The 901,966-nt window shown below is 61.6% G+C and carries 862 protein-coding genes, 5 tRNA genes, 10 pseudogenes and 1 riboswitch (2 of these 878 cut by a window edge); of the genes and pseudogenes, 444 read left to right on the top strand and 433 right to left on the bottom strand.

Annotated features, from left to right (window positions below):
• Both ACSBPU_RS00530 and ACSBPU_RS00535 read left to right on the top strand, forming a co-directional pair.
• Positions 1–2, top strand: partial view of an AMP nucleosidase gene (locus ACSBPU_RS00530; RefSeq protein ID WP_442598495.1) — a 2-nt sliver only. Its footprint begins 1,453 nt before the window's first position; only 2 of the gene's 1,455 nt are visible here; the start codon falls outside the window, past its left edge; only part of the stop codon is in view: it crosses the left edge, with 2 bases visible at positions 1–2.
• 153 nt (positions 3–155) lie between these two features.
• Positions 156–680 (top strand): nucleoside 2-deoxyribosyltransferase, encoded by a 525-nt coding sequence (locus ACSBPU_RS00535; RefSeq protein ID WP_442594610.1) that lies wholly within the window; start codon positions 156–158, stop codon positions 678–680.
• Positions 681–715: 35 nt separating this feature from the next.
• Here the strand turns inward: ACSBPU_RS00535 and ACSBPU_RS00540 are convergent, their stop codons facing one another.
• The 6 genes from ACSBPU_RS00540 to ACSBPU_RS00565 form a co-directional block, all read right to left on the bottom strand.
• The gene (locus tag ACSBPU_RS00540; RefSeq protein ID WP_442594612.1) at positions 716–1,600 is read right to left on the bottom strand and encodes an MBL fold metallo-hydrolase; all 885 of its coding nucleotides are present in this window, start codon (positions 1,598–1,600) and stop codon (positions 716–718) included.
• A 132-nt stretch (positions 1,601–1,732) separates the two neighbouring features.
• On the bottom strand, positions 1,733–2,764 hold the full coding sequence (locus tag ACSBPU_RS00545; protein ID WP_442594614.1) for a DctP family TRAP transporter solute-binding subunit: 1,032 nt from the start codon (positions 2,762–2,764) through the stop codon (positions 1,733–1,735).
• Positions 2,765–2,825: 61 nt separating this feature from the next.
• A complete protein-coding gene (locus tag ACSBPU_RS00550) occupies positions 2,826–4,124 on the bottom strand; it encodes a TRAP transporter large permease (protein ID WP_442594616.1) in 1,299 nt (432 codons plus the stop codon).
• Positions 4,121–4,666, bottom strand: a complete 546-nt coding sequence (locus tag ACSBPU_RS00555; protein WP_442594618.1) for a TRAP transporter small permease — start codon at positions 4,664–4,666, stop codon at positions 4,121–4,123. Before ACSBPU_RS00555 ends, ACSBPU_RS00550 begins: the two co-directional genes overlap by 4 nt.
• Before the next feature lie 235 nt (positions 4,667–4,901).
• The gene (locus ACSBPU_RS00560) at positions 4,902–5,882 is read right to left on the bottom strand and encodes a Bug family tripartite tricarboxylate transporter substrate binding protein (protein ID WP_442594620.1); all 981 of its coding nucleotides are present in this window, start codon (positions 5,880–5,882) and stop codon (positions 4,902–4,904) included.
• Between the two features lie 36 nt (positions 5,883–5,918).
• The gene (locus ACSBPU_RS00565; RefSeq protein WP_442594622.1) at positions 5,919–7,118 is read right to left on the bottom strand and encodes a M20 aminoacylase family protein; all 1,200 of its coding nucleotides are present in this window, start codon (positions 7,116–7,118) and stop codon (positions 5,919–5,921) included.
• Between the two features lie 80 nt (positions 7,119–7,198).
• Between ACSBPU_RS00565 and ACSBPU_RS00570 the strand changes: the two genes are divergently transcribed.
• Positions 7,199–8,104, top strand: a complete 906-nt coding sequence (locus tag ACSBPU_RS00570) for a LysR substrate-binding domain-containing protein (protein ID WP_442594624.1) — start codon at positions 7,199–7,201, stop codon at positions 8,102–8,104.
• 147 nt (positions 8,105–8,251) lie between these two features.
• On the opposite strand, the gene ACSBPU_RS00575 is transcribed toward ACSBPU_RS00570, so the two are convergent.
• Complete coding sequence (locus ACSBPU_RS00575) at positions 8,252–8,734, bottom strand: SET domain-containing protein (protein WP_442594626.1); 483 nt, start codon at positions 8,732–8,734, stop codon at positions 8,252–8,254.
• 78 nt (positions 8,735–8,812) lie between these two features.
• Here ACSBPU_RS00575 and ilvB point away from each other — a divergent pair, with 78 nt between their 5' ends.
• From ilvB to ACSBPU_RS00595, 4 genes are all read left to right on the top strand, one after another.
• Positions 8,813–10,561 (top strand): biosynthetic-type acetolactate synthase large subunit, encoded by a 1,749-nt coding sequence (gene ilvB / locus ACSBPU_RS00580; RefSeq protein ID WP_442594628.1) that lies wholly within the window; start codon positions 8,813–8,815, stop codon positions 10,559–10,561.
• Between the two features lie 88 nt (positions 10,562–10,649).
• Positions 10,650–11,630 (top strand): TRAP transporter substrate-binding protein, encoded by a 981-nt coding sequence (locus tag ACSBPU_RS00585; RefSeq protein WP_442594630.1) that lies wholly within the window; start codon positions 10,650–10,652, stop codon positions 11,628–11,630.
• Between the two features lie 9 nt (positions 11,631–11,639).
• Positions 11,640–12,137, top strand: a complete 498-nt coding sequence (locus ACSBPU_RS00590) for a TRAP transporter small permease (protein WP_442594632.1) — start codon at positions 11,640–11,642, stop codon at positions 12,135–12,137.
• A 49-nt stretch (positions 12,138–12,186) separates the two neighbouring features.
• Positions 12,187–13,467, top strand: a complete 1,281-nt coding sequence (locus tag ACSBPU_RS00595; protein ID WP_442594634.1) for a TRAP transporter large permease — start codon at positions 12,187–12,189, stop codon at positions 13,465–13,467.
• A 219-nt stretch (positions 13,468–13,686) separates the two neighbouring features.
• Here the strand turns inward: ACSBPU_RS00595 and ACSBPU_RS00600 are convergent, their stop codons facing one another.
• From ACSBPU_RS00600 to ACSBPU_RS00635, 8 genes are all read right to left on the bottom strand, one after another.
• Positions 13,687–14,292, bottom strand: coding sequence for a TetR/AcrR family transcriptional regulator (locus ACSBPU_RS00600; protein WP_442594636.1), 606 nt, complete (start codon positions 14,290–14,292; stop codon positions 13,687–13,689).
• 104 nt (positions 14,293–14,396) lie between these two features.
• On the bottom strand, positions 14,397–16,526 hold the full coding sequence (locus ACSBPU_RS00605; protein WP_442594638.1) for an acetate--CoA ligase family protein: 2,130 nt from the start codon (positions 16,524–16,526) through the stop codon (positions 14,397–14,399).
• Entirely contained in the window at positions 16,523–17,614 is a 1,092-nt protein-coding gene (locus ACSBPU_RS00610) for an acyl-CoA dehydrogenase family protein (RefSeq protein ID WP_442594640.1), read from the bottom strand. Before ACSBPU_RS00610 ends, ACSBPU_RS00605 begins: the two co-directional genes overlap by 4 nt.
• A 3-nt stretch (positions 17,615–17,617) precedes the next feature.
• Positions 17,618–18,832 carry an acyl-CoA dehydrogenase family protein gene (locus ACSBPU_RS00615; RefSeq protein WP_442594642.1) on the bottom strand — a complete coding sequence of 405 codons (1,215 nt, stop codon included), beginning with the start codon at positions 18,830–18,832 and terminating at the stop codon, positions 17,618–17,620.
• 2 nt (positions 18,833–18,834) lie between these two features.
• Positions 18,835–19,611 carry an enoyl-CoA hydratase/isomerase family protein gene (locus tag ACSBPU_RS00620; RefSeq protein ID WP_442594644.1) on the bottom strand — a complete coding sequence of 259 codons (777 nt, stop codon included), beginning with the start codon at positions 19,609–19,611 and terminating at the stop codon, positions 18,835–18,837.
• A 21-nt stretch (positions 19,612–19,632) separates the two neighbouring features.
• Positions 19,633–20,601, bottom strand: a complete 969-nt coding sequence (locus tag ACSBPU_RS00625) for a Bug family tripartite tricarboxylate transporter substrate binding protein (protein ID WP_442594646.1) — start codon at positions 20,599–20,601, stop codon at positions 19,633–19,635.
• Positions 20,602–20,638: 37 nt separating this feature from the next.
• Positions 20,639–21,625 carry a Bug family tripartite tricarboxylate transporter substrate binding protein gene (locus tag ACSBPU_RS00630; protein WP_442594648.1) on the bottom strand — a complete coding sequence of 329 codons (987 nt, stop codon included), beginning with the start codon at positions 21,623–21,625 and terminating at the stop codon, positions 20,639–20,641.
• 246 nt (positions 21,626–21,871) lie between these two features.
• Complete coding sequence (locus ACSBPU_RS00635) at positions 21,872–24,583, bottom strand: DNA topoisomerase III (RefSeq protein WP_442594650.1); 2,712 nt, start codon at positions 24,581–24,583, stop codon at positions 21,872–21,874.
• Positions 24,584–24,645: 62 nt separating this feature from the next.
• On the opposite strand from ACSBPU_RS00635, the gene ACSBPU_RS00640 reads away from it, so the two are divergent.
• Entirely contained in the window at positions 24,646–27,207 is a 2,562-nt protein-coding gene (locus tag ACSBPU_RS00640; RefSeq protein ID WP_442594652.1) for a GDYXXLXY domain-containing protein, read from the top strand.
• A 12-nt stretch (positions 27,208–27,219) separates the two neighbouring features.
• Here the strand turns inward: ACSBPU_RS00640 and gluQRS are convergent, their stop codons facing one another.
• The gene (gluQRS, locus tag ACSBPU_RS00645; RefSeq protein ID WP_442594654.1) at positions 27,220–28,098 is read right to left on the bottom strand and encodes a tRNA glutamyl-Q(34) synthetase GluQRS; all 879 of its coding nucleotides are present in this window, start codon (positions 28,096–28,098) and stop codon (positions 27,220–27,222) included.
• A gap of 13 nt (positions 28,099–28,111) precedes the next feature.
• On the bottom strand, positions 28,112–28,573 hold the full coding sequence (locus tag ACSBPU_RS00650) for a DUF494 family protein (RefSeq protein ID WP_180071093.1): 462 nt from the start codon (positions 28,571–28,573) through the stop codon (positions 28,112–28,114).
• Between the two features lie 183 nt (positions 28,574–28,756).
• Here ACSBPU_RS00650 and ACSBPU_RS00655 point away from each other — a divergent pair, with 183 nt between their 5' ends.
• Complete coding sequence (locus ACSBPU_RS00655; protein WP_180071094.1) at positions 28,757–29,917, top strand: alanine racemase; 1,161 nt, start codon at positions 28,757–28,759, stop codon at positions 29,915–29,917.
• 101 nt (positions 29,918–30,018) lie between these two features.
• Here the strand turns inward: ACSBPU_RS00655 and ACSBPU_RS00660 are convergent, their stop codons facing one another.
• The 12 genes from ACSBPU_RS00660 to ACSBPU_RS00715 all read right to left on the bottom strand — a co-directional run bounded on the left by ACSBPU_RS00660 (position 30,019) and on the right by ACSBPU_RS00715 (position 45,370).
• Positions 30,019–32,034 (bottom strand): acetyl/propionyl/methylcrotonyl-CoA carboxylase subunit alpha, encoded by a 2,016-nt coding sequence (locus ACSBPU_RS00660; protein ID WP_442594657.1) that lies wholly within the window; start codon positions 32,032–32,034, stop codon positions 30,019–30,021.
• A gap of 13 nt (positions 32,035–32,047) precedes the next feature.
• Complete coding sequence (locus tag ACSBPU_RS00665; RefSeq protein WP_442594659.1) at positions 32,048–33,655, bottom strand: carboxyl transferase domain-containing protein; 1,608 nt, start codon at positions 33,653–33,655, stop codon at positions 32,048–32,050.
• A gap of 128 nt (positions 33,656–33,783) precedes the next feature.
• Positions 33,784–34,965, bottom strand: a complete 1,182-nt coding sequence (locus tag ACSBPU_RS00670) for an acetyl-CoA C-acyltransferase (protein WP_442594660.1) — start codon at positions 34,963–34,965, stop codon at positions 33,784–33,786.
• Between the two features lie 15 nt (positions 34,966–34,980).
• Entirely contained in the window at positions 34,981–36,828 is a 1,848-nt protein-coding gene (aceK, locus tag ACSBPU_RS00675) for a bifunctional isocitrate dehydrogenase kinase/phosphatase (RefSeq protein ID WP_442594661.1), read from the bottom strand.
• On the bottom strand, positions 36,825–38,003 hold the full coding sequence (locus tag ACSBPU_RS00680; protein ID WP_180071099.1) for an acyl-CoA dehydrogenase family protein: 1,179 nt from the start codon (positions 38,001–38,003) through the stop codon (positions 36,825–36,827). The genes aceK and ACSBPU_RS00680 overlap by 4 nt, the downstream gene beginning before the upstream one ends.
• Positions 38,004–38,133: 130 nt before the next feature.
• Positions 38,134–38,652, bottom strand: a complete 519-nt coding sequence (locus ACSBPU_RS00685; RefSeq protein WP_442594662.1) for a PaaI family thioesterase — start codon at positions 38,650–38,652, stop codon at positions 38,134–38,136.
• Between the two features lie 4 nt (positions 38,653–38,656).
• On the bottom strand, positions 38,657–39,457 hold the full coding sequence (locus tag ACSBPU_RS00690) for an IclR family transcriptional regulator (protein WP_442594663.1): 801 nt from the start codon (positions 39,455–39,457) through the stop codon (positions 38,657–38,659).
• Positions 39,458–39,558: 101 nt separating this feature from the next.
• The gene (locus ACSBPU_RS00695) at positions 39,559–40,527 is read right to left on the bottom strand and encodes a Bug family tripartite tricarboxylate transporter substrate binding protein (RefSeq protein ID WP_442594665.1); all 969 of its coding nucleotides are present in this window, start codon (positions 40,525–40,527) and stop codon (positions 39,559–39,561) included.
• Positions 40,528–40,590: 63 nt separating this feature from the next.
• Positions 40,591–41,790 (bottom strand): CaiB/BaiF CoA transferase family protein, encoded by a 1,200-nt coding sequence (locus ACSBPU_RS00700; protein WP_442594667.1) that lies wholly within the window; start codon positions 41,788–41,790, stop codon positions 40,591–40,593.
• Between the two features lies 1 nt (position 41,791).
• Complete coding sequence (locus ACSBPU_RS00705; protein ID WP_442594669.1) at positions 41,792–42,928, bottom strand: FAS1-like dehydratase domain-containing protein; 1,137 nt, start codon at positions 42,926–42,928, stop codon at positions 41,792–41,794.
• 203 nt (positions 42,929–43,131) lie between these two features.
• On the bottom strand, positions 43,132–44,703 hold the full coding sequence (locus tag ACSBPU_RS00710; protein ID WP_442594671.1) for an acyl-CoA synthetase: 1,572 nt from the start codon (positions 44,701–44,703) through the stop codon (positions 43,132–43,134).
• A 286-nt stretch (positions 44,704–44,989) separates the two neighbouring features.
• Entirely contained in the window at positions 44,990–45,370 is a 381-nt protein-coding gene (locus tag ACSBPU_RS00715; protein ID WP_442594673.1) for a MerR family transcriptional regulator, read from the bottom strand.
• An 86-nt stretch (positions 45,371–45,456) separates the two neighbouring features.
• On the opposite strand from ACSBPU_RS00715, the gene ACSBPU_RS00720 reads away from it, so the two are divergent.
• Positions 45,457–46,521, top strand: a complete 1,065-nt coding sequence (locus ACSBPU_RS00720; protein WP_442594675.1) for an MBL fold metallo-hydrolase — start codon at positions 45,457–45,459, stop codon at positions 46,519–46,521.
• An 80-nt stretch (positions 46,522–46,601) separates the two neighbouring features.
• On the opposite strand, the gene ACSBPU_RS00725 is transcribed toward ACSBPU_RS00720, so the two are convergent.
• Entirely contained in the window at positions 46,602–47,228 is a 627-nt protein-coding gene (locus ACSBPU_RS00725; protein ID WP_442594677.1) for a LysE family translocator, read from the bottom strand.
• Between the two features lie 63 nt (positions 47,229–47,291).
• On the opposite strand from ACSBPU_RS00725, the gene ACSBPU_RS00730 reads away from it, so the two are divergent.
• Positions 47,292–48,488, top strand: a complete 1,197-nt coding sequence (locus ACSBPU_RS00730) for a trans-sulfuration enzyme family protein (RefSeq protein ID WP_442594679.1) — start codon at positions 47,292–47,294, stop codon at positions 48,486–48,488.
• Between the two features lie 626 nt (positions 48,489–49,114).
• Here the strand turns inward: ACSBPU_RS00730 and ACSBPU_RS00735 are convergent.
• The 4 genes from ACSBPU_RS00735 to ACSBPU_RS00750 all read right to left on the bottom strand — a co-directional run bounded on the left by ACSBPU_RS00735 (position 49,115) and on the right by ACSBPU_RS00750 (position 56,184).
• Positions 49,115–49,744, bottom strand: a complete 630-nt coding sequence (locus tag ACSBPU_RS00735; RefSeq protein ID WP_442594681.1) for a thiol:disulfide interchange protein DsbA/DsbL — start codon at positions 49,742–49,744, stop codon at positions 49,115–49,117.
• Positions 49,745–49,850: 106 nt separating this feature from the next.
• The gene (locus ACSBPU_RS00740) at positions 49,851–50,558 is read right to left on the bottom strand and encodes an SPOR domain-containing protein (RefSeq protein ID WP_442594683.1); all 708 of its coding nucleotides are present in this window, start codon (positions 50,556–50,558) and stop codon (positions 49,851–49,853) included.
• A gap of 9 nt (positions 50,559–50,567) precedes the next feature.
• Entirely contained in the window at positions 50,568–52,253 is a 1,686-nt protein-coding gene (argS, locus tag ACSBPU_RS00745) for an arginine--tRNA ligase (protein ID WP_442594685.1), read from the bottom strand.
• Between the two features lie 127 nt (positions 52,254–52,380).
• Positions 52,381–56,184 carry a phospholipase effector Tle1 domain-containing protein gene (locus ACSBPU_RS00750; protein ID WP_442594687.1) on the bottom strand — a complete coding sequence of 1,268 codons (3,804 nt, stop codon included), beginning with the start codon at positions 56,182–56,184 and terminating at the stop codon, positions 52,381–52,383.
• Positions 56,185–56,256: 72 nt separating this feature from the next.
• On the opposite strand from ACSBPU_RS00750, the gene ACSBPU_RS00755 reads away from it, so the two are divergent.
• On the top strand, positions 56,257–56,601 hold the full coding sequence (locus ACSBPU_RS00755; RefSeq protein ID WP_180071108.1) for a DUF1840 family protein: 345 nt from the start codon (positions 56,257–56,259) through the stop codon (positions 56,599–56,601).
• An 11-nt stretch (positions 56,602–56,612) separates the two neighbouring features.
• Positions 56,613–56,930 carry a hypothetical protein gene (locus tag ACSBPU_RS00760; protein WP_442594689.1) on the top strand — a complete coding sequence of 106 codons (318 nt, stop codon included), beginning with the start codon at positions 56,613–56,615 and terminating at the stop codon, positions 56,928–56,930.
• A 115-nt stretch (positions 56,931–57,045) separates the two neighbouring features.
• Here the strand turns inward: ACSBPU_RS00760 and ACSBPU_RS00765 are convergent, their stop codons facing one another.
• From ACSBPU_RS00765 to ACSBPU_RS00795, 7 genes are all read right to left on the bottom strand, one after another.
• Entirely contained in the window at positions 57,046–57,846 is an 801-nt protein-coding gene (locus ACSBPU_RS00765; RefSeq protein ID WP_442594691.1) for a carbohydrate ABC transporter permease, read from the bottom strand.
• On the bottom strand, positions 57,843–58,718 hold the full coding sequence (locus tag ACSBPU_RS00770) for a carbohydrate ABC transporter permease (RefSeq protein WP_442594693.1): 876 nt from the start codon (positions 58,716–58,718) through the stop codon (positions 57,843–57,845). The genes ACSBPU_RS00765 and ACSBPU_RS00770 overlap by 4 nt, the downstream gene beginning before the upstream one ends.
• Positions 58,719–58,720: 2 nt before the next feature.
• Positions 58,721–60,016 carry an ABC transporter substrate-binding protein gene (locus ACSBPU_RS00775; protein ID WP_442594695.1) on the bottom strand — a complete coding sequence of 432 codons (1,296 nt, stop codon included), beginning with the start codon at positions 60,014–60,016 and terminating at the stop codon, positions 58,721–58,723.
• A gap of 11 nt (positions 60,017–60,027) precedes the next feature.
• Positions 60,028–61,071 carry an ABC transporter ATP-binding protein gene (locus tag ACSBPU_RS00780; RefSeq protein WP_442594697.1) on the bottom strand — a complete coding sequence of 348 codons (1,044 nt, stop codon included), beginning with the start codon at positions 61,069–61,071 and terminating at the stop codon, positions 60,028–60,030.
• A gap of 6 nt (positions 61,072–61,077) precedes the next feature.
• Complete coding sequence (locus ACSBPU_RS00785; RefSeq protein ID WP_442594699.1) at positions 61,078–61,869, bottom strand: phosphodiesterase; 792 nt, start codon at positions 61,867–61,869, stop codon at positions 61,078–61,080.
• Between the two features lie 337 nt (positions 61,870–62,206).
• Positions 62,207–63,898: a 2-isopropylmalate synthase gene (gene leuA, locus ACSBPU_RS00790; RefSeq protein WP_442594701.1), complete on the bottom strand. Its 1,692-nt coding sequence runs from the start codon at positions 63,896–63,898 to the stop codon at positions 62,207–62,209.
• A gap of 375 nt (positions 63,899–64,273) precedes the next feature.
• Complete coding sequence (locus ACSBPU_RS00795; protein WP_442594703.1) at positions 64,274–64,840, bottom strand: hypothetical protein; 567 nt, start codon at positions 64,838–64,840, stop codon at positions 64,274–64,276.
• A gap of 15 nt (positions 64,841–64,855) precedes the next feature.
• Here ACSBPU_RS00795 and rpoN point away from each other — a divergent pair, with 15 nt between their 5' ends.
• The 3 genes from rpoN to bfr all read left to right on the top strand — a co-directional run bounded on the left by rpoN (position 64,856) and on the right by bfr (position 67,442).
• The gene (rpoN, locus tag ACSBPU_RS00800; RefSeq protein WP_442594705.1) at positions 64,856–66,274 is read left to right on the top strand and encodes an RNA polymerase factor sigma-54; all 1,419 of its coding nucleotides are present in this window, start codon (positions 64,856–64,858) and stop codon (positions 66,272–66,274) included.
• Between the two features lie 105 nt (positions 66,275–66,379).
• Positions 66,380–66,661, top strand: a complete 282-nt coding sequence (locus tag ACSBPU_RS00805) for a (2Fe-2S)-binding protein (protein WP_442594707.1) — start codon at positions 66,380–66,382, stop codon at positions 66,659–66,661.
• 310 nt (positions 66,662–66,971) lie between these two features.
• Entirely contained in the window at positions 66,972–67,442 is a 471-nt protein-coding gene (gene bfr / locus ACSBPU_RS00810; RefSeq protein WP_180071119.1) for a bacterioferritin, read from the top strand.
• A 50-nt stretch (positions 67,443–67,492) separates the two neighbouring features.
• Here bfr and ACSBPU_RS00815 read toward each other — a convergent pair whose 3' ends face one another.
• The 4 genes from ACSBPU_RS00815 to ACSBPU_RS00830 form a co-directional block, all read right to left on the bottom strand.
• Positions 67,493–68,152, bottom strand: a complete 660-nt coding sequence (locus tag ACSBPU_RS00815) for a hypothetical protein (RefSeq protein WP_442594710.1) — start codon at positions 68,150–68,152, stop codon at positions 67,493–67,495.
• 108 nt (positions 68,153–68,260) lie between these two features.
• The gene (locus ACSBPU_RS00820; protein WP_442594712.1) at positions 68,261–69,871 is read right to left on the bottom strand and encodes a peptide chain release factor 3; all 1,611 of its coding nucleotides are present in this window, start codon (positions 69,869–69,871) and stop codon (positions 68,261–68,263) included.
• Positions 69,872–69,930: 59 nt separating this feature from the next.
• The gene (locus ACSBPU_RS00825; protein ID WP_442594714.1) at positions 69,931–70,560 is read right to left on the bottom strand and encodes a LysE family transporter; all 630 of its coding nucleotides are present in this window, start codon (positions 70,558–70,560) and stop codon (positions 69,931–69,933) included.
• Positions 70,561–70,602: 42 nt separating this feature from the next.
• Complete coding sequence (locus ACSBPU_RS00830) at positions 70,603–72,039, bottom strand: DEAD/DEAH box helicase (RefSeq protein WP_442594716.1); 1,437 nt, start codon at positions 72,037–72,039, stop codon at positions 70,603–70,605.
• A gap of 233 nt (positions 72,040–72,272) precedes the next feature.
• Between ACSBPU_RS00830 and ACSBPU_RS00835 the strand changes: the two genes are divergently transcribed.
• The 3 genes from ACSBPU_RS00835 to ACSBPU_RS00845 are packed head-to-tail and all read left to right on the top strand — an operon-like array spanning position 72,273 to position 74,369.
• The gene (locus tag ACSBPU_RS00835; protein WP_442594718.1) at positions 72,273–72,887 is read left to right on the top strand and encodes a LemA family protein; all 615 of its coding nucleotides are present in this window, start codon (positions 72,273–72,275) and stop codon (positions 72,885–72,887) included.
• A gap of 25 nt (positions 72,888–72,912) precedes the next feature.
• Positions 72,913–73,848: a TPM domain-containing protein gene (locus ACSBPU_RS00840; protein ID WP_442594720.1), complete on the top strand. Its 936-nt coding sequence runs from the start codon at positions 72,913–72,915 to the stop codon at positions 73,846–73,848.
• A gap of 17 nt (positions 73,849–73,865) precedes the next feature.
• Entirely contained in the window at positions 73,866–74,369 is a 504-nt protein-coding gene (locus ACSBPU_RS00845) for a TPM domain-containing protein (protein ID WP_442594722.1), read from the top strand.
• A gap of 60 nt (positions 74,370–74,429) precedes the next feature.
• On the opposite strand, the gene ACSBPU_RS00850 is transcribed toward ACSBPU_RS00845, so the two are convergent.
• The 9 genes from ACSBPU_RS00850 to argE all read right to left on the bottom strand — a co-directional run bounded on the left by ACSBPU_RS00850 (position 74,430) and on the right by argE (position 84,872).
• Entirely contained in the window at positions 74,430–75,836 is a 1,407-nt protein-coding gene (locus ACSBPU_RS00850) for a GTPase/DUF3482 domain-containing protein (RefSeq protein WP_442594724.1), read from the bottom strand.
• Positions 75,823–77,283, bottom strand: coding sequence for a DUF2868 domain-containing protein (locus ACSBPU_RS00855; RefSeq protein ID WP_442594726.1), 1,461 nt, complete (start codon positions 77,281–77,283; stop codon positions 75,823–75,825). Before ACSBPU_RS00855 ends, ACSBPU_RS00850 begins: the two co-directional genes overlap by 14 nt.
• Positions 77,276–77,644, bottom strand: a complete 369-nt coding sequence (locus ACSBPU_RS00860; RefSeq protein WP_180071129.1) for a DUF1232 domain-containing protein — start codon at positions 77,642–77,644, stop codon at positions 77,276–77,278. Before ACSBPU_RS00860 ends, ACSBPU_RS00855 begins: the two co-directional genes overlap by 8 nt.
• 248 nt (positions 77,645–77,892) lie before the next feature.
• Positions 77,893–78,141, bottom strand: a complete 249-nt coding sequence (locus ACSBPU_RS00865; RefSeq protein WP_442594728.1) for a GlsB/YeaQ/YmgE family stress response membrane protein — start codon at positions 78,139–78,141, stop codon at positions 77,893–77,895.
• 265 nt (positions 78,142–78,406) lie between these two features.
• Complete coding sequence (locus ACSBPU_RS00870; protein WP_442594730.1) at positions 78,407–80,140, bottom strand: dipeptide ABC transporter ATP-binding protein; 1,734 nt, start codon at positions 80,138–80,140, stop codon at positions 78,407–78,409.
• Between the two features lie 9 nt (positions 80,141–80,149).
• Positions 80,150–81,067: an ABC transporter permease subunit gene (locus ACSBPU_RS00875; RefSeq protein WP_180071132.1), complete on the bottom strand. Its 918-nt coding sequence runs from the start codon at positions 81,065–81,067 to the stop codon at positions 80,150–80,152.
• A gap of 12 nt (positions 81,068–81,079) precedes the next feature.
• Positions 81,080–82,051 carry an ABC transporter permease gene (locus tag ACSBPU_RS00880; RefSeq protein ID WP_442594732.1) on the bottom strand — a complete coding sequence of 324 codons (972 nt, stop codon included), beginning with the start codon at positions 82,049–82,051 and terminating at the stop codon, positions 81,080–81,082.
• Positions 82,052–82,055: 4 nt separating this feature from the next.
• Positions 82,056–83,660: an ABC transporter substrate-binding protein gene (locus ACSBPU_RS00885; RefSeq protein WP_442594734.1), complete on the bottom strand. Its 1,605-nt coding sequence runs from the start codon at positions 83,658–83,660 to the stop codon at positions 82,056–82,058.
• A 63-nt stretch (positions 83,661–83,723) separates the two neighbouring features.
• Positions 83,724–84,872, bottom strand: a complete 1,149-nt coding sequence (argE, locus tag ACSBPU_RS00890; RefSeq protein WP_442594736.1) for an acetylornithine deacetylase — start codon at positions 84,870–84,872, stop codon at positions 83,724–83,726.
• Between the two features lie 262 nt (positions 84,873–85,134).
• On the opposite strand from argE, the gene thpR reads away from it, so the two are divergent.
• From thpR to ACSBPU_RS00915, 5 genes are all read left to right on the top strand, one after another.
• A complete protein-coding gene (gene thpR / locus ACSBPU_RS00895; protein ID WP_442594738.1) occupies positions 85,135–85,683 on the top strand; it encodes an RNA 2',3'-cyclic phosphodiesterase in 549 nt (182 codons plus the stop codon).
• Positions 85,684–85,851: 168 nt separating this feature from the next.
• Entirely contained in the window at positions 85,852–87,066 is a 1,215-nt protein-coding gene (locus tag ACSBPU_RS00900) for a CaiB/BaiF CoA transferase family protein (RefSeq protein ID WP_442594740.1), read from the top strand.
• Between the two features lie 39 nt (positions 87,067–87,105).
• A complete protein-coding gene (locus ACSBPU_RS00905) occupies positions 87,106–87,813 on the top strand; it encodes a FadR/GntR family transcriptional regulator (protein ID WP_442594742.1) in 708 nt (235 codons plus the stop codon).
• A 1-nt stretch (position 87,814) separates the two neighbouring features.
• A complete protein-coding gene (locus ACSBPU_RS00910) occupies positions 87,815–88,630 on the top strand; it encodes an enoyl-CoA hydratase (protein ID WP_442594744.1) in 816 nt (271 codons plus the stop codon).
• A 39-nt stretch (positions 88,631–88,669) separates the two neighbouring features.
• A complete protein-coding gene (locus tag ACSBPU_RS00915) occupies positions 88,670–89,644 on the top strand; it encodes a Bug family tripartite tricarboxylate transporter substrate binding protein (RefSeq protein WP_442594746.1) in 975 nt (324 codons plus the stop codon).
• Between the two features lie 135 nt (positions 89,645–89,779).
• Here ACSBPU_RS00915 and ACSBPU_RS00920 read toward each other — a convergent pair whose 3' ends face one another.
• Complete coding sequence (locus tag ACSBPU_RS00920; RefSeq protein WP_442594748.1) at positions 89,780–91,930, bottom strand: TonB-dependent receptor domain-containing protein; 2,151 nt, start codon at positions 91,928–91,930, stop codon at positions 89,780–89,782.
• A gap of 180 nt (positions 91,931–92,110) precedes the next feature.
• Between ACSBPU_RS00920 and ACSBPU_RS00925 the strand changes: the two genes are divergently transcribed.
• Together ACSBPU_RS00925 and ACSBPU_RS00930 are read left to right on the top strand one after the other, a co-directional pair.
• Positions 92,111–92,542 carry an EamA family transporter gene (locus ACSBPU_RS00925; RefSeq protein WP_442594750.1) on the top strand — a complete coding sequence of 144 codons (432 nt, stop codon included), beginning with the start codon at positions 92,111–92,113 and terminating at the stop codon, positions 92,540–92,542.
• A 53-nt stretch (positions 92,543–92,595) separates the two neighbouring features.
• On the top strand, positions 92,596–93,756 hold the full coding sequence (locus ACSBPU_RS00930; protein ID WP_442594752.1) for a magnesium transporter CorA family protein: 1,161 nt from the start codon (positions 92,596–92,598) through the stop codon (positions 93,754–93,756).
• Positions 93,757–93,900: 144 nt separating this feature from the next.
• Here ACSBPU_RS00930 and ACSBPU_RS00935 read toward each other — a convergent pair whose 3' ends face one another.
• A complete protein-coding gene (locus ACSBPU_RS00935; protein ID WP_442594754.1) occupies positions 93,901–94,788 on the bottom strand; it encodes a LysR family transcriptional regulator in 888 nt (295 codons plus the stop codon).
• Positions 94,789–94,892: 104 nt separating this feature from the next.
• On the opposite strand from ACSBPU_RS00935, the gene ACSBPU_RS00940 reads away from it, so the two are divergent.
• The 4 genes from ACSBPU_RS00940 to ACSBPU_RS00955 are packed head-to-tail and all read left to right on the top strand — an operon-like array spanning position 94,893 to position 97,749.
• Positions 94,893–95,894: a Bug family tripartite tricarboxylate transporter substrate binding protein gene (locus ACSBPU_RS00940; RefSeq protein WP_442594756.1), complete on the top strand. Its 1,002-nt coding sequence runs from the start codon at positions 94,893–94,895 to the stop codon at positions 95,892–95,894.
• Between the two features lie 2 nt (positions 95,895–95,896).
• The gene (locus ACSBPU_RS00945; protein ID WP_442594758.1) at positions 95,897–96,259 is read left to right on the top strand and encodes a 5-carboxymethyl-2-hydroxymuconate Delta-isomerase; all 363 of its coding nucleotides are present in this window, start codon (positions 95,897–95,899) and stop codon (positions 96,257–96,259) included.
• Positions 96,259–96,996, top strand: a complete 738-nt coding sequence (locus ACSBPU_RS00950) for an N-acyl homoserine lactonase family protein (RefSeq protein WP_442594760.1) — start codon at positions 96,259–96,261, stop codon at positions 96,994–96,996. Before ACSBPU_RS00945 ends, ACSBPU_RS00950 begins: the two co-directional genes overlap by 1 nt.
• A 3-nt stretch (positions 96,997–96,999) precedes the next feature.
• Positions 97,000–97,749: a carboxymuconolactone decarboxylase family protein gene (locus tag ACSBPU_RS00955; protein ID WP_442594762.1), complete on the top strand. Its 750-nt coding sequence runs from the start codon at positions 97,000–97,002 to the stop codon at positions 97,747–97,749.
• 102 nt (positions 97,750–97,851) lie between these two features.
• Here the strand turns inward: ACSBPU_RS00955 and ACSBPU_RS00960 are convergent, their stop codons facing one another.
• Both ACSBPU_RS00960 and ACSBPU_RS00965 read right to left on the bottom strand, forming a co-directional pair.
• Positions 97,852–98,430 carry an AAA family ATPase gene (locus tag ACSBPU_RS00960; protein ID WP_442594764.1) on the bottom strand — a complete coding sequence of 193 codons (579 nt, stop codon included), beginning with the start codon at positions 98,428–98,430 and terminating at the stop codon, positions 97,852–97,854.
• A 159-nt stretch (positions 98,431–98,589) separates the two neighbouring features.
• Positions 98,590–99,489, bottom strand: coding sequence for a LysR family transcriptional regulator (locus ACSBPU_RS00965; RefSeq protein WP_442594766.1), 900 nt, complete (start codon positions 99,487–99,489; stop codon positions 98,590–98,592).
• A 105-nt stretch (positions 99,490–99,594) separates the two neighbouring features.
• On the opposite strand from ACSBPU_RS00965, the gene ACSBPU_RS00970 reads away from it, so the two are divergent.
• Genes ACSBPU_RS00970 through ACSBPU_RS00980 form a run of 3 tightly spaced genes read left to right on the top strand, consistent with a single transcriptional unit; the run spans position 99,595 to position 101,792 of the window.
• Positions 99,595–100,428, top strand: coding sequence for a DODA-type extradiol aromatic ring-opening family dioxygenase (locus tag ACSBPU_RS00970; protein WP_442594768.1), 834 nt, complete (start codon positions 99,595–99,597; stop codon positions 100,426–100,428).
• Between the two features lie 31 nt (positions 100,429–100,459).
• Positions 100,460–101,254 carry an SDR family NAD(P)-dependent oxidoreductase gene (locus ACSBPU_RS00975; RefSeq protein WP_442594770.1) on the top strand — a complete coding sequence of 265 codons (795 nt, stop codon included), beginning with the start codon at positions 100,460–100,462 and terminating at the stop codon, positions 101,252–101,254.
• Between the two features lie 16 nt (positions 101,255–101,270).
• Positions 101,271–101,792: a cytochrome b gene (locus ACSBPU_RS00980; RefSeq protein WP_442594772.1), complete on the top strand. Its 522-nt coding sequence runs from the start codon at positions 101,271–101,273 to the stop codon at positions 101,790–101,792.
• 208 nt (positions 101,793–102,000) lie between these two features.
• Here the strand turns inward: ACSBPU_RS00980 and ACSBPU_RS00985 are convergent, their stop codons facing one another.
• From ACSBPU_RS00985 to ACSBPU_RS00995, 3 genes are all read right to left on the bottom strand, one after another.
• On the bottom strand, positions 102,001–102,978 hold the full coding sequence (locus ACSBPU_RS00985) for a Bug family tripartite tricarboxylate transporter substrate binding protein (protein WP_442594774.1): 978 nt from the start codon (positions 102,976–102,978) through the stop codon (positions 102,001–102,003).
• A gap of 40 nt (positions 102,979–103,018) precedes the next feature.
• The gene (locus tag ACSBPU_RS00990; protein WP_442594776.1) at positions 103,019–103,819 is read right to left on the bottom strand and encodes an alpha/beta fold hydrolase; all 801 of its coding nucleotides are present in this window, start codon (positions 103,817–103,819) and stop codon (positions 103,019–103,021) included.
• A gap of 139 nt (positions 103,820–103,958) precedes the next feature.
• A complete protein-coding gene (locus ACSBPU_RS00995; protein WP_180071155.1) occupies positions 103,959–104,153 on the bottom strand; it encodes a tautomerase family protein in 195 nt (64 codons plus the stop codon).
• Between the two features lie 139 nt (positions 104,154–104,292).
• On the opposite strand from ACSBPU_RS00995, the gene ACSBPU_RS01000 reads away from it, so the two are divergent.
• Together ACSBPU_RS01000 and ACSBPU_RS01005 are read left to right on the top strand one after the other, a co-directional pair.
• Positions 104,293–104,916, top strand: coding sequence for a helix-turn-helix domain-containing protein (locus ACSBPU_RS01000; RefSeq protein ID WP_442594778.1), 624 nt, complete (start codon positions 104,293–104,295; stop codon positions 104,914–104,916).
• A 193-nt stretch (positions 104,917–105,109) separates the two neighbouring features.
• Positions 105,110–105,799, top strand: coding sequence for a M15 family metallopeptidase (locus ACSBPU_RS01005; RefSeq protein ID WP_442594780.1), 690 nt, complete (start codon positions 105,110–105,112; stop codon positions 105,797–105,799).
• Between the two features lie 105 nt (positions 105,800–105,904).
• Here ACSBPU_RS01005 and ACSBPU_RS01010 read toward each other — a convergent pair.
• From ACSBPU_RS01010 to petA, 7 genes are all read right to left on the bottom strand, one after another.
• Positions 105,905–105,980 (bottom strand) — tRNA-Thr (locus ACSBPU_RS01010).
• Positions 105,981–106,055: 75 nt separating this feature from the next.
• Positions 106,056–106,820 carry a 4-hydroxy-2-oxoheptanedioate aldolase gene (gene hpaI / locus ACSBPU_RS01015; protein WP_442594782.1) on the bottom strand — a complete coding sequence of 255 codons (765 nt, stop codon included), beginning with the start codon at positions 106,818–106,820 and terminating at the stop codon, positions 106,056–106,058.
• Between the two features lie 131 nt (positions 106,821–106,951).
• A complete protein-coding gene (locus ACSBPU_RS01020; protein WP_180071161.1) occupies positions 106,952–107,407 on the bottom strand; it encodes a ClpXP protease specificity-enhancing factor in 456 nt (151 codons plus the stop codon).
• A 6-nt stretch (positions 107,408–107,413) separates the two neighbouring features.
• Positions 107,414–108,022 carry a glutathione S-transferase N-terminal domain-containing protein gene (locus ACSBPU_RS01025; RefSeq protein WP_442594784.1) on the bottom strand — a complete coding sequence of 203 codons (609 nt, stop codon included), beginning with the start codon at positions 108,020–108,022 and terminating at the stop codon, positions 107,414–107,416.
• 145 nt (positions 108,023–108,167) lie between these two features.
• Positions 108,168–109,022 (bottom strand): cytochrome c1, encoded by an 855-nt coding sequence (locus ACSBPU_RS01030; RefSeq protein WP_180071163.1) that lies wholly within the window; start codon positions 109,020–109,022, stop codon positions 108,168–108,170.
• A 20-nt stretch (positions 109,023–109,042) separates the two neighbouring features.
• Entirely contained in the window at positions 109,043–110,431 is a 1,389-nt protein-coding gene (locus tag ACSBPU_RS01035; RefSeq protein WP_442594787.1) for a cytochrome b, read from the bottom strand.
• A 75-nt stretch (positions 110,432–110,506) separates the two neighbouring features.
• Positions 110,507–111,151 carry a ubiquinol-cytochrome c reductase iron-sulfur subunit gene (petA, locus tag ACSBPU_RS01040; RefSeq protein ID WP_180071165.1) on the bottom strand — a complete coding sequence of 215 codons (645 nt, stop codon included), beginning with the start codon at positions 111,149–111,151 and terminating at the stop codon, positions 110,507–110,509.
• A gap of 125 nt (positions 111,152–111,276) precedes the next feature.
• On the opposite strand from petA, the gene mscL reads away from it, so the two are divergent.
• The gene (gene mscL / locus ACSBPU_RS01045; RefSeq protein WP_180071166.1) at positions 111,277–111,735 is read left to right on the top strand and encodes a large conductance mechanosensitive channel protein MscL; all 459 of its coding nucleotides are present in this window, start codon (positions 111,277–111,279) and stop codon (positions 111,733–111,735) included.
• Positions 111,736–111,776: 41 nt separating this feature from the next.
• Here mscL and ACSBPU_RS01050 read toward each other — a convergent pair whose 3' ends face one another.
• Positions 111,777–112,553, bottom strand: a complete 777-nt coding sequence (locus ACSBPU_RS01050) for a Nif3-like dinuclear metal center hexameric protein (protein WP_442594789.1) — start codon at positions 112,551–112,553, stop codon at positions 111,777–111,779.
• A gap of 30 nt (positions 112,554–112,583) precedes the next feature.
• Between ACSBPU_RS01050 and ACSBPU_RS01055 the strand changes: the two genes are divergently transcribed.
• The gene (locus tag ACSBPU_RS01055; RefSeq protein ID WP_442594791.1) at positions 112,584–113,717 is read left to right on the top strand and encodes a S1C family serine protease; all 1,134 of its coding nucleotides are present in this window, start codon (positions 112,584–112,586) and stop codon (positions 113,715–113,717) included.
• A gap of 194 nt (positions 113,718–113,911) precedes the next feature.
• Here ACSBPU_RS01055 and tatC read toward each other — a convergent pair whose 3' ends face one another.
• The 24 genes from tatC to ACSBPU_RS01175 form a co-directional block, all read right to left on the bottom strand.
• Entirely contained in the window at positions 113,912–114,682 is a 771-nt protein-coding gene (tatC, locus tag ACSBPU_RS01060; protein ID WP_180071169.1) for a twin-arginine translocase subunit TatC, read from the bottom strand.
• Positions 114,679–115,188, bottom strand: a complete 510-nt coding sequence (gene tatB / locus ACSBPU_RS01065) for a Sec-independent protein translocase protein TatB (protein WP_442594793.1) — start codon at positions 115,186–115,188, stop codon at positions 114,679–114,681. Before tatB ends, tatC begins: the two co-directional genes overlap by 4 nt.
• 63 nt (positions 115,189–115,251) lie before the next feature.
• Positions 115,252–115,485: a Sec-independent protein translocase subunit TatA gene (tatA, locus tag ACSBPU_RS01070; protein WP_180071171.1), complete on the bottom strand. Its 234-nt coding sequence runs from the start codon at positions 115,483–115,485 to the stop codon at positions 115,252–115,254.
• Between the two features lie 12 nt (positions 115,486–115,497).
• Positions 115,498–115,866 (bottom strand): HIT domain-containing protein, encoded by a 369-nt coding sequence (locus tag ACSBPU_RS01075; RefSeq protein ID WP_180071172.1) that lies wholly within the window; start codon positions 115,864–115,866, stop codon positions 115,498–115,500.
• A 17-nt stretch (positions 115,867–115,883) separates the two neighbouring features.
• On the bottom strand, positions 115,884–116,228 hold the full coding sequence (locus ACSBPU_RS01080) for a phosphoribosyl-ATP diphosphatase (protein WP_442594796.1): 345 nt from the start codon (positions 116,226–116,228) through the stop codon (positions 115,884–115,886).
• Complete coding sequence (gene hisI, locus ACSBPU_RS01085; protein WP_180071251.1) at positions 116,225–116,629, bottom strand: phosphoribosyl-AMP cyclohydrolase; 405 nt, start codon at positions 116,627–116,629, stop codon at positions 116,225–116,227. The genes ACSBPU_RS01080 and hisI overlap by 4 nt, the downstream gene beginning before the upstream one ends.
• A complete protein-coding gene (hisF, locus tag ACSBPU_RS01090; protein WP_442594798.1) occupies positions 116,623–117,432 on the bottom strand; it encodes an imidazole glycerol phosphate synthase subunit HisF in 810 nt (269 codons plus the stop codon). Before hisF ends, hisI begins: the two co-directional genes overlap by 7 nt.
• Complete coding sequence (gene hisA / locus ACSBPU_RS01095) at positions 117,429–118,172, bottom strand: 1-(5-phosphoribosyl)-5-[(5-phosphoribosylamino)methylideneamino]imidazole-4-carboxamide isomerase (RefSeq protein ID WP_442594800.1); 744 nt, start codon at positions 118,170–118,172, stop codon at positions 117,429–117,431. Before hisA ends, hisF begins: the two co-directional genes overlap by 4 nt.
• Positions 118,173–118,176: 4 nt before the next feature.
• Positions 118,177–118,827 (bottom strand): imidazole glycerol phosphate synthase subunit HisH, encoded by a 651-nt coding sequence (gene hisH / locus ACSBPU_RS01100; protein ID WP_442594802.1) that lies wholly within the window; start codon positions 118,825–118,827, stop codon positions 118,177–118,179.
• A 53-nt stretch (positions 118,828–118,880) separates the two neighbouring features.
• Positions 118,881–119,468, bottom strand: a complete 588-nt coding sequence (gene hisB, locus ACSBPU_RS01105; protein ID WP_180071177.1) for an imidazoleglycerol-phosphate dehydratase HisB — start codon at positions 119,466–119,468, stop codon at positions 118,881–118,883.
• A gap of 5 nt (positions 119,469–119,473) precedes the next feature.
• Positions 119,474–120,790: a histidinol dehydrogenase gene (gene hisD / locus ACSBPU_RS01110; RefSeq protein WP_442594804.1), complete on the bottom strand. Its 1,317-nt coding sequence runs from the start codon at positions 120,788–120,790 to the stop codon at positions 119,474–119,476.
• Positions 120,791–120,848: 58 nt separating this feature from the next.
• The gene (gene hisG / locus ACSBPU_RS01115; RefSeq protein ID WP_442594806.1) at positions 120,849–121,526 is read right to left on the bottom strand and encodes an ATP phosphoribosyltransferase; all 678 of its coding nucleotides are present in this window, start codon (positions 121,524–121,526) and stop codon (positions 120,849–120,851) included.
• Positions 121,523–122,788, bottom strand: coding sequence for a UDP-N-acetylglucosamine 1-carboxyvinyltransferase (gene murA / locus ACSBPU_RS01120; protein WP_442594808.1), 1,266 nt, complete (start codon positions 122,786–122,788; stop codon positions 121,523–121,525). The genes hisG and murA overlap by 4 nt, the downstream gene beginning before the upstream one ends.
• On the bottom strand, positions 122,781–123,029 hold the full coding sequence (locus tag ACSBPU_RS01125; RefSeq protein ID WP_180071181.1) for a BolA/IbaG family iron-sulfur metabolism protein: 249 nt from the start codon (positions 123,027–123,029) through the stop codon (positions 122,781–122,783). Before ACSBPU_RS01125 ends, murA begins: the two co-directional genes overlap by 8 nt.
• Positions 123,030–123,034: 5 nt before the next feature.
• A complete protein-coding gene (locus tag ACSBPU_RS01130) occupies positions 123,035–123,829 on the bottom strand; it encodes an ABC transporter permease (protein ID WP_180071182.1) in 795 nt (264 codons plus the stop codon).
• Positions 123,826–124,614, bottom strand: coding sequence for an ATP-binding cassette domain-containing protein (locus ACSBPU_RS01135; RefSeq protein WP_180071183.1), 789 nt, complete (start codon positions 124,612–124,614; stop codon positions 123,826–123,828). Before ACSBPU_RS01135 ends, ACSBPU_RS01130 begins: the two co-directional genes overlap by 4 nt.
• A 275-nt stretch (positions 124,615–124,889) precedes the next feature.
• Positions 124,890–125,543: an MlaC/ttg2D family ABC transporter substrate-binding protein gene (locus ACSBPU_RS01140; RefSeq protein WP_442594811.1), complete on the bottom strand. Its 654-nt coding sequence runs from the start codon at positions 125,541–125,543 to the stop codon at positions 124,890–124,892.
• A gap of 13 nt (positions 125,544–125,556) precedes the next feature.
• Positions 125,557–126,384, bottom strand: coding sequence for an MlaA family lipoprotein (locus tag ACSBPU_RS01145; protein WP_442594813.1), 828 nt, complete (start codon positions 126,382–126,384; stop codon positions 125,557–125,559).
• A gap of 56 nt (positions 126,385–126,440) precedes the next feature.
• Positions 126,441–126,935 (bottom strand): outer membrane lipid asymmetry maintenance protein MlaD, encoded by a 495-nt coding sequence (gene mlaD / locus ACSBPU_RS01150; protein ID WP_442594815.1) that lies wholly within the window; start codon positions 126,933–126,935, stop codon positions 126,441–126,443.
• A gap of 20 nt (positions 126,936–126,955) precedes the next feature.
• A complete protein-coding gene (gene mlaE / locus ACSBPU_RS01155) occupies positions 126,956–127,744 on the bottom strand; it encodes a lipid asymmetry maintenance ABC transporter permease subunit MlaE (RefSeq protein ID WP_442594817.1) in 789 nt (262 codons plus the stop codon).
• Positions 127,741–128,568 carry an ABC transporter ATP-binding protein gene (locus ACSBPU_RS01160; RefSeq protein ID WP_442594819.1) on the bottom strand — a complete coding sequence of 276 codons (828 nt, stop codon included), beginning with the start codon at positions 128,566–128,568 and terminating at the stop codon, positions 127,741–127,743. Before ACSBPU_RS01160 ends, mlaE begins: the two co-directional genes overlap by 4 nt.
• A gap of 183 nt (positions 128,569–128,751) precedes the next feature.
• Positions 128,752–130,215: a glutamate synthase subunit beta gene (locus ACSBPU_RS01165; protein ID WP_442594821.1), complete on the bottom strand. Its 1,464-nt coding sequence runs from the start codon at positions 130,213–130,215 to the stop codon at positions 128,752–128,754.
• Between the two features lie 9 nt (positions 130,216–130,224).
• Complete coding sequence (locus tag ACSBPU_RS01170) at positions 130,225–134,946, bottom strand: glutamate synthase-related protein (protein ID WP_442594823.1); 4,722 nt, start codon at positions 134,944–134,946, stop codon at positions 130,225–130,227.
• A 504-nt stretch (positions 134,947–135,450) separates the two neighbouring features.
• Positions 135,451–136,194: a hypothetical protein gene (locus ACSBPU_RS01175; RefSeq protein ID WP_442594825.1), complete on the bottom strand. Its 744-nt coding sequence runs from the start codon at positions 136,192–136,194 to the stop codon at positions 135,451–135,453.
• A 110-nt stretch (positions 136,195–136,304) separates the two neighbouring features.
• Between ACSBPU_RS01175 and ACSBPU_RS01180 the strand changes: the two genes are divergently transcribed.
• From ACSBPU_RS01180 to ACSBPU_RS01190, 3 genes are all read left to right on the top strand, one after another.
• Positions 136,305–138,731 carry a 3-hydroxyacyl-CoA dehydrogenase/enoyl-CoA hydratase family protein gene (locus ACSBPU_RS01180; RefSeq protein ID WP_442594827.1) on the top strand — a complete coding sequence of 809 codons (2,427 nt, stop codon included), beginning with the start codon at positions 136,305–136,307 and terminating at the stop codon, positions 138,729–138,731.
• Between the two features lie 12 nt (positions 138,732–138,743).
• Entirely contained in the window at positions 138,744–139,952 is a 1,209-nt protein-coding gene (locus tag ACSBPU_RS01185; protein WP_442594829.1) for an acetyl-CoA C-acyltransferase, read from the top strand.
• 161 nt (positions 139,953–140,113) lie between these two features.
• A complete protein-coding gene (locus tag ACSBPU_RS01190; RefSeq protein ID WP_442594831.1) occupies positions 140,114–140,896 on the top strand; it encodes an alpha/beta fold hydrolase in 783 nt (260 codons plus the stop codon).
• A gap of 52 nt (positions 140,897–140,948) precedes the next feature.
• Here ACSBPU_RS01190 and ACSBPU_RS01195 read toward each other — a convergent pair whose 3' ends face one another.
• Positions 140,949–141,863 carry a LysR family transcriptional regulator gene (locus tag ACSBPU_RS01195; protein WP_442594833.1) on the bottom strand — a complete coding sequence of 305 codons (915 nt, stop codon included), beginning with the start codon at positions 141,861–141,863 and terminating at the stop codon, positions 140,949–140,951.
• A 105-nt stretch (positions 141,864–141,968) separates the two neighbouring features.
• On the opposite strand from ACSBPU_RS01195, the gene ACSBPU_RS01200 reads away from it, so the two are divergent.
• The 8 genes from ACSBPU_RS01200 to ACSBPU_RS01235 are packed head-to-tail and all read left to right on the top strand — an operon-like array spanning position 141,969 to position 149,112.
• Complete coding sequence (locus tag ACSBPU_RS01200; RefSeq protein WP_442594835.1) at positions 141,969–142,712, top strand: succinate dehydrogenase/fumarate reductase iron-sulfur subunit; 744 nt, start codon at positions 141,969–141,971, stop codon at positions 142,710–142,712.
• A 1-nt stretch (position 142,713) separates the two neighbouring features.
• Positions 142,714–143,070 (top strand): succinate dehydrogenase, encoded by a 357-nt coding sequence (locus ACSBPU_RS01205; RefSeq protein ID WP_442594837.1) that lies wholly within the window; start codon positions 142,714–142,716, stop codon positions 143,068–143,070.
• A complete protein-coding gene (gene sdhC / locus ACSBPU_RS01210) occupies positions 143,067–143,429 on the top strand; it encodes a succinate dehydrogenase, cytochrome b556 subunit (protein WP_442594839.1) in 363 nt (120 codons plus the stop codon). Before ACSBPU_RS01205 ends, sdhC begins: the two co-directional genes overlap by 4 nt.
• A gap of 3 nt (positions 143,430–143,432) precedes the next feature.
• Positions 143,433–144,311: a fumarate hydratase gene (locus ACSBPU_RS01215; protein WP_442594841.1), complete on the top strand. Its 879-nt coding sequence runs from the start codon at positions 143,433–143,435 to the stop codon at positions 144,309–144,311.
• An 11-nt stretch (positions 144,312–144,322) separates the two neighbouring features.
• Positions 144,323–144,931 carry a fumarate hydratase C-terminal domain-containing protein gene (locus ACSBPU_RS01220; RefSeq protein WP_180071199.1) on the top strand — a complete coding sequence of 203 codons (609 nt, stop codon included), beginning with the start codon at positions 144,323–144,325 and terminating at the stop codon, positions 144,929–144,931.
• Positions 144,928–146,664, top strand: a complete 1,737-nt coding sequence (locus ACSBPU_RS01225) for an L-aspartate oxidase (protein ID WP_442594843.1) — start codon at positions 144,928–144,930, stop codon at positions 146,662–146,664. Before ACSBPU_RS01220 ends, ACSBPU_RS01225 begins: the two co-directional genes overlap by 4 nt.
• Positions 146,661–148,334, top strand: coding sequence for a thiamine pyrophosphate-binding protein (locus ACSBPU_RS01230; protein WP_442594845.1), 1,674 nt, complete (start codon positions 146,661–146,663; stop codon positions 148,332–148,334). The genes ACSBPU_RS01225 and ACSBPU_RS01230 overlap by 4 nt, the downstream gene beginning before the upstream one ends.
• Before the next feature lie 7 nt (positions 148,335–148,341).
• Entirely contained in the window at positions 148,342–149,112 is a 771-nt protein-coding gene (locus ACSBPU_RS01235) for a sulfite exporter TauE/SafE family protein (RefSeq protein ID WP_442594847.1), read from the top strand.
• Between the two features lie 146 nt (positions 149,113–149,258).
• On the opposite strand, the gene ACSBPU_RS01240 is transcribed toward ACSBPU_RS01235, so the two are convergent.
• From ACSBPU_RS01240 to ACSBPU_RS01255, 4 genes are all read right to left on the bottom strand, one after another.
• The gene (locus tag ACSBPU_RS01240; protein WP_442594849.1) at positions 149,259–150,251 is read right to left on the bottom strand and encodes a Bug family tripartite tricarboxylate transporter substrate binding protein; all 993 of its coding nucleotides are present in this window, start codon (positions 150,249–150,251) and stop codon (positions 149,259–149,261) included.
• 224 nt (positions 150,252–150,475) lie between these two features.
• The gene (locus ACSBPU_RS01245; protein ID WP_442594851.1) at positions 150,476–151,489 is read right to left on the bottom strand and encodes a Bug family tripartite tricarboxylate transporter substrate binding protein; all 1,014 of its coding nucleotides are present in this window, start codon (positions 151,487–151,489) and stop codon (positions 150,476–150,478) included.
• 168 nt (positions 151,490–151,657) lie between these two features.
• Positions 151,658–152,833: a UxaA family hydrolase gene (locus ACSBPU_RS01250; protein ID WP_442594853.1), complete on the bottom strand. Its 1,176-nt coding sequence runs from the start codon at positions 152,831–152,833 to the stop codon at positions 151,658–151,660.
• 43 nt (positions 152,834–152,876) lie between these two features.
• Entirely contained in the window at positions 152,877–153,158 is a 282-nt protein-coding gene (locus ACSBPU_RS01255) for an SAF domain-containing protein (RefSeq protein WP_180071206.1), read from the bottom strand.
• A 161-nt stretch (positions 153,159–153,319) separates the two neighbouring features.
• Here ACSBPU_RS01255 and ACSBPU_RS01260 point away from each other — a divergent pair, with 161 nt between their 5' ends.
• From ACSBPU_RS01260 to ACSBPU_RS01270, 3 genes are all read left to right on the top strand, one after another.
• Entirely contained in the window at positions 153,320–154,090 is a 771-nt protein-coding gene (locus tag ACSBPU_RS01260) for a GntR family transcriptional regulator (RefSeq protein WP_442594855.1), read from the top strand.
• Between the two features lie 261 nt (positions 154,091–154,351).
• Positions 154,352–155,293: a hydroxyacid dehydrogenase gene (locus tag ACSBPU_RS01265; RefSeq protein WP_442594857.1), complete on the top strand. Its 942-nt coding sequence runs from the start codon at positions 154,352–154,354 to the stop codon at positions 155,291–155,293.
• Between the two features lie 171 nt (positions 155,294–155,464).
• Positions 155,465–156,457, top strand: a complete 993-nt coding sequence (locus ACSBPU_RS01270) for an Ldh family oxidoreductase (RefSeq protein ID WP_442594859.1) — start codon at positions 155,465–155,467, stop codon at positions 156,455–156,457.
• Between the two features lie 179 nt (positions 156,458–156,636).
• Here ACSBPU_RS01270 and pgi read toward each other — a convergent pair whose 3' ends face one another.
• Both pgi and infA read right to left on the bottom strand, forming a co-directional pair.
• On the bottom strand, positions 156,637–158,241 hold the full coding sequence (gene pgi / locus ACSBPU_RS01275) for a glucose-6-phosphate isomerase (protein WP_442594861.1): 1,605 nt from the start codon (positions 158,239–158,241) through the stop codon (positions 156,637–156,639).
• A 47-nt stretch (positions 158,242–158,288) separates the two neighbouring features.
• Complete coding sequence (gene infA, locus ACSBPU_RS01280; RefSeq protein WP_442594863.1) at positions 158,289–158,546, bottom strand: translation initiation factor IF-1; 258 nt, start codon at positions 158,544–158,546, stop codon at positions 158,289–158,291.
• 454 nt (positions 158,547–159,000) lie between these two features.
• On the opposite strand from infA, the gene ACSBPU_RS01285 reads away from it, so the two are divergent.
• The 5 genes from ACSBPU_RS01285 to ACSBPU_RS01305 all read left to right on the top strand — a co-directional run bounded on the left by ACSBPU_RS01285 (position 159,001) and on the right by ACSBPU_RS01305 (position 164,745).
• A complete protein-coding gene (locus ACSBPU_RS01285) occupies positions 159,001–160,791 on the top strand; it encodes an FAD-binding protein (RefSeq protein WP_442598497.1) in 1,791 nt (596 codons plus the stop codon).
• Between the two features lie 24 nt (positions 160,792–160,815).
• Positions 160,816–161,889, top strand: a complete 1,074-nt coding sequence (locus tag ACSBPU_RS01290) for a TRAP transporter substrate-binding protein (protein WP_442594865.1) — start codon at positions 160,816–160,818, stop codon at positions 161,887–161,889.
• Positions 161,890–161,891: 2 nt separating this feature from the next.
• Positions 161,892–162,479 (top strand): TRAP transporter small permease subunit, encoded by a 588-nt coding sequence (locus ACSBPU_RS01295; RefSeq protein WP_442594867.1) that lies wholly within the window; start codon positions 161,892–161,894, stop codon positions 162,477–162,479.
• Positions 162,476–163,822 carry a TRAP transporter large permease gene (locus ACSBPU_RS01300; protein ID WP_442594869.1) on the top strand — a complete coding sequence of 449 codons (1,347 nt, stop codon included), beginning with the start codon at positions 162,476–162,478 and terminating at the stop codon, positions 163,820–163,822. The genes ACSBPU_RS01295 and ACSBPU_RS01300 overlap by 4 nt, the downstream gene beginning before the upstream one ends.
• A 185-nt stretch (positions 163,823–164,007) precedes the next feature.
• Positions 164,008–164,745, top strand: a complete 738-nt coding sequence (locus ACSBPU_RS01305) for an SDR family oxidoreductase (RefSeq protein WP_442594871.1) — start codon at positions 164,008–164,010, stop codon at positions 164,743–164,745.
• A gap of 134 nt (positions 164,746–164,879) precedes the next feature.
• Here ACSBPU_RS01305 and ACSBPU_RS01310 read toward each other — a convergent pair whose 3' ends face one another.
• Positions 164,880–166,346, bottom strand: a complete 1,467-nt coding sequence (locus ACSBPU_RS01310) for an IS1182 family transposase (RefSeq protein ID WP_442592329.1) — start codon at positions 166,344–166,346, stop codon at positions 164,880–164,882.
• Between the two features lie 57 nt (positions 166,347–166,403).
• Positions 166,404–166,892 carry an Lrp/AsnC family transcriptional regulator gene (locus ACSBPU_RS01315; protein ID WP_442594873.1) on the bottom strand — a complete coding sequence of 163 codons (489 nt, stop codon included), beginning with the start codon at positions 166,890–166,892 and terminating at the stop codon, positions 166,404–166,406.
• A gap of 157 nt (positions 166,893–167,049) precedes the next feature.
• On the opposite strand from ACSBPU_RS01315, the gene mdeB reads away from it, so the two are divergent.
• Entirely contained in the window at positions 167,050–169,707 is a 2,658-nt protein-coding gene (gene mdeB, locus ACSBPU_RS01320) for an alpha-ketoglutarate dehydrogenase (RefSeq protein ID WP_442598499.1), read from the top strand.
• A 179-nt stretch (positions 169,708–169,886) separates the two neighbouring features.
• On the top strand, positions 169,887–170,774 hold the full coding sequence (locus ACSBPU_RS01325; RefSeq protein ID WP_442594875.1) for a DMT family transporter: 888 nt from the start codon (positions 169,887–169,889) through the stop codon (positions 170,772–170,774).
• A 129-nt stretch (positions 170,775–170,903) separates the two neighbouring features.
• On the opposite strand, the gene ACSBPU_RS01330 is transcribed toward ACSBPU_RS01325, so the two are convergent.
• Positions 170,904–171,506, bottom strand: coding sequence for a transposase (locus tag ACSBPU_RS01330; protein ID WP_442594877.1), 603 nt, complete (start codon positions 171,504–171,506; stop codon positions 170,904–170,906).
• A gap of 320 nt (positions 171,507–171,826) precedes the next feature.
• On the opposite strand from ACSBPU_RS01330, the gene ACSBPU_RS01335 reads away from it, so the two are divergent.
• The 3 genes from ACSBPU_RS01335 to ACSBPU_RS01345 are packed head-to-tail and all read left to right on the top strand — an operon-like array spanning position 171,827 to position 174,451.
• Positions 171,827–172,795, top strand: a complete 969-nt coding sequence (locus ACSBPU_RS01335; RefSeq protein ID WP_442594879.1) for a Bug family tripartite tricarboxylate transporter substrate binding protein — start codon at positions 171,827–171,829, stop codon at positions 172,793–172,795.
• A gap of 25 nt (positions 172,796–172,820) precedes the next feature.
• Entirely contained in the window at positions 172,821–173,597 is a 777-nt protein-coding gene (locus ACSBPU_RS01340; RefSeq protein ID WP_442594881.1) for a GntR family transcriptional regulator, read from the top strand.
• Entirely contained in the window at positions 173,594–174,451 is an 858-nt protein-coding gene (locus ACSBPU_RS01345) for a hypothetical protein (RefSeq protein ID WP_442594883.1), read from the top strand. The genes ACSBPU_RS01340 and ACSBPU_RS01345 overlap by 4 nt, the downstream gene beginning before the upstream one ends.
• 43 nt (positions 174,452–174,494) lie before the next feature.
• Here the strand turns inward: ACSBPU_RS01345 and ACSBPU_RS01350 are convergent, their stop codons facing one another.
• Positions 174,495–175,769 (bottom strand): O-antigen ligase family protein, encoded by a 1,275-nt coding sequence (locus ACSBPU_RS01350; protein ID WP_442594885.1) that lies wholly within the window; start codon positions 175,767–175,769, stop codon positions 174,495–174,497.
• A 97-nt stretch (positions 175,770–175,866) separates the two neighbouring features.
• On the opposite strand from ACSBPU_RS01350, the gene ACSBPU_RS01355 reads away from it, so the two are divergent.
• Entirely contained in the window at positions 175,867–176,265 is a 399-nt protein-coding gene (locus ACSBPU_RS01355; protein ID WP_442594887.1) for a GtrA family protein, read from the top strand.
• Between the two features lie 74 nt (positions 176,266–176,339).
• Here the strand turns inward: ACSBPU_RS01355 and ACSBPU_RS01360 are convergent, their stop codons facing one another.
• Positions 176,340–176,627 (bottom strand): helix-turn-helix domain-containing protein, encoded by a 288-nt coding sequence (locus ACSBPU_RS01360; protein ID WP_442594889.1) that lies wholly within the window; start codon positions 176,625–176,627, stop codon positions 176,340–176,342.
• Positions 176,602–176,946, bottom strand: a complete 345-nt coding sequence (locus ACSBPU_RS01365) for a type II toxin-antitoxin system RelE/ParE family toxin (protein WP_442594891.1) — start codon at positions 176,944–176,946, stop codon at positions 176,602–176,604. The genes ACSBPU_RS01360 and ACSBPU_RS01365 overlap by 26 nt, the downstream gene beginning before the upstream one ends.
• Before the next feature lie 211 nt (positions 176,947–177,157).
• Here ACSBPU_RS01365 and rffG point away from each other — a divergent pair, with 211 nt between their 5' ends.
• From rffG to ACSBPU_RS01415, 10 genes are all read left to right on the top strand, one after another.
• Positions 177,158–178,222: a dTDP-glucose 4,6-dehydratase gene (rffG, locus tag ACSBPU_RS01370; RefSeq protein WP_442594893.1), complete on the top strand. Its 1,065-nt coding sequence runs from the start codon at positions 177,158–177,160 to the stop codon at positions 178,220–178,222.
• A gap of 156 nt (positions 178,223–178,378) precedes the next feature.
• Positions 178,379–178,594: an antitoxin MazE family protein gene (locus ACSBPU_RS01375; RefSeq protein WP_442594895.1), complete on the top strand. Its 216-nt coding sequence runs from the start codon at positions 178,379–178,381 to the stop codon at positions 178,592–178,594.
• On the top strand, positions 178,591–178,914 hold the full coding sequence (locus ACSBPU_RS01380) for a type II toxin-antitoxin system PemK/MazF family toxin (protein WP_180071231.1): 324 nt from the start codon (positions 178,591–178,593) through the stop codon (positions 178,912–178,914). The genes ACSBPU_RS01375 and ACSBPU_RS01380 overlap by 4 nt, the downstream gene beginning before the upstream one ends.
• Positions 178,915–179,309: 395 nt before the next feature.
• Complete coding sequence (locus ACSBPU_RS01385) at positions 179,310–180,299, top strand: Bug family tripartite tricarboxylate transporter substrate binding protein (RefSeq protein ID WP_442594897.1); 990 nt, start codon at positions 179,310–179,312, stop codon at positions 180,297–180,299.
• Positions 180,300–180,332: 33 nt separating this feature from the next.
• Positions 180,333–181,142, top strand: coding sequence for an IclR family transcriptional regulator (locus ACSBPU_RS01390; protein ID WP_442594899.1), 810 nt, complete (start codon positions 180,333–180,335; stop codon positions 181,140–181,142).
• Between the two features lie 78 nt (positions 181,143–181,220).
• Positions 181,221–182,501, top strand: coding sequence for a CaiB/BaiF CoA transferase family protein (locus ACSBPU_RS01395; protein ID WP_442594901.1), 1,281 nt, complete (start codon positions 181,221–181,223; stop codon positions 182,499–182,501).
• Positions 182,498–183,715: a CaiB/BaiF CoA transferase family protein gene (locus ACSBPU_RS01400; RefSeq protein ID WP_442594903.1), complete on the top strand. Its 1,218-nt coding sequence runs from the start codon at positions 182,498–182,500 to the stop codon at positions 183,713–183,715. Before ACSBPU_RS01395 ends, ACSBPU_RS01400 begins: the two co-directional genes overlap by 4 nt.
• The gene (locus tag ACSBPU_RS01405; RefSeq protein WP_442594905.1) at positions 183,712–184,767 is read left to right on the top strand and encodes an amidohydrolase family protein; all 1,056 of its coding nucleotides are present in this window, start codon (positions 183,712–183,714) and stop codon (positions 184,765–184,767) included. Before ACSBPU_RS01400 ends, ACSBPU_RS01405 begins: the two co-directional genes overlap by 4 nt.
• A complete protein-coding gene (locus tag ACSBPU_RS01410; RefSeq protein WP_442594907.1) occupies positions 184,764–185,945 on the top strand; it encodes a thiolase family protein in 1,182 nt (393 codons plus the stop codon). Before ACSBPU_RS01405 ends, ACSBPU_RS01410 begins: the two co-directional genes overlap by 4 nt.
• A 12-nt stretch (positions 185,946–185,957) precedes the next feature.
• Positions 185,958–186,383, top strand: coding sequence for a Zn-ribbon domain-containing OB-fold protein (locus ACSBPU_RS01415; RefSeq protein ID WP_442594909.1), 426 nt, complete (start codon positions 185,958–185,960; stop codon positions 186,381–186,383).
• A gap of 92 nt (positions 186,384–186,475) precedes the next feature.
• Here ACSBPU_RS01415 and ACSBPU_RS01420 read toward each other — a convergent pair whose 3' ends face one another.
• From ACSBPU_RS01420 to rfbD, 4 genes are all read right to left on the bottom strand, one after another.
• Positions 186,476–188,899, bottom strand: a complete 2,424-nt coding sequence (locus tag ACSBPU_RS01420) for an autotransporter domain-containing protein (RefSeq protein ID WP_442594911.1) — start codon at positions 188,897–188,899, stop codon at positions 186,476–186,478.
• A gap of 175 nt (positions 188,900–189,074) precedes the next feature.
• Positions 189,075–189,620, bottom strand: coding sequence for a dTDP-4-dehydrorhamnose 3,5-epimerase (gene rfbC, locus ACSBPU_RS01425; protein ID WP_442594913.1), 546 nt, complete (start codon positions 189,618–189,620; stop codon positions 189,075–189,077).
• 220 nt (positions 189,621–189,840) lie between these two features.
• Complete coding sequence (gene rfbA, locus ACSBPU_RS01430) at positions 189,841–190,740, bottom strand: glucose-1-phosphate thymidylyltransferase RfbA (RefSeq protein WP_442594915.1); 900 nt, start codon at positions 190,738–190,740, stop codon at positions 189,841–189,843.
• On the bottom strand, positions 190,737–191,636 hold the full coding sequence (gene rfbD, locus ACSBPU_RS01435) for a dTDP-4-dehydrorhamnose reductase (protein ID WP_442594917.1): 900 nt from the start codon (positions 191,634–191,636) through the stop codon (positions 190,737–190,739). Before rfbD ends, rfbA begins: the two co-directional genes overlap by 4 nt.
• Positions 191,637–191,753: 117 nt before the next feature.
• On the opposite strand from rfbD, the gene ACSBPU_RS01440 reads away from it, so the two are divergent.
• The 7 genes from ACSBPU_RS01440 (at position 191,754) to ACSBPU_RS01470 (ending at position 201,718) form a co-directional block, all read left to right on the top strand.
• Positions 191,754–193,136, top strand: a complete 1,383-nt coding sequence (locus ACSBPU_RS01440; RefSeq protein WP_442594919.1) for an undecaprenyl-phosphate glucose phosphotransferase — start codon at positions 191,754–191,756, stop codon at positions 193,134–193,136.
• Positions 193,123–194,076: a glycosyltransferase family 2 protein gene (locus ACSBPU_RS01445; RefSeq protein ID WP_442594921.1), complete on the top strand. Its 954-nt coding sequence runs from the start codon at positions 193,123–193,125 to the stop codon at positions 194,074–194,076. Before ACSBPU_RS01440 ends, ACSBPU_RS01445 begins: the two co-directional genes overlap by 14 nt.
• Before the next feature lie 103 nt (positions 194,077–194,179).
• On the top strand, positions 194,180–194,551 hold the full coding sequence (locus tag ACSBPU_RS01450) for an antitoxin Xre/MbcA/ParS toxin-binding domain-containing protein (RefSeq protein WP_442594923.1): 372 nt from the start codon (positions 194,180–194,182) through the stop codon (positions 194,549–194,551).
• Complete coding sequence (locus ACSBPU_RS01455) at positions 194,548–195,090, top strand: RES family NAD+ phosphorylase (RefSeq protein ID WP_442594925.1); 543 nt, start codon at positions 194,548–194,550, stop codon at positions 195,088–195,090. Before ACSBPU_RS01450 ends, ACSBPU_RS01455 begins: the two co-directional genes overlap by 4 nt.
• Before the next feature lie 165 nt (positions 195,091–195,255).
• On the top strand, positions 195,256–196,968 hold the full coding sequence (locus tag ACSBPU_RS01460) for a TolC family outer membrane protein (RefSeq protein WP_442594927.1): 1,713 nt from the start codon (positions 195,256–195,258) through the stop codon (positions 196,966–196,968).
• Positions 196,965–198,875 carry a glycosyltransferase family 2 protein gene (locus ACSBPU_RS01465; RefSeq protein WP_442594929.1) on the top strand — a complete coding sequence of 637 codons (1,911 nt, stop codon included), beginning with the start codon at positions 196,965–196,967 and terminating at the stop codon, positions 198,873–198,875. The genes ACSBPU_RS01460 and ACSBPU_RS01465 overlap by 4 nt, the downstream gene beginning before the upstream one ends.
• Positions 198,875–201,718, top strand: coding sequence for a rhamnan synthesis F family protein (locus tag ACSBPU_RS01470; protein ID WP_442594931.1), 2,844 nt, complete (start codon positions 198,875–198,877; stop codon positions 201,716–201,718). The genes ACSBPU_RS01465 and ACSBPU_RS01470 overlap by 1 nt, the downstream gene beginning before the upstream one ends.
• Before the next feature lie 87 nt (positions 201,719–201,805).
• On the opposite strand, the gene ACSBPU_RS01475 is transcribed toward ACSBPU_RS01470, so the two are convergent.
• From ACSBPU_RS01475 to ACSBPU_RS01485, 3 genes are read right to left on the bottom strand one after another with little or no spacing between them, the layout of a single operon-like run.
• The gene (locus tag ACSBPU_RS01475) at positions 201,806–202,825 is read right to left on the bottom strand and encodes a class I SAM-dependent methyltransferase (protein WP_442594933.1); all 1,020 of its coding nucleotides are present in this window, start codon (positions 202,823–202,825) and stop codon (positions 201,806–201,808) included.
• 20 nt (positions 202,826–202,845) lie between these two features.
• The gene (locus ACSBPU_RS01480) at positions 202,846–204,180 is read right to left on the bottom strand and encodes an ABC transporter ATP-binding protein (RefSeq protein ID WP_442594934.1); all 1,335 of its coding nucleotides are present in this window, start codon (positions 204,178–204,180) and stop codon (positions 202,846–202,848) included.
• Entirely contained in the window at positions 204,170–204,985 is an 816-nt protein-coding gene (locus ACSBPU_RS01485; protein ID WP_442594936.1) for an ABC transporter permease, read from the bottom strand. Before ACSBPU_RS01485 ends, ACSBPU_RS01480 begins: the two co-directional genes overlap by 11 nt.
• A gap of 467 nt (positions 204,986–205,452) precedes the next feature.
• Between ACSBPU_RS01485 and ACSBPU_RS01490 the strand changes: the two genes are divergently transcribed.
• Positions 205,453–208,149 carry a beta strand repeat-containing protein gene (locus ACSBPU_RS01490; RefSeq protein WP_442594938.1) on the top strand — a complete coding sequence of 899 codons (2,697 nt, stop codon included), beginning with the start codon at positions 205,453–205,455 and terminating at the stop codon, positions 208,147–208,149.
• A gap of 501 nt (positions 208,150–208,650) precedes the next feature.
• Here the strand turns inward: ACSBPU_RS01490 and ACSBPU_RS01495 are convergent.
• The 7 genes and pseudogenes from ACSBPU_RS01495 to tnpA form a co-directional block, all read right to left on the bottom strand.
• A pseudogene (locus tag ACSBPU_RS01495) lies at positions 208,651–208,827 on the bottom strand (transposase domain-containing protein); the annotation flags it as partial.
• Between the two features lie 62 nt (positions 208,828–208,889).
• Positions 208,890–209,651 carry an IS21-like element helper ATPase IstB gene (gene istB, locus ACSBPU_RS01500; RefSeq protein ID WP_442598501.1) on the bottom strand — a complete coding sequence of 254 codons (762 nt, stop codon included), beginning with the start codon at positions 209,649–209,651 and terminating at the stop codon, positions 208,890–208,892.
• A 53-nt stretch (positions 209,652–209,704) separates the two neighbouring features.
• Entirely contained in the window at positions 209,705–210,484 is a 780-nt protein-coding gene (istB, locus tag ACSBPU_RS01505) for an IS21-like element helper ATPase IstB (RefSeq protein WP_442598503.1), read from the bottom strand.
• 68 nt (positions 210,485–210,552) lie between these two features.
• Entirely contained in the window at positions 210,553–211,962 is a 1,410-nt protein-coding gene (istA, locus tag ACSBPU_RS01510) for an IS21 family transposase (RefSeq protein WP_442594940.1), read from the bottom strand.
• A gap of 56 nt (positions 211,963–212,018) precedes the next feature.
• Positions 212,019–212,738: a transposase gene (locus ACSBPU_RS01515; RefSeq protein ID WP_442594942.1), complete on the bottom strand. Its 720-nt coding sequence runs from the start codon at positions 212,736–212,738 to the stop codon at positions 212,019–212,021.
• 21 nt (positions 212,739–212,759) lie between these two features.
• A complete protein-coding gene (gene tnpB, locus ACSBPU_RS01520) occupies positions 212,760–213,116 on the bottom strand; it encodes an IS66 family insertion sequence element accessory protein TnpB (protein ID WP_442594944.1) in 357 nt (118 codons plus the stop codon).
• Positions 213,116–213,475, bottom strand: a complete 360-nt coding sequence (gene tnpA / locus ACSBPU_RS01525) for an IS66 family insertion sequence element accessory protein TnpA (RefSeq protein WP_442594946.1) — start codon at positions 213,473–213,475, stop codon at positions 213,116–213,118. Before tnpA ends, tnpB begins: the two co-directional genes overlap by 1 nt.
• A 441-nt stretch (positions 213,476–213,916) precedes the next feature.
• Between tnpA and ACSBPU_RS01530 the strand changes: the two genes are divergently transcribed.
• A protein-coding gene (locus ACSBPU_RS01530) for an IS3 family transposase (RefSeq protein ID WP_442594948.1) occupies positions 213,917–215,031 on the top strand; the annotation gives its coding sequence in 2 pieces (ribosomal slippage) (positions 213,917–214,169 and positions 214,169–215,031; 1,116 coding nt in all).
• A gap of 137 nt (positions 215,032–215,168) precedes the next feature.
• Here ACSBPU_RS01530 and ACSBPU_RS01535 read toward each other — a convergent pair.
• Entirely contained in the window at positions 215,169–216,356 is a 1,188-nt protein-coding gene (locus tag ACSBPU_RS01535) for a tyrosine-type recombinase/integrase (protein ID WP_442594950.1), read from the bottom strand.
• Between the two features lie 401 nt (positions 216,357–216,757).
• Between ACSBPU_RS01535 and ACSBPU_RS01540 the strand changes: the two genes are divergently transcribed.
• The gene (locus ACSBPU_RS01540) at positions 216,758–217,117 is read left to right on the top strand and encodes a type II toxin-antitoxin system RelE/ParE family toxin (RefSeq protein ID WP_442594952.1); all 360 of its coding nucleotides are present in this window, start codon (positions 216,758–216,760) and stop codon (positions 217,115–217,117) included.
• Complete coding sequence (locus ACSBPU_RS01545) at positions 217,114–217,434, top strand: helix-turn-helix domain-containing protein (protein ID WP_442594954.1); 321 nt, start codon at positions 217,114–217,116, stop codon at positions 217,432–217,434. The genes ACSBPU_RS01540 and ACSBPU_RS01545 overlap by 4 nt, the downstream gene beginning before the upstream one ends.
• A gap of 203 nt (positions 217,435–217,637) precedes the next feature.
• Here ACSBPU_RS01545 and ACSBPU_RS01550 read toward each other — a convergent pair whose 3' ends face one another.
• Genes ACSBPU_RS01550 through ACSBPU_RS01565 form a run of 4 tightly spaced genes read right to left on the bottom strand, consistent with a single transcriptional unit; the run spans position 217,638 to position 220,891 of the window.
• On the bottom strand, positions 217,638–217,982 hold the full coding sequence (locus ACSBPU_RS01550; RefSeq protein ID WP_442594956.1) for a 4-amino-4-deoxy-L-arabinose-phospho-UDP flippase: 345 nt from the start codon (positions 217,980–217,982) through the stop codon (positions 217,638–217,640).
• Positions 217,983–217,991: 9 nt separating this feature from the next.
• Complete coding sequence (locus ACSBPU_RS01555) at positions 217,992–218,390, bottom strand: DUF2304 family protein (RefSeq protein WP_442594958.1); 399 nt, start codon at positions 218,388–218,390, stop codon at positions 217,992–217,994.
• The gene (locus ACSBPU_RS01560) at positions 218,387–219,073 is read right to left on the bottom strand and encodes a glycosyltransferase family 2 protein (RefSeq protein WP_442594960.1); all 687 of its coding nucleotides are present in this window, start codon (positions 219,071–219,073) and stop codon (positions 218,387–218,389) included. Before ACSBPU_RS01560 ends, ACSBPU_RS01555 begins: the two co-directional genes overlap by 4 nt.
• A complete protein-coding gene (locus ACSBPU_RS01565) occupies positions 219,074–220,891 on the bottom strand; it encodes a hypothetical protein (RefSeq protein ID WP_442594962.1) in 1,818 nt (605 codons plus the stop codon). It abuts the gene before it with no gap.
• A 302-nt stretch (positions 220,892–221,193) separates the two neighbouring features.
• On the opposite strand from ACSBPU_RS01565, the gene ACSBPU_RS01570 reads away from it, so the two are divergent.
• Together ACSBPU_RS01570 and ACSBPU_RS01575 are read left to right on the top strand one after the other, a co-directional pair.
• Entirely contained in the window at positions 221,194–221,421 is a 228-nt protein-coding gene (locus ACSBPU_RS01570; protein ID WP_442594964.1) for a hypothetical protein, read from the top strand.
• 242 nt (positions 221,422–221,663) lie between these two features.
• Positions 221,664–221,993, top strand: coding sequence for a helix-turn-helix domain-containing protein (locus ACSBPU_RS01575; RefSeq protein WP_442594966.1), 330 nt, complete (start codon positions 221,664–221,666; stop codon positions 221,991–221,993).
• Positions 221,994–222,246: 253 nt separating this feature from the next.
• On the opposite strand, the gene ACSBPU_RS01580 is transcribed toward ACSBPU_RS01575, so the two are convergent.
• From ACSBPU_RS01580 to ACSBPU_RS01610, 7 genes are all read right to left on the bottom strand, one after another.
• Entirely contained in the window at positions 222,247–223,140 is an 894-nt protein-coding gene (locus tag ACSBPU_RS01580; protein ID WP_442594968.1) for a Fic family protein, read from the bottom strand.
• Positions 223,094–223,666: a hypothetical protein gene (locus ACSBPU_RS01585; protein ID WP_442594970.1), complete on the bottom strand. Its 573-nt coding sequence runs from the start codon at positions 223,664–223,666 to the stop codon at positions 223,094–223,096. The genes ACSBPU_RS01580 and ACSBPU_RS01585 overlap by 47 nt, the downstream gene beginning before the upstream one ends.
• A 187-nt stretch (positions 223,667–223,853) precedes the next feature.
• The gene (locus ACSBPU_RS01590) at positions 223,854–224,132 is read right to left on the bottom strand and encodes a type II toxin-antitoxin system RelE/ParE family toxin (RefSeq protein WP_442594972.1); all 279 of its coding nucleotides are present in this window, start codon (positions 224,130–224,132) and stop codon (positions 223,854–223,856) included.
• Positions 224,129–224,362, bottom strand: a complete 234-nt coding sequence (locus ACSBPU_RS01595; protein WP_442594974.1) for a TA system antitoxin ParD family protein — start codon at positions 224,360–224,362, stop codon at positions 224,129–224,131. The genes ACSBPU_RS01590 and ACSBPU_RS01595 overlap by 4 nt, the downstream gene beginning before the upstream one ends.
• Before the next feature lie 113 nt (positions 224,363–224,475).
• Positions 224,476–224,904, bottom strand: coding sequence for a type II toxin-antitoxin system VapC family toxin (locus ACSBPU_RS01600; protein WP_442594976.1), 429 nt, complete (start codon positions 224,902–224,904; stop codon positions 224,476–224,478).
• A complete protein-coding gene (locus tag ACSBPU_RS01605) occupies positions 224,901–225,155 on the bottom strand; it encodes a type II toxin-antitoxin system Phd/YefM family antitoxin (RefSeq protein WP_442594978.1) in 255 nt (84 codons plus the stop codon). Before ACSBPU_RS01605 ends, ACSBPU_RS01600 begins: the two co-directional genes overlap by 4 nt.
• A 161-nt stretch (positions 225,156–225,316) precedes the next feature.
• Positions 225,317–226,234 carry a LysR substrate-binding domain-containing protein gene (locus ACSBPU_RS01610; protein ID WP_442594980.1) on the bottom strand — a complete coding sequence of 306 codons (918 nt, stop codon included), beginning with the start codon at positions 226,232–226,234 and terminating at the stop codon, positions 225,317–225,319.
• 178 nt (positions 226,235–226,412) lie between these two features.
• Between ACSBPU_RS01610 and ACSBPU_RS01615 the strand changes: the two genes are divergently transcribed.
• The 3 genes from ACSBPU_RS01615 to ACSBPU_RS01625 all read left to right on the top strand — a co-directional run bounded on the left by ACSBPU_RS01615 (position 226,413) and on the right by ACSBPU_RS01625 (position 229,730).
• On the top strand, positions 226,413–227,390 hold the full coding sequence (locus ACSBPU_RS01615) for a Bug family tripartite tricarboxylate transporter substrate binding protein (RefSeq protein ID WP_442594982.1): 978 nt from the start codon (positions 226,413–226,415) through the stop codon (positions 227,388–227,390).
• 35 nt (positions 227,391–227,425) lie between these two features.
• On the top strand, positions 227,426–228,319 hold the full coding sequence (locus ACSBPU_RS01620; protein WP_442594984.1) for a polysaccharide deacetylase: 894 nt from the start codon (positions 227,426–227,428) through the stop codon (positions 228,317–228,319).
• 88 nt (positions 228,320–228,407) lie between these two features.
• On the top strand, positions 228,408–229,730 hold the full coding sequence (locus ACSBPU_RS01625; RefSeq protein WP_442594986.1) for an amidase: 1,323 nt from the start codon (positions 228,408–228,410) through the stop codon (positions 229,728–229,730).
• 206 nt (positions 229,731–229,936) lie between these two features.
• Here ACSBPU_RS01625 and ACSBPU_RS01630 read toward each other — a convergent pair whose 3' ends face one another.
• The 5 genes and pseudogenes from ACSBPU_RS01630 to ACSBPU_RS01650 all read right to left on the bottom strand — a co-directional run bounded on the left by ACSBPU_RS01630 (position 229,937) and on the right by ACSBPU_RS01650 (position 234,677).
• Positions 229,937–230,227 carry a helix-turn-helix domain-containing protein gene (locus tag ACSBPU_RS01630; protein ID WP_442594988.1) on the bottom strand — a complete coding sequence of 97 codons (291 nt, stop codon included), beginning with the start codon at positions 230,225–230,227 and terminating at the stop codon, positions 229,937–229,939.
• Positions 230,228–230,501: 274 nt separating this feature from the next.
• Positions 230,502–230,708 (bottom strand): annotated as a pseudogene (locus tag ACSBPU_RS01635) (PIN domain-containing protein); the annotation flags it as partial.
• A 93-nt stretch (positions 230,709–230,801) separates the two neighbouring features.
• Positions 230,802–232,343, bottom strand: coding sequence for a M10 family metallopeptidase C-terminal domain-containing protein (locus ACSBPU_RS01640; RefSeq protein ID WP_442594990.1), 1,542 nt, complete (start codon positions 232,341–232,343; stop codon positions 230,802–230,804).
• A 184-nt stretch (positions 232,344–232,527) separates the two neighbouring features.
• A complete protein-coding gene (locus tag ACSBPU_RS01645) occupies positions 232,528–233,535 on the bottom strand; it encodes a Bug family tripartite tricarboxylate transporter substrate binding protein (protein WP_442594992.1) in 1,008 nt (335 codons plus the stop codon).
• Between the two features lie 11 nt (positions 233,536–233,546).
• Positions 233,547–234,677 (bottom strand): M20/M25/M40 family metallo-hydrolase, encoded by a 1,131-nt coding sequence (locus ACSBPU_RS01650; protein WP_442594994.1) that lies wholly within the window; start codon positions 234,675–234,677, stop codon positions 233,547–233,549.
• Between the two features lie 174 nt (positions 234,678–234,851).
• Between ACSBPU_RS01650 and ACSBPU_RS01655 the strand changes: the two genes are divergently transcribed.
• The 8 genes from ACSBPU_RS01655 (at position 234,852) to ACSBPU_RS01690 (ending at position 240,196) form a co-directional block, all read left to right on the top strand.
• Positions 234,852–236,102: a hypothetical protein gene (locus tag ACSBPU_RS01655; protein ID WP_442594996.1), complete on the top strand. Its 1,251-nt coding sequence runs from the start codon at positions 234,852–234,854 to the stop codon at positions 236,100–236,102.
• 13 nt (positions 236,103–236,115) lie between these two features.
• Entirely contained in the window at positions 236,116–237,030 is a 915-nt protein-coding gene (locus ACSBPU_RS01660; RefSeq protein ID WP_442594998.1) for a LysR family transcriptional regulator, read from the top strand.
• Between the two features lie 267 nt (positions 237,031–237,297).
• Entirely contained in the window at positions 237,298–237,432 is a 135-nt protein-coding gene (locus ACSBPU_RS01665) for a DUF433 domain-containing protein (protein ID WP_442595000.1), read from the top strand.
• A 101-nt stretch (positions 237,433–237,533) separates the two neighbouring features.
• Positions 237,534–238,160, top strand: a complete 627-nt coding sequence (locus ACSBPU_RS01670) for an amidase family protein (protein WP_442595002.1) — start codon at positions 237,534–237,536, stop codon at positions 238,158–238,160.
• A gap of 141 nt (positions 238,161–238,301) precedes the next feature.
• Entirely contained in the window at positions 238,302–238,796 is a 495-nt protein-coding gene (locus ACSBPU_RS01675; RefSeq protein WP_442595004.1) for a hypothetical protein, read from the top strand.
• Positions 238,797–238,853: 57 nt separating this feature from the next.
• Positions 238,854–239,288, top strand: a complete 435-nt coding sequence (locus ACSBPU_RS01680; RefSeq protein ID WP_442595006.1) for a hypothetical protein — start codon at positions 238,854–238,856, stop codon at positions 239,286–239,288.
• 231 nt (positions 239,289–239,519) lie between these two features.
• Positions 239,520–239,879, top strand: coding sequence for a type II toxin-antitoxin system RelE/ParE family toxin (locus tag ACSBPU_RS01685; protein WP_442595008.1), 360 nt, complete (start codon positions 239,520–239,522; stop codon positions 239,877–239,879).
• A complete protein-coding gene (locus ACSBPU_RS01690) occupies positions 239,876–240,196 on the top strand; it encodes a helix-turn-helix domain-containing protein (RefSeq protein ID WP_442595010.1) in 321 nt (106 codons plus the stop codon). Before ACSBPU_RS01685 ends, ACSBPU_RS01690 begins: the two co-directional genes overlap by 4 nt.
• Before the next feature lie 112 nt (positions 240,197–240,308).
• On the opposite strand, the gene ACSBPU_RS01695 is transcribed toward ACSBPU_RS01690, so the two are convergent.
• On the bottom strand, positions 240,309–241,016 hold the full coding sequence (locus tag ACSBPU_RS01695; protein WP_442595012.1) for a UPF0149 family protein: 708 nt from the start codon (positions 241,014–241,016) through the stop codon (positions 240,309–240,311).
• A gap of 195 nt (positions 241,017–241,211) precedes the next feature.
• Here ACSBPU_RS01695 and ACSBPU_RS01700 point away from each other — a divergent pair, with 195 nt between their 5' ends.
• Entirely contained in the window at positions 241,212–241,451 is a 240-nt protein-coding gene (locus ACSBPU_RS01700; protein WP_442595014.1) for a type II toxin-antitoxin system ParD family antitoxin, read from the top strand.
• Positions 241,448–241,777 carry a type II toxin-antitoxin system RelE/ParE family toxin gene (locus ACSBPU_RS01705; protein ID WP_442595016.1) on the top strand — a complete coding sequence of 110 codons (330 nt, stop codon included), beginning with the start codon at positions 241,448–241,450 and terminating at the stop codon, positions 241,775–241,777. The genes ACSBPU_RS01700 and ACSBPU_RS01705 overlap by 4 nt, the downstream gene beginning before the upstream one ends.
• A 100-nt stretch (positions 241,778–241,877) precedes the next feature.
• On the opposite strand, the gene ACSBPU_RS01710 is transcribed toward ACSBPU_RS01705, so the two are convergent.
• A complete protein-coding gene (locus tag ACSBPU_RS01710; protein WP_442595018.1) occupies positions 241,878–243,431 on the bottom strand; it encodes a class I adenylate-forming enzyme family protein in 1,554 nt (517 codons plus the stop codon).
• Positions 243,432–243,499: 68 nt separating this feature from the next.
• Positions 243,500–244,204: a GntR family transcriptional regulator gene (locus ACSBPU_RS01715; protein ID WP_442595020.1), complete on the bottom strand. Its 705-nt coding sequence runs from the start codon at positions 244,202–244,204 to the stop codon at positions 243,500–243,502.
• A gap of 140 nt (positions 244,205–244,344) precedes the next feature.
• On the opposite strand from ACSBPU_RS01715, the gene ACSBPU_RS01720 reads away from it, so the two are divergent.
• The 19 genes from ACSBPU_RS01720 to ACSBPU_RS01810 all read left to right on the top strand — a co-directional run bounded on the left by ACSBPU_RS01720 (position 244,345) and on the right by ACSBPU_RS01810 (position 263,789).
• Positions 244,345–245,493: an acyl-CoA dehydrogenase family protein gene (locus tag ACSBPU_RS01720; protein WP_442595022.1), complete on the top strand. Its 1,149-nt coding sequence runs from the start codon at positions 244,345–244,347 to the stop codon at positions 245,491–245,493.
• Between the two features lie 9 nt (positions 245,494–245,502).
• Positions 245,503–246,384: a branched-chain amino acid ABC transporter permease gene (locus ACSBPU_RS01725; RefSeq protein WP_442595024.1), complete on the top strand. Its 882-nt coding sequence runs from the start codon at positions 245,503–245,505 to the stop codon at positions 246,382–246,384.
• Positions 246,381–247,316: a branched-chain amino acid ABC transporter permease gene (locus ACSBPU_RS01730; protein ID WP_442595026.1), complete on the top strand. Its 936-nt coding sequence runs from the start codon at positions 246,381–246,383 to the stop codon at positions 247,314–247,316. Before ACSBPU_RS01725 ends, ACSBPU_RS01730 begins: the two co-directional genes overlap by 4 nt.
• Complete coding sequence (locus ACSBPU_RS01735; RefSeq protein WP_442595028.1) at positions 247,313–248,044, top strand: ABC transporter ATP-binding protein; 732 nt, start codon at positions 247,313–247,315, stop codon at positions 248,042–248,044. Before ACSBPU_RS01730 ends, ACSBPU_RS01735 begins: the two co-directional genes overlap by 4 nt.
• Positions 248,041–248,763 (top strand): ABC transporter ATP-binding protein, encoded by a 723-nt coding sequence (locus tag ACSBPU_RS01740; protein WP_442595030.1) that lies wholly within the window; start codon positions 248,041–248,043, stop codon positions 248,761–248,763. The genes ACSBPU_RS01735 and ACSBPU_RS01740 overlap by 4 nt, the downstream gene beginning before the upstream one ends.
• Positions 248,764–248,776: 13 nt before the next feature.
• The gene (locus ACSBPU_RS01745; protein WP_442595032.1) at positions 248,777–249,940 is read left to right on the top strand and encodes a thiolase family protein; all 1,164 of its coding nucleotides are present in this window, start codon (positions 248,777–248,779) and stop codon (positions 249,938–249,940) included.
• Entirely contained in the window at positions 249,937–250,347 is a 411-nt protein-coding gene (locus tag ACSBPU_RS01750; protein WP_442595034.1) for a Zn-ribbon domain-containing OB-fold protein, read from the top strand. The genes ACSBPU_RS01745 and ACSBPU_RS01750 overlap by 4 nt, the downstream gene beginning before the upstream one ends.
• A gap of 26 nt (positions 250,348–250,373) precedes the next feature.
• Positions 250,374–251,579 (top strand): ABC transporter substrate-binding protein, encoded by a 1,206-nt coding sequence (locus ACSBPU_RS01755; protein WP_442595036.1) that lies wholly within the window; start codon positions 250,374–250,376, stop codon positions 251,577–251,579.
• A 29-nt stretch (positions 251,580–251,608) separates the two neighbouring features.
• Positions 251,609–252,376 (top strand): enoyl-CoA hydratase/isomerase family protein, encoded by a 768-nt coding sequence (locus ACSBPU_RS01760; protein WP_442595037.1) that lies wholly within the window; start codon positions 251,609–251,611, stop codon positions 252,374–252,376.
• Positions 252,369–253,193 carry an amidohydrolase family protein gene (locus ACSBPU_RS01765; RefSeq protein ID WP_442595039.1) on the top strand — a complete coding sequence of 275 codons (825 nt, stop codon included), beginning with the start codon at positions 252,369–252,371 and terminating at the stop codon, positions 253,191–253,193. The genes ACSBPU_RS01760 and ACSBPU_RS01765 overlap by 8 nt, the downstream gene beginning before the upstream one ends.
• 36 nt (positions 253,194–253,229) lie before the next feature.
• Complete coding sequence (locus tag ACSBPU_RS01770; RefSeq protein ID WP_442595041.1) at positions 253,230–254,426, top strand: CaiB/BaiF CoA transferase family protein; 1,197 nt, start codon at positions 253,230–253,232, stop codon at positions 254,424–254,426.
• A 13-nt stretch (positions 254,427–254,439) separates the two neighbouring features.
• Positions 254,440–255,369: a hydroxymethylglutaryl-CoA lyase gene (locus tag ACSBPU_RS01775; protein WP_442595043.1), complete on the top strand. Its 930-nt coding sequence runs from the start codon at positions 254,440–254,442 to the stop codon at positions 255,367–255,369.
• Between the two features lie 423 nt (positions 255,370–255,792).
• Entirely contained in the window at positions 255,793–257,802 is a 2,010-nt protein-coding gene (locus tag ACSBPU_RS01780; RefSeq protein WP_442595045.1) for a S8 family serine peptidase, read from the top strand.
• A gap of 25 nt (positions 257,803–257,827) precedes the next feature.
• On the top strand, positions 257,828–258,283 hold the full coding sequence (locus tag ACSBPU_RS01785; protein ID WP_442595047.1) for a hypothetical protein: 456 nt from the start codon (positions 257,828–257,830) through the stop codon (positions 258,281–258,283).
• Between the two features lie 235 nt (positions 258,284–258,518).
• Positions 258,519–259,301, top strand: a complete 783-nt coding sequence (locus ACSBPU_RS01790; RefSeq protein WP_442595049.1) for a hydroxypyruvate isomerase family protein — start codon at positions 258,519–258,521, stop codon at positions 259,299–259,301.
• Positions 259,302–259,380: 79 nt separating this feature from the next.
• Positions 259,381–260,682, top strand: a complete 1,302-nt coding sequence (locus tag ACSBPU_RS01795; RefSeq protein ID WP_442595051.1) for a Rieske 2Fe-2S domain-containing protein — start codon at positions 259,381–259,383, stop codon at positions 260,680–260,682.
• A gap of 86 nt (positions 260,683–260,768) precedes the next feature.
• Positions 260,769–261,704 (top strand): tripartite tricarboxylate transporter substrate binding protein, encoded by a 936-nt coding sequence (locus tag ACSBPU_RS01800; RefSeq protein ID WP_442595053.1) that lies wholly within the window; start codon positions 260,769–260,771, stop codon positions 261,702–261,704.
• A 15-nt stretch (positions 261,705–261,719) separates the two neighbouring features.
• Positions 261,720–262,673, top strand: a complete 954-nt coding sequence (locus ACSBPU_RS01805) for a PDR/VanB family oxidoreductase (protein ID WP_442595055.1) — start codon at positions 261,720–261,722, stop codon at positions 262,671–262,673.
• Between the two features lie 27 nt (positions 262,674–262,700).
• Positions 262,701–263,789 (top strand): tartrate dehydrogenase, encoded by a 1,089-nt coding sequence (locus tag ACSBPU_RS01810; protein ID WP_442595057.1) that lies wholly within the window; start codon positions 262,701–262,703, stop codon positions 263,787–263,789.
• Here the strand turns inward: ACSBPU_RS01810 and ACSBPU_RS01815 are convergent.
• The gene (locus ACSBPU_RS01815) at positions 263,740–264,666 is read right to left on the bottom strand and encodes a LysR family transcriptional regulator (RefSeq protein ID WP_442595059.1); all 927 of its coding nucleotides are present in this window, start codon (positions 264,664–264,666) and stop codon (positions 263,740–263,742) included. The genes ACSBPU_RS01810 and ACSBPU_RS01815 overlap by 50 nt on opposite strands.
• Positions 264,667–264,758: 92 nt before the next feature.
• On the opposite strand from ACSBPU_RS01815, the gene ACSBPU_RS01820 reads away from it, so the two are divergent.
• The 11 genes and pseudogenes from ACSBPU_RS01820 (at position 264,759) to ACSBPU_RS01870 (ending at position 279,333) form a co-directional block, all read left to right on the top strand.
• Positions 264,759–265,610, top strand: a complete 852-nt coding sequence (locus ACSBPU_RS01820; protein ID WP_442595061.1) for a fumarylacetoacetate hydrolase family protein — start codon at positions 264,759–264,761, stop codon at positions 265,608–265,610.
• A gap of 184 nt (positions 265,611–265,794) precedes the next feature.
• Positions 265,795–266,658: an ABC transporter permease gene (locus ACSBPU_RS01825; protein ID WP_442598505.1), complete on the top strand. Its 864-nt coding sequence runs from the start codon at positions 265,795–265,797 to the stop codon at positions 266,656–266,658.
• A 2-nt stretch (positions 266,659–266,660) separates the two neighbouring features.
• Positions 266,661–267,710 (top strand): ABC transporter ATP-binding protein, encoded by a 1,050-nt coding sequence (locus tag ACSBPU_RS01830; RefSeq protein WP_442595063.1) that lies wholly within the window; start codon positions 266,661–266,663, stop codon positions 267,708–267,710.
• 14 nt (positions 267,711–267,724) lie between these two features.
• Entirely contained in the window at positions 267,725–268,600 is an 876-nt protein-coding gene (locus ACSBPU_RS01835; RefSeq protein ID WP_442595065.1) for an ABC transporter permease, read from the top strand.
• Positions 268,601–268,638: 38 nt separating this feature from the next.
• Positions 268,639–269,883, top strand: a complete 1,245-nt coding sequence (locus ACSBPU_RS01840) for an amidohydrolase family protein (protein WP_442595067.1) — start codon at positions 268,639–268,641, stop codon at positions 269,881–269,883.
• A gap of 78 nt (positions 269,884–269,961) precedes the next feature.
• Entirely contained in the window at positions 269,962–273,777 is a 3,816-nt protein-coding gene (gene putA, locus ACSBPU_RS01845; protein ID WP_442595069.1) for a trifunctional transcriptional regulator/proline dehydrogenase/L-glutamate gamma-semialdehyde dehydrogenase, read from the top strand.
• Positions 273,778–273,799: 22 nt separating this feature from the next.
• The gene (locus ACSBPU_RS01850) at positions 273,800–275,416 is read left to right on the top strand and encodes an amidohydrolase family protein (RefSeq protein ID WP_442595071.1); all 1,617 of its coding nucleotides are present in this window, start codon (positions 273,800–273,802) and stop codon (positions 275,414–275,416) included.
• On the top strand, positions 275,406–276,425 hold the full coding sequence (locus ACSBPU_RS01855) for a CobW family GTP-binding protein (protein ID WP_442595073.1): 1,020 nt from the start codon (positions 275,406–275,408) through the stop codon (positions 276,423–276,425). Before ACSBPU_RS01850 ends, ACSBPU_RS01855 begins: the two co-directional genes overlap by 11 nt.
• Before the next feature lie 39 nt (positions 276,426–276,464).
• Entirely contained in the window at positions 276,465–277,520 is a 1,056-nt protein-coding gene (locus ACSBPU_RS01860) for an ABC transporter substrate-binding protein (RefSeq protein ID WP_442595075.1), read from the top strand.
• 309 nt (positions 277,521–277,829) lie between these two features.
• A pseudogene (locus tag ACSBPU_RS01865) lies at positions 277,830–277,883 on the top strand (hypothetical protein); the annotation flags it as partial.
• A 49-nt stretch (positions 277,884–277,932) separates the two neighbouring features.
• The gene (locus ACSBPU_RS01870; protein ID WP_442595077.1) at positions 277,933–279,333 is read left to right on the top strand and encodes a gamma-glutamyltransferase family protein; all 1,401 of its coding nucleotides are present in this window, start codon (positions 277,933–277,935) and stop codon (positions 279,331–279,333) included.
• Between the two features lie 102 nt (positions 279,334–279,435).
• On the opposite strand, the gene ACSBPU_RS01875 is transcribed toward ACSBPU_RS01870, so the two are convergent.
• Positions 279,436–279,744 (bottom strand): hypothetical protein, encoded by a 309-nt coding sequence (locus tag ACSBPU_RS01875; RefSeq protein ID WP_442595079.1) that lies wholly within the window; start codon positions 279,742–279,744, stop codon positions 279,436–279,438.
• Between the two features lie 178 nt (positions 279,745–279,922).
• On the opposite strand from ACSBPU_RS01875, the gene ACSBPU_RS01880 reads away from it, so the two are divergent.
• Both ACSBPU_RS01880 and ACSBPU_RS01885 read left to right on the top strand, forming a co-directional pair.
• Positions 279,923–280,789 carry an alpha/beta hydrolase gene (locus ACSBPU_RS01880; protein WP_442595081.1) on the top strand — a complete coding sequence of 289 codons (867 nt, stop codon included), beginning with the start codon at positions 279,923–279,925 and terminating at the stop codon, positions 280,787–280,789.
• 122 nt (positions 280,790–280,911) lie between these two features.
• On the top strand, positions 280,912–282,393 hold the full coding sequence (locus ACSBPU_RS01885; protein WP_442595083.1) for a bifunctional 2-methylcitrate dehydratase/aconitate hydratase: 1,482 nt from the start codon (positions 280,912–280,914) through the stop codon (positions 282,391–282,393).
• A 204-nt stretch (positions 282,394–282,597) separates the two neighbouring features.
• On the opposite strand, the gene ACSBPU_RS01890 is transcribed toward ACSBPU_RS01885, so the two are convergent.
• The gene (locus tag ACSBPU_RS01890) at positions 282,598–284,064 is read right to left on the bottom strand and encodes an IS1182 family transposase (RefSeq protein WP_442595085.1); all 1,467 of its coding nucleotides are present in this window, start codon (positions 284,062–284,064) and stop codon (positions 282,598–282,600) included.
• Positions 284,065–284,153: 89 nt separating this feature from the next.
• Complete coding sequence (locus ACSBPU_RS01895; RefSeq protein WP_442595087.1) at positions 284,154–284,777, bottom strand: GntR family transcriptional regulator; 624 nt, start codon at positions 284,775–284,777, stop codon at positions 284,154–284,156.
• 112 nt (positions 284,778–284,889) lie between these two features.
• On the opposite strand from ACSBPU_RS01895, the gene ACSBPU_RS01900 reads away from it, so the two are divergent.
• The 7 genes from ACSBPU_RS01900 to ACSBPU_RS01930 all read left to right on the top strand — a co-directional run bounded on the left by ACSBPU_RS01900 (position 284,890) and on the right by ACSBPU_RS01930 (position 293,153).
• Positions 284,890–285,750, top strand: a complete 861-nt coding sequence (locus ACSBPU_RS01900) for an alpha/beta hydrolase (protein WP_442595089.1) — start codon at positions 284,890–284,892, stop codon at positions 285,748–285,750.
• A 65-nt stretch (positions 285,751–285,815) separates the two neighbouring features.
• Complete coding sequence (locus ACSBPU_RS01905) at positions 285,816–287,354, top strand: ABC transporter substrate-binding protein (protein WP_442595091.1); 1,539 nt, start codon at positions 285,816–285,818, stop codon at positions 287,352–287,354.
• 37 nt (positions 287,355–287,391) lie between these two features.
• Entirely contained in the window at positions 287,392–288,489 is a 1,098-nt protein-coding gene (locus ACSBPU_RS01910; RefSeq protein ID WP_442595093.1) for a C45 family autoproteolytic acyltransferase/hydolase, read from the top strand.
• An 18-nt stretch (positions 288,490–288,507) separates the two neighbouring features.
• Positions 288,508–289,452, top strand: a complete 945-nt coding sequence (locus tag ACSBPU_RS01915; protein WP_180070498.1) for an ABC transporter permease subunit — start codon at positions 288,508–288,510, stop codon at positions 289,450–289,452.
• The gene (locus tag ACSBPU_RS01920; protein WP_180070424.1) at positions 289,449–290,267 is read left to right on the top strand and encodes an ABC transporter permease subunit; all 819 of its coding nucleotides are present in this window, start codon (positions 289,449–289,451) and stop codon (positions 290,265–290,267) included. The genes ACSBPU_RS01915 and ACSBPU_RS01920 overlap by 4 nt, the downstream gene beginning before the upstream one ends.
• The gene (locus tag ACSBPU_RS01925) at positions 290,267–291,910 is read left to right on the top strand and encodes a dipeptide ABC transporter ATP-binding protein (RefSeq protein ID WP_442598508.1); all 1,644 of its coding nucleotides are present in this window, start codon (positions 290,267–290,269) and stop codon (positions 291,908–291,910) included. The genes ACSBPU_RS01920 and ACSBPU_RS01925 overlap by 1 nt, the downstream gene beginning before the upstream one ends.
• 1 nt (position 291,911) lies before the next feature.
• A complete protein-coding gene (locus ACSBPU_RS01930; protein ID WP_442595095.1) occupies positions 291,912–293,153 on the top strand; it encodes an NAD(P)/FAD-dependent oxidoreductase in 1,242 nt (413 codons plus the stop codon).
• A gap of 138 nt (positions 293,154–293,291) precedes the next feature.
• On the opposite strand, the gene ACSBPU_RS01935 is transcribed toward ACSBPU_RS01930, so the two are convergent.
• Genes ACSBPU_RS01935 through ACSBPU_RS01960 form a run of 6 tightly spaced genes read right to left on the bottom strand, consistent with a single transcriptional unit; the run spans position 293,292 to position 299,274 of the window.
• Entirely contained in the window at positions 293,292–294,803 is a 1,512-nt protein-coding gene (locus tag ACSBPU_RS01935; protein ID WP_442595097.1) for a M81 family metallopeptidase, read from the bottom strand.
• Positions 294,804–294,824: 21 nt separating this feature from the next.
• Positions 294,825–295,790: a dihydrodipicolinate synthase family protein gene (locus ACSBPU_RS01940; protein ID WP_442595099.1), complete on the bottom strand. Its 966-nt coding sequence runs from the start codon at positions 295,788–295,790 to the stop codon at positions 294,825–294,827.
• Positions 295,791–295,811: 21 nt separating this feature from the next.
• Entirely contained in the window at positions 295,812–296,627 is an 816-nt protein-coding gene (locus ACSBPU_RS01945) for an SDR family NAD(P)-dependent oxidoreductase (protein ID WP_442595101.1), read from the bottom strand.
• Between the two features lie 9 nt (positions 296,628–296,636).
• The gene (locus ACSBPU_RS01950; RefSeq protein ID WP_180070392.1) at positions 296,637–297,479 is read right to left on the bottom strand and encodes a polysaccharide deacetylase family protein; all 843 of its coding nucleotides are present in this window, start codon (positions 297,477–297,479) and stop codon (positions 296,637–296,639) included.
• A complete protein-coding gene (locus tag ACSBPU_RS01955; protein ID WP_180070390.1) occupies positions 297,476–298,279 on the bottom strand; it encodes an alpha/beta fold hydrolase in 804 nt (267 codons plus the stop codon). Before ACSBPU_RS01955 ends, ACSBPU_RS01950 begins: the two co-directional genes overlap by 4 nt.
• A gap of 20 nt (positions 298,280–298,299) precedes the next feature.
• Positions 298,300–299,274, bottom strand: coding sequence for a Bug family tripartite tricarboxylate transporter substrate binding protein (locus ACSBPU_RS01960; RefSeq protein WP_442595104.1), 975 nt, complete (start codon positions 299,272–299,274; stop codon positions 298,300–298,302).
• 219 nt (positions 299,275–299,493) lie between these two features.
• Here ACSBPU_RS01960 and ACSBPU_RS01965 point away from each other — a divergent pair, with 219 nt between their 5' ends.
• Entirely contained in the window at positions 299,494–300,453 is a 960-nt protein-coding gene (locus ACSBPU_RS01965) for a LysR substrate-binding domain-containing protein (RefSeq protein ID WP_180070388.1), read from the top strand.
• On the opposite strand, the gene ACSBPU_RS01970 is transcribed toward ACSBPU_RS01965, so the two are convergent.
• From ACSBPU_RS01970 to ACSBPU_RS01980, 3 genes are all read right to left on the bottom strand, one after another.
• Positions 300,421–300,873 carry a MaoC/PaaZ C-terminal domain-containing protein gene (locus tag ACSBPU_RS01970; protein WP_442595106.1) on the bottom strand — a complete coding sequence of 151 codons (453 nt, stop codon included), beginning with the start codon at positions 300,871–300,873 and terminating at the stop codon, positions 300,421–300,423. The two genes, ACSBPU_RS01965 and ACSBPU_RS01970, sit on opposite strands and share 33 nt — an antisense overlap.
• A gap of 3 nt (positions 300,874–300,876) precedes the next feature.
• On the bottom strand, positions 300,877–301,842 hold the full coding sequence (locus tag ACSBPU_RS01975) for a Bug family tripartite tricarboxylate transporter substrate binding protein (RefSeq protein ID WP_442595108.1): 966 nt from the start codon (positions 301,840–301,842) through the stop codon (positions 300,877–300,879).
• Positions 301,843–301,994: 152 nt separating this feature from the next.
• A complete protein-coding gene (locus ACSBPU_RS01980) occupies positions 301,995–303,218 on the bottom strand; it encodes a 4-hydroxybenzoate 3-monooxygenase (RefSeq protein WP_180070384.1) in 1,224 nt (407 codons plus the stop codon).
• Between the two features lie 222 nt (positions 303,219–303,440).
• Here ACSBPU_RS01980 and ACSBPU_RS01985 point away from each other — a divergent pair, with 222 nt between their 5' ends.
• Positions 303,441–305,027: an acyl-CoA synthetase gene (locus ACSBPU_RS01985; RefSeq protein WP_442595110.1), complete on the top strand. Its 1,587-nt coding sequence runs from the start codon at positions 303,441–303,443 to the stop codon at positions 305,025–305,027.
• Between the two features lie 22 nt (positions 305,028–305,049).
• Here ACSBPU_RS01985 and ACSBPU_RS01990 read toward each other — a convergent pair whose 3' ends face one another.
• On the bottom strand, positions 305,050–305,913 hold the full coding sequence (locus ACSBPU_RS01990; RefSeq protein ID WP_180070380.1) for an SIS domain-containing protein: 864 nt from the start codon (positions 305,911–305,913) through the stop codon (positions 305,050–305,052).
• A 262-nt stretch (positions 305,914–306,175) separates the two neighbouring features.
• On the opposite strand from ACSBPU_RS01990, the gene ACSBPU_RS01995 reads away from it, so the two are divergent.
• From ACSBPU_RS01995 to ACSBPU_RS02010, 4 genes are read left to right on the top strand one after another with little or no spacing between them, the layout of a single operon-like run.
• Positions 306,176–307,354, top strand: a complete 1,179-nt coding sequence (locus ACSBPU_RS01995) for a M20 family metallopeptidase (protein ID WP_442595112.1) — start codon at positions 306,176–306,178, stop codon at positions 307,352–307,354.
• 38 nt (positions 307,355–307,392) lie between these two features.
• Positions 307,393–307,959: a carboxymuconolactone decarboxylase family protein gene (locus ACSBPU_RS02000; RefSeq protein WP_442595114.1), complete on the top strand. Its 567-nt coding sequence runs from the start codon at positions 307,393–307,395 to the stop codon at positions 307,957–307,959.
• A 37-nt stretch (positions 307,960–307,996) separates the two neighbouring features.
• The gene (locus ACSBPU_RS02005) at positions 307,997–308,974 is read left to right on the top strand and encodes a Bug family tripartite tricarboxylate transporter substrate binding protein (RefSeq protein WP_442595116.1); all 978 of its coding nucleotides are present in this window, start codon (positions 307,997–307,999) and stop codon (positions 308,972–308,974) included.
• Positions 308,961–310,052, top strand: a complete 1,092-nt coding sequence (locus ACSBPU_RS02010; protein ID WP_442595118.1) for a ketopantoate reductase family protein — start codon at positions 308,961–308,963, stop codon at positions 310,050–310,052. The genes ACSBPU_RS02005 and ACSBPU_RS02010 overlap by 14 nt, the downstream gene beginning before the upstream one ends.
• A 137-nt stretch (positions 310,053–310,189) precedes the next feature.
• Here ACSBPU_RS02010 and ACSBPU_RS02015 read toward each other — a convergent pair whose 3' ends face one another.
• The 3 genes from ACSBPU_RS02015 to ACSBPU_RS02025 all read right to left on the bottom strand — a co-directional run bounded on the left by ACSBPU_RS02015 (position 310,190) and on the right by ACSBPU_RS02025 (position 312,613).
• Complete coding sequence (locus ACSBPU_RS02015) at positions 310,190–310,630, bottom strand: Rid family hydrolase (RefSeq protein WP_180070370.1); 441 nt, start codon at positions 310,628–310,630, stop codon at positions 310,190–310,192.
• A 26-nt stretch (positions 310,631–310,656) separates the two neighbouring features.
• On the bottom strand, positions 310,657–311,556 hold the full coding sequence (locus tag ACSBPU_RS02020; RefSeq protein ID WP_442595121.1) for a fumarylacetoacetate hydrolase family protein: 900 nt from the start codon (positions 311,554–311,556) through the stop codon (positions 310,657–310,659).
• A gap of 82 nt (positions 311,557–311,638) precedes the next feature.
• Positions 311,639–312,613, bottom strand: coding sequence for a Bug family tripartite tricarboxylate transporter substrate binding protein (locus ACSBPU_RS02025; RefSeq protein ID WP_442595123.1), 975 nt, complete (start codon positions 312,611–312,613; stop codon positions 311,639–311,641).
• A 288-nt stretch (positions 312,614–312,901) separates the two neighbouring features.
• Here ACSBPU_RS02025 and ACSBPU_RS02030 point away from each other — a divergent pair, with 288 nt between their 5' ends.
• Positions 312,902–313,516: a GntR family transcriptional regulator gene (locus tag ACSBPU_RS02030; RefSeq protein WP_442595125.1), complete on the top strand. Its 615-nt coding sequence runs from the start codon at positions 312,902–312,904 to the stop codon at positions 313,514–313,516.
• 47 nt (positions 313,517–313,563) lie between these two features.
• On the opposite strand, the gene ACSBPU_RS02035 is transcribed toward ACSBPU_RS02030, so the two are convergent.
• Together ACSBPU_RS02035 and ACSBPU_RS02040 are read right to left on the bottom strand one after the other, a co-directional pair.
• A complete protein-coding gene (locus ACSBPU_RS02035; protein WP_442595127.1) occupies positions 313,564–314,790 on the bottom strand; it encodes an NAD(P)/FAD-dependent oxidoreductase in 1,227 nt (408 codons plus the stop codon).
• 11 nt (positions 314,791–314,801) lie between these two features.
• Positions 314,802–315,776 carry a Bug family tripartite tricarboxylate transporter substrate binding protein gene (locus ACSBPU_RS02040; protein WP_442595129.1) on the bottom strand — a complete coding sequence of 325 codons (975 nt, stop codon included), beginning with the start codon at positions 315,774–315,776 and terminating at the stop codon, positions 314,802–314,804.
• Positions 315,777–315,918: 142 nt separating this feature from the next.
• Here ACSBPU_RS02040 and ACSBPU_RS02045 point away from each other — a divergent pair, with 142 nt between their 5' ends.
• Genes ACSBPU_RS02045 through ACSBPU_RS02055 form a run of 3 tightly spaced genes read left to right on the top strand, consistent with a single transcriptional unit; the run spans position 315,919 to position 318,608 of the window.
• Complete coding sequence (locus ACSBPU_RS02045; RefSeq protein WP_442595131.1) at positions 315,919–316,926, top strand: dipeptidase; 1,008 nt, start codon at positions 315,919–315,921, stop codon at positions 316,924–316,926.
• A gap of 2 nt (positions 316,927–316,928) precedes the next feature.
• Positions 316,929–317,801: a carbon-nitrogen hydrolase family protein gene (locus ACSBPU_RS02050; RefSeq protein ID WP_442595133.1), complete on the top strand. Its 873-nt coding sequence runs from the start codon at positions 316,929–316,931 to the stop codon at positions 317,799–317,801.
• Positions 317,802–317,807: 6 nt separating this feature from the next.
• Entirely contained in the window at positions 317,808–318,608 is an 801-nt protein-coding gene (locus ACSBPU_RS02055; RefSeq protein WP_442595136.1) for an IclR family transcriptional regulator, read from the top strand.
• Between the two features lie 117 nt (positions 318,609–318,725).
• On the opposite strand, the gene ACSBPU_RS02060 is transcribed toward ACSBPU_RS02055, so the two are convergent.
• Positions 318,726–318,905 carry a hypothetical protein gene (locus tag ACSBPU_RS02060; protein ID WP_442595138.1) on the bottom strand — a complete coding sequence of 60 codons (180 nt, stop codon included), beginning with the start codon at positions 318,903–318,905 and terminating at the stop codon, positions 318,726–318,728.
• Between ACSBPU_RS02060 and ACSBPU_RS02065 the strand changes: the two genes are divergently transcribed.
• On the top strand, positions 318,895–319,524 hold the full coding sequence (locus tag ACSBPU_RS02065) for a LysR substrate-binding domain-containing protein (protein ID WP_442595140.1): 630 nt from the start codon (positions 318,895–318,897) through the stop codon (positions 319,522–319,524). The genes ACSBPU_RS02060 and ACSBPU_RS02065 overlap by 11 nt on opposite strands.
• Before the next feature lie 99 nt (positions 319,525–319,623).
• Here the strand turns inward: ACSBPU_RS02065 and ACSBPU_RS02070 are convergent, their stop codons facing one another.
• Positions 319,624–320,169 (bottom strand): MarR family winged helix-turn-helix transcriptional regulator, encoded by a 546-nt coding sequence (locus ACSBPU_RS02070; protein WP_442595142.1) that lies wholly within the window; start codon positions 320,167–320,169, stop codon positions 319,624–319,626.
• A gap of 87 nt (positions 320,170–320,256) precedes the next feature.
• On the opposite strand from ACSBPU_RS02070, the gene ACSBPU_RS02075 reads away from it, so the two are divergent.
• From ACSBPU_RS02075 to ACSBPU_RS02085, 3 genes are read left to right on the top strand one after another with little or no spacing between them, the layout of a single operon-like run.
• Positions 320,257–321,240: a Bug family tripartite tricarboxylate transporter substrate binding protein gene (locus tag ACSBPU_RS02075; RefSeq protein ID WP_442595144.1), complete on the top strand. Its 984-nt coding sequence runs from the start codon at positions 320,257–320,259 to the stop codon at positions 321,238–321,240.
• Entirely contained in the window at positions 321,237–322,493 is a 1,257-nt protein-coding gene (locus ACSBPU_RS02080) for a CaiB/BaiF CoA transferase family protein (RefSeq protein WP_442595146.1), read from the top strand. The genes ACSBPU_RS02075 and ACSBPU_RS02080 overlap by 4 nt, the downstream gene beginning before the upstream one ends.
• Positions 322,484–323,338, top strand: coding sequence for an HpcH/HpaI aldolase/citrate lyase family protein (locus tag ACSBPU_RS02085; RefSeq protein ID WP_442595148.1), 855 nt, complete (start codon positions 322,484–322,486; stop codon positions 323,336–323,338). The genes ACSBPU_RS02080 and ACSBPU_RS02085 overlap by 10 nt, the downstream gene beginning before the upstream one ends.
• Positions 323,339–323,390: 52 nt before the next feature.
• Here ACSBPU_RS02085 and ACSBPU_RS02090 read toward each other — a convergent pair whose 3' ends face one another.
• On the bottom strand, positions 323,391–325,463 hold the full coding sequence (locus tag ACSBPU_RS02090; RefSeq protein WP_442595150.1) for a bluetail domain-containing putative surface protein: 2,073 nt from the start codon (positions 325,461–325,463) through the stop codon (positions 323,391–323,393).
• Between the two features lie 266 nt (positions 325,464–325,729).
• Here ACSBPU_RS02090 and ACSBPU_RS02095 point away from each other — a divergent pair, with 266 nt between their 5' ends.
• From ACSBPU_RS02095 to ACSBPU_RS02110, 4 genes are all read left to right on the top strand, one after another.
• Positions 325,730–326,590 carry a transporter substrate-binding domain-containing protein gene (locus ACSBPU_RS02095; RefSeq protein WP_442595152.1) on the top strand — a complete coding sequence of 287 codons (861 nt, stop codon included), beginning with the start codon at positions 325,730–325,732 and terminating at the stop codon, positions 326,588–326,590.
• Between the two features lie 120 nt (positions 326,591–326,710).
• Positions 326,711–327,952 carry a CaiB/BaiF CoA transferase family protein gene (locus ACSBPU_RS02100; RefSeq protein WP_442595154.1) on the top strand — a complete coding sequence of 414 codons (1,242 nt, stop codon included), beginning with the start codon at positions 326,711–326,713 and terminating at the stop codon, positions 327,950–327,952.
• Positions 327,953–329,113, top strand: a complete 1,161-nt coding sequence (locus ACSBPU_RS02105; RefSeq protein WP_442595156.1) for a thiolase family protein — start codon at positions 327,953–327,955, stop codon at positions 329,111–329,113.
• Positions 329,114–329,115: 2 nt separating this feature from the next.
• Positions 329,116–329,541 (top strand): Zn-ribbon domain-containing OB-fold protein, encoded by a 426-nt coding sequence (locus ACSBPU_RS02110; RefSeq protein WP_442595157.1) that lies wholly within the window; start codon positions 329,116–329,118, stop codon positions 329,539–329,541.
• A gap of 7 nt (positions 329,542–329,548) precedes the next feature.
• On the opposite strand, the gene ACSBPU_RS02115 is transcribed toward ACSBPU_RS02110, so the two are convergent.
• Positions 329,549–330,337, bottom strand: coding sequence for an IclR family transcriptional regulator domain-containing protein (locus ACSBPU_RS02115; RefSeq protein WP_180070252.1), 789 nt, complete (start codon positions 330,335–330,337; stop codon positions 329,549–329,551).
• Between the two features lie 115 nt (positions 330,338–330,452).
• Between ACSBPU_RS02115 and ACSBPU_RS02120 the strand changes: the two genes are divergently transcribed.
• The 3 genes from ACSBPU_RS02120 to ACSBPU_RS02130 are packed head-to-tail and all read left to right on the top strand — an operon-like array spanning position 330,453 to position 332,543.
• Positions 330,453–331,106: an ABC transporter permease subunit gene (locus ACSBPU_RS02120; RefSeq protein ID WP_180070250.1), complete on the top strand. Its 654-nt coding sequence runs from the start codon at positions 330,453–330,455 to the stop codon at positions 331,104–331,106.
• The gene (locus ACSBPU_RS02125; RefSeq protein WP_442595160.1) at positions 331,106–331,750 is read left to right on the top strand and encodes an amino acid ABC transporter permease; all 645 of its coding nucleotides are present in this window, start codon (positions 331,106–331,108) and stop codon (positions 331,748–331,750) included. Before ACSBPU_RS02120 ends, ACSBPU_RS02125 begins: the two co-directional genes overlap by 1 nt.
• Positions 331,740–332,543, top strand: coding sequence for an amino acid ABC transporter ATP-binding protein (locus ACSBPU_RS02130; protein ID WP_442595162.1), 804 nt, complete (start codon positions 331,740–331,742; stop codon positions 332,541–332,543). The genes ACSBPU_RS02125 and ACSBPU_RS02130 overlap by 11 nt, the downstream gene beginning before the upstream one ends.
• 130 nt (positions 332,544–332,673) lie before the next feature.
• On the opposite strand, the gene ACSBPU_RS02135 is transcribed toward ACSBPU_RS02130, so the two are convergent.
• The 7 genes from ACSBPU_RS02135 to ACSBPU_RS02165 form a co-directional block, all read right to left on the bottom strand.
• The gene (locus ACSBPU_RS02135; RefSeq protein ID WP_442595164.1) at positions 332,674–333,648 is read right to left on the bottom strand and encodes a Bug family tripartite tricarboxylate transporter substrate binding protein; all 975 of its coding nucleotides are present in this window, start codon (positions 333,646–333,648) and stop codon (positions 332,674–332,676) included.
• A gap of 11 nt (positions 333,649–333,659) precedes the next feature.
• Positions 333,660–334,637, bottom strand: a complete 978-nt coding sequence (locus ACSBPU_RS02140) for a Bug family tripartite tricarboxylate transporter substrate binding protein (protein ID WP_442595166.1) — start codon at positions 334,635–334,637, stop codon at positions 333,660–333,662.
• Between the two features lie 38 nt (positions 334,638–334,675).
• Positions 334,676–335,533, bottom strand: a complete 858-nt coding sequence (locus tag ACSBPU_RS02145; protein WP_442595168.1) for an amidohydrolase family protein — start codon at positions 335,531–335,533, stop codon at positions 334,676–334,678.
• Positions 335,534–335,551: 18 nt separating this feature from the next.
• Complete coding sequence (locus tag ACSBPU_RS02150; RefSeq protein WP_442595170.1) at positions 335,552–336,406, bottom strand: amidohydrolase family protein; 855 nt, start codon at positions 336,404–336,406, stop codon at positions 335,552–335,554.
• 57 nt (positions 336,407–336,463) lie between these two features.
• Entirely contained in the window at positions 336,464–337,234 is a 771-nt protein-coding gene (locus ACSBPU_RS02155; RefSeq protein WP_442595172.1) for a GntR family transcriptional regulator, read from the bottom strand.
• Positions 337,235–337,393: 159 nt separating this feature from the next.
• Positions 337,394–338,803 carry an FAD-binding oxidoreductase gene (locus tag ACSBPU_RS02160; RefSeq protein WP_442595174.1) on the bottom strand — a complete coding sequence of 470 codons (1,410 nt, stop codon included), beginning with the start codon at positions 338,801–338,803 and terminating at the stop codon, positions 337,394–337,396.
• Between the two features lie 200 nt (positions 338,804–339,003).
• Positions 339,004–339,699, bottom strand: coding sequence for a FadR/GntR family transcriptional regulator (locus tag ACSBPU_RS02165; RefSeq protein ID WP_442595176.1), 696 nt, complete (start codon positions 339,697–339,699; stop codon positions 339,004–339,006).
• Positions 339,700–339,975: 276 nt separating this feature from the next.
• Between ACSBPU_RS02165 and ACSBPU_RS02170 the strand changes: the two genes are divergently transcribed.
• The 5 genes from ACSBPU_RS02170 (at position 339,976) to ACSBPU_RS02190 (ending at position 344,452) form a co-directional block, all read left to right on the top strand.
• Positions 339,976–340,707, top strand: coding sequence for a PIG-L deacetylase family protein (locus tag ACSBPU_RS02170; RefSeq protein WP_442595178.1), 732 nt, complete (start codon positions 339,976–339,978; stop codon positions 340,705–340,707).
• A gap of 37 nt (positions 340,708–340,744) precedes the next feature.
• Positions 340,745–341,791 (top strand): ketopantoate reductase family protein, encoded by a 1,047-nt coding sequence (locus ACSBPU_RS02175; protein ID WP_442595180.1) that lies wholly within the window; start codon positions 340,745–340,747, stop codon positions 341,789–341,791.
• Between the two features lie 93 nt (positions 341,792–341,884).
• On the top strand, positions 341,885–342,550 hold the full coding sequence (locus ACSBPU_RS02180; protein ID WP_442595183.1) for an RraA family protein: 666 nt from the start codon (positions 341,885–341,887) through the stop codon (positions 342,548–342,550).
• Positions 342,551–342,592: 42 nt separating this feature from the next.
• Positions 342,593–343,579, top strand: coding sequence for a Bug family tripartite tricarboxylate transporter substrate binding protein (locus tag ACSBPU_RS02185; protein WP_442595185.1), 987 nt, complete (start codon positions 342,593–342,595; stop codon positions 343,577–343,579).
• A 150-nt stretch (positions 343,580–343,729) separates the two neighbouring features.
• On the top strand, positions 343,730–344,452 hold the full coding sequence (locus tag ACSBPU_RS02190) for a GntR family transcriptional regulator (protein ID WP_442595187.1): 723 nt from the start codon (positions 343,730–343,732) through the stop codon (positions 344,450–344,452).
• 24 nt (positions 344,453–344,476) lie between these two features.
• Here the strand turns inward: ACSBPU_RS02190 and ACSBPU_RS02195 are convergent, their stop codons facing one another.
• On the bottom strand, positions 344,477–345,418 hold the full coding sequence (locus ACSBPU_RS02195) for a LysR family transcriptional regulator (RefSeq protein WP_442595189.1): 942 nt from the start codon (positions 345,416–345,418) through the stop codon (positions 344,477–344,479).
• Positions 345,419–345,538: 120 nt separating this feature from the next.
• On the opposite strand from ACSBPU_RS02195, the gene ACSBPU_RS02200 reads away from it, so the two are divergent.
• The 5 genes from ACSBPU_RS02200 to ACSBPU_RS02220 are packed head-to-tail and all read left to right on the top strand — an operon-like array spanning position 345,539 to position 350,442.
• Positions 345,539–346,429 carry a TauD/TfdA dioxygenase family protein gene (locus ACSBPU_RS02200; RefSeq protein WP_442595191.1) on the top strand — a complete coding sequence of 297 codons (891 nt, stop codon included), beginning with the start codon at positions 345,539–345,541 and terminating at the stop codon, positions 346,427–346,429.
• A gap of 34 nt (positions 346,430–346,463) precedes the next feature.
• Positions 346,464–347,534 carry a mandelate racemase/muconate lactonizing enzyme family protein gene (locus ACSBPU_RS02205; protein WP_442595193.1) on the top strand — a complete coding sequence of 357 codons (1,071 nt, stop codon included), beginning with the start codon at positions 346,464–346,466 and terminating at the stop codon, positions 347,532–347,534.
• Between the two features lie 16 nt (positions 347,535–347,550).
• Positions 347,551–348,531, top strand: coding sequence for a Bug family tripartite tricarboxylate transporter substrate binding protein (locus tag ACSBPU_RS02210; RefSeq protein ID WP_442595196.1), 981 nt, complete (start codon positions 347,551–347,553; stop codon positions 348,529–348,531).
• Between the two features lie 35 nt (positions 348,532–348,566).
• The gene (locus ACSBPU_RS02215; protein WP_442595198.1) at positions 348,567–349,535 is read left to right on the top strand and encodes a Bug family tripartite tricarboxylate transporter substrate binding protein; all 969 of its coding nucleotides are present in this window, start codon (positions 348,567–348,569) and stop codon (positions 349,533–349,535) included.
• A 40-nt stretch (positions 349,536–349,575) separates the two neighbouring features.
• Positions 349,576–350,442, top strand: a complete 867-nt coding sequence (locus ACSBPU_RS02220; RefSeq protein ID WP_442595200.1) for a fumarylacetoacetate hydrolase family protein — start codon at positions 349,576–349,578, stop codon at positions 350,440–350,442.
• A 50-nt stretch (positions 350,443–350,492) separates the two neighbouring features.
• Here the strand turns inward: ACSBPU_RS02220 and ACSBPU_RS02225 are convergent, their stop codons facing one another.
• The 9 genes from ACSBPU_RS02225 to ACSBPU_RS02265 all read right to left on the bottom strand — a co-directional run bounded on the left by ACSBPU_RS02225 (position 350,493) and on the right by ACSBPU_RS02265 (position 359,304).
• A complete protein-coding gene (locus ACSBPU_RS02225; RefSeq protein WP_442595202.1) occupies positions 350,493–351,968 on the bottom strand; it encodes an amidase in 1,476 nt (491 codons plus the stop codon).
• Complete coding sequence (hutG, locus tag ACSBPU_RS02230; RefSeq protein ID WP_442595204.1) at positions 351,965–352,813, bottom strand: N-formylglutamate deformylase; 849 nt, start codon at positions 352,811–352,813, stop codon at positions 351,965–351,967. The genes ACSBPU_RS02225 and hutG overlap by 4 nt, the downstream gene beginning before the upstream one ends.
• A 38-nt stretch (positions 352,814–352,851) precedes the next feature.
• Positions 352,852–353,262 carry a hypothetical protein gene (locus ACSBPU_RS02235; protein WP_442595206.1) on the bottom strand — a complete coding sequence of 137 codons (411 nt, stop codon included), beginning with the start codon at positions 353,260–353,262 and terminating at the stop codon, positions 352,852–352,854.
• A 93-nt stretch (positions 353,263–353,355) separates the two neighbouring features.
• On the bottom strand, positions 353,356–354,810 hold the full coding sequence (locus tag ACSBPU_RS02240) for an aldehyde dehydrogenase family protein (RefSeq protein WP_442595208.1): 1,455 nt from the start codon (positions 354,808–354,810) through the stop codon (positions 353,356–353,358).
• On the bottom strand, positions 354,807–355,433 hold the full coding sequence (gene ssuE / locus ACSBPU_RS02245) for an NADPH-dependent FMN reductase (RefSeq protein WP_442595210.1): 627 nt from the start codon (positions 355,431–355,433) through the stop codon (positions 354,807–354,809). The genes ACSBPU_RS02240 and ssuE overlap by 4 nt, the downstream gene beginning before the upstream one ends.
• Positions 355,430–356,227 carry an ABC transporter permease gene (locus tag ACSBPU_RS02250; protein ID WP_442595212.1) on the bottom strand — a complete coding sequence of 266 codons (798 nt, stop codon included), beginning with the start codon at positions 356,225–356,227 and terminating at the stop codon, positions 355,430–355,432. The genes ssuE and ACSBPU_RS02250 overlap by 4 nt, the downstream gene beginning before the upstream one ends.
• 36 nt (positions 356,228–356,263) lie before the next feature.
• The gene (locus ACSBPU_RS02255; protein ID WP_442595214.1) at positions 356,264–357,052 is read right to left on the bottom strand and encodes an ABC transporter ATP-binding protein; all 789 of its coding nucleotides are present in this window, start codon (positions 357,050–357,052) and stop codon (positions 356,264–356,266) included.
• A 35-nt stretch (positions 357,053–357,087) separates the two neighbouring features.
• Positions 357,088–358,170, bottom strand: a complete 1,083-nt coding sequence (locus tag ACSBPU_RS02260) for an ABC transporter substrate-binding protein (RefSeq protein WP_442595216.1) — start codon at positions 358,168–358,170, stop codon at positions 357,088–357,090.
• A 27-nt stretch (positions 358,171–358,197) separates the two neighbouring features.
• Positions 358,198–359,304 carry an LLM class flavin-dependent oxidoreductase gene (locus ACSBPU_RS02265; protein WP_442595218.1) on the bottom strand — a complete coding sequence of 369 codons (1,107 nt, stop codon included), beginning with the start codon at positions 359,302–359,304 and terminating at the stop codon, positions 358,198–358,200.
• Positions 359,305–359,505: 201 nt separating this feature from the next.
• On the opposite strand from ACSBPU_RS02265, the gene ACSBPU_RS02270 reads away from it, so the two are divergent.
• Positions 359,506–360,318 (top strand): IclR family transcriptional regulator, encoded by an 813-nt coding sequence (locus ACSBPU_RS02270; protein ID WP_442595219.1) that lies wholly within the window; start codon positions 359,506–359,508, stop codon positions 360,316–360,318.
• A gap of 153 nt (positions 360,319–360,471) precedes the next feature.
• Here the strand turns inward: ACSBPU_RS02270 and ACSBPU_RS02275 are convergent, their stop codons facing one another.
• Genes ACSBPU_RS02275 through ACSBPU_RS02295 form a run of 5 tightly spaced genes read right to left on the bottom strand, consistent with a single transcriptional unit; the run spans position 360,472 to position 367,408 of the window.
• Complete coding sequence (locus ACSBPU_RS02275) at positions 360,472–361,464, bottom strand: Bug family tripartite tricarboxylate transporter substrate binding protein (RefSeq protein WP_442595220.1); 993 nt, start codon at positions 361,462–361,464, stop codon at positions 360,472–360,474.
• A 42-nt stretch (positions 361,465–361,506) separates the two neighbouring features.
• Complete coding sequence (locus ACSBPU_RS02280) at positions 361,507–363,276, bottom strand: hydantoinase B/oxoprolinase family protein (RefSeq protein WP_442595222.1); 1,770 nt, start codon at positions 363,274–363,276, stop codon at positions 361,507–361,509.
• A 15-nt stretch (positions 363,277–363,291) separates the two neighbouring features.
• A complete protein-coding gene (locus ACSBPU_RS02285; RefSeq protein ID WP_442595224.1) occupies positions 363,292–365,364 on the bottom strand; it encodes a hydantoinase/oxoprolinase family protein in 2,073 nt (690 codons plus the stop codon).
• 30 nt (positions 365,365–365,394) lie between these two features.
• Positions 365,395–366,627, bottom strand: a complete 1,233-nt coding sequence (locus ACSBPU_RS02290) for an NAD(P)/FAD-dependent oxidoreductase (RefSeq protein ID WP_442595226.1) — start codon at positions 366,625–366,627, stop codon at positions 365,395–365,397.
• A 31-nt stretch (positions 366,628–366,658) separates the two neighbouring features.
• The gene (locus ACSBPU_RS02295) at positions 366,659–367,408 is read right to left on the bottom strand and encodes an IclR family transcriptional regulator (RefSeq protein ID WP_442595228.1); all 750 of its coding nucleotides are present in this window, start codon (positions 367,406–367,408) and stop codon (positions 366,659–366,661) included.
• Positions 367,409–367,653: 245 nt separating this feature from the next.
• On the opposite strand from ACSBPU_RS02295, the gene ACSBPU_RS02300 reads away from it, so the two are divergent.
• A complete protein-coding gene (locus ACSBPU_RS02300) occupies positions 367,654–367,911 on the top strand; it encodes a hypothetical protein (RefSeq protein ID WP_442595230.1) in 258 nt (85 codons plus the stop codon).
• 184 nt (positions 367,912–368,095) lie between these two features.
• Positions 368,096–368,662, top strand: a complete 567-nt coding sequence (locus ACSBPU_RS02305; RefSeq protein WP_442595232.1) for a YceI family protein — start codon at positions 368,096–368,098, stop codon at positions 368,660–368,662.
• Positions 368,663–368,742: 80 nt separating this feature from the next.
• On the opposite strand, the gene ACSBPU_RS02310 is transcribed toward ACSBPU_RS02305, so the two are convergent.
• The 3 genes from ACSBPU_RS02310 to pruA form a co-directional block, all read right to left on the bottom strand.
• Positions 368,743–369,516 carry an aspartate dehydrogenase gene (locus ACSBPU_RS02310; protein WP_442595234.1) on the bottom strand — a complete coding sequence of 258 codons (774 nt, stop codon included), beginning with the start codon at positions 369,514–369,516 and terminating at the stop codon, positions 368,743–368,745.
• Positions 369,513–370,508, bottom strand: a complete 996-nt coding sequence (locus ACSBPU_RS02315; RefSeq protein WP_442595236.1) for a Bug family tripartite tricarboxylate transporter substrate binding protein — start codon at positions 370,506–370,508, stop codon at positions 369,513–369,515. Before ACSBPU_RS02315 ends, ACSBPU_RS02310 begins: the two co-directional genes overlap by 4 nt.
• 167 nt (positions 370,509–370,675) lie before the next feature.
• A complete protein-coding gene (gene pruA / locus ACSBPU_RS02320) occupies positions 370,676–372,322 on the bottom strand; it encodes an L-glutamate gamma-semialdehyde dehydrogenase (protein ID WP_442595238.1) in 1,647 nt (548 codons plus the stop codon).
• Between the two features lie 198 nt (positions 372,323–372,520).
• On the opposite strand from pruA, the gene ACSBPU_RS02325 reads away from it, so the two are divergent.
• Positions 372,521–373,180: a GntR family transcriptional regulator gene (locus ACSBPU_RS02325; protein ID WP_442595240.1), complete on the top strand. Its 660-nt coding sequence runs from the start codon at positions 372,521–372,523 to the stop codon at positions 373,178–373,180.
• 215 nt (positions 373,181–373,395) lie between these two features.
• Here ACSBPU_RS02325 and ACSBPU_RS02330 read toward each other — a convergent pair whose 3' ends face one another.
• On the bottom strand, positions 373,396–374,751 hold the full coding sequence (locus ACSBPU_RS02330; protein ID WP_442595242.1) for an NAD(P)/FAD-dependent oxidoreductase: 1,356 nt from the start codon (positions 374,749–374,751) through the stop codon (positions 373,396–373,398).
• A 70-nt stretch (positions 374,752–374,821) separates the two neighbouring features.
• Here ACSBPU_RS02330 and ACSBPU_RS02335 point away from each other — a divergent pair, with 70 nt between their 5' ends.
• Positions 374,822–375,676 carry a VOC family protein gene (locus ACSBPU_RS02335; protein WP_442595244.1) on the top strand — a complete coding sequence of 285 codons (855 nt, stop codon included), beginning with the start codon at positions 374,822–374,824 and terminating at the stop codon, positions 375,674–375,676.
• Positions 375,677–375,906: 230 nt separating this feature from the next.
• A complete protein-coding gene (locus ACSBPU_RS02340; protein WP_442595246.1) occupies positions 375,907–377,448 on the top strand; it encodes a class I SAM-dependent methyltransferase in 1,542 nt (513 codons plus the stop codon).
• Positions 377,449–377,540: 92 nt separating this feature from the next.
• On the opposite strand, the gene ACSBPU_RS02345 is transcribed toward ACSBPU_RS02340, so the two are convergent.
• Genes ACSBPU_RS02345 through ACSBPU_RS02365 form a run of 5 tightly spaced genes read right to left on the bottom strand, consistent with a single transcriptional unit; the run spans position 377,541 to position 382,398 of the window.
• A complete protein-coding gene (locus tag ACSBPU_RS02345) occupies positions 377,541–378,389 on the bottom strand; it encodes a fumarylacetoacetate hydrolase family protein (protein ID WP_442595248.1) in 849 nt (282 codons plus the stop codon).
• A gap of 7 nt (positions 378,390–378,396) precedes the next feature.
• Entirely contained in the window at positions 378,397–379,542 is a 1,146-nt protein-coding gene (locus ACSBPU_RS02350; protein WP_442595250.1) for a CaiB/BaiF CoA transferase family protein, read from the bottom strand.
• A 41-nt stretch (positions 379,543–379,583) separates the two neighbouring features.
• Positions 379,584–380,558: a Bug family tripartite tricarboxylate transporter substrate binding protein gene (locus ACSBPU_RS02355; protein ID WP_442595251.1), complete on the bottom strand. Its 975-nt coding sequence runs from the start codon at positions 380,556–380,558 to the stop codon at positions 379,584–379,586.
• Between the two features lie 57 nt (positions 380,559–380,615).
• Complete coding sequence (locus ACSBPU_RS02360) at positions 380,616–381,416, bottom strand: enoyl-CoA hydratase-related protein (RefSeq protein ID WP_442595253.1); 801 nt, start codon at positions 381,414–381,416, stop codon at positions 380,616–380,618.
• Between the two features lie 34 nt (positions 381,417–381,450).
• The gene (locus ACSBPU_RS02365) at positions 381,451–382,398 is read right to left on the bottom strand and encodes a hydroxymethylglutaryl-CoA lyase (RefSeq protein ID WP_442595255.1); all 948 of its coding nucleotides are present in this window, start codon (positions 382,396–382,398) and stop codon (positions 381,451–381,453) included.
• A 184-nt stretch (positions 382,399–382,582) separates the two neighbouring features.
• On the opposite strand from ACSBPU_RS02365, the gene ACSBPU_RS02370 reads away from it, so the two are divergent.
• Both ACSBPU_RS02370 and ACSBPU_RS02375 read left to right on the top strand, forming a co-directional pair.
• Positions 382,583–383,389: a GntR family transcriptional regulator gene (locus ACSBPU_RS02370; RefSeq protein WP_442595257.1), complete on the top strand. Its 807-nt coding sequence runs from the start codon at positions 382,583–382,585 to the stop codon at positions 383,387–383,389.
• Between the two features lie 192 nt (positions 383,390–383,581).
• Positions 383,582–386,023 (top strand): hypothetical protein, encoded by a 2,442-nt coding sequence (locus tag ACSBPU_RS02375; protein ID WP_442595259.1) that lies wholly within the window; start codon positions 383,582–383,584, stop codon positions 386,021–386,023.
• 150 nt (positions 386,024–386,173) lie between these two features.
• Here the strand turns inward: ACSBPU_RS02375 and ACSBPU_RS02380 are convergent, their stop codons facing one another.
• From ACSBPU_RS02380 to ACSBPU_RS02390, 3 genes are all read right to left on the bottom strand, one after another.
• The gene (locus tag ACSBPU_RS02380) at positions 386,174–387,367 is read right to left on the bottom strand and encodes a CaiB/BaiF CoA transferase family protein (RefSeq protein ID WP_442598510.1); all 1,194 of its coding nucleotides are present in this window, start codon (positions 387,365–387,367) and stop codon (positions 386,174–386,176) included.
• 67 nt (positions 387,368–387,434) lie between these two features.
• Positions 387,435–388,433: a Bug family tripartite tricarboxylate transporter substrate binding protein gene (locus tag ACSBPU_RS02385; protein WP_442595261.1), complete on the bottom strand. Its 999-nt coding sequence runs from the start codon at positions 388,431–388,433 to the stop codon at positions 387,435–387,437.
• 27 nt (positions 388,434–388,460) lie between these two features.
• Positions 388,461–390,122, bottom strand: a complete 1,662-nt coding sequence (locus ACSBPU_RS02390) for an acyl-CoA dehydrogenase family protein (protein WP_442595263.1) — start codon at positions 390,120–390,122, stop codon at positions 388,461–388,463.
• A 128-nt stretch (positions 390,123–390,250) separates the two neighbouring features.
• Between ACSBPU_RS02390 and ACSBPU_RS02395 the strand changes: the two genes are divergently transcribed.
• The 11 genes from ACSBPU_RS02395 to ACSBPU_RS02445 all read left to right on the top strand — a co-directional run bounded on the left by ACSBPU_RS02395 (position 390,251) and on the right by ACSBPU_RS02445 (position 401,218).
• On the top strand, positions 390,251–391,153 hold the full coding sequence (locus ACSBPU_RS02395; protein ID WP_442595265.1) for a LysR family transcriptional regulator: 903 nt from the start codon (positions 390,251–390,253) through the stop codon (positions 391,151–391,153).
• A gap of 244 nt (positions 391,154–391,397) precedes the next feature.
• Entirely contained in the window at positions 391,398–392,828 is a 1,431-nt protein-coding gene (locus tag ACSBPU_RS02400) for an ABC transporter substrate-binding protein (RefSeq protein WP_442595267.1), read from the top strand.
• A gap of 12 nt (positions 392,829–392,840) precedes the next feature.
• Positions 392,841–393,755, top strand: a complete 915-nt coding sequence (locus ACSBPU_RS02405; RefSeq protein WP_442595269.1) for an ABC transporter permease — start codon at positions 392,841–392,843, stop codon at positions 393,753–393,755.
• Between the two features lie 2 nt (positions 393,756–393,757).
• Entirely contained in the window at positions 393,758–394,612 is an 855-nt protein-coding gene (locus ACSBPU_RS02410) for an ABC transporter permease (RefSeq protein WP_442595271.1), read from the top strand.
• Between the two features lie 2 nt (positions 394,613–394,614).
• Positions 394,615–395,598, top strand: a complete 984-nt coding sequence (locus tag ACSBPU_RS02415; protein WP_442595273.1) for an ABC transporter ATP-binding protein — start codon at positions 394,615–394,617, stop codon at positions 395,596–395,598.
• Position 395,599: 1 nt separating this feature from the next.
• Positions 395,600–396,442 (top strand): ATP-binding cassette domain-containing protein, encoded by an 843-nt coding sequence (locus ACSBPU_RS02420; protein ID WP_442595275.1) that lies wholly within the window; start codon positions 395,600–395,602, stop codon positions 396,440–396,442.
• A gap of 24 nt (positions 396,443–396,466) precedes the next feature.
• Positions 396,467–398,056 carry an ABC transporter substrate-binding protein gene (locus tag ACSBPU_RS02425; protein WP_442595277.1) on the top strand — a complete coding sequence of 530 codons (1,590 nt, stop codon included), beginning with the start codon at positions 396,467–396,469 and terminating at the stop codon, positions 398,054–398,056.
• A gap of 75 nt (positions 398,057–398,131) precedes the next feature.
• Positions 398,132–398,815 (top strand): GntR family transcriptional regulator, encoded by a 684-nt coding sequence (locus tag ACSBPU_RS02430; RefSeq protein WP_442595279.1) that lies wholly within the window; start codon positions 398,132–398,134, stop codon positions 398,813–398,815.
• Positions 398,805–399,314 (top strand): ureidoglycolate lyase, encoded by a 510-nt coding sequence (locus ACSBPU_RS02435; protein WP_442595281.1) that lies wholly within the window; start codon positions 398,805–398,807, stop codon positions 399,312–399,314. The genes ACSBPU_RS02430 and ACSBPU_RS02435 overlap by 11 nt, the downstream gene beginning before the upstream one ends.
• An 8-nt stretch (positions 399,315–399,322) precedes the next feature.
• Positions 399,323–400,228, top strand: coding sequence for a polysaccharide deacetylase family protein (locus ACSBPU_RS02440; protein WP_442595283.1), 906 nt, complete (start codon positions 399,323–399,325; stop codon positions 400,226–400,228).
• Between the two features lie 351 nt (positions 400,229–400,579).
• A complete protein-coding gene (locus ACSBPU_RS02445; RefSeq protein ID WP_442595285.1) occupies positions 400,580–401,218 on the top strand; it encodes a hypothetical protein in 639 nt (212 codons plus the stop codon).
• A 391-nt stretch (positions 401,219–401,609) separates the two neighbouring features.
• Here ACSBPU_RS02445 and ACSBPU_RS02450 read toward each other — a convergent pair whose 3' ends face one another.
• Positions 401,610–401,861: a type II toxin-antitoxin system prevent-host-death family antitoxin gene (locus ACSBPU_RS02450; RefSeq protein ID WP_442595287.1), complete on the bottom strand. Its 252-nt coding sequence runs from the start codon at positions 401,859–401,861 to the stop codon at positions 401,610–401,612.
• A gap of 172 nt (positions 401,862–402,033) precedes the next feature.
• On the opposite strand from ACSBPU_RS02450, the gene ACSBPU_RS02455 reads away from it, so the two are divergent.
• Positions 402,034–404,199 (top strand): hypothetical protein, encoded by a 2,166-nt coding sequence (locus ACSBPU_RS02455; RefSeq protein WP_442595289.1) that lies wholly within the window; start codon positions 402,034–402,036, stop codon positions 404,197–404,199.
• 8 nt (positions 404,200–404,207) lie between these two features.
• On the opposite strand, the gene ACSBPU_RS02460 is transcribed toward ACSBPU_RS02455, so the two are convergent.
• Entirely contained in the window at positions 404,208–405,125 is a 918-nt protein-coding gene (locus ACSBPU_RS02460; RefSeq protein ID WP_442595291.1) for a hypothetical protein, read from the bottom strand.
• A gap of 153 nt (positions 405,126–405,278) precedes the next feature.
• On the opposite strand from ACSBPU_RS02460, the gene ACSBPU_RS02465 reads away from it, so the two are divergent.
• The 4 genes and pseudogenes from ACSBPU_RS02465 to ACSBPU_RS02480 all read left to right on the top strand — a co-directional run.
• Positions 405,279–407,435 (top strand): hypothetical protein, encoded by a 2,157-nt coding sequence (locus ACSBPU_RS02465; RefSeq protein WP_442595293.1) that lies wholly within the window; start codon positions 405,279–405,281, stop codon positions 407,433–407,435.
• Positions 407,436–407,718: 283 nt separating this feature from the next.
• Positions 407,719–410,190: a hypothetical protein gene (locus ACSBPU_RS02470; protein ID WP_442595295.1), complete on the top strand. Its 2,472-nt coding sequence runs from the start codon at positions 407,719–407,721 to the stop codon at positions 410,188–410,190.
• 180 nt (positions 410,191–410,370) lie between these two features.
• Positions 410,371–410,559 (top strand): annotated as a pseudogene (locus ACSBPU_RS02475) (IS3 family transposase); the annotation flags it as partial.
• Between the two features lie 52 nt (positions 410,560–410,611).
• Positions 410,612–410,977: pseudogene (locus tag ACSBPU_RS02480) on the top strand (transposase); the annotation flags it as partial.
• Positions 410,978–411,003: 26 nt separating this feature from the next.
• Here the strand turns inward: ACSBPU_RS02480 and ACSBPU_RS02485 are convergent.
• The 10 genes from ACSBPU_RS02485 to ACSBPU_RS02530 form a co-directional block, all read right to left on the bottom strand.
• Positions 411,004–411,825, bottom strand: a complete 822-nt coding sequence (locus ACSBPU_RS02485; RefSeq protein ID WP_442594452.1) for an IS3 family transposase — start codon at positions 411,823–411,825, stop codon at positions 411,004–411,006.
• Positions 411,822–412,136, bottom strand: a complete 315-nt coding sequence (locus ACSBPU_RS02490; RefSeq protein ID WP_442595297.1) for a transposase — start codon at positions 412,134–412,136, stop codon at positions 411,822–411,824. Before ACSBPU_RS02490 ends, ACSBPU_RS02485 begins: the two co-directional genes overlap by 4 nt.
• 73 nt (positions 412,137–412,209) lie before the next feature.
• Positions 412,210–412,425 carry a hypothetical protein gene (locus tag ACSBPU_RS02495; RefSeq protein ID WP_442595299.1) on the bottom strand — a complete coding sequence of 72 codons (216 nt, stop codon included), beginning with the start codon at positions 412,423–412,425 and terminating at the stop codon, positions 412,210–412,212.
• A 36-nt stretch (positions 412,426–412,461) separates the two neighbouring features.
• On the bottom strand, positions 412,462–413,043 hold the full coding sequence (locus ACSBPU_RS02500) for a cysteine dioxygenase (protein ID WP_442595301.1): 582 nt from the start codon (positions 413,041–413,043) through the stop codon (positions 412,462–412,464).
• 4 nt (positions 413,044–413,047) lie between these two features.
• Positions 413,048–414,538 carry a class I adenylate-forming enzyme family protein gene (locus ACSBPU_RS02505; protein WP_442595303.1) on the bottom strand — a complete coding sequence of 497 codons (1,491 nt, stop codon included), beginning with the start codon at positions 414,536–414,538 and terminating at the stop codon, positions 413,048–413,050.
• 10 nt (positions 414,539–414,548) lie between these two features.
• A complete protein-coding gene (locus tag ACSBPU_RS02510) occupies positions 414,549–415,283 on the bottom strand; it encodes a CoA-transferase subunit beta (RefSeq protein ID WP_442595305.1) in 735 nt (244 codons plus the stop codon).
• Entirely contained in the window at positions 415,280–416,116 is an 837-nt protein-coding gene (locus ACSBPU_RS02515; protein ID WP_442595307.1) for a CoA transferase subunit A, read from the bottom strand. The genes ACSBPU_RS02510 and ACSBPU_RS02515 overlap by 4 nt, the downstream gene beginning before the upstream one ends.
• Before the next feature lie 34 nt (positions 416,117–416,150).
• Positions 416,151–416,870 carry an enoyl-CoA hydratase/isomerase family protein gene (locus ACSBPU_RS02520; RefSeq protein WP_442595309.1) on the bottom strand — a complete coding sequence of 240 codons (720 nt, stop codon included), beginning with the start codon at positions 416,868–416,870 and terminating at the stop codon, positions 416,151–416,153.
• Positions 416,871–416,874: 4 nt separating this feature from the next.
• Complete coding sequence (locus ACSBPU_RS02525) at positions 416,875–418,038, bottom strand: CaiB/BaiF CoA transferase family protein (RefSeq protein ID WP_442595311.1); 1,164 nt, start codon at positions 418,036–418,038, stop codon at positions 416,875–416,877.
• An 11-nt stretch (positions 418,039–418,049) separates the two neighbouring features.
• Positions 418,050–418,820, bottom strand: coding sequence for an IclR family transcriptional regulator (locus tag ACSBPU_RS02530; protein ID WP_442595313.1), 771 nt, complete (start codon positions 418,818–418,820; stop codon positions 418,050–418,052).
• Positions 418,821–418,970: 150 nt separating this feature from the next.
• On the opposite strand from ACSBPU_RS02530, the gene ACSBPU_RS02535 reads away from it, so the two are divergent.
• Positions 418,971–419,939, top strand: coding sequence for a tripartite tricarboxylate transporter substrate-binding protein (locus ACSBPU_RS02535; RefSeq protein ID WP_180070122.1), 969 nt, complete (start codon positions 418,971–418,973; stop codon positions 419,937–419,939).
• Between the two features lie 59 nt (positions 419,940–419,998).
• Complete coding sequence (locus tag ACSBPU_RS02540) at positions 419,999–421,543, top strand: FAD/NAD(P)-binding protein (protein ID WP_442595315.1); 1,545 nt, start codon at positions 419,999–420,001, stop codon at positions 421,541–421,543.
• 64 nt (positions 421,544–421,607) lie between these two features.
• Here ACSBPU_RS02540 and ACSBPU_RS02545 read toward each other — a convergent pair whose 3' ends face one another.
• From ACSBPU_RS02545 to ACSBPU_RS02555, 3 genes are all read right to left on the bottom strand, one after another.
• The gene (locus ACSBPU_RS02545; protein ID WP_442595317.1) at positions 421,608–421,910 is read right to left on the bottom strand and encodes a DUF4351 domain-containing protein; all 303 of its coding nucleotides are present in this window, start codon (positions 421,908–421,910) and stop codon (positions 421,608–421,610) included.
• Between the two features lie 199 nt (positions 421,911–422,109).
• Positions 422,110–422,415, bottom strand: coding sequence for a HigA family addiction module antitoxin (locus ACSBPU_RS02550; protein WP_442595319.1), 306 nt, complete (start codon positions 422,413–422,415; stop codon positions 422,110–422,112).
• Between the two features lie 8 nt (positions 422,416–422,423).
• Positions 422,424–422,702, bottom strand: a complete 279-nt coding sequence (locus ACSBPU_RS02555) for a type II toxin-antitoxin system RelE/ParE family toxin (protein WP_442595321.1) — start codon at positions 422,700–422,702, stop codon at positions 422,424–422,426.
• A 172-nt stretch (positions 422,703–422,874) separates the two neighbouring features.
• Here ACSBPU_RS02555 and ACSBPU_RS02560 point away from each other — a divergent pair, with 172 nt between their 5' ends.
• The 4 genes from ACSBPU_RS02560 to ACSBPU_RS02575 all read left to right on the top strand — a co-directional run bounded on the left by ACSBPU_RS02560 (position 422,875) and on the right by ACSBPU_RS02575 (position 428,539).
• A complete protein-coding gene (locus ACSBPU_RS02560) occupies positions 422,875–423,654 on the top strand; it encodes a SapC family protein (protein WP_442595323.1) in 780 nt (259 codons plus the stop codon).
• 343 nt (positions 423,655–423,997) lie between these two features.
• On the top strand, positions 423,998–425,755 hold the full coding sequence (locus ACSBPU_RS02565) for a type I secretion system permease/ATPase (RefSeq protein ID WP_442595324.1): 1,758 nt from the start codon (positions 423,998–424,000) through the stop codon (positions 425,753–425,755).
• A 2-nt stretch (positions 425,756–425,757) separates the two neighbouring features.
• Entirely contained in the window at positions 425,758–427,104 is a 1,347-nt protein-coding gene (locus tag ACSBPU_RS02570; RefSeq protein WP_442595326.1) for an HlyD family type I secretion periplasmic adaptor subunit, read from the top strand.
• A 4-nt stretch (positions 427,105–427,108) separates the two neighbouring features.
• A complete protein-coding gene (locus ACSBPU_RS02575) occupies positions 427,109–428,539 on the top strand; it encodes a TolC family outer membrane protein (protein ID WP_442595328.1) in 1,431 nt (476 codons plus the stop codon).
• Between the two features lie 106 nt (positions 428,540–428,645).
• Here the strand turns inward: ACSBPU_RS02575 and ACSBPU_RS02580 are convergent, their stop codons facing one another.
• A complete protein-coding gene (locus ACSBPU_RS02580) occupies positions 428,646–428,858 on the bottom strand; it encodes a hypothetical protein (RefSeq protein ID WP_180070108.1) in 213 nt (70 codons plus the stop codon).
• A gap of 168 nt (positions 428,859–429,026) precedes the next feature.
• On the opposite strand from ACSBPU_RS02580, the gene ACSBPU_RS02585 reads away from it, so the two are divergent.
• The 4 genes from ACSBPU_RS02585 (at position 429,027) to ACSBPU_RS02600 (ending at position 432,931) form a co-directional block, all read left to right on the top strand.
• On the top strand, positions 429,027–429,548 hold the full coding sequence (locus ACSBPU_RS02585; protein ID WP_442595331.1) for a gamma carbonic anhydrase family protein: 522 nt from the start codon (positions 429,027–429,029) through the stop codon (positions 429,546–429,548).
• Positions 429,548–430,453: a DMT family transporter gene (locus ACSBPU_RS02590; protein ID WP_442595333.1), complete on the top strand. Its 906-nt coding sequence runs from the start codon at positions 429,548–429,550 to the stop codon at positions 430,451–430,453. Before ACSBPU_RS02585 ends, ACSBPU_RS02590 begins: the two co-directional genes overlap by 1 nt.
• Before the next feature lie 54 nt (positions 430,454–430,507).
• Positions 430,508–431,494 (top strand): lipopolysaccharide heptosyltransferase I, encoded by a 987-nt coding sequence (gene waaC / locus ACSBPU_RS02595; protein WP_180070103.1) that lies wholly within the window; start codon positions 430,508–430,510, stop codon positions 431,492–431,494.
• Positions 431,495–431,584: 90 nt separating this feature from the next.
• Positions 431,585–432,931 carry a 3-deoxy-D-manno-octulosonic acid transferase gene (locus tag ACSBPU_RS02600; RefSeq protein ID WP_442595335.1) on the top strand — a complete coding sequence of 449 codons (1,347 nt, stop codon included), beginning with the start codon at positions 431,585–431,587 and terminating at the stop codon, positions 432,929–432,931.
• Between the two features lie 112 nt (positions 432,932–433,043).
• Here ACSBPU_RS02600 and galU read toward each other — a convergent pair whose 3' ends face one another.
• Positions 433,044–433,880 carry a UTP--glucose-1-phosphate uridylyltransferase GalU gene (gene galU / locus ACSBPU_RS02605; protein ID WP_442595337.1) on the bottom strand — a complete coding sequence of 279 codons (837 nt, stop codon included), beginning with the start codon at positions 433,878–433,880 and terminating at the stop codon, positions 433,044–433,046.
• Between the two features lie 302 nt (positions 433,881–434,182).
• On the opposite strand from galU, the gene ACSBPU_RS02610 reads away from it, so the two are divergent.
• Positions 434,183–434,938 (top strand): GntR family transcriptional regulator, encoded by a 756-nt coding sequence (locus ACSBPU_RS02610; RefSeq protein ID WP_442595339.1) that lies wholly within the window; start codon positions 434,183–434,185, stop codon positions 434,936–434,938.
• A 5-nt stretch (positions 434,939–434,943) separates the two neighbouring features.
• Here the strand turns inward: ACSBPU_RS02610 and ACSBPU_RS02615 are convergent, their stop codons facing one another.
• Genes ACSBPU_RS02615 through ACSBPU_RS02640 form a run of 6 tightly spaced genes read right to left on the bottom strand, consistent with a single transcriptional unit; the run spans position 434,944 to position 441,862 of the window.
• Entirely contained in the window at positions 434,944–435,948 is a 1,005-nt protein-coding gene (locus tag ACSBPU_RS02615; protein ID WP_442595341.1) for a formylglycine-generating enzyme family protein, read from the bottom strand.
• Positions 435,945–437,582, bottom strand: coding sequence for an arylsulfatase (locus ACSBPU_RS02620; RefSeq protein ID WP_442595343.1), 1,638 nt, complete (start codon positions 437,580–437,582; stop codon positions 435,945–435,947). Before ACSBPU_RS02620 ends, ACSBPU_RS02615 begins: the two co-directional genes overlap by 4 nt.
• Before the next feature lie 15 nt (positions 437,583–437,597).
• Positions 437,598–438,659 (bottom strand): ABC transporter ATP-binding protein, encoded by a 1,062-nt coding sequence (locus ACSBPU_RS02625; RefSeq protein ID WP_442595345.1) that lies wholly within the window; start codon positions 438,657–438,659, stop codon positions 437,598–437,600.
• Positions 438,656–439,489 carry a carbohydrate ABC transporter permease gene (locus ACSBPU_RS02630; RefSeq protein ID WP_442595347.1) on the bottom strand — a complete coding sequence of 278 codons (834 nt, stop codon included), beginning with the start codon at positions 439,487–439,489 and terminating at the stop codon, positions 438,656–438,658. The genes ACSBPU_RS02625 and ACSBPU_RS02630 overlap by 4 nt, the downstream gene beginning before the upstream one ends.
• Positions 439,486–440,427: a carbohydrate ABC transporter permease gene (locus tag ACSBPU_RS02635; RefSeq protein WP_442595349.1), complete on the bottom strand. Its 942-nt coding sequence runs from the start codon at positions 440,425–440,427 to the stop codon at positions 439,486–439,488. The genes ACSBPU_RS02630 and ACSBPU_RS02635 overlap by 4 nt, the downstream gene beginning before the upstream one ends.
• 7 nt (positions 440,428–440,434) lie before the next feature.
• Complete coding sequence (locus tag ACSBPU_RS02640) at positions 440,435–441,862, bottom strand: ABC transporter substrate-binding protein (protein WP_442595351.1); 1,428 nt, start codon at positions 441,860–441,862, stop codon at positions 440,435–440,437.
• Between the two features lie 197 nt (positions 441,863–442,059).
• Here ACSBPU_RS02640 and ACSBPU_RS02645 point away from each other — a divergent pair, with 197 nt between their 5' ends.
• On the top strand, positions 442,060–443,115 hold the full coding sequence (locus ACSBPU_RS02645) for a LacI family DNA-binding transcriptional regulator (protein ID WP_442595353.1): 1,056 nt from the start codon (positions 442,060–442,062) through the stop codon (positions 443,113–443,115).
• A gap of 27 nt (positions 443,116–443,142) precedes the next feature.
• On the top strand, positions 443,143–443,313 hold the full coding sequence (locus ACSBPU_RS02650) for a hypothetical protein (RefSeq protein WP_442595355.1): 171 nt from the start codon (positions 443,143–443,145) through the stop codon (positions 443,311–443,313).
• A 123-nt stretch (positions 443,314–443,436) separates the two neighbouring features.
• On the opposite strand, the gene ACSBPU_RS02655 is transcribed toward ACSBPU_RS02650, so the two are convergent.
• Both ACSBPU_RS02655 and ACSBPU_RS02660 read right to left on the bottom strand, forming a co-directional pair.
• On the bottom strand, positions 443,437–444,297 hold the full coding sequence (locus ACSBPU_RS02655; protein WP_442595357.1) for a type III pantothenate kinase: 861 nt from the start codon (positions 444,295–444,297) through the stop codon (positions 443,437–443,439).
• A complete protein-coding gene (locus tag ACSBPU_RS02660) occupies positions 444,297–445,172 on the bottom strand; it encodes a biotin--[acetyl-CoA-carboxylase] ligase (protein WP_442595359.1) in 876 nt (291 codons plus the stop codon). The genes ACSBPU_RS02655 and ACSBPU_RS02660 overlap by 1 nt, the downstream gene beginning before the upstream one ends.
• A 71-nt stretch (positions 445,173–445,243) precedes the next feature.
• Here ACSBPU_RS02660 and ACSBPU_RS02665 point away from each other — a divergent pair, with 71 nt between their 5' ends.
• From ACSBPU_RS02665 to ACSBPU_RS02700, 8 genes are all read left to right on the top strand, one after another.
• Positions 445,244–445,888: an alpha/beta hydrolase gene (locus ACSBPU_RS02665; RefSeq protein WP_442595361.1), complete on the top strand. Its 645-nt coding sequence runs from the start codon at positions 445,244–445,246 to the stop codon at positions 445,886–445,888.
• A gap of 31 nt (positions 445,889–445,919) precedes the next feature.
• Positions 445,920–447,167, top strand: a complete 1,248-nt coding sequence (locus ACSBPU_RS02670) for a D-alanyl-D-alanine carboxypeptidase family protein (RefSeq protein ID WP_442595363.1) — start codon at positions 445,920–445,922, stop codon at positions 447,165–447,167.
• A 39-nt stretch (positions 447,168–447,206) separates the two neighbouring features.
• Positions 447,207–448,070, top strand: a complete 864-nt coding sequence (locus ACSBPU_RS02675) for a D-amino acid aminotransferase (RefSeq protein ID WP_442595365.1) — start codon at positions 447,207–447,209, stop codon at positions 448,068–448,070.
• 5 nt (positions 448,071–448,075) lie between these two features.
• Positions 448,076–448,351: a YbeD family protein gene (locus ACSBPU_RS02680; protein ID WP_442598512.1), complete on the top strand. Its 276-nt coding sequence runs from the start codon at positions 448,076–448,078 to the stop codon at positions 448,349–448,351.
• A gap of 4 nt (positions 448,352–448,355) precedes the next feature.
• Positions 448,356–449,027 carry a lipoyl(octanoyl) transferase LipB gene (gene lipB, locus ACSBPU_RS02685; protein ID WP_442595367.1) on the top strand — a complete coding sequence of 224 codons (672 nt, stop codon included), beginning with the start codon at positions 448,356–448,358 and terminating at the stop codon, positions 449,025–449,027.
• Positions 449,028–449,049: 22 nt separating this feature from the next.
• Positions 449,050–449,835: an enoyl-CoA hydratase gene (locus tag ACSBPU_RS02690; RefSeq protein WP_442595369.1), complete on the top strand. Its 786-nt coding sequence runs from the start codon at positions 449,050–449,052 to the stop codon at positions 449,833–449,835.
• Between the two features lie 292 nt (positions 449,836–450,127).
• Positions 450,128–451,123, top strand: a complete 996-nt coding sequence (gene lipA, locus ACSBPU_RS02695; protein ID WP_442595371.1) for a lipoyl synthase — start codon at positions 450,128–450,130, stop codon at positions 451,121–451,123.
• A 223-nt stretch (positions 451,124–451,346) separates the two neighbouring features.
• A complete protein-coding gene (locus tag ACSBPU_RS02700) occupies positions 451,347–452,258 on the top strand; it encodes a formylglycine-generating enzyme family protein (protein ID WP_442595373.1) in 912 nt (303 codons plus the stop codon).
• Positions 452,259–452,274: 16 nt separating this feature from the next.
• On the opposite strand, the gene ACSBPU_RS02705 is transcribed toward ACSBPU_RS02700, so the two are convergent.
• Positions 452,275–453,018, bottom strand: a complete 744-nt coding sequence (locus ACSBPU_RS02705) for a helix-turn-helix domain-containing protein (protein WP_180070066.1) — start codon at positions 453,016–453,018, stop codon at positions 452,275–452,277.
• Positions 453,019–453,240: 222 nt separating this feature from the next.
• On the opposite strand from ACSBPU_RS02705, the gene nirK reads away from it, so the two are divergent.
• From nirK to ACSBPU_RS02745, 8 genes are all read left to right on the top strand, one after another.
• Positions 453,241–454,716: a copper-containing nitrite reductase gene (nirK, locus tag ACSBPU_RS02710; RefSeq protein WP_442595376.1), complete on the top strand. Its 1,476-nt coding sequence runs from the start codon at positions 453,241–453,243 to the stop codon at positions 454,714–454,716.
• 157 nt (positions 454,717–454,873) lie between these two features.
• A complete protein-coding gene (locus ACSBPU_RS02715) occupies positions 454,874–456,457 on the top strand; it encodes an ABC transporter substrate-binding protein (protein WP_442595378.1) in 1,584 nt (527 codons plus the stop codon).
• 15 nt (positions 456,458–456,472) lie between these two features.
• Positions 456,473–457,444: an ABC transporter permease gene (locus ACSBPU_RS02720; RefSeq protein ID WP_442595380.1), complete on the top strand. Its 972-nt coding sequence runs from the start codon at positions 456,473–456,475 to the stop codon at positions 457,442–457,444.
• Complete coding sequence (locus ACSBPU_RS02725; RefSeq protein WP_442595382.1) at positions 457,444–458,379, top strand: ABC transporter permease; 936 nt, start codon at positions 457,444–457,446, stop codon at positions 458,377–458,379. The genes ACSBPU_RS02720 and ACSBPU_RS02725 overlap by 1 nt, the downstream gene beginning before the upstream one ends.
• Before the next feature lie 15 nt (positions 458,380–458,394).
• Positions 458,395–459,420, top strand: a complete 1,026-nt coding sequence (locus ACSBPU_RS02730; RefSeq protein ID WP_442595384.1) for an ABC transporter ATP-binding protein — start codon at positions 458,395–458,397, stop codon at positions 459,418–459,420.
• Positions 459,417–460,478 carry an ABC transporter ATP-binding protein gene (locus tag ACSBPU_RS02735; protein WP_442595386.1) on the top strand — a complete coding sequence of 354 codons (1,062 nt, stop codon included), beginning with the start codon at positions 459,417–459,419 and terminating at the stop codon, positions 460,476–460,478. Before ACSBPU_RS02730 ends, ACSBPU_RS02735 begins: the two co-directional genes overlap by 4 nt.
• 88 nt (positions 460,479–460,566) lie before the next feature.
• Positions 460,567–461,427 (top strand): N-formylglutamate amidohydrolase, encoded by an 861-nt coding sequence (locus ACSBPU_RS02740; RefSeq protein WP_442595388.1) that lies wholly within the window; start codon positions 460,567–460,569, stop codon positions 461,425–461,427.
• Positions 461,428–461,667: 240 nt separating this feature from the next.
• Positions 461,668–462,876 carry an MFS transporter gene (locus ACSBPU_RS02745; RefSeq protein WP_442598514.1) on the top strand — a complete coding sequence of 403 codons (1,209 nt, stop codon included), beginning with the start codon at positions 461,668–461,670 and terminating at the stop codon, positions 462,874–462,876.
• A 35-nt stretch (positions 462,877–462,911) separates the two neighbouring features.
• On the opposite strand, the gene ACSBPU_RS02750 is transcribed toward ACSBPU_RS02745, so the two are convergent.
• The gene (locus tag ACSBPU_RS02750; RefSeq protein ID WP_442595390.1) at positions 462,912–463,883 is read right to left on the bottom strand and encodes a MurR/RpiR family transcriptional regulator; all 972 of its coding nucleotides are present in this window, start codon (positions 463,881–463,883) and stop codon (positions 462,912–462,914) included.
• 113 nt (positions 463,884–463,996) lie between these two features.
• On the opposite strand from ACSBPU_RS02750, the gene ACSBPU_RS02755 reads away from it, so the two are divergent.
• Both ACSBPU_RS02755 and ACSBPU_RS02760 read left to right on the top strand, forming a co-directional pair.
• Positions 463,997–465,322, top strand: a complete 1,326-nt coding sequence (locus ACSBPU_RS02755) for an aspartate aminotransferase family protein (protein WP_442595391.1) — start codon at positions 463,997–463,999, stop codon at positions 465,320–465,322.
• 21 nt (positions 465,323–465,343) lie between these two features.
• Entirely contained in the window at positions 465,344–465,868 is a 525-nt protein-coding gene (locus tag ACSBPU_RS02760; RefSeq protein WP_442595393.1) for a carboxymuconolactone decarboxylase family protein, read from the top strand.
• 83 nt (positions 465,869–465,951) lie between these two features.
• On the opposite strand, the gene ACSBPU_RS02765 is transcribed toward ACSBPU_RS02760, so the two are convergent.
• Entirely contained in the window at positions 465,952–466,482 is a 531-nt protein-coding gene (locus tag ACSBPU_RS02765) for a cob(I)yrinic acid a,c-diamide adenosyltransferase (RefSeq protein ID WP_442595395.1), read from the bottom strand.
• A gap of 20 nt (positions 466,483–466,502) precedes the next feature.
• On the bottom strand, positions 466,503–466,931 hold the full coding sequence (locus ACSBPU_RS02770; RefSeq protein WP_442598516.1) for a GNAT family N-acetyltransferase: 429 nt from the start codon (positions 466,929–466,931) through the stop codon (positions 466,503–466,505).
• Between the two features lie 127 nt (positions 466,932–467,058).
• On the opposite strand from ACSBPU_RS02770, the gene ACSBPU_RS02775 reads away from it, so the two are divergent.
• Positions 467,059–467,361: a copper-binding protein gene (locus ACSBPU_RS02775; protein ID WP_442595397.1), complete on the top strand. Its 303-nt coding sequence runs from the start codon at positions 467,059–467,061 to the stop codon at positions 467,359–467,361.
• 83 nt (positions 467,362–467,444) lie between these two features.
• Here ACSBPU_RS02775 and hslU read toward each other — a convergent pair whose 3' ends face one another.
• The 5 genes from hslU to ACSBPU_RS02800 all read right to left on the bottom strand — a co-directional run bounded on the left by hslU (position 467,445) and on the right by ACSBPU_RS02800 (position 471,747).
• Entirely contained in the window at positions 467,445–468,776 is a 1,332-nt protein-coding gene (gene hslU, locus ACSBPU_RS02780) for an ATP-dependent protease ATPase subunit HslU (protein ID WP_442595399.1), read from the bottom strand.
• A gap of 16 nt (positions 468,777–468,792) precedes the next feature.
• Positions 468,793–469,326, bottom strand: coding sequence for an ATP-dependent protease subunit HslV (gene hslV / locus ACSBPU_RS02785; protein ID WP_442595401.1), 534 nt, complete (start codon positions 469,324–469,326; stop codon positions 468,793–468,795).
• A gap of 249 nt (positions 469,327–469,575) precedes the next feature.
• Positions 469,576–470,019, bottom strand: coding sequence for an RNA polymerase-binding protein DksA (gene dksA, locus ACSBPU_RS02790; RefSeq protein WP_180070037.1), 444 nt, complete (start codon positions 470,017–470,019; stop codon positions 469,576–469,578).
• Positions 470,020–470,094: 75 nt separating this feature from the next.
• Entirely contained in the window at positions 470,095–471,186 is a 1,092-nt protein-coding gene (locus tag ACSBPU_RS02795) for a CobW family GTP-binding protein (RefSeq protein ID WP_442595403.1), read from the bottom strand.
• A gap of 96 nt (positions 471,187–471,282) precedes the next feature.
• Positions 471,283–471,747: a transcriptional repressor gene (locus tag ACSBPU_RS02800; protein WP_180070033.1), complete on the bottom strand. Its 465-nt coding sequence runs from the start codon at positions 471,745–471,747 to the stop codon at positions 471,283–471,285.
• A 110-nt stretch (positions 471,748–471,857) separates the two neighbouring features.
• Between ACSBPU_RS02800 and ACSBPU_RS02805 the strand changes: the two genes are divergently transcribed.
• From ACSBPU_RS02805 to ACSBPU_RS02820, 4 genes are read left to right on the top strand one after another with little or no spacing between them, the layout of a single operon-like run.
• The gene (locus ACSBPU_RS02805; RefSeq protein WP_180070031.1) at positions 471,858–471,995 is read left to right on the top strand and encodes a hypothetical protein; all 138 of its coding nucleotides are present in this window, start codon (positions 471,858–471,860) and stop codon (positions 471,993–471,995) included.
• A gap of 8 nt (positions 471,996–472,003) precedes the next feature.
• Positions 472,004–472,714, top strand: coding sequence for a metal ABC transporter ATP-binding protein (locus ACSBPU_RS02810; protein WP_442595406.1), 711 nt, complete (start codon positions 472,004–472,006; stop codon positions 472,712–472,714).
• A 47-nt stretch (positions 472,715–472,761) separates the two neighbouring features.
• Positions 472,762–473,613: a metal ABC transporter permease gene (locus ACSBPU_RS02815; protein ID WP_442598518.1), complete on the top strand. Its 852-nt coding sequence runs from the start codon at positions 472,762–472,764 to the stop codon at positions 473,611–473,613.
• The gene (locus tag ACSBPU_RS02820) at positions 473,613–474,623 is read left to right on the top strand and encodes a metal ABC transporter solute-binding protein, Zn/Mn family (protein ID WP_442595408.1); all 1,011 of its coding nucleotides are present in this window, start codon (positions 473,613–473,615) and stop codon (positions 474,621–474,623) included. Before ACSBPU_RS02815 ends, ACSBPU_RS02820 begins: the two co-directional genes overlap by 1 nt.
• Before the next feature lie 211 nt (positions 474,624–474,834).
• Here the strand turns inward: ACSBPU_RS02820 and xerC are convergent, their stop codons facing one another.
• From xerC to ACSBPU_RS02845, 5 genes are read right to left on the bottom strand one after another with little or no spacing between them, the layout of a single operon-like run.
• Positions 474,835–475,788 (bottom strand): tyrosine recombinase XerC, encoded by a 954-nt coding sequence (gene xerC, locus ACSBPU_RS02825; RefSeq protein ID WP_442595410.1) that lies wholly within the window; start codon positions 475,786–475,788, stop codon positions 474,835–474,837.
• 36 nt (positions 475,789–475,824) lie between these two features.
• Complete coding sequence (locus ACSBPU_RS02830) at positions 475,825–476,514, bottom strand: DUF484 family protein (RefSeq protein WP_180070023.1); 690 nt, start codon at positions 476,512–476,514, stop codon at positions 475,825–475,827.
• Complete coding sequence (dapF, locus tag ACSBPU_RS02835; protein ID WP_442598520.1) at positions 476,511–477,404, bottom strand: diaminopimelate epimerase; 894 nt, start codon at positions 477,402–477,404, stop codon at positions 476,511–476,513. Before dapF ends, ACSBPU_RS02830 begins: the two co-directional genes overlap by 4 nt.
• 49 nt (positions 477,405–477,453) lie before the next feature.
• On the bottom strand, positions 477,454–478,344 hold the full coding sequence (locus tag ACSBPU_RS02840; protein WP_442595413.1) for a lysophospholipid acyltransferase family protein: 891 nt from the start codon (positions 478,342–478,344) through the stop codon (positions 477,454–477,456).
• Entirely contained in the window at positions 478,341–479,195 is an 855-nt protein-coding gene (locus ACSBPU_RS02845; protein ID WP_442595415.1) for a lysophospholipid acyltransferase family protein, read from the bottom strand. The genes ACSBPU_RS02840 and ACSBPU_RS02845 overlap by 4 nt, the downstream gene beginning before the upstream one ends.
• 246 nt (positions 479,196–479,441) lie before the next feature.
• Here ACSBPU_RS02845 and metK point away from each other — a divergent pair, with 246 nt between their 5' ends.
• The 5 genes from metK to metF all read left to right on the top strand — a co-directional run bounded on the left by metK (position 479,442) and on the right by metF (position 483,790).
• Positions 479,442–480,605: a methionine adenosyltransferase gene (gene metK, locus ACSBPU_RS02850; protein ID WP_180070017.1), complete on the top strand. Its 1,164-nt coding sequence runs from the start codon at positions 479,442–479,444 to the stop codon at positions 480,603–480,605.
• A gap of 1 nt (position 480,606) precedes the next feature.
• A complete protein-coding gene (locus tag ACSBPU_RS02855; RefSeq protein ID WP_442595417.1) occupies positions 480,607–480,828 on the top strand; it encodes a DUF1289 domain-containing protein in 222 nt (73 codons plus the stop codon).
• 141 nt (positions 480,829–480,969) lie between these two features.
• Positions 480,970–481,055: riboswitch (S-adenosyl-L-homocysteine riboswitch) on the top strand.
• A gap of 70 nt (positions 481,056–481,125) precedes the next feature.
• Entirely contained in the window at positions 481,126–482,544 is a 1,419-nt protein-coding gene (gene ahcY / locus ACSBPU_RS02860; RefSeq protein WP_442595419.1) for an adenosylhomocysteinase, read from the top strand.
• Positions 482,545–482,564: 20 nt separating this feature from the next.
• Positions 482,565–482,903, top strand: a complete 339-nt coding sequence (locus tag ACSBPU_RS02865; RefSeq protein WP_442595421.1) for a phage holin family protein — start codon at positions 482,565–482,567, stop codon at positions 482,901–482,903.
• Positions 482,900–483,790 carry a methylenetetrahydrofolate reductase [NAD(P)H] gene (gene metF, locus ACSBPU_RS02870; protein WP_442595423.1) on the top strand — a complete coding sequence of 297 codons (891 nt, stop codon included), beginning with the start codon at positions 482,900–482,902 and terminating at the stop codon, positions 483,788–483,790. The genes ACSBPU_RS02865 and metF overlap by 4 nt, the downstream gene beginning before the upstream one ends.
• Before the next feature lie 93 nt (positions 483,791–483,883).
• Here the strand turns inward: metF and ACSBPU_RS02875 are convergent, their stop codons facing one another.
• Positions 483,884–484,513, bottom strand: a complete 630-nt coding sequence (locus ACSBPU_RS02875) for a 5-formyltetrahydrofolate cyclo-ligase (RefSeq protein WP_442595425.1) — start codon at positions 484,511–484,513, stop codon at positions 483,884–483,886.
• 28 nt (positions 484,514–484,541) lie between these two features.
• On the opposite strand from ACSBPU_RS02875, the gene ACSBPU_RS02880 reads away from it, so the two are divergent.
• Together ACSBPU_RS02880 and ACSBPU_RS02885 are read left to right on the top strand one after the other, a co-directional pair.
• Positions 484,542–486,713 carry a transglycosylase SLT domain-containing protein gene (locus ACSBPU_RS02880; protein ID WP_442595427.1) on the top strand — a complete coding sequence of 724 codons (2,172 nt, stop codon included), beginning with the start codon at positions 484,542–484,544 and terminating at the stop codon, positions 486,711–486,713.
• Positions 486,710–487,855 (top strand): tRNA CCA-pyrophosphorylase, encoded by a 1,146-nt coding sequence (locus ACSBPU_RS02885; protein ID WP_442595429.1) that lies wholly within the window; start codon positions 486,710–486,712, stop codon positions 487,853–487,855. The genes ACSBPU_RS02880 and ACSBPU_RS02885 overlap by 4 nt, the downstream gene beginning before the upstream one ends.
• Here the strand turns inward: ACSBPU_RS02885 and ACSBPU_RS02890 are convergent.
• From ACSBPU_RS02890 to ACSBPU_RS02935, 10 genes are all read right to left on the bottom strand, one after another.
• The gene (locus ACSBPU_RS02890) at positions 487,850–489,031 is read right to left on the bottom strand and encodes a class I SAM-dependent methyltransferase (RefSeq protein WP_442595431.1); all 1,182 of its coding nucleotides are present in this window, start codon (positions 489,029–489,031) and stop codon (positions 487,850–487,852) included. The genes ACSBPU_RS02885 and ACSBPU_RS02890 overlap by 6 nt on opposite strands.
• Positions 489,028–489,195, bottom strand: a complete 168-nt coding sequence (locus ACSBPU_RS02895) for a hypothetical protein (RefSeq protein ID WP_442595433.1) — start codon at positions 489,193–489,195, stop codon at positions 489,028–489,030. Before ACSBPU_RS02895 ends, ACSBPU_RS02890 begins: the two co-directional genes overlap by 4 nt.
• A 110-nt stretch (positions 489,196–489,305) precedes the next feature.
• On the bottom strand, positions 489,306–491,063 hold the full coding sequence (locus ACSBPU_RS02900) for a DEAD/DEAH box helicase (protein WP_442595435.1): 1,758 nt from the start codon (positions 491,061–491,063) through the stop codon (positions 489,306–489,308).
• 361 nt (positions 491,064–491,424) lie between these two features.
• Positions 491,425–491,907 (bottom strand): HIT family protein, encoded by a 483-nt coding sequence (locus ACSBPU_RS02905; RefSeq protein WP_442595437.1) that lies wholly within the window; start codon positions 491,905–491,907, stop codon positions 491,425–491,427.
• On the bottom strand, positions 491,904–493,385 hold the full coding sequence (gene pap / locus ACSBPU_RS02910) for a polyphosphate:AMP phosphotransferase (RefSeq protein ID WP_442595439.1): 1,482 nt from the start codon (positions 493,383–493,385) through the stop codon (positions 491,904–491,906). Before pap ends, ACSBPU_RS02905 begins: the two co-directional genes overlap by 4 nt.
• A 44-nt stretch (positions 493,386–493,429) precedes the next feature.
• Positions 493,430–494,224 (bottom strand): indole-3-glycerol phosphate synthase TrpC, encoded by a 795-nt coding sequence (gene trpC / locus ACSBPU_RS02915; protein WP_442595441.1) that lies wholly within the window; start codon positions 494,222–494,224, stop codon positions 493,430–493,432.
• Positions 494,221–495,252, bottom strand: a complete 1,032-nt coding sequence (trpD, locus tag ACSBPU_RS02920; RefSeq protein WP_442595443.1) for an anthranilate phosphoribosyltransferase — start codon at positions 495,250–495,252, stop codon at positions 494,221–494,223. The genes trpC and trpD overlap by 4 nt, the downstream gene beginning before the upstream one ends.
• Positions 495,253–495,286: 34 nt before the next feature.
• On the bottom strand, positions 495,287–495,850 hold the full coding sequence (locus ACSBPU_RS02925) for an anthranilate synthase component II (RefSeq protein ID WP_442595445.1): 564 nt from the start codon (positions 495,848–495,850) through the stop codon (positions 495,287–495,289).
• 27 nt (positions 495,851–495,877) lie between these two features.
• Complete coding sequence (gene trpE / locus ACSBPU_RS02930; protein WP_180069989.1) at positions 495,878–497,398, bottom strand: anthranilate synthase component I; 1,521 nt, start codon at positions 497,396–497,398, stop codon at positions 495,878–495,880.
• Positions 497,399–497,716: 318 nt separating this feature from the next.
• The gene (locus tag ACSBPU_RS02935; protein ID WP_442595448.1) at positions 497,717–498,388 is read right to left on the bottom strand and encodes a phosphoglycolate phosphatase; all 672 of its coding nucleotides are present in this window, start codon (positions 498,386–498,388) and stop codon (positions 497,717–497,719) included.
• 151 nt (positions 498,389–498,539) lie between these two features.
• Here ACSBPU_RS02935 and ACSBPU_RS02940 point away from each other — a divergent pair, with 151 nt between their 5' ends.
• Positions 498,540–500,456, top strand: coding sequence for a GGDEF domain-containing protein (locus ACSBPU_RS02940; RefSeq protein WP_442595450.1), 1,917 nt, complete (start codon positions 498,540–498,542; stop codon positions 500,454–500,456).
• Positions 500,457–500,512: 56 nt separating this feature from the next.
• On the opposite strand, the gene rpe is transcribed toward ACSBPU_RS02940, so the two are convergent.
• A complete protein-coding gene (gene rpe / locus ACSBPU_RS02945; RefSeq protein ID WP_442595452.1) occupies positions 500,513–501,265 on the bottom strand; it encodes a ribulose-phosphate 3-epimerase in 753 nt (250 codons plus the stop codon).
• An 89-nt stretch (positions 501,266–501,354) separates the two neighbouring features.
• Here rpe and apaG point away from each other — a divergent pair, with 89 nt between their 5' ends.
• The 4 genes from apaG to ACSBPU_RS02965 are packed head-to-tail and all read left to right on the top strand — an operon-like array spanning position 501,355 to position 505,080.
• Positions 501,355–501,729 carry a Co2+/Mg2+ efflux protein ApaG gene (gene apaG / locus ACSBPU_RS02950; RefSeq protein ID WP_180069983.1) on the top strand — a complete coding sequence of 125 codons (375 nt, stop codon included), beginning with the start codon at positions 501,355–501,357 and terminating at the stop codon, positions 501,727–501,729.
• A gap of 57 nt (positions 501,730–501,786) precedes the next feature.
• Positions 501,787–503,076, top strand: a complete 1,290-nt coding sequence (gene mltA / locus ACSBPU_RS02955; RefSeq protein ID WP_442595454.1) for a murein transglycosylase A — start codon at positions 501,787–501,789, stop codon at positions 503,074–503,076.
• Positions 503,073–504,245, top strand: a complete 1,173-nt coding sequence (locus tag ACSBPU_RS02960) for an FAD-dependent monooxygenase (protein ID WP_442595456.1) — start codon at positions 503,073–503,075, stop codon at positions 504,243–504,245. Before mltA ends, ACSBPU_RS02960 begins: the two co-directional genes overlap by 4 nt.
• Positions 504,246–504,258: 13 nt before the next feature.
• Positions 504,259–505,080 (top strand): DsbC family protein, encoded by an 822-nt coding sequence (locus tag ACSBPU_RS02965; RefSeq protein WP_442595458.1) that lies wholly within the window; start codon positions 504,259–504,261, stop codon positions 505,078–505,080.
• Positions 505,081–505,208: 128 nt separating this feature from the next.
• Here ACSBPU_RS02965 and ACSBPU_RS02970 read toward each other — a convergent pair whose 3' ends face one another.
• Complete coding sequence (locus tag ACSBPU_RS02970) at positions 505,209–506,108, bottom strand: LysR family transcriptional regulator (protein ID WP_442595460.1); 900 nt, start codon at positions 506,106–506,108, stop codon at positions 505,209–505,211.
• Positions 506,109–506,191: 83 nt separating this feature from the next.
• Between ACSBPU_RS02970 and ACSBPU_RS02975 the strand changes: the two genes are divergently transcribed.
• From ACSBPU_RS02975 to ACSBPU_RS03000, 6 genes are read left to right on the top strand one after another with little or no spacing between them, the layout of a single operon-like run.
• Entirely contained in the window at positions 506,192–507,118 is a 927-nt protein-coding gene (locus ACSBPU_RS02975; RefSeq protein WP_442595462.1) for an amidohydrolase family protein, read from the top strand.
• The gene (locus ACSBPU_RS02980) at positions 507,115–507,702 is read left to right on the top strand and encodes a hypothetical protein (RefSeq protein ID WP_442595464.1); all 588 of its coding nucleotides are present in this window, start codon (positions 507,115–507,117) and stop codon (positions 507,700–507,702) included. Before ACSBPU_RS02975 ends, ACSBPU_RS02980 begins: the two co-directional genes overlap by 4 nt.
• 10 nt (positions 507,703–507,712) lie before the next feature.
• The gene (locus ACSBPU_RS02985) at positions 507,713–508,282 is read left to right on the top strand and encodes a carboxymuconolactone decarboxylase family protein (RefSeq protein WP_442595466.1); all 570 of its coding nucleotides are present in this window, start codon (positions 507,713–507,715) and stop codon (positions 508,280–508,282) included.
• Positions 508,279–509,079 (top strand): SDR family NAD(P)-dependent oxidoreductase, encoded by an 801-nt coding sequence (locus ACSBPU_RS02990; protein ID WP_442595468.1) that lies wholly within the window; start codon positions 508,279–508,281, stop codon positions 509,077–509,079. The genes ACSBPU_RS02985 and ACSBPU_RS02990 overlap by 4 nt, the downstream gene beginning before the upstream one ends.
• Positions 509,063–510,013, top strand: coding sequence for an SMP-30/gluconolactonase/LRE family protein (locus tag ACSBPU_RS02995; protein WP_442595470.1), 951 nt, complete (start codon positions 509,063–509,065; stop codon positions 510,011–510,013). Before ACSBPU_RS02990 ends, ACSBPU_RS02995 begins: the two co-directional genes overlap by 17 nt.
• A 28-nt stretch (positions 510,014–510,041) precedes the next feature.
• Positions 510,042–511,016 carry a Bug family tripartite tricarboxylate transporter substrate binding protein gene (locus tag ACSBPU_RS03000; RefSeq protein ID WP_442595472.1) on the top strand — a complete coding sequence of 325 codons (975 nt, stop codon included), beginning with the start codon at positions 510,042–510,044 and terminating at the stop codon, positions 511,014–511,016.
• Between the two features lie 140 nt (positions 511,017–511,156).
• Here ACSBPU_RS03000 and ACSBPU_RS03005 read toward each other — a convergent pair whose 3' ends face one another.
• Together ACSBPU_RS03005 and ACSBPU_RS03010 are read right to left on the bottom strand one after the other, a co-directional pair.
• Positions 511,157–512,542, bottom strand: a complete 1,386-nt coding sequence (locus ACSBPU_RS03005; RefSeq protein ID WP_442595474.1) for an ATP-binding protein — start codon at positions 512,540–512,542, stop codon at positions 511,157–511,159.
• Positions 512,539–513,237 (bottom strand): response regulator transcription factor, encoded by a 699-nt coding sequence (locus ACSBPU_RS03010; protein ID WP_442595476.1) that lies wholly within the window; start codon positions 513,235–513,237, stop codon positions 512,539–512,541. The genes ACSBPU_RS03005 and ACSBPU_RS03010 overlap by 4 nt, the downstream gene beginning before the upstream one ends.
• 243 nt (positions 513,238–513,480) lie before the next feature.
• Here ACSBPU_RS03010 and ACSBPU_RS03015 point away from each other — a divergent pair, with 243 nt between their 5' ends.
• From ACSBPU_RS03015 to ACSBPU_RS03040, 6 genes are all read left to right on the top strand, one after another.
• On the top strand, positions 513,481–513,936 hold the full coding sequence (locus ACSBPU_RS03015; protein ID WP_442595478.1) for a tripartite tricarboxylate transporter TctB family protein: 456 nt from the start codon (positions 513,481–513,483) through the stop codon (positions 513,934–513,936).
• A gap of 10 nt (positions 513,937–513,946) precedes the next feature.
• The gene (locus ACSBPU_RS03020; RefSeq protein ID WP_442595480.1) at positions 513,947–515,452 is read left to right on the top strand and encodes a tripartite tricarboxylate transporter permease; all 1,506 of its coding nucleotides are present in this window, start codon (positions 513,947–513,949) and stop codon (positions 515,450–515,452) included.
• A 262-nt stretch (positions 515,453–515,714) separates the two neighbouring features.
• Positions 515,715–516,437, top strand: coding sequence for a FadR/GntR family transcriptional regulator (locus ACSBPU_RS03025; protein ID WP_442595482.1), 723 nt, complete (start codon positions 515,715–515,717; stop codon positions 516,435–516,437).
• A 34-nt stretch (positions 516,438–516,471) separates the two neighbouring features.
• On the top strand, positions 516,472–517,260 hold the full coding sequence (locus ACSBPU_RS03030; RefSeq protein WP_442595484.1) for an HpcH/HpaI aldolase/citrate lyase family protein: 789 nt from the start codon (positions 516,472–516,474) through the stop codon (positions 517,258–517,260).
• Positions 517,261–517,276: 16 nt separating this feature from the next.
• Positions 517,277–519,013, top strand: coding sequence for a thiamine pyrophosphate-binding protein (locus tag ACSBPU_RS03035; RefSeq protein ID WP_442595486.1), 1,737 nt, complete (start codon positions 517,277–517,279; stop codon positions 519,011–519,013).
• Between the two features lie 21 nt (positions 519,014–519,034).
• A complete protein-coding gene (locus ACSBPU_RS03040; protein ID WP_442595488.1) occupies positions 519,035–519,967 on the top strand; it encodes a 2-hydroxyacid dehydrogenase in 933 nt (310 codons plus the stop codon).
• Between the two features lie 128 nt (positions 519,968–520,095).
• On the opposite strand, the gene ACSBPU_RS03045 is transcribed toward ACSBPU_RS03040, so the two are convergent.
• From ACSBPU_RS03045 to ACSBPU_RS03090, 10 genes are all read right to left on the bottom strand, one after another.
• A complete protein-coding gene (locus ACSBPU_RS03045; protein ID WP_442595490.1) occupies positions 520,096–521,592 on the bottom strand; it encodes an aldehyde dehydrogenase in 1,497 nt (498 codons plus the stop codon).
• A 19-nt stretch (positions 521,593–521,611) separates the two neighbouring features.
• Positions 521,612–522,511, bottom strand: a complete 900-nt coding sequence (locus tag ACSBPU_RS03050) for a DMT family transporter (RefSeq protein ID WP_442595493.1) — start codon at positions 522,509–522,511, stop codon at positions 521,612–521,614.
• Between the two features lie 15 nt (positions 522,512–522,526).
• The gene (locus ACSBPU_RS03055; RefSeq protein ID WP_442595495.1) at positions 522,527–523,789 is read right to left on the bottom strand and encodes a Zn-dependent hydrolase; all 1,263 of its coding nucleotides are present in this window, start codon (positions 523,787–523,789) and stop codon (positions 522,527–522,529) included.
• A 36-nt stretch (positions 523,790–523,825) separates the two neighbouring features.
• Complete coding sequence (locus ACSBPU_RS03060; protein ID WP_180069939.1) at positions 523,826–524,887, bottom strand: histone deacetylase family protein; 1,062 nt, start codon at positions 524,885–524,887, stop codon at positions 523,826–523,828.
• Positions 524,888–524,900: 13 nt separating this feature from the next.
• Positions 524,901–525,185 carry a cupin domain-containing protein gene (locus ACSBPU_RS03065; RefSeq protein ID WP_180069938.1) on the bottom strand — a complete coding sequence of 95 codons (285 nt, stop codon included), beginning with the start codon at positions 525,183–525,185 and terminating at the stop codon, positions 524,901–524,903.
• A 54-nt stretch (positions 525,186–525,239) separates the two neighbouring features.
• Positions 525,240–526,871 carry an ABC transporter ATP-binding protein gene (locus ACSBPU_RS03070; RefSeq protein WP_442595497.1) on the bottom strand — a complete coding sequence of 544 codons (1,632 nt, stop codon included), beginning with the start codon at positions 526,869–526,871 and terminating at the stop codon, positions 525,240–525,242.
• A 10-nt stretch (positions 526,872–526,881) separates the two neighbouring features.
• A complete protein-coding gene (locus tag ACSBPU_RS03075) occupies positions 526,882–527,721 on the bottom strand; it encodes an ABC transporter permease (protein WP_442598522.1) in 840 nt (279 codons plus the stop codon).
• The gene (locus ACSBPU_RS03080; protein WP_442595499.1) at positions 527,721–528,725 is read right to left on the bottom strand and encodes an ABC transporter permease; all 1,005 of its coding nucleotides are present in this window, start codon (positions 528,723–528,725) and stop codon (positions 527,721–527,723) included. The genes ACSBPU_RS03075 and ACSBPU_RS03080 overlap by 1 nt, the downstream gene beginning before the upstream one ends.
• A gap of 117 nt (positions 528,726–528,842) precedes the next feature.
• Positions 528,843–530,411, bottom strand: coding sequence for an ABC transporter substrate-binding protein (locus tag ACSBPU_RS03085; protein ID WP_442595501.1), 1,569 nt, complete (start codon positions 530,409–530,411; stop codon positions 528,843–528,845).
• Positions 530,408–531,718 (bottom strand): ArgE/DapE family deacylase, encoded by a 1,311-nt coding sequence (locus tag ACSBPU_RS03090; protein ID WP_442598524.1) that lies wholly within the window; start codon positions 531,716–531,718, stop codon positions 530,408–530,410. Before ACSBPU_RS03090 ends, ACSBPU_RS03085 begins: the two co-directional genes overlap by 4 nt.
• 167 nt (positions 531,719–531,885) lie before the next feature.
• Here ACSBPU_RS03090 and pdxR point away from each other — a divergent pair, with 167 nt between their 5' ends.
• Complete coding sequence (gene pdxR, locus ACSBPU_RS03095) at positions 531,886–533,436, top strand: MocR-like pyridoxine biosynthesis transcription factor PdxR (RefSeq protein ID WP_442595503.1); 1,551 nt, start codon at positions 531,886–531,888, stop codon at positions 533,434–533,436.
• Positions 533,437–533,517: 81 nt separating this feature from the next.
• Here pdxR and ACSBPU_RS03100 read toward each other — a convergent pair whose 3' ends face one another.
• The 3 genes from ACSBPU_RS03100 to ACSBPU_RS03110 all read right to left on the bottom strand — a co-directional run bounded on the left by ACSBPU_RS03100 (position 533,518) and on the right by ACSBPU_RS03110 (position 537,345).
• Positions 533,518–534,987 carry an NAD-dependent succinate-semialdehyde dehydrogenase gene (locus ACSBPU_RS03100; RefSeq protein WP_442595505.1) on the bottom strand — a complete coding sequence of 490 codons (1,470 nt, stop codon included), beginning with the start codon at positions 534,985–534,987 and terminating at the stop codon, positions 533,518–533,520.
• A gap of 23 nt (positions 534,988–535,010) precedes the next feature.
• Positions 535,011–536,276, bottom strand: a complete 1,266-nt coding sequence (locus ACSBPU_RS03105) for a 4-aminobutyrate--2-oxoglutarate transaminase (protein WP_180069932.1) — start codon at positions 536,274–536,276, stop codon at positions 535,011–535,013.
• Positions 536,277–536,433: 157 nt separating this feature from the next.
• Positions 536,434–537,345, bottom strand: a complete 912-nt coding sequence (locus ACSBPU_RS03110; protein ID WP_442595507.1) for a LysR family transcriptional regulator — start codon at positions 537,343–537,345, stop codon at positions 536,434–536,436.
• Positions 537,346–537,458: 113 nt separating this feature from the next.
• On the opposite strand from ACSBPU_RS03110, the gene ACSBPU_RS03115 reads away from it, so the two are divergent.
• The 6 genes from ACSBPU_RS03115 (at position 537,459) to ACSBPU_RS03140 (ending at position 543,539) form a co-directional block, all read left to right on the top strand.
• Entirely contained in the window at positions 537,459–538,460 is a 1,002-nt protein-coding gene (locus ACSBPU_RS03115) for a hydroxyacid dehydrogenase (RefSeq protein WP_442595509.1), read from the top strand.
• Entirely contained in the window at positions 538,450–539,142 is a 693-nt protein-coding gene (locus ACSBPU_RS03120) for an RraA family protein (RefSeq protein ID WP_442595511.1), read from the top strand. Before ACSBPU_RS03115 ends, ACSBPU_RS03120 begins: the two co-directional genes overlap by 11 nt.
• Before the next feature lie 57 nt (positions 539,143–539,199).
• On the top strand, positions 539,200–540,183 hold the full coding sequence (locus ACSBPU_RS03125; protein ID WP_442595513.1) for a Bug family tripartite tricarboxylate transporter substrate binding protein: 984 nt from the start codon (positions 539,200–539,202) through the stop codon (positions 540,181–540,183).
• Positions 540,184–540,187: 4 nt separating this feature from the next.
• Entirely contained in the window at positions 540,188–541,387 is a 1,200-nt protein-coding gene (locus ACSBPU_RS03130) for a CaiB/BaiF CoA transferase family protein (RefSeq protein ID WP_442595515.1), read from the top strand.
• Positions 541,384–542,217: a citryl-CoA lyase gene (locus ACSBPU_RS03135; RefSeq protein WP_442595518.1), complete on the top strand. Its 834-nt coding sequence runs from the start codon at positions 541,384–541,386 to the stop codon at positions 542,215–542,217. The genes ACSBPU_RS03130 and ACSBPU_RS03135 overlap by 4 nt, the downstream gene beginning before the upstream one ends.
• Positions 542,218–542,279: 62 nt before the next feature.
• Entirely contained in the window at positions 542,280–543,539 is a 1,260-nt protein-coding gene (locus ACSBPU_RS03140; RefSeq protein ID WP_442595520.1) for a TIGR03862 family flavoprotein, read from the top strand.
• Between the two features lie 133 nt (positions 543,540–543,672).
• On the opposite strand, the gene ACSBPU_RS03145 is transcribed toward ACSBPU_RS03140, so the two are convergent.
• Positions 543,673–544,842, bottom strand: a complete 1,170-nt coding sequence (locus ACSBPU_RS03145) for an FUSC family protein (RefSeq protein ID WP_442595522.1) — start codon at positions 544,840–544,842, stop codon at positions 543,673–543,675.
• Positions 544,843–544,971: 129 nt separating this feature from the next.
• A complete protein-coding gene (locus tag ACSBPU_RS03150; protein WP_442598526.1) occupies positions 544,972–546,009 on the bottom strand; it encodes a zinc-dependent alcohol dehydrogenase family protein in 1,038 nt (345 codons plus the stop codon).
• A 214-nt stretch (positions 546,010–546,223) separates the two neighbouring features.
• Here ACSBPU_RS03150 and ACSBPU_RS03155 point away from each other — a divergent pair, with 214 nt between their 5' ends.
• The 3 genes from ACSBPU_RS03155 to ACSBPU_RS03165 all read left to right on the top strand — a co-directional run bounded on the left by ACSBPU_RS03155 (position 546,224) and on the right by ACSBPU_RS03165 (position 551,062).
• On the top strand, positions 546,224–548,338 hold the full coding sequence (locus ACSBPU_RS03155) for a hydantoinase/oxoprolinase family protein (RefSeq protein WP_442595524.1): 2,115 nt from the start codon (positions 546,224–546,226) through the stop codon (positions 548,336–548,338).
• The gene (locus tag ACSBPU_RS03160) at positions 548,335–549,951 is read left to right on the top strand and encodes a hydantoinase B/oxoprolinase family protein (RefSeq protein ID WP_442595526.1); all 1,617 of its coding nucleotides are present in this window, start codon (positions 548,335–548,337) and stop codon (positions 549,949–549,951) included. The genes ACSBPU_RS03155 and ACSBPU_RS03160 overlap by 4 nt, the downstream gene beginning before the upstream one ends.
• Positions 549,952–550,096: 145 nt before the next feature.
• Positions 550,097–551,062: a tripartite tricarboxylate transporter substrate binding protein gene (locus ACSBPU_RS03165; protein WP_442595528.1), complete on the top strand. Its 966-nt coding sequence runs from the start codon at positions 550,097–550,099 to the stop codon at positions 551,060–551,062.
• 132 nt (positions 551,063–551,194) lie between these two features.
• Here ACSBPU_RS03165 and ACSBPU_RS03170 read toward each other — a convergent pair whose 3' ends face one another.
• From ACSBPU_RS03170 to ACSBPU_RS03180, 3 genes are all read right to left on the bottom strand, one after another.
• Positions 551,195–551,902 (bottom strand): tellurite resistance TerB family protein, encoded by a 708-nt coding sequence (locus tag ACSBPU_RS03170; RefSeq protein WP_442595530.1) that lies wholly within the window; start codon positions 551,900–551,902, stop codon positions 551,195–551,197.
• A 177-nt stretch (positions 551,903–552,079) separates the two neighbouring features.
• Complete coding sequence (locus ACSBPU_RS03175; protein ID WP_442595532.1) at positions 552,080–553,372, bottom strand: MFS transporter; 1,293 nt, start codon at positions 553,370–553,372, stop codon at positions 552,080–552,082.
• Positions 553,373–553,482: 110 nt separating this feature from the next.
• A complete protein-coding gene (locus tag ACSBPU_RS03180; RefSeq protein ID WP_442595534.1) occupies positions 553,483–554,397 on the bottom strand; it encodes a LysR family transcriptional regulator in 915 nt (304 codons plus the stop codon).
• 113 nt (positions 554,398–554,510) lie between these two features.
• Between ACSBPU_RS03180 and ACSBPU_RS03185 the strand changes: the two genes are divergently transcribed.
• The 3 genes from ACSBPU_RS03185 (at position 554,511) to ACSBPU_RS03195 (ending at position 557,316) form a co-directional block, all read left to right on the top strand.
• Entirely contained in the window at positions 554,511–555,611 is a 1,101-nt protein-coding gene (locus ACSBPU_RS03185; protein WP_442595536.1) for a hypothetical protein, read from the top strand.
• A 14-nt stretch (positions 555,612–555,625) separates the two neighbouring features.
• The gene (locus tag ACSBPU_RS03190; protein WP_442595538.1) at positions 555,626–556,222 is read left to right on the top strand and encodes a UGSC family (seleno)protein; all 597 of its coding nucleotides are present in this window, start codon (positions 555,626–555,628) and stop codon (positions 556,220–556,222) included.
• A gap of 110 nt (positions 556,223–556,332) precedes the next feature.
• Complete coding sequence (locus ACSBPU_RS03195; protein ID WP_442595540.1) at positions 556,333–557,316, top strand: Bug family tripartite tricarboxylate transporter substrate binding protein; 984 nt, start codon at positions 556,333–556,335, stop codon at positions 557,314–557,316.
• Between the two features lie 48 nt (positions 557,317–557,364).
• Here ACSBPU_RS03195 and ACSBPU_RS03200 read toward each other — a convergent pair whose 3' ends face one another.
• Complete coding sequence (locus ACSBPU_RS03200) at positions 557,365–558,690, bottom strand: NAD(P)/FAD-dependent oxidoreductase (RefSeq protein WP_442595542.1); 1,326 nt, start codon at positions 558,688–558,690, stop codon at positions 557,365–557,367.
• A 99-nt stretch (positions 558,691–558,789) separates the two neighbouring features.
• On the opposite strand from ACSBPU_RS03200, the gene ACSBPU_RS03205 reads away from it, so the two are divergent.
• Positions 558,790–559,773: a Bug family tripartite tricarboxylate transporter substrate binding protein gene (locus ACSBPU_RS03205; protein ID WP_442595544.1), complete on the top strand. Its 984-nt coding sequence runs from the start codon at positions 558,790–558,792 to the stop codon at positions 559,771–559,773.
• Positions 559,774–559,906: 133 nt separating this feature from the next.
• Here ACSBPU_RS03205 and ACSBPU_RS03210 read toward each other — a convergent pair whose 3' ends face one another.
• A complete protein-coding gene (locus ACSBPU_RS03210) occupies positions 559,907–561,064 on the bottom strand; it encodes an acyl-CoA dehydrogenase family protein (protein WP_442595547.1) in 1,158 nt (385 codons plus the stop codon).
• A gap of 121 nt (positions 561,065–561,185) precedes the next feature.
• On the opposite strand from ACSBPU_RS03210, the gene ACSBPU_RS03215 reads away from it, so the two are divergent.
• On the top strand, positions 561,186–562,088 hold the full coding sequence (locus ACSBPU_RS03215) for a LysR family transcriptional regulator (protein WP_442595549.1): 903 nt from the start codon (positions 561,186–561,188) through the stop codon (positions 562,086–562,088).
• An 8-nt stretch (positions 562,089–562,096) separates the two neighbouring features.
• On the opposite strand, the gene ACSBPU_RS03220 is transcribed toward ACSBPU_RS03215, so the two are convergent.
• The 5 genes from ACSBPU_RS03220 to chrA all read right to left on the bottom strand — a co-directional run bounded on the left by ACSBPU_RS03220 (position 562,097) and on the right by chrA (position 567,553).
• On the bottom strand, positions 562,097–563,587 hold the full coding sequence (locus ACSBPU_RS03220) for a tripartite tricarboxylate transporter permease (protein ID WP_442595551.1): 1,491 nt from the start codon (positions 563,585–563,587) through the stop codon (positions 562,097–562,099).
• Entirely contained in the window at positions 563,587–564,069 is a 483-nt protein-coding gene (locus ACSBPU_RS03225) for a tripartite tricarboxylate transporter TctB family protein (RefSeq protein WP_442595553.1), read from the bottom strand. The genes ACSBPU_RS03220 and ACSBPU_RS03225 overlap by 1 nt, the downstream gene beginning before the upstream one ends.
• Before the next feature lie 27 nt (positions 564,070–564,096).
• A complete protein-coding gene (locus ACSBPU_RS03230) occupies positions 564,097–565,050 on the bottom strand; it encodes a tripartite tricarboxylate transporter substrate-binding protein (protein ID WP_180069866.1) in 954 nt (317 codons plus the stop codon).
• Between the two features lie 106 nt (positions 565,051–565,156).
• Entirely contained in the window at positions 565,157–566,236 is a 1,080-nt protein-coding gene (locus tag ACSBPU_RS03235) for a tellurite resistance/C4-dicarboxylate transporter family protein (protein WP_442598528.1), read from the bottom strand.
• Between the two features lie 39 nt (positions 566,237–566,275).
• The gene (gene chrA, locus ACSBPU_RS03240) at positions 566,276–567,553 is read right to left on the bottom strand and encodes a chromate efflux transporter (protein ID WP_442595555.1); all 1,278 of its coding nucleotides are present in this window, start codon (positions 567,551–567,553) and stop codon (positions 566,276–566,278) included.
• A gap of 151 nt (positions 567,554–567,704) precedes the next feature.
• On the opposite strand from chrA, the pseudogene ACSBPU_RS03245 reads away from it, so the two are divergent.
• Positions 567,705–569,945: pseudogene (locus ACSBPU_RS03245) on the top strand (heavy metal translocating P-type ATPase); the annotation flags it as partial.
• Between the two features lie 12 nt (positions 569,946–569,957).
• On the opposite strand, the gene ACSBPU_RS03250 reads toward ACSBPU_RS03245, so the two are convergent.
• The gene (locus ACSBPU_RS03250; protein WP_442595557.1) at positions 569,958–570,443 is read right to left on the bottom strand and encodes a MaoC family dehydratase; all 486 of its coding nucleotides are present in this window, start codon (positions 570,441–570,443) and stop codon (positions 569,958–569,960) included.
• Positions 570,444–570,569: 126 nt separating this feature from the next.
• Here ACSBPU_RS03250 and ACSBPU_RS03255 point away from each other — a divergent pair, with 126 nt between their 5' ends.
• Positions 570,570–572,069 carry a catalase gene (locus tag ACSBPU_RS03255; protein ID WP_442595559.1) on the top strand — a complete coding sequence of 500 codons (1,500 nt, stop codon included), beginning with the start codon at positions 570,570–570,572 and terminating at the stop codon, positions 572,067–572,069.
• 65 nt (positions 572,070–572,134) lie between these two features.
• On the opposite strand, the gene ACSBPU_RS03260 is transcribed toward ACSBPU_RS03255, so the two are convergent.
• Together ACSBPU_RS03260 and ACSBPU_RS03265 are read right to left on the bottom strand one after the other, a co-directional pair.
• A complete protein-coding gene (locus ACSBPU_RS03260) occupies positions 572,135–572,860 on the bottom strand; it encodes a pirin family protein (RefSeq protein ID WP_442595561.1) in 726 nt (241 codons plus the stop codon).
• Positions 572,861–572,867: 7 nt separating this feature from the next.
• The gene (locus ACSBPU_RS03265) at positions 572,868–573,293 is read right to left on the bottom strand and encodes a DUF4148 domain-containing protein (protein WP_442595563.1); all 426 of its coding nucleotides are present in this window, start codon (positions 573,291–573,293) and stop codon (positions 572,868–572,870) included.
• Between the two features lie 188 nt (positions 573,294–573,481).
• Between ACSBPU_RS03265 and ACSBPU_RS03270 the strand changes: the two genes are divergently transcribed.
• Positions 573,482–574,414: a LysR substrate-binding domain-containing protein gene (locus ACSBPU_RS03270; protein WP_442595565.1), complete on the top strand. Its 933-nt coding sequence runs from the start codon at positions 573,482–573,484 to the stop codon at positions 574,412–574,414.
• A gap of 27 nt (positions 574,415–574,441) precedes the next feature.
• On the opposite strand, the gene ACSBPU_RS03275 is transcribed toward ACSBPU_RS03270, so the two are convergent.
• Both ACSBPU_RS03275 and ACSBPU_RS03280 read right to left on the bottom strand, forming a co-directional pair.
• Complete coding sequence (locus ACSBPU_RS03275) at positions 574,442–576,190, bottom strand: multicopper oxidase family protein (RefSeq protein WP_442595567.1); 1,749 nt, start codon at positions 576,188–576,190, stop codon at positions 574,442–574,444.
• A 10-nt stretch (positions 576,191–576,200) separates the two neighbouring features.
• Positions 576,201–577,286, bottom strand: a complete 1,086-nt coding sequence (locus tag ACSBPU_RS03280; protein ID WP_442595569.1) for an RCC1 domain-containing protein — start codon at positions 577,284–577,286, stop codon at positions 576,201–576,203.
• A 134-nt stretch (positions 577,287–577,420) separates the two neighbouring features.
• Here ACSBPU_RS03280 and ACSBPU_RS03285 point away from each other — a divergent pair, with 134 nt between their 5' ends.
• The gene (locus tag ACSBPU_RS03285; RefSeq protein ID WP_442595571.1) at positions 577,421–579,661 is read left to right on the top strand and encodes a heavy metal translocating P-type ATPase; all 2,241 of its coding nucleotides are present in this window, start codon (positions 577,421–577,423) and stop codon (positions 579,659–579,661) included.
• A gap of 611 nt (positions 579,662–580,272) precedes the next feature.
• Entirely contained in the window at positions 580,273–581,040 is a 768-nt protein-coding gene (locus ACSBPU_RS03290) for an anti-virulence regulator CigR family protein (RefSeq protein ID WP_442595573.1), read from the top strand.
• Between the two features lie 243 nt (positions 581,041–581,283).
• Here the strand turns inward: ACSBPU_RS03290 and arsH are convergent, their stop codons facing one another.
• The 5 genes and pseudogenes from arsH to ACSBPU_RS03315 all read right to left on the bottom strand — a co-directional run.
• Complete coding sequence (gene arsH / locus ACSBPU_RS03295) at positions 581,284–582,006, bottom strand: arsenical resistance protein ArsH (protein WP_442595576.1); 723 nt, start codon at positions 582,004–582,006, stop codon at positions 581,284–581,286.
• A complete protein-coding gene (arsB, locus tag ACSBPU_RS03300) occupies positions 581,999–583,120 on the bottom strand; it encodes an ACR3 family arsenite efflux transporter (RefSeq protein ID WP_442595578.1) in 1,122 nt (373 codons plus the stop codon). The genes arsH and arsB overlap by 8 nt, the downstream gene beginning before the upstream one ends.
• A 9-nt stretch (positions 583,121–583,129) precedes the next feature.
• Entirely contained in the window at positions 583,130–583,627 is a 498-nt protein-coding gene (locus ACSBPU_RS03305) for an arsenate reductase ArsC (protein WP_442595580.1), read from the bottom strand.
• Positions 583,628–583,631: 4 nt separating this feature from the next.
• Entirely contained in the window at positions 583,632–583,955 is a 324-nt protein-coding gene (locus tag ACSBPU_RS03310; RefSeq protein ID WP_442595582.1) for an ArsR/SmtB family transcription factor, read from the bottom strand.
• Between the two features lie 118 nt (positions 583,956–584,073).
• Positions 584,074–584,267 (bottom strand): annotated as a pseudogene (locus ACSBPU_RS03315) (transposase); the annotation flags it as partial.
• A 33-nt stretch (positions 584,268–584,300) separates the two neighbouring features.
• On the opposite strand from ACSBPU_RS03315, the gene ACSBPU_RS03320 reads away from it, so the two are divergent.
• Together ACSBPU_RS03320 and ACSBPU_RS03325 are read left to right on the top strand one after the other, a co-directional pair.
• Positions 584,301–584,573 carry a metal/formaldehyde-sensitive transcriptional repressor gene (locus ACSBPU_RS03320; RefSeq protein ID WP_442595584.1) on the top strand — a complete coding sequence of 91 codons (273 nt, stop codon included), beginning with the start codon at positions 584,301–584,303 and terminating at the stop codon, positions 584,571–584,573.
• Positions 584,574–584,693: 120 nt separating this feature from the next.
• A pseudogene (locus tag ACSBPU_RS03325) lies at positions 584,694–584,900 on the top strand (transposase); the annotation flags it as partial.
• A 251-nt stretch (positions 584,901–585,151) separates the two neighbouring features.
• Here the strand turns inward: ACSBPU_RS03325 and ACSBPU_RS03330 are convergent.
• The 5 genes from ACSBPU_RS03330 to ACSBPU_RS03350 all read right to left on the bottom strand — a co-directional run bounded on the left by ACSBPU_RS03330 (position 585,152) and on the right by ACSBPU_RS03350 (position 588,650).
• Entirely contained in the window at positions 585,152–586,072 is a 921-nt protein-coding gene (locus ACSBPU_RS03330; RefSeq protein WP_442595586.1) for a nucleotidyl transferase AbiEii/AbiGii toxin family protein, read from the bottom strand.
• Positions 586,065–586,820, bottom strand: coding sequence for a type IV toxin-antitoxin system AbiEi family antitoxin domain-containing protein (locus tag ACSBPU_RS03335; RefSeq protein ID WP_442595588.1), 756 nt, complete (start codon positions 586,818–586,820; stop codon positions 586,065–586,067). Before ACSBPU_RS03335 ends, ACSBPU_RS03330 begins: the two co-directional genes overlap by 8 nt.
• A gap of 192 nt (positions 586,821–587,012) precedes the next feature.
• The gene (locus tag ACSBPU_RS03340) at positions 587,013–587,252 is read right to left on the bottom strand and encodes a helix-turn-helix transcriptional regulator (protein ID WP_442595591.1); all 240 of its coding nucleotides are present in this window, start codon (positions 587,250–587,252) and stop codon (positions 587,013–587,015) included.
• Between the two features lie 356 nt (positions 587,253–587,608).
• Positions 587,609–588,343: a tyrosine-type recombinase/integrase gene (locus ACSBPU_RS03345; RefSeq protein WP_442595593.1), complete on the bottom strand. Its 735-nt coding sequence runs from the start codon at positions 588,341–588,343 to the stop codon at positions 587,609–587,611.
• 231 nt (positions 588,344–588,574) lie between these two features.
• Positions 588,575–588,650 (bottom strand) — tRNA-Phe (locus ACSBPU_RS03350).
• A gap of 219 nt (positions 588,651–588,869) precedes the next feature.
• On the opposite strand from ACSBPU_RS03350, the gene hemA reads away from it, so the two are divergent.
• The 5 genes from hemA (at position 588,870) to ACSBPU_RS03375 (ending at position 593,072) form a co-directional block, all read left to right on the top strand.
• Entirely contained in the window at positions 588,870–590,144 is a 1,275-nt protein-coding gene (hemA, locus tag ACSBPU_RS03355) for a glutamyl-tRNA reductase (RefSeq protein ID WP_180066000.1), read from the top strand.
• A gap of 63 nt (positions 590,145–590,207) precedes the next feature.
• Entirely contained in the window at positions 590,208–591,287 is a 1,080-nt protein-coding gene (gene prfA, locus ACSBPU_RS03360) for a peptide chain release factor 1 (RefSeq protein WP_442595595.1), read from the top strand.
• The gene (prmC, locus tag ACSBPU_RS03365) at positions 591,280–592,104 is read left to right on the top strand and encodes a peptide chain release factor N(5)-glutamine methyltransferase (protein WP_442595597.1); all 825 of its coding nucleotides are present in this window, start codon (positions 591,280–591,282) and stop codon (positions 592,102–592,104) included. Before prfA ends, prmC begins: the two co-directional genes overlap by 8 nt.
• 24 nt (positions 592,105–592,128) lie before the next feature.
• The gene (gene grxD, locus ACSBPU_RS03370; RefSeq protein WP_180065994.1) at positions 592,129–592,455 is read left to right on the top strand and encodes a Grx4 family monothiol glutaredoxin; all 327 of its coding nucleotides are present in this window, start codon (positions 592,129–592,131) and stop codon (positions 592,453–592,455) included.
• Entirely contained in the window at positions 592,452–593,072 is a 621-nt protein-coding gene (locus ACSBPU_RS03375; protein ID WP_442595599.1) for a UbiX family flavin prenyltransferase, read from the top strand. The genes grxD and ACSBPU_RS03375 overlap by 4 nt, the downstream gene beginning before the upstream one ends.
• A gap of 9 nt (positions 593,073–593,081) precedes the next feature.
• On the opposite strand, the gene ttcA is transcribed toward ACSBPU_RS03375, so the two are convergent.
• Positions 593,082–594,047 (bottom strand): tRNA 2-thiocytidine(32) synthetase TtcA, encoded by a 966-nt coding sequence (gene ttcA / locus ACSBPU_RS03380; RefSeq protein ID WP_442595601.1) that lies wholly within the window; start codon positions 594,045–594,047, stop codon positions 593,082–593,084.
• Positions 594,048–594,063: 16 nt separating this feature from the next.
• A complete protein-coding gene (gene folB, locus ACSBPU_RS03385) occupies positions 594,064–594,423 on the bottom strand; it encodes a dihydroneopterin aldolase (RefSeq protein WP_442595603.1) in 360 nt (119 codons plus the stop codon).
• Positions 594,424–594,489: 66 nt separating this feature from the next.
• Here folB and ACSBPU_RS03390 point away from each other — a divergent pair, with 66 nt between their 5' ends.
• Positions 594,490–595,392 carry an NAD(P)/FAD-dependent oxidoreductase gene (locus tag ACSBPU_RS03390; RefSeq protein WP_442595605.1) on the top strand — a complete coding sequence of 301 codons (903 nt, stop codon included), beginning with the start codon at positions 594,490–594,492 and terminating at the stop codon, positions 595,390–595,392.
• 114 nt (positions 595,393–595,506) lie between these two features.
• Here ACSBPU_RS03390 and ACSBPU_RS03395 read toward each other — a convergent pair whose 3' ends face one another.
• On the bottom strand, positions 595,507–597,300 hold the full coding sequence (locus tag ACSBPU_RS03395; RefSeq protein ID WP_442598530.1) for a M61 family metallopeptidase: 1,794 nt from the start codon (positions 597,298–597,300) through the stop codon (positions 595,507–595,509).
• 25 nt (positions 597,301–597,325) lie between these two features.
• Here ACSBPU_RS03395 and ACSBPU_RS03400 point away from each other — a divergent pair, with 25 nt between their 5' ends.
• From ACSBPU_RS03400 to ACSBPU_RS03465, 14 genes are all read left to right on the top strand, one after another.
• On the top strand, positions 597,326–598,102 hold the full coding sequence (locus ACSBPU_RS03400; protein ID WP_442595607.1) for an enoyl-CoA hydratase: 777 nt from the start codon (positions 597,326–597,328) through the stop codon (positions 598,100–598,102).
• Between the two features lie 216 nt (positions 598,103–598,318).
• Positions 598,319–598,777, top strand: a complete 459-nt coding sequence (locus tag ACSBPU_RS03405; RefSeq protein ID WP_442595609.1) for an ATP synthase subunit I — start codon at positions 598,319–598,321, stop codon at positions 598,775–598,777.
• Positions 598,778–598,834: 57 nt separating this feature from the next.
• Positions 598,835–599,713: a F0F1 ATP synthase subunit A gene (gene atpB, locus ACSBPU_RS03410; RefSeq protein ID WP_180065982.1), complete on the top strand. Its 879-nt coding sequence runs from the start codon at positions 598,835–598,837 to the stop codon at positions 599,711–599,713.
• Between the two features lie 104 nt (positions 599,714–599,817).
• Positions 599,818–600,060: a F0F1 ATP synthase subunit C gene (atpE, locus tag ACSBPU_RS03415; RefSeq protein ID WP_003815363.1), complete on the top strand. Its 243-nt coding sequence runs from the start codon at positions 599,818–599,820 to the stop codon at positions 600,058–600,060.
• A 128-nt stretch (positions 600,061–600,188) separates the two neighbouring features.
• On the top strand, positions 600,189–600,659 hold the full coding sequence (locus tag ACSBPU_RS03420) for a F0F1 ATP synthase subunit B (protein ID WP_180065979.1): 471 nt from the start codon (positions 600,189–600,191) through the stop codon (positions 600,657–600,659).
• A gap of 14 nt (positions 600,660–600,673) precedes the next feature.
• Positions 600,674–601,213 (top strand): F0F1 ATP synthase subunit delta, encoded by a 540-nt coding sequence (locus ACSBPU_RS03425; RefSeq protein ID WP_180065977.1) that lies wholly within the window; start codon positions 600,674–600,676, stop codon positions 601,211–601,213.
• Positions 601,214–601,248: 35 nt separating this feature from the next.
• Positions 601,249–602,790, top strand: a complete 1,542-nt coding sequence (atpA, locus tag ACSBPU_RS03430) for a F0F1 ATP synthase subunit alpha (protein WP_180065975.1) — start codon at positions 601,249–601,251, stop codon at positions 602,788–602,790.
• 100 nt (positions 602,791–602,890) lie between these two features.
• Positions 602,891–603,790 carry a F0F1 ATP synthase subunit gamma gene (atpG, locus tag ACSBPU_RS03435; RefSeq protein WP_180065973.1) on the top strand — a complete coding sequence of 300 codons (900 nt, stop codon included), beginning with the start codon at positions 602,891–602,893 and terminating at the stop codon, positions 603,788–603,790.
• Between the two features lie 48 nt (positions 603,791–603,838).
• Positions 603,839–605,260 (top strand): F0F1 ATP synthase subunit beta, encoded by a 1,422-nt coding sequence (gene atpD / locus ACSBPU_RS03440; RefSeq protein ID WP_442595614.1) that lies wholly within the window; start codon positions 603,839–603,841, stop codon positions 605,258–605,260.
• Positions 605,261–605,269: 9 nt separating this feature from the next.
• Positions 605,270–605,692 carry a F0F1 ATP synthase subunit epsilon gene (locus ACSBPU_RS03445; RefSeq protein WP_442595616.1) on the top strand — a complete coding sequence of 141 codons (423 nt, stop codon included), beginning with the start codon at positions 605,270–605,272 and terminating at the stop codon, positions 605,690–605,692.
• A gap of 287 nt (positions 605,693–605,979) precedes the next feature.
• Positions 605,980–606,795 carry a hypothetical protein gene (locus tag ACSBPU_RS03450; protein WP_442595618.1) on the top strand — a complete coding sequence of 272 codons (816 nt, stop codon included), beginning with the start codon at positions 605,980–605,982 and terminating at the stop codon, positions 606,793–606,795.
• A gap of 35 nt (positions 606,796–606,830) precedes the next feature.
• On the top strand, positions 606,831–607,901 hold the full coding sequence (gene hemE / locus ACSBPU_RS03455) for a uroporphyrinogen decarboxylase (protein WP_180065967.1): 1,071 nt from the start codon (positions 606,831–606,833) through the stop codon (positions 607,899–607,901).
• Between the two features lie 317 nt (positions 607,902–608,218).
• Positions 608,219–610,330, top strand: coding sequence for a primosomal protein N' (locus ACSBPU_RS03460; RefSeq protein WP_442595621.1), 2,112 nt, complete (start codon positions 608,219–608,221; stop codon positions 610,328–610,330).
• A gap of 46 nt (positions 610,331–610,376) precedes the next feature.
• Positions 610,377–612,473 carry a UvrD-helicase domain-containing protein gene (locus tag ACSBPU_RS03465; protein ID WP_442598532.1) on the top strand — a complete coding sequence of 699 codons (2,097 nt, stop codon included), beginning with the start codon at positions 610,377–610,379 and terminating at the stop codon, positions 612,471–612,473.
• A gap of 75 nt (positions 612,474–612,548) precedes the next feature.
• Here the strand turns inward: ACSBPU_RS03465 and ACSBPU_RS03470 are convergent, their stop codons facing one another.
• Positions 612,549–612,782, bottom strand: coding sequence for a hypothetical protein (locus ACSBPU_RS03470; RefSeq protein ID WP_442595623.1), 234 nt, complete (start codon positions 612,780–612,782; stop codon positions 612,549–612,551).
• A gap of 372 nt (positions 612,783–613,154) precedes the next feature.
• On the opposite strand from ACSBPU_RS03470, the gene ACSBPU_RS03475 reads away from it, so the two are divergent.
• Positions 613,155–614,378: a CaiB/BaiF CoA transferase family protein gene (locus ACSBPU_RS03475; RefSeq protein WP_442595625.1), complete on the top strand. Its 1,224-nt coding sequence runs from the start codon at positions 613,155–613,157 to the stop codon at positions 614,376–614,378.
• A gap of 42 nt (positions 614,379–614,420) precedes the next feature.
• Positions 614,421–615,956 carry a 3-hydroxyacyl-CoA dehydrogenase gene (locus ACSBPU_RS03480; RefSeq protein ID WP_442595627.1) on the top strand — a complete coding sequence of 512 codons (1,536 nt, stop codon included), beginning with the start codon at positions 614,421–614,423 and terminating at the stop codon, positions 615,954–615,956.
• A 115-nt stretch (positions 615,957–616,071) separates the two neighbouring features.
• Here the strand turns inward: ACSBPU_RS03480 and ACSBPU_RS03485 are convergent, their stop codons facing one another.
• The 3 genes from ACSBPU_RS03485 to ACSBPU_RS03495 are packed head-to-tail and all read right to left on the bottom strand — an operon-like array spanning position 616,072 to position 619,381.
• Positions 616,072–617,457 (bottom strand): MmgE/PrpD family protein, encoded by a 1,386-nt coding sequence (locus ACSBPU_RS03485; RefSeq protein WP_442595629.1) that lies wholly within the window; start codon positions 617,455–617,457, stop codon positions 616,072–616,074.
• Complete coding sequence (locus tag ACSBPU_RS03490) at positions 617,454–618,368, bottom strand: FAD-binding protein (protein ID WP_442598534.1); 915 nt, start codon at positions 618,366–618,368, stop codon at positions 617,454–617,456. Before ACSBPU_RS03490 ends, ACSBPU_RS03485 begins: the two co-directional genes overlap by 4 nt.
• Positions 618,281–619,381 (bottom strand): CobW family GTP-binding protein, encoded by a 1,101-nt coding sequence (locus ACSBPU_RS03495; protein WP_442595632.1) that lies wholly within the window; start codon positions 619,379–619,381, stop codon positions 618,281–618,283. Before ACSBPU_RS03495 ends, ACSBPU_RS03490 begins: the two co-directional genes overlap by 88 nt.
• Before the next feature lie 173 nt (positions 619,382–619,554).
• On the opposite strand from ACSBPU_RS03495, the gene ACSBPU_RS03500 reads away from it, so the two are divergent.
• Positions 619,555–620,442 carry an IclR family transcriptional regulator gene (locus ACSBPU_RS03500; protein WP_442595634.1) on the top strand — a complete coding sequence of 296 codons (888 nt, stop codon included), beginning with the start codon at positions 619,555–619,557 and terminating at the stop codon, positions 620,440–620,442.
• Between the two features lie 182 nt (positions 620,443–620,624).
• On the opposite strand, the gene ACSBPU_RS03505 is transcribed toward ACSBPU_RS03500, so the two are convergent.
• On the bottom strand, positions 620,625–621,569 hold the full coding sequence (locus ACSBPU_RS03505) for a c-type cytochrome (protein ID WP_442595636.1): 945 nt from the start codon (positions 621,567–621,569) through the stop codon (positions 620,625–620,627).
• A gap of 245 nt (positions 621,570–621,814) precedes the next feature.
• Between ACSBPU_RS03505 and ACSBPU_RS03510 the strand changes: the two genes are divergently transcribed.
• From ACSBPU_RS03510 to ACSBPU_RS03520, 3 genes are all read left to right on the top strand, one after another.
• Positions 621,815–621,889, top strand: a tRNA-Arg gene (locus tag ACSBPU_RS03510).
• A gap of 237 nt (positions 621,890–622,126) precedes the next feature.
• The gene (locus ACSBPU_RS03515; RefSeq protein ID WP_442595638.1) at positions 622,127–622,852 is read left to right on the top strand and encodes a tripartite tricarboxylate transporter substrate binding protein; all 726 of its coding nucleotides are present in this window, start codon (positions 622,127–622,129) and stop codon (positions 622,850–622,852) included.
• A 111-nt stretch (positions 622,853–622,963) separates the two neighbouring features.
• Positions 622,964–624,637, top strand: coding sequence for a diguanylate cyclase domain-containing protein (locus ACSBPU_RS03520; protein ID WP_442595640.1), 1,674 nt, complete (start codon positions 622,964–622,966; stop codon positions 624,635–624,637).
• A 141-nt stretch (positions 624,638–624,778) separates the two neighbouring features.
• On the opposite strand, the gene ACSBPU_RS03525 is transcribed toward ACSBPU_RS03520, so the two are convergent.
• The 4 genes from ACSBPU_RS03525 to gshA form a co-directional block, all read right to left on the bottom strand.
• Positions 624,779–625,348 carry a YceI family protein gene (locus tag ACSBPU_RS03525; RefSeq protein WP_180065930.1) on the bottom strand — a complete coding sequence of 190 codons (570 nt, stop codon included), beginning with the start codon at positions 625,346–625,348 and terminating at the stop codon, positions 624,779–624,781.
• 73 nt (positions 625,349–625,421) lie between these two features.
• Positions 625,422–625,994: a YceI family protein gene (locus ACSBPU_RS03530; RefSeq protein WP_442595643.1), complete on the bottom strand. Its 573-nt coding sequence runs from the start codon at positions 625,992–625,994 to the stop codon at positions 625,422–625,424.
• Positions 625,995–626,031: 37 nt separating this feature from the next.
• On the bottom strand, positions 626,032–626,568 hold the full coding sequence (locus ACSBPU_RS03535) for a cytochrome b (RefSeq protein WP_442595645.1): 537 nt from the start codon (positions 626,566–626,568) through the stop codon (positions 626,032–626,034).
• Between the two features lie 156 nt (positions 626,569–626,724).
• Positions 626,725–628,278, bottom strand: a complete 1,554-nt coding sequence (gshA, locus tag ACSBPU_RS03540) for a glutamate--cysteine ligase (RefSeq protein WP_442595647.1) — start codon at positions 628,276–628,278, stop codon at positions 626,725–626,727.
• Positions 628,279–628,335: 57 nt separating this feature from the next.
• Between gshA and ACSBPU_RS03545 the strand changes: the two genes are divergently transcribed.
• Positions 628,336–628,845, top strand: coding sequence for a hypothetical protein (locus tag ACSBPU_RS03545; protein ID WP_442595649.1), 510 nt, complete (start codon positions 628,336–628,338; stop codon positions 628,843–628,845).
• Here ACSBPU_RS03545 and ACSBPU_RS03550 read toward each other — a convergent pair.
• The gene (locus ACSBPU_RS03550; protein ID WP_180065920.1) at positions 628,772–629,044 is read right to left on the bottom strand and encodes a LuxR C-terminal-related transcriptional regulator; all 273 of its coding nucleotides are present in this window, start codon (positions 629,042–629,044) and stop codon (positions 628,772–628,774) included. The genes ACSBPU_RS03545 and ACSBPU_RS03550 overlap by 74 nt on opposite strands.
• A 220-nt stretch (positions 629,045–629,264) precedes the next feature.
• Here ACSBPU_RS03550 and metX point away from each other — a divergent pair, with 220 nt between their 5' ends.
• From metX to ACSBPU_RS03565, 3 genes are read left to right on the top strand one after another with little or no spacing between them, the layout of a single operon-like run.
• A complete protein-coding gene (gene metX, locus ACSBPU_RS03555) occupies positions 629,265–630,515 on the top strand; it encodes a homoserine O-succinyltransferase MetX (protein ID WP_442595652.1) in 1,251 nt (416 codons plus the stop codon).
• 8 nt (positions 630,516–630,523) lie between these two features.
• Complete coding sequence (metW, locus tag ACSBPU_RS03560; protein ID WP_442595654.1) at positions 630,524–631,135, top strand: methionine biosynthesis protein MetW; 612 nt, start codon at positions 630,524–630,526, stop codon at positions 631,133–631,135.
• An 18-nt stretch (positions 631,136–631,153) separates the two neighbouring features.
• Complete coding sequence (locus ACSBPU_RS03565; RefSeq protein ID WP_442595656.1) at positions 631,154–632,392, top strand: muropeptide transporter; 1,239 nt, start codon at positions 631,154–631,156, stop codon at positions 632,390–632,392.
• A gap of 8 nt (positions 632,393–632,400) precedes the next feature.
• On the opposite strand, the gene ACSBPU_RS03570 is transcribed toward ACSBPU_RS03565, so the two are convergent.
• From ACSBPU_RS03570 to ACSBPU_RS03585, 4 genes are all read right to left on the bottom strand, one after another.
• The gene (locus ACSBPU_RS03570; RefSeq protein ID WP_180065913.1) at positions 632,401–632,730 is read right to left on the bottom strand and encodes an SMR family transporter; all 330 of its coding nucleotides are present in this window, start codon (positions 632,728–632,730) and stop codon (positions 632,401–632,403) included.
• A complete protein-coding gene (locus tag ACSBPU_RS03575; RefSeq protein WP_442595658.1) occupies positions 632,727–634,196 on the bottom strand; it encodes a TAXI family TRAP transporter solute-binding subunit in 1,470 nt (489 codons plus the stop codon). The genes ACSBPU_RS03570 and ACSBPU_RS03575 overlap by 4 nt, the downstream gene beginning before the upstream one ends.
• Positions 634,197–634,198: 2 nt before the next feature.
• A complete protein-coding gene (gene gltS, locus ACSBPU_RS03580; protein WP_442595660.1) occupies positions 634,199–635,389 on the bottom strand; it encodes a sodium/glutamate symporter in 1,191 nt (396 codons plus the stop codon).
• Between the two features lie 123 nt (positions 635,390–635,512).
• Positions 635,513–636,424 (bottom strand): DMT family transporter, encoded by a 912-nt coding sequence (locus tag ACSBPU_RS03585; RefSeq protein WP_442595662.1) that lies wholly within the window; start codon positions 636,422–636,424, stop codon positions 635,513–635,515.
• Positions 636,425–636,556: 132 nt separating this feature from the next.
• Between ACSBPU_RS03585 and ACSBPU_RS03590 the strand changes: the two genes are divergently transcribed.
• Positions 636,557–637,936 (top strand): aminotransferase-like domain-containing protein, encoded by a 1,380-nt coding sequence (locus tag ACSBPU_RS03590; RefSeq protein WP_442595664.1) that lies wholly within the window; start codon positions 636,557–636,559, stop codon positions 637,934–637,936.
• Here the strand turns inward: ACSBPU_RS03590 and ACSBPU_RS03595 are convergent.
• The 3 genes from ACSBPU_RS03595 to ACSBPU_RS03605 form a co-directional block, all read right to left on the bottom strand.
• Complete coding sequence (locus ACSBPU_RS03595) at positions 637,905–639,056, bottom strand: aminotransferase class V-fold PLP-dependent enzyme (RefSeq protein WP_442595666.1); 1,152 nt, start codon at positions 639,054–639,056, stop codon at positions 637,905–637,907. The genes ACSBPU_RS03590 and ACSBPU_RS03595 overlap by 32 nt on opposite strands.
• Before the next feature lie 56 nt (positions 639,057–639,112).
• A complete protein-coding gene (locus tag ACSBPU_RS03600) occupies positions 639,113–639,898 on the bottom strand; it encodes an exodeoxyribonuclease III (RefSeq protein WP_442595668.1) in 786 nt (261 codons plus the stop codon).
• 82 nt (positions 639,899–639,980) lie between these two features.
• Positions 639,981–640,400, bottom strand: coding sequence for a DoxX family protein (locus ACSBPU_RS03605; RefSeq protein ID WP_442595670.1), 420 nt, complete (start codon positions 640,398–640,400; stop codon positions 639,981–639,983).
• Between the two features lie 230 nt (positions 640,401–640,630).
• On the opposite strand from ACSBPU_RS03605, the gene pyrE reads away from it, so the two are divergent.
• Positions 640,631–641,302, top strand: a complete 672-nt coding sequence (gene pyrE, locus ACSBPU_RS03610; protein WP_442598536.1) for an orotate phosphoribosyltransferase — start codon at positions 640,631–640,633, stop codon at positions 641,300–641,302.
• Between the two features lie 710 nt (positions 641,303–642,012).
• Here pyrE and gatB read toward each other — a convergent pair.
• Genes gatB through gatC form a run of 3 tightly spaced genes read right to left on the bottom strand, consistent with a single transcriptional unit; the run spans position 642,013 to position 645,314 of the window.
• Positions 642,013–643,467: an Asp-tRNA(Asn)/Glu-tRNA(Gln) amidotransferase subunit GatB gene (gene gatB, locus ACSBPU_RS03615; RefSeq protein WP_442595672.1), complete on the bottom strand. Its 1,455-nt coding sequence runs from the start codon at positions 643,465–643,467 to the stop codon at positions 642,013–642,015.
• The gene (gene gatA / locus ACSBPU_RS03620) at positions 643,467–645,002 is read right to left on the bottom strand and encodes an Asp-tRNA(Asn)/Glu-tRNA(Gln) amidotransferase subunit GatA (RefSeq protein ID WP_442595674.1); all 1,536 of its coding nucleotides are present in this window, start codon (positions 645,000–645,002) and stop codon (positions 643,467–643,469) included. The genes gatB and gatA overlap by 1 nt, the downstream gene beginning before the upstream one ends.
• 3 nt (positions 645,003–645,005) lie before the next feature.
• Positions 645,006–645,314, bottom strand: coding sequence for an Asp-tRNA(Asn)/Glu-tRNA(Gln) amidotransferase subunit GatC (gene gatC / locus ACSBPU_RS03625; protein ID WP_180065890.1), 309 nt, complete (start codon positions 645,312–645,314; stop codon positions 645,006–645,008).
• Between the two features lie 226 nt (positions 645,315–645,540).
• On the opposite strand from gatC, the gene ACSBPU_RS03630 reads away from it, so the two are divergent.
• From ACSBPU_RS03630 to rodA, 5 genes are all read left to right on the top strand, one after another.
• Positions 645,541–646,584, top strand: a complete 1,044-nt coding sequence (locus ACSBPU_RS03630; RefSeq protein WP_130037429.1) for a rod shape-determining protein — start codon at positions 645,541–645,543, stop codon at positions 646,582–646,584.
• Between the two features lie 72 nt (positions 646,585–646,656).
• Positions 646,657–647,541: a rod shape-determining protein MreC gene (mreC, locus tag ACSBPU_RS03635; protein ID WP_180065888.1), complete on the top strand. Its 885-nt coding sequence runs from the start codon at positions 646,657–646,659 to the stop codon at positions 647,539–647,541.
• Positions 647,525–648,100, top strand: a complete 576-nt coding sequence (gene mreD / locus ACSBPU_RS03640; protein ID WP_442595677.1) for a rod shape-determining protein MreD — start codon at positions 647,525–647,527, stop codon at positions 648,098–648,100. The genes mreC and mreD overlap by 17 nt, the downstream gene beginning before the upstream one ends.
• Positions 648,101–648,117: 17 nt before the next feature.
• Positions 648,118–650,169, top strand: a complete 2,052-nt coding sequence (gene mrdA, locus ACSBPU_RS03645; protein WP_442595679.1) for a penicillin-binding protein 2 — start codon at positions 648,118–648,120, stop codon at positions 650,167–650,169.
• The gene (gene rodA / locus ACSBPU_RS03650; RefSeq protein WP_180065881.1) at positions 650,166–651,302 is read left to right on the top strand and encodes a rod shape-determining protein RodA; all 1,137 of its coding nucleotides are present in this window, start codon (positions 650,166–650,168) and stop codon (positions 651,300–651,302) included. The genes mrdA and rodA overlap by 4 nt, the downstream gene beginning before the upstream one ends.
• A 78-nt stretch (positions 651,303–651,380) precedes the next feature.
• On the opposite strand, the gene mutY is transcribed toward rodA, so the two are convergent.
• The 3 genes from mutY to ACSBPU_RS03665 are packed head-to-tail and all read right to left on the bottom strand — an operon-like array spanning position 651,381 to position 654,052.
• Positions 651,381–652,472 (bottom strand): A/G-specific adenine glycosylase, encoded by a 1,092-nt coding sequence (mutY, locus tag ACSBPU_RS03655; protein ID WP_442595682.1) that lies wholly within the window; start codon positions 652,470–652,472, stop codon positions 651,381–651,383.
• A 3-nt stretch (positions 652,473–652,475) separates the two neighbouring features.
• Positions 652,476–653,384: a permease-like cell division protein FtsX gene (locus ACSBPU_RS03660; protein ID WP_180065876.1), complete on the bottom strand. Its 909-nt coding sequence runs from the start codon at positions 653,382–653,384 to the stop codon at positions 652,476–652,478.
• Positions 653,381–654,052, bottom strand: a complete 672-nt coding sequence (locus ACSBPU_RS03665; protein ID WP_442595685.1) for a cell division ATP-binding protein FtsE — start codon at positions 654,050–654,052, stop codon at positions 653,381–653,383. The genes ACSBPU_RS03660 and ACSBPU_RS03665 overlap by 4 nt, the downstream gene beginning before the upstream one ends.
• Before the next feature lie 176 nt (positions 654,053–654,228).
• On the opposite strand from ACSBPU_RS03665, the gene ACSBPU_RS03670 reads away from it, so the two are divergent.
• From ACSBPU_RS03670 to ACSBPU_RS03695, 6 genes are all read left to right on the top strand, one after another.
• The gene (locus ACSBPU_RS03670) at positions 654,229–655,245 is read left to right on the top strand and encodes an amino acid ABC transporter substrate-binding protein (RefSeq protein WP_442595687.1); all 1,017 of its coding nucleotides are present in this window, start codon (positions 654,229–654,231) and stop codon (positions 655,243–655,245) included.
• Between the two features lie 17 nt (positions 655,246–655,262).
• Positions 655,263–656,429, top strand: coding sequence for an amino acid ABC transporter permease (locus ACSBPU_RS03675; protein ID WP_442595689.1), 1,167 nt, complete (start codon positions 655,263–655,265; stop codon positions 656,427–656,429).
• Positions 656,430–657,527: an amino acid ABC transporter permease gene (locus ACSBPU_RS03680; protein WP_442595691.1), complete on the top strand. Its 1,098-nt coding sequence runs from the start codon at positions 656,430–656,432 to the stop codon at positions 657,525–657,527.
• Positions 657,528–657,576: 49 nt separating this feature from the next.
• The gene (locus ACSBPU_RS03685) at positions 657,577–658,317 is read left to right on the top strand and encodes an amino acid ABC transporter ATP-binding protein (protein ID WP_442595693.1); all 741 of its coding nucleotides are present in this window, start codon (positions 657,577–657,579) and stop codon (positions 658,315–658,317) included.
• A gap of 28 nt (positions 658,318–658,345) precedes the next feature.
• The gene (locus tag ACSBPU_RS03690; RefSeq protein WP_442595695.1) at positions 658,346–659,347 is read left to right on the top strand and encodes a Bug family tripartite tricarboxylate transporter substrate binding protein; all 1,002 of its coding nucleotides are present in this window, start codon (positions 658,346–658,348) and stop codon (positions 659,345–659,347) included.
• A gap of 206 nt (positions 659,348–659,553) precedes the next feature.
• Positions 659,554–660,216, top strand: a complete 663-nt coding sequence (locus tag ACSBPU_RS03695) for an OmpA family protein (protein WP_442595697.1) — start codon at positions 659,554–659,556, stop codon at positions 660,214–660,216.
• A 94-nt stretch (positions 660,217–660,310) separates the two neighbouring features.
• Here ACSBPU_RS03695 and ACSBPU_RS03700 read toward each other — a convergent pair whose 3' ends face one another.
• Positions 660,311–660,655, bottom strand: coding sequence for a helix-turn-helix domain-containing protein (locus ACSBPU_RS03700; protein ID WP_442595699.1), 345 nt, complete (start codon positions 660,653–660,655; stop codon positions 660,311–660,313).
• A 249-nt stretch (positions 660,656–660,904) separates the two neighbouring features.
• On the opposite strand from ACSBPU_RS03700, the gene ACSBPU_RS03705 reads away from it, so the two are divergent.
• Positions 660,905–661,648, top strand: coding sequence for a winged helix-turn-helix domain-containing protein (locus ACSBPU_RS03705; RefSeq protein ID WP_442595701.1), 744 nt, complete (start codon positions 660,905–660,907; stop codon positions 661,646–661,648).
• Between the two features lies 1 nt (position 661,649).
• Here ACSBPU_RS03705 and ACSBPU_RS03710 read toward each other — a convergent pair whose 3' ends face one another.
• On the bottom strand, positions 661,650–662,900 hold the full coding sequence (locus ACSBPU_RS03710) for a D-amino acid dehydrogenase (protein WP_442595703.1): 1,251 nt from the start codon (positions 662,898–662,900) through the stop codon (positions 661,650–661,652).
• Positions 662,901–663,092: 192 nt separating this feature from the next.
• Here ACSBPU_RS03710 and ACSBPU_RS03715 point away from each other — a divergent pair, with 192 nt between their 5' ends.
• A complete protein-coding gene (locus ACSBPU_RS03715) occupies positions 663,093–663,581 on the top strand; it encodes a winged helix-turn-helix transcriptional regulator (RefSeq protein ID WP_442595705.1) in 489 nt (162 codons plus the stop codon).
• A gap of 511 nt (positions 663,582–664,092) precedes the next feature.
• Here the strand turns inward: ACSBPU_RS03715 and proB are convergent.
• The 6 genes from proB to ACSBPU_RS03745 all read right to left on the bottom strand — a co-directional run bounded on the left by proB (position 664,093) and on the right by ACSBPU_RS03745 (position 669,186).
• Entirely contained in the window at positions 664,093–665,268 is a 1,176-nt protein-coding gene (proB, locus tag ACSBPU_RS03720; RefSeq protein ID WP_442595707.1) for a glutamate 5-kinase, read from the bottom strand.
• A 16-nt stretch (positions 665,269–665,284) separates the two neighbouring features.
• Positions 665,285–666,394, bottom strand: coding sequence for a GTPase ObgE (gene obgE / locus ACSBPU_RS03725; protein WP_442595709.1), 1,110 nt, complete (start codon positions 666,392–666,394; stop codon positions 665,285–665,287).
• A 142-nt stretch (positions 666,395–666,536) separates the two neighbouring features.
• The gene (rpmA, locus tag ACSBPU_RS03730) at positions 666,537–666,797 is read right to left on the bottom strand and encodes a 50S ribosomal protein L27 (protein ID WP_180065848.1); all 261 of its coding nucleotides are present in this window, start codon (positions 666,795–666,797) and stop codon (positions 666,537–666,539) included.
• Positions 666,798–666,834: 37 nt separating this feature from the next.
• Positions 666,835–667,146, bottom strand: a complete 312-nt coding sequence (gene rplU, locus ACSBPU_RS03735; RefSeq protein WP_180065846.1) for a 50S ribosomal protein L21 — start codon at positions 667,144–667,146, stop codon at positions 666,835–666,837.
• Positions 667,147–667,340: 194 nt separating this feature from the next.
• Positions 667,341–668,567 (bottom strand): bifunctional glutamate N-acetyltransferase/amino-acid acetyltransferase ArgJ, encoded by a 1,227-nt coding sequence (argJ, locus tag ACSBPU_RS03740; protein WP_442595712.1) that lies wholly within the window; start codon positions 668,565–668,567, stop codon positions 667,341–667,343.
• A 100-nt stretch (positions 668,568–668,667) separates the two neighbouring features.
• Positions 668,668–669,186, bottom strand: a complete 519-nt coding sequence (locus ACSBPU_RS03745; RefSeq protein WP_442595714.1) for a MarR family winged helix-turn-helix transcriptional regulator — start codon at positions 669,184–669,186, stop codon at positions 668,668–668,670.
• Between the two features lie 107 nt (positions 669,187–669,293).
• On the opposite strand from ACSBPU_RS03745, the gene ACSBPU_RS03750 reads away from it, so the two are divergent.
• The 6 genes from ACSBPU_RS03750 (at position 669,294) to ACSBPU_RS03775 (ending at position 676,669) form a co-directional block, all read left to right on the top strand.
• Positions 669,294–670,376, top strand: coding sequence for a M14 family metallopeptidase (locus ACSBPU_RS03750; RefSeq protein ID WP_442595717.1), 1,083 nt, complete (start codon positions 669,294–669,296; stop codon positions 670,374–670,376).
• A 123-nt stretch (positions 670,377–670,499) separates the two neighbouring features.
• Positions 670,500–672,839, top strand: coding sequence for a bifunctional salicylyl-CoA 5-hydroxylase/oxidoreductase (locus ACSBPU_RS03755; protein WP_442595719.1), 2,340 nt, complete (start codon positions 670,500–670,502; stop codon positions 672,837–672,839).
• Positions 672,836–673,624: an SDR family NAD(P)-dependent oxidoreductase gene (locus ACSBPU_RS03760; protein ID WP_442595721.1), complete on the top strand. Its 789-nt coding sequence runs from the start codon at positions 672,836–672,838 to the stop codon at positions 673,622–673,624. Before ACSBPU_RS03755 ends, ACSBPU_RS03760 begins: the two co-directional genes overlap by 4 nt.
• A 22-nt stretch (positions 673,625–673,646) precedes the next feature.
• Complete coding sequence (locus tag ACSBPU_RS03765; RefSeq protein WP_442595723.1) at positions 673,647–674,501, top strand: enoyl-CoA hydratase family protein; 855 nt, start codon at positions 673,647–673,649, stop codon at positions 674,499–674,501.
• Positions 674,502–674,594: 93 nt separating this feature from the next.
• Positions 674,595–676,241, top strand: a complete 1,647-nt coding sequence (locus tag ACSBPU_RS03770) for an AMP-binding protein (RefSeq protein ID WP_442595725.1) — start codon at positions 674,595–674,597, stop codon at positions 676,239–676,241.
• A gap of 23 nt (positions 676,242–676,264) precedes the next feature.
• A complete protein-coding gene (locus ACSBPU_RS03775; RefSeq protein ID WP_442595728.1) occupies positions 676,265–676,669 on the top strand; it encodes a RidA family protein in 405 nt (134 codons plus the stop codon).
• Positions 676,670–676,814: 145 nt separating this feature from the next.
• Here ACSBPU_RS03775 and hemL read toward each other — a convergent pair whose 3' ends face one another.
• The 3 genes from hemL to thiD form a co-directional block, all read right to left on the bottom strand.
• Positions 676,815–678,092, bottom strand: coding sequence for a glutamate-1-semialdehyde 2,1-aminomutase (gene hemL / locus ACSBPU_RS03780; RefSeq protein ID WP_442595730.1), 1,278 nt, complete (start codon positions 678,090–678,092; stop codon positions 676,815–676,817).
• A 147-nt stretch (positions 678,093–678,239) separates the two neighbouring features.
• On the bottom strand, positions 678,240–678,890 hold the full coding sequence (gene thiE / locus ACSBPU_RS03785; RefSeq protein WP_442595732.1) for a thiamine phosphate synthase: 651 nt from the start codon (positions 678,888–678,890) through the stop codon (positions 678,240–678,242).
• A complete protein-coding gene (gene thiD / locus ACSBPU_RS03790; protein ID WP_442595734.1) occupies positions 678,887–679,747 on the bottom strand; it encodes a bifunctional hydroxymethylpyrimidine kinase/phosphomethylpyrimidine kinase in 861 nt (286 codons plus the stop codon). The genes thiE and thiD overlap by 4 nt, the downstream gene beginning before the upstream one ends.
• Before the next feature lie 87 nt (positions 679,748–679,834).
• Here thiD and ACSBPU_RS03795 point away from each other — a divergent pair, with 87 nt between their 5' ends.
• From ACSBPU_RS03795 to ACSBPU_RS03810, 4 genes are read left to right on the top strand one after another with little or no spacing between them, the layout of a single operon-like run.
• Entirely contained in the window at positions 679,835–679,999 is a 165-nt protein-coding gene (locus tag ACSBPU_RS03795) for a rubredoxin (protein WP_102068856.1), read from the top strand.
• A 39-nt stretch (positions 680,000–680,038) separates the two neighbouring features.
• On the top strand, positions 680,039–680,632 hold the full coding sequence (locus ACSBPU_RS03800; protein ID WP_442595736.1) for a YqgE/AlgH family protein: 594 nt from the start codon (positions 680,039–680,041) through the stop codon (positions 680,630–680,632).
• Complete coding sequence (ruvX, locus tag ACSBPU_RS03805) at positions 680,625–681,047, top strand: Holliday junction resolvase RuvX (protein ID WP_442595738.1); 423 nt, start codon at positions 680,625–680,627, stop codon at positions 681,045–681,047. Before ACSBPU_RS03800 ends, ruvX begins: the two co-directional genes overlap by 8 nt.
• A 1-nt stretch (position 681,048) precedes the next feature.
• Entirely contained in the window at positions 681,049–681,885 is an 837-nt protein-coding gene (locus ACSBPU_RS03810) for a lysophospholipid acyltransferase family protein (protein WP_442595740.1), read from the top strand.
• Positions 681,886–681,983: 98 nt separating this feature from the next.
• Here the strand turns inward: ACSBPU_RS03810 and ACSBPU_RS03815 are convergent, their stop codons facing one another.
• The 8 genes from ACSBPU_RS03815 to mpl all read right to left on the bottom strand — a co-directional run bounded on the left by ACSBPU_RS03815 (position 681,984) and on the right by mpl (position 690,489).
• The gene (locus tag ACSBPU_RS03815; RefSeq protein ID WP_442595742.1) at positions 681,984–682,802 is read right to left on the bottom strand and encodes a symmetrical bis(5'-nucleosyl)-tetraphosphatase; all 819 of its coding nucleotides are present in this window, start codon (positions 682,800–682,802) and stop codon (positions 681,984–681,986) included.
• On the bottom strand, positions 682,799–683,977 hold the full coding sequence (lptG, locus tag ACSBPU_RS03820; RefSeq protein ID WP_442595744.1) for an LPS export ABC transporter permease LptG: 1,179 nt from the start codon (positions 683,975–683,977) through the stop codon (positions 682,799–682,801). Before lptG ends, ACSBPU_RS03815 begins: the two co-directional genes overlap by 4 nt.
• A 69-nt stretch (positions 683,978–684,046) precedes the next feature.
• On the bottom strand, positions 684,047–684,769 hold the full coding sequence (gene mtgA / locus ACSBPU_RS03825; RefSeq protein ID WP_442595746.1) for a monofunctional biosynthetic peptidoglycan transglycosylase: 723 nt from the start codon (positions 684,767–684,769) through the stop codon (positions 684,047–684,049).
• Positions 684,770–684,791: 22 nt separating this feature from the next.
• Positions 684,792–685,643, bottom strand: coding sequence for a shikimate dehydrogenase (gene aroE / locus ACSBPU_RS03830; protein WP_442595748.1), 852 nt, complete (start codon positions 685,641–685,643; stop codon positions 684,792–684,794).
• The gene (locus ACSBPU_RS03835) at positions 685,643–686,524 is read right to left on the bottom strand and encodes a TonB family protein (protein ID WP_442595750.1); all 882 of its coding nucleotides are present in this window, start codon (positions 686,522–686,524) and stop codon (positions 685,643–685,645) included. Before ACSBPU_RS03835 ends, aroE begins: the two co-directional genes overlap by 1 nt.
• 26 nt (positions 686,525–686,550) lie before the next feature.
• On the bottom strand, positions 686,551–688,437 hold the full coding sequence (locus ACSBPU_RS03840) for a ribonuclease catalytic domain-containing protein (protein WP_442595752.1): 1,887 nt from the start codon (positions 688,435–688,437) through the stop codon (positions 686,551–686,553).
• 54 nt (positions 688,438–688,491) lie between these two features.
• Positions 688,492–689,085 (bottom strand): YqiA/YcfP family alpha/beta fold hydrolase, encoded by a 594-nt coding sequence (locus tag ACSBPU_RS03845; RefSeq protein ID WP_442595754.1) that lies wholly within the window; start codon positions 689,083–689,085, stop codon positions 688,492–688,494.
• Between the two features lie 42 nt (positions 689,086–689,127).
• On the bottom strand, positions 689,128–690,489 hold the full coding sequence (mpl, locus tag ACSBPU_RS03850) for a UDP-N-acetylmuramate:L-alanyl-gamma-D-glutamyl-meso-diaminopimelate ligase (RefSeq protein WP_442595756.1): 1,362 nt from the start codon (positions 690,487–690,489) through the stop codon (positions 689,128–689,130).
• A 231-nt stretch (positions 690,490–690,720) separates the two neighbouring features.
• On the opposite strand from mpl, the gene ACSBPU_RS03855 reads away from it, so the two are divergent.
• The 8 genes from ACSBPU_RS03855 to ACSBPU_RS03890 all read left to right on the top strand — a co-directional run bounded on the left by ACSBPU_RS03855 (position 690,721) and on the right by ACSBPU_RS03890 (position 697,317).
• Positions 690,721–691,230 (top strand): TlpA family protein disulfide reductase, encoded by a 510-nt coding sequence (locus tag ACSBPU_RS03855; protein ID WP_442595758.1) that lies wholly within the window; start codon positions 690,721–690,723, stop codon positions 691,228–691,230.
• A gap of 168 nt (positions 691,231–691,398) precedes the next feature.
• Entirely contained in the window at positions 691,399–691,833 is a 435-nt protein-coding gene (aroQ, locus tag ACSBPU_RS03860) for a type II 3-dehydroquinate dehydratase (RefSeq protein ID WP_180065800.1), read from the top strand.
• An 81-nt stretch (positions 691,834–691,914) separates the two neighbouring features.
• Complete coding sequence (gene accB / locus ACSBPU_RS03865; protein WP_442595760.1) at positions 691,915–692,358, top strand: acetyl-CoA carboxylase biotin carboxyl carrier protein; 444 nt, start codon at positions 691,915–691,917, stop codon at positions 692,356–692,358.
• A 3-nt stretch (positions 692,359–692,361) separates the two neighbouring features.
• Positions 692,362–693,708, top strand: a complete 1,347-nt coding sequence (accC, locus tag ACSBPU_RS03870; RefSeq protein ID WP_180065796.1) for an acetyl-CoA carboxylase biotin carboxylase subunit — start codon at positions 692,362–692,364, stop codon at positions 693,706–693,708.
• A gap of 61 nt (positions 693,709–693,769) precedes the next feature.
• Complete coding sequence (gene prmA / locus ACSBPU_RS03875; RefSeq protein WP_442598538.1) at positions 693,770–694,702, top strand: 50S ribosomal protein L11 methyltransferase; 933 nt, start codon at positions 693,770–693,772, stop codon at positions 694,700–694,702.
• 26 nt (positions 694,703–694,728) lie between these two features.
• Positions 694,729–695,775: a zinc-ribbon and DUF3426 domain-containing protein gene (locus ACSBPU_RS03880; RefSeq protein WP_442595763.1), complete on the top strand. Its 1,047-nt coding sequence runs from the start codon at positions 694,729–694,731 to the stop codon at positions 695,773–695,775.
• A gap of 9 nt (positions 695,776–695,784) precedes the next feature.
• The gene (locus tag ACSBPU_RS03885; RefSeq protein WP_442595765.1) at positions 695,785–696,726 is read left to right on the top strand and encodes a carbohydrate kinase family protein; all 942 of its coding nucleotides are present in this window, start codon (positions 695,785–695,787) and stop codon (positions 696,724–696,726) included.
• Positions 696,727–696,816: 90 nt separating this feature from the next.
• On the top strand, positions 696,817–697,317 hold the full coding sequence (locus ACSBPU_RS03890; protein ID WP_442595767.1) for a glycine zipper 2TM domain-containing protein: 501 nt from the start codon (positions 696,817–696,819) through the stop codon (positions 697,315–697,317).
• A gap of 145 nt (positions 697,318–697,462) precedes the next feature.
• Here the strand turns inward: ACSBPU_RS03890 and ACSBPU_RS03895 are convergent, their stop codons facing one another.
• From ACSBPU_RS03895 to ACSBPU_RS03915, 5 genes are all read right to left on the bottom strand, one after another.
• The gene (locus ACSBPU_RS03895) at positions 697,463–698,026 is read right to left on the bottom strand and encodes a YggT family protein (RefSeq protein ID WP_180065790.1); all 564 of its coding nucleotides are present in this window, start codon (positions 698,024–698,026) and stop codon (positions 697,463–697,465) included.
• Between the two features lie 128 nt (positions 698,027–698,154).
• Positions 698,155–698,877, bottom strand: coding sequence for a histone H1-like DNA-binding protein (locus tag ACSBPU_RS03900; RefSeq protein ID WP_442595769.1), 723 nt, complete (start codon positions 698,875–698,877; stop codon positions 698,155–698,157).
• A gap of 156 nt (positions 698,878–699,033) precedes the next feature.
• On the bottom strand, positions 699,034–700,185 hold the full coding sequence (locus ACSBPU_RS03905; protein ID WP_442595771.1) for a ribonucleotide-diphosphate reductase subunit beta: 1,152 nt from the start codon (positions 700,183–700,185) through the stop codon (positions 699,034–699,036).
• A 23-nt stretch (positions 700,186–700,208) separates the two neighbouring features.
• Complete coding sequence (locus ACSBPU_RS03910) at positions 700,209–703,121, bottom strand: ribonucleoside-diphosphate reductase subunit alpha (RefSeq protein WP_442595773.1); 2,913 nt, start codon at positions 703,119–703,121, stop codon at positions 700,209–700,211.
• 293 nt (positions 703,122–703,414) lie between these two features.
• The gene (locus ACSBPU_RS03915) at positions 703,415–706,927 is read right to left on the bottom strand and encodes an indolepyruvate ferredoxin oxidoreductase family protein (protein ID WP_442595775.1); all 3,513 of its coding nucleotides are present in this window, start codon (positions 706,925–706,927) and stop codon (positions 703,415–703,417) included.
• Between the two features lie 110 nt (positions 706,928–707,037).
• On the opposite strand from ACSBPU_RS03915, the gene ACSBPU_RS03920 reads away from it, so the two are divergent.
• Entirely contained in the window at positions 707,038–707,490 is a 453-nt protein-coding gene (locus ACSBPU_RS03920) for an Lrp/AsnC ligand binding domain-containing protein (RefSeq protein WP_180065781.1), read from the top strand.
• 98 nt (positions 707,491–707,588) lie between these two features.
• Here ACSBPU_RS03920 and ACSBPU_RS03925 read toward each other — a convergent pair whose 3' ends face one another.
• On the bottom strand, positions 707,589–708,023 hold the full coding sequence (locus ACSBPU_RS03925; RefSeq protein WP_442595778.1) for a CopD family copper resistance protein: 435 nt from the start codon (positions 708,021–708,023) through the stop codon (positions 707,589–707,591).
• A gap of 162 nt (positions 708,024–708,185) precedes the next feature.
• Here ACSBPU_RS03925 and ACSBPU_RS03930 point away from each other — a divergent pair, with 162 nt between their 5' ends.
• Positions 708,186–708,677 (top strand): hypothetical protein, encoded by a 492-nt coding sequence (locus ACSBPU_RS03930; protein ID WP_442595780.1) that lies wholly within the window; start codon positions 708,186–708,188, stop codon positions 708,675–708,677.
• Here ACSBPU_RS03930 and gltX read toward each other — a convergent pair.
• Positions 708,674–710,089 (bottom strand): glutamate--tRNA ligase, encoded by a 1,416-nt coding sequence (gltX, locus tag ACSBPU_RS03935; RefSeq protein ID WP_442595782.1) that lies wholly within the window; start codon positions 710,087–710,089, stop codon positions 708,674–708,676. The two genes, ACSBPU_RS03930 and gltX, sit on opposite strands and share 4 nt — an antisense overlap.
• A 104-nt stretch (positions 710,090–710,193) precedes the next feature.
• On the opposite strand from gltX, the gene ACSBPU_RS03940 reads away from it, so the two are divergent.
• The gene (locus ACSBPU_RS03940) at positions 710,194–712,707 is read left to right on the top strand and encodes a GNAT family N-acetyltransferase (protein ID WP_442595784.1); all 2,514 of its coding nucleotides are present in this window, start codon (positions 710,194–710,196) and stop codon (positions 712,705–712,707) included.
• A gap of 107 nt (positions 712,708–712,814) precedes the next feature.
• On the opposite strand, the gene ACSBPU_RS03945 is transcribed toward ACSBPU_RS03940, so the two are convergent.
• Both ACSBPU_RS03945 and yjgA read right to left on the bottom strand, forming a co-directional pair.
• Positions 712,815–713,507 (bottom strand): alpha/beta hydrolase, encoded by a 693-nt coding sequence (locus ACSBPU_RS03945; RefSeq protein WP_442595786.1) that lies wholly within the window; start codon positions 713,505–713,507, stop codon positions 712,815–712,817.
• The gene (gene yjgA, locus ACSBPU_RS03950) at positions 713,504–714,052 is read right to left on the bottom strand and encodes a ribosome biogenesis factor YjgA (protein WP_442595788.1); all 549 of its coding nucleotides are present in this window, start codon (positions 714,050–714,052) and stop codon (positions 713,504–713,506) included. Before yjgA ends, ACSBPU_RS03945 begins: the two co-directional genes overlap by 4 nt.
• Before the next feature lie 60 nt (positions 714,053–714,112).
• Between yjgA and pmbA the strand changes: the two genes are divergently transcribed.
• The 10 genes from pmbA (at position 714,113) to erpA (ending at position 722,677) form a co-directional block, all read left to right on the top strand.
• A complete protein-coding gene (pmbA, locus tag ACSBPU_RS03955) occupies positions 714,113–715,480 on the top strand; it encodes a metalloprotease PmbA (RefSeq protein WP_442595790.1) in 1,368 nt (455 codons plus the stop codon).
• 116 nt (positions 715,481–715,596) lie between these two features.
• A complete protein-coding gene (locus tag ACSBPU_RS03960; protein ID WP_180065769.1) occupies positions 715,597–716,697 on the top strand; it encodes a TRAP transporter substrate-binding protein DctP in 1,101 nt (366 codons plus the stop codon).
• 253 nt (positions 716,698–716,950) lie between these two features.
• A complete protein-coding gene (gene rplM, locus ACSBPU_RS03965; protein WP_180066244.1) occupies positions 716,951–717,379 on the top strand; it encodes a 50S ribosomal protein L13 in 429 nt (142 codons plus the stop codon).
• A gap of 9 nt (positions 717,380–717,388) precedes the next feature.
• Positions 717,389–717,781 (top strand): 30S ribosomal protein S9, encoded by a 393-nt coding sequence (rpsI, locus tag ACSBPU_RS03970; protein ID WP_180065767.1) that lies wholly within the window; start codon positions 717,389–717,391, stop codon positions 717,779–717,781.
• Positions 717,782–717,981: 200 nt separating this feature from the next.
• Positions 717,982–719,013, top strand: a complete 1,032-nt coding sequence (ubiU, locus tag ACSBPU_RS03975) for a ubiquinone anaerobic biosynthesis protein UbiU (RefSeq protein ID WP_180065765.1) — start codon at positions 717,982–717,984, stop codon at positions 719,011–719,013.
• A 25-nt stretch (positions 719,014–719,038) separates the two neighbouring features.
• Positions 719,039–719,926: a ubiquinone anaerobic biosynthesis protein UbiV gene (ubiV, locus tag ACSBPU_RS03980; RefSeq protein WP_442595793.1), complete on the top strand. Its 888-nt coding sequence runs from the start codon at positions 719,039–719,041 to the stop codon at positions 719,924–719,926.
• On the top strand, positions 719,926–720,372 hold the full coding sequence (ubiT, locus tag ACSBPU_RS03985) for a ubiquinone anaerobic biosynthesis accessory factor UbiT (protein ID WP_442595795.1): 447 nt from the start codon (positions 719,926–719,928) through the stop codon (positions 720,370–720,372). Before ubiV ends, ubiT begins: the two co-directional genes overlap by 1 nt.
• A gap of 129 nt (positions 720,373–720,501) precedes the next feature.
• Positions 720,502–721,566 carry an N-acetyl-gamma-glutamyl-phosphate reductase gene (argC, locus tag ACSBPU_RS03990; protein WP_442595797.1) on the top strand — a complete coding sequence of 355 codons (1,065 nt, stop codon included), beginning with the start codon at positions 720,502–720,504 and terminating at the stop codon, positions 721,564–721,566.
• Positions 721,547–722,248 (top strand): DUF6776 family protein, encoded by a 702-nt coding sequence (locus ACSBPU_RS03995; protein ID WP_442595799.1) that lies wholly within the window; start codon positions 721,547–721,549, stop codon positions 722,246–722,248. The genes argC and ACSBPU_RS03995 overlap by 20 nt, the downstream gene beginning before the upstream one ends.
• A 60-nt stretch (positions 722,249–722,308) precedes the next feature.
• On the top strand, positions 722,309–722,677 hold the full coding sequence (erpA, locus tag ACSBPU_RS04000; RefSeq protein WP_180065755.1) for an iron-sulfur cluster insertion protein ErpA: 369 nt from the start codon (positions 722,309–722,311) through the stop codon (positions 722,675–722,677).
• A gap of 79 nt (positions 722,678–722,756) precedes the next feature.
• Here the strand turns inward: erpA and ACSBPU_RS04005 are convergent, their stop codons facing one another.
• Both ACSBPU_RS04005 and ACSBPU_RS04010 read right to left on the bottom strand, forming a co-directional pair.
• On the bottom strand, positions 722,757–723,908 hold the full coding sequence (locus tag ACSBPU_RS04005; RefSeq protein ID WP_442595801.1) for an anhydro-N-acetylmuramic acid kinase: 1,152 nt from the start codon (positions 723,906–723,908) through the stop codon (positions 722,757–722,759).
• Positions 723,909–723,931: 23 nt separating this feature from the next.
• Positions 723,932–725,257 (bottom strand): peptidoglycan DD-metalloendopeptidase family protein, encoded by a 1,326-nt coding sequence (locus ACSBPU_RS04010; protein WP_442598540.1) that lies wholly within the window; start codon positions 725,255–725,257, stop codon positions 723,932–723,934.
• A gap of 244 nt (positions 725,258–725,501) precedes the next feature.
• On the opposite strand from ACSBPU_RS04010, the gene tyrS reads away from it, so the two are divergent.
• From tyrS to ACSBPU_RS04040, 6 genes are all read left to right on the top strand, one after another.
• Positions 725,502–726,731 (top strand): tyrosine--tRNA ligase, encoded by a 1,230-nt coding sequence (gene tyrS, locus ACSBPU_RS04015; protein WP_442595803.1) that lies wholly within the window; start codon positions 725,502–725,504, stop codon positions 726,729–726,731.
• Positions 726,732–726,764: 33 nt separating this feature from the next.
• A complete protein-coding gene (locus ACSBPU_RS04020) occupies positions 726,765–727,394 on the top strand; it encodes a YbhB/YbcL family Raf kinase inhibitor-like protein (RefSeq protein ID WP_180065747.1) in 630 nt (209 codons plus the stop codon).
• Between the two features lie 201 nt (positions 727,395–727,595).
• Positions 727,596–728,840 (top strand): serine hydroxymethyltransferase, encoded by a 1,245-nt coding sequence (gene glyA / locus ACSBPU_RS04025; RefSeq protein ID WP_442595806.1) that lies wholly within the window; start codon positions 727,596–727,598, stop codon positions 728,838–728,840.
• Between the two features lie 37 nt (positions 728,841–728,877).
• The gene (gene nrdR, locus ACSBPU_RS04030) at positions 728,878–729,339 is read left to right on the top strand and encodes a transcriptional regulator NrdR (protein ID WP_180065744.1); all 462 of its coding nucleotides are present in this window, start codon (positions 728,878–728,880) and stop codon (positions 729,337–729,339) included.
• Positions 729,336–730,472, top strand: coding sequence for a bifunctional diaminohydroxyphosphoribosylaminopyrimidine deaminase/5-amino-6-(5-phosphoribosylamino)uracil reductase RibD (ribD, locus tag ACSBPU_RS04035; RefSeq protein WP_442595808.1), 1,137 nt, complete (start codon positions 729,336–729,338; stop codon positions 730,470–730,472). The genes nrdR and ribD overlap by 4 nt, the downstream gene beginning before the upstream one ends.
• Before the next feature lie 9 nt (positions 730,473–730,481).
• Complete coding sequence (locus ACSBPU_RS04040) at positions 730,482–731,111, top strand: riboflavin synthase (protein ID WP_442595810.1); 630 nt, start codon at positions 730,482–730,484, stop codon at positions 731,109–731,111.
• Positions 731,112–731,117: 6 nt separating this feature from the next.
• On the opposite strand, the gene ACSBPU_RS04045 is transcribed toward ACSBPU_RS04040, so the two are convergent.
• On the bottom strand, positions 731,118–732,023 hold the full coding sequence (locus ACSBPU_RS04045) for a LysR family transcriptional regulator (protein WP_442595812.1): 906 nt from the start codon (positions 732,021–732,023) through the stop codon (positions 731,118–731,120).
• 96 nt (positions 732,024–732,119) lie between these two features.
• On the opposite strand from ACSBPU_RS04045, the gene ACSBPU_RS04050 reads away from it, so the two are divergent.
• Complete coding sequence (locus ACSBPU_RS04050; protein ID WP_442595814.1) at positions 732,120–733,793, top strand: GMC family oxidoreductase; 1,674 nt, start codon at positions 732,120–732,122, stop codon at positions 733,791–733,793.
• Between the two features lie 38 nt (positions 733,794–733,831).
• Here ACSBPU_RS04050 and ACSBPU_RS04055 read toward each other — a convergent pair whose 3' ends face one another.
• The gene (locus ACSBPU_RS04055) at positions 733,832–734,554 is read right to left on the bottom strand and encodes an FCD domain-containing protein (RefSeq protein WP_180065735.1); all 723 of its coding nucleotides are present in this window, start codon (positions 734,552–734,554) and stop codon (positions 733,832–733,834) included.
• A gap of 109 nt (positions 734,555–734,663) precedes the next feature.
• Between ACSBPU_RS04055 and ACSBPU_RS04060 the strand changes: the two genes are divergently transcribed.
• The 8 genes from ACSBPU_RS04060 to ACSBPU_RS04095 all read left to right on the top strand — a co-directional run bounded on the left by ACSBPU_RS04060 (position 734,664) and on the right by ACSBPU_RS04095 (position 742,736).
• A complete protein-coding gene (locus tag ACSBPU_RS04060) occupies positions 734,664–735,533 on the top strand; it encodes a fumarylacetoacetate hydrolase family protein (protein WP_442595816.1) in 870 nt (289 codons plus the stop codon).
• Between the two features lie 41 nt (positions 735,534–735,574).
• Entirely contained in the window at positions 735,575–736,594 is a 1,020-nt protein-coding gene (locus tag ACSBPU_RS04065; RefSeq protein WP_180065731.1) for a DctP family TRAP transporter solute-binding subunit, read from the top strand.
• Complete coding sequence (locus ACSBPU_RS04070; protein ID WP_442595819.1) at positions 736,591–737,979, top strand: FAD-binding oxidoreductase; 1,389 nt, start codon at positions 736,591–736,593, stop codon at positions 737,977–737,979. Before ACSBPU_RS04065 ends, ACSBPU_RS04070 begins: the two co-directional genes overlap by 4 nt.
• Before the next feature lie 52 nt (positions 737,980–738,031).
• Complete coding sequence (locus tag ACSBPU_RS04075) at positions 738,032–738,535, top strand: TRAP transporter small permease (RefSeq protein ID WP_442595821.1); 504 nt, start codon at positions 738,032–738,034, stop codon at positions 738,533–738,535.
• A gap of 12 nt (positions 738,536–738,547) precedes the next feature.
• Positions 738,548–739,828 (top strand): TRAP transporter large permease subunit, encoded by a 1,281-nt coding sequence (locus tag ACSBPU_RS04080; RefSeq protein WP_442595823.1) that lies wholly within the window; start codon positions 738,548–738,550, stop codon positions 739,826–739,828.
• A 144-nt stretch (positions 739,829–739,972) separates the two neighbouring features.
• A tRNA-Ser gene (locus ACSBPU_RS04085) sits at positions 739,973–740,063 on the top strand.
• 264 nt (positions 740,064–740,327) lie between these two features.
• Positions 740,328–742,166, top strand: a complete 1,839-nt coding sequence (locus tag ACSBPU_RS04090) for a phosphoenolpyruvate carboxykinase (GTP) (protein WP_442595825.1) — start codon at positions 740,328–740,330, stop codon at positions 742,164–742,166.
• 42 nt (positions 742,167–742,208) lie between these two features.
• The gene (locus tag ACSBPU_RS04095) at positions 742,209–742,736 is read left to right on the top strand and encodes a SixA phosphatase family protein (RefSeq protein WP_442595827.1); all 528 of its coding nucleotides are present in this window, start codon (positions 742,209–742,211) and stop codon (positions 742,734–742,736) included.
• Positions 742,737–742,763: 27 nt separating this feature from the next.
• On the opposite strand, the gene ACSBPU_RS04100 is transcribed toward ACSBPU_RS04095, so the two are convergent.
• From ACSBPU_RS04100 to ACSBPU_RS04130, 7 genes are all read right to left on the bottom strand, one after another.
• Positions 742,764–744,470: a GMC family oxidoreductase gene (locus tag ACSBPU_RS04100; protein ID WP_442595829.1), complete on the bottom strand. Its 1,707-nt coding sequence runs from the start codon at positions 744,468–744,470 to the stop codon at positions 742,764–742,766.
• A gap of 84 nt (positions 744,471–744,554) precedes the next feature.
• Positions 744,555–745,172 (bottom strand): SDR family NAD(P)-dependent oxidoreductase, encoded by a 618-nt coding sequence (locus ACSBPU_RS04105; RefSeq protein WP_442595831.1) that lies wholly within the window; start codon positions 745,170–745,172, stop codon positions 744,555–744,557.
• 18 nt (positions 745,173–745,190) lie between these two features.
• Entirely contained in the window at positions 745,191–746,459 is a 1,269-nt protein-coding gene (locus ACSBPU_RS04110; protein WP_442595833.1) for a TRAP transporter large permease, read from the bottom strand.
• Complete coding sequence (locus tag ACSBPU_RS04115; protein WP_442595835.1) at positions 746,460–746,978, bottom strand: TRAP transporter small permease; 519 nt, start codon at positions 746,976–746,978, stop codon at positions 746,460–746,462. It lies immediately after the preceding gene.
• A 108-nt stretch (positions 746,979–747,086) separates the two neighbouring features.
• Positions 747,087–748,067 carry a TRAP transporter substrate-binding protein gene (locus tag ACSBPU_RS04120; RefSeq protein ID WP_442595837.1) on the bottom strand — a complete coding sequence of 327 codons (981 nt, stop codon included), beginning with the start codon at positions 748,065–748,067 and terminating at the stop codon, positions 747,087–747,089.
• Between the two features lie 202 nt (positions 748,068–748,269).
• Positions 748,270–749,127 (bottom strand): helix-turn-helix domain-containing protein, encoded by an 858-nt coding sequence (locus ACSBPU_RS04125; protein ID WP_442595839.1) that lies wholly within the window; start codon positions 749,125–749,127, stop codon positions 748,270–748,272.
• 273 nt (positions 749,128–749,400) lie between these two features.
• A complete protein-coding gene (locus ACSBPU_RS04130; RefSeq protein WP_442595841.1) occupies positions 749,401–750,402 on the bottom strand; it encodes a Bug family tripartite tricarboxylate transporter substrate binding protein in 1,002 nt (333 codons plus the stop codon).
• A 143-nt stretch (positions 750,403–750,545) separates the two neighbouring features.
• Between ACSBPU_RS04130 and ACSBPU_RS04135 the strand changes: the two genes are divergently transcribed.
• The 4 genes from ACSBPU_RS04135 (at position 750,546) to ACSBPU_RS04150 (ending at position 754,524) form a co-directional block, all read left to right on the top strand.
• A complete protein-coding gene (locus ACSBPU_RS04135) occupies positions 750,546–751,313 on the top strand; it encodes a helix-turn-helix domain-containing protein (protein ID WP_442595843.1) in 768 nt (255 codons plus the stop codon).
• Positions 751,314–751,443: 130 nt separating this feature from the next.
• Positions 751,444–752,418, top strand: a complete 975-nt coding sequence (locus ACSBPU_RS04140) for a fumarylacetoacetate hydrolase family protein (RefSeq protein ID WP_442595845.1) — start codon at positions 751,444–751,446, stop codon at positions 752,416–752,418.
• A gap of 264 nt (positions 752,419–752,682) precedes the next feature.
• Complete coding sequence (locus ACSBPU_RS04145) at positions 752,683–753,882, top strand: GGDEF domain-containing protein (RefSeq protein ID WP_442595847.1); 1,200 nt, start codon at positions 752,683–752,685, stop codon at positions 753,880–753,882.
• 24 nt (positions 753,883–753,906) lie between these two features.
• Entirely contained in the window at positions 753,907–754,524 is a 618-nt protein-coding gene (locus ACSBPU_RS04150) for a trimeric intracellular cation channel family protein (protein WP_442595849.1), read from the top strand.
• Positions 754,525–754,648: 124 nt separating this feature from the next.
• Here ACSBPU_RS04150 and ACSBPU_RS04155 read toward each other — a convergent pair whose 3' ends face one another.
• Both ACSBPU_RS04155 and ACSBPU_RS04160 read right to left on the bottom strand, forming a co-directional pair.
• A complete protein-coding gene (locus ACSBPU_RS04155) occupies positions 754,649–755,608 on the bottom strand; it encodes a 3-hydroxyacyl-CoA dehydrogenase family protein (RefSeq protein WP_442595851.1) in 960 nt (319 codons plus the stop codon).
• 61 nt (positions 755,609–755,669) lie between these two features.
• Complete coding sequence (locus ACSBPU_RS04160) at positions 755,670–756,593, bottom strand: mechanosensitive ion channel family protein (RefSeq protein ID WP_442595853.1); 924 nt, start codon at positions 756,591–756,593, stop codon at positions 755,670–755,672.
• A 266-nt stretch (positions 756,594–756,859) separates the two neighbouring features.
• Between ACSBPU_RS04160 and ACSBPU_RS04165 the strand changes: the two genes are divergently transcribed.
• On the top strand, positions 756,860–757,441 hold the full coding sequence (locus ACSBPU_RS04165; RefSeq protein WP_442595855.1) for a DUF4142 domain-containing protein: 582 nt from the start codon (positions 756,860–756,862) through the stop codon (positions 757,439–757,441).
• On the opposite strand, the gene ACSBPU_RS04170 is transcribed toward ACSBPU_RS04165, so the two are convergent.
• From ACSBPU_RS04170 to ACSBPU_RS04195, 6 genes are all read right to left on the bottom strand, one after another.
• A complete protein-coding gene (locus ACSBPU_RS04170; RefSeq protein WP_442595857.1) occupies positions 757,428–758,435 on the bottom strand; it encodes a UDP-glucuronic acid decarboxylase family protein in 1,008 nt (335 codons plus the stop codon). The two genes, ACSBPU_RS04165 and ACSBPU_RS04170, sit on opposite strands and share 14 nt — an antisense overlap.
• Positions 758,432–759,394, bottom strand: a complete 963-nt coding sequence (locus ACSBPU_RS04175; RefSeq protein WP_442595859.1) for a glycosyltransferase family 2 protein — start codon at positions 759,392–759,394, stop codon at positions 758,432–758,434. The genes ACSBPU_RS04170 and ACSBPU_RS04175 overlap by 4 nt, the downstream gene beginning before the upstream one ends.
• Before the next feature lie 47 nt (positions 759,395–759,441).
• Positions 759,442–760,725, bottom strand: a complete 1,284-nt coding sequence (locus ACSBPU_RS04180; protein WP_442595861.1) for a glycosyltransferase family 4 protein — start codon at positions 760,723–760,725, stop codon at positions 759,442–759,444.
• Positions 760,726–760,806: 81 nt separating this feature from the next.
• Entirely contained in the window at positions 760,807–761,292 is a 486-nt protein-coding gene (locus tag ACSBPU_RS04185; RefSeq protein WP_442595863.1) for a hemerythrin domain-containing protein, read from the bottom strand.
• Positions 761,293–761,355: 63 nt separating this feature from the next.
• Positions 761,356–762,420: a metal-dependent hydrolase gene (locus ACSBPU_RS04190; protein WP_442595865.1), complete on the bottom strand. Its 1,065-nt coding sequence runs from the start codon at positions 762,418–762,420 to the stop codon at positions 761,356–761,358.
• 12 nt (positions 762,421–762,432) lie between these two features.
• The gene (locus tag ACSBPU_RS04195; protein ID WP_442595867.1) at positions 762,433–762,771 is read right to left on the bottom strand and encodes an I78 family peptidase inhibitor; all 339 of its coding nucleotides are present in this window, start codon (positions 762,769–762,771) and stop codon (positions 762,433–762,435) included.
• Between the two features lie 106 nt (positions 762,772–762,877).
• Between ACSBPU_RS04195 and trhO the strand changes: the two genes are divergently transcribed.
• On the top strand, positions 762,878–763,837 hold the full coding sequence (trhO, locus tag ACSBPU_RS04200) for an oxygen-dependent tRNA uridine(34) hydroxylase TrhO (RefSeq protein ID WP_442598542.1): 960 nt from the start codon (positions 762,878–762,880) through the stop codon (positions 763,835–763,837).
• A 36-nt stretch (positions 763,838–763,873) separates the two neighbouring features.
• Entirely contained in the window at positions 763,874–764,548 is a 675-nt protein-coding gene (locus tag ACSBPU_RS04205; protein WP_442595869.1) for a glutathione S-transferase, read from the top strand.
• Positions 764,549–764,602: 54 nt separating this feature from the next.
• Here ACSBPU_RS04205 and fabI read toward each other — a convergent pair whose 3' ends face one another.
• The 3 genes from fabI to gloB are packed head-to-tail and all read right to left on the bottom strand — an operon-like array spanning position 764,603 to position 767,609.
• Positions 764,603–765,385: an enoyl-ACP reductase FabI gene (gene fabI, locus ACSBPU_RS04210; protein WP_442595871.1), complete on the bottom strand. Its 783-nt coding sequence runs from the start codon at positions 765,383–765,385 to the stop codon at positions 764,603–764,605.
• Positions 765,386–765,415: 30 nt separating this feature from the next.
• Entirely contained in the window at positions 765,416–766,813 is a 1,398-nt protein-coding gene (locus ACSBPU_RS04215) for a LysM peptidoglycan-binding domain-containing protein (RefSeq protein ID WP_442595873.1), read from the bottom strand.
• 7 nt (positions 766,814–766,820) lie between these two features.
• Positions 766,821–767,609 (bottom strand): hydroxyacylglutathione hydrolase, encoded by a 789-nt coding sequence (gene gloB / locus ACSBPU_RS04220; RefSeq protein ID WP_442595875.1) that lies wholly within the window; start codon positions 767,607–767,609, stop codon positions 766,821–766,823.
• Between the two features lie 17 nt (positions 767,610–767,626).
• Here gloB and ACSBPU_RS04225 point away from each other — a divergent pair, with 17 nt between their 5' ends.
• From ACSBPU_RS04225 to dnaQ, 5 genes are all read left to right on the top strand, one after another.
• Positions 767,627–768,394 (top strand): class I SAM-dependent methyltransferase, encoded by a 768-nt coding sequence (locus tag ACSBPU_RS04225; protein WP_442595877.1) that lies wholly within the window; start codon positions 767,627–767,629, stop codon positions 768,392–768,394.
• Positions 768,395–768,413: 19 nt separating this feature from the next.
• A complete protein-coding gene (gene rnhA / locus ACSBPU_RS04230; protein WP_442595879.1) occupies positions 768,414–768,887 on the top strand; it encodes a ribonuclease HI in 474 nt (157 codons plus the stop codon).
• A 63-nt stretch (positions 768,888–768,950) separates the two neighbouring features.
• Positions 768,951–770,051: an efflux RND transporter periplasmic adaptor subunit gene (locus tag ACSBPU_RS04235; RefSeq protein WP_442595881.1), complete on the top strand. Its 1,101-nt coding sequence runs from the start codon at positions 768,951–768,953 to the stop codon at positions 770,049–770,051.
• Positions 770,052–770,066: 15 nt separating this feature from the next.
• Positions 770,067–773,153: an efflux RND transporter permease subunit gene (locus ACSBPU_RS04240; RefSeq protein ID WP_442595883.1), complete on the top strand. Its 3,087-nt coding sequence runs from the start codon at positions 770,067–770,069 to the stop codon at positions 773,151–773,153.
• Positions 773,154–773,205: 52 nt separating this feature from the next.
• Positions 773,206–773,919, top strand: coding sequence for a DNA polymerase III subunit epsilon (gene dnaQ / locus ACSBPU_RS04245; RefSeq protein WP_442595885.1), 714 nt, complete (start codon positions 773,206–773,208; stop codon positions 773,917–773,919).
• 133 nt (positions 773,920–774,052) lie between these two features.
• On the opposite strand, the gene ACSBPU_RS04250 is transcribed toward dnaQ, so the two are convergent.
• From ACSBPU_RS04250 to ACSBPU_RS04275, 6 genes are all read right to left on the bottom strand, one after another.
• Positions 774,053–774,787 (bottom strand): ABC transporter ATP-binding protein, encoded by a 735-nt coding sequence (locus ACSBPU_RS04250; RefSeq protein ID WP_442595887.1) that lies wholly within the window; start codon positions 774,785–774,787, stop codon positions 774,053–774,055.
• Positions 774,780–775,514, bottom strand: a complete 735-nt coding sequence (locus ACSBPU_RS04255) for an ABC transporter ATP-binding protein (RefSeq protein WP_442595889.1) — start codon at positions 775,512–775,514, stop codon at positions 774,780–774,782. The genes ACSBPU_RS04250 and ACSBPU_RS04255 overlap by 8 nt, the downstream gene beginning before the upstream one ends.
• Positions 775,514–776,485: a branched-chain amino acid ABC transporter permease gene (locus ACSBPU_RS04260; RefSeq protein ID WP_442595891.1), complete on the bottom strand. Its 972-nt coding sequence runs from the start codon at positions 776,483–776,485 to the stop codon at positions 775,514–775,516. The genes ACSBPU_RS04255 and ACSBPU_RS04260 overlap by 1 nt, the downstream gene beginning before the upstream one ends.
• A gap of 62 nt (positions 776,486–776,547) precedes the next feature.
• Positions 776,548–777,438 carry a branched-chain amino acid ABC transporter permease gene (locus tag ACSBPU_RS04265; RefSeq protein ID WP_180065667.1) on the bottom strand — a complete coding sequence of 297 codons (891 nt, stop codon included), beginning with the start codon at positions 777,436–777,438 and terminating at the stop codon, positions 776,548–776,550.
• A 72-nt stretch (positions 777,439–777,510) separates the two neighbouring features.
• Positions 777,511–778,728: an ABC transporter substrate-binding protein gene (locus tag ACSBPU_RS04270; protein WP_442595893.1), complete on the bottom strand. Its 1,218-nt coding sequence runs from the start codon at positions 778,726–778,728 to the stop codon at positions 777,511–777,513.
• A gap of 33 nt (positions 778,729–778,761) precedes the next feature.
• Complete coding sequence (locus ACSBPU_RS04275; RefSeq protein WP_442595895.1) at positions 778,762–780,321, bottom strand: amidase; 1,560 nt, start codon at positions 780,319–780,321, stop codon at positions 778,762–778,764.
• A gap of 121 nt (positions 780,322–780,442) precedes the next feature.
• Here ACSBPU_RS04275 and ACSBPU_RS04280 point away from each other — a divergent pair, with 121 nt between their 5' ends.
• Both ACSBPU_RS04280 and ACSBPU_RS04285 read left to right on the top strand, forming a co-directional pair.
• Entirely contained in the window at positions 780,443–781,162 is a 720-nt protein-coding gene (locus tag ACSBPU_RS04280) for a FadR/GntR family transcriptional regulator (RefSeq protein ID WP_442595897.1), read from the top strand.
• 81 nt (positions 781,163–781,243) lie between these two features.
• A tRNA-Val gene (locus tag ACSBPU_RS04285) sits at positions 781,244–781,318 on the top strand.
• A gap of 92 nt (positions 781,319–781,410) precedes the next feature.
• Here ACSBPU_RS04285 and ACSBPU_RS04290 read toward each other — a convergent pair.
• From ACSBPU_RS04290 to ACSBPU_RS04305, 4 genes and pseudogenes are all read right to left on the bottom strand, one after another.
• Positions 781,411–781,845 (bottom strand): site-specific integrase, encoded by a 435-nt coding sequence (locus ACSBPU_RS04290; protein ID WP_442595899.1) that lies wholly within the window; start codon positions 781,843–781,845, stop codon positions 781,411–781,413.
• A 435-nt stretch (positions 781,846–782,280) separates the two neighbouring features.
• A pseudogene (locus tag ACSBPU_RS04295) lies at positions 782,281–782,927 on the bottom strand (transposase); the annotation flags it as partial.
• Between the two features lie 117 nt (positions 782,928–783,044).
• Complete coding sequence (locus ACSBPU_RS04300) at positions 783,045–784,025, bottom strand: TRAP transporter substrate-binding protein (protein ID WP_442595901.1); 981 nt, start codon at positions 784,023–784,025, stop codon at positions 783,045–783,047.
• A gap of 262 nt (positions 784,026–784,287) precedes the next feature.
• Positions 784,288–785,109: a sterol desaturase family protein gene (locus ACSBPU_RS04305; protein WP_442595903.1), complete on the bottom strand. Its 822-nt coding sequence runs from the start codon at positions 785,107–785,109 to the stop codon at positions 784,288–784,290.
• 120 nt (positions 785,110–785,229) lie between these two features.
• Between ACSBPU_RS04305 and ACSBPU_RS04310 the strand changes: the two genes are divergently transcribed.
• Complete coding sequence (locus ACSBPU_RS04310) at positions 785,230–785,955, top strand: TetR/AcrR family transcriptional regulator (protein ID WP_442595905.1); 726 nt, start codon at positions 785,230–785,232, stop codon at positions 785,953–785,955.
• A gap of 14 nt (positions 785,956–785,969) precedes the next feature.
• Here the strand turns inward: ACSBPU_RS04310 and ACSBPU_RS04315 are convergent, their stop codons facing one another.
• The 4 genes from ACSBPU_RS04315 to ACSBPU_RS04330 all read right to left on the bottom strand — a co-directional run bounded on the left by ACSBPU_RS04315 (position 785,970) and on the right by ACSBPU_RS04330 (position 787,880).
• Complete coding sequence (locus ACSBPU_RS04315) at positions 785,970–786,491, bottom strand: helix-turn-helix domain-containing protein (RefSeq protein ID WP_442595907.1); 522 nt, start codon at positions 786,489–786,491, stop codon at positions 785,970–785,972.
• Positions 786,492–786,849: 358 nt separating this feature from the next.
• A complete protein-coding gene (dtd, locus tag ACSBPU_RS04320; protein WP_442595909.1) occupies positions 786,850–787,287 on the bottom strand; it encodes a D-aminoacyl-tRNA deacylase in 438 nt (145 codons plus the stop codon).
• Positions 787,284–787,634, bottom strand: a complete 351-nt coding sequence (locus tag ACSBPU_RS04325; protein WP_442595911.1) for a GFA family protein — start codon at positions 787,632–787,634, stop codon at positions 787,284–787,286. The genes dtd and ACSBPU_RS04325 overlap by 4 nt, the downstream gene beginning before the upstream one ends.
• Positions 787,635–787,643: 9 nt before the next feature.
• Positions 787,644–787,880, bottom strand: a complete 237-nt coding sequence (locus tag ACSBPU_RS04330) for a hypothetical protein (protein WP_442595913.1) — start codon at positions 787,878–787,880, stop codon at positions 787,644–787,646.
• Positions 787,881–788,201: 321 nt separating this feature from the next.
• Between ACSBPU_RS04330 and ACSBPU_RS04335 the strand changes: the two genes are divergently transcribed.
• Positions 788,202–789,005 carry an META domain-containing protein gene (locus ACSBPU_RS04335; protein ID WP_442595915.1) on the top strand — a complete coding sequence of 268 codons (804 nt, stop codon included), beginning with the start codon at positions 788,202–788,204 and terminating at the stop codon, positions 789,003–789,005.
• 47 nt (positions 789,006–789,052) lie between these two features.
• Here ACSBPU_RS04335 and ACSBPU_RS04340 read toward each other — a convergent pair whose 3' ends face one another.
• Positions 789,053–789,250 carry a hypothetical protein gene (locus ACSBPU_RS04340; RefSeq protein ID WP_442595917.1) on the bottom strand — a complete coding sequence of 66 codons (198 nt, stop codon included), beginning with the start codon at positions 789,248–789,250 and terminating at the stop codon, positions 789,053–789,055.
• Positions 789,251–789,375: 125 nt separating this feature from the next.
• Between ACSBPU_RS04340 and ACSBPU_RS04345 the strand changes: the two genes are divergently transcribed.
• Together ACSBPU_RS04345 and ACSBPU_RS04350 are read left to right on the top strand one after the other, a co-directional pair.
• On the top strand, positions 789,376–791,049 hold the full coding sequence (locus tag ACSBPU_RS04345; protein ID WP_442595919.1) for an ABC-F family ATP-binding cassette domain-containing protein: 1,674 nt from the start codon (positions 789,376–789,378) through the stop codon (positions 791,047–791,049).
• 45 nt (positions 791,050–791,094) lie between these two features.
• Entirely contained in the window at positions 791,095–793,017 is a 1,923-nt protein-coding gene (locus ACSBPU_RS04350; RefSeq protein ID WP_442595921.1) for an amidohydrolase, read from the top strand.
• Positions 793,018–793,088: 71 nt separating this feature from the next.
• Here the strand turns inward: ACSBPU_RS04350 and ACSBPU_RS04355 are convergent, their stop codons facing one another.
• Both ACSBPU_RS04355 and ACSBPU_RS04360 read right to left on the bottom strand, forming a co-directional pair.
• A complete protein-coding gene (locus ACSBPU_RS04355) occupies positions 793,089–794,675 on the bottom strand; it encodes a sensor domain-containing diguanylate cyclase (RefSeq protein ID WP_442595923.1) in 1,587 nt (528 codons plus the stop codon).
• Positions 794,676–794,857: 182 nt separating this feature from the next.
• Positions 794,858–795,769 (bottom strand): LysR substrate-binding domain-containing protein, encoded by a 912-nt coding sequence (locus tag ACSBPU_RS04360; protein WP_442595925.1) that lies wholly within the window; start codon positions 795,767–795,769, stop codon positions 794,858–794,860.
• 168 nt (positions 795,770–795,937) lie between these two features.
• On the opposite strand from ACSBPU_RS04360, the gene ACSBPU_RS04365 reads away from it, so the two are divergent.
• The 8 genes from ACSBPU_RS04365 (at position 795,938) to ACSBPU_RS04400 (ending at position 803,876) form a co-directional block, all read left to right on the top strand.
• On the top strand, positions 795,938–796,921 hold the full coding sequence (locus ACSBPU_RS04365; protein WP_442595927.1) for a Bug family tripartite tricarboxylate transporter substrate binding protein: 984 nt from the start codon (positions 795,938–795,940) through the stop codon (positions 796,919–796,921).
• A 6-nt stretch (positions 796,922–796,927) separates the two neighbouring features.
• Positions 796,928–798,223: an amidase gene (locus tag ACSBPU_RS04370; RefSeq protein ID WP_442595929.1), complete on the top strand. Its 1,296-nt coding sequence runs from the start codon at positions 796,928–796,930 to the stop codon at positions 798,221–798,223.
• A gap of 112 nt (positions 798,224–798,335) precedes the next feature.
• On the top strand, positions 798,336–798,881 hold the full coding sequence (locus ACSBPU_RS04375) for a ferritin-like domain-containing protein (RefSeq protein ID WP_442595931.1): 546 nt from the start codon (positions 798,336–798,338) through the stop codon (positions 798,879–798,881).
• 119 nt (positions 798,882–799,000) lie between these two features.
• Positions 799,001–800,023 (top strand): D-2-hydroxyacid dehydrogenase, encoded by a 1,023-nt coding sequence (locus tag ACSBPU_RS04380; protein ID WP_442598544.1) that lies wholly within the window; start codon positions 799,001–799,003, stop codon positions 800,021–800,023.
• Positions 800,020–801,495 carry an amidase gene (locus ACSBPU_RS04385; RefSeq protein ID WP_442595933.1) on the top strand — a complete coding sequence of 492 codons (1,476 nt, stop codon included), beginning with the start codon at positions 800,020–800,022 and terminating at the stop codon, positions 801,493–801,495. The genes ACSBPU_RS04380 and ACSBPU_RS04385 overlap by 4 nt, the downstream gene beginning before the upstream one ends.
• A 98-nt stretch (positions 801,496–801,593) precedes the next feature.
• Positions 801,594–802,358: a 2OG-Fe(II) oxygenase gene (locus ACSBPU_RS04390; protein WP_442595935.1), complete on the top strand. Its 765-nt coding sequence runs from the start codon at positions 801,594–801,596 to the stop codon at positions 802,356–802,358.
• A 16-nt stretch (positions 802,359–802,374) separates the two neighbouring features.
• Positions 802,375–803,022 (top strand): DNA oxidative demethylase AlkB, encoded by a 648-nt coding sequence (alkB, locus tag ACSBPU_RS04395; protein WP_442595937.1) that lies wholly within the window; start codon positions 802,375–802,377, stop codon positions 803,020–803,022.
• A gap of 155 nt (positions 803,023–803,177) precedes the next feature.
• Positions 803,178–803,876 carry a 2OG-Fe(II) oxygenase gene (locus ACSBPU_RS04400; RefSeq protein WP_442598546.1) on the top strand — a complete coding sequence of 233 codons (699 nt, stop codon included), beginning with the start codon at positions 803,178–803,180 and terminating at the stop codon, positions 803,874–803,876.
• A 26-nt stretch (positions 803,877–803,902) separates the two neighbouring features.
• Here ACSBPU_RS04400 and ACSBPU_RS04405 read toward each other — a convergent pair whose 3' ends face one another.
• Positions 803,903–804,382, bottom strand: a complete 480-nt coding sequence (locus ACSBPU_RS04405) for a VOC family protein (RefSeq protein ID WP_442595939.1) — start codon at positions 804,380–804,382, stop codon at positions 803,903–803,905.
• Positions 804,383–804,504: 122 nt separating this feature from the next.
• Here ACSBPU_RS04405 and ACSBPU_RS04410 point away from each other — a divergent pair, with 122 nt between their 5' ends.
• From ACSBPU_RS04410 to ACSBPU_RS04440, 7 genes are all read left to right on the top strand, one after another.
• A complete protein-coding gene (locus ACSBPU_RS04410; RefSeq protein WP_442595941.1) occupies positions 804,505–805,419 on the top strand; it encodes a DMT family transporter in 915 nt (304 codons plus the stop codon).
• A gap of 114 nt (positions 805,420–805,533) precedes the next feature.
• The gene (locus ACSBPU_RS04415; protein ID WP_442595943.1) at positions 805,534–805,752 is read left to right on the top strand and encodes a hypothetical protein; all 219 of its coding nucleotides are present in this window, start codon (positions 805,534–805,536) and stop codon (positions 805,750–805,752) included.
• A gap of 12 nt (positions 805,753–805,764) precedes the next feature.
• On the top strand, positions 805,765–806,256 hold the full coding sequence (locus ACSBPU_RS04420) for a GFA family protein (protein WP_442598548.1): 492 nt from the start codon (positions 805,765–805,767) through the stop codon (positions 806,254–806,256).
• Positions 806,257–806,268: 12 nt separating this feature from the next.
• Entirely contained in the window at positions 806,269–806,727 is a 459-nt protein-coding gene (locus tag ACSBPU_RS04425) for a carboxypeptidase-like regulatory domain-containing protein (RefSeq protein ID WP_442595945.1), read from the top strand.
• Between the two features lie 70 nt (positions 806,728–806,797).
• The gene (locus tag ACSBPU_RS04430) at positions 806,798–807,172 is read left to right on the top strand and encodes a hypothetical protein (RefSeq protein ID WP_442595947.1); all 375 of its coding nucleotides are present in this window, start codon (positions 806,798–806,800) and stop codon (positions 807,170–807,172) included.
• 11 nt (positions 807,173–807,183) lie between these two features.
• Positions 807,184–808,266: a hypothetical protein gene (locus tag ACSBPU_RS04435; protein ID WP_442595949.1), complete on the top strand. Its 1,083-nt coding sequence runs from the start codon at positions 807,184–807,186 to the stop codon at positions 808,264–808,266.
• 460 nt (positions 808,267–808,726) lie between these two features.
• On the top strand, positions 808,727–809,140 hold the full coding sequence (locus tag ACSBPU_RS04440; protein WP_442598550.1) for a tripartite tricarboxylate transporter substrate-binding protein: 414 nt from the start codon (positions 808,727–808,729) through the stop codon (positions 809,138–809,140).
• Here the strand turns inward: ACSBPU_RS04440 and ACSBPU_RS04445 are convergent.
• Together ACSBPU_RS04445 and ACSBPU_RS04450 are read right to left on the bottom strand one after the other, a co-directional pair.
• Positions 809,117–809,293, bottom strand: a pseudogene (locus tag ACSBPU_RS04445) (helix-turn-helix domain-containing protein); the annotation flags it as partial. The gene ACSBPU_RS04440 and the pseudogene ACSBPU_RS04445 overlap by 24 nt on opposite strands.
• A 198-nt stretch (positions 809,294–809,491) precedes the next feature.
• Positions 809,492–809,911: a PAS domain-containing protein gene (locus ACSBPU_RS04450; protein WP_442595951.1), complete on the bottom strand. Its 420-nt coding sequence runs from the start codon at positions 809,909–809,911 to the stop codon at positions 809,492–809,494.
• Positions 809,912–810,118: 207 nt separating this feature from the next.
• On the opposite strand from ACSBPU_RS04450, the gene ACSBPU_RS04455 reads away from it, so the two are divergent.
• The gene (locus tag ACSBPU_RS04455) at positions 810,119–811,237 is read left to right on the top strand and encodes a muconate/chloromuconate family cycloisomerase (RefSeq protein WP_442595953.1); all 1,119 of its coding nucleotides are present in this window, start codon (positions 810,119–810,121) and stop codon (positions 811,235–811,237) included.
• 89 nt (positions 811,238–811,326) lie between these two features.
• Here the strand turns inward: ACSBPU_RS04455 and pcaD are convergent, their stop codons facing one another.
• The 3 genes from pcaD to ACSBPU_RS04470 are packed head-to-tail and all read right to left on the bottom strand — an operon-like array spanning position 811,327 to position 813,381.
• The gene (gene pcaD, locus ACSBPU_RS04460) at positions 811,327–812,133 is read right to left on the bottom strand and encodes a 3-oxoadipate enol-lactonase (protein ID WP_442595955.1); all 807 of its coding nucleotides are present in this window, start codon (positions 812,131–812,133) and stop codon (positions 811,327–811,329) included.
• Between the two features lie 34 nt (positions 812,134–812,167).
• Complete coding sequence (gene catC, locus ACSBPU_RS04465; protein ID WP_442595957.1) at positions 812,168–812,443, bottom strand: muconolactone Delta-isomerase; 276 nt, start codon at positions 812,441–812,443, stop codon at positions 812,168–812,170.
• Between the two features lie 20 nt (positions 812,444–812,463).
• Entirely contained in the window at positions 812,464–813,381 is a 918-nt protein-coding gene (locus tag ACSBPU_RS04470) for a Bug family tripartite tricarboxylate transporter substrate binding protein (protein ID WP_442598552.1), read from the bottom strand.
• A 287-nt stretch (positions 813,382–813,668) separates the two neighbouring features.
• Between ACSBPU_RS04470 and ACSBPU_RS04475 the strand changes: the two genes are divergently transcribed.
• A complete protein-coding gene (locus ACSBPU_RS04475; protein WP_442595959.1) occupies positions 813,669–814,577 on the top strand; it encodes a LysR family transcriptional regulator in 909 nt (302 codons plus the stop codon).
• A gap of 27 nt (positions 814,578–814,604) precedes the next feature.
• On the opposite strand, the gene ACSBPU_RS04480 is transcribed toward ACSBPU_RS04475, so the two are convergent.
• Together ACSBPU_RS04480 and ACSBPU_RS04485 are read right to left on the bottom strand one after the other, a co-directional pair.
• Entirely contained in the window at positions 814,605–815,666 is a 1,062-nt protein-coding gene (locus tag ACSBPU_RS04480; protein ID WP_442595961.1) for a maleylacetate reductase, read from the bottom strand.
• Between the two features lie 42 nt (positions 815,667–815,708).
• The gene (locus ACSBPU_RS04485) at positions 815,709–816,725 is read right to left on the bottom strand and encodes a tripartite tricarboxylate transporter substrate binding protein (protein ID WP_442595963.1); all 1,017 of its coding nucleotides are present in this window, start codon (positions 816,723–816,725) and stop codon (positions 815,709–815,711) included.
• 166 nt (positions 816,726–816,891) lie between these two features.
• On the opposite strand from ACSBPU_RS04485, the gene ACSBPU_RS04490 reads away from it, so the two are divergent.
• A complete protein-coding gene (locus ACSBPU_RS04490) occupies positions 816,892–817,884 on the top strand; it encodes a LysR family transcriptional regulator (RefSeq protein WP_442595965.1) in 993 nt (330 codons plus the stop codon).
• Positions 817,885–818,019: 135 nt separating this feature from the next.
• Here ACSBPU_RS04490 and ACSBPU_RS04495 read toward each other — a convergent pair whose 3' ends face one another.
• Complete coding sequence (locus tag ACSBPU_RS04495; protein WP_442595967.1) at positions 818,020–818,295, bottom strand: hypothetical protein; 276 nt, start codon at positions 818,293–818,295, stop codon at positions 818,020–818,022.
• Positions 818,296–818,626: 331 nt separating this feature from the next.
• Between ACSBPU_RS04495 and ACSBPU_RS04500 the strand changes: the two genes are divergently transcribed.
• From ACSBPU_RS04500 to ACSBPU_RS04530, 7 genes are read left to right on the top strand one after another with little or no spacing between them, the layout of a single operon-like run.
• Complete coding sequence (locus ACSBPU_RS04500) at positions 818,627–820,216, top strand: ABC transporter substrate-binding protein (RefSeq protein ID WP_442595969.1); 1,590 nt, start codon at positions 818,627–818,629, stop codon at positions 820,214–820,216.
• A 23-nt stretch (positions 820,217–820,239) separates the two neighbouring features.
• Positions 820,240–821,208: an ABC transporter permease gene (locus ACSBPU_RS04505; protein WP_442595971.1), complete on the top strand. Its 969-nt coding sequence runs from the start codon at positions 820,240–820,242 to the stop codon at positions 821,206–821,208.
• Entirely contained in the window at positions 821,205–822,116 is a 912-nt protein-coding gene (locus ACSBPU_RS04510; RefSeq protein ID WP_442595973.1) for an ABC transporter permease, read from the top strand. Before ACSBPU_RS04505 ends, ACSBPU_RS04510 begins: the two co-directional genes overlap by 4 nt.
• Positions 822,113–823,096, top strand: coding sequence for an ABC transporter ATP-binding protein (locus ACSBPU_RS04515; protein ID WP_442595975.1), 984 nt, complete (start codon positions 822,113–822,115; stop codon positions 823,094–823,096). The genes ACSBPU_RS04510 and ACSBPU_RS04515 overlap by 4 nt, the downstream gene beginning before the upstream one ends.
• Positions 823,097–823,125: 29 nt before the next feature.
• The gene (locus tag ACSBPU_RS04520; RefSeq protein ID WP_442598554.1) at positions 823,126–824,187 is read left to right on the top strand and encodes an ABC transporter ATP-binding protein; all 1,062 of its coding nucleotides are present in this window, start codon (positions 823,126–823,128) and stop codon (positions 824,185–824,187) included.
• Entirely contained in the window at positions 824,184–825,848 is a 1,665-nt protein-coding gene (locus tag ACSBPU_RS04525) for an amidohydrolase (protein WP_442595977.1), read from the top strand. Before ACSBPU_RS04520 ends, ACSBPU_RS04525 begins: the two co-directional genes overlap by 4 nt.
• A gap of 6 nt (positions 825,849–825,854) precedes the next feature.
• A complete protein-coding gene (locus ACSBPU_RS04530) occupies positions 825,855–826,805 on the top strand; it encodes a CobW family GTP-binding protein (RefSeq protein WP_442595979.1) in 951 nt (316 codons plus the stop codon).
• Positions 826,806–826,925: 120 nt separating this feature from the next.
• Here ACSBPU_RS04530 and ACSBPU_RS04535 read toward each other — a convergent pair whose 3' ends face one another.
• Together ACSBPU_RS04535 and ACSBPU_RS04540 are read right to left on the bottom strand one after the other, a co-directional pair.
• The gene (locus ACSBPU_RS04535) at positions 826,926–828,182 is read right to left on the bottom strand and encodes a D-amino acid dehydrogenase (RefSeq protein WP_442595981.1); all 1,257 of its coding nucleotides are present in this window, start codon (positions 828,180–828,182) and stop codon (positions 826,926–826,928) included.
• A gap of 124 nt (positions 828,183–828,306) precedes the next feature.
• Positions 828,307–829,212, bottom strand: coding sequence for a LysR family transcriptional regulator (locus ACSBPU_RS04540; RefSeq protein ID WP_442595983.1), 906 nt, complete (start codon positions 829,210–829,212; stop codon positions 828,307–828,309).
• A gap of 226 nt (positions 829,213–829,438) precedes the next feature.
• Between ACSBPU_RS04540 and ACSBPU_RS04545 the strand changes: the two genes are divergently transcribed.
• The 4 genes from ACSBPU_RS04545 to ACSBPU_RS04560 all read left to right on the top strand — a co-directional run bounded on the left by ACSBPU_RS04545 (position 829,439) and on the right by ACSBPU_RS04560 (position 832,135).
• On the top strand, positions 829,439–829,750 hold the full coding sequence (locus tag ACSBPU_RS04545) for an ArsR/SmtB family transcription factor (protein WP_442595985.1): 312 nt from the start codon (positions 829,439–829,441) through the stop codon (positions 829,748–829,750).
• Positions 829,751–829,771: 21 nt separating this feature from the next.
• Positions 829,772–830,296, top strand: coding sequence for a rhodanese family protein (locus ACSBPU_RS04550; protein ID WP_442595987.1), 525 nt, complete (start codon positions 829,772–829,774; stop codon positions 830,294–830,296).
• A gap of 154 nt (positions 830,297–830,450) precedes the next feature.
• A complete protein-coding gene (locus ACSBPU_RS04555; protein ID WP_442595989.1) occupies positions 830,451–831,746 on the top strand; it encodes an NAD(P)/FAD-dependent oxidoreductase in 1,296 nt (431 codons plus the stop codon).
• A gap of 14 nt (positions 831,747–831,760) precedes the next feature.
• Entirely contained in the window at positions 831,761–832,135 is a 375-nt protein-coding gene (locus ACSBPU_RS04560; RefSeq protein WP_442595991.1) for a hypothetical protein, read from the top strand.
• A gap of 112 nt (positions 832,136–832,247) precedes the next feature.
• On the opposite strand, the gene ACSBPU_RS04565 is transcribed toward ACSBPU_RS04560, so the two are convergent.
• The 8 genes from ACSBPU_RS04565 to ACSBPU_RS04600 all read right to left on the bottom strand — a co-directional run bounded on the left by ACSBPU_RS04565 (position 832,248) and on the right by ACSBPU_RS04600 (position 839,488).
• Complete coding sequence (locus ACSBPU_RS04565) at positions 832,248–833,054, bottom strand: flagellar brake protein (RefSeq protein ID WP_442595993.1); 807 nt, start codon at positions 833,052–833,054, stop codon at positions 832,248–832,250.
• A 62-nt stretch (positions 833,055–833,116) separates the two neighbouring features.
• Positions 833,117–834,133, bottom strand: coding sequence for an amidohydrolase family protein (locus ACSBPU_RS04570; RefSeq protein WP_442595995.1), 1,017 nt, complete (start codon positions 834,131–834,133; stop codon positions 833,117–833,119).
• A 1-nt stretch (position 834,134) separates the two neighbouring features.
• A complete protein-coding gene (locus ACSBPU_RS04575; protein WP_442595997.1) occupies positions 834,135–834,668 on the bottom strand; it encodes a 3-hydroxyanthranilate 3,4-dioxygenase in 534 nt (177 codons plus the stop codon).
• A gap of 26 nt (positions 834,669–834,694) precedes the next feature.
• Positions 834,695–835,126 (bottom strand): RidA family protein, encoded by a 432-nt coding sequence (locus ACSBPU_RS04580; RefSeq protein WP_442595999.1) that lies wholly within the window; start codon positions 835,124–835,126, stop codon positions 834,695–834,697.
• Between the two features lie 6 nt (positions 835,127–835,132).
• Positions 835,133–836,596, bottom strand: a complete 1,464-nt coding sequence (locus ACSBPU_RS04585) for a 2-hydroxymuconic semialdehyde dehydrogenase (RefSeq protein WP_442596001.1) — start codon at positions 836,594–836,596, stop codon at positions 835,133–835,135.
• Positions 836,597–836,625: 29 nt separating this feature from the next.
• Positions 836,626–838,062 (bottom strand): NAD(P)(+) transhydrogenase (Re/Si-specific) subunit beta, encoded by a 1,437-nt coding sequence (locus ACSBPU_RS04590; RefSeq protein ID WP_442596003.1) that lies wholly within the window; start codon positions 838,060–838,062, stop codon positions 836,626–836,628.
• Positions 838,059–838,370, bottom strand: coding sequence for a proton-translocating transhydrogenase family protein (locus ACSBPU_RS04595; RefSeq protein ID WP_180065553.1), 312 nt, complete (start codon positions 838,368–838,370; stop codon positions 838,059–838,061). The genes ACSBPU_RS04590 and ACSBPU_RS04595 overlap by 4 nt, the downstream gene beginning before the upstream one ends.
• Positions 838,370–839,488, bottom strand: a complete 1,119-nt coding sequence (locus tag ACSBPU_RS04600) for a Re/Si-specific NAD(P)(+) transhydrogenase subunit alpha (protein ID WP_180065551.1) — start codon at positions 839,486–839,488, stop codon at positions 838,370–838,372. The genes ACSBPU_RS04595 and ACSBPU_RS04600 overlap by 1 nt, the downstream gene beginning before the upstream one ends.
• Positions 839,489–839,627: 139 nt before the next feature.
• Between ACSBPU_RS04600 and ACSBPU_RS04605 the strand changes: the two genes are divergently transcribed.
• Entirely contained in the window at positions 839,628–840,050 is a 423-nt protein-coding gene (locus ACSBPU_RS04605; protein ID WP_442596006.1) for a YidB family protein, read from the top strand.
• 136 nt (positions 840,051–840,186) lie between these two features.
• Here the strand turns inward: ACSBPU_RS04605 and ACSBPU_RS04610 are convergent, their stop codons facing one another.
• Complete coding sequence (locus tag ACSBPU_RS04610; RefSeq protein WP_442596008.1) at positions 840,187–841,464, bottom strand: bifunctional O-acetylhomoserine aminocarboxypropyltransferase/cysteine synthase; 1,278 nt, start codon at positions 841,462–841,464, stop codon at positions 840,187–840,189.
• 276 nt (positions 841,465–841,740) lie between these two features.
• On the opposite strand from ACSBPU_RS04610, the gene ACSBPU_RS04615 reads away from it, so the two are divergent.
• A complete protein-coding gene (locus ACSBPU_RS04615) occupies positions 841,741–844,374 on the top strand; it encodes an AsmA family protein (RefSeq protein WP_442596010.1) in 2,634 nt (877 codons plus the stop codon).
• Complete coding sequence (locus ACSBPU_RS04620) at positions 844,371–844,760, top strand: MOSC N-terminal beta barrel domain-containing protein (RefSeq protein ID WP_442596012.1); 390 nt, start codon at positions 844,371–844,373, stop codon at positions 844,758–844,760. Before ACSBPU_RS04615 ends, ACSBPU_RS04620 begins: the two co-directional genes overlap by 4 nt.
• Here the strand turns inward: ACSBPU_RS04620 and ACSBPU_RS04625 are convergent.
• The 3 genes from ACSBPU_RS04625 to ACSBPU_RS04635 all read right to left on the bottom strand — a co-directional run bounded on the left by ACSBPU_RS04625 (position 844,714) and on the right by ACSBPU_RS04635 (position 846,283).
• On the bottom strand, positions 844,714–844,995 hold the full coding sequence (locus ACSBPU_RS04625; protein WP_442596014.1) for a YfhL family 4Fe-4S dicluster ferredoxin: 282 nt from the start codon (positions 844,993–844,995) through the stop codon (positions 844,714–844,716). The two genes, ACSBPU_RS04620 and ACSBPU_RS04625, sit on opposite strands and share 47 nt — an antisense overlap.
• A 99-nt stretch (positions 844,996–845,094) precedes the next feature.
• Positions 845,095–845,604: a pantetheine-phosphate adenylyltransferase gene (gene coaD / locus ACSBPU_RS04630; RefSeq protein ID WP_442596016.1), complete on the bottom strand. Its 510-nt coding sequence runs from the start codon at positions 845,602–845,604 to the stop codon at positions 845,095–845,097.
• Between the two features lie 76 nt (positions 845,605–845,680).
• A complete protein-coding gene (locus tag ACSBPU_RS04635; RefSeq protein WP_442596018.1) occupies positions 845,681–846,283 on the bottom strand; it encodes an RsmD family RNA methyltransferase in 603 nt (200 codons plus the stop codon).
• 50 nt (positions 846,284–846,333) lie between these two features.
• On the opposite strand from ACSBPU_RS04635, the gene ftsY reads away from it, so the two are divergent.
• A complete protein-coding gene (gene ftsY, locus ACSBPU_RS04640; protein ID WP_442596020.1) occupies positions 846,334–847,647 on the top strand; it encodes a signal recognition particle-docking protein FtsY in 1,314 nt (437 codons plus the stop codon).
• 195 nt (positions 847,648–847,842) lie between these two features.
• Here ftsY and ACSBPU_RS04645 read toward each other — a convergent pair whose 3' ends face one another.
• From ACSBPU_RS04645 to ACSBPU_RS04670, 6 genes are all read right to left on the bottom strand, one after another.
• Positions 847,843–849,384, bottom strand: coding sequence for a CYTH and CHAD domain-containing protein (locus tag ACSBPU_RS04645; RefSeq protein ID WP_442596022.1), 1,542 nt, complete (start codon positions 849,382–849,384; stop codon positions 847,843–847,845).
• Positions 849,385–849,485: 101 nt separating this feature from the next.
• Positions 849,486–850,283 (bottom strand): phosphonate ABC transporter, permease protein PhnE, encoded by a 798-nt coding sequence (gene phnE / locus ACSBPU_RS04650; RefSeq protein WP_442596024.1) that lies wholly within the window; start codon positions 850,281–850,283, stop codon positions 849,486–849,488.
• A complete protein-coding gene (gene phnE, locus ACSBPU_RS04655) occupies positions 850,280–851,158 on the bottom strand; it encodes a phosphonate ABC transporter, permease protein PhnE (protein WP_442596026.1) in 879 nt (292 codons plus the stop codon). Before phnE (ACSBPU_RS04655) ends, phnE (ACSBPU_RS04650) begins: the two co-directional genes overlap by 4 nt.
• A complete protein-coding gene (gene phnC / locus ACSBPU_RS04660) occupies positions 851,146–851,916 on the bottom strand; it encodes a phosphonate ABC transporter ATP-binding protein (protein WP_442596028.1) in 771 nt (256 codons plus the stop codon). Before phnC ends, phnE (ACSBPU_RS04655) begins: the two co-directional genes overlap by 13 nt.
• Positions 851,917–851,923: 7 nt before the next feature.
• Complete coding sequence (gene phnD / locus ACSBPU_RS04665; protein ID WP_442596030.1) at positions 851,924–852,916, bottom strand: phosphate/phosphite/phosphonate ABC transporter substrate-binding protein; 993 nt, start codon at positions 852,914–852,916, stop codon at positions 851,924–851,926.
• 105 nt (positions 852,917–853,021) lie between these two features.
• Positions 853,022–853,840 carry an IclR family transcriptional regulator gene (locus ACSBPU_RS04670; protein ID WP_442596032.1) on the bottom strand — a complete coding sequence of 273 codons (819 nt, stop codon included), beginning with the start codon at positions 853,838–853,840 and terminating at the stop codon, positions 853,022–853,024.
• A 253-nt stretch (positions 853,841–854,093) separates the two neighbouring features.
• Here ACSBPU_RS04670 and ribBA point away from each other — a divergent pair, with 253 nt between their 5' ends.
• From ribBA to ACSBPU_RS04700, 6 genes are read left to right on the top strand one after another with little or no spacing between them, the layout of a single operon-like run.
• Complete coding sequence (gene ribBA, locus ACSBPU_RS04675; protein ID WP_180065522.1) at positions 854,094–855,263, top strand: bifunctional 3,4-dihydroxy-2-butanone-4-phosphate synthase/GTP cyclohydrolase II; 1,170 nt, start codon at positions 854,094–854,096, stop codon at positions 855,261–855,263.
• Positions 855,264–855,278: 15 nt separating this feature from the next.
• The gene (gene ribH / locus ACSBPU_RS04680; protein WP_180065519.1) at positions 855,279–855,797 is read left to right on the top strand and encodes a 6,7-dimethyl-8-ribityllumazine synthase; all 519 of its coding nucleotides are present in this window, start codon (positions 855,279–855,281) and stop codon (positions 855,795–855,797) included.
• Positions 855,798–855,801: 4 nt separating this feature from the next.
• Complete coding sequence (gene nusB / locus ACSBPU_RS04685; protein WP_180065517.1) at positions 855,802–856,302, top strand: transcription antitermination factor NusB; 501 nt, start codon at positions 855,802–855,804, stop codon at positions 856,300–856,302.
• 6 nt (positions 856,303–856,308) lie between these two features.
• Positions 856,309–857,268, top strand: coding sequence for a thiamine-phosphate kinase (gene thiL, locus ACSBPU_RS04690; RefSeq protein WP_442596035.1), 960 nt, complete (start codon positions 856,309–856,311; stop codon positions 857,266–857,268).
• 25 nt (positions 857,269–857,293) lie between these two features.
• The gene (locus ACSBPU_RS04695; protein ID WP_442596037.1) at positions 857,294–857,821 is read left to right on the top strand and encodes a phosphatidylglycerophosphatase A family protein; all 528 of its coding nucleotides are present in this window, start codon (positions 857,294–857,296) and stop codon (positions 857,819–857,821) included.
• Positions 857,818–858,324, top strand: coding sequence for a CinA family protein (locus tag ACSBPU_RS04700; RefSeq protein ID WP_442596039.1), 507 nt, complete (start codon positions 857,818–857,820; stop codon positions 858,322–858,324). Before ACSBPU_RS04695 ends, ACSBPU_RS04700 begins: the two co-directional genes overlap by 4 nt.
• A gap of 91 nt (positions 858,325–858,415) precedes the next feature.
• On the opposite strand, the gene pyrF is transcribed toward ACSBPU_RS04700, so the two are convergent.
• Together pyrF and ACSBPU_RS04710 are read right to left on the bottom strand one after the other, a co-directional pair.
• Positions 858,416–859,249 carry an orotidine-5'-phosphate decarboxylase gene (gene pyrF / locus ACSBPU_RS04705; RefSeq protein WP_442596041.1) on the bottom strand — a complete coding sequence of 278 codons (834 nt, stop codon included), beginning with the start codon at positions 859,247–859,249 and terminating at the stop codon, positions 858,416–858,418.
• Between the two features lie 63 nt (positions 859,250–859,312).
• Entirely contained in the window at positions 859,313–859,705 is a 393-nt protein-coding gene (locus tag ACSBPU_RS04710) for a diacylglycerol kinase (RefSeq protein ID WP_442596043.1), read from the bottom strand.
• Positions 859,706–859,799: 94 nt separating this feature from the next.
• Between ACSBPU_RS04710 and ACSBPU_RS04715 the strand changes: the two genes are divergently transcribed.
• A complete protein-coding gene (locus tag ACSBPU_RS04715; protein ID WP_442596045.1) occupies positions 859,800–860,579 on the top strand; it encodes an SDR family NAD(P)-dependent oxidoreductase in 780 nt (259 codons plus the stop codon).
• Positions 860,580–860,714: 135 nt separating this feature from the next.
• On the opposite strand, the gene groL is transcribed toward ACSBPU_RS04715, so the two are convergent.
• On the bottom strand, positions 860,715–862,361 hold the full coding sequence (gene groL, locus ACSBPU_RS04720; RefSeq protein WP_442596047.1) for a chaperonin GroEL: 1,647 nt from the start codon (positions 862,359–862,361) through the stop codon (positions 860,715–860,717).
• A gap of 31 nt (positions 862,362–862,392) precedes the next feature.
• Positions 862,393–862,680: a co-chaperone GroES gene (locus ACSBPU_RS04725; RefSeq protein ID WP_180065501.1), complete on the bottom strand. Its 288-nt coding sequence runs from the start codon at positions 862,678–862,680 to the stop codon at positions 862,393–862,395.
• 380 nt (positions 862,681–863,060) lie between these two features.
• Here ACSBPU_RS04725 and ACSBPU_RS04730 point away from each other — a divergent pair, with 380 nt between their 5' ends.
• The 4 genes from ACSBPU_RS04730 to ACSBPU_RS04745 all read left to right on the top strand — a co-directional run bounded on the left by ACSBPU_RS04730 (position 863,061) and on the right by ACSBPU_RS04745 (position 866,762).
• On the top strand, positions 863,061–863,549 hold the full coding sequence (locus ACSBPU_RS04730; RefSeq protein WP_442596050.1) for a CopG family ribbon-helix-helix protein: 489 nt from the start codon (positions 863,061–863,063) through the stop codon (positions 863,547–863,549).
• Positions 863,550–863,832: 283 nt separating this feature from the next.
• On the top strand, positions 863,833–865,116 hold the full coding sequence (locus tag ACSBPU_RS04735; RefSeq protein WP_442596052.1) for a PQQ-dependent sugar dehydrogenase: 1,284 nt from the start codon (positions 863,833–863,835) through the stop codon (positions 865,114–865,116).
• On the top strand, positions 865,103–865,489 hold the full coding sequence (locus tag ACSBPU_RS04740; RefSeq protein WP_442596054.1) for a c-type cytochrome: 387 nt from the start codon (positions 865,103–865,105) through the stop codon (positions 865,487–865,489). The genes ACSBPU_RS04735 and ACSBPU_RS04740 overlap by 14 nt, the downstream gene beginning before the upstream one ends.
• 55 nt (positions 865,490–865,544) lie before the next feature.
• Positions 865,545–866,762, top strand: coding sequence for an MFS transporter (locus tag ACSBPU_RS04745; RefSeq protein WP_442596056.1), 1,218 nt, complete (start codon positions 865,545–865,547; stop codon positions 866,760–866,762).
• On the opposite strand, the gene ppk2 is transcribed toward ACSBPU_RS04745, so the two are convergent.
• The 4 genes from ppk2 to ACSBPU_RS04765 all read right to left on the bottom strand — a co-directional run bounded on the left by ppk2 (position 866,756) and on the right by ACSBPU_RS04765 (position 870,495).
• Positions 866,756–867,664: a polyphosphate kinase 2 gene (gene ppk2, locus ACSBPU_RS04750; RefSeq protein ID WP_442596058.1), complete on the bottom strand. Its 909-nt coding sequence runs from the start codon at positions 867,662–867,664 to the stop codon at positions 866,756–866,758. The two genes, ACSBPU_RS04745 and ppk2, sit on opposite strands and share 7 nt — an antisense overlap.
• 186 nt (positions 867,665–867,850) lie before the next feature.
• Positions 867,851–868,747 (bottom strand): DMT family transporter, encoded by an 897-nt coding sequence (locus ACSBPU_RS04755; protein WP_442596060.1) that lies wholly within the window; start codon positions 868,745–868,747, stop codon positions 867,851–867,853.
• The gene (locus tag ACSBPU_RS04760; RefSeq protein WP_442596062.1) at positions 868,744–869,664 is read right to left on the bottom strand and encodes a bifunctional helix-turn-helix transcriptional regulator/GNAT family N-acetyltransferase; all 921 of its coding nucleotides are present in this window, start codon (positions 869,662–869,664) and stop codon (positions 868,744–868,746) included. Before ACSBPU_RS04760 ends, ACSBPU_RS04755 begins: the two co-directional genes overlap by 4 nt.
• Positions 869,665–869,739: 75 nt before the next feature.
• Complete coding sequence (locus tag ACSBPU_RS04765; RefSeq protein WP_442596064.1) at positions 869,740–870,495, bottom strand: sulfite exporter TauE/SafE family protein; 756 nt, start codon at positions 870,493–870,495, stop codon at positions 869,740–869,742.
• An 84-nt stretch (positions 870,496–870,579) separates the two neighbouring features.
• Here ACSBPU_RS04765 and ACSBPU_RS04770 point away from each other — a divergent pair, with 84 nt between their 5' ends.
• Positions 870,580–871,563 (top strand): LysR family transcriptional regulator, encoded by a 984-nt coding sequence (locus ACSBPU_RS04770; RefSeq protein ID WP_442596066.1) that lies wholly within the window; start codon positions 870,580–870,582, stop codon positions 871,561–871,563.
• Here ACSBPU_RS04770 and ACSBPU_RS04775 read toward each other — a convergent pair.
• The 6 genes from ACSBPU_RS04775 to ACSBPU_RS04800 all read right to left on the bottom strand — a co-directional run bounded on the left by ACSBPU_RS04775 (position 871,557) and on the right by ACSBPU_RS04800 (position 877,497).
• On the bottom strand, positions 871,557–872,843 hold the full coding sequence (locus tag ACSBPU_RS04775) for a saccharopine dehydrogenase C-terminal domain-containing protein (protein WP_442596068.1): 1,287 nt from the start codon (positions 872,841–872,843) through the stop codon (positions 871,557–871,559). The genes ACSBPU_RS04770 and ACSBPU_RS04775 overlap by 7 nt on opposite strands.
• 33 nt (positions 872,844–872,876) lie before the next feature.
• Positions 872,877–873,974 (bottom strand): carboxynorspermidine decarboxylase, encoded by a 1,098-nt coding sequence (locus ACSBPU_RS04780; protein ID WP_442596070.1) that lies wholly within the window; start codon positions 873,972–873,974, stop codon positions 872,877–872,879.
• Between the two features lie 37 nt (positions 873,975–874,011).
• Positions 874,012–874,362, bottom strand: a complete 351-nt coding sequence (locus ACSBPU_RS04785) for a helix-turn-helix domain-containing protein (protein ID WP_180065482.1) — start codon at positions 874,360–874,362, stop codon at positions 874,012–874,014.
• A 258-nt stretch (positions 874,363–874,620) separates the two neighbouring features.
• The gene (locus ACSBPU_RS04790; RefSeq protein WP_442596072.1) at positions 874,621–875,337 is read right to left on the bottom strand and encodes an anaerobic ribonucleoside-triphosphate reductase activating protein; all 717 of its coding nucleotides are present in this window, start codon (positions 875,335–875,337) and stop codon (positions 874,621–874,623) included.
• A gap of 184 nt (positions 875,338–875,521) precedes the next feature.
• On the bottom strand, positions 875,522–875,719 hold the full coding sequence (nrdD, locus tag ACSBPU_RS04795) for an anaerobic ribonucleoside-triphosphate reductase (RefSeq protein ID WP_442596074.1): 198 nt from the start codon (positions 875,717–875,719) through the stop codon (positions 875,522–875,524).
• A 50-nt stretch (positions 875,720–875,769) separates the two neighbouring features.
• Positions 875,770–877,497, bottom strand: a complete 1,728-nt coding sequence (locus ACSBPU_RS04800; RefSeq protein ID WP_442596076.1) for a ribonucleoside triphosphate reductase — start codon at positions 877,495–877,497, stop codon at positions 875,770–875,772.
• 358 nt (positions 877,498–877,855) lie between these two features.
• On the opposite strand from ACSBPU_RS04800, the gene ACSBPU_RS04805 reads away from it, so the two are divergent.
• From ACSBPU_RS04805 to ACSBPU_RS04830, 6 genes are all read left to right on the top strand, one after another.
• Complete coding sequence (locus ACSBPU_RS04805; RefSeq protein ID WP_442596078.1) at positions 877,856–878,671, top strand: aspartate/glutamate racemase family protein; 816 nt, start codon at positions 877,856–877,858, stop codon at positions 878,669–878,671.
• 115 nt (positions 878,672–878,786) lie between these two features.
• Complete coding sequence (locus ACSBPU_RS04810) at positions 878,787–879,038, top strand: Bug family tripartite tricarboxylate transporter substrate binding protein (protein ID WP_442596080.1); 252 nt, start codon at positions 878,787–878,789, stop codon at positions 879,036–879,038.
• Positions 879,039–879,173: 135 nt separating this feature from the next.
• Positions 879,174–879,557, top strand: coding sequence for a DUF2946 family protein (locus tag ACSBPU_RS04815; protein WP_442596082.1), 384 nt, complete (start codon positions 879,174–879,176; stop codon positions 879,555–879,557).
• 158 nt (positions 879,558–879,715) lie between these two features.
• Positions 879,716–881,788 (top strand): TonB-dependent receptor, encoded by a 2,073-nt coding sequence (locus tag ACSBPU_RS04820; protein ID WP_442598556.1) that lies wholly within the window; start codon positions 879,716–879,718, stop codon positions 881,786–881,788.
• A 22-nt stretch (positions 881,789–881,810) separates the two neighbouring features.
• A complete protein-coding gene (locus ACSBPU_RS04825; RefSeq protein ID WP_442596084.1) occupies positions 881,811–883,301 on the top strand; it encodes a PepSY domain-containing protein in 1,491 nt (496 codons plus the stop codon).
• 83 nt (positions 883,302–883,384) lie between these two features.
• Complete coding sequence (locus tag ACSBPU_RS04830) at positions 883,385–883,594, top strand: hypothetical protein (RefSeq protein ID WP_442596086.1); 210 nt, start codon at positions 883,385–883,387, stop codon at positions 883,592–883,594.
• A 137-nt stretch (positions 883,595–883,731) separates the two neighbouring features.
• On the opposite strand, the gene ACSBPU_RS04835 is transcribed toward ACSBPU_RS04830, so the two are convergent.
• From ACSBPU_RS04835 to ACSBPU_RS04845, 3 genes are all read right to left on the bottom strand, one after another.
• Complete coding sequence (locus ACSBPU_RS04835; protein WP_180065461.1) at positions 883,732–883,857, bottom strand: entericidin A/B family lipoprotein; 126 nt, start codon at positions 883,855–883,857, stop codon at positions 883,732–883,734.
• Positions 883,858–884,060: 203 nt separating this feature from the next.
• Positions 884,061–886,757 (bottom strand): aconitate hydratase AcnA, encoded by a 2,697-nt coding sequence (gene acnA / locus ACSBPU_RS04840; protein WP_442596088.1) that lies wholly within the window; start codon positions 886,755–886,757, stop codon positions 884,061–884,063.
• 14 nt (positions 886,758–886,771) lie between these two features.
• A complete protein-coding gene (locus tag ACSBPU_RS04845) occupies positions 886,772–887,770 on the bottom strand; it encodes a Bug family tripartite tricarboxylate transporter substrate binding protein (protein ID WP_442596090.1) in 999 nt (332 codons plus the stop codon).
• A gap of 154 nt (positions 887,771–887,924) precedes the next feature.
• Between ACSBPU_RS04845 and ACSBPU_RS04850 the strand changes: the two genes are divergently transcribed.
• Positions 887,925–888,626: a GntR family transcriptional regulator gene (locus tag ACSBPU_RS04850; RefSeq protein ID WP_442596092.1), complete on the top strand. Its 702-nt coding sequence runs from the start codon at positions 887,925–887,927 to the stop codon at positions 888,624–888,626.
• 155 nt (positions 888,627–888,781) lie between these two features.
• On the opposite strand, the gene ACSBPU_RS04855 is transcribed toward ACSBPU_RS04850, so the two are convergent.
• Both ACSBPU_RS04855 and ACSBPU_RS04860 read right to left on the bottom strand, forming a co-directional pair.
• A complete protein-coding gene (locus ACSBPU_RS04855) occupies positions 888,782–889,780 on the bottom strand; it encodes a Bug family tripartite tricarboxylate transporter substrate binding protein (protein ID WP_442596094.1) in 999 nt (332 codons plus the stop codon).
• 137 nt (positions 889,781–889,917) lie between these two features.
• Entirely contained in the window at positions 889,918–891,420 is a 1,503-nt protein-coding gene (locus ACSBPU_RS04860) for a lyase family protein (RefSeq protein WP_442596097.1), read from the bottom strand.
• A 141-nt stretch (positions 891,421–891,561) separates the two neighbouring features.
• Here ACSBPU_RS04860 and ACSBPU_RS04865 point away from each other — a divergent pair, with 141 nt between their 5' ends.
• From ACSBPU_RS04865 to ACSBPU_RS04875, 3 genes are all read left to right on the top strand, one after another.
• Positions 891,562–892,530 carry a Bug family tripartite tricarboxylate transporter substrate binding protein gene (locus ACSBPU_RS04865; protein WP_442596099.1) on the top strand — a complete coding sequence of 323 codons (969 nt, stop codon included), beginning with the start codon at positions 891,562–891,564 and terminating at the stop codon, positions 892,528–892,530.
• Between the two features lie 22 nt (positions 892,531–892,552).
• On the top strand, positions 892,553–893,524 hold the full coding sequence (locus tag ACSBPU_RS04870) for a fumarylacetoacetate hydrolase family protein (RefSeq protein WP_442596101.1): 972 nt from the start codon (positions 892,553–892,555) through the stop codon (positions 893,522–893,524).
• A gap of 404 nt (positions 893,525–893,928) precedes the next feature.
• Positions 893,929–894,636: a TerC family protein gene (locus tag ACSBPU_RS04875; protein ID WP_442596103.1), complete on the top strand. Its 708-nt coding sequence runs from the start codon at positions 893,929–893,931 to the stop codon at positions 894,634–894,636.
• Positions 894,637–894,642: 6 nt separating this feature from the next.
• Here the strand turns inward: ACSBPU_RS04875 and ACSBPU_RS04880 are convergent, their stop codons facing one another.
• Positions 894,643–894,972, bottom strand: coding sequence for a glycine zipper domain-containing protein (locus ACSBPU_RS04880; RefSeq protein WP_180065435.1), 330 nt, complete (start codon positions 894,970–894,972; stop codon positions 894,643–894,645).
• 188 nt (positions 894,973–895,160) lie between these two features.
• On the opposite strand from ACSBPU_RS04880, the gene ACSBPU_RS04885 reads away from it, so the two are divergent.
• The 6 genes from ACSBPU_RS04885 to ACSBPU_RS04910 form a co-directional block, all read left to right on the top strand.
• Complete coding sequence (locus ACSBPU_RS04885; protein WP_442596106.1) at positions 895,161–896,399, top strand: CynX/NimT family MFS transporter; 1,239 nt, start codon at positions 895,161–895,163, stop codon at positions 896,397–896,399.
• A gap of 185 nt (positions 896,400–896,584) precedes the next feature.
• Entirely contained in the window at positions 896,585–897,349 is a 765-nt protein-coding gene (locus ACSBPU_RS04890) for a TSUP family transporter (RefSeq protein WP_180065431.1), read from the top strand.
• Between the two features lie 258 nt (positions 897,350–897,607).
• Entirely contained in the window at positions 897,608–898,171 is a 564-nt protein-coding gene (ahpC, locus tag ACSBPU_RS04895; RefSeq protein WP_180065428.1) for an alkyl hydroperoxide reductase subunit C, read from the top strand.
• Positions 898,172–898,278: 107 nt separating this feature from the next.
• Entirely contained in the window at positions 898,279–899,880 is a 1,602-nt protein-coding gene (ahpF, locus tag ACSBPU_RS04900; protein ID WP_442596108.1) for an alkyl hydroperoxide reductase subunit F, read from the top strand.
• A gap of 258 nt (positions 899,881–900,138) precedes the next feature.
• Positions 900,139–901,122, top strand: coding sequence for a diaminopimelate dehydrogenase (locus ACSBPU_RS04905; protein ID WP_442596110.1), 984 nt, complete (start codon positions 900,139–900,141; stop codon positions 901,120–901,122).
• 112 nt (positions 901,123–901,234) lie between these two features.
• A protein-coding gene (locus ACSBPU_RS04910; RefSeq protein ID WP_442596112.1) for an AsmA family protein crosses the window boundary here: on the top strand, positions 901,235–901,966 show its 5' end (the start). The gene runs 1,386 nt beyond the window's last position; only the first 732 of its 2,118 coding nucleotides appear in the window; its start codon is at positions 901,235–901,237; its stop codon lies off the right edge, out of view.

Raw genomic sequence — 901,966 nt, forward strand, 5'->3', positions numbered from 1 at the left:
AGGGTTGAGGGGTCGGACCCTATAGGGTCCGACCCCACCAGACCTCACCACGATATGGGGTCAGACCCCGTACGGGGTCTGACCCCTCAAGAGCAGCACCAGGGGTCTGACCCCTCAGGAGCAGCACCAGGGGTCTGACCCCTCAGGAGCAGCATGTGAAATCCATTTATCTCGCCGGTTTCGATGTCTTCCGCCCGGACGCCAAGGCGTGGGGGGCGACACTGAAGCTGCTTTGCAACAAGTACGGCTACGAAGGGCTGTATCCGCTGGATAACGCGCTGCCTTCGGGCATGTCCGACCTGGAGCAGGCGCGTTGGATCTGCAAGGCGAATATCGCCTTGATACACCAGGCCGATATCGTCATGGCCAATCTCAACCCTTTTCGGGGTGCCGAGCCCGACTCGGGCACCGTGTTCGAAGTGGGTTACGCGGCTGCGCTGGGCAAGCCCGTGTGGGTCTATACCAGCGAGTCCCGATCGATGGTGAAGCAGGTCGCGACGGCCGTGATGCCTTCCCCGTCCGGGCGCGTCCACATCGACGCGCAGGGATACGCCGTCGAGGACTTCGGCCTGAACCTGAATCTCATGATCGCTTGTTCGGCGAAGGTGGTGGTCGGCACCGCGGAAGACTGCCTGGCGGAACTGGATGGCGGCAGGGGTCAGACCCCATCCGGGGTCTGACCCCACCTGTTGTGGCCGGACGGTTGGATCAGGGGTCAGACCCCGCATGGGGTCTGACCCCTGCTGACAGGGATCTTCAAATACGAGACGCCGTTGGATTCCGCTTTGGGCAGGTGTCCCGCGCGGATATTGACCTGAATGGCGGGAAGCAGCAGGACGGGCGCTGCCAGCGTGGCGTCGCGCCGTTCGCGCATCGCGACGAATTCCGCCTCGGAGACGCCGTCATGGACATGTACGTTGCGCGCGCGCATGTCGCCCACCGTGCTTTCCCAGGCATAGGTGTCGCGTCCGGGCGCCTTGTAGTCGTGGCACAGGAACAATCGCGTCTCGTCGGGCAGCGAAAGGAGCCGCCGGATCGACCGATACAGTGTCTGGGCGCTGCCGCCCGGGAAGTCCGCACGCGCCGTGCCGTAGTCCGGCATGAACAGCGTGTCGCCGATGAATACCGCGTCGCCGATGCGATAGGAGACACAGGCGGGGGTGTGGCCCGGCGTGTGCATCACCTCGACCGTGAGCGAGCCGAGCTGGATTGTTTCGCCGTCTGCCAGCAGGCGGTCGAATTCGCGGCCGTCGCCCGAGACGTCGTCGATGTTGAAGACGGACCGGAAAATCGATTGGACGTCGCGGATGTGCTCGCCGATGGCGACCTGTGCGCCCGTGTGCTGCTTGATGTGGGGCGCTGCGCTTAGATGGTCCGCATGGGCGTGGGTTTCAAGAACCCAGACGACCTGCAAGCCGCCATCGGCCGCCGCCCGCAGCATCGTGTCCGCCGAAGCCGTCGATGCCTTGCCGCTGCGGTGGTCATAATCCAGCACGGGGTCGATCACGGCGGCCTGCTTGGTCGCGGGATCGGAAACCAGATAGCTCACCGTATTGGTGGGTTCGTCGAAAAACGCCTGGATCTGGGGGGATGGATTCATGGGGCTCGTCCTGTGGTTTGGTAGGGGTCAGACCCGATGCCGGGTCTGACCCCACGCATATTCTAAAGGGGTCCGACTCCCTCCACGATATGGGGTCAGACCCCGTACGGGGTCTGACCCCTGCCCCATGGCTTACTTCTTCCGGGCCGCGATGTCTTTCTGGGCCTGGTCGACAAGCTGCTCGCCGATGGTCTTTTTCCATTTGTCGAAAACGGGCTTGGTTACCTTGACGAAGGCGTCGTGTTGCTCGGGCGTCAGGCTGGTGACCTTCACGCCATGTCCTTCGATCTCCTTGAGCAGCGAGGGGTCTTCCGGCGTAACGCCTTTGCGGGCCAGCACGATTTGTTCCTTGCCCGCTTCGATGGCGGCTTCGCGGACGATCTTGCGGTCTTCTTCCGTCCAGGATTCCCATACCTGTTTGTTTACCACGAAGATCAGCGGATCGGCGACGTAGTTCCAGAGGGTCAGATTCTTCTGGGCGACGTCATACAGCTTGGCGGCGGAAAAGATGGACAGGGGGTTTTCCTGGCCGTCGACTGCGCCGGTGGCGAGCGCGGGCTGTGCATCCGCCCAGCTCATTTGCGTGGGATTGGCGCCCAGCGCGGTGAAGGTGTCGATGAAGAGCGGCGAACCGACTACACGCAGCTTCAGGCCCTTCAGATCTTCCGGCGACTTGACTTCATGCTTGGAGTTGCTGAGCTGGCGATAGCCGTTTTCACCCCATGCCAGAGGCACGACGCCGGCCTTTTCGACGTCCTTGAACAGGGCTTTGCCCACCTCGCCATGGATGAGGGCGTCGATGGCTGCGTAGTCGGGCATCAGGAAGGGCAAGGAGAACAGGTTCAGCTGCTTCACTTGCGGCGACCAGTTGATGGTCGAGCCGAGCGCCATGTCGATCAGGCCTTGGCGAATGGCGGTGAACTCGCGTGTCTGGTCGCCCTGCACCAGCGAGACGCCTGGGTACAGCTTGATGTTGATGCGCCCGGCGGTGCGCTCGCGGACCTTGTTGGCCCAGATTTCGGCGCCCTGTCCCCAGGGGAAGGCCGTGCCGACGACGAGCGAGAGCTTGTACTCGGATTTGTAATTGGCCGCCTGGGCGGTGCCGGCCAGGCCAAGCGCTGCGATGGAGCAGGCGAGGGCGCCAAGCAATGTGCGGATTTTCATGGAGTCTCCTTTTTGGGGATAGCGTTGGTAGTAAGTATGGCCGCGCGAGGCGGCCTCGGGGTCAGTACCCTAGGTATCGAGGCAGCCAAAGAGCCAGCTCGGGGAAAACGATTACCAGGACCAGAACGGTGAACATCGAGCAAAGCAGCCAGATCACCCAGCGTATGGTGCTTTCCATGGGAACCTGCGCGATACGGCAGGCGACCATGAGGTTGACCGCCAGCGGGGGCGTGAACTGCCCCAGTGCTACTTTAAGGGTAAGCAGCACGCCGAACCAGACCGGGTCCCATCCATAGGCGTTGACGATGGGCATGAGCAGCGGCACGAAAATCAGGAAAATGGAGATGCCGTCCAGGAACATGCCCAGTATCATGATCAGCGCGATGAGCAGGGTCAGCACGCCGTACTCGCCCAGGCCCGAATTGACGATGGCGTGTGCGATGGGGTCGATGACGCTGAGCGTGGACAGGGCCCAGGCGAAAATGCCGGCCAGCGTGACCACCAGCATGATGACGGCGGAAAGCTCAGCCGCCTCGCGCAAGATAAGGAACAGATCGCGGAACTTGATGGTGCGATGCACGACCATGCCGACGAAGAGCCCGTAGAACACCGCCACGACCGCGGCCTCGGTGGGTGTGAAAAGGCCGATGCGCATGCCGCCCAGGATCAGGACGGGCGCGGCTAGGCCCCAGGATGCCTCGAACAGGCTGCGCCAGAACGGGGGGCGCGGCAATGCTCTTTCATGGGCGCCCAGGTTATGGCGCCGCGACAGCCACACCGCCGGTACGATGAGGGCGATGCCGGCCAGGATGCCCGGTATCATGCCCGCCGAGAACAGCGCGGGAACGGACGCCTGCGGCACCAGTATGGAATAGACGATGAAGGCGATCGACGGCGGGATGAGGATGTCGGTGGCCGCACCCGCCGCGACGATGCTGGCTGAAAAAGGCCGTGGATAGCCCGCGCGGCTCATGGCGCTGATCATTACCGCGCCCACGGCGGCGGCGCAGGCGGGACCCGAGCCTGAAATGCCGCCCAGGAACATGGCGACGGCAATGGCGACCAGCGGCAGCATGCCCGGCCCGCGTCCGACGATGGCAATGGCGAAATTGACCAGCCGGCTGGCGACGCCGGAGCGGTCGAAAATGGATCCGACAAGCACGAACATCGGTATGGCCAGCAGCGGATACTTGGCCAGGCCCGCATAGAAGTTTTGCGGGACGGCCAGCAGCCCGAACCATTGGGTGTCGAGATTGGACATCACGATGGACAGGGTGCCCGCAATGCCCAGGGCCACGCCCACGGGCATGCCGATGACCATCAGCACGATGAAGACGATGAACAGGGTGGCGACGATCATGCTCCGGGCCCGCCCGTGCCGGAATTCAGCAGGCGGCGCAGGATGCCCGCGATGCGCAGGGAAATGCCCAGCGCAAGCACCGGCATCCAGACCGTGTACCACCAATTGGGAATGCCGATGGCCGGCGAGGTGTCGCCCCAGGTGTAGTCGTCGTAGACCATGCGGCCCGACAGGATGGTGAGCAGGAGGAAGAAGAGCAGCACCAGGGTATTGACGACGACGGCGAGCTTGCGTTGCCGCGACTCGGCGCCGCTGTCGGCGTAGGCTTCGATGCGGATATGCTGGTTGCGGACGAAGGCGGTGGCACTGGCGGTCATGGTCAGCACGATGAGCAGGAAGACCGAGATCTCTTCCGACCACGCGAAGGAGCCGTCGGTGAAATAGCGGACCAGCACGTTGGCGAAGGTGATGAGTGCCAGGACCGCCATGATCAGGACCGAGATCCAGTCTTCGATCTTGAGCGGTACTTTGACGGGAGGATCTTTGGGAACGGCCACGACGAAATCCGGATCGTCGGCGGCCTTGTCAGGAGAATGAGGCATTGGAATACGGGAAAACAAGCATGCTTTAGTGAATAGCCGACATGCTAACGTTTTGCGACACTTTAGTATCCCCGGGGTTTCCCGCGTTTGGATTTGCCGGGGTCAGACCCCGCATGGGGTCCGGCCCTATTTCGGAGCGGCGCCGGTGGGTTTTGGGGTCAGACCCATAGGTCTGACCCCTCTGGGCTGTCGGGGGGGTGGGGGTCAGACCCCGTACGGGGTCTGACCCCGCTGCCTAGTTCACGGAGATCGCCCTGTCCGCGACGATCTTCAGGAATTGCTCGGTTTCACGCCGGTATTGTTCGTCAGCCTGCTCCAGGCCCAGGGGCTCGCCGACGGCGGAGCCGCTGGCCTCGATGGCGGCCCGGACTTGCGGATCCGACAAGGCCTGCTTGAGCGCCGCCTGCAGCGTGCGCACTTCGTCGTCAGGAGTTTCCGCCCGGACCAGCAAGCCCGCCCAGGTGGGGTACTGGAAGCCCTTCAGCTCGGGCGCGATTTCCCCGAGAGTGGGAATGTCCGGCGCGAGCGGATTGCGCTCGGATTGCGCGATCCCGTAAGCCTTGAGCTTCTTGTCGCGTATCAGCCCCAGTATGTTGCCGGCCAGGGGAAGAAACGAGATGTCGACTTGGCCGCCCATGAGATCCTGCACCAGCGGGGCGGCGCCCCGATAAGGCACGTGGAACATGTTGGCGCCGGTTTCCGCCGCCAGGACGGCGCCCGTCACATGGTAAAGCGACCCGATGCCGACGCTGCCGTAGCTGACGGCGTTCGCATTCGGCGCTTTGCTTTGCGCGATGAGGGCGCGGATGTCGGCCGCCTCGAGGTTCGGTCGGGCGACCAGGACCTGGCTCGTCTGTGTCGCGGGGCCGATCAGACGGAACGCGTCCGCCTTGTACTCCAGCGCCGGGTTGACGGCGGGCGCCAGGATCACCTCGTTGGGCGAACCCAGGAGCAGCGTCTTGCCATCGGCCGGGCGCTGCAATACGCGGTGGCTGCCCACCGCGCCGCCCGCGCCGCTCAGGTTCTCGATGACGATGGTGCGATTCAGCGCCTTGGACATCACGGGCGCGATCGTGCGGGCGACGAAGTCCGAGCCGCCGCCGGGAGGATAAGGCACGATCAGGCTGATCTGCCCGTTGGACTGGGCGAGGGCCGGCATGGCCAGGCTGGCCAGGGCGACACATGCCGATCCAAGGATGAGTTTGCTTTTGCGCATGGGAAGTCTCCGTAAGTTTTCTTTTGATGCATTGGGTTATCGGGGGGCGAGCCATTGCGCCGTCAGTTCCGCCCAGAAGGTGGCGGCGGGAGCCAGGCAGGCATCGTTGAAGTCATAGCCGGGGTTGTGCACCATGCAGTGCGTAAGTCCGCTGCCGGGGTCGGATTCGCCGATCATGCCGTTGCCGACCAGCAGATAGCAGCCCGGCTTTTCCTGGAGCATGTAGGCGAAGTCCTCGCTGCCCATCAGCGGCTCGGTCTCGGCTTGTACGTTTTCCGCGCCGAAGATGCGGCGCGCAACGTCGATCGCCACGCCGGTTTCGTCGACGGTATTGACGAGCATGGGATAGCCGCGCTGATAATCCACCTCTGCCGTGGCGCCATAGCTTTCCGCCTGCAGCGTGCAGATGCGGCGGATGCGGGTTTCGAGCTCATCGCGTATTTCAGGGGAAAAGGCGCGCACGCTCAATTCGAGCCGGGCGCTGCCCGGGATCACGTTGTAGGTTGCGCCGGCTTCGAGCTTGCCGATGCTGATCACCACGCTGTCGAGCGGATCGATGTTCCGCGACACGATGGTTTGCAGCGCCATGATGGCACTGGCCGCGGCAACGGTGGGATCGACCGCTCGGTGAGGCACTGCGGCGTGGCCGCCTCGGCCGGTGAACGTGATGACGACGCGGTCGGACGACGCCATCATTGCGCCTGCGCGGAAAAGAAACTTGCCGGTCGGCCAGCCAGGCATGTTGTGCAGGGCGAATACCGCGTCACAGGGAAAACGCTCGAACAGGCCTTCCTCGATCATGCGGCGGGCGCCTCCGCCGCCGCCCAGTTCTTCGGCGGGCTGGAAGATAAGATGAACCGTGCCGTCGAAATTCCGCCGCCGCGCAATGATCTCGGCGGCGGCCAGCAGGATGGCGGTGTGGCCGTCATGGCCACAGGCGTGCATGGTGCCTGGTACCTGGCTTGCCCATTCGATGCGATTGCTTTCCTGTATCGGCAGGGCGTCCATATCGGCCCGCAGGCCGATGCGCCGGTCGGAGTCCCCATGCCTGAGCGTACCGACCACGCCGGTGCCGGCGATGCCTTCCGCGACGTCGTAGCCCAGGGTCCGCAGGCGATCCGCGACCATACGGGCAGTGCGGAACTCTTCGAAACCGAGTTCAGGATGGCGATGGATGTCTCGCCGGAGCGCGATGTAGGCGTCCCAGTCGATGACGGGATCTAGATTCGTAGTCATGCCGGCATTATTGGCATGACCTCGTGTCCCTCGTTACTGGTATTTAGTTTTTAGTGAAAACTATTGGTTATCATGTTGATATGAAGGACCATAGCCTCAGAGCCTTACTGGCCGTTGCGGAAGCCGGCACCATACGGGGCGCGGCCCGTGCGCTCAATTTGTCGCAGGCCGCGCTGACCAAGTCGCTGCGCGAACTGGAAAGCGACATTGGGGCCGAGCTCCTCAGCAGAAGCTATCGCGGCGTGCGGCTGACCGAGGCCGGGCGCATTTTGCACGATCGCGCCAAGGTGGCGCGTCAGCAGCTGCAGATTGCGGAGGCCGAGATCCGCGCCCTGTCGGGCTCGGCCCCAGAGCGCCTGGCCGTGGGCGTGACGCCCATGGTGGCGCTGTCGGTGCTGTCGGACGTATGGACGCACTTCCGGCGCTTGCGGCCCGCCGTGGCCTTGAACCTGCGCGAGGGTTTGCCGTCGATCGTCGTGCCGGCGCTGCTGAAAGGCGAGCTGGATTTCGCGGTCGTGATGGCCGATCCCGGTTTCGTGCCCGACACGCTGGCGTTCGAGCCCATCATTCATACGTCCTTCCAGATCGTCGGGCGCGCGGGGCATCCGGCCCGGCACGCCACAGAGCTGGCCCAGCTTCTGGACTACGAATGGATCTTCAGCCTGCATCCGGGCAGCTATAGCGAGCGCATCCTCAAGTGGATCGCCGACCAGGGCCTTGCGCCGCCGCAGCGCATCGTCGATTGCAATTCGACGCTGTCGAACTGGCAACTGATACGGAATAGCGACATGCTGACGATGCTCCCGTCCGTCTTCTTCCAGGCGCCGTCCATCGCCGCGGAGTCCCATGGCCTGATGCGGTTTGGCATACGCCTGCCCGAAGCCGTCGTCGGCAGCCTGCGCCTGAAGCACGCACCGCCCTCGTCCGCGGCAACGTTGCTGGCCGACTTGTTTGCCTTGTATCTGAGACGGCAGGGAAATTCGTGACTTGGCGTGACTTGGGGTCAGACCCCGTACGGGGTCTGACCCCTCACTTTTTAGCCGGGGTCTGACCCCCCACTCTTTAGCCCGGGGTCAGACTCTCGTTCTCTTTAGCCGGGGTCAGACCCCACGTGGGGTCTGACCCCATGATTCCTATTTCTTCTTCTGCTTCTTCTTGGGCAGCGCCAGCATCGTCCCCCTGCATGTATCGGCCCCGCAAAGACACCCATACTGCTTGCGCAGTGTCTTGGTGATCTTGCCTTCCATCACCAGCCCGTAGTCGTAGAAGAGCTCGTCGCCCGCCGGGATGTCCTGCAGGGCGATGACGAACACCCGGTTGCCTTGCGAGTTTTCCTCGGTTTCGCAATTGGGCGCGCAGGAGTGATTGATCCAGCGCGCGTCATTGCCCTTTTGCCCGCCGTCTATCACCTTGCCGTTGCTCAAAGAAAAGAAGAAGGTATGGAAGGGGTCGTCGGGATTGACCGGATGCATGTCGTCCGCCTGCTCGGGCGTGATGCGCTTGCCGCGGTATTCGATGATGCGCGTGCCGGCGGGGATGTCGCGCAGGGCGAAGACGCCGGTACCGTGCAGTGAGGACTTTTTGACCAGATGCCAGGGTTCGGGTTGGGGGCTCATGCTTTCCAGGTTTTTGGGTGGGGGAAAAAAGAATACACTTCCCGTATCCCGATATCTTATGCAATAAAGCGATGTGCCGTGAATACTTCTACTGAACCCGTCAGCCGGAATGGCGCGCAGGCCCTGCTGGAAACCCTGATCGCGCACGGCGTCGATACCATTTTCGGCTATCCGGGCGGCGCGGTCCTGCCTTTGTACGATGCCTTGTACTCCGAGCCGCGCATCCGACACGTGCTGGTTCGCCACGAGCAAGGGGCCGTCCATGCCGCCGAAGGCTATGCGCGCTCCACCGGCAAGCCCGGCGTAGTCGTCGTGACATCGGGCCCCGGCATGGCCAATACCACGTCAGGCCTGCTGGACGCCTTGTGCGATTCCATACCGGTGCTGTGCATCAGCGGCCAGGTCGCTACCAGCGCGATCGGCACCGACGCTTTCCAGGAATGCGATGCCATCGGCATTTCGCGGCCGGTCACGAAATGGAACGCCCAGATCCGCCGCAGCGAAGACGTGCCGGCCCTGGCCGCGAAGGCCTACAACCTTACGCGTTCCGGCCGGCCGGGGCCGGTGCTGCTCGATTTTCCCAAAGACATGCAGATCGGGCTGGTGCCCGCAACGACCGGAGGCGCGGACGCAGCCGGGCTGCCGGAAGCCATCGAAACCGCCACGCCGGTGACCGAGGCCGCGATCAAGCGCGCCGCCTCGCTGATCGCCAACGCGAAGCGTCCGGTCTTCTATGGCGGAGGCGGCCTGATCAATTCGGGGCTGGACGCCTGCCATGCCTTCACCAGCCTGGTGCAGGACATGGGAGCGCCTTGCACGCTGACGCTTATGGGCTTGGGCGCCTTTCCCGCCGACGACCCATTGTTCCTGGGCATGCTGGGCATGCATGGCACACTCGAAGCCAATCTTGCCATGCATCATGCCGACCTCATCATCTGCGTGGGGGCGCGTTTCGACGACCGCATCACGGGCAGGCTCTCCGACTTCTGCCCGCATGCCAGCAAGATCCACCTCGATATCGACCCGGCCTCCATCAACAAGGTCGTGCGCGCCGATGTCGCACTGGTAGGCGATTGCTATCCCATGCTGCGCGCTCTGCGCAAGGAAATCGGCCAGCTGGAGGCCGATGCATCGCGCCTGCAGCCCTGGTGGGAACGCATCGGCGTCTGGCGCGCCAAGGACTGCCTGGGCTTCCAGCCGTCGACCGAAGCCATCCTGCCCCAGCACCTGATGCGTGCCCTGGACCATGCGCTCACGGGTACCGACGCCATCATCTCGACCGACGTGGGACAGCACCAGATGTGGGCGGCGCAGTACATCAAGTTCAACCGGCCCAACCGCTGGCTGACGTCCGGCGGGGCGGGCACCATGGGCTATGGCGTTCCCGCGGCCATCGGCGCGCAGATCGGCAATCCGGACAAGCCGGTGGTGTGCGTCAGCGGCGATGCATCGGTGCTGATGAATATCCAGGAACTGGCGACGGCCAGCCAGCACCAGACGCCCATCAAGGTGGTACTGTGCAACAACCAGCACATGGGCATGGTGCGCCAATGGCAGGAGCTCATCCACGACGGGCGCTACAGTCACAGCTACAACGCGTCGATTCCCGACTTCGTCGCGCTCGCCCGGGCGTTCGGCTGGGGCGCGGCCAGGGTGGAGAACCCCGCCGAGCTCGATGCGGCGCTTGCACAGTGCATGGCCTACCCGGGTCCCTATTTCCTGGACGTCGTCGTTCAGCCCCAGGAAAACTGCTTTCCGATGATGCCCGCGGGCTATGGCCATCAGCAAGTGATGCTCTCCGAGGACAATTGGTACGTGGAAGAATAGGGCGCCACCATAGAAAACCCCAATATTCCGGCACGGGTGAATTAAGGTACAAATCACGATCAACGTGTAAAGTGAATTTGGGGACAAAATGCGCAAGACCTGGCTTTCCAAACTGATGGTTGCGGTATCCGTGGCAGGCGTGTTCGCCGCCGCGCCGGCAATGGCCGAAAAAACCCTGAAGATGGCGTACGCGCTTTCGACCAATTCCCATTACGGGGTGGGTGCGGATGCTTTCGCGAAAACCATCGAGGGCGGCACCAAGGGTCAATTCAAGATCCAGCAGTTTCCCAACAGCGCCCTGGGCGGCGAGCGCGAGGTCATCGAAGGCATCCAGTTGGGCACCATCGACCTGGCCATCGTGTCCACCGGCGCCACGCTGAATTTCGTCCCCAAGACCGGCGTGTTCGACATCCCCTTCCTTTTCCGCGACCTGGAACATGCCCGCAAGGTGCTGGATGGCGAAATCGGCCAGAAGATGCTCGAAGAATTTCCCAAGCGCGGCCTGGTCGCCCTGGCCTGGGGCGAACAAGGCTTCCGGCAAATGACCAACAACACGCGCCCCGTTGCGCAGCCGGCCGATGCAAAAGGCCTGAAAGTGCGCACCATGGAAAACCCCATCCACATCGCGGCATTCCGCGAACTGGGTGTGCTAGCCACGCCCATGGCCTGGCCCGAAGTGGCCACGGCGCTTCAGCAAGGCACCATCGATGGCCAGGAAAATCCCATGTCCGTCATCGTGTCGGCCAAGCTGCCGCAATTGCAGAAGTATCTGTCCCTGACTTCGCACGTCTACGGACCCGCGCTCGTACTCATGTCTCCGTCCGTGTATGACGGCCTGTCCGACGCCGACAAGGGTACCTTCAAAAAAGCCGGGCACGACGCCGCCATCGCCATGCGCGCCTATGTCGACCAGGTCGAAAAGAGCGGCATCGAAGAGGTCAAGAAGCAGGGCATGCAGGTCAACACCGTCGATCACGCCGCTTTCCAGAAGGCGGTGGAACCCGTCTATCCCCAGTACTACAAGCAGTTCGGCAAGGAACTGGTCGAGTCCATTCGCAATACCAAGTAAGCATCGCTCGTGTCGGCGCTTCGTTTTATTGACCGCGGCCTGTTCCGCCTGGTTTCGGCAGCAGCCCAGCTGTTGATCGTCTCGGCGGTGGCTGCGGGCTTTTACCAGGTGGTGGCGCGTTTCGTGCTCCAGTCGCCCGCCGACTGGAGCGAGGCCTGGACGCGCGCATCATTGATCTGGACGGTGATGCTGGGCATTTCACTGGCTTTCCGGCAAGGGGCCATGCTCAGCGTCGAAATGCTGCATGGCTTTCTCGAGGCACGCAAGAAGCGCTGGCTCGAACACCTTATTCTCGCCATCTGCCTGTGCTTTCTGGGCTTCATGGCCTGGGTCGGCGGCCAGATGACCTGGCGGGTGCGTTTCCAGACCATGCCTAGCCTCGATGTCTCCATTTCCTGGGTGTACATCGCCATTCCCATCGGTGCGGTCCTGGCCATGCTGGCCGTCCTGGCGCATTGGGCCGAGGGCCCTAACCACCCGGCCACCGTCGACGAAACCGTGATCTGACATGAACATGCGTTCTGCAACTCCAGTCATCGCAACAGGTGGTTGAACCATGTCCCAGCTGATGGTTGTATCGATGCTGCTGTTCTTCGCGCTGTCGGTGCCGGTGGCGGTGTCCATCGGCCTGGCCAGCATGCTGGGCGTAGCGTACGACGGACAGATGACCTGGCTGGTGATCGCGCAGCAGATCTACGCGGCGCTGGACAAATACCCGCTGGTGGCGGTGCCTTTCTTCATTCTTGCCGGCAACCTGATGGAGGCGGGCGGCATTTCCGAGCGCATGGTGGACTTCGCCAAGAGCGTGGTCGGCGGCTTGCAGGGCGGCCTGGCTTGCAGCTGCGTGCTCACTTGCATGATCTTCGCCGCGGTGGCCGGCTCCAGCGTGGCCACCACCTTCGCCGTCGGGGCCATTCTCATTCCGGCCATGGTCAAGCACGGCTATCCCAGGCCTTTTGCCGCCTCGCTGCAAACCTCTGCCGCTGAGCTGGGCGTGATCATCCCTCCGTCCATACCGATGATCCTGTTCGCGGTGGCCACGGACACCTCGGTGGGCGAGCTATTCATCGCCGGCATAGGTCCGGGTCTGCTCATCAGCGGCGCGCTGATGCTCTATGTCTGGCTGTATGCCCGCCGCCATGGCTATGGCAAGCATGACGGCGATGGGCGGCTTGCGCTGTGGCCTGCATTCAAGCGTTCATGGCTTGCGCTGCTGATGCCTGTGATCATCCTGGGGGGCATTTACGGCGGCATCTTCACGCCCACCGAGGCATCGGCGGTGGCGGTGATGTACGCGCTGGTGGTCGGCATATTCGTATACCGCAAGATCACGTTCGCGTCGCTGTCCCATACCTTGCACCGTTCCGTGATTTCTACGGCGGTGATCATGTTCGTTATTGCGAATGCAGGGGTATTCGGCTTTCTGCTGAACCGGGCCGGGGTTCCCGCTGCGCTGGGCGAATGGCTGGGCCATCTGTTCAGCGATAAATACGCTTTTCTGATAGGCGTGAACGCGGCGCTGTTCATCATCGGCATGTTCATCGAGACCTCGGCATCGATCGTGGTGCTGGCGCCGCTGCTGCTGCCGGTGGCCATGCAATTCGGCGTCGATCCGGCGCACTTCGGTGTGATCATGGTGGTGAATCTGGCATTGGGCATGGTTACGCCGCCCTTCGGCGTGAACTTGTTCGCCGCCTGCGCCGTGGCGAACCTGCCCATCGAGCGCCTGATCAGGTCGCTGCTGCCTTTCGTGGCCGTGGTGGTTGCCTGCCTGATGGTGATTACCTACGTGCCTGAGATATCCTTGTTTTTCAAGGAGCTGGTGTATGGGGCTTGATGTCGGGGCGCCATGGGGTCAGACCCCGTACGGGGTCTGACCCCATCACATCGCCACAGCCTGAGCCGCTCCAGATACTAAAAACAAATGACGAAAGCCGTGTTTGATCGAGCTGGATATCAATAAATCGATACTGCGCGCACAGGTCCTCAGCCGCGGATAGACGAATAAGAGGTCAGACCCCGTTCGGGGTCTGACCCCGAACGGTCCCGTAACGGGTCAGGCCCGAACGGTCTCGCGGTCGAGCACACCGTTCAGATACGTGTCCAGGTAAATGTCGATGATCTCCACCGCACTGTGCTTGCCCCCCTTCCGGAACCAGCGGGGGAGCTGGTTGATGATGGACAGCAGGAACTTGCTGGAAAGATTGATGTCGATGTCCTTCCGGAACTGGCCGGCCTCCATGCCTTCATGGATGATTTCCTTCAGCAGGCTTTCGTAGCGGTCCCGCACCTGCAGGACTTCGGAGCGTGTCTCGCTGGACTGCGTGCTCCAGAAGATCGCCGAACCGGACATCCAGCTGTCCTGGTTTCTTTCGAAGCGGGCGGCGGAAGCGTGCATGTAGGCGCGCAGGCGGTCTATGGGCAGCGGCCCCGCCTTGTCCAGCGCACTGCTCACCTCCATGAGCAGCTCGTCCATGCCGGTTCGGGAGCTCGCCCGATAGATGGCTTCCTTGCTGGTGAAGTGGTGATACAAGGCCGCTTTGGTCAGACCGATTTCCGCGGCGATCATGCTGATCGACGCACCTTCGTATCCATGGCGGGCGAACACGCGGCGTGCCGCTTCGATGATTTTGTGTCGACGATCAGGGTCTCGTGTCGCCATGAAACTAGCCTCATGAATGGGTTAGGGCCTGTCAGCGTCAACAGGCCCTGCGGCATACTCCTCGAAAGACTGCCATACGCCCGGATTATAGAAGGGACTTGGCTTCAGGCGGCCGCGTTGAAGGAAACCACCGCATCCAGGCAGGCTGCGCCGTCGTCGAGCACGACGAAAGGATTCACGTCGACGCCTTCCAGGACATGCGCCCAGTCTTCGGCGAAGGCCGAGAGACCCAAAAGCGCCTGGGTCAGCGCGCCCACGTCCTGGGCCGGCTGGCCTCGCCATCCGAGCAGCAATTGCGACGCCTTGACCGAACGTATCAATTGTTCGGCGCGGGCGGACGAAAGCGGCACGGAAGCGAAGGCGACATCGCGGAACAGCTCTACGGCCACGCCGCCCAGGCCGAACATCACCATGGGGCCGAAGATCGGATCCACGTGGACGCCGAGGATGGTTTCGGTTCCTTTGCGCACCATGGGCGCGATCAGCACCCCCTCGATCCGCGGCGCATCCGGCAAAGCCTCGGCCTTGCCCATCAGCCTGCCGAAGGCCTGGCGTACCGCATCGTCGTCCGCCAGGTTCAGGACCACGCCGCCAAACTCGGTTTTATGCTGAATGTCCGGCGAGACGATTTTCGCGACCACGGGATAGCCCAGCTTCTGCGCCGCCGCGACGGCCTCGGCTTCGGTCGCGCAAAGCGTTTCCGGGGGAACGGGCAGGCCGTAATCCGCCAGCAGCCGCTTGGCCTGCATCTCGTTCAACGAGCCGGCGCCCGGGTCGACAGGCGTGCTCGTCCGTTTTGCCTGGCGGTCGGGATCGGGCAGGCCGGGATGCAGCGATGCGCGCCGCCGCTCGATCTCGCACAGGGCACCCACGGCGCGCACCGCGCGGCCCGGGTCCGAAAAGATGACCAGGCCCTCGGCCTCCAGCTGTCGGCGCATCTCGTCGTCCGATGGTCCCACCAGCACGAGCAGGCGATCCGGATGCTTCCTGCGCAATTCCGCGAGATCCGCCAGCAGCGGAACGAAGCGGCGCGGATCGCAGGGGATCTGGGCCAGATAGATGAAATGCGTTGCGCAGTCGGTTTCCTGGATGACCAGATCCACCAGGTCCGGTATGCCGCGTTTGATGGCGCCGATTTGCGCCGTGGTGTCCAGCGGATTCACGCCCACCAGGAACGGTACGATGTCGCGTATCCGCGCCTGCAGGGCCGGGGAAATGGTGGGGATGGCGACGCCATAGCGCTCGGCGTCGTCGGCCATCAGGACACCGATGCCGCCGGAGACGGTGATGATATTGGCGCGATCGTTCGACGGCTGCGCAAGCTGGGTGCGCACGTAGGCGATATCCAGCATTTCTTCGATGGACTGCGCACGCCAGGCGCCGCATTCCCGGCAGACGACGTCGAAGATCTTGTCGTCGCCGGCGATCGCGCCCGTATGGGTGGCGGCGGCCTGCTGGCCGGTGGCCGAACTCCCCACTTTCATCAGGATGACGGGCTTGCCGGCCTGTGCCGCCTTCAACAGGGCGCGGCGCAGGCGGTTGCCGTCGCGGCAGCCTTCGATGGCGGCGCAGATGACGCGGGTCTCGGGGTCGGATGCCAGGAAATCGATGCATTCCGTGACGTCGATGTCCGCTTCGTTACCGGTGGCCACGATGCGGGCAATGCCCAGGCCGCGCTGGATCGCCTGGGCGTAGGCGCAGGATCCGAACGCGCCGCTTTGCGTGGCGAAGCTGATGCCGCCGGGCTGCGGCACGAGCGCTTCGAGGGCGGTGGAGAAGGTGGCGAAATAACGATTCCGCACACTGACTATGCCCAGGCAGTTGGGTCCGAGCAAGCGCACACCGTGCTGCGCGGCCAGCGCGGTCATTTCTTCCTGGCGCAGGCGGCCCTCTTCGCTTTCCTCGGCGAAACCGGAGCTCAGCACCTGCACGGCCTTGATGCCTTTGGCGACGCAATCGCGCAGCGCATCGAGCGCGGCCGAGGCGGGAACGATGATCAGCGCCTGGTCGACGTCGCCCGGAATGTCGGCCAGCGTCGGGTAGGCTTTCAGCCCTTGCACGGTCTCCGAGCGTTTGTTGATGGGATAGATCTGACCGGCAAAGCCGGCTTCACGCAGGAAACGGATGGGCCTGCCGCCCAGCTTGGAAGGGTCGGACGATGCGCCGATGATGGCGACGGACCGCGGATTGAAGAACGGGTCCAGGGCGTGGGCCCCTATTGCTGCTTGAGTCATTGGCCGCTTGCTCCTTGGAATTCGCCCAGCGCCTTGATGTGGCTGTAGGCATCGCCGTAGCGGAAGGCCAGCGCGATCAGGCGCGTGGCCATGCGGGCCGCCAGGGTTTCCTGCGTCATGCCCATGCCTCCGTGCAGCTGGATGGCCGCCTGTGCGAATTCTATCGCCTGTTCTCGTACGTAAAGGCCCAGCAGATCGAAGGCCGCCGCGCTTTCCGACGGATGCTTTGCGCCGTCCAGCGAACGCAGGGACGACATCAGCAGGCATTTGCAGCTCTCGAAAATCACGTACAGCTTCGCAGCATCGTGGCGCAGCACCTGGAATTGAGCCAGCGCCTGTCCGAACTGTTTCCGTTCCTGCAGATACCGCAATGTCTCGGCGAGCGCATAGTTCATCGTGCAGACGATGTCGGCACCTATCGCGGCTTGCGCGATCTGCCACCCTGCGGATTGCATGGCCGTGGCGGCGTCGCCGCGGGCCAGGATATTGGCGTCGGCCAGTGGGAATCCGTTCAGGTCCAAGGACTGTACGGGGCGGCCCTCGACCGTGGCATATGATGCCGCGCGCCCGGCCAGTTGCGCGGCGTCGGCCTGGATCACCAGTGCCGCGCCCGAGCCGGCGTCGACGGCGTTGAACAGGATGTGGCTGCACTCGGCCGTCAGTTCGACGGGCTCGAGCTTGCCCGCCAGCGTCCAGCCGCCCGTTCCGGAGGACAGGACGGGGAGCGCCTGGCTTTCGCGATGCGTCAGGGGGCCGGCGAATTCGGCGCAGGCTTCACCGGCCGCGATTTGAGCTCGAAGCCCTTCGACGGCGGCGCCGGCCGGCGCCGCGCCCAGCATGGCGGGCACGATGCCGCAGCGCGTCAGGATGGGGAGGTTGACGGCACGCGCCGCCATGCCTTCGATAAGAGACCCGAGGTCGTTGAAGCTGCCGCCATAGCCGCCGTCCGCTTCAGGGATCAGGGTCGCGCTCCAGCCCATCTCCTGGATGATGGAAGGGACGGGTGTTGCCGTGTCGGCATCCTTGGCGTAGCGCTGCGCGCCATCGAACAGGACGCCAGGAAATACAACTGCTGGTTCAAAAGCCATGGATCATGCTCCTAACAATTCACGCGCGACGACATTGCGCTGAACTTCGGTCGTGCCGCCTGCGATGGTCTTCGAGCGGGTGAACAGATAGTTCTGCAGCCAGAGTCCGGATTCGGTCTGGTCGCCCTGGTCGGTCAGGAAGCGCTGCGTGGCGGTCGGCCCGGTGATCCTGAGGGCCACTTCGGTCAGTGACTGGGCGGCCAGGCTGCACATGAGCTTCAGGGCGGAAGGCTTGGCGCCCAAGGGCCGCTTTTGCATCATGTCGTCGATGGCGGAAGCCAGCATTTCACGCGCGCCCTTGATCTGCGCGGCCAGCATGAGCATGCGCTGGTCCAGCGCCGCATAGTCGTGGTTGTGGGCGTTTTCCTGCTTGCTGTTCCAGAGCAGATGCGCGATGCGGCGCCATTGGCGCACCAGCTGCGCAACGGCGGCCGGCGGCAGGCGCTCGCGTTCCAGCAGGTATTTGGCGCAGTTCCAGCCTTTTCCTTCGTCGCCCACCAGGCGGTCGACCGGCACCCGGACGTTTTCGAAGAAGACCTCGTTGACGTGATGCCAGCCATCTATCGTCTCGATGGGACGCACGGTGATTCCCGGCGTATCCATGTCGACGAGCAGCAATGAAATGCCTTCTTGCTTCTTGCCTTCGCGCGAAGTGCGCACCAGCAGGTAGATGATGTTGGCCTCGTGGCCATGCGATGTCCAGATCTTCTGGCCATTGACGACGTAGTGGTCGCCATCCCGCTCCGCGCGGGTTTGCAGCGAGGCCAGGTCGGAGCCTGAGTTCGGCTCGGAATAGCCCTGGCACCACCAGTCCGAGGTATCGATGATGCGAGGCAGGTACTTTGCCTTTTGCTCCGGCGTGCCGAAATGCATGATGACCGGGCCGATATGGCCCAGGCCATGGTGGTAAAGCGGCGGGCAATCGAAGTCGGCGATGGCTTCCTCGAAGATCATGCGTTGCCGCAAGTCCCATCCGGTGCCGCCGTGTTCCTTGGGCCAACTGGGCGCTGCCCAGCCCTGCTTGTGCAGGATCTGCTGCCAGCGGCTGTATACGGGGCGCGTGATCTTTTCGCCGTTCCTGACTTTTTCGCGGATATCGTCCGGGCAGTTTTGTTCAGCGAACTGGCGGACCTCGTTCTGGAACTCCAGGTATTTCCCCGTCTCGTTATTGCCGGTGCTGGGCAGCGACAGGAACCGCTCGTTCAATGCGTGCTTCATGCTCAACGCCCCTTGTACTGGGGCCGGCGCTTTTCCAGAAACGCCCGCTGGGCCTCCTGGGCGTCTTCCGTATTGGAGAGCGCAACGGTGATGTTCTGTTCATAGCGGTAGCCTTCGCGCTGCGGCATCGACAGCGTGACCTGCGCCGCCTGCTTCGCATACTGCAGGGCCAGGGGAGCTTTGCCGGCGATCTCGCGGGCCAGTTCCAGCGCATAGGGCATCAGTTCGTCGGGCGGCAGGCTGGCTTCGATCAGGCCGACGCGATAGAGCTCATCGGCGGAAACCTTCATGCCCGTGTAGAACATGCGGCGGGCGCGCGACTTGCCGAACACGCGTTGCAGCAGCGCGGTGCCGCCGGCCAGGCCGACATTGATCTCGGGCATGGAAACATAGGCGTTGTTCGAGCAGATCCAGATGTCGCAAGCGGCCATCAGGCCGAAGCCTGCGCCGATCGCCGGGCCATTGACGGCGGCGATCACCGGCTTGCTGCAGTCGGCGATGGATAGCGAGGCTTCGCGGACCAGGCGATTGTGGTTCCAGTAGGCGCCCGGACCGCGCTTCTTGATGGCGGGGCGCTCCGAGATGTCGGCCCCGGCCGAAAAGACATTGCCGCGCGCGGTGAGCACCACGCATCGCACCTCATCGTCGTCGTTGAAGGCGTCGAACGCGCCGATCAGCTCGGCACGCAGCTCGGCGTTCTGGGCATTGACGGGCGGGCGATTCAGGTAAACGATGGCGACGCCATCTTGCTGCTCGACTTCTATATGTTTGAAACTCATCACTTCTGCTTCCATGACGGACTATTGGACGACCAGTTGCACGCCGGCATCGACCAGCCCCTGCAACCGCTTTGATTCATATGCCAGGAAATCTCCGAATTCCTTGGGCGTTCCACCCGACACGAACAGGCCGGCCTTGTCGAGGACGCTGCGCACTTGCGGGTCCTTGATCGCCTGATTGAGGCCTTCATTGAGCTTCTTCAGAACCGGTTCGGGCGTGCCCTTGGGCGCCAGGAAGCCGAACCAGCTGCCAAAGACCAGGTCGATGCCCTGCTCCTTGAAGGTGGGGACTTCCGGCGCTGCGGGGTGCCGGGTGTCATGGGCAATGCCCAGCGCGCGCAGGCGGCCGGCCCGCACGCTGTTGATGGAGCTGGGGCCATCGAAAATGCCGTCCACCAGACCGCCGTACAGATCGTTCATGGCCGGCGCCGTGCCCTTGTATGGGACATGAGTGATGGTCACGCCGACTTCCTTGGCCCACAGCTCGGCCGCGATATGGGGGCTGGACGCATTGCCGGACGAGGCGAAGCTCAGGTTGCCGGGCGACTTCTTGCCCTTGGCAATGACGTCGTCCAGCGTTTTCAAGTCGCTTTCGCTGTTCACGACCAGCATGCTTCGGCTGTTGCCCAGCAGCATGATGGGTTCGAAGGCGGCGGGATCGTAGTTCAGATCCTTGCGCAATACTGGATTGGACGTGAAGGCATAGCTGGTGAGCAGGATGGTGTAGCCATCCGGCTTGGCGCGGCTGACGTGCTGGGTGCCGATCATGGTGCCGGCGCCGCCCTTGTTGTCGACGATGACCTGGGTATTCCAATGGCGGCCCAGATAGTCGCCGATGGAGCGTGCGTACAGGTCGGTCACGCCGCCGTGCGCGTACGGGACGATGAGCGTTATGGGGCGATCGGGGTAGTTTTCCGCATGGGCGGACACGGCGCAAGCCAGGCCGAGCACGGCGCCGGCGAGTCTCAGTTTGGTGAGGATTTTGTTCATGGGATTTCTCATTGCTTGAATATATGTTTCGATTCAATTACTTGGCGCTGGCCACGCCGATGCCGGCGCTGTCTATCACTTCCTTCCAGCGTTTCTGTTCGCTGCGTACCAATGCTTCCATTTGTTCCGGCGTGTTGCCGGCAAGCTTCGATCCGGTCGAGGCGAAGGTCTCGCGCAGGGTCGGATCCGAGGCGACGGCAATGATGACTTCGCTGAGCTTCCTGATGATGGGCTCGGGCGTATTGCCGGGCGCGCTGATGTAATTCACCGGCGATGCTTCGAACCCATCCAGCGTTTTGGCGATGGGCGGAACATCGGGGATGATGGGGTTGGGTTCCAGCGTCGAGACGCCCAGCGCCCGTACGGCACCCGACTGGATGTGCGACTGGTACACGCTCAGCGTATCGATGGAAATCTCGATGCGGCCGCCGATGACGTCCGCCGCCGCGAGCGCCGAACCGCGGTATGGCACGTGGACGATGTCGATGCCGGCCATCTTCTTGAACAGTTCGCCCGCCAGATGGCTGGTGGAACCGATGCCGGAGCTGGCGAAGTTCACTTTGCCGGGATTCTTCTTGGCGTAGTCGATGAGTTCCTGCACCGATTGAGCGGGAAAGTCTTTATTGACGACGAGCACATTGGTGCCGGCGGTGAGCTGACTGACGGCCCGCAAATCCTTGAAGGCATCGTACGGCAGGTTCTCGATAAGGTAGGGCGCGGTCATCTGCTGGCCGGGAGTGGTGTACAGCAGGGTGTAGCCGTCCGGTGCCGCCTTGGCGACCTTGTTTGCCCCCATGGACCCGCCCGCACCGGGAACATTGTCGATGATGATGGACTGCTTCAGGGCATCGGACAAGGGCTGGGCGAAGCGCCGGGCACTATAGTCGGCGCCGCCGCCGGGCGCGAAAGGCACGACCAGGCGGATGGGTTTGTCGGGGTAAGTGGTGTCGGCAACGGCGAAGGACGGTGCAAGGGCGCTCACCGAAGAGGCGAGCGCCACGACGGCGTACAAGAGAGATTTCATTTGTCTCCTTCCTGGCTTGGAATGGGGCGGATAGAATTTCTGAACTTACCGAACGATCGGTAAGTTCAGAAATTCTACTGCGGTGCGAGGCTGGGCTAATACTAGGGAAAACACTTAGAAGGGTCAGACCCGGCGCTTAGGGGGTCAGACCCCGTACGGGGTCTGACCCCAGCTGATCTGCAGCGGTCAAGGGTCAAAAGGGGTCAGACCCCGCATGGGGTCTGACCCCGGGAAGCCGCGCCCAGGTCAGAATGGCGGGTCGTCGTCGTGGGTTTCGACGCCGCCGGCGGCGGTGGCGGCTTTCTTCGCAGCGGCCTTGCTTGCCGCTTTCTTGGCGGCGGTCTTGCCCGCGGCCTTTTTCGTTGCGGTCTTCTTGGCGGCCGCTTTCTTGGGAGCCGCCTTGGCGGTAGTCGTAGCCGCTTTCTTTGCCGCCGTCTTGCCGGCTGTCTTACCTGCCGTCTTGCTTGCCGTGGCGGTCTTGGACGCAGCCTTCTTCCCGGCCTTCTCGGGCCGAGGTTCGAACTCGAACCCTATCTTGCCATCGGCCTGCTTGACCAGAAACGCCTTGAACTTGCGGTTCGTGCGGCTGGAGACGAAGCCGTCGAGCAGGTCGGTCTTGCCTGCGCTGAGCAGCTTGTGGACTTGCTCGGCCGTGATCTCTTGCTGAAGAATCATCTTGCCGGTGCGGAAATCGCAACTCTTGTCGGGGCCTACGGACTTCTCGCATACGTAATTCATGCCATATTCGAAGACCTTGTGCCCGCACTTGGGGCAATCGCCCACGGGAGTGTGGCCCGAGAAGTCGACGGGTTCGGTGTCTTCGTCGTCCTTCTGCCCGAAATCGAATTCCAGCTTGTACTCGTCGGTGATGCGCAGCAGCGCGGCAAAGGGCCGCCCCATCTTGCTGATGAAGCCCGGCAAGGGGCCCAGCTCGCGCTTGGACAGCAGCTCTTCGACTTCGGGAATCTCGAAAGTGCGTCCGCCGGGGTGCTTGCCTATGGAAAAGTCGCACTGAGTGCAGGCATAGCGACGGTAATTTTCCTTGACCACGCCGCCGCACTTCGGGCAGGGAGTCGTCAAGGTGGCGTAGTCTCCGGGCACCGTGTCGCGCTCGTACTCCTTGGCACGCTTAACGATGACCTGCGTCATTTGTGCGATTTCGCGCATGAACGCATCGCGGTCGAGCTCGCGCTGTTCGATCTGCTTGAGCCGGTGCTCCCATTCGCCGGTGAGTTCGGGCGAAGTCAATTCGTTGACGCCCAGCCCGGAGAGCAAGGTCATGAGCTGCCTGGCTTTGGCGCTCGGCACGAGCTCGCGTCCTTCGCGGCGCAGATAGCCTTCATTCAGCAGGCCCTCGATGATGGCCGCCCGGGTGGCGGGCGTGCCCAGCCCGCGTTCCGACATGGCTTCGCGCAAGGCCTCGTCGTCTACCAGCTTGCCCGCGCCTTCCATGGCGGACAGCAGCGTGGCCTCGGTGTAGCGGGCGGGCGGCTTGGTGACGAGCTCCTTGGCCTCGACCTCTTCGGTCTTCACTTTTTCGCCGTCTGCGACGGGGACCAGATTGGCATCGTCGCCCTGGGCTTCGCGGCCGTAGATCGCGAGCCAGCCCGGGGAGACCAGGACCTTGCCTTCGGTCTTGAAACGATGCCCCGAGACCTCGGTGATACGCGTGGTGACCCGGAACTCGGCCGCCGGAAAGAAGACGGCCAGGAAGCGTCTTGCGACCAGCTCGTAGATCTTGCCTTCGGCTTCGCTCAGCTCGCGCGGAATCTGCAACGTGGGAATGATGGCGAAGTGATCCGATACTTTCTTGTCGTCGAAAATGCGCCGGTTGGGCTTGACCCATTTCTGCTTGCAGACGGTTGCCGCGAAGGGACGGACGCTGGCGGCGGCGGAGGACCCGCCTTCGGCGAGGGCTTCCATGGTCTGCTGCACCGTGTGCAGGTAGTCTTCGGGCAGATAGCGCGAGTCGGTACGCGGATAGGTCAGCGCCTTGTGGCGTTCGTACAGGGTTTGCGCCAGGGCCAGGGTGGTCTTGGCCGAAAACCCGAAGCGGGAGTTGGCCTCGCGCTGCAGCGAGGTCAGGTCGAACAGCGCGGGCGAGACTTGCGTCGACGGCTTGGATTCCTCGGTGACGTGTCCGGGTTGCCCCAGGCAGGCCGTGACGATGGTCTGGGCCGCGTTGCGGGACCAGAGCCTCGAATCGCGCTTTTCGGGATCGCGCTCATCCTTGATGAATTTGGGATCGAACCAGCGGCCGCTGTAGAGGCCTTCCGCCGCCACGAAGGTGGCGTGCACTTCCCAGTAATCGCGGGGCACGAAGCTGCGTATGCGTTCTTCGCGTTCGTTGACGATGGCCAGCGTGGGCGTCTGGACCCGCCCCACCGGCGTCTTGAAAAAGCCGCCGTCCTTGCTGTTGAAGGCGGTCATGGCGCGGGTGCCGTTGATGCCCACGAGCCAGTCCGCCTCGGCCCGCGAGCGCGCGGCCGCTTCCAGCGGCTTCATGGTGTCGTCGTCGCGCAGGTTCTCGAACGCTTCGCGTATCGCGGCTTGCGTCATGGAGCGCAGCCACAGCCGCTGCACAGGCTTGTTCACCCCCGAAAACTGGAGGATATAGCGGAATATGAGTTCGCCTTCCCGGCCTGCGTCGCAAGCGTTGATGACACCGGTGACATCCTTGCGCTTGAGCAGCTTCACCAGCAGCTTGAGGCGTTCCGTGGAGCGTTTGTCGGCGGGGCCGAGCTCGAACTTGGGCGGAATGACGGGAAGATGCGTGAAGCTCCATTTGCCCCGGACAGGGTCGTTGGGCGCGACCAGGGTAAGCAGATGGCCGATGCTGGAGGCCAGCACATAGCGATCGCTTTCGAAATAGTCGCCCTCCCGGGTGAACCCACCCAGGGCGCGCGATATATCCAGGGCTACCGAAGGTTTCTCGGCAATAATGAGCGTTTTAGTCATGTGATTCCAGTAACTGCATTTCAGCAGCAATAGCGCGGATAATACGAGGTGAGAAACGCACTATGCAAGTCGAGGGTGATAAATCCGCTTTTCCGGCCAAGGCCAATTGGCCGGTCTTCCTCCAGAAAACCGCCTTTGCCCTGGGCTGCCTGCTGCTGGGCGCCGCCGGCATAAGCTGGATTGCCGCCAACTGGGAATACGCCACGGCTTTCCAGAAGCTGGCGGGCGTGCAGGTCTTGCTGGTGGCGCTGGTCCTGGCGGCATGCTGGCTCGCGGCGGGGCGGCGCAACATGGGTTCGCTGCCCTCGGTGCTGGCGCTCGACCTGGCCGCCGTTGTCACCGGCGGCCTTTTGGCGCTGGTCGGCCAAATATATCAGACGGGCGCCGACCCCTGGCAGCTCTTCTTCCTGTGGATGGCGCTGCTCATTCCCTGGCTGCTGGCCCGCCCGGGCCTGTTTCTGGGCCTGCTGTGCGCATGCCTGGCGAACGTGGCGGCGGCGCTCTATCTGGGTGTCTTCGGACTGGGCATGTTCGGCGCGATTTTTGGCGACACGCCCGCGGGTGGCGGCCTGTTGCTCGCCGGCTTGAATATCCTGCTCCTCGCGGCCTGGGAGTCCTCGGCGGGACGGCTGGGCGACCGGTGGCGGATCGGGCCGCGCGCGCTGCTCGCGGCGACCGGAAGCTGGTTGCTCGCGGCGCAGCTTGCGGCGCTGGACGCGCGTTTCGGGCCATGGCACGTCATGGCGCTGGGCTGGCTGCTCGCGGGCGTCGCCTATTTTGTCTATGCTCGGCGGCGACCGGACCTGGCCATGGTGGCGCTGGCTGGGCTGACGGCGTTCACGCTGTTCGCCGTTGCGCTGCTGTCGTCCATCGAAACCGAAGTGACGCTGTTGGGCATCGTTCTGGCGCTGACGGTGGTGGCGGGGTGGGGCATTCGCCGCTTGCTGCACCTGTGGCGGGCGGGCCGTCCGTCGAACGATGCCGCGTCCGGCAAGGTCACGGCCGGACCGGACGAGCCGCTACCCTGGTTCATCAGCCTGTTCCGGCTGGTCACCATGGCGTTCACCGCCGCGCTGTTGATGGCCTATGTCTTCATCACGCTGAACATCACAGTGGAAGCGGCCTGGATTGCCGGCCTGGCGGTGAGCGTCATCGGCATTGCGCTTTTGCGGGCCCGGCCGGGAGGGCTGGCGCATGAGGCGGGGCTGGTCCTGGGGGCGGCCGGCATCTTCATGAGTGTGGGCGGTCTGTTCGCGCTTGACGAACTGGCCGCCGTGGCGCGTTCGGGCATGATCCTGGTGTTCGGACTTGTCATGTACGGTCTGGCGGGCAATGCGGTGCTGCGTTTTCTTTGCGCCTTCACCGTCCTCGCCGCGCTTCTCATCCTCGGCTGGCCCGGGGGCGATGCTTTTCTTGGCTTGCTGGATGGCGGAAGGCCGATCACGGCATTCATGCCCGCCTATTCCCGCTTATGGTGGCTGGCGATGGCGGCTGTCCTGGCGTGGGCCATCGGGCAACGGCCCCGGCGCCGCGGGCTTGTGCCCCTGGCCTGGGCCCTCACTTGTCTCGTCCAGCTGCTTGCCTGGGGGGCGCCTGCCCCGGCCATGTTCGGGCTGTCGCTCGCCTGGGACCAGGCGCCGGAAATTACGCTTCTGTGGGTTGCCTGCGCGGCGCTCCCGGTTTGCGTGCTGGCGGCGGTGTTGTGGCGCGCGCCGGGTTTGCCGCCGGCGTTCAGGCTGGCTGCGCCGGCGGCCCTGGCGATTGCCTCCATAGGCTGGATGGGCGCGCCCGGCGTGTCCATGGCGCTCCTGTGGCTGGTGCTGGCACGGTCGTTCGGCAGCCGCAGCCTGCTGGCCTTCGCCGTCCTGAGCCTGCTGGCCTATCTAAGCCGCTTTTATTACATGCTGGATTCCACCTTGCTGCAGAAATCGCTGGTGCTGGCCTTGACCGGCGGCTGGCTGGTGCTGGCTTGCCTGGCGCTTAGGCATGCCCTGAAGCCGGCAGGCACGCCCGGCGGCCGCGCCTTGGGCGGGTCGGGTCTACCCATGGCGCGTACCGTTGCCGGCGTGCTGGCCGGTCTCCTCCTCATCCTGGCCGTCGTCAATGTTGGAATCTGGCAAAGGGAGCGTATCCTGGCGACGGGCAGGACGGTTGTCCTGGCGCTGGCGCCCGTCGATCCGAGGTCCCTGATGCAGGGCGACTACATGGCCTTGCGTTTCGAGCTGGCGAACCAGATTCGCGAGGCGCTGCGCGACGACTCCGCGCCGGCGGCATCCGCCATCAATGAACAGCGCGGCGGCTTCATGGTCTTGCGCCCCGATTCGAACGGCGTCTGGCGCCTGGCCAGCCTGCGGGCGAACCGGAGCGATGAGGGCGACGATGGGGCGGCGCAGGACAGCGTGCTGTTGGAGTTCCGCTTGCGCAACAACGACGTCCGCATCGTCACCGACGCCTGGTTTTTTCCGGAAGGCCATGCGCGCCTGTATGAGCCGGCCCGCTATGGGGAAATCCGCGTGGGCGACAAGGGCACCGGCCTGCTGCGCCGCATGCTGGACCAGGACCTGCAGCCGTTGGGGTTGCCGTCGTTGGGGTCAGACCCCGTACGGGGTCTGACCCCTTCTTGAGACGTAACGGGGTCAGACCCCATCGGGGGTCTGACCCCAACGACCATCCCAGCGCTCCACGGCGGTATCCCAGAATGCCGCGCAGTCGGGCACGGACAGCGCCTCGAAGCCCAAGGCCTGCCATGCCTTGTTCAGCGTCAGGACGGGATCGTGCAGATCCATCGCCGCCGCATGGTTCTGCTTGGACAGCTTGCGGCCCGTTTCGTCGCACAGCAGGGGAACGTGCATCGCTTCCGGATAGCGCAGCCCCAGCGCGCGCGCCAGGACCCGTTGCCGGGCGGTCGACTCCAGCAGGTCGGCGCCCCGGACGATGTGGGTGATGCCCTGATCCCCGTCGTCCACCACGACCACCAGTTGGTAGGCCCACAGGCCGTCGGCCCGCTTGATGATGAAGTCGCCGGTTTCGGCCAGTACGTCCTGTTCCTGCGGCCCATGCCAGCGATCCGTGTAGCGCTCCGTGCCCGGCTCCACCCGGAATCGCCAGGCACGGGTGCGCTTGCCCGGCGGCAGCCCGTGACGGCAGGTGCCGGGATAGGCGCCTTCGGGCGGAAGTTCCTGGCGGGTGCATGCGCAGCCGTAGACGCGGCCATTGGCAGCCAGGGCATCGAAAGCCTGCTGGTAGAGCGCCAGCCGCTCGGACTGCCAGACCGGCGTGCCATCCCAGTGCATGCCCAAGGCCCGGAGCTGTTGCATGATGTAGCGATCGGCTCCCGGCATCACGCGGGGCGTATCGATGTCTTCGATGCGCAGCAGCCATTCGCCATGATGCGCCCTGGCGTCCAGGTAGCTGGCCATGGCGGCCAGCAGCGAGCCGTTATGCAACGGGCCGCTTGGGCTGGGGGCAAAACGCCCCCGATATCGACCGGTACCGTTGGTTGCAGAAAGTGCCATGCGGCCTGCGCGTTCAGTGCGATAAGCGGGTATGATCGTCGGCCAGGAGCTCTTCGAAAACCAGATGATCGACCTCGGCTTCCTGGCTCCAGAGCACGATCAGCGCCATGATCTTGATCTTGGCGAGCGAAACCGGAGATTCGTTGGTAGCCTGGGCGCGTTCGATCAGGATTTCGCGCAGGGCGGGCGGAAGCACGCCGGAGTTTTCCAGGAAAGTGATGAACCCGATGGCCTGGGTGCCCAGATGCTGGTATTCATCGTTGGTGAAGATTCGGGTGCTGTGCCGCTGGGGATTATGCGCAAGCTGGCCGCACTGCTCAGTGGATTGCGCCAGGCCATGGAGCCAGCCTAGCGCTTCGTCGATGTCTTCGTGCTCGAAGCCCACTGCGGCAAGCTTGTTCGCCAGTACGTCCGCCTCGGGACAGGCTTGCGGTGTATAGTAGGTTTCAAACAAATAAACCAATATATCGAACATAGAGATGCGATTCCGGTTGCCGTTTGCAAAAGACAGAATATTTAAAAAGCGTGACCGGTAAAGTTATTGACGACTTTACGCTGATTTACCACGAGGGGCAATTCAGCCTGTTGCTGCAAACACACGCTTGGGGTACCGTGCGGCCTGCGAGACCAACAGTTTAAACCGACTACGGAGACGGAGATGGAAGCACTTACACTGGCGGATAAACACGAGGCGTCGGCCGATCTTTGCGTCCAGCCGATAGCCCGGGTGGGTGATCCCGTGTCCGCAGTCGATACTCCGGCGCTGATTCTCGACCTGGATGCCTTCGAAGACAACCTGCGCACCATGCAGGTGCTGGCGGAGCGCCATGGGGTCGAACTCCGTCCCCATGCGAAGGCGCACCGATGCCCCGAGATCTCGCTGCGCCAGCTGGCCTTGGGCGCCACAGGCATCTGCTGCCAGAAAGTAAGCGAAGTCATACCGTTCATCGCCGCCGGCATCCGCAACATTCATATCAGCAATGAAGTCGTCGGCGCGGAAAAGCTGGCGCTGCTGGCGCGCCTGGCCAAGCAGGCGCAAATCACCGTCTGCGTCGACGACGCCCGGGCCGCGCAAGATCTGTCGGACGCCATGCTGGCCGAGAAAGCCAGCGTAGGCGTGCTCGTCGAGGTCGACGTGGGCCAGAAACGCTGCGGCGTGCAGTCTTCCGAAGACCTGGTGGCGCTGGCCCAGCTGGTACAGCGCCTGCCTCAAATCCGTTTCACCGGCATTCAGGCCTACCACGGCGGCTTGCAGCACAAGCGCAGCCTGGAACAGCGGCAAAAATCCTGGGACAAGGCCGTCAAGCTGATCCGGAAACACCTGCAGGCGCTCGAGCAAGCCGGCATTGCCTGCCCGGTTGTCACGGGCGGCGGCACCGGCACGGCCGCTTTCGATGTCAAGAGCGACGTCTTCACGGAAATCCAGGCCGGCACCTACGCTTTCATGGACACCGACTACGGCGGCATAGATTGGGACGACACCCTGGCTTTCCGCCACAGTCTCTTCCTGCTCGCCACCGTCATGAGCGCTCCTTCTCCTGACCGCGCCGTGCTGGACGTGGGCTTGAAGTCCACCACTGCCGAAAGCGGCATGCCGGGCCTGGTCGGCTACGAAGGCGTTCGCTGCGTGGCGGTGAACGACGAGCACAGCATGCTGTGCATCGATGAAGGGGCGCAAGGCCCCCGTCTCGGCGACAAGGTCCGCCTCATCCCAGGCCACTGCGACCCCACCTTCAACCTGCATGACTGCGTCGTCGCCGTGCGCGGCGACCGCGTAGAGGCCATCTGGCCCATCAGTGCCAGAGGCATGAGTCGCTAAGAGGCAAGGGGTCATGGGGTCAGACCCCGTACGGGGTCTGACCCCGCGCGCTTCATTGGATTTGGGGGGTCAGACCCCGTACGGGGTCTGACCCCGGCCCATCAATCCAGCGCGAGCAGTTCCGCCCCGTCCCCGACCTGGTCGCCGACCGCGAAATACACTTCCTGCACGGTTCCGTCCTTTGGCGACTGTATGGTGTGTTCCATCTTCATGGCCTCCATGACCAGCAATGCGTCGCCGGCTTTCACGGCGTCGCCGGCCTTGACCGCAATGGAGATGATCTTCCCGGGCATGGGAGCCGTCAGGCTGCCGCCGTGATCGCTGCTTTCGTCCACGGAATGCATAAGAGGATCGTGCTGCTCCAGCAGGGTCGGCACACCGCCCGCATACACATGGACCTGCTCGCCGCGCACGATGACGGTTGCCCGTTCGTCGGCATCGCCCAGGCGGATGCGGACGAGGTACTGGCCGGCGCCTGTCGCCTCCGTCTGCCATGCAAGCGGCAGCACGGTCTCGCCGCTTGAATAAGACCATTGTTCCGCAACGCGGCGCAGGACGACTTCACGTGCCTCGCCGCGGTCGAGCAGGGAGAACGTCTTTTCGTAAACGCCGCTGACACGCCAGCCGTCCAGTGCATTCCACGGGTCGGCGCCGGCGACGCGTTGATGGGGTTCCGAGCTTTTTTCCCCTTGGCTGGCCAGAAGGGCTGCCATGGCCAGCGCGCATGCGGTGTCCGTGGCCGGCATGGGGAGCGGGAAGAGGCTGTCATGGCGCCGTTCGATCAGGCCGGTGTCGAGGTCTGCCTGGGCGAAGGCGTCGTCCAGCATGAGGCGGCGCAGGAAGGCGATGTTCGTCTGGACGCCGACGCATTGGAGTTCGCCCAGCGCTTGAGCCATGCGGGCCCGCGCCTGTTCGCGGTCCTTGCCGCGCACGATAAGCTTGGCGATCATGGGATCGTAATAGGGGGTGATGGCGTCTCCTTCGCGCACGCCGCCGTCTATGCGCACGTCGCCATTGGCGAAGGCCACGTGGGGCGGAAGCCTGAGGACGTCGAGCCGGCCGATCGAGGGCAGGAAGCCGTTGTCCGGATTCTCGGCGTAGATGCGCGCTTCGATGGCATGCCCGGTAAAGCTCAGGTCGTCCTGGCGCACCGGCAGCGGTTCGCCGGCCGCGACGCGCAACTGCCATTCCACCAGGTCGTGGCCGGTGATCATCTCGGTGACGGGGTGTTCCACCTGCAGGCGGGTGTTCATTTCCATGAAGTAGAAGCGCCCGTCGGGCTCGGCGATGAACTCGACCGTGCCGGCGCCGACATAGTCGACGGCGCGCGCGGCGGCGACGGCGGCTTCGCCCATGGCGCGCCGGCGTTCCGGCGTCATGCCGGGGGCGGGCGCTTCTTCGATGACTTTCTGGTGGCGGCGCTGCACCGAGCAGTCGCGTTCGAACAGATAGACGCAATTGCCGTGGCTGTCGGCGAATACCTGGATCTCGATATGGCGGGGTTTCTGCAGATAGCGCTCGATGAGCACCTTGTCGTCGCCGAAACTGCCGGCGGCTTCGCGCTTGCAGGATGCCAGGGCTTCCCGGAAGGCATCGGCCGAGGCGACGATGCGCATGCCTTTTCCGCCGCCGCCCGCGCTCGCCTTGATGAGCACCGGATAGCCGATGAGATCGGCCTGCGCCTGGAGGAAATCGGGGTCCTGGTTTTCGCCGTGGTAGCCGGGCACCAGCGGCACGCCGGCCGCTTCCATCAGGGATTTCGCGGCCGATTTGCTGCCCATGGCCGCAATGGCGCTGGCTGGCGGGCCCACGAAGACGATGCCCGCATCGGCGCAGGCCTGGGCAAAGGCTTCGTTTTCCGACAAAAAGCCATAGCCGGGATGCACCGCTTGCGCGCCGGCGGCCTTGGCGGCTTCGAGTATGGCCGGACCGCGCAGATAGCTGTTGCGCGGCTCGGGCCCGCCGATGGGAATGGCGGCGTCGCAGGCGGCGACGTGGCGCGCGTTGGCGTCGGCTTCGGAATAGACGGCGATGGTGCGCAGGCCCAGGCGCTGTGCGGTGGCGGCCACGCGGCATGCGATCTCGCCGCGGTTCGCGATCAGTAGGGTGTTGAACACGACGACTCCTTGATTACATGCGGAACACGCCGAATCGCGTGTCTTCGATGGGGGCGTTCAGCGCGGCGGAAAGGCTCAGCGCCAGGACCCGTCGGGTGTCGGCTGGCATGATGATGCCGTCGTCCCACAACCTGGCCGTGGCGTAGTAGGGATGGCCTTCCTTTTCGTATTGGTCCCGTATGGGGGCTTTGAAGGCTTCTTCTTCCTGGGCGGACCAGGCGCCGCCCTTGGCTTCGATGCCGTCGCGGCGCACCGTGGCCAGCACGCTGGCGGCCTGCTCTCCGCCCATGACCGAGATGCGGGCGTTGGGCCAAAGGAAAAGCAGGCGGGGGCCGAAGGCGCGGCCGCACATGCCGTAGTTGCCGGCGCCGAAGGAGCCGCCGATGAGGACGGTGAACTTGGGCACGGCGGCGGTCGACACGGCGGTGACCATCTTGGCGCCGTGCCGGGCGATGCCTTCGTTTTCGTATTTGCGGCCCACCATGAAGCCGGTGATGTTCTGCAGGAACACAAGGGGAATCTTGCGCTGGCAGCAGAGCTCGATGAAATGCGTGCCTTTCTGGGCAGCCTCGGAAAACAGGATGCCGTTGTTGGCGATGATGCCCACGGGCATGCCGTGGATGTGCGCGAATCCGGTGACCAGGGTCGTGCCGAAGCGCGCCTTGAACTCATCGAACTCGGAGCCGTCCACGATGCGGGCGATGACTTCGCGCACGTCATAGGGCTTGCGCGTGTCCGACGGAATGATGCCATTCAGCTCGCGCGGGTCGTACAGCGGCTCGGCATGGGCGCGGCGACGGAGTTGCCCGGGCTTGCGGTGATTGAGCCGCGCCACGGCGCCGCGCGCCAGGTAGAGCGCATGCAGATCGTTGTTGGCCAGGTGGTCGGCCACGCCCGACAGCCGCGTATGGACGTCGCCGCCGCCCAGGTCCTCGGAACTGACTTCCTCGCCCGTGGCGGCCTTGACCAGCGGCGGGCCGCCCAGGAAGATGGTGCCCTGGTTCTTGACGATGATGGACTCGTCGCTCATGGCGGGCACATAGGCGCCCCCCGCCGTGCACGAACCCATCACCACGGCGATCTGGGCGATGCCCTGGGCCGACATGTTGGCCTGGTTGTAGAAGATGCGGCCGAAATGCTCGCGGTCGGGAAAGACTTCATCCTGGTTGGGCAGGTTGGCGCCGCCCGAGTCCACCAGGTAGATGCAGGGCAGGCGATTCTGCTGCGCGATCTCCTGCGCCCGCAGGTGTTTCTTGACGGTAAGCGGGTAGTAGGTGCCGCCTTTGACGGTGGCGTCGTTGCAGACGATCATGCATTCCACGCCGGCGACCCGGCCTATGCCGGTGATGATGCCGGCGCCGGGCGCCTCGTTTCCATAGACGTCGTGGGCCGCCATGGGAGACAGTTCCAGGAAGGGCGTGCCCGGGTCGAGCAGCCGTTCGACCCGCTCGCGTGGCAGGAGTTTGCCGCGCGCCACGTGCCGGGCGCGCGATGCCTCGTTGCCGCCTTTGGCGGTTTGTGTGAGCTTTTCCAGCAGGTCGTCAAGCTGCGCCTGCATGGCGCGGGCGTTGTCGATGAAAGCCTGCGACCTCGGATTGATCCGGGATTCGATGACGGGCATTACTCTTCCTGGAAGCGGATGCGCTGTCTGGCGGGTGTGCTGCTTGCTTCACCAAGCAGCACACGAGTCAGCACAAGTGGTTGAAGAAAGGGCGCCCGATCGATATGCGGCGCCCGTACAAGAACGTGTCAGGCCATTTCGATGGCAAGGGCCACGGCCTCGCCGCCGCCGATGCACAAGGACGCGATGCCGCGCTTGCCGCCCGTCTTGCGCAGCGCGCCGACCAGCGTGGTCAGCAGGCGGGCGCCCGATGCGCCGATGGGATGGCCCAGCGCCGTGGCGCCGCCATGCACGTTGACCTTCTCGTGCGGCAAGTCGAGCTCGGTCATGGCCGCCATCGTCACCACCGCGAAGGCTTCGTTGATTTCGTACAGGTCGACGTCCGAGGCGTTCCAGCCGGTCTTGGCCAGCAGGTTCTGGATGGCGCCCACGGGAGCCGTGGTGAACCATTCGGGTTCCTGCGAATGCTGGCTATGCGCGACGATGCGGGCAAGCGGCGTGGCGCCCAGTTTCTTGGCGGTCGATTCGCGCATCAGCACCATGGCGGCGGCGCCGTCGGAAATCGAAGACGCGTTGGCGGCCGTGACGGTTCCGTCCTTCTTGAAGGCGGGCTTCAGCGTGGGGATTTTCTCGGGCATGGCCTTGGTGGGGCCTTCGTCCGTGTCGATGACCACGTCGCCCTTGCGGCCCGGGATCGTGACCGGGACGATTTCCCATTTGAAGCTGCCGTCTTCGGTCGCGGCACGGGCGCGGCGCAGCGATTCCAGCGCGAAGGCGTCTTGCTGGTCGCGGGCGAAGCTGTATTTGGCGGCGCAGTCTTCCGCGAACACGCCCATTGCCGTGCCGCGCTGGTAAGCGTCTTCGAGGCCGTCCAGCGCCATGTGGTCGTATACGGTGGAATGGCCGTAGCGGTAGCCCTGGCGGCCGCGCAACAGCAGGTAGGGCGCATTGCTCATGCTTTCCTGCCCGCCCGCCACGATGACGTCGGCGCTGCCGGCCATCAGCAGGTCGTGTGCGAACATCGCGGCTTTTAGGCCCGAGCCGCAGACCTTGTGTATGGTCGTGCAAGCCACTTGCCGGGGCAGGCCGGCCCCCAGCGCCGCCTGGCGGGCGGGCGCCTGGCCCTGTCCCGCTTGCAGGACGTTGCCCATGATGACTTCGTTGACCGCCTCGCCGGAGATCCCGGCGCGCTCGACGGCGGCTTTGATGGCGATCGCGCCCAGCTCGTGCGCGGCCAGCCCGGACAGGCTGCCCATCATGCCTCCCATGGGAGTGCGGGCGGCGGAAACGAGGACAATAGGATCGGACATGATAGGCTCCTGTAGCTAATGAGACTGCGGCGCCGGTGTGTTGATGTGCAGGCGCCGGTCGTTTTCATAGGGAAAGATATCTTCGATACGGCCTTGTGCCGCGCGGTCGCGGCAGGCTTGCCACCAGTCCGCATCGAGCAGCTCGGCATGATATTTCAGGAAGGCGGCCCGCACGCGCGGGTCGCCCAGCAGAAATACGCGAAACTCTTCTGGGAATACGTCGTTCGGGCCGACCGGGTACCACGGCTCGTTCGACATTTCGGCTTCCGGATTGGGCGCGGGTGGAATACGCCGGAACTGCATTTCCGTCATCCGCTGGATTTCGTCGTAGTCATAGAATACAACGCGGCCCAGGCGCGTGACGCCAAAATTCTTGTACAGCATGTCGCCGGGGAAGATATTCGCCGCCGCCAGTTCGCGGATGGCATTGCCGTACTGCTTCACGGCGGACTCCAGCACGGCGTCGGAAGCATGGGCGAGATAGATGTTCAGCGGCGTCATGCGGCGCTCGATATACACATGGCGCAACACGATGGCCTCGTCCTGTTCTTCGATCAGGCTGGGAACCTGCTCGCGCAGCGCGGCAAGCAAGGCGTCCGAGAATCGCGCGCGGGGCAGCGCCACCTGCGAATATTCCCAGGTGTCGGCCATGCGCCCGACCCGGTCGTGCTTCTTGACCATCTGGTATTTGCGGCGCACGGTCGCGTGATCCATGCCGTCCTTGGCGATGCGGTCGCGTATGAGCTTGAAGACGTAGGGATACGAGGGCAGCGTGAACACTGTCATCACCAGCCCCTGGATGCCCGGCGCCATCTCGAAGTCATCGTGCGAATGCGCAAGATGATGCAGGAAGTCGCGATAGAAAAGCGTCTTGCCCTGTTTCTGAAGTCCGATGGCGCTGTAGAGCTCTGCCTTGGGCTTGCGCGGCAGCAGGCTGGACAGGAAACCGACATAGGCGGCCGGTGTTTCCATGTCGACCAGGAAATAAGCGCGGGCGAAACTGAACAGGGTGCTCAGGTCGTCCGGCGTATGCAGCAATGCATCGAGCTGGATATGTCCCGACGGCGTGCGCAGCAGCGCGATCGCGAAGGGATGGGTGGCGCCCTGGTTGATCAGGCGGCCCACCGCGTAAGCGCCTTTGTTCCGGAAGAACAGCGAGTTCAGGACGTGGATCTGGCAATCGGCGGCAATGCGCCGGCCCGCGCCGCGCGGCAGGGCCGAGCGCAGCCGCCGCAAGGCCAGCCGCGCGAGCTTGCGGGCATCGGCGGGCAGGTCCAGGAACGGCGCCGCCAGTCCGAAGTCGGCGATCATCCGGATCAGGGACGCTTCCAGGCCTTCGCGGCTGGGGTAGTACACACGGTACGAGGGCAGCTTGCTGTCCAGGTATTCCGTTGCCACCGCGGGCCGCACGAACAGGAAGTCATTGTGGAAATAGTCGCGATGCAATACGCGGCAGGACACGGAGTTGAAAAAAGTCTCGGCGCACTCGGGTTGCCTGTGACCCGACAGCAATGAGACGAAGTCGCTCTTGACGTCTTGCCAGAAGGCGATCTGCCCGGGATTCAGGCCATGGCCGGGCTCGGGGCTCAAGGGATGGGAAATTTCGCTGCCCTTGAGCGCCGTGCCCAGCAGGGCCGTGCATTCCCGGACCCGTGTATCGTAATATTCGATGCGCTCGCTGGAGAGCTGCTGTATGCCGCGCCAGTTGCCGGATTCGAACAGTGCCTTGGCGCGCTGCGCGCCATAGCGGAACAAGGCATAGTGCCGATTGAAGCCATCAAGCAAAGCCTGGGCCACGGCCCGCGGTTGCGGGTTGCGGCGCCCGATGGGCTCGATGCGTTGATGGTCTGCGGCGAAGTTCATGCCGTCTCGTTGAAGAGTTCGCGTCCGATCAGCATGCGGCGGATCTCGCTGGTGCCGGCCCCGATCTCATACAGCTTGGCGTCGCGCCACAGGCGGCCTGTGGGATATTCATTGATGTAGCCGTTGCCGCCCAGTATCTGTATGCCCTCGCCGGCCATCCAGGTGGCTTTCTCTGCGGCGTACAGAATGACGGCGGCGCAATCCTTGCGCACCTGGCGCACGTGCTGGCTGCCGAGCTTGTCCAGATTGCGGCCGACGGCATAGCAGAAGGCGCGGCTGGCCTGCAGCGTGGTGTACAGGTCGGCCATCTTCCCTTGTATGAGCTGGAACTCGCCGATGGCCTGGCCGAATTGCTTGCGCTCGTGCACATAGGGCACGACGACGTCCATGACGGCCTGCATGATGCCCAGCGGGCCGCCCGCCAGGACGGCGCGCTCGTAGTCCAGGCCGCTCATGAGCACCTTGACGCCTTCATTGACGCGGCCCAGCACGTTCTCTTCGGGCACTTCGCAATCCTGGAACACCAGTTCGCCGGTGTGGCTGCCGCGCATGCCCAGCTTGTCGAGCTTCTGCGCCACGGAAAAGCCCTTGAAGCCCTTTTCGATGAGGAAGGCGGTGATGCCGCGTTGCTGGGCTTGCGGATCGGTCTTGGCGTACACCACCAGGGTATCGGCATCGGGACCGTTGGTGATCCACATTTTCGTGCCGTTCAGGACATAGCGGTCGCCCTTTTTTTCGGCGCGCAGCTTCATGCTGACCACGTCGGAGCCGGCGCCGGGCTCGCTCATGGCAAGCGCGCCGATGTGTTCGCCGGATACCAGGCGGGGAAGGTATTTCTGCTTCTGCGCCTCTGTGCCGTTGCGGTGGATCTGGTTCACGCACAGATTGGAATGCGCGCCGTAGGAAAGCCCAATCGAGGCGCTGGCGCGGGAGATTTCCTCCATGGCGATCATGTGCGCCCAATAGCCCATGCCGCTGCCGCCGTATTCCTCGCCCACCGTCATGCCCAGCAGCCCGAGGCTGCCGAACTTCTGCCACAAGTCCATGGGAAACTGGTCGCTGCGGTCGGCCTCGGCGGCCCGGGGCGCGATTTCCGCCTGCGCGAAATGATGCACCGTGTCGCGCAGCATTTCAAGGTCGGGACCAAGGTCGAAATCCAGGCCGGGTAGGTTCATGGTGATCTCCTTCGCTAAGCGGATGGGGGAGGCGGGGACAGAGCTGGCCATTTTGACATGGATACTATATTCCGTTTACGTAAACGTAAACTATTGGCATTTTCCCTATGATATGGGGTCGGACCCCTTTCTACCCAGTCTGGGGGTCAGACCCCATACGGGGTCTGACCCCGGCACCCACCATCGTTTCATCGGCATCGGGGTCAGACCCCGAATGGGGTCTGACCCCACCTCCCAACCGTTTCATGATCCCCTGGGCGCTGCCGACCAGGACGCCGTCGGCGCGCAGCGAGCCGTTCAGGAACAGCAATGAACCGGCTTCGTGGTCCACATGCCCCTGCGCCACCAGCAATTGGCCCGCCCGGGACGGCGCCAGGAAATTCACATTCAATTGGACCGTGACGCAGGGCGTCCGGCCGGCGTGGTCCCAGGCGATGGCGCTCAGGGCATGGTCCATGAGGGCCGCCAGGGTGCCGCCATGCACCACGCCAGCCTGGTTCAGATGTTCCTCGCGCAGCCTGATCGCATAGGCCCAGCCGCCGGCCTCGCGCCGGGACATCAGCGGCCCCAGCATGCCCATGAGTCCGGGCAACGCATGGGTGCGCCAGGGCGGCAAGGTGTCCACAGGCGGGACGGGCTGGTTCATCATGTTGTCATTCCAACGAGAAGAGCTGCCGGGACAGGCTCGCGGCGTGCGCTTTCAATTCCTGGATCAGGGTTTGCGTTTCTTCGTCCGACAGCTGATTGACGATGCTGGCGACCACGATGGTGTGTGTAATGTGGTGCTGCGCGTCCAGCACGGGCACCGCGATCAGGGTGATGCCCGCGATGTAGTTCCCTTGGTCGAAGCTGTAGCCTTGGCTGCGGGATGCCTCGACTTCGCGCCACCAGTCGTCGAAGCTTAACGGCTGCTGCCAGCGCAGCGCGGCAAACTGCATCTTGATTTCGTCGATGGAGTGCTGACTGAATGCCGCGACCAGCCTGCCCGTGGCGCTGATGAGGCCCGGGAAGCGGCTGCCGACGTCGACATGCAGGCGGAAGGGCAGCTTGGAGCGGGACAGGGCGGTGACGACCATCTGCCCTAGGCCGACTACCTCGACGCCGATGGCCGTGACGCTCCAGCGTTGCGCCAGCCCATCCAATATGGGCTGCGCGGATTGCGCAAAGTGATTGGTCTCCAGCGCGCCCCGCGCCAGCGCCAGCATGCCCGCGCCCAGCCGATAGCGTTTCGATGCGGGATCGAAGCTCAGGAGCTTCTCGGCGGTGAGGGCGCGGAGTATGTGCAGGCAGGTGCTGGGCACCAGATCGAGTTCATCCGAGATGGACTTGACGTTCATGGGTTCCTTGGTCCTGCCCAGCAGCCGAAGGATGGCGACCGCCCGGGTGACTGCGGGTACTTGGCGTATGCGAGGCCCGGCCCGGGCAGGGGACGCATTGTCTTGAGTGTCTGTCATGCTGGAAACCGTAGCGGAAAGGCACGCATTGTGCAATGCAAGATTCTATCAAGCCCGTACATTGCGCTCCTTTCGCCATGCAGTCCGGCATACAGTTGCGATCAGTGGATCTTGATGCCCGCTTTCTTGATGACGGGTTCCCATTTTTCCTGCTCGGATCTCACGAAGTTGGCCAGGTCCTTGGGCGTTCCGCCGCCAACGTCCAGGCCCATCCCAAGCAGGCGCTCCTGGGTTTCGGGCAGTGCGAAGAACTTTTGCAGTTCCAGGTTGAGCCTGGTGACAACTTCCGTTGGCGTGCCCTTGGGGGCGAACAAGGCATTCCACGCAATGACCTCGAAGCCGGGCAGCCCCTGACTGGCGACGGTGGGCACGCCCGGCAACAGCTTGGTTTCGGACTTGCTGGTTACCGCGACCGCGCGCAGCTTCTTGCCGGCGATCTGCGGGCCCGACGCGGTGACGGTGTCGATGGAAAGGGGAATTTCACCGCCGATCACATTGGTCATGGCCATGGACGAGCCTTTGTATGGAACGCCGAACAGCGGCGCTCCGCTTTGTTCCTTCAGCAGCTCGTAGACCAGGCGCGACGTGGTGCTGGGCATGCCGATATCGGCGGTGCGCCCGCCGCTTTTGGCCTTGTTGATGATGTCGGTGGTGGTCTTGAACTCTGAATCCGCCTTGGTGACCAGGACCATGGGAAAGGTGCCCACGAGAATGACCGGATCGAAGTCCTTCACGGGGTCGAACGGAAGCGAGGAATACAGGAAGGCATTCAGGTTGTGGGTGGCATTCGTGCCCATGGTCAGGGTGTAGCCGTCGGGCTCGGCGCGCGCGGCGGCCTGCGTGCCGATGTTGCCGCCGGCGCCGCCTTTGTTCTCGACATAAAAGGTCTGCCCCAGGGCTTTGGTCAGGTGGTCTGCCACATACCGTGAGATGGTGTCTGTTCCCTGTCCGGCCTGATAGGCCACCAGGATCTTCACGGGCTTGTCGGGGTAGCCCGCGGCGAAGGATGCGGTGGTGCCCAGCATGGCGAGGACTGCCGCGCCGGCGATGGATTTGAATTTGAGGGTCATCGTTTGTCTCCTTGGTTGTTATAAGGCTTTGGTGGGTGCATTCCGACCTGGCGTCGACAGGCCCTAGGGGTCTGGGGAACAAGGCAGGGATGCGGCGCTGCGATGCTTGATGGTGCTGTGCTCATCGAAGGCGGGGGGGCGCCGGCCGGGTGTTCCCGGCGTCTCTGAAAGACGAATGGGTATCCCCAGCCCTTTGTAGTCGGGCCGGTCGACGATCATGCCGCGGTGCCGGGTATGAGCCTGGGCCAGCGCCTCGGGCACGGTGTTGACGGGGCCGGCCGGGATGCCCTGCTTCATGAGCATGTCGCACAGCGGGGCTTTTTCCCAGTCTTCCAGAACGACTTCTATTTCTTCGCGCAAGCGCTGGCGGTTCTTGAGCCGGTCGGCATTCGAGAGGAAATCGGGATGCCGGGCGAGATCCGGCTTGCCGATGCAATGGCAGAATTTCCGGAACTGCGGATCGTTCAGAATGCCCAGGAACACCAGGCCGTCCCGTGTCTTGAAGCGGTCGTAGGGTGCGATGTTGGGATGCGCGCTGCCCAGCAGCTGCGGCGGCTTGCCCGACTGCATCCAGTTCACGGCATGGGGCACCAGCAGGCTGAGTGCGGTGTCGAACAGCGTGGCGTCGACGCGCTGCGCCTTGCCGTTGCGCTCTCGCGCCAGCAGCGCCATGAGTATGCCCGAGAACGCCGTATAGGCCGTCAGGTGATCCACGACCGGAATGCCGATGCGGGTGGGTCCGCTGTCCGGCGTGCCGTTGATGCTCATGAGCCCGCACATGGCCTGCAGGACGGCGTCATAGCCCGGCAGGCCGCCGAGCGGGCCGGTGGCGCCGAATCCGCTGATGCTGCAGTAGACCAGGCGCGGGTAGCGGTTCGCCAGGCTTTCATGGCCCAGGCCCCATTTCTCCATGGTGGCGGGCAGGAAGTTCTCGACCAGGACATCGGCCTCTTCCAGTAGCGCGAACAGGACTTCCTGGTCTTCGGCCTGCGAGAGGTCAAGCGAAATCGCACGCTTGCCGCGGTTCAGGGCGGAGAAATAGGCGGCGTTTCCCTGTTCGTCGAAGGGCGGGCCCAGCTTGCGGGTTTCATCGCCGAAGGGCGGTTCCACCTTGATGACGCTGGCGCCGTGGTCCGCCAGCATCTGGGTGCACAGCGGACCGGCCAGCACACGGGACAGGTCCACCACGCGCACGCCCCGCAGCGCCCCGGCGCCTTCGGGCGTGTCGGGCCAGAGCGCGTCGTCGGCTCGAGGGGTGCTCATGTCAGCCGCGGGTCGGGAGCTGGACGACACCCGTCCCGATGACCGAAAGTTCGTTGTCCTGGTTGCGGCCTTCTTGCTCGATCTCGACCAGGTGCCGCCCCTCGCTTTCGTATTTCTTGGTGACTTTGCCCTTGATGAAAAGCATGTCGCCTTCGGGATTGTGGCGGCGGACCTTGCACAGGGATTTGCGCAGGAAACCGTCGTCGCCCATCCAGTTGGTCAGGTGGTGGGTCAGCCACGAGTTGCGCTCGGGGCCGTAATCATAGGCGCCGGGCGCACCGACCTCCAACGCGAAGTCTTCTTCCCAGTGCACGCGCTCGGGCACGTCGGGAATGCCGAAACGGTTCTTGATGCCCACGCCCGGGTGGGCGTCGATGAGTTGCCAGGCCAGCTTGTTGGCGCGTATGTACAGGCCGCCCCAGCCTTGCGCATAGGCAATGAAGCCGGTGACGGTCATGGGGCCCTTGAACAGCACGGGCAGCTCGTCGCCGACGTTGACGTCTTCCCAATAGCGCGGCGTGGCGCCCCGCACTTCCTCCTGGGCATACAGCTTGTAGGCTTCGCGCAGCTCTTCTTCGGTGTAGCGGCGCGGCGCGCGCTCGCGGACTTCCTTGTACTTGGTGCCGACTTCGCGGGCGTGGTCGCGCTCGGTGCGGAAGCACCAGCTGTCGGCTTCGGCGACCTTGTCGCCTTCCTGGTTGTAGAACTGTACGTTGTAGATTTGCTGGATGGCGCGGCCGGCGAAACGTGTTTCGTGGGGAATCAAGGCTTTGAGCGTGGCTTCTGATGAAATTTCGTCGTTGCGGCGGACGGCCTTGTGCCAGGTCCAGTCGGCGCCGGACCACATGGCATGGACGCCGGGCAGGCCCCCGACGTAGCCGGACACGATACGGTTGGTGGCGAACAGGAAGCTGGGCAGGGCGATGATGCCGCCGTGCCGGGTCTTGGCGGCATAGCCCGGATCGCACCAGAGCGGATTGTCGTCGCCGATGCCGTGCGCGTAGTGGCGAATGTTGTCGCGGGTGGCCTCATAGCACCAAGGTTCGGCGGTTTCGGTGATCTTCACGCCGATGCGGCGGCTGAGGGCTTCGAGATCGTGGTCTGTGATTTTGGGGAAGGTACGGGTTGGCATGTCCATGTTTGCTCCTGGTTGTCTGTGGTGGGGTCAGACCCCATGCGGGGTCTGACCCCAATGTTTTGTCAAGTCGGGGCCGGGCCCCTTGTTTTTTGCCGGGGTCTGACCCCGTATGGGGTCTGATCCCATGTTTCGTTGAGTCGGGGTCGGACCCCTGTGTTTTGAGCCGGGGTCAGACCCCGTACGGGGTCTGACCCCATGCCCCGTCAACTGTGCTCCGCTTCCAGCAATTTGCCCCGCGCCTCTTGTTCACGGAGTTTCTTGCGATGGATCTTGCCCGCCGGCGTCTTGGGAAGTTCGCTGACGAAGGCGATATGGCGGGGGTATTCATGCTGGCTCAGGCGGAAGCGGACAGCGTCCTGGATCTCCTGCTTGAGCTGTTCGTCCCCGGGGCGCTTGGCGATGACGAAGGCCTTGACGACCTGCCCCCGCAGTTCGTCGGGGACGCCGATGGCTGCCGCTTCGAGGACGTCGGGATGCTTCAGGATGGCATCTTCGATTTCCACCGCGCTCATCGTCCAGCCGGCCGAGATGATGACGTCGTCGGCGCGGCCGGCATGATAGAAATAGCCGTCTTCGTCAGTGCGGCCCAGGTCTTTGGTGGCGATCCAGTTGCCGCGGCGCAGGACCTTCATTTCGCCGACCACGCCCGGGGGGCAGACCTGGCCGTCCGCATCCTGCACCTGGACGACGCCGCCGGGAATGGGCTTGCCCAATGCCCCGTGCTTCACGGGGAAATCGGCGGCGCCGGGATACGAAACCAGGATGACGCCGATTTCGGTCGTGCCGTACATGCTGCATACCTGGGTGCCGAACAGTTCTTCGATGAAGGTTTCCGTGGCCCCGTCGATGGGTTCGCCGGTGAAGGAAAGCTTCTGGATGCTGTAGGAATGGGCGCGGGCGTCGGGACTGTTGCGAATCATCCGGTAATGGGTGGCGGCGGCCGACATGTTCGTGAATCCATGTTCGCTGAGCGCCCGAAGGAGCCGGCTTGCGTTGAACTTGCCCGAGAACGCGCCTATGGTCAGCCCCAGCGCCAGCGGCGCCAGCGTGCCGTGCCACAGGCCATGGCCCCAGGCGGGGGACGAGGGGCAGAAATAGCGGTCGCCGGGGCGCAGCCCGGTTCCATAAAGGGCCGCGACCATCAGTGTGACCAGGGCCTTGTGCGTGTGCTTGATCGCGTCGGGCATTTCGCGCGTGGTGCCCGATGTGTACTGGAAGATCGCAAGATCGTCGCCGCCGCTGTGGGTCGTGTAGCGGGCGTCGTATTGAGCCAGGCCGGCCAGGAAGACGTCGTCGACGGCTAGGCAGCGCAGGCCGGGCGTTTTCTCGACCATGCCGATCTTGTCCTGGTTGGTCAGAAGCAGCTTGGGGCTGCAATCCTGGACGCGCAGGCGTATGCCGTCGGGACCGAACAGCGTGAAGAGCGGGACAGCGATCGCGCCGGTTTTCATGACGCCGAACAGCGCGGAATAAAAGGCCCGGGAAGGCTCCAGCATGATGGCCACGCGATCACCCGGCTGGATGCCCTGCGCCACGAGGTAATGGGCGAAGCGCGAGGACTCGTCGGCAATCCGGCGGTAGGTCAGGACTTCGTCGCGGCCGTCGGCATGCGCAACGATGATGGCTACGCGTTCGGGATCGTCGGCATGGCGGTCGATGCATTCATGAGCGATGTTCAGTTGCGCGCGAGATCCGTCGAAAAGATTCCAGAGCTTGTCCGAGCTCCAGTGCTGCTGAGCATCGGCATAAGAGGTGTAGTCGGTGAGTTTGTGCATGTCATGGCGCTCATTGTTCTGCGTTGAGTCCACTTTATTCTTGCGCAATCAAATTGTCAAATAGATTATTGAATTGTATTAGTACAATTTATTGAGGGGTCAGACCCCGTACGGGGTCTGACCCCGGCCACAATTTAAGAGGGGGTCAGACCCCGAATGGGGTCTGACCCCACGACCAATCCAAAAAAATTCGCCCCGCCGTTCTCGTTCGGAACTGGCGGGGCGTGGGAAGAAGCGGGGGGGCCGCGGCTGGGGTCAGACCGCATGCGGGGTCTGACCCAAAAAATCAATTATGCTGGCTTAACAGACCTTGGCAATGATCCAGCTGTGCCTGGATCTCGGCCAGGGTTTCGCGCAAGTCTTTTTGTTGCTGCAGCAGCGTGGCGCGGTGCTTCTCCAGGATGTCGATGTAATACCTCAGTTGGGCCGCCGTGTCGTCCGGCGCATCGTACATATTGATCAGACTGAGGATCTCGGACAGCTGCAGGCCCAGGCGCTTGCCGCGCAAGGCCAGCTTGAGTCGCGTGCGATCCCGGGAGGAATAGATACGGTTACGGCCGTCCCGCGCAGGGCTCACGATGCCCTGGTCTTCGTAATAGCGAAGTGTGCGGGGTGTGATGGCGAATTCCTGCGCCAGATCGGAGATGGTCCAGTGGGATTCGGTCATCGAAATGGGTTACCGTTTACGTTAACGTAATTGATGATGCCATAATATGAGTTAAAAGGCATTTCCGCTATCGAGATGGAGACAGAATGAATCCCAATGAAATGAAGCTGACGTATCCGTTCGGCGATGAGCTTCCCGCCGCCGGCCACGCCATGGCCGTGGCGGACGGCGTGCGATGGATACGCATGCCGCTTCCCTTTGCGCTCGACCACATCAATCTCTGGCTGTTGCGCGATGAAATCGACGGCCGCGAAGGCTGGACGGTGGTTGACTGCGGTGTCAGCCGTGATGAAGTCAAGGAAATCTGGGAGCAGGTTTTCAAGAACGTGCTGGACGGCTTGCCTGTGCTCAGGGTCGTGGTGACGCACATGCATCCAGACCACGTCGGCCTTGCAAATTGGCTGTGCGAGAAATGGGATGCGCGCTTGTGGATGACCATGACGGACTGGAGCGTTGCGCGCCTGTGGTCCCGCCCGGCGGCGGAAGGCAGTGGCCCCAACGGCGTATCGGCCGCGGCGCATTTTGCGCGTCACGGTCTGACGGACCCCGATGCGCAGGAACAGATTCGCCAGCGTGCCGGCTACTACCCCAGCCTGGTGCCTGATGTCCCTGCCCGATACACCCGCATGATGGACGGCAATCGCCTGCAGATCGGCGGCCGTGAATGGAAGGTGATCGTAGGCTACGGCCACGCGCCCGAACACGCTTCGCTGTATTGCGACACGCTGCAGTTGCTGATTTCCGGCGATATGGTGCTGCCGCGAATTTCCACCAACGTGAGCGTGTTCGATTACGAGCCCGACGGCAATCCCTTGCCGCTCTATTTGAACTCGCTGCGCGCTTACGATGACCTGCCTGAAAACACGCTTGTTCTGCCTTCGCATGGCCGGCCTTTCCGCGGCTTGCACGAGCGCATTGCGCAGCAGCATGCGCATCACGCGGAGCGCCTCGAAGAGGTCCTGGATGCCTGCGCTAACCCCAAGAGCACGGCGGATATCGTCCCGGTGATGTTCAAACGCAAGCTCGACCTGCATCAGCTCACCTTCGCCATGGGCGAGGCGTTGGCCCACCTGCATGCCTTGTATTTCGACGGCAAGCTCCGGCGCCAGACCGGCGACGACGGCGTCATCCGCTTTCAGCGCGTGTCCTAGGGTCAGACCCCGTACGGGGTCTGACCCTATTTCAGTTCTTGATGGGGTCTGACCCCTCGTCTTCCCACGCGGGGCTGCCCTCATCTTTCCGTGAACACCAGCCGCAGCGCCAAGCTCAGAAACACGGTGCCGGCGGTCCAGTTCAGCGCTCGCTGGGCGCGCTGCGATTTTTGCATGCGCTCTCCCAGGGCGCCGGCGAACCAGGCCACCAGGCCGAAGACCAGCAGGGTGGCGAGCATGAACAGGGCGCCCAGGCTCAGCGTCTGCAAGGCGACCGAGCCGCGGGCCGGGTCCGTGAACTGCGGCAGGAAGGCCAGGAAGAAGATGGACACCTTGGGATTGCTCAGGTTCATGATGATGCCGCGCTGATACAGCCGCAGCCGGCTTTGCGCGGGCGGCTTTTCCCCCGCGCTGAGCGTGGCGGGCGCTCGAAATGCGCCCCAGGCGAGATAGACCAGATACAGGGCGCCGGCGAGCTTCAACACCGTGAATGCGGTCTCGGATGTGGCGAACAACGCCGCCAGTCCGACGGCCACCGCCATCGTATGGCCGATCAGGCCGGTGCAGAGCCCCAGCACCACGAACATGCCCGAAGCGCGTCCCCACATGGCGGACTGCATGAGCACGAAAAGATTGTCCGGGCCTGGCGAGAGCCCCAGCAGCACGGCGATGCCGAAAAATGAAAGCGCGATGTCGACGGTAAGCATGGTTGGTATTATGTGGGGCTATGATTATGCGGTTCGCAAATTTTAAGGCCCTTCGCAACCAACATGGCTAACGACGCTTCCAAACACCTGGATACACGGCTGCAGCACGCCGGCACCGCCGAGTTCGATCCCATCACAGGCGCGGCGCCTGTCGCACTGCCCTCCATGCGCACCAGCACCGTCCGCTTCCAGAACCTTGCGGCGCTCGAACGCGCTCAGGTGGACAAGGCAAAGGGGGAGCGCGCCGTGACCTATGGCCGTGTGGGCATGGATACCCATGCCGCGCTCGAGGAAATGTTCTGCGAGCTGGAGGGGGCGCAACGCGCCTACCTGGCCTCGTCGGGCCTGGCGGCCATTACCCTGGCCTTCTTCAGCGTGTTGAAGAGCAAGGATCACGTGCTGGTGGCTGATTGCGCCTACGGTCCCGTGCGCTACCTCGACAAGACCGTATTGTCGCGCATGGACATCGAGGTCAGCTATTGCCGCGCTACCGTGGCCGAGCTCGAGGCTCGTCTGCAGCCCAATACCCGTATGCTGTACGTCGAGTCGCCCGGCTCCCTGCTGTTCGAGATGCTGGACCTTCCCGCACTGGCGGAGTTCGCGCGCAAGCATGGCCTGGTGCTTGCCACGGACAATACTTGGGGCTCTGGGTATATCTATCGCCCGCTGGACTTGGGCGCGGACATCTCCGTCGTGGCCGGCACCAAATACGTGGGCGGGCACTCCGACTTGATGCTGGGCGCGGTCATGGCCAAAGACCCCGCATTGGTCAAGCGCATCAACGACACGCATTACGCCATGGGATATTCCGTCAGCGCGGATGACGCCTGGCTGGCCATCCGGGGCATACGCACGCTGCCTTTGCGCATGCGCCAGACCGCCTCCAACGCGATGGAGATCTGCCGCTTCCTGGCAACGCGCCCCGAGACCGTTCGCATCTACCATCCCGCATGGCCGGATGACGCGGGCCATGCCTTGTGGCAGCGCGATTGCACCGGCTCCAATGGCATGCTTTCCGTAGAGCTCAGCCTGGACCCGCAAGCCGCACGTCGATTCGTCGACGCGCTTGCGCTGTTCGGCATCGGTTTTTCATGGGGCGGTTTCGAAAGCCTGGTTCAGCTGGTCGATCATGGATCGATTCAGTGCCATGGCTACTGGCAGCCCAGCCAGAACGCCGTCGTCCGCTTCCATATCGGGTTGGAATCTCCTGCCGATCTGATCGCTGATCTTACCCAGGCGCTGGTCAAAGCCCGGGGTTGAGTTTCTGCTGGTTGTGGTTGTTCTCGGTCTCTGGACACGGCCAGCTCGACGTATAGGGGCATCGGGCTCCGTCGTAGGTGGTGCTGGCCCCCGGCCAGCACTTCCCGAGTTTGGCCCGGATCCAGGGCGGCCGGGAAACTCGAACGCTCGGGCCATTGGCCCGAAAGCGCGTTCTCAGACAGTCCCGGCCGTGCATCCCTGGCTCCCAAGCCAAACCCGGCACCTCCGAAAGTCGCCCTCAACCCCTATACGCCAAGCTGACCTGCATTCGTGAGAATTGAGACGACTTTGGGGGTCAGACCCCGTACGGGGTCTGACCCCAACACCGTCTCAACCAGAGTTATTGTGAGGCCGGCCCTTGGCTGATGGGGTGAGGAGGGCGACTTCGGGCGCCGCCGGGCAAGGACGGGATGGCGGGGAAGCAAGGGCGCATCTGTTTGAACGCCCGTTTTCGGGCCACCGGCCCGGTGGGCGTGAGTTATGCGCACGCCCCGACAGCCTGGCCTTGACCGGGTAGTCCCGCGCCAGCGGGACCGGTGCACGGGAGCCCGACTGCCCCATCAGCCAAGGGCTGGCCGTCATCAGCAACCTGAAACACCGCAAGCCGGTGATAGACCGCCCCCGGCTTACTTGAGCGTATCCAGCAAGCGCTGCGCTTCCTGCACCGTACCTTCGTAGCTATTGGCCAAGGACGGCGATGTTACGTACTTGCCGCCCACCGCCACGCTGGGCGTGCCGTCGATCTTGTAGGCCTTGGCCAGTTCGTTGGCGCGCATGACTTTGGACTTGACGCCGAAGGAATTGAAGACGTCCTGGAAAGCCTTGCGGTCCACGCCCTGGTCGGCGATCCAGTCGGTGATCGCGTTGGCGTCGAAAATGCGCTTGCGCTGAACGTGGATGGTCTTGAAGACGGCGGGGTGCAAGTCCAGGCGGTCCATGGCTTCCAGCGAGTAGTACAGCTTCTGCAGATCTTCCATGCTGGCATTGAATGCCACCGGCACACGGCGCAGCACCACGTTGTCAGGCAGTGTCTTGGACCATTTCTCGACCATCGGCTCGAGCGCATTGCAATGCGGGCAGGTATAGGCGAAAAACTCCAGGACTTCGATCTTGCCTGCCGTGTCGGACGGCTGGGCGGGTTCTACGGTGACATACTTGGCATTGGCGGCCTGGGCCTGGACGGCCGGCGCCAGAAATGTTCCGGTACTGACGGCAAGGCATGCGACGGCGCGCAAGAGCAGGGATTTAAGCGACATTTCGGGTTTCCAGTAAGGTCAAACACATTAAGACTGGCCAAGCCTGTACAAGTTCACCGCCGTGTGGCGGCCTGGGGTCTGCCAGCGCTAAAAGACGATGGCAGCCCTAGGGCCGTACGACGGAGGATTCGATTTTTTCGCTGCCCAGGCGTTCACGCGAACGGTTCATTTCGTCGATGCCTTTGAATGGGCCCACGCGCACGCGATGCACGGTGCCGCCGTTGACCTGGGCTTTCTGCAGTTGTACCGGCATGCCCAGCATGAGTATTCTTGCCTGCATTGCCTGCGCATCCGATTCGGACCGGAAGGCGCCGGCCTGCAGGTAATAGGTGGTCTGGGTGCCGGCGGCGGGCTTGCTGCTTGCGGGCGGCGGCTCGGTGCCCGGCACGACCGGCTTGGCGCCTGCCCCGGCTGCGGCGGGCGGCTTCGACGGCGCGGCCGCCGGGGCGTCGGCCAGGCTGGCGATCAGGTTGCCGATGCTGTCCTGCCCCGGCGCGACCGGCCCCGGGGTGGATGCCACGGGAGGAATATCCGGCAGCGGCGACGGCGTGGTGATGGTCGGGCCGCCGGCGCCGGACCCCGCCGGCGCGCTGCTGCCATACAAGCCTATGTTCGGATCGGGCGCATCGCGTACATCGGGCAGCAAGGTCTTGGCGGGATCGCGGCTGGCCTTGTCCACGAAGGGCATGGGAACCTTGGTGACGAACAACGCGACCGCCACGGCGGCGGCCAGCCCGACGATCAGCCCGATCAGGATGCCGAACAGGGTGCTGCCGGATTTTGCGCTGGAGGATTTTCGACTGGAGCGGGCCATGTGAAGAGCTTACATCCTTTCAGGGGCGGAAACCCCAAGCAGATTGAGGCCGTTGGCGATGACCTGGCGCGTGGCTCCCGCCAGACGCAGGCGCGCCTGCTTGAGCGCTTCGTCATCGACCAGCACGCGCTCGGCGTTGTACCAGGCGTGGAAGTCGGCCGCGCAATCGCGCAGCCAGAAGGCCAGGTGGTGCGGGGCCAGCTCCTGGGCGGCAAGCGACAGGGTCTGGGGATATTCCGCCAGCCGCTGCATGAGCGCGATTTCGGTCGGTGCCGTCAGCACCGAGACCGGCGCATCGGCAAGCCGCCCGGCAAGCTCGGGCGACTGGGCGAGCATCGAACAGATACGGGCATGCGCGTACTGGATGTAGTAGACCGGGTTTTCTTCGCTCTTGGACAGGGCCAGGTCGATGTCGAAGACGAATTCAGAGTCGGCGCGGCGCTGGATCAGGAAGTAGCGCACGGCATCCTGGCCGACCCAGTCGATCAGGTCGCGCATCGTGACATAGCTGCCGGCGCGCTTGGAGATCTTGACCTCTTGCCCGTTGCGCACCACTTTCACCATCTTGTGCAGGATGTAGGCGGGGAAATCCTTGGGGATGCCCAGGTCCAGCCCTTGCAGTCCGGCGCGCACGCGGGCCACGGTGCCATGGTGGTCCGAACCCTGGATGTTGATGGCGCGATGGAAGCCGCGCTCCCATTTGGCGACGTGATAGGCGACGTCGGGCACGAAATAGGTGTAGCCGCCCTCGGACTTGCGCATGACGCGGTCCTTGTCGTCGCCTGTTCCGAGCTCGGTGGTGCGCAGCCACAGCGCGCCTTCGCTTTCATAGGTGTGGCCGGAGGCGATCAGCGCCTTGACGGTGTCGTCGACCCGCCCGCTGGTGTAGAGCGAGCTTTCAAGATAATAGTTGTCGAACTGCAAGCCGAAGGCCTTCAGGTCCAGGTCCTGTTCGCGGCGCAAATACGCCACGGCGAAGGCGCGGATGTCGTCCAGGCTGTCGAGGTTGCCGCTGGCCGTGACCGGCTCGCCGTCGGATGCCTGGACGGTTGCGCCGGCCAGGAAATCACGGGCGATGTCGACGATGTAGTCGCCCTTGTAGCCGTCGGCCGGAAAGTCGGGAGAGTCGGGCTCGATGCCCCGGGCGCGCGCCTGGACGCTGATGGCCAGATTGTCGATCTGGTTGCCCGCGTCGTTATAGTAGAACTCGCGCGTGACGTCGTAGCCTTGCGCGGTGAACAGCCGGCACAGGGCGTCGCCCAGCGCGGCCTGCCGGGAATGCCCCACGTGCAGCGGGCCGGTGGGATTGGCCGAGACGAACTCCACCAGCAGCTTTTCTTGCTTGGCCGGCTGGTGGCCGAAGCGCTCCGGTTCCTGCGCGATGGCGGTCAATACCGCTTGATGGGCCGCGGTCGACAGTCGGAAATTGATGAAGCCCGGGCCTGCGATTTCCGCCGAGGCGACGAGGCCGCCCGCTGCCGGGTCGGCCATCAGGGCGTCGACGACCTGTTGCGCGAGTTCGCGGGGATTTCGCTTTGCCGGCTTCGCCAGTTGCATGGCCACGTTGGTGGCGACATCGCCGTGGGCGGCGACCTTGGGGCGTTCCAGGAGGATGACGGGCGAGGCCTCGGGAACGATGGCGCCTACGGCGGCTTGTAGAAGCGAAATCAGCTGTTGTTGTTGCCCAGGAAGCATAAGATGTGTGTGTAAACGGATCGATATGAAGGCCGGACCGCATGGGGCGCGGCCAAGGCGCCCGGCGCGGGGTGGCCGCGCGGACGTCAGAGGGTTAAATGATAGCGTGATTTTCCCTTTGGAGGGGTCAGGGGTCAGACCCCATGCGGGGTCTGACCCCAGGCTGAGCGCCCCAGCCCAGTTCTTCATGCAGCCACTTGGCATAGCCGTCCAGGTCCACCGTGCCGACTTCGGGGCTTTCGCGGCTGCGCCAATCATCATGCCGGGCGATCAGGGTTTCCGCGCTTGCGCGCAAGCGCCGTCCGAGACGAAAGTGGTCGTCCTGATACTCATGAGTCTTGCTGCCATCGGCGGCGAGTACGCTGCGGTCGCCGTCCTGGACGCTGCGCAGGACGGGGCTGCGTTCGTCATGCAGGATAGGCGAGCTGATTTCCCGGTCGCCTGGATCGGACAGGCGGAAATCGGCTGTTGCCGCACGCGCCTGCCATAGCATCCAGTTCAGGGCGACGTCGGACAGGTCGCCGTGCCGCAAGGGCTGGCCGCCGTCATCGTAAAGCGTGCCGCCGCCGATGTCGGAGTGTGCGCCGATGAAAGGCGCTTCGACCGTGTTGGCGCCGGCGGAGTCCGCCACGCTGCTGACGGGAAAAAGCCAGCGGCGCTCGTTCAGGGCGACCGCGTGGGCCACCCAGTCCCATGCCGAGGCGATGGTCAGGTCGTACTGGCTGTTGTGGCTGCCCGCCAGGCCGAATTGCGCTACCGTGTCGAACAGGCCCATGAACCGCAAATCGACGCAGGTGCGTATGGAGCCGCGTACCGGATCATCGTAGCTGAAAAGCCGGCCGTGCATCCGCTCGGCGATCAGGTTGCCGAAGTGGCGGGCCAGGGCGGCTCCGCGCGAAAAACCGATGATGTCTATAGGTACGTGCTCGCGTCCGCCCGAGGCGCTGCTCAAGCCGTTCAGCAAGGATTGCCACTGGTTCTCGATGATGCGCGACGCCCGCCAGGCGGTGACCGCGTCCCAGTCCAGGTACAGCGAATTTCCGGGCCCGGCGTGATAGTGTGCCGCGCCGTCGCCATAGGCCTGGCTCAGTTTCCAGACATTGCTGTGCGTATCGGCGCTGTTGCGTGTGCCGTCGAAGGCGAAGAGCAACAGGCCCATGGGGTCGGCGTAGCGGCGCGGCTGTTGCCCGGCATAGCCCAGGGCCTGGTGGCCGGGCAGGGGGCCGAGAGGGTCGGGCTCAAGATAATGGCCCAGGCCGGGAAGATAAGTACGCAGGAGATTGTCGTGCCACCCGGTTTCGTCGTCGTGCGCCTGGCCCGGCAACCGCAAGTCCAGCCTCAGGTCGCCGCGGATGTCCTGTGCCTGGCCACCGGGGCCATAGCGCGCGGACCAGCGGATGGCTTGCCGGGCGTCGGTGACGAGCGCCGGCGCACCGGCGGTGTCGGCGTGTACCGCATACAAGGTTGCCGTGCCGTTGCCTGGGCCGGGATAGTCGATGAAGCCGACGGGGACATGATGCGCATACAGATAGCGCCTGCTGACTCGCATCCGCGCCGGCCCGGATACCGGTTGCACCGGGCCGGCGGCGTGCCTTGTTTCCGCGACCAGCCGGTTGTCCAGATAGAAGTAATCGACATTGGCGGCGTCGCTGCGTTTGGCGATCCGGTAGCCGAAGGCATTATGCAGATAGTCGGCGACGGGGCGCCCGTCCAGGCTCACCCGTGCCAGGCGCCGGTTCGCCCCATAGGCCAGTTCGTGCTTGCCCACCGCCTTCGGCAGGCCCGTGGCGTCGCGCCGGATGTCGGGACGCATCGACGCCCGAGCGCTGCGCATGAGCGCCAAAGAACCGTCCCCATTCCAGGCAAACCATGTGGAGTCGCCCGATGCGTCCTGAAACATGGTCAGCCGGTTGTGGGCATCGTAGGCATGATGCTGCGTGAGGGCCGCGGCATGGCCGGGCAGATGATGGGTTTCGCTGCTCAGCAACCCGCGGCCGTCATAAGCCAGGTCGGCCACCCACATCAGGGAGGAGTCGCTGGACAGCACCAACTGCCTGGCCTGCCCATCCCGCCCGGCGGCGACATGCAGATGCAGGCCATTGCCGTAGCGATAGCCCGCCAGCCCCGGCACGCTATCGATGACGGTCTGCGGCCGGCCCGATTCCGGATGCCAGGCGATGGCAAGCAGACGCTTGCCGGCACCCCACCGATAGCGGATGGATCCGCCCTCGGGCAGATGGTGCGCGATCAGACGGTCCTGTTCGTCATAGTCGAAGGACTCATCGTAATTCAGCATGGGGCCCGGCACGGCGGACACCCGTCGCACGGAACGGCGGCGCAGCCGCTTGCGATCGTCGTAGTCGCGCCATTCGGTTTCCTGAGGATGCTGGATGCGTATCGGCACGGTGCCTTTCCAGGCCAGCGTCGTGATATCGCTGAGCATGCCGGAAATGTTGGTGATGCGCACTGGCCGCCCCTGTCGATCATAGTCATAGCTTGTGCTGTCGCCGTTGGCAAAGACGCGACGCTGCGGCAGCCCGCGCGCGGTGTAGAGCAGCGTTTCGTATCCGGTCAGCTCGGACGACCACGCATGCCGCCGTTCGCCGGCATGGTAGTGCAGGGCCAGGCCCGGCCAGCCGGACGCCTGAGGCATGATGCTCTGCAGCCGGCCGTCCGCATGGCGGATCAGCTCGGTCTCGTTGAGCCGCTTCAGGCGGCCATGATCGTCGTATTCGGCGCGCTGGCCCGTTGGCGGACAGCCCGTGCAGCCGGGTCCATCCGACGCCAGCAGCACGTGGCGCCCACCGCGCATTCCGATGCGAAACGACGTGCTTTGCGCAGCATCGCCATGCACCACAGTCAGGCCGTCCGTCGAGGCGGATACGGGTTGCCGGTACTCGATGGTGAGGCGCGAACGGGGGTGGGCGGGGTCGCCGGCGATGGATTGAATCGCGCGGCCCTGGCCATCGTAGGCCCAGGTGTTCACGCGCTCTGCCTGCCCGCCTGTCGCATCGGTGATCTCTATGCCCGTCAACGCGTGGGTGTTTCCGGACTGAAGCGCAGTTTCATACAGATAGCGGCGCTGCATGCCGTCGGGGCGGATGACGGCGGACAGGCGCGGCTCGGCATGGTCGCCGCTTTGCTCATACCGATACTGAAATCGCCCGTGGCGGGTATCGACGTGATCCAGGTACGCGGTACCCGAGTCGACGCGATAGCGGAAGATAAGCGCCGACCCGTCGGATGCGCTGATCCGTTCGATCGTTCCGGCGAGCGGGCCCGCGTCGGCATGACGGTGTATGGTGGTGTGGGGGGCGGGGTCAGACCCCGTACGGGGTCTGACCCCTGGGCGATAGGGTCTGACCCCTCGGGCGGCCCCTCGGATGCGGCTCAGATCCCCCTGCTGATCGAACCACAGCATGCGTCCGTCGGGCCAGCGCCAGACCCAGCCGTCCCGTTCACGCTGGAGCGATCCGTGCGCATTCGCCATCGGCATTCCTGCAATGCCTTGGAACTCGATATGGCTGCCATCGGCCTGAACGATGCGCCAGTTCGGGCCGGCGCGGCGCAGGCGGGTGTCGTAGGACAGCGTCCAGCCGCGCCCGAGGATGCCGCGTTGCGGCGCCATCGCGTTGTAGTGGCGGCTGAGTTCGAGGTCCGGGGCCGGCGGGGCTGCGGGAAGGTCGATTTCATGCTGGTATTTGTTGCCCGTGCCAAGATGTATGGGATTGCCGGCGCCCAGCCCGAGAGCGGGTTCGGTTGCGCCCGCCGTCGCGATGCCGCCCAGCACGCATGGGTCGCCCAGTGCAGGAGGACTGCAGACGCCCTGGCCATGCGCAGCCGCGCACAGCATGCTTAGCGATAACAGGATGATGCGGAACAGTCTGGCGGTGAACGGCGATTGCGGCATGGCGGCTCCGGATGAAGGCACGCCATATCTTCCCGCTTGGCAGGCTTTTGAAGATAGAGTAGTGTATGGTTGTGTCTATTGAGGGAAACCGAAATGCTAGTCGTCTTTCACTCTAAAGCAGCTGCCGAAGTGCTCATGTTTTCAAAGCACGCCTTGCCCATCCTCAAGGCAGCGGGCAAGCCTTATACCGATACCTTGCCCGAGCGCGGCGTCATTACGCGCGACCAGCTGGACGATGCCATCAAGGGCATCGAACATGCCATGGCGCTCGATACCGAAACCGAATACACCGACAACGACGACGATAACGATTCCAGGACCCACCCCATTTCGCAGTCGGTCAGCTTCCGCCGCCGCGCCTTCCCCCTGTTGGCCATGCTGCGCCTGTCGCGCGACCACGATGCCGACGTCATCTGGGAACCGGCGCCCAAATGGTAACGGGGGCATCCATGCGCGGCACGGTAAGAATCGTTTTCAGCCCTCGTCAGGAAATCGAGCTGGACGTCGACGTCCAGCCGGCCCCTGAATCAATCCGGGCGGCGCGCGATTGGTTCGATCAGGAATGGGAGCGCCTGGGATGCGAGCCATTGCGGCCCAGCGGCAAGGTATTGCTGCTGGACAAGATCCTGGGGGTGGCCGATGCCCAGGGCTATTCCGGATTCACCCAAGACCAGCAAGCCGTGGACGCCTTCGCGCGGCAGGCCGTGCTGGCGCTGGAACGCCCGCGCATCACGGTTGATGTGCCGGGCCTGGTGGTGGGCTATTAGTCGCTGGAGTCAGTCGCCGCTGGGGTCAGACCCCGTACGGGGTCTGACCCCTTCTATTGCGGCGGGCTATTAGTGTGCGGGGGTCAGGCCCCATACGGGGTCTGACCCTTCAACCCTAGCGGATCCCCGCCCGCATGAACGACTGCACGAACTGTCGCTGGAACAGCAAAAAACCGACCAGCAGCGGCGCGGCGCTCAGCAGCGTGGCGGCGGTGATGATCGACCAGTCTATGCCCTGGTCCGTCGACGCGAACACCTGCAGGCCCACCGTCAGCGGGCGCGTCTCGACCGAGTTCGTGATGATCAACGGCCACAGGAAGTTGTTCCAGTGGTGGCTGACCGAAACCAGCCCGTAGGCGACATAAACCGGCTTGGCCAGCGGCACGTAGATTTTCAGCAGGATCTGCCAGCGGTTGGCGCCTTCCACCCGCGCCGCTTCTTCCAGTTCGCGCGGCACGGTCTTGAACGTCTGCCGCAGCAGGAAGATACCGAAAGCCGATGCGAAATACGGCAGCCCTACCGCGAAGATGGTGTCGCGCACCCCCAGCCAGGACATCAGCCGGTAGTTCTCGACGATCAGCACGTCGGGCATGATCATCAGTTGCAGCAGCACCAGCATGAACATGAAGTCGCGGCCTGGGAACTCGAAGCGGGCGAAGGCATAGGCCGCCAGCGTCGACAGTACCAGCTGGGCGGCCAGAACCATGGTGACCAGGATGAACGTGTTCAAAAAATACCGCGCAAACGGAGCAGCGTTCCAAGCCGCCTTGAAATTGCCCAGCGTCAGCGGCGCGGTCAGATCGAATTGCGTGGCATAGGCCGAAGGGTGGAAGGCCGCCCACACGGTGTATGCCAGCGGCAGGAACCATAGCAGGCCCAGCAGCCACGCACCCAGGGTATCGAGTTTATGGGTCATTGGTAGTGCGTCCGCCGGTCCAGCCAGCGGAACTTGATCAGGGCGGTGAGCGACAGGATCAGCAGCAGCACCACCGATAGCGTGGCGGCATAGGCTGTATCCCAATAACTGAATCCCACTTCATAGATATAGAACAGCAGCAGGGTGCTGGCATTGTCCGGCCCGCCTTTGGTCATGACCAGGACGTGGTCCACCAGCCGGAAGGCGTTGATCAGCGCGTTGATGAGCACGAACAGCGTCGTGGGCATCAACAGGGGCAGGAGCACCCGCCAGAAGTACTGCCAGCGCGAGGCGCCCTCCAGCAGGGCCGCTTCGCGCAGGGAAGGCGAAATCTGCTGCAGCGCGGCCAGGTAGAAAATCATGAAGAAACCGGATTCCTTCCAGATGGTCACGATCATCAGCGCCGGCAGGGCCGTCGACCGATTGCCCAGCCAATTCATGCCCGGCAGGTTGAACACGCCGGCGATCTGGTCCACCAGGCCGTATTGCGGGGTGTAGAAGAACAGCCAGATGTTCGCCACGGCGACCATGGGCAGGACCGTGGGCGTGAAATACGCCAGCCGCAGGAAACCGCGGCCGGCGATTTGCCGGTTCACCCACAGCGCCATGACCAGCGCGATCGCCACCGACACGGGAATGGTGATCAGGGCGTAGGCCAGGTTGTTCCAGAGCGCCTGCCAGAACACCGGGTCGTCGGCCATGGCGGCGTAGTTGTCCACGCCGACGAACACGGCGGGCCGGTTGGCCTTGGGCGTGGACTGGAAGCTGTTCCATAAAGTGGCCAGCGCCGGATAGTGGGTGAAGGCGGCGAGCAGGACTATGGCCGGCAGCAGAAGCAGCCAGCCATAGACTGCGTTGAGCGAAGACCTCATGCTTACTTGTAAGGCCTGAGGATGCGGTCCGCGTCGCGTTGGGCGTCCTTCATGGCCTGCTCGGGCGTCTTGGCATTGGTCAGCACCGCTTGCAGGTTGTCGTTCAGGAGCTTGGTGACGCGCTGGTTGTCATGGGTGGAAAATTCGGCCACGCTGACTTCCAGCTGATCGCGGGCGACCAGAGCCTGGGGGACTTCCTTCACATAGCTTTTCATGGCTTCGGTTTCCCAGGCGGCGGGGCTGACGGCCACATAGCCTGTGGCGATGCTCCATGCGGCGGCATTCTCGGGGCTGGTCATCCACTTGACGAACTTCAGCGCGGCTTTCTGCTGCTCGGGCGTCGCCGATTTGAACAGGTAGAAGTTGCCGCCGCCGGTGGGGCTGCCGCCCTGCTTGGCCTTGGGCATGGGTGCCACGCCGAACTCGAAGTTGGCGTTCTTGCGGACGTTGGTCAGGTTGCCGGTGGTCGTCCACATCATGGCGGTCTTGCCGACCAGGAAATCCTTGGGTGTGGTGCCCCAGTCTATGGTGCCTGTCGGCATGATCTTGTGCTTGTAGGCCAGGTCGTGCCAGAACTGCACCGCTTCGATGACGGCCGGCTTGTCCAGGTAGACTTCATTGCCCGCTTCGTTCATGAGCAGGGCGTCGTTCGGCGTGGTGAGGGCCTGGAAGAGCCAGTAGGCGAAGGCGCCGCCCGAGGGGATTTCGAGGCCCCACTGGCTGACCTGGCCGGAGGCGTCGGTCTTGGTCAGCTTCTTGCCGTATTCCACGAGCTGGTCCCAAGTGCCGGGAGGCGTATTCGGATCGAGCCCGGCCTGCTTGAACAAATCCTTGTTGTAGTACATGACGATGGTCGAGCGCTGGAAGGGAATCCCCCAGGTCTTGCCGCCGGTCTGGCTGTTCGCCATGAAGCCTTTGTAGAAGCCCGTTGCCCATTTCTTGTCTTCGTCCGAGGTGATCAGCGAGTCGAAAGGCACGATGGCGCCCTCGTCGATCAGCGTGAACATGTCGGTGGAAAGCAGGACCGCGAGTTGCGGCGCATTGCCGCCTTTGTGGGCGGTCAGTGCCTTGGCGACCGAATCCTGATAGGAGCCGGCATAGATCGACTTGATCTTGATGTCTGGATTGTTTTTTTCGAAGTCGCTGACCATGCCGTCGACGATCTTGGTGATCGGCCCGCCCACTGCCACGGGGTAGTAGAACTCGAGCTCCACCTGCTGAGCCTGCGTCCAAGCGGGCGCGGCGCAGAAGGCGCCGGCAAGAGTGAATGCCAGGGTTTTCAGAAAATTTCGTCGCATGATGGTTCCTGTCAAGTAAGGGCGTTGCCCGTTGCGTCAAAGAAATGTTGCCGGTCGGCGCTCCATTGGAGCTGCACGGTTGCGCCGGTGGCGGCATGCATGTGCCCGGCCTCGCGCACCGCAATGCCTGTGTTGCCGCCCAGCGCGCAGACCACGATCGAGTCGGCGCCGAAGTACTCGACGCTTTCCACCGTGGCGGGCAGGCCGTGTTCGCTGGTCAGGCTCAAATGCTCGGGCCTTATGCCCAGGGTCTGGGCGTCGGCGTGTTCCGCGGCGTCGGGATAGCCGTGCCGGGCAAGCAATTGGCGGGTCTGTGGATTCAACTTGATGAGGTTCATGGGCGGCGTGCCGATGAAGCGCGCCGAGAACTCGGAACTGGGCCGACCATACAGCCGGTCGGGCGTGTCGTTCTGGACGACGTTGCCGCCGCTCAACAACACGACGCGATCCGCCATGCTCATGGCCTCGGTCTGGTCGTGGGTCACGTACACCATGGTGATGCCCAGCTTCTGCTGCAGGGCGCGGATCTCGCGCCGCATTTCATGCCGCAGTTGCGCATCCAGGTTCGACAGGGGTTCGTCCATCAGGCAGATGGGGGCTTCGGAGATCACCGCCCTGCCCAGCGCGACGCGTTGCTGCTGGCCGCCGGAAAGCTGCGAGGGCTTGCGGTCCAGCAGATGCTCGAGCCCGAGCAGGCCGGCGACCTTCGCCAGGCGTGGCTCGAACTGGGCTTTGGGTTCCTTGCGGACCCTCAGGCCGAAGAGGATGTTTTCCCGGACCGACAAATGCGGAAACAGCGCATAGGACTGGAACACCATGGAGATCTGCCGCTGCGAGGGAGGCAGGTTGGTGACGTCGCGGTCGCCGATGCGTATGCGGCCCGAACTGGGCGTATCCAGGCCGGCGATCATCCGGAGCGTGGTCGATTTCCCGCAGCCCGACGGACCCAGGAGCACCGTCAGCGTGCCCGCTTCGATCCGCAGGTTGATGTCGTTCACGGCCGGGGGCGCGCTTCCGTACTGTTTGGTGATGTTGTCCAGGATGATGGTGGTCATGGCGTTCTAGAACACATGTGGGCCGGGAAAGTCGCCAATGACGGCATGGTGGCTGACCAGTCCTTGCGGGCTCAGCCAGTGCAATTGATAGCCGGGCGGCTCGAAATTGAATGACAGCTCTGCTTCGTCGCGCAGATCGAGTCCGATCTGGTGCGCGGTGCCTGGGCAGGTGGACGCCACGGTGCCGCCGACGCGGCAGACGATGCTGCGGTGCAAATGCCCGCAAAGTATGCGCTCGATGTTCCGGTAAGGCTCGATCACCTTCGCGAAGGCCTCGCGTCCCTTCAGAAGCCCCAGTTCGTCCATTCTTTTGATACCGGTTTCAAACGGGGGATGATGCATGAGGATGAGCGTGGGACGCCCAGGCTGCTCGGCCAGGGTCTGCGCCAGCCATTCCAGGCGGGCTGCGCAGAGCTCGCCTTCGCTGCGCCGGGGCAGCGTTGTGTCCAGCGCCACGATGCGCAGGGGCCAGGTCTCGATGGTGTATTGCAGGAAGGGCGCTGCATCCCGCATCCAGACGTGTTCGGGGAAATTGGCGCGCAGGTTCGCGGGGTCGTCGTGATTGCCGGCGATCAGCAGAAAGGGAGTCTTCAGGCGGGCGAGTTCCTGTTTCAGGACCCGGTATTCGTCATGCGAGCCATGCTCGGTCAGATCGCCGGTGGCGACGATCAGGTCGGGTCGCGGAAGCAGGGCGTTCAGCGCGTCGACGCAAGCGGCAAGGTGCTGGCGGGCGGAAATAAGGTGCTCGTATTTGCCGCCCAGTTGGATGTGCAGGTCCGATATTTGCGCGATCAGCAAAGCGTTGTTCCGAACAGGATTGGTGGAAAACGCTACATATTAGACATGAAGTATTTCCTGGACATGACAGAGATAACCCTTAGCTGCGCTGCGCAAATATGGCGGGGTCAGACCCGAAGGGATCTGACCCCACAGCGGAAAAGAGGTGGCAGGGAAGGCTGGGGTCAGACCCCGTACGGGGTCTGACCCCCAACGAAAAAGAGGCGACAGGATAGGCGGGGTCAGACCCCCTTCGGGGTCTGACCCCTGACAAAAAAGGGGACAGACCCTGTTCAGGATCTGTCCCCAGTGCGCGGTTGAAGGGTCGGACCCCGGATGGGGTCCGACCCTGTTGCATCTAAGCGGCCAGCGCTTCAGTTTGTTGCGTTGCCGCATGCCGGTTCACGGCGCTCAGGATGGCCAGGAAGGAGGCGGTAACGATGTCGCCATGGATGCCGACGCCGAAGCCGGTGGGCGAATCGCCCACGCGCAATTCGACATAGCAGGCGGCGCGTGTGTCGGTGCCCGTGCCGATGGCGTGTTCATGGTAGTCCATGATCTTCACCTTGTCGTCCACGGCGTCGACGAATGCGGAGATGGCGCCGTCGCCGCGTCCCACCAGGTTGTGGACTTCGCCGTCTTTTTCGAGTTCGACTTCAATCTCGAATTGCTGGCCGGCCTGGGCCTTGGGATCGCCGGTGATGCGGTGGCGCACCAGCTTCCAGGGACTTTCCTGCTTCAGGTATTCGTCCGAGAAAATGTCGTAGACCTGGGATGCCGTTACCTCGGCGCCCGTTTCGTCGGTGACGCGCTGGATGGCACGGCTGAATTCGATCTGCAGGCGGCGCGGCAAGGCCAGGCCGTGTTCCTGTTCGAGCAGGTATGAGACCCCGCCCTTGCCGGATTGGCTGTTGACGCGGATGACGGCGTCGTAGCTGCGGCCCAGGTCGGCCGGGTCGATGGGAAGGTAAGGCACTTCCCACGGTGCGTCGGCTTCCTGGCAGGCGAAACCCTTTTTGATCGCGTCCTGGTGCGATCCCGAAAATGCCGTGAAGACCAGGTCGCCGGCGTAGGGATGGCGTGGATGCACGGGAAGCTGATTGCAGTATTCCACGCAACGGCGCACTTCGTCGATGTCGGAGAAATCCAGGCCCGGATGGACGCCTTGCGTATACAGATTGAGCGCCAGGGTGACCAGGTCGACGTTGCCCGTGCGCTCGCCGTTGCCGAACAGGCAGCCTTCGATGCGGTCGGCGCCGGCCATGACGGCCAGTTCGGCGGCGGCGACGGCCGTGCCGCGGTCATTGTGCGGATGCACGCTGAGCACGATGCAATCGCGCTGATCCAGGTTGTTGTGCATCCATTCGATCTGGTCGGCGTACATATTGGGCGTGGTGGCTTCAATCGTGGCCGGCAGGTTGTAGATGATCTTGGATTCCGGCGTGGGCTGCCAAACCTGGGTGACGGCGTTGCAGACTTCCAGGGCGAACTCGGGCTCCGTCGTGCTGAAGACTTCGGGCGAATACTCGTAGCGCCAGGTGGTTTCCGGATGCTGGGAGGTCAGTTCCTTGATCAGGCGGGTGCCCGACAGCGCGATGGCCTTGACTTCGTCTTTGCTCATGCCGAACACGATCTTGCGGAATGCGGGAGCGCAGGCGTTGTACAAGTGGACGATGGCGTTCTTTGCGCCCGCGGCGGACTCCACCGTGCGGCGGATAAGGTCTTCACGCGATTGAGTCAGCACGATGATGGTGACGTCGTCGGGGATGCGGTTTTCGTCGACCAGCTTGCGTACGAAATCGAAGTCGGTTTGCGATGCGGACGGAAAACCGACTTCGATTTCCTTGAAGCCGATTTTTACCAGCTGTTCGAAAAAGCGCAGCTTGCGTTCCACGCTCATGGGTTCGATCAGCGACTGGTTGCCGTCGCGCAGATCGGTGCTCATCCAGATGGGAGGATGGGTAATGCGCTTGCTGGGCCAGGTACGCTCGGAAAAATCGCGCGTGAACGGAACGAAAGGACGGTATTTGTCGGAAGGATGGTCAATCATGGTGACACCTATGGGTATGGCTGGGATTGTTTGACTTTACGGCCACCGGAGCCTCAATGACGGGCTCTTGCAAACTATGACGGTGACGAAAACGGGGGATGTGGCGGATTGCGGCTGCCGAACTGCCACGGACGCTAGGCCCGGCAACCGATCGGTAGTAGTAGCGACAGCGAGGAAGGAAGCGAAAGGTGCGCGACGGCGCGGTGAACACGCAACGCGGGCGACGCAGAGTGGCTGCGTGCTGGAGCGTTGTAGGGGAGGACGTGTTCGGGCTTCATAGTGCGTAGTCAAACATATTTTTTCGGCCAATGCAAGCGCAGCGGCTGCCGGGTACCGGCATCTTTTCGTGGCACGGCCATGGGTTGGACGAGAGGACTACGGCGTGCCGGCGCGCACGGCTATGGGTTCTGAAGCAGAGGACAGCAGCGCTTGGTGCCGGCGCGCCAGGGTGATGCGATCGTAGCGGCCGTGGCGCAATTCGTTGTAGGCGCGTTGCAAATCGCCCACACTGACCGGCTCGCGGTGATCGTTCCAGGCCCAGCGCAAGACTTCGCGCGCGGGTTCCGACAAGCGGCCGGCCAGCAGCGCGATGGTTTCTTCGCTGACCACTCGTGCGCGGCTGCGGCGCTGCATGGCCTGGACGAAGCCATACAGAAAATAGGCAATAATAAGCGTGCACAAGGCAACCACCGCCCACCAGAAGAAGGGGTTGTACTGTTTCAGCAGGGCGATGGCCTGGCCGCCCAGCGCGTGCAGGCCGCCGTAGTCGATGCCGCGGCCGAACGCCACCAGCCGCTTGAGCAAGTCATACCAGATCAGGGCCGTAATGATGATGACCGCGGCGCAAATGATTTTTTGGACGGCGGTAAGCTTCAGCAAGGCGTTGCGCATCAGTGCGCGATCCTGGCCGGTGGGTTGGTGTACTTGGGAGTCTGGTTTCATACAACTATTTTAACTATGCATTCGCGTCAATCTTTAGAGCTACGGCAGCATCAGCAACTGGCGCTGACCCCGCAATTGCAGCAATCCATAAAGTTCCTGCAGCTGTCCGCCCATGAACTTGAGCTGGAGGTGGCCCAGGCGTTGCTGGACAATCCGATGCTCGAACGTGAGGAAGAGTATGACATTGTTGGGCCGGATGCGGTAGCGGACGAAGCGCAATCCCTGGACGAGCAATGGATGTCCGTGGAGGGCGGGTCGCGGACATCCGGCAATCAGGCCGATGACGAGCCCATGCGGCCCGAGGCGGCCCTGGAAGAAACCCTGCAAGAGCATTTGCAGCAGCAGCTGCGTGTGACGCGCGCCAGCCCGCGCGATATGGCGCTGGTCTCGATACTGATAGAAGAACTGGACGACAAGGGCTATTTGCCGACATCGCTCGATGACATGCTCGCCTGCCTGCCGCCCGAGCTCGAGGTCGACCTCGATGAGCTTCACGCCGCGCTGGCACTGCTGCAGTCGTTCGATCCGGCCGGTGTCGGGGCCCGGACGCTGGATGAGTGCCTGTGCCTGCAGCTGGCGCAGCTGGCACGAAGCCCCGACCATGCCCTGCCCGACGAAGTCTTCCAGCTCGCCCGTGAGATCGCCAAGGCGCATCTGCCGCTGCTGGCGTCGGGTAACTTAGCCCGGCTCCGGGCCGCGCTGGGCTGCGAACAGGAAATCCTGAAGGCGGCGCACGGCCTGCTCCTGCAGCTGGAGCCCCGGCCCGGCAGGCATTGGGCCACCAAGCTTGCCGATTACATTACTCCCGATGTGTTGATCAGGAAGGTGCGCAATCGCTGGGTGGCCAGCGTGAATCCCGTCATCATGCCCAAGCTCAGGGTCAACTCGGTATACCAGGAGATGCTGGACGAGGCGCCGCCGGCGCCGGCCATGCACTCGCAGTTGCAGCAGGCCCAAGGCCTGATCAAGAGCGTAAACCAGCGCTTCGTCACCATCCTGCGCGTCGCCCAGGCCGTCGTCGACAAGCAGCAGGACTATTTCGAGCGAGGCGTCGGCGCCATGCGGCCGCTATTGCTGCGCGACATTGCCCAGGAACTCGATCTGCATGAGTCCACCATCTCCCGGGCGACGAAGCATAAATATGCCCAGACCCCTTGGGGAGTGATCGAACTCAGGCGTTTCTTCGGCGCTGCGCTGCAGACCGAAGACGGCGCATCGACTTCCGCGACGGCCGTGCGTTCATTGATCGTGAAGCTGGTCAGCCAGGAGTCCGGCAAGAAGCCATTGTCGGACAATCAACTGGCGGCGAAACTGGCGGAGCACGGCATTGTCATTGCCCGCCGCACCGTGGCCAAGTACCGCGAAGCCGCCGGCATAGAGCCGGCCATCCTGCGCAAGGCCAGGGCTGCGCTGGGGGCGCCGCCTGCCGTCTAGGGCTTACCGTGGGGTCAGACCCCGTACGGGGTCTGACCCCTGAGTTTCTGACCCCTGGTTCTCATGGGCTTGATTTCCATCGAAAATTGGATGATAATTGTTCTCATGTTTATTTGTGTCTGTAATGCTATCACCGAGCGTCAAGTCCAGGCGGCAGTCGCCGGCGGCGCCTCTTCCATGGCAGACCTTCAAGGTCAGCTGGGGGTGGCTGCGTGTTGCGGTTGCTGCGCTGAAACGGCCGCCGAATACCTTCCTGGCGGGCGCTATGCCGGCCAAGTTACGGTGCACCATAGCGTTGGCGCGGCGTCCGGCGCGGCTGCCAACGATCCGGTCGCCGTGGAAGTCCGGTTCACGGAAATTGCCTACCGGCGTGCCTGCACGGCCTGAGCCATCATCTTGTAACGCATCGTAGCAATTTTATTGATATGGCTTCCTTGGCGCAATCGCTTGGAAACCATGTGCCTTTTATCCCGGCTTTTCAGCTACTTATTTCCGTGCGCAACCTGACGACCCGCTAATTTGCAGGACTTGGGTTCATGGCCGACGTAAGCGCAGTCATAAGGCTAGTCATTCCCATTATCAATAAATCGCCGCAACGCCAGTATTGGCGCGCCTTTTCGTGTTTTCCGAAGCTGTATTTGCCCTGTGCTCGTGGTAGCCTAGTAAATTGATTTATCTTAGCTTCAGGAGTACAGCCATGAAAGGCGACCCTATCGTCATTCAGCATCTGAATGCGCAACTCAAAAACGAATTGACTGCAATCAACCAGTATTTCTTGCACGCTCGCATGTTGAACCATTGGGGCTTCACCAAGCTGGGCAAGCACGAATACGACGAGTCCATCGGCGAAATGAAACACGCCGATCGCCTGATCGAACGCATCTTCATGCTCGACGGCCTGCCCAATCTGCAGGACTTGCACAAGCTGCTGATCGGCGAAGACGTCCCCGAGGTCCTGTCCTGTGACCACCGGCTGGAAGTCGCCGCGCAGGCCACGGTCAAGGAAGCCATGGCGTATTGCGAATCCGTGCGCGACTATGTGTCGCGTGATCTGTTCCAGGACATCTTGAACGACACCGAAGAGCACATCGACTGGCTGGAAACGCAGATGGAGCTCGTGCAGCGGGTCGGGCTGCAGAATTATCTGCAGTCGCAAATGGAAGAATAAGTCCCGGGGTCAGACCTCGCACGGGGTCTGACCCAGTCGGGCAAACAGCGCTAGAACGACTTGGCTGGGCAGTCGCGTACGCGACCCCAGCCATTATTGGGTTCGCAATATTTGTTGCGCGCGGCCCATGCGCAGCTGGGCCGGTCGAAGAAGCCCAGCGCGCTGCAGGCCTGCAGCTCCTGGCGCAGGCTGGCCTGCCACTGATTGCCATTCGACCCTTGCGGCGTGACCACGGCCGGTGGCGGCGGAGGGGGCGGCGCGACTTCTATGGGCTGCAACGGCATGTTCTGCCCGGCTGGCTGCCCCGCGCCCAGGCCCAGATTGCCTACGTCGGCAATGCCTTGCAGGCCTTGTGCCCCACCCATGAATTCCGCAATCTGGCGCGCCTCGTCCATGGTGATCGTGGTGGTGGCGATAGCGATGGATGGATTCGACTTGATTTCTTCGATCGACGCCTCGGAAACTTCCCAGGAAAAGTGATCGGGCAGCTCGGGCACGCCAAGCTGCCCATTGACCAGCGGCTGCGGCGGCTGGGCCACGTAGGGCAGGCCGTTGGCGTCGAGCACGGGTACCGAGGAAAGTTCCGGGTGCTCTTCGATGACGGGCGCGGCCGGGCCATGCGCGACCAGCCAGTTACCCAGCTGCAGGCCGCCCCAGGCCGAGGCGCCCGCCACCAACAATAAAGCCACCAAGATTAAACGCCACGACATGCTAGTCCTCTGTCTGGAAACCGATGCCCAGTATAGTACGCCGGACATTTCCTTCTGCATTGCCGCCGAATGTCCGGCTCGCGCCGACACCGCCGGAGCCGGCACGACTTATGCCGACTGCGCGAACACTTTTCCGCCGTGTTCCCGCATCGCATGGAATTCGATTCCGGGATAGAGTTCTTGAGCGACCCGCAACTGAGCGGGCGAAGACGCCAGGAAGGCCGGCGCATCGACGACATCATAGGCGATGTTGGCAGCGTTGGAATTCATGAATTTTTGCAGAATCTTGGGGTCGTCCGCTGTAAACCAACGTGCCATGTTGTAACGCGAAGGCATGAGCCGCGCTTCGACCCCGTACTCGGTCTTCAGGCGGTGCGCCACCACTTCGAACTGAAGCTGGCCCACCGCGCCCAGAAGCAGTGCGCCGCCGCCGACCTCGGGCCGGAAGACCTGGATGGCGCCTTCTTCCCCGAGCTGGGTCAGGCCGATGCGCAGTTGTTTGGTGCGCAGCGGATCCTTGACTTCGACAGCCTGGAACAATTCCGGCGCAAAGAAGGGCAGGCCGGTGAACTGCAGGCTCTCGCCTTCGGTGAGTACGTCGCCCAGTTGGAGAACGCCATGGTTGGGGATGCCGATGATGTCGCCGGCATAGGCTTCGTCAAGCAATTCGCGCCGCTGCGACAGAAAGGACACCACGTTATTGGGCCGCATCTCCTTGCCGTTGCGGGCGATCTTCAGCTTCATGCCGCGTTCGAAGCGGCCCGAGCTCACCCGCACGAAGGCGACGCGGTCGCGGTGGGCGGGATCCATGTTCGCTTGAACCTTGAACACCACGCCGCTGAACTTGGGCTCGTCGGGCTGCACTTCGCGCTGCATGGCATGGCGTGGCCCGGGATGCGGAGCCAGCTCCACCAAGGCGTCCAGAATCTCCTGCACGCCGAAGTTGTTGATGGCGGAACCAAAGAAGACCGGTGTCTGCTTGCCGCTCAGGAAAGCCTGGTGGTCGAACTCGGGCGATGCGGCCTGGATCAGTTCGATTTCCTCGCCGGCCTTGGCGAAGGCGTCGCCGAAGCGGCGGGTGATCTCCGGGTTCGCCAGCCCCTGGATGAATTCGTCTTCATCGTCGTGGCGGCGTTCCTGCCCGGCGCGAAATACCCGCATGCGGTCCTGCCGGATGTCGAACACGCCGCCAAACGAGCGGCCCATGCCCACCGGCCAGGAAAACGGCACGGTATCCATGCCGAGGTGCGATTCGATTTCGGACAGCAGATCCAGGGGCTCCTGTACTTCGCGGTCGAGCTTGTTGATGAAGGTCAGGATGGGTGTGTTGCGGGCCCGACAGACCTGCAGCAGGCGCTTGGTCTGCGGCTCGACACCGTTGGCGGCATCGATCACCATGAGCGCGGCGTCCACCGCCGTCAGCACGCGATAGGTATCTTCCGAGAAGTCCTGGTGTCCCGGGGTGTCCAGCAGGTTGATCACGCAGTCGCGATATTCCATCTGCATGACCGAGGATGCGACGGAAATGCCGCGCTGCTTTTCGATTTCCATCCAGTCGGACGAGGCGTGGCGGCTGGCTTTGCGCGCCTTGACGCTCCCGGCGATCTGGATGGCGCCCGCGAACAGCAACAGCTTTTCGGTCAGCGTGGTCTTGCCCGCGTCGGGGTGGGAAATGATCGCAAAGGTGCGCCGGCGGGCGACTTCTCGAGTGAGGCTCATGGCAGGATTTTAGCGTGCATGGCCGTCCGGGCGCTCAGGGGCGACCGGACGGGGATCGGCTATTTGTTGTGGCTGAAAGAGGCCAGTACGGTGCCGGCCAGGATGAACATGGCGCCAAAGCCGCGGTTCAGCCACCGGATATGCCGGGGGCTGCGCAGCAGGCGCAGGATGCGGGCGGCCAGCGTGGTGTAGCAGCCCATGGCGACGAGGTCGGTGAAGCAGAGTGTGGCGGCGATGGTGACGTACTGCATGGTCAGCGGCTGCGACAGATTGAGAAACTGCGGCACCACCGCCATCAGGAATACCGTGCCCTTCGGATTGGTGATGTTGATCAGGCAGCCGCGCAGGATCAATTCGTGGACCCGGAAGGGCGCGGGATCGTTCGCCTCCACCGCGACGGGCGCAGCGTCGGTGCGAAACTGCTTCCAGCCCAGATAGATCAGGTAGGCCACGCCCAGCCACTTGATGATGCCGAAAGCCACTTCCGAAGCGGCCAGCACGGCGCCCAGCCCGACCGCCACGATCATGAACTGGATGAGTATGCCCAGGATCAGGCCGATGGTGGTCCAGTAGCCGCGCCTGAATCCATACTTCAGGCCGGAAGCCATCGCCGAGATGGCGCCCGGGCCGGGTGAAAATGAAATCGCCCAGGAAGCGGCGAAGAAGGCCAGCCAAGTGGAAAATGACATGATCGGTCAACGAGGAAGGGTGCGTGCCGGAATGATACGCCTTTATTTGCTCAACAAGGCGGCGCGTCCGGTATGGGCTCCGCCGGGAGAACGCGGGCGGGCGGGCGTCGAAGCGCGCTCATTGCCTGTGCTCCGGCTGGTGCTTGCGTTGCGCGCCGCATTGCCGGAACGGCTGCGCGGCTGATCTCCGCGAGGGCGGCCGCTTTCCGGGCCCCGGGCCGCGGGTCTGGCACCGTTGCGGGCCTGACCCGACGGGCGGCGCGACTGTCCGGAGCGTGGCGGCCGGTCGTCATCGCGGTCGCGCGGGTGGCTGGGCTCGGCCTTCACCATGTCGGCGGACCAGCCCTCGACGGCCTTGCGCTCGATGGACCGCTTGATCAGCTTCTCGATCGCGGTCAGCAGCTTGATTTCGGATGCGTCGACCAGCGAGATGGCGGCGCCGGGACTGCCCGCGCGGCCCGTGCGGCCGATGCGGTGCACGTAGTCTTCCGGCACGTTCGGCAGCTCGAAGTTCACGACTTGCGGCAACTGGTCGATGTCGATGCCGCGCGCAGCGATGTCGGTCGCCACCAGGACGGCAACCTGGCCGTCCTTGAAGCCAGCCAGCGCCCGCGTACGCGCGGACTGGCTCTTGTTGCCGTGGATCGCCGCCGCCGACAGGCCGTCTTTCACGAGCTTTTCGGCGAGCCGGTTGGCGCCGTGCTTGGTGCGCGTGAACACCAGGACTTGATGCCAGCCGCTTTCACGGATGATGTGGCTGAGCAGGTCGCGTTTGTGCGATTGCTCGGTGAGCACGACGCTTTGCGCCACGAGTTCCGAAGCGGTGTTGCGGCGCGCGACCGAGATTTCGATGGGATCGTTCAGCACGCCCTTGGACAGCGCGCGGATCTCGTCCGAGAAGGTGGCCGAAAACAGCAGATTCTGGCGCTGCTTGGGCAGCAAGGCGAGAATGCGGCGGATATCGCGGATGAAGCCCATGTCGAGCATGCGGTCGGCTTCGTCCAGCACGAGGATCTCGACACCCGACAGGTCCACGGTTTTTTGCTGTGCGTGATCAAGCAGGCGACCGGGCGTCGCAACCAGAATGTCCAGCGGCTTGCGCAGCGAGGAAATCTGCGGATTGATGTTGACGCCGCCGAACATCACCATCGACCGTATCGACGTATGCTTGCCGTAGGTGCGCACCGATTCTTCCACTTGGGCGGTCAGCTCGCGGGTGGGCGTCAGGATCAGGACGCGGGGTTGGCCCGGCTTGCGGGTGGTAGCGGGGTTGGTCAGCAGGCGATGCAGGATGGGCAGGGTGAAGCCCGCCGTCTTGCCGGTGCCGGTCTGGGCCGCGGCAAGCAGGTCGCCTCCCTGGATGACCTGGGGGATGGCCTGCGCCTGGATCGGGGTGGGGTGTTCATAGCCTGTGTCGGCAACGGCGCGCAACAGGGGTTCCGCCAGCCCGAGGGCGGCAAAGGGTGTTTGGGTAGTCAAGAATTTACTCCAGCGACAGCCTATCGCTCGAGTTGAGAGACACCAATCTAGGCAGACGAAAAAAGGTTGTATGTGGCTAGAAATGCCCCCGCCGACTGGCAGGCGGGTAATTCGCTATTGTACCGTAGTTACCCTGATGCATGCGACCCATTTGTCAAGATATGCAAGATGTATTGGCAAGCACCGCGCAAACTGTTGTAATTCGCCTGACTTCCGTTTCCAGGTTTGCCACGATGCTCAAACGCGCTTTGCTGATCCTAGTCCTGCCCCTTGTTTCCATCTTCCTGACAGGCTGCGGCTACAACGAAATCCAGCGCCTGGACGAGCAAGTGAAGACCACATGGTCGCAGACGCTGAACCAGTACGAGCGGCGGGCTGAACTGATTCCGCAGCTGGTGAATTCAGTCAATGCCTACATGGTCAATGAACGCGCCATCCTGACGCAGGTCGCCGAGGCGAGGTCGAAAGTGGGCACCATACAGGTGACGGCCAACGATCTGGACAATCCGGAACTCATGGAGCGGTTCACCGCGGCGCAAAGCCAATTGTCTTCGGCCTTGTCGCGCTTGATCGCGGTTTCCGAGAACTACCCGCAACTCAAGAGCGATGGCCTGTTCCGCGACCTGATGACCCAGCTCGAAGGCACCGAGAATCGCATCGCCACCGAGCGCGGGCGGTATGTGCAGGCGGTGCAGGAATACAATCTCATCGTGCGCCAGTTCCCGACGCTGATCACCGCCAAGATCTTCGGCTACCGCACCATGGAAAACTACGGCGTGTCCAAGCAGGACGAAATCACCAAGCGGCCCGAGGTCAATTTCACCTTGCCCGAGCCGGCCAAGCCCTGAAGCCGCTACGCCGTACGGAGGCCGAATGAAAGGCATCACCCATTTCGTCGCGTTTGCCCGCTGGCGGCACAGTCTTCTGCTTTGGCTGGCAGGCGTCTTTTTCCTGCTTTGCTCGCCTCTCCACGCGGCGCCGGTCGCCGTGCCCGAGCTCAAGAGCTGGGTCACCGATCAGACCGGCACGCTGGATTCCAACACGCGTTCGCACCTGGAGCAGGCGCTGTCCGACCTGGAAAAGCGCAAGGGCGCCCAGGTGGCGGTGCTGGTGGTGGGCACCACCGGCGAGGACACGGTGGAAAGCTACGCCAGGCGCGTGTTCGATCAATGGCGCATCGGTCGCGCCAAGGTCGACGACGGCATCCTCTTCCTGGTGGCTAAGGATGATCGGCGCCTGCGCATCGAGGTGGGATACGGGCTGGAAGGCGCCGTGCCCGACTTGCTTGCGGGACGCATCATTCGCGAACAGGTGACGCCGCATTTTCGCAAGGGCGACTATGCGGGCGGCATCGTGGCGGGCGTGGACAGCTTGATCGCCCTGGTCGATGGCGAAGCGCTGCCGCCGCCTGCCGCCCCGGCCCAGTCCGGCGGCGCAGAAGGCGATGAGGAAGACGCCATGGTCATGCTGCTGCCTCTCGCCATCATGAGCTTCTTCATGCCCCCCGGATTTGCGGCGCTGGCCGTCGGCTTTTTCGTGGGCCTGATCTTCGGCAGCGTGCCCATCGGCATCGCAGGCGGAATCCTCGCGTTTTTCCTGAGCCGTATCGGACGCAAGTTCGGTGCGGGCGGGAAGGGCAGCCTGGGTCGCGCATCCCGTCGCGGCGGCGCCTTGGGCGGCGGGCTGGGTGGTGGCTTCGGGGGCGGTTTTGGCGGTGGCGGATTCGGCGGCGGAGGAGGCTTCGGCGGCGGATTCGGTGGTGGCGGCGGAGGCGGCAGCGGTGGCGGCGGCGCCTCGGGCAGCTGGTAGGCGGACGGAGGACGGCAGTGCGGCGCAAAGGCATCTGGAAAGAATTCACCGGCTGGGCCGGCCTGGAAGGGCAATGGCTGCGGCGCAAGCATTTCAGCCGCGAGACGCTTGCGCGCATCGCCGAGCGTATCCGTCAAAGCGAGCAAGACCACACGGGCGAACTCGTCGTGGCGGTCGAGGCGGTGACGCCCGCCCATGTTTCCAATTCAGAACAGCGTGCGCTGGAGGTCTTCGGACGGCTGCGCGTCTGGGACACGCCCTTGAACTCGGGCGTGCTGCTGTATCTTGCGCTCGACCGGCACCATATACAGATCATCGCCGACCGCGGCATCGCGGCGCCGGATGACTTGTGGGCCCAGGTATGCGAGCGCCTGCAGGCGTCCCTGCGCGAAAACCAATACGCCGCGGGCATCCTGGCGGCGGTGGACGACATAGAGGCCATCCTGAAATCCCGGTCGCCGGCGCTGCCCAGCGGCGCAAACCATGTCAACGACCTGCCGGATGAGCTGGTGCTGTTGTAGGTTTGGCAGATTTGGGGCCAGACCCCGTACGGGGTCTGACCCCCCTCCACAGATGAACGATTATGGGGTCGGACCCCGTACGGGGTCCGACCCCTCCAGATGTTCCGCCAAGGCCCGCAGGACTTCGTGCCGCCTGCCGTTGGCCTGGTAATCATCCGCCAGCGTCGACCACTGCGGCTGGCTGCGTGCTTCCTTGAGCGCATCGGGCAGCGAGCCTTCCCGCCAGGTGTCCAGTGCCGGCGTGTCCTTCAGCTCGATGGGCGCCTGGGCGGCATGCCCGCGGCGTTCCAGCGACTGTACCAGGCCGAGCTGCCGCATGGCCAGCAGGCGCAGGACCGCGTCGTCCACGCTGATTTCCTGGAAGCCCTTCAGCCGCCCCAGCAGCCGTTTCCCGAACTTGTCCACGCCTTGCCACAACCCTCCCGCGGCGGCGCCGATGACGGTGGCGGCGCCCAGGCTGATCCCCGCCATGAACACGTCCAGCGTGGCGCCCGCCATTGCGCCCGCCGCCATCCCTTTGCCGACGTGAATCCCCATATCCTTCAAGGCCTGGGGGTGGAACAGGTCCATGCCCCATCTTTCGCCCTGCAGGGGCAGGGTATGGGCGGGAAAGTCCCGGCTGCTGAAGTTGTAGCGTTTCAGCAGCGCCTGCACGCAGTCGTTCTCGCGGTCTCGGATGCGCCGCCGCAGCGACTCGGTTGCCTTCTTGAGCGACGCCTCGTCGGGCTCAGCGCTGATCCGCAAGGATGCCGCGTCGATCAGCAATTCCGCGATCATGCGCAAGGCATCCGAATGACGGATCCCGCGCTGTGTGACGACGTCGGACCTGAGCGTATGCAAGCGTCCGGCATGCTGATCCATCAGCAGCGCGAGCTTGTCGTAAAGCTGTGTCTCCCCATCCAGCGCGGGCGCGATCGTGTCGAATTCCACGATGGCGTGCAGCCCCAGGCGGGACAGCGCCTCCCGCCAGGCTCCGAGGCGCTGGTCGGGGCTGTGCGTGAAGTTCAGCACCGGCAGCAGAGGATGCCCGCAGCTGGCAAGCAGGGCGAGTTCATCCTTGTGCTTGCCCAGTACGGGGTCGCGGACGTCGACTACATACAGGCCCGCGTCGCATTCCAGCAGCTTGCGCAAAACGCGCGCCTCCTGTTCGAAGCGCCGTTTGCTTTCCGGGCTTTGCAGAAAGCGCCGGATGCGCTCCGGGCCGTCGAGGCGCTGGCTGGGCGGTGCGAGCTGGTCGATGTAGTCGAGCAGGGCCATGCCGTCTTCCAGGCCGGGGGTGTCGAAGAGCTCGACCGCCACGACGCCGTCGACGAGCAGGCGGGCGCCTTCGACATGGCGTGTGGTCCCCGGACTGTCTTCGACATGCCCGAACCCCGGATTGCGCGTCAAGGTGCGCAGCAGCGAGGTTTTGCCGGTATTGGTATGGCCGACCACGGCCAGGCGCAAAGGGGTCTCAGGGCTGGACATGGGTGTGATCCGCGGAAACGTCGTGGTTCTCGGGCGACGCGAGCCAGATCAGGCCGCTGGAGAGATCGTCGTGCACGGCCTCCGCGGCGAAACCCGCCAGACTCAGCTTCTCGTGCCAGGCCGCGGCCCGCGCATGGGAGCGCTCGCCGGCCTGCCCGGGACTGATCAGCGCGACATGCGCATGGCGGGCCAGGCTGCCTAGCTCCGAAAGCAATGCGATCGTACCCCGGTCGGGCGTCTGGCTGGCATCGCAAGCCAGCAGCAGGCGCCTTGCGGTATGGCGCTGCAGGCGTTCAAGGATTTGATGCCGTTGCGACCGGCTGTCGATGACGCCCAGGTCGCTGATGCCGTCCGGCAAGGCGGCGGGCGGCCAAGGGATGTCGGTGGGAAGCTCGATGCCCAGGACGGCGTATTGAATGGCCGGGGTTGCAGCGGTATCGAGGGGTTGGACGCTGGCCTGGTAGCCGTCCGTGGCGGCGCTGTCTATTCCCGTCGTCTCGCTGGAAGGGTCCAGGCGGTCACGTAATTCGGCATAGCCCGGCAGCGTGGTGTCGACGGCCAGGCCGCGCAGCCGCCGGCGCGTCATGTAAAGGCTGAGACCCAGTCCGGCCAGGCGCGGCAGCAGGCCATAGACCACTACGCAGCCGATCAGCCATCCCGACCACAGCGTCATGGCGCTTTCGGGCAAGGTCTGCAGGCCGTCGCTGGCCCTGATGATCTCTGGGGACGGCATGGAGAATCCCAGGAGCGAGGGCAGCCATCCCAGCGCCGATGTGAGCCCGACGAAGGTGTCTGGCGACAGCAGGGTGGTTTCCCAGTTGAAGCCGTAGCGGCGTGCGGACAGAATCGCCAGCATGCAGGCCAGCGCCCCCATGAACGCCAGGACCCAGACCGCGTGGCTGACGGCGCCCAACAGCCAGCGCAGGGCATGTTGCCGGCTGAGCAGCTCTGCCAGCGCGCGGGGCGCGAGAGCCGCATCCGGCCCCCGCGCCAGCTTGCGCGTCAGCCATAGCCAGGACTCGCCCAGCCAGGAACCGGCATGATCGGAGCGGATCAGGAAGCTGCTCAGCCAGAACAGGTAGGCCAGCGTGTTGACACCCAGCAAGGCAACCAGGGCGAGCAGGATATTGACCGAGCGGCTGCCATCGCCCAGCGCGCCCAGCGCCGCGCCTATGCCCGCCAGCAGGCCGGCGATGAGCAGGCCGAGCAAAGCCGCGCGCGACGCGCTGGTCCACTTGCCTAGGACCTGGTCGAGCTTCTCGCGTTCGGCCAGGTAGCGCGCCCGCAAGAGCAAGCGGGGAGCGAAGCCACGGCGTTCGGCGCGAGCCTTCCGATTTTCCCGGGCGTCTTCCAAAGGGCCCCACAGGGCTTCGCGCAGGCGCAGGGTTTCTGCCAGCCAATGCGCCTTGAATCCGTCATTAACGGCCGTGCTGTGCGGGTCAGGCATCCGTATAGGCGGGGCGGTCAGGTGCTTTGAACCATTGGTCGAGCTTTTGCTGTGCCTGGGCCTTCACGTCGGGCGTGATATAGAAGGCGACGGTGGCCAGGGCGGCCGCCATGACGCTGAGGTCGTCGGTGTAGCCCAGCACGGGCGCCAGATCGGGGATGGCGTCCAGGGGAAGGATGAAGTAGCCCAGCGCACCGTAAATGACGCGCTTGGCCCATTTGGGCGTAAGAGGGCTTTGGACGGCGTAATACAGGTACAACGCCTTTTCGAGCGTCTCGCGGCCGATGGAGCGCGCGCGCGGACCGAGTTTCTGCCAAAAACCCTTTTTCGTGAATAGCGACTGGTAGCGGGTTGTGTCCATATGCTTGAGATTCGGCGTTTGATCCGGGGAGGGCGGGGTCGGACCCCGTACGGGGTCCGACCCCCATAACTGGGATCATGGGGTCGAATTCCCCAAAATCAAGGGGTCAGACCCCGCATGGGGTCTGACCCCAGCCGCAGATTTTTGACCCCGACTGGAGTCTGACCCCAAGCCGCGGATTTTTCAGGGGACAGACCCGTTACGGGGTCTGTCCCCTGACCGCGAAAACAGGCCCGGCCCCGATGAAACTAGCGTTTTTTTGCAATAAAGCCCACGACAAACAAGACGATGATCGCGCCGACGATGGACCCGATCCAGCCCGCGCCTTCGCCGGGTTCATAGAAGCCGAGGGCGCCGCCCAGATAACCGGCGACGATGGAACCGACAATACCCAGGATGATGGTCATGATGATGCCCAGCTTCTGATCGCCGGGCATGAGAGCCCGGGCCAGCAGGCCGACAATGAATCCGACGATGATCATGCTGATGATGCCCATGTTTGCTTTCCTTATCAGAGTCCAGGATGATGAAACGGCGCACGGCTGATTCATTCGCCATCATAGGGACGGAAGGCGGGCGAGTCCAGCGCCAATTCGCGATTTTCGTTTCCGGGTGTTAAGGGTTGAGGGGTCAGACCCCGAATGGGGTCTGACCCCATCCAAGAATGTGCAGGGGGCCGGAGGGTCAGACCCACGGGTCTGACCCCATCCAGATGAAGGGGGTCAGACCCCGTACGGGGTCTGACCCCGCGCGACCCCGCGCCTACGCTTCCACTTCCAGTCCTTCCCGCGACAGGTAGTCGAGGGTGGGCATGAGCGAAAGCAGGTGGCGGGAGTATTCGTGCCGGGGCGCGGAGAACAGCGTTTCGGTGTCGGCGACTTCCAGGAGCTCGCCATGGCGCATGACGCCCACGCGGTCGCACATCTGCCGGATGACCGGCAGGTCGTGGCTGATGAACAGAATGGTGAGGCCCAGTGATTCCTGCAAGTCCTTGAGCAGGTTCAGGATCTGGGCCTGGATGGAGACGTCCAGCGCGGAGGTGGGCTCGTCGCAGATCAGGAAGCGCGGCCGGGTGGCGAGTGCGCGCGCGATGCAGATGCGCTGGCGCTGTCCGCCCGAGAACTCGTGGGGAAAGCGGCTAAGCGCCTGCTTGCCCAGTCCGACATAATCCAGCAGGCCGCTGACGATGCGGCGGGTTTCCGCTTCGGTGGGCGCCAGCTTGTGGAAGCGTATGGGTTCGGCCACGATGTCCAGGATGCGCATGCGGGGATTCAGCGACGAGAACGGATCCTGGAACACCATCTGTATCTGCTTGCGAAAATTCCACAGGACGGCTTTGTCGCTCGACTGGGTGATATTGACGCCGTCGAACATCACCGAGCCGCCGCTGGCCTGGTACAGCCCCGAAATGAGCCGGGCGACGGTCGATTTGCCCGAGCCGGACTCGCCCACCAGCCCGAAGACTTCCCCTTCCTTGATCGCGAAGCTGACGTCGCGGACGGCGTCCAGCAGGACGCGGTGCTTCTTGATCAGCGATGACTTGAGCACGAAACGCATGCCCAGGTTCCGGGCTTCGACCAGGGGTCTTTCCTTGTGGTGCTCGTAGCCGTATTGCTGGTTCATCCAGGCCTTCGCGGCGGCGAGGTCGTCGGTGACGGTGGTTTCGGCCACGTCTTCGATGTAGGTCACCATGGGAAAGCGCCGCAGCTTGATGTCGGACCGCGGCACGGCCGAGATGAGGCTCTTGGTGTACCGGTGGCGCGGCGAACCAAGAACCTGCCGGGTCGGGCCTTCCTCGACCAGCTTGCCCCGGTACAGCACCGCCACCCGGTCGGTGATCTCCGCGATCACGCCCATGTCGTGGGTGATGAGGATCATGCCCATTTGCTTCTCTTTGCACAGCTTGCGCAAGAGATCGAGAATCTGGGCCTGTATGGAAACATCCAGTGCCGTGGTCGGCTCGTCGGCGATGATGACTTCGGGCTCGCAGCACAGCGCCAGCGCGATCACCACGCGCTGCCGCATGCCGCCTGAAAACTGATGAGGGTATTGCTCCAGGCGCAGCTCGGGCTGGTCTATGCCCACGCTTTCAAGCAACTGCACGGCGCGTTGCCTGGCCTGCTCGTGCGAAAGATGCAAGTGCACCTGCATGGTTTCGGTCAGCTGGCTTTCTATCGTTTGCAACGGATCCAGAGACGTGAGCGGATCCTGGAAGATCATGCCGATGCGCCGGCCCCGCACACGGCGGAAGGCGGGACGCGGCAGGTTGTCGATGCGTTCTTCGTTCAGGTACACCTGGCCGTCCGTCATGCGGCCCGGGTGTTCCAGCAGCCCGATGACGGCATTGCCGATGGTCGACTTGCCCGCGCCCGACTCGCCCACGACGCCCAGGATTTCTCCTTTTTCCACCGCGAGCGTGACGTCCTGTATGGCCTTGAGCGTGCCGCGCCTGCCGGCGAACTCGATATGCAGATTCTTGATGTCCAGTAATGCCATGCGATTCACTCAGCGGAGCTTGGGGTTGAGCGCATCGCGCAGCCAATCGCCCAGCAGATTGACCGACAGCGCCAGAAGCACGAGCGCGATCCCGGGGAAGATGGAAATCCACCAGTCGCCCGAGAACAGATAGCTGTTGCCGATGCGGATCAGCGTGCCCAGCGACGGCGTGGTCGGCGGGATGCCGACGCCCAGGAAGGAAAGCGTGGCCTCGGTGATGATGGCGATGGCCAGGTGTATGGTCGCGATGACCAGTACCGGTCCCAGCACGTTTGGGAGCACGTGCCGGCGCAGGATCAGGAAGGGCCCCATGCCGATCAGCCTGGCGGCCTGCACGTATTCCTTGTTGCGTTCGACCATGGTCGCGCCGCGCACCGTGCGGGCATACTGCACCCAGCCCGATATGCCGATCGCGAAGATGAGCACATACAGCGAAAGGCTGTCGTGCGAATCGCGCGGCAGCAGCCCTCGCGCGATGCCGTCGACCAGGAGCGCGATGAGGATGGCGGGGAAGGAAAGCTGTACGTCGGCAATGCGCATGATGACGCTGTCGACGCGGCCGCCCGCGTAGCCGCTGATCAGCCCCAGGCTCACGCCCAGGACCAGCGAGAACAGCACCGAGGCAAACCCCACCAGCAGGGAAATGCGCGAGCCATACAGGATGGCGGACAGCATGTCGCGTCCCTGGTCGTCGGTGCCCAGGATGAAGCGCGGATCGCCTTCGGGATTCCAGATCGGCGGGATGTTGGCATCGAGCAGGTCGAGGGTCGACAGGTCGAAGGGATTGTGCGGCGCGATGAGGGGCGCAAACACGGCACCGATGAAGATCGCCAGGGCCACCACCGCGGAAATGATGGCGGTTGGCGATCGAGAGAAACTGTAGAAGATGTCGCTGTCGTAGGCGCGAGAGAGGAAGTTGCTTGCCATGTCGGGTGCTTCTCAGGTTTTCTGCACGCGCAGACGCGGGTCGACGGCAAAATACAGCAGATCGACAATGAGATTGATGATGACGAAGAAGAAGGCGATCAGGAGCAGATAGGCCGCCATGACGGGGATGTCGACCGCGCCGATGGACTGTATGAACAGCAGCCCCATGCCGGGCCATTGGAAGACGGTTTCCGTGATGATGGAGAATGCGATGATCGAGCCCAGCTGCAGGCCGGTGATGGTGATCACGGGCACCAGCGTGTTCTTCAGGGCATGGCGAAAATGGATGCTGCGCTCAGGCAGCCCGCGTGCGCGGCAGAACTTGATGAAGTCGGTTTGCATGACTTCCAGCATTTCCGACCGCACCAGGCGCATGATCAGCGTCATCTGGAACAGCGCGAGCGTGATGGCCGGCATGATCAGGGATTGCCAGCCGCTCTTGGTAAGGAAGCCGGTCGTCCACCATCCCAGGTCGACCACGTCGCCGCGTCCGAAGCTGGGCAGCCAGCGCAGCATGACGCCGAAGAACAGGATCATGAGGATGCCGATCAGGAAGGTCGGGAGCGAGATCCCGATGAGCGACAGCGTCATGAAGCTGCGCGAGATGATCCCGTTGCGCTTCAACGCGGTATAGATGCCCATGGGGATGCCCAGGAACAGCGCAATCAGCGCCGACACCAGGGAAAGCTCCAGCGTGGCCGGCAGGCGGCTTTCGATGAGTTCGCTGACGGGCCGCCGCTGGCGGTACGACATGCCGAAATCGCCTTGCGCCGCGTTGCTGATGAAGCGCCAGTACTGCACCAGGAAGGGGTCGTCCAGGCCAAGCTGCTTGCGCAGCTCGGCCCGTTGCTCCAGGGTGGTGTCCTGCCCCACCATATTATTGATGGGGTCGCCGACATAGCGGAACATGCCAAAAGCAATGAGCCCGACGGCAAGCATTACGAAGACGGACTGGAAGATCCGTCGGGCGACGAAGCTGAGCATGGGTTTAGGGCATCACGACATAGCGGATGTCGAGCACGTCGTCGGCGCGCTGCGCGACCTTGATGCCTTTGCGCACGCCCCACGACATGGGCTGCTGGTGCAGCGGCAGGTAGCCGTAGTCGTTATGCAGCATGGTGAAGGCTTCCTTGATCATCGCATTGCGCTTGGCCTGGTCGGTCTCGACGTCGATCTTGGGAATCAGCGCATCGATCTCCTTGTTGCAGTAGCCGCCCAGGTTGAACTGGCCGGCGGCGGTCTTGGAGTCGCGGCATGCCACCAGGTTGGTCAGGGAGTTGGCAGCGTCGATGGAGCTTGGCGTCCAGCCCAGCAGGTACATGCTGGTGTTGTTGCCGGCCTGCAGCAGGACCTTGGCGAAATACTTGGACTTGGTCTGCGCGAGCAGATCGATCTTGACGCCGATGCGGGCCAGCATGCTGGCAACGGCCTGGCAGACCTTTTCGTCGTTCACGTAGCGGTCGTTGGGGCAGTCGAGCTGGACGGTGAAGCCATCGGGATAGCCGGCGTCCGCGAGCAGCTTCTTCGCCTTGGCGATATCCGGCGTGTACGGCGCGCCGAAGGACTCATCGTAGCCGTTGATCTTGTCGGCGATCAGGGTGCCCAAGGGCTTGGCCGCCCCGCGCATGATCTTCTGGTTGATGACCTTGGTGTCGACGGCCAGGTCGATGGCCTGGCGCACGCGCTTGTCCTTGAAGGGGTTCTTGCCCTTCACGCTGGAAAACAGCAGTTCGTCGCGGTCCTGGTCCATGCCGATGAAGATCGCGCGCGCTTCGGGTTCGTTCAGCACATCGACGTTCGGTTCGCTTTCCAGGCGCGGCCAGTCCTGCACGGGCACGGGAATCACCAAGTCCATTTCGCCGGAAATCAGGGCCGCAACGCGGGTGGATTCCTGGGAGATCGGCTGGAAGACGATCTCGGTGACGTTGGTGGGGATGTCCTTGTTCCAGTAGCCGTCGAAGCGCTTGAGCGTTGTTTTGACGTCGGGCTGGCGGTCCACGATCATGAAGGGGCCCGTGCCGTTTTCATGCAGGTTGGCGTAGTTGCTTTCGCCGCCCTTCACGTTGGTGGCTTCGGTGGTCTTGTTCTTTTCCGCCCACGACTTGCTCATGATATACAGGAAGGTCCAATCGCGGGGCAGGATGGGATTGGGCGTGGGCGTGACGACCTCTACCGTGTGGTCGTCGATCTTGTTGATTTGCGCGGCCTTGGCGCCGTAGCCCTTCATGTCGGAGCCGGGCGTCAGGCTGCGCTTCCAGGAAAAGATGACGTCGTCGGCGGTGAACGGAGTGCCGTCGTGGAACTTCACGCCCTTGCGCAGGTGGAACACCCATTTCGTGGGTTCGGGGTTTTCCCATTTCTCGGCCAGCATGGGAACCAGCTTCAGGTCCTTGTCGTAGGCCGTCAGCGTTTCGTAGAACCAGCTTTGGAAGCCCAGCGTGAAGGTCTCGTTCAGCGACATGGGATCCAGCGACATCATGTCGCCCTGGTAGGCCCATCGAAGCGTCTTGGCCTCGACCTGCTGAGTCAGGCCCAGGCTGAGCGCGAGTGTCGCGGCAACGGCGGTATGCCGAAGAATGCGGGTGAATTTCATGGTTGTCTCCTGCCCTTGTGGTGTTTGATGATGTAGTGGCTGTGGACGGATGCAGCCTTCCGGTTATGCGGTCAGTCGGCCGGTCAGCTTTTCCAGGAATGCCTCGCAGGCCGTGACTTGCGAGATATCGATATATTCATTGGGTTGATGGGCTTGGTCGATGGATCCCGGGCCGCACAGCACGACCGAGAAGCCGCGCTCCTGGAACTGCCCGGCTTCGGCCGCATAAGGCACGACACCGGTATGATGGTGGCCGCACAAGTCGAACACCAGCGCCTGGGCGCCGCCGCCCAGGTCCTGCAAGGGCGGCGCATCGGCCAGGATTTCGGTGCTGATGGACGCGCCGGGCGCGATGGCGCGCATGGCGGGCAGCAGGCTGTTCGCGTATGCTTCAAAGCGCTTCAGGTAGGCGCGCCAATCGTCGCCGGGCAGCGTGCGGATATCCCAGGTGAAGGTGCATTCGCGCGAAATGATGTTAAGCGCAGTGCCGCCATTTACCACGCCCACGTGCAGCGTGGTGTAGGGAGGTTCGAAACGGCATGACGGGTCTGCGTTGGCTTTGTTTTCGGCCATCATGTCGTCAATGAAGGCGATGAGGCGCGCGGCGGTCATGACGGCGCTGACGCCGCGCTGCACCTGGCTGGAATGGGCTTCATGGCCGATGACGGTGGTGCGCAGCGCGGCGATGCCTTTATGCGCGACGATGGGCCGCATGCTGGTGGGCTCGCCCACGATTACGGCGCCCGGGCGCGCGATGTCGGTGGCCAGGCGGTCTATCATGGACGGCGCGCCGAAGCAGCCGATTTCCTCGTCGTAGCTGAGCGCAAAATGAATGGGCCGCTTGAGTGGGGCACGGACCCAGTCGGGCACCATGGCCAGGGCAATGGCCGAAAAGGCCTTCATGTCGCAGGTGCCGCGGCCGAACAGCCGGCCGTCTTTCTCGACCAGCTGGAACGGATCGGTGTCCCAGGGCTGCCCATCGACCGGAACCACGTCGGTATGCCCCGACAGCACGATCCCGCCTTCCACGTTCGGCCCGACCGTGGCGTACAGATTGGCCTTGGTCCCTTCGTCGTTCATGACCAGATGGCCTTCTACACCATGCTGGGCGAGATAGTCGCGGACGTAATGGATGAGATCGAGATTTGAGTTGCGCGATACGGTATCGAAACCGACGAGCCGGGTGATCATATCGAGCGATTGGGGCTTCACTTCTGGGGTCTCCGTGAGTGGTGCAAGAGGCTGCGGCGGCGTATCCTGTTGTGGAACGGCTGCGGCCAGTGCGTGCGCCGGTTATGTTTCTTGTTATCCGGAGCGATGTTAGCCAAGGGGTGCTTGACACGTCAATCATTTGCGTCTCGGGGTATCCCCGCATGTTTTCAGGGGTCAGACCCGGTACGGGGTCTGACCCCCTCCTCGCGCCACGACCAGGGCCAGACCCCACACGGGGCCTCGCCCCTTCAAGGACAAACACATGCCCGACCATCACCGTATCTTCTTTGCCTTGTGGCCGTCCGCGGAAGACGCGGCGCGCCTCATGGAGTGGGCGCATGCGGCGCAGGCGGTTTGCGGCGGACGCATGAATCGGCGCGAGAACCTGCACATGACCCTGGCTTATCTGGGCGAGACGGAACACGAACGGGTGGATGAGCTGCTCGCCGCCGCCGACGGCTGGCAAACCCATGCCGGCACCATGGTGCTGGACCGGTTCGGGCACTTCCCGCGGCCCAAGGTGGTCTGGGCCGGCCCCGCCGCGGACGAAGGCGAGCGCCTGGCATGGCTGCATGCGCTGTATGACGACTTATGGCGCCGTCTCGAACCCCTGGGATGGCGGCGCCCGGACCGCCCGTTCAACCCTCACATAACCTTGCTGCGCAAAGTCGCCTCCTGCGATCCGTCCTGCCTGTCGCCGCCCGACCCTATGGCATGGACACCGCAGCACTGCGTGCTGGTGGCGTCCAGAAGCACGGAAGAAGGGCTGTGGTACGAAGTGTTGTGGGGTCAGACCCCATGCGGGGTCTGACCCCCTTCGCGCCGAGGCCATGCTGCCGGGGTCAGCCCCAGGGTCTGACCCCTCAATCAGTGGCAACGAGGTCAGACCCCGCATGGGGATCAACAGCAACGGGGTCGGACCCCGTACGGGGGTCTGACCCCCTCTCAGCCGTTGACGCCGTTTTTTCCATCTTGTAATATGTCCAACAACCTACAACTAGGGTGCAAGAAAGGAGCAAATTTGAAACCGCTGCAACGATTTACTGTGTTGGATTTGACGCGTGTCCGTTCCGGGCCGGCCGCCGTGCGGCAGTTCGCCGACTGGGGTGCGAACGTGATCAAGATCGAAGAGCCGGGCGATGCCGCTGACGACAAGCCGGGCGGTTCCGCGCAGTTTGCCGATTATCAGAATACGCATCGGAACAAACGCAGCATTACCTTGAATCTGAAGCATCCCAAGGGCAAGGCGCTGTTCATGGAGCTCGTCAAGAAAGCCGACGTGGTGGTCGAGAACTACCGGCCCAGCGTGAAGCACAAGCTCGGCATCGATTACGAGTCGCTCAAGGCCGTCAACCCGCGCATCGTATACGCCAGCGTCTCGGGCTTCGGCCAGGACGGCCCCTATGTGGATCGCCCCGGCCTGGACCAGATCGCCCAGGGCATCAGCGGCCTCATGTCTGTGACCGGCGAACCCGGCCGCGGGCCCATGCGTGCGGGCATTCCAGTGGCGGATCTGACGGCGGGCCTGTTCTGCGCCATCGGCATTTTCATCGCGCTGCTCGAACGCGAGCAATCCGGCGAAGGGCAGTGGGTGCAGACCTCGTTGCTGCAGGCGGGGCTATGGATGATGGATTTCCAGGCCATGCGCTGGCTGATGAACCAGGAAATCCCGGGCCAGAGCGGCAACGATCATCCCACCAGCAGCCCCACCGGCGTCTTCCCCACGCGCAATGGGCACATGAACATCGCGGCCATGGGCAACGACATCTTCATGCGTTTGTGCAAGGTCATCGGCGCCGATGAATTGCTCGACGACGATCGATTCCTGACCGTTCCATTGCGCGCCAAGAATCGCCCGGCGTTGAATGCGGCCATTGCCGACAAGACACGGCTGAAGGATACCGAAGAATGGATCGCCCTGATGAACCAGCAGGGCGTACCTTGCGGACCCATACTCTCGATGAACCAGACCTTCGAGAACGAGCAGGTGCGCCATCTGCAGATGGCGGCGCCGCTGGCGCACCCCAAGCTTGGGGAGATCAGCGTGGTGGGGCAGGCGGTCAAGTTCAGCCGGTCGCAATTCGGCGATCTGAAGCCGGCGCCCGAACGGGGCGAGCACAATGGCTCCGTCTATGCGGAGCTTGGCATCGCCCAGGAAGACATCGAAAGCCTGCGCCAAGAGGGGGTGATATAAGACAGGCTTACTTTTCCATGAACCGGAGCCTGGTTTTCCATGTTTACAGCCTTTGATCGTCCAGACAACCTTCCCGACGCCATCGCCCGCCAAATCCGGCTGAAGATTCTTTCGGCCGAATTCCAGGAGGGTCAGAAGCTGCCGACCGAATTCGAGCTTGCCGAGTCCTTCCAGGTCAGCCGGAATGTGGTTCGGGAAGCAATTGCCCGGCTCAAGCTCAACGGCTTGGTGGAAACGCGGCGCGGGGTGGGCACGTTTGTCGCGGGCAACGTCAATGCGCGCAAGTTCGAGGTGATTGCCGACGATTTGCTGGATGCGGGGCAGCTCAAGCATGTCTATCAGCTGCGCATCGAGATCGAAGCCGGCGCGGCCGCCTTGGCGGCCGAGAACCGGACGGCACGGCAGCTCAAGGCACTGGAAACGGCGCTGCGGGAGACGGACAAGGCGGGCGGAGACTGGCAACGCGGAGCCGAAGCCGCGCTCAAGTTCCATTTGGCGGTCACCCAATGCTCCAACAATCCGTACTTCATCCGGCTGATGGAGCACCTGAGCTATGTGCTGCACAACGCCGTGCGCACCTTGAGGTACAGCACGACGGGCACTGAACGGATCGGGCACATCGAGACGGAGCATCACGAGATCTTCGATGCGATACGGAACCAGGATGCCCAGAAGGCGCGCCAGGCGATGCGCCATCACCTGAGCAACGGCATGGAACGATACGAATACTTGAACAAGAAGGATTAGCATGACAAGAGAACGCTTATTCCAAGGGCGAATTACCGACCAGCTTCTGGTCGAGCGAGAGGGGCGCACCGGCTGGATCACTTTCAATGATCCGGCAAAGCACAATGCGGTGTCCTTCGATATGTGGGCGGGAATACCGGTGGCGCTCAAGGCGTTCGAAGACGATCCGGAGATCTTCTCCGTGGTGCTCACCGGCGCCGGCGACAAGGCCTTCGTCAGCGGCGCGAACATTTCCCAGTTCGAGAAACTGCGCACGGGCGCGACCGCCGTCGAAGAATACGAAGTCGTGGCCGAGTCGGCTCAGCTGGCCATACAGAACTTCAGCAAGCCGCTCATTGCCCGCATCGACGGCTATTGCATAGGCGGCGGAATGAATATCGCCCTGTGCTGCGACATCCGCGTGGCCAGCGACGACTCCGTGTTTTCCATTCCCGCCGCCCGGCTCGGGCTGGGCTACCGCTTCACCGCCATCCAGAACCTGGTGCGTGCCGCCGGCATGGCGAACGCGCTGGAAATCTTCATCACCGCGTCCAAGTACTCGGCCCGGGAAGCAAAGGAACGGAACCTGATCCACACCGTGGTCGCCAAGGCCGACCTCGATGGCGCGGTGGACGGCTACCTGAAAAAAATCAACGCCAACGCGCCGCTGACGGTGGCGGCGGGCAAGAAGATGATCCGCAACCTGTCGGACCGGCTGGTCGACATCGACATGGCGGAAATGAAGTCGCTGGTCCTGCAGTGCTTCGAAAGCGAAGACTACAAGGAAGGAAAGCTTGCATTTTCACAGAAGCGGCCGCCCGAATTCAAAGGCCGCTGATTCGTCAATAACGCTATACAAAAGGAAAGGAAGGAAGAGATGAAAACTGGCAAACTCATGCTGTGCGCGATCGCGTCCGCATTCGTCATGGGCGCGGCTCCCGCCCATGCCGCCTACCCCGATCAGCCTCTGCGCATCGTCGTCGGCTACGCGGCCGGCGGAACCACCGACATTCTCGCTCGCGCATTGGGCGAACAACTGGCCGAAGAGCTGGGCACCTCGGTGGTCATCGAGAACAAGCCGGGGGCGGCAGGCAGCATCGCGGCCGCATACGTGCAAAACGCCAAGCCCGACGGCTACACCGTATTCATCGCTACGGTGTCCAGCCACGGCATGAACCCCGCCCTGTACAACAAGCTGAACTACGATCCAATCAAGGGCTTTACGCCGGTCTCCATGCTGGCGTCCATACCGCTCGTCCTGGTCACCGACCCCAAGCTGAAGTACAAGTTGGTTTCCGACCTGGTCGATGCGGCGAAATCCAAGCCGGGCGTGCTCAACTATTCGTCCAGCGGCAATGGCTCGCCGGTGCATATCGCGGGCGCCATGTTTGCCGATCAGGCCAAGCTCGATATCGTGCATGTGCCGTATCGCGGGGGTGCCGTGGCCAACATGGCGGTCATGAGCGGCGACGCGCAACTGACCTTCGCCACCTTGCCCGCCGCCCTGCCGCAGGTCAAGGCTGGCAAGCTGGACGCGCTGGCCGTCACAACCAAGCAGCGTTCCACCGAGCTGCCCGAAGTGCCGACGATGACCGAGGACAAGAACTTTCCGGGCTATGAAATCAATACCTGGAACGCACTGATGGCGCCCGCAGGCACGCCGGACGAAGTGGTCCAGGTCTTGAACAAAGCGGTCACCAAGGTGCTCAACGCCGGCAAGCTGCAGCAGAGCTTCCGCAACGAAGGCGCGCTGCCCCAGAGCAGCACGCCCGAAGAGCTCAAGACCTTCATCGACCAGCAGCTGGAATACTGGCATGGCGTCGTCAAGAAGCTCGATATCCACTTGAGCTGATGATGCCGAGGGTCGGGCCTCATGAGGGTCAGACCCCATGCGGGGTCAGACCCTTTTTTATCGCGGGGTCAGACCCGATCGGGTCTGACCCCTTCCTCTTTTTTTTGGGGTCAGACCCCGTACGGGGTCTGACCCCTAAAACTGATAACTCGCATGCAGCCCGGCCGTCCAGTTCCGGCCGGGCGCGGGTTCGTAGTAACGGTCGAAACCCGCATTGATGATGGCGGCGCCCGCATAGCGTTTGTTCAGCACATTGTCCACGCGGGCGAAGGCGTTGAATTCCCAATGTTGAAACCGCCACAGATACCCTGCATGAAGCGCGGCGGTAAAGTAGCTTGGCGCCGCGCTGTCGTTGCTGTCGTTCACATACACCTTGCTGAGATAGCGGCCTTCCACGCCGGCGCGCCAGCCCTGGGGCGGCGCCCAATTCAGAGAGGCATAGAGCGCATGCTTGGCGATGCCGGGAATGCGATTGCCTGAAGGGATCAGGTTGGCGGGCGTCTCGCTGCCGGCATAAAAGCTGTCTCGGTACTTCGCATCGAGCCAGGTATAGGCCAACACCCCCTGCCAGTGCCGCGCCAGCTCGCCTTGCCAGCTCAATTCGAAGCCCTTGCGCAAGGTGCGGCCCGCATTGCGGAACGTGCTTCGTCCGCCCAGCGAGTCGGCGGCAACGATTTCATCCTGGGTGCGCGTCTGGAACAACGCCGCGGTTAGCAAGCTGTTTCCGAGGCGGGCTTTCGCGCCGATCTCGACGCTGGTATTGACGGAAGGCTGAAGCGCCAGATTCAAGCCGGCCAGCCCGTCGCTTCGATACGAGAGTTCGTTGAAAGTGGGCGTTTCGAAGCCGCGGCCCACCGTCGCATACAGGTTCAGGTCTTCGGTGGCCTGGTAGCGCAAGGCGGCCATGGGCAACGCCTTCCGGTAGCGCAGCGACCCGCTGTCGTCCTGGTTGCCCGCCTGGATATAGTGATCGTCCGAGCGGAAGTTGACGGTGCTGTAGCGCAAGCCCAGGTCCACCGTCCATTTGTCGGCGAATTCCCAGGACGCTTGCACGTAAGGATCGATGTTCCAGAGATCGTTGGTCTCATCGCGGCGCAGCCGGCCCTTGACGCCCAACTGCTGCGCGCTGCCGGTGCCGACAAAGTTTTCATACCCCTGCCGGTCTTCCCGCAGCACATCGTAGGCGATGCCGCCGATCAAGGTCAGAGGGCGTCCCGCAAGCTGGAGCCGCGACGTCCAGCGCGCGTCCAGGCCGCCATAATTGCGTTCGAGATCGATGACGCCGCCCGAGTGACTGGGCGGCGTTTGCGTGGCGACAGGAATCGCCTGGAACTGCTCGGTCTTTCTTTGACCGTAGTAGGCCATCAGGCGGAGCTCGTTGTCGGCGTCGATGCGGCGCTCGTAGACGAGCCCGCCTTGCGTCTGCTTCACGGTCTTGCGCGTGTCGAACAACAATGCGTTGGGCGCAGCGCTTCGGGGAGCATCCATGAACTCGTCGTATTGCAGGCCTTGCGGGTCTTCCGCTTTGATATACACGCTGTTCAGGATCACGGTCAGCTTGCTGTCGTCGCTCAGCGCCACGCCCAGCTTGGCGTTGCCCAGATTCTTGCGAGCCGCACTATGGTCGCGATAGCCATTGGTGGAATAGCGATTGAGGCTCACCACGTAGTCCAGCGCACCGGCGCCATCGCCGTTCGAGCCGCTCGCCTTCAAGCCATAGCGGCGCTGTCCGTTGCTGCCGGCCATGAAACTGGACTCTATGCGGGGCGGGCCTTCACCGCTCTCGGTGAACACTTGTATGACGCCGCCGGACGAGTTGCCGTACAGTGCGGAAAAAGGCCCTCTCAATACCTCGACGCGTTCCGCGGACGAAATGTCGATGTTGGACGTTTGCCCTTGCCCGTCCGGCATGGTGGCGGGTATGCCGTCAACATACAAGCGAAGGCCTCGCACGCCGAATGTGGAGCGCGAGCCGAAGCCGCGAATCGAAAGCTGCAGGTCTTGGGCGTAGTTTTCGCGATTCTGGGCGAGTATGCCCGGTATGCCGCCCAGGCTCTCTGAAAGATTGACCTGCATCCTGCTGTCTCGCAGGGTGTCCCCGTCGATGAGGCCCACAGACGCCGGCACGTCGAACAGAGGCTGGGCGATCTGCGTGCTGGTGACGACCACGGGCGCCAGTTCGGCGACATTGCGCGGACCGCCGCTTTCAGCGGCGTGCGCGACGGGCAGGGGAAGCAGCAGGCTCAGATAGCTCAGCCTGATCCGGTATGGTGAGGTGGCGATCATTATGCAAGGCCTTATAGGTGATCGGGCGATCCGCAAGCAAGCCGAATGCCCGGGTGGGTGTCGTTGGCCGGCGGCTGCCGCGCCGTTGGGTCGTATCCCACGCTATCATGCGACGGTCTGGCATGGCAGTGCAAGAGGTGGCGTAAAATTTCCCGCGATGCATATTGGGGCGCATGGAATATGAATTCAAACTCGGCTTGGGTGATTTTCGCACTGGGATCCGCCTTTTTCGCCGCCTTGACCGCCATCTTCGGCAAGCTCGGCGTCACCGGCATGAACTCCAATCTTGCGACCTTCATTCGCACGCTGGTGATCGTGGTGGTCATCGCGGGCATCATATCGATGCGCGGCGAATGGGAGAAACCCTCGGGCGTTCCCATGCGCGGCTGGGTCTTCCTCACGCTTTCCGGAATCGCCACCGGCCTGTCCTGGCTATGCTACTACCGGGCGCTGCAGCTCGGGCCGGTCGCCAAGGTGGCGCCCGTGGACAAGCTCAGCGTGGCGCTGGCCATCGTATTGGGCGTGGTGTTCCTGGGCGAAACGCTGACCTGGCCGATCGCGGTCGGAGGCTTGCTGATTCTGGCCGGGTCCATCGTCATCATTGCGTTCTAGGGGCTGCCGGCCCCTCCGGTATGATGGAGTGAACCGCGCTTACAGGAGCGACCATGGGCAGCTTGCGCGCCTTTCTCATTTGTCCCGGCAGGTCTGTGGCCACGCTCGATGCCTTGCCGGCGGAAATACCCGATAACGGCTTCGTATGGCTGGCTTTCGAGCGCGCCGCCTTCAGCGCGGACATCGGCGAACTGCAGGCCTGGCTCGACCGGCATACCGGCATTCCGCTGCTCGATCTGCATATCTCCGACCTGCTCAACGTGCAGTTGCGCTCGCATTTCGATTTCACTTCGTCCTACGACATGCTCATCATTCGTCGTCTGGTCGATGGCGTTGCGCCGCTCGCGAGCGCAACGGGCGCGCAGGCTGCGCGGGGTGCAAGCAAAGGGGAAGCAAGCGCGCCGGCCGCGGTCCGCAGAGTACAGACCACCCCGATCGGCTTCGTGGTGTTTGACCAGGTCCTGATCAGCGTACATACCGAAGGCTGCGGTGTCCTGGGCGCCTACATCGAACGGCTGAAGCAGCTTGCCGAGGTTCCGCCGGGCCGCGCGACAGCGGCTTACGCAGGCGGGCCGATGACTGTTGCAAGACTGCCCGATACACCCGCCGAACTGATGTTGCGCATCGTCAGTCTGATGGTCGACGGCTATCTGGATCTGCGCAAGACCATGACGCGCCAGCTGGACCACTGGCAGCAGAGATTGCTGCGGCCCAGCGTGCGTTTCAACGATTGGGAAGGGTTGCTGAAGTCCAGGCAGGCGCTGCACCACCTTTACGACATTTGCGATGACCAGCGCAACGCGCTGTATCGATGGATCGATGTGCTGGAAGACCAGCCCGTTCCGAACGAACCGGCGGATCAGCACGAGCGCGATCAGCTGCTGGTGCGCAGCCGCGACGTGCTCGAGCACATTGAACGCGTATCGCAACACGTGCAGCAACTGGAGCGCAGCGCCGAAACCGCGGTGCAGATCCATTTCAATATCCAGAGCAACCGCACCAACGACGTCATGCGCACGCTCACCGCCATCACGGCCGTGTTCCTGCCTTTGAACCTGATCGCCGGTATCTTCGGCATGAACTTCGAGCATATCCCCGGCGTGCGCAGCGCCGGCGGCTTCTGGTGGGCCTTGCTCACCATGGGAGGCATCGCGATCGCGCTGTTCATCTACCTGGCGCGCAAGCAGTATCTTTCGAAGAGCGAAGATGACTGACCGCACTGGTGCTACCTGAAGGCGCGTTGACGGGGTCAGACCCCGCACGGGGTCCTGGCGCTTCCGTCCGGTTTGATGGGGTCAGACCCCGTACGGGGTCTGACCCCTGACCACAATTTCAGGGTCTGACCCCGGATCACGATCCTAGATGTTGCGTTCGGTCTGCCTGCGCAAGCGCTCGATGAAGGCCTGTATCAATGCATTGGCCGACGATTCCGTCCATGACAGGAAAATCTGCCGGGACACTTCGCGGTCGGCCAGCGGTATCTTCACGAGCGTCGGATGCTGTATGGTCAGCGCCGTGGAATGCGCCACGATGGCGGCGCCAACACCTTGCGCCAGCATGCTTTCCAGGGCGGTGATGGTGTTCACTTGAATGCAGGGCAAGGAGCGCGTCATCAGGCTGGCATTGACCGTATGGTTGTCGGTCAGGTTGACGATGGTGGTGTCGGCGAAGTCGTCCAGCGTCAGGTAGTCGCGGCCGACGCGCTTGTCGTCTTTGCGGACGATTGCCCAGAACTGTTCCGAGAACAGGCACTGGGACCGGATGTCCGGGCCATTGACGGGTCGGGAGCAGAGCGCGACATCGCATTTCTTGCTGCTGAGCAAGGTCGAGCATGCTGAGGAGTCGCCGTCGAGCACCGAGAATTGCGCGTAGGGGTGGGTCTTGGACAAGTCGGCCAGCACCGGGGATATCACGTCCTGCAGCAGCGATGGCAGGCTGGCAACGCGCAACTGGGGCTTGTCGTGCCGCGCGTCCGGGTTGATGCGATCGACGACGTCCTGCAGGATTTGAACGGCATGGCGCGCGGCCACCAGGAACTCGGCGCCTGCCGCGGTCAATTCGATCTGCTTTTGGGCGTTGGAGCGCACCACCAGCTGCACGCCGATCTTGGATTCGAGCTGTTTCAGCTGGATGCTCAGCGCCGGCTGGGACAGCGAGCACTTTTCAGCGGCTTCCTTCAGCGATTTACTGCCGGCCAGCCATACGAAATTCCGGAGTTCCCTGGTCGATATCGCGGGAAGTCTCATTGCTTGTCTCTTTTAAAAATCAAATGTCGTTATAAACAAACTAAAAGCGGCCGGGGCGGGGCGACTTCTACAATTCTTCCATAAGAATCGTTCAGGAGATCAACATGCTGCACAAAGCGCTTTCCCGGTCGGCCATCCTGCTGGCCAAGCTCGCTCTCGCCACCGGCACGGCGGCGTTATCCATTATGCCAATATCCGCCGGCGCATCGGCCGGCTTTCCGGACAAGCCGATCAGACTCGTCGTGGGCTTTCCGCCCGGAGGCGGTGTGGACGTTGCGGCGCGCGCCCTGGGAAATGTGCTGGGCGAAGAACTCGGGCAACCCATCGTCGTCGAAAACATTCCGGGAGCCGGCGGCAACATTGCCACGGATCGTGTCGTCAAGTCGGCGGGCGACGGCTATACCCTGCTGTTTGGCAGTATTGCGCTGTCCATCAACCCGTCTCTCTATAAGTCGCTGACGTTCGATCCCGTCAAGCAGTTGCGGGCCGTTTCCATGGTTTCGACATCGCCTTATGTGTTGCTGGCCAATGCGCAATCGGGCATAGGCAGCGTGCAGGAGCTGGTGTCGCAGGTGAAGGCGGGCAAGCAGATCGACTATGCCAGTGCGGGCAATGGATCGGGATCGCATCTTTTCATGCAGCAGTTCTCCGACCTGGCGGGCATCAGCATGACGCACATACCGTACCGCGGCGCGACGCCTGCCATGAACGACGTACTGGGCAACCAGGTGCCGGTGGTCTTCGACAGCATCATGACGACCTTGCCGCATATCAAGACAGGAAGGCTGACCGCCCTGGGCCTGAGTTCCATCAAGAAGTCCGTGGTTGCGCCGGAGATCCCGTCTCTGGATGAGCTGGGCATCAAGGGCATGGATTCGACGAGCTGGTTCATCATCTTTGCGCCTGCCGGTACGCCTGACGACGTCGTCCTCAAGCTGGAGCAGGCCATCAACAAGTCGCTCTCGACCCCCGCGCTCAAGCAGCGGTTCGTCGACATGGGCGCCGAAGTGGTTGCCGGAACTTCCCAGGAGGCGCAGAAGTTCTACGAAAGCGAAGTGGCGAAGTGGGCCAAGGTCGTCAGCGCATCGGGCGTGCAGCTGGATTGATCATGCCGCATCTGACTTTGGAAGTCTCCGCGAATCTCGTCCACGTCGTCGATCCGATGCTGGATGCCGTCACGGACGCCTGCCGGCATGGCGGGCACTTCGAGCGGGCCGTGATCATGAGCCGGGCCGTGGTCCACGACAGATATCGTGTCCGGCAGCAAGGCATGTCCGCCTTCGCCAACCTTACCTTGCGGATAAGGCCGGGGCGCAGCGAAGAAGTCAGGGCAGAGCTGGCGCATCGATTGGCGGATGCCGTGCGCCGGGCAATGCAGGACCGGGGCGTCACGACGCCAACCTGCATTACTTGCGAGATACAGGAAATAGACATGCGAACCCGCGCATTGATTTTTGCAGGAGAAAGTTGATGGCAACCATACACGCGATACCGCTTGCCAGAATTCTGGGGCGGGCCGAGAAAACCAAGTTCACTTACCTGAAGGGTTTCGGGCAGAACGTGGAGTTCGGATACTACGCCTGGCTCGTGCAGGATGGCGGCTGCAACATTCTGGTGGACGCCGGCGCGACAGCCACCCAGGCCGTGGAGTCCTGGGGGCGTCCTCCCGAGACGGTGCAGCATGTGCAGACCCTGGAAGAAGGGCTGGCGGCACACGGGCTGACCGTGGACGACATCCACATCGCGATCCTGACCCATCTTCATATGGATCACGTCGCCTACATACACGACCTGAAGAAGGCCAGGAAAATCGTTCAGCGCGTGGAGTGGGAATTCGGCTCCAAGCCGCAGCCCATAGACCGGTACTACGACCATACTTTCATCGAAGGACTGGATTTCGAACAGATCGAGGGCGATCAGCAGATCACGGACAACGTAGGGGTGCTTTTTACGCCGGGACACACACCGGGCGGGCAGTCGGTCTGGGTGCGCACGGCGCAGGGCGTGGGAATCATCACCGGCTTCTGCTGCATCCAGGAGAACTTCGGATCCTGCCCCTGCGGCTCGCCGGAGCACGATCTCACCATACCCGGCATTCATCAGAACTCCATGGATGCCTACAACAGCATGGTCAAGGTCTGGAATGCCGCCGACTTCATCGTTGCCAATCACGACGCCAAATACATCACTGAGAGCAAGGTAGGTTAAGAAATGGATATCAAGAAGGCCAAAGCGCTGTTGAGCAGTGTCTACGGAGACGTCGACTGGGTCGACGTGCTATGCCGCTACAGCCCCAAGAAAGCCGTGGGCCTGGCTTATGTGGCGGAAGGTATTTTCAACCGTTCGGTCCTGCCGGAAAAGATCAAGCATTTCATATTGCTCGTGATCTATCTTTCGCAGGGCCGGGCGGACTTGGTCAAGCTGCACGCCCAACTGGCAAGAAGCGCGGGCGCCAGCGATGCCGAACTGATCGAAACGCTGGAAGTCTTCCTGCCTTCGCGCGGCGTGCACATGTTCAGCGAGGGCCTGCGCCTGATCGGCGTCGATGCGCAAACGCTGCCCGCGTCGGAAGAGGCCGATACGGCACACGAGCCTGTCGATGTCGTGGACATGCTGGCTTACTTTGAAAGCGTGCTGCATGGGCTGCCGCCATTCGTGACCCTGCTTGCGGAACACAAGCCGGAGCTCCTGCAAGGCTATTACGTACTGCGCAGCGAGAACCTGCGCGAAGGCGTCCTGCTGCATAAGTACAAGGAGCTGCTGCTCGTCGCGCTCAATACCTCGGAGCGCTATACCGAAGGCGCGCGCATCCATGTGGTCAACGCCATGGAGAACGGCGCGTCGGCGGAGGAAGTCGTGGACGCCATGACGACCGCGATATTGTCGGGCGGCGTGCCCGGCTGGATCGAGGGCAGCAAGGCATTCGTCGCGGGCAGCCAGGCGGTGGCGGTTGCTGCGTAGCGGGAGCGATGGGGACAGACCCCGTACGGGGTCTGTCCCCTGATCACGAGTTTTCCGGCGCAGCTTGCATCCATGCGGAGGCGGCGCCGCGTGTCGGGTAGCCTACCGTATCAGCGCCTCCAGCTCCGTCAATTGTTCTTCGAGTGGAAGGCTGGCATTCAGTACCGGCACCTTGCCGTCCACGACGGCATCCGGTCTTTTCAACGCCGCCACATAGCTCTCCCAGTGGGTGATCTTCCATTCATCGCGCGGATCGGCGCGGTCGACGATGCGCTGGCGGCGCACATCGAGCGGTAGTTCCAGCCAGACGTGACGCAATCGCGTGGCGGGCGGAAAGCCCAGGGCCTGGGTGGAAAACAGGGCCGATGAGGCCAGTTCGCGGCTCCATGGCGCAGGAAACACCACATTCAGGCCAAACTCCAGTTGATCTCTTGCAATGCGCAGCGTGCTGGCATATTCCAGATCGCGCACTTTCTCTTTGAACAAAGGACTGTCGCGATCGTCGGGACTTTCGCCCAGTGCCTCCAGGAACGGCCCCGACCAGCATTCGCTGACGACGTCCTTGTCGAGCACGCACCAGCAGCGTCCCTGTTGTCGCTGCCGTTCAATGAAATGGCTGGTCAGGAACGATTTGCCGGTGCCTGCATGGCCGAGTACGAATAATGCCGTGGTGTCGCTCAAGATGATGGCTCGAAATGGAATGGAATATCTAATAGTAAGACAAAGGGGTCAGACCCCGTACGGTAAGACAAAAGGGGTCAGACCCCGTACGGGGTCTGACCCCATCTCATCCACCGCAAGGCCGGGGTCGGCCCCCGCATGGGGTCCGACCCCTCCACTTCAAGGCGGAGTCCTGGCAAATGCCTGCGCCAGATAATCCACCATGGCACGTACTTTGGCGGGAGGGCGACGGTCGGGCGGGTACAGCACATGGATGCCGCCTAGCGGCATGACCGGCTTGTCCAGTTCCAGCGCCACCAGCTCGCCGCGATCCAGGGCATCGCCCACGATGAAGTGCGGCTGATAGATGAGGCCCTGTCCGCCCACCGCTGCGGCCAGCAAGGCGTCGCCATTGTTGGCCAGCAAGTCTCCGTTGATTGGCACGGCGAATTCCCCATCGAGGCCGAACAGCCATTGCTTGCCGTTCTGCATGGCGGACAAGGTGTAGCTGAGGCAATTGTGCTGGGAGAGTTCCGCAACGCGTCTTGGCACGCCGCGCCGGTCCAGGTAAGCCGGTGCGGCGCAGATCAGCATGGCGCAGTCGCCCAGCCGGCGGGCTTGCAGCGGGCTATCGGCCAGCCGGCCGATGCGTATGGCCAGGTCCCAGTTTCCCGCAATCAAGTCCAGCTGTGCGTCGCTGAGGCCGAGTTCGATCTTCACTTCGGGGTACTGGCGGCTGAATTCGGGAATCAGGGGGGCGATGAAGCGGCTGCCGAAGGATAGCGGCACATTCATGCGTAGCAAGCCGGTCGCCTTGATGCGCTGCGAGGCGGCCGCCGCTTCGGCCTCGTCGATATCCGGCAGGATGCGCTGGCAGGCCTCCAGATAGTCGCTGCCCGCTTCGGTGAGCGCCAGGCGGCGCGTGCTGCGATGGAAGAGCTTGACGCCCAGGCGCGCTTCCAGCGCGTTCACATGCTTTGTGGCCATGGCGGGCGACATGCCCATGTGGCGTGCCGCGGCGGACAGGCTGCCGGCACTGGCGGCACGCACGAAGACGCGCATGCTGGTAATGCGGTCCATATTCAGCTCCTACTAATAGTATGAAGTGTTAGCGCATTTTAGCCGGTTCTATATCTTCCATGAAAGAGTCATACTTTAACCATGAGTTCAACAGGGAGATTCGCAATGAATGCTAGTACGTCCGTCTCCGCCGGCAAGAAGGAACGCATGCCGGCCTTCTTTATTCCCCATGGTGCGGGGCCGTGTTTCTTCATGGATTGGCAGCCGGTCGACACCTGGGACAGGATGGCGGTTTTTCTGAAAGGCTTGGCGGACACCCTGCCGGCCCGGCCGCGTGCCATCGTCCTGGTTTCGGGTCACTGGCTGGAACCGCAATTCCGCACCACCGGAAATGCGCAGCCGCCGTTGATCTACGACTACTACGGCTTTCCGGCCCACACCTACGAGCTGACCTTCCCCGCTCCGGGAGAACCGGAATTGGCATCGGCTGTGGTGCAGCGCTTGCAGCAGCACGGAGAGGCCGCCCAGGTGGACGGCGAGCGCGGCTTCGACCACGGTGTTTTCATACCGCTGAAGCTGGTCGTCCCCAAGGCGGATATCCCGGTGATACAGCTGTCCTTGAGGCGCGACCTGGACCCGGCCGCGCACATCGAGGCGGGCAAGGCACTGGCATCGCTGCGCGACGAAGGCGTGCTCATCATAGGCAGCGGCATGAGCTTTCACAATATGCGCGGCTATGGCGATCCGCGATACACGCCGGTATCGGCCGAGTTCGACGACTGGCTTACCAAGGCAGTGGAAAGCGAACCCGCGCAACGCAATGCCTTGCTGCAAGCCTGGACTCGGGCGCCCCATGCGCGCGATTGCCACCCGATGGGCGGCGAAGAGCATCTGATTCCGTTGATGGTGGTCGCCGGCGCCGCAGGTGATTCCATGGGCCGGAAGGTCTACTCGGAAAAGATTATGGAAACCACGATTTCAGCATACCGCTTCGGTTGAGTTTCGAGACCGAAAACTACAGGAGAAACCAATGATTATCGATCTTTCAGGAAAAACGGCAGTTGTCACCGGCTCGACAGGCGGGATAGGGCTGGCAATCGCCACCGGCCTGGCCCGTGCCGGGGCGAGGACCGTCATCGTCGGCCGGCAGCAGGAGCGCGTCGATGCCGCTCTGGCGCAACTGCGCGAAGCCAGCGGCCGCCAGGACGTGGCCGGCGTGGTGTGCGACCCGGGTACCGTCGAAGGCTGCGAGGCCCTGATCGCGCAGGAGCCGGATGCGGATATCCTGGTCAACAACCTGGGCATCTACGGCGCACGCGAGTTCTTCGATATCGACGATGCGCTGTGGCAGGAGTTCTTCGACGTCAACGTCATGAGCGGCGTGCGGCTGGCGCGCCACTATGCCCAGGGCATGCGTGACCGCGGCTGGGGCCGGATTCAATTCATTTCCAGCGAGTCGGCATTGAATATCCCGACTGAAATGGTCCATTACGGCGTCAGCAAGGCCGCGCTGCAGGGCTTGTCGCGCGGACTGGCAAAGGTGATGGCGGGCACGGGCGTTACGGTCAATACGATACTGCCGGGCCCGACCCGCACCGAAGGCGCGGTGAAGATGATGGCGGACCTGGCTGCCGAACGCGGCGTTTCGCCGTCGGAGATGGAAGCGATATTCCTGCAGGAGAACCGGCCATCCACCTTGCTGCGGCGCTTTGCCAGTCCCGAAGAGGTGGCCAATCTTTGCGTCTATGCGGCGTCGCCCCAGGCCAGCGCCACCACGGGTGCGGCATTGCGGGTCGAAGGCGGAATCGTCGAGAGCATAGCCTGAACAGAAAGGAGCAGACATGAGCGGCGACACACCAGAACGTTACGGCGGCATCACGCGATTTTTCCACTGGGGCATGGCCGTGCTGGTCGGTTGGCAATTTCTGAAGTTCTTCGACCGCATTGCCGAAGGCGAACATTGGGTGGGCCAGACCCTGGTCCCCTGGCACATCTCCATCGGGACGCTGTTCCTGCTGCTGATCGCGTTGCGGATCATCTGGGCGGCGGCACAGAAAAATCAGCGCCCGCGGCATGATCCAGCCGTCGCCTTCCCGGTGAAAGCAGGGCACTTCCTGCTGTACGCCGGCATGGTCTTGCTGCCCATTACCGGCATCCTGACCATGATAGGCAACGGCTACGGCTTGTCCGCCTTTGGCGTGGAGTTCGCGGCCCAAGGAAACGAGACTCCGTGGATGGCCTCGTTGGGCAGCCTGCATTCGCCGATCGCCTGGCTGTTGCTGGCGATGGTCGTCGGCCACGTGTTCATGGCGCTGTTGCATCATTTCGTGAAGAAGGACGGGGTGTTGCGGCGCATGGTTTGAGGTTTCCCGTACCATGGCCGGAGCGTAGATCTTCGCAACGTTCCGCAGCGGCGCTGTTCGCTCGGTCTATTCGTCACAATACTTGTCCGCAACTGTACTGAACGAACGAACTCGGTGCCACGCTTATCGAAGATCATTAACGCTACAGCCCAATACGGTAAGGACCATATTGGGCTGGCTGCTATTAAGTTTCACTGTTGAGTCAATCTCAGGACTTTCCAGGATGGTATCCGATTTCCTCTGCGAGTTTGGTCCAAAGCTCGGTGCTTTCCGCCAAGTCGCGTGTATATCGCTCGGCTGTATCGTCTACTACCGGCTCCATCGCTTGAGCCTTCATTTGTTCCTGGACGGCGGGGTTCTTCACAGCTCGGCTAATTGCCGCTTGCAGGCTCGCGATTACGTCCGCTGGTGTTCCTTTCGGTGCAAGCACGCCATATGGCACATAGCTCACAACGTTTGGCATGCCGCTTTCGGCGAAGGTTGGAACTTCGGGCAGATAAGGCGATCGCATTTCGGATGCTACGGCGAGCGCTTTGATCTGCTTGGACTCCAACTGCGGCAGACTGACAGCCACAGTCTCGAAACCGAGTTGCACATGGTCGCCGATTAGATCTGTGAGAGCTTGGGCGGCCCCCTTGTATTGAACGATGGGCAGCTTCAAGCCTGTCAGGCTTTTGAAGCGAGCACCATTCAGGTAAGAGAAAGTGGCCGACGCCGAAATATTCAGTTTGGACTCATGCTGCTTGGCATAATCGACAAACTCATTCACGGTGCTGGCGGGCACCTTTTGGTTCGTGACCATCAGGAACGGTGTCTGCGCGACACGGCTAATCGGAGCAAAATCGTGATATATGTTATACGGCAGAGACGGAACGGTCAGCTTCGTGATTGTGACGTCAGAGCCGGCGGATAGCAGTAATGTATAGCCGTCGGGTGCCGCTTTTGCGACATGGTTGGCGCCTATTGTCCCGGTGGCGCCGGCGCGGTTCTCAACGATAACGGTTTGACCCAGCTCCTGGCCAAGCTGTTTGGCGACGATACGTGCAATGATATCGGTGCCGCCGCCAGCCGGATATCCAACCACCAGGCTAATAGGCTTGGTCGGATAGTCGCTAGCGGCATGGGAGGGAATTGTGGCGGCCATCAGCAGCGCCGCTGAGGCTACGAGTACGAAACGTTTGTGCATCTCGGTATTCCTTTATATGAGGTATTGTGCTGTCCATTGCTTATTGAACGGGAGATTCCAGGTTCTGAAGGAAGTCCTTCATAGCGGATGCAAGCTCGTTAGGAGCTTCTAGCTGGATCGCATGCTTTAATCCCTGAAGGATCACAAGCTCCGCATTGGGCATTGCATCTGAAATTTGTCGATTCAGCCTTGGGTTGCAGCCTCCGTCCATTTCACCAGTGCATACCAGAGTTGATGCCTTAATCTCGTGCAGCCACGGACTCATTTCAGTCTCTGCATAGATACGGAAGACGTTCAGGAACACGGTTTCATCGGTAGTCAATACTTGCTCGCGCCGCCATTGCACGGTGTCCTGATTTTCTGCCTTGAAGCCATCAGTGAACCAACGCTCGACCAGCGTATCCAGCATTGGGGCGACACCCTTCTTTTCCATCGCTTGGACAATGCTTGATACTTTTTGACGGTCCTCCGCAGTGCGAAACGCGGCAGTGCTAAGCAAGCCTAGCGATAGTATGCGTTCGCTATATTTACGTGCATAGGCGGGACCAATCATGCCACCGAGAGAATGGCCCATGACGTGCATGCGTTCCAGGCCTAGCTTAGCTCGCAGGGCTTCGAGGTCTTCGACGAGATCATCTAGCTCGAATGCGGTAGAGGGAAGAGGCGATTCACCATGGCCGCGCAGATCGTAGGCGATGCATTGGAAATCTTCTTTTAGTATCTGAATAACGCTCGACCAGCTTTCCTTGCGAGCGCCGATTCCATGTACTAGAACGAGCGGCGGCCCTTCACCTTGCTGGATGTGTGCGCAAGAAACTGGCGTTGAAGTTAGCTGCTGCATGTCATGTCTCCTTATCGAATCCTATGTGAGTCTTGCGACGCGCTGATTCGCCTAGGTTCGAAGATGAGCATGCCAGCGAGCGCATTCAAAACGGACCCCGGTTTCATCGCTTCTTGGCCTTGACGATCAGCGGCTGCTTTCAAGCTTTCTCGCGCTCCGCGATTAACGTCCCGGCTACAGCCCAGTCGCTGGGATCGACCTCAGTAAATATGACATGCACACTGGCGGGCGTAGCGCCGCCTTGTTGTACGAGAACATCGGTTAACCCTTTTGCTATTTCTCTCTTTTGGTCGCGACTACGTCCAGGTAATAGCTCCACTCGAATCGTTGGCATGGCGGTCCTTAAACGGATGGCGTTAGAATTATGATGATGGTTTCGTAATTATGAAACATATTTCACAGCTACGCAATGCGCTTATCCGCCATACAATGCGTCAACCTAAGTTCAAGTTTGAAATTGAGTAAAAGCTCGTATGAATACTTCAACTCGCAAGAAGGGCAACGAAAACGAATGCCTTGATGTGATGGTAGGCAAAAAAATTCGAGCGCTGCGAATGGCGCGAGGCCTTTCATTGAAGGACGTAGCAGAACGGTCTGGATTATCGATGGGCTTTCTCAGTCAGGCGGAGCGCGGATTGTCGTCGCCATCATTACGCTCATTGGGACAATTAAGTGAGGTTTTCTCTGTCAGTATCGCCAACTTTTTCCCGGAGCGGGAGTCCTCGTCAGACGCGAACGGGCCGGTTCTTCGAGAGAGTCAGAGACCATCCCTCGTATTCTGGGGAACTGGCATTACGAAAGAGATACTGACTCCTCCGCAACCGTGTGAGAATGCGGAATTGGTCACCTATCTCATGTGCATTGAGCCGCAGGGGTCGAGCGGAGATGAGACCTTTACGCACGAAGGGCTCGAAGCAGGTTTCATCCTGGAAGGTTCTCTTGAAATTCAAATAGATGAAGATACGTTCATGCTGGAGCAGGGTGACGGTTTTCGTTTCAGCAGTCGCGTGCCTCACAGGTTCCGAAATATCACTAAGACGCCGACACGTATCATGTGGGTCAATTATCGGCAGATCAAAGAGTCGCCTTCTACCTGATCATAAGAAACTGGTAATGCTTCGGTTTGAATGAGTGTTACCCCTCTTCATGGCGCTGCTGAGTTTTTGCGAAGGAGGGCGGTGTGTTGCGGCGCATGGCTTGATGTCTGGCGCATCGCTGGCGTTTCCGTCGTTTACCGCACATAGCGCCGTGCGTACAATTCATTGACCACGTACATGGAGCACTGCGCATATGGCGGCAAGAATTCTGTTTCGGCTGGCCTTGGTGGCGGGCTTGGCGTTGGGCACGGTTTTTACACAGGCTCATGCCGCCTTGCCGGCAGGCTTTACGTTCATTGATGACGCCATTCCGGGCCTGAAAGTCGATTTACGCTATGCGGGTAGCCATAACTTCGTGGGGCGGCCGGTTGCCGGTTACGAAAACGCGCGACCGGTGCTGAGCGCTCCGGCGACGCAGGCCCTGGCCCGGGTGCAGGCCGATCTGAAGCCTTTCAAGCTCGGGCTGCTGATTCTCGATGCCTACCGGCCGCAGCGTGCCGTCGACGATTTCATGAAATGGGCGGCCGACATGGCCGACGTCCGTACCAAGGCCGAGTTCTATCCGGAAGTCGACAAGCGGAATCTGTTCAAAGAAGACTACATTGCGGAAAGGTCGGGCCATAGCCGCGGCAGTACAGTCGACTTGACGGTGGTGGACCTTGGTACCGGCCGGCAGCTGGACATGGGATCCGCGTTCGATTTCTTCGGTGTCGAGTCATGGCCGGAACACCCGGATCTGACCCATCAGCAACGCGCCAACCGGCTGCTGCTGCAGACGCTGATGGTCAAGCACGGCTTCAAGCCGTATCCCAAGGAGTGGTGGCACTTTACTTTGGAAAGCGAGCCCTTTCCCCAAGACTATTTTGATTTCTTGCCGCGGTAGGCAGCCGGCAGCTGGGGTCAGACCCCGTACGGGGTCTGACCCCCTTTGACCCCTTGCGGAAAAGCAAAACGCCAACCCGCAAGGATTGGCGTTTTGCTTTGAAACTGGTGCCGGTTAACGGATTCGAACTGTTGACCTTCGCATTACAAGTGCGCTGCTCTACCAACTGAGCTAAACCGGCGAACGCATAATTCTACAGGAGTTTTTGAAATCCTGCTGCGCGGGCAGGCCCTGTGCCGGTCCATGCCATGTGATGCTACGCCCGAAAGCGCGCAGCCAGCTGCTCGGTGGTACGAGCCAGCAGCGCGGCGTCGAGCCCGACGGCCGTGAAGAGCGTGCCGACTTCCATATACCGCCGCGCCGCCGCTTCGTCGAACGTGAGGATGCCGGGGGCCTTGCCACAAGCGCGTATGCGGCGGATGGCATCTTCGATGGCGCTTTGAACTTCGGGATGCTTGGGGTTGCCCGGATGCCCCAGGCTGGCCGACAGGTCGGCCGGGCCGATGAATACGCCGTCCACGCCGTCCACCTTGGCGATCTCCTCGAGCCGATCCAGCCCTTCACGGGTTTCGACCTGTACCAGCAGGCAAAGCTGATCTTCGCAGGCTTGCATGTAGTTGCTGATCTGCCCGAAGCCGCTGGCGCGCATGATTCCGCCCACGCCACGCAGGCCGCGCGGCGGATAGCGCATGCCCGATACCGCCTGCTCGGCCTCTTCGGCGGTTTGCACGTATGGAATGAGCAGGGTTTGCGCACCGATGTCCAGGTAGCGCTTTTGCTGGACCAGGTCGTTCCAGCTGGGGCGTACGACGGAAGAAACGGGATAAGGAGCGGCGGCCTGCAATTGCCCCAGTACGGTTTGAACATCGTTGGGCGAGTGTTCGGTATCGAACACCAGCCAATCGAAGCCGGAGCGTGCAACGATCTCGGCGCTGTAGTGGTGCGCCAATGATACCCACAGGCCGAGCTGATGCTGGCCGGCGTTGATTGCCTGCTTGAATCGGTTTACTGGGATCTGCATGAAGGGCTCCATGATGCGGGAAGGGGCTATGGGGGTCAGACCCCATACGGGGTCTGGCCTCAACTCTCAAACGAAGGGACAGACCCTGCTGAAGTGATGGGGTCAGACCCTATAGGGTCTGACCCCATGAATTACTTCACCACCGTCAGCCGGGGCGGCTTGGGCGGTGTGTCGTCCGGCGGGCTGGCGCTGCCGGTGCCGCTGTCGGGTACGGCCTGGGGGCCGGCGGGGGCGGAGGCTTCGTCGTCGGAGTCGCTGCCGGGATACGGTTGCGACTCGGCAACGTCGAAACCCATGCCTGCGCCGGTTTCCCTGGCGTAGATGGCCGAGACGGCCGCCACGGGAACATAGATCTGCTCAGTCACTCCCCCGAATCGAGTCTGGAACTCGATATAGTCGTTACCCAAAGTCAGGCGATTGGTTGCCAGCGTGCCGATGTTCAGAGTGATCTGGCCATCGTGGATGTGCGCTGGGGGCACCACCGTGTTGGCGTCCACCGTGACCACGATGTGGGGGGTGTAGCCATTGTCGGTGCACCATTCGTGCAACGCGCGGATCAGATAAGGCTTGGTTGAGGACTCTTGCATGATGTTTTAGCGGCGCATGACCTTTTCAGAGGGTGTCAGTGCTTCGATGTAGGCCGGGCGCGAGAAGATGCGCTCGGCGTATTTCTGGATGGGCGCCGCGTTCTTGGGCAGTTCGATGCCATAGTGGTCCAGGCGCCATAGCAGCGGCGCAACGGCGACGTCGAGCATGGAAAATTCTTCGCCCAACATGTATTTGTTTTTTAACAGCATAGGCGCCAGCTGCGCAAGGCGGTCGCGGATGTTTTGACGAGCGAGGTCCTGAGCCTTGCTATCGGTGCTGGAACGGTCTTCGAGCACCGAAACGTGCACGAAGAGTTCTTTCTCGAAGTTGTACAGGAACAGGCGCGTGCGGGCGCGCATGACGGGATCCGCAGGCATCAGTTGGGGATGCGGAAAGCGCTCGTCGATGTATTCGTTGATGATGTTCGATTCGTACAGGACCAGATCGCGCTCGACCAGGATGGGAACCTGCCCATAGGGATTCATGACCGAAACGTCTTCGGGCTTGTTGTACAGGTCGATGTCGCGGATTTCAAAATCCATGCCTTTTTCGAACAACACAAAACGGCAGCGTTGAGAGAACGGGCATGTCGTTCCAGAATAGAGCACCATCATGTCGGGGATTCCAATCGTAGAAATAAGAACAAGAGCGCACGCCAAGTGGCGTGGCTCCGAAAAGCGAAATAGGCGTATCGCAACGCCTATTTCTTGTCCGATAGCTGGGATGCAGTGCCGGCTAGGGCGGCTACCGGTGATTATATTACTTGACGTGCTTCCAGTAGGCCGAATTCAAGCGCCATGCAATGATCAGGAACAGGCCCAGGAACAGCAAGACCCACACGCCCATCTGCTTGCGCTGCTGCTGCACGGGTTCGGCCATCCAGCCCAGGAAGTTCGCCAGGTCGGCCACGTTGCTGTCGAAGACCGCGACGCGCTTGGGATCGGCGGACTCCAGAACGGCTTTGTCCTGTGGGCCGCCGCGGTAGTCGGCGAGCTCTTCGGTCTTGATGTCGGCAAAGCCTTGGGTGTCGTACTTGGCGACGGTACGTTCCCATTGCAGGCTGCCGCCTTCTTTCTCGACCTGGTGGACGGTGACGTGGTTGAGCGAGCGCGGGCCTTCCATTTGCCAGAACGGGTTCGGCATGCCGACGCTGGGGAAGACCAGGTTGTTCCAGCCGGTTGCCTTGGTGCTGTCGCGGTAGAACGTGCGCAGGAAGGTGTAGACGTAGTCGACGCCTGAAGGGCCCATGGTGGTGGACTTGGCGCGTGCGATGACCGAGAGGTCGGGAGGCGCGGCGCCGAACCACTTCTTGGCGTCTTCGGGCGTCATGGCGATTTTCATGAGGTCGCCGACCTTGTCGCCGGTGAACAGCAGGTTCTTCTTGATTTGCTCGTCGGTCAGGCCGATGTCGGCCAGCTTGTTATAGCGCATGGAATTGGCGCTATGACAGCCCAGGCAGTAGTTGACGAACAGCTTCGCGCCGTTTTGCAGCGACGCCATGTCGTTGATGCGATTCGGTGCGCTTTCCAGCTTGTAGCCACCACCCGCGGCCATGGCGAGGCCGCAGGTCAGTGATAAGGCAATTGCGCCTAGCAGCTTTTTAATCATGATCATTCCGTAACGTGTTGGTTGCCTTAGTGAGCGTGAAACGTGACGCGGTCAGGGACTTGCTTGAACGTGCCGATGCGGCTCCAGACAGGCATCAGGAAGAAGAATCCCAGGTAGATCACGGTGCCGATCTGGCTCATGAGGTTGAACGTTGGATTCGGCGCTTGCGTGCCCAGGTAACCCAACACCAGGAAGTTGACGATGAAAATGCCGTACAGGTACTTGTGCCATGTCGGGCGGTAGCGGATCGACTTGACGGGGGAGTGATCCAGCCAGGGCAGGAAGAACAGGATCACCACGGAACCGCCCATGACGACCACGCCCCAGAACTTGGCATCGATGACGCGAAGCAGGACGGCGACCAGGATCAGCACGACCGGCCATACGATGCGCCAGATGCCGCGCAGGTTGCCCTTCAGGAACAGGGCCGCGGCGGCGATGACGGCGCCTGCGATCATGATCCAGATGAAGTCGGCCGTGGTGGCGCGCAGCATGGAGTAGAACGGCGTGAAATACCAGACCGGCGCGATGTGCGGAGGCGTCTTCAGGGGATCGGCCGGAATGAAGTTGTTGTATTCCAGGAAGTAGCCGCCCATTTCGGGGCCGAAGAAAATGATGGCCGCGAAGACGATCAGGAAGCCCGCCACGCCCACGATGTCATGCACCGAGTAGTAGGGGTGGAAGGGAATGCCGTCCAGGGGGTGGCCGTAGCGGTCTTTCGGGCCTTGCTTGATTTCGACGCCGTCGGGGTTGTTGGAACCCACTTCGTGCAGCGCAATGATGTGCGCGACGACCAGGCCGATGAGCACCAGCGGCAGCGCAATGACGTGGAAGGCGAAGAAGCGGTTCAGGGTGGCGTCGGACACGACGTAGTCGCCGCGGATCCAGATGGCCAGTTCAGGGCCGATGAAGGGAATGGCAGAGAACAGGTTCACGATGACCTGAGCGCCCCAATAGGACATTTGACCCCAGGGCAGCAGGTAGCCCATGAAGGCTTCGCCCATGAGACAGAGGAAGATGGCGACGCCGAAGATCCAGACGAGCTCGCGCGGCTTGCGGTAGGAACCGTAGAACAGGCCGCGCAGCATGTGCAGGTAAACGACCACGAAGAACATGGACGCGCCGGTGGAGTGCATGTAGCGGATCAGCCAGCCCCATGGCACTTCGCGCATAATGTATTCGACGGACTCGAATGCCAGCTTTGCGTCGGGCTTGTAGTTCATGACCAGGAAAATGCCGGTCACGATCTGGATGACCAGTACCAGCATGGCCAGGGACCCAAAGAAATACCAGAAGTTGAAGTTCTTCGGGGCGTAGTATTCCGACATGTGGTCTTTGAAGAGGGTAGTAAGCGGAAAGCGCTTATCTATCCAGCCTAAAAGTCCTGTCGTTTCGACGGTTTTCTCGCCAGCCATGAAACGGCTCCTTTTTCTATCTTACGAGGCGTATTGTGGATTTGGTGCACGGGCGTTCAGCGGCGCCCTTCGGGATCAGGCCTTGTTGTTCTCGTCGACGCCGATGATAATGCGGGTGCCGTCGGCCGAGTACGAATAAGGAGGGACCTCGAGGTTGTCGGGCGCCGGCTTGTTGCTGAACACACGGCCGGCTAGATCGAAGGTGGAGCCATGGCAGGGGCAATTGAAGCCGCCTTGCCAGTTGGCGGGCAGGCCGGGCTGCGGGCCCGCGGCCAGCGCGGGTGTGGGCGAGCAGCCCAGGTGCGTGCAGATGCCGACGCAAACGAACAGGTCGGGCTTGCGCGAGCGGTATTCGTTCTTGGCGTATTCGGGGGTGTAGCCGGGGCGATCGGAATGGGGATCGGCGAGCTCGCCGTCCAGGCTGGGAAGGGTGGCGAGCTGCTGGGGCGTGCGGTGCATGATCCACACGGGCTTGCCACGCCATTCGACGGTGATCATCTGGCCGGCGGGGATGCCGGAGACATCGACCTCGACGGGAGCGCCGGCCGCGCGTGCCTTTTCGGACGGCGCGAAGGAGCTGACAAACGGAACTGCCGTGGCCACGCCGGCGGCGCCGCCCACGGCACAGGCCGTAGCCACCCACATGCGGCGCGAAGGATCGGGTGGCAGGTTGGGGTCAACCGCAGCGTCGCCGTCGAGCTGTGTCGTAATCTGACTCATTCTAGTATCCTTATTCATGCCTCGCGTGGGGGCATACCATTCACTGATTTTGGCTGTGTACTATCTTATCAACCGCGTATTATAGCGTTTGCCCGCAATAGGGTGTAACACGAAAGGAAGGCAATATGAGCAAAGCACGGGGTTTCCTGCAAGAGTTTCAAGAGTTCGCCGTCCGGGGCAACATGATCGATCTGGCCGTCGGTGTCATTATCGGGGCGGCTTTCGGGAAGATCATCGACTCCCTGGTGAAAGACATCATCATGCCCATCATTTCCTTCATCGTGGGCGGGGAAGTCGATTTCACCAATCAGTTCTGGGTGCTGCGGACGCCCGAGGGCTATTCCGGGCCGGAAACCTACGACGCCCTGACCAAGGCCGGCGCGGTCGTGTTGTCGTGGGGTAATTTCCTGACGATATTCATCAACTTCATCCTGCTCGCCTTCGTGGTGTTCTGCCTGGTGAAGGCCGTGAACAAGGCGCGCGACCGGGTCTTCCACCGCGAGGCCGCCGAACCCGCGGCGCCCGCGCCTCCGCCCGAAGACGTGGCGCTGCTGCGTGAAATCCGCGATCTGCTGAAAAAGTGATGCAGGGGCGGGTGGCGCCTGCCTTTTAGCGTTAAAAGGCCCTAGATCGGGTTGTCGATATCCAGGAAGTCCACCCGCAGCCCGAACCGTTCCGCGATGGCGTTGCCCAATGCCTGCACGCCGTATCGTTCGGTTGCATGGTGGCCGGCCGCAATGAACGCCGTGCCGGTCTCCCGGGCCAGGTGATAAACCGGCTCTGAAGCCTCGCCCGTTATGTAGACGTCGGCGCCGGCGTCGATGGCCGCTTCCATCATGCCTTGGGCGCCGCCGGTGCACCATGCGATACGCTCGACTTTCTGTTGTGGATTTCCCACAACCAGCGGCCGGCGTTGTAAGGCATTGCAAATAATATTACCGAGATCGTCAAGGCTGCGGGCACGGCGGGAGCGGCCCAGCCAGACCAGGTCGTTGCGGCCGCACAGCACCGGCTGGCCCTCGGCGTCGAGCTCGGGCTCCAGGTCGAGCACCCGCGCCAGTTGTGCGTTGTTTCCCAGTGTCGGATGGGCATCCAGCGGAAGGTGATAGCCAAAGAGATTCAGATCGTGTGCCAGGGCCAGCGCCAGGCGTTTGCGCTTCGGCCCGCGCACGCGGGGACTCTCGTTCTGCCAGAACCAGCCATGATGCACCAGTACGGCGTCGGCTTTTTTCTCGATCGCCGCTTCCAGTAGTGCCTGCGATGCCGTGACACCGGTGATAATGTGTCCGATACTGGCTTTGCCCTCTACCTGCAGTCCGTTCGGACAGTAGTCCTTGAAGCGCGCCACTTGCAAGGTGGCATCGAGCCAGTCGGCGAGTTGTTGGGTGGAAACCTGATTCATTGAGTTGCCTTTTCCTTATAGCAAAAGCTTATGCGTCGATTGTGGTTGCTGTTTGCCCAGACGGTGACGATATGTCTGGGTATTTTATTCATCGTGGCAACCTTGCGCCCGGACTGGCTGCACACTCAGCCGCAGGCCCCGGCGCCGCTGCCCGCCCCGCAGCCGAGCGCGCCTGTTTCATTCGCGGCGGCCGTGGCCCAGGCCCGGCCGGCAGTGGTCAACGTCTACACCAGCAAGCACGTCAATGTGCCGGTGATCCCCATCCCTGCGGATCCGGAGCTCGAGCGCTTGTTCAGGGAAATTCCCGGTTTCAGCCGGCGCAGGGAATCGACCAACCTGGGCTCGGGCGTGATTGTCCGGGAAGACGGGTACATCCTCACCAACTACCACGTCATTGAAGCCGCCGATGCGATCGAGGTGGCGTTGAGCGACGGCAGGCAGACCCGGGCCGCGATCGTGGGCGCGGATCCCGAGAGCGATCTCGCGGTGCTCAAGATCGACCTGCCCGACCTGCGCGCCATCGCCTTCAACGGCTCTCATGAAGTGAAGACCGGAGACGTGGTGCTGGCCATCGGCAATCCGTTCGGCGTGGGGCAGACCACCACCATGGGCATCGTGTCCGCGCTGGGACGCAATCGCCTGGGTGTCAATATATATGAAAACTTCATCCAGACCGACGCGGCCATCAACCCCGGAAACTCCGGCGGCGCGCTGATCGATACCGCGGGACGCCTGATCGGCATCAATACCGCCATCTACTCCGAATCGGGCGGATCGTTGGGCATAGGGTTCGCCATTCCGGCGGGTGCGGCGCAGACCATCATGGAACAGATCATCAAGACCGGGAGCGTGACCCGTGGATGGCTGGGTATAGAACCCCAGGATATCACCCCCGACCTGGCCCGCGCCTTCGGCCTGGGCCAGCGCGACGGCGTGATCATCGCCAGCGTGCTGCGCAATGGCCCGGCGTGGCAGGCGGGCTTGCGGGTCGGCGACATCGTGCTGCAGCTGAACGGCGAGCCGGTGCGCGATGCCATCGGCTTCCTGAACCAGATCGCACCGTTGACGCCGTCCGAGAAGGCGAAATTGCAGGTCGTGCGCGAGGGAAGGAAACTGGAAATGGACGTACGGGTGGGCGTGCGCCCGCCCATTTCAAAGCGGTGAGCGTGTGTTGGGGTCAGACCCCGACTGGGGTCTGACCCCCCAGCGGTTTCGGGCGTGGGCTTTGAGGGGTCGGACCCCAGTCGAGGGTGGGTGTTTTGAAGGGTCAGACCCCGTATGGGGTCTGACCCTCCGGTTGGCGGGTAGGCTTTGAGGGGTCAGACCCCGTACGGGGTCTGACCCCAGCCCCAGCCCGGTCAGCCGTTATCCGACTCGGACTCCAGCTCGTCCGCCGACGATTCCTTCACCTTCAGCATTCCCGCGACGATGACCCCGACTTCATAAAGGAGGCACAAGGGCACCGCCAGCATGAACTGGCTGACGACGTCGGGTGGCGTGACGACCGCGGCGATGACGAAGGCGCCCACAATGACGTAGCCGCGGGCACTGCGCAGTTTCTCGACCGTGACCATGCCGCTCTTCACCAGCAGGATCACGGCGATGGGGACTTCGAATGTCACCCCGAATGCCACGAACATCGTGATCACGAAACTGACATAGGCCTCGATGTCCGGTGCGGGCGTGATGGATTCCGGGGCGAAGCCGGCGATGAACTGGAAGACCGTGCGGAACACCACGAAATAGCAGAACGCCATGCCGAGCAGGAACAGCAGCGTGCTGGAGGCAATGAGCGGCAGCGCCAAGCGTTGTTCGTGCCGGTACAGGCCGGGCGCGACGAAGGCCCAGGCCTGGTACAGGACCACCGGCAGCGCCAGGACGAAGGACGCCAGCAGCGTTACCTTGACCGGCACCATGAACGGTGTGATCACGCCCGTGGCGATCATGCGTGTGCCTTCGGGCAGGGATGCCAGCATGGGCTGGGCCAGCACATCGTAGATGGCGGACGGCCCGGGGTAGATGAACAGCACGACGAATACGGCCAGTACGGCGCCGACGGCGCGCAGCAGGCGCGAGCGCAGCTCGACCAGATGCGAAATGAAGGTCTCTTGGGAAGCTTCTTGTGTCACGTGGGCGTCCCCGGTTTTTCTTTGTTGTCCGCCTGTGCCGTGCCGGACGGTTCGATGTCGGCGCCGGCGCTGGGTGCGGCCGCGGCATCGCCGGCGGGGATGGGCGTTGGCGTGGCGGCCGGCTTGGCGGGCTCGATGGCCGGCGCCGTGGTCGTTTCGGGGCCGTTTACTTCCGCCCGGGCGGAGTCGACCAGCGATTCGACCGAAGCGGATGCCTCTTTCAGGGCTTGCTCGGCTTCGGAAAGCGGTTGCCGCAAGCTGTCGGAGGCCTCTTGCATGGACGACTTGACCGATTTGGCCGCTTCTTCCATTTGACCCTTCAGGTTGTTGAGCTCATCCAGGTCCATTTCGCGTTGGATGTCGGACTTGACGTCGCTGACGTAGCGCTGCGCACGGCCGACCAGGTGGCCGATGGTACGGGCCACCTTGGGCAGGCGTTCGGGTCCGATGACGATCAGCGCAATCACGCCGATCAGCATAAGTTCACTAAAGCTGACGTCAAACATGGATAAGGAATTCGCTTGAAAGAAAAGGGTTAACGGAGCTTGGAGCGGCCATCAGCCCCGTCTTCAGGCGTCTTTCTTTTCCTTGGCCTGGACGTCGATGGTGTCGTCGCTTTGCACGCGCTGCGTCACGGATGCGGGCGCATCCTTTTCTTCGTTGTTGGCATCCTTCATGCCCTTCTTGAAGCCTTTTACGGCGCCGCCCAGGTCTTCACCGATATTGCGGATTTTCTTGGTGCCGAAAACCAGCGCCACGATCACCAGGACGATAAGCCAATGCCAAATGCTGAAACTACCCATGATAAGTCTCCGTTAAGCAGCAGGTGCTGCGCGTTTGTTCCATGGACGTGGGCCGCCCAGGATGTGCATGTGCAGGTGGGCGACTTCCTGCCCACCTTCTGTTCCGTTGTTGAACACGACCCTGAACCCGCCGTCGGGACCGGGCGTGCAGCCGTTTTCCTGTGCCAGCGCGGGCGCCAGCGTAATCATTCTACCCAGCCAGTGCGCGTCGCCTTCCTGGACATCCTGCAGCGAAACGACGTGGCGTTTGGGAATAAGCAGCAAGTGTACGGGAGCGGCGGGGTTTATGTCGTGAAAGGCGAAGAAATCGTCGTCCTCGTAGACCTTGCGGGAAGGGATTTCACCCTTGGCGATCTTGCAGAAAATGCAGTTGTCACTCATGTTCTGTACTCGGCTCGTTACGTTTGGGGCCGACCGGCCTTTTCGGCCAGTCCGGAAATGCCTTCGCGGCGTTCAAGTTCCTGCAGGACCTGTTCGGGGCGCAGGCCGTAGTAGGCCAGCGCAACCAGGCTGTGGAACCAGAGGTCGGCCGTTTCGGCCACAATGCGCTCGGGCGCGTTGTCTTTGGCTGCCATGACCAGCTCGGTGGCCTCTTCGCCTATCTTCTTCAGAAAGGCGTCAGGGCCGCGCGCCAACAGCTTGGCGGTATAGGAACTGGCCGGATCTCCGCCATTTGCCGGCAGGCGTGATTCCAGGGTGTCGGCCAGCCGGGCCAGAAGTGTTGCGGTATCGGCTTGTGTCATTGGTAGATTTGCTTCGGGTCTTTGAGCACCGGATCCGTCACGGTCCAGGTGGCGTCGTCGTCGACGCCGTCCAGGCGCCGGAAGAAACAGCTCTTGCGGCCCGTATGGCAAGCGACGTCGCCTTCCTGGCGTACTTTCAGGAGAATGACGTCGCCGTCGCAATCCAGCCGGATCTCGTGGACGATCTGGATGTGCCCGGATTCTTCGCCCTTGCGCCACAGCCGCCGACGCGAGCGCGACCAGTACACGCCGCGGCCGGTGGCCACGGTTTCCTGCAGGGCCTCGGCATTCATCCAGGCCACCATGAGTATCGCGCCCGTTTTTTCATCTTGCGCAATGGCGGGCAACAGCCCGTTCTCGTCGAAGGTGATGGCGTCGAGCCAAAGGGGTGCCGTCATGATTGCAATCTTACCTTGATGCCTTGCGCTGCCATGAATTCCTTGGCCTGCCGCACGGTGTATTCGCCGTAGTGGAAGATGCTGGCCGCTAGCACTGCGCTTGCCCGGCCGGCGGTGACGCCGTCGGCCAAGTGCTGCAGGTTGCCCACCCCGCCGGAAGCGATGACCGGCACGGGGACGGCGTCGGCGACGGCACGGGTAAGGTCGAGGTCGAAGCCCGACTTGGTGCCGTCGCGGTCCATGCTGGTCAGCAGCAGTTCGCCGGCGCCGTACTCGGCCATTTTACGGGCCCATTCGACGGCGTCGATGCCGGTGGCCTTGCGGCCGCCATGGGTGAAGATCTCCCACCTGGGCGCTTCGCCCGCCGCCGATACGCGCCGGGCGTCGAGTGCGACGACGATGCACTGCGAGCCGTGGTAGTCGGCCGCCTGGCGCACGAGTTCGGGATTGGCGACCGCGGCGCTGTTGATCGACACCTTGTCGGCGCCGGCATTCAGCAGGCGCTGGATGTCGGCGACCTGCCGCACCCCGCCGCCCACCGTCAGCGGGATGAAGACCTGACTGGCCACGGCCTCGATGATGGGCAGGATCAGGTCCCGGTCGTCGCTGGTGGCGGTGATGTCCAGGAAGGTGAGCTCGTCGGCGCCCTGCTCGTTATAGCGCTGGGCGATTTCGATGGGGTCGCCCGCGTCGACCAGGTCGACGAAGTTGACGCCCTTCACGACGCGGCCCGCCGTGACGTCCAGGCAGGGAATGATGCGGCGGGTCAGTTCGGAATCGGTGCCGGGGGGTAAAACAGAATTCATGTCGCTCCAAGTTCGTCCGCCATTTCCTGGGCGGCGGCGAAATCCAGGGTGCCTTCGTAGAGGCTGCGGCCCAGGATGGCGCCTTCGACGCCTTCGCTTTCGACGGCGCAGAGGGCCTCGATGTCTTTCAGGTCGGTGACGCCGCCGGAGGCGATGATGGGAATGTTGACGTGCTGCGCAAGCTTGACCGTGGCTTCGATGTTGACGCCGGACAGCATGCCGTCGCGGCCGATGTCGGTGTAGACGATGGCCTCGCAGCCGTAGTCTTCGAACTTGCGGGCAAGGTCGAAGACGTCGTGGCGCGTGAGTTTGCTCCAGCCGTCGGTGGCTACCTTGCCGTCGCGGGCATCGAGGCCCACGATGATGTTGCCCGGAAAAGCGCTGCAGGCATCGCGCAGGAAGCCTGGATCCTTGACGGCGGCGGTTCCGATGATGACATAGCTGATGCCGGCGTCCAGGTAGCGTTCGATGGTGTCGAGATCGCGGATGCCGCCGCCGATTTGCACGGGGATGTCGTCGGCGACGGCGGTGATGATGGACTTGATGGCCGCTTCGTTCTTGGGCTTGCCGGCGACCGCGCCATTGAGGTCGACGAGGTGCAGGCGCCGCGCGCCCTGGTCCAGCCACTGCGTGGCCATGGCGGCCGGGTCATCGGAAAAAACAGTTGCGTCGTCCAGATCGCCCTGGCGCAATCGCACGCAACGCCCGTCTTTGAGATCGATGGCGGGTATGAGTAGCATGATGTTATGGATTCCAATCAACGAAATTCCGATAGAGCCGCAAGCCGTGGCCGGCGCTTTTCTCGGGATGGAACTGTACTGCGAAAATGTTAGCCGCTGCCACTGCGCAGGTAAAGCGCATGCCGTAGTGGCTTTCCCCAACAGTGATTGCCGGGTGGTCGGGCTGCGCGTAGTAGCTGTGCACGAAATAGAAGTGGGTGCCGTCGGGAATGCCTGCCCATAACGGATGGGACCGTGTCTGGCTCACGCGGTTCCATCCCATGTGGGGAATCTTCAGCAGTTCCCCGCCCGCGGCGTCGGTGTCCGAGCCAAATTGCGGGCCCGCGAAGCGTTTCACGCGCCCGGGGAAAATGTCCAGGCAGCGCACATTGCCTTCCTCGCTTTCCGAGAACAGCATTTGTTCGCCGACGCAGACCCCCAGCAGGGGCTTGGCGCGGGCCGCGCGCAGGACGGCATCGCGCAGCCCCGAGCGGTCCAGCGTGCGCATGCAGTCGGGCATGGCGCCCTGGCCCGGAAACACCACGCGGTCGGCGCGGTCGATGCCTTGGGGCGTGTTGCAGATGCTGATGTCCGCATCCGGCGCGGCGGCCCGCAAGGCGCGCGCGACCGAATGGAAGTTGCCCATGCCGTAGTCAACGATGGCGATATTGTTCACGGTGTTCATCCGTTGGGGATGGAGAAGGATTCTGGCGCTGGCGGGTTTGTATCCTAAAGCACGCCCTTGGTCGATGGCACCACGCCCGCATTCCGCGGATCGGCTTCGGTCGCCATGCGCAACGCGCGGCCGAAGGCCTTGAACACGGTCTCGCACTGATGGTGCGAGTTTTCGCCGCGCAGGTTGTCGATGTGCAGTGTGACCAGGGCGTGATTGACGAAGCCCTGGAAGAATTCGCGCGCCAGGTCGACGTCGAACCGCCCGATGTGGGAACGCGTGAACGGAATGTGATAGTACAGGCCGGGCCGCCCGGAAAAGTCGATGACCACGCGCGACAGGGCTTCGTCCAGCGGCACATAGGAATGCCCGTAGCGGCGCAGGCCCGCCTTGTCGCCGACGGCTGCGGCAAAGGCCTGGCCCAGCGTGATGCCGACGTCTTCCACGGTGTGGTGGTCGTCGATGTGCGTATCGCCTTCGCAATGGATGTCCAGGTCGATCAGGCCATGGCGGGCGATCTGGTCCAGCATGTGGTCCAGGAAGGGCACGCCCGTGTTGATGGTCTGGCGGCCGGTGCCGTCCAGGTTGATCGAAACGCGCACGCGCGTTTCGTTGGTGTTTCGGGTGATGTCTGCGGTACGCATGGTATTCAGGAATTCGATGCTGTGGTGTTCAGGCGGTATTCGGCGCTGGCGGCGTGGGCCTGGAGGCCTTCGCCATAGGCCAGTTTGGCGGCGACCCGCCCCAGGACCTGTGCGCCGTTCTCGGAAACGTGGATGAGGCTGGAGCGTTTCTGGAAATCATACACGCCCAGGGGAGACGAAAAGCGGGCGGTGCGCGAGGTGGGCAAAACGTGGTTTGGCCCGGCGCAGTAGTCGCCCAGGGATTCGGAGCTGTAGCGCCCCAGGAAGATGGCGCCGGCGTGGCGGATCTTGTCGGCCCAGCGTTCGGGTTGCTCGGTGGAGATCTCGAGGTGTTCGGGCGCGATGTGATTGGCGATGTCGCAGGCTTCGTCCAGGTCGCGCACCAGGATCAGGGCGCCGCGCCCGCCCAGGCTTGCGCGGATGATGTCGGCGCGCGGCATGGTCGGCAGGAGACGGTCGATGGCCGCCTGGACGTCGTCAAGGTATTCTGCGCTGGGGCACAGCAAAATGGCCTGGGCCAGTTCGTCGTGTTCGGCCTGCGAGAAGAGATCCATGGCGATCCAGTCGGCCGGCGTGGTGCCGTCGCAGATGATGAGGATTTCGCTGGGGCCTGCGATCATGTCTATGCCCACGGTGCCGAACACGCGGCGCTTGGCCGCCGCCACATAGGCGTTGCCCGGCCCGACGATCTTGTCCACGGCGGCGATGCTTTGCGTGCCGTAGGCCAATGCGCCCACGGCTTGCGCGCCGCCTATGCCCCAGACCCTGTCCACGCCGCCGATGGCGGCGGCAGCGAGCACGATGGGATTGCGCACGCCGTCGGGCGTGGGTGTGACCATGACGACTTCCGGCACGCCCGCGACTTTCGCGGGGACGGCGTTCATGAGCACGGACGACGGATAGGCCGCCTTGCCGCCGGGCACGTACAGGCCCACGCGATCGAGCGGTGTGATCTTCTGGCCGAGCACCGTGCCGTCGGGCTCGGTGTAGGTCCAGGTCTGGCTGCGCTGGTGCTCGTGATAGCGGCGCACGCGTTCGGCGGCGGTTTCGAGGGCCTCGCGCTGGTCGCGCGGCAGGGCGTCGAGCGCGGCCAGCCATTCACGCCTGTCGATCTCCAGCTCCGGCAGGATGCCGGCCGCCACGCGATCGTAGCGTTGCGTGTAGTCCAGCACGGCGGCGTCGCCGCGCTGCTGGACATCGTGCAGGATGGCCGCGGTGGCGCGCTCGATGGATTCGTCCTGAGAGGCGTCGAAGGCCAGCAGCGTGCGCAGGCTGGACTGGAAGTCGTCGGATCGGGTACTCAGGCGCTTGATCGAAGGCATGATGCGGAAAAAGAAAAAAACGTTTTATAACAATGCAGTGTACCGTAAGCGGCGGACTTCAGCCCTGCGCTTGCGATGCCAGAGCGAATGCATCGAGTAGAGGCTGCAGTTTTGCCGAGCGCGTCTTGAGCGATGCCTGGTTCACGATGAGGCGCGAGGAGATCTGCGCGACCTCTTCGACGGCGACCAGGTTGTTGGCCTTGAGCGTCCCGCCCGTGGAGACCAGGTCGACGATGGCGTCCGCCAGGCCGACCAGCGGCGCGAGTTCCATCGAGCCATACAGCTTGATGATATCCACATAGACCCCTTTTGCCGCGAAGTGTTCCCGGGCCGCCTGTACGTACTTGGTGGCGATGCGCAGGCGCGAGCCCTGGTGGACGGCGGCCTCGTAATCGAAGCCCTCGCGCACGGCCACGCACAGGCGGCAGCGGGCGATGTTCAGGTCTATGGGCTGGTACAGGCCGCCGGGGTGCTGCGCGGCGTGCTCGTACAGGGCGTCCCTGCCGGCAATGCCGAAATCGGCCGCGCCGTACTGCACATAGGTGGGCACATCGGAAGCGCGCACGATGATCAGCTGCAGGTCGGGGCTGCTGGTGGGCAGGATCAGCTTGCGCGAGGACTCGGGGTTTTCCGAAACCTCCACGCCTGCGGCGGCCAGCAGCGGCATGGTCTCATCGAAAATTCGTCCCTTGGACAGGGCGAGCGTCAAGGGTTTGTCGAGGCTGGCAGGGCTCATGCGGTTTCCCGTGTGATGCGTTGGATGTCGGCGCCCACGGAGCGCAGTTTTTCTTCCATGCGTTCGTAGCCGCGGTCCAGGTGGTAGATGCGTTCCACGGTGGTCTGCCCCTGGGCCGCCAGGCCGGCGATGACCAGGCTGGCCGAGGCGCGCAGGTCGGTCGCCATGACGGTGGCGCCCGACAGGCCGGACACGCCGGTCACGACCGCCGTGTGGCCGTCGATGTCGATCAGGGCGCCCATCCGGCACAATTCCTGCACGTGCATGTAGCGGTTCTCGAAGATGTTCTCGACAATGACCGCCGTGCCGTCCGCCAGGGTGTTCAAGGCCATCATCTGCGCCTGCATGTCGGTCGGAAAGCCAGGGTACTCGCTGGTGCGCACGCCCGTGGCGCGCGGCCGGCGGTTCATGGCGGCGCGTATCCAGTCCGTGCCCGTTTCAATGGCCAGGCCGGCGTCGCGGAGCTTGTCCAGGGTTGCGCCCATGGTTTGCGGTGCCGCGTGGCGCAGCATGATTTCGCCTCCGGCCGCGCCCACGGCGCACAGGAAGGTGCCGGCCTCGATGCGATCGGCGACGATCTGGTGGCTGGCGCCATGCAGCCGTTCGACGCCGTCGATGACGATGCGATCGGTGCCGTGGCCCTGGATGCGGGCGCCCATCTTGATCAGGAGTTCGGCCAGGTCGGTGACCTCGGGTTCGCGCGCCGCGTTTTCAAGGACGGTGCGTCCGTCGGCCAGCACCGCTGCCATCATCAGGTTTTCGGTGCCGGTCACCGTGACCATGTCGGTGAGGATGGACGCGCCCTTGAGGCGCTTGGCCTTGGCCACGACGAAGCCGTGTTCGATGCGGATGTCCGCGCCCATGGCGGCCAGGCCCTTGATGTGCTGGTCCACCGGCCGCTGGCCGATGGCGCAGCCGCCGGGCAGGCTGACCCGCGCTTCGCCGAAGCGCGCCAGCAGCGGCCCGAGCACCAGGATGGACGCGCGCATGGTCTTGACCAGTTCGTAGGGCGCTTCCAGGCTGTGCACCGCGGCGGCGCAGAGCTCGACGCTGCCGTCGGCCGCGCGTTCGTGCTTGACGCCCATCTGGCCCAGCAGGCGCAGCGTGGTGCCGATGTCGTTGAGGCGCGGCACGTTCTGCAGGGCAAGGGCGTCTTCCGTGAGCAAGGATGCGCACAGAATGGGCAGGGCGGCGTTCTTGGCGCCCGAAATGGCGATCTCGCCGTTCAGGCGGTTCCCGCCCTGGATCTGGAGTTTATCCATTCGGATTGGCCTTGTATTCTTCCGGTGTCAGGGTGCGCATGGACAGGGCGTGGATCTCTGCTTTCATGCGCTCGCCCAGCGCGGCATAGACGAGCTGGTGACGCGCGATCAGGCGCTTGCCTTCGAAGGCGGGGCTGACGATCAGGGCGTCGAAGTGCGAACCGTCGCCCTGGACTTCAATATGCTCGCATGCAAGATGGTCAGCGATGTATTGGCGTACTTGTTCTGGGGTGGGCAGCATGGCAATCAGTTCCGGAGTTTATAGCCGCTGGCCAGCAGGCGCAGCGCAAAGAGGCAGAGTACGGCGAACGCGGCGGCGACGACCGCCAGGCTGTGCCAGGGCGAGACGTCGGATACCGAGAAAAAGCCGTAGCGGAAGCCGTCTATGGTGTACAGGACGGGGTTCCATCGGGAGACGGCCTGCCAGAAGGGAGGCAGGCTGTGTATGGAGTAGAACACACCGGACAGGAAGGTGGCCGGCATGATCAGGAAGTTCTGGAAAGCCGCGAGCTGGTCGAATTTTTCGGACCACAGGCCCGCGATCATGCCCAGCGTGCCCATGATTCCACAGGACAGCACCGCGAAGCACAGCACCCACAGGGGATGCTGGATGGGCAGGTCGACGAACAGCAGCGACACCAGCCAGATACAGAACCCGACGCACAGGCCGCGGGCGATGGAGGCCAGCAGGTAGGCGCTGAAGATTTCCCGGTGCGACAGCGGCGGCAGCAGGATGAACACCAGGTTGCCCGTGATGCGGCTCTGGATCAGCGACGACGACGGATTCGCGAAGGCATTCTGCAGCATGCTCATCATCATCAGGCCGGGTATCAGGAAGGACGTGTAGGGCACCGAGCCGTAGACCTGGACCCGCCCTTCGAGCACATGCGCGAAGATCAGCAGATACAGCAGGGCCGTGAGGACGGGCGCCGCGATCGTCTGGAACGCGACTTTCCAGAAGCGCAGGAGCTCCTTGCGCAGCAAGGTGGGAAAGCCCGAGCCCATGTCGTCGCGGGGCTCGATGATGGGGCGGGTGCTCATGCCGTGACCCCCAGGAATTCGTCATCGTGCATGATGCGCACGAAGGCGTCTTCGAGATCGGCGCCCCCCACACGCGCCAGCAGCGCCTGCGTGGTGTCCAGCGCCACGACGCGGCCGCTCTTGAGCATCGCGATGCGGCCGCACAGGGCCTCCGCCTCTTCCAGGTAATGCGTGGTCAGCAGGATGGTGTGGCCCTCCCGGTTCAGCCGGGCGATGAATTCCCACAGCGTGCGGCGCAAGTCGACGTCCACGCCGGCCGTGGGTTCGTCGAGGATGATGACCGGAGGACGGTGCACCAGCGCCTGGGCGACCAGCACGCGGCGTTTCATGCCGCCCGACAGGGCGCGCATATTGGTATCGCCTTTGTCGAGCAGGCCGAGATTGCTGAGGATCTCGTCGATCCAGTCGTCGTTGTTGCGCAGGCCGAAGTAGCCGGACTGGAGCCGCAGCGTTTCCCGCACTGTGAAGAAAGGGTCGTAGACGATTTCCTGGGGCACCACCCCCAGCGCCTGGCGCGAGCGCTTGAAGTCAGCCACCACGTCATAGCCGCAGACGCGTGCGGTGCCCGACGTGGCGTAGGCCAGCCCTGCCAGGATGGAAATAAGGGTGGTCTTGCCCGCGCCGTTAGGCCCGAGCAGCCCGAAGAATTCGCCGTGCTCGACCGTGAAGCTGACATCGTCGAGAGCCTGGAAACCCCGTTTCCGGCTCGCCGCCGTGAATCGCCGCCAGGCCGCGGTGCGAGGGGTGTAGATTTTCGAGACGTTTTCTAGACTGAGCGCTGACATGGACACACGAAAAAAGGCCGGGCTGGATCGATCGGCGCCAAAAGGGCGGCGGTGCTGGTTCCAGCCAAGCCTGACTTGAGGGGCCAGACCCCGAGGGCTGACTTAAGGGGTCAGACCCCATATGGGATCCCGACCAAGCCAGACTTGAGGGGTCAGACCCCGTACGGGGTCTGACCCCAACAATTAATTCGGGGGCCTGACCCCAACATTATAGTGGCAGCCCCCTGAAGGGGCTCGGGCATTTGCGTCAACAGGTCCGTTATGAGGATCCTGGATTATTTGTTCCCGCCGTTGAGGGCCGTGATCAGCCCGTCGACGCCGTTTTGCGTGATCTGCTGCGAGAACTGGTTGCGATAGTTCTGGATCAGCCAGATGCCTTCGACATTCAGGTCGTAGATCTTCCAGCCCTGCGGGGTTTTTTCGAGGCGATAGTCGATGCGAACCGGCGGCCCGTTGCGTTGGTTCAGCGTGGAGCCGACCACCACGTCGTCCGCGTTCGCGTCGCCGCGGAACGGCAGCATGGTAAAGGCGGATACCTGGTCGACTTTGTTGAATGCGCCCGCGTAGGTACGGATCAGCGTGCCCTTGAAGGCCTCGACCAGCGCTTTTTGCTGCTGGGGCGTGGCTTGCCGCCAGTGGCGGCCGGCCGCGAGGCGCGTGGTCTTCTCGAAGTTGACGTAAGGCAGCACGTACTCGTTGACCACCTGTTTGATGCTTTCGATGTTGCCGGATTTGACGGCCTGGTTCTTCTTGACGGCTTCCAGCGCGTTGTTGGCGACCGTCTGGACGAATTCGGGAGGCGGCGCTTTGGTGTTCACCGGCTCTTGTGCGTGCAATGCCGGTGCCGCCAGGGCGGCCACGCCCAGCAGGCTTGCGGTGGCCAGCTTGCGGATGCGGTTGAAAAGAAAAGAGGTTTGGCGTTCTAGCATAAAGGTTCCTGAATTACTTGCCGGTCGCCGGCGTGACGCTTTCGTCGGCGTCATCGGAGTAGTCGGGCAGGTCGTCGCCGTCCGAGTAGTCCGGAAGCTCGCCGCCGTTGCGTCGGCTGTCCACTTGCGCTTTGCGGCGCTGGATGTAGGCGTCGCGTATGAAGCTGTAGCGGTCCAGCGCGACATCGTTCACCAGCCTGTCGGCGTCCAGCAGATTGGCCCGGGTATCGACGATGTACAGACCCAGGAGCGAATTGCGCAGCGGGACGTCGTTGATATGGAAAACGGGCGTAACGGGCGATACCCCAGCAGCAAACGTGCCCAGCGTGCTGGTGGCATCCCGTACGGAGCTGGATCCCAGGAAGGGCAGCACTACGTAAGGGCCTGATTCCAAGCCCCATACGCCCAGAGTGACGCCGAAGTCGTTGGGTATGCGGGTGGCGCCGTTCATCGAGGCAACGTCGATGCAGCCGCCCAGGCCCATGGTGGAATTGAACAGCACGCGGCCCAGCGTGTTGAAGAAGTCATGGCCGCGCGCCTGCAGGAAGCTGTTGATGGCGGACCAGACATCGGCCACGTTGTTGAAGATGTTGTGGACACAGGTTTGCGCCGGATCCGGCATGAGCTGGTCGTATCCCGTCGCGATGGGCTTCAGAAAGGCCTGGTCGACGGTGTCGTTGAAGGCGAACATGCTGCGGTTGTAGCGTTCCCAGGGGTCATCGGGCGTGGGATTGCTGACGGTTGCGCAACCCGTGGCCAATGCCGCCGTGCCCAGCGCGGCCGCCAGGCGCAGCCCGCGGCGTATCGATCGGCTGGGCGTTGGTGTGGAATGAGAAGTCATGTTCTGGCTGTTCTTGGTATGTTGAGCGGATATGCCGCAATTGTAATGTGAGCCCATTACTGGCCGGCTGCAGGGGCGTTCGCTGCGCTGTCCCCTTGCTTGTCGGCTGAACTGTACAGGAACTTGCTGATCAGTTCCTCCAGCACGACGGCGCTCTGGGTGTATTGGATCTCGCTGTCTTGCGCCAGCATCTTGTCTTCGCCGCCCGGGGTCAGGCCGATGTATTGTTCGCCGAGCAGGCCCGAAGTCAGGATGGAGGCCGAAGAGTCGGACGGAAACTGGAACTGCTGCTCGAGATCCAGTGTGGCGACGGCCTGGAAGCGTTCGTTGTCGAAGCCGATGCTCGACACCCGGCCCACCACCACGCCGCTGCTTTTCACGGGGGCGCGCACTTTCAGCCCGCCCAGGTTGTCGAAGTGCGCCGTCACCTGGTAGGTGGAGGTAAAGGAGAACGAGCTCATGTTGCCTGCCCGCAAGGCAAGGAACACCAGGGCAATCACGCCCAGCAGGACAAAAAGGCCTACCCAGAAATCGGTTCTTTCACGCGTCATGATTCATCCGTATCTATCTGTTAATTGCTGAACATCAGCGCGGTCAGTACAAAGTCCAGCCCGAGCACCAGCAGCGACCCGGTCACTACCGTGCGCGTGGTGGCGCGCGATACGCCTTCCGGCGTCGCCTTGGCGGTCCATCCCGCGTGCAGCGCCACCAGCGTGACCGCGATGCCGAACACCACGCTCTTGAACACGCCGTTCAGGATGTCGTTGAAGACGTCCACGCCGTCCTGCATCTGCGACCAGAACGAGCCGGGATCGATGCCGATGAGCAGGACGCCCACCACCCAGCCGCCGATGATGCCGACCATGGAGAACACGGCCGCCAGGACGGGCATGGCGATCACGCCGCCCCAGAAGCGGGGCACGAGCACGCGGCGTATGGGGTCCACGGCCATGACCTCCATGGCGGCGATCTGCTCGCCTGCCTTCATCAGGCCGATTTCGGCCGTGAGCGAGGTGCCGGCCCGCCCGGCGAACAGCAGTGCCGTCACGACCGGGCCCAGTTCGCGCAGCAGCGACAGCGCCACCAGCAGGCCCAGCGCCTCTTCGGAGCCGTAGCGGTTCAGGGTGTAATAGCCTTGCAGGCCCAGCACGAAGCCCACGAACAGGCCGGATACCGCGATGATCAGCAGCGAGTGGTTGCCGATGAAATGGATTTGCTGGGAAACCAGCCCCGGACGCCGGAAGACCAGGCCGCTGCGTGCCAGGATGGCGCCGGCCAGGCGCATGAAGGCGCCCAGGCCGATGAGCTTCTTCCGGACGTTGGCGCCCAGGCGGGAAATGGATGCGACGGGCGATTTCATTGGCGCCCCGTATGTTGATCCAGCCATTTGTCGAAAGCCGGCGTGGCGGGATAGTGGAAGGCGATGGGGCCGTCGGGTTCGCCGCGCAGGAACTGCCGAACAAAGGCGTCGTCGGACGCCGACAGGTCCTTGGGTGTTCCGCTGGCGATCAGCCGGCCCTGGCCCACCATGTAGACCTGGTCGGCGATGGCGAAGGACTCGACGACGTCGTGGGTGATCAGCACCGAGGCGCAGCCCAGCGTGTCCGTCAGCTTGCGTATCAGTTGCGCGGTGATGCCCAGGGAGATGGGATCCAGTCCGGCGAACGGCTCGTCGTAAAGCAGGAGCTCGGGTTCCAGGACGATGGCGCGCGCCAGCGCGACGCGGCGCGCCATGCCGCCGGAGATTTCCGATATGTTCAGGTGTGCCGCCGCGCGCAGCCCGACGGCGTCCAGCTTGCCGAGCACCCGTTCGGTGATCTGGCTTTCCGATACGCGGGTGTGTTCGCGCAGCGGGAAGGCCACGTTCTCGAAGACGTTCAGGTCGGTGAACAGGGCGCCTTGCTGGAACAGCACGCCCATGCGCTGGCGCAGTTCGCGCAGGCCCCCGCCGGACGCTTCGGCGACGTTCTTGCCAAATGCGCGGATCGTGCCCCGCTGCGGGAGAATCTGCCCGGTGGCGCCCCGCAGCAGCGTGGTCTTGCCCGAGCCCGATCCGCCCATCATGGCCACGACTTGCCCTCGACGCACGTTCAGGTCGATATCCTTCAGCACCGTATAGTCGCCATAACCCAGCGCAACCTTGCTGAACTCGAGAATCAGGTCGGAATCCAGTGGATCAGCCATAAGCATCAACAGCCCAACGATAAGGGAAGCATTGTACCTGTTGTTGGGGGTCAGACCCTGTACAGGGTCTGACCCCTTGAGTCAGATTGTTGTCGGGGTCAGACCCCGCAGGGGGTCCGGCCCCTAGTCGTACTGTTGTCGGGGTCAGACCCCGTACGGGGTCTGACCCCAGGGGCTGCCCCTTCACCGAGGAAGCGTACTGCCTCCCATCAGATACGCATCCACCGACCGCGCGCACTGCCTGCCTTCCCGGATCGCCCAGACGATCAGCGACTGGCCGCGCCGCATGTCGCCGGCGGCGAAGACCTTGTCGACATTGGTTTTGTAGCTGTCTGTATCGGCGCGCGCGTTGCCCCGGGCGTCGGAATCGACCCCGAAGGCGTCCAGCACGTTCTTGACCGGCGAGACGAAGCCCATGGCCAGCAGCACCAGGTCGGCCGGCAGTTCGAACTGGGAGCCTTCCACCTCGCGCATCTTCAACTGCCCCGTGGCCTTGTCCTTGAACCATTCCACCCGGGCGGCGACCAGCTTGTCGATCTTGCCGCCCTTGCCCTCGAAAGACCGGGTCGATACCGACCAATCGCGCTCGCAGCCTTCGTCGTGGGACGAGGAGGTGCGCAGCTTGGCGGGCCAGTAGGGCCAGGTCAAGGGGCGGTTCTCGACTTCCGGCAGCTTGGACATCAGCTCGAACTGGGTCACCGAAAGCGCACCCTGGCGATTGCTGGTGCCCACGCAGTCGGAGCCGGTGTCGCCGCCGCCGATCACGATCACGTGCTTGCCCTTGGCGGAAATCTGCTTCTCGACGCGATCGCCGTTGTTGACCTTGTTCTGCTGGCGCAGGAAATCCATGGCGAAATGCACGCCGCGCAATTCACGCCCGGGAGCCGGCAGATCGCGCGGCTGCTCGGCGCCGCCGGTCAGGACCACGGCGTCGAACTCCGCTTGCAGCGATTCCGGGCTGCGCACCGTCAGGCCGTCTTCCGCGTGCGCCGCATCGCCCACGTAGGTGGAGGGGCAGAACTCCACGCCTTCGGCCTCCATCTGCGCCAGGCGGCGATCGATATGCGATTTCTCCAGCTTGAAGTCGGGAATGCCGTAGCGCAGCAGGCCGCCGATGCGGTTGCTCTTTTCAAATACCGTCACGGCGTGGCCGGCGCGGGCCAGCTGCTGCGCGCAAGCCAGCCCGGCGGGGCCCGAACCCACGACGGCGACCTTCTTGCCGGTCTTGCGCTGGGGCGGCTGGGGCGTCACCCAGCCCTCTTGCCACCCCTTGTCGATGATGGCGTGCTCGATGGACTTGATGCCCACCGCATCGTCGTTGATGTTCAGCGTACAGGCCGCTTCGCAGGGTGCGGGGCAGACGCGTCCGGTGAACTCGGGGAAATTGTTGGTCGAATGCAGCACGTCCAGGGCGCGGCGCCAGTCCTGGCGGTAGACCAGGTCGTTCCAGTCGGGAATGATGTTGTTCACGGGGCAGCCGTTCGAGCAGAACGGAATGCCGCAATCCATGCAGCGCGCGCCCTGTACCCTGGCCTCTTCGTCGGTCAGGGTGTGGACGAACTCGCGCCAGTGCTTGAGGCGGGCGGCGGGCGCCTCGTAGGATTCTTTGATGCGTTGAAATTCAAGAAAGCCGGTGACTTTGCCCATTTTTATTCCTCAGGCGGCAATTTGTTGGGGGTTGGCCGCGCTCCACAGCTCGGCCAGCGCGCGACGATATTCAGCCGGCATCACTTTCACGAAGGAGAGCCGCGAACGGTTCCAGTTGTCCAGGATGTCGCGCGCGCGGAAGCTTCCCGTGTACCGGTAGTGGTCTTCGATCAGCCGGCGCAAGATGGTTTCGTCGGTTTCGCGCTCGGCGCCGCGCACGGCGCTGTGCCAGGCCTCGATCCGGCCTTGCTCATGCTGCTCGGCATGCGGCGCCACGGACTCCAGTTCGACCATCGCCAGGTTGCAGTTCTGGCGGAAGCTGTTGTCGGGATCCCAGACGTACGCCACGCCGCCGGACATGCCCGCCGCGAAGTTGCGGCCTGTCGGTCCCAGTACGACCACGGTCCCGCCCGTCATGTATTCGCAGCCGTGGTCGCCGGTGCCTTCCACGACCGTGGCGGCGCCTGAGTTGCGCACGGCGAAGCGCTCGCCGGCCACGCCGTTGAAATACGCTTCGCCCGAGAGCGCGCCGTACATGACCGTATTGCCCACGATGATGTGGTCGGGTCCGAAACCGCGGAAGTCGTTGGGGGAGCGCACGATGATGCGTCCGCCCGACAGGCCCTTGCCGACGTAGTCGTTGGCTTCGCCCACCAGGTCCAGCGTGATGCCATGGGCCAGGAAGGCGCCGAAACTCTGGCCGGCCGAGCCGTTGCACTGTATGTGTATGGTGTCGGACGGCAAGCCTTCATGACCATAGCGCGCGGCGATCACGCCGGACAGCATGGCGCCTATCGTGCGATTGCGATTGCGCACGGGCGTGATAAAGGACACTTTTTCCCCGCGCTCGATCGCGGGCTTGCTGCGTTCGATCAGTTGATGGTCCAGCGCATGATCCAGCGCGTGGTCCTGTTCTTCATGCTGGAACAGCGGTCCGGACGAGGGCACGGCGTGGAACACGCGCGAGAAATCCAGGCCGCGCGCCTTCCAGTGTTCGATGCCGGGCCGCAGGTTCAGCAGGTCCACGCGGCCCACCAGATCGTCGAAGCGGCGTATGCCAAGCTGCGCCATGATCTCGCGGACTTCCTCGGCGACGAAGAAGAAGTAGTTGACCACGTGTTCCGGCTTGCCCTGGAACTTCTTGCGCAAGACCGGATCCTGGGTGGCCACGCCGACCGGGCAGGTGTTCAGGTGGCATTTGCGCATCATGATGCAGCCCTCGACGACCAGCGGCGCGGTGGCGAAGCCGAATTCATCGGCGCCCAGCAGCGCGCCGATGACGACGTCGCGCCCGGTCTTCATCTGGCCGTCGGCCTGTACCCGGATGCGGCTGCGCAAGTTGTTCAGCAGCAGGGTCTGCTGCGTTTCCGCCAGACCCAGTTCCCAGGGCGTGCCCGCATGCTTGATGGACGACACCGGAGAAGCGCCGGTGCCGCCGTCGTGCCCGGCGATCACGACGTGGTCGGCCTTGGCCTTCGCCACGCCGGTGGCCACCGTGCCCACGCCCACTTCGGACACCAGCTTGACCGAGATGGAGGCGCGCGGATTGACGTTCTTCAAGTCGTGTATCAGTTGCGCCAGGTCTTCGATGGAATAGATGTCATGATGCGGCGGCGGCGAAATCAGGCCCACGCCCGGCACCGAGTAGCGCAGCTTGGCGATGTATTCGGACACCTTGTGGCCGGGCAACTGGCCGCCCTCGCCGGGCTTGGCGCCCTGGGCCATCTTGATCTGGATCTGGTCGGCGCTGCTCAGGTATTCGGCGGACACGCCAAAGCGTCCGGATGCCACCTGCTTGATGCGCGAACGCAGCGAGTCTCCGGCATGCAGCGGGATATCGGCTTCGATGCGGTCGTGGCCCAGGTATGAAGCCAGCGTATCCCCTTTCTTGATGGGGCTCTTGCCGTCCCGCATTTCGGCCCGGTAGCGCAATTCGTCTTCGCCGCCTTCGCCCGTGTTGGACTTGCCGCCGATGCGGTTCATGGCGACCGCCAGGACGGTATGGGCCTCGGTCGAGATCGAGCCGAGCGACATGGCGCCCGTTGCGAAGCGCTTGACGATTTCCTTGGCCGGCTCGACCTCGCTCAGCGGTATGGCCCGCGAGGGATCGACCTCGAATTCGAACAGCCCGCGCAGCGTCATGTGCCTGCGCGACTGGTCGTTGATGAGCTGCGCGTATTCCTTGTAGCTGCTGTAGTTGTTGGCGCGCGTGGCGTGCTGCAGCTTGGCGATGGAATCGGGCGTCCACATATGGTCTTCGCCGCGCACCCGCCAGGCATAGTCGCCGCCGGTCTCCAGGGCGTCGGACAGCACCGGATCGTTGCCGAAGGCCGCCGTGTGCATGCGCAATGCCTCTTCCGCCACTTCGAAGATCCCTATGCCTTCGATGTGGCTGGGCGTGCCCGCGAAATATTTATTGATCAGGCCCGAGTTCAGTCCCACGGCTTCGAAAATCTGGGCGCCGGTGTACGACATGTAGGTCGAAATGCCCATCTTGGACATGACCTTGTTCAGCCCCTTGCCGATCGCCTTGATGTAGTTCTTGATGGCGAGTTCGGGCTGGGGCAGGGTGGCCAGCGATTCCAGCGCCAGGTAGGGGTGGACCGCTTCCGCGCCGTAGCCGCCCAGCAGGGCGAAATGATGCACCTCGCGTGCCGAGCCGGTTTCCACGATCAGGCCGGTGCTGGTGCGCAGGCCAGCGCGGATCAGGTGCTGGTGGATGGCCGAGGTGGCAAGCAGCGCGGGAATCGCCACGTGCTCGCTGTCGATCTGCCGGTCGGTGATCAGCAGAATGTTGTAGCCGCTGCGTACGGCGTCCGCCGCGTTGGAGCACAGGGCGGCAATACAGGCTTCTATGCCGTCCGGGCCCCAGGCGGTGGGATAGGTGATGTTCAATTCGAAGCAGCGGAATTTCTGCGACGTGATCTGGGCGATGTTCCGGATCTGGGCCATGGCCGCGAAATCCAGGACCGGCTGCGACACTTCCAGGCGCAGCGGCGGGTTGACGTTATTGATGTCCAGCAGGTTGGGCTTGGGGCCGATGAACGACACCAGCGACATCACCAATTGCTCGCGGATGGGATCGATGGGCGGGTTGGTCACCTGCGCGAACAACTGGCGGAAGTAGTTGTAGAAGGGCTTGTTGCGATTGGAGAGCACGGCCAGCGGGGCGTCGTTCCCCATCGAGCCGGTTGCCTCTTCGCCCGCGGCAGCCATGGGCTGCAGGATGACTTTGAAATCTTCCTGGGTCCAGCCGAAGGCCTGCTGGCGGTCCAGCAGCGATGCCACTTTATGGGGCGCATCGTCCAGCTTGGGCGCGGGCAGGTTTTCCAGCTTCAGGCGCAGGCGCTCGATCCACTGGCGGTAGGGGCGTGTATTGGCCAGTTGCGACTTGATTTCCGAATCGTCGATGATGCGGCCTTGCTGCAGGTCGATCAGGAACATCTTGCCGGGCTGCAGCCGCCACTTCTTGATGATGCGATGCTCGGGAATGGGCAGCGTGCCGGCTTCCGAGGCCATGATCACCATGTCGTCGTCGGTCACGATGTAGCGGGCGGGACGCAGCCCGTTGCGGTCGAGCGTGGCGCCGATCTGGCGGCCGTCGGTGAACGCCACGGCGGCCGGGCCGTCCCAGGGCTCCATCATGGCGGCGTGGTATTCGTAGAAGGCCCTGCGGTTTTCGTCCATGCCGGCATGCTGCTCCCAGGCTTCGGGAATCATGATCATCATGGCGTGGGCCAGCGAGTAGCCCGACATCACCAGCAGCTCCAGGCAGTTGTCGAAGGTGGCCGTGTCGGACTGGCCTTCGTACACGATGGGGTAGAGCTTGGGCAGGTCCGCGCCCAGCACGGCCGACTGCATCATGCCTTCGCGGGCACGCAGCCAGTTGAAGTTTCCCTTCACCGTATTGATTTCGCCGTTATGGGCGATCATGCGATACGGGTGGGCCAGCGGCCATGCGGGGAAAGTATTGGTGGAGAAGCGCTGGTGCACCATGGCCAGTGCCGAGACCGCGCGCGTATCGGCCAGGTCGCGATAATAGCGGCCGACCTGGTTGGCCAGCAGCAGTCCCTTGTAGACCACGGTGCGCACCGAAATCGACGGGACGAAGTATTCCTGGCCATGTGCCAGCTGCATGTGCTGGATGGCGTGGCTGGCGGTCTTGCGGATCACGTACAGTTTGCGCTCCAGCGCGTCGGGCACCATGATGTCGGCGCCCCGGCCGATGAACAACTGGCGTATCACCGGCTCACAGGCGCGCACCGTCGGCGACATCGGCATCTCGCGATCGATCGGCACATCGCGCCAGCCCAGCACCACCTGACCTTCGTCGCGCACGGCGCGTTCCAGTTCCTGCTGACAGGCCAGGCGCGAGGCCGTTTCCTTGGGCAGGAAGACCATGGCGACGCCATACTCGTCGGGTGGAGGAAGCTCCACGCCTTGCGCGGCCATGTCTTCGCGATACAGCGCGTCGGGAATCTGGATGAGGATGCCCGCGCCGTCACCCATGAGTTCGTCCGCGCCCACCGCCCCGCGATGATCCAGGTTTTCAAGGATCTTCAGGCCTTGCTGGATGATGGCGTGGCTTTTGCGGCCTTTGATCTGGGCGACGAAACCCACGCCACAGGCGTCGTGTTCGTTCCTTGGGTCATAGAGCCCCTGTTTTTCGGGGGCGGCATGCGTGGTGCGCGCGCGGGCGACCACGGTCGGTTTGCGTGTAGGTTGCGGCATGGTTGAGCTCTTGAATTGTTGCGCTGCGGTAAATCAAGATACTGCGATGCCACTTCGCGCGCAATAAAAATAAATAGGGGTCTGACCCTATTTATTTGGATAGCTGGATTTTTATTATTTAAATGGGGACGGATCTAATTTATTGAAATACCGGAATAAATTTTCTTGGTTTGGATGCCGAGATTTGTTTGATCGGATTTTGCCCGGCGTTTTTAATTGTATTTCCAGGTTGATGTAGTAACTGACTTGTTGCTTTTTGTTTTATGAAACAGTTACATTTATACGCCGTTTGCATTGCTCTGAGCACGGTCGGTTTGGCGTGTAGGTGGGTCGGTTCAGGTCTCTTAACACGGCCAGCCCGGCATATAGGGGCATCGGGCTCCGTCGTAGGTGGTGTTGGCCTGCGGCCATCACTCCCCGGGTTTGGCTTGGAGCCAGGGCGGCAGGGAAACTCGCGATCTGGGGTCAGACCCCGCACGGGGTCTGACCCCGACGGCACAATTTTCAAGATGAGGGGTCAGGCTCCGTACGGGGTCTGACCCCAGCCTCATCCGGAGACGCCTCTTCCCGTAACTTCCGCGGCCGCCCTCGCGGCGCAGGCGCCACGCGTCGACTGGCACGGTTCGAAAGCTGGGCCAGGAAGTCCGCCTCGCCGACTGCCCACTGCCCGAACAGCGCCTTCTCGATCCGTAGCCCCTCCGCCCCCGACAGCCCCCGTGACAGTTTCTCGCGGTAATGCGCCTGACGCGCGAACGGCGTGTTGCCGCCGGCCCAGTAATCGTGATGGTCCGTCAAAATGGCGCTTACGGTCGCACCTGTGTGATCCCGCGCCGACGACCATGGCCAGATCTCGGGACGATCCACATAATGCAGTTGCGACGGCAGCGACTCCAGCCAGACCATGGTCGGCAGTACCCACGTGCCCGGCTCGACCAGCGCGCTCCGGTAGCGTCCCGCGAAGACCCGGCCTGGCGCCCCGGCCGACGCGATCCGCCTGCCCATCGCCTGCACCAATCGCGGCATGCTGCGCTCGTCGGGCGGCGTGGCCAGCAGGATGATGCGGTCGTTGAGCAGCAGCCAGGCGTGCAACGACACCTTGTATTCGCGGACTTCGCGCTCCAGCATGAGCTTGAGCGCGTCCAGCTCGTCGGCCGGCGTCGGGTCGGAGGCGCGCGCCAGCGGATGTGCGAACCGTGCCTCCACCAGCTGTGGAATGGACGGTGCGTAAAGACGTGGCAGACGGGCCATGGCGGCATGGGAAGCGGGTGAGGAAGAAATAATTCTAACGTGTGCACGGCTCGGCGGAATCAATTAATCTAAGGCGTACGTCCTCGATGAACCCAACAGGGAGTATGACTATGCAGTCGAGCCAATCCGCCCCCGGCGCGCCAATGCGCATCCGCCGGATCGCCGTCTGCGGCGCGGGCGTCATGGGCGCCCAGATCGCAGCGCATTGTGTGAACGCGGGCCTGCCCGTCGTGCTTTTCGACTTGCCCGCCAAAGAAGGCGACAAGAACGCCATCGCCCGAAAAGCCATCGAACAATTGCGCAAGCTGAACCCGGCGCCGCTGGGCACGCCCGATCTGGCTTCGCTCATCGAGCCGGCCAATTATGACGATGACCTGGGCCGGCTGGCCGAGTGCGACCTGGTCATCGAGGCCATCGCCGAACGCATGGACTGGAAGCGCGATCTTTATCAGAAGATCGCGCCCGCCATCCGCGCGGACGCGCTGGTGGCCAGCAACACGTCCGGGCTGTCCATCACCCAGCTGTCCCAGGCGCTGCCCCAAGCCATGCGCCCGCGCTTTTGCGGCGTCCACTTTTTCAATCCGCCGCGCTACATGCCGCTGGTCGAACTCATCCCTACCCCGGACACCGACCGCGGCTTGCTCGACGTGCTGGAAACCTTCCTGGTTTCCACGCTGGGCAAGGGCGTGGTGCGGGCCAGGGATACGCCCAACTTCATCGGCAACCGGATCGGCGTCTTCGGCATCCTGTCGGTGATGGAACAGGCGCAGCGCTTCGGGCTCAGCTACGAGCTCGTCGACGAACTCACCGGTGCGCGGCTGGGCCGTGCCAAGTCGGGCACCTTCCGCACCGCCGACGTGGTCGGGCTGGACACCCTGGCGCACGTCGTGCGGACCATGCAGGAACATTTGTCCGATGATTCCTTCCATCTGCACTTCGGCTTGCCGCGCGTGGTTGCCGCGCTGATCGAGCAAGGGGCGCTCGGGCAGAAGACGGGCGCGGGCTTCTATCGCAAAGAGGGCAAGGCCATTCTAAGGCTCGATCCCGGCAGCGGGAAATATGTGCCGGCCGACGCCAAGATCGATGAAAGCGTGGCCGCCGTCCTGGCTGAGCGCGATCCGGCCCGAAAGCTGAAGGCATTGCATGACTCGGATCACCCCCAGGCGCGATTCCTGTGGGCGGTGCTGCGCGATCTCTTTCACTACAGTGCCGTGCATCTTGCCGGTATCGCCAATAACGCCCGCCAGCTGGACCTGGCCATGAAATGGGGCTTCGGCCACGAACAGGGTCCTTTCGAAATCTGGCAGGCCGCCGGCTGGCGCGAAGTGGCCGGCTGGATCGCCGACGACATCCGCGCCGGCGATGCCTTGTCCAGCCAGCCTTTGCCCGATTGGGTGACGCGCGGGCCGGTGTGGGAGGCACAGGGCGTGCATACGGCGGCGGGCTCCTGGAATCCGCAAGAGGCGCGGTTCGAAGGGCGGAGCACCTTGCCCGTCTACCAGCGCCAAGTGGGCGCGCCGCGCCTGGCCGGCGAAACCCCCAGTCTGGAACGCAGGGTCGTCTTCGAAGACGAGGCCGTGTGCGCATGGACGCTGCCCGCAGCGCATCCCTCCGACGTGCTGCTGCTGTCTTTCAAGACACGCATGCACACGCTCAGCCCCGAGGTCGTCCGCGGCATCGTGCGCGCGGTGGATGTGGCCGAGGCATCGTTCAAGGCGCTGGTCATCGGCCAGCTCGAAGATCCTTTTTCCGCAGGGGCGGATCTCAAGGCCATGATGCCCGCGTTCGCTCAGGGCGGGCCGGCGGCCGTGGCGCCGATCGAGCGCGAAATGCAGGACATGGTCATGCGCTTGCGCTACGCGCAGGTGCCGGTCGTGGCGGCGCTGGCCGGCATGGCGCTGGGCGGCGGTTGCGAACTCGCCGTGCATTGTGCCCGGCGCGTCGCGCACTTCGAAACCTATATCGGCCTGGTCGAGACCGGCATCGGGCTCGTTCCCGGCGCCGGCGGCCTGACCTGGGCGGCAAGGCGCGCGGCCGAGCTCCAGGCGCTGGGCGCGCCGGATGCCCCCTTGCTTGCCTACCTGAAAAGATTCGCCTTGGCCATCGCCGGCGCCCAGGTGTCGGCATCGGCACTCGACGCGCAGCGCATCGGCTTCCTGGAACCCGCCGATGTGGTCGTCATGAACCGCTACGAACTGCTGTACGTGGCCGTGCGCATGGCGCGCGCAATGGCAGAGGCGGGCTGGCGTCCGCCCCTGCCGCGGCCTTTCCCGGTGGCCGGGCGCGACGGCCTTGCTACGCTGAAGGGCCAATTGTTGAACATGAAGGTCGGCGGATTCATCTCGGCCTATGACTACACGGTTGCGGGCGAGGTGGCCGATGTCCTGTGCGGCGGCGACGTCGATCCGGGTTCGCTGGCCGACGAGGCATGGATGCTGGGCCGTGAGCTGCATGCCTTCCTGGGCCTGCTGGGCCGGCCCGAAACACAGGAGCGCCTGATGGGCTTCCTGAAGACCGGCAAGCCGGTGCGTAACTGATACGGGGGAAACATGTCCACATTGCAGCAGGCTTATATTGTTGCCGCCACGCGCACGCCCATCGGCAAGGCGCCGCGCGGCGTGTTCGCCCGCACCCGTCCCGATGACCTGCTGGCCAAGGTGATACAGGGGCTGCTGGCCCGGGCGCCCCAGTTGGATCCCAAGGCCATCGAAGACTGCATCGTCGGCTGCGCCATTCCCGAAGGCCCGCAGGGCTTCAATGTGGCGCGCATCGGCGCGCTGCTGTCCGGCTTGCCGACCTCGGTGGCGGGCGTGACGGTCAACCGTTTCTGCGCATCGGGCCTGACCGCCATCGCCATGGCGGCGGACCGCATCCGTGTCGGCGAGGCCGATGTCATCATCGCCGCCGGCACCGAATCCATGAGCCAGGTGCCCGTCATGGGCGTCAACACATCGTTCAGCCCGGAAATCTTCTCGCGCGATGAAAACCTGGGCATCGCCTATGGCATGGGCCTGACCGCCGAGCAGGTGGCGGAGCGCTGGAAGGTATCGCGCCAGGACCAGGACGCCTTCGCCCTGCGCTCGCACGAGCGCGCGCTCGCGGCGCAGCGCTCGGGCGAATTTGCCGACGAGATCCTGCCCATCGAAGTGGTTCGCCGCGCGCCGGAGTTGGGGCGGGAGGCGGACGCCGGCAATATCCGCGAACAGCGCTTCACGGTCGAGCTCGATGAAGGTCCGCGCGCCGACACCAGCATCGAGGCGCTTGCCCGGCTGCGTCCCGCCTTCGCCACCAAAGGCAGCGTGACGGCCGGCAACAGCTCGCAGATGTCGGACGGCGCGGGCGCCTTGCTGGTCGTCTCGGAGCGCGCGCTGAAGACGCATGGCCTGCAGCCCATTGCGCGCTTCGTCTCGTTTGCCGTCAAGGGCGTCCCGCCGGAGATCATGGGAATAGGCCCCAAGGAAGCCATTCCCCAGGCGCTCAGGCAGGCGGGCCTGAACCTGTGCAACATGGGCTGGATAGAGCTGAACGAAGCCTTCGCCGCCCAGGCGCTGGCCGTCATCCGCGACCTGGACCTCGACCCCGAGATCGTCAATCCCCTGGGTGGCGCCATCGCCCTCGGCCACCCCCTCGGCGCGACCGGCGCGATACGCGCCGCCACCCTCGTGCATGGCCTGCGCCGTCGCAAACTGGACTACGGCATGCTTACCATGTGCGTGGGCACCGGCATGGGCGCCGCCGGCATTTTTCAAAGGATGTGAGCATGGATGCTGTTACCGGGGGGGTCAGACCCCATACGGGGTCTGACCCCGAAAGCCCAGGGACAGACCCGCAGTTTGGGCCTGTCCCTTCGACCGCACTGCATGGGTCTGTCCCTTCGACCGCAGTCGCCGCCCCTTTGATCCCGGGGTCAGACCCCGTCATGGGGTCTGACCCCCTCCGCTATCGGCAATGGGCCCCACAGTGGCCGACACGGCCGACGCTGGTGCTGATCCACGGCCTGTTCGGCGACATGGAGTCCTGGCCCAGCCTGATCCCCGAGGCGTTGCGCCTGGGCTTCGGCGTGCTTTGCATCGAGCTTCCCTGCCATGGCGAAAGTCCTTCCGGGCTCACGGATTTCGATCAGGTGGTCGCCGCGGTGGCTGAAACGCTGACACGCGCGGCCCGCGGCCCGCTGGTCCTGGTCGGCCATTCCATGGGGGCGGCCATCGCAACCCGTGTGGCGCGGCGGATCGACCCGGCGCAATTGCGATCCCTGTTGCTGATATCGCCCGCGGGTTGCGGCTCCGACATCAATCAGAGCTTCGTGGACGGCATGCTCAGCGCCGACGACAACCGGGCGCTGGAGCATGAAATCGGCAAGCTGACCGTCGTGCCCTTCGGCCTGGACGAAGCATACCTGGACGCCTACCGGGCCCGCTTGACCGCGCAGCGCGCCGCGCTTGTTCGCCTGTGCGCCGGGGTGAGCGCCAACGGCGTCCAGAAAGTCGACATCCTTCCCGACCTGGAAGAGCTGGCTTGTCCGATCACCGTGATCCATGGCCGCGAGGACCGCATCATTCCCTGGCAGCACACCTTGAACATCCCGCCCCGCGCTGCCTTGCACCTTCCGTCGCGCGTGGGCCACATCCCGTATGAAGAAGCCCCCGCCCTGGTGCATGAAATCATCGACCGGCTGTGGGGTCAGACCCCGTACGGGGTCTGACCCCTTGACCCGTCCTCCGGCCTCACGGGGTCTGACTCTTTAGATTGCGGGGTCAGACCCCATACGGGGTCTGACCCCTCGACCCGTTCAGGGTCTGACCCCTCGCGCCGTCCGCCACCAGCGCGCAAAGCGCCTGGGTCACGGCTTTCTTGCTGTGTTCGCGCCGCTCCAGCATTCCCACGCCTCGCAAAATGGCGGGGCCGGGCAGGTCTTTGACGACCAACTGCTGTTCCGACCATTCCGCATTGGCCAGATGAGGCACGATGGCGACGCCATAGCGCTGCCGCACCAGCTGCGCTATGGCTTCGATGGAGTTCAGTTCCAGCGCGATATTGGGCGTGATCCCCAACTGTTCCAATGCGTAGCCGACCAGCCTGCCGGTCCATAGCGAACGGTCGAACTGCAGGAACGGTTCGTGGTGCAGCAAATCCAGCACCGAGCGGCGGACCATTTCCTGCGGCGCGATGAGCACCAGCCTTTCCTGATAGAAGGGCGTCCAGATGAGGCCGGCCGGCACGGAATAGGGCGGTTCCGCCACGACGGCGGCGTCCAGCTCGCCCTTGGCCACCATGCGGGCGAATTCGCCGGACTGGCCGGCCAGCAGCCGCAGGTCCAGGGCAGGGTATTCCCGCTTGATGCGCGCCAGTGCCCCGCCGAAAGACCCCATGAGCGCGGAGACCAGCGCGCCCACGTGCAGGGTGCCGCGCAGCACGCCGCCTGGCTGGGTCAGCAGATGGTCGTAGTCGGCCACCAGCTTTTCCAGGCGGTCCAGAACCTGGCGGCCGTCGGGCGTCACCGCCAGCGATTGCGGCCCGCGCTCGAAGAGCCTGACCCCCAGTTCGCTTTCAAGATTCTTGATCTGCAGGCTGACGGCGGCCTGCGTCAGGCCGACCTGACGACCGACCTCGGCGAAGCTGCCCAATTTGCCGGCCGCCAGCGCGGTCCGGAACTGCCGTATTGAGGACATGACATATAAAAATAACTTGGTCTTATCAAAATAATTAATAGTTTTACTTTTGTCAATGCCGGGGGCATCATAGGAGGACTCCCTCCAATCACGGACACCACAGCCATGAGCGAAACTTCTTCCACCTTGAACGTCGAGGTCTGGCGCGGCGGGCAGAACGGAAGCTATCAGTCCTTTCAAGTACCGCGCCAGGCCAGCCAGACGGTGCTGGACGTCGTCACCCACATCCAGCGCCAGATGGACCCGACGCTTTCCTATCGCTTCGCCTGTCGCGTGGGCATGTGCGGCTCCTGTGCCATGCAAGTCAACGGCGTGGCGCGCTGGACCTGTCGCACGCACGTCTCCAAGGTCGCCAAAGACGGCCGGCTGCAGCTTGCGCCCTTGTCCAACATGCCCGTGATCAAGGACCTGGTCGTGGACATGGACAACTTCTTCGAGAAAATGCAGGCCGCGCACGGCCGGTTCAAGGGCGAACATACCCGCTACGAACCCGTGGCGCGGGTCAAGCCCGACAGCCCGGCCCGCCAGGAGGCCGACGCCGGCATCGAATGCATAGGCTGTGGCGTGTGCTATTCGTCCTGCGACGTCGTCACCTGGCGGCCGGACTACCTGGGACCGGCCGCCCTGAACCGCGCCTGGACCCTCGTCAACGATGAGCGCGACGTCGACGGCGGCCGCTTGCTTGCCGTCGCGGGCGACGCCGGCTGCCATTCCTGTCATACGCAGGGTTCCTGTACGCTGCGCTGTCCCAAACAGCTGTCTCCCACCGCGGGCATTGCGGGCCTGAAGCGCATGGCCGCGCGCGCGGCCATGCGGGGCGAGCTGGGCGGCGACCCGGGGGGCGACTGACATGGCGGGCATCAATGTCAAGGCGGCGCGCCGGTGGTACTGGCAGCGCATCACGGCCATGGCCATGGCCCTGTTCGTCGTCATCCACATCATCGTCATGGTCTATGCCATACGCGGCGGCCTGAGCGGCGCGGAAGTCCTGGCGCGCACGCGCGGCAACCTGATCTGGGCGGCATTCTACGGGGCGTTCGTCGTGCTCGTCAGCGTGCACGCATCCATCGGCATACGCAATGTGCTGGTCGAGTGGGCGCGCCTGCGCGATGGCGCAGCCGCCGCGCTGTCGAACCTGCTGTCGCTCGCCTTGCTGATCATGGGGCTGCGGGCGGTGTGGGCGGTCACGCTGGGGGGCGCGGCATGAACGGCATGAAAAAGAACGACAGGCGGGCCAGGTCGCACGCAAGCTGGCTGGCATTTCTCCTGCATCGCATTTCGGGCGTGCTGCTGACCGTCTTCCTGCCCTTCCATTTCTGGACCCTGGCGCTGGCGCTGGAAGGCGAGGCGGCGCTGGACACCGCCCTCAGATGGTACGAGCATCCTTTGTTCAAATTCGGTGAATGGCTGCTGGTGTTCCTGCTGGCGGCGCACCTCCTGGGCGGGCTGCGCCTGCTGTTGCTGGAGTTCAGCCCGTGGCGCGGCCTGCGCCCGGGCATGATCTCCGCCGGCGTCGCGTCGGCGGCCGTCGTATCCATCGTTTTCCTTATTGCCGCATTGGGTTGAAGCATGAAAGACATAGACTACACGCAGGTGGAAGAGGCGGCCCGCGAACTGTACATACGCGCCTTGAAGCTCTTGCCGGACGACATCAAGACCGGATTCGGCAATCTGCAGGAAATGGAAACGTCCGAGCGGGCGCGCACCATTCTGAAGACCATGGTCACCAATATCCGCGTGGCCGAGGACAACAACAACCTGCTGTGCCAGGACACCGGCATTCCCATCTACAACGTATTCATCGGGCGGAACGTGGCGGTGGACGGATGGCGCCTCAAGCAGGCCATCGCCAAAGGCTGCGAGCGCGCCACGCGCGAGCACCCGCTGCGGTCCAGCGTGGTGCACCCCATCAGCCGCGTGAACAATCACACCTCCTGTGGCCCAGGCGTGCCCGTCATCCATTTCGATTACGTCGAAGACGCCGACACGCTGGATATCGAGATGATCCCCAAGGGCAGCGGCTCCGAGAACAACTCTTTCCTGCGCATGGCCATCCCCGCCGAGGGCCTGGCGGCCGTGAAGCGCTTCGTCATCGATTGCGTGATCGACGCCGGCGGCAAGACCTGTCCGCCCACCATCGTGGGCGTCGGCGTGGGCGGCACGTCCGATCTTTGCGTGCATCTGGCCAAGAAAGCCGCCACGCGCCCATTGGGGTCCGTCTGCGCCGACCCGCTGGGGGCCGAGCTCGAGCGCGAGCTCTCGGCGGCGGTCAACAAGCTGGGCGTGGGCCCACAGGGCCTGGGCGGCGACGCCACCTCGTTCGCGGTGCATATCGAACTGGCGGCCACGCACATCACCATGAACCCGGTCGCCGTGAACATGCAATGCCATTCGGCGCGCAGGGCCCGGGCCAGCCTGGGATCGGGCCGCATCGAGTACGGCTTCTGACGGAGAACAACATGGCACATTACGACCTGACGATGCCGGTCACCGAAGAGCAGGTGCGCCAGTTGCGCGTCGGCGACACGGTCACGCTGCAAAAGACGCTGTTCGGCATACGCGACGCCAGCTATATCGCGATGTTCGATCGCGGCCGCCAGACCCGCTTCGACCTGAACGGGCATGCGGTGATCCACACCGCGCCCAACGTGCGCAAGGTACCCGTGTCGGATGAGTTCCCGGCGGGCTACGAGCCGGTCTGCATCGGCACCACGACTTCATCGCGCATGGAGCGCTTCACGCGCCAGCTCATGTCGCAGTGCGGCGTGCGCTTCATCATCGGCAAGGGCGGCATGCATCAAGGCTCGCTGCAGGCATTCCAGGAATTGGGCGGCGCCTACCTGGGCATCGTGGGCGGCACGGCCGCGCTGGAAACCACCTGGATCGAACAGATCGAGGACGTCGACCTGGACGACCTCAATCCGGAATCGCTCTGGAAATTCCGTATCCGCGACTTCGGCCCCTTGCTGGTGGCCATGGACAGCCATGGTGGCTCGCTGTACGACGAAGTGAACGGCGACGTGAAAAGCCGCCGCGATGAAATCCTGGCTTCACTGGGGGCATCATGACGCCGCAGCCCGACGTAATCAGCACCGACATCCTGATCCTGGGCTCCGGCGGAGCCGGCCTGTTCGCGGCCCTGCATGCGCACGACACGGATCCCTCCCTGCACATCACCGTGGCCGTCAAAGGCCTGCTGGGCAAATGCGGCTGTACGCGCATGGTGCAGGGCGGCTACAACGTGGCGCTGGCCGAGGGCGACTCCGCCGAGCGGCATTTCATGGACACCATCACCGGCGGCAAATGGCTGCCCGACCAAGAACTGGCATGGACACTGGTGAACAAGGCCATCGAACGCATCCATGAGCTCGAGAACGAGCTGGGCTGCTTCTTCGACCGGAATGCCGACGGCACCCTGCACCAGAAAGCCTTTGCCGGCCAGACCTTCGATCGCACCGTGCACAAGGGCGACCTCACCGGCATCGAGATCATCAATCGCCTGGCCGAACAGGTTTGGGCGCGCAAGATCCATCGCCTGGAAGAGCATCGGGCGATCGAACTCATTCCTTCCGCCGACGGCCCGCGCATCGCCGGCGTGCTGATGATAGACCTGCGTTCCGGGCAGTATCGCCTGGTGCGCGCCAAGGCCGTGCTGCTCGCCACGGGCGGCGGTCCGACCATGTACAAGTTCCATACGCCGTCCGGCGACAAAAGCTGCGACGGCCTGGCCATGGCGCTGCGCGCCGGACTGGGGCTGCGCGACATGGAAATGGTCCAGTTCCATCCGACCGGCCTGCTGGCCGGCTCCGATACCCGCATGACGGGAACCGTGCTCGAAGAAGGGCTGCGCGGCGCGGGCGGCTACCTGCTGAACGGCCGGCGCGAACGCTTCATGCACAACTACGATCCGCGCGGCGAACGCGCCACGCGCGACGTCGTCTCGCGCGGCATCTACGCGGAAATGCGCGCGGGCCGCACGTCGCCGAACGGCGGGGTGTACATCCAGATGAGCCACCTGGGCCCCGACAAAGTGCGCAAGCAGTTCAAGGGCATGGTCGAGCGCTGCGGGGACTGCGGCTTCGACCTCGCCGGCGGCCTGGTCGAGGTCGTGCCGACCGCCCACTACATGATGGGCGGCGTGGTCTTCAATCCCGATTGCAGCACCGAATGGCCCGGCCTGTTCGCCGCGGGCGAAGACACGGGCGGCGTGCACGGCGCCAACCGCCTGGGCGGAAACGGCGTGGCGAACTCCACGGTCTTCGGCGGGATCGCGGGCGACAGCATGGCGGTATGGGTGCGCGGCAAGGCGCTGGTCGACGTCGACCAGGCCAGGCTGCAGCAGGCCATCGCCGCCGCCGAGCGGCCATTCGCGCATCCCGGCGGCGACCTGCATGCCTTGCGCGAGCGCTTGTGGGACTGCATGTGGGACGACGCCGGCATCGTGCGCGATGAAGCCGGGCTCAAGCGCGCAGCCGCCACGCTCGAAGCCCTTCACCAGGAGCTTGAAAGCATCGGCGTCGCCGACGGAAATCGCGCCTACAATCTGACCTGGCACGATTGGCTGAACCTGGACAGCCTCATACACGTCAGCAAGGCGATCGTCAGCGCCGCGCTGGCCCGCGAAGACTCGCGCGGAGCGCATTTCCGCGAAGACTACCCAGACGTGCGCGACCTGGAGAACTCCTGGTTCTCGGTCATGCGCCTGCACAACGGAGACATGCAATTGACAAGGCAGCCGGTCAGTTTCACCCGCGTTCGGCCGGGGGAATCCATCCTTCTGGAAGACGAGGCCCAGGCATGACGGCGGCGCTTCGAGGGGCCGACATGCTGGCCCGCGCCCTGCGGCAGGCGGGGGTGGACACCATTTTCAGCTTGTCCGGCAACCACATCATGCCAGTCTACGACGCGCTCTACACCGAAAAGCTGGGCTTGGTGCATACCAGGCATGAGGGCGCCGCGGTGCACATGGCCGACGCCCATGCCCGCCTGACGGAGCGGGTGTCGGTCGCGCTGGTGACGGGCGGGCCCGGCCATGCCAATGCCGTTTCCGCCTTGTACACCGCCTGCATGTCGGAATCGCCCGTCGTGCTGCTGTCGGGCCATGCGCCCTTGAATCAGTTGGGTCGGGGCGCTTTCCAGGAAATGGATCAGGTCGCCATGGCCCGGCCGGTGGTCAAGGAAGCTTGGGCGGCCACGGACCCGGACACGATCGCCCACGATTTTGCCCGCGCCTGCCGTTTGGCCTTATCGGGGCGCCCAGGCCCGGTGCACCTGAGCCTGCCCACCGACGTGCTCGACGACAAGGCGACCAATGCCATGCTTCCCGATGCCGGTGACTTCGACGCGGAACCCTTGCCGCTGTCCGGCGAAGCCGCGCACACCTTGTTCGCCCGCCTCAGGCAGGCTCGGCGGCCTTTGATCCTGTCCGGCCCGCAGGGCCTGACGGACAGTGGCCGGCAGGCCCTGCAGCGCTTGCAGGAAGCCTGCGGCGTCCCGGCCATCGCCACGGAAAGCCCGCGGGGCAGCAACGACCCGGCGCTAGGCGCCTTCGCGCCTTTGCTGGGGCAGGCGGACTGCGTGCTGTTGCTGGGCAAGCGGCTGGACTTTACCCTGGGTTTCGGCAAGGCGCCGGTTTTCGCCGACGATTGCATCTTCCTGCAGGTGGACGCCGACGAGGACGAATTCCGGCGCAGCACCGAAGCCGTCGGCGATCGCTTGCGCGCCCGCAGCCGGGCCGATTTCCGTTCGGCCGTCGCCGCCCTGACGGCCGCGGCGGCCGACGAAGGCTCTTGGCGCACGGACGCCGACTGGTCCGGACGCGTGCGGGAAGGCGTCGCTTATCGGCCCGAAGCCTGGCCACAGGCCGTGGCGGCACCCACCGCGCCGGAGACCGCCGGACCGCAACCCCTGCATCCCGCCGCCTTGTGCGCCGCCGTCCAGCCTTTGCTGGACAGCCATCCTGACGCCGTGCTGGTGGTCGATGGCGGGGAATTCGGGCAATGGGCCCAGGCCTGCCTCAGCGCGCCGCATCGCGTCATCAATGGCGCGGCGGGTGCGATCGGCGCCGCGCTGCCCATGGCCATCGGCGCCAAGCATGTCTATCCGGACGCGCCCGTCGTCGCCCTGATGGGCGACGGCACCTTCGGCTTTCATTGCGCCGAACTGGATACAGCCCTGCGTTGCGGGACGCCCATCGTGTGCGTCGTGGGCAACGATGCGCGCTGGAATGCGGAATACCAGATACAGCTGCGCAGCTACGGCGCCGATCGCACCATAGGCTGCGAGCTGCTTCCGTCGCGCTACGATCGCGTCGCGGTGGCGTTCGGCGGGCATGGCGAGCACGTGGATGCCGCGGCCGAGCTGCCCGGCGCGCTGGCGCGCGCTGTGCAGTCAGGCCTGCCGGCTTGCATCAACGTTGCATTGGATGGCCTGCCCGCGCCGGTCGTGCGTCAAGTGCAGCAACCAGCTTGAGGTCCGCATGACGCTTTGGGTGATCATCGGCATAGGCAGCGCGATGGCGGGATTCGTGCAGGGCCTTGCCGGTTTCGGCTTCGGCCTGGTGTCGCTGGCCATCTGGTCCTGGGTGCTGGAGCCCGCTTTGGCCGTGCCCGTCGTCGTATTCGGTTCGCTCGTCGGCCAGTTGCTGGCCTGCGGCTCGCTGCGCGAGGGCTTCCGCTGGGACCGTGTCCGCCCCTTTTTGCTTGGCGGCATCGTCGGCATACCCACCGGCCTGTGGCTGCTCGACATGATAGACCCCCTGTTCTTCAAGTTCGGCGTGGGGCTGTTGCTGGCCGTGTATTGCTCGTCCATGCTGCTCATCCAGGGGGTCAGACCCCGCATGGGGTCTGACCCCAACATTGCGCGAGGCGGCCGCGTGGCGGACGGCGTCATTGGCTGGGTGGGCGGCACCATGAGCGGATTCGGCGGGCTGCCCGGCGCCATCCCCACCTTGTGGTGCACCTTGCGCGGCTGGCCCAAGGATCAGCAGCGCACGGTGTTCCAGGCCTTCAACCTGTTCATGCACATGCTGACCCTGACGGCTTTCGCCATCCACGGCCTGCTGACCCGGGAAATCCTGGAAATCTTCGCTTTCGTCGCGCCCGTCATCGTCATCCCGTCCTTGCTGGGCATCCGCCTGTACAAACGCTTTTCCGACGGCGCTTTCAAAGCCGTCGTGCTGGCCCTGCTGGCGATCTCGGGCGTGATGCTGCTGCTGTCCACGGCACCGAAAATATGGGCGCTGGTTTGATGAGGGGTCAGACCCCATGCGGGGTCTGACCCCTCCGCACTTCTTTACCCGGTCCTGGGGTCAGACCCCATACGGGGTCTGACCCCTCCATCCGCCCCGTTCCTGGGTCAGACCCCGCATGGGGTCTGACCCCTTGCCACAACACATCAATTGATCTTGATGTTGCGTTCCTTGATCACCTTGGTCCAGTTCGCGGATTCCGCGTCCATGGCCTTCTTGAACTCGGCGGGGGTGTTGCCGACGGCGGTCATGCCTTGATCTTCGAGGCGTTTCTTGATGTCCGGCATGGCCAGGACTTTCGCGGTGTCTTTCTGAATCTTGTCCACGATTTCCTTGGGCATGCCTTTGGGCCCAACGAAGGCGAACCAGCCCGAGTTCTCGAAGCCGGGGACGCCGGCCTCGGACACGGTGGGCAGGTCGGGCAGCATCTTCGCGCGCGTCTTGCTGGTGACGGCCAGGGCGTTGAGCCGGTCGGCCTGCGCCAGCGGCGTGACGGCGCCGATGTTGCCGACGATGAAGTCGATCTGGCCGGCCATCAAGTCCGTATAGGCGGCCGCCTCGCCGCGATAAGGCACGTGCGTGACGTCGATCTTGGACGCATAGGCGAAGTTCTCGCCCGCCATATGGACCTGGCTGCCCAGGCCGGCCGAGCCCATGTTCAGCGTCTTCGGATTCTTCTTGGCCAGGTCGATCAGCTCTTGCAGCGTCTTCACCGGGAGCTTCTTGGCCGTGACCACCACCATCGGGCCTTCCGCCACATTGGTAATGAGCTCGAAGTCTTTGTTGACGTCGAACGGCAGGTTCTTGTACAGATGCGGGTTGACGGTCAGGATGCTGCCGGATGCCAGTAGTATGGTGTGCCCGTCGGGATTGGCCTTGGCGACGATGGCAGCGCCGATGTTGCCGCCGGCGCCCAGCTTGTTCTCGATGACGACGGTCTGTTTCCAGAGTTCACTCAGCTTGGCGCCGATGAGGCGCCCGACGACGTCGGTGGTGCCGCCTGGGGAAAAGGGGATGATGATGGTGACCGGCCCGGTTGGCCAGCTTGCGGCGGTAGCGGGAGCGGTCAGGCCGGTGGCAAAAGCGGTGGCGGCGAGCAACAGGGCGGCCCGTCGCAATGGTCGAAAGCGATGTTGCATGAAAGTCTCCAATTGTGTTTATACATACTGAGTGCTGCCAAGAGTTGCGTTGTTGCGGGAAAGAACGAGGGGTCGGACCCCGTGCGGGGTCCGACCCCGAATCGAAACGGGATGCGACCCGACATGGGATTTCGGGGTCCGACCCCAAACCAGGTTCGCCAGAAAGAACGGGGTCAGACCCCGCATGAGGTCTGACCCCAGCGGACTGGGTGGAAACATCAAGATCAGGTCACCGAGATACCGGCGCTCTTGATGATGTCGCGCCAGCGCTTGACCTCGCTTTCCAGGTGCTGCTTGAATTCCGCCGGATTGCGGGGTTGAGGAATGAAGCCGAGCTTGATCATGGAGTCGCGCATGCTGGGCTGGTTGACCTGGGCCACGATGGCCGTGCCGATCTTCTGCACGATGTCGTCCGGCGTGCCGGCCGGCGCGAGCACGCCCGTCAGGTTCTCGACGATCAGGTCCGGCATGCCGGCCTCGGCGACCGTGGGCACATCGGGAAGATCGGGGCTGCGTTTCGTGGTGGTGACGGCCAGCGCGCGCAGGGCACCGCTTTTCACATGCGACAGAGACTCCGGGTAGTTCGAGAAGATGACGTCCAGGTGTCCGCCCATGAGATCCGTGAGCGACGGAGCGCCGCCTTTGTATGGGATGTGGACCAGCTTGTTGCCGGTCAGGCGCTGGTACAGGGCCAGGGTAAGGTGCGGGGGCGTGCCATTGCCGCTGGAGCCCGCGTTCAAAGTACGGGCCTTCGCGGCCTTGTCCAGGTCGGCCATGGTCTTGATGTCGCTTTTGGCGTTCACGACCACCATCATCGACGAGGCGGCCAGGCCCGCCACGGGAACCAGATCCTTCAGAAGGTCATAGCCGGCGCGGCCTTCGAACAGCGTTGCGTTGGAGGCATGGGTGAGCGTGATGGCCAGCCAGGTATAGCCGTCGGGGGTGGACCGGGCCACATGGGCGGCGCCGATGTTGGCGCTGCCGCCGGCCTTGTTTTCGACGACGACGTTCCAGCCATGGGCGTCGGACAAGGTCTTGGCCACCGCGCGGGCGGCGACGTCGGTCAGCCCGCCGGGCGCAAACGGCACGACATAGTTGATGGGACGGCCGGGCCAGCCGTCGGCGGCCGCCGCCAGGACGGCCCCGGGCAGCAAGCCGCCCAGGCCTGCCGCGCCCGCAGCCTGCAGCAGCTTGCGGCGCACGGGATTAGCACAGTGCGGGGAAGAATTGGGTTTCATGTCTCTACCTCCTTTGTGGGTTCTAATTGTGATGGGGTCAGACCCGAGTTGTAGCGGGGCTGGGGTCAGACCCCGTACGGGGTCTGACCCCCTTGACCTCGAGTTTTGCGCAAGGCCGGAGTCAGACCCCGCACGGGGTCTGACCCCTTGGCCCCCCTTAATCCTCCATCAAGCGCTTTCGAACAGGCGCGTCAGTACGAATTCACGATGGCCCAGGGCCTCGGCGGCGGTCCAGCGGCCGTTGGCGGTGGCCAGCATGCATTCCAGCAGCTTGTCGCCGGCTTGGCTGAGATCGATCTCGCGTTGCAGCAGGCCGGAGGTGTCGACGTCGATGTGCTCCGACATGGTGCGCACCGTGCGCGGATTGGCGCAGATCTTGATCACGGGCAGGATGGGGTTGCCGATGACGTTGCCCTGGCCGGTGGGGAAGAAGTGCACGGCATAGCCGGAAGCTGCGCACAGGGTGACCATCTCGGCCGCCGCCGACGACGAATCCATAAACCACAAGCCGCTGCTGGTCGGGGTTTCGGCCTTGTCCAGCACGCCGTCCACCTTGCACACCTTGCCGATCTTCTGGATATTGCCTAGCGCTTTTTCCTCGATGGTGGTCAGCCCGCCCGCGATATTGCCCTTGGTGGGCTGGGATTCGGACAGGTCGCTGGTCTTCCAGCGGTTGATCATGTCCTGATAGCGATTGAACATGAACATGAAGCGCTCGCGCACCTGGTCGTTCGCGCAGCGCTCGGCCACGATGTGCTCGCCGCCCGTCAGTTCCGACGTTTCACCGAAGACCAGAGTGGTGCCCAGCGGATAGAGCTTGTCGAACGCATTGCCCACGGTGGGGTTGGCGCCACAGCCCGAGGTCGTGTCGGATTCGCCGCACTTGGTCGACACCCAGAGGTCGCTGATGGGGCATTCCTCGCGGCTGAGGCCGGTGGCGTAGTGAACGAACTCCTTGGCCTTCCGCGAAGCGCGCAGGATGGTGTCGTGGTCGCCGTGCAGTTCGATGCCGAATCCGGCCACGGGCTTGCCGGTGGCGGCAATGGCGTCCACCACGCGCTTGGTCCAGCCTTCTTCGATGCCGATGACGATGACCGCCGCGACGTTCGGGTTGCTGCCGGTACCGATCAGCGTGCGGAAATGCAGTTCCAGGTCTTCGCCGAATTGCAGGCGGCCGTAGGGATGCGGCAAGGCCATCGTGCCCTTGATGTTGTTGGCGACGGCTTCGGCGGCCGCGTTGGAAATGTCGTCGACCGGAAGGATGATGACGTGGTTGCGCACACCGACGCGTCCGTTGTCGCGGCGATACCCCATGAACGTGGTGTTGGCGGAAATGACAGCCATGTTGAAACTCCTTATTGACCTATGGATATATGGGGTGAAGCGCTTACCAGCGTTTGGTTTTGATGTTCTGTACGTGGGCGTGGTCGCCGGCCTTGATTGGCGCCACGACCTTGCCGATGTCGATGCCGTATTTGTAGACGGTGTCGCCCACGGCCATGTCTTTCAGGGCGACCTTGTGGCCGATGGGGATGTCTTGCTGGGCTTTTACATGGATGAGCTTGTCTTCATCCATGATCCAGGCGGTGAGCTCTGTGCCCGCTTTGATGTCTTCCACAACGGCGACGGCGACCGTGTCCTTGGAGTCGTGCAATACGGCATGAATCATTTTTTTCCTCTCTATAAAAAACCGCCGGCGCGGCGTGTGGGAGTGGCCGGTCGGCACCGTGTGTAAGCAATATTATTCGTGCATAACATCCATGTCAAGCATATCATATAGATGATTGATATGAGGTATCATTTACACTGTGCGGTCTACAGTCATTTGCCATGGTTCCTACCTTGTCCCAGCTCAGTCCTACCGGTGTGCCTCTTTACGAACAGGTCAAGCGCGCGGTGCTGGCCGCGCTGGCGGCGGGCGAATGGAAGCAGGGCGAGGCCATCCCCCCTGAAAAGCTCCTTTCCGAGCGCTTTGGCGTCTCCATCGGCACGCTGCGCAAGGCCATCGACGAACTGGTCATGGAAAACATTCTCGTCCGGCATCAGGGGCGGGGCACATTCGTGGCCATCCATTCGCAGAACCAGCATTTCTTCAAGTTCTTCCGCATCGTCCGGCAGGACGGCGAAAAAGCGTATCCCGCCACCGAGCTTCAACGTTTCCGGCACATCGCCGCCAGTGAAGAGGTCCGCGAAAAACTGCATCTGTCGCCGGGCTCCAAGGTGTTCGAGTTCGTCAACGCGCTGTCCCTGCATGGCGAAAAAGTCATCGTCGACACCATCTGCGTCTCCGACGTGATGTTCCGGGGGTTGACGAAAGACCAGCTGCGCGACCGTCCCAGCACGCTCTACAGCTTTTACCAGCAGATGTTCGGCATCAACGTCATCGCCACCGACGAACGGGTACGCATCGCGGTGGCCGACGCCGATCACGCCGGCCTGCTCAACGTCGACGAGGGCACGCCCTTGCTCGAACTGCGCCGCGTGGCCTATTCCTTTCACCAGACCCCGGTGGAATGGCGCGTTTCAAAAGTCGATACGCGGCGCTATGAATATATCGGCCAGGAACATTTGCTGGGGGGTCAGACCCCGTACGGGGTCTGACCCCTTAGCATTTTGTCCCGGGGTCAGACCCAAGTGGGTCTGACCCCATCCCCATCAACGTGGGGTCTGACCCCGAATGGGGTCCGACCCCCAGGCCCTTTCATCGCACGGGGTCAGACCCTTATCTCGCAACACCCGGGGTCAGACCCCGTATGGGGTCTGACCCCTCAAGCCGCTTCACTCAACTCAAATCATATAGATCATTTAGTTGACATCGTCGCAAAGTCGCGGATACGATTTGGCTCATCACGAGGAGCCTATATGAGAATCATTATTTCGGAATTCATGGACACGGCGGCGGTTACCCAGCTGCAGAACGACTTCGACGTCGTCTACGATCCTGCGCTGGTCGACAAGCCGGACGAATTGCATGCGGCGGTAGCCGATGCGCAAGGCCTGATCGTGCGCAATCGCACTCAGGTCAGCGCGCAGCTGCTGGCGGCCGCGCCCGCGCTGAAGGTCGTGGGGCGCCTGGGTGTCGGGCTGGACAACATCGACATGAAGGCCTGCGCCGATCGGGACATCAAGGTCATCCCGGCCACGGGTGCCAATTCCCGCGCCGTGGCCGAATATGTGATCGCTTCGGCCATGATGCTGCTGCGCGGCGGCTTTCTTTCCACCGCTGATGTCGCGCGGGGCGACTGGCCGCGCGCGCGCCTGTCCGAAGGACGCGAGTGCGGCGAAAAAATACTCGGCCTGGTCGGATTCGGCGGCATCGGCAGGCTGACAGCCAGCCTGGCGCAAGGCCTGGGATTCACCGTCGTCGCCTATGACCCCGGCATCCCGGGCAGCGCGCCCGTATGGGCGGAAACCGGCGTCCGGCAACTGTCTCTGGACGACTTGCTGGCCCAGGCCCACGTCGTCAGCCTGCATGTGCCCCTGATAGAAAGCACACGCAATCTCTTCGACGCGACGACCCTCGCCAAGATGCGGACGGACGCCGTGCTCATCAACACCGCGCGCGGCGGCATCGTCGACGAATCAGCTCTGGCCGATGCGCTCCGGGCAGGTCGGCTCGGCGGCGCAGCGCTCGACGTCTTCGGACAGGAACCGCTCAAGACCGACAACGCCTTTGCCGACGTCCCCAACCTCATCCTGACCCCGCACATCGCCGGCGTGACCGCCGAGTCCAACCAACGCGTCAGCCAGATGATCGCTGATGAAGTCGGCGGATGCCTGAAGGGCCAGGCCCCGCGGGTCTGATCCCGAGCGAAAACAAAGCAGGGGTCGGACCCCATACGGGGTCCGACCCCTTTGACCCGAACGTCGAAGCTGGGGCCAGACCCCACGGGTCTGACCCCGTGAACCAAACAGCAAATCGGGGTCAGACCCCATGCGGGGTCTGACCCCTTAACCAAACAAGAGGCAAACAAAATGGCGTTGCACACAATCGATTCACTCGTCCTGCGGGTGGCCAAGGCGCTGGAAAAAGCCGGCGCGTCGAACGACATGGCGCTCAGCACCGCGCGGTCGCTGGTCGCCGCCGAAGCGCAGGGCATGGGATCGCATGGCTTGTCGCGCGTGGGACAGTATGCGTCCCACCTGCGCAGCGGGCGCGTCAACGGAGCCGCCGTGCCTGCCATCCGCGCCGAACGCGGGGCCGGCGTGCTGATCGACGCGGACGAAGGCCTGGCATTTCCCGCCTGCGAACTGGCCGTCCAGGAAGCCATCGCCCGCGCGCGCGAATACGCCATCGGCTTCGCCGGCGTGACGCGCAGCCACCACTTTGGTGTCGCGGCGCTGCATCTGGAGGCCGCCGCCGAAGCCGGCATGGTGGCCTTCGCATTCAGCAATTCGCCCGCCGCCATGCCGGCGCCGGGCGGCACGCGCGCCCTGTTCGGCACCAACCCGATCGCCGTCGTCTTCCCGCGCCGCGACGGCACCGCCGTCAGCATCGACTTGTCGCTGTCCGAGGTCGCGCGGGGCAAGCTCATGGTGGCGGCGCGCGAGGGCCGCGACATCCCGCTGGGCTGGGCGCTGGACAAGGACGGCAAGCCCACCACCGACCCCAAGGCGGGGCTGGACGGCATGATGTGCCCCGCCGGCGGAGTCAAAGGGGCGATGCTCGCCCTGATGGTCGAACTGCTCTGCGTATCGCTGACCGGCGCCGCCTTCGGCTTCGAAGCGGACTCCTTCTTCAGCGCGGAGGGCAACCGCCCGCACATAGGCCACGTATTCCTGGCCATCGACCCATCAGCACTGGCCGGCAACGAGGTTTATTTCGAACGCGTCGAAACGCTGATGGAAGCCATGCTTGCCGATGAAGAGGTGCGGATACCGGGCGCGCGCCGCGCCCAGCTTGCCGCGCGGTCCGCGGCAAATGGCGTGGAGGTGCCAGACTCCGTGATTCAGGAACTGGATGGCTGACCGCAGGGCGCCGATGTGGCTTGCTGAATATACATGGCGCCCGCCAGCGGCTTGGGCTGTGGCGATGTGATGGGGTCAGACCCCATGCGGGGTCTGACCCCTCAGTCCTGGGCCGTCCAATCAGAGCTGACCGTGTTCAGTGATCAAAAAGCAGTCCAGAATGCTTAAGGTAGTGCCATTCAGGGCTGATCCGAACCGAAGGCCTCCACCCAATGCGCGGTCGAGGCATCGTGATTCGGATCGATGGCCGACTCGCCCGCGAGTTCGGCGGTGATGCCTTTGGCCAGCACCTTTCCGTATTCCACGCCCCATTGATCGAAGGGATTGATGCCCCATACCACGCCCTGCACGAAGATCTTGTGCTCGTACAAGGCCAGCAAGGCGCCCAGCGTATAGGGAGAAAGTCTGGGAAGGACGATCAGTGTGGACGGCCGCCCGCCCGGGTGCACGCGATGCCGCGCCAGCCATTGGGCCTGGTCCGGATCCATGCCGCCGGCCAGGCATTCCGCCAGGGCGTCATCGTACGACTTGCCCTTGAGCAGGGCTTCGCGCTGCGCCAGGCAATTCGCCAGCAGGCTGCGATGATGATCGGGCCAGCCGTGGTCGGCATGCTGGCATACGATGAAATCCACCGGCGCGCCTTCGCTGCCCTGATGCAGCCATTGGAAAAAGGTATGTTGCGCATCGGTACCCGGCATGCCCCATACCGCCGGCCCGGTGGGCACGCCGACGGCTTCCCCTGCCAGGTTGACCGACTTGCCCAGTGATTCCATTTCCAGCTGCTGAATATAGGGCACGAAATTGGACAGGCGAAAATCATAGGGCGCAATGTTCAAGGATCCATAGCCCAGCACGCTGCGATTGACGATTCCGGCCAGCGCCAGCTGGATCGGCGCATTCTCTTCCAGCGGAGCCTGCTGGAAATGGGCGTCCATTGCGGCCGCGCCGGCTTGCATGCCGGCCACCACGTCGACGTTCACCGCAAGCGCCGTGGTCAGGCTCACCGCCGACCACAGGGAAAACCGGCCGCCGACCCAGTCCCAAAGCTTGAAGATGTGGGCATCCGCAATGCCCCAGGCACGCGCCACGTCGGGGCGCGCCGTGATCGCGACGACTTGATCGTAGGGGTTCGCGACGCCGGACGCCTGCAGCCATTCCAGGGCGCGGCGCCCGTTTTGCAGCGTCTCGGCCGTGGTGAAGGACTTGGAGGCAAGCACGATCAAGGTGTCGTGGGGATCCAGCCCGGCCAAGCCACCCTGGATCGCATGCCCGTCGATATTGGCCACGAAGTGCACGTTGCGCCAGGTTCCCGCATAGCCGAATGCGCCCACAGCCAGGCGCACGCCCCAGTCGCTGCCGCCGATCCCGATGTGCACGATGTTGCGCCAACGGCGCTCGGAGTCGGCCTGCCGCACGAATTCGTTCAGCCGCCGGCGCTCGGCGGCGATCTCTTCAATGGGGGCGGGTGTGCGCAGGCTGGTGTGCCAGGCGGCGCGGTTCTCGGTGACGTTGGCGATGCCGCCGTCGAGCAGCCGCTGGCGCATGTCCGGAAAGTGGCGCGCGTCGAGCAGGGCGTTGGCCGCCGCGCTCAGTTCGCCCGAGCAGACCTGGCCGCTGATGTCCATCTGGATCCCGGCGGCGTCGATCAGCCGTAGTTTTTTCGTATCGATGGCAGCGCTTTTGGCGGCGCCGCAGAATGCAGCCCATTCGGGCAATTCGGACAAGGGCCGCGATTCCGGCGATCCGGACGCGACGCCAGGCAACGATGGACTGACCACAGGCATTCCTTGAAAGTGAACGTTGTGGTCGATTGTACGGCTAGCGGGGCGGATTAACGGCGACGACGCGTAACAGCGCCGACGGGGCGTCCTGCAATGTGGCGGAAGGTGATGCGACCCTTGCTGAGGTCGTAGGGAGACATTTCCAGCGAGACCTTGTCGCCGGCGAGGATGCGAATGTGGTGTTTGCGCATTTTGCCGCCGGTGTACGCGACGACGGGGTGTCCGTTATCAAGCGTGACGCGAAAGCGGGAATCGGGCAACACTTCGGTAACGAGTCCAGACATTTCAATCAATTCTTCTTTGGCCATGGATCTATCCTCATAAAAACATAAAAAAAGCACCGGGCCGGACGAGCGAAAGCATCCGGACAAACCGCGTTGCGGTCGATGGCGATAAGTGCTTCGTGACGCCAAGTTGGCGTTTTTGCTGCGCTTCGGGGAAGCGTGTATGGAGCAACCAGCGGCGCGTTATTGCTGCGCATGCTGGTGACGTGAAAGGTGGCGAGGCCGCGAAATGCGGGCGAGGGCCTGTGTTCAGCAAGTCGATGATATCACAGCATTACTATCAGGTCGAGCTTTTTTCAATAGGCGTTATTCCTAGGGGCGAAGCTCTGTACACGGTCCGACCGTAGCAACGAATATATCTGTTATTAACAAATATCAAAAAAAGCAGCGCCGGTCGGCGCGGCGCACGAAGGAGACAAACCCCGTGCAGCAGACAGCGGATTACGATGTCGTGGTCATCGGTTCCGGCGCATCGGGCATGGCGGCGGCTGTAACGGCCGCGGCCAACGGCCTGAACATCCTCGTGATCGAGAAAGAGGCTCAGTTCGGCGGTACCACCGCGCGCTCGGGCGGATGGCTCTGGATACCGGGGACGCGCTTGGCCAAAGAGCAAGCCATCGTCGAGCCCGACGGCGCCGCGCTTGGATATCTGCGACACGAAGCCACCACGCATTTCGATGCCGAGAAAGTCGGCGCGTTCCTGAAATATGGCCCCGAGGCCGTCGATTTCTTCACGCGCGAGACCGTCGTGCAGTTCGACATGCCGGCGGTGTTTCCCGACTACCATGCCGAAGCGCCCGGCGGCCAGCAGGGCGGCCGCTCCATGGTCACGCGGCCCTTCGACGGCAGGGCGCTCGGCGACGAGATCGAATATCTCGCGCCGCCGCTGCCCGAACTCACCGTGTTCGGCATGATGCTCGGCTCGGGCAAGGAGATTCTGCATTTCATGCGGGCTTTCCGCTCGATTCCTTCCTTTCTGTTCGTATGCCGCCGGCTGGGCCGGCACTGGCTGGACGTCAGCCGCCATGGCCGCGGCATGACACTGACCAATGGCAATGCGCTGGCGGGGCGTTTGCGCCGTGCCGCCATGGACCTCGACATCCCCTTGTGGCGGTCGACCCGCGCGCTGGGGCTGATTACCGAACAGGGCAGGGTCGTAGGCGTGCGGATAGAGCGCGAGGGCCGGCAAAGCACGCTGCGCGCACGGCGCGGCGTCGTGCTGGCCTGCGGCGGTTTTCCTCATGACATCGAGCGGCGCAAGGCCTTGTTTCCGCACGCGCCCACCGGGCATGAGCACCATACCCCATCGCCGCCCGGCAATACCGGCGATGGGCTGCGCATGGCCGAAGATGTGGGGGGATGGGTGGATACGACCATTCCGCACGCCGCCGCGTGGGTGCCCACTTCAGTGGTCAAGCGCGACGATGGCTCGCAAGGGGTGATGCCGCATTTCATCGACAGGGCGAAACCCGGCGTGATCGCGGTGACCGGGCGGGGCAAGCGCTTCACCAATGAAGGAAACTCGTATCACGATTTCGTACAGGACATGGTTGCCGCCTGCCGGGCGGCCGGCCAGGCCGAGGTCAGCGCCTGGCTGCTCTGCAGCCACAAGACCTTGCGGCGCTATGGTCTTGGCTGCGTGGCGCCGTTTCCCGTTCCTTACGGCAAATATTTGCGCAATGGCTATCTGAAGCGCGGCGCCACCCTGGCCGGCCTGGCCGAGGAGATCGGCGTCGAACCAGCGGCGCTGCAATCGACCGTCGAAGAATACGACCGGCATGCCGCCAAGGGCAAGGATCCTTTGTTCAACAAAGGCTCGAAAGCCTACAACCGTTACCAGGGTGATGCCACCCACCTGCCCAACCCATGCCTTGCGCCATTGGGCCAGGGTCCGTATTACGCCATCAGGCTTGTCGTGGGCGATATCGGCACCTTCGCCGGCCTGACAACGGACGGCCTGTCGCGCGTGCTCGACAAGCAACGGCGTCCCATCCCGGGCCTGTACGCCGTCGGCAACGACATCGCCAGCATCATGGGCGGCAACTACCCCGGCGCCGGCATCACCCTGGGTCCGGCGTTGACCTTCGGCTACATCGCCGGCAAGCACCTCGCCCAAGCGTCGGAGGGGTCAGACCCCAGCAAACGCAGAAGAGCGGGATCAGGTCCCAGCCACAGAAGAGCGGGATCAGACCCCAGCCACAGAAGAGCGGGATCAGACCCCAGCCACAGAAGAACGGGGTCAGACCCCGCATGGGGTCTGACCCCATGACCACACCACCATCCAGGAGACAACATGCCCCAGCTCGAACTGAAGTCCGCATTCAAGAAAACCGTCGTGGCGGGGGCGCTGAGCCTAGCCGCGCTGTCCCTGCCCCTGCAGGCCGGGGCGCAGACCAAGCGCCTCGACCTGCAGAGCGTCTTCTCTCTGCAGGTGCCGTCCATCGGCGCCAGCCCGGTCAAATGGGCCGAGCGCGTGGCGCTCATGACTAATAACGAAATCCAGATCAAGGTGCATGGCGCCGGCGAATTCGTGCCGCCCTTCGAGGTATTCGGCGCGGTCTCCAATGGCTCCATCCCCATGGGCTTCGACTGGATCGGCTATTGGTCGGGCACGATACCCGTGGCCAACCTGATCGGCTCCATGCCTTTCGGGCCGGATCCCACACTGTTCCTGGGTTGGATGTTCAAGGGCGGGGGCCTGGAAATCATCCAGAAGGCCTACGATCCGCATAACGTCAAAATTATTCCCTGCCATCTGGTGGCGCCCGAGGCGGGTGGATGGTTCAACAAGGAAATCAAATCCGTCGACGATCTGAAAGGCCTGAAGATGCGTATCGCGGGCCTGGGAGCGAAGACGATGGAGCGCCTGGGCGCGACCGTGCAACTGGTGCCCGCCGGCGAAATTTTCGTCTCGCTCGAGCGCGGCCGCATCGACGCGGCAGAATTCGCGACACCGCAGCTGGACCTGGGCCTGGGCCTGCAGAAGATCGCCAAGTACTACTATTTCCCGGGCTGGCACCAGCCGTCCAGCTGGGACAGCATCATCATCAACAAGAAAGTATGGGACTCGTTCACCGAGAAGCAGCAGAAGGCCATGACCGAAGCCTGCTACGCCAATATCACTTACAACAACTACGATCAGATGGGCGCGCAGATCGATGCCATCGAAACCATCGAAAAGGCGGGCGTGAAAATCGAGCGTTTCCCGGAGCCGGTCTTGAAGGCTCTGCAGGAAACCGCGCAGCAGGTCATGCAGCAGGAAGCCGAGAAAGATCCGCTTTTCAAGGAAGCCTATGAATCGCTGACCGCCTACATCAAGCGCGTGGGCCGCTGGACCGACCTGCAATCGCTGCCACGCCTTAACTGATCATGGTCCGCTTCCTGAAAGCCGTGGAAAGCGGCTGCGCGTGGTTCGGCAAGGCGGCGGCCTGGACAGTGCCGCTGCTGGTGCTGGGCACCTGCCTGACCATCCTCATGGTGCAATTGCGCATGAACGTATTGGTCGAATGGGACGCGCGGCTGCCTCTGTTCGGCGAGCACCTCAGCCTGAGCAATCTCACCGAACTGCAGTGGCACCTGTTCGCCGTCATGACCATGCTGGGCGGCGTCTACGCCCTTCACGACAACAGCCACGTCTGCGTCGATTTCCTGGCCTGCCGCTTCAGTCCGCGCACGCGCGCGATCGTCACCTTGCTTGGCGACCTGCTCCTGTTGCTGCCCTTCACGGTCATCATGACCTTGTATGCCTGGGACTACATGATGTCTGCCTTCCATTCGGGCGAAGGCTCATCCTACGGCGGTTTGTCGGATCGCTGGATCATCAAGGCATTCCTGCCCCTGGGCTTCGGACTGCTGGTGGTATTTGGCGTTGCCCGGGTGCTGCGCATCGGCATCCAGTTGTCGACTTCTTCCTTCATTCCGGAAGCTTCGGCCGCGCCGCGAAGGGTTGAAGAATGATGTATTTCTGGCCTTTGCTCATGTGCGTTGCCCTGCTGGCCGGTATCTTTACCGGCTACCCCGTGGCGTTCGTCCTGGCAGGCATCGGTGTTGCGGCGGCCGTGCTGGCCGACGTTCCCATGCTGTTCTTGTCGACTGGCGTGTCGCGCATCTTTTCCGGAGTACTCAGCAATTGGCTGCTGATCGCCGTGCCCCTGTTCGTGTTCATGGGCCTCATGCTTGAGAAATCCGGCATCGCCCAGCGCCTCTTGCGGTCGTTGGCGGGGATACTTGGTCCATTGCCCGGCGGCTACGCCTTCGCCGTCACCATCATCGGCATCGTCATGGCGGCGTCGACCGGGATCATCGGCGCGTCCGTCGTGCTGATGGGCGTGTTGGCGCTGCCCATCATGCTGGAAAGCCGCTATGACCCGCGCTTGGCCACAGGGGTGATCGCAGCAACCGGCACGCTGGGAATTCTGATCCCGCCCAGCATCATGCTGGTGATTCTGGGCGACACCATGCGTATCTCGGTGGGCGATCTGTTCGCAGGAGCGCTGTTTCCGGGCCTGCTACTGGGCGGCCTGTACATCGCCTACCTGATCGTGCTGGCCGTTTTTCGTCCACAGGCCATGCCGCCATTGCCCAAGTCGGAGCACGTGGATGTCTCGGTGGCCATCATACGGTTGTGCCGAGACCTGCTCGCACCGCTGCTGCTCATCATTGCCGTGCTGGGCTCCATCATTGCAGGGGTCGCCACGCCTACCGAGGCGGCCGCGCTCGGCGCGCTCGGCGCCTTCCTGCTGGCACTGTTCTCGCGCGAGCTGACGTTTCGGCAGTTCGTCGACGTGATCCGGGACACCACCAAGACTACCGCCATGATCATGTTCGTGATGGTGGGCGCCACCATCTTCAGCGTGATCTTCCGCAAGCTTGGCGGCGACGTGATGATCGAGGACATGCTGGGCGTGAGCAGCGGCGAGGCCAATCCGTACTGGGTCATGTTCCTGATCATGTTCTTCGTGTTCATTCTGGGCATGTTCCTGGACTGGGTCGAGATCACCTTCATTGTCATTCCGATCGTGGCGCCCATCATCGCAGGACTGGACTTCGGCATGCCGTCCGAACAGGCCATGCTGTGGTTCGCCATCCTGTTCGCCGTCAACCTGCAGACCTCATTCCTGACGCCGCCATTCGGCTACGCCCTGTTCTACATCAAAGGCATCGCCCCGCCCAGCGTCTCCACCCGCATGATCTACCTGGGCATCATCCCCTTCGTGATTTTGCAGCTGCTGGGCCTGTTGCTGACCGTACTCTTCCCGGAACTCGTCCTTTGGCTGCCCGGTAGAATGTTCGGCACGTGATGGTCAGGAATGAGGGGGCAGACCCTGGGGGGACAGACCCCATGCGGGGTCTGTCCCCTTCTTCCGCTTGGCCGGGGGTCAGACCCCGTATTGGGTCTGACCCCAACACCGCCGCCACCGGGGTCTGACCCCTCCCAACCCTGGTATATTCACCCAAACGCCACAACATCCAGAATCCCGATAACATGAACCCACCCTACAGCAGCGTCACCTGCGTCGTCACGGGCGGCAGCAACGGCATCGGCCGCGCCATCTTGCATGAGCTTGCCGCCAAAGGCGCGACGGTCATCAACATAGACCGGTCGCTGCCCGACTGGGCACTGGACAAGGTCCACCATTACCAGGCCGACTTGACCGACGCCGCCGATACGGCGCGCGCGGCCGGTGAAATTTCCGCCCGCTTCCGGGTGACCGCGCTCGTCAATAATGTCGGCGCCACGCGGCCGGGCAGCGTGGAGTCTGCCAATGCGGAAGACCTGCGCATCGTTACCGCCCTGCATATCGAAACGCCGCTGAAACTGGTTCAGCACTTCCTGCCGACCCTCAAAGACTGCGGCCAAGGCAGGATCGTGAACATCTCATCGCGCGCCGCGCTTGGCAAGCACGATCGCCTGGTCTATTCCACGACCAAGGCCGGCATGGTGGGGATGATGCGCACCCTGGCCATGGAGCTGGGCCAGCACGGCATCACTGTCAATGCCATCGGCCCCGGCCCCATCGATACCGAGCTGTTCCGCGTCAGCAACCCGGCAGGCGCACCGTCCACCCAGCGCATCATCGACAGCATCGCCGTCAAGCGGCTGGGCACGCCCGAGGATGTCGCTCGCCTGGCTTCCTTCCTGATCTCCCCCGAAAACGGATTCGTCACCGGGCAGATGATCTACGTCTGCGGCGGCACTACGCTGGGAGTCGCGCCGGTCTAGCGGGCTGGGGGGGCAGACCCATTGGGTCTGACCTCAAAAACCGCAGCCGGGGGTCAGACCCCGTACGGGGTCTGACCCCACAGAGCGCTGATAAACCCCCTGTTTTTTAGTTAAGGGGTTTATCGGCTCGTGGTTCAGGCCAATCTCAGCCGATTTGAAGAGTTTGCGGGCCACACGTACATAACGACGGCTTGAGCCGCGAGCAAGGCCAGACTTGGCCCTATCAAGGCCTCAAGAGGCGCTAAAAGCCGCGCCAGCAGCAGCGCGATCTTCTTCATATTCTGGGCCGCAGCGGCCAACAGACACTGCTCCATCACTTTCTGTAGACCACGCAGGCGCGCGTAGCGATGGCCATGCAGTTGCTTGGCATCGGCAAAGCTGCGCTCGACCGTCTCCTGGCGCCTGGCATAGATGCGCTTACCAGCTGGCGTCAGCCGCCGGGCCTTGACCCGCTCTTTGGCCTCCTCCCAGAGGTGGCGCATCACCACTTTGACCCCCGTCGCGCTTTGTGTGCATCGGGCTCGAACCGGGCAACTGGCGCACTGGGTGCGATCGGAGCGGTATTCGCGGTAACCCTCTCGGTTAGTCGTGCTATAGGTCAGTGTTTGATTGTTCGGGCAGACATAAGTGTCCGTTTGCGCATCGTATTGATATTCGTGTTTCTTAAAATAACCCGCTCTCTGGGCGGAACGACGGTACCCCATGACGCCGGCAATCAGGCGATCCTCAAGGCCCTTGCACACCGCGGCGGTGAAGTAGCCCGCATCCAGGCCGACCGCATAAGGGTTCAAATTAAAGCGCTCGCGCTGACGATCCAGCCGCGCCAGGTACGGCACGCTGTCATTGACGTTGCCCGGCGTGACGTGTGTGTCGGTGATGATGGCATGCTTGGCATCGACCGTGCGGTGATCCAGATAAAAGAACCCTTTGGGCTTACCCTCGCGCGCCATGTAGCCGCTGTCCGGGTCGGTGCGGCTGACCTTGGCCGGGCGCGTGGGCGGGGGCTCATCGTCCTTGTCCGTGCGCTTTAAGGCCGGCTTGCCGTGCGCTAGGCGGTCGGCATCTACGGCCGCATCCAGCTCCTGCAGGTAGGCCTGCGCGGGCACAGCCACCTGGCCCTGCTCGGCCTTGTTCTTGTTGGCACTGGCCTTCAAATGCGTGCTGTCCGTATACAGTACCTTGCCCTGGACCATGCCGCGCCTGATCGCCTGCAGCACTATCTCATCAAAAATCTCTTGGTAAATCTGGCTGTCTGCAAAACGGCGGCGCCGGTTCTGGCTGATCGTGGAGGCGTCGGGCACCTTATCGGTCAAGCGCAGCCCGAGGAACCAGCGGTAAGCCACATTGACTTGAACGTCACGGACCAACTGGCGCTCGCTTCGAATGCCAAACAAGTAGCCCAGTAATAGCAACTTGAACAGCAGCACCGGATCAATGGCCGGGCGGCCGTTGTCGGCGCAATAGAGGTGCGCCACCTTGGCGCGAATAAAGCTCAGATCTATGGCAGCGTCGATCTTGCGCACCAAGTGATCGGCGGGAACCAAAGATTCCAGCGTCACCATCTCAAGTTCGTGCTGATAAGCGGGGGGATCTCTTAGCATCCCCACATTATGAACAAGCTCGACGCGTTGCGCGAGGGTTTGTCAGCATTCTGGGGGTCAGACCCCGTACGGGGTCTGACCCCACGACCCCAGCGGCAGCGCGGTCTTGTACGACACCTGCTTCAGCGCGAAACTGGAGCGTATCTTGTCTATGCCCGGTATGGGCGTCAGTTGCTCGACAATGAACCGTTCCAGCGCGGCGATGTCTTTTACGGCCACGCGGATCAGGTAGTCGGAGTCGCCGGTCATCAAATAGCATTCCATGACTTCGTCGTGCTCGGCGATGCGCTGTTCGAAGTTGTTCAGGGCGGCCTTGTCCTGCGACTTCAGGCTGATCGAGATGAACACATTGAGCCCCAGGCCGAGGGCGGCGGCGTTGGCCAGCGCTACGTAGCGCACGATGATGCCCGCCGATTCCAGCGCTTTGACGCGCGCGAGGCAAGGGGAGGGCGACAGGTGCACCCGGCGCGCGAGTTCGACATTGCTGAGCGAGCCGTCGCGCTGTAGTTCATCCAATATACGTAAGTCGGTGGTGTCCAGCTTCATATGCTTGATATTAGTCTATTTGAAGCATTTTATGCTGTAGGCGGCAAGGTCCACCACTTTCTTCAACAGCAAATTCCGCGGTGACAGGGGCAGAATACGAAGTGGAACATTACTTCGGATCACCGTCATGAATTCGCCCATTCCCATGCAAGCCTGGATGCAGGATCCCGCCTTTGCCGACGCGCAGCGCCGGGACGCCGGCCATGGCACCGCCCACGATATCGACCCCGAGGAAACCGCCGAATGGCATGAGTCCTTCCGGTCGCTCATCGAAACGCATGGCCCGCAGCGAGCCGCCTTCATGATGGACGAGCTCAGCCGCCTGGCCGTCAGCGGCAAGCTGGGTTGGCGGCCTCCGCTGGGCACGCCTTACGTCAATACCATTCCCGCCGACCGGCAGCCGGTTTTTCCCGGTGATCTGGCCATGGAGCAGCGGCTGGGCGCCATCATCCGCTGGAATGCCTTGGCGATGGTGGTGCGCGCAAACGCCGCCTATGGCGAACTGGGTGGGCACATTGCCAGCTATGCCAGCGCCGCCGACCTGTTCGAGGTCGGCTTCAATCACTTCTTTCGCGCGCGCGACAGGCGGCCGGGCGGACACGCCGGCGACCTGGTGTTCCTGCAGCCGCACAGCGCGCCGGGCGTCTACGCGCGCGCCTACCTGGAAGGGCGGCTGACCGAACACGACCTGGCCCATTACCGGCAGGAAATCCGCGGCCCTCGGGAAGGCGCGCGAGGACTGTGCAGCTACCCGCATCCCTACCTCATGCCCGATTTCTGGCAGTTTCCCACGGGCTCCATGGGCATCGGTCCCATCAGTTCCATCTACCAGGCGCGCTTCATGCACTACCTGACTCATCGGGGCCTGCTGGATTGCGGCGGCCGCAAGGTGTGGGGCGTGTTCGGGGATGGCGAAATGGACGAGCCCGAATCCATGAGCGCGCTGACGCTCGCCGCCCGCGAACGGCTGGACAACCTGGTCTGGGTGGTGAACTGCAATCTGCAGCGGCTGGACGGCCCCGTGCGCGGCAACTTCCGTGTGGTCGACGAACTGGAAAAGCTTTTCCTGGGCGCCGGCTGGAACGTCATCAAGGTCTTGTGGGGCAGCGATTGGGACGGCCTGTTCGCCCAGGACCGCACGGGGGCGCTGGCACGGGCCTTGTCCAATACGGTCGACGGCCAGATGCAGACCTTCGCCGCCAATGACGGCCGCTACAACCGGGATCATTTCTTCGGTCAGAACGAAGAGCTTGCCCGGCTGGTCGAAGGCTTGAGCGACGAGGAAATCGACAGCCTGCGCCGAGGCGGACACGACCTGGTCAAGATCCACGCGGCTTACGCGGCGGCCATGGCCACCACCGGCAAGCCCACCGTCATCCTGGCGCACACCAAGAAGGGCTACGGCATGGGCAGCGCCGGCCAGGGCCGCATGACCACGCATTCCCAGAAGAAATTCGAGGACACCGACCTCTTGCAGTTCCGCGACCGCTTCGGCCTGCCGCTGACCGACGAACAGGCCCGGCGCCTGGATTTCTACAAGCCCGAGGAAGGCAGCGCCGAGCTGCAATACCTGCAGGCGCGGCGCCAGTCGCTGGGCGGCCACCTGCCCGCGCGCCACACAGACTGCGACCCCGTGCCCGTACCGCCCACCGAGTCCTACGCCCGCTTCGCCTTGCAGGGCGGGGGCCGCGAAATGTCCACCACCATGGCCTTCGTCCGCATGCTGGGCACCTTGCTGCGCGACAAGGAACTGGGGCCGCGCATCGTGCCCATCGTCGCCGACGAGGCACGCACCTTCGGCATGGCCAACCTCTTCAAGCAGGTGGGCATCTATTCCTGCGTCGGGCAAAAATACGAGCCCGAGGACATCGGATCCATACTCAGCTACCGCGAGGCGATCGACGGCCAGATTCTGGAGGAAGGCATCAGCGAAGCCGGCGCGATTTCCAGCTGGGTCGCCGCCGCCACCAGCTACAGCGTGCATGGGCTGGCCACGCTGCCTTTCTATATCTATTACTCCATGTTCGGTTTCCAGCGCGTGGGCGACCTGATCTGGGCGGCGGCCGACCAGCGTCCGCGCGGCTTCCTGATCGGCGCCACCTCGGGCCGCACGACGCTGGCCGGCGAAGGCCTGCAGCACCAGGACGGCGCCAGCCATCTGTGGGCCGCCACCGTGCCCAACTGCAAGTCCTACGACCCGGCGTTCGCCGGCGAGCTGGCCGTCATCGTCGCCCATGGCATGCAGCGCATGATGGTCGAGCAGCGCGACGAGTTCTACTACATCACGGTCATGAACGAGAACTACGCCCAGCCCGACCTGCCGGCGGGTGTCGAGGCCGACATCGTCCAGGGCGCGTATCACTACGGCGCCTATGCCGCCGAGGGCGGGGCGGCGGAGTCCGTGCCACGCGTCACCCTCATGGGCTCGGGCGCCATCCTCACGGAAGTCGTCCAGGCGGCGCAGGAGCTCGCCAAGCAGGGCATCGCCAGCGACGTCGTCAGCGTCACCAGCTGGAGCGAACTCGCGCGCGACGGCGCCCGCTGCGAAGACACCGGCCAGACGCCGCATCTCCAGCGTATCCTGGACCAGACCGCCGGCCCCATCGTCGCGGCCACGGACTACGTCCGCCTGGTGCCGGAGTCGGTCAGGGCCTACCTGCCCGACGGACGCCGCTATCGCTGCCTGGGCACCGACGACTTCGGCCGCAGCGACACCCGCGCCGAACTCCGCCGCTACTTCGGCGTGGATGCGCAAGGAATAGTCGATGCGGCGTTGAAGGCTTTGAAGAGGGGTCAGACCCCGTACGGGGTCTGACCCCGGCACAGGCACATGGGGTCAGACCCTTTTTTCAGCAGCACATGGGGTCAGACCCGCCGGGTCTGACCCCTTCCCGTAGAACTCGGGGTCAGACCCTTTGGGTCTGACCCCTCAACCGCCCAAAACTGTCCAGTAACTGATATGCTTCAAGCATCCGGACAGACCTACGAAGAAGAATGAATCCCGTCAGTATGCAGGTGCTCCTCATCGGCGTGATGGCCATCTGGGGCGTGAATATATCCGCGGTCAAAGTACTGACGTCTCAAATGGACCCTCTTCTGGTGGCCTGCCTTCGCATGCTGCTTGCGGTGGCGGTCATCAACCTCACGGTCTTGCTCGCCAGGCAGCCTCTCGCGCTGCGCAGCATCACGCCCCCGCAATGGCTGCGCTTTTTCGTCTGTTCGCTGCTCATGGTGTATGGCAACCAAGTGCTGTTCACGGCCGGGATGCGCACCGCCAGCGCCACCAATGCCGCCCTGATCACAGCCCTCAGTCCGCTCATGGCGTCCTTGCTGGTGGCGGCCATGTTCCGTGAAGCCCTGACCCGACGCCGGCTCATAGGCATCGTCATCGGATTCGGCGGCGTGGCCGCGGTGGTGCTCAATCGCAGCGGCGCCGCGGTTGCGGGCGCCGGCTGGGGCGACCTGCAGGTTTTTTCGGCCTTGCTCAGCTTCGTGTCGGGCGGGGTGCTGATCCAGTCGATGGCAAAGCAGTTCGGCTCGCTGGTCATCAGCAGCATCGTCTACACCCTTGGCACAGTCATTCTGTTCGTACACGTCGCCTTCAGCGAAACAGCCAATCAGCTTGTCGGCATGGCCTTCCCGGGCTGGTGGCCCATCATGCTGCTCCTGTTCTCGGGCGTTCTGGCCACCGCCATCGGCAATATGGTCTGGAACAGGGCACTGATCGAACTTGGCGCCGCGCGCAGCTCGATGTACCAGTACTGGATTCCAGTGTTTGGCGTACTGTTTGCCATACTGCTCCTGGGCGAGCCGTTTTCAGCATGGCATGCCGTCGGGCTCGTGGCGATTTTGCTGGGCACGTACCTGGGCGCGCGCCGTTGATGTGTGTTCTCCTGGGGTCAGACCCCTGCGGGGTCTGACCCCCTATGGCCCCCTCGCAGCTTGAGCTGGGGTCTGACCCCCTTTCGATCCGCAGCTTGACGGGGTCAGACCCCGCATGGGGTCTGACCCCTACAACACCAGGTTCTTGTTCGTGGCATTGCGTATGGCATTCACCGTCTTCGTGTCGAGGTCCGTCTGAAACAGGCTGCGATAGGCCGCCTGCCGTGATGCGTCGGTGCCGCCCAGACCGGCATACATATAGTGGGGGCGGATCCAGTCGGATGGATGGCCTTCCGCGTTGATGCGATAGCTGGACCATTTATAGTTGCGCGGATGCGAGACCATGCCGGCGCGCACGGGGTTCAGTTCTATGTAGCGTTGGCATACAAGCAGGTAACGCTCATCTTGCGCCACGCATGAGCGGAAGCGGCCTTCCCATAGCGTGCCGCTGCGCTCGTAGTTTCGGTTGACATACTGCACATAGCGCTGCCCGACCGCCTTCATCAATGCGCCCGGCCCTTCACTGCTGGCGCCGGACAGCAGCAGGTGCACATGATTGGTCATCAGTACGTAGGCATGCACCGAGCATTCCGTCTGGACGGCATATTCCCGCAGCCACTTCAAATATACGAAGTAATCGCGATCCGAGAAAAAACAGGGATTTCGATTGTTTCCCCGATGAACGACATGCAGCGGCACGCCGGGCAATACCACGCGAGGACGTCTGGGCATGATCCCTCCATTTACGAGTGACGGCCAGTGTAGTAGGGAGTGTTCGCGTTGTTGTGCGCTGGGGCGGGAAATGTCTGTGGCGGGTTGTACGGTGGATGGGGTCGGACCCCATGCGGGGTCCGACCCCGCGACCCGGGCCCAGCCTGCTTGTGGGGTCAGACCCCGTACGGGGTCTGACCCCTTCCAATCGAGCGTACGGGGTCTGACCCCAACAACACCCTTGACGGTTGCGTTCCCAAGTTGTATTGTTGACAATACAACTATATGACTTATACCAATCCGCCCGCCAAATAAGCCAACATCCTTTCAGGAGACTCATCGTGCACAAGAACGCACTCGGCCGCCGCCTTTTTGCCGGCCTTTTCAGCCTGATGCTGCCGCTCGCGGCGGTTCATGCCCAGGCATCCAAGCCCATCACCCTCATCGTCGGCGCATCGCCCGGCGGGACGACCGACCGCGTGGCGCGCGGGATCGCGCAGGAAATGTCCGACATCCTGGGCACCACCGTCATTGTCGAGAACAAGCCCGGCGCCGGCGGCAACATCGCGGCCGACCAGGTCGCCCGTTCGGCCAAGGACGGCAATACCCTGCTGGTGAGTTTCACCAGCTTCACGGTGAACGCCAGCCTGTACAAAAAGCTGCCCTTCGACCCGCAGAAGGATTTCTCGCCCATCAGCATTCTCGCGCAAGTGCCCAGCGTGCTCGTGGCTCGCAAGGATTTCCCCGCCAACAACGTCGAAGAGCTCATCAAGCTGGGCAAAAGCAAGCCCAAGGAGCTCAGCTTCGCGCTGGGCGGAATCGGTTCGTCGCTGCACATGGCCACCGCCAACTTCCAGATGGTCACGGGCATCGAAGGCCTGAATGTGCCTTACAAGGGCACCTCGCCCGCCATCCAGGATCTCGTGGGCGGCCAGGTGGATCTCATGTTCGCCAGCGTCGAAAACGTGCTGCCGCTGCTCGATTCGGGCCGCATCAAGTTCCTGGCGGTGACCAGCGACAAGCCGCTGAAGCAGTTTCCCGGTCTTCCTCCCGTGTCCGACACCGTGCCCGGATTCACCTCCCAGGCGTGGTTCGGCATGTTCGGGCCCGCAGGCATGAGTCCTGAGCGCCTTGCCGAGCTGAACATGGCCGCGGTCGAAGGCGCACAGCGTCCGTCCTTCATCAGCCTGATGACGCACGGCGGCGGCCAGGTGGTCACCAACACGCCCACGGAGTTCGCGGAGTTCATCAAGAAGGACATCGCCCACTACGCCGACGTCGTGAAGTTCACGGGAGCCTCCGTCGACTGACATCAGCCCCACGGCGAACGCGGCAATGATTGCCAATCCCACGCCCCGCTACTATCGGATCTACCGGTTGCTGAAGCAGGCCATCGAAGGCCTGCAATTCGAAGCCGGCCGGGCGCTTCCCGGCGAGAACGCGCTCGCCGCGCAGTATGGCGTGTCGCGGCTGACCATCCGGCGGTCCCTGGACTTGCTGCAAGAGGAGGGCCTGGTCGAGCGCCGCCAGGGGGCGGGCACATTTCCGTGCCTGCCCAGCACGCCTTCCACGCCGCTGCCGGCCGACATCAACAAGCTCATGGTCCATTTGTCGGACATGGGCGCCAACACCCAGGCCCGGCTGCTGTCCTTCCGCTATGAAGCCGCCACCCCTGAGGTCCGCACCCGGCTGGAGCTGCCCGCCCACGCCAAGGTGCAGAAGGCGCTGCGCGTGCGCTACTACCACGACCAGCCTTTCTCTTACTTGCTGACCTACGTGCCCGAGCCGGTGGGGCGACGCTACACCGAAGAAGACTTGCGGGGAGACGCGCTGCAGCGCATCTTCCGCCGTCTGGGCCTGAAGCCGACCTCGGCCGACCAGAGCATCACCGCCATACTGGCCGACGTTCATCACGCCGAGGCGCTGGATGTCGGCGTGGGCTCGCCGCTGCTTTGCATCAAGCGCGTCGTGCGCGATGCCGATGGCTCGCCGCTGGAATACCTGATCGCGGCATACAACCCCGCCCGATTCGAATACCGCATGGCCTTGTCGAACCGGCGCGCCAAGGGCCGGGATACCTGGGTGATGGATGAAACGGGGAAATCGTCATGAACGTTCCAGGCATACATATCTACGACAGCGTCACCACCTTGCTGCCGAAAGGCGCGCATCCTTCCCTGGGGCCTGTCTGGGGCGCCGTCGTGATCGCGGCCTCACATGGAGGCCGCTATGCCGCCTATCTGGCGGCACTGGCCGGCGTGAAAGGCGTGGTGCTGAACGACGCCGGAGTCGGACGCGACCAGGCGGGCATCTCGGGCCTGGCCCTGCTGGATGACTGCCGCATCGCGGGCGCCGTGATCTCGCACCTGTCCGCCAGAATAGGCGATGGCAAGGACACCGCCTGGCGCGGCCGGGTCACCGCCGTCAACCGTGGGGCACACGAAGCCGGTGTCCGGCCCGGCATGAGCGCCATGGACGCGGCGCGGCTCATGGTTGCCGGTGTCAACACGCCCGCAGCGCCTCCTGCGCTTCCCGCTGAAGCGCGTACGGTTCATGATTTTGAAGGCGCATTGCGCAAGCTGGTCCTGATCGATTCGGTGTCGCTGGTCGAAGCGCAGGACGCCGGCGCCATCGTCATTACCGGCTCGCACGGCGGATTGCAGGGCGACGATCCCGTCACCGCCATAGGCGGCCACGCCGTCTTCGCGGCCGCCTACAACGACGCCGGCATCGGCGCGGACGGCGCCGGCACCTCCCGCCTGCCCGCGCTGGAGCGCCAAGGCGTCGCGGGCGTCACCGTGTCCGCGGAAAGCGCCCGCATCGGCGACGCAAGCTCCACCTATGAAGACGGCATCATCAGCTGCGCCAACCCGCTCGCCGTCTCGTACGGAGCCAGGATAGGGATGCCGTTGAAGGAATTCGTGGATGGCTTGATCGGGTCAAGGGGTCAGACCCAATGGGTCTGACCCCTCATCCTCTTTAGCCGGGGGTCAGGCCCCTTAACCCTCTTTAGCAGGGGTCAGACCCCGTACGGGGTCCGACCCCCTTCGCCTCCGCATACCGCATCGCCGCCCAAAGAATGACCAGGGACAGCACCAGGAACATGATCCCGTTGTTCCGCCGCAGTATCACCTGCGTCAGGCCGAAGAAGACATAGCCGGCCACGAGAGAGGACCCGCAGAAGGCCAGCGTCCGCACGGTGATATCGGCATGGCGCAGTCGCCGGCAAAAGCCCGCCAGCGGCACCGCGTATAAAGCCAGCAGGGCCAGCAGCCCCGGCACCCCTTGGAACGCCCAGGCCTGCAGATAGTTGTTATGCAGGTTGTCGCTGAACTTCAGCGCCACATCGTCCAGTACGCCGGCCTTTACCATGCGTTGCAATTCGGCGGCATATTCCTGTTCGTTCCAGCCCAGCCAGGGCTTCTTCGCAATGTTCTCGATGGCGCCGTCCCACATCACGAAACGCGCCCCGATGGAGGTATCGGCTTCGTCCTTTTTCAAGAACAGCGCGATGTCCGACACCGCCGCGTCGTAGCGCGCCTTCAGCCGGCTGTCGGGCATCATGAACAGGCCCGCCACCACAATGGCCACGACGGCGCCGGCAACGGCGGCTCGCGCCGCGTTGCGCCGGTCGATGAATGCCACGCAGAACAGCAGCGCGATCGCGGGCATGGCCACCCAACTGCCGCGGCTGCCGGACGCGATGACGCTATAGAGGCTACAGGCGATGCCCAGCACGAACGCGGCGCGCCACCACCAGGCCTTGCGCCCCTGCGTGCCGGCCCAGAACAGGCCGCCCAGGCAGAATACGCCGAATATCAGCGCGATATTGCCAAAATGAATGATGTTCAAATACCCTTCGGCACGGTCGTAGCCCAGGCCGTAAAGCTGCCAGACGGCGATTCCGACAGAGCTGGCGATGCCCAGCACGGTCGCCGCCCATAGCGCGGCCAGATGGAAACGGACATGCAGCATCCACAGCAATATGGGGACCGCGAGCAGGCAGCGCAGCGATTGATCCAGCGACTTGGTGTTGTTCTGCAAGTACAGGATGCTCAACAGCGAAACCAGGAAGTAGCCCGTCAGCACACCGGCGATGGCCTTGTCTTCGGCGGACAGCGACATGGCCGGGCGTTTTGCGACATACACCAGTCCGCCCAGCAGCAGCACCGTTGCGCCATAGGAATAGCCCGAGGGCAGGGCAAAGGTAAGGGCAAAGAACAGGAACACGCCCAGCGTTTCAATGGAAACCGCCGTCAATTGCGGCAAGCGTCGGTTTTGCATGGTCGATAATAATAGTTATGGCTGCGGCACGGCGCCATTGTAGCGGTGGCGCCGCTAAAATACCGCCTATGAAAAACACTGTGTGTTGCAAACCGTAGTGAAGCTTCTACGCGAAACGATACTCTTCGGCGTGGCGGGCACCATAGGGTTCATGGTGGATACCGCCGTGCTGTATGCGCTGCAGGGCTTCATGGGGCCGTTCTACGCCCGCATCCTGTCGTTCCTGGCGGCCGTGCTGGCGACCTGGCTCATCAACCGCAACCTGGCTTTCCGCGGCCGCGCGTCGTCGCTGTCGCGCAAGAAGGAATTCCTGTCCTATATGATCTTGATGCTGGCGGGCGGGCTGGTCAACTATGGCGTCTACAGCGCGTTGGTGCTATGGCTGCCTCTAGTGCGTCAGTATTTGATCCTGGGGGTTGCGGCGGGTAGCTTGGCGGGCATGGTCGTCAACTTTCTGACTGCGCGATTTTTGCTGTTCAGCAAGAGAGTGGGCTAGTTCAGCTCGGGTCGCGTGCTGTGTAGGAAATCTGAACACCGGTAGCCAGCCGCGCCGACATACCCGCAAACCCGTCAGACAAACCGGACTTCGAGGCGCTTGCCCAAGGCTGCAGCGTATTTTTGCAAGGTGGCAACGGAAGGGGAGTGCTTACCCGTTACCAGGGCATTCTCCAGACGCGCTACGGCAGGCGCATGAGTACCCATGCGTTCAGCCACTTGAGCCTGTGTTAGTCCAGCTTCGGCTCGCGCGCTCAAGATCGCGTCGAGCATAGGCATCTCTTCGCGCTCAATACGCTCGTACTCCGCCCGAACAGCGGGGTCCTTGAGCATCTCTTCAACGAGTTGTTTGTGCGTTTTCATCTTTGATCTCCTTCAGACGGCGTTCCGCCAACCGTCGCTCTTTGAGTGGCGTCTTATCTGTCTTCTTCACAAAGCTGTGCAACATGACGATGCGCCGATCAACCACGGTGCAGAAAAACACACGGGCAATCCCTTCTGCACCCTTCAGGCGCAACTCGAATAAGCCATCGCCAAAGGCTTCGGTGTGTGGCTTGCCCAGGTTCGGGCCGTATTGCTCCATCCGCGTTGACAGTGCGAGATATCGTGCCCGCAACGTGGTGGGCAACCCAAATAGGTCTGCCTGTACATCATCACTGTAGTAATGGATGGAATAGGTCACGCAGCGATAATAACAAATTTGTTATCTTTGGCCAAGGAGTATGCGGTAAAAGTCACTCTTCAGCTTCCGAGGCGGGTATAACAAAGCCAGACAGTGCACACTTCCCGTCAATCGACCCTTCCCCCACTGGGGTCGGACCCCGTACGGGGTCCGACCCCGCGACCCCTCCGTTTATAATCCGTCCCAAAGCAAATCAATTCGGAGCGCGTCCATGAAAATCCTCGTTACCGGCGGCGCCGGCTTCATCGGTTCGGCCCTGGTTCGTCACATCATCCGCGACACGGACGACTCGGTCGTCAACGTCGACAAACTGACCTACGCCGGCAATCTCGAATCCCTGGCCGAGATCGCGGACAGCGACCGCTACGCTTTCGAGCACGTGGACATCTGCAATCGCGCCGAGCTCGATCGCGTATTCCAGCAGCATCAGCCCCAGGCGGTGATGCACCTGGCGGCGGAATCCCATGTCGACCGCTCGATCGACGGCCCCGCCGCCTTCATTGAAACCAATATCGTCGGCACCTACATCCTGCTGGAGGCCGCCCGTCAATACTGGCTCGGCCTGGACGACGACGCCAAGGCGCGCTTCCGCTTCCATCACATTTCCACCGACGAAGTCTACGGCGACCTGGAAGGACCCGAGGACCTGTTCACGGAAACCACTTCCTACGCGCCCAGCTCGCCCTATTCCGCCAGCAAAGCCAGCTCCGACCACCTCGTGCGCGCCTGGCTGCGCACCTATGGCCTGCCCACCCTGGTCACCAACTGCTCGAACAACTACGGGCCGTATCACTTCCCTGAAAAGCTCATCCCGCTGATGATCCTGAACGCGCTCGAAGGCAAGCCCCTGCCGGTCTACGGCGCGGGCAACCAGGTGCGCGACTGGCTCTACGTGGAAGACCACGCCCGGGCCCTGTACACCGTGGTCAACCAGGGCGAGATAGGGGAAACCTACAACGTGGGCGGCCACAACGAAAAGAAGAACATCGACGTCGTGCACGCCATCTGTGCCTTGCTGGAAGAGCTCGCCCCCAACAAGCCCGCGGGCATCGCGCGTTACACCGACCTTATCACCCACGTCAAAGACCGCCCCGGCCACGACCTGCGCTACGCCATCGACGCCGGCAAGATCCAGCGCGAACTCGGCTGGGTGCCTCAGGAAAGCTTCGAAACCGGCCTGCGCAAAACCGTCCAGTGGTATCTGGACAACATGGAATGGAGCCGCCGCGTGCAAGACGGCAGCTACCAGCGCGAACGCTTGGGCGCTGGTAGCTGAGGTGTTGGGGTCGGACCCTATAGGGTCCGACCCCACAAAATCGCCCCGGGGTCAGACCCCGTACGGGGTCTGACCCCAGCTTTCATTCCGCGTTGCCGCAGCATCACATGTAAGGTAACATGAAACCCTACGCCTTATCGTTTGGGAGAGCACGCCATGGCCGATGCATCAGCAGACAAAGTTGCGCGTCATCGATCGCGGCTTCGTGCCAGCGGCTTGAGGCCGCTGCAGATATGGGTACCTGACACCAGGGACGCTGATTACGCTCGCCGCATCAGGAATCAATGCATCGCCTTGCGCAATGACGCCGCCGAACTCGAAGTACTGGCGTTTGCCGAGGCCGCCGCCAACGATATTCAAGGCTGGAAATGAGCCATCGCGGCGACTTCGTAGTCGTGTCCTTGCAAGGACACTATGGCAAGCCTCGGCCGGCGTTGGTCATCCAGTCGGATCTTCTTGCCGAACTGGATAGTGTCATGGTCTGCCCCGTGACAAGTGAAATCCGGGATGTTGCTTTCCGGGTCGTGGTCCAGCCTGATGCGCTCAATGGCTTGCAAGCGCTGTCGCAAATCATGGTGGACAAAATCATTACCTTGCCGCGTTCAAAAATCGGAAACTCTTTCGGGCGGCTGGATGCCGACAAAATGCGCGAAGTGGAGCGGGCTCTGCTCGTGGTCATCGGTATTGCATAATTGTTGACCTTGGGGTCGGACCCTATAGGGTCCGACCCCGCAAACCGCCCGGGGGTCAGACCCCGTCGCACAAAGTTGGGGTCAGACCCCGTACGGGGTCTGACCCCTCCCCGACACAGCCGGCGCCAAGCCGCGCATCCCGTCTTCTATCCCTACATCCACTCTACGCCCAGGCTGGGTGCGTATTCGTTCGCCTTTTGAAACCCGGCTTCTGGGGTCAGACCCCATACGGGGTCTGACCCCCTTGACGCCTCTGACCTAGGGTTTACACGGATATATCCCTACCCATACCCAGAGTAAATTTCGTCATTCGGACTATTTATAGAATTTAAACGCAATATTATCATATTTATTCCAAATAATGGACTATTTGGAATGTGCTGAAGGAGGCACGAATGAATAAATCTCGTCGTATGCTTTTGAATCTGGGCGTGGCGGCGGCCGTTGCCGCTCACGCTCCGCTGGTCTGGGCGCAGTCGGCCCCGGCGTTCAGTCCCGATAAGCCGGTGCGCATCCTGGTGGGTTTTTCCGCCGGGGGATCCACCGACGCATTGGCGCGCATCATTGCCGAAGAACTGAGCACATCGCTAAAAACGAGCGTGGTGGTCGAGAACAAGCCGGGCGCGAATGGAAACATCGCGGCGGCGGAGGCGGCTCGCTCGCAAGCCGATGGCACGACGCTTTATATGGGCTCTTTCAACAGTCCCGTGCACCATGCGGCCCGCCGTAAGCTGCCTTTCGACTTCCTCAAGGACTTCGCGCCGACGGCCATGGTCGCGTACGTGCCCAACGTCCTGGTCGTCAAAGAAGACTTTCCCGCGAAAACGGTGCAGGAGCTGATCGATATCGCCAAGAAGCAGCCCGGCAAGCTGACGTTCGCCTCGGCAGGCGGTGGGTCATCGCTGCACATGGCCGGCGAACTGTTCAAGAACACCACTGGAGCCGAAATCCTGCACGTTCCCTACAAAGGAAGCGCGCCGGCCATCAGCGACCTGTTGGGCGGCCACGTCGACATGATGTTCGATAACCTGCCCTCGGCCACGCCGATGATCGAAGCGGGCCGGCTGCGCGCGCTGGGCGTCACGTCCGCGAAGCGGGCGGACACGCTGCCGAACGTACCCACCATTGCCGAAGCTGGGGTGCCGGGATTCGAAGTGCTGTCGTTCTTCGCATTGTTCGCTCCAACCGGCACGCCCGACACGACCATCGCTGCGATCAACTCGACGGTCAACGCGGCCTTGGCCAAGCCTGCGGTGCAAGAGAAAATCTCCAAGCTTGGCGCATGGCCGTCGGCCGAGACGCCCGACCAGCTGAAGGCTTACGTCGAAAGCGAAGTGAAGAAATGGGAAAAAGTGATTCAGGAACAAAATATTAAACTCGATTAATCGCCTTCGTCGCCGCAAACCATAATCAGCGTCATGCAATCAGCCTCTAGTTCCCCATTCGACACCATGAACGGCACGCCCATCCCTGGCGCGCAATCCGTGCAGCGAGTCGCCATGCTCATGCGTGTGCTGGCTCTGCACCACCGCGACGGCTTGCGGCTGGTCGATATCGCCCGCCTGACCGGGCTGGAGCGGCCTTCAGCGCACAGGATGCTGCAGGCCATGGTGTCGCTGGGGCTGGCAGCGCAGATAGAGCGCCGATACTTTCTGGGCGCCTCGGTGTTCGAATTGGCCGCCATCGCCTCGCCGGAATTCGACCTGCGCGATATTGCCGGCCAAAGCGCGAAGGCGCTGGCCGAACAGGTCGAGGACACCGTCTACGTCACCGTCCAGAACGGCCTCGACGCCGTGTGCATCGAGCGTTGCGTGGGCCGGTACCCCATCCGGATCTTCACGCTCGACGTCGGCGACCGTCGTCCCATGGGCGTCGGCGCGGGAAGCATCACGATGCTTGCCGCGATGCCCATCCAGGAAGCGGACGCCATCATAACGGCCAACGCCGGCCGCTACGCGGAATACGAGGGCGTGACCGAGGAAAATGTGCGCGGGTTCGTGCAGGGCGCCCGTGAAAAGGGCTACGTGGCCCGGCTGGGCCGCATCAATCCCGAGGTCAAGACGCTTGCGGTGGCAGTCACCCTTGCCACGGGCAGGCCGGCTGCGGGCATCAGCGTGGCGGCAATCGAATCCCGCATTCCAACGGCGCGCGAGGCTCAGCTCGTGGACCAGATACGCATGCAAGGGGAAGCCATCCGCGACGCGCTCCAACGTGTCGCGCGCATATAGCGCTCATCGCGGGCATCAAGGCACTCAAATTTTTTACGCCGGGGCGGCCACACCGCGCGGCGTAACGCAGGAGATCATGTGACCACCAGTAGCAATGAAGACGCGGCGAAGGCCGGGTCTGTTTCGCCGACCGCGCTTTCGGGATTGAAAGTGCTGGATCTCACGACATCGAGCGAGCAATATTGCGGCAAGCTGCTTGCCCAGCTCGGTGCCGACGTTGTTCTCATCGAGCCGCCCGCCGGCTCGCAGACCAGGCGGAAAGGGCCATTCTTGAACCACAACGTTCATATGGAATGCAGCCTGCCATTTGCCTATTTCAACCAGGGCAAGCGCGGGATGACGCTGGATCTGGGCCGGACCGAAGCGCAGGAAGTGATCCGGCGCCTCGTCGCCGAGGCCGACATCCTGCTCGAATCGAGCAAGCCCGGCGCCTTGGCGCACTGGGGCCTGGACTTCGATGCGCTCTCGGCCGTCAACCCCCGGCTGGTCATGACCAGCATCACTCCATTCGGCCAGACCGGTCCTTTTGCGCAGTGCGAAGCCACGGACCTCACCATCATGGCGTTGGGCGGCATGCTCTCTTTGGGCGGATACCCGGATACGGAGCCGATCGCCGCGCCGGGAGACCAGGCCTTGCTGGCCGCGGCCCAGTTTGCCGCGGTGGCCACGCTGATGGCGGTATGGGATGTCGAAGGAAGCGACACCGAGGCGCGCGGCCAGCACGTGGACATTTCGGTACAGGAAGCCGTGAGCATGGGGCTGGAGACGGCCGTTCAATTCGCCGAGCTCGAAGGCTTTGTCAGGCGTAGGCAAGGGGGCGAGCAGCGCCTTGCGGGCATGGGCGTCTTTTCCTGCAGCGACGGGCTCATCTACTTGATGGCCGGCGGTTTGGGGGGAGGGCGCTTCTGGCCGGGCAGCATCCAATGGCTGATCGATGAAGGGGTGGAAGGCGCCGAAGCGCTGATGGACCCGAAATGGATGGACCGGGACTACATCGCGACGCAAGAGGCGAAGGACATTTTTTCCGAGGTTTTCGCGCCTTTTGCCGCAGCCCGCAGCAAGGAAGAACTTTACCGGGAAGCGCAAAGAAGAAGGCTGCCCCTTGCGCCGATCAACACACCCAAGGACGTGAGCCAGGCCAGGCAACTGCATCATCGCGATTTCTTCAAACAGGCGCTGCATCCTTACACCGGCACGACGCTTACCATGCCCGGCGCACCCTACATACTGAGCGCCACGCCTTGGCAATCCGGGCGCCCTGCGCCGCGCCTTGGGGAACACAACTGCGAGATCCTGACCGAACTGGCATACAGCTTGTCCGAGCAGGAGGCACTATTGAATGCAGGAGTCACGGCATGAGCCGCTTACCGCTTAGCAATGTCCGGATCGCCGACTTCACGTGGCTGGGAGCCGGATCCTTCACCACCAAGATCTTCGCCGACTACGGCGCGGACGTCATCAAGATAGAGAGCGGCCAGCGCCTGGACGCGCTGCGCAAGAGCCCGCCTTATAAAGACCGGATCGAAGGCGTGAACCGCAGCGGGTACTTCGCCGATCGCAATTCCAGCAAGCGCAGCATCACGCTCAACCTCAAGACCGAAGAGGGGCGCGCGCTGGCGCGGCGCATCATCATGGAAAGCGATGTGGTCGCCAACAATTTTTCGCCAGGCGTCATGGAGAAGTTCGATCTGGGATATGACGCGGTGCGCGCCATCAAGCCCGACATCGTCTACCTTTCCATGTCCATGCAGGGTCAGGGGGGGCCGGAGGCGCACTATCTGGGATACGGCTTGACGATGGGCGCCTTGACCGGGCTGCATAATTCGGCCGGGTTGCCCGACCGCGAACCAACCGGAACCGGCACCAACTATCCCGACCATATTCCCAATCCCACGCATGCGGCGTTTGCCGTCCTGGCGGCCTTGCGTCATCGGCGGCGCACGGGGCAGGGTCAGCACATCGACCTGGCCCAGATCGAACCCACCATCTGCCTGCTCGGCCCCTCCGTCGTGGCGTACACCGCCAATCGCGACACGCCCGTTCGCGTCGGGAACCAGCATGCCGCCTACGCGCCGTATGGGGTCTTTCCTTGTCGCGGCGAAGACCGCTGGATTGCGCTGGGCGCGCGCACGGACGAACAATGGCATGCGCTGCTCGATGCGCTACAAGGCGCGCAGCTGGCGCAAGATGCCCGCTTCGCCTCGGCGCCCAGCCGATGGGCTCACCGCGCGGAACTGAACAATGAATTGGCGGCGCTCACCCGCGGATTCGACCGTGACGGCTTGATGAAATCCCTGCATGAAATAGGCGTCCCCGCGGGAGCCGTGAACGACGCCGGCGATGTTCTGGCCGATCCCCAACTGGCGCACCGGCAGCACTGGGTACGGCTGGAGCACCCTGAAATGGGCATGACCACATACAGCGCGCTGCCCATGCGCCTGTCCCGGACACCGTCCGAACCGCGTTTGCCGGCGCCAATGCTGGGACAGCACACCGAGCAGATCTGCCGCGATCTTCTGGGGATGCCCGACATGGAGATCAACGATCTGCGCCAAAAGGGAGTCCTTGCATGAGCAAGGCGCAAGAGCTCAAGCACAGGGCGCCGCCGGAAGCATGGTTGGCATTGCATCGCGAAGAGGCCCTGGAACCGGATCTGCCGATCATCGATGCCCACCATCATTTATGGGATCGCATCGGCCATCGATATCTGCTGGACGAGTATCGACGTGACATTGCAGAAAGCGGCCACGATGTTCGCGCGTCGGTATACGTGCAGGCGCGCTCGATGTATCGGGCCTCCGGTCCGCAGCACGAAGCGCCGGTCGGCGAAACCGAGTTCGCCAGCGGCACGGCGGTATCCAGCGAGCGCGACAGCAATGGGCAACTGCGCATTTGCGCCGGGATCGTCGGCTTTGCCGACCTCAGGCTGGGCGGCGACGTGCAGCCGGTGCTCGAGGCCCATGTGCACGCCGGCGGCGACCGGTTTCGAGGGATCAGGCATATCGCCACATGGGATGCCGACAGCAGCATCATGAATCCGACCATCCCCACCCCGCCGCGCCTGTTGGCCGATCCGGCTTTCCAGCGCGGGGCCGCCAGCCTGGCGCGTATGGGGCTGAGCTTCGATGCCTGGGTGTTTCATCCGCAGCTGCGGGACGTCATCGAGCTGGCCGATGCGCTGCCCGGCCTGCGCATCGTCCTGAACCATATGGGCGGGGTCTTGAATATCCATTCTTACGCCGGTCGGCGCGATGAGGCCATGGCCGCGTGGGAGCGGGACTTGGCAGAGCTTGCCCGCCGCCCCAATGTATTCGTGAAGCTGGGCGGACTCGGCATGCACATATCGGGCTTCGATTATGCGGGGCAGCCGCGGCCGCCGTCATCCGAAGACGTATGCCGCCATTGGACCCCCTATATCAGGCGCTGCATCGACCTGTTCGGGCCGGATCGATGCATGTTCGAAAGCAATTTTCCGGTCGATAAGTCGTCGATGAGCTACGGCGTGTTCTGGAACGCATGCAAGCGCATCGCCGCTTCGTACACCGACAGGGAAAAGATTCAGTTGTTTCACAATACGGCGCTGCGCGCCTATCGTTTGCATGGAATAGAGGAGATCGTGGTTTGACGCAGGCAACGAATAAGCGGGCTTCGGCCACATCGGGCATATCGGCGGTGGCCGGCATAGGGCACACGGACTGGCCGGAAGACTACCGGCGTGTCAGAAAAGGCGAGAAGCCCTTCGATTCATACGGCTATGCCGCTTTGGCCTTCAGCCGCGCATTGAGCGATGCGGGGCTGAAACATAGCGACGTGGACGGCCTGATCGTCGGCCCTACGACGGCCTATGAGCGCATGGGGGAAATCCTGAACATCGACGCCCGCTGGGGCGGCCAGGCGGATGCCGTGCAATCGGTGTTTCAAGCCGTCATGGCCATCCATGCAGGCCTGGCGGAAGTCGTGGCGATCGTATACGGCAACGACCAGCGATCGGCGGCGGTGCAGTACGGCGGCCCGCAGGCCATGGGCGGTCAATCGTTCCTTTCCTATGTCTACCATAGTCCCTGGGGCCTGACGTCGCAGGGCGCGCTCTACGCCTTGATGTTTCAGCGCTACAAGGAACTGTGGGGCGTGTCGGACCGTGATCTGGGCCAAGTCGCGGTGGCGCAGCGGCAATGGGCAAGCCTGAATCCGCGGGCCATCATGCGCAAGCCCATCACCATGGACGACTACCTGGCGGCCGCGTTCATTGCCGAACCCTTGCGGTTGTTCGATTACTGTCTGATCAATGACGGTGGCGTGGCGCTGATCATCATGGAGGCCGAGCGCGCCAAGCGCACTTGCGCGAACCCTGTGTACATCAAAGGATTGGGCAGGAGCGACCTGAACCACCAGGCAACCAGCCTGGGGCCGCGCCTCATCGATTTCTATCGGCCGGCTCAGCAGCGTGCGGCTGCGCAAGTCTACGACGCCGCGGGCGTCGGGCCCAAGGACATCGATGCCTTGCTCGTCTATGACAGCTTCAGCCCGCATATTCTCTTTGCGCTGGAAGGGTTCGGGTTCTGCGGGCAAGGCGAGGCCGGGCGGTTCATCGCGGCCAACGGCATCGGCGTCGACGGCCGCTTGCCCATCAATACGCATGGCGGACATTTGTCGGAATCGTACATGCAAGGATGGAGCCATCAGGTGGAAGCCGTCAGGCAGGCGCGCGGCCAGGAAGGCGACCGGCAAGTCAAGGATTGCAGGCACGTGCAATACGTATCGGATGTGGCCGGCAAGGCAATGTCGATCATCTATGGCAAGTAAGGAGACCCGTTCATGACTACCATGCCCAAGCAATATTCCCCCTACGATACGCCGATGTGGGAAAGCATCCAGGCAGGGCGGATGCAGCTGCAGCGTTGCGTGCAGACCGGAACATTCTATTATCCGCCCGGCCCGTGCTGTCCCGAATCCATGAGCTTCGATATCGAATGGGCGCCGATTTCCGGCAGGGCCAAGCTGCTTTCCTGGACGGTCTTCCATCGCCAGTACCTGTCCGCATATCCCGCCCCGCATCTCGTCGTGGCCGTCCAACTGGAAGAAGGGCCCATCATGGTCAGCTACATGGACTACAGCGCGCGTGATCGATTGAGCCTGGATGCCCCCTTGCAATTGGAGTACGCGGACCACGCCGACGGATACCGCGTGCACAAGTTCGTGCTCGAGGGGTCAGACCCTGCAGGGTCTGACCCCGCCGCATAAGTGCGTCCCGCTAAAGCCGGGGTCGGACCCTATAGGGTCCGACCCCACAAACCGCCTGGGGTCAGACCCCGTACGGGGTCTGACCCCTTCCCCTAAAACACCCAAGCCATATCCACCCGTACCCCGTGATCCTGCCGGCGTTCGGCATACTGCCCGGCATAGCCGAAGCCCAGCCGCAGATCGCGCTTCAAGTCGCCCTCCACGCCCAGCTTCAGCGTCCAGGCCTGGCGCGCAACGGCGTGGCCTTCGGAGGCGAACACGCGCTGGCGGGTGCTGTCCCGGAAATGCTGCCGCGATCGCGCATGCGTGTCTCCGCCGGCATGCCGCCAGGCCAGCTCGCCTTGCAGGCGCATGGCGCCTTCCGGCCCTTGCAGCGCATAGGACGCCTTCACGCCCACTGTCGAAAACAATACCGAGCGCTCATCCCGCAGCATCGTCAGGGCGGCTGCGCCGCCGCGCTCGTCGTAGCCGTTCAGCTTGTCGCGCACCCAGGCCAGCCGCGCGAAAGGGGTCAGCCCTTCCAGGGCGGAATACCGCTGCAGCTTCGCCAGCCGTCGTAGGGGCGCCGCCAGTTCCGCAAAAATCTGCAGGCTGTGTCCATGACCCACGCCGGCCAGCGCATACTGCAGTCCGCCCACCGACACCGAGCGTGATGCCTTGACGCGGTTCCAGGTCTTGACGACGCCCACTGCCACATCGGTGACCGTCATTTCCTTCAGCAGGGCGACGCCCGCATGCACGCTGTCGATGCGGGCATGAGCCATTGCATGATGGCGGTGCCAATCGCTGCGCTGGCTGGCCAGGAAGGCCGTCGCGCGCCAGTTCGAGGGCAGCGTTCGGGTCGATCCCAGCGCCAGGCCATGGATGTCGCGCCAATCGGCGGGCGTGCCGTGCGCGGCCCCGCGCCATCCATTTGAATGCCAGCCATGCACCCAGAGGCCCTGGCCCTGGTTCAGATGGCGCAGCGCCGCTTCCCGGATGAAACGGCTATCTTCCAGCATGCCCGATCGCAACGAGGCATGCCAGCTGCCGGACAACTGCCGGAAGGCTTCCTTGGCCTCTGGCTCCGTCATGACGATGACTTCCTCGCGCAGTATGGTCTCCGGTTCGGTATCCACAACGATGGCCACAGGGTCATTCACAGGGATATCCACATCCGTCTCCGCGACTTCCGGCGGCGACACGGGTGTTACCGGCTCGACGGGCTTGACCGGTTCGACCGGCTTCACAGGCTTGACCGGCGTATCGTCGATCACGACGGCGACCTCGTCCTCCGTCTCGGTATCGCCCACGTCGTCCATGCGGGTGTCGTTGCGGACCAAGGTCAGGAAGGCGCGCGTATCGTCGTCGCTGTAGCTCAGCGACGGGTCCAGGAAAGCCAGGCTGCTGGCGGCGGACTCGAAGCGCGTGCCGTCGAACCCGCCCAGCGCATGCACAACGGTGTATTGGGTGCTGGGCTGCCAGTCGCCCTCGTCGGCCAGGGCCGAAAGTCGGCCATCCAGCAAGGCTTTGCCCATCACCATGATCTGGTCGGATCTTCCGTCCGCCAAGGCCTTGATCGATACCTGTGCGCCGGGATGCAGATGCAGGTTCTCCGTTACCGCCAGGGTGCCGATGATGCCAGGCTGGCCGGATGCCGCCGGTACGCCCGGAGCCAGAGTGGCGCCGCCATGGACGGTGGTTGCGCCCATCGAACCGCTGCCTTCCAGGCGGGCGCCGTTGCGCACCGCCACCGGGCCATTGATCATCATCAGGTTGCGCAGCGCGCCGGCCTCGACCTCCATGCCCGCCGACGCATGCGCCGAGCCCGCCAGGACCAGAGTGCCCGCGCCTTGTTTGACCAGGGGCAGGGGACCGACGATGGTCCCGGCCTGGGTGGCCACGCCTTGCGGCACATGCAGCAGCGCCGCCCGCGGCGCCGGATCCCCCGGAAGGTGAGCGGGATCCAGCTGTATGCTTTTGCTGAGCATCGTGCCGTCGGCATAGCTCAACGTGGTGCCTTGATGCATCCACAAGGACGAGAAACCGCCGCCCAGCGCGCTTTGACCCTGTATCTGCAGCTGTCCCGCCATCAGCTTGGTGTGTCCCAGGTAATCATTGTCGGCGGAAAGCACCAGCGTGCCCGCGCCCGTCTTCACCAACCGGCCCTCGGACCCGTTCAGGCTGGATATGGCACCCGCCAGCTCCAGCCTGGCGCCATCCGCCACCTCGATGCGGGCATCGTGGTCTATGCTCACGCGCCGCGACGTACTCAAGCTCGCGCCGATGCGCAAAGCGTCGCCTGAAAACACAAGAGGCGCATCAGGTAAGCCCAATTGCGCCTCTTCGGTGATCCAGTGTTCTTTTGGGCCGGGGTCAGACCCTATAGGGTCTGACCCCATCACCGGGTCTGACCCCATCACCCCAGGCGGCCCGGTATGCTGGCCCGCCAACGCCCTGTGGCAAAAAACGCTGAGCAGCAGGGCGGCAATAAACGAAAACAACAACGGGAACAACGATGTGCAACGTGTCAACATGGTTCCTCCGTAGGTGGATTATGTCACTCAGTATTTGTGACAAGCCGGAGTATCGTACATATTGACGAATTTAGATACTATTTAGCAGTATTTCGTAGCGTTTTGTCGCATCGTTGTGTGCCGGTCGAAACCAGGTCAAATCCTAAGCCAACTGCTGTCCACAGTCAGCGCGATATCAGGCAAAAACCTCGGCCTGCGCAAACGCCACGCCTTGCGCGTCCTTGGCGGACAGCACCGGTTCGCCTTGCAGTTTCCAGTCTATGGACAGGTCCGGGTCGTTCCAGGCAATGCAGCGCTCGTGCGCGGGCGCGTAGTAGTCGGTGGTCTTGTACAGGAACTCGGCGTGCTCGCTCAGTACCACGAAGCCATGGCCGAAGCCCTCGGGCACCCATAGCTGGCGCTTGTTCTCGCCGCTTAGCAGGGCGCCCACCCATTTGCCGAACGTGGGCGAGCTCTTGCGCAGGTCCACCGCCACATCGAAGACTTCGCCCTGGACCACGCGCACCAGCTTGCCCTGCGGCTGCTGGATCTGGTAATGCAGGCCGCGCAGCACATTACGCGCGGAGCGCGAATGGTTGTCCTGCACGAACGGCACCTTGCGGCCCACCGCCGCGTCGAACTGCGCCTGGTTGAAGCTTTCAAAGAAAAAACCGCGATCATCTCCAAAAACCTTGGGTTCCAGCAGGATCACATCGGGGATATCGAGTCGTTGAACGTTCATGGCGTTTTCCTGGGGTCAGACCCCAAATGGGGTCTGACCCCTTCTTTCGAGGGGCGTGGGGGTCAGACCAGACATCGGGTCTGACCCTTTATTTTGACGGGGTCAGACCCAAACGACGGGTCAGACCCCTCATCTTGGCGGGGTCAGACCCAAACAGCGGGTCTGACCCCTTGATAGGGTCGGACCCACACATCGGGTCCGACCCCTCGTCGTGATGGGGTCAGACCCCGTACGGGGTCTGACCCCTTTCCTTCAGCACGCGCAGCAGATACTGCCCGTAGCCGTTCTTGGTCAGCGGCTGGGCCAGGCGTTCCAGTTGTGCGTCGTCTATCCATCGTCGGCGGAAGGCGATTTCTTCCGGACAGGCCACTTTCAGTCCCTGGCGGTTTTCCAGCGTTGCAATGAATTGCCCGGCTTCCAGCAGGGATTCATGCGTGCCGGTGTCCAGCCAGGCATAGCCGCGGCCCATGAGCTCGACATTCAACTGGCCTTGCTCAAGATAGATGCGGTTCAGATCGGTGATTTCCAGCTCGCCGCGCGGCGAGGGCTTCAGGCTGCGGGCCATGTCGACCACCTGCTGGTCATAGAAGTACAGCCCCGTCACGGCATAGCTGGACTTCGGCTGCGCCGGTTTCTCTTCCAGGGAAATGACTTTGCCGGTGGAATCGAATTCCGCCACGCCGTAGCGTTCGGGGTCGTGCACGTGATACGCGAACACCGATGCGCCTTCCGTGCGCTGCATGGCGCTGTCCAGCAGCTTGTGGAAATCGTGCCCGTAATAGATGTTGTCGCCCAGCACCAGGGCCGACAAATCATTGCCGACGAAGTCCGCGCCGATGATGAATGCCTGCGCCAGGCCGTCCGGGCTGTCCTGCACCGCATATTGCAGATTCAGTCCCCATTGGCTGCCGTCGCCCAGCAGTTGCTGGAAGCGCGGCGTGTCCTGCGGGGTGGAAATGATCAGGATGTCGCGGATGCCGGCCAGCATGAGCGTGGACAGCGGGTAGTAGATCATGGGCTTGTCATAGACCGGCAGCAACTGTTTGCTGATGGCCAGCGTTGCCGGATGCAGCCGTGTGCCGGATCCACCGGCCAGAATGATGCCTTTGCGTTGTGTCATGATCGATCCAGAATTTCTGTTAGTAGGCGGGCCACGCCCACCTGCCAGTCGGGCAGGTGCAGGCCGAAAGCCTCTTGTAGCTTGCGTGTGTCCAGTCGTGAATTCAGCGGCCGCTGGGCGGTGGTCGGGAAGCCGCTGCTATCGACCGGCAAAATGGCGTCGGATGCCGTCTTGATGTCGACGCCCGCCGCGCGGGCATGGTCCAGCACGAAGGCGGCATAGCCGTGCCAGGAAGTCTCGCCGCCGGCCGCCAGGTGATACAGCCCGCACAGCGCGGGGTCTTGCAGCGCGGCGCGCAGGGCATGCGCAGTCACGTCCGCCAGCAGATCGGCCCCGGTGGGCGCGCCCACCTGGTCGTCGATGACTGTAAGCGTGTCGCGCTCCTGGCCCAGGCGCAGCATGGTCTTGGCGAAATTGCCGCCCCTTGCCGCATACACCCAGCTGGTGCGAAAAATAAGATGCTTGCAGCCAGCATCCTGGATGGCTTCTTCGCCTTCAAGCTTGGTCTGGCCGTAGACATTGATGGGCGCGACCGGGCAGCTTTCCCGCCAGGGCGTGTCGCCGCTACCGTTGAAGACGTAGTCGGTCGAATAATGCACCAGCCAGGCGTCGCGCTCGCGGGCCAATCGGGCCAGCAGCGCCGGCACGTGCGCATTGACGCTGCGTGCCACCTCGGGTTCGGCCTCGGCCTTGTCCACGGCGGTGTAGGCGGCGGCATTCACGATCACGTCGGGCGCAATGCGCTCGACGGTGTCGGCGATGTCGTCGGGACGCAGGAAGTCGCCGCACAGTTCCGTGCTGTTGCGGCAAAGCGCCACCAGCTCGCCCAGGGGGGCCAGGCTGCGCTGCAATTCCCAGCCTAGCTGTCCGTTTTTACCGAATAACAAGATTTTCATGCCGGGGTCTTGGTGTCATGATGTCAATAGGCCGGCAAACTACTGCCGCCAGGCAAGCCGGGTATTGTAACATTGCCCTATTCAGCAATCACCGTCCTGTACTCAGCCCGCACTCATATGAAGCCGCAAATACATTATGTGCCAACCCTTGCCGAGCGCTACCCCGTGGCGTTCGTGGCGGGCGTGGTGGACTTCCTGCTGATTGTAGCGGGCAGCTACGCCGGGCACTATCTGCGATTCGGCTACTGGGACATGTTCCAGCATTACTTCGCCGCCACGCTGGTCATCGCGGGCGCCGTCGTCATGTGCCAGCTGCTGCTGGGCACCTATTTGTCCTGGCGGGGGCGGCACCTTATCCAGCAGCTCAGCCGCATGTACACCGGTTGGCTGCTGGCGCTGGCCGTCATCGCCAGCGTGGCGGTATTGCTGAAGGTGGCGGAAGACTATTCCCGGATCTGGCTGGGGTCATCGCTGGTGATCTCGCTTGCGCTGGTCACCGCCTTCCGCATTTCGGTCTACCTGTTCCTGCGCAACCTTCGCGCCAAGGGAAAGAACCTTAAAAAGGTAATTGTCGTCGACTCGGGCGACGCGTCGGTCATGCTGCGCGACCGCGAAGCCGAACTGCCCGAGCAGGGCTACGACGTCGTGAAGTTTTTGCGCCTGGGCCGCGGCGCGGAATGGGAACAGCAACTGATCGCCGAAGTGACGTCTTGCGGCGCCCACGAACTATGGCTGTGCCTGCCTCTGAACGAGGGCGAAGCCATCAAGAACGTCATGCACGCGTTGCGCCACCAGACCGTCGACATTCGCTATTTGCCGGATCTGGGCGATCTGCCCCTGCTGAATCACCGCGTCAGCACGATTGCCGGCCTGTACACGCTGGACATCAGTCGCAGCCCTATGGAAGGCCCGGCGCGCATGGTCAAGCGCCTGGAGGACCTGGTGCTGGGCGGCATCATTTCGGTGTTCGTGCTGCCGGTATGCCTGTTCATTGCCATTGCCATCAAGGTTACGTCGCGCGGGCCGGTCATATTCAAGCAGTACCGCATGGGCATCAACGGCCGGCGTTTCAAGGTATATAAATTCCGCTCCATGGAGGTTCACGAAGAATCCACCGGCGAAGTCACGCAGGCGCACTACGGCGACCCGCGCATCACCCGCCTGGGCGCCTTCCTTAGGCGCACCAGCCTTGACGAACTGCCCCAGTTCTTCAATGTGCTGCAGGGGCGCATGTCCATCGTGGGGCCGCGTCCGCACGCGCTGTCCCACAATGAATACTACAAGGACATGGTCGAATCCTACATGCAGCGCCACAAGGTCAAGCCCGGCATCACGGGCTGGGCGCAGGTCAATGGCTACCGAGGCGAAACCGACACCCTCGAAAAAATGGTGCAGCGCGTGGAACACGACCTTTGGTATATCAACAATTGGTCGCTGGGCCTTGATCTTAAAATCATTGCAATGACGGCCTACAAGGGTTTCCTCAATGGCCAGCCCTGAGCCGTCCGGCCTATCGCAGGCGCGGGTCAAGCTCATCGTGCCCACCTATAACGGCGGCGCAGTATGGAAAGCCTGTGCGCAGTCCATCGCCGACGCCGTGGCGGCCAGTTTCGCCCACATCGAGGTGCTGGTCGTGGATTCTTCATCCGCCGACGACACCGTTGGTGTGGCCGCCGCGCACGGCTTCGCCGTCCATAACGTCGATCCGGCCACCTTCGACCATGGCGGCACCCGCAACCTGGCCGCTGGAATCGGGCCGGCGCCCGACATCCTTGTCTTCATGACCCAGGACGCCGTGTTCGACGCCCCGCTGGCGCTGGATGCACTGCTGCACGCCTTTGACGATCAAGCCGTCGCAGTGGCCTACGGACGCCAGCTGCCCCACCGGGACGCCAATCCATTGGCCGCCCACGCTCGTCTGTTCAATTACCCCGCACAATCGTATGTGGCGGGCGCTGCCGATCGCGCCACCCGGGGCATAAAGGCGGTGTTTGCGTCCAATTCCTTTGCCGCCTATCGCTATACTGTCTTTCTTGAACTGGGCGGCTTTCCTGAAAAAAGCATCGTCAGCGAAGATATGTACTTGGCGGCGCGCGCCGCCCTGGCCGGGCACAAGATCGCCTACGTCGCCGCCGCGGCGGTCCGCCATTCCCACAACTACAGCCCGACCGAGGAATTCCGCCGATATTTCGACATCGGCGTCTTTCATCACGACGAAGCCTGGATCAGCCAGGCCTTCGGCGGCGCGGGAGGAGAGGGCAAGCGCTTCATCCTGTCGGAACTGCGCTATCTGGCGCGCAATGCCCCGCTATGGGTGCCCCGCGCCTGCCTGCACAACGCCCTGAAAATCATCGGCTACAAGCTCGGCAAGCAGTATCCCATGCTGCCGCATGCCTGGCGCCGGCGGCTCAGCATGCACAAGCGCTATTGGGCGCCGTAGCATATGGCCGAGTTGACGCCCTCTCCTCATCGTCAGTGGTGTGATTGTTTTTAGAGCAATCTGGGTGCATAATTGGTGCATATTTAATGTGATGGAGATAATCATGGCTTTTGCCTTCTCATCCCCATTTATTGAGCGATTCCGAGAACCCGATACGCCGTTCTTGTCTCCGGCTCGAGTAGGGGAATTCTTTGGCTTTCGTGTCCAGGAATTGGCCGAGCGAGCACGAGTGCATCGCAATACGCCCACGGCGCGTCCCCATACCCCTCAACTCCAGAAGTACCTGCAAGACATGCTTCGAGTACTGACGGTAGCCACTGAGATGACTGGCGACCCTGATCAGGCGGCATTCCTGTTGCGCAATGAGCCCTTGAAAGCGTTCGGTTATAAGACGGCGGACACGCTGATCCAAGAGGGCCGAGCCGATGCGGTGATTGTGTATCTAGAGTCTCTGGCAGGCGGAGCTGCCGGATGATTGAGCGTACTATCGGTCTGGAAGAGGATGCCACCTTCTATAGGGTTATCGCCCCGAGTTACGCCAGCATGCCGCTTTCCGGTATGGGCGCTGCACGCCAGGGAGGCCGCTTCAACCGTCCAGGCCAAGAGGCGCTTTATTTGGCACTCACCGATGCGACAGCACTAGCGGAATACCGTCAAGACAACCCGTGGTTGCGCCCTGGAACGATTTGTACATTCTTTGTTCGTCAGTTACGGGTCGCAGACTTGAGTGGTGGCTTTGACCCAGCACGCTGGCCTGCACTGTGGGCGGATTACGCCGTGGACTGGCGGGAGGAATGGTTCGGGCATGGGATCGAACCACCCACGTGGTACATGGCCGATGACACCATCTTGGCAGGCTTGGACGGTATTTTGTTTCCATCACAATCTTATCCGGGTGGCACGAACCTGGTAATTTACGGCAGCTCTACGCGGTCGCATAACCAGTTGCGCGTCTACGATCCAGACGACACGTTGTCTACGCTTCGCGGCTTGAGTAAGCCATCCCTGCCGTAAATGACAGGGCTTTCCGCGCTGTCGCGGGCCAGGCGCCTGAGCATGCACAGGCGCTATTGGGACGCCTCAGCGCCCGTCGCAGCCGAGTCCGGGCGGCCGGAGTAAAATGCCCGTTTTGTCTTCAGCTCGGCGCGCTTGGCCGATCAAGCGGCGCGTAAGGTATTCATGTTTTTCTTGGCTCGTTTCCTGCCCGCTTTGAAGCGCACGTCGCGTCTGGCAGCCGCCTTGTTGCTGGGCGGCGCCTGCGTGCACGCGGTCGCGGCGCAAGACGGCGCGCAAGAAAAAAAGCCGGCGCAGCCGGGCTGGAACCTTGAAACACTGAAATCCATGCACCAGCAGCAGCCCGCGCGCGACGGCGCAAGCCTGGTGATCATGTCGCCCTCGGCCCGTGTCCCCGTCCTGGAAGGGGTGGTCGACCTGGCCCGCGCCTGGCGGCTGGCTCTTGAACACGACCCCACCTACCAGGCGGCCATCAGCGAGCAAGCCGCTTCGGACACCGAGCGCGCCCAGGGGCGGGCCGCCCTTTTGCCTCAAGTGCAGGCGGGCTATTCCCGCAGCCGCATCTCGGGCAGCATAGAGCAGCCCAATTTCACGGGCCAGCGCGTCAGTTCCGATGTCCGCTACGACTCCAGCAATGCCTACGTGCAGCTGCAGCAGCCGCTGCTGAACTACAGCCGCTACGCGGAATACCAGCGCGGGCAGGCGCGGGCCGGCGAAGGCGAGGCGGTATTCGGCGTGCGGCAGCAAGAAGCCGGCATGCGCCTGGCCACTGCCTACCTGAACGTACTACTGGCCGCCGACCGCCTGGCTTTGCAGCGCGAGCTGGAAAAATCCCTGGACGAACAGGCTCGAGCCCAGGAATCTTTATACATTCAGAACGAGGGCACGCGCACCGATGCCCAGGAAACGCGCGCGCGCCTTGCGCGTACCCGCGCCGACGTCATTGCCGCCCAAGACCAGTTGCGCACCGCCAGCCGTGAATTGCAGGCGTTACTGGGGGCGGCCCCGCAGGCATTGGCGCCGGCCAAGCGTGATTTCCCCCTGCCGCCCCTGGTGCCGGCGGATATAAGCATCTGGCTGGAACGCGCCCGCCTGAACAATGCCGAAGTCAAAGCCGCGCGCGAAGCCGTGAAGGTGGCGGACACGGAAGTCAGCCGCGCGGCCAGCCGCTATTTTCCCAGCATGGACCTGGTCGCCAGCCTGAGCAAGGCCGAAAGTGAAAACCTGTCCACCCTCAGCCAGCGCAGCAACACCTTCCTGGTGGGCATCAACGTCAATATCCCCATCTTCACGGGCGGCTACAACACCGCCAACACTGCCCGCGCCCGCGCCGACCGCTCAAGGCTGGAGCAGGAAGTCCGCGCCGCCACGGAGCGTGCCCAGGCGGAAACCACTCGCCAGTACTCGGCCGTGTTGTCGGGCGAACAGCGGATACGCGCTCTGGAGGCGGCCGTCGAGTCCAGCCGGCTTAGCCTTGACGCCGGTCGTAAAGGCTACGAATATGGCATCGCCAGCAATGTGGACATCCTGAAAGTGCAGGACAAGCTGTACCAGGCGCTCAGCGACCTGTCGCGCGCCCGGCTGGAGTATATTCTTGCGCGTCTCAGCCTCGCCACCGCCGTGGGCGACCTGCAGGCCAGCGAGTTCGATGCGGTGAGCCAGGTATTTTTCATGGAGTCAGATCCTTTGCGGCTAGGGTCAGACCCTGTACAGGGTCTGACCCCTGTAACCAGTTCTAAGGGGTTAGACCCGTTGCAGTTGGGGTCGGACCCCGTACGGGGTCCGACCCCTCAAAAGATTCGGGGCCTGACCCCCCTAGCCAATCCTACGGGGTCAGACCCCATTCGGGGTCTGACCCCTCAAGAGATTTCGCAATGAGAGCATTTCTAAGCAAGGTGCGCCGTAAGGCGGTGCAGGTGCTGCGTCCCGTGTACGCGCGCTTTGCCGTGCTGCATAAAGTGCGCCACAAGCTGGCTTACTGGAAAGCCGAGGCGGTGCGCGACATCAAGGAAAAATGGTATTCGCCGGACAACCTGCGGGCCATGCAGGACTTGTCCAACCGCCGCTTCCTGCTGCAGCCCGGCATGGCGCAGGCCAAGCGTGCCGACGGCGACTGGCCGGAAATCGACGTTTCCGTGGTCAGCTACAACAGCGAACGCTGGATCGGCCAATTCGTGGGTTCGCTGCAGGCGCAGCGTTATCCGCTTTGGCGCATCCACCTTCGTTTCGTCGATCATGGTTCGCAGGACGGCACGGTGGATCAGATCCGCAGCTGGATGCAGGAAGCGGAGACACAATTTGCCAGCGTCTCCCTCATTGAACAGGAGAACCTGGGTTTCGGCGCGGGACACGACCGCGCCATCCGGGAAGGCAAGAGCGACTACTGCCTGGTCACCAACCTGGACCTGGAATTCAGCCCCGACGCCCTGATTGAAGTAGTCAGTGCCGCCTTGCGCGACCAGGCCGGCGAGGTAGCCAGCTGGGAACTGCGGCAAGTGCCTTTCGAGCACCCCAAGTATTACGACCCCGTCACCCTGGAAACCAACTGGTCGTCGCACGCCTGTATTCTCTTGCGGCGCAGCGCCTACGAAAAAGTGACAGGCTACGAGCCGCGCCTGTTCATGTATGCGGAAGACGTCGAGCTTTCCTACCGCTTCCGATCATACGGCTATGCCCTGAAGTATGTGCCCCGTGCCGTGGTGCACCACTATACCTACCAAAGCGCGGGCGAGGTCAAGCCCATGCAGTTCACCGGCAGCACCATCGGCAACGTATACCTGCGCGTGCGCTATGGCAGCAAGGCGGACCGCATGGCGGGCCTGGCCCTGTATTCCTCCTTGTTCATGATGCCCGCGCTTTTCCCGGGCGCTCGCAAGGCACTGCTGCAGAACGCCGGCAAGCTCATGGGCAATTGGCGCCACTTCTCTCGTGGAAAAGGCGATGCCCGGGCCAGCTTTCCTTTCCGGGCCATGGACTACGAATTCCGCCGCGACGGCGCCTTCTGGGAAGTCGAGCCCGTATCGCCGTCGCAAGCGCCCCTGGTCAGCATCGTGACGCGCACCTACCGGGGACGCGGCATGTTCCTGAGGCAGGCGATGCAGAGCGTCTTCAATCAGGCCTATCCCAATATCGAACTGATCGTCGTCGAAGACGGCGGCGACACGCAAAAAGCGGTGGTCGACGCCATGAGCGCGCATGCGCCACCGGGATTCCAGGTCCGCTTCCTGCCGCAGCCCAAGCTGGGCCGGTCCGCCGCAGGCAATGCCGGCCTGGCCGCTGCCACCGGCCAGTACTTAATGTTCCTGGATGACGACGACCTCTTGTTCGCCGACCACGTCGAAACCCTGGTCACGGCGCTGCGCCGCCGGCCCGAAGCCAGCGCGGCCTATGCGCTCGCGGTCGAAGTGCACACCGACCTGGACAAGGAAAACGACCGCTACGTTGAAACGGAGTTCAACACGCCGCACGTCTTCTTCCAGGAATGGGACTACGAGGTCATGACAGACCATAACTTCATCCCCATCCAGGCCATCCTGTTCAAGCGCGAGCTGTACGAGCAGCGCGGCGGCTTCGATGTCGAGCTGGATCAGCTGGAAGACTGGAACCTGTGGCTGCGCTACGGTCATGGGCAGCAATTCACCTACGTCGCCAAGACCACTTCGCTGTTTCGCTCGCCCGCCGACTTCCAGACGCGCTCGGCGCGCGCCCTGTTGCTGCACGAGGCCTACAACCAGGCCAAGGACAAGGCGGCAGAAGCGGTCGGGCACTATAGCCAGGACGCCTGATGGAAGACGGCAAGAAACAGGGGGAAGCGATCCAGGCCCGTCGGGCCGCCGCGGCGGAACGCCGGGCCGCCCTGGCCGAGCGGCGCGCGGTGCAGGCCGAAGCGCGGGCATCGCGGGCCGAAGGCAGCGACGTGCTTGCTCAAGAGCAATTGCTGCAGCTTGGCGAGCGTGCCGACCGGCTGGAAAGATGGCGGCTTGCCCTGGAAGGCAGGCTGGTGGCCCAGCGCCGCGAATTCGAGATCCTGGACAGCCGCTATGTCGCGCTGGACCGGCGCAAGGCCGCCATGGAGGCGTCGTTGTCGTGGCGCGTCACCAAGCCCTTGCGAGCCTTGCAGCGCAAAACCGAGCCGGCACCCGCCATTGAGCCCGAGCCGATAGCCCCTCCGCCGCTGGGCGATCCGCCCGCCGAATTCGATCCCGCGCTATACCTGGAGCTCAACCCGGACATCCACGCCGCCGGCGCGAACCCGACCGAACATTTCCTGGCCTATGGCCAGTACGAAGGACGCCCCTGGCGCCAGCCCGGCTTGGACATCCATCCCGGCGTGGGCTTCGACCCTGCCAGGAAAGCCATACTGATCGTGTCGCATACCGCCGAACGCTCGGGCTCCTCGCTCGTGGCGCTGCGCTTGGCTGAGTCGCTGGCCGCGCGTTACAACGTGGTGGTCTGGCTGCTGGGCGATGGCGCGCTGCGGCCGGACTTCCAGCGCTACGCCGCGGAAGTCATACTGGAACCGTCCGCCCGCCACAACTATGTGCATGCGCAGGAACGATTCGACAAAATCCATGCACGGCAGACGCTGGAGTTCGCCCTCGTGCAGGGCCTGGAGTCCAAGACGGTGCTGCCGGCCTTGGCGCTGCATCATGTGCCCATCGTCAGTGTGCTGCACGACATCGCCTCCTACGCCGTATCGCCGTTCGAATTCCAGGAGGTGTTCTTCTGGTCCGACAAAACCGTGTTCTCCGACTCGCTCGCGTTCGAGCATGGGCTCGAGGCTTGGCCGCGCATGAATCGCAATGTGCTTGCGCTGCTGCGCCCCGGCCTGAATGACGCTCCGGCTTCGAGCGCGGAACTGGATCCGATGAGCCAGGCTCTGCGGCAAGACTTGACAGACTGGCTGCAGGCTGCCGGCGATACGCAAGAATGCCCCCTGATACTCGGAGCGGGCCCGCTCGATTACGCCGCCGGCGCCGACCTGTTCCTCGCGTGCGCCGCGCGCATCGCGGCGTCCCCGCATGGAAAGCACTGCCGGTTCGCCTGGATAGGGCGCCCGGTGGACGACAAGGCGGACGACAACTACCCCGTCTACCTGATGGACCAGATCAAACGGTCTGGGCTGGAAACCCAGGTCCGCATCATCGACGACACCGACGACATTCGCGCCGCTTTGCCTCTGGCCGACGTTTTCCTGGCCCCCGCACGCTACGACTCCGTGCCCCACGCGGCGCTTCAAGCCATGCGGCACGGTGTGCCCGTGGTGTGCTTCGACAAAGCCGGCGGCCTGGCCGACCTGCTATCGGCGCAAGGGCTAAGCGCCGACTGCCTGGCCGCGTATATGGACATCGTGGATGCTTCGGACAAAGTCCTGGCCCTGCTGCACGCAGAACCGGTACGCCAACGCATCGGCGAACAATGCCGCGCGCTGGCGCTGTCCATGCCGACACCGGACAGCTATGCCGCCCAGTTGGAAGCCCTGGGCTACGAAGCCGCGGCGCAGGCCGCCCAAGACAAACTGGATGAGCAAGAAATCCTGGACTCCGGCATGTTCCAGCCGGATTACTTCGAGCACCTGGGCCAGCAAAGCGGCCTGGACATCCCCGCCGTCACCAAATACATACGCTATGCCCGCAGCGGCCTGGGCGCGCGCAAGCCATGCCCCGGCTTTCATCCCGGCATATACAAGGCGGAGCAGGGGTCAGACCCCAAAACAGACCAGGGGTCAGACCCTATAGGGTCTGACTCCATAACGGCTCCAGGGTCAGACCCCGTACGGGGTCTGACCCTCACCCCCGACCCATTCGCCGACTTCCTTCGCAAAGGCCGTCCACAAGGCACATGGACCGCGCCCGTCATCGTCGGATCTCCCTCCGAAGCCGTCTCCAACCTTCCAGCGGACACTCGCGTGGCGCTGCACATGCATGTCTTCTATCCGGAATTGCTGGAAGAGATCCTTGGTCGTCTGCGCCTGAATCGCACACGGCCTGATCTGTTCATCAGCGTCAAGGACAGCGAAGTACAGGCGCGCGTGCAGGAAATCCTGGCCGATTACGCCGGCCAGGTCAGGCATGTCCAGGTCGTGCCGAACCGGGGGCGTGATATCGGGCCTTTCCTGACCGCCTTCGGCAAGGAACTGTCGCAGGGCTACGACCTCATCGGCCATTTGCACACCAAGCAGAGCTTCCATTCCTCGCATCGGGCCGCCGTCGAAGCATGGCGCAATTTCCTGATGGAAAGCCTGGTGGGTGGAGAGCAGGGCGGCGCCATGGCGGATACCATCCTGGCCGCCATGAGCCGGGACCCGTCCATCGGCATCGTTTTCCCCGACGACCCCAATCTGCTGGACTGGGGCGAGAACCTGGAGTTCGCCCAGGCTCTGGCGCCCAAGCTGGGGCTGAATGCCTTGCCCGAGCAGATCAACTTCCCCGCCGGCACCATGTTCTGGGTCCGCGCCCGGGTGCTTGAGCGATTTGTCAATTTGGAGCTGGATTGGGATGACTACCCGCCCGAGCCCCTAGGGCCCGACGGCTCCATCCTGCACGCCATGGAGCGCTTGTTCGGCGTAGTGCCGCAGGCCCTGGGCCTGCAATGCGCCGTGGCTTGCGTGCCGGGCCTCACACGCTAAGGGGTCAAGGGGTCAGACCCCGTACGGGGTCTGACCCCCAACATGCGACAACGGGGTCAGACCCTATAGGGTCTGACCCCATCCACATCACTCAGGGTCAGACCCCGAATGGGGTCTGACCCTCCCCTTCAGCAAATCACTGATCTTCCGCAACGGCGCCGTCACTCGCCAGCTGTGCGACGCCATCATCACATCCACTTCCCGCCGCACCGCAGCCGTCTCGCCCTTGGCCGCATCCAACGCAGCCGCCAGCCCGGCCAGTTCCGCACGCAAGGCCTCTTGCCCAGCCTGCGACGCTTCGAGCCGTGCCTGCAGAGCCGCATAATCTTCCTGCTGTTGCCGCAGCACCTTGGCGTCCGGCATGCTTTCCTGCCACTGTCGCTGCGCGGCCAAGGTCTCAGTCTGGTCCAACGGGACCGGCTGATTATCCGGCACGGCTTGCACAATGACCTGGTACGCCCGGCCGGCCGGATTACGTCCCAGCCATTCCGCCAGCGGCGCAGGCAGGCGCTTCCAATAGTCGCTGAACTCCGGATGTTCCGGCCCGGCTTTCACGGCGTCTGCAAGCAGCACGCGAAACCCGGCCTCGTTCAGCATGCGCTGCAAAGTAGGGCCGGTAAAGAAGTGAATATGAGTGCGATCCAGCAGCCCGGTCTCGCGGTATTCGAATTCGTTGGCCAGCAGGGCGGCCAGCACGCCGTTGTGGGCAATGCTGGGCACGGACACCACGATCCGCCCGTCGTCGGCCAGCAAGGTACGCAATTGCCGCAGGCAGGCCAGCGGGTCGCGCAGGTGCTCCAGCACGTCGGCCGCCAGCACCGTATCAAAAACCAGCCCACGCAAAGGAGCGGCCCAGTCGGGCGCATCCAGGTCGGCCTCCAGCACCTGCTCGCAGTACTGGCGCGCCTGCTCCGCCGCGCGGCTGTCATATTCCACGCCGGTTACCCGGCAGCCGTAGTGGCGGCTCAGCACCGCCGACATCGCTCCGGCCGCGCAGCCCACTTCCAGCACCTGGCGGTCGGCGCCCACCAGCCTGCAGACGCGCGCCGCCGTACTATCACCGGCAGGGTCGAATTGATAATCGTAGCGGGATGCGGCTTGTGTCATGGGCGTATGCTCAAGTGAAATCAGGCGGCTTCCTGGCCATCGGCCTGCAGCTGGATGTCCAGCATGGGGATGCCGACCAGGCCCGTGGCCGAGGCGCTGCAATGCGAGCGGAACAACACTGCATCATGTATCCAGTGATGCTGCACATGCTCGGCCTGCGTGCCGTCGGCAATGGCCACCGCAATGGAATAATCGCCCACCGGCAGCAAGGGCATGGGAAAGCGGAAGCGCGCCTTCAACGTCTCGCCGGCCTCTACCGCCTGCGGGTCGTTCGCATAGGTCAGGTAGGTGTTGTCGCCAAAGAGCGTCTGCCCCAGCCTGTCCTTTACGTAGAAACCGACAATGGGCCGGTCCAGCGGCTGGCTGGTCTGCACCTGCACATGCAGGTTGGTGATCTCGCCGCCCACCACCCAGGCCATGCGATGCCCCTGGTCGTCGGCCAGGTGCACGTCGGTGATCTTGGCGTGGCCCCGCCCGAAGCCCGCCTTGTCCGGGTCGAACCGGAAGATCTCCAGGTCATTGCGCAGCGGGCTGGCATTGATGAAATCGCGGCGCTGGTCGATCCATTCTTCGGGCTCGGCACGAATCACATCGGCCTCGGCCACCGCGCTCTTGGTATTCTTGGCATCGAACAAAGACGCCAGGTAGGCCTCGCAGACTTCCTTGGCGTTGCCTTGCTCCACAATCTGCCCTTCGCGCAGCCAGATGGCCCGCTGGCACAGATTGGTGACGGCCGCGCTGTCGTGGCTTACGAACAGTATGGTGCCCTTCTTGCGAAACTGTCGCAAAAAGCGCATGCACTTCTGGGTGAACAGGGCATCGCCCACCGCCAGCGCTTCGTCAATGATCAGGATGTCGGCGTCCACGTGCGCAATCACCGCAAAGGCCAGGCGCACGTACATGCCCGAGGAATACGTCTTCACCGGCTGGTCCACGAAGTCGCCGATTTCCGCAAACGCAAAAATATCGTCCAGGCGCTCGTCGACTTCTTTCCGGCTCAGGCCCAGAATGGTTGCATTCAAATAGACGTTTTCCCGGCCGGTGAATTCCGGGTTGAAGCCGGCGCCTAGTTCCAGCAGGGCGGCCACGCGGCCATGCACCGTGATCTGACCCAGGGTGGGCGTCAGCGTACCGCAGATCAACTGCAGCAGGGTAGACTTGCCCGAGCCGTTGCGCCCGATGATGCCCACCGTTTCACCGCGGTTCACATGGAAGCTGATGTCGGACAGCGCGTGGAATTCGCGGAAATACTGCTTGTTGGGAAAGAAGCGCTGCAGCAGGCGGTCCTGCGGCCGCTTGTACATGCGGAACGTCTTGCCAACGTGCTCGACTGAAATCGCAATGTCAGAGGACATCGGCAAACCCCTTCTTCATGATCTGGAACGAACGGTAGCCCACAAACGCCACCACCAGCGCCATCAACATATATATAGATAGCGATACAAAGTCGGGCGCCTTGCCGTCCAGCAGCACCGCACGCGACTGCTCGATAATGACGGTAAGCGGATTCAGCTTGAATATGGGCTGGAAGCGGGCCGGCAGGGCCGAGGCCGGGTAGAACACGGGCGACAGGAACATCAGTATCATGGTCACCAGCCCCATCAGCTGCGCGATATCCCTAAGGTAGACCCCCAGCGCGGTCAGAAACCAGCCCACGCCCGACAGCATCACCACATAAGGGGCCACCACCAGCGGCAGCCACAGGGCCGTAGCATGCAACTGACCATGCACCCCCAGATAGAACACCAGCAGCACGGCCAGGCTGATCAGCATATGGAACAGCGCCGACAGCAGGTTCACCACCGGCAGAATCTCAAGCGGGAACACCACCCGCTTCACATAGCTGACATTATTGATCAGCAGCGCCGGCGACCGGTTCAGGACTTCCGCCGCCAGGCCGTGAATGATCAGCCCCACGAAAAGCTGCAGCGCATAATCCAAAGGGCTGGACGACTCCTGCGACCACCGCGCCTGGAAGATGCCGCTAAATACTATGGTGTAGACCGACAGCATCAAGATAGGCGTCAGCAGCGACCACAGCAGCCCGCCCGCCGAGCCCCGATAGCGCCCCAGCACTTCGCGCCAGGTCATGGTGCTGATCAGGTGCCGGTGACGCCACAAAGCAACAGGAAGGGACAACTGCGTTACGGGATTTGCCATTCAGGAATACGCCGGCCACAAAGAAAGGTTCTCTATTATAGGGCGGTGGCGCCAGGGCCCATCCGTGCCCTCATCGACTCAGGACAATTCTGCTTACCATTTCCAATGTTGTGAAAAGCCTACGAATTGGGCCTCTACTACGATGTATTGGCCGAATGTCGGTGTGTTACCTTCGATAGCCCAATACAAATGCTTGACATGGACGTATAGTTGTAGATGCACAACATTTGTGTTGAGAAATTACTTTAACTGTGTTTTTGGGGTTAATCTTTGCCCAACCTCGGCGCCAAAGGGGCGTGTAAAGCCGCAGCACACAGCAGTTCCCCTTAATTGACAGCCGTTGGCATTCTGTTTAGACTTCGCCGATGTTACTGGATGCTAGGTTTTACGACGTTGCGTCGATTCGCCTACGACAGATAACATCCATCGATGGGTGTGACCCGCAACAAAATAGGACGACTATCATTATGGCTAATCCGTACTTTAACGCTGCCTACTACTTGGCAACTAACCTGGATGTGCTGGCCGCTGGATACACAGTGGAAACCGCAGAGCAACACTACCTGCAACACGGCGCAGTCGAGGCACTGTCGGGCGCGAATACCGCCCGCAAACCTGCACCCTGGTTCGACATTCAGTTCTACCTGACCAATTACCCCGATCTGCTGGCTGGCGGCGTTACTGCCCAGACCGCATTCCAGCACTTCGTCACGCATGGTCAATTCGAGCAGCGTTCGCCTGCCAATGGTCTGACCGTTACCGATGCAAAGCTGCAAGCTTACGCTGATGCCAACGAAGACCTGCGCACCGCGTTTGACATCACCGACACGGCTAACCTGACTGCTGCTCAAAAAGATGCACTGACTAGCCATTTCTACCAGTACGGCTACACAGAAGATCGTCCGGGCGCTCCCTTCGACTCGGATGTGAATCCCGGCGGCAGCTTCACGCTCACTACTCAAGTAGACGATTTGACAGGAACTGCTGGCGATGACGTATTCAATGCAATCACGGCTGGCACGGGCCAAACTCTGAATACCGGTGATTTGCTGAATGGCGCTGGCGGTAACGACACTCTGAAGATTCTCTCACAGGGTGTTGCTGGCAATCCATTAGTGCAAACCAAGGCAATCGAAAATGTAGAGGTCCGGGCAACAGCGGCTACGGCGCTTAGCCAACAGCTAATGCAAGGCGTGGAAGTCTTCGCAAGTGAAGGCTCGAATAATACATTGACTGTTAACGACGCGTCGCTAGCTACCACGTACGCACTCAACAATACCGTAGCAAGTCAGGGTGCTGGCCTAACGGTGACTTATGCTGCGGGCACATTGGCAGGAAAGGCGGACACCGCTAAGCTGTCTATCAGCAACGCAGGCGACAAGACTGGAACAGTGACAACAACACAGGTTCTGGATGTTGCGAACGGCAACGCGATCGAAGCTGTAGCGTTGTCTACCGCAGGTGTTAACTACGTTAATTTGACAGCAGGCACCGGCGCGAAGACGGTTACTGTGTCGGGCGATGGTACCAATGACATAACCCTTGGCTCTGCCGCTGCCGAGTTGACCCTTGATGCTTCGGCCACCACTGGTACGAACACGTTTCGCGTTGGTACCCAACTTAGTGGTGCGGGAGACGTGATAAAGGGCGGTAAGGGCGCGGACACGCTTGTGGGCTCCATCTCCACGACAACAGTCGCTGAAATCTCCGGAATCGAAACTCTGGATTTGACTTTTACTGGCCCTGCGCTGTTCAACGCATCCAAGGTAACCGACGTTAAGACACTTGATATTGCCAACACAGGTGCCGCAACGTTCAGCAACTTGAATGCATCTGTTGATACTATCAAGTTCGACACGACTGCAGTTGGTAATGGTGCTACATTGGGATACGCAACTGGTGCTGATACAGATATTTCTGTGACGGTCGGCAAGGTTACGACTGCTGGTACTTCTTCGGACGCGGTAGGTATTGGTGGCCTGACCCTGTCGGGAACGACCGGTGCGATAACGGTTTCCTCGGTAGCAGATAAAGCAACGACAGTTAACAACACTGGCGCAATCGCGCTCGGAGATTCCAAGGCGCTTACGCTTGATGCCAATAAGGCTGCATTGACCGCTGGAAATATTATCGGTGCCAAGGCCGAAGCGCTGACGCTTAACGCTACTGGTGCTGCAATTATTGCTGGCACATTCGTCGCCGCTGATGCATTGGCGACGGTAGAAATCGCCGCCACTAAAGGTAATGTGGGCACTGGTTTAATTGGCGCAGACGACTCGCTCAAGACGGTAACTATTTCTGCTGGTGCAACTGACGGTACCGATCACGTTGTTACTACTAGTTTTGGTAAATCGGTCACGGCCGGTGCGAAAGATGTAAACGCATCGCTCACTATTTCCGGCGAAGGTGATGCCAATGTAACGACGGCCGGTACCGGTACCTTCTTTGGTACTGTTGATGCAACGGCATCAACCGGCTCTGTTAATTTGGACTTTTCGGCTTATACCGGTACCGGCGCCTTCAATATCTCCCTGGGTAATGCCGCAACTGGTGAGGCTAATACAGTTAACATTACGGGAGCAACCGCCGCAGCAATAGTAACCGGCGGATCTGGTGTTGATAACATCACCGGCGGTGCAGGTGCTGACGTTATCAACGGTGGCGCAGGAGCTGACGTTCTTAATGGCGGAGCAGGTGCTGACGTTATCGACGGCGGTGCTGGTGCGGACACGATCACCGGTGGCGCTGGTGCTGACGTTCTTACCGGTGGCGCAGGAGTGGATTCATTTTCGTTCGTGAAAGCGGATTCCGTACTCGGCACCTTGGACGTCATAACTGATTACCGTGCAGCAAGCGGCGCTAACGCAGGTGCGGCTGACACGATCACTATTACCGACCTAACCACTGTAGCGAGCGCTGCTAACACTACGGTGCTTGATTACACAGCGCAAGCCTCGCTTGCGGCTGCGGTAAACGCTGCGGCGACAGCTAACGTAACGGACGTCGGACTGACGGTGTTCTTGTTCGGCGGCAACACATATGCGTACGTGGAAGCTCTGGGCGCTGGTAATACCTACGTGGCTACGGACTGGATCGTAGAGATCACAGGTACACCATTCGCCGCGGGAACAGCTATCGCTGGCTTGGGCATCGACGGCGTCTAAGGCGTTCCTGGATTACTATAAGAAAGCTAATCCACAGATCGGTACCCGGTGGTGCCGATCTGATTCGAGAGAATGAACACTCCTTAAAAAGTGGATTGACGTAGCCAAATTGTTCTGCAGCGCCGTCGAATGAAACGTGATTCAACGTTCTGGGTTTCAGCGCAAATTGAACTGTGTCGCTACGACAGTCTCGGGAGCCCCGCAGTCTTTGGACTGCGGGGCTTTAATTTTCACAACGAATGCTTTTCAGACTAAGCGCTTCATAGGTAAGCGGTAAGCGCCCAGTCTTGCAATTACCCATAAGTCCGACGTAACAGCCCGGTCTGCACCGTCTTGAAGGCATGAGCGCCAGATAGCGAAAATAGGTTCCAATCAAAAATACGTTGGAACCTATGTCATCATCCGAAATCAGTTACCGGGTAAGCGCTCCATAAAGCACAGGATTGACAGCGTCATAGATACCACGCCGTTATTTTTTGCTATTTAGTATCCGCCCACAACTCAGCTGTTCAGCGTCTTGAGCTCTTCCGTGGTCATTTGTAAGGGCTTCAGATTCCACGGCAGCAGCGCTTCGTAATCATCAGCGTTCTGAGCACGCGGTAGTTCACGCAACACACGGCACAACCATGTGTAGGGTTCCACGTCGTTGGCACGGGCCGTTTGCACCAGCGAATAGATTGTCAACGGCAATTGAATCTTGACCCCTTTATTGCCGAAATCGGCAATCGAAAAATGACCCCCTACTTTTGCTCGGGTTTATGGGCCCGCAGCAGTCCCGAGCGGCGCTTCTCCCGCAAGCGGTAACTCTCGCCTCTGATCTGCACGATGTGTGCGTGATGTAAAAGCCGATCCAGCATCGCAGACACCAACGCGTCATTGCCGCCAAACACGTCGCCCCATTGGCCAAAGGGCAAGTTCGAGGTGATGATGACCGAGCCGGCTTCATAGCGTTTGGCGATCACCTGGAAGAACAGGTTGGCCTGATCTCCGGTCATGGGCAAGTAGCCGATCTCATCGACAATGAGCAGGCTCGGTCCCTGGATGGATCGCCGCAGGAAGGGCTTGTAACGTCCTTGGCGCTGCGCTGTTTCCAGCTGCAGCAGCAGATCGGCCGCACTGATGAACTTCACCTTCAATCCTGCTTGAGTCGCCAAGTATCCCAAGGCAATGGCCAGATGCGTTTTACCTACGCCGCTGGGACCGAGCAGCATGATGTTCTCGCGCCGTTCAATGAACGCCAACGAGGCCAGCTGCATAATGACATCCTTGGGCGCGCCTGTGGCAACAGCAAAGTCGAACGAATCCAAGGTTTTGATGGCGGGGAAACCGGCCATCCGTGTCATCGTTTGCTGGCTACGAGCGCGACGCGCTTGGCATTCTGCACGCAGAACTGCTTCCAAAAAGTCGGCATAGGGTTGCTCTGTTTCTGCCGCTGATTGCGCCAGGCTTGGCCAGTCCGTTGCGATGGCCGCCAACTTCAGTTGTTCGCATAGACTATGAATGCGCTCCGGAGCAAAAGTGTTAACGGTATTTCAATTTTCCCCGCCGTGGCAGTTTAAATTTCCCCACCCGGTTGGGAATCGTCTTCGTGGGCTCGAACGAGCCCGGCCTTGAGTTTTTCCTTGAGACGGTAGGAGTTGCCACGTATGTTCAGTGTCACAGCGTGATGCAGTAGCCGGTCGAGGATGGCGGTGGCGATGATCCGGTCACCAAAGACGTCTCCCCAAGCGCTGAAGCTTTGATTGCTGGTCAGTATCATCGGGCCACGCTCGTATCGGCGGCTGATGAGCTGGAAGAACAGGTTGGCACCAAGCCGGTCGATGGGCAGATAGCCGATCTCGTCGATGATGAGCAATCGCGGGGTCGTGTAGACCTTGAGCTTTTCGTCAAGACGTCCCTCAGTATGGGCGCGAGTCAGTGTGGCGATCAGGTTGGCTGCGGAGGTGAACAGGACTCGGTAGCCGGATTCGATGGCCTTAAGCCCCAGCGAGACTGCCAGGTGCGTCTTTCCTACCCCCGGCGGCCCCAGCACGATGACGTTATCGCCATGCTCGATGAAGTGACAACTGGCCAGCGTGTTGACCTGCTTGCGATCGATGGAGGGCTGGTAACCAAAGTCAAAGCTCTCCAACGGCTTGACGAAGGGGAAGCGAGCCATGGCCGTACGCATGGTGATGTTCTTGCTCGTCTTGGCTGCGACCTCTTCATCAAGCACCTGATCGAGGAACTCGGCATAGGGCAGTTCGTGGGCTGCGGCATGTTGCAGCAACGCCTCGAGCCGCTCGCAGCTCTTGAACAGGCGCAGCTTTTTCAGATTCTCGCCAAGGCGCTCCAGTTGGGCTGGCGTCGTCATGGCCGAGCCCCGTGCGGCACCCGCTGTGGGTGAGTGTGGGGAGGTTGACATCATGCGGTCTCCCGCCGATCAGCAGCTAGGTCTGCGCGAAGCAACTGATCGTACACGGCCAAGTCACGCACCTGCACGTCATGCAGCGTCGGCTCAGGAGATGGCTTTCGGGCGCCTGCATCGGCGAAGCGCTGGCGCCCATAGCGGGCCAGGGCGCCAGGCCCGTGCTCGGGTTGGACGCTCAACTGCGCACGCCCTGCCAACACGGGATGTTCGGCGACGACTTGGCCACGATGCCGAATCACCCACTGTCCCCCTTCGCGTATGACCTGGACGGTCTGGCCGATGAGCCGGAACGGCACCGAATAGCGATTTGCATCGATCGACACGAGCCAATCTTCTGCAACCACTCGTTCACGCACGGTCGCTTGCACGAAGCCGCGCTGCCCTGCGAGCGGGATCAGCGCCGCAGCCTCTTGGGCGAAGCGCTCCACTGGGCGCTGGTGAGTTGTGCCATGGACGCGGACGTCGGCAATTTCCGCTTGCCAACTCGCCAGTTGCGCATTGAAGTCTTCCAGACTCTGGAAGCGACGACCTGGCACGAAGTTGCGTTTGACATACTTCACCCCTGACTCGACCTTACCCTTGGTCTGTGCCCGGTAGGGCTGGCACAGCCGAATGGCAAAGCCCCAATGATCGGCGAAAGCCTGGAACCGTTCGTTCAGCCGTGCCCGGCGCAAGCCCGCATCGTCCTCGAACGATCCGGTCGTCACCGTGCGCATGCGGTCATACAGCAATGTCTGGCAGCAGCCACCGAAGTGTGCGAAGGCGTTCTCGTGCGCCGTCAGCAGGCTGGACATCCGCTCATCAAGGAAACCCTCGGCATACCCGCGGCGGCTGTAGCCTAGGGTCATCACGAACACGTGCACCCTCTCTCGTCTGTCACCCAGCCAGACGGTAACCTGGCCCCAATCGACCTGAGCCTGTTCACCTGGGGCCGTCTCAAAGCGCCACTGCGTCAAGGACACTGCTGTCGATTGCGCACGCATGGGTCGAATCGCCACCTTGACCACTTCGTAGCAGCCCGTGAAACCGCGCTGGCTACGCAGCTCCTGGTGCAGGATTCGGGCGGAATACCCCACTTGCGGCGCCCGTTCTCGCAACCACTCCCAATGAGCGTCCAACAGCACCGGACGCTTCGCCACACGTCGGTATGGCGCCCACGCTTCTCGCTTCAAGCAGTTGCGCACCGTCTTGCGGTCCAGCCCAAGCGCTCGAGCAATCGCCGAGACCGTCTGCCCTTGGTCATGTCGTCTGTGGATCTCCGTCCATGCATCCTGTCCAAGCACTGTCGTCTCCGTGTCCCCATTTGTTCCGAACACGGTACTACTACTCACGCTACCAGGACCGGCCCTCAAAGGGCCTGACTTTTCGTCATCCCGCTGCACCTGCATAACTTCGTTTTCCATCTGTCGCTCCTGAGAGAAAAGATGGGTGAGGAGTTTTTAAATGCCACAGGTGGGGATTATTGCAATGCCACTGACACGTACTTGGTCGTGAGCAGCATGGCCAGCAACGAACTGCTGGCGTTGGTGCGTGGCAGGACTTGTGCCGGCAAGGGCGCAGTCACGGGCGCGACGTCCTTGGAAGGACAGGCGTAGCGTTTGCGAATATGACGCAGCACCCGCACTTGCATCGGAACGATATCCAGCTGTTCACTGACCTCTTCCCCGATTTGCACCATGGGTGTGCCGCAGGGGCATAGGCGATCCGCTTGCGGAATGTCGTGCACGATGTCGATACGGGGTAATTCCATAGGCAATGGAGCACGTTTGCCTCGGGCCTTGGGTGCGAGGGGCGTGGCCTCGCGCGCTCCCGTGCCGGCACCGGGGATGGCGACCGTGTCATCGGCCTCTGTCGTATCCCGGGCGAGCGCTTCCGCTTCGTCAAACAACCGGCCCTGCGCGGTATCGGCGCTGGGCCCGAAGTAGCGGCGTCGCTCGGCTTGAAGTTGCTCGTAGAGCTTGAGGATTTCCGCGCGGTGCTCTTCTTTGAGGGCGCGGGTGACTTGTTCGGTGACTTGAGCCGTAACCTGTGCGGTCACCTGCGCTGTTACCTGATGAGAAATCTGTTGCGTGAGTTGCGCCAGAAACTGCTGCATGGCCGGATCCGACACGTTGATGCCGTAGGCATCGGGGTCGATCTCGGACGAAACCGGCAGAGTGAATGGAGTGCTTTCAGGCATCCCGCATTATACCGCATTACCCTATGTAACTGACTGATAATTCAAGGTTTTATGCGGTTTATTTGTCCATAAATCGAAGCCTTCCAGCAGCCACTCCAGCTCTTGCAGCGTGAGGCTGACGGTGGCTACCTCTTGGGTCTGGGGCCAGGCGAAGCGCTGCTTTTCCAAGCGCTTTTGCCACAGGCAGAAGCCGTTGCGATGCCAGTACAAGATCTTCATCTTCGTGCGGTAGCGGTTAATAAAGACATACACCGCATCGGCAAACGGGTTCATGGCCAACTCGTTCTCCACCAGCGCTGCCAGGCCATCGATTTGCTTGCGGAAATCCACCGGAACACGACACAGAAACACTTGACTCACCCGGCTGCCCGGATGCATCAGCGCACCTGGGAATTTAAGGCCTGGCTCAATTGGGCCAGCCACTGCGGCGCAGGCAACTCAGAGAGCTCCAGACGAAGGCCCGAACCGAGTGTGACACAACAGGCCATGTTCGGGTTCATCTCGGATGCGGCATTTTTGATCTGTACCGGCATGAATAGTTTACGGCCGGACTCTTTGTCCTGAGATACCGCAGCCAGCGGATGCGGACCGTGCTGCCGTGCCTTGATACGGCGGCGCCAATAGTACAGCGCGCAGACCGACAGCGATTCGCGCCGGGCATACGCCTTGGTGTCGATGCCTTCATCGGCAATGGCTGCCAGGTGTGCGGCCCAATATTCATATCCTTTGTTGCTCATTTCGTCCCGCTCCTGAAAAAGTGAACAGACGAACAATGAACGATTCAGGCGCCGGCGACAATCCTGTGCTTTATGGAGCGCTTACCTTTAAGGTTACAAATATGGACTTTCTACTGACCCTCTTCAAATACCGTATCGCTGGTGTCTGCGTTACAGCGGCACCTTGCCTTAGCCGGGACGGTCTGGGTGTGGAAACGTCCGAGGAAAAGAACCGTGAAGCCTTTGAGACTGTGATGAGTCGTGTCCGTCTCCGGCTGGCGGCGTACGGATCATAAAATTGGTTTACTGGCAGATGACGAAATAAGAATCATTCCACCCCCGCCTTGTTAAAAAGCCCCACAATCCGAAAATTGTGAGGCTATCGGCGCTGGTGCAACGGTAATCCCCCCGTAAAACCGCAGTGAGCTGAAGTAGAATTTCCACAACAAGGAAATTCAAGCAATGAAGCAAGCCCGATTCACCGACAGCCAGATCATGGCGATCCTCAAACAAGCCGAAGCCGGCACACCGGTGCCGCAACTGTGCCGTGAACACGGCATGAGCAGCGCCTCCTTTTACAAGTGGCGCGCCAAGTATGGCGGCCTGGACACCTCGATGATGGCACGCCTGAAGGAGCTTGAGACTGAAAACAGGCAGCTTAAGAAGATGTACGCCGAAGAGCGCCTGAAGGCTGAAATGGTGCAGGAAGCGCTACGAAAAAAGTGGTAGCGCCATCTCGACGCAAAGAGATGGCGCGGCGTGCGATTGATCGCTTTAAATCCAGCATCCGCCTGGCCTGCCAGGCGTTTGGCATCAGCGAAAGCGCCTACCATTATCAGGCCAAACACGCCGATGAAAACGAGGTCATCGCCGACTGGTTGATTCGATTAACGACAGCCCAACGGAACTGGGGATTTGGCTTATGTTTCCTGTACTTGCGCAACATCAAGGGCTTTACGTGGAACCACAAAAGGGTGTACCGCATCTATCGCGAACTGGAGCTGAACCTGCGCATTAAACCCAAGAAACGCCTCGTGCGCGAGCGATCCGATCCGCTGGGCACCGCCACCGATATCAACCAGGTCTGGTCAATGGATTTTATGCATGATCAACTGACCGATGGTCGCGGTATCCGGTTGCTTAACGTTGTCGATGACTTTAACCGTGAGGGTTTAGGCATTGAGGTGGACTTTTCACTGCCGGCAGAGCGCGTGACGCGCGCCTTGGATCAGATCATCGAATGGCGCGGCAAGCCGGCTTGTTTACGATGCGACAATGGCCCGGAATACATCGGTAAAACGATGCTCGAATGGGCCGCCAGGCGACGCATTACGCTGATCCACACGCAACCCGGAAACCCACAGCAAAACGCCTATGTCGAACGCTACAACCGAACCGTGCGTTATGATTGGCTCGCCCAAAACCTGTTTAGCAGTCTGGACGAAGTTCAGCTTGGCGCCACCGCCTGGCTCTGGACCTACAACAATGAGAGGCCCAACATGGCACTGGGCGGCATCACCCCCAAACAAAAACTAGCCAGTAAATATTTAACCGATTCTACTGCCGCTTACTGCTAAATATGGGGGGATTACCCCGCTGATTTGGCATATGCCTGTCTGCTACCTGTAGCAGCACTAACCTGTTAACAGACCTGCTTTAGCGGTATGGGCCGCCACTCATTGACTCAGCATATCGCACTAGAGTCCTTCTTTTCTTACGCAAACAGTCCCGTTGCCTGGCTGGCCGCATTGGCATGGAATCGTTTCCTGGACTCAGTCAGGTGAAGATAGATGGCTGTCGTTTTCAATTGCGTATGAGCCAGCGCATGCTGTACGTCGACGATGTCTGCGCCGCTGTCCAGCATCATTGATGCAAAAGTATGCCGCATGTCGTGCATGCGAAGGTCCGCGAGACCCGCTCTGGTGCGCGCCGTCAGCCATGCTGCGCGGCACGATTGATAAGGTTCGCCGGTCTTTGGGTTGGGAAAGACCCATTCCGAATCGGACCGTGCTTGCCGCGCTGCAAGCAATGCTTGAACGTCCGCCGAAATATGCAAGATGAACCCCTTCTTGGCTTTGTCCTTGTCGGCTGGAATGGACAATGTACCCCGCGACGCCTCGAACCAATCCCACCGCATCGCCAGAACGTTATTGCGGCGCAGCCCGGTCGTGCCCATTACGCGGATGATGTCAGGCAAGTCGGCGTTCAAGGATTTTTCCGCCGCGCGCATCAGGCGCTGCAACTGGTCGCGTGTCAGGAATTTGCCTTTCACCTTACGGATGGTTTTGAGCCTCAACGCATGGGTGGGGTTCCGCTTTAACGTAATGCCTTGATGTCGCAAGGCTTCGTTAAGGATATGGCGCAGCAGAATCAAAATGCGCTTGACGGTGCCGTCGGCCAGTTTTCGGTGTTGCAGGTTCTTGAATGCAACGGGCTTGTTGATCAGCTTGCTGTTGAATGCCAGTACGTCCTGCTCGGTAATGTCGTCCAGGCGCATTGTCCCGAAGGTTTCCTGCAAATGGTTGCGGTAGATGCTGGCATGGGCTTCATGTGATCGGATCTGGCTCCTGAGCAGGGGCAGAAAGGTGTCGAAGAAGAATGCGTCCATGGTCGGGCATGAGGCACGGCGCCGGCTGTATTGCGATTTCGTCGCCTGGATGGCGTCCAGCCTGGCTTTGGCCACGGCCCGCGCGGCGGACGCGGTTATCGTGTCAAAGTTGGCCAGTTTCTCTTGGCGCTGCTTGCCCAAGGCGTCGCGATAGACAATGACATAGCTTCGAAAGCCTGTTTTGGTGACGCATACGGCAAAGCCGGTCTGCTCTTGGTCAAACAACATTACCTGTTGTCTGCCGGCGGGAACGGCAACCTCTCTGATGGCCCTTTCGGTAATATGCAGCTTCATGAACATCTTCCTCGCGCACGACTAGCCAAGACGGCTGGCAATGCCGGGGCGGCTGCCGGGCTCTGGCGGTGCGAACGCCCCAAGCTTGGCCGTATGGTCCCACTTCGAAATCTTCGTCCCTTGGCAATGTCGGGAAAAGCCTTGCGCGACATTATTAATGTCGCGATAGTATTTTTGCGACACTTTTGCGGTTTATTGTCGCTGTTCAGGAATTGCGACGGGAGGCGTCATGGTCAGAATGAAAAGCGAGAAAACATGAACGAAACCGGTCAGATAATGCCCATCAAGCCCGCAGGGCCACGACGATGCCGGCCATGATCAGCGCCACGCCCAGGAAGTACATGGGCTGGTGAGCAGGCTGACTACTTGAGAGTTGATACCCAAATAGGTATAATTTTGCAATGCCTGCCATGACGAAACCACTACGTTGGGTCGCCTCAACAAAGAAAGATTTGATGGCGATGCCCGAGGAGGTACAAGATACCTTTGGGTATGCGTTGCACTTAGCACAAGCCGGACAAAAGCATCCGGACGCCAAGCCGCTAAAAGGCTTCGGCGGGGCAGGCGTTTTGGAGGTGGTTGAGAATTTCCACGGTGACACCTATCGCGCTGTTTACACCGTGCGTTATGCCCTGGCAGTCTACGTGATCCATTGTTTCCAAAAAAAATCTGCCCAGGGTATTGCTACTCCAAAGCCCGATGTGGATTTGATTAAGTCGCGATTAAAGGCTCTTGAAGCCGTTCTAGAAGGTCAGCCATGATCGATATCGAAGAAAGCTCGGGCAATGTCTATGAAGACCTGAAAGCACCCGATGCGGGAGCAATGTATGTAAAGGCTCGCCTAGCTAGCAAGATTGGCGACATCATTCGCCATCGCCATCTGACGCAGCAGCAAGCGGCCGAAATTCTGGGTATTCCGCAACCGAAACTCTCCGGATTGCTTCGTGGACAGTTTCGTGGCATAAGTGAGGCGAAGATGATTGAGTGTCTGAATCTCTTGGGCAGGGATGTCGAAATCGTCGTGCGTAAGGCTCGCCGCAGTCACCCTCAAGGACACACGGAAGTCGTATTCGCTTAGTTACGGCTACCCGCTTCGCGGCAACATTACGAGCACGCGCGAACTGCTTGTTCAGTTTGTCGAGCACATCTCCAACCATAACGTCGACTTCAGACTCGTTATCATTCGGCAGATCGCAGTCGTGCGTAATGACTATGGTCCGGAGTTCGTCAGTACGCAGCTATTGTGAAGAAACATGAATGAAACCGGTCAGATAATGTTCATCAAGCCCGCAGGGCGACGACGATGCCGGCCATGATTAGCGCAACGCCCAGGAAGTACATGGGCTGGAAGCGCTCGCCGAAAACGAAGTGGCTGCCCAGCGGTACGAGCACGAAAGCCAGCGCCATGAGCGGGTAGACCTTGCCAAGGTCAGCCTTCTGCAGCACCCACACCCAGCCTATGGTGGTGATTCCGTACAGCGCGAAAGCGGAAAGCAGGGTCGCCGCCGTGCGCACGTCGAAAAAGCTTCCGGATGCCTGCAGGGCGGCGGCGCTGAGCTTGAACAGGATCTGGCCCGCGGCGATGCCCAGGACGCACAGCAATGCAATGGAATAAGTAATGAACATGCTGTGCCTTCAGGCCGGACGCCCGGATTCTTGGATGGATGCGCCGGCTTCCGAGAGGACGTCGCCCGGTGCCGCGATGCTTGGCAGGCCGGCGTTTTCGTTGCGCGCCCGGTACAAGGCGATGTTGCGCGCCAGGGCGGTCTGCTGCTGATGCAAGAGGCTGATGTGCCGGGCCACCACGATGATGCCGTTGATGAGAATGACGGTTCCCAGTATCAGGAAAAGATCCAGGCCGCGGCCTATGCCCAGCCGCTGGGCGATAAAGGTGGATACCTGGGGCTGCCAGACGACCAGCAGGCCGAAGGCATAACAGGCCAGCAGCAGCCTGCCGATGCGCTTCTGCATGAACACGATGGTGTAGACGCCCATGAACAGAAGTATGAGCGTAAGAAGGATGGAGAACGTCATTTCGAAATTTTCCCTAGCAGCAGTTCCATGATGATGCGCAGCGAATTGATGTTGCGCTGCCCCTTGCTGATGGAATAATCAGTATAGTGAATGGTCACGGGGTGTTCGATGAAGTGCACCTTGTTGCGCGCAATGAAATTCAGGATCTCGGACGCATGCGCCATGCGATTCTGGCGAAAGTGGAAACGCTCTGCGAATTGCCGGGTCAGCACCCGAAATCCATTGTGCACGTCGGTGAACTTGCCGCCGCTCGTCAGTCGCGTAAAAAGGATCGCTGCCTTCAGCATCAGGCGCCGGCTCGCCGGCAAGCCCCGCACGCCGCCAAGAAAGCGGCTGCCCAGCACAATGTCGGCTCCGCTTTTGTGTAGCGCCTCGCACATGCCCTGGATTTCCGCGGCGTCGTGCTGGCCGTCCGCATCGAAGGTCACGATATAGTCCGCCCCCAGCGACAATGCATAATCGATGCCTGTCTGCAACGCGGCGCCTTGTCCCAGATTGATGGGGTGGCGCACGACATGCGCGCCGGCCCGGGCGGCCTCGGAGGCCGTGGCATCGGCTGACGCGTCATCCACCACGATCACATTCTTCATGACCTGCCTCACTCCCGCAACCGTCTCGGCAATGGCCGACGCTTCGTTATAGGCGGCGATTACGATAAACACGGGACCAAAATTCTCTTGCACTTACATTCCTTCCAATAGCACGCCGCCATCCTTGGCATGGACCACGCGGTATACATGGTGATCGCGATCCGGGAAAAAACTTCCGTAGCGCGCCCAGAACTCCGGGTTGGGATGGTCGGTAATCACGTAATCGGTCAGCTTCAGCGTCTCGGCGAAAGCCCGGATGGAGTTGGCATCGGACATGGGTTCGCGCAAGGCGTCAACTGAGAAAAAGCGCCAGCTGTGGGCAATGCCCATGAGCCGGATCGGATACAAGGTGTAGCGATTCAAAAAGTACAGCATTCCGTCATCGGCATCATAGATGTGCCAGGCCATCGCACCAGCGGGTATTTTTTGGCTGGCCTCATCCGCGAGTTTGTCGGCCGCAACGCGTACCGCCGGCGGCTGGCGAGGCGTCAGGCGGAACAGCTCGTCGACGCCCGGAGTCACCACAGTGCATGTCGCCACGGTGACGGCGGCCAGCGCCCATGCGGTTTTCCATGCGGCGGCTCTTCGGACGGCGTAGATGAGCAGGAAGAACAGGCTGGCAAACAGCAGCGTTGAATAATAACGGGAAAACGACCAGACATCCGCCTGCCAGTTGGAAAGGCCGCGCACTGCGGACAGGAAAACCAGATAGGCCAGTAGGCAAAGCGCCAGGTACGCCAGCGCCATGCCGTAGGTTCTGCGGACCCTGGCGCCGCATGCCGCAAGCATCGCCAGCGCCAATACACCGGCGCCCGCCAAGGCTTGCCACAAGTGCCGGACACCGGGATCGAAATCCACCAGGCGAACGCCGAAGAACTGCGCATGCGGGAAAGCGCCTCCCAGCACGCCGGCCATGTTGTCCATCAAGAATGCCGCGATGTCCGTGCCTTGCGCAAACAGCTTGCCGGCATCCAGCCGGTAGGCCGGATCCAGGCCATACGCCATGGCATACAGCTTCCAGGTCAGGAAATAAAGCACGCAAGCCGCCAGCAGGGCGCCGCCCAGCTTGACGTCGCGCGCCCGCAGACGCCCGGATTCGGCATAGCACAACACGAAGCAAAGACCGATGGCCATGCAGGCCAGCACGATGCCCACATGCTTGGCCAGCACGATGGTGATCAATAGCGGCGCGATGGACAGAAATGGATTGCGGCCATGCCAGACCTGAGGGGCGGCAACAAAGCAGGCAAGCAGCAGTAGGCTTTGCAGCGGGTCGACATACATCGTGGCGGTCAGCCCCTGAAAGAACAGGAAATAGCCGAAGAAGCCCATGATCAAAATGGCCGGCGTCGCAAGCCGGGCGGTGCCGCGAGTTCCGTCGGCCGTGCCGGTCAGCAGTGCGATCAGGCACATGTAGACCAGATACCAGTTCAACAGCGACCCGCCGGACTCGAGCGGCAGTCCGAACGCGCTGCCAATGTACCGGTAAAGCGACAGGCCGGGAACGTAGTCGGGGAACATCAAGTCCAGGCTGTCGGTTTGCAGGGAATGCGTGACCGCCAGATACTTCAGTTGCAAACCCCAGTGCGAGAATTCATCCCAGGCGAAGAAGCGCATTCCTGTGGAGTTGGATAGCGCAAGTAGAAACGCAATGGCGGATGCGGCCATGATCAGCCAGAACTCGCCTTTGCGCCAGTCTTGCCGCAGCGCCAGCGCGTAAAGCAGGTAAAGAACGCCGGCCGATGCCAGTAAAAGCGTTGCGGGAAGCAGGGCCCCCGCCAGTGCAAAGGTATAGATCAGAACGGCCAGCGTGCTTTGCCCCCACAAGGGGCCATAGTAAGGATTGCGCACGAAGCGCGAGCCAGCCCAGCCCCATCCGGCCAAGGACAAGAACAGCAATGAATAGAACAAAACGAAATCCCGGGAATTGAAGTCCTTGCCTATCGTAAACGTTCGGCGCCTGTACGTTCCAGTGTCATGAAGTGTAACGTAAGAAAATGTTGTGTTTTGGGGTCGGACCCCATGCGGGGTCCGACCCCGGGAAAGAGTAGGGGTCAGACCCTGCATAGGGTCTGACCCACAAAAGAAAGGGCGGGGTCAGACCCCGTACGGGGTCTGACCCCTCTACGGAAACACCAGACTATAGTTCTTCAGGTTGCACCGTTGGAGCGTCTGATACTTTCAACGAGGCTATTCGCACCAAAAGCGCGGACGTGACAGAGAACCCGACCCACGCTATTCAGTTGACCACGGTGCGCAACATCGTCGGCAAGTTCCTGAACTGTGGCCAGTTAAAAGCGCTGCTGCCGGCAGCCGAGGAGTCACAGAACCCTGATCTACCCGATGTTCTGCGCATCATGGGCGCCATGGGTCTGCATCGTGACAATGTGCTGGCGATGCGATGCGATGGGATTGGTTTGACGAGGCTCGGGCAACGCTGAGTGTGCCAGCGGAAGCTGACAAGGCGAAGAAAGGCTTTGTCCTGCATTTGTCCTCCGGCGTCATCGACATTTTGCGGAATCGGCAGGACACTGGAGATTCGCAGTAGGTATTCCCTAACCCATACACTAGGTGGTACCATTTTATATGAACAGGGTCTACAAATTACGCCACTTCGCTAGGTGGATGCGTAAAACGGAACTGACCGAGTTGGTTGCCGATGGTTCCCTACAGGAGATTTGTAATGACCACGACTCAAAAAGCTAAAGCACACAGCCCCATCATGGAGGCAGTCCACGATGCCGCCACTGATCTGCATCGTCTGGGGTTCATCGACCAGCGCAAAATGCGCAAGTACGACGCACTGTGCCTGGAGCCCGTAACGGAATTCGACGCCGAGAAGATACGCTTGCTGCGCGACCGTTATCAGCTAAGCCAGTCTGTGCTGGCGTCGCTGATGAACACCAGCCTGTCCGCCGTTCGACAGTGGGAAGCCGGTAACAAGCGCCCGGGAGGCCCCTCCCAGAAGCTACTGAGCATCCTCGACCGCAAGGGCATAGAAGCACTGGTCTGAACTGAAAACGTACCAGTGCTATTTTGTCTTGAACACCACCCGTACCCAAAGCGATCTGCCTCATGACCTGGTGGGCATGATAGGAATCGCCAACTTCGTCAACATCGTTCATCCCACCTACAGCATCGTGCCGCAGCACGATCTGGCCCGCACCCGGTGTTTGGCGGGCCTTAGGGGAATGGGCTCGGACCCCATGTGGGGTCCGACCCCTAAAGAAAGGGCAGGGGTCAGACCCCGTACGGGGTCTGACCCCCTACGGAAACACCAGGCTATAGTTCTTCAGGTCTTCTTCGAAAGCATTGCACCGTTGGAGCGTCTGATACAGTTTTGATCGGGGTTGGGCGTAGTCAAACGACGCTGTCCAGGAGTGGATACGAACCATGGCCCGGACATTTGGCGTCGCATCAGCATGGTTCGACAGGCTTTTCAAGGGCAACAAATAATCTTCGCGGTACACCGTCGGCACAATGATGCGTAACTGGCCCGCGGCGCTCAGTATGCAGTTCATCGCCAGGCGCGCGGTTCTGCCATTTCCGTCTTTGAAAGGGTGAACCTCCGACACCACGAACATGGTCATCAATGCACGCGCCAAGGGGTCTTCCAGAGCCTGAATCCGTTCAAATCCTTCCCGCAACGTACCTTGCACGAGTTCACGCGTGACAAACAGAGTGGCCCCCGCCTGATGGTTCTCGTTCTTCCATTCCCCCGGGTTTTTGTCTAACCGGGACCGCATCACCAGCGCGTTGACGCTTTTCAGCCAATGCAGGAAATCATCGGCTGTGCGGGGCGGCTGATCACGCCAGGGCGCTTGCATCGCCGCTTGGAACGTCCCCAGGATGTCATGGGAATCTTCAGTCCGGTTCGGAATGATTTTGCCCTGGAGCACGATTTCCTCGGCCTCGCTGACCAGAAATGTGGTGCCTTCAATGTAGTTTGAGAAGTACGATTCAAAGAAGGCGAAGTTCTCGCGCGTGATGCCCGTTTGTGCGCTTGCCGCCACCTCAGGCAAGGATTGCGCCCGCAGATGGCTGAACAAGGTATCGAACAAGACCAGACGGTCAGGGTCGTACGGCCTGCCAGCCGCCCGCGCAAGTGCCTGCTTACTGTGCAGCTTTTTGCTTTCGCGGGTGCTCTGCAATGCACCCATGATGTCGTCCAGGCGCTTGAACTCCTTCTCTCGCCCAATCTTGCTTGCCAGAGCACGGCAGGTATCCCGCAGTTGGTTGAAGCGGTGCTCCCCCCGGAATCACCTTGATAATGAGCCCTGGTAGCTCAAGGGTGCGCGACCGATTGCCGCGAGTGACATACAGGCGCCCCTCAAAGGGTCTTGTGTGATGACCGCTGCGGTAACTCAACACCCCGTCGGGCAGCAGGTGGCTGACAATGCTGGACCAATGGCGCAAGACCACCGTTTCCGGCGGACTTTCCAGGTTGCTGGTGTAGACCCCCGTATGCAGCTTTAAAAGCTGCCCCGCATTCGCCAACCGGAGCATCTTGCGGTCCGCGGCAAGGTCACCCTCACCGGTAAAGATGACTTCTGGCAGTGAGGTGTCGATTTTTGTTTGATTGGCACGCTGGAATCGGCTGTTTTGTCTGAAACAGTGTTTATTTTCACATGTTTTGTCTGAAAATCGTGTTGATTCTCTCGTTTGCGATGGGGTCAGACCCCGCATGGGGTCTGACCCCTCCTGCGTTGAGGCGTCGCGCCGAATCCGTGGCCGCGCATCGCGGCGATGTGCAACGGCGGGATTGGAAGCGGTTTTTCAGCGCCGCAGCGGATGGTGGCGGCGCTGGCGCGCTCCAGTTCAGTGCGGGCAAGAATCGCCTATTCTTTTTTACCCGCGTGACGAAACTTCCGGGTTAGCGCTTTAGGTCGCGGTAGAAATTCTCGTGGGGGCCGACGGCTTCAAGGTAAACCAGTCGAACACCATCATCGCGGGTATAGCCCAGCAGGTACAGCTGGCCGAGGCAGCGGAACTTGTAGACCCACAGCTCTGAGAGGTCGCCTTTCTTTTTCTCGCCGCTGTCAGGATCCTGGGCTACGGCCTGGACGGCGGTATCGACTTCGGTCACGACGTTGTCATGCAGCTTCTTGTAGGCGCGGGCAAAGCGTCGAGTTTGGCGAACGTCCCAACTCATGCCTTGGCTGACGAGCGACGGACGAAGGCGGTGCTGTCCTCACGTGGCTCGGCCATGCTCATCAGGCTCTCGGCAATGAACGAGGCGGGCAGATCCGGGTTGTCGAGCGCGGCTCGCCCCACCTTGGCCCAGAACTCCACCTGACCCTGCACGGTACGGAACTCGGCTTTGGCGGCAGTGCGTGCCGCACTGATCAGGCTCTCATCAATACGCACGGAAACGGTGCTCATCGTACTCTCCTCTGAGACTCATTTACCACAATTGTAGCCATGCGCTGCGCTGTGGTCAAACGACCGGGGTCGGACCCCGTACGGGGTCCGACCCCTTGCGCTTTCTTCGAAGGTCATGGCGCTGGCTCCCACGGATTGACGATGGTCACCCCCGTGGGCTTGAAATCGGCCATGTTGCGCGTGACCACCGCCATGCCGTGTACCAGTGCCGTCGCAGCAATGAGCGCGTCACGCTCACCGCGCTTGTCTGGCGCATGCAACCGGGAGCAGCGCTGCGCCACAGCGGTGTCGATAGGCAAGGTGCGTTCGGAGAATTCGGGTAGTACGCACTGCTCCAGCCACGAGCGCAGCATGGCCCCCTGGACAGGGTCCTTGCGCTCAATCGACAGAACGCCGAGCTCCAACTCCATGATGGTGACGGCCGATACAAAGAGGTCGGCGGCATCGACGCTGTCCGTCCATGCAGTCACGTTCCCATTGGCTTCGCCAAGTCGTACCTTGCGCAGCTCGGACAGCACGTTGGTATCGAGCACATACATCATGAGAGATCAGCCGGCCGGACTCCGATGGTCACGCGCGGTGGCTCGAACTCGATGTCCGCAACACCCGGCATCGCCAGCGCATCTGCAATATTGCGCCGCTGCTTCGTCAACCGCTGATAATCCTCGAAGCTCAAGAGCACGTGAGCAGGCTTACCGCGATCCGTGATGAACACCGGGCCGTTCTTGGTGGCTTTCTTTGCTCGCGTCACGTCCTGGTTCAACTCTCGACTAGATAGAGTCGTGATGGTCATAGAGCACCTCCAGTACAATCATCGTAGTAACATTACTACAATATTGGCCAAAAAGGCAATCGGCTTATCAAGGCGATGCACCAGCTCGTTCTTCAGGTTGCTAAAGAAGCTCTCGGCCACGGCCCGACAGGAACGTCATGGAGATTATGGTATCCGCGCTGTCAGACCTGGTTCATCAAGTCCTGTATCCAGTCACACAGCAGCCGTGCTTCTCGAGCTCGAACGCTGTCGCTGCGATGCAATAAATAATAGGCATTACCGGTGCTGACAGGCTGTCCAAATGGAAACATCAGCTCGTCTCGCCAAGAGAGCATATTGATGTCTTTAGTTGGCACGCATGCCATCCCTCGTCCTTCCCGAACGGCCAACACCGCAGCATATCGTTGCCCCACGACTATCGTTTTGGCATTGCGCGGGGCCTGGTACCCATGCGCCCCGAGCCAGATCCCCCACAAATTGGGGCGAGACTCATTGTGAATCAGCGTCGCTCGTTCCAGATCCTTCACGCTGCCCAGACCGCCCAAGGATTGCCAATAGGTTTTACTGCAAAGCGGAGCGGCTTCTTCTTGCCATACTTGAATTGCCTCCACGCCATTCCAATTGATCACCATATCCAGATCGCCGCGCATCGGCGGCTTATCTGTCTGAGCGGTGGGCAACATGCCCACCCGCAATGCCACGTCCACGCCATCCTGGTCAAAATTGACCGGACGCTGGGAGCTTGACACGGTCAAGCGAATGTCTGGGTGCTCGAACTCGAAGGCGCTCAGGCGCTCCTGAAGCCAAAGGGTGGCCACGGAGGGCAAGATGCTGACCGACAGCTGTTTTCGCGACGCCGGCTGGCGGGACATGCCCTGCGAAATAGAGTCAAACGCGTGGGATGTCAATTCCAGATAACGCTTTCCTTGCTCGGTAAGGCTAACCCCCCGAGGGCCGCGTACAAACAGCATTTCGCCCAAGTAGGATTCGAGGATGCGCACCTGCCTACTGATGGCTCCTTGGGTGACGTGAAGTTCTTCGGCCGCAAGAGAGAAGCTCAGATTTCTGCCCGCCGCTTCGAAAGCGCGCAACGCATTCAATGGGGGTAATGGTCTAGAAACAGGCGCCTCCTGAAGGCATGAGAAAACCTCATGGCAAGACAAAAATCATCGGTTGTTGTTTCATCCGTGATCCCTAGAATGATCATACGGCGTTTTATTGGAAAGGGATCATCCCGCGATTCACCGGGTAACCGTCATCTCATTGGAGGAGCTTAGAATGAAATTCAAACATATTCTTTTTGCCGGCTTAACGGCGGCATTGATTAATGGAGGAGCTGCACATGCCAGCGCAGATTCATACCCGAAGGAACCTGTACGGCTAATCTCCCCATTTGCTGCTGGTGGAACGAATGACATCTTAGCGCGGTTGAGCGCCCGCGTGCTCAGTGAAAAGCTCGGAGGACAATTTGTGGTCGAGCAGCGGACGGGTGCAGGCGGAATGATTGGTTCGAATGCAGTCGCCAAAAGTGCTCCGGACGGCAATACATTGCTAATGGGGTCAATCTCTACACACGCTGTTGCGCCTTACGTGTTCGCCAACCCGCCTTTCGATGCCCGGAAGGATTTCACACCGATTACCGTTGTGGCCAGCGTCCCGCTGGTGCTGGTGGTGAACAAGAATTCTCCCTATAAGACGCTTGATGACGTGCTGAAGGCTGCGCGCCAGGACCCCACGTCACTGACATACGGGAGCCCGGGCAATGGCGCCGTACCGCATCTTGCGTCTGAACTTCTGGCCAGCATTGCCAACGTGAAGTTCACCCACGTTCCATATCGGGGGGAAGCCAATGCATTGACCGATTTATTGGGTGGCCAGATTGACATGGTGTTTGCCAACCTGCCGGCAGCATTGGCCCACCTTAAAGGCGGCACCCTGCGGCCTTTGGTGGTCTCGAGCACCCAGCGCGCCAGTGCGCTGCCAGACGTACCAACCGCGGCCGAGGCTGGAATTGCGAACTTTGAGGTCGATGCCTGGTATGCGCTGTTGGGTCCGGCCGGCATGCCCAAGGACGTTGTCGATAAGCTGGCGGCCGCGATTCAGGCCAGCGTCAAGCAGCCGGAAATCATCGAGGTCATTCATGCGCAGGGCGCCGAGCCTGTCGGCAATTCTGCCGCGGAATTCGCCGCGTATCTGAGCGCTGAGCAGTCCAAGTGGGCCGAAGCGGTCAAGAAGGCCGGCATTGAGCCCATGTAAGGTTTCAACAGTCCCAAGACAAGGAAGATATTGGCATGCTTGCCTCCCATAATCGTTTCAAATATTCGGCACTGCCGTCTCGCGCCCAGTTCACCTGGCCTGAAGGTAAAAGGCTGGCACTGTATGTGGCAACTAATATTGAGCATTTTCCGTACGGCGTGCAGTGTGGCGTGGACCTTGATCGTCAAACGCAGCCCTGGAGCCAGCGAAGCTGGCTGTGGCGCGAGTACGGCAACCGCATCGGCGGGTTCAGGCTCATCGAGCTGTGCGATGAACTGCAGATTCCGATGGCGGTGATTGCCAACACAGCGAATTACGATCACTGCCCCGAGCTCATCGACGCGCACCGTGCTCGCGGCGACGAGCTTATCGCCCATGGCCGATCCAACGCCGAACGACAAATTGAAATGCGGGTCGAAGATGAACGCGCCATGATCCGCGAGGTCACCGAACAAATGACCGACAAGGACGGCGTTCGCCCCGGCGGCTGGTTAAGCCCATACCTCACGCCAAGCGAGCACACAACGGATTTACTGGTTGAGGCCGGTTACGAGTATGTCTTGGATTGGGGCATTTGCGACGAGCAGCCCTTCTGGGTCAATGCTTCGCCAAAGCCCATCTTGTCCATGCCATATCCGATCGAGCTGAATGACCAACCAGCTGTTGTGTATCGACATAACACAGCCGCAGAGTATGCGGACATGATCATCGATAACTTTGATGAAATGCTGAAGCGCTCTGAAGCAAGCCCGCTTGTCATGACGGTATCGCTGCATTCGTTCATTATGGGCCAACCTTATCGCGTCAAGCAGCTTCGCCGCGCGTTCGAGCACATTATGCGGCATCGTGAGGACATTTGGCTGACGTTGCCGCGTGATGTGGCGGCATACTACAAGAGCCTGCCCATCGATCAGCAGCTTCAGCCGTAACACCCGGCGACATTTCCACTAAGAAAGGCGAAGCACGGGCAAGCCCTTGCGACGCCTGTCTTTCTCAGGGCATCAAGAAGACGTCCCCATGGCAACTACTATCGAACAGCTAATCGAATCATATAAGAAGGGTGCATCCCCAGTCGAGACGGTTCAGGACCTTTTGCATAAGATTAGCGCCTCTGATCTTAACGCATTCATCAGCGTGCAAAAGGACCAAGCGCTCAAGCAGGCGCGCGAGCTTGCTGCGAGCGCGCCCAAGGAAGAAAGGCCTTTGCACGGCATAGCGATCGGGGTCAAGGATCTCATCGATGTCCAGGGAGCGGCAACGACCATGGGAGCAGAAGGCTATGACGGAAACATTGCCCCGCAGGATGCTCGGGTCGTGGCCCGACTGCGCGCTGCGGGCGCGATCCTGATCGGCAAGACGAATACCCATCAATTCGCCTACGGGCCGATGGGGGATCGCTCGGCTTCAGGTCCAACCCTTAATCCACTAGACCTTACCCGCATGACGGGAGGCTCCAGCAGCGGCTCTGCTGCCGCAGTCGCCGCCGGCTTGGTGCACGCTGCGGTAGGATCTGACACCGCAGCATCGATCCGTCTGCCGGCCGCTTTTTGCGGTGTAGTCGGAATCAAGCCCACCGCAGGATTGATTCCTGATGACGGAGCCTTTCCTCTTTCAAAGACATTGGATCACCTGGGGCCAATTACTGCGGGGTGCCACGACAACGCACGGGTGCTTGCGGTGATGGCAGGCAAAGCCGCGAACGTATACAGCGCCTTGATCGGTAAACCCTTGGACGGCTTAGTCGTCGGGCTGCCTGATTCATTTTTCAATACGCACTGGTCTGAGTCCGTAACCAAGGCCATGGAACGAGCAGTCGAAACGTTGAAGGAAAGCGGAGTACAGGTGCGCCCGGTTTCTATTGCTGATATCGATCAGATCTACGAGGCCCAGCAGCGGGTGCTTCGCTTCGAAGCCTACGCGCTGCACGCAGATCGCCTGGCTGCCGGTAAGCCATACGAGCCGGAGGTTCGCGAGCGCTTAATGGCCGGCAGAGAAGTGACGCATGAGTCCTATCAGCAGGCGCTCGCCTACCGACCAAATGCAAAAGCGCATTTTGATGCAGCCCTGCAGAAAGTGGACATCATCCTGACGCCCACCTGCGGCATCACCGCGCCTACGTTACAGGAACGCGAAACAGTCCTGAACGGAGAAACGGTATCCACGCGGTGGCTGCTTACGCGCCTGACGGCGCCCACCAATTTCTCTGGACATCCGAGTCTTTCCGTTCCGTTTGGTAAAGATGGCCAAGGAATGCCCATTGGCCTGCAGCTCGTTGGCCGGTATCACGACGAAGCGCTGCTGTATCAAGTGGGATCTTTTCTTGCAGGCGAGCGAACATAGGCTTCCAGACAGCCTCCTTTGGAGCATGGGGGTCAGACCCCGTACGGGGTCTGACCCCCAAGTGACCCGCGCGTCCCGTCCCAGACGTGGAACGAACTCGCAGCAATGAATAAAAAGCAGTCGCCGGAATCTATTTAAAGTGGGGCGCCGGCCTTGCGGGCCAGTGTGTGAGCCAAGTCAAGTTGTTGAAAACGCCAACGAAGTTTTCAAGCGTGAAGCGCTGCCAAAGCGTCAGGGTTGGCTTCCACGATTCTAAGTAAGGCACGGGCGGGCCCAGCCGGACGAACCCGGCGCTGCTCCCAGTTTTGCAGTGTCTTGGGCTTAACGCCAATCAGGTACGCAAACCGACTCTGCGACAGCCCCGTGCGCTCACGGATCGCCTTGACGTCTGGCTCGGGAAACTCGCGCATGCGGACGCCGGCCACAGCTTGGCCTCGCATATGGCGACCCATGTCGCGTACGCTATCGAGCAATTCATCAAACTGTTTTTCATTCATCTCGAATCTCCGCCCGCATCATTTCAGCCAAGCGCCGCAACTGGTCAGAAGTCAAATTGGCGCTGACGTTTTTCGCATAGGCATAAACTAAGTAACACTGCTGGTTGCTAACCCAGTAGTAATAGACCACGCGGGCAAGATATTCTGCAGTCCGGCGATATCGTCATCTGCGAACAGCTCGGCTGCGCAGCGGACGAAGATCGGGAGTTCTACAAAGACCATGTCCATACTATCCGCTGGAAGCGGATAGTTACGCAAGTAGCTCCGTAGGAGGTCACGTTGCTGGCTCCCACGGATTGATGGTCACTCCTGTAGGCTTGAAATCGGCCACGTTGCGCGTGACCACCGCCATGCCGTGTACCAGTGCCGTCGCAGCAAGGAGCGCGTCACGCTCACCGCGCTTGTCTGGTGCATGCAGCCGAGCGGTGCGCTGCGCTACAGCGGTATCGATAGGCAATGTGCGCCCGGAGAACTCGGGTAGTGCATCAACCGCTGATAGTTAAGGTAGTGCCATTGGGGTCAGACCCCATACGGGGTCTGACCCCAGCGACCAAAAGGAAGAGCTTGCCGGAGATCAAGCGGCCACGTAGAAGGCGGTGCCTTCATCGTGCCAGTAGCCGCTGAGCTTGATTGCCTCGGCTTCCGCCGCGTCGGCCGTGTAGAAATGCGACCCTGTCTCGTTGTTGGAGAAACGGTGCAGCGCTTTCAACGCGCCCGTCTGGCTGCCGTAGGCTTGGAAGGCAACGCCTTCGTACTGATAGCCGCCTTCGAGCGTCCGCAGGTGGGCCGCTTCGTTGGCGTCGGCTGTAAGAAAGTGATCGTTGTTGGCGCTGTTGAAGAAGCGGTGCACGGCGATGCTGTCGTTCACATTGAGCAGGCGTTCGAACGCCAGGCCCTCGTACTGGAACCCGCCCATGTCCAGGACAGCCGAGGCCTCGTCGTTGTTGGACGTGAACAGGTGCGTGCCTGACTGCGCATTGAAGAAGCGGTGTACGCCGGGTGTTACGTCGTTGACGTTGGCGTTGTAGTCCTTGAAGCCGGCCAGTTCGACGTTGACGAGTACGTTCGAGCCGTCGGTACCGGCGTTGTCGGCCACCGTGTATTGACGGCTGCCGAGATCGTAGCCGATCTTGTAGTTTTCGAAGTCGCCCGAAAAGAAGACGCGGTCGATGCCCGCACCGCCATCGATGACATTGTTGGCGGCATTGACGGTGATCGAGTCATTCCCTGCGCCGGTGATCACGTTCTCGATCAGCACGCCGCGCGCAATGCCGATGTTGTTCGTCATTCCGTTGGCGGACGAAAAGTTCCCAGGACGCAGGTCCACATGACTATCGGTGCCCCAACCGCTCAAATTGAGCGTATCTATGCCGCCGCTGTCGTAGATGGTCAGGATGGGGTTCAGGTTGACCGAGAAATCATAGACGTCGGCGGTCAGGCCCGTGACGGTGGAGCCAAAGCCATAGATCGTGTTGCCGCCGCGCGCCTCGGCGGCGCCGTACATATGCTGTATGGCCATGATGTCGTTGATCATCGGCGTTTGGGGCCGGTACAGCACGCCGTCCATACCCATCCAGTCGGCCCAGGCCACATCCCCGTGGCCGGTGCGTTCGGACGGGCCGTAATAAGACATCACCGACCAGACTGTGCTGTCCTGCCAGGACGACGCGCCCTTGTTATCGGCGCCGTTGTAGTCGCCCATATGGTCCAAACCCAGTAGATGACCCATTTCATGGACAAAGGTCAGAAAACCGTTGCCGCCGATGTAAGGCGTCCAGGTGTCTGAATTCGTATTGAAATAGGCGCTGCCTTGCGGGGGGTAGTAGGCGTGGGCGTATTCAATCGATGTCGTGGTGTTGGAAAAATCGATGTCTGCCTTTGGGCCATTGGTGAACTGAAGCGTTTGAGGGATCAGCTCGTCCCACAAGGCCATGGCAATATGCGCGAATTGTTGCTGCACGGCAGTCAAAGGCGTGAAGCCGACTGCTTCACCTTGCTGGAAGTTGAGTTCCGAGCCATCTTGCGCAAAGCGGTAGGTGATGACCGCCTGCTTCCAGATTTGGCCACTGTTCAGTTGATTCAAGACTTGTTGATCGGTCCAGATAGGCAAAGCCATCGATGTCTCCTGAGTGCGTGTTGGGATGATTCCCTCCGTGGACGTGATATTAGCAAGGAAATCGGGTCTTTGTATCAAGATATGTCATTTCCGGGATCATCAAGTCCTGGATAGGCGGTCGGGGTCGGACCCCTTGCACTTTAAGGGGTCAGACCCCGAATGGGGTCTGACCCCACCCCTCACTTCAATTCACCGACGCGCCCGAATCAATCACATACTGCTTCCAGATCGGCACTTCTTTTTCGACGAAGTCGCGAAAGGCCTGCAGTGAAGGCGCCGCCTCGACAATAAGACCCTGGCCTTCAAGCTTCTTGATCGTTTCGGGATCCGACAGCACTTTGCCGATTGCCGAAAACAGCGTTTGCTGAGTGTCTTCGGGAATGCCGGCGGGACCCCAGATTCCGAACCAGCCTTGTACGCCGAGATTCGGCAGGCCTGGCTCGGCCATCCCCGGAACGTCGGGCATCACGCTATATCGATCTGGCCAAGTGACCGCCAACGCAGTCAGCTTCCCGTTGGCCACCTGCGGCATGACAACAGGAGGCGTACCAACGATGAGTTCGACGTCGCCTCCCATGACGGCGACGACGGCGGGCGAGCCGCCGCGGAAAGGAACGTGCGTGATATCGATGCCCGCCGCGCGCTTGAAGGTTTCCGCCGAGATGTGGGCCGGCGTGCCATTTCCACCGGTTGCGTAGTTCAGCGCGCCAGGGTCCTTGCGCGCGCGTTCTATCAGCTCCGCCAATGTATTGATGCCGGTTTGTTTGTTCGCCGCAATGACGGAAGGAATATTCGCGATGCGGGCGATGGCGGTGAAGTCCTTGATCGGGTCATAGGTCTTGTCGTTGTAAAGGGCCGGGTTGATGCCGTGGCTGAAATTTCCGCCAACCATCAGCGTATAGCCGTCGCTCTTGGCTTTTGTCAAAGCCCGCGTGGCAATATTGCCGCCCGCGCCACCCTGGTTGACGACCACGACGGGTTGGTCAAGCACTTTGCTCATGCCTTCGGCCATGACTCTTGCGACGAAATCGGTGGACCCTCCGGGCGGGGAGCCGGCCACCAGTTCGATGGGACGCTCCGGAAACTTTGCCCACGCCGGGATCGATACGGATAGCGCCATCGCGGCAATAAGGATCTGGCCAAGCTGCGCGAACGATTTTTTGTTTTTTCGACAATCGATTGGGTATGGCATGTGACGCTCCTTTACGATTCGCCCAATTGCAAAGCGAGTTTTTTGAAGAGAAGGGTGGAATGATGCAGTTGCGGCAAATCGATGTACTCGGTGGGCTTGTGCGCATGGTCGATGTCGCCGGGGCCGAACACCAGGCACGGAGCGATCTTCGAATACTCCGATGCTTCCGTGCCCAGGCCGGCCACACGGGCCGTAGTACCCAGTATTCCTTCTGCCTGCTTGACCAGGGGGTGATCGCCGGGCAGCTCTGGCGGCGGCGCTTCGGGGCGGATCTGGACTTTCAGGTTGTGCCGATGCGCCGCGTCGCGGACGCGGGCGATGACCATTTCAGGGTCGAATGACTTCGAATAGCGAAATTTGATATTGCATGTGGCCAGGCCCACCGTCATGTTCGGGAAGGCGCCGTAGTTGTCGATGACGAAGTTCAAGTCGCAGTACGGCGGATCGTATTGCATGTCGAACAATGCGGGATTGGTGCGCAGATGCAGGTGCAGTTCCCGCATTTCATTGAGAAAAGGCACCAGTGCGATGTTGGCATTCACGCCGCGTCCTGTGGAAGAGTGCGCCTGTATGCCTTCGGAATGTACCGAGAACGCGACATCGACCCTGTGCCCGCGTAGTATGCCCAGCGCAGTGGGCTCGGCCACAATAAAGCACGCCGGCGTGAATTCCTTCAGCGTCTGGCTGTTTGCCACCACCTCGCGGACTCCTTGCTTGCCGGCCTCTTCATCAGAGGTCAGCACGAGCATGGGGCGGTCGGCTTCGGGCAGGGCGTTGGATGCCACGATGAAGGAAGCGATGGGCCCCTTCATGTCTGAAGCGCCCAGGCCATAAAGCCGGTCGCCCTCGATGGTGGCCGTGAACGGATCCCTGACCCAGCCGGTGGACGACACGGTATCTAGATGGCCTGCAAAGGCGATGCGCGACCGGCTTGCAGGATGGCGGGCCACCATGTTGCGCTTTGCGGTTCCGGCGGCATCCTGGTAATCGACATACTCCAGCTTCCAGCCCTCGAGCGCGCTTGCCGCCGAATCGAATATGGGCTGGCTGCACTTGTGGCTTTGGGAGTCGATGGAAATGAACTCGCGCAAGAGCTCTAGTGTTCTACATTGCTCATCTTGCGATGTTTTTTGAATTGTCATGCGTGTCGCCTTTTTTCTCGGAAATAGCCGTATACCTTGATGCTGGCTCATTATGAGACGGTTCTTGAATTATGTATAACTGTAAAAATCGAACAGAGTGTTCTTTTTTTATCAACACCTCTATCATCTTTTTTCAAGTACAGTCCTTGCCAATCCCACCTTGAAAAAACGGCCATGGCAATCATTCATCATCAGACAGGCAGTTGCGCCAAACGCGCATTGGAACTTGTGGCGGCACATAAGAACCGCATGGACAGCGGCATACAGCTTTATGCCGGCTCGTGCATGCTGTCGCCGACCGTCGAACATGCCCTCATGAACAACATGGGCTTGATGCCCGCCATGGGAGACCCCTACAACAAGCAGCAACCGGGCACGGCCGAGATCTCCGAGCTGGAAGTCCTGGTCAGCATGCAGCTAACTGAGCTTTTTGGCGGCAAGTGGGCAGAGCCCAGACTGCAAAGCTGCACCTATGCAAACGCTGCCGTCTACGCCGCCTTTTCCAGCCCGGGGGACCTTATAGCATCCATCAGCGCACAGGATGGAGGCCATGTAAGCCATCACGACCTGGGCACCATCGGCGTGCTGGGTCGCAAGACCCTTCCTCTTGCGTTCAGCGACGGTGTCTACGATGATCAGGCGTCGGCCAGGATAATTTCCCAGGGGCGGCCCAAGGTCGTGATGCTGGGCGCCAGTGTGATGCTGGATCCCTATACCGTTGAAGCCACGATATCGGCCGCGAAACAGTGCGGCGCCGTGCTGGTCTATGATGCGTCGCACGTTGCGGGGCTGATCGCCGGCAAGTGCTTCCAGAACCCCATGGAAATGGGATTCGACATCATGACCGCCTCCACGTACAAGACGCTGGCCGGCCCGCCGGGCGGGATACTGCTGGGCCGGCATGAACATCATCGTGACGCATTGCGTCGGCATATCGTCGGCGGCTGGACATCGAACTACGACGCCTCGCGCCTTGCCGGCCTGTCGGTCGCCTTGGAAGAGGCGGCAATGTTCATGCCCGAGTATGCAAGGCATATGCTGGCGAACGCCCATGAACTGATCACTGCGCTTGGGCGCGAAGGAATCGCGGCAATAGGCAGCGCCAGGGGGGCCGACGTTCCACCCAGTTCGCATCACGTCATCGTGCCCGTTCGCGACCCGGAAGCGGCCCGCGGGCTTTGCCGGCAAGCGGACCAAGCGGGACTTTATGTGGGAACAGCCAGCGTACCCGGTCAACCTTTCGCCGGTGGCTTGCGCATCGGTACCCAGGTCATCAGCAGGCAGGGCGCAACGCATGATGACATCCTGTCCATCGCCGCCTGCTTTCGCCTTCTGTTGGATGGCAGGCTCGAAGACCTGGAGCAAAAGGTTCGATCGACCGCGGCAGGGCTGCGAGCATGCCTTTACTGCTTCGCTTCCGACTGAAAAGGACAAATGGATGATCAGCTCGAGCTACCGTTATTTCCTGGCGATTTCCGAGGATCTTTCGATACGTAAAGCGGCCGAGCGCGTGCACATTTCGCCTTCTGCGCTCAGCCGCCAGGTGATGCTGCTTGAAGCGGAGTATGGGCAGCCGCTCTTGATTCGCAAGGCCAATGGCGTCGAGCTCACCGCCGCGGGCGACATTCTGCTGCGCCACATCCATTCACTGCTGCGTCAGGAGCACGCCCTGAAGGGCGACCTGGCAGACCTGGGCAACCTGCAATCGGGCCATGTACGGGTTGCATGCGGCAACGGGTTCGCCACCAGCCTTGCGAATCTGATTCTGCCCGAGTTCTATGAGTTGCATCCCGGCGTCACGTATACGGTCATCGTCGCGCCCGGCGACGAGGTCATGCGCAGCATCATCGAGGACCAGGCCGACATCGGCCTGACTTTCAATCCTCCGTCCCATCCCGCCATTGAGGTCATCGGTTCCTTCAAGGCGCCTCTGCTGGCGGTCATGTCGCCGCACGCAACATGCAGGAAACTGAACGAAGGCGTGTCCTTGGAGGACTTGGCAAAGCTGCCGTTGGCCTTGCCGCGATTCAATCACGGAATTCGCCGACTGGTGAGCCAGGTGGAAATGGCCGAGGGCCTGCGGCTCCGTCCGGCAATGGAAAGCAATTCCTACGAAGTCCTCACATCGTTCATCGTCAACCGTCGGGGGGTGTCTCTTTTCCCCTATTTTTCCGTCGCCCAGGAAGTGAAGGAAAAGAAGCTGAATGCCCTCCCGTTGACACATGCCATGTTCCAGTCGACGACCGCCGCCATCGTCGTCAGGCGCGGCAGGCATTCCTCGCTGGCGGCAACCGAATTCCTGAAGCACTTGAAGCAGCAAATCCGGGCTCTGGAAGATACCGGGCGGGATTGACTCGGGGGTTGGGGGTCGGACCCCATGCGGGGTCTGACCCCTAAAGAATGCCAAGGGGTCAGACCCCGTACGGGGTCTGACCCCCGCACAAACGCCGCAAACCATTACACCATATAAAACACGTGCTCTCCTGCGACTCGCGGGCTCGCCGACCTTGTTCACTGCATTGAAGGCGGCTTTGAGCTCAGCCCAATTGGCAAACTGATTCTTCTCGGAATCAACATTCTTCAGCAAGGCAACGACGCCGTTGAAAGCACATCTGACATCATGCACGAGGCTGCCGTGTTTAAAGGCTCTCGTGTATCAATAGGTATGGTGCTGGGGTTTCTTCATCAGGATGATACGCTTGATGCGTTGAAGCAAGACTACCCGTTCATGTCCCCCGAATTCATCAAGTCGTGAATCCAGTCACACAGCAGCCGGGCTTCTCGAGCTCGGACGCTATCGCTGCGATGCAATAAATAATAGGCATTACCGGTACTCACAGGAGCGTTTACAGCGGCTTGATCGGTAAGCCTTTGGACGGCCTAGCAGTCGGGTTGCCTGGTTCATTCTTCAATACGCACTGGTCTGAGTCCGTAACCAAGGCCGTGGAACGAGCAGTCGAAACGTTAAAGGAAAGCGGAGTACGGGTGTGCCCGGTTTCTATTGCCCATATCGATCAAATCTACGAGGCCCAGCAGCGCGTGCTTCGCTTCGAAGCCTACGCCCTGCACGCAGATCGCCTGGCTGCCGGTAAGCCATACGAGTCGGAGGTTCGAGAGCGCTTAATGGCCGGCAGAGAAGTGACGCATGAGTCCTATCGACAGGCGCTCGCCTACCGACCAAATGCAAAAGCGCATTTTGATGCAGCCCTACAGAAAGTGGACATCATCCTGACGCCCACCTGCGGCATCACCGCGCCTACGTTACAGGAACGCGAAACAGTCCTGAACGGAGAAACGGTATCCACGCGGTGGCTGCTTACGCGTCTGACGGCACCCACCAATTTCTCTGGACATCCGAGCCTTTCCGTTCCGTTTGGTAAAGATGGCCAAGGAATGCCCATTGGCCTGCAGCTCGTTGGCCGGTATCACGACGAAGCTACGCTGTATCAAGTAGGGTCCTTTCTTACCGGCGAGCGAACATAGGACGCCGGTTAGCCTCCTTTGGAGCATGGGGTCAGACCCCGTACGGGGTCTGACCCCTCCCGCTAAAAGCACTATGGACTGGGCACGGTCGCCACGACATAATCAGCCATCGATCAACACCTGTTATCGCGGGGGGCACCCATGCGAATCAATTCTTTGTTGTGCTTGTTGGGGTTTGTCATGGCGGGCATCCAGCTCTCTGCGGCCGCCGCGCCGAACGCCGGCGCGAGCCAGGCGGATCCCAACTATCCTCCTGAAAAAGTCATCAGCGCCAACCGCAAGTTCTGCGAGAATCGGCGCACTTCCGCGTCCTATCCGCAATATCGATGCGACTGCGTGGCCGGCCGAGCACAGCAGGAACTGAAATCGGGGCGCCTCACGCCGAAAAGCATCGCTCAAAAGAACTTCTCCATTACGGAATGCATAGACAGGCCGTTGACGGCGCAACGCTATCTGGCGTCGTTGTCGGCAACGCCTATGTTCGACCAACAGATAAAAAAAGCCGGGGGAGACCCCGATGCGCTCAGGCGATGTTATCGACACGCCATCGAAAACCTCATCCCCTTGGCCAGCCTGGAAAACTCCGGCCTCTTTCGCAGCGAGCTCAAAAGACATTGCCGGGCATCAGGCAGATGAGCCCCCAGGCTGACCACGGCAGGGCCGCGGTCTGAATCGTTGTTGCGGGAGCACGATATGGATGGTGAAGTGACCTGGTGGCATTACCTGATTGGGCTCGTTGTCCTGATATTGCTGTGGCGGTTCGTCTTTATCTTTTCCGTGTTGATTGCCGCCATCGCGGGCATTGCCTACGCCGTGTTCTTTCATACCGGCCCCATCGAGTGGCGCCTGGCTGCGTCAGTGCTCATTTTCTTTGTGGCCAGGGCGCTCATGAACTGGGCCGACGATGACGCAGGAAAAAGCGGCGTCCCGCGCCCTAGCGCCGGCGGGCATAGGGGCACGATCGACCTGCCAAGACGCAAGACTTGCCCTGAGTGTGGCGGCGGGCGGCGCGTGTATTGCGACCATATAGGCCACGACCCCCATTACAGTCGGGTTTGCAGCAGCTGCAATGGGTCCGGCTATAAGCTGTGCCCAACCTGTTTTGGAGCCGGTGACGTCAGCGGATGACAGCGGCAATGCATGGGGTCAGACCCCGTACGGGGTCTGACCCCTTACGCGATACTGAACTAACTGCGTCTGACCGAAGCACGCAAGCGGGCACATCCAGCGCGGCAGTCGATGTCACCGGATTTCTCATGTAATTTCAAACCTTGATTCCCCTCCGAGCTCTGCCGTGCAAGGCTCATTTTGTCTGTGTGTTTACTTGCTGAGTTATACCCAAATAGATATAATTCAGCAATGCCTGCCACGACGAGACCACTACGTTGGGTCGCCTCAAGCAAGAAAGACTTGATGGCCATGCCTGAAGATGTACAAGACACCTTTGGATATGCGTTGCACTTAGCACAAGCTGGACAAAAACATCCTGATGCCAAGCCGCTGAAAGGCTTCGGTGGTGCGGGAGTTTTGGAAGTGGTTGAAGATTTCCACGGCGACACCTATCGCGCTGTGTACACCGTGCGTTACGCCCATGCAGTCTACGTGGTGCATTGCTTCCAAAAAAAATCTACCCAAGGTATTGCTACTTCAAAGCCGGATGTGGATTTGATTAAATCGCGTTTAAAAGCTTTTGAAGCCAGTCTAGGAGATCACCCATGATCGATATTGAAGAAAGTTCTGGCAACGTATATGAGGATCTGCAAACTCCCGATGCGGGAGCCATGTATGTAAAGGCTCGCCTGGCCAGCAAGATCGGCGACATTATTCGCCACCGCCATCTGACGCAACAGCAAGCGGCCGAAATTCTGGGCATTCCGCAACCGAAGCTCTCTGGTTTGCTGCGGGGGCAGTTTCGTGGCATCAGTGAGGCGAAGATGATTGAGTGCTTGAATCTTCTGGGCAGGGATGTCGAAATCGTCGTGCGTAAGGCACGCCGTAGCCACCCTCAGGGACACACCGAAGTCGTATTCGCCTGAGTACGACCAGCCCCTCAATAGCGAACAGGCATTAACAAGAGCCTTTGAGCGTGGGGTCAGACCTCGTACCGGGTCAGACCCTTCCCGCGATACTGCACTGACTGCGTCGGCATCAATGCAGATCGGCGGGGGCACCGCAACATTTCTTGAACTTTTTCCCCGACCCGCAAGGGCAAGAGTCATTGCGCCCGACCTTTGGCAGCATTGCGCGTGCAAGCTGTTGCTCATAGGCTGCGAAGCGGAGGGGCAACCAGTAGTTATGCATCGCCATCACGGCTTGGGGAATGTCCTTGGCGATCTTTGCCCGGCGAGCCGGTGTCTTGGTCAGTTCGTCCTGATCTGGTGAGAAATCAGCGTTGGCCAATAGGCCAATCGGGCGAAACCAGGCTTGCCCCTCGACGGTGGCGAGCATCGGCTTCCAGTCATGCAGGCAGAGCTCCATGCCTTCGGTGAAGCCGTACGCCCAGGCTTCTGCATCGATGTACTCCCTGCCGCGATACTTCGTCATCATCCAGATGGGGGCCATCTCCGGCGGCTCGCATTCGAAGCCGGCGATGATTCCGTTGAAACGGCGTATGACCAGACTCGTGATGTGGTTGAGCCGCTCGATGGAGTCTGCAGGCGGCGCAGCGGTCTCCGTGCCCCAGACCTTGGGCAGCCATCGAGTGGGAGGGACCGAGACAGGCCCGATGGCGATCGCATGTAAGAAGCCATCCAGGATGTCGATCGTCATCCCTTCGTCCGACTCGAGCTCGTAAAGCAAGAATATGTCGAGTTCGTTCAGCTCGTCTTCAGAAAGTCCATAAATCGTATCAGACATCACGGCAGACCGGTCAGGAAAAGATAGCATTATCGCTCGTTAAAAGTACTATGAACCGAGCACGGCCGCCGCGACATAATCAGCTCTGGGGTCAGACCCCGTACGGGGTCTGACCCCTTACGCTAATGTGCCCCGGGAACTCACTCGTTGATAAGTTATTTTGGCAAAATTTGGCAAAGTCGATATACTTAGAATATGAGTACGATGAATATCTCTTTGCCCGAAGGCCTGAAAGCGTTCGTTGACCAGCAGGTCAGCCGGCACGACTATGGCACCAGCAGCGAATACGTACGTGAACTGATCCGCAATGATCAAGATCGGCAGCGTTTACGCGATTTGCTGCTTGACGGTGCGTCGTCAGCGCCAAGCGTCTTGGTCGATGCGCAATACATCGATGGCTTGCGTGCCAAGGTGCGCCAAAGCAGCGGTCGGTGACAACAAAGCCGGTCGTTCTACGTGACCGCGCTCGCCAGGATATCGACGCAGCCTTGGTACATCTTGTGTCTCAAGGAACGCCTGCGTCTGCGCTGGCTTTTATCGACAAACTCCAGCAAGCGCCCGTGCACGTAGCGCGTCACCCCGCGACGGGTTCAACACGCTACGCCCACGAGCTCGACCTGCCAGGGCTACGATTCTGGCAGTTAAGACGCCATCCCTATCTGATTTTTTATGTCGAGCATGACGATCACATCGATGTCTGGCGTGTTCTGCATGGAAGTCAGGATATTCCACGCTGGATGCAAGAAAGCGACCAAGCGTAGGCGCCACTGCGCTACCAATCAGCGTGGCGGCGCCGCCCGCAGAGTTCGTCACCGGCACCTTGGGGTCAGACCCCGTACGGGGTCTGACCCCTTACGTGCCTCACACCATTTTGCCGTGATCCCGCCAGTGGGCTTCTCGCAAGCGCTTCTTGTCGATCTTGTTGGTGCTCGCGATGCGGGGTAGCGCTTCAAGAAACACGATATGCTTTGGTTTCTTGTAGCTGGCCACCTGACTGCGGCAGTGGTTGATCAATTCTTCCGGTGTGGGTATCGCTCCACGACACACTACGTAAGCAAGCACCGATTCGCCCCATTTTTCATCAGGCACGCCGACGACGGCGGCTTCGTATACCGCCTCATGGCTCAGCAATGCCTCTTCCACCTCCCGGGAATAGATGTTTTCCCCGCCGGAAATAATCATGTCCTTCTTGCGATCCACGACGAACAGGTAATTTTCTTCGTCCACATAGCCCATGTCGCCGGTGTAGTACCAGCCTTCCTTCAAGACGTCGAGTGTGGCTCTGGTGTTGTTCCAGTAGCCATGCATGGCGGCAGGGCTCTTCAATGTGATTTCGCCGACCTCGCCTGCCTTGCAACGCGAACCGTCTGGGCGTCGTATGACAAGCTCACAGTTGTAGTAGGGCTGACCCGCGGATGCCAGGCGCTTCAGATCTTGAGGCGTGCCGGTTGGCTTGTGCTGGTAAGCATGCATGAAGGTTCCCACCATGCATTCGGTCATGCCGTAGGCCTGGTTGAAAATCGGCCCAAATTGCGCAATGGCTCGCTTGAGCAAGGGGACGGGCATTGGCGCAGAGGAGTAGACGATGGTGTTCAAGCGGTGAGGTTTCGCCTTGAGTTCGTCAGGGGCTTCCAGCAGCATCTGGATCATGACAGGCGCGAGCAAGGCCGCAGTGACCACGCCGCGGGCGAAACTCGCATAGACGGCGTCCACGTCGAAGCGGCTGTGCAAGTCGACGGCGGCCCCTGACCAGGCATAAGCCATGTAGATATTGTTCACGCCGGCGTGAGAGAACGGCATCACGGCCAGGAAGCAGTCCGAAGGCTTTGCGCCGCACGCGGCCGATGCGATGCGAGCCTGTTCGATCTGTGCCAGGTGGCTCTGCATGACCCCTTTGGGGTTTCCGGTGGTGCCGCTGGTATACACAAGAAACAGTACGTCGTTCTCGGTCGCCCGGAGTGTCGGCCGGCTGCAGTCGCCCTGGGCCAGCACCTTCTGGTAAGAGTCGATCTCCTGTTTTGGCGAATCGCCTATGCAGATCAGTTGTGGGGGGGCGTCAAGTGCATTGCAGATTTCGAAGACCCGTTCCTCGAATTGCTGTTGGTAGATCAACACGCGTGGTAACGAGTCCTTGACGATATACAGCTGCTCGGGGAGAGTAAGCCGGAAGCCGAGTGTCACGGCAATGAATCCGGCCAGGCTGGACGCGGCATTCAACTCAATGATCTCGGGGCAGTTTTGCGCCAGAATCATGACCCGGTCCTGCTTCTCCAACCCGATGCGGACCAGTGAGTTCGCGAGGCGATACGCCCGCTCGAGCAACTGGCCATGGCTGCAGACACGGCCCTCGAAGAAGAGGGCCGGCTCATTGCGGTAGAGCGACGCATTCCTCTCGAAAATCTCACCGATGATCATTCAAGTCTCCTTCTTTATGCTTTTTAGATCGCCCGCCTGCTGAGCCTGCGCAGGCAACATTCGCGGGATTATTTTCTATTGGGTCGTTCGGGCTTCAGAAGCGGCCCTGACATCTGCAGAATCCGTTCGCACGACCCTCGCAGGTGCTCACGCATGGCCGTGTCGGCGGCGTCGGGGTTTCCTGTGAGCACAGCGCGGGCAATGGGTTCGTGTTCTCGAACGGAATGGGCAATGTCTTCGGGGTTGAGGGCGCGGCCAAGCTGGAACATCAACACACGGATCTGCAGCTTGCTGAGCAGATCGGCAAGCTGCCTGTTCCCGGCGATTGAAACCAGGGTCGAATGGAACAGGCTGTTCTGTTCACTGAATTCCACCGGACCGAGCGGCTTGCCCGCCGTGCTCATCTGCTTCCATACCGAAGAAAAGATCTGCAGGTTGTCACCTTCGTTGATGGCTTCAGCCGCTTGACGGGCAGCGAGCCCCTCCAGTACTTCGCGGATCCGGAACAGGTTTACCAGCTCACCGCGACTCAGCCGCCTGACCAGAGCGCCGCGGTTGGGAATCAAGTCGAGCAGGCCTTCCGCTGCAAGTCGGCTGAATGCTTCTCGCAATGAGCCTCTGCTTACGCCGATGTCTTCCATGATCTCCGCGGTGATCAATCGCTGTCCTGGAGCGAATCTTCCTTCTGTAATTCCGCTGCGTATGTATTCGATGGCGAAGTCGACAACTTCTCCGCGCGAGACCTCGATTGCTTTCGTGGTTTGGTTACCCATGCTGACCGTTTTCCATGCTGTTCGTTCTTGCAGTCGACAAGTGTACTGATTTATTGACAGCGAGTTATTTAAGTATATACTGTCCTACACTTTTGATGGAATAAACAATACAACATATCAAAAAGAACGGTGGAGACAGGATGAGTGAAGGCGATCCCATTGAATATCGCATGCTGCAAGAGACGGTGCGCCGCTTTGTCAAAGAGAAGCTGGCGCCGCACGAAGCCAAAATCGACGAAGACGACGAGGTCGATCTGCAGTTGATCGACGGCCTGAAGCGGCAGGCCATCGATCTTGGTGTCTTCGCGTACAACTTGCCGGCACAGTTCGGCGGGCCGGGCTTGAGCGTGCAGGAACAGTGCATCATCGACGAGGAACTGGGCCGCAGCTCCATGCCTTTGGCAGAAGCCCTGGGTCATCTTCCCGGCTCGCTCCGGTTTGTTTCCAACGCTCAGCGTCCATGGCTGCTCGAGCCTCTGCTGCGAGCAGAAAAAACGGTCGCTTACGCGCTCACGGAGCCATCGGCCGGCTCGGACCTCTCGGCCATCCATACCAGTGCAGTACGTGGCGAAGGCGGATGGGTGCTTAGCGGCACAAAGCACTTCATCTCGGCCGCGGAGCACGCTGACTTCCTGATCGTTCTTGTCGCAACCGACAAGTCCGCGCCACTGAAGGCGCGCTTTACGACGCTGGTGGTGGAACGTGGCAGCCCTGGGTTCAAGGTGCTCAGGCGGTTCAGGAAGATGGGCTGGCGCGGGCATCCGCTTTCCGAGCTTGCCTTCGAGGACTGCTTTGTACCCGATTCCCATGTATTGGGCGAAGTCGGCCAAGGGTTCGACATCATGATGGCCACCATCAACAACGACCGGCTGATGGTGGCGTGCCGCTGTGTGGGGATTGCGCAAGCGCTCTACGATTTGGTGTTGCCGCATCTCAGGCAACGGAAGGCATTCGGCAAGGCCTTGGGTGATCATCAGGCCATGCAGTTCATGCTGGCAGACTGCGATGTCGAGATCGATGCTGCCCGGCTGCTTAATCAGAAAGCCGCCCGCTTGGCCGACGCCGGCCATCCTGATTTTCGGATCGCTGCATCGCGCGCCAAGCTGTTCGCAAGCGAAATGGGCGGGCGCGTCGCAGACCGCGTCATGCAGATGTTCGGTGGCTCGGGTTACATGGCTGACCTGCCGGTGGAACGCTTCTATCGCGATGTGCGCGCCTTCCGGATTGGCGAGGGAACATCCGAAATGCAGCGGCTGCAGATTGCGCGCCATGCGCTTTCCAAGGGCTGAGGGCAAGACATGGATTCAACTTTCCTCGCGCAATCAATCTTGTTGGCCCTGTGCACGGCAGGGCTCTATGCATCCGTTGCCTCAGGCCTCACGCTGGAATTCGGGGTGACGCGAATCATCAACTTCGCTCACGGCGAATTCGTGATGCTGGGTGCCTTCCAAACGTACTTCATGTACGAACTCTACGGAATCTCGCCAATCATCGGCATGCTTAGCTCTGGCTTGTCTATGGCCTTGCTGTCCATCGTGGTGTATTGGAGCTTTTTGAACAAGGTCCTGAAGCAGGATGAGCATAACCAGATCCTGGCAACGTTGGGCCTGTCGATATTCATACTTAACATTGCCGTCATTCTCTGGACGCCGGACGCGCGGGTCATGCATGCGCCCGCGCTTTTGCCCACCGTGCAGCTCGCAGAGATCACCATCCCCGGAAACAACCTGTTTGTGCTTCTGGTGGGTTGCGTGCTGTTCGCATTGTTGATGGCTTTCATGCGCTATTCGAAGTACGGAATCCAGCTCCGTCTGGCGAGCGACGACCCGGAGCTGGCCACCTTGTCGGGCGTGAATGTCAATCGCATGTTCTGTCTGTCGTTCGTCATTGGCGGGATCACGGCGGGGATAGCGGGGGGACTGGTCGCACTGGTTCTCTATGTGCACCCCTACGTCGGGCTTGACCTGGTGATGCGGGCCTTTGCCATCGTCGCTTTGGCGGGATTGGGAAGTATTCCGGGCGCGCTGATCGGCGCCGTGCTGTTGTCCATCATTGAGGGGATTGTGGCCAACTTCGTGTCTCAGGGAGCGAGCTGGGGTTATGGTGTCGCGTTTCTGATCATTCTGGTTGTCCTGCTGGTCCGTCCGACCGGCATGTTTGGCAAGGAGCTTCGGTCATGAGCCAGGCAACGATTGGAAAGGCAGCCGTATATGGGGTGACGACGCTGGCTGCGGCGGCAATCATTGTGATCAACGACCCGTTCTCCCTGCAGCTGGCGATTGGTGTCTTCATCACCATCATCCTGGCACTGGCGTGGGACATTCTTTCACGTACAGGGCAGGTGACACTGGGTTCGGCGGCCTTCTTTGGCCTGGGTGCCTACGGCATGGGTTTGCTTGCACCGGTGGTCGGAACCGCCGCCGCCTGGCTTGGCATGCTCGTGATCTGCGCAGTCGTAGCCTTGCTGCTGGGTATTCTCACACTGCGACTGCGCAAGATGTACTTCGCCATTGCGACCCTGGGCCTGACCCTGTCGCTGCAGGTGTTGGTGCTTGTGTTCCGCGACTGGACAGGCGGTAGCGGAGGAATTTCGCCTCCCGTGCTGCTCGACGCCGACCCTCAGCTGCAGTTGATGGCGATCACGGGCTGCGTGCTGCTGGCCATATTCATATCCGACTTCTTCCTTTCCGATCGCCTCCGTGCGGCGCTTTTCCTGGTTCGGACCAATCCCGAACTCGCGGCGGCAAGCGGGATTCCCGTCGTGCGCACACGCATTCTTGTGTTCACGGTGTCGGGCATGTTGGCCGGTATCGCCGGCGCACTTTATGGCGGCCTGTACGGGTACGTTGTGCCAACTGATGTATTCACCATCCATTGGAGCGTCATGCCGCTGGCGATTGTGATTCTAGGGGGCATGGACACCACGATCGGTCCGATATTGGGCGCCATACTTCTCAAGACCATCGAGGAAGTGGCCCGTATCTACATTGGCGGGGTCGGCTATCAGGTCACCTACGGTGCGATCATCATCCTGTTTGTGCTGTTCCTTCCGGGCGGCCTTGTCGGCCTGTTCAGAGGTCTCGCCCTCTCTTCTGGCAAGGTGCATAAATGAGCATGGATTTGGCGGTAAAAGACCTGACGATGGCATTTGGCGGCCTGCGAGCGCTCGACGGGGTCTCGCTGAGTTTTCCGGCGGGATGCATCACGGGCTTGATCGGGCCTAATGGTTCGGGCAAAAGCACGATGATCAACGCCATCACAGGCATGATCACGGCAACTTCCGGCGAGGTCTTGCTCGGCGGAAACTCAATCGTCACCTTGCGCAGTGACCAGATCGTGAAGCAGGGCGTAGCCCGCACATTCCAGATACCCAAGGTGCCTCCCCAGCTCACGGTGCGAGAGGTGATTTCAGTCCCGTTCTCGTTTGTGGGCCGCAAGCATGCGCTGATCGAGGGGCTCTCCGACGCCCGCTCCATCGCCGCGTACTTCAAGCTCGACCCGGTGTTCGAGCGCCGTTGTGCAGACTTATCGGTCACGAATCTCCGAAGGCTGGAAATTGCCCGCGCCGTCGCCTGCGGCCCTTCCGTCCTACTGCTCGACGAAGCGATGGCCGGCTTGTCCCATGAAGACGCGATCGAGGTGGGGCAGGTCGTGAAGCAAGTGCACCAGGCAGGTGTCACTGTGGTGATCATCGAACACATGATGTCCGTCATCTCGTCGCTGTGCGATGGCGTGGTGGTACTGAACCAGGGCAAGTTGCTCGCGCAGGGGAAGCCGCGGGATGTCCTGTCCGACCCTGTCGTGCGTGAAGCCTACCTCGGTAAAGGATTTCAGCTATGAGCCAGTTCGAAGCAAGTATCCGTGGGGCGAGTTACGGCAAGCTGACCGTGCTGCAGCACGTCGACGTTTCGCTGCCGCAGGGCGGCATGCTTGTGCTACTTGGGTCGAATGGGGCCGGCAAGACAACCACGTTGCGCAGCATCATGGGCGTCATTGGCGCCGCGCAACGCCGGGTCGCCATGGGAGGAAATGACCTAAGCGACCTGCCTACCTGGAAACTCGCGAGCAAGGGCATCCTGATGGTCCCGGATGGTGCGCGGTGTTTCCCCAACGTGTCGGTGTACGACAACCTGCGAGGCGCCTATGCGGCCACGCACGGCAAGATCGATGAAGCGCAATGCCAACGGCTACTCGACGAAGTGATCGCGTTCTTTCCGATCCTGGGAGAGCGACTCCGCCAGATATCCGGGACGATGAGTGGCGGCCAACGCCAAATGCTCGCTGTTGGGCGCGCCTTGATGGCCGAGCCGCAGGTTCTGCTGCTGGATGAGCCTTCCGCTGGGCTCGCCCCCATTATTGTGGAAGAACTATACGAAACCTTGGCGGCGATAAAGCGCGACCGGAACTGCACCATTGTCCTGGCTGAACAGAATGTCGGCTACGCCACGCAGTTTGGTGGCGACTGCATCGTTCTGTCTGAAGGGCAGGTGGCTTTGACCGGTTCAATGGAAAGCGTCATGGCCGATCAGAAATTGCGCACGGCCTATCTGGGCCTGTAACAGGAGAACAAGTATGCCTCGGGTATCCGATGAAGTCGTCATTGTTGGAATAGGGGAGACGCCGGTAGGCAAGCTCCCGGGTTACCAGGCTGTGCAGCTGCAGGCCTGGGCAGTACAGGATGCGGTGGCCGATAGCGGCCTGCGCCTAAAGGACGTCGACGGCCTCATCAACCTTGACCCCTATGTCACGCCGAACTCCATGTTCTCGTCCACCGTTTCGGAATATCTCGGGCTTCAGCCCCGGTTTATCTCGACCGTCGACGTTGGCGGCACGGTCACGGCGATGACCATGATCCAGCAAGCGGTCTGGGCGATCGAATCCGGCCACTGCGAGGTCGCGGCGTGTGTATTCGGCGAAAACTCGCTGACGGCACGCACCGACGAGACGCATGGCTTGAACATGAAGAACCTTCTGGGCGCAGAAGAATGGGAAGACCCGTTCGGTGTTCATGGACTGGTCACGCCCTACGCCCTGGTGGCGCAGCGATATCGCCACCTGTACGACGCACAGGACGAAGACTTCGCTGAAGTCGCCTTGGTGGCGCGACGGCACGCCTTGAACACCGACAATGCGCAAATGAAGAAGCCCATGGCGCTGGCCGACTATCTGGGCAGCCGGATGATCAGTTCGCCGTTGCGGCTGTTGGATTGCTGCCTGATCTCCGATGGCGGCGGCGCCGTTGTCCTGACCACACGCGGTCGGGCCGAACGCATGGGTTGTCGGTACGTGCGGGTACGGTCAATGGCGATGCGCAGCACGCACAACTCGATCGTCCAGCAACCCGATATAGAAGAACTCGGCTTCAAGGAGGCGGCCCGGGACGCCTTCGATTCAGCAGGCTTCGGTCCGCAAGATACGCAGCTCGCGCTTCTGCACGACGCCTTCACCATCTCCGTGCTGGTTACGCTCGAGGCGCTCGGCTATTGCGGGCCGGGTCAGGCCGGACGCTACATGCGGGCAGGTCACGGCAGCATGGGCGGTGCATGTCCAGTGAATCCCCACGGAGGGCTGCTTTCGCAGGCCCACATCGGCGGCATGCTGCACATTACTGAAGCCGTTCGGCAGCTGCGCGGCGAGGCGGGTGATCGACAAGTGCCCCACGCAAAGCGTGCAGTGGTCAGTGGGAACGGTGGGGTTTTTTCGGTCTGCGGCGTAATGACCTTGGAGGCGGCATGAGCACAATCGATATAAGGGCGAACTTCCTGACGCCGACAGTGGATTCCGAACCGTTCTGGGCCGCTTGTGATCGCGAAGTCCTTTCGCTGCAACGGTGCACCGCTTGTGAGCGATTCGTTTACTACGCGCGCCGCCTTTGCCCTCATTGCGGCGAATCGAATCTTTCATGGGAGCCGACTTCAGGGAAAGGAACGATCTTCTCTCACTCTGAAGTCCGAGTTTCGTTCTTTGGGCCGGATTGGCAGGATCAGCTTCCATATACCGTCGCGCTGATCGACCTGGCAGAAGGGCCCCGGATGTTGAGCCGGCTTCTGTTGAAGCCTGATCAGCAAGCGCGGATTGGTGACGAGGTAGAAGTGTCTTTCGTAGAAGTTCGAGGTAGGAAGTTTCCTTTTTTCAAGCTGTAGAAACCATCTCTTTCAGGACAGAAGCCATGGAACTTATGAAGCTATTGAGAGCTGCCGGCGTGGGCGCCTTACTTTCGCTGACGGCCATAGCGCCGTTGGCTGCATACGCAGACAACGAGCCGTTGAAAATTGGTGTGCCGATGCCGCTGACGGGCCCGCTGGCAGGCGGCGGCCGCATGATCCTGGAAGGAATCAAGTTCGCTGCGGACGAAGCCAACAAGGAAGGCGGCGTGCTCGGTCGCAAGATCGAGCTGATCATCGAAGATACTAAAGGCGAACCCAATACTGCGGCGGGTATCGCGGCGCGTATGGCCAACCAACAGAAGGTCTATGCTTTTGTGGGGGGCTATGGCAGCACGCCCGACTTTGCGATGCTGCAGAGCGTTAAGCGCAACCAGCCCATATTCATCCATGTTGGTTCCTCTTCGGTCAAGCTCGAAGAGACGTTTGGCCCGGAACCCTGGTATCACCACATCTATATCGTTGACTATCATCGCCAGAAGGCCGTGGCCGCATTTCTGGACAGCATGAACCCCAAGCCCAAGACCGTTGCCATTGCCTATGAAGACGGTCTGTATGGGTCTGACGCAGTCAAGTTCAGCGATGAATACCTGAAAAAGGCCGGCTTCGACATTGTCATGAAGGAGCCATACAAGACAGGGAGCCCGGATCTTTCTCCTGTTTTGAATCGGGTCAAGTCGCTGGATCCCGATGTCTTCTTCTTCGTGGGGTATTCCGGTGACAACATACAGATTGCGCGCCAGCAGCAGGACCTCGGCATCACGCCCAAGCTCACGCTGATTGTTTCCGCCGGAGAGAAGCGCGAAGATTTCGGTGCGTTCGGCAAGGGCATTGCGGTGGTCGGTGAATGGGCGCCAGAACAGAAAACAGAAGGTCTTGACGAGTTTCTGGCGCGGATAACGCCTGCCTTGCCCGCCAACACCAAGGTCCTGCCAACGGTCGTCATGGGCTACACCGGCATGCAGACGCTGATCGAAGCGGTCAAGCGCGCGGGCGTCGTGGACCGGGAAAAGGTCCTCGCCGAGCTCGATACCGGCAAGTTCAAGACGCCGTTCGGAGAAGTCGAGTACGGCGACGGTGAGCGCGGGGGCAAACATCAGCTTCTGAGCGAGAAGAACCTCGTTGCCTGGCAGTATCGCGACACAGGGCAACAGGTGGTGTGGCCCGCGGACAAAGCGAACGGGAAGCTGGCCTACCCCGTCGGCAAGTAAATCAACAATTCCATCGCTCGGAGTCACCCATGCTGGTACAGACACGGCGCCACGGTAATGTGGCCGTCATACTGCTCAACAATCCAAGGGAACATAACGTTCTGTCGGATCGCCTGGTTACGGACATGCACGAAGCGCTCGGCAGTGTCGAGGTCGAGAGCGCCCGGGCGGTGGTGGTGGGCGGCGTGGGCCAGTCGTTTTGCGCAGGCGCAAACATTCGGGATCTGCTGGAGTGCGGATGGATGGAAGGGCGGAATCAGGCGTCCAATCCAGTTTCACTTTTCAGAAGGCTGATAGAGGATCCGCGGCCTGTTGTCGGCGCGATAGGCGGCCAGGCGATTGGCGGGGGATTCGAACTGGCGCTCAGCTGCGATCTGCTCGTCGCCAGCCAGCATGCCTCCTTCATGCTTCCCGAGGCAAAGCATGGCGTCATTCCGAACACCGGGTTGGCTCTGCTCGCGCAGGCGGTCGGCAGGCGGCGGGCGATGGAATACATGACCACACTGAAGAAGATGTCGGCACAAGAGGCGCTTGGCCTTGGGCTCGTCAACGCGCTTGTTGAGCCCGAGGCGGTGCTGGAACGGGCCATCGAGATGGCGAACACCATCATCACGGCTTGCGCCCCCGGGGCGCTCGTTGAAATCAAGAGAACGCTGGCCCGGAACGCCGCTGTCGATTGGCACGATGTGGAAACCAGCCTGACCCGGCTTCCAAGCGCGCAGTGGCAAGAAGGGCTTACTGCGTTCCTGGAGCGGCGCCAGCCTGACTATGAATCATTCTGGAGCCAAAATGCGTAATCCCAGCGACTTTCCTTCATTCGATATCCACCACCATGTGGGCTCGCTCGACATTGTCTCCGGGGCGGCAGGAAATGCGGTTCCGACATTGGAAGACGACATCGAGCGACGTCTCGCTTATATGGACGAGAACAATATCGCCCAAGTCATGCTGATGCCGTCCAATGGCTACCCTGCACCGGATGGCATTGCTGCAACGCGACGTGTGAACGATTACGTGGCGCGATACCGCGATATGTTGCCAGGGCGATTTCCCGCCGCCGTGGGTACGGTGAGCCCTTTGGATGGGCCGGGCGCGGTCGCAGAGCTTGATCGCTGTATCGAGGAGCTCGGGATGAAGGGCATCGTCTGGCATCACCGGTTCCAGGGCACGGCCATTGACCATCCGATGATGGATCCCTTCCTGGAACGCTTGCAGCATTACAACTTGCCGGCTTTCATACACCTGATCGCCGATTCTTCGCTCGAGTCGCCCTGGCGCCTGGAGATTCTTGCTGATCGATATCCGGACGTGCAGTTCGTGGCGCTGGATGGTTTTTCTTCTCCGGACCATGCGCACTGGATGCCATACCTTGCATCCAAGCATCCCAACATCATATTTGACACGGGTGTGCTCGTTTCCGTGTCCCATCTTATTGAAATCTTTGTGCGAAAGGTGGGCGCCCATCGCCTGCTTTTAGGCACGGACTTCTATTCGTTTCCCAAACTCTTCAATACAGCTTTTCCTTTGAATGAAATCTTGGCGTCCGACCTGACGGATGAAGAGTGCCGCGCAATTCTGTACGGCAATGCCAAGCGCCTGCTGTCGATCAATTGATGTTATCGGACAACTTTCGTATGTTGGAGAATTGATGTGACGCTCAACCATATCGTCGTACTTGATCTTACCCATATGCTTTCCGGGCCATATGGCACCATGCTATTGGCAGATTTAGGGGCTCGCACCATAAAAATCGAGCCGCCGGGCATGGGCGAGGGAACGCGTCGATTGCAGGAGCACGATCCCGACTACTCCATTGACGGGATGGGAGCCTACTTCCTCACCTTGAATCGCAACAAGGAAAGCGTGTGCATTGATCTGAAAAGTCCGGAAGGCAAACAGGTGTTCATGGACCTTGTACGTAATGCGGATGTGGTGTTCGACAACTTCGGGGTCGGCGTGAGAAAGCGTCTTGGCATCGACCACGAATCCATCTCGGCGGTCAATCCAAGAATCATCAGCTGCTCGGTCACGGGCTTTGGAAGCTCCGGCCCCGGCTGCAAGCGTCCGGCGTTTGACCAGGTCGTGCAGGCCATGGGCGGGGGAATGTCGATCACGGGAACGCCCGAGAGCGGCCCGATCCGCAGCGGTATTCCTACTGGTGACTTGGGCGGCGGCATGTTCGGTGCGATGGGGGTTCTTGCCGCGCTGGTCGAAAGGGAACATACCGGCCGCGGCCAGCATGTTGACGTCTCCATGTTGGATGTTCAGATCTCCATGCTGAACTACATGGCAACCATGCAGTTGATGTCGGGCATCATCCCGGACAAGATCGGCAATGGCCACTTTGTGCATGTGCCATACAACTGCTATCCCACCGCCGACGGGCACGTGATCATTGCCTGCATCGGCGACGCCTTTTTCAAGAAGTTCGCCGAGGTAATGGATATTCCGGAACTCAAGAAACCCGAATACGAGAGCCAGCCGGTGCGCTATGCCGATAAGGCGCGGATTGACGATTTGATCTCTCAGAAGCTTCAGGGCAAGCCTACGACGCACTGGATGGAACTGCTCACCGATGCACGCATACCTTGCGGACCCGTCAATAACTTCGAACAGGCCTTGACCGATCCGCAGGTTCTCGCGCGCGATATGGTGGTGCAGGTGCCCCTGCGTAGCGGGCAGCGTATAAAGATGCCGGGCAACCCGATAAAAATGTCAGGTTCGACGCGGGCCCAGTACACCACGCCGCCGGCCCTGGGCGAGCATACCGCGCCGATACTTCAGGAGCTCCTTGGCTACAGTCGGGAGTCAATAGAGCGTCTCCGCGCAAGCGGTGCCATTGCTTGAACCGGGCGTGAATATGAAAGAGACCATTACCATCACCGATGTCGCTCTGCGCGACGGCCTGCAGAACCAGCCTTTCAATGTGCCCACACACGTCAAAGTTCGCATGGCTCGAATGCTGTTCGAGGCGGGGTTGCAAAGTCTGGAAGCGGCCAGCTTCGTGTCTCCGAAAGCGGTTCCTCAAATGGGCGATGCCGAAGAGGTCATTCGTGCTTTGAAGGGCTGCGGCCGCGTGTCGGGGCTTGCGCCCAACGTTCGTGGGCTGGAGCGGGCATTATCAGCCAACATCCAGGAAGTGGCGGTGGTGATGTCGGCAACCGACACCATGAACCGGAAGAACCTGAACATGTCGCTGGAAGAAACGCTCAAGGCGAGCGAAGAGGTTCTCCGCGTTGCACGTGCAAACGGCGTTGATACCCGGGCATATGTCGCCGTCGCTTTTGAATGTCCTTTCGAAGGGCTGACACCAAGTGAGCGGGTATTCGACCTGTGCGACGCGCTGTTGGAAGCAGGCGCACAGGAAGTCGTTATTGCTGACACCATTGGGGCTGCTGCACCGGGGCAGGTGTCGTCGCTGCTCTCAGGGTTAAAGGGCCGTGTCCCTCAGGACATGCTTGCCGTGCATTTTCATGACACGCGGGGTATGGGCGTGGCCAATGCTTGGGCGGCCCTCGAGGCCGGCGTTCGCCGCTTCGATTCTTCGGTCGGAGGAATCGGAGGCTGCCCATTTGCGCCCGGTGCCGCCGGCAATCTCGCCACCGAAGATCTTGTGTTGATGGCAGAGCAGTCAGGGTTCTCAACGGGTGTCGACCTGGCCAAGCTCCTGGGCGTGCTCGACTACGCCGAAGAACAGCTCGGAAGGACGCTCGGCGGCAACTCCAGCCGTTGGCTGCGCCAGCAGAAGGCGCGCTTGGGGTCAGACCCCGTACGGGGTCTGACCCCTTAAAGGTCGACTTGCAGCTGGTCGTCGCGTGTTTCTCGCATTTGGCAGCACAGTGCGATAGTTCGCCGCCATTACCTTGTCCGGCAAACCAACGTTATGTTGCATGGATGGTTGCAGACGTGCAACGATCCATGCAACATAACGGCCGCCCAGCACCTGTCATGGAAAAGCTTACTTCCCGCCAACAACGCATTTTTGAGCAGTTTGTTCAAATGCCGGAAGAGTCGCGGTCTGTGGCCGATTTCGTAGTTGAAGCGATCAACGCGAAGGCGGGCTGAGCGGGTTGCTGGGGTCAGACCCCGTACGGGGTCTGACCCCTTCACTTGTAAGCAAAGTTGTCCGAAGAGGGTATACTGCGCGAATTGAGTCGAGTTGCGGCACGGGCGCCACGCCACTTGCCTGCGTCTTAAACCCACCAGGATACTCATGAGAACAACAAATTCAGTACGCTGGACGCTGCTTTCCTTATTGTCGATGGTGCTTGTCGGTTGCGATGGGTCGGGCGGATCCGACGTTCCACCCATCCCCGATGTCGTCTGCGCCGAAACAGGCCCTTACGCGTGCAAGACGGGCGCCTCGGAGCCTCTGTATCCCTTCCAATGGGCCTTGAACTATCAAGACAGCTATTTCAAGGACTACCCGGCCGTCTTCGCCGGCGGGATGGACTTGAACGTTGAGCCCGTACATGCGCAGGGCATCAAGGGCCAGGGCGTGAACGTGCTGGTGGTGGATTCGGGCGTGGATCTTCACACCGAAGACTTGGCCCCCAATGCGGACTTCGCGCTGTCCTGGAACCTGGGTTCGAACACGCAGGATCCGCACCCCACGGCGCCGGCGTCCTCGGCTGCTCCGCACGGCACGGCGGTGGCCGGCATCATTGCCGCCGCTCAGAACGGCAAGGGCGTAATGGGCGTCGCGCCGCGCGTCCGGATCGGTGGTGTCAACTTCCTTGAGCATCAAAGCGTGGCGGGCTGGGCGGCGGCAATGGGCGGCGCGCCGTGGTCCAGCTCTGCGGACGTCATCAATGCGTCGCTGGGATACTCCGGCGCCCCTTTTTCCTACGATTCCGAAGACGATAGCTACACGCCGATCATGCGCTCGCTCAAGAAGCTGCGCGGCGGCAAGGGGGCCATTTACCTGAAGGCGTCGGGCAACGATTTTCATAGCTACGAATGTGGACTCGGCGCAGCCTATTACGACTGCAGCAACCCGGGCAATGACGAGTTGGGACCAAAAGAGCCCAACACCATCGTGGTGGCGGCCGTTAATGCGTTCGGGGAATCCAGCAGCTACAGCAGCGTGGGTTCGGTCAACTGGATCAGCGGCCTGGGCGGCGAATATGGCGCCGGCGGCACCTATGGCGAAGTCGCCACCGACGACTACAGCGGGCCCACCATATTTTCCACGGACATGCGCGGCTGCACCTTGGGCTACAGCACCAAAAGCGCCGGGACCCCCTTCCTGCGCGGCGAATCGCAGCGTGGCGGCGTGCCCGACAACCCCGATTGCGACTACGCATACATGAACGGCACGTCCGCGGCCACGCCCACCATCTCCGGCGTGGTGGCTTTGATGCTCGCCGCCAATCCCGACCTGGGCTGGCGCGATGTCCGCGACATTTTGCGCATGTCGGCGCGCAAGGTCGACGCCGACTACGTGCAGGGGTCGCCGCATGCACAAGGCCTGATTCCTTATGGCGCGCGCATGGACCTCGTCACGAACCAATTGCTCGAAGAAATGGGCGGCAAAGACGACATCCGGTCCGGCTCAAAGGTGTTCCCCATAGACCTGGGCTGGCAAAAAAATGGCGCCGGCCACGAATATTCGAATTGGTATGGGTTCGGGGTGCCCGATACGGCGCGAGCCATCGCCTTGGCGCAGGAGTACAAGCGCGTTCCACAGCTCACCCGGCTCGACGATGTCAAGATACCGGACTTCCAGGACATCAGCGCCTGGTATCAGGGAGACCAGTATGCCGACCTCCTCGAGGGCGCCGGCGTGGCCAATGCGCAAGCGCGCGATCTTCCCTATCGGGAAATCACGCGCCTGGGCACCTTGAGCATGACCGATCAGGTGGTGGACACCGTGCAGGTCCGCTTGTCGGGCGCTAACGTGTGCCTGGGCGCCGTCGGCATTGCCCTGCGGTCGCCGTCGGGTACCGTATCGCTGCTGAAGCTGCCCAATGACATTTTCCGTTCCCAAGAGATTACCGGCTTCGAGGACTACGGCATGAGCAGCGTGGCGTTCTATGGCGAACCCGCGGCCGGCGAATGGGAAGTCTATCTGGTGGCGGCCAACCCCGAGCTCTCATTGAGCTACGGCCGGAAAAACGAGGCGGGCAAGTATGAGCGCGCTTTCTCCTCGAACTGCTTTGGCGGCGATGCCGTCCCGGCTCACTATCTCTTGCATGCGCAGGCTCGTATCATTGCACAATAGGCCTTGCCTGACACAAGGACACATCATGAAATGGATCAACGGTATTTTGGGCGGCGTTGCGGCGGTCGTACTGGCTTTGGGCGCTGAAGCCGCCGGCGTGTATACGCCCGGCAGCAGGATCCCGGCCGATCAGCTCGGCCAATTCGGCAATCTTCCGGTCTACGTTGTAGGCAAGCAATCGTATCGCTTGCTGCCGCAAAAGGGCGCCGACGGGGCCAGCCTGCTGGTTGACAGCCAGGGCCTGGTGGTGAGCAGCGGAAACGAAATCCTGGTCACCGGCGCATCCGAAGCCGACATCCGTTCAAGCACCGGACCCGGCCCCGCCCCGGTGTCGATCCAGTACCTCGCCGCCACCGGCATCGCGCTGGTGCGCTATGCCGATTTCCCCACGGCGGTAGCCGCCCTCGCGCCGCTGCAACAGCGCCTGCCCGCCGCATCCGTGCGCCTGGCCATCAGCCGCGGCACCGCGCGGGCGTACTAAGGGTCGGACCCCGTACGGGGTCCGACCCTTTAAAAATTCGATCTGGGGTCAGACCCCATCCGGGGTCTGACCCCGACAACGCCGGATCATTGGCCGGCGATCACCCTTCCGCACAGGCGATGTATGACTAAACCTTATTGATGCATAAGGTTGCTTATATTGATCTAGATCAAGGCACTCTCTAAAGTACGGTCCACGAGCTAGTCGTGATGAATCGCAAATTGGAGTGCTGGGAATGTTGAAGTTCGATCCAAACTTACGCTGGATGTTCACCGAAGTGCCGATGCTGGAGCGTTATAAGGCTGCAGCGAAAGCGGGCTTCAAAGGCGTCGAGGTGGCCTTTCCGTATGAGTATCCGGCGGAACAGATTGCCGACCTGCTTGGCGAAAACGACCTGACGTTGGTCCAAATCCTGACGCCTTGTGACTGGGCAAAAGGCGAACGCGGCATTGCAGCATTGCCCGGCCGGTCCGATGAATTCAAGCGAAGCGTTGAAACGTCCATTGCCTACGCCGTGAAGGTCGGCAAGCCCATGATTCACGCGATGGCCGGGAATATTCCGGCGGGTTACGACATGCAGGCGTGCCGGGACACCTTCATCGACAATATCGCCCAAGCCGCCGACGACATGGCGCAAGAGGGGCTCACTCTGATTCTCGAGCCCTGTTGCAGCGCTCGCTTCCCAGACTTTTTCTACAAAACTATCGAAGAAGGTCTGGAAATCATCAACGAAATCAATCGGCCAAACGTAAAGCTTTGCTTCGATACCTACCACGTACAAATGGAGCAGGGCAACCTGGTCAACACCCTGCATCGCGCCTGGCCACAGATCGGCCACATACAGATCGGGAATGCGCCTAACAGGTGTGAGCCTGGCCCGGGCGAAGTGCATTTTCCCTATTTCTTTGCCGAACTGGAGCGGCTGGGCTGGGACCGCTGGATAGGCTGCGAATACGAACCCAGCGGCAAGACCGAGGACTGCCTGGAGTGGGGGCGGCCGTACGGTATCGGGCTGTAGCCCTGTCTCAAGAACCAGTTTCAGTCGGAAGCGCCCCGACGCATGACGGCGGGCGCGCGCACCATATCGTGAGGAAAGTATGTTATCAGCAGCAGACAATGACCTGTTGACCCGGACCGGCGCCGACAAGCCCATGGGGCAATTCTTTCGGCGTTTTTGGCAGCCTGCGGCGTTATCTCGGGAACTGCCGGCACCGGACTGCACCCCCCTGCGTGTCACGCTCTTGGGTGAAAAGCTCGTCGCTTTCCGCGACACCACAGGCAAAGTGGGTTTGGTGGATTCCGTATGCCCGCACCGCGGCGCGGATTTATATTTTGGGCGTAACGAGGAATGTGGCTTGCGCTGCGTTTTTCATGGCTGGAAATTCGATGTCAATGGCAAGGCGGTGGATTTGCCTAATGTCGCGCCAGAGTCGGCCTATCACCAGAAGATTTCCATCAAGGCCTATCCGACACGGGAATACGGAGGAATCGTCTGGGCATACATGGGGCCTGTGCCGGCGGACGGCAAGCTTCCAGAGGTGCCGCAGCTGGAGTTTGGCGTGTTGCCCGAAGACAGTCGTTTCGTGACGAAGAAGCTTCAGCTTTGCAATTGGGCCCAGGCGCTGGAAGGCGCCATAGACACATCTCATTTCTCGTTCCTGCACATGCCGGCGCCGTCGGTCCCGTCCAATGAAAACCCGGATGCGCCGGCAGACGAGCGGCGATTGGCTTGGATACGCAGAGACCCCATCCCTGAGTTCTCGATTCTGGAGCACGATGTGGGATTCGTTGTCGGCGGCGCACGACGGGCTGATGGCACCGACACCTACTGGCGCACCGCTCAGTTTGCCCTGCCTTCGCACAGCACGACCCCATCGACTCTACCGGGCGAGAACTATTTTGGGTACACCTTTGTGCCCATCGACGACCAGACATGCTGGATCTACACCTATGTCTGGAATCCCGAGCGCCCTTTGACGGAGACGGAGCGGGAGCAGCTTCAGCAAGGCCATGGCGTGGTTGCCGAAGTGGACAGCAATTACGTGCCGGTGCGTAACGTCAACAATCAATACATGCTCGATCGTGAAGACCAAAAACACCGCTCGTACACCGGAGTGCGCGGTGTGGCGGAGCAGGACGCGATGATTCAAGAAAGTCAGGGGCCTATTGCAGACAGGACAAAGGAACACTTGACCGCGACCGACGCTGCTATCGTGCGTTTCCGCAGAACGATGATCGGCGGCGCGCGCGCCTTGTCCGAAGGTGTCGAACCTCGGACCCCCTGGATGCACGAAGCCTACAAGCTGCGGTCAGGAAGCTGGATCGCAGCAGAAGGTACACCGTTTGAAGCCATTATGCAGGAGCGCTTCGGCAATCCGCATGGTCGAGTAATGGAATAACGCTTTCAAAAAGACCGAAACCGATTCAATAAACTTTTGGAGACATGATGAGGAAATTGTGGAAGACAATTGGGTGTTCGATGTTGATGGCGGCCTGTACATGGTCGGCATACGCCAACGCGAACTACCCGAATAAAAGCATCAGGTTCATTGTTCCATACGCAGCCGGCGGGTCGACCGATACCACGGCGCGGCTGATCGCAAAAGGGCTGGGCGATCAGCTCGGCCAGACCATTGTCGTCGAGAATCGCGTCGGCGCGGGCGGCACGATCGGTCAAGACGCCGTATCAAAGGCGGCAGCCGACGGCTATACCTTGCTGTTCAGTGCCGCCGGGCCCCTGACGGTGACGCCGCACGCATACAGCTCGCTGCCCTACGATCCCAAGACCGCGTTCACCCCGATCAAGCTTGTGGCGCAGGCGCCCTTAGTGCTAGTGGCAAATCCCGAGCTGAACCTGAAGTCGGTGCAAGACCTGGTCACGCGGGCCAAAGATAAGCCGGGCGTCGTTTCCTATGCGTCGTTTGGTGTCGGCAGTGCTGCACACTTGGCTGGCGAGCTCTTCAAGTCCTTGACGGGTGTTGACGTCATGCACGTGCCTTACAAAGGTAGTGCGCCCGGCCTGATCGACGTCATCGGCGGTCAAGTGGACGTAATGTTCGATGTGGTTGTGTCCGCACTGCCTCACGTCCAGGCCGGAAAGCTGGTGCCTCTTGCCATTACCTTGTCCACCCGCTCCCAGCTCATGCCGGACGTCCCCACTATGCAGGAAGCCGGCATAAACGGCTTTGAAGCTGGCACCTGGTTTGGCTTGCTGGGGCCGCAGGGCCTTCCTGATTCCGTCGTGACGCAGTTGTCCTCGGCCATGGACAAGGTGCTGGCGGATGAGAAGATACAGGAGGCCTTGATCGCGCAAGGCGCCGATGTTGCTCAGGGTACGCCCGACGACTTCGCGAAGTTCTTCCTTGCGGAGTACGAAAAATGGGGAAAGGTGGCCAAAATAGCTGGGCTGCAAAGCCAGTGAACGGGTGTATGTGTCATGGTTAGTTCATCGCCCTTGAGTCTGCGTGTTCGCTCCATCCGTGCCGAGGCAGATGGAATATACAGCTACGAGCTTGTCACGCAGGGAAGTCAGCCCTTGCCGGCCTACACCGCGGGCGCCCATCTCACGTTGACCTTGCCCGGCGGCATGGCGCGGTCGTACTCCCTGGCGAACCGCCCGGATGAAGACGACCACTACCTCATTGCCGTAGGTCTTGACCGTCGCGGACGTGGTGGGTCGGTTTTCATGCACACTCAGGCACGTGTGGGCGATGTCTTCAGCACACAGCCACCGCGCAATAACTTTGAGCTGGCCAACGACGCAAAGCACTCTACCTTCATTGCCGGCGGTATAGGAATCACTCCCATCCGCAGCATGATAGCCAGGTTGAGCGCAGAGCGGCAGTCGTGGGAACTTCATTATTGCGTACGAAACAGGGGCGCTGCGGCCTTCCTCAAAGAACTGGAGAGCCTGCCAAACGTACACCTGTATTTTGATCAAGAGCAAACCCCCACTCGGTTGGACCTGGAGGCGCTCATCGCGAAGCAGGATGCGGACACGCATATTTACTGTTGTGGCCCGAAGATGATGCTGGATTCCTTTTTAAGCCACACCAAATCGCACAGTCCCGATCGTATCCACTTCGAAAGGTTCTCCGCCGAACTGGATGCGGGCTCCCTGCGCAAACAGTATCGCGTGCGCCTGGCCAGGTCCGGACAGGTTCTGGATATCGCGCCCGGCGTCACGATTCTTGATGCCATGATCAATGCAGGGCTGTCGCCGGTCCATTCCTGTGCACAGGGAATATGCGGCAGCTGCGAAACCATCGTGCTCGAGGGCAGGCCTGATCACAAGGACCAGGTGTTGACCCAGGCCGAAAAGGCGAGCGGGCGACGCATGATGATCTGCTGCTCAGGCAGCCTCGACGATGAGCTCGTGCTCGATCTGTAACCACACACCGACCGGAGAAGTCACACAATGAAGCGGCACAAAATTGCTGTCATCGCAGGAGACGGTATAGGCCAGGAAGTCATGCCCGAAGGGCTGCGCGTTCTGAAGCTTGCAGGAGAAAATTTTCAGATTGGCCTTGACCTGGAGGAGCACGACTGGGGATGTCATCAGTACGAGGCCACGGGTAGCTGGATGCCGTCCAATTGGAAGGAGCATTTGGGCGCCTGTGAGGCGATTTTCTTTGGGGCATGCGGGTGGCCCGAAACGGTGCCAGATCACGTGTCGCTGTGGGATTCGCTGCTGCGTTTCAGGCGCGAATTCGATCAGTACGTCAATTTGCGCCCCGTACGTTTAATGGCCGGCGTCGCTTGCCCATTGGCAGGCATGGCGCCGGGAGATATCGATTACTGGGTCATCCGTGAGAATACGGAAGGCGAGTATTCGTCCGTTGGCGGCCGCATGTACCAGGGAACGGAGCGCGAAATAGCGGTTCAGCAAGCCACATTCTCTCGCTATGGCGTAGATCGTATCCTGCGCTACGCATTCGACTTCGCCTCGAAGCGGTCGCGGCAGCGTCTCACGTCCGCCACCAAGTCTAATGGCATCAACATCACCATGCCGTTCTGGGACGAGCGCTTTGCCGAAGTCGCTAAAGAATTTCCGTCCGTGACGACATCGCAGTTTCATATTGACGCACTGACGATCAAGATGGTTCTCGATCCACGACGGTTCGACGTAATCGTCGCTTCGAATCTATTCGGCGACATTCTGTCTGACCTGGGCCCGGCCACGGCGGGCACCATAGGCATCGCGCCCTCGGCAAACATAAATCCCGAACGCTGCTTCCCGTCGCTGTTCGAGCCGGTGCATGGGTCGGCGCCCGACATCTTCGGAAAGCGCATCGCCAACCCGATCGCGCAGATCTGGTCCGGTGCCTTGATGCTGGAGCATCTGGGTTATGCGGAGGCGGGTGGCGCAATTCTGGAGGCGATCGAGCATGTGTTGCTGAACGGTCCTCGTACCCCCGACTTGGGCGGGGACGCGCACACCGAGGATGTAGGCGAGGCTATATGTGAGTACTTGCGTCGACGTCCATCAGCTCTGGCGTCGAGGTGAACTCATATAGGAAGTCGCGCAGACTGGACGCGGCAGGGCTCAGCTCTACGCCTTTGCGAGTGAAGATGGAGATCTGCCTGAGCACTACCGGTTCGCAAAGCGGGACGCGTGTCGCATCGAATGACTTGAGGAGGCCCGTGGAAAAAGACGGGAGCGCGGTGACGCCATGCCCCCATTTGACCATGCCGAGCGCGGTGGTCAGGTAAGCGACGGTGTACGCGGGTTGCAACACCAGGGATTTTGACCATGCCAGCAGATCGGCCTGCAGCTTCATCGTGAAGTCTACGGGCAGGCTGACGAAGGGATATTGCATGGCCTGCGCCCAGGTGACCTGCTTGCGCTTTGCCAACGCGTGGCCTATTGGGCAAATCAGTTCGATGCGATCCTTGAATAACGCTTCTTGGGTAAGTCCCTTTGGAGTTATGCGTTGCGGAGCGAGTCCAAAGTCGGCCTTGCCATTGAGAACCGACTCCAACACCTCTTCATTGGGCAGATCCGACACGCGTACATCAAGAGAGTCATATCGCTGCTTGAAGTGCGCCAACATTTTGGGCAGCAGCGCTTGGCCATATAACTGCGTACAGGCAATCGTTACAGCGCCGCGTTGCCGCTCGTGCAACTGCAAGGTGCTGTTGATGGCCTCATGCAGTTCGTCGAGCACTTTTAGTGCCATGGGATAGAAGTCATGGCCGCTGGCAGAAAGCGTCATGCGTCGGCTGGTGCGGTCCAGGAGACGAACACCAAGCTCGTTCTCAAGCTCGCGAACAAGGAGGCTGAGCGCAGACTGGGTTACGTGCAAGCGATTCGCCGCTTCCGTGAAACTGCCGGCGTCCACCACATTTATGAAAGCTCGCAACTGTTTGATGGTGACATTCATGGTTAATAACCGATTTGGTGGCTCGCAGGGTGTCGCCAGTATAGCGGGCGGAAAACAAGTCTTTAACATAATGCTCAAATCAGGAGGCAGCATTGAAATTGCTAAGTTTTATCCACCCCCAGGATGGAAGTTCGACATGGGGCGTTGTGGTCGGTGAAAGCGAGGTTGTCGAGGGCAAGGCGCTGACTGAAGGGCGCTTCACGTCTTTGCGCGAGGTGCTCGGCTCTGACTTCTTGCACAATATGGATCCCAACGCGCTGAAGCAGGCCCACACCCTGGCGCTTTCGGCGTTGACGTTACTGCCGGTGATACCGGACCCAGGCAAGATACTTTGCGTCGGCCTCAACTACGAAGAACATCGTCTGGAAACAAAACGACCGCCTACCGGCCAGCCCACGATCTTTCTTCGCGTGGCTTCTTCGCAAATCGGCCATGGTCAGGCCATTGTGGTGCCCGAAGAATCCGAGATGGTCGATTACGAGGGTGAGATTGCCATTGTTATTGGCAAAAAAGGGCGACATATTCAGGAAGAGGACGCATGGACGCATATTGCCGGCTACGCGCCTTACAACGACGTGTCGGTCAGGGACTGGCAGAATCACACGTCGCAGTGGACACCCGGAAAGAACTTCGACGCGACGGGCTGTTTTGGACCATGGCTGGTTACCAGGGATGATGTTCCCGACGGCGCGGACCTTACCCTGACGACGCGTCTGAACGGGGCCGTCATGCAGCAGGCGGGGACCTCGCAACTCATTTTCAGTATCCCACGATTGATTCAGTACATTTCTCAGTTCGCCACTCTTGAGGTCGGCGACGTAATCGTCACCGGCACCCCCGGCGGCGTCGGTTTCAAACGCACACCGCCTGTTTATTTGAAAGCGGGTGATCGTATAGAAGTAGAGGTCGAAGGGGTGGGGGTTCTGGCCAACGATGTGATTTGATTTGCTGCAGCACGGCTTTGGCTTCTGGGGTCAGACCCCATCCGGGGTCTGACCCCAGAGAAACCCTTATTGATCATCGGTTCTACCTGCGATTACGATTCGGTTCAACCTTTAAGGCACATCGGTATAACCTATCTGCTTAGGCGGTTATACCTGCCAGTGAAATCGAGGGTAGTTCATGGACATTTCTGCTGTCCCCAAACAGGCGCGCACGGCGGCGCCCACCAAAGCCGGGCGGGGCGCGCGAACGCCCTGGTCGCGTCTGCTGCACCGGGCGTTTGTCGTCCTGATGTATTTATTCATGCTGAGTCCGCTGATTTTCGTGCTGTGGCTCAGCTTCTTCAAGGATGCGATCCTTTACTTTCCGCCCTCGGGTTATACCTTTTCGTGGTATGCCAAGGCCATCACCGACTCGGCTTTCGTCAATGGCTTCCTGACGAGCTTCCAGGTCGCCGCGATCGCGTCCGTGTGCGGCGTGATCCTGGGTGTCGCAGCGGCGCTGGGCATCATCCGCTATCGTTTCCGGGGCAGCGACTCGGTCAACACCCTGTTGCTGTCGCCGCTCCTGATTCCCGGCATCGTGGCGGGCGTGGCCATATACCTGGCTTATCTGCGCGTGGAAAACGTGCTGGACATGGACGTGGTCGGAACATACGGGGGCCTGGTGCTCGCGCATATCTGCCTGACCATTCCCTGGACGGTGCGCCTGGTGTCCGCCAGCATGCACGGGCTGGATCCTTCCATCATCGAGGCGGCACGGAACCTGGGCGCTCCGCCGGGGGTGGCGTTTCGCCGGATCACCCTGCCCATGCTCCGGCCCGCCATCGTCGCGGCTTCTCTTTTCAGCTTTGTGGTGTCGTTCGAAAACCTGGAGCTGTCCCTGTCGCTGGTCGGCCCGGGACGCACCACGCTGCCGATCGCCATCATGCAGTATCTGGAATTCAATCTCGACCCCACGATTGCGGCCGTTTCGGCCATACAGATCCTGTTGCTCGGGGTGGTCATGCTGGTCACTGACCGGTTCGTAAAACTCAGTCAGGTGGTTTGAACATGGCAAAAGTAATTATCGATCGCTTGAGCAAGCAATTCGGCTCCTCCGTCGCGGTGGCCGATTTTTCACTCGAAATCGAAGACGGCGAGCTGGTCGCGTTCCTGGGGCCCAGCGGCTGCGGCAAGACGACCACCTTGCGCATGATCGCGGGCTTCATCGAGCCGACCGCGGGCACCATCCATATCGGCGACGAAGACGTCACCCACATGCCGGTGCACAAGCGCAATACGGGCATGGTGTTCCAGCGCTACGCGCTGTTTCCGCACATGACGGTCAGCGAAAACATCATGTTCGGCCTGGAAATGCACAAGATCCCAGTGGCGGAGCGCGACAAGCGCGTGAGCGGGGCGCTGGACATGGTGCGCATGACGCAATATCGGGACAGGTATCCCAGGCAGCTTTCCGGCGGCCAGCAGCAGCGTGTGGCCATTGCCCGCGCACTGGTCATCCAGCCGCGCGTCTTCCTGCTTGACGAGCCCTTGTCCAACCTGGACGCCAAGCTGCGCCTGGAAGTGCGCGAGGAAATCCGCAGTCTGCAGCGCGACCTCGGCCTGACGACGATCTTCGTGACGCACGACCAGGAAGAGGCGCTTGCCATTGCCGACCGCATGGCCATCATGTACGACGGCAAGGTGCAGCAGATCGGCACGCCCGATGCCTTGTATGAGCGGCCCGGCAACATTTTCGTGGCCGACTTCCTCGGCAAGATGAATTTCTTCGACGGATCGGTCCGTGAACCAGGCCGCTTCACCACGGCGTCCAGCCAGCAGATCGTCGTGCCCAGCGCCGGCGCGAACACGCGCAAGATAGGCGTGCGTCCGGAAAGAATCCGGCTCGAAGGCGAGCCGCAAGGGCCCAACGCCTTGTCGGGCGTCATCGATTCGGCGGTCTACCTGGGCTCCATTCTCGACGTCCGCATCAAGCTGGACACGGGCGAAGCTGTCAGTTCGCAGCTCTCCAATGCGGGCGGCCATACGCGCGGCTATGCGCCCGGCACGCGCGTGCATGCGTGTTTTCATCCTGACGACTGCGTTGTCTTTTCGGAATGAGGCCGGGTTCGATCATGGATGTCGATATCAAGGGAAATTCCGAAAAACGCCGCGGCGCCAGCCTGGCGTTTCCCGCGTCGGTGCTGGTGCTGATGATCATGATCGTGCCGATCCTGATGCTGTTCCGGTACAGCTTCAATCATTTCGACGCGTCGATGATGGTGGAAGGCTTCACGCTGGACAACTACGTCAAGTTCTTCCAGGACTCGTACTACCGGGACGTATTCTTCAGTACGGTCTACGTGGCGGCCACCTGCACGGTCCTGTCGCTGGTGCTGGGCTTTCCGGTGGCTTATTTCCTGGCCAAGACGCAAAGCCGCTATAAGAGCCTTTTCATCATCCTGCTGGTGTTTCCCTTGATGGTCGGAAACGTCGTGCGCGCGGCGGGCTGGATGGTGATCCTGGGCAATGCCGGGTTCGTGAACTTCATCGCGCAGAAGCTGGGCCTGGTGGATGCGCCCATGCAGATCATGTATACGCCGCTGGCGGTCATCATCGGCACGACCGGCGTGGTGCTGCCTTATCTGATCCTCACCCTCCAGAGCGTGCTGGAAGGCATAGACTTTTCCGTCGAGGAAGCGGCCCAGAGCCTGGGCGCGAGCTTCTTCACCGCGTTCCGGCGCGTGGTGCTGCCGATTGCCGCCCCGGGCGTGGCGGCGGGCACGCTGCTCGTGTTCATTCTTTGCATGAATGCCTATGCCACGCCGGTGCTGCTGGGCGGCACGGGCATCACCATGATGGCGCCGGCGCTTTACGATCAGATCACCAAGGCGGCGAACTGGCCGTTCGGCGCGACGCTGGCCCTGGTGCTGGTGGTCGCCACCTTGCTGATGGCGCTGTTTTCCAACTGGCTCATACACCGTCGATACGTCAAGACGATGGTGTCGTGATCAATCCAAGGTTTTGCTGAAGCTCAAGGAGTCGAGTCGTGAGTGCTGTACTTTTCAAGAATGGGAATTTGCTGGATCCGGCGCAGTCCGAGCTGCTGGAAGGCTATGACGTACTGGTCGAGGACGGCAAGGTCAAGGAAGTCTCCGACAAGCCGCTGTCTTCCGGCACCGCGCGGGTGATCGATATCGCCGGCAAGACCATCATGCCCGGCCTCATCGACCTGCATGGCCACGTGATGGCGACGCAGCTTAACCTCAGCTCCCAGGGGTTCTTGCCGGATGCGCTGGTGATGATGCGCTCGGTGCCCATCATGGCCGCCATGCTGCGCCGCGGGTTCACGACGCTGCGCGACGCCGGGGGCGCGGGGTGGGGGCTGAAATGCGCGGTCGAGGAAGACACCATCATCGGGCCGCGCCTCTTCATTTCCGGCCGGGCCTTGAGCCAGACCGGCGGGCATGGCGATCCGCGCCAGCGCTCGGATCAACTGCGCCCCATGAGCTTTTGCGGGTGCTGCTTTCGCGCCGGCGACATCGGCCGGGTGGTGGACGGCGTCGATAACGTGCGGCGTGCAGTGCGTGAGGAATTCCAGATGGGCGCGGACCAGATCAAGATCATGGCGTCCGGCGGCGTGGCTTCGCCCACCGACCCCATCGCGGCCTACGGATACTCCGAAGACGAAATCGCCGCCATTGTCGACGAGGCGCGCAGCAGGCAGACCTATGTCATGGCGCATTCCTACACGGCCGATGCGATCGAGCGCGCCGTGCGCAATGGCGTGCGCACCATCGAGCACGGCAACCTCATCGATGAACGCGTCGCGAAACTGATGGCCGAGAAAGGCGCTTATGTCGTGCCGACCCTGGTCACCTACGAGGCCCTGGCCAACGAAGGCGCAACCTACGGCCTTCCCGCGGACAGCGTCGACAAGATCGCCACGGTGCGCACGGCGGGCCTGGAATCGCTGCAGCTGTACAAGCGGGCGGGCGTCAAGATGGGATTCGGAAGCGATCTGCTCGGGCCGTCGCAGCGCTTGCAGAGCGACGAGTTTCGCATCCGGGCCGAAGTCCTGTCCAATTTCGACGTTATCCAGAGCGCCACGCTGATCGGCGCGGAAGTCCTGAACATGCAAGGGCAATTGGGGCAATTGAGCGCGGGCGCCATCGCCGACGTACTGGTCGTGGACGGCAATCCCTACAAAGACATCGCCTGCCTGCTTGGCCAGGGCGACCATATCCCTCTGGTGATGAAAGGCGGAAAGATCTATCACGATGAACTGGCCTAGAAGCCAGGGGTCAGGCAGGAGTCAGACCCCGCACGGGGTCTGACCCCACTCTGGCATTGACGGATCCTAGGGACGACCATGGCAAGCACTAATCTGGGCGTGAAGGTGGACAGCTCGATCCGGAATCGGCTGAAGAGTGCATCCGAACTGATGGGGCGTACGCCCCATTGGCTGCACAAGCAGGCGCTCATTTCCTTCCTGGAACAGATCGAGCGGGGCCATCTGCCGCAACTGCCGGGCGAAGGCGGGGACGACGGACCCGTGGTGTTTGCGGACGATGCCGAATGGCACAACGCCCCGCCCTTTTTCCTGTTCAGCCAGGATGTCCGGCCGCAATCCGTACTGCGCGCGGCCATCACGTCCGCCTACCGCCGGGCGGAACCAGAATGCCTGCCTTTGTTGCTGGAGCAGGCTCAGGTCCCCAGAAAGGACGAAGTGCGCGAGCTGGCCGCCGGTCTGGTGACGGCCTTGCGCAAGAAGCGCGTCAGCCGAGGGGTGGAAGGGCTCATCAAGGAGTTTTCGCTTTCGAGCCAGGAGGGCATCGCCTTGATGTGCCTGGCCGAAGCCTTGCTGCGGATACCCGATCGCGCCACGCGAGACGCTCTGATCCGCGACAAGATTTCCAAAGGGGACTGGAAGGCGCATATCGGCGGATCCTCGTCGCTGTTCGTCAATGCGGCTGTATGGGGCCTGCTCATCACCGGCAAACTGGCGTCCGTCAACAGCGAGCAGCGGCTCTCCAAGGCGTTGTCGCACATGATCGGAAAGGGCGGCGAGCCCTTGATTCGCCAGGGCGTCAATATGGCGATGCGGATGATGGGCGAGCAATTCGTATCGGGCCAGACCATATCCGAAGCCATCGCCAACAGTCGCAAAATGGAAAACAAGGGCTTCCGCCATTCCTACGATATGCTCGGGGAATCGGCGACGACCGCCCAGGACGCGGAGCGGTATTATCGCGCCTACGAGCTTGCCATTCATGCGATCGGCAAGGCCAGCGCGGGGCGCGGCATCTACGAGGGCCCGGGCATATCGATCAAGCTGTCCGCGCTGCATCCGCGCTATTCCCGCCAGCAGCACGACCGCGTCATGGACGAGCTCTACCCGCGCTTGCTGGAGTTGACGAAGCTGGCGCGCGAATACGACGTCGGCATCAATATCGACGCCGAAGAGGCGGATACCCTGGAGATATCGCTCGATCTGCTCGAAGCGCTGTGCGCCGAGCCATGCCTGAAGGGCTGGAACGGCATCGGGTTCGTCATCCAGTCCTACCAGAAGCGCGCGCCCTACGTGATCGACTACATGATCGACCTGGCCAGGCGCAGCCGGCGCCGCCTGATGGTGAGGCTGGTCAAGGGCGCCTATTGGGATACGGAAATCAAGCGCGCCCAGGAGGGCGGGCTGGAAGGCTATCCCGTGTATACCCGCAAGGTGTATACCGATGTCTCTTATCTTGCCTGCGCAGCCCGGCTGTTGGCGGCGCCCGGCGAAATCTACCCTCAGTTCGCCACGCACAACGCCTATACCCTGGCGGCGGTGTATCACATGGCGGGCGAGAACTACTATCCGGGGCAATATGAATTCCAGTGCCTGCATGGCATGGGCGAGGCCCTCTACGAAGAGGTGGTCGGGCCGGTATCGCAATCCAAGCTGAACCGCCCTTGCCGCATCTACGCGCCGGTGGGCACGCACGAGATCCTGCTGCCTTACCTGGTGCGGCGTCTGCTGGAGAACAGCGCGAACACCTCGTTCGTGAACCTTATCGGAATGGACGGCGTCACGACGGAGCAACTGATTGCCGATCCGGTGGAAGCGGCCAAGACACTGTGGCCGCTGGGCGTGCCCCATGAGCGCATTCCACTGCCGCGCGATCTCTACCGTGCCGGCGATGCCCGCGCGCGCTTCAACGCCCAAGGCATCGACCTGACCAACGAACACCGGCTCGGCTCGCTGGCGGCCGCGCTGGCCGGCAGCGTCAATCGGCAATGGCGGGCGGCGCCCATGCTGGGAGGCGGCGGCGACGGCTGGGATCCGGAACGGGCGGTGCCCATCGCCAATCCGGCGGATCATCGGGATATCGTCGGGTATGCGGTCGAGTCCAGTCCGGCCGATGTGGAACGCGCACTCGAGCAATCCGTGGGGCCGGGCTCGGTCTGGCAGGCCACGCCCGTCGAAGAGCGCGCCCAGTGCCTGCGCCGCGCCTCGGACATGCTGGAAGGCGACATGCAATCGCTGATCGGGCTCATCGTTCGGGAGGCGGGCAAGTCCGTGGCCAACGCCATTGCGGAAGTCCGCGAGGCGGTGGATTTCCTGCGCTACTACGCAGACCAGATCGAGCGCGGCTTCAGCAACGATACGCACCGGCCCCTGGGCACCGTCGTCTGCATCAGTCCCTGGAACTTCCCCTTGGCGCTATTCCTGGGGCAGGTGGGGGCGGCGCTGGCGGCGGGGAATACCGTCATTGCCAAGCCCGCCGAGCAAACTCCCCTGGTTGCGGCCCAGGCAGTGTCCGTGCTGCGTGCTGCCGGAGTCCCGGAAGCGGCGGTGCAATTATTGCCGGGCGGCGGCGAGACAATAGGGCAGGCGCTGGTGGCGTCGAACCTGGTGGGTGGCGTGGCGTTCACCGGCTCGACCAGCGTGGCCCGGCATATCGCACGAACGCTATCCGCCCGCTTGTCCGACCAAGGGGGAGTCATTCCGCTGATAGCGGAAACGGGTGGACAGAACGCGATGGTCGCCGATTCTTCGGCGCTGCCTGAACAGGTCGTGCTCGATGTCCTGAGCTCCGCGTTTGATTCGGCGGGGCAGCGTTGCTCCGCGCTGCGCGTGCTGTTCGTGCAGGAAGACTGCGCCGACAAGGTGCTCGACATGTTGCGGGGCGCGATGCGTGAGCTTGCCGTCGGCAACCCCGATCGCCTGTCGATCGATGTGGGTCCCGTCATCGATGCCGACGCGAAGCTGCGCATCGAGGCGCATATCGAGGCGATGCGCGAGGCTGGCTGCAGCGTGGAGCAGGTGTCCCTGCCGCCCGAGGCGCGCCATGGCACCTTCGTGCCGCCCACGCTCATCGAGTTGCACAGCATGGACATGCTGAAGCAAGAGGTGTTCGGCCCCGTGCTGCACGTCCTTCGGTACCGGCGCGAGGACATCGGCACGGTGATGGATGCCATCAACGGCACGGGCTATGGGCTGACATTCGGCGTTCATACGCGCATCGACGAGATGGTGGCGTATGTCAGCTCGCGCATCCTGGCGGGCAATATCTATGTGAACCGGAACATCGTCGGCGCCGTGGTGGGCATGCAGCCCTTCGGCGGCGACGGCCTGTCCGGCACGGGGCCCAAGGCGGGCGGGCCCCTATATCTGTACCGGCTGCTGTCGCGCCGGCCGGCGCACATGCCGGCCGGCATCGACCTTGCGGCGGGGCTGCCTTGCACATTGCCCCTGCCTGGACCGACAGGGGAGCACAATACCTACATGGTCATTCCGCGTGGCGTCGTGCTGTGCGTGGCCGCCAGCTCGCAGGGCGCGCAGCGGCAGTGGGAGGCATGCCGGCTGACGGGCAACAAGGCTTGTTTCGTGGACACCGGCGTTGCCCGCGCGGCGCTGCAGGCGCACGGCGCCGAATCGGACGGCATAAGCTGGGTCGATGCCGACCGCATCGAAACAACCCCCATCGATGCGGTGCTGTTCGAAGGAGATAGCGACGCCCTGCGGGAACTGAACCAGCGGCTGGCTTTGCGGGATGGGCCGCTTCTTGCCGTGCAGGGGCTGACGTCGGAGGCGATCCGCGACGGCGCCGGCTACCAGCCGGAACTGCTTCTGCGCGAGCGTTCCATGAGCGTGAACACCACGGCGGCGGGCGGGAACGCAAGCCTGATGGCCATAGGCTGAATCATCGAAACTGGAAATCGAAATGAGCAAACCTGACAACCCTTACATCAATTCATTGCCCGGCGAAGAAATGGGCGACCTGAACGCCAGCAAAGGATGGCGTCCGCCCGTGCCGGCAAGCAGCCGGGATCGCGGCGAAGGGCCGTTCAAGCGCATGGTGCTGCGCGGCGCCACCATCATCGACGGCACCGGCGCGCCGCCCTGGGGCCCGGTCGACGTCGTGATCGAAAACGATCGCATTGCCGCGCTGGTGGGCGTGGGGGCGTCGCTCGACACGATCAATCCGGACCGACGGCCGGCCGCCGGCGATTTCGAGGTCGATTGCCATGGCAAGTTCGTGATGCCGGGACTGGTCGATTCGCACGCGCATATCGGCACGCCATACCATTCGATGTGCGGCGTCGAGCCGCCCGCCGACTACATCTATAAATTATGGCTGGCCCACGGTGTCACGACGGTGCGCGAAATGGGAGGGCTGAACGGCCTGGGCTATACCATGCAGCAGAAGGAGGCCTCCGCCCGGAACGATATCGCCGCGCCCAATATTCTGTCCTACGCCTATTTCCCGGCGGTCAACGACAGGGTCAAGACGATCTATACGCCGGACCAGGCGCGCGATTGGGTGCGCAAGCTCAAGAATCGGGGAGCGGACGGCATCAAGTTCTTCGGCGCGCCGCCGACCATCATGCAGGCTGCGCTCGACGAGGCGGCCAAGCAAGGCCTGCGCTCGGGCTGCCATCATGCGCAGATGGCGGTGACGCGGGTCAATGCCTTGAAATCCGCGGGATGGGGGCTGACCAGTTCGGAGCACTACTATGGGCTTCCCGAAGCGCTGTTCGAGTCCCAGGTGGTTCAGCAGTTTCCCACCGATTACAACTACAGCGACGAATACTTCCGCTTTGCGCTGGCCGGCCAGACGTTCAAGCAGGCGGCCCAGCCCGGCAGCGCGAAATGGAAGGAAGTCATGGAGCGCTTCCTGGAGCTTGGCCATACCTTCGTGCCCACCTTCAACATCTATGACGCCAATCGCGACTTGATGCGCGCGCGGCGCGCCGACTGGCACGACGACTACACCTGGAAGGCGATCTGGAAGTACTTCCAGCCGCAACGCGGCGGCCACGGTTCCTACTGGTACCGCTGGAGCACGACGAACGAGATCGAGTGGAAGGAGAACTACCGCCTCTGGATGCAATTCATCAACGAATACAAGAACCTGGGCGGGCGAGTCTGCGCGGGCAGCGACAGCGGCTTCATCTTCCAGATCTTCGGCTTCGGCCTCATTCGCGAGCTCGAATTGCTGCAGGAGGCGGGATTCCACCCGCTGGAGGCCTTGCGCTCCGCCACGTCGCTCGGGGCCGAATTGCTGGGCATCGATCACGAGACCGGGTCGGTCGACGTCGGGAAACGCGCCGACCTGCTGGTCATGGATCACAATCCGCTGGAAGATTTCAAGCTTCTCTATGGCACCGGCGCATGGCGCCTGAATGACCAGACCGGCCAGCCGGAATGGGTGCGGGCACTGCGCTACACCATCAAGGCGGGCCTGATCTTCGACGTGGACGAACTTCTTGCCGACGTGCGCGAGCTGGCCGGCGACAGCTGGGGCGACGACGAAGAAAGGCCTCCCCATGTCCGTTGAGCTTTTCATCCTCGCCGGCTTCCTGGGCAGCGGCAAGACCACGCTGCTGCTCGACCTGCTGAACTCGGACAGCAGGGGCGAGACGGGCGTCATCGTCAACGAGGCCGGAGAGATCGGCGTGGACGGCGTGGTGGTGAAGGACGGCGCCGACGACATTCCCCTGACGCTGCTGTCGAACGGCTGCGTATGTTGTTCCTTGCGCAGCGGCATCGTGCTCACGGTCAGCGCCATGCTCGACGCCCCGCGACCGCCCGGCGCGCGTCCGCTGCGGCGCATTGTGCTCGAAACCAGCGGCTTGTCCCGCCCGGGTCCCATCGTGGCTTCTCTGTCCGATCCGGAGCTTGCCCGGCGCGGCATACGGGTCACCGTGATCAGCACCTACGACTGCGTGCGCGGTGCGTTGAACGTCGAAGAATTCAATGAAGCGGCGGCGCAACTGGGCGCGGCTCAGCGCGTCGTCCTGACCAAGCTCGATCTGGTCGATGCCGGCACCGAGCAGTCGCATGTCGAAGTCATCCGCGGCGTCAATCCCCTTGCCCAGATCGTGGCGGACCGGGATCGTGGCGCGGCGATTCACCAGACCTTTGCCGAAAGCGCCCCGGCCGGCGCGACCGACAGTGCCGTGGAAGCTCTGTTCGGCAGCGCGGTGGCCAAGGCGCATCCGCGCATCCACGTGATGGCCGGCACACTGAGTGCGGGCGCTTCATGGGACGACGTGGCGATGTGGCTGGATGACCTGTCTTCGATATGCGGCGATAAACTGCTCAGGGTGAAAGCCATCTTCAAGGTCATCGACTGCCGCGAGCCTATCCACATCCAAAGCGTCGGCACGACGTTTGGCACGCCGCGCCGATTGATGGGCCGCGAGGCCCATGAGGACATATGCGTGGTGATTGCCCGCGACATCGATGCGGAGGAAATCCAGGCGGCGCTGCCGCACGCGCCCGTCGTGCTAAGCCGCTCAAGTCATTCAGCCGTAGCTCAACGCAGCAGTAAGGTCTTTGCCTGACTCTGCTGCATTATTTAACTTTCTCACTACGAGGCAACCATGCTAGAAAAAGAATTGAATCGACGCAATTTCATGAAACAGGCGGCAGGCCTGGCCCTGGTGCCTTCACTTCCTTTGATCCCGGGTCTTGCGTTCGCGCAGACCGCGGATGTGGTGGTGGGCACCTGGGGTGGCGACTACCAGAACCTTCTGCACAAATTCATTGCGCCCATCGTCGAACCCATGGGCGTGAAGCCCGTCTACGATACCGGCAACGCGACCGCCCGCACCACCAAGCTGAAGGCCGAGCGCAATTCCAGGCGTGGGTCGATGGACGTGGCCATGCTGGGCGACCTGGACATGTACGACGCCAGCACCGCAGGCGTGCTGGAGCCGGTGTCGACCAGCAATGTGCCCAACCTGGCCAACACCATTGAAACATTCCGCACGCCGTATTCCATTCCGCACATCTTCAGCGCGATGGTCCTGGTGTACAACAAGGATAAACTGCCCACGCCGCCCAAGTCCTTCAAGGAAACCCTGGACCCCAAATACAAGGGGCGGGTCGGATTCTCGGACATTCTCTATAACTTCAACACGCTGTTCGTGGGCCTGGCGGAAGGCGGCAAGGGCGACAGCTTCGAGCCGGGATACAGCTTCCTGCGCAAGCTGAAGGAAAACCAGCCCAAGGTGTTTCCTTCCAACGAAGCGGTTGCGGCGGCATTCAAGTCCGAGGAAATCTGGATCGCATGCATGTGGAAGGCGCGCGCCCTGCAATGGCGCGACGCCGGCCTGCCTCTCGAATTCATCATCCCCGAAGAGGGCGCCATCCCCGTCACCTTCGAGGGCGCCGTGCCCAAGAACAGCCGGAACAAGGAAGCCGCGTTGAAGTACATGAACGCCTTGCTCGAACCGGCCGGGCAACTGCACTTCGCCGAAACCATGGGCTACGCGCCGACGGTCAAGAACGCGACCCTGCCGGACGAGCTGCAGAAGCGGGTGGGATTCACGCCGGAGGAACTCGCCCGCATCCACCCCTACAACCTGGAAGCCCTGGCCAAACAGCGAGCCGCCAGCCTGGACTTCTGGAACAAGGAATTCAAGGCAGGCTTGTAAAGCGGGGGGGTCGGACCCCATGCGGGGTCCGACCCCTTTTCAGTGATCAAGGGGTCAGACCCCGTACGGGGTCTGACCCCAGGCAACCCCAGGCAATTTTCCAAACAGTTATCGTGGGGTCAGACCCATCGGGTCTGACCCCTCAGGCAACTTCCTTTTCATCTGGAGCAGAACATGGCCCGTCGCCCTGAACGCAAAGTGCCCAAAGCAAATGCAATGATCACCGCACCGCAACCCGAGGCGGTCTCCGCCGGCGCCGAGGTGTTGCGGGCGGGCGGCACGGCAGTGGACGCGGCGATTGCCTGCGCCATGACGCAGGGGGTGGTGGATCCCTTGATGTGCGGCATAGGTGGGTTCGGCATGCTGCATGTATACGATCCCGACACGCAGACGGGCAGAGTCTATGAGGGCTTTGGCGGCTGCCCTTTGGCGTCCCGGCCGGATATGTGGAAGGATATCTCCCTGGGGGGTCACCACCGACGGCTTCGGCTTCATCGTCAAGGATTTCATCAACGAAGCCGGTGCGCAGTCGGTGACCGCGCCCGGGCTGCTCCGCATGCTGTCGAAGGCGCATGCGGACCACGGATCCATGCCCTGGGCCGATCTCTTCGACCCGGCCATAGCCTGGGCAAAAGAAGGCTGGCTTATGCGGCCGCACGTCTACACCGTGTTCACCCAGAACGAGCGCAAGTACGGCCGCATGAACTATGGCGACAAGCTTGGCCTGACGCCGGACGGCCGGCGCATCTACCTGAACGAAGACGGGTCCTATAAGACGCTCGGCTCGACCATACGCAACCCGGACTTGGCTGCCACCCTGGAAGTGCTCGCCCGCGAGGGCGCGGAAAGCTTCTATACCGGCTCGATCGCTACGCACATCATTGAGGACGTGCGTAGCCAGGGGGGAATCCTTACCGCCGCCGATCTGGAGCAGATCGCCGTGGAAATCACCCGTCCGCTATCCTTCGACTATCGAGGATGGCGCGTCGACGCTCCCTCGCCGCCAGGAGGCGGCATACTCGTCGGCCAGATCCTTCGCATTGCCGAACAGTTCGACCTAGCCTCGCTGGGGCACAACTCCACCGAATACATCCGCGTTCTGGCCGAAGCCATGAAAATAGCCCTGCGCGACAAAGAGCAATTCATCGGCGATCCGAAGTATTCCGACAACCCCGTCGACCGCCTGCTCTCCGATGAGTATGTCCGAGCCTGCGCGCAAGCCATACGTTCGGGCGAAAAGGCGAATATCGAGCGCGCCAAACTGGCGGAGTCGCGCCACACGACGCACGTCTCGGTCGTGGATGCCCGAGGCATGATCGCCACCATGACCCACACCCTGGGAAATCCTTCGGGCTTCATCGTGAAGGACACGGGGTTCATGCTGAACGGGGCCATGAGCACCTTCGATCCCATGCCGGGCAACCCGAACTCCATCGTTCCCGGCCGACGCCGATACTCTTCGATGGCGCCCAGCATCATCTATGACGGAACCGAGCCCGTCCTGACGCTGGGTGCTCCCGGCGCATCATGGATAGGCCCGGCCGTGGCGCAAGTGATCCTGAACGTATTGGAATGGGGCATGGACATCCAGGACGCCATCAGCGCGCCCCGCATGGTCTCCACCAGCAACGCCATCGACATCTCCAACCGCATTCCCATGCCGGTGCAGAAAGGGCTCGAACAGCTTGGCTACGAAGTAAGGCGCAGCCACCTGAGCTACGCCTTCGCCGCCGTGCATGGCATCACCCGCTTTGACGGAGAGCTGCGAGGCGGCGCCGACCCGCAACGGGACGGCTACGCCGAAGGAGTGTAAAGAGTTGGGGTCAGACCCCGTACGGGGTCTGACCCCAGCCCAGCCGGCCCGGGGGGGCAGGCCCCGCATGGGGTCTGACCCCTGTCAGTTGGTCGAAGAACCCTATTGATCTGACGGCTTTTTAGGTGTCGCCGGCTGGCCGGCACGAGTATAAGGACCTTCGCGGCTTTCGAGATCCTCATCAGCTTCCTGAGCCAGGCTACGGCCTGGCTCGTGCCCATGGCCTCCGCCGCTGTAGTCGTAACCGGCTTCGCGATGCGCATCCGGAAATGCATCGGGACGATCCATGTCACCGCCGCCGTGGCCGGCAGCGCGTCGGCCGGAGTTGTGATCACGATAATCGGGCGCGGAAGTCGTCTTCGCCGCTTTTTCGGATTGCGGAGCATTGTCCGGTTTATTGGATTTTTGCATGGTGCCTCCTGAAGTCTGACCGTGGGATTGGACTTCGAGGCCAGCAAAAAATGTACCGGATGCTTTGTCAGGCTGCGGGCGAGGAGTGGCTCGCTGTCGATAAGCTATATTGAAGAAGCCTGGGGTCAGACCCCGTACGGGGTCTGACCCCTCGGGCCTTTACAACAAGGAGACAACGATGAAGCAATCCTTTCTTGCGTGCGCGCTCGCTGCGATTCTGGCCGTCAGCGCCTTCCCTCTGCAAGCCGGCGAGATCGTGCAGGATGACTTGGCATCCAATACTCTGGGCCAGAAGTTCAAGATGCAGGTTTATCTGCCCGATGGCTATCATGACGCCAAGGAGCAATTTCCGGTCCTCTATATGCTGCACGGCGCAGGCAGCACCGAGGACTCCTGGACGGTTCGCGGGGGCATCGAAGTGACGGCCGATCAATTGATCAAGCGCGGCAAGATGCGTCCGTCCATTATCGTGATGCCGACTTTCGGACCGGCTTCCTGGTATGCCGACGCGAACGAAGTCAAAGCGCAGACGGCTTTCATCGATGACCTGATCCCGTACATAGAAGGGAAATACAAGGCGCGCACCGATCGTGCCGGCCGGTCGATCGCGGGTCTCTCGATGGGCGGCTATGGGGCCTTGAACCTGAGCCTGTCCCGCCCGGATCTCTTCTGCGCCGCCGGCGTGCTCAGCCCGGCCATCTATGACCCGCTGCCGCCCGAGACCTCGGCCGCGCGGCGCACGCCGCAGTTCATGAAGGACGGCAAGTTCGACGAGCAGGCGTGGACCGATGCGCTTTATCCCGCGCGTCTGGATGCGTACAAGAAAGCGGGCAAGATCGTGCCCATGTGGATAGAGTCCGGCGACCATGACGCTCTGGGCATCGTCCTGGCGGCCGCGCAGTTGTTCTGGACTTTGCATGCCCACCAGCCCAAAGACATCGAGTACAGAGTCATAGACGGAGATCACGACTGGATGGTGTTCAGGGAGTCGTCGATTCGCGCCCTGCCTTACATGAGCGGGAAGTGCGAGGCTTTGGAGCGATAATTGTAGGGTCAGACCCATGCGGAGTCTGGCCCTTTGAAACTTCGTACGGGGTCTGCCCCCTAAAATCCGGGGCCGGGGTCAGACCTGTAGGGTCTGACCCCACAACCATCCCAGGAGGCCTTATGTCCTCAGGCATCATCAACGTCCGTCCGGACCCCGATCAGGTGCTGGTCGATATCGCCGACTATGTGCTCGGCTATCGAATCGAAAGCAGTCTGGCTTATGAAACCGCCCGCAATTGCCTGATCGATACCCTGGGCTGCGGCCTGGAGGCGCTGGAATATCCGGCCTGCGCCAAGTTGCTGGGCCCGATCGTGCCCGGCACGGTGGTGCCGCTGGGGGCCAGGGTGCCGGGCACGCCGTTCGAGCTCGATCCGGTGCAGGCGGCGTTCAGCATTGGCGCCATGATCCGCTGGCTGGATTTCAACGACACCTGGCTGGCCGCCGAGTGGGGGCATCCGTCGGACAACCTTGGCGGTATCCTTGCGACGGCCGACTGGCTGTCGCGCAATGCCGTTGCCCAGGGCGAGGCCCCGCTGACCATGCGCGACGTCCTTGCCGCGATGATCAAGGCGCACGAGATCCAGGGGTGTATCGCGCTCGAGAACTCATTCAACCAAGTGGGTCTGGACCATGTGGTGCTGGTCAAGGTGGCCTCTACCGCCGTCGTGTCGCATTTGCTGAGGCTGACGCGCGATCAGATCATCGATGCCGTGTCCCAGGCATGGGTGGACGGGCAGAGCCTGCGCACATACAGGCATGCGCCCAATGCGGGCAGCCGGAAAAGCTGGGCCGCGGGAGACGCAACCAGTCGTGCCGTGCGCCTGGCGCTTATCACGCGCGCGGGTGAAATGGGCTATCCGTCGGCATTGACCGCCAAGCGCTGGGGCTTCTTCGACGTGCTCTTCAAGGGCCGGCCCTTCAAGTTCCAACGTGCCTACGGCAGCTACGTCATGGAGAACATCCTGTTCAAGGTCGCCTTTCCGGCGGAGTTCCATGCGCAGACGGCGGCGGAATGCGCGATGGCCCTGCATGCGCAATTGAACGCGGCCGGAAAAACCGCGGAGGACATCGCGCGCATCGCCATACGCACGCACGAAGCCTGCATCCGCATCATAGACAAGCAAGGGCCGCTGAACAATCCCGCCGACCGCGATCACTGCATCCAGTACATCGTTGCCGTATGCCTGTTGTTCGGGCGCCTGACGGCCGACGATTATGAAGACAGCGCCGCCGCGGACCCTCGCATCGATGCATTGCGCGCCAAGATCTTCTGCGTCGAAGATCCCGGCTTCACCACGGACTACCATGATCCGGAGAAGCGGTCGATTCCCAATGCCCTGACGCTGCAACTGTCGGACGGCAGCGTCTTGCCCGAGGTGGTTTGCGAATATCCGATCGGCCACCGCCGCCGGCGTGCCGAGGGCATTCCGCTGCTGGAAGCAAAATTCCGACGCAATCTCGCGCGGCGCTTTTCGGCCGCTCAGCAGGAACGGATTCTGAAGGTGTCGCTTGACCAGCAGGCACTGGAAGCCATGCCGGTGAACGAATATGTTGACCTTTATGTGGTGGGGTCCGACCCCGTCCGGGGTCGGACCCCTTAAACCCGGCTTATCCCTCGAAACCCGAAGATGCGATATAGCGCCGCAGGCCTCTTTTCAGGTGAGGAACAAAGGTCTGCACCAGCTTGCTGCGTTCGCGGAAGCGCGGCCGCTTGGTAACTGGGGTCAGACCCCGTACGGGGTCTGACCCCTCAGAGCGCTGATAAACCCCCTGTTTTTTAGTTAAGGGGTTTATCGGCTCGTGGTTCAGGCCAATCTCAGCCGATTTGAAGAGTTTGCGGGCCACACGTACATAACGACGGCTTGAGCCGCGAGCAAGGCCAGACTTGGCCCTATCAAGGCCTCAAGAGGCGCTAAAAGCCGCGCCAGCAGCAGCGCGATCTTCTTCATATTCTGGGCCGCAGCGGCCAACAGACACTGCTCCATCACTTTCTGTAGACCACGCAGGCGCGCGTAGCGATGGCCATGCAGTTGCTTGGCATCGGCAAAGCTGCGCTCGACCGTCTCCTGGCGCCTGGCATAGATGCGCTTACCAGCTGGCGTCAGCCGCCGGGCCTTGACCCGCTCTTTGGCCTCCTCCCAGAGGTGGCGCATCACCACTTTGACCCCCGTCGCGCTTTGTGTGCATCGGGCTCGAACCGGGCAACTGGCGCACTGGGTGCGATCGGAGCGGTATTCGCGGTAACCCTCTCGGTTAGTCGTGCTATAGGTCAGTGTTTGATTGTTCGGGCAGACATAAGTGTCCGTTTGCGCATCGTATTGATATTCGTGTTTCTTAAAATAACCCGCTCTCTGGGCGGAACGACGGTACCCCATGACGCCGGCAATCAGGCGATCCTCAAGGCCCTTGCACACCGCGGCGGTGAAGTAGCCCGCATCCAGGCCGACCGCATAAGGGTTCAAATTAAAGCGCTCGCGCTGACGATCCAGCCGCGCCAGGTACGGCACGCTGTCATTGACGTTGCCCGGCGTGACGTGTGTGTCGGTGATGATGGCATGCTTGGCATCGACCGTGCGGTGATCCAGATAAAAGAACCCTTTGGGCTTACCCTCGCGCGCCATGTAGCCGCTGTCCGGGTCGGTGCGGCTGACCTTGGCCGGGCGCGTGGGCGGGGGCTCATCGTCCTTGTCCGTGCGCTTTAAGGCCGGCTTGCCGTGCGCTAGGCGGTCGGCATCTACGGCCGCATCCAGCTCCTGCAGGTAGGCCTGCGCGGGCACAGCCACCTGGCCCTGCTCGGCCTTGTTCTTGTTGGCACTGGCCTTCAAATGCGTGCTGTCCGTATACAGTACCTTGCCCTGGACCATGCCGCGCCTGATCGCCTGCAGCACTATCTCATCAAAAATCTCTTGGTAAATCTGGCTGTCTGCAAAACGGCGGCGCCGGTTCTGGCTGATCGTGGAGGCGTCGGGCACCTTATCGGTCAAGCGCAGCCCGAGGAACCAGCGGTAAGCCACATTGACTTGAACGTCACGGACCGACTGGCGCTCGCTTCGAATGCCAAACAAGTAGCCCAGTAATAGCAACTTGAACAGCAGCACCGGATCAATGGCCGGGCGGCCGTTGTCGGCGCAATAGAGGTGCGCCACCTTGGCGCGAATAAAGCTCAGATCTATGGCAGCGTCGATCTTGCGCACCAAGTGATCGGCGGGAACCAAAGATTCCAGCGTCACCATCTCAAGTTCGTGCTGATAAGCGGGGGGATCTCTTAGCATCCCCACATTATGAACAAGCTCGACGCGTTGCGCGAGGGTTTGTCAGCATTCTGTGGGGTCAGACCCCGTACGGGGTCTGACCCCTCAACCTATTCGCTTTCGCGATTGATGTGGCGCTGGACCAGGCGTACCGCCAGCTCGGCGTCGTGCGCTTCAAGCGCCTTGACGATGTCCGCATGGTCCAGCGCGCTTTGCAGCAGGGCGTCGCGCGATTGCCAGACGGTGTGCGATGAACCGCCCAGGCGCTGGCGCAGGTCTTCGATGAGGCCCTGGATCACGGGGTTGCCCGCACAGGCGTAGAGCATCTGGTGGAATTGGTTGTTGATGTCATTCTGTTCGCTACGGGTGCCATGGTCGGCCGCCTGGCGGAATTCATTTGCCAGGGCGCGCAATGCGGCCAGGTTTTCCTCGTCGATATTCCGGGCAACGCTGCGGATGGCCTCGGATTCCAATAACGCTCGGGCTTCCCGCACGTGGCGTATGGTTTCCGGGTCGGGCGCATAGACACGGTAGCCGCGATTGGGCGCATGTTCCAGTATTTGTCTGAGCACGAGTTCCGACAAGGCCCGCCGCGCATCGAAGCGGGTGGCCTGGAAACGCTCTTCGATGTCGCCAAGGCGTATCCACTCGCCGGGCCGGAAACCGCCATTGCGGATCTCCGCTGCGATCTCATCTCCCAGCATGCGTGGCACTTTTCCTCGAACTTTGGCCATACGGCATCCCTCCATCACGTCTCGCACCATACGCAAGAACACGTCTCATTGTATCTTGCATGGCCGCAAATTTGTGTGATAAGATTTGCGCATAAATGTGCGGAGTACTTAAATGGATGTGATTTCAACCCTGGCGCCCGCATCGCGCGGCGTCGCGATGTACGACTTCGGCAAGACCACGGTCTTCTCTTGCCACGCCGATCCCCGATTCAGTTTCTGCCTGTATATTCCGCCCAACGTCCATACTTCGGCTCATCCGCCAGAGCTGGTCGTGGCCGTGCACGGCACCGGCCGTACGTTTACGGAATACCGGGACGCCTTCAGCGAATTCGGGCGCTGGAACAATTGCGTTATCCTGTGTCCTCTTTTTCCGGTCGGCGTGCAGCGCGACGACAACCGCGACGGCTACAAATACATGCAGGAAGGCGACGTGCGCTACGACCTGGTCGTGCTCTCGATGGTCGAGCAGATCAATGAGCGCTACGGTTTCAACTTCCAGGATTTCGGCCTGTTCGGCTTTTCGGGCGGCGGCCATTTCACTCACCGCTTCACCATCCTGCATCCTTCACGAGTCTGGGCGGCATCGGTGGGTGCGCCCGGCTCCGTCACCCTGCTGGATCCCGACAGGGACTGGTGGGTGGGTGTGCGCGACGTGCCTCAGCGCTTCGGCATCGAACTCGACATGGATGCCTTGTCGCGCGTTCCGGTCCAGATGATCGTGGGCGACGCGGACCAGGAAACCTGGGAAATCAGTCATGCCCCGGGGGGCCGGCACTGGATGGAAGGCGCCAACGATCCGGGCAGGACGCGGCCGGAGCGTCTTGATTCTCTGCGCCGCTCGTTCGAATCCGCCGGTGTGAAAGTACGGTTCGACCTTGTGCCGGGCGTGTCCCATTGCTGGGAAGACTGCATCGACCGCATTCGGACATTTTTTGCGGACAACTTGGCAATGCGCCGGGCCCGCGTCCTTTGATCAACGGCGTGCGCGCCCGTTCGCGGGTGCGTGCGCTACGCCATAAAAGATAACGGAGACTTTCCATGCGTAAACACATGCTTTCCTCGCTCGTGCTCACGGGCTCGCTTCTGGTCTGCGCGACGGCCCAGGCCTTGAACGTGCAGGTTGCCGCCGATTGGCGCAGTTCGCACCCCGGCGTCAATCGCGATAGCGCCGCCGACATGATCGTGATGCACCTGGTCGAAGGCTTGGTTGCCTACGACGAGCGCGGCCAGGTCAAGCCCTTGCTCGCCGAAAGCGTGGAGCAATCGGCCGACGGCCTGAGCTACGTGTTCAAGCTGCGCGATAAAGTGTCCTTCCATAATGGCGAGGCATTGACCTCGGCCGACGTGCTTTGGACCTGGTCGCACTATATGGATCCCAAGACGAACTGGCGCTGCCGGGCGGAATTCGACGGCCGCCAGGGGCCGAAGGTAGTGGACGTGTCGGCATCCGACCCCTTGACGGTCACCATGAAGCTGGACCGTCCCAATCCCCTGTTCCTGAGCTCGCTGGCACGGCCGGATTGCGGCATGACGGGCATTCTGCACAAGGACTCGGTGAATCCCGACGGAAGCTGGAAGAGTCCCATCGGCACTGGCCCGTTCAAGCTGGGGACCTGGCGCCGCGGCACGTCGATCGAACTGCTGCGTTTCGATGGCTACGCCAATCGCGGCGGCGAGGTGGACGGCTATACGGGCAACAAGCAGCCACTGGTCGAACACGTAAGATTCATCGTGGTGCCCGACGCGTCGGCCGCCAAGGCCGCCTTGCTGCGCGGCGACATCGACTTGATTCCGGACATCAGCAGCTCCGACTATGCCGAGCTGAAGGCGCAGCCGAACATCAATATTTCACATAGCTTCACGGCGCGCCGCAACGCCATCCTGATCCAGACTGCCGACCCGCTGCTGACGGCTCCGCTGCGCCGCGCGATCGCGGCCGCCATCGACAGCGACGCGCTGGTGAGCATGGTGACCAGCGGCCTGGGCAAGCCGAACAACTCCATCATTCCCGAAGCCTCGCCCTATTCCACGCCCGCGATGAGAGCGCGCTGGAAATACGACGTCGAGGAAGCCAAGCGTCTGCTGCGCGAGGCGGGCTACCGTGGCCAGCAGATCACCTTGAACACCAACAAGGACTATCCCGCGATGTACGACAGCGCGATTCTTGCGCAAGCCATGCTGCAGCAGGCCGGCATGAACGTGAAGCTGGAGGTCCTGGACTGGGCGACGCAGCTGGACCGCTACAACGCGGGCAAGTTCCAGATGATGGCGTTCTCGTACTCGCCGCGCTTCGATGAAGCGCTGCTGTACGAGCACTTCATGGGCGACAAGTCGGTCCAGACGCGCAAAGTATGGGACAGCCCCGATGCGCAGAAGCTGCTCGACGCGGCGCTCGCCACCAATGATCCCGCCATCCGGCAGCCGCTGTTCGAGCAACTGCACAAAGCGTTCCTGAACGAAGTGCCGATGATCATGCTGTACAACGGCATCACGATCGACGCCTCGTCCAACAAAGTGCAAGGCTACAAGAGCTGGACCGGCTCGGCGGCGCGCTTGTGGCAGGTAGAAAAGAAATAAGCCCGGCTGCTGCTTAATCTCACCTATTCGAATTCTTATGCATAACCCCTCTGTTCTACCCTACATCGAGATTGCCGGTTCGCCCCGCGAACGCGGCCGGCAGCACGGCGAGCAGGCCGTCGACCGGATACGCCAGGCGGCGGATTTCTACGTCGGCCTGGTGGCGCGCCGCGGCATAGACGACGCCAGGCTGCGGGACCTTACCACGGCTTTCCTGCCGGCCATCGACGCCTTCGACACGAGCTACGTCGATGAAATGCGCGGTATCGCGGAAGGCGCCGGCATTCCCTTCGAGCATGTGGTCGCCATCAATGCGCGCCGGGAACTCCTCATGCACGCCAGGATGCAGCCGGACAACCTGGCTCCCGACGGCTGCACCGCCGCCGTCGTGCTGCCCGAGAGAAGCGCCGATGGCGTCCTGATGCACGGGCAGAACTGGGACTGGCGGGTCGAATGCGCCGACACTTGCATCGTGATGAAGATCCGCCAGGAAAAAGGGCCGGACATGCTGGTCTTCACCGAGGCGGGACAACTGGCGCGTTCGGGCTTCAATGCCGCGGGCATTGCCATCACGGGCAACAACCTGGAGTCCGACCGGGCAGCCATGCGCAACGGCGTTCCCATTCCCTTCATACGCCGCAAGGCGCTGGAGACGCCGCACTACGCTCACGCCATCCGCGCCGTCTATCGCAGCCCCAAGGCGGTGGCGAACAACATGATGCTGAGCCATCGCGATGGCGAGGCGCTGGACATCGAATGCGCGCCGGATGAAAGCTTTCTCCTGCACCCCGAAGACGGCTTGCTGGTGCATGCCAATCACTGGGAAAGCCAGGTGGCCTTGCTCAAGCTGCGCGAATCCCTGCCCAGCCCGGACTCCGTCTACCGGGGCAGGCGCGTGCTGCGCCATCTGACGCAGGCCGGCGAAAAGGTCGGCTTCGAGGAGTTTCGCCAGGCGTTTCTGGACAGTTTCGGCTACCCCTACGCGGTGTGCCGTCCGCCGCAGGCATCCTCAAGCGGCGACCACCTGAGCGCAACCGCCGCCACCATCCTCATGCGGCCGGCCGAAGGCATCATGGAAGTCGCCGTCCTGCCGGCCGTGAGGCCGGTGTTCCAGCGCTTCACCCTTCAGATCTAAACCCGGACGACCATCATGATGTTGCGCTTCCTGGCCACTCGGGTGGCCATGGCTTTGCCCACGCTGCTCATAGTGGCCGTCGTGGTTTTCATGCTCATCCGCCTGATACCCGGCGATCCGGCCGCCCTCATGCTGGGCGACATGGCCGACCCGGCAAGCCTGGCGGACTTGCGCGCGCACCTGGGCCTGGATCGCGGTCTGCTGGAGCAGATGCTGATCTGGTTCGGCCACGTGCTGCAAGGCGACCTGGGCGTGTCGATCGCCTCCGGGCAGCCGGTGCTGGCGCTCGTGCTGGAACGCTTCGCCGTCAGCGCTCCCATCGTGCTGGTTGCGGTGCTGTTCGCAAGCCTGGTCGCCGTGCCGGGCGGCATCATCGCGGCCTGGCGCCAGGACAAGCTGATCGATACGGCCTTCGTGAGCGCCGCCACGCTGCTGCTTTCGGTGCCGACCTTCTGGCTGGGCCTGCTGTTTCTTCTCTTCTTCGGGTTGAAGATGGGCTGGCTGCCGGTGGTGGGGTATGTGTCCCTGTCGGAAGACTGGCGCAGCGGCATCATGTATCTGGTCATGCCCATCATGACGCTCTTTCTCCATGAAACAGGCGTGATACTCCGGATGGCGCGGGCGTCCACGCTGGACGTCTTGCGGCTGGACTACGTGACGCACGCCCGGGCGAAAGGGCTTTCCGAGCCGGCGGTGCTGTGGCGGCACACGTTCAAGAACGCCTTCGGCCCCACTTGGACCTTGATCGGGCTGGTGCTCGGCAATCTGCTGGGCGGCATAGCGGTCGTCGAGACGGTGTTCACCATACCCGGGCTGGGCAGGCTGCTGGTAGATGCGATCTTCGCGCGCGATTATCCCGTCATCCAGGGATGCCTGCTGTTCATTGCCTTGATCTATGTGCTGGTCAATCTGCTGGTGGACCTGTGCTATCCCATTTTCGATCCGCGGGTGACTGTTGCATGAAAAAGAAGTTGGCCACCAATCTATGGCTGGGCAGTCTGCTGTGCGGACTCATCCTGGCCGCGGCGCTCATCGGCGCCTTCTGGACGCCTTACGATCCGCTGGCTCCCAATTTCGCGCATCGCCTGAGCGCGCCCAGTGCCGCGCACTGGCTGGGCACGGACGAGTTCGGGCGCGACACGCTCAGCCGCATCCTCTATGGGGCGACCACCAGCGTGGGCATCAGCTTTCTGACGGTGCTGATCGCCATGTCGGTCGGCACTTTGCTGGGCCTGATCGCCGGTTATCTGCGCGGCTGGATCGACCGCATCCTGATGTGCCTGACCGACGCGCTGCTCGCTTTCCCGGGCATCTTGCTGGCGCTGGGCCTGCTGGCCGTCGTCGGTGCCAACCAGTACGGCATCGTCGTCGCGCTGGGCATTGCCTACATGCCTTCGGTACTGCGCCTGGTGCGGGGCACGGTGCTGCCGCTGCGCGAGCGTGAGTTCGTCCAGGCTTCGCGCCTGATGGGCAATTCGGAGGCATTCATTCTGTTCCGCCACATTCTTCCCAATTGCTTCGGGCCGATGATGGTCCTGGCCACGTCGATGTTCGGCTGGGTGCTGCTGGCGGAAAGCTCGTTGAGCTTTCTTGGCCTGGGCGTGCCGCCGCCCGGCCCCACCTGGGGGAACATGCTGGCCGGCAGCCGGCCGTTCATGGTGCAGGCGGCGTGGCTGGGCATCTTTCCGGGCCTGTGCATTTCGGTGACCCTGCTTGGCGTGAACCTGGTGGGCGATGCCTTGCAGGACAAGCTGGATCCGCAGTCCAAAGGAAAATGATGAACTCCGAACCTCTCTTGAATGTCAGCAACTTGCGGCTGGAGACGACGCGCGACCCGGCTTGCGTCGTGGACGACGTAAGCTTCAGCGTGGGCCGTGGCGACATCGTCGGCATCGTGGGCGAGTCGGGTTCCGGCAAAAGCCTGACGGCGCGGGCCATCATGCGGCTGGAGCCGCCCGCCATCCAGCGTACGGCCGGGTCGATCCAGTTCGAAGGACAGGAAATCACGACCATGCCGCGCAAGGCGCTGCTGAAGCTGCGGGGCGGCCGCATCGGCATGGTGTTCCAGGAACCGATGACGTCCTTGAATCCGTCCATGCTCATCGGCAGGCAGCTGGATGAAGGCCTGGCCCTGCATGGCAAGCACTCTGCCGCCCAGCGGCGCGAATTGATCTTGCGCATGCTGGAGCGCGTCGGCATCCAGGACCCGGAAAAGGCCCTGACCGCCTATCCGCATCACTTCTCCGGCGGCATGCGCCAACGCATCATGCTGGCGGCCGTCATGCTGGTCAAGCCCGCATTGCTGATCGCCGATGAACCCACCACGGCGCTCGATGCCATCGTGCAGCGCGACGTGCTCGAACTGATGGTGGAGCTCACCCGCGAACATCAGACGTCGGTCCTGATGATCAGCCATGATCTTCCCATGGTGGCGCGCTATACGAACCGGATCATCGTGATGGAGCATGGCCGTGTGGTCGAGCAGGGGGAAACAGCGGACATCATCGCCCGCCCCCGGCATCCCTACACGCGCAAGCTGCTTTCCTCCCTGCCCGTGCGCGGCGAGGCCCGGCACGTCGACCGCGCGGTCACGCCCGTGGTGCAGGTCAAGGACATCATCGTCGACTATGGCCGGCCAGGCTGGCTGCGCAAGGACCGCGGCATGCGCGCGCTGCAAGGCATCGACCTGGATATCTATCCCAATGAAGTGGTGGCGCTGGTGGGGGGATCCGGATCCGGCAAGACCACCCTGGGCCGCGTGATTTCCGGATTGCTCAAGCCCACGAGCGGGCAGCTGCGCTTTGACGGCCAGCCGGTGAGCCGCTCCAACGAAAACTGGAGCCACTACCGGCATCATTGCCAGATGGTGTTCCAGGACCCGTATTCATCGCTGGACCCGCGCATGACGGTGCGCACGCTGCTCGAAGAGTCTTTGCGCACCGAGACCCGTCTTGACGAGGCCGCCAGGCAGCGCCGCATAGACGAAGTCCTGGACGAGGTCGGCCTGCCCGCAGGACAGTACGCGGAGCGTTATCCGCATGCCTTGTCGGGCGGTCAGCGGCAGCGCATCGCCATTGCCAGGGCGATCGCCCGGCGGCCGAAATTCGTCATCGCCGATGAGCCCGTGTCCGCGCTGGACGTCACCGTCCGCGCCCAGGTCCTCAAGCTGTTCGCCGACTTGCAGAGTCACTATGGCTTTTCCTGCCTTTTCATCAGCCATGATCTGGCCGTGGTGGAGCAGGTCGCCGACCGCGTCATCGTGATGCAGACGGGCAGGATCGTCGAGGAGGGCGCGCGCGATACGATCTTCGACGAGCCGCGCCATCCCTATACACGGCGCTTGTTATCGGCCATCCCGCTCCTGGAGCCCTCCGAATCGGGCGGCGTGCAGACGAAGTGGCGCCTGCAGGCGGAACCCTGACATGAAAGCGGACGTATTAGTGCTGGGCGCCGGCATCGTGGGCGTGAGCATCGCGCTGCATTTGCAGGCGCGGGGGCGCAAGGTGGCGCTCATAGACCGCAAGCCGCCGGGCCGGGAAACCAGCTATGGCAACGCGGGCCTGATCGAGCGGTCCAGCGTCATTCCCTATCCGTTTCCGCGCGACTTGAGCCTGCTGCTGCCCTATGCCTTCAACCGGCGCACCGAAGTACGCTATCACCTGCGGCAGCTGCCGCGCGTGGCGCGATGGCTCGCCCGTTATTGGCGGGATTCCTCTCCACGCCGCGTCGCTGCGATCGCAACGCAAATGCTCCCGCTGATGGAGCGCAGCGTGCTGGAGCATGACGCCCTGGCCGATGCCTCCGGTGCTCACCGCTATTTCCGGCGCACTGGCTGGATCGAATGCATGCGCGATGAAAAGTCTTTCCAGCGCGCGATTGCCGAAGCCGAGAACCTGGCGCCTTACGGCTTGCGGCACCGCGTGCTGGATGCCGAAGCGCTGCACAAGGAAGAGCCGTCGCTCGGCCGTGTGCTGGCAGGGGCCGTTCACTGGCAGGATCCGGTGACGGTCAGCGATCCGGGCGCCGTGACGCAAGCCTATGCGAACCTGTATCGTGACAGGGGCGGAGAATTTCTTTTTGGGGATGCCGCGACCCTGAGCCAGGACGGGAGCGCCTGGGCCGTGCGCACGGACGGAGGTGCCATTCACGCCCCCGACGCGGTGATCGCCCTTGGCCCATGGTCCTGCGGCTTGCTGCGCCCATTGGGATACCGTATCCCGCTGGCCGTGAAGCGCGGCTATCACCGGCATTTCTCCTTGTCGGACGGCGCGGTCCTGGAACACCCCGTCGTCGACGTCGAACACGGCTATGTGCTGTCGCCCATGGTGCAAGGCGTCAGGCTGACCACGGGCGTGGAGTTCGCGCATCGCGATGCATCCCCAACGCCCGTTCAGCTCGAACGCGCGACCGCCATGGCCAGGCAACTGCTTCCTTTGGGGCCGGCCGTGGAATCCGACCCATGGATGGGTTCCAGGCCCTGCCTGCCCGACATGCGCCCCGTCATCGGGCCCGCCGCCCGCCATGCCGGCCTGTGGATGGCTTTCGGACATTGCCACCACGGTTTCACCCTGGGACCCGTGACCGGCCGCCTGATGGCGGACCTGATGACCGGGACGGACCCCGGCTTTGACGCAAACCCGTTCTCGCCCGCCCGGTTTGATTAGGGGTCAGACCCCGTATGGGGTCTGACCCCACAGCGCACCGGGGAAAGACCCTGAAGAGGGTCTGTCCCCTTTGTTTTGATGGGGTCAGACCCTTTGGGTCTGACCCCTTTTTGACCTCCTCGGGCGCTGAGGCAGGGGTCAGACCCCATTCGGGGTCTGACCCCACCCCTCTTCATCCAGCGGGAATATCGGCCGTTCGAGCTTCGTGTAGTTGAACTGCGAAAAGTCGGAGCCGCAGACTCCGGGGCCGGCGACCATGACGATGTGTTTGGCGAGCTTTCCGAAGCCAGCCAGGAAATGCTGTTTGGACTTGATCAGGATGTATTTTTTGGTTTCGGGCTGGATGCCGGCGTGGGTGAAGATGCCGGTGTCGAAAGGTTCTTGGGGCTTCTTCGACACCAGGATCAGGATGCCGCCGGTGTCCAGCACCACGGTGCGTCCCAACGAAATCCGCATGCCGGTGAACATGGGGCCGGTCACGGTGTAGCTGCCGTCCGTGATATTGACGACGGTGCCGGTGAGGCGCAATGGCTTGCCGCGCAGGTTGATGGCGGGCATGTCGGTCTTGCCACCCAGGTCTATCGTGCACTGCGCGCCCATGCCGGCACTGATCAGCGACTCAACCGAGGCGGGGTCCCAATAAGGGCCGGCAACGGCATCCGTCATGCCCAGCGCCATCATTTCCCGCAGCACGCTCATTTCATCGGTCGTGCCTCCCGACGCGCAGTTGTCGCCATGGTCCGCCAGGACTACCGGCCCATCCGGAAGCCGGGCCGCCTTGGCCAAGGTCTGCTCAAAGGGTTCGTAGTCGGTGATGAAGTCGGCACGGCGCTGCCATGCCATCTCCGCCAGCTCGTCCAGCAGCTCGATGGCGTCCGCCTCTTTTTCCTTGTCGGCGACGAGAACGATGGAAAGCCCGGTATACGGGGTGTCCGCCAAGGGAAAGCCGGCGAAGACGGATGCATTCAGGACGCGCCCGCTGCGTTCGGCGTCGAGGGCCAGATCCATGATGTCCTTCATGGGCCGGCGCGATGGAGACTGGTTCAGGATCTGCGTCAGCATGGGCAGGCGCCGCCACACCAGCGTGGGCTCAACGCGTTTCTCCAGCATGGCGAGCAGCGTTCTCGCGGCGCGTTCACCGGTCTGATAGACATCAATGTGCGGATAGGTGCAGTAGCCGGTGACGATGTCCGCGTGCTGTATGAAGTCCGCGCTCAGGTTGGCATGGAAGTCCAGCGCAACGGCGATCGGCGTATGGGGCTGCACGGCACGCAGCCGGCGCAGCAGTTCGCCTTCCGCGTCCAGGTAGCCGTCTGCCACCATGGCGCCGTGCAGGTCCAGCATGATGGCATCGCAGCCCTTGGCGGCGCTTTCCACGATGGGGCGGGCAATGGCGTCGAAGGCTTCGCGTGTCACGACGCCGCTCGGCACGGCGTTGGCGCAGATCACGAAATCCACTTCGGCATTCAGTTCGCGGGCCAGGTCCAGGTAGGCGGCAACCGCGTTATTGGTGCCCGCGCAGGCCTTGACGGCGTCGGCGCCGTAACAGGGGCCTTCGTACATGGATCCACGGCTGAATGACTGCACAACCGTGGGCTGGGTCGAGAACGTATTGGTTTCGTGTTTGAACAGGGCAAGGACGAAGCGCATGGTGCTTTCCAACGGAAATGGTTATGTCATCAATCGCGCCTGGCGCATGACCTGCCGGCATTCTTCCAGCTCCGCTTCGCTGGCCGCGCCGGCGGGCGGACGGGCGTCTCCGCCCTTCAGGCCCAAGTGCGTGCTAAGTGCCTTCGACAGGGCCAGGTGATGGAAGCCTTGGGCGAAATAACGGCTTTGCAACTTTTGCGCGATCGAGACGATCTCGCGCAGCTTTGCGCAGGCGCGCTGCAAGTCGCCTTGCAGCGCGCTGTCGACAAAGTCGCCGCAGCGCGGATACTTTGCGTTCTGCACCAAGAGCGGACGAGAGGAGCCCATCATGAAATCCGGCGCGATGTCCGGGTAGACCATCTTGCCGAACAGGAAATACTCTTCCAGAGATGTCGCGACGGCAATGGTGTCGCCCACGCTTTCCATCATCGACGCATACGCCGAGAAATCCATGGTGGAGTTATGCACGCCCACCAGATTATCGATGGGCAGCAGGGCCTTGACCATGGACGGGTTCAGATAGAAACCCAGCTCGGTCAGCGTGGTGCTGTACACGAAGAAGCCGCAGTCGATGCTCGATGCGACGGTTTCGTAGAACTTCTGGATGCCGTCGGCGGTTTTGGGGCCGTAGTAGGGCGGCCAGATCATGACGGCGTCCGCGCCGCACTGACTGGCATGCCGGGCCTGGTCGATCACGTTCTGCACACTGGTGTCCGACACGCCCACGATCGTGGGCACGCGGCCATCGACCGTTTCCAGGATGATTTCCGTGACAAGGCAGCGCTCGCGCTGGGTGAGCGTCCAGAATTCCTGGTGGATGGAATGCACCGACAAGCCGCCCACGCCGGGCAGCTGGAGCGTGGTTTCCACGTTATGCCGAAGACCCGCCTGGTCCACTTCGCCGTTTGGCAGAAACGGCGTGTACAGAACGGTAAAGTAGCGCTTGAAGCGCTCGCGGATCTGTCGGCGCAGATGATTGGGCGTCATGCGTTGAACGATGAAATCGGATCAATATGCCGACCGGCCGCCGTCCGCCGGGATGGATGCGCCGGTGATCATGCGGGATTCGTCGGATGCCAGGAACAAGGCGATGCCGGCGACGTCTTCAGGTTCGCCGAACCAATATGGGTAGGCCTTGATGGTGTCGTCGACTTTCATGGAGTCTTCGCTCTTGCCCGGTTGTCCGGGTATGCCATAGGTGTCGCGAATGCGCTGTGTATTGATGCGGCCGCAGCAGATCGCGTTTGCCCGCACGCCGTCCTTGGCATAGGCGCCCGCCAGGTTGCGTGTCACGGACACGATCGCGCCCTTGGCCGCCGAATAGATATGCGCCTTGCCCGATCCGCGCAGCGCCGCGCCCGACGACATGTTGACGACGCTGCCGCCGCCGGATGCCACGATTTTCGGGATGGCGTAGCGGCAGCCCAGCAGGGTGCCTCGCAAGTCCAGGTTCATGGTCTTGTCCCAGATATCGAGCGGCACGTCGGTGACCAGCGAGTCTTGCGGCAGCGAGCCGCCTGCGGTGTTGAACAAGCAGTGCAGCGCGCCGAAGCCGGCCACCACGTCTTCCATCAACTGCCGGACACTGTCGTCGCTGGTCACGTCCACCGCAAACGCCCTGGCTCTTGCCGAGTCGGGACAGATGGATAGCGCAACCGATTTCACGGCATCGAACTGGATGTCCGCCAGCGCAACCCGCGCGCCTTCGGCGGCGAACATCTTGGCGGCGCATTCGCCGATGCCGGTACCTGCGCCGATGATGAGCGCGACTTTGCCCGCCAATCGGCCGGGCCTGGATACGGTGTTTTCTTGATTGGAAGGCATGTTGTTTTCTCAGGCAGGTATGAAGGGGGAGCGTTCGTCGTACAGGCGGGCGGCCTGTTCCAGCGTAATGAACTGCGCGTTCTTTTCCTGCAGGGAATTCAGCAGTTTTTCCAGCATGATCATGCGGTGGCCGCGTCCGATGACATAGGGATGACAGGTGTAGGTCAGGATGCCCCAGTCGCAGGTCCGGCGCATGTACTCGAAGTCGTTCACCCAGTTTTCCAGCACGCCCGAGGCATTCTGCAGTCCGGGCGCCAGCGACTGGCCGACCCGCAGGTACTCGAAGTGCGGGAAGTCGTCGAGCGTCCAGCTGATGGGCAATTCGATAAGAGGAGTGGACTTGCCGAACTGCATGGGTTCGTCGACTGAAACGACGTCGCCCTGGCGCACGCGGTACGGTTCATGGTCGTTGCCCATCATGCTGCTCTCGTACAGGAAACCATGGCGCAGCAAGAGCTCTACCGTGGACGTGCTGAGGTCCCACGATGGAGAGCGATAGCCGCGCGGGGCGTCGCCCGTGAGCTTGCGGATGATGTCGATGCCGCGCACCAGACCGTCTTCTTCCTGCTCGGGCGTCAGGTTGGCGGGCGGCACGTGTGTCCAGCCGTGATGGCCGATTTCGTGGCCGGCGGCAAGAATCTGTTCGCATTCCCTGGGGTAGGTGCCGATGACGACGCCGGGGATGAAAAACGATGCCTTGATGCCGTAGCGCTGCAACAGTTCAAGAATCCGGGGCAGCGCGACCGCGCCGAATTCTCCCCGGGAAACCGGGGTGGGCGTGGTCAGGCCGCGCGCCACCAGCCCCGACATTGCGTCGAAATCGAAAGTGATGCAAGCGTAGTGCTGACTCATGATTGTGCCTTGCTCAGGAAGTCCAGCAGGTACTGGACACAGCGTTGCGGATAGCCGTCGCAGATATTATGCGCTGCCGTGTCGATGTATTGAAGCTGAGAATTGGGAATGCGTTGCTGCATGTCGACGTAGGCATTGGCGTGTCCGATCGATTCCTTGCCCGCAGCAACGATGAGCGTTGGACACTTGATTTGCGTCAGCTCTTCCATGAAGTCATGCGTGCACATGTGCAGCACGAAGCGGGCAATGAAGGCCGGGTCGTTGGATCCGGTCTGGTCGATGAACCATTTGACGAGATCGGGGTCGGCGGTTTCGTCGAAGCGCTCGTGTATGGTCTGGGCCAGAAACGGCTTCAGTCCGATCTCTTTGATCTTGGGAATCCAGGTGGGGGCGTGGCTATGCTTGAGGCCGGGTGTCGCGGCATAGGTAGCCAGCGTCTTGACCTTTTCCGGATGCTGTATGGCGAGCTGCTGGGCGACATAGCCGCCGGCGGAATTGCCCACCACATGCACGCGGCCTTCACCGGCCAGGTCGATCAGCTGGGCGGCGTCCTGTACCAGCAGGTCGAGCGAGAAAGGGTCGCTTTCAGCGGGCATGCCGGAATCGCCGTGCCCGCGCAGATCCATTCTGATCACCCGGTACTTTTGCAGCAAAGTCGGCATCCAGCTGAACCAGCGCGTCGAGTTTCCCATGGCGGGATGCAAAAGCAGTATTGTTTCAGCCTTGGTCCACGGCGGGGTGAAGTCATCGACGTGGTAAGCGATTTCCAGGCCGTCGTGTGAAGTGAAGGTCGAATGCATGTCGCGTCCAGTATCCGTGATTAGTTGATCGAGATTTTCGCAGCGGTAATCAGCTTGTTCCACTTTTCAAGTTCGGATTTGGTCAGCGCTTCGAATTCGGCGGGCGTACCGCCGCGCAGTACGTAGCCCAGGCCCACGACGCGTTCCTTGACCGCCGGGTCCTTCAGCGCTTCGTTGAACGCATGATTCAGCTTGGCGACGACGTCCGCAGGAAGATTCTTGGGACCGTACACGCCCCACTGGGTGCTGCTGTTCACGTTGGCCAGGCCGGCTTGATCGAAGGTCGGCACATCGGGCATGGCTTCGCTGCGCGTTTCGCCGGTGACGGCCAGGGCGCGCAAGCGGCCTTCTTCGACCGGGCCGCGAGCGGAGCTGATGCCGGTGAACGTCAGCGGAACCTGTCCGGACATGACCGCCGTCAGCGCTTCGCCGGTGCCTTTGAACGGCACGTGCTCGATGTCCACATCGGCAACCATGTTGAAGAGTTCGCCGGCCAGGTGCGTGGAAGCGCCATTGCCGCCCGATCCGTAGAAGAGCAGTCCGGGTTCCTTCTTGGCCAGGTCGATGAGTTCCTTGAGCGACTTCGCCGGCACCTTGGGGTTGGCAACCAGGATCACCGGGCCGGAAGCCAGATGTACGACGGGGGTGAAATCCTTGACCGAGTCGTACGGCAGGTTGTCGCGCAGGCTGGGATTGATCATGAAGGTGGAGTCGACGATGAGCAGCGTGTAGCCGTCGGGTGCCGCCTGGGCCACTTGCTGGGTGCCGATGATGCTGGAGCCGCCCGGCTTGTTGTCGACGATGATCTGCTGGCCCAGTACGTCGGCAAGCCGTGGAGCCATGACGCGGGTAAAGATGTCGGTTCCGCCGCCGGGGGCGAAGGGAACGATGACGCGGATGGGACGTTCGGGCCAATCCTTGGCGGCGCTGGGCGCCGATATCAATGCGGCCGACATGGCGAGTATTGAGCCTATGAGTTTAAGGCCGATTTTCATTGCAGTCTCCTGGAGGGTTTTGAGTGGCGCCGGATGCTCGCGCATCCCCCATATGGGACACGCATCCATATAGGAATATGAAACCACAGCCTGTCAAATTTTGCAATGAAAAAATCATTGTGCATTAATCAGTGCAATATGTATTGCACTGACAATACGTTGCAAGGCATTATTCTTTATGATGGCAATGTGCCATTTCTATTGTTGCGGAGGCCCATCATGCAGCGATTCGCCACACTAAAGCAGCTTAATGCGCTGTACATCACGGCTAATGCGGGAAGCGTGACCGAGGCAGCAAAGATCCTGCACGTAACGCAGCCCACCGTGACACTGCAGATCAAGCAATTGGAAGAGGCGGCGGGTTTGCCTTTGTTTGAAAAACTGGGTCGGGGGATCGTGCTTACCGAAGCCGGACGGATCCTGACTCAACATGCGTCGAGAATCATTGCCCAATGGCACGACGCCTCGCAGGACCTGGAAGCGTTAAGAACGAAAGCCCAGCAGACGCTGCGAATCGGGGCGATTCAGACTGTCGAATACCTTCTGCCGCCGCTGCTGATCGCCTTTTCCGAACAGGACCCGAGCGCCAAGATCGAGCTACGGATCGGCCAAAGGGACGAGGTGGTAAAGCTGCTTCGAGAGCGGTCCGTCGACATGATCATCCTGGAAGACGACACGGTCGACGACGAGTTCGATTATCAGGTGTTCGCCGACCACCCCATGGCATTCATTGCTTCGCCACAGCATGCCTTGTCTCACGACGGTTCATTCACGTTGAAGGAAGTCGTCAACTCCGGGCTGATCGTCCGGGAAACCGGCGCCAGCACGCGCAGGGTGGTCGAAGGAATATTCAAGTCCCACGGGACGCCGTTCCAGTTCAAGTCGGAGTTTTCCAGCAATGTCGCGATCAAGCGGATGGTCGAAGCGAACCTGGCAGTGGGCTTCGTGTCGCTGCATGCCTGCAAGGTCGAGATAGAGCGCCATCTCATTGTGCCCATCAGCAGCTGCCGGCTGCAAGGCTGGCCGCATCCGCAGTGGTGCGTGATTACCGAGAAAGGCGCCGAGCATCGGCCGCTTGCAAGAAGCTTTGTCGACTTCCTGCTGACCGAAGGAAGGGCGGTGACCGAGTCGTACTTTGGCTACCAGTCAGCGCTTGAGCAAAGTGGCGAACCAGCTTAGCTCTACGACCACTTCGTCATTCTGGTTCAACACCTCTCTTCGCATCTGAATCGTTCCGCGGTTGCCGGCCTTGCTTTCGGACCGGCCGATGATTTCGGCGCGAACCCGGATGGTATCGCCTATGAATACGGGCTTCTTGAACGCGCAGCGGATTTCCTTCACGCCCAAAGTGCTGGTTTCGATGGCGCGCATGAAGTCGCTGCGGACCATCAGGCCGGTCGTGATGGAAACGACCAGCATGCCGTGCGCAATCCGCCTTCCGTAAGGCGTGTGCTTTTCGGCATACTCGGCGTCCATGTGCAGCTTGTGGAAGTCGCCCGACACGCCCGCAAAGTTGACGATGTCGGCTTCCGTGATGCTGCGGGCTCCGGTTTCGAACCGGTAGCCCTCGACGATGTCCTCGAAGTACAGGTCGTGCACGGCTTACTTCCCTATGGCGCGCGACCACTTCGCGTGCTCGCGCTTCAGGAACTCTTGGAACTCCGGCCCGCTTTGATTGATCGCCTCCAGGCCGGATTGGTTCAGCGCCTGGATCGCCTGTTCGGAGGACACCGCCGCCTTCAATGCGTCGGTGAGCTCTTTCACTTGCGCAGCCGGAGTTTGCGACGGCGCGAAGAAACCGAACCACGATTGAATGTTGTAGCCCTCGACGCCTTGTTCGCTGACGGTGGGCACATCGGGCAAGGCCTCGTTGCGCTCCAGCGAAGATATGCCCAGCACTTTGAGCCGACCGTTCTGAATATAGGGCAGGGCTACGCCCATTTCAACGGAGGAAACCTGTACGTGGCCCGCCACCAGGTCGGTGACGACGGCTGATGTGCCGCGGTATGCCACGAACAGCAGGTCGATGCCGGCTTCGCGGGCAAGAAGCTGCCCGGCCAGGTGATGGGGCGTGCCCGGACCCGAATCGCCCCACGAAAGGCTGTCTTTGCTTGACTTGGCGAGAGCGATGAGCTCTTTGATGTTGCTTGCGGGCACGGATGGATTGGCCACGATGACATGGGGAACGCCGGCGGTCAGGTTCAGCGGCGTCAGGTCTTTTGCGGGATCATAGCCGGGTGGCGGCTCGAGCAGCGGACGTACGCTGATCGTGCTGGTCGAGCCCAGAAGCAGGGTCTTGCCGTTGGGTGTGGAGCGTATCGTGTGCAACGCGCCCAGCGAACCCGAGGCCCCGGGCCGGTTGTCGACGACGACGGTGGACTTCAGTTCTTTGGCCAACGGCTCTGACACCGCGCGGGCAACCAGGTCGACGCTGCCTCCCGGTGCGAAGGGCACCACCAGCGAGACAGGCGCATTGGAGGCGCCCTGGGCAGCGGCGAAAGACGTGAAGGAAATCAGTAATGAAAAACCAATAGCCTGGATGGGTCGGGCTAACAAGCTGTGTTTCATGGGAATGCTCCTCGGGTGTTCATATATGCGTTCTTATCAGCATGAAGGCAGCGGGTGCTCAGCTATCAGCAATTAAAGAGGATGTCCGGTCGGGCATCCAATAAAATTTCTGGCTCGACGCATTAAGTAAATTTATGGATTGAGATAAATATTTAGCAAATCTGGGGATAGCGAGGCCGGTCGGCGGGAAGAAACGATGTCTGCAGCGGCGTGCCTGCATAGCACTCGGCCAGGCTGGTGGCCGCGGCCCGGTTGCTGGTCAGGTATTCCAGTTGGGCGAGCTGGACTTGGCGGTGGTATGCGTTCTTGTTGTCCCAGTCCAGTCTTTGTAGCACCGAGGTCATCTTCCAGGTGAACTGCTGCGCATGCCAAACGCGCTGCAGGCACAGCTGGGTATAGCTTTCCAGATACTCTATCGATGACTTCCTGAAGTATTCGGCGATCCCGTCCGCCAGGATGCATACGTCGGCAATCGCCTGGTTCAGTCCGCGTCCGCCGGTGGGCGGCACCATATGAGCGGCATCTCCGGCCAGGAACATCTTCTTGTACTGCATGGTGTGGCACACGAAGCTGCGTATGTCGAAGCGGGTCTTCTCCAGTATCTTGCCCTCTTCAAGCTTCCAGTCCGCATTCGTTTCCAGTCGCGTTTGAAGCTCTTGCCAGATGCGCTCGTCGCTCCAGTCGTCGACGGTGTCCGTCAGCGGGATCTGCAAGTAGTTCCGGCTGATACTGGGGGAGCGCATGCTATGCATGGCATAGCCGCGTTCGTGAGCGGAAGTCACCAGCCATTTGCTCGAGGGCTTGGCCTGGGCGACGATGCCCAGCCAGGCGAAGGAGTAGTTCAGCTCATACGCTTCCAGCTTGTCGGCGGGAATGGTCTGCCGGCCGATTCCGTGGTAGCCGTCGCAAGCGGCGATCAGGTCGCATTTCAGTTCTTTCTCCTGCCCTTCATGGATGTATTCAATGACGGGCCGGCCATCCAGATCCCTGATGCGCAGCGCCTGCGCTTCAAAGAAAAGCTTGCCATTGTCTTGCTGGCGCCGGTGTATGAAGTCCTTGACCACCTCTTGCTGGCCATAGACCATGTTGACGCGGCCACCTGCGAGCTCCCTCCAGTTGATGAACCGCCGCTTGCCCAGGAAGCGGATCTCCATTTGTTCCTGGGGCAGGCCTTCCTTCATCATTCGTTCGCCGACGCCGATTTCCCTGAAAAGGGCGCTCACGTCGGAATCGAGCACGCCCGCCCTCATCCGGGCTTCCACATACGCCTGGCTGCGCGCTTCCAGAATCACCGAGTCGATGCCGTGTAGGTAAAGTAGATGTGAAAGCACCAATCCCGATGGCCCCGCCCCGATGATGCCTACCTGTGTGCGCATGTTCTGCTCCTGATCCTTGAATGGAAAACAAGTAAGGACTCTACCGAGCGCGACGGGGCTTAACAAATTAAAAAAGCGGTGCGAACCATAGGAAAAAACCTATGGTTCGGCATGCGCGACGCATAGATTTTTCTCTATGATTTCAAGGGGAAAACTCATGCATTGCACGCGGCGTACGACTGTAAACTCGTCTCTGTCTCGCATAACCATCGAGGGTAAGCAATGCTTGGAAAGGAATGGAACGCCGTTGTCGACGGCAAGCTTGTCGTACCGGCGGCTTTCAATTTTGCGGCCGACGTGCTCGAACGCCGTGCCCGCGCGCATCCGGAACATACGGCGATCATCAGCGTGGGCGAGGGAGGCTCGGAAGATGTCTGGAGCTATGCCCGGGTCAACGAGACTGTCGGCCGCCTTGCCGCCGCGCTGGCCGAGCGCGGTGTAAACCCGGGCGACCGGGTGCTGATCTTCATGCCGAGAACGGCGCTTTGGCTTGTCGCGATGGCTGCGTGCCATTACGTGGGCGCCATCCCCGTACCAAGCGTCACTCAGATCGGCGTGTCGGAAGTGAGCTATCGAGTCAAGCGTAGCGGAGCCCGGGCGGCCATCACGTCCTCGGAGCTGGCGGACCGTTTCTCGGAAGTTCTGGACCTGCTTGCGTTGCGGTTGTGCCGGGGATCCGCCGACGGATGGGAAAGCCTGGATGAAGTCATTGCGACGCCGCGCCCGGCCATCGTGCCCGCCGTGATGCCCGCCGATGCGCCGGCCTTGATGTATTTCACTTCCGGATCCTCGGGCTTGCCGAAGGCGGTTGTGCATGCCGCGCGTGGTGTCTTCGTACGCAGCTGGCAGCCATGGCATATGTTCGGCACGTCGACGCGGGACGTGATCTGGACGACCAGTGACACGGGATGGACGCGGGCGGGCTCCTGCCTGTTGTACGGCGCCTGGTTCTGGGGCGCCACGTCGCTGGTCGTCGAGCCGAACTTGTCGGCGCAGGAAAAAGTCGACATGTTGGCCAAGTATTCCGTGACCATGTATAGCGCTGTCGCGACGGAGCTGCGGCAAATCATTTCCACGGCGACGAAAGCCTCGTTGCCCAAGCTGAAATTCACCCTGTCGGCCGGCGAGGCCATGACGGTGGACCTGTCACGGCGTTGGGCGGATTTTTCGGGCGCTCCGCTGCTGGTGGCATTCGGCCAGACCGAAACGCCTCAGTGCACCATCACTTCAGCGGAAGAAGTTTCTCAGAACGGATCCATCGGGCGTGCCATGCCGGGCAATGTCGTTGGTGTTATCGACGCTCATGATGCGCTATGCGAGCCCTGCGAGGTCGGGGAGCTGGCCGTGCGTGGAGACAACCCTGGCTTGATGCTGGGCTATTGGGTCGATGATTCGGTCGAGAGCGCGTTCTCCGACCGGGGCTGGCATCGGACCGGGGATTCGGCGCGCAGCGATGCGGAAGGCAATCTCTTCTTCATCGGGCGCACCGACGATATCATCAGTTCATCGGGCTATCGCATCGGCCCCACCGAAGTCGAGAACGCTCTGATGGGTTATCCGGCGGTAAAGGAGTGTGCGGTGACGTCAGCCCCGGACCCGCTGAGAGGAGAAGTGGTAAAAGCGTACATCGTGCTGCATCAGGGCCATCAGCCGTCGCAGCAACTAATCGCCAGCATTCAGGACCACGTAAAGGGCGTTATCGCTCCGTACAAATATCCACGCCAGATCCAGTTCCTGCAGGATCTGCCCAGAACTGCGTCGGGGAAGATTTCTCGGCGTCTGCTGCGCGAAACCTTCTCGGTTCGCTAGGGCCTGATAGCGTTAACAGGCCCTAGGCATTCGATTCCGTGAACACACCGAATTCGGTCCATAGTTCGTCGCCCAACTTCAGGCTTTGCTTGACCTCTTTCTGGCGTTCGATCGCCACCGCGGCCACGATGGCGTTGCATAGGCTGAAGGCCGCGGTATAGGAGTCAAATGGCGACGTGCTCGATGTATGGATGAGCAATCTGTGATCGGATAAATTGGCGACCGGCGCCAAGGGACTGTCGGTGATGCAGGCGACCGTTGCCCCCAGATTGCGAAAATGCTGGGCGGTCTGGACCACGGTCCTGGAGTAGCGCCGGATGGTGATGGCCAGCAGTACGTCTTCGCTGGTCGACCACAGCAGTTGGTCCGCCAGGGCCGTGCCCGTGGGCAGGGCATGGACATTGGGCAGGCACATGTTCAGGTGGGTATACAGGTAATGAACGACCGCTGAACTGTTCTTCGCCGCCACCAGGTAGATGCGGCGCGTCTCCGGTTGCGTGAGCTTGCGGATGAGCGCCTCGAACGCTTTCAGGTCTATGGTCTCTATGGTGGCGCTGAGGTTCTCGCGATCCAGCTCCAGGCTGCGTTCTAGTACATTGGAAAGAGAATGCTTGTTCTTGGATGCCAGCTTGGCGCGTTGCGATGGCGAGGTCAGCTTGGACGCCAGGTCCAGCCGCGCTTCGTCCTGCACTTCCCCCAGCGACGCGTAATCGAGCTTGGCAAAGAAGCGCACCACCGTTGACGCGCTGACCCCCACTTTATTGGCGATGGCCGTAGCCGATTCCAGCAGATGCTGGGGATAGCCGGACAAGATGTAATCGGCCAGCTTGGTCTCGTGCTTCGTCAGCTTGCGGGGGTAGTTCGCGATCCGGTCGAACAGCTTCATAATGGGGAGGGCTCCTTGTGGGGGTCAGACCCCGTACGGGGTCTGACCCCATCGGTATGGAAAGGGGTCAGGCCTCGCGTGGGTGTTGACTCCCTCTGCATGGAAAGGGGTCAGACCCCGCATGGGGTCTGACCCCATCGCGAAAGATTCTACGCCAAGTCGCTGTGCCAAATCCGTATTTTGCAATTTTTATTGCAAAATAATATCGTTTATGATGATAATGCGTCATTAACAGCCGCGGTGATTGACGGAGGTCCAACGCATGAAGCAAATTGCAGGGTACGAGAAGCTGGCTGCCTGGCTCCGGTCGCACGAACAGGAAATGTTCGATCTGCTCGAACGGGTGGTGAATATCGAGAGCGGCAGCTACCACAAGCAGGGCGTCGATCAAGTTGGCGAACTCTTTCGCGCATTCTTCGATGAGGCCGGCATCCAGACCGCATTGTACCGGCAGGAATCCCATGGCAACTGCCTCAGGGCCGATATTCCGGGCTCCGGCGGCGAACAGACGCCCCACGTATTGCTGCTGGGGCACATGGACACCGTCTTTCCCGAAGGCACCTTGGCGCAATGGCCTTATCGCGTGCAAGACGGAATCGCCTACGGCCCCGGTGTCGCGGACATGAAAGCGGGCCTGGTGATGAATGCCTTCGTCGCCAGGGCATTCTTCGAGTGCGGGGGCAACGTCGCGCCCATACGCGTATTCTTCACAGGCGACGAAGAAATCGCGTCGCCTTCGTCCAGAAGCCTCACGATCGAAATGGCGCGCGGCGCGGGCACGGTGCTCAATGCGGAGCCTGGCCGCCCCACCGGCAACGTCGTGGTCGAGCGCAAAGGCGCGATGTTCGTCGATTTCGAGGTGGAAGGCGTGGCGGCTCACGCCGGGGTCGCCCATGAAAAGGGCGCCAGCGCCATCGAAGCCCTTGCCAGGAAGGTTGTGGCCCTGCACGCGCTGACCGACCGGCACTCGGGGGTCACGACCAATGTCGGCACCATCGAGGGCGGGGTCTCGGTCAACACGGTGGCGCCCTTCGCCAGAGGTCGCCTCGACGTTCGCTATCCGAAGGGCATCGACGAAGATCACTTGCAGCGGCAGATCGCATCCATCATCGAGGAAGCCGCGCCGGCCTGCACCTGTGGACGCATCACGCATGAGGGGCGTTTCCTGCCGCTGTTCCAGACCGATGAAAGCCGCATGCTGCTGGATGACTACACACGGGCGGCGCAGCAGCTGGGCGTTTCGGTCAAGGGGGAATCCACCGGCGGGTCGGCGGACAGCGGATTGACAGCGGCGGCCGGTGCGCCCACGCTATGCGCAACAGGCCCCGTCGGCGGCAACGTGCATACCCGCAAAGAGTATTGCGACCTGCGCACCCTGGTCACGCGCGCCGAAATCTGTGCCATGACGATTCTGGCCAGAGGCGAGCTGTACCTGCCTTGACAGACGAATTCCGTTCATTAAATTTCCTGGAGAAACCAATGTCACGCCTGCCACTTCTTGATGAAGCCAAAGACCCCGAATTCGCCGAAGCGCTGGCCGATGTGGAAAAAAGCCGCGGCAAGGCATCCAATGCGTTGCGGTCCATGGGGCATGCGCCTGAAGCGCTCAAACGCTTCGCATCGGTGGGCGACTATGTCCGCTACCACTCTACACTGACGGCCCGCCAACGCGAGATCGTCATCGTCATCACCGGCCGCGGCTATGAGTACGCCATGTTGCATCACGTTCCGCTGGCACTGCAGGCAGGTATCGATGCGAAGGAAATCGAGGCGATGCGCAAGGGCGAAGTTCCCGCCACGTTCAGCGAAGCGGATCAAGCGCTCGCCCAGTACGCCCTGGAATTTTCCACGCCGTCATCGGTCAGCGACCAGACCTTTTCCAAGCTCAAGCAGTTCATGTCCCCGCGCGAGATCACGGACGTCTCTTTCAACGCGGCGTATTACGTGGCGTTTGCCTTGATGCTCGCCGCCATGGATCCCACTCCCGACTCGGCCGAGTATGTACAGGCCGGGCTGGCCTGGCAGCTCAAGGCGGACCAGTCGTGATCCTCGAATCGTTCAATCAAACAAGCACGGAGCCGTTATGAAAACCACGAAATTTTTATTGAGTGCCTGCCTGGGCATCTCGAGTCTGGTCGTCGCGGGCGCGGCAATGGCCGCTGACGCCTATCCATCCAAACCCATCAAGGTCATCGTCGGCTATCCTGCCGGGGGCGCGAACGATCTTGTCGCACGCGCCATTGGCCAGGAAATGTCCAAAGACCTGGGCCAGCAAGTGGTCGTAGAAAACGTATCCGGCGCTGCCGGCACCATAGGCGCGGCGTCCGCAGCCAGAGCGGCGCCCGATGGCTACACGCTGTTCATGGCCGCCGGCGCGCACACCTTGGCACCCAGCGTGCGCAAGTCCTTGCCCTACGATATCGTGACCGATTTCGCGCCGGTCAGCGTCGCAGCCATCGGTTCTTATGTCCTGGTCGTGCACCCCGACGTCAAGGCCAAATCCGTCAAGGAGCTGATCGACCTGGCAAAGGCGAGCCCCGAAACCATGACCTTCGCTTCCTCGGGCGTGGGGGCGCCTCCGCACCTGGCCGGCGTGCTGTTTCAAGAGCGCACGGGCACCAAGCTGCATCATATTCCGTTCCGTGGCGATGCCGACGCCAACACCGCCGTGCTGGCCGGCCATGTCAACATGATCTTCGGCTCCATGGGGCCCACCGTACCCCATATCCGTGGCGGCAAGGTCCGGGCCCTGGCTGTCACCGGAAACACCCGCAGCGCGGCGCTGCCCGACGTGCCCACGCTCGAGGAAGCGGGCGTGCCGGACTACAACGTGTCGACGTGGTGGGGTCTGCTCGCCCCGGCCGGCACGCCGCCCGCGATCGTCGACAAGCTTGCCAAGTCCGTGGAAAAAGCGGCCGCGCAGCCCCACATCAAAGAGCAGTTCGTCAACATGGGCGTGGAAGCGGCTTCCAACACGCCCACCGAATTCGCGGGGTTCATCAAGGCGGAAGTTGCCAAGTTCAAGAGAATCACCGAGGCGGCCGGCATTGAACCCCAATAAGTTTAGCGGCCGGATAGCCATCGTCGGGGCGGGCGCCGTCGGCGGATTCGTCGGCGGCAAGCTGGCTGCCGCGGGCTACGACGTCACGCTCATCGACGCCTGGTCCGAGCACGTGGACGCAATCCGCAAGCACGGCTTGACGATCATCGAGCCGGACGGCGAATACTCGATCCCCGTGCCGGCCATGCACGCCGATGAATCGCCATCGCTTCCACCATGCTCCCTGGACATCGTATTCATCTGCGTAAAGCTGTACGACACCGACTGGGCCACCAGTCTGGTTTCGCATGCGCTGAAGCGATCCGGCTGTGTCGTTACGCTGCAGAACAGCCTGGTGGAAAGCATCGTGGCTTCCCGGGTAGGCTGGGAGCGCACATTGGGCTGCATAGGCAGCGGCATGTATGTGGGACTGGTAGGGCCGGGCCGCATACGCCGCAGCAAGAAGACGGTGAAGAACGGGGCTTGTGTGTTCTACGTAGGCGAAGCCCAGGGGCCGCTTTCTCCGCGCGTCGAGATGCTGGCCGATATGCTGTCCCAGGTGGACACGGCGCAAGCCACCGACAACCTGTGGGGGCTGCGCTGGTCTAAGCTCGTGGCCAACACGATGACGTCCGGATTCAGCGCGGTATGCGGCTTTGGCTTGAAGCGGACGTTCGGCGATCCGGCTTGCTGCCGCGTGATGCTCGGTCTGGCCGCCGAAGCCATCGATGTCGGCGCGGCGCAGGGATACGAGACGGAAAACATCTTCGGCGTTGCGCCCAGCGTATGGCTGGAGGCGCGCGCGGGCGATGCGTCGGCGCTTGACCAGGTCATGGCCGCCCTGAACGCACAGCATCAGCTCGTCACGGAGGATGCTGTGTCGGGTACCGCCCAGGATCTGAAGAAAGGCAAGCGCACCGAAGTCGATTTCATGAATGGATTCGTCGCCGCGAAGGCCGCCGACCTGCGTGTTTCAACACCCCTGCATGCCGAGATCGCGCAGATCCTGCGTAGGATCGAAGAGGGTAGGGATACGCCGGGCGTGCAGCATCTGGAAGGCCTGGAAGCCTTGTGTGGGTCAGGCCCCAAAGGGGCCTGACCCATTTGCGATGTGACAGGGTCGGACCCCGCATGGGGTCCGACCCTTTGTAAATGTGGGGTCAGACCCGTTGGGTCCGACCCCTGTGTCGTGAGGATTGCGGGGTCAGACCCCGTACGGGGTCTGACCCCAGCCGCTTACGACGCTTGCGGTATGTATCCGATCGCGTCGATTTCCAGAGCGCAGTCAAAGGGGGTGCGTCCTGCCTGGATGCGCGTGCGCGTGGGCAGTGCGTCGTCGCTGCTGAAGTAGCTGCGATAGATTTTGTCGAAGGAGCCCATCTGGCTCTGGTCTTTCAGCCAGACCACGACCTTGAGCAGGCAATCCATGTTGGAGCCGCCGGCTTCAAGCAGCAGTTTCAGATGCTTCATGACGATATGAACCTGCGTATCCATGTCCAGGTCAGGCATTTTCGGCAGCGGCTTGCCCAGTCGGCGTGCTTCGCGAAGTTCTGCGCAAAACGCTTCTTCGAAAGGCGGCAGGCCTGAAACATAAATCATGCCGTTGTAGCTGACTGCAAGATTGAAGGGGCCGCCTGTCTCTGGAACGAGTGGACTGCGTATGATTTTCTTCTGCACGTTGATCTCCTTTCTAGTGCTGGATACTACTTCCGGACGGTGTTTTCGAGCCGTCCGATGGATTCGATTTCGATGGCGACGACGTCGCCATCCTTGAGGAACCGGGGCGGGCTCATGGCATAGCCCACGCCCGAAGGCGTGCCCGTGGCGATGATATCGCCGGGTTCCAGCGTCAGGCCGGCGGACAGCTGGGCGATGATCGAAGCGACGGTAAAGATCATGGAAGAGGTGTTGTCGCTTTGTCTTAGTTCGCCATTCACCCAGAGCTTGATGCCGAGCGCCTGGGGATCGCTGATTGCCGACCTGTGTACCACCCATGGGCCCACTGGACACGATCCGTCCAATGTTTTTCCCTTGAACCATTGGCCATGCCTGCGCTGCAGATCGCGGCCGGTTATGTCGTTGACGATGGTGTATCCGAACACCGCCGCATCGGCATGCGCGGCATCGATGTTGCTGCCGCCTTGCCCGATTACGATGCCGAGTTCCGCTTCGTAGTCCAGCTGGGCGGTGATGCCATCATGCAGCGGTATGGCGTCTTCGTGGCCGCTGACCGTGGTGGGCGCCTTGGTGAAGAACTCTATATGTTCGGGAAACAGATTGGGGTCGACGCCGCGGGCGATGTTTCCTTCGATGATGTGTCCGCGGTAGTTGCGCCCAACGCAAAAAACGTTCTTCAATGGTTTGCCCAAGGGTGAAAGCAGGCGCAGTCCTGCCACCGGCATGGAAGCGCGGCCTTCGTTCAGGATGCGCTTGGCGATGTCCAGGCCCTTGTCGCCCAGCCTTGCCAATTCGGTCACGTTGCGCGGCGCATCCTGTTGTTCGCCGGGCCAGGCCGCGGTCAGGTCTGCAATCGCCTCGCGGCCTGGCGATAGAGTGGCGCCCAGATGTGGCGCCCCTTTGCATTCGAATACGCAAAAATACATGTAGCTTCCCGGTTGTTGTGATAAAGCGGCCGCTTGGGCGACCGCTGGGTATGGCCGATTGGGCCTTTCAGAGTGAACAGCCCTAATCGATGCGTGCCCCAGATGCCTTGATGATCTGGGCGTATTTGTCGACCTCTTTGCGCAGCCAGTCTTTGAACTCCGCGGGCGTACTGGCAATGACATCCAGACCGCGGACATTGAACGCGTCCTGCACTTCTTTTTCCTGGAGTATGGAAACGACGAGCTTGTTCAATTGCTGGATGGTGGCATCGGGCACATTGGCCGGCGCCAGCATGCCGTACCAGGAGTTGGACTCGAACTCGGCAAAGCCTTGTTCTTCCATGGTGGGGACCTTGGGCAGGCTGGCATGGCGCTTGGGCGCGGAAATGGCCAGGGCCTTCAGCTTACCGTCGTTCAGATAGGGGAGGACGTCCGGCAGGTTGCCGAAGAGCAGGTCCACGTGGCCGCCCATCAGTGCGGTCAGGGCCAAAGGCGTGCCCTTGTAGGGGACATGGACCACATCGACACTGGCGAGCTTCTTCAGCATTTCCCCTGCAAGATGGGGAGAGGTGCCGTTGCCGATGGAGGCATAGGTGACCATGCCCGGTTCTTTCTTGGCCAGCGCCAGCAGTTCTTTCAAGTCATTGGCGGGCAGATCGTTACGCGCGACCAGAACGTGGGGCGTGATGGTCAGCAAAGAGACCGGGGAAAAGTCCTTTTCCGAATCGTAAGGCAGATTCGCTTGCAGGCTTGGATTGACCGTGAAGCTGTTGGCCATCATCAATACCGTGTAGCCATCGGCGGGTGCCTTAGCGACAGCGCCGGTACCGATGACGGTTCCGCCGCCGGGGCGGTTGTCCACGACCACGGCCTGGCCCGACTGATTCTGCATGCGCTGGGCGAGCGTACGGGCGACATAATCGATGCCCTGGCCGCCGGCAGGGAACGGTACGACGATTTTGACGGACTGCGAGGGATAGTTGTCGGCGGCAACGCCGGCCAAAGGAACGGCCAGCAAAAAGACCGCGGCGCTTGCGCGAAGGAATTTCCAGTTCATCGTCTCACTCCACAAAAATTATATATAAAATTAAGTTTTAGTTAATTTAATATATAAAATAAAACAGGTCAACATGAATCTGGGAAAGCCGAAAAAGGGCATCGACGCGCCCGGCAGGAGCGCGGGGGCTGCCGGCGCAGGGCGAGGGACGTTGGGTTAAAGTGTCACGTTGTTGTCTTCATCGATTTCCAAAGGCATCGTTTTATTGGGTTCACTATGCTTAAGCCGACATCTAATTTGCTGGAAAGCGCTGGGCAGGCGACCGCTGCAAGTTTGGTCTATCAAAGATTGAGGTCGGATATTTTGCTGGGCGAACTGAGGCCGGGCTCGAAACTGCGCTTGAGTTCCCTTGCCCGAAGCTACGACGCGGGCGCAATACCTCTGCGCGAAGCGCTGAACCGCTTATCGACGGAACAGCTCGTCTCCCAGCATGATCGGAGGGGCTTTTACGTATGCGACGTCAGCAAGGAAGACGTCGTGGATCTGACCCAGACCCGATGTTGGCTGTACGAAGGCGCATTGAGGGAGTCCATCGCCCGCGGCGATGGGGCCTGGGAAGACGAGCTTGTCCTCAGCTTCTATCGTCTGGGCGAGGTGTCGCGCTACGAGAACGATGATCCATCGCGGGTGAACCCTGCCTGGACGGATCCTCATCGCCGTTTCCATACGGCGCTGATTGCGGCTTGCGGCAGCAAGCGCACGATCGCGATCTCCGAGAATCTCTTTGACCAGGCGGAGCGCTACCGTAACCTGGCTCGCTTGAAGCATTACAAGGCATCGGTGCACGAAGAGCATCGCAGCATTATGGAAGCCGCGTTACGCAGGGACAGCGATGCCGCCGTGAAGGAATTGCTCGACCACCTGAAAGCCACCTGTGAGACGGTCGTCAAGGCGCTGTGTTAGAGGGGTCAGACCCAAACGGGTCTGACCCCTCCGTACCTGGAAAGGGGTCAGACCCCATCCGGGGTCTGACCCCTGGCCCGCAGCATGCCGTCCGCAATCGTTATCGCCGTGCCAACCGAGTCCGTCAGGCCGAGGTGGCCATGCCCCACCGCCAACCATAAGCCCGGCAGTTTTTCGCTTTGACCAATGACCGGAACCGAGTCCGGCATGCATGGCCGATGACCCATCCATGTGTCATACGGCTGTCCTTCCAGTTCAGGGAAGGCGTTTTTGGCAATACGAACCAGTATGTCTGCTCTATGGGGGTTTGGCGCGGCCTTCAAACCTGCAAACTCTACGGTTCCTCCTACCCTTAAGCCATCTTCCATGGGCGTGAAGAAAGTTTTGTGGTCTGTCAGTACGACAGTTCGGCTGACCGGTGGGTTATTGTTTCGGAACTGGACGTGATAGCCCCGTTGGGTTTCCAGAGGCAGTTGAATGCCCAGTGGGCGCAGCAGATGGCGAGACCATGCGCCGGCGGCAACTACGATGTTTTGGGTGTCTATCGCGCCGACCGAGGTATCGAGCATCCAGCCGCTGCTTCCGTTGTTCTTCAACGATCGAACATTTGCCTGGATGAACTGCCCCCCTCCATCGATGAATTTGCGAAAAATGGCCTGCAGATAACGGAAGGGGTTCCGTAATGTTGCCTGATCTTCAAGATAGATACCGACCCGGTAGCCTTCGGGAGCATGGGGTTCCAGGTCGAGAATGCTTGATCGTTCGAGGCGCGTAAACGAAATTCCATGGCGCTCGCGCAGATGCCACGATGCGCGGTCACCGTTGAGTGCGCGATCATTGGGATATAGATGCAGGTGCCCCCGCTTAAGAATGACTTCTGGAGCGCCGACTTCGCGTGCAAGCGCCTCGTGCAGGCTGACCGCATGTTGATGAACCTCCGCCAAGCGCACGGCGGACTTCTCCACGGCTGACGGGCGTGACGCCCATACGAAGCGGGCCAGCCAAGGCAGGGCGCGAGGGAGGTAACGCCAGGGCAGGAATAGTGGGCTGTCCGGATGCCCCAACATGCTTGGAACGGATGCGAGCACGCCCGGCATGGCGAGCGGAGCGACGGAGGCGGGGCTGATGGCTCCTGAGTTGCCGTAGCTGGCACCTTTGCCCGGTTCGTCTTTATCGATAAGCACGGTGTGGATGCCGCGCTTTACTAGTTCATACGCGATGCATACCCCGATGATGCCGGCGCCCACCACTGCGCATTCGCCTCGCTGCTCCATTTTCACAATCCTTATTTCGAGGTTAGATCGAGCTGCGTGGTCAATTGCTTCCACTTGGCGATTTCGGCATCGATGAATGCGCGAAATTCGGTGGGAGAGTCCCCGACAGGAAGAATATTGAGTTCTGCGAACTTGGTCTGGATTTCCTTGGATGCCAATGCAGCCCGCGTTTCTTTGTTCAGGCGTTGAATGATCTCTGGAGGCGTGTTTGCGGGTGCCAGCAGGCCGAACCAGGTCCCTCCTACGAATCCGGGAAGGCCTGCTTCCGACATCGTCGGTATGGACGGTGCGTTGGCAAGGCGTTCGGGCGTGGCGACGGCAATCGCTCGAAGCTTACCCGCTTCTATGTGCCCCATGACTGCCGTGGCTGTATCGAAAGTATATTGAACTTGCCCGCCCATGAGATCGGTAATCGAAGGGCCGCTGCCTTTATACGGCACATGCGTGGCCTTTATTCCTGTAAGAATCTTGAACTGCTCTCCGATCAAATGATTGGATGTATTCGTCCCGAAGGAAGAGTAGTTCAATTTCGTGGGGTTTTTCTTTCCGTATTCAATAAGCTCTTGCAGAGTCTTGACGGGCAGGCTGGGAGTCACGGCCAGCACGAAGGGAACTTGCCCCACCATGGATATCGCTTCCAAATCCACCTTGGGATCGTAGTTCATTTTTTCAACGACCACCGGTGCAATCGCCACTTCCGGCGACGCCGCCAGCAAGATGGTATAGCCATCGGGCTTGGCTCGGGCGACCGATGCCGCGCCAATGGTTCCCCCGGCTCCCGCCCGGTTGTCCACGACGACTTGCTGGTTCAGGTTTTGACTCAGGCGTTGCGCCAGCAAGCGTGCCGCCGTATCGGTGCTGCCGCCTGGCGGATAGGCGACGACGAGCTTTATTGGTTCAAGAGGCCAGGAGCCTTGGGAATGTGCAGGCTGAAGAGACAAGCCCAAGACAAGCGAGCCAAGCAGAAGAATGCATCGACGTACCATCACAGTTCCTTTAATAAGAGAGTTGTACTGCGTCCACGAGTAACTTCTTGCGTAAGCACACTGTATCTATTACGATCTTCATATGCAATACTTAGTATTGCATAGCAATATAACTTTCATCAACTACCATGGGAGTGGCGCAATGGGCACGCAGAGTTCGCAGCAACCTTTAATCGTCGATGGCTTGGTTTACTTTTGTGATGGGGATCCGGCTCCTCTGCTGGAGGGCGGTGTAACGGCGGCGAATATCACCGTTACGCACATGCACTGGGATTTGGGCAAGACAATTACCGAACTGGGGCGTTGGCACAAGCGGCTGGCGTCGCCGGATTCAAAATGGCGGCTGGTTAAAACCGCCGACGACATCAAGCGCGCAAGGGAGGAGGGCCGCGCCGGCTTGATCATGGGTTGGCAGAACTCCTTGCCTTTCGACGGTGAGGTCGATCGAGCCGCCGCGTTCCACGCCCTGGGCATGAGGGTGATACAGCTCACCTATAACGAAGCCAACCTGGCGGGAGACGGTTGCATCGAAGAGCGGAACGGAGGACTGACGCGTTTCGGCCGCGCGCTGGTGACTGAGCTCAATAATGTCGGCATTGCCATCGACTTGTCTCACTGCGGTGTGCAGACGTCGCTGGATGCAGCCAATCTGTCATCCAAGCCAGTCCTGGCGACGCATGCCAATGCCAAAGCGGTGGACGATCAGGTGCGCAACAAGTCGGATGAGATTCTGCGCGCGATCGCTGCTACCGGCGGGGTCATCGGTGCTTCTATCCATGGATTCATGAATTGGGACGGTAATCCAAAGAATCCGCCGACATTGGCCAATTTCGTTCGGCATGCCCAGCACATTGCGGATGTCGTGGGCGTGGAACACATTGGAATAGGCACCGACTTCTCGGCTGTACGGGACGAGCAGAATGTCCGCTCCATCCTTGAACTTTCAAAGGGAGCATATCCCGAGACTGGCGGCAAGTATGCGCAGGCGTTCGGCAATGACTCGGCCTCTCGTTATCCATCGGAAACGCCCACGCCCAGCAGATTCGCTCACATCATCGAGGCCCTGGAAAAAGGCGGCTTCAGTGCCAGTGAAATCGAGGGCATAGCGGGCGGCAATTTCATCCGGGCGTTCGAGCGGATCTGGGAGTGATCATGTCAAAGTCACTTACCATCGCTGCAGCGCAAACGGGTGCGGTATCGGTCTCAGGCGAACAGGAAATCGAAGAGCTGGCACATCATTTGTTGGACGAGGCGGGTCGGTGCCAGGTGCAGCTCCTTTCATTTTGCGAACTATTCCTTGGGCCTTTTTTCGCCAACCGTTTGGAAGAGGATTTCGATCGCTACTTCATGTTCATGGAAGATCCGGTGCTGGTTGGCCTGAGGGCTAAGGCCAAAGCGCTGGGTATCGCCTTGGTGCTCCCCGTCGCAGAGCGCACCCATTCAGGTTATTACAATTCGGCTGAGGTCATCGACGAAAACGGGGTGGTGCAAGGCACGTATCGCAAGACACATATGCCCGCCTATTTTCCCAATGGCGCCCAAGGCGGCACCGGTAGTTATGAGAAGTTCTACTTTACCCCTGGCGAGCAATTGCCAGTGTATACGGTGGCCGGCGCCAGGATAGGCGTGCAAATATGCAACGACAGGCTTTATCCCGAAGCATCGCGCGTATTGGCGATGAAAGGTGCTGAAGTCATCGTCATGCCGATCAGCTTCTCGACATATTCCGATCCGGCCCACCGGGCCTCTATCTGGGAGGTCCCCCTGCGAGCGCGAGCATACGAAAACGGCGTGTTCGTGCTCGCCTGCAACCGGGTGGGGGTGGAAGGTCCGCGCATCCATCTGGGCCGAAGTATGATTGTGGATCCGCGCGGTACGATGCTGAAGGAAGCCGGAACGCAAGAGCCTGAATTGCTCGTGGCGACGGTTGACTTGGACGAGGTCTCCGTCGCCAGAAAAAAGTTTCCCTGGTGGCGTGATCGCCGTCCGAACTTGTATGGCGCGCTCGTCGAAGAAGAGTCTTGAAATCGCATGACAGAAGAATCCGGTAATACCCCTGATGAAGCCACGAGCAGATTGTTTGTCCATTCTCTGGCGAAATGCTTTCAAATACTTGAAGTCCTCCAGAAAGCGGGACGGCCTTTGGGGTTTACCGAGATCGTGGCGGCATCGGGCTTGAATCGAAGTGTGGTGCAGCGCATGGTGCACACACTGAAGACGCTCGGATATCTTCGCCAGCACCCCGATACCCGAGCCTATACGCTGTCCAGCCGGATGCTCAGTTTCAGCCACACCGTGCTTGCCTTGGATCGGCTGCGGGAGAAGGCGCATCCCTACCTGGAGGCCTTGAATCGCGAAACCGGCGAAACGGTCAACCTCATGAGGCTGGAAGACGATGAAATCGTATATATCGCACGATTTCCCAGCCATCACGCGGTGAGCGTGGACCTGCATGTCGGTTCCCGCCTGCCGGCGTTCTGCACTGCGGCGGGACGAGCCATACTCTCATGCCTCGAGCCGGCTAGCGCACGCGCAGCTCTGGAGCAGGCTGAACGTAAAGCGATGACCGCGACAACGGTCACTGACGTGGCCGAACTCATGTCTATTCTGGAGGGGGCCCGGAAGGCAGGTTATGCATTGAATGATCAAGAAGCATTCATTGGCGATATCTCCATCGCCGCCCCCCTTCTCGATCGCCAAAAAAAGCCGGTCGGGGCAGTCAATATCGCTGTTCCTTCGCCTCGTTGGAGGCTGGAAGATGTGCAGCGCAGCTTAGTGCCGAAGGTAATCGCCACCGCCAGAAGCATAAATGCTTCGCTCGGGGATTTATAGATGTTTGCTGGGGGGGTAAGACCCCATGCGGGGTCTTACCCCTATTTCATTTGCCGGGGGTCAGACCCCATGCGGGGTCTGACCCCTGGAACGGTCATGGGGTTCGACCCCTCCCCACTACCACAGGCTGCGATAAAGCGCCGAGACATCCGGCGCCGCGCTGATGCTGCGCCACGACGAATACGCGCCGTCGCCAGGCTGCGTTCCGGCAAAGGATGCACAGTCCTGGAACTTTGCTTGCAGCTCGGCTTCGGTCAGTGGGCGCTCGGGGTAGCCTTTGGGGTCAATGACCTTCATTGTGCAGGAACCGGAGGCGGTGGTGATGGTGACGATGGCCCGCGAATTCGACATCGTGGTGACCACCGACGCCTGCGAATGGCTGGAAGGCAAGTTGGACCGATGCGTATTCTCCGAAAGCTTCATTCTGCTCACTTCCAAGAGCATCAAGACCACCCGCTATTCGCGCGAAGCGATGCATAAACTGGCGGCCTCCACGCCGTTCATCCGTTTCAATTCTCAATCCCACCTGGGCGCGCAGGTGGAAACGCTGTTGCGGCGACTGGGCGTGAAAGCGCCTTTGCGCCTCGAGGTCGATACGGCGGACACCTTGGTGGCGATGGTGGCCGCCGGCCTGGGGTGGGCCGTTACCACGCCCAGTTGCCTGGTGCGGGGCATGCAGCACGCCTCCATGGTAAGAGTCGGCATGCTCGACAACATACACGCCGGCCGCTCGATTTATCTGGTGGGCAGGGACGGTGAGCACGGGAAGCTTTTCGACGAGTCATACGACGCCGCGGTCCACGCCGTACGCGAAACCCTGCTGCCCGCGCTGGAACGGGTTGCGCCCGGGACCGAGAAGCTGATCGTCATGGGGGAAGGGTCGACAGCTTCTGGGGTCAGACCCGACAGGGTCTGACCCCTCGCGGGGATTCTGGGGGTCAGACCCTGTCGGGTCTGACCCCAACACCATTTTCGGGGTCAGACCCCATGCGGGGTCTGACCCCCGGGAGAAAGGTTATGGGGTCAGACCCCGTACGGGGTCTGACCCCTCGCCCTCATCCAGCAATACCCCCGCCTCATCGGTCAGCACGCTCAGCGCGCGGCAAAAGACTTCGTATTCGCTTGTGCTGAGCCGCGCACGCAGGCGTCTTTCGCGCTCCAGCGAGGCGGGCAGGCCGACGCGTAGATACTCGATTCCCTTTTTCGTCAAAGACAGCAGCTGCTTGCGGCGGTCCTTGCCGTCGCTGTTCTGCTGGATCAGGCCCAGCTTGGTGAGTTCGACGGCAATGCGGCTGACCTGGCTGTGGTCGAAGCTCGCCAGGCGGGCGACGTCGCCGGAGGGCGCCGTGCCGAGGCGATTCAACACCACCAGTATGCGCCATTGGCGGCTCGTCAGGTCCATGGACGAGCGTACGGACGCATCCACCAGGCGCGACATGGCCTGGGCCGCCACGAACACGCGATAGGTAATCAGCGTTTCGGGTACATGCTGAGCCAGTTGATCTTCCGTTGCGAGACGGGCGTTTTTCCTGGAAATGGTGGATTTAATTTTATTTGTCATGGCAATGTTTGCTATAGCACATAATCATATATACTCTCATTCAAGCGTAAACATAACTGATTTCATGCCGGAACAATAAAGGAGACGATGGTGCAGCTACTTTCTCGACGCCGCTTGCTGGCGGCATTTTCATCCTTGGCGCTTTGCGGTCCGGTGCTTGCGCAAGCGTCGGCAAGCGACTTTCCCGCCAAACCCGTTACCCTGGTGATACCGCAAGCGCCGGGCTCCGGCAGCGATGTCGTGGGCCGCATGCTGGCCACATTCATGGCGCCTTCGCTGGGGCAGACTATTATTGCGGAGAATCGGCCGGGGGCGGGCGGCATCATTGCACACCAATCGGTGAAGCGCGCTCCGGCGGACGGCTATACGATCCTGTTCACGTCCACCGCCCAGTTGCTCGTCGTACCGGTCATGAATTCGGCGGCCAACTACACACTCGATGACTTCACCCCGGTGGCTCCGATTCTTTGGGCACCCTTTGCAGTGCTTGTGGCGAACACGCCCGAAGCGCCCAAGGACATCAAGGAACTCATCGATACGATACGCGCCAAGCCTTCGGCCTATGCATCCGCCGGCATGGGCACCATGACGCATTTGGGCACGGAAAGCTTTCTGCGCCGCGCCGGACTGGAGGCCACACATGTTCCTTACCAAGGCAGCGGGGCGGCGCTTACCGATCTGATGAGCGGCCAGGTGCTGTTCGCCACCGATTCACTGACGGCATCGATGCGGCATATCAACTCGGGCAAGCTACGGGCGCTGGCGGTCACGGGCGACAAGCGCGAGGCGTCTTTGCCCAATGTCCCCACGCTGGCCGAGGCCGGGCTGGAAGGGCCGGCAATCGGCGTGCTGGGCGGGCTGTTCGCACCGAAGGGAGTACCGCCCGAAGCCGTACGCAAGATCAAGCTGGCGGTAGAGGAAGCGCTGCGCAACCCCAAGCTCCAGGAACAGTTTGCAGCCACCGAATCCACGGTGCTCCACATAAGCAACGATGAATTCCTTGCACAGCTGAATCAACAAGCGCCCTTCTGGCAAGGGCTGGTGGCGGATCTGGGCTTGAATCCGAAATGACGGGCAGCCGGGCTACACCCGCCGCTGCGCTGGCGGCCTTGCGCCCCGACCCCGCCTCGCGGGGCGTGCTGGACCGCGTTCGCGTCCTGGATATGTCGCGGCTCGTCGCGGGCAATATGCTGTCGCTGCAGCTTGCCGACTTCGGCGCCGACGTCATCAAGATCGAGTCGCCGAAAGCGGGAGACACGCTGCGCCATTGGAAGGAAGAACTTGAGCAAGGAGGGGAGCTGGATGCCTGGTGGCGCATCTATGCCCGTAACAAGCGCAGCCTGGCGATCGACCTGCGCGACGAGGAAGCCCGTAACGCGCTGCGCGGCTTGCTGAAGTCTGCGCAGGTGCTCATCGAAAGTTTCCGTCCGGGCACCCTCGAGAACATGGGGTTCGATCCCCAGAGTCTGCATGCCTTGAATCCCGGACTCGTCATCGTGCGTGTGTCGGGATGGGGGCAAAGCGGCCCTTACCGGACCTTGCCGGGCTTCGGCAGTCTGGTGGAAGGGTTCAGCGGATACGCGCACAAGCACATGACGCCCGATGGCGTGCCGCAGCTGCCCAATATGGCGCTGGCCGATATGATCGCGGGCCTGACCGGCGCGTTTGCCACCTTGGCGGCGCTGCGCGAAGTCGAAGTCAACGGTGGCGGCGGCCAGGTGGTTGACTTGTCGCTGCTCGAGCCCATGCTGGCCATCATGGGGCCCGATGTCTCGGTCTATGCCGAGACCGGAAAAAAGGCGGATCCCACCCGTAAGATCGCCTCGCCGCGCAATGCCTACCGCTGCAAGGATGGTCGCTGGGTCGCATTGTCCGGGTCGACGGACATCATGGCGCAGCGGGTCATGGAAGCCATAGGGCGGCCGAACCTGATCCACGATCCTCGTTTTTCCACCAACGAGGCCAGGCTGGCGAACGATGACGAGCTGGATGGGATGATTGCGGATGCCATCAAGAAGATGAGCCTTGACGAGTGTCTGTGCTTGTTCAGAAGCAAAGGCGTGACCCTGGGCCCTGTTTACGACGCGCCGCAGCTTCTGTCCGATCGACACGTGGTCGGGCGCGAGTGCTACATCGCGCTGGAAGCGGATCAGGGCGCCGCGGTCATGCACAACGTCACGCCCCGACTCAGCCGGACGCCCGGATCGATTCGCCGCCCCGCTCCGGAGCTGGGTCAGCATACCGGCGAACTTCTGAAGGAAGCCGGCATTGGCGACGCGGAAATCCGGGCCATGCAGAAAAGGGGGGCCATACGATGTCTTTGAACATGTTGCGCTCGGTGCTGTTTGTACCGGCCGTTTCCACGCACCTGCTCGCCAAGGCGGCGCAGCGGGGCGCCGATGCACTGATTCTCGATCTCGAAGATGCGATTCCACTGGACCGCAAGCAGGAAGCCCGGGACAAGCTGGTCGGCGCTGTCCAGGCCATCGGTAACGCTGCGCCCGTGCTGGTGCGCGTCAATGCCGATCCCGACATGCTGCAGGCTGATCTTGCCGTGCTGCCTGTGTCGCGGCTTGCCGGCATCATGCTGCCGAAGGTGGAGTCGGCGGCGCAGGTTCAAAGCCTGTGTGCATGGCTGGAAAAGAACGGCGCAGCGTCGCTGCCTGTCGTTGCCTTGATCGAAACACCTTTGGGTGTGCTGCGCCTGGAGTCGATTGCCTCGGCGCACAAGAACGTGGCGGCGCTGGGCTTTGGGGGGGAAGACTATGCGACGGAAATGTCGATCGCCCCGACGCCCGAGTCATTGGATTGGGCAGCGCACGCGGTTGCCAACTGCGCGCATGCCTTTGGTCTGGCGTGCTTGGGGCTGCCTGGCAGCGTGGCCGAGATCCACGACATGGAGTCCTATGCGAACCTGGTGGCGCGCGCGCGAACCATGGGATTTACCGGCACGGTATGCATACACCCCAATCAGATACCGCATGCCAACCGCGGATTCAGTCCATCCGAAGAAGAGCTGGCATGGGCGCGGGCGGTCGTTGCGGCGGGCGAAGATGCGACGTCCCGCGGACTGGGCGCTGTAACGCTCGAGGGCCGGATGATAGACCGCCCGATAATAGAGCGTGCGCGATCTTTGTTGATGAGGGGCCGGACTCCATCCGGGGTATGAATCTGTGCGAGTTTTTTGGGGTCAGACCCCGTACGGGGTCTGACCCCTACTCTTACAACGCGAGCGAAGCCGTATCGATGTCCGGCAGTCCGACAATCTTGAGCGCGCTCAAGTCGGGGCCGGCCGAAGTGATGTCCACCACGACGTCTCCCGCCGCGTCGAATCCGGCGGTGCCGTCATTGAGGATCAGATAGGTGCTCGCACCAGACGTGATGGCCGCGGCGCCGTTCGCAGTGAACGACTCCGCAGTCAGGACGGCTGCCAGGCTGGCGGCGTCCATGGTGTCGACGCTGCCGGTCACGATGTTTTCGGCTGCGACCGTCGAGTGTCCGACGATGAAGTCACTGCTGACGTCGAAGTCCGCAATCATGTCGATGGCGCCAAGATTTGACGTCGACACGTCGTTCAGCATGAATAGGTCCGCGCCGGCGCCGCCAATCAGGGCGTCGGAGCCCGCGCCGCCGATCAAGGCCTGGGTGCCGTTGCCGCCGACCAGTGCTTCACCGTCGTCGCCGGCTCGTATCACGCCGCCCTCGCTGATATTGATCCTGGCCGTCTGATAGACGGACCCGCCGGGCACCAGGCTGGTGTCCGGAATCAGGAAGGTCATGGTGTCCGCGCGCGCACCAGTGACTTCAACGTTCGCGGCCGAGTCGCTGAACCAGATTCCGACACTGTCGCCGGTATAGTCTTCCCATATCCATTGGGTTCCGTCATGCTCGGCCCCGCGCACCTCCATGTCGGCAAGGTTGAGCCCTTCGACACCGCGCAAGTCGATGACGTCTCCGGATGCGGAGTCGTAGTCGCCCACGGTGATGACGCTGGGCGTGCCGGCGGCGCCGGAGATAACGAAGGTATCGGCGCCGTCTCCGCCAAGCGCGGTTTGACCGTCCGCGATGGTGATGGTGTCATCGCCCGCTTGGGCGTCTATGGTCAGTCCGACCAGGGTCGCTCCGGACAGGTCGATCTCGTCGCTTTCCTCGGTGCCCTGGGCCGTCACCGCGCCTGCGCCCACCACACTCAATTGCTCCAGGTCTTCGAATGCGGCAACCAGGTGCTGGCCTTCGGCCAGGGTGATGGTGGCCGAGCCGTCGAGCGGAACGGAGTCTGCGGTGATGAAGCTGCCACGCGCGAAGGAAGCCTGGCCGTCTTCATTGATGAGCGTGATGTCGCCCTCGGCCGTACCTTCAAAGGTGATGACGCCATCGGTATCGACGAGCGCGAAAGGCTGCTCGAAGGAATCAGGCAGTCGCACCGGCTCATCGGGTGTCCATCCTTCCGGCACGGTCAGCAAGGCGCCGTCGGGGTGCACGTAATCCTGCGGAATCCCCCAGTTTGACGGCAGTTCGAAACCTTCCGGCGGGGTGAACTCCGGCAGGAACGGCGCCACTTGGCTGACCCGCGCCAACGCTGCGTCGGTTTGTCCCGCTTCGATGGCTTCCTGGAATACAGGATCTTCGGCGAACAGCGCCAGGTCGAGGCCATTGCCCAGGTTACGGCCTTCCGCGATCCCGAAGGAAAGCAGGTGCTCCAAGGCGGTCATGCTGCCTTCATCCACGGCAGCGGCCACGTCGGAGTTCTCGGCCAGATAAGCGCCCAGCACGATGACCATGTTGGGGTTGCGGCCTTCATTGATGCCATATCTCTGGAAGTGTTCGGTTGCGGTCGTGTCACCGGCCTCCACGGCTTCTGCGACATCCGGATTGGCGGCCAGGTATTGCTCCGCATTGAAGAATGCAAGGGGAGAGCGGTCTTCGCTCGCGCCATACATATGGAAGTGTTCATATGCCGACGTGTCGCCGTTCTCCACGGCCTCGGCAACGTCGGGATTCTGTTCCAGGTAATAGCCCACATTGAAATAGGGGCTGGCCGCCCGCTCTTCAGCGTGGCCGAACTGTTCAAAATGCCCATAGGCCGTCTGGGTGCCGGCGGCAACCGCTTCCGCTACGTCGGAATTATGGGCCAGGTAGTAATCGGCATCGAAAAGAGCGCTGGGTGAGCGTCCTTCGTTAACGCCGTACATCTCGAAGTGCTGCTCGGGCGTGGTTTCGCCCGCCTCGACGGCGGCAGCGACGTCGGGATTGTTGGCTAGATACCATTGGCTGTCAAAAAACTTCAAGGCCATCGGAAATCTCCTTGGGGTAGGTTGAAACGAGACCCCGGGCAGCAACTCGCGTTCCGGGGGTCAGACCCCAAAGGGGGTCTGACCCCATTCCGACGACGCAGGGGTCAGACCCCGTATGGGGTCTGACCCCCATGCAAAATTTTCACGTCGTGGAAGTTCTACAGGATTACCCTGATTGCGCGCCGGCTACTCTGAGATCAAAATCCGATTAATAAGAAAAATATTACCGATATTCGGAATTTAATATAAACCAGTGAGGAGACAACATGAGACATTCTTTGAAAAAGCTATGCGGGGCGCTTTCCCTGCTAATCGGCTGCAGCATGGGCGCGTTTATTCCGAGTGCCGCCTCGGCGCAAGCCAGTCAGGCGGATTCGCGTCTGCAGACCATACTCAAGCGCGACAAACTGATCGTCGCCACATTCAGCACCGCGCCGCCATTCGGCTATACAGATGAGAAGGGCAAACTGGTGGGGTTCGACATCGATATATCCCGGCTGATCGCCAAGTCTCTGCTGGGCGACGAGAACAAGGTGGAATTCGTGTCGGTGACCAGCGAGGGACGCTGGCCGGCGGTAGATTCGGGCCGGGCGGACATCGGCGTGTCCTCGACCACGGTTTACCCTGACCGCGCGATACGTGTCGCGTTCACACGCCCGTACATCGACTCCGGCATGTCGGTGGCCGTCCGCAAGGACGCGAACGTCAATACGCTGGCCGAGCTGAACAGCAACAAGTACACCCTGGCCAATCTGAGCAACCCGCAAATGATGGACAGGCAGAAGCGATTCCTGCCCGATATCAAGGTGCTGACCTTCGATACGCCCAGCAGCCAGTTCCTGGCATTGAAGTCGGGCCAGGCCCAAGCCATGCAAATGGATACGCCGGTCTTGAACTGGTATGCGGCCAACAACCAGGAACTGAAGGTTCTGCCCGAGGCATTGGCCGTGACGTCGGGCAACGCCATCTTCATGAAACAAGGAGACTTCCAGCTATGGCTCTGGATGGACACCATGGTGCAGGAGATGACGGCCGGCTCCCGCTACAACGAGTACACGGAAATCTATCGCAAGTGGTTCGGCCGCAATCCGCCGCCCCAGCGTTTCTATAGCGCAGCCGCCAATTGATTCCTGCCGGGGCGGCAAAAGCATGGCGTCTTCCTCCTGCCCTTCTCAAGGCACGAAGCGCGCCTATGCACAAGCCCGGAAGCATCCGTTTTCAAAGTATCAAACAAGAGGCAAAGCTGAATGAACCAATCACAAAAAGGGCGTGAGGAAAGCCCTGACGCGCCGCGCAGGGCCGGACCATTGAGCGGCATGCGTGTCATCGACGCCGGCTCGATGATTGCGGGTCCGCTTGCCGCCACGCAACTGGCGGACTTCGGTGCCGACGTCATCAAGATAGAGATGCCCGGCATAGGCGACTCCATACGCCAGTGGGCTCCCATGAAAGAGGGGCGCTCGTTATGGTGGAAGGTCATCGGGCGCAACAAGCGGCTGCTGACGCTCAAGCTGTCGGATCCTGACGGGCAGGAGATTTTCCGCGAACTGGTGCGCTCGGCGGACATCGTCATTGAAAACTACAAGCCGGGCACGTTCGAGCGCTGGGGCCTGGGGTACTCGGAGCTGGCCAAGATCAATTCCCGCCTGGTTCTGGTGCGCGTTTCAGGCTTTGGCCAGACCGGGCCTTATTCGCAGCGCGGCGGGTATGGAACGATCGCGGAAGCATTCTCCGGCATCCCTTCGTTTACCGGCTTTCCCGACAAGCCGCCGACATTGCCGGGATTTCCCATGGCGGATTCCGTGGCGTCGACCTTTGCCGCCATGTCGGCAATGTTCGCCATCTACAACCGCGATCACAACGGCGGCAAGGGCCAGGAAGTGGACGTCAGCCTGTACGAGCCCTTGTTCCGGCTGGTCGAGGCGCAGGTCATCGGCTTCGATCAACTCGGGATCGTCAAGCAAAGACAGGGCAACCGGCTGGCGGAGGACTCGCCGCGCAATACTTACCAGACGCGCGATGGAGTATGGATAGGCATTTCCGCCAGCTCGCAGCGGACCTACGAGCGCCTCGCCCAGGCGATCGGCATGCCGGAACTGATCGACGACCCGAGGTTCGTCGACAACGCCACCCGCTGCGACAACGACAAGGCGTTGGACGCTCTGCTGGCCGCCTGGTTCGCCCAGCGCGACAGCCAGGACGTGATGAGCCTCTTTGAACGCGCGGACGTGGTCGCCGGACCGGTCATCGATATCCGCGACATTTTTTCAGATCCCCATTATCAGGCCAGAGAGAACATCGTTGAGGCCGCGGACGACGATTTCGGATCGGTGCGCATGCAGAGCGTCGTGCCAAAGTTTGCCGAGACGCCCGGGGAGGTGCGACACGCCGGCCGGCGGCTGGGCGCCGACAACCGGGAGATCTACATCGGGGAACTGGGCATGACCGAACAAAAGCTTTCCGAGCTGCAATCGAAAGGAGTCATTTGAATGAGCAAGCTTTTCGACGGAGTGCGTATCGTCGGCGCCGGGCAAACCGCCTACGCGAAGCGATCGCCGCATGGGGTGCACCGCCTGCTGTATCAGGCCGGCACGGCGGCCTTGAAGGATGCTGGGCTTGAGTGGGCAAGCGTCGACGGACTGGCGGTCTCTTCCTTCATGCTTCCGCCCGACAATGTGGCGATCGTGGCGGAGCACCTGGGCATCCAGCCGCGCTTCATGTTCCAGGGCGTGTACGGCGGTGCTTCGGGCGTCATCGGCATGGCCCACGCGGCCCGCGCCATCCGCGATGGAGCATGCGATGTCGTGGTCGTGGCCGCTGCCGATGCATTCGATGTCACCTCGCACAATGCCACGCTGGATCATTTCAATACTTCGGTGCGCGATTTCATGTCGCCCCAGGGCTTCGGAGGCGCCAATGGCATGTTCGCGCTGCATACGCGCCTCTACATGGAGCGCCATGGCGCGCTGCGCGAGGATTTCGGCCGATTCTGCATTGCGCTGCGCGCCAACGCGCTGCGCAATCCCAATGCCTTGTTCAAGGAAGCGCTGACGATGGACGCCTACCTGAACGCGCGGCAGATCGCCGACCCTTTGCGCCTGTACGATTGCGTGATGCCCTGCGTGGGGGGAGACGCCATTGTGCTGGCGTCCGAGAAAATCGCCGCCGGGCTCAAGGGCCCCAGCCTGCGCATTCTGGCGTCCGAGGAAATCCACAACTATCCGGCCAACGACGTATACGGCCTGCCCGGGGGCTGGGAAGGATTCGCCGATCGGCTTTACGAGCGAGCCGGCTGCGGCCCGGAGGACCTTCACTTTGCTCAGGTCTACGATGACTACCCGGTCATGTCCTTCGTCCAGCTCGAGGGCCTCGGTATTGCCCCCAAGGGTAAAACCGCCCGGTTCCTGCGTGAAACCGACATAACCGTCGACGGGGAGTTTCCCGTCAACACAGGCGGCGGCCAGCTGTCCGCGGGGCAGGCAGGCGCGTCCGGCGGCATGATCGGCCTGGTGGAGGGCGTCACTCAGTTGCTGGGCAAGGCGGAAGGCCGCCAAGTCAAATGCAAGCGTGGTGTGGTGTCGGGGTACGGTATGGTGGCATACGGGCGCGGCCTGTCTTCCAGCGCAGCGATTCTTGAAAGGGTGGAATGAACATGGCAGAGCATCACATGGCCGGCAAACCTCAGCCGCGCGTCAATGAGGTCAGCGAGCCTTTCTGGGCGGGCGTGAACGAAGGCCGCATTCGTTTGCAGCATTGTTTGAATGAATCTTGCGGACGAGTGATCTTCTATCCGCGGGTATGTTGCCCGTTCTGCCACGCGCCCGACCTGAAATGGGTCGACGCGGCGGGAGACGGCCGGGTGATATCCCACACGACGATACACCGGGCGCATCACGACGGGTTCAACGAAGAACTTCCTTATGTCTTTGCGGCGGTGGAGCTGGACGAGGGCGTCATATTCTATGCGCAGCTGCCAGGAGCGCCGACCGATGGGACCTCGTTGCTGGGCCGCAGGGTCAAGGCGGAGTTTTCCGAGCATGGGCCTGATCGCAAGATCGTCGTCTTCAGGCTGGCATAGCGGCTCTTCAGTCGCCGGCCTGCGCTTCTTCGGATGCGGTGGCGATCTTCTCCGCCGCAGTCCGCAGGGCCGGCAGAAAGTCCTTGATCCGCTCGAAGGGCATTCTGGCCGTAGGTACATAAAGGCCCAGGCCCGCCATCAGTTTTCCCGAGGAAAGCCTGATGGGTACGGCGCAGCCGACCAGTCCGGGCAGGAATTCTTCGTTGTTTGCGGCCCAACCCTGTGCGCGAACCTCTTCGATGGCGGCCTTGAACTTTTCTTTGGACAGTATGGTGCTCGGCGCCAGTTGCGTGAAGTTGGCGTCGGCAAGCCAAGCATCGAATGCGGACGGGGTCAATTCCGCCAAGTACAGCTTGCCGATCGAGGTGCAGTGTATGGGCGAACGGCGGCCCTGTTCGAAATGCAGGCCGGGAGACGGCGTGGTGCGCGCGGTGTCGATATACACCACGTTGTCATCGGAACGTACGCCGATCTGGCAGGACTCGCCGATCTCGTTGGCCAGCGCAACCAGTATCTGGTGTGGACGGTCCGTCCGCATCGCGGCTTCGGTGGCCGCCACGCCCAGCCGGACCAGGCCCGCGCCGACGATGAGCTTCTTGGACCCTATGGCGCGCTTGACGAGATTGCGTTTTTCGAGCTGGGCGGTCATGCGATGCACCGTCGTTACCGGCAGATCGCACAGGGCGGCCAGATCGGTGACGGACAAGGGGCGTGCTGCCTCGGTCAATGCGGTAAGGATCGCAATGGCGCGGTCCAGAGGTTGTTCAGCGGTTGTTTTGGATACGGTTCTATTCATTGCCCAATTAGCGTTAGTACTCATTGACCGTGAAAGCGGGCAAGAGTCAAAATCCACTTTATAAGAAAAAAACTTCCGATTTTCGGAATTATCAGAATACCACCGAGGAGACACCATGTCACTGGATCTAGCTTTCTTCCAGCGTATCCTGTCGACGCTTTCCGAAGGCCTGCTGACCACCCTGGTGCTGGCCGCTCTGGCCATCGCACTGTCCGCCTTGTGGGGCGTACCGCTGGTAATGGGTCTGCTTTCCCGCTCGCGGCTTTTATCGCGCCTGACCGGCGCCTATATCGAAGTCGTACGCAATACCCCCGTGTTGGTGCAAATGTTCTTCATCTTTTTCGGTTCCGGTACGTTGGGATACCCGCTATCCGGCTTCGCGACGGGCCTGATCGCCATGGTATTGCAAAACGGGGCGTATATCGCCGAAATCTACCGGGGCGGAATCCAGTCCATACCGGGCCAGCAGGCTGAAGGAGGCCTGGCGTTGGGCCTGACGCCGCGCCGGGCCTTTCGCATCGTTATCCTGCCGCAGGCCTTGCGCAAAGTGATTCCCCCGCTTTCCAACCAGGGAATCCTCATCATCAAGGATACCTCGCTGGTCGCGACGATATCCGTTGCCGAACTGACTTTCCATGCGCGCATGCTTGCCGACCGAACGGCCGCCGTATTCGAGATCTTCTTCACCCTGGCTGTTTTCTATTTGATCATAACCGCGGTTTTCGGCGGGGCGATGCGCCTGCTCGAGCGCCGCATAAGGATAGCGTGATGGAACTTCTGATCAATAGCCTGCCTTTGCTCGGCATGGGTGCGGTGACGACGCTCTATCTATCGTTTGCGGCCATCCTGCTGTCCACGGCGCTGGGCCTGGCATTCGCGCTATGCCAGCTGTACGGCGGGCTGCTGTTGCGCATCGTGGTCGAAACCTATCTGTACATCATGCGCGGCGTGCCCTTGCTCGTCTTGCTGTTCACCATGTATTACGCGGCGCCGTATGCAGGCATGGAAATCGATCCGACGACGGGCGGCATCGTGGTCATCGCCGCTTATTTCGGCGCTTTCATGACAGAGGTATTCCGCGCCGCGGTGCTGTCCGTCGCCGTCGCTCAATGGGAAGCCGGCAAGGCGATAGGGCTTACCGGAAGGCGGATATTCACGGACATCATTGCCCGCCAAGCCATGCGGGTGGCAGGTCCCGCATATGTCAACACCTGCATAGGTGTGGTCAAGGGGACATCGCTGGTGGCGATCATCGGACTGGTGGACCTGACCTATGTGGGGCGACAGATCGTCGAACGCACCTTGGCGCCGTTCGAGATCTTCGGCTTCGTGGCCTTGGTCTATTTTTTCATATGTTATGGACTGTCCCGATTGGGCAAGTATCTGGAGAGGCGGTTGGACTATGTCAATTAATGCCTGCTTGAGCGGCGACGCGGCGATTGCGATAAGCAACGTATCCAAATGGTTTGGGCACCACCAGGTTCTCAAAGACATCAGCACCGAGGTGCGGCACGGCGAAGCGGTGGTCGTCATCGGGCCCAGCGGCTCGGGAAAATCCACACTGCTGCGCTGCGTGAACTTCCTGGAAGAATTCCAGCAGGGCGAGATCACGATCGGCGCAGAAGCCATGGGATACAAGCTCGATGCCAACGGACGCCGCGTTCGCCGTTCGGAGGTCGAGATCGCGGAGATGCGCGCCCGGGTCGGCATGGTCTTTCAGAGCTTCAATTTGTTCCCGCACATGAGCGTACTGAAGAACGTGGCGCTTGGGCCGGTGCGCGCGCTGTCTGTTCCTCGCCGAGAGGCCGAGGAAAGAGCGGCGGCTCTGCTCGACCGTGTCGGTCTGGCGAGCAAGGCCGACGCCATGCCCAGGCTATTGTCGGGCGGTCAGCAACAGCGGGTGGCCATTGCGCGCGCGCTGGCTATGCAGCCCAAGGCCATATTGTTCGATGAAGTCACGTCGGCGCTGGATCCGGAGCTGGTGGGCGAGGTGCTCGACGTGATGCGGCAGCTCGTGCAGGACGGAATGACGATGATCATCGTTACGCACGAAATGGCGTTCGCCAAAGCCTTTGCGCATCGGGTGGTGTTCATGGCGGACGGTGAAATCGTCGAGCAGGGGCCACCGGAACAGATTTTCGACGATCCGCAGTCCCCCCGGCTGCAGGCCTTCCTGAAACGGTTCAAGCAGGGGTATCAGTTTTGATGAGGAACGGGGGCTTGGGGTCAGCCCTTGGGGTCAGACCCTATAGGGTCTGACCCCTTCCTTTCCGCCGGGTCTGACCCCTACTCCCGCCGGCTGGGGTCAGACCCCGTACGGGGTCTGACCCCCCACATCACTGCAGCGTAATCCCCGCGCTCTTGATGATTTCCGCCCATTTGTCGCCGTCTTTCCGCATGACGGCGGCGAAGTCCTCCGGTGTGCCTTGGCTGGGATCGGCGCCCAGGCGTTCGATGTCTTCTTTGTACTTTGCCAGACCCCGGACCAATGCGTCATTGAGCTTGGCGATGATGGCCGCCGGCGTGCCCGCGGGGGCGAATACGCCCCACCAGGAACTGGCTTCATAGCCTTTGAGACCCTGTTCCGACACGGTGGGTACATCGGGAAGCTGCGGACTGTGAGCAGCGCCCGTAACGGCGATGGCCTTGACCTGACCGGAGCGGATGTAGGGCAGGGCGCTGGGCAGGTTGTCGAACATGATCTGAACACGGCCGGCGACCAGGTCGGTATAGGCGGCGGCGCTGCCCTTGTAGGGAATGTGCGCCAGCTGCACCTTGGCCTGCCGGGCGAACATCTCGCCCGCAAGATGTATGACTCCGCCTTTGCCGCCGGAGGCGAAATTGACTTCCCCGGGCTTGCCCCGGGCATAGTCTATGAGTTCCTGGACCGACTTGGCGGGCACGGAGGGGTGTGCGACGAGCACGTTCATTGCGGTCCCCACCATCATCACGGGCGCCAGGTCTTTATAGGGATCGAAGGGAAATGACGGATCAAGGCTGGGAGAAATCACCAGATGGCCGGCGCCGCCAAGCAGCAGCGTATAGCCATCGGCGGGGGAGCGCGCCACTTGCGCGGAACCGATGTTTCCGCCCGCGCCCGCCCGGTTCTCCACGACCACGGCAACTTTAAGTTCGTCGCCGAGCGCCTTGCCGATCAGGCGCCCGAAAAGATCAGTGGTGCCGCCCGCGCCAAAAGGCACGACCAGCTTGATGGGCTTGTCCGGATAGGCGTTGGCCGCGGCAGCGATGCTCGCGTCCGTTAGCGCGAGGGTGCTCAAAAGGGCATAAGCCACGTTGCGTAGGATTTTCATGTGGTCTCTCCTCATTGGGCCTTGGCTTGCGCCTGGTCGATGACCTGGCCCCACTTCGTCATTTCCGTCTTCACGAAAGCGGTGAAATCGTTGCGGCTGCTGCCGACAGGCAGCACGGTTTTCTGCAGCAGCGATTCCCGGATGCCGTCTTTCGCCAGCACCGTGGCGACGTCGCGGCTGATGCGGTCCATCAGTTCGGCGGGCGTTCCGCCCGGTGCCCAAAGCGACAGCCACGAACTGACGTCGATATCCAGCGAACTGCTTTCCTTGACCGTGGGAACGTCGGGCAGCGACGGGATGCGTTCGGCGCGCGGCGTCGCAAGCGCCCGAAGGTCTCCTTTCTGCACATGGGGAATCAGGCCTTGCGCCGAATCGACCATTAGCTGTATGCGGCCCGCAAGCAGGTCGGTCGTCGCGGCCGCCGCACCCTTGAACGGAATGTGGACGATGTCCGTTTGGGTCTTCTGCTTGAAGAGTTCTCCGGCGACGTGCGGGCTGGTGCCGTTTCCGCCGGACCCGAAGTTGAGCTCGCCGGGATGTTGCTTTGCATACTGCACGAATTCCGGCAGCGTTTTTGCGGGCACGGAATCGTGGACCACGATCAGGAAGGGCAAATCGGCCACCTGTGTAACGGGCTGCAGGTCCTCCATCAGGGTATAGGGGACTTTGTCCTGCATGACGGCGTTGATGACGATAGACGTGCCTGCGAACAGCAGGGTGCGGCCGTCTCCCGCCGAGCGGGCCACAGCCGCCGCGCCGATGTTTCCGCCCGCGCCCGGCCGGTTGTCGACGACCACGGGCTGCTTCCACAGCCGGCTGAGCTCGTTTGCCACGCTGCGCGCCACCACATCGGTGACGCCGCCCGGCGGAAAGGGAACGACGATGGTGATGGGACCGCTGGGCAGGGACTGTGCCATGGCGGATGGCGCAAGCATCGCGACGCAGAGCAAGAGCGGCGCGAACAGCGATGTATAGCGATGGATCTTCATGTCTCCTCCGATAGCCTGTGTTCGGCTTTGAATATCGTTCAGGGGGTATTGTTTTCCAGCTTGAGAAGCTTGGCGGCGGTGTTCCAGAGCACATCGTCCAGGCTTTCGGCGCTGATCGGCAGCGCCTTGTAGCCTTTCACGGCCAGGTCCAGGGGGCGGCTCGGGTAGGCGGACGCGAATACGAAGCGGTTTTTCGCAACGGTTTCAATGGCCTTGGTGTAGTGCTCCTCGCCCGGCAGGCCCACGTGGTACATATCGGGCATCAGGTACACATTGGGCCGTCTTGCGGCCACCCCGCACAGCTCGATCGCATAAGGCCAGCAGGCATGCGATACCACGATCTTGAGTTCCGGGAAGCGCGCAGCCAGCCGGTCGACCTGCAACGCATTTCCAAAATCGACACCGGTGCCGCCCATGGGGCCCAGTGTCAGAACCGCGGGATAGTCGTGCTTGATACAAAGCTCGTAGTGATCGAACAGTCGCGGGTCATCGCTGAACATGGGCTCGTCATAGCCGCCGGGATCGAAGGCGATGCCTTTGAATCCATACTCCCGGATGAAGGTTTCGGCTTCTTGCACATTGCTTTTCCCTCGGAAGGGATTTGCGCCGGCCAGGGCATAGAAGCGGTCGGGGAAATCATTGCATATCTTGGCCAGGTCGGCGTTGGTGACCTCGCCTCGGAAATCGTTGCACTGCCTGCCGTTCATGACGCCGATCTCGATGCCCGCGGCTTGCATCTCCTCGAACATCAAGTCGGCGGAATAGGCGAGTACCGAGGGCGCAGGCTCGACGCCCTGCAAGCGGTTGAACTTGGTGTAGCCGCTCTTTTCCCAGATGGCGGTTTTCAGGTAGGTATGCAGCGGCGGCCGCAGGCGAAAATCGATGACGCGTGTCATGTCGGCTCCAGTATCGATTCAGAGGTTCAATAAATGCTTGGCATTGAGGCCCAAGGCCTTTTCCATGGCATCGGGGTTGAAGGGCAATTGCTTGAAGTCGTTGACAGTGGCCTTCAAGTTGCGCAAGGGATAGGCCGTGCCGAAGAGGTACTGGTCGCTCATGAACAGGTTGGCCGCTTCGATGTAGGGTGTCGTGCCCGGGCGGAACTGCATGGAGTCCGGCGACAAATATACGTTCTTGTGCTTCATCGCCACCGCTGTGGCCTTGACGACTTCCGGCCATGCCCCATGGACGATGATGATCTTCAGCTCGGGAAAGCGGGTGGCCAGCCGGTCGACGGGCGTAGGGTCTGCGAAACTGATGTCCGGACCGGCAAGCGGCCCGGACATCACGGCGACCGGACAACCCAGGTCCAGGCAGCGCTCGTAGACCGGCGTGATCCGTTCATCGTCAGGATGGCCGAGAAAGGCTCGGCACGGTTCGATGAAAATGCCTTTCAAGCCCTGCCTGCCGACGTATTCGTCGATCTCATCGCAGGCATTATGGATGCGGTTGGATACGTCTATGCCGGCAAAGCCGACGATGCGGCCCGCATACCGGTTCTGCAGGTCGACCAAGTGGTCATTGGGCAGGATGCCGGCTGGAAACTTCAGCTTGCCCATGTCGATGGCCGGGCTGTTGCGGCCCATGGCCACCCCCACGGAGATCTCCGCCTCGTCCATTTCCTTGATGAAATCGTCCACCGAGTCGTTCATGAAGGCAGGCGACGGTTGCGCGCCGCTGCGTTGCTGGACGCTGGCGACAAAATCCTTCTGGAAGTAGCTGTTGAACTGCGGAGTGGGCGGACGGCAGCGGAAATCGACGATATACATGGTTATGCGCTTGAGTGTTTGAAAGGTTGTGGGTGGCGAACCGGCCGGCGGCGGGCTTCAGGTCGAGGCGTGACTGATCCAGACCTTGGTGTCCAGGTCGCCGTGCTCGGACAGCTCCATTTCGTACTGATAGCGGTCCGGCCTGTACAGGCCGAATTCAAACTGCACCGGCCGGTCTTGCTTGCTGAAGAAGATGCGCGATACGGCAAGCAAGGCGGACCCGACTTCCACGTCGAGCAAGGGGGCCACCAGGGCGTCCGCGAGCTGGGCGGAGATTCTTTGCTTGGCCCTGCCCACTTCCACGCCCGCTTCCCGGAGCAGCACGAGCAGAGGCTCGGCCTTGTCGGCCTTGATGGCTTTGGAAAACTCGAGCGGGGTGAAGGAGGTAACGTGCGAGACCGGTCCGGAAGACGCGCTGCGCAGGCGCACCGATTTCAATACATCCGAGCCCTCCGGCAGGCCGAGGGCAGCGCGCACCACATTGCTGGCGGGGATCTGTTCGCAGTACAGCACTTGTATGGTCAGCTTCAGGTTGGCCTGGAACAGATTGCCCAGCAGGCCGGCCAGTTTCATATCGGCCAGCGACGCCGAATTCGCGGTGGGCCGCGTGCCCCGCTTGGGACTGCGCTCGATCAATCCTTCATCGGCCAGGCGGGCCATGGCCTTGCGGATGGTTACGCGCGCCACCTGGTACTGCTCCATCAGGGAAAACTCGTTCGGAAAGCCGTTGGCGAACGCGCCGTTCTTCAGCCTCTCCAGCAAGAGCAAATACACCTGATGATGCTTCGGCACCGGTATGGCGGCATTGAGCGATCTATGAGTGTTCATGCCCACGATGGTAGCGATGCGCTATTTGACCGGTCAATGGGACAAATAGAAAACCTTTATGGGACAAATAGATAGGTGAGGGGTCAGACCCCGTACGGGGTCTGACCCCGGTGCCACAGATGCCTGGGGTCAGACCCTATAGGGTCAGACCCCTCTCCTTTAAAGCAGCTTGCCCGGATTCATGATGCCGTTCGGGTCGAACAGCCGCTTGATGTCCTGCATCATGCGTATCTGCATGGGGTCTTTATGCCGATGGAAAGCGCTGCGCTTGAGCTGGCCTATGCCATGCTCGGCGCTGATGCTGCCGCCGTATCGTGCCACCTCGTCGAAGACCAGGTCCGCGATGCGTTCTTCCCATTCGTGCGCCCAGGCGCGATCAGCGCCCAGCGGACGCGATACGTTGTAATGAAGGTTGCCATCCCCGAAATGGCCGAAGATGAACAGGCGTGCATCGTCGGCGGCAGTGCGCAGGCGGGCCTCAGCGGATTGCATGAAGTCGGGAATGCGCTCGATGGGCAAGGAGATGTCATGCTTCAGATGCGGACCGTCCGCTTTCTGGGCTTCCGAGATTTCTTCACGCAGGCGCCACAGGCTTTGCAGTTGAGCCAGCGTCGTGGACAGGACGGCGTCCAGGCAAAGCTCCTGCTCCAGCGCCTGTCCGATGACCTCTTCGAGCAATGCCTGCAAGGCCTCTTCGTTGGCCGTGTCCGCCAGCTCGATCAGCACGTAGGCGGGATGCCGGTCGGAAAAAGGAGCGTGCAGTCCTTCGACTTGGCTCAGGACCAGATCGAGGCATTGGTCGGTGAAGAACTCGAAGGCTTGCAGGCGTGGCCCGCAGGCGCCGAAGACCAGGCGCAACAGTTGCAGGGCCTGGTGCGGGGAGTCGACGGCCGCCAGCACCACGGCGCGCACGCGCGAGGGCGCTTGCAGCCGCAACGCCACGCCCGTGATGATGCCCAGCGTGCCTTCCGACCCAATGAATAGCTGCTTGAGATCGTAGCCGGTGTTGTCCTTGCGCAGAGTCTGCAGGCCATTGTAGATTTCCCCATTGGGCAGCACGGCTTCGATGCCCAGCACCAGTTCGCGCGCCATGCCATAGCGCAGCACGTTCACGCCGCCGGCGTTCGTAGCCAGATTGCCGCCTATCTGCGAAGAGTCTTCCGCTGCGAGGCTGAGCGGCAACAGGCGGTCGGTCTCGTTCGCAGTGCGGCGCAAGACGCCCAATATGCATCCCCCATCCGCCACCATGGTGTTGGCTACCGTATCGATGGAGCGGATTTGATTCATGCGGTCCAGCGCCAGGATCACGTTGGCGGGCGAGGCGTCAGGCGTTGCGCCGCCGCACAGGCCGGTGTTGCCTCCCCGAGGCACGACCGGTACCCGGTACTCGTTGCAAAGCCGCAAGCAGGCCGCGACCTGCTCGGTGTTGCGTGGCCGGACCAGCGCTTGCGCGTTGCCCTTGTAAACCCCGCGCCAGTCGGTCAGCCACGGCGCGATGTTGCCCGCGTCCGTTTCAACGATGTCGTCGCCCAAGGTGTCGCGCAGATGCTTCAGGAAGTCGGATGTCATGAGATGAGAGGGATAAGTTTGGGGTCAGACCCCGAATGGGGTCTGACCCCTGGTTTCCATAAGATTTTGGGGTCCGGCCCCGTTCGGGGCCGGACCCCTTGGTTTTTATCATGTTATCAGGTTTTCAGAAGACTAAGTGGTCTAGGGGTCAGACCCCGTACGGGGTCTGACCCCACCTGACCCCACCCGATCCTCCCTTCCTACAATTTCAAGCGCGCCGCTGCGTTGCTCAGATGTTTGAACATGGCGGCTTTCGCTGCTTCGCCATCCTGGTCTTCGATGGCGCGCAGTAGCGTCCGATGTTCTTGCAGGGCTTCGGCGCTGATGCCGGCCTCGGCGGAGTGAGCGCGGGCAATGAAAATGGTGCTGTCGATGCGGGCTGCCAGGAAATCGAAGAACTCCAGGAACAAAGGGTTGCCGGTGGCGCCGGCGATGAGCCGGTGGAATTCCTTGTCGGCCGCCGCTCCGGCACCAGGGTCTTCGGCATGCATGCGTTCGAAGGCCTTGCGCAGGCCCTGGAGCGTTTTGGGCGAGCGCCTCATGGCTGCAAGATAGGCCGCCCCTTCCTCAAAGGCAAGCCGCAATTCGAAAATGTGCTTGAGTGCCGCGAGGTTGCCGCTGTCGGCATCCAGTCTGAAGGTTCTTGAGCTGCCCGCTTCCGTGGCAAATACTCCCGCGCCCTGAATGGTTTCCACCAAGCCGTCATGCTTCAGGCGCGACATCGCTTCGCGGATGACGGAAAGGCTTACGTTGAAAGCGGCGGAAAGCTCGGAGCCGGTGGGCAAGCGTTCGCCCGCCTTGAAGTCGCCGCGAAGCAGGCGTGCCCGCAGCGCGTCGGCCACGTCGTCCGCCAAAGAAGCTCTGCGCTTTACAGGTTTGAGGCCGTCCGTAGACATAGTTGTGTTTTCTTCGATGGGGATGGGGTCAGACCCCGTACGGGGTCTGACCCCCAAACAACCGCAGGGTCTGGCCCCAAGGTGCTTCACATCATATCAGGGGTCGGACCCCGTACGGGGTCTGACCCCAACGTCAACCTTGACCAGCTTGACACCGCCCCGTCAATCCGATAAATTGATACTAATCATTGTAATCATTCGGATCATAAGATTCTTCAACGCATGAATCGTTGATCCAAAAACATTCACAAGTGCTATCAAAGGAGCGGTAAAAAAATGGGTGATTTGTCGAATCAGCGTTTGTTGGTGGTAAGCGCGCATGCGGTGGATTTCGTATGGCGCTGCGCGGGCACCATTGCGAAGTACGCGTCCGCCGGGGCGAAAGTGAGAATCGTCGACCTCACCTTCGGCGAGCGTGGCGAATCCGCAGAGGTCTGGGCGACGCGGCCGGGCATAAAGGTCGAAGAGGTGAAGCAGATACGGCGCGCGGAAGCGGACGAAGCCGCCGCTTTGCTGGGCGCCGAAATTCGATATCTGGACTTCGACGATCACCCCATGGTTCTGGACAAGTCGCATTATCTGAAGCTGGTTGATGAAATCCGCGACTTCAACCCCACGGTGGCATTGACGCATCACACCGAAGATCCGTTGAACTTCGATCATCCCGAAGCCGCCCGTGCATTCTTCTGGGCGCTGCGCTGTGCCGCCGTTCCGGGCGTGAATCCGGAAACGAAGAAAGTGGGGCGCGTAAAGGTATGCATGTTCGAACCCGACCAGCCCGAGTTCTGCAACTTCAAGCCGGACACCTTCATCGATATCACCGACGTCATGGATGTAAAGCTCAAGGCCATGGAGCTGATCGATTCGCAAGCCTATCTGGTCGAGAACTACACCGGCCGGGCGCAGTACCGCGGCTATCTCGCGCAGCGCGTTTCGGGCAACAAGGCTATCCGCTACGCCGAAGCCTATATGCGTTTTGAGCCTTATGTCGGCGAGGCTTTCGTCTGAGAGCAGCCCAATAGAAAAACGACGGAGGAGCAGGATCATGAAAGTAGCAGTGGTGGGAGCCGGCGGCGTCGGCGGGTATGTGGGCGGTCATATGGCCAGGGCGGGCGTGGACGTCACCCTGGTCGATCAATGGCCCGAGCATGTGGAAGCCATGAAAAAGCACGGCCTGAGTCTGGAAGGCGTGACGCCGGAAGAAAGCTATGTCGTACCGGTGCGCGCGCTGCATGTATGCGAAGCGCAGTCGCTGGGGAAGGAAAGACCGATTGACGTGGCCATTGTCGCCACGAAATGCTATGACACCCGCTGGGCCACCGAGTTGATTGCGCCCTATCTGGCGCCGAACGGCTGCGTCGTGTCCTTGCAGAACTCGACGATGGAAGAAGAAATGGCCGGCATCGTAGGGTGGGGGCGGGTGCTGGGGTGCATTGCCAGCATCATCGCGGTGGAGCTCTACAAGCCGGGCCACATCAAGCGGACCATTGCGCTTGGTTCCAAGGACCACACGGTATTCCGCATCGGCGAATGCCATGGCCGGGTGACCGAGCGCGCCCAAGCCATTGCGGCGCTGCTGCAGTATGCGGACTATTCCGAAGTGACCACCAATCTATGGGGTGAACGCTGGTCCAAGCTGGTCATCAATGCCATGCGCAACGGCCTGTCCGCCGTGACCTCGCTGAATGGCAACGAGCGCGATCTCAACGAGGCGCCGCGCTGGGTTTCCATCCGGCTGGCGAGCGAAGCCATACGCGTGGGTCAAGCGCTCGGCTATGCGCTTGTGCCCATGCAAGGCATGGATCCGGAGCTTCTCGCAAGGGCCGGCGAAGGCGACAAGGAAGGGCTGGATCATGCGGTATCCAAGCTCGTCGGCGTCGCGCAGCGTCGGCGCGCGGACCAGCGGCCGTCCATGGCGCAGGACATCGAACGCGACCGCAGGACGGAATCCGATTACATCAATGGACTGATCGCCAGAAAGGGCTCCGAGATCGGCATCCCCGCGCCGCTGAACGCGAAGCTGCACGAGCTGGTGAAGGCGGTGGAGCGCGGCGCGGCAAAACCGGGGCCGGGACTCATCGAAGGTATCTAGGGGTCTGTTAGGGGTCAGACCCCGTACGGGGTCTGACCCCACCCGCAGCACACCTTTATAAATTTTCTTTAACGTAATCAAGTGGAGACATGCATGACGGATTGGCAAGACCCAAAATACAAGGAACTATCCACCGCCGAGATTTCGGACGCGCTGGACTTCTTCGGGCTTCCGGGCTCGGCGCACGGCCTGGGATGCGTGACAGGCGATCACAAGATCATGGGCCGAGCCTTTACGGTGCGCTTCGCGCCGGTCGACCCTCTGAATGTCGGCACGGTGGGTGACTTCATCGACGATGTGAGCGATACGGAAATCATCGTCCTGGACAATGAAGGGCGGACCGATTGCACGGTATGGGGAGGCATCCTCAGTCAGATCGCGAAGCACAAGAACCTCAGAGGAACCGTGATCCACGGTGTGTGCCGCGACTCGCACGAAGCAGTGGATTGCGGCTATCCGATCTTCAGCCGGGGCACGTTCATGCGCACCGGCAAGGATCGCGTGCAGGTGGAAGAGGTCGGGGGCGCGGTTTCCCTGGGGAACGTTCGCGTCAATCCAGGCGACCTTCTGGTGGGCGACCGCGACGGCATCGTCGTGATTCCCTTTGGCAAAGCGACGGAAGTGCTGGAGCGCGCAGTCAAGACACGCCAGGCCGAACTGGACATCATCAAGGCAACGGAATCGGGCAACTCATTGCGGGCGGCCCGCGTGGCGCTGGGATATCACACGCTACAGCGCAAGCAGGCCGGCAAGGCCTGACCATAATGACGGGGCGCCCGACGCCCGAAACAGGAGATCGATGTGAGTTTCAAATCCAAGTTCACCGTATTCGCTTCCATGGTATTGATGGGTCTTGCCGGCGCAGGCGGCGCCATGGCCGCCGATGCTTCCTACCCCGACAAGCCGGTCACCATGCTCGTGCCTTTCCCGCCGGGCAATACCTCGGACATCATGACCCGCGTCGTTGCCCACGAACTCGAACGTGCGATCGGTCAGCCTATCGTCGTCGAGAACCGCCCGGGCGCCGGAGGGGGCATAGGCCTGGCCGCGGTGGCCAGAGCCGCGCCGGACGGCTATACGCTGCTCGTGGGGACCAGCGGCGCCTTCATCACTGCGCCCATTTTCCAGGACAAGCCGTTGCCGGCGGAAAGCTTTGCACCCATCACCTTGATGGCGCATACCGCGCATGTGCTGCTGGCCCACCCTTCCGTGGAGGCCGATACGCTGAAGGCGCTGATCGCCGAGGCGAAAAAGGATCCGAAAAAGTTCACCTTCGCGTCGCTGGGGAACGGTTCGATATCCCACTTGGCAATGGAAATGCTGCTGCGGCAGTCGGGCGCGCAGATGCTGCAGATTCCCTACAAGGGCACAGGGCAGGCGACAAATGATATATTGGGCGGTCGCGTGTCGCTGATGATGGAATCGATCAAGACGTCCTCCATCGCGCATGTCGATGCCGGCAAGCTCAAGGCCCTGGCGGTAACAGGAAAGAACCGGTCCATCCTGCTTCCCAATGTCCCGACGGTGGCGCAAGCGGCCGACCTGCCGGATTATGAGTCGGGCTCCTGGATCGCGCTTTTCGCCCCTGCGGGCACGCCGGAACCCATAGTCGAAAAGCTGAACAAAGAAGTCATCAAGATCATGGAAACGCCAGAGATCAAGAAGAAGCTGCTGGAATTGGGAATCGAGGCGGAAGGAAGCACGCCGCAAGAACTGTCCGGGCTCATCCAGTCGCAAACCGACAAATGGCAGAAGTTCATCAAGGAAGAGAACCTGGCGGCCCAATAAGGCGGGATCTCCTTGGCTCAGGGCCTTTTTGCGCTAACAGGCGGCCCCAGGTTATGCCAAACTAGGGGTCAGACCCCGTACGGGGTCTGACCCCAGCTTCCTATTGTACGGGGTCTGACCCCACCTCCGCCGCCTTCAAGATATGCCGATATGCTGTTATACAAAGAAGTCAAAGAAAAAATCATTCAGGCCCTTTCCGAAGGAAAATGGCAGGCGGGCGACAAGCTGCCGGTCGAATCCGACCTGGCGGAAATGTATGGAGTAAGCAAGTCCACCATACGCGCCGCGGTGGGCGAGCTGGTCGATGCGAACATCCTGGCGCGCAAGCAGGGCAAAGGCACCTTCGTCGCCACCGAAGCGGTATCCCGCAACCTGTACCGCTTCTTCTATTTGGTGGATGCCGCGGGCAAGCGCCATTTTCCCGAACGTCAATTGCTGTCCATCGAGCGGGAAACGGCACCGGATAAAGTGATCGGTGCCTTGCAACTGTACCGATACGGCAGCAACAGGGACATCTTCAGCATACAGATGCTCTTCAAGATCAATGGCCAGGCGGTGGGGCGCAGCAACCCCTGCGTGCCCGTCGCCTTGTTTCCGGGCCTGGACGCCAAGGAAATCCAGCCCGACGACGTGTCGCTGTATTCGCTCTACCACACGATGTACAACATCAACGTGATCCGGGTGGAAGCCAATGTCGGCGTAAGCAGCGCCACGCCCGCCGTGGCGCGCGAGCTGGACGTCTGGCCTCAGGCTCCGCTGCTTAAAATCGAGCGCATCGCCTATACCTATCAGGACGTGCCCGTGGAATACCGGACCATCCTGCTGGACACCAGCGAGATCCAGTACAGAATCGAGCAGGGATCATCGGTGTGAAAGGCTTGAGGGGGTCCTTGACAGTCACTCCGGGGTCAGACCCCGTATGGGGTCTGACCCCTCGCCATGCTGTACGCACAGGCGTATGAAGGCCTCCGCAATCGGCGAGGGGGACTGCGTCTTCAGGCACGATGCGCAGATCATGCGTGACAACTCCCCATCGGATATGACGCGGTAAGTTACCTTGGAGCGATCGTATGCATGGAAAAGCGAATACGGCAAGATGCCTACGCCGTGGCCTTGCGAAATGAAGCTGATCATCGAACTGACGCGCTCCACCTCGTACAGTATCTTCGCCTGGATGCCATGCCGTTGATACTCTTGCTCGATAAGCTGCCTGACATTGCTCGCGGCCTTCAGCGCGATTTGCTCGTAGCGCATGATCTGCCGCCACTGTACCGAATCGAACTGCGCCAGTGGATGGTCGTTGCGGCATACCAGTATGAGCCGGTCTTCGAACAAGGCATACTGAAGCAGGTCTTCGGCATCGGCTTTACGCGGAGTCAGTGCGACTTCCACCTTCTCGGCCCGCAGCATGCCGATGCACTGTTCAAATACTTCTTCATGCAACTGTACCTCGATGCGAGGATGTGCTTTGCGGAACTCTTTCAATGCCCCGGGCAAGAAACCGGACATGACCGACGGCGACGCCGCGATGGTGAGCGTTCCGACCTTGCCATCGATGATGTCGGACATGCGATCAAACGCATGATCGAAATCCGTCAGAAGCTGCTTTGCAATCAGCGCGAGCTCATGGCCGACGGGAGTAAGGGCGACGCTGCGCGTATGGCGGTCGAACAGACGCGTCCCCAGTGTTTCTTCAAGATTGCGGACGGTTGCGCTCAGGGAAGGCTGGGAAATATTCAGTTGCTCTGATGCCTTGCTGAAACTGAGGCCGTCGGCAACGGCGGCAAATACGTCAAGTTCACGAATCGTAATGCGTCGCCTGGGGTTATTTATTGGCATTGCCTATGCATACTTTTGAATAAACGATAAACCGCAAGTCAATATAGCACTATCCTTTTTCTTGATTTGAATCAAGTTCCGGCGCATGTATCCGAGCTGCGCCGTTTAAAGGAGATGACTATGACGACCGCAGGCAATGACACCATCGATATTGCAATTCATCCTTCCGGCGCGGCGCTCGGTGCTGATGTGGTGGGTCTGGATTTCAATCGGCCATTGAGCCCAGAAACGCTGCAAAGCATCAACCAGGCATGGACGAAGCATCTGGTGCTGCGTTTCAGGGGCATGGGGAAACTGAGCCCTGAAGCGTTGATTGAGTTCTCCCGCCATTTCGGCGAGCTGGACATGAGGCCGATCGCGACAGGCAGCCGCAGCCAGTTCTTGGAGGTGGATCGCCCCGAATTGACCATCATCTCCAATGTCGTCATCGATGGAAAGCCGATAGGGGGCCTGGGCGCATACGAGGCCGACTGGCATGCCGACATGACTTACGTGGAACGGCCTCCCAAGGGCAGCTGCCTGTATGCGGTCGAGCTTCCATCAAGCGGCGGCAATACCTATTTTTCGAATATGTACATGGCTTACGACACGTTGGATGAAAGCATCAAGAAGGAAATCGCATCGCTGACTTGCGTGCATGATGCCAGCCGCAACAGCGCGGGCGAACTGCGTCGCGGTTTCGAGGAGATTGATGATCCGCGCAAAACCATCGGCCCGTCTCACCCACTGATCAGGTCGCATCCCGTGAGCGGGAGAAAGTGCCTGTTGCTGGGCCGGCGGCGCAATGCCTACATCAACGGCTATACCCTGGAAGACAGTGAAAGGCTCCTGAACATGCTCTGGTCTCATGCCACGCAGGCCAAGTTCACCTGGGCCCAGGAATGGCAGCTTGGCGACATGATCATGTGGGACAACCGTTGCACGATGCACCGCAGGGACTCGTTCGACCCGTCGGCGCGCCGCATCATGTTCCGAACCCAGATTTCGGGCGAGCCCGTTGTGGCGGCGTGAGCCTGGCAGACGATCAACAGGCCCCAGGCATCAGATGAAAGTAGAAGAGATAACGTTGTACCAGGTTCGGGTGCCGCTGAAGGTTCCCTATGTGGTGTCCACCCGGACGATCACGGAGTTCGATCCCATCATTGTCAGTGTGCGGAGCGGCGATGGCGAGATCGGATGGGGCGAGGCCTTGATTGCGCCGGGTTACACGAGTGAAACAGTAGAGGGAGCCTGGCAATTCTGCGTGGACATCGCCGAAACGTTTGCCGGCAAGGGGGGCGTCGAGTTTCGAGCAGGAGTCACAGAGCGGCTGCCTGCGTCTCCCGGCGCGGCCAGCGCTTTGCTTGCTGCGCTGGACATGCTGGAGCACTCGCCCGTCCTGTTCACTGATAAAGCGCTACGCATTCCTTTATTGGCGCCATTGCAAGGTCATTCAGCGGCTGAGATCAACGATGAAGTCGATCGCTTGATCGAGCGGGGGTTCGCGACGTTGAAGGTGAAGGTGGGGTTCGACTGGAAGCAGGACCTCGATCGCGTCGAGCTTATACAGCGGGTGTCCGCGGGGCGTGTCAGCCTCAGGCTGGACGCCAACCGGAGCTTCCGCGAAGCCGATGCCATCGCTTTTGCTGAACGGCTGGATCCGGCGGATATTGAACTATTCGAGCAGCCTTGCGGATCGGCTGACTGGTCAGCCAATACCGCTGTGGCGGCCCGGTCAAAAGTGCCTGTCATGCTGGATGAATCGATATACGGCATGGACGATGTGCGCCGCGCAGCCATGATTGAAGGAGTCAAGTTCATCAAGCTCAAGCTCAAGAAGATAGGTAGCGTGGACATGCTTTGCGCCGCCTTGGACGAGATACGGAAACTGGGCATGACACCTGTATTGGGCGACGGCGTCGCGTTGGAAATCGGGTGCTGGATGGAAGCCTGCGTTGCTGCGTCCAAAATCGACAACGCGGGGGAAATGAACGGCTTCCTGAAGGCGCAAGACCGTTTCTTTGAAGAGCCCTTGCGCTTTGCCAGGGGGGCGGTGGAAATCCCCGCAGGCTTTCACCCTCGCATCAACCATGATGCATTAGCGCACTACACCACCCGCAGTAAAAGATATTCATAACAGAGAGAGTCGAGACATGAAGAGTCCTTTTAAAACCCTGCTGGCGGCCGGGTCCAGCATTCTGCTTATGACGTCGTCGGCCGTCGCATCAGCGAAGTATCCGGAAGCGCCCGTCACGTTCGTGGTGCCGGGTCCCGCCGGCAGCGGCACCGATGCGATCGGCCGATTGCTGGCCGATGAATTTTCTCGGATGTGGGGCCAGCCGGTCGTCGTCGAGAACAGGGCGGGGGCATCGGGCATGATTGGAACGCAGTACTTGCTGCGGGCCGCCCCCGACGGCTATACCATCTTGCTCGGACATGTTTCCACGCATTCCATTGTGCCGGCGGTGCGTCGTCCGGCGCCTTATCATCCGGTGAAGGATTTTGCGGCAATAGGGAAAATCGGAACGTCTTCCAATGTGCTTGTCGTGGCGGGAAACTCGCCCATCCGCACGCTGAAGGACTTGTCAGCTTTGGGAAGGAATGGCAACACCGTTTCGTACGGATCGCCCGGCGTGGGGTTGTCCCAGCACTTTAACGGCTTTACTTTCGGCCAGATCACGAAAACCGACATGCTGCATGTCCCCTACAAAGGCAGCGGCCCGGCCATGACTGATCTCATAGGAGGCCGAATCAACATGATGTTCGTCACGCCGCCCGCCGCCAAGTCGGCAGTGGATTCCGGCCAGCTCCGTGCCTTGGCGCAAACCTCGGAGCAGCGGCAGAAAGCGTTTCCGAACACGCCTACGTTCGCTGAACTGGGCATGCCGGAACTCACCAGCCTGTCCTGGTGGGGGTTGTTCGCCCCGGCAGGCACACCCGCCGAGGCGGTGCGCGTCTTGAATCAGTCCCTGGAGAAAACACTGCAGAAGCCTGAGGTCCAGCGTCAGCTTGAGGCGATGGTGATCGAACCTGCGGAGCCGGTTTCGCCCGAGGACTTCAAGGACTTCGTCGGGAGGGACTTCGAGGTATGGAATAAATTAGTGGAAGAATCCGGCATACGCATCCAGGGCTGAAGCCGTTCATCACGCGAAGACAAAGGAAGACAAATATGATGAAGAAAATGACCTGGATTGCAGGGCTTCTATCGCTCTGTGCACTGTCAACGGCTTATGCAAACGCTGATTATCCCAGCCGGCCTGTCAGTATTGTGGTTGCTTATCCTCCGGGCGGGGGCATTGATACGCTGGCGCGCCTGGTCAGCATCGAGCTCGGCAAAAGACTGGACCAATCGGTTGTCGTGCAGAACAAGCCGGGTGCCGCCGGATCCATAGGTACGGCGGCAGTCGCCCGGGCCGCACCGGACGGCTATACCTTCGTGCTCAGCGGCGCCAATGCCATCTTGAGTCCCCTGGTGGATCCGAATCTCTCTTTCCGGATACAAGACTTCGAGCCCGTGGCGCGGTTGACCGAGACGCCGTATGCATTGGCCGTGAGCCCCGGCTTGAAGGCGGATACGCTCAAGGATTTGATCGCGCTCAGCAAGGAAAAGCCCGGGCAGCTCAATTTTGCGTCCACGGGGCTGGGTTCGGTGCAGCACTTGCTGGGCGAGCTGTTTAAACAGAGGGCCCAGATCGATTGGCTTCATGTGCCGTACCAAGGCGGAGGGCCGGCGCTGCGGGAGCTGGCCGCAGGGCGGGTCCATGTCATGTTCAGCAATCCGATTCCGCTGGCGCCTTATCTCAAAGAAGGAACCATACAAGTGGCGGGCGTCGCGACGGACGATCGGATCTCGCTTCTGCCCGATGTCCCCACCATGGAGGAGCAGGGAATAGATGATTTCGACGTCAAGACCTGGGTAGGTTTGCTGGCTCCCGCGGGCACGCCGGAGGCGATCCGCAAGCGCATCAGCGATGAAGTCCAGCATGTCCTCGCGTTGCCGGAAATCAGAGAGGCGATCGAACAGCAGGGCAGTATTGTTTCATTTTTACCCGTTGGCAAGTTTGCCGAATTTCTTGAAAAGGACGAGGCACGCTGGATACGAATATTGGAGCAATCCAAGTTTTCATCAGCCATGTGATTGCATGGGCGGCGAGTGGGCCGCCATATCGGAGATAGCTTTGCGTTTGATTTCTTATTTGCATGACGGCAAACCGGCACTGGCCGCCGTCATGGATGGAGGGTTGTTGCCGCTACAGGATATTTGTCCCGCAGCGGACCTCATGGACTTATTGCAACGGGGCGATACCGCGCTGAATGAGTTGAAGCGGGTTCTGGCCTCGACGAAAGCGGGTGCTTCGTTGCAAAGCGATGACATTGCTTACGGCCCTGTTCTGAGCCGTCCTGGCAAGATCATTTGCCTAGGATTGAATTACGCCGACCATGCCGCCGAAGGCGGCCACGCTCGTCCCGGCTACCCAAGCTTTTTCATGCGCTCGGCTACCTCGCTCGTTGCGCATGGCATGCCCATGATTCGACCGCAGTGCTCCGGGCAGCTCGACTACGAGGCCGAACTTGCGGTGATCATCGGGAAGCGTTGCCGCCATGTGAAAGAAGCCGATGCGCATTCGGTCATTGCCGGCTATAGCTGCTTCAACGACGGCAGCATTCGCGATTACCAGAAGCGTACGCCCCAATGGACCGTGGGCAAGAACTTCGATGCGACCGGCGCCTTCGGACCGGTCTTCGTTACACCCGACGAACTTCCCGAGGGCGCGCAGCAATTGCGTATACAGACTCGCCTGAATGGCGCTGTCATGCAAGACGCCAATACCAGCGATATGCTGTTTCCGGTAGCAGAGGCCATTGCGCTGGTTTCCGAGTGCATGACTCTTGAGCCGGGCGACGTCATCGTCATGGGGACACCGGCCGGCGTGGGCGCCGCGCGCACTCCTCAGGTGTGGATGAAGGATGGCGATACGGTGGAGGTCGAGATCGAGCGACTAGGCGTCCTGCGCAATCCGATACGGGACGAGGTGCCGGCGTGAGGGGTCAGACCCCGTACGGGGTCTGACCCTATGAATGCCCACCGCTAAGATTAATCGTGTAACGCCGCTACGGCGTGTGCAGCCTGTGATTTCCACTTATTCTTTAGCATGGGCAGCCATGGGGAGGCGCGCTCCAGTTCTCCCGAAAGCCGCAGCACCACGTCGTCTTGTCCGAAATGACCAACGAGCTGGACGGCCACAGGAAGGCCTTCTCTGGTCCAGATCAGCGGCAAGCTGGCGGCGGGTTGTCCGGAAGCGTTAAGTATGGCCAGAAACGTCGTGTAATCCGCTACCCTGCGCCGGAATTCATGGAAGTCCCCGACGGGGTTCAATGATCCCAGCTTGGCCGGCAAGCTGGTCAATGTAGGTGTCAGAATGACGTCGAAGCCATGCATCCCAGACTCGATTTTTCTGCCCACCATATGGAACTCATTGATTGCCTGGACATAATGCGCACCGGAGATGGTCTTGCCTACTTCGTAGCCGTCCGCGATGGCGGGCTCCAAGTCGCCTTCTTCGAGCGGCCTGCCCAATTGCCTTAGGCGTGCATCTGCCAGCAAGACGATATTGGTCGCCAGCACCGTGGCGTGGGCGTGCACGAATTTCGAGTAGTCGAAGCCGGGAAGCGCCGCGTCGACGACCGTATGGCCCAGTTCACGGAGCAGCGATGCCGTTGCGTCGACGGCGGCGATGCATTCGGGCGCTATCGCTATTCCCTCCCATGCTTCGCGCCATACACCGATGCGCAAAGGCTGTGATTGGAGCGATGGATACGTGCAGGATAGGAATGATGCCTGTTTGGGTGGCGAGGCATAGGGGCCCCCGGGTTCGTATCCACCAACGGCGTCCAGGAGAGCAGCCGTATCGCGTACAGTACGGCTCAGCATGCCGTCCGACGCCATTCCACCCAGGCTCTCCCCGCGGTTCGGTCCCAGCGGCAGCAAGGTCCGCGAGGGTTTGAAGCCGAATACGCCGCAGCAGGCGGCGGGAATGCGTACCGAACCACCGCCGTCGCTGCCATGCGCCAGGGGCACGACGCCAGTGGCCACTGCCACTGCGGATCCTCCGCTCGACCCGCCCGCGGATCGGCTGATATCCCAGGGGTTCAATGTGGGGCCTCCGTTCGCCAGCGCTTCCGTTGTGGGTGCCATGCAAAGCTCCGATACGCGTGTTCTGGCGAACGGTATGAGTCCCGCCTTTTCAAAGCGTTCAACCAGCGTGGAGTTCTGCGCGTACTGGGTATCGGCGAACAGGCGCGAGCCTATGCTGGAGGGGAAGCGCTGGGCAGGAAGCCCGGAGTCCTTCAACAGGAATGGAAGTCCGGAGAAGCGTGTGGCGGGAGCGCCACGGTTCGATAGCTCCAGCGACTCTTCTATCCGCTCGTGGCATAGGATATTGAATTTTTCATCGGATTCTTGAGCAAGTCCAACCGCGCATTGCATGGTGTCAACCGCAGATATTTCACGCCGGCTGATCAGTTCGGCCAGATCCAGGCCGTCGAATTGTTTGTATTCTTCCCTGTTCATACATCATTAGCCCAAGTTTCTTTCGGGGTGCCGATCCAGCTCATAGCCTCTGTCAAGACCGTTCTTAGCACGCGCTGTATCGCTGCGGCGCGTTCGGGATTCCATGCTGGTGGCCAATTCCCTTCGTTTAGTCCGGATTGTGGTTCGTCCATATAGCTGCGGCATGCCAGCTCCATTTGCACGGCATGCACTCCGTCGGCTGGTCTACCGTGAGCTCGCGTAATCCAGCCGCCTTTGAACCGGCCGTTCAAGACACAACTGAACTCGCTCGCCTCGCAGATCGTCCGGATCATTTCCCCCAGGCCTGCTCCGCAGCTCTTCCCCTCGTTCGTGCCGATGTTCATGTTGGGCAGAATGCCGGGGAAGAGGCGCGGAATCGTCGAGCGTATCGAATGACAGTCGTATACGAGAATGGCGGGATGCAATTTTCGCAACCGGGAAATCTCCTGGCTCAATGCGGCATGATAAGGTTCGTGGAAGGCCTGGCGCCGCCGCTCTATATCGCTTTGCGAAGGTTCGAATCCCGAGCGGTACAGGGGAGCGCCATCGAAATCGCAGTCAGGGCAAAGGCCGGTGGTGGCCATACCCGGATACAGCGAAGTGCCGGACGGGTCGCGGTTCACGTCGATGACGGATCGGCTGATTTCTGTCCGTACGATGGTGGCGCCCATATCCTTCAGAAAGCCGTAGAGCTCCGGCATCCACCAGTCTGCATCGCGCGTGGCATGCCACGGCGAATCGAAGTCGCGCGCATACTCCTCCGGGATGCTCGTCCCGGCATGAGGGATGCTGCATAACAGGGGGCCATTGTCCCGCTGGACAATCAGCCAGTCGTCAATTTTCATGGTCGTTCAATGCTTCACTCAAGTCGGGTCATGCGGTATCACGAATTACGGCTGAAGCCTTGCGTGAAGGATTCAAACAGCGCAACGACTTTTTCGATGTCGGCTTCGCTGGTGAAGAAATGGTCTGCGGCGGCTCCGCACTGGGGGGCCGCCTTGAACCCGCGCCCGTTGATCGGCTCCAGCGCGGCCTTGATGAAGCCGGTGACGTCGAACGGTAAAGGTCCATCGGTGGAGACGACCTTCAGTGGGCCGAACTTTTGCCGCTCCAGATTCGGAGCGCCTTTGGCCAACCAGGTTGCGTCGTCGACCACGATGGAGTAGCCGGTCTGGTCGCGGATGAGCGCGCAGTATTTTCCTTGTGCGGCGTCCATCACGCTTAGAGCGCCGGCCGTTGCATCCTGGGGCAGGTCGATCAGCCAATAGCGTTCGGGCCAGACCTTCATCTTCATTTCTTTCCAAACGGTTATCGGGTCGTGTGCCATGGTTTCCTCTGTTGCTGAATAGGTGAGTATTAGTATCGTCTTTGGGAAGGTCGTGGACCTCTATCCCAGGTATACGGCTTTCTTGCGGCTGAAGAACTCTACGCCGTCTTCGGTCAGCTCATTGGGGCCGAGGCCGGATTGCTTCCAGCCTCCGGCTGGAGAATAAGGGTCCAGGCCGGGCGTGGCTTCGTTGATTTTCAGGACGCCTACGTCGAGATGGTCGATGGCGAATTGAATTGACTTGCTGCTGTCTGTGAAGATGGCCGCCGCCAGGCCGTACGGATTGTGATTGACGCTTTCCACCGCATTGGATAGATGATTGAAAGGGGCGCTGAGCAGGACCGGACCGAACAGTTCTTCGGTCCAGACCCGGTCGTGCGTATCGTCCGCCGTCAGGACGGTGGGCTCGATGTAGTTGCCGTGTGCCAACTCTTGAGACATGGGCGCCTCGCCGCCTTGCGCGATCTTCAGTCCGCGCAAGTTGAGGGTGCTGATGGAGGTGAGTAATTTGCGATGCTGTGCGCGCGTAATGAGCGGAGCGCAATTGGCGTTGATCTGCCGAGCGGACAAGCATTGGTACGCCGTGCTGGCGCGGGCCAGCGCATCATGGAACGCATCCATGACGTCGTGGTGCACCAGCAGTCGACTCAGAGCCGTGCACTTCTGTCCGGCAAACGAAAATGCGCCATAGGCGATTCTTTCCGCTGCATGCTGGATGTCGGCATCCGGCATGACGATTGCCGCATTCTTGCCTCCCATTTCGCATTGCACCGCCGCGCCTCTGGCTGCGGCGGCAGTGGCGATTTGCAGGCCGACGCGGGTGGAGCCGGTAAAGCTCACCGCTTGTATCTCTGTAGACTCGATCAGCCTCCTGGATAAGGTATCGCCTTTCTCCAGAAAAAAGTTGAATACGCCGGACGGCATGTCGGCATGTTCGAATGCTCGTGCCAAGGCGACCGAGCATGCGGGCGTCAGGCCGGATGGCCGCCAGATTACCGCGTTGCCTGCGATAAGGGCCGCGCCGAGCTTCTGGCATGGGTTGGATATTGGGTAGTTCCAAGGCGTAATGAGCGCTGCGATGCCGCGCGGGCGCTTTTCAGTCAGAACGCGTCCTTTGGCGTGGCGCAATGCGCCATGCGCTCCCCACTGTGCCCAATGAGCGAAGGTATCGAGGAACTCCGCTGCAGTGGCGACTTCCGCTTCGGCTTCGCCCATCGGCTTCCCGGCCTCGGCGTGAAGCTCTTGAGCTATTTTCCCGGCCTCGGCGCGAATGAACGCCGCAGCCTGAGTCAGCGCCCGGCCGCGTTCTACGACGGAAGTATGCTGCCAGCGCGCTTGCCCCGTTCGCGCCGCGGCAAGCGCGTCTGTCAAATCCTCGATTCTGGCGTTGCCGAAGCGGTGACCTACGATTCGATTGTCTTGAGGACGGGAGAGCGAGAAATAATCGCTCTCGTTGCACCGCCATTCTCCATCGATGTATGCGCTTATGCAGCTCAGGTCATTCATACTCTTCATCGTCCATGCCCCTCGTTCAGGGGGAGGAGACACCAAGCCGTCGAAACACGCTCCGGCCGAGGGTGTCCGAGCATCTTGTCCGCGGCGGGTGTGCCCAGCACGCATTGGAAGTGGTACAGCGTTTCCATCAATTGCGCATTGGCGCTTTCCTTGATGTGGAGCTGGCCGTTATCGTGAGTGATATCGGCTTCGGGCAGAAAGTAGCTTTGGATGATATGGCGGGCGCCCATTGACTGGAGAACCGGACGCAATGCATAGTCCAGTGCCAGTACATGGGCAATAGTGCCGCCGGTCGCAAGGGGCAGCACGGATTTTCCTGCCAGGGCGAACTGTGGAAGGATGTCGAGAAATGCCTTCAAGAGCCCCGAATAAGCGGCCTTGAAGATAGGCGTGGCGATGATGATGGCGTCCGCGTCTTCGACGGATTTGACGGCGCTGGCCACGTCCGCCTGATCCATTTGGCCGCTCAGCAAGGCGTCGCCGGGTATATCGCGCAGCTTGAGATGCGTGAACGCCAGATCCGCCGCTCCCATTTTATGTATGACGTGCTCGACGAACTTTGCTGTTTTGGAGCTGGGGGAAGGGCTGGCCGAAATGGCCAGGACTTTGGTGATCCTCGTCATGCCGCATTTCCTCTGGTCTTGCTGGTGGTGTTTCTCGAGCCGGTCTCCCAGAACAGGACGCGGCGCTGAACATACTGCATGGTCATGGTTGCCAAGGCTCCCATCAAGGCAAGCGTCACGATGCACGCAAACATAGTGGGCAGGTCGAAATTCAGCGACGCCGCCTGAATCAGGCTGCCCAGGCCTTGCTGGGAGGCCACGAATTCGCCGACCACGGCGCCCAGCAGCGACAGCACGATGGCGATCTGCAGGCCGGCGAATATGGCAGGCAGGGCCGAAGGCAGTTTGATGTCTTTGAATATCTGGAATCGTGTGGCAGAGAACGCCGTATACAGATCGATGAGTTCAGGACGGGCGCTGCGCAATCCGCTCACTACATTGACGAACATGGGAAAAAAACAAATCAGCGCCACCAGAACCACTTTCGACATCAGCCCGAAGCCGAACCACACCAGTAGCAACGGCGCCAGAGCGACCTTAGGCATGGACTGGAGGGCGACGACGAAGGGATAGACGGCCTTTTCCAGTAGTTTGTACTCGGCGACGAGGCCTCCGAGTACCAGCGCTACCGAACATCCCAGGATGAAGCCGAGCAGCGTCTCGGCCGCGGTGGTAAGCAAGTGAGGCCAAAGCAAGCCGGTGCTGTATCCGTGCCAAAAAGCTTTGAATACGTCGAGCGGTGGCGGCAGCAAGTAGTTCGGTACGCCAAACCACCGAACGGATATGTCCCACAGCGTCAGGACGAAGACGAGCGTACCCAAGGGCAGCAGAATATCAAAGTAGCGTGCTTTCATACAGTATTCGGATCCTTGTTCTTCATCACCGCGCACTCAGGCGGCATGGCTTTCCGGTGCGCTGAAGTGGCGGCGCAGATAGGCGCAGACTTCCGCATAAGCCTGGGTGGAGATGACGGTGTCGTTGCGAGGGCGCGGGAGGTCGATCTTGACGTTGTCTATGACTTTCGCGGGCCGGGGGGAGAGGACCAGGACTCTGTCAGCAAGGAACACCGCTTCCTGGATGGAGTGTGTGATGAACAGCACTGCCTTGTCTGTCTCCAGCCAGATGGTTTGGAGCTCTTCAGCCATTTGGTCTCTAGTCATGGCGTCCAGGGCCGCGAACGGCTCGTCCATCAGTAGCAGCCGCGGGTTGTGTACCAGGCCCCGCGCTATGCCTACCCTTTGCTGCATGCCCCCGGAAAGTTCATGTGGATAGTGTTTGGCGAAGTCCGCCAGCCCGACAAGCTTTAGAAGGCTCATGGCTTGATCCATGTAGGCCTTTTCAGGTTGGCGCAATGCGCGTATGGGCACTAGAACATTGTCCAGTACTGTCTTCCAGGGAAGAAGTACCGGCTGCTGGAATACGATTCCCACGTCGGAGCGCGGGCCGGTAATTTCGCTTCCGTCGAGAGACACAGTGCCTTTACTGGGTGCCAGCAATCCGGATACGATCTTCAGCAGAGTAGATTTTCCGCAACCAGAAGGACCAAGCACCGCTACGAATTCTCGTTCGTTCACATGCATCGATAGCTCATCGACCGCGCGCAGGATGCCGCGCGGGCTTTCATAAACAACAGAGAGTCCTTCTATCTGGAGCTGCCGTTTGGTAGGGAGGTCAGTCATAGGTAGGGTTGGTCCTTCGGGCTGTATAGGCTGTGTCAGTGGTTCTGGGCTTGCTTGACGACTTTGTCGACATCGAAGTCGTTATAGGCGGGCACCAACTCATTGGTGTAGAGCTTGTTGAACGGAATGTCCGTTACGGTGATTTCCTTGCCGGCTTCCAGTGCCGAAATGAGGGTCGACCAGTCTTTTTCGGAGAACTTGCCGTACTCATGCGCTTCGTTGTCATTGAAGGCCATCAGGTTCTTCATCCTGACTTGCAGCACTTCCGTTTCCCGTTGAAGCGTTTCCTTTTCCAGATCGGGACGTGGCTTCATGGCGGGATACGCTTCCCAGTACGACCTGATGCACGACTCGAGATTCGCATTGCAAGCGAGCGTGCCTTTGGTCAGGGCGCGACCGAAGCGAGCCACGAGATCCTTGTTTTTCTCAAAAAAGGCTTCGGTAACCGAAATGCCATGGCTTGATATGCCCTGATAGTCCTTGGGCGGGTCGACGCGACGAATGGGGATGCCATTCTGTTCCGCGCGAACGTGCGCTGTGTCGAACAGATTCAGGACGCCGATCTGCCCGGACTTCAGGGCGTCGAAGGCGGCGGATCCGGTTCCGACCCCCAGGAACTTGACGCTTTCGCTGGCAACACCTTGGCTCTCCAGCATGGCCCGAGACATGAATATGTTGCCGGACGTCAATGCCAGCACGCCGATCGTTGCGCCTTTCATGTCGGAAAGCTCGTTGATGGGCGAATCTTTCAGAACGGCGAACTCCCAGATGGAGTTCCTTAGATAGTTATAGGGAAAGATGATGGGATAGTTCGGTTTGCCCGGCTGGCGGGCGACGACCAGTGTTTCAAGGCTGGAGTAAGCGCCATGTATATTGCCGGCAAGGAGCTGGGGAACGATGACGCCGGAGCCTGTCAGGACCTGTATGGTCAGGTCTATGTTTTCGGCGTCCCAATAGCCCAGCGTCTTGGCATAGGTCAAGGGCGCGACGCCCGAATTGATGGCCGACGGCCACGCAAAAACGAACTTGTCCTTGGCTTGCGCTGCCGTGCCGGCCAAGCCGCCGATACCGACCAGGGCTGCAAACCCCATGGTCATCAGGCGTTTTTTTAGTTTCATGGTGCTTATCTCCAGTATTTGGTTGGCTTATTGTGTGTTCCAGGTGCTGCTGGGGGTCGATTGGGCATGCTCCCTCCAGGAATGCAGCTCGGGCAGAACTTCTTTGCCGATGAGCTTGAGCGCATTCTTGTTGTTTTCATGGCCCATGCCGTCGATCCGCCAGATCACGTCGTCGATGCCCATGTCATGCAGCCGGCGGGCGCGCTTGATGAGCTCATCCGGCGTGCCGGCCATGATGTAGGGGGAGGATTCGATCAGATAGTCGAGGTCATGCATGTTCTGGCGGATTTTCTCGATGGCCGCGAAGTACTCGTAACCTTCGGAGCGCTTGGCCAGCTTGGTCATCCAGTCCATGATTACTTCGATGAATCGGAGGGTGTTTTCCTTCGTGGTGGCCAGGGCGGTGGCGCGGTCGTTGTGGCAGTTGACACCGACGGAGAACAAGGCTTGCCGCGTGGTGATGGCGCCGGCGACGTTGCGCGCATTTCTTGCGCCCTTCCGATATGCATCGATGCAAGCTTGGGCATAATCCCAGCCCAATATGCTGAGGCCCGTCATCGCGCCCACACCCATGGCGCCCGCTTCTTCGTGCGATTCGATGCTGGTTGCGGACAGATGCACCGGAACGGGGCGGCGGCCCACCGGCCATGGCGACATCTTGCGAGGAGGGATTTTGTAGAACTCGCTGTCGTGTTCGAGCTTTTCCTGCGTGAAACCCTTGCCGATGATTTCCAGGTGTTCGTCCCGATATTCGCGAGTCAGTTTGGGGTCGACGTTGAACGCGTCCAGCGTGTAAGGGTTGTTGGACCGGGCACCGCCCAGCTCGGCGCGTCCGTTGGACAGCAGATCGAGCGTCGCCATTTGCTCGATCACCCGAATCGGATGGTTGTACGGCAGGAGATTGACCGATGCGATTCGAAGACGCAGGCGCTCGGTGCGAGCGGCCACGTACGGAAGGATGATTTCGGGCGATGACGTGATGGCTTCCCCACTGGCGAAGTGCTGTTCCGATACGGCATAGCCATCGAAGCCGCATTCTTCCGCCAATACGGCTTCGTCAACAGCCTCGCGCAGCCGCTGATGCCAGGATGTACCGCTAGGGCAAATGCCCTCGTGAAAGAGGATGACGTTCACACTGACTCCTAATTGCGATCAAATAATAAAATTCTTTATATAATGTTCCTGTTATAGGAACAGTGTTCCTTTAACTTGTGTGAATGATAAAAACAAACTCATCCAATGGACACTGGTGGTAACCCTTATGAACAGATATGGCTATAGTGGAATATTCAGAGTAAAGTGTTCCTATAAAAGGAACAGCTGGAGTTTCAAGCCGTGAATCAGATAAACAAGAAGAAGGAGAGCGCACCCGCAGATGCCACTTCGGGTAGCCAAGTCCTGACAAAAGGCCTTAGAGTTCTGACGCAAATCGCCCACGCGGGAGGAGAGGTCGGGGTACGTGAACTGGCGCGCGATACGGGCATGCCCGTCACCGTCGTTCACCGCTTGGTGCGTTCCCTGGTCGAGCAGAATTATCTGGAAAAGAATCAGGAAACGGGCAAGTACCGAATCGGATTCCAGGCGTTCGAAGTGGGCCGTACTTATCTGCGCTCGGCTCGTATCGAAACATGTGCCCCTCCAGTTCTGCGCAATATCGTAGAGGCGCACAACCTGAACGCATTCCTTGGCGTGATGCGAGACTTGAGCGTTGTTTACTTGATAGCCATACAAGAGTATGGCCACTACGACATCCGCATTGCGCCGGGCTCAGAGGTTCCTTTGGCGACTACAGCCATGGGCAAAGTATTGCTCGCGGACTTGAGCGACGACGAGATCATGCACAAGTTGGCGCAGTATTCTGAAAAGCGGTTTTCTGCCTTTGAATTGTCTGCGAGGGACGACATCATGGCAGAGATTTACCGCATACGGAAACAAGGGTATGCCGTGTCAGAAGACGGTTCGTTCCGAGGCACCATTTCAGTGGCGGCGCCGGTATATAACTTCACCGGCCGGGTCATCGCCGCTATAAGCGTAGGGCGGCCCACACGTGTCCAGCACGGACTTGAAGTGGAAGCTATGGTCGAGTCCGTAATGCGCGCGGCCGAAAGCATATCGTCCTGTCTCGGGGCGCGGCTCGGAGGCATGTGACGATAGAGCTGCGGTAAGCCGCTCGTAGAAACTTGCAGCGCGGTATATGGCTTCTCGTATGGGAATAGGATTGCCCCTTGTGGGGGAGCTAGGGTGTCAGACCCCGTATGGGGTCTGACACCCTAACAAGACACTGGGAACCGCCACGTTTCATCAGTTTGCAGAGATATTAGCTTCCGTTGCCGCCTTCGCCCATCGTTCACGCTCACTGGCAATGATCGCTTGCGCTTCTTTAGCGTCCGTGCCACGTACTTCCATCGAGTAGCTCTCAAGCATGGTTTTGATGTCCGTCTCCTTGATGGCATATTGTGCAGCTTCGCTTAGCGTGCGTACGACAGCGTCAGGTGTGGACGCGGGCACGCCAAGCGCATACCAAAGGTTTATATCGAAGTCTTGGTACCCCAGTGCTTGAAGCGGCTTTATCCCTGGCATTTGGGAAACTGTACGTGCGCTTGTCATGGCCAAGGCTTTTAGCTTGCCCGTCTTGAAATGGTCGCCGGCAGACAAGAGCCCTACAAAAATCGCATCAACCCGCCCAGCCGCCACGTCCAGGATGGCGGGGCTGACGCCTTTATACGGGACATGATTCAGACGTATTCCAGATTCGTTGGCGAACCGCTCGAACCCGAGATGCGAGACGCTTCCTATCCCCCAGGTTCCATACGTCAATTCGCCTGGACGCTTCTTTGCTAGCTCTATAAATTCCTCGACTGTATTGGCGGGAACCGAAGCGCTTACTGCGAAAACCAGAGGTTGCGCCGATAGGAACGAGACCTGCTTGAAGTCTTTTACGGGATCATAGCCGAGATCCTTGTAGATGCTCGGGTTGATAGCATGGGTGTCAGCCGTCTCCATGATAATGGTGTATCCGTCGCCCGAAGACTGGGCAACATAACGCGTTCCCATGGAGCCATTGGCTCCGGGCTTATTTTCAACGATCATGGGCTGGCCGAGCTTCTTGGACATGGCATCAGCGACTTTTCTCGCGAATACGTCGGTAAATCCGCCTGGCACCCAAGGTACGACAAGCCGGATGGGCTGAGAAGGATAGCTGCTTGCTAGCGCTAGCGGGGCAAGAAATACCGAACTTGCTGCCAGTGCGATCACAAGGAATCTACGCTGTATTGATCGAAATAGGGATTTCATCGGTTTGTCTCCTGTTTTTGACAGTTCTTGGAAAAATGGCTTTTAGGTGGGCAATCTTTGTGCTGCATAGGTTTGAGGGTCGACAGTTACCCCATACTGAGCCTCAGCCATGAAGAAAGAGACGAGGCCGGCTCGCACGTCTTCAACGACTGATTCAATAGGGCGCTGCCGTGGGTCGCCATAGCCTCCGCCACCGGGCGTATGGTGTGTCACCGTGTCGCCGGTCTGCAGAGGCTCAACATCGCCAATCGCATATGGCAATACCCTTTCCTCGTTGCTTCCCCGGTTTATGATCCATCGGCCTCCGTCACCAGGAAGACCTCCTTCAATACCTTGGGGCAGCGAAACCGATTTTTGCGATGTATGAGCGAGCATCGGTTGTTGTCCCAAGATTTGATACTCTAGGACTTGGCCGACACCTCCTCTATACCGTCCCGCCCCACCGGTATCGATTTGGAATTCTCTGCGCCGGTAGAGAACTGGAGTCTCGATTTCCAGCGCTTCCATGGGAGGAATATGGCAATTGGTAACGTGGCATGCCATCACATTGATGCCATCGCTTAACGCTGTAGCTCCTAGACCTCCTGGTACCACCTCGCCAAATAAGACGCGATTGCGTGTGGCTGGGTTTGTTACGTAAGTGAAGTTATAAAGGCAACCACAAGAGTCGGCCATTACACGCTCCGGCGCCGCTTTAGCCAAGGCGCCCATGACGAGATCCACGATGCTGTGGCACACGACCATCCGTTGGTAAACAGCAGCCGGCTTGCGCGCGTTTACCAAGGTTCCTGGTTCGGCGATAATTCTCAGGGGGCGTTTACATCCCTCATTACTGGGGATGTCGGAGCCCGTTATGCACCGCATGACGTAATAGATCGCAGAGAGCGTAGTCGCCAATGGGCTGTTAATCGGCCCGGCGATCTGCGGATCAGTACCGCTAAAATCGAAGGTCATTTCAGACCCTTGTTTGATGATTTTCAAGCGCAGGTAATGTGGTCCTCCTTCAGCGCCATCATCAAGTACGGGTTCCTCATGTTCGTATTCGCCGTCAATGATGGCGGAGATCTCATCGCGTGTTCTACGTTCGGAGAAATCCAACAGTGCATTGAAGCATTTGAGCATCTGCTCTTTACCGTACTTTTGAAATAGAGAATGGATATCGGACTGGGCAATACCTACACTCGCGATTTGAGAAAGCAAGTCGTTTTCCAAGGTGCCCGGCGTTCGAGTGTTGTTCAATACGATTTCTAGCACCTGTTTTTGCACGACTCCTGCGCACACCACTTTGACAGCGGGCAAGCGCAGGCCTTCTTGATAGATTTCGGTGCCCCACCCGCGCGTAGCCATGTTCATCCCGCCGATGTCCAGATGGTGGACCATAAGGCCAGAGAATCCGATCAATTGGCCTTCGAAAAAGAGCGGGCAATATGCGAGATAGTCATTTGTATGTGTTGCTGCAAGCGATTCATCTGCGATATACGGGTCATTGACGATCACGACATCGCCCGGCTTCCAGGTTTCTGGCGGCATCGTGTGTTTAAGAATGGTCTGTAGGCAAATCCCGACGGTATTGAGTTGGATGGGTGGGCCTGCCTCTTCCGCGAGCAACTGTCCTTTCGCATCGAGAATGGAGGCTGAGCAATCCTCCATCTCTTTCACAATGAACGAGATAGCTGATCGGATCATTCTACGAGTGATGCGCTGGGCAATCGCTACCAGGGCATTACGCACAATCTCTAGCGTAACGGGGTCTACGTCAATGGTATTGGTTTTGGCAACGGCAACGTCGCTGATGCTTTCACTGATGTCCATGTTTATTCCTAATGATCAGCTGTGGTGGCTCAGATGCGCATTCTTGAAAACATCAAATGAGCATGTCCAGTTCGGGGCTAAGTACAGCGTTGAGCCGGGGTACTCGATAATCGACGGACCGTCGATGCGCTGTTCGGGATGTAATTCCTCGAAGCTATAGACACCTAACGTTTCCCATCCCAGGTTGTGCAGATAGACGGCGCGCTGTGTCTTAGGGACGGGCTTTGTTGCTACAGGCGCATGGCGCGGCCAAAGTGCCTTTTGGACCGTTCCCATAGCGGTTATGCGCAGGTTTACCGCTTCGATGCTGCGTTCTTTCAGAAGATAGCCGTAAACTTTTTCGTGTTGTTGATTGAACCGCTCGTGTAGGCTGAGAAATGCGTCCGTAAAGTCCGAGTCGTTCAGAGGAAGGTTCAAATCGTAGTTCTGCCCCTTGTACCGAAGATCTATCGACGTGAAGAGCAGCGAGTCCGTAGGCACTATGCCTTCGGCTTGCAATGCGATGGCGGCTTGATTCTTAAGCTCCTCGACGGCATCACGCATTGTTTGAATGCTATCCGTGCAGAGGTCGATGACAAGAGTGCGAGCCATATCGTGCCGTACATCGGCGCATAGCAGGCCCATCGCCGACAGGTTTCCCGGTGCGGGGGGAATAACCACACGCTTAATGCTTAGCTCTTCCGCCAAGCGCGTGGCATGCAAAGCACCGGCGCCTCCGAATGCGAAGAGGGTAAAGTCACGACAATCAAGCCCTCTTTCCACCGAGATCAACTTTATCGCGTTCGTCATATGCGCTTCCGCAATTGACATGATTCCCAATGCCGCATCGGCGCAACTGATTCCCAATGGCTGAGCTATCTTGTCTTCGATAGCCTTCTCGGATTTTTCCGGATAGAGCGTTCGAGCGCCAGCAAGAAAAGTTTGGGGATTCAGTCGCCCGGTATATAGATTTGCATCCGTAACCGTCGGGTCCTCACCGCCTTGGCCATAGCATGCAGGGCCCGGGACTGATCCGGCGCTGTGTGGGCCAACACGCATGGCGGACCCTCCATCGATATAGGCAATGGAGCCGCCGCCCGCGCCGATCGTGACCATATCCAACGTAGGAATCAGTAGAGGGTAGTCACCGACTTTGCTTTGATGCACGAGCTGCGGTTCTCCGTTGGAAATCAGAGCAACGTCGGTACTTGTGCCACCCATATCCAGGGTGATGATGTTTTGGATGCCGCATTGCCGAGCCAACGCGGTGGCGCCCACGATTCCACCCATAATGCCCGAATGAGTGATTGCAGCCGGTACCTTGGAAGCGGATTGAAAAGTCGATAGTCCTCCGTTTCCGCGCATGATGTAGCAGCTTCCATTCAGGCCCTTCTCATTTGATGCGGTTGCGAGGCTGCTTAGGTGGTCGGTAATCGCTTTCTTGATGAGAGCGTTCACACATGTCGTGCTCGTGCGTTCATATTCGCGGAATTCACGCACAACATCACTTGACAGTGAGACGTCTATCTCGGGGCAAATTTCCTGCGCCATTTCGGCGATTCTACGTTCATGCGCCGGATTGGCATATGCATGAAGGAAGCACACGGCAAGACTTTTCACGCCGGTGCCGCGAACGTCTTCCAGCACTTTTCGGGCTTGGGTTTCGTCAAGTTCGGTGAGTACTTCTCCGGCGTAATTCATACGCTCCCGTACTACGAATCGCAGCTGCCTCGGCACGAGCGGATCCGATGCGCGCCAATGGATATCGTAAACATCGGGCTTGCGGGAGGCTCGTCCGATCTCCAGAACATCCCTGAAGCCTTCTGTTGTGATGAGAGCGATCTGGGCCCCTTTTTGCTCGACAATCAGATTCGTGACGAACGTGGTCGCATAGCAGAATCGGTTTAACTGGTGAATGTTCAGGCCACTGACTTCACAAATTTCAGTTAGTCCTTTTAAAATGCCGACATTCAGATCGGAAGGGGTAGTAGGGAGCTTTAGGGTTTTAACGATTTCGCCGTTGATCAATACGACGTCCGTGTGTGTACCCCCCGTGTCGACACCGACTGCGATTTGCCTCGTATGAGGACTTGCGAGTTCCTGCAACATGCGTGTTCCTGTAGGTTGATGATATAACGGTCAAAAGCGGGAATGGCGAAACGGGGCGGCGTCTATTGGAGGTTGTGCGTCTTCTATTAGCGCCTGTACTATCCGGGCCGTCATTGGCGCGCCGGTAAGTCCCGAGTGTCCATGTCCGAATGCATAGATAACGTTATGTGCAGTGGTAGCGCGGTCGACAATGGGAAGCGAGTCGGGCGTCGAGGGTCGGCTTCCCATCCAGAAGGTGGCGCCTTCGGTGTTGAGAGACGGGTACATCTCTTGTGCGCGGGTTAGTAGCGCTTCTGCACGCTTATAGTTCGGTGGTGCAGCAGCGTTGGCGATCTCGACAGTTCCAGATATTCGTACGCCGTCCCGCATGGGAGTAAGCCCGAACATATGATCGCGATTGCTTATCTTGATAGAGGGGCGTATGTTGGGTGCGGGAAGCATGACGTGGTAGCCGCGTTCGGCCTGTATGGATACCGAATCGCCAAGCCGACTCGCCATCGTTGCGCCGTCTATGCCAGTGGCAAGAACAAATGCCTGCGCATCATAGGAGCCGTTGACGCATTTTGCGCTGCGCGCAGCGCCGCTGGTTATCGAAAAGGACACGAACTCATCATTGATAATTCGTCCGCCATGCGCCCGGAACCTTTCTGCCAGCGCTTCGACTAACCGTAATGGATTCAGAGTGTGTCCATTCTCGGGGAAGTGCAACCCATTCTTATATATGGGGTTCAGATGTGGGTCTATGCGCTGGATTTCGGCACTGTCCAATCGTTCTGCTTTTACGCCGTGCTCTTCTCGCAAGGTTTTTGCCAGAATCTCTACAGGCCCGGAACGGTCGTTTTGCCATACATAGATTTGCCCGGTTTCTTCAATATGTTGTGAGTAGTCAGGCCCCAACATTTCCCGATAATCCATGAGCGCACGTCGATGGAGTGCCCTCAGCGCGTTGGAGTTTGCTCGTACTTTCTGGATGTCTTTGCCTTCTCTGATCCACCGAACCATCCAGGGGAGAGCCCTAGGAAGATGAGACCATCTGACTACTAAAGGCCCTAAGGGGTCGGCAAACCAGCGTGGCACCCGTCTGAGCATTCCTGGCAACGCGATGGGTACGCATAGGTCGGGACTGATGGCTCCGCCGTTTCCAAAAGAGCACCCCATTCCAACTGCTCCTTTGTCGAGCAATGTGACGTCGTGTCCCCCTTGCTGAAGTCTATAGGCAGTGCTCACCCCCACGATGCCTGCCCCAATAACAATGATACGCATGAGTTATCCAATATAAAGACGAAGATATTGCCTACGAAGGCAGGTCGGCACCGATTTCATTGCATGTATTCCGCAAGGCGTCTGTTATTGCCTGGGCTTTGGGTTTGAAGCGGCTCACGGGCGCGATCACACAGATCGCAGCAACGGTTTCACCTTTTTGATTTCGAACGCCTGCCGATACTCCGGCTGCGCCTATCACATGGCTATCTATCAGTGTTGCGTAGCCCTGTAGACGCACACGTCGGATTTCTTCAAGTAGTTGCTGCCCATTTGTGATCGTGGCGGGAGTAAGGGCTTTAAAGTGAGTCGTAGAAATATATGTATCAAGCTCATCGTCGCTTAACGCAGCGAGAAGTACCAAACCATTAGTGGTGGCATACGCTGCGCGGCTTCCGAGGTCGGCGTCATATCGCAAAGGGCTTGTGCTGGTTACCTTCTCTACGTATTCCATTTCGCGACTCGAAGTCAGCACTCCCAAGAACGTTGATTCGCCCGTTTGTTCGGTAAGTTCGGCCATATAGGGCTTGGAAGCTCGGATAAGGACGCCAAGTTCTCCTGCTACCCATCCGAACTCTGCATATCGTTTTGCAATCCGATACTCCCGCCCCAGCCGTTCAATGTATCCGCGTGCTTCTAGAGTGCTAAGTAGCATCGAAGCGCTGCTTTGTGGTATTTCGAGCGCGGCAGCGATATCGGTGACCCGCTTCGCGGCGGAGGGGCGGGACAGGTGTTCCAGAAGATCAAGAACTCGTGTTGCAGATTTAACTTGATTTGATCGCATATGTGATGTAATATCGCACTTATGATTAAGTAGCGATAGTCTAAGATGGGCTCATTGCATGCGCAAGCTTGCATTTGTAACTAATTGTTGTGTTTGACTTGGCGAGACGCCCAACGAGATGGGCCTTGTGGGCAATTTGGCTCAGTCTTTATTCGATTTGCACGGCACGCTATTTGCCTCATTGCACGGGGTCAGACCCCATGCGGGGTCTGACCCCCTCAACAGAATGCGCAGGGGGAAACACCATGATCAATCAGCAGAAAGGCAAATTTCCGGAGAAGATCGGGGATTTGGAGAGCATCAAAGATCTGAGTCCGGCCGGTGGCGCAGGCAAGCCGCAGGTCACGCCAGATCAGGACACGGCGAAGCAAGGCGCCAGCACGCCGGACGATGATCCCCGCGTGAACATCTCGACCGCCGACGACGTCGATATCGAGCCGGATGAGGAAGAGCAGAGCGATGAGCCGGCGCCGCCCATCATTCCGCCGGAGAAACCGGTATGAAATACGCTGAAATCACCTCATCCAGGCTTCTCTTGATCTAGATCACGTATACGGCGGAAGGAGGATTGCGGCTCGCCTGTGGATGGCTAGACTCGGAGGCATCAGACGCTGCATCGGCGTTTACGCTTGCAGCGTTACGTTGCTCCAGGCTGACGTTTCAGCCGCTTACACAGGGAAGCTCTCCATGAAGAAAACATTGCTTGCAGCCGCCATCCTGGCGGCTTCCGGCTTGGCCTATGGCCAGGAAGCCATTTACGATGTCGAGCCCACGCACACCTTCGTCCACTTCGAGGTCCTGCATTCCGGTACTTCCACCAATCGTGGGCGGTTCGATACGGTCGAGGGCACGATAACGATCGACCGGCAAGCCGGAAAAGGCAAGGCCGACATCGTGGTGCATCCGGGGTCGGTCAATACAGGCATAGAGTCCTATAACAATCATCTGCGCAACGAAGACTTTCTGGATGTCGCGGCGCATCCCACGGCCCGATTCGTGGGAGATGGCTTCGTGTTCGAAAATGGACGAGTCAAATCCGTATCGGGTACCTTGACTCTTCTGGGAAAAGCGCAGCCCGTCACGTTGAACGCGTTGCGTTTCAACTGTTACGACAATCCGCGTGAAAAAAGGGAGGCGTGCGGGGGCGACTTCGAAACCACGCTGACCCGCAGTGATTTCGGGATGAAGTTCGGGCTGCCCGGCATTCCGGATACGGTTCGTGTTCTCATACAGATAGAGGCGTTGAAGCGCTAGCAGGCTAGCAGGGGTCCGACCCTGTACAGGGTCGGACCCCGCACCGGACGCTAGGGTCAGACCCCATTCGGGGTCTGACCCTACAACAACAAATACGTCGACCCCAGCGCCGCCTGGGCAAGGCTGCCGGCGACGATGCGGGACGAGGGGGATGCATCCGAGATCCTCAGTCCGCTGACTTTGACGTCGAATGCGCCGAAGTGACCGCGCACGATGAGCTCATGCACGTTTGCGTTCAGGCCAGGGTCCACGTGCATTTCCACCCGCGTTCTGTCGAAGCCGATGCCGGCCAGGGCAATGGTGCCCGTCAGGTTGGCGTTCTTGGGAAACCGTTTGACGGCTTCGCGGGCGGAGCCGGAGAAGACGAGGCCTTGGTCGGGGATGTCGCCGTCGTAGTGGCCTCGCAAGGTACTGGGCGGCATGGTGCCACGGTAGAGCACGTCGTCGATGGGGGTGTGGCGCGCGGCGGCCAGTCCGTCTATGCCGACGATGGCGCCCGTGGGGAGCCGTATTTGCGATCGCATGGACCGTGCGGTGTCGACCAGGCGTGCACGAAAGATGTCGTCGGCCAATGCGCCGACCGAGGCGGGCACATAATGGGCTCCCGCTTGGATGACAGGCAGTGCATATTGGGCGGTTGCCGCTTGCCCGGCGCACTCCACCACGAGGTCCGGCTTCTGCGCAAGGAAGTCATGCAGCGAAAAAAAGCATTCCGCCGGCATGGCCTGGCCGGACTTGCTGCGAGCCAGGTATCCCACGATCTCCGTGCTTGCCGTGTGCTGGGCAAGATGCCGGCTCAGTTCCTGAGCCAGCGCGCCGCGTCCGATGATGCCGATGCGAAGCCGGGTCGTCATTGCTTGATGTTCTCCATGTCGGCAACCAATGCGCGCTGGGTCTCGATTTCCTCTTTCAGGAATGCGGTGAACTCCTGAGTGGAGTTCGGTTTGAACGCATCGACTCCCAGCGAGTTCAGGCGTTCGCTGACGGACGGATTTTGCATGGCCTTGTTCACGGCTGCATTCAGTTTTTCCACGACGTCCTTGGGCGTGTCGGCCGGTGCAAAAAGACCCAGCCACGAACTGAACTCATAGCCCGGCACGCCGGCGCCATCGACGGTGGGTACCCCGGGCAGCGAGGCCAGAGGCGTCTTGCCGCTTACGCCCAGCGCGCGCAGCGTACCGGATTGCACCTTGGTGACGGCTGATCCGGCGCCGGAGAACATCATTTCGACATGGCCGCCCGCCACGTCGGTTTCCGCCAGGCTGCTGCCTTTGTACGGCACATGCCGGAGCGATATCCGGCTCATCTTGGCCAGATGCTCCATGGCCAGGTGGTTGCTGGAGCCGATGCCGCCCGAACCGTAAGTGATCTCGCCCGGTTTGGCCTTGGCGGCCTGGATGATGTCTTGCACGGACTTGTAGGGCGAGTTGGCGGGCACGACCAGTACATTGGGAAGGGTCGCCACCTTGATGATGGGACTGAAGTCCTTCAGGGAATCATAGGGCGGGTCCTTGAGCAGCAAGGGATTGGTGACGTGCCCGGGCGCAGCCAGCAGCAGCGTGGTGCCGTCGTTTCGCGCGCGTGCCACGCTGACCGTGCCGATGACGCCATTGGCGCCTGCCTTGTTCTCGACGATGAAATTGCGACCCAGGTCTTTGGAAAGCTGCTCGGCCAGCACGCGACCAAGCACATCCGTATAGCCGCCGGCGGAGAAGGCCACGATGATGCGAGTCGGTCCTTTGGCCGCGTCGGTGTCCGCCCATGACGGCTGCATCGTGAAAGGCAGCGCCAAGCCGAGCGCCGCGCCGAATTTGAGTAATGCTCTTTTTTTGTTTGAACGAATCATGTTCTCTCCTTGTTGATTTGGTAGGGGTCCGACCCCATGCGGGGTCCGACCCCCTTTTGTGCGTTTAACGTTGGGTTGGGGTTGGACCCCGTACGGGGTCCAACCCCTCTGTCTGGCGTTCGATGTCGGGGTCGGACCCCGCATGGGGTCCGACCCCTTGAATCTTGTCACTCCATGTGCGGATATCGATATTGCGTAGCCGGTACGAAGGTTTCCTTCACCGTGCGCGGCGATACCCAGCGCAACAGGTTCAGGGCTGATCCGGCCTTGTCGTTCGTGCCGCTGCGGCGGGCGCCGCCGAAGGGTTGCTGGCCGACGACCGCGCCGGTGGGTTTGTCGTTGATGTAGAAATTGCCCGCGGCATGGCGCAGGGCGCTGTTTGCTTCCTGGAGGGCTTGGCGGTCCTGCGCGAAGACCGCGCCGGTCAGGGCATAAGGGCTGGTTTCATCGACGAGCCGGAGTATGTCGGTCCAGCGTGCGTCGTCGTAGACATAAAGTGACAGCACCGGGCCGAAGATTTCCTCTTGCATCAGCACATGCCCCGGGTCGTCGACCTGCACCACGGTGGGCGAGACGAAATAGCCTTTGCTGGAATCGGTTGTGCCGCCGATCAGGATGCTGGCGCCGCCGTCTTGCCGCGCCAGGTCGATGTAGCGCGCAATGCGGCGGAAGGCCTTTTCATCGATGACGGCGCCCATGAAGTTGGACAGGTCCTGCACGCTGCCCATCTTGATGTCGGCAACCAGCTCCAGCAGACGGGCGCGCACAGTAGGCCAGATCGATGCGGGAACATAGGCGCGGGACGCGGCGCTGCATTTCTGTCCCTGGTATTCGAAGGCGCCCCTTAGCAGCGCCACGGCGAGCGCTTCGACGTCGGCCGATGGGTGTGCAAGAACGAAATCCTTGCCGCCGGTTTCGCCCACTAGCCGCGGATAGCTCTTGTAGTTCTTCAGGTTCTGCGCTGCCTGCAGCCACAGCTGGTCGAAGACGGTGGTGGAGCCGGTGAAGTGCAGGCCCGCGAAATCGGGATGGCTGAAGACGCGCGCGCTGATGTCCGACGAATTGCCGGACACGAAATTGATGACGCCTGGAGGAAGCCCGGCTTCTTCCAGCAACTGCAGGAATAGATAGTTGCTGAGCGCCGCCGTGGCGGCGGGTTTCCAGATGACGGTATTGCCCATCAGCGCCGGTGCCGTTGCAAGATTGCCGCCGATGGCCGTGAAGTTGAAAGGTGTCACCGCGTACACGAAGCCTTCGAGCGGCCGGTGGTCGGTCAAGTTACGCATGCCCCGGGATGAGTTCGGCTGCTGGGCCGTGATTTCCTGTGCGAACTGCACATTGAAGCGCAGGAAATCGATGAGCTCGCAAGCGGAATCGATTTCCGCTTGCTGGACGGTTTTGCTTTGGCCGAGCATGGTCGCGGCGTTCAGGCGCTGCCGGTACTTGTCGGCCAGCAAGTCGGCCGCCTTCAGAAATACCGCCGAGCGGTCCTGCAACGACCATCGTGACCAGTCTTTGTGGGCTTTCATGGCAGCGTCGATGGCGAGCCCGATGTCTTTTTCTTCCGCTTGGCTGACCTTGGCCAAGGCATGGCCATGGTCGTGCGGAGAAACGAGCTTCGCCTGTGCAGCGGTTTCGACATGATCGCCGCCGATGACGAGCGGAATGCTGATCGCATTCTGGCTTTGGGATTCAAGTTCCTGTTGCAGGGCGCTGCGCTCGGGCGAACCAGGGGCGTAGCCAAGGATCGGTTCGTTTTGGGCTTTGAGGACAGGCCCGATTGCGCTGTCGAAGAGGGGAACACTGCTGGTCATTGCTGATGGGACTCACTGGCGAAGATTGATGAAGAGCTGCGGGGTGTCGTTTATTAGATATTATTTAACGAAATGGTATACGATTTTAAGGAACGTAATAAGTGCGCGTTTATACTAATACAGCGAAAAGGGGTGATGGGAAGGTATAGTACGGACGGGTTGCCGGCATGCCGGCTGGTCAGGGATTGAGCTGTTGATATGAAGAATGCTGCCAACAAGAAAACCACGGCGACGGATCGGGTCTACCAGGAATTGCGCAAACGGATCCTGGACGGCGCCTTGGCGGAAGGATCGCCGATACGCCAGGACGATATCGCCGCCGAGCTAGGCGTCAGCAAGATCCCGGTGCGCGAAGCGCTCATGCGTCTGCAGTCGGAAGGCCTGGTGTCGTTCACCCCCAATGCCGGCGCGACCGTCACTGTGCTGGCGGTCGCCGATTACGTGGAAATGCTCGATATGCGCATCGCGATCGAATGCCGGGCATTGGAACTCGCGGTGCCGAATATGGCCGCATCGGACATCGCCCATGCGCGGGCATTGCTGGATGCCTACCACGCCGCAATGACCGAGGCGGACTGGAGCGACCTGAACGCCCGTTTTCATGAATGCCTGTACGCACCCGCCAATCGGCCTCGGCTCGTTGCGCTGATCCAATCGGTGCAGGACCAGATGGGCAAGATCATGCGCCAGCGCGTCAGCGCGGTGGCGGGCCATGAACGATCGCACCGCGATCACGTGAAAATCCTGGATGCCTGTGAGCGTGGAGACGTCAACGACGCGGTGCTGCTGCTGAGACGGCACATCGAGCATACCCAACGGGAAGTCCAGGCTTATTTCCGGCGCAAGACGAAAGGCTAGGGGTCGGACCCCGTGCGGGGTCCGACCCCATCACAACAAGTAGCCGCGTTTCATCAAGGGGTCCGACCCCGCATGGGGTCGGACCCCAGCACATCAAGTCAGCGGTGTCTCAACAAGGGGTCAGACCCCGCATGGGGTCTGACCCCATCACATCAAGCCAACGGTGTCTCACGAAGGGGTCAGACCCCGTACGGGGTCTGACCCCACCCACCTGATCAGCGAGAACGGGCCTTGTCCATGTAATCCAGCATGCCGTTGTACTGCGTGGCCACGGCGACGCCAAGATGGCGGAAGGCGTGGAAGGCGAAGGGCTGTATCGGTGTCGGGCGCAGCGGCATTTCTTCCGCCGGCAATCCCAGCAGGCGTTCGCCCAGCAGCTTGCCGATTGCGGTTGAAACCGCGATGCCGCGGCCGTTGCAGCCCAGGGCGCAGATCAGGTTGTCGCCGGCTTCATGGATATGCGGCATGTGGTCCTTGGTGACCGCGAAATAGCCGCTCCAGGCATATTCCCAATCCAGAGGCCCCAGATGGCCGAACATCCGCTCCGCCGCCTTGTGCAGCTTGCGCACGATGAAATCATGGCTCAGTCCCGCGGTGGCGCCGGCCCCGCCCATGACCAAACGATGGTCTGGTGAAATGCGAAACGAAGTGAGCAACCGCCGTGTGTCCGAAGCGCAATGACGCTGAGGCAGGATGGTGTCCAGATGCTTTTTCGATAGCGGCGCCGTAGCGACTTGCGCCGTGCGCACCGGGACCATGGATGTCTTCAAGCCGCCTACTATGTCGTTCGCATACGCCGCGGTGGCAACGATGACTTGCGGCGCGGTCGCAGTTGCGCCATTGGCGCAGGTGAGCACCCATAGACCGTCCTTCTTGTGCATGGAGGCGACGGGCGAGCGGACATAGAGTCCGGCGCCCTGCAACTGCGCCGCCCGCGCCAGGCCGCGCGCATAGGCCAATGGGTTGATGCAGCCGCCGCGACGGTCGATCCAGGCAGACTGGAAAATAGGGGTGCCCAGCATGGGCGCGACGTCGGCAGGGGGAATCATTTCCGCCGGCGCGCCCAGTTCCGCCCAAAGCCGGCATCGCTCCTCGATCCGCTTGGCAGCGATATCCGTGTAGGCGGGCTGTATCCAGCCATGGCGTAACGGGGAACAATCGATGCCGTGGGCGGCGATGGTGTCGAATACCAGCCCGGGAGCGTCGCCACCCCAAAGCGCCAGCTTGCGGCCGGCATCCTGGCCGTAGCGCTGACGCAGCACGTCCGGGTCCCATTTGAATCCGGGGATGACCTGGCCGTTATTGCGTCCCGATGCGCCCCAGCCGGGCTCGACGGCGTCCAGCACCGCCACGCGCTTGCCTGCCAAGCGTAGCGTCAAAGCCGCCATCAAGCCGGTAAAGCCGCCCCCGACGATGGCCACATCGAAGTCATGCGCACCTTCCAATGAGGGGAAAGGCGGAAGCGGCGGCGTAATCGATGCCCAGAGACTATCGGGGAAGGCGGGCCGTTCTCCGGCCAGGAGCTGCGTGGAAGGCATGTTCGGATCGAGAATGAGAAGTCGGATTGACATGTTATCCTAAATCGGATCCAATCGTGCAAAAGATTAATCCGTTCAACTCCGCAGTATTCAGGACAGACTTATGACCGCCAAAGTAGGAAGGGTAGACCACCCCGTCGTCGCCGTGCGCGATCTGCAACAGACTCGCGCCCAATATCAGAAGCTGGGCTTCGTGGTTCCACCCAGTGGCAAGCATCAGGAATGGGGAACGGAGAATCTGTGCATCATGTTTCCCCACGACTATCTGGAAATCCGCGGCATCGGCGACCCCGGCAAGTTTCTCGCGGGCGTGGACAAGTTCCTGGAAAAAGGCGAAGGGCTGTACAGCGTGGCCTTCAACGCCAAGAATGCCGATGAAAGCTACCAGGCGGGCATCGCGGCGGGTCTGGGCATAGAGCCGCCCAAGGACCTGAACCGGAAGCTGGTTCTCGAGGACAAGACCCTGGACCTTTATTTCCGTACGGTCATGCTGGATCACCGGCTTTACCCCGGGCTGACTCACGCCAATCTATGCGAGCATCTGTCCTCCGACACGTTGCGGCAACCGGGCTGGATGGACCACCCCAACGGCGTGACCGGCTTCGGCCGCCTGGTGGGCGTGGTGTCCGACTTCGACGAGGCCGAGGCGGCCTACGTCAAACTGCTGGGCGCTGACAACGTGCATCGCAGCGCCGAACGCATTCATCTGAACTTCGGCGAAGGCGCGGACATAGAGCTGATTTCGCCCGACGAGGCGGAACGGCGTGGCGACGCGCAGCAGAGCCTGGGCAACGCCTATCTTGCTTCCGCCACCTTGCTGGTAAAGGATATTGCGCAGACCGAGGCGTGGTTCGTCGATCACGGAATCCGCTTTGACAAGGTGGATGACCGAACCCTGGCCGTGGACCCCCGCGACGCTTGCGGCGCGCATCTGTATTTCAGGGGACAGACCCCGTAGGGGGCCTAACCCCATCTCCGCCGCCGCGGGGTCAGACCCCGCATGGGGTCTGTCCCCGTCTCCGCCGTCCCGGGGTCAGACCCATGGGTCTGACCCCACCTCCGCCGTTCCGGGGTCAGACCCCGCATAGGGTCTGACCCCTCAGCCCCCCGCCCGGTTCTCATTGACGATCCTGGAGTCCACCCGTTAGAGTAGCGGACGGATTTTCGATACGCCTAGAAGGGATAATAATGAGCAATTGGAGCGCGGGCTATGTGGCTGACATCGGCTACACCTATGGGTACTACACTGAACTGAATCCCCTGCGGGTGGGCTTGGCTTTCTTGAACGCCGGGCTGTCCATGCCCGAAGTGGGTCACGCTTGTGAGCTGGGATTCGGGCAAGGGCTCAGCGCCAATATCCATGCCTGCGCCTCCGTGGTGAAATGGCATGGCACCGATTTCAACCCTGCCCAGGCGGGGTTTGCGCAGGAACTGTCCGCCGTGTCGGGATCGGGGGCGGCGCTGCACGATGATGCTTTCGCCGAATTCGCCAATCGCCCGGACCTTCCCGATTTCGACTACATCGGGCTGCATGGCATCTGGAGCTGGATCAGCGATGAGAACCGCGCCGTTATCGTGGATTTCATCCGCCGCAAGCTGAAGGTGGGCGGCGTGCTTTATATCAGCTACAACACCTTGCCAGGCTGGGCGGCATTTGCGCCGATGCGCCATCTGATGGCCGAGCACGCGGAAGTGCTGGGCGCCGAAGGCCGCGGCATCGTCAGCCGGATCGACGGCGCCATTGAGTTCGCCGAAGGGCTGCTGGCCACCAACCCCCTGTTCTCCAGGGCGAATCCCTTGGTCGGCGAACGCATCAAGAAGCTGAAGGAACAGAATCGCCATTACCTGGCGCACGAATACTTCAACCGCGACTGGCACCCCATGCACTTTGCCACCATGGCCGAATGGCTGGAGCCCGCCAAAGTCCAGTATGCATGCTCCGCCCACTACCTCGACCACATCGAGGCGGTGAATCTATCGGCGGAGCAGCAGGCTTTCCTCAAGGAGATCCCGGATCCCATGTTCCGTGAAAGCGTGCGCGACTTCATGGTGAACCAGCAGTTCCGGCGCGATTACTGGGTGAAGGGGGCCCGGCGCATTACTCCGTTCGAACAGGCGCAGGCCCTGCGGCAACAGAAAGTGATGCTGGTCACGCCAAGGGCGGACGTCTCCATGAAGGTCAATGGCGCGCTGGGCGAAGCCACGTTGAATGAAGGCGTCTACGTGCCCTTGCTGGACGCGCTGGCCGACCACAAGACGCGTACGCTGGCTCAACTGGAGCAATCCTTGTCTGAAAAAGGCGTGACATTCGCGCAGATCATCCAGGCGATCATGGTACTGGTCGGGGCGGGAACGCTGGCGGTGGCCGCCGCGGAAGACAATCAGATAAGCAAAGCCAGGAAACACACCGACAAGCTGAATGCGCATTTGATGCTCAAAGCCCGCAGCATGGGCGACATCAGCTACCTGGCCAGCCCCGTCACCGGCGGCGGCGTGATGGTCGGCCGCTTCCAGCAGCTCTTCCTCCTGGCGCTGTCGCAGGGCAAGAAACAGCCTGCCGAATGGGCACAATACGCATGGCAGATCCTGGCCGCGCAAGGCCAGAAAATCGTCAAGGAAGGCGCCACCCTTGAAACGGCCGAGGAAAACCTGGCTGAACTTACCAATCAGGCCACCGCCTTTGCACAGAAGCAACTGCCTGTGTTGAGGGCACTGCAAATTGCGGGGTAGTTGGAGTTGGGGTCGGACCCTGTAGGGTCCGACCCTTTGTGCCGCCGAGGGGTCAGACCCCGTACGGGGTCTGACCCCTCAGGGTTTCGAGGCTACCTTGCTGCACTTACTTCTTGCCGCTGGACGCCGAGCCCAGTGCCGCCCAAAGTCACCACATCTCCCGCGTTCAAGTAGCGCGGAGGGTTGAAGCCCATGCCTACACCGTGAGGTGTGCCTGTCAATATAACGTCTCCGGCGTCAAGCGTCATGACTTGGCTGCAATAGCTGACAATCTGAGCGCAGCTAAAAATCATGTTGGAGGTATGCCCGGCTTGCATGCGTTCACCGTTGACATCAAGCCAGAGTTCAAGCTGTTGGGGGTCGGCTATCTCATCGCAGGTGGTAAGGTAAGGCCCGAGTGGGCCAAAAGTATCGAACCCTTTGCCTTTGCTCCATTGTCCGCCGCTGCGTTCCATTTGATAGCTACGCTCGGACACGTCATTGGCAAGCGTGTATCCGGCTACGTACTTCAACGCATCTTCTTCGTTTACCCTGCGCGCCTGTTGACCAATGACGATGGCAAGTTCAACTTCCCAATCCACCTTGGAGCAGCCAGGCGGAATGCTGATCCCGTCGTTTGGTCCCACAATGCTGCTATGCCACTTTGTAAACATTATGGGCTCGGATGGTAGCGGAAGCTTCGCTTCTTTGGCATGGTCATGGTAGTTGAGTCCAATGGCAACGATATTTCGCATCCCGGTCCAAGGCGTCCCTAGGCGGACAGAGTTGTCGATGATAGGAAGGAGGGCGGAGTCGATGGCCTTCAAGGCTTGCAGACCTGCAGGTTGCAAAGTCTTTATGGAAATATCATCGAGGATCCCAGACAGATCCCGGATATTTCCGCTGTCATCCAGCAGGCCAGGGCGTTCAGCGCCCGCTGGTCCGTAGCGTAAAAGTTTCATGGTGTCACTAATTTTCTTGGTAGGGTGCAAAAACTTCGGCGGTATGTTCGCCCAGTTTTGGCGCGGGTCGACGAAAAGGAGGGCGGCTATGGTCAAAGGCAACAGGCAAGCCCAATATTTTCCCCATGCCATCGGGGGAGTCTTGGAACATGTCCAGCGCGAGCGCATGGGGATCGCTCACGACTTCATCGATGGTTTTGATTGGGCTGCACGGAACGCCGGATGCCTCCAGCAGGGCAAGCCATGAGTCGGATGTCCCGGACTTCAGAATAGGTTCCAGTATGTCCAGCAAAGCAGCCTTATTTGCCACACGTCCCTTATTGGAAGAGAATCGTGCATCAGTGACCAGGTCCACACGATTAATCGCACGACACAATTTCTTGAAATTATTGTCGTTGCCAGCGGCGATCATGATGAAGGAGTCGGCGGTGGCAAAAGCCTGGTAGGGCGCCATCATCGCGAGGCCGGAGCCTTCGCGCTTCGGTACCTCGCCCGAAGCGTCAAATGAAGCATACTGGACAGTCAACCAGCCTAGAGCGGTTTCAAATAGCGACGTATCTACGACGCCGCCAAATCCCGTGCGAGTCCGTTCCCGGCAAGCCGCCTGAATCCCGATTACCGCCCACATTCCAGCTGCCATGTCAGTGATAGACACGCCCACCCGCACGGGAGGCCTACCTTCTTCCCCCATGATACTCATAATGCCTGTGTACGCTTGCATCAATGGGTCGTATCCCGGCCTGTCCCGCTTCGGGCCAACACGTCCAAAAGCGCCGACATTGCAATACACAAGTTCCGGTTTTGCCGAAAGCAACTCGTTTGCACCAAAGCCAAGCTTTTCCATGGCGCCGAATTTGAGATTATGCAGTACTACATCGGCTTGATCGAGTATGAGGCGTCGAAGGAGCTCTGCGTCCTTCTGGTCCTTCAGATCTAGTGAAACGCTGCGCTTCCCCCTATTGAGGGATTGATAGACCGCTGAGGTCTCGCCCCGGAATGGCGGCATTCCTCGGGTGTAGTCGCCGGTATCCGGGTTTTCGACCTTGATGACATTTGCTCCCAACTCCGCCAATATCATTCCGGCATACGGAGCGGCAACGGTATGGCCGATTTCAATGACGGTAATCCCTTGCAGGGGCTGTGTCGATAACATGGCTTGCCTCTAGTATCTGAATATTTGGGCGCTCAAAGAGCCTATTGCACACTGATCTTCGCTTGAGTAATGATGCTTTTGTATTTATCGGTCTCGGCGGCAATGAATGCCTTGAGATCACCCGGCTTTTTAGGAGCGATCGTGATCGCTTGCTGTGCAAGGTTTTTCTCCAGCTCCGGATTACGCAAGACGGCCTGTATTTTTTGTTGAAGCGTTTCAGCGATATCCGCCGGTATTGAGGCTGGCGCAAATATGCCGTACCACGTTTCTATCGTTATGTCGTTCAGGTCCGGCGTTTCGGCGATTGCGGGGATGCCGGAGGCGAACGCTGTGCGTTCGCTTGAGCTAATGGCATATGCTTGAACCTTGCCTGCCTCGATGAGCTTGCTTACCGATGCGAGTGTGGCGATGCCCAGATCTACGTGGCCGCCGGCCAGGTCGGAAACCAGAGGACCCGCACCGCGATAAGCGACATGGGTAAACGATGCGTTGGTTCGCAACTTGATGATTTCCCCGACCAGATGCTGGATGGTTCCTACGCCCGACGTGCCATAGTTGATGCCTGTTCCTCCGTGCTTGGCCATCCGGATTACCTCACCCATGTTCTTGGCAGGCAAGCCCGGTTTTCCAACGATAACGATGGAGCCTGTGCCTATGGATGCCAGCGGCGTAAAGTCACGTGCTGCGTCATAGGGCAGCTCGGGGCGCAGCAGCTTGTTGATCAGTAATTCGGAGTTCGCGCCAAGAAGCAGCGTGTAGCCGTCGCCGGAGGCATGCGCCGCTCTTTGCACACCTGTTGCTCCGCCTCCGCCGCCTACATTCTCCACAACAACGGAAACGCCCATTTCTTCGCTTAAGAACGAAGCTAACTGACGTCCGACAATATCGGATGATCCTCCGGGCGCATAGGGCACGATGAGCTTGATTGGCTTGTCGGGATAATTGGCCCATGCGCCGGCGGTTGCGAGTATCAGGGCAGGGAGGGCTGCGAAGCCAAGAAGTTTGGACCAGTTCATGTTTGTCTCCATCCAGGTCAAAAAATGAGGTGTAGTTTTTTCCAGATAAGTCGACGCCTACCGACCCGTAAAGCGCGGCGGACGCTTTTCATTGAAGGCGAGGACGCCTTCCTTGCGGTCTTCCGATGGGATGACTTTTTCGTAGGCTTGTACTTCAAGCATCAGCCCTGTTTTCAAGTCGGTTTGCATGCCATGGTGAATGGCCTTCTTGACCTGGGCTACCGAAATGGGTGCGTTAGCGCAAATGCGCCCCGCTAATGCGAGTACAGTGGGCATGAGCTCGTCAGGAGAGCAGACTTCATTCACCATGCCCCAGTCGCTTGCTTGTTGAGCTGTAAATGGTTTCGCGCTCATGATGAGTTCTTTGGCCCTGCGTTCGCCGACAGCCCTTGGCAGGTTCTGAGTGCCTCCGACTCCGGGGATGATGCCTAGACTGGTTTCCGTCAACGCAAAAGTGGCAGTGCTTGACGCATAAATGAAGTCGCAGGCCAGCGCCAGTTCGCAGCCTCCGGCGTATGCGAAACCATTTACTGCGGCGATGATTGGTATGGGGCAGTCCATGACGGCGTAGAAGGCTTCTTCGAAGATGGCGTGTTGAAGCCGCCAGGACTCTTCCGACATTCCTTTGCGCTCTTTTAGATCTCCGCCTGTGGAAAAAGCTTTCCGGCCGGCACCTGTTATAACGATGCAACGCAATTCGCCGGGCGTGAAGCGCAAAGGCAAGAAAAGACTTCTTAGGTCTTCTCCCATTTGGGTATTTACGGCGTTATGGACGTCGGGGCGGTTAAGAGTGATAAGAAGCAGGCCGTTGGGCTGTACTTCGCAGTGCAGCGTTTCGTATTGCATGGTTTTCGTCATGGTGTTGTCGTAATAAGTGGGCTTTCGTTGCGCGCTACGCTGCATTGGCGTTGGCGGATGCCGGGTACACAAAGCCGCGCGGCAGGCCTGCGCGTGCAATAGCTCCATGTAGTTCTATATCGGGCAGTGCTTCAGTGACGATCTGTCGGACAGCAATAAGCTTGTCGATATCGACTCCGGTAGAGAAGCCCATTGCTTCAATCATGAAACAGGCATCTTCCATAACGATGTTTCCGCTGGCTCCGGGGGCGAAGGGACAGCCGCCCAACCCGCCCAAGGAAGCGTCGAACAAGCGGATTCCGCAATCTATAGCTGCGACAACGTTGGCTAGGCCGGTGCCGCGAGTGTCGTGGAAATGGGCTGCGATAGGAAGCTGTCCCAGCTCTTTCGAGACAGCCGAGAATACTTGCCGAACCAATGTTGGATTGGCGTACCCCACGGTATCCGGAATAGTGATTTCATCGGCTCCCGCCTCGGCCAGGGCTACGGCAACACGGACGACCTCGGAAACGGCGATGGAGCCTTCATATGAACACCCCAGCGCGGTTGCAAGTCCTCCGCATACTTTCGGGCGGGCTTCCGCGGGCAGGCGTTTGGCCAAGGCAACGACGTTCTTGAAGTCCTCCAGGGATTCGGCGCGGCTTCGTCGCACGTTCTTTAGATTATGCGTTTCGCTTACCGAGACCACGAAGTTCAGCTTATGGGCTCCAAGGTCGAACCCTCGTTCGGCTCCGCGCAGGTTGGGTATCAACGCCGATACCGTCAAGCCAGAAATACGTGTGGCTTTGACGGTGACCTCTTCCGCATCGGCAAACTGAGGCAATATACGAGCAGGCGCGTATGACGTCACTTCGATTTCTTGTATGCCGGCCTCCGCTTCGGCCTTTATCCAAGCCAGCTTATGCTCGGTTGCCATGAAGCCGGGATGAATTTGCAGGCCATCCCGCAATCCTACTTCCCGCAAAATAATGTCTCTTGCCATCGTATTGCCCTAAGGTTGATTTACATCGAGCCGACAAGCGGTAACAATGCTTCGGTTATAAAAACGACGTCCCCAAGCAGGGTAAACATGTCGGTCTTGTAAATTTAATTGTACGTACATAAAGATTGTTGTGAAAGATGCTAACGTACGTACAATTAATTTGCAATTGATTTTTGGAGTTCTAATGTTGAAGGATCTCGCCCGTAAGGCGTCGGATTCCGCCGAGAATATGGAAACCAACAACCGGGCGCCAAGCCGCTACGCTTGGCTCCATCAATGTTTGTTGCACGACATCAGCTCGGGACGGTATCCGGTTGGTTCGCTACTACCGACCGAGGCAGAGCTAAGCAAGGCTTACGGGGTCAGTCGTCATACGGTGCGTGAAGCAACGCGAAGGCTGGTAGATTGCGGAATGATCCGGCGCCAGCCACGCCGTGGGACGGTGATTATTTCTGATCGTCCGCGTATGGAGCAGCCGATTCTCGCCGCAGCACTGGGATCCATGAAGGAATTCATGGAATACACCGACCGAACAAGCCTAGAGGTGTTTCGTGAAGAGCGCGTAACGGTGAAGGAAGACGAGGCGCGGCGAATGAGTTGTGAACCGGATTCCAACTGGGTTGTGTGGCATGCCAACCGCCGTTTGGTCGACCAGGGCACTATCATTACTTACACGCGAGCCATGCTGCGACCTGAGTTTGAAAGGATCAAGGAAACGCTGCACGGTCATCATCCCAGTATTCTGCGCCAACTGGAAGACGACTACGGTCAAGAAGTCGTGAAGATCGACCAGGAGATCGAAGCGGCATTGATGCCTGATATCGCACTACCTCGGCTTGAGCTTCCGGAAGGCAGCCTGGCTCTCAGAATCATTCGATCATATCGCGACAAGCATGAACGATTGCTGACGCTATCCGACAATTACCATATAGCTTCGAGCTTTAGACTGCTGACCACATGGGTCAAAGGGTCGGGTACGGCGCAGGACTAATCCATTTTCTATTAAGTAAGGGGTCAGACCCCGTACGGGGTCTGACCCCAACGCCGTAGCTCCGGGGTCAGACCCTATAGGGTCTGACCCCACATCCCAAAGTCCTAGTCCACATGGCGAATTTATTTCGACGCCAATCTACGTAAGATCGTTGCACTGTAGCTTCTATTTCTGTGCCCTTGCGTGGAGGCGATGATGGCTGCGAATCTTTCGTTGTTCAATGAGCCGTGGTACCTGGAGCAGAACCCCGATGTCGGCGAGGCGGTAGACCTTGGCTTGATGACGGCCCGCCAGCATTTTGATCTGTATGGCAATGCCGAAGGGCGGTCCCCGGGCCCCTTGTTCAACACCGGCCAGTATCTGACTGCCAACCCCGATGTCGCTGCAGCGGTCGATCGGGGCGACATGACCGCTTACGACCACTTCATCCTCTATGGCGCGGGGGAGGGCCGCTCGCCGCTGGATCTCTTCGATGTGGCGTTCTATCTTCAGCAGAACCGGGATGTCGCCGCGGCGGTCGAGCAGGGCGTCATGTCGGCGACCGAGCATTTTCTGCTTTATGGCCAGAATGAACGGCGATACATCAATCCCGCCATCGATCTTGGCGCATACCTGGATGCGAATCCCGACGTGGCGACCGCCGTGGGCGCGGGGCAGACCTCGGCGATCGCGCATCTGATCACTTACGGCATCTTTGAAGAGCGCGACCTGGGCCGCGGCGTGGATCTGTGGCTGTTTTCCGAGGATCCGGTATTCCAACAGGCCTTGGAGTCCGGCGATGCGTTTTCGGCGTTGGCGCGCGTGGCGCAAGTTGCGCCGTTCCTGCCCGAGTTCGAGTCCCCGCCAGATTGGGTACCGCCATCGGACTTGCCCATCCCGCTGGACTTCGTACCGCCGGAAGGAGTAAAGCTGGTGATCCCGGATGGCGTGGAAATTCCTCCCGGTACGGTCCTGCCGCCCACGTTCGAACTGCCAGGCGAGGGCCTCGGCACACCCGAAGAGCCGCTGCAGCTGAGCCTGGACGATTCGCCGTATCAACTGCCCGACGCGCCGAATTATGTGATCTTGCCGGACTTGCCCAATATGGATGCCGACGGCCAGTTCATCGTCACGGGCGGCAGCGACGAGGACCAATTCTATGCATTCAGTTCCGCCGCAGTGAGCCGGGGCCTTACTTTGGATGGCGGAGCCGAATGGGACGCGCTGTTCGCGACCCTTGACGCGCAGGCGGACCCGGCATCCTCCGCGAGCATGGCGCCCTCGATCAGCAATGTCGAAATATTGTTCCTGAAAGCGGAGCCTGCCGCCGGCACCAGCGCGGGAATCTACCTGAGCCGGGCGACCGGCATGGAAGAGATCTGGAACGACGCTTCGGCGGCCGACCTCGTGGTTGCCGATGTACGCGAGCCTGTGTTGATCGGGGCGTCCGACGTGTCCGACAGCGCCTACACGGTGCGCTACCACGCCGACGCGGCGCTGCTCGGCCAGCAGCAACTGGGCATGATCAACAGCACGCTTACCGTCCTTGCCATCAGCATGCTGGGCGCGGGCAATACGGTGGCAAGCGCCAACATCGCCAGCCTGTCCATTGATATCGACGGCGACAATTCGATCGGGTCGTTTGGTGAACTTCTTGCCGACAGCCTGCAGAGCATAACCATAGACGGCAGCGGCGACATTGCGCTTGGGCTCGCCGGCGTCAAGGCGGACATCGCTCTGGGCGACGACGTAACGCTGGTGCTGAGCATGGCGGACGCAGCCGAGTTCAACGACTGGATCGGCTACGATCACACGAACACCATTTCCGGCAACGGCATGGTGATGGTCGACGGCGCAGCCACCGACCTGCTCGGCACCGGGGAAGTCAATCTGATGGATATTTCGACCTGGATCGAGTTCACGGACAACGTGCTCGAGCTGCAGGACGATGGACTCATCTTCGTACTCAACTCGGACTCCGTATCGGGAGGCGAGTTGACCATACGAGGGAACGGCTTGGACGCGATGGCGGAATCCGTCGAGTTGCGGGGAACTGCGGCGGACGATGACATCGACGTCCAAGGCATGGCGACCGAAAATGGCGCCATCCTGATTTCCATTGGAAACTTGGGCGCCGACACGCTAAGCCTGGGCGCCGCAGGCGCGGCGATGGACCGCGTGGCGTATCTCAGCCATGACGACGGCGGCGAGACCGGCGACGTCATCAACGGCTTTGATACAGCGCAGGACAAGCTGGTCTTCCGCCAGGACGGATTCGGCCCCGAAGGCCAGAATCTGGAGGCCGGCGGAACCATGTCCGTGTCGGGCACCGCCAGCGCCGCGGCGAACTTCGACCTTGCCAGCCTGCCCGCCAACTTCAGCGGCATCATCCGAATCACGGATGCCGCAAACGATCCCGCCGCCACCGCGAACGCAGCGCTGACCGGCGCGCGCAACGGCATTCAAGCCATCCTGCTGATGGAAGTGGATGGAGACACGCAAATCCAATACTGGAACGACAGTGTTGCCGCGAACTCCAACGTCGACGCGGGCGAACTAACCTTGCTGGGCACTCTGGTGGGGGTTGCAGACGCGGCCGCAGTCGAAGGGATGTCGCGTACGGGGATGAGCCTGGAACTGGTTTATGCGGTGTAGGGGTCAGACCCTATAGGGTCTGAGCCTGCAGAGTGTAGGGTCTGACCCCGCTCCGCCCGCTGCTGTGGGGTCAGACCCCGTACGGGGTCTGACCCCAAAACCTGCCCTTCATCGCCACCGGGGTCAGACCCCGCATGGGGTCTGACCCCATCAACAAACACCCTCGTCCCTCAAATGGGCGATTTCCCCTTTCGCCAGCCCGGCGGCCTGCAGGACGGCATCCGTGTGTTGCCCCAGCGTCGGCGGTGGGCTGTGCAGGCTCATGGGCGAGCGCGAATACCTGATCGGGCTGCGCACGGAGTCGATATGGGGGACCGGCGAGCCATCCGGCTGCGGTTGGCGGACCCTCAGCTCTCTTGCGATGACCTGCGGGTCTTCGAAAGCCTGCGCAATATTGTTTACCGGGCCGCAGGGTACGCCCACCGCCTCCAGTTCCCGTATCCAGTCCGCGGTTGTTTTGCGGACCATGGCCTGGGACACCTGGCGCAGCAGTTCGTCCTTGTTTTCCACGCGCATCGGACCCATCGCGTAGCGGGCGTCGGTGGCCCAGTCGGGCCTGTCCGCCACCGCGGCGAATCTGGCGAACTGGCTGTCGTTGCCGATGGCCAGCAGGACCGCTCCGTCCAGCGTGCTGAAGTCCTGATAGGGGACCAGGCTTGGATGCACATTGCCGTTGCGGCGGGGGACGGCGCCGGTGTTCAGATAGCCCGATGCCTGGTTGGCCAGGACGGCCATGCCGACGTCCAGCAAGGCAATGTCGATATGCTGTCCGAGCCCCGTGCGCTTGCGCTCATGCAAGGCGCCCAGGATCGCCGTGGCGGCGTACAGCCCGGCGAAGATGTCCGTGATGGCGACACCTACCCGGCTGCCGTTTGCGCATCCTTTGTCGGCCGGCTCCCCGGTGATGCTCATCATGCCGCTGGCCGCCTGTACCAGCAGGTCGTAGCCGGCGCGTTTGGCATAGGGTCCGGTCTGCCCGAAACCGGTGACCGAACAATAGATCAAGCGCGGATTGAGCGCGGACAGCGTCTCGTAATCCAGGCCATAGGGCTTCAAGCCCCCGACCTTGTAGTTCTCGACGAAGACGTCCGACTTCAAGGCCAGCTCTTGTATCAACCGCGCGCCTTCCTCGCGCGAAAAATCAAGAGTGATGGACTTCTTGTTCCGATTGCAGCAGGTGAAGTAGGCCGCCTGGTCGGTGGGCATGCCGGCTTCGTCAAGCAGGAAGGGCGGGCCCCAATGCCGGGTGTCGTCGCCGGCCGCCGGTTTTTCGATCTTGATGACTTCGGCGCCCATGTCGGCGAGGGTCTGGGTGCACCATGGCCCCGCCAGGACGCGGGTCATGTCCAGAACCTGGATATCGGCCAATACGGCGTTCGTATGCTCGGACAACTTCGACTCCTATGCGTATTCAGCTTGGCTGGATGTTGGCCAGCTTCACGACTTCGCCCCAGGTGCCGATCTGTTCATCGATATAGCGGCCGAACGCGTCGGGCGTGGTGATGGAGCCCGGCTGCACGCCTTGGTTGGACAGGAACTCCTGCATCTTTGCCGACTCGATGGCTTTACGCGCCGCCGTGGCAAGCGTCTGCTTTTCCTGCTCGGGCAGTCCCGCGGGTGCCAGCACGCCGAAGGCGACGCCACGGTTCAAGGAGGGCACGCCTTGTTCGTTGAAGGTCGGCACGTCGGGCAGCACGCTGGAGCGCTCCGGCGATGCAATGCCCAGGGCTTTCAGCCGGCCGCTCTTCACATGGCTTGCGGCGGTCAGGACGTCCAGGTACATGAAGGTGGTTTGGCCGCCGATCAAGTCGTTGAGCGCCGGAGCGGTGCCCTTGTACGGAATGTGCACCCAGTTGGCATCGAGGTCCTTCTTCATTTTCTCGACGATCAGGTGGTTGGTACTGCCGTTGCCCGATGAGCCGTAGGAAACGTCCGAGCGATTCTTGAGCGAATCGACAAAGGACTTGAGATCGTTCGCCTCGGTTTTTGCGTTCACCACCAGCACGTTGGGAATCTCGCCGATGTAGGCCAGCGGCGTGAAGTCGCTGCGGGCGTTGAAGCCGGGATTCTTGAAGAGCGAGGCGTTGATGAGCAGAGGGCCTGAACTGGCGAACAGCAGGGTGTAGCCGTCCGCCTTGGCCCGTGCGACCGCCGCGGCGCCCAGATTGCCGGCCGCGCCCGGCTTGTTTTCCACGACAATGGACTGGCCCAGCTGCTCGTGCAGCGCATTGGCGAAGGTCCTGGCCAAGGCGTCGGTGGGACCGCCCGGCGTAAAGGGAACCACCATCGTCACGGGCCGGCTTGGGAAGGCGTCGGCATGGGCGGGCGCCATGGCGCCCATGGTGGCCAGGCCGGCAAAAATCGCCATTGGCGCCAAGGCCGCTATTTTCAGGATGGAACGTCGATTCATGGTGTCTCCTTGTAGTGTTGAAAGTGCTTATCCGCGCGCCAGGCGGGAAACCAGCGGGTCGAGCCGGTGCGTTACGACCGCGTCCAGCAGCTTTGCCCGATGGGCCAGGGTTTCGTGCGACGCTTCCCAGGCGAAGATGATCGCTGTCGCCATGTGATAAAGCAGCGAGCACACTTCGCGGGCGTTTTCTTGCGCGTCGCGATCGATATTGTCTTGCGCCAGCCGTATCGTGGTGGCGAGCAGCGGGCGCAGCCGTTGGCTCGCGCCATCGCCCGCCGCGTCGAGCAGTTCGCCGAAATGGCTTTCATACGCGTCCAGGGCCGCGACCTTCCTGCAGGCGCGATAGACATCCAGGGCGACGATGTTGCTGGTCCCTTCCCAGATGGATCCCAGGTGCGAATCCCTGACGAGCCGGGCCTCGACCCATTCTTCGATGTATCCGCAGCCGCCGCGCACTTCCATGGCATCGCCGGCCACTTTGCGCGCATCCCGGCACGACCGGAACTTGATGATGGGCGTCAGCAAGCGCACCAATGCCGCGGCGCGCTCGTCCTGTTGATCCGCCAATTGCAGCTGGCGCGCAACCTGATAGCCGAAGGAGCGGGCCTGCTCGGTCAGCAGCTCCATTTTGTCGAGCTGGCGGCGCATCAGCGGCAGCTCATGCAGGAGCTTGCCGAACGCCCGGCGATTATGCGCGACGTAGAGCGCTTCGGTCAGCGAGCGACGCATGAGGGCGCCCGAACGCACGCCGTTGGACAGTCGCGAGCTGTTGACCATCTCAGCCATTTGCTGGAAGCCGCGGCCCAGCTCTCCGACCAGATAGGCTTCGGCGCCGTCGAACCGGATTTCGCCGCTGGGCATCGAACGCGTGCCGAGCTTGTCCTTCAGCCGCAGGATACGATAGTGATTGCGGCTGCCATCGGACAAGGTGCGAGGCAGCAGAAACAGCGATACGCCCGCCATGCCTTCGGGCGCACCTTCGTGCCTGGCCAGCACCATGGCGACTTCGGCATCGGCATTCGAGCAGAACCATTTGTCGCCATACAGCAACCACGAGTCGCCATGCCTGAGGGCCTGAGTCTCGGTGCGCGCGATGTCCGACCCTGCGCCTTGCTCGGTCATGAACATGGCGCCTTGGAAGAGGTCGTCGAAATCCAGGCTCGTAAGCTTGGGCAGATACGCGTCGATCAACGCCTGGCTGCCGTATTTCTTCAGGGTCCGCGACAGCGAATCCGTCATGTTCACGGGGCAGGTCAAGCCGAATTCCGTCTGGGAAAACAGATAGAACAAGGTGTATTTGACGACAGGCGGCAAAGGCTCATGCCAGCCCAGCACGCCGGGCACATGGGAAGCGGCGGCTAGGCCGAACTCCGAAAACGCCCAGCGTTCGAGCTCGACGTAGGCAGGGTGCTTGTAGATCTCGTCCTGCTCCTCGCCGGCCCGCGTACGCGTGGAAAGCTGAGGGGTATACTTGTCTGCCAGCATGGCCAGGTCATCCAGGCGCTCGCCGGCCACCTTGCCCAGACGGCGCAGATGCGGCAGGAAATGCTCGGCCTCGGCCGCGCTCAGGTACAAGCGCAGCAGTCCGGGCAAGTCCCGGTCTGTGTCATACAGGTTGCGCCCATGACCGTCGGGTATCTTGATCAGGGGCAGCGCGGACGGAATCGTTTCCAGGGTCTTGGTCAGCATGCTGTTGCCTCGCGAATGAAAGTTCTTTCCCAAGATTCTCCTTTCCGACCGCGAGGCGTGTCCAATACCGATAACGTAAACCGTCATACTTCCTTCGAATGGTACGAACACGCATTGAACTCAGACACTTGCGATACTTTGCCGCACTGGCCGAAGAGCTGCACTTCGGCCGCGCGGCGGAGCGCTGCAATATCTCGCAGCCGCCGTTCAGCGTGGCGATACGCCAGTTGGAGACGGAAGTCGGGTTCGATCTGGTCGACCGCGCATCGACACCCCTGAGGCTCACTTCGGCGGGCGTGGTCTTTTATGAAGAGGTATTGCGCAGCCTGTCGCAGATCGACTATGCGGTCGAATCCGCCGGGCTGGTCAGCAAGGGAATGTCGGGCATCCTGCGCATCGGCTTTTTCGGCTCGATGCTCTGCCGGGGGCTGCCCAAGGTCTTGGAGTCCTTCGAGCGCGAGCGCCCGGGCGTCGAAATCCGCCTGGTGGAATTGAATACCCGGGAACAGGTCGCGGCGCTGCAGCGGGGCATCATCGATTACGGCTTCCTGCATACCTCCGCCGTGCCGGACACGCTGGCCTGCGAACTCATCGCATCTGAGCCTTTCGTCCTGTGCGTACCCATGGGACATCGGCTGGCCAGTGCCGGCGGCGTCCGCCTGGCCGAGGCCGAACACGAAAACTTCATCCTGTTTTCCCGAGGCGTCTCGCCCGCCTATTACGACCAGTTGATCTCCGTATGCATGTCTTCGGGATTCCGTCCCGTGGTCAGGCACGAGGTCAGGCACTGGCACACCGCGGTTTCGTGCGTCGGCCGGAGCCTGGGCGTCGCCCTGGTGCCCGCCAGCATGCGTGATGCGCGCATCACCGGCGTCGCCTATGTGCCGATCGAAGACAGCCCCGTGCAGCCTCAGCTCTGGGCGGCCTGGTCCACCAAAGGCGCTGAAGACGCGGCACTGCTTGCGTTTCATGAGGCGGTGAAACTGCATTTATCCAGCGGCGAAGGGGGTCAGACCCCATGCGGGGTCTGACCCCAGAACCCGTCGCCACAGCCACCGGGGTCAGACCCGTACGGGTCTGACCCCAAAACCTGTCTCAGCCAGGGTCAGCCCCCGCATGGGGTCTGACCCCACAATCCCAGCCGCCGCTCCTACACGGGGTCAGACCCCATAGGGTCTGACCCCCTGCGACCCCCTTTCGGGATAACCCTTGGTTGACCTGGAATTTTTTCGGTGTCATATTGGTATACCAAAAGAATTCACAACAGGAGACGGCATGAGCCAGGTGTTGCGCCTGCTTTTCAAGCACGAGACCATTGCGTTGGCGCCCAACGCGTTCAATTCCGATTCCAGCGCGGCCACGGTCATTCTGAAGATGATCTGCCAAAGCCTGGTGCGCATTGGCCACGATGGCGAGATCGCGCCGGAGCTTGCCTTGCGCTGGGAAGTATCCTCTTGCCGCAAGCGCTACACCTTCGATCTTGACGATCGGGTCAGCTTCCATAGCGGCCGCCCTTTTACCGCGGCAGACGTTGCACGGGTGTTCGGGCAAATCTTCGACGGCAAAAGCGACAGCGTGCTGGCGGCGGACTATGAAGGCCTGGAAGAAGTGAAGGTCCTGGGCGAGCACAAGGTGGCGTTCGAGTTCTCGACGCCGAACGACGCGTTCCTGAACAACCTGGCATGGCGCACCCACATCGTGGACGACACGGTGGAGCAACCCTGCGGCACGGGCGCATTCCGTCTTGCAGAATGGGTGCGCGGCAGCCATATCAAGCTGGAACGGCATATCGACGGCCGTGGCCGGGGCGATGCCAATGTCGATGCGGTGGAAATCCGCTACGCGCCGGATGTGAACCAGCGCGTCGCTCTCATCGAAAGCGGGGCCGCCGACATCGTGGAAAGCGTGCCTGGCTCGGCCGCCCAGAGGCTGGAAGACGCAGGCTTGCTGCAGACCATGGCGGCGCCGTCCCAGGCGCGGGTGCTGCTTTGCTTCAACTGTCAGGAAGCGCCGTTCAACGACGCGCGAGTGCGCCATGCGGTGGCTTGCGCGGTTGATCGGACGGCATTGATCCGTGACGTCATGGGCGGGCAGGCGCGCCCGGGCGAAGGGGTCCTGCCGCATGATGACCCATGGGCGCATCCGGTGGAACCCGTAAGCTACGACCCCGATAAAGCACGCGCGCTCTTGCGCGAAGCCGGCTATGAAAACGGATTGACCATCAAGGTCGTGCATCCCACGACTGCACCGCTGCCCGCCATCTCCGCGCGCGTCGCGCAGGACCTGGAAGCGGTCGGCATACGCCTGGAGGCCAGTTCCTACGACGACCCGCCCTGGTGGCCCTACATGTACATGCGGGGCAACTGGCAGATGGCCATCCAGGGCACGGCAAGCCGTCCTCATTTCGATACCTTGCTGCAGCGCGAGTTCTGCACGGAGGGCGTATTCAACGCGGGGCGCTACTCGAACGCCGAGGTTGATGCCCTGGCGTATCAGGCCAGGCACAGCACCGATGACAACGAGCGGCGCGGCCTGTATGCCAGGATCCAGGAGATCATACGTGCCGAACTGCCCGTCATGGCACTGTTCTCGGCCAATGTACTGGTGGGCTGGGCGCCGCACGTATCGGGGTTCAAAGCGCATCCGCATGGCGTGGTCGACATTCAGAACGTACGCATGGCCGTGCCCATCGGCGCAATGGCATAGGCGGGTACGGCCATGGCGCGACTCATCCTTTCCCGATTGTTCCAGGCATTCATGACGCTGCTCATGACCAGCCTGATCGTCTTCGTGCTGGCGCGCTCGTCAGGCAGCCCCGCCGACCTGGTGCTGCCGACGGATGCGACACCGGCCGAGCGCATTGCCTATATCGAGCGGATGGGGCTGGACAAGCCTATCGCCAGCCAATACATGATCTTCCTGCGCGACGCCTTGCGCGGGGACTTCGGCACGTCGATACGCACCGGCGCGCCGGCCACCGAACTGGTGTTCGACCGCGTCGGCCGCACGCTTATCCTCGCGACGGCCGGCCTCGCCGTCGCGCTCCTGATCAGCGTGCCGCTGGGGGTGCTCGCGGCGGTTCATCGAGGCAAGGGCTGGGACAGGTTCAGCATGGGGTTCGCGCTATTGGGTCAATCGACGCCCGCCTTCTGGCTCGGCATCGTGCTGATTCTTGTCTTTGCCGTCGGGCTGCGCTGGTTCCCCAGTTCGGGTGTCGGCACATGGCAGCACTACATATTGCCCAGCGTCGTGCTCGGATGGAGCATCAGCGCCGGCATCGTGAGGCTGCTCCGCTCATCGATGCTCGAGGTTCTGGACGCCGAGTTCATCAAGCTCGCGCGCACCAAGGGCCTGTCCGAACGGGTCGTCGTCTGGAAGCACGCATTGCGCAATGCGCTGATCCCCGTGGTGACCTTCATTGGCTTCATGTACGGCGTCATCATTGCCTCGGGCGTGGTGATCGAGGTGGTGTTCGGCTGGCCGGGCCTGGGCTACCTGGCATACGAATCAACGCTGTGGCGCGATTTCCCCGTGCTGCAACTATCGGTGCTCGTCTATACCGCGATCATCGTCGGAATCAATTTTCTGGTCGATCTGAGCTACGGGCTGATCGATCCGCGGGTAAGGACCTAGGTATGACAACGTTGGCATGGCGGAGGCTCTCCTCCTTTGACAGATTTCCGGTTATCGCCTTGCTCATGGTGGCCCTGACAGTATTCGCGGCGGTGTTCGCCGACTATCTGGTGCTGCACGATCCACTGGCCATCAACCCGGGCGCGCGCCTGCAGCCGCCGGTATTCGCCGGCGGCGTGTGGGAGCATCCCCTGGGCACCGACCGGTTGGGGCGCGACATATTCAGCCGCATCGTCCTGGGCGCGCAGGTATCGCTGGGCGTGGCCGTCACCACCATACTCCTGGGCGGATTCGTCGGCACGGTGCTCGGCCTGGTGGCGGGCTATCGCGGCGGCTGGATCGACGCGCTCATCATGCGCTCGGCCGACGGCTTCCTGGCGTTTCCCAGCATCCTGCTTGCCCTGGTGCTTGCGGTCACCGTAGGACCCAGCTTCATTGTGGTGGTGATCGTGCTGGCACTGGTGCTGTGGGCCCGCTTCGCGCGGCTGGTGCGCGGCGAGGTCCTGAGCATCAAGGGACGCGACTATGTGCTGCTGGCCCGCGTGGCCGGCGCCGGCGGCCTGTACATCGTATTGCGCCATATCCTGCCCAATATCCTGAACACGCTGGTGGTGCTCTGCACCCTTCAGGTGGGATGGGCCATCATCGTCGAAGCGTCGCTGACTTTTCTGGGTGCCGGGGTGCCGCCGCCCACGCCCACCTGGGGCGGCATGGTGGCGGAAGGGCTGGACTACATCGAGTCCGCCTGGTGGATCTCGGTCATGCCGGGCGTCGCCATCCTGTTCGTGGTTTTTTCCTACAACCTCGTCGGAGACTGGCTGCGCGACGTCCTGGACCCTCAACTGCGGAATATCTGAAGATGGACTACTCAACACGTGAGCCCTTGCTGCGCGTCCGCAACCTGACCACGCAACTGCAGAGCAAGCGGGGAACGGGCCTGGCCGTCAAGGGCGTGTCGTTCGATCTGTATCCCGGCGAAACCCTGGGTCTGGTCGGTGAATCGGGTTCCGGTAAAAGCCTGACATGCTTGTCCGTCCTGCGGCTGAATCCCAAGCCGGCATCCAGCGTCACGGGCGGCGAGGTCCTGTTCGAATCCGAAGATCTGCTGCGGATTTCCGATGCGGAAATGCGCGCCTACCGCGGCAAGAAGATCGGCATGATCCTGCAGGATCCCATGCGCGCCTTGAATCCCGTGCTGACGATAGGCGATCAGCTGTTCGAATCCCTGCGCCTGCACAAGGGCCTGCAAGGTTCTGAGCTGAAGAAGGCCGCCGCCGCCTTGCTGGAGCGGGTCCAGATTCCCAATCCCGAGCAGGGGCTGTCGGCCTATCCCCATCATTTCAGCGGCGGCATGCGCCAGCGCGTGGTGGGGGCGATCGCAATGGCGGGCTCGCCGTCCGTGCTGATTGCCGATGAGCCCACCACCGCGCTCGACGTCACCGTGCAGGCGGCTTTCCTGGACCTGCTCAAGCGCATACAGCGGGAAGAGGGCTTGAGCATCCTGTTCGTGACCCACGACTTCGCGGTGGTGGCGCGCATGTGCGACCGGGTTGCCGTGATGTACGCCGGCCGCATCGTCGAAACCGCGCCCACGCGGATCCTGTTCAATGCGCCGCGCCATCCTTATACCGAGAGCCTGCTGAAGTCGGTGCCCGACGTGGACCACAAGGACGAGCGCCTGTATACGATACCCGGCCAGCCGCCTTCGATCTTCTCAGATGTGCGGGGCTGCGCATTCGCGCCGCGTTGCCCTTATGTGATGGATCGCTGCCTGAAGGACGTTCCGCCTCAGAAGGATGCGGGGCCCGGCCATACCGTCAGTTGCTGGCGAGAGGGAGACTGACATGTCCGAACAGTTCGTGCTGGAAGCCCAGGATCTCGTCAAGCATTTCCCGCGCTCGGGCGGCGTTCTTCAACGGGCCAAGCATGCTCCGGTCGTCGCGGTCAACGGACTCAGCCTGCAGCTCAGGCCCAAGGAGACGCTTGCGCTCGTGGGCGAATCGGGCTGCGGAAAAACCACCACGGCGCGGATGCTGCTCGATCTGGAGCAGCCCACGTCCGGCGTGATCCGTTACGACACCATCGCGCTGCATCAGGCAACGCGCGCACAGCGGCGACAATACCGGTCCTCCGTTCAGGCCGTGTTCCAGGATCCATGGAGTTCCCTGAATCCGCGGATGCGGGTCCGGCAGCTGATCGCCGAACCCTTGCGCTTGAATGGCTGGACGGCACATGACGCGGCCGAAGCCGTGGCCCGCGCGCTGGACGACGTCGGCCTTGAACGGGCGGCGGCCAATAATTTTCCTCATGAATTCAGCGGCGGCCAGCGCCAGCGGATCGCCATCGCGCGCGCCATCGCCGTGCGGCCCAAGGTGATCGTCCTCGATGAGCCCGTGTCGGCCCTGGACGTATCGGTGCGCGCGCAAATCATGAATTTGCTCAAGGATCTACAGGAATCACTGGGCATGAGCTATTTGCTCATTTCCCATGATCTCGCCACGGTTCGCTATCTGGCGAACCGCGTGGCGGTGATGTACCGAGGCAGTATCGTGGAACAGGCCGAAGCTGAGTCGCTATTCACGCGTCCGCGGCACGCCTATACCGAAACTTTGATTTCCGCCGCCCGCATCCGCAGACCGGGCGACGAAGGCGGAGAGATTCCCAAGGATAGGTCTGCGATCCGTTGAAGCTTGGGGCAACAAGAGGAAGACATGATGAAATCAGCAGTCATATACAAGGCGATACTGGCGGGGGCGCTATGGGTAGCCGGCGCTACGGCCATGGCGGCCCCGACGGGCACGTTCACGGTGGTCGTTCCCAATTTCGGACGCGAGCTGCTTGATCTGGGCAAGACGTCGACCCAGGATCTCCAGTACACGGGCCATATCAACGACCCCCTCATCGGGACGGCGCCGGACGGTTCGCTTGCCCCTGGGCGCGGCCTGGCCGAATCCTGGACCATGAGCGACGACGCGAAGACCTACACCCTCAAGCTGCGCCAGGGCGTCAAATGGCATGATGGCAAACCGTTCACCAGCGATGACGTCGTGTTCAGCCTGGCCGAGCGCTTCGTCGCCAAGGACGCCATCTGCACGTTCTGCCGGCTGCTGCAGTCCATCGAATCCGTCAAAGCGACGGATCCGCATACGGTGGTGATCCAGCTCAAATCGCCGGATCCGTTGTATCTGGCCATACTGAGCGCTCGCGACGGCGACATTCGCATGCTGGCCCGCCATAACTACCGCGCCACGCCCGAGGGCTTCGAGCTGGTCGGCGACCCCATCGGAACCGGGCCCTGGAAATATGCGTCGTTCTCGCGCGGCGTCGAGATGACGCTTGACGCCAATACCGATTACTGGGATAAGGACCGCATACCCGACTTCGCGTCCATGCGCATCGTGCCGCGCAGCCAGCCCAGCACGCGCCTGTCCATGATCCGCTCCGGCGAGGCCGATATGGCGTTCGTCGACCCGCGTCAGGCCGACGATGCGCGCGCAGCCGGATTGACCGTACTGACGGCCAAGGGCGCGGCGATCGCGTCGCTGGAATTCTATGGCTGCTGGCAGCAAGAAATGCTTTGCCACAAGCAGGACTTCCGGGAAGCCCTGGTCAGGGCCATAGACATGCCCACCATCTTCAAGCACATCTATCCGGAGGGTACGGCGCAGCCCATTTCCTCGGCCTATTGGCCGGTGGACCAGTCCATGGGTTTCGATCCCGAGCAGAAGCCCTACGCCTATGATCCGAAGCGTTCGGCCGAGCTGCTGAAAAAGGCCGGCTACAAGGGCACCACCGTCAAGATCTGGTCGGTGCGTACCGTCTCCATTCCTGAGGCACCCGAGATCATGGAGCTGGTGGACGGCTACCTGCGCGCCGCCGGCTTCAAGACGGAAGTCACGCCCATGGAGTTCGGCGCCTTCCGCCCGCGCTATGCTTCCACACCGCAGCGCTGGGAAACCCAGTACGCCGCGCATTTATACTTGAACGCGCCAGGCGTGCGGCCCACCGTGCTGCCCAACCTGCGTGTGGGCGTCATCGGCCAGGAAGTCGGGGGTCTCATCCAGGGATATTGGGATCTTCCGACCATCAACCAGCAATGGAACAAGCTGATCACCCTGCACAAGGCGGATGAGCTGGAAACCGAGCTGCGTGCCCTGAACAAGAAGATGCACGGGGAGTTCGTCAATCATCCCGTCGCGATGAAGAGCCAGGTTGCCGTGGCCGGCAAACGGGTGGAGTCGTGGACGCCATCCTTGTACGGCTTCGCCTGGCATCTGGAAACCGTGAAGCAACGTAAATAAGGGGCGGTCGCCGGGCGCTGCGCAGAGTTAAGCTAACCGGACTCGGCGCCTGGTTTTCGTCATAAGTGAGGGTCAATGGCCAATTCGGAAATTCTCTATTCGGAGCCTGCGCAGCCCGCGGCTACCGCCACCGAGCGTGCCTACAGCACCGTCCTGGGCTGGATAGAAACGCGGCAGATCGGTGCGGGATCCGTGCTGGACGAGCGCCGCTTGTCCACCGCGCTGAACATTTCGCGCACCCCGCTTAGAAATGCATTGAATCGCCTGTTGGGCGAAGGCTATCTGGTGCGGCTGGTCAACGGCACGACGATCGTGCGCGAGATCGACGTGGGCGAGGTCCTGGAGCTGCTGTACGTGCGCCGCATCCTCGAGCCCGAGGCCGCCGCATTGGCGACGGGGCGCATCCCGCCGGCGCTGCTGCAGAAAGTGCGGGCGGCGATCATGGATCCGGAGCTCGCGACCGACGGCCGCATCGAAACCTGGCACGCCGGCGACGAGATGCACGACCTGGTCTGCGAATACTGTTCCAACCGCTCTCTCTCGGCGATCCTGAAGGACGCGCGGCGCCGCATACGCATTTCGAATGTGGAGCGCGTGCCTGGACGCAACGCCGAGGCCAGCAGCGAGCACCTGGCGATAGTGGATGCACTGGCCGGGGGCGACCCGGACCAGGCCAGGGACCTGATGAGGAAGCATCTTGAGAATATTGCCGAAGGTTTTCTCGCAGCATTTGGAGTAAGGAACGAACATGGCGGTTAGTTTGTTGAGCATCGAGGCCGAGCCGCTGACGGCGGCCGCCTTCGAACCCTTTGGCACGGTGATCGAACATACGGGGGAAGGGCGGCGGCATTACATTACCGAAGCGTTTCGCGGCCAGGCCGCCGCGAGCGAACCCTCCATGTGGATCAGCCGGGTCATGACGCCGACGCGCATGCCCCTGGTGATAGAGTGGATGGAGCGCCATCCTTTTTCCACGCAGACCTTCGTACCCATGGGCCCGGCCCATTTCCTCATCGTCGTGTGCCTGAGCGGCGAAGACGGGTTGCCGGACCCCGCCTCCTTCCGAGCGTTTGTTTCGCGGCCGGGCCAGGGCGTCACCTATCGGCGCAATGTCTGGCATTACGGCCTGTCGGTGTTCGACACGCCCACCGATTTCATCGTGGCCATGAGCCTGACGGGCAACAAGGATGATGATGTGTTTTTTACGCTGGGGCAGCCCGTGCAGGCATGCCTCAGAAGCGATGAGCATAGCGAGTAGGAGCAGGCATGGGCAATCCCAGTCATTTGAATCGTGATTTCGTCGGATACGGCGCCAATCCACCCGACCCGCAATGGAAGTCCGGCGCCGCGCTGGCGGTGAATTTCGTCATCAACTATGAAGAGGGCAGCGAGCCTTCCATTCCGGACGGCGATGCCTATAGCGAAACCGGCCTGACGGAAGGCGGCAGCCCCGGCAAGGGCAGGGACCTGGCTGCGGAATCCATGTTCGAGTACGGCAGCCGTGTCGGTTTCTGGCGCGTGGACCGCCTGCTTGCCGAGCGCGGCATGACGGCAACCATCTACGGCTGCGCCCTGGCCCTGGAGCGCAATCCGGAAGTCTGCGCCCGCATACGCGAACGCGGCTACGATGTATGCGCACATGGCTGGCGCTGGGAGCATCATCAGGACATGCCGGAAGACATGGAAAGAGAGCGCATCCGGCGTGCTGTCGAAAGCATAGAAAAAACCATCGGCCGCAAGCCCGAAGGCTGGTATTGCCGGTACGGCCCCAGCGTCAATACCCGCCGCCTGGTCGTCGAGCATGGCGGCTTCCTGTACGATTCCGACGCCTACAACGACGAACTGCCCTACTGGACGACGGTGCAAGGCAAGCACCACCTCGTGATCCCGCACGGCCTGGTCAACAACGACACCAAGTTCATACGCGGCGCCATGCTGACCGGCGACGATTTCTTCCAATACATGAAGGACGCCTTCGACGTGCTGCGGCGGGAAGCGCACGCCACCCATCCCAAGCTGATGACCGTCAGCCTGCATCTGCGGCTCATCGGCCACCCTGGAAGATCGGTGGGCCTGGAACGCTTCCTGGACTACATCGCCGGCTTCTCCGACGTCTGGGTCTGCCAGCGACAGGAAATCGCGCGCCACTGGTGGGAGAAGTTTCACCCGTGAGGAGGGGCCAGGGGTCAGACCCCAGGTTCTTCAACGCCCGCCATCTCGTCCAGGGGTCAGACCCCATGCGGGGTCTGACCCCAAAACCGCCGCCCGGGGTCAGACCCTATAGGGTCTGACCCCTTCAATCTCCCCGACGACTTCGCCTGCTTGCTGAATTAATCGCACAATTCAGCGTCGTGTGGTCCTCGTCAGGGCCATCAGCGCCCCACGTAGCTTTCCACCACATGCCGCGCCGCCTAGGGAACGTACTGAGGGGTCAGACCCCGCATGGGGTCTGACCCCCCAAAACCCCCACAATGTTATCGTAGCAATCAGGCCATTACAGGCATAAACCCAGAGGCAGCAACCATGACCACCACGGCAGAAACCACCGACATCAGCTACCCGCTAAGCACGAACATCAACATCGTATTCAGCGCGTACGAAGACCGCTTGATCGTCAACGCCGAAAGGCCCAACCATGGACCCGTGCACATGCTGTTGACCCGGCGCATGACCATGATCGTCCTGCATCAGCTGCTGACCAAGCTTCCCGAATTGACAGGGCTGGATCAGACGCCCGCTGAATACTGGCAAGAAGTCCTGCAAATGGCCCACCAGAAAGCCATGCAAGCCAAACGCGACACCGACCAGGCCGCCGAGGAATCGGCCAGCCTGCAAGCCGGCGACAGCGAAAGGGCGGACGCCGCCGAAGCGACCGCGACGGAAGCACCAGTGCCCATCTACCTAGCGACGGAATTGATCATCAAGCTGGACGACAAGCAATTGATACTGGCCTTCAAAGGCCTGCCCATGCCTCAAGCCATGACCCAGGCCAGCGCGCATGAGCCCGTATTTGCCATGCCATTGTCGGACGACCATGTGCACCAATTGATAGAGCTACTGATCAAGAAGGCGCAGGACGCTCAATGGCATTTGCCGCTGGACCTGCCATGGCTGGACAGCCCCGAGCCTCAGGCCACGACCCTGGGCGTGCTATTGCACTGAGCCCGATACCTTTTGCAGTAAATCGTATGCCAGCCCGAATCGGGCTGGCATTTTTGTTACATGACTATGACGGTAATTTGGGCCTAATTCCGGCGATCTAGTGGTTTTCCATGGTTTTCCGAGCACTACTTTCAAGATAAATTTCGGCTGATACATATTTAACGATATGTATATATTGCAAAATATATCTTCAAATATGCAAAAGATCGCATCTTAGCGGCTCAAAGGCTTATTTGTCTGACAACAGGCGCTCGATTGCTGCACGGTAAACCGTCATGTCGTCACGCTTGGCTGCGGCCAGCACACCTTGACGCTACCATCCAATGCGTTCCATTCGTCCAGCGCAGCGGGTAAAAACTTCAGCCGGTATGTCGTTGCTTCGGCTGCTACATCAGAGCTGGTCAAGATTGACCTCAATGGCGCTGTCGACCGTTGTCAGGCGTTGACGGGCAAGATCGACCAGATCACGGTCGGCCAGTTCTTCGATCAACGCTTCGAAGCGTTTGGGTGTGATCATGTAGAAGGCCGGGCGATTGTGGTTGAGCACGGCCACGGGCTTTTCACCGGCTGTGCGCAGCACTTGCGCCGGGTTCTTCTTGAATTCGGACATGCTGATGGAGTAATCGGCGTAAATGGCATCCATAGTCATCACCTTTGCTTATTCAGCTATAAATATGGCGCCAATCAAGGTTGGTTAAACCCCGCCATAGCACGATAGAACACATCAAACCGGTATCGCATTTATCTCCAGGGTTGCACATGAATAGTTACATATATAAAATTTAAGACACATATAGCACTGCGCGGGAGCCCCTATGCTCGTTACGACGCCCCTATTCAACCGGGAGTGGTACCTTACCCACAACCCAGATGTCGCGGAAGCCGCTGCTCAAGGCCTGCTCGATCCGCTGGAGCATTTTCTTCAATACGGCATCCACGAAGGCCGTTCTCCCGGGCCGTTGCTCGACGTCCAGTACTACCTTCGCCACAATCCCGACGTCGCCGCTGCGGTGTCTAGAGGTGAAACCACGGCTTATGATCACTTCCTGAGCTTCGGCATGTTCGAAGGCAGGGCGCCGATCGCCCTCTTCGATGCGAGCTACTACCTGACACATAACCCGGACGTCGCTCAAGCGGTACGCGCGGGAGACTTCACGCCCATTCAGCATTTCGTGGAGTACGGCCAATACGAAGGCCGCATCGTGACGCCCATCATCGACCTTGGCGCCTACATGGGCGCCAATCCCGACGTGTATCGCGCGGTGCAGGACGGCGAAATGTCCGCCATGGAGCATTTGATGCTCTATGGCATCCGCGAGAAGCGCGATTTGGGCAACGGCATCGACTTCGGAATGATGGATGGGGATCCGGTATTCCTTCGCCTGCTGGCCGAGGGGAAGATAGTTGATGCCTTGCTGCGGGTGACAGAGGTGGCGCCTTATTTGCCGGATTATGGTCCGCCGGATCCTGATCCTCCAGGACCTGATCCCGATCCTTACCCCGGGCCTGGGCCGTGGGGAACGTGCGACAACCCCTATCCGCTCAAGCCTTACGTGCCGGAATATCACACGCCTGACACGGAAAACTTCATCAAGCTGGCAGACTTGTCGGCCAGCCAATGGCAAATAGTCCATGCAGAGCTTGGTGAAAATCATTTCTTTGCGACAAGCTCCGCGGCGTTGACGGATCATCTGACGATTGATGCGGGATGTGGTTGCAGCGAATCAGTACTGTATGCCACGTTGGACCAGCCACTAAACGAGAAGTACGCGCCTTTCCTGCTGAACATACCTTTGCTGAGTTTGACGGCGCAAGCCGGGAGTGCCGATCCGGGCACCATTGGTCTGGATCTAATCAATTCAGCAGGCATTACTGCAATAATCAACACGCAATCCACTGCTGACCTGGCCATAATCAACGTGCCGGTCGTGATAGATGATGAGGACCCGACGCCATTGTTCTTGGCTGCTGTCGACATCGACGAAAGCGCCCAGCATGATTTCGTCGTTGTGTATCAGGAACCGATGGAACCGTGTGGCTGTGGGTCGGAGCAGTTCTTGGCGTTGTGGAACGCTCATCTGGACCGTTTTTCCATCACCGCAGTGGATGGCGCACACGAGGTTTCCGCCAACATCTCCAGTCTGCTTATTTGGGCGATGGGTGACAGCAGCATCAACAGCTTTAGCGGTAATGGTGCATCCGGATCGGGGCTGGACGGAAGCCTATCTACTCTTGTGGTGGCCGGACAGGGCTCGTTGGAACTGAATATTGCAGAGCTAAAAGGTAATGGCGAAGCAGCCGGATTTGTTTATTCGGACTTGGCTGGGTATGAGGCTGAAGCGCTGAGGCTGAAACTGGCGGAATTGGATGTTGACGAAGGTAATAAAAGCGATCTACGCACAGATCCCGGCGAGCGCAAATCCGATCACTTGATCACCCTGCCGCCCCCTATGGAAGGGGCGATCATCGAAATTCAGAACATGACCTTGACATCGACCTGGGGGTATACGGCTGGTCCGGTGTTCAACGACCTCCTGGATTTGACCGCATGGTCCATCAGCGACAAGGCGGACCTAGCAGGTAGCGTGGTGTCGCTGACCATCAAGCAGAGCGATCTGGTAGAGATGGGCGATACGTCGCATTACGTTGACTTTATATTCTGTCTGGATCTGGATGGCGCTGGCCCGGCAGGGGACACGACGCTGATCTTAAGCAATATCGTCACAGACGACGAATACAATGTCATGCTGAAAGCGATCGATACGGTCAACTGCAAAGGTCTAGAATCTACCCTCTATCTAATAGAACCCGACGGCCCCGATTTGATGGAGGGAGGTCCATTGAGTGTGGCATTTTCGTATCCGTCGGATCCAGACTGGAGCATTCGTCTTGATTCGGACAACGTGGGAGATAGTGCCGCCATCCAGGGAATCATCGGCATTCTTGTCGATGAAGGCAGCTTCATATTCGGTGTGGTTTAGCGTGAACACTAGCTCCGCAGCCTGACATTCAACCCAGCCAGCTTTCCATTGGCCGCCCGCGCGCGCCGAATCGCCGCCAATTCCCGCTTATCCCCATGCCGCCGTTCCTCCGTCTGGAATTGGCGGCAATTTTCCAGCGCCAGCGCCCGGCCTTCAACCGGCGTCGATGCCACCGTCATTTCAGCAAGACCCAACACCGCTCCCCTGAATGCATCGAAGAACTGCGTCTCCATAGGCGGCGCCTTCAGCACTTCCAGGCTGGGCTCGAAACGCCGAGCATGCACCAGCGCCAGCATGTAGTGAAAATCGGACTCCAGCCGCACATGGCCGCCGGGTATGGCAGTGATCAGGGGGAAATAAGGCGCCAGGTCCGGCAGGATATGGTTGGCAAAGACGTATGCGCCCCAATACTGACGCGTCATGCGCGCATAGTGCAGGTAGTCTCGTATGGGCGCGAAGCGCGCCTGGTCGAAAGGCAGGATCTCGATCTTGGGCTTGGTCGGCGTCACCGTGTCGTTGGACACATCAATATATAGAGTGCCCATCAGAAAGGCATTCTGAAAAAACTCCCCCCGCAGATCGCCCCATACTTGACGGGCGCTTCCTCCATGTTGGAGGAAGTCGCGCAACGCGGCATAGCCCTGTGCAGCCGGGGGCGGCAGCTTGCCGGCGTCCAGGCGCTGCAGTTTTTCCTGGGCGGCCAGGGTAATTTCCAGGCAGCGGCCTATGGGATAGGGCTTGGCGTAATTTGAGGGCGTGTACTGCAGCTCTTCGTCCACCAGACTGCGGATATGCTTGAACAGAGCCTCAAGCTCCTGCAGCGCAGGCGTCAGGAACCGATGGGTAAGCGCGGCTTGCGTTGCAGGGTCGGATATGCGGGGTTCATTTGGCAGCAATGGCGCAACAGGGGTGTCAACAGTGTTCATTTTTTCTTGCTCTGTGCCTTGCCTGCCTCTAGAATTTTTACCCCGCGCGATGATTTGCATCGCATTTCTGGGTTTTCCATGCGTATTGTAGGGCTGTCGACAAACATATGCCTGGTGCCCGAATGAGTATTCACGAGCCGAGGCCTTGACGACATGGCATTACCCTTTCTGTTCAATGAAAAATGGTATCTGGATCATAACCCTGATATTGCCCGGGCCGTTGATCAAGGTCTGTTCTCTGCGCAAGATCATTTCCAGCTTTATGGCCAAACCGAGGGCCGTGCGCCGGGACCTCTTTTTGATCCGGACCTGTACCTTGTCCAGAATCCCGACGTGGCCGCGGCGGTTCAGCGTGGCGAAACCAGCGCATACGAGCACTTTGTGAACTGGGGCATAGACGAAGAGCGAGCGCCCATTGCCTTGTTCGACCTGGATTTTTATCTCCTTCAAAATCCCGATGTGGCGGCTGCGGTGCAAGAGGGCCAAGCAGGAGCCGTCCGGCATTTTCTGACCTATGGGCAGGGGGAGCCGCGTTTCATCAATCCCTTCATCGACCTGGGCGCCTATCTGCGCGCGAACGATGATGTCGCCGACGCCGTGCAGCGTGGCGACATGTCCGCCCTGGAGCATCTGATGCTTTATGGCGTGCATGAAGGCCGCGATCTCGGCAACGGTGTCACGCTGGATATCTTCAAGAACGATGCGGCTTTCAACCAGGTGCTGGCAGTGGGCGACGCGGAAGCCGCCTTGCAGCGCATGGCGGCGGTTGCGCCTTTCCTGCCCGGCTTTCAGCCTCCGGCGAATTGGGCACCTGCGCCTGATACGCCCATCGTCACGGACTTTACACCGCCGGCCGGCATGAAACTTGTGGTGCCGGATGGTGTGATCGTGCCCGCCGGCATGGTACTGCCCGATGTGTATGAGAAGCCTGTGGTTCCAGACGATGGCGGAGGTGTGCCGCCGACTTTTACCGTGCATGTCGCGTCCGACGATATCCCCAACATCGTGACCTTCGGTGGGTCGGCTACGGGAGATATTGTCCTGACGATTAATGGCGACGGCGACGGGTCTTTCAGTCGTGGTGGGGTGACGGCCGATGTCACGGTGCCGATGGTGTTGAATACTCAGATACAAGGAAGCGCAGCGACGGAAACCTTGAGGCTGGCGACGGCACTAACCGGGAGTCAATTGCTTAGTTTTGATGGTGTTGGCGGTGCGGACAAGCTGGTGCTTGCTGATGACGGCAATGTGCTTAGGCTCGCCTTGAAGAGTGTTGCTGAGGTGAAAGGTGGATCGGGAAATGATGAGCTACGGCTCATCAATCAAGCTGACGGCATCCTTATTGACGGTGGGGCAGGCGTAGATAAGGTTATTTTGGCGTATAACGGCGCCAATACCGCCACATTGAAGAACGTGGAGAGCGCGCAGAGCGTATTCCCGTCTGTGGACATGATAGCGCTTGGAGAAACCATAGCCACTTTTCAGTTTGATGGAACTGGTGGTGATACCTTGACACTCGCGGACGGTGGAAATCCCTCGATCGAATTGACGTTGACACACATAAGTGAAGTCAACGGTGGTAGCGGCGATGACGTGATTACGCTAGTTAACCAAGCCAACGGTCTGATTATCGACGGTAAAGAAGGCAATGATTATCTTAAGCTGATGACGAACCACAATGGCGCATATACGGTCCGTAACGTTGAAAAAGTCGACGGCGGCGATGGCTATGACAGCATTACGCTCGATGCCCCAGCGAGCTATTTCGCTTTCCACGGCGGAAGCGACTATGACACCTTGAATCTATCCGCATCGGTTGGCACTATCGAGCTCGAACTATCCGGCATCGAAATGGTGAACGGTTCCAGCAACGATGATCAAATCACAATCGTGGCGGGTCACGGTTCTACAACAAGCATAAATGTCGGAGCCGGCAACGACACAGTGATAGGTAGTGCACTCCATGTCGAATCCATAACCTTAGGCGCCGGCAACGATATCGTCGTATTGAACAGTAAGAGCAAAGCCGATCAACTAACGGATTTCAAGACGGCTGGCGTCGATAAAATACATTTATCCCTGTCCGTTTTTGCCGAGCTGCTAGAGCAGGGGGCTCTGAATGCTGCGGCATTCTTGGCGACTGGCTGTGACGGTGCGGCTGCAACGGGCGAGCACCGCATTATTTACCATACCAATACCGGCAACTTGTATTACGACCCGGATGGATCTGATTCCGCAGGTCAGATGCTCATTGCCCAGCTTTCGTCTAAGCCAGCGCTCGACTACATGGACTTTCTCGTAATTGCCTAAGACAGGTCGAGCCATCCACACGGCTCCACCTTTCTATGCCGCAGCGTTACAAAGACCTATGAATCAGTAAGCGCCCAATTCTATTTTAGAAAAATAACGAAGCTCTTTGTCATCAGTCGAAATGTTTCATAACTTATTGGTTTTTATATAGGAATTTTGACTTAAGCCCTTGTGCGATAGAAAATTTCCGGTAAGATTGCGTCATCCTCATATGTAACTATATTTATAAATATCTATATATATGAGGCTATAGTTTCAGCGACGGCGTAATTAGGAGACCGCTATGGCAACTGAGCTTAAAATTTTCAGCCTTAAATGGTATTTAGATCACAACCCCGACGTAGCGGCAGCTGTCGCTCAGGGCTTGGTAGATGCTTTCCAGCACTTCGAGCAATATGGCAAGGCCGAGGGCCGTTCCATGGGGCCACTGTTCGATGTTGATCTGTACCTAGAACAAAACCCGGATGTGGCGGCCGCGGTCGCCCGTGGGGAAACCACCGCCTACGATCATTTCATGCAATATGGAGGAGGCGAGGGCAGAGCTCCCTCCGCGCTTTTCGACGAGGCGTTCTATTTGCTTCAAAACCCCGACGTTGCGGCGGCGGTTCAGGCCGGCGCCATGACGGCTGTCCAGCATTTCCTTGCCTATGGGCAAAGTGAGCCACGTCCGTTCAATCCGTCCATTGACCTGGGCGCATACCTTCAGGCTAACCCCGATATAGCCGAAGCCGTTCAGAACGGCTTTATTAGCGCCATGGAGCACCTGATGGTCTATGGCGCGGCCGAAGGACGCGACTTGGGTAATGGCGTGAATCTTGGTGTATTCGCCAACGACAACACCTTCCAGCAGGCGCTGTCCTCGGGAGACATTACGGGAGCGCTGCAACGGGTAGGTGAGGTCGCACCATTCCTGCCAACTTTCCAGCCGCCGGTTGGGTGGACGCCGCCGTCTGATACGCCGATTCCACTGGATTTCGTGCCGCCAATGGGGGTGCAACTGGTGATTCCGCCGACGGTGGTTGTGCCGCCGGATGTTGTGTTGCCGCCGGTGTTTACGCCGCCTGCTCCGCCGGGCCCGACACAGGGTGGGGGCGGGGGAGCTGGTAGCCCCACGTTTACCGTGAGTTCTGACTCAGGTGGAAACCTTATATTCGAAGGCACTGCAACGGGTGATATTAAATTCATTGCTTCCGCGACTGGCGGCATGTTCGAGCGCAGCGGTGTCAAAGCCAGCTACGATTTTGCTGATGGGGAAACAGCTATCGTTCTCAGCGTTGGAGCGGGAAGCGTTGTTGAGGCGAACGGACACGGTCCGCAAGTCGTCAAAACCTCCTTTGGTGAAACGCTCACAGGCGCTCACGCGGAATCAGCAGCATTCAATACGATACTTGTCGGAGCTAACGACACCTCTGATAGCGCTTGGACAATCACGAAAGGCGGTTTAAGTATCGTGATTAACAGCGGAGTTAGACTTACCGGCGGATTCGACATCCAGCTAGACGAAGGGGGCGTTAGCTTCTTCGGGGGAGAGATCGCTAAGGGCGCGGCCAAAACAGCCGTAAGTGGTGAGCATGCCATCTACGTAAGGACAGCAGACGATGTGTCCGTCGTCGGCACAAGGTTTGTGTCTGCTAAAGAAGAAAATAGAGATGCGCAGGCGAGAGCAATAGAAATGCAAACGGGCGTTGCAGCGACAATTAACGTTGACGGCGCAGCGTTCGAAGGTTGGGTCACCGGCGTATATGGCAATCCAAACAATAAGCTATTAATAAAAAGCGCTACGTTTAACGGAAACGATGTCGGAATAGGCACCGATGGGCCTGCTGTGCTGCATGTAACGAACAATGCTTTTAACAATAGTGTTGTTGAGGACATTGGCCTTACTCCGAAAAAGATCATCGGTGATGTCGATATTTCAGGTAATACATACACCGACGGTGGCAAGCCCGCGATCAACAACGGTTCAGCCACCGGCTTGAAAGAGATCAAAGGTACGAATGTACTCGTTGGTACAGACGCCGAAGACGACTTACGAGGTTCAGACGGAACACAAACGATTTTCGGCAGCGGCGGTAATGATTACATACAGGGCGATTCTATATCCAATCAAGGAAACGACATCATAGTTGGTGGAGATGGCGCAGATTGGCTGCGCGGTGGCACTGGAGCAACTGATGGCATAGACGGAAACGACTTGATTTTTGCGGGCTCGCAAACGTCTCTGGACGCAGGCACAGGACGCTACGCGGAAAGCATAGACAGCGGAACTCTCGGTTGGCCAAAATGGTTTCAGACACACACTTACACCAGCTGGGCGAGTCAGTTTGCCGATGCGGCTAATGCTAACATTCTTGAAGGGCTAGGTGGTAACGACATTCTTGTAGCATCCAACCAGAAGGATGTCTTCCTATACAAAATTGCTCCCACAAAGGCAAACGCACAAGTTGCCGTTGGAACAGATATTATTCACAATTTTACTGTTGGAACAGACAGGATCGCTGTGGTTATCGAGGGTGACACCACATTTGTGAACGGAGCAGATAAATCAACTGTTTCCTCACAAAAGCACGTCAATGCAGAGGAGAGCGGATGGACATTAGATAAAAATGCAGAGCAGTACACTCTTTCATTTACTGCAACAGGCGAATTCGAAGCTGTGGGAAGCTTCCATATTATATTAGTTGGTGTGCAGGGAGATGGCCAGTACGAGGTCAATGATTTCTTTCTGACTTCAGGTAGCGATAGCGTGCTGTAAATTTGAGCGCATAAGTTAAGGCGTCTTAATAAGCGATTAGGCCGAAACTACTGTAGCTAAACGTCAAAGAGATTCGATCAGGCGCTAATCGAATCTCTTTGATTAAAGAAGCTCAGGCTTCGTTTGACAGTGAATCGAACCGGATTTTGAGGAGGCTTCAATTCTTGAGAGAATGAAGCCATGAGCAAGAGCAACAAATTTTCCCCTGAAGTCCGTGAGCGTGCCGTACGGCTGGTGCAGGAACATCGCGGTGAGTACCCGTCTCAGTGGGCGGCAGTACAGTCCATTGTGCCCAAGATCGGCTGCGCTGCCTACACCCTGTTGAAATGGGTTCAACTCCAAGAGGTGGAGGCCGGAACGCGATCTGGGGGCCTGTCAGTAATTTCGTGTTTGAGGCATAACATGACGCCAAGGAGTGTCTATGCCACGCAAACCAAGAACCCAAGCGACCACGCTGCCGACCATTGCCCCAGAACTGCTGGAGTCGTTCGGTAACGGCCCGATGACGGCCGAAGCCATCAATGCTGCATCGCTGGCCTTCAAGAAGGCGCTGATCGAGCGCGCCCTGGCCGGTGAGATGAACCATCACCTGGGCTACCCGGCCGGAGCCGCCAAGCCAGCGGCGGTCACCAACCAGCGCAATGGCAAGGGTGCCAAGACGGTCCTGACCGAGGACGGCCCGATCCGCATCGAGGTGCCTCGCGACCGCGACGGCAGCTTCGAGCCGCTGCTGATCCCCAAACACGAACGCCGTTTCACCGGCTTTGACGACAAGATCGTCGCCATGTAATGACCCAGCAGTATCTGCTCAGCTCAAGCGGCTAATGCAAAGGCTTCAGCCGGGGTTTTCATGTTCAACGCCTGATGTGGGCGTCGGTGGTTGTAAAAGCGTATCCAGTCGCCGATCACGCGGCTGGCATGCTGCAAGGTTTCAAAGCGGTGCCGGTGGGCACATTGCTCTTTAAGCGTTCTGATGACTCGTTCGACCATGCCGTTTTGTTGTGGGCAATGGGGCGTGATGAACTCCTGGCGTAGGCCATAGCTGCGAGCCAGCTGGGTATAACTTCGGCTGGTAAAAACAAGCCCGTTATCCGACCGAAGCAAGAACGGCTCTGGCACACGGCCCAGTGTCCCGAAGCGGGCAATCAGTGCGTGCTCCAGGGCGCTGCCCGCAGTAGTCGCCTTGCCGCTACGCGACAGGTGCCAGCCAAGCAACTCACGCGTATGGCAGTCGATCACCAGCGCCAGGGTTGCCCATCCATCACGGCCCGCCCAGATACGGCATAGATCCGTTGACCAGCGTTCGTTGGGCGCTGTGGCAACTGACGGCAACGTCTGGATGCGTGGCCTGAGCCCAATGGCTCGCTTCTTCACTTGCCAGCCCTTGAGCTGGAAGATGCGCTGGACCGTGTTCTTGTTCATGCCCAGCAACGCCGCGACGGTGCGGTAGCCAAACGACGGCGACTCTTCGATCATCGCCTTGATCGGCTCAGCAAGCTCAGGGTTGATCTTCGGCGCCGCCTTCGTCGGTTTGTAATACACCGTGCGCCGGGGAATTCCGAACCACTGGCACAGCTTGGAGATCGAGACGGTAAAGCCATCTTCCTTCAGTCCCTGGCGGATCGTCTCGATCACTTCTCGTCCTCGCCCAACAGGGACTGCAATTTTTTTCTTGCGCGCAGCTCCAACATCGCTTCGCCGTACGCTTCTTGCAAGTCCTTGATCTGGCGTTCGTATTGCTCTTTGACATCCAACGGGTTGGCCCGCAAGGCATTCTCCATACCGCGCTTGGCATCGTCCACCCACTTCTCCACTTCGGAAGGGGAAAGGTCGTAGGAACGACTGGCCTCGGAGACCGTAGTCTTGCCCTGAATAATGTCCAGCACCAGCGCGCCCTTGCGCTTGGCCGTCCAGCGTTTGATGTCTTCGTCCATCTTCATACTCATCGTGATTCCTTCAATTATCACCTGAGCAGAAAATCAGTGGGTCATTACACTCCAGCAGAGCGGCCTGGCCTGCCTACATGCCTTCCTTGCGCCCTTTCTGAATCCCTTCCTGTTCCCATTGCCGAGCCCAGATGCCCGGCTTTTCACTGATCAACATGGCAAGCTCCTGCAAAGTCGTGACGGTTGGTACCGGCTCCATGGGTTTGGCCCGGGACAATACCAAATGCTGTATGTAGGCGGTCAGGCTGCGGTTCAGTTCTTCAAAGCCCGCGCCGTGCACTACACGCATAACTGGACAGTTCCATATCGTTGAGGCAAAAAAACCCTATTCAACCGCCCACAAATTAGCCGCCACCGCATTCGAATACCCCGAGACGAACGCCTTGGGTTCACCGCTTTGCCGATCATATACCGCGCGGCGTATCCGTCCGATATTGCCGCCGTACAGATGTATGCTGATGGAAACCCGGTCCGCGTAGGCATTACTGACTTGATGGACGTCGCCTATTGTAGGAGACACACAGGCGACTTCGCCCGGTTCCAGCCGGCTTTCCGGGCCGACGGCCACCATGCCCTCATTGGTTCGGCGGTAGTGCTGTTCAAGTTCGGCGCCCCGCAGCATGGCGATGACGCCCCACACGGTATGGTCATGGATCGGCGTTTTCTGCCCAGGCCCCCAAACGAAGCTGACCAATGAAAAACGGTCCAGCGGGTCGCCGTACAGCAGGTATTGCCTGTAGAACTCGGGATGAGGCTGGGCGAAGGCGTCGGGCAGCCAGTCGTCCTGCTCGACCAGGCTGCTCATCAGGTCGCGGGCCTGGTCCAGTACGGCTTCGTCGCCGGGGGCGCGGCCTTCCATCAAGCGTGTCAGGCTCGCTACGGTATTCAATAAACGATCGGTGCCCATCGAGTCATGCCTCCTGCGCCAAAGAACGGGTAAGGGCCTTGCGGTCGATCTTGCCCACGGAATTCTCGGGCAGCGCATCGACGAAGTAGACGTCTTCCAATCGGTAGATGCGCGACAGGCGTTCGCTGACGATGGCCTGGATGCGCGCCTTATCCTGCCGGTTGGGATCCGATGGCACCACGAACGCGACTGGGACTTCGCCCAGGTCGGCGTCCGGCCTGCCCACCACGCAGCAGCTGCGCACGTCCGGGCATGCGCTGATGGCCTGTTCGATGAGGGCGGGGGATATGTTTTCCCCGCCGCGGATGATGACGTCTTTGAGCCGGCCCGTGATGTAGAAGTAGCCGTCTTCGTCCATGCGGCCAAGATCGCCGCTGCGCAGGACGGCTGCGGAGGGTTCGAGCACGCCGTCCTCTTGTACGCCCAGGTAGCCCAGCATCAGGCTGTCTCCTTCGATGCATATCTCGCCGTCTGTGCCGGTCTGGTCGATGACGGTGCCGTCGCTGGCTCTCAGGTATACCCGCTGGTGAGACAGGGCTTTTCCGATGGAGCCGATCTTGCGCTGTGCCGGCGGGTTGATGGTCGAGGTGCAGGTGGCTTCGGACAAGCCATAGGACACGACCAGCGGGCACTTGAGCAGGGATTCTATCCGGGCGTGCAACTCGCGGGTGATGGGCGCGGAGCCGCAGCGCGCGAAGCGCAGGGCGGCCAGGCTTTCCGCCGTGAACGTAAGATCGAGCATGCGGGAGTACATGGTGGGCACGCCGGTGATGATGGTGGGGCGGTGCGTGTCCAGCAGCTTGGGCATGTCCGACGCGCGGAAGCGGTCGGCCAGCACGACGTGGGCGCACGCCAGGAAGGGGCTGAAAATCTGGTTGTTGAGCCCGTTGGTATGGTAGAGGGGCATGACATGCAGCAGCTTGTCGCGTTGCGTCAAGCCCGTTGACGGAACGACCCCCCTGGCATTGTTGAGCAAGCCTTTGTGGCTGAGCAACACGCCCTTGGGCCGCCCGGTGCTGCCGGAAGTGAACAGCAGCAGGCCCGGGTCGTCGGCCCGTATGTTGTCGGCCCAGTATGGCGGCGCTTCGGGGAGCGCCTCGATGCGCAACAGGCAAAGGCCGTCGACGAGGCTCAGACTGTCCAGGTTTGCCGCGTCCGCCAGCACGGTTGCGGCGCCCACCGAGCGCAGCCGGTCGCGGATTTCCTCCCGGGTCAGGCGCGGTTCGAGCGGGCAGGGGCAGGCGCCCGCGGCCATGATGCCCAGGATGGCGATCACGCTTTCCACTGAGCGCTCCATGGCCAGCGCGACCAGCTGCCGGGGCTGTACGCCGGCCCGGCGCAGGCTGCCCGCCATGGCGCCGACCCGGTCGGACAAGGCTCCGTACGATATGGCACTGCCGCCGTCGGCTGCGCTCAGTGCGGGGCGCGATGCCCAGGATTCCGATCGCCACAGCGATGGATAGGCATTCAGCAGGCAGGTGTCGTCGTCATGCATCGGGCGGCTCCTATCGCAAGGCCACGGCGGCGTCGCGCTCGAATGCGCCGTCCGGGTCCAGGGCGGCCAGCGCATCGATTTCGCGCTGGGTCGGCGGCTCGGTGGGCCGGGCTCCTTCGCTATCGAACTGGAATCCGGTGCGGGCCTGGACTTCGTCCAGGCTAGATTCGGGATGCCAGGATTGCAGCGCCAGGCGGCCGTTCTTCTTCACGAACACGGCGATGGGCGTGGCCACGCCATGGAAGCCGCCCCATGAAGTCCGGAAATGCAGGGTATCAACGAAGGTGCGCGGGGAATGTTCCGTGCGCCAGGTGCAGGCGCGCCGCGCGGTGGGCAGCATGACGGCTCCGCCGCCGCCGCCCGGCAGGCGCACCTTGGGCTGGTGCCAGTCGCCGATGCAGGAATTATTGGCATTGCCTTCGCCGTCGATCTGTGCCGCGCCCAGGAAGGTGAGGTCCATGCGGCCCCGGCAGCACAGGTCGTAGAAGTCTTCATTGTCGAATACCGACGCGGTATGTTCGGCGAGCACGGGGTCGGAGCTGGAGATGGGGATCTTGGAGGGGCGCGGATCCACGCCGCCCGCCACGTTGATATAGATGAAATCCCAATCGTAGGCCTTCTTTGCCATCAGGCAGGCCAGCATGGGCATGGTGGAGTTCACGCCGCTGAAAGTGATTTCGTTGGGCCGGATGAACCGTGCCAGATTCGTGACGATATAAGAGAAGGGAGTCCAGTTCGCGTTCATTCGGCATGCTCCGGCAGGGCTTCGGGCGCGGCGTCGAGGTGGGATTGCAGGGCATCGGGCCCGGGTTCCAGGTATCGCTCGACGGCGGGGTAGTCTATTTCGTAGTCCGGCCAGCACGAGCCCGGCCACGCGCCGTTCGGCACCACGGCATAGGCTTGCACCAGGAAGTAGGGGATCAGCGTGACCTCGGGCTGTCGCTCGAAGACTTCGCTGTCCACCAGGCGCTCGGCCACGACCAGGACGCGTTTGGCCGAGCGGCTCATGATGCGGTCCCAGTGCGAAGTTCCCAGCACGCGGACATTGCCTTTGGCGTCGACTTCGTTGGCGTGGATGACGGCGACGTCGGGCTGGATCGCTGGGATGACCCAGACGGGATCGCCTTTGCCGTAGGGGTCGTCCAGCTTCTTCCAGCCATTGATGTCGATGAGATGGCTGCCTTCGATCCCGGCGCAGGGCTGGAAGGGCGTGCCGAACGCGGCGGCGCGCAGGCCTGCGGTCAAGGTGGCGCATGCATGCTCTTCCAGCTTGAGCGCGCCGCTTTCGATCGATTTACGGTAGTGAGGGGCCAGACCGAAGTTTCCCTCCATCGCCACGATGCCGGTGCGCGCGCGCGTGGCGACGCCGGCGCGGCACAGCAGGTCGATGTCGTAGCCGGGTGATTGCTTCACGATTTCGAGATCGGCTTTTTTCTGGCGAACCAGTTCGCGCACCAGGGCGAAGGGCCCGCGATGCAGGAAGCTGCCTCCCAAGGCCACCGAGGCGCCGTCGGGAATCAGCGCGGCCAGTTCTTGAATGGATACGTGCTTGTCAGGGCTGTTGAATCCGGATGACATGTTTTTCTCCTTTTTGCGTTGGCAGGCCCTGGGGTCATCCCGCCAGGTATTGCTGTATGCGGTTCTTGAATCCCGGCTGGGCAGCGGAGCGCACGAGCGCGGCCATGTCGGCTTCGGCGTCGTTCGCGTCCAGTGCGGCATACAGGCGGGTCCGCGTGTCGGCGGGGAGTGCGGCGGCGGTCTGTTCCGCGTCCAGCAGCAGGCCGGGCCACTCGCTTTCCGGGGCGGCTTGCGTGGCGAAGCCAATGCGCAAGGCCTCGTCGGCCTGGAAAGCGCGGGCGCTGCCCAGTATGGAAAGCGCATGGGAAGAACCGACGATGTTGCGGAAACGCCGGGTGCCGAGGACGAGTCCGAACTTGAGCCCTGGCATGCGAAAACTGGCGTCCGGCGTGCAGTAGCGCAGCTTGCATGCCGCGAACAGGTCTACGCCGGCGCCGAAATTCTTGCCCTGTGCCAGGCCTACGGTCAGCGCGGAAGAGCCGGAGACCATCTGCAGGAGCGTTTCGATACGCACCATGCGCAGGACGAGGTCGCCCTCGCTTTGTTCCTTGTAGCCCGTGAAGTCGAAGCCTGCGCTGAGGTTCTTGCCCGCGCCGCGAAAGACCAGGAGGGGCGCGCCGGCGGCGTGTGCGGATTCGACCCCTTCGATCAGGGCTTCGACGAGTTCCCGGGACAGCGCGTTGCGCTTCTCGGGCCGGTTGAGCGTGAACGTCCAGCCGCCCGGCTGGCGATCTATGGTGAGCAGGTCCGGCATGGGCTTACTCCACTGTTTGAGGCTTGAGAAGACCGGCGAAGACTTCTTCGTTGTGCTCGCCCAGCGCGGGCGGCCGAAGGCGGATGCCGGCCGTGCGGTTGTCGAAGCGGATAGGGGAGACGAAGCTGCGGGTTCGCACGCCGTTGGGAAGCTCCAGGTCGCGCACCCATTCCATGTGTTCGACCTGGGGGTCGGCGAGTACGTCCGAGTAATTGTTGATGGGCGCGCACGGCACGCCGGCAGCCCGGAAGCGCGTAAGCCAGTCTTCGGCGCTGGCGGTTCCAAAGATGGCTTCAAGGAGTTCGCGCAGGGCGTCCTGGTTGGCGGCGCGATCCGTGGGATTCAGGAAGCGGGCGTCCTGGACGAGGTCTTCCCGGCCGACCACGGCACACACCGATTTCCAAAGGGAGTTGTTGCCCGCCGCCATGCCGAAATAACCGTCCGCGCAGCGGAACACCTGGTAGGGCGCGTTGCGCGGGTGGGCCGAGCCCAGCTTGACCGGATCGACGCCTGTGCCGAAGTACTGGGATGTCTGCAAGGCCGCGATGCCCAGCGTGGCGCCGAGCATCGAGACGTCGATGTGCGTGCCTTCGCCGCTGGTCGCCACGCCGCGCAGGGCGGCGGCGATGGAAAAGGCGGCATACAGGCCGGCCGTGAAGTCGCAGACCGGGACCCCGCATTTGACGGGCGCGCCGTCCGGCTCGCCGGTGACGCTCATGAGGCCGCTCATGGCCTGCAGGGTAAGGTCGAATCCGCCTTCCTGGCTGCGCGGACCGCTTTGGCCATAGGCCGAGATCGAACAATAGACCAGCGCGGGATTGCGCTGGCGCATGGCGTCATAGCCCAGGCCCAGGCGATCCATGACGCCGGGGCGGTTGTTCTCGATGATGACGTCGGCCTGGGCGATGAGGTCGGCGGCCAGCTGCTGGTCGCGGTCGTTCTTGAGATTCAGGGTGACCGAACGCTTGTTGCGATTGAGCGAGGCGAAGTTTTCGCTGTAGCCGTCGGTGATGGGCGCCCAGCTGCGCAAGGTATCGCCGCAATCGGGCTGCTCGATCTTGATGACGTCGGCCCCCATGTCGGCCAGCAGCAGGCCGCAGAATGGGCCCGCGGCAACGTTGCAGACCTCGATGACGCGTATGCCTTTCAGCGTTGATTCCTGATTCATTGAATTTCCTTTTATGTCGCGATGCCGAAATAGCCGCCGCGGTAACCCATGTGTGCGGACAGGTTGCGCGCGGCTTGTTGTACGAGGGGCGCGAACTGCGCCATTTTCTGGTTGGTGAGCCGCTCCAGCGGCCCGGAAATGCCGAGCGCGGCGACCACCTTGTCGAGGCCGTTGAAAACCGGCGCCGCAATGCCGCCTATGCCGTGGCGCCATTCGCCGCGATTGATGGCATAGCCGATGCGGGCGATGTCCGCCAGTTCATGCTTGAGGGCGGGAATGGAGATATGGGTGTCTTCGGTGTGTTTCTGAACCGAATTGCCGTAGTGCTCGATGTAGTCCGGAGCCTGGAAGGCGAGCAGGGCCTTGCCGGTGGCCACGGCATACGCGGGGGCTCGCCCGCCGACGGTGGAGTAGGCCAGCAGGGGCTGGGCGCTGTCGATCTTGTCGACATAGACCACGTCGAGCCCGTCGAGAACGGACAAGTGGACGGTTTCCCGTGTTTCACGGGCGAGATCGCGCATGAAGGGCGGCGCGAGCCGGCGGGCGTCCATGCCCGCAAGCTGGCGCGCGCCAAGCTCGAACATTTTCAGCGTGCATCGATAGGCGCCGGTGTCGGGATCGCGGCGAACGTAACCCGCATGAGCCAGGGTCTGCAGCGTTCGATGCGTATTGCTGCGAGTCAGCCCGACTTCAGCGGCGATCTGATCCAGCGTTTGCACTTGGTCGTCGAGTCGGCTGATGGCTTCCAGCACGGTTAACCCTTTCAATAAAGTTTTATCCACTTGAATCCTAATTATTGGGAAATAAAAAGAATTCTACCCCGTTTTACGTAAAAGCTATCGCAATTACTACATGAACCATGTTATATATTCGCCTACAAAAAATCAAATATTAAAAAGTTAATCCCAATATTTAGGATAAGGAGATAAACCATGTTGAAGAAAGCCGGACACCTTCTTGTTGCCGTCGCGCTGGCGGCCACTGCCACCGTTGCCTCCGCCGCATCCTGGCCCGATGGCCCGGTGCGCATGATCGTGCCGTACCCGCCTGGCGGGGCCACCGACTTTTCCGCCCGGGTCTATGCGGAACAACTGGGCAAGATCCTGGGCAAGCCCATCGTCGTGGAAAACAAGGCGGGGGCTGCAGGTGAAATCGGCGCGCAGTTCGTGGCGGCCGCTCCCGCCGACGGCTATACCTTGCTGCTGGGCGCGCTGGGAAGCCTGGCCATCAATTCGCTGCTGCCGTCCAAGAAGCAGCAATACAAGTTTCCCGATGCGTTCGAAGGCGTGTCCATGGCAACGTCGACGCCCTTGGCGGTCGTCGTCCGCGCCGACTTGCCGGTGAAGAACATCCAGGAGCTCATCGCCTACGTCAAGAAGCGCGACGGGCAGGTCAGCTACGGTTCGGCGGGCTATGGTTCGTCGCAGCACATGACGGCCGAGAAATTCCAGCTGGCAACCGGCGTCAAGCTGTTGCACGTGCCCTATAAAGGCAGCGGTCCCGCACTGACCGACCTCATCGGCGGCCAGGTCGACATGGTGTTCGACACCATGCCCACGCTCATGGGACATGTGGATAACGCCAAATTGCGTTTCCTGGCGGTCACGACCAAAGATCGCACGAAGTCGCTGCCGAATGTCCCGACGCTGCAAGAGGAAGGCGTGAAGAACTTCGACGTCAGTACGCGCTATGTGCTTTTGGCGCCTAAGGGCACGCCCGAGCCGATACGCAAACAGGTGTCCGACGCCATGAAGAAGGCCGCCAATGAGCCGTCCGTCCAGAAGGCCATGGCAGGGCAGGGTGCCGACGCGGTTCCGAGTGCGCCCGATGAAACCTACCAGGCGCTTTCTGCCGAGGTCGCCATCTGGGCTGATGTCGTGAAGAACGCCGATCTGAAGTAAGCACGGGGATTGAGCCATGCGGCGAAGGCCGTCGCCGCATGGTTCGCACAGGAGCAAACATGGGAAAACCGATAGACCTGGCCGTCGTGGGCGGGGGCTCCACCGCGATGTCGTTCTTGGCGCAATTCGTGGCGGAGCTCGATCGCGCGGATTACAGCGGCTCGCTGCGGGTTGCGGTGTTCGAGCCGCTGCCCGATGTCGGCCCGGGAGAGCCTTATGCCAAGGACCTTGCCACGAATCTGCTGAACATTCCCGCCGGAAGAATGTCTGCGTATGCAGAGAACCGTGGCCATTTTCTTGAGTGGATCAAGAGCCAGGGACCCGAGATCCTTGAAAAGTATGGCATCCGTGAACTGGATGCCGGCGCTTTCCTTCCCAGGCCGCTGTTTGGCGAGTATTTGATCGATGTATGGCACAAGCTGTGCCTGCGAGCCAAGGGGCTGGGAATACGAATTGACCGGGTGCAGGCTCGCGTCGACGGTATCGGCGTGCTTGCCGAAGACGAAAGCGCCTGTCTTGAAACATCTGCGGGCGAATTCCGGGCGAAGCGGATCGTGCTGTGCAACGGCAACTTGCCAACCATCAGCTACGCCGAGCTTCAAGGCTGCAAAGCTTACTTCAATAGCCCATACCCCGTCGCGGACCTCGTCCGCCGTGTCGGACGCGACGCAAGCGTGGGCATCATCGGTTCCAGCCTCAGCGCCGTCGACGCCATCGTCGCGCTCAAGGAATCAGGCCATGCGGGGCCCATGCTCGCCGTGTCCCGCAGCGGCCGCCTGCCCGCGGTTCGCGGCACGGTTGCGTCCCCCGCGCCCATCGTCCCGCCTACGGCACAGGAAATCGCCGCCCAGGTCCGATGCAACGACCGGGGATTGACGCTTGAAGACCTGTATGCATTCTTGAGCGAGCGTCTGGCCGCCTCGGGCGACAGCCTGGACCTCGTCGACATCATGGGATACGGCGGCGACCCGAAAGAAGCGCTGGACCGGGAGATCCAGGCGTCATCCACGCTCCCGCGCAACTGGCAAGCCATCGCCATCTCGCTCAATGAGGCGATCGAACATGCATGGAAACTGATGCGCGACGCTGAAAGACGCCGTTTTTACACCGAATGGCGCTCATTGTGGATGACGCGCCGCGCCACTTTTCCGATGGCCAATGCGATCAGGATCAAGCGCTATCTGGACAGCGGCGCTTTGCGGATACACGCGGGCAGAAGCGATATGGAAATCAAGGCCACGGACAAGGGTTTCGAGATCCGGCTGCCCGATGCGCCAGGCGGCACGACGGTCCACCGGGTCGACTGCATCGTGAACGCAACAGGCATGTCCACCGACGTCAGGCTATCGCGGGATCCCTTGGTGCAGTCGCTGCTTGAGCGCGGGATTGCCAGGACGGATCCCTACGGGGGATTCAGCCTGGATTTCGATACCGGCTGTCTGTTGGATGCGAAAGGGGGCGTCGTCCAGAATATCAGTGTGCTCGGCAGCCTTGCCGTAGGCACCTATTTCTGGACGATGTCCTTGGATGTGAACGCTCGCCTGGCTTTGGACCAGGCCAGGAAAATAGCCGGCGAGCTGTCGGCGGTGGGCCTGCCGGCTTGAGTGATTTTTCGACGTGCGTCTGTGGCGGTGAGCAGATAGAGAGCGGTTCTTGCGATTACTCAGCTTAGCGTTTGCCGCCAGGTTTTTCCGTAGTAAACACCTGTTCAAGGGAATTCGCTTCTACAAAGTTCAAAGACCAAGCTTCGAGCTCTGAAGACGTGCCTTGTCGAATGCGCTGGATGAGCGCATCGGGCAAGCCGCCGAACTTGCGAGTCAATAGGCGTTCCAGCAATGCCGCTTGTCCGGCCCGCATGCCTTCCTGACGACCTTGAGTGCGTCCTTCTTCACGCCCTTCCACACGCCCTTTCTGAATCCCTTCCTGTTCCCATTGCCGAGCCCATATGCCCGGCTTTTCACTGATCAACATGGCAAGCTCCTGCAAAGTCGTGACGGTTGGTACCGGCTCCATGGGTTTGGCCGGGACAATACCAAATGCTGTATGTAGGCGGTCAAACTGCGGTTCAGTTCTTCGAAGCCCGCGCTTTGCACTACACGCATCAAAGTGTGCAGCAATTCCGGGATTTCCTCAATGGCGGTGCTGTGCTCCAGGCTACGGAATACCGCTTTCATTCAGCCTCTTGGTGAAACACGCGGATCCGTGGGCCGATCTTTGATAGTGTCGTACGAGAAGCAACCCGCATGTCGTATTCAGTTTGCAGGTTTAGCCAAAAGCGGGCGTCCATCTCGAAAAAAAGCCCCAGGCGTAACGCGGTGTCTGCGGTAATTGGACGGGTCCCATGAACGATTTCACTGATGCGGCTGGGGGGAACGTCAATATCGGACGCGAGCCGTCGGGCCGAAATTCCCATTGGCTTCATGAAGTCCTCAAGCAAAATTTCGCCTGGGTGGATCTCTTCCAATAATTCTGCCATAAGCGCTCCTAATGGTAGTCGACGATCTCTACGTTATAAGCGCCGCCTTCATGCCAAACAAAACATATCCGCCATTGGTTGTTGACGCGGATACTGAACTGACCCTTACGATTCCCCTTGAGAGCCTCAAGTTGATTGCCGGGTGGCACTCTTAAACTGGTCAGTTCCATAGCGGCGTGTAGCTGTAACAGTTTTCGCCGAGCGACACGTTCGATGTTCCTGAACCTGGGTACAGGGTGACTATGGAAGAGGGATTCCGTGTCAAGGCACTCGAACGAATGGATCATGCCTGATTATCATTCTGCAATACAGATTCCGTCAAGCAGCTCAATGCCGAAGCGTGAGCACGATATGTCAGATTCATTAACGATTCGCCCTCCTGCTTTACAATAGCCCCATTCTAGGCCTGCCGCTGCATTTGCATTGCCGGCGGGCCTTATTCATTTAAAGGACTGCTGTATGGCCAATCTACAAGCCGTATCCAAGGAACGTCATGCCGGCAAGCGCTGGCAGCGTTATTCTTCCTATTCATTCGCGGCCGCCGATGCAGTGGCGGCGCTGGTCGTGCAAGAGCTGCCGAAGGCATGCATGTCTTTGCCCATAGGCTTCATATCCATGGAAGACCGCTATGTGCCGGTGGCGGTGCAGGGTTTGGCGGGCGGCAAGAATCTGTTCGTGGCTCCCGACGGCCGCTGGCTGGGCGGCTACGTGCCGGCCAGCTATCGGGGCTATCCCTTTGCGCTGGCCAATACCGAGGACGGCCAGCAGGTGCTGTGCGTGATCGAGGACAGCGGCTTGATTTCCGAGCTCGAGGGCGAGGTTTTCTTCGATGAGGGCGGGCAGCCGTCCAAGGCGGTGAGCGATGTGCTGAATTTCCTGAGCCAGGTGGCGGCCAATCGTCAGGCCACGCAAAACATTTGCGCGGTGCTGCAAAAGCATGAACTTATCCAGCCTTGGCTCATCAAATTGCAAACGGAAGCGGGCGAGCAAACGGTTCAGGGCTTGTTCCGTGTCGACGAAGCGGCGCTGAATGCGCTTTCCGCCGAGGCGCTGGACGAGGTCCGCAAGGCGGGGGCGCTGCCCATGGTGTATTGCCAACTGCTGTCCATGCAGCATCTGCAGAAACTGGGCCAGTTGGCGCAGCAGCACGCGGCGGCACAGGCGTCGTCCTTGCAGACGGCTGACGGCGAGCTGGACCTGGAATTCCTGAACGATGGCGGGACCATTCGTTTCAGCTGAGGAATAAAGGGGGGTCAGACCCCGGAGTTTGATTGCTGGGCCGTGAGGGGTTGGGGTCAGACCCCATTCGGGGTCTGACCCCAGGAATTTGCCATTCGGGGTCAGGCCCTTGAAGTTGCCGGGGTCAGACCCCCCAATGGGGTCTGACCCCTTGCGAAGGCTCTTTCCGTCAGCTGAATTTAAGGGTTGTTTCGGTCGGCCCCCAGATGGGGTCCGGCGCCCGGGAGCACCTCTTAACGTGATATAGTAAAAGGCTTTTTCAAGAAATTAAAAGTTGGTTCTCTGGTCTTTACTCTTCACATGCGGCGCGTATTGCGGGTGTGTGATGCTTACAGGTTAATTCATGAAGTCAACCCGTCGCACCGAACTGGGCGAGGCGCTATATCGCTTTCGCAAGACGTTCTATAGCCTGGCCGCATTCAGTTGTGTCATCAATATTCTGGCGCTGACGCCGTCCATCTACATGCTGCAAGTGTACGATCGCGTGCTGGCCAGCAGCAATGAAACCACGCTGTTGATGCTGACACTGTTGGTCGTGGGTTTGTACTTGTTGTCGGGTTTGCTGGAATTCACGCGTTCTTCGGTCTTGATCCGGGTGGGCAACCGTTTCGACATGATGCTGAACCAGCGTGTGTTCACCGCTGCATTCGAGCGCAATCTGCGTCGCCAGGGCGGGAATCCTTCGCAGGCCATCCACGACCTCACCAATTTGCGCCAGTTCCTGACCGGCAACGCGCTGTTCGCTTTTTTCGACGCGCCCTGGACGCCTATATATATAGCGGTCACCTTCATGGTGCATCCGCTGTTGGGCCTGATCACCCTTGGCGGCTCGATCATTCTGTTCGTGCTGGCCTACATCACCAATATCGCAACGCAGAAGCCGCTGGCCGAGGCCAATCAGGCGTCCATCGCCGCGGGCGCGTTCGCCAACAATCATTTGCGCAACGCCGAGGTCATCGAGGCCATGGGCATGCTGCCCGGCCTGCGTTCGCGCTGGTTTGGCCAGCACAGCCGGGTGCTGTCGCTGCAGACCCTGGCGTCGGATCGCAACGCGCGCATCAGCACGGCCACGCGCTTCGTGCGTATTTCCCTGCAGTCGCTGATTCTGGGCGCGGGCGCTTTGCTGGTGATCGAAGGTACGATCACGGCGGGCATGATGATCGTCTGCTCCATCCTGATGGGCAAGGCGCTGGGTCCGGTCGAATTGGCCATCGGGACCTGGAAGCAGGCGCTGTCCACGCGCCAGGCTTATGCGCGCCTGGACGAAATGCTGCAGTCCGCGCCGCCGCGCGGCGAAACCCTGAGCCTGCCCGCGCCGAAGGGCGAGCTTTTGCTCGAAAACGTCTACGCCTCGGCGCCCGGCGGCCAGGCGGCCATTCTGAAGGGCTTGAATTTTGGCGTGAAGGCGGGCGAGACCGTGGGCATCATCGGGCCGTCTGCCTCGGGCAAGTCCACGCTGGCTCGGCTGCTGGTGGGCGTATGGCCCGCGCAGGCGGGCAAGGTGCGGCTGGACGGTGCCGACGTCTATTTGTGGAACAAGGACGAGCTCGGGCCACATATTGGCTATCTGCCGCAGGACATCGAGCTCTTCGAAGGCACCATTGCCGAGAACATCGCGCGGTTTGGCGAGCCGGACCCTGCCAAGGTGATCCAGGCGGCCGAGCGCGCGGGCGTGCATGAAATGGTGCTGCGCTTGCCCAAGGGCTACGACACGCGCCTGGGCGTCGATGGCGCCTCCTTGTCGGGCGGGCAGAAGCAGCGCGTTGCGCTGGCCCGCGCCATCTATGGGGATCCCTCCCTGGTGGTGCTGGACGAACCCAATTCCAACCTGGACGATGTCGGCGAAGCGGCGCTCGTCCAGACGGTTCTCGATCTGAAACGGCGGGGCGCGACGGTCATCCTGATCACGCACCGCATGAACGTGCTGAGCGCGGTCGACAAGCTGCTGGTCATGCGCGATGGCACGCCCACCATGTATGGTCCGCGCGAGGAAGTCCTGAAGGCGTTGCGTCAGCAGCAGATTCAGGCGGCTGCGTCGGCCGCCGCGCAGCCCGGCGGCCAGAGCGCTCCTTTGCAGATCGTCGCTAAAGGCCAGGCTTGAACATGAATTGGTTGAAAAAGAAAGACTCCGACAATAGCCTGGACATGCCGGGCGGCAAGGTCGATACGAATTTCGGAGCGCCGTTGCGCTGGGGCCTGGCGGTGCTGCTGATCGGTTTCGGCGGCTTTGCGGCGTGGGCGGCGTTTGCGCCCCTGGATGCCGGCATTCCCGCCAACGCTACCGTGCAGGTCTTCGGCAATCGCAAGTCGGTCCAGCATCTGGAAGGCGGCACGATCGAGGAAATCCTGGTGCGCGAGGGCGACCAGGTGAAGTCCGGACAGATCCTCATACGCCTGAACGACACCCGTGCGGTGGCGGAGCAGGGGGTGATCAGCTCCCAGTACATTCTGGCCAAGACTTCTGAAGCGCGCTTGCTGGCCGAACGCGACGGCTTGCCCAAGATCGTGTACGACCCGACCGTGGCCGAGCGTTTCCAGGCGGATCCGCGCTACATCAGCGCCACCAGCACGCAGGACATGCTGTTCGCCACGCGGCGCGAGGCCCTGGAGGGCGAAATCGCGATCCTGCAAGAGAACCTAAATGGCGCCGAGCAGCAGTTGAAGGGCCTGGCCCAGGTGCAGGCCAACCGCAAGAACCAGATCGGTTTCATCCAGCGCGAGCTGAAGGGCGTGCGCGAGCTGGCCAAGGAAGGCTATCTGCCGCGCAACCGCATGTTCGAGCTGGAGCGCGACGCGGCGCAACTGCAGGCCGCCTTGTCCAATGACGTGGTCGAAGCCGGACGCACGCGCAATCAGGTGGCCGAGCTGAAGCTCCGCATCCTGCAGCGTCGCCAGGACTATCAAAAAGAAGTCCAGTCCCAGCTTTCGGAGGTCCAGAAAGAGGCGTCCGCGCTGGGCGACCGCTTGTCGGCGCTGGATTACACGGTGCGCGAAACCAAGATCCGCGCGCCCATCGACGGCTATGTCCAGAACCTCAGCGTGCATACGGTGGGCGGGGTCATCCGCCCAGGCACGGAAGTCATGGAAATCGTGCCCCTGGACCACACTTATATCGTTCAGGCGCAGGTGCCGGTGCAGGCTATCGACAAGGTCCATCCCGACCTCGACGTCGAAATCACCTTCCCCGCGTTCAACCATGCGCAGACGCCCAATATTCCGGGCAAGGTGCTGACGGTGTCGGCCGACCGGCTGGTGGACCAGGCCACGCACATGCCCTACTACCTGGCGCAAGTGAAGGTTACCCCCAAGGGCATGGAGATGCTGGCGGGCAACGCCATTCGTCCGGGCATGCCGGCGTCGGTGTTGATCCGCACCGGCGAGCGTACTATGCTCAGCTATCTGCTCAAGCCCTTCCTCGAACGGCTCGATAAATCCTTCAAGGAGCAATAGCATCATGCGTATGGCCCTGGCTCTTGCAAGCGCGGTCTGCCTGCTGGCCGCGCGGGGCGGCGCCCTGGCTCAGCAACCCGCCGCTCCCGTGCCGGCCGCTGTGGCGCCCGGTTCGGTGCTGACTTTGTCAGACGCATGGCGCGCCGCGCTGCAGAACGATCCCACTTATCAGGCGGCCATCAGCGAGCGCGAAGCGGGGCAGACCAATCGCGCCATGGGCCGCGCGGGGCTGTTGCCCCAGGTCAGCGCCTCGCTGGGGCGCAACAAGATCCGCGGCACGCTGGACAGCCCTACGGCTTTCGGGGGCGTGGCGACGACCGATCTGGATTACATGGCCAAGACGAACGAGATCCGCGCCACGCAATCGGTCTTCAACTGGAGCCGCATCGCCGAGTATCGACAAGGCAATGCTCGCGCGGACTACAGCCTCGCTGTGTTCGATACCCGGTCCAAGGATACGGCGGTGCGCCTGATCAACCGGTATTTCCAGACCCTGCTTTCCTACGAAAACGTGGTGCTGTCGCAAAGCTATCTGGAAGCCAACGAGAAACAAATCCTGGCCGCGCAGCGCCGTTTCGACAGCGGCGAAGGCACGATCACGGATGTCCGGGAAACCAGTTCCCGGCGCGATCTGGCGCGGGCCGACCTGATCCAGGCGCAGGACGCGCTGGTGGTGGCGCGGCGCGAACTCCAGGAAATGGTGGGCAGTGCGCCGTCGGCCATCGTCGGCTTGCAAAGCGGCTTCAAAACACGGTCGCTGGATCCGGCCACCCTGGAAGGCTGGCTGTCGGCGGCCATGTCGAACAATGCGGAAATCCGCGCCGGCATAGAGGCCGTACGCATTTCCGAGCGCGAAATCGACCGCACGTTTGGCGGGCATCTGCCCACGCTGGACATCGTCGCATCGCGCAGGCTGGTCGAAAACGAAACCATCTCGACGCGCGACCAGGACAGCAACACGACATCCTTCGGCGTGCAGATCTCCCTGCCGATTTTTTCCGGGGGGCTGACGTCCGCCCAGGTTGCGCAGGCCCGCCATAACCGCGACCGCGCGTCGCAGGAACTCGAGGCGACACGCGAGCGCATCGCGGTGGAAGTCACCCGCCAGTATCAGGCGGTCGTCAGCGGCGCGGAGCGCATCGCGGCCCTGGTCGTGGCGGTGGAGTCCAGCGCGGCGGCCTTGAAGGCCGTCGAGCGCGGCTACCAGGCCGGCACGCGCAGCATCGTCGACATCCTCGACGCACAAGACCAGCTTTACCGCTCGCGGCTGGAGCTTACCCAGGCCCGGCTGCAATATGTCCTGGCCCGCCTGATGCTCGCCGGCGCCGCCGGCACACTGGACGCCGCCGCCATCGACACGGTAACCAGCGCGTATTTCGATGAGGGCGGAAAGCCCGTGAACATCGAAGGCAGCCAGCTCCCGGCCGGGGCCTGATTCACGCAGCTTGGGGTCAGACCCAATGGGTCTGACCCCGTTATTTCCCGCTGCCCGGGGTCAGACCCCCACCGCCAGCGTCAGGCCCCGCATGGGGTCTGACCCTTCAGCCTACGTTATCCCGCAGCCAGCGCTCGGCGTCGACAGCCATGTCCATCATGCGCTTGACGATAAGTTCGTCGGGCGTGCCCAGCGCGCGCTGGGCGGCGAACATGGCCTCCATGCTTTCCGGCGTGGGAAACCAGTCTTTCTCGGGCTGGAGTTCGAGTCCGTTCGTATGCTTGATGTTGCCGTTCGGCAGAATGTACCAGTTGCTCATCGGGATATTGTAAGGGTTGAAGGGTCAGACCCCCTGCGGGGTCTGACCCTGTACTCTTGCCTGGGGTCAGACCCATGGGTCTGACCCCTCGACTCTCGACCCCTTAACCGCCACGGATTTTCCTGCTACGATCTGTAGGCTTTTCAATATCGAGACACTGCGTTCATCATGACCTGTTACAAGCTTGGCAATATGGCTCCCGACATCCACGAGTCCGCGTTCGTTGCGGCCGAGGCCACCATCATCGGGCAGGCCACGCTGCATGAAAACACCAGCGTGTGGCCGGGGGCGGTGATTCGTGCCGACAACGAGCCCATCGTCATTGGCAAGGGGTCCAACGTACAGGAAGGGGCGGTGCTGCATAACGATCCGGGATGCCCGGTGCATATCGGCGAAAACGTCACCATCGGCCACCAAGCCATGCTGCACGGCTGCACGGTCGAAGACGGCGCGCTCATTGGCATACAGGCGGTGGTGCTGAATCGGGCGGTCATCGGCAAGGACAGCCTGGTGGGGGCCGGCGCGGTCGTTACCGAAGGCAAGGTGTTCCCCGAAAGATCGCTCATCCTGGGGGCGCCGGCCAAGCTGGTGCGTACGCTTTCCGACGAAGACGTCGCCGGCATGCGCCGCAATACGCAAACGTATATAGAGCGCGCGTCGCGCTACAAGAAAGAGCTCGTTGCCCTGTAATGAAACCGTCAGCCAGTGGTACCGGTCGGCCCTTCGTGGGCATAGGCGTGCTCGTGCTTTCGTCTTGGGCGCTGTCCGGCCTGGACGCCAGCGGCAAATGGGTGATGGGCGCCGGGGTCTCCCTGGTGGTGCTTTGCTGGGTGCGCTACGTGGTGCACCTGCTGCTGGTGCTGGGGCTGGTCCTGCCGGCGCGCGGTGCCAAGGTGCTGCGAACCAAGCGCCCGGGGGCCCAGATCACGCGCGGCGGCGTCATGCTGCTGGCAACGCTGTCCTTTTTCACGACGCTGCGCTACCTGCCGCAGGCGGAAGCCACGGCCATCAATTTTCTGGCGCCGCTGATCATGCTGGCGGTGGCGCCCTGGCTGCTGAAGGAACCTGCCCGCCTGTCGCGCTGGGTGGCGGCGGGCGTGGGTTTTCTGGGCGTGCTGATCATCATCCGTCCCGATGCCGGACTGCATCCATTGGGCACGCTGTTCGGACTGCTGACCGCCTGCCTGTTTGCCACGCAATTCATTGCCACGCGGCGCCTGGCCGCCGAGGATCCGTTCACGACCTTGCTCTGGAGCGGCGCCGTGGGCAGCCTGCTGCTCACGGTGGCCTTGCCGTTCGTATGGCCCACGATACAGCCCATGCTGGCGGCGCTCGACGCCTGGCAGTGGATGGTGCTGGTCTCGACGGGTTTCTGGGGAGCGTTGGGCCATTTGCTGCAGATCCAGGCGTATCGCTACGCCCCCGCCTCCATGCTCGCCCCTTTTCTGTATTTGCAGATCGTCAGCGCGGCGACCTTGGGCTGGCTCATATGGGGCCAGTTCCCCGATCCGCTCACCTGGCTGGGCATCGCCGTGATCTGCGCCAGCGGCGTCACGATCGCATTGGTCGAATGGCGCAGCCGCAAGCCCGCTTGAGAACTGAGATTTACGGCGGATACGCCCCCGGCGCGATGTATTTATAATGGCGCCATGAGCAAGAAAATCCTGATCGTCCGCACTTCCTCGCTCGGGGATCTGGTCCATATGCTGCCCGCCATGTCCGACATCGCGGCCCACGTTCCAGGCGCGCAAATCGACTGGATCGTCGAAGAAAGCTTCGCCGAGATCCCGGGCTGGCACCGGGCGGTCAGCGAAACCATACCCGTGGCCCATCGGCGCTGGCGCAAGCATTGGTGGTCGGCGGAAACACGCGCGGCGCGTGCCGCGCTGCGCAAGAATCTGGACGCGCGCCACTACGACATCGTGCTCGACATGCAGGCGCTCATGAAATCCATCTGGCTGGTGCGCCAGACCCATGGCCTGCGGCATGGTCTGGACATGCGCTCCGCGCGCGAACCCCTGGCCTCCCTCTTTTACGACGTCAAGCATACTGTCGAATTCTGGCAGCCCGCAGTCGCGCGCCAGCGCAAGCTGGCGGCGGCCGCGTTCGGCTATACCTATGAAGGCCCTCCGGATTTCGGCCTGGAACGCATCACCGACGGTGTCGAAATACAGCCGTACGCGGTGATCATGCCCTCGGCCAGCCGCGACGACAAGCTCTGGCCGGAAGAAGACTGGCACAAGGTCTTCGGCCGCCTGCGGGAAAAAGGCCTGAGCCTTAAGCTGCTGTCGGGCAGCCCTACGGAAACCGCGCGCGCCCAAAAGCTGGTGCAGGGCAATGCGGAGGCCGAAGTCCTGCCCCGGATGAGCCTCACCGAAGTGGCCAAAGTGCTGGCCGGGGCGCGCATCATGGTTGGCCTCGATAGCGGGCTGACCCATTTGTCGGCGGGCCTGGGCCGGCCGACCATAGGTATCTACAAGGCGTCGACACCGGTGCGGACGCCGCTCGAAGGGCCGGCCTACACTGCCAGCCTGGGCGAGCGCGGGAACGCACCTTCGGCCGAAACGGTGCTGAGCGCGGTCGATCAGGCACTGGCGACACAGACTGTGCCCCTGGGAGGCGATGCGCTCGCTTGATCGACGCACGTTACTGTTTTATACGCGCTGTAAGTGATTCTTCTATTTTATGCTTAAAATAGTTCATCTTCTGGACGCAACAGGCTTTTTTTGAATCGTTTTTTCTACACCGCGCTCGTCAGACTGCTGTCTCCCGGCTTGCTGGGCTGGATGGCCCTGCGCGCACGCCGTTCCGGCGGAGACTGGGGCGTGTGTGCCGGCGCCCGGTTCGGGCGCTATGCGGCCCCCGCGCAAAGCCGAAGCCCGGTATGGGTGCATGCGGTCAGCCTGGGCGAAACGCGCGCGGCGCAGCCTTTGATTCAGGCACTGCTGGACCAGGACTTCCCGGTGTTGCTTACCCACATGACGGTCACTGGCCGCGCCGAGGGGCAGCGGGCCTTTGCCGAGGCCATCGCGCAGGGGCGGCTGGAGCAGCAATGGCTGCCGTATGATTTTCCGGGTGCGACTAGCCGTTTCATGACGCACTACAGCCCCCGGGCCGGTATCCTGATCGAGCGCGAGGTATGGCCGAATCTGTTGGCATCGGCGCGCCGGCATGGGGTGCCCATGATACTGGCCAGCGCACGGTTCTCCGACCACGCCTTGCGGCAAAGCCTGCGGATAGGCAGCGTCATGCGCGATGCATACGCGAGCTTCCATGCAGTCTACGCCCAGACGCTGCATGATGCGCAGCGGCTGGAGCAGGCGGGCGCCGTGGCGGTGCGCGTATCGGGCAACTTCAAGTTCGATATTTCCTTGCCGGCCGACAAGATACAGCGCGGCCGGGAATTCGGGGCGGGCCTTGCCCGCAAGGTCATCGCCATCGCCAGCACCCGCGAAGGCGAAGATGCATTGTTCATTGCCGCGATCGATCGGCTGATCAAGCGCGCGCAAAATCATGGCAAGGACATTGCCGATCGCGTGCTTTTCTGCCTGATTCCGCGGCACCCGGAACGATTCGACGAGGCGGCGGAGCAACTGAAGCAGGCACGCCTGCCGTTCGTGCGCCGTTCGGAGCTCATCGAGGCGGGAGACTGCAGTTCAACGGCGTTTCACGCTTGCGAGAACGTCGCCGTGCTGCTGGGCGACACCTTGGGCGAGATGCCGTGGTACTACGCCACGAGCCAGGTCGCCATCGTGGCGGGAAGCTTCGAGCCGTTGGGCGGCCAGAACCTCATCGAAGCCTGCGCGGTGGGTGTGCCGGTGATCGTTGGGCCGCATACACGCAATTTCGAGCAGGCGGTGGTCGACGCCATGGACGAAGGCGCGGCACTGCGCGCGCCCAACGTCGATGCCGCCTTGCAAATGGCGGTGCAATTGCTGGACGAACCTCAGCGCCTTGCGCGAATGGGGGAAGCGGGCGCGCATTGGGTGCAGAAGCACACCGGGGCGGTGGCCCGTGTGCTGGGCGGGCTGAATGAGGGGGTCAGACCCCATGAGGGGTCTGACCCCTTGTAATGGTGCCGGGGTCGGACCCCGCATGGGGTCCGGCCCCTGGGGTGAGTTGGGGTCAGACCCCGTACGGGGTCTGACCCCTGGACCTCCGGACGGGGTCGGTCGAACCCCTGCGTCACAGCATTAATCCATGGTACTTCTTCCCCAGCTCCACAGTCGCCTTGAAGAAGCCTTCCTTATTCCCGCAGTCGTAGCGCAGGCCTTCGTATTGCAGTCCGAACACCGACTTGGCCTTGAGCAGGCTGGCGATGCCGTCGGTCAATTGGATTTCGCCGCCGACGCCGGCGCTGGTCTGGCGCAGATGGTCGAAAATTTCGGGTTCGAGCACATAGCGGCCAACGACTGCCAGGGTGCTGGGCGCGACGTCGGGGGCGGGCTTTTCGATCATGCCCGACACGCGTGTGGTGTTGGCGTTGACCGAGTCCCCGGAAATGATGCCGTACTTGTCGGTGTCTGCGCGATTCACATTCTGTATGGCGAGCACGCTGCCGTTCTGCTGGTGAGCGGCTTCGACCAGCTGCTGGGTGACCGAGGTGTCGGCGTCGATCAGGTCATCGGCCAGCAGGACGGCAAATGGTTCGTTGCCGACGATGGGCGCGGCGCACAGCACGGCATGCCCGAGGCCCAGCGGCGCCGGCTGACGGGTATAGATGCAGTTGACGTGGGAAGGTATGACGTTGCGCACCGCGTCCAGCAGTGCGTTCTTGTGCTTGGCGGCAAGTTCCGCTTCCAATTCGGGTGCGCGGTCGAAATGGTCTTCGATTGCGCGTTTGTTGCGGCCCGTGATGAAGATCAGGTCTGTAATGCCCGCGGCAATGGCTTCCTCGACCGCATACTGGATCAAGGGTTTGTCGACGATGGGAAGCATTTCTTTGGGCATGGCCTTGGTGGCCGGGAGGAACCGGGTACCTAGTCCGGCAACGGGAAAAACAGCTTTGCGTATCGGTTTCATGAGGCTCGCGGAGGTAGGTTGGAACTGCGGAAAATCATACCTGATGATCGCCATGCCCAGCGATGGTGCATCGTTGCCCCGGCATTGGCGAGCTGCCGGCTCCTAGCAATTAGCGTGCCCGGCATGTGGCGGGATCCGGCCTTCCTCCCTTGGCAAAACCCTTTAATAAGGCCCCTTATGACGTGTAATCGGCGCTTGAAGAGCGGATTTGGGCCGATAAAATGAATAAAAATCAGTATTAATGGACGGGGGCACGTGCTCGACACGTTGAACCGCCGCCGCACTTTTCCGTATCCCGATATATGTTCGTCACCAATACAGACCGTGTGCGCGCGGAACTCGAAGGCCGCATTGTCGACGGTGCACTGGCGCCCGGTACGACCCTGGACGAAACCTTGCTGTGCAAGATGTTCGACGTATCCCGCACGCCCGTGCGCGAGGCGCTGCTTCAGCTTTCCGCGGAAGGCTACGTGCGTATCGTGCCCAGGGCCGGAATCTATGTGGTACAGCTTTCCGCTGGCGAACTGCGCGAAATGTTCGAGTCGATGGCGTATTTCGAAGGTCTGTGCGCCAGCCTGGCCGCCCAGCGCATCAGCGATTCGCAACTGAAGAAGGCGCGCTATCTGCAGGAATTGGGCAACGATGCACTGTCCCGGCAGGATATCGACGCCTATCGCCAGTACGACAAGGAATTCCACGAATGCATCTACGGCGGCTGTGGCAACAGCTATCTGCGTTCGCAACTGATCTATCTGCGCAAGCGCACGCGTCCCTACCGCCGGCACCATGGTCCGTTCTCTTTCGAACAAGCCCAGTCATCGTGGGACGATCACCAGGTATTGCTGGAGGCCTTGCAGCGGCGCGACGAAACGCATGCCATGCAAGTGGCCTCGCGCCATGTGCGCATGTATGCGCTTCCCTTCATCGAGGCAGGGGAAGTCGCGCCGGAGCATCTGTACTTCGGCGCGGGGCCGCGACAGGCAGGCGAGCTTAGCGTGATGGACATGCCGCGCTTGTTCCTGTCCGCGAAGCAGCGCGACGAATCGCTGGTTCCCTGACGCCGTCATCCGGCAACGCGGAAGCCCGAATTGCTTGCCGCGCTGTCCGGCGTGTTGCCGTTGCGCGCACCCACCCGATACCGGTTGCAGTAAGAGGCATGGCACAAGAACGATCCGCCCCGCATGGCGCGGCGGCCGCTGTCCTGCAGGAACACGGGATTGTGCGTGCTGGTGAGCCGGTGATAGTGCGGCGTGAAGGCATCGGCGCACCATTCCCACACGTTGCCGGCCATGTTGTACAAGCCATAGCCGTTGGGTTCGAACGACCGGGTATGCAAGGGGCCGGGCGCCCAGCCGGGCGCGGGCTGGTCGGGAAACACGCCCTGCCAGATATTGCAGCGGGCGCGGCCTTCATGCACCAGTTCGTCGCCCCAGGGGTAGCGTTTTCCATGCAGGCCGCCGCGCGCGGCGCATTCCCATTCCGCTTCGGTGGGCAGGCGGCGGCCCGACCATGCGCAATAGGCCTGGGCGTCGAACCAGGAAATATGCACGACGGGATGGTCCGGCCGTTCGTGGATATGGGATCCCGGCCCTTCGGGACGCTGCCATGACGCGCCCTCGACGACGCGCCACCATGGCAGGCCGCGAGGCCTGGGCAACGAGGCTCCGTCCGCCAGAAGCTGGCCCTGGAAAACGAACGAGGCGCCCAGCCGTTCCGCATCGGTAATGTAGCGCGCGTCGCGCACGAAGTCGGAGAACTGGCTGTTGGTGACGGCGGTGGGGGCGATGCGGAACGAGTCCAGGCTGACAAGCCGCGGCGGGCCTTCGCCGTCGTCGGGAAAGCCATCCCGGTCGCTGGATCCCATCAGGAACCGTTGGGCGGGTATCCAGGCCAGGCCGTCGTCGAGCCGATTTCCCGAGCCGGCCGCCGCCGGAGCGGCTGCGGAATCGATCTGCGCGCCGGCACCGGGGTCGGAGGCCGCTCCGCCTTGCGCCGCGCTCGGCCCGCGGGATTCCTGCGTCGCCGGCATGCAGCATGGCTTGCGCCCGTCGCCGCCCATGGCCGTCATTCGCCTTCTTTTTCCCAGAAGGCGGGTTCGGATGTCTGTTCCTTCATCATCGCCAGGACCTTCTCGCGTGGAAGGACGCCGCAGCGGGCGGCCCAGGCCTCGTACTGCGCGGCCATTTCCTGAACGCGGTCGGGATGCCGGCTTGCCAGGTCATGCAGTTCCGTGCGGTCCGCCTCCATGTCGTAGAGTTCCCAAGGCTTCGGATAGTTGCGCACCAGCTTCCATTTGCCGATGCGAACGGCCGCGTTGCCTTCATGCTCCCAGAACATCGGCGGCCGGTCCAGGCCGTCTTCTTCGAAGAGCGGCCGCAGGCTGGTCCCTTCCAGCGGTGCGACGGGCTTGCCTTCCCATGCCTGCGGATAGGGCGTGCCGGTGATGTCGAGCAGGGTGGCCATGATGTCGGGCAGGTATCCCGGAGCATGCCGTATGCCGCCTTTTTCCTTGATGCCCTGGGGCCAGTGGCAGATCAGCGGGGTGGAGATGCCGCCTTCATGGATCCAGTGCTTGTACAGGCGGAACGGCGTGTTGGAAAGGTTGGCCCATGCGACCCCATAGCTTTGATAGGTGTTTTCGGGGCCGGGCATGATGTTGGGATTGTTGCCGAAGTGGACCTCTTCGCCGGTGCGCGTGCGGGCTTTGGCGATCATCAGCTTGTTGACGAGTTCGTCGACGGTGACGCCTTCGGGGATGTCTTCGGCGCAGGCGCCATTGTCCGACAGGAAGATGATGAGGGTGTTGTCCAGTTGGCCGGTTTCCTCGAGCGCGGCGATGATGCGCCCGATGCCCTGGTCCATGCGATCCACCTGCGCGGCATAGACTTCCATGCATCGCAGCAGCCAGGCTTTTTCCTGGGCTTCTGTCCAGGGCGGCTGGGTGGGATCCCTGTCCGACAGCGCCCATTCCGGTTCGAGCATGCCTTCGTCGATCAGGCGCTTGAGCCTTTCCGCGCGCAAGGCATCCCAGCCCTGGTCGAAGCGGCCCTTGTATTTGGCGATGTCCTCGTCATGCGCATGCAAGGGCCAGTGCGGCGCGGTGTAGGCCACATATTCGAAGAAAGGCTGGCCCGCGTGCCGACGGGCGTGCTCGCGGATGTAGTCCGCCGCCTGGTCGCTGATGGCGTCGGTATAGAAGAAGTCCTTGTTGTCCCGGGCTTCGTGCTCGATGTTCTCGTTGCCGCGCGTGAGGGTGTTGGGATCATAGAAACTGCCCGCGCCGATGATGGTGCCGAAGAATTCATCGAAGCCGCGCTGAAGAGGCCAGGTATCGGTGGGCTTCGTCAGGCTGCTGGCCACATGCCACTTGCCGCTCATGTAGGTTTTGTACTGGCTGGCCTTGAGCGCCTGCGGGATGGTGACGCAGTTCTTGCCCAGATTGCCGGCATAGCCTTCGGGCCCCATGTCGTAGGTCAGCACGCCCACGCCGGTCTGGTGCGGGTGCAGGCCGGTCAGCAAGGACGCGCGCGACGGGCTGCAGCGGGCGGTGTTGTAGAACTGCGTGAAGCGTAGCCCGTTCGCGGCCAGCCGGTCCAGGTTGGGCGTCTGGATCTCGCCGCCGTAGCAGCCTATGTCGGAATAGCCCATGTCGTCGTTCAGGATGAGCACGATGTTGGGCCTGCGTATGTCGTTATGATTCATGGCGTGTCTTTGGAGTTAATGTGGCAACCGTTCGCCGGTTTGCCGGTCGAACAAGTGTGCCGCGGAGGGTGCGAAGCCCAGGAATGCTTGCTGCCCTTCCTGCAGGCCGGCTTGCTGGTCGAGACGCATCTTGATGTGTTGATCGCCCACCGTGACGATGGCGATAACGCTGTCGCCCAGGTCTTCGATGAACTCCACCCGGGCGGGGATGCCTTGGTCGGCGATGTGCAGATCGCCGGGCCGCACGCCCAGGGTCACTTCGCGCTCGCCCTGGTCCCGGGCGCCCTGCACGGCCAGGCTGGCGCCATGCAGGCTGACCAGCCCATTGGCCAGTTTCGCGGGCATCAAGTTCATGGGTGGCGTGCCGATGAAGGCCGCCACCACGGCATTGGCCGGCTTCAGGAAGACCTCCTTGGGTGTCCCGACCTGCACGATCCTTCCTTCCATGAACACGGCGATGCGATCGGCCACGGTCATGGCTTCTTCCTGGTCGTGGGTCACATATACCGTGGTGATGCCCAGCGACCGCTGCAGGCGGCGCAGCTCGGCGCGGGTGTCCACGCGCAGCTTGGCGTCCAGGTTGGACAGCGGTTCGTCGAGCAGGAACAGCCGCGGCTTGCGGACGATGGCGCGCGCCAGGGCGCAGCGCTGCTGCTGTCCGCCCGACAACTGGCCGGGCCGGCGCGACAGCAGGCGGTCGATGCCCACCTTGGCCGCCGCTTCCTGCACGGCGCCGTCGATGGCGCCTGAGGGCGTGCCCATCATCTTGAGGGGAAAGGCGATGTTCTCGGCCACCGTCATGTGCGGGTACAAGGCGTAGCTTTGGAAGACCATGGCGACGTCGCGTTCGCCGGGCTGGGCATGCGTGACATCGACATCGTCCAGCAGCACCCGGCCTTCGTTCACCGATTCAAGGCCGGCCAAAATGCGCAGCGTGGTGGTCTTTCCCGAGCCCGACGGCCCCAGCAGCGCGAAGAACTCGCCGGGGCGGATGTCGAGGTCGACGCCATGCAGCGCGGTGAAGCTGCCATGGCGCTTGACGATGTTTTCCAGTTTTACGGATCCGGACTGGGTCATCGACGGCCCCCTCCTTTGACTGCGCCCACGGTAAGTCCCTTGACGATATGTCGTTGAGCGACGAGCCCCACAATGATGACGGGCGCCATGGCCAGCATGGCGCCGGCCGCCAGCCGGGCCCATTGCGTTTGCTCGACGGAAATGAAATTGAACATGGCCACGGTGACGGGCCGGACATTGTTGCCGGTGAGGACCACCGCGAACAGGAATTCGTTCCAGGCATTCAGGAAGACGAAGACGGTGGTGACGGCGATGCCGCCGCGCACTTGCGGCAGAATCACATACCACAGGGTGCGAAAGCGTCCAGCGCGGTCGAGCAGCGCGGCTTCTTCCATTTCGAAGGGAATGTCTTCGAAGTACGACACCATCAGCCAGATCGCGAAGGGCAGCGAGAAGGTGAGGTAGATGGCGGTGATTCCGCTATAGGTATCCAGCCCGCCGATCTTTTGGAGCACCAAGTAGAAGGGGATGATCAGCCCCACCGGCGGCAGCATCTGCGTGGCGAGCACGTAGAATCCGCTGCCGCGCTTGGCCGGATACCTGAGCCTGGCCATGGCGTAGGCGGCCGGAACCGCGAACAGCATGGTCAGCAGGGTGGTGGAAACCGATATGATCGTGCTCGACCACAGGTTGGGCAGAATGGACGAGGAACCGAAGATGACGTCGTAGTAATTGCTGAGCGTGGGCTCGAATACCAGCAGGGGCGGGTAGGCCAGGACGTCGCGCTCGGTCTTGAAGGAAGTGAGCAGCCCCCACAACACCGGAAACACCCATACGGACAGCAGGCAGGCCGCGAGCAGCCACAGCAGGATTCTCCTGATCGTTTTCATTCGGGCCTCCGGAGGCGGAATATGATCCACGCGATGGCCAGTGTCAGGGCCAGCAGGACGACGGCCAGCGAGGATCCGTATCCGATGTTCAGTTCGGAGAACGAGGTGCGGTAGGCATACAGATTGAGGATCTCCGTGGACGAGCCCGGGCCGCCGCCGGTCGCGGCGAAGATGGCGGCAAAAGCGGAAAGCGCCGTCACCATCCGCAGGATCATCACCATGATCAAGGCGGGCCGGATGAGCGGCAGGGTGATGTAATAGAAGCGCTGCCAAGGCCCGGCTCGATCGAGGCGCGCGGCTTCGTAGATGTCGGGCGGAAGTGTGGACAGCGTGGCCAGCAGCACCAGGAACGCAAAGGGCGTCCATTGCCAGGTGTGGATGGCAATGACCGAGATCAGCGCCAGCTGCGGGTCGCCCAGCCAGTTGTAGCTGCCCAGACCCAGCCAGCGCGTCACCAGGTCGACCAGGCCGACGTCCGGCGCCAGCACCAGCGTGCGCCAGAACAGGCCGACCACCACGGGCGCCAGCACGATGGGCAGGATGGCCGCGACGCGCAGCAGGCCCTGGCCTTTTGGTATTTGCAGCACCAGCAGGGCGAGCGCAAGCCCGAGCGTCACCTGCATGAACACCGTGGATGCGGTGTAGATGACGGTGAGCAGCAGCGAGTTCCAGAACCGGGGATCACTCCCCATATGGATGTAGTTGTCCAGGCCGGCGAAGCCGGACAGATACGGCATGGCCAGGTCCAGGCGCTGCAGGCTGCTCCAAACCAGGTAGACCAGGGGAATGGTCGTGGCGCAGACAAGCACGATCAGCGCCGGAGCCAGCAAGGCCAGCGCGAACCGGCGCTCCTGGCTGGCCAGCGAGCGGCCGGCGGCCGCAGCGCCTGGGGCGCCTTCCTTGGGCGCGCGGCTGGGCATCGAGGCGGTGGCGGTCATGTGGCGGTCAAGCCTTCATGATCTGGTCGATGCGGGCCTGTGCCTGGTCCAGCGCTTCCTTGGCGCTGCGCTCGCCCACCAGCGCGGCCTGGATGGCGACGGCCATGGTGTCGCCGATGGCGGGCCACTGCGGCACGCGTGGACGCCAATCCACGTCGGTGTCATGTTCCAGCGATTCGAGCGCGGCGGGAATGAAGTTGTCTCCCGCACCCTTCATGGCTGCGGCGAACTCGGGCGCTTTCCACAGCGAACTGCGGTTCAGGCCGGAGCGCGGCGCAGCGCTGTCGGACTTCCAGGAAGTGCGGGCCTGGGTTTCGGCGGACGTGGCCCAGGCGATGAACAGCCATGTCGCTTTCTTGGCATCGGCCTTGAGCGCCGCATTGATGGGAAAGCCCCAGTTCCAGATGGAGGTCACGCGCTTGCCGTCCGGGCCTTTGGGCCAGCGCGCATAGGCGACCTTGCCCACGACGCGCGACTTCTGCGGGTTGGTGATGACGGCCGCCGAAGAGTGGGCATCGATATAGCAGGCCACCGTGCCTTGCGAAAAAGCGTCGGCGATATCGGGCCAGTTCCAGTTGCGCACCGCGGCCGGCGCGTATTTGGTGAGCGCATTCACGTACCATTCGAGCGCCTTGACGGCTTCGGGCGAGTTCACCACGATCTTATTGCCGTTGAACCATTGACCACCGAAACTGCGGAAGATGGACGGGTAGATATACATGTTCTGCCCGGCGCCCGCGAAACCGCGCAGGGCCAGGCCGTACAGCCGATTATCGGGGTCGTTCAATGCCTGGGCGTTGGACAGCAGTTCTTCGAGCGTGTCGGCCGGCTTCAGGCCTTTGGCGTCGTACAGGTCCTTGCGGTAGACTTGCACGGTGACTTCGCCGTCGTAAGGTATGCCGTAAGGCTTGCCGTCCACCGAGTCCGCATCGCGCCAGGCCTTCAGGATGTCATCGTAGTCATACCAGGCGGGGTCGGTGAGCGCCGGATCGTTCAAATAGCCGTCCAGCGGATCGACCCATTTGTTCGCGACATACAGCGGGTAGTACATCGGGTCGGCGGCATGAGTGGCATAGGTGGCCGTGCGGGAAGACAGGTCCAGCATGGCTTTTTGCCGGATCTGGCCCGGCGGGACTTTTTCCATGCGCACCTTCACGCCGGTCAGTTGCTCGAACTGAGGCACCAGCGAGATCAGGTTCTCGAAATAGCTGGCAGGAATGACCGCCACCGTGATCTGCTGGCCTTCCGCCTGCCGCCAGTTTATTTTTGCGGACTGATAAGGCGCGAGATCAACGCCCTGCGCATAGGCGCGCGACAGGAACCCGGGGCCGGCCATGGCGAGTGCGGTTGCCGACGCCGCCTGCTTGAGCATTTTGCGCCGGGATGGCTGTTCAACGTTACCGTCCTTCTGTGTGAGGCGTGGTGTTTTATTCATGATGTCTCCTGACTTTGAATGCGGCCACCGATGTATGTAAACGTTTACATCATGGTAATATATCAGCTTGATCTATGTTAAACAACGCATGGATTTAGGTATAAACCCGTAATCTGCTTGATTTCACCGTGGCTTGTAATCGTTTTCTAAGCTATGGTTTTGCTTGTTTCGCCTGGCGTTGACATGCCCTAGCCCATATGCCTCAAACCCCTCATCACCGACGGGCCTCCACGCCGCGGTCGCGTTCAAGCTCGAAAGACGTCGCACAGTTGGCCGGCGTGTCGACCGCCACGGTTTCCAGGGCAATGAACAACCCCGACACGGTCGACCCCGAAACTTTGGCGCGCGTCCGGGCGGCGGCAGACAAGCTGCGGTATGTTCCCCACGGCGGGGCGCGTTCCCTGCGCAGCCACCGTACGCGCATGATCGGCGCCGTCGTGCCGTCGGTGGAATATGCCTTGTACGCCCGCACCACCAGCGCCGTGCATCAGCGAGTCAGTGCGCGCGGCTATTCGCTGGTGCTTGCCGAACACCATTACGATCTGGACGCTGAGCTGCGTGTCGTCGAGCAGCTGATGCAGCACGGAATGGATGCCTTCGTGTTCGTGGGCCTCGATCACCATCCTGCCTTGTTTTCCCTGCTCGAAGACTATGGACGGCCGTACGTGCTGACCTGGGGCGTCGACCCGCTGCGCCGGCATCCCAGCGTTGGCTTCGACAATCATGCCGCCGCCTATCAGGTCACCCGCCACCTGATCGAACTGGGCCACCGGCACATCGGCTTGCTCAGTGCGCCTTTGCAGGGCAATGACCGGGCCATGGCGCGCGGGCAGGGGATGCGGGCGGCGCTGGCAGAGGCGGGCCTGGCGCTCGATCCGCGCCATGTGCAATATGCCCCCATCCATCTGCATACCGCAGAGCAGGGCATGTCGGCGCTGATCTCCTTGCCGGACCGCCCGACGGCCGTGGTGGCCACCAACGACATCTTCGCGGTCGGCGGCATGATCGCCTGCCGCAAGGCGGGGCTGCGCATTCCCCAGGACATCTCCATCACGGGTATCGACAATACCGACCTGGGCGCCACCCAGACGCCCGGCCTGACCAGCGTCCGCACCCCCATCATCGAGATCGGCCATGCCGCCGCCGAACAGCTCATCGCGCGGCTCGAAGGCAAGGACTTCGAGGCGTTCCAGTCGTTTCCCATCGAGGTCGTCTACCGGGGCAGCACGGCGGCGCCCGGCGGCAACGACTAAGGTTCCGCTTGCGGTAAACTGGCGCGCATGAGATTCCTATTCATTGTCGTATTGCTGGCCAACGTGGCGGTTCTGGGCTTCGGCCAGGGCTTCTTCGGTACGCCGCCCAGCGAACGGGGCCGCGAACCGCGCATGCTGTCCGAACGCAACCAGAACGCGATTCAGCTGGAAGCGCCGCAGTCGAAGGTAAAAGGCTGAGAGGGCGGGGGGTCAGACCCCATACGGGGTCTGACCCCGATACAGCCCACAGAACTAAGGGGGTCGGACCCCGCATGGGGTCCGACCCCAAGTACGAACTGAGGGGTCCGACCCCAATATGAGTTAAGGGGTCTGACCCCTCGATCCGGGGTCTGACCCCTCGATCGATTCGACCAGCCGGCTCTTCGCCAGTCGCGCCAATCCATCCAGCACGGGCGTTTGCAGCCACTGTATGCCTTCTTCCGGCAGACCCAGGTCGCGCTGCATCAGCGCAAGAGCGTGCCGCGCTTCTTCTTCCAGCATGGGCCATCCACCGCCGCTGCAGAATATCTGTGGCGGCTGCCCGAAATGCGCCAGGCCGGCGCGCCATTGCCTTAGCAGCGCGCCGGATTGCGCGGCGGCGATGCCGCTGCTGATGGCGGCATGCGTATGGGTCGGAAAAGCGACGGCGCCGCCTTCCGCGCTGGGCAGGTTTGCCGTGCCGTTGGCCAGCGACGCGCGCATGAGTTCGGGCCCGGGCAAAATCAGGCCGCCGTGAAAGGCGTAGCTTGCGGCCGGCGCGGCATCCAAAGGGTGCGCAAGCGTGTCGATGGTGGTGGCGGTGCCGAAGCTGGCCAGAATGGCGGGCGTGCGCGGCTTGCGTTGGGCGAGCCCGATCATGGCCACCCAGCGGTCCGGCCCCAACTGGGCGGGCTGGTCGTAAAGGTTGACGACTTCCGGCACGGTCGTGCCGCCGTCGACCCAGTCTATCGCCAAGCCTTGGCTGAAGCTGAATATGTATTCGATTTCCTTGGCCAGCGCCTGGCCCGCCACATTGACGCCGATGGCGGCGCGGGGCGATTCCGGCAAGGCGGCGAGCCAGGCCGCCACCTGCTGGATGTTGTTGTGCTCCAGGGCCAGGACCTGATCCTCGCGCTGGCCGGTGCCGCGCCGTGTCCAGCCCAGCTTGATGCGCGTATTGCCTGCGTCGATCAGCACCTGCATCAGTTGTGCTCCTGCTGTGGCCGCACGGAAACCTCGCCCACGGATACGGCGGTTTCTCCTTCCGGAGAGCGCAGGATGAGCTGGCCTTGTTTGTTGATGCCGCAGGCGATGCCGGCGTGCAGCAGGCGTCCGTTGTCGAGAACGTCGATACGCTGTCCCGCCAGCGCATCCACCTGCGCGTAGCGTTCAGGAAGCGAATCAAAACCATATGCCGTGACTTGATTCAAGCTGTCATACCAGGATTGCGCCAGGGCCGCGACCATGGCGCAGGCCGAGACGGACTGCGCGGCTTCGTCGTGGCGGGCGATTTCCGCCCAGTCGGCCACTTGCCGATTCAGCGACTGGCTGAGCGAGCGGGCGTCGTCGAGGTTGACACCCATGCCGATGATGGCGACGTAGTGATCGGCCGTCAGGCGCGAGGTGCCGGCACGCGTGGCCTCTACCAGTATGCCGGCGAGCTTGGCGGAATCCCACTGCAAGTCGTTGGGCCACTTCATGGTCAGCCGCGGGCGATTGGCCGGATCGATGAGGTTGCGCAAGGCTTCACAGGCGGCCAGGCCGACCAGCGGCGAAAGCGTCGGCAGCCGATGCGCCGGCAGGAAAAGGTCGAAAGCGCAGGAGAACATCAGGTTCGCGCCGCTGCGGTTCTGCCAGCTTCGGCCGGCGCGTCCGCGGCCGCGATTCTGAAGATGGGCGCCCAGCAGCCATGGGCGGGCGAGCGGCCCTTGGGGCGCGCGCGCCTTGGCCATCAGGTCGGCGTTGGTGGAATCCGTTTGGTCGACCCATTGAACCTGCTTGAATTGCGGCAGGCGGGACTGAAGCTCGGCCTGGAGATCTTCCGGGTCGGGTAGAAAAGGGCGGGAAGGGGTGTTCATGGTTGTAGCGCGTTGTGTCGGAATGCGTGGCGTAAAATAGGCACGCTTTGTTTATATCTTAATCTGCCGATATGCTTGCTCGCACCCAGAATATCACCTTCGAGGGCGCTGCCGGCGCCATAGACTGCGTGCTCGATCTGCCCATGTCGTCGCCGCGCGGCTGGGCGCTGGTCCTGCACCCCCATCCGCTGCACGGCGGCGCGCGCGAAAACAAGATCGTCACGACGATTGCGCGCGCCTGTGTCCAGGAAGGATTGGCCGCATTGCGCCCCAACTTCCGAGGCGTGGGCGCTTCCGCCGGCGAATTCGACGCCGCGGTGGGCGAGACCGCCGACATGGAGTTGCTGGTGCAGCAATTCTCCCAGGCCTACCCCGACCTGTCGGCAGGCAAATGGGTATTGGCGGGCTTTTCATTTGGCACGTCGGTGGCGGCGCAGCTGTATTCGCAGCTGGCGGAGCACTCGCAAAAAGTGCCGGATGCTTTATTATTGTTCGGCTCGGCGGTCGAGCGCTTCCGGTTCCGCGATGTTGCCGTGCCGGCCGATACCTTCCTGGTTCACGGCGAGGCCGACGAGGTCGTGCCGCTTGCGGAATCCATGGAGTTCGCGCGCGCCCACGGCCTTCCCATGGTGGTCGTTCCCGAAGCCAGTCACTTCTTCCATGGCAAGCTGATTGCGCTCAAGCAGCTGCTTCAGTTGCGCCTGGCAGCGGTGTGACGGCCCGGAAAAATTCCTTTACGATATGCCGATGACATACAGACATTCTTCCTTGCATTTTTCCCGAATTTCCCATTTCGCCGCTGCGCTGGCGCTGGCCCTGGCGCCCACGCTGGCCTTGTCGCAGCAGGCCGCGGCGCCCTCGGCCGCGCCCGAGGCAGCCGCCGTTTCCGCAACGGCCATCGACGGCCGCACGCAAGTGGGCGCGCTGGCCACCGTGCCCGCGCCCAACCTCACGGCCAAGGCCTGGCTCACCATGGACGTCAACAGCGGCCAGATCATCGCGTCGCTCAATCCCAACGAGCCCGTCGAGCCGGCTTCGCTTACCAAGCTCATGGCCGCCTACCTGGTGTTCGACGCGCTGGAAAACAAGCGCCTGACGCTCGAGCAAGCCGTAACGGTGTCCGAAAGAGCCTGGAAGACCGAAGGCTCGCGCATGTTCATCAAGCCCAACAGCCAGGTCACGGTCGATGAACTGCTGCAGGGCGTGATCGTGCAGTCCGGCAACGACGCCACCGTGGCATTGGCCGAGGCAGTGGCCGGCAGCGAAAACGCCTTCGTCAGCCTCATGAACGACGAAGCGGCGCGCCAGGGGCTGAAAGACACGCATTTCACGAATTCCCCCGGCTTGCCCGACCCCACGCACCTGACGTCGGTGCGCGACCTGGCCGTGCTGGCCCAGAACCTGATCACGCGCTTCCCGCAGTACCTGCACTATTACAGCCAGAAGGAATACACCTACAACAAGATCAAGCAGAACAACCGTAATCGCCTGCTCTGGACGGATCCGACGGTCGACGGCCTGAAAACCGGCCACACGCAATCGGCGGGTTACTGCCTGGTTGCCACGGCGGTGCGCGACGGCCGCCGCGTGCTGTCGGTGGTGGTCGGCTCGACCAGCGACTCGGCACGCAGCGAAAACAGCCTCAAGCTGCTGAACTGGAGCTTCCAGAATTTCGATACCGTCAAGCTGTTCGACGACACCAAGCCGGCGGTCACGGCCCGGGTCTGGGAAGGCCAGATCGATTCGGTCGGACTGGGTTCGCAGGGCGCCACGTGGGTAACCGTGCCGCGCGGGCAGTCGGCCCAGGTCCAGCCGGTGGCGCAGTACGCGCAGCCCTTGGTGGCGCCTCTGAAGAAAGGCGATCGCGTTGGCACGGTTTCCCTGTCGCTCGACGGCAAGGTGCTGCGCGAAGAGCCTTTGTATGTGCTGCAGGATGTCCCCGAAGCCGGGTTCTTCGGCCGCATCTACGACAAGATACTCCTGATGTTTGAATGACGGCGCGCGTCGTCTCTTTCCCGTTTACAAGGTGCAATAATGATTCCTGATGTCGATAACGACAGTATCGTCTACCTGAATGGCGATTACGTTCGTTTGGGCGATGCCAAGATTTCCGTGCTGGATCGTGGCTTCATTTTTGGCGACGGCATCTATGATGTCGTGCCGGCCTATGGGGGCAAGCCGTTTCGCATGGATGGTCACCTGGCCCGCCTGGAACGCAGCCTGGCCGCCATCGACATCAAGGTGGACCTGAAACGCGCCGACTGGGAAGGCATCGTGCAGGATCTCATCGCCCGTTCCGGGCTGGGCGACTGCATGGTCTACATCCAGGTCACGCGCGGCGTGGCCAAGCGCGATCACGGCTTTCCCAAAGGCGCCACCCCCACGGTCTTCTGCATGGTCTCGCCGTTCGTCCGGCCTGGCGCGCAGGTCCGCCAGCAGGGCATGTCGGTGGTCAGCATGACCGACGTGCGCTGGCTACGCTGCGAGATCAAGTCGGTGTCCTTGCTTGGCAACGTGCTGGCCAAGCAGCACGCGGTCGACAACGGCGTCGACGAAGTCATCCAGTTCCGCGATGGCTACATGTCGGAAGGCGCTTCCTGCAATATCTGGATGGTGAAGGACGGCGTGCTGCTGGCGCCGCCCCGCAGCAACCTGATTCTAGAAGGCATACGTTACGGTTTGCTTGAAGAGCTGGCCGAGGCTGCCGGCATTCCCTTCAATGCGCGGCCCATTTCACAGCAGGAAGTCGATCAGGCCGACGAGCTCATGCTGTCTTCGGCCACCAAGGAACTGCTGCCCATCACGACCTATAACGGCAAGCCCGTGGGATCCGGCAAGCCCGGCCCGGTGTACGCCAAACTGCGCGAAGGCTATGACAAGGCCATCGCCGCCCTTTGACCACCATGCGCGAGATTCCGCCCGAGCAGTCGCTCATCGAGTATCCCAGCGACTTCCCCATCAAGGTGATGGGGAAGTCGCATCCGGATTTCGCCCAGACGCTCACCGACGTCGTTCTGCAGTTCGACCCTGGCTTCGACCCGGGCACCGTCGAAATGCGTCCCAGTAAAAGCGGCAACTACATCGGCCTGACCTTCATCGTCCGGGCGACCTCGCGCGAGCAGCTCGATGCCTTGTATCGCGCATTGCATGGCCACCCCATGGTGTCCGTGGTGCTTTGATGCAATGATCCGGTACAAATGGCTGCCGCGGCCCATGCCCTATTTGCAGGCGTGGCAGGCAATGCGCGACTTCACCGAGGCGCGCAGCGAACAGACTCCCGACGAAATCTGGCTGGTGGAGCACCCGCCGGTCTACACCCTGGGTCAGGCGGGCAAACCGGAACATGTGCTGAATCACGGCAATATCGAACTTGTCCATTGCGATCGCGGCGGCCAGGTCACCTACCACGGCCCCGGCCAGGTGGTGGCCTATTGCCTGATCGACTTGCGGCGCATGAAGTTGTTCGTGAAGGAATACGTCGCCTTGCTGGAAGATGTGCTGATCGATCTCCTTACGGACCTGGGCGTCAGGGGCGCATGTCGCAAGCCCGACGCGCCCGGGGTCTATGTGCCGCTGGATGGCGTAGCGAACGGCGAACTGGCCAAGATCGCGGCATTGGGCATCAAGGTGCGCAACGGCTGTACTTACCATGGCCTGGCGCTCAATGTCGATATGGACCTGGACCCGTTCCTGGGCATCAATCCTTGCGGCTATGAAGGCTTGAAGACCGTCGATTTGCGGTCTTGCGGGATTGGCGCTACCGTTCTCGAAACAGGCGAACTGCTGGGACAGCGGCTGGCGGCGCGGTTCCAGGCGTTTGCGGAGTCCAGGGGTCAGACCCCATGCGGGGTCTGACCCCCCACAACAGGAGACATGCATGGCAAACGCAGGCGATGTGCTATTGGTCGAGCGTGGCGACGGCGTACCCACATTGACGCTGAACCGGCCCGATCAATTCAATGCGCTGTCCGAAGAGCTGCTGGATGCGCTGCAAGCCGCGCTGAACGACATCGCGCAGGACCAGGATGCACGCTGCGTGGTCCTGGCCGGCAATGGGCGCGCCTTTTGTGCGGGCCACGACCTGAAGCAGATGCGCTCCAAGCTCGATCAAGACTATTACAACCAGTTGTTCCAGCAGTGCGGCCAGGTCATGCAAAGCATCGTCAACTTGCCCGTGCCGGTGATCGCCCGGGTGCACGGCACCGCCACGGCCGCGGGTTGCCAATTGGTGGCCAGCTGCGACCTGGCCGTGGCGGCCGACGCGGCCAGGTTTGCCGTGTCGGGCATCAACGTCGGGCTGTTCTGCTCGACGCCGGCCGTGGCGCTGACCCGCAACGTGGCCGCCAAGAAGGCCTTTGAGATGCTGGTGACCGGCGAGTTCATCAGCGCGCAGGATGCGCGCGAGAACGGGCTCGTGAATCACGTAGTGCCGCTGGAAGAGCTGGACGCCAAGGTGGCGGCACTCGTCTCGGCGATTTGCGCCAAGAGTCCGCTGGCCGTGCGCACCGGAAAAACCATGTTCCAGCGGCAGCGGGGCATGGGGCTGGCCGAAGCCTATGATTTCGCCGCCGGGGTCATGGCCCGGAACATGATGGCGGAAGACGTTTCCGAAGGCATAGACGCCTTCATGCAGAAGCGGCATCCCGTCTGGAAGGGGCGGTGAGCCTCAGGGGTCAGACCCCATGCGGGGTCTGACTCTAAAACCCAAGGGGTCTGACCCTACAGCGTCCGACCCCCATCCGTTCAAGATCGGGGTCAGACCCTGTCCAGGGTCTGACCCAGTATAGGGGCAGAATCGTGGTCAGACCCCGCATGGGGTCTGACCCCCGGATAGGGGAATTAGGTGAAGCACGGAGCGGCGCGGTAAAATACGGTCTTTCTTTCATTCAGCGGGCGGTGTGAAGCACGCCGCCGCTTTCAGCGCGAAGCGATGCCGCTTCGTGGCAGGGACCTGTATGACTACACCCGTTGACCAGCCCGAAGTCCGTAAACCCACCGTGCGCCCGGCGCCCTACGACCCTACGCAAAAGCAGAAGTCCGGGGACAAGACCTCGCGCATCCCCATCAAGGTCGTCCAGGCGGAACGCCTGAAGAAACCCGACTGGATACGCGTCAAGGCCGCCGCGCCGGGTTCGCGCTTTTACGACATCAAGCGCATACTGCGCGAGAACAATCTCTTCACCGTCTGTGAAGAGGCATCATGCCCCAATATCGGTGAATGTTTTGGCAAGGGCACGGCCACTTTCATGATCATGGGCGACAAGTGCACCCGGCGCTGTCCGTTCTGTGACGTGGGCCATGGCCGCCCCGATCCCCTGGACGCCGACGAGCCGGCCAACCTGGCGCGCAGCATCGCGCTCATGAAGCTGTCCTATGTGGTCATCACTTCGGTCGACCGAGACGACCTGCGCGACGGCGGTGCCCGGCATTTCGCCGATTGCATCAGCGAGGTGCGCGCAAAGTCGCCTTCCACCCGCATCGAAGTGCTGGTGCCCGATTTCCGCGGCCGCCTGCAGCGCGCGCTGGACATCTTCAACGAATGCCCGCCCGACGTCATGAACCATAACCTGGAAACCGTGCCTCGCTTGTACAAGCAGGCGCGCCCCGGTGCAGACTACATGCACTCGCTGAAGCTGCTGGCCGAATTCAAGGCGCTGCAGCCCAATGTGCCGACCAAGTCCGGCATCATGGTCGGCCTGGGCGAAACCGACGAGGAAATCCTCGAAGTCATGCGCGACATGCGCGCGCACAACATCGACATGCTGACCATCGGCCAGTACCTGCAGCCGTCCGAGCATCATCTTCCGGTGTTGCGCTATGTACACCCGGACACCTTCGCCATGCTGGAGCGCGAAGCCTACGCCATGGGCTTCACCCACGCCGCCGTGGGCGCGATGGTGCGCTCGTCCTACCACGCCGACCAGCAGGCGCACTCGGCCGGCATCGCCTGACATGGCTTGAGGTCATTGGGGTCAGACCCTATAGGGTCTGACCCCATCCTTTGACGCATCCGTGGGGTCAGACCCTTTGGGGTCTGACCCCCTGCCTTTGCGCGGCCGGGGTCTGACCCCTCGACTCCTTCCTTCTTTGTCCCAGCACAAAGACGGCGCATGACGAACGCGGTTCAATGTACCTGTAAGGCTGGAAGCCAGCCGACATACAAGGTGCTGAACCATGCGTGCCCCAGTAGTCAAGACTCTATCCAAGTTCACCGCCCTTGCCCTTGCAGCGGCATTCATGGCCGGTTGCGTGCAGGAAGGGCCTGGGTCCCCCGAGGAGGCCAATGATCAGGATGCCACGGAGCTCGTGATCCTGCCGGCCGGCCAGGTCAAGTATTACCCGCCCGGTGAATACCTGCGCAACGGCTTTCCCGTCACGCCGCAGCAGGCTACGGACACCCTGGGCAGCGGGTTGCGGATGATGAAGCGCCAGGTCAGCCAGGCCGAATACGCCGCTTGCGTGGCGGCCAAGGCGTGCAAGCCCCTGGACCGCGACCATCGAGAGGATGCCGATCCGGATCTGCCGGCGGTGGGTGTCAGCTGGCGGGATGCCACCGACTACGCGCGCTGGCTGTCCCGGGAAACCGGCCATCATTACCGGTTGCCGACCTACGCGGAATGGGTATATGCGGCCGGCGCGGCCTACAAGGAAGACGTGATCCTCGACGAGTTCGATCCCAGCGACCCTGCCCAGCGCTGGCTGGCCGAATATGCGCTGGAAACGCAGCGGAAAACCACGGTCGACGGCACGCTCCGGCCTTTTGGCGGCTTCGGACAGAATGAAAACGGGTTGCAGGATATGGCCGGCAATGTCTGGGATTGGACGGACACCTGCAGCACCCGGGTGAACTTGGACCTGGTTTCCGGCCCGGCGGCCGGCGGATCGGAGAACTGCGGCGTACGCGTGGTGGCCGGCCCGCACCGCAGCTACATCACGGATTTCATCCGGGACCCGAAAAGCGGCGCTTGTTCGGTCGGGGTGCCGCCCAGCAACCTGGGCTTCCGGCTGGTGCGGGATGAGGCGGGCGGGGTCGGACCCCAGACGCAGAGATTCGGGGTCAGACCCCGCATGGGGTCTGACCCCTGAAGACCCCAGCGCAATTTCAGGGGGTCAGACCCCGTACGGGGTCTGACCCCAACCCGGTTCCGACATGCTGCCCTTCGGCGAGGCGGATGAGCTCGTCCAGGGAGCAGACGGTGATGCGTTTGCGGCCGCTGTTGACGAGGCCGCGGTCTTTCCATTGGCTGAGGAGGCGGCTGACGGTATGCAAGGTGGTGCCGGTCATTTCGGCGATGTCTTGCCGTGTGATGGGGAAGCTGATTTCTATCCCTTCGCTGGTCTTGGCGCCGGACTGGTCGACCAGCCGCAGGATGGCGCGCGCGACGCGCTGTTCGACCTCTTCAGTGGACAGTTCGCGGATGCGCGAGTGGGCGTCCTGAAGGCGCTGGCCCACGGTCTGGAGCGCATTGAAGGCGAACTGGGGATTGCCCGCGATGAACTGGTCCCATTCGGACGACGGCCAGGCCAGCACGATGCTTTCCTGGACCGCCAGCGTGGTGGCGGGATAGTGGCTGCGCCGCATGGCGCGTGCGATGCCGAAGACCTCGCCGGGGCTGACGTAGCGCACGGTGACCTGCTCGCCGTCGGGCGTGACCTGGACGACTTTCAGGTGCCCGTGCAGCAGCACGAAAAAGCGGTCGGCTTCCTCGCCCTGCGCGAACACCTTGGCGCCTTCCTGAAGCAGGATCGATTGCGCGCTTTCCAGGGCCTGGTCCAGCTCGGCTTCGGACAGCGAACGGAACAGATCGAGATTCTTGATGAGCGAGCGGTTCAGGAGAGAGCTCATTGGGTTGTCCATGCAAGGATCCAGGACTTTTGATTCTATCACCCCCGCCTTCGCACGACCCGGCGACAAGAAAAACAACGGTCGATCCAATCTGCATCAAGAATAGGGGTAAACCCGGAGAAATGTGTCGAGAAGTTTGTTCTGCAGCAAAGAAGGGCAACCCCCGCAGGAGTCAAATGGAGTTGTTGAAATTGACAACGTAAATGAAGAAGGGAGTTGCAAATGAAAGCGTTCCGTCCCACCCTTTTCGCCGCTGTGATGACCGCGCTGATGGCGGGCGTTCCCGTAATGGCCGACACTGCGGATAAGCTGGATCGCGTCAAGGTCGATCTGGTCACACCCCCCATGGTGCACAAGCACGAACAAAAAGCCAGCTCGGGTCCCAAGGTCGTCGAAGTCACCATGACGATAGAAGAAAAGAAGATTGTCATCGACGACAAGGGAACGACGATGCAAGCCATGACATTCAATGGCTCCATGCCGGGTCCGACCATTGTGGTGCATGAAGGCGACTACCTTGAAATCACCCTGGTCAACCCGTCGACCAATGCCATGCCGCACAACGTCGACTTCCACTCGGCAACCGGCGCGCTGGGCGGCGCAAAACTGACCGACGTGCATCCGGGCGAGCAAGCCACGATGCGCTTCAAGGCCGACCGCGCAGGCGTGTTCGTTTATCACTGCGCGCCCGAAGGCATGGTCCCCTGGCACGTGGTGGCGGGCATGAGCGGCACGATGATGGTCCTGCCCCGCGAAGGCTTGAAGGATCCGGAAGGAAAAGAGCTGAAGTACGACGTTGCCTACACCATAGGCGAGTTCGACCTTTACATTCCGAAGGATGAAGACGGCAAGTACAAGGACTACGCGTCGCTGGCGGAAAGCTATGCCGACACGGTGGAAGTCATGCGCAAGCTGACGCCCACGCACGTCGTGTTCAACGGCAAGGTCGGCGCTCTCACGGGCGAAGGTGCGCTGAAAGCCAAGGTCGGCGAGACGGTGCTGATGATCCACTCGCAAGCCAACCGCGACACGCGCCCCCACTTGATCGGCGGCCACGGCGACTGGGTCTGGGAAACGGGCAAGTTCAACAACCCGCCCGAGAAGGATCTTGAAACCTGGTTCATCCGCGGCGGGTCGGCCGGCGCAGCGCTGTACACCTTCAAGCAGCCTGGTGTGTACGCCTACGTCAACCACAACCTGATCGAGGCCTTCGAGCTGGGCGCCGCCGGCCACTTCGTGGTCGAGGGCAAATGGAACGACGACTTGATGAAGCAGATTAAGGCAGCCGGTCCGGTCTCGCCCGACAACGCGAAGCTTGCGGCGGACAACGCGGCCAAGACCAAGCACCTGGTGGCGCCCGCCAAGACCGCGGCGGCTCCCGCCAAGAAGGTTGCGGCAGCCACACCCGCCAAGGCTGCGGCCAAGGACGAGGCGAAGGCGACCGACAAGGCTGCGGTGCACCCCAGCGGCGAGAAGCTGTACAAGTCGGCTTGCGTGGCCTGCCACACGACCGGCGTGGCCAACGCGCCCAAGCTGGGCGACAAGAAGGCCTGGGATCCGCTGATCGCCCGGGGCATGGACGCCATGATGGAGGTAGCCATCAAGGGCAAGGGCGCCATGCCTCCTCGGGGAGCCACGACGGCCGACGACGCGACCCTGAAGGCGGCTGTCGAGTACATGCTCAGCACCGTGAGATAGGTAGTAACCTTGCATCGGGAAAATACCGATCTTTGAAAACAACTTAGCTGGCTACACTCGCTCCATGTCCAAAAAGGCATGGAGCGATTTCTTTTTTTGCCGCTGCAGTGTTATTGCGTCACCCGTTTAACTTACTCCTAAAAAGGGCAGCATAACCATGAAGTTGATACGCAAAACCGTTCTCCTGTCCGCGCTGGCGGTCAGTTTCCTGACTGTGTCAGGCCTGGTCCAGGCCCGCGATCTCACCATTGCGCTGCGTTCCGAACCCAGTTCCATGGATCCGCAGTTCCACTCGCTCACCCCCAATACGCAGCTGTCGGAAACCATTTTCGATCCCCTGGTGCGCACCGACGGCAATGCCAATCCCGTTCCTTCATTGGCCGAGTCCTGGACGGCCGACGGCAACGTCTGGACCTTCAAGCTGCGCCAGAACGTCAAGTTCTCCGACGGCTCGCCGTTCACGGCCGACGACGTCCTGTTCACCTACGATCGCGTGCCCAAGGTGCCCAACAGCCCCTCGTCCTACGCACTGTATCTCAGCACGGTCGACAAGGTCGAAGCGCTCGATCCGCACACGGTCAAGATCACCACCAAGGGCCCGTCGCCGGTCCTGCTGGCGAACTTGTCCATGGTGCCCATCATGTCCAAGAAGGCGGCGTCCGGCCCGGCCCCCGAAGGCAAGACCACGGTCGAACTCAACCGCGGCGACGGCCTGGTCGGCACCGGCCCCTACAAGTTCGTCTCCTGGAAACGCGGCGCCGAAATCGTCCTCGATCGCAATGAACACTACTGGGGCGACAAGCCCGACTGGAACAAGGTCACGTATCGTCCCATCACCAACTCGGCTGCCCGGGTCGCCGCGCTGCTGGCCGGCGACGTCGACGTGATCGAGGATCCCCCCACCGACGACCTCCCCAAGCTCAAGAAGGACAAGAACCTGTACATACAGGAAACGCCGTCCGTACGGGTGATCTACCTCGCCTTGAACCAGGGCAAGGAACCGCCTCCCGGCATGGAAGGCACCGACGGCAAGAATCCGCTGACCGACCGGCGGGTGCGCGAGGCCCTGTCCCTCGCCATCGACCGCAAGGCGATCGTCGAACGCGTGATGGACGGCGTAGGCCTGCCCGCGGCCAACCTGCTGGCCTATCCGGCCTTCGGCACGTCTGAAAAGCATTCCAAGGTTGCGGCAGCCGACGCCGAGAAGGCCAAGAAACTATTGGCCGAGGCGGGTTACCCCAATGGCTTCACCCTATCGCTGGGCTCCCCCGACGGCCGCTATACGAACGACAAGCGCATCGCGCAGGTCGTGGCCTCCATGTGGGCGCGCATCGGCGTCAAGACCACGGTCGACACCATGGCGCCGTCGGTATTCTTCAAGCAGCGCAATGCCTTTGCGTTCAGCACCTACCTGGCAGGGTGGGCGGCCAGTTCGGGCGAAATGCTCAATCCCATGACATCGCTCGTCGTCACCAAGGATCCGGCGCGCGGCATCGGCACCACCAACTGGAGCAAATACACCAATCCGGAAGTCGACAATCTGGTGCTCGAGGCCTCCAAGACGCTCGACGACGCCAAGCGCGCCGAGCTCCTGAAAAAAGCCGGCGACATGGCCATGGAAGACTACGCGCTGCTGCCCCTGCAGTTCGAGCTCTCCGTCTGGGCCATGAAGAAGGACGTCCGCTACGGCGGCCGCGCCGACCAGATGACGCTTGCCCAGTACATGACGGTGGCCAAGTAGCGGGACGCGCGCGCGGTGCTATCGACCATCGTTCGCCGTCTGCTGCAAACGTTTGTCGTCGTGCTGGTCATGTCAGCACTGGTGTTCGCCGGCTTGTACGTCATCGGCGACCCGGTGCTGATGCTGGCCAGCCCCGAGGCAAGCGACCTGGAGCGCGAGGCCATACGCGAAGCCCTGGGGCTCAATCTGCCGCTATGGAAGCAATACGCCATCTTCATGTCCAAGGCCATCCAGCTGGACTTCGGCAAAAGCTTCCTGAACGGCGAATCGGCCATGATGCTGATCCTGGAACGCATGCCGGCCACGCTCGAACTGGCCACGCTGGCCATGCTGCTGTCCGTCCTGATCGGGGTGCCGCTGGGCATCTATGCCGGGCTGCGGCCGCGTAGCCTGGCGGCGCGCGGCATCATGTCGGGCTCTGTGCTGGGCTTCTCGCTGCCCAACTTCTGGGTCGGCTTGATGCTGATCATGCTGTTCGCGGTGATGCTGGGCTGGATGCCTGCGGGCGGGCGCGGGCCGGTCGAATCCTTCGGGCCCATACAGCTCAGCATCTTCAACTGGGAAGGCCTGAAAAGCCTCATCCTGCCGGCCAGCACCATTGCCGTGGCCAAATGCGCGCTCATCATACGCGTGACCCGCGCCGCAACCCGCGAATGCCTGCCCCAGGACTACATCAAGTTCGCCCGAGCCAAGGGCCTGCGCGAAAAAAGGGTGCTGGGCGTGCATCTGCTGAAGAACATCATGATTCCCATCGTGACCATCGGCGGCCTGGAATACGGCCAGGTGTTCGCCTTTGCCGTGGTAACGGAAACGGTGTTTTCATGGCCCGGCATGGGCAAGCTGCTGATCGATTCCATCATCACCCTGGACCGCCCCGTGGTGGTGGCTTACTTGATGCTGACCGTGGTGTTCCTGGCCATGCTCAACCTGGTGGTCGACATCGCCTACACCATACTCGACCCGCGCGTGCGCCTGGGAGCCGCCTGATGGAATTGCGCAAGCCGCTGGCGCCGGCCGTACCCGATACCGCGATTCCGGTTCCGGAACACGAAAGCCTGCTGCGTGTCTTCATCGCCCAGTTCTTTTCCAACAAGATCGCGGTGGTCGGGCTTGTCATGCTGCTGGGCTTCATCCTGCTGGCGATTCTCGCACCGTGGATTTCGCCGCAAAACCCCTACGACATCGGCTCGCTGGACATCATGGATTCCAAGATGCCGCCGGGCAGCAAGAATTTCGACGGCACGCTCACCTACTGGCTGGGCACCGACGGCCAGGCGCGCGACGTGCTCTCGGCCATTCTGTACGGCTTGCGCACCAGCCTGTTCGTGGGTTTCGTCTCGGTCATCGTGGCATTCCTGATCGGCGCCGCGGCCGGCCTGATCGCGGCGTATTTCGGCGGGCGTATCGACGCCATCCTGATGCGCATCGTCGACATCCAGCTGTCGTTTCCCTCCATCCTCCTGGCGCTCATCCTGCTCGCAATGCTCGGCAAAGGGGTGGACAAGGTCATTTACGCGCTGATCGCGGTGCAGTGGGCTTACTTCGCCCGCGCCGCGCGCGGGGCGGCCATTGTCGAGCGCAACAAGGAATACGTCGAGGCGGCGCGCTGCATGTCGCTGTCCTGGCATCGAATTCTGTGGCGGCATGTCTTTCCCAACTGTATCCCGCCGCTCATGGTCATTGCGACCATAGACCTCGCGCACGCCATCGCGCTCGAGGCTACTCTTTCCTTCCTGGGCGTGGGCGTGCCGGTGACCGAGCCATCCCTGGGCATGCTCATTTCCAATGGTTTTGAATTTTTGCTGTCGGGCAATTACTGGATTTCCTTCTTTCCCGGCATCGCCCTCGCGCTGATCGTGATCGCCATCAATCTGGTGGGCGATCACTTGCGCGATATCCTCAATCCGCGCAACGAGATCTAGGGCCCAGGACGAACCATGCATGACCTCGCCGTTCCCCGCCAGACCCAAGCCGCTGCCGACCATGCGCCCGCTGCCGATCTGCTGCTCGACGTTCAGGGCTTGCGTACATGGTTCCACACGCGGGACGGCATCGTGAAGGCGGTGGACGGCGTATCGCTGCAATTGCGCGAGGGCGAGATCCTGGGCCTGGTGGGCGAGTCCGGCTCGGGCAAGAGCATCACCGGCTTTTCGCTTATGGGCCTGGTCGATGCGCCCGGCAGGGTCAGGGCCGAACGCATGGTCTTCAATGGCCGCGACCTGCTGGCGCTGTCGCCCGAGCAGTACCGCCAGCTGCGCGGGAAGGACATGGCCATGATCTTCCAGGATCCGATGATGACGCTCAATCCCACCTTGCGGGTGGATACGCAGATGATCGAAGCCGTGCTGGCGCATGACAAGGTTACGCGCAAGGCGGCGCGCGATCGCGCCATCGAGGTCCTCGTCAAGGTCGGCATCCCTTCGCCGGAAGAGCGGCTGCAGGTGTATCCGCATCACCTGTCGGGCGGGATGCGGCAGCGCATCGCGATCGCCATCGCTCTGCTGAACTCGCCCAAGCTCATCATTGCCGACGAGCCCACGACGGCGCTCGACGTCACGATACAGGGGCAGATTCTGTTCGAGGTGCAGAAGCTCTGCCGCGAGTCGGGAACGGCGCTGATATGGATCACGCATGACCTTGCCATTGTTTCCGGCCTGGCCGACCGACTGGCTGTCATGTATGCGGGCCGCATCGTCGAAACCGCCGCCACTCCGGAGATCGTGGGCGGGGCGCGCCACCCTTACACGCATGGGCTGATATCCTCGATTCCCTCGATACACACCCGCGGCAAAGAGCTGTTCCAGATTCCCGGCTCCACGCCGTCCTTGCTGAATCTTCCCCAAGGCTGTCCTTTCCAGGCAAGGTGCTATCGCGCCAGCAGTACATGCGTGCAGGATCCGCCCTTCGAGCGGGTCGGCCCCGGCCATTGGGCCGCCTGTTGGCACCAGGGGGTGCAGGCATGAGCGAACAGGAAGTCATCCTTGGTTTGCGCAATGTGCAGCGGGTTTATTCCCAGCCCGTGGACTTCCTGTCGCGCATGGGCGGATTGCTGAAGGGCGGCGTCAAGCCGCGCTCGGTGCAGGCCGTCGCCGGCGTGGACCTGGACGTCATGGCTGGCGAGGTCATTGGCATCGTCGGGGAATCAGGCTGCGGCAAGTCGACCCTGGGCCGCATGCTTACCGGCATCCTGCCGCCCAGCGCGGGCGAGATCCGCTACCGGGGCAGGCCGGTGGCCCAGTTAAGCGGCAGTGCGCGGCGCGAGTACGAGCTCGGCGTGCAGATGATCTTCCAGGATCCGTACTCGTCGCTCAACCCGCGCATGCGCGTGATCGACATCATCGGTGAAGGGCCGGTGGTGCACGGCATGATCAAGAGCGGCGAAAAGGAAGCCTATGTGTCGCAGCTCATGCGCAAGGTGGGGCTCGACCCGTCATACCGCTACCGGTATCCGCACCAGTTCTCGGGCGGGCAGCGCCAGCGCATCGGCGTGGCGCGCGCGCTGGCCGTCAAGCCTTCCGTCATCGTCTGCGACGAGGCCGTGGCCGCGCTCGATGTATCCATCCAGGCGCAGGTGCTGAATCTGTTCATGCAGCTGCGCAAGGAATACTCGCTCACGTATTTCTTCATCAGCCACAATCTTGGCGTGGTCAGCCATCTTTCTGATCGCGTGGCCATCATGTACCTGGGCCGCATCGTCGAGATCGCCGATACGGACACCATCTTCAGCCGGGCGCGCCATCCCTATACGCAGGCGCTGATCAAGGAGCTTCCGGTGCTGCGCACCGACCGACGCCAGTTCGATACGATCAAGGGCGAACTCCCATCCCCGCTCAATCCGCCGTCGGGCTGTCCGTTTCACCCGCGCTGTCCTTTCGTGATGGAGCGCTGCACGCGGGAACGCCCCATGCTAAAGCCGGTGAGGTTCGACGCGGCGGCGAAGGCAGCCGGCGCGTCCGCAGGCCTTGAAGCTATCGACACGGGCAAGCCGCATCTTAGCGCCTGTCATCTGGACGATACATAGCGGCCGGCGCGGCGCCGCGAAAAGGGCCGTCAGAGCCCTGGAACCCCATGCACTGGACACCAAGCAGTTCAACCTTTCTGGAGACGTCATGAAATTCGCCGACACGGAGTTCGAGCCTTATGTCCTGTCCCTTCCGAAAGCCAGCGCCATCCCGCTGGTTTGCGATTCGCCGCACAGCGGCGTGATCTACCCCGCTGATTTCCAGTACGCCATACCGATCTCGGTGCTGCGCTCGGGCGAGGACACCTATGTCGAGGAACTGTGGCACTCGATCCCGTCCGTGGGCGGCACCCTGCTGGCCGCGAATTTCCCGCGCACCTATATCGATCCGAATCGCGAAGAAGACGACATCGACCCGAATATCCTGGCGGAGCCGTGGACCACGGACCTGCATCCAACCGAGAAATCGCGGCTCGGCCATGGCCTGGTCTGGAGCCGCGCGCGCAACCAGGCGATCTACGATCGCAAGCTATGGGTGGGAGAAGTCGAGAATCGTATCGGCAGCTACCATCGTCCCTACCACGATGCCTTGCAAAGACAGATCGAAACAGCCCATGAACGCTTCGGGGTGGTCTGGCACCTGAACCTGCACTCCATGCCGGCCAACTCCTACGAAGTGCTGGAAATCGACACGGACAAGCCGCTGGCGGACTTCGTGCTGGGCGACCGCGACGGCACCACGTGCGACCCCACGTTCATCGGCATCATCGAGGACTACCTGCTCGAACAGGGCTATACCGTGGCGCGCAACGATCCGTTCAAGGGCGTCGCGCTCATCGAGCGCATCGGCCGCCCCGAAGAAAACCGGCACAGCTTGCAGATCGAAGTCAATCGCAGCCTGTACATGGATGAAGAGTCCTACGAAAAAAGCGCGAATTTCGCTGCCTTGCAGCAGGACCTGACGGGCCTGACCAGGAGAGTGGCGGAGTTCGTCCAATCGGTGCTGTGAGGGGTCAGACCCCGTACGGGGTCTGACCCCTAACCCCATGGTGGGGTCAGACCCGATGGGTCTGACCCCTTGGGCCAAGCTCCGGGGCATCCATGTCGGGGTCAGACCCAATGGGTCTGACCCCCTTCCGAGTTGCGGGGCCCGCCCTCCGGGTGGCGTCATATTTCCAATTGTTATATGCTTATAACCATCTTGGCCGAGACGGATCCTCCGTCGGCCGCCAACACACCGCCCCGCATCATGTCTTCCCCCGCGCAACGCTTTTTCAACAAGAACCTCGTCCTGCTCATCGTTTGCCAAGGGCTTTTCCTTACCAACAACGTCACCTTCATCGCCATCAACGGGCTGGTGGGCATGAGCCTCACGCCGGTTCCTTGGATGGCCACGCTGCCGGTAATGGGCTATGTGGTCGGCGGGGCGCTGTCCACGGGAATCGTCGCGCGCACGCAAAGCCGGTATGGGCGGAAAAAGTCGTTCCAGCTGGGGCTGGTCACCGCCATCCTGTCGGCCCTGATGTGCGCGGTGTCGGTGTGGACGCAGAATTTCTGGCTGCTGACCATGTCGACCCTGGTTGCCGGCTACTACAGCGCCAATGGCCAGCTTTACCGTTTCGCGGCCACCGAGCTGGTCGACGCCGGCCATCGTGAAAAAGCGATTTCCTGGGTTCTGGCGGGTGGTCTGATTGGCGCGATCATCGGGCCGAACTTGGCGAAGTATGCCAAGGATGCCGCATCCTACCCCTTCATGGGGGCGTATCTGGCCCTGGCGGTGGTCGGCCTGGTCGCCATGCTGGTCATGCACTGCATCCGTTTCCCCGACGATGCGCGCAAGAATGCGCCGCGGGACAGCGGCCGGCCTTTGTCGGAAATCGCGCGGCAGCCGGTGTTCATCGTGGCGGCGCTGGCTGCGGCGCTGGGATACGGCATCATGAACCTGCTGATGGCGGCCACGCCCCTGGCCATGGAGGTCTGCGGCTTCGAGTTCGGCAGCACGGCCACGGTTCTGCAGTGGCACGTCATCGGCATGTTCGCGCCGGGCTTCATCACGGGGTCGCTCATCAAGCGCTTCGGCGTCCTGCAGGTGATGGCCATGGGCCTGCTCATCAATTTCATATGCATAGCCATCGCGTTGTCAGGCACCGATTTCCACCAATTCCTGTTCGCGCTGTTCCTGTTGGGCGTCGGCTGGAACTTCCTATTCACGGGCGCCACGACGCTGGCCACCCAGGCGTATACACCGCAAGAGCGAGACAAGGCGCAGGGCGCCATCAACTTCGCCGTGTTCCTGGTCATGGCCGTGTCGTCGTTCAGCTCCGGCGCCCTGGTCACGACGCAGGGATGGTACTGGCTGAACGTGGGTTCGCTGGTGCCGGCCGCCATCGTGGGACTGGCGCTGCTGGGTCTTTTCATGCGGCGCGCCAGAAAGGGCCAGACCCCGTACGGAGCCTGACCGTCGGGGTCAGACCCGGAGCCTAGCCCTAGGGGTCAGACACCGTTCGGGGTCTGACCCCAGATCTGCTTCTCTTTGTCGCTGACATAAGCGCCGGTCCGGTGCAACTGATCCTCTGCATGTTCGATGCCGCTGACCGCCTGGCTGCCGGCCTTCGCCAGCAGTTGTTCGATGAGCAGTTCCACGAGCGCGGTCGCCGATGCGCTCGATGGGAAAAATGAAGATGTTTCTGTCGAGAACAGCAAGGTGCTATCGGCGACCTGAGCGAGCGGCGACAGGACACTGTCGCAAATGGCGATGATGCGGCAGCCCGCTTGGCGGGCGGCATCCGCGACGCGTACGGATTCCCGCGAGTAGGGTTCGAAGCCGATGATGACCACGGCATCCGTGGCGGTGAGCGCACGCAATTCCATTTCAAGCGTGCCGGCGTCGCCGCGCAGCATGGCGACGGTTGGGCGGAATAATCGGTACAGGTACTGGAAGCTGAAAGCGGGCGCGAACGACGCGCGAAAGCCTGCGACGTAAACACGTTTCGCCCGGTTCAGGAGCTTGACGGCCTCGGGGAGGCGATCGGCGTTGTCGGCGCTCAGTTGCCGGATGTTGTCGGTCTGTGCCATGACGGCGCGATCGAGTGCGTTGCGCGGATTCTTGCCGCGGATGAGTTCACGCGCCTGGTCCGCGTAACGGCGCGGGGGGCGGTGGAGCGAGCGCACGAAGACTTGCTTCAGGTCTTCCCAGCCGGGATAGCCCAACGACTGCGCCAGGCGGACGAGGGTGGCGGGCTGCACACCGGCCTGGGCCGCAACCTTGCGCATGGATGCGACCGGAATCTCGGAAGGAAAATCCAGCAGGTATTTTGCGCCTACCTGGAATTGCGGCGTCATGGCGGCGAAGTCGCGCTGGATGCGTTCGCTCAGGGTGTCCAGGCTGGAGGGGGCGGATGGAGGGTTCTTGTTGGTCACTAGAATGGATGGGCCGGTGGCATGGGTTGCGAAGTATGCGTCCAAAAACCACAACAGGTTCTGGATGCGAGAAGCGCCTCATGCATGATTATATTGATTTGTTTGTTGCATGAGTTATGATTGATACAACATTTGTTGAAATCTAGGGCTAAGGCGCCATGACACACGTTTTTCATCGCAATCCGAAACAGCAGCTGGAATTTGCCGTGCGCGGCGAAGGCATCCGGCTGTTCGACCAGAACGGCAAAGGCTATATCGATGCATCGGGCGGCGCGGCCGTATCCTGCCTGGGGCATGGGCACCCGGCCGTCATACAGGCCATCAAGAATCAGCTGGACCAGGTCGCCTATGCCCACTCTTCGTTCTTCACTACCCAGGTATGCGAAGACCTGGGGGATTTCCTGGCCGAGCGTGCGCCCGGCGACCTGAACCACGTCTATTTCGTATCCGGCGGCTCCGAGGCTATCGAAGCCGCGCTAAAGCTTGCCCGACAGTATTTCGTTGAAATCGGCCAGCCCCAGCGCCGCCACTTCATTGCGCGCCGGCAAAGCTACCACGGCAATACGCTGGGCGCGCTTGCCATCGGCGGCAACGCCTGGCGCCGCGAGCCTTTCCTGCCCATCCTGGTGCCCGCGCATCATGTTTCGCCATGCTACGCCTACCGCGATCAGCTTCCCACTGAAACCGAAGAGCAATACGCCGATCGCCTTGCCCTGGAACTGGATCAGAAAATACAAGAGCTGGGGCCTGAAAACGTCGCGGCGTTCGTGGCGGAAACCGTGGTCGGCGCAACCGCCGGGGCGCTGGCGCCGGTGAAGACCTATCTGCAGCGCATCCGCCAGGTCTGCGACCGCCATGGCGTGTTGCTGATCCTGGACGAGGTCATGTCGGGCATGGGGCGCACCGGCCATTTGTTCGCCTGCGCCGAAGACGGTGTCACGCCCGACATCCTCACCATCGCGAAGGGCCTGGGCGCGGGCTACCAGCCGATAGGCGCAATGATTGCAAGCAGCCGCATCTACGACGCCATTGTGGCGGGCAGCGGCTTCTTCCAGCACGGGCACACATATATGGGCCACGCAACCGCATGCGCAGCCGCATTGTCCGTCCAGCAGGTCATTGAACAGGACGGGCTGCTGGCCAACGTGCTGGCGCGCGGCGAGCAATTGCGCGCTGAATTGCGCCATGCGCTGGACGCGCACCCCAATGTGGGCGACGTGCGCGGGCGCGGCCTGTTCGTAGGCGTGGAGTTCGTGCAGGACAAGACCGACAAGTCAGTGCTCGATCCCGCGCTCAAGACTCATGCCAGGCTCAAGAAGCAGGCCATGCAAAATGGCTTGATGATGTACCCCATGGGCGGCACAATCGATGGCGTGCTGGGCGACCACGTGTTGCTCGCGCCGCCCTTTATCTGCACCGAGCAGGACATCGGCGAAATCGTGTCGCGCTTCGTCGATACGGTTCAGCAAGTCCTGCCCGCCTGAACCTTACTGTAGGAATTTCAAATGGCCCGTTTGCCTTATGCCGATCTGACGCATCCTGAAGTCAGCCCGCTGGTCGATCAAATCGTCGCGGAACGCGGCAGCGTCCTGCATCTTTATCAGATGCTGCTGCAAAGCCCGCCCGTGGCGCGCGGCTGGCTCAACCACTTGACGGGCATACGCCAGCAAAGTTCGCTGGCCGGCGATATCCGTGAAATGGTCATCATGCGGATCGCGATCCTCAATGGCGCCCCATACGAGGCCGACCAGCATGCGCCCATCGCCTTGAAGGAAGGTATGAGCCAGGCGCAGCTGGATGCGCTCGACGCCTGGGAAGGCTCGGCGCTGTTCAATGAAAAAGAACGCGCGGTGCTTGCCTACACAGACGCCATGACGCGCCACGTGCAGGTGCCCGATGCGGTATTCGACGACGCAAAACAGCATTTCTCGCAGCGCGAGATGGTGGAATTGACGGCCACCATCGCGACCTACAACATGGTGTCCCGCTTCCTGGAAGCGCTGCAGATCCATTCGCACGACGACCGTTGAGTTGGCTGGGGTCAGACCCCGTGCGGGGTCTGACCCCGGATTACACCGGGGGTGGGGTCAGACCCCATACGGGGTCTGACCCCTCAGTCCCGTTGCCACAGAACATCGCCCCGGCCCGCGTGCTTGTTCAGCGCGCGAGCCAGCACGAAGCACAGGTCGGACAGGCGGTTCAGGTACTGGATGACGGGTTTGTTCGCCTCCAGGCCGACGGCGCAGCGCTCCGCGCGGCGGCATACGGTGCGTGCCATGTGCGCCATGGCGGCGGCGCGAGTGCCGCCGGGAAGAATGAATTCCTGCAGCTTGCCCAGGTCTGCGTTGTAGCGGGCCAGTGCCTCATCCAGGAAGAGCACGTGCTCTTCCTTCAGCGCGATGTGGCCCGGTATGCATAGCTCTGCGCCCAGGTCGAACAAGTCGTTCTGGATGCGGCCGAGCAGGGTGTCGATGGCTTCCGGCAGGTCTTCGCAGCGCCACAGCCCGATGGTGCTGTTCAGTTCATCGACATCGCCGAGCGCGTTGATACGGGGAGTATTCTTTGCGACGCGCGTACCGTCGCCCAGGCCCGTCGTGCCCTGATCGCCGCCGCGCGTGGTGATGACGGAAAGTCTCGTGGCCATGATGCTGTGTCCTTGAATGTTCAGTTCGCGAGTTTCGTCAGCGCGTCGCCCGTCACCCGGACGATGCGCCAATCCGGCAATACCTGCGCGCCCAGGTATTCGTAGAAATCGATGGCATTGCGGTTCCAGTCGAGCACCGACCATTCGAATCGCCCGCAATCGAGCTCTACCGCCAATTGCGCAAGATGCCTGAGCGCAAGCTTGCCCACGCCTTTGCCGCGATGCTTAGGATCGACGTAGAGGTCTTCCAGATAAAGGCCGCGTTTATCCAGGAAGCTGGAGTAGTTGTGGAACCACATGATGTACGCGATGGGCGTGCCGGGATCGCCGGCGGCGACGCCCACCAGGCAATTGACCGCCGGCGGATCGCTGAACAGGCTGTGGCGCAGGCTGTCGCGCGTGGCTTTGAAGATGCCGGTGAGGTTCTCGAACTCGGCCATGTCCAGCATGAGCTTGTGGATATGGGGGATGTCTTCGCTGCGCGCCGGCCGCAGAAGGTATTGGGGTGCTGCGTCGCTCAAACGTATTCCTTCAAATAGCGTTATGCTTTGACTGTGTTTATCAGGAGTTTAGCGTATGGGTAAGCCAAGCAGAGTGCTGCTGCCGGCGGTTGCGGCCGCGCTGGCGGTATGCTCGTTCTATTCCGTTCAGGCAGTAGCCCAAGAGGCCAGCGCCACCGGCGAAGTGCGCCGCATCGATGCGCAGGCGGGCAAGATCACTCTCAAGCATGGCGCCATTGCGGCGCTGGATCTTCCGGCCATGACGCTGGTCTACCGAATCGACCCCGCGCTGCTGGGCGATATCAAGCCGGGCGACAAGGTGTCTTTCAAGGCACGCCGCGATGGCGGCATATACACCGTGACCGCCATTTCGAAGTAGGCGGTGTGTTCCTGGGGTCAGACCCCGTACGGGGTCTGACCCTTCCAAAGCACAGGGGTCAGACCCTTTTCGGGTCTGACCCCTTACAAGACGTAGCGCGCCAGGTCTTGGCTGGCTGCCGTTTCCTGCAGCTTGTCGTTCACATAGGCGGCGTCGATGGTCACGCTCTGGCCGCTGTTGGCGGTGGCGTCGAATGACAGGTCCTCCAGCAGCTTTTCCATGACAGTGTACAAGCGGCGCGCGCCGATGTTCTCCGTGCGCTCGTTCACTTCGTAGGCCAGTTCCGCCAGCCGCTGGATGCCGTCGTCGGTGAAATCCAGCGTGACGTCCTCGGTGCCGAGCAGCGCGCTGTATTGCTTGGTCAGCGACGCGTCGGTGTCGCTCAGGATGCGGACGAAGTCCTGCGCCGTCAGGGAATCGAGTTCGACACGTATCGGGAAGCGGCCCTGCAGCTCGGGAATCAGATCGGAGGGACGCGACAAGTGGAAAGCGCCGGACGCGATGAACAGAATGTGATCGGTGCGCACGACCCCGTATTTCGTATTGACGGTCGTGCCTTCGACCAATGGGAGCAGGTCGCGCTGAACGCCCTGGCGGGACACGTCGCCGCCCGAATGTTCCTGGCGGGTGGCGATCTTGTCGATTTCATCCAGGAAGACGATGCCGTTCTGTTCGGCGTTGGCGACGGCCGTGGTGCGCAAGTCTTCTTCATTGACGCGGCGCGCGGCTTCCTCTTCGGTGAGGAGCTTGAACGCGTCCTTGACCGACATCTTCTTGACCTTCTTTTTGTCGCGGCCCAGGCCTGCGAACATGCCCTTGAGCTGTTCCGTCATTTCCTCCATGCCGGGGGGCGCCATGATCTCCATCTGGGGCGCCATTTGCGCGATCTCGATTTCGATCTGCATGTCGTCCAGCTTGCCTTCGCGCAGCCGTTTGCGGAAGGTCTGCCGGGCGTTGTTTTCCTCGCGTTCGGGCTCGCCGTGCGCATTGCGCGGGGGCGAGATCAGCACGTCGAGGATGCGGTCCTCGGCGGCGTCCTCGGCCTGGGTGCGGACGCGCCGCATCTCGACGTCGCGCGTCTGCTTGACGGAAATTTCGACCAGGTCGCGGATGATGGTGTCGACATCGCGGCCCACGTAGCCGACTTCGGTGAACTTGGTGGCCTCGATCTTGATGAAGGGCGCATTGGCCAGCTTGGCCAGGCGTCGAGCGATCTCGGTCTTGCCCACGCCCGTGGGCCCGATCATGAGTATGTTCTTGGGAACGATTTCGTTGCGCAGCGGCTCGGGCACCTGCTGGCGGCGCCAGCGATTGCGCAGGGCGACCGCGACGGAACGCTTGGCACGGTTCTGGCCGACAATGTTCTTGTCGAGTTCGGAGACGATTTCCCCGGGGGTCATGTTGGTAGCGGACATAATGGTCTGGAATTCGTTACAGCGTTTCGACGATGTGGTTCTGGTTGGTGTAGATGCACAGGTCGCCCGCGATCTCGAGCGATTTCTTCACGATGTCCGCTGGGGACAGGTCGGTGTTGTGCAGCAGCGCCAGCGCGGCCGACTGGGCATAGGCGCCTCCCGAACCGATGGCGGCCAAGCCGTGCTCGGGTTCGAGCACGTCGCCGTTGCCCGTAAGCACCAGGGTGTGTTCCTTGTCGGCCACGATCAGCATGGCCTCGAGGCGGCGCAGCACGCGGTCGGTGCGCCAGTCCTTCGTGAGTTCGACGGCGGCGCGCATCAGATTGCCCTGATGCTTTTCGAGCTTGGCCTCGAAGCGTTCCTGAAGCGTGAAGGCGTCGGCGGTGGCGCCGGCGAAGCCGGCCAGGATCTTGTCCTGGTAAAGCCGGCGGATTTTTCTTGCGGTGCCTTTGATGACGATGTTCCCCAGGGTGACCTGGCCGTCGCCGCCCAGGGCGACTTCATTGCCTCGGCGGACGCAAACGATGGTGGTAGCGTGAAATTGTTCCATGGATCCTTCCTTTGAAGATTTCATATGGGGATGGAATCGACGGATTCAAGATGCTGTGGTGGGGTCAGACCCCGGACGGGGTCTGACCCCTTGAGTCCACAAGATGCCATGGTGGGGTCAGACCCCGGACGGGGTCTGACCCCTTGAACGAAGGGGTCGGCCCCCCTTTGGGATCCGACCCCGCAAAAAGCAAAAGGGGCCAGGCCCTGCGAAGGGTCTGACCCCTGAACGGGGACCATGGCCGGACGATCAGTCGCCGTAGAGCTTCTGGCGCATTTCACGGCGTTCCTGGGCTTCCAGCGACAGGGTGGCCGTGGGACGGGCCAGCAGGCGCGCGATGCCGATGGGCTCGCCGGTTTCTTCGCACCAGCCGTATTCGCCGGAGTCGATGCGCGTGATGGATTGCTGCACTTTCTTCAGCAGCTTGCGTTCGCGGTCGCGCGTGCGCAGTTCCAGCGCGTGCTCTTCTTCGATGGTGGCGCGGTCGGCGGGATCCGGCACGAATTGGGTTTCGCGCAGGTTTTCGGTCGTGGCGTCGGCGTTGTTGAGGATTTCCTGTTCCAGTTCCTTCAGGCGATTGCGGAAAAACGCCAGTTGGGCCTGATTCATGTAGTCAGCCTCTGGCATTGCCAACAGTTCCTTTTCGGTCAGCAACTGACCTTGGTTCTTAACGGCTGCGGATTTGCTTGCCATGATGTGTCCTCTTTTTGTGGTGTTGGTGCTGGAATCCGTACCGTCCGCACTACGGGCGGGCGGCGAGGTTCGCAATCAGACCAAGCATTGTTCTAGTCCCCGGGTGAAGATCTCCTGGGGAAGTTTACGGCCAATGAACACCATTTTGGTACTAGGCTTTTCACCCGATAGCCACGGCTTGCCGGGTTCCGCGCCCATCATCATGTGCACGCCCTGGAAGAGCATGCGGCGGTTGATTCCTTTCAAATACAAGATGCCCTTGTAACGCATGAGGTCGGGGCCGTAGACCTGGACGATGCCGCCCAGGAATTCTTCCAGGCGCTCCGGATCGAAAGCCTTGTTGGAGCGGAAGACGAAAGCGCCGATCTCATCGTCGTGGTGGGCGTGATGATGGTCGTGGTGGTGGTGGCCGCAGTGCTCATCGCATTCATGGCCGTGATCGTGGTCATGGCCATGGTGGTGATGATCGTGGGCGGCGTCGGGATGCTCTTCGGCCAGGAATTCGGGATCGATATCGAGAATGGTGTTCAGATTGAAGCCGCTGATGTCCAGCAGCTGCTTGATATCGGCTTCCCCGAAGTGCACCGGCATGATCGAAGCGCGCGGATTGATGCGCACCAGGCGCGATCGCAAGGCCTGGTATTCCTCTTCGGAGACCAGGTCTTTCTTGGAAATGAGGATCTTGTCGGCGAAGCCCGCTTGCTTCTGCGCTTCTTCCTGCTTGTCGAGCGTGTCCATGCCGTGCTTGGCGTCGACCACGGTGATGACTGCATCGAGCCGATAGTAGTCGGCGATGTCGTCATCCATGAAGAAGGTCTGGCAGACGGGGCCGGGGTTGGCCATGCCGGTGGTTTCGATGATGACCCGTTCGAAGGTCAGTTCGCCTGCCTGCCTGCGCGTGCGCAGGTCGTTCAGGGTGCGCATGAGGTCGCCGCGCACCGTGCAGCAGACGCAGCCGTTGCTAAGCTCGACGATTTCTTCGTCGCTGTCCTGCACCAGCAGGTCGTTGTCGATGCTCTCGGGCCCGAACTCGTTTTCAATGACGGCTATTCGGCGCCCGTGGTATTCGGTCAGAATACGCTTGAGCAATGTGGTTTTACCCGCGCCCAGGAAACCAGTGAGTATGGTGACGGGTACCATTTTATCCAGGTCGTCAGCGCCTTTCATCGAAATGCCTCGCTGCGCAATCACTGCGCAAAAAAAAACTCAACGTGCGATTACATCACAGCATGCGTTTTAGCGCAAACATATGTTTCTAAAGTGTTAATGTGCCCGGCAATCGGCGCAGATCGCACGCAATTCGGTCTCGTGGCCGGACAGCTTGAAACCGGCGTGGGCCACTTTATGGGCGAGTTGGCGGCTGAGGGTGGGGTCGCTCAGTTCGGCCACCGCTCCGCATTGCGTGCATACCACAAGCAGGTCGTGCGGCTCGCCGGCGGCGTCCATGCAGGCGGTCCAAGCGTTGATCGCGTCCAGCCTGTGGACCAGGCCTTCGTCAACGAGAAAGTCCAGGGCACGGTATACCGTGGGCGGCGCCGCGCCCGGCTGGACTGCCCGGATCAGTTCGAGCAGTTCGTACGCCTTTACGCTGCGGCGCTGCTGGAGCAGGATCTCCAGCACCTTGCGGCGTATCGGGGTAAGGCGTTTGCCACGCTGCATGCACAGCGATTCGGCGGTGCGCAGCTGGGCTGCCAGGGCAGTTTGCTGTGTCGAATGGTTGGCAGGCATGGTAAAAATCAGAAAAAGTCCAAGTTATGTTATAACATAACGCGTGAGCGCGCGGCAGCAATGCCGGGTGCGCGCACGCATTTGTGCTCCCTCTCGATCCTAACGCAATCATGCCTTCTCTGCTTCCCTCTTCGTCCCGCCGGCACCGCGGATCGGCCTTGCTGGCCTCGTGCGTTCAGCGCATGGCCTGCATGCTGGCGGCGGTCGCGCTGCTTTGGCTGCTTACAGGATGGGCGATGGGATGGTAGGGCGGGCCATGGCCGTCATCGAGCTGGACCAGGTGTCTTTGGGGTGGCGCGACCGCGTGGCGGTGCGCGACGTCAGCGGCGCGTTCGAGCGCGGCTCACTCACCGCCATCGTGGGACCCAACGGCGCGGGCAAGTCCACGCTGCTCAAGGGCATCACCGGCCTGGTGAGCCCCTTGCGCGGCAATATCCGTACTTCCGGCCGGGCCGATTCGCAGATCGCCTGTCTGCCGCAATTGGGCGAGCTGGATCGCAGCTTCCCGATCTCCACCTACGATCTCGTGGCCATGGGCGCCTGGCGCCGCGTGGGCGCCTGGAAGCGGTTCACTGCCGAAGAGCACGAGCGCGTGCAATCCGCGCTGGAATCCGTCGGCCTTGCCGACTTCGGGCATCGCATCATCGGCACACTGTCCGGCGGCCAGTTGCAGCGCGCCTTGTTCGCGCGCTTGATGCTGCATGACGCCGACACTCTGTTGCTGGACGAACCTTTTGCCGCGGTCGACATGGCGACGACGGAAGACTTGATGGTGTTGCTGCACCGCTGGCACGGCGAAGGCCGGACCGTGGTGGCCGTGCTGCACGACCTGGAGCTGGTGCGCAGGCATTTTCCGCAGTGCCTGTTGCTTGCAGGGCAGTTGGTCGCCTGGGGCGGAACCGACGAGGTCCTGACGCCGGAGAACCTGCACCTGGCGCGCCATCTGTGCGCGGGAGACTTTTTGTGAGCTGGATATTGGACGTGCTCGTCGGCCCCTTCATCGAATACGCGTTCATGCGTCGCGCGCTCGCCGGCTCTTTCGCCTTGGCGTTCGCGGCGGGGCCGCTGGGTGTGTTCCTGGTGCTCCGGCGCATGAGCCTGATGGGTGACGCCATGGCCCACGCCATTCTTCCCGGCGTCGCGGTCGGCTTCCTGACGGCCGGGCTCTCGTTGAGCGCGATGACGATCGGGGGCATGGTGACAGGCCTGCTGGTCGCGGCGCTGGCCGGTGCCGTCTCGCGGCTCACGCCGCAGCGCGAGGATGCCAGCTTTGCCGCATTTTACCTGGTCTCGCTCGGTCTGGGCGTGTTGCTGGTGTCGCTGCGCGGCTCCAACATGGACCTGATCCATGTGCTGTTCGGCACGGTGCTGGGCCTGGACGACGCCGCCCTGCTGCTGGTTACTTCGGTTTCGAGCATCACGCTGCTGGCGCTCGCCTTGATCTTCAGGCCGCTGGTGCTGGAATGCCTCGATCCTCTCTTCCTGCGCTCGCAGGGCGGCTCGGCATCCCGGGTGCACATGGTGTTCCTGCTGCTGCTGGTGGCCACGATGGTGGCCGGATTCCAGGTCCTGGGCACGCTGATGGTCGTGGGCATCATGATGCTTCCGGCCACGGCCGCGAGGTTCTGGACGAGCTCGGCGGGCCGCCAAATGGTGCTGGCCGCCGCGTTGGGCACGGTGGCATCCTACGCCGGCCTGCTGTTTTCGTACTACGCCAATGTTCCGGCTTCTCCCGCCATCATTCTTTCGGCAGGATGCTTGTATTTCCTTTCGGTCTTTATTGGGCCTCACGGCGGGTTGTTGCAGGCGGCACGGCAAGCCCGCGCGCGCCGGCAGCGCCTGTCCAGGATCCTGGAGCATCCCTAATGTCTCGCATCGGTGCTGTCTTCCATGAATTCCGGTCTTCGCGCCGTTTCGTGCTCACGTCGCTTGCCGCGGGAGCCGTTGCCGTGCTGGAACCGGCATACGGACTTGCGCAGCCGACCTCTCTTGCGGGGCCTCCGCTGAAGGTCGTCGCCAGTTTTTCCGTCCTGGGCGATATGGTGCGCGAGATCGGAGGCGAGCACGTGGCGCTGTCGACCATCGTGGGGCCCGACGCCGATGCGCATACCTTCGAGCCTTCGCCCAAGGACGTCCAGGCGCTGGCGGGGGCGCAGGTGCTGGTTCTGAACGGACTCGATTTCGAACCATGGCTGCCGCGCCTGATCGAATCGGCGGGCTTCAAGGGCTTGCAAGTCCTGGCGTCCAAAGGGGTGCCGGTCAGGCGCCTGAGCACTGAAAGCCCCCATCAGCACGCCGGCGGCTCGGAACGGGATCACGCGCCCGGCCGTGGACAGACCCCCGGGGATGTAGACCCGCACGCCTGGCAGAGCCTCAGCAACGGGATGCTCTACGCCGCCAATATCGCCGAAGGACTGGGCATGGCGGATCCGGCCCGGCGGGCGTATTACAGGAACCGCTCCAAGCTGTATATCGAGAAGATGAAGAAGCTGGATACCGAGATCAAGCTGGCCTTGTCCGAGATACCCGAGCAGAGGCGTACGGTGATCAGTTCCCATGACGCCTTCGGCTATTTTGCCGACGCTTACGGCATACGGTTCCTGTCGGTGACGGGGGTGTCCAACGAGGCGGAGCCTTCGGCGCGCGATGTTGCGGCATTGATCGACCGGGTCAGGCGCGAGTCGGTTTCGGGCGTGTTCATCGAGAACGCCGCCAACCCCAGGCTGGTCGAACAAATAGCGCGCGAAACGGGCGCGAAGGTGGGCGGCACGCTTTATTCCGATGCGCTGGCCAAGGCCGATCAGCCGGCATCCAGCTACCTGGGCATGTTCAGCTGGAATGCGGGACAGCTCATTTATGTGTTGAAGTCGAATTGATGGCAGGGGTCGGACCCCGTACGGGGTCCGACCCCAGGTCCTGAAGCCGAATTGATGTGGCGGGGTCAGACCCCGTATGGGGTCTGACCCCAGGTCCTTAAGTCGAATTGATGTGGTGGGGGTCAGACCCCATACGGGGTCTGACCCCAGGTCCTTAAATCGAATTGATGGTTGGGGTCAGACCCCATACGGGGTCCGACCCCTATGCCGCTTAATCACGCTTGCGCCCCGCCCTGGGATGAGCCTGGTCATAGACCTTGGCCAGGTGCTGGAAGTCCAGGCGTGTATAGATCTGAGTCGTGGAGATATTCGCGTGGCCCAGCATCTCCTGCACGGCGCGCAGGTCTTGCGCGGATTGCAGCATGTGGCTGGCGAAACTGTGGCGCAGCCCGTGCGGATGCACATGCACAGGCAGCCCCACCTTCAGTGCCAGACGATCCAGCTGCAACTGGACGACGCGCGGCGATATCCGCTTGCCGCGCGCGCCCAGGAACAGGGCCGCATCGGTGTCGGGATCGGATGCGCCTTGCAGGAGGCGCGTGCGCAGCGGCAGCCAGCGCTCCAAGGCCTGGACGGCCTTGCTTCCCAGCGGAACACTGCGTGTCTTTCCGCCCTTGCCGTGCACCACGGCTTCCCGTTCGTCCAGTTGCAGCCAACTGACGGATTCATAACCGTCCCGCCGCGTGTATCGCCAGTCGAGGCTGGTCAGCTCCGACAGCCGCAGTCCGCTGGAATACAGCACCTCGAACATGGCCTGGTCGCGGCAGTCGATCGGCGTAGAGGGCTCGGGCAATCCCGGGCGGTCGAGCAGCGCCTGCGCCTGGTCGACGGAAAGCGCCTTGGGCAGGCTGCGCGGAACCTTGGGCGCGCGAACGCCGGCGGCCGGGTTGGCGTCGAGGCCGGCGGCCGGCGCCCACCACTGGAAGAATCCGCGCCATGCTGCCAGCGCACGGGCCAGGCTGCGCGGCTTCAGCCCTTGTGCATGAAGCCGCGCAACGGCTTGGCGTATGTGGCTTTCGCTGCACCGGTCGAGCGCCAGGCCGGGATGGCACTGCCCAAGATGATTGAGATCCTGGCGGTACGCCGCCAGCGTGTGCGGGGAATAGCGCCGGTGCGCCTGGAGATGCGCAAGCCATTGTTCCATGGGCGGCGGTAGCGGGTGCATGCTGGCTTCCTTTGCGCTATTGCCGTCGGGCAGGATCTAGGCGCAGTCGTCGCTGTCGACACGGCCACGCAGGCGCGACAGGCCGGCGCCGGCCAGACTGCCGATGATTTCCAGGAAGGCGGTGCCCATGTCCGGGGTGAATCGTTCGATGTCGTCCGAGCCCAGGACCAGCAGGCCGATGGGCGACGCATCGTCGGCCGCCGGCAAAGGAATGACGGCCAGCGACGCCGGGACCTCGGGTAGCCAGCCCGCCGCTTCCTGGTTCTTGTAAGGACCGCAGTAGGGCCGGGACAGTTCGCGCGCGTAGTTGCGTATCGACGGGGTGACATCCCGCGCATGCGGGCTGTCGGCGTCGAGGTCGGACAGGTCCCACACGCGCAGCGCGACGCCTGGCAAGTCGAAGAGTTCGCGCAGGTGGTCGACGATGTGTCCGGGCAAAACGGCAGCGTCGTCTTCGGCCAGCATGCGGCAGCACCAGCTGGTGAGCGTCTTGCTGGTCCGCTCGTTGCCGCTGGCATTGTGCGCAAGCCCCGAGAGCTTCCACTCCAAGTCTTTGACACGGGCGCGCAGCGTGAGGATCTGGCGCTCGCCCAGCGATATGGCGCGTGTCTCATTGGGGTGGGGGACACGCAGATTGGCGAAGAGCTCCGCATGATCTTGAAAAAAAGAGGGCTGCTCTTGGAGGAAACGCGCGATCGTGTCGGCGGTAAGGCTCTCTGCGGTCATGGTGGCGAAACGTCCTTTAAAGGGAGCTGTTGAACCAGGTTGTCGATATCGACCTGGCCGGAATAAACGGTGGTGGCGGGGCCGCTCATGCGCAGTTGCCGGCCGTCCCAGGCGACACGAAGAGGCCCTCCCCGCGTGTGGACTTGTACCGGACTGTCGAGCAGGCCGAGCCGTATCCCCGCGACGGCCGCGGCGCAGGCGCCCGTGCCGCAAGCCAGCGTTTCGCCGGCGCCGCGCTCGTAGACGCGCAATCGTATGGTGTGCCGATCGACCACTTGCATGAAGCCGGCGTTGACGCGCTGCTTGAAGCGTGGATGGGACTCGATCATCGGGCCGATCTCTTCCACGGGATAGCGATCCACGTCATCCACCTGTTGCACGGCATGGGGATTGGAGATCGCCACCAGGGAGAGCTGGGCGTCGGGGTGGCCGGCCAGCGGCAGCGCCCATAGGGTGTCGGCGCCGCGGGCCTGCGACGAGAGGCCTGCAGCGTCGAAGGCGACGTCCTGGGGAAGGAAGCGGGTCTGGCCCATTTCTACCGAGACGCCGCCGTCGGCGCTGTTGTCCAGGGTGATCAGGCCGGTGCAGATTTCGGCGCGCAAGGGATTGCGCCGCGACAGGCCTTGCTCATGCACGAAACGCACGAAGCAGCGCGCGCCGTTGCCGCAGTGCTCGACTTCGCCGCCGTCAGCGTTGAAGATGCGATAGCGGAAATCGGCCTCGGGATGATGCGGCGTTTCGACAAGCAGGATCTGGTCGGCGCCGATGCCGAACTGCCGATGCGCGAGCGCGCGCGCCCGTTCGGGCGTCATTTCTATGGCTTGGCGAACGCCGTCCAGGACGACGAAATCGTTGCCCGCGCCATGCATTTTTACGAAGTTCCAGATCATGGGAGTGATTATGCCCCGATTCATTGTGTTTGGCTGCGCCGGCGCCGCGTCAGTAGATGCGGGCTTCGCCTTCCGGCCGGGTCTTGAAGCGCCGGTGCACCCAGTAGTATTGCGGCGGGTCCTGGCGAACCCAGTCTTCGATGAGCCGGTTCAGGCGGGCGGTGGCTGCTTCCGGCGTGTCGTCGCCGGGAAAGTCCGCCAGCGGCGGGAGAACCTGGACGTGATACTTGCCGGTGGCCAGGTCCAGCCGGGACACGATAGGCACGACCGCCGCGTCGACGCTTTTCGCGATCTGGGCGGTGGCCAACAAGGTGGCGGCCGGCACGCCGAAGAAAGGCAGGAAGGCGGCGCCCGTCGTGCCGAAGTCCATGTCAGGCAGGTAATAGGTGGGCACGCGATTGCGCAGGTGGCGGATGAGGCCCCGGACGCCGTCATGGCGGCTGACCAGATGCACGGTATTGAAACGGCCACGGCCCTGGCGCACGATCTCGTCCACGTCCGCATCGCTCTGGCGCGTGTACATGGTGGCCGATTCGCGCAGGAACAGCGTCAATCGCGTCGCGGCGGCGTCCAACGAAATGAAGTGCGGCGCAAGCATGAGGATACGGCGTTCGGACTTGATCAGCGCATCCAGGTGCTCCAGCCCGGTAATGGGTGTGGCGTTGATGATGGTCGATGGGGCGCCGAACCACAGCAGCCCGCGGTCCACCACGGATTGCGCGAGCAATTGGAAGTGCTGCTTCAGCCAGATTTCGCGGTCTTGCGGCGACCTTTCGGGAAAGCACAGGGCAAGATTGGTGCGTACGATGTGCGCCCGCGAGCGCATGAGCTTGGGCGCGAGCCAGCCCAGCATACGCGCCCAGCGGCGGCGCGTGCCATACGGGCTGCGGCCGAAATAGGAGAATACGCCGCGTAGCAGGGGAAGCTTGTTGAATTTCATTGAGGAGGGTCGGCGGGACGCGGTGGCGCCTCTTCGGGAATCTTGTAGCGGTTGTAGCTCCACAGGTATTGCTGCGGAAAACGGCGGATGAGGGTTTCCATGGCGCTGTTGATGGAAGCCGTCAAGGCCTGCGGGCTGGAGGGCAGGGGTTCGGGCAGCCGCAGATAGTGAATGCGCCAGCCTTTTCCGCCAGGCAAGCGTTCACCCGCCGTCAGGATGACCGCCACGCCGGTCTGCAGCGCCAGCTTGCTTGCCAGCGTCATGGTATAAGCCTGCTTGCCGAAAAAGGGCGTCCAGATGCCGTCGCCGCTGCTGGGCACCTGGTCGGGCAGCATGCCCACCGCCTCGCCGCGCTTGAGTGCGCGGACGAACTCGCGCACTCCCTGCGTCGAGGCCGGAACAGCCTTGAGGCCGGGCATGTCACGGGCGTGTTGCATGATGGGCTCAAGAAACGACTGGCGAGGAGGGCGGTACATGACGGTGATCGGCCCATGCTTGGTCGTGTAGCGCGCGGTGATCTCGAAGCAGCCCAGATGCGGCGTCAAATACAGGATGCCCCGGCCTTCGGCGAGGGCATTGCGTACCACCTGGTCGTCGGCGCTGTCGGTGAGGTCCAGGCATTCCTCCGTGTGCAGCCAGATGCGGGGCGTTTCGAGAATCATCGCGCCGGTTTCCGCGGCGGCTTGCCGCGCGAACGACGGGTCGTGATAGCCCGCCTGACGAGCATTCTGCAACAGGCGCCGGCGGTATCGGCCGGGCAGGGCATAGACGAGCATGCCGACTAGGCGCCCGACCCTGTGCAGCACGGGAAGCGGCAGGGAGGCCAGCAGATGAAACAAAGCCCGGAACATAGACGGCTGAAATAACCCTTGCGGAAGGTGGTGTAAATAGTATCCGGGCCTATTTTCGCTTAAAATGCCATTTATCGCTGAGTTAACCGACAACTTGCGGGGCGATAAAGCGCTGTCTCCGGGTGGCGTGCAACTAATCCGCTAAAGCGTCGCGCCCGATTTTCACTGCTACGCAGGTGTCCGAGGTGCAACGCGTTTCGTTCAACCTCCAGGCCGGGCAACCGGCAATACAAGGACGCAATCGCCGTGGCAAATAACGATTTCCTTTTCACTTCCGAATCCGTTTCCGAAGGTCATCCCGACAAGGTCGCCGACCAAATTTCCGACTCCATCCTCGACGCCATCTTCACGCAAGACCCCAATGCCCGCGTGGCGGCCGAAACCCTGTGCAATACCGGCCTGGTCGTCCTGGCCGGTGAAATCACCACCACGGCCAACGTCGACTATATCCAGGTCGCGCGCGACACCATCAAGCGCATCGGCTACGACAACACCGATTACGGCATCGACTATAAAGGCTGCGCGGTGCTGGTGGCCTACGACAAGCAATCGCCCGACATCGCCCAGGGCGTCGATCGCAGCGAAGAAGAAATCCTGAATCAGGGCGCGGGCGACCAGGGGCTGATGTTCGGCTATGCCTGCGACGAAACGCCCGACCTCATGCCGGCACCCATCTGGTATGCGCACCGCCTGGTGCAGCGCCAAAGCGAACTGCGCAAAGACGGCCGCCTGCCGTGGCTGCGCCCCGACGCCAAGTCGCAGGTCACGTTTCGCTATATCGACGGCAAGCCGGCCGAGGTCGACACCGTGGTGCTGTCCACGCAGCACGCGCCCGATGTCTCCCAGGCCGACATCCGCGAAGCCGTCATCGAAGAAATCATCAAGCCCAGCTTCCCCGACGGCCTGCTCACGCCCAAGAGCAAGTTCCTGGTCAACCCCACCGGCATCTTCGTCATCGGCGGGCCTCAGGGCGACTGCGGCCTGACGGGTCGCAAGATCATCGTCGACACCTACGGCGGCGCATGCCCCCATGGCGGCGGCGCGTTCTCGGGCAAGGATCCCTCCAAGGTCGACCGCTCGGCCGCCTATGCGGCCCGCTACGTGGCCAAGAACGTGGTGGCCGCCGGCCTTGCGCGTCAATGCCAGGTGCAGGTCAGCTACGCCATCGGCGTGGCGGAGCCCATCAACATCACCGTCTACACCGAAGGCACCGGCGTGATCCCCGACGAGCAGATCGCCCGCCTCGTGCGCGAACACTTCGACCTGCGTCCGAAGGGCATCATCAACATGCTCGACCTGCTGCGCCCCATTTATGCCAAGACGGCCGCCTACGGCCACTTCGGCCGCAGCGAGCCCGAGTTCAGCTGGGAAGCCACGGACAAGGCGCTGGCACTGAAGCAGGCCGCCTGACATGGACGCACACGAGGCGAAGCGCAAGCGCGACGACGCTCGCAGCCTGAATCCCAGCGATTCGCCTTGTGTCGCGGTGTGCTCGACGCTGTACGACGATATCTGCCGCGGCTGCGGACGCACGGCCATGGAGGTCGCCAACTGGGTGTTCCTGGACGACAGCGAAAAACGCGCGGTCTGGGAACGCATCACGGCTCAGGGCTATCCCAAGCGGAAAGGGTAGTTTTCCGGGGTCAGACCCTGGCTAGTTTCCGGGGTCAGACCCCGCGTGGGGTCTGACCCCTTCAGCTTTTAAGAGGTCGGACCCCGGCTGGTTTTTGGGGGTCAGACCCCGTACGGGGTCTGACCCCATGCTACAATCCAGGCTCCCGAGGGGCGCTGCAACGGTGTCGATCCATGATCCACCGCTAGGCTCGGGAAAGTCTCTTCACCCAACGGCGCTCATCGTTCCCTGTACAGGCGAAGATGAGCTCACGTTGCAAAGGCGCTTTGGCTGCTACAGGTTTACTGGAATACCACCATGAATACTGTTGCCGAAGCCACCGTCACTGACTACAAAATTGCCGATATCGCCCTGGCCGAATGGGGCCGCCGCGAAATCGCCATTGCCGAAACCGAAATGCCCGGCCTCATGGCGACGCGCGAAGAGTTCGCCGCCAGCCAGCCATTGAAGGGCGCCCGCATCGCCGGCAGCCTGCACATGACCATCCAGACCGCGGTGCTCATCGAGACCCTGAAGGCCTTGGGCGCCGACGTGCGCTGGGCGTCGTGCAATATCTTCTCGACCCAGGACCACGCCGCCGCAGCCATCGCCGCCAGCGGCACGCCCGTTTTCGCCATCAAGGGCGAAACGCTGGAAGACTACTGGCAGTACACCCATGAAATCTTCGAATGGCCCAATGGCGACCACGCCAACATGATCCTCGACGACGGCGGCGACGCAACGCTGCTGCTGCATCTGGGCGCGAAGGCGGAGTCCGACGTCTCGGTGCTTGCCAACCCGGGCAGCGAAGAAGAACGCATCCTGTTCGCCGCCATCAAGGCCAAGCTCGCGACCGACCCGAAATGGTATTCGGAGCGCCTGGCTGCGGTACGCGGCGTAACCGAGGAAACCACCACCGGCGTGCATCGCCTGTATCAAATGTCGAAGAAGGGCGAGCTCGCCTTCCCGGCCATCAACGTCAACGATTCGGTCACCAAGTCCAAGTTCGACAACCTGTATGGCTGCCGCGAGTCGCTGGTTGACGGCATCAAGCGCGCGACGGACGTCATGATCGCCGGCAAGATCGCCGTGGTCTGCGGCTTTGGCGACGTCGGCAAGGGCTGCGCCCAGGCGCTGGCCGCTTTGCGCGCGCAGGTGTGGGTCACCGAAATCGACCCGATCTGCGCCCTGCAGGCTTCCATGGAAGGCTACAAGGTCGTGACCCTGGATGAAGCAGCCGACAAGGCCGACATCTTCGTGACCGCCACCGGCAACTACCACGTCATCACGCGCGAGCACATGGAGCGCATGAAGGACCAGGCCATCGTCTGCAACATCGGCCATTTCGACAACGAGATCGATGTCGCGGCCGTCGAAGACCTGCCCTGGGAAGAGATCAAGCCCCAGGTCGACCACATCATTTTCCCCGACGGCAAGCGCGTCATCCTGCTGGCCAAGGGCCGGCTCGTGAACCTGGGTTGCGCCACCGGTCATCCGTCCTTCGTGATGTCGGCTTCGTTCACCAACCAGACCATCGCCCAGATCGAGCTCTTCACCCGTGGCGAGGCCTACGAAAAAGGCCAGGTCTACGTGCTGCCCAAGCAGCTCGATGAAAAGGTGGCCCGCCTGCATTTGAAGAAGCTGGGCGTACAGTTGACCACGCTGAGCCAGGCACAGGCCGACTACATCAACGTTTCCGCTTCGGGCCCCTACAAGCCCGATCATTATCGCTACTAAACCCGTAAGGAGAATAGCCCATGGAACTCATTCTGGTCTGGATACTGAATGCCGTCGCGCTGCTCATCGTTGCATACATCCTGCCTGGCATCACCGTTGCTTCGTTCGGTTCTGCATTGATCGCGGCACTGGTCCTGGGCTTGCTCAACACACTGGTCAAGCCCGTGCTCATCCTGTTGACGTTGCCCATCACCATCGTCACGCTGGGCTTGTTTTTGCTGGTGCTCAATGCGCTGGTCTTCTGGCTAGCCGGTTCGATACTGAAGGGCTTCCAGGTCAATGGGTTCTGGTGGGCGCTGCTGGGCGCGTTCGTCTATAGCATCGTCTCGGGACTCCTGTCGAGGTTATTGGGTTCATGAGTAGCAAGAAAGCTGTAAGTCTGGAGTTTTTTCCGCCGCGCGATGCGGCGGCACAGGAAAAGCTGGCGGACTCCGCCCGCAAGCTGCAGGCCATGCAGCCCGCATATGTCAGCGTGACATTCGGCGCGGGCGGTTCCACGCGTACCGGTACGGCGGATACCGTGCGCATGATGCAGAAGCTGGGCTGCGACGCGGCGCCGCACTTGTCCTGCATTGGATCGACCCGGTCCGTGCTGGGCAATATCCTGGATTCCTATCGCGAGCAGGGAATAAAGCGCATCGTCGCCTTGCGGGGCGACCTGCCCTCGGGCATGGGCGGCGATCCGGGCGAGCTTCATTACGCATCGGATCTCGTCTCGTTCATACGCGAACACAGCGGAGACTGGTTTCACATCGAAGTTGCGGCGTATCCGGAGATGCATCCGCAGGCAAGCAGCGCGCAGGCCGATCTCGATCATTTCATCGACAAGATCCAGGCCGGTGCCGATAGCGCCATCACGCAGTACTTCTTCAATCCGGACGCGTATTTCGATTTCGTCGACCGCGTGCGTGCAAAAGGCGTCGACGTTCCCATCGTGCCAGGCATCATGCCGATCACGAACTATGCGCAACTGGCCCGCTTTTCCAATATGTGCGGCGCCGAAATCCCGCGATGGATGCGCTTGCGCCTGATGGATTTCGGCGACGACAAGGCGTCGATCAAGGCGTTCGGCATCGACGTCATTACACGCATGTCTCAGCGCCTGTTGGACGACGGCGCCCCGGGGCTGCATTTCTATACGCTTAACAACGCCGACGTCACCACGTCGATCTGGCGGCAGCTGGATGTGGGGTCAGACCCCGAGTTGAATATGGGGTCAGACCCCGTACGGGGTCTGGCCCCTTAAGACCGCTCGCGGGGTCATACCCCGAATGGGGTCTGACCCCTTAGGGTCCTGGATGTGGGGTCATACCCCATCCGGAGTATGACCCTGCGCCACTCAAAGCACGGGCGCGGGCTTGGCCCAGCCTTTGTCGGTCAGGATGGCGTCCAGCTGGACGTCGTGGGCGGCGGGGGTATGGTTTTCGCCCGACAGATCGCCGGTGGCCCAGGCGATGCCGATGGTGGTGAAGACGTGGCCCTGCGCTTTCAGGGCCGCCAGCGTGCGGTCGTAGTAGCCCTTGCCGTAGCCGATGCGGTCGCCCTGGCGGGTGTATCCCAGCGTGGGCACCAGAATGATGTCGGGCGGCGGCGCGGGCTCGCCCACGGGTTCCATGATCCCGTAGGCGCCGGGCTGCAGCGCGGCATCCGGCGTCCATAGGCGAAAGGCCAGCGGCGCGTCGGGGGTGGTGACGACAGGCAGCGAGACGCGGTATCCTTCTTCTTCCACCCATTGTTGCAGCAAGGGCTGCAACGCGGGTTCATCTTCCATTGCCCAGAAGGCGGCTATGTTTTCGGGTGCCCGACGGCCTTCTTCGCGAAGGCGCGTGCGGGTCGTGGCCAGCCAGGTGAACAAGCGTCCTCTGATAAGCAGGGCGCCCCGGTTGCAGTCCACCGAATTCTGGGCCGCCCTGCGCTGCTTCAGGCGCGTGCGTAGCGGCGCTGCGTTATTCTCTATGCTGTTATTCATGAGCGATGTTATGTGGGACCCAATCAAAATGTTAGCTAACCAAGAACGGTATCAGAAATCCCGGGGCAAGTGTGGCTCGGCATTGGTCTCGCCCGCGCGCCTGAGCCTGTGGCTTGCCTTGACGATGGGCCTGGTCGCATGCGCCGGCGCCGAGAAGCCGGTGCTGCTGGCCGATGGCGGCGTCGCCGCAGAACAAGCGCCCGCAGCGGGAAGCTCCGTGTCCCAGGACTCCATGCTCGGCAGCGCCGTGCAGGTGGCTTCGCTGCAAGGATACGTGCCGCCGCTGCATGCCGCGCCGTCCAGCGATACGATCCAGATCGTCCCTCCGCCGCCGGCGCGTAAATTCGTCGTCGATGCGCGCGAGGCGATGCAGAAAAAGCAATGGGCGGCGCTCGACCGGCTGGTCCCCGCGGCGAAGCCGGATCCGCAGCTTGGCGTCTATGCGGAGTACTGGTCCTTGCGCCGCACGCTCCAGGATCCCACGCTGCCGGTGGCCAACGAGGCCATCGGCCGTTTCCTGCAGAACAACGCCGGCACCTACCTGGCCGATCGCCTGAAAGGCGATTGGGTCGTGGCCGCGGTGCGCGCCGGCGATTACGGCCTGCCCGCGAAGCTGGGCCCCCTTGTCAACATGAATTCCGCGGAAAACTGTTCGCTGATCATGGCGCAACACATGACGGGACAGCGTGTGAAGGCGCTCGACGCCATCGACGCCTTCCAGCCCAACAGCGCCTGCTGGACCATGCTGGATCAACTGGCTGAAAGCAAGGTGCTGGCCAGGAAAGACCTGGAACGGCTCTTGCAGGCCACGCTGGAAACCAACAAGGCGTCCAATGCGCAGCGCATGGCGGCCGTGCTGTTCGACGGAGCCGGCATGGTGCAGTACGCCGCCATCATGAAGGACCCGCGCAAATGGCTGGAAGGACGCAAGGCGCCGCGCACGAACGCCGAGGTGGAGCTGACGACGATTGCCTTGTCGCGCCTGGCCTATGGCGACAAGCGCGACCAGAACGCCGCCTACGTCGAACAGCATTGGTCCAAGGTGCTGCCCAAGGACAACATGCACTGGGTGTGGAGCCAGTTCGGCTTGGTTGCGGCCTTGAATGTCGACCTGAAGGCGGCCGACTGGTATCGCCGGTCCGGCAATACCCGGCTCACCGATTACAACCATGCCTGGCAGGTCAGGGCGGAATTGCGGCAGCCCCGCGTCGACTGGGACTGGGTCGCCAAGGCGATACGCCGCATGTCGTCGCGCCAGGCGGCAGAGCCCGTATGGGTGTACTGGTATGCGCGCGCCCTGGAGGCCCAAGGCAACAAGGCCGCGGCGACCCAGTATTATCAATCCATTGCCGCCGAACTCAATTTCTACGGACAACTGGCCAGCGAAGAACTCGGCATCACCCCCGCCTTGCCACCCGCGCCCGCGCCCGTCACCCGGGCTGAACTCGCCGAGGCCCGGGCCAATCCGGGCTTGCAGCGCGCCATTGCGCTCTTCGATCTGGGATGGCGTCCCGAGGCTGTACCGGAATGGAACTTCGCTCTGCGCGGCATGTCCGACCGCCAGTTGCTGGCGGCGGCCGAGCTCGCCCGCGCCGAGCATATCTACGACCGTGTCGTGAACACGTCGCTGCAAACCAAGCAGGAAGTGGATTTCTCGCAGCGATTCATTGCTCCCTTCGAAGGGCGCGTCACCGAGAAGGCCCGGCAGATCAACCTTGATCCCGCCTGGGTGTATGGGCTGATCCGCCAGGAATCGCGCTTCATCATGGACGCCCGCTCGCGTGTGGGCGCATCCGGGCTCATGCAGCTCATGCCGGCCACCGCGCGCTGGGTGGCGCGCAAGATCGGCATGAAGGACTTCAGCCCGGCCTCGGTGAACGATTTCGATACCAACACCGTGCTGGGCACCAATTATCTGCGCATGGTCCTGAACGACCTCAGCGGTTCCGAAGTGCTGGCCACGGCGGGCTACAATGCCGGCCCCGGCAGGCCGGTGCAGTGGCGCTCCAAGCTCGCTGCGCCGGTCGAAGGCGCGATTTTCGCCGAAACGATTCCCTTCACCGAAACGCGGCTGTACGTCAAGAACGTCATGTCCAACGCCACCTACTACTCCATGATGTTCACCGGCAAGCCGCAATCCCTGAAGCAGCGGCTGGGCACGATCGCGCCGGCGCCACGCAAGAAGGTCGATCTGCCGTGACCGCCGGCAAGCCGGCCGTTCAACGGCAGCGCGCAGCAGAGGTCGACCCCGCCATCGCGGGGCTGGACGTCTACATCGTGGGCGGAGCGGTCCGCGATGCGCTGCTGGGTCGCGCAGCGCAGGACAGCGACCGCGACTGGGTGGTGGTGGGCGCCACGCCCGAGCAGATGGCCGATCGCGGTTTCATACCGGTCGGAGGCGATTTCCCGGTTTTCCTGCATCCACGCAGCAAAGAGGAATACGCGCTGGCGCGCACCGAGCGCAAGTCGGGCCGCGGCTACAAGGGCTTTACGTTTTACACCGGCACCGACGTCACGCTGGAAGACGATCTGCAGCGCCGCGACTTGACCATCAACGCCATCGCCCAGGCGCCGGATGGCCGCCTGGTCGATCCGCTGGGCGGACGCGCCGATATCCGCGACCGCATATTCAGGCACGTGGGACAAGCCTTCGTCGAGGATCCCGTACGCCTTCTTCGTTTGGCACGCTTTGCAGCGCGCTTCCCGGATTTTTCCATAGCACCGGAAACCATGGATCTCGCCCGCCGGCTGGTCGATGAGGGCGAGGTCGATGCGCTGGTGCCCGAGCGCGTCTGGCGCGAAATCGCGAAGGGGCTGGCATGCGAAGAACCGGGGCGGATGTTCCAGGTGCTGCACGCAACCGGTGCATTGCCGCGCATCATGCCGGGATTCATCTATGATTCTTCAGTGCTCGAGGCCGATCTGGCCTGCGCCGCCCGCCGTGGCCTGGGGCTGGCTTCGCGATTCGCGCTGGCTTGCCGCCTTTCGGATTCGCCGCAGGACATCGGGCGGCACCTGCGGGCGCCCGGCGAATGCCTGGATCACGCCCGGTTGCTGCCCGAGGTGGTGGATGCATTGAGCGTCCAGTCCCGGGGCGGCGGGCCGGATGCCTGGCTGGATCTCATGGAACGTTGCGATGCGTTGCGTAAACCGGCGCGGTTCATGGACTTGATCGCGGCGGCGAATTGCGTGAGCGCGGTCGATATCGACGGCTGGCGAAAGCGCGTAGACGCCATGCGGTCCATCGATGCGGGGGCGATCGCGCTGGCCATGAAGGGGCAGCCGGAACGAATCAAAGCCGCATTGCGCGAAGCCCGCCTGCGTGCGCTGCAAGACTTATAGACGGTCGCGACGATCGCCCCGCGTGAATCCCATCAGGGGCGCATCGATGCCGCGGCCTATGGCCAGCACTTTGAAAAGCTCGCCCATTTCCGCTTCGGACAACAGCTTCTGCACCGCCGACATGGCTCGCCCGGCGGCTGCCGGGTCCGTGCCGCTGCGGGTGCTCGCCACAAGAAGCTCGGGTAAACCGGCGTTCATGAGAAAACGCGCCTGCGAGGTATAGCCCAGTACGTCCAGTCCGCCGGCCAGCGCGGCATCCGCCATGGCCGTGAAATCCACGTGCGCAGTGATGTCCTGGAGCCCTGGATGAATAAGCGGCTCGGCATGGGCATGGTGCCGGAAGTGGCACATCAGCGTGCCTTCCGCGCGTTGCGGATGGTAGTACTCGGCTTGCGGAAATCCGTAGTCCAGCAGCAATGCCGCACCCTTGCTCAGCCAGGCGCCCATTTGCCGAACCCAGGCCTCCGCCTGTAGATTGAGTTCCGACCGGTATCCTGGCAGCGGCGGCATGCGCTGCGACATGGTGTCTGCAAGTTCCGCCGGGGCAGGGCGCTCGGTCCAGGCGAAATCCGTATCTTCCAGCCGAACGCCAAGCTCTTGAAGGGCGCCGGCTTCGTCCCACCGGAAGAGGGTGGCAGGCATGGCGTCCAGGACTTCGTTGGCCAGGACGCAGCCGGAGAAATCTTCGGGAAGGGCGTCCAGCCATGTAACGGTGGCGCCGTGATCTGCGAGCCTTTCCTGTTGGCGTGCGCGCAAATCGGCCGAGACTTCCAGGATCAGATAGCGTGCGGAAATGCCCATGTCGGCCAATGCCGGCAGGATGGACGCCGCAAGCGCGCCAGAGCCGGCGCCGAACTCCAGGATGGTGTCGCTGCCGCTGCGCTCCAGGATTTCCGCGACTTGGCGGGCCAGTGTCTTGCCGAAGAGCGGGGTGAGCTCGGGTGCGGTGGTGAAGTCGCCGGTAGGCAAGCCCGCGCCAAACTTCGTGTTTCCCGCAGCGTAATAGCCCAGCCCCGGCGCGTACAGCGCAAGGCGCATCCAATGCTCGAAGGGCATGAAGCCGTGCTCCGACTGTTGGACTTGCCGTGTCAGGTAATCGCGCATCGCTTGTGCATGGGCGGTGGATGCAGCGTCCAGCGCCGGCAGGCCGGCAGGCAGGCGGGATACCGGCCTCATGGACGCTTCTTCCTGTTCATCAAGTAAAGAGTGTGGCACATCGACAGAAGGAAGGCGGTAATCAGCGCGACCGAAACGGCCACGATGTAATTGCCGAAAACCACCCACAAAGGAAGGGACAGCAGAATAGCCAGAAGAAAAGGCCTTTTGATGAGCTGTTTCATGCAGGTATTGTAAAGGGTCGGAGCCCATGCGGGGTCCGACCCTTCGAGAGACTGGGGTCAGACCCCGTACGGGGTCTGACCCCTCAATGGGTCTGGCCCCTCAACGTCAATCAGGCGAAGTCGCCGCGGCGGGCGTAGCTTTTGCCGGTGGAGGCAGGCTTGCCGCCGAAGCTTGGACGCGACTTGCCATGGCTCGCGGGCTTGCCTGCCGGCTTGCGGGCGAATGCGGGACGATCGCCGAATTCGGGACGGTCGCCGCGCGCAGGACGCTGTTCGCCTTGGGGACGCTCGCTACGGTGCTTGAAGCCGCCGCGATCATCGCCGCCAAAGGCTTTGCGACCTTCGGCGCGATCATGGCCGGGCCGGCCCTGGTAAGCCGGCTTGTCGCCGAAACCGCCGCGGCTTTCGCCACGGCCGTGCCAAGGGCTGCCTTCATGCCGGGGCTTGTCGCCAAAGCGCGGCTTTCCTTCAAACGAAGGCTTGTCTTCAAAACGCGGCTTGCCTTCGAAAGATGGCTTGTCTTCGAATCGGGGCTTCCCTTCGAAGCGAGGCTTGCCTTCGAATGCCGGCTTGTCGCCAAAGCGGGATTTGCCTTCGTAGCCGGGACGGTCTCCGTAAGGAGCGCGGTCGCCGCCGAACTTGCGGCCATGCGCCGGCTTGCCGCCGCCGAAGCCGCCGCGGGCGCCAAAGCCCTTACCCTTGCGGTCGGTGTAGGTGGGACGCACGGTTTTCTTGGGCTCCAGGCCTTCGATCACTTCCGAAGGAATGGGCTGGCCAATGAAATGCTCGATGCGACGCACTTTATGGCGCTCGGAATGGGTGGCCAGGGTGAAGGCCAGGCCATCGCGTCCGGCGCGGCCGGTACGGCCGATGCGATGGACGTAGTCTTCCGCCTGCATCGGCAAGTCGTAGTTGACGGCATGGCTGATGCCCTGCACATCGATACCGCGCGCCGCCACGTCGGTGGCGACCAGGATGCGCAGACGGCCTTTTTGCAGCAGGCCGAGCGTGCGGGTGCGTTGGCGCTGATTCATGTCGCCATGCAGGGCGGCCGCCGCAAAGCCCTGGTCGTTCAGATGGTCGGCCAGGTCGTCGGCGCCACGCTTGGTGGAGGTGAAGACGATGGCCTGATCCAGGTTCGCGTCGCGCAGCAGATGGTCCAGCAGGCGCATCTTGTGGCTGCTGTCATCCGCGTAAAGCAGGCTTTGCGTGATGTTGTTGTGCTTTTGCTTCTGGCCGGAGATCTCGATCTGCTGGGGCTCGCGCATCATCTTGGCGGCCAGGCGCGCAATGCTGCCGTCCAGCGTGGCCGAGAACAACAGCGTCTGGCGGCTTTCAGGGGTACGGCTGACGATGTGCTCGATATCTTCGATGAAGCCCATGTCGAGCATGCGGTCGGCTTCGTCCAGCACCAGGGTGTGGACGGTGGACAGGTTGACGCGCTTGGCCTGCAGGTGATCGATGAGGCGGCCGGGTGTGGCGACCAGCACGTCCACGCGGCGCGACAAGGCCTTGAGCTGCGCGCCGTAAGGCATGCCGCCCACGACCGTGGCGATGCGCAGGTCCTTGATATGGGCGCCATAGAGCTTGGTCGCATCGGCGACCTGCATGGCAAGTTCCCGCGTCGGGGTCAGAACCAGCACTTGCACGCCCGAACCTTTGTTGGGCGGCATCTGGGAAATACGGTTGAGTGCGGGCAGCATGAAGGCGGCAGTCTTGCCGCTGCCAGTCTGCGAAGAGACCATCAGGTCATGGCCTGCGAGCGCCTTGGGAATGGCGGCTGCCTGAACGGAAGTGGGATCGGTGAAGCCCGCTTTCTGGACGGCAGACAGCAGGGTAGGCACGAGACCTAAAGAATCGAAAGACATGAATATCCTTTGCCGGTAAAACGGCATACACATGGCGGGGGCGAGAAAGTGAGCCCGGAGCGCTGGTTGATTGGAGCATCGTGCCGACCTAATCAACCTAAAGTGCAGCGTAGTGTGTCTTGAAGACGCGGCGAAAGGCTCGGGGGTCAGGGAGCGATGGCGTTCGACATGGGTGCTGACGAATCAGTCAACTGCTATGCGACAGCGTTATGGAAGGCTGTATGAAAATGTCGACGCTTGAAAATGCAGTCGGAGAATTATAACGGGAATTGGGATTAAGGGAAATCCCTGTATTGTAAATTTACGACAGTAAGGGGTCAGACCCCGTACGGGGTCTGACCCCAGCCCATCGCCACTGCACTTAAGGGGTCAGACCCCGAATGGGGTCTGACCCCAGACATTCGAAGCCCGCAACGACGGCCGCATGATATTCGGGCAGCAGCAGGGCAAGGCGGTCGGCCTGCCGGTGCCAGCTTTCCTGCGCGGCGGCATCACGCGTTGCGGGAGGCGCCCAGACGGCTTCCGGAAAGCGGCTGTCGCCCCGCCAGCGGGGGATGATGTGCCAGTGCAAATGGGGAACCATATTCCCGAACTGGGCAAGATTGACCTTATCGGGCCGCAAGACGTTGCGCTGAGCCTGTTCAACCAGCCAGACCGCATCCATGAGTTCCCGGCGTTCCGCAGGAGACAGCAAGGTCATTTCGGCGACGTGGCGATTCCAGATCACCCGGGTATAGCCCGGATAGTCCGCGTCGTCGACCTGGACAACCCGGAAAGCATCGTTGCGCCACAGCACGGGGCCGCCGGGCTGCCGGCACAAGGGACAGTTTTCATTCGTGATCATGGTGCCGTCCTGACGTCCAAGGCGTTTTCCAGGGATTCGACGATGGTTTCCAGCACTTTGATGCGTGCGTAACGCTTGTCGTCGGCGGGGAAGATATGCCAGGGGCAGCGCCCGGTGCTGGTGCGTTCGAACATTTCGTTGGCGGCTTCCAGGTAGTCGTCCCATTTTTCGCGATTGCGCCAGTCGTCCGGCGTGATCTTGAAGGACTTGAACGGAGACTGCTCGCGGTCGTGGAAGCGCTCCAGCTGCTTTTCCTTGCTGACGGCCAGCCAGAATTTCAGCACCAGCGCGCCGTTGTCCTGAAGCAGGGATTCGAATTCGTTGATTTCGCCGTAGGCCCTTTGCCACTCGGCGGGCGAGCACAGCTTTTCGACGCGCTCGACCAGCACGCGTCCATACCAGGAGCGGTCGAAGATGGCGATGGCGCCGGGCAAGGGAAGATTCTGCCAGAACCGCCAGAGATAGGGGAAGGCAAGCTCGTATTGGTTGGGTGCGCTGATGGGAAGAGCGTGGAACTGGCGAGCGTCCAGCGCATGGGTGATGCGCCGGATCGCGCCGCCCTTGCCGGCGGCGTCCTGGCCTTCGAAAACCAGCACCAGGGGAAACTTGCGGAACTTTTCATGGCGGGTGAGCTTGGCCAGCCTGGCCTGCCAGCGGGCAAGCTCGCGATCGTAATCGACGCTTTTGGGCAGCGACAGAGAATAGTCGAGCTCCTGCAGCACCTCTGGCGATCTCGCCTGGTCGGTTGCGGCAGGCTGCGCCGGCGGCTTGGCCGCCGCGTCGTGCAGTGCCGCCAGCACGGCTTTGCCGGTGCAGGTGGCGCGCATGAGAGGATCGGCGGCAGGAATGATCTGCCAGGGTCGGGACGGATCGTTGCTGAGGCGGATGGCCAATTCCCCCGCCTTGCGCAGGCGGTCGAATTTCTTCCTGACCTTGATGTCTTCGGGCATGACCTGCCAGGCCGTGTCGGGGTCCGCCAGCAGCTGATCGGTGCGCCGGGCCTGTGCGTCGCGGGACAGATGGAACCAGAGCTTGACGATCTGCACGCCGTTGTTGTCCAGTGTTTCCTCGAATCGGCGGATTTCCTGGGCCATGGCCGAAAGCTTTTGCAGGTCTGGAGATTTCTTTGCCGCTTCGGCCAGCAGCGGCTTGTACCAGGATCCGAAGACGATACCGGTTCGACCACGCGGCGGCAGCCTGCGCCAGTAGCGCCAGAAGAAAGGCTGTGCCTGCTCTTCAGTGCTGGGCTCGCCGAAGGCGAGGGTGCGGATATGGCGCGCATCCATCCACTCGTTCAGCAGGCTGACGGCGGCGCCTTTTCCCGCCCCGTCGATGCCCGCGATGACGACGAGCAGGGCGCGCCCGTTCTTTTGCAGGCGTTTGTACTGGGCCTTGAGCAGCGCGGTGCGCAGCCGCGCCTCGATGGGCTTGGCCTGTTCTTTGGTGAGCGCCGGATCGGCTTCGGCTATGGTGAACATGGGGCGCTTGCCTCGTTAACAGGCCCTGAACCCTGGCATCGATTTCAAGACGCGAAGAAAAGCTGGTGCAGCGCGGCGCCCGGTTCTTCGGCACGCATGAAGGCTTCGCCCACCAGGAAGGCATGCACGTCGTGGTCGCGCATCTTCTTGACGTCTTCGGGCGTGAGGATGCCGCTTTCGGTGATGACGCGCTTGCCTTCGGGAATGTGCGGCAGCAGGTCCAGCGTATTCTGCAGCGAGGTCTCGAAGCTGCGCAGGTTGCGATTGTTGATGCCCAGCAGCGACGTGTTGAGCTCAAGCGCGACATCGAGTTCGGCGCGGTCGTGGACCTCGACCAGGACGTCCATGCCAAGCTCGGTGGCCACGGCCTCGAACTCGCGCAATTGCTGCGGGCTGAGCGCGGCGACGATGAGCAGCACGCAATCGGCTCCCAGGGCGCGGGCGTGGATGATCTGGTACGGGTCGATCATGAAGTCCTTGCGCAGCACCGGCAGCGAGCACGCGGCGCGTGCTTGCCGCAGGTAGTCGTAGGAGCCCTGGAAGAACTGGACGTCGGTCAGCACGGACAGGCAGGCGGCGCCGTGCGCCGCATACGAGGTCGCGATTTCGACGGGGTTGAAGTTTTCGCGGATCACGCCCTTGGACGGAGAGGCCTTCTTGATTTCGGCGATGACGCCCGGTTTGCCTTGCGCGATCTTGTCTTCGATGGCGCGCGCGAATCCACGCAGATCCTTGCGGCTTTTGGCTTCGCGCAGGAGATCGGATTCGCTGCGCATCTGCCTAGCCGTCTTGACTTCGGTCTTCTTGGTGTCGAGTATGTTGGCAAGGATGTCGTTCATACCAGTGTCCGTGTGTAGGTGCAGAATTCATCGAGCTTGGCGCGGGCGGCGCCGCTGGATATGGCGTCGAATGCCATCTTCAGGCCTTGCCCGATGGAGTCCGCCTTGTTGCCGGCATAGATGGCCAGGCCGGCGTTAAAGCCAACAATATCACGAGCGGGGCCTTCGATGTTGTTCAGCGCGTCCAGCACCAGTTTGGCCGATTCGACCCGGCTCGCCACCTTGATGGAACGGTTCGATACCATGCTCATGCCGAAGTCCTCGGGATGGATTTCATATTCCTTGATGACGCCGTCCTTGAGTTCGCCCACCAGGGTGGCCGCTCCCAGCGACGCTTCGTCCATGCCGTCCTTGCCGTGCACGATGAGCACGTGGTTGGAGCCCAGGCGCTCGAGCACGCGCACCTGGATGCCGACCAGGTCGGGATGGAATACGCCCATCAACTGGTTCCCCGCATTGGCGGGATTGGTCAGCGGGCCGAGAATGTTGAAGATGGTGCGGACGGCGAGCTCCTTGCGGACGGCGGCCACGTTCTTCATGGCGCCATGGTGGGCGGGCGCGAACATGAAGCCGATGCCGATGCGCTGTATGCTTTCTGCGACCTTGTCGGGCCCGAGCATCACGTTGGCGCCCAGCTCTTCCAGCACGTCCGCGCTGCCCGAGGAGGACGACGCGCTGCGGTTGCCGTGCTTGGCGATCTTCACCCCCTGCGACGCCGCCACGAACATGGCCGCCGTCGAGATATTGAAGGTATTGGCACCGTCGCCGCCCGTGCCGCACATATCGAGCAGATCGTTTTTTTCGGGAACGTCGACCTTCAGTGCGAATTCGCGCATGACCTGGGCGGCGGCGGTGATCTCACCGATGGTTTCCTTCTTCACGCGCAGGCCCATGATCAGCGCGCTGGCGATCTGCGGCGACATTTCTCCGCGCATCAGGCTGCGCATCAGATCCAGCATTTCATCATGGAAGATTTCACGATGCTCGATACAGCGGGTCAGGGCTTCGGTGGGAGTGATGGAGGTCATGGATGGGTCCTTTGTCTTGGTCTTGGGCGGAGGTTCAGATTTTCAGGAAATTGTTCAGCAAGGCGTGGCCGTGCTCGCTGAGCACGGACTCGGGATGAAACTGCACGCCGTAGACCGGCAGCGTCTTGTGGCGGACGCCCATGATTTCGCCGTCTCCGGTTTCGGCGGTGATCTCGAGGCAGTCGGGCAGCGTGTCGCGCCGGATGGCCAGCGAGTGGTAGCGCGTCACGGTGAAGGGCGAGGGCAGGTCGGCGAAGACGTCGGTGCCCGTGTGCGTGATGGAGGACACTTTGCCGTGCATGATCTGTTTCGCACGGACGATATCGCCGCCAAAGGCCGCGCCGATCGCCTGGTGGCCCAGGCAGACGCCCAATATGGGCAGCTTGCCCGCGAAGCGCTGGATCAGCTCTATGGAAATCCCCGCCTCCGCCGGAGAGCACGGGCCGGGCGAGACGCAGATCCGGTCCGGATTCATGGCGGCGATTTCATCCACCGAGGCCTGGTCGTTGCGCACGACGCGCACGTCCTGGCCGAGTTCGCCGAAGTATTGCACCAGGTTGTAGGTGAACGAGTCGTAGTTATCGAGCATCAGTAACATGTGTTTCTCCTGCGGGCGCCATGCGCATTAAATGGGTTCGTCGAGACCATACTGGACCTGCTCGGCCGCGCGCAGCACCGCGCGAGCCTTGGCTTCGGTCTCCTGCCATTCTTTTTCGGGGTCCGAGTCGGCAACGATGCCGGCTGCCGCCTGTACGTAGAGCATGCCGTCCTTGATGATGCCGGTGCGTATGGCAATGGCCACGTCCATTTCGCCGCCGTAGCTCATGTAGCCCGCCGCGCCGCCGTAGATGCCTCGGCGCACCGGTTCGAGCTCGTCGATGATCTCCATGGCGCGCACTTTGGGCGCGCCGGTCAGGGTGCCCGCCGGGAAGGCGGCGCGCAGGACGTCCATGTTGCTCATGCCGTCGTTCAGCTCGCCGCAGACGTTCGAAACCAGGTGCATGACGTGCGAATAGCGCTCTATCGTCATGGTGTCGGTGACGCTGACCGTGCCTGTCTTGGCGACGCGCCCGATATCGTTGCGCGCCAGGTCGATCAGCATGACATGCTCGGCGCGCTCCTTGGGGTCGGCCGTGAGTTCTTCCGCCAGTGCCGCATCTTCCTCGGGCGTGGCTCCGCGCTTGCGGGTGCCCGCCAGGGGCCGGATGGTGACCAGGGTTTTCTTGCGATCCGCCTCGGTGACGATTTCCTGGCGGACGAGAATCTCCGGCGACGACCCCACCACCTGGAAACTGTCGAAGTTCCAGTAGTACATGTAGGGGGAGGGATTGAGAGAACGGAGGGCGCGGTAGAGGGAGAGGGGGGAGTCGCGGAAGGGCTTGGCGATGACCTGGCCGATCTGCACTTGCATGAGGTCGCCGGCGGCGATGTATTCCTTGGCCTTGAGCACCGCGTCGATGTAGTCTTTCTTGTCGAAGTCCCGGCGGCTGTTGGTCTGCATGCTGGCGTAGGCGTAGGGGATGACGACCGGTGTGCGCAGTTTCTCGCGCAGCTCCTTGAGGCGTCGCTTGGCCAAGGCGTAGCTTTCTGGCTGCGTGGGGTCCGCGTAGACCATCAGGTAGGTACGGCCCGCCAGGTTGTCGACTATGACCAGCTCATCGACCTGCAGCAGCATGATGTCGGGCGTGCCTTTTTCCTGGCCGGCCGGGAAAGGCTTGACCGCCGGGCCGAGGCGCGGTTCGATATGGCGCACCGTGTCGTAGCCGAAGTAGCCGGCCAGCCCGCCCGCGAAGCGAGGCATGCCTGGAAGCAGCGCCACCTTGAATCGGGCTTGAAAGGATTCGATGAAGGCCAGCGGGTCGCCTTCGTGGGTCTCGACCACTTGCCCTTTGTGCAGGACTTCGGTCAGCGTGCCCGTGGACCGGATCACGGTCTTGGCCGGAAGACCGATGAAAGAGTATCGACCGAAACGCTCGCCGCCCACGACGGATTCCATCAGGCAGCTGTTGCGGCCGCCTTCCGGGCCGCTGTGCGCGAGCTTCAGGTAGATCGCCAGCGGCGTGTCAAGATCGGCGTAGGTTTCCGCGATCAGTGGAATGCGGTTGTAGCCTTGTGCCGCCAGGGCGTTGAATTCGATCTCTGTCATAGTGGTCTCTGTGTGGAGTTGCATACAGGCCGGGACAGGGATACAAAAAAAGCCCGGCCATTCAAGGGGTTCCGGGCTTTGCTTACGACTGGTAAATGCTGACGGCACGAAAACTCAAGGTCTTGGCGCCGGGAGTGGATTACCGCTACCCAGAACACAAACGCCACCAGCGCCAATAGGCGCGGGGCGTGGTCGTGTAATAAGGAGCGGCAAACATTTGTGTGTATTCGGCTGTTAAAAGTTCGGTTAAGGGGTCAGGCCCCATGTTGGTTTTGGGGTCAGACCCCGTACGGGGTCTGACCCCGCATTCTGACCCCTTCAGCGATCCGCCGCCCACTGGGCAGCTTCCGCGATGGACATAACTATATCATCCACCGGAAGATTTCGCACGTCCATTCCTTCGTTGTAGCCATAAGGCAGCGCGAGGACCGTCATGTTGGCGGCGCGGGCGGCCAGGGCGTCGTTGATGGAGTCGCCGATGGCCAGCGACTCGGCGGGCTCCGCACCCAGCAGTTCGCAGGCATGCAGGAAGGGCATGGGGTCCGGCTTCTTGCGGGCGCAGGTGTCGCCGCAAACCACTTGGCTGAAGTAGCTTGCCAGGCCCATGCGTTCGAGCAGCGGCAGCGTGAACTCGGTGGGCTTGTTGGTGACGACGGCCAAGGCCGACCCGGCGTCCGAGAACGCATCCAGGCCTTCGATGACGCCGGGATACACCGTGGCTTCGTCGCCATTGACCCTATGGTAATGATGGTGGAAGATCCGCAGCGCCCGGGTTGTTTCATCGGCGCTCGGCTGCTTGCCTTCGGGGTTGTCGGCCAGCAGTTTCTTCACCAGGTTTTCCGTGCCCTTGCCCACGTAGGTCGCCACGGTGGAAATGGGCAGCTCATCCATGCCAAGCTCCATCCGCATCGCATTCGAGGCGCGCGTCAGGTCGGGAATCGTGTCCAGCAGCGTGCCGTCCAGATCCAGCAGTACAGCGGAGAAACGCATACGAAAGTCCTGTTCAATATTTCAGCCAAGTGTTGCATGATTGTATGCGCGAAAAAATCCAGATGTCGGCCCCGACACTTGCCTGTAATATGCTGACGTTAAATTGGCCGTCCGCAGCGGCGCAGGTTCGCGCCTGCGCCATGACAGGTTGATGAAAGTGACAGCAATACTGAAGTGTCCGGGGCAGCCAGGCATCAGCCTGGGCCAGGAATACAGCGAGAGTCTGAAAATGCTGGCGAGTTTTCGCAAGGTAATGGTGGAAGAGTCGGTTGCACCGTTGTTTCAACCTATCGTGGATTTGCAATCGGGAAGCATACTGGGGTACGAAGGCCTGATACGCGGGCCGTCGAATTCGCCCTTGCACGTGCCGAACACCTTGTTCAATGTGGCCCGCATGTGCGGGGCCACGGTCGAGCTCGAACGCCTGTGCCGCAGGGTGCACATCGAGCAGTTTTCCCGCCATGGGCTGGAGGGCAGGCTGTTCCTGAACATGAGTCCCGACGTCCTGGTCAATCCCGAACTCCAGACGGACACTTGTTTTTTTTCAGAACAGGTGCAGGGCATTTCGCCGGAAAGCATCGTCATCGAACTCACGGAATCGAGTTCCGCGGCCAGCTACAACCGCATCAAGCAGGCGGCTTCTGATTACCGCGCCTACGGTTTCCAGGTGGCGATCGACGACCTGGGCGAAGGCTTTTCCAGCTTGCGGCTCTGGTCCGAGCTGCGGCCCGAATTCGTCAAGATCGACAAATACTTCATCCAGGGCATTGACAAAGACCCCATCAAGCGCCAGTTCGTCCGTTCCATTTTCGAGATCGCCCAGCAGTCGTATTCCAAAGTGATCGCTGAGGGCATAGAAACGGAAGCGGAATACATCACCGTTCGCGATGTGGGCATCCAGTATGGCCAGGGCTATTGGCTGGGCCGCCCCGCCATGCCGCCGGTCACCAAGCTGCCTGCCGAGACGCTGTCCGTCATCGGCAGGCGGTCGGATACCGCCCGGCCCAACGGCGGCCAGCCCTTCAAGAACGAGCTCACGGTGCGCAAGATCCTGCGCGCCATTCCGGCGGTGGTCGATGCTACGCCAACCAACGCCGTCTATGGGATTTTCGAAAGGCAGCCCGAGCTGCAGGCGCTGGCCGTGCTGCGCGAAGGTGCGCCGATCGGATTGATTCAGCGCCTGCGCATGCTGGATCGCCTGGCGCGACCCTACCATCGCGAACTGTATGGCAACAAGCCTTGTTCCCATTTCATCGAGAACGAGCCGCTCATCGTGGATATCGGGACCAGCCTGCGCAATCTCAGCTACCTGATCACCGAGGGCAATCCGCAGCATCTGTCGGATGGCTTCATCATCATCGAAAACGGCGATTACCGGGGTGTGGGCACGGGTTCCGACCTGATCCGGGAAATCACGCAGATGCAGATACATGCGGCGCGCTATGCGAACCCGCTCACGCAGCTGCCCGGCAACGTACCCATCAACGAGCATATCGAATCACTGCTTGCCGACGACGAGGCCTTTGCGGTGTGCTATGCGGATCTTGATAACTTCAAGCCGTTCAATGACTTGTACAGCTACCATAAGGGCGACGAAGTCATACAGATCACCGCCGGGCTGCTGCAGCAGTATTGCGAGCCCGACAGGGATTTCGTAGGCCATATCGGCGGCGACGATTTCATCATGGTGTTTCGCAGCAAAGACTGGCGCGAACGCTGCCAGAGCATTCTGGACGCCTTTCCGGACGCGACCGCGGCGCTATACCGGAAAAGCCACCTGGAGGCCGGCGGCTACCGGACCGAAAACCGCCAGGGCGTCGAAATGTTCCATCCCTTGATCAGCTTGTCGATAGGCGTGGTGCAGGCCGATGCCACAGTGCCGTTTTCCAGCCACCAGATCGCGGAATTCGCCGCCTCGGCCAAGTCCGAAGCGAAGAAGATCCCAGGCAATGCGCTGTTCGTGGAGCGCCGGTCGCTGCTTCCGTCGGCATATACCGACAGCAATCGGCGGCGGCCGCACAGTTTTCTCGATGCCGGCCTGAGGGGTCAGACCCCGTACGGGGTCTGACCCCAACTCTTGGCTTGCAAGGGTCAGACCCCGCATGGGGTCTGACCCTATTCCGTTTATTTCATGGGGTCTGACCCCAACTCTTGGCTTGCAAGGTCAGACCCCGTACGGGGTCTGACCCCTTCGCCTTTGGCGATCTCGCGCCGCATGGCGTCGATCACGGCCTTGTAGTCGTCCTGTCCGAAGATGGCCGATCCGGCCACAAAGGCGTCGGCACCGGCTGCGCGGATTTCGGCGATGTTGTCGACCTTGACGCCGCCATCGACCTCCAGGGCGATCGGCTGGCCGCCCGCCTGCTGCCAGGCGTCGATCTTCTGGCGCGCCTGGCGCAGCTTGGACAGCGTGCCCGGAATGAATTTCTGCCCGCCGAATCCCGGGTTCACGGACATGAGGAGAATCATGTCGAGCTTGTCCATGACGTAGTCCATCCATTCCAGCGAGGTGGCCGGATTGAAGACGAGGCCGGCCTTGCAGCCGTGTTCCTTGATCAGGGAAAGCGTCCGGTCGGGGTGGCGGGATGCCTCGGGATGAAAAGTGATGATGTCGGCGCCCGCCTTGGCGAATTGCGGGATAATGGCGTCGACGGGTTCGACCATGAGGTGAACGTCGATGGGTGCATCGGTATGGGGGCGGATCGCCTCGCAGACCATGGGTCCTATGGTCAGGTTGGGAACATAATGGTTGTCCATGACGTCAAAGTGTATCCAGTCGGCGCCGGCGGCAACGACGTTCTTGACCTCTTCCCCCAGTCTCGCGAAATCGGCGGACAACAGGCTGGGGGCGATGCGGGTAGGCTTGGTAAAAGGCATGATATGAATGACGGATGTGCGTTGGGCAAAAATCGCGGCGGGGAATATGTCATTATTGTAGGTGAGTGCCGAATTTTTCTGGAAACGCCATGAATCCTTCCGATATTTCTGTCACGGTCACGCCCCAATACCTGCCGGATCAATCCGATCCTCCCAGGCAGCAGTATGTGTTCGCCTATACGGTGCGCATCACCAACAACGGCAAGCAGGCGGCGCAGGTGGTCAGCCGGCACTGGGTCATTACCGACGGCAGCCAGAAAACCCAAGAAGTCCGCGGGCTGGGCGTCGTCGGGCAGCAGCCTTTGCTGGGGCCGGGGGAAAGCTTCGAATACACCAGCGGCTGTCCGTTGCCGACACCGGTCGGCACCATGCGCGGCAGTTATCATTGCGTGGGCGAGAACGGCATCCCGTTCGATGTCCCCATACAGGAGTTCGTCCTGGCCGTTCCCCGCACCTTGCACTAGGGCCTGTAGAAACAGGCCTCGGCATCCGTTCCGGCGCCTCACGTCATTCATGAGTTTATGAAAAGAATTCTGTTTTCAAGCGGTTTGCTCGCCATCCTTGCAGCATGCAGCACAGTACCCACGGATACCGGGGTGCCGGGCGCCGGAGAACCGGGTGCTGCCGCGCCCAATATTGCTGAACAGCCCTTGACCGTCCCCACGCTGGAATCGATGCGCGACACACCGCCGCGCGGGCTCTCCGGGAAATTCCAGCAAGCGTCCTGGACCGCGCTGCCCGGCTGGCGCGGCGATGACCTGGACCATGTCTGGAAGGCCTTCATCAACAATTGCAAGGGATTGATGCGGCCGGTGTCGGGTTCGCTCGCCATGCAGGCGCGCGCCACGCCGCGCGCCTGGCAGCCGGTGTGCGCGGCGGCGCAGCAGTCCGGCCTGTCGGCCGATGCGGCCGGCGAAACGGTGCGCCGCTTTCTCGAGCAGCATCTGCAACCCTGGCGTTTGTTGGATGCGGCGGGCAAGCCGGCCCAGAATACCGTGACCGGCTACTACGAGCCACTGGTAAGGGCGTCGCGCAAGCGCGAGGGCGCTTACCAGTGGCCGCTGTACTCCGCGCCCGATGATCTGCTCACCATAGACCTCGGAACGGTGTACCCGGAGCTCGCAGGCAAGCGGGTCAGGGGCAAGCTGGCGGGGAAACGGGTGGTCCCCTACGATACGCGGGCCGAGATCGCAGCCGCGCCCGACAGACAGCCACCGGTCATCGTCTGGGTCGACGATCCGGTCGAAGCCTTCTTCCTGCAGATACAGGGGTCCGGACGGGCTCAGTTGCCGGACGGCGGCACCATTCGTCTGGCCTATGCCGACCATAATGGCAGGCCTTACCAGTCCATCGGGCAGTGGCTGGCGCAGAAGGGGGAAATCACACTGGCGCAGGCGTCCATGCAGAACATAAAGAGCTGGGCCAAGAATAATCCGGCACGTGTCCAGGAAATGCTGAACGCCAATCCGGCCATGGTGTTTTTCAGCGAAGAAGCGATCCGCGACCCGGAACTCGGTCCTCGGGGCGCTTACGGCATCCCGCTGATCGGCCAGCGCGCGGTCGCCGTCGATACGACTTTCGTCCCGCTGGGCGCGCCGCTTTACTTGTCCACCACCTATCCGGCTAGCAGCCAACCTTTGGCGCGGCTGGTCTTCGCGCAGGATACGGGCGCGGCGATCAAAGGGGCGGCGCGCACCGACTTCTACTGGGGCTTTGGCGACGAGGCCGGCGCCATGGCCGGCCGCATGAAGCAGCGCGGCGAGATGTGGGTCTTGTGGCCCAAACAGGCGGGAGCTCCCTCGGCGCGATGAAGAAAGAATCCATTTTGGTCTGCGGTACCGGCATTGCCGGCCTGGCCACGGCGCTGGGGCTGGCTCGCGCCGGTTTCGATACCGCGCTGCTGGGGCCGCGCAGCATGCAGGAAGCGCCGTCCGGAGACCTCTACTGTCCGCGCGTATACGCCATATCGGGCTCAAGCCAGGCGTTTTTGACGCGCCTGGGTGTCTGGGACATGATGGACGAACGCCGCATCACGCGCATCGACACCATGGAGGTCTATGGCGACGCCAGCGGCGCGGTGACCTTGCATGCGTGGCAGGCGGCCGAGCCCGCCCTGGCCTGGATCGTCGAGTCCAGCGAGATGGAAAAAGCGCTGCAGCAAGCGCTGCGCGTGTTCGGCATTCCGTGGCATGCACATAAGTTCGACCGGCTCGAGGCCGGACGCGTCCACACCGATGAAGGCGCGGTGCTGAGCGCGGATCTGCTGGTCGGTGCCGACGGGGCGCGTTCAGCGCTGCGCCGCGCCGCGGGCATCGCGCATCATTCCCGACCCTACGGCGACACCGGTGTGGTCGTGCACCTGACGGCCCAGCTACCGCATCAGAATATCGCCGTGCAGTGGTTTACCGGGGACGGCATACTGGCTTTGCTGCCCATGCCCGACACGTCGGAGGGGCATCAGGTATCCATGGTCTGGTCCATGTCCGCCGCGGCGGCGCAAGCGCTTCTGGACTTGCCGGAGGCGGCCCGAAGGCAAAGACTGGAAGCCGACCTGGCGGCCGCTACAGGAGGCCGCCTGGGCCAACTGAAGGTACGCAGCCCGATGTTCGGCTTCCCGCTGTTCCTGGAACACAGCGGCATGGTGGCGCCGGGCGTGGCGCTGGTTGGCGATGCCGCGCACCGGGTGCATCCATTGGCGGGGCAGGGCCTCAACCTGGGCCTGGGCGACGTTCAAGCCCTGCTGCAGGTGCTGGCCGAAAAGGAAGCCTACCGCAAGGCGGGAGACTTGCGGGTGCTGTCCCGCTATCGGCGCGCCCGCGCCGAACCCGTGCTTGCCATGAGGCTGGCGACGGATGGGCTGCATGGCTTGTTCGCGGCCCGGTCGGCGCCCGCCGTATGGGCGCGTAACCTGGGCATGGCGTGCGTAGACCGCCTGCCCATGGCAAAACGGTTTTTGATAGGTGGCGCCGCGGGGCGCTGACACAGGAGATCTTATGCATTTGAAGCATTGTTTGGCGGTGGCGGCCTGGGTCGGGCTGTCGTGGGTTGGCGGGTCGGCAATGGCCCAGAGTGTCACCTCCACGTCCGGCGCCGCCGCGGCCGCTCCGGCGCAGGCGGTGTCCACGAAAGACAGCGACAACGCTGCGCCCGCCGCCGTGCTCTCGACGCGCGACAAGGCCACGCCCGACAGCGTGCGCGCGGCGTTTCACGAGCGTTTCCCCGGCATCGAGGTCTCTTCGGTGGAACGCACCAAGTTTCCGGGCCTGTTCGAAATCCGCATCGGCATGGACTTCGTCTATACGGATGCCCAGGTCGACTACATTCTTCAGGGTGCCCTGATCGACGCCAAGTCGCGGCGCGACTTGACGGCCGAGCGCGTCGACGAATTGACGCGCGTGGCGTTCACCGATCTGCCGCTCGAACTTGCGGTCAAGCAGGTCAAGGGCGATGGGTCGCGCCAGATGGCGGTCTTCGAGGACCCGAACTGCGGCTACTGCAAGCGCCTGCACCAAACCCTGAAAGACATCGACAACACCACGGTCTATACCTTTCTTTTCCCCATCCTGTCGCCCGATTCGTCGACCAAGGCACGGAACATCTGGTGCGCCAAGGACCAGGCGGCTACCTGGCGGGCATGGATGATCGATGGCAAGACTCCGCCCGAGGCGCAATGCGATACACCGGTCGACACCGTGCTCGCCCTGGGCCGCAAGCTGATGGTGCAGGGTACGCCCGCCATCATCTTCGCCGACGGCAGCCGCGTCAACGGCGCGCTTCCGCTCGATGCGCTGAAGAAGAAGCTGGACGCGCTGTAGAAGCGCTTAAGGGGTCAGACCCAATAGGTCTGACCCCATGCCCGATTCCTCCGGGGTCAGACCCGTTGGGTCTGACCCCATGTCCCTGTTGCGCTGGGGTCAGACCCCGTACGGGGTCTGACCCCACCTCACTGCATATACCGCGCGAAGTCCAATCCCCGGATGATGTCGGCGGTGGCGGTGGCCAGGCGTTGGTTGCCGCCGTTCAACGGCAGGGCCAGCGTCAGGTTGTTGCGTATCACCGGCTCCACGATGCGCGAATAGCTGAGCTCTTCATGGCCCAGTGAATCCTTGATGGCCGAACGCGGAATGATGGTGAACACATTGCCCTGGGCCGTGGTCTCCACGATGGAGTGCACGACGTCCACTTCCGCCACGACATTCAGTTCCACATTCAGGTCCCGGCAGGTGCTGTCCACCAGCGCCCGTATGGTGTTGGGTGCGCTGGGCAGCACCAGGGGATAGCGTGCCAGCTCGGCCACTTTCACTTGCGCGGGCGGGGCCGGCCGGCAGTCGCGGGTATAGGCCAGCACCAGTTCTTCCCGATAGATGGTTTCGCAGGTCATGAGCACCGAGGGGGGCGGCTCGTAGAGCAGGGCGAGGTCGACGCGATCCTTGATGAGCCATTCGCGCATTTCCGTGCTGAGTCTTTCCGCGATGGTGATCGACGAATTCGGAAACAGCAACCGGAACTGCTTGACGATATGCGGCGTCAGCCGGCGCGCGATGCGCGGCGGCAGCCCGAGCTTCACGCGCCCCTGCACGGTCGAGCGGAAATCCAGCAGGTCCTGTTTGGCATGGACAGCCAGGGCATGGAGCGCCTTGGCATGGTTCAGAAAGCGCAGTCCGGCTTCGGTCGGTTCGACGCCGCGGCCGGTGCGCCGCAACAGATGCTGTTGCAGTTCCGCTTCGAGCAACTGGACCTGGCGGCTGATCGAAGGTTGGGCAACGTCCAGGACGTCGACGGCGCGCGAGAAGCTGCGCTGTTCGCACACAACGATGAAGTAATGGATCTGCTTTAGATTCATGTCTTCATGATATACGAAAATTCTATATCTGAAGTCAGCGAAGCGATCTTGTTCCGCCGGCGGGCCCGGGCCATCATGCCCACATGAACCAACACAACACCACGGCGAGCTGTCCGCCTCCCATGCCGCTGAGCCAGGTGCGCCGGCCAGCCCGCCGCTTGCCTGCAGGCGCCTGCGATGCGCATGTCCACATCTTCGGACCGGCGCACCGCTTTCCCTTCGTGGCGGAGCGCCCATACACGCCTGACGACGCCTCTTTCGAAGACTTGCGCGCCCTGCATGAGAAGCTCGGCATAGACCGGGGCGTGATCGTCCAGCCGGGCTGCCATGGATTCGACATGTCGGCGGTGCTGGATGCCTTGAAAAAAGGGGCGGGTCAATATCGGGCGGTGGGACTGCTCGCCGCCGACGCGCAGCCCGATGAGGTCCGGGCGCTGGATGCGGCGGGCGTACGGGGCGTGCGCTTCAATTTCGTGGCGCATCTTCAGAACACGCCATGGACGAATATCGAACGGATCGCCCGGCTGGTGGAGCCGCTGGGCTGGCATTTCTGCATACATAGCGACAACCAGTCGCTCCCCGGCTTGATTCCCTTGCTGAAAGAACTGGGCCTGCCTTTCGTGCTGGACCACATGGGCAGGGTGGCGGCCGCCGACGGTATCCATGGCGCCGCGTTCCGGGATGTGCTGGCACTGGCCGGGCATCCGCGCGCATGGGTGAAGGTGTCGGGCATAGACCGGATTTCCTCCACCGGCAAGCGTCCCTACGACGATGGCCGCCCGCTGGTGCGCGCGCTGATCGAAACCATGGCCGACCAACTGTTGTGGGGCAGCGACTGGCCTCACCCGAACGTGCGGGGCGACATGCCCGACGATGGCGAGCTGGTGGACGTCTTTACAGACCTGTGTCCGGAACCGGACCTGCGGCAACGGATACTCGTACGCAACCCCCAAATCCTGTACGGCTTTGCGGATCTTGCCGGCGACCATGCTTCGAGGAGCGAGCCATGAATGTTCTGCTGATGAAGCTGCCGGAGGTGACGGTAGGCAGAAGCCGGATCGAAGAGGTGCTGCGCCTGGCCGTGCCGGAACCGGGAGCCTATACGCTCGATGTGATGCATGCCGTCGAAGCGGTGGAAACCTATGCCTACCTGGAGCTCGCCATCGATTCGGGCCGGCCGTCGCTTGAAACGGTCAGGCGCCTCATGGCCGGCCAATTGGGCGCCTTGTTTCCGCAAGCGAGTCTGCTGACGCTCGAAGCCACGCTGGATGTGCCCGGCGCCTCGGCGGGGCAAGCAGCCCCTTGGCATTACGTGGTCGAAACAGACGTGTTGCCCGACGCAGCAGAGGATTTCAACCGGTGGTACGACACCGAGCATCTGCCCGGCCTGGCCGCCGTACCCGGGACGGTGCGTGCGCGACGCTATGTGGCGGCTGACGCGTCGCCCCGCTATCACGCCGCCTACGATCTGGCGAGCCGCGAGACGTTCGGCTCCGAGCCGTGGCTGGCGGTGCGTGCCACGGAATGGAGCTCTCGCGTCCGGCCGAACTTCACCAATACGCGGCGCATCATGTTCAAACGCGCCGATGCATAAGGAAACCCACATGCCAAGACTGCTTCCTCCCGATCCATTGCTGATGGATGACCATCAACGCCGCGTGTACGACGCCATCATGGCCGGCCCGCGTGGCCGGGTGCGCGGGCCGCTGGCGGTATGGCTGCACCGTCCCGGGCTGGCCGAGCATGCGCAGGCCCTGGGCCAGTATTGCCGCTACGACTCCAGTCTCCATCCGGCGCTGTCCGAGCTGGCGATTCTGACGATTGCCGCATGGTGGCGATCGGATTTCGAATGGTGGGCCCATGCGCCCATCGCGGTGAAAGCGGGTGTTCCGGAAGCGGCGGTCGAAGCCATACGCCGCGGCACGCCGCCCGAGCTTCCGGACGAGGAGCAGGCGATGGTGTACGAATTCGCGACCACCCTGCTCAAGAGCCGCGAGGTCCCCGACGCGGTGTACGACCGGGCGGTCGCCCTGCTGGGCAGGGACAGGGTGGTGGACCTGGTCGGTGTTTGCGGCTATTACACGCTGATCTCGATGACGCTCAATGTTTTCCGGATACCGGCGCCTGAAGACGCGGCGCTGCAATTCGAACCGCAGCATCGGGAGGCGGAATGAAAGGGCGCCTGCAGGATAAGGTGGCGATCGTCACGGGTGCAGGCAGTGTCGGTTCCGGCTGGGGCAACGGCCGGGCGATCGCCTATCGTTTTGCACAGGAGGGCGCCCGGGTATTCGCCGTGGACCTGAACGAACAGGCCATGGTGGAGACCGTCGAGCGCGTCAAGGGTGCCGGAGGCCAGATCGCCACCTGGAAGGCCGACGTGACCTCCAGCGATTCCGTGCGGGACATGGTGCTGGCCTGCGTCGAGGCGTTCGGCACGGTCGATATTCTCGTCAATAACGTGGGCGGGTCTATGAAAGGCGGGCCGGTGCAGCTCGACGAAGCGGGATGGGATCGTCAGATCGACTACAACCTCAAGAGCGTATACCTGGGTTGCCGGCATGTATTGCCGCTGATGGCCGAGCGGGGTAGCGGGGCCATCGTGAACATCTCGTCCACGTCGGGCATACGCTGGACCGGCTCCGCGCAAGTGGGCTACGCCAGCGCCAAGGCGGGCGTCATACAGCTGTCCCGGGTGGTGGCCATCGAATACGCAGCCAGGAACATCCGCTGCAACACCGTCATTCCCGGGCAGATGCATACGCCCATGGTCGAGACCCGCCTGGCCGGGCAGCGAGCCGGGGGCGACGTCGAGCAACTGCTGGCGGAAAGACAGGCCCGCATCCCGCTGCCCTTCATGGGCGACGGCATCGATACGGCCAACGCCGTGCTGTTCCTGGCGTCGGACGAGGCTCGCTTCATCACCGGGACGGAACTCATCGTGGACGGAGGCATGAGTGCGCGCTGCGGCTGAAACCATGAGCGGTCGTTATCCCGATCCCGCCGTCATTGCGCTGGACGAGAGCTTCCACAAGCTCGTGCTGCCTCTGGCGGCTGTCGAGCGCATCGCCGGCGGATCGCGCTGGGCCGAGGGGCCGGTATGGGTGGGCGACGGGCGCTACCTGCTATGGAGCGACGTCCCCAACGACCGCCTCATGAGATGGGACGAAATCTCGGGCGAAACCCATGTGTATCGCCATGCCTCGAACCATGCGAACGGCAATACCCGAGACCGGCAGGGCCGGCTGGTCACTTGCGAACACCTGGGGCGGCGCGTGACGCGCACCGAGCACGACGGACGCGTCACCGTGCTGGCGGAGCGCTATCAGGGCAAGCGCCTGAACTCGCCCAACGACGTGGTCGTGAAGTCGGACGGATCGATCTGGTTCACCGATCCGCCCTTCGGCATCGTGGGCTTCTACCAAGGCGAGAAGGCGGAGCAGGAGCTGCCAGCCAATGTGTATCGCCTGGACCCGGAAAGCGGCGAGCTCGAGGTGATGGCGGCGGATGTGCAGGGGCCCAACGGCCTGGCGTTCTCGCCGGATGAGCGCAGGCTCTACGTGGTGGAGTCTCGCGCGCGGCCTCGCAACCTGCTGGTATTCGATGTCGAGCCGGACGGCAGAACGCTGTCCGGCCGGCGCGTGCTGTTCGACGCGCAAGACGGCACGCCGGACGGATTCCGTGTCGACGTGGAAGGAAATCTTTGGTGTGGCTGGGGCATGGGCACCCCGGAGCTGGACGGCGTGCGGGTCTTTTCGCCGGAAGGAAAGCTGATAGGCAGGATCGCTTTGCCCGAGCGCTGCGCAAACCTGTGTTTCGGTGGCAAGCATCGGAACCGGCTATTCATGGCGTCTTGCACGTCCATTTATTCCCTTTATGTCAATACGCAGGGTGCTGCGGGTGGCTGAAACGGGCTCAAGAACGAAGGAGTTATCAATGTCCATTCTAAAAAATACAGTAGTGATCAAGTCGATTCTCGCGCTGGCTCTGGGACTGACCGTCACGGGCGCGGCGGCCAGTACGCCCACGACCGTCGTCGTGGCATTCCCGGCGGGAGGGCCCGCCGATACGTTGGCACGTGTCGTGGCCAAGGAGCTGGAAGCGAAACTCCAGGTGCCGGTCGTCGTGGAGAACAAGCCGGGGGGCAATGGCGCCATCGCGGCCAGCTATGTCGGACGCGCGGCGCCCGACGGCAACACGCTCTTCCTGAGCTCGGCGGGCGCCATCGCCATCAATCCGCCGCTGTATCCCAAACTGGTCTACAACCCGAAGAAGGATTTGCAGCCCATCACCATGCTGGTGTCGACGCCGGAAGTCCTGGTCGTCCCCGCCAACGGCAAGATCAAGGACCTGAAGCAGTTCCTGGACAACGCGGCAAGCAAGCCCGGTGATGCAACCCTGGCCTCGTCCGGCATCGGCAGCATGCCTCACATGGCGATTTCGCTGTTGAAGATCGCCACCAAGGCAGAGATCCTGCATGTGCCCTATCGCGGCGCCGCGCCCGCCATCAACGACACCATAGGCGGGCAGGTGGGCGGTTTCTTCGGCGACATTTCAGGGCTCATGCCCTTCATCAAGGACAAGCGTGTCCTGACGATCGCCATCGCCGCGCCCAAGCGTTCCGCGCTTCTGCCCGACGTGCCAACCTTCGATGAGCTGGGTTATCGGAATGTATACGCCAACAACTGGTACGGCATGTTCGCACCCAAGGGTACGCCGGCCGACAAGGTGGATGCCCTGAACACGGCGCTGCGCGAGGTGATGGCCAGCGAGTCCCTGAAGAATTATGTCGGGTCCACCGGCATCGAGGCCACACCGACATCTCCGGACGAGTTCGCCCGCATCATCGACGAAGACACCCGCAAATGGGCGGACGTCATCAAAACGGAAGGGATCACGGTCAACGAGTAAATGTGTAGGGGTCAGACCCCGTACGGGGTCTGACCCCATATCCACCCCCGTTTGCACCGGGGTCAGACCCCGTATGGGGTCTGACCCCACGCCCACCCCAGCTTGCGCCGGGGGTCTGACCCCGCATGGGGTCAGACCCCTCAGTTCTGGCCTCCCGGGCCGAAACGCAGGCTGACGCGCAGGCCGGGGTTGGCATTGGCAAGCTCGAAGCGGGCGCCATGCAGTCTTGCGATGGCCATGACCGTGGTGAGCCCCAGGCCGTAGCCCGGTATATCCGGACGCAGCCGATAGAAGCGCTCGCCGATGCGCGCATGCTTGTCGGGCGATATGCCAGGACCGTTATCGGCGATCGTGATGACGGTTTCATCGCCGGCCTGCTTGACCGAAACCTCTATTCGCGCCGGGCTGCCGGCGTACTTCAACGCGTTGTCCACCATGCATGCGATGGCCCCGGCGAGCAGGTCCGGGTCGCCATGGACGGTGACCGGAGCCGTCGGCGCGACCACCAGTGTCGCCTTTTTCTCTTCCGCCAGGGCTTCATAGAGCTCGACGACGTCGGCGGCGATGACATCCAGCCTGGATGGCTCGAACTTTTTGCGCATCGTGCCCGATTCCAGCTCGGATATCTGCAGCAGTTTTTCGGAAACCTTGGCCAGGTCCTCGATCTCGGTGACCAGATAGGCGATGCTCGCTTCCAGCTCGCGACGCTCGGCACGCGCGAGATCGATGGTGCGCAGGCGTGCCAGCATGCGCGTGAGCGGCGTGCGAAGCTGGTGAGCCACGGCGTCCGAGACATTGCGCACGCCCAGCATCAGGAGCTCGATGCGGTCGAGCATGTTGTTGATGTCGTGGGTCAGCAGCGCGAACTCATCGGGCTTCTGTCCGGTGGGAACGCGCTGCTTGAACTGGCCCGCGCCGACCTTGGCGGCAGTGCGGCGAATGACTTCGACCCGGCGCTGCATCGCGCGCCGGAACAGGAAGGCGCCCAGGAGCACCAGCAGGGCCGTTACGCCCACGGCGGCAAGACTGGCGTGCTTGATCAGCTGCGTGATCTCGCGCAGGTCGCGAAGATCGTGGCCCACGATCAGGCGGGACCCGTCCGGCAGGTCGTGCGCCACCACATAGCCGTGGGCCGCCTGGCCGCGCAAAAGGACGGTCAGGTCGGTGCCGTCGGGACCCAGCGCATTCAAAGACGGATCCGGCTCGATGTTGCCCGCCAGCGCCCGGCCCCCCGGATCGAGCAGCAGGAACATCTCGGTGTCGGTATTGACCTGGTCGGCGAGCTCGAGCTCGATCTCACGTACCAGCCCCTCGATTCCTCCCTGATTGTAGTGGGCGCCCAGGCGCTGCGCCGTGATGGCCACCTGCCGCGAGAACTGCGAGGCTTGTATGCCCGTGGTCTGGTAATACACGATGACCAGCAGGACCAGCGAGGTGGACAGGGCAAACAGGCTGTAGTTGAGCGTCAGGCGGAACGCGACGGAGCTCCAGACAGCGTGCAGGGTATTGCGCAGGCGATGCTTCATGCGGCGCCGGACGGCTCTTCCTGCGCGAGCATATAGCCCGTGCCGCGCACCGTATGGATGAGGGAGCGGTCGAAGGGGCCGTCGACTTTCTGGCGCAGACGGCTGATGTGCACGTCGATCACATTGGTTTGCGGGTCGAAATGGTAGTCCCATACCGCGGCCAGCAGCATGGTGCGGGTCAGGACCTGCCCGGAGTTCATCATCATGTAGCTCAGCAGCTTGAATTCGCGAGGCTGCAGCGAGATGTTCTGGCCGGCGCGGCTCACGCGCCGGCTGACGAGATCGAGCGACAGGTCGGCGACCTGCAACTGCCGCAGGTTGTAGTCGGACGAGGCCCTGCGGACCAGGGCTTCGAGACGGGCGGCGAGTTCGGGGAAGGCGAAAGGTTTGCTGAGGTAGTCGTCGCCGCCCGCTTTCAGGCCCCGTACGCGTTCGTCCAGCGCGGTCAGGGCGCTCAGCACCAGCACCGGAGTCTGCTTGCCCAGGCCGCGCAGCGTGGCCAGTATGGACAGGCCGTCCACGTCGTTGGGCAGCATGCGGTCGAGCACGATGACGTCCCAGTATTCGCCGGTTGCACGCTGCAGGCCGGCCGCGCCATCGGCGCAGGTGGTGACGGAATGGCCGAGCTCCTTCAGCCCCGCCGCAATGTATCGCGCGTTGTCGATGTCGTCTTCAATGATCAGGCAGCGCCACATGGCTCGTATGCCTGCACGGCAGGCACTCCTCTTTCGTGTGTGGATGGGCATCAAGGATGCAATGCGGGCGCGGAATGGTCAAGCGCGCAAGATTACGAAACGGTAATGCCCCTGTAATCCCCGGCGTTCCTCTATTTACCTACTATCGTCCCCTGGCTTCATCGCGGTGATGCATGCCACGCGGCGCTCATGAAGAAAGAGGCGCTGTGCCGATTCAGAAAGAAAGTGGGGTAAGAGGAAAGGATGAGAATACGCTCTAAGCAGGACTTTTGGTCGGGCCTGATGTTCGTCGGCATCGGGCTGTTTTTTGCCTTGCAGGCGACCAAATACCAGATGGGCACGGCGGCGCGCATGGGACCAGGCTACTTTCCCTTCTGGCTGGGCGTGATCCTGGCCGTGATGGGGGCGGGCGTCGCGCTGGGCGCCCTGTCGATCAAGGCCCAGGAAACGGAAGTCGAAAAGTTCGACTGGCGCGTCACAGCCCTCATCATCGGTTCCGTCATGCTTTTCGGCGCTTTGCTGAATCTGCTTGGCGTGTATCTGGCGACCTTCATCCTGGTGGTCGTGAGCAGCGTGGCCGGCCATGATTTCAATTGGAAAGTGGCGGTGGCCAACGCCGCCTTTCTTGTGTTTTTTTCCTATTTGGCGTTCATCAGGGGGCTGGGACTGATCTTCCCCCTCTGGCCGAGTTTTAGCTGAGGAGCCGGCCATGGAGCTGCTTGAACATTTGTCTTTGGGGCTGTCGGTTGCGTTCACAGCCGAAAACCTCGTCTATGCCTTCATGGGCTGTCTGCTGGGAACCCTGATCGGCGTGCTGCCGGGAATCGGGCCGGTGCCGACCATCGCCATGCTGCTGCCCATCACGTACATCCTTCCGCCGACGGCGGGCTTGATCATGCTTGCCGGTATCTATTACGGCGCGCAGTATGGCGGCTCGACGACGGCCATCCTGGTCGCGCTCCCCGGCGAGACATCGGCGGTGGTGACGGTGCTGGACGGCCACCAGATGGCGCGCAACGGCCGCGCCGGCTCGGCCCTGGCGATCGCGGCGCTGGGTTCGTTCTTCGCCGGCTGCGTTGCAACGGTCCTGTTGTCTGCATTCGCGCCGCCCCTGGCCGAAGTCGCCTTCAAGTTCGGCCCTGCCGAGTATTTTTCTCTGATGGTGCTGGGCCTGGTGGGTGCCGTCGTCCTGGCCTCGGGCTCGTTGCCCAAAGCCATCGCGATGATTCTTCTGGGCCTGTTGCTGGGCATGATCGGCACGGACGTGAACTCGGGCGTGGCCCGCTACGACTTCGGTATCCCTGAACTGCAGGACGGCATCGACTTCGCCATTGTCGCCATGGGTGTTTTCGGGTTTGCCGAGATCATGAACAACCTGCAGCAGCGCGAGAACCGTGTGGACATCACCGACAAGGTCGGCACGCTTTATCCCAACCGCAAGGAATTCGGGGAAGCCTATCCCGCGGTTCTGCGCGGCACGGCCTTGGGGTCGGCGCTGGGCATCCTGCCTGGCGGCGGCGCGGTGCTGTCATCGTTTGCGTCCTACACGCTGGAAAAGAAGCTTTCACGCGAGCCGGAGCGCTTCGGCCACGGCCATCCGGCAGGAGTTGCGGGGCCTGAGTCCGCCAACAACGCCGCGGCGCAGACCTCGTTCATCCCGCTGCTGACGCTGGGTATCCCCGGCAATGCGGTGATGGCATTGATGGTCGGCGCGATGACGATACACAACATCCAGCCCGGCCCGCAGGTCATGACCAGCCACCCCGAGCTGTTCTGGGGCCTGATCGTATCGATGTGGATCGGCAACCTGATGCTGCTGATCCTGAACCTGCCGTTGATCGGCCTATGGATCAAGCTGCTCAAGGTGCCTTACCGCATCCTGTTTCCGGCGATCCTGGTGTTCTGCACGATAGGCGTCTATTCGCTCAACTACAACGTGTTCGATATCTACATGACGGCGGCATTCGGAGTGATCGGCTATCTGTGGTCCAAGTTGAAGTGCGAAGGAGCGCCCCTGCTGCTCGGCCTCGTGCTCGGACCGATGATGGAAGAGAACTTCCGGCGGGCGCTGCTGCTGGCCCGGGGCGAGTATGCCACCTTCGTAACGCGTCCGCTCTCGGCGTCATTGCTGGTGCTGGCGCTCATCCTGGTGCTGATCGTCGCCTTGCCGTCCATACGCAAGAAGCGCGAAGAAACCTTCGTGGAAGAAGACTGAAGGGGTCGGACCCCGTATGGGGTCCGAGCCCAGAATGCCGGGGGTAAGACCCACAAATCGGGTCTGACCCCTGGCGCATTCGAGGGCATCCACGGGGTCAGACCCCGCATGGGGTCTGACCCCACTGCCTTTGGGGACAGACCCAAACATCGGGTCTGTCCCCCCCAGGGTTTTCACCTAAAAGACCGCGGGGGATCTGGCGACCTCGCGGTTTTTCATTTACATTGAGTGGCCTGACCACTGGACCACTGGTGTCGATGACATGATTCCCCTTCAAGCCGTGAGCGCGCCTCGTCTCTACCGGATTATCGCCGGGCAGATCGCCGGGCGGATCCGCGCGGGGGAGTTCGCGGCGGGCGACCGCCTGCCTTCCGAAAGAGACCTGGCCGAGCATCTGCAGGTCAGCCGCGCCTCGGTGCGCGAGGCCTTGATTGCGCTGGAGCTCGAAGGCTATGTCGAGGTCCGTGTGGGAACCGGCGTCTTCGTCATGCCGGCGCAGACGGGCGCACGGCCGAGCCCGAAGCTGGTCCAGCCCAGCACCGATATGGGCGGCGACATCGGGCCTTTCGATTTGCTCGAAACGCGCCTGCTGCTGGAGCCCGAATCCGCGGCACTGGCCGCCCAGGTGGCATTGCCTGCGCAGATTGCGGCGATCGAGGCCGCGCACAGGGCAATGAACACCATCGAAGAACCCGGCCGCCATGATCGCGCCTTCCATCTGGCGATCGCCACTTCTTGCGGCAATGCGGCGTTGGCGTCGGCGATCGCGCATCTTTGGAGCCTGAGCCAGGGCAGTGCCGTCTATTCCCGCATGGAAGCGCATTTCGTCACGCAGCACATATGGGAACAGGCGCGGCTCGAGCACGAGCAGATTCTCGATGCCATTGCGGATCGCGATGCCGGGCGCGCACGTCATGCCATGCATGATCACTTGGTCGGCATCCTGGCACGCCTGCGGGCGGATTTTGGCCGGGCGTCGTTGTAAAGCGCGTATTCAACCCCAAACATGGACCGGAATCATGTCGCTGCCTAATCTTCCCGGCAACCATTCAAGTCTGGTAAGCCACGAGGCCCGCAGCTGCTTGCCGGGCTGCGTTTCATCCCGGCGGCGAAGCTGGCTGTTCGTGCCGGGACTGGACAGCGCTGCCCAGCGCCGCGGGATCGCCTCCGGGGCGGACGTACTGGTCGCCGACCTGGAAGGATTGACGGCGCCGGAAGACAGGCAGGCGGCATGCATACGGGCGGTGGACTTCATGGCGGAGTGCCGCCAGGCCGGCACGGTGGCGGCGGTACGCATCAACGCTCTGGATCATGGGGGGCGAAGCGAGCTCGAGAAAGTCATCGAAGGCGGCCCCGATGCCGTGCTGACGTCGCAGGCCGATGCCGCTCGGCACATCGAAGAGCTCGATGCGCTGCTGGAGGCATGCGAGGAACGCCTGAAGCTGCCGCTCGGGCGCACGGCGATCGTTCCGGTGCTGGCCTCGCCCTTGGCCGTGGTGCGCATGTTCGACGTGCTGACCGCCAGCGCGCGCATCAAGGCCGCCGTGCTGGCAGGAGAAAGACTGGGCTTCGCCCTGGCAATGGAACACCCGGACGATGCGACGGCGCTCAGGCATATACGCAGCCGTTTTGTCCTGGAATGCGCCGCGGCCGGATGCCTCGCCGTCGACAGCGCGCACGCATACCGGGACGCGCAGTCCCTGGAGGAAGATCTCGCCTGGGCGCGCGGCGCAGGGCTGAAATCCAAGCACGCGGTCTCGGAAGACCAAGTGCCCGCGTTGAACCGGGCGCTGTCGCCGGCCCAATAGAAAGAGGAGAACCCGCATGAAAGCTCTGCCCGGCGTTGAACGAAGTGGTGGCCAGATCCTGATGCAGCAGCTCAGGCTGCAAGGAGTGCGTCGGCTATTCATGGTCCCGGGTGAAAGCTATCTGCCGTGCATCGATGCTTTGAACGAGCATGTGGGCGCCATCCAGGCGGTGGTTTGTAGGCAGGAAAGCGGTGCGGCATACATGGCCGAGGCTTATGGGAAGCTTACCGGCGAACCGGGCATCTGCTTCGTGACGCGCGGGCCGGGGGCCACCAATGCGTCCATAGGCGTGCATACGGCGTATCAGGATTCGACGCCCATGATTCTATTCATCGGCCAGGTAGGGAATGGTTTTTACGAGCGGGAGGCTTTCCAGGAAATCGATTATCGGCGCATGTTCGGGCAGATGGCGAAATGGGTGGCCCAGATAGACCGCAGCGATCGGATACCGGAATACATCGCCCGGGCGTTCGCGGTTGCCACCGGGGGCCGGCCGGGCCCCGTGGTGCTGGCCCTGCCCGAAGATACCTTGTGGGGACGCGCGGTGGTCGAAGACCTGCCCAGGTATCAGCGGACCATCGTTCATCCCGGCATGGGCGATATGAGGCGGCTGAAATCTTTGCTGGATGAGGCCCAGCGCCCTTTCATGCTGGTCGGTGGCAGCGGCTGGACCGAAGAGGCCATTGAGCGGGTGGGTGATTTCGCGCAACGCTTCGAGCTTCCCGTTGGCACCGCCTGGCGGCGCCTGGAATGCTTCCGGCAGAGCCATCCCAATGCGGCGGGGCACGTGGGCTGGGGCATGACCGACCAACTGCGGGACCGCATGCTGAATGCGGACTTGATACTTGCGGTGGGCACCCGGCTGGGGGAGGCCACCACGCTGGGCTACACCTTGGTCGAAAGCCCGCATCCACGCCAGAAGCTGGTGCACGTCTATCCCGACAGCAACGAGCTGGGCCGGGTCTTCATGCCCAGCCAGGCCATCGTCGCGAGTGTCGCGGGGTTTGCCCAGGCGCTGGATACCATCGAGCCCGGCCATGCGGCGCCGCGCGCAGCAGCCGTCAAAGAGGCGCATGCCCAGTATCTCGACAGCTTCGAGCCGCTGGATTTTCCAGGCCCCATGAGCCTGGACGCGGCGGCCGAACATCTTGGACGCCGTCTGCCCGACGAGGCTTGCCTGACGGTGGGGGCGGGCAACTATGCGTTCTATCTGCACCGTTACCGGCCGTTCAACGGGCTGGGCACCAGCCTCGCCCCGACGGTGGGCTCCATGGGCTATGGCCTGCCGGCCGCCATTTCGGCCAAGCTCGAGCATCCGGACCGTATCGTCGTATGCGGCGCGGGCGACGGCTGCTTCCAGATGACGATGCAGGAACTGGGCGTGGCCATGCAATATCGCCTGGGCATCGTGATACTGGTTTACAACAATGGAATCTGGGGCACGATACGCGCCCACCAGGAACGCGAATTCCCTGGCCGCGCAATTGCCCTGGATTTCGAGAATCCGGACTTTACCCAAGTCGTGAGCGCCTATGGCGGACTGGGCATCGCGGTGGAAAGGACCGAAGATTTCCCTGACGCCCTGGAGCGCGCGCTGTCCTACGCGCAATCCGAACGCTTGCCCGCCTTGCTCGAAATACGCTATGACAGCAACGGCATTGCCCCGGGCGAGACCTTGTCGGAAATACGCAAGGCAGCGCTCGCGCGCGCGCAAGACATGCTCAGCCCCGGCCTGCCGGCTTCTTCCAACTGAACCTTTGGACTGTAGATCGACGTGAACATCATTTTTGCTTCCACCCTGGATCTGGACGACGACGCCTGGATCAAGCCGCTGCAGGCGGCCATTCCTTCCGCACGCATCCATGGCTGGTCCCACAACGGCGCCTCGGTAGGCGCGGACCTGGCCATTGCCTGGAATCCTCCTCAAGACCTGTTCCAGCGCGAACCCGGGATAAAAGCGGTGTTCAACCTGGGGGCAGGCGTAGACGCCCTGTTCCGCCTGCCGGGCCTGGGCGACGGCGTATCCGTCGTGCGCATCGAGGACGCGGGCATGGCCGTGCAGATGGCGGAATACGCCGTGTATGCCCTGGTTCGCGCATCGCGCCAGTTCGACGAATACGAGCGCCTGCAAAAGCTCAAGCGCTGGGAACAGCAGCCCGACATACAGCGGGGGAAATGGACGGTCGGCGTCCTGGGCATGGGCGTCATGGGGACGCGCGTGGCGCAGACCATCGCAAGCCTGGACTATCCGGTGGCGGGCTGGTCACGCAGCGGAAAGGACTTGCCCGGCGTGCAGAAGTTCGCCGGCGCGGACGAGCTTCCCGCTTTCCTGGCGCGGACCCGCGTGCTGATCAACACGTTGCCGCTGACGAGCGAAACGCGGGGCATACTGCGCCGCGAGACACTGCAGCAACTGCAGCCCGGCGCTTATCTGATCAGCATGGGGCGCGGCGCGCATCTGGTCGAAGAAGACTTGCAGCCGCTGCTGGATTCCGGCCAGCTGCTCGGCGCGACGCTGGACGTGTTCCAGCAGGAACCGCTGCCCGAGAGTCACCCGTTCTGGTCCGACCCGCGCATCACCATCACCCCGCACGTGGCCGCGGCGAGCCTGCGCGAGGAAACCATCGAGCAGGTTTCGAACAAGATCAACTGCTATCTGCGCGGCGAGCCGCTGACGGGCGTGGTGGCTAGGGATAGGGGATATTGAACCGGCTTGGGGTCAGACCCCATGCGGGGTCTGACCCCTGGGGACTTCCGGGACTGTGTTAGCGATGGGGTCAGACCCCGTACGGGGTCTGACCCCTGAACAGCCCATGCGGGGTCTGACCCTCTCAACTAAGCCAAGCTGATCCAGGTCGTCTTCAGCGAACTGTATTTGTCCAGCGCATGCAGCGACTTGTCCCGTCCGAAGCCGGACTGCTTCACGCCGCCGAATGGCACGGTGACGTCGCCGTCGAAATAGCAATTGACCCACACCAGCCCGGCACGCAACTTGCGCGATACACGATGCGCGCGCGACAGATCGGCTGTCCACAGGCCCGATCCCAATCCGTAGATCGAGGCATTGGCCTGCGCCAGCGCTTCGTCTTCGGTATCGAACCGGCTGGCGGCGAGTACCGGTCCGAAGATTTCCTCGCGGACGATGGTCAGCGACTGCGAACCGCATTCGAAGATGGTCGGTTCCACATAGAAACCGCCGGTTTCCGCGCGCACGCGGCTGCCGCCCACGCGTAGCGTGGCTCCTTCCTGCTTGCCGCTATCGACGTACTGCAGCACGCGCGCGAGCTGCCGTTCGTCGACGATGGCGCCCATCTTGGAGCCGGGATCGAGCGGATCGCCCGGCTGCATGGCGGCGGCATGCGCTTCCATCCTCTGCATGAATTCGTCGTAGACGCCGGACTGCACATACAGCCGGGACCCGGCGATGCATACTTCGCCCTGGTTGTTGAAGATGCCGATGGCCGCGGCCAGCGCGGCCCTGTCCAGGTCGGGACAGTCATCGAAAATGATGTGGGGCGATTTGCCGCCGCACTCCAGCCAGATCTGCTTCAGATTGGACTGGCCGGAATATTGCATGAAGCGCTTGCCTGTCGCGGTGGAGCCGGTGAAGGCCAGGCAGTCGACGTCCGGATGCATGCCCAGGGCCTGACCCGCCACAGGTCCGGTCCCCGGGACGACGTTGAGCACCCCGGGCGGGATGCCCGCTTCCAGGGCCAGTTCGCCCAGGCGGATGGCGGACAGGCAGGACTGCTCGGCGGGTTTCAGGATGACGCTGTTTCCCATTGCCAGGGCCGGCGCCACCTTCCAGCTCGCCATCAGCAAGGGATAGTTCCAGGGCACCACCGCCGCCACGACCCCCAGGGGTTCGCGCGTGATGGTGGCCAGTGCCTGGGCGTCGGTGGGCGCGATTTCATCGTATTGCTTGTCTATGGTTTCGGCATACCAGGCATAGGTTCGCGCGGCTTCCGGAATGTCGTACCACAAGGTGTCGGAGATGGGCTTGCCCATGTCCAGCGTCTCGATGAGCGCCAGCTCTTCGGCATGGAGCATGATCAGCTCCGACAGCTTGAGCAGCCGCTTCTTGCGCTCGGCGCGAGGCATGCCGGACCAGTAGCCGGATTCGAAAGTGCGCCTTGCGGCGCGGACAGCCTCGTCGACGTCGTGCTCGTTGCAGGACGCGACTTGGGCCAACCGCCGGCCGGTGGCGGGATTGATGGCGTCCAGCGGGCTGGCCCGCCCGGCATGGGCCTGGCCGTCGATGATGGCCTGGGTGCTCAGCTTCAGCCCGCCTGCGCGGGCTTGCCAGTCTTGCTGCGTGAGGTGCGAGGTCATGTGTCGGCTCCGTATTGAGTCAGGCCGGCGGCGTATTGCCGCGCGGCAGGGCGAGGAAGACGCCGGCCGCAGTGATCAGGGCGATGCCGGTCAGGGCCAGTGCGTCGGGTGGCTGGTTGAACAGGAAGGTGCTGAACGCCACGGCCATGAGCAGCTGGCAATAGTTCAACGGGGCCAGCGTGGATGCGGCCACACGCTGAAAGGCGGCGATCAGCAGCAGGTGGCCCGCGCCATTGCAGACGCCCAGGCTCAGGATGAACAGGAAGTCTGGCAGGTCGGGCCAGGGATCCGGGAGGAAGAAAGGAGCCGGCAGGCCAGTGATCACCACGCACACGAAGGCGGTATAGCTGTATTGGATATGGCTTGCGACCTTGCCCGCCAGCTTGCGTGTCAATAGCTGGAATATGGAAAAGCAGATGGCCGATACCACCATCAGCGCCGTGCCCAGGGCCGGCAAGTCATTGCCGGGCCGCACGACCAGCAGCATGCCGGCAAAACCCGCGAGAACGGCAAGCCACTTCGCCAGCCCGACCTTTTCCTGCAGGAACCACTGAGACAGGACGACCACGATGAGCGGCGATGTGAAATAGATGGCCGTTGCCTCGGCCAGCGGCATCCAGATGAGCGCCGTCATGAAGCAGGTGCCCACCGTGCCCAGTGCCACGCCGCGCCAGATCAGCATCGCCTTGTGCGGCGCATCGCGAAGCCTGGGCCCGCCATGCCGAAGCAGCATCGCCACGGCCAGCAAGGCCACGGTCGCGTAGCGCATGATGTTCAGAAAGGGCGCCGGATAGGTTTCAAGCAGATACTTGGATGACGCATCGAACACCGAAAACGTCATCAAGCCGCAAAGAAAGATCAGGACGCCCGCCTTCTGCGTTGCGGACGAGGACTGCACCGGCGCGGGTATCGAGCTCATGGATGTCAACCGGCCCTAGTCCGACGCCAGACCCGCATGCGCGAGCATGGCGCCCAACAGCACGTTGGCGCCGGCTTCCAGGTGTTCCGGCCTGGCGTCCTCGACCTCGTTGTGGCTGATGCCGTCCTTGCAGGGCACGAAGATCATGGCGGTCGGGCTGACGGTGGCCATATAGACCGCGTCGTGGCCGGCACCCGTCACGATGGGCATGTGCGCATAGCCCCGTGCTTCAGCCTGAGTCCTTACCGCGTCGATCAGTTCCGGCGCAAAAGGCGTGGGGGGGAAATGCTGCACGTCTTGCAAATCGACGTCGACGGCATAGCCGCAGAGCTCGCCGTCGGACAGGGCCTTGCAGGCCCGGCGCAGCCGGGCGTCCATGTCGGCAAGGCGCTCGGCGTTCTCATGCCGCAGATCGACCGTGAACGACACGCGGCCGGGAATCACATTGCGCGAGGCCGGAAAGACATTGGCCACGCCGACCGTGCCGCGGCCTTGCGGCGCATGATCGAGCGCGATCCTGACTACCTCCTGCATGAGGTGCGTTGCGGCATAGAGCGCATCGCGGCGCAGGGGCATGGGTGTCGGGCCCGCATGCGCCTCCATGCCCGTCACAGTCACGTCGTACCAGCGCAGCCCCAGGGATCCCGTCACGACGCCGATGACCTTGTCCTCCGCTTCCAGGATGGGACCCTGCTCGATGTGCGCCTCGAAGTACTTGCCGATTTGATGCGATGGAACGGGGGCTTTGCCTGCATAGCCGATGTTCACGAGCTCGTCGCGCACCGCTTTGCCGTCCACGTCGACGGCGGAAAGCGCGGTTTCCAGCGGAAAGACCTTGCAGAAGGCGCCGGAGCCCATCATGACGGGCACGAAACGCGTGCCTTCTTCATTGGTCCAGATGACGAGTTCCAGCGGCGCTTCGGTTTCCAGGCCTTTTTCATTGAGGGTGCGCATGACTTCCAGCCCGGCCATGACGCCGAAACAGCCGTCGAATTTTCCGCCGGTGGGCTGTGTGTCGATATGGCTGCCGGTGGCCACGGGCGCGAGCGACGGCTGGCGCCCGGGCCGGCGTCCGAAGATGTTTCCGATCTGGTCGACGGTGATGTCGAGGCCTGCATCCTTCATCCAGCCCACCACCAGGTCGCGCCCCTGTCCGTCCAGGGGAGACAGCGCAAGGCGGCAATTGCCGCCTTTGGCGGTCGCGCCGATCTCGGCCAGATCCATCAGCGATCGCCAGAGGCGGTCGCCGTTTATCGTCAGTTGGGAAATGTCGCTCATGCCGGACTCCTTTCGAATGTTGGCCTTTGACGGGATCTAGGATTGAGTGGCCTTCAGGCCTCGGAGCAGCGAGTTCAGGGCTTGTCCGAGGATGTCCACCATATAGCCGCCCTCCTGGACGACGACGGTGGGCAGGCCCAGTGCGCTGATGCGTTCGCCGATCTGCCGGTACGCGTCCAGATCCAGGTTGAGGACGCTGATGGGATCATCGCGGTAGGTATCGAAGCCCAGCGCCACGACCATCGCCTGAGGACGGAAGTCGCGCAGCGTGATCAGGACTTCGTCCAGCGCGCAGATGAAACCCGCCGAGGTGGTGCCGTGAGGCAATGGAACATTGACGTTATAGCCGTGGCCGCTGCCGTATCCGCGCTCATGGGCGTAGCCCGAGTAGAAGGGATAGTAGTCGGCCGGATCGGCATGCAGCGACACGGTCATGACGTCCGAACGCTGGTAGAAGATGTTTTGTGTGCCGTCTCCGTGATGGGCGTCGACGTCCAGGACCACTACCGACGAGAACGTTTCACGCAGGCGCTGGGCTGCAATGGCGCTGTTGTTCAAATAGCAGAAACCGCCGGCCCGATCATAGTGGGCATGGTGCCCGGAAGGGCGGCACAGCGCGTAGGCGATGTCCTTGGTCGCGCTGACCCAATCCGCCGCTGCGATGGCGCAATGCGTGGAGCGCACGGCGGCCTGCCAGGTGTGCGGACCGATGGGGCAGGCCAGATCGCTGATGTAATAGCCGGCCTGGGCGATGATTGAATTAGAGGGGCACGGCGGGCGGCCCGCTAGTTCCAGGCGCCCGTTATGGTACGGAGACATATTGGGCAGGACCTCGGGGCCCGGTTCGAGTCCCGGCCGCTTCAAGGCCTGCCATCGGGAATAGGCGCTTTTCAGGAATTCGAGGTACTCCAGGCTGTGCACGGCAAGCATGGCGTGTCCATAGTCGGGCGGGGTCTCGCTTCTGATGCCTGCCTGGGCGAGCATGTCGTTCAAGATGCTCGCGCGCGCGGGCACGTCGGCGGGCGCGCAGATGCGCCCCGCCCGCATGAATTGTTGAGGCTGATGCAACAGCTGCTCTTCGGAGAAAAATGCTTTCATGTGAGTCCCGGGATTACTTGATTTCGATCTCGACGAACACGAACTCGGTCTCCGACGGGTTGATGACGTTGTGCTCGACCCCCACCGGCCTGAAGTAGGAGACGCCCGCCGTCAGCTGGCTGGTGACCTCGCCGTCCGGTGTTTCGAGCAGCAGCGGGCCGTTGGTTTGCGGCACGACCACATAGTTCATTCCGTGGCGGTGCCAACCGGTTTCTCCGCCGGGCGGAAAACGCCATTCCGTTACCTTGACGGTATCGTTGTCTATCTGCACGGTGGGGATTGCTGCTGGGCGCGTCATGGTCTTGCTCCTGATGTTCAACTGCAATACTGGTGTGTTCCGGGACCTGGAACGCTATGCCGTCTCCGCCTGGGTGGGATCCCAGTGCTTGCCCGGCACAGCGGCGATCAATTGCTGCGTATAAGGGTTCTGTGGTGCATCGAAAATTTGCGAGGGCCGGCCGAACTCCACGATTTTTCCCCGGTGCATCACCACGACGGAATTGCAGACCTGGGCCGCCACACGCAAATCGTGCGTGATGAAAATCATGGCGATCTGCAACTTCTGCTGGAGGGTGCGAAGCAGCTCCAGCACTTGGGCCTGTACGGAAACGTCCAGCGCCGATACGGATTCGTCGGCCACCAGCAGCTTCGGATCCAGCGCCAGCGCCCGGGCAATGCCGATGCGCTGGCGCTGGCCGCCCGAGAATTCGTTGGGGTAGCGATGAAAGGCCGAGGCATCCAGGCCGACCAGGTCCAGCAGTTCGCGCGCGCGCGCTTCGGCCTGTGCATGAGGCTTGCCATTGGCGACGGGGCCGTCGGTCAGGATCTTGCCTATGGTGTGGCGCGGATTGAGCGAGGCGAACGGATCCTGGAAGATCATCTGGATGTTGTGGCGCATGGGGCGGAATTCGCCTTCGGACAGCGGCGCGATGTCCTTGCCCTGGAAGAGCATTTGCCCCCCATCGAGCCCGATGAGCTTGAGCAGGCATTTGCCTATCGTGGACTTGCCGGAACCGGACTCGCCCACTATTCCCAGCGTCTCGCCATGGCCAACCGTGAAGCTGACGTCGTCGACCGCCCGGACGACGCGCTTGCCGGCCAGCAATCCCCCGCCCGTCACGTAGGTCTTGCGCAGATTGCGGACCTCGAGCACCGGCGCAGGTTGTTCGGCCAGCGCACTCTCGTCCATGCGGCGGTGGGGCACCGAGGAAATAAGCCGCTTGGTATAGGGATGCGCCGGCTGGTTCAGTACTTGGTCAGCGGGTCCTTGTTCGACCAGTATGCCTTTTTCCATGACCGCCACGCGGTGCGCTATCTCGGCGACCACGCCGAAGTCATGCGTGATGAACATGACGCCCATGCCTTTCTCTTTCTGGATGCGGGCGATCAGCGCAAGAATCTGCGCCTGGGTCGTCATGTCGAGCGCGGTGGTGGGTTCGTCGGCGATCAGCAGGTCGGGCTCCAGCGCCAGCGCCATGGCGATCATCACGCGCTGCCGCTGGCCGCCCGACAGGCGGAAGGGATAGACGCTGTAGAGCATTTCGGGGTCGGGCAGGCCCACGAAGTTCAAGAGCTCGAGCACGCGCTTCTTGCGTTGTTCTCCGGGGTACTTGTCGTGCACCTGCATGACTTCGCCGATCTGCTTGCCGATGGTCATGAGCGGGTTCAGCGCCGATAGCGGTTCCTGGAAGATCATGCCGATCTCTTGTCCGCGCATGGCCTGCAGCCGGCTTTCGGGCTGGGTGAGCAGGTCGGCGCCCTTGAAGAGAATGCGGCCCTGGGTGGGTTTCAGGTAGTCCGGCAACAAGCCCATGATGGCGTTGGCGCTCATGGATTTTCCCGACCCGGATTCGCCGACGATGCAAAGGATTTCGCCGGGAAAGATGTCATACGAAACATTGTCGACGGCATAGGGCCGGTCGCCGCCGGCGGGCAGCGGAATGGATAGATTCTGTACCGAAAGCAGTGGTGTCTTGCTGTCCATGTCGCGCTCCTTATTCGCCGCGTTTGCGCAGTTGCGGGTTCAGCGCGTCGCTGAGGCCTTCGCCGATCAGGTTGATGGCCAGCACCGTCAGCAGAATCGCCACGCCCGGCCAGACGCTCATCCACCAGGCTTCGCGGATCATGGTGCGCGAAGCGCCGATCATGAAGCCCCAGCTCATCATGTTTCGATCGCCCAGGCCCAGGAAGGACAAGGCCGATTCGGTGAGAATGGCGGTGGCCACCATGAATGAAGCCGATACGATGATGGGCGACATGGCGTTGGGAAGAATCTGGGACCAGACGATGCGGGAGGGCTTCTGGCCGATGACGATGGCGGCCAGCACGAACTCGCGCTGCTTGAGCGTCATGAATTCCGACCGGACCAGGCGCGCCGCCGGCGGCCAGGACACCGCGGTGATGGCGCCCATGATGGAGTAGAGGGACGGGCTCATGACGGCCACGATCACCACCGCCAGCGCAAGCTGAGGAATGGTCTGGAAGAACTCGGTGAATCGCATCAGGGCATCGTCGATGCGCCCGCCGCAATAGCCGGCCGCCGCACCGATCGCGATGCCGAAAGCCAGGGCAATGGCCGTGGACAGCAGGCCGACGATCAGGGAGACGCGGGCGCCCCACACCAGGCCGGCGGTGATGTCGCGGCCGAGCATGTCGGTGCCGAATGGATAGGCGGGATCGGTAAAGGGCGGGATCAGCGGCGCGTCGACCATCATCCACGGGGATTCCTCGTAGATGTAGGGGGCGCCGACCGCCAGGGACGCCACCACCAGGATGATGCACAGGCCGAACACTGCGCCATAGTTGCGCGCATATCGTTTCGCGAATTTCTTCATCATGCGGCTCCCGGTTCGCCGCCCGCCGAAATGCGCGGATCGACGAGTCGATACGTGATGTCGGTCAGGAGGTTGAAAACGACGACCATGGTCGAGGTGACCAGGAAAATCCCCAGCAGCAGCTGGTAGTCGCGCTGCAGCAGCGCATCGAACATCAGCCGGCCGATGCCCGGCCAGGCGAACACCGTTTCGGTGAGCACCGCGCCGCCCGCCATCTGACCGAGCTGTATGCCCGCAAAGGTGATGACCGGCAGCAGCGCATTGCGCAATACGTGAATCCGGATGATGCTGCCCGGGGGCACGCCTTTGGCGCGCGCGGTCTTGACGAAGTCCATGCCGATCACTTCAAGCATGGAGGCGCGTGTGAGCCGCACATAGAAGGCCATGAAGAAGCAGCCCAGCGTGACGGTCGGAAGAACGAGATGCATGGCGATGTCTTGCGCGCGCGCCAGGCCGGTCAGCCTGGAACCGACCGATTCCATGCCGAAGGCGGGCAGCCATCCGAGCATGACGGAGAAAAGAAGAATGCCCATGAGCGAGAGCCAGAACAGCGGCGTGGCGTACAGGATCAGAGCGCCCGTCATGACGGTGCTGTCGAGCCAGCGGCGCTTGTTGCTGTAGCGGGCCTTGGCCGCCACGACGCCCAGCAGGACGCCCAGGATGACCGAGAACAGGAACGCGCAGATCATGAGCAGGAAGGTGGCCGGCAGCCGTTCCAGGATGAGGTCCAGCACGGGTACGTGGTTGCGGTAGGAAAAGCCGAAGTCGAGCTGGACGACGCCTTTGAGGTACAGGAAAAGCTGGGTGAGGACGGGCTCGTCCAGACCGAAGGATTCGCGCAGCCTGGCGACATAGGTGGGATCGCTGGCGCCGGCTTGGCCGGCCAGCACCGCCGCGGGGTCGCCGGGCGCAAGGCGGATGAGGAAGAAATTGACGATCACGACGCCCAGGATCACGAAGACCGCCTTGGCAAGCCGCGAGGCAAGGAACAAAAGGAATTTCATAGGCGAAGCACCGATATGTACACGAAAGGCCGGGGCCTTCGGGCTTTTAGCCTTGACCGCCCCGGTATTCTCGGCCGGCGGGGCGAGCGAGTGGCTGCGCCGCCGGCCGGAAAAGGATTACTTCTCTATGTACACATCATCGAACGATTCGTTCAGGCCGATGGCGGTCTTCACGAGGTTCTTGACCTTGCTTCTTGAAAGCGTGGGGAATTCCATGTCGACCAGATAGCCCAGCGAAACGTCCTCGACCAGCTTCTTCTGGATCTGGGTGTAGAGTTCCTGGCGCTTTGCGGGATCGGTTTCCGAAGCGGCGGCGCTCCAGACTTTGTCGAGCTCCGGATTGTTATAGCCCTGGACGTTCGCGAAAGGCGAACCTTTCACGATGTTCGAGGCAATATGGAAACGCTCGACGCCCAGCGCCGGGTCGCCGTACTGGTAGGCGTATGTGGTGGTCAGGTCGAAGTCCCAGTTGCCCGTGCGGCTGGCCCAGCCGCCGGCGTCGGTGGCTTCGAGGTTCACCTTGAAGCCCAGCTGTTCCAGGCTCTGCTTGGTGTATTCATCCAGGCGTTCCCAGGTGGCGCCATACGGGAAGCTGAGATGCCGGATGGTGTAGTCGCCCGGGTTGATGCCCGATTCCTTGATCAGCGCGCGCGCTTTCTTCATGTCGAAGTCCAGGGAAGGCATGTTCTTGTCGTAGAACATTTCCGTGGCGACGAAGGGGCCGGTGGAAATCTGGCCCAGGCCGAAGAAGATGTTGTTCACGATCAGCTTGCGGTTCATGGCGGCCATGACTGCCTGCCGCACCTTGACGTTGTCGAACGGCGGCTTGCGCTCGTTGAAGATCAGGTAGGCCTGGGGCGAGAACATTTCCCAGCCCTTGGTGGTGTAGTCCACGTTGGGCATGGAGCGCAGGCGCTTGATGTCGACGTTGTCGACGTCGCCGCCGCGCAGAACGTCGACTGTGCCTTGTTCGAAGGCGACGGCGCGCGAAGCGGAGTCGGGAATGACGTTGAAAATGAGCTCGTCGAGATAGGGCTTGCCTTCCTTCCAGTAATTTGGATTGCGTTCGAGCTTGATGTACTCGCCGCGTTTCCATTCCTTGAACATGAAGGGCCCGGTGCCGATGGGTTTCTGGTTGGCCGGGTTGGTGGCGTAATCGGCCCCCTCATAGACGTGCTTGGGCATCATGGGGGCGAAGCCGGGCTCGAACATGATCATGAAGGCCGCGAAGGGGCTCTTGAGCTTGATCTGTACGGTCAGGTCGTCGACTTTCTTGACGGAGTCGACATATTTGGCCAGGATGACGCGGGCGCGCCCGTGTGTCTTGGGCAGCATTTCAGCCAGCGAAAATACCACGTCGTCGGCGGTGAACGGCTTGCCGTCGTGCCACTTGACGCCGGAATTCAAGTGGAAGGTGTAGCTCAAACCATCGGGCGAGACCTCCCAGGACTTCGCCAGCCCGGGCTGGGGCTTGAGGTCGTGCGTATAGGTCAGCAGGCTTTCGTAGATCTTGCCCGCAACGTATTGTGTGGGGGCCTGCTGGTTGAGCGCAGGAATCAGTATCGGAGGCTCGGGCTGAACAATCATGCTGAGCGAGCCGCCCTTGGTCTGGGCGATTGCGCCATTCACCGCCAGGCTCATGGCCATGGCGCCCAAGCTTAGTTTGAACCATTTTTTAATTTTCATAGATGTCTCCCTTTGGAATCCAGCAGGTGGGTATGGATGGATAACGACAGCTTGTTGCGGTACTGCGGATAATCTTGCACGCCGCACCAGTCGACGATGAACTGGGCCATGGCGGCGGCGACGCGTTTCATGCTGTCCAGCGACACGCATTCATCGATGCCATGGATGTCCTTGGCCAGCGGGCCGTAGCAGGTGACGGGGATGTCGGTCATGAGCCGGAAATGCCGGGCGTCGGTGCACGCCGTGCAGGCGATGCGCTCGGGCTCGGCGCCGGTGACCTTGGCATGCGCTTGGGCCAGCGTACGCATGGCGGGGGCTTCCAGGTCGAATTCGCAGCCCGGCGCGAACTGGCCTTCGAAGCGCAGGTTGAGGTTCAGCGAACTGTTCAGTCGGGCCACGGTCGCGCGCACGCGTTCGCTAACGATGCGCTTGGCTTCGTCGGGGCTCATGTCGGGAAAGAAGCTGATGCGCGTGCCCAGCGTGCAGGTGCATGGAACGGAAGAGTTCCATTCGCCGCCTTCTATCCTGCCCAGGTTGAAGTTGATGGGGTGTGGTTCGTCCTTGAACAGTGCCGGGCGGTTTTCCGGTGCGTTCCACTCGGCCTCGAGCTCTTTCAGGTCGGCCATGACGGCGATGCCCGCCTCGATGGGATTCACGCCTTTGCTCATGTAGGCCACGTGCGCGGGGCGTCCGGTCAGTTCGACGAACATCCAGAACACGCCTACCTGGGCCGACAGCATCGTTTCGCCGAAGGGTTCCGGAATGATGGCGGCGTCGAAGTCCTGAAGCTTGGCTTTGGCCAGGGCGTTCTTGAGCGCATGAATGGTGGCCAGGGAGCCATTTCCGCCGTCTTCCTCGTTCAGGACGGCGTTGAACCCTACGGTAGCGGCGGGTTGTAGCCCCAGGTTCTTGAGCGCCTTGAAGGCGGCCATGGAGCAGACGATGCCCGCTTTCATGTCGCCGCTGCCGCGGCCATAGAGCCAGCCGTCCTTGACGACAGGGCTGAAAGGCGGGTTGGACCACATTCTTTCGGGGCCGGTGGGGACCACGTCGAGGTGGCCGTTGAACAGCACGGAACGGCCGGTGGCCTGTTCGGGCACGTGGCGGGCAAGAAGGTTGTAGCGGCCGTTGTCAGGAGAACAAGGGCAGGCGAACAGGGGAAGATCCTTCAGAAGCGCGTTGTCGAGCGTGATGCGCTCGGGCTCCAGCCCAAGTTCGCGCAATGCCTGTTCCATGAACACTGCCGCCGGTTCTTCCGCGCCCGACGGGCTTTCCGCCCTGACGAATGCCGAGAGCGTTTCGATCATATAGGGCTCGAGCGCGTCGATCGCCGCCGTGATCTGTCTGGTGTCCAGCTTCAATGCTTGTCCCCTTGGAAAATTATTCTTTTAGGTATCGCAATGCCGAGACACAAAGGTAGATGACATTTGGTACTCTATAAAGGTCCATTACCTGAATTCTTTACGGAGCCATTATGCGTGAAGTGATTTTGTCAGAATATTTGCTGCAAAACCTTGAGCGTAAAGGGGCCGTATCGCTTGCCCGGCAGTTATATGACACCTTGCGCCAATTGATACTGTCGGGCGACCTGCGCGCGGGTACCAAACTACCCGCCAGCCGAGTGCTGTCGAAGGAAACAGGCCTGTCGCGCAATACCGTGCTGGGCGCATATGAGCAACTGCAGTCCGAGGGCTATGTCGTGTCCACGACCGGTAGCGGAACCTTTGTTTCCGACACGGTGCCCTCGCTGCCGGCGCGCGATCCGGCGCGATCGAACGCCACGGTGGTGGTGCCGCCGCATCTTGCCTTGTCGCGGCGGGGCGCGGAACTGGTGCGCAACGCCCAGGCCTCCAGCGTGCAATGGGGCGCTTTCACGCCCGGCGTGCCCGACGTGTCGCTGTTCCCGCACGAAGTCTGGTCTCGCCTGATGAGGCGGCGCTGGCGCAAGCCCGAGCCCGGCCTGCTGACCTATTCGCATGGGCCGGGCTACCTGCCTTTGCGCACCGCGCTGGCCCAGCATCTGCGGCTGGCGCGATCCGTGGACTGCGAGCCCGACCAGGTCGTCGTGACCAATGGGATCCATCAGTCGCTGAGCCTGATCGCCGGCCTGCTGGGCGATGGCAACGAAGTTGCATGGATCGAAAATCCCGCATACTGGGGAGCGCGCACCGTGTTGAAGGCAAACGGCATCCGGGTCCTGCCCATCGATGTCGACGACGAAGGCATGGCCCCCAGCGAGGAGCAGATGCAGACGCCGCCGCGCTTCATGTTCGTCACGCCTTCGCATCAGTATCCGCTGGGCACGGTCATGAGCCTGAGCCGGCGACGCATGTTGCTGGAATATGCGCATCGCAACAATATCTGGATCATCGAAGACGACTACGACAGCGAGTTTCGCTTCGATGGCCGCCCGATCGCATCGCTGCAGGGACTGGACAGCAATGATCGCGTCATCTACTTGGGTACGTTTTCGAAGACGCTGTTTCCGGGATTGCGGCTGGGGTTCATGGTATTGCCCAAAGTCTTGAGCGCGCATTTCGGCACGGGCTTGTCCGAGCTGTACCGGGAAGGCCGGCTGATCGACCAGGCCGTTCTGGCGGACTTCATGAACGATGGGCACTATGCGGGGCACATCCGGCGGATGCGAACCCAGTACGCGCGCCGGCAGGTCCTGCTTCGCGATGCCATCCTGGAGCATTTCGGCGGCGATTGGCCGATATCCACGCACGAGGCGGGGCTGCATCTGGTCATGCATCTGCCCGAAGGCACGGATGATGTCGGCATCGTGCTTGCGGCGCGCTCGCTGGGCATTTCCATCAGGCCGCTGTCGCGCTACTATGCCGGCGGCGGCGGCCGGCGCGGCCTCATTTTCGGCTATGCCTGCGTGCCCGACCATGTCATCGGACCCGCCTTCCAGACGCTCGTGACGGCCATCATGCCCGCCCTGGACCACGTCAGCCGGTCGCGGCAGCAACCCCGAAAATCGAGCAGCATGATCAACGAAGGCGCCTGGAGCGGCGCGTGATGGGCAGGGGCCGGACCCCGTACGGGGTCCGACCCCCATGTGCCTGGGGCCTGGCCCGATAAGGTCAGACCCCTTATCGGGTCAGGCTCCGATATCGATGCACAGATACTTCAGTTCCAGGTACTCATCGATTCCGTACTTGGACCCTTCGCGTCCCAGGCCGGACTGCTTGACGCCGCCGAAGGGGCCGACTTCATTGGAGATGATGCCGGTGTTGATGCCCACGATCCCGTATTCCAGGCCTTCGGATACGCGCCATATCCGTGCATAGTCGCGCGTGTAGAAGTACGCCGCCAAGCCGAAGATGGTGTCGTTGGCCATCGACAGGACTTCTTCTTCGTCCTTGAACCGGAACAGCGGCGCCACGGGGCCGAAGGTTTCCTCGCAGGAAAACTTCATGTCATGGGTGACGTCGCGGACGATGGTGGGTTCGAAGAAGGTGCCGCCCAGCGCGTGCGGCTTGCCGCCGGTGACGACTTTCGCGCCTTTGCCCAGGGCGTCGGCAATATGTTCCTTGACCTTTTTCACGGCGTCGTCGTCGATCAGGGGGCCTTGCGTGACGCCTTCGCTGAAGCCGTCGCCCGTCTTCATGCCCTGGACCTTTGCCGTCAAGCGCTCGAGCACGTCTTCGTAGACGTCGTCATGCACGTAAATCCGATTGGCGCATACGCAGGTCTGGCCGGTGTTGCGATACTTGGACGCCATGATGCCGTCGACCGCGCTGTCGAGGTCGGCGTCGGGAAACACGATGAAGGGCGCATTGCCGCCCAGCTCCAGGGACAGCTTCTTGATGGTGGGCGCGCATTGCTGCATCAGGATGCGGCCCACTTCGGTGGACCCGGTGAAGCTGAGCTTGCGGACCACGTCGCTGTCGCACAGGGCGCCGCCGATCTCGCGGGCGTCGCCCGTCAGGACTTGCAGCACGCCGGGCGGCACGCCCGCTTCTTCGGCGAGCACGGCCAGGGCCAGCGCTGTCAGGGGCGTTTGTTCGGCCGGCTTGACGATCATGGTGCAGCCTGCGGCCAGGGCGGGCCCGACCTTGCGGGTGATCATCGCGGCCGGGAAGTTCCAGGGGGTGATGGCCGCGCATACGCCGATGGGCTGCTTGAGCGCCATGAGACGCTGCCCGGCTTTGGGGCTTTGGATTACATCGCCCTCGATGCGCTTGGCTTCTTCGGCGAACCATTCCAGGAAAGACGCGGCGTAGGTGACTTCGCCCACGGCTTCGGCCAGCGGCTTGCCTTGCTCGGAAGTCATGAGGGCGCCCAGGTCGTGCTGGTTCTGCAGCATGAGCTGGGCCCATTTCATCAGGATGGCGGCGCGCTCCTTGCCGGTCTTGGCGGACCATGGGCGCAGTGCCGCCTGGGCGCTGGCGATGGCCTGCTCGGTTTCTTTGCGCCCGAGCCTGGGAACGGAGGCGATGATCGCGCCGGAAGCGGGGTTGTTCACGGCGATGGCGTCCGCGCCGTCCGCGGCTTGCCACTGCCCATTGATATAGCATGCCTGTCTAAGGAGGTCCGGTCTGTTCAGTGCTGGAACCTGTTGTGTCATGGATGATCCTTGGTTGTGTAGGGTTAAGCGCTCAGCGTGGCGGCCAGGATGTCCAGAGCCCGGTCGAATTGTTCGTCGGGAATGGTAAGAGGGTACAGGAAGCGCAGTACATTTCCATAGACGCCGCAGCTGAGCAGGATCAGCCCCTGTTCGATCGCCTTGTCCTGGACCTGCTTGACGCGCGCGGCGTCGGGTGCGCCGGTGCTGGGGTCATTGAGTTCCAGGGCCACCATGGAGCCCAGCCCGCGCACGTCGGCAATGGCTGGGCAGGAGGCGCGCAAGTCGTTGAGGCGGCTCATGAGCTTCTGCCCCAATTGGTTCGCGCGTTCGCACAGTTTCTCTTCCTGGATGATGTCGAGCACGGCATGCGCGGCGGCGACGGCCAGCGGATTGCCCGCATAGGTGCCGCCCAGTCCGCCGGGGGCGGGGCTGTCCATGACTTCGGCACGGCCCACGACACCCGAGATGGGCATGCCCCCGCCCAGGCTCTTGGCGATGCACATGATGTCGGCTTGCACGGAATGGTGCTCCATCGCGAACAGCTTGCCGGTGCGCGCGAAACCCGTCTGCACTTCATCGGCAATGAGCAAGATGCCGTGCTCGTCGCAGATCTGTCGCAGTGCCGTCATGAGTTCCGGAGGCGTGATGTTGAAACCGCCTTCGCCTTGCACGGGTTCGATGATGATGGCGGCGACCCGCTTGGGATCGATGTCGCTCTGGAAAAGGAGATTCAGCGCTTTCAGGGAGTCGGCCACGCTGATGTCCTGCGCGACCGTCGGAAACGGGACATGGAAGATGTCGTTGGGCATCGGGCCAAAGGAAAGCTTGTAGGGCGCCACTTTGCCGGTCAGCGCCATGCCCAGCAGTGTGCGGCCGTGAAAGCCGCCGGTGAAGGCGACGACGCCCGACCTTCCTGTGTGGCTGCGCGCGATTTTCACGGCGTTCTCGACTGCTTCGACGCCGGTGGTGAAGAAGGCGGTTTTCTTCAGCCCGGAAATCGGGGCGATGGCGTTCACGCGCTCAGCCAGCGCCACATAGCTTTCGTACGGCACGATCTGGTAGGCGGTGTGCGTGAAATGGTCCAGCTGTTTCGCGATGGCGGCCTTCACCTTGGGATGGCAATGTCCGGTGTTCAGTACCGCGATGCCGCCCGCGAAGTCGATGTACTCTTTGCCGTCCGCGTCCCACAGGGTGGCGTTTTCAGCGCGTTCCGCATAAAAATTGCACATGACACCCACGCCCTTGGGCGTGGCAATGGAGCGGCGGGTATTCAAGTCAAGGTTTTTCATGGCGATCTCAACAAGTCCGTGAGTTGCCCCGATGGGGGCGAGAAGAAAATCCTGTCGTCAGCAGGCCTTTGATTATTAAAAGCCAAAATGGCCCCATGAAGTAGATCCACTTTTTAAAATTTCATGGTGCCATTGTTCGGTCGCCCCCGGAAAAGCCCTATTTGAGCCTGGGCCGCCGAACTTTCTTGTGGTGCTGATTCAGCAGTTCGATGATCCTGCCGGTTGCCGGGGTCAGCGTGCCATGCGGGTAGGTGATCCCCAGCTTGCGCACCATGGTGGTTTCCTTCAGCCTGACTTCTTTCAACAGCCCGCGTGTCTTGGGATGGTCGAGCGTCAGCTTCGACAGGAAACAAAGAAGCTCCGTGCTGGCAATGAGATCGTGGATCGAAGGAAGCGTGTTTGCCTCGATATGCGTGATCGGCTTGGGCAGATTGTTTGCCGCGAATACCCTGTCCAGCCATTTCCGGCTTTCGACGGGCGGCGTGGGAAGTATCCAATGATATTCCAGCAAGTCTTCCAGGCGGATGGAAGGCTGCGCAAAGATGGGATGGCCTTCGCTTGCAGCCACGACGACGATATCGTCGATGAAACCTTGGTTGACGAACTCGTCGTCGGTCGAGATCACGCCGACGATCATGTCCAGCTGCTCTTGGCGGATACCCTCCTTGAGCTCGTAGTTGGTGCCTATGGTGATCTCCAGCGATATGTTGGGCGCATGGCGCAATGCCAGCGCGCACACGGTGGGAAGGAGATAGTCTGCCGTGATCGGACCGCAGCCGATGCGTACTCTGCCGGCGGATCCGGCGATGAAGTCTTCCATGCCGTTCAGGTGATGATCGCTGGTCTCCCTTATTTTCTTCGCGCGCAGGTAGAACTCCTTGCCGACCGCCGTCAACGCCAGGCCGCGGCCCTTGCGTTCGAATAGCGGCGCGCCCAGCTCTTCCTCAAGACGCTGTATGCATTTCGTCAGCGCAGGCTGGCTGCGATGGAGCGCCTCCGACGCCTGCCCAAGGTGCTTGAGCTCCGCGATGGTTTCGAAATAGCGCAGATCACGAAATTCGATATTCAATTCATTCCTCGAAGTTATCGTTTGATCAAAATAAGCGAATGGATGTTTATATCACGATGGCGTCTAATTCCCCTGCCGGGCGTTCCGCCCGGATCGAATACTTGGGACGCACTATGCAGCACACCATTCTGGTCACCGCTCGAACGCTCGACGCCGCAGGCATGGCGCTGCTGGAACAAGAGGGATGCCGGACCATTTTCCTGAGCGGAGCGGGAGATGCCGCTGAAGTCGAAGCCATCCTGGGAAACGAGAAGGTCGACGCCGTCATTTCCCGTACGGTCGATCTGTCCGCAGGCGCCATCCAGTCCTGCGCCAGTTTGAAAGTCGTGTCCAAGCATGGGGTCGGCGTCAGCAATATCGATGTGCAGGCCTGCACGTCAAGGGGAATCCCCGTCTTCGTCACGCCCGGCGCGAACGCGCAGTCGGTTGCCGAGATGACTTTGGGATTGATGCTGGCGGCGGCCCGCAGTCTTGCGCACATGGATGGCGAGATCCGCGCGGGCCGCTGGACGCGGCTTCAAAACGGCCTGGAGCTGAAGGGCAGGACCCTGGGACTGGTGGGGTTCGGGCAAGTCGGACGCCTGGTCGCGAAATTCTGCCTGGCCTTGGGCATGCGGGTGGCGGCCTACGATCCGCATGTGAAGGAGGACTCGGCATCAGGAGAGATCGAATGGCTTGCCGACCTGGACTCGCTCTTGAGCCGGTCCGACGTATTGAGCCTGCATGTGCCGCTCACGTCTTCCACGCGTTCGCTGATCGCCGCGGAGCAGCTGGGCAAGCTGCCATCCGGCGCCATTCTGGTGAATACGGCGCGCGGTGAAGTGGTGGACGAAGACGCGCTTATCGCGGCTCTCGCCGATGGCCGGCTCTATGCCGCGGGGCTCGATACGACGGCCGAAGAGCCCATAGCCGCCGACAGTCCGCTGCGCCGCATGAGCAACGTCGTATTGACGCCCCACGTGGGCGGATCCACCCATGCCGCCCTGGCTGCGATGGCTCTGGGCGCGGCTCGGAACGTACTCGGCTATCTGAAGCACCAGACCCTCGATCGCGACAGGGTCGTGAACTTCAACCAACTGCAACCCGAAGTCCATGGAGGGACACATGTCCTCTGAAGAAAGCTGGCCTCCCGGCTATCGCATCAATGAAACGCCTCGCGGCTTATCCGCTCGGTTGATTGCCGAGTTCAGGGAAGTGCCTGTGGCGGTGGCGGGCGACTGCATGGGCCGGTCGCTCGGCGCCATGGGGCTGAAGCCCTATCACGAGGATCTGCATGCGATGCTGTGCGGACCCGCGCTGACCGTGCAGGTCCGCCCGGGCGACAACCTGATGATCCATAAGGCGCTGATGATGGCGCAGCCCGGCGACATCATCGTCATCGATGGCGGCGGCGACCTGACCCAGGCGCTCATTGGCGGGCTCATGAGAACGACGGCGCTGGCGCGACGGATCGGTGGCTTCGTCATCGATGGAGCCATACGCGATCTGGTCGAATGGGCCGACGGCCGCATGCCGGTTTTTGCGAAGGGGCATACCCATCGCGGACCCAGCAAGGAAGGCCCGGGGCAGATCAATGTGCCGATCGCATGCGCGGGCCTGGTGGTCCAGCCGGGTGACCTGATCATGGGCGACGCCGATGGAGTCATCTGCGTGCCGGTTGCAGAGGCGGATGGCCTGCTGCCCCGCGTGCGCGCGCACCTGCAACGAGAGCAGGCCATCCGGATGTCCAACGAGCAAGGCACTTCGGACCCCGAGCGGTTCAATGCGGTACTGCGGGCCAAAGGCCTGCCTGTCTAGCGTCAGCGGACGCTGACTGTTGTCATTTCATCGATAAAACGAAATCCAAGGAGAGGCATGATGATTCAGTTTCGCAAACTCGCCGCCATATCGGCGTTGGCGCTCGGCATCCTGGCGGCGCCGTCCATTTCCCAGGCGGCCGAGGCTTATCCGTCGCAGACCGTCAAGCTGCTGGTCCCGTTCCCGCCTGGCGGCGGCACGGACACAATGGCGCGCTTCGTTGCCAACTCGCTTGCCGAAAAGTTCAAATGGAACATTGTGGTGGATAACCGGCCGGGCGCGGGCGGAACGGTGGGCCTGGGCATGCTGGCCCGTTCTACGCCGAACGGCTACAACATGGCGCTGGGGCAGACGTCCAACCTGTCGATCAACCCTTATCTGTACAGCAATATTTCCTACGACGTCGCAAAGGATTTCGCACCGGTCGTGTCGGTCGCGTCGCAGCCCATGGTGTTGATCGTCGCCGCCGACAAACCGTACAAGAACGTGCAGCAGCTGGTGGATTTCGCCAAGGCAAACCCGGGCCGGCTTACGGTCGGCAATGCCGGCACGGGCACCGTGGGCGACATCACGGGCCGGTTTTTTGCACATGAGGCCGGTATCGAGGTTCTGCATGTGCCCTACAAGGGTGCGGCCCCCGCCATGAACGATCTGCTGGGCGGCCAGATCGATGCGTTCTTCGCGTCGACGCCGGCCGTCATGTCCCAGCAGGACAATCCGAAGATCAGGGCGCTGGCCATCACGACGCTCGAGCCGATTCCGCAATTGCCCAATGTGCCGCCGTTGGCAGGAACCTTGCCCGGCTTCGAGGCCGCTTCCAAGACGGGCTTGATCATGCCGGCGGGAACGCCCAAGGACATCATCGAGACCGTCAACCGGGCCGTTAACGAAGTCCTCAAGACCGACAAGCTGCGGACGAACATCATGGACGAAGGCAATGTGGTGCTGGGCGGCTCGGTGCAGGAATTCGCCGGCGTGATCGCCGACGATTCGGCCAAGTGGTCCAAGATCATCTCGGACGCGAACATTCAAATCAAGTAATCCCATGTCCGAAGCGTTGAAGCATATCCGCGTCCTCGATCTGACCAATGTATTGGCGGGGCCGTTCTGCTGCCATCAGATGGCGCTGATGGGGGCGGACGTCATCAAGGTCGAGACTCCCCGCACGGGGGATCTGGCCCGCCAGCTGGGCGCGGACGCCGACTTGAACGGGCGGCTCATGGGGCTGTCCTTCCTGGCGCAGAACGCCGGGAAGCGTTCCATTACCGTCAACTTGAAAAGCGCCAAGGGAAAAGCGCTATTCCTGAAGCTCGTGGAGACGGCGGACGCGGTGGTCGAGAATTTCAGGCCGGGTGTCATGGACAAGCTCGGCCTGGGATTCGAGGTCCTGCGTCGCCACCAGCCACGGCTCGTCTATTGCGCCATCTCGGGATTTGGCCAGGACGGCCCTTTCAAAGGTTTGCCTGCCTACGATCAGATCGTGCAGGGCATGTCGGGCGTGATGAGCATCACGGGCGATCCGGATACCGCCCCCTACCGCGTAGGCTATCCCATCGCCGACACCATAGGCGGCATGACGGCGGCCTTCGCCTTGACCGCCGAGCTGTGCAACGCATCCCGCAGCGAGGCGCGTTTCATCGATGTCTCCATGCTGGAATCGGTCATTGCGACGATGGGGTGGGTGGTGTCCAACTACCTCAACGCCGCGCACACGCCGGCGCCGATGGGCAACGATAACTTCACAGCCAGCCCTTCAGGCACCTTCCGCAGCGGCGACGGCTTGCTGAACATCGCCGCCAATAAGCAGGAACAGTTCGAAGCCCTGTGCAAAGCGGTTGGCAAGCCCGGGCTCATCGAAGACAGCCGATTCTCGACGCGGCAGGCGCGTTTGCAGAATCGCGCGGTGTTGAAAGCGCTGCTGGAAGATGCTTTGTCGGCACGCTCGGCCGAAGACTGGTGGCCGATGCTGGCAGAACAAGGCATTCCTGCGGGACCGGTCTATGGCATCGACAAGATACTGGCTCATCCGCAGGTTCGGGGGCGCGGAATGATAGGGCGCTTTACCGAGGTGCCCGGTGTCGGCCGCGATGTCGAGATCGTGCGCAGCGGGTTCAAGGTGGACGGACGAGCACCTTCGGTCCAGGAGCCGCCGCCGGTGCTGGGCCAGGATACCGATGAGCTGCTTGTCCAGCTTGGCTACACGAGCGATGACATCATCGCCATGAAAAACGAGGGAGTGGTATGAGCGATTGGGCTGACGACGAACTGGCCAGCAGCAATTGGTGGCGCACGCGAATTTCCGACATAGCGCCCGGAAGCATCCGCTACCACGGCTATGCCGTCCAGGACCTGATCGGCAATATCGGCTTCGCTGAAATGATCTGGCTCATGCTGCGCGGGGACCTTCCCACCCCGCGCCAGGGAGCGCTGCTGGAGGCTGCACTGATGTCCGCCGTGGATCACGGGCCGCAGGCGCCCAGCATCGCGATCTCGCGCATGGCAATGACTTGTGGTGTCAGCCTCAATAACGCCATGGGGTCGGCGGTCAATGTACTGGGTGATGTCCATGGCGGCGCCGGTGAGCAGGCGGTGGCCTTGTATCAGGAGATCGCCGGCGATATCGAATCGGGTACGGAAACGTCCGCGGCGGTTCGCAAGGGACTGGATGCGTTCATTGCACGGCATGGCAAGTACATCTCAGGCTTTGGCCATCGGTTCCATCCGATCGATCCGCGCGCAATCCGCTTGCTCGAGCTCGTGGACCAGGCCGTTGCGAACGGCGAGGTCAGCGGTCGTTATGCCGCCATAGCAAGAACCGTGGAGACCGAGCTGCAGGCGCGCAAGCAGCGTCCCATACCAATGAACATCGATGGGGCGACCGCGGTCATCTATGCGGAATTGGGTTTTCCGCCCGCCTTGGCGCGCGGACTGTTCTGCCTTTCGCGCTCCGTCGGGATTCTTGCCCACGCCTGGGAGCAGGCACAGCAAGGCGGGCGAAACAAAGGGCCTATTCCACGCCAGTACCTGCCCGCCTACGACGGCCATCCGCCCCGCGACTTTCCGACAGGAAGGTAGGGCCCGTCGACAGGCGACCCCGCATGTAAAATCAGCGCCTACCTTTTAGCGTTGACCATCTCATGCCTTCTTCTTACATAGCGGTGATTGGCGGCGGTCCCGCCGGTCTCATGGCGGCCGAAACGCTGTCCCGGGCGGGTGCGCAAGTGCAGGTCTACGATGCGATGCCGTCCGTGGGCCGCAAGTTCCTGCTGGCGGGGCGCGGCGGGCTCAACCTGACCCACAGCGAACCGGCCGACAGGTTCGTGTCGCGCTATCGCGAACGGTCAAACGAGGTGGGCGGCTGGCTGCGGCAGTTCAATGCCGACGATCTGCGTGCCTGGGCGCATGAGTTGGGCGTGGAAACCTTCGTCGGATCCTCCGGCAGGGTGTTTCCCAGCGAGATGAAGGCGGCGCCCATGTTGCGTAAATGGCTGCATCGCTTGCGCGTGCAGGGTGTGGAAGTGCATGCCCGCCACGTCTGGAAAGGCTGGTCGGATAACGGGGGCATCCTGTTCGACACGCCGCAGGGGCCGATCGAATCGCGTCCCGATGCGGTGATCCTTGCGCTGGGCGGAGCCAGTTGGCCTCGCCTGGGCTCGGATGGCGCATGGCAGGGGCCGCTGGCGGCAAGGCGGGTGCGCATCGTGCCTTTGCGCCCCGCCAACTGCGGCTTTCTTGCCGGTTGGAGCCCATTGTTCCAGGAACGCCATGCGGGGCAGCCGCTCAAGTCCATCGCCATGGCTCCGCGCGGCGAGACGCCGATGCGGCGCGGAGAGTGCATGGTGACGTCGGACGGGCTGGAGGGCGGACTGGTGTACGCCTGGTCGGCGCAGCTGCGCGAAGCCCTGGAGCGCGAGGGCGAGGCCTGGCTGTGCATGGACCTCTTGCCCGACAGGGATCCGGACCAAGTACTGGCCGAGGTTTCCAGGCCGCGCGGCTCGCGCTCATGGTCCAGCCACCTGGCGAGCCGCTTGGGGCTGCAGGGTGCGAAAGCCGGCCTGCTGCGTGAATGCCTGGACAAGTCGGCATACGGCAGCCCCAATGTTCTGGCTCGCGCGATCAAATGCCTGCCGCTGCGATTGACCGGCACGCGGCCGCTGGATGAGGCGATCAGCACGGCGGGCGGCGTGGCGTTCGATTCTTTGGATGCGGACCTGATGCTGCGTGACGTGCCCGGCGTGTTCTGCGCGGGCGAAATGCTGGATTGGGAGGCGCCCACCGGCGGTTATCTGCTGACCGCCTGCTTCGCCAGCGGGCACGCGGCGGCGCAGGGGGCCCTGCGATGGCTGGAAGCATCGCGAGGGGTCGGACCCCATGCGGGGTCCGACCCCAAACCCTGATTCTGCAGGGTCAGACCCCGTCCGGGGTCTGACCCTTACTCGCCGCCGCCCGGGGTCAGACCCCGCATGGGGTCTGACACTCACCCGCAACCGCCCCGGGGTCAGACCCCGCATGGGGTCTGACCCCCCTGCCTCAACGCCGCGCGCGCAGCTTCTTCTGCCGCCTCAGGAAATAGGCTCTATCGTCCGCGCTGGAGAATATCAAGGCCAGCACGATGCCCAGCGCGGCGCCGACGATGGTGTCGATCACGCGTTCGACGGGCAGGTTGCTGTTGGCGGCGGGCGCCACCAAATGCGTCATCAGCAAGGCCATGGGCGTCACGGTGATCTGCCCCAGGGCGTAATTGAAGCCGATGATCAGTTCCGTGATGAACTGGAAGAGCACGATGGCGGTGACCATCGTCCAGAACGAAGGATTCTGCGCCAGAATGGCCCACACGATACAGGCGCCGACCACGGTGCCCGCCATGCGCTGCAGTGACCGGTTCATGGTGATATGCAGATGTCCGCCCTGCATCACCGCCGTGGCGCCAATGGCGGCCCAGGCGGGATACTGCCAGCCGGCGGCATGGGTGACCAGGGCGGCGAGCGCGGCCCCGACGGTGATCCGGCATGCCGCGATCAATTGATGCCTGAATGGCGGTTTCCGCCCGGAGGGTGCGCCAGGCACGCTGACGTCCTGACTGCGCCAGCGATCGGTCAGCATGCAGACCAGCCATGCCAATGCGGCGCCCCAGATCGTGGCGAGGGTTCGAGCCGCTACCGTATGCAGCGAGTCGACGGGTCCCAGCACGGCGCCCACCGCGAACACGATGATGACCGCGCCCGGACCGCCCAGGCTCCAGTGGGAAACAGCGATCGTCGACGCTCCGGCGCACAGCGCCAGGACCAGCACCATCATGGCCGGGGTAGCGCCCGCATAGGAGATCAGTGATGGCAACAGGACGCCCAGCGTCAGCAGGATCCCGCAGATGAAGACGATGCGCCGGCGGCGTTCGAACGAGGCATAGCGGCCGAACAGGGCGGCGAGGGCGCCTAAGGCGGGAAAGCCCACCAGCTCCGGCCAGGGCGACACATGCATGCTGCCCAGCGCAAGCAAGACGGCCAGCGCCGCTTGCAAGCCGGCGATCATCGCATTTTGCAGGGACGGCGGCGCCGCCACCTTCATGCTTTCCTGCAGCTGCGCCAGAGACAGCAAATGCCTGGCTGAGCGCCTGCGTGAGTTCTTGACGCGCGCCCGCACCCGACGGCCGCCGCGCGCTGGCGCGGGCGATGTGGACGCTGCGGGTTTGTGGTCGGGCATCCGAATAGTCTACGCCAAGTCCGATGACAATGGGGTCAGACCCAAGCGGGTCTGACCCCTGCCGCTCCCAACCGCAGACCCGATCGGGTCTGATTCCTCCTGCAACGCCCAGCGGGGAAGGACCGGCGTTTACTCGCTGGTCACGATGACCTTCAGCGCCTGCTCCCGCGAGGCGTTGCCGAACACCTCATAGGCCTTCATGAAGTCGTTGAAGGCGAATCGGTGGGTAATCAACTGTTCGGGCTGAAGCCTTCCGGACTCCACGGTCTTCAACAGCATGGGCGTGGTGTTGGTGTTGACCAGGCCGGTCGTGATGGTGATGTTCTGGATCCACAGCTTTTGCAATTCGAGACTCACGGCGCTGCCGTGTACGCCCACGTTGGCCAGGCGGCCGCCGGGACGCAGGATGCGCTGGCAGACGTCGAAGGTCTGCGGTATGCCTACGGCTTCGATCGCAACGTCGACGCCGTCCTTGGTTTCTTTCCTGATCGCCTCGGCCACGTCGCCGTGGCTGCTGTTGATGACCTGAGTCGCGCCGAACTTCTTGGCCAGGCCCAGACGGGCGTCGTCCACGTCGACCATGATCAGCTTGGACGGCGAATAGAACTGGGCCGTCAGCAGCGCGGCCATGCCCACGGGGCCGGCGCCGACGATGGCCACGGTGTCGCCGGGCTGCACCTGGCCGTACAGGACCCCGATTTCGAATCCGGTGGGCAGGATGTCGCTCAGCATGACCAGTGCTTCTTCGTCGCTGCCCGCCTTGATGGGATACAGGCTGTTGTCCGCATGCGGGATGCGCACGTACTCGGCCTGGGTACCGTCGATGAGGTGGCCGAGGATCCAGCCGCCGTCTTCGCAATGCGAGTACATCTGCTTCTTGCAATATTCGCACTTGCCGCAGGCGGTGATGCAGGAAATCAATACGCGGTCGCCGACTTTGAAACTGCTGACGGCGCTGCCGACCGCCTCCACCACGCCTACTCCTTCGTGACCGAGGACACGGCCGGCGGTGACGGCCGGCACGTCGCCTTTCAGGATATGCAGATCGGTACCGCAAATGGTGGTCTTGGTGATGCGGACAATGGCGTCCGTAGGTTGGCTGATCTTCGGTGCGGGAACGGTGGCGAAAGCCTTCCTGCCCGGAGCTTCATAGACGACGGCTTTCATTTGGGACGGCGTGGCCATGATTGCCTCCTTGTATGCAAGGGATGAGAGAACGTGATCATTCACACCATGTTCTCACCCGGGCAGGACCTCGGCATTGATATTGCGCAAGCGGGGGAACGGGGGGTCTGACCCCTCCCACCTCATATACGGGGGTCTGACCCCTCCCACCTCATATAATGTCTGCCTTCAGGCATTCAGAGCAGGAGACCGGATTTTGGCGAAATGGGCGATAGGCATTGATATAGGCGGGACTTTCACGGATCTGGTCGCGATCGAGTACGAGACCGGCGCACTGCACAGTCTCAAGATACTTACCACGCATACGGATCCCGCTACCGCGGTGGTGCAAGGCGTGGGCCGCTTGATGCACGCGAACGGCATCGCGGCACAGGACGTCTTGAACGTGACGCACGCCACCACCCTGTTCACGAACGCGCTCATCGAGCGCCGGGGCGCACGCACGGGCATGCTGGCGACGCAGGGCTTCAAGGACATCATCGAGATGGGCAACGAGCGCAAGTACGATCTCTACGATCTGCGCCTGGACCGCATCGCACCTCTCGCGCCCCGGACATTGCGCGGCGAAGTGGCCGGCCGGCTGGATGCCGAAGGCCGGGAGATCGAGCCCCTGGATATTGAACAGGCGCTGAAGGTCACCGGCGAACTGGTGGCCGACGGGGTGGTGTCGCTTGCCATCTGCTTGCTGCACGCCTACAAGTCCGACATCCACGAGCAACGCCTGAAAGCGGCCATCGAGCAAGCCCACCCCGGGCTGGCGCTGACGCTTTCGTCCGAGGTCGCGCCAGTGATTCGCGAGTACGAACGCATGTCCACCACTTTGGCCAATGCTTACATCAAGCCGATGGCCCAGGGGTATCTGGATACCCTTGCGCAGCGCCTGCGCGAGCTTGGCCTGCGCAGCGAGATCCTGATGATGCTTTCCAACGGGGGGCTGTCGCATCTGGAAGATGCCAAGGCCCACCCCATATCGCTGCTGGAGTCCGGACCCGCGGCGGGTGCCGTGTCGGCGGTGCATCACAGCCTGCGCGAGGGCAAGGACAACCTGCTTGCCTTCGACATGGGAGGCACTACGGCCAAGCTTTGCCTGATCGAGCATGGCCAGCCTTCGGTTACGTTCGGCTTCGAAGCGGCGCGCCAGAAGCGCTTTGCCGAGGGCAGCGGCATTCCCATCAGCATCACCACGGTCGACCTGATAGAGATCGGCGCGGGAGGGGGCAGCATCGCCCATCAGGATGAGCTGGGGCTGCTCAAGGTCGGCCCGCAGAGCGCAGGCTCGGAGCCCGGGCCGGTGTGCTATGGGCGCGGCGGCGAAGAGCCCGCCGTGACCGATGCCAACCTGATCCTGGGCTATCTGAACGGCGGCTATTTCGCCGGCGGCACCCTGCCCATCGATATCGAAGCGGCGCGCGCAAGTTATGCGAAGCTGGGCGGGATGCTCGCGCGCCATCCCGATGACGTCGCCTGGGGCGTGCACGACATCGTTGCGGAAAACATGGCGGCGGCTGCACGCGTGCACGTTGCGGAGCGGGGCAAGGATCCGCGCAACTTCGTCCTCGTCGCGACGGGAGGAGGCGGTCCCCTGCATGCCTATTACGTCGCACGCAAGATAGGCGTCAAGACCATCATCTGCCCTCCGGACGCCGGCGTGGCATCCGCCTTCGGCCTGCTGGTGTCGTCGGCGCGAACGGATCGCTCCCGTACCGTCAGCTTCAAGCCCGCCACCGACGCGGTGCAGGAGCTCGAGGACATGTTCGCGGCGCTCGAACATGAAGTGACGGCCAACCTCGAGACCTTGTCCGGCAGCTTCGGGCCATGCGTGTTGCGCCGGCGCGCGGACGGCAGATTCATCGGCCAGGGCTTCAACCTGACGGTCGATCTCCCGGATGGCCCATACGCCGGTGCCGCATCGGCGGAGCCGGATGCGGCAAGCTGGGCGGCCCGGCTCGAGCAGTCATTCCGAAAAGAGTATGAACGAAAGTTCGGACGCACGCCGCCCAGCGTGCCGGTGGAACTGGTGAACCTGAGGGTGACCGGCCTCTCCGCGCCGCGCCGGCAATTCGAGCCGGCCCAGCGGGACATGGCCGGCGCCGCGGCGCCCATTGCCACGCGCCCGGTGTATTTCAAGGAGGCGGGCGGCTTCGTCCAGACGCCGATCTATCGGCGTGAAACCCTGCCCGTCGGATTCAGCGCGCAGGGACCGCTGCTGGTCGAAGAAGCCAGCACCACCCTGGTGGTGGGCCCCCTGGGGCACGCCACGGTGGCGCCGTCCGGCAGCCTGGTGGTCAGTATTGAGGACTTGCAATCATGAAAAATCCCATCGACCTGGCGTCCGACGCCATTTTTCTCGAAGTATTCTGGACCCGCATCCGCTCGATCGTTACTGAAGCGGCCAAGGTGATCGTGCGCACATCGTTCTCGACGCTGTCCTCGGAGGCCAACGACTTCGCCGTTGTGCTGACCGATACGCGCGGTCAGACCCTGGCCGAGAATGCGGGCGCCATCCCGTCCTTTATCGGCACGTTGCCAAAGACCGTGCAGGCCACCGTGGCCAGCATAGGCATGGACGCCATGCGTCCGGGCGACGTCTTCATCACGAACAATCCCTGGATAGGCACCGGCCACTTGAATGACGTCTGCCTGGTCAAGCCCATTTTCCATGGCGAACGCATCGTCGGCTTCGCCGCAACGACCGGGCACGTGCCCGACATCGGAGGCAAGATCCGCTCCGTCGATGCGCGCGAGCTGTTCGAAGAAGGCTTCCACATACCCATCATGCATTTCCTGCGCGAGGGCGAGGTCGACAACACCTTGCTGAGCCTGTTGCGCGCCAACGTGCGCACGCCGGACCTCACGGTGGGAGACATCTGGTGCCATGCGGGTGCGGCCGAACTCATTGCCCGGCGGGTGGACGACCTGTTGCGGGAATATGGGCTGCACGAGATCGACAGTCTGGCCGATGCCTTGTTCGACCGCAGCGAACAGGCCATGCGCAAGGCCATTTCCGCGCTGCCTGACGGCGAGTACCGCTACAGCATGGATACCGACGGCTTTGCCGAACCGTTCCATTTCAATGTGGCCGTCCGCATCGCCGGCAGCGAAATCGAATGCGATTTCGCCGGATCCTCGCCGCAGCAGCCCCGGGCCATCAATTGCGTTTTGGCTTACACCAACGCCATGGCCGTGTATGCGATAAAAAGCCTGCTGCTGCCTGACCTGCCCAATAACCATGGCCTGTTCCGTCCGCTGACGGTGACCGCCCCGCAAGGCTCGATCCTGAATCCCGTGTCGCCCGCGCCTGTGGGAGGCCGATCCTGCACCGGTCACTACGTCCCTACCGTGGTGTTTGGCGCGCTCTATTCCGTGCTGCCCGACCGGGTCATGGCAGGGGTAGGCTCGCCGGTGTGGATCACCAACATGAACGGCATCCGCGAGAACGGCAAGCCGTTCGCGACCGTGCTCTTCTACAACGGAGGGATGGGCGCGACGGCCGGCAAGGACGGCGCTTCGGTCATGTCTTGGCCCAGCAATATTTCCCCCACGCCCATCGAGATCGCCGAGCGCGACTCGCCGCTCCGGTTCCGCTATAAGCGCCTGTGTTCCGATTCCGGCGGAAAAGGCGAGTTCCGGGGCGGCTTGGGCGAAGAAATATGTTTCGTCAGCCGGCATACCGGCCCGTTATCCGTGGTCTTCCTGACCGAGCGCATCAAGGTGCCGGCTCCCGGCCTGGGCGGAGGCGGGGAGGGCGGCTGCGGCGCGGTGCTGATCAACGGCCGTCCGATCGATTCGCGCGTGCCCCAAGTGCTGCAGCCGGGCGATGAGGTCACGCTCCGCACGCCGGGTGGCGGCGGCTTTGGGCCGGCCGGCAAACGAAGCAAGGCCGCTCAGGACCGTGATCGGGAATTGGGTTATGCCTCGGCGTGATTAGGAACGGCTTATTGCCTGCGTATGGGTAATATGGATATGATCGATAGGTATTAGACAAAGCGCATTGCCGCTGCAATACTGCTTTCCCTCTTCTTCTGTAAGAATCCAGGCAGTTCGCCTGCCGATCATTGTGGTGTCCATCATGTCTATCGCACGTTTCTTCACGGCCATGGCGCTTGCCGCCGGCATCGGTTTTGCGGCACCAGCCGCTGCAGCCGGGTTTCCCGACAAACCCGTCACCCTCGTGGTCGGGTTCTCTCCCGGCAGCAGCATCGATCTCGTGGCGCGTACCGTGGCCAAGAAGCTTTCCGAAAAAATCGGTCAGCCCGTTATCGTCGAGAACAAGTCGGGCGCGGGCGGCAACCTAGCGGCGGACTACGTGGCGCGGGGCAAGGCCGATGGCTATAACCTGCTGATTGTCGCCAACAGCATCGCCATCAGCCCCGCTTTGTACAAAGACCTGAAGTTCGACGTCAAAAAGGATCTGGCCGCGGTGGCCTATCTGGGAATCGGTCCCGTGATCCTGAAAGTGAGCAATGAACTGGGCGTTGACTCCCTGAAGGAACTCGTGGCCTACGCGAAAGCCAACCCCGGCAAGTTGAACTATGGCTCTTCGGGCGTGGGTGGCACCCCTCACATGGCGACGGTGCTGTTCAATCAGGTTGCAGGCACCGAGATGGTGCATATTCCCTACAAGGGCGGCGCGGACGCGCTGGCGGCCTTGCTGGGCGGCCAGGTCGATCTGCTGATCAACCCTTTGCTGGGCGATACGGCGTCGGACCGGATCAAGTCGCTGGCCATTACCGGCGAAGCCCGTTCCGTGCTGGCACCCGACGTTCCCACATTCGGAGAACTCGGATACCCTGAATACGATGTGGGCGTCTACTATGGCGTCATGGCTCCGAAGGCCACTCCCAAGGATATCGTCGACAAGCTCAATGCCAGCTTCAATGAAACCCTGGCCGATCCCGAGGTCGTCGAAGCCCTCAGCACCCGCAGCGGCATCGTGTTGAAGGCCGGCAGCGCGGACGACTTCCAGCGCTTCCTGGACAAGGACATCGAGCTCTGGCAGGAAGTCGTCGAGCGCAACAAGAACGTGTTGAACTGATTGCCAGGGTCAGTCCCCATACGGGGTCTGACCCTTCTTCTTTCTTCCGGGGTCAGACCCCCCATGGGGTCTGACCCCCTACGCCTTCCACTGACTGGGGTCAGACCCCGTATGGGGTCTGACCCCTTCCCGTCACCGCAATTGCGCGCGAAGCTCGTCCTGCAAGGTGGGCGCCAACCCCAGCTTGCGCCCCAGCTCATCCAGGTAAGCCTTTTCCATGAAGCTGTCGTCTTCGATGACCAGCAGGCTGGCGAGATAAATCTCGGCAGCGATCTCGGGTGTGCGAGCCAGTGCCGCAACTTCTGCCGGGTCAGCGGGCTTCTTCAGTTCAGCATCGAACCAGGCCATGTCGGCGCGGCTGCTTGCCAGCTTCGCCACTTCGGAATCGATCAATTGCCTTTCCTTGTCGCCGATATGCCCATCCGCCTTGGCGGCGGCGATCATGGCGGCCAGGATGGCTTTGCTGTGCTGTTCAGCATCGGTGGCGCCGGTCTTCAGCGTGGGCGACGGCGGCGGGGAATAAGGCAGTGGCTGTGCAGGCTGGGGGGCGGGCTGGCCAGCGGGCTGGGCCGATTGTTTCGTCTGCCAGTCCTGGTAGGCCTTGAGCGCGACGGCGCCCAATGCGGCCGCGCCGCCGTAGGCAGCCAGTTTGCCGCCCATTTTCCGGAACTTCTTGTTGCCCAGCAGCAGCCCCAAGGCGCCTCCGGCCAGTGCGCCGCCGCCGAAACCGCCAAGATTGGACCCAAGGCCCGGCGCAGCATCCTGGATGCGCGAGCCGGCATCCTGGCCCAGGCTTTTTCCGGACTGAAGCAGTTGTTGCAGGAGCTGTTGTACCGACATGTGGTTGACGTCCTCTTTATGAAATAAACGGCTAAAGGACGTCAGACAGCGTTCCAGGGCGAAAGTTGCATGTGCGAGGGGTCAGACCCCGCTCGCCCCCTTTTGCCTGGGGTCAGACCCCATACGGGGTCTGACCCCTCAAGTCTTCGCGCGGGGGGTCTGACCCCTCAAATCTCTTCATTCCGCCGCCGTAGCAATAGGCCGTGCCCGGATCGTCGTGCCTCGGGAGGGTAGGCCGAGCGAAATCGCCGCGGCGCCGAACAGCAGGAGGCCTGCCGCTCCGAAGGCGATCAGGTGGGTGCCGAACGCCTCGTACGCCCAGCCGCCCAGCCATGAACTGATCATGCCGCCGATCTGGTGGCCGACATACGCCCAGCCGCAAAGCACGCCGACCAGACGGGTGCCATAGACATCGGCCATGATGGCCGAGGACAGGGCGACGCTGCCCGCCCACACGAGGCCGCCGACCGATGCCACGCTGTACAGCTGCCAAGGGGCGAGCGCTTCGACCAGGCCGAAGAAGCCCAGGCCGCGGACCGTATAGATGATCGCCAGGATATAGCGCCGTTCGACCATGTCGGACAGTTTCCCCAAGGCGAAGGAACTGAAGATGGCGACCAGGCCGATCAAGGCGATGCCGAACGCGCTGCTCCGGGCATCGAAGCCATGGTCCATCAGCATGGGCACACCATGGGTGCCAAGCAGATTCATGCTGAAGCCGCAAGCGAACATACCCAGCGTCAGTTGCCAGAAGGGAAGGGTCCGCACGGCGGCGGCGGCCCGTAGCGGGTGCGCCTGTGCCCCAGCGGAATGCGGCGGGACTGCACAGGAGGCCTGCACCGGCGCGTGGGGCCGGACGGGCGCGGGCGCCGCGAGCGTGTCCGCGTGTTCCGGGGCATTGTCGCGGATGACGAACAAAGCGCAAGGCAGCGTGATCAGCGTAAACACGGCAGCGAAGCCCGCTAAGGTCGCCTGCCAGCCAAAGGTGCTGATCGATGAGGTAAACAAAGGGGTCAGGATGGCGATGCCGGCCATGGACCCGGCGGACAGCACAAACAGCGCCATGCCGCGCTGACGGACGAACCAGCGGCTGATGACCGGGGTCAGCGAGACGGGGCTGGCGAGCGCCAGGCCGATGGACAAGCCCACCCCATAGCTCAGGGCGAGGCTGAGCACCCCTTGCGCATAGATGGTGCCGACTATGGACACGGCGACGAAGAGTGCGCCAAGAAGCAGCACGCGGCGTGTTCCCCAGGACGTGACCAGTTGCCCCGCAAGCGGCATGGTAAGGCCGTAGGTCAGCATGCCGGCGGCGATTATGCTGGAAAGCTCGCTGCGCGTCATGCCCAGATCCTGGGTCATGGGAAGAAAGAAGGGGCCCGCGCCCAGGCGCAGGCCGACGGTCAGAAGAGTCAGCACCGTTGCCGCCCAGACTATGGCCCATCCGTAATACATGCTCTTGCCGCCCATCTTCTTGCTCCGCCTTTTCCGATCCCCCTATTCAAGCGCTTTATGGCGATTTCGGCAAGTGCGCCGCGGGGCGGCGTCCGTTGCTCCAGGCCATGGGCGCCGGCACCTGCTCAGATGCCGCGCCACTCTTGCATGACCAATTCAATCATCTTGCCGGCAAAGTAGGTCTGGTTCCTGCTTTTGAGCGCAACAAGGCCCATCGTCCGGCTCAGCTTGGGCTTTTCCAAAGGCCGTGCCGAAAGGCGCGGACTCATCGATGCGGCGGACAAAGCCCCTTCGGGCACGATCGCGATCCCGACTCCGGCGGCGACAAACTGCATCATGGTGGTGAACTGGGTCACGGTGATGGAATGGCTGAGGGTCAGCCCATTCGTGACGGCGACGGCGTCGATCACGCGCCGCGTCCGGGAGTCCGACGGCAATGAAACCAGCTGCTCCGCCTGTATGTCGTGCCATGACACCTGTCTGCGTCTTTCAAGGCGGTGGCCCTTGGGCAGCAAGACATGGAAGTACTGTGTGCTCAACGGCACGGTGGAAAAAATGGGCGCAATATCATCGAGATACGTCAACCCGAAATCGGAGACGCCCGAGCGCAGGTTTTCGATGACGGTGCCATGCACACCCTCATGGATATGCAGGGTGACGTTCGGATGGGTCTGGCGGTAGCGGGCAGCGATCGCGGGAAGCACCGTCGCGGCCACCGACATGACCGACGAAATGATGACTTGGCCGCGCTGTCCGGCTTCGCGTTCTTGCACTGCTTTCAGGTAGATCTGGACATCGTTCAAGACTCGCTCGGCAAGCGCAACGAATTCCTTGCCTGCCTCGGTGATCTCCACGCTGCGGGTCGTGCGATCGAACAAGGCGAGTCCCAGAAGGCGCTCGACTCGCTGCACGGTGCGCGTGAGCACGGGTTGCGAAACATTCAAGGTGATCGCGGCAGCGTTGAAGCTTCCATATTCGGCAATGGTTTTGATGGCGAGCAGCTCTTTCGCGCTGAGATCCAGCTGATGGGGTTGAATCATGGCCAAGCCTGATTTATGTCGAAAGCGCAATTATCTCAGTTAATAGATTCCTGTTGGAAACAATAAAAAGGCTCATTAAGATGGTCTCATGTCATTTCAGGAGGCTTGGAATCATGAACGCCATGGCAGAAGACAGTACCGTCGACGCGGATGTCGACTTGGTGGAGTATTACTACGAGCAAGGCTTCAGTGACGGACTTCCGCTCGTGCCGCCTACGCCCGAGAAAATCGAAGCGGTCGTTCGCGAGCTGGGCGGGGATCCCAGCTATGTGGAATGCAAAGTCGCCCCGCGCTGGGGAGAACTCACGCGTGAAGTGATGGCGATCAATATGGTGATGGCCGGCTGCAAGCCCGCTTACGCTCCCGTCGTGCGTGCGGCAATGCTCGCCTTGACCGATCCCGCATTCAACTTGAACGGCGTCCAGGCGACGACTCACGTGGCTTCGCCGCTCATCGTCGTCAACGGCCCGATTGCAGCCGAGATCGGCATGAACGGGGGGGCCAATGTCTTTGGTTCGGGCAATAGAGCCAACGCGACCATCGGCCGCGCGATCCGGCTGATCATGCTCAACGTGGGCGGTGCCTGGCCGGGCGACCTGGACAAGAGCACGCTGGGCCATCCCGGCAAGTACACATACTGCGTGGCGGAAAACGAAGCGCAAAGCCCGCTTGCGCCCTATCACGTGGAGCACGGCTTCCCTGCCGGAGAATCGACGGTATTCGCGCTTGCCGCGGAAGCGCCGCACAGCGCCACGAATCACGTCTCGAACGACCCCGAGGGGATCCTGGATACGATCTGCTCGGTGATGAGCACGATAGGCTCGAATACCGCGGTGCTGGGAGGGCACATGGCCGTCGTGCTGGGCCTGGAGCACGCCAGGACGATCGCACAGCATGGATGGAACAGGGCGGACATCCGCAACTACCTCTTCATGAACCATGGCAACCGTTTCATCGATCTTGCCTATGGCCATCGCTACGGCAAAGTCTACAACCGCAATCTTCCCAAGTGGTACAAGCGCGAAGACGACACGCGCATCCCCATCGTCCATGACCCCGACAACATTCATTTGTTCGTCATGGGCGGAGAAGCAGGGCGGTTCTCGGCGGTCATCCCCGGCTGGGGCCACATGAGCACGCCGGTGCTGAAGCCCGTCGATGCAGCCGCGATGCCGGACGGGCCGGATTGCTCCAGCGGCACATGTTCACTTTGATACGGGGAAAAAACATGCTGATGAAAACCAAGGACGGAAGTGTGCGCGTCTACGATCCGCGCGGCATCGTGCGCTCCGTTGAAATGCCGACGGCGGCAAGAAAGGCCAGTCTGGACGGATTGAGGCTGGGCGTACTCGACAATTCCAAGTGGAACGCCAACAAGCTGCTCAGGGGCGCCATCGACGCGCTCAAGCAGGAGGTCGGCTTCAAGGCGGTGAACTACTACGTCAAGCACAGTTTCTCGAAGGATGCGGCGCCGGAACTGATCGCGCAGATCATCCAGGAAAACGACATCGTATTGACGGCGATCGGCGACTGCGGCTCGTGCACGTCCGGCTGCCTGAGAGACGCCATCGCTCTTGAAAGCGCAGGGGTTCCGACAGCGGTCATCGTCACGACGGAGTTCGTCAAGGAGACTGTCCTGACCCGGGAAGCGCTGGGCATGCTGGACCTGGAGCCGGTCATCATCGCACACCCGGTCAGCTCGATCACGATGGAAGAGGTGGCACAGCGCGTAGCGCAGATTCTGACCCAGGCGCAAGCGGTCTGGAAGGGAGAGCAAAAGGGCGCAGCCGCGAAATACCTTGAGAATCGGCGTTCACCCGACTGAGGACCGGGCCGGCTTGAGTTCCCGCGCCGCACGATACCGCCGCATGGCGGCTTTCCTGCGGCCGCGATGTCAATACAAAACATAAAACCATCATCAGTGGAGACGAGACAATGAAGAACGCGAAATTTTCCGCGGCGGCAGCGATGCTGGGCCTGGCGGCTTCCATGCAGCCGGCGCTCGTGTCGGCGGCGGAGTCTTATCCAAGCCGGTCGATCACCATGGTCGTTCCCTTTCCCGCCGGAGGGCCGACCGACATCGTGGCGCGGGTGGTCGGGCAGAAGCTATCGGAAGACCTGGGGCAATCCGTCGTCATAGACAACAAGCCCGGGGCCAGCAGCGTGATCGGGGCGGGCCAGGTCGCGCGAGCGGCGCCGGACGGCTACACCTTGCTGCTGAATTATTCCGGGCATGTCATCAACCCGTTTCTGAAAAAGGATCTTCCCTTTGATCCTTTGAAGGACTTCGAACCCATCGTGGGGCTGGCATCCACGCCCCAGATCCTCGTCGTCTCGCCCAAAGTCCAGGCGAAATCCGTGGAGGAGCTTCTGACGCTTGCCAGGAATTCCGGGAAAAGCATGACGTTTGCTTCTTCCAGCGTTGGAGCGCCGGGACATCTGGCCGGAGAGCTGTTCAGCCAAATGACGAAGTTGCCGCTCATGCATGTTCCTTATAAAGGCAGCGCTCCCGCGCTGACGGATCTGGTGGGAGGGCAGGTGGACATGATGTTCGACAGCGCTCCGTCTTCCATCGTGTTCGTCCGCTCCGGCAAATTGAAAGCCCTGGGCGTCACTTCCGAGAAGCGGACCGAGGTCGCGCCGGAACTTCCCACGATGGACGAGTCGGGCCTGAAGGGATTCAGCGTGACCACTTGGTATGGCGTGTGGGCCCCCGCCAAGACCCCGCCCGACATCATCGAGAAGCTGAATGCCGCCCTCAACAAGGCGCTAGCCGATACCGACGTCAGGGCCAAGCTGCTTCAAGCGGGCGCGGACCCTTTGGGTGGCTCACAACAGGACTTTGCCGCTTTCTGCCGATCGGAATCCGAACGCTACGGCGCGATCGTGAAGGCGGCCAATATCCAGCCCCAGTCTTAGGGCCGGCGCCGTCTGCCTTTCAGCATTGGCAGGCCCTGGGACCAGCGCTCAGTGAAGCTTGACTCGGGGAGCGCCGCGCTTTAGCAGCAGCCGTCCGAGAGCCAGGGCCGCCGTGCGCCCGAAGCCGAGGACGGCCAGGTGATGGGCAAGGTGCAGGCTCATGTACATCAGGCGCGCCACCAGTCCCTCAACGAACCAGCTTTTCCCCGACAGGACGCCCATCAGGCTTCCGACGCCCCGGTTGTGCCCGATCGAGACCAGCGAACCATAGTCGCGAAACTCGAAATCCTGGTTCGTTTCCGCCGTCCCGCGGATGCGCGCGCCCAAGGCCGTGCACAAGAACGAGGCTTGTTGGTGGGCAACCTGCGCACGCGCCGGCAGATTCGTGTCCTGGCCCGCCCAGCGGGCTTGCGCGCAGTCGCCGAATGCATAGATGCATGGGTCCGCGGTGCGCAATCGCGAGTCCACCACCAGTTGGTTGGCGCGATTGGTTTCCAGTCCCAATTCGCTCAGCATGGAAGGCGCTTCGATCCCCGCCGCCCATACGCACAAGTCGGCTGGATAGCGCTTGCCTTCCTTGTCGGACAGATGGTCTTCGGAGACGCTTGCGACGCGTACGCCCGTGAGCACCTTGACGCCCCGCGATTCCAAGAGGGATTGAGCCGTGGAAGACAGCTTCGGAGGCAGGGCCGAAAGAATCCGGTCGGCGCCTTCAATGAGGGTGATGCGCATGCCGTAGCCCGGGCTTTGCTCGTGCAGGCCGTAGTAGACCAGCCCGGCGCGGGCCTCCAGCAGTTCGGCCGCCAGTTCCACCCCGGTGGCGCCCGCACCCACGATGGCGATCTCCAGCCCGGGGGATTCCGCGTCGCCCGGGCCGCCGTCGCGCTGGGCCGCCGGAGCGTGGCGCACCATCAGGCTCAGCAGTCGCTGCCGGAAACGTTCGGCCTGCTCGGTGGAGTCCAGTGTGATGGCATGCTCACGCGCACCGGGCGTGCCGAAGAAATTGGTTTTGCTGCCTATGGCGACCACGAGCGTGCTATAGGCGACACGGCGGGCGGGGAAGATCTCGAGGCCGGCGGGGCTGGAAACGGGCAGCAGCGACACTTCGCGCGAGGCGCGGTCCAGACCCTGCATTTCGCCCTGGATGAAGGTGAAGCCGCTTTCGCGCGCGAGCATGAAATACGAAAGGTCTTCCCGATGTATATCCAGGGTGCCGGCGGCCACCTCGTGCAGCGACGGTTTCCAGATATGGCTTTCCGCCTTGTCGATCAGGAAGACATGGCCGGGACCGAATTTCCGGCCCAGCTTGGCGGCGAGTTCCAGCCCGCCGGCCCCGCCTCCGACAATGACGACCCTATGGCTCTGATCAGGCATGCTTTGCTCCTGGTAAAGCGACGCGCGTTCCCACAGCATACAATAGAGCCCGAAAAATCCTTGCGATTCAATCGTTTTTCATCTTTTCGAGGTCAGTATATGTCCATACAGAAACTAGGCGCCGCGCTGGCGGCTGCCGCCGTCTTCGGCGCCCTGTCCACCAATGCGGCAGCCGCGGAATGGCCCGGCGCAAAGCCCATCACCATGATCATTCCTTACGCCGCAGGCGGCTTCGCCGATACCCGCATGCGCATGCTGGGCGAAGAGCTGGCAAAGGAACTCAAGGCGAATGTCGTCATTGAAAACAAGGCCGGCGCCGGCGGCGTCATCGGTACCGCGGAAATCGCGCGCGCCAAGCCTGACGGCTATACCATCGGCAGCGGCCACCTGGCCCCCTTGTCGGTGAATCCGACGCTGATGCCCAAGAACGTGCCCTACGACGTCCAGAAAGACCTGACGCCCGTCATCCTGATCGAAGAGGCGCCGCTCATCCTGAACGTCAACAAGAAAGTACCCGTCAACAGCATTGCCGAGTTGATAGACCTGAGCAAGAAGGACCCGGGCCGGATCACCTTCGGCTCGTCGGGCGTGGGCGGTGCCCACCACCTGTCGGGCGAGCTGTTCGCCAATAGCGCCGGCGTCGAAATGACGCACGTGCCTTATAAAGGCGGAGCGCCCGCCGCGACCGACCTGATGGCGGGCCACATCGACATGATGTTCGAAATGGGCTATGCCGCCATGCCGGCCATCCAGGCCGACAAAGTGAAGCCCTTGGGCGTGACCAGCAGCCAGCGCCTGCCGCTCTTGCCCAATGTACCGACCATCGCAGAAGCCGGCCTGCCCGGTTTCGAGTCGTACAACTGGCAAGGCATCGTCGTGCCCGCCGGCACGCCGCAAGACGTCGTCGAGAAACTCAACACAGCCTTCAACAAGATCCTGAAGAAGCCGGAAGTCATCCAGGCTTTCGAACAGACCGGCGGCCAGGTCGGTGGCGGCACGCCCGAAGAGTTCGGCAAGTTCATCCAGGATGAGCGCGCCAAATGGGCGGAAGTGATCAAGGAAGCCAATATTTCGGTCGACTAACAGGGGACTGGGGGTCGGACCCCGTGCGGGGTCCGACCTCAGAATCATGCGGGGTCAGACCCCGTACGGGGTCCGACCCCAGAATCCTGCCGGGGTCAGACCCCGAATGGGGTCTGACCCCCGACCGTCCCGATCAGCGCTGCAGCAAATGCTTGGCGATGATCAGTTGCTGGATCTGGCTCGTGCCCTCATAAAGCCTTAGCAGGCGGACATCGCGGTAGAACCGTTCGGCCTTGTACTCGCTGATGTAGCCGGAGCCGCCATGAATCTGTACGGCGCGATCGGCCACACGGCCCACCATCTCGCTGCAGAACAGCTTCACACAAGATGCCGCCATGCTCAGCTCGGCGTTCCTTTGGCCGGGCGGATTGGCATCGTACATGCGCGCGCAGTCGCGCATCATGGAAAGACCCGCGTAAAGCTCCGTCTGGCTGTCGGCCAGCATGGCTTGCACCAGCTGGAACTGGGCGATGGGCTGGCCGAACTGCTTGCGCTGCTTGGCATAGTCGACGGCGTCATGAATCAGGCGGTCGGCCATGCCGCAGGCCAAGGCCGAGATATGCAGCCGGCCGCGATCCAGGACTTTCATGGCGGTACGAAAGCCTTTTTCAGGCACGCCGCCGATGATGTTCGCCGCGTCGACCTTGACATCCTCGAGTACGACGTCGCAGGTCTTGGTGCCGCGCTGCCCCATTTTCTTGTCCGGCTTGCCCAGCGATATGCCGGGCGCATCGGCGGGAACGATGAAGGCCGTGATGCCGTCGGCGCCCGGGCCGCCGGTACGCGCCATGAGCGTGAAGGCATTGGCGCGCGAGGCGTTGGTGATGAAGCGCTTGGTTCCATTCAGGACATAGTGCCCGTCCTGCAGCGTTGCCCGCGTTTGCAGGGATCCCGCGTCGGAACCCGCGCCGGGCTCGGTCAGCGCGAATGAAATGATGATCTCGCCCGACGCGATGCGCGGCAGCCAGGCCTGTTTCTGTTCTTCGGTGCCATCCATCAGGATGCCCTGCGATCCGATGCCGACGTTAGTGCCGAACACCGACCGGAACGCGAAGGCGGTATGGCCGAGGTCGTAGGCAATGTCACATTCCTGCGACATCGACAACCCCGAACCACCGTACTCTTCAGGAATGGAAATGCCGAAGAGGCCGAGCTCTTTCATCTCGGCAACGATCTCGGCCGGGACGTCGTCGGTTTCCTCCAGGATGTCTTCCGCGGGTTTCAGCCGTTGTTCAATGAAGCGCTGCACGGTCGAGCGCAGGACCGAGAAAGTTTCATTATCGAGTGCCATGTTCTTGCCTAGATAGGGATGAGAAGGTTGTCCTGCGGTATGGTACGTCGGTTGTCGATTCGTTTGACGATTTGAATCCCTGTCAAATATTATTTGACAATCTCTGTTTGCTTAGACTCCCATGGATCTCAACTCGCTGCATTTCTTCATTGACATCGTCGAGGCGGGTAGCCTCAGCGCAGCCGCGCGCAAGCGTAATATGTCCAGGGCGAACCTCAGCTATCGGCTCAAGGCATTCGAAGACGCTCTGGGCGCGCAACTGCTCAGGCGTACGACCAAGTCCATGCAGCTTACCGATATCGGCGCGGCGGTCTATGCGCACGGCCGTAACATGCTGCAGGAGCTCGCCGCCGTGACCGACATCGTCTCCAGCGCCGCCGGCAGCATTTCGGGGCATGTGCGCTTAAGCGTATCGGCGGGCCTGGGGCATCTGGTGTTGTCCGACACCCTGGTCCAGTTCAGGCGCGAGCATCCGGGCGTCACCTTCGACGTGGTTTTCAGCAACCAGATTTCGAACCTCGTCGAAGAAGGCATAGATATCGCCTTGCGAGTCCTGTCACGGCCGCCCGCCAATTCCATGGCGATCGAGCTTGCCGATGTCGACTGGGTCGTTTGCTCCAGCCCGGAATACATGCGGGGCAAGCCTCCGATACATGTGCTGGAGGACCTGCAAGGACTGGACATCGTCTGCGCTTCCGCCGTGGGTGCTGCCTTGAGCGTGACGGGGCGCTACGCCGGCGGAAGCAGGAGCGTGGAGCTCGATCCGGTGCTGAGGTCGGACAACTTCGTATTCTTGAAGCAGGCGGTGATGGAGGGCGGCGGCGTGGGCTTCCTGCCCCGGTACATGGTTCGCGCGGAACTGCAATCGGGATGCCTGGTCAGGCATCTTGAATACTATCGCATCAGCGTGTTCGGGGCGAAGCTGTTTCTTCTGACGCCGCCTACGCGCTACCAGACCGCCGCCGCCCATGCGCTCATCCAGTCCTTGAAGGCGCGTCTTTGCAACGCGAGTCTGTACGATTGACGTCCGGGCTAGGCAGAATGGCCGCGCAGGCGCTTGAGCAGAAAAGGCACGAACAGGAACAGGACGGCCAAGGTCAGGAAGGTGATCGAAATAGGCCCTTCGACCAGCACGGCCACATTGCCCTGGCCGGCAGCCAGCGCGGTGCGGAGCTGATTCTCGGCCAGCGGCACGAGGATCAGGCCGATGAGCAGCGGGGGAATGGGAAAGCCGTACACCCGCATGGCATAGCTGACCAGGCCGAGTCCCGCCATGAGCCCCAGGTCGAAAACCGAGCCCGAAACGCCCCAGATGCCGATCATGGCGAAGACCAGGATGCCGGCATACAGCTGTGGCTTGGGTATGTACAGCAGCCGCACCCATAGTCCAACCAGCGGCAGGTTCAGCACCAGCAGCATGAGGTTGCCGATATACAGGGAAGCGATCAGCCCCCATACCAGTTCAGGATTGCTGGTGAACAGAAAGGGGCCCGGCTGCAGCCCATAGTTCTGGAAGGCGGCGAGCAGCACGGCCGCCGTTGCCGATGTGGGCAGGCCCAGCGTCAGCAAGGGCACCAGGATGCCGGCCGCCGCCGCGTTATTGGCTGCTTCGGGGCCCGCTACGCCTTCGATGGCGCCTTTGCCGAACTCGTCCCGATAGGGGGAGAGCTTTTTTTCCAGCGAGTAGGACAGCATGGTCGGGATCTCGGAACCGCCGCCCGGGACGGCGCCCATGGGGAAGCCGATGATGGTGCCGCGCAGCCACGGCTTCCAGGATCGCGCCCATTCCTGGCGCGTCATGTAGATTTTGCCGCGGATCGGGATGATCTCGTCCTTGCTGTAGGTGTACCGGCTGGCGACGAACAGGATCTCGCCCACCGCGAATACCGACACCAGCACCACGGTGAGCTCCACGCCGTCCAGCAGGTCGGGCAGGCCGAAGGTCATGCGGGGCTGTCCGGTCATGCCGTCGATGCCGATCACACCGAGGGCAAGGCCCAGGAACAGGGAAATGAAGCCACGGACCCGCGATGCCCCCATCACCACCGCCACCGATGTAAAGGCAAGGACCGTCAGGGCGAAGTAGTCGGCGGGCTTCAGGATGAAGGCGAGTTCGGCGACCACCGGCGCGGCGAAGGTCAGCAACAGCGTGGCGATGGTGCCCGCCACGAAAGAACCGATGGCGGCCGTTGCCAGTGCCGCGGCGCCACGGCCGGCACGTGCCATTTTATTGCCCTCGAGGGCCGTCATCATCGAGCCGGCTTCGCCTGGTGTATTGATGAGGATGGATGTGGTCGAGCCGCCGTACATCGCGCCATAGAGTACGCCGGCAAACATGATGAAGGCTGATACCGGGCCAACGGAAACGGTGACCGGCAGCAACAGCGCAATGGTCAGGGCGGGGCCGATGCCCGGCAGGATCCCTATGGCCGTGCCGAGCATGGAGCCGATGAAGGCCCACATCAGGTTGATGGGCGACAGCGCCACTTCGAAGCCATGCAGCAAAAGCGCCAAGGTATCCATTATAGGCCCGCCAACGGGAAGAAACCGCCCAACTGCAATCCGAGCCAGCTGAACAGCAGCCAGCTGACGACGCCCAGAACGAGGCCGGCCAGTAGATCAGGCAGTACCCGCCGCGACCCGAACGATCGCGCCACCAGCATGAAGGACAGCATGGCGGTGGCCGGCAGCCCGAGGAGTTCGATGGTCAGCGTGGGCAAGACCACCGCCAGCAGTGCGGTAAAGAATGCGCGCCGGTCCATGGACTGATCGGCCGCGGCGTTCTCGGCGTCGAGCGGCTCGAAAGTTTCGCCTCGCGCTATTTGCACCAGCAGCATCACGCCCAGGACCATGAGCCCGACACCGACCGCGGCAACGAACATGCCCGGACCGATGGCGGCGTACTGGGCGGTGGCGGCCAGTTGGGTCGAGGCGTGGAAACAGACCCCGCCCAGAAAGAGAACAGCCAGCCCCAGCCACCAGGGGCGATTGCGCAACGATGCCATGACCGAACCTGCTTGGACGCTTGGCGCTTACTTCGCCAGCCCTGCGTCCTTCAGGATCTGGTTGATGCGGCCGCTTTCGCTTTGAATGAATTGGCCAAAGGCGTCGCCGGGCAGGAAATAGGCATCCCAGCCCTGCTTGGCCAGCACGGCCTTCCAGGCGTCGCTGTCGTTCAGGCGTGCAAAGCGGTCGACCCACTCTTTATGGTTGGCTTCAGGCATGTCGATGGAGCCCAGGATGCCGCGCCAGTTCGCGATTTCGACGTCATAGCCTGCTTCCTTGAAGGTCGGGACGTCGAGGTTCGGCAGGCGGTCGGATGTGGTGATGGCCAGGATGCGGATGCGTCCGCTTTCAGCGAACTGCTGGAATTCGGAAATGCCCGAGATGCCGGCCTTGAGCGTGCCGTTCACGATGCCGGTGACGGTATCGGCACCGCCTGCCTGCGGAATATAGTTCAGTTTAGGCACCGAAACTCCGGCGCTTTGCGCCAGCAGGGCAAGGGCGATGTGGTCGACGCCGCCGGCCGACCCGCCGCCTACAGGCGTGCCGCCCGGATTCGCCTTGAGGGCTTCAACGAAATCGCCCAGCGTTTTGTAGGGTGCGTCGGCCTTGACGGCAAGGACCAGGTATTCCGCCGTCAGGCGCGCCACCGGCTTGAACTTGCTTAGATCGATGGGCGATTTATTCAGCGTGATGGCACCGACCGTGATGGCGCCAAACACAGCAAGCGCGTCGGGTTTGCCTTTCTGGGCGCGCTGGAAGTCGGCGAGGCCGATGGTGCCGCCGGCACCGCCCTTGTTGGTGAAGTTGACCGTGCCCGTATAAATACCCGCCTGCTGCATGGCCTGGAAGGCCTGGCGTCCCGTGGAGTCCCAGCCGCCGCCGGGATTAGCAGGCAGCATTACGCTGACCTGGGCTTGGGCGGCGCCGGCGCACAGCAAAGCCGTCGTGGCCAATGCGGCCAGGAATGAAGGGAATTTCATGGGGGTCTCCTGAAGTCTTACCGTTCTTGTCATTTGCAAGATGCAAGCCGTAGGTTACGAGGGCCGCCTGCGGGTGTCAAGGTCGCCGCCCGCCGGCTGCGAGGCGCTACGCCGGTTGGCGCGAACCGTTGTATCGCAGCCAGACATCATGCGCCAGGCCCGTGAAGGCGACGAGCCAGGCCGCCATGGCCGCATACAGGAAGACGGGCGGAAGGAAATACAGGAAGTCGAGCTCCAGCACATGGCTCAGGCTGTAGGTGCTGGCCGCGTACATGCCGAAGGGAAACACGACGCCCCAGTACAGTGGGTCGTATTGAATGGGAAAACGCATATAGGCATGCCGCCAGAACCCGAGCACCAGCAGCATTGGAATCCACCAGGTTCCTGCCGCCCAGAAGAACAGCGTCAGCCCTTTCAGGAAAGGAAGGACGGAGAGCAGGAAAGGTTCTGCCTGTGCGTTTGTGATGAGCTGCGCGCCCGCCAGCGTTGAAATGGCCATGGCGCCCATGTTGATCCAGTATGACGGCGAGAGATCGGCGGGCGAGAAGCGCAGGAACAGATAGCGGAAGAAGATCAGCGCCATGATCAGGATGTACAGCATTCCGCCCCACAACCACATGGACAGCGCCAGAAAGTTCAAGGCCCGGGCGCTGATGGGCCCGCCATGCCCGGCCAGCATGCCGCCGAGTACGGCAAGAGACTGAGTCGCCACGACCGCCAGCAGCCAGCTGCCGCTCAGGCCCCGTTCTAATCCGGGCTTGTCGGTGCGGATGGTCAGCGCGGCGAATATCGCATAGGTCAGCCCCATCCAGAGCACAGCGGCCCATAGCCACAAGAACCAGCCGACGCGGTAATTGCCATCGAGCACCACGAACTCGCTGCCCAGGATGCTGGCGCCCGCCACCGCCGTGAAAAAACCCGGCCCGCGTACATGATCGCCCATGTCGCTGAAGAATCGCTTCGCATAGCGGACGATGCGCAGTATGGTCAGGACCCACAGCACAAGGAAAAAAACCAGGTTCAGATCGAAAAGCACACGCGCGATGCGGGACAGGTCCAGCATATGGGCGGCCAGCGACACGATGCCGGTCGCCATGACCAGGCCGAAGCAGGCGGGCGACATGCGTTCCAGATCCCAGCCTTTCGAATTGGGGGCGGGCTTCATTTGTTTGTCGATGGGGCTGATGATCATGGTATTCCATAAAGGTGCCGTAGCCTGACCCGGCTATCCCGCCATGGCCCATCCGGCCACACCGGCCAGCAGTACGACGAGGGCGGGTGGCAGACGACCGAACACCAGCAGCCCGAATGCCGCCAGCGCCAGACCGAAATCGGCCTTGCCATGGATGGCTCCGGTCCACACCGGATCATACAGCGCCGACAATAGGATGCCGACTACGCCGGCATTGATGCCTGCCATGGCGGCCTGGATGCCGGGACGTCTTCGCAGACTTTCCCAGAAAGGCAGCGCGGCGGCAAGCACGAGAAACCCGGGAAGGAAAATCAGGGCCAGCCATGCCAGGCCGCCTCGCCATCCGTTAAGAGTGCTGTCAGCGATGGTGCCCAGATACGCGGCAAATGTGAACAGGGGGCCCGGCACCGCCTGCGCCGCCCCGTACCCTGCAAGGAAATCTGCGCTGCTCACCACGCCGCTGGGAACGACTGCCGATTGCAGCAGGGGCAGCACCACGTGCCCGCCGCCGAAGACCAGGGCGCCGGAACGATAGATGCCATCCAGCAGCGCGGCCATCGATGAACCGCTGAAGGCCGCCCACAGGGCAAGGCCGGCCAAAGGCAGCGCGAACAGGCATAGCGCGACGACGCCGGTTTTGCGCGAGATGGGATAGGCGTGCGCCCGCCCGCCTGGCGGCTGCGGCGGCTCGAGCATCCAGCGTCCGACCACGCCGGCGCAGACGATGGCCGCGACCTGCCCGGATGCGGTGGGCAGGATCAGCGTCAGCAGGGCTGCGAGGACTGCCAGCGTGGCACGCGGGCGGTCGGGGCACAGCGACTTGGCCATGCCCCATACGGCCTGAGCCACGATGGCAACGGCCACGATCTTCAATCCATGCACCCAGCCGGACCGGGCCAGATCCTGGTATTGCCCGACACCGTAGGCAAACAGAATGAGCGCCATCGCCGACGGCAGCGTAAACCCCGCCCAGGCGGCCAGCAAACCGGGCCATCCCGCCCGGCCCAGTCCCAGCGCCATGCCGACCTGGCTGCTGGATGGACCAGGCAGGAATTGGCATAGCGCCACCAGATCCGAATAGTCGCGATCGGTCAGCCAACGCCGACGTTCCACGAACTCGCTGCGAAAATAGCCCAGGTGTGCAATGGGTCCGCCGAACGAAGTCATGCCCAGCCGCAAAAAGACCAGAAACACACTCCAGGGGCCATCAGGGAATTTGTCATTTCCTTGCGATTGGTCGCTTCTCGTTGAAGATGACCGGCTTGCGTCTTCCGCACACGCTTTGCGCTCGCTATGGGTCGAATCGATCATGGATGGCGGTCTAAAGATACTGTCAGTGCAAGGATACCGGATTCGCTTGACCTTCCAATCATGGTAAGGATTAGTCTTGCCCTATGATGACTTATTCCAGAGGACAATCATGAATCTGCCAGCGAAAGCCGACCATGCCGCGACAGCGGCCATCAGCCTGTCCATTGAAGGCATGACCTGCGCCTCCTGCGTGGGGCGGGTCGAACGGGCGCTGAAGGCGGTGCCCGGTGTGTCGGAAGCAGTGGTGAACCTGGCGACCGAGGGCGCAACCGTGCGCGGAGTCGCATCCGCTGACGAGCTCGTGGCTGCGGTGCAGAATGCCGGTTACGAAGCTCGGGCGCGCGACGCCGAGACCCGGGATGGCGAGGACGACGCCATGGCAAAGAAGGACGCGGAGCGTACGGCGCTGAAGCGCGACCTGATCATTGCCGCTGCGCTGTCATTGCCTGTATTCATCATCGAAATGGGATCGCACCTTGTGCCGGGCATGCACGCGCTCGTGGAGCGCACGATAGGCATGCAATGGAGCTGGGTCTTGCAGTTCGTGCTGACGACGCTGGTATTGGCATTGCCCGGCCGGCGCTTCTACACCAAGGGCTTTCCGGCGCTGTGGCGCCTGGTGCCGGACATGAACTCGCTGGTGGCGGTCGGTACGTTGGCCGCTTATGCGTATTCCGTCGTCGCCACCTTCGCGCCCGGCCTGCTGCCCGTTGGCACAGTCAATGTTTATTATGAAGCCGCCGCGGTGATCGTGACCCTCATCCTGCTGGGGCGCTATCTGGAAGCGCGGGCAAAAGGGCGGACTTCCGAGGCCATCAAGCGGCTGGTCGGCCTGCAGGCCAAGGTGGCACGCGTGTCGCGCGATGGCCGTGCCGTCGAGATTCCGATAAGCGAAGTCGTTTCGGACGATATCGTGGACGTGCGGCCGGGCGAGCGGGTGCCGGTGGACGGAGAAGTCATCGACGGACAGAGCTATGTCGATGAGTCCATGATCACTGGCGAGCCCATACCGGTCCAGAAGGTCGCCGGCAGCGAAGTGGTCGGCGGCACCGTCAACCAGACGGGCGCCTTCACGCTGCGCGCCACTGCCGTGGGCAGTCAGACCGTGCTGGCGCAGATCATACGCCTGGTCGAGCAGGCGCAAGGTTCCAAGCTGCCGATCCAGGCCGTGGTGGACAAGGTCACGATGTGGTTCGTGCCGGCGGTGATGGCTGCGGCGACGCTGACCTTTCTCGTCTGGCTGGTCTTCGGCCCCTCGCCCGCCCTGACCTTCGCCTTGGTGAATGCAGTGGCGGTGCTCATCATCGCATGCCCTTGCGCCATGGGCCTGGCGACCCCGACCTCGATCATGGTCGGCACCGGACGGGGCGCGGAGCTGGGTGTGCTGTTTCGCAAAGGCGAAGCCTTGCAGTTGCTGAAGGATGCGCGGGTGGTGGCGGTGGACAAGACCGGGACGCTGACGGAAGGGCGGCCGGCGTTGACCGACCTCGACGTGGCGGAAGGCTTCGATCGTGCGCAAGTACTCGCGCGGATCGCCGCGGTGGAATCCCGATCCGAGCATCCCATCGCGCGCGCCATCGTCCACGCCGCCGAGGAAGAAGACATCGCCGTTCCGACGCTTGATGACTTCGAGTCGGTGACCGGCATGGGCGTGCGTGCCAGTGTGGACGGCGTTCGCGTGCAGGTCGGGGCAGACCGCTATATGCGTGGGCTCGGCCTGGATGTCGGGCTTTTCGCGGCGACGGCCGAGCGGCTCGGCAAAGAAGGCAAGTCGCCGCTGTATGCGGCCATCGACGGACGCCTGGCCGCAATCGTCGCCGTGGCCGATCCGATCAAGGCCAGCACGCCCGCCGCCATAGCGGCACTGCATCAACTGGGCCTGAAAGTCGCGATGATCACCGGCGACAACAAGGTCACTGCAAAGGCCATCGCGGCACGGCTGGGTATCGATGAAGTGGTGGCCGAAGTACTGCCGGCAGGGAAGGTGGAAGTGCTGCGGAGGCTGAAGGCCGAGCATGGACACGTCGCGTTCGTTGGCGACGGCATCAACGACGCGCCAGCGCTGGCCGAAGCCGACGTAGGATTGGCGATCGGCACGGGTACCGACATCGCCATGGAGGCCGCCGACGTCGTGCTGATGTCCGGCAATCTTCAAGGGGTGCCGAACGCCATCGCCTTGTCGCAGGCCACAATAGGCAATATCCGGCAGAACCTGTTCTGGGCCTTTGCCTACAACACGGCGTTGATCCCGCTGGCGGCCGGCGCGCTGTATCCGGCTTACGGCCTGCTGCTGTCGCCCATCTTCGCGGCCGGCGCCATGGCGCTGTCAAGCGTGTTCGTGCTGGCCAACGCGCTGCGCCTGAGGCGGTTCCAGCCGCCTATGGCCGGATAGGCGGTTGCGGGTTCACGCAGGAGCCCGCATCGCGTCGCCTTGAGGCCGCCGGAAGGCGACGATTCTGCTCGTCAACTTCTGCACGGCCTCGTCGCGCTGGTTCAAGGTGATGGTTTCAAAAAGAATGATGGCGCGATCCGGCTTGGAGCGGGAAGGCGTGATGCTAAGGATCGTGCTTTTTACACGCAGCACATCGCCGGGGCGAGTCGGCTGGGACCAGCTCAGCTCGACGCCTGCGCCGATCAGCCCCTGCGCAAGCGGGAAGCTTTCGACCATCAGTCGCATGGTAATGGCCGCCGTGTGCCAACCGCTTGCGGCCAGTCCCTGGAAGTAAGTGTCTTTGGCGGCCTCTTCGTCCAGATGGAAGGGCTGCGGGTCGAACTGTGACGCGAACTGGACGATCTGTTGGGCATCGACAGCCTGAGCGCGGCTGAGAAAGACATCACCGACATTGAGGTCGTCCAGGTGAAGAGTTTTTGGTGCTGAATCTAGGTCCATATGCTGTATGAGTTTTTATGCGCGATCTTTATGCGTGATCAATGAGAACGCCATCTTTATATAGTAATCTGTGTTCAGCCCGGCCAGGTTGCCGATCCATTCATGTGATCTTACTGGAGACCAGCAATGACTCAATCCAAGAGCAATGCCACTCAAGGCTCGACCACAGGCGCTGGAGCGCCCGCGCCCAGCGACCGCAATTCGCTGACCATAGGCCCAAATGGGCCCATTGTGCTGCATGACGTCCACTTCCTGGAGCAGATGGCGCACTTCAATCGAGAGAAAGTACCGGAGCGCCAGCCGCACGCCAAAGGCGCGGGGGCGTTCGGGGTATTTGAAACCACCGCCGACGTTTCCGCCTATACCAAGGCGGCGCTGTTCCGGAAAGGCTGTAAGACCGAAATGCTCGCGCGGTTTTCCACTGTGGCGGGCGAGGCGGGCAGCCCCGATACCTGGCGCGATGTGCGGGGTTTTTCGCTCAAGTTCTACACGGAAGAAGGAAACTACGACCTGGTCGGCAACAATACGCCGATTTTCTTCGTGCGCGATCCGATGAAGTTCCCGCACTTCATACGCAGCCAGAAGCGTCTGCCTGATTCGGGTCTGCGCGACAATCACATGCAATGGGATTTCTGGACCAATAACCCGGAATCGGCGCACCAGGTCACGTACCTGATGGGCGACCGCGGCCTGCCGCGCACTTGGCGCCACATGAACGGCTATGGCTCGCACACCTATATGTGGGTCAACGCCAAGGGCGAGCGCTTCTGGGTCAAATACCATTTCCACACCAAGCAAGGCATGCGGCACTTCACCAATGCGGAAGCCAAGGAAATGGCAGGCCTCGACGCCGACTACCATCGGCGCGACCTGTTCGACGCAATCGCAAAAGGAGAGCATCCCAGTTGGACCTTGTCCGTGCAGGTCATGCCTTACGAAGAAGCCAAGTCGTATCGCTTCAACCCTTTCGACCTGACCAAGACGTGGTCGCACAAGGATTACCCGCTGATCGAAGTCGGCACGATGACGCTCAATCGAAATCCGGAGAACTTTTTCGCGCAGATCGAGCAAGCGGCATTCTCGCCCGGCAACACCGTACCGGGTATCGGGCTGTCGCCCGACAAGATGCTGCTGGGCCGCGCCTTTGCCTACAACGATGCGCAGCGCAATCGCATCGGCACCAATTTCCACCAGTTGCCGGTCAACAAGCCCAAAGTGGCGGTCAATACCTATATGTTCGATGGTCAAATGGCCTACGAGCACAGCGGCAATCAGCCTGTTTATGCACCGAATTCCGGCGGCCGGACCTGGGCCGACGACACGGGCAAGATGGACGACGGCTGGGAAGCGGATGGCGACATGGTGCGCAGCGCCTATGAGCTCCATGCCGAAGACGATGACTTTGGCCAGCCCGGCACACTGGTGCGCGAGGTGTACAACGACGAACAGCGCGATCGATTGGTTGAAACGGTTGCCGGCAGCTTGTTGGGCGGCGTACGCAGTCCCGTGCTGGAGCGCGCTTTCGATTACTGGAAAAATGTGGACCCTGACGTGGGCCGGCGCATCGAAGAAAAAGTCCGCAGCGGCCGTGCGGAAGAGCCGGCGGCCGGCATGAGCGAAGCCTAGCCTACCAGCGTGGGCCGCGAAGCGAGCCTGGCAGGCATGTCGGCGTGCCTGCCGGTTCTTGCGTGCTAGCGCGCGAGGTCGAACACCAGTACCTCGGCATCGCGGCCGTTTTCCAGCTTGAGCTCCGGTTCGCCGTCCAGCAGGGCGCCGTCTCCCTCTGCCAGGGCGTTGCCATTGACGTTTAGAGAACCGCGAGCCAGATGCACATAGGCCAGGCGTCCGGTGTTCAAGGGGCGTACGCAGTGTTCGCCTTCGTCGAACAAACCGGCATGAATCGCCGCATCGGCGTTCATGCTTACCGAACCGTTCTCTCCGGTGCGCGAGGCGACCAGCACCAGTCGGCCGCGGCGCTGTTCCCGATCGAAGTGCTTTTGCTCGTAGCCAGGCCGTATTCCCTTGAATTTGGGCTTGATCCAGATTTGCAGGAAGCGCGTGCTGCGATCTTGCAGATTATTGAATTCGCTATGCATGACGCCGGTGCCCGCGCTCATGCGTTGGACGTCTCCAGGGCGGATGATGCCGCTGTTTACCGCTCCCGTTTCGCCGTTGCCCATGCTGTCCTTATGAGCCAGTTCCCCGTCGAGCACATAGCTGATGATTTCCATGTCGCGATGGCCGTGGCTTCCGAAGCCGCGCCCGCCGGCCACCGTGTCGTCGTTGATGACGAGCAGGTTGCCGTGGCCTTGATGCCGGATGTCGAAGTAGTCGCCAAAAGAGAAGCTGTGGGCGCTTTGCAGCCAGCCGCCATGGGTGGACCGGCCGCGTTCTTCTGATCTGCGCAGGGTGATCATGATGGGTTTAGGCTTCGATACGGCGCGACATCTGGCCGCTTGCGGCGGCTTCGGCCAGCTCGGCGCGGACTTGTTCGCGGCTCTTGTCGGCTACCTGGTTCTGCGCAACATAATTCTGGGGAAACGCTTGGTTCAGGGCCGTGCTGCTTTCGCCTGCCACGACATTGCCTGCGCGGACAGCTTCGGCCAGCTCGGCCTTGACCTGGGCGCGCGTCACCGTGCTGCCGGATTGTTGTGCCGGGTAGTTATGCGGGAAGATTTCGTTCAGCTGCTGCCCGCTTTCTCCAGCGATCATGTTGCCTGTGCGAACGGCTTCGGCCAGCTCGGCCTTGACTTGGGCGCGAGTCACAGGGCCTTCGCTGGCCGCCATGGCTTGGCCGGCGAAAAGGACGGTGAAGGCAAAAGCAATGGCGGAAACTTGAGTGCGTGTCATGATGTATATCCTTTAAATCAATAGGTTGGTTTGGATCAAAGGAAGCAGGTTCCGATGATTCGGCGAGCCATCTGTCGTGTGATCTCGTCGATGGAGTAACTTTAAAAGTTCCTGCGATATGAATAAATGTCCTAAAAAGACATATACTATTCACGTTAATGAAACAATTGGCTTGTAGGAGCCGTTCCATGGATAGATTGCTTGCCATGCAGGTCTTCGAACGCGTCGCCGACCAGGGCGGCTTTGCGGCCGCGGCGCGGGCGCTGGACATGTCGCCGCCCGCGGTCACTCGTCTGGTTGCCGAGCTGGAAGCCTATCTGGGCACAAGATTGTTCCAGCGCACGACGCGTCGGGTATCGCTTACCGAAGCGGGGGATGCCTACTTGGCTCGTGTGCGCCAGATACTGCAGGACGTGGAGGAAGCCGACTCCATCGCCAGTGCGCATACCAGCGAACTGGCGGGCCGGCTGCGCGTGCATACGCAACCGGTTCTGGCCAGCTATGTCATTGCTCCGATGCTGTCGAAGTTTCGCCAGCGCTATCCGGGCATCGTGGTGGATGTCGAGGTCGAAACACACAGGGCGCCGCCGATCGAAGACTACGACATCACCTTGCTGGGCACCGATGCGAATTTCAATGCCGACATCATCGCGCGCAAGATTGTCGAATCCGATGTGGTCCTGGTTGCTTCGCCGGCCTATGTGAAACGCAAGGGAATGCCGAAAGCGCCTGATGATCTGAAACAGCATGAGTGCCTGCGCCTGCAGCCGCCCGACATGCCTGTGCGGGCCTGGCGCATGTGGCGTCAGCCCGGTCCGGACGAGGCGGTGGAAATCGACGTGGACGCGGTGCTCATCGCGAACCATACCGATACCTTGCTGCGTGCTGCACTGGATGGCGCCGGCGTCACATCCATTGCCCTGGATATCGCCGCGCCGTACCTGACCCGCGGCGAACTGGTTCGGGTGCTGCAGCCATGGGTCACCGGGCGCCTTGCCATGTACGCGGCCCTGCCGAGCCGCAAGTTCATTCCGCAGCGATCCCGCGTATTTCTTGACTATCTGGTCGAGCACACCCGGCAGCAGAATGACGAGGCTTTGAGGGTGTGTTCGGTATGCTAGCGCATCGAGCGCTGTTTTTTGTCTGCCTCAGGCGACCACTTCAACCAGCTCCATCATGCCCATGTCCTCGTGATCCAGGGCATGGCAATGCCAGACGAAACTGCCTGTAAAGTCGGTGAAGCGACTGCGGAATGTAATGGAAGTGGGCTGGTCCAGGCTGCCATTGGGTGCCAGCGGAATGGTATCGGCCCAGTAGGGCTCGATGTCCTGGCCATTGACCTTGATCACATAGCAATCATTGACATGGATATGGAAGGGATGCGGGTAGCCATTCAAGTTGTACAGAGTCCATTCTTCGACCGCATTCAGGGCTACGATCTGCGTCGTGGCGAGCGCGGATTGGAAAGGGGCGAGCTTGGCTCCGGAGTTGCCGGTGGCAAACACGAAATTGGCCAGGGACGAATTGTCCGTCGCCGGGATGAACCATTCTTCATCCTCGGGAACCGGCTGTGTGAGCAGGGGGCTGTTCTTGTTGAGCACGGCCAGGATGACCGCCCGGGTCTTGCCGCCATGCTGGGCGAGCTCGGCGTCTGTAATAGGCTGGTAGTTGTTGTACAAAGGCAGCCTGTGCGGGCTGGGCAGGTCCATGTCGACCGGTGTGCCTTCGACGACCACGCGCGCGACGATTTCCGGATCCATGCCCGACGGCGCCTTGGCGCAGCGCAGATAATAAGTGCCGGGGGTTTTGCTGGCTTGAACCAGCACCGAATTGCGATTGCCGGGATACATGGCGCTGCCCGGCCAATGGGCGCTGTCCGTCTGGGTCACGGACTCGGCATTGATAGGTCGGTACTGGCGCGGGAAGGCATTTCCGTCGCGGGCATAATGCCATAGGGTGTGCTCGTCCAGGATCGGGCTGAAGGGATAGAAGACGTCCGCATTCAGAAAATGCCAGTTCTGGATTTCCCCCGGACGCATGACTATGGTGGGCTGATATGCCCCATTGAGCACAAAGCCGCTATTGCTGTTGCCCGTATAGTCGTACAAGGTGTCGCTGCGGCCTTTATCGCTAAGATTCAGGCGATGCACGAAGATGACTCTTTCGCGAATGTCTTCGGCCAGATCGAAGTCATTGCGTGGGGTGGAGATCAAAATGGCCCCGAACATGCCGTTGAGCACCTGTGTGGTGGTGGATCCATGCAGGTGCGGGTGATACCAGTAGATTCCACTGGGATGATCAGCCGGCAAGGCGATTTCATGCTGCCGGTCGGCGCCGGGCGCAACTCCCGCGTCGGGGGTGTCCACCATATAGTCGCCATAGACTCCGGGGCGGATCTCCTTCGGATCAACATGCAAGCCATGAAAATGCAGGTTGGTGCTGTTCTGATAGTTGAGGAAGTTCAACGACGAGTACTTGGTGTCATTTTCAGGCAGCCTGTTTTGCAGCCGGATACGCAAGGTATCGCCCGCATTCAGGCACAGGGTGGGGGCCGGAAGACCGCCGTTATAACTGCGCAGGTAGGCATTCACAGACTGCGAGGTGCCTGGATAAGCATTCTGCGAGGGCGCTGCGAACTGGACGTTTCTGTTGCCGTAAGCGGCCATCAGGTCGATATCGATGAGGCCGTTGCGGGCATAGATGCGGGCGGCTTCGGGCAAGGTGTCCGCCGTTGCCTCCGGAACGTCGCTGCCGCTGCCGCAGCCCGCCAAGGGCGGCAATATCAGGCCGGCAGACAGGCCCAGCGACCAGCGCAGGACATCGCGGCGCTTGGGGTCCGCGGGGCCGGCAGCGGTTGTCAGCGGTTGACGGGCACCGTGGTGATTGCTTGTGCTCATGCTTGTGCCCTCAGGTCAGATGGATGGGATTCGGAATAAGGATCACCGGGTCTTGGGCAGGCTGCCCGCAGGCAGCGCTACGGTTATCGCCCCAGGCAAAGACGGTCCGGCCATCGCTGGCCAGGACATGGCCCGTTCCGGTGGCCAAATGCGTGACCGGCGGCAGCCCGGTAATCTGCCTGGCTTGCGGAGAGGAATGTCGCTGCGGCAAACCGATCTGTCCCAATCCATTCCAGCCCCAGGCAAAGACTTCGCCCTGCTCGGACAAGGCCACTGTGTAAAACAGTCCGCCGTCGACCTGTCGCACGGGAAAGCCGGTCTGGATCTTGACCGGGCGAGTGAAGTAGGCGCCCTCGGTGCTGCCTGTTTGACCATGATTATTGGCGCCCCAGGCCCATAACTGGCCGGCTGCATCCAGGGCCATGCTGTGCGTATCGCCCGCGGCGATGTCGATGATGAGCTCGGGCAATGCCACTTGGGCCGGCCGGCCGGAGGATTGGAGCGTCCCGTGCCCCAACTGGCCGGCCTGGTTGGCACCCCAACTCCAGACGCGGCCGGACCGATCCAGGGCCAGGGCGTGCGCCGAGCCGCATGCCAGGCTGGCGATGGCAGGGAGATCATCGAGCGGCGCAGCGGTGTTCTGTGCCGGCTGTGCCGGCCGGCCAAGCTGCCCCTGGTGATTGAAACCCCAGGACCACACACTGCCGTTTTCCAGCACGGCCAAACTGACGGTCTGCATGGTGGCCAATTGCCGTATGCCGCCGGGTATGGCTCGGACCGTCTGGTGGGCTGCCCCATGGTCCGGTGCAATCACGGGTCGGCAGGCCAGCAGGGCTCCAGTGTCGCAAGCCCCCAATATATGAGTGTTGCCATCGGCGACCAGGCGAAACGGTGCGCCTGGGTTGAGCAACTGCGCATAGGGCTGGGCATAGCGTCGGTGGCCGATTTCGGTTTTATCCGTGAAGCAGATTTCCGCTGGAAGAACGTCTTGCAGACTGGGAGAGGCGGTCTTGAAGGCCCCCCAACCCCAGGCTGCGCCTTTGCCGTCGAGTGCGACGGAGCGCTGGGGGCCGGCGCTGAGCTGAACGATAGCCATTATGTATCTCGTTTTATTAATTGTTGCTAAATATTTTATCGCAGAACGTCGCGGCGTATGAGGATGCTTGACCTTGTAGCAACTACAGGGTTTTTAATGGAAGCGTTTCACGGCCTTTCATGGAAAATACCGATATGTCGATTCCCAACGTCATCCAGTTGGCGCGCGACAAGCGCAAAGAAGATAGCGGCGACTGCTGCGGCTCCGCCGCTTGCGAGGCATTGCAGTTCGCCGATAAGGCAGTGCCTGCCTCTATCCCGGCGACGCCGGGAGCGCTGCTGTTGCGCATTCCTCAAATGGACTGCGCCGTCGAGGAAGGCCAGATTCGGCGCACACTCGAATCGTTCAAGCAGGTGCGCGGCCTGGGTTTCGATCTGCCCGCCCGCACTTTAGCCGTCGATGCGCCCGAAGCCGCCTGGGGCTCGGTGATTGCGGCGATCAGAAAACTTGGTTTCACGGCAGAGAAGCTCACTGCTCCGCCATCGGCGGCGGACACCGCCAGTGCCCAGCGCGGCCGCCTGCTACGCTTGGTCGCCGCGCTTATCGTGGCGCTCCTGGCCGAACTGTGCCACCTCGTCGAGCCGGATGCATACGCCTGGCAGATCACGGGGATGATGGTTGCCGCTGTAGCGATCGCCTTGTCCGGACTGGACGTATTCAAAAAGGGCCTGGCGGCCTTGAGGCATGGCCAGCTGAATATCAACGCCCTGATGGGCGTAGCCGTCATCGGTGCCTTTCTCATCGGTCAGTGGCCGGAAGCCGCGATGGTCATGGCCTTGTTCTCGCTGGCCGAATTCATCGAGGCACGTTCGGTGGAGCGTGCGCGCAACGCCGTCGCAGGGCTGCTGGCGCTGTCGCCGCCCGAAGCCGAAATCCGGCAGCCGGACGGCACTTGGGCGCTTGCCGATGCCAAAGACGTCCCGGTTGGCGCACTGGCGCGCGTCAAGCCGGGGGAACGCTTCGCGCTGGATGGGCGGGTCACCGCCGGGCAAGGCGCGGTCGACCAATCTTCTGTCACGGGCGAGAGCATTCCCGTCGACAAGGCGCCTGGCGATGATGTATTTGCGGGCACCATCAATCAAAGCGGCGCCCTGGAGTTCGAGGTCACCAAGCCAGCGGGTGACACGCTGTTGGCCCGCATCATCCACGCCGTTGAAGACGCACAAGGGCAACGCGCGCCCACGCAGCGCTTCGTGGACCGGTTTGCGGCTGTCTACACGCCTGCGGTGTTCGTGCTTGCGCTGGCTGTGGCCATTGGCTTTCCATTGCTGGCGAGCTGGCCTTGGCTAGAGGCGATATACAAGGCGCTGGTGCTGCTGGTCATTGCCTGCCCCTGCGCGCTCGTCATCTCCACTCCGGTCACGATCGTCAGCGGCTTGGCGGCGGCAACGCGGCGCGGCATTCTCATCAAGGGCGGCATCTATATCGAACAGGCGCGCAAGCTCACAGTCCTGGGCTTGGACAAGACCGGCACGATTACCGAGGGCAAGCCGCGACTGGTGGCGCGTCAATTGTTCGAAGGTGCACAGCCCGAAGCATGGATACTGACGGTTGCCCGCAGTCTTGCGGACCGGTCCGACCATCCGGTGTCGAAGGCGGTTGCCGCAGGCCTGGACGCTCCGATCGAAGAAGTCACTGACTTCGGCGCCGAACTCGGAAAAGGAGTGCATGGCACCATCGGCGGGCACCGTTACGTTCTAGGCAACCATCGATGGCTGCACGACCGCGGCCAGTGCTCGCCGCAGATCGAGGCGCTGATGCGAGAGCACGAGGCTCAGGGGCGCACGCTGTCCGTGCTGGCGGACGATAGCGGCGCGCTGGCGCTGTTCGCGGTGGCCGACACCACCCGGGAAACCAGCAAGCAGGCGGTGGCTGAACTCAAGGCGCTGGGCGTGCGGCCCGTCATGCTGACGGGAGACAATGCGACGACCGCCCGGGCCATCGCGGCACTGGTCGGCATCGAAGACGTGCGCGCCGGCCTGCTGCCGCATGGCAAGCTGAAGGCTGTGGAGGCATTGAGGGATGCGGGCGAGCAGGTCGGCATGGTGGGCGACGGCGTGAACGACAGTCCCTCGCTCGCTGCGGCGAAAATCGGTTTTTCGATGGGGGCGGCCGGCACGGACGCGGCCAAAGAGGCTGCTGACATACTCGTCATGAACGACGACCTGCGCCGTATTCCAGAAACCATCCGGCTGTCGAAAAAGACCTACGCGGTCCTGTGGCAGAACATCGCCCTGGCGCTGGGCATCAAGCTGGTGTTTTTCGTTCTCGCGATCTTTGGCGGCGCGACGATGTGGATGGCGGTGTTCGCCGACATGGGGGCCAGCCTGCTTGTAGTCTTCAACGGACTGCGCCTGTTGCGTGGTGTGAGATGAGCGTCGGCGGTATCGGCGGGGCCTCATGCGTGGTGCGGAGAAAAGCAGCCGAGTCAGCGAAAATCTATCCGCTGTCGAGGATTTTGCAGTCGTCTCGAAGTGCTTTTTCCTAAGACGCTAAGGCGGCTCAGCACTATGGCGCTATTCGTGTCGCGCTGGAAAAGCTAGGGCAGACCATCGGGGTGAGCGATCTGCATATCGCCGGTCATGCGCGTAGCGCGGGCCTTGTACTGGTGACGAACAACGTGTCGGAGTTTGCGCGAGTGCCCGCGCTTGAGGTGGAGAACTGGGTAGCTGGCGGCGAGTGAGGTGTGCTTACCTGATCTGGCTCATTTGCTCTTCATCATTAATGGGGATGGCGGTGGTAGGCAAGTATGAAAATGGTAGTTTCGTTTTATGGTTGGAATGCGCTGACTTAGCGATATATGACTAGATTTGGGCCAGGTCCTGTTTGGCGTTGTCGGTTAGTTCGAGCGTACGGCTAATAAGCTGTTTCGCTCGCGCCACGTTTTCCATTCGTGCAGAGCCTTCCGCACGATCTCACTGGACGAAACCATTCATTTGCCCTCATCGACGGCTCGCTTGATGGCAGTGGCCATCTCCGTGGGCGAGTGATCGAACCGCAGGCCATACAAACTGATACAGGATGGATTATTTTTGAAATAAGGCACGCAGTATGCTGGCGCCGTCCTGTTGATAAAAGGAAAACAATGATGAAACCAGGTATCGCATTAGCCTCTTCTTTAATTACTGCCTGTTCACTGGTTTTAACAGCTCAAGCGGCACCACCCGAAGGTAAGGGCCAAGGCAACAGCGCAAGCGGTCCCGGCAAGAGGAATGGTGGCAATGGCAACCCGCATGCCTCAGGTAACCCTGGTAAGGGAAACTCGGACAAGGGTAATTCCGGCCCCGGTAACCCTGGTAAGGGTACGCCGGATATGCACGACAATCACGCCAAAGGGTCTCACGCCAGTCAACACGGGGGCTCCGGGCGCGATTACGATTCTGATCGTCGTTACGACGATCGAGGCCGCTATTACGACTATTTCGATGATCATAGGGATCACCATGGCCATTTGCGCGGTGATGATTTGTTCGGCGATCTCGTGTATGCGGGTATTACTGCTGCCTTGGCGCGCGAGTATGCACTAGATTTCGGACTGGGGGGCTACGCCACGTTGCCGCCCGGCATACGAAAGAACTTGGCCAGGGGCAAGCCTCTGCCTCCTGGAATTGCGAAGAAAATGGCGCCTGGGCCACTGTTGGGCCGTCTGCCAAGATACCCCGGCTACGAATGGCGTATCGCCGGCACGGACTTGATCCTGATCTCTGTCGCCACAGCCGTCATCGCCGATATTCTTTACGACGTTTTTGATTAGCGATGTTCGGATCGATCCGCATACCCTTGGGTCGTGTCTTGACAGTATCTGGGGCGAATGACACTTATTACGTTTACGGAAGATCTTACCGTGTGTTTGACGACGCGGTCGAGCGACGACGCCTACGTACTTAGGCAGTGTAGCGTCAATCCGAGCTCATCGGGCCGCCGAACGATGTCAGCCCCAGCTTGAGAAGGACGCCAAAAACTGCGGCTGGCGTGCCGGAGGATGCAGTTTTGGTTTTCATATTGTCGTTTGGTTGACGCGCTGGCTTAATGCTTCGGCGCTTTCCGTCCGTTCGCTGTATCGATCTACCAGATACGGCACTGCATCGCGCGTAAGCAGCGTGAACTTCATCAGTTCTTCCATCACATCTACGATGCGATCATAGTAGGCCGAGTGCTTCATGCGCCCAGCATCATCGAATTCCTGGTATGCCTTGGCGACTGAGGATTGATTGGGAATGGTGAACATGCGCATCCAACGACCCAGCACGCGCATTTGATTGACCGCATTGAAAGACTGCGATCCGCCCGAAACCTGCATGACTGCCAGCGTTTTGCCCTGGGTGGGGCGCACCGCGCCGATGGAAAGCGGAATCCAGTCGATCTGGGTTTTCATCAGACCCGTCATGGCGCCGTGGCGTTCCGGCGAACACCACACCATGCCTTCCGCCCACTGCACCAGCTCATGGAGTTCCCTGACCTTGGGCTGATCGGTAGGAGCATCATCGACCAGTGGTAGTCCCGAAGGGTTGAATATTCGCGTTTCGCCGCCAAGCGCACGCAGAATGCGTGCCGCCTCTTCTGCGGCCAGACGACTGTACGAACGCTCGCGTAGCGATCCGTAGAGCAGCAGAAAGCGCGGTGTATGGTCGGTGCGCTGAGGCGTCAGCAGCCGCTGGATGTCGGGTTGCTGGAATAATCCGGTATCGATATTTGGCAGGTCAAGGCGGCGTTCAGACATGACGACTCTCCGTATTCTTTACCGGTTCGCTGCGAGGTAGACAACTGGCACCGGCCTCATACCAATCCTTGCTCCGGTTCACGATCCGCACCACCAGCAGCATGACCGGCACCTCGATCAGCACGCCGACCACGGTGGCCAGCGCAGCGCCAGATTGGATACCGAAGAGGCTGATGGCGGCCGCCACGGCCAGCTCGAAGAAGTTGCTGGCGCCGATCAGGGCCGAGGGGCAGGCGATGCTGTGTTTTTCTCCGGCCCGCCGATTAAGCCAGTAGGCCAGCCCGGAATTAAAAAATACCTGGATCAGAATGGGCACGGCCAGCATGGCGATCACCAGTGGCTGCAGCAAGATGGCCTGTCCCTGAAAAGCGAACAGCAACACGAGCGTGAGCAACAGCGCCCCGATGGACAACGGGCCTGTGCGTGCCAGCATGGCATTGAAGGCGGATTGGCCCTGGCGCAGCAATGCGTCGCGCCAGATTTGGGCAATGATGACGGGAGCGATGATGTACAGTACCACCGACACCAGCAAGGTGTCCCACGGCACCGTGATGGCCGATAGCCCGAGCAACAGGCCGACGATAGGTGCGAAGGCGAAGACCATGATGGTGTTGTTCAGCGCGACTTGCGATAGCGTGAATATCGGATCGCCGCCGGTCAGTCGGCTCCAGACGAACACCATCGCAGTGCAGGGCGCAGCAGCCAGTAGAATTAGACCGGCCACATAGCTGTCGAGTTGACCGGCTGGCAACCATTCTGCAAAGACGTGGCGGATGAAGATCCACGCCAGTAGTGCCATCGAGAAAGGTTTGACCGCCCAATTGACGAATAGCGTCACACTGATACCGCGCCAATGCTGTTTGACCTGGCCCAGCGCGGCGAAATCCACCTTCAGCAGCATGGGAATAATCATGATCCAGATCAGCAGCCCCACGGGCAGATTGACCTGAGCAATTTCCATCCGCCCAATGGCTTGAAAGACGCCCGGCGCGACTTGACCCAGAGCGATGCCGACGAGAATGCACAGCAGTACCCAGACGGTCAGGAAGCGCTCGAAGACATTCATGCCGGGCGTAGCCGTTGCGTGACCGGCAGCGTTAGTTTCTGCACTCATGCGACCGACTCACTGCTGACCAATACTGCGCAACTCGCGTTGCAGCGACAAACCATCCAGGCGCTGCAGCGGCAAGGACAGGAACAGCTCGATCCGTCGGTGCAGGATTCGTGCGGCATCCTTGAACGCCTTGAGCTGCTGTTCTTCCGTACCCTCGACAGCAGCGGGATCAGCGACACCCCAGTGGGCTGACACAGGCTTGCCGGGCCAGACCGGGCAAGCCTCGCCGGCTGCGTTGTCGCAGACCGTGAAGATGAAGTCGAGCACCGGCGCGCCGGGCGCGACGAATTCGTCCCAGCTCTTGCTGCGGTAGCCGGTCGTGGACATGCGCAGGTGCTCTAGCGTGGCAAGCGCCAGGGGATGCACCTCCCCCTTGGGGTAACTGCCTGCCGAATAGGCATTAAGGCGTCCTTTTCCCAACTCGTTGAGCATGGCTTCGGCCAGAATGGAACGGGCCGAGTTGCCCGTACAGATGAACAGCACGTTATAGAGGGTGGGAGTCGTCATGGTGTCAGCAGTCACAGAGCGGGGAATCGGAGACTTCGCAGACGCCGCCTTGGCAGCAGTGCTCGGTCAGGTAGCCGAGAAGCCCGTTCATGTGGGCGAAATCGGCGCGGTAAATAAGATTGCGCCCCTGCTGCTCGATGGTGACCAGCTTGGCGTGGGCGAGTTCTTTCAGATGGAAAGACAGGGTGTTGCGAGCGACGTCGAGCTGGTCGGCCAGGATGCTGGGCGTGAGCCCTTCCGTGCCGGCCACAACCAGAGCCCGGAACACGCGTAAGCGCTGGGTATGGGCCAGGGCGCTCAAGGCGGCAACAGTTTGAGTTTCATTCATTATTCTATAATACAACGTTTATTGAACTAATGGAAGTTGCTACGAATACATTTTTATATCTTAAGATTCCGGGAGTAACTCCCTCTTTTTTAACGGTCGTTAAAAGTAGAGGCTAAGCGGCATACATCTTCTTCAGACGAGCATTCTGCGCTTCCAACTCCTTCATACGTGACATCAAGCCGGCTCCATGCTGCCGTACTTGGCGCAGCATTTATAGAACGACGCGCTACTCATGCCAGGTTCACGACAAAGCTCTGGCACTGGCGTACCGGCTTCGGCCTGCTTCAGGATGGCAATAATCTGACATAATATATCCCCCTATACTATATTTGGCTGTTGGTTCTCATGTCCCATACATCCCGCCAGAAAGACAAGCTGATCGCCCGTGTCCGTCGAATCAAAGGGCAGTTGGAAGGTATTGAGCGTGCTTTGGATTCGGACGCGGCATGTGTGGAAGTACTGCGTCAGATCGCATCTGTGCGCGGCGCGGTCAATGGATTGACGGCCGAAGTGATGGAAGATCACTTGCGCCAACACGTCCTGGCAGTCGAAACGGACAGGGAACGCAATCAAGGCGGCGAGGAAATGATTGAGGTCATCCGCGCCTACATGAAATGAGCCACTCCTTACGTGCTTGCGACATACGGGACTCCTGATGACGACGAACACCATCCCGGCCTCGAGCGTTTTGCGCGTAGGCATGCGGGCAATCCGCGTTTTTCCTTCGACACCGGAAAGCTCGGTGACTTGGCCGCTACGCTAACATCGTGGCTGGAGCCGATTGTGCGCATGTGGCGCTTCTCCAAATCCAACGGCATCACCGAAGGATTCCACACCAAGATGGAGATGCTCTCGCGCAGAGCGTATGGCTTCAGGAATTTTGAGAATTACCGCATGCGGGTCTTGGCCCAGTGCGGTTGGAACGGTGTCATCAACCGTGTCTAGTGAATGCGCATCCCCCGAAAATGGGGTAGAGCCTTGTTTTCTTAGAGAGAAATGGGATGCGATGAAACCAGAGGGGAAGAGGGGATGGTGGCCTGGGGCGGAATCGAATTGATGAGCGGCAGGCCAGTGTTTGTGTGCTTTTCCATTTAAGCACGGGTTACGGGGTGCCATCAGGGGTGCCAGTGCAGAAAAACAACAAAAATGGTCTTTGGTTGGATTCTTGCGTGCAGGTAGTCGTATCGACTGGTGTCTTATGCAAGCCCCAAGCCTGTCAGTAACGCGTCTGCTTGTGCTGAAAAATCAGCCGGGCGACGTTTGCGGAATGCTTCCAGATTGGTGAGCTTCCAGCGCAGGGCGGGAAGTTCTCTGGCATGACTGCATTCAAGCAAGGACCAATCGGGTTCAGCCCGAACCAAGCCGCCAAGAAACTGCTTGTGCTTATCGGCCAACTGTTGTGGAAGATCATGCCTCAAGCGGGAGCGTGCTGCAAGCAAGGTATCCAACGAACACTCTACTTCCGTCATGCCCACAAACGCACGTTCGTATTCCGCCGAAATGTCCTTGTCGCTGCCAAACAGTACTGCATGCGGAGGACGGTTGTGACCCGCCAGGTAGATGGTGAAGCATTCGGCCATGCCTTGGGTCAGCCCGCCTGACTCATACAATTGCCATACATCGAACAGATCGCGGGGGTGCTGCCGATCCAGGGCAGCGACTAATTTACCGGCGTACAGTTCATCACGGGCAAGGATGGGGGCCTCGAACTCAACCCCAAACAGATCACTGGTTCTTGAACTTAATGATTGGTATTCGACCGGCAGTACCGTGCCACGGAACACAATGTTCACTTCAATTTTGACCTGACTGCTTTCGTTTTCAATGATCAGCTTGGTGTCACCAAGGTCTTTGCTGCGAATCTGGCGTGTTTGCAGGCCAAGGGGCTGAACTCGTTCAGAGATGGTAGCGAGTTCATCGTTGATGGCCTGCAGCGCTTCATTGCGTTGCGTTTGCCAGGGTCGGTAGACTACGTCGATATCAACGGACAGGCGGGGCATGTCCTGTACGAAAAGATTGATTGCCGTACCGCCTTTCATGGCGAAGACGTCGTTATTGAAAACCGCCGGCGTAACGGCCAGCAGCAGGCGGACAGTGTCCGCGTAAGTTTTATCCATGAGGTTTCAGGCTCAGTAAACTGCCATCGGGAAGCCGGCTCATCCAGCGTTTGTTGCTACCCGTGTGTATCGAGTAGCGTGTTAGCAAATCATCGACATCCACCACTCCTGTCTCTCGCGCCCAGGTAAGGAAAAGACGAACGGATTTGACGCTGGTGCAGCACGCCAGCAGCTGGCCGAGCAGTTCCTTGCGGGGTGAGCGCAGGCCGTCAAAAAGATTGCGGGCTTCTTCCAGGCTTTGTTTGGTTCCGGCGTCGTACAGCATTTCCAGTACGGCGCGTTCGGCGACAGCTACACAGAGGTGATCCGGCAAACCGGGAGGGGTTCCCAATGTTTTGGTGGGCAAGTTGACATCCGGCCAGTTGAATAGGCTTGCATAGACGTACCGGGCAGGAAAGCGTGACGTGAACCAGGTGGGTAGGGCATAACGGGTGTCGCCCCAGAGCACCACCCTGTCGCGGCCCAGGTTGTGCCTGATACCGTGCAGCGTCAGCGCGCTTTTACCCCCGACATGCAGTCCCTTTACGTGTCGCTGAAGAAACAGCAATGCGCCATAGACATCAAAGTCGTCATTGGGGAACGCGTAGACGCCTTGAGCCAGACGCACGAGCCACCCATTCTTGGCGTAGTCGGCAGCAAGTTTGGGAGACACACCGAGTTCCCCCAGGGTGTCGAGGTCAAACGGTGCGCCGCGCGGGAGGTCGGATTGCACACGTTTGATTAGATTGTGTCGTGAGTTTCCTGTCATGAGTTAAAAATAACACGAAATTCAATCATTGTGCGCGCAGGAACAGGAGTGATTCCTTTCTGAGATGATAAGGATTATCTGCGCTTCGATTAGATTTCGCCATGATTCTAACGCATAAGGTTAAAAATACGTCCGAATCTAATCGCTTTCCACGGGCAGACATGGCATGCTCACCGCACGCCTTAGGCCCGTTCAGTTAATGAGCGCTTGGTTACGCTCGATCAGCGCATGAACACTAGCCGCAGTGATGCCGCTGGAGCGCTTCCCGATTTTTACGAGCACCAGCTCACCTTCGTTGACCAGTCGGTAGATCGTCGACCGAGATACGCCCAGCTTTGCTTGCGCCGTGCGTACGCGATACAGAAGTGCTTCGTCGGGTTGTTTCGGGGTTTGCCTGCTGGGTGACGGGTAGCCAAAGATGTTGCTGGGCATTGCCTGCTCCTTCATATACTCCTCCGTGAGACCTTGGGAAGCACCCTGGGGTCAGGATGCTTTCCAAAGCCGGCGCAGTTTGCGCCGTCGTTAGCAGCCCGCCAAGATGCCACGATGGGGGCTGGGTGCTTTGATCGTTCCCAGCAGCGCCCGCCGCTGGCTCCGCTGCTGCGGTTCGTCGAGATGCTGGAAACTGCGGTCTTTGCCGCTGTCATGGACGAATTACGCGCCATCCGTCCAGTGTGGTCTGCCTTCGGCAGGACCGGCGTCCGTTGATACGGACCGTCATCCGACCTCTCAGTTAATGCCAGTCGCTACCAGCCCAAGATATGGATGATTTTTCACCTGCTTTGCTCCTACCCAGGTGCATGTCGCCCCGCTAGCTGATAATGCTGACGAATCTGGCCTGGGCGCTGGAACATCATGGGAGCAAGACGCAGCGCGCAGCACGTAATGAAATTACCGTGGTAGTTCCGAATATCGCGCAGTAATTGCCCTAATCTGGCTGGCTCAGTGATCGCTGCATAATGCCGACTACGAGGGGGTGGCAGCCCGCCCGTATTCTTGTTGACGAAGTTTTTCGCTGGTTCCATTGCACCTACGTCTACGGCGTATTGGTAGACATGCTGAACGGCTTCCCGGACACGCTGTGCGGTTTCGAGATTGCCGCGATCCTTCGGCCGATGTAGACATTGAACGATCTCGGTGGGGAGGATGGTTTCAATCGGTTTGTGACCTACCCAAGGAAAGACATGAATTTCTAAGTGGCGGATGACTTTTTGCGCGTAGTCGTCTGACCACTCGCGGTCTTTCCATGCACTGCTGTGCCAGGCCCTAGCCAGCAATTCGAAGGTATGCAGGCGCGCAATGCGTGCGAGTTCTTCTTGCTGCTCACGTGATTGCTTGGGATCTTGTCCATTGGCCCGCTGACTATTGGCTTCATATGCTTTTGCACGAGCCTGCGCGAGCGTTACCTCAGGGTATGGTCCCAGCCCAAGTTTGATGCGCTTACCGTCCTTGGCGTAACGATAGATCCAGACCTTGCCCGTGGGTCTCACACGCAGGTACAGATTGTCTCCATCGTTGAGCATGTATTCTTTCCGGCCCGGCTTCGCCGCCCTGATTTGAGTTTCATTCAAGAAGCCCACAACTGGCCCCCCCAGCGTTCGTTTTTCACGAATCTATTGTGGGGTACCACCTGGGGGGGCCGGCAAACTCGGGATGTAGCGACGCGCAGTGAGACGTCCTGGGCAGCGAATCGCGCCTAAGACATTGATTTTTTTGAGGTTTGGGAGGTTTTGAACCGTGCTGGAACAGCAGGATGGTGGCCTGGGGCGGAATCGAACCACCGACACAAGGATTTTCAATCCTCTGCTCTACCGACTGAGCTACCAGGCCAACGAGAAGGCGAAATAATACACTAAAAACAAAATGCGTGCTGAATCGCCACATTCCAGGCGGTCTGCGCCTGATCGCAGCCACCTGTATCCCAGGGACCACGAAGAAGCCGGCATATTACACAAGTTTGCGATAAAGCAAAAGCCGGATTTCAGTAAAAGGTCAGGAGCGGACTATAATGGGACATCGCAAGCGCCAATGGCGTTACATACCATACCCATGTCCGTAGACGTCCTTACTTTCGGTTTGAACCACGTTTCCGCCCCGGTCTCGGTGCGCGAACGCGTGTCTTTCCCGGTCGACGTCCTGCGTCCCGCGCTTGATGGTCTGCGGTCGGCATTTGGTGCGTCGGTACGCGAAGCGGCCATCCTGTCCACCTGTAACCGCACTGAAATCTACTGTGCGGCCGAACCGCAGGTTCAAGAGCATATCCCGTCCTGGCTGGCCGATTTCAATCGACTGGAAGCGGGCAGCTTGCGGCCGCACCTGTACCAGTATCAACAGAACGACGCGGTGCGCCATGCTTTCCGGGTGGCCAGCGGGCTGGATTCCATGGTGCTGGGCGAACCCCAGATCCTGGGGCAGATGAAAGATGCCGTTCGTGCCGCTGAACAGGCGGGCTCGTTGGGCACTTTGCTGCACCAGCTGTTCCAGCGCACGTTTTCAGTTGCCAAGGAAGTCCGCTCGCAAACCGCCATCGGCGCGCACTCCGTGTCCATGGCCGCCGCCGCGGTCCGCCTGGCCGAACGCGTTTTTGGCGATCTGTCTCAAGCCGGTGTGCTGTTCATCGGCGCAGGCGAAATGATCGAACTTTGCGCGACCCATTTCGCGGCGCTCAAGCCGAAGAACATGGTGGTGGCCAATCGCACGCTGGAGCGCGCCGAGCTCCTGGCTTCGCGCTTCGTGGCCAAGACCATGAAGCTTTCCGACATCCCCGACCGCCTCGCCGATTTCGATGTCATCGTGTCCTGTACGGCAAGCTCCTTGCCCATCCTCGGGTTGGGGATGGTAGAAAGGGCTACGCGTTCGCGCCGGCATCGTCCCATGGTCATGATCGACTTGGCGGTGCCACGGGACATCGAAACCGAAGTCGGCCGCCTGGCCGACGTCTATCTGTATTCGGTCGATGATCTGGGCCGCATGGTGCAAAGCGGTACCGACGCCCGTCGCGCCGCCGTGGTGCAGGCCGAAGCCATCATCGAAACCCGCGTCCAGCACTTCATGCACTGGCTTCAAAGCCGTGAAATCGTGCCGGCCATCGTCAGCTTCCAACAGTCGGCCGAAGAGGTCCAGCAGGCGGAGCTCGAACGCGCGCGGCGCATGCTGGCACGCGGCGATTCGCCCGAAGCCGTCCTTGAACAACTGGCGCGCGGCCTTACCCAAAAATACATGCACGGTCCGCTGGCCGCCCTCAATCGCAGCGAAGGCGAAGAGCGCCAGCAACTGCTGGGCCTCATGCCCCGGCTTCTGCCCACCGTCGAACGCAGGCGTTAGCGGCGCTACGACTTGCTGTCGTATTGCGCCCGTTTTCTTCCCTGTCCATTTCCCATTCGTTTTATGAAAAGTTCCATGCGCAATCGGTTGGAGCAGCTTGCTCACCGATTAATCGAAGTCGATGCCCTGTTGGCCGAACCCGAAATCGCCGGCGATATGGACCGATTTCGCAAGCTGTCCCGCGAACGGGCTGAATTGGAGCCGGTGGTCGTGGTCTTCAATGCGTTTACCGCGACGGAAGGCGACATCGGTGCGGCTCAGGAAATGATGGCCGATGCCGACATGCGCTCGATGGCCGAAGAAGAGTTGAAGCTGGGAAAGGAAAAGCTGGAAGAGCTGGAAGCCGAGTTGCAGATTCTGCTGCTTCCCCGCGATCCTGACGACAGCCGCAATGTATTCCTGGAAATACGCGCGGGCACCGGCGGCGATGAAAGCGCCTTGTTTGCCGGCGACTTGTTGCGCATGTACAGCCGCTATGCGGAAGGGCGCGGCTGGCGAGTGGAACTCATGTCGGCGAACGAGTCGGAAATCGGCGGGTACAAGGAAGTCATTGCCCGGGTGGATGGCGACGGCGTCTATGGGCGCCTGAAGTTCGAGTCCGGCGCTCACCGGGTGCAGCGCGTGCCGGAAACCGAGACCCAGGGGCGTATCCATACATCGGCGTGCACCGTGGCGGTGCTGCCCGAGGCCGACGAGCAAAGCGACATCGTCATCAACCCGTCCGACCTGCGCATCGATACTTTCCGGGCCAGCGGCGCCGGCGGCCAGCACATCAACAAGACGGACTCGGCGGTGCGGATCACCCACTTGCCGACTGGGCTGGTGGTGGAGTGCCAGGACGATCGTTCGCAGCACCGGAACAAGGACAAGGCCATGCAGGTGCTGGCCGCCCGGTTGAAGGACAAGCAGCAGCAGGAGCAACACGCCAAAGAAGCTGCACAGCGCAAGAGTCTGGTGGGTTCCGGCGATCGCTCCGAGCGGATCCGTACCTACAATTATCCGCAAGGCCGGGTCACCGACCACCGCATCAATCTCACCCTGTACAAGCTCAACAACATCATGGAAGGCGATATGGACGAGCTGACGGGGGCGCTCCTGGCCGAGCATCAAGCGGAGCAACTGGCCGCCCTGGGGCATGACTGAGGCGAACCATCTGCGTGGGCTGGCCGGCCGCTCACCGTTGCCTCGGCTTGAGTTCCAGATGCTGTGGCAGCGGGTGCTGGGCGTTTCCAGGGTGTGGCTGGTTGCGCACGATACAGACCCATTGGATTCTGAACATGTGGCGCGCTTTCATGATCTCGAAGCCCGCCGGCTGGCAGGCGAACCCATGGCTTACATACTGGGCGAACGCGAATTCTTCGGCCGTATGTTTCTTGTTTCGCCGGCCGTGCTGATTCCTCGTCCCGACACGGAGCTCCTGGTGGAAATCGCTTTGCGGCACCTGCCGTCAGATCGGGCGCCCAAGGTCGTGGACTTGGGGACGGGGTCCGGAGCGATTGCGATTTCCCTTGCCCTGGAACGGCCCGACGCCGACGTCTACGCGACCGACCTGAGCGATGAGGCTCTGCTTGTCGCGCAGGCCAATGCAGGCGCCCTGGCGGCCCGAGTCGAATTTTTGCGCGGTAATTGGTACGATGCCCTGTTGGGGCATAAGGATTTTGATGTCATTGTGTCCAATCCGCCGTATATTGCAGTAAACGACCATCATCTTAAGCAGGGCGATGTCCGTTTTGAACCGGCTGCTGCGCTGACCGATGGCGGCGACGGCTTGGCTGATCTCGCCGACATCGTCCGCGGTGCATCCGCCAGGCTCAGGCCGGGTGGCGCGCTGTTCATGGAACATGGCTGGGATCAGGCGGCCGCGGTACGAGGGTTGCTGGCTTCGGCAGGCTTCTCGCGCATCGCCAGCCATCAGGATCTGGCCGGCATAGAGCGAGTCACCGGTGGTTTTTATAATTGATTTTTTCCAGGAACAAACAGCATCATGAGCGAAGTGCAAGATTTCATCCGTGAAACCGTAACGGGCCATCCGGTCGTGCTATTCATGAAAGGCACGGCCCAATTTCCCCAGTGCGGTTTTTCCGGCCGTGCCATTCAGATTCTGAAAGCATCCGGCGTCACAAAGCTGGTGACGGTCAATGTGCTGGACGACGACCTCGTCCGCCAGGGCATCAAGGACTACTCGAACTGGCCCACCATTCCGCAGCTGTATGTGAAGGGTGAATTCATCGGTGGCTCCGACATCATTGCCGAAATGTATGAAAACGGCGAACTTGCCACCGTACTGAAAGAGGCCGGTGCGCTCGAGTGACCTCGCCGCGCAGGCTGGTCATTGGCATAACAGGCGCCACGGGCGCCATTTATGCCGTGCGCATGCTGCAAATGCTGCGCCAGGTACCCGATGTGGAAACGCACTTGGTGGTGTCGCCGCCAGGTGTGCTGAACATCAAGTACGAATTGGGCATGAGTCGGCAAGAGGTCCATGCCCTGGCGGATCGTGTCTACAGTTTTCGGGATGTCGGCGCGACCTTGGCCAGCGGCGGCTTTTCTACCGCAGGCATGATCGTCGCGCCATGTTCCATGCGCACCCTTGCTGCGGTCGCCCTCGGCTTGTCCGATAACCTCATCACGCGCGCTGCCGACGTTACGCTGAAAGAACGTCGCCGCCTTGTGATGATGGTGCGTGAAACGCCTTTCAACTTGGCGCACTTGCGCAACATGACCGCGGTCACCGAAATGGGCGGCATCGTTTTTCCGCCGTTGCCAGCCTTTTACCATCATCCCAAGACGCTGAAGGAGATGGTGGATCACACTGTCGCGCGCGTGCTGGAGCTCGTGGATGTAGCCGTCCCGGGGCCTAGCTGGGAGGGCATGGATGCCAAGGCGCCAGAATCGGGGTCAGACCCCGTCCAGGGTCTGACCCCCTAGCGTATAGGGTCAGACCCCATCCGGGGTCTGACCCCTCGGCCTGACCCCTTCAGGAAGAAGGGTCGACGCCGCCAGGGCGTCGAAGTCCTCGGCGTCGAACGCCTTGTCGCCGTTGTCGTCCGGGATGCCGGTGGGCTTGAGGCCGGTGAAGTCGAATAGCTCGGTGTCCATCAGGTGCGATGGAACGACACGCGATAGCGCCCCATACACATTCCATGAGCGACCCGGGAATTTACGGTCCCACTCGGCGATCATGCGAGTCATTTCCTTGCGCTTCAGGTTCTCCTGCGAGCCGCAGAGGTTGCACGGGATGATGGGGAATTGTTTCAGTTCCGAATAGGCGATCAGGTCCTTCTCGGGAATGTAGGCCAGCGGGCGGATGATGATGTGCTTGCCGTCGTCCGACATCAGCTTGGGCGGCATGGCTTTCATGCGTCCGCCATAGAACAGGTTCAGGAAGAACGTGCCCAGGATGTCGTCGCGGTGGTGGCCGAGCGCGATCTTCGTGGCGCCCAGTTCACCGGCCACGCGATACAGGATGCCGCGTCGCAGCCGCGAACAGAGCGAACACATGGTCTTGCCTTCCGGAATCACACGTGTGACGATGGAGTAGGTGTCCTGGGTTTCGATGTGGAAGGGCACGTTTATCGATTTCAGGTATTCCGGCAGGATATGATCGGGAAAGCCGGGCTGCTTCTGGTCCAGGTTGACGGCGATGATGTCGAACTTGATGGGCGCGCGCGCCTTCAGCGTAAGAAGGATGTCCAGCATGCTGTACGAGTCCTTGCCGCCCGACAGGCAGACCATGACCTTGTCGCCATCTTCTATCATGTTGAAATCGCTGATGGCGCGGCCTGTTTCACGCATCAGACGCTTGGTCAGCTTGTTTTCGTTCAGGCGTTGCTTCTGGGCCCGGCGGATTTCCTCGTGAACGTCCTGCTCACGCGCGATGGTGGGTATGGTTTCGACTTGCATGGTATTGAATGATGGATCAGCGGCTGCGCTGCAGCTCTATGCCGACAGCTGCGCAGTCCGAGAACGCCAGGGGTTTGCTGATGCGGATTTTAACGAATTGCACTTCGCGGAATTCCTTGAAGATGCGTTCGACGACCCGTTCGCTGAGCGTTTCCAGCAGATTGACATGGGCTTGCGTGCATTCGTCTACGATGGCGTGGCGCAGCAAGCGATAATCCAGGACTGTCTGTATGTTCTGGTCATGGACTTGCTGGTTGACGTGCACGTCGAATTCGGCGTCGATGTGCAGCGGTTGAGTGGCGCGCAATTCGTGCTCGAGAATGCCGATACGTGCATCCAGGGATATCTGGCTAAAGAAAATACGGCGGGTGGGCATAATGTGGGCCTTGTGGAATTGTTGGAATTGTAGTGCTTTAACAGCGCAATGGAATTCGGGACAGGTATGAGCGCAAGCAGCGGTAGGTACGACAAGATATTCGACGCGGTGATCGTGGGCGGGGGCCCCGCGGGCGTTTCCTGTGCGGTATGGCTGTCGCGCTTGGGCTTTGCGCCGGTGCTGGTCGAAGCCGCCGGCGAGCCGGGCGGGCTGTGCCGCAGCCATTCATACATGGACGAGTGGAATGCCAGCCTGCCCGGCATGACCGGGATCCAAGTGGCTGACAACCTCGCGCACAGCCTTCATTTGGCCGACGTGCCTATCCGGCTTTCGTGCCGGGTGGACCGCATCGACGCTGATGCGCAAGGCTTCACCGTACATGTCCAAGGCCTTGATGCCCAGCCGCTGCGCGGTCGCAGCGTCGTTCTGGCATCGGGTGTTCTGCCGCGTGGAAGGGCGCAGTTTTCCGGCTTGGCCGGCGTACTGGTCGGGCCCGGCAAGCATGTCTCCGATCACGATTTCCACGGGAAAAGCGTCGCGGTGCTGGGGGGCGGCGACAACGGATTCGAAAATGCCTTGTACGCGCTCGAGCACGGCGCCAAGTCGGTGGACCTGTATGCGCGCACGGTGCGGGCGCAGCGCCAGTTTGTGCAGCAGCTATCGCGGTCCGCCATCCATGTCGGCGAATATGCCGTCGACGGCGCAAAGCGCAGCGTCAATGGCGCCGAATACGACCTGCTCATGGTGTTCTACGGCTGGGAGCCTTGCGCCGACTATGCCGAATCGCTGGGCCTGCGGCGCAACGCGCAAGGATTCATCGCAACCGATACGCAAACTGCGCAGACCAGCCATCCCGGCGTGTATGCCATCGGCGAAGTCGCACAGCGCCAGCATCCCTGCGTCGTCACCGCGTTGGCGGATGGCGTGACGGCCGCCAAGGCGATCCAGGCGCGGCTCGAAGCGGTTTGAGAGGGGGTCAGACCCCGACGGGGTCTGACCCCTTAGCCATCGTCGCGCGCATGTTATGGGGTCAGACCCCAATGGGGTCTGACCCCTTGGCCATTGTCACGCGCGCATTTGGGGTCAGACCCCGGCCGGGGTCTGACCCCCTCGCGTCAATACGCACTCCGTACGTGCGGGGGGGCTCAGCTTGACGCTGTAGGCGCGAAGCTCGTCGCGTCGGAATACATGCAGCTGCACCACATTGCCGGGCTCGTGCGAGCGCAGCAGGCGGTCCAGCGCTGCATTGTCGGCGGTCCGCAGGCCGTCCAGCGCCACCAGGACATCGCCTGCTGAAATGCCTCCGGTATGGGCGGCGCCGCCTTCCCGCACGGTGGCGAACTGAAGCTCGCCGTTGACGGCACGCATGCGGACATCCAGCGATGGGATTTCGGATCCGCTCTTCCATTCCATTTGTATGCCGCTGGCGGCCAGCATGCGCTCCAGCGGTATGTCTTCACGGCCATGCGCATAGCGATCGAGGAAGTCTGAGGCATCGACGCCCGTCGCCTCACGGATCAGATCGGGCATGGCGTCTTCCGCGACGCCCGAGGGCGAGCCGCGGTAGAAGTCCCGGCCGAAACGTTGCCACATAAGCCTCATGACGTCGTCCAGGCAACGTTCATGGCCGCTGCCTTCGCGTATCAGAAGATCGAGCCCGAGCGCCACCAGCGCACCCTTGGTGTAGTAGCTGACCAGGGCATTCGGGGAGTTCTCGTCTTGCTTGTAGTAGCGTGTCCAGGCGTCGAAAGAGCTTTCGGCAACGCTCTGCTTGAAGCGCCCGCCGGCGCCATGCACGTTGGCAATCGTCTTGCCGAGGAGGCGCAGATAGTCCGTGTCGGAGATCACGCCGGATCGCAAGAGCATCAAGTCGTCGTAATAAGAGGTGAAGCCCTCGAATACCCACAGCAGCCGGGTGTGATTCTCGCGGCTCAGGTCATAGGGCGCGAAGGCGGCCGGCTTGATGCGCTTCACGTTCCAGGTATGGAAGTACTCGTGGCTGACCAGGCCGAGGAAAGTCTGATAGCCTTCGCCGGCGTCTTTGCGGCCGATGGTCGGCAAATCGCCGCGCGAAGCCATGAGGGCGGTCGATGCGCGATGTTCGAGGCCCCCGTAAGCATCGCCCGTGACCATGGTCATGAACACATAGCGATCGGCGCTGTCGAGAAACGGCGCCTGGCGCGTGTCCGGTTCGAAGAACTCGATCTGGGTTTCGCAAATTCGCTTGGTGTCGGCAGCGATGCGCTCCAGGTCCAGGCCGGGAATGACGCCTGTAAAGACCATTTCGTGTTCCGCGCCGTGCGCCGAAAAACTGACGACTTGCGGCGTACCTATTTCGACGGGGTGATCGATGAGATCGTCGTAGCTGCTTGCGCGGTACAGGCCGAATCCATGCCGGCGTGCCGCACCGGGCAGGCCCCCGGCCTCGGGCAGGCTGGTGTGGACTCGCCATGTTTTCGTGTGTGGAGGAGGGCAGAGCTTCAGCAGGCAGGGTTCTGCGCTGCGGCCCTCGGCCTCCAGAAATACGCTGGTGCCATTGAAAAACGCATGCGTTTCATCGACGTGCGCGCTGCGCACGGAGAGGTCCCAGGCATAGACGGTGTATTCCACCAGCAGCGGGCCGGCGACCGGCTCGCATAGCCAGCGGTGGCTGCCGGTCTTGCGCAAGGGCACCGGCTTGCCGCGGTGGGTTGCCTGTATGGTTTCTATCTGGCGCGAAAAGTCGCGGATCAGGTAGCTGCCCGGTATCCAGGCAGGCAGTGAAAGCGCCTGGCCGGCGGGATCCGGACCAGGTATGGACAGGGTGATCTTGAGCCGGTGGCCGCTCGGATCAAAAGGCGTTACGCTGTAAAGTATCGGTTCTGTTTTCATTCCAATATATTACTTGCTACAAGGAGAAGGCATGGATGCGCCATTGGTGAAAGTCGAGGTCCACGGTCGCGTGGGGGTGCTGACGCTGAATCGTCCCAAGGCCCTGAACGCGCTGAGCAATGAAGTCATCGACGAGCTGGCCGAAGCCATGCGCGCGTTCGACGCCGATGACAATATCAGTGTCATGGTCTTGACGGGTAACGAAAAGGCTTTCGCGGCGGGCGCGGATATCGGCGCGATGCAAAGCTGGTCCTACATGGATGTCTATAAAAAAGACTATCTGGGCGGCAATTGGGAATCCTTGAAGCGCATACGCAAGCCCATTATTGCTGCGGTTGCGGGCTATGCGCTGGGCGGCGGGTGCGAACTGGCCATGCAATGCGATTTCATCATCGCGGCCGACAACGCGAAATTCGGCCAGCCGGAAATCAAGCTGGGCGTCATTCCGGGTTACGGAGGAACCCAGCGCCTGCCGCGCGCCGTCAGCAAGGCGAAGGCCATGGATCTGATACTGACCGCCCGCATGATGGATGCGGAAGAGGCCGAACGCGCGGGCCTCGTGTCGCGGGTGGTGCCCCTGGACAAGCTGATGGATGAAGCCATGGAGGCCGCCACCATTATCGCTTCCATGTCGCTGCCGTCGGTCATCATGGCTAAGGAATGCGTCAATATGGCTTACGAGGGCTCCTTGAGCGAAACGCTGATGTACGAGCGCCGTAATTTCCATGCGCTTTTTGCGAGCGAGGATCAGAAAGAAGGCATGGCCGCCTTCGTCGAGAAGCGCAAGCCCGAATTCAAGCACCGTTAAGATAAGTTTCATATCGGCCGTTTCATAGGGAAGATGCCGGGCGGGTGTTGCGCGCCGCACAAAAGCCTTATCTGACGTGTTGCTTACAGGTCAAAAATCACGCTATACTCTATGGGTTTGACGCCTTGCGGTTAAAAACCCACGGAGCCAGCTGTGACCCAAGCCCGGTCAGTAACGTTGCAAAACGGCGATTTGTCGCAAGACGGCGATTTTGCATTGCAAGATAACGATCTTGCAGGGGGCGATCTTGCGGGTGACATGACGCCGGTAGTCGTGTTGTCTGACGAAGAGCGCATCGCCATGACCCGGCGAGCAAGTAGTGGTATATTTCGCAGCCTTGCCGCGCAAGCGATCATGGGTTGCGTCGCGATACTGGCTTCATGGCTCGTTGCCGGCACGGATGCGGCTGTGTCCGCCCTGATTGGGGCCGCAGCCTATTTTGTGCCCAATGCGTTCTTTGCGCTGCGTCTGCTGGTTGGGTTGTTTGGTTCTTCCCGGGCAAGTCCGCTGACTTTTTTCGTGGGCGAGGCGTTCAAGCTGGGTTCCGCCGTGCTCGTGCTGGGGCTTGCCGCATGGCTGGGGCGCGGTTGGCTCGTTTGGCCTGCCATGCTGCTCGGACTGCTATGTGTTTTGAAGGGCTACGTGCTTCTGTTGTTGTTTCGCAGGCTCCCGTAGCGCTCGTACGTATTAATTCATGGGCCTGGTGCTCTCGTTAACAGGATAAGGTTTCAGATGGCTGCTAGTGATATTTCGCCTCAGTCTGGGTACATTCAGCATCACTTGGTTCACCTGAACAGCGTTGGTGAGAAACAATCAGTCATCGCCGACTTCAACATCGTCAACTACGACTCTCTGTTCTGGTCCATTGCCATGGGCCTGATCGTCGTATTCATATTGTGGCGCGCCGCCAAGCACGTTACCGTGGGTGCGCCCGGTCGCTTCCAGTCTTTCGTGGAAATGCTCATCGAAATGGTCGAAGACCAGGCCAAGAGCATCGTTCCCTCCGAAACCTCCCGTCGCTTCGTGTCCCCGCTCGCGCTCACGGTGTTCCTCTGGATCATCCTGATGAACGTGCTCGACCTGATCCCCGTCGACTTCCTGCCTTGGTTGTTCAAGGTAACGGGCATCGGCGCCGAACACGGCGACCCGCTTTACTACCACCGCATTCTGCCCACCGCCGACCTGAACGTCCCCATGGGCATGTCGCTGGGCGTCTTGCTCCTGATGTTCTACTACGGCATCAAGATCAAGAACCCCGGCGGTTTCGTCAAAGAATTGTTCACCGCGCCCTTCCATGCGCACGGTATTGCAGCGCTGTTCCTTGCGCCGTTCAACTTCCTGCTGAACTGCATCGAATACGCCGCAAAATCAGTCTCGCTCGGCATGCGGCTGTTCGGCAACATGTTTGCCGGTGAACTCATCTTCATGTTGATCGCTCTACTGGGTGGCGCATGGACCGGATTTAATGGTTCAAGCCTCGGCTTGGGTATCGGCCATGTTCTGGCGGGGTCGGTGTGGGCTATCTTCCACATCCTGATCGTGCTCTTGCAGGCATTTATCTTCATGATGCTGACTCTGGTGTATGTGGGTCAGGCTCACGAAGGCCATTAAAGGTTTTCGGGCCGGGCGATCCACTCTCGGTTCGGGGTGCAAGATTCTCTTGCAAAGCAGTTTTTTGACTTTTTGATTACACGGTTATTAACCAAGGAGTTGTCATGACCAACGTTGCTTTCGTTGCTCTAGCTTGCGGTCTTATTATTGGTCTGGGTGCTATCGGTGCTTGCATCGGTATCGCGCTGATGGGTGGCAAATATCTCGAAGCTTCGGCTCGTCAACCCGAGCTGATGAACGCTTTGCAGACCAAAATGTTCCTGCTGGCCGGTCTTATCGATGCTGCGTTCCTGATTGGCGTGGGTATCGCCATGCTGTTTGCTTTCGCCAACCCGTTCGTCGGCTAAGCATTGCGGCCCGCCACAGGGCGGGTTAAGCAGCTGCGGGCGGCCCATCAGCGCCGCCTTGTGGCTTGGACATCAGGTGTCATGCAGCAGGGCTGTCTGGCACGAGTGGTATTGAAAGGGAAACGACCGTGAATTTAAACGCGACTCTCTTTTTTCAGATGATCGTGTTTTTCGTGCTGGGTTGGTTTACGATGAAATTCGTATGGCCGCCTCTCACGAAAGCGATGGATGATCGTCGCCAGAAAATCGCCGACGGCCTGGCCGCCGCCGATAAGGGCAAGGCCGATCTGGCCCAGGCCCAGGCACGTATCAGCGTCATCGAGGCGTCTGCAAAAACAGAAAATCATGCCCGTATGGTCGAAGCAGAGAAGCAGGCTGCGGCTATTATCGACCAGGCTCGTCGCGAAGGCGAGGCCGAGAAAGCGCGCATCATCGCGCAGGCTCAGCAAGACGCAGCCCAAGAGGTCCAGCGTGTTCGCGAAGGCTTGCGTGCCGACGTCGCTCTTTTGGCGGTTAAGGGTGCAGAACAGATTCTCAAACGAGAAGTCGATGCACAGGCACATGCCGAGCTGTTGGATCAGCTTAAGGCGCAACTCTAAACTCAGGGCAAGCCATGGCTGAATTATCGACTATTGCCAGACCGTATGCCGAAGCGTTGTTCGCGTCGGCGCGCGACGACCAGGCCGGCCTGGAATCATGGTCGGATCTGGTATCCGAGCTTGCCCAGGTGGCAGGGCAGAGCGACGTGCGCGAGGCGCTGTCCGATCCGCGTCTCAATGCGGCGCAGCGCACCGAACTCTTCATCGGTTTGATCAAATCGCCCTTGTCGGCGAACGCACGCAATTTCATCGAGCTGCTGGTCAGCAACAATCGCGTTCTCGTGTTGCCGCAAATCGCCGAGCAATTCGAGATCCTCAAGAACCGGCACGAAGGTACTGCGGCGGCCCAGATCGTCAGCGCATTTCCCCTGAATGACGAGCAGGTGCAGCAACTGGTGGCCAGGTTGGAAAAGAAGTTCGGCCTCAAACTCAAGCCGGTCGTCACAGTCGACCCCGATCTCATCGGCGGCGTGCGCGTGGCGGTAGGCGACCAAGTACTTGATACTTCTGTGCAGGCCCAATTGGCCCGCATGCGCGACACTCTGGCCGCCTGACGCGCGCCAGATAACAGGATTCCAGGAGTCTGAACATGCAACTTAACCCGTCAGAGATCAGCGAACTGCTCAAGAGCCGCATCGAAGGCTTGGGCGCGTCGACCGACGTACGTACGCAAGGCACGGTTGTTTCCGTGACCGACGGTATTACCCGCATCCACGGCTTGTCCGACGTGATGCAAGGCGAAATGCTTGAATTCCCGAACAACGTGTTCGGTCTCGCGCTCAACCTCGAGCGTGATTCTGTCGGCGCGGTTATTCTGGGCGACTACACCGGCGTGTCGGAAGGCGACCCGGTCAAGACCACCGGCCGCATTCTCGAAGTGCCCGTCGGTCCCGAACTTCGCGGCCGCGTCGTCGACGCGCTGGGCAACCCCATCGACGGCAAAGGCCCGATCAACGCCAAGCAGACCGACATCATCGAAAAGGTCGCTCCGGGCGTGATCGCGCGTCAATCGGTTTCACAGCCGCTGCAAACCGGCATCAAGGCTATCGACGCCATGGTGCCCATCGGCCGTGGCCAGCGCGAGCTGATCATCGGCGACCGTCAAACCGGCAAGACCGCGGTGGCTGTCGACACCATCATCAGCCAGAAGGGCAAGGACGTCACCTGCGTGTACGTCGCCATCGGCCAGAAGGCTTCCACGATCGCCAACGTCGTCCGCAAGCTCGAAGAGCACGGCGCGCTGGAATTCACCATCGTTGTGGCTGCCGCGGCATCCGATTCGGCCGCCATGCAATATCTGTCGGCCTACGCCGGCTGCACGATGGGCGAATACTTCCGCGATCGCGGCCAAGACGCCCTCATCATTTACGACGACCTGACCAAGCAAGCCTGGGCGTATCGCCAAGTGTCGCTGCTGCTGCGTCGCCCGCCCGGCCGTGAAGCCTACCCCGGCGACGTCTTCTACCTGCACTCCCGCCTGCTCGAACGCGCGGCCCGTGTCAACGAAGACTACGTCGAAAAGTTCACCAACGGCGAGATCAAAGGCAAGACGGGTTCCCTGACGGCACTGCCCATCATTGAAACCCAGGCCGGCGACGTGTCCGCATTCGTTCCGACCAACGTCATCTCGATTACCGACGGCCAGATCTTCCTGGAAACCGACCTGTTCAACGCCGGTGTCCGTCCCCCCATCAACGCGGGTATTTCCGTGTCGCGCGTGGGTGGCGCCGCCCAGACCAAGGTCATCAAGAAGCTTTCCGGCGGTATCCGTACCGACTTGGCGCAGTATCGCGAACTGGCCGCTTTTGCCCAATTCGCCTCCGACCTCGACGACGCCACCCGCCGTCAGCTCGAGCGCGGCAAGCGCGTGGTCGAACTGCTCAAGCAGCCCCAGTACCAGCCGTTGCAAGTCTGGGAACAAGCCGTCAGCCTGTTCGCCGTCAACAACGGCTACCTCGACGATCTCGAAGTCGAACAGATCCTGGCTTTTGAAAAAGCCCTCAAGGACAACCTGAAGGCGAAGCACGAAGCACTGATTCAGCGTATCGAGGACAAGAAGGAATTGTCCAAGGAAGACGAGGCCGAGTTGGTTGCCGCCATTCAAGAGTTCAAGAAGCACGGTGCTTTTTAAGTTTGACTGGCGAGGGTGACGAAGCTGCGGCTTCAGTATCCATACGTACGGTGGGGTCCGCTCAAGCGGCCCCGCTATAACGCCCTTTCAGGAAAGAGCGATGGCCGGAATTAAGGAAATTCGAACCAAGATCAAGAGCGTGCAAAACACGCGCAAGATCACCAAAGCCATGGAGATGGTGGCTGCATCCAAAATGCGCAAGGCGCAGGATCGGATGCGCGCGGGCCGTCCCTATGCAACCAAGGTGCGCGAGATCGCGGCACATCTGATGCAGGCGCATCCCGACTACTCGCATCCCTACATGCAGGAGCGCCCGGTCCGTGCGGTCGGCATCGTCGTGGTCAGCACCGACAAGGGCCTGTGCGGCGGCTTGAATACCAACATCATGCGCCTGGTACTGGCCCGCTTGAAGGAATTCGAGCAACAAGGCATCAAGGTGCAGGCCACGGCTCTGGGCAACAAAGGCCTGGGCACGTTGACGCGCATCGGCGCGAATCTCGTATCGCAGGAAACTCAGCTGGGCGACAAGCCCAACCTGGAACGCCTCATTGGCGCGATCAAGGTCCAGATCGACGATTTCGTCGACGGCAAGATCGATGCCATTTATCTGGCCACCAACCGCTTCGTCAACACCATGAAGCAGGATCCCAGCTTCATCCGTCTTCTGCCTCTGCCCAGCGGCCTGGCCGATCCCTTCCAGTCTGCACCCGAAGAAAGCGGGGAAGTGGTGAAGTCGACCTATGGCTGGGACTACATCTACGAGCCCGATTCCAAGACGGTCATCGACGACCTGCTGATGCGCTACGTGGAAGGTCTGGTGTATCAGGCTGTGGCGGAAAACATGGCTTCCGAGCAGTCGGCTCGCATGGTCGCCATGAAGGCGGCATCCGACAACGCCAAGAAAGTCATCGGCGACCTTCAGCTGGTCTACAACAAGACCCGCCAGGCAGCCATTACCAAAGAAATTTCAGAAATCGTGGGGGGCGCTGCCGCTGTTTGAGCATAAACAGAAAGGCATCCCGTCAAAGATATTTAGCAAGGACTAAACATGAGCAACGGTACCATCGTTCAGTGCATCGGCGCCGTGGTGGATATTCAGTTCCCCCGCGACCGCATTCCAAAAATCTACGACGCGCTCAAGCTTGTCGATGAAAGCTCGGACTTCGCCGAGCCCGGCTTGACCTTCGAAGTTCAACAGCAGCTTGGCGACGGTGTGGTACGTACGATTGCCATGGGTTCCTCTGACGGCCTGCGCCGCGGAATGGAAGTGGCCAACTCCGGCGCGCCCATTTCGGTGCCGGTCGGTGAAGGCACGCTGGGCCGCATCATGGACGTCCTGGGTCGCCCCATCGACGAACGCGGCCCCATCCAGAGCGACGAAACCCGCGCCATTCACCAGGAAGCGCCCAAGTTCGACGACCTCTCCCCGTCGGTAGAGCTCCTGGAAACCGGCATCAAGGTTATCGACCTGGTCTGCCCCTTCGCCAAGGGCGGTAAGGTCGGCCTGTTCGGTGGCGCCGGCGTGGGCAAGACCGTCAACATGCTCGAGCTCATCAACAACATCGCCAAGGCGCACAGCGGTTTGTCCGTGTTCGCCGGTGTGGGCGAGCGTACTCGCGAAGGCAACGACTTCTACCACGAAATGGCTGAAGCCGGCGTCATCAAGATGGACAACCTCAAGGAATCCAAGGTTGCCATGGTGTTCGGCCAGATGAACGAGCCTCCCGGCAACCGTCTGCGCGTGGCGCTGTCGGGCCTGACCATGGCCGAGAAGTTCCGCGACGAAGGCCGCGACATCCTGTTCTTCGTCGACAACATCTACCGCTACACGCTGGCCGGTACCGAGGTGTCCGCTCTGCTGGGCCGTATGCCGTCCGCAGTGGGTTATCAGCCCACGCTGGCCGAGGAAATGGGTAAGCTCCAGGAACGCATCACGTCCACCAAGACCGGTTCCATTACGTCCATCCAGGCCGTTTACGTTCCTGCCGATGACTTGACCGACCCGTCGCCCGCAACCACCTTCCAGCACTTGGACTCCACCGTCGTGTTGTCGCGTGACATCGCCGCTTTGGGTATCTACCCCGCCGTCGATCCGCTCGATTCCACCAGCCGCCAGCTCGATCCGCAAGTCGTGGGTGAAGAGCACTACGCGGTAGCGCGTGGCGTTCAGCAGACCCTGCAGCGCTACAAGGAACTGCGCGACATCATCGCGATTCTCGGCATGGACGAACTGTCACCCGAAGACAAGCAGGCCGTGGCACGCGCCCGCAAGATCCAGCGCTTCCTGTCGCAGCCTTTCCACGTGGCCGAAGTCTTTACCGGTTCCCCCGGCAAGTACGTACCGCTGGCCGAAACCCTCCGTGGCTTCAAGATGATCGTGGAAGGCGAGTGCGATGCCTTGCCCGAGCAGGCGTTCTACATGGTCGGCTCGATCGACGAGGCCTTCGAAAAAGCCAAGTCCATTCAATAAGGATTACTCATGGCCAACTTGCATGTTGACGTGGTCAGCGCAGAGGAATCGATCTTTGCCGGCGAGGCGAAGTTCGTCACGCTGCCTGGCGAGTCCGGCGAGCTGGGCATCTTGCCTGGCCACACGCCGCTCATCTCGCGCGTTCGCCCCGGAACGCTCAAGGTCGTTTTGGTCGACGGCTCCGAGGTAAGCATTTTCGTTGCCGGCGGCATCCTCGAAATCCAGCCCGGCACGGTAACGGTTCTGTCCGATACCGCCATCCGCGCCGAGGACCTTGACGAGGCCAAGGCCCTGGAAGCGCGCAAGCGCGCCGAAGAGGCATTGCGCAACACCAAGGACAAGGCGGACATCGCCGTCGTCGAAGCAGAGCTTGTCATGCTCGCGGCCCAGGCGGCCGCCGCGCGCAAACTCAGCCAGATACGTCGTCACTGATGCACGATGGATCCGGCGGGGCGGTAACGTCCGCGCCTTTCCGCAGAACAAAAGCGCCTTCGGGCGCTTTTGTTTTTTCCAGGGGTCAGACCCCGTACGGGGTCTGACCCCATCGCGTGTTTTTTTAGGGGGTCAGACCCCGGATGGGGTCTGACCCCTCCGCACGGTTCTTTCGGGGTCCGACCCCCTCCCATCCGTACTAACCGAGTTAAGACTTTTGCTAATTGTGAGGGTGGGTACCCCAGCCTATCCTTCGACCATGTTCAGCACATGATACGGAGGACACAATGAGGGAACGGCTCGATTGCGCGGTGCTCAGTACGCGTTCCAGTCACGGTTGGGCTAGCCAGTGGCTGGGCGCGCACGCGGGCGGCAAGCTTCAAGTGCACAGCTTCGATGTCATCGATGACAGCCAGCCCGCGGAAGCGGCCGGTGCCCTGGCCTCGGCGGCCATGCGGTTGCGGCGCTACGATGTCTGCCTTCTGCCCGTGGTCGAACATAACCTGGGCTGGGCACGAACCGCACTGGCCGCTGCCAAGGGTGCTCTGTATACGCCGGTACTGGCGCTGGTGCTCGATCTTAAGGCTGCTGCGCTCAATGATCTCTACTCGCTCGGTCTGTCCGATTTCGTCCGCGGTCCGGTATGCCTCGAAGAGCTCCGTGTCAGGGTCGAGCGTCTGCTCAACGAGCGCCGGCGCAGTGCGCCGGCAGGGGCCGGCGCTCCTCCGCCATTGCTGGGTGAAACCGGCGGGCGCTATGCAGACATGCCGAATCCCGAGGACATCGGCGCAACCGACGCCGTATGTGCCCATATCCTGGACTACACTGGTCTCGAGCTCGAAGCCTTCGCCGCGGCCGTCGCGGCCCGCTGCTCGGACAGCACCGAATCCTTCCGGTCCGCAAAAAGCAAGGTGGTCGAAAGGTTCGAACGGGCATATATCACGGCGGCCCTGGGCAGGCATTCCGGCAACATCGCCATGGCGGCCCGGTCCGCGCAGAAGCACCGGCGCGCATTCTGGGCGCTCATGCGCAAGCACGACATCGATGCCGCGCCTTTCCGGCCGGGGACGGCCCCATGCGAGCCGTCCCCAAGGGGCCAATAGACGGGTAAAATGATGGGCTTGGAATAAGGATAGACGTGACTGCACCTACTTTGAAAAATGATGTGTTCCTTCGCGCCCTTCTGCGCGAGCCGGTCCCTTACACCCCCATCTGGCTTATGCGTCAGGCAGGCCGGTATCTGCCGGAATACAATGAAACGCGGGCACGCGCCGGCTCTTTCCTTGCGCTCGCGCAGAACCGCGAATACGCCTGCGAAGTAACGCTGCAGCCGCTGTTTCGCTTCGACCTGGATGCGGCCATATTGTTTTCCGATATCCTGACGGTGCCGCATGCCATGGGGCTGGGCCTTGATTTCATCGCCGGGGAAGGCCCGCGCTTCGCGCACCCGCTCCGGCATGAAGACGATGTCCGCAAGCTGGCCGTCCCCGACATGTCCCGCTTGCAGTATGTGTTCGATGCCGTATCCCTGATCCGGAAGGAACTGGACGGCAAGGTGCCGCTCATCGGGTTCGCCGGCAGCCCCTGGACCGTCGGCTGCTACATGGTCGAAGGCCAGGGCTCCGACGACTACCGGCTCATCAAGACCATGCTTTACAGCCGTCCCGACCTCCTGCACCGCATCCTCGAGATCAACGCGGAAGCCACCACGCAATACCTCAATTGCCAGATTCAGGCGGGGGCGCAGGCCGTCATGATCTTCGACAGCTGGGGCGGCGTGCTGGCAGACGGCCTGTTCCAGGAGTTTTCCCTGGCCTATACGCGCAAAGTGGTCGAAGGGCTCATCCGCGAGCATCAAGGCCAGCGGGTGCCGGTCATCGTCTTCACCAAGGGCGGAGCGCCGTGGATCGAGCAAATCGCCGCCATCGGCTGCGACGCGGTCGGCCTCGACTGGACTGCCAACCTGGCCCAGGTCCGGCAGCGCACGGGTGACTCGGTTGCGCTGCAGGGCAACATGGATCCCATGGCACTTTTTGGCGGCGATGCCGCCATACGTGCGCAAGCCCGGCGCGTCATCGACGACTTCGGCGAAGTCGGCAATGGCGGACACGTTTTCAATCTGGGCCACGGCATATCGCGCTTTACGCCGCCAGAAGCCGTGGTTTCACTGGTGGATGAAGTCCATACATATAGCCGTGCCAAGCATTAAATCGCGGTGCATTCAAGGGGTAAAACCCTAGTTGTCGGCGCCAAATGCATTACGGTTGTACACATATTTGGGTGCTGTGCACAAATTGTAAGCGGGGCGATTCGTTCGCCCCGGTTTTTTTATAAGTCTATATTTTAAAAGGGAAAAATCTGCATGGCAGGGACTATTCCCAGCGCAAGCCCGCAAGCCCGCCGTGTTTCCCGTCGGTTATCCGCCGGCTTGTCCCCAAAGTTATCCACAGGATGCCATGCGCTTATGTTGAACTCCAAGCGTAGCAAGCGCTTAGGGCCATATGCAAGAAATTACTTGAAGTGCTGATGTCTGTTCCCGTCCCCGATACCGTCGATCACTCCGTCTCTGGCACCGCGCCCGGGGCGGTGGCCTTCTGGCTGCGTGTCGCGCTCGATGTCCCGCTGCAAGGTTTGTTTGATTACCGGGCGGATACCAGGGTGCCGGTCGGCGCGCGCGTCATCGTTCCGTTCGGAGCGCGTCAGCTTGTAGGCGTGGTTATCGAACACCCCGAGCGGCCCGCGCTCGATCCCCGGCAATTGCGGGACATCATCCTGGCGCTGGACGATACCGATCCCTTGCCCGAAGATTGGCTTCGGCTGGCGTCCTTCGCGGCCCAGTATTATCAGCGCCCCTTGGGCGAAGTCATTCTGCCCGCGCTGCCGGCCGGGCTGCGCAAGGTATCCGCCTATTTGGGCAAGCGCTCGGCGGGTGGGCCGGTTCGGCGCATGGACCGCAGGCAGGCGCGCAAGGCTGTTGAGATCGAGGCTGACGAACCGCCGCAACTGAATGTCGAGCAGGCCGATGCGGTCGCAGCCATTGCTGCGCTACGCGAGCACAAGACCGTCCTTCTCCATGGCGTCACGGGCAGCGGAAAGACCGAAGTCTATCTCCATGTGGCGCAGCAGGTACTGGCGCGAGGACGCCAAGTGCTGTTCATGGTGCCGGAAATCAATCTCACTCCCCAGTTCGAACTCTCATTGCGGGCCCGCTTGTCGGCGGTAGCCGGCGCGCAGGCTCTGGCCATCATGCACAGCGGGCTTTCCGACGGCGAACGCCTGCAAGCCTGGATGCGTGTCCAGCGCGGTGAAGCAAGGGTGCTGCTGGGTACCAGGCTGTCCATTTTCGCGCCCATGCCCGAGCTCGGCCTGATCGTCGTGGATGAAGAGCATGATGTGTCCTACAAACAGCAGGACGGCCTGCGCTACTCTGCGCGCGATCTAGCCATCTGGCGCGCGCACGACAGAAACGTCCCTGTCGTCCTGGGGTCGGCCACGCCGTCGCTCGAGACCTGGAATCATGCCGAAAGCGGCCGGTATCTTCGATACACGCTGGGCAAGCGGGCCAAGGCGGCCGAGCCGCCCGCGCTGCGCCTGGTCGACACTCGAAGGCTGGCGATGGAGCAGGGCTTTTCTCCGCAACTGATCGAAGCCATGGAAAGAAGGCTGGAGCTTGGCCAGCAATCCCTGGTGTTTCTGAATCGGCGCGGCTATGCGCCGGTGCTGAATTGCGGCTCTTGCGGTTGGGTCAGTCAATGCACGCGTTGCACTGCCTATACCGTCATGCATCGCGGCCGCGGGCGGTTCAATTTGCTGCAGTGCCACCATTGCGGTTACCAGGCCAGGGTGCCGCGTGCCTGCCCAGACTGCGGAGACCAGGATCTCAAACCCATGGGCCGCGGCACCCAAAGAGTCGAGGAATACCTTGCGGAACGCTTTCCCCAGGCGCGCATTGCCCGCATCGATGCGGACAGTACGCGGCTGAAGGGCAGCGCCGCGGCGCTTTTCGCCCAGGTCCACGCGGGCGAGGTCGATATCCTGGTCGGCACGCAAATGGTTGCCAAGGGCCATGATTTCGCGAACCTGGGCCTGGTCGGCGTTCTCAATGCCGATGCCATGCTGTTCGCCCAGGATTTCCGCGCGCCGGAACGCCTTTTCGCGCAACTGATGCAGGTGGCCGGCCGCGCCGGCCGCCATGCCGCCGGCGGAGAGGTCATCATTCAAACCGATTACCCCGACCAGGCGGTCTACCAGGCTTTGGTTCGGCATGATTACCATGGTTTTGCGCGATACGGACTGGCTGAGCGCGAAGCGGTGGGGCTGCCCCCGTTCGCCTATCAGGCGCTGCTGACAGCCGAGGCCCGGGAACTGCCGAAATCCCTCGAATTCCTTGCCAGAGCGCGCGGCCTTCCGGCCGAGAACCCCCAGGCCTTCCCGGAAGCCGGTGCCGTCACTCTTTACGATCCGGTCCCCTTGCGTGTGGTGCGCGTGGCCAACATCGAAAGGGCGCAATTGCTCGTCGAAAGCCACAACCGCCCCGTCTTGCAGCGTTTCCTGACGCAGTGGACGGCCGCATTGCCGGAACTCGCACGCGAATTGCGCATACGCTACAACCTGGAAGTCGATCCCCTGGAAATATAGGAGCACGGCCTTGAGCCAGCCACGCGGACATACGGTTCCCCATGATATGAACGCCATGCAGCGGCAAGCGGTGCTGTATCTGGACGGCCCTTGTCTGGTGCTGGCGGGCGCGGGCAGCGGGAAGACACGGGTCATCACGCAGAAGATCGCCTACCTGCTGCGGGAATGCGCGTATCCGGCACGGCAGGTCGTGGCGCTGACGTTCACCAACAAAGCCGCCCGCGAGATGAACGAACGGGTGAAGCTGCTGGTGGACCCCAAGCTGGCCAAGGGCCTTACGGTCAGCACCTTCCATTCGCTGGGCCTGCGTTTCCTGCGCGAAGAAGCGGTCCATGCCGGATTGAAGCCGCGATTCTCCATTCTCGACGCCAATGATGCGCTGGCCATCATCCAGGAACTCCTCGCCACCACCGACAAGGGCCGCCTCCGTGCCGTGCAGCAGAACATTTCCCTCTGGAAGAACGCCCTGATGGATCCCGATGCCGCGGAACGGAGCGCGGCATCGCCCAGCGAAGCCGAGGCCGCGAAGGTATACCGAAGCTATAGCGCCACCCTGGAAGCCTACCAGTCGGTGGATTTCGACGACCTGATCCGGCTGCCCGCCGTCCTGCTTGAGACCAATGACGAGGTCCGGCAGCGCTGGCAGGCGCGGGTGCATTATCTTCTGGTCGACGAATACCAGGACACCAACGTGTGTCAGTATCGCCTCGTTCAAGCCTTGACGGGTCGCAGGGCGATGTTTACGGCGGTGGGTGACGACGATCAGGCCATCTATGCCTGGAGGGGGGCGACCGTCGAGAACCTGGCCAAACTGACGACGGACTATCCTGCGCTGAAGATCATCAAGCTCGAGCAAAACTACCGCTCGGTCCAGAGGATACTCACGGCGGCCAACAATGTGATCAGCCGGAATCCGAATCTGTTCGGTAAAAAATTGTGGTCCGATCTGGGAACGGGCGAAGCCATCCAGGTGACCCCTATGGACAACGAAGAGGCCGAGGCAGAAGGCATTGCCCTGCGCCTGTCGGCGGCGCGGTTCGAACGGCAGGCCGAGTGGCGGGATTTCGCCGTCCTTTACCGCAGCAATCATCAGGCGCGAGTGCTGGAGCAGGCCCTGCGCAATCTGCGCATCCCTTATTCGATTTCCGGTGGACAAAGTTTTTTTGACAAGCCGGAGATCCGCGATGTCCTGGCTTATCTTCGGCTCATCGCCAATGACAGCGACGATCCCGCCTTCATCCGCGCCGTGACGACGCCGCGTCGGGGCATCGGGCAGGCAACGTTGCAGGCGTTGGGCCAGTTTGCGGCGGAACGCGGTTTATCTTTATTCGAAGCCATCTTCGACGTCGGGCCGAGCGGCAGGCTGGCCGGCAAGCAGCTCGAGCCCCTGCAGACTTTCGGCGGCTTCATCCAGCGTCTCCAGGCCCGGGCGGGCGGCAAGCCGGGCGCGGCCATTCTTCCGACGCAGGCCAGTCTGGTGCTGGAACACGGGCTGGATACCCCTGCGGTGGGTGTGGATGGCGCTCGCGAAGACACGGCGGCCATGCAGCTTGACGACCTGCTCAACACGATCCAGTACGAGCGCTATCTGTACGATACGCTTGAAGAAAGGCAAGCCCAGACCCGTTGGTCCAATGTGCTGGAACTCATTTCCTGGCTGAAGCGCAAGGCCGAGGAGGACGGCATGACGCTCATAGAACTGGTTCAGCACGTGGCGCTCGTCACCATGCTGGAGCGTGGCGACGACGAGGAACCCGACGCGGTCAAGCTCTCGACGCTGCATGCATCCAAGGGGCTGGAGTATCCGCATGTGTATCTTGCGGGTGTCGAGGAGGGCCTCCTGCCGCACGCGGGCCGCGACGAGGACGACCTGAACCCCGAAACCGCCGCCGAAACCCTTGCGCAACGCATACAGGAAGAACGCCGGCTGATGTACGTGGGCATCACGCGGGCGCAGCGCAGCCTTCATCTTACCTGGTGCAAGAAACGACGTCGGGCACGAGAGGACGTGGTCCGCGAGAAATCGCGCTTCATCGAGGAAATGGGAATCGGGGAAGCCTCGCCTCAGGAAGATGCCGAGACAGCGGCGCTCAGTCCCAAAGCGAGGCTGCATATGCTCAAGGCCTTGCTGAACAAGGCCTGAAAAACAAAAAGCCTGCCACATACTGACAGGCTTGCTGCTGGGCGCATCAGATATGCGCCCCTTCGTTTACGATGCTTACCAGTGCGAACCGGAAAAACGGGCGTTGTTGGCTCGGGCTTCGTCCAGGGCGGCTGTGACGTCTATTGCATAGCTCCATGCCGCTTTAACACCATTCTGGATGGCGGCCAGTATTTCCTTGCCCAGTGCTGCAATCGAAACCGACTCACCATCGCTCAATGCCTGACGCATCAAGTCACGCTCAAGAGAGTCGCTCAAGCGGCTGAATTGATTGTAAGAAAGATTCGACATTTTGTGACCTCATCTGGGGTTGTCTGACAGAACAGGATTGTTTTGCGCTGACAAGTGTCATTATAGGGTAAACCCTAGGTGAATACAAGGGTTTACCCTAATGCTCTCCTTAGGGCATGAATTACTGTTGTAAATATGGCAACTGTTGGTTAAGCCTCTGTTTTTATTTGTCCTTTTAGAGCTGGCCCTCAGGCATGCGGATTGGATCACAGCCATGCGGGCATGCCGGCAGGTAGCACTGGCCCTGACCCAAGTGCTTCCCCTGGGTGGGCGAAACGTACGCCACGCGATGCGGCCAGAGTGGCCGGTCACGCGTCTGCTGTATATATGAGGCAAAATAGCGGTTTTATCTGTTTGGACGCGTTCATAGCCATGCCATCTTTTCGTCCCGCCCCCCTTACTGGAATCCGGGTCCTGGACCTGACCCGTGTCCTGGCCGGTCCCTGGTGCACACAGAATTTGGCCGATCTGGGCGCGGAAGTCATCAAGATCGAACGTCCTGGGTCGGGCGACGACACCCGGGGCTGGGGCCCGCCTTATGTTCAGGACGCCCAGGGGCAGGACACGACCGAGGCGGCGTATTACGCGTCCGCCAACCGGAACAAGTACTCGGTAGCCGTCGACATTTCAAGCCAGAAAGGCGCGGATCTGGTGCGCGAGCTTGCCAAGCAGTGCGACATCCTGGTCGAAAACTTCAAAGTTGGGGGCTTGCGCAAATATGGGCTGGACTACGAAAGCATCAAGGCCGTCAATCCACGGCTGATTTATTGCTCCATCACTGGTTTCGGCCAGACCGGGCCCTATGCCAGTCGGCCGGGATACGATTTCATGATCCAGGGCATGGGCGGGCTCATGAGCATCACGGGCGAGCGCGATGACCTGCCCGGCGGCGGACCTCAGAAGGCGGGTGTCGCGGTCGCGGATCTCATGACCGGCATGTATTCGACCGTCGGCATACTGGCCGCGCTTCACGAACGTGGCCGTAGCGGCCTGGGGCAGCACATCGACATGGCCCTGCTCGATTGCCAGGTCGCCATGCTGGCCAACCAGAATCAGAATTACTTCACCTCGGGCGTCGCTCCGCAGCGCGCCGGCAATGCGCACCAGAATCTGGTTCCCTATCAGGTATTTGCCGCGGCCGACGGGCATCTGATCGTCGCCGTGGGCAATGACGGCCAGTTCAGGGCCTATTGCGGCGTCATAGGGCATCCCGAACTCGCCGAAGACGCTCGGTTCAAGACCAACTCCAACCGGGTCATCAACCGGGACCTGCTGGTGCCTTTGCTCGTGGATGCCATGAAGAAGCAAGCCCGCGATCATTGGCTGGAGAAACTGGAGCAGGTCGGCGTGCCTGCCGGGCCGATCAACACCATAGACCAGGTCTATGACAACCCCCAGGTGAAGGCGCGCGAAATGCTGCGCCACCTGCCGCACAAGTCCGCCGGCCAGGCTCCCGTGGGGGCGAGCCCCTTGCGCTTCTCGGATAGTCCCGTCCAATACCGGCATGCCGCGCCGCTGCTCGGCGAGCATACCGAACAGGTCCTGCGCGACCGCCTCGGGCTCTCGGACGAGGAAATCAGGAATTTGACACGTTAATCCCTTTGCCCGCATGGGAAAAGGGACCAGGAGATTCAAGAAATGAAGAGTATCAAGACCGTAGGCGTGGTGGGCGCCGGCGCGATGGGCCGCGGCATTGCACAGATCGCCGCCCAGGCGGGACTCGAAGTGCTGCTGTTCGATTTGAACGTGGACGCCGTGGCGGCGGCTCGTGAGAATCTGCGCGAGGTATGGGACAAGCTGGCTGCCAAAGGCAAGATCACGCAGGATTTCGCGGCCGACTCCCTGGCACGCGTCGTCGCATGCGGCAACCTGCAGGACATGGGCCGCGCCGACCTCGTCGTCGAAGCCGTGGTCGAACGCCTGGACGTCAAATGCGATCTCTTCCGCCAGCTCGAATCCATCGTCAGCGATGATTGCATCCTGGCGTCCAATACGTCTTCCTTGTCCATCACGTCCATTGCCCAGGCCTGCGAGCGGCCGGGGCGCGTGGCCGGCTACCATTTTTTCAATCCCGTTCCGCTCATGAAGGTCGTCGAGATCATCGACGGCCTGCGTTCGGATCCGGAAACCGGCGATGCACTGATGGCGCTCGCCCGCGAAATGGGCCACACGCCTGTTCGCGCCAAGGATATGCCCGGTTTCATCGTGAACCATGCCGGGCGCGGGATGAACATCGAAGGGCTGAAGACGGCGCAGGAATCCGTCGCGCCTTTTTACCAGCTCGATGCCATCATGCGCGAGCAGGCTGGATTCCGGATGGGGCCGTTCGAACTCCTGGATCTTACCGGGCTCGATGTCTCGCATCCCGTAATGGAATCGATCTACGGGCAGTTCTACGACGAACCCCGTTTCCGGCCGTCTCCCATCACCGCGGTCCGCTATGCCGGCAAGATGCTGGGCCGCAAGACCAGCCTGGGGTTCTACGCCTACCCCGAGGGGCAAAAACAAGTTCCGGCGGAGCCGCCGGTTCCCGCCGCAGCGCAGGGCTTGAAGGTCTGGCTGGCGCCGTACCACTCCGTGGGGCATAAGAGGGCGGCTGCATTGCTCAAGGAGCTGGGCGCCGACGTGGTTGCCGCAGAAGCGCCTCCCGCGAATGCACTGATCGTCGTGACGCCTTATGGCGAGGATACCGCCAGCATCGTGGGCGCGCATCAGCTCGATGGCGAACGCACTGTGGCGCTCGACACATTCTTCGGGCTCGAGCAGGGCAGGCGGCGTGTGGTGATGTGTTCGGCGGCCACGCAGCCCAAGTGGCGCGATGCGGCTCATGCGCTGTTTGCCGGCGATGGCACTGCCGTCTCGGTCATCAACGATTCAGCCGGCTTCGTCGCACAGCGCATCGTCGCCACCATCGTCAATGTCGCCAGCGACATTGCGCAGCAGTCCATTGCAACGCCCGCCGACATCGATCGTGCGGTCTCGCTGGGACTGGGCTACCCGAAGGGCGGGCCATTGGCCATGGGCGACGGCCTGGGCGCCGCCCATGTGCTCGAAATCCTGCGCACTATGCTGCGCGTGACCGGAGACATGCGCTACCGGCCCAGCCCCTGGCTGCAGCGCCGGGTACAGCTGGGATTGTCCTTGTTGGCTGAACCGGCCTGCGTGGCGCGCTGACGGGCGAAAAAGGGTCAGGCCCAGCGCATATCAGGGGTCAGACCCGATGGGTCTGACCCCACTTCCCATCCCGCTCGGGGTCAGACCCCGTACGGGGTCTGACCCCTCTGATCCTTTACCCGATAACCAGCGCCTCTCCCAGCTCGGCCAAATCCCCGCCTGCCGTCAAGATCCTCCAGGCATTCTGCGCCCCGCGCTCGCCCAGCAGACGTTCGGCGTTGCCCATGAACTTGCGTTCGATGGCGTCTTCGCCGGCCGGCCTTTCCGCGCTGCCGGCCACCTGTTCGATGTAGCGGTGAAAACGCCGGCCGTCTTCGAGAACCACGGTCAGGTCTGCGTCGAATTTCTCCGGAAAGGGACTTTCCGGCCGGGATTCCCACTGGATACGCTGCGACAGCGCCACCGCGTTTTCGTCGATCCGTTCTCCCGTCATTGCGTCCAGGTCTATCGGTTTTCCTGACAGTATCCTGGCCAGGCAATAGGGCAGGCTGTACTTGGCTTCGTTGGTCGAGCGGGGCGACTGCTTTGCCGTCCAGGGTTCGCAGATGACCAGCGAAGCGCCCGGGGCGACTTTGCAGAGCACGCTGTCAACGGCCGGCGCGGCGCCGGCTTCCGCCAGGATGGACTCGGCGGCTTCCAGATAAGGGTGTATGTAGTGGCAGCAGGGATAGAGCTTGAAGGCCGCATCGAGCAGCCGCCACTCCGCGCCCAGGCTGTCGAGCAGCCCGGCCATTGCTGCGCCCGCGGCGCCGTCGTCCGCATAGGCATTGAAGAGTCCGAAGCGGCCCTCCAGCACGGTTTCCGGCCCCGTCATGCCGCCCTGCGCAAGATCGGCCGCCCACAGGCCCGAGTGCGCGGCCCAGCCAGGGTGCAAGGCCTTCACGTTGGAACCATTGCTCAAGAATTCAAAGATGCCGCCGGCCTGGCTGCCGGCGATCCCCGCTGCCGCCACGGTCTGTTCCAGCGGCAAGCCCTTGGCCACTGCGGCCAGGAGGGCGGCCACGGGCGCGCCGCCGACCGATGTCACTTGAAACCCGCGCCGCTGAAAGCCGCCGGGACTGGCCTGGCCCAGGCGCACCAGAATCTCCCAGCCCGCCACGACCAGCCGCGTGAGGCTTTCCAGGGTGCCAGAGCGGGCTTGCGACGCGGCAAGCGCGGCGGGCACGATGACCGAGCTGCCGTGCACGATGGATCCCATGTGCGTGTCGTCGAACTCGAGCGAATGCATGGACGTGCCGTTCATCAGCGCGGCAATGGCGGGTGGCCAGGTGCCGGCAAGGCCCAGTGCCGTCGCGGGGCCGGCGGCGGGATGGCTGGTTCGCAGTGTTTCCAACAGGCGCCGATGCTTAGCCACGCTGGCGGCCGCCAGGCCGACGCCGATGGCATCGGCAAGATGCAGGCGTGCCAGATGGAGCACGTCGCCAGGAACGGCCGCGCCAACGAGTTCATGGGCAAAGTGCGCCGCGCGGGCGCTGAGCGAGCGCGGATCGGCCTTGGTCATGGGTGTGCTTCTCCCAAGTGATCGGCGGCGTGCTGGCCTGCCAGATAGCCCAGGCCGATAGCCGTCAACAGACCGTTGCCCGAGGCGTAGCCACCGGCTCCGGCTTTTCCGCTGATGCCTGCGGCTGCGCCGCCGCCTGCGTACAGCCCGGGTATCGGGGCGCCATCGGCCTGCAGGACGCGGCCATGGTCGTCAACGGCGAGGCCGCCCTGGGTGTGGAACAGCCCGGGCGATACTCGGCACATCCACAACTTGCCTTCCAACGGCGCCAGGTTGAATTTCTTCCGCTGATGCGAGTCCGGCGCCTTGCCGGCGGCGGCTTCGTTGTAATCGGCCAGTGTGCGCTCGAAGCGGTCGGCGGGAATCTTGAAGGCGGCTGCCAGTTCGGCCGGATCCTCGCTGTGGCGGATCCCGCCATACTCCACGAGTTCGCGGAACTCATCCTCTTTGCTGGCGATGCTCTTGATGCGATCGTCGAACACCGCGAACACCGGCGAGTTCTGTGCCAGAACGATGCGCGCATAGGCCGAGTAGCCCAGGTCCTCGTTGCCGAAGCGTTCCCCCCGGTCATTGACCAGGATGCCGCCTTTTTCTATGGTGGTCCAGGACAGCAGCGACCCGTGCGGATAGACGACGGCGGCATAGCCTTGATACGCCTGCATGTTGGCCAGCGAGGCGTTCAATTGTTCGCCCCATACTATGGCTTCGCCCTCGCTTCCCAGCGCGCCAAAATATTCGGCGCCCGCGATCTCCTGGCAATACTTCTGGACCAGCTTCCGGTTGGCGCCGAATCCATTAGAGGCGAGGATGACGCTTTTGACGCCTATCCGGCTGGTCTCGACGCCGTCCCCGCTGACCTCGCCCGCAGGCTGTGTTGCAGCCAGGTGCGCTCCAGCCCGGCGCCGATGCAGATCACGCGCGAACGTGGATCGGAGTCGGGCCATTCGGACAGATACTGGGGCGGGTGGAAGAATTCGCCCACGCCTTGAATGAAGGCATAGGGCTGGGAGGGGTCGGCAACGCGCAGCAGGCCCTTGCATCGCAAAAGGTCTTTGCCGTAGCGGTGCACGAGCATGTGCCACCAGGCGGCGACGCCGGGCCAGTGCACCGGATCATCGACGTAGAAGCTTTCGGTCCGTATGCGCTGGTGGTAAGCCTGGGCTTTGCCCAGATACGCGCCGTCTTTGTCGGCGTTGGCGGAAGCCGGACCGGCCTGCTTGGCCAGGGTCCGGAACGCGGCCAGCTGGCCTTGTGCCGGAAAGAGGCCTGCGGCGGATTTGCCGGCCAGGGCCTCCGCCCGTGCGTGCTGTTGCGCTGAGGAGGCGCCACGCAGCAGCAGGTTTTCGACCCCGGCGCCAGCAGCGGCTTCCACGCATTCCGCGAGGGGATTGATCTGCCGGATGGCGTCATGGACGCGCATGCATTGTTCGGCGCCGGCCAGATCGGTTTTGGTGATGATGGCGAGTTCGGCAGCTGCGATCTGGCGCGCGGATTCGGGGTGTCTTTGTATCTGGTCAATGCCGTTCACCGCGTCCACCGTGACGACGACCTGGCTGAGATGGACCACGTCGGTCAGGGCCTTGTCGCCGATCAGGCTGTGCAGGATGGGCAGGGGCTCTGCCAGACCGGTGGTTTCGATGACGATGCGCGCAAGCGGATAGCCGTTCTGGCGGCTCTTGGAAATGAGATCCAGCAGGGTTTCTCGCAGCGTGCCTGTCAGTGTGCAGCACAAACACCCGGATTCCAGCAATAGGAGGTTTTCGGCCACTTCGGCCAGGACGAGCTGATCGATGCCGATGTCGCCGACCTCGTTGACCACGACGGCCGTGCCCCTTGCTTGCGGACTGCGCAGAAAGGCATTGAGCAGCGTGGTCTTGCCGCTGCCCAGGAAGCCTGTCAGAAGGATGCACTCGATGGCCGGCATATGAAGACGCTCTCCTCTTATATTGTGCCGATGTTTGTTACGCTGTACGATATCAGTTAACGCTGTTTAAAACAATGATATTTCTGTTTCGATGGAGATAATCAGGGTTTCTTCTAATAAAACGTTTGGCGGACCAATTTGTTGGCGGCCGGCCTGTACTGGATAATCAACGCATGGACGAAAACGAAGAACTGAATGCCATCATGTCGGGCGCGGGCATCACCGCCTTGGCGGAAAAGCCCAAGAAGCTCAACTCGGTAGAGGCGGTAAAGGTGGCCGTGCGCATCATGGACGAACTTGCGCTGGCGCACCGGTCCATGGGCGTCACGGAACTGGCGGATGCGCTGGGGGAAACCAAGCCGCGCATACATCGGCACTTGTCCACGCTGAAAGAGATGGGATTGATCGAGCAGGACAACCTGACGGATCGCTACCGCCTTGGCTGGCGCGTGTTCCAGCTGGGCGAGGCCGCCGGCACTCAGTTCGATCTACGCTCACGCGCGGAACCGTATCTGTTGCGGGTCCGCGATGCGCTGCGCGAGACCGCCGTGCTGGCCGTGCCCATCAATTGCCAGCCCATGGTGATATCCACGGCGGACAATATCTACGCAAGAATCTGCATCAGCGTGAAGCCCGGCAATCGTCCTTTGCCTCATTGTTCCGCTGTGGGGCGCGTCGCCTTGGCGTTTTCCAAGCCTGCGCAACAGCAAGAGCTGCTTGCGGGTCCCCTCGTTGCCGAAACGGAAAGGTCTTTGGTCGACAAGGACGAATTGCGCGAGCGCTTGCTTCTCATCCGCGAACAGATGTATGACGTCTGCGACAGCGAAATGCTCTTGGGCGTGAATACGGTGGCTGTGCCGATTTTTCGAGATGGCGACCGCTTGGCCGGCATTCTTGCCATCGTCGGCTCCATCCAGCACATTCCCTGCCCCCCGCAGCGCCAGCAGGTCGAGGTGCTGCAGGAATGCGCCGCCGAGCTTTCCGCGCAATTGTCGGGCACGGCCTACGAACTCTGGAACGTACGCAAACAGGCGCGGCAGCGCATGGCCGAACTACGCTGACGGTGTCTTGGGGACAGACCCCGCATGGGGTCTGTCCCCTTAGCTTTGGGGTCAGACCCCATGCGGGGTCCGACCCTTGTCGCAGGATCGTTGTGGGTTGGGGGTCAGACCCCGTACGGGGTCTGACCCCTGGAAAGCAAAAAAGCCAGGCATTGCCTGGCTTTTCTTCGAGTGCCGCAGATTTACTTGACTGCGTGAACCATGTATTCCACGGCGGCTTTGATTTCGGCATCGCTGGCTTGAGACCCGCCGCGCGGCGGCATGGCGCCCTTGCCGTTGATGGCGATGGCCATCATGGCGTCCATGCCTTGGGCTATCAGGGGTGCCCATGCGTCTTTGTCACCCAGCTTGGGGGCGTTGGCAACGCCTGTGGTATGGCAAGCAAAACAGACGGTCTTGTAGAGCTGTTCGCCTGCGGGGTCTATGCTGGCGGATTCGGCTGCGGGCGCGGCAGGCGCTGCGGCGGCCGGTGCTTCGGCTGCGGGTGCCGGAGCAGGCGCCGCTGCCTGGGCGGGAGCGGCGGCTTGTGCCGGGGCGGCGGGAGCGGCTGCAGCTTGTGCCGCAGCGGGCTTGCCGTCGGCAGCCGCTTGCTGGCCGTCGCCTGCAGGTTCTTTGGGCTCGTCGAACGAAGCGCCGGACTGGTTTGCAATGTAGACCACTGCGCGCTCGACTTCAAAGTCGCTCAGCGACGGGTTGCCACCCTTGGGCGGCATGGCGCCTACGCCATGAATGGCCTTTTGAACCAGCTCTTCATATCCTTTGGCGATGTACGGTGCCCAGGCATTCTTGTCACCCATCTTGGGTGCGCCTGCTACACCGGCCGCGTGGCAGGCGGTACAGGTGGATTCGTACACCTGCTGCCCGGTCTTGACGACCTTGGGCGCATTGGCATCGACGAGGTGGAACCCGGCTACAGGCTTGATTCGCGATGCGATGGCTTCGTCTGTCTGGGCATCGGAACCCGCGCCAAGCTGCGAGGATGTGGAAACAAGGTTGACCAGCAGAAGGATGACGACGACCGGTACGATGAAAGCCAGGATTACGGTTACGATCAGCTGTTTGGGCGTTTTGATGAGGCCCTCGTGCTCCTCGATGGTCTCTTCGACGTGTTCTTCAGTGTTGTTCATAATCGAATCCTGCGTGTTCCTATGCTGAGGGCGCCAAGGCCTGATGAATTCTGCGTGATGTCTTGGGTACAAAAAGGGTGGCGCATGCAATAGCATGCATTCTCGTCCCCTTCTGAATCTGCGATTATAACGACACTACCGGCAGAGTGCATATAGACAGGGTATTCCCTCCTTGAAAACGGCGCGAAGCCTTGCGCGGCGCGGGTTTAGAACATTTCCTGTAAACACGCTACAATGATGGCCCCGCGCCCGTAGTTCAATGGATAGAATGAGAGTTTCCGAAGCTCTTGATACAGGTTCGATTCCTGTCGGGCGCGCCAAATTCATCCGGGGTCAGGCCCCGCATGGGGTCTGACCCTTCCTCAGATTCCTTCCAGGCCAGGGGTCAGACCCCGTACGGGGTCTGACCCCATGTCTAGCCTTTCATAGCTCACAGCCTCCCGCACAAATTCACGATCGCTTCACGCAGCCAGCGATGCGCAATGTCATTGTCGGCAGACTGATGCCATATCAAATACACGGGAAACTCCGGCGTACGTACCGGCGGCGGCTATACCTTGCTTCTTTCTCGTCCCGGCTCGCAAGCCATACTTCCCGCCATTGCGCCTACCAGCACCAAATACAAATGGAGCGATTTCACTCCCATCGCCCTGCTGGAACTCAATCCTTACGGCTGCTATGTCAAGGGCGACTCCGCCTACAAGACGTTCAAGGATCTTGAAACGGCCTTGCGCACCAAGGGAGCCACCTTGAACTACGGTACCGCCGGCGCCCTGACGACCAACGACATGGGGCCGCGCCTGTTGTTCGATGTCCTCAAGCTTGAGGGCAAGCCGCCTACTCAGATTCCCTACAAGGGCACCGGCGATGCGACCGCAGCCTTGCTGGCGGGGCAAATCGATTTTTCCTGCAGCAGCATCGGGCCGGCGCACGGGTTGATCAAGGCGGGCAACCTGCGCGCGCTGTTCGTTACGACGCCCGAGCGCCTGGCATCCCTGCCCGACGTGCCCACTGCCAAAGAGTTGGGGCTGGGCAAGATGGAGCAGATTACGGGCTGGAGCGGGATATCCGGGCCGCCCGACATGCCGCCGGCGCTCGTCGAGCGCATCTGGGCGCTGGTCCAGAAGACTGGTCAAGACGAGACCTGGCAGCGGGCGACTTCGAACGCGGGGTCGGTTCCTTTCGTCAAAGGGCCTGCCGATGCCAAGGCCTTCACCCAGGGGCAGTTCCAGATCTATCGCGAACTCGGAGAGTCGCTGAGTATCGTCGACAAGAGCAAATGAGAAGGAGGGGTCAGACCCCGTACGGGGTCTGACCCCAAAAATAGTTCGTTACAGTTTAGGCGGATTGTGTTCTCATACACACTTTAGCTCCTTCGTGGCACGGTTCCTCAGATGAACGTCCAGACGCTGAAGTTTCGCCTCATTGCGCTCAGCATCGTGCTGATTGCGCTGGCCTCGGGCACGCGCTATTTTCTGGCATTGCCGTTCATGCAGGAACAGTTCCGGGATCAGATCGAAGAGCGTCAATTGTCGATCGCCTCGTATGTTGCACGCGATGTCGAACGCAACATTGCCGAACGCAAGCAATTGGCCGGGTATCTGAGCGAACACATCCCTTTGACGCTGCTTGACCGCCCCCGGGAGTTGTCGAACTGGCTTGAAGAGCGTCAGCAACTGACTTTGCTGTTCGATGCCGGCCTTACGGTTCTTGACGGCTCCGGTCGCGTGCTGGCTGCGGGGTCCTCCACGCCGGTGCTGCCGCCTGATTTCGACGCGGGTCCTGAATGGTCCGAGACACTGCGGTCGGTGGGCGGCGCGATCGTCAGCCGACCGTTTTCCGCAGGCCCGAAAGACGAAGCGATGCTGGTTGTGACGGCGCCCATACTTGATGCGAAGGGCGGGCTGATCGCCGCGGTCTCCGGTGCGGCCAGGCTCGGCTCGCCATTTTTTCTGCAGCCCCTGCAAGAGCGCCGCGTGGGTGAAAGTGGCGGCTTGCTGGTGATTTCTCCGGAAGACGGCGTCTATGTTGGGGCAAGCGACCCCGGACTCGTCATGAAAGCCTTGCCGGCGCCAGGCGCCCATGCGCTGTTCGATCGGGCCGTTCCCGGATTCCGCGGGGCGGATATCGTGATCAATGAGCGGGGACAGGAAGAACTCGCGGCCATGGTCGGAGTGCCCGACAGCGCCTGGTTCGTCGTCGCCCGCATGGCCGCCGACGAAGCATTCGGAACATTCAGGAAACTGGGTGGATTCGTGATACAAGGCACGGCGATCACTTTGTTCATCGTCATCGCCGCTCTTCTTTTTCTTCTTCCTCGGGTACTGCGTCCATTGACGGATACCGCTCGCGCCATGCGCGAGATGGCGGACGGCCGCCGTGAACTGGCCGCCTTGCCTGTCAGGCGCAGCGATGAGGTCGGCAATGTGGTACTGGGCTTCAATCACTTGCTGGACCGGCTGCGGGAGCAGGAAGAAGCGCTTCGCAAGAGCGAGGCGCACATGTCGTTTCTGGCCCACCACGATTCGCTCACGGGTGTCTGCAATCGCCAGATGCTTGAAAAACGGTTGGATGCGGCGATGAAAAAGGCGGATGGCGAGCGATCCAGCTTCGCGCTGCTGTTTTGCGATCTGGATTGTCTCAAGACGATCAATGACGTGCACGGCCACGGCGCGGGCGACGCCGTACTGATCCAAGTCGCCCAGCGGCTGTCCCAGGGACGCGGCCCGGGCGATACCGTGGCACGTCTGGGCGGCGATGAGTTCGTCGTGCTGCTGACGGATCTGCACGAGCCGCGCGATGATGCGCTTCGTCAGGCACGGGCATGTCTGGCGGGGATTTCGGATCCGTGCAGGGTAGGTGAAAAGAGCCTGGCGCTGAACGCATCCATCGGCATTGCGCTGTATAACGGCGGCGGCAGCCCCATATCCGGCGCGCAGTTGATCATGCAGGCGGATAGCGCCATGTATCAAGTCAAAAAATCGGGCAAGAACGGAATTTGTTTCGCTGGCGATGGCGGCGGCATCCTGCTGGAAGGATCGCATGGGCCCATGGCCGTCAACGGCTGAAAAACGGGGGGTCGGACCCCATTCGGGGTCCGACCCCTCTTCGACGGTGTGAGGGTCAGACCCCGTACGGGGTCCGACCCTTGGTCCAGGGCTGGGGTCAGACCCCTCATGGGGTCTGACCCCCTCCGGCGTTCCGGATCCTTACTTCAGCACTGCTTCCAGCGCGATGTCGAGCGTGACTTCGTCGCCTACTGCCGGAGCAAACTTGCCGGCGTTGAATTCGCTGCGCTTGATGACGGCGGTCGCGTTGGCGCCGATGGCGTCTTTCTTGAGCATGGGATGAGGCTTGTTGGCAAACGACGTGATGGTCAACGTCACGGGCTTGGTGATCCCCTTGATGGTCAGCTCGCCATCGACGCTGACGGGCTTGTCGCCGTCGAACTTCACGCTTGATGACTTGAAGGTGGCGGTCGGATGGGCACCGGTATCCAGGAAGTCCGCGCCCTGGATGTGGCCGTTGAACGCCTCGACGCCGGTATCGACGGATTTCATGTCGATCGTGACGTCAACCTGCGCAGTCTTGGCTTCCTTGTCGAAAACCACTTCGCCCGTCGTTTTGTTGAACCGCAGGATCTGCTTGGACATGCCCATGTGGTCGTATGAGAAACGCGGGAAAGTATGCGTGGAGTCGATCACATAGGTTTGTGGCGCGGCAACGGCTGTGCCGGCGACCAGGGTGGCGAAGGAGGCTGCGAGCAATGTTTTTTTCATATCCTTGTCCTTGTATGGAGTAAGTGAAACGATCGGGCCTTGGCGGGCCCGGCGACGAGGGACTGCGCCGGCCTTAAGGCTTGGCGACTACATGGAACTTGATCTGGATTTCGTTGGCGACAATGCTGAAGTCGCCCCAACTGCCTTCTCCGACGCTGAAGTCGGCGCGCTTGAAGCCGAAGGCGCCGTCGAAAATGGCGTTACCGCCTTCTTCCTTGAAGGTGAAGGGGGCGCTGACTTCTTGGGATTTGCCCTTGATGGTCAGTGTGCCGCTGACCTGGTAGCGGTTGTCGCCCAGCGCTTCGACCTTGCCGGAAGTGAACGACGCCATGGGGTGCGCGCCGGTGTCCAGCCATTCGGTCTTGCCCAGCTCGGCATTGGCTTCTTCGTAGCCGGCGTCGATGCTCGACAGCGGAATGTGCGCAACAACGCGCGCCGCTTCGGGCGCCGCCGGGTCAAACTGGAACTCGGGGATCTCGAGCTTATTGAAGCCGCCTTCCATTCCCACGCTCATCTGGCTGTAGGCGAAGGTGACCTTGCTGGCGGCGGTATCCACTTGTTGATACTGGGCGGCGCCCGCGTTGCCGGCGGCTGCGAACGCCATGGCGGCCGCAATAGCGCCATGGCGCAGGTAAGGAATCGTCATTTGAGGCTCCGTTCGTTGAGGTTCTGGCTATTGCGGCTTACTTGGCAGCCCAGGGCAGCATGCGGGACAGCACGTCGTCCCGGTCGATGAAGTGATGCTTCAGGGCGGCCGCCACGTGGGCTATGACCGCGCAAAGCAGTGTGTAGTTCAATACGATGTGGACGTCTTGCAGCAGAACACCCAGCGCTTTGTCCCGCGCCACGAGATCGGGCAGCGGCATGACGCCGAACCAGACCACCTGGAAGCCCTGGGCCGAGCTCATGAGCCACCCCGAAATGGGAATGGCCAGCATCAAGGCATAAAGCGCCCAGTGCGCGACATGGGCAAGTTGCCGCATCCCTGCGGGCATGGTTTCGGGCAGCGCCGGCGGGCGGTGCGTTACGCGCCAGGCCAGGCGGCACAGCACCAGGAAAAAGATGCTCACCCCAGCCCATTTATGCCAGGAATAAAGCTTGAGCTTGTTGGGGGAAAGGGCCAGGTCGCTCATGTATACGCCGAGCGCGAAGGTGCCGATGAGACTCAATGCAATGAGCCAATGCAGGGAGATTGCCGTGAGGTTGTAGCGATGTTTCATGCCGGTAGTTCGAATAGTCAACGCCTGGGCATGCCAGGCTCCGCGAGATGGCGAAATTATATTGACTATGAAATTGCTTGATAAGTTCCCTTGTCAGGCCACATTGTCCCAGTATTAGGACAATGTGGCCGCGCCGAAGCGCGGGGAGCAGCGCTGCTACAGCGCGGCGTGATAGCGCGCTACATAGCTCGAGAAGTCTTCCCGGTCGCCGGCTTCCAGCGCTTCTTGCGCTTCGAACGATTCGAGAGCCAACTTCTGGTATTCGCCTGCTTCTCCGGCGTCGAGCGGCGCGGCGCGCAACGCTTCATGGTGCGCCCGGCTCAGATCGAGCATGAAGTCGTGCAGGCTCGAACCCTGGTCGCGCAGTCGCTCCAGCAACTGTGCGGACGGCGTCAGGCTGGCATCCTTGGTCTTGCGGACCTGGGCCGCCAGGGCGTCCGCGTACAGCGTTCCGCCGTTGGCGTCATCGAGCAGCCGGGCGTAGGGCGCGATGCCTTCCATCAGTTCGGCGCTCCATTCTTCGATGCTGACCGGCTTGTTACGGCGTATCAGCGTGAGGCCGGGCTTGCGGCCTTGCGTGACCACGTCGCCGAAATTGTCGTGGCTGTCGCGGCAAAAACCATTATTGGGAAACATGGCGCTTTCTTCGACTGCGCAAAACAGCAGGAAGGCGTCCATGAACCGGCTGGTTTCCGCAGAGATCCCGATGGGCGAATCGTGGTCGATGTCGAGACAGCGGACTTCGATGTATTGGACGCCGCGATTGCGCAGGGCGGTCGCCGGGCGCTCTCCGCGTCCCGTGGCCCGCTTGGGCCGGATGTTCGAGTAGTACTCGTTCTCGATTTGCAGGATGTTGGTGTTCAGTTGTACCCATTCGCCGTTGCGATGCGTGCCGATGGCCTGGTAGGCCGGCCACGGTGTCGTGACGGCGGTGTGCATGCGGCTCAGGAAGGTTTCCAGATCGTTATAGCAAAGCTGCAGGTCGGACTGCGCCTTGTTCTGGTAGCCCAGATCGCTCATGCGCAAGCTGGTTGCATGAGGAAGGTAAAGCGTGTCGCGGCTGAATTCCTGCAAAGGATGGGGGCGGCCGCGCAAGAAGCTTTTGGATACCGCGGGCGAGGCGCCGAATAAATACATCAGCAGCCAGGAATAGCGGGTGAAGTTGCGAATGAGCGCGAGGTAGCCCTTGGATGCTTTATCCGTCGGCGTCGTGCCCTCGAAGCCCAGAAGGTCCCAGGCATCGGCCGGCAGGGAGTAGTTATAGTGGACGCCGGCGATGCATTGCATGGTCTTGCCATATCGTTCCGCCAGCCCGCGCCGGTACACATGCTTCAACATGCCGCTGTTCGAGGAGCCGTACCATGCGATGGGGATATCGGCCTCGGCCGGCAGCTCAGCCGGCATGGAATGGTTCCAGATCAGCTCGCCATCGAGGTGCTGCGCCACATAGCGATGCGTGAGTTCGAGCTCGCCGAGCAGGCTTTCGGTACTATTGTGCGTGGCGGTGATGAGTTCCAGCAGAGCTTCGGAGTAATCCGTTGTAATGCGCGGATGTGTCAGCGCCGAGCCCAGCGGCCGGGGATGCGGTGTTGCCGCCAGCATGCCCCGCTGGTCGACACGCAGCCCTTCTTTTTCGATACCCCGCAGTATGCCTTTGAGTATGGACTGGTTTCGGCCGAGCAAAGCATGGCGAGGTTCACTGGGATTCATTGGGGCGCATCTTTTAAATAAGTTCTTGTCGTTGGCGATTTTACCTGAGGTGTGGTCGTGGTACGTATCCTATTGATATGCTTGATGACGGTGGTGCTGGCAGGGTGCTCGCCCAGCTACAACTGGCGCGAAACGCCGGTGGCGGATGGCGCCGTCAAGGCTTTTTTCCCGGACAAGCCGACGACCCAGGAACGAGATCTCGAATTCAACGGCCATCGGCTGGTATTCAGCATGACCAGCGCGTCGGTCGGCAGCGGAATGTTCACCGTGGCGTATGCAAGCCTGCCGGCGGGCGTCGCGGAGGATGCGGCAGCGCGCGCAGACTTTGCCCAGGCCGTCATGCGGTCTCTTTACCGGAGTCTTGGCGCCACGGAACCGGATCCGCTTCCGGCCTTTGGCGAACCCTTCGTCATCGATGGAAAGTCCTCAAAGGGTGCCCTCCGGCTGAAGGGCAAGGTGTGGTTGACGGAACAGGCGCTGGTCGAAGGCCTGGTCACGGCTGTTCCCGATGAGTTCCCTGAGCCGGAAGCCGATGAATTCCTGCGAGGCGTGGCAGTGGCGCGTTAGGAAGGCAAAGCATGCCGGCTTGCAGGGCGACGGTGATGGCGGCTTGCCTACCATGGACACCGAGTTTCTTGCAGGCATTTTGAATGTGAAAATTGACGGTGCGCTCCGTCAGCCCCAGTATCATGCCCACCTCCCAGCTCGTCTTGCCTTGAGCAGCCCACTGCAGGCAAGACAGCTCCCTTTTGGTCAACGGCTTCATGCGCTTCCCTCTGTCGCGAGTCTGTATTGATTACATTTTTTCATCGAATGTATCAACTTTTGACGTGCTCGCCAACTCACCGCGGATAAATGCAACCTTGACGGCGGAAGGGGCGCTTTCCGCAGCGGTGGAGCGGGGTGGTAATATATCGATTCTGTCAGAGCGCCGATTTGCTTGATCTGCTTGCGGGCGCCTCATAAATCCAGCTAAAGAGGTCCACATGGCCGAACTATTCTTACCTGAAACACCCTCTGCTGCATCTCCCCTTGCCACTGCCGAAGAGCCCGCGATTCCGCGCGGTTCCGTGGGTGTCGTGTCACCGCAGCGCATCGCCTTCAATGAACCCCTTTCGCTGACCAGCGGCCAGGTCCTGCCGCGCTACGAGCTTGCAGTCGAAACCTATGGCTCGCTCAATGCCGAACGCAGCAACGCGGTGCTGATCTGCCACGCGCTGAATGCGTCGCATCATGTGGCGGGCATATCGGCCGACAATCCGAAAGACATTGGTTGGTGGGACAACATGGTGGGGCCCGGCAAGGCAGTCGATACCGACCGTTATTTCGTCATCGGCGTGAACAACCTGGGGTCTTGCTTCGGCTCCACCGGCCCCGCAAGCGTCAATCCCGATACCGGCCAGCCCTGGGGGGCGGCGTTTCCCGTCCTCACCGTCGAAGACTGGGTACGCGCCCAGGCACGTCTTGCCGACCATTTCGGCATCGAGCGCTTTGCGGCCGTCATGGGCGGGTCGCTGGGCGGCATGCAGGCGCTGAGCTGGGCCATCACCTGCCCGGACCGTGTCGGGCACTGTATCGTCATCGCCAGCACACCGCGTCTCTCGGCACAGAACATCGGCTTCAACGAAGTGGCTCGCCGGTCCATCATCAGCGACCCGGATTTCCATGGCGGCGATTACTACGCGCACGGCACCGTGCCACGCCATGGCCTGTCCGTGGCCCGCATGGTCGGGCATATCACCTACCTGTCCGATGACGACATGGCCACCAAGTTCGGCCGGACACAGCGGGCACCGGCCGACAACGGCGAATTCCACTACGGATACGACGTGGAATTCGAGGTCGAATCCTATCTGCGCTACCAGGGCGAGAAGTTTTCGACGTATTTCGATGCCAACACCTATTTGCTGATTACCCGCGCCCTGGATTATTTCGATCCGTCGCGCAATCATGGGGGCGACCTGGCCCGCGCGCTGCAAAGCGCCACGGCCGATTTCCTGCTGGTATCGTTCACGACCGATTGGCGTTTTCCGCCCGAGCGCTCCCGGGAAATCGTCCGTGCCCTGCTGAAGAACAATCGGGCCGTCACTTATGCGGAAATCGATGCGCCGCACGGCCATGATGCTTTCCTGCTGGACGATGCCCGATACCACGCGGTGGTGCAGGGCTATTACGATCGGATCGCCGCCAAGCTGGGTCTGGGTGAACGCAAGCAGATCAACGGGGTGTTGGCGTGAAGACAGCAGTGGCACCCAAGCACGTCCGCCCGGACCTCAAACGCATCGCGAGCTGGATAGACCCGGAAAGCAGGGTGCTGGATCTCGGCTGCGGCGACGGCACTTTGCTGGCCTACCTGCAAAACAACAAGAACGTCGTGGGGGCAGGGGTCGAGCTCAACGACGAGCAGGTGATCGCGGCCGTGCGGCGCGGCGTGCAAGTCATCCAGCAGAATCTGGAAGAAGGGCTGGCCATGTTCGACGACAAGCAGTTCGACACCGTCGTCCTGTCGCGTACCCTGCAGTCCATGCACAATACCGAGCACATCCTGCGCGAAATGACCAGGGTTGCGCGGTACGGCATCGTCTCTTTTCCCAATTTCGGATACTGGCCTCACGGATGGTCCATCCTGCGCGGCCGCATGCCCGTAACGGGGGAAATGCCCTACCAGTGGTTCGATACGCCCAATATCCATCTGTGCACGCTGAAGGACTTCGAAGACCTTGCCGCCGCGCTGCAATTGCGCATCACGCATTTGGCGACCTTCAACGGAAACAAAGAAGTTAAACTCTTCCCGGGCTGGCGCAGCACCTTGGCCGTATACCGGTTCGAGTCCCCGCCCGTTTCCCCGCAATCCTAGGTATCCATCTTCGCAACCATGTCCAGCGTTTATGCCAGCCGTCGCGTTTTTCCTTTACTGATATTGGGTTTCGCGAGCGGCTTGCCTTTGGCGCTGACGAGCGGCACGCTGCAGGCCTGGGCCACGGTCGACAATATATCTTTGCAGAGCATCGGCTTTCTGACGCTGATCGGTACCGCCTACACGCTGAAGTTTCTGTGGGCGCCGCTGGTTGACCGTTATGCGCCGCCGCTGCTTGGCAGACGCCGCGGCTGGATGTTCCTGACGCAGCTCTTGCTGGCTGCCGCCATTGCGGGCATGGGCCTGTTTTCTCCGTCCGGCAATCTGGGCATGCTGGCCGCGCTGGCGGTGCTTGTGGCGTTTCTTTCGGCAACCCAGGACATTGCGTTCGACGCCTACAGCACCGATGTCCTGCGCAGCGAGGAGCGCGCCGCCGGCGCAGCGGTCAAAGTGCTGGGCTATCGGCTCGCCATGATCGTATCCGGCGGGCTGGCGCTGGTTCTCGCTGACCAATGGTTGGGCTGGCACAATATGTATTTCCTCATGGGTGCCTTCATGGTGGTGTGCGCCGTGGCCACCTTCCTGGCTCCCGAGCCGGAAATCATTGCGGCCGCGCCGCGTTCGCTGGCCGTCGCCGTCGTCGAGCCCTTGCGCGAATTCTTCAGCCGCCGGGGCGCCATCACCATTTTGCTGCTCATCGTGCTGTACAAGCTGGGCGACGCATTCGCGGGCGCATTGTCGACCACCTTCCTGATACGCGGCGCGGGGTTCAGCGTTTCCGAAGTGGGTTCCATCAACAAGGTGTTCGGCCTGGCGGCCACCATCATCGGCGCGCTCGCCGGCGGCGCGCTCATGGCCAGGCTGGGCCTGTATCGCTCGCTCATGCTGTTCGGCCTGCTGCAGGCGGTTTCCAACTTTGGCTACTGGGTGCTGGCGGTGGCGCCGCCCCATCTGTATTTCATGGCCCTGGTGGTCGCCATCGAGAATCTGTGCGGAGGCCTGGGCACCGCTGCCTTCGTGGCGCTGCTCATGGGCTTGTGCAGGCGGGAGTTTTCCGCAACGCAATTTGCCTTGCTGTCGGCCCTGTCGGCAGTGGGGCGCACCTATCTGGCCGGGCCTTTCACGCCGCCTCTGGTGGAGTCGATGGGATGGCCCGGATTCTTCGTCCTGACCGTCCTCATCGCCTTGCCCGGCCTGGTTCTGCTGCGCCTGCGGCGCGATGAAATCCATGCGCTGGATGCGCGCGACGGCGTCTGATCACGGCCTCAATGGCCCGATGTCTTGGAAAACACCTGCATGACCAGCACGCCGGCGATGATCAGCGCGATGCCCAGCAGCGCCGGGGCGTCCAGCCGCTGCTTGAACAGAAAGAAGCCCACGATGGACACCAGGACGATGCCGACCCCCGACCAGATGGCATAGGCCACTCCCACGGGGATGCTGCGAAGCGTCTGCGCCAGCATGAAAAAAGCCAGGCCGTAGCCGGCGACCACGATGATCGAAGGAATCAGTCGGGTAAAGCCTTCGGATGCCTTGAGCGCGGTGGTGGCGACGACTTCGGCAATGATGGCGATGGATAGATAGAGCCAGCTCATTTGGCGCTCAGGCGCTCCAGTGCGCGGGTTGCTGCAATGTGTTGGGGAACGGGGAGCCCAACGCTGCTGGTCGCGAGGGAAATCTGCGTACCCTGCGCGCTTCCCAGGGCGGTGTAGTCGCGCCCGGGTTCAAACACTCTTTGGATCAGCGAACCGATCTCCGAATCGGAAAGCGTGGTTCCCGTCAACAGCAGTGCGGCCGTGGCAATGGTCTTGACGTCTTGTTCCTGGCCCGCATACGTGCCCCGCACGATCGTGTACGGAAAATACCCGGCCCGGGCACCCGACAGGTTTGCGATTGCTTCGTTCGACAGGGGCAGCAGCTTGAGCCGCATGTCTTTTTGCGCGTCCCGCACGCTGTCGGCCGGTGTGCCGATGACTTGCAGCACCGCATCCACCTCGTTGTTCTGCAAGGCCAGCAGGGCTGCGCTGATGCTCAACGCCCTGGCGTCGATGTCCTCCGGCCGCAGTCCGTGGGCTTCGAGCACGCGCAGCGCCGTGGTGCGCGACGCCGCGCCGGTTTCTCCTACGGCAATCCGCTTGCCGCGCAGACCGGCAACCGATTCCGGGCCGTCGGCGGCGCGCACCAGCACATGCATGGGTTCCGGGTACAGGCTGGCGATGGCTCGAAGCGATGCATGCGGCCCATCGTTGCTGAAGGGGCCGCTGCCCTGATAGGCATCCAGCGCCGCGTCACCTTGCGCCACGATCAGGGAAACCTTGCCCGCTCGCAGAAGCCGCAGGTTTTCTTCACCCCCGCGGGTGATCAGCGGGACGACCCGCGAGTCGCGGTCGCCGAACAATGCGCGCGCCACGCGCAGGTACTGCCCGTGCTCGGCGCCGGCGGCAATGGCATAGCCATCGGAGACCCTGGCGAGCCGTGCCCGTATGCTTGCGTGCGCCGCGGTCAATTCTTCTTCGATGGCGGCATACTCCGCCGGGGAAGTGTTGCGCGGGAAAGCGTCCACGACCTTGCGTATCGTTGAAAGTATGGCGCCCGCTCCCTCGTTCTGGCCGGTGACGACGCCTGGAGCAACCGGAGGCAGATAGCCGGCGGGTACCACGAGCTCCCACGCATCACCGTTCTGCCGGTATCGTGCGGTGCCGTGCGCCGTGATCACATCGCCGGCCTTGTTGCCGCCCGTGATGATGCCTTCTACGCCTTTGGGGCCGGCGCCCAGCGCCGAAATCAGGCCCGCGATACCGGGCGCGTTCCAGGCACCGAAATCGATGTCGCGATTGAGCTTGAGCGACACGTCGAAATAAACGATGCGGCGGCTTTCTCCATCAGGCGATTTGGTATCCACTTGGGAACCGCGGCGATGCAGGCTTTCCACCTCGGCGAAGCCTGCCGGCAATGCCAGTTCAAGCCGCTCGTGCACATCGGCTTTCAAGGCGTCCGTGTCGGGCCCGGCCGTGCAGGCGGCAAGGAAAACAAGAAGCAGCGATGTCAGGAAGGCGCGCATCGTCAGCCTCCGATGAAAGGCAGCGCGAGCATGCCCGTAAGCACGAAGGCGTTCATGATGTCGACGAAGAAGGCGCCGGCCAGCGGCGCAATGAGATTGCTGGTGGGCGCGGGACCATGCCGTGACGTGATTGCCTGCATGTTCGCCATGGCAGTGGCGGTGGAACCCATATTGAAGCCGATGAACGCGGCGGAAGTGACGGCGGCTTCGTAGTCGCGCCCCATGAAGCGAAAGCATACGAAGACGACATAGAGGAAGATCAGTACGACCTGGGCCAGGATGATCAGAAGGAAGGGCCCGGCCGAAAGCGCGACCTCGACCAGATCGAGCGTCATCATCGTCATGACCAGGAACAGCGAGAGGCTGACGTTGGAGATGAGGTCGGCGGCCCGGTCATCGAACTCTACACCGGCGAACGGAAGCAGGTTGCGGATGGCGATGCCGATCAGCATGCACCACAGGAATCCGGGAATCGTTATGGTGCCGCCGGCGAAAAAGTCGGCCAGCCATTGCCCGAGTATCACCGCCGTGAAGATGCCGGCCAGGGCGCCCAGAGTCGAAACGGTGCCGAGCGGTGCGGGCGCTTCGACGAATCGATGATCTTCGTTGGAGGCCTCTGCGTTTGAGCGCAATTTATACCGATTGATCAGGAACTGAGCGATCGGCCCGCCGATGATGCCGCCGACGATGAGTCCGATGGTGGCGACGGTCATGGTCAGGTCCATGACCATTTGAAGATTGTTGACTTCGGCAAAGCGGCCGGCGTAGGCGGCACCGGTGCCGTGGCCGCCGACCAGCGTGATCGACCCCGCGACCAATCCGAAAATGGGATGCAGGTCCTGCAGCATCGCAATGCTTACCCCGACGATGTTCTGCAGCACGATGAAGGGCAGCAGGACGATCAGGAATATGATCAGCGCCTTGCCGCCGCGCTTGAGTAGGCGCAAGTCGGCGCAAAGCCCCACGCCGCTGAAGAACATGAGCAGGAAAAGCGGCTTGATGGGCTGGTCGAAGGTGATCCGGAAGTCGGCCGTGGCGAGCAGCAGGGAGGACAGGACCGCAAAGATGAGTCCGCCGGTGATCGGGTCGGGAATGTTGTAGCGGGACAGCCATGAAACTTTACGATTGACCAGCGTGCCGATGAGGAGCATGCCGATGGCGGCCAGTAGTGATACAAGGGGGTCTAGGCTCATGGAGGTGTCTTTGTTCCGCATCGCGATGCCGTGCCGGGAACGATACACCGAGCCGGTGGTTTCCGCCAAGTTGGCGGCGAGGCGGCTGCAGCCCTTTGGCTTGTTGGCGCGTCGGCATCCTGATCAGCGATTCGCTTCGGCCTTGCGACGCATCGGCGGGGACGCAGGCGGCCGTGCCGCAAAAATGCGTGCGCCGGCCACGCAGCCTACGACTGCAATAGTGGCCGCCAGCATGGCACGACTGACGGGCTCCCCCAGCAGCGCGGCGGCAAGCGCCAAGCCCATGAAAGGCTGCAGCAGTTGAAGCTGGCTGACGGCGGCGATGCCGCCCTGCGCCAGGCCCCGGTACCAGAAGAAGAAGCCGATCAGCATGCTGAACAAAGAAACGTATACCAGCCCGGTCCAGGCCGGCAGGCCGATGGATCCCCATTCGCCGGGCAGCGTGGCCAGGCAGAGCGCACCCATGATGGGCAGCGACAAGGCGAGAGCCCAGGAAATGACTTCCCACCCGCCGATGCGGCGCGACAGGCGCCCGCCTTCGGCATAGCCATAACCGCAGGCGACGATGGCCGCGAACATATAGAGGTCGCCCACGGACGACCCGCCGGCATCCTGGGCGAGCGCGAATGCAAGCACGCAGGAGCTGCCCAGGACCGCGAAGAGCCAGAACGCGGGATGCGGCCGCTCTTGACCGAGCAGTGCCCCGAACAGGGCCGTGGCCAGAGGCAGCAGGCCGATGAACACCACCGAGCGCGCGGCGGTGATGTGCTCCAGCGCAAGCGCCGTAAAGAGGGGAAAGCCCAGTACCACGCCGAGCGCGACCAGGCACAGGCTTGCCAGGTCGCGGCCGGACGGTCGCTTGGCGCGGGCGAAGCGCAGCAGCGCCAACGCCAGCATGCCGGCGATGGTTGCGCGCGCCGCCGTCAGGAAGACTGGATCGAAGTCGGCCACGGCCACCCTTGTCGCCGGCAGCGAGCCGCTGAATATGATTACGCCCAGAAGCCCGTTGAGCCAGCCTTTCGATGTGTCTTTCATGATTGATTCCAGATTGCCCTGGCCATATGATGCGCCGGAACGCGCGCGCTCGACCAGATACGCATCAGTACAATTCATATAAACTGTACGGGTACATTGTCAAATACAGTCGTTCCAGGAGGCAAGGCATCGATGCAGGCCGAGACGCTCACCGCCAAGGTAATGGGCGAAATCCATCAGCGCATCGCCGCGCGCCAATTGGCCACCGGCGCGAAACTGCCTTCGATCCGGGCGTGCGCGCAGGCGCTGGGCGTTTCCAAGTCCACCGTCGTCGAAGCCTATGATCGTCTGGCCGCCGAAGGCACTATTTCCTCTCGCAGGGGGGCGGGATTCTACGTCGCGGCACCCGCGCCGCCGCTGGCGCTCGGCAGCATTGGCCCGCGCCTGGATCGCGAGCTCGACCCCTTATGGGTGGCCCGCCAGGCGCTCGATTCCGACGGCACATTGCTCAAGCCGGGCTGCGGATGGCTGCCGCCGGCCTGGATGCCTCACGAGAACATGCGGCGCGCCTTGCGCGCCATTTCCCGTTCGGACTCCGCCGCGCTGGCCGATTACGATACGCCCCTGGGTTTTGCGCCCCTGCGAACCCTGCTGTCCCGGCGACTGCAGGAAAACGCAATCCCAGCCGCTCCTGAGCAGATCCTGCTTACGGACTGCGGCACGCATTCCCTGGATCTCATTTGCAGATTTCTGCTCGAGTCGGGCGACACGGTGCTGGTGGACGACCCGTGCTACTTCAATTTCCACGCATTGCTCCGGGCTCATCACGTCAAAGTGGTGGGGGTTTCGTATACGCCGTCGGGGCCGGATATCGAACAGTTTTCGCGGGCGCTTGCCGAGCACCGCCCGCGCCTGTACCTGACCAACTCCGCCTTGCACAATCCCACCGGCGCCGTGCTGTCGCCCTTGGCGGCGCATCGGGTCCTGAAGCTGGCCGAGCAGTACGACGTGACCATCATCGAAGACGACATCTTCGCGGATTTCGAGACCGAGCCCACGCCGCGTCTGGCGGCCTTCGATGGGCTGGGACGGGTCGTTCATGTTGGCAGCTTCTCGAAAACCTTGTCGGCCGCTGCGCGTTGCGGATACATTGCAGCGCGTCCGGACTGGATAGAGGCCTTGGCGGATCTCAAGATCGCGACCACGTTCGGCGGCAACCGGCTGTCGGCGGAACTGGTCTGCCGGATGCTCAAGGATGGCAGCTATCGGCGGCATGTCGAGGGCTTGCGGACGCGCCTGGCGCACGCAATGGGGCCGGTCGTCGACAAGCTGGCGGCCTTGGGCATACGCCCCTGGCTGCTGCCGCGCGGCGGCATGTTCTTGTGGTGCCGCCTTCCCAAGGGCGTCGATGCGGCCGAGCTGAGCCGGCGCGCGCTGGAGCGCGGCGTCGTGCTCGCGCCGGGCAATGTGTTCAGCTTGTCCGGATCGGCGGGCGCCTTTCTGCGGTTCAATATCGCGCAGTCGGGCGACCCGCGGCTTTTCAGTGTGCTTGCGGAACTGCTTGGGCCGTGATGTCGTCCAGCGCGTCGGCCAGCAAGCCGACAGTACGATCGGGATGATGCAGCTTGTCGAGACCGAAGAGCCCGATGCGGAAGGTCTTGAATCCGGCGGGTTCGTCGCATTGCAGGGGCACGCCGGCAGCGGCTTGCAGCCCGGCTGATGCAAACTTCTTGGCCGACTGGATTTCGTCGTCGTCGGTGTAGCTGACGACGACGCCGGGCGCTTCAAAGCCCGGGGCTGCAACGCTTTTGAATCCTTTTTCGCGCAGGAGCGCGCGCACCCGATCACCCAGCTGTTGCTGTTCGTCGCGTACTTTATCGAAGCCGTAGGCCTCGGTTTCGGCCATGACGTCCCGCAAAATGGCCAGCGCGTCGGTAGGCATGGTGGCGTGGTAGGCAAAGCCGCCTTGCTCGTAGGCTTCCATGATCTGCAGCCACTTGCGCAGGTCGCAGGCGAAGCTGGTGCTGACGGTATTGTCGATTGCCTTGCGGGCCTGCGGGCTGAGCATGACCAGTCCGCAGCACGCGGAGGCGGTCCAGCCTTTTTGCGGAGCGCTGATCAGCACGTCGACGCCGGTGGCCTGCATATCGACCCAGATCGTGCCCGATGCGATGCAGTCCAGCACGAACAAACCGCCTTCCGCATGCACTGCGTCTGCGACGCGCCGCAGGTAGTCGTTGGGCAGCATGATGCCCGATGCGGTTTCAACGTGGGGGGCGAAGACGACAGCCGGTTTTTCGGCCTTGATGGCGGCGACGACCTCGTCGATCGGAGGCGGCGCAAAGGCGGCCTGGGATCCGCTTTCGATGGTACGGGCCTTGAGGACCGTGGTGGAGGAGGGTATGCCGCCCATATCGAAGATTTGGCTCCAGCGGAAGCTGAACCAGCCGTTGCGGATGACCAGGCAAGGTTTGTTCGTTGCGAACTGGCGCGCGACGGCTTCCATGCCGAAGGTGCCGCTGCCGGGCACGATAATGGCGGCGTGAGCGTTGTACACCTTTTTGAGGGTATGGGAAATGTCTTTCATGACGCCCTGGAACGCCTGCGACATGTGGTTCAGCGCCCTGTCTGTATAGACGACCGAGTATTCCAGCAGCCCGTCGGGATCGGTATTGGGAAGTAGGCTTGGCACGTTTGCCTCCGGATAGGTTCATTCAGCGTTGGAAAGGGGGGAGCCGTGTACCGATATTAGCCCACGGTCGTGTCGTAGTCGATGGTCAGGGGCGCATGGTCGCTGAAGCGCTGATCCTTATAAATGGAGGCGGCGTTGGCGGTTGCCGCGATCTGGGGCGTGGCGATCTGGTAATCGATGCGCCAGCCTACATTCTTGGCCCATGCCTGCCCGCGGTTGCTCCACCAGGTGTAGGCTTCGCCCAGTGTCTCCGGGTACAGGCTGCGGTAGACATCGACCCAGCCGATTTCATCGAAGACCCGCGTCAGCCAGGCGCGTTCCTCTGGCAGGAAACCGCTGTTCTTCATGTTGCCTTTCCAGTTCTTGAGGTCGATTTCCTTGTGGGCGATGTTCCAGTCGCCGCACAGGATGACCTGGCGTCCGCACTTGGCGAGCTGGATCAGGTGCTTGAAAAAGTGTTCCATGAACACGTACTTTGCAGCCTGCCTGTGGTCGCCGCTAGAGCCGGAAGGCAAGTAGACCGATATGACGGACAGGCCGTCATAGACGAGCTCCAGATAGCGGCCTTCGGCGTCGATCTCGGGCACGCCCAGCCCCTCGATGACTTGCAGGGGCTGCTTCCTGGCATAGACCCCGACGCCGCTGTAGCCCTTCTTTTCTGCGTAATGGAAATAGCCGTAATAGCCGGGAGGATTCAACATGACGGCCGTCATGTTGTCGACTTGCGCCTTGAGCTCCTGGAGGCAGATGAAATCGGCTTCCTGGTTGGGCAGCCATTCCAGGAAGCCTTTGTTGACGGCGGAGCGGATGCCGTTCAGGTTGGCGGAGATTACGCGGAGCATTGGGGCCCTTCTTGAAAAAACCGATGGAACCCCAGACTTTAACCCGGATCTCCCGCCGCCTGTCTTGCGGCGTCGAAGGGCTCTAGCCGACCTTGTCTTTGCGCATCATGGCGTCCAGGCTCCACGGCCCCGGCCCCGCCATCCAGATGTACAGGAAGATGAAGCAGAACAGGGCCGCCGCTTCGCCGCCGTTGAGCAAGGGAAAGAGCAGGCTGCCCTTGGTTGCGACGTGGCCGATGAAATAGGCCGCCGCCGTGAAGCCCGACGCGATGAAGGCGGAGATGCGCGTAAACAGCCCGACGAGCAGCAAGGCGCCGAATACCAGTTCGATGATGCCCGCGATGCCGTAAAGCGAAGCGATCTGCAGATTGTCGAACATCGCAACATGAGGGGCGCCGAGCAGCTTGGCGGTCCCGTGCAATAGCAGCATGTAGCCACTGACGATACGAAGAATGCTTAAAACGCGAGGGGTCCAGACGGCGCAAGATGCTGAGGTGCTCATGGTGATTCTCCGAAGGAAATGTTGCTGAAGGGCGAAACTGCTGCTGTACGTACTCCAAGAAAATCCTGTTCGGTCGGTTGCAAGGAAGTGTAATGAATAAAGCCGGGGAAATACACATATACCTGTCGATCCGGCGCGCATGGCGCCGTTTCGTTGGTTTCCTGACGCAATCCGCGGGGCGCATGCCTGTTTTGTTCGATAATATCGGTTTCCCGATTTTTTCCCTAGCCATGGCCGATTCTTCCAACCGTTCCGAGTTCGTTCGTTTTTCCCTTGATCAAGGCGTGCTTCGCTTTGGTCGGTTCAAAGTCAAGTCCGGACGCATGAGTCCGTATTTCTTCAATGCCGGCCTGTTCAACACGGGGCGTTCAGTCGGGCGGCTGGCGCAGTTCTACGCCCAGGCGCTGATCGACTCCGGTGTCCAGTTCGATATGCTTTTCGGTCCCGCCTACAAAGGCATCCCGCTGGCGGCGACGACCGCCACGGCGCTGGCGGGGCATGCAGCACTGAGCGGGCGTGACGTTCCTTTCGCGTTCAATCGCAAAGAGGCAAAAGACCATGGCGAAGGCGGGGTGCTGGTCGGCGCGCCGCTGCAGGGCAAGGTCGTCATCATCGATGACGTGATCACGGCCGGCACGTCGGTGCGCGAATCCGTGGACATCATCCGCGCCTCGGGCGCAGAGCCGGCCGCCGTGCTGATCGCCCTGGACCGCATGGAACGCGCAGGCCCGGACGAGGCCTTGTCGGCGCATTCGGCGGTGCAGGACGTGGCGCTCACTTACGGGATGCCGGTGGTGAGCATCGCCTCGCTGGCGGATATCATGGCCGTGCTGGAGGGTGATGCGTCGCTGGCGGAGCATAGGTCCGCCGTTGCGGAGTATCGGAATCGGTACGGGGTCTGAATCCAACGGCACTGCCTTAAGCGTTTTGGGCTACTTTTAGGTCACTGAACACGGCCAGCCAGTCGTATAGGGGCATCGGGCTAGACGCAGGCGGTGCTGGCCGTTGGCCATCACTGCCTGGTTTTGGCTGCGATTCAGGGCGGCCGGGAAACTCGCGATTTGGGGTCGGACCCCGTAGGGGGTCCGACCCCATCGCTCAAACAGTCCCGGCCTAGCCTCCCTGAATCGCAGCCAAAACCAGCGCCTGCGAAAACCGCCCTCCACCCCTATACGACTAGCAGCCCTGCATCAATGCTGACTGGACCGCCTAAGACCCAGGGGTCAGACCCCGCGCGGGGTCTGACCCCACATCACACCGCCACAGTCCACGCAGCTGTGAGGTCTGCCAGAGGCTTATGGGGTGAGGAGGGCGACTTTCGGGCGCCGCCGGCCAAGGACGGGCTGGCGGGGAGGCAAGTGCGCATTTGTTTGAACGCCCGTTTTCGGGCCACCGGCCCGGTGGGCGTGAGTTATGCGCACGCCCCGACAGCTTGGCCTTGACCGGGAAGCCCTGCGTTAGCAGGACCGGCGCACGGGAGCCCGACTGCCCCATAAGCCTCTGGCAGGCCGCGCCAGATACTAAACATAAATGGCGCAAGCCTTGCCGCATCAAGCAGACATAGGCTTCGTCAGTTCTTAAGGCAGCGCCATTAGGGTCTGACCCCAAAAGGTCAGCCCAGCTTTTCCTTCAGCAAGTCGTTCACCTGCTGTGGATTCGCCTTGCCTTTCGCGGCCTTCATGACCTGACCGACCAGCGAGTTGAAGGCCTTCTGCTTGCCGGCCCGGTACTCCTCGATGGCTGCCGGATTGGCGGCCAGGACCTCGTCGATCATGGCACTGATGGCGCCGGTATCGCTGATCTGCTTCAGGCCGCGCGCCTGGATGATGGCGTCGGGATCGCCTTCGTTTTCACCTGACCACATGGCAGCGAAGACTTCGCGCGCCATCTTGTTCGAGATCGTGCCGTCGATGATGCGCAGGATGAGCCCTGCCAGGGCGGCCGGCTTCACCGGACTCTGCTCGATTTCGATTTCGTCGCGGTTCAGCGCTGCGGCGAGCTCGCCCAGCATCCAGTTGGCGGCGAGCTTGGCCTGACCCTGGGGCAGTTGCGCGGCGGTATCCTCGAAGTAGACCGAGGTGGCACGAGCCATGGTCAGTTGCGCCGCATCGTAGCCGCCCAGGCCCAATTCCTGTTCGAAGCGTACGCGCTTCTGGGCCGGCAGTTCCGGCATGGCGTCCTGAACGCGCTGCACCCATTCCGGCTCGATCATCAGCGGGGGCAGGTCGGGATCGGGGAAATAACGGTAGTCGTGGGCGTCTTCCTTGCTGCGCATGCTGCGCGTTTCATCGCGCTCGGCGTCGTACAGGCGGGTTTCCTGGACCACCGTGCCGCCGTCTTCGATGAGCTCGATCTGGCGCCGTGCTTCATATAGGATGGCGCGCTCGAGGAAGCGGAAGGAATTGACGTTCTTGACTTCCGTTCGGGTGCCGAACTCGGTCTGGCCCTTGGGGCGGACCGAGACGTTGGCGTCCACGCGGAAGGAGCCTTCCTGCATGTTGCCGTCGCAGATACCCAGCCAGACCACCAGGCCGTGCAGGGTGCGGGCATAGGCCACCGCCTCGGCGGCGGAACGCATTTCGGGTTCGGAAACGATTTCCAGCAGCGGCGTGCCGGCGCGGTTCAGGTCGATGCCGGTCGAGGATTCGCCGTGCGGCCCCGTGAAGTTTTCGTGCAGCGATTTGCCGGCGTCCTCTTCGAGATGCGCGCGCGTCAGGTTGATGGTCTTTTCTTCGTCGCCGACGAAGAAGGTGATGGACCCGCCCTGTACGACCGGGATCTCGAACTGGCTGATCTGATAATTCTTGGGCAGGTCGGGGTAGAAGTAGTTCTTGCGCGCGAAAATCGAGCGCGGCGCGACATGGGCGCCGACGGCCAGGCCGAACTGGATGGCGCGTTCGACGGCGCCGCGGTTCATGACCGGCAGGCTGCCCGGCAAGGCCATGTCCACCTCGTTGGCCTGCGTATTGGGGGCGGCGCCGAAGCGCGTGCTGCTGTCAGAAAAGATCTTGGACTCGGTGGAAAGCTGGGTGTGCGTTTCCAGGCCGATGACGATTTCCCATTCCATTATGCTAATTCCGGTTTCCGTTGATGCCAGTCGGTCAGCTGTTGATAGCGGTCGGCGACCGCGAGCAACTGGCCTTCGCTGAAGTAATTGCCGATGATCTGAAGGCCGATGGGCAAAGGTTGTTCGGGGCGGCCGAATCCGCAGGGGATGGACATGGCCGGCAGACCGGCCAGGCTGACGCCGAGCGTGTAGATATCGGCCAGCCAATCGCTGGTCGGGTCGTCGCGGTTTTCGCCGATGCGTTTTGCCGGATTGGGCGTGACAGGGCCCATGATGACATCGCATTGGCTGGAGAATGCCTGCTGGAAGTCGTTGACGATCATGCGGCGCACGCGTTGCGCCTGCAGGTAGTAGGCGTCGTAATAGCCATGGGACAGCACATAGGTGCCGACCATGATGCGGCGCAGGACTTCGGCGCCAAAGCCTTCGGAACGGGACCGGCTGGTCATTTCGGCCAGGTCGCGGTAGTGCGCTGCGCGGTAGCCGTAGCGGACGCCGTCGTATCGCGACAGATTGCTGGACGCTTCAGCCGGTGCGATGACGTAGTAGGTGGGAATGGACAGTTCAGTGCGGGGCAGCGAAATGCCGACGCGTACTGCGCCCAGGGACTCAAAAGCCTGTAGCGCGGCTTCGACGGCGGCCGCGACTTCGGGCGACAGCCCTTCGTTGAAGAACTCGGCGGGAACGCCGATGCGCAGGCCTTTCAGGGGCTGGCTGCCCAGCGTTTCCTGGTGCAGCACGGCCTGATCGAATGCGGCGCGGATCCGCCCTGGGGTGTTGGCTTGATCGTCGCAGAATTGCAGGCTGGTGGCATCGCGGGGATCGAAGCCGCTGATGGGATCCAGGATTTCGAGCAGATCCCGTGCGTGGCGCGCGATCGGGCCGGCCTGGTCCAGGCTGGAGCCATAGGCGATGATGCCGTAACGGGAAACGGTGCCATAGGTGGGCTTGATGCCGCTGACGCCGCACAACGCGGCGGGCTGGCGCACCGAGCCGCCGGTGTCGGTGCCGGTAGCCGCCACGGCCAGGCCAGCGGCGACAGCCACGGCCGAGCCGCCAGAGGATCCGCCAGGCACGGCTTGCGGATCCCAGGGGTTGCGCGCCGGCCCGAAGGCGGAGTTTTCGTTGCCCGAACCCATGGCGAACTCGTCGCAATTGAGCTTGCCCAAAGATACCGCACCCGCCGCGGCAAGGTGCTCGACGACGGTGGCGTTGAAGGGGCTGAGGTACCCGTCCAGCATTTTGCTGGCGGCGGTGGTGCGCCAGCCGGTGGTCACGAAGACGTCTTTATGGGCGATGGGAATGCCGGCCAGGGAAGGCGCGGCATCGCCGGACGCCAGGAGCTTGTCGGCCGCGTCGGCCTGCGCGATGGTCAGGTCGCGATCGATATGCAGGAAGGCATTCAGGCCGGCATGCCTGTCGGCGGCCAGCAGGGCGCTGTCGGCAATTTCACGGGCGCTCAGCTTGCGTGCCCGCAGGGCATTGCGCAGCGCAGCGATGCTGTCGAATTCTGTATGGAGAGGGGTGTTTGACATCGTTTACTCGATTACCGTGGGTACCAGGAACAGTCCGCCATCCTGAGCGGGGGCGTTGCGCATCAGCGCTTCGCGTTCCGCCGCCGTCTGTGTTGCGGCTGCCTTGTCTTCGCGCAGACGCAGCTTGATGTCCTGGTGGGCGGCCAGCGGGTGAGCCATGGGTTCGATGCCGGCGGTGTCGACCGCCTGGAGTTTTTCGATCAAGCCCAGCATGCCGTTGAGCTCGGCCTGTGTCCGGGGAGTTTGCTCGGGCGATATTTCAATGCGCGCAAGCCTCGCGATGCGGGCTACGTCCTGCTCGGTGATTGCCATGGATATACTTTGCCAGAAGAGGTTTGGGGCGGATGTATTAGTGCGCGGCCGACACGTTGAAACGGCGGTTACAGAAAATAACATGCCCCTATTCGATCTTATCAACCGCCAATTATAAGTTATCATTGCTGGTTTAATTCGTTAGTCAATTTCCTGCGCTCAGCGGCGCTAGATGGCAGTACCCGGGTGACGAATATTTCTCCAATTTTGATATTACTGAGCGCCCATGTTCGGATTCCTTCGTAGTTATTTCTCCAGCGATATGGCGATCGACCTCGGTACCGCCAACACCCTTATTTACGTTCGCGGCAAAGGGATCGTGCTGGACGAACCATCGGTCGTCGCCATCCGCCACGATGGCGGCCCCAGCGGCAAGAAGATCATCCAGGCGGTGGGACGCGAGGCCAAGCAGATGCTGGGCCGCGTTCCGGGCAACATCGAGGCCATCCGGCCCATGAAGGACGGCGTCATCGCCGACTTCACCGTCACCGAGCAAATGCTCAAGCAGTTCATCCGGATGGTGCATCCGCGCAGCATGTTCGCCCCCAGCCCTCGCATCATCGTGTGCGTTCCCTGCGGTTCCACGCAGGTCGAGCGCCGCGCAATCCGCGAATCGGCGCTGGGCGCGGGCGCCAGCCAGGTCTACCTGATCGAAGAGCCCATGGCCGCCGCCATCGGCGCGGGCCTGGCGGTCTCCGATGCCAGCGGTTCCATGGTGGTCGACATCGGCGGCGGCACGACCGAAGTGGCCATCATCTCCTTGGGCGGCATGGTCTACAAGGGCTCGGTCCGTGTCGGCGGCGACAAGTTCGACGAAGCCATCATCAACTACATCCGCCGCAATTACGGCATGCTCATCGGCGAACCCACGGCCGAACTCATCAAGAAGGAAATCGGCTCGGCGTTCCCCGGCTCCGAGATCCGCGAAATCGAAGTCAAGGGCCGCAATCTTTCCGAAGGCGTCCCGCGCAGCTTCACGGTGTCTTCCAACGAGATCCTGGAATCCCTCACCGATCCGCTCAACCAGATCGTTTCCGCGGTCAAGACCGCCCTCGAACAGACGCCTCCCGAACTGGGCGCCGATATCACCGACAAGGGTATTGCCTTGACCGGCGGTGGCGCCTTGCTGCATGATCTGGATCGGCTGCTTCAAGAGGAAACGGGCTTGCCGGTAGTGGTGGCCGAAGACCCGCTCACTTGCGTGGTGCGCGGCTGCGGCGAAGCGCTCGAACACCTCGAACGCCTTGGTTCCGTATTCATCTACGATTGAAGCAACGACACTTAGGGTCAGGTGCCCATTCATGTGCGCCAGGCATACTTGGCGCGCAGGCACGACTATTACATGCAAGAAACAGGCACGATCAGGCTATTCAAACGCGGACCCGCCGCTGAATTGCGGTTGTTCGTGTTCGTCCTGATGTCCCTGGCCCTGCTTGTGGTCGATTCGCGCTGGCCGGTTCTGGATCCCGCGCGGCAGGCGATTTCGGTCGTCATCTATCCTTTCCAGCGCGTCATGCTGGCACCCCGCGACGCCATCGCCCACGTGCAGAACTGGACCGATGCCGCCGCCCTCGCCAGCAAGGAAAAAGAAGCGCTGCAGCGCCAGCGCATCGAACTGGCGCAGATATCCACCCACGCCGCGCAACTGGCCACTGAAAACGAACAATTGCGACGCCTGCTGAACGTCGCCGATGCAGTAGTCCAGCCGTCGGTCGCGGTCGAGGTCTTGTACGAACCGCCCAATGCGTTTTCGCATCACCTCATTTTCAACAAAGGCTCTTCCAGCGGCATCCGGCCGGGCATGCCCGTCATCGACGAAGGCGGCGTGGTCGGCCAGATCGTCCGCGTCACGCCTTTTACCTCCGAGGCAGCCCTGCTGACGGACGACAAGGTGTCCATTCCGGTCCAGGCGCTGCGCAACGGGCTGCGGCTCATTGCATTTGGCGGCCATGTGTCAGGCAAGGTCGAAGTGCGCTATCTTAATGCCAACGTCGACCTGGTTCCGGGCGACACCTTGGTCACCAGCGGGATCGGCGGACTGTTCCCCGCGGGCTTGTCGGTCGCCACGGTGGAGGAAGTCCGCCGCGATGCGGCATCGGGCTTCGCCGTGGCCATCGCCTCGCCGCTGTCGCACCCCGAGCGGCATCGCCACTTCCTGGTGCTGCGTGTCGATGTCTCCACGCCGGGCCTCAATCAAGAGAGCATGCGCCATGGTTCGCAAGAGTAATCTTCCGGCGGTGACGGGCAAGGCGCGCTCGTCGCTGAGCGCGCTGCAGCCGATCGACACCGCTCCGTTCAAGCGTCCGTCGAATCTGGCGTTCATCTGGTTCACCATCCTGCTGATGTGGCTGCTGTCGCTCCTGCCGTGGCGGCTTTGGCAGTCTGCGCCCGATTTGCTGCTGCTGGTCATCGCCTTCTGGTCGGTGCATGAGCCGCAGCGCGTCACCATGTTCACCGCCTTCGTCTTCGGACTGCTCATGGATGTGCACGACGCCGGCTTGCTGGGCGGGCACGCCCTGACTTACACGCTGGTGGCGTATGGCGCGGTGGTTTTGCACCGCCGGCTCACGCGCTTCAATGCCGTCGTGCAGGCCCTGCACATGCTGCCGGTATTTCTAGTGGCCGAGACCCTGGGCAACATGGTGTATGCCTGGCTTTCAGGGGAATGGGCGGGCTGGCATTGGCTCTGGTCCACGTTGCTGACCGCCGCCCTTTGGCCGCTGGCGGAATTCTTGTTGCATATGCCGCAGCGGCGGCTGGACGAGGCCGACGCCGGCTCTGTCTGACCGCGCCCGCATAGCCTATGTTCGAGTTCAAGAAAACGACCCACCTGCAGAAGCGGCGTATTCTGATCCGCGTCATCGTGGCGGGAATCTTCGCCCTGATCTGCTTTTTGGGGCTGGCCACCCGTCTCTGGTATCTGCAGGTGGTGCGCTACGAGGGACTGGCGGCGCGCGCAGACAGAAACCGCATCGCCGTCGTGCCGATTCCTCCGCGCCGCGGAGAAATCCTGGATCGCAATGGTGTCGTGCTGGCGCGCAACTACCGCGACTACACGTTGTCGGTGATACCCGCCAACGTGAAGGGCGACGTCAAGGACATGCTCGACGAACTCGGCGAGCTCGTTTACCTGAGCGCCAACGACCGGCGCAGGTTCCTGCAGCAATTGAGCCAGAGCGGGCGCTACAACCCCGTCCAGTTGCGCAACAATCTCAACGAGACCGAGGCATCCTGGTTTGCCGCACATGCCTTCAAGTTTCCGGGTGTCGAGCTCAGCGCGCGCTGGGTGCGCGAGTATCCGGAAGGCGAGGCGGCGGCGCACGTGATCGGCTATGTGGGGAGGATTTCCGAAGCGGACCTGGTGAAGCTCGAAGAGGAAGGCCGCGCCGGCAATTACCGCGGCAGCAATATCATCGGGAAGAAGGGCATAGAGAAAACCTGGGAGGAAGCCTTGCACGGCCGCACTGGCGTGGAAGAGGTCGAGGTCACGGCAACCGGTCGGCCGGTCCGGACCCTCAGCCGGATCGATCCGGTGCCGGGCTCGGACTTGCACCTGTCCATCGACATCGGGCTGCAAAAGGTGGCCGAGCAGCAGTTCGAGGGCCGTCGCGGTGCACTGGTGGCGATCGAGCCGAAGACCGGGGAGATCCTGGCTTTCGTCTCGGCGCCTTCGTTCGATCCCAACCTCTTCATCGACGGCATCGATGTGGAGAACTGGCGCAAGCTGAACGAATCGCCTGATCATCCGCTGATCAACCGGCCGCTGTACGGCACCTATCCCATTGGATCCACTTACAAACCCTTCGTGGGTCTCGCGGCACTGGAACTGGGCAAGCGCAGCGCAACCCAGCGCATTCCCGATCCAGGCTACTTCGAGTTCGGAGGCCAGCGATTCCGCAATGCCGGAGGCGCCGCCTACGGCATGACCGACATGCACCGCGCCATTGTCGTGTCGTCGGATACCTACTTTTTCTCATTGGGTCCGGAGATCGGCGTGAATGCACTGCATGACTTCAGCAAGCAATTCGGGTTCGGCCAGTTGACCGGCATAGACCTGGAAGGCGAACGCCAGGGCGTGCTGCCGTCCACGGAATGGAAACGCCAGGCGTACAAGAAGCCGGCGCAGCAGCGCTGGTACGCGGGCGAGACGGTCTCGGTCGCGGTGGGCCAGGGATACAACTCCTTCACATTGCTGCAGTTGGCGCAGGCCACCTCGGTGCTGGCCAACGCCGGCACTTACATGAAGCCGCATCTGGTGAATCTGGTGCGTAGCCCGCAGACCGGGAAAGCCACCCGGACGGTGACCGAGCCTGCCTATACGATTCCACTCAAGGCCGAGAACCTGGCCGTCATCCGAAAGGCCATGGTGGACGTGATGCGCAGCGGCACGGCGCGCAGGGCATTCGCCGGCACTCATTACCAAGCCGCCGGCAAGACGGGCACGGCGCAGGTCTACAGCTTGCGTGGTGCCAAGTACAAGGCCAGCGCCGTGGACGAACGCCTGCGCGACCACGCCCTCTTCATGGCCTACGCGCCGATGGAGGACCCCAAGATCGCGGTTGCCCTCATTGTGGAGAATGGCGGCTGGGGGTCGACGGTGGCGGCACCGGTGGCGCGCACGGTATTCGATTACTGGCTGGCGCCGGAGCGTATCGCGCGCGACGCAAAGCCGGTACCGCCGCTTGCGTCCGACGAATCCGACATCGTGGAAGAGGGGGCCTCTGGCGAGTCTCCGGACGCCGTCGTGCCGCTCGAGGATCTGCCGGCCGTTCAAGAGGATGAGCCCGAAGAGCAGGTTCCTGAAATCCATGCGGCGCTGTCCACGCAGCGCGTATCGGTGCGAGGTCGGCAATGAAGCGGATATTGCATTGGGTCGTCAAGGCTGTGACGGCATTCGACTGGCCGCTGCTGCTGTTGCTGGTCCTGATGACGATGCTGGGCATGATCGTCATGCATTCGGCCGTGGGCGGCACCGATTGGCGCTTCGCCGATCAGTCGCGCAACTTCCTCATTGCTTTCATTTTCATGTGGGTGGCCGCGATGATACCGCCTCCCTTGCTGATGAAGCTGGCTCCTTACGTCTATGTGGCGGGCGTGGTGCTGCTGCTGGGCGTGGAATTCTTCGGGGAAACCAGCAAGGGAGCCACGCGTTGGCTGGACCTGGGCTTCGTGCGGATCCAGCCTTCGGAGATGCTCAAGATTTCGGTGCCGATGATGTTGGCTTGGTATTTCCACCGGCACCAGGGCACGCTGCGCATACTGGATTTCCTCGTGGCGGGCGTGCTGCTGGCCATTCCCTTCACCCTCATCGTCATGCAGCCCGATCTGGGCACGGCGCTGCTGGTGTTCGCGTCGGGCTTCTGCGTGATCTATTTCGGCGGACTGTCATTCCGGCTGCTCACGCCCATCGCCCTGGCGGTGGTGGTCGGCCTGAGTACGCTGGTCTACTACGAGAAGGACATCTGCCAGCCCGACGTGGATTGGGTGGTGCTGCATGAATACCAGAAATACCGGGTGTGCACGCTGCTGGACCCCAGCTCCGATCCGCTGGGCAAGGGCTTTCACACCATCCAGTCGATGATCGCGGTGGGTTCGGGCGGCCTCTACGGAAAGGGCTACATGATGGGCACCCAGACCCATCTCGATTTCATACCCGAGCGGACGACCGATTTCGTTTTTGCAGTGTATGCCGAGGAGTTCGGGCTGTACGGAGGGGTGATGCTGCTGGTGCTCTATGCCGTCCTCATTGCCCGGGGCCTGGCGATTGCCGCCCGCGCCCATACGCAGTTCGGGCGCTTGCTGGCCGGCTCCATGTCCATGATGTTCTTCGTCTATGTGTTCGTGAACGTCGGCATGGTCACCGGTGTCCTGCCCGTGGTCGGCGTGCCCTTGCCGTTCATGAGCTACGGTGGCACGGCGCTGCTTACGCTGGGCGCAGCCTGCGGGATCCTCATGAGCATCAGCCGGTATCGGCCGGTCAGGACGTAGGCGTTAGGAATTTTGAGGGGTCAGACCCCGTACGGGATCTGACCCCATACCAGAAGATCGAAGAGGTCAGGCCCCGGCTCAAAAAAGCATGGGTTCCGACCCAGCCAACCCATCCAGGATTTTGCGTACCGGAGCCGGCAACGCCGCATTTGCAAGGTCCTGTTTCGAAACCCAGATATGGTCTTCACAAGTCGGCTCTTCCGTTTCCGGAGCGTCCCACTCCAAATACCATGGCTCGATATTGAGCTTGAAGTGCGTAAAGACATGCGCCAGGCCGCCCATGCGCTGAGCCAGGGAAGCGTCCAGGCCCATGTCGGCGCATCCTGATGCCAAGGCTTCGGCATCGGGGAATTCGGGCAGGCTCCACAGCCCGCCCCAGATCCCGGTGGAGGGCCGTCGTTCCAGCAGCACGGCGCCCCCGCGCGTCAGGACCAGCATCGCGCAATCGCGTTCGGGCTTTTCCTTGCGCGGCTTGGGACTGGGCAGCTCGGACTGCCTGCCTTCTGCGTAGGCGTAGCAGCTATGTTGCAAGGGGCAGCGTCCACAGGCCGGCTTGCCGCGCATGCAAACCGTGGAGCCCAGGTCCATCAAGCCCTGCGTGTACGCCGCCATATCCAAGGACGGGGGGGCGTCGGTCAATACCGCATCCGCCTTGTCCCAGAGGGCTTGTTCCGTGACGCGCGCCGACGTGACGCCGAAGATGCCGAAGTGGCGGGTGAAGACCCGCTTCACGTTGCCGTCCATGATGGGACTGCGCTCGCCATAGGCGAAGGCCGCGATGGCCGCCGCCGTTGAACGGCCGATGCCGGGCAGGGTCGCGATCTCGGCCGAGGTGCCGGGAAAGCGGCCTGACCAGTTCTGGCAGATTTCCCGGGCGCAACGATGCAGATTACGTGCGCGGGCGTAGTAGCCCAGGCCCGCCCAGTACGGCATCACTTCTTCCTGCTCTGCCTGGGCAAGCGCCTGTATCGTCGGAAAACGTTCCAGGAAGCGCGTGTAGTATCCGATGACCGTTGTCACTTGAGTCTGCTGCAGCATGATTTCGGACAACCAGATGCAATAAGGGTCGCGCGTACCCTGCCAAGGCAGATGGTGACGTCCTTCGCGCTTCTGCCACTCGGTCACCGTGCCGGGGAAATCGGAAACAGGCGTGTTGCTGGCGTTGGGCATTGATCAGAATCGGGTGTTGCGGGTAACGGACCAGCGGGCGGACAAGGCAGCCAGGATGGCAACGAGGCCGGCCGACAGGGTCAGGCTCAGCGCGTCGGGCAACTGCACCGCCAGTTGCGTGCCATAGGTGCTGGCCAGACGATTCAGCGCGGCATTCAGGGGCTGCAGCGCCAGCGCGGCAAGCCCGGTGGCAATGAGGCTGGATGCAATACCCGTCAGTGCGCCCAAGTATAGAAAAGGCCTGCGCACAAAAGCTTCAGTCGCGCCCACCAGGCGTGCCACCGCGATTTCTTCGCGCTGGGTCAGCGCTTGCAGACGCACCGTATTGAACACGGTGGACAGGACCACCAGCGCAACGCCCGCCGCCAGCAGCCCCAGGCCTATGCGCGCGAAGCGCAACAGGGCTTCGAGCCTGCGTACCCAGTCGCTGTCCAACTGCACCGCATCGACGATGTCGATTTCTCGCCAGGCGGCGGCCAGCGAGCCGGCCGTCTGTGCGAGTTCGGCTGAATCACGCAAGGTGATCACCACGGCGTCCGGCAGCGGATTTCCGGGCAGGGCGGCCAGCGCATTGCTCCAGGTCGGGTCGGACTTGAGGCTGCGCAGAGCCTGCTCGCGGGTCACGACGCGGGTGCCGAGCACTTCTTCGTTGTGCTCGGTTTCCAGCCGCCGGGCCAGCGTGTCGGCTTGGCCGGATTCGGCATCCGGTGTCAGGAAGAGGGTGATCTCGGGCGAGACGGGTATCTGGCGCAGCACCGGCTGCGCCGATACGAGCAAGGATGCGGCGACGATGGGGATCGCCAGCGTCAGGCTGATGACCAGAATGTTGGACAGCGACGAAAAGGGCTGTTTCCGGAACCGGCGCAGGGCGACGACAAAGGCATAGCGGTGGTGGCGCAGCCAGCGTTTCATAGGACGGCCTTCTGGGAGTCGGTGAACTTGCCGGCGTCGATGCGCAGCGTGCGGCTGGCATAGGCGGCCATGAGGGGCAGATCGTGCGAGGCGATGAGGGTGGTGACGCCGACGCGATTGAAGTCGCGAAAGACCTCCATGATGCGATGGGCGCTGTCCTTGTCGAGATTGGCCGTGGGTTCGTCGGCGATCAGGATGGCGGGGCGGTTGACGATGGCGCGCGCAATGGCAAGCCTTTGCTGTTCGCCGCCGGACATCTCGACCGGATTCAGGTCTTCCTTGCCCGACAGGCCTACCTTTTCCATGGCTGCCCGCGCGCGCGTCAGGGCCTGGCGGGTGTCCAGGCCCGCTACCGCCAAGGGCAGCAGGACATTGTTGATGGCGCTGCGGTCGTACAGCAAATGCGTATCCTGCAGGATCACGCCGACCGCGCGCCGCAGATAGGGCTGCGCGCGCGACGGCATTTTATCGATGCGATGGCCATGGACCTGCACGGAGCCGCGGCTTGGCGGCTCCAGGCCCCCGATGAGCTTCAGCAAGGTCGACTTGCCGGCGCCCGAAGGCCCGGATACGAAGACGAACTCGCCGGGCTCGACCCGGAAATTGATGTCGGCCAGGATATTGCGGCCTCGGCCGTAGGATTTGAAAACGTGCTGGAATTCGATCATGGCGTTAAATGGCTACAGGGCTCCATGATAACGGCGCAAAGCGTATCGCAAGGGATATCCCCCATGTTTTAAATAATGTCCAACCGCTACGATTTGAAGCCCATCGGCCCAATGCGCAGTACGAATTGTATGCCGTGTTTCATCCAATCGGACTCGTCTCACGTAGGAAACCAGACATGAATTTGATTAAAGCCGCAGCGCTTGGCGCTTCCTTGTTTTTCATGGCGGGAGCATCGCACGCCGGTGAAACCTTCGATGCCGTCAAGAAAAAAGGTTTTGTCCAGTGTGGGGTGCACACGGGCCTTCCGGGATTTTCCATCGCCGACAGCAAAGGCGTCTGGGCCGGCATCGACGTCGACCTCTGTCGTGGTATCGCCGCCATGATGTTCGGCGACGCCACCAAATTCAAGACCACGCCGGTCACGACGCAGCAGCGCTTTACGGCGCTGCAGTCCGGGGAAGTCGACGTGCTCACCCGCAACACCACCGCCACGCTTACGCGCGACACCACGCTGGGTCTCATGAGCACGGGCGTCAATTACTACGACAGCCAAGGCGTCATGGTTTCCAAGAGCCTGGGTGTAAAAAGCGCCAAGGAGCTGGGCGGCGCCGCGATTTGCGTGCAGCCGGGCACCACCACCGAGCTCAACCTTGCAGACTGGTTCCGCTCCAATGGCCTGGAATTCAAGCCGGTGGTCATCAACAGCCCCGACGAAGCCATGCGTTCCTACGTGGCCGGCCGCTGCGATGCCTACACCACCGATAAGTCCGGCCTGGCCACCATCCGCTCCACGCTGGCCAATCCGGACGACCACGTGATCCTTCCCGAAGACTTCTCCAAAGAACCGCTTGGACCCATGGTGCGCCAGGGCGACGACCCATGGTTCATGGTCGTTCGCTGGACGCTCAATGCCATGCTCGAGGCCGAAGAATACGGCATCACCTCGAAAAATGTCGATGAAATGCTCAAGAGCGCCAACCCCAATATCCAGCGCATCCTGGGCGTGACGGGCGAAATGGGCAAGGGCCTCGGTATCGACAACAAGTGGGCCTACAATATCATCAAGCAAGTAGGCAATTATGGTGAATCTTTCGAGCGCAACATCGGCATGACTTCTGCCATGAAACTCGAACGTGGTTTGAACGCACAATGGAAGAACGGCGGGTTGATGTACGGGTGGCCCATCCGCTAGGGCCGGTCAAGACTCCTATGCGTAAAACGCAGCGGCGTCGCCTATCCTGGAACGATCCCGGCACCAGATCGCTTGTCTATCAGGCCCTGGTGCTGGGGCTTGTCGGGCTTGGCGTGTGGTATCTGGTGTCCAACACCCTGCATAATCTGTCGGTTCGCAACATTTCCACCGGCTTCGACTTCCTGCATCGCGAGGCGGGCTTCGCCATCGGCGAAAGCATCATCGACTATACCCCCGCCGACACCTATGGCCGTGCCATCTGGGTCGGCATATTGAACACCCTCAGGGTATCGGTGCTGGGCATCGTGCTGGCGACGCTGCTCGGCACCGTGCTCGGCATTGCACGTCTTTCGCGCAACTGGCTGGTCTCGCGCGTGGCAAACGCCTATATAGAAGTCATGCGCAATGTACCGCTGCTGCTTCAGCTGTTTTTCTGGTATGCCATCATTACCGAGGTCATGCCGGGTCCCAGGCAGGCGCTCAATCCGGTGACAGGTGTCTTCATTTCCAATCGCGGCCTGAAGCTTCCGTCATTGCAAGGCGATGCGCTGGATTGGGTCCTCGCGGGGTTGGGCATGGCGATCGTGCTGGCGGTGCTGATCGCGCACTGGGCCAAGAAACGCCAGGACGCCACAGGCCGGGTTTTCCCATTAGGGCGCGTCGTGCTCGGCTTGCTGGCGGCATGTCCGGCGGCGGCATGGCTGCTCAGTGGCGCACCGCTGTCCCTCGACATGCCCGAACTCAAAGGTTTCAACTTCGTCGGCGGCGTCACGCTCACCCCCGAATTCGCTGCGCTGCTGGCGGGGCTGGTCATCTATACGTCCGCCTTCGTGGCCGAGGTGGTGCGTTCGGGCATACAGTCGGTCGGCGCGGGCCAGTGGGAAGCCGCCGGCTCGCTGGGTCTGTCGCGCCCCCGGATGCTGAGGCTCGTGATCCTGCCCCAGGCCTTGCGCGTCATCGTCCCGCCCATGACCAGCCAGTATCTGAACCTGACCAAGAACAGTTCGCTTGCGGTGGCCATTGGCTATCCCGACATTGTTTCGGTGGTCAATACGACCCTGAATCAGACGGGTCAGGCCATCGAGGGCATACTCATCATCATGGCCGCCTACCTTACCGTCAGCCTATCCATTTCGGTGTTCATGAACTGGTACAACCGGCGGATTGCCTTGGTGGAGCGCTAGATGGCCATGCAGCCTATGCCTGCCCGCGGCCTGCCTCCGCCGCAAAAGCACGTCGGCTTGCCGGCGCGGCTACGGGCCAGCCTCTTTTCGTCGCCGTTGAACACCCTGCTGACCGTCCTGATCGCTTGGCTGCTTTTCATGTCAGTGCCGGCAGCCGTCGAATGGCTGTTCATACGCGCCGACTTCAACGCCTCCACCGCTCAGGAATGCCGCGCATCCGGCGGTGCATGCTGGGCGTTCATCGCTGAAAAGCACAGGCTGATTCTGTTCGGCGTCTATCCGTACGACGAACAGTGGCGGCCTTTGCTGGCCAGCATCATCCTCGTTGCGGTCATCGTCTGCAGTTGCATACGGTGGTTCTGGCGCCCCTTTCTGGGCCTGCTATGGGTGGTCGCGCTGGTGGCGGTGGCGGTGCTCATGTGGGGCGGCGTGTTCGGGCTGACGCATGTCGAGAACGAACGCTGGGGCGGGCTGCCGCTCACTCTCATTCTGGCCACCTTCGGCATCGCCTTCGCCTTCCCGCTCGGGCTGCTCCTGGCCCTGGGGCGCCGCTCCGACATGCCTGCAGTCAAGGCGCTGTGCGTGGTCTACATCGAGCTCATTCGCGGCGTGCCCCTGATCAGCCTGCTGTTCATGTCATCCGTGATGCTGCCCCTGTTTCTTCCCGAGGGCATCAGCATCGACAAGCTCTTGCGCGCGCAGATTGCTATCATTCTGTTTGCCGCAGCGTATGTGGCCGAAACGGTAAGGGGCGGATTGCAGGCGATCCCCAGGGGCCAGTACGAGGGCGCGGAATCACTGGGCCTGACCTACTGGCAGAAAATGCGCAAGATCGTCCTGCCTCAGGCGTTGAAGGTGGTCATACCCCCCTTGGTGGGTATCTTCATCTCATTGTTCAAAGACACGTCGCTGGTCGTCATCATCGGCATCTTCGACCTAACCCAGGCGGCCAAGACCGCAGTAGCCGATGCCGCCTGGCGCGGCTTCAGCACCGAGGCCTATCTGTTCATTGCCGCCATTTATTTTGTTTTTTGTTATTCGATATCCCGTTACAGCCGTTCGCTCGAGAGGCAGCTCGACGCCGGATATCAGCGCTGATCAACATTGCGTCGCCCCTTGGGGCCGACGCGGTACAAAGGAGTAGGACATGTCTGAGGCCATCATACGCCTGGAAGATGTCAACAAGTGGTATGGGCAGTTTCATGTGCTGCGCAACATCAATCTGGACGTCGCGCCCAGCGAGCGCATCGTGATCTGCGGGCCTTCCGGTTCGGGGAAGTCGACCATGATCCGCTGCATCAATCGGCTGGAAGAGCACCAGCAGGGCAGCATCGTTGTCGACGGCGTCGAGCTCACCAACGACCTGAAGCAGATCGAAGCCATCCGGCGCGACGTCGGCATGGTATTCCAGCACTTCAATCTTTTTCCGCACCTCACGGTTCTGGAGAACCTGACGCTGGGCCCGGTCTGGGTGCTGAAGAAGTCCAAGGCCGAGGCCGAGGCCACCGCCATGAAATACCTGGAACGCGTGCGCATCCCGGACCAGGCATCCAAGTACCCTGGCCAGTTGTCGGGCGGCCAGCAGCAGCGGGTGGCCATTGCGCGTTCGCTGTGCATGAATCCCAAGATCATGCTGTTCGACGAGCCCACTTCCGCGCTCGACCCCGAAATGGTCAAGGAGGTGCTGGACGTCATGGTGGGCCTGGCCGAGGAAAGCGGCATGACCATGCTGTGCGTAACCCATGAAATGGGCTTTGCGCGGAAGGTGGCCGATCGGGTGATCTTCATGGACCAGGGCGAGATCATCGAGCAAAATACCCCCGATGCCTTCTTTGACTCGCCGCAGAATGAACGCACCAAGCTATTCCTGAGCCAAATATTGCACTAACTTCTTTTTTCATTACAAGGCGAATATCATGCTTTCACTTTTGACGCGGCTTTCCATGGCCGCCACCATGCTTGCCGCTGGATTGGCACTCATCACGCCGGCTACCGCCGCGTCGGCGCAAGACTTTCCTTCCAAGCCGCTGCAGTTCGTCGTTCCTTACGCGCCCGGCGGTCCCTTGGACAGCATGGCCCGCCTGCTGGCCGAGAAAGTCCAGCCGGACCTTGGAACCGTCATTGTGGAAAACAAGCCGGGCGCGGGCGGCAACATTGGCGCAAGCATTGCCGCCAAGGCGCAGCCGGACGGCTACACCCTCGTCATGGGCGCAGTGGCGATCAACGCGATCAATCCTTGGTTGTATCAGAATCTGCCATTCGACCCGGTCAAGAGTTTCGAGCCCGTTACGCTCGTCGCCTCGGTGCCGAATGTGCTCATCGTCAATAAAGAGTTCGCTGACAAGAATGGCATCAATTCGGTCAAGGATCTGATCGACTACGCCAAGAAGAATGCCGATCAGCTGAACTTCGGTTCCGGCGGCAACGGCAGCGCGGGCCATCTCGCAGGAGAGCTCTTGAATGTGCGCGCCGACGTCAAGTCCGTGCATGTTCCCTATGCCGGCGCGGCGCCCGCCAAACTGGCGCTGCTGGGCGGGCAGATCCATTTCATGTTCGATAATCTGGCGTCTTCGGCCAGCCTCATCACCGAGGGCAAGGTCAAGGCCCTGGCGGTCACCACGGTGGACCGGTCTTCGGCTTTTCCCGGTCTGCCCACCATGCAGCAAGCAGGTGTGGCCGACTTCGACCTGGGCACCTGGTTTGGCGTATTCACAACCGGCGGGACACCCAAGGACGTCGTCCAGAAGCTGAACGCCGCATACGTAAAAGCGCTGCAGGATCCAGCCGTGCGCAAGACCTTGCTGGCCATGGGCTCCGATGCCCAACCCACCAGCTCCGAAGAATTCGCCGACATCGTCCGTAAGGATCTGGCGAAGTACAAGGAAATCGTCGAGGTATCGGGCGCAAAGCTGTTCTAAGCGCTTCTTGCGATCCGGCCCGCCGAGTGCGGGCCGCCGGCCCTCCAGCCACCGCGGACTTGTTTCCGCGGTTTTTTTATTCCCAATGTCAAGAACGGTCAAAATTTCGCGACCGGAACCAAAATGTAACAACCCGGTGGCTCACTGCTTGCTAGCATTGTCGCGTGCGGAGTTGACGCCGCAATCCCAGAAACAAGGAGAACCAAATGAAACTTTCTATGCGTGCAGCACGCTATGCGACATGCGTGAGCGTGGTCGCTTTGATGGCCGGATGCGCCACGGTAGACAATATGGGCAAGGGCGGCAAGACTGCGGTTGGAGCTGGGGCCGGAGCGGCACTGGGGGCCGGTCTGGGCGCCCTGATCGGCGATAGCAGCAAGGCGGCGGCGATAGGCGCCGGCATAGGCGCGGTCGCTGGCGGCATCGCCGGCTATAACTGGTCAGGCGTGAAGAACGATGTCGAGAAGTCGGGCGCAAGCAGCCTGGGCGTGGACGTTACCGAAATGCCCGATGGGACACTGCGCGTCAACATTCCAAGCAATGTCTCGTTCGATACCGGCAAGTATGCGCTGAAGCCGGCCTTGCTGCCCGTGCTGGACAGCGTAGCCCGAGCCTTGGTGCAACATCCCGAACTCCGCGCTAAATCCATCGGCCATACGGACAGCACAGGATCGGATGCAACCAATCAGACGCTGTCCGTCAATCGTGCGCGCGCCGTCGCCAACTATTTGTCGCAGCAGGGCGTCCCGACAGCGCACCTCACGGCCGAAGGCCGAGGTTCCAGCAATCCCGTGGGTGACAACGCCACCGCTGAAGGACGCGCCATGAACCGCCGCGTCGAACTGTACCTGTACGCAGTACAACAATAGTCGTCAGGGGTCAGACCCCGCATGGGGTCCGACCCCTCCTCGTCCGGGGTCAGACCCCATGCGGGGTCTGACCCCTGAAACGGACTCCCGCAGCTTATCCACCATATGATTTCTTTTGAAACGAGCCTATCATCCCCGCTACAGCGGTTTCGATGATGGAGCGCTGTTCCGGATCCAACGACCAGAAAGCCGAGGCGGCGATGCTGTCGAACGGCCATCCCGATGGCTGGCGGGGCTCCGGCGACTGTTCCGATAACAGGTAAGGCACTGTCGGGCTCGGCTCCATTGCGCCGATGCCGCTGCTGAGCCACGCCGGATTCACCTCCAGCACTTGGGCGATCCGGAATATTTCCTTCGCGCTCCGTCGCGTCCCATTCTCGTAATTCGATATTGCGCCTTGCGACAGACCGCAGGCTTGCGCCAGTGCGGATTGGCTCATTCCGCGTAAAAGGCGTGTGCGACGAAGGCGATCGGAAAAATGGTTCACGTTTGTGATTGAACGATTAAATTCAATCACATTGGTAATAATGCCAATTACGAACGTGATGGATTAATGTAAATTACTAAAATCTCACTCACAAAATCTAACAAAGAGTCAAAATAAGCGCAAAATATCACAGTGGCTCATTTTCAATCCCTGTCTTTCGGAGGCATCCAAAATGGTGTTCAAGGCCGAGGTCCCGGCACCATGAGCCCGACTCCCTACATCGTGATGTTCTCGCCAGCGGAAAACGGCTTGTCGACGCCAGACCATAAAAAGCGATTGGCGGAACTACAGGCTTCCGGGCTAGATGTCCTGCAATGCGAAAGTGCGCCGGCGCTTTATGCCGAGGTCCAGAAAAAATTTCAACAAGGCTCCCCAACCGTCGCCATGCTGGCAGGCGGTCATACGGAAAACTGCGCCGCCGCCACGTATCTGCATGCCATGCATCCGTCCGTCGGCATCGCTGCCGCGGTCGAGCGCGTCGACGAAGCGCTTGCCATCCAGTTGCTGCAAAGCGGGGTGGACAACATCTGTCCGCGCTCGGCGTCCACTCCCCTGGTGGTCGCCATGCTGTGCCGCCTGCTGGCCCGGGTCAGCAGGCAAGACATCTCTCATGTGTTGCCGATGGTCGTTGCGCCAAAAGGCTGGTCCTTGCAAGACCAAGGATGGGTGCTGGCCAGCCCCGAAGGCATACGCATTCCCCTGACCACCGGCGAGCGCGCGTTCCTGACGACGCTGGTGGCGGCGCCCGACATGTGCGCCACCCACGAACAGCTGCTCGAGGCCGTCAACAACAGCTATGCACATGGCGAACCTCCGGCGCGTCCCGGCCGGCTGGGCGTCCTGGTCAGCCGCCTGCGCCGCAAGTTTACTCAACACAACATCGAAATGCCCCTGAAGTCCGTGCACAATTGGGGCTATATGTTTACGGGCCAGGTGGTGAGCTGAACTATAAGTAGCGGTGCACCGATAAGTCATCGCTGCGTATGTCGGTGGGTTTGCTCGACACGATATCCGCTATCAAGCGCCCGCTGCCGCAGGCCATGGTCCAGCCCAATGTGCCGTGGCCGGTATTCAGGTACAGGCCCGGGATCGGCGTTGCGCCCACAATGGGGGTGCTGTCCGGAGTCTTGGGGCGCAATCCCGTCCAGAACGACACGTCGCTGCCGGCATAGCTGCCAGGGAACAAGTCATTGAGCACCATCTCCAGCGTCTTCCGGCGCTTGGGGTTCAGGGTTTTGTCGAAGCCCAGAATCTCCGCCATGCCGCCCACGCGTATGCGCTGATCAAAACGGGTGACTGCGATCTTGTAGGTTTCGTCCAGCAAGGTAGACACCGGCGCGCAGGATTCATCGGCAATCGGCACGGTAATGGAATAGCCTTTAAGTGGATACACAGGCACCTTCAGCGCGCCGCGCAACATCTGCGTCGACCACGATCCAAGCGCCACCACGTAGGCGTCGGCCGTCAGGACCTCCTGGTCGCACTGTATCCCACTTACGCCGGAAGCATTGACGTTGATGCGGCGCACATCGACGCCATAGCGGATCTTGACGCCCAGCTTGACGGCTTCTTCCGCCAAGCGGGTCGTGAACAGATTGCAATCGCCGGTTTCGTCGTCGGGAAGGCGCAGGCCGCCCACCAGCTTGTCCTGGGTGCGGGCCAGGGCGGGCTCGGCCTTGCTGAGTTCGGAGCGGGTCAGCAGTTCGAACGATATGCCCGCATCGCGCAGTACTCTGATGTCCTGATCAACGGCGTCCATCTGCTTCTGTGTCCTGAAGACCTGCAGCGTGCCGTTGCTGCGCCCCTCGTATTGGATGCCGATCTCGTCGCGCAATGACTTCAGGCAGTCGCTGCTGTAATTCGACAGGCGCACCATACGTTCTTTGTTGGTCGCATAGCGCTCGGCGCTGCAGTTGCGCCACATCTGGTAGATCCATTGCAGTTGAAACAGGCTGCCATCGGGGCGTATGGTCAGTGGCGGGTGTTCTGCGAACATCCATTTGATGGCTTTCAGCGGGACGCCCGGCGCAGCCCAAGGCGAAGAGTAACCATAGGAGATCTGGCCGGCGTTCGCAAAGCTGGTTTCCAACGCCGGACCTTCCAGGCGCTCGAGCACCGTGACGTCATGGCCTTGCTTCGCAAGAAAATAGGCGCTGCTGACGCCCACGACGCCCGCGCCCAAAATGATGATTTTCATGATAAGTCGACTTGTGAATCAATTTTTAGGATGATAAGAGAGGAGCACCAGACTTTTTTTATGAAAATTCTTTAGAAACAGCTGTTTATCCTGTTTTCAATGCGTAAAGGCCGATTTTCAGCAATAATTGCTGCTCAGGGAAAATCACTGCCTACGACGCTTTGCAGGCATCTGTTTTTAAAGGAAAAACGCTTGAGAATTCAACGTACCCCGGTTGCTACGCTGGACAAGCTCGACCGTCACATCCTTGATCTATTGCAACGCGACGGCCGTATGTCGATGACCGAGCTTGCGGACAAGGTGGGGCTGACCGTTACGCCGTGCATCGAGCGTGTCAAGCGCCTGGAGCGCGATGGGGTCATCACCGGGTATCACGCCAGGGTGGCGCCGGCGGCGCTCGATGCCGGCCTGTTGGTTTTCGTGGAAATTTCCATGTCCAGCAAATCGGACCGCAGTTTCGACGATTTCCGCCGGGAAATCCTGTGCATACCGCATGTGCAGGAGTGCCATCTGGTATCGGGCGACTTCGATTACTTGGTCAAGGCGCGCATCAAGGAAATCAGTCAGTACCGCAGCCTGCTGGGCGATATCCTGCTCAGACTGCCGGGCGTTACGCAGAGCAAGAGCTGCATCGTCATGGAAGAGGTCAAGGAGACGTTGTTCATTCCGGCACAGAAGTGACAAGGGGCTGGCCGAGTGGGGCCAGACCCCAATGGCACTACTTTAAGAACTGGCGGAACCCGTATCTGCTCGATCAATGACCGCTTGCCCCATTTGCTTTTTAGTACCTAGCGCGGCCTGCCAGCGGCTTATGGGGCAGTCGGGCTCCCGTGCGCCGGTCCTGCTGGTGCAGGACTGCCCGGCCAAGGCCAGGCTGTCGGGGCGGACGCAAAACTCGCCCACTCGGGCCAGTGGCCCGAAAGCGTGGGCTCAAACAGTTGCGTCCTTGCCTCCCCGCCAGCCTGGCCTTGGCCGGCGGTGCCCGAAGTCGCCCTCCGTACCCCATAAGCCGCTGGCAGGCCTCATAGTTGCTTGGGCTGTGGCGATGTGATGGGGTCAGACCGCGTACGGGTCTGACCCCCCAGCCCTGGGCCGTCCGGTTAGAGCATGCGCCGGGCAGTCAACTGGCCGTGTTCAGTGAACACAAAGCAGCCCGGAATGCTTAAGGTAGTGACATTCGGGCCGGCCCCGTCTAGCTTCCAGCGTTGGCCGGCGCCGGACTTTTCGCGTCGCGGGCAAAAACCATGTTGTCGCGGTGCATGAGTTCGGGATCGGACATGCTGCCCAGAATGTCGGCGATGCGGGAACTGGGCTGCCGGAGAATGCGCCGGGTGTCGGAGGATGAATAATTGATGAGGCCACGGCCGCATTCCACACCGTGCTGGTCGACGCATGCCACGACGTCGCCGCGTTCAAAATCGCCCTCGACTTCGGTCACGCCAATGGCGAGCAGGCTTTTGTGGCCTTGGGTCAGGGCCCGGACTGCGCCCGGATCCAGCGTAATGCGTCCTCGCAGGCGAAGATGATTGGCCAGCCAGCGTTGTCGCGCCGATCGGACGGGCAAGATGGCACGCAGCTCGGTGCCGATGGATTCCCCTTCGGATAGGCGCAACAGCACGTTGGATTCGCGCCCCGAAGCGATGACGGTGTGGCCGCCGCTGTTCGCCGCCCTCTTGGCCGCGAGCACCTTGGTCAGCATGCCGCCCGTGCCGATGCTGCTGCCCGATCCGCCCGCCATGGCCTCCAGGGCCGGATCGCCGGCCTGCGCCAGAGAGATGAATTCGGCATCGGGATGCTTGCGAGGATCGGCGCTGTACAGGCCGGCCTGATCGGTAAGGATGACCAGGGCTTCGGCTTCGATCAGATTGGTGACCAGGGCGCCCAGCGTGTCATTGTCGCCCAGTCGAATCTCGTCGGTGACCACGGTGTCGTTTTCGTTGACGATGGGAACGACGCCAAGGCCCAGCAAGGTATACAGGGTGCTGCGCGCATTCAGGTAGCGGCGCCGGTCGGCCAGGTCTTCATGGGTGAGAAGAATCTGTGCCGTGCGTATGCCATGCCGCGCGAATGCGACCTCGTAGGCCTGCACCAGACCCATTTGCCCGACGGCCGCCGCAGCCTGGAGCTCGTGCATGGCGTTGGGCCGCCGCGGCCACCCCAGGCGGGCCATGCCTTCAGCGATGGCCCCGCTGGAAACCAGCACGATCTGCCTGTCCTGGGCGTGCAGCCGGGCGATCTGGCTGGCCCATTGCTCGACGGCGGTGACATCTATGCCCTTTCCTTCATTGGTGACGAGAGACGAACCGACTTTGACGACGAGGCGTTTTGCGTGGGAAACGGCGGACGGCGAACGAAGGGTGGCGGTCATTTGGGAGGGGCGGCAATTACAAATCTGAGTTGGAGCGCGTATCGTCGAAGCGCGGGTCTTCGGCCACATACGTGCCGTCGGCCTTGTCCTGTTCAACGTGTGTTTTGGCTTTCTCGGCATCCAGCCATTCCTGCAGCTTCCAGGTCAGGTCCTGGGTGCCATCGCCGGTGAGGGCGGAAATGCTGAAAACCGGACCCGTCCAGTCCAGGGCAGCGCAGAGGCGATCCTTGACCGAGACGGGGTCGTCGACCATGTCGAGCTTGTTCAGGACCAGCCAGCGCGGCTTTTCGTAGAGGCCGGGATCGTACAGGCGGAGTTCTTCGACGATCGCCCGGGCATCGGCGGCCGCCTTGTCCACCGGGTCCGTGTCGGGATCGAGCGTCGAGACATCGACCAGGTGCAGCAGGACGCGTGTGCGCGACAGGTGGCGCAAAAAGAGGTGGCCCAGCCCGGCGCCTTCGGAGGCGCCTTCGATCAGGCCGGGGATGTCGGCGATGACGAAGCTGTGCGATGGCGACGTGCGCACCACGCCAAGATTGGGATGCAGTGTGGTGAAGGGATAGTCGGCAATTTTCGGACGAGCGTTCGAGACCTTGCTGATCAGGGTGGACTTGCCGGCATTGGGCAGACCCAGCAGCCCGACGTCGGCCAGGACCTTGAGCTCGAGCCGCAGTTTGCGCTGTTCGCCTTCCTTGCCGGGCGTGCACTGCTTTGGAGCACGATTGGTGCTGGATTTGAAATGCAGATTTCCCATGCCGCCTTGCCCGCCGGCCGCCAGGGTGACTTTCTGGTTGTGGCGGTCCAGGTCGAACAGCTGTTCGCCGGTTTCGGCATCGAACACCGTGGTGCCTACCGGCACGCGCAGCGTGATGTCGTCCGCCGCGGCGCCGTATTGGTCCGAGCCACGGCCGTTCTCGCCATTCTTGGCGCGATGCAGCCTGGCGTAGCGGAAATCCACCAGCGTGTTCACGTTGCGGTCGGCAATGGCGAATATGCTGCCGCCCCGGCCGCCGTCGCCGCCGTCCGGTCCGCCCTTGGGGATGAATTTTTCTCGGCGAAAGCTCGCCACCCCATTGCCGCCTTTGCCGGCAATGACTTCAATGGTTGCTTCGTCTACGAATTTCATGTGAACTTGCTTATAAAAGATGGATACCGCCCCGAAACATGCAAGGCGGCGCCGGCCCCTGCGAGGGGCCGGGCTTGCAAACTATTCTAAAACAAAAAGCCCCGCCTATACGGCAGGGCCTTGTTCGGTTTGCAGGCGGTGATTATTCAGCCGCCACGACCGAAACGGTACGCTTGTTCAGCGCGCCCTTGACGGCGAACTTGACCGTGCCGTCGACCAGCGAGTACAGCGTGTGGTCTTTGCCGATGCCGACATTGACGCCGGGGTGGAACTGCGTGCCGCGTTGGCGAACGATGATGGATCCAGCCGAGATCAGCTGGCCGCCGTAGGTTTTTACACCCAGTCGTTTCGATTCTGAGTCGCGACCGTTACGCGTAGAGCCGCCGCCTTTTTTCTGTGCCATGTTTAGCTCCTGCTATACAAAACCGTTGAGTCTATCGTTAGGCCGAGATGGCTTCGATGCGGACTTCGGTGTAGTTTTGACGATGGCCCTGGCGCTTTTGGTAATGCTTGCGACGGCGCATCTTGAAAATTTTGACCTTGTCGTGGCGGCCTTGCGCAAGAACGGTTGCCTTGACCACGGCACCGGCGACCAAAGGCGTGCCAATTTTCAATTGGTCGCCTTCGCCAACCGACAACACCTGGTCTAGCGAAATTTCTTGCCCAATGTCTGCCGGTATCTGTTCTATCTTGAGTTTTTGACCTGCAGCAACACGATACTGTTTGCCGCCGGTTTTTATGACCGCGTACATGTGGGTATTCCTAATATTTGTTGGAAAGCCTTGGCCAAAAAGTGCCAAGCTCATGATTCTAGCGCGGGTGATTTAGTTTAGTCAAGTCAAAGACTTAGGGGGCATAGGGGTCAGACCCCGTATGGGGTCTGACCCCAGGTCAGTCATTAGCAGAGGGGTCGGGCCTCGTATGAGGTCTGACCCCGGATCAGCCATTACGACCGGTAATCCGCGTTGATGCTGACATACTCGTGCGAGAAGTCGCAGGTATATACGGTTTCCGTTTTGTCGCCGCGCCCCAGCGCGATGCGTACGACGATTTCCGCTTCCTTCATGACGCGCTGGCCATCGGCCTCCTGGTAGCCGAGGTGCCGTTCGCCCCGGCTGGCCACCTGGACGTCGCCAAGCCACAGATGGACCTTGCCGACGTCCAGGTCATCGATTCCGGCATAGCCGATGGCGCACAGAATACGTCCCAGATTGGGGTCGGATGCGAAGAAAGCGGTTTTCACCAGGGGGGATTGTGCAACGGCGTAGGCCACCTTCAGGGCTTCTTCCTGGGTGCCTGCTTCCTCGACCTGTATGGTCATGAACTTGGTGGCGCCTTCCGCGTCGCGCACGATCTTCTGGGCAAGTTCTTTTGCGGCGTCGGCCAGCGCTTCGTAGAGCGGCGTGTAGAGCGGGTCGGATACCGCCTCGATGCGGACCGGCGCCTTGCCGGTCGCCATGATGACGAAGGAGTCGTTGGTGGACGTATCCCCGTCGACCGTGATGCGATTGAAGGAGCGGTCTGCGATGGCGGAGGTCATGTCGCGCAGCAGCTCGGGCGAGATGCCGGCGTCGGTCGCCAGGAATCCGAGCATCGTCGCCATGTTGGGCTTGATCATGCCCGCGCCCTTGCTGATGCCTGTGATGGTGATCGTGTGCTTGCCCAGCGCCACCCGCTTGGAAACGATCTTGGGCTGGGTGTCGGTGGTCATGATGCTGTGCGCTGCCGCGAACCAGTGATTGGCCGAGGCATCCGCCACCGCGGCGGGCAGGGCGGCGGTGAGCCGATCGACGGGCAGGGGCTCCAGGATCACGCCCGTGGAGAAAGGAAGGATCTGCGTGGGGGCCAGCCCCAGTGTTTCGCCCAGGGCGGCGCAGGTGTCGTGAGCGGCCTTCAGGCCGCCTTCCCCGGTGCCGGCATTGGCGTTGCCCGTGTTGACGACGAGCGCGCGGATGTCATGGCCGCTTGCGAGGTGCTTTTCGCAGACCTGTACAGGTGCCGCGCGGAAACGGTTGCGCGTAAAGACGCCGGCGACGCTGCTGCCTTCCGCCAGGCGAAATACGGTGAGATCGCGGCGGTTGGCCTTGCGTATGCCCGCTTCGGCTGTGCCGATTTCGATGCCTTCAATGGGAAAGATTTGGGATTCCGGTGGAATGTACAGGTTGACGGCCATGGAGCAATCTCGTCGAATAGGTAGGGGGAAACCTAGGATTCTATCGTGGAAGCGGTACTGAGGGGTCAGACCCCGTACGGGGTCTGACCCCGGGTGCGGCCTAGTCGCGTTCCGGAAGGCGGGTATGCACCAGCAGCTTCAGTTCGCCCAGCGCCTCAAACAGGCTGCGGCGGCTTTTCTCGGACAGGCCGCCGAAAATGCCCTGCACCCATTGTTCGTGGGATTCGGCCATTTTCTTGAAGCTGCGCTTGCCCTTGCTGGTCAGCCGGATAAGCGAGCTGCGGCGATCCGTGGCGACTTTCAGGCGCTCGACGAGTCCTTCCTTTTCCAATTGATCCGTGATGCCGGTGATATTCCCGTTGGTCACCATCATGTGGCGCGAGAGCTCGCTCATTTTCATGCCGGCGGGCGCGCGCAGTAATTGCGCCATCAGGTCGAACCGGGGCAGCGTGGTGGCGAACTCGGTGCGCAGCCGGCTGCGCAATTCGCCTTCGATCAGATTGCAGCAGGTAAGCAGGCGCAGCCACAGGCGCAGATCGTGATGATCTTCAGGCATGGCCCGGCTTTCGAGATCCGGCCTGCCATGCAGGGGGTGTATGGTTTCGGCGATGTCGTTCATTGTCGTTTCCGGAGCTGGCGGCAGTGTCCGCTGCGCCGATAGTTTAATCTTCAATCACATCTTAGTGGTAAATTGCCTGGAACCGGAGTGTTGAGGAAAGACAAAACATGTATAAAAATCAATTCAGTGACAGTTATGCCGACGCGCGCCAGCGCTTTCTCGGCTCGGCCCGCAAGCACGGCGGCGATGTAGAGTCGCACTTGAATCCCGCGGGCCCGGGCGCGCAGGGCGAAGAGCTGGCCATGGATACGGCGTACTTCGGCGAGCCCGGCGCGAGCGCGTTGCTGGTGCTGACATCGGCCATGCATGGCGAGGAAGGCTACTGCGGCTCGGGATGCCAGGTGGCTCTGATGGAAGACGATGCCCTGCTGGCCCGCGCGAGAGCCGGCGGCGTAGGCATCCTGCTGGTGCATGCGGTGAATGCGTATGGGTTTTCGTGGGGGCATCGCACCAACGAAGACAACATCGATCTGAACCGGAACTTCTGCGACTTCAGCAAGCCTTTGCCCGACAATCCCCATTATCGGACCCTGCACCCCTTGCTGGTGCCCGATGCCTGGCCTCCTTCGGCAGAGAACGAAGCGGCCATCCAGGCATTCATCGATCGCGAGGGCCAGCAAGCCTATCGGGAAGGCATGATGAAAGGACAGCACCGCCATCCCGAGGGCCTGTTCTACGGCGGCACCGCAGCCAGCTGGAGCAACCTGACGCTCAGGCGGGTGCTGCGCCGCTATGGGGAAGGGCGGCGCAGCATCGGATGGATCGACTACCACACGGGCCTGGGGCCTTACGGCCACGCCGAGAAGATCTTCGTTCAGAACGACTCCGAGGCCTACGAGCGGGCCAAGTCATGGTGGGGCGCCGACGTGATCGCGGTGTACGAGCCGGGATCGAGCACGGTCGAGATCACCGGCACCGCCTTGCAGGCCCTGCTCGAAGAATGCGGACAGGTGCCGGAGCTCACGTTCATGGCAATGGAGTATGGCACGGTGCCGATGGACCGGGTGTTCCTCGCGCTGCGCGGCGACCGCTGGCTGGCGGCCCACCCCGACGCGGACGAAGCGCGGCGTCGGGCCCTGAAGGCAGGCCATCGCGCGGCGTTCTATCCCGACGCCGATGATTGGCGCGGCGCGGTGCTGGGGCAGTCGCGGGTGAGCGTTCTGCAGGCGATTTGCGGCTTGGCCCGATAGGGAAAATCCTACTTCGTTCAAACATGAAACTTCTTGCACCGCCTTTTTTTTGGCTATATAGTTGAAGCTTAAAACATTGGCGCCGCCCTGGCCACGGGTCGCGCTTCGATGAACGGAGACCCCATGAATATCGTATGCATAGGCGGCGGCCCGGCAGGGCTTTATTTCGGCCTGCTGATGAAGCTCAGCGACCCCTCCAACGAGGTCACGGTCATCGAGCGGAACCGGCCGTACGATACGTTCGGATGGGGCGTGGTGTTCTCCGACGCGACGTTGGAAAACCTCAAGCAGGCCGACCCCGTATCGGCGGAGCAGATCAGCGCCGCGTTCAACCACTGGGACGATATCGAAATCCATTACAAAGGCCGGTCGCTGCGCAGCAGCGGGCATGGCTTCATCGGAATCGGACGCAAGAAACTGCTGAACATCCTGCAGGCGCGCTGCGAGGAAACCGGTGTGAATCTGGTGTTCGAAACCGACGTGAGCGACGACCAGGCCGTTGCGCTGAAATACAAGGCGGACCTGGTGATCGCATCCGACGGACTGAACAGCAAGATAAGGACCCGGTACCAGCAGACCTATCAACCCGACATCGATACGCGTCAATGCCGTTTCGTTTGGCTGGGCACGACCAAGACCTTCGACGCATTCACGTTTGCCTTCGTGCCCACTGAACATGGCTGGTTCCAGGCCCACATCTATCAATTCGAGCCGGGCATGTCGACCTTCATCGTCGAAACGCGGGACGAGACCTGGAAGGCGGCGGGCCTCGATGAAATGAGCCAAGAGGAAGGCATCGCCTTCTGCGAAAAACTCTTCGCGCCCTGGCTGGACGGCCATCCGCTGATCTCAAACGCGGCGCATCTGCGCGGCTCGGCCATCTGGATCCGTTTCCCGCGCGTCATCTGCAATACCTGGGTGCACGAGCAAGCCTTGCTCGATGGGCGCAGCGTACCCGTGGTCCTGATGGGCGACGCTGCCCATACCGCCCACTTCTCCATTGGTTCGGGCACCAAGCTGGCGCTGGAGGACGCAATCGAATTGCACCGTTCCATCCAGGTGCACGGCAATGACTTGACTGCCGCGCTGGCGCATTACCAGGACGTCCGCAGCGTCGAGGTCCTGAAAATACAGAATGCCGCGCGCAATTCCACGGAATGGTTCGAGAACGTGGCGCGCTACGCGGATTTCGAACCCGAGCAATTCGCCTATTCGCTGCTGACGCGCTCGCAGCGGATTTCGCACGAGAATCTGCGCTTGCGCGATGCGGGCTGGCTGGAAGGCTATGAGCGCTGGCTCGCGCATCAGGCGGGCATGGAAAGCTCGAATGGCCAGCCGGCGCCGCCCATGCTGACGCCCTATCGGGTGCGCGGCCTGAGCTTGAAGAACCGCATCGTCGTTTCTCCCATGGCCATGTACTCCAGCGTCGATGGCGTGCCGGGTGACTTTCATCTGGTGCACCTGGGCGGGCGCGCGATGGGCGGGGCCGGCATGGTCATGGTCGAAATGACCTGCGTCTCGCCCGAAGCCCGCATCACCCCGGGATGCCCGGGATTGTGGAACGACGCGCAAATGCTGGCCTTCAAACGAATCGTGGACTTCGTGCATGCGAATACCGATGCACGAATCGGCATACAGCTTGGCCACGCAGGACGCAAGGGCTCCACGCGGGTCAGTTGGGAGGGTACCGACATGCCCTTGCCGGAAGGCAATTGGCCCCTGGTCTCGGCATCGGCCATTCCTTACATCGAAGGTGTGTCGCAGGTGCCGCAAGCCATGGCCAAAGAACAGATGGACACGGTGCGCGAACAATTCTGCGCAGCGGCCCGGCGCGCGGCGCAGGCGGGTTTCGACTGGCTGGAATTGCACTGCGCCCACGGCTACCTGCTGTCCAGCTTCATCAGCCCGCTGACCAATCATCGTACCGACGAGTACGGCGGATCACTCGACAACCGGCTGCGTTATCCCCTGGAGGTATTCAAGGCGCTGCGCGAAGCATGGCCGCAAGACCGGCCGATGTCGGTGCGGATTTCCGCGCACGACTGGGTCGAAGGCGGCATCACGCCCGACGATGCCATCGAGATCGCGCGGCGCTTCAAGGAGGCCGGCGTCGACCTGGTGGACTGCTCTTCCGGACAGGTCAGCAAGGCCGAGCAGCCGGTGTTCGGACGCATGTTCCAGACGCCGTTCTCGGATCGGATACGCAACGAGGCGGGCATCCCCACTATTGCGGTCGGGGCGATCTTCGAAGCGGATCACGTGAACAGCATCATCGCATCGGGCCGTGCCGACTTGTGCGCGCTGGCCCGGCCCCATCTCGCCGATGCGGCCTGGACGCTGCGCGAGGCGGCCCGCATCGGCTATACCGACATCCCATGGCCCAGGCAGTATTTCCCGGCCAAGCGCCAGCTCGAGACCAACTTCGAGCGCGCGGCGGCCTATGCGCAATCGATAGGGGCATGATGAACGGAATCACACTCGAGGGCAGGCACGCGCTGGTGACCGGCGGCTCGCGCGGCATCGGCCATGCCGTGGCACGGCGCCTGCTCGACATGGGCGCGCGGGTGACCTTGCTGGGACGCGGGGAATCCGCCTTGCGCGAAGCGCAGGACCGCCTGGGCCGGCCCGACCGGGTCGGCTACGTATCGGCCGACATCGAACGCCGCAGCCAGGTGGATGAAGCCTTTGCGCGCGCCCGCCAGTGGGGCGGCGTGGTCGACGTCCTGATCAATAACGCGGGGCAGGCGGTCAGCGAGCGTTTCGATCGCATCGGCGAGGACGACTGGAACCGGATGATCGCCGTCAATCTGAGCGGTACCTTCCATTGCATGCAGGCCGTGCTGCCCGGCATGCTCGAGCTCGGCTGGGGCCGTATCGTCAACGTGGTCAGCACGGCCGGCCTGATCGGCTACCCGTACGTCAGCGCCTATTGCGCGGCCAAGCACGGCGTCATCGGGCTGACGCGCTCGGTGGCCCTGGAACACGCCCGCCGCGGGATCACGGTCAATGCGGTCTGCCCCGGTTACACCGAAACCGACATCGTTCAGGACGCGGTCGCCAACATCACCCAGAAGACCGGCATGACGCCGGAGCAGGCGCGCGCCAAGCTGGCGGAGCGCAACCCTCAGGGGAAGCTGGTGCAGCCGGACGAGGTCGCGGATGCGGTGGCATGGCTATGCCTGCCCGGATCGTCGTCGATCAACGGGCAGGCCATTCCCGTGGACGGGGGGGAAGTGACCGGACACTGACGGTCCTAGACAAGGAAAATATATGGAACAACAGACTGTACATACCATGGCGCATCATAAGCGTCCCTGCGCCGCCTACGAGGCGCGCAACTTTCTTTGGGAAACCAGCGAGGACGGCAAGGTGGCCACCATCACGCTGAACCGCCCGGAGCGCAAGAACCCGCTGACTTTTGACTCCTATGCCGAACTGCGCGACCTGTTCCGCTCGCTGGTCTATGCAACGGACATCAAGTGCGTGGTGGTGACGGGCGCGGGCGGAAACTTTTGCTCCGGGGGCGACGTACATGAAATCATCGGTCCCCTGACGCGTATGTCCATGCCCGAACTGCTGGACTTCACGCGCATGACCGGCGATCTGGTCAAAGCCATGCGGGCGTGTCCGCAGCCCATCGTCTCGGCCGTGGACGGCATCTGTGCGGGGGCCGGCGCCATGATTGCGCTTGCCTCCGACATGAGGCTGGGCACCGCACAAGCCAAGACTGCCTTCCTGTTCACGCGGGTGGGCCTGGCGGGCGCGGACATGGGCGCCTGCACCCTGCTGCCACGCATGATCGGGCAGGGCAGGGCTTCCGAACTCCTGTATACCGGGCGCTCCATGAGCGCCGACGAGGGCCTGGCCTGGGGGTTCTTCAACAGCCTGAAAGAACCTGGCGAGGTATTGGCCGAAGCGCACAAGCTGGCGCGCCAGCTCGCCGATGGGCCGACCTTCGCGCATGGCATGACCAAGAAGCTGTTGCATCAGGAATGGAACATGGGCGTCGACGAGGCCATCGAAGCCGAGGCCGAGGCGCAGGCGATCTGCATGCAGACACGTGATTTCGTGCGTGCCTACGATGCTTTCGTCGCCAAGCAGAAACCCGTATTCCAGGGAGACTGAATGAGCGCCGCCGAATGGCTGGAATGGCCGCAGCGACTGTTCGAAGGGCGCGACCTGCCCGGCCGCGCGCGCTGAACGAGACAGGGGAAAGGAATGGAAAGATCAGGGCATGTCGATACCTTTGCACGCGACCATCTGCCGCCGCCTGAAGAGTGGCCGGAATTGCTGCTCGATGGCAATCCCGACGTCGCGTATCCCGCAAGGCTGAATTGCGCGGTTGCGCTCGTGGACGACCACGTGTCGCAGGGGCGCGGCGAGCGGATTGCGTTGCGTTGGCGCGAAGACGGCCGGAAGCGCAGCATGACATATTCCGAACTCATGTCGCTGACCAACCGCATTGCGCAGGTGCTGGTCGAAGACATGGGACTGCAGCCCGGCAACCGGGTTCTTTTGCGTGGCCCCAATAACGTAATGATGGCTGCTTCATGGCTGGCGTCGGTGAAGGCGGGCCTGGTCACCGTGCCCACCATGCCTCTGCTGCGGGCCGGCGAACTCAAAAAGGCCATCGAAAAAGCCCGGATCCACGCTGTACTGTGTGACCGGCGCCTGGCCGACGAGGTCGAGCACTGCTTGAACGACAAGCATCCTTCCTACTGCCATGAGCTTCGTCAGGTCCTTTATTTCCATGACGAAGCGCCCAACAGCCTGGACTCGCTCGCCGCGGCAAAGTCCGGAGCCTTCGACGCTTGCGATACCGCCGTCGATGACGTGTGCCTGATCGCTTTCACGAGCGGCACCACAGGCATGCCCAAGGGCTGCATGCACTTTCACCGCGATGTCCTGGCAATGTGCGACACGTTTTCACGCCACGTCCTGAAAATGGGTGAAGACGAAATCGTGTGCGGGACGCCGCCCCTGGCCTTCACCTTCGGCCTGGGCGGCCTGTTGTGCTTTCCCTTGCGCGTCGGAGCCTCGTCCGTGCTGGTCGAGCGCATGACGCCGGACGAACTGCTGGAAACGGTCCAGGAATTCGGCGTCACCATGACGTTCACGGCGCCCACTTTCTACAGGCAGATGGCGGCCCTGGTCGGTAAATACGACTTGTCGTCCTTGCGCAATACGGTGTCGGCGGGCGAGGCCCTGCCCGATGCGACTCGCCAGCTCTGGAAGCAGGCATCCGGCATCGAGATGATAGATGGAATCGGTGGCACGGAAATGATCCATGTCTATGTGTCCAGCGCAGGTGCCGAAGTGCGCCGCGGGGCGATCGGCAAAGTCGTGCCAGGCTACGTGGCGCAGGTGGTGGACGAGAACTTCCAGCCTGTCGGCCATGGCGTGGTGGGACGTCTTGCGGTAAAGGGGCCGACCGGATGCCGCTATCTCAGCGACGACCGGCAGCGGCGGTTCGTCCAGAACGGCTGGAACCTGCCCGGCGATACCTTTGCAATGGACGAGGACGGCTATCTTTATTACCAGGCGCGCAACGACGACATGATCGTCTCGGCCGGATACAACATCGCCGGCCCTGAGGTGGAAGGCGCTTTGCTGACGCACGAGGCCGTGCAGGAATGCGGAGTAGTGGGCATTCCGGACGAAGAGCGCGGCATGGTCGTCAAGGCTTTCGTGGTGCTAAAGCCGGCCTTTGAACAGGATGCCGCCATGGTCAAGGCCTTGCAGGATCACGTGAAATCCGTGATCGCACCCTACAAGTATCCGCGCGAGGTCGAGTTCGTGGACAGCCTGCCCAGGACGGAAACCGGAAAGTTGCAGCGCTTCGTGCTGCGGGCCAAGAGTGTTTGATTTGTTTGCATGAGGATTTAGGCATGAAGATTTTGCAACCCCCCAGCTGGTTGGAGCCGCGCGGCTATTCGAACGCGATCATGACCGAAATGACCGTCGGCAGCCGTCTGATTTTCGTCGGCGGGCAGGTGGGCTGGAATGCACAGCAGCAATTCGAAACGGACGACTTTGCCGAGCAGGTGGGGCAGACCCTGCGGAACATCGTCGACATCCTGAAAGAGGGCGGCGCGGGCCCCGAGCACATCACGCGCATGACTTGGTATGTCTGCGACAAGAAGGAATATGCGGCTGCATTGCGGGAGATCGGCCGCCATTATCGCGAGATCATCGGCCGGCATTTCCCGGCCATGACCGCGGTCGAAGTCGCGGATCTCATCGAAGACCGCGCCCGTGTCGAAATCGAAGTCACCGCCGTCGTTCCAGGATGACGGGCCGAGATGGCAGGGTCAGACCCCGTACGGGGTCTGACCCTATCAAGCAATAAAGCCGGGGTCAGACCCCGCATGGGGTCTGACCCTATCAAAGCGACAAAGCCGGGGTCAGACCCCGAATGGGGTCTGACCCCTCGGTTTCTCAAAGCTTGGCGAACACTTCCTTGGCGATATCCAGCGTCTCGGCGATCACTGCGTCGTCGTGAGCCGCCGACACGAAGCCGGCCTCGAAAGCCGACGGGGCGAAATAGACGCCACGGATCAGCATGCCGTGGAAGAAGCGTTTGAAGAGTTCGACATTGCACTCCGACATCTGATCGAAGGTGGTCGGGACAGCGTCGCGGAAATACAGGCCGAACATGCCGCCCACGCAATCGCTGCTCATGGCGATGCCCGCGGCCCGTCCGCGTTCCGCCACGCCTTCGGAAAGCTTGCGGGTCTGCTCCGAGAGGCGCTCGTAGAACCCCGGCTCGGACAGCAGCTTCAGCGTGGTCAGGCCCGCGGCCACGGCCACCGGGTTCCCGGACAGCGTGCCCGCCTGATAGACCCCGCCCAGCGGAGCGATATGCTCCATGATGTCGGCCCTTCCGCCAAAGGCGCCTACCGGCATGCCGCCGCCGATCACCTTGGCCAGGGTGGTGAGGTCCGGCGTGATGCCCGTGAGGCCCTGCACGCCTTGCGGACCCGCGCGAAAGCCCGTCATGACTTCATCGAAAATCAGCAGTGCGCCGTATTGCGTGCACAATGCCCGCAAGCCTTCCAGGAAGCCGGGCAGCGGTTTGACCAGGTTCATGTTGCCCGCCACGGGCTCGACGATCACGCAGGCGATTTCGGCGCCGTATTCCTTGAATGCAGCTTCGACGGCTTCCAGCCGGTTGTAGTCCAGCACCAGCGTGTGCTGGATGAATTCGATGGGCACGCCCGAGGATGTCGGATTGCCGAAAGTCAGCATGCCCGAGCCGGCCTTGACCAGCAGGCTGTCGGCATGCCCATGGTAGCAGCCCTCGAACTTGACGATCCGGGACCTTCCCGTGAAGCCGCGGGCCAGACGGATGGCACTCATGGTCGCTTCGGTGCCGGAGCTGACCAGACGCACTTTCTCGATGGAGGGAATGCGTGCCGCGATGGCTTCCGCAATCTCGATCTCGGCTTCGGTGGGGGCGCCGAACGACAAGCCGTCGACCGCCGCTTCCTGAACGGCCCGGATGACGTCCGGATGCGCATGGCCCAGAATGGCGGGGCCCCAGGAGCCGACATAGTCTATATACCGCTGGCCGTCGGCATCCCATACATAGGGGCCTTGAGCCCGTTTGATGAAGCGGGGCGACCCGCCCACGGAGCGGAATGCGCGTACGGGCGAATTGACGCCGCCGGGTATGGTCTGGCAGGCGCGGTCAAAAAGTTCGGTATTACGGGACATGGTTCAGAACACTCGTAGCGGAAAGGCCTATAGGATAACCCAGGGCGTACACCCTTCGGGCTGGTCATCGGAGGGGGGTCAGACCCCGTACGGGGTCTGACCCCGATCGACACTGGAGTCTGACCCGGCCTCCGGCGTTAACAGGCCCTAAGCGAACAGGGCGGCGAAGCGGGACGCTGTCGCTTGGATGTCGGGCGTTTCGAAAAGCCCGCTGATGACCGCGATGCCGTCGGCGCCGGCCTGCACGACGGGCGCCGCATTATCGGCGGTGATCCCGCCGATTGCGACGACGGCGGACCTTGGCTGGATCCGGCTGCTTTCCACGAGACGACGGCCTTGGCGGATGTGTTCCAACGTTGCCCTGACCGCCTGGGGTTTGACCACGGACGGATAGACGGCGCCGAAAGCGATGTAGTCCACATCGGCCTGGAGCACTTTCGCAGCGAGTTCCGGATCGTCATAGCAGGAACAGCCGATGATCTTCTCGGAGCCCAGGGCAAGCCTGGCTTGGGCGATGCTGCCGTCTTCCTTGCCCAGATGGACGCCGTCGGCGTCGATCAGGGCTGCCAGGCGCCAATCGTCGTTGACGATGCACAGCAGGCCCAGTTGGCGGCAAAGTTCCGCAACCCGGCGGGCCTGGGACAGGCGGTCGTTGGGGGCGATGGTCTTGCGGCGCCATTGCACGGCCACCATGCCGCCTCGGGCCGCCGCGCCGATGCCTTCGAGCAGGCGCTCGGTGTCGTCCCATTCGGGCGTGACGCCGTAGAGTCCCCGGGGGAATCGCAGCCCGCTGTTCATGCCACGGACCGGTTGATCAGGCGCTGGCCCATGCCCGGCTGGAAATGGCGCGCGGTGAAAGCGGCGGACGCATTGATGGCGGATTCCACGGCTTGAGACATCGTGCGTCCTTGTGCGAGTTCGGTTGTGATGGCGCAGCATAAGGGGCCGTCGGCGTCGAGCAGGCGGTTTGGCGGGGCCTGCCATGGCCAGGTGGCCGTTTCCCGGTCCGGGCCTTGCAGCAGGTAGCTGTTCTGGCCGGCGCGCAGGGGCGCGCCGGTGCTCAATACCCATTTGGCCCCATACTGCAGCAGCGCGTCGGCCGGCCGGCCGGCGTCGATATCGCTGAATATGCCCATGGCCTGCCAGTGCTCCAGCATGTGATGGTCCGCGACGACGATGTCGGTCTGCGGCAGCAGGAGCTCGAATATCGCCAAGAGCAGGTCTTCTTCGTCGAGCTCGCTGTTCAGTCCGCTGTCGGGCAGTCGCTGCAAGTGGAGCACGAGGGGGACGTGGCTGTAATCCGCGGCGATCTGAGCGAGTACACTTGCCGATTCGGCGGAATAAAGCTGGCCTACCTTGATGGCCTGCACCGTCATGTCTTCGAGCAGGCAGCGGGCCTGGTCGTCGATGAGTTCGGGGGCGACCGGCTGTACTTCTTCGGTCCGGGCGGTATCCTGGACGGTCAGCGCCGTCAGGGTGCTGAGCGCATGGCAACCCAGGGCCGAGCAGGTAACCGCGTCGGCAGGCAGGCTACTGGACCCGCTGGGGTCGAGCGGGCCGAAAATAAGGACTAGAGGCGGGTTTGAAGCGTGCACAGCGGGGCGGGTCGATAAAAGTTTGGCGTAATCTTTGGTTAATATCTTAGACGAAGCCATTGGGTTTAGTAATATTGGCCCCATTCTAATGGAAGCGCTCAGGATCCGCCGGGTTTTGAATTTGTAATTATCAGTGAGTAACAGGACATGCGTACGTGGATGTGTTTGATTTGTGGCTGGATCTATGATGAAGAGGCCGGGCTGCCCGAAGAGGGCATCGCCCCGGGAACGCGCTGGGAAGACGTGCCTCCGAACTGGGTATGCCCGGAATGCGGTGCCCGCAAAGAGGACTTTGAACTGATCGAGGTGTAAGCTGCCGAAGACCGTTTTTTTTGCCCCGGAGGGTGAGTCATGAGCTCTGCTACGAAAGGCCCCGATACGGACAAGGGTATAGATCTGTCGCGCCAATTGCTGCTGGCCATGCCCGGCAAGGTGTCCGGCAACCTGGCCAATACGGTCATCTATGTTTGCGAGCATACCGAGCATGGCGCCCTGGGCCTGGTCATCAATCGTCCCACCGACATCACCGTGGGCGACCTCCTCAAGCGCATCGATCTCGATCCGTCCTCTGAAACAGGGCCCATACAGGATACGCCGGTATTCTTTGGCGGGCCGGTCCAGACGGATCGCGGCTTCGTGCTGCACGAGTCTTCCGGGGGCTACAGCTCCAGCATCAAAATGGGCGACGTCACCCTGACGACCTCGCGCGACATCCTGCAGGACGTCGCGCACGGCAAAGGGCCGGCGCAAATGCTCATCACGCTGGGTTACGCGGGCTGGGGCGCAGGCCAGCTCGAAAGCGAAATGGCGCAGAACGCCTGGCTCAATGTCGCGTCGCGGCGCGACATCCTTTTCACGACGCCCTCGGCTCAGCGCTATGAGGCGGCGCTCGCTCAACTGGGCATCGACTCCATCATGCTGGCGGGCGACGCGGGCCATGCCTGACCAGACGCTGCTGGCTTTCGATTACGGTGTCAAGAAGATCGGGGTGGCCATCGGCAATACGCTGATGCGCCAGGCCCGGCCGTTGCGCATCCTGTTTTCCGCAACACGCGAGCAGCGCTTTGCGGGCATCGAGGAAATCCTGGCGGAGTGGCGGCCCGACAAGATCATCGTCGGCCTGCCCCTGACGCTCGACGGCCAGGAGCAATACCACAGTCTGCGATGCCGCCGTTTCGCCAATCAATTGCGCGGACGCTATGGGCTGGACGTCGAGCTCGTCGATGAGCGTGGATCCAGCATGGAGGCCCAGCAGATGCTGGGCACCAATGCCGATGACGATGCCATGGCCGCCGCGGTGATCCTGCAGCGCTATCTCGACGGGCTCTCCATGCCCCACGAGACATCACAAAGAGAATGATTTGAACGTACTGCGTTTTCTGTTGCGCGCTGTCTTTGTCGCGACATGGATCTTGCTGGGCCTGTTATCCGTCACGCTCATTCTGCCCGTCGCGTCGCTGCGCATACGTTCCTGTATGACCAAGCACTGGTCGCGCGCGCTGATGTTCCTGTGCGGAGTCGGCATCCGGGTGCGCGGGGAAGCGCGCCGGACCGGGCCCGTCATGTGGGTCGCCAATCATGTGTCCTGGATCGACATCTTCGTGCTCAATGCCGTGCGGCCGACCGCTTTCATCGCCAAGAGCGACATCAGGCGCTGGCCCATCATCGGCTGGCTGGTCGCGGGGGCGGGCACCGTGTTCATCGAGCGCGGGCACCGCCATGCCGTCCGGGCGGTGGGACACCAGATGAAGGCGCGCTTCGGGCAAGGCGAAGTCGTGGGCCTGTTTCCCGAAGGCACGACCTCGCCGGGGTACGGGGTTGCATCCTTTCATTCCAGCCTGTTCGATGCGGCGATCCGGGCCGGTGTCGACATCCAGCCCGTCGCCCTGAGGTTCTTCCACCGTGGGCGGCGCAGCGACTACGTCGCCTTCGTCGGCGAACAGAACCTGATCCAGAACTTATGGTATTTGCTTGGCACGACGGGCGTCGTGGTGGAAGCCGTGTTTCTGCCGGAGATGCTGAACAGCTACTGCCAGGAGCAGGGGCGCGCCCGGGTGGCCGAGCAGGCCAGGACGGCCATCGGCGAGGAGGTGTCCGGCGACGGCGTCGGGGTCGGACCCCATGCGGGGTCCGACCCCTCGGCTTTTGGTCATGATGTTGGGGTCGGACCCCGTACGGGGTCGGACCCCAAGACCTGAGACGGCGCTGGGGTCAGACCCCATACGGGGTCTGACCCCTCACCAAGGAGCGGGATAGTCGGGGTCGGACCCCGCATGGGGTCCGACCCCTTGAAGCCTCAACAATCCGAGCACTGGATCTGGACCAGCTTCCTGTCATGCAGTCGCATGGCGGTCAACTGGCGTCCCCAGACGCAGCCGGTATCCAGGCACACCACGTCGGGCCGCATCATGAGGCCCAGTGTGGACCAGTGCCCGAATACGATGGTGTCGCCGCTGGTCATGCGGTTCGGGATGTCGAACCAGGGCATGAGCTCGCCATTATTGATGGGTGCTCCTTTGTGCGAGAACTCCATGTGGCCGCGGGCATTGCACATCCGCATGCGGGTCAGGGCGTTGATGATGACGCGCATGCGCTTGGCGCCATGAAGCTCGTCCTTCCAATGGGACGGCTCATTGCCGTACATGTCGCGCAGGTTTTCTTTCCAGTCGAGCCCGCGCAGCGTGGACTCGACCTCGGCGGCGAGGGACAGCGTCTTGGCCACATCCCATTTGGGCAGCACGCCGGCGTGGACCATCAGATGCCCATGCTCGTAGTGCGCAAGCGGACAATGCCGGATCCAGTCGATGAGTTCTTGCGCATCGGGCGCGTCCAGAATGGCCTGCAGGGTATCGGACTTGCCGGGCTTGCGGGCGCCCGCCGCCACGCCGAGCAGGTGCAGATCGTGGTTGCCCAGCACCGAGACCGCCTTGTCGCCCAGCTCGATGACGGTCCTGAGCGCGCCGAGGGAGTCCGGCCCGCGATTGATCAGATCACCTGCAAACCAGAAAGTCGGGTCCGTGTCATTCGCGATATCGGGATGATCGAGCAGCGCGTGGAGCGGCTTGCTGCACCCTTGCAGGTCGCCGATGATCCAGATGCTGGGTGTCGATGTCATGCTGCGGACTTGCTCCATGGCCAGTGCGCCCGGTTGAAGCGCCGTACATTATGTTGGTTTTCCATGAGTATCAGGGCGGCCAGCGCTATTCCCAGCGCCCCGAGATTGGGCACCAGGGCCGTCACCCAGGGCGGCCACTTGCTCAGCATGCCGAGATTGAGCGCCAACTGATTCAGCATGAAGAAGCCCACGCCCAGCAGGATGCCGATGAACACCTTGCTGCCGACCCCGCCACGGCGCGTCTGCATGAAGCCGATGGGTGCCGCGATGGTGATCATGACCAGCAGCGTGAACGGGTAGGCCATCTTGCGCCACAGCGCCACCACCTGACGATCGGTCTGCAACTGATTGTCGCGCAGGTAATCGATGTAGTCGGCAAGATCGAGTATGGCCATGCGTTCCGGCGTCAGGATGCGGGCGATGAGACGTTCCGGCGTCAGGCTGGTGCGCAGCGTGCGCGACGCGTGCGTCTCCAGCCGCGTGACCGGCGCCGTCGGCGTCTGGGCGTCGGCCAGCGCGGAAACTGCATTGGCGTCGATGACGGTTTCCGTCAGTTCGCTCAGTACAAGCGAGCCGGCCGTGAAACGGCCGCTTTTGGCCTGGGACATGGATTGCAGTTCCTGCCCTTCATTGAACTCGTACAGGGTCACGTCCGCGACTTCGCCGCTGCTACGCAGCTGCAAAATATTGATGACGCGCGTGCCGCCCTGGCCATCGGCTTCCTTGAACCAGTAGCCGCTGCTCAGCCGGCTGCCGTCGGATCGGCCCAGCAGCGTCATATTGGCCTCGCTGGTCTTCATTTCCGCGGCCGGCGTGATCACTTCCGACAGCAGGAAGGCGCCCGCCACCAAGGGAATGGTCACCAGCCAGAGCATGGTCAACAGCTTGATGCCGCTGACGCCCGACACACGCAGGATGACGAGCTCGTTGCGCTGGGCCAGCCCGGCCAGCGCCAGGATGGCCCCGATCAGAAGGCCGATGGGCAGGAGGTCATACAGCCTGGTCGGAAGGGCCAGCGCCTGTATATAGAAGAGATTGAGCAGGGTGAACTTCGTACCCACGCTGTCCAATTCTTCGATCAGGGCGAAAAACGTGAACAGTCCCAGCAGGGCCACGAGGACGACGGTGCTCGATCGGTAGATTTCGCGGGCGAGATAACGGCGTGCAGTGCGCATCGGAAAAAGCTGCGTGCTTTCTGTGATCAAAGACAAAAGATTAACATTATGCGCCGCAGGGGTATGGACTCACTCGGGAATTTCCACCATATGCATACGCTTGCGAATGGTGCCGGTGCGTGAATTCAAATACGCGGTGCTGCCATGCTCGTCGTAAAAGGCGGGCCTGGGCAGCATGGAAGCCAGCCTGGCGGCCTGTTGGGCGCCCAGCCGGCCGGCGCTGGTTTTATAGTAATGGCGAGCGGCCGCCTCCGCGCCGAACACGTTGGTTCCCCATTGCGCGACGTTCAGGTAAAGCTCCAGAATGCGGCGCTTGCTCATGACGGATTCGATCATATAGGTGAGCACGAGTTCCTGCGCTTTGCGCACATAGGACCTCGAACCGGACAGGAAAAGATTCTTGGCCAGCTGCTGGGTGATGGTCGAGCCCCCGCGCATGCGGTTGGCGCCGCGCTCCGCTTGCCTGCGGTTGTATTCCCAGGCTTTGCGTATGGCTTCCCATTCGACACCGTCATGGTCGATGAAGTTCGCGTCTTCCGATGCCACCACGGCGCGCTTCAGGTGGGGGCTGATGTCGTCGTAGGGGACCCACTGATATTTCAGTTGCGCATCCGGATCGTTGGCGCGCAGCTCCGCCAGCGTGGCTTTCATGAAGGCGCTGCTGCCGGGGTCGCGCACGCTCAGCCACAGCACCATGACGAACAGGCCGAAAAAATACAGGAGCAGGGCGGCGAAGGCGAACAGCAGCGTCGCCCCCGCCATCTTGCCCATGCTCATGCTTTTTCTGGCCATTCCGTCTTCTCGTCCACGCGCGCTATGCTGCTTGCAGGAGGCGTCGCAGGTCATCCAGGACCGGACCAAGCTGCGGTGTCACGCCATTCCAGATGGCGAAGCTTGCGGCGGCTTGACCGACCAGCATGCCGAGGCCGTCGGCACGGTTGCGGACGCCTTGCGCCTGCGCCTGCCGCATGAAGGGTGTTTCACCGGGGGCGTAGACCATGTCGTAGGCCAGCGCGTCGCTGGCGTAGATGCCGGAAGGCAGCGCGGGCGGCTCATCGCCCAGGCTGCTTGAGCTTGCGTTGATGACGATGTCCCATTCTCCCGCTGCGTCGTCCAGTCCACCCGCCGTCACCCGAGGGGCGGCTTCGGGCAGGTGGGAAATCAGCCGCGCACTGAGGTCCATGGCGCGGGACGGGGTCCGGTTGACGATGCGCAGCGCCGCGCAGCCCGCTTCGAGCAAGGGCAGCACGGCGCCCTTGGCGGCGCCGCCCGCGCCGATCAGCAACACCCTGCGGCCGGCGGGCGCATGGCCCAAGCGGATCAGGTCGTTCATCAGGCCGACGCCGTCCGTATTGCAGCCATGCAGCACGCCGTCGCGCATCCACAAGGTGTTGACGGCGCCCGCCAGGCGGGCCCTGGCGCTCAAGTGGTCCTCGGCGAGCAGATAGGCCTGCTCTTTGAACGGTACGGTGATGTTCAGGCCGGCGCCGCCCAGATCGAAGAACTCGCGCACCGTGGCGGCAAAGCCGTCCAGCGGCGCCAGGATGCGATCGTAGCTGAGGGATACGCCGGTCTGGCGGGCGAAGGCTTCATGTATGAAGGGCGACCGGCTGTGCGCGATGGGGTTGCCGACGACGGCGTAGCGTTTGCGGGAATCGGAATGCATTACGGGATATCGGTTTCAAGAGTCTGGTTGATGAAGTTCCATGTCCTGGTAATGGCAAGGATATCGGTTTCTTCGGCGATGGCCGGCGGCAGCGGGGGAAAGGGCGCCGCCAGTTGCACGATGCGCGAGGCGGCAAGGTTCAGGATCGCATGATTGGAAGGCCGGTCGATCTCGATGCGGTCCAGGGAGCCGTCCTTGCGTATGTATACCGTCAGTTGCAAGCTGCCGTACACCTTGCCTCGCGCTTCTTCCGGGTAGTGCTCCGTGCCCAGGAGCTCGATTTTCTTGCGCCAGGCTTCAACGTACTCGGCGTGGTCGACCGAGCGCGTGGTCGGGCCGGTGAACTGCAGGCGGGGCTGCGAGTTGTATCGTTCTATGCGTTCTTTCAGCGCGCTGATCTGTGCATTCAGTATCAGGCTTTCCTGTTCGTGCTCGTCTACGCCCTCGTTGCCCGCGGTGTCGGAGGATATGGCGGCATCGTGCAGCGAACGCATGTGTTCGGACGATGACAGGGCGGTATAGAGCCGCAGCTGCTCTGCTTCGAGTTCCATCTGGCGCTTGCGCAGCGCGGCCAGCACGATCTCGTCGGCCGACTCGACGCTGGTGCGCGGCAAAGGCGAGGAGGCGAGTTTTTCCTGAGCGTACCCCCCGCCCATGAGGTCGTCCTGAGCCAGGGCTTGGGCTTGCAAAGGCGCGACTTCGCTGCGGGCATTGACCAGCGTCACTTCCAGTGGACGCTCCGTCGGGGCCGGCGGTGCCGGCTGCCGGGCGAAATGTAGGCTCAGGACCGCGGCATGTATGGCCAGCGAAAGCACGAGCGCGATGCGCAGATAGTCGTTGCGCGGCGCGCGGAGTTCGGGCAGGGCAAAAAGCGTGGTCATGTACGGGCCTGTGGGGTTGGCCGGCGTCAGGCCGCTATCACTTCCCGAAGCCGGCAGTCCAGTTCAAGCGCAAGCTCATCATAGCCCAGGATGTCCAGCAGCACGGCCTGCCCGCGTTCCAGCTCCGGCATGGATGCGACGCGCGTCACGAGCGGCGCGCAATCGAGCCGGACCAGGTCGTCGCGGATGACGGTGCCCCGCACCGTGGTCAGGCCTTGCTGCTGCAGCCAGCGCATGCACCAGTACCGCTCCATGGACGACTGGTAATCGCCCCAGGCGGAGTATTGCGAGTCGAAGGCGCCGATGATGGCGAAGAGGTCCGCGTCCTTCGGCTTGAAAGGGGCGACCAGCCGGGCGGATACGCCATGCTCCGTGGCGGCGAGAATCTGCCACTGATTGACCAGGTCCACATAGCGCCGCAACGGCGAGGTCGACCATGCATATTGCGGCACGCCGATCGCCTCATGCGGCAACGCATGGGTCGACATGCGCACACGTCCGGCCTGCTGCGAACGGTAGATGCCGGGTACGCCGTACTGGGCCAGCACGCCGCCCCACAGATTGTTCGTCAGAATCATGTATTCCGCGATCATGCGGTCCAGAGGCGCATTGCGATGGCGCGGAATCAATTGCACCGGCGTGTCGGGATCGTCGTGGGGACCGAGCAGTGCAAAGGAATATTCCACGCGGCTGTTGTTCTCGGGCTTGCCCCGCAGCAATTCGCGTTGCTTGGACAGATGTTGCGCCATGCGCCACAGCGGCCGCAGCCAATGTCCATACGGGAGCTCGGCGTCCGGATCGCTCAATGCCTCTTCGGTCACCAGCGCATCCAGCGTATTGTGGCGGAGGTTCTCGCGCACCTGTATGCGCTCAATGCGGGTTTCATGCGAGATCAGCTCGCCCGTTGCCAGATTGGCGGTCACATACAGCGACAGGGCCGGGCGCGGCTGCCCCGCGTCCAGCGAAAACGCGCTGATCAGTTCAGCGGGCAGCATGGGGATCTTCAGGCCGGGTATGTAGACGGTGGACATTCGGCTGCGGGCGAGCTTGTCCAGTTCATTGTCGCGCGTAACGGCCAGACCGGGGGCGGCGATATGCACGCCTATCGTGGCAATATCAGGCCCCTGCATCGTCACCGACAGTGCATCGTCGACTTCGATGGTGCTGTCGTCGTCGACGGAATAGGCCTCCACGTCCGCAAGAGGAAGGTCGGGGCCGATGCCCGCCAGCTGTACCGGCTCGAACTGATGGCCTTTGGGGAAGTGCGTGGAGAGAAAGCGGTGCTGGTGCAAGGCAAGCGGATGCGGCCAGGCTTTCAACGTCAGCAGCAATCTTTCGGGGGTGGTGCCCAGGTGCTGGACGGCGGCATCGAAAGCCTTCCACTCCAGGCTGTTCTTGTCGGGGCGCGTCAGGAAGGACGTCGCGGCGCGGGCGACGGCCTCGGGCAGGCGGCCGGCGATCATCTCGTCCGTCCATTCCTGCTGCTGGGCCGCCTGCTTCTGCTTCTTTTCTATGGCGGCGAGGGCGGCCGCGAGAATATCGGGCGGTGCCGGCCGGTAGCGGCCTTTGCCGCGGCGATGAAAATAAGCCGGGGCGTTGTTCAGCGCGAAGATCAGCGCGGCCTTTTCGACGGCGCTGGGCGGATGTCCGAAATAGTCTTCCGCGAAGCTGGATGCCTCGAACTCTTCTTGAGGCGCGCATTCCCACAGAAACCCGATGTCCAGGGTCGCGGCCAGCGTCGTAGCCTCTTCCAGCAGCACAGAGGGGGAGGGCTGCTCGAAACTGAACAAAACGCTCGCGTTCTTTATCTTGCTGCGCTTGCCTGACTCGGATTCCACCTGCATGGTCGAGTCGCTTTGCGAAAATATCTTTTCCGCTTTGAAATTTCCGCTGTCTTCGTAAAGAACGTACATAATTTTCCATCTTGATACGCACGAGCGCGTATCGCTGTCTATAAAAAGCGGACCCTAGCCGGGGGCCAGCGCAAACTCCATGACTTCGGGCAGCCATCGATCGAAGTCGGAAATCCCGTGGTCGCCGCCGTCGAGAATGCGCCCGTTGCTGCCGGCAAACCAGTCCGCCATTTCGCGCCAATCGAGCACTTCGTCTCCTTTTGCCGCAAGAAGATAATATCTTTCGGGATGTGCCGGACGGCCGACCGCCATCTCGGCAAGCTCGTCGACATACTCGGGCAGGAAGTGGAAGGGCGAATCGGAATGGAACTGAGTATGTTCGCCCACCTGCGTGGCCAGGTCGCGGGCGGCATGGACGACGGGGTTGAGCAGCACCGCGCGGCACTTCCAGTGCTCTGCGAGGCAACTGGCGTAATAGCCCCCCAGCGATGAGCCCACGACGACCAGTTCGCGCTGCGGGTCCAGGCTGCGCTGGTCGATTGCACGTTCTATCAGGTAATGGCCGAGTTCCAGCGCCCGGCGCGGACTGGCGGGAAGCTGAGGGCATGACCAGTCTTGTTCAAGGCCGCGCTCGTGCATGGCGCGCGCCATCAGGGTCGCCTTCTGCGATTGCGGAGAGGAACGGAAACCGTGCAGATAGAGCAGCATGGGCGGGCCTGTTTATATAAGTGACGGTATGTGCGCGGACGCTTATTGCAGCCGATCCAGAAGCTTCTGGTGAATTCCGCCGAAGCCCCCATTGCTCATCACCAGGATGTGGTCTCCCGGGCGGGCGGCATCGCGGATGGCGTCTATCATTTTATCCATATTGGAATACGACGTGGCCCGGGACCCCAGCGGCGCCAGCACCTGGCCGGGATCCCAGCCCAGGGCATGCTTGCCCTCGTTCGCGCCGAAGCAGAAAACGAGGTCGGCCTGCCGCAACGCTTCAGGCAGCCTGGCGGCCATTGCGCCCAGTTTCATGGTGTTGGACCTGGGCTCCAGCACCGCCAGGATGCGCTGCGCGCCGACCTGCGCCCGCAGACCCGACAAGGTGGTGTCGATGGCGGTCGGATGATGCGCGAAGTCGTCATAGACCTGGACGCCGCGTGCGCTGCCGCGTAGCTCCATGCGGCGCTTCACGCCCTGGAAAGCCGACAAGGCCCCGATGCCCGTACTCACGTCGACGCCCACCTGGCCGGCGGCGGCCAGCGCCGCGAGCGCATTCAGCCGGTTGTGTTCGCCGGTTAGCCCCCATTGCACCGTGCCCACCGGCTGGCCGGCGCGCAGGACTTCGAATGCGGCCGTCCGGCTGCCCGCACGAGCTTGCCATTCGCCACCCTCGCCGAATGTCATGACCGGCGTCCAGACGCCACGTGCGATGACGCGGTCCAGGGCCTCCGAGACGGAAGGACGAATGATGCCGCCCTGCGAGGGGATGGTGCGCACGAGATGGTGGAACTGCGTCTCGATGGCGGCCAGATCCGGAAAGATATCGGCATGGTCGTATTCCAGATTGTTCAGCACGGCGGTGCGTGGACGGTAGTGCACGAACTTGGAGCGCTTGTCGAAGAAGGCGGTGTCGTATTCATCGGCCTCGATGACGAAGAATCCGCTGTCCCGGCGATATCGCGCCGACACCTTCAGGTCCGGGGCGATGCCGCCGATCAGGAAGTTGGGCGCCAGCCCGGCAAACTCGAGTATCCACGCCAGCATGGAGCTTGTGGTGGTCTTGCCATGGGTGCCCGCGACGGCCAGCACATGCTGGCCCGCCAGGATGTGGTCGCCCAGCCACTGGGGGCCCGAAACATAAGGCAGGCCCCGGTCCAGTATGGCTTCCATCAGCGGATTGCCACGCGTGACCACATTGCCGATCACGTACAGGTCGGGGTTCAGCGCGGTCTGGCCGGCGTCGAAACCTTCGATCAGCTCGATGCCTTGTTCTTGCAGCTGCGTGCTCATCGGGGGATAGACACCCGCATCGCAGCCCGTCACCGTATGCCCGGCCGAGCGCGCGATCAATGCGAGCCCGCCCATGAACGTGCCGCAGATGCCAAGTATGTGTAGGTGCATTTTTTTCCTCCGGCGCATATTGTAGTCACAAGGGAAGGCGTTCTGGGGTCGGACCCCATGCGGGGTCCAACCCCTTCGGCCTATGAAGCGCTGGGGTCAGACCCCGTACGGGGTCTGACCCCCCATCACCACAGCATCGGGGTCAGACCCCGCATGGGGTCCGCCCCCCCCGGCATCCAAACGGACGGGTGCTATGATTAACAGGATATGGTCATTTATTACAGGTCCATCATGAAACGGCGAGAATTTCTGCGCCGGGCCTCGCTGGCCCCTATTATTGCGGCGGGACTTTCCGGCATTGCGCCGGCGGCGCGCGCCGCCGCGCTGCCTCCCCATGCTTTTTACGCCAACGCGTTCCCCACACCCGCTGGAGCCGACACACCGTTCCGCAGTTATCTGGGCAAGCCCGTGGTGCTCAATTTCTGGGCCACCTGGTGTCCGCCCTGCGTGAAGGAAATGCCGGATCTCGATGCACTGCATAAAAAGCATGCAGGGGTCCATTTCGTGGGCCTTGCCGTCGATACCGCCGCCAATGTCGAAAAGTTCGGGCAGAAGGTCCAGGTGTCCTATCCGCTGCTTGTCGCCGGTCATGGCGGCATCAAGCTGATGCGCGATCTGGGCAACAAGAATGGCGGCTTGCCGTTTACCGTGGTTTTCGACAAGGACGGGCGGGAACTCCGGCATTTTCTCGGGCAGATCAAGCCTGAAGAGCTCGACGCCTACATCGCCGATATCAGCTGAGAACCGCCAGGGCATTGGCCGGCCTGGAAACTCGTGATCTGGGGTCAGACCCCGCATGGGGTCTGACCCCATCGCATGGCAGGCTCCGTACTGGGTCAGACCCCTGTTTAATGGACAAATGCCGCTTTTTAGCGTAAAAAGACGATCTGTCTTTACCAAATATTCGCAATGGCGCAGCACATTCTCGTTTTGCATGGCCCTAATCTGAACCTGCTCGGCACGCGCGAGCCAGAAATCTATGGCCGGCAAACCCTGGATGACATCAATCAGCGCCTGCAGCAACTGGCGGCTGGCAGCGGCGCCGCATGCAGCGTGTTTCAAAGCAATCACGAAGGCGAGCTGGTCGATCGCATCCAGGCGGCGCGCCAGGAGTCGGTCGATTTCATTATCGTCAATGCCGCAGCGTACACGCATACCAGTGTTGCGCTGCGCGACGCATTGAGCGCGGTCCACATACCTTTTGTCGAAGTGCATTTATCCAACGTATATAAGCGGGAGCCCTTCCGTCACGCATCCTATCTGTCGGATGTTGCGCAAGGCGTCGTGGCCGGGCTGGGCGCTTTCGGATACGAAGCCGCCTTGCAGTATGCCTTGGCCCACTGAGGCGGGGTTCCTCCTTACTTATTAATCATCATCAACGTTCACTCTGTGCGATGTCCACGGAGGAACGCCATGGGAAGTTTTATGGACTTAAGAAAACTCAAAACCTTGATCGATCTCGTCGCCGAGTCGGGTATTGCCGAACTCGAAATCACCGAGGGCGAAGGCAAGGTCCGGATCGTCAAGTTCTCGCAGGCGGTACAGCCCATCGCCTATGTGCCCGAAGCGGCCGCCGCGGCTCCCGCGCCGGCACCCGCGGCAGCTCCGGCGCCGGCCGCCGCAGCGGCGCCTGCCGGCCATGTCATCAAGGCACCCATGGTGGGCACGTTCTACCGCGCGCCGAATCCCGGCGCGTCGCCATTCGTCGAAGTCGGCCAGGCCGTCAAGGAAGGCGAGCCCCTCTGCATTATTGAAGCCATGAAACTGCTGAACGAAATCGAGGCCGACAAGGCGGGCGTCATCAAGGAAATCCTGGTCGAGAACGGCGAGCCTGTCGAATACGGTCAACCCTTGTTTGTTATTGGCTAATTCATGTTTGAAAAGATCCTTATTGCCAATCGCGGCGAGATCGCCCTGCGCATACAGCGCGCCTGCCGCGAACTGGGCATCAAGACGGTGGTGGTGCACTCGGAAGCCGATCGGGACGCAAAGTACGTGCGTCTGGCCGACGAGTCCGTGTGCATCGGCCCAGCGCCGGCCCGCGACAGCTACCTGAACATGCCGGCCATCATTTCGGCGGCCGAGGTGACCGATGCCGAAGCCATCCATCCCGGATACGGTTTCCTGGCTGAGAACGCGGATTTTGCCGAGCGCGTCGAGAAAAGCGGCTTCGTGTTCATCGGCCCACGGCCGGAATCGATACGCATCATGGGCGACAAGGTCTGCGCCAAGCACGCCATGATCGAAGCCGGCGTGCCGGTGGTGCCGGGTTCGGAGGGCGCCTTGCCCGACGATCCCGAGGAAATCATCAAGATCGCGCGTCAGGTCGGCTATCCGGTGATCATCAAGGCCGCGGGCGGCGGCGGCGGTCGCGGCATGCGCGTGGTGTATACCGAAGCCGCGCTGCTGACCGCGGTGGCCACGACTCGCACCGAAGCGGGCGCCGCGTTCAACAATCCTGAAGTCTATATGGAGAAATTCCTCGAGAATCCTCGCCATATCGAGATCCAGGTGCTGGCCGACGGCGGGCGCAATGCGCTCTGGCTTGGCGAGCGCGACTGCTCCATGCAGCGACGCCACCAGAAAGTCATCGAAGAGGCGCCCGCGCCGGGCATCGCGCGCCGTCTCATCGAACGCATCGGCGACCGTTGCGCGGAAGCCTGCCGCAAGATCAACTACCGGGGTGCCGGCACGTTTGAATTCCTGTATGAAAACGGCGAGTTCTATTTCATCGAAATGAATACGCGCATTCAGGTCGAGCACACGGTCACCGAAATGATCACGGGCATCGACCTCGTGCAGCAGCAGATACTCATTGCCGCGGGCAAGAAGTTCACGCTGCGCCAGCGCGATATCGAATTCAAAGGCCATGCCATCGAATGCCGGATCAACGCCGAAGATCCCTTCAAGTTCACGCCCAGTCCCGGCCGCATTACCAACTGGCATACGCCGGGCGGTCCGGGGGTCCGGATGGATTCCCACGTATTCAGCGGCTATACGGTTCCACCCAACTACGATTCCATGATCGCCAAACTGATCACCTACGGCGAAACACGCGAGCAGGCTATCGCGCGGATGGATATCGCCTTGTCCGAAATGGTGGTCGAGGGCGTCCAGACGAATATTGCCTTGCACCGCGAACTCATGCAGGACGTGCGTTTCCGCGAGGGGGGCACCAGCATCCATTATCTGGAGCACAAGCTCTCTCAGCGACCCTGACGGTTCGAATTTGTTTTAAAAGAACAGGGGCGGAGCCCCTGTTCTGACTATGGAAGTCACTATGCGCGAACTCGTGCTCATTTGCCCCGAAGCACAAGCCGAAGCTCTGTCCGATGCATTGCTTGAAGCCGGTGTGCTTTCGGTATCGGTTGAAGATGCCGACGGCGACACCGCCGCCGAGCAGCCTTTGTTCGGCGAGCCCGGGCTGGAGCCCGCCGTGCAGGCATGGCACAGCAACCGCGTCGTGGCGCTCCTGCCGGACGGACTGGATCATGGGCAACTGCTGGAACAGGTCCGCGATGCCGGCGTGGCGGACTACAAGGACGAAGACTGCGTGCTGCGCGATGTCCCCGACGCGGACTGGGTACGCCTGACCCAACAGCAGTTCAGTCCCATACAGGTATCGGAGCGCATCTGGATCGTTCCAAGCTGGCATCGCGACAACCCCGACGTGCCTCGCGCCGCCATCGGCCCCGGCGCGGCGGACAACGGTTTGATCCATATCGAACTCGATCCGGGCCTCGCGTTCGGCACGGGCAGCCACCCCACCACGCATCTATGCCTGGAATGGCTGGCGGCGCACCTTCAACCCGGGTCCACGGTACTGGATTACGGCTGCGGTTCCGGCATATTGGCGATTGCGGCGGCCAAGCTTGGCGCCGGCCGGATTGCCGCCGTCGACATCGATGAGCAGGCGGTACAGTCTTCGAGCGATAACGCGGAAATCAACCGTGTCCGGATCGATGCCATGCTGCCGGACGCCCTGCCCGACGGAGGATTCCAGGTCGTCGTGGCCAATATTCTGTCCAATCCCCTCAAGGTCCTCGCGCCGATGCTGGCCAACCGCGTCGCGCCCGGCGGCGACCTGGTGCTGTCCGGCGTGCTGGAGCGGCAAGCCGAAGACGTCGCCCAGGCCTATGCGCCGTGGCTGGCAATGAGCGTTTGGCGCGCCCGTGACGGCTGGGTCTGCCTGCATGGCAAACGGGTAGCCTGAAGATGCAGGGTTAATGGTTTACGTCTATGGAACTGACCACCCGCTGCCCACAATGCGGCACCACATTTTCCGCGACTCTGCAGCAGCTGCAACTCCGCAAGGGTTTCATCCGCTGCATCAACTGCGCGCATATCTTTGACGGCTACGAAGCCGTCGTGGAGGCCGACAAGTCCTCCACGCCAGCGGAGCCGGAACCCATGGTGCCCGCCGCGCGGCCGCCCGTGGTGCCGCCGCTTATCATACCGGCGCGCAGCGCGAGTGAAGCGCCCGTGCGTCCAGCGCCTGCGGCCCGTCATGCGGACGACGTCGGCACAGGCCGATTCACGATCTCCGCGACGGCCGGCGCCCAGGTGCCTGACAGCCGGCAGGATCCGGTGTTCAAGATCGGCGCGTCCGGATCGGAGCATGGCGCGAAGGAGCCGAGCGTCGGCCCGGTGGTCGCCGCGCCGACCGCAACAGACACGCGCATCGGCGGCGGATCGATCTACATCGAACCCCGCCGCCGGGCACCGGCTTCGGCGCCAGGCCCTGAGCGCGACGAGTTTCTGGAGGGGCATGCCGCCGGCTCGTCATCATTGGCAAGGGTATTCTGGGGCGTGCTGATACTGTCCGGATTGCTGTTGCTGGCCGGACAGGCCTTGTACGTGTACCGCGCGCAGATCGCCAATCAGATTCCAGCTTTGCGGCCCATGCTGGAGCAGGCCTGCGTCTCGCTTGCATGCAAGGTGCCTTATTCGCGCCGCATCGATCAGATCAGTGTCACGAGTTCGGCCTTGCGCGCGACGCCGACGCCGCCGGGTGGTAGCGCGCCGGAAGGGGAAAGCCAGATGACGCTTCAGTTCACCTTGCGCAACGCTTACGACAAACCACAAGAATGGCCGACCATGGTGCTGGATCTCAAGGACTTCTCCGGTACGCTCGTCGTCAGGAAAAATCTTACGCCCACGGAATACCTGGCGCCTGATACCCTGAGCCGACCGTTTCCGGCATCCAGCGAACTGACTGTCAGTCTGCCGATCAAGCTGGACGGTCTGAAGGTCAATGGGTATCAGCTCGACAAATTCTTTCAATAAGGTCATGTAATGACGGATAAAGTATTGGTGTGCGGTTCCGTGGCGTTCGACACGATCGCCGTGTTCGAAGGCCATTTCAAGGACCATATCCTCGCCGACAGCGTTCAGTCGCTCAGCGTGTCTTTTTTTGTGCCCAGCATGCGCAAGGAGTACGGGGGATGCGCAGGCAACATCGCTTACAACCTGAGGCTGCTCGGCGGCAATCCGATACCGGTCGGAACCGTGGGCGCGGATGCGGCGGACTACATTCTTTACATGGAGCAATTGGGCATCGATACGAGCCGGATTCGTGTATTGGCCGACATGTATACCCCACAGTGCTTCATTACGACCGACCTGGACAACAACCAGATCGCGTCGTTCCATCCGGGCGCAATGATGCGTTCCGCCGAGAACGACCTGACCGGCCAGCAGGCATGCTGGGGTATCGTGGCGCCGGATGCCAAAGACGGCATGTTCGCGCATGCGCGCCGCTTGCATCAGCAGGGCATCCCCTTCATCTTCGATCTCGGCCAGGCAATGCCGCTGTTCTCGGGCGATGACATCAACGAGATGCTGAACCTGGCCGACATTCTGGCCGCAAATGATTACGAGGCCAGCGTCGTTGAACAGCGCACGGGACGCAGCATGGCCCAGATCGCCGGCGGCCTGCGCGCAGTCGTGATTACCCGCGGCGGCGAGGGCGCCACCTTGTATGCCGACGGTGCCCAGACACATATCGATGCCATCAAGGTGGACCAGGTCGTCGACCCCACGGGTTGCGGCGACGCCCATCGCGCGGGGCTGTTGTATGGGCTTACACAAAATTGGGATCTCGAGGACGCCTGCCGTTTGGCGAATGTAATGGGCGGCCTTAAAATTGCTTCCAGAGGCCCACAGAACCACCGCCCCACACGTGCCGATATCGGCTCGGTGCTGAACAAGCATTACGGCGTCAGCCTGCTGCTGTAGTCGGCCAACCCCAGGGGTCAGACCCCGCCTGGGGGTCTGACCCCCGTCCCGGAATCACCCGGTGGTTTCACGTTTTACCAGGAGCGCTACATGACAATGACTACTTTACCGAATCAAGGAAATCGCAAGGGACGCATGCTGGCCATTGCGGCCGTGCTGGGTTCGATGGCCATCCTGGCGGGCTGCGCCAACGACACGGCATCGTCTTCCGTCTATACCTATGGGCAGGCGCAGCGCGAACAGATCGTACGCACGGGTACCGTCGAAGCGGTACGCAATGTGACCATCCAGAAAGACAAGACCAGCGGCGCCGGCGTTGTGGCGGGCGGCGCGCTTGGCGGCGTGGCCGGCAGCGCCGTGGGCGGTGGTACCGGCCGTGTGCTGGCGTCCATCGGCGGCGGCATACTGGGCGCCATGGCCGGCAACGCCGTCGAGAACCAGATGGGCAAGGAAGCCGGTCTCGAGATCACGGTCAAGCTCGACAACGGCGAAACACGTGTCATCGCGCAGGCGGCCGATGTCGCCATACGCGCCGGCCAGCGCGTGCGCATCATCAGTGGCAACGGCCCCAGCCGCGTCGTTCCCATGTAATTGCGATGGGGTCAGACCCCGTACGGGGTCTGACCCCTGTTGATTTCGGGGTCTGATCCCGGCTGATCATTGCGCTTGCGGGGTCAGACCCCGCATGGGGTCTGACCCCACCAATAAAGAGGGGTCCGGGGTCTGACCCCATGAATCAAACCCCAAAAAGTGAAAACGCCATGCTTTGCAGGAACATCATCGCAACCTGGGCGATGATCAGCAGCACCAGCGGAGAAAGGTCCAGCCCCCCCAGGTTCGGCATGATGCGCCGGATGGGATCCAGCATGGGTGCGGTCAAGGTCTGAAGCAGCGGCATGATGGGCGCCATGGGGTTGACCCATGACAAGATCGCCTGAATGAGCGTCATCCAAAGAATCACATTGAACGCCCACTTGAGCATGGTGAGCAGCGCGGCGACCAGCGCGGGCGCGAGGCTTTGCAGCGAAGGCAGCGTGCCCATGAACAGCCACCAGGTCAGCAGCAGGAATACCAGCGCGGCAAGCCAGCAGGCCACCAGGCTGGGCCAGTCTATTTTATTGCCGGACGGAATCACCCTTCGCATGGGCTGGACCAGCCAGTTGGTGATGCGCAGCACGGCTTGCGCATAGGGATTGAAGGGATGCAGGCGTATGGCGAAAATCCAGGCGCGCAGCAATAGCGCGATACCGAATAGCGTGAAGATGATATTGACGATGAAGAGCAAGGCTTCGCTGAACATGTGATGCGCTTGGGGGTGATATCAGATGCGCCATTGTCGCATGTCGCAAGGGCGTATGAAAGACGGTGCTGAAACAGAACTGCCCGGCATTGCCGGGCAGTTCTGTCGAGGCGTTGGCGGATGGCCTGTTAAGGACGGCCGCCGGTGGGGAAGGGCCAGGACGCAGCGGGATTGACGCTGGTCTTTGCGGCTGGTGCCGCGCTGGTTTCCTTTGCTGCCTTGGCTGCGGCTTTTGCGCTTGGCTTCTTGGCCGCTGCCTTTTTAGGCGCCGCTGATTTGCTTACTGCCTTCTTTGCCGCGGGTGCTGCCTTCGTGGCGGCTGGGGCGGCTTTCTTGGCGGTGGCTTTCTTGGCGGGAGCGGCCTTCTTGGCTGCTGCTGTCTTGGCGGGCGCCGCCTTTTTGGCTACCGCTTTCTTGGCGGCAGGGGCTTTCTTGGCGGCCGCCTTCTTGACGGCGACTTTCTTTGCCGGGGCTTTTTTGGCGGGCGCTGCTTTCTTGGCTACAGCCTTCTTTGCAACGGTTTTCTTGGCGGCCGCTTTCTTGACTGCCGCCTTTTTGGCGGGCGCCGCCTTCTTGGCTACGGCTTTCTTGGCTACGGTCTTTTTGGCGGCTGCCTTTTTAGCGACGGCTTTTTTGGCGGGTGCCGCTTTCTTGGCTACGGCCTTCTTTGCTACGGCTTTCTTGGCGGGTGCTGCTGCTTTCTTTGCGGCAGTGGTGGACTTCTTGGCAGCGGTGGTCTTCTTTACTTCATCAACTTTCTTTACCGCAGTTTTCTTGGCGCTTGCTGCCTTCTTTGCCGGCGCGGCTTTCTTGGCGGCCGGTTTGCTTGCGGCCTTTTTGGCTGTTGCCATAGTATTGCTCCTTGAGATCGAGTCTAAGAGAACGTCCACCCATTTGATATAGCCCCCACGTTTAGTGTGCGACCCATCTCAAATGGCGCATGCGTGCAAAGCATTCATGCTCTGCACGCCTAGAGTCTAACGTAAGCTCTTACTCTCTTCCAAGCTTTATTCCCAGCTAAGTGCCCCTCCGGTCTGATATTCGATCACGCGTGTCTCAAAAAAGTTGCGTTCCTTCTTCAGATCGATCATCTCGGCCATCCAGGGGAAGGGATTTTCTTCTTGTCCAAAGAGCGGCTCGAGACCGATTTGCTGGCATCTCCGATTGGCGATGAAGCGCAGATAAGACTTGAACATCGAGGCGTTCAGGCCGAGTACGCCGCGCGGCATGGTGTCCTCAGCGTATGCATATTCAAGGTCTACGGCCTGTTTGAACAGATGGCGCAGCTCTTCGCGGAACTCGGCTGTCCATAGATGCGGGTTCTCGAGCTTGATGGTGTTGATGAGGTCGATGCCGAAATTGCAGTGCATCGATTCGTCGCGAAGTATGTACATGTACTGTTCGGCGGCACCCGTCATTTTGTTTTGCCGGCCCAGCGCAAGGATTTGCGTAAAACCAACATAGAAGAACAGGCCTTCCATCAGGCATGCGAAAACGATGAGCGATTTGAGCAGTGTCTGATCGGCTTCCGGCGTGCCGGTCTTGAAGTTCGGATCGGCGATGGCGTTGATGAAGGGGATCAGGAACTCATCTTTCGCGCGTATGGACGGCACTTCGTTGTACGCATTGAAGATCTCGGCTTCGTCGAGATCCAGGCTTTCGACGATGTATTGATAGGCATGCGTATGGATCGCTTCCTCGAATGCCTGCCGCAGCAGGAACTGGCGGCATTCGGGCGCCGTGATGTGGCGGTATGTGCCCAGCACGATGTTGTTGGCCGCCAGCGAGTCGGCGGTCACGAAGAAGCCGAGGTTGCGCTTGACGATGCGGCGCTCGTCTTCGGTCAGCCCGTTGGGATTCTTCCAAAGAGCGATGTCCCGCGACATGTTTATTTCCTGCGGCATCCAGTGGTTGGCGCAAGTGGCGAGGTATTTTTCCCAAGCCCATTTGTACTTGAAGGGCACCAGCTGGTTGACGTCGGTCTGTCCGTTGATGACGCGTTTGTCGGCGGCGCGTACCCGGCCGCCTGTGTCCGCTGCGGGGGCGGCCGCCTGCGGGGCCATGGCATTGTCGGATTGAATGCGAGCGCCTGGGTTGGCCGCCGGGGCGGCGGCGGGCTGTGCGTTCGGGGTGGTAGGGGTATCGTCCCAATTCAACATGATGTCTAGCTTCCTGTATTCAATTATTGGCAGGCTTCGCACTCTTCGAAGCCTTCGTCTCCGGGGCGCATGGTGCACACCGCGCCGACGACCTCGGGCTCGGGCAGGCTTGCCGGCGCCGCCGCTGCGGCGGACGAGGCGGGCGCGTGCGAGGCCACTGCGTTGAGTTCGCCGCCGCGGCCCGTGGATTTCTCGGCGTTGGTCGCGCCGATGGAGCGCAGGTAGTAGGTGGTCTTGAGACCCCGCACCCACGCCAGCTTATAGACGTCATCGAGTTTCTTGCCCGAAACGCCGGCCATGAAAATATTGAGCGACTGGGCCTGGTCTATCCATTTGGAGCGGCGCGCGGCGCATTCCACGACCCAGCTCGGGTCGATTTCGAACGCTGTCGCGTACAGGTTGCGCAGGTCCGCGGGGATGCGGTCGATGCGTGCCAGGCTGCCGTCAAAGTACTTGAGGTCGGCGACCATGACTTCGTCCCACAGCTTGCGATCCTTCAGATCGCGCACCAGGTAGTCGTTGACCACGGTGAATTCGCCCGATAGATTGGACTTCACGTACAGGTTGCGGTAGTTGGGTTCGATGCAAGGCGAAACCCCGATGATGTTCGAGATGGTGGCGGTCGGAGCAATGGCGATGCAATTGGAGTTGCGCATGCCATGCTGCTGGATGTGGGCGCGCAAGCCGTCCCAATCCAGGGTGCTGCTGTCGTCGACGTCCACATAGCCGCCGCGTTCCTCGGCGAGCAGCTTCAGGGTGTCTTGCGGAAGAATGCCGCGGTCCCACAGCGAGCCCTTGAACGTGGAATAGGCGCCGCGCTCGATGGCCAGCTTGCTGGATGCCCGATAGGCAAAATAGCAGACCGCCTCCATGGAGCGGTCGGAGAACTCGACCGCGTCCTGCGAAGCGAACGGTACGCGCATGAGCTGCAGGCAGTCCTGGAACCCCATCACACCCATGCCCACCGGACGGTGGCGCAGATTGGAATTGCGCGCTTTCGGCACGGCGTAGTAGTTGATGTCGATGACGTTGTCGAGCATGCGCATGGCGACGTCGATGGTGCGTTCCAGCTTGGCATGGTCGAGCACGTACTGGCCGCTGTCATCGCGGCGCATATGGGCCGCCAGATTGACCGAGCCCAGGTTGCAGACTGCGATTTCGGTGTCGCTGGTATTGAGCGTGATTTCAGTGCACAGGTTGGAGCTGTGCACGACGCCTACGTGCTGCTGCGGCGAGCGGATGTTGCAAGGATCCTTGAACGTGATCCAGGGGTGGCCGGTTTCGAACAGCATGGACAGCATCTTGCGCCACAGCGACATGGCGGGAATCTTCTTGAACAGGGGCAGCTCGCCGCGTTCGACCTTGGCCTCATAGCCCAAGTACGCTTCTTCGAAGGCGCGGCCGTACTTGTCATGCAAGTCGGGTGCATCGGAAGGGGAGAACAAGGTCCACTCGCCGTTCTCCATGACCCGCTTCATGAACAGGTCGGGAATCCAGTTGGCGGTGTTCATGTCGTGCGTGCGGCGGCGCTCGTCGCCGGTGTTCTTGCGCAGTTCCAGGAACTCTTCGATGTCCAGGTGCCAGGTTTCCAGGTAGGCGCATACGGCGCCCTTGCGCTTGCCGCCCTGGTTGACCGCCACGGCGGTGTCGTTCACCACCTTGAGGAAAGGCACCACGCCCTGGCTTTCGCCGTTCGTGCCCTTGATATGGCTGCGCAGCGCGCGCACGGGCGTCCAGTCATTGCCCAGGCCGCCGGCGTACTTCGCCAGCAGGGCGTTTTCCTTGATGGCGTCGTAGATGCCGGCGAGGTCGTCCGAGACGGTAGTGAGGTAGCAGGACGAAAGCTGCGAGTGCAGGGTGCCGGAGTTGAAAAGCGTTGGCGTCGAGCTCATGAAATCGAAAGACGACAGCGTTTCGTAGAATTCGATGGCGCGGGCTTCGCGATTGACTTCATTCAGGGCCAGCCCCATGGCGACGCGCATGAAGAACACCTGGGGCAGCTCGATGCGGCGCCCGCGCAGGTGCAGGAAATAGCGGTCGTACAGGGTTTGCAGGCCGAGATAGTTGAACTGCAGGTCGCGTTCCGCCTTGAGCGCGGCGGCCAGTTTTTCCAGATCGAACTGCTCGAGCTTGGGGTCCAGCAATTCGCCTTCGATACCGGTCTTGATGAAGCGCGGGAAGTATTCTGCGTAGCGTGTGGACATGTCCGATTGCGAGACTTCCTCTTGCAGCACCTCTTTGCGGATGGTGTGCAGCAGCAGGCGGGCGGTCACCTGGCTGTACGAAGGATCGGTCTCGACCATGGCGCGTGCCGACAGGATGGCGGACTTGAAGACCTCGTCGACCGGAATGCCGTCGTAGAGATTCTTGACCGTTTCCTTGAGGATGGCGTCCGTGTCGATGGCTTCCGGCAGATTCTGGCCGGCCTCTTCGATGGTGCCGCGCAGCTGGGCGAGGTCCAGGGGGCGGGACACGCCCTTGTCGGTGACGTTGATGCCGGCGGGCTCGGCCTGCGGCTGCGACTCGGCCTGGCGGGCGCGTTCCTGTGCCCGCTTCTCGCGGTAAAGCACGTAGGCGCGTGCGACGTCGTGTTCGCCGGAGCGCATCAGCGCCAGTTCGACCTGGTCCTGGATGTCTTCGATATGGAAGGTGCCGCCGCCCGGACGGTTGCGCACGAGTGCGTTCACCGCTTGCGCGGTCAGATCCTCGACGAGTTCGCGTATGCGGGCGGAGGCGGCTCCTTGGCCGCCCTTGACCGCCAGGAATGCCTTGGTCATGGCGATGGCGATCTTGCCGGGCTCGAATCCCGCCACGGCGCCGTTGCGCCGGATGATGTGGAAACTGCTCCATTGATTGCCGGCTTGCGCCGTGGTTTCGGCGGGAGCCCGGTAAGCAATCGCGTCGGGCGTGGTGTCGATGGTGGGTGTTGAATGCATGAAGGCTCCTGGGCAAAAATTCGCGCAATTGCGCCGCGCGATTGACAGCAGGTTTCGGGTGGTTTTACCGCAAACTACTGGAACTTCCGCGAAAATGTACGGTGGGTTGGATATTGTTTGACCACTATATATAGTGGTTCAGTGTGTTTTGAGCACTAATTGTAGTGTCGGTCTGCGCGGCGGGCAAGCGCAAATGGGGCTTGCTTTTTTTTGGTTCCTGGTTTCCGGAAAGCAAAAGAATCGGGCCCTGGCTCGTAAGTCCAAGGCCCGCAGGGGATTGCACTCGCCGGATGTCAGGCGGGCACGCGCGAAAAATAATTGTTAGTTTTCATGACAGGGCCGTTGAGCGCCGTCAGCAGTTCATCGAGCCTGTCCTGGTACGCCTGGACGTTGGCCTGCTTGATATGCCCAAAGCCGCGCACTTTCTGCGGCAGGTCGGCAAGTTCCAACGCAAGCGGGAAGGTGCGCTCATCGAGATGCTCGGTCATGACACGCAGCGCCGCCTGGAATTCGCGGATGAGCCGGCGTTCCATTTTGCGTTCTTCCGTGTATGAAAATGGATCGAGCCACGTGCCGCGCAGGGCTTTCCCGCGAGCCAGCAGGCGGAACAGCCGTTCGGTGCCTGGGCCGAAAGTCATCTTGCGGGGAATGCCGGTACGCGGATCGCGGCGTGCCAGCAAGGGCGGCGCCAAATGGAAGCGCAAACTGAAGTCGCCTTCGAATTTCTCCTGCAGCTCGCGCCGGAAATCTCCGTTGGTGAAGAGCCGCGCCACTTCGTATTCGTCTTTGTAAGCCATGAGCTTGTGCAGGGATTGCGCGACCTTGGCCGTGAGGCGCGGCCGGGCATTCGGGTGCAGCGCTTGCTCGGCGAGCCGGACCCGCTCGACGATTTCGGTGTACTGCCGGGCGTAGGACGCATTCTGATAGGCGGTCAATGAAACGCGGCACCGCTCGACGATGGTTTCCAGCGATTCGGGCGCATGCAGTGTGACGACTTGCTCGCGGCGCTGCGATTCAGGGCTCAAGGCTTCGGGGCGGGCGGCTGCCAGGCGGCCCATGCGGAACGCCTCCCGATTGGCCTGCACGGCCACGCCGTTGAGAACGAGTGCATGCATGATGGCTTCTTCGCTCAGCGGGATGTGGCCGCGCTGCCAGGCATGGCCAAGCATCATCATGTTGGCCAGGATGCTGTCTCCGAACTGCTGCTCCGCCAAGGCATGCGCATTCAGCGCCCAGGTATTGGCCGGGCCCGCCGCCGCCCGCAGCGTGTCGAGCAAGGGCTGGGCGTCGAGCCGTACGTCGGGGTCCCGGGTGAATTCGGCGGTCGGCGCCAGATAGCTGTTGACGCTGGTTGCGGTCTTGCCGGGTTTCAGCGCTTGCAATGCTTCGGGGCGGCTGGCGGCCACGACATCGCACAATATGGCGACGTCCGCCTGTTGCGGATCGATCCGCACCGCCGCGGGGGAGTGCGATCCGCTGGACAGGCGGATGTGGCTGATCACTGTTCCGCCTTTCTGGGCCAGACCCGTGATGTCCAGCACCGAGGCGGCCCGTCCTTCGAGGTGGGCGGCCATCGACAGGATCGCACCCACCGTGATGATGCCTGTGCCGCCTATGCCCACGGCCAGAATATTGCAGGTGTCGGCATAGTGCTGGATGGAAGGTCGAGGCAGCGCCGAAATCATCGCCTGCAGCCTTTCGCGATCATTGGCGCCGGCACCGGCAGCTTTGCGCGGCTTTCCGCCCATGACGGACACGAAGCTGGGACAGAAGCCTTCGACACAGCTGTAGTCCTTGTTGCAGCTGGATTGGTCGATGGCGCGCTTGCGGCCGAAAGGGGTTTCCCGCGGTACCAGCGAGAGGCAGTTCGATTGCGTGCCACAATCGCCGCAGCCTTCGCAGACCGCCGCGTTGATGTAAAGCCGGCGCGCTGGATCCGGATACGCATTCTTCTTGCGGCGCCGGCGTTTTTCCGCCGCGCAGGTCTGGTCGTGTATCAGCACGGTGACGCCTTGCGTGTCGCGCAATTCCCGCTGCAAGGCATCCAGTTCGCGGCGATGGTGCACGCTGGTTCCGGCGGCCAATGCCACGCCTTTGTACTTCTCGGGTTCGTCCGTCGTGATGACCACTCGCTTCACGCCTTCACCCATCATCTGCTGGCAAATGCTGGGCACCGATATCTTGCCGTCCACGGGCTGGCCGCCCGTCATTGCCACCGCGTCATTGAACAGGATCTTGTAGGTGATGTTCGCGCCTGCGGCGACGGCCTGGCGGATCGCGAGATAGCCAGAGTGGAAATAGGTGCCTTCGCCCATGTTCTGAAAGATGTGGGGCATGGTGGTGTATCGGGAAAGGCCGATCCAGTCCGTTCCCTCGCCACCCATCTGCGTCAGGCCGCTTGTTTCACGGTCCATCCAGGTCGCCATGTAGTGACAGCCGACGCCCGCCAGCGCCTGGCTGCCCTCGGGTACTTTGGTGGAGGTGTTGTGAGGGCAGCCGGAACAGAAATAGGGGCGGCGGGTAAGCTCGGACCCCGCGGTTGTGCGCGATACGCTGCGGATATCCGCTGCTGCGGCTCCGGTGGCGGGCAGGGTTTCCGGAAAGTCGAAGCCGGCGCTTTGGCGCAGCCAGCGGCGCAAGGCGCTTTCCAGCAGGGCGGGGCTAAGTTGCCCTTCGCGCGGGATCAATGCCTCGTTTTCCAGATCACGCTTGCCCACGACCTGGGGCCGGATGGTGGCGTTGAACAGCGTTTCCTTGATTTGCGCTTCCACGATGGAGGCTTTCTCTTCGATGACCAGAATGTGGTCGAGGCCCTTGGCGAAAGCCATGAAACCCGGGATGTCGATGGGCCAACTGAGTCCTATCTTGTAGTGGCGCATCGCCGGCAGCGTCCGCTCCGGCGCATGCGCCGACAGGCGCGCCAGCGCATCCTGCGTGTCCAGGAACGCCTTGCCGACGGTAATGATGCCGATGCGCGCCTCGGGTGCGGCATCCACGATGCGGTCCAGTGTGTGCAAGCGGGAGAAAGCCTTCACTGCCTCCAGCCGGCGCGCCATGCGTGTTTCTATGGCCGGTGTCAGGAATTCGCGGGCGCTGTATTCCAGGGCGCTGTCGGCGAAAGAGGTGCACTGCGTAAAGTCGGGTATGGGCTGCAGTTCAAATGCACGACCGCTTTCCACCGTTTCCGTCACCGCCTTGAAGGCGACCCAGGATCCGCTGTAGCGAGAAAGCGCCCAGCCCCAGCGGCCGAACAGCTCGTACTCCTCGATGGACGCCGGATGCACGATGGGAATGCTCCATGACAGAAGCGTGGTCTCGCTCGCATGGGGAATCGACGACGATGCCGCGGTATGATCGTCGCCGACCACCAGCAGCACGCCGCCGTGGCGCGAAGCGCCCGCCGCATTCCCGTGATGCAGGGCATCGCCCGCGCGGTCCACGCCCGGGCCCTTGCCATACCACATGGCGAACACGCCATCCACTTTCTTGTCTTCCCGGACGCCCGCCTGCTGCGTTCCCATGACGATGGTGGCGCCCAGGTCTTCGTTGATGGATGGGAGAAAGCTGACCTGGTGGCCTTCCAGCGCCCCGCGGGCGCGCCACATGGCCATGTCCACGCCCGCCAGCGGCGAGCCACGGTAGCCGGTGACGAAACCGGCGGTATTCAAGCCTTGCTGTTGATCAGCGCGCCGCTGCGACAGCAGCATGCGGATCAAGGCTTGGGTCCCCGTCAAGAAAATGCGGCCGGAGGTGGCGGTCAGGTTGTCGTCGAGGCGGTATTGGGTGTCGAGTTGTACGGCAGGCATAGTCATCTCCATTATTCATCCATGGTAGAGAAGAGCGCCGCTGTTTTTATTGCTTAGTTCTAGCGTAGAATCCCTAGTTATTGAAATAAACGTTTCGCCTGGTGGCCAAAATGGATGGAATAGACATAAAAATCCTGACTCAACTGCAACAAGACGGCCGCGCGTCCGCGCAGCAGCTGTCCGAGCGCGTGGGGCTGTCGGCCGCGCCGGTGTGGCGGCGTGTGAAGGCGCTGGAAGCGTCGGCGACGATTCAGGGGTATTACGCCAAGGTCGATCGGCATAAAGTGGGCCTGCAAAGCTGCATGTTCACGCAGATCAGCCTCGATCGCCATTCGGCCGACATCGTCCAGAATTTCGAGCGCTCGGTGCGCGACGCGCCTGAAATACTGGAGTGCTATGCGGTGACGGGGGATGCCGATTTCCTGCTGAAAATCCTGGTGCCGAGCGCGGAAGCCTATGACAGCTTCCTGCATCGCTTCCTGTTCAATCTGCCCGGCGTGCGCCAGACGCGCACCATCGTGGCTTTAAGAGAGATCAAGCACGACGTGCGCCTGCCTTTGTAGCGTGGCAAGGGGTCAAAGGGGGGTCAGACCCCGTACGGGGTCTGACCCTTTACGCGTGCAGCAGCAATGGGGTCAGACCCCATGCGGGGTCTGACCCCTCATGCGTACAGCATCGCCTTGGCCAATATGATGATGGCGATCATATGGCTGAACACGCTGATATGAATGAATTGCACACGGCGGGCGTTCAGCTTGCGGCGGGTGCCCCAGACCATGGCGGTGATGAAGTGCCCCAGCACGCTGAGCGCCAGCAGGATCTTCAGGCTGAGCATCAGCGCGAACGTCGAGTCAAAGGGATGCGCCAGGACCGTGCGATAGTGCCACGCCATGCTGATGCCCGCGCCATACAGCACCAGCAATACCCAGGGCATGATCCGCCGTGCTCGACTGCCGATCGCTCTTTCGACGCTTTTCATCGCGTCGGGTTGCACCTCTTTGCGTATGCCCTCGAGGATCAGGACTTCAAAGAACACCGTACCCACGAAGATGAAGGCGGCGAACAAGTGCAGGGTGATGAGAACGGAATAATCCATGTCGGCTCGTTTGTATGACGATGCGTAACAGGCGGCGCATCAAGCGCGGTTGCCAGTGGTGCTTCGGGTAGAATGATTTCACACTAATTTTATGCTGGTCGCGAAGCCAGGCGCTTCGTCACCATACGCGACTTGTGGTTTTGCAAGGAAGAATCGATGCCCATGCAGTTGTTGCGACATTACCGACCCATTGCCGTGGTGTGCGCCGCGGGCCTGCTGGCGGCGTGTGCCGCGCCCAGCCCTCCACCCGTGGAAACCAAACCCAAGGAGCCGCCATCCTGCGTTCCGGCCGCTGCCGGCGACCAAGTGACGGGCAACTGGCTGAGCGTGCGCAGCCAGCGGGGCGTTACGGGTGAACTGCGTACGCTCTTCACGCTGAACCCCGATGGCACCATGGCTTACACCGAACAACTCAAGCGGGGCAAGCATCCCTCGCAGGGCTTGTCAGAGGAGGGGTGCTGGAAACACGATCAACAGACCTTGACGCTCCGGACACTGACCTCGAACGGCAGCCCGGTGGAGTTCGAAGATCCCATCTATACCAATCGCTACACCATCGTGTCGGCCACCGACAAGACCCTGGACTTGCGCAGCAGCGATGGCGTAATGCTGAAGGCCCGGCGCATGTCGCCGGGCTACCGCCTGCCGTTCTAGTTCTGGTATGACGCCAGGCGCGCCATGACTGTGTCGCGCCCCAATATGGCCAGCACGGCGCCTATCGAAGGCGTCTGTTTCTGGCCAGTGATCACCAACCGCAAGGGGATGCCCAGCTTGGGCATCTTCACGCCGTGTTCCGCCAGGATGTCCTTGATGAGCGCGTCGAGCGCGCTGGTGGTCCAGTCGGCCAGCGCACCGGCCTTGTTGCTGAACTCGGCCAGCAGCGTCCTGGCCTGTTCATCGACATGCTGAGCCAGGAGCTCGGGGTCGGCGGGCTGGTAGGGACCGCAAAAGAGCAAGGCGCCTTCCGCCAATTGGTTCAGGGTTTCCGCGCGGTCCTTCAAAAGGTCCATGACCGCCGGCAAGTCGACCGCTGCGGGGTTGCCGCCCCGTTCGCGTATGCGCGGTGCGACCCGTTCGGCAAGATCGGCGCCGCTGTGCTGCTTGATGTAGTGCGCATTGACCCAGTTCAGCTTCTTGGGATCCCATTGCGCGGGCGATTTCGTCAGGTTGCGCGTGTCGAACCATTCCACCAGTTGATCGCGCGAGAAGAGCTCGTCGTTGCCGTGGCTCCAGCCCAGGCGTGCCAGATAGTTGATCATGGCTTCCGGCAGATAGCCTTGCTTGTCGTATTCCATGACGTTGACGGCGCCGTGCCGTTTCGACAGTTTTTCGCCGTCGGGTCCGAGGATCATGGGCACGTGGCCGTACTGCGGCAGCTCGGCGCCCAGGGCGCGCAGGATGTTGATCTGGCGGGGCGTGTTGTTGACATGATCGTCGCCGCGCAGCACATGGGTGATCTTCATGTCCCAGTCGTCGACGACCACACAGAAATTATAGGTGGGTGTACCGTCGGGGCGGGCAATGATCAGGTCATCGAGCTCGCCGTTGTCGAAACTGATGGGGCCCTTGATCATGTCGTTCCAGCTGGTGGCGCCTTCCAGCGGATTCTTGAAGCGCACGACGGGCTTGCGGCCGGCGGGAACGGCGGGCAGCGTCTTGCCCGGTTCGGGCCGCCATGTGCCGTCGTAACGGGGCTTCAGGCCCGCGGCGCGGGCCTTTTCGCGCATGGCTTCGATTTCGTCGGGGCTGCTGTAGCAGTAGTAGGCGGTGCCGTCATCGAGCATCTTCGCAATGACTTCGCGATAGCGGTCCATGCGTTGCATCTGGTAGAAAGGGCCTTCGTCCGGCTGCATGTCCAGCCATGCCATGCTGTCCAGAATCGCCTGCACCGCTTCGGGAGTCGAGCGCTCAAGGTCGGTGTCTTCGATACGCAGCACGAAGACCCCCTGATGATGGCGGGCGAAGGCCCACGAGAACAGGGCCGTGCGGGCGCCGCCCAGATGCAGATAGCCGGTGGGGGAAGGGGCGAAGCGGGTACGGACAGGCGTAGTATTGGACGTGGTCATGGCAAATGTGAGGCTTGGCAGCACGGGATAACCGGCATGCACAGGATGATCGCAATGCGCTATTTTAGAGTACCCATCAATCATTGCTGAAAACCGGATAAAGTATGCTGCGACACCGCCTGGCCGCTCTGTTCGAACCGCGCACGGTATTGATCGTCGCCGATCGCCCCTTGGCATTGGCGGAAGAACCGCCGCGCTGGCTGCGCAGTTCCTTGACCGTGGTCGACGCCTCGTCCGGGCCGGCGCTCGCCATGCCCGAGACCCTGTGCGGCATGGCTCCCGCGTCTCGGCTGGATCTCGCCTTGCTTTGCATCGATCCCGCGCGCCTGGACGAGGTCCTGCCGCAGTTGGAGCCGTACCGCCCGCGCAGCCTGGTCATCCTGCCGCACGAACAGCATTCCGATGCGCCGCAGCAGGACATCGACCGGTGCCGGGCCTGGGGCATTGCCCACGACTGCGCCGTGCTGGGCCCGCGTTCGTTCGGAATACAGCGTCCGCATCTGGGGCTGAACTTCAGCCATCAGCCGCATACGCCACTGGGCGGCCGGGTGGCGCTGGTGACGCAGTCGCGTTCCATTACCGCCGCAGTCCTCGACTGGGCGCGCGACATCCATCTTGGATTTTCGGCGGTGGTCTCCCTGGGCGACGAGGCGGGTGTGGACGTATCCGACGTACTGGACTACCTGTCCATGGACGCGCGCACCGACAGCATCGCCCTGTATCTTGAAGAACCCACTTCCTCGAGGCGATTCACCAGCGCCCTGCGTGCGGTCGCGAGCGTCAAGCCGGTCGTGGTGCTCAAGGTGGGCAACAACGCCGGTCCCGACTCCGCCGAGGACATCGTTTTCAATGCCTTGCTGCGCCGGGTCGGCGCGGTGCGCGTACGCTATTTCGTGCAGCTGTTTTCGGCGCTCAAGGTACTGGTCTACACGCGGCGACCCAGGGGGCGCAGGATCGCCTTGTTCTCCAATGGCAAAGGGGCGTCGCAGCTTGCGCTGGACGTCATGGGCGAGGCCGAGTCGGTGTCGCGCGCCGACCTCTCCCAGGCCAGCATCAAGGCCTTGTCCGATCTGCTGGAACCGGGATCGGATGCCCGGAACCCGGTCGTGACCTACTCCCGGCTGGATGCCGAAGTCGTCCAGAAAGTGGTCGGCATACTCACCGCCGATGCCGGCGTGGACGGCGTGCTGGTGTTGCTGTGTCCCGATCCCTTGTCGGACATCGAAGGCGCGGCGCGGCAGCTTGCCCACATGGCGCCGGAAGCGCGCAAGCCCATCATCACCTGCTTCCTGGGCGATGCCGGCATGCGGCCCTTGCGTCATATCCTCGACAGTGTCGGTACGCCGGCCTTCCGTACGCCTGAGTCGGCGGCCAACGCCTTCGGCATTCTTGGCGCCTACCACTACAACCAGATGCTGTCGCAGCAAATCCTGCCTCCCGAGCCGCTGGGCAAGCTGCCGCGGCTGGATGACGCCCGCCGTATCGTCGGAGCGGCCCAACGCGAACGACGGCGAGTCCTGACGCAGCAGGAATGCCAGCAACTCCTCGATTGCTTTCATATGCCCATGCGATACGCCCATGGGCACGTCATGGTGGACGATACGCCGGAGGACCCTTACGACGATCCGCTGCCCATGGCCATACGCGCTTCCCGCGACCACAAGTTCGGTCCCTACATCGTCTTCGGTTCGGGCGCGCAGGACGCTTTGCTTGCCATCGAGCAGCGGGCGGTCGAGTTACCACCCTTGAACAGCTATCTGGCGCGCAAGCTGGTCCAGCGCAGTTCCCTCTGGCACCGTGCGCTGTTGCGGCAGATCACGCCCGTCGCCTTCGACTGCCTCATCGAAACACTGGAGCGCGTTTCGCAAATGGTTTCCGAACTTCCGGGACTCGAAGCGATCGTGATCGATCCGCTGTATGCCAACGTCGACGGCCTGGTCGCGTCCTCGGTGCGCATGGAACTCAACAGCGCTTCCATGCTGGTGCTGCCCGAAACCACCGGTTATGGCCACATGGCCATCCATCCCTATCCCCGCCGCCTGGTGCAGGCCAAGATGTTCAAGGATGGGCAGCCCTGGTCGCTGCGGCCCATCCGGCCGGAAGACGCGGAACCCTTGCAGGCATTCATACGCGGGCTATCGGACAAATCCCGGTACATGCGTTTCGTTTCCATGTTGCGCGAACTGACGCCGCGCATGCTGGCGCGCTACACCCGGATCGACTACGACCGGGAGCTCGCCCTGGTCGCCACGGTGCAGGTGCCGAATCCCGAACACCGGGGCCATCCACGCGAGCAGATCATCGGGTTTGCGCACTACCTGCGCAATCCGGATGGGCGAGGGGCCGAGTACGCGCTCGTCATCGCCGACGACTGGCAGCGCCGAGGCCTTGGGGCGCAGTTGATGCGCGGCCTCATCGATGCGGCGCAAGAGCAGGGCCTGACCTATATCGACGGTCTCGTCCTCGCCGCCAACCGGCCCATGCTGAGCCTGATGACCTACCTGGGTTTCCAGAACGACCCCGACGAAGAGGACCCCACCATGCGGCGAGTATGGCTGGACCTGGGGGAAACCCGCCGGCCGCGGTTGACCTGGGGTCAGACCCCGTACGGGGTCTGACCCCATCCCTTTAAGAGCGCGGGGTCAGACCCAAAGGGTCTGACCCCTCAATCATCGCAGCCGGGGTCAGACCCAAAGGGTCGATCCCTCAATCATCGCAGCCGGGGTCAGACCCTTTGGGTCTGACCCCCCACCAGCACTTTGCGCAAAAAGGCGGCGATGTCGGCGATTTCCTCCTGGCATACGGAGTGGGGCATGGGGTAGGTCTTCCATTCGACCGGATAGCCCATGTCCTGCAGCGCCTGCCGCGAGGCCTGGGCGCGGTCTATGGTGACGACGGGATCCATGGTGCCATGGGCCAGGAAGATGGGGGTCTGCTGGTTGGCGGCGTGGCGCTCGGTCGAAATGACGCGGGCCAGCGGCAGATAGCCCGACAGCCCTATCATGCCTGCGAGTTTTTCTTCCAGGCGCAGCCCGGTCTGCAGCGTCATGGCGCAGCCTTGCGAGAATCCGGCCAGCACGATATTGGCGGTTGGAATGCCGCGCTCGTTTTCGCGGGCGATCAGGGCGCGCACCGCCTGTTCGGACGCGCGCAGCCCTTGATCGTCCTCGCGCGGGGTGGGCGCGGGCTGGTAGATGTCGTACCAGGCGCGCATGGACATGCCGTTGTTGATCGTGACCGGCCGCACGCTGGCATGCGGAAAGACGAAACGGACCGCCGGGTCCCGCGCCAGCCCGAGTTCGGGAACGATAGGGGCAAAGTCGTGTCCGTCCGCCCCCAGGCCGTGCAGCCAGATGATGGCATGGGTGGGATTGGGACCGGTTTCGAGTTCTATGCATTCAAGCAGCGTGGCGCTCATTCCTGCTCCGTGTTGTCGTTAAGGGCTTTCAGCGCCTGAAAAAGGGCGCGGTAGTGTTTGCGCTGCGGCATCTGGCCGGGCTGCAGCGCTTCGTTCGATCGGGCCTCTTTGCGGCCTTCCCGTATCAGGGTGCGCAGCCGCTGCACGTCGGCCCCGGGGTATTCGTCCAGCAGTTGCGTCAGGGCGGCGTCGTCGCGCAGCAGCAAGTCGCGCAAGGCTTCCAGCCTGTGCATGGCCTGCGTTTGCTCCCGCGAGCCGTTTTCCCATACGTCAAGTTGATGGCGAATCGCATCCGCATCGGCATCGCGCATGAGTTTTCCCACGTAGTGGACCTGGCGGCGCCGGCCCTCGCGGCTGGTGGTGCGCTGGGCAAGTCGTACGGCGTCGAGCAGCTTTTCCGACAAGGGCAGTTGCTTGAGCTGATCTAGCGACAGGTCCAACAGTTGCTTGCCCAGATCCTGCAGGGCCAGCATGTCGCGCTTGACCTGAGACTTGCTGGGCCGATCGTAGCCGTGGTCGGGGATGTCGGACGGATTATTTGGCATGGTGCTGAAAAAATTATCTTTTAATTGGCTATGATAACCGTCTCAACCAAAAGAGCATCAATGAGCGATCAATCCACATCCTCCTTACCCATTGCCGAGAACCAAGCCCGTTTTCGCGAACTCGTCAACCAGGCGCTGGCCCATGCCAAGACACTGGGCGCCTCCGACGCGGCGGTCGAAGTGTCCGAAAGCTGCGGGCTGTCCGTGTCGGTGCGCAACAAGGACATAGAAACCGTCGAGCAGACGCGCGACCGCGCACTGGACATCACCGTCTTCGCCGGCCAGCGCCGCGGCTCGGCGTCCACCTCCGATTTTTCCGCGCAGGCGCTGCGTGAAACGGTAGAGGCCGCCTGGCACATCGCGCGCTATACCGCCGAGGATCCCGCCGCCGGCTTGCCCGATGCCGATCAGCTCGCCACGGAATTCCCCGATCTCCAGTTGCATCATCCCTGGCAGATATCCGCGCAGGAAGCCGCCAAGCAAGCCATCAAGGCCGAAGCCGCCGCATGCGCGACCAGCGATCTCATCACCAACACCGACGGCGCCTCGGTCGATACCTACGAAGGCCATTTCGTGCTGGGCAACAGCCGGGGATTCCTCGGCGGTTACGCTTATTCCCGGCATAGCCTCTCGGTCGCGCCCATCGCGGGGCGGGGGGCGAACATGCAGCGCGATTACTGGTACACCACGGCGCGCGATGCCCGGCATCTGGCCGATCCGCAGGCGGTCGGCCGTTATGCTGCCGAACGCACCCTGGCGCGGCTGTCGGCGCGGCGCATCAAGACGGGGCGCTTCCCCGTCCTGTTCGAAGCCCCGCTGGCCGTCGGACTTTTGGGCGCGATGGTGCAGGCCACGAGCGGCGGCGCCCTGTATCGCAAGGCAAGCTTTCTTCTCGATGCACTGGGCAAGCCGATCATGGCCGATCACATCGATATCGCCGAGGACCCTTTCATTCCCGGCGCCATGGGAAGTGCGGCCTTCGACAGCGAAGGAGTGCGCACCCGTGCGCGCGACGTGGTCGTGGGCGGCATGCTGAATGGCTATTTTCTTTCGACCTACACGGCGCGCAAGCTCAATATGCATACCACGGGCAATGCGGGCGGGTCGCACAACCTGCGCCTGGTATCGCGGCTTACCGATCCGGACGACGACTTCCGTGCCATGCTCAAGAAGATGGGCACCGGCTTCCTGGTGACGGAGCTCATCGGGCAAGGAGTCAATTACGTCACGGGCGATTATTCGCGCGGCGCGTTCGGGTATTGGGTAAAGAACGGCGAAATCCAGCATGCCGTCCAGGAAGTCACGATTGCGGGCAACCTTGCCGACATGTTCAAGCAGATAGTCGCCGTCGGCGCCGACACCATCACCCGCGGCTCCAAAACCAGCGGGTCGATACTGATCGAGCAGATGGCCATCGCCGGTAAATAGCGGCCCCCTTCGGAAGGGGTAAACACGCAGCCCTTGGTTACATATTGCAGTACGGTGTATATTTCTCTTTGTTGTTGCTACAGCAAAAGTTTGTATGAGAATCAGGAGACCACTCAATGCAGCGTCGTTCATTTCTTAAAAAAGCCGGTCTTGGCGCTGTGGCGGGCACCGCCGCCGTCGCGGCACCCGTATTGGCACAAAGCAATCCCAAAATCAGCTGGAAGATGACCTCATCCTATGGGCAGTCGCTTCCTCCGCTGTACTCCACGTCGGAACTCTTCTGCAAGATGGTCAGCGAGGCCACCGACGGCAATTTTTCGATCCGCTTGTATCCCGCCGGTGAAATCGTGCCGGGCTTTGGCGTCATGGACGCAGTCGGCAACCGCACGGTGGAATGCGGACAGACCGCTTCCTATTACTTCTACGGGAAAGATCCCGCCTTCTGTTTCGACACGGCCGTGCCGTTCGGGCTGAATGCGCGCCAGATGTACGCCTGGGTTTACGAAGCGGGCGGCCTGGCGCTCTTGCGCGAACTGTTCGCGCCGCGCAATATCATTAACTTCCCGTTCGGCAATACCGGTACGCAGATGGGCGGCTGGTATCGCAAGGAAATCAAATCGGTCGCCGACCTGCAAGGCCTGAAGATGCGTACCGCCGGTTTCGCGGGCGAGGTCATGTCACGCATGGGCGTCGTGCCGCAGCAGATTCCGCCTGGCGACATCTATCCTTCCCTGGAAAAGGGTACGCTTGACGCCGTCGAATTCGTCGGCCCGGTCGATGACGAAAAACTCGGCTTCCAGAAAGTGGCCAAGTATTACTATTATCCGGGCTGGTGGGAAGGTTCGGCGCAGCTGTCGCTCTATGTGAACGACGCGGCCTACAACGAGCTGCCCAAGGCCTATCAGGCCGTGATCGAAATGGCTTCGCGTGCCGCCGGTGGCAAGCTGCTGGGCGATTACGACGCCAACAACCCCGCCGCCCTGCGTCGCTTGATTGCCAGCGGCGCAGTGCTCAAGGCGTTTCCCCGCGATGTGATGGACGCCTCCTTCAAGGCATCCGAAGAAGCCTACAAGGATTTCTGCGCCAAGAGCGAACACTTCAAGAAGATCCACGACCATTACATGGCGTTCCGCGACAGCGTTGTTCCCTGGTTCCGAGTGGGCGAAGGCTCTTACGACAACTACCTGGGCATCGCGCTGGCCAACCAGAAGAAATAAAGCGCCGCGCACTGCAAAAGCCGCCTACGGGCGGTTTTTGCATTTTCTGCTGGGCTTGCGCCGCGATCCGGAAGAGCGGCCCATGAAAAAAGCCTGGCATGGCATCCACTTATGTTATTATGATGGGCTTTTCCAGACTGTTGCACGGGCGAAGAACAACGCTTTGGCAAGTGGTCGGCCTGGAGAACCGTGGCTTACCGGGGACCTGAAGGGAATCCGGCAAGTCTTTTTACTTCAAATATTAGGAACCATCATGAAGACCTTTGTGGCCAAGCCGCATGAAGTCAAACGTGACTGGTACGTGATTGACGCCAAGGGCAAAGTCCTGGGTCGTGTGGCCAGCGAAGTCGCACGTCGTTTACGCGGCAAGCACAAGCCAGAATTCACGCCTCACGTTGACACCGGTGATTACATCGTCATCATCAACGCCGCCGAAATCGTTGTGACCGGTAACAAGTCGCAAGACAAAAAGTACTATCGCCACTCCACGTACCCGGGCGGTATCACCGAAACCAACTTCCAGAAAATGCAAGAGCGTTTTCCTGGTCGCGCCATCCAGAAAGCCGTCAAGGGCATGCTGCCGAAAGGCCCGCTGGGTTACGCCATGGCCAAGAAGCTCAAGGTTTATGCCGGCGCAGAGCATCCTCATGCTGCTCAGCAGCCCAAACCGCTGGATTTCTAAGGATAGGTCATGATCGGTAATTGGAACTATGGAACAGGCCGTCGCAAAACGTCGGTGGCCCGCGTGTTCTTGAAGAAAGGCTCGGGCAAGATCGTCGTCAACGGCAAGCCCGTCGACGAATACTTCGCTCGCGAAACCGGCCGCATGGTCGTACGCCAGCCTTTGGAACTGACCAACCACCTTGAATCGTTCGATTTCCACATCAACGTTCACGGCGGTGGTGAAAGCGGCCAGGCCGGCGCAGTCCGCCACGGCATCACCCGTGCGCTCATCGACTACGACGAGTCCCTGAAGACCGCCCTGAAGCAAGCCGGCTTCGTCACTCGCGATGCCCGCGAAGTCGAACGCAAGAAAGTCGGTTTCCACAAGGCGCGTCGTCGCAAGCAGTTCAGCAAGCGCTAATTGCGTGCTCGCACGCATGCCTGGCCAGACGGCCAGGCAGCAAAAGCCCCGGCCTTGTGCCGGGGTTTTTTTTGGGCGTTTCTGGGGTCAGACCCCATACGGGGTCTGACCCCTGGATGATGGCGAAACGTTGATCTGCTTTAAGGACCTGTTCCCGTAGCGTCCGTATAGTGGCCTCTTGTTTCGAGAGGTACTTGTCCATGTCAGCTTTTCCCGCAGTTAATTCCCTTCGGCCCCCCGAGCTGCTATGCCCCGCAGGAAGCCTGCCGGCGCTCAAGGCGGCTATCGACCACGGGGCGGACTGCGTATACCTGGGGTTTCGCGATGCGACGAACGCGCGCAATTTTGCAGGCCTGAATTTCGATGAGGCGGCGATCAATGACGGCATCCGGTACGCCCACGACCGGGGGCGCAAAGTTCTGCTCGCCCTGAACACCTACCCGCAGGCGGATGGCTGTGAGGCCTGGCGCGAGGCCGTCGACAAGGCTGCGGGATCCGGCATAGACGCCATCTTGCTGGCGGATCTGGGCTTGATGCAGTATGCCTCGAACCGCTATCCCGAACTGGCGCTGCACCTGTCGGTCCAGGGGTCGGCGACCAACTACGAAGCCATCAATTTCTATCAGAAGCACTTCGGCGTTCGCCGTGCCGTACTGCCGCGTGTGCTGTCGCTGGCGCAGGTGGAGCGCGTCACGGAGAATACGTCGCTCGAGATCGAAGTGTTCGGTTTCGGAAGCCTCTGCGTCATGGTGGAGGGCCGCTGCGCGCTGTCTTCGTACGCGACGGGCGAATCTCCCAACACGCACGGCGTTTGCTCCCCCGCAAAGTCGGTGCGCTGGCAGCAGACGGAGCAGGGCCTGGAGTCTCGCTTGAACGGCGTACTGATAGATCGCTACGCCGACGGCGAGAACGCTGGCTATCCCACCTTATGCAAGGGCCGCTTCGACGTGGCCGAGGAAAACTATTACGCGCTGGAGGAACCGACCAGTCTCAATACGCTCGAGATCCTGCCGCAACTGATGCAGATGGGAATCAGTGCGGTGAAGATTGAAGGGCGGCAGCGCAGCCCCGCCTACGTGGCCCAGGTCACCAAGGTATGGCGGCAGGCCATCGACCATTGCGCTGCCAGCCTGCAGCGCTATTCGGTCAGGCCTGCGTGGATGAACGAACTGAACAAGGTGGCCGAGGGACAACAGCACACTTTGGGCGCCTATCATCGCCCATGGAAATGAACCGCAACACTGAGGAGCCGCTGTCTTGAAACTTGCCCTGGGTCCGGTCCAGTACTACTGGCCACGCATCGCCATGATGCAATTCTACGAAGCCGTGACGGAAGCGCCGGTCGATATCGTTTATCTCGGCGAAACCGTATGTTCGCGCCGTCATGAACTCCGCCTGCCGGACTGGCTCGAACTTGCGGCCATGCTGGAGGCCGCCGGAAAGGAAGTCGTCCTGTCCACTCAGGTCCTGCTGGAGTCCGGCAGCGATCTGTCCACGCTGCGCAAGATCGCGGCGAATGATCGCTACCTGGTCGAGGCCAACGACATGGGTGCCGTGCATTGCCTGGAGGGCAGGCCTTTTGTCGCGGGCCCCTTCCTCAATCTCTACAGCGCCCCCGCCTTGGCGCTGCTCGCGAACCAAGGCGCGCGCCGCTGGGTGATGCCGCTGGAAATGGGGCGCGACAAGCTGGGATTCATGCAGGCGCAACGGCCCGCGGGCATGCAGACGGAAGTGTTCGCGTATGGCCGCATGCCGCTTGCCTTCTCGGCGCGCTGCTTTACCGCGCGCAACCGGAACCTGCCCAAGGATAATTGCCAGTACGTCTGCATGGATCATCCGGACGGCTTGCTGCTGAATACGCGGGAGGGACAGCCCTTTCTGACATTGAACGGCATACAGACGCAGTCGGCCCTGGTCTATAACCTGGCAAGAGAGCTTGGCCAAGTCGCAGACATGCAGGTGGATGTCCTGAGAATCAGTCCGCAGTCGCAGTATACGAACGAAATTGCGCGCTTCTTCCACCAGGCCATCCGGGGCGAAATGACCGGCGAAGACGCTTTCGCGGCCATCGAACCGCTGATGCCGGCTGGTCCATGCAATGGGTACTGGTATGGCCGGCCCGGACTGGAACAATTGGTGGCCTGATGAGTACGACCTCCTATCGATTGCCGGGGCCTTTGGGTAAATTGCTTGCGGCCCTGCCGGCCTTTCCGGGATCCCTGCTGTTCGTCCAGGGCCTGAATCTGTTGCTGGTCCGGCATCTGCCGGCGGACACGCTGCAAGCGTTGCATGGGCGCTCCTTGCGCATTCGCGTGGCGGACGCGGGCGTACAGTTCGATTTCAGCTGGGATGGGCGGGGCTTCGTCGCGGCGCGGCGCCATGCCGAGCCGGCGCTGACGATTGCCGCGACGGCCCACGATTTCCTGCTGCTCATGCAACGCAAAGAAGACCCCGACACCTTGTTCTTCAGTCGCAGGCTCGCCATGGAAGGCGATACCGAACTGGGGCTGCTGGTCAAGAACACGCTGGATTCAATCGACCTGCCGGCACCCTTTGGGGTCAGACCCCGTACGGGATCCGACCGCCTCTGATTCTCACTCTTTGCCACCGGGGTCAGACCCCGTATGGGGTCTGACCCCGCCCCGACACCTCCCTCTGCTGCATGTCTGCCGCGCTTGTTGCATAATGACGATGTCGCAGTTTTATTCTTGGAAAAGGTCATGGCATCGGCAGCAGCATCTCGGATCAAGGCAGGTATTGTGGGTGGCACGGGTTACACGGGCGTTGAATTGCTGCGCCTGCTGTCCCAGCATCCCCAGGTCGAACTCACGGCGATCACTTCCCGCAAGGAAGACGGCATGCCCGTGGCCGACATGTACCCCAATCTGCGCGGGCGCGTCGATCTTTGCTTCCAGACCCCGGACAAGGCCGCGCTCGAAGACTGCGACGTGGTTTTCTTCGCCACGCCGCATGGCGTCGCCATGAGCCAGGCCAAGACCCTGCTCGACAAAGGCGTCCGCATCATCGATCTGGCCGCCGACTTCCGGCTGCAGGACACCCAGATGTTCGAGCGCTGGTACAAAATGCCCCATTCCTGTCCCGATATCCTGGCTGAATCCGCTTACGGGCTGGTCGAACTCAACCGCTCCAAGATCGCAGGCGCCAAGGTCGTCGGCAACCCGGGCTGCTACCCGACGACGGTATTGCTGGGGCTTGCTCCCTTGCTGGAAGGCGGGCGCAAGCTGGTGGACACCAGCCACATCATCGCCGATTGCAAGTCCGGGGTATCGGGCGCCGGGCGCAAGGCCGAGGTCAGCACGCTGTTTTCAGAAGCCAGCGACAATTTCAAAGCCTACGGCGTGGCGGGCCATCGCCATCATCCCGAAATTTCCGAGCACTTGAATGCCCTTGCGGGCGGGCCGGTGGGTCTTACCTTCGTGCCTCATCTGGTGCCGATGATCCGTGGCATGTTCTCGACCTTGTACGCACGCATCCTGCCTGAAGCCATGGATACCGATTTCCAGGCCCTGTTCGAACAGCGTTACGCCGATGAAGCCTTTGTCGACGTCATGCCCGCGGGCTCCTTGCCCGAAACGCGTTCCGTGCGTGCCGCCAACCAGCTTCGCATCGCAGTGCATCGTCCCGACAATGGCGATCAGCTCGTCATCCTCGTCATCCAGGACAATCTCGTCAAAGGCGCTTCGGGCCAGGCCGTGCAGAACATGAACCTGATGTTCGGTCTGCCCGAGTCCACGGGCTTGACGCATGTCGCCATCCTCCCCTGACGGCAGGACACGAAAAGTCCGGCTGTTCGGCTTTTTCCTTGGCGTTTTGCTCGGGGTGATGCTGGGCGGCCTGGGCGCCGCTTATTGGCTCGGGTCGCAGACCGACGATCAACAGTTCTCCGAGCAGCAGTCCTTGTTGCAGGCGCGGGCCGAGCTCATTGCGCTGAGGGCCCAGAACGACGCACTCAGCGGACAGCTGGTCGTCGAAGAAAGTACGCGCAAAGGCCTGGAGGCTTCACTGCGTACCGCGCAGGCGGAAGTGGGACGCATGCGCGATCAGCTTGCTTTTTTCGATCAGCTCCTGCCGCCGGGGCCTAAAGGGACCATCAGCGTCAGGGCGCTTGAAATTGAACGGATCGGCCCCAACTTGCTATATAGGGTGCTGCTTCAGCGCAGCACCCAGGGCGAGGCCTTGTTCAAGGGGGTATTGCAGTTCGTGGCCCAGGGCGTGCGTGATGGGAAAGAGGTTAAAATTACGCTTGAGGCCGCCAGGTCCCCCGGCGGGCCCGAATCCGTGACGCCCGACACCGAAGGCTTTGCTCTGGCGTTCGACCAATTCCAGCGAGGGGCCGGTCTCCTCAGTCTTCCCGACAACTTTGAGCCCACATCCGTCACGCTCAATGTCCTGGAGGGCACCGCAGTCCGGGCTTCGCGCACCGTCGTACTGCCCGCCGCCCATTGACGGCAATGTTATAGTAGGTTTAAGTTTGCGCAGCCTGTATCGCTGCCATGGAGTGCTCTGATGAATACCCTTAGTGAAACCGTCGATCTGCAGGCGCCTCCGTCCCCGCTGATCTTCACCGACTCGGCCGCCGCCAAAGTCAAGGAACTGCTCGACGAGGAAGGCAATCCGGACCTCAAGCTGCGCGTCTTCGTGCAGGGAGGCGGTTGTTCGGGCTTCCAGTATGGCTTCACGTTCGACGAAACCGTGAACGACGACGATACCACCATCGACAAAGAGGGCGTCCAGTTGCTGGTCGACCCCATGAGCTTCCAGTATCTGGTCGGCGCTGAAATCGACTACAAAGACGACCTGGAAGGCGCGCAGTTCGTCATCCGCAACCCCAACGCCAACACCACCTGCGGCTGCGGTTCGTCGTTTGCGGTGTGATTTGGTGGGGTCAGACCCCGTACGGGGTCTGACCCCGATATGCTAATACCCAAGTGTAGATCCGGGGTCTGACCCCGGCCTAGATTAAGGGGTCAGACCCCGCATGGGGTCTGACCCCCACACCAGGGTACCTGCATCCCGCGATCGTGGCCGCGCGTGCGCCGGTGACGGCGGGCAGGCAGGCCGGCAGACCTTCTTCATGCATCCACGCCAACCACGCGAAAGCCAACGCTTCGACGAGCTGGACGGGTACGCCGTGTTCCGACGTCAGGCTCACGGGCAGTTTCAATTCATGACGAAGGTCATTCAGCAGGCCGGTGTTCAGCGCGCCTCCGCCACACACCAGAACCTCTTTTATTCCTGGCGCATGCTCCATGACGGCGCGCGCGATGCTGCGCGCGGTCAGTCTTTGTAAGGTGGCCTGCACATCGTTGTCGCGCAGGCGCGATGCCTGATTGTAGAAGGTGTTCAGGCGCCCGCTCAGCCACGACCAGTTGAACAGATCGCGGCCTGTCGACTTGGGCGGGGCGAGCCTGAACCAGGGCTCGCTATCCAGGAGATGGTCCAGCAACCGGGCATCGCAGCGGCCGGTGGCCGCCCAGTTTCCGGCGTCGTCGTAGGGCTGGCCAGTGCTGGACTGTATCCACATGTCCAGCAGCACATTGGCCGGGCCCGTATCGAAGCCGCGGATATCGTTCCCGGGTTCCAGCAGCGTCACGTTGGCGATGCCGCCCAGGTTCAGCACGGCACGCGGATGTCCGCAGGCGAATACCGCGTGATGAAAGGCCGGCACCAGCGGTGCACCCTGGCCTCCGGCGGCGACGTCGCGCGACCGGAAGTCGGCAATGACTGGAATGCCTGTAAGTTCGGCCAGCAGCGCGGGGGCGTTCAACTGGATGGTATAGCCCGCCGCCGGGTCGTGCCGCACTGTCTGGCCATGGGCGCCGATCGCGCGGACCTGGCCGGCGGCTACGTTGGTACGTTCCAGAATTTCCAGGGTGGCGCGTGCATAGAGGCGAGCGAGTTCATTAGCCGCCAGCGCGGCGCGCGCGAGTTCGTCCGCGCCGGGGGAGTTCAACGCCAGAAACTCTTCGCGCAGTGCCCGCGGCATGGGCAAGGAAATCGAATCGAGGATGGCGGGGCGGCCGCCATCGTCGAACCGGGCGAGGACGGCATCTACGCCGTCCGTGCTGGTCCCCGACATCAGGCCCACGATCAGATTCTGCGGCATGCCGGGCCCCGTGCCTTGCAGAATCAACGGCTCGCGACTTGAGCGTTGCCTTCCTGGAGATCGGTCAGCAAATGAATATGTTCGCGATACTGAGCGGCCGTTTCCTGGAATGCCGCGCGATGGGACTTGTCGAGTGTGCGGGCGACAGGCAGGTCGACGGACAGCGGATCCACCGGTTTGTTGTTGACCCGGAACTCGTAATGCAAATGAGGGCCGGTGGACCAGCCGGTGGAGCCGACATAGCCGATGAGTTGCCCTTGCCTGACGCTATCGCCCTTCTTCAACCCGTTCTCGAAGCGGCTTTGATGCGCATAAAGCGTGCTGATGCCATTATGGTGCTTCAGGACGATGGTATTGCCATAGCCGTTCTGCCAGCCGCGGAAATCGACGACGCCGTCCGCTGTGGCATGGATGGGAGTGCCGCTGGGCGCGGCGTAGTCGACGCCTTTGTGCCCGCGCCAAGTGCCATGCACCGGGTGCTTGCGCATGCCGAACGTGGAGCTGATGCGGGAGAACTTCAGCGCCGTGCGCAGAAACGCCCCTTGCAGGCTGCTGCCTTCGAAGTCGTAGTAGCTGCCGCTTTTGCCATCGGGTGAGAACCAGACGGCCTCGTAAGCCTTGCCGCGATTGATGAATTCCAATGCCAGGATGCGGCCGGCGCCGACGTCGCGTCCTTCGTGAGAATAGGATTCGTAGATGATGCGGAAGTGGTCCCCGCTGCGCAAGTCGCGTATGAAATCGATCTTGCTGCCCAGGATGTCCGTCATTTGAAGCGTGATGGCATCGGGGATGTCGGCTTCGTCCGTGGCGCCGAACAGGGAACTGACGATGTGATTTTCGGCGATGCGGATATGCACATCGGCCACCTGGCTGCGTTCGTCGGCGGTGAAGCCGCCCTTGCCGTCGGGCTTGACTTCGAGCCAGCGGGAAACATAGGTACCGTTATTGCTGGTTCCGGGCGTATGGTTGTAGCGGAGCCAGACCAGATTGCCGTCGTCATCCAGCGCCGCCTGCACACTGCGGCCGGGATACAGCTTATAGATGGAACGGGCGTCCTTGTTCTGCACCAGGAATTGCTGCAGGCCCGACTCCTGGACCCTGAGGCGCTGCAGCAGCGCCGCGAGCGTGTCGCCACGGCGGATCTGAGTTTCGCTGATGAACGGATCGGAAGAGAGACTGGAGACTTGGGGAGCCGGATCGGGCAGGTCCAGCGTTTGACGGGCTTGGTATACGACGGGGGCTTCGGGTGGCTGAACCACCGCCAGCGCGGCGGCTCCGGCAAAAAGGCCAAGGGCGATCAACACCAGCCCGTTGCGGACGACATGGTGTCGGCGGTTTGCCCGGACCATGTCGCGGTAGGAGGGATTGCCAATATTCCCTTTCTTGAACATAAACAAAATCAAGACCTGTAAAGGCGCTGCTGTAGTGGATGGATTTGCCGTTTCGTGACGGCGTAGCGCTCTGATAATATGATGAACTGCATCTGTTCTAGTATCTGCCCATGGCCATGCATGGATTGCGCTCGCACGCTATGCTAGCGTATTGAGTTCCATTTTTCGAGCATTTTTTTGTATTAATTGATAAAACCGTTATATGTCCTCCAACGAATCCCCAATGAGCCCACAGGTAGAAGAAGCGCTACGCATCGTCAAGCGCGGTTGTGACGAGCTGCTGGTCGAATCAGAATTTGCCGGCAAGCTAGCGCGCAGTTATGCCACCGGCAAGCCATTGCGGATTAAGTTGGGGCTGGATCCCACGGCGCCCGACATCCATCTGGGCCATACCGTCGTGCTCAACAAGATGCGCCAGCTCCAGGACCTCGGGCATACGGTCATCTTCCTGATCGGCGACTTCACCTCCATGATCGGCGATCCCAGCGGGCGCAATGCCACGCGGCCGCCCCTTACGGCCGAGCAGATCCAGGAAAACGCCAAGACATACTACGCACAGGCCAGCCTGGTGCTTGATCCCGCCAAGACCGAAATCCGCTACAACTCCGAATGGTGCGATGCGCTGGGCGCGCGCGGGCTGATCAAGCTGGCGTCCCGTTATACGGTTGCGCGCATGATGGAACGCGAAGACTTCACGCGCCGCTTCAAGGGCGGCATACCCATTTCGGTACACGAGTTCCTGTATCCGCTCATGCAGGGATACGATTCCGTCGAGCTCAAGGCCGACCTCGAACTCGGCGGCACGGACCAGAAGTTCAACCTGCTGGTGGGTCGCGAGCTCCAGAAGGAGTACGGCCAGGAACCCCAGTGCATCCTGACCATGCCCCTGCTCGAAGGCACCGACGGCGTCGACAAAATGTCCAAGTCCAAGGGCAACTACATCGGCATCACGGAAGCCGCCGACTCGATGTTCGGCAAGATCATGTCGATTTCCGACACCTTGATGTGGAAGTACTACGAGCTGCTGTCATTCCGCTCCATGGACGACATCGCCGGTCTTGAGAAGCAGATAGCAGAAGGCCTGAATCCGCGCGAAGCCAAAGTGGCGCTGGCCCAGGAAATCGTGGCGCGCTTCCATTCCCGGGAAGCCGCCTCGAATGCGCTCGCCGCCTTTGAGGCCAGGTTTCGCGATGGCGCCATTCCCGACGAAATGCCCGAGGTCACTGCGGGCGCGGCGCCGTTGGGCATACTCAAGATCTTGCGCGAAGCCGGCTTGGCTGCATCGGGGGCCGAAGCGCAGCGCAACGTCGAGCAGGGCGGCGTGCGCGTGGACGGCGCCCGCATCGAAGATAAATCCCTGCAGCTCGAAGCCGGCACTTATGTCATACAGGTGGGCAAGCGCAAATTTGCCCGCGTCACGTTAACAGGCTGACACACAAGCCAGCCGTTTGACCAGGAGTACCTTATGAAACTTACCAGTGAGTCTTTTACCGACCAGGGAAAAATCCCCGAGCGCTATGCCTTTGGAAAGATCGATGGCCAGAATCATGTGGCGCTGGCTGGCAACGTCAATCCGCAGTTGTCCTGGTCGGACGCGCCGGCTGGCACGCAGTCTTTCGTGGTCATCTGCCACGATCCGGACGTGCCCAGCAAGCCCGACGACGTCAACCAGGAAGGGCGCGAAATCCCCGATACGCTCCCGCGCGTGGACTTCTATCATTGGGTGCTGATCGATGTGCCCGCCACGACCACTGAAATCGCGGAAGGCTCTTATTCGGACGGCATCACGCCCAGGGGAAAGGCCGGGCCCCTGGCGCTCGACGGCACCCGCCAGGGTGTGAACGACTACACGGCGTGGTTCGCGGCCGACCGCGACATGAACGGCGATTACTTCGGCTATGACGGCCCATGCCCCCCGTGGAACGATTCGATCCCGCACCGCTATATCTTCACCGTCTATGCGCTCGACATTGCCGAGCTGCCCTTCGAAGGACGCTTCACCGGCGCGGATGCCATGAAGGCGATGCAAGGCCATATACTCGGCCAGGCATCGATCACCGGGCTGTATACGCTGAATCCTCGGCTGGCGGGCTAAGGGGGCAAGGGGCCAGACCCCGCATGGGGTCTGGCCCCGGCCGCTTGGGCCCGGGAGCTTGAGGGGTCAGACCCCATGCGGGGTCTGACCCCAGCCATTTTGTCTGACCCCGGCCATTTTGCAAGGGACCGGCCCATCTCATTCGCGGTAAAATGCGCTTTCGCCTTTTGCTTGCAGCAACAACCTTATCCAGGATACCCAATGTTTGACCGTTCCCGCACCCTTGATCAAGTCGATGCCGAAGTCTGGGCAGCCATTCAGAAAGAGAATGTTCGCCAGGAACAGCACATCGAGCTGATTGCGTCCGAAAACTACACCAGCCCTGCGGTCATGCAGGCGCAAGGCACGCAGCTTACGAACAAGTACGCGGAAGGCTATCCCGGCAAGCGCTATTACGGCGGTTGCGAATACGTCGATATCGTCGAGCAGCTGGCAATCGACCGCCTCAAGGAAATCTTCGGCGCGGAAGCGGCCAACGTGCAGGCCAATTCGGGCTCGCAGGCCAACCAGGCCGTCTACATGGCCGTCCTCAAGCCGGGCGACACCGTGCTTGGCATGAGCCTCGCCGAGGGCGGGCACCTCACGCACGGTTCGCCGGTCAACGCATCGGGCAAGCTCTACAACTTCGTATCCTATGGCCTGGACGCCAACGAAGAGCTCGACTACGCCCAGCTCGAGTCCCTGGCTAAAACCCACAAGCCCAAGCTCATCGTCGGCGGCGCGTCGGCCTATTCGCTGCGCATCGATTTCGAACGCATGGCACGCATTGCTCGCGACCACGGCGCCTTGTTCATGGTCGACATCGCCCACTATGCAGGCCTAGTTGCCGGGGGGGCATATCCCAACCCCGTGCCTCATGCCGACTTCGTCACTTCGACCACGCATAAATCACTGCGCGGCCCGCGCGGCGGCGTCATCATGATGAAGGCCGAACACGAAAAAATCATCAATTCGGCCATATTCCCGGGCATCCAGGGCGGTCCGCTCATGCATGTCATCGCCGGCAAGGCCGTGGCGTTCAAGGAAGCCCTGTCGCCCGAATTCAAGCAGTACGCCGCCCAAGTCGTCAAGAACGCCGACGTCCTGGCACGCACCTTGGTCGAGCGCGGCCTGCGCATCGTTTCGGGCCGCACCGAAAGCCACGTGATGCTGGTCGATCTGCGTGCCAAAGGCATCACCGGCAAGGAAGCGGAGGCCGTTCTTGGCCAGGCGCACATCACGGTCAACAAGAACGCCATCCCCAACGACCCTGAAAAGCCATTCGTGACCAGCGGTATCCGCCTGGGCACGCCCGCCATGACCACCCGCGGTTTCAAGGAAGCCGAAGCCGAGCTCACCGGGCACCTCATCGCCGACGTGCTCGATCATCCTCGCGACGAGACCAAGATCGCCGAGGTGCGCGCTCGTGTCAACGAGCTGACCGCGCGCTTGCCGGTCTACCGCTAATCCGGGATCCGCCCCGGCAGGTCCGGGGCTGCCAACCATGAAATGCCCGTTCTGCAACCATCCCGATACGCAAGTCATCGATTCCCGGGTTTCCGAAGAAGGAGACACCATCAGGCGTCGCCGGCGCTGTGCGACCTGTGAGCGCAGGTTCACCACCTATGAAAGGGCGGAACTGGTCATGCCGGCGGTCGTGAAGCGCAACGGCACACGCGTGGAATTCGATCCATCCAAACTGCGCGCCAGCCTGAAGCTGGCATTGCGCAAGCGGCCGGTCAGCACCGAAGAAGTCGATGCGGCGGTCGCTCGCATCGAGGAAAGCCTGCTGGTCAGCGGCAAGCGCGAGGTGGATTCCGGATATGTCGGCGAGCTCGTCATGAACGAGCTCCGCAAGCTGGATCAAGTGGCCTACGTGCGCTTTGCCTCCGTCTACAAGAGCTTCGAGAACATCGACGAATTCGTCAAGGCAATCGACGAAATTCAGATTGCTCCCAGAACGTGAATATTTCCACGGATTCCAGCGACGAGCGGTGGATGCGCCAGGCGATCCAACTGGCGGAAAGCGTCATGTATCTGACTGCGCCCAACCCGCGGGTCGCATGCCTGATCGTCCGTGATGGCCAGCTGCTGGCCTCGGGCGCGACGCAGCGGGCCGGCGGACCGCACGCCGAAGTCATGGCCTTGCGCCAGGCCGCCGAGCGCGGCGTCGATCTGCGCAACTGCACGATCTACGTCACCCTGGAACCTTGCAGCCATTTTGGGCGCACGCCTCCTTGCGTCGACGCGCTGATCGCCGCGTCGCCGGTGCGCGTGGTCATAGCCATGCGCGATCCCAATCCCCTGGTCGGGGGCCGGGGCATCGCGCGTCTCCGGGCGGCGGGCATCGCGGTCGCCACTTCTGTTTGCCGGGAAGAGGCGCTTGCGCTCAATCCCGGTTTCGTCGCGCGCATGACCCGCAAGACGCCGTGGGCCTGGCTGAAGCTTGCCTCGTCCATCGATGGCCGTATCGCGCTTCCCAGCGGCCAGTCGAAGTGGATCACCGGTACCGCAGCGCGCGCGGACGGGCATCACTGGCGGGCACGCAGCTGCGTGGTGCTGACCGGCTCCGGGACGGTGCTGGCCGATAATCCCCAAATGAATGTGCGGCACGTGGAAACCGAGAGGCAGCCGGTGAAGGCCATCGTCGACACGCGTTTCGAGGTCGATGAAGCCGCCAGGATTTTCGACGGCGCGGAAACCTGGGTCTTCACCTGCCGTCACGACCCCGAAAAAGCGGCCCGTCTGGCAGACCGCAACGTCCGTGTGATCCAGCTGCCTCCGTCGGGGCACCGCGTGGACCTGCATGCAGTGATGCAATGGCTGGGAGAGCATGACATCAATGAAGTCCATGTCGAAGCGGGCGCGCGGCTGAGCGGCGCCTTGCTGAGCGCGGGCTGCGTGGACGAGCTTCTGGTCTATATGGCGCCCATGCTTCTGGGGGAAGGCATAGGCATGGTCGACATGGCCAGGCTCGACGACCTTGCGCTGGCGCAGGCGTTCGAGTTCACCGAGACACGCCCGGTGGCGCCCGACCTGCGTCTGCGGGCGCGCCACGTTCAACACTGGAATACATTGCTGCAGGCAGTGGGCAATTGAAGGAGATTTATGTTTACGGGAATTGTTGCCGCAATCGGGCGGGTCACCGACATCAAGGCGCTGGGCGGCGAGGAGGCCGGCGTGCGGATCACCGTGCGGGTTGCCGGCTTCCTGCGCGACACGACCAAGCTCGGGGACTCGATCGCTATCCAGGGCGCCTGCATGACTGTCGTTGAATTGGCCGCCGACTCCTTCAGTGTCGACGTCTCGCGCGAGAGCCTGAAGCGCACCGCGGGCCTGGACGAGAAAGGCGACGTGAACCTGGAGCATGCCTTGCGCATGGGCGATTCGCTGGATGGCCACCTGGTCTCGGGCCATGTGGACGGCCTGGGCGAAGTCAGCCATTTCGCGCAGGTGGGCGAGTCCTGGGACCTGCGGATCAAGGTTCCGCAGTCGCTGGCATGCTACCTGGCATACAAGGGTTCCATCACGGTGAACGGCGTCAGTCTGACCGTGAATCGTGTGGACGACAGCGTGGCGGGCTGCGAAATCCACATCAACCTCATCCCGCACACTGTGCAGGTCACGACGCTGAAGCATCTTGCCGTGGGGGCGCTCGTCAATCTGGAAGTGGACATGATCGCCCGCTATGTCGAGCGTCTGGTTACCCTGGGTCGCGGTGCAGGCATGCCTTCTTGACAAGCGCTAGGCGCTCGGCCATACCCGGTCCAGCGCCATCAGGGCAGCCGCCACGGGCGGGTCGTCCATGCGTTCGCGCAGACAGACGAAGCTCAGTGCGCAATCCAGGTTGACCAGATTGGCGATCGCCAATCCATGCGCCTGTGCCTCGCGCAGGGCGATATGATCGCGGACCAGGCTCAGGCCGACGCCCGACTTGACCAGGTCCAGCATCGACGCTTCCTGGTCGACCAGCGCCACATAGTTCGCGTCCAACCCGGTCAGTGAACCCTCACCGAACACAAGCGAAAGCAAACGGTGATGGACGGATTGCGGTGGCGTCGAGAGCCAGGGCAGGGCGGCCAACTGGCGCCAATCCTTGTCGCGAACCTGAGATTCCCAGCCCACCGGTGCAAGCACCCGGTATGAAAACCGGGTCAGAATCTTGCACAGCACGGTGTCGGGTGCGGCCAAGGTATCGTCGGGTACGCACAAATAGAAGCCGGCATCGAGCTCGGAGCGCATGACCCGCTGCAACACTTCCCCGCTCATGCCGTGGGCCAGCACGATCTCCAGGTGCCGAGCGTAAGCTAATAGTTCCTTTAATAGCATGCCCAGGCGCAGGAACTCCGGATCCAGTATGGTTCCTATGCGAAGCTTCCCGCGGATCTCCTTGCTGCGACGCTGTGCCGCAGTCTTGAAGCCGGACACCGACAGCAGGACCTTTTCCGCCAGCGGCAGCAGGGCGGATCCATCGGCCGTCAGCTGCATGCCATGCGCGGTGCGCGTCAACAGGCGCAGTCCGGTCTGCTCATGCAGATTCTTGATGTGCAGTCCGACAGCGGGCTGGGTGATGTGCAGCTTTTGCGCGGCACGCGTAAGGCTGCCCTCGCGGGCGACGGCGACAAAAGCGGCGAGCGACTGGATATTCATCCCTGAATTATTAGTCGTCCTTATATCAGATGCAAGAAATACTCGATGGCATTCTGGCCGCGCCGTTGCTAAAGTAGCCGGCAAAAGGAGGAAAACATGCCAGAGCTGGAATTCGACTATGTCATCGTAGGGGCGGGAACCGCAGGGTGCCTGCTCGCCAACCGGCTCAGCGCCGATCCGTCCCTGCGTGTTCTCCTGATCGAGGCCGGAGGCAAGGACGATTATCACTGGATCCACATTCCGGTGGGTTATTTGTATTGCATCGGCAATGCGCGCACCGATTGGCTCTACAACACCGAACCCGACCAAGGGTTGAACGGCAGGGTATTGCGTTATCCGCGCGGCAAAACACTGGGCGGATGCTCCAGCATCAACGGCATGATCTATATGAGGGGTCAATCGCGCGACTATAACCATTGGGCGGCGTCCGTGGGTGACGATGCCTGGTCCTGGGAAAGCTGCCTGGCTGATTTCAAGGCGCACGAGAGCCATTACAGGCTGGACCAGGCAGGCAAGGCTGCTGTGTCGCGGGTAACGGCTCCGGAGGGGTTCGCGAAGTTCCATGCGTCGGGCGGTGAGTGGCGCGTCGAAAAGCAGCGCTTGCGCTGGGATATCCTCGACGCATTCTCAAAAGCAGCGCAACAGGCCGGCATCCCCGCCACCGACGACTTCAATCAGGGCGACAACGAAGGCGTGGGCTATTTCGAGGTGAATCAGAAGAACGGCTGGCGCTGGAACGCGGCCAAAGCTTTCCTGAGGCCGACGTGCCAGTCGCGACCCAATTTCACTTTATGGACCAAATCCCAGACCGATCGCCTGATGATAGCGCGCCAGCCGGATGGCAGGCTCAAATGCAAGGGCGTCCTTGTTCGACGCGATGGCTCCGTTATAGCCGTGAAGGCTAAAAAAGAAGTCATCCTGAGCGCCGGCAGCATCGGTTCTCCACAGTTGCTGCAGTTGTCCGGCATCGGGCCGGGGGAACTCCTGCAGCGCCACGGGATACCGGTGGCGGCCGACAAACCGGGGGTAGGGGCAAATTTGCAGGATCACTTGCAGATACGCAGCGTGTACAAGGTGCAAGGCGTTCACACACTGAACAAGATGGCGGGCAGCCTGTGGGGCAAGGCAATGATCGGACTGCAATATGCCGTCAAGCGCAGCGGCCCCATGAGCATGGCGCCGTCTCAATTGGGCGCTTTTACGCGCAGCGACGCCTCGCAGGCCCATGCCAATATCCAGTACCACGTCCAGCCCCTGAGCCTCGAAGCCTTTGGCGAACCTTTGCATCGCTTCAACGCCTTTACGGCCAGCGTCTGCAATTTGAATCCGACCAGCCGGGGCAGCGTACGCATCAAGAGCGCCCGCCCGGAAGACGCGCCCGCCATCGCGCCCAATTATCTGAGCACCGAACAGGACCGCAGGGTGGCCGCGGAATCATTGCGGATTACGCGCCGTATTGTCGCGCAGCCGGCGCTGGCGGCTTATCAGCCGGAAGAATACAAGCCGGGCGTCCAGTTCCAGTCGGATGAAGAACTCGCCCGCCTGGCCGGAGACATTGCCACCACCATCTTCCACCCGGTGGGAACGGCCAGAATGGGCAAGGTGGATGACCCGATGGCGGTCGTCGATGCTCATCTCAGGGTGCACGGCGTGGAAGGCCTGCGCGTGGTCGACGCCAGCATCATGCCCACCATCACGAGCGGCAACACGAACAGCCCCACGCTCATGATCGCCGAGAAAGCCGCGCGCTGGATCCTGGCCGGGACTTGAGGGAAGGCGTTCTTGTCGCGTCGGCTTCGATGCCGACGTTATGCCTGATCGTCCAAATCGCCGCGATCGTCCGCCATGCCGGGCGATCCCGCCTGCAGCAAGGGCGATCGCAAGATGATCTGGGTAGTGGCCAGCAGATGTCTTTCCAGTTCCTGCAGGGCGGTTTCCGTATCCCGCTGCAGCACGGCCTCCATGATGCGCCTGTGCTCGTCACGGACATCGCGCTGATCGGTATCCAGCGGAACCGATAGCCTGCGGTAGCGCTCGCTCTGCTCGTACAACAGCTTGCGCATCCGGTGCAGCCATGCGCTGGGACACGCGCTGACCAATGCCTCATGGAACTCCCCGTGCGCCTGATTCCAGTCGTCGCTGACGCGGGCTTCGGGGTCCGACGGCGAGTTCTGCAGGCGCTCCATGCGATGCGCTGCGCCGACTATTCTGGTTTCCCATTCGACATCCCCGTGCGATATCGCTTTGCCGAGGCATAGGGATTCGATTTCAATTCGCGTTCTGGTCAGATCGAGCAATTCTTCCGCGCTGATCGTGCTCACCCGATATCCGCGATGGGCTTCGGCAGTCACCATGCCTTCCGCGCTGAGGCGCGACAGGGCTTCGCGTATTGCGCCCAGGCTGACGTCCAGCCTGCCTTCCAGCGACTTGATGTTCAGTTTCGCGCCGGGCGGGAGGCGGCCGTCAAGGATCTCCGCGCGTATCAGGTGGCGCACGGTTTCCGCTTGAGTGAGTTTTTGGCTTGTCTTCATGGAATCTATATTTTATACGGGTTTATGCTAGTCAAATAATAATATATTTTTAATTTAAAAATAGATATTAAGTGATATAGTGGCTCCACTTGCTCAAGAGGAGTTTTAAATGAAGGTTTCCCGTTTTTTATCTGGCGGCCGTGAAGGCTGGGCCGTCAGGGATTCGGCAACAGGGCTCTGGCACGGGTGTACGGAAGACGACGCTTCATACCCCGGCTCGGTGGATGCGCACATCAGTAGCGGTTCCGATGCATTGGCGCGCGCGGCCGAGGCCATGCTGCGGCGTCCGGCGCTGGACCTGGATGCGGTGCAGTCGCTGCCTCCCGTAGCGCAACCGCCCAAGATCATCTGTGTCGGCTTGAACTATACGGATCATTCCGCCGAAAGCGGATTTGAACAGCCGGCCTATCCCACGCTGTTCTCCCGTTTCAATACTAGTGTCATCGCGCATGGCCAGCCATTGGTCCATCCAGCGCTTTCCCCTACGTTCGATTACGAGGGTGAACTTGCCGTCATCATCGGCAAGCCGGGCAAGGGCATCGCCCGGGCCGACGCGCTGGATCACATATTGGGCTATTCGATCTTCAACGACGGCAGCGTGCGCGAATATCAGTTCAAGACGCCGCAATGGATGATGGGCAAAAACTTCGACGGCACCGGCGCATTCGGCCCTTGTCTGGTCACGGCCGATGAACTGCCCCCCGGCGCGCGCGGCCTGAAGCTGGAAACCCGCCTGAACGGCGTGACGGTGCAGTCGGCCAACACGAAAGACATGGTTTTCGATGTGGAGTCGCTGATTGTGACGATCAGCGAAGTCATGACGCTGGAAGCCGGCGATGTCATCGTTGCGGGCACGCCCGCGGGCATCGGCCATGCGCGCGAGCCCAAGCTGTACATGCAGCCCGGTGACCTTTGCGAGGTGGAGATAGAAGGCATTGGCTTGCTGAGCAATCGTGTTCAGCGTGCCGATTTGGTGTAACGCGGGCAATACCCGAAAATCACAATCGAGGAGACATCAACATGAAAATCAAGCATATTTTTGCCATGGCCGTAATATCGGCCGTGGGAATGGTGGGCGGTGCGCAGGCACAGGACTTCAAGGCGCGCAACCTTCGCTTCGGCCATGGCATGGCCGACAATCACCCGGCGGGCCTGGCCGCCAAGAAATTCTCGGCGGAAATGCTGAAGGCGACGGGCGGGAAAACGAAAATATCCGTGATCGCCAATCAGGCCCTCGGGCCCGATCCGCAAATGCTGGGTGCCCTGCAGGGCGGTGTGCAGGAATTCTACACAGGCAGCGCGCTGGCCATGCTGGGGCAGGTCAAAGAGCTGGGCTTTCAAGACGTCCCGTTCCTCTTTGAGTCCGAGGCCGAAGCGCATGCCGTCTTCGATGGCCCGGTAGGCGACTATCTGAACGACAAGCTCAGCGCGGTGGGCATACATGTGCTGGGCTGGTGGGAAAACGGCTTCCGCCACATCACGAATTCCCGCCGACCGGTGAATACGCTGGCGGACCTCGAAGGGCTGAAGCTGCGCACGCAGCCCAATCCCCTGACCCTGGACGCGTTCAAGGCGCTGGGCGCCAATGCTTCTCCTTTGGCGTGGTCCGAACTGTTCGTCGCGCTCGAGACCAAGGCGTTCGATGGCCAGGAAAATCCCATCGTATTGATGAACACGCAGCGCTTCTATGAAGTGCAGAAGTACATGACGCTATCGGGCCATGTCTATTCGCCTCTCATCTTCGCGGTGTCCAAGAAGTTCTGGGATGGCCTCACACCCGAAGAACAGCAACTGATGACCGCGGCCGCCAAGAACGCAACGGCTTATCAGCGCGAACTCACCGCGGGCGAGGTCGATGTCGCGCTGAAGAACATGAAGGACAAGGGCATGCAGGTCACGCGCTTTTCGGACGGTGACTTGCAGAAGATCCGCGATCTCGTTCCACCGGCAATCGCGCCGCACCTGGAAAAGATCGGCCCGGAATTCATGAACCTGCTGCGCGCGGAAATCGCCGCGGTGCGCTCGGGCAAGAAGTCATGATGCGACAGAACGGGCTGCCCGAGCCGTTCGACACGCGGCTAGGCCGGTTGCTGGGGGAACGCTACACCACCAGCCTTCCCTTGCGGGAACATCACGGCCGCGACGAATCCATTTTCGCAGCGGCCTTGCCCGATGCCGTGGCCTTCGCGCGCGATACAGCCGAGGTGGTCGAGATCGTCAAGCTTTGCAACCAATTCGGTGTGCCGCTCATCCCCTATGGCGCGGGCTCGTCGCTCGAGGGGCACACCTTGGCGGTCCATGGCGGCCTCACGCTGAATCTCATGCAAATGGACGGCATTCTTGCGCTCAATGCGGATGACCAGACGGCGACCGTGCAGCCGGGTGTCACGCGCGAGGCCCTGAACGCCATGCTGCGCGATACCGGCCTGTTCTTCCCCGTGGACCCGGGGGCCGATGCCAGCATCGGCGGCATGTGTTCCACCCGGGCGTCCGGCACGAACGCGGTGCGCTACGGAACCATGCGCGAGAACGTCGTCAACCTGACGGTGGTCGCTGCCAACGGTGAAATCATCAAGACGGGACGCCGCGCCAGGAAATCGGCCGCCGGCTACGACCTGACGCGCCTGTTCGTGGGCGCCGAAGGCACGCTGGGCGTCATTGTCGAGGCCACCGTAAGATTGCATCCGCTGCCCGAAAGCACGATGGCCGCGGTTTGCGCGTTCCCCGACATTGCCGCGGCCGTCCGGGCCGTCGTCCAGGTCATTCAGTTGGGTGTGCCGGTGGCGCGCTGCGAGTTCGTCGACCCCGTCGCGATCAAGGCGCTCAACCTGTACAGCAAAACCGGCTTGCCCGAGCAGCCCCACTTGTTCTTCGAGTTCCATGGGAGCGCGTCGGGGCTGGAAGAACAGATAGCCCTGACGCAAGACATTGCGGGGGAGTTCGGCGCGGCGGGGTTCGTATGGTCGGCCAGCCCCGAAGAGCGCAACCGGCTTTGGGCGGCTCGTCACAACGTCTACTTCGCTGCATTACAGCTGCGTCCGGGCGCGCGGTCCATCGTTACCGACGTTTGTGTCCCCATTTCCAGATTGGCCGATTGCGTCGACGAGACCATCGCCGACCTGCAGCAGTCGGCGATGTTGGCTCCGGTTGTCGGCCATGTCGGCGATGGCAACTTTCATGTCCAGATGCTGGTCGATGAGCATTCCCATGAAGAGGTTCAGCGGGCCGAGGCGCTCAATGCCCGCCTGGTGGCCAGGGCGCTGGCCATGGATGGAACATGCACTGGCGAGCATGGCATAGGGCTGCACAAGCAGGACTTCCTGATCGATGAGCTTGGCGCGGCATCGGTGAGTGTCATGCGGCAGCTCAAGCAGGCGCTCGACCCCCGGAACATCCTGAATCCGGGAAAGATCTTCACTCTATGACGGCCGGCGGAGCGGGTCGTCGCCAACAGAATCGTTTCCAGGGCATTCAATAATGAAAAAACTGACGAACTGGTATTTCAAGGTGCTGGAGCTCGTCATCGTGCTATGCCTGGCGGCCATGTGCCTGATGGTATTCGGCAATGTGATCCTGCGTCACTTCTTCAACTCCGGCGTCAATATCGCGGAAGAGCTGTCGCGCTTCCTGTTCATATGGCTGACTTTCCTGGGCGCCATCGTCGCCATGCGGGAAGGAGGACATCTGGGTGTGGACATACTGGTCTCGCGCTTGTCGGGCAGGCCGCTTTTCTTTGCCGTCCTCCTCGGGCAGCTGCTGGTGCTTGCATGTTGCGGTGTCCTGCTGTGGGGGCTGCTGATGCAGCATGAACTGAACGTTGCGAATGTCGGATTGGTAACCGGCATATCGATGAGCATCGTGTATTCGGCCGCCTATCTTTGCGCGGTGTCGATCGGACTGCTGACGGCGCTCAATATTGCAAGATTGGTGAGCGGCAGGATGTCCGCGTCCGAATTGGTCCCCTCCAACTATATCGATTAGCGAAATTTAAAAATGCTCATTGCGATTTTTGTATCGTCGCTGCTGGCGGCCATGGCGCTTGGCGTGCCCATCGCGTTCTCTCTGATGGTCTGCAGCATGGCCATGATGTGGTACATGGATTTTTTCGACGCGCAGATCATGGCGCAGAACATGTTGTCGGGCGCCGACAGCTTTCCGCTCATCGCCATTCCGTTTTTCGTCCTCGCGGGCGAACTCATGAATGCGGGCGGCATTTCCAGGCGGATCGTGGACGTCGCCGGCGCCTGGGTGGGGCATTTCAGGGGCGGACTGGGCTACGTGGCGATCTTTGCCTGCGTCATCATGGCTTCGCTTTCAGGCTCCGCTATCGCCGATACCGCGGCGGTAGCGGCGTTGCTCATCCCCATGATGCGCAACGCGGGCTATAACGTGCCGCGCGCTTCGGGCCTGATCGCCTCGGGCGGCATCATTGCCCCCATCATTCCTCCCTCCATCGGGTTCGTGATGGTCGGGGTGGTGGGGAATATCTCGATCACCAAGCTGTTCATTGCCGGGATCGCGCCCGGCCTGATGATGGCTCTCGCACTGGTCGTCACCTGGGCTTTGCAGGCGAAGCGCGATGACATGCCGCGCGGCGAAAGGAAGTCGTCCCGCCAGCGCTGGTCGGCGACGATGGCGGGTTTCTGGGCGTTGCTCATGCCGGTGATCATCGTCGGCGGCTTGCGGGCGGGTTACTTCACCCCTACCGAGGCGGCCGTCGTGGCGGTGTTCTATGCATTGTTCGTTGGTTTTTGCGTGTATAGGGAGCTCAAGATCAGCGACCTGTACGGCCTGTTGCTGGCCGCCGGCAAAACGTCCGCCATCGTCATGTTCCTGGTCGCCGCCGCACAGGTTTCCGCATGGTTGATCGCCGCGGCCAACATTCCCATGGTGGTCGCCGACATCCTCGAACCCCTGATCGACAATCCCGTGCTGTTGATGCTGGCCATCATGCTGCTGGTATTTACCGTGGGCACCGTGCTGGACTTCGCGCCGACCATCCTGATCTTGATACCGGTGCTGATGCCGACCATACGCATGGCGGGCATCGATCCGGTCTATTTCGGCGTGCTGTTCATCATGAACAACGCCATAGGCCTGATCACGCCGCCCGTCGGCACCGTGCTCAACGTGGTCTGCGGCGTGGCACGGGTGCGCATGGATCCCGTCATTCGCGCCGTGATGCCCTATTTGCTGGCCCAGTCGGCGGTATTGCTGCTGCTCGTGCTGTTTCCGCAGTTGGTCATGGCACCGCTGAACTTCATGACGCGCTAGCGTGCTGCTGGGAACAGCGTGCCAGAAACGGCGTTATGGGTGTGCGGCCTTGGCCGCCTGGGTTCAACCCACAGCGTCTTCCAATTCTGATAGAATAGCGGACTTCGCTTTGCGTAAATGGTAAATTGCCATGCAAGGCAGATAGGACAGGTGGCCGAGTGGTTGAAGGCGCACGCCTGGAAAGCGTGTATACGTGAATAGCGTATCGGGGGTTCGAATCCCCCTCTGTCCGCCAGGTATTTCAAGGGTCAGACCCCATCCGGGGTCTGACCCTTTTTTAACTTTTGCGCCGCCTCATACTTTTCTTGACAAATTGTAATGCCGGTGCGTCCAGGCCAGGCCCGGCTTTCGCATGGTCTATGTTGCGGCCGGCAGCCATACATATGTCCAATGTATCGACATATGGCCTAGGTTTCATGGCACGGGATGCCGCTTGCGGCGATACGATCTACACTACGGTGGATCTCATATCCGTAAAATCCAGGAGGAATTCCGACCCATGAACGCAGCCCATCCGAAATTTACCTTGGAATCAGAAGCTCCCGCATGGGTGCGCCACGCGCGCCTGAAAGAATGGGTGCAGGAAATCGCCGCGCTGACTCAACCCGACCGCATCGAGTGGTGCGATGGTTCGCAGGCCGAGTACGACAGGCTATGTGACGCCATGGTGCAGGCAGGGACGCTGCGCAAGCTGAATCCCGCCAAGCGGCCCAATTCTTACTTGGCATGGTCGGATCCGGGCGATGTGGCCCGGGTCGAGGACCGCACCTTCATCTGTTCCGAAAAGGAAGAAGATGCCGGCCCCACGAACAACTGGGCCGCCCCGGCACAAATGCGCAGTACCTTGAACGGGCTGTTCGAGGGCTGCATGCGCGGGCGTACGCTGTACGTCATCCCGTTCTCGATGGGGCCGCTGGGTTCGCCCATCGCGCACATCGGCGTGGAGCTCAGCGATTCTCCCTACGTGGTAGTCAACATGCGCATCATGACGCGCATGGGTCGCAAGGTCTACGACGTGCTGGGCGAGGATGGCGATTTCGTGCCTTGCGTGCATTCGGTGGGCAAGCCGCTGCAGGCCGGCGAGGCCGATGTGCCGTGGCCGTGCAATGACACCAAATACATCGTCCACTTTCCTGAAGCCCGGGAAATCTGGTCCTATGGCTCCGGCTATGGGGGCAACGCGTTGCTGGGCAAGAAATGCTTTGCGCTGCGGATCGCTTCCAGCATGGGACGCGATGAGGGCTGGCTGGCGGAGCACATGCTCATCCTGGGCGTGACCACGCCGCAGGGCAAGAAAATGCATGTGGCCGCCGCTTTTCCCTCCGCTTGCGGAAAGACCAATTTCGCAATGATGATTCCACCGTCGTCGCTGCCCGGATGGAAGGTCACGACCATCGGAGACGACATCGCCTGGATCAAGCCGGGCGCCGACGGCCGGCTGCGCGCCATTAATCCCGAGGCGGGCTACTTCGGTGTCGCACCCGGCACCAACGAGAAGACCAATTACAACTGCATGGCTTCGCTGCGCCAGAATGTGCTGTTCACCAACGTGGCGCTGACCGACGACGGCGATGTATGGTGGGAAGGGATGGGGCCCGCGCCTGCGCATTGCCTGGACTGGCAAGGCCAGGACTGGACGCCCGATAGCGGCCGCAAGGCGGCCCACCCCAACGCGCGATTCACGGTATCGGCCGAGCAGAATCCGGCCATCGATCCGGACTGGGACAACCCCGACGGCGTGGTGATCGATGCATTCATCGTGGGTGGACGGCGTGCCGACACCGTACCGTTGGTCACCGAAGCGCGCAACTGGGTCGAAGGCGTCTACATGGCGGCCACGATGGGCTCCCAGACGACGGCCGCCGCGGCCGGCGCGCAAGGCGTGGTGAGGCGCGATCCCTTCGCCATGCTTCCTTTCTGCGGCTATAACATGAGCGACTACTTTGCTCACTGGCTGGCGCTGGGCGAAAGGCTTCAGGCCGCAGGCGCGCGGATGCCTCGTTTCTTTGCCGTCAATTGGTTCCAGACGGACGAGAGCGGCCGTTTCATCTGGCCGGGCTTCGGGGAAAACATGCGGGTGCTGAAGTGGATGCTGGAACGCATCGAAGGCGTCGGCCAGGGCCAGGATACGCTGTTCGGCACGACACCGCGCTACGAAGACATTACCTGGAGCGGCCTGGATTTCGGCAAGCCCGATTTCGAGCGCATCACCACGGTTGACGAGCACGCCTGGAAGAAAGAGCTTGCTTCTCACGCGGAACTGTTCAAAAAGCTGCATCACGGCTTGCCGGCGCAGTTGCGCGATCATTGCCAGCGCTTGATGGCTCGCCTGAGTTGAGAGAAGGGAGCCGGATCCACCGGCTCTCAACAAGGGGCTCATATGCTTCGTATCATGTTGCTTCGTCATGCCACGTCCAGCCGCCCGCAGGGTGTCCCGGACCACGAACGGCCGCTGTCCCCACAGGGTTGCCACGAAGGCGAGTCCATCGCCGGCTACATGGTCGCCCACGGACTGGCGCCGGACCTAGCAGTCGTGTCGACGGCGACCAGAACCCAGGATACGTGGCGATATGTGTCGATGGCTTTCGGCGATGGCATAGCGCATGTCGCAGAAGGGGGCTTGTATGAGGCCGATGTGGAAGACATCATGCAGGTCGTGCGCGGCATCAGACAGGGGCCGCGCTCCGTTTTGCTGGTCGGGCATAATCCTGGCCTTGCAGAGACCGCTCACTACCTGTGCTCCGACTTCGCCTCGTCGCCTATGGTGCAGGCGAAAGGCTATCCTCCCGGTTCCTTGGCCGTGCTCGACTTCGAAGCCGAGCAATGGAAGGACATTGCTCGCAATGGCGGAGAGCTAGAGCGGTTCATCACGCCGCCGGCCGGGGGTCAGACCCCGCATGGGGTCTGACCCCAAAAACCCGCTACGCTGCGGAGTCTATCCAGCGATGGCTTTGTTCAGCAGACCATCGCTGATTTTCTCCGCAATCATGATCGTTGGTATATTGGTATTCGCAGTGGGCAGGCGAGGCATGACTGACGCATCCGCCACCCAGATGTTTTCGATTCCGAATACTTTTCCCTTGTTGTCGACGACCGCCGCAGGGTCCGTCTCCAATCCGATGCGGCAAGTGCCGGAGGGATGCCATACACCGAATACATTGTCGTGGACGAAGTCTTCCAGCTTCTGTTCATTCTGCAAAAGCTCAGGAAATGATATGCCTTTTAGCAGAAAGGTTCGCAGCAGCCAGAACCGGAGAGGCTGCGGAGCGTCGAGGCCGCGACCTATTATTGAAGTAAGCAGCTGATTGAGACCCGACACGCGGCTAAGCGCCTTGATTCGCGGCGAGAAGGATGCCGGAAACAAATCCCTTGAGTCCGGATTGAGCGCGGGGCAGGCGAGCGTCTTCACCAGCATGCGCAGGCCTTCCATCATGCGGACGCTGTCCCGGTGATCGGACAATAGATTGAGATCGACCCGCGGAAAGTCGTCGGGTGAGGGCGAGCGCAGCGCCAGCTCACCTACAGAGTATGGCCGATTGCACCATAGGAAATACAGGGCCAGTCGTGCGCCGATGGCATGCCAACCAGCCTTGGCCGAGACACCCACGTACATGTCGGAATCCACGCCGCCTTCCACTTCTGAAGAATAGCGAATACTCACGAGACTGGAACGTCGGTACGCATTGGGCAGGCGCAGTTCTTTTGGCAGATACTGGCAAAGCGTGAGCGTGGGATGATCTCGGAGATTCTTGCCCACGCCGGGCAGATCTGAGTGGACAGCTATCCCAAGTTGATTCAGGTCGCTGCCGGGGCCGATACCGGCGCGCATCAAGAGAGCGGGCGACTGCAGGGCGCCGGCGCAGAGCACGACACGATGCGCCCTGATAGTCGTTCGCTGCGCACTCTGGTCCGTAATCTCAACAGCGTTGACTCTGCGGCCGTCCATGATCAGGCCTGTGACCCTTCTGTTCGACGCGATGTCGAGATTGGGTCGGGCCCGCGTTCGGGCGTCCAGGTAGCCCACCGCCGTGGATACCCGTTGATCGTTGATGTTGGAAAACGCGGCGGGATACACGCCGTCTTCGAATTCTGCGTTCTGGTCTCCCCGCAGTGGAAGGCCCCGGGCGCGGAATGCCTCAGCCACGCGATGTGGAAAAGCCGGCCATGCGTCCGGTGAAATGCGGCGGATTGGGATTGGGCCGTTCTTACCGTGCGAATCCCCATCGTAATCCAAGTCGTGCTCAAGCTTGCGAAAGTAGGGCAGCACGTCGCGCCAGCCCCAAGCCGTCGCGCCCATCTCCACCCATTCTTCGTAGTCGCGTGGCAGGCCGCGATTGGCGGATTGCACGTTGATGGATGAACCGCCACCCATCACTCTTGCCTGCTCGTAGGGTCGAGGTTCGGTTCTGCTTGACGCGCGTGCCTTCAGTCCGGGCCAAATATATTTGTCGCCATGGAAAAGCGGCATGGGATAGCTGTCCAGAATCTCTCCTGGGACCCTGCCAGGGGGCGTATCGACGCCGGCTTCGACCAAGAGCACCCTATTGGAAGGGTCGGCCGACAGTCTGTTCGCGAGCACGCAGCCCGCTGAGCCCCCGCCGACGATGATGTAGTCATAGACTTGTTCTGAGCTAATGGACATGGCAGTGTAAATCTCTTCAATAGGAGGCGCGATGCCGCGTCAGCGGCATGTGAGTGTCAGATGGAGCGTGTGGAGCATGTGCGCTCACTGCGATAGGCCAGCCTCAGTGCTGAAGTGGCGGCTCCAACCGGCCGCGAGCTTCAGTAACTCGGCGGGGCTTGTCAATGTTTCAACCTGTATGCCTTCGCGTTCTAGCTCATCGGCGAGCGAGCCGGATAGCGTTTCAATGGCGTTGCTGCGGGCCACTTGATGAAGCAGGACGCCACTGTTGGGGGTGATGCGCGGGCAGATGTTGACGATGCATCCGTACTGACTGCGGCGCATGAATGGTATGGTGGCTTTCGCGCAGGCGAAGATGCGTTGCAGGTCTTGCGCGACATGGCGGTCCCAGTTCAGCGGCGATTCACCGAACTGGCCGGCGCTCATTGTGTCGCCGGCCGTATTATTGATCAGAACGTCGATGCGTCCGAAATGCTCCATCACCGTCCAGGCCATCTTGGTTGCTTCGGATTCAATAGAGGTGTCCACCGCTATTGCGATGGCACTTCCGCCTTCGGCCTCGATCTGCTGAGCAAGGCCGGTTTCGTCTGTGTCGGTAATCGCTACACAAGCGCCGGCGGCTGCCATGGTGCGGGCATAGTCCGTTCCGATCCCGTGGGATGCGGCGGTGACGATCGCGACCCACTGATTGAATCTGTTCATGAGTGTTCCTTCGTGCCTTCACCGTCCAATCAGTGCCGTCACTAGGAAGGGCTGCCAGGAGAGCAGCACGAGCAGAGCCGTTGTAATCGCCAGGAAGGGCAACAGCGGCCAGATAATCTCCGCGGGTTTCGCTCCGGTCACGCGCGCCGCCACGTATAAGGCCGCGCCGACCGGCGGCGTGAGCAGGCCCAGCGTCAAGTTGATGCACATGATGACACCGAAGTGGTATGGGTCGATACCATATACCTGAGTCGCGACAGGTAGAAGGATGGGTACCAGCAGGATCAGTGCCGCGATGCCGTCAAGTACGGTGCCAACCGCAAGCAAGAGGGCAGTGACCAGCAGCATGAACACGAAGGGGTCGGCGGTGACGCTCTGCAGCAGCATGGCCAGCTGTTGCGGCACTTTCTCGAAGACGATTACCCAGCCAAACACACCGGCGGCGGCGACCAGGGAAAGGACGACTCCGGTGTTGATGCCTACACGCATGAGCATGCCGCCGAAACGCTCGAACCGTATTTCATTGTGCGCGAGTTTTCCGACCAGCACGGCGGCCAGAGCGCCGAGCGCAGCGGCTTCGGTCGGCGTCGTCAGCCCGCCCAGGATCCCTCCGATCATGACGGTCGGGACCAACATCGATGGAATTGCGGTAACGATGTTCTGTAGTTTCTGCCGCCTGCTCAATCTGACGCCGGGAGGGTAGTTGTAGCGCCAACCGAGCAGTGCGATGATGATGATGAATCCCGCCGCCATCAGCAGGCCGGGGATGATGCCGGCAATGAACATGTCACCAATGGATATCTGTGCCAGCACGCCGAAAATCACAAATAGCATGGATGGCGGAATCACCGGCGCCAGCAATGCGCCCGCGCAGGTTGTGGCGGTTGCGAAGCCGCGCTGATATCCTTGGCGCTCCATTTCCGGAACCATTACTTGCGACATGACGGCCACTTGCGCATTGGCCGATCCGACGATGGACGCCAGAAACATGTTGGCCAGAATATTGATGTAGGCCAGTCCGCCACGTACGTGGCCGATGAACACAGATGCCAGGGCGACGAGACGGCGGGTAATGCCGCCTTCGTTCATCAACTCGCCGACAAACATGAACAAGGGAATGGCAAGCAGCCCATAGTTTTCAATGGCAGAAAAAAACTGTTGCGGAAACGAAAGATAGAGAACCGTATTGCCGCTGATGTAGATATAGAGAAGGGCGGTCATTGCCAACACCAGGGTGATGGGCAGGCCCAACGCCAATAAAACGCCAAAACTTAGTGGGATCATCATTTACTCCGCGGTGACGGTGGATATTGAGCTCAAGGACGATGCGGGTGTGCGGAGAGTCTGTATCAGATTGGACAGCCCGTGAATAATGATGGTGAACGAAACCCAGGGGATGACCAGCCAGAACCAGAATTTCTTGATGCCTAATGTATTGGTCGTATCTTCATAGATAAAATTGAAGGTATCCCCCGAAAAGAGGTGTGTGTCGAAGTTGACCCGGATGAGCGCCACGGGATCAAACCATTGATAGCTCAACGCAAACAGAATGACGCCAAACGCCAATACCAAGACATCGGTCACAATCCTCATGGTCTTCATCAATGATGCGGGCACCATATCGACGAGCATGGTGACTGAAACCGAGTCTCGGGTCTTGAGGGTAAGCGACATACCGATCATGGCCATCCACACCATCGTCAGGATGGCCAGCTCGTCCATCCAGTAGATCGGGCTGCGTACAGCCCGTCCGGCGGCGTTTGTAAGTATCATCAGCGGCAGCGCGATCGCGATGATGCGGATCACGACACCTTCGATGCGGGCGATGCAACTGCTTAGATTGGCGAGAATTCGTAGCATGATCGTAGTATGGGCTTTCAAGGTTGACGTATGGTAGGCAGTGCCGGAAGGCGCTTACTTCCTTAGCGCAGCCGACTCCTTGCGCAGATCCGCCAGCACCGGCGTGCGTTTGAGCCAGATCTCTTCCCATTTTTCCAGCGTGTCGCCAAAAAACTCTGGCCCTGCAACCTTGACGTTTACGTTCGTGCCTTGAATGTTCTTCAGCATTTCCTTCTCGACTTGCATATAGCTGTCGAAGAGTCCGTTCAGATGCTGTTTTGCCGTGCTGGAGATCAGCTCCCGATCTGCGGGAGGCAATTGTTGCCAGACGCGACCAGACACCAATCCTATGACCGGAAACATCATATGGCTGGAGTACAGCAGAGTCTTGCCGCGCTCATAAAATTTCATGCGCCATACCAGCTCCATATCGGCGTCGACACCGTCCACTTGTCCATTGGCGAGTGAGTCATAGACATCGGTCACGGGCATGGGCGTCGAAGCCGCACCCAGTAATTGGTAGAAATCACGCACTGGCGGAAAGGGCGTGATGCGCATCTTCCGTCCCTTGATGTCGCCCACGTTGTTCGTTGGAAAGGCGTTGAGCATCAGACGCATGGAGGCGCCGCCGTACCCGACGCCAACCGCACCGATCTCTCGCGGGAGGCGTCCCAGCATCTTCTGGGCGGTAGGTCCATTCAACAGCAAGCCCGACTCACGCACATCGCGTACGAGATAGGGGGCGAAGAGTGCTCCGAAGTCTGGTACGCGATTCGTGATTTCCGCGACTGTCATGAAGGCCATATCGAGCGCCCCCGTCTGCAGTTGTTGCAGCATTTGCGCTTCGTTGCCGAGCTGGCCGGCGGGAAACACGGTGACTGTGTATTTCCCATCCGATTTTTTCTCAAGATCCTTGCCCATGGCCACCGCGGCCTGAGACCAATCGTGTGTGCCTGGCACGATCAGTCCCAGGCGCAGTTCCTTTGCCGCGGAGGCGGCGCTCGAGGCGATACCGATTGCGACGGCGAGGGCCGTCACCACTCTTTTGAATGACATTCTTTTGTCCCCTTGTTGAGTAAAGTTGAGGCGGGGTAGCCCGCCAGATTTGCGCGATTCCATATTAGGGGCGAGACGTGGCCAGCACATTGGCTGGGGCTCCGACTTTTTGCCATAGCGTCTTGACTTGCATCATCTCATGCTGTGAAGCCATGCCAAAGCGGCGATTTGTTATTTGGATGGAGATACGCCAAACCGGCGGCTAGGCTGGACCGTAAACTTGGACTACTCGCCGGTATTCGCTTGGCGTCACGCCGATATGTCCGCGAATGAAACGAGTGAAGTGACCTTGATCAGAAAATCCGAGCTCACCGGCAAGTTGACCCACACTTCCGTGTCCATCCGATTGCGCCAGTCGCTTGCAGGCAGTTTCCGCCCTGAGCATGTTGACAAACACATTGGGCGTCATTCCGGTGCTGCGTTTGAAACGCAGGAAAAATTGAGCCCGGGAGAGATGGACGGATGAGGCGATCTGAGCGACGTCCAGGGGTTTGCCAAGGTTTTCTTGGATGTAGGCGATGGCTTTATGGATACGTGCGTCCTGCATGTGCCACCCATCGGGAAGAATCAATGCGTCTTTGCGCCGCCAGGCGGAAAAATCTTCACTGACAGCCACCATAAGGTTGAAAAGATCCGATTCGAGTCTATCCTGGGACATGGGTACGAGCGAAAGCAGTTCCCCGATCAAATCATCTACCATGCGCCGGATACGTGGCGAAATCTCCACGCAGGGGCGTGGAAAAAAGCGCGGATGAGACGCTACGTGCAAAGGACTGTGTAACGATGACATCCAGCTTGGCTCAATGTACATTGCCAGATAGACCGTACGTGGAAAATCCGGTTCACTAAAGAAGTAGTGTGGTTCCCAGGCATTGACGAGGATGGCGGTCCTGTCGGTCACCGGCAACCTCTCTTCGCTGACATAGAAGGCGGAGTCGGCGCCACTGGCTTTGAAAATCACATGGCATTGGGAATGCGCGTGAGGAGCCAAAGGCGTATCCATGTCGAGTAAGGCCAGTCGACCGAACCGGCCTTGCGCAATCCTCAATGCAGTGGTCATCTTCTTTGCCTGCTTGCGAACGAAATAACAGGATGTGGGTCATGTCCATGACTTCGCCGCAGTATAGATGAGGCTTTCAATCAAATAAAATAATATATATTTATCTTATGTATCATCAATGCTGATATTAGTGTTAGTCAACGCAGTGGGCCAAGCTCGACATGGAAGCCGGTTCCAAAATCGCTGGGTTGGGAGCCCTGCTCCTTGCGGAGCAGGGCGGAAGATGGGCCAGTTCTCTTATGGGATCTGGCCCATCGGGCCGGGGACGGTTGTCTAGTCAGAGCTGATGCCCAGTTCCTGGATCGTGGCGCCCCAGCGCCGCTGGTCTTCATGCAGCGCGGCTTTGAATTGCTCGGAGCTCAGGCCGGGATACTCCAATCCCATGCCTGCCATTTTCTCGGCGATTTCGGGCATCTTCATAATCCGGTCCAATTCCGTCCAGATCTTTTCCTTGAGAGCCGGGTCCAGGCCTTTGGGGGCAAGCACGCCGTACCAGTTCGTTGCCTGAAAGCCTTTTACCGTTTCATTGGCGGCCGGAATATTCGGCAGCAACTTGCTGCGTTCCGGTCCTGTGACGGCAAGCAGGCGCACGGTTCCGGCTTCGACCTGAGGCAAAAGCAACGATGTGCCGCCTGCGAACACCTGGACTTCTCCTTGCATGACCGCGGTCGTGGCAGGGCCGCCGCCTCGGTAGGGCACATGAAGCAGCTCGATTCCGGCCGCCTTGGCAAAGGCCGCCATCGTCAGGTGATTGATGCTGCCGACGCCGCCTGACGAATAGGCCAATTGTCCCGGATTGGCCTTGGCGAATTCGACCAATTCCGAAAGAGTCTGAAAAGGCTGTTGAGCGTTCACGGCGATGGCCGTGGTCGCCCAGGCAAGCATGGACACCGGTTCGAATGACGCCACCGGGTCGAAAGGCAGTTTCTTGTATAGCGACCCGGCCATCGCATGAGTGGATATCCCGCCGATTTCCAGCGTGTAGCCGTCGGGCGCGGCGCGCGCTACGGTGGCGGCGCCGATGGTGCCGCCTGCTCCGGATATGTTTTCCACGACCATTGCCTGACCGGAGGCCGGGAAAAACTCTTTGCCGATCAGGCGGGCAAGAATGTCCGTGGTGCCACCGGCCGCAAACGGGGAAATCGCACGTATCGGCTTGTCCGGATAGGCTTGTACTGCGTTCGGCTGCGCGGCGGCGGTTGTCGCCAACGCCAGAGCCGATGCCGCCAGCATCGCTCGGGAAAAGGCTTGGGTGAAAACTCGGCGTATCTTCATGGGATGGGTCTCCTTCTTCGATGTCGGCCAGTATAGGTGGGGCCTGTGCCGTTCACTTCCTTTCTGATCATTCGTTCCGTATTACGGAATTGATATGGGAAAATAGGCGGTGGCCGGCGAACAGCGGCAATCAGGGGAACTCAATGACCAAGGCGATCAATCCCGTCGTCAGGGCGCTCGATTTGCTGCGGGCGCTCAATCAGCAACCGCAAAGCTCATTGAGCCGGTTGCACCAGGCAACCGGTCTTCCGAAGTCGACGGTGCATCGCCTGTTGATGACGTTGAAGAGCGAAGGCTACGTCAAGAACGATGTCGTCAAGGGGGTGTATTCGCTGACGGAAAAGGTACGCACTCTTTGCGACGGATACACCGAGCATGACCTGGTGGTCGAAGTAGGGGCCGCAGTGCTGCTCAGGACCACGCGTGAGACGGGCCTTCCCTTGGCGATCGGAACTTTGCACGGCGGCCGCATCATGGTCCGATACAGCAGCATGCCGTACAGCCCCATAGGCTCCGAGCACACCACCTTGGGGCATGTGCATGACTTGATGGAGTCGGCCATGGGGCAGGCCTATCTGGCGTATTGTCCCGAGCCGGAGCGGGAACGCTTGGTGCAGCTGCTGGCCACCCGGAAAGCGGATTCGGTGGAGGAGGCCGGGCTGGAGCGGCGAGTCGGCCAGGCGATCGCATTGACCAGGCAGCGTGGCTATGCGCTGCGAAAATCGTCCAAGCCGGGTTCCAGCGCCACGGTGGCGATTCCGCTGCTGCTCGGCGATGAAATCCTCGGCGTATTGGGACTCACCACGTTTGCCGCCCTGATCAACGACAAGAGCGTAGGAGAGTGCCTTGCCGTGCTGACGGGCGCGCGGGCCGAGATTCTGGAAGAGATTTCCAGGCGCGGCCAGGGCTGATTCCGTGACGTGGAACGATGCGCCGCAAAGATACCAACTTGGAAGATGGCTCGTTAAGCTGGCGTCAACGTGCCGGCCTCACATTCACCGCACGAAACCTTTGTGCCGCATGCCGGCCTGGAGCAAAATTTTGAAACTCGTTAGCTATTCATTGCCAGAAAGTCCCGACATCGCCCGCGTGGGCTTCATGGTTTCCGATGATGAGTTCGTCGGACTCGAGCAGGCGCGCGCCACACGCGGCGCACTGGCGCTGGAGCAATTGACCGACATTCATTCCATCATCGAGGCCGGCCCGGCGGTCTGGGCGCAGTTGTCCGAACTGGAGCGCAACTTGCAGGGCGCGGAGCGTCGCCGCCTGGACTCCGTCAGCGTCCTGCCTTCGGTGCAGCGGCCCTCCAAGATCTGCTGCCTTGCGCTCAACAACAGCGCCAACGCCGACCGGATCATTTCCGGGCCGTCGCATCCGGCACTGTTCACCAAGCCCTCGACGGCCCTGCTTGGCCACGGAGGCGCCATACGTCTGAAAAAACAGTATGGCCGCGTCCACCCTGAGCCGGAGTTGGCACTGGTGATCGGCAAACTGGCGCGCGATATTGCGGCGGCGGATGCTTACGACCATGTTTTCGGCTACACGGTTCATAACGACCTGACATCGCCGACCATGCGCGGAGAGGATTCCTTCCACTACCGGGCCATCCATCCGGCAGCGGAGGGCGAGGGAATCCGGTATGTCGACAGCCATGTGTCTTACAGCGGACGCTACAAAGGCTCCGACACCTTTTCGCCGCTCGGCCCCTGGATCGTGACGAAGGACGAGATTCCGGATCCGCACGCGCTGGACATTGAATGCCATGTCCGCGACGAGCGGTTTGCCAGCGACAATACAATCAATCTGTTCCACAAAGTGCCCCAGGTGCTGGAGTTCGTGTCCAGCTACATGACCTTGCTGCCAGGCGACGTTGTGTCCATGGGCACGGCGCTCGCCTCCGGAGGCAAGCCGGGAAGGGCCGTCCAGAACGCCGATCTCAGCTTGATGGGAGGCCCCGTCAGCGTAACCATCCAGCGGATCGGACGTCTGAGCAACACTGTGGAGCACGTAGACTGATTTGGGGCGGGGTCAGACCCCGTACGGGGTCTGACCCCAGGGAACTGTGATCCGGGCATGCAAGAGGGGTCAGACCCCGTATGGGGTCTGACCCCAGGGAACCGGGATCCGGGCACGCAAAGGGGGTCAGACCCCATACGGGGTCTGACCCCAGGAATTGAAAATCAGGGCATGTAAGACAGAAATCGATACAATTGTTGTATCGAAAGAGAGGTGCCCCATTTTCGCCCAATCAAGCCAAAACATTCATGGGGTCCCGCAGTGATGCTGGACTCCTTGACCGTGGTGATGATCCCTGCGGCCATGTCGATCGTCCTGTCGGGCATATTGTTCTCGGTCAGCCGGGACATGCCGCCCGACATACGCGGCGTGACTCGCTGGGCCTGGGGGTCGTTTGCGGTTGGCGTATCGGGAATCTGCTTCGGCGGCCGTGGAGTCTTTCCCGACTGGCTGTCCATTATCGTCGCCAATATCGGCTTGCTGGCAGGCGTTGCGCTTTGGCTGTGGGGCACTCAGCAGTTTTACGAATGGCCGGAAACGAAGCGGCTCATTGCCGGTGTCGTTGCCCTGGGGTCGGCCGGTATCGTCTGGGGCACGCTGGTCGTGCCAAGCTACCACTTCCGGTTGGGCGTCATGACGGCAAGCCTGCTGTATCTGTACGGCGGCCAGTTGGTGTTGATCGTCCGATACGGCTTCAGGCACTTCAGTTCCGCCTTTCTGGCGGCCATCCTTTCGATGCAGATCATCGTGATCGCTGTCCGGGGCGTCACGGCTGCCTTGCCCGGCTTTTCTTCAGGCGAGTTTTTTTCTGCCGACATCATACAAATCGTGTATTTCATCACCTATACGGTGGTGTCTTTGCTGTTGGCTGTCGGATATGTCATGGTGGCGACGCAGCGATTGAATGCCGCGCTCGCTTGGCATGCGACTCGTGATTCGCTGACGGGCGTGCTCAATCGGCGCGTCTTTAGCGAGATCTGCGAAAAAGAGCTTCGGCGGTCGGTCGAAGCACGACGGCCTTTCTCGGTATTCATCATTGATCTGGACCATTTCAAGTCCATCAACGACCGGCATGGCCACGCCATGGGCGACACGGTGCTCATAGACTTCTGCCGCAAGATAGAAAAGGCGATCGGCCCGAATGCGACCTTCGCCAGGCTTGGCGGCGAGGAGTTCGTCATTGGAGTGGATCTGTCAGATGCCGATGCGATCGAGCTGGCCGGCGCGATCCGGACCTCGGTTGCCGCCCGCAGCAATCCGTTCCTGCCGCACTACACATGCAGCATCGGCATCGCGACCACTCGAGACCTTTCCGCAACACTCACCAAATTGATGGCGGCGGCGGACGACGCTTTGTATCTGGCCAAGCGTGCGGGTAGGAATGCCATAAAGCACGGGGACTTTCCGCAGGAGACCGCGGCTTCCGGCGCCCTGTTAAGGTCGAGCACGCTCACCATCCCATAAACCACGGCGAGACTGGACAACGTAATGGTGTTACTTGCGCTTTATTTAGTGGCGATAACGGCGGAGGCCATGACGGCTGCGCTGGCGGCCGGACGGCGCGACATGGACTGGATAGGGGTATGCATCATTGCCTGTGTCACTGCATTGGGCGGTGGCTCCGTCAGAGACGTTCTGTTGGGGCATTATCCCTTGACTTGGGTACAGCATCCCGAATATCTCTGGATCACAGCCGGAGCGGCCATGCTCACGGCCCTGATCGCCCCGGTGATGCGGCGCCTGCGCAGCTTGTTCCTTCTGCTCGACGCTTTGGGCCTGGTCGTCTTCACAGTCATTGGCTGCCAGATCGGCCTGGAAATGCAGTTGCCCATCACCGTCGTGCTGATCAGCGGCATGATCACCGGTTGTGCGGGGGGGGTGCTGCGCGACGTCTTGTGCAACGACATTCCGCTTCTATTCCGCAAGGAGCTCTACGCAAGCGTATCGGTCGTAACCGGCGTTCTTTTCATCGGTGCCCAGGCGATGGCGCTGCATTCCGATATATCCATGCTGGTTGCGATGACGATAGGGCTGGCAATGCGGATGCTTGCCCTACGCTATAACTGGCAGATGCCCAAGTTTGTGTATCGGGACGAATGGCGCTGAGTTTGGGGTCGGACCCCGTACAGGGTCCGACCCCGTGACTTGAATCGAGGGGTCAGACCCCGCATGGGGTCTGACCCCATGACTTGGATTGAGGGGTCAGACCCCGTACGGGGTCTGACCCCATCTAAGGTTCGATGGACGGAAGTTCCTTCGCCAGTACTTTCAGCGCGCCCTGCAGCGCACGTTCGTAGCGCTGTTTTTCCGCCTCGATGCTTTCCGGGTCCCACCCATAGAAACCTTGGCCGGTTTTCATGCCGAGTTTGCCTTGCCTGGGCTTGTCGGCGAGTACGGCGGCGGGTTCCTGCGCATTGGACAATGAGGGATAGATCGTCGCCGCCGCTGCGGCATGCACGTCCAGGCCGGCGTGTTCCTTTTGCAATACCGGGCCGGCGGCAAGATAGCGAAAGCCAAAGCCGAAGCGTACGGCCGCGTCGATGTCTTCGGGTGTCGCGACGCCTGCTTGAATCAGTGCGAATGCTTCACGGGCCAGAGCATGCTGCAGCCGGTTGCCGATGAATCCCGGGATATCCTTGCGGACCAATATCGGGACGGATCCGCAGCGGCGCATGAAGGTTGCCAGGGCCTCCGCCAAGGCCTTGTCCGTGTCGGGACCCTGCACGACTTCGACCAAGGGTACGATGTGGGCGGGCATGAAGAAATGCAGGCCGACCATGCGTGCGCGGGTTTCCAGCCCTTGTGCGATCTGGCTGATGGGGAAGCTCGAGCTGTTGCTGGCAAGCACGGTATGGGCGGGCGCCTTTTCAGACAGCTCGCGAAACAGTTTGCGCTTGATGTCCAGCGATTCGGGTACGCATTCGATCACCAGGCCGATATCAGGCCAGTCCATGCCGTCGATCGAAGAAGCAATCGTCAGCATGCCGATGTTTGCAGCCTTGCCGATGGCATCGAGATTACCCGCTATCTTCTCCCTGATGCCCGAGTGCAGGGATTCGTTGGGCTCCACGACCACCGTCGGGCTCGATGCGCGCAGCAGCACCACGGCTACGTCGGCACCCATGGTGCCGCCGCCGATGACCACGCTGCGTGTCGAGCCGGGAGCTTCCGGCCATTGCGATTCGTTCATTGCTCAGCTCCTGAACTTGCGGAATTGGAACGATATGATACCGGCAGCGCGGCCGAACCGCTCAGGCCATGCCGTAGTCGCCGGCGAGCTCGAGTTTGTCGGATATGGCTTTGGCCGGCCTGACAGGCACCGACAGGCGCTCTTTGCGTATGGCATGGTCGATTGCGGCAAGCATTGCATCTCGGCAATCGACATCGTCGGCAAAACTGGGCACCCAATACTGTATGGTGTAGGCAATCCCGTCGATGCCGAACTGGCTGGCATGCACCATCGGCTTCTGCGAGCCCGACGCAAGCATCGGCTCCGAAGCGGCATGAGCCGCGGCCAGCAGGACTTCCTTGGCTTTGCCGATCGGGACTTCATGGCTCAGGATGATGCGCAGGCAAGCCTGGTAGTGCTTGCGCGGTGCGCTGTAGTTTGTCAGCATCTGGCGCGAGATGTGGCTGTTGGGCAGAATCATGTAGGTGCCATTGGTGGTCAGGATGCGCGTCGTCCGCCAGCCGATCTCGATGACTCGCCCGCTCGTGCCCACATCGAATTCGACCCAGTCGCCGATTCTGTATGGCGCCTCGAGCCCGATGGCGATGCCGGACAGTACGTCGGCGAGCACATTGCGAATCGCAAAACCAAGGATTGCGATGATAAGGCCTGAACTGGCCAGTATTCCGCCGGGGGACTGCCCCAGAACCAAGCCCACCGCAATGATCGTGGCAATGGTGAACAAGCCCGCCCTGAGCAGTTCGCCCAACAGCCGGGGTGTCTTGCGCTTCCCCTTTCCTTTGCGGGTCAGTGCCATGCTCACGATGCGCGACAGCATCCATGCCACGGAATAAACGATAGCCGCACTGATAACGTGCTTGATTATTTCGGCGTCCGCAGCAGACACCTTATCCTGGAAGGATGCTTGAAAAAAATACATCATCAACGAGGCGATGCAAAAAAGCATCGGCCACGAGAGCCACGATATCAGAGCACGTTGGATCATTCATTTCCTTTTGAGAAGAAGTTGAAACAAGAAGGGCGCATTGCTCCCAGGCACGCCGGCTGGTGGCCGGTGTGCCATTGCAAAGGTATGGGTGTTTGTCAGAATCCGCGGGCGGGTGCAAAAGGCGATTCCGTCGCTTGGCAGCAAGTGCGCAAGGCAATTTGACATTGTATCATTTTTGTTGTAATTATGCAACCAAAATCGGCAGGAAGCCCTTCGCAGGAACAGACATTGCTGGAATGTGTTCTCAATACAGGAGAGCAACCATGAAGCCGTTTCCTTTGCATTTCACCGCTTTGCTGGCAAGCATGGCGATGGCGGCCGGCACAGCGCTGGCGCAGCCCAAACCGGCCTCACCGGCCGCCGAAACTCCCCCCGAGGCCAAACAGAACCAGAGCGCCGTGAACGACGAAGACAAGAACTTCATCAAGCGTGCAGCCGAAGCCGGGCACCTGGAAGTGGAAGCCAGCAAGCTCGCGGAAGAAAAATCGGAAAGCGAAGAAGTGAAGTCTTTTGCGCAGTCGATGATCAAGGATCATACGGACGCCAACCTCGAGCTCGAGACCATATCCAAGAAGAAGGGCGTCGCGCCGCCTTTGTTCCCGTCCGACATGCAGAAGGAAAAGCTTCAGGCATTGAGCGAGGTCGAAGGCGCGGAGTTCGATCGTTTGTACGCGAAAGAAATCGGCGTCGCCGCGCACAAGGAAGCGGTAAGCCTGTTCGAAGGCGGCAGTGCCAGCTTACAGGATGCTGAACTCAAGGCGTTTGCGGTCAAGACGCTGCCACGGCTAAAAAAGCACCTGGGCATGGCGGAAGACCTGGAAAGAAAGGTCTCTAGCGCAAAGTAGCGCAATGCGCTCGCCCTTGATCGGCGAGCGCGGAGAAATAGGCGATCGTGCGCTGGAGGCCTTCTTCCAGCGGCACGGTCGGCGACCAGTCCATGTGGGATCTTGCGATGGTGGTGTCGGGGCATCGTACGGCGGGGTCATCTGGAGGCAGCGGAACGAATTGCAGCTCTTGATCCTGCCCGGTAAGCTCCAGTATGCGCTGTGCCACCTCAATGACGGCAATCTCGCTGGTATTGCCCAGGTTGACCGGACCCATGAACGTGTCGACGCTGTCCATGAGACGAACCAAGCCTTCGATCAAATCGTCCACATAGCAAAACGAGCGGGTCTGGTTGCCGTCGCCATAAATCGTGAGCGGCCTTCCGCTGAGCGCCTGCGTGATCAGGTTCGAGATCACGCGTCCGTCATCCGCCGACATGCCCGGCCCGTAAGTATTGAAAATGCGGGCGATTTTCACCTGCACCCCATGCATGCGGCTGTAATCCGCGAACAGGGTTTCAGCGCAGCGCTTGCCTTCGTCGTAGCACGACCTGAGTCCGACGGGATTGACGTAGCCATGATAGCTTTCATGTTGCGGATGGACTTTGGGGTTGCCATATACTTCGCTGGTCGATGCTTGCAGTATGCGCGCATTGCATTGCCGCGCCAGCTCCAGAAGATGGAAACCGCCCATGACGCAGGTGCGCAAGGTCTGGACCGGGTCTCTTTGATAGTGCACGGGCGAGGCAGGGCAGGCAAGATTGTAGATATGCGTAGGATCCAGGCCGGCCGGCAGCGGCGCTACGATGTCATGCTTCACCAATGTAAAGCCGTTGCGCGCGGCAAGGTCGGCAACATTGTCCGGCGAACCCGTGAAGTAATTGTCCAGGCATATCACCTGATGGCCCTCGTTCAGCATGCGCCTGCATAGATGGGCGCCGAGAAAGCCCGCGCCGCCGGTGATCAGCACCTTGCGCTGCGCATTTTGCTGGTTCATGGTCTTGTCGTCCGTCATGGAAACTTCGCTCCGTAGCGCCGTATGCCGATCACCCGCCAGAAAATCGATAAAGGCGGAATGCAGACCGAGGTCAGCAACAATTCGAAGGCATTGCGGAAGGTCGCCGCACTGTGCGCCAGGCGCCAGGCAAAAAACGCCAGCGTTGCCATGGCCCATCCAGATAAGGAAATCGTGGCCCAGTCCAGGCGGCCAATGGCCAGGCACACTACGCTTCCCAGCAGAAGCAGCATCACCAGCAGATAGAACCATGGCGGCCGGCGTCGTATGCGTTCCCGATACAGACGCGGATGCTTGCAGTACAACAGCACGTCATAGACGATTTTCTTCTGCATCCCGATGCCGGCGCCAAACGAGGTCGGACGCAACGGATGGACGACGAGGGCGTCGTCCGCCGAGACGATCGTGCAACCCCGTTCAAGCAAATTGAAATGCAGGTCCGAATCCTCGCGCCAGGCGATGCGGAATCTTTCATCGAATCCACCCACCTCGTCGAGCGTGTCTTTCCGGATGAAGCAGTTGGCCGTCACGAACTCGGCATCCGACAGTCGCGCCGCATCGCGCTCGATGTCCGACGGCGCCGGCGGCAAAGGCATGACGATGCGACCGGTGACGGCATGCACGTCGGGCGTCATCGCGGCCAGGCCGGCCTCCAGCCACGCCGGGTCGGGAACCGTGTCATCGTCGGTGAACGCAATGATGGGCGCCCGAGCCGACCGCCACCCCATGTTGCGAGCGCCCGCCGGACCTTGCGAATTGCGGACCTCGAGATATCGAATTAGCGGCGCGAAGGGCCTTCCGGCGAACGCCTGTTCAGCGACGCGCCTGGCAGCTTCGCTCGGCCCATCGTCGCATACGATGATCTCATAAGCATCATGCGGCAATGTCTGCCGGCCCAACGCATCAAGACAGCGCTCAAGCAGGTCGGGCCGCTGATAAGTCGGTACGACGACCGACATTTTCAAAGAGGTTTCGGAACGCACGGAAGTGGGTGAGTTAAGGTTGTTCAGGAAGCCAGATGCAGGCTTTCCATGGACGGCCTGCTCCAGTTTCGGGCTGCATCCTGACCGAGATCCTCGAAGACGTCGGCGAGCTGCATCGCCACGCGGCGCCAAGTGAACAGTTCCCGCGCGCGGCGGGCACCCGCAAGTCCCATCTTGATGGCCAACGTGCGGTCCTGTGCAACGGTGGCAAGGCGCTCGGCCAGCACATCCGGATCTTTTGGCGGCACCAGAAAACCGGTGCGGCCATGCACGACCGTATAGCGTATGCCGCCGGTATCCGAGCCTATGACCGGCCGGCTGCACGCCATTGCTTCGATGGGTGTAATGCCGAATGGCTCGTACCAGGGGGTGGTCACGAATACGTCGGCGGCGCTGTAGTAGCGGCTGAGCACATTGCGGCTGCGGCTGCCGGTAAATTCAACATAGTCAGCAACTTTTTCCTTCAGCGCGATGTCCGCCAGCCGGTCCAGCTCGGGGGTATCGCCTTCGACGCCATTTCCCGTCCGGCCACCAACCACGCAAAGGCGCGCGTCAACGTTGTGTGTATGCCTCAGGCGGCTCAGCGCGCGTATGACGTTGTCCACGCCCTTGCGGGGCACCATGCGCCCCAGCTGCAGAATATGAAAGACGCTGTCGTCCCAGCCCAGCAATCGGCGCGCATGCTGCGCATCCAGCGGTTGCAATTCCTCCGGATCGTAGCCGCAGGGAACCATGCGTATGCGGGCGGGATCGGCGTCATAGAGCGCGATGAGATCCTGTCGGTCCTGCGGACACTCCGCTATGATGCAGTCCGCATTGCGGACGATGTCCTCTTCGATGCTGAAACGGCTGTCGGGGAAGAGATCGGCCGAAGCCTGGTGCAGGCGCCGGACTTTGCCCAAGGCATGGAAGGTCACGGCAAGAGGAGTGCCGGTGTGCCGCGCAACGGGCAAGGCCGCCATGGCGGACATGAAGAAATTGGCATGGATGACGTCATACTGAGGGGAGTTTTCTCGTATGTATTCAAGCAGATAGGCGCTGAAATCTTCCATATAGGGAAGCAGGGATTCTTTGGGCAGGTGGCGCGCCGGCCCGGCAGGCACATGGATGATGCGGACATTGTCGTCCCAGTCCATTTCACTCGGGAGATAGGGATTGTCCAGCCGGGTGAAGACGTCTACGCAATACCCCTGACGCGAGAGCTGCCTTGCCACATTGGCAACATAGACGTTCTGGCCTCCGCTGTCTATTCCTCCCAATTGCGCCAACGGCGACGCATGCTCGCTGACGATCGCGATTCTTCGCATTGTAGATCTCCCTAAAGAAATGCGGCAGAGGCCGAGTGAGCCGTCATTGCAAGTTATGTGCCCGCAAGGCGGGGCATCGACTCATACCGTGGCGGGTTGGAGCCTTTCCTGCATCTGTTCCTTGAGTGCCATCATGGGATCCAGCAACTCTCGCAACTCGATCTTTTTGGAAATGACCTGGGGAAAGAGCTCTTCTTCCTCTTCCTTGACGTGGTGCGACACGTACTCGCCAAGGACGGTGACGGTGGCATCGTACAAATCGTCGTCGGGTTTCATCGCCAGAATCTGCTTGATCAGCGATTTGGCGCTGGCATGCTCGACTTTGGCTTCGTCCAGAAGATCGCCGAAGGTTTCTGGATCCTGCTGCCGAAGGAAAGGATAGAAATGCTGCTCCTCCAGTTCGGTATGGATTTGCAGCTCCGTACAGACGGTGTGCGCAATTTCCTCTTTCGTGGCGGAGTCCTTTGCGGACTCGAAATCCTTGAAAAGCTGTTTCGCTCGTTTATGGTCGTCGAGAAGCAGCGACAGAACGTCTTTTTGGGCGACCGGGATACGGGATTTGTTCATTGCGACTCTCCATTGTCGGATATGCGGCGGCAGGACGACCGCCGGCTGCCCGATGGAGTGCAATTAACGTGCCGTCATACCGCGCTGAAGCGTCATCAGGGTTTCCCACTCATGAAGGGGAAGGGGAGGGTCGGGCCGCAGAGCCCGCCACATGACGGCGGGAAGTTCGTCCAGGCCGCGTTCGCGGTGCCAATACGCCGGAGTAACGGCGGTCCATGGAGCGCCTTCGCCGTTGCGGCGGGCGACCAGGAAGCGAAAACTGTAATAACCTGTGCCGATGCCCATGCGCAGATCGCTGACCACCAGCTGGTTGCCCACCGCGTCGTAGCGCAGCCAATTGTCGGTGAACCAGCGCAGCCCGCTGAGCTGGGGAGCAGGGCCAACGGCCTCGGCCAGCCCGCTGTTCAGTGGCGCCTCAAGGCTTTCGCCCGGTGTGCGATCCAGCAGACTGACGATGGTCTCTATGTAATGATCGCCGTCTGTACGGGCCAGGACGCGCCACAACACGATGTTGAAAGGCTGGGGCGTGGAGAACATCGCCACGACGGTGTGGCCCTGCTGTTCAAGATGCTGCCTTACACGGGCCTCGACGATGGTCTTGGCGCCGACAGACAGGGCAATATACGCCGCGCACCAGGCCAGCGCCCAGCAGAAGGCGGGTTGCATGCGCCAGCGGTTTCCCACCACGAGGCCGACCGCCACGACCAGTAGCAGCGGCACGGTAAAGAAGGGATCAATGATGAACAGGCTGGCCCACGCGGTGGGCGTCGGGGTCAGCGGCCACCACAGCTGGGTGCCGTAGCTGGTGAAGGCATCGAGCAAGGGATGCGTGATCAGCACCAGCCATATCGTCAGGAACAGTCGGCGACCACTGTACAGGGGCGATGGGCGCCATCGGCGCATGCCCCACGCCAGCACGGCCGCCAGGAGCGTCAGCACGAACAGGGAATGAGAAAATCCACGGTGATTGATCATGCCGGAGACGGGGTCTCCGTAGTCGATCAAGACATCCAGGTCGGGCAGGGTTGCCAGCGCTGCGCCAGCCAGCAGTGCCTTTCGGCCCTGGAAGCGGCCCAGCATGGCGCCCTGGATTCCGGCGCCAAGCACGGCCTGGGTGAGTGAGTCCATACGTCGTGGGGATCAGCCGCAGTTGACGCTCATGACGATATCGTTGTCATCGACACGCAGGTTCAGGCGCTGAGGGTTGTATTCCATGGTCATGACGCTGCGCGGCCTGAGCATCCGGGCGAACTTGGATTGGCTGCGCTGCCGGTATTCTTCGATGAGCGCCTCGTCGGCCTTTTTGCCTATGGCGGACTGGGCGAGGTCGTCGTTGCAGACCTGCGCATCGGCGGTTTCGGTGATGGCCGGCGCGCTGGACGAGGCGATCGTCCGGGCTGTGTTGCTGCCTGTGCCGCTGGCGCAGGCGCCCAGCCCTGCAAGCGCCAGGATGGCCGGTAGGATCAGTATCCGGGGCATATGCGTTTCCTTGCTGCATGAGGGTTCTTCATCATACTGGAAACGCCGTCGCTGTGTTGGCGGTAAAATGGCGTCCTCAGCATACCGATCATTTTCATTCCGCGTCATGGCCAACTTTCTTATTGCAGCACTATATAAATTCGTGGAGCTCCCCGACTTTCGCGAGTTGCAGCAGCCTCTTTTCGATTTCTGCGAGTCGCAGGGCGTGAAAGGCACGCTGCTGCTTGCGGAAGAGGGCGTCAACGGCACGATTGCCGGTCCCGAAGCCGGGATCCGGGCGGTGCTCGATCATTTGCGCCAAGACCCGCGCCTCGCCGCGCTGGAGCACAAGGAATCGTGGTCCGAGCACATGCCGTTCTACCGCATGAAGGTGAAGCTGAAACGCGAAATCGTCACCATGGGCGTTCCCAACGTGCATGCGCGCACCATGGCGGGCACTTATGTGAAGCCCGATGAATGGAACGAGCTCATTGCCGATCCGGACGTCATCGTGGTGGACTGCCGCAATGATTACGAAGTCTCCATCGGCACTTTCAAGCGCGCCATCAATCCGCATACGTCCAGCTTCACCGAATTTCCAGAATGGGTGCGGGAGCATTCGGCCGAAGGCGGCATCCTGAACAGGAACGCCAAGGTCGCCATGTTCTGTACCGGTGGAATCCGCTGCGAGAAGTCGACCGCTTATCTTCGTTCGCAAGGCTTCGAGAATGTCTATCATCTCGAGGGCGGCATACTCAAGTATCTGGAAACCATCGAGGCCGAAGACAGCCTGTGGGACGGGCAATGCTTCGTCTTCGACGAGCGGGTGTCCGTGGGCCACGGCCTGGAGCCCGGCGATTACGAGTTTTGCCGCGCATGCCGGCTGCCTCTCGGCGCCGAGGACAAGGCTTCGGAGCATTACGAGGAAGGCGTCAGTTGCCCGCATTGCCACGATAAACATACTGCAGACCAGTTGCAGCGTTTTCGCGAGCGCCAAAAGCAGGTCCAGCTGGCGCGTCAGCGCAAGCAGCGCCATATCGGTGTGCGCCTCGAGCGTCCGCAGGCCGCTGCGTCCGTAGACGCCTAGGGCGCCCGTGGGCCGCAGCCCTCTCGGTCGCCTTCCATGAATACGCTTCCCGTCCTTTATTCTTTCAGGCGGTGTCCCTATGCCATGCGGGCGCGCTTGGCCATTGCCGTAAGCGGGCATGCATGCGAACTGCGCGAAATCGTGCTGCGCGACAAGCCGCCCTCATTGCTGGCGGCGTCGCCAAAGGGCACGGTGCCGGTACTGATCGACAGCGATGGCTGCGTCATTGATCAAAGCCTGGACATCATGTTGTGGGCGCTGAGCCGGAACGACCCCGCCGGCTGGCTTGCGCCCGGCAGGGGCGATTTACCGGCCGGCCTGGCTCTCATAAAGCGTTGCGACGACGAATTCAAGCCTCTGCTCGATCGCTATAAATATCCGCAGCGTTTTGGGCTCGGCACGGGTCTCGCGCATCGCGATGAAGCTGGGCTTTGGCTGCAGGAACTCGACAAATCGCTGCAAGCTTCGCCCTTTCTTTTCGGAAACTCGCCTTCATTGGCGGACATGGCGATCGCGCCTTTCATCCGGCAATTCGCGCATACCGATAAAGCCTGGTTTCAAGCTCAGGCCTGGCCATGCCTGCAAGCATGGCTGGACGCTTGGATGAACAGCCCGCTGTTCGAGCAAGTGATGAAGAAATATTCACCCTGGCGCGAAGGCACCCAGGGAGAGCGCTTCGGGGATGGGGGTCAGACCCCGTGCGGGGTCTGACCCTTTCATCTCTTTCTGGCCGGGGTCAGACCCAAGGGTCTGACCCCTCAGACCTTATTCCATGCCGGGAACCACGGTCGAGAAGCCGGCATCCACATGGGTGACTTCGCCGGTGATGCCGGCTGCCAGGTCCGACAGCATGAAGGCGGCCGCGTTGCCGACGTCGTCGATCGTGACGTTGCGGCGCAGTGGCGCATGGGTCTCCACATACTTGAAGATGGTGGAGAAATCCTTGATGCCGCTGGCGGCCAAGGTCTTGATGGGTCCTGCCGAGATCGCGTTGGCGCGGATGCCTTCGGAGCCGAGGGCGGAGGCCAGGTAGCGTACGCTGGCTTCGAGCGATGCCTTGGCCAGGCCCATGGTGTTGTAATGAGGAACGACTCGTTCGGCACCCAGATAGGTAAGAGTCAGCACCGAGCTGTTGCGGCCCTTCAGCATGGGCAGGGCGGCCTTGGCCAGTGCGGGGAAGCTGTAGGCGGAGATGTCGTGCGCGATGCGGAAGGCTTCGCGGGAGAGGCCGTCGAGCAGATCGCCCGCAATGGCTTCGCGCGGGGCGAAGCCGATCGAATGGACCAGGCCGTCCAGGCCGTCCCAGTGCTCGCTCAGCACCTTGAAGGTGTTGTCGATTTGTTCGTCTTCGGCCACATCGCAGGGAATGACGATGTTGCTGCCGAATTCAGCGGCGAACTCCGTGACACGCTCTTGGAAGCGCTCGCCCGCGTAGGTGAAGGCGAGTTCCGCGCCTTGATGGCGACAGGCCCGCGCGATGCCGTAGGCGATCGAGCGGTTCGAAATGACGCCGGTTATCAGTATGCGTTTTCCGTCCAGGAAACCCATGAGATAAATCCTTTGATTATAAAATGAGAATCAGCCGCGCATGCCGGTGCCCGGAACGCGCAGCTTCTTGCCGGTGGCGAGTTTGTCGTTCTTGAGGTTGTTGAGCTTGCGCAGTTCGGTGACAGTTGTGTTGTAGCGTTTCGCCAGGGAGAAAAGCGTGTCTCCTCCCTTGATGGTATGGGTGCGGACATTGGCCTGCCGTTTCAGGACGACCACGTCGTTGTTTTTGCGGGTGGCTCGCTTCGCTGTGGCTTCGGGCGCCGACGCGGAAGGATCGAAGGACGCCAGTTGGATGCCGCCGGTTGTTGCAGGCGCTGTGCCGGTGGCCGGCACCAGCAGCGTTTGCGCGCTTGCGACTTTTTGTTTGGTGCTCAGGCCATTTGCGGCCATCAGTCTCCCCAGGCTGATGCCGTGCTTCTTGGCGATGGCCGCGTAGGATTCGCCTTTCTTGGTGCGATAGACGTTCCAGGAGGCCAGCCTGCCTTTGTAGGCCGCGAGGTTGGCATTGAAGATGTCGACGCGGTTGGTCGGCAGCAGCAGCACGGGCTCGTGTTCGGCCAGGATGATGGGCCGATTGTACGAGGCATTGAGCGACGTGAATTCCTCCATCGACATTTCGGCCAGCTTGGCGGCCACTTCAATGTCGATGTCCTGCGTTTTCTTGACGGTGGTGAAGTAAGGCGTATTGCTGACCGGCGGCAAGGTGATGCCGAAGCGCGTTGGATCCGCGACGATATTCTTGATGGCCTGGAGCTTGGGCACGTAATTGCGCGTTTCGTCCGGCATCCTGATGGAGACGTAGTCGGTGGGCAAGCCGGCCTGGGCATTCTTTTCCAGTGCGCGCTTGACCGCGCCTTCGCCCCAGTTGTAGGACGCCAGGGCCAAGTGCCAATCGCCCTGGAAGTCATACAGATACGACAGGTAGTCCAGCGCGGCGCTGGTCGAGGCGACGGGGTCGCGGCGCTGGTCGCGCCACCAGTCCTGCGTCAGTTTGTACTGGCGCCCCGTGGCGGGGACGAATTGCCATAGGCCCGAGGCATGGGCGCGCGACAGGGCGGTGGGGTTGTAGGCGCTTTCCACGAAAGGAAGCAGCGCCAATTCGGTGGGCAGGCCGCGCCGGTCGAGTTCATCGACGATGTGATACAGGTACTTGCCGGCCCGCTGGCTCATGAGCAGGACCGATTCTGGGTGCGAGGCGTAGTAGTCCGTCCATTGTTGCGTCAGTTCGCTTTCCAGGTTGGGAATGGCGAAGCCGCGGCGAATGCGGTCCCACATGTCGCGGGGCGGGTGGGTAAGATCTATGGTGCGCGAGGTTTCAGCGGCGGAATAGACTTTCTTGTCGTGGGCGTAGGGATTCTTGGACTGATTGGCCGCGCAGCCGGCCAGCACTGCTACGATAAGCAGAATGAATAGTCGTATGCAGTTCATTGGTAGATCATTTAAAGTTGTTCTTCCATTCGCGCAGGCTGGCAAAGACATCGACCGGATCTCGCAAGGCCTGCCCCGCAAACCTTGCGGCGGCCTTCGCTACGGCTGCCTGGCCGGTGCGCAGGAACGGGTTGGTTTCCAGTTCGGCTCCGACCGTGGAGGGCAAGGTGGGCTCGCCCTTCGAGCGCAGCTTCGTTGCATCTTCCCATCGTTGCCGCAAATTGCCGTTGTCCGGTTCGACCTCGAGCGCCCAGCGCAGGTTTGCCAGTGTATATTCGTGTGCACAGCACACCAGCGTGGCCGCGGGCAAAGCGCTAAGTTTACCCAGAGATTCCGCCATTTGGGCAGGTGTGCCTTCAAACAGACGCCCGCAACCTGCGGCAAAAAGCGTGTCGCCGCAAAAAAGCACGGGTTTACCCGTATCAAGTTTGCCGAAGTACGCGATATGCCCGGCGGTGTGTCCGGGTACGTCGAGTACGGAAAGCTCGAGGCCGACGGTGGGCAATTGTACCGTATCGCCTTGCCTGAGTGCTTGGTCGCAGGCGGGCAGGGTTTCTGTTGCGGGCCCATAGATGCGAGCGTTGGTCTGGCGCTGGAGGGCCAGCACGCCGCCCACGTGGTCGCCATGATGATGGGTCAGTAAAATAGCGTCGAGTACGAGGTCCTGGTCTTTCAGCGCTTTTTCGACCGGCGCGGACTGCCCCGGGTCCACAACGATGGCGTGGCCGTTCTTGTGCACCATCCAGATGTAGTTGTCTGTGAAGGCGGGTACGGGAATGAGTCGAGCAGTTACCATGAGGAGTTGACGTGTCGGTGGACCAACCTCTTATTCTAGAGCTTGCCGATTGGCTGGGCACGCCGCCGGGCCAATATGTGCAGCGCTGGGAACAAAAACACATAGATGCGATGGTAAGCAACGTATTCGGCTATCATGCCATACAAATCGGCTTGCCGCATTGGGACTTGCTCCAGGCGAATCGCATTCCTTACAAGGGGCGCTCCAGTGCCGTGGCCGATGCCGCCGCGCACAAGGGCGCCGTGCTCGTCGCGGAACCCGAGAATCTTCCTTTCGACTCCCAGAGCATCGATCTGCTGGTACTGCCGCATGTGCTGGAATGCTCGGCCGATCCCCATCAGGTATTGCGCGAGGCCGAACGCGTGCTGGTACCCGAAGGGCGCGTGGTGATTTCCGGGTTCAATCCCTGGAGCCTCTGGGGTGCCAGCGACCGCATTCCCGGGTTGGATCCGCTGCTGCCCATTCCGGCGCATGCCCAGGTTTCGCTGCCGCGCCTGAAGGACTGGTTCAAATTGCTGTCCCTGGACCTGGACCGCGGCCGGTTCGGCTGCTATGCGCCGCCTTGCACGAGCGAGATCTGGCTGGAGCGCTGGAAGTTCATGGACCAGGCGGGGGATCGCTGGTGGCCGGTATGCGGGGCCGTCTACGTGGTCTCGGCGGTCAAGCGGGTGGCCGGCATGCGCCTGGTGGGCACTAAATGGAAGAAGGCGCGCAAGCGCGTGGCGCGGCAGGCGGTGGTGACCAGCACGCATATGTCGGAACGCCGGCACGACTCAGTCTCTTAACTCGATATTCAAGCGGTATATGGCAACAAGTTCAAGTCAGGTCGACATCTGGACGGATGGCGCTTGCAAAGGCAACCCGGGCCTGGGCGGTTGGGGCGCGCTGCTGCGCCAGGGCAAGCACGAAAAGTCTCTTTACGGCGGTGAGCCCGACACCACGAACAACCGCATGGAACTGATGGCCGTCATCATGGCCTTGCAGGCCTTGAAGCGGCCTTGCCAGGTCGTGGTGCATACGGATTCGCAATATGTCCAGAAAGGCATGAGCGAATGGCTGGCCAACTGGAAACGGCGCGGCTGGCGCACTGCCGAACGCAAGCCGGTCAAGAATGCCGAGCTATGGCAGGCGCTTGACGCGCTGGTGCAACAGCACGATGTGCGGTGGCAATGGGTGCGGGGGCATGCCGGCGACCCTGGCAACGAGCGCGCGGACGAACTCGCGAACCTGGGCGTTGAAACCGTGCGTAAAACATTTGTCAATAAAAATATGCAATAAAACTTATTGCGATGCTACAGTCGCAGACTTGTCCGTAATCCATAAGTCCAAGTCGTTACTTCGATGAAACAATCCACATTAGGTTTGATATTGGTGCTGGCGCTTGGCGTGGGGCTTGGCGCCTGGGGCTCCAAGTGGTGGGCCGAGCGCGAAGCCAAGGGCGCGGCCAAACCGGCGGCGACCTTGGCAAGCGCCGACGCGCCGGAGAAAGTCACGGTGGAAGCCAGGGCCGTGCAACAAGTATCCATGCCGCGCGGCGTCTCGGCCGTCGGTACCCTGCGCTCAGAGGATTCCGTCGTGCTGCGCCCCGAGATCACTGGGCGGATCACGGAAATCAATTTCTCCGAAGGCGGCAAAGTAAAGAAGGGACAAGTGCTGATCCGGCTGGACGACAGCGTGACCAAGGCGCAGTTGCAACAGGCGCAGGCCAACCTCAGCCTGGCGAACAGCCAGTATCGGCGGGCGATAGAGCTGGGCAAGCAAGGCTTCATCAGCAAGCAGGCGCGCGACGAGTCCGCCAGCCAGCTCAAGGTCCAGCAGGCGGCGGCAGCGCTGGCGCAGGCCAATCTGGACAAGACCGTCATTCTCGCTCCCTTCGATGGACTCATCGGCCTGCGCAATGTATCGGTGGGCGACTACGTCAGTCCCGGCGCCGAGCTCGTGCCCATCGAGTCCATCGATCCTCTAAAGGTGGACTTCCGCATACCCGAGCAGTACCTTGGCCAAGTCAAGGAAGGCAGCAAGCTGGCGCTCAGCTTCGATGCGCTGCCGGGCCAGGCCCGCGAAGGGGTGGTCGGCGCCATCAGCCCGCTGGTCGAGGTGGGGGGCAGGTCGATTCTCCTGCGTGCCGATGTGCCCAACGCCGACGACAAGCTGCGGCCCGGGATGTTCGCCCGGGTACGGCTGCAGTTTTCCGACGAGCTCGTCACCGTGGTGCCTGAAACAGCGCTGGTGCCGGCGGGCGAAGAGCAGTATGTTTATCGTATCGAAGACGGCAAGGCCAAGCGCGTAGTCGTCAAAGTGGGACAGCGCCGCGGCGGCACCGTGGAAATCCAGGACGGACTGCGGGCCGGCGACCAAGTGGTCGTCTCGGGGCTGCAGAAGGTCCGTGATGGCGATCCGGTCGAAGTCCTGCCGCCGTCCAGCCAGCCCGCTTCTTCCTGATACCGGGAGCCTCCCATGGTTTTGTCTGAAATCTGCATCAAGCGACCGGTTTTCGCGACCGTCCTGTCCTTGATCATCGTGCTGATCGGCCTGATTTCCTACGACCGTCTTACGGTACGGGAATACCCCGCCATCGACGAACCCGTGGTGTCGGTGGTCACCGTATATAAGGGGGCGTCGCCGGAGGTGGTCGAATCCCAGGTGACCAAGCCCCTGGAGGATCAGCTGGCAGGCATGGAAGGCGTGGACGTGATGACGTCCCGTAGCCGTTCGGAGCGCAGTCTCATCAACGTGAAGTTCGATCTGGCGCGGGATCCCGACGCCGCCGCGGCGGATGTCCGTGACAAGGTTTCGCGCGCGCGCCGCTTTCTGCCGGACGAAATCGACGAGCCCATCATCAGCAAGGTCGAAGCGGATTCCACTCCTATCGTCTACATCGGCGTGACCACCGGCAACTATTCGCAGATGGAGGCATCCGACTACATCAACCGCTACGTCAAGACGCGGCTGTCGGTCTTGCCGGGCGCTGCGGAAATACGCGTATTCGGCGAGCAACTGCCGTCCATGCGCATCTATATCGATCGTGCCAAGCTGGCGGCCTACGGACTGACGGTGCAAGACGTCGAGTCGGCGCTGCGTCAGCAGAACGTGCTGATACCGGCGGGCCGCATCGAGTCCCGGCAGCGCGAGTTCTCGGTGGTGGCGTCCACCGACTTGCAGACGGTCGAGCAATTCCGCAACGTGGTGATCGCCACGGTGAAGAGCTATCCGGTCCGCATGAGCGATGTGGCGGACGTCCAGATCGGGCCCCTGGATGACCGCGTCATGGCGCGCTTCAACGGGCAGCTCAGCTTGACCATCGGCGTGACCAAGCAGTCGACGGCCAACCCGCTCGATCTGTCCAAGGCGGTGCGTAACGAGATCGAACTCATCAATGAAAACCTGCCCGGCGGCATGAAGCTCAATGTTTCCTACGATTCGTCGATCTTCATCCAGGAGTCCATCAATTCGGTCTACCATACCGTCGCCGAGGCCATCATCCTGGTGGTGCTGGTCATCTTCTTCTTCCTGCGCAGCGTCAGGGCCAGCATCATTCCCATCGTCACGATTCCGGTGTCGCTGATCGGCGCCTTCGGCATCATGTATGCCTTCGGCTTTTCCATCAATACGCTCACGCTGTTGGCCATGGTGCTGGCCATCGGCCTCGTCGTCGACGACGCCATCGTCGTGCTCGAGAACATTTTCCGACACATCGAAGAAGGCAAGACGCGGCTCGAGGCCGCATTCCTGGGCGCCAAGGAAATCGGCTTTGCGGTCATCGCCATGACGCTGACGCTCGTGACCGTGTATGCGCCGCTGGCCTTTGCCACAGGGCGCACGGGCCGGCTCTTCATCGAATTTGCGCTGACACTCGCCGGCGCCGTGCTGGTATCCGGATTCGTGGCACTGACGCTGACGCCCATGATGTGCTCCACGCTGCTGCGGCATCAGTCCGGCCATGGCGCCTTGTACACCTTCGTGGAAAATATCCTGGAAGGGATGACCAACGCCTATCGCCGCGGCCTGGCCCGCGCGCTCCGGCATCGGGTGATCGTCCTGCTGCTTGGGCTGGCGGTGGCATTGGGCAGCGTGGTGCTGTTCAAGACCGTCAAAAGCGAGCTCGCTCCAATCGAAGACCGCGGCGTGGTGTTCGGCGTGGTCAGCGGGCCGGAAGGCTCCACCATCGATTACTCGCTGAACAGCATCAGGAAGATCGAAGACCTGTACAGCGCAGTGCCGGAAGCGTCCGGCAATCAATCCATCATCGGTTTCCCGACGGTGGTGGATTCCATGGCCATCTTGCGCTTGAAGCACTGGAACGAGCGCGAGCGTTCGCAGCAGGAGATCGCCCGCGAGCTTCAACCCGAGTTCGCGAAGCTGCCCGGCGTACGCGCCTTTCCCACGAATCCGCCGTCGCTGGGGCAGCGCGCCACTTCCAAGCCTGTCGATTTCGTCGTCATGAGCCAGGTCTCGTATCCCGAAATGGACAAGATGGTGGGCGAGTTCATTGCCAAGCTGCGCGATTATCCGGGCCTGCAGAATATCGATACCGACTTGCGGCTCAATACGCCCGAGCTGCGGGTCGATGTGCAACGCGACAAGCTGGCCGACGTGGGCGTGGATGTCGGCGAGGTCGGGCGCACGCTCGAGTCCATGCTGGGCGGGCGCCAGGTCACGCGCTTTCGAGATAGCGGTGAACAATACGACGTCATCGTGCAGGTCAAGAAGGCCGATCGGGCAGACCCGACCGATATCTCCGACATCTACGTCCGGACCGCCGACGGCAGCATGGTGCAGATGTCCAACTTCCTGAGCGTGGCCGAAACGGTTTCGCCCCAGTCGCTCAATCACTTCAATCGCCTGCGCGCGGTCAAGGTGCAGGCTTCCATCGCGCCGGGCTACGCCCTGGGCGAAGTGCTGGAGCATATGAACACCGTGGCGCGCGACGTTTTCCCGCCCACGGTGCAGCTGGACCTCGATGGGCAGTCGCGGGAATTCCGCGACTCGTCCGGCGGCATCTATCTGGTGTTCATGATGGCGCTGGCCTTCATCTACCTGGTGCTGGCCGCACAGTTCGAAAGCTGGCGCAATCCGCTCATCATCATGTTCTCGGTGCCGCTTTCCATGACGGGCGCGCTGCTGGCGCTATGGCTGACGGGCGGCACGCTGTCCATCTACAGCCAGATCGGCCTGATCACCCTGGTGGGCCTGATCACCAAGCACGGCATCCTGATCGTCGAATTCGCCACGCAGCTGCGCGCCGACGGCATGGGCAAGCTCGAGGCGGTCACCGAGGCCAGCGTGTTACGCTTGCGGCCTATACTGATGACCACGGGCGCCATGGTGCTGGGTGTCCTGCCGTTGGCCTACGCCACGGGCGCCGGCGCCGAGTCGCGCCAGCAGATCGGCTGGGTGCTGGTCGGCGGGCTGAGCCTGGGCACGGTGCTCACGCTGTTCGTCGTGCCGGTGGCCTACACCCTCATCGCCGGGGCCGTGAAGCCCAAGGCATCGCAGGCCCTGGCGGGCGACGTGGCGCCATCGCTGGAAACCCGCGAGGCCTGAGGCCGGCGAATCGCCGGTCCGGGCCGCGGGCAATGAATGAAACAGGATTTATATGCGTCAAATAGTGCTTGATACGGAAACCACCGGCCTGGATCCCGTCCAGGGCCACCGTATCGTCGAACTCGCTTGTGTCGAGATGGATAATCGCAGCCTGACCGGGCGCCATCTCCATTTGTATTTGAACCCGGACCGCGACAGCGACCCCGAGGCGCTGGCCGTGCACGGCCTGACGACCGAGTTCCTGTCGGCTCATCCGCGCTTCGAAGAAGTGGCGCATCAACTGGTCGACTATGTGAAAGATGCCGAAGTCATCATTCACAACGCCGCATTCGACGTCAAGTTCCTGAACGCGGAACTTGCCCGCTGTGGCCTGCCGGTTTTCGAATCCCTGTGCGGTAAGATCACCGATTCCCTGCTGCACGCGCGCGAATTGCATCCCGGCAAGCGCAACAGCCTGGACGCCCTCTGCGAGCGCTACGGCATTTCCAACGCGCATCGCACGCTGCACGGCGCATTGCTGGACTCTGAACTGCTGGCCGATGTCTGGCTGGCCATGACGCGCGGCCAGGACACCTTGTTGATGGATTTCAACGAAGAAACCAGCGGCGGCGGCCTGGGCATGCGCATCGAGCGCTTCGACGCATCCGTGCTCAAGGTGGTCGAGGCCAGCGCGGAAGAATTACAGCTGCACGAAGCATACCTGGCCGACCTCGACAAAGCGGCAGGCCAGCCCTGCGTCTGGCGAGGCGCCGAAGCCCAGGCCTAGGGTCAGACCCCGCGGGGTCTGGCCCTTTCTCGGATTTGCCGGGGTCAGACCCCACAGGGGTCTGACCCCACGACCGGCCATTCCCTAGAACGGATTTGCGGGGTCAGACCCCGTACGGGGTCTGACCCCATCCCTAAAACGTAATCCCCAGCCATTCCTTGACCTGGGCGTGAAGATCGCCTTGGAAGTCTTCCGGGGCGCCGGATGCGGTGATTTCCCCGAGGCTGAGCACATAGATGTGGTCGGACATCGCCACGACCCGCCGCACGTTGTGATCGACCAGCAGGATGCCCATGCCGGTAGCGGCAAATGCCCTGATCCATTGGAACACTTCCATCGCCACTTTCGGCGCAAGCCCGATGCTGGGTTCATCGATCAGGCAGACCCGGGGCTGGACCATGTAGGCCTTGGCGAATTCCAGTGATTTTTGCTGGCCGCCCGACAGGTCGCCCGCCTGCGATCGGAGCTTTTCGCGCAGCACGGGAAATTTCTGCAGCGTGTCTTCCAGGCGGCCGGCCATGCTGTCGCCGTACCGCGCGCGGCGGCCCTGCAGTGGAAGGAGCAGGTTTTCTTCCACCGTGAGATAGGGAAAGAGGCTGGATTCCTGCGGTATGTACCAAAGCCCGTCATCGATCAAGGTGTGGGGTTCGCGCCCGGAGATGTCCTGCCCTTGCAGGCGGATGGTGCCGGACTTTGGTTTCAGGAAGCCGTAGATGGTCTTGAACAGCGTGGACTTGCCGGCACCGTTCAGGCCGATGAGGCCGCTGATATGCCCCTGCCGGATGGTCAGCGAGACATTGCGCAGCACGTCGATGTCGCCCATGTAGCCCGACGTGACGCCATCCAGTTCAAGCGCCGCGTCAGACATGGCTTTGCTCCTCGGTTTCTTCACCCAGATAGGCCTCGATGACGGCCGGCGATTGCAGGACGTCGTGTGTCTTGCCTTCCGCCAGCACTTTGCCGGCATTCATGCAGACGGATCTGGGACACAGGTCGACAACCACCGGCATGTCGTGGCTGACCAGGACGAAGGTCTGGCCGGCAGCATTGCGCCGGCGGATGAACTCCGACATGGTTTCCTTCATGATGGGGTGGACAGCGGCAAAAGGTTCGTCGAGCAGGGCGATGCGGGGCGGGACCATGAAGCAGGCGCCGAATTCCAGCAGTTTGCGCTGCCCGCCCGAAAGCTGGCCCGCATCCAGGTACATCACATGTGTGAGCTTCAGTTCTTCCAGCAGCCGCTCGGCGCGTTCCTGGGCGTCGGATTCGTTCAGGCCCAGGGCGAGACCGCACACCATGAGGTTGTCGAACGCACTCATGCGATTGAAGACCCGTGTCATCTGGAACATGCGCAGCACGCCCAGGCGTGTCAGTTGGGTAGGGTTGAGCCCCAGCACGTTTTTACCATCCAGTGTCACCGAGCCGGCATCCGCCGGCAGATGGCCCGAGAGAACGTTCAGTAAAGTGGTCTTGCCGGAACCATTGGGTCCGATCAGCCCAAGCAGCTCGCCTTGATGGACGTCCATGCTTGCGCCATCCACGGCGCGCAGGCCGCCGAACCGCTTTTCTATGCCTTGAATCTGCATCAGTGCCATCAGACTGTTTTCCTTTGCGTTGCGGTATGGCGGCCCAGGAAGCGGCGCAGCAGGCCCCACAGGCCTTCCCGGAAAAAGCGCGCGAAGATGATCACGAGCAGGGAGAAGACGATCATTTGTATGCCGCCCACATCGCGCAGAATCTCGGAGGCGGTGTAGACGAGCATGGCACCGATGAGCGGCCCCACAAGCGTGCCCATGCCGCCGATGACCACCATGGCGATGACCAGGCCGGTTTGCGCAATCAGACCCAGCTCCGGACTGACCAGCCGGGCGAATGTGCCGTACAGGCCGCCCGCGAACCCGCAAATGGCGCAGCTGATCAGGAAGGCCAGGGTCTTGTAGCGCACAACGTCGATGCCCCTGCTGGCCGCACCGATTTCGTCGTCTCGTATGGCTTGCAGGAAGCGGCCCGCCGGCAGGCGCAACACGTAGTAGACGATAGCCACCGCCAGTACCAGCGCGCCCAGGAAAATGTAGTAATAGGCCAGCCGGTCGTCGGTCAAGCTGGGCACGTTCAGCCCTTGGTCGCCACGCGTGAAGTCGATGGAGTTGTAGATGACCAAGCGCAGGATTTCCGCGAAGGACAAGGTGGTGAGTGCAAGATAGGCGCCCGACAGGCGCAGCACGATGCGCCCGAGCACCAGGCCGACCAGCCCCGGAATCACGATGGCCATGGGCAAGCCGACCCATAGCGGTGCGTTCAGATGGTGGGCGAACAGGCCGGTGGCGTAGCCGCCCAGCATGGCGAATGCCGCCGGCGCCAGCGAGAACTGGCCCGTGTAGCCGGCCAGCAGGTTCCAGCCGCAGGCCATCATTGCGAAGTACATGCTGACGATGAGCACGCCCAGCCAGTAGGTTGAATGCACGACGAGCGGCAGCGCGGCCAGCACCGCCAGCACGAGCAGGCTGAGCAGCAGTTCGCTGCGCAGCTTGCTGGAATGCAGATTGGGATGTCTAGGAGACGGCATGGCTTGGGACCCGTTAACGTTGAAAGAAAGGCAGCTTGCGGCCTGTTGTCGTTGGCGGGGCTTCAGACCTCGCGCGCGCGTTCACCGAACAAGCCTTGCGGACGGAACAGCAGAATCAATATGAGCAGCACCAGTCCGTAGGTGTCGCGGTAGTCGTAGGACAAATACACTGCGGCGAAGCTTTCCATCACGCCCAGCAGCAGCGCGGCAAGTATGCTTCCGGGTATGGATCCCATGCCGCCGATGACGACGATGACGTAGGACTTGACCGCCGGAAATACGCCGACGTCGGGCGACGGGTTGATGACCGGTGCGAGCAGGGCGCCTGCGATGGCGGCCAGTACGCCTGAAGCCATGAACACGATGCTGCTGGCGCGTGCCGTATTGATGCCGGCAATGGATGCACCCAGGCGGTTCTGCGCCACGGCCTGGATCTGGCGGCCCCAGATGGAGCGCTTGATGAACAAAGCCAGGGCAACGATCAGCGCAATGGCCATGGCCGCGGTGATCAGCTTCTGGCCGCTCATCATGAAAGGCCCGAGGCTCATGCGGGTGACGTCGGACAGCGCGGGGCCGCGCATCGGGTAGGGGCCGATGACTTTGTCGAAAAGATTGATCAGCAGCAGCGACAGGCCGAAGGTGACGACCACGGCGTATTCGTCCTTCATCAGGCCCCATGAGCCATAGCCGCTATACAGCGGCCGCATCAGCCAGCGTTCCGTGAGCCAGCCGATGGCGGCACCGGCCAGCGCGGCGACCGGCAGGGCGAGCCAAGGCGACACGCCCAGGCCCAGAGCGATGAGCGTATAGGTATAGGCGCCCACCATATAGAACTCGCCATGGGCGAAGTTCACGACTTTCAGGATGCCGAAAATCATGGCCAGTCCTACCGCCATCAAGGCGTAGTACAAGCCGATGATCAGACCGTTGACGAAAAGATCGAGCGCCAGCACAGGGAGTCTCCGGAAAACCGGGGCGGACTGCCGCCCCGGCAAAGACTACGATCGGAACATGGATGGACTGCGTTACTTGGAAGGCTTGACCAGCAGGTCGGTTTGCAGCTGTTGGCCGGTGGCCTGGATGAGCGTGGTCTTGCTCAAGGGCTGATCGACTTCAGTCAGTTGGTAAGTGACATAGGGAATGTCGACCCATTGCTGATAGGTGTAGCCGGGCTCTTGAGAGAAGCGGAATTTGCCCCGCACGCCTTCGTACTCCATATCCTGGAGGGCCTTGATGATGGCCTGGCTGTCGGTCGACTTGGCCATTTCGATGGCCCGCACGATTTGCAGCACGGAGTCCGCGCCCTGGAAGATGAGCCGGTTCGGCTCATGCTTGGCTTGTTCCTGATAGGTCTTGGCGATGGTCTGGCCGATTTCGGGCATGGGCATCTTGGGATGGTACAGGCCGAACGCCAGCATGTATTTGCCCGCCTCCTTCACGTTTTGCCAGAAGTCGGGATAGTCGGCGATGCCGGCGCCATCGTAGAACCAGGTTTTGGCGCTGGGCGCGATACCCTGCTCGTACAACTGGTTCATGAGGATGTAGGCAGCGGGCGGCAGCATGATGTTGACGACCATTTCGGGCGGACTGGCACGCAGCGGCAGCACGGCGGGCGTGAAATCCTTGCCAGCGCGGTCCAGCGCAATGTATTTGTACTTGGTCTGCGGAGCCACCTTTTCCATGAACTGGCCGAGAATCTTGGCCTGGCCGATGCCGTAGTCGGTGTTCTCGGCGAACACGACGACGTCTTTCACCTTCATGGCGGCAATGGTTTCGGCCATGGCGGAAGAAACACGCGTGTTGTAGTTGCCGGGGTTGAAGACCTCGGGATAGCCTTTGGTGCGCACGTCGTCCGACCAGCAGTTGGTATTGACGTAAGGAATCTTGTAGCGATGGGCGACTTCGATTTCCGCCAGGCACACGGAGCTTTGGTGGCCGCCGGTGATGGCCACCACCTTGTCGCGGGAAATCAGTTTCTCGGCCGCCGCCCGGCCTTTTTCGGGGATGCCCTGATTGTCTTCATACACCACCTTCAACGGCCGGCCCAGGACGCCGCCTTTGTCGTTGACCATTTTCACGATCAGTTCGGCGCCATCCTTGACCTGCGTACCCTGCACGACGGAGCCCGGTGGCGACTGGGCGATGCTTACGCCGATGACGATGGGTTCGGCGGCCTGCGCCGTCGAGAGCATTCCAGCCAGTGTCGCGGCAACCGCCGCCATCGAAAAACGAAGCTGTCTCATGGGAACTCCTCCTGTTGTCGAAAGGTGCCGCTTTTATTGATATGAGTCTTTCAGCAGTAATTCGGCGCGTGCAGCCACGGCGAGCAGCCGCCAGTCGTGGTTATGCAGCGCAGCCAGTTGCAAGCCCACGGGCAGGCCGTTGTCGCCGGTGCCGCAAGGCAGGCTGATGGCGGGCATGCCCGTGAGATTGAAGGGTAGCGTCAGGCTGGTGACCGCCGCATGCAAAGGCATCCGGGTGTCGCCCACCTGCAAGGATTTGGCGCCGTTGGGCGGTGCGGTGGTGCGCAAAGTGGGGGTGAGCAGAATATCGATACCCTGCATGGCCGACTGGAAATTCTGTGCCAGCGACTTGCGGGCGCCTTGGGCACGCGTATACCAGATGGCGGGAAACAGCTGACCGATTTCCAGCCGCACCCGGACGTCTTCGCCCAGCGAGTCCGGCCGTGCCAGCAGCCGTTCCCAGTGGATGGCCGTGGCTTCGCTGCACAGCGTGGCGAACTGCAGGGCGGACGCGTCCTGTACGCCGGGAATATCGATATGCACGAGTTCGGCGCCATCGGCCTTCAGCCGTGCGATGGCTGCATCCATGGCGCGGCTTACGTCCGCGGCCAAGGGTTCGAAGAAATAGCGGCGCGGTATGCCCACGCGCACGCCCTGGAGATCCGCAAGGCGCTCGGGCACCTGAGCCGGGAGGCCGGCCATGACGGAAAACAGCAGGGCGGAGTCATCGACCGATTGCGTGATGGGACCGAGGTGATCGAGCGTAGGGCCGAGATCCATGGCGCCCTGGCGGGAAATGGCGTCGTAAGTGGGCTTGAAGCCCACCACGCCGCAGCATGCAGCGGGAATCCGGATGGAGCCCGCGGTGTCCGTGCCGACCGCGGCCCGCACGATACCCGCCGCGACGGCCGCTGCGGAGCCCCCGCTGGATCCCCCGGGAATATGGTCCGCGCTGCGCGGATTCACCACTGCGGAAAAATGCGGGTTGACACTGGTAATACCGTAGGCAAGTTCATGGAGATTTGTCGTGCCCACGATGATGGCGCCCGCCGACCGCAGGCGCTGGACGGCGACCGCGTCGGTGGCCTCTGCCCCGGTGGTTGGGCCGCCCGAGCCGCCGGTAAGATGGAACCCGCGCACCGACATCAAGTCCTTTACCGCGACGGGGACGGCAAGCAAAGGCACCTGAAGGCCATCCTGGAAGCGCTCCCGGGCGGCCTGGGCCTGTTCGGCGATTTGCGTTTCGCCGGCCAGTTCAATGAAAGCGTGCAGGTTGGAATGCGCTTGGGCGGACCGCAGGGCCAGTTGTGCGGGGGTCTGTATGCCGCCGGGCTCGCGCCTGGCCGCCTCGGCGATGGCGGCGATGCCTTGGGCATCGCCTTGCGGCGCGATTCCTTTCGGGCGGACATCCACAGCCGGGGCTTGATACTGAGCCCCGCCGGCTTCGGAGAGCGCATCCAGGCATTGCAGTTCGGGAATATTCAGTTGCAGGCGATCGAGCCAGGCCTGGCGCCTGTCCGGGAAGGGATAGCGAGTCAAGATCGCCTGATGGTCCGCGATCTGGGCGAAGCGCTGGATAATATCTGGCAACACAGACTGCCCCCTCCTTGGAAGATCTTATTGGACATCTGGTATTCTGGCCTGACTGGTATGACCAGTTGATGCCATAATGCACAGGCTTGCTTAAGCTGTCAACATATTGGTGCCCATTACCATGTCGAAATCGCCCGTCACCGTCGTCAAGAACATTGCCCAGCAACTGCAGGCGCGCATACGAAGCAAGGAATGGGCCGCTATGGGAAAACTTCCCGGACAGCGCCAGCTTGCAGAAGAAATGGGCGTCAGCCGGGCATCGCTGCGCGAGGCGATCACCATGCTGGAGGGCCTGGGACTGCTGCGCAGCGAGGCCGGGCGCGGCGTATTCATTGCCGAGCCGGGCGAAGCCGGCCTGGGCAGCGCCTACGGCCGCTGGCCTTTCCACGGGCGTTACGCCTTGCGCGATGTCTATCTGGTGCGGGCACAATTGGAAGAGCTCGCCGCCATGCTCGCCGCAAGCGTCATTACCGAATCGGGGCTGGAAAGATTGCGAGAAACCGTCAGGCATATGCAGGCTGCCGCCGACGTCGGCGACCTGGTTTCCATGGCCGAAGGCGACCATGCTTTTCATGCCTGTCTATTCGAACTGGCGGGCAGCCCGCTGCTGCTGGACATTCTGGCGGGCATTGAAGACGTCGTGGAAGGCAGCCGGCAAGTGGCATTCGCCAACCCCGCCCGGGTGAATGAGCCGATACATGAGCACATGCAGGTAATCGAAGCCTTGGCCACGGGGTCGCCCCAGAAAGCCGGCCTGGCGATGCGCGGTCATTTGAATAATGTTGCTGACCGGTCGGGTGTGCGGCTGGGGGCGAAGAAGGCCGTAGCGGATAAGGCATAGAAGGAATGGGCAGCGCGGTGTAGCGCGTTTATGCTAGAATGTCGACCTTCATCCCCGCAGCCAGCTATTCAGCAGGCGATCGGGCGGTTAGCTCAGTGGTAGAGCACTGCCTTCACACGGCAGGGGTCACTGGTTCGAACCCAGTACCGCCCACCATACCGAAACCCGCATGAATACTGGCTTTGCGCCGGTTTAGGGTTGCTCCATAAATCCAGAATAATCAGCCCGGTGTAATTTCGGGTGTAATTTTAGGCAGCGCCCACCGCGTTCGACAGCTGCATCAGCGCTTCTTCCTGCCTCTCCACGTCCAAATGCGCGTACCTCTCGGTCGTTTTTATTGTTGTGTGGCCGAGAATATCCCGCACCACTTCCAGCGACACACCCATGTTGATCAGCAGGCTTGCGCATGAGTGGCGCAGGTCGTGGAAGTTGACGTGCTCCATGTCCACCTTTTCCCGCCCCCTGCGAAACCCTGCCTTGAGCCCTTCGGCATTGATAGCAAGGGGAAGCCGGTCAAGCCAGGGGCGCAGCGCTGGAACGATGGGTATCGTGCGCTCCCTGAGCGTCTTTGTGTTGCCCGCGTGAATACGCAGCCGGTTGCCCTGAATGTCATCAGGCCGCATCTTGAGGATTTCGCCGCGTCGGCAGCCGGTCAGAAGCGCAATCCCAATGCAGCGCCCCATCGCTTTCTGGGTGGCGCTTGTTTTTCACAAGATAGCCAGTCGGCTCCGGCATCGTTACCTTGTTCACGGCTTCACCTCCATTGCGGCGGCGGATGAGAACTCATGCACTTCGCCATCGTCATCGACGTACATCATTTTCAGCTCACAAGGTTGCAGGTAGTACTCAAGAACGGCCGGATCGTACTCATGACCGATGACCGCTGGAAACTCCAGATGCCGGCTTTCGGTGTATTGGGTTCGGCCCATCTTCCAGCTTTGGTATTGCGTCAAGACGTTTCCACCGCGAGATTGGACCGATCGCACTGGGGCTTCCTGCCGTGCCTTGAGCACAAGCTCTCGTCCGGCTTCCGGCGTGCCAAGACGGTCAAAAAGGTCGTTCAGTTCGACAGTGGTTAGGTTTCCGACACACTCGGAGTGGTGCTGGTGCCCTCTGGCAGCCACCGGCAGATGATGTTTGCTATCGGTGGTATGAACGAACTTGCGACGCCAACAGACCTTGAGTCCGCAGGCTTTCATCAAGGTTCGACAGCGGTGGCGTCCAACGTCATGACCTTGGGCACGCAGTGCTGCGCTCAAGCGACGACTCCCATAGGTGCGGCCACTGGCCAGAAAAACCGCCAGGGCATGTACACTGTCCTGACAAATGGGTGCAGGTGTACTTGCCCTGCGACGCGCGGCGTAGTAACCAGAGCGGCTGATGTCCAATGCCTGACAGACCTGTTTGATCGGTGCCTTCTTCGCTAACTCAGTGACGACATCGTGGATCACTTCATTTCCCGTGCGAAGAAGGCCGAGGCCTTTTTTAAAATTTCGTTGTCCGATTTCAGTCGCCGGACTTCGGCTTCCAGTTCTCGAATACGCTGCTGCTCAGCCGTTAACGGTTTGCCAATCCCGGGCCTGCCGGCCAATTCTTCATCCAGTTGGTGCACCCAGCGTCGGACCACACTTTCGGTCAGCTTCATTTCGCGGCAGACTTGGCTGACGCTGACGCCTTGCTCGCGCACCATGCGCGCCACCTGTAACTTGAACGCTGGGTCAAAGGTTCGGCGAGTCTTGGTTGTGTCGGTTGTCTTGTCGGTCATCTCTTCATGTTCCTTGTCGGGGGGAAAACACCCGATCAAAGTGTCCATTTAAATTTGACCACAACAAATGTGAGCGTTCCGCTCGGGAACGCTCAACACACAAGGGAGTGGGCATCCTTACTTGATGGCGGCGGCTTCTTTGCGCAGATCGGCCAGGATCGGGGTGCGCTTGATCCAGATTTCTTCCCACTTCTGGGGCACATCGCCGAAGAGCTCCGGTCCCACCTTGACGACCTTGACCTTCTTCGTGTCTTCGATGTTCTTGAGCATCTCGCCTTCGACCGTGGCGTAGGTGGCGAACAGGCTGTTCAGGTGCTTGCGCGCGGTGGCGGCGATCAACTCGCGGTCGGCCGGCGGCAGTTGCTGCCACACGCGCCCCGACATCAGGCCCACGACCGGGAACATCATGTGGTTCGAGTGCACCAGCGTATTGCCGCGCTCGTAGAACTTCATCCGCCACACCAGCTCGAGGTCCGCATCCACGCCGTCGACCTGGCCGTTGGCCAGCGAGTCGTAGACGTCGGTCAGCGGCATCGGGGTCGAAGCCGCACCCAGCAACTGATAGAAGTCGCGCACCGGCGGGAACGGCGTGATGCGCATCTTGCGGCCCTTCAGGTCGACGCCGCTGTTGGTCGGGAAGGCATTGAGCATCAGGCGCATCGCCGCTACGCCATAGCCGAAGCCGACGGCGCCGATTTCACGGGGCAGGCGTTGCAGCATCTTTTGCGCGGTCGGACCGTTGAGCAGGACTTCGGCCTGTTGCGGGCTGTTGACCAGGAACGGAGCGAACAGCGCGCTCATGTCCGGCACGCGGTTGGTCACTTCGGCGGCGGTCATGAAAGCCATGTCGAGTGCGCCGGTCTGCAGTTGCTGCATCATCTGCGCTTCGTTGCCCAACTGGCCGGCCGGGAAGGTGCTGACCGAATACTTGCCGTTGGATTTCTGCTTGAGCTCCTCGCCCATCGCGTTGGCGGCCTTGGTCCACTCGTGGGTGGCCGGCACGATCAGGCCCAGGCGCAGTTCCTTCGCCCCGGCAGCGGCGCTCAGGGTCGCGCCGGCGGCCACGGCAAGAATGGTTAACAGTTTTTTGAATTGCATCGTCTTCTCCTAGGAATTGACGAGCGCTCGGGCGCTCTTTTTGTTTCGCTTCTTGTGTCGGCCGGATGCTGCGAAGCGCACCTCGTCCATTTATGTGCAATGCACTTTACAGGTGCATCCGTTTGAGGGCATTGCCCCAGGCTCTGCATTTTTGCCATAGAGTCTGGATCGATGTGCGACTGCAGCATCGGCATTGCCTCGCCTGCAACGCCGAAAAGCCGCGCACTGCCCTCAAGGGATGGCCGCACCATCGACAAAGGCTTCAGGCGCGGCGCGCCTCTTGCGCCGCCTGTCCGCCCGCGGAACCGGCTTCGGCGGCGGCCGTGGCCCGTTCGGCCTGCTGCGCGGCGAGCTTGGCCTTGTCCTCCGGCTTGCGCGCCTCGTCCGACATGCCGTTGAACAACGTGGCCAGCACGCCCTTGTTCAGGTCGCTGGTGCCGAACAGCGCGTCGCAGATCGGGAAGGTCAGGTTGAAATTGCGGGTGTGCATGAAGTCCGGGTTGTGATGCAGGACATGCATGCGCCGCACCGTGTTGACCAGCGGGATGCGGTCGAGGATCGGATGCTCCAGATGCGACAGCGTGTGCAGGCCCTCATACATCAGGAAATAGGCTGCCATCGTCAGCACCGCGATGTAGCCGGCATTGGCCGACCACAGCGTGCCGATCAGGATCGCCGGCGGCAGCGCGGCGAGCACGAACAGGATGGGTGCGAACGGCGGAAACAGCAGCGCGCGCCATTCCTTCTGGCCGTCGTATTCCAGCGTCTTGTGCGAGAAGAACTGGTGATGGGTCGCCACGTGACGCTTGTAGGCGGACTTGAGCCAGCTCTTGGGGCTGTGCAGCAGATAGCGGTGTCCCGCCCATTCGGCCCAGTTCCCGAACAGGAACATCGGCACGACCACGTACACCCACTCCTGCCAGCTCACGTTTTCGAGCTGCATCGCGCAATACCAGAGCACGCCTATCGTAAAGACCAGCGTGAAGCCCAGATGCATCTCGCCCCGGTACCAGCCCGGCGTGGACTCGACATACTGCTTCCTGAATGCCCGGGAGCGGGCGACAATTTCCTGTTCGCGGCTCATGATCTTCCTTTCAACTCGACTTGTTTTTCAAATCAGAGGCGGCGCTGCGGCTTGTACCTCTGGTCTCCACACCCATATTTAAGTACACTTACTTAAATAAGTCTATACCCTTAACTAAACATGTCTACAGTCAAACCCCTCCGTTCGGACGGCAAGGAAACACGGGACAAGATGAAGGCCGTGGCCCAGCGGCTGTTCGCGCTGCACGGCATCGACGGCGTTTCGGCCACCGACATCGTTGCGGCGACCGGCCAGAGGAACAAGGCCTCGGTGCAATACCACTTCGGGTCGAAGGAAGCGCTGATCGGCGAACTGCTGGTCGATGGCGCGAAGAAGGTGGATGCATTCCGCCAGGAAATGCTGGACGAGATGGCGGCCACGGGCAAGCCGCCTACCGTGCGCGAAGTGCTAGGCGCCTTCATCCTGCCGGTGCATCGCTTGACCGTGACCGAGGCGGAGGGCGGCACCTACCTGCGCTTCCTCTCCAACGTGCAATCGACCCACCGCCCGCTGTTCCGTCAGTACATCGGCAATCAATGGAACACCGGCTATCGCCGCTGTCTGCAGCATTTCCGCGAACTGCTCGCGCACCTTCCCGGGCCGCTGCTGGAGCAGCGCCTGTCGCTGGTGGCGATCTATACGACTGCCGTGCTTTCGATCAAGGAAGCGCCGCTGGACGAGGCGCATTCGCCGAGCCGGCTATGGCTGCCGGAATTCACGCTCGACAACATCCTCGACACCTTCCAGGCCATGCTCGAATGCGCGCCCTCTGCCGCCACGCTGGCGGGGTTGCCGGGTCAACTGGAAAACGGCGCCGCGAAGTCTTCGCGCACACGCAAGGAATAGGCCGGGCGGCGCGTTCAGGCCGAGCCGTACACCTGCACCACGCGCCGGTACTCGCTCGGCGTCACGCCGAAATGCCCGCGGATGAAGCGGGTGAAATGGCCCTGGTCGGAGAAGCCGAGTTCCTCGGCCAGGCGGCCCAGGCTGGAGCGCTCCTGCTCGGCCAGGCGGCGGCAGGCGGCTTCCGCGCGCAGCGTATTGACGAATACGTGCGGCGTCATGCCGGTGGCGCGGCGGAAGCGCACGAAGAACTGCGCGCGCGACAGATGGGCGGAAGCCGCCAGCTTGTCCACGTCCAGCGACTGGCCGAGATTGTCGCGGATGTAGCCGATCGCGCGCTGGATGCGGGAGTCCGGCAACTGCAACCCTTCCGGCCGGACCAGATCGTCGATGCGCTTCAGGGACGAATACTGCTCGCTGATGGCCAGCATCAGTTCGAACAGCGCGCTTTCGAGGCGCTCCTGCGTCATCGGGATCAGCGACAGCATCTCGCCGATCAGTTCGTCGGCCAGCTTGCGGATGTGCGGCGTGATCTCCACGCACGGGCGAGGGAAAAAGCCGGGATGGCCGGATATGGTATCATTCCGGCCCCTTTATGGTGTCAGGCACACTTCCCCATAATCGGGGGATCAGGGCATTCATCCCATTGCGGTTAATTACACCGTTCCAGCCGCATTGAGCCACGACCCGCATGCGATGATTCTCAAAATTCCTGAGTCCATACGCTCGGCGTGCGATTGTCGTGCTTCTTATTTTCTATGGTTGGCGCCAAGCCGGGATGGTTTTACTGCCGCTCGAAATGACCTTGGGCTGAATCAGAAAATGGACGTTTGGATGACTGGTCGCTGCGGCTCTCCATATTTAGGCAACTGGCTGCTTCTGGTTCACGGCCGGCAGCTATAGCTGGATCGGAATCGTGACGGGGCCGTCGTTGACCAGATTGACTTGCATGTTTGCGCCAAAGGCACCGGTTTCCACAATCGGATGCAATTTGCGGGCTGCTTGCACAAAATAGTCGTACAGTCTTTCACCGGTTTTGGGGTCGGCCGCGCCGGTGAAGCCGGGCCGGTTGCCGCTCCAGACATCGGCGGCCAGTGTGAACTGGCTGACAATCAACAAACCGCCTTCAACGTCCTGAATGCTGCGGTTCATCTTGCCCGCTGCATCACTAAAAACGCGCAATTTGAGCAGCTTGGCCAGCAAGCGGTCGGCGGTCGATTCGGTATCAGCCGTTTCGGCACAAATCAGCACCAGCAATCCTTTGCTGATGCGGCCCGCGATAAGGTCGTCAATAGACACGGAGGCTTGGCTGACACGTTGGATGACTGCCTTCATGCTTTCGCACCATCGTAGTGCTGGAGTTCCAGGGCATCAAGGTTGATTGACGGTACGCAGCGTAGGTTGACGGCGCGAACTGCAGAGCCGTCCGGGTTAGCTCCATAGGCGAAGGGCTCGGTGCCGCAGTGCTGGCAAAACCGATGTTCGATTTTGTGCGTGTTGAACTTATAGGAGCGAAGGGCTTCTTCGCCCTGCATCAATACGAATTGCTCTGCGGGAAAGAAGGACAACAACAGCCCTTTTCGTCGGCAGTGAGAACAATTGCAACTAATGGCCTTGGTGGGCAGCTGAGCGTCAACTTTGAATTTAACAGTCCCACAGTGACAGCTTCCTTCGAATGGCATTGAGATTCCTTACTTTGCGTCGTCCAGCCGATCAAGGATCGCGAGGGCTCTCTCGCGATCAGCAGCGGCTGCCGGCTTCTTGAAGCGCATTTCCACGTCGAATGCAGCAATGGCCTGGGCGGGTGCCGGTACCCGCAGCTCTTTCCAGGGCATTGCCAAATAGCGGCAAATACCTGCCACGCAGAATACGGCGTAGTACTTCACGTGCAGCGCCGCCCTCTGATCGAAGGGTGGAGACAAATACATTGTATCCCCCCTGAGTAGGAATTCAGTGGGTCATTACAGATTTGGTATGCTCGACTCGTGTCATTCCTATAAAGGCCGGCCATGATCATTGGTATACGCAGCATTGCAACTTTGGGCCCTCGTGTCGATCGGACAAGAACTCGCCGCCGCGGCAAATGGTTGCTTCACGGCTTCGCGGCTGCAAGCTGCCTGGCGGCATTCTCTGCTCACGCAGCGCCTTCCGGCGCCCTGCGGGTTACGGAAATAACAGAGGCGACACATCCATTTCAAACCCTGTATTGCGCGCGATTGCCTATCCAGACGCGTCTGGTCGGAACGTCAATGGAGGTGGTTGTACGGGGCAAGAGCCGGATCCTTGCCCCAGTGATCGCCGCTTCGGGTGCGCGCTATCAGTTGCCGGGGGATCCCGATACCCAGTTCTGGGGCAAGGGACCATTGGCCACGGTCACATGGTCTGGCGAAGCGCTGCCGCAGTGCGCGCCCGCGGGTACCGTGATTCCGCCTTTCCAGGCTTCGAGCAACGAGCCATTCTGGGCGGTTGACTACGATGGATGGCAACTGACGTTGCGCGAACCCGGCAAGCCACCGCGCGTGGTCGATGCGCAGGTGCTCGAGACGCGACCTGACGGCCAGACCATAGGTGGAGGCGACGGACAAAATACGGTGCGGCTACGCGTGGATGACGGTATCTGCGTAGACAGCATGAGCGGCATGCCGCGGCCGCAGCGCGTTACTCTGCAAGAGGAAGGCGAATCCCGGCAGGGTTGCGGTGGGGATCCGTCGCGTTTGCTGCAAGGCGTCGCCTGGAAGGTGTTCGATATATCCGGCAAGCCGGTCGCAGCGAGTCCGTCGATCTGGATTTCATTCCTGCCCGAGGGGCGGGTTGCGGGCAGTACTGGGTGCAATCGCTTTTTTGGCGCTTATACCCTGACGGGAGAAGGCTTGGTCATAGACAAGGTGGGCAGCACTCGAATGGCCTGCGCGCCGGCGCAGATGGAGTGGGAGCAGCGATTCACGCAGCATCTGCTCGCGGTGCGCGGTTTCGGCTTCGATGCCAAAGGGGCGCTCATCCTGAAAGGCGACACGGGCGAATTGCGCGCTCTGGCGGATGCGAGCGCTCAGTAAAATGCTGGGCGTCTTTGTAGAGCAGCTAACGCTGAAATGGGCCGTAGTCAGTTCAACGCTTCTGCGGCCGCTTCTTCAGGCGTCAGTCCGTTATAAAACTGGTCGGTAAACCATTCAGCCTGCTCTTCGATGTGCTCCTGTGCCTGACGCAACGTTGCACCACCGGCCACCAGGAAACCCTCGACCTCCATGCACCATTCAATTAGCGCTACCTCGTCCGGATCTGGCTTGCTTTTCTTTTTCATAGGTGCTCCTTTGCTTTAACCTGCGCCATGCGCACTCTACCCAATATACGGAACAAATCGGGCAAATGCTACAATTTTTGCCCTCTTAAGCGGCTTCCGCCGCATCCCGCGCAGGCCTGCACTTAATGATTATCTTAAAAAACGTGACCTTGCGTCGCGGCAGCAAAGTATTGCTCGATCAAACTTCCATCAACCTCAACCCTGGTGAGAAGGTGGGTTTAGTCGGTCGCAATGGCGCGGGCAAGTCCTCCTTGTTCGCGGTACTCAATGGCACGCTGCATGAGGACAGCGGCGAGTTTTCCATGCCGACGCAGTGGCGCTTGTCGCAGGTAGCACAGGACATGCCCGAAACCGAGCAAAGCGCAACCGATTTCGTGGTGGCAGGCGATACCCTCTTGCAAGCGGCAGAAGCCGAAGTCGCCGCATCGGAAGCCAGCGACGATGGCATGCGCATGGCCCACGCCTATATGGCGCTGCATGACGCCGGTGCACACGATGCCCCCTCACGCGCGCAGGCGCTGATTCTGGGGCTCGGTTTCAGCGCAAGCGAGCTTGAACGGCCGGTAAACAGCTTCTCGGGCGGATGGCGCATGCGCCTGCAGTTGGCGCGCGCGCTGATGTGTCCGTCGGATCTGTTGCTGCTGGACGAGCCGACCAACCATTTGGATCTGGACGCGCTGGTGTGGCTCGAAGCCTGGCTCAAGGGCTATGCCGGCACGATGGTGGTCATAAGCCATGACCGGGAATTCCTGGATGCCGTCACCAACGTTACCTTGCACATAGACCATGGCAAGCTGGTCCGCTATGGTGGAAATTACAGCAAGTTTGAGGACATGCGGGCGGAACAAATGGTGCTCCAACAGGCGGCACACGCCAAACAACAGGAAAAGGTCGCGCACCTGCAGAAGTTCATTGACCGTTTCAAGGCAAAAGCCAGCAAGGCCAAGCAGGCCCAGAGCCGCGTCAAGGCGCTTGAACGCATGGAGAAGATTGCGCCCGTCCTGGCCGACGCCGAGTTCCAGTTCGAATTCAAAGAGCCTTTGAGCCTGCCCAACCCCATGCTATCGATGTCGGAGGCCAGCTGTGGCTATCCGCCGCCCGATGATGCTCCGGCCGACGCAAAGCCGACCGTCATCGTACGGAACGTCAAGCGTTCCGTCTTGGCCGGGCAGCGCATCGGCATTCTTGGCGCCAATGGACAAGGCAAATCCACGCTGGTCAAGACCATTGCCGGCGCGTTGCGACCGATCTCCGGCGAAATCATCACAGGGAAAGGCCTGAGTATTGGGTATTTCTCGCAGCAGGAGCTGGATGTTCTCAGGCCTGCCGACAATCCGCTTGAGCATATGATCCGCCTGGCGCGGGACACGCCGGCCAGCGTGCGCCCAAGCGCGACGGACTGCCGCGAGCAGGGGCTGCGCAATTTCCTGGGTACATTCAACTTCAGCGGCGACATGGTCAAGCAGCCGGTGGGCAGCATGAGCGGTGGCGAAAAAGCGCGCCTGGTTTTATGCATGATCGTTTGGCAGCGTCCCAACCTGCTGTTGCTGGACGAGCCGACCAACCACCTGGACCTGGCTACCCGCGAAGCTCTGAGCGTAGCCTTGAACGAGTTCGAAGGCTCGGTGATGCTGGTCAGCCATGACCGCGCATTGCTTCGTTCCGTCTGTGACGAGTTCTGGCTGGTGGCGCAAGGCGGAGTTAAAGACTTCGAAGGTGACCTGGATGATTACCAGGTCTATTTGCTGGAGGAAGCCAAGCGTCAGCGGGAGGCCGCGGCATCTCGGAAGGCCGCCTGATCCAAGTGGACTGTGTTACGGTTCGTCGTTGCAAGGGAGATTATCATGCGTCAAAGAGAAACGAAATTGGAACGGATGACCAGTATTGCGATCCATAGCTTGGCTACATTGTTAGGCACTCTGTTACTGAGCCAAGCCGCCATAGGTGCGGAGGCGGCTGATCAGATTTGGTCAGGAGGCACGGTGCTGACCATGAATGACGACCAGCCCCGCGTTGAGGCCGTTGCCGTGAAAGACGGACAGATTCTTGCATTGGGATCCCTTGACGAGGTCGAGCAGTACAAAGGTAAAGAGACGACGATGCAGGATTTGGCAGGGCGAACTCTGCTGCCCGGGTTCGTCGATGCGCATGGCCATGCATTCATGATCGGGCTTCAAGCTATTTCTGCCAATCTTTTATCTGCGCCTGACGGAAATGTCACAGACATCGGTAGCCTGAAAAAGACGCTTGAGAAATGGTCGAAAGACCATGGCGACACCCGCAAAGCTATCGGCATGATTATGGGTTTTGGGTACGATGATGCCCAGTTGGCCGAGCAAAGACATCCTACTCGATGGGATCTGGACGTTGTTTCCAACGATGTGCCAGTGCTCATAATCCATCAGTCCGGACACCTTGGCGTGATGAACAGCAAGGCTTTGGAACTGGCCGGAATCACGGCGGACACGAAAAACCCTGATGGCGGTATCATCCGCCGCGATGCCAACTCGCAGGAGCCCAACGGCATACTGGAAGAAGCGGCTTTTTTTAGTGCTCTGGCTAAGCAGTTCAGCAAGATGACCGCAGCCCAGGCGCAATCATTGTTCGAGCAGGGTGCGCAATTGCTCAGCCAGTATGGATACACCACAGGTCAAGAGGGGCGGGCAACCTCTGCGATCGTGCCTTTGATGCAGGCCGCGGCAACCGCGGGGCGTATTCCCATCGATGTGGTGACATATGTGGATGTCATGGAAAATCGGGACTTTATCGTCAAGAACGCCAGTCAGACATATACCGACGGCTTCAGAATCGGTGGAGCGAAACTGACTATAGACGGTTCCCCACAGGGGTTCACCGCATTTCGGGATCGCCCCTATTACAATCCGCCCGCCGGCTATCGCGCTGACTATCGCGGATACCCGGCCGTCACGGCGGACGAAACCTTCGATGCAATCGAGTGGGCGTATGCCAACGATGTGCAGATCATTACTCACGCAAATGGCGAAGCCGCCTCCGATCTGCTATTGGCTGCCGTCAGAACAGCGAAAGCAAAACATCCATCCAAGGATCGCCGTGCTGTACTGATTCACGGTCAGTTTCTACGTAAAGATCAAGTTGCCAGCCTGGATGAGCTGGATATATTTCCATCCTTGTTTCCCATGCATACCTTCTATTGGGGCGATTGGCATCGTGTTCGTACCGTTGGCCCTGTGAATGCCGATAATATTTCACCTACAGGCTGGGTGCGCGAAAGGGGCATGATGTTTTCGACCCACCACGATGCGCCGGTCGCGTTTCCGGATTCCATGCGTGTGCTCTCAGCGACAGTCACGCGTCGAACGCGCTCTGGCGACATTCTGGGGCCGGACCAACGCGTGGATGTCATGACGGCCCTCAAAGCCATGACGATCTGGCCGGCCTACCAACACTTCGAGGAAAGCAAAAAGGGTTCTATCGAGCGTGGCAAGCTGGCTGATTTCGTGATCCTTTCCATGGACCCGACGGTAGTTGATCCGGAAACCCTGCATCAAGTGAAAGTGAGCCAAACGATAAAGAACGGGAAGACCATTTATCGTCGGGGCGACTCGGATGATGATAGCGTCCAGTCTGCGAACGCTGCGGCGGGTGACGTCTTGGGACGTATGCTGAACCATTGGCAGCGCACTAACGAAGAGCGGGATGGCAATGATCACAATCACGGACCCGACCTGCTGATGACCGCCATACTGTCCGGCCTTGCGCCATCCCAGGCTGATCTGAAGCATTGATTCTTCGCTGTGCAGGAAGATCTCCGACTACTTCTGGCTGTCTCGAAACCATTTGGGACATGGGGAAGGCACTACGCCATACGTATGCAGTTGCGCCCGGCCGCCTTTGCGCGGTAAAGGGCGGCGTCTGCCCGAACCAGCGACTCGTGAATATCGTCGCCATGCGTGGGATAACAAGCAACTCCAAGGGAGATGGTTACTCTTCCTACGTTGTCGAAGGACGCTCTTTCTATGGTGGACTGTAATCGTTCCGCAAAACGCATTGCCGCCTCGATGTCTGTTTCAGGCAATAAGATAACGAATTCTTCCCCACCCATGCGGGCAACTATATCTTCCCTACGTGCTTCGGCCATAATCAAGACAGAAATGGCCTTAAGTACTTCATCGCCAACGGCATGGCCAAACTTATCATTGACAGCTTTAAAGTAATCAAGGTCGATCATCACAACGGCCACAGTCTGTGCCGTTCTCGTCAGTTTCTCGATCGCTATGTCCAGGCCTCTGCGGTTGATTACGCGGGTGAGCGGGTCAGTTGAACCATCCAAGCGGAGTTTTCGTATCCGGCTGCTGACCGCAGAGAAGCTGTGCATCAAAGCTTTTTGGATCATGGCCGCTTCTACGTACCAGCTCTTGATGAAGCAAATACGTGAAAAGTTGGCTCGGTCGTCCATATTGGCTGCGACTTCAGCAAGCTCACGCAAAGGAAAGGCGATAAATCGCGACAGCCACCAAATGGCCAGCAGGCTAATGCCCAACAACGGCAGCGAATAGTAAAACGTCTTCAAAAGCAGTTCGTCAATATTGGATAACGCGAACTCGATAGGCCGGTGGGTGACAACACCCCAGTTTGCGAACGGTATTGGTGCGTAGCTGACGAGCTGTCCATGCGAATCAGTATCGTCCACGCGTTGCGTTCCTGCCTCTCCGCACAGCACCATCTGAACAGGTTGCGTGTCTTTAAGCGAAAGTCCAATTAGATGCTGGTTCGGGTGGTATGCAATCGTCCCCTTCTCGTCCACGATGTAGAAATAGGATCCGTCCTGATAATGCAGTTGGTCCAGCGCGTTCTGCAATGCGCTGGAGCCTTGTAAGTGCACTGCGCCGCCGACAAAACCGGCATAGCTGCCATGGGGCGAAAATATCGGATGGGCAATGATGCTCAGCCACTGGCCGCCCGGACCTTTGAGGGCGCCACTGATTGCTGTCGCTTCCTTCGCATCAAGCAGCTGCCGAGCTTGAAAAGCCTGAAGCCCGGCGCCCACCAAGAATTCGCTTTCAGGCCTGGCGGCGGTTATCTTTCCTGATGAGTCCACTGCGATAATGGTATTGAAGGCATCAGTAATGCTGGCAAGCTGGTCGAGCTCCTTGCGTATGACTGCAGGATCCAGTCCGCTTTCAGCTACGTCAAGCGCAGCGGCTTCAAGGGCTTGTGCCGATTTTCTAAGAAACGAATCCGCTAATTGCGCCAGCCTGCCGGCGTAATCGCGGTTCGTGTCCGCACTATGCTGAAGTAACAAGCCATGCTGAACCCGATAGGCGGCGTGCAGGCTGTTGCCTACGGCCACGATTACAAAGAACAGACACATCCATAAGATAAGATGTTGCAGGTCGATGCGGGAAGGCGGCTTGGGGAATTCTTTTGGTTTGCGGTTAACCACTGGTCGAGTAGAAGAAAGTGGGCGATGGTGCCCATTCTAGCCTTGACGGCGGTTGCTCCGGGTGACCCCGTCCCGTCTTTTTCGATCCAAGGTAACTTGAGACAATGGCCTCTTCGATAGCGAGAGGCATATAAAGAAGACGCCATACAGTGCCGTGGTGCGCTACTTCAAACTGCACTGCGCTAGCCGACCTCGTCAGCCGCCGTACCCGCATGCCTCAGTGCTTCGCACAAAGCGGGAACGGCTGGGTTGACCCCATCCTTCCTATAAGCCAGGTACAGAGTGGACCGCAAGGTATGGCGTGCTTTGAGCGGCAGGTACTTTACGCCGCCCGGGCGTAGTTCGCTGACCGACCCTGGCACGACGGCGGCGCCGATACCGGCTTCGACGAGCGCGAGCAGTGTGGGCAATACGCTTTCCATGACATAGTCGGGCGTCAGCCCATTCCGTGCGAACAAGGATGCCAGCAGCGTGTGAAAGTACGCCGACGTGCTGCGCGCGAAACCAATGAGTGGCACAGCGGCCAGTTCTTCGATGGGAATGCTGCGGCGGGATGACCAGGCATGCCGCAACGGCAGCGCCACCACCAGGGGTTCAGTATCCACGGGTTCAAGGTGCAGTCCCTCGGCCTGGCTGTCGGACGTATGGCGCATGACGGCCACGTCGAGCCTTTCCTGCGCGAGCAGGGCGCGCAAGTGCCCGGTATCGGCTTCCGTCATGGAGAGCTGTACGTCCGGCCGATATTCTCTGTAGGCGCCCACCGCTGCCGGAACGAGCCGGTACGCCGCCGTGGGCGTGAACCCCATGCGCAGCAAGCCCGCTTCGCCCGTGGCGACGCGGCGGGCGGTGGCGAGCGCTGCCTCGCCGTCGTCCATGAGCCGCTGCATGGCGTCGCGCATGGCTTCGCCGGCGGGGGTCAGGCGCACGCTGCGCGTAGAGCGTTCCAGCAAGGTGACGCCAACGCGCTCTTCGAAGAGGCGCACCTGCTGGCTGAGCGGGGGCTGTGTCATATGCAGGCGCCGTGCTGCCCGTCCGAAATGCAGTTCTTGGGCCACCGCCATGAAGGCGAGCATCTGTCGCGAATAGAGCGCCATGGCTTTCCCTATTAGGTCGATTTTTATATTGATAAGGCTTGAATTTTATATTGGATGGAACAAATGGAACGGCTTAAGATCGCTGCTGCAGGAATCAGCGAACCCGCCCGCCGTAGCATCCCGCGCGTCCGGCGCCGCCGCTGCCACCATCAACCCGAGGAGCCTCATATGAAAAGCCACGCCAGTCGTTTTGCCGCGCTTGCCGCCACGTTCGCGCTGTCCATGAGCGCCGCGTCAATCGCACACGCCCAGACCGCCGACTATCCCTACAAGCCCATCCGCGTGATCGTGCCTTTCGGCGCGGGCAGCGTGACGGATCAACTCGCCCGTACTGTAGGTTCCGGACTGGCCGAAGCGCTGGGGCAATCCGTTGTGGTGGAGAACCGGCCGGGCGCCGGCGGCAATATCGGCGCGGGCTTTGTCGCCACGAGCGCGCCCGATGGCTATACGCTGCTGATGGGCGCTGCGAGCACCAACGCCATCAATCCCAGCCTGTACAAGAACTTGCGATTCGACCCATTGAAGGATTTCGTGCCGGTCGCCAACGTAGCCTCGGTAACCAATGTGCTGGTCGTAAACCCCGAACTGAAAGTCGGAACCGTGACGGAACTGATCAAGGCCTTGAAGAACGGCTCGTACAGCTACGCTTCCGGAGGCGCGGGCGGCAGCCAGCATCTGTCCGCCGAGCTTTTCAAGTCCATGTCGTCCACAGACATGGTGCACATCCCGTACAAGGGCGGCAGCGAGCCCATACCTGATCTCATCAGCAACCGCGTGCAGGTCATGTTCTGCAACCTGCCCGTCTGCCTGCCGCATATCAAATCGGGCAAGCTCGTGGCTTTGGGCGTGACATCAAGCAAGCGTTCGCCGCTGCTTCCCGAAGTGCCCACCATCGCCGAAGCAGGTCTGCCGGGATACTCGGTAGACGGTTGGTTCGCCTTGTTCGCCCCGGCCAAAGTTCCCGCTGAAATCGTTGCCCGCCTGCATGATGAAACCGCCAAGCTGCTGGCGAAGCCCGAAGTACAGGAACAGATCCGTCGGCAAGGCGCGGAACCCAACCAGAGCACCCAGGCGGAATTCGCCAAATTCGTGCAAGCCGAGCATGACAAGTGGGCAAAAGTGATCCAGGACGCCAACATTCGCATCGAGTAAGCCGTAATGCGTGCAAACAGCCCATTCCCGTCGATTGCGCAGGCCCTTGAACAGATCGAGGCGGGCGAACTTCGCGCGCGCGATCTGGCCGAGCATTGTCTTGAGCGTATCGAAGCCCGCGACCCCGAAGTCAAGGCCTTCGTCGCGCATGATGCGGGCCGGGTACGGGCCGGGGCCGATGCGGTGGATGCCGGCGTATGCAAGGGGCTGCTGCGCGGGATTCCCTATGCGGTCAAAGACGTCATCGAAACCGCCGAGTACCCCACAGGCTACGGCTCCCACCTCTACACAGGCAACCGCAGCGCGCGGGATGCCGCCTGCGTCGCCTTGTCCAAAGAAGAGGGGGCTGTCTTGCTGGGCAAGGTGGTCACCAGCGAATTCGCCACGCAGACACCAGGCCCCACTTGTAACCCTCTGAACCTTGCGCATACGCCGGGCGGCTCGTCCAGCGGCTCAGCCGCCGCGGTGGCCGATGGCATGGCCATGGTCGCCTGGGGCACGCAGACGACGGGCTCCATCACGCGGCCTGCGGTCTATTGCGGTGTCGTGGGATACAAGCCCAGCTTCGGGCTGGTATCCACCGCGGGTGTCAATGTGCTGAGTCCTTCGCAGGATACCGTGGGTGTCCTGGCCCGCAGCGCGGCCGATGCCGCAGCTCTCGTGCTCGGCATCCACGGCCGGCGTTATGAATCGGCCTCGGAAGATGTCCGCTATACGGTGGGAGTATGCCTGTCCTCGCAATGGCGGCACGCCAGCGCGCAGGCGATCGACACCTTGCGCAACTGGACCGCGAAACTGGAGGCTGCAGGCATCGGGGTAAAGGAATTGGCGCTGCCTCCGGCGTATGAGGCCTTGATCGCCGACCAAGGGCGGCTGGTCGCCTACGAAGGCCGCCAGGCCCTGGCCTACGAGCGCATCACGGCAAATGCACAGATCAGCCTGCGGCTTCGCGAACGTCTGGCGGGCGGCAGCCTGATCGGCCTGGATGAGTATCTGGCCATGCAGCAGCGCGCATTCGCCCTGCGCTGTGGGGTAGATGGACTCTTCGACGGTATCGACGCACTCGTCTACCCCGCGGCGGACGATGAAGCGGAAGAGGGCATTCTTCAATCCGGATCGCCGCGATTCGGCGCACTGTGGACCTTGCTCCACTTACCCACGGTTGCACTGCCCCTGGACGTCGGCCGCCGCGGCTTGCCGCTGGGGGTGCAACTGGTGGGCCGCCCTCGACGGGATCTGTCTTTGCTGCAGTTGGCAGAGCACGCATCGGCGTTCAGTCCTTGGCTGATGGGTGTACGGTAGTGTCGCGGAAACACCGGTTTGCGCATTGACGCTTATCTTTACAAACTGTAAAGAAACGCGATGCTGAAGGCGCTACCCTTTAAGAGGTCTACCAACTCTTAGAAGGACAGCCATGACGACAACATCAAATCAAGCGACCGACACCCTGAGCCTGGACGAAGAGGCAATTTCCAAGGCTCGCTCCTGTCTTAGCGAGGGCGCGGTCACGCCGAGCATACAGCCCTATGCCGAGCAGATCTGTAAGCTGCTCAATGATGCGCTCGCGACCGAATGGGTATGCGTGCTGCGCTATCGTCGACACTATTTCACGGCCCAAGGCCTGGAGTCGCCCGCCATTGCCGAGGAATTCCTGGTGCATGCCACGCAGGAACAGGAGCACGCCGACAAGCTCTCCGAGCGTATCGTGCAATTGGGTGGCGAACCCAAGCTGGACCCTGCGAGCTTCTCCGCGCGTAGTCATGCCGATTACGACGAATCGACCGATCTGAAAGACATGATCCGCGCCAATCTCGTGGCTGAGCGGGTGATTGTCGAAGTCTATCGTCAAATGATTGGTATCATCGGCGACAAGGATCCAACCACGACGCAAATGCTCAAGAGCATCCTGGCCGACGAGGAAGAACACGCTGACGAGCTGTCGGACTGGCTGGAAAAGTAGCCGAAGCGCGGTCTTCCTTCAGGTCGCAAGCGGCATGGCGCGTCGCCGGCAAAGGGGTCGCGCCGGCCCGACGCCTTTCTGCCTATATACTCTAAAGCTCCTTCTCCGGAGTAAAAGTGATGCATATCCTGGTGACCCAGGAATTCGCAAGAGAATATGGACAGCATGTGCTCTCCATCGCCCCTTCTGGCAGCCAGCTGGTCTGTCTGGACCCGACTCGGGATGAGCCTCCCGCAAAGCTGGAAAAGGCGGACATTGCCTTCCTGTCATTGGACCTGATGGGCGGGCAGGACACTGTCGGCGCTCATCCGCGGCTTAGGGCTTTTTCAAGAGTAATAGAGCAGGTGCCCCGGTTACGATGGCTTCACACCCAGGCGGCCGGTGCAGATCGGCCCGTGCTGCAGGATGCGCTGCGCAGAGGAGTGATCGTCACGACATCTTCGGGCGTCACCTCGGAGACCGTGGCGCATACGGCAATTGCCGGCATGCTTGCGCTGGCGCGGGGTGTGCCGGATTGGGTTTCCGCCCAGTCCAGAAAGGCATGGTCCACGCCGGCTCGTGCTCATTGGCCCCGGGATATCAACGGCAGCAAGGCATTGATCATCGGCACGGGGCCTATTGGCCAAGCAATCGCCCGCATTCTGAAGGCCATGGCGGTGCGCGTAAGCGGCGTCAGGCGAAGCCAGGACTTGTTGCCGGGATTTGACCGCATGTTGAGTTTCGATCAGGGCGGCTCGGCGTTGCCCGATGTGGATTGGATTTTTCTTGCCTGCCCCTTGAACGACCGGACACGTGGCTTGGTCGACCGCGAATTCCTGGCAAGGCTTGCCCCGCACGCCTGCCTTATCAACGTGGCTCGCGGCGAAGTGGTCATAGACGGCGCGGTGCAGTCCGCTTTACATGCCGGAAGCCTTGGAGGCTATTACAGCGACGTCTTCAAAGACGAGCCATTGGCGGCGGCATCGGAGTGGTGGGAAACACCGAGAACGCTGATTTCCTCCCATCTCGCAGCATTGTCCCAGGGGTATGGCGCCCGAGCGGCGAATGCTTTCTTTGAGAACCTCGAGCGCTATGTGCAAGGCGAGCCTTTGCGCAATGTCGTGGCGGCTCCAATTGCATCAGGATCCATAAAGCCTTTATGAACATTCGATCCGCATCCGTCGTCGAACTCGACGCCGTCTCGCTGTCCCATGCCATTGCAGGCCGTGCGCTTTCTTGCGTAGAGGTCCTGCAGGCCTATCTGGATCATATCGAGCGCCTCAATCCGCTGGTCAACGCCATTGTTGCGCCGGTCGATGCAGATGCGCTGATGAAGCAGGCTCGAAGCCTGGATGACGAGCTGGCGCGCGGGCACTGGAGAGGGCCGCTGCATGGGCTGCCGCAGGCGCCGAAGGACATACTGCCGGTCGCTGGCATGGTCACCACCCGTGGCTCGCCGATCTTTGCCGGGCAGGTCGCTGCAACCGATGCGATCATTTTCGAACGCGCGCGCGCAGGCGGCGCAATTTTCATTGGCCGCAGCAATTCCCCGGAGTTCGGTCTGGGCGGGCATACCTACAATCCTGTGTACGGCAAGACGCGCAACGCCTTCAATACCGCTTTTTCGGCGGGCGGCAGCAGTGGCGGTGCGGCGGTCGCCGTCGCGCTGCGCATGTTGCCCGTCGCTGATGGTTCCGACATGATGGGATCGCTGCGCACGCCGGCAGCCTTCAATAACGTATATGGCTTCCGGACCACTTTCGGCTGCGTGCCATACGGCCCTGCGGACGAGGTCTTTTTTCAGCAGTTCAGCGTGGCTGGCCCCATGGCGCGAAACGTCGCCGATCTGGCGATGCTATTGGGAGTTCAGGCCGGCTTCGATGCCCGAACGCCGCTTACGCGTCGCGGGTCGGGGTTGGATCAGCCGTTTCAAGTTCCGTCGCGCGACTGGCGCGGCGTACGTATCGGCTGGCTGGGCGATCTCGACGGCCGCCTGCCGATGGAGCCCGGTCTCCTCGAAACCTGCGCGCAAGCGCTTGCGCATTTCGAGGTGCTGGGTTGCCGCGTGGAACCGCTGCCGCTGGATTTCGACCTTGAGCGTCTATGGCGGGCCTGGATCGATTTGCGCAGCTTCTGCGTGAGCGGTGCGAATGCCGCCCTGTACGCGGATCCGAGCACTCGATCGAAGCTTAAGCCCGAAGCCGTCTGGGAAATCGAGCGCGGCCTGCAGCTGAGCGGCCCTCAGGTTTACGAGGCATTGAAGGTGCGCAGCGCCTGGTATCAGCATCTGCATGCCCTGTTCGAACACGTCGACTTCCTTGTGTTGCCGGCCACGCAAGTATTTCCCTTCGAGGCCGAGCTGGACTGGCCCCATTCCATAGGCGGGCACGAAATGGCGACCTATCACCGCTGGATGGAGGTCACCATTCCCGCAACCATGGCGGGGCTTCCGGCCCTCGCGGCCCCGGCAGGCCTGGGCCCGCATGGATTGCCGGCCGGTATCCAGATCATCGGGCCTGCACATGCCGACGCCGCCGTGCTGCAGATCGGAGATGCCTACGATAAGGCAAGCGGCTATTCCCGTCTTCGAAGCCCGCTGCTCGAAGGAGACCTTTCGGGGAAGTCAGCGCGCTAGAGGGCACCTAGAAAAGTTCAATCGCAAGGAACGGGAATCTCAACGGCCGCTGGGACGCCTACACTGGCATTATCTTCAGAAAACACGACTGATGCGCAATGAGCCCTTTCCTTATCGCTTGCAAGTACGACTCCCGCAGGTCTGGAGGCGAAGCTTGTACAGCACTTTCACAACTGGACTCCTTCGACTGGGGGGCCATCGAGCAATCGCTTGGTGAACATGGCAATGCGGTCTTGCCTCGCCTGTTGTCGGTGAATCAGTGCAAGGAAGTCTCCGCCCTTTACCCGCGTGAAGAAGGCTTTCGCTCGCGTATCGTGATGGCGCGGCACGGCTTTGGCCGCGGTGAATACAAGTATTTCGCCTACCCATTGCCACCCTTGCTCGATCAATTGCGCCATGCACTGTATCTTCGGCTTGCGCCGATCGCCAATCGCTGGAACCGCCAGCTGGGTGTCGGCATACGCTATCCGGACGAGCTCGACAGCTTCCTGGAGCGATGCCACGAAGCAGGCCAGGTACGTCCAACGCCCCTCATTCTTCAATACGGTCCAGGTGACTACAACTGCCTGCACCAGGACCTGTACGGAGAGCATGTATTCCCCTTGCAGGTCGCTGTCCTGCTTTCCGAGCCAGGCAGAGATTTCACCGGTGGAGAATTCGTAATGACGGAGAGCTCGGCAAGAGGCCAGCGGGCCGACGTCGTGGCGCTGCAGCAAGGCGACGCGGTGGCTTTCACGGTCAACCAGCGGCCGGCCGCCGGAAAACGCGCCGGCACGCGCAAGGTTGCGATGCGCCATGGCGTCAGCCGCCTGCGCAGCGGCAAACGGTACACCGTTGGATTGATTTTCCATGACGCCCGGTAAGGAACACGCAAAAGCCATGAATCTCGATCTTTTTCACGATGCCGATTCAGGCCGGCGCGAACGTATCGGGCCTTCAGCTTTTGTCTTGCGAGGATTCGCGTTGCCATATGTCGATGAGTTGTTGCCGGCTATCTCCGGCATCGAAGCGGCTGCGCCGTTTCGCAACATGGTGACGCCGGGCGGCTTCACCATGTCCGTAGCTCTGACCAATTGCGGCGCTCTGGGCTGGACGACGGACCGGCGGGGCTACCGTTATACGGATATTGATCCCGACACTTCGAGACCATGGCCGGCGATGCCCATCCCGTTTGCCCGACTCGCGCGCGAGGCCGCAGCGGCGGCGGGCTTCGCCGGCTTCGAGCCAGACGCCTGCTTGATCAATCGCTACCTGCCCGGCTCAAGAATGTCCCTGCATCAGGACAGGGACGAACGGGATTTTTCTGCTCCGATCGTATCTGTATCGCTCGGCATGCCGGCCATTTTTTTGTTCGGAGGCCACGAGCGGGCCGACAAAGCGGCGAAAGTGCAGCTCTATCATGGCGACGTCGTGGTATGGGGAGGCGAGGACCGTCTGAGATATCACGGCGTGATGCCGCTCAAGCATGGTTCCCATCCTTTACTGGGCAGCACTCGCATCAACTTTACCTTTCGCAAGGCGGGATAGAGGGGTCAGACCCCATAAGGGGTCTGACCCCATGACGCCGCCACAGCCCAGGTCCCATACGGGGTCTGACCCCATGACCCCCACTTCTTGAAGTCGTGCCATTGGAATTAGACCCGTCTTTTATCGCTAACAGGAGCTGGATCTTGACCGTGCCAATGCAATCGTTCGACCGGCTGGACTGGCCAAGCATCGCCAGCCAGCTCGACATCGAAGGCTACGCCTTGCTGCCAGGGCTGCTGTCCCGAGAGAAGGCGCAAGGCCTGATCGCCCGGTTGGGCACGGACGCGAGCGGACTGCGTCGCGAGCCTCTGGCTTCAAGCGGCCTGGGGTGTGGCGATCTATTCTATTTTGAGGACCCGCTGCCAGTACCGCTACCGGCTTGGCGCAGTGGTTTCTATCGCCATCTGGCACCCATCGCGAATCGTTGGAACGAAACGCTGGATATGCCGTATCGCTATCCGGCTGAACTCGACGAATTTCTTCAGCGCTGTCGCGAGGCAGGCCAGGCCAGAGCGCTCTCTCACCTGAGCCGGCTGGGCATGGCGGATTATCTGGCCTTGCATCAACGCAAGGAAGGCGCACATGTCTTCCCGCTACAGATCGTGGTCCTGCTGGCCGAGCCGAGTTCGGATTTCGAGGGAGGCGAGTTCGTCATGACGGAGCAACGCCAGCGCATGCAGTCGCGTCCCATGGTGCTGCCGCTGAGGCTGGGAGATGCCGCCATCATCAGCACCGCGCACCGTCCTTTCAAGGGCGGCAAGGGCTATTACCGCGTCAACCTGAAGCACGCCATCAGCCGCGTGCGTCGCGGCGTGCGCGTGGGGCTGGAATTGTCCTTCCACGATGGGCCGTGACGGCGCGCACAGCGGCGCCCGCCAGTTCAGCCGCGCCTGGCCGTCTCTATCGCCGCGATATCGATCTTTCCCATATCCATCATGGCCTCAAAGGCGCGCTTTGCTGCGGCCTGGTCGGAATCGGTGATCGCCGCCGTCAGGGCACGCGGCGTGATCTGCCAGGACAGTCCCCATTTATCCTTGCACCAGCCGCAGGCGCTTTCCTTCCCGCCATTTTGAACTATTGCGTTCCACAAGCGGTCCGTTTCGGCCTGGTCATCGGTGGCAACCTGAAAGGAAAACGCCTCATTGTGCTTGAATGCGGAGCCGCCGTTCAAGCCCAGGCACGGTATGCCCATGACGGTGAATTCGACCGTCAACACATCGCCTTGCTTGCCATCCGGATAGTCGCCGGGCGCATGATGGACGGCGGTAACCGCGCTGTCCGGAAATGTTTCGGCATAGAACTTCGCGGCCTCCAGCGCCGTACCGTCATACCAGAGGCAAACCGTATTCTTGCTGACCATCTTGATTCTCCTGAAAAAGGGTATATGCCGCAGTCGGCAATCCGCATACCGTTGCGTGGCTTATGCGTGCACAATTGCGTTTCGTAAGTCCCAACGGTAGCTTACGCCCTAGGAATCAATACATGAATGCACAAACACCCGAGCCCCGCCGAGCCTCACGTCTGTTTCCTCTGCTGCTTCTGCTTGGGGGCGGGGTTCTGCTGGGCCTGTCGGTGAACCTTGCCAAGCTGGCCGGGCATGTCGGGTTGACTCCCCTGGCGTTTTTGGCTTGGTCGATCACAGGCGCTGCATTGATATTGCTGCTCATGGCGGTGTTGCGTGGCAACCCGCCGCCCGTCGACAGGCGCTGCCTGCGTTATTACGTGATATCCGCCGTGGTCAGCGTCGCCGGCCCGAATCTCGTGTTTTTCTCGGCCATTCCGCGTGTGGGCGCGAGTTTCGTGGCGCTTATCATCACCTTGCCGCCACTGTTGACATACATTGGCGCGCTGGCCTTTGGCTTGGAGCGTTTCCAGGCCATCCGTGCAATGGGCGTCGCAGCAGCGCTGGCGGGTGCGGGTGTCCTTGGGGCAAGCCAGCTGGCTGCGCCGGACGCGGACGTATTCTGGATTCTTCTGGTTTTTGCCGGTCCTATTCTGCTGGCCATAGGAAATCTGTATCGAAGCCTGGGCTGGCCCGAAGGTGTTTCCAGCGAGGCGCTGGCGCCGGGCATGCTGTTGGGCGCCGCCGTCATGCTGATGCTGGCCGGCCTGCTGCCGGGCCATTCGCTCGCCATACCGCTGGATTCGGGTACGGCGCTGTTGGTGATTGCCGCCCAGACGGTTGTCTTTGCCGGTCAATTCCTGGTGCTTTTCCTGCTGCAAAAAACCGGTGGCCCGGTCCTGCTGAGCCTTTTGGGATCGGTGGGTGCTGTGGTTGGCGTGCCGGTGGCCATTTTTTTACAGAACGAGGCTGCGCCGCAAGGCCTGTTGCCTGGGGCGGGATTGATTGCGCTTGGCGTCGCTCTGGTTGCGCGGGGCCAGGCCCGGCGCAGCTAGCCTATCTGTGGGCATCCTATTTGCTGGCCGTTGTCCTCCCGGCGTGCTGCCATTGGCTGGTGGAACTCGAATCCGCCAAATTGCACGCTGATATGCATACTTGAAGAGGCAGGCATGATGGATACGGACAAGCCGCAAGGCCAGAAGGGCGGGGCGCCCAGCCAGCCCAAAGCCACAGAGGGGCGCGACAACGACTTGGAGAAGACGGGAACCGACGACCGGCCACGTTGGGAAGACGAGTTGCTTGGAAACTTCTTGCAGGACCCGTCGCCGGAGGGACAGGGAAGCCGGGAGGAAAAAGGGGTCGTCCCGGGCAAGAAGAAACGAGACTGAAGGGGTGCCATGATGCTATTGAAAGGATCTTGTCATTGCTCAGCCGTACGGTTCGAAGTCCAGAGCGTCAATCCCTACCCTTACCAGCGCTGCTATTGTTCCATCTGCCGCAAGACGCAGGGCGGCGGTGGATATGCGATCAACATCAGCGCCGATGCACGCACCATGAAGGTGGCCGGCGCCGAGCATGTTTCCATTTATCATGCGCTGCTGCCGCAGCCGAACAGCGATAAGCGGCGTGCAAGCAGCGGCGAGCGCCACTTCTGCAGTCGCTGTGGCAGCGCCTTGTGGCTCTTCAGTCCGGAATGGCCGGATCTCATTCACCCCTTTGCCTCGGCCATCGACACCGCCTTGCCCATACCGCCCGAGCATACTCATCTTTTCCTGGACTCCAAGGCGTCCTGGGTTGAGATCGAGTCACATCCTTCGGACAAGATGTTCGAGGCCTACCCGGAAGAGTCCATTGCCCAATGGCATGAGAGGCTGGATTTGAATGCGAAATAAATGGAGATCACGATGGCGAAAAAATACTTGAATCGTTCCTCAGTTGCCCTGGCGACGTTGATATTGGCTGGAGCCGCAGTGGCCGGCGCCGCGCAAGCGCAGCTTCCGCCGGCGCAGACCGCCAATGGCATCCAGTACGTGACGGGCGGCTTCGGCCAGGAAGAATCCAGCGCGTTCAAGCAGGCGCGGTCCAGTTATGCGCTGGCATTGACCTTCGCCGTCAGCGGCGCGGGCAGCACATCGTCGCCTTATGCCGGCAATGTGCAGGTACTCGTGCGCAACGCACAGGGTGGCACGGTTCTGAACGCCACGTCGACCGGCCCTTATTTTCTGGTGAACCTGGAACCGGGGACCTATCGGCTTGACGCGACATATGAAGGCGATACGCAGTCCAGGGAAGTGGCCATTGCACAAGGCAAGACCGCGGATCTCAAGTTCACCTGGAAACGACCGGCCGCCGGTCCCGACTGAGGCCGCGGACGATATGGGTTCGACTATACTGCCGGCATAGTCCCCTGGCAGGCTGCGGTAGGAGAACCCATTGATCGAACAGAGCGCAAGCGACCTCCGAACATTCATTCCCGCGCAGGATTTCGCGCTATCCAAGGAGTTCTACTCCGCTCTTGGTTGCGAATTGGCTTGGTCTGACGAAGGCCTGGCGCTGTTTCGCATTGCAGGATCCGGATTCTACCTGCAGCGCTATTACGTAAAAGAATGGGCCGAGAACTGCATGCTGCATATGTCCGTGAAAGACGCAGCCCGCTGCTTTGCGGACATCAAAAATCTGCTCGGATCGGGCCGCTTCCCTTCCGCTCGTGTCGTGCCGCCCAAACACGAGTCTTACGGTGCTCTGGTCACTTATGTCTGGGATCCATCAGGCGTCCTGCTGCATCTGGCCCAATGGGATGAGTCCTAAACGCACTAACTATGAAAACACTGTTTTGGGCTGCGTTGCCGGCCTTGCTGTGCGCCTTGCTGATTACGGGCTTGTCCAAACCCAAGCCACTGGAAGTGCAACTGATGCATTTGCAGCTGGAACAGGCTGCGCCGGCCATGGCCGGCGAGCTGGCGGCTGAATCCGCCGAACTGCAGGCGCTTTTCCTTGAGTATGCCGATGACGAAGTACTGATCGCCAAGGCAAGGCTGGCATTGCTGCGCTATCCCGATATGGCCCGCCCCATTCTTCTGGCTTTCGGAGACTGGCCCGAGTTTACCGGGGTGCTCAGGCGCTACGGTGAGGACGTCATTCTGCCCATTCATTACTTTCTTGAGCACGAAGTCTTTACGCTGGAGCTGATGCACGGCCTTGGCGAAACGGCCCGGTCGGCGATGAGTGCCATGCGGCGTTGGTGGGGCGACGAGTCCGCTCGAAGCGGCTCATCCGCCGCGCTCTCCAGTGAGCAGCGAGGCGAGTTCGCCATTCAGTTCCTCAAGGCGGAGGGTTACGACTTTCTTGGACAATTCGTGGTGAACGCGAATGGAGAAGTCCGATGGCTGCAGACGGAGCGTGTGCTGGAAGGCATCAATAGTTTCTTTGCCGGCGGCGTGAAAGGGCTTGAAACCAAGCTGCGTCGCGACGAAGCGATTGCAATGGGCGACGTGGGATGGGCCGCGCTGGATGTAGCGATCGGCGTAGGCGCCTTCAAGATATTGAGATTGGGCAGGACCGGCGCGGCGGGTGGCCGCTCCCTGACGTTTTCACAGCGATCCGCGGCGCTTGCCACGGGCTTGTGGCGTGGAACCACGGTAGGAGCCAGGCTGGTGAAGTACGGTGCCCCGGCAGTGCTGGCTTATGTTGCTATCCGGCACCCGAGCGTCATCAATTCCATGCTTGGGTCCGTGGCAGAAAAGCTGGGCGTGCCGACGGCACTGGTCCAGGTGCTGGGCTGGACGCTGGTGCTGCTTCCCGTCATGCTGCTGCTGCGTTTGCTCCTGAGGCCGCTTGCCTGGCTCCTGGCGGGGACCGCGGCCGCGCTGCGCTGGTCGGACGCGAGGAAAAGAACGCCGTAGGCGACTTCAATGGGCCGGCCCACACGCCCCATGGGGCTTTTTTGCCCTGCTTTGCCGCGGCATGGTGCGCTTCATTGCATCGGGAAAAACGAAAAGTGTTTTTATACTGCGCGTCTATAAAAATCGCAGTCGCGGCTGTAGCCTCGCATTACTGCTTATGCCGTGCATGATGAGCAGGTGCAACGACCGTTAACCATAAAGCACCGGAGACACCAGTGAATAACATGTCGCGTCGTACTGCGTTGAAGTTTCTTTCTTTGCCATGGTTTGCCGGTGCTTGCGGCAGTGTCTTTGCAGGGAGCGATCCATCCCGGCCCGTGCGCTTGCTGGTGGGATTTGCGCCGGGTGGGGGGACAGGCCAGCTGGCGCGGTTGGTTGCGCAGGCCATGACTGAAAAAATGGGCCAAAGCGTAGTGGTCGAGAACAGGCGTGGATCACGCAGTTGAGCGCAACGCCCCTCGTGTTGCTGGCGAACAAGGATTTCCCGGCCGGCACGATATCCGAGCTCATCGAACTGGCGAAGCAGCAGCCTGGCAAGCTGAACTATGGCTCTTCGGGTCCCGGAGGATCCATTCATCTGTCGGCGGTGCTGATTGAGAAAATGGCCGGTATCAGCATGGTCCATGTTCCCTATAAAGGAATCGCTCCGGCGCTTACCGACCTTATCGCAGGAAGAATCTCCCTGATGTTTGCCGACCCCTCCATGGTCCCGTATGTCAAGGATGGCAGGGTAAAGGCAATAGCGGTAAGTTCCACCGAACGCATGCCCGTGCTGCCTGATGTTCCGACCATTGACGCCCAGATACTCCTCGAGGTTCCGAACGCATGTGCTGACCGTTGCATTCGCCAGGTTCAACGATTCCGACGCACGTGAAAAGCTGCCGCACTCCGCGACGCGGATGAAAACCTCCATGGCCCATAGCCGGTCTATTTTTTCTTCGCACCATCCGTCTCCATACCACATGGCACTGGCCGCTGTGTCATGATGAGTATATTCGACGGCGTATGTGGCGTGGCGCGTGCGCATCTGCGATTTCTGCTGTAGGGCCTGCACGGCAATCACAGCTGCCGGCAAACAGCTTTCAAAGAAAAAGCCGCCTTCGCAAGCCACTTTCGTGCCGATGTGGGTTATTGAATTCTAAAAGCTGATCGTCTGCCATCATCAAAGATAATGGTTCCGTCGCTTGCCATGTAGAGCTAATGGCTGACGGAACCGGCTCCGCCCTTACGGCGATGTTGCATGACCGCTGCGCGCGGCGCGTTCCTTTTCCACCCGCGCGGTGACGTCGCGCGCCATGGCGACCGAACCGATGGCATGGCCGTCAGCATCCTTGACGAGCGCGAAAGTCATTTCGACATAAAGCTTGCGGCCATCTTTGTGCGCGGCCCGGGTTAGCGTGGGCCGTCCATGGAGCTTGGTCGTTCCGTTGGCGATGGCCAGGTCGTAGCCGGCCCAGTGGGCCGCACGCAGGTGCGGAGGAATGATCAGGTCCAGGCTATGGCCAAGCGCATCGTTCGCGCCATGGCCGAAGAGCTCGCCGGCTGCGAGGTTCCAGCGCACGATCCTGCCTTCACGATCGGCATAGATAAGAGCGTCGGAGACCTGTTCGATGATCCATTCCGCAAGCAATGCGGGCTCGTTCATGATGTGTTCCGGGACTGAAGTTGCGGCGGCGTCCATTGTCCTCCCGGGGATGGCCGCCGTCAAACGGCGTAACGGCATGGACTATGTCGTGAAGCGATCCGATACCTTATGAGTATGGTTCGCGACTTAATCCATATTAGACCTGTCGCTTGGCGGTATCTATACTCGTTTGGAACATATCGCCACCATTTCCCAGAGTTGATCGCAATGCATGCCACTGTAGTTGAAGTCACCACCCATATTCTCGACATACCCACGATCAGGCCTCATAAGCTTTCGGTCGCCGTCATGGAACACCAGAGCATGGTTCTGGTCCGTCTCAAGACTTCCGACGGCATCGAAGGCATTGGCGAAGCAACGACGATCGGGGGGCTGAACTACGGCGCCGAAAGCCCGGAAAGCATCAAGGTGAATATCGATACCTACATCACTCCGTTGCTGCTAGGCCAGCCGGCCTATAACCCGGGAGCGCTGATGGGCCGGATCGCCAAAGCGGTGAAGAGCAATCATTTTGCCAAGAGCGCCGTCGAAACGGCGTTGTACGACGCGCTGGGCAAGCGTCTGAGCGTGCCGGTAAGCAGCTTGCTGGGCGGTGCGGTGCATAAAGAGGTGGGCGTGGCATGGACACTGGCCAGCGGCGACACGCACAAGGACATCGCCGAAGCGCAGGAAATGCTGGGCACCCGGCGGCATAATATTTTCAAGCTGAAAGTAGGTCTTAAATCCTTCAAGGAAGACCTGCGGCATATTGCGGCGATCAAGAAAGCGGTCGGTGATGACGTCAGCGTGCGCATCGACGTCAATCAGGGCTGGTCGGAATGCCAGGCCATGGCGGCGCTGCGTCCGCTTGCCGATGCCGGAGTCGATCTGGTCGAGCAACCCATTCATGAAAAGAATCTTGCAGGCTTGGGTCGTCTTTGCGGTCAGGGCATCCTGCCCATCATGGCCGACGAAGCCTTGCAAGGTCGCGAAGACGGCTTCGCGTTGGCCTCAGCCCATTGCGCCAACGTGTTTGCCATCAAGATAGAGCAGGCCGGGGGCTTGCGCGGTGCGCAGGACCTGATGGGCATCGCTCAGGCCGCGGATATCGCCCTGTACGGCGGCACCATGCTGGAAGGCCCGGTTTCGACCATCGCCGCGGCGCATCTGTTCGCAACCGTCGGCAGGCTGGAATGGGGTACGGAGCTTTTCGGACCTCTGCTGATGAAAGACAACATCCTGGCGGAGCCGCTGGATTACACCGATTTCACCCTCAAGCTTCCACAGGGACCGGGACTGGGTATCGCGCTGGATGAGGATAAGGTGCGCCACTACGCGCGGGTGTGAAGGGGGGTGGGGTCAGACCCTGTACATTCATTGGGGTCAGACCCTTGGGTCTGACCCCTACGAAGTTCATCAGGTTCGGTGAGCCGGGGTCAGACCCCGTACGGGGTCTGACCCCTTCGATTTGACCCCAAGAACGCGATCAGCGCTTCATTGAAGGACGCCGCCGCTTCGATGTTGGAAAGGTGGGAGGCCGGGAGGTCGATGCGCGTCGAGCGCGGGATGCGGTCGGCCATGAAGTCCGCGTCGTCGGGCGTCGTGACCGGATCATGGCTGCCGGCGACGACCAGTGTGGGGGCTTCGATGTTCCTGATGTCCTCGCGCAGGTCGGCGACGGCCAGGGCGTCGCAGCATGACGCATAGCCTTCCGCGTCCGCGCCATGCAATGCCTGCAGCAAAGGAGCGACGGCCTCTGCGTTGGCTTGGACATACTCCGGCGTGAACCAGCGCGATTCCGCGCCTTCTGCAACCGGACGCATGCCCTGCGCGCGTACCGTCGCGGCACGATCGCGCCAGCCCTGCTCAGTACCGATGCGTGCGGCGGTGTTCGCGAGGATCAGGTGGGTAAAGCGTTCCGGCGCGTGGATGCCCAGCCATTGCCCGATGAGTCCTCCCATCGAAATGCCGCAGAAAGCGGCTTGGCGTATGCCCAGATGATCCAGCAGGCTCAGCGCGTCTTGGCCCAGCTGCGCCAGCGAGTAAGGCCCCGTGGGCTTGGAGGATTGCCCGTGCCCGCGGGTGTCGTATCGAAGCAACTGGAAGTGGCCGCCCAGTGCTTCCTGGGGCGACCACATCGAATGTGACGTACCCAATGAGTTCGAGAGCACCAGTACCGGTGCGCCCGATTTGCCGCTGAGCGAATAAAAAAGATCTTCTTGGTCGACGCGAATGGTGCTCATGTCTATCAGTAATTCGTTGACGCGAATATAGGCGCTAGATGGCGGACGGATGCCGGCACAGCGCGGTGACGCTGATGTCCATGTAAGGAAACAAGGGCAGTTCGCTCAGCAGGGTGTGCAGTTCTTCGTTGCTTTCAACGTCGAAGATGCTGACGTTCTTGTACTCGCCCACCACGCGCCAGATATGCGCCCATTTGCCGGAACGCTGCAGGGATTGGGAATACGCCTTCTCTTTTGCCTTGATTTCGCTGGCGACCTCCGCAGGCAGGTCCTGGGGGATATTGACGGTCATTTCAACCATGAAAAGCATAGTGATTCCTTGATGCTGAATTAATCGATGGAAATGCCGGTTTCCGCGATGACTTTCTTCCACTTGGCGGTTTCATCAGCCATGTAGCTGCGAAGTTCCTCGGGTGTGCTGCCGATCTTCTCGGCGCCGATGGTTGCAAAGATCTGCTTGACGCGGTCGGTCTCCATGGCCTTGAGCATGGATTGGTTCAGCTTTGCAATGATCTCGGGCGGTGTGCCGGCCGGTGCGAAGGTGGCGAACCAGGGAGTCAGTTCGTAGCCTTCCATGCCGCTTTCGGCAACGGTGGGCAAATCGGGAAGCACGGAGGACCGCGTCTTGGTGGTGATCGCCAAGGCCTTGAGCTTGCCGGTTTCAATATAAGGTTTGGCGGAAGTGATGCTATCGAACATGTAGTCGACTTGCCCGCCCATCAGGTCGGACACGGCCGGGCCGCTGCCCTTGTAAGGGATGTGCAGCATGTCCAGCTTGCCTGTGTAGGTGAACAGCGCGCCCGCAAGATGGATCGACGTCCCTACGCCCGCCGACGCGTATGTGAAGTCGCCCGGTTTCTCTTTGGCTTGACGGATGACGTCTTCCAGCGAGTTGACGTCCGTGCGGCTTGCTTGCGTCACGAGTATGTTCGGCACTGCGGCCAACAGCGATATCGGCTCGAAATCCTTGATGGGATCGTACTTCAGGCCTGAATACAGGAAGGGATTCACGGCCATGCCGTTGGCGGCGATCATGATGGTGTAGCCGTCGGGCTTGGCGCGCGCGACTTGGGTCGCGCCGATGTTGCCGCCGGCGCCGGGCTTGTTTTCCACCACTATGCTTTGGCCAAGGTCCTGGCTCATGGAGTCGCTGAGCACGCGTGCGATGGCGTCCATGGCGCCGCCCGGCGGGAAGGGGACGATCCAGGAAATCGTGCGTTCAGGATAGCTGTCCGCATTCGCGGCCATGGCCTGAGGCGCTGCGCCGATGGCGATGGACAGACCGGCAAGGGCAAAGCCCGCCTTGGACGCGCCGGAAAGTACTTTGGTGCCGATGATTGCCGCAAGGCGATTCTGCTTCAAGATGAGCTCCTGTGGTATTCGGATGTTGATGCGCGGATACGGGGGCTGCCGGGACATTCGGTCCGGCTGCGTGAGGCATGCCCGGTATCGCATTGATGTGACGATTATCAGGTTGCGGTCACAGCTTGTCTAAGACTATATTTATTTCAATCGATACTTATAAGGTATGGGAAATGGAGCTCAGGCAAATCCGGTATTTTCAGCGGGTTGCGGCCGAATTAAGCTTTACACGCGCGGCCAAGGCATTGCATATGGCACAGCCGCCACTCAGCCGGCAGATCAAGATGCTCGAAGAGGAAATCGGGGTCAGTCTCTTCGAGCGGGCCGGCCGTGGCATCCGGCTGACGGACGCCGGCCGTTACTTTCTCGACCAGACGGATCTGATGATGCGGAAGTTGTCTGAAACCGTGCAGGCCACGCAAAGAATCGGACGCCAGGAAAAACGCCGCTTCGGCGTGGGTTTCGTTCCTTCGGTCCTTTATGGATATATGCCGGGCTTTATCCGCCGCTTGAGGATGCTGGATCCCAACGTGGAAATCAGCCTGGCCGAAATGATCACCCTCCAGCAGTTCGAGGCGCTGAAGACCGGCCGTATAGATATCGGGATCGGGCGCATTCTGCTGACCGACCCTGAAATAGAACGCCTGGTGTTGTGGGACGAGCGACTGATCGCCGCAGTACCGCGCGAAAGCGGCCTGGCGTCCCGTTCTGGCTTGACGGTCGAGCATATTCTTTCCGAAACGCTCATTCTTTATCCGGCGCGTCCCCGACCCAGCTATGCCGATCACGTCCTCGACATTTTCCAGCGCAATGGCGCGGCGCCGGAGCGGGTAAAAGAGGTGAACGAACTGCAGACCGCCGTGGGCCTGGTCGCGGCGGGTGTGGGCATTGCGATCGTGCCGGAGTCCGTGCAAGGCCTGTTTCGAGACGAGGTGGTGTATCTGCCCATCGTCGAGCCAGGCTTTTCGTCGCCGATCATGCTGAGCTGGCGCAAGAACGATCGATCCGAATTCCTGCAGGCGACGCTTGCATTAGCGCGCGGGGTCAGCCCCCATTCGGGGTCTGATCCTGTCGTGTCCTGAGATAGGGGTCGGACCCCATGGGTCCGGTTAAGGGCGCCGCCCTTCATAAGCATTCTGCAGCAATTGCCGCAGCGGCCGGCGTTCAATGGGTCGCGGGTTCCAGTATGGATTGGCCAGTGCGATATCCACTGCGCGATCCAGGTCTTCTTCGCGCATGCCGAGTTCTTTCAGCGTGGTCGGCGCGCCCAGGTTGACGGCGAGGTCGAACAGGCTCGCTGCGGCGGAGGCGCCAGTGTTGCCCAGCGCTTTCTGGATGGCCGCCATTGCCTCTTTCGCTTCTGGCGCGTTGTAGGCCATGGCGTGTGGAAGAACGACCGTATGCGTTTCCGCGTGCGGAAGGTTGAAGCTGCCGCCCAGAGTGTGGCAGAGCTTGTGATGCAAGGCCATGCCAACATTGCCCAGCACGGTTCCGCACAGCCAGGCCCCATAAAGCGCCTGATCGCGGCCTTCACGATCATTGGCGTCGGCACGTATCAATGACAAGCCCCGTGCCACGGCGCCGATACCTTCCTGCGCCATGAGGCTCATGATCGGGTTGGCATCCTGCGCATAAAGCCCTTCCGCTGCATGCGCGATGGCATTCAGGCCGCTGGTGATGCTGACGGAAACAGGAAGCGCATGCGTCAGGTCCGGGTCATAGATGACCGTGCGGGGCAGCACGCGGGGATCCCGGCCGGTTTGTTTCAGGCCGCCGTCCGTCATGCCGTAGATGGAGGTCATTTCCGATCCGGCGTATGTCGTCGGTACGGCCAGGATGGGCAGGCCGGTTTCCAGTGCAATGGCTTTCGCCAGGCCTACGGTCGAGCCGCCGCCGATCGATACCAGCCCGTCCGCCTTCATTTCATGGCCTTGCGCCAATGCCGCACGGACGGTTTCGACCGGTACGTGCATGCGGGCCGCATCGAAGATGCCCGCCGCATTGGCGCCCAGGAGATCCGCCGCGAACTCCGCCTGGTCGCGTTGGGGTCCGGTGCTGAGCACCAGAGCTCTTGTGATGCCCAGACCCTGGGCTTCTTCATTCAGGTTCCGGATGCTTCCCGGTCCGAAGAGAACACGTTGGGGCTGGCTGGTGTAGACGAAATGCTTCATGGCCTTCAATCGAAATATGGAGTATTGGCGGCGGAGCGGAGTTTATTGCTGGCCGATTTTCTTGTCGGCGATCAAGCGGCCCCACCGTTCGGATTCGCTGTTGATCAGGGCATTCATTTGATCCGGGCTGCCGGCCACGACTTCGAACCCGCCCTCATTCAGCCGGGCGGCGATTGCGGGCGTCTTCAGCGTTGCGTTGACGTCGTCGCTCAGACGCTTGAGGACGGCTGCGGGCGTCTGGGCTGGAGCGATCATGCCCACCCATGAATAGATTTCGAAATCCTTGAAGGTGTCGGCGATTGCCGGGACATCCGGCAACTGGGCAGCTCGCGTTTTCGAGGTTACGCCCAAAGCGCGCAGCTTGCCTGCCTGCACGTGGGGCAGCACCAGGGGGAGGCTGGCGATCATCGAATCAACATGCGCGCCCATCAAATCCGTCATGGCGGGGCCGCCGCCCTTGTACGGGGTATGCAGGGCGCTGGTCCCGGCGGTTTCATGGAACAGTTCGGCGGCCAGATGGTTCGAGCTGCCCGCGCCTACCGAGGCGTATGACACGGTGTCCGGCGTTTTTGACGCGTTGATATAGTCCTGCAGGGTTTTATAGGCCGACGAGGCGGGCACGACGAGGACCATGGGGGAGCGCACCATGTAGGACACGCCGGTCAAGTCCTTGGAAGGCGAGTAAGCCAGGCTGGGGTAGATGTGGGCTTCCGTCGCGTACGAATCGAACACCATGCCGACGCGATAGCCGTCCGGCTGCGCCTTGGCGACGGTGCCCGTGCCGATGGTGCCGCCGGCACCGCCGCGGTTTTCAACGATCACGGTCTGTTTCAGCCGGGCGCTCAGCTCCTCTTGCACTTGGCGCGCCACATTGTCGACGGTGCCGCCTGGTGCAAAAGGCACGACGACGATGACTTGCTTGGCGGGATAGTCCTGAGCCAAGGCATTGGCGCCGCAAGCCAGGCCCATGCCGATGGCGGCGGCCGCCCGGAGCAGTTGGCCGGGAAGCTTGTTGCGAACGGACGGGGTGCTGGTTGTGGAGTGAATTGTTGCGGACATGGATAGTGCCTCCGGGCGAATGCGACATGACTGCATGGCTGTAGCGGAGCAGCTTGTCTATTTTTGTGAATTTTGCGAAGATAAAAAAGAATATGTAGTCTAGTATTGGGTAGATTAGCCGCACAATCCCATCTAAACGCAAAATGCTTTTGCAGGGTACGCATAAATGGAAACGGAAAAATTCTCCGAGCACATGTCGGTGTTTGTACAGGTCGCCCAGGCACGCAGCTTTTCGGCCGTGGCGCGGGGCATGGGCATGGCGGCGTCGTCCGTGTCGCGCCAGATCGACGCGCTCGAGGCCGAGTTGGGCATATGCCTGTTTACCCGGTCGACGCGTGCCCTGGTATTGACGGATGCCGGAGAGCTGCTGTTCGAGCGCGCGGTGAAGATTCTGCAAGACATGGCCGACGCGCGCGACGAGCTCATTTCAATGGAGCGTAACGTGACAGGCGTGTTGCGCGTCAGCTGTCTGCCGGCTTTCGGACGACGGCATGTCGTGCCGCATCTTTCAAGTCTTTTCGAACAATATCCCAAGCTCTGCGTAGAGCTGGAATTGACGGAGCGCATCGTCGACCCCGTCGTCGATCGCGTGGATGCGGTGCTGAGGGTCGGGCAGCAACCCGATAGCTCGCTCATCAGCCAAACCATCGCCAGCCAGCGCTATGTCATCTGCGCATCGCCCGATTATCTGCTGCGGCACGGAACGCCCGCCACCGTCCAGGAACTGAACCACCATCGCCTGATTGACCGGGGCCACAGAACCAGCATGAGAGGCTGGCGCGAACTTTTCAGCAAGGACCAGGTCTGCGAGCAGGCGTTCGCATTTCAATGCAACGATTGCGACTCGCGCCGCCAGGCAGTGCTTCAGGGCCTGGGCATCGGGCTCGTGCCCGACTGGTCTATAGGAGAAGTCATCGGGGCGGGCAGGGTGGTCGAACTCCAGCTGGACGACTTGATCCCCCAGCCTGAAACCGGTATCTACCTGCTGCGTGCGCTTCCGCGCGCCAGCCTGAAGCTGCGGGCGTTCTCCGATCATCTGATTCGCCATATTGGCAGCCCGCCGATATGGCAGCAGGCAATGGCGCGGGTACGCCCGCACCCGCCCGCGGGATCAGACCCCGCACGGGGTCTGATCCCTTCCATCCACGCGGAAGCCTGATCCGTCGGAGGGGACACACCCCATGCGGGGTCTGTCCCCCGGTACATGGGTTTTGGGGTCAGACCCCATGCGGGGTCCGACCCCTCGGTCGGTGGGCTTTGGGGTCAGACCCCGTACGGGGTCTGACCCCTCCCTCTATTTGGACCGGGTACCCGACCGATTGTCCACGGGTGGGGCGCCGGGCGTTGCTCGTCCGGGGTCCGCTGCGTCCTCCGGCTCGATGCCCGGCGGAAAATTCACTTTCGTGTTGGGGGAATTGGGGTCCACGGGCGCATTCATCCAGGAACGGTGTTTCCCTTGGACGGACTCTTTCACCTTCTCATGCTCTTTCTCGGTGGTTTCTTTCTCGAAAGAAGACCGGCGGGTTTCCGGGGGCTGGTCGCTTTTCGTCTTGTCGGCGGGATTGGTCATGGCATGCCTCTCATCAGGGTTGTGCGAGGATGCAGCAAGTGCCGTTCCGAGCAAGAAACAGCATTGGGGGTCAGACCCCGTACGGGGTCTGACCCCTGCTCTCGATCCCTGCAACATTGGGGTCAGACCCCATACGGGGTCTGACCCCAGTTACCCCGCTCTCGGTGTTTTCCCCTAGATTGCTTGGATGCCGGCCTGCGCAGCCTGAACTGGCCCCATTGAAATCGGTGCCTTGGTCCTATGGCTGCCGGATTGCCCGATGCTATGTTGACTTGGCCCAGTAGAGCGTAGTGTGTGCTTATTGCGACGTCCACATCCAAAGGGGAAAAACATGCGCAGTTTCCGAAACAGCATCGCGCTGGCCGCGATGTCATGCGTTGTGTCATTAGCGGGGGCCGGCAACGTAGTCGCCCAGGAGCAGCCGAAACAAGGCGGGACATTGGTATTGGGTACTTACCAGGCGCCCCGTCACTTGAACGGAGCGGTGCAGTCCGGAATGGCGACCGCGCTGCCCAGTACGCAGCTGTTCGCGAGCCTGGTGCGTTTCAACGACAAATGGGAACCGCAACCCTACTTGGCCGAGTCCTGGCAGTGGTCGGACGATGGCAAGGCGTTGACCGTCAAGCTGCGCGCAAACGCGGTTTTCCACGATGGTAAGCCCATCACGTCCGAGGACGTCGCTTTTTCCATCATGTCGAACAAGGCCAATCATCCGTTCCAGGCCATGTTCGGAGCCGTCGAAAGCGTCGAAACGCCCGATCCCCACACGGCGGTGTTCAAGTTGTCGCAGCCCCATCCAGCGCTGCTGATCGCCTTGTCGCCGGCATTGTCGCCCATCATTCCCAAGCATATCTACGGCGACGGCACCGACCTGAAGTCGCATCCGCGCAACTCCCAGAACGTCGTCGGCTCCGGCCCATTCAAGCTCAAGGAATTCATTCCCGGCAAGGAGGTCGTGCTGGAGCGATTCGACAAGTTCTTCCTGGAGGGCAAGCCTTACCTGGACCGCGTGGTCATTCAGATCAACCCGGAAGACACCACCCTTCTGATCGGGCTGGAGCGCGGCGATCTCCAGATGCTGCCATTCGCGGGAGACGTGACCGTACTGCGCCGGGCTCAGACCAACAAGGACCTGGTCATGCTCGATAAGGGCTACGAGGGCATCGGTGCCGAGGCATGGCTGGCCATCAATACGACCAGGAAGCCGCTGGACGACAAGCGCGTCCGCCAGGCCATTGCCTATGCGCTGGACAAGAACTTCATCACCAAGGCGCTGACCGCGGGGTTTGCCAAGCCAGCTATCGGGCCCATCATCAGCTCCAGCCCCTTCGCTGCTCCGGATGCCAATCCCTACAAGCTGGATCTTGAAAAGGCCAAGCAACTGCTGGACGAAGCCGGACTGAAGCCCGGAGCCAACGGCGAGCGTTTCAAGATCACGATAGATATCCTGCCCGGCACCGTGGCCGTCAGCAAGAACGTGGCGGAGTACGCACGGACGCAGCTCAAAAAGATCGGCGTTGGTGCAGACCTGCGCACATCCGCGGATTTCCCCTCATGGGCCAAGACAGTGGCCAACCACGATTTCGACATGACCACCGACATCGTATGGAACTGGGGAGACCCCGTCATAGGCGTCCACCGCACCTATCTGTCTTCGAATATCCGGCCCATCGTCTGGACCAATACCCAGTCTTATCGCAATGAGAAAGTCGACGAAATACTGGCGCAGGCCGGCATCGAGCAGGATGCGGGCAAGCGCAAGGCACTCTATGCCGACTTCCAGCGGCAGGTGAACGAAGATGCACCCATCATCTACGTGGCCGAAGTCCCCTATCACACCCTGGTCAGGAAGAATGTCGGCAATCCGCCGACCAGCATATGGGGACCGCTCTCGCCGCTCGATGAGGTCTACCTGAAGTAAACACGGTAAACGGACGGATTCCGATGCTGCGTTATGTATTGAAGCGATTGGCGTACGCCGTCATCTTGCTGCTGGCGGTCCTCACGCTGAACTTCCTGCTCATCCACGTCTCGCCCGGCGATCCGGTCGAGACGCTGGCGGGCAGCATGGGTGGGATGACTGAAGAGCTGCGGCACGAACTGCGGCAGCAGTTCGGCCTCGACAAGCCCTTTATCGTTCAGTTGGGCATATACCTGGGCAAGGTGCTGCAAGGCGACCTGGGGCAGTCCTATTATTTCAATGCCTCCGTCGCCTCGCTGATCTGGGAGCGGGTGCCCGCAACGCTGCTTCTTGTCGTGGTGTCCATACTGCTGGCATTTTTTGCCGGCACCCTGCTGGGGGCCTTGGCCGCCAGGCGTCCCAACGGATTGCTTTCCCAGTCGGTCACCGTGCTTTCGATTGTCGGCTATTCAGCTCCGGTGTTCTGGACCGGCATCGTGCTCATCATCCTTTTTGCGTCGGTATGGCCGATATTTCCAGTATCCGATATGCGTACCGCGGGCATGGACGCGGGTGGCTGGGCTGGTATCCTCGATGTCGCGATGCACCTGGTGCTGCCGGCCTTCACCCTGGCGTTTGTCTACCTGGCTCAATATAGCCGCCTGGCACGCGCCAGCATGATGGAAACGCTGTCGTCCGACTACATCCGCACCGCGAGGGCCAAGGGCTTATCGGAAGCGGTGGTCTTGTACAAGCACGCGTTGCGCAATGCCGTCCTGCCGGTGATCACCATGCTGGGCCTGCAGTTCGGCAATGTGCTTGCCGGTGCCATCCTGGTCGAAACGGTCTTCAATTGGCCGGGCCTGGGGCGGCTGGCTTTTGATTCCGTGCTGCGCCGCGACTTTCCCACTTTGCTGGGCATCCTGTTCTTTGCATCATTGATGGTGGTGGTGATGAATCAGCTTACGGACGTCGCCTACCGCATCATCGACCCGAGGATCAAGACATCATGACGGACTCCTCGGCGGCGGCCCGGAAAGACGCGCGGATGGTCCCCCAGGCCGGGCCGGCAAAGCCGCCTGGTCAGCTGCGCGAGGCCTTGCGCGTATTCTGCCGCAATCCATCCGCAGTCTTCGGTTTCCTGCTCTTGCTGGCCATCGTCTGCATCACGATTTTCGGGCCCATGGTCATGGGGGTCGACCCTTTCGACATGGTCGGTCCGCCCATGGAGGCGCCCGGCTCGGAATTCGGCCTGCTGGGTACCGACTATCTTGGAAGGGACCTGCTGGTCGGCCTGGTGTACGGAGGGCGGGCCACATTGCTGGTCGGCGTGGTCGCGGCCGTCCTGTCGGTGGTGATCGGCATCGTGGTCGGCGCCCTGGCCGGCTACTACGGCGGATGGGTCGACGAAGCCCTGATGCGGGTTACCGAGTTTTTCCAGGTGCTGCCCACATTGCTGTTCGCCATGGTGCTGGTGACATTGTTTTCGCCCACGCTTTGGACTATTTCCATTGCCATCGGCATCGTCAGCTGGACGGGAACGGCAAGGCTCGCCCGCGGCGAGTTCCTGCGCTTGAAGCAGCTGGACTACATCCTGGCGGAGCGCGTCGTCGGTGCCGGCAACGCGCGCCTGATTTGGAAAGTGATCCTGCCCAACGCCATGGCGCCCTTGATCGTGTCCGCGACATTGGCCATAGGCACGGCGATCCTGTTCGAGGCCGGACTGTCCTTCCTGGGCCTGGGCGACCCCAATATGATGAGCTGGGGCTTGATGATAGGCAACAACCGTTCTTATATTCTGGTGGCATGGTGGGCCGTCACCTTGCCCGGCGTCGCCATTTTCCTGACGGTCCTGGCGGTCAGCCTGATCGGCGACGGACTGAACGACGCCTTGAATCCCCGTCTGCGAGAGCGGTCATGAGCGCCGTGCTGTCCGTAAAGGGCTTGGCGGTAGAGCTGGCGACCCGGCGTGCTACCGCCTACATCCTGAACGACATCAGCTTCGACGTCTGCCCCGGTGAAACCGTTTGCCTGGTCGGTGAATCAGGATGCGGGAAGAGCATGACGGCACTGGCCATCATGCGCCTCATTCCGGAACCCGGACGCATCAGCGCCGGCGCGGTGGCGCTGAAGGAGACCGATCTCGTCAAGGCGAATCCCGCTCAGATGCGGCGCGTGCGGGGTAACAAGATATCCATGATCTTCCAGGAACCCATGACCGCATTGAATCCGGTCTATACCGTCGGCGATCAGATATGCGAACCCTTGAGACTCCATCAGGGGCTGAGCCGCGACGAGGCGCGCGGCAAGGCGCTCGAGATCCTTCAATCGGTGGGCATACCGGCGCCCGAACGCCGCATCGACAACTATCCCCACGAAATGTCGGGCGGGATGAGGCAGCGTGTCATGATCGCCATGGCGCTGGCCTGCGACCCGGACGTCCTGATTGCCGATGAGCCCACCACGGCGCTCGACGTGACCGTCCAGGCCCAGATCTTCGATCTGCTGCGTGAGCAGCAGCGGCGGCGCGGCACCGCCATCATCATGATCACGCACGACATGGGCGCCGTCGCCGAAATGTCGGATCGTGTCGTCGTGATGTATGGCGGACGCGTGGTGGAAGAGGGCATCACCGCCGAGATCCTCGCAAGCCCGCGCCATCCATACACGCAAGGCCTGATCGCCTGTCTGCCCGAACTCGACCCGGCACCTTCGGACCATCGTCCCGATCTGCCGGAGATTCCCGGTATCGTGCCATCGATATGGAATCGTGGCGAAGGATGTCCGTTTGCGGATCGTTGCGACCACGTGATGCCGCAATGCCACCAGGCTTTTCCACCATCCTTTCAAATGGGGCCGACACAGAAAGTGGCCTGTTGGCTGTATGAGGAGCGCACATGAGCGAGCCCCCGCAAGTCGGCACACACACCATGCAGGCTTCCAATGGCAAGGAATCTGTATTGTTGTCGGTGCGCGACCTGAAAGTTCATTTCCCGATAGGCAGGCGTCGGGCGGACGGAACGCGAGACAAGGTCCATGCCGTGGACGGCGTCAGCTTCGAGATACGTCGCGGGCGCACCATGGCGATTGTCGGCGAGTCCGGCTCGGGAAAGACCACCACCGCTTTATCCGTCATGCGTCTGGCTCCGGTCACCGCGGGCACCATCACGTTCAACGGCCTGGATCTGACCGCGATGGAGGGCGATGCCTTGCGCCGGCAGCGACGGCACTTTCAACTCGTATTCCAGGATCCCTATTCATCGTTGAATCCGCGTCAACGCGCCGGGGAAATCGTGCGCATGCCGCTGATGCTCATGGGTATCGGCACGCCCGCACAGCAGCGCGAGAAGGTCAATGAACTCTTCCGCATCGTCGGCCTGCGGGAAGATCAGCAGGTATTGTTTCCCCACCAGTTTTCGGGTGGACAGCGACAGCGCCTGAATATCGCGCGCGCCCTGGCGACCGATCCCCAGCTCGTTGTCTGCGATGAGCCCGTCTCGGCACTGGATATCGCCATTCGGGCTCAGATATTGAATCTGCTGCGCAAGATTCAACGCGAGCGCGGGCAGTCTTTCTTGTTCATCAGCCATGACATGGCGGTGGTCGAGCATATCTGCGATGACATTGCCGTCATGTACCTGGGCCAGATTGTCGAACAGGGGGCGCGCAACGCCTTTTTTTCCCGGCCTCTGCATCCATACAGCGTGGCGCTGATGTCGGCCGTGCCGACTGTCAGCGGCGGCCGCGAGAAGGCCGCTCAGCGCATCAAGCTTAGCGGCGACCCGCCCAGCCCCATCAATCCACCGGCTGGTTGCCGTTTCGCGGGGCGCTGTCCCGCCACGCAGGCGCTGTGCGAGCAGTCTCCTCCGGCGTTGCGGGAGGTCGTGCCGGGGCATAAGGTTGCTTGCCACTTCGTCGAGGTCGAAGACGGACGGATCACGGCGCCGCTGGATGGGCGCATCGCATACGGAAACACGGAGCAATTGGCATGAATGATCAAGTTGAGCAGCAGGACGTCACGATCTACCGGGCGAAGAAAATCCTGACGATGAATCGCTCCCAACCGGAAGCCACGCACGTCGCGGTGCGCAGCGGGCGGATACTCGCGGTGGGAACGGAGGAACAGGCCGCCGCATGGCAAGGCGCCCGACATGACGAGCGCTATGCCGACAAGGTGCTCATGCCCGGTCTGGTGGAAGGGCATTGCCATCTGCATGAGGGCGTCGTATGGCTGTATGTCTACGTCGGCTTCTATGATCGCCGCGGCCCCGACGGAAAGATCTGGCGCGGCCTGAAAACCATAGACGAGGTGGTCGCTCGCCTGCGGGAGGCCCAGGGCGCGCTCCAGGGCGGCAAGCACCTGATCGGCTGGGGCTTCGATCCCATCTACTTCGGATCCCGGCGCATGTCGGTGCAGGATCTGGACAAGGTATCCGAAGACCGTGCGGTCGTCGTCATGCACGCCAGCATGCATTTGATGAACGTGAACGGCAAGGCGCTGGAGATGGCGGGCATCGACCGTGACACCGATATCGAAGGCATCTCCAGGTTCGCCAACGGTGAGCCCACCGGAGAGCTCTGCGAATTCGCCGCGATGTTTCCGGTGACCCGGCTGATCGGTAATCCGTTCCGCGTCCTGGGGCAGAGCCCCGAGTGTCTGGCGATGTTCGGCCAGGTGGCGCAGGTGGCGGGCGTGACGACCGCCACGGACCTGGTCAACGAACTGCACGACGAAGGCATCATGTCGATGGCAGCCACCACGCGCCGCGATGATTATCCGGTGCGCATCGTTCCTGCGGCTTCCGGCATGTTCTTCGGCCGCGATACAGAAGCCTGCATGAACAAGCTGGCTTTGCTCAAGCAGAACAACCACGACAAGATGCGTCTTGGCATTGTCAAACTGGTGGTCGACGGTTCCATCCAGGGTTTCACCGCCCGGCTGTTGTGGCCCGGCTACTTCAACGGCGCGCCCAATGGCATATGGGTCACAGCGCCGGACGACTTGAACTACATCGTCGAACAGTACCACCGGGCCGGCATACAGCTGCATATCCACACCAACGGGGACGAGGCCACCGAAGTCGCGCTGGTGGCGCTGGAACGCGCGTTGACGCTGCATCCGCGATTCGATCACCGCCATACGCTGCAGCACTGCCAGATGGCGTCGCCGGCGCAATTCCGGCGCATTGCGAAGCTTGGGTTGTGCGTCAACCTGTTCGCCAATCACATTTTCTACTGGGGCGATGCCCACATGGAAATGACCATGGGCCCGGACCGCGCCAATCGCATGAACTCATGCGCGACGGCGGAACGCCTGGGTGTGCCGTTTGCGATCCATTCCGATGCGCCCATTACACCCATCGGGCCTCTGTTTACGGCATGGTGCGCCGTGAATCGCCGGACTGCATCCGGCCGGATACTGGGCGAAAGCGAGCGCATCAGTGTCGCGTCCGCTTTGCGCGCGGTTACACTGGGCGCCGCCTATACCTTGCACATGGATGGTCTCATCGGATCCATCGAGATCGGCAAGTTCGCCGATTTTTGTGTGCTGGGCAGCGATCCGTCCCGGGCCGAACCCGAGGCGCTCAAAGAAGTCGCGATCGAAGGCACCATGGTGGCCGGCCACGCGTTCGAAGCGCCCGGCAAGCATTGAGCCGTCGTGGTTGAGCGCATACCTTTAGTAGTCCTGGGCGGCTTTCTGGGCGCCGGAAAGACCACCTTGCTGAATCATTTGCTGACTCGGTCGGCCCGCCGGGTTGCCGTCATGGTCAATGATTTCGGCCCCATCAACGTGGATGCCTCGCTTATCGCCTCGCATGACGGCGAAACGCTCAGCCTGACGAACGGCTGCATCTGTTGCTCCATCGGCTCGGGCCTCGATGATGCATTGATTCGCGTGCTCGAGCGTAAGCCTCTGCCGGACTTGATCGTCATCGAGGCGAGCGGTGTGTCTGATCCTGGGCGCATCGCGCAGGTGGGCTTGTCTGATCCGATGTTGCAGCTGGAAGCTGTGGTGGTGATGGTCGATGCGGGGCGGATCATCTCCCTGCTGGATGATTCTTTGATGGGTGATACCGTGGCGCGGCAGATTCGGGCGGCGGGGCTGGTGGTGATGAACAAGACGGACCTGCTGGAGCCGGACGAGGCCGATGAGGTGGAGGCCCGGCTGCGCGAGCGGTATGGAGCCTTGCCTTTCTTGCGCGCCAGTTTCGGCCGCGTGCCCCTGGAGCAGATTCTGGCCGGAGGTGCGCCGGCAAGCCATGCTTCGGACGACGGAGAGCACGATCATCATCAGGACGATCCGGACCATCCTTTCGAGGGCGGCCTATGGTCTTCGCCCGGCGTGCTTGACGCGGATGCGCTGATCGCCGCGCTCAAGGGGCTGCCATCCGAGGTGATACGGGTCAAGGGCAGGGTGGTGACCGACCGGCATGGCCCGGCGATAGTGCATCTTGCGGGAGGCCGCGTCCGCATCGAGAAATCGCCCGGCTTTGCGGCCACGCAGGGCAATGAGCTGGTTTATATCGGCTTGCGAGGCCGGGGCATCCATGCAACCGTCGCCGGGCACCTCGACGCATTGATTCAGGGTCAGACCCCTTGCGGGGTCTGACCCCAACTCGATTCGCAGAAAGGGGTCCGACCCCATACGGGGTCGGACCCCTCGGCCTGGTTCGCAGCGTCATCATGAAACGGGGTCCGACCCCGTATGGGGTCGGACCCCATGCGATTCTCAACGTTCAGCGAAAGGCCGAGGATCGATGGGCGCGCGGTCGCCTTGCAGCTGGGCGCCCAACAGGGCCGCGCTGCCGCATGCCAGGGTAAAGCCCAGCGCTCCGTGCCCGATGTTCAGCCACAGATTATCAGCGGCCTTGCTGCGTCCGATGATGGGCTTGCTGTCGGGCGTGGCGGGGCGTTCGCCCGACCAGCCGACCGCCTCGTCCACGGCCAGTCCTGGAAAAGTTTCCTTGACCTGGTTTTTCAGCTGGCCGATGCGCTGCGGGTTCGCGGCCCCGGGGTCGCCGCCTATGTCCACCATGGCGGCAATGCGCAATACCGGACCGATCGGCGCGTAGACGATGCGTCTTTCATAGTCGGTGACGCTGATTTCAGGCGCTGCGGCTTCAGTGCCCTGTGTCCGGGGAACACTGAGGCTGTAGCCCTTGAGTCCATAGATCATGGCGTTGCCGCCCTGTTGCCGCAGCAGCTTGCGCGCTCCGAGGCCATTGGCGAGGATGAATTGGTCTGCCTCGATTTGCCCGCCGTCGGCGAGTTCCGCGGCAACGATCCGGCCTTCGCGCTGCACCAGGCGACTGACCTGCGCATGGTTGCGTATCGTCACTTGCGGATGCTTGGCCAGGGCATCGTACAGCGCTTTGGTGAACAGATAGCAGTCGCCCACTTCTTCGCCGGGCGTATAAATGCAGCCGGCCAGCGAGGTGTCCAGGCCCGCCAGCGAAGGCTCCAGGTCGATGGATTCCGCCCGGCTCAGGACTTTTTGCTGCGCGCCATGCGCCGCCTGGTATTCGACCAGCTTGCGTGCCTTTTCCAGGAGTTCGGGGCTGCGGTAGGCAATCAGCTTGCCGTTCGACCGGTGATGGAACTCAAGGGGCGTTTCGTCCATCCAGCGATGCAGGGTGTCGCGACTGAGATAGGACAGGGTCAGCATGGCAGCAGTGGTCCGCTTGGCGGTCGTGCCGTCGCAATTGCGCAGGAAACGCAAGCACCAGCGCCACTGGTGTACGTCCATGCGAGGGCGGAAGCGCAACGGAGACCGGCGATCCAGCAACCACTTCGGCAGGCTGGGGAGCACGCTCGGGTCCGCCAGTGGCGCGACATAGCTGTAGCTGAGCTGGCCGCCGTTGGCATAGCTGGTGCCCAGGCCCGGGCCGTCGCCCGCTTCCAGCAGGGTGACTTTGATGCCCTGACGGGCGAGTTGCCAGGCGGTGGTGGTGCCGATTACCCCGGCGCCCACAATACATACGTGCATGGTTGCATGGACCGAAAACGTGGATGACGATTGATTCTCACACGGGCGGCCGGGAAGGCGCCAATAGCTCTTTGCACGGCACCCATGCCATTTGGCTATGGCTTTGCGCTTGGCCTGACGGCGCCTAGCCGACGTAAGGCTGTGCGGAGAGCGTCCGGCATAAACGGCGTAATTGATCAATGAACATGAGATCGATCTCCCGCTGGGGCACCGATGAATGGGTAATGACGTTGATGGGGACGGGAATGGCCGGGTCCAGGGGACGCAGTATGTTGCCGGGACGCAGCATTGCGCGTGCCGTGATGGCGTCGACGACGGTGTCGCCGCAGCCCGCCTGGGCAAGCGCGCAGGCGACGTAATGGGTTTGCACCTGTATGTTGGGCCGCATGCTGAGATTCGCGCTGCTGAGCGCATCGTCCAGCAAGGCGCCGGCGCGGTCATGCATGTCCAGCATGATGAGCTGTCGCGTCGCAAGTTCCGCCAGATCGATGGCACGTCCGGCGAGCTCGGCGTCTTCGCTGGCGCTCAGGTAGACCAGTTCCGTCTGGCCCACGGTTGTTTTATCTATACCGGGATGGTCGGCGGCATCGAAGGTGATTGCAAGGTCGAGTTCCCGCACGTGCAGCCGTTCTACCAGCTCGGAGCTGTGGTAGGTATGGACGTCGAAGACGACGCCGGGCTGTTTTTCGCGGCTGTTGCGTATGGCCTGCGGCAGCAACCCCAGTCCGATGGCGGGCGCGCATCCGACACGCAGGTGGCCTTGCGGATGGCGCTTGATGTTCTCGGCCAATCGGCGCACCGAGGCCATGTCCTGGTTAAGCCGGGCGATGTGCGGCGTCAGTGTGTCCAGCTCCGGTGTCGCGTGCAGCCTGCCTTTGATGCGCCGGAACAAGGAGAATCCGAGCTGGGCTTCGGCATGCGCCAGGATCTTGCTGGCGGCCGGCTGCGAAATATGTAGCAGATTCGCAGCCTGGGTCAGCGACCCCGTCCGCAGGACGGCATTGATGAGCTCGATATGACGTAGCCGCACGTTATTTTCCGTTTAGGTTGGCCTGAAGGGGGTCCGACCCCATGCGGGGTCGGACCCCGACCTCTTGCATCGTTTCCGAGGGGGTCAGACCCCATACGGGGTCTGACCCCAAGGTTTTCACCGCGTCCCCGGGGTCAGACCCCGAATGGGGTCTGACCCCTTCATAACATACACATTTTCTCTGCATTTTGTATTAGAATATTCTAAATTAGATAAGCCTAAATTTATGACTAAAGAACAAAGCGTCAAGGAGTTCATGCAGGAAGGCGCCGGGAAAGCCGCGGCGCTTCTGCGGGCGGTCGGCAATCAACATCGCCTGTTGGTGTTGTGTCTGTTGATCGAGCATGGCGAACTTACTGTGGGGGCTCTGTTGGAACACATGGATCTGAGCCAATCGGCGCTGTCTCAGCATCTGGCCAGAATGCGTGGCGAGGGGCTGATCACATACCGGCGCGACGCGCAAACCCTGCATTACCGCATCGCCAATCCCGACGTGGAAAAGCTGGTCGGCACACTCAAAAGCATTTTCTGTCCTTGATACCTCGCAGGAGGGCCCATCATGTCCATACGAATCATCACTCCGCAGGCAGCCCATCGGCTGCTCGACCACGGCGCCTTGCTGATCGATATACGCAGCGCGGGCGAGTATGCGCGGGAGCGCATTGAACAAGCGCGCAACATTCCGATGGAGGACTTGTCCCGTGCCGGATTGCCCAACGCCTCGGCGCTGATCTTTCTTTGCCGGTCCGGCAACCGGACTCGCATCAGCGCGCAAACGCTGGGCGACCACGCTTCCTGCGATGCCTATGTGATGGAAGGCGGACTTGATGGGTGGAAAAAAGCCGGTCTGCCCGTCGTTCGCGATCCTGCTCGGCCCATCGAACTTCCCCGCCAGACCCAGATCGCAGCGGGCAGCCTGGTGCTGACCGGGGTTCTGCTGGGCACATTTGTGTCGCCCTGGTTCTATGCGCTTGCCGGTTTTGTCGGCGCGGGCTTGATTTTCGCAGGTGTGTCGGGATTCTGCGGCATGGCGCGTTTATTGATGAAGATGCCATGGAATCGACGATTCATGGACAGCATGTAGAAAGACACAGGGCCTTTTATTCATACGGAGAAAATCATGAAGCTCAGCATCAATGTCGGAAGCGTCGACCGCGCCTTGCGCATCGTGCTCGAGTCGCGGAAACAGCGATAGGGACGCGGGGACATGCCAAACCGGCAAAGGGAGGAGGCATTCAATGGATCGAAGATATTTTCTTAAAGCAGGCTCGCTACTGGCGGCGCTGGGTGCCTCCGGGCTGACCGGGGCGGCAACGCAAGCGCAAGGCAAGGGCGTCCGTATCGTCATCGCGGGGGCTGGCGCGGCCGGCCTGAGCTTGGCGGCGCGTCTGGCGCGGCAAGTGGACAATGCCAGCATCATCGTCGTGGACGCCAAGAAAGAGCATCATTTCCAGCCGGGCCTGACATTGGTCGGAGCCGGCATCTGGACTCCGTCCCATATCACCGACAGCAATGCCCGCTATATGCCTCGCTCGGTCAGGTGGGTGCAGGAAGCCGTGGCGGAGTTCGATCCGGACGGCAACCAGGTGGTTACCGCAAGCGGCCAGAGACTTCCTTATGACTTCCTGTTCGTGGCGACGGGGCTGAAGCTGGACTATGCCGCGATAGACGGCATGAATCCCGATCTGATCGGCCGGAACGGTATTGCCAGCATCTATGCCGGTCCCCAGGCGGCCCAAGCGTCCGCCGGCGCCATCGATCAGTTCATCGAGAAGGGCGGCGTCGGCTTGTTCATGCGTCCGGCCACTGAAATGAAGTGCGCCGGGGCGCCGCTCAAGATCACTTTTCTGGTCGATGACAAGGCGCGTATCAAGGGCAGGCGTGACGCCGTGCAACTGGTCTACAACGCACACAACGATGCGGTGTTTTCAGTCGTTCCGGTCAACGAAAAAGTGCGCACGCTTTTTTCCGAACGCGATATAGGGGTGAACTACGGACATGTGCTGCGATCGATCGACCCCGGGGCTCGCAAGGCCGTTTTCACGACGGGTAAGGGCGAGGCCACGCTGGATTACGATTTTCTTCACGTGGTGCCACCCATGCGCGCGCCCGACGCGGTCCGCAACAGCCCGCTGCCATGGCAAGTGGGTGCCTTGGCGGCGGATGGCTGGGTGGAGGCCGACAAGGCGACGCTCAGGCATCCGCGCTACCCTAACGTGTTCTCGGTCGGCGATGTCGCCGGCGTACCCCGAGGCAAGACGGCCGCCAGCGTGAAATGGCAGGTGCCCGTGGTCGTGGACAACCTCATGGCGGAGCTGAACGGCAAAGAGCCTCGCGCGGTCTACAACGGCTACACCTCTTGTCCCATGGTGACCCGTTACGGCAAAGCCATGCTCATTGAATTCGATTACGACGGCAAGCTCGTGCAGTCCTTTCCTTTCATCGACCCGCTCGAAGAGCTCTGGATTTCGTGGCTGATCGACGAGAAAGGCCTGATAGGCGCATATCGCGCCATGCTGCGCGGCCGCGCCTGACCGAAGGAGGCACCATGAACGATTTCAATCCGATTTCCCTCTGGTTCATTGCATGGGAAACGCTTTCCGCCTGGTTCTGGCCGGTCATCATTCTGGCGGTGTTGCTGCTGACCGGTGTCGCCTTGGGGTTCCGCACGCTGCGCCGCCATGGAAGGTCGGCCGGCATGCCTCTCGCGTTTTCCATGCTCGCGGCCCTGGCCGTGACGTTCCTGGGCGCATGGGCGATGCCTTACTTGACCCATGCCTCGCCGTCTTCGTTGAGCTCGATGCTCGACTGGCTGACGGCATTCGTCCTGGCCCTGGCGTTGGGCATGGTGGTATTCGCCCTGGTGTTCTCGTTGCTCGCGCACCGCAGCGTGCGCAGGGGTCAGACCCTGAACAGGGTCTGACCCCCCCGCGGTCGGCAGCATCATGGGGTCAGACCCCGTACGGGGTCTGACCCCTCGACCCCTTGGCACGACCGATTGCTTTTGGGGTCAGACCCCGCATGGGGTCTGACCCCTACTCCAAACCGCGTCGCTTTGCGATCAGCTTGCGTTCCAGCACGTTGATGTAGCGCTGGATGTCTTGTTGTGCGCCGCGGTCCGGGTCGACAAAGGCACAGCCGATGAGAACACGCTCTTTTCCGTTTGACTGGGTCTCGGCGCGTGACTGGACCACTTCCAGGTCGACGGTAATGGAGCCGACGTCGGGCAGGCTTATGCGGCAGTTGGAATATATCGTGCCTTTCTTGTGCGGAAGATTCGTGGCGTAGCTTAGGATGCTGAGCCCGCCGGCGCTGATGTCCTTCAGTTCCACCGTGACGTCTTTTTTAGTATCCCAACTGATGTCGCGGACGTCGAGCGTGAGTTCGGTATCCTGTCCGGCACTTTCTTTAGGGATGGTGCACTTTGCCGGGTTGCTGGCGGGAATGTCGATGCGATAGTGCTCGCGGCGCTGAATGCGGGTCAGGCGTTCAGGGAAAGCCATGCGCAGGGCGGGGGCGTCCTCGTACATGCAGTCGCTGACCTTGTCAGCGAAGAAGCGGATCAGCACGCGGTCCAGATTGGTTTCGAGCTTCACCTCTTCGTCGCCGGCGATGAGACGCCGGTTGATGCTTTCGTTGCGAGTGGCGTCGATGACGACAGCCTCGTCTTCCACCTGCAGGATGGTGGTGACGATGCCCACAGTGGAGCCTGTGATCTGCATCCGAAGCAAAGCCTTGTTGCGTTCGATGGCGCGCAGGATGGATCGAATTTCTAGCCTTGACGAGACCTGGAAGCGCTCATCGTCAAGTTCATCATGGAACGGCTTGCTAAGGTTGGACATGTTCTGTAACAAAATGACTGAAGTAAAAGCTTGGTAAGTCTACTCTGTTTGCCGTTTCTTTTCTATGACAGCCCGGATGAGTCGCTCAGGCCGAAGAAGTCCGCCGCATTGCCGTGATTGATCCGCCGCTTGTCGTCTTCGGAAAGCCATGGGTTCTCGTTCACCAGCTTGCCTATCGATTGCTCACCCAGGGGAAACGGGTAGTCGGAGCCGAGCATGATGCGGTCGCTGCCCATGACTTCTGCAAGCAGGCGCAATGCGCCTTGATCGAATACCGCGCTGTCCACATAGAAGCGCTTGACATAGCTGGAGGGAAGGTTCGGACAGTCCTGTCTGACGATGTCGCGGCAGCGCCAGGCATTGTCGACACGGCCCAGCAGGAAGGCAAAGCTGCCCCCGCCATGGGCGAAGCATAGTTTCAGGGATGGTGGAATGCGCTCGAAGGCGCCCGAAAGAATGAGCGACAAGATACCCAGCTGCGTCTCGGCGGGCATGGCGACGAGCCAGGGCAGCATCCATTTCTTCATGCGGCCGTCGGTCATCATGTCCCAGGGGTGAGCCAGGATGGGTATGCCTTCGTGCGCGCAGTGGGTCAGGAATTGAACCAGGTGCTCGTCGTCCAGGTCCCTGGGACCGAGATGATTGCCGATCTGTATGCCGACGTGCCCGTTGTCGCGCGCCCGTGTGGCTTCCCGACAGGCCAGGTCCAGATCCTGCAGCGGAACCTGGGCAAGCGCCTTGAGCCGGTTCGGATTCGCCGCGCAATGTTCGAGGGCCAGGTCGTTCATGCGCCGGGCCCAGGGCGCTGCGCGTTCGGCGGGAAATTCGTAGCCGAACATGATGGGCGTTGCAGAAATGATCTGGACGTCCACGCCATGCTTGTCCATTTCCTGAAGACGCATGCCGGAATCCCATAGTGCGCGGTAGACTGGACGGAAAGGCTGGCTGCCTTTCATGATCTGCCCCGTTTCGCCATCTTCGTCGATGGCCAGCCAGGGCGCCTGGTCAGGGTCCAGGCCGGCGGCCTCCTGCCGCGAAATAGGGGGCAGGAAATGAGCATGCATGTCGATCTTTCTCATATCAGGCCACCTTCCCTGGATGCCGCGTGCCGCAGTGCGGACAACGCCGTTTTTCTTCGGATTCGTAGAATGCATTGAACAGTATGGGCAAGTCTTTTACGATGCTCTGCAGTTGGGTCTCGACGCGGTAGACAAGCCCGCCGCAGCCGCCGTCCGCCTCGCAATACCATTCGAAGCCGTCCTTCAGGCCTTCCGGGCGCTGGCGTTCTATGACCAGGCAGACGCTGCCCGCCTCGGGCCTTTGGGGCGAGTGGCGGACATGGGGTGGCAACAGGAAAACATCGCCTTCCTTGAGGTCGACGCGTTCGCGTTTGCCGTCCACCCAGAGGTTCAGGTAGGCATTGCCCTTCATTTGATGGAAAAACTCTTCCAGCGGATCGTCGTGGTAGTCGGTGCGCTGGTTGGGGCCGCCGACTACGGTGACGATGAAATCGCTGTCCTGCCAGACTTGTTGATTGCCGACCGGGGGCTTGAGGCGATCGGCGTGGTCGTCGATCCAGCGCTGGAAATTGAAGGGCTTCCCGTAAGTGAGCATGGGGTTCTCCGTGGCGTTGCCAGGCCCTAGGGCCTGGGCGGAAAGTAGGCGACGGCCTTGATTTCGATCAGCAGGTGGGGATGGGGCAACTGGTGCACTGCGACCGTGGTGCGCGTGGGCCCCTCTTCAGAGAAGAACTCGGCATAAACTTCGTTGTAGCCACCGAAATCATTCATGCTGACCAGAAAGGCGGAAATTTCGACCAGGTGTTCCAGGCCGGCGCCTTCGCTGGCAAGGATGTCGCGTATGTTTTCAATGACGGCTCGTGTCTGTGTGCGAATGTCGAGCGTGGCGGTGCCCATGGCATCGACCTCGGCGCCGGCAATGGTGTTGTCGGGCAAGCGCGAGCTGGTTCCCGATATGTAAAGGAAGTCGCCCGCACGCTTGATATGCGGGAAACGCCCGCGCGGCTTGGCTTTGCCGCTTACGGTGCGGGCCTGGGTGGGAAGATTATTCATTGGAACTCAGATCCTGATGCTGACCGTGCTGATTTCAGAGTAGAAGTCCAGCGAGTATCGGCCGCCTTCGCGTCCGATGCCCGACATCTTCGTGCCGCCGAACGGCGTGCGCAGGTCTCGCGCGAACCAGGCGTTGACCCATACGATGCCTGTATGGATCTGGCTTGCCACCCGGTGGGCGCGGCCGAGCTGTGTCGTCCAGATGCTTGCGGCCAGGCCGTAGGCGCTGTCGTTCACGCGGGCCACGACTTCTTCTTCAGTGTCGAAAGGCGCGACATGGCAGACCGGACCGAAGATTTCCTCGCGCATGCAGCGTGCGGTGTCGGGAAGGCCGGCCATGATGGTGGGCTGTACGTAGGCGCCCTGATCGCGTTCGTCGCCGAACACCGGGGCGTCGCCGCCGCAAAGAATGGCAGCGCCTTCCTCGCGCGCAAGCTGGTAGTAAGACAGCACCTTGCTGCGATGCTCCAGAGAGATCAGCGGGCCCATGTCTACGTCCGGATCTTCCGGGCGGCCCACGACCAGAGCCTCGCAGCGGCGCTTGAGCTCTTCCACGAAACGGTCGAAGATGGCGCGCTCTATATAGACTCTTTCGGTGCACAGGCATACCTGGCCCGAGTTGGTGAAGCTGGAACGCATGACGCCGGCAACGGCGGCGTCGAAGTCGGCATCGGCGAACACCACCGCCGCATTCTTGCCGCCGAGTTCGAAAGAGACTTCCTTCACCCCTTCGGCGGCAGCCTTCATGATGGTGGAGCCGGTGCGCGATTCACCGGTGAAGGTGATGGCGTCTATATGGGGGTTGGTGCTTAGGTGTTCGCCCGCCGACCCTGGCCCGAAGCCGTGCACCAGGTTGAAGACGCCATGGGGAAGCCCCGCGGCCTGGATTACCTCGGCCAGTAGCGTGGCCGAAGACGGGGTCTCTTCCGAGGGCTTGGCAACCACGCAGTTGCCCATGGCCAGCGCCGGCGCCACCTTCCAGGTAAGCAGCAGCAGGGGCAGGTTCCAGGGCGAAATGATGCCTATGGTGCCCAGCGGCTTGCGGCACACGTAATTGAGCATCTTGGCGCCGTCCGGCAGGGCGCTTTCATAGAGTTCGCTGGACGAGGTCTTGATCAAATCCGCAAAGCTGCGGAAGTTGGCAATACCGCGCGCCACGTCCAGGCTGCGGGCCTGATGCACGGGCCGGCCGGTATCCAGGACTTCGGCCGCGACGAAGTCCTCGAAGCGCTGTTCGATGCCGTCGGCGATGCGGTGCAGCAGAGCCGACCGCTCCTGGACGGTCAACGTTCTCCAGGGCCCCTGGGCCGCGCGATTGGCGGCTTCGACAGCGCGGCTGACCGTGGCGGCGTCGGCCTCGCAGACGCGCCCGATCAGTTGCCCGTTGACCGGGTTGATGTTGGGAAAACGGTGGTGGGTCTCGACCCATTGACCGTCGACGAAGCACCGAAGTAATGGAAGATCTGTCATGGTGTCGGTTTCCGATGGGAGCAGCCGCCTTATTCCACGGCCTTGACCATGTCCTCGATGACCTTCTTGGCATCGCCGAAGACCATCATGGTCTTGTCCATGTAGAAGAGTTCATTGTCCAGGCCCGCATAGCCCGCCGCCATCGATCGCTTGTTCACGATGATGTTGCGCGCCTTGTAGGCTTCGAGTATGGGCATGCCGGCGATCGGAGACTTGGGATCGTTCTTGGCCGCAGGGTTGACCACGTCGTTGGCACCCAGGACCAGGACGACGTCGGTCTGCGAGAACTCGCTGTTGATGTCGTCCATTTCGAATACCTGGTCGTACGGGACTTCGGCTTCGGCCAGCAGCACGTTCATGTGGCCCGGCATGCGGCCGGCCACGGGGTGTATGGCGTATTTCACCGTCACCCCGTTTTCGGTCAGTTTCTCGGCCAGCTCCTTGAGCGCATGCTGTGCGCGGGCCACCGCCAGGCCGTAGCCCGGGACGATGGTGACCGATTCGGCATTGCTGAGCAGGAAGGCGGCGTCGTCGGGACTGCCGGATTTCACGTTGCGCTGCACCTGCCCGCCGCTTGCCACCGCACCGGGTTCGGCCCCGAAGCCGCCCAGTATGACGTTGAAGAACGAGCGGTTCATGGCCTTGCACATGATGTACGACAGGATGGCGCCCGAAGACCCCACCAGTGAACCGGCGATGATGAGCATGGGGTTGTTCAGCGAGAACCCGATGCCGGCGGCGGCCCATCCTGAATAGCTGTTGAGCATCGAAACGACCACCGGCATGTCGGCGCCGCCGATCGGGATGATGATGAGCACGCCCAGCACGAAGGCGATGGCGGTCATGATGATGAAAGGCAGCCAGGCCTGGGTGGCCATGAACCAGAAGCCGCAGGCCAGCATGGCCAGCGCCAGCAGCAGATTGACCATGTGCTGGCCCGAAAACACCACGGGCGCGCCTTGGAACAGCCGGAACTTGTACTTGCCCGAAAGTTTTCCAAAGGCGATGACGGAGCCCGAGAAGGTGATGGCGCCGACGAAGGTGCCGATGAAGAGCTCGAGGCGGTTGCCGTAGGGAATGGGCGCGCCCGCAGCCGCGATGTTGAAGGCATGCGGTTCCGCCACGACGGCGACCGCGATGGCAACGGCTGCCAGGCCGATCATGCTGTGCATGAAGGCGACGAGCTCCGGCATTTTGGTCATTTCGACTTTCTTTGCCATCAGCGTGCCGGCCGTGCCGCCGACCAGCAGCCCGAGCAGCACCCAGCCCAGGCCGATGCCGGCGGAGCCTTGCTTGGCGAGACTGACGATCAGCGCGGCCGTGGTAAGGACCGCGATGGCCATGCCCACCATGCCGAAGGCATTGCCGCGGCGCGAAGTGGTGGGATGGGAAAGACCCTTGAGCGCCTGGATGAAGCATACCGAGGCGATCAGGTAGAACAGCGTGACCAGATCGTTCGAGATCATGACTGTCCTCCGGACTTTTTCTCTTTTTTCTTGAACATTTCGAGCATGCGGCGTGTTACGAGGAAGCCGCCGAATACGTTGACGGCGGCCAGCGCCACGGCGAACACGCCCATGTAGCGGGCAAGGCCCCCTTCAGTGAGCGCCGCGGCGAGCATGGCGCCAACGATCACGATGGCGGAAATGGCGTTGGTCACGGCCATGAGCGGCGTATGAAGCGCCGGGGTCACGTTCCAGACCACGTGGAAGCCCACGTAGATGGCCAGTACGAAAATGATGAAGTTGATGAGGGTGGGACTGACCGCTTCCATCAGGCGCTCCTTAAGACCTTGCCGTCCATGCAAACGAGGCAGGCGGCGATGATTTCGTCTTCATGCTGTATGACAAGCCGTCCGTCGCTGTCGGCGACCAGCTTCATGAAATCCAGGATGTTGCGGGCATACAGCGCGGAGGCGTCGTGCGGGACCAGGGCGGGCAAATTGGAAAGCCCGACCAGCGTTACGCCGTGCTTCTGCACGATGCGGTCTTTTTCCGAAAGAGGGCAGTTGCCGCCGCGTTCGACCGCCAGGTCCACGATGACGGAGCCCGGCTTCATGCCTGCGACGGTTTCGGCGCTGATGAGCTCGGGGGCGGGGCGCCCTGGTATGAGCGCCGTGCTGATGACGATGTCGGCCTGGCGGCAGCGTTCCGCAACCAGGAGGGACTGGCGTGCCATCCATGCGGCCGGCATGGGCCGTGCATAGCCCCCCGTGCCTTCGGCGATTTCGCGCTCTTCGTCGGTTTCGAACGGAACGTCGATGAACTTGGCGCCCAGCGACTCGATCTGTTCCTTGGCGGCGGGACGCACGTCGGATGCCTCGACCACGGCGCCCAACCGCTTGGCGGTGGCGATGGCCTGGAGGCCCGCGACGCCGGCGCCGAGCACGACGGCGCGAGCCGCCTTGAGCGTGCCCGCAGCGGTCATCATCATGGGAAAGAGGCGACCATAGTGGTTCGCGGCCAGCAGCACCGCTTTATAGCCGGCCAGGTTCGCCTGCGAAGACAGGACGTCCAGGCTTTGAGCGCGGGTAATGCGGGGTGCGGCTTCAAGAGAGAATGCCGTGAGCCCGGCGGCGGCCAGGGCGGTGAGGCCTTCTTGATTGAACGGGTCCAGCATGCCGATGAGGACGGTTCCTTTTTTCATCTGGGCCAGCTCGGATGCCTGAGGCGAGCGCACCTTGAGGACCAGATCGCTTTGCAGCGCCTGCGCGGCGTCTACAAGCCGCGCACCGGCCTGCTCGTAGGCCTCGTCCGGGAAGAACGCGGCTTCTCCCGCGCCCCGTTCGACGAGGACGGTGTGCGTCGCGGAGACGTATTTCTTGACGGTCTCCGGAGTGGCGGCCACGCGCGTTTCGCCCGCCAGGCTCTCGCGTGGAATTCCTATCTGCATGTTGTCTCCCCCTGTGTGAATTAGGGCTCGTTATCGATTGGCGCAGACTACTATACCTGAACTGATCACGGTTCTTTGCAGTCTGCGCCCGGAAAATCCATTAGACTTTTGATGTGCTGCAGAGATTTGAGAGAAGAAAATGGGACTTTTGAATTCTATCGTTTCCGCCATGGGGGAACGCAATCCTGAATTGGGCGCGCAGGCCCGTTTGCTTCCGGCGCTCATCGAGCAGGTGAACCGTTTTCCGGGCGGCTTGCCCGGCCTGATCGAAAAGTTCCAGCAAGCGGGGCTGGGCGGCGTTGTTGCGTCGTGGATACGCGAAGGCAGGAACGAGCCCATTTCGCCGGACCAACTGCATTCGGTGCTGGGGGGCGATGTCCTGAATGACCTGGCCAAATCCAGCGGCCTGGATGCCGACGCCGTGCTGAGCAACCTGAGCATCATGCTGCCCAGCCTGGTCGACCAAGCCACGCCCGACGGCGAGGCCGGCCTGCAGCGCGTGCTTGGCGGCGTTACGAACCTGCTTGGAGCGCAGAGGGGTCAGACCCCGGACGGGGTCTGACCCCAAGCATCCCAGCCCAGGTTCCGGGGTCAGACCCCGCATGGGGTCTGACCCCTCATCCTCAGTTCAGGCGCCGGGGTCAGACCCCGAATGGGGTCTGACCCCAAGCAGGCGTTCGGGGCCTGACCCCCCATCCTTACTTCTGGCTGGCTTCCAGCGCTTGGCTGAGATCGGCCAGGATGTCGTCGATATGTTCCAGGCCTATCGACAGGCGGACCATGTCTTCGCCCACGCCTGCGGCGGCAAGCTCTTCGGGGCTGAGCTGACGGTGCGTGGTCGAGGCCGGGTGGCAGGCCAGGGATTTCGCATCGCCGATGTTCACCAGGCGCAGGACGAGTTGCAGCGCATCGATGAAGCGTGCGCCCGCGGCGCTGCCGCCCTTGATGCCGAAAGACAGGATGCTGGCCGGCCTGCCGCCCAGATAGGTTTGCGCCAGCTTGTGCTCGGGGTGATCGGCCAGGCCGGCATATTGCACCCATGACACGCTGTCGTGGCTCCGTAGGAATTCCGCTACCTTGATCGCGTTTTCGCAGTGGCGCTCCATGCGCAGCGAAAGCGTTTCGATGCCCTGCAGCACCAGGAAGGCATTGAACGGCGAAAGCGCCGCGCCGGTATTGCGCAGCGGTACGACGCGGCATCGGCCGATGAAGGCCGCCGGACCGAAGGCATCGGTATAGACTACGCCATGGTAGGAGGGATCGGGTTCGTTCAGCATGGGGAAGCGTTTTTTGTGCTCGGCCCAGGGAAACTTGCCAGAGTCGACGACCGCGCCGGCGATGGTCGTGCCATGGCCGCCCATGTACTTGGTAAGCGCGTGCACGACAATGTCGGCACCATGCTCGAACGGGCGGCACAGCGCGGGCGACGCCACGGTGTTGTCGACGATGAGCGGCACGCCGTGGCGGTGAGCCGCATCGGCGATGGCTTGAATGTCGACGATATTGCCGGCGGGATTGCCTATGGTCTCGCAGAATACGGCCTTGGTGTTTTCGTCGATGAGGGCTTCGAGCGCGGCGACGTCGTCGTGCGGCGCAAACTTTACAGTGATGCCTTGCCGCGGGAAAGTGTGCGCAAACAGGTTATAGGTGCCACCGTACAGTTTTGCCACCGAAACGATGTTGTCGCCGGCTTGGGCGATGGTCTGAATGGCGTAGGTAATGGCGGCCATGCCAGACGCCACGGCCAGGGCGGCAATGCCGCCTTCGAGCGCCGCGACACGCTCTTCCAGCACCGCATTCGTAGGATTCATGATGCGGGTATAAATATTGCCGGGGACCTTCAGGTCGAAAAGATCCGCGCCGTGCTGCGTGCTGTCGAAGGCGTAGGACGTCGTCTGGTAGATAGGCACGGCGACGGCCTTCGTATTCGGGTCGGGCTGGTATCCTGCATGGATGGCGAGCGTTTCGAATTTCATATGTATCGTCTTGTAAGTGGTTAAAGAGGTGTCGTGGAGCGCTGATCCATGGTACCGGCATGGGCTTTCCATGTTCAGACTATTGTGGGATTTTTATATTACTTCTGGATATATATTCCATAGCGCCGATCAAATGTTTACCATTTGTAAACTCAAGCGCTTTAAATCGAGCTGATCGACTCTATATCCATTGCGTCTTAGGTTAGCATTCTATGTATTCGCCTATTGCCTATTGATTGGCGCCTGGAGCTCTCCCGCGGTATTTAGAGGCCGGAAATGAAAGTTTGGTTGAAACGGGTACTTATCAGTCTCGTCGTGCTGTTTATTGTCGCGCTTGTGGGTGCGGCAATTTTTCTTCTTACGTTTGATCCCAACGCCTATAAAAGCAAGCTGGAAGAAATCGTTTATAACCGCTATCAACGGACTTTGGCTATCAAGGGCGATCTTCAGTTGTCCCTGTTCCCGCGCATCGGTCTCTCCGTTCAAGACGTTTCGCTGTCCAACCGGGACAGCACCGATACTTTCGCGTCCATCGACAGCGCGCGTTTTGCGGTGGCGATCTGGCCGCTGCTGTCGAATCGGCTGGTGGTCGATCATGTTGCGGTCACGGGATTCAAGGCCTGGGTCAAGCGTGATGAAAATGGCCATTTCAACTTTCGCGACCTGATGGAACGCCAGCCTGTACTGGCCACGATGGCCGCGCCGGCAATCGCCGCGACGGAATTGTCGGGCATGGTTCCGGCCACCGACGTCCTGCCTTCCAGCGAAGCGTCGGCGATCGGCAGCGTCCTGCTGGCTTCGTCGGGAAAGCCGGGCGCCGCGACAGACTTCCAGATCGACATCGCGGGCCTCGATTTGAAGAACGGCGAAATCCACATGTATGACAACATCACGGGGTCATCCGCCCGGATCGTCAAGCTCGACGTAAACACGGGACGCATGACCTTCGACCAGGCGTTCGACGTTGCTTTGAAAGGCAACCTGATGGGGGACTTTCCGGTGGCCAGCGCAAATATCGAAGCTCAGGCGCTGGTCAAGCTGAACCCCGACCAGAAGGCCTATTCCGCGCAGAAGCTGAATCTTCTGATGACGGGCAAGGTGGGGGCCTTCAAAGAGGGTTCGATCACCGTACGCGGCAATCTGGCGTACAGCGCGTATTCGCAGATGTTCAGCGCCAGCGCGCTGGAGTTCATCATGAAAGGCAACGTCGACGGCAAGACGCCCATCACGGGCCTGGACACCACACTGACAGTGCCGCAGCTCAAGGTCGATCGCAGTCAGGCCGAATTGCGCGTCGACAAGCTCGCCTACCGCGCAAAGGGAAGCCTGCCGAATGAAACGTTCGATATCGCGTTCGATGCGCCGAGCCTTTCCGTGTCGCCGGAAGCGGCGAAAGGCGAGCCCATCACCGGAACGGTGAAGCTGGCCGGCAAGGACCAGACGCTGGGCGTTGCCCTGGGCATGAGCGGTATCGGCGGCAACGCCAGCAAGCTCAGCCTGAAGGAGCTCAAGATCGACGGTGGGCTGAAGAAAGAGAAGCGCCTGGTTCAACTGAAAATGACCTCGCCCGCCAACTGGGATGTCTTCGAGGAAAAAGGCGGCCTGTCGGCCATGAAGGGCGATATCCGCATCGAAGACGAAGCCTTGCCGGGGGGAAGCTTCGAGTTTCCTTTCATTGGCAGCCTGCAGGCCGACTTGTACAAGGACGAGCTGATCAGCGAAATCAATGCCGTTCTAAGCGGCAGCAAGCTGGATTTCCGCGTCAAGGCGACTCAGCTCACGCAACCGCGGATCGACTTCAGCCTGGCGGCCGACAAGCTGGATTTCAATACGTTGTTTCCGCCGATCCCGGCGCCCGCCAATGCCGCGCCCCAGTCCTCCGAAGGCGGGCAGGCATCCCAGGCGAAGGCGCCGGCTCCTTCGCCTGCCAAGCCGCCGTCGCCGCCCGCGCGCCCTGAAACCATGGACTTGTCGGTACTGGAATCCGCCAACCTCAGCGGCACGATCAATATCGGCGATCTGGTGGTCCACGATCTCAAAGCCAAGCAGTTTGCCGCCTCGCTGCGGGCCGCCGAAGGAAAGCTGACGGTCAGCGGCATTCAGGCCGACCTTTACGAGGGCAAGCTGTCCGGCACCTTGACCGCCGATGCCCAGAACGCGATCGGCGTGGACCTCAGCCTGAGCGACATCGCGCTGGGGCCGTTCCTGCAGGACGCCATGAAGGAAAACCGGCTCGTGGGGCGCGGTACGGTGAGCGCCAAGCTGCGCAGCCAGGGCGCGACGACGCCGGCGCTCGAGGCGGGGCTGACGGGGCTGGTGCAGGCGCGGGTGCGCGATGGCGCGGTGCGCGGCATCAACGTGGCGCAAACGCTGCGCGAGGTCAACGACGTTGTGCGCAACGTGTTCAGCGGCCAATTGCCCGAGGTGGCGACCCGCTTCGATACCTCCCGTCAGACGGACTTCACCGCGCTGGATGCGGACATCGATTTTCAGCAGGGCCAGGGAACAGTGAAGAAGCTTTCCGTGCAGTCCCCGTTGCTCAGGGTGACGCAAGGTTCGCCTGCGAGCATCGACCTGGTGAACGATCAGCTGGATGTCCTGCTGAATGTGCGCGTGGTCAATACCAAGACGGGCCAGGATGGCAAGGAACTCGAGGACCTGCAGAATGTCACGGTACCGGTGAGGGTGTCGGGCGCGTTCAATGACCTGGGCTATCAGGTTCAATGGAAGGAAATCAGCAGCAAGGTCGTGAAGGAAGCGGTGAAGGAAGGGCTGATCGAGATGCTGGACAACAAGATCGGTATCCCGCAGCCGCCGGCCGCGCCGGCCAACGAGGCTGCGCCGGAAAGCCGACGCCCCGACCCGGTAAAGAGTATTGGCGACGCCTTGAAAGGACTACTAGGAAAATGACGACCGCGCTGTATTTCCCCATTGTCTGCTGTGGCGCCGTAAGCGATTCCCGCGCCGCGGGCTACGACAAGCGCTGGCTGATCGTTGACGAGCATGGCGCGTGGGTGCATCAAAGCCATTGCGAGAAGCTTGCCGACATTCAGCTGGACCTGCGCCTGGGTTACCTGGTGATGCGCGCGCCTGGCATGCTGCGCCTGGACATTCCCCTGGATGTCATCGAGGACGACGACAGCGTTCGACGCCATGCCCAGGTCGGGGAGCAGCGGGTGGATGTCGTGGATGAGGGTGACGTCGCTGCTGCCTGGGTCAGCAACTTCCTGGAGCGGCCATGCCGCCTGGTCAAGGTTCACCCGGATGCGGGCCGGGTTCTGTGGCCGGAGCTGTAAGCGTCCGGTATTTTGCCATGAGGGCGGTTTGGTCCTCGGTGTGCGCCGGATCCACGACGATGCATTCGACGGGACAGACGACCTGGCATTGAGGCTCATCGAAATGTCCTACGCACTCTGTACAGCGCGACGGATCGATTTCGTAGATTTCGGCTCCCATGTAAATGGCGGTGTTGGGGCATTGGGGCTCGCAGACGTCGCAGTTGATGCATTCCTCGGTAATATGCAGAGCCATGGTCTTTTCCTGCAAAGATGAAACAAAGCAAACGGCAAGGCGCCCCGCTTTTGGCAGGACGCCTTGCCAGTTTAACGCGTAGGAGCGTTCAGCGAGCGATTACCCCTGCTGCGTGTGCTCTTGTTCGCGGCGGGCCTTCGCTTTGCTGTGCAGCCAGCGCTCGACGGAAGGGAAGACGAACTTGCTGACGTCGCCGCCCAGGATCGCGATTTCGCGGACGATGGTGCCTGAAATGAATTGGTATTGATCGGAGGGTGTCATGAACAGGGTTTCGACCTCGGGCAGCAGATGGCGATTCATGCCGGCCATTTGAAATTCATATTCGAAGTCGGACACCGCTCTGAGGCCCCGGACGATCACCCGGCCGTTTTGCTCGCGCACGAAGTCTTTCAGCAATCCCGCAAAGCTCTTGACCTCGACATTGGGATAATGCCCCAGCACTTCCTGGGCGATCTCTACGCGTTCCCCGACGGTAAAGAAGGGCTTCTTGGCCTGGCTGTGCGCCACGCCCACCACCACGTGGTCGAACAGGCCCGCGGCGCGGCGAACCAGGTCTTCGTGGCCGCGGGTCAAGGGATCGAATGTTCCGGGATAGACTGCAGTAATCATGCAAATTCCGATTTATTCAAGTAGGGGTTCGTTCTGCCACGATGGCGCTACCCGGCCGTTGCCGGCCAAGCAGGAGTTATATGCTTATTGGTGTATCCATGGGATTATTGTCTGTTTTTTGCGTTGCAGCAAATCGAAACAGGTGAAAGTGCACATGTCCCGCCCTGGACCGGCGCAGCAGTTCGAAGCCGTCGGGCGCTTCCAAAGACGCTTCGGACTCAATATACAGCAAGCCGTCGGGGCTGAGAACCGATGGAATCCGACTCCATAATGCCTCTATCCATCCTTGTCCAAAGGGTGGGTCCAGCATGACCAGATCAAAAGGCGTGTCGTTCAGGCGTTCCAGGATTTGCCGCGCATCCCCCGCGTGGATCCGGACCTGCAGCGCACCCAGGCGATTGCGAAGCGCCCGCAGCGCGGCGATCGCCGGCGGATGCGATTCCACCATTTGCACATGGGCCACGCCGCGCGAAGCGGCCTCGAAGCCCAGTGCGCCCGTGCCCGCAAAGAGATCCAGTACGCGCTTGTCCGAGAACTCGCCTCCCCAGAAATGATGCAGCCAGTTGAAAAGGGTTTCCCTCACCCGGTCCGGGGTGGGGCGCAATCCCGCCGCATCGATGACCGGGATGGGAGTTTTGCGGTAATCACCGCCTACAATACGTACTACATGTTTTTTCATGCGTGGTCGCGGACGTCTGGTTCGTCAAATATTCGGGTAGTGTAAAACGTATGTTCAGTTTTTTTAAAAGAAAGAAGTCTCCAGCGGCGCCGGATGCGGAAGCGGAAAAGAGCATCCCCCAAGAGCCGGCGCCAGATGATCAGGCCGTCGCCGTCTCCACGCCGCCGCTTCCGGAGCCTTCCCGGCAACCTCAGCCGGCTCCGCCTTCTTCGGAGTCTCTGCCTACCGAGCCTTCGTCCGGTGAGCCGCCGTCACCCGAGCCTTTGCCGATCGAGCCGGCGCCAGCTGCCGAGCCGGAGCTCCAGGCGCGCGCCGTGCCGGAACCATCGGCGGTGCAGCCGGGTCCGGTTTCTGTGTCCGCTACGCCCGTGGAAGTGCCTGTCCCCGCGCCGGAAGTTCCCGCTTCCATCGATGAGGCCCAGCCGGTCACTCCTGCGTCCGCGCCGGCCGTCAAGCAATCCTGGCTGGCCCGGCTGAAGAAAGGTCTTTCCCGGACGGGCCAGAGCATAGGCGGCCTGTTCGTCGGGGTCAAAGTCGACGAGTCGCTGTTCGAAGAGCTGGAGACCGCCCTCATCATGGCGGACGCCGGCTTGGAGGCCACCGAGAAGCTCTTGACAGCCCTTCGTGCGCGGGTACGCAAAGAGCGGCTCGAAGACGCCGCGCAAGTGAAGGCGGCGCTGCGCGACATTCTGGCTGATCATCTCGCGCCTCTGGAGAAGCCGTTTCCGCTGGGCAAGGCATCGCCTCTGGTCATCATGATTGCCGGCGTCAATGGCGCGGGCAAGACGACGTCGATCGGCAAGCTCGCCAATCACTTCCAGGCTCAAGGCGCCAAGGTCCTGCTGGCGGCGGGAGACACCTTCCGGGCCGCCGCACGCGAGCAACTGATGGAATGGGGAACGCGCAACAACGTAACCGTCATCGCCCAGGAAGGCGGGGATCCCGCCGCGGTCGCCTTCGACGCCGTCAATGCGGGTCGGGCGCGCGAAGCCGGCGTGGTCATGGTCGACACGGCCGGCCGCCTGCCGACTCAACTGCACTTGATGGAAGAACTCAAGAAAATCAAGCGCGTCATCGGCAAGGCCGACGGCGATGCACCGCATGAAATCCTGCTGGTCGTGGACGGAAACACCGGCCAGAACGCCATCGCCCAAATCCGCGCTTTCGATGCAGCCATCAATCTTACCGGCCTGGTGGTCACCAAGCTCGACGGCACCGCCAAAGGCGGCACGCTGGCGGCCGTCGCCGCCGGCAGCCAGGGTGTGCGGCCCGTACCCGTGTATTGGATCGGCGTCGGAGAAGGGCTGAACGACCTCCAGCCCTTCGTGGCGCGGGAGTTCGCCACGGCATTGCTGGGCGATTAGGATCAGGGGTCAGACCCAATGGGTCTGACCCCGCGTCGGGTGATTTTTGGGGGACAGACCCCATACGGGGTCTGTCCCCGTGCACATTCTTGTGGGGTCTGACCCCGCGTCGGGCGATTTTTGAGGGGTCAGACCCCGTACGGGGTCTGACCCCAGGCACATGCTTCTGGGGTCAAGCCCCACCTCGATGCGCCATCAAACCGCTTTCAATCCACCGGCCTTGTGCAGCCGGACGAAGGCTGACTGGGCTTCGATCCGGCACTGTTCCTGACTGGCGGCGAGCCAGCCCAGTGCGAACAGGGCGGCGGGATGCTCGGCGGCGAGTTCACCGTAATAGTCCTGGGCCACATACAGGTCATTCAGATCCCCCAATGTCTGCTGGGCCGCCGTCAGCGCGTCATGCACGCGCTTGAAGCGTTTTTCCGCGAACAGCGGCGCGGTAAAGTCCAGGCAATAGCGTAGCCGCTTCACTTTCTTACGCTGATCATGCTGCGCCTCCGCCGACAGCGTCAGGAAATGCTCGCCATCCGAGCAAAGCCGATCCAGCCACTTGTTCAGGCGTCTGGCGAGCTTGTGGGCGGGCTTGCCGGAAGGCGCGCCGTCCCGGGTTTCGTCCTCTTCCGTTGTCAGCTCCTGGAGCAGTGCCAGCAGGCATGCCTGGAAGGCGCTGCCGGCGGCCAGGCGCCGGCTCGTCGCGCCGCGCCGGCTGCGGCGGGCCGTCAAAGGAAGGTCCAAGGCGGGCATGCCGGCTTCGAGCAGACGGGGCGTGATGGACAGGCGCACGACATCGCCGTCGCGCTCGTTGCCCAACTGCTTGAAAAAGGCCTTCAGCTCCTGGATGCAAGCGCCGTCGTCAATGGATATCCATTTGCCGAAAAGCCGCCGGCACGAGCGCAGCCGCCTGATCCCCACGCGCAATTGATGGACGTAGTCGATGGTCAGCACGGAGGCGCCCGCGTGCTTGTCCACGCCTGCCAGGAAACAGGCGTTGCGGATGATCTGGCTCAGGCACTCGCTTGCGCTTTGACGGTAGATGGCGGCCATGGCCGGCGCGCCGTCCAGGCGAGGGTGCTCGGCGCGCCTGGGTTTGAGCAGCTGCCGGGCTTCCGGTGCCGTCAGTTTCCCGGTGCCGGGACGCTTGCCGGCCTTGCGCTCCATTGCGATCCGGGCCAGGGCGTCACCGCGCTCCGCCTTGCTGCGCAAGTCCAGGATGAGGCCGTATTTTTCCAGCCAGTACTGGCCCAGCACGAAGATGTTCTTCGCTTCGCCCGAAATCTGTTCCAGCTCGAGCTCATGCACCGGCAACTCCAGGCCGTCCGCCTTGATCAAGCCGTTGTCGCAGGCAAGCTCCACCACGCCGGAACCGGTATCCATGCGCAACGCGATGCGCTTGACGTCCGTTTCATATCGCATTCGCAAGGAGGGGCCAAGTTCCCGCAGGATGCTTTCGAGGCCCGTTCCACGGTAGACCGACAGATCAAGTTCAGGGCCCGGGCGAGGGTGGTTGAACTCCAGGCGAGAGAGCTCGTCGGGGCCTGGCGCCTTGACCGTCTGCACCCATTGCTTGCCTTCCAGACGAAGCCGCAGCGCGATGTCGGCTCGGGCCAGTTGGCGGTCGTCGGTGTCGAAGTAGCGCGCCCGCAGCGGGATGACGCTTCCTCCCGATCGCAGTAATTCCACTTCCAAGGCTTCACGGCTGCCGTTCGGCACATGAAGTTTCAATTCGCGTTCGAGCATGGATGCACCTCTGTGATTCAGACGCATCTTACCCGTTTCATTCTGTTTCTTTATGACAGGACCATGACAGCGCGGATGCCGCGTGCGCCACGAGCCGGAAATCAGAGCAATGTCTTGCGTGCGCGGGTGATGAAGACTTCCGCCACGATCACGATGGCGAAGATGAGCACCAGAATGAGGGCGACCTTGTCCCACTGGAAGAGATCCATTGCGCTATTGAGCGCCATGCCGATGCCGCCGGCGCCGACCAGCCCGAGTACCGCCGATTCGCGGACATTGATGTCCCAGCGCAGCAGCACGATGGACCAGAAGGCGGGCCGGATTTGCGGCCAATAGCCGTAGCCGATGATGGAGCCGGTGCGCGCGCCGGTGGCGGTCAGGGCCTCGATGGGTCCCGGGTGCGCTTCTTCGATGGCTTCGCCCAGCAGCTTCCCCACGAAGCCGATGGAGCGAAAGGCGATGGCCATGGTGCCGGCGAGGGGGCCGGGGCCGAATATCGCAATGAAGAGCAGTGCCCAGACGAGCGAATTGATCGAGCGGCTGGAGACGAGGATGAGGCGGGCGAGAAAGTTGACGGCTTTGTTGCGGGTAAGGTTGCCGGCGGCAGCCAACCCCACGGGCACCGCCATGATCACGGCCAGTATGGTGCCCAGCGTGGCCATGTGCAGGGTTTCGACCAAGGCTTTCTGAATGGCGCCTGGGAAGCTCGCCCAGGATATCGGCCACATCCGGTTCAGCAGGTCTGCCATCTGGGTGGGCGCGTCGTACAGGAATTCAGGAATGACGTCGATGCTGCGCAGCGACTGCACGATGGCAAGCACGAACAGCAGGTACAGCGCAAAGCGCAAAAGGCGTTGGCCGGGCGTGTACCGCTGCCAGGTGGTGTCGTATGCCGTCATGCGTCGTCCTCGATGGGGCGCGGCGTGGCGCCCGGCTTCTTCGTGCGCCGGAACAGCGCGGCGGGCGACATGTTGTCGAGCAAAATGGAACGGACCACGCCTGCCAGCAATTCACCCATCATGATGATGGCGATGATGCAAATGAGTATGGTGCAGACGAAATCGTAGTCGAAGCGCTGGAAGGCGGAGAACAGGGTGCCGCCGATACCGCCCGCGCCTACGATGCCCACCATGGTGGAGTTGCGCAGGTTGGAGTCGAGCTGATAGGTGGAGAACCCGACGAAACGGGCAAAGACCTGCGGCAACACCGCGAAAATGATCACGTTGGCAAATGAGGCGCCCGTGGCGCGCACGGCCTCGACCTGCTTGAGGGAGATTTCTTCGATGGACTCGGTGAATAGCTTGCCGATGAAGCCGATGGACGCCACGGTGAGCGCCAGAACACCTGCCAGCGCGCCGAAGCCCACCGCCTTGACGAAAATGATGGCGACGATGACCGGGTGCAGCGATCGGCATAGCGAGATCACGGTACGCGCGGGCCAGGTGGCCCACACCGGCATCAGGTTGCGTGCACCCAGCAGGCTGAGCGGCAAAGACAGCAGTATGCCCAGCGTGCTGGCCAGCACGGCGATTTCCAGGCTTTCGGCAATGCCCTTCCAGAGCACGTCCAGCCTTTCGATGCTGGGCGGAAACATGCGTCCCAGGAACCTGGCGCCGTGGCCCAGTCCGGCTTCGAAACGGTCCCAGGAAAACCCCAGCTGCGATGCCGCAAAGACGGCATACGCCACCACCAGCACCAAGCCCAGCTTGGCGCGGAAGGACAGCGCGAACGGTTTGGCGTTGTGGTCTATTGCGGTGGTGCTTACTCCAGCCACGATTCGCCCCCGTAGATCTGCTTGAGCACGTCGGTGTCGAGATTGGCGGGCAGGCCGTCGTAGACGATGTGGCCGCCCGACATGCCGACGATGCGCGTCGCATAGCGCTTGGCCAGCTCGACGTCGTGGATGTTGACGATGACCGGTATGCCGAAAGCGCTTCCCTGCTCGATGAGCAATTCCATGATTTCGACCGAGGTCTTGGGATCGAGCGAGGAAGTGGGTTCGTCGGCCAGCAAAAGCTGGGGCCGTTGCATCAGTGCGCGCGCAATGCCTACGCGCTGCCGCTGGCCGCCCGACAGCGCATCGGCCCGCTGGTTGGCGAAACCGGCCAGCCCGACGGTGTCGAGCAGGCCGTACGCATACTGGATGTCGGAGGGTTCGAAGCGGCGCCGCCAGGCATTGAATGCGGACGTATAGCCCAGGCGGCCGGTGAGCAGGTTCTCCATGACGGTAAGGCGCTCGACCAGGTTGTATTCCTGGAAGACCATGCCGATCCGCCGGCGGGCCTGCCGCAAGGCGGACCCGCGTACCTTGGCCAGATCGACGCGGTTGCCGTCGTCGTCGAGGACGATGGAGCCCGCGGTGGGCTCTATCAGCCGGTTCACGCAGCGCAGCAGCGTGCTTTTCCCGGTGCCCGACGGGCCGATGATGGCCGTGAGGCCTTCGCCGGCGACGTCCAGGTCGATGTGCTTGAGCACAGGCTGGTTGGCTTTGTACTCTTTGACGAGTCCGGCAATATGAAGCGATGCCCCCATGATCGCCTTACTTCTTCTGGTTGGCTTTGTCGTATGCGGAACGGGTGAAGCTTTCGCCCCCCGCCTTGGCTACGTCGCGCACGATGGCCCAGTCCTTTTGATAGGTGACGGGGTAGAAGCGGTCGGCGCCGTCGAAGGCTTCCTGCATTTCCTTGGGGAAGCGGTAATCGTAGAAGCACTTGAGCATCTTGTCGCGGAAGGCGGGTTCCAGATCGTAGGCATAGGCGAAGGACGAGGTCGGGAATTTTTCGCTGCGATAGAGGACGCGGAAGTCGTCTTCCTTGACTTGGCCGCGTTCCGCCATGCGGTGGAATACGTCGGACGCCACCGCGGCCGCGTCATAGTCGCCGGAGTTCACCCCCATGACGGACTGGTCGTGTTTGCCGGAATAGAGGAAGTCGTAATCCTTGCCCGGCACCAGGCCTTCTTTCGGGAAGAGGGCGATGGGCGCCATGTTGCCCGAATTGGACGACGGCGAGGTGTGGGCGACCTTCTTGCCTTTCAAGTCGGCCAGCGTCTTGTAAGGGCTGTCCTTCTTGACGATGAGGATCAGGTTGTAGCCCTGGAAGCCGTTGGCATCGCCCTTTACCGCGAAAGGCACGGCACCCGCCAGGTTGACGGCGAAGTTGGTGGGGCCGGTCGAGAAGCCGCCGACGTGCAGGCGGTTCGACCGCATGGCTTCGATCTCGGCGGCGTTGCTTTGCACCTGATAGAACACGACTTTGCGGTCCATGCACTGCGCCAGATGCTTGGTGAACGGGGAAAAGATTTCGGCATAGACCGCCGGGTCTTCGACGGGCGTGTAGGTGAAGACGATGGTGGACGGCGTTTTCAGCTTGGCGGGATCGGTGGGCGTATCGGCGACAAGGTCATTGTTGTCGTCGCAATACATGTTGTCCAGGTCACCTCGGTTCTTGCAGGTGTCTTGGGCGAGGGCCGGCTGGGCGGCGCCAAATGCGGTGAACACGGCGGCCAGCACGAGCAGTTTTGAAGCCTTCATGGTTTGTCTCCGGTTGGTACGGTCTTGTTTGATATTGTTTTAGGCGTCAATCATATCGAGAATGACATGAAATAGAAATAGCACACTTGTCGCCCACCGCGCCAGTCATTCGCGCGCCGGCCGGTAGCCCAGCTGGCGCGAGACCTCTGCCGCGCATTCTTTCAGGGCTACTGCGGTCGGCCCGTTGGTGCTGGCGTCGAACAGCGAGCTGGGCCCCAGGCTGGTAAGCGCCAGGACGATGTTGCCCGAATGGTTGAACACCGGCACGGACAGGGCGTCGATGCCTGGCAGCGGATTGCCCAGCGCCCGCGCCAAGCCTGTTTTCCGGATATCCTGAAGCAGGGCGCTCAAGGCTTCGGGGCTGGGCCGCAAGGCGCTGATGCTGGTGACCACCGCCTTGTCCCCGATTTCCCGCTCGATATAGTGTTCGGCCACCTTGGGCGGCAGCCAGGCCGCGAATACATGCCCTGTGGCCGTATGCAGCATGGACATGACCGTACCGGTGCGCATGTTCACATGGACCGGGTAGCTGGCCTCTGAAATGTGGATCATCGTCGGCCCATGCGAACCCAGCACGGCAATGGCCAGGGTGTGGCCGATCTTGCTCGCCAGCGCCTGGACATGGGGCAGGGCAACGCGGACCGGATCCAGGCGTTGCAGGCTGACCAGGCCCATTTGCAGCGCGAAAGGCCCGAGTTCGTACTGGCTGGTCGCGGAGTCCTGCTGAACGAGCCCCACGCGCGAGAAGCTGACCAGATAAGGATGCGCCTTCGCGGACGTCATGCCCGCCCGCTGCGCAAGATCCCGCAAGGTCAGCGGCACCCCCGCATCGACCAGGGCGGCAAGGAGCGGAAAGCCGGTTTCCACCGATTGGATGCTGCGACGGCTGTCGTTGGGCTTGGACGTGGCGTTGTTTCCGAGCATGATGCGAACGGGAAGTTGTTCCAGCGACGATATTACCAGGGGCTGACGGGGTCAGACCCCTTCAACCGGCACGGGGTCAGACCCTATAGGGTCTGACCCCAACGCCTCCAGCGTGACCCTATAGGGTCCGACCCCAATCCCTCCTGCGTCAGGCAGAGTTTCCCGTTCTGGGCAACAATGCGCCTTCACAGCCGGTTCAGGCGTTAAAATGGGTCAACTTTCCGATGAGCCTTCGGGCCTTTAACTTATAGTCATGAGCAATATTTCCGATTTGGATCTGGATGCGGCGCAGTCCTTCGATATCTCGCCGGTACCGGAAATCGTCGCCGAACTGCGCGCCGGCCGGCTGGTCATTCTGGTCGACGAAGAAGACCGCGAAAACGAGGGCGATCTGGTCATGGCGGCGGAATACGTCACGCCGGAAGCCATCAACTTCATGGTGACGCACGCCCGGGGGCTGGTCTGCCTGACCCTGACGGAAGAGCGGTGCAGGCAGCTGGAGCTGCCCCTGATGGCAAGCCGCAACGGCACGCGCTTCGGAACGAACTTCACCATGTCCATCGAGGCCGCCGAAGGCGTCGAAACGGGTATTTCGGCCGCCGACCGCGCCCGCACCATCCAGGTCGCGGTCGCGCGCGATGCCAAGCCGTCCGATCTGGTCCAGCCCGGGCATATCTTCCCGGTGCAGGCCGTGCGTGGCGGCGTGCTGGTTCGCGCCGGCCACACGGAAGCGGGCTGCGACCTGACGGCGCTGGCCGGCCTTACCCCGGCCGCCGTCATCTGCGAGGTCCTGAAGCCCGACGGCACCATGGCGCGCCTGCCGGACCTCAAGCTCTTCGCGCGCGAACACGGCCTGAAGATCGGCACCATCGCCGATCTCATCCAGTATCGCAGCGAGCATGAATCCATGGTCGAACGCCTGGCCAGCCGCGACATCAAGACGGCCTGGGGCGAATTCAAAGCGGTCGCCTATCGCGATCTGGCATCCGGGGCAACGCACTTGGCGCTCACGCACGGCACGATCACGCCAGACATCGAAACACTGGTCCGGGTCCACGAACCCACCAGCCTGCTCGACGTCCTCGTCGACGGCGAAACCGCCCACAGCTGGAGCGTGCCCAGCGCACTCAGGGCCATCTCCGCCGCGCCTTCGGGCGTGATGATCATGCTCAACTGCCAGGGCTCCGAAGAGCTGATCTCCAGTCAGTTCGAGGCCTGGAACCAGGACCCCGCGCCGGGCGGCAAGCTCAGCGACCGCGAAAGCCGCTATGGCCTTCGCACCTACGGCATAGGCGCGCAAATCATGCGCGACCTGAATGTCGGAAAAGCCCGTCTGCTGGCTCGGCCGCGAAAAATGCCGAGCATGGCCGGTTTTTCCCTGACCATAACAGGTTACGATAGCGAACCTCTTTCCCACCCCTGACAGGAACTGCCGACTATGAATCCATATACTTTGTCTCCCGATCTCAACGGGGAAGGTCTGCATATAGGTATTGTGCGTGCGCGCTTCAACGAAGAGATCGGCGTGGCTGAACTCGACGCCTGCCTGGCCGAGCTGGCCGAATTGGGCGTGGATGAGCGCGATGTCATGGTCGTGACCGTGCCCGGGGCCCTCGAACTGGGCATCACCCTGGCGCAAATGGCGGAAACCTTCGAGTTCGACGCCCTGATCGCATTGGGCGCCGTAATCCGCGGCGAAACCTATCATTTCGAGATCGTCAGCAATGAAAGCGCTTCGGCCATCAGCCGTGTCGCGCTCGAAACCGGAATTCCGGTCGCCAATGGCGTGCTGACGACCGACACCGACGAGCAGGCGCAGGCGCGCGCTGCCGAAAAAGGCCGTGATTGCGCCCGTGGCGCGGTCGAAATGGCCAACCTCGTGGCCGCTCTCGAGCCAGAGTCCGATGACGACGATGACTATGAAGACGACGAGGATGACGAAGACGACGAGGATTGATACTTTGACCACAAGCAAAACGAAGGCCGCGTCCACGGGCGGGCCTTCCCGCTCCAATGCCCGCAGCGCCCGCCGGCGCGCGCGCGAATTCGCCCTGCAGGGCGTCTACGCATGGTTGCTGCGCGGCGACGCCGGCCTGCAGGAGGCCGGTGAGATCGACGCCCACATCCGCGACGATGAAGAATTCCAGGAGGCCGACGCAGCCTGGTTCAAGACCTTGCTGCATGGCGTGCTGCGCGAAGCGCCCGCGCTGCGCGAACGCTTCCTGCCCTATGTCGATCGGCCGCTCGAAGAGCTGTCCCCCATCGAGCACGGCATTTTGCTCATCGGCAGCTACGAGCTCGTCCACCACATCGAAGTCCCCTACAAAGTGGCCATCAACGAGGCAGTGGAACTGGCCAAATCCTTTGGCGGCACAGACGGCTTCAAGTTCGTGAACGGCGTGCTGGACAAGATGGCCGCCGATGTCCGGCCCGTCGAAGCGCAGGCCGCCACACGCCGGTAGGGCCTGTTGGGTACGGAATTCGACCTCATCGCCCGTTATTTCAATCGGCCCGCTCCGCCGGACTATCTCGGGGTGGGCGACGACTGCGCGCTCATTCCCGTGACCGCCGGCCATAGGCTGGCCACCAGCACCGACCTGCTTGTCCAGGGTCGGCATTTCTTCGCCGACATGGACCCTCGTGCGCTTGGCCACAAGGCATTGGCCGTCAATCTGTCGGACCTTGCCGCGATGGGCGCCAGACCGCTGGCCTGCCTGCTCGGTGTATCCCTTCCCAAGGCAGACCATGCCTGGCTCGAGGCGTTTTCCGGCGGCTTTCATGCCTTGGCGCAACGCGCGGGCTGCCCGCTCGTGGGGGGGGATACCACGCGCAGCGAGGACGGCATCGCCATCAGCGTCACCGTCATGGGAGAAGTCCTGCCGGAACACGCGTTGCGCCGTTCGTCCGCCCAGGCGAACGACGATATCTGGCTGACGGGCACACTGGGCGCTCCAGATATCGCCTTGCGCCTGCTGCAAGGGCGTTTGCCGTCCGACGCGCATCGGCTGGCGGCAACACGGCGCCAGCTGGAATGGCCCGAGCCGCCGATGGCATTCGCCGCCGCCCTGGCCGGCGTCGCGCGCGCCGCGCTGGACATCTCTGATGGACTCGTTCAGGACCTGGGCCATATATTGAAAGCAAGCGCTTGCGGCGCGGAACTGGAATACGCCGAACTGCCTGTTGACGACGCCTTGGCCGGGCTCGAAGATGAACTCATCCGCAATGCGGTGCTGACGGGCGGCGACGTCTATCAGTTGTGCTTTACCGCGGCACCCGGCGAACGCGTGCGTATCCTTGAATTGGCGGATCAGTTCAGGCTGCGATTGACGCGTATCGGCCGTATCGTCCCCGAGCCAGGATTGCGCATAAGCCACGGCGATCGCGCCATCGAGCCGCCCGCCGAGGGCGGCTTCGATCATTTTTCCTGAACCTGCCGGACTCATCGATCACACCATGCCGGACATCCACCAAACCAGACCAGCCAGCAAAACAAGGGTAGCCGTGGCGCCGGCCTGGGCATTCGGCGCCGTGCACCGCATCATCGCGTTCGGCCTGGGAAGCGGCTTGCTCCGTCCCGCCCCGGGCACCTGGGGAACCTTGCTGGGCTGGCTGCTGTGGGCCGTGGCGGTGGGCCGCCTGCCCGATCCCTACATCGCTGCGATCATCCTGGCTGCATTTGCCCTGGGATGCTGGGCTTGCGGAAAGACGGGACGGGAAATGGGCGTGCCGGACCATGGCGGAATGGTCTGGGACGAAATCGTCGCGTTCTGGCTCGTGCTTTGGCTCACCCCTTCCAGCCTGATCGCGCAGGCGGTGGCGTTCGCCGTGTTCCGGGGGTTCGACATCATCAAGCCACCGCCCGTACGCTATTTCGATGCGCGCCTGAAGAACGGTTTCGGCGTGATGTGGGATGATATCCTGGCCGCGGCCTATAGTTTGCTACTCATGGCCGTCTTCGTCCGACTCGGGGTGTTTGCATGACAAATCACGACGCATTGATATTTGCTCCACAACTCGGTAATGCCTTGCGGGAGCGCGGCTGGATGTTCGCTTGCGCGGAGTCCTGCACAGGCGGCCTGCTGGCGGCCGCCATGACCGATACGCCGGGATCCAGCCTATGGTTCGACCGCGGTTTCGTCACCTACAGCAATGCGGCAAAAATACAGCATTTGCACGTCAATGCGGAAACACTGGAGCGCTTCGGGGCGGTCAGTGAAGAAACAGCCATGGAGATGGCCTCGGGCGTATTGACCGTCACGCGCGATGCCCACGTGGCAATATCCACCACCGGCATCGCGGGTCCCGACGGCGGCACGCCGGGCAAGCCGGTGGGCATGGTGTGTTTCGGCTTTGCCCAGCGCACCTCTCAAGGCGTCGTAACGCGGGCGGTCACGCGGGTGTTCGAAGGCGATCGCCAGCAGGTCCGCAATGCCGCAGTGGCTTTTGCGCTGGCCACCGCGCTGGATTTCATGGCCGATACTTGAGGGGTCAGACCCCATGCGGGGTCTGACCCCTGGATCTTTCGAGCAGCGTCGCTGGGGTCAGACCCCGCATGGGGTCTGACCCCTCACCGTCTCAACATGGGGTCTGACCCCTCGGAACCGCATTGATTGCATCGCGCGTGGCGCGCGCCGCCTGCGCGGCGGCTTCGCGCCAATCGTCTCCCGAGCTGGCGTACAGAATGGCCCGGGACGAATTGATCATCATGCCATTGCCTTGCGCATTGGCGCCCGCCCGGACAGTGGCGGGGATGTCGCCGCCCTGTGCGCCTATGCCCGGGACCAGCAAAGGCATGTCTCCCACGCGCGCCCTGACTTTGGCGATTTCATCGGGGAAAGTCGCGCCCACCACCAGGCCGCATTGGCCATTGGTATTCCAGCGCTCGGCCACCAGGCTTGCCACTTTCAGATAAAGCGGCGTGCCTTCCGCATCTTCCAGGAATTGCAGATCGGATCCGCCCTCGTTCGAAGTGCGGCACAGCACGATCACGCCCTTGCTTTTCCATTCCAGATAGGGCTGCAGGGAATCGAAACCCATGTAGGGATTCACCGTGACGGCATCCGCCTGGTAGCGCTCGAATGCTTCGCGGGCGTACTGCTCGGCGGTGGATCCGATATCGCCACGCTTGGCGTCAAGAATGATGGGCAGTTCGGGATGGTGCGTGAGTATGTAGGCGCAAAGTTCTTCCAGCTGATCTTCGGCGCGATGCGCGGAAAAATAGGCGATCTGCGGTTTCACCGCGCACGAGTACGGGGCGGTTACATCGACGATGGAGCGGCAGAACTCGAAAATGGCATCCGGACGCCCTTGCAGCTCGGCCGGGAAGCGCTGGGTATCGGGATCCAGGCCGACTGTGAGTAGCGATCCGCTGCTGGACCAGGCGTTTTCGAGTTTTTGCGTGAAAATCATGGAAGAGGCGTCAAAATAATGGATGCAGCCGAAGATTATAGGCTGCGGGATGGGGCGTGCCAGTCAGCTCCAGGCGCCGAAGCGCGCACCGAGCACGGTCACCCATACGGCGGTGGCAAAGAGAATGGCCAGCAGCACCGCCGCACTGCCCAGGTCCTTGGCGCGGCCGATTAGAGGGTGATGATCCAGAGTGATCGTGTCGGCCAAGGCTTCCAGCGCGGAATTGACGAGTTCGACGATCAGCACGAAGACCAGTACGCCGATCAGCAGCAGTGCCTCGACGACGCTGCGGGCCAGGAAAATGGCGGCGGGCACGAGCACGCAGGCCGCCAGAAGCTCCTGCCGGAATGCGGCTTCGTGCCGGAATGCGGCGTTCAGCCCCTTGGCCGAATAGCGCAAGGCGTTCAGCAGCCGGCCGAATCCGCCCTTGCTTTTGTAAGGTGAGTGCACTTTCATTGCGTTGTTCTATGGATTGCAGACCCGGGTGAGAGCTTACACTATCACCGCGCCGGCGTCGGTACGACCCGCGTTATTTCAGGAGAGCAAATCAATGGTTCAAGCAAAAAGGCCACTCGCATTGGTGACGGGGGCGGGAAGAAGCATAGGCCGATCGATCGCGCAGGCGCTGCATGAACGCGGCTACGCAGTCGCCGTGACGGACTTCGACGAGGAAAGCGCCGGCACGCTGGCAGGCGAATTGTCACCGGATGGCGACAGCGCGCGGGCCTACCGCCTGGACGTGAGCTCGGCTTCCAGCATCGCACGGGTCTTCGAATCCGTCGAGCGCGAGATGGGCGACATCGATGTGCTGATCAACAATGCCGGTGTCTACCCCAGCCAGCCCGCGCTCGAAATGAGCGAGGAGGAGTGGGATCAGGTCATGGACACCAATCTGAAAGGCACATTCTTCTGCAGCCAGGCATTGGCCCGGAGCCTGGTCAAGCGCGGTACAGGAGGCAGCATCGTCAACATCGCGTCGACATCGGCTTTTTCTGCCCGTACGGGCGTTGCGCACTACGGCGCATCGAAGGCCGGCGTGGTGATGCTGACCAAATCGCTGGCTCAGGAATTCGGCCCCTTGGGCATACGCGTCAATGCCGTGGCGCCCGGATTGGTCGAGGTGCGCGAAGGCCTGGTTTCGCCCGCCTATCGCGATCAGATCAGCACCGTCATTCCTTCCGGCCGCATCGGCACGCCCGATGATATCGTCGGCGTCGTCGCCTTCCTGCTCACGTCCGAGGCAAGCTATGTCAACGGCGAGTGCATTGTCGTCGATGGCGGTTTCCTGACGGGGCGCTTCGTGCAACGCGCAGCGGCCCGCACGGCGTAAAAGCGGAAAGCAAGAAAGGGGAAGGAAGGTCTCAACGCCGTTTTCGCCCATAAAAAATCCCGGCTCGAGGCCGGGATTTTCTTTGCAGGCGAGGCCTGGGCGAGCCGGCGGTAGTGCCGGCTCTGGCAATGAGGCTTAGAAACCGCCCATGCCACCCATGCCGCCCATACCGCCCATGTCGGGCATGGCGGCGGCTGGCTTGTCTTCCACGATTTCAGCCACGGCGACTTCGGTCGTGAGCAACAGGCTGGCAACCGATGCCGCGTTTTGCAGCGCGGTGCGGGTTACCTTGGTGGGATCCAGAACGCCTTGCTCGACCAGGTCACCGTACTCGCCGGTGGCGGCGTTGTAGCCGTAGTTGCCCTGGCCGTTCGCCACGTTGTTGACCACGACGCTCGGCTCGTCGCCGGCGTTGGCAACGATGGTGCGCAGAGGCGCTTCGATGGCGCGCAGGATCAGCTTGACGCCGGCGTCCTGATCTGCGTTGTCACCCTTGACGGCCTGCACCGCTGCCTTGGCGCGGATCAGAGCAACGCCACCGCCGGGAACAATGCCTTCTTCCACTGCGGCGCGGGTTGCGTGCAGCGCGTCTTCGACGCGTGCTTTCTTTTCCTTCATTTCGACTTCGGTCGCCGCGCCAACGCGGATCACGGCAACGCCGCCGGCCAGCTTGGCCACGCGCTCTTGCAGCTTTTCACGGTCGTAGTCGGACGTGGCTTCTTCGATCTGGACGCGGATTTGCTTGACGCGCGCTTCGATCGACTTGCCGTCGCCGGCGCCGTCGATGATGGTGGTGTTTTCCTTGGCAACTTCGATGCGCTTGGCCTGGCCCAGGTCTTCCAGGGTGGCTTTTTCGAGCGACATGCCGGTTTCTTCGGAGATAACCACGCCGCCGGTCAGGATGGCGATGTCTTCCAGCATGGCCTTGCGACGGTCGCCAAAGCCGGGGGCCTTGACGGCTGTTGTCTTCAGGATGCCGCGGATGTTATTGACAACCAGGGTGGCCAGCGCTTCGCCTTCGACGTCTTCAGCCACGATCAGCAGAGGACGGCTGGACTTGGCGACTTGCTCCAGCACGGGCAACAGGTCACGGATGTTGCTGATCTTCTTGTCGAAAATCAGGATGTACGGATCGTCCAGGACGGCGACTTGCTTGTCCGGGTTGTTGATGAAGTAGGGCGACAGGTAGCCGCGGTCGAATTGCATGCCTTCGACGACGTCCAGTTCATTTTCGAGCGACTTGCCGTCTTCGACGGTGATGACGCCTTCCTTGCCGACCTTGTCCATTGCGTTGGCAATGATTTCACCGATGGAGGAGTCGCTGTTGGCCGAGATGGAGCCTACCTGGGCGATTTCCTTGCTGGTGGTGCAAGGCTTGGACAGCTTCTTCAGTTCTTCGACGGCAACGGCGACAGCCTTGTCGATGCCGCGCTTCAGGTCCATGGGGTTGATGCCGGCGGCCACGTACTTCAGGCCTTCTTCGACGACGGCCTGCGCCAGAACGGTGGCAGTGGTGGTGCCGTCGCCGGCGTTGTCGGAGGTCTTGGAAGCGACTTCCTTGACCAGTTGGGCGCCGATGTTTTCGAATTTGTCTTTCAGTTCGATTTCCTTGGCAACCGACACGCCGTCCTTGGTGACGGTGGGGGCGCCGAAAGAGCGATCGAGCACGACGTTGCGGCCTTTGGGGCCCAACGTGGTCTTAACAGCGTTGGCGAGAGTGTTTACGCCACGGACGATGCGCACGCGCGCGTCATCGCCGAACAGTACTTGCTTAGCAGCCATTGTCTAATTCCTTGTTTGATTCGGTATCTGATTACTGGACCACGGCGAGAATTTCTTCTTCGCGGATGACGAGCAGTTCTTCACCGTCGACTTTGACGGCCTGGCCGGCGTACTTGCCGAACAGAACCTTGTCACCGACTTTCAGGTCTACAGGAAGCACTTTGCCGTCTTCCGTCTTTTTGCCGGGACCGACAGCCACGACTTCGCCCTGATCGGGCTTTTCGGCGGCGCTTTCAGGGATGACGATACCCGAGGCGGTAGTGCGCTCGTTGTCCAGACGCTTGACGATCACGCGATCGTGCAAAGGACGCAGTGCCATGGAGGAACTCCTGTTCAATAGTAATTAATCAAAAAAAGGCGGGGGACGTTGTTAGCACTCATCCCCTTCGAGTGCTAATTATAAGGACGAAGTTTTATTCTTCAAGAGGGGCGGTAAGTTTTGTTACATTTGAGTCGCTCCTGGTGTCCATGTCGAACGCCACTGAGGTTTGAACTTCCGCCACTCAGTTCTGAACTCCGAAAAATGGCTAGATCTAGCGCTGTTGCGTGTTTCAGGGCAAAAATGGGGTTGGGGTGGGATTCAGAAACGGGGCGTTTCTATTGTTTTTGCTGCCTGGAATGTATAGGCAGTGCCTCGTTGGCCCATGACAATCCTAATGATCTACTTGGCGTTAACTCAGCTTATATGGAGGGCGTGGCATGAAGATGACAACCAAGGTGCTGACCGCACATGTGCCGCTCCATCTTGCCGACAAGGTGGACAAGATGGCGGCGCGACTTGGACGTTCACGCGGCTGGGTCATCCAGCAGGCCCTGGTCGCTTGGATCGCTCAGGAAGAAGAACGGGATCGGCTCACCTACGAGGCGTTGGCCGATGTGGATGCAGGTCGGAGCATTGAACATCAGGCGGTGAAATATCGCGGCCGTCTGAATCACTGCAGTCAGTTTGGCTTTGGCATCCCACTGATCCGCCTGCGTCGACTTCTTGGGCACAATAAATCCCTTGGCTCGAAACTGCTTCTTCCAATTATAGAGACTTGCCTGCGAGATGCCGGTTTCACGGCTCACGGCGGCCACCGTCTGATTGTGCGGGGGCATCAACTTTCTGACCACCTGTTCTTTGAATTCTGCGCTGTAGCTGGGCACTGCTTCACTCCATCCGCTCACTCAAAAACTCAAATCAACTGAGCGGACATCTATTGTGACAGAGGGGGCAGGACCTGGCCGAGAAGATACGAAAGCTCGCGGGCAACACGTCCGTGGATACGCCGCTGCCCGAAACACGCATCGGCCTGGGTTGTCCAGACTGAAAATCGACATTCCACTCAGTTTGGAGTTTTGTCACTCGGGAAAATGGCGGATGGCGGCCCGGCCCCTTCACGAAGAATGTTCCAAAAGCAGTTATCGAGCGTAGAATCAGAACGCCCTCCGCAATTGCAGAGGGTCAGTAAGCCCAATCAAGGAGACGACAATGCAGCGCATTAAGAAATGTGTATCAGCAGTTGTAGTCGGACTGGCGTTCGGCGCGCTATCAAGCGGCGTGATCGCGCAGGGTCAGGGGAAGGTTCCGGACAACATTGAAAAGCTCATGAACATGGGCACGACAGGCGCCTCGCTGGATATCGAGTCCATCCCGCAAACAGGTGATCGTGCCGAGGCAATCAAGCGCATTCTCAAGAACATCAAGCTTCCCGAGGGATTCGCGATCAGCCTCTATGCCATTGTGCCCGATGCCCGGCACATGGCGGTCGGGCCCTCGACCGGCGTCGTGTTTGTCGGCACTCGGAAAAACAAGATCTGGTCGGTAACAGACCGGACCAAGAGCCGCGTAGCAGACGACGTGAAGCGTTTCGCGCCTTCCGTAAGCTTCAAGGTGCCGAACGGATTGTGCTTTTCCAAGGACGGCTTTCTGTACAGTGTCGAGCACAACCGCGTGCTCGTGTTTCCGGCAGCCGAGTTCTTCTATGAAGGGCCGGATGTCGCCGCAGGCATTGTCGTCCCGCAAGGCGAGCTCATACCGGTGGCTGAAGAAAGCTTCAACCACGGCGCACGCACCTGCCGCATCGGTCCGGACAACAAGCTGTACATCACGCTCGGCAATCCATACAACGTGCCGCCCAAGGAGAAACTCGAGCTTTACGACAAGACCGGCATGATGGGCATCTTACGGATGGACGCAGACGGCAAGAACCGCGAGGTCTTTGCATACGGGGTCCGTAATTCGGTTGGTATGGATTTCAACCCCAAGGACAAGGTGCTCTGGTTCTCCGACAACCAGGTGGATGGCATGGGAGACGATATTCCACCGGGCGAGCTGAACCGCGCGCCCCAGGCCGGCCAGAATTTTGGCTTCCCGTATTACGGGGGCGGCAAAATACGCACGGTGGAGTTCAAGGATGCCGACCCGCCCGCCGACGTGGTGTTCCCTCAGGTCGAAACGGACGCCCACGCCGCTGACCTCGGCATTCACTTTGCCAAAGGCGAGATGTTTCCCGAAAAATATCGCACTGGCTTGTTTTCGGCTCAGCATGGGTCGTGGAACCGAACCACGCCTATCGGCGCGCGCATCCTCTTCACGAGCTTGAAAGAAGACGGCACGGCCGGCGAGACGGAGATCTTTGCGGAAGGCTGGCTGAGCGACAAGAACGAGTACCTCGGTCGCCCCGTCGACGTCGCCTTTCTGCCCGACGGCTCCATGCTGGTCTCGGATGACATGGTGGGCGCCATTTATCGGGTCGCGTATGAAGGGAAGTAGCAGCATCCGGCGGCCGGCTGGGAGCGGCGATGGCAGATTCGCTCCCAGGTGGCGCGGCTCGGTCTCGATCTTCGTTGGTCTTGGCTTGGCCGGCCTGGCCTCGCCCTCCTGGAGCGGGGATATCGAGGCCGGTCGGGCCAAGTCCATGCAATGTGCGGTGTGTCACGGCGCCAAGGGTATTGCAACGGCCCCCGACGCACCCAATCTCGCCGGCCAGAACGAAATGTACCTGGTGAAAGCGCTGAAGGATTTCAAATCCAAGGCGCGCGAGGACGAGGTGATGAACCTCATGGCGGCCGGCCTCAGCGACGACGACATGGCCAACCTCGCAGCTTACTACCAGAGCATGGAGATACAGCTCAAGACGCCATGATAATCACGGGGTCAGACCCAATGGGTCTGACCCCTCGGCCCAGAAGAAGAAAAGAATGATCGCTGAACCCAATGTCGGTGTTGCAGTCAGGTTGGGAATCGCACAAACCTTGGCCTGGGCCTCGTCCTATTATCTGCCCGCGATGCTGGCGGAAGCGATGGCGCGCGATCTCGGCATCTCGGTCGCCATGGTATTTGCCGCCTTCAGCGCTGCCCTCATTGTTTCCGCGGTGTTGGGTCCGTACGCCGGCCGCCTCATCGATCGTTCCGGAGGACGGCCCGTGCTGGCCGCATCCAGCGTCATATTTGCGCTGGGACTGGCGGGACTGGGCCTTGCCGAAGGCCCGGCGGGCATGTTTTCGGCGTGGCTGATCATAGGTATAGGAATGGGCTGCGGCCTGTACGAGGCGGCATTTTCCGCTCTTGTCGCGCTCTATGGAACCAGGTCGCGCGGCGTCATTACCGGCATCACGCTGATTGCGGGCTTCGCCAGCACGGTCGGCTGGCCGCTTTCCAGCTATCTGGAACTGCAGATTGGATGGCGGGGGGCATGCTTTGCCTGGGCGGCGCTCCATCTGACTTTGGGGCTGGCACTCAATCTCAGCCTGCCCAGGCTGGCGGCGCCCGGCCGCGCCGACGCCGCAGCGGCGGAGGACGATTTCGCGGATGACACGGCAACGCCGTCCCGAAACGCGCATCGCTGGGCCTCGATCGCGCTTTCCTTTGTATTCGCGGCCACCTGGTTCATCAGCACCGCAATGGCCGCGCACTTGCCAAGACTGCTGCAGGCCGGTGGTGCGACCTTGGCCACTGCCGTCATGGTGGGAGCGCTCATCGGCCCGGCGCAGGTGGCGGCGCGTTTATTGGAATTCGGATTTCTGCGCAACATACATCCGCTGCTTTCAGCTCGTCTTGCCGCGGCGCTGCATCCCATCGGCGCGCTCGCCTTCGGGGCCATCGGCGCACCCGCTGCCGCGGCGTTCGGCATCCTGCATGGCGCGGGTAACGGTATCTTGACGATCGCCAAGGGTACGTTGCCGCTGGTGATCTTCGGGCCGGCCGGCTACGGCAGCCGCCAGGGCCTGCTCATGGTGCCCGCGCGCATCGCCCAGGCCATGGCGCCATGGCTTTTCGGCATTTGCCTCGAAGCATTCGGCGTACGGGCATTATGGCTTTCTTCCGCCATTGCTTTAGGAGCGCTGCTCGTGCTGATGGCTCTGCCTGCCGGACTCTCTGCGAGTTCGCGTCGCGCCGACGGCCGCGCGCATCAGTAGATCGCCGGTACGAACATGTCCGGGGGCAATGGATTCCTGGTGTAGTCCGGGTGATGTTCGCGAGCAGGCAGGGCGATGGGCTCGTGCACCACTTCGCCGTAGGGAATCTGCGCCAGCAAATGCGATATGCAGTTCAGGCGGGCGCGCTTCTTGTCCACACCTTCGACTATCCACCAGCGCGCCTCCGGGATGTGGGTGCGCTCGATCATTTCTTCTTTGGCCTTGGTGTAGGCTTCCCAGCGGCGGCGTGATTCCAGGTCCATGGGCGACAGCTTCCATTGCTTCAACGGGTCATGCATGCGCATCAGAAAGCGGCGGTGCTGTTCATCGTCGCTGATTGAAAACCAGTACTTGATCAGCACGATGCCCGAACGAACGAGCATTTTCTCGAACTCCGGCACATCGCGGAAAAACTGCTCGTACTGCTCGTCGGTACAGAAGCCCATGACGCGCTCGACGCCGGCACGGTTGTACCAACTGCGATCAAACAGGACGATTTCGCCGCCGGCGGGCAGATGCGAGACATATCGCTGGAAATACCATTGCGTCTGTTCCCTGTCGTTCGGCGCGGGCAAGGCGGCTACCCGGCAGACCCGGGGGTTGAGCCGCTGCGTGATCCGCTTGATCGCGCCGCCCTTGCCGGCGGCATCACGTCCCTCGAAGATGACGACGACTTTCAATCTGTTGGCGACCACCCAGTCCTGAAGCTTGACGAGCTCGCCCTGCAAGCGCAGCAGCTCCCGGAAATACAGGCGCCGGTCCATGCCGTCGGCGACCTGATCGTCGCCGGACAGCAAGCGTTCCATGCGCCCGTCGTCCATTTCCATTTCGAGTTCTTCATCGAAGCTGTCGATCATCTCGGCATAGAGCCGTTGGGTGTGCTCGGATAGATTGTTTGTCATGAGGCGGCGCTTTTCAGGGAGCAGACAGGGATGGACGTGCACCATATCAAAGATATATGACGAACATATGGCATGCGGCTGATGTGGATCAACCACGCCGCCTCGCCCGCGCCTGGTCAGCCGTCCAATGGACGGCCAGTGCCGCCTGCCTTTTAGCGTTAACGGGCCCTAAGCGAATCAGCCCGCTCACGGCCGCAGCGGGCCCCCTGCAGGCCGAAGGCATGCCAAAAGCAGCCCTGAGACCACCAGCGCGATGGAAACAAGGAGCTGCCAGGATGGCGGCTGTCGTGAAATCGCCAGTTCTATGGCCGCGGCGGTCACTGGGCCCAGCGCCTGGAACGCGACCACCTGACTGGCGTCGATTTTGGCCAGCGCCCAAAGCCAGCAAAAATAGCCCAGCCCGCTGGATAATCCGATGAAGCCCACATTCAGCCATTGGACGGTGGACAGCTCGGGCGCAAGAGGCTCGCCCATGACGAGGCAAAGGCCGGTCAGGAAGACCACCGCTGCGCACATTGCAAGCATGCTGGTGGGCAGGGTGGCATAGCGCCGCAAATAGGGGCGATAGAGAATGCTGCAGACGGCGCCGATCGCCGTCGCTCCTATCAAGGCGGCGAGCGCCGCGGGGTCCCTCTGCTCGGTGCCGACGGCCGGTGACGATGAAAGCAGCAGAAAGCCGACGCCGCAGATTGCCAGCAGCAGGCCGGCCAGCTTCCCCGGGTGGTAGGACTCATGCCGCAAGGCAATGGCCAGGCACATGGTGAACAGAGGCATGGTGGAGAACACGAGTGCGCACGTTGCCGCCGAAAGCGTTTCCAATGCATGGTTCAGCAAGACAATCAGTATCGCAAACTGGAATATCCCGATGATGGCGATGGCGGCGGCGTCCTTGAGCGGGAAGCGCGTGCGCGACGTCAGCAGGACGGGTATGCAAAGCACGCCTAGTCCGATCAAGTAGCGCAGGAAGGCGAGTGTGGCGGGCGACGCGTCGGGGGATACCACCCGTGTGGACACCATGGCTGCGCCGACGAGCACGCCGGTCGTCGCGGCGGCGACCGTGGCCGCGCGGTGGCCGGCCGTCACAGATCGCGCGCCCAGATCTGGCCGACCAGGTCTTTGCCGAAGCTGTGGTGCGGCTCTTCCTCGACGAGGCGAAAGCCCGCGCGTTCGTAGATTCTGCGCGCATCGACCAGCACGCTGTTGGTCCAGAGCATCATCTTCTTGTAGCCTGCCAGCCGGGCGAAGCGCAGGCACTCATCCACCAGCCGGTGGCCGATGCCCAGACCGCGTGCCGCGGCCTCGACATACAGCAGGCGCAACTTGGCGGTTTCCGAGTCATGCCTGACGACAAATGCCGAGCCCGCGACTTTGCCGTCCTTCTCGGCGATCCAGCATCGTTCGCCCGTGGGGTCGTACTCCCTTATATACTTGGCGACGATCTCGGCCACCAGCGCCTCGAAGTCGGCATTCCAGCCATATTCCTGCGCGTACAGCGCGCCATGCCGGTGGACCACCCAACCCATGTCGCCCGGTCGCGGATCCCGCAGCAGATAGTTGGGCGATGCGCCGCCAAGCAACTGCTGGATTTGTTCCATTGCGCCCACCAGCTGCTCTTGCCCGGGTTCCGAAAGCTGCTTCAGCATGGCCATGACTTCGTGGCGCGAGGCCTCGTTCAAAGGCGAAAAGGTCTTGCGGCCTTTGACGGTCAATTCCAGCTGCATGATGCGCGCGTCCGCCGCGGAGCGGGTTTTGACGATCAGCCCCTTCTTTTCGAAACCGGTGATCACCCGGCTCAGATATCCCGCATTCAAGCCCAATTCCCGGCATAGGTCTGACGCCGTGAGCCCCGAGCGGTGCGCGAGTTCATACAGGATACGCACTTCGGTCAGCGAGAATTCGCTGTTCAAGAGATGTTCATGCAGTACGCCGATCTGGCGCGTATAGAAGCGGTTGAAACGGCGAATGGTTTCTGCGCGGGCCTGGAGAGCATGGGATGGCATTTCGGGAGCCGGATGATATATTTGCCTGAAGCATATTATTGATTGCCTCAGGCAAATAATCAAGCGCGAGCTGCATCAAAGGAATGGACGCGATGCCAGCTTCACGCCAAGCAGCAGCAAGAACAGCAGGAAGCAAAGCCGGAATGTTTTGGCGCTGATGCGGGCGCGGACTTTCTGGCCCAGCCACATCCCGGCCAGGGAGGGCAGAATGGCCAGCGAGGACCAGCCCAGCTGGCCCAGGCGGAAGGCATCATGAGCTGTCAGGCCGACCATCAGGGCGACTGTAGAAACAGTAAAGGAGAGTCCCAGCGCCTGAACCAGTTCGTCCTTGTGCAGGCGAAGCGATTGCAGATATGGCACGGCGGGCATCACGAAAACACCGGTGGCGCCCGTGATGCCGCCGGTGAACAGCCCGACCAGCGGCGACAGCCACGGTTCTTTGCGGGGCGATACGCCCAGCGGCGGAGAGAACAGCGCATAGGCGGCATAGACGATCAAGGCGGCGCCCAGGCTGAAGCTGGACCATATCGGGTCCACGCTTACCAGCCACGCCGAGCCGGCCACCGTGCCCACGACGATGCCGAGCATCATGGGCCATAGACGCTTGACGATGCTTCGCAGGGACGGCCCTGCAAGCAGCTGCCAGACATTGGTCACGAAGGAAGGAATCAGAAGCAGGGCCGCCGCCGCAGCCGGCGGCATGAGGGTGCCGAGCAGCCCCATGGCGACGGTGGGAAGACCCATGCCGGTGACGCCCTTGGCGAAGCCTGCCACGAAAAAAATGGAGGCCAGAGGAAGCAGGAGAAGAGGCGTAAGTTCGTTCATCGGCATATTGGATCGCGAATCGCGCTGTGGCACAATGCGGTTTTCATATGCCAGCCTTCGGCTCAGCCGAAGGCGGAACTGGGGACGGCCATGCGGCTCGATCTGTCGGATCTGCGGCTATTTCTTTGCATCGTGGACGCGGGCAGCATCACGCAGGGGGCGCTGCGGGCAAATCTCGCCCTGGCTTCCGCCAGCGAGCGCCTGCGCGGCATGGAGGCCGACCTGGGCTTGAAGCTGCTCGAACGGCGCAGCCGCGGGGTGGCGACAACGGAAGCGGGCGAGGCGCTGGCCCATCATGCGCGGCTGATTCTTCGCCGGCAGGCTTTGCTGAAGGGAGAACTGCGCGACTTCGCCCTGGGCGCGCGCGGGACCATACATCTATATGCCAATACCGCCGCGCTGACGGTATTCTTGCCGCGCACGCTGGGTCCCTGGCTTGCGGCTCGCCCGGGCCTGAGGGTCGAGCTGAAGGAGCGAACGAGCGTGGAAATCGTCCGGATGCTCCACGCCGGGCTTGCCGAGGCCGGCATCGTGTCCGACGCGGTCGACGCGAACGGCCTGGTCCGCAAGGCCATCGCCAAGGACCATCTCGCCTTGATCGTGCCTCGGGCGCATAGGCTTGCGGAATGCGCTGCGGTGCGATTCATCGACATCCTGGACGAGGCTTTCGTCGGTCTGACGTCCCGCAATGCACTTCAGGAGCACATCGAGGCGCATGCCCGCGCCGAAGGACGCGATCTGGCCATGCGCGTGCATATGAAGACATTCGAAGGCGTATGCGGCATGGTGTCGGACGGTGTGGGCGTGGCGATACTCCCGCGCAGCCTCGCCGGCCGATACCGGCGGAAAAATGGATATCGGACTATTCCGCTGGCCGAAAAATGGGCAAGGCGGCAGCTATGCTTGTGCTTTCGAGACTGGAATGAGTTGTCGCCGCCCATTCAAAGCCTGCTTGTGCATCTGGGCGCGAAAAGCCAGGCGCCCGCTGCCGGCCTTATGCCAGAATGGGGTCAGACCCGTACGGGGTCTGACCCCGTCGGGCGGCGTAATGCGCTAGGGCAGTGGCGTCAATAATTGACGAGCATCCGGGGCTTCGATTCATAGGCCGATTCCTGCCGAGGATGCAAGATGCGATCGCCCTGCGCGTCTTTGATCCGGCTCACCAGGCCCATGCGGTTCATGAGCTCAATGAAAGGCGCGGCATCCAGTTCTTCCACATTGGCCATCTGGCCGACGTCCCATGTTCCTTTGGCGATCAGCATGGCCGCGGCCACTGCGGGAACGCCGGCGGTGTAGGAGATCGCCTGGCTTCCCACTTCCTCGTAGCACTCTTTATGGTCGCAGGTGTTGTAGATCAGCACTTGTTGCGCTTGTCCGTCCTTGGTGCCCTGGATCAGATCGCCAATACATGTTTTGCCGGTGTAATTGGGCGCAAGCGACGCGGGATCGGGGAGCACCGCCTTGACCACTTCCAGCGGTACGACTTCGACGCCCCTGGCGGTGCGCACGGGCTGTTCGGACAGCAGGCCCAGGTTCTTCAAGACGGTGAATACATTGATGTAGTGCTCGCTGAAGCTCATCCAGAAACGGATATTGGGCACACCCAGGTTCTGCGACATCGAATGCAATTCGTCATGGCCCGTCAGGTAGGTGGTGCTGGTGCCGGTGACCGGCATGTCCCAGTCCTTCCGGCGTTCGAACATCGAATTCGCCTTCCATTGATTCTGTTCCCACGACCAGACGGTCGAGGTGAACTCGCGGAAATTGATTTCGGGATCGAAGTTGGTGGCAAAGTAGCGCCCATGGTTGCCGGCGTTGATGTCGATGATATCGATGGAGTCGACGCGGTCGAAATAGGTGTCCAGGGCGAATCGCGCATAGGCGTTGACCACGCCGGGGTCGAATCCCACCCCGAGAATGGCGGTGACACGGGCGTCCTTGCAGGCCTGGCGCCGTTTCCATTCGTAGTTGCCATACCAGGGCGGCGCTTCGCACACCTTCGCGGGGTCCTCGTGTATAGCGGTGTCGAGATAAGCGGCGCCGGTTTCGATGCAGGCAGTGAGGACCGACATGTTCAAGAAGGGAGAGCCGACGTTGATCACGATCTGGCTGTGGGTCGCCCGAATGAGAAACTTGGTGGCCTCGATATCCATGGCGTCGAGTTGATGAGCTTCCAAACGGCCGGCGCTCTGCAGACTGCCCTTTTCGTGAATTGAATCGATAATGGCCTGACACTTGCCAAGCGTGCGCGAAGCAATATGGATATCGCCCAGAACCTTGTTATTTTGAGCGCACTTGTGTGCTGCGACATGAGCCACGCCACCCGCGCCGATAATAAGGACGTTTCGTTTCATTGTTTGACCTCTCTCGTACAAAATTGAACTGTGTCAGGACAGGCTGCTGACGTAGTCCTCAAAAGAAAATTCGCGTATTACGCGTACGCTGCCATCGAGTTCCTTGATGGCAATGGCCGGCATATGTATGCCGTTGAACCAGTTCTTCTTCACCATGGTGTAGCCGCCCGCGTCGCCGATTGAAAGGCGGTCGCCGACTTGCAGGGGAGCCCCGAAGCGGGCTTCCCCGAAAATGTCTCCGGCCAGACAGGTCTTGCCGCAAATCATGTAGTGATGGTTGCCGGTCTGGTCTCCGATGGGAGCGGTTTCCCGATAGATCAGGAGATCGAGCATGTGCGCTTCGGTGGAGCTGTCGACCATCGCCAGGTTCTTGCCGTTGTGCCCCGTATCCAGCACGCTGACTTCCAATGTCGTGGTGTGGCGCACGGCGGCTTCGCCGGGCTCCAGATAGACCTGGACGCCGTAGGTTTCGGCGAAGCGGCGCAGGCGGTCGCAAAAGGCGTCCAGGGCGTAGTTCGGCGATGTAAAGCCTATGCCGCCTCCGAGGCTGACCCAGCGCAATTGCCGCAATATGTCGCCATAACGCTCTTCGGTCTGGCTGAGCAGATCGTCGAAACTCGAGAAGTCGTTGTTTTCGCAGTTGTTGTGGATCATCACGCCGTCCAGACGGTCGATGACGGACATGATGCGCGCGGGATCGCTTTCGCCCAGTCGGCTGAACTCGCGCGCAGGATCAGCCAGGTCGAAGCTGGCACGGCTGATTCCCGGGTTCAGGCGCAAGCCTTTGGGTTTGCCTTGCGCAAACGATTCGAAGCGCGTGAGCTGGCTGATCGAATTGAAGATGATCTTGTCGCAATGAGCCACCGCTTCTTCGATTTCGTGATCGGCAAAGGCGACGCTATAGGCGTGCGTTTCACCTCCGAATTTTTGGCGGCCCAGCTTGACCTCGTACAAGGACGAGGAGGTCGTGCCGTCCATGTGCTTGCTCATGAGGTCGAAGACCGACCATGCGGCAAAACATTTCAATGCCAGCAGGACTTTCGCGCCGGAGCGCTCGCGAACGCGGTCGATGATCTGCAGGTTGCGCAGCAAGGCGGTTTTGTCTATCAGGTAGTAAGGTGTCTGAATCATGCGTCAAGGTACAGAGTAAGGATCACGGCCGGCCGATTTATTTTCGGTTGCGGGCGCTGTGGTCGGCACCGTTCTTTTCTTGCGGGAGCTTGTCCTGGGCAAGGCGGTCGATGACCATCGGGGGGCGGTCCGGAAAGACGGCCACGAGTTCAAGCCGGCCGCCTATGCTTTCCACATAGTGCTGCAGCGTGGAAATCAGCATGTCGCTTCGTTTTTCCAGGCGCGAGATCGTGTCCTGGCCGACGCCGAGCGCGTCTGCCAGGTCTTTCTGGGTCTGTTTTGCGGTTTTGCGCAATTCTTTCAGCGTTACCACTTGCCTTTCCTTGGACTCGACCTTCTGCTTACGGCGCATATGACGCGGGGCAACGTCATCCGATTTCCTTGCCATGGGGAAGATCCTTTGTTTCGGTAGGAATGAGTGTGGCGGGTGCCCGGCCGAGCTGCCGATGCCGCGGAACGATGCGCCACCAGGGCGTATTATGGTATCAATGACATATGATGTCAAAACCATATGTTTTTTGAGCCATATTTGAGCAAGGGGTCAGACCCCGTACGGGGTCTGACCCCACATCATCTGCCGTACGGGGTCAGACCCTACGTCATCCGCGGGGTCAGACCCCACATCATCCGCGGGTCTGACCCCACATCAGCCGCCGTTCCTCAAGATGAAGAATGGGAACAGCTCTTTCAGCTCTTCCGCCAGGGCCGGGCTCGGGTAGGCGGCAACGGGTGTCCCGTTCAGTTCTGGGTCCACGCAGCCGGTGGCGCGGAATACCTGCAGCGCATAATGCGTCACGCCCGCGCCGGCCAAGCGGCGCGCGAGCGTGCGCAACTGGTCTTCGCTGTGCAGAGAAGGGTGGATGGTCGTCCGGCATTCATGATGAACGCCGCTATCCAGCACGGCGCTCAAGCTGTCGAAGGCATGGGTGCCGCTGCCTTTCGTCTTTGTGACCCGTTCATAGCCATCGGCATCGGCTTTGATGTCCAGGCCCACCCAGTCCAGCAACGGCAGCACTTTCCGCAACCTCGCGGGATGGGTGCCTCCACTGTGCAGTCCGACCAGAAAGCCCAGGCTGCGCACTTCATGGATGGCGGCCTCGAGGCCCGGATCCATCGTTGGTTCGCCGCCGCTGAAGACCACGGCATCGATCAGCCCGACCCGGCGGCGGAGCAGTCCCGTCACGTCCGACCAGGGAACGGGGCTATGCGCCGTGCGGATCTGCAAGTGCGGATTGTGGCAATACCCGCAACGCCACGGGCAGCCCTGCACAAAGATCACGGCGGAAAGCTTGCCAGGATAGTCGGTGGCCGTGAACGGCGTGATGCCGCCCACTTTCAGCTTGTTGGGGACGTGCAAGGTCATATTCGGTATTGGCTTGGGTGCATGGGGTCAGACCCCATCCGGGGTCTTACCCCAAAGTAAATTGGCCGGGGCAGATGGCCGGGGTCAGACCCCATCCGGGGTCTTACCCCAAAGTAAATTGGCCGGGGCAGATGGCCGGGGTCAGACCCCATGCGGGGTCTGACCCCAAGTAAGTTTGTCGGCGTCAGAGAGCCGGGGTCAGACCCCGTATGGGGTCTGACCCCTTAGCGTTTTCGTTGAAATACCGGCGCTCGTGGAACTCGCCTTTCTTGCCGATGTTGAAAGAGGAAACGGGGCGATGGTAGCCCATGACGCGGGTCCATATTTCGCAGGGCTGGCGTTCGCCGTCCGTCAATGTGATGGCTTGCTGATGTTCAGTCATGATGAGCTTTCCTTGTTGAAAAGATTGAGATGGATGGTTGAAACGGCCGATCACACGGCCAATGCGATGCTGTGTTCGGCATCGGCGTCCTTCCGCTTGCGAGCCAGGATCTCCTCGTCGCATTTGGGGCAGAATGGGTGGCTGCCGCCCAGATAGCCATGGACGGGGCAGATGGAAAAAGTCGGGGTCACCGTGATGTAGGGCAGACGGAAGTTGCCGAGCGCGCGCTTGACCAGGTTTCGGCATGCATCAGCGCTGGAAAGCGGTTCGGTCATGTAAAGATGCAGCACCGTGCCGCCGGTGTACTTGCATTGCAGCGTGTCCTGGCGTTCGAGGGCCTCGAAGGGATCGTCGGTGAAACCCACGGGCAATTGGGACGAGTTCGTGTAGTACGGCATTTCGTCCGTGCCGGCTTGCAGCATGTCCGGATAGCGCTTCCGGTCCTCCTTGGCGAACCGGTAGGTCGTTCCTTCGGCGGGCGTCGCTTCCAGGTTGTACATATGGCCTGTTTCCTGCTGGAAGCCGGTGATTCGCCGGCGCACGTGATCGAGCGCCCGCAAGGCGAAACCATGGCCCCATTCCGTCGTGATGTCGTGATCATCGGCGGTGAAGTTTCGGATCATCTCATTGATGCCGTTGACGCCCAGCGTAGAGAAGTGATTGCGCAATGTGCCGAGGTAGCGGCGGGTGTAGGGAAACAGGCCGTCGTCCATCAATCTTTGAATGAGTGCGCGCTTGAGTTCCAGGCTGTCCCGCCCCAGGCAAAGCAGCTCATCCAGCCGGGCGAACAGGGCGGTTTCGTCTCCCGCAAAGAGATGACCCAGCCGCGCGCAATTGACGGTGACAACGCCCAGTGAACCCGTTTGCTCCGCGGAGCCGAACAGGCCGTTGCCTCGTTTGAGAAGCTCGCGAAGATCCAGCTGCAGCCGGCAGCACATGGAGCGGATCATATTGGGCTTGAGTTCGGAATTGATGAAGTTCTGGAAGTAGGGGAGCCCGTAGCGCGCGGTCATTTCGAACAGCAGTTCGGCATTGGGGCTGTGCCAGTCGAAGTCTTCGGTGATGTTGTAGGTGGGAATCGGAAAGGTGAAGACCCTGCCCTTCGCGTCTCCGGCCATCATCACTTCGATATAGGCGCGATTGATCACGTCCATTTCGGCTTGCAGATCGCCATAGGTGAACGGCATTTCCTCACCCGCGACCACCGGCACCTGATCGCGCAGGTCTTCGGGGCACACCCAGTCGAACGTGAGGTTCGTGAACGGCGTCTGCGTGCCCCAGCGTGAAGGCACATTGAGGTTGTAGATGAGTTCCTGCATGGACTGGCGGACATCCTCGTAGCGGAGGCCGTCTTTGCGGACATAGGGTGCCATGTAGGTGTCGAAGGAGCTGAATGCTTGCGCGCCCGCCCACTCATTCTGCATGGTCCCCAGGAAATTCACGATTTGACCCACGGCGCTGGACATATGGCGTGGAGGACCGGCTTCCACCTTGCCGGGCACGCCGTTCAGTCCTTCATTGAGCAGGGTGCGCAGCGACCAGCCGGCGCAGTACCCGGAAAGCATGTCCAGGTCATGGATGTGCAGGTCCGCATTTCGGTGGGCGGCGCCCACCGCGGGTGGATAGACATGATCCAGCCAGTAATTCGCGATGACTTTGCCCGAGACATTGAGGATGAGCCCGCCCAGCGAATAGCCTTGGTTCGCGTTGGCGTTCACGCGCCAGTCCGCTTTGCTGAGGTATTCCTCGATGGAAGGCTTTACTGCGATATCTGTCATGATTTTTCCAATCAACTATATGTAGTGTTTTGTGAACTCTAATTCACTACATATAGTGTTTCAAGGAAAAGCTGCCATGAATCGCAGAATGCTTGATGTGGGTTAAACGCCGGCGGGGGTCAGACCCCATGCGGGGTCTAACCCCACTGCGGATCGGAGCCGGGGTCAGACCCTTCATAACGGAGTCGGGGTCAGACCCCGCATGGGGTCTGACCCCTCAGCAGCTACGCATGGGGTCTGACCCCTCGGCAGCTGTATACTTGGCGAACGTACAGAAAACGGTACGCGACGCGTCTGCGGTCCGCAAAAAAGCCAGGCAAAGACGCTTTCGTCATGGCCAAAGCCGAGGAAACGATTCATGCGCATCCTTTTTCAGAGCCTGATCGAAATGGGTCGAACCCCAGGGTATTTCTCGGGAATGCAAGAGCGGGCGGAGAAGATCGCGCGTCCCGGGGTCCAGGTCGACTTCGTCGGCATGCCCGAAGGGCTGTATGGCGGCAGCGTGCCCTCCGAAGTACTCAAATATCCCTACATGGCCAATATGGCCGAACAGTTCATCCTCGATAACGCCTTGCGGGCCGAAGCGGAAGGCTACGATGTCTTCGCCATCGGCTCCGTCCAGGATCCGGCTCTGGAACAGGCGCGCGCATTGGTGGACATTCCCGTGGTGGGCTACGGCGAATCGGCCATGCACATTGCCTGCAGTCTTTCCAGCAAGTTCGCCGTCCTGGTCTTTCAAGAAGGCTTCGACCAGATGATGGACCTGCGCATACGGTGGTTGGGACTGTCCGAGCGCGCGCTGCCGACCGCCCTGATCGAGGCGGATTTCAACCTGGTGGGCAGCGGTCTGACGCACGCGGAACCTTTGTTGGAACCCTTCATGCGAGCCGCGCGGCGCGCCATCCGGCAAGGCGCCGAGGCCATCATTCCCGGCCAGCTCTATCTCAGTGAGGCCATTGTCCGGGCGGGTGTCACGCGTATCGACGACGCCCCCATCGTCGACGGCCTGAGCGCCAACCTGAAGATGGCGGAAATCATGGCGGACCTGAAAGCGCTCGGCATCGGCGTGACGCGGCGCGGGTATCAGCACGCACGGCCTCCCGCCGAAATGATCGCTCACGCTCGCCGCATTCAAAAGCGCGACGAACACATCCCCCACCCGTCCACCTTTTAGCGTCGCGAGCCCTGGCTATCGGCGCTGTTTCCTTTCGTGATGCCGTTTCCAACAAGGAGGTGCTGTCCATGCTCAAACTGAACAAGCTCGGCGGGTTGCTCGCGGGTGCCATACTGTGCATCGGCGCCGCCGCACATTCACCATCTGGTACGGGATACTGGCGCCGGCCGGCACACCGGACGAGGTGGTGAAAAAAGTAGGGGACGCCATCCGCCAGGTCGTGGCCACGCCCGAAATGAAAGAAAAGCTTGAAAAGATAGGATCCGATCCCATGGTCCAGACCCCCGAGGAATTCGCCGCCTTCATCGGCAAAGAGAATAAAAAGTGGGCGGACATCGTCGAGAAATCCGGCGCTGCGAAAGAGTAGAAGGGGGGCAGACCCCGTACAGGGTCTGACCCCATGCTGGGATTTCGTTCATCGAGGCCGGGGTCTGACCCCGCATGGGGTCTGACCCCTTCCACCATGCTAAGATTTCGCCCATAGCGTCCCGCCCATAAGCTCATGGCCACCCATCTGTCGATGCTCCGACGAACCAGTTGGTGTTTGCTGGTTGCGTTCCTGTTTGCCGTGTTCGCCCCTACCGCCAAGACGGTCTGGGCGGGCGAAGCATCGCAGGTCGTATGGGTGCATCTTTGCACCGCCGATGGCGGAAGGCTCATTGCGCTGGATGAAAACGGGGATCCTGCCACGGATCTCGACAGCGGCGATCTTCATGCAGGCCATTGCCTGCTTTGCTTTCACCCTTGCGACATTCCCTCATGCACGGCCGCCGTCCCGACGGCTGCCGTCACTGTGCTGCGCTTCCAGCCTCCCGGCAAGGACTTCGTCCACGAGAACCGAGTCTGGAAGACGCCTCCCTCCAGGGCGCCACCCGTTCCTGCTTGATCCCTTACGACACGCACGGATTCCTCGGATTCCGTGCACCGCTTTGACTTCTTCAGGGAATCAACATGAACTTCCTACGTATCGGCGTGGTGGCGCCGAACCGGCGGGGACGCGGTCTCGCGACCGTGGCTCCGCACATCGCCGTCTTCGTGCTTTCAATGGGGGCGTCTACGTCGCATGCCCAGGGCGGCACCGCCACCTTACCGGCCATCGTGATCAAGAGCCAATCGACCGCCGTCCTGGACACGCCCGCGTCCACAGGCTCCAGCCTGAATCTCACTCCCCGCGAAACGCCCGCGAGCCTCGACATCATCCGCCGCGAGCAATTGGAGGAGCGCGGTGATGCAAGCGTGCTCGAAGCCATCACCCGGGCGGGCGGAATCAGCGCAATGGGCCACCCGGGAAACGGCGGGTCCGCGCTGTCTTCGCGAGGCTTCACCGACAGCACGTCGGTCATGCGCCTGTATGACGGCATGCGGCAGTATGGCGGGGTGGGCGTCACCTTTCCGTTCGATACATGGTCCATCGAACGAATAGAGGTCCTGCGCGGGCCCGCGTCGGTGGTGTATGGCGACGGCGCCATTGGCGGTGTCGTCAATGTGATTCCCCGGCGACCCCGGCACGGACCGGTGGAGAACGAGCTGCAGCTCGCTGCCGGGACGCAGGACACGGCCCGGTTCGCCTTCGACAGCAGCGGCGGCCTGACCGACAAGCTGGCTTATCGATTCGACATGAGCGGAAGCCGGAGCGAAAACTGGGTGGACCGCGGCCGGTCTCGCGACCTTACTTTGTCGGGGGCGCTGCAATGGGATGCCACGCGCGACCTGAGCCTGACCTTGAGCCATGCGCAGGGTTATCAGAAGCCCATGCGCTACTTCGGAACGCCACTGGTCGAAGGGCGCCCCGCGGGCGAGCTCAGGGACGAGAACTACAACATCGCGGATGGCCTAATCCGGTATCGGGATGCCTGGACGGAGCTGGATGCGCTTTGGACGCCGGGCGATGACACCACGGTCAAGGCCAAGCTTTACCATGTCCGCAGCAAGCGGGATTGGAGAAATGCCGAAAAATACGTATACAACCCTTCCACGAGGCTGATCGACCGTTCCGACAACACCGAGATCGGCCATGACCAGAAGCAGGTGGGCCTGACCGCCAACGCGGCTTTCGACGGTCGCCTGGGCGCATTCAAGAACACGTTCTCGGTCGGCTTCGACATCAACCGCAGCAGCTTTCAGCACACCAACAACACCTACGCGGGCAGCTCCGGGCCCGTCGACCCTTACGATCCGGTCCCGGGATACTTTCACAGCGACTATCCGACGATACCGCGCTACCGCAACGAGGCCCTCCAATATGCCTTGTTCATGGAGAACCGGACGGAGCTCACGCCGGAGTGGTCGGTGATCGCGGGCTTGCGCCATGACCGCGCCAAGGTCTCGCGCGACGACCTCGTCTCATCCTCGCGGGTACTGGATCGCAGCTATTCGGACACGGGCTTTCGAGTCGGAACGGTATTTCAGCTGCGGCCCGACCTCTCTCTGTATGCGCAGTATTCGGAAGCCGCCGATCCGGTGAGCGGCATATTGATGCTGAGCCCCGCAAACAGCGAGTTCGAGATGGCGAGAGGGCGCCAGATCGAGGTGGGGCTGAAGCAGAGCCTTCTCGACGGCAAGGGCGAGTGGACATTGGCGCTCTATCACATCAGGAAGACCGACCTGCTGACGCGCGACGCCTTGGACCCCGCCCGGCGTGTCCAGGTAGGGGCGCAATCCTCGCGGGGGATCGAAGCCTCGCTGTCCATGGAACTGGCCCGTCACTGGCGACTCGAGGCCAACGCCACCATGCTGCGCGCCCGGTACGACGACTTCACCGAATCCTCCGGCTCGCCGCCGGTGGCAGTGACGCGCAACGGGAAGGTTCCGCCCAATGTCGCCCAGCGCCTCGCCAACCTGTGGCTGAGCTGGGAGTTCTCGCCGGGGTGGACGGCCATGGGGGGCGTGCAGTATGTGGGCAAGCGCTACGCCGACAATGCCAACACGCTGGAGCTGCCTTCCTATACCACGACCGACTTGGCACTGCGCTGGCGGCTTGATAAAGACACGACGCTGACCGCGCGCGGCTACAACGTCTTCGACAAAGCCTACTTCACCACCGCCTATTACACGCCTACGCAATGGCTGTATGGGCCGGGCCGCCGCTTCGAACTGACCTTCAATCATAGGTTCTGACGGTGGAAGGGGAGAACGATCCATGGGCAAAATGAAGCGTCTGGTCTATCTGGCGCATCGATGGATGGGCATCGGGGGCTGCGTCTTGATGCTGCTGTGGTTCATCAGCGGGGTGGTGATGCTGTATGTGGGCTACCCCAAGCTGACGCCGTCGGAGCGCTTGGCGACATTGCCCGCGCTTACCGAGGACGCATGCTGCGTGCCGCTCGGCGACCTCGAAGGCCGGTCGCCGGGCGATTCCATGGCGATGGCCGTGTTGACATCGATCGGCGGTCGGCCGGCTTATGTCTTGCGAAAAGCGCCCGACCGCATGCAGGCGGTTTCGGCGCTGACCGGGTCCGCGTTGCAAAAGCCGGCCACCGCCGGCGATGCCATGCTCTCCGCGCAGGCTTTCGCCGGCGCAACGGCCTCGACCTACCTCGGCGAAGTCCAGGAAGATCGCTGGACCCATGGCCGCGGCCTGGACATACACCGGCCGCTGCACAAGGTCCAGGTTTCCTCGCCGGAGCCGTCCACTTTGTATGTGTCCTCGGCAACCGGACAGGTGGTGCTGGATGCGCCACATAGCCAGCAGCGATGGAATTACGTGGGCGCATGGCTGCATTGGCTCTATATGCTGCGCTTCCAGTCCGTCGATCCGGTCTGGTCATGGATCGTGATCGTGCTGTCCGGGGCGGGAACGGTGCTGGCGGCCAGCGGAGTGTGCGTCGGCATCTGGCGCTGGCGTTTCAGAGGCCGGTACAAGTCGGGATCGCGCTCGCCCTATCGCTCGCCGATGATGAAGTGGCACCACATGGGCGGACTGCTCTTCGGCGCGTTCCTTTGCTTGTGGATCTTCAGCGGGCTGATGTCCATGAACCCCGGTCGCGTGTTCTCTCCGCATGCCTCGCCCGACATGGCCTCCTATAGAGGAGCGGCCGCCACGGATTTTTCCGGTCTGCATGATCCACGGCGCATTCTTGCGGCTCTGAGCGACACCGGTTTCGTCCCGGTCGAACTGGCATGGCTGAGCCTGGCAGGCCAACCCTATGTGCTGGCCTACGATGCGGCGGCCGATACCCGGCTGGTAAGGGCGGAAGGCAAGGGGTTGAGCGTCGGCGATCGCTGGCGTCCGGAGGAAATCCGGTCGGCGGCGGCCGCTTTGTTCCAGGCCGATATCGTGCGTCAATCGTTATTGTCGGAATATGACGCCTACTATTACCAGCGGCATGCCGAAGCCATGAACGGCGGGGCAAAGCGGGGGTTGCCGGTCTTGATGCTGGAGTTTGCGGATCCGGACAACACGCGGGTGTACGTCGACCTGCGCACGGCAGATGTGAATCTGAGCCTTGCCCGATCGGAAAGAGCGGGCCGCTGGCTGTTCTATTTTCTGCACAGCTGGGATACACCGCCGCTGCTCAAAGCGGGCGGGCTGCGCGATGCGGCGATGATTCTCTTGAGCCTTGGGGGCGCTCTGATCGCGATGACCGGTATTGTCATTGGATGGCGCAGGCTTTTCCGGGACGTTCGATGATACACTCGTGCGGTCCTGTATGGACGACGACGCGGGCTTCGTTCGTGCCGCCCGCGGATTCGATGAATAAGAAGGGGGCATCCATGCACTACATCATCCAGATTCTCGCAGCCATACTCGTGGGCACCGCCATCGGCGCCATTCTGGGTCCACGCAATAAAGTGCTTTTCGTCGGCTCCGCCGTTGCAATTGCGCTGGGCCTGGTGGCTATTTTTACAGCGTCCTGGGTCATGCTGGCCATCGGCACCGCCGTCTTCCTGGTGGTCCAGGGCATGCAGCGTGCTCACGCGTAGGGGAAAAGGGGTCGTACCCCGTACGGGGTACGACCCCAAGGGCAGGTAACGGGGTCAGACCCCCATGCGGGGTCTGACCCCAAAAAAATGGCGGTGAGGCTACGGAACCCCACCGCCATCCCATCGCGATGCCGGCCCTAGCCGGCTTTTTGTTGTATCTTTTCTCCGCCGCGCTCTATATCCTGCCCCGCGCCGCGCATCGTGTTGGTGCATCCTGCTACAAACGCAAGAGCGATCACCATCGATAAGATTTTTATTTTCATGCTTTTCTCCTGACCAAAGATAACTGCAAGCGTCCCGTCCGCCCGGCGGCGGTTCGGATCCGATCGAGGCTCAGCAAGCGGCGTGCCTGGCCCAGGAGCGTAGGGTCAGACCCCCTTCGGGGTCTGACCCCGCAAAGAAGCAGCAAAGAATCAGGGTCAGACCCCGTACGGGGTCTGACCCTTGACCCTCGACCCAAACGGAATCAGGCCGTTGCCGGGGCTTGGCCCCCCATCAGGAAATGATCGAGCATGCTGATCAGTATGCCGCCTTTGCGCCATACCGCCTCTTCGTGCACCGTGTTCAATCGTGCCTGGAGGCGTATCGTCCGGGTGCCGTCGGCGTCCGTGATACGGCAGTCGATCCAGCCGTTAGGCTGTATCGTGTCGGGAACGTCGATGTCGAAGCGGGTCTCGGCGGTGATGCCCAGCGAGTTTCGCGTGACGCCAGGCTCGAATTGCAGCGGCAGTACGCCCATGTTCACCAGGTTCGAGCGGTGTATGCGTTCGAAGCTCTCGGCCAGTACCGCCTGGACGCCAAGCAGGCGGGTTCCTTTTGCCGCCCAGTCGCGCGACGACCCGGTCCCGTATTCCCGCCCCGCCACGACCACCACCGGCACGCTGGCCGCAAGATAATGCATGGCGGCGTCATAGATCGACGCCACGCGGCGCTCCGGCATGACGAGCGTGCTTCCCGCTGGGCCTTGCGGCAGCAATTCGTTGGCCAGCCGACCGCCGGTAAAGGTGCCGCGCATCATGACCTCGTGGTTACCGCGCCGCGCGATGAAGGTATGCAGCCCGGATGGCGAGACGCCGCAATCCTGCAGATAGCGGCCCGCCGGGATATCCGGGCGTATGCCGTCGGCCGGCGAGATGTTGTCCGTGGTCACGCTGTCGCCCAGGACGAGCAGCGGCCGGGCACCGCACACCGCCCGGTTTGCCGGCGGCCGCTGGTCGATGTACGGGGGCCGGCGTACGTAGGTGCTGTCGGGATCCCATTCATAGAGCATCGAGCCGCCCGAGGGCAGCGTCTGCCATCCGGCGTCGCCTTTGCTGATGTCGGCGTACTGCGTGCGAAAGCGGTCCGGCGTGACGTAGCGCTTCTCGATCTCCTTGATCTCGGCATTGTCCGGCCAGATGTCGGACAAATACACGGGCGAGCCGTCAGGCGCAAGGCCCAGCGGCTCCTTGGTCAGGTCCATGCGTACACTGCCTGCAAGCGCGTAGGCGACGACCAGCGGCGGTGAAAGCAGATAATTGGCGCGGGCGAGCGGGTGGATGCGACCCTCGAAGTTCCGGTTGCCGGACAGTACGGCTGAAACGGTGAGGCCCCGGCTTTCGATGGCGGACTGGACGTCCGGCGCGATCGGGCCCGAGCCGCCGCCGCAGCTGGCGCAGCCATAGCCGGCAAGATGGAAGCCCAGGCCGTCCAGATCGGCTTGCAGGCCGCTGGCCCGCAGGTAGTCGCTGACGACTTTCGAGCCGGGCGTGAACGAGGTCTTGACCCATTCGCGCACCCGCAGGCCTCTGGCGCGGGCCTTGCGCGCCAGCAGCGCCGCGGCGATCATCGCGCTGGGATTGGAAGTGTTGGTACAGCTCGTGATGGCGGCAAGAATGACCGCGCCATGATCGAGTTGCGCCGGGGCGGCGGCCGACGCGCGAGGCCCCGCTTGCGGGCAGGCGGCGAGGAAAGAGGCCGGAATATCCGGCAGGGCCACACGCTCATGCGGCCTGCGCGGTCCCGCGGCGCTGGGCTCCACCGTGGCCAGATCCAGCTCGACGACGCGCGAGAATTCCGGTTCGGGGGCGTCAGCATCGCGCCACAGCCCTTGCAGGCGGCAGTAGCGCTCGACCAGTTCGATGGCGTCTTCGTCGCGGGCGGATCGGCGCAAGTAATCTATGGTGGTCGCGTCCACCGGGAAGAACCCACAGGTGGAGCCGTACTCCGGGGACATATTGGCCAGGGTCGCGCGGTCTTCCAGCGTCAGCGCGTCACTGTCCAGGGCGGGACCGGTGAATTCGACGAAACTTTCCACCACTTTGGCCTCGCGCAGCAAGCGAGTCAGGGTGAGCACGATGTCGGCCGCGGTAACGCCGGCCTTCGGACGATTCAGCAGGCGCACGCCAACCGTTGGCGGCAACAGGAAAGACAGCGGTTCGCCCAGCATGGCCGCTTCCGCTTCGATGCCTCCCACTCCCCAGCCCAGCACGCCGACCGCATTGATCATGGCGGTATGGCTGTCGGTGCCGGCGAGCGTATCGGGATAGGCCAGCGGCGGGTCCTGGCTGTGGTCGACGAACACCACGCGCGCCAGATGCTCCAAATTGATCTGGTGCAGGATGCCGGCGCCCGGGGGAACGATGGAGAGATTGTCGACCGCATGCTGCGCCCATTTCAGGAAGGTGTAGCGCTCGCGATTGCGGCGATACTCCAGGGCGACGTTCAAGTCGAGCGCGCCATCCTTGCCGGCATGATCGACCTCCAGCGAGTGGTCGACGATGAGTTCGACGGGGATGCGCGGATTGATTCTGGACGGATCGCCGCCGGCGCGCGCCATGGCGTCCCGCATGGTGGCCAGGTCTATCAGCGCCGGAATGCCGCTGACGTCTTGTGCCATCACGCGTGCGAGCATCAGCGGTATGGTGTCTTTGCCGACACGCTCGTGATAGTTGCGCAGCACTTCAAGCGGCAGCGTGCCGCCGACGTCATCGCGATCGGCATGGCGCAGCAGGTTTTCAAGCAGGACACGGATCGAATAAGGCAGGCGGTCAAGCTTCGCCTCGGCGAACTCCGCCAACTCGGGCAGGGAATAATAGGCGTAGCGCTTGCCGCCGGATTCGAAAACCCGGCGGCAACGCGAACGCAGCGCGTCGGCTGCGTCGTGAAGAGAAGGATTGGTCATGGTTCCCGCAGGTATCAGGTCGCTTTGATGTCGGCTTTGCGGATGACGTCTTTCCACTGCGCAATGTCGGCACTGATGGTTTCAAGCAGTTGCTCGGGGCTGCCTCCGACGGGCTGGCTGCCTTCGGACTGGATGCGTTCTTGCATTTGCGGACTTTTCAGGACTTCGGCCATTTCCTTGTTCAAGCGAGCGACGATTTCCTTGGGGATGCCCTTGGGTCCGGCCACGGCATGCCATAGGTCGGATTTGAATCCTGGGACGCCGGCTTCCTTGAAGCTGGGCACGTCGGGCAAGGCGGGAATGCGGGCGTCGGCGATGCCCAGGCCAATGGCGCGCTTTTCCTGAACGACCGGCACGACGATCGCGACGGACGAAAACATGAGGTTGACCGTGCCGCCGATGGTGTCTTGCAAGGCAGGGCCCGTGCCTTTGTAGGCGACGTGGTTGAGCTTGATTCCCGCGAGGTCGGCCAGGTGCTCCATGCTCAGGTGGGTGATGCCGCCGACGCCGGATGAGCCATAGGTGACGATGCCGGGTTCACGCTTGGCCCACTCCACGAGTTCGCCGAAGCTCTTCACAGGCAGGTCTTTGTTGCCGATGAGGATGAGCGATTCGCGCTTGAACAGGGTGATGGGCTCGATGTCGTTGATGGAATCGAAGGGCAGTTCGCGCAGCGCGGCGTTGCAAGTATGGCTGCTGGACAGCATGACCAGGGTATAGCCGTCCGGAGGAGATTTGATGGCGGCATGAGTGCCGATGCTGCCGCCGGCGCCTGGCCGGTTCTCAACGACGACCGGAACGCCGAGGCGATCGGTCAGGTGCAGGGCCAATTGCCTTGCGGTCAAGTCGCCGCCGCCGCCGGCAGCCAGCGGCACGATGATCTTGATGGGGCGGTTGGGGTAATCGCCCAGCGAGCCTTGGGCGAGCACGGTCGGTGCGGAAATGCCGAGGCCGCTGCCTACGGACAGCGCGCCCATGGAAGTAATCAAGCGGCGGCGTGTGGTCGAAACCATGGTGTCTTCCTCCTGCGGGATGTGTCCCGCGAACGATACGGTTATTCATTACTTTTTCAGCTTGAAAATGTTATCGACAATCAAATAAGATTGTCAACAATAACCATAGAAATTGCAGGCAGTATGTGCTGCAGGCTCGGTCGAAGGAACCAACATGAAGCCAATGGACCCACAAGACGCAGCGGACGTCCGACAGCGTTTGTCGGTGGATGAGATCATGGGCCGCATTGAAGATCTCATCCTGCGAGGGGATTACGGCCCGGGCGCGCGGCTGCCCGAGCAGGTCCTGGCCGACACGCTCGGCATCGGCCGCGGTCCCTTGCGGGAGGCGATCCGCACGCTGGAAGGCCGGCGCCTGCTGGAGCGGGTGCCGCATGCAGGGGTGCGCGTCGCCGATTTGTCCGTCGAAGACATGGACCAGATCCTGACCGTGCGCGAATCGCTGGAAGGCATGGCCAGCCGGCTGGCGGCCGAATACATGACTTTGCCGGAGGTGCGTCGGCTGCGCGCCATCACGTCGGGGCTCGAGAATCTTGGCAGCCGCGACATGGAGGCGGTATTCAAGGTGGATTCCGATCAGGACTTCCATCGCACCATCGTGCTGGGCAGCCGCAACAAGTGGATCACCAATCTGCTATGCCGGGACCTGTATACATTGCTTCGGCTGTGTCGCATGCGTTCGGGGCAACTGCGCCGCGACATGACTCATATACACCAGGAGCACCACGCCATCGTCGACTGTATCGAGCGGCGGGATCCGGACGGCGCGGAACGCCTCATGCGCGCGCACGTCCGCCAAAGCCGCGAACGCCTGCTCGCCGCCGTGGCAAGGGGTCAGACCCCGCAGGGGGTCTGACCCCACTTGGTTTCCGCACGGGGTCTGTCCCCTTGCCGCCTCTTCCGGTTGTCGCTCGGGGTCAGACCCGGTACCGGGTCTGACCCCCGCTTGCACAGGCGCTACTTGGGGTCAGACTCCACATGGGGTCTGACCCCCTCCCGGCTCCGATCGCATCATAGAGCCTTGATATCGGCTTTTCGGACCACGTCCGTCCATTGCGCGATGTCTGCCCGAATGGTTTCCATCAGTTGTTCCGGGCTGCCGCCCACCGATTGACTACCCTCGGCCGTGATGCGCTGCTGCATGTCGGACAACTGCAAGATGGCTCGCAGTTCTTCGTTCAGCCGTGCCACGATTTCGGGCGGGATGCCTTTGGGGCCTGCTATGGCATGCCAGAAGCCCGAGCGGAATTCCGGGACGCCGGCCTCTTTGAAGCTGGGAACCTGCGGCAGCGCCGGTATGCGCTCGTCCGCGATGGCGAGGCCGGCCACGCGCTTGTCCTGCACGACCGGGACGACGGCGGCCACCGATGAAAAAAGCAGATGGATGTTGTTTCCCATCGTGTCCTGCAGCGCCGGTCCTGTTCCTTTGTAGGCAATATGGTTGAGCTTGATGTCGGCAAGGGCGGCCAGATGCTCCATGCTCAGGTGGGATATCCCGCCAACGCCGGAGGACCCATAGGTGACGGCACCGGGCTCGCGGCGTGCCCACTCGATGAGTTCTTTTAGATTGCTCGCGGGCAGCTTGGGGCTTCCCACCAGTATCAAGGCCTCTCGCTTCAAAAGCGTGATCGGTTCGATATCGTTGATGGAGTCGAAAGGCAGTTCGCGCAAGGCGGCGTTGCAGGTATGGCTGCTGGAAAGCATGAGCAGGGTATAGCCGTCGGCCGGGGCCCTGACGGCGGCATGGGTGCCGATGCTGCCGCCCGCGCCCGGCTTGTTCTCGACCACGACGGGCACGCCCAGGCGCTCGGTCAAGTGAGTGGCGATCTGCCGCGTCGTGATGTCGCTGCCTCCGCCGGGCGCTAGCGGCACGATGATTTTTATGGGCCGGTTGGGATACTTGCCGGCCGATGCCTGCGCCCGGACCATCGGGGCCGAAACGCCCATCGCTCCGCCCAGGGATACGGCGCCCATCGTGGCAACCATGCGTCGTCGGCTGCGTGAAATCATATTTCCTCCAATGAATGCGGGGTCAGACCCCATCTGGGGTCTGACCCCTTGGTTGAATGTTCGGTCGTGTGCCCTGGGGTCAGACCCCGCATGGGGTCTGACCCCTTGAATCGCGCATCGGGTCTGACCCCTTTGAATCACGGGGTCTGGCCCCTGAGATTTTGGAAGTCCGTCTCCAGCGTTTCCAGCGCAGAGTCGATGGCTTTGTGGCGATCGGTGATCCATTGCTTCTGCGCATCGAGGTCCTGCCGCGCGCTAGCGATCATCCGTTTCATCTCTGAAGGCTGCGGCCCGCCGGCGGTGGCCCGATGCTCGATGATGGCGACGGGATCCAGACTGGCGCGAAACTCGGCTTCGCTCATGGGCAGGGCTTGCGGATAGGATGTGTCCTTGACCGCCTCGGCATAGATGCGTTGTGCCTGGTCATATGGAAAGTCTAGCGGCTTGATGTCATGCTGCTTGGCATAGTCGACGACTTCCGACGCGAAATGGTGGCCGACGCGAAACGGCAGCTTGTGCTTGCGCATCAGATTGTCCGCGAGCTCCTGCGATGCCGTCCAGTCGCTGTTGAGTTCTTCCAGCGCGCGCTCCGGACTGATGACCAGCGCCTTCAGGACGCGATCCCAGTTCTTCAAGGCGCTGACGCCGCTGGCCACCATGGCGCTGTTGGCTTTGGCGCTTTTAGGGTCCGACATGCCCGGTGTGATGTTGTGCGCCTGCAATGTCGGGCCGAAGGCAAGCGTCATGGCGGTCGACGCGCTGCTGCGCGTATTGTTCAAGAGTCCGGGATTACGTTTTTGCGGCATGGCGCTCGACACGTAGGTGTTGTCGCCGCCCTCTTGAAGCAGTATCCATGGGCGCGGTTGCGCATATTGCGTCAGCAGGTCTTCAACGAAGTGCCCCGTGTGCAAGGCAATGCTGGTCACCACGGCGCCCACTTCAACGGGGTGCTCCATGGACGAAATCTGCGATGCGTCATAAGCGTTCTCGACCGTGCCTGCAAAACCCAGGTAGGCGGCCATGCGATCGCGGTTCAGCGGCCAGCTGCTGCCGTTCAGCACGGTGGTCCCCATGGCGGATCGGTCGATGCGTGCATAGGCTTCGCGTATGCGCTGGGCGTCCCGCTGCAGCCCCGCCGCATGTCCCAGCAGGTAGTGACCGTAGCTGTTGGGTTGCGCGGCGACACCGTTCGTATAGTTGGGGACGATGGTGCCGGTGTGGCGTTCGGCCAGGTCGACGAGCGTCGTGGAAGTCTTTTGCAGTTGTTCGGCCAGCTTCAGCAGGTCCTCGCGCAAGATCGCCGCGCGAAACGTGGCATGCATGTCCTGGCTCGACCGGCCGGCATGCAGCAAGGTGATTTCCTGGCCTGCCTCTTTGATCAACAGGGGTTCAAAGGAAATGACCGTGGACGGCCGCTTGCCGCCTTCCTGGTTGCCGGCCTGGATTACCTTGGCGATGCCGTCTGCAAAGCCCGGAGACAGAGACTTTTCTATCAGGCCTTCGTCGGTGTTGATGACCAGAGACGCTTTGTTCATGGCACCCAGCCAGAAGAACTCGTCTTTCTTGACGTCCTGTGCGATGCTGCTTGCGGAATATCCCAATAAGGAAAGAGATAGGGCGGTCAATGCGGCGTATTTCATTTGCATAGTCTCCTTTTTGCCGTTCGGTGGCCTTTACGCTAGGCGCGTTAATTGTCTTCTTGCGTAGAATATACTTCATCGAACTGACCGATCGGCAAGCCGAGCTTACCGGTTTCGACACTCAAAACAATGGAGACAAAATTGAAGATACCGCATTTGGCTGCATCCCTCGCGATTGCCCTGGGTGTATCCGCCCCTGCCCTGGCAGATGTTTTTCCTTCCCGTCCGATCACCATGGTCATCCCGTTTTCACCCGGCGGAGTGTCCGACACGACAGGACGTCCCCTCGCCGTGCTGATGTCCAAGATACTGGGGCAGCCCATCGTGGTCGAAAACCGGGCAGGCGCAGGCGGTGCAATCGGAATGGCGTATGCGTCCAAGGCCGAACCCAACGGCTACACCATCATGATGGCGCTGCCCAGCATTTCGGCCATACCGGTAGCCGATGAGCTGCAGGGCAAGCAGCCGTCCTATTCCACGTCGAAATTCGACGGCATCGCCCGGGTCTCGGCAGACCCCACGGTGATTTCAGTACGTGGGGACAGCAAGTGGAAAACCTTGCAGGAACTGATTGACGATGCCAAGCAGAATCCGGAATCCATCAGTTTCAGCTCTTCCGGCATCTACGGCACGACGCACGTCGCCATGGAACGGTTTGCGCACGCGGCCGGCATCAAGCTGTTGCATGTGCCTTATGGCGGCGGCGGCGAGCAGGTATCGGCCTTGTTGGGCGGGCATGTCCAGGCGACCAGCCAGACTTACGGCAACACTTCACAACACATCAAAAGCGGAGCCTTCCGGCCGCTGGCAGTGCAAAGCGCCGAGCGGCTTCCCGCCTTGCCGGATGTGCCCACGCTGAAAGAGCTGGGCATGGATGCGGAATACTATCTTTGGGCGGGACTGTTCGCGCCCGCAGGCCTGCCGGAGGACATCAAAGGCAAGCTGCGCGATGCGGCGAGGCAGGCGATCGCCGACCCCTCCTTCGAAAAGACGATGAGCGGCATGGGTACGCCCATCCAATATCAGGACGCGGACGCTTTCGACAAATTCTGGCGCACTGACGAATTGCAGCAGGCACAGGTCATCAAGACCATAGGCAAGGTCAATTGAAACCGATACGGAGTAGCAGTAAATGAAACTGGCAAGCTATCAGCATCAAGATGAAGTACGTGTGGGGGTTGTCGACGGCGATCAGCTCGTCGATCCCTTGGCGGTGGAAACGGGCACGTCGGCGCTTGGTGCCGGCATACGCTGTTTTGCAACCATGCAGGGCGTGATCGAGAATCAAGAGCAGGCGATGCTTCTGGCGAGAAAGGCGGTGGAGATCAGCCGCGAAAAAGGAGTTGGCCGGTTTGCGCTCGCGGAGGCGAGGCTGGTCGAGCCCTTGCGTCCGTCCACCATACTCTGTGCTGGCAGCAACTACCTGAGCCACAACGCCGAAAAAGCCGGGTCCGATACAAGCGGGAAAGAACCCGAATTTTTCGTCAAGACGGCGGACTGCATCGTGCCGCACAAAGGCAACATCGTGCACGATGCCGCGCTGACCCAGAAGCTGGATGGCGAGGTCGAGCTCGCCGTGGTGATCGGCAAGCCGGGCCGCCATATCCCGCGTGAAAGGGCGCTGGAACACGTATTCGGCTACACCATCGTGAACGATGTCACCGCACGCGACCGCCAGGTTCGTTTCCGGCCTGACGGCAGCAGCTGGTATGAGCTGGGCCGGGGCAAGGTGTTCGACACCAGCGCACCCATCGGGCCCTTCATCGTCACCACCGACGACATTCCCGACCCGCAGGTCCTGAACATCAGCTCGCGCGTCAATGGCGAACTGCGCCAGAACAGCAATACTTCGCAGATGATGTGGGGCGTGGCCGAGCTGGTGCATGTGTTTTCCGTCAACCTCACGCTGCGTCCCGGCATGGTCATCATCACGGGCACGCCCAGCGGCACGGCATGGTCCATGGATAAAGAACTGGGCGGGAAATGGAGCGGCGGCAACGGCATCGTGCCCGCAAAGGGCTATCTGCAGCCAGGCGACGAGATCGAATGCGAGATCGAGAACATCGGCATCCTGAGCAACCGGGTCGTCAGCAGCGCCGGCTGATGAAGGGGGCGAAGGGGTCAGACCCGAAAGGGTCCGACCCCATGTTCCGATCGCCGCATGGGGTCAGACCCTATAGGGTCTGACCCCAAAAAAACTTTGACTTTGCGCAATTTCTGAATATACTTACGCCCTATCAAGGGGAGTAGCTTTCTTTCCGCAGCATCGTCATTACGGTAGTCCTGTCGCAACATCCAGGCTCCCGGTGCTCGGGCAACACCATGTGTTGCAAGCAAGACCTTGCCGTGAAGGGCAAGGTGCATCTCCAGCAATCGCTATGGCCTGTCCTTCTGGATCAGGCCTTTTTTATTGGCGCGACCTTGATGCCTTTACCGGTCTTTTTGGTAAAAGCGCGCATCCGGCCTGATTCTTTTCCCTTTTCACTTGTTTATCCCCAAGGGGCGAGAATGTTAGAACTATTACAGACGATAAGCTGGACGGCGGTTTTTCAGATCATCATGATCGATATCCTGTTGGGCGGCGACAACGCGGTGGTCATTGCATTGGCCTGCCGCAACCTGCCGGCCAAGCAACGGATGCAGGGCATATTATGGGGTACGGCGGGGGCCATTGGCCTGCGGGTCGTGCTGATCGCTTTTGCGTTGACTTTGCTCAGCGTGCCGTACCTGAAGGTAGTGGGCGCCCTGTTGCTGGTCTGGATCGGCATCAAGCTGCTGATACCGGAAGACGAAGCCCATGGCAATATCCAGGGGGGGGCGTCGATCTGGTCGGCGATCAAGACCATCATCATCGCCGACTTCGTCATGAGCCTGGACAACGTGATCGCCATCGCCGGCGCCGCCCAGGGCGCCAATCCGGAGCATCAGCTCGGCCTCGTGATCTTCGGCCTGGTCATCAGTGTGCCCATCATCATCTGGGGCAGCACCATCGTGCTCAAGCTCATCGATCGCTTCCCCATGGTGGTCACGTTTGGCGCAGCGCTGCTGGGCTGGATCGCGGGCGGGATGCTGATTACCGACATCGCTATTGTCGAGCGCTTTGGTGAGCCCAGCGGCACCGCGAAAGTGGCCGCCGAGATCGCCGGCGCGGTGTTGATCGTCGTCCTGGGCCGCCTGCTTGCGCGGCGCAAACAGGCGGCCGCCGCCGGAGCCTGATCGCGGTCATCGACGCCGCCGATCGTGCCTGTCGTACGATCGGCGGTGGTCCCGGCCGGAATTCCAGGACGATCTATTATCGTTCCGGTTCCAGCTTCGCGAACGGCGATGGTCGCGGTCTTCGGTCAGCACATTGCCCAGCAGACCGCCCGCGGCCGCGCCTCCCAGCGTGAACCACGGATCTCCTCGCGAGACGATGGCGCCGGTCGCGGCGCCAAGTCCCGCACCCAGCATGGTGTTGCTGGACTTTCTGTCGTAATGGGCGGCGCAGCCCGCCAGGCTCAAGGCTGTCAAGCCGACGACGGCAATTTTTCCGAAGCGGTGCATAAGCGTCATGGCGCACTCCTGTTGCTTGATGATGGCTTCAGATTAGGCGTCGGGCATCCGCTCTTCAAGCGCTGATCGCCGTTTTGCAGCGTGCTGAAATAATTGACGCGCCCAAGCTCCCGTTCGTAACAGTTCTGAATTGGTTGTGACGCCACCGCGTTACAATGAACCATGGTTTGCACAGCGGGCGTCAAAAAATGAATACTTCAAGAGGCCTCGCTGCTTCTCCGGCAGTCGGACCCAAAAGCATCGTCGCCCAGGTTGTCCTGGGGCTCTGCCTGATGCTCATCGCCTTCAATCTGCGCCCCTTGTTCGCGAGCCTGTCGGTATTGCTGCCCGAAATCCAGCGGTACACGGGCCTGTCGTCCTCGGCAGCGGGTTATCTGACCACGCTGCCGGTGCTTTGCCTCGGTATTTTCGCGCCTTTGGCGCCCCGGCTCTCCGCCCGCCTGGGGCCGGAACGGACATTGCTGGCGATGCTGTTCATCTTGATGCTGGGTACAGCCTTGAGAGGCGTGGGCAGTGTTCCCATGCTGTTCCTGGGCTCGGCGCTGGGCGGGGCGGCAATCGCGACCGGCAATGTGTTGCTGCCTAGCGTCGTGAAACGCGACTTCCCGCAGCGTGCGGGCCTGATGACGGGATTGTTCACCATGGCGCTATGCGGCGGCGCCGCCGTGGCTGCCGCGACGACCTTGCCCTTGGCCGCGCGCTTCGGTGATTCCTGGGCAGCGGGGCTTGCGGCATGGGCGATACCGGCCGGGTTGGTGTGCCTGATATGGGCGCCGCTGGCGCTGCGTACGATGCCCGCCGCCGGTCATGCACGCAAGAGCGTTCGCGGGCTTTGGCAAGATGCACTGGCCTGGCAAGTCACTTTCTTCATGGGGTTGCAGTCAGCACTGGCCTACTGTGTGCTGGGCTGGATGGCGCCCATGCTGCGTGCTCGCGGCCTGGGCGGTGTCGAGGCGGGGCTGGTGCTGTCCGTCTCCATCATGGTGCAGGTGGTGACCTGCCTGCTGGTACCCGCGCTGGCGATGCGCTTCCGCGATCAGCGCATCGTGAACGCGGTGCTGGGCCTGACGGCCGGCTTCGCGCTGACGGGCATGCTGATCGCGCCGATCTCCACGGTATGGGCCTGGGCGGTCTTGCAGGGCATAGGACAAGGCGGCTTGTTCGCCATGGCCATGACCGTCATTGTGCTGCGCTCGCCCGATTCCGTCGTGGCGGCGCATTTGTCGGGCATGGCGCAGGCGGTGGGCTACGTGCTGGCCGCTTTCGCACCGTTGCTGGTGGGCATCCTGCACAGCCTGACAGGAAGCTATGACGCAAGCGCGTGGCTGTTTGCCTTCGTTGCGCTCGCCGCCGCGCTCAGTGGATGGGGCGCCGGACGATCGCAGCATGTGCAAGCCCGGGCGGAATCCGTCAACGCAAAAAGGTAGGCGGACAAGACTCTGTCGGGCCGATTAACCGGTATGCTAACGACCGACGATCGCAATTTCCATCGTCATGCAGCAGGTCTTCGGGTTACCGGCGCGGCAGACGCCATCGGCGTTCAGCGGTGAAGAAGTGGCGGCTCGCCTGCGTGCATGGCTATTGATCCCTCTGTTAGATAGCAAGGCGGTGCATGCTTCCTGATATTTTCTTGTTGGTTTGTTTTGTCGTGATCATGTTCGTGGCCGTGTATTTTCACACGGTCACCGGTTTCGGGGTTGCCATGATCGTCATGGCTCTGGCCAGCGGCATGGGTATCGCTTCGGTGGCGGCGCTCGCGTCCATCATCAGCCTGATCACCCTGGTGAACAGTGCGATGGCATTGCGCGGCGACCTGCATCATATCAATTGGCGAATTGCGACCGGAATGATCGTCAGCATCCTGCCGGCCAGCGTGCTGGGCGTGATCGTTTTGAACTACCTGAGCAGCACGGCGGCCGACGCGGTGCAAATCCTGTTGGGACTGGTCATCGTCTATGGCGGGATCAGCTTCGCGTTCAGGCCCCATGTGCTCGAACGGGTATCAGGTCTGGCCAGCTTCATGGCTTATGGCTTCGTCGGAGGATTCATCGGCGGCATGTTCGGCATTCCCGGTCCGCCCCTTATCTTCCAGTTCTATCGTCAGCCCATGTCGCTCCCGCAGATCCGCAGCTTCCTGATCCTGATCAACGCGGTCGTGGCGGGATCGCGCACTCTGTTCGTTGGCGCCCAGGGGCAACTGGATGCGAACATATGGACGCTGAGCGCCATTTGCCTGCCCGTGGTGGCGGTCGCGACCTGGGCGGGGCGGCGCTATCCGCCGCCGCTCGCCCCGCAAACTATGCGCCGCATCGCCTTCGCCGTTTTGTTCCTGATGGGCGTGGGGCTCATCGTACCCGTCGTGCCGGCATATCTGTAGCAGGGGACAGACCCCGCACGGGGTCTGTCCCCCCTGTCTGTTGGGGTCGGACCCCGTGCGGGGTCCGCATCATGCAGGCGCGCCTTGATAAACGAGGGGTCAGACCCCATATGGGGTCTGACCCCGTGCAGCTCGATAATAGCCAAAGTCTATTGAATCAATAATATTAATCAATTTTACAAATCAATAGGGGCGGCCTATACTCTTTCTGTGTTCGGGTGATCCACGAACTTTTTTTGACTAACTAGAGGAAACGCTATGTCTCTGATCAACACCAAAATCAAACCGTTTAAAGCAACTGCCTTCCATAACGGCAAGTTTGTTGAAGTCAGCGATGAATCCATCGCAGGAAAATGGTCGGTCTTCGTTTTCTACCCCGCCGATTTTACTTTTGTTTGCCCCACCGAACTGGAAGACCTGGCCGAGCAATACGCTGAATTCCAGAAGCTGGGCGTTGAAATCTACAGCGTTTCGACCGACACCCATTTTGCCCACAAAGCATGGCATGACACTTCCGAGGCAATCGGCAAGGTCACCTACCCCATGATCGGCGACCCGACCCAAACCTTGTCCCGCAACTTCGAAGTTCTGATCGAAGAAGAAGGCATTGCCCTGCGCGGTACGTTTGTCGTGAACCCGGAAGGCGAAATCAAGGTCATGGAAGTGCACGACAACGGCATCGGCCGCGTTGCTTCCGAACTGCTGCGCAAAGTGAAGGCAGCTCAGTACATTGCTGCGCACCCCGGTGAAGTTTGCCCCGCCAAGTGGGAAGAAGGCGCCAAGACGCTGACGCCGTCGCTTGACCTGGTCGGCAAGATCTAAGCATTTACCGGCTGCGATAAGCAGGTAGCCCAGACGTCCGCCGCGCAAGAGTCAAGAGCGCTTGCGCGGCTCCCCAAACATCCTCTTATCATGAAGGTAGATACGCTATGTTAGACGCAAATCTCAAAACTCAGTTGAAATCCTACATGGGAATGATTTCCCAGCCGATCGAAATCAATGCCTGCCTGGACGGCGGCGCCAAGTCGCGCGAACTGCGCGAACTGCTGCAGGAAATCGAACTGATGTCGGACAAGATTTCGTTCGTCGAACACAGCGACAGCGCCCAGCGCAAGCCTTCATTCAGCATCAACCGCGTCGGCACCGATATCAGCGTGACGTTCGCCGGCATTCCCATGGGCCACGAATTCACATCGCTGGTTCTGGCGCTGCTGCAGGTTGGCGGCCATCCCATCAAGCTGGATGAATCGGTCATCGAACAGATCCGCAATCTCGATGGCGACTACAAATTTGAAACCTATTTCTCTCTGTCCTGCCAGAATTGTCCGGATGTCGTTCAGGCGCTGAACGTGATGTCCATCATCAATCCGCGCATCCAGCATGTCGCGATCGATGGCGCACTCTATCAGGACGAGGTCGAAGCCCGTCAGATCATGTCAGTGCCGACCATGTACCTCAATGGCGAAGTCTTCGGCCAGGGCAGGTCCAGCGTCGAAGAAATCCTTGCCAGGCTGGACACCGGCGCAGCAGGCCGCAAGGCGGAAGAACTCAGCGCGCGCGAGCCGTACGATGTGCTCATCGTCGGCGGCGGCCCGGCGGGCGCCGCGGCGGCTGTCTATGCGGCGCGCAAGGGCATCCGCACCGGCGTCGTGGCCGAGCGTTTCGGCGGCCAGGTGCTCGACACCATGGCGATCGAGAACTTCATCTCCGTGAAAGAGACCGAAGGCCCCAAGTTCGCCGCCGCACTGGAAGACCATGTCCGCGCCTACGATGTCGACATCATGAATCTGCAGCAGGCAAGCCGCCTGGTTGCCGGCGACAAGATGGTCGAAGTGCAATTGGCCAATGGCGGCGTGCTGAAAGGCAAGACCGTCATCCTGGCGACGGGCGCACGCTGGCGCGAAGTCAATGTGCCCGGCGAACGTGAATACCGCAACAACGGTGTCGCGTACTGCCCGCACTGCGACGGCCCGCTGTTCAAGGGCAAGAGCGTTGCCGTCATCGGCGGCGGTAACTCGGGCGTCGAAGCCGCGATCGACCTGGCCGGCCTGGTCAAGCACGTTACGCTCATCGAGTTCAGCGATGTCCTGCGCGCCGACGCCGTGCTGCAACGCAAACTGAAGAGCCTGCCCAACGTGACCATCATCATGTCGGCGCAGACCACCGAAATCCATGGCGACGGCAAGAAAGTCAACGGGCTGTCGTACAAGGACCGAATCAGTGGCGACATCGTCAAGGTCGATCTTGAAGGGGTGTTCGTGCAGATCGGCCTGGTACCCAACACGGAATGGCTCAAGGATACCGTCGCCCTGTCCCGCCATGGCGAGATCGAAGTCGACGCGCGCGGCCAGACCTCCGTGCCGGGTGTATTCGCCGCGGGCGATTGCACCACGACACCGTACAAGCAGATCGTCATCTCGGCAGGCGATGGCGCCAAGGCGGCTCTGAGCGCGTTCGATCACCTCATCCGCAGCTCGGTCGCGGATCAGGAAGACGCGCCGGCCAAGGCCGAGTCCGTCGTCGCGGCCTGAGATCCTGGGGTAGGACCCCGTACGGGGTCCGACCCCTTTTTCTTTAAAGCCATCGGCTCTGCGGGGTCAGACCCCATCCGGGGTCTGACCCCTGAGCCCTCTAGTCCCAGCACTTGCCGGCAGACCTCCAGCCAGGTCTGGGCGGCATGCCCATGATCAATGGCATCGGTGGCTCGGGCGACACCGGCGCCATGCGTCCCTGAGCCCAGGGTCGCTACAATCCTGTTGTTTAACAATGACAGAAGGAGCATGGCAACAATGGCTGGGAAAATCAGAATCGGCATAGCCGGATACGGCAATCTGGGGCGTGGCGTGGAATCCGCGATTGCGCAAAGCCACGATATGGAACTGGTCGCGGTATTCACCCGGCGCGCGCCCGAAGCCGTGAAGACGCTCGGCGGGGTGGCGGTGCATGCGCTGGACGACATCACGCGTTTCCAGGGCCGGATCGATGTACTTATCCTTTGCGGCGGGTCCAAGAATGACCTGCCCGAGCAAGGCCCCGCGCTGGCAGCCCTGTTCAACACCGTGGACAGTTTCGATACGCATGCGAAGATTCCCGAGTATTTCGAAGCAGTCAACCGGTCTGCGGAACCGGCCGGAAATGTCGCCCTGATTTCGGTAGGCTGGGATCCGGGCCTGTTTTCCCTGAATCGCCTGTTCGGAGAAGCCATTCTTCCTGAGGGCGCCAGCTACACCTTCTGGGGCAAGGGGCTCAGCCAGGGGCATTCCGACGCCGTCCGGCGCGTCGCAGGGGTGAAAGGCGCCGTGCAATACACGGTGCCCGTCGAAGAGGCGGTTGCGCGCGTGCGCAGCGGAACCGCGCCGACGCTCGCCACCCGCGAGAAGCACACGCGGGAGTGCTATGTCGTGCTGGAAGAGGGCGCGGATGCAGCCCAGGTGGAGCAAGCCATCGTGACCATGCCGGACTATTTCGCCGATTACGACACGACCGTCACTTTCATCACGGCTGAAGAGCTCGCGCGCGATCATGGCGCCATGCCTCACGGCGGTTTCGTGATACGTAGCGGCACAACGGGGCAGGGCAGCAAGCAGGTCATGGAGTATTCGCTCACGCTGGAAAGCAATCCCGAGTTCACCTCCAGTGTCCTGGTCGCCTACGCGCGTGCCGCCCATCGCATGAACCAGCAGGGCGTCGCCGGCGCTCGCACGGTGTTCGACGTGCCTCCCGGCCTGCTGTCGCCGAAGTCCCCAGCGCAATTGCGCAAGGAAATGCTCTAAGTCAATTTGTAGCGTTTGGTCCTATCCTGTTGCATGATCGGCGTCCAGCCCTTCTACAATGACCTGACATTGTTGACCTTCGCTCGCATTGCGGCGGGGACTGGGAGCGATCATGCCGCGCTACGTCAGAATTCTCTTATGGTCTTGCCTGGGGTTGCTGCTGGCATTAGCCATTGTCGTGGCATTGCTGGCGACCATGAATTGGAATATGGCACGCCCATGGGTAAGCCAGCGCATCTCTCAGGTAATCCATCGTCCCGTCGAGATCAGGGGCGATCTGGACGTCGATTGGCTGCGTCCGCGCAAGGAGTCTGAAGGGCCGCGCTGGTTGCCCTGGCCGCAGATCACCGCGAATCAGGTCGTGGTCGGCAACCCGGCCTGGGCGGACGAGGGCAAGACCATGGCGGAGGCGTCGCGCCTTATCGCCACGATAGATTCCGGCGCTCTTTTCCATCGTGTCTTCCGACTGAGCAGCCTGCACATCGAAGATGCCTCCGTGCTGCTGGAGCGCAACGAGGGCGGAGCAGTGAACTGGACCTTGAGCGAAACCACGGAAGAGTCCAAGACACCCTCCAAATGGACATTCGATCTGCAGTCCCTGTCCCTGACCAGTGTGCGGGCCCAGGTCATCGATGCGACCAAGGAGCTGGATTTCCAGACCGAGTTCGACAGCATCGCGGAGCCGGGCGCCGATGGCTATGGCCTGGAGTGGAAGGCCAAAGGCCGGTATCGCCAGGCCGAATTGACCGGCGAGGGAAAGTCGGGTGGTGTGCTGTCGTTGCGCGATGGGGCCAAGCCTTTTCCTCTGAAAGGCGAAGTCGGTGTCGGGACGACCACGATTGGC

This window comes from Parapusillimonas sp. JC17, assembly GCF_052180245.1.
GTDB lineage: Bacteria > Pseudomonadota > Gammaproteobacteria > Burkholderiales > Burkholderiaceae_B > Parapusillimonas.

Coding starts and splice junctions, on each gene's coding strand:
- ACSBPU_RS00540 (WP_442594612.1), bottom strand. CDS start 1,600: ATGAATCCATCCCCCCAGATCCAGGCGTTTTTCGACGAACCCACCAAT.
- ACSBPU_RS00545 (WP_442594614.1), bottom strand. CDS start 2,764: ATGAAAATCCGCACATTGCTTGGCGCCCTCGCCTGCTCCATCGCAGCG.
- ACSBPU_RS00550 (WP_442594616.1), bottom strand. CDS start 4,124: ATGATCGTCGCCACCCTGTTCATCGTCTTCATCGTGCTGATGGTCATC.
- ACSBPU_RS00555 (WP_442594618.1), bottom strand. CDS start 4,666: ATGCCTCATTCTCCTGACAAGGCCGCCGACGATCCGGATTTCGTCGTG.
- ACSBPU_RS00560 (WP_442594620.1), bottom strand. CDS start 5,882: ATGCGCAAAAGCAAACTCATCCTTGGATCGGCATGTGTCGCCCTGGCC.
- ACSBPU_RS00565 (WP_442594622.1), bottom strand. CDS start 7,118: ATGACTACGAATCTAGATCCCGTCATCGACTGGGACGCCTACATCGCG.
- ACSBPU_RS00570 (WP_442594624.1), top strand. CDS start 7,199: ATGAAGGACCATAGCCTCAGAGCCTTACTGGCCGTTGCGGAAGCCGGC.
- ACSBPU_RS00575 (WP_442594626.1), bottom strand. CDS start 8,734: ATGAGCCCCCAACCCGAACCCTGGCATCTGGTCAAAAAGTCCTCACTG.
- ACSBPU_RS00585 (WP_442594630.1), top strand. CDS start 10,650: ATGCGCAAGACCTGGCTTTCCAAACTGATGGTTGCGGTATCCGTGGCA.
- ACSBPU_RS00595 (WP_442594634.1), top strand. CDS start 12,187: ATGTCCCAGCTGATGGTTGTATCGATGCTGCTGTTCTTCGCGCTGTCG.
- ACSBPU_RS00600 (WP_442594636.1), bottom strand. CDS start 14,292: ATGGCGACACGAGACCCTGATCGTCGACACAAAATCATCGAAGCGGCA.
- ACSBPU_RS00605 (WP_442594638.1), bottom strand. CDS start 16,526: ATGACTCAAGCAGCAATAGGGGCCCACGCCCTGGACCCGTTCTTCAAT.
- ACSBPU_RS00610 (WP_442594640.1), bottom strand. CDS start 17,614: ATGGCTTTTGAACCAGCAGTTGTATTTCCTGGCGTCCTGTTCGATGGC.
- ACSBPU_RS00615 (WP_442594642.1), bottom strand. CDS start 18,832: ATGAAGCACGCATTGAACGAGCGGTTCCTGTCGCTGCCCAGCACCGGC.
- ACSBPU_RS00620 (WP_442594644.1), bottom strand. CDS start 19,611: ATGAGTTTCAAACATATAGAAGTCGAGCAGCAAGATGGCGTCGCCATC.
- ACSBPU_RS00625 (WP_442594646.1), bottom strand. CDS start 20,601: ATGAACAAAATCCTCACCAAACTGAGACTCGCCGGCGCCGTGCTCGGC.
- ACSBPU_RS00630 (WP_442594648.1), bottom strand. CDS start 21,625: ATGAAATCTCTCTTGTACGCCGTCGTGGCGCTCGCCTCTTCGGTGAGC.
- ACSBPU_RS00635 (WP_442594650.1), bottom strand. CDS start 24,583: ATGACTAAAACGCTCATTATTGCCGAGAAACCTTCGGTAGCCCTGGAT.
- ACSBPU_RS00640 (WP_442594652.1), top strand. CDS start 24,646: ATGCAAGTCGAGGGTGATAAATCCGCTTTTCCGGCCAAGGCCAATTGG.
- gluQRS (WP_442594654.1), bottom strand. CDS start 28,098: ATGGCACTTTCTGCAACCAACGGTACCGGTCGATATCGGGGGCGTTTT.
- ACSBPU_RS00650 (WP_180071093.1), bottom strand. CDS start 28,573: ATGTTCGATATATTGGTTTATTTGTTTGAAACCTACTATACACCGCAA.
- ACSBPU_RS00655 (WP_180071094.1), top strand. CDS start 28,757: ATGGAAGCACTTACACTGGCGGATAAACACGAGGCGTCGGCCGATCTT.
- ACSBPU_RS00665 (WP_442594659.1), bottom strand. CDS start 33,655: ATGCCCGTCATCGAATCCCGGATCAATCCGAGGTCGCAGGCTTTCATC.
- ACSBPU_RS00670 (WP_442594660.1), bottom strand. CDS start 34,965: ATGTCCGATCCTATTGTCCTCGTTTCCGCCGCCCGCACTCCCATGGGA.
- aceK (WP_442594661.1), bottom strand. CDS start 36,828: ATGAACTTCGCCGCAGACCATCAACGCATCGAGCCCATCGGGCGCCGC.
- ACSBPU_RS00680 (WP_180071099.1), bottom strand. CDS start 38,003: ATGAACCTACCCGGCCTGGATTTCGACCTTGGTCCCGACCTTGAAATG.
- ACSBPU_RS00685 (WP_442594662.1), bottom strand. CDS start 38,652: ATGATGAACCAGCCCGTCCCGCCTGTGGACACCTTGCCGCCCTGGCGC.
- ACSBPU_RS00690 (WP_442594663.1), bottom strand. CDS start 39,457: ATGACAGACACTCAAGACAATGCGTCCCCTGCCCGGGCCGGGCCTCGC.
- ACSBPU_RS00695 (WP_442594665.1), bottom strand. CDS start 40,527: ATGACCCTCAAATTCAAATCCATCGCCGGCGCGGCAGTCCTCGCCATG.
- ACSBPU_RS00700 (WP_442594667.1), bottom strand. CDS start 41,790: ATGAGCACCCCTCGAGCCGACGACGCGCTCTGGCCCGACACGCCCGAA.
- ACSBPU_RS00705 (WP_442594669.1), bottom strand. CDS start 42,928: ATGGACATGCCAACCCGTACCTTCCCCAAAATCACAGACCACGATCTC.
- ACSBPU_RS00710 (WP_442594671.1), bottom strand. CDS start 44,703: ATGCACAAACTCACCGACTACACCTCTTATGCCGATGCTCAGCAGCAC.
- ACSBPU_RS00715 (WP_442594673.1), bottom strand. CDS start 45,370: ATGACCGAATCCCACTGGACCATCTCCGATCTGGCGCAGGAATTCGCC.
- ACSBPU_RS00720 (WP_442594675.1), top strand. CDS start 45,457: ATGAATCCCAATGAAATGAAGCTGACGTATCCGTTCGGCGATGAGCTT.
- ACSBPU_RS00725 (WP_442594677.1), bottom strand. CDS start 47,228: ATGCTTACCGTCGACATCGCGCTTTCATTTTTCGGCATCGCCGTGCTG.
- ACSBPU_RS00730 (WP_442594679.1), top strand. CDS start 47,292: ATGGCTAACGACGCTTCCAAACACCTGGATACACGGCTGCAGCACGCC.
- ACSBPU_RS00735 (WP_442594681.1), bottom strand. CDS start 49,744: ATGTCGCTTAAATCCCTGCTCTTGCGCGCCGTCGCATGCCTTGCCGTC.
- ACSBPU_RS00740 (WP_442594683.1), bottom strand. CDS start 50,558: ATGGCCCGCTCCAGTCGAAAATCCTCCAGCGCAAAATCCGGCAGCACC.
- argS (WP_442594685.1), bottom strand. CDS start 52,253: ATGCTTCCTGGGCAACAACAACAGCTGATTTCGCTTCTACAAGCCGCC.
- ACSBPU_RS00755 (WP_180071108.1), top strand. CDS start 56,257: ATGCTAGTCGTCTTTCACTCTAAAGCAGCTGCCGAAGTGCTCATGTTT.
- ACSBPU_RS00760 (WP_442594689.1), top strand. CDS start 56,613: ATGCGCGGCACGGTAAGAATCGTTTTCAGCCCTCGTCAGGAAATCGAG.
- ACSBPU_RS00765 (WP_442594691.1), bottom strand. CDS start 57,846: ATGACCCATAAACTCGATACCCTGGGTGCGTGGCTGCTGGGCCTGCTA.
- ACSBPU_RS00770 (WP_442594693.1), bottom strand. CDS start 58,718: ATGAGGTCTTCGCTCAACGCAGTCTATGGCTGGCTGCTTCTGCTGCCG.
- ACSBPU_RS00775 (WP_442594695.1), bottom strand. CDS start 60,016: ATGCGACGAAATTTTCTGAAAACCCTGGCATTCACTCTTGCCGGCGCC.
- ACSBPU_RS00780 (WP_442594697.1), bottom strand. CDS start 61,071: ATGACCACCATCATCCTGGACAACATCACCAAACAGTACGGAAGCGCG.
- leuA (WP_442594701.1), bottom strand. CDS start 63,898: ATGATTGACCATCCTTCCGACAAATACCGTCCTTTCGTTCCGTTCACG.
- ACSBPU_RS00795 (WP_442594703.1), bottom strand. CDS start 64,840: ATGAAACCAGACTCCCAAGTACACCAACCCACCGGCCAGGATCGCGCA.
- rpoN (WP_442594705.1), top strand. CDS start 64,856: ATGCATTCGCGTCAATCTTTAGAGCTACGGCAGCATCAGCAACTGGCG.
- ACSBPU_RS00805 (WP_442594707.1), top strand. CDS start 66,380: ATGTTTATTTGTGTCTGTAATGCTATCACCGAGCGTCAAGTCCAGGCG.
- bfr (WP_180071119.1), top strand. CDS start 66,972: ATGAAAGGCGACCCTATCGTCATTCAGCATCTGAATGCGCAACTCAAA.
- ACSBPU_RS00815 (WP_442594710.1), bottom strand. CDS start 68,152: ATGTCGTGGCGTTTAATCTTGGTGGCTTTATTGTTGGTGGCGGGCGCC.
- ACSBPU_RS00820 (WP_442594712.1), bottom strand. CDS start 69,871: ATGAGCCTCACTCGAGAAGTCGCCCGCCGGCGCACCTTTGCGATCATT.
- ACSBPU_RS00825 (WP_442594714.1), bottom strand. CDS start 70,560: ATGTCATTTTCCACTTGGCTGGCCTTCTTCGCCGCTTCCTGGGCGATT.
- ACSBPU_RS00835 (WP_442594718.1), top strand. CDS start 72,273: ATGCTCAAACGCGCTTTGCTGATCCTAGTCCTGCCCCTTGTTTCCATC.
- ACSBPU_RS00840 (WP_442594720.1), top strand. CDS start 72,913: ATGAAAGGCATCACCCATTTCGTCGCGTTTGCCCGCTGGCGGCACAGT.
- ACSBPU_RS00850 (WP_442594724.1), bottom strand. CDS start 75,836: ATGTCCAGCCCTGAGACCCCTTTGCGCCTGGCCGTGGTCGGCCATACC.
- ACSBPU_RS00855 (WP_442594726.1), bottom strand. CDS start 77,283: ATGCCTGACCCGCACAGCACGGCCGTTAATGACGGATTCAAGGCGCAT.
- ACSBPU_RS00860 (WP_180071129.1), bottom strand. CDS start 77,644: ATGGACACAACCCGCTACCAGTCGCTATTCACGAAAAAGGGTTTTTGG.
- ACSBPU_RS00865 (WP_442594728.1), bottom strand. CDS start 78,141: ATGGGCATCATCAGCATGATCATCGTCGGATTCATTGTCGGCCTGCTG.
- ACSBPU_RS00870 (WP_442594730.1), bottom strand. CDS start 80,140: ATGGCATTACTGGACATCAAGAATCTGCATATCGAGTTCGCCGGCAGG.
- ACSBPU_RS00875 (WP_180071132.1), bottom strand. CDS start 81,067: ATGGCAAGCAACTTCCTCTCTCGCGCCTACGACAGCGACATCTTCTAC.
- ACSBPU_RS00880 (WP_442594732.1), bottom strand. CDS start 82,051: ATGCTCAGCTTCGTCGCCCGACGGATCTTCCAGTCCGTCTTCGTAATG.
- ACSBPU_RS00885 (WP_442594734.1), bottom strand. CDS start 83,660: ATGAAATTCACCCGCATTCTTCGGCATACCGCCGTTGCCGCGACACTC.
- thpR (WP_442594738.1), top strand. CDS start 85,135: ATGCCCGACCATCACCGTATCTTCTTTGCCTTGTGGCCGTCCGCGGAA.
- ACSBPU_RS00900 (WP_442594740.1), top strand. CDS start 85,852: ATGTCCAACAACCTACAACTAGGGTGCAAGAAAGGAGCAAATTTGAAA.
- ACSBPU_RS00905 (WP_442594742.1), top strand. CDS start 87,106: ATGTTTACAGCCTTTGATCGTCCAGACAACCTTCCCGACGCCATCGCC.
- ACSBPU_RS00910 (WP_442594744.1), top strand. CDS start 87,815: ATGACAAGAGAACGCTTATTCCAAGGGCGAATTACCGACCAGCTTCTG.
- ACSBPU_RS00915 (WP_442594746.1), top strand. CDS start 88,670: ATGAAAACTGGCAAACTCATGCTGTGCGCGATCGCGTCCGCATTCGTC.
- ACSBPU_RS00920 (WP_442594748.1), bottom strand. CDS start 91,930: ATGATCGCCACCTCACCATACCGGATCAGGCTGAGCTATCTGAGCCTG.
- ACSBPU_RS00925 (WP_442594750.1), top strand. CDS start 92,111: ATGAATTCAAACTCGGCTTGGGTGATTTTCGCACTGGGATCCGCCTTT.
- ACSBPU_RS00930 (WP_442594752.1), top strand. CDS start 92,596: ATGGGCAGCTTGCGCGCCTTTCTCATTTGTCCCGGCAGGTCTGTGGCC.
- ACSBPU_RS00935 (WP_442594754.1), bottom strand. CDS start 94,788: ATGAGACTTCCCGCGATATCGACCAGGGAACTCCGGAATTTCGTATGG.
- ACSBPU_RS00940 (WP_442594756.1), top strand. CDS start 94,893: ATGCTGCACAAAGCGCTTTCCCGGTCGGCCATCCTGCTGGCCAAGCTC.
- ACSBPU_RS00945 (WP_442594758.1), top strand. CDS start 95,897: ATGCCGCATCTGACTTTGGAAGTCTCCGCGAATCTCGTCCACGTCGTC.
- ACSBPU_RS00950 (WP_442594760.1), top strand. CDS start 96,259: ATGGCAACCATACACGCGATACCGCTTGCCAGAATTCTGGGGCGGGCC.
- ACSBPU_RS00955 (WP_442594762.1), top strand. CDS start 97,000: ATGGATATCAAGAAGGCCAAAGCGCTGTTGAGCAGTGTCTACGGAGAC.
- ACSBPU_RS00965 (WP_442594766.1), bottom strand. CDS start 99,489: ATGGACCGCATTACCAGCATGCGCGTCTTCGTGCGTGCCGCCAGTGCC.
- ACSBPU_RS00970 (WP_442594768.1), top strand. CDS start 99,595: ATGAATGCTAGTACGTCCGTCTCCGCCGGCAAGAAGGAACGCATGCCG.
- ACSBPU_RS00975 (WP_442594770.1), top strand. CDS start 100,460: ATGATTATCGATCTTTCAGGAAAAACGGCAGTTGTCACCGGCTCGACA.
- ACSBPU_RS00980 (WP_442594772.1), top strand. CDS start 101,271: ATGAGCGGCGACACACCAGAACGTTACGGCGGCATCACGCGATTTTTC.
- ACSBPU_RS00985 (WP_442594774.1), bottom strand. CDS start 102,978: ATGCACAAACGTTTCGTACTCGTAGCCTCAGCGGCGCTGCTGATGGCC.
- ACSBPU_RS00990 (WP_442594776.1), bottom strand. CDS start 103,819: ATGCAGCAGCTAACTTCAACGCCAGTTTCTTGCGCACACATCCAGCAA.
- ACSBPU_RS00995 (WP_180071155.1), bottom strand. CDS start 104,153: ATGCCAACGATTCGAGTGGAGCTATTACCTGGACGTAGTCGCGACCAA.
- ACSBPU_RS01000 (WP_442594778.1), top strand. CDS start 104,293: ATGAATACTTCAACTCGCAAGAAGGGCAACGAAAACGAATGCCTTGAT.
- ACSBPU_RS01005 (WP_442594780.1), top strand. CDS start 105,110: ATGGCGGCAAGAATTCTGTTTCGGCTGGCCTTGGTGGCGGGCTTGGCG.
- hpaI (WP_442594782.1), bottom strand. CDS start 106,820: ATGCAGATCCCAGTAAACCGATTCAAGCAGGCAATCAACGCCGGCCAG.
- ACSBPU_RS01020 (WP_180071161.1), bottom strand. CDS start 107,407: ATGCAAGAGTCCTCAACCAAGCCTTATCTGATCCGCGCGTTGCACGAA.
- ACSBPU_RS01025 (WP_442594784.1), bottom strand. CDS start 108,022: ATGATGGTGCTCTATTCTGGAACGACATGCCCGTTCTCTCAACGCTGC.
- ACSBPU_RS01030 (WP_180071163.1), bottom strand. CDS start 109,022: ATGATCATGATTAAAAAGCTGCTAGGCGCAATTGCCTTATCACTGACC.
- ACSBPU_RS01035 (WP_442594787.1), bottom strand. CDS start 110,431: ATGGCTGGCGAGAAAACCGTCGAAACGACAGGACTTTTAGGCTGGATA.
- petA (WP_180071165.1), bottom strand. CDS start 111,151: ATGAGTCAGATTACGACACAGCTCGACGGCGACGCTGCGGTTGACCCC.
- mscL (WP_180071166.1), top strand. CDS start 111,277: ATGAGCAAAGCACGGGGTTTCCTGCAAGAGTTTCAAGAGTTCGCCGTC.
- ACSBPU_RS01050 (WP_442594789.1), bottom strand. CDS start 112,553: ATGAATCAGGTTTCCACCCAACAACTCGCCGACTGGCTCGATGCCACC.
- ACSBPU_RS01055 (WP_442594791.1), top strand. CDS start 112,584: ATGCGTCGATTGTGGTTGCTGTTTGCCCAGACGGTGACGATATGTCTG.
- tatB (WP_442594793.1), bottom strand. CDS start 115,188: ATGTTTGACGTCAGCTTTAGTGAACTTATGCTGATCGGCGTGATTGCG.
- tatA (WP_180071171.1), bottom strand. CDS start 115,485: ATGGGTAGTTTCAGCATTTGGCATTGGCTTATCGTCCTGGTGATCGTG.
- ACSBPU_RS01075 (WP_180071172.1), bottom strand. CDS start 115,866: ATGAGTGACAACTGCATTTTCTGCAAGATCGCCAAGGGTGAAATCCCT.
- ACSBPU_RS01080 (WP_442594796.1), bottom strand. CDS start 116,228: ATGACACAAGCCGATACCGCAACACTTCTGGCCCGGCTGGCCGACACC.
- hisF (WP_442594798.1), bottom strand. CDS start 117,432: ATGAATTCTGTTTTACCCCCCGGCACCGATTCCGAACTGACCCGCCGC.
- hisA (WP_442594800.1), bottom strand. CDS start 118,172: ATGCTACTCATACCCGCCATCGATCTCAAAGACGGGCGTTGCGTGCGA.
- hisB (WP_180071177.1), bottom strand. CDS start 119,468: ATGCGTACCGCAGACATCACCCGAAACACCAACGAAACGCGCGTGCGC.
- hisD (WP_442594804.1), bottom strand. CDS start 120,790: ATGCCTTCGATCAAGCGCCTGAGTACCCGATCCGACGACTTCCAGTCC.
- hisG (WP_442594806.1), bottom strand. CDS start 121,526: ATGAGCCCTGCCAGCCTCGACAAACCCTTGACGCTCGCCCTGTCCAAG.
- murA (WP_442594808.1), bottom strand. CDS start 122,788: ATGGATAAACTCCAGATCCAGGGCGGGAACCGCCTGAACGGCGAGATC.
- ACSBPU_RS01125 (WP_180071181.1), bottom strand. CDS start 123,029: ATGCTGCCCACCCCAGAACAAGTACGCCAATACATCGCTGACCATCTT.
- ACSBPU_RS01130 (WP_180071182.1), bottom strand. CDS start 123,829: ATGAGCACCCGCCCCATCATCGAGCCCCGCGACGACATGGGCTCGGGC.
- ACSBPU_RS01135 (WP_180071183.1), bottom strand. CDS start 124,614: ATGTCAGCGCTCAGTCTAGAAAACGTCTCGAAAATCTACACCCCTCGC.
- ACSBPU_RS01140 (WP_442594811.1), bottom strand. CDS start 125,543: ATGCTAGAACGCCAAACCTCTTTTCTTTTCAACCGCATCCGCAAGCTG.
- ACSBPU_RS01145 (WP_442594813.1), bottom strand. CDS start 126,384: ATGACTTCTCATTCCACACCAACGCCCAGCCGATCGATACGCCGCGGG.
- mlaD (WP_442594815.1), bottom strand. CDS start 126,935: ATGACGCGTGAAAGAACCGATTTCTGGGTAGGCCTTTTTGTCCTGCTG.
- mlaE (WP_442594817.1), bottom strand. CDS start 127,744: ATGAAATCGCCCGTCGCATCCATTTCCCGCCTGGGCGCCAACGTCCGG.
- ACSBPU_RS01160 (WP_442594819.1), bottom strand. CDS start 128,568: ATGGCTGATCCACTGGATTCCGACCTGATTCTCGAGTTCAGCAAGGTT.
- ACSBPU_RS01165 (WP_442594821.1), bottom strand. CDS start 130,215: ATGGGCAAAGTCACCGGCTTTCTTGAATTTCAACGCATCAAAGAATCC.
- ACSBPU_RS01170 (WP_442594823.1), bottom strand. CDS start 134,946: ATGCCGCAACCTACACGCAAACCGACCGTGGTCGCCCGCGCGCGCACC.
- ACSBPU_RS01175 (WP_442594825.1), bottom strand. CDS start 136,194: ATGGCCCGTCTGCCACGTCTTTACGCACCGTCCATTCCACAGCTGGTG.
- ACSBPU_RS01180 (WP_442594827.1), top strand. CDS start 136,305: ATGCAGTCGAGCCAATCCGCCCCCGGCGCGCCAATGCGCATCCGCCGG.
- ACSBPU_RS01185 (WP_442594829.1), top strand. CDS start 138,744: ATGTCCACATTGCAGCAGGCTTATATTGTTGCCGCCACGCGCACGCCC.
- ACSBPU_RS01190 (WP_442594831.1), top strand. CDS start 140,114: ATGGGGTCTGACCCCCTCCGCTATCGGCAATGGGCCCCACAGTGGCCG.
- ACSBPU_RS01195 (WP_442594833.1), bottom strand. CDS start 141,863: ATGTCCTCAATACGGCAGTTCCGGACCGCGCTGGCGGCCGGCAAATTG.
- ACSBPU_RS01200 (WP_442594835.1), top strand. CDS start 141,969: ATGAGCGAAACTTCTTCCACCTTGAACGTCGAGGTCTGGCGCGGCGGG.
- ACSBPU_RS01205 (WP_442594837.1), top strand. CDS start 142,714: ATGGCGGGCATCAATGTCAAGGCGGCGCGCCGGTGGTACTGGCAGCGC.
- sdhC (WP_442594839.1), top strand. CDS start 143,067: ATGAACGGCATGAAAAAGAACGACAGGCGGGCCAGGTCGCACGCAAGC.
- ACSBPU_RS01215 (WP_442594841.1), top strand. CDS start 143,433: ATGAAAGACATAGACTACACGCAGGTGGAAGAGGCGGCCCGCGAACTG.
- ACSBPU_RS01220 (WP_180071199.1), top strand. CDS start 144,323: ATGGCACATTACGACCTGACGATGCCGGTCACCGAAGAGCAGGTGCGC.
- ACSBPU_RS01225 (WP_442594843.1), top strand. CDS start 144,928: ATGACGCCGCAGCCCGACGTAATCAGCACCGACATCCTGATCCTGGGC.
- ACSBPU_RS01230 (WP_442594845.1), top strand. CDS start 146,661: ATGACGGCGGCGCTTCGAGGGGCCGACATGCTGGCCCGCGCCCTGCGG.
- ACSBPU_RS01235 (WP_442594847.1), top strand. CDS start 148,342: ATGACGCTTTGGGTGATCATCGGCATAGGCAGCGCGATGGCGGGATTC.
- ACSBPU_RS01240 (WP_442594849.1), bottom strand. CDS start 150,251: ATGCAACATCGCTTTCGACCATTGCGACGGGCCGCCCTGTTGCTCGCC.
- ACSBPU_RS01245 (WP_442594851.1), bottom strand. CDS start 151,489: ATGAAACCCAATTCTTCCCCGCACTGTGCTAATCCCGTGCGCCGCAAG.
- ACSBPU_RS01250 (WP_442594853.1), bottom strand. CDS start 152,833: ATGGCTGTCATTTCCGCCAACACCACGTTCATGGGGTATCGCCGCGAC.
- ACSBPU_RS01255 (WP_180071206.1), bottom strand. CDS start 153,158: ATGATTCATGCCGTATTGCACGACTCCAAGGACACGGTCGCCGTCGCC.
- ACSBPU_RS01260 (WP_442594855.1), top strand. CDS start 153,320: ATGGTTCCTACCTTGTCCCAGCTCAGTCCTACCGGTGTGCCTCTTTAC.
- ACSBPU_RS01265 (WP_442594857.1), top strand. CDS start 154,352: ATGAGAATCATTATTTCGGAATTCATGGACACGGCGGCGGTTACCCAG.
- ACSBPU_RS01270 (WP_442594859.1), top strand. CDS start 155,465: ATGGCGTTGCACACAATCGATTCACTCGTCCTGCGGGTGGCCAAGGCG.
- pgi (WP_442594861.1), bottom strand. CDS start 158,241: ATGCCTGTGGTCAGTCCATCGTTGCCTGGCGTCGCGTCCGGATCGCCG.
- infA (WP_442594863.1), bottom strand. CDS start 158,546: ATGGCCAAAGAAGAATTGATTGAAATGTCTGGACTCGTTACCGAAGTG.
- ACSBPU_RS01285 (WP_442598497.1), top strand. CDS start 159,001: ATGGCGGCGGCTGTAACGGCCGCGGCCAACGGCCTGAACATCCTCGTG.
- ACSBPU_RS01290 (WP_442594865.1), top strand. CDS start 160,816: ATGCCCCAGCTCGAACTGAAGTCCGCATTCAAGAAAACCGTCGTGGCG.
- ACSBPU_RS01295 (WP_442594867.1), top strand. CDS start 161,892: ATGGTCCGCTTCCTGAAAGCCGTGGAAAGCGGCTGCGCGTGGTTCGGC.
- ACSBPU_RS01300 (WP_442594869.1), top strand. CDS start 162,476: ATGATGTATTTCTGGCCTTTGCTCATGTGCGTTGCCCTGCTGGCCGGT.
- ACSBPU_RS01305 (WP_442594871.1), top strand. CDS start 164,008: ATGAACCCACCCTACAGCAGCGTCACCTGCGTCGTCACGGGCGGCAGC.
- ACSBPU_RS01310 (WP_442592329.1), bottom strand. CDS start 166,346: ATGCTAAGAGATCCCCCCGCTTATCAGCACGAACTTGAGATGGTGACG.
- ACSBPU_RS01315 (WP_442594873.1), bottom strand. CDS start 166,892: ATGAAGCTGGACACCACCGACTTACGTATATTGGATGAACTACAGCGC.
- mdeB (WP_442598499.1), top strand. CDS start 167,050: ATGCAGGATCCCGCCTTTGCCGACGCGCAGCGCCGGGACGCCGGCCAT.
- ACSBPU_RS01325 (WP_442594875.1), top strand. CDS start 169,887: ATGAATCCCGTCAGTATGCAGGTGCTCCTCATCGGCGTGATGGCCATC.
- ACSBPU_RS01330 (WP_442594877.1), bottom strand. CDS start 171,506: ATGCCCAGACGTCCTCGCGTGGTATTGCCCGGCGTGCCGCTGCATGTC.
- ACSBPU_RS01340 (WP_442594881.1), top strand. CDS start 172,821: ATGATTGCCAATCCCACGCCCCGCTACTATCGGATCTACCGGTTGCTG.
- ACSBPU_RS01345 (WP_442594883.1), top strand. CDS start 173,594: ATGAACGTTCCAGGCATACATATCTACGACAGCGTCACCACCTTGCTG.
- ACSBPU_RS01350 (WP_442594885.1), bottom strand. CDS start 175,769: ATGCAAAACCGACGCTTGCCGCAATTGACGGCGGTTTCCATTGAAACG.
- ACSBPU_RS01360 (WP_442594889.1), bottom strand. CDS start 176,627: ATGAAAACGCACAAACAACTCGTTGAAGAGATGCTCAAGGACCCCGCT.
- rffG (WP_442594893.1), top strand. CDS start 177,158: ATGAAAATCCTCGTTACCGGCGGCGCCGGCTTCATCGGTTCGGCCCTG.
- ACSBPU_RS01375 (WP_442594895.1), top strand. CDS start 178,379: ATGGCCGATGCATCAGCAGACAAAGTTGCGCGTCATCGATCGCGGCTT.
- ACSBPU_RS01380 (WP_180071231.1), top strand. CDS start 178,591: ATGAGCCATCGCGGCGACTTCGTAGTCGTGTCCTTGCAAGGACACTAT.
- ACSBPU_RS01385 (WP_442594897.1), top strand. CDS start 179,310: ATGAATAAATCTCGTCGTATGCTTTTGAATCTGGGCGTGGCGGCGGCC.
- ACSBPU_RS01390 (WP_442594899.1), top strand. CDS start 180,333: ATGCAATCAGCCTCTAGTTCCCCATTCGACACCATGAACGGCACGCCC.
- ACSBPU_RS01400 (WP_442594903.1), top strand. CDS start 182,498: ATGAGCCGCTTACCGCTTAGCAATGTCCGGATCGCCGACTTCACGTGG.
- ACSBPU_RS01405 (WP_442594905.1), top strand. CDS start 183,712: ATGAGCAAGGCGCAAGAGCTCAAGCACAGGGCGCCGCCGGAAGCATGG.
- ACSBPU_RS01415 (WP_442594909.1), top strand. CDS start 185,958: ATGACTACCATGCCCAAGCAATATTCCCCCTACGATACGCCGATGTGG.
- ACSBPU_RS01420 (WP_442594911.1), bottom strand. CDS start 188,899: ATGTTGACACGTTGCACATCGTTGTTCCCGTTGTTGTTTTCGTTTATT.
- rfbC (WP_442594913.1), bottom strand. CDS start 189,620: ATGAACGTTCAACGACTCGATATCCCCGATGTGATCCTGCTGGAACCC.
- rfbA (WP_442594915.1), bottom strand. CDS start 190,740: ATGACACAACGCAAAGGCATCATTCTGGCCGGTGGATCCGGCACACGG.
- rfbD (WP_442594917.1), bottom strand. CDS start 191,636: ATGAAAATCTTGTTATTCGGTAAAAACGGACAGCTAGGCTGGGAATTG.
- ACSBPU_RS01440 (WP_442594919.1), top strand. CDS start 191,754: ATGAAGCCGCAAATACATTATGTGCCAACCCTTGCCGAGCGCTACCCC.
- ACSBPU_RS01445 (WP_442594921.1), top strand. CDS start 193,123: ATGGCCAGCCCTGAGCCGTCCGGCCTATCGCAGGCGCGGGTCAAGCTC.
- ACSBPU_RS01450 (WP_442594923.1), top strand. CDS start 194,180: ATGGCTTTTGCCTTCTCATCCCCATTTATTGAGCGATTCCGAGAACCC.
- ACSBPU_RS01455 (WP_442594925.1), top strand. CDS start 194,548: ATGATTGAGCGTACTATCGGTCTGGAAGAGGATGCCACCTTCTATAGG.
- ACSBPU_RS01460 (WP_442594927.1), top strand. CDS start 195,256: ATGTTTTTCTTGGCTCGTTTCCTGCCCGCTTTGAAGCGCACGTCGCGT.
- ACSBPU_RS01465 (WP_442594929.1), top strand. CDS start 196,965: ATGAGAGCATTTCTAAGCAAGGTGCGCCGTAAGGCGGTGCAGGTGCTG.
- ACSBPU_RS01470 (WP_442594931.1), top strand. CDS start 198,875: ATGGAAGACGGCAAGAAACAGGGGGAAGCGATCCAGGCCCGTCGGGCC.
- ACSBPU_RS01475 (WP_442594933.1), bottom strand. CDS start 202,825: ATGACACAAGCCGCATCCCGCTACGATTATCAATTCGACCCTGCCGGT.
- ACSBPU_RS01480 (WP_442594934.1), bottom strand. CDS start 204,180: ATGTCCTCTGACATTGCGATTTCAGTCGAGCACGTTGGCAAGACGTTC.
- ACSBPU_RS01485 (WP_442594936.1), bottom strand. CDS start 204,985: ATGGCAAATCCCGTAACGCAGTTGTCCCTTCCTGTTGCTTTGTGGCGT.
- ACSBPU_RS01490 (WP_442594938.1), top strand. CDS start 205,453: ATGGCTAATCCGTACTTTAACGCTGCCTACTACTTGGCAACTAACCTG.
- istA (WP_442594940.1), bottom strand. CDS start 211,962: ATGGAAAACGAAGTTATGCAGGTGCAGCGGGATGACGAAAAGTCAGGC.
- ACSBPU_RS01515 (WP_442594942.1), bottom strand. CDS start 212,738: ATGCCTGAAAGCACTCCATTCACTCTGCCGGTTTCGTCCGAGATCGAC.
- tnpB (WP_442594944.1), bottom strand. CDS start 213,116: ATGCATCCGGGCAGCCGGGTGAGTCAAGTGTTTCTGTGTCGTGTTCCG.
- tnpA (WP_442594946.1), bottom strand. CDS start 213,475: ATGAGCAACAAAGGATATGAATATTGGGCCGCACACCTGGCAGCCATT.
- ACSBPU_RS01535 (WP_442594950.1), bottom strand. CDS start 216,356: ATGAAGCTGCATATTACCGAAAGGGCCATCAGAGAGGTTGCCGTTCCC.
- ACSBPU_RS01540 (WP_442594952.1), top strand. CDS start 216,758: ATGCCTGCCATGACGAAACCACTACGTTGGGTCGCCTCAACAAAGAAA.
- ACSBPU_RS01545 (WP_442594954.1), top strand. CDS start 217,114: ATGATCGATATCGAAGAAAGCTCGGGCAATGTCTATGAAGACCTGAAA.
- ACSBPU_RS01550 (WP_442594956.1), bottom strand. CDS start 217,982: ATGTTCATTACTTATTCCATTGCATTGCTGTGCGTCCTGGGCATCGCC.
- ACSBPU_RS01555 (WP_442594958.1), bottom strand. CDS start 218,390: ATGACGTTCTCCATCCTTCTTACGCTCATACTTCTGTTCATGGGCGTC.
- ACSBPU_RS01575 (WP_442594966.1), top strand. CDS start 221,664: ATGACCACGACTCAAAAAGCTAAAGCACACAGCCCCATCATGGAGGCA.
- ACSBPU_RS01580 (WP_442594968.1), bottom strand. CDS start 223,140: ATGGGTGCATTGCAGAGCACCCGCGAAAGCAAAAAGCTGCACAGTAAG.
- ACSBPU_RS01585 (WP_442594970.1), bottom strand. CDS start 223,666: ATGCGGGGTCTGACCCCATCGCAAACGAGAGAATCAACACGATTTTCA.
- ACSBPU_RS01590 (WP_442594972.1), bottom strand. CDS start 224,132: ATGAGTTGGGACGTTCGCCAAACTCGACGCTTTGCCCGCGCCTACAAG.
- ACSBPU_RS01595 (WP_442594974.1), bottom strand. CDS start 224,362: ATGAGCACCGTTTCCGTGCGTATTGATGAGAGCCTGATCAGTGCGGCA.
- ACSBPU_RS01600 (WP_442594976.1), bottom strand. CDS start 224,904: ATGATGTATGTGCTCGATACCAACGTGCTGTCCGAGCTGCGCAAGGTA.
- ACSBPU_RS01605 (WP_442594978.1), bottom strand. CDS start 225,155: ATGACCATCACGACTCTATCTAGTCGAGAGTTGAACCAGGACGTGACG.
- ACSBPU_RS01615 (WP_442594982.1), top strand. CDS start 226,413: ATGAAATTCAAACATATTCTTTTTGCCGGCTTAACGGCGGCATTGATT.
- ACSBPU_RS01620 (WP_442594984.1), top strand. CDS start 227,426: ATGCTTGCCTCCCATAATCGTTTCAAATATTCGGCACTGCCGTCTCGC.
- ACSBPU_RS01625 (WP_442594986.1), top strand. CDS start 228,408: ATGGCAACTACTATCGAACAGCTAATCGAATCATATAAGAAGGGTGCA.
- ACSBPU_RS01630 (WP_442594988.1), bottom strand. CDS start 230,227: ATGAATGAAAAACAGTTTGATGAATTGCTCGATAGCGTACGCGACATG.
- ACSBPU_RS01640 (WP_442594990.1), bottom strand. CDS start 232,343: ATGGCTTTGCCTATCTGGACCGATCAACAAGTCTTGAATCAACTGAAC.
- ACSBPU_RS01645 (WP_442594992.1), bottom strand. CDS start 233,535: ATGCCATACCCAATCGATTGTCGAAAAAACAAAAAATCGTTCGCGCAG.
- ACSBPU_RS01650 (WP_442594994.1), bottom strand. CDS start 234,677: ATGACAATTCAAAAAACATCGCAAGATGAGCAATGTAGAACACTAGAG.
- ACSBPU_RS01655 (WP_442594996.1), top strand. CDS start 234,852: ATGGCAATCATTCATCATCAGACAGGCAGTTGCGCCAAACGCGCATTG.
- ACSBPU_RS01660 (WP_442594998.1), top strand. CDS start 236,116: ATGATCAGCTCGAGCTACCGTTATTTCCTGGCGATTTCCGAGGATCTT.
- ACSBPU_RS01665 (WP_442595000.1), top strand. CDS start 237,298: ATGCACGAGGCTGCCGTGTTTAAAGGCTCTCGTGTATCAATAGGTATG.
- ACSBPU_RS01675 (WP_442595004.1), top strand. CDS start 238,302: ATGCGAATCAATTCTTTGTTGTGCTTGTTGGGGTTTGTCATGGCGGGC.
- ACSBPU_RS01680 (WP_442595006.1), top strand. CDS start 238,854: ATGGATGGTGAAGTGACCTGGTGGCATTACCTGATTGGGCTCGTTGTC.
- ACSBPU_RS01685 (WP_442595008.1), top strand. CDS start 239,520: ATGCCTGCCACGACGAGACCACTACGTTGGGTCGCCTCAAGCAAGAAA.
- ACSBPU_RS01690 (WP_442595010.1), top strand. CDS start 239,876: ATGATCGATATTGAAGAAAGTTCTGGCAACGTATATGAGGATCTGCAA.
- ACSBPU_RS01695 (WP_442595012.1), bottom strand. CDS start 241,016: ATGTCTGATACGATTTATGGACTTTCTGAAGACGAGCTGAACGAACTC.
- ACSBPU_RS01700 (WP_442595014.1), top strand. CDS start 241,212: ATGAGTACGATGAATATCTCTTTGCCCGAAGGCCTGAAAGCGTTCGTT.
- ACSBPU_RS01710 (WP_442595018.1), bottom strand. CDS start 243,431: ATGATCATCGGTGAGATTTTCGAGAGGAATGCGTCGCTCTACCGCAAT.
- ACSBPU_RS01715 (WP_442595020.1), bottom strand. CDS start 244,204: ATGGGTAACCAAACCACGAAAGCAATCGAGGTCTCGCGCGGAGAAGTT.
- ACSBPU_RS01720 (WP_442595022.1), top strand. CDS start 244,345: ATGAGTGAAGGCGATCCCATTGAATATCGCATGCTGCAAGAGACGGTG.
- ACSBPU_RS01725 (WP_442595024.1), top strand. CDS start 245,503: ATGGATTCAACTTTCCTCGCGCAATCAATCTTGTTGGCCCTGTGCACG.
- ACSBPU_RS01730 (WP_442595026.1), top strand. CDS start 246,381: ATGAGCCAGGCAACGATTGGAAAGGCAGCCGTATATGGGGTGACGACG.
- ACSBPU_RS01735 (WP_442595028.1), top strand. CDS start 247,313: ATGAGCATGGATTTGGCGGTAAAAGACCTGACGATGGCATTTGGCGGC.
- ACSBPU_RS01740 (WP_442595030.1), top strand. CDS start 248,041: ATGAGCCAGTTCGAAGCAAGTATCCGTGGGGCGAGTTACGGCAAGCTG.
- ACSBPU_RS01745 (WP_442595032.1), top strand. CDS start 248,777: ATGCCTCGGGTATCCGATGAAGTCGTCATTGTTGGAATAGGGGAGACG.
- ACSBPU_RS01750 (WP_442595034.1), top strand. CDS start 249,937: ATGAGCACAATCGATATAAGGGCGAACTTCCTGACGCCGACAGTGGAT.
- ACSBPU_RS01755 (WP_442595036.1), top strand. CDS start 250,374: ATGGAACTTATGAAGCTATTGAGAGCTGCCGGCGTGGGCGCCTTACTT.
- ACSBPU_RS01760 (WP_442595037.1), top strand. CDS start 251,609: ATGCTGGTACAGACACGGCGCCACGGTAATGTGGCCGTCATACTGCTC.
- ACSBPU_RS01765 (WP_442595039.1), top strand. CDS start 252,369: ATGCGTAATCCCAGCGACTTTCCTTCATTCGATATCCACCACCATGTG.
- ACSBPU_RS01775 (WP_442595043.1), top strand. CDS start 254,440: ATGAAAGAGACCATTACCATCACCGATGTCGCTCTGCGCGACGGCCTG.
- ACSBPU_RS01780 (WP_442595045.1), top strand. CDS start 255,793: ATGAGAACAACAAATTCAGTACGCTGGACGCTGCTTTCCTTATTGTCG.
- ACSBPU_RS01785 (WP_442595047.1), top strand. CDS start 257,828: ATGAAATGGATCAACGGTATTTTGGGCGGCGTTGCGGCGGTCGTACTG.
- ACSBPU_RS01790 (WP_442595049.1), top strand. CDS start 258,519: ATGTTGAAGTTCGATCCAAACTTACGCTGGATGTTCACCGAAGTGCCG.
- ACSBPU_RS01795 (WP_442595051.1), top strand. CDS start 259,381: ATGTTATCAGCAGCAGACAATGACCTGTTGACCCGGACCGGCGCCGAC.
- ACSBPU_RS01800 (WP_442595053.1), top strand. CDS start 260,769: ATGGCGGCCTGTACATGGTCGGCATACGCCAACGCGAACTACCCGAAT.
- ACSBPU_RS01805 (WP_442595055.1), top strand. CDS start 261,720: ATGGTTAGTTCATCGCCCTTGAGTCTGCGTGTTCGCTCCATCCGTGCC.
- ACSBPU_RS01810 (WP_442595057.1), top strand. CDS start 262,701: ATGAAGCGGCACAAAATTGCTGTCATCGCAGGAGACGGTATAGGCCAG.
- ACSBPU_RS01815 (WP_442595059.1), bottom strand. CDS start 264,666: ATGAATGTCACCATCAAACAGTTGCGAGCTTTCATAAATGTGGTGGAC.
- ACSBPU_RS01830 (WP_442595063.1), top strand. CDS start 266,661: ATGGCAAAAGTAATTATCGATCGCTTGAGCAAGCAATTCGGCTCCTCC.
- ACSBPU_RS01835 (WP_442595065.1), top strand. CDS start 267,725: ATGGATGTCGATATCAAGGGAAATTCCGAAAAACGCCGCGGCGCCAGC.
- putA (WP_442595069.1), top strand. CDS start 269,962: ATGGCAAGCACTAATCTGGGCGTGAAGGTGGACAGCTCGATCCGGAAT.
- ACSBPU_RS01850 (WP_442595071.1), top strand. CDS start 273,800: ATGAGCAAACCTGACAACCCTTACATCAATTCATTGCCCGGCGAAGAA.
- ACSBPU_RS01855 (WP_442595073.1), top strand. CDS start 275,406: ATGTCCGTTGAGCTTTTCATCCTCGCCGGCTTCCTGGGCAGCGGCAAG.
- ACSBPU_RS01860 (WP_442595075.1), top strand. CDS start 276,465: ATGCTAGAAAAAGAATTGAATCGACGCAATTTCATGAAACAGGCGGCA.
- ACSBPU_RS01875 (WP_442595079.1), bottom strand. CDS start 279,744: ATGCAAAAATCCAATAAACCGGACAATGCTCCGCAATCCGAAAAAGCG.
- ACSBPU_RS01880 (WP_442595081.1), top strand. CDS start 279,923: ATGAAGCAATCCTTTCTTGCGTGCGCGCTCGCTGCGATTCTGGCCGTC.
- ACSBPU_RS01885 (WP_442595083.1), top strand. CDS start 280,912: ATGTCCTCAGGCATCATCAACGTCCGTCCGGACCCCGATCAGGTGCTG.
- ACSBPU_RS01890 (WP_442595085.1), bottom strand. CDS start 284,064: ATGCTAAGAGATCCCCCCGCTTATCAGCACGAACTTGAGATGGTGACG.
- ACSBPU_RS01895 (WP_442595087.1), bottom strand. CDS start 284,777: ATGGCCAAAGTTCGAGGAAAAGTGCCACGCATGCTGGGAGATGAGATC.
- ACSBPU_RS01900 (WP_442595089.1), top strand. CDS start 284,890: ATGGATGTGATTTCAACCCTGGCGCCCGCATCGCGCGGCGTCGCGATG.
- ACSBPU_RS01905 (WP_442595091.1), top strand. CDS start 285,816: ATGCGTAAACACATGCTTTCCTCGCTCGTGCTCACGGGCTCGCTTCTG.
- ACSBPU_RS01910 (WP_442595093.1), top strand. CDS start 287,392: ATGCATAACCCCTCTGTTCTACCCTACATCGAGATTGCCGGTTCGCCC.
- ACSBPU_RS01915 (WP_180070498.1), top strand. CDS start 288,508: ATGTTGCGCTTCCTGGCCACTCGGGTGGCCATGGCTTTGCCCACGCTG.
- ACSBPU_RS01920 (WP_180070424.1), top strand. CDS start 289,449: ATGAAAAAGAAGTTGGCCACCAATCTATGGCTGGGCAGTCTGCTGTGC.
- ACSBPU_RS01925 (WP_442598508.1), top strand. CDS start 290,267: ATGAACTCCGAACCTCTCTTGAATGTCAGCAACTTGCGGCTGGAGACG.
- ACSBPU_RS01930 (WP_442595095.1), top strand. CDS start 291,912: ATGAAAGCGGACGTATTAGTGCTGGGCGCCGGCATCGTGGGCGTGAGC.
- ACSBPU_RS01935 (WP_442595097.1), bottom strand. CDS start 294,803: ATGCGCTTCGTCCTTGCCCTGTTCAAACACGAAACCAATACGTTCTCG.
- ACSBPU_RS01940 (WP_442595099.1), bottom strand. CDS start 295,790: ATGACGCCCAATCATCTGCGCCGACAGATCCGCGAGCGCTTCAAGCGC.
- ACSBPU_RS01945 (WP_442595101.1), bottom strand. CDS start 296,627: ATGCCTTCCAATCAAGAAAACACCGTATCCAGGCCCGGCCGATTGGCG.
- ACSBPU_RS01950 (WP_180070392.1), bottom strand. CDS start 297,479: ATGAGTCAGCACTACGCTTGCATCACTTTCGATTTCGACGCAATGTCG.
- ACSBPU_RS01955 (WP_180070390.1), bottom strand. CDS start 298,279: ATGCATTCGACCTTCACTTCACACGACGGCCTGGAAATCGCTTACCAC.
- ACSBPU_RS01960 (WP_442595104.1), bottom strand. CDS start 299,274: ATGAAAATCGGCCTTAAACTCATAGGCTCAATACTCGCCATGTCGGCC.
- ACSBPU_RS01965 (WP_180070388.1), top strand. CDS start 299,494: ATGCAGCGATTCGCCACACTAAAGCAGCTTAATGCGCTGTACATCACG.
- ACSBPU_RS01975 (WP_442595108.1), bottom strand. CDS start 301,842: ATGAAACACAGCTTGTTAGCCCGACCCATCCAGGCTATTGGTTTTTCA.
- ACSBPU_RS01980 (WP_180070384.1), bottom strand. CDS start 303,218: ATGCGCACACAGGTAGGCATCATCGGGGCGGGGCCATCGGGATTGGTG.
- ACSBPU_RS01985 (WP_442595110.1), top strand. CDS start 303,441: ATGCTTGGAAAGGAATGGAACGCCGTTGTCGACGGCAAGCTTGTCGTA.
- ACSBPU_RS01990 (WP_180070380.1), bottom strand. CDS start 305,913: ATGAAGCTGTTCGACCGGATCGCGAACTACCCCCGCAAGCTGACGAAG.
- ACSBPU_RS01995 (WP_442595112.1), top strand. CDS start 306,176: ATGAAGCAAATTGCAGGGTACGAGAAGCTGGCTGCCTGGCTCCGGTCG.
- ACSBPU_RS02000 (WP_442595114.1), top strand. CDS start 307,393: ATGTCACGCCTGCCACTTCTTGATGAAGCCAAAGACCCCGAATTCGCC.
- ACSBPU_RS02005 (WP_442595116.1), top strand. CDS start 307,997: ATGAAAACCACGAAATTTTTATTGAGTGCCTGCCTGGGCATCTCGAGT.
- ACSBPU_RS02020 (WP_442595121.1), bottom strand. CDS start 311,556: ATGTATTTTTGCGTATTCGAATGCAAAGGGGCGCCACATCTGGGCGCC.
- ACSBPU_RS02025 (WP_442595123.1), bottom strand. CDS start 312,613: ATGAACTGGAAATTCCTTCGCGCAAGCGCCGCGGTCTTTTTGCTGGCC.
- ACSBPU_RS02035 (WP_442595127.1), bottom strand. CDS start 314,790: ATGGAGCAGCGAGGCGAATGCGCAGTGGTGGGCGCCGGCATCATCGGG.
- ACSBPU_RS02040 (WP_442595129.1), bottom strand. CDS start 315,776: ATGGTACGTCGATGCATTCTTCTGCTTGGCTCGCTTGTCTTGGGCTTG.
- ACSBPU_RS02045 (WP_442595131.1), top strand. CDS start 315,919: ATGGGCACGCAGAGTTCGCAGCAACCTTTAATCGTCGATGGCTTGGTT.
- ACSBPU_RS02050 (WP_442595133.1), top strand. CDS start 316,929: ATGTCAAAGTCACTTACCATCGCTGCAGCGCAAACGGGTGCGGTATCG.
- ACSBPU_RS02055 (WP_442595136.1), top strand. CDS start 317,808: ATGACAGAAGAATCCGGTAATACCCCTGATGAAGCCACGAGCAGATTG.
- ACSBPU_RS02065 (WP_442595140.1), top strand. CDS start 318,895: ATGACCTTCATTGTGCAGGAACCGGAGGCGGTGGTGATGGTGACGATG.
- ACSBPU_RS02060 (WP_442595138.1), bottom strand. CDS start 318,905: ATGAAGGTCATTGACCCCAAAGGCTACCCCGAGCGCCCACTGACCGAA.
- ACSBPU_RS02070 (WP_442595142.1), bottom strand. CDS start 320,169: ATGACAAATAAAATTAAATCCACCATTTCCAGGAAAAACGCCCGTCTC.
- ACSBPU_RS02075 (WP_442595144.1), top strand. CDS start 320,257: ATGGTGCAGCTACTTTCTCGACGCCGCTTGCTGGCGGCATTTTCATCC.
- ACSBPU_RS02080 (WP_442595146.1), top strand. CDS start 321,237: ATGACGGGCAGCCGGGCTACACCCGCCGCTGCGCTGGCGGCCTTGCGC.
- ACSBPU_RS02085 (WP_442595148.1), top strand. CDS start 322,484: ATGTCTTTGAACATGTTGCGCTCGGTGCTGTTTGTACCGGCCGTTTCC.
- ACSBPU_RS02090 (WP_442595150.1), bottom strand. CDS start 325,463: ATGGCCTTGAAGTTTTTTGACAGCCAATGGTATCTAGCCAACAATCCC.
- ACSBPU_RS02095 (WP_442595152.1), top strand. CDS start 325,730: ATGAGACATTCTTTGAAAAAGCTATGCGGGGCGCTTTCCCTGCTAATC.
- ACSBPU_RS02100 (WP_442595154.1), top strand. CDS start 326,711: ATGAACCAATCACAAAAAGGGCGTGAGGAAAGCCCTGACGCGCCGCGC.
- ACSBPU_RS02105 (WP_442595156.1), top strand. CDS start 327,953: ATGAGCAAGCTTTTCGACGGAGTGCGTATCGTCGGCGCCGGGCAAACC.
- ACSBPU_RS02110 (WP_442595157.1), top strand. CDS start 329,116: ATGGCAGAGCATCACATGGCCGGCAAACCTCAGCCGCGCGTCAATGAG.
- ACSBPU_RS02115 (WP_180070252.1), bottom strand. CDS start 330,337: ATGAATAGAACCGTATCCAAAACAACCGCTGAACAACCTCTGGACCGC.
- ACSBPU_RS02120 (WP_180070250.1), top strand. CDS start 330,453: ATGTCACTGGATCTAGCTTTCTTCCAGCGTATCCTGTCGACGCTTTCC.
- ACSBPU_RS02125 (WP_442595160.1), top strand. CDS start 331,106: ATGGAACTTCTGATCAATAGCCTGCCTTTGCTCGGCATGGGTGCGGTG.
- ACSBPU_RS02130 (WP_442595162.1), top strand. CDS start 331,740: ATGTCAATTAATGCCTGCTTGAGCGGCGACGCGGCGATTGCGATAAGC.
- ACSBPU_RS02135 (WP_442595164.1), bottom strand. CDS start 333,648: ATGAAAATCCTACGCAACGTGGCTTATGCCCTTTTGAGCACCCTCGCG.
- ACSBPU_RS02140 (WP_442595166.1), bottom strand. CDS start 334,637: ATGAAGATCCATCGCTATACATCGCTGTTCGCGCCGCTCTTGCTCTGC.
- ACSBPU_RS02145 (WP_442595168.1), bottom strand. CDS start 335,533: ATGACACGCGTCATCGATTTTCGCCTGCGGCCGCCGCTGCATACCTAC.
- ACSBPU_RS02150 (WP_442595170.1), bottom strand. CDS start 336,406: ATGTATATCGTCGATTTCCGCTGCCGTCCGCCCACTCCGCAGTTCAAC.
- ACSBPU_RS02155 (WP_442595172.1), bottom strand. CDS start 337,234: ATGAACACTCATAGATCGCTCAATGCCGCCATACCGGTGCCGAAGCAT.
- ACSBPU_RS02160 (WP_442595174.1), bottom strand. CDS start 338,803: ATGACATCCGACTTCCTGAAGCATCTGCGCGACACCTTGGGCGACGAC.
- ACSBPU_RS02165 (WP_442595176.1), bottom strand. CDS start 339,699: ATGTCTACGGACGGCCTCAAACCTGTAAAGCGCAGAGCTTCTTTGGCG.
- ACSBPU_RS02170 (WP_442595178.1), top strand. CDS start 339,976: ATGGGTGATTTGTCGAATCAGCGTTTGTTGGTGGTAAGCGCGCATGCG.
- ACSBPU_RS02175 (WP_442595180.1), top strand. CDS start 340,745: ATGAAAGTAGCAGTGGTGGGAGCCGGCGGCGTCGGCGGGTATGTGGGC.
- ACSBPU_RS02180 (WP_442595183.1), top strand. CDS start 341,885: ATGACGGATTGGCAAGACCCAAAATACAAGGAACTATCCACCGCCGAG.
- ACSBPU_RS02190 (WP_442595187.1), top strand. CDS start 343,730: ATGCTGTTATACAAAGAAGTCAAAGAAAAAATCATTCAGGCCCTTTCC.
- ACSBPU_RS02195 (WP_442595189.1), bottom strand. CDS start 345,418: ATGCCAATAAATAACCCCAGGCGACGCATTACGATTCGTGAACTTGAC.
- ACSBPU_RS02200 (WP_442595191.1), top strand. CDS start 345,539: ATGACGACCGCAGGCAATGACACCATCGATATTGCAATTCATCCTTCC.
- ACSBPU_RS02205 (WP_442595193.1), top strand. CDS start 346,464: ATGAAAGTAGAAGAGATAACGTTGTACCAGGTTCGGGTGCCGCTGAAG.
- ACSBPU_RS02210 (WP_442595196.1), top strand. CDS start 347,551: ATGAAGAGTCCTTTTAAAACCCTGCTGGCGGCCGGGTCCAGCATTCTG.
- ACSBPU_RS02215 (WP_442595198.1), top strand. CDS start 348,567: ATGATGAAGAAAATGACCTGGATTGCAGGGCTTCTATCGCTCTGTGCA.
- ACSBPU_RS02225 (WP_442595202.1), bottom strand. CDS start 351,968: ATGAACAGGGAAGAATACAAACAATTCGACGGCCTGGATCTGGCCGAA.
- hutG (WP_442595204.1), bottom strand. CDS start 352,813: ATGAAAATTGACGACTGGCTGATTGTCCAGCGGGACAATGGCCCCCTG.
- ACSBPU_RS02235 (WP_442595206.1), bottom strand. CDS start 353,262: ATGAAGATGAAGGTCTGGCCCGAACGCTATTGGCTGATCGACCTGCCC.
- ACSBPU_RS02240 (WP_442595208.1), bottom strand. CDS start 354,810: ATGAAGAGTATGAATGACCTGAGCTGCATAAGCGCATACATCGATGGA.
- ssuE (WP_442595210.1), bottom strand. CDS start 355,433: ATGACGAGGATCACCAAAGTCCTGGCCATTTCGGCCAGCCCTTCCCCC.
- ACSBPU_RS02250 (WP_442595212.1), bottom strand. CDS start 356,227: ATGAAAGCACGCTACTTTGATATTCTGCTGCCCTTGGGTACGCTCGTC.
- ACSBPU_RS02255 (WP_442595214.1), bottom strand. CDS start 357,052: ATGACTGACCTCCCTACCAAACGGCAGCTCCAGATAGAAGGACTCTCT.
- ACSBPU_RS02260 (WP_442595216.1), bottom strand. CDS start 358,170: ATGAAACTAAAAAAACGCCTGATGACCATGGGGTTTGCAGCCCTGGTC.
- ACSBPU_RS02275 (WP_442595220.1), bottom strand. CDS start 361,464: ATGAAATCCCTATTTCGATCAATACAGCGTAGATTCCTTGTGATCGCA.
- ACSBPU_RS02280 (WP_442595222.1), bottom strand. CDS start 363,276: ATGGACATCAGTGAAAGCATCAGCGACGTTGCCGTTGCCAAAACCAAT.
- ACSBPU_RS02285 (WP_442595224.1), bottom strand. CDS start 365,364: ATGTTGCAGGAACTCGCAAGTCCTCATACGAGGCAAATCGCAGTCGGT.
- ACSBPU_RS02290 (WP_442595226.1), bottom strand. CDS start 366,627: ATGCGTATCATTGTTATTGGGGCAGGCATCGTGGGGGTGAGCACTGCC.
- ACSBPU_RS02295 (WP_442595228.1), bottom strand. CDS start 367,408: ATGCGATCAAATCAAGTTAAATCTGCAACACGAGTTCTTGATCTTCTG.
- ACSBPU_RS02300 (WP_442595230.1), top strand. CDS start 367,654: ATGATCAATCAGCAGAAAGGCAAATTTCCGGAGAAGATCGGGGATTTG.
- ACSBPU_RS02305 (WP_442595232.1), top strand. CDS start 368,096: ATGAAGAAAACATTGCTTGCAGCCGCCATCCTGGCGGCTTCCGGCTTG.
- ACSBPU_RS02310 (WP_442595234.1), bottom strand. CDS start 369,516: ATGACGACCCGGCTTCGCATCGGCATCATCGGACGCGGCGCGCTGGCT.
- ACSBPU_RS02315 (WP_442595236.1), bottom strand. CDS start 370,508: ATGATTCGTTCAAACAAAAAAAGAGCATTACTCAAATTCGGCGCGGCG.
- pruA (WP_442595238.1), bottom strand. CDS start 372,322: ATGACCAGCAGTGTTCCCCTCTTCGACAGCGCAATCGGGCCTGTCCTC.
- ACSBPU_RS02325 (WP_442595240.1), top strand. CDS start 372,521: ATGAAGAATGCTGCCAACAAGAAAACCACGGCGACGGATCGGGTCTAC.
- ACSBPU_RS02330 (WP_442595242.1), bottom strand. CDS start 374,751: ATGTCAATCCGACTTCTCATTCTCGATCCGAACATGCCTTCCACGCAG.
- ACSBPU_RS02335 (WP_442595244.1), top strand. CDS start 374,822: ATGACCGCCAAAGTAGGAAGGGTAGACCACCCCGTCGTCGCCGTGCGC.
- ACSBPU_RS02340 (WP_442595246.1), top strand. CDS start 375,907: ATGAGCAATTGGAGCGCGGGCTATGTGGCTGACATCGGCTACACCTAT.
- ACSBPU_RS02345 (WP_442595248.1), bottom strand. CDS start 378,389: ATGAAACTTTTACGCTACGGACCAGCGGGCGCTGAACGCCCTGGCCTG.
- ACSBPU_RS02350 (WP_442595250.1), bottom strand. CDS start 379,542: ATGTTATCGACACAGCCCCTGCAAGGGATTACCGTCATTGAAATCGGC.
- ACSBPU_RS02355 (WP_442595251.1), bottom strand. CDS start 380,558: ATGAACTGGTCCAAACTTCTTGGCTTCGCAGCCCTCCCTGCCCTGATA.
- ACSBPU_RS02360 (WP_442595253.1), bottom strand. CDS start 381,416: ATGACGAAAACCATGCAATACGAAACGCTGCACTGCGAAGTACAGCCC.
- ACSBPU_RS02365 (WP_442595255.1), bottom strand. CDS start 382,398: ATGGCAAGAGACATTATTTTGCGGGAAGTAGGATTGCGGGATGGCCTG.
- ACSBPU_RS02370 (WP_442595257.1), top strand. CDS start 382,583: ATGTTGAAGGATCTCGCCCGTAAGGCGTCGGATTCCGCCGAGAATATG.
- ACSBPU_RS02375 (WP_442595259.1), top strand. CDS start 383,582: ATGATGGCTGCGAATCTTTCGTTGTTCAATGAGCCGTGGTACCTGGAG.
- ACSBPU_RS02380 (WP_442598510.1), bottom strand. CDS start 387,367: ATGACCCGCGTCCTGGCGGGGCCATGGTGCACCCAGACCCTCGCCGAC.
- ACSBPU_RS02385 (WP_442595261.1), bottom strand. CDS start 388,433: ATGAATCGACGTTCCATCCTGAAAATAGCGGCCTTGGCGCCAATGGCG.
- ACSBPU_RS02390 (WP_442595263.1), bottom strand. CDS start 390,122: ATGCTGACCAAGACCCTGGAAACGATTCCGTCCGCGCTGCCCCTGATC.
- ACSBPU_RS02400 (WP_442595267.1), top strand. CDS start 391,398: ATGAGCCAGGTGTTGCGCCTGCTTTTCAAGCACGAGACCATTGCGTTG.
- ACSBPU_RS02405 (WP_442595269.1), top strand. CDS start 392,841: ATGGCGCGACTCATCCTTTCCCGATTGTTCCAGGCATTCATGACGCTG.
- ACSBPU_RS02410 (WP_442595271.1), top strand. CDS start 393,758: ATGACAACGTTGGCATGGCGGAGGCTCTCCTCCTTTGACAGATTTCCG.
- ACSBPU_RS02415 (WP_442595273.1), top strand. CDS start 394,615: ATGGACTACTCAACACGTGAGCCCTTGCTGCGCGTCCGCAACCTGACC.
- ACSBPU_RS02420 (WP_442595275.1), top strand. CDS start 395,600: ATGTCCGAACAGTTCGTGCTGGAAGCCCAGGATCTCGTCAAGCATTTC.
- ACSBPU_RS02425 (WP_442595277.1), top strand. CDS start 396,467: ATGATGAAATCAGCAGTCATATACAAGGCGATACTGGCGGGGGCGCTA.
- ACSBPU_RS02430 (WP_442595279.1), top strand. CDS start 398,132: ATGGCCAATTCGGAAATTCTCTATTCGGAGCCTGCGCAGCCCGCGGCT.
- ACSBPU_RS02435 (WP_442595281.1), top strand. CDS start 398,805: ATGGCGGTTAGTTTGTTGAGCATCGAGGCCGAGCCGCTGACGGCGGCC.
- ACSBPU_RS02440 (WP_442595283.1), top strand. CDS start 399,323: ATGGGCAATCCCAGTCATTTGAATCGTGATTTCGTCGGATACGGCGCC.
- ACSBPU_RS02445 (WP_442595285.1), top strand. CDS start 400,580: ATGACCACCACGGCAGAAACCACCGACATCAGCTACCCGCTAAGCACG.
- ACSBPU_RS02450 (WP_442595287.1), bottom strand. CDS start 401,861: ATGGATGCCATTTACGCCGATTACTCCATCAGCATGTCCGAATTCAAG.
- ACSBPU_RS02455 (WP_442595289.1), top strand. CDS start 402,034: ATGCTCGTTACGACGCCCCTATTCAACCGGGAGTGGTACCTTACCCAC.
- ACSBPU_RS02460 (WP_442595291.1), bottom strand. CDS start 405,125: ATGAACACTGTTGACACCCCTGTTGCGCCATTGCTGCCAAATGAACCC.
- ACSBPU_RS02465 (WP_442595293.1), top strand. CDS start 405,279: ATGGCATTACCCTTTCTGTTCAATGAAAAATGGTATCTGGATCATAAC.
- ACSBPU_RS02470 (WP_442595295.1), top strand. CDS start 407,719: ATGGCAACTGAGCTTAAAATTTTCAGCCTTAAATGGTATTTAGATCAC.
- ACSBPU_RS02490 (WP_442595297.1), bottom strand. CDS start 412,136: ATGAGTATGAAGATGGACGAAGACATCAAACGCTGGACGGCCAAGCGC.
- ACSBPU_RS02495 (WP_442595299.1), bottom strand. CDS start 412,425: ATGCGTGTAGTGCACGGCGCGGGCTTTGAAGAACTGAACCGCAGCCTG.
- ACSBPU_RS02500 (WP_442595301.1), bottom strand. CDS start 413,043: ATGGGCACCGATCGTTTATTGAATACCGTAGCGAGCCTGACACGCTTG.
- ACSBPU_RS02505 (WP_442595303.1), bottom strand. CDS start 414,538: ATGCATGACGACGACACCTGCCTGCTGAATGCCTATCCATCGCTGTGG.
- ACSBPU_RS02510 (WP_442595305.1), bottom strand. CDS start 415,283: ATGAACGCGAACTGGACTCCCTTCTCTTATATCGTCACGAATCTGGCA.
- ACSBPU_RS02515 (WP_442595307.1), bottom strand. CDS start 416,116: ATGTCATCCGGATTCAACAGCCCTGACAAGCACGTATCCATTCAAGAA.
- ACSBPU_RS02520 (WP_442595309.1), bottom strand. CDS start 416,870: ATGCCGGACCTGCTCACCATAGATCGCCAGCCGGGCGGCTGGACGTTC.
- ACSBPU_RS02525 (WP_442595311.1), bottom strand. CDS start 418,038: ATGAATCAGGAATCAACGCTGAAAGGCATACGCGTCATCGAGGTCTGC.
- ACSBPU_RS02535 (WP_180070122.1), top strand. CDS start 418,971: ATGTTGAAGAAAGCCGGACACCTTCTTGTTGCCGTCGCGCTGGCGGCC.
- ACSBPU_RS02540 (WP_442595315.1), top strand. CDS start 419,999: ATGGGAAAACCGATAGACCTGGCCGTCGTGGGCGGGGGCTCCACCGCG.
- ACSBPU_RS02545 (WP_442595317.1), bottom strand. CDS start 421,910: ATGTTGATCAGTGAAAAGCCGGGCATATGGGCTCGGCAATGGGAACAG.
- ACSBPU_RS02550 (WP_442595319.1), bottom strand. CDS start 422,415: ATGGCAGAATTATTGGAAGAGATCCACCCAGGCGAAATTTTGCTTGAG.
- ACSBPU_RS02555 (WP_442595321.1), bottom strand. CDS start 422,702: ATGATCCATTCGTTCGAGTGCCTTGACACGGAATCCCTCTTCCATAGT.
- ACSBPU_RS02560 (WP_442595323.1), top strand. CDS start 422,875: ATGGCCAATCTACAAGCCGTATCCAAGGAACGTCATGCCGGCAAGCGC.
- ACSBPU_RS02565 (WP_442595324.1), top strand. CDS start 423,998: ATGAAGTCAACCCGTCGCACCGAACTGGGCGAGGCGCTATATCGCTTT.
- ACSBPU_RS02570 (WP_442595326.1), top strand. CDS start 425,758: ATGAATTGGTTGAAAAAGAAAGACTCCGACAATAGCCTGGACATGCCG.
- ACSBPU_RS02575 (WP_442595328.1), top strand. CDS start 427,109: ATGCGTATGGCCCTGGCTCTTGCAAGCGCGGTCTGCCTGCTGGCCGCG.
- ACSBPU_RS02580 (WP_180070108.1), bottom strand. CDS start 428,858: ATGAGCAACTGGTACATTCTGCCGAACGGCAACATCAAGCATACGAAC.
- ACSBPU_RS02585 (WP_442595331.1), top strand. CDS start 429,027: ATGACCTGTTACAAGCTTGGCAATATGGCTCCCGACATCCACGAGTCC.
- ACSBPU_RS02590 (WP_442595333.1), top strand. CDS start 429,548: ATGAAACCGTCAGCCAGTGGTACCGGTCGGCCCTTCGTGGGCATAGGC.
- waaC (WP_180070103.1), top strand. CDS start 430,508: ATGAGCAAGAAAATCCTGATCGTCCGCACTTCCTCGCTCGGGGATCTG.
- galU (WP_442595337.1), bottom strand. CDS start 433,880: ATGAAACCGATACGCAAAGCTGTTTTTCCCGTTGCCGGACTAGGTACC.
- ACSBPU_RS02610 (WP_442595339.1), top strand. CDS start 434,183: ATGTTCGTCACCAATACAGACCGTGTGCGCGCGGAACTCGAAGGCCGC.
- ACSBPU_RS02615 (WP_442595341.1), bottom strand. CDS start 435,948: ATGACGGCCATGGGCGGCGACGGGCGCAAGCCATGCTGCATGCCGGCG.
- ACSBPU_RS02620 (WP_442595343.1), bottom strand. CDS start 437,582: ATGAATCATAACGACATACGCAGGCCCAACATCGTGCTCATCCTGAAC.
- ACSBPU_RS02625 (WP_442595345.1), bottom strand. CDS start 438,659: ATGACCCAGTCCGGATCCGTAAAACTGGAAAACATCGTCAAGCGCCAT.
- ACSBPU_RS02630 (WP_442595347.1), bottom strand. CDS start 439,489: ATGAAAACGATCAGGAGAATCCTGCTGTGGCTGCTCGCGGCCTGCCTG.
- ACSBPU_RS02635 (WP_442595349.1), bottom strand. CDS start 440,427: ATGACCGCCACCGCCTCGATGCCCAGCCGCGCGCCCAAGGAAGGCGCC.
- ACSBPU_RS02640 (WP_442595351.1), bottom strand. CDS start 441,862: ATGAATAAAACACCACGCCTCACACAGAAGGACGGTAACGTTGAACAG.
- ACSBPU_RS02645 (WP_442595353.1), top strand. CDS start 442,060: ATGCCTCAAACCCCTCATCACCGACGGGCCTCCACGCCGCGGTCGCGT.
- ACSBPU_RS02650 (WP_442595355.1), top strand. CDS start 443,143: ATGAGATTCCTATTCATTGTCGTATTGCTGGCCAACGTGGCGGTTCTG.
- ACSBPU_RS02655 (WP_442595357.1), bottom strand. CDS start 444,297: ATGCAGGTGCTGATCGACGCAGGCAATACGCGCATCAAGCTGGGCTGG.
- ACSBPU_RS02660 (WP_442595359.1), bottom strand. CDS start 445,172: ATGAACACCCCTTCCCGCCCTTTTCTACCCGACCCGGAAGATCTCCAG.
- ACSBPU_RS02665 (WP_442595361.1), top strand. CDS start 445,244: ATGCTTGCTCGCACCCAGAATATCACCTTCGAGGGCGCTGCCGGCGCC.
- ACSBPU_RS02670 (WP_442595363.1), top strand. CDS start 445,920: ATGACATACAGACATTCTTCCTTGCATTTTTCCCGAATTTCCCATTTC.
- ACSBPU_RS02675 (WP_442595365.1), top strand. CDS start 447,207: ATGATTCCTGATGTCGATAACGACAGTATCGTCTACCTGAATGGCGAT.
- ACSBPU_RS02680 (WP_442598512.1), top strand. CDS start 448,076: ATGCGCGAGATTCCGCCCGAGCAGTCGCTCATCGAGTATCCCAGCGAC.
- lipB (WP_442595367.1), top strand. CDS start 448,356: ATGATCCGGTACAAATGGCTGCCGCGGCCCATGCCCTATTTGCAGGCG.
- ACSBPU_RS02690 (WP_442595369.1), top strand. CDS start 449,050: ATGGCAAACGCAGGCGATGTGCTATTGGTCGAGCGTGGCGACGGCGTA.
- lipA (WP_442595371.1), top strand. CDS start 450,128: ATGACTACACCCGTTGACCAGCCCGAAGTCCGTAAACCCACCGTGCGC.
- ACSBPU_RS02700 (WP_442595373.1), top strand. CDS start 451,347: ATGCGTGCCCCAGTAGTCAAGACTCTATCCAAGTTCACCGCCCTTGCC.
- ACSBPU_RS02705 (WP_180070066.1), bottom strand. CDS start 453,018: ATGAGCTCTCTCCTGAACCGCTCGCTCATCAAGAATCTCGATCTGTTC.
- nirK (WP_442595376.1), top strand. CDS start 453,241: ATGAAAGCGTTCCGTCCCACCCTTTTCGCCGCTGTGATGACCGCGCTG.
- ACSBPU_RS02715 (WP_442595378.1), top strand. CDS start 454,874: ATGAAGTTGATACGCAAAACCGTTCTCCTGTCCGCGCTGGCGGTCAGT.
- ACSBPU_RS02725 (WP_442595382.1), top strand. CDS start 457,444: ATGGAATTGCGCAAGCCGCTGGCGCCGGCCGTACCCGATACCGCGATT.
- ACSBPU_RS02730 (WP_442595384.1), top strand. CDS start 458,395: ATGCATGACCTCGCCGTTCCCCGCCAGACCCAAGCCGCTGCCGACCAT.
- ACSBPU_RS02735 (WP_442595386.1), top strand. CDS start 459,417: ATGAGCGAACAGGAAGTCATCCTTGGTTTGCGCAATGTGCAGCGGGTT.
- ACSBPU_RS02740 (WP_442595388.1), top strand. CDS start 460,567: ATGAAATTCGCCGACACGGAGTTCGAGCCTTATGTCCTGTCCCTTCCG.
- ACSBPU_RS02745 (WP_442598514.1), top strand. CDS start 461,668: ATGTCTTCCCCCGCGCAACGCTTTTTCAACAAGAACCTCGTCCTGCTC.
- ACSBPU_RS02755 (WP_442595391.1), top strand. CDS start 463,997: ATGACACACGTTTTTCATCGCAATCCGAAACAGCAGCTGGAATTTGCC.
- ACSBPU_RS02760 (WP_442595393.1), top strand. CDS start 465,344: ATGGCCCGTTTGCCTTATGCCGATCTGACGCATCCTGAAGTCAGCCCG.
- ACSBPU_RS02765 (WP_442595395.1), bottom strand. CDS start 466,482: ATGGCCACGAGACTTTCCGTCATCACCACGCGCGGCGGCGATCAGGGC.
- ACSBPU_RS02770 (WP_442598516.1), bottom strand. CDS start 466,931: ATGCTGGACATGGCCGAGTTCGAGAACCTCACCGGCATCTTCAAAGCC.
- ACSBPU_RS02775 (WP_442595397.1), top strand. CDS start 467,059: ATGGGTAAGCCAAGCAGAGTGCTGCTGCCGGCGGTTGCGGCCGCGCTG.
- hslU (WP_442595399.1), bottom strand. CDS start 468,776: ATGTCCGCTACCAACATGACCCCCGGGGAAATCGTCTCCGAACTCGAC.
- hslV (WP_442595401.1), bottom strand. CDS start 469,326: ATGGAACAATTTCACGCTACCACCATCGTTTGCGTCCGCCGAGGCAAT.
- dksA (WP_180070037.1), bottom strand. CDS start 470,019: ATGGCAAGCAAATCCGCAGCCGTTAAGAACCAAGGTCAGTTGCTGACC.
- ACSBPU_RS02795 (WP_442595403.1), bottom strand. CDS start 471,186: ATGAAAGGCGCTGACGACCTGGATAAAATGGTACCCGTCACCATACTC.
- ACSBPU_RS02800 (WP_180070033.1), bottom strand. CDS start 471,747: ATGCCTGCCAACCATTCGACACAGCAAACTGCCCTGGCAGCCCAGCTG.
- ACSBPU_RS02805 (WP_180070031.1), top strand. CDS start 471,858: ATGCCTTCTCTGCTTCCCTCTTCGTCCCGCCGGCACCGCGGATCGGCC.
- ACSBPU_RS02810 (WP_442595406.1), top strand. CDS start 472,004: ATGGCCGTCATCGAGCTGGACCAGGTGTCTTTGGGGTGGCGCGACCGC.
- ACSBPU_RS02815 (WP_442598518.1), top strand. CDS start 472,762: ATGCGTCGCGCGCTCGCCGGCTCTTTCGCCTTGGCGTTCGCGGCGGGG.
- ACSBPU_RS02820 (WP_442595408.1), top strand. CDS start 473,613: ATGTCTCGCATCGGTGCTGTCTTCCATGAATTCCGGTCTTCGCGCCGT.
- xerC (WP_442595410.1), bottom strand. CDS start 475,788: ATGCACCCGCTACCGCCGCCCATGGAACAATGGCTTGCGCATCTCCAG.
- ACSBPU_RS02830 (WP_180070023.1), bottom strand. CDS start 476,514: ATGACCGCAGAGAGCCTTACCGCCGACACGATCGCGCGTTTCCTCCAA.
- dapF (WP_442598520.1), bottom strand. CDS start 477,404: ATGATCTGGAACTTCGTAAAAATGCATGGCGCGGGCAACGATTTCGTC.
- ACSBPU_RS02840 (WP_442595413.1), bottom strand. CDS start 478,344: ATGAAATTCAACAAGCTTCCCCTGCTACGCGGCGTATTCTCCTATTTC.
- ACSBPU_RS02845 (WP_442595415.1), bottom strand. CDS start 479,195: ATGTTCCGGGCTTTGTTTCATCTGCTGGCCTCCCTGCCGCTTCCCGTG.
- ACSBPU_RS02855 (WP_442595417.1), top strand. CDS start 480,607: ATGGACGCACACGAGGCGAAGCGCAAGCGCGACGACGCTCGCAGCCTG.
- ahcY (WP_442595419.1), top strand. CDS start 481,126: ATGAATACTGTTGCCGAAGCCACCGTCACTGACTACAAAATTGCCGAT.
- ACSBPU_RS02865 (WP_442595421.1), top strand. CDS start 482,565: ATGGAACTCATTCTGGTCTGGATACTGAATGCCGTCGCGCTGCTCATC.
- metF (WP_442595423.1), top strand. CDS start 482,900: ATGAGTAGCAAGAAAGCTGTAAGTCTGGAGTTTTTTCCGCCGCGCGAT.
- ACSBPU_RS02875 (WP_442595425.1), bottom strand. CDS start 484,513: ATGAATAACAGCATAGAGAATAACGCAGCGCCGCTACGCACGCGCCTG.
- ACSBPU_RS02880 (WP_442595427.1), top strand. CDS start 484,542: ATGTTAGCTAACCAAGAACGGTATCAGAAATCCCGGGGCAAGTGTGGC.
- ACSBPU_RS02890 (WP_442595431.1), bottom strand. CDS start 489,031: ATGAGGCCGGTATCCCGCCTGCCTGCCGGCCTGCCGGCGCTGGACGCT.
- ACSBPU_RS02895 (WP_442595433.1), bottom strand. CDS start 489,195: ATGAAACAGCTCATCAAAAGGCCTTTTCTTCTGGCTATTCTGCTGTCC.
- ACSBPU_RS02900 (WP_442595435.1), bottom strand. CDS start 491,063: ATGTCTTTCGATTCTTTAGGTCTCGTGCCTACCCTGCTGTCTGCCGTC.
- ACSBPU_RS02905 (WP_442595437.1), bottom strand. CDS start 491,907: ATGATCACGAATGAAAACTGTCCCTTGTGCCGGCAGCCCGGCGGCCCC.
- pap (WP_442595439.1), bottom strand. CDS start 493,385: ATGTTCACCATAGCCGAAGCCGATCCGGCGCTCACCAAAGAACAGGCC.
- trpC (WP_442595441.1), bottom strand. CDS start 494,224: ATGAACGACATCCTTGCCAACATACTCGACACCAAGAAGACCGAAGTC.
- trpD (WP_442595443.1), bottom strand. CDS start 495,252: ATGACCTCCATCACTCCCACCGAAGCCCTGACCCGCTGTATCGAGCAT.
- ACSBPU_RS02925 (WP_442595445.1), bottom strand. CDS start 495,850: ATGTTACTGATGCTCGATAACTACGACTCGTTCACCTACAACCTGGTG.
- trpE (WP_180069989.1), bottom strand. CDS start 497,398: ATGACAGAGATCGAATTCAACGCCCTGGCGGCACAAGGCTACAACCGC.
- ACSBPU_RS02935 (WP_442595448.1), bottom strand. CDS start 498,388: ATGCGTTTCTCCGCTGTACTGCTGGATCTGGACGGCACGCTGCTGGAC.
- ACSBPU_RS02940 (WP_442595450.1), top strand. CDS start 498,540: ATGAAAGTGACAGCAATACTGAAGTGTCCGGGGCAGCCAGGCATCAGC.
- rpe (WP_442595452.1), bottom strand. CDS start 501,265: ATGCCTTTTACCAAGCCTACCCGCATCGCCCCCAGCCTGTTGTCCGCC.
- apaG (WP_180069983.1), top strand. CDS start 501,355: ATGAATCCTTCCGATATTTCTGTCACGGTCACGCCCCAATACCTGCCG.
- mltA (WP_442595454.1), top strand. CDS start 501,787: ATGAAAAGAATTCTGTTTTCAAGCGGTTTGCTCGCCATCCTTGCAGCA.
- ACSBPU_RS02960 (WP_442595456.1), top strand. CDS start 503,073: ATGAAGAAAGAATCCATTTTGGTCTGCGGTACCGGCATTGCCGGCCTG.
- ACSBPU_RS02965 (WP_442595458.1), top strand. CDS start 504,259: ATGCATTTGAAGCATTGTTTGGCGGTGGCGGCCTGGGTCGGGCTGTCG.
- ACSBPU_RS02970 (WP_442595460.1), bottom strand. CDS start 506,108: ATGAATCTAAAGCAGATCCATTACTTCATCGTTGTGTGCGAACAGCGC.
- ACSBPU_RS02975 (WP_442595462.1), top strand. CDS start 506,192: ATGAACCAACACAACACCACGGCGAGCTGTCCGCCTCCCATGCCGCTG.
- ACSBPU_RS02980 (WP_442595464.1), top strand. CDS start 507,115: ATGAATGTTCTGCTGATGAAGCTGCCGGAGGTGACGGTAGGCAGAAGC.
- ACSBPU_RS02985 (WP_442595466.1), top strand. CDS start 507,713: ATGCCAAGACTGCTTCCTCCCGATCCATTGCTGATGGATGACCATCAA.
- ACSBPU_RS02990 (WP_442595468.1), top strand. CDS start 508,279: ATGAAAGGGCGCCTGCAGGATAAGGTGGCGATCGTCACGGGTGCAGGC.
- ACSBPU_RS03000 (WP_442595472.1), top strand. CDS start 510,042: ATGTCCATTCTAAAAAATACAGTAGTGATCAAGTCGATTCTCGCGCTG.
- ACSBPU_RS03005 (WP_442595474.1), bottom strand. CDS start 512,542: ATGAAGCATCGCCTGCGCAATACCCTGCACGCTGTCTGGAGCTCCGTC.
- ACSBPU_RS03010 (WP_442595476.1), bottom strand. CDS start 513,237: ATGTGGCGCTGCCTGATCATTGAAGACGACATCGACAACGCGCGATAC.
- ACSBPU_RS03015 (WP_442595478.1), top strand. CDS start 513,481: ATGAGAATACGCTCTAAGCAGGACTTTTGGTCGGGCCTGATGTTCGTC.
- ACSBPU_RS03020 (WP_442595480.1), top strand. CDS start 513,947: ATGGAGCTGCTTGAACATTTGTCTTTGGGGCTGTCGGTTGCGTTCACA.
- ACSBPU_RS03025 (WP_442595482.1), top strand. CDS start 515,715: ATGATTCCCCTTCAAGCCGTGAGCGCGCCTCGTCTCTACCGGATTATC.
- ACSBPU_RS03030 (WP_442595484.1), top strand. CDS start 516,472: ATGTCGCTGCCTAATCTTCCCGGCAACCATTCAAGTCTGGTAAGCCAC.
- ACSBPU_RS03035 (WP_442595486.1), top strand. CDS start 517,277: ATGAAAGCTCTGCCCGGCGTTGAACGAAGTGGTGGCCAGATCCTGATG.
- ACSBPU_RS03045 (WP_442595490.1), bottom strand. CDS start 521,592: ATGACCTCGCACCTCACGCAGCAAGACTGGCAAGCCCGCGCAGGCGGG.
- ACSBPU_RS03050 (WP_442595493.1), bottom strand. CDS start 522,511: ATGAGCTCGATACCCGCGCCGGTGCAGTCCTCGTCCGCAACGCAGAAG.
- ACSBPU_RS03055 (WP_442595495.1), bottom strand. CDS start 523,789: ATGAGCGACATTTCCCAACTGACGATAAACGGCGACCGCCTCTGGCGA.
- ACSBPU_RS03060 (WP_180069939.1), bottom strand. CDS start 524,887: ATGAAAGCATTTTTCTCCGAAGAGCAGCTGTTGCATCAGCCTCAACAA.
- ACSBPU_RS03065 (WP_180069938.1), bottom strand. CDS start 525,185: ATGACGCGCCCAGCAGCAATCCCCACCGTGCAGATAGACAACGATACC.
- ACSBPU_RS03070 (WP_442595497.1), bottom strand. CDS start 526,871: ATGGACAGCAAGACACCACTGCTTTCGGTACAGAATCTATCCATTCCG.
- ACSBPU_RS03075 (WP_442598522.1), bottom strand. CDS start 527,721: ATGAAGAAATTCGCGAAACGATATGCGCGCAACTATGGCGCAGTGTTC.
- ACSBPU_RS03080 (WP_442595499.1), bottom strand. CDS start 528,725: ATGAAATTCCTTTTGTTCCTTGCCTCGCGGCTTGCCAAGGCGGTCTTC.
- ACSBPU_RS03085 (WP_442595501.1), bottom strand. CDS start 530,411: ATGAAAATTAAAAAATGGTTCAAACTAAGCTTGGGCGCCATGGCCATG.
- ACSBPU_RS03090 (WP_442598524.1), bottom strand. CDS start 531,718: ATGATCGAAACGCTCTCGGCATTCGTCAGGGCGGAAAGCCCGTCGGGC.
- pdxR (WP_442595503.1), top strand. CDS start 531,886: ATGCGTGAAGTGATTTTGTCAGAATATTTGCTGCAAAACCTTGAGCGT.
- ACSBPU_RS03100 (WP_442595505.1), bottom strand. CDS start 534,987: ATGACACAACAGGTTCCAGCACTGAACAGACCGGACCTCCTTAGACAG.
- ACSBPU_RS03105 (WP_180069932.1), bottom strand. CDS start 536,276: ATGAAAAACCTTGACTTGAATACCCGCCGCTCCATTGCCACGCCCAAG.
- ACSBPU_RS03115 (WP_442595509.1), top strand. CDS start 537,459: ATGCAGCACACCATTCTGGTCACCGCTCGAACGCTCGACGCCGCAGGC.
- ACSBPU_RS03120 (WP_442595511.1), top strand. CDS start 538,450: ATGTCCTCTGAAGAAAGCTGGCCTCCCGGCTATCGCATCAATGAAACG.
- ACSBPU_RS03125 (WP_442595513.1), top strand. CDS start 539,200: ATGATGATTCAGTTTCGCAAACTCGCCGCCATATCGGCGTTGGCGCTC.
- ACSBPU_RS03130 (WP_442595515.1), top strand. CDS start 540,188: ATGTCCGAAGCGTTGAAGCATATCCGCGTCCTCGATCTGACCAATGTA.
- ACSBPU_RS03135 (WP_442595518.1), top strand. CDS start 541,384: ATGAGCGATTGGGCTGACGACGAACTGGCCAGCAGCAATTGGTGGCGC.
- ACSBPU_RS03140 (WP_442595520.1), top strand. CDS start 542,280: ATGCCTTCTTCTTACATAGCGGTGATTGGCGGCGGTCCCGCCGGTCTC.
- ACSBPU_RS03145 (WP_442595522.1), bottom strand. CDS start 544,842: ATGCCCGACCACAAACCCGCAGCGTCCACATCGCCCGCGCCAGCGCGC.
- ACSBPU_RS03150 (WP_442598526.1), bottom strand. CDS start 546,009: ATGAAAGCCGTCGTCTATGAAGCTCCGGGCAGGAAGGCTTTCGCCACC.
- ACSBPU_RS03160 (WP_442595526.1), top strand. CDS start 548,335: ATGAAAAATCCCATCGACCTGGCGTCCGACGCCATTTTTCTCGAAGTA.
- ACSBPU_RS03165 (WP_442595528.1), top strand. CDS start 550,097: ATGTCTATCGCACGTTTCTTCACGGCCATGGCGCTTGCCGCCGGCATC.
- ACSBPU_RS03170 (WP_442595530.1), bottom strand. CDS start 551,902: ATGTCGGTACAACAGCTCCTGCAACAACTGCTTCAGTCCGGAAAAAGC.
- ACSBPU_RS03175 (WP_442595532.1), bottom strand. CDS start 553,372: ATGGGCGGCAAGAGCATGTATTACGGATGGGCCATAGTCTGGGCGGCA.
- ACSBPU_RS03180 (WP_442595534.1), bottom strand. CDS start 554,397: ATGATTCAACCCCATCAGCTGGATCTCAGCGCGAAAGAGCTGCTCGCC.
- ACSBPU_RS03185 (WP_442595536.1), top strand. CDS start 554,511: ATGAACGCCATGGCAGAAGACAGTACCGTCGACGCGGATGTCGACTTG.
- ACSBPU_RS03190 (WP_442595538.1), top strand. CDS start 555,626: ATGCTGATGAAAACCAAGGACGGAAGTGTGCGCGTCTACGATCCGCGC.
- ACSBPU_RS03195 (WP_442595540.1), top strand. CDS start 556,333: ATGAAGAACGCGAAATTTTCCGCGGCGGCAGCGATGCTGGGCCTGGCG.
- ACSBPU_RS03200 (WP_442595542.1), bottom strand. CDS start 558,690: ATGCCTGATCAGAGCCATAGGGTCGTCATTGTCGGAGGCGGGGCCGGC.
- ACSBPU_RS03205 (WP_442595544.1), top strand. CDS start 558,790: ATGTCCATACAGAAACTAGGCGCCGCGCTGGCGGCTGCCGCCGTCTTC.
- ACSBPU_RS03210 (WP_442595547.1), bottom strand. CDS start 561,064: ATGGCACTCGATAATGAAACTTTCTCGGTCCTGCGCTCGACCGTGCAG.
- ACSBPU_RS03215 (WP_442595549.1), top strand. CDS start 561,186: ATGGATCTCAACTCGCTGCATTTCTTCATTGACATCGTCGAGGCGGGT.
- ACSBPU_RS03220 (WP_442595551.1), bottom strand. CDS start 563,587: ATGGATACCTTGGCGCTTTTGCTGCATGGCTTCGAAGTGGCGCTGTCG.
- ACSBPU_RS03225 (WP_442595553.1), bottom strand. CDS start 564,069: ATGGCATCGTTGCGCAATCGCCCCTGGTGGCTGGGGCTGGCTGTTCTC.
- ACSBPU_RS03230 (WP_180069866.1), bottom strand. CDS start 565,050: ATGAAATTCCCTTCATTCCTGGCCGCATTGGCCACGACGGCTTTGCTG.
- chrA (WP_442595555.1), bottom strand. CDS start 567,553: ATGATCGATTCGACCCATAGCGAGCGCAAAGCGTGTGCGGAAGACGCA.
- ACSBPU_RS03250 (WP_442595557.1), bottom strand. CDS start 570,443: ATGGACCTAGATTCAGCACCAAAAACTCTTCACCTGGACGACCTCAAT.
- ACSBPU_RS03255 (WP_442595559.1), top strand. CDS start 570,570: ATGACTCAATCCAAGAGCAATGCCACTCAAGGCTCGACCACAGGCGCT.
- ACSBPU_RS03260 (WP_442595561.1), bottom strand. CDS start 572,860: ATGATCACCCTGCGCAGATCAGAAGAACGCGGCCGGTCCACCCATGGC.
- ACSBPU_RS03265 (WP_442595563.1), bottom strand. CDS start 573,293: ATGACACGCACTCAAGTTTCCGCCATTGCTTTTGCCTTCACCGTCCTT.
- ACSBPU_RS03270 (WP_442595565.1), top strand. CDS start 573,482: ATGGATAGATTGCTTGCCATGCAGGTCTTCGAACGCGTCGCCGACCAG.
- ACSBPU_RS03275 (WP_442595567.1), bottom strand. CDS start 576,190: ATGAGCACAAGCAATCACCACGGTGCCCGTCAACCGCTGACAACCGCT.
- ACSBPU_RS03280 (WP_442595569.1), bottom strand. CDS start 577,286: ATGGCTATCGTTCAGCTCAGCGCCGGCCCCCAGCGCTCCGTCGCACTC.
- ACSBPU_RS03285 (WP_442595571.1), top strand. CDS start 577,421: ATGTCGATTCCCAACGTCATCCAGTTGGCGCGCGACAAGCGCAAAGAA.
- arsH (WP_442595576.1), bottom strand. CDS start 582,006: ATGTCTGAACGCCGCCTTGACCTGCCAAATATCGATACCGGATTATTC.
- arsB (WP_442595578.1), bottom strand. CDS start 583,120: ATGAGTGCAGAAACTAACGCTGCCGGTCACGCAACGGCTACGCCCGGC.
- ACSBPU_RS03305 (WP_442595580.1), bottom strand. CDS start 583,627: ATGACGACTCCCACCCTCTATAACGTGCTGTTCATCTGTACGGGCAAC.
- ACSBPU_RS03310 (WP_442595582.1), bottom strand. CDS start 583,955: ATGAATGAAACTCAAACTGTTGCCGCCTTGAGCGCCCTGGCCCATACC.
- ACSBPU_RS03320 (WP_442595584.1), top strand. CDS start 584,301: ATGTCCCATACATCCCGCCAGAAAGACAAGCTGATCGCCCGTGTCCGT.
- ACSBPU_RS03330 (WP_442595586.1), bottom strand. CDS start 586,072: ATGGATAAAACTTACGCGGACACTGTCCGCCTGCTGCTGGCCGTTACG.
- ACSBPU_RS03335 (WP_442595588.1), bottom strand. CDS start 586,820: ATGACAGGAAACTCACGACACAATCTAATCAAACGTGTGCAATCCGAC.
- ACSBPU_RS03340 (WP_442595591.1), bottom strand. CDS start 587,252: ATGCCCAGCAACATCTTTGGCTACCCGTCACCCAGCAGGCAAACCCCG.
- ACSBPU_RS03345 (WP_442595593.1), bottom strand. CDS start 588,343: ATGCTCAACGATGGAGACAATCTGTACCTGCGTGTGAGACCCACGGGC.
- hemA (WP_180066000.1), top strand. CDS start 588,870: ATGTCCGTAGACGTCCTTACTTTCGGTTTGAACCACGTTTCCGCCCCG.
- prfA (WP_442595595.1), top strand. CDS start 590,208: ATGAAAAGTTCCATGCGCAATCGGTTGGAGCAGCTTGCTCACCGATTA.
- prmC (WP_442595597.1), top strand. CDS start 591,280: ATGACTGAGGCGAACCATCTGCGTGGGCTGGCCGGCCGCTCACCGTTG.
- grxD (WP_180065994.1), top strand. CDS start 592,129: ATGAGCGAAGTGCAAGATTTCATCCGTGAAACCGTAACGGGCCATCCG.
- ttcA (WP_442595601.1), bottom strand. CDS start 594,047: ATGCAAGTCGAAACCATACCCACCATCGCGCGTGAGCAGGACGTTCAC.
- folB (WP_442595603.1), bottom strand. CDS start 594,423: ATGCCCACCCGCCGTATTTTCTTTAGCCAGATATCCCTGGATGCACGT.
- ACSBPU_RS03390 (WP_442595605.1), top strand. CDS start 594,490: ATGAGCGCAAGCAGCGGTAGGTACGACAAGATATTCGACGCGGTGATC.
- ACSBPU_RS03400 (WP_442595607.1), top strand. CDS start 597,326: ATGGATGCGCCATTGGTGAAAGTCGAGGTCCACGGTCGCGTGGGGGTG.
- atpB (WP_180065982.1), top strand. CDS start 598,835: ATGGCTGCTAGTGATATTTCGCCTCAGTCTGGGTACATTCAGCATCAC.
- atpE (WP_003815363.1), top strand. CDS start 599,818: ATGACCAACGTTGCTTTCGTTGCTCTAGCTTGCGGTCTTATTATTGGT.
- ACSBPU_RS03425 (WP_180065977.1), top strand. CDS start 600,674: ATGGCTGAATTATCGACTATTGCCAGACCGTATGCCGAAGCGTTGTTC.
- atpA (WP_180065975.1), top strand. CDS start 601,249: ATGCAACTTAACCCGTCAGAGATCAGCGAACTGCTCAAGAGCCGCATC.
- atpG (WP_180065973.1), top strand. CDS start 602,891: ATGGCCGGAATTAAGGAAATTCGAACCAAGATCAAGAGCGTGCAAAAC.
- atpD (WP_442595614.1), top strand. CDS start 603,839: ATGAGCAACGGTACCATCGTTCAGTGCATCGGCGCCGTGGTGGATATT.
- ACSBPU_RS03445 (WP_442595616.1), top strand. CDS start 605,270: ATGGCCAACTTGCATGTTGACGTGGTCAGCGCAGAGGAATCGATCTTT.
- ACSBPU_RS03450 (WP_442595618.1), top strand. CDS start 605,980: ATGAGGGAACGGCTCGATTGCGCGGTGCTCAGTACGCGTTCCAGTCAC.
- ACSBPU_RS03460 (WP_442595621.1), top strand. CDS start 608,219: ATGTCTGTTCCCGTCCCCGATACCGTCGATCACTCCGTCTCTGGCACC.
- ACSBPU_RS03465 (WP_442598532.1), top strand. CDS start 610,377: ATGAACGCCATGCAGCGGCAAGCGGTGCTGTATCTGGACGGCCCTTGT.
- ACSBPU_RS03470 (WP_442595623.1), bottom strand. CDS start 612,782: ATGTCGAATCTTTCTTACAATCAATTCAGCCGCTTGAGCGACTCTCTT.
- ACSBPU_RS03475 (WP_442595625.1), top strand. CDS start 613,155: ATGCCATCTTTTCGTCCCGCCCCCCTTACTGGAATCCGGGTCCTGGAC.
- ACSBPU_RS03480 (WP_442595627.1), top strand. CDS start 614,421: ATGAAGAGTATCAAGACCGTAGGCGTGGTGGGCGCCGGCGCGATGGGC.
- ACSBPU_RS03485 (WP_442595629.1), bottom strand. CDS start 617,457: ATGACCAAGGCCGATCCGCGCTCGCTCAGCGCCCGCGCGGCGCACTTT.
- ACSBPU_RS03495 (WP_442595632.1), bottom strand. CDS start 619,381: ATGCCGGCCATCGAGTGCATCCTTCTGACAGGCTTCCTGGGCAGCGGC.
- ACSBPU_RS03500 (WP_442595634.1), top strand. CDS start 619,555: ATGGACGAAAACGAAGAACTGAATGCCATCATGTCGGGCGCGGGCATC.
- ACSBPU_RS03505 (WP_442595636.1), bottom strand. CDS start 621,569: ATGAACAACACTGAAGAACACGTCGAAGAGACCATCGAGGAGCACGAG.
- ACSBPU_RS03520 (WP_442595640.1), top strand. CDS start 622,964: ATGAACGTCCAGACGCTGAAGTTTCGCCTCATTGCGCTCAGCATCGTG.
- ACSBPU_RS03525 (WP_180065930.1), bottom strand. CDS start 625,348: ATGAAAAAAACATTGCTCGCAGCCTCCTTCGCCACCCTGGTCGCCGGC.
- ACSBPU_RS03530 (WP_442595643.1), bottom strand. CDS start 625,994: ATGACGATTCCTTACCTGCGCCATGGCGCTATTGCGGCCGCCATGGCG.
- ACSBPU_RS03535 (WP_442595645.1), bottom strand. CDS start 626,568: ATGAAACATCGCTACAACCTCACGGCAATCTCCCTGCATTGGCTCATT.
- gshA (WP_442595647.1), bottom strand. CDS start 628,278: ATGAATCCCAGTGAACCTCGCCATGCTTTGCTCGGCCGAAACCAGTCC.
- ACSBPU_RS03550 (WP_180065920.1), bottom strand. CDS start 629,044: ATGAAGCCGTTGACCAAAAGGGAGCTGTCTTGCCTGCAGTGGGCTGCT.
- metX (WP_442595652.1), top strand. CDS start 629,265: ATGGCCGAACTATTCTTACCTGAAACACCCTCTGCTGCATCTCCCCTT.
- ACSBPU_RS03565 (WP_442595656.1), top strand. CDS start 631,154: ATGTCCAGCGTTTATGCCAGCCGTCGCGTTTTTCCTTTACTGATATTG.
- ACSBPU_RS03570 (WP_180065913.1), bottom strand. CDS start 632,730: ATGAGCTGGCTCTATCTATCCATCGCCATCATTGCCGAAGTCGTCGCC.
- ACSBPU_RS03575 (WP_442595658.1), bottom strand. CDS start 634,196: ATGCGCGCCTTCCTGACATCGCTGCTTCTTGTTTTCCTTGCCGCCTGC.
- gltS (WP_442595660.1), bottom strand. CDS start 635,389: ATGAGCCTAGACCCCCTTGTATCACTACTGGCCGCCATCGGCATGCTC.
- ACSBPU_RS03585 (WP_442595662.1), bottom strand. CDS start 636,424: ATGAAAGACACATCGAAAGGCTGGCTCAACGGGCTTCTGGGCGTAATC.
- ACSBPU_RS03590 (WP_442595664.1), top strand. CDS start 636,557: ATGCAGGCCGAGACGCTCACCGCCAAGGTAATGGGCGAAATCCATCAG.
- ACSBPU_RS03600 (WP_442595668.1), bottom strand. CDS start 639,898: ATGCTCCGCGTAATCTCCGCCAACCTGAACGGCATCCGCTCCGCCGTC.
- ACSBPU_RS03605 (WP_442595670.1), bottom strand. CDS start 640,400: ATGAGCACCTCAGCATCTTGCGCCGTCTGGACCCCTCGCGTTTTAAGC.
- pyrE (WP_442598536.1), top strand. CDS start 640,631: ATGGCCGATTCTTCCAACCGTTCCGAGTTCGTTCGTTTTTCCCTTGAT.
- gatB (WP_442595672.1), bottom strand. CDS start 643,467: ATGGAATGGGAAATCGTCATCGGCCTGGAAACGCACACCCAGCTTTCC.
- gatA (WP_442595674.1), bottom strand. CDS start 645,002: ATGTCAAACACCCCTCTCCATACAGAATTCGACAGCATCGCTGCGCTG.
- gatC (WP_180065890.1), bottom strand. CDS start 645,314: ATGGCAATCACCGAGCAGGACGTAGCCCGCATCGCGAGGCTTGCGCGC.
- ACSBPU_RS03630 (WP_130037429.1), top strand. CDS start 645,541: ATGTTCGGATTCCTTCGTAGTTATTTCTCCAGCGATATGGCGATCGAC.
- mreC (WP_180065888.1), top strand. CDS start 646,657: ATGCAAGAAACAGGCACGATCAGGCTATTCAAACGCGGACCCGCCGCT.
- mreD (WP_442595677.1), top strand. CDS start 647,525: ATGGTTCGCAAGAGTAATCTTCCGGCGGTGACGGGCAAGGCGCGCTCG.
- mrdA (WP_442595679.1), top strand. CDS start 648,118: ATGTTCGAGTTCAAGAAAACGACCCACCTGCAGAAGCGGCGTATTCTG.
- rodA (WP_180065881.1), top strand. CDS start 650,166: ATGAAGCGGATATTGCATTGGGTCGTCAAGGCTGTGACGGCATTCGAC.
- mutY (WP_442595682.1), bottom strand. CDS start 652,472: ATGCCCAACGCCAGCAACACGCCTGTTTCCGATTTCCCCGGCACGGTG.
- ACSBPU_RS03660 (WP_180065876.1), bottom strand. CDS start 653,384: ATGAAACGCTGGCTGCGCCACCACCGCTATGCCTTTGTCGTCGCCCTG.
- ACSBPU_RS03665 (WP_442595685.1), bottom strand. CDS start 654,052: ATGATCGAATTCCAGCACGTTTTCAAATCCTACGGCCGAGGCCGCAAT.
- ACSBPU_RS03670 (WP_442595687.1), top strand. CDS start 654,229: ATGAATTTGATTAAAGCCGCAGCGCTTGGCGCTTCCTTGTTTTTCATG.
- ACSBPU_RS03675 (WP_442595689.1), top strand. CDS start 655,263: ATGCGTAAAACGCAGCGGCGTCGCCTATCCTGGAACGATCCCGGCACC.
- ACSBPU_RS03680 (WP_442595691.1), top strand. CDS start 656,430: ATGGCCATGCAGCCTATGCCTGCCCGCGGCCTGCCTCCGCCGCAAAAG.
- ACSBPU_RS03685 (WP_442595693.1), top strand. CDS start 657,577: ATGTCTGAGGCCATCATACGCCTGGAAGATGTCAACAAGTGGTATGGG.
- ACSBPU_RS03690 (WP_442595695.1), top strand. CDS start 658,346: ATGCTTTCACTTTTGACGCGGCTTTCCATGGCCGCCACCATGCTTGCC.
- ACSBPU_RS03695 (WP_442595697.1), top strand. CDS start 659,554: ATGAAACTTTCTATGCGTGCAGCACGCTATGCGACATGCGTGAGCGTG.
- ACSBPU_RS03700 (WP_442595699.1), bottom strand. CDS start 660,655: ATGAGCCAATCCGCACTGGCGCAAGCCTGCGGTCTGTCGCAAGGCGCA.
- ACSBPU_RS03705 (WP_442595701.1), top strand. CDS start 660,905: ATGAGCCCGACTCCCTACATCGTGATGTTCTCGCCAGCGGAAAACGGC.
- ACSBPU_RS03710 (WP_442595703.1), bottom strand. CDS start 662,900: ATGAAAATCATCATTTTGGGCGCGGGCGTCGTGGGCGTCAGCAGCGCC.
- proB (WP_442595707.1), bottom strand. CDS start 665,268: ATGACCGCCACCCTTCGTTCGCCGTCCGCCGTTTCCCACGCAAAACGC.
- obgE (WP_442595709.1), bottom strand. CDS start 666,394: ATGAAATTCGTAGACGAAGCAACCATTGAAGTCATTGCCGGCAAAGGC.
- rpmA (WP_180065848.1), bottom strand. CDS start 666,797: ATGGCACAGAAAAAAGGCGGCGGCTCTACGCGTAACGGTCGCGACTCA.
- rplU (WP_180065846.1), bottom strand. CDS start 667,146: ATGTACGCGGTCATAAAAACCGGCGGCAAACAGTATCGTGTTGCTGCA.
- argJ (WP_442595712.1), bottom strand. CDS start 668,567: ATGGCCGTCAACCTGTACATTCCACCGGAATCCCAAATCTTTCCCATT.
- ACSBPU_RS03745 (WP_442595714.1), bottom strand. CDS start 669,186: ATGAACGACATCGCCGAAACCATACACCCCCTGCATGGCAGGCCGGAT.
- ACSBPU_RS03750 (WP_442595717.1), top strand. CDS start 669,294: ATGTATAAAAATCAATTCAGTGACAGTTATGCCGACGCGCGCCAGCGC.
- ACSBPU_RS03755 (WP_442595719.1), top strand. CDS start 670,500: ATGAATATCGTATGCATAGGCGGCGGCCCGGCAGGGCTTTATTTCGGC.
- ACSBPU_RS03760 (WP_442595721.1), top strand. CDS start 672,836: ATGATGAACGGAATCACACTCGAGGGCAGGCACGCGCTGGTGACCGGC.
- ACSBPU_RS03765 (WP_442595723.1), top strand. CDS start 673,647: ATGGAACAACAGACTGTACATACCATGGCGCATCATAAGCGTCCCTGC.
- ACSBPU_RS03770 (WP_442595725.1), top strand. CDS start 674,595: ATGGAAAGATCAGGGCATGTCGATACCTTTGCACGCGACCATCTGCCG.
- ACSBPU_RS03775 (WP_442595728.1), top strand. CDS start 676,265: ATGAAGATTTTGCAACCCCCCAGCTGGTTGGAGCCGCGCGGCTATTCG.
- hemL (WP_442595730.1), bottom strand. CDS start 678,092: ATGTCCCGTAATACCGAACTTTTTGACCGCGCCTGCCAGACCATACCC.
- thiE (WP_442595732.1), bottom strand. CDS start 678,890: ATGAACAGCGGGCTGCGATTCCCCCGGGGACTCTACGGCGTCACGCCC.
- thiD (WP_442595734.1), bottom strand. CDS start 679,747: ATGGCTTCGTCTAAGATATTAACCAAAGATTACGCCAAACTTTTATCG.
- ACSBPU_RS03795 (WP_102068856.1), top strand. CDS start 679,835: ATGCGTACGTGGATGTGTTTGATTTGTGGCTGGATCTATGATGAAGAG.
- ACSBPU_RS03800 (WP_442595736.1), top strand. CDS start 680,039: ATGAGCTCTGCTACGAAAGGCCCCGATACGGACAAGGGTATAGATCTG.
- ruvX (WP_442595738.1), top strand. CDS start 680,625: ATGCCTGACCAGACGCTGCTGGCTTTCGATTACGGTGTCAAGAAGATC.
- ACSBPU_RS03815 (WP_442595742.1), bottom strand. CDS start 682,802: ATGACATCGACACCCAGCATCTGGATCATCGGCGACCTGCAAGGGTGC.
- lptG (WP_442595744.1), bottom strand. CDS start 683,977: ATGCGCACTGCACGCCGTTATCTCGCCCGCGAAATCTACCGATCGAGC.
- mtgA (WP_442595746.1), bottom strand. CDS start 684,769: ATGGCCAGAAAAAGCATGAGCATGGGCAAGATGGCGGGGGCGACGCTG.
- aroE (WP_442595748.1), bottom strand. CDS start 685,643: ATGCATTCCGATTCCCGCAAACGCTACGCCGTCGTCGGCAACCCCATC.
- ACSBPU_RS03835 (WP_442595750.1), bottom strand. CDS start 686,524: ATGACCACGCTTTTTGCCCTGCCCGAACTCCGCGCGCCGCGCAACGAC.
- ACSBPU_RS03840 (WP_442595752.1), bottom strand. CDS start 688,437: ATGTACGTTCTTTACGAAGACAGCGGAAATTTCAAAGCGGAAAAGATA.
- ACSBPU_RS03845 (WP_442595754.1), bottom strand. CDS start 689,085: ATGCTGCTCTATCTGCACGGTTTCCGTTCCTCTCCGCAATCGCAGAAG.
- mpl (WP_442595756.1), bottom strand. CDS start 690,489: ATGCACCTACACATACTTGGCATCTGCGGCACGTTCATGGGCGGGCTC.
- ACSBPU_RS03855 (WP_442595758.1), top strand. CDS start 690,721: ATGAAACGGCGAGAATTTCTGCGCCGGGCCTCGCTGGCCCCTATTATT.
- aroQ (WP_180065800.1), top strand. CDS start 691,399: ATGGCGCAGCACATTCTCGTTTTGCATGGCCCTAATCTGAACCTGCTC.
- accB (WP_442595760.1), top strand. CDS start 691,915: ATGGACTTAAGAAAACTCAAAACCTTGATCGATCTCGTCGCCGAGTCG.
- accC (WP_180065796.1), top strand. CDS start 692,362: ATGTTTGAAAAGATCCTTATTGCCAATCGCGGCGAGATCGCCCTGCGC.
- prmA (WP_442598538.1), top strand. CDS start 693,770: ATGCGCGAACTCGTGCTCATTTGCCCCGAAGCACAAGCCGAAGCTCTG.
- ACSBPU_RS03880 (WP_442595763.1), top strand. CDS start 694,729: ATGGAACTGACCACCCGCTGCCCACAATGCGGCACCACATTTTCCGCG.
- ACSBPU_RS03885 (WP_442595765.1), top strand. CDS start 695,785: ATGACGGATAAAGTATTGGTGTGCGGTTCCGTGGCGTTCGACACGATC.
- ACSBPU_RS03890 (WP_442595767.1), top strand. CDS start 696,817: ATGACAATGACTACTTTACCGAATCAAGGAAATCGCAAGGGACGCATG.
- ACSBPU_RS03895 (WP_180065790.1), bottom strand. CDS start 698,026: ATGTTCAGCGAAGCCTTGCTCTTCATCGTCAATATCATCTTCACGCTA.
- ACSBPU_RS03900 (WP_442595769.1), bottom strand. CDS start 698,877: ATGGCAACAGCCAAAAAGGCCGCAAGCAAACCGGCCGCCAAGAAAGCC.
- ACSBPU_RS03905 (WP_442595771.1), bottom strand. CDS start 700,185: ATGTTGAATTGGGACGATACCCCTACCACCCCGAACGCACAGCCCGCC.
- ACSBPU_RS03910 (WP_442595773.1), bottom strand. CDS start 703,121: ATGCATTCAACACCCACCATCGACACCACGCCCGACGCGATTGCTTAC.
- ACSBPU_RS03915 (WP_442595775.1), bottom strand. CDS start 706,927: ATGCCTGCCGTACAACTCGACACCCAATACCGCCTCGACGACAACCTG.
- ACSBPU_RS03920 (WP_180065781.1), top strand. CDS start 707,038: ATGGATGGAATAGACATAAAAATCCTGACTCAACTGCAACAAGACGGC.
- ACSBPU_RS03925 (WP_442595778.1), bottom strand. CDS start 708,023: ATGGATTATTCCGTTCTCATCACCCTGCACTTGTTCGCCGCCTTCATC.
- ACSBPU_RS03930 (WP_442595780.1), top strand. CDS start 708,186: ATGCAGTTGTTGCGACATTACCGACCCATTGCCGTGGTGTGCGCCGCG.
- gltX (WP_442595782.1), bottom strand. CDS start 710,089: ATGACCACGTCCAATACTACGCCTGTCCGTACCCGCTTCGCCCCTTCC.
- ACSBPU_RS03940 (WP_442595784.1), top strand. CDS start 710,194: ATGCTGCGACACCGCCTGGCCGCTCTGTTCGAACCGCGCACGGTATTG.
- ACSBPU_RS03945 (WP_442595786.1), bottom strand. CDS start 713,507: ATGAGCGCCACGCTGCTTGAATGCATAGAACTCGAAACCGGTCCCAAT.
- yjgA (WP_442595788.1), bottom strand. CDS start 714,052: ATGCCAAATAATCCGTCCGACATCCCCGACCACGGCTACGATCGGCCC.
- pmbA (WP_442595790.1), top strand. CDS start 714,113: ATGAGCGATCAATCCACATCCTCCTTACCCATTGCCGAGAACCAAGCC.
- ACSBPU_RS03960 (WP_180065769.1), top strand. CDS start 715,597: ATGCAGCGTCGTTCATTTCTTAAAAAAGCCGGTCTTGGCGCTGTGGCG.
- rplM (WP_180066244.1), top strand. CDS start 716,951: ATGAAGACCTTTGTGGCCAAGCCGCATGAAGTCAAACGTGACTGGTAC.
- rpsI (WP_180065767.1), top strand. CDS start 717,389: ATGATCGGTAATTGGAACTATGGAACAGGCCGTCGCAAAACGTCGGTG.
- ubiU (WP_180065765.1), top strand. CDS start 717,982: ATGTCAGCTTTTCCCGCAGTTAATTCCCTTCGGCCCCCCGAGCTGCTA.
- ubiT (WP_442595795.1), top strand. CDS start 719,926: ATGAGTACGACCTCCTATCGATTGCCGGGGCCTTTGGGTAAATTGCTT.
- argC (WP_442595797.1), top strand. CDS start 720,502: ATGGCATCGGCAGCAGCATCTCGGATCAAGGCAGGTATTGTGGGTGGC.
- ACSBPU_RS03995 (WP_442595799.1), top strand. CDS start 721,547: ATGTCGCCATCCTCCCCTGACGGCAGGACACGAAAAGTCCGGCTGTTC.
- erpA (WP_180065755.1), top strand. CDS start 722,309: ATGAATACCCTTAGTGAAACCGTCGATCTGCAGGCGCCTCCGTCCCCG.
- ACSBPU_RS04005 (WP_442595801.1), bottom strand. CDS start 723,908: ATGCCGCAGAATCTGATCGTGGGCCTGATGTCGGGGACCAGCACGGAC.
- ACSBPU_RS04010 (WP_442598540.1), bottom strand. CDS start 725,257: ATGGTCCGGGCAAACCGCCGACACCATGTCGTCCGCAACGGGCTGGTG.
- tyrS (WP_442595803.1), top strand. CDS start 725,502: ATGTCCTCCAACGAATCCCCAATGAGCCCACAGGTAGAAGAAGCGCTA.
- ACSBPU_RS04020 (WP_180065747.1), top strand. CDS start 726,765: ATGAAACTTACCAGTGAGTCTTTTACCGACCAGGGAAAAATCCCCGAG.
- glyA (WP_442595806.1), top strand. CDS start 727,596: ATGTTTGACCGTTCCCGCACCCTTGATCAAGTCGATGCCGAAGTCTGG.
- nrdR (WP_180065744.1), top strand. CDS start 728,878: ATGAAATGCCCGTTCTGCAACCATCCCGATACGCAAGTCATCGATTCC.
- ACSBPU_RS04040 (WP_442595810.1), top strand. CDS start 730,482: ATGTTTACGGGAATTGTTGCCGCAATCGGGCGGGTCACCGACATCAAG.
- ACSBPU_RS04045 (WP_442595812.1), bottom strand. CDS start 732,023: ATGAATATCCAGTCGCTCGCCGCTTTTGTCGCCGTCGCCCGCGAGGGC.
- ACSBPU_RS04050 (WP_442595814.1), top strand. CDS start 732,120: ATGCCAGAGCTGGAATTCGACTATGTCATCGTAGGGGCGGGAACCGCA.
- ACSBPU_RS04055 (WP_180065735.1), bottom strand. CDS start 734,554: ATGAAGACAAGCCAAAAACTCACTCAAGCGGAAACCGTGCGCCACCTG.
- ACSBPU_RS04060 (WP_442595816.1), top strand. CDS start 734,664: ATGAAGGTTTCCCGTTTTTTATCTGGCGGCCGTGAAGGCTGGGCCGTC.
- ACSBPU_RS04065 (WP_180065731.1), top strand. CDS start 735,575: ATGAAAATCAAGCATATTTTTGCCATGGCCGTAATATCGGCCGTGGGA.
- ACSBPU_RS04070 (WP_442595819.1), top strand. CDS start 736,591: ATGATGCGACAGAACGGGCTGCCCGAGCCGTTCGACACGCGGCTAGGC.
- ACSBPU_RS04075 (WP_442595821.1), top strand. CDS start 738,032: ATGAAAAAACTGACGAACTGGTATTTCAAGGTGCTGGAGCTCGTCATC.
- ACSBPU_RS04080 (WP_442595823.1), top strand. CDS start 738,548: ATGCTCATTGCGATTTTTGTATCGTCGCTGCTGGCGGCCATGGCGCTT.
- ACSBPU_RS04090 (WP_442595825.1), top strand. CDS start 740,328: ATGAACGCAGCCCATCCGAAATTTACCTTGGAATCAGAAGCTCCCGCA.
- ACSBPU_RS04095 (WP_442595827.1), top strand. CDS start 742,209: ATGCTTCGTATCATGTTGCTTCGTCATGCCACGTCCAGCCGCCCGCAG.
- ACSBPU_RS04100 (WP_442595829.1), bottom strand. CDS start 744,470: ATGTCCATTAGCTCAGAACAAGTCTATGACTACATCATCGTCGGCGGG.
- ACSBPU_RS04105 (WP_442595831.1), bottom strand. CDS start 745,172: ATGAACAGATTCAATCAGTGGGTCGCGATCGTCACCGCCGCATCCCAC.
- ACSBPU_RS04110 (WP_442595833.1), bottom strand. CDS start 746,459: ATGATGATCCCACTAAGTTTTGGCGTTTTATTGGCGTTGGGCCTGCCC.
- ACSBPU_RS04120 (WP_442595837.1), bottom strand. CDS start 748,067: ATGTCATTCAAAAGAGTGGTGACGGCCCTCGCCGTCGCAATCGGTATC.
- ACSBPU_RS04125 (WP_442595839.1), bottom strand. CDS start 749,127: ATGACCACTGCATTGAGGATTGCGCAAGGCCGGTTCGGTCGACTGGCC.
- ACSBPU_RS04130 (WP_442595841.1), bottom strand. CDS start 750,402: ATGAAGATACGCCGAGTTTTCACCCAAGCCTTTTCCCGAGCGATGCTG.
- ACSBPU_RS04135 (WP_442595843.1), top strand. CDS start 750,546: ATGACCAAGGCGATCAATCCCGTCGTCAGGGCGCTCGATTTGCTGCGG.
- ACSBPU_RS04145 (WP_442595847.1), top strand. CDS start 752,683: ATGCTGGACTCCTTGACCGTGGTGATGATCCCTGCGGCCATGTCGATC.
- ACSBPU_RS04150 (WP_442595849.1), top strand. CDS start 753,907: ATGGTGTTACTTGCGCTTTATTTAGTGGCGATAACGGCGGAGGCCATG.
- ACSBPU_RS04155 (WP_442595851.1), bottom strand. CDS start 755,608: ATGAACGAATCGCAATGGCCGGAAGCTCCCGGCTCGACACGCAGCGTG.
- ACSBPU_RS04160 (WP_442595853.1), bottom strand. CDS start 756,593: ATGATCCAACGTGCTCTGATATCGTGGCTCTCGTGGCCGATGCTTTTT.
- ACSBPU_RS04165 (WP_442595855.1), top strand. CDS start 756,860: ATGAAGCCGTTTCCTTTGCATTTCACCGCTTTGCTGGCAAGCATGGCG.
- ACSBPU_RS04170 (WP_442595857.1), bottom strand. CDS start 758,435: ATGACGGACGACAAGACCATGAACCAGCAAAATGCGCAGCGCAAGGTG.
- ACSBPU_RS04175 (WP_442595859.1), bottom strand. CDS start 759,394: ATGTCGGTCGTCGTACCGACTTATCAGCGGCCCGACCTGCTTGAGCGC.
- ACSBPU_RS04180 (WP_442595861.1), bottom strand. CDS start 760,725: ATGCGAAGAATCGCGATCGTCAGCGAGCATGCGTCGCCGTTGGCGCAA.
- ACSBPU_RS04185 (WP_442595863.1), bottom strand. CDS start 761,292: ATGAACAAATCCCGTATCCCGGTCGCCCAAAAAGACGTTCTGTCGCTG.
- ACSBPU_RS04190 (WP_442595865.1), bottom strand. CDS start 762,420: ATGGACTCACTCACCCAGGCCGTGCTTGGCGCCGGAATCCAGGGCGCC.
- ACSBPU_RS04195 (WP_442595867.1), bottom strand. CDS start 762,771: ATGCCCCGGATACTGATCCTACCGGCCATCCTGGCGCTTGCAGGGCTG.
- trhO (WP_442598542.1), top strand. CDS start 762,878: ATGGCCAACTTTCTTATTGCAGCACTATATAAATTCGTGGAGCTCCCC.
- ACSBPU_RS04205 (WP_442595869.1), top strand. CDS start 763,874: ATGAATACGCTTCCCGTCCTTTATTCTTTCAGGCGGTGTCCCTATGCC.
- fabI (WP_442595871.1), bottom strand. CDS start 765,385: ATGGGTTTCCTGGACGGAAAACGCATACTGATAACCGGCGTCATTTCG.
- ACSBPU_RS04215 (WP_442595873.1), bottom strand. CDS start 766,813: ATGAACTGCATACGACTATTCATTCTGCTTATCGTAGCAGTGCTGGCC.
- gloB (WP_442595875.1), bottom strand. CDS start 767,609: ATGGTAACTGCTCGACTCATTCCCGTACCCGCCTTCACAGACAACTAC.
- rnhA (WP_442595879.1), top strand. CDS start 768,414: ATGGCAACAAGTTCAAGTCAGGTCGACATCTGGACGGATGGCGCTTGC.
- ACSBPU_RS04235 (WP_442595881.1), top strand. CDS start 768,951: ATGAAACAATCCACATTAGGTTTGATATTGGTGCTGGCGCTTGGCGTG.
- ACSBPU_RS04240 (WP_442595883.1), top strand. CDS start 770,067: ATGGTTTTGTCTGAAATCTGCATCAAGCGACCGGTTTTCGCGACCGTC.
- dnaQ (WP_442595885.1), top strand. CDS start 773,206: ATGCGTCAAATAGTGCTTGATACGGAAACCACCGGCCTGGATCCCGTC.
- ACSBPU_RS04250 (WP_442595887.1), bottom strand. CDS start 774,787: ATGTCTGACGCGGCGCTTGAACTGGATGGCGTCACGTCGGGCTACATG.
- ACSBPU_RS04255 (WP_442595889.1), bottom strand. CDS start 775,514: ATGGCACTGATGCAGATTCAAGGCATAGAAAAGCGGTTCGGCGGCCTG.
- ACSBPU_RS04260 (WP_442595891.1), bottom strand. CDS start 776,485: ATGCCGTCTCCTAGACATCCCAATCTGCATTCCAGCAAGCTGCGCAGC.
- ACSBPU_RS04270 (WP_442595893.1), bottom strand. CDS start 778,728: ATGAGACAGCTTCGTTTTTCGATGGCGGCGGTTGCCGCGACACTGGCT.
- ACSBPU_RS04280 (WP_442595897.1), top strand. CDS start 780,443: ATGTCGAAATCGCCCGTCACCGTCGTCAAGAACATTGCCCAGCAACTG.
- ACSBPU_RS04290 (WP_442595899.1), bottom strand. CDS start 781,845: ATGGGGCGCTGCATTGGGATTGCGCTTCTGACCGGCTGCCGACGCGGC.
- ACSBPU_RS04300 (WP_442595901.1), bottom strand. CDS start 784,025: ATGCAATTCAAAAAACTGTTAACCATTCTTGCCGTGGCCGCCGGCGCG.
- ACSBPU_RS04305 (WP_442595903.1), bottom strand. CDS start 785,109: ATGAGCCGCGAACAGGAAATTGTCGCCCGCTCCCGGGCATTCAGGAAG.
- ACSBPU_RS04310 (WP_442595905.1), top strand. CDS start 785,230: ATGTCTACAGTCAAACCCCTCCGTTCGGACGGCAAGGAAACACGGGAC.
- dtd (WP_442595909.1), bottom strand. CDS start 787,287: ATGAAGGCAGTCATCCAACGTGTCAGCCAAGCCTCCGTGTCTATTGAC.
- ACSBPU_RS04325 (WP_442595911.1), bottom strand. CDS start 787,634: ATGCCATTCGAAGGAAGCTGTCACTGTGGGACTGTTAAATTCAAAGTT.
- ACSBPU_RS04330 (WP_442595913.1), bottom strand. CDS start 787,880: ATGTATTTGTCTCCACCCTTCGATCAGAGGGCGGCGCTGCACGTGAAG.
- ACSBPU_RS04335 (WP_442595915.1), top strand. CDS start 788,202: ATGGAGGTGGTTGTACGGGGCAAGAGCCGGATCCTTGCCCCAGTGATC.
- ACSBPU_RS04340 (WP_442595917.1), bottom strand. CDS start 789,250: ATGAAAAAGAAAAGCAAGCCAGATCCGGACGAGGTAGCGCTAATTGAA.
- ACSBPU_RS04345 (WP_442595919.1), top strand. CDS start 789,376: ATGATTATCTTAAAAAACGTGACCTTGCGTCGCGGCAGCAAAGTATTG.
- ACSBPU_RS04350 (WP_442595921.1), top strand. CDS start 791,095: ATGCGTCAAAGAGAAACGAAATTGGAACGGATGACCAGTATTGCGATC.
- ACSBPU_RS04360 (WP_442595925.1), bottom strand. CDS start 795,769: ATGGCGCTCTATTCGCGACAGATGCTCGCCTTCATGGCGGTGGCCCAA.
- ACSBPU_RS04365 (WP_442595927.1), top strand. CDS start 795,938: ATGAAAAGCCACGCCAGTCGTTTTGCCGCGCTTGCCGCCACGTTCGCG.
- ACSBPU_RS04370 (WP_442595929.1), top strand. CDS start 796,928: ATGCGTGCAAACAGCCCATTCCCGTCGATTGCGCAGGCCCTTGAACAG.
- ACSBPU_RS04375 (WP_442595931.1), top strand. CDS start 798,336: ATGACGACAACATCAAATCAAGCGACCGACACCCTGAGCCTGGACGAA.
- ACSBPU_RS04380 (WP_442598544.1), top strand. CDS start 799,001: ATGCATATCCTGGTGACCCAGGAATTCGCAAGAGAATATGGACAGCAT.
- ACSBPU_RS04385 (WP_442595933.1), top strand. CDS start 800,020: ATGAACATTCGATCCGCATCCGTCGTCGAACTCGACGCCGTCTCGCTG.
- ACSBPU_RS04390 (WP_442595935.1), top strand. CDS start 801,594: ATGAGCCCTTTCCTTATCGCTTGCAAGTACGACTCCCGCAGGTCTGGA.
- alkB (WP_442595937.1), top strand. CDS start 802,375: ATGAATCTCGATCTTTTTCACGATGCCGATTCAGGCCGGCGCGAACGT.
- ACSBPU_RS04400 (WP_442598546.1), top strand. CDS start 803,178: ATGCAATCGTTCGACCGGCTGGACTGGCCAAGCATCGCCAGCCAGCTC.
- ACSBPU_RS04405 (WP_442595939.1), bottom strand. CDS start 804,382: ATGGTCAGCAAGAATACGGTTTGCCTCTGGTATGACGGTACGGCGCTG.
- ACSBPU_RS04410 (WP_442595941.1), top strand. CDS start 804,505: ATGAATGCACAAACACCCGAGCCCCGCCGAGCCTCACGTCTGTTTCCT.
- ACSBPU_RS04415 (WP_442595943.1), top strand. CDS start 805,534: ATGATGGATACGGACAAGCCGCAAGGCCAGAAGGGCGGGGCGCCCAGC.
- ACSBPU_RS04420 (WP_442598548.1), top strand. CDS start 805,765: ATGCTATTGAAAGGATCTTGTCATTGCTCAGCCGTACGGTTCGAAGTC.
- ACSBPU_RS04425 (WP_442595945.1), top strand. CDS start 806,269: ATGGCGAAAAAATACTTGAATCGTTCCTCAGTTGCCCTGGCGACGTTG.
- ACSBPU_RS04435 (WP_442595949.1), top strand. CDS start 807,184: ATGAAAACACTGTTTTGGGCTGCGTTGCCGGCCTTGCTGTGCGCCTTG.
- ACSBPU_RS04450 (WP_442595951.1), bottom strand. CDS start 809,911: ATGAACGAGCCCGCATTGCTTGCGGAATGGATCATCGAACAGGTCTCC.
- ACSBPU_RS04455 (WP_442595953.1), top strand. CDS start 810,119: ATGCATGCCACTGTAGTTGAAGTCACCACCCATATTCTCGACATACCC.
- pcaD (WP_442595955.1), bottom strand. CDS start 812,133: ATGAGCACCATTCGCGTCGACCAAGAAGATCTTTTTTATTCGCTCAGC.
- catC (WP_442595957.1), bottom strand. CDS start 812,443: ATGCTTTTCATGGTTGAAATGACCGTCAATATCCCCCAGGACCTGCCT.
- ACSBPU_RS04470 (WP_442598552.1), bottom strand. CDS start 813,381: ATGGCCGCGAATGCGGACAGCTATCCTGAACGCACGATTTCCTGGATC.
- ACSBPU_RS04475 (WP_442595959.1), top strand. CDS start 813,669: ATGGAGCTCAGGCAAATCCGGTATTTTCAGCGGGTTGCGGCCGAATTA.
- ACSBPU_RS04480 (WP_442595961.1), bottom strand. CDS start 815,666: ATGAAGCATTTCGTCTACACCAGCCAGCCCCAACGTGTTCTCTTCGGA.
- ACSBPU_RS04485 (WP_442595963.1), bottom strand. CDS start 816,725: ATGTCCGCAACAATTCACTCCACAACCAGCACCCCGTCCGTTCGCAAC.
- ACSBPU_RS04490 (WP_442595965.1), top strand. CDS start 816,892: ATGGAAACGGAAAAATTCTCCGAGCACATGTCGGTGTTTGTACAGGTC.
- ACSBPU_RS04495 (WP_442595967.1), bottom strand. CDS start 818,295: ATGACCAATCCCGCCGACAAGACGAAAAGCGACCAGCCCCCGGAAACC.
- ACSBPU_RS04500 (WP_442595969.1), top strand. CDS start 818,627: ATGCGCAGTTTCCGAAACAGCATCGCGCTGGCCGCGATGTCATGCGTT.
- ACSBPU_RS04505 (WP_442595971.1), top strand. CDS start 820,240: ATGCTGCGTTATGTATTGAAGCGATTGGCGTACGCCGTCATCTTGCTG.
- ACSBPU_RS04510 (WP_442595973.1), top strand. CDS start 821,205: ATGACGGACTCCTCGGCGGCGGCCCGGAAAGACGCGCGGATGGTCCCC.
- ACSBPU_RS04515 (WP_442595975.1), top strand. CDS start 822,113: ATGAGCGCCGTGCTGTCCGTAAAGGGCTTGGCGGTAGAGCTGGCGACC.
- ACSBPU_RS04520 (WP_442598554.1), top strand. CDS start 823,126: ATGCAGGCTTCCAATGGCAAGGAATCTGTATTGTTGTCGGTGCGCGAC.
- ACSBPU_RS04525 (WP_442595977.1), top strand. CDS start 824,184: ATGAATGATCAAGTTGAGCAGCAGGACGTCACGATCTACCGGGCGAAG.
- ACSBPU_RS04535 (WP_442595981.1), bottom strand. CDS start 828,182: ATGCACGTATGTATTGTGGGCGCCGGGGTAATCGGCACCACCACCGCC.
- ACSBPU_RS04545 (WP_442595985.1), top strand. CDS start 829,439: ATGACTAAAGAACAAAGCGTCAAGGAGTTCATGCAGGAAGGCGCCGGG.
- ACSBPU_RS04550 (WP_442595987.1), top strand. CDS start 829,772: ATGTCCATACGAATCATCACTCCGCAGGCAGCCCATCGGCTGCTCGAC.
- ACSBPU_RS04555 (WP_442595989.1), top strand. CDS start 830,451: ATGGATCGAAGATATTTTCTTAAAGCAGGCTCGCTACTGGCGGCGCTG.
- ACSBPU_RS04560 (WP_442595991.1), top strand. CDS start 831,761: ATGAACGATTTCAATCCGATTTCCCTCTGGTTCATTGCATGGGAAACG.
- ACSBPU_RS04565 (WP_442595993.1), bottom strand. CDS start 833,054: ATGTCCAACCTTAGCAAGCCGTTCCATGATGAACTTGACGATGAGCGC.
- ACSBPU_RS04570 (WP_442595995.1), bottom strand. CDS start 834,133: ATGAGAAAGATCGACATGCATGCTCATTTCCTGCCCCCTATTTCGCGG.
- ACSBPU_RS04575 (WP_442595997.1), bottom strand. CDS start 834,668: ATGCTCACTTACGGGAAGCCCTTCAATTTCCAGCGCTGGATCGACGAC.
- ACSBPU_RS04580 (WP_442595999.1), bottom strand. CDS start 835,126: ATGAATAATCTTCCCACCCAGGCCCGCACCGTAAGCGGCAAAGCCAAG.
- ACSBPU_RS04585 (WP_442596001.1), bottom strand. CDS start 836,596: ATGACAGATCTTCCATTACTTCGGTGCTTCGTCGACGGTCAATGGGTC.
- ACSBPU_RS04590 (WP_442596003.1), bottom strand. CDS start 838,062: ATGATCTCGAACGATCTGGTCACGCTGTTCTACCTGATCGCCTCGGTA.
- ACSBPU_RS04595 (WP_180065553.1), bottom strand. CDS start 838,370: ATGGAAGCGGTCAGTCCCACCCTCATCAACTTCATCATTTTCGTACTG.
- ACSBPU_RS04600 (WP_180065551.1), bottom strand. CDS start 839,488: ATGCAGATAGGAATTCCACGCGAGAGCCTGGCGGGCGAAACGCGCGTG.
- ACSBPU_RS04605 (WP_442596006.1), top strand. CDS start 839,628: ATGGGACTTTTGAATTCTATCGTTTCCGCCATGGGGGAACGCAATCCT.
- ACSBPU_RS04610 (WP_442596008.1), bottom strand. CDS start 841,464: ATGAAATTCGAAACGCTCGCCATCCATGCAGGATACCAGCCCGACCCG.
- ACSBPU_RS04615 (WP_442596010.1), top strand. CDS start 841,741: ATGAAAGTTTGGTTGAAACGGGTACTTATCAGTCTCGTCGTGCTGTTT.
- ACSBPU_RS04620 (WP_442596012.1), top strand. CDS start 844,371: ATGACGACCGCGCTGTATTTCCCCATTGTCTGCTGTGGCGCCGTAAGC.
- ACSBPU_RS04625 (WP_442596014.1), bottom strand. CDS start 844,995: ATGGCTCTGCATATTACCGAGGAATGCATCAACTGCGACGTCTGCGAG.
- coaD (WP_442596016.1), bottom strand. CDS start 845,604: ATGATTACTGCAGTCTATCCCGGAACATTCGATCCCTTGACCCGCGGC.
- ACSBPU_RS04635 (WP_442596018.1), bottom strand. CDS start 846,283: ATGAAAAAACATGTAGTACGTATTGTAGGCGGTGATTACCGCAAAACT.
- ftsY (WP_442596020.1), top strand. CDS start 846,334: ATGTTCAGTTTTTTTAAAAGAAAGAAGTCTCCAGCGGCGCCGGATGCG.
- ACSBPU_RS04645 (WP_442596022.1), bottom strand. CDS start 849,384: ATGCTCGAACGCGAATTGAAACTTCATGTGCCGAACGGCAGCCGTGAA.
- phnE (WP_442596024.1), bottom strand. CDS start 850,283: ATGACGGCATACGACACCACCTGGCAGCGGTACACGCCCGGCCAACGC.
- phnC (WP_442596028.1), bottom strand. CDS start 851,916: ATGGGGGCATCGCTTCATATTGCCGGACTCGTCAAAGAGTACAAAGCC.
- phnD (WP_442596030.1), bottom strand. CDS start 852,916: ATGAAGGCTTCAAAACTGCTCGTGCTGGCCGCCGTGTTCACCGCATTT.
- ACSBPU_RS04670 (WP_442596032.1), bottom strand. CDS start 853,840: ATGCTCGGAAACAACGCCACGTCCAAGCCCAACGACAGCCGTCGCAGC.
- ribBA (WP_180065522.1), top strand. CDS start 854,094: ATGAGCAATATTTCCGATTTGGATCTGGATGCGGCGCAGTCCTTCGAT.
- ribH (WP_180065519.1), top strand. CDS start 855,279: ATGAATCCATATACTTTGTCTCCCGATCTCAACGGGGAAGGTCTGCAT.
- ACSBPU_RS04695 (WP_442596037.1), top strand. CDS start 857,294: ATGCCGGACATCCACCAAACCAGACCAGCCAGCAAAACAAGGGTAGCC.
- ACSBPU_RS04700 (WP_442596039.1), top strand. CDS start 857,818: ATGACAAATCACGACGCATTGATATTTGCTCCACAACTCGGTAATGCC.
- pyrF (WP_442596041.1), bottom strand. CDS start 859,249: ATGATTTTCACGCAAAAACTCGAAAACGCCTGGTCCAGCAGCGGATCG.
- ACSBPU_RS04710 (WP_442596043.1), bottom strand. CDS start 859,705: ATGAAAGTGCACTCACCTTACAAAAGCAAGGGCGGATTCGGCCGGCTG.
- ACSBPU_RS04715 (WP_442596045.1), top strand. CDS start 859,800: ATGGTTCAAGCAAAAAGGCCACTCGCATTGGTGACGGGGGCGGGAAGA.
- groL (WP_442596047.1), bottom strand. CDS start 862,361: ATGGCTGCTAAGCAAGTACTGTTCGGCGATGACGCGCGCGTGCGCATC.
- ACSBPU_RS04725 (WP_180065501.1), bottom strand. CDS start 862,680: ATGGCACTGCGTCCTTTGCACGATCGCGTGATCGTCAAGCGTCTGGAC.
- ACSBPU_RS04730 (WP_442596050.1), top strand. CDS start 863,061: ATGAAGATGACAACCAAGGTGCTGACCGCACATGTGCCGCTCCATCTT.
- ACSBPU_RS04735 (WP_442596052.1), top strand. CDS start 863,833: ATGCAGCGCATTAAGAAATGTGTATCAGCAGTTGTAGTCGGACTGGCG.
- ACSBPU_RS04740 (WP_442596054.1), top strand. CDS start 865,103: ATGAAGGGAAGTAGCAGCATCCGGCGGCCGGCTGGGAGCGGCGATGGC.
- ACSBPU_RS04745 (WP_442596056.1), top strand. CDS start 865,545: ATGATCGCTGAACCCAATGTCGGTGTTGCAGTCAGGTTGGGAATCGCA.
- ppk2 (WP_442596058.1), bottom strand. CDS start 867,664: ATGACAAACAATCTATCCGAGCACACCCAACGGCTCTATGCCGAGATG.
- ACSBPU_RS04760 (WP_442596062.1), bottom strand. CDS start 869,664: ATGCCATCCCATGCTCTCCAGGCCCGCGCAGAAACCATTCGCCGTTTC.
- ACSBPU_RS04765 (WP_442596064.1), bottom strand. CDS start 870,495: ATGCCGATGAACGAACTTACGCCTCTTCTCCTGCTTCCTCTGGCCTCC.
- ACSBPU_RS04770 (WP_442596066.1), top strand. CDS start 870,580: ATGCGGCTCGATCTGTCGGATCTGCGGCTATTTCTTTGCATCGTGGAC.
- ACSBPU_RS04775 (WP_442596068.1), bottom strand. CDS start 872,843: ATGAAACGAAACGTCCTTATTATCGGCGCGGGTGGCGTGGCTCATGTC.
- ACSBPU_RS04780 (WP_442596070.1), bottom strand. CDS start 873,974: ATGATTCAGACACCTTACTACCTGATAGACAAAACCGCCTTGCTGCGC.
- ACSBPU_RS04785 (WP_180065482.1), bottom strand. CDS start 874,362: ATGGCAAGGAAATCGGATGACGTTGCCCCGCGTCATATGCGCCGTAAG.
- ACSBPU_RS04790 (WP_442596072.1), bottom strand. CDS start 875,337: ATGACCTTGCACGTCCCCAACAAGCTGAAAGTGGGCGGCATCACGCCG.
- nrdD (WP_442596074.1), bottom strand. CDS start 875,719: ATGACTGAACATCAGCAAGCCATCACATTGACGGACGGCGAACGCCAG.
- ACSBPU_RS04800 (WP_442596076.1), bottom strand. CDS start 877,497: ATGACAGATATCGCAGTAAAGCCTTCCATCGAGGAATACCTCAGCAAA.
- ACSBPU_RS04805 (WP_442596078.1), top strand. CDS start 877,856: ATGCGCATCCTTTTTCAGAGCCTGATCGAAATGGGTCGAACCCCAGGG.
- ACSBPU_RS04815 (WP_442596082.1), top strand. CDS start 879,174: ATGGCCACCCATCTGTCGATGCTCCGACGAACCAGTTGGTGTTTGCTG.
- ACSBPU_RS04820 (WP_442598556.1), top strand. CDS start 879,716: ATGGGGGCGTCTACGTCGCATGCCCAGGGCGGCACCGCCACCTTACCG.
- ACSBPU_RS04825 (WP_442596084.1), top strand. CDS start 881,811: ATGGGCAAAATGAAGCGTCTGGTCTATCTGGCGCATCGATGGATGGGC.
- ACSBPU_RS04830 (WP_442596086.1), top strand. CDS start 883,385: ATGCACTACATCATCCAGATTCTCGCAGCCATACTCGTGGGCACCGCC.
- ACSBPU_RS04835 (WP_180065461.1), bottom strand. CDS start 883,857: ATGAAAATAAAAATCTTATCGATGGTGATCGCTCTTGCGTTTGTAGCA.
- acnA (WP_442596088.1), bottom strand. CDS start 886,757: ATGACCAATCCTTCTCTTCACGACGCAGCCGACGCGCTGCGTTCGCGT.
- ACSBPU_RS04845 (WP_442596090.1), bottom strand. CDS start 887,770: ATGGTTTCGACCACACGCCGCCGCTTGATTACTTCCATGGGCGCGCTG.
- ACSBPU_RS04850 (WP_442596092.1), top strand. CDS start 887,925: ATGAAGCCAATGGACCCACAAGACGCAGCGGACGTCCGACAGCGTTTG.
- ACSBPU_RS04855 (WP_442596094.1), bottom strand. CDS start 889,780: ATGATTTCACGCAGCCGACGACGCATGGTTGCCACGATGGGCGCCGTA.
- ACSBPU_RS04860 (WP_442596097.1), bottom strand. CDS start 891,420: ATGAAATACGCCGCATTGACCGCCCTATCTCTTTCCTTATTGGGATAT.
- ACSBPU_RS04870 (WP_442596101.1), top strand. CDS start 892,553: ATGAAACTGGCAAGCTATCAGCATCAAGATGAAGTACGTGTGGGGGTT.
- ACSBPU_RS04875 (WP_442596103.1), top strand. CDS start 893,929: ATGTTAGAACTATTACAGACGATAAGCTGGACGGCGGTTTTTCAGATC.
- ACSBPU_RS04880 (WP_180065435.1), bottom strand. CDS start 894,972: ATGACGCTTATGCACCGCTTCGGAAAAATTGCCGTCGTCGGCTTGACA.
- ACSBPU_RS04885 (WP_442596106.1), top strand. CDS start 895,161: ATGAATACTTCAAGAGGCCTCGCTGCTTCTCCGGCAGTCGGACCCAAA.
- ACSBPU_RS04890 (WP_180065431.1), top strand. CDS start 896,585: ATGCTTCCTGATATTTTCTTGTTGGTTTGTTTTGTCGTGATCATGTTC.
- ahpC (WP_180065428.1), top strand. CDS start 897,608: ATGTCTCTGATCAACACCAAAATCAAACCGTTTAAAGCAACTGCCTTC.
- ahpF (WP_442596108.1), top strand. CDS start 898,279: ATGTTAGACGCAAATCTCAAAACTCAGTTGAAATCCTACATGGGAATG.
- ACSBPU_RS04905 (WP_442596110.1), top strand. CDS start 900,139: ATGGCTGGGAAAATCAGAATCGGCATAGCCGGATACGGCAATCTGGGG.